The following is a 922,746-nucleotide window of genomic DNA, read 5'->3' as shown; positions in this document are numbered from 1 at the left end:
TCAGCGAGGCGCTTGCACGGATCGATCAGGCGATCGCCGGCGACGCCACGTTCGATCCCCACAGCGCGGAAAGACTGTTCACGCTCTATGGCGCGGACTTCTTCTCGTCCCTGCTGATGCCGCCCCTGATGCGGCGCGTGTCAGCCGCCGCACCGAACATCGCGCTCCGGTTTCTGGAAAGCGCGACCGGGGAGGTCGAGCGGCTTTTGCGCGACAACGTGATCGATCTCGCCCTGGAACGGGAACTGCCCGTCCCCGACTGGATCTCGCGCCAGCCCATTCTGATCTCACGCTTCGTAGTCCTGGCGGCGCGCGGTAACCGTCACCTGGAGGAGGCCGGAGTGCGGCCAGGGGAGCCGATCCCATTGGGGCTGTTTTGTGCTCTGCCCCAGGCGCTGCGCAGCGTCGATGGCAGCATGATCGGCATGGTGGACGATGCGCTTGCACGGCTGGGGCGCACCCGCCGGGTGATGCTGGCCCTGCCCCATTTTCACAGTGTCGCCGTGGCCGTCGCCGAAAGCGAGCTAATCGCGGCGCTGCCCAACCAAACCGCCGAGGTGGCCGCCGGCACGCTCGCGGTCGACACCTATCTGCCGCCGATCGAGATTCGCCCCCAGAACCTTCACATGTACTGGCACCGGCGGGACGACCACAGCCCGGCGCACTGCTGGCTGCGGATGCGGATCCTGGACGCTGTAGACACACTTCGGTCGGACGGACCGATCGAGGGTCAGTGCCCGCCCGCGCCTGCGGGGACCGGTGCCGGTTTGCGCATCAGGGGTGTCGCGAGGATCAGCACGAAGAAGAGCAGCGTCATCGCATAGAAGACGTCGGCAAAGGCCATCACGGCGGATTGCTGGCTGACCATCCCGCCGATCTGGGCAATGGCCGCGCGATGGGCGTCCGGTCCGAGCGACGACAGCCCCTGCTCGATGGCCGCGATCTTCTCTTCCACGGCCTGACGGCCCCAGGCAACGCTTTCGGCAAGCCGCGCCGCGTGCAGGTCGGTCCGGTTGGACAGCAGCGTGTTGATGACCGCCAGACCGACCGCGCCGCCGAGATTCCGGGTGACGTTGAACAGGCCCGACGCGTTCTTCAGTTCGTGGAGGGGCAGTGTGCCGAGCGACAGGTTGGTGATCGGCACCATGCAGAACATCAAGGACACCCCGCGCAGGATCTGGGGCACGAACAGCTCCCAGAAGTCCCACTCGGAGGTGATGTGCGCGGCCTGCCAGGTGCCCAGCCCGAACCCGAAGAAGCCGAGGGCGATCATCAGACGCGGATCCATTTTCGCCGACAGCCGGCCAGCGAAGGGCGCCGTCAGGAACATCGCCAGGCCGGAGACGAACATGGTCTCGCCGATCATCAGGGCGGAGTAGTCACGCACCTGGGCGAGATAGATCGGATAGAGATAGGTCAGCCCGTAGAGGCCGATCCCCATGGCGAAGGAAAAGGCGGACCCGGTCGCGAAGTTGCGGTTGGCGAAAGCCCGCAGGTCCACCACTGGCTCGCGGGCGGTGAAGGCTCGCCAGAAAAAGCCGACGGCCGCGGCGACCGTGACCACGGTGAACAGTCTGATCAGCTCGTCGTCGAACCAGTCGTTCGCGGCGCCCTCCTCCAGCACGAACTCCAGGCTGCCGAGAAAACTGGCCATGAACAGGAGGCCCCACCAGTCGAACCGGTCGAGCAGCGAGAGATCCGGCTCATCGAAATCGACCAGCGCGATGGTCAGGATGGTGACGGCGATGCCCGGCACGACGTTGATCAGAAAGAGCCAGTGCCAGGAAAACAGCTCCGTCAGGTAGCCGCCCACGGTCGGGCCGATGGTCGGCGCGAGCGTGGCCACCAGCCCGATGATCGGCGCGACAACCGGCTGCTTTTCACGGGGAAAGACCGAATAGGCGGATGCAAACACCGTCGGGATCATGCCGCCGCCGATGAAGCCCTGAAGCGCGCGATAGACGATCATCTGGTCGATGGACGTCGCCGTGGCGCACATGAAACTCATGAAGGTGAAGCCGGCCGCGGAGCCCGCGAACATCCACCGGGTCGAGAACGCCCGGGACAGGTAGCCCGACAGCGGGATCATGATCACTTCGGCGATGAGGTAGCTGGTCTGGACCCAGGAGATCTCATCGCTGGAGGCCGACAGCCCGGCCTGGATCTCCGAGAGCGACGCCGAGACGATCTGGATGTCCAGGATGGCCATGAACATCCCGAACACCATGCAGATGAACGCGAACATCTTGCGCCGGTCGAGCCCGGGCGCAGGCCCGGCGGGAGCGGAGGGCCCGATGTCGGCGGCAGCGGTCGAACTCATGGCTCAGACTGGGCTCAGCGCGTCCCGCCGGCGGCCGCGCCGGAAGGATCGATCGGTTCGGCCGCATCGGCGCGCTCGAGGCCCGTCAGATCACGCAGCCGGTCGACGAGCCCGGCGATTTCGCTCCGGATCCGCGTTTCGGTGCGCTCGGCGATCTGCCGGTCCTCGTCGGTGCGGGTATCGACGGTCACGACCGCCGACATGCCCGGCCGCAGGACGGCTTCCTCCAGCACCGCCTGGTCGAGGACGACGCGCACGGGAAGCCGCTGGACGATCTTGGTGAAGTTGCCGGTGGCGTTTTCCGGCGGCAACAGGCTGAACAGGGCGCCGGAGGCCGGCGCAAGGCTCGCCACCGACCCTTCGAAGACCCGGTCCGGGAACGCGTCGACCGTCACCGAGACGGGCTGGCCCGGCACCATCCGCGCCAGCTGGGTCTCCTTGAAGTTCGCGTCCACATAGACATCGGCCAGCGGAACGATCGCAGCGATGCGCGAGCCCGGCTGGACCAGTTCCCCGATGTCGGCGGCCCGGTTGCCGATCACGCCGTCCACGGGCGCGCGGATCCTGGTGTAGGCGAGTTCCTGCTTGGCCTGGTCGAGCCGGGTGCGCAGGCTGTCGAGGGTTTTCAGCGCTTCCAGGCGCTGGGCCTCCAGCACGGCGACGTTGGCCTGAGCCGAGGTCAGGTGCGCGGTCGCCGCATGCAGCTCCGCCCGGGCCCGATCGCGGTCGACCCGCGCCGATTCCAGCTCCTGCCGGCTGGCGAAACTGCGGCTTTCCAGCTCCGATTTCCGGGTGAGTTCGTTGTCCGCGAATGTGAGAGCGGCCTCGCTGCCCTCCCGGTTCGCCTCGGCCTCGTCCACCTGGGACCGGGCGGCGCTGATCTGCTGTTCGATCCGGCGGATGGTCGCCTGCTGGACGTCGATGGCGTCCCGCGCGGACTGGACGGCGAGCCGATAGTCCTTGTCGTCGATTGTGGCGATCACCTGCCCCGTGCGCACCTGAGCATTGTCGGCGACCTCGATGCCGGCGAGATATCCACCGACCTTGGCCGACACCACCGACATGTCCGCATGGAGATAGGCGTCGTCGGTCGTCTCCTCGAACCGGCCGACCGTCCACCAGTTCCAGCCCTCGTAGGCCCCGCCGACGAGGGCGGCGAGCAGGACGAGGAGGAGGACGAGGCGCTTCCGGCTCTTCCGACGCGGCGGCGCGGAAGGCGTGACCGTGGAGGTCGTGTCCGGTCCGCCTTCCGCCCGCACGTCCGAAGGCTGCGGGTGCGTGCCCGCCTCCCCCGCCGGCGGAGCCATCGGGTCCTGCTGCGGATCGCGGCCCGGCGTACTGCCGCCGGATTCCGTCCGTGCCGTCGGGGACGCAGAACTCTCTCCCGCGGTCTTGGACGGCCGTTCGTCCGATCCGTCGAACCGATCGGCTCCCGTCTCGTCTGCCCGTTCCATGTCGAACTTGCCGTTGTGGTCCATCGTCGTTCCTGAGCCTGTTCGCCGGCACCGCGCAACGCGGGCCGGAGCGGCCGAAACGGTCTTCGTCTGTTGTCGTGCGGCTCCGGCTGCTGCGGGCGGCCGGACGCCGGCTCGCTGCTCTTTCGTCCCGGGCGCCAACGAGGCTCCGCCTTTTCGCAGCGGTGCCGCAACGTTCGGGCATCCTGAAAGCGCCTGTGGAAACAGGCGGGTGAGCGACCCGCACCTGAGCGGCCCACCCACTTTCGGGCAGCCGCCAAACAGCGGATCCACACGACAATTTACCGAACCGTTCGGTCAATTTGAGTCGCATGTAGCATTGACCGAACCGTTCGGTCAACGTAGATTGTCGATCGGGATCAGGGTGCACCGCGCAGCCAGGACTGCGGTCGCGCTTTCCCGGCGCGAGAGATATTTTGATGGCGGGCGGGCGGGGCTCGAGCGGCGGAACCGCTCGAAAGCGGCGGCGGAACGCCCACAACCGGCTCGCGTTTTGCTATGACAGGTTTACGGGGCAGCGATCGACCACGGCGAGGGCCCCGGCGGATCGAGGCCGGCTGCGGACCGACACATGGCGCCCCGCCTCGTCCGAGACAAGAATGAGCCGCCCAGAGTGAGACGATGAACAAAGCAGAACAGCTGCCGGGCCGGTCGAAGGGCCAGGCCGACGCACCGAAGCGCAAGGAAATTCTGGACGGCGCGCGCCAGGTCTTCCGGGCCGCCGGCTTCGACGGCGCCAGCATGGACAAGATCGCCCAGGTTGCCGGCGTCTCGAAGGGCACCCTGTACGTCTACTTCCACAACAAGGAGGAGCTCTTTCTGGAGCTCGTCCATGTGGATCGCAAGGAAGCGGCCGAGCAGATCTTTCTGAGAGAAGACGACGAGATCGACGTCGCCACCATGCTTCAGGAACTGGGCGAGAAGTTCCTGACCATGATGATCCAGCCCTCCCATGTCGCCCTGGTCCGCATGGTGATCGGGGCAGCGGAAAAATTCCCGGAAGCCGGCCAGACATTCTTCGAGATGGGGCCCTGTTTCGGGATCGACCGGCTGGCCGCCTATCTGGAGCGCCAGGCCTCCCGGGGCCGCATCGTCCTGAACGAGGATCCGAAGCTCGCCGCGGCCCACTTCCTGAATTTGTGCCACGGCGATGTGGTGAAGCGCCTCCTGTTCGGCTACGCGGAGCAGCCCTCCCGGGCCGACGTCCGCGCGACCGTCGACAGCGCCGTCCGGGTCTTCCTCAAGGCCTACGGCGCCTGATCGCTCCGAAGCACAGCACAGGGCGCCGATTTGCGGAGTTGTCGGCGGCGAAGCCCTCTGCCGCCGGAACCGACCTGCTGGACCCCATTGGGGCCGACGGCGGCACGCGGGCACGTGCCGCCGGTTCCACAATCAGGCGAAGGTCGCCTCGACCGCCTTCTTGACCTTGCCTGCGATCAGATCGGCCTCCTCGCGGCTCAGGCACAGCGGCGGCGCGAAGCCGGCGATGTCGCCCTGCGGCATGGCGCGGGAGATCACGTTCTCGCCGGCCAGCGCCTGTACGACGCGCGCCCCCGCCTTCTCCGAGGCATCGAAATAGGTACGGCTGTCGCGATCCTTCACGAACTCCACCGCGATCAGCAGCCCCTCGCCGCGCACCTCGCCCACATGCGGGTGGTCGCCGACGGCATCGATGAGCGCCTGCTTCAGGTAGGCGCCGGTCTCGCCGGCATTTTTCACCAGCCCCAGCTCGTCGATGAGCTTCAGGTTGGCGACGCCAGCCGCCGCACCGATCGGGTGGGCCGAGTAGGTCCAGCCGTGGCCGATCGGGCCGAACTCGTCGGTGCCCTCTTCCAGCACCTTCCAGACCTTGTCGGAGACGATGGAGCCGGACAGCGGCGCATAGGCCGAGGTCAGGCCCTTGGCGATGGTGATGATGTCCGGCCGGATACCGTAGTGGTCGGAGCCGAACATCGAGCCCAGCCGGCCGAACCCGGTCACCACCTCATCGGCGATCAGCAGGATGTCGTGCTTGTCGAGGACGGCCTGGATCGCCTCCCAGTAGCCGGCCGGCGGCGGCACGAGGCCGCCGGTGCCGAGCGCCGGCTCGCCGATGAAGGCGCCGATCGTATCCGCCCCTTCGCGCTCGATCAGCGCTTCCAGCTCGGAGGCGCAATGGGCGACGAACGCCTCCTCGCTCATGGAGGTGTCGGCGCGGCGGAAATAGTAAGGCGCCTCGGTGTGAATCACCTGGGAGAGCGGCAGGTCGAACTTCTTGTGGAAGAGCTCCAGCCCGGTCAGCGAGCCGGTCATCAGGCCGGAGCCGTGATAGCCGCGCCAGCGCGAGATGATCTTCTTCTTCTCCGGCTTGCCGCGGATGTTGTTGTAGTACCAGACCAGCTTCACGTTGGTCTCGTTGGCGTCCGAGCCCGACAGGCCGAAATAGACCTTCGACATGTTCGCCGGAGCCCGATCGAGCACCATCTTGGCCAGCGTGATGGAGGCCTCGGTGCCGTGGCCGACATAGGCGTGGTAGTAGGCGAGCTCGCGCGCCTGCTCGGCGATCGCCTCGGCGATCTCGGGGCGTCCGTAGCCGACATTGACGCAGTAGAGGCCGGCGAAGGCGTCGAGCATCTTCCGCCCGTCACGGTCCTCGATGTAAACGCCCTTGCCGCCGGTGATGATGCGCGACGGAGTCTCCCCGCGGGCATGCTGGGCGAGATGGGTCGAGGGATGGAAGAAGGTCTCGCGATCCCACTCGGCGAGCTTGTCGTTGGTCAGCATGTCGTGGCCCTCTTGGAGTTTGAGGTGTCGGAAAGCGGTCGGCCGGCATCGTCCCAGTCGTCCCAGCCGGGGAAGCGCAGAGGCTCCTCCCCGTCCAGGCCGGCGAGACGTTCCGCGAACGCGGTCTTGGATTGCTCGAGCTGGCGGCTGAATTCGTCCGCGCTCGCATAGGAATAGCCGTGGCCCTGGATGCCGAAGCTGGCGTGCGGGCGCAGCACGGTAAAGCCCATGTAGTGGAGCGAGAACTGCGTCGACCAGAGGATCTCGTCGAGGGAGCCGCCCCGGCCGCCGGTGACGAAGCTGGGCTCCGGCGCACCGGAGGTCACCGAGCACAGCGCCCGCTTGCCCCGGAAATAACCTTGGTCGTAGCGCATCCTGCTGGTGTAGAGGCCGCCGCTGACGAACACCCGGTCGAACCAGCCCTTCAGCATGGCCGGCACCGAGTGCCACCAGATCGGGAACTGGAAGATCACGAGGTCGGCCCGCTCCAGACGGGCGATCTCGCGCGATATTTCCGGACAGAGCGTTTCGGTCTTGAAGGCGTTGCGCTGTTCGGCGAGTGGGGCGAACACGTCCGCATCCACCGGCTGGGCATAATTCTCCCGCTTCTCGACGGGATCGAACCCCTCCGCGTAGAGATCGGAGATCTCGACGGTGTCGCCGCGGCTGCGGAACATCTCGGCGCCGACCTCGACCAGCGCCGCGTTGAAGGAGCGCGGCTCCGGGTGGCAGTAGACGAACAGGACGGTCATCGTTCCTTCCTTCCGCTCAGCCCCAGTTGCGGCAGACGTACTTGATGTCGGTGAAGGCCTCCAGCCCGTGGCGGGCGCCCTCGCGACCAAGCCCGGATTGCTTCATGCCGCCGAACGGGATCGGCGCGCCGGTGACCTTGGTCCGGTTGACGGCGACCATGCCGAAGGCGAGCCGGCGGCTGATCCGGTAGATGCGCCGCGGATCCTGGGTGTGCAGATAGGCCACGAGGCCGTACTCCGTGTCGTTGGCGATGCGCACCGCCTCGTCCTCGGCGTCGAAGGGGGCGATCGCCGCAACCGGACCGAACGTCTCCTCGCGGAAGATGGCCGCATCGGTCGGCACGTCGACAAGCACCGTCGGCTCGTAGAAGAGATCGCCGAGCGGCGCCCGCTTGCCGCCGGTCGTGAGCCGGGCACCGCGCTCCAGCGCGTCGGCGACATGCGCCTCCTGCTTGGCGATGGCACGGGCGTTCATCAGCGGCCCCAGGTCGGGATCCTCGATGCCGGGACCCAGCGTCAGCGCCGCCGTGCGCTCGGTGAACCGTCGGCAGAATTCCGCATAGACGGGGCGCTCGACCAGAAAGCGGTTGGCGCCCAGGCAGTCCTGCCCCGTGGTGGCGAACTTTGCCTTGATCGCCTCGTCGACGGCAAGGTCGAGATCGGCATCGGCGAACACCAGGAACGGCGCGTGGCCGCCGAGTTCCAGCACAAGCCGCTTCACCGTGTCCGCCGACTGGCGGTAGAGCAGCCGGCCGATCTCGGTCGAGCCGGTGAAGGAGAGCGCCCGCACCCGGGCGTCCGACGTCCAGGCGCCGACGATCTCCGGCGCGCGGCCCGTGACCACGTTGAACACGCCCGCCGGCAATCCGGCGCGGTCGGCGAGCTCGGCCAGCGCCAGCGCGGAAAGCGGCGTCTCTTCGGACGGATGCACGACGACCGTGCAGCCGGCGGCGATCGCGGCCGCGGCCTTGCGGGTGATCATGGCGCAGGGGAAGTTCCAGGGCGTCACCAGCGCGGCGACGCCCACCGGCTCGCGCCACAGCTCGACCTCGGCGTCCGGCAGGTGCGAGGTCACGCCCTCGATGTTCGGGCGCTTTGCCTCCTCCGCATAGAACTCGACGAAGGCGGCCGCATAGTCGATCTCGCCCCGCGCCTCCGAGAGCGGCTTGCCCTGCTCGATGGTCATGATCCGCGCGAGATCCTCGCGATGGGCGATCATCAGATCGAACCATCGGCGCAGCACGCGGGTCCGGTCCTGCGGCAGCGAGTGGGACCAGTCCTGGAAGCTGCGGTCCGCGGCATCGACGGCTGCAACCGCCTCGGCATCGGAAAGCCGGGCGACTTCGGCGACGATCCGCCCGTCGGCCGGATTGGTCACCTCGATGGTGCCGCCGGTCGCCGACCCCACCCAGCGGCCGTTGACGTAGGAGAAGCTGCGCACCAGTGCCCGATCTTCGAGATCCGCCATCAGCGTGTCGCGAATGGTGTCCGTCGCAATCATCGAAGCGCCTCCCTGAACGTAAGTCTCCGAAGGATACCGGCGATGCGCAGAGGATCTTTCTGTTCGCCCCCGCCGCGGCAGAGGATTCCTCTGAAGATCGCCGCTGCGCCCGTCAGTTCTCCTGCACGCCGGCGGCGAAGAGATCGGCCAGCGGCGGCGGACCGGCCTTCACGTCCTTGGTGACGATGTAGGTGAAGTAGCGCTTCAGCCCGAGTTCGGAAGCGAGAAGCTGGTCGACGAGCCGCTGATAGCTGTCGATGTCGCGGGTGACGACTTGCATCAGATAGTCGAAGCCGCCGCCGATCGCCCAGCAGGCGACGATCTCGTCGTGGCGCGCCACGGCACGTTCGAAGGCCTGGAAGCTCTCCGCGCGATGGCTTTCCAGTTCCGCGACCACGAAAACCACCACATGCGGGGCGACCTTGGCGAGCGCCACGTCCGCCCGGTAGCCACGGATGAAGCCGGCCTTCTCCAGACGCCGGAGCCGCTCCCAGCACGGCGTCGCCGACAGGTTCACCCGGCGGGCAAGGTCCACCTTCGAGATCCGCCCTTCACGGCTGAGGATCGACAGAATCTGGAGGTCTCGGTCATCGAGAGGGATCGCGCTCATCCGGCCACGCTCATCAGGGAAGGAAACCTTGTCAATCTAGACCCGTCATGCAGGATAGTCTCATGACAATGTGGCCGCCCGACCCGTCTACGCTCAAGCGACCGGTCTACCGTTCGCTGGCGGAGAGCCTCATCGAGGCCATCAAGGCAGGCGAAGTGCGCCAGGGCGACCGGCTGCCGACCCACCGCGATCTGGCGGAAACGCTGGGCATCAGCGTACAGACCGTCAGCCGGGCCTACGAGGAGCTGGACAGGCAGGGCGCCATCGCCGGCATGGTCGGCCGCGGGACATTCGTCCGCGCTTCCGCCTCCGACACCCGCACGCCATGGCACCGAATCGGCGACGGCGACGAGGTCGTCGACTTCTCCATGCTGACACCGGTGACCGGCGACATTCACGAAAAGCGCCTCAAGGCCACCCTTGCTGAGATGGCCACCGACGTGACCCCCGACGTGCTGTTCTCGTTCCGGCCCCGGGCTACGCTCTCGACCCACGCGGAAACCGCGCTCGACTGGCTGAAGCGCTGCGGGCTGGAGATCAGCCGCGCCCAGGTGCTTCCGACCAACGGCAACACCTCGGCCATGACCGTGGCGCTGATGACCGCTGCCGACCCGGGCGACCTGGTGGTCTGCGAGGATCTCACCCACCACACGCTGAAAGCGCTGTGCACCTACCTGTCGCTCGACCTGGCGGGCCTGGAAACCGACGCGGAAGGGATCGTTCCCGACGCCTTCGAGGAGGCCTGCCGGGCGCGCCCGGTGCGGGCGCTGTTCGTCATGCCGTCGGGGCTGAATCCGAAGGCGGCGACCATGGGCCGGAGGCGGCGCGAGGCGCTCGTCGAGATCGCCCGCCGGCACAACGTGACCATCGTCGAGGACGACGCATGGGGACCGATCCAGCCACGCAAGCCGGCGCCCATCGCGTCGCTCGCGCCGGAGCGGACCTTCTACTTCACGAGCTTCACCAAGTCGCTGCTGCCGGGGCTGCGCTATGGCTGGCTCGTCGTCCCGGAGACGCTGGTCTCCGCCACCGCGAACCGCCACATGGTCACCAACTGGATGGCCACCCCACTGATGGCGGAGATCGGCACGCGCTGGCTGAAGGACGGCACCGCGTACGAGCTTCTCGAGTGGCAGAAGGCCACGCTGGAGCGCCGCAACCGGATCGCGGCGGAGACCCTGAAGGATCTCGACGTGACGTCGAGCCCCAACGGTCTGCACGTCTGGCTGTCACTGCCCGAACGCTGGAACGAGGACGCCTTCGTCGCCCACGCCCGCAACGAAGGCGTCGCTGTCGCCGCCGGCTCCTCCTTCACCATCGATCTGACGGCCCGACCAAATGGCATCCGCATCTGCCTCGGCTGCTCGAGCGAGGCGAACATGGTCCGCGGGCTCGAAGTCATCGCCCGGCTCGTCCGCAACCAGCCGGAACCCGCCCTCCTCACGATGTGAGGCCTCTCCGATCGGCTGATGGTCCGCAAACCGTCGGGTTCCCGGCGGTCACGCCCTGGGGAAATTCCGCGCATTCCTCCGGAATCGTGCCGATATTGCGGGCATCTGATTGTCATGAGTAAGAAATAGATTGACGTGGCTTTGTCACGGTTCAACTCTAGGGCAGTCGGATGTGCCAGTGGGGGGCAATGCAGGGTTGGGGGACTTCTGCAGATCGGGAGGACCGGCAACCCGCCATCACCGGCCTGCGTCCGTCGGCTCCATCGATCGGTGCCCCTGGGGGCATCGCCGGATTCCATCCGACCCGAGCAACATCCCTCTCCAACGAGGAAGGAACAGCGACATGACGGTGCGACGTACAGGAACCATCGCGGCGGTTGCCGCCGGCGCCCTCCTGATCGGTGCGGTAAGCACCGCCCAGGCGGCGACCTGGCGGTACGCCTTCGAAGAGGCGATGGACGAGGTTCAGGGCAAGTACGCCCAGAAGTTCAAGGAGGAGGTCGAGGCCAACTCCGACCACACCATCCAGCTCTTCCCGTTCGGCACGCTCGGCGAGTCCGCCGACATCATGGAACAGGCCCAGGCCGGCATCCTGCAGTTCGTGGACCAGTCGCCGGGCTTCACCGGCGCCCTGATCCCCGAGGCGCAGGTGTTCTTCGTGCCCTACCTGCTTCCGCAGGACCAGGAGACGCTGAACACCTTCTTCCGGAACTCCAAGGCCATCAACGAGATGTTCCCCGAGCTCTATGCCGAGCAGGGCCTTGAGCTTCTCAAGATGTTCCCCGAGGGCGAGGTCTGCATGACCACCCAGGAGCCGGTGCACAGCCCGGCCGACCTGGAGGACGTCAAGTTCCGGGTGATGACCAACCCGCTGCTGGTCGAAAGCTACAAGGCGTTCGGCGCGACCCCGACGCCGCTGCCCTGGGGCGAGGTCTACGGCGCGCTGCAGACCGGCATCATCCAGGGCCAGGAAAACCCCGGCTTCTTCCTGGAATCGACCAAGATGTACGAGGTCACCGAGGTCGTGACCTGCATCGGCCACAACAACTTCACCACCGCTGTCATGGCCAACAAGGACTTCTACGACGGCCTGTCGGAAGAGGACCAGAAGGTCATCCAGAACGCTTCCGACGCAGCGTTCGACTACATCCTCGACTACCAGAAGAACCTTCAGGAAGAATCCCTGAAGAAGATCAAGGAGGCGAAGCCCTCCATGGAGATCAACACGCTCTCGGAAGAAGAGCGCAAGCCCTTCATGGAGACGGCCGACGAGGTCGAGGCCGCGTTCATCGAGATGACCGGCGAAAGCGGCAAGAAGATCCTGGAGCAGATGAAAGCGGACCTGAAGTCCGCTTCGCAGTCCCAGTAGCCGAGCCGCCGTCCCGGGCGCGCCCGCGCCCGGGACCCTTCTGCCCTTCCAGATGGGAAATGACGCGGTGACCGACGATCCAGATGCCCACGCAAGGTCGCACGGCGAGGCGCACATGACCTCCGCCGACCAGTCAGACCTCGGCGACTATCGCTCCTCGCTCCCCGGCTTCCTGGGAACCATCGACATGGCGATCGCCCGCATCGAGGCCGTCGCCCTGGCCGGCGGCGTGCTCCTGATGGCGGCGAACACGATCGCCAACGTGCTCGGCCGGTTCGTCTTCCAGCAGAGCATCTTCTTCTCCGAAGAGCTCAACCGGATCCTCATCATCCTGATCACCTTCGCCGGCATCAGCTATGCGGCGCGCCACGGTCGCCACATCCGCATGTCGGCGATCTACGACGAGATGCCGCCACACCTGCGCAAGGCGCTGATGGTGGTGATCGCGCTCGTCACGGCGCTCTTCATGTTCGGCCTGTGCTACTACGCCGTCGGCTACATCATCACCCAGGCCGGCCGGGGCCGCGTGCTGCCGGCGCTGCAGATCCCGGTCTGGTGGATCTATCTCTGGGTGCCCGTCGGCTTCTTCATGACCGGCGCCCAGTACCTGCTCACCGCAATCAAGAATCTTCTCGAGCGCGACATCTATCTCTCCACGCACGTGCTGGAGGGATATGACGACGACGAAGTGGAGGTCTGACCCATGGCGACCACCATTTTCGGCGTGATGATCGTCCTCCTGCTGCTCGGCTTCCCGATGATGATCCCGCTCATCATCGGCGCCTTCATCGGCTTCTATTCGCTGTTCGGCGGATTCGGCCAGCTCGAGACGATGATCCAGCAGATGCTCGCGGGCATCCGGCCGGCCTCGCTGATCGCGGTGCCGATGTTCATCTTCGCCGCCGACATCATGACGCGCGGCCAGTCGGCCAACCGGCTCATCGACCTGGTGATGACCTTCGTCGGCCACGTGAAGGGCGGCCTCGCCGTCTCCACTGCGGCCGCCTGCACCATGTTCGGCGCGGTCTCCGGATCCACCCAGGCCACCGTGGTCGCAATCGGCGGCCCGCTGCGCCCGCGCATGCTGAAGGCCGGCTACAACGACAGCTTCGTCCTGGCGCTGATCGTCAACGCCTCCGACATCGCCTTCCTGATCCCGCCGTCCATCGGCATGATCATCTACGGCGTTGTCTCCAACACCTCGATCTCTGAGCTGTTCATCGCCGGCGTTGGCCCGGGCATCCTGATCCTGCTGCTGTTCTCCGGCTACAGCATGATCTACGCCATCCGCAACAACGTCCCCACCGAGCCGAAGGCAAGCTGGGGCGAGCGCCTCAGGGCCACACAGCGGGCGCTGTGGCCGCTAGGCTTCCCGGTGATCATCATCGGCGGCATCTACGGCGGCATCTTCTCACCGACCGAGGCGGCTGCGGCCTGCGTGCTCTACGCGCTGATCCTGGAAATGATCGTGTTCCGCTCGATCGACCTCAAGGCGCTGTACGAAACCGCCAAGTCGACCGGGCTGATCACCGCGGTGGTGTTCATCCTGGTGGCCGCCGGTGCCGCCTTCTCCTGGGTGATCTCGTTCGCGCAGATCCCGCAGGCCATTCTGGGAGCGGTCGGCGTCGCCGAGATGGGCCAGATCGGCGTCCTGTTCGTCATCTCCATCGCCTTCTTCGTCGGCTGCATGTTCGTCGACCCGATCGTGGTCATCCTGGTGCTCGTCCCGATCTTCGCCCCTGTGGTGCAGTCGGTGGGCATCGACCCGGTGCTGGTCGGCGTCATCATCACCCTGCAGGTGGCCATCGGCTCGGCGACGCCACCATTCGGCTGCGACATCTTCACGGCGATAGCCGTGTTCAAGCGGCCCTACATCGAGGTCATTCGCGGCACGCCGCCGTTCATCCTCATCCTGCTCTGCGTCTCGGTCGCCCTGATCTTCTTCCCGCAGATCGCGCTGTTCCTGCGCGACCTGGCCTTCGGCAAGTGAGGACGTGATGTTCAGACGGATACTCGTTCCCTGTGACGGCTCCCAAGGCAGCGAGCGGGCGCTGTTCAAGGCGATCGACCTGGCCAAGCTGTGCGAGGCGGAACTGGTGCTCCTGACCATCTACCGCCATCACAGCCTTCTGGAGGCCTCGTTCTCCATGGTGCGTCCGGAGGACCCCGGCAACCTGGACGACGCCATGCGGGGCCACGCAAAGGAAGTGGTGGACTACGCCAAGCGCGTCGCCACCGACGCCGGACTCAAGCCGCGCGCCTTCGTCAAGGCCGGCCAGCCCGCGCGCGGCATCGTCGCCTTCGCCGCCGAGCACGATTGCGACCTGATCGTCATGGGCAGCCGGGGCCTGGGCTCCATCGAGGGCTACCTGCTGGGCAGTGTCTCCCACAAGGTGACGGGCCTCGCCGGCTGCCCCGTCATGGTCGTCTGACACCATGGAGAACGGGGTTTTCGTCATGCTGTCCCGTTCCTTCACGCCGCAGACGATCGAGACCGGGCGGCTGACGCTTCAGCCGGACGCCGCCGTGCGGCGTATCGGACTGCTGCTTCTGGCCACCGACCTGCGCACGGAAATCGACGCGACGCGGCTGCTCGCCGCGCCGAATGTCGCGGTCCATTCCACGCGTGTCGCCTTCGACAATCCCACCACGCCGGAGAACCTCCGCCAAATGGAACCCCGGCTCGCCGACGCCTCCCGGCTGCTGGTGCCCGGCACGCACCTTCACGCGGTCTACTATGCCTGTACGTCCGCCTCCGCGGTGATCGGCGACGACGCGATCGACCGGGCCATCGGCGAGGCGCGTCCGGGCGTGCCGGTGGTCACGCCGACCCGGGCTGCGCTCGACGCGTTCCGGGTGCTTGGCACGCGGCGGATCGCCCTGGTGACGCCTTATGTGGAGGAAACCGCGGTACCGATGATCGCCTGCTTCGAGCGCTTCGGGATCGAGGTAACGACGGCCGCATGCTTCGGCTTCGAGGACGATCGGATGATGGCCCGGATCACCCCCGAGAGCCTGCTGGAGACAGCGGCGAGGGTCGACACCGCGTCCGCCGAGGCGGTGTTCGTCTCCTGCACGGCGCTGCCGTCGGTGGACATCGCCGGAGCGCTCGAGAACCGGCTCGGCCTGCCCGTCGTGACCGCCAACCAGGCGGCGCTCTGGGCGCTGCGCGGCCATGCCGGCATCAGCGGGGATCCCGGGGGCGCCGGGAGCCTGTTCGCCCACCCGCCGGGCTGAGGCGGATCGTCCGCGTCGCGGACGGAACGACGATTGACGCGGGCGCACGACGCCCGCACACCGGGCAGACGAGAAAGGCCCGAGACATTTGCCCGGCGCGAGCGCGGCCGGGACCCACAGAGGAGCCGCCGAGAATGCCAGTAGGAGTGACGCTTCCCTTCAGCCGGGAGGAGTATGCCGATCGCCTGAAGAAGACGCGCGCCGCGATGTCGGAGCTTGGCGTCGACGTCCTGATCGTGGTCGACCCGTCGAACATGGCGTGGCTCACCGGCTACGACGGGTGGAGCTTCTACGTGCACCAGGCCGTGCTCGTGTTTCACGACGAGGACCCGATCTGGTGGGGTCGCAACCAGGACGCCAACGGCGCGCGGCGGCGCGTCTACATGGATGACGACCGCATCATCGGCTACCCGGACGTCTACGTGCAGGCCAAGGACCGCCACCCGATGGACCATCTGGGCGGCGTCCTCGCCGAGCGCGGCTACTCGAAGGCCCGCATCGGACTGGAACTGGAGAACTACTACTTCTCCGCCGCCGCCTATCTGGCGCTCAACAAGATCCTGCCGGACGCCAAGGGCGTCGACGCCACCGGCCTCGTGAACTGGCAGCGCGGCCGCAAGTCCGACGCCGAGATCGTCTTCATGCGGCGCGCCGCGCGGATCGTGGAGCGCATGATGCGTGCCGCCATGGACAAGATCGAGGTGGGCCTGCCGAAGAACGAGCTCGTCGCGGAGATCTACCGGGTCGGCATCGAGGGCGCAGCGGAGGCCGATGGCGCCAAGTTCGGCGGCGACTATCCGGCGATCGCGCCGCTGCTGCCGTCGGGCACCGAGGCGGCCGCGCCGCACCTCACCTGGGACGACCGTCCGTTCCGCGACGGCGAAGGCACCTTCTTCGAGATCGCCGGCTGTTACTGGCGCTACCACGCCCCGCTCTGCCGGACCGTCTTCCTCGGCACACCGCCCGCCTCCATCCGGGAAGCGGAGAAGGCGCTGATCGAGGGTCTGGAAGCCGGCCTCGACAAGGCGCGCGCCGGCAACCGCGCCTGCGACGTCGCCAACGCGCTGGCCGATACGCTGCGCCGCCATGGAATCGAGCGCAGCGCCCGCTGCGGCTATCCGATCGGGCTGTCCTATCCGCCCGACTGGGGCGAGCGCACCATCTCCTTCCGCGAGAGCGACGAGACGATCCTGGAGCCGGGCATGACATTCCACTTCATGCCGGGCCTTTGGATGCAGGACTGGGGGCTGGAAATCACCGAAAGCATCCTCATCAAGGACAGCGGCCCGGCCGAGTGCCTGGCCAACTATCCGCGCGAGATCTTCGTGAAGGACTGAGCGCCCGATGCTCGACCACACCGAACGGATCCTCGCCGACCTGATCGGCTTCCCCACCGTTTCGGCCGACGGGAACCTGGAGCTGATCGCCTACGCCGCCGCGGCGCTCGACGGCCTCGGTGCCCACACCCGCACGACGCTGGACGAGACCGGCACCAAGGCGAACCTGTTCGCCACGATCGGGCCGGACGTGCCGGGCGGCGTCGTGCTGTCGGGCCATACCGACGTGGTGCCCGCCGACGGAGACTGGACCGACGATCCGTTCACGGCGGTGGAGCGGGACGGGCTGATCTACGGCCGTGGCGCCTGCGACATGAAGGGCTTCATCGCCTGCGCGCTCGCCATGGCTCCGGCCTTTGCCGGCGCGGACCTCAAGCGCCCGGTCCACTTCGCCTTCACCTATGACGAGGAGGTCGGCTGCTTTGGCGCCCGCGCCCTCATGGACGCGCTTTCAGACTGGGGGGTGAAGCCGGCCACCTGCATCATCGGCGAGCCGACCTCGATGCGCATCATCGAGGGCCACAAGGGCTGCTACGAGTACACCACCGCCTTCACCGGCGTGCCCGGCCATGCCTCCGAGCCCGACCGGGGCGTCAACACCATTGCCTATGCCGGGCGCTTCCTCGGCAAGCTCGCGGAGATGGAAGGCGCGCTGAAGGCCAGGGCGCCGGACGGCAGCCCGTTCAACCCGCCCTGGTCGACGCTTCAACCCGGCGTCATCCGCGGCGGCATCGCCCGCAACGTTATTCCCGATGCCTGCGAGGTGGAGTGGGAGATGCGGCCGGTGAACGCCGCCGATGCCCGTTTCGCCCTCGACCGGATCCGCTCGTTCCTGAACGACGAGATCGATCCCGAAATGCGCGCGAAGGCGGCCGAGGCCGGCGTCACCACCCTGACCGTCGGCGAGGTCGACGGGCTGGAACCCCTGCCCGAGTCCGAGGCGCTGGCACTGGTGCGCGAGCTGACCGGCGGCAATGCGGCCGACGTGGTCTCCTTCGGCACCGAGGCCGGCCTGTTCCAGGGCGCCGGCATCTCCACCGTCGTGTGCGGACCGGGCTCCATCGAACAGGCCCACAAGCCCGACGAGTTCGTCGCGCTGGAGCAGCTGCAACTCTGCCTGGACATGCTGGGCCGGCTGGAACGGAAGCTGTCGGTCTGAGGGACGAAAGCTAGACGGCCATCGTCGAGCCGGCGCCGCGCTCGCTGCAGACCCTGCGGGCGAGCGTGGCGATGGCCGTGTCCTGGGCGCCGGTCCCCGTGAGATCGCAGATGGTCACGGCATCCGCGCTCGTCCGGCCCGGATGGTGCCCGGCGACGACCGCGCCCAGCTCCGGCGGGGTGCCGCCGGTCCAGATGCCGGCCTTGAGCGCGGTCCGGAGCTCGCCCAGCGTCTCGCACTGGCTCACCCGGTCGCAGACATAGAGATTGGCGGCGGCGAGCGCAGCCGGGTCGATCTCGTTCTTCTCGCCCTGGTCGGAGCCCATGGCGGTGACGTGCAGACCCGGATGCAGCCACTCCGCCCTCAAGACCGGCTCGCGGGCCGGCGTCGTGGTCACCACGAGCTGGCTATCGGCGACAAGCCGCGCCGGATCGGCCTCGGCGCGCGCCTCGATGCCGAGGCTGGCGGCGATGTCGGCCGCACAGGCCGCCGCCTTGTCGCCATCGCGCCCCCAGACCAGCACGCGCTCGAACGGCCGCACCAGATGGGCGGCCTCCATCTGCAACCGCGCCTGGACGCCGGTGCCCATGACGCCGGCCGTCGTCACCCGCTCGGGCGCCAGATGCTTCGCCGCCACCGCGCCGGCTGCCGCCGTACGCACGTCGGTCAGGTAGCCGTTGTCGAGGAACAGCGCCTCGACCAGGCCTGTCTTCGCCGAGAACAGGATCATCAGCCCGTTCAGGCTGGGCAGGCCGAGCTTCGGGTTGTCGAAGAAGCCGGGGCTGACCTTGATGGCGAACCCGTCGAAACCCGGGATATAGGCGGTCTTCACGTCGACTTCGCCGTTCGCCTCTTCGATGGCCATCGACAGGATCGGCGGCATCACCACGGTGCCGGAGGCGAGCGCGGCAAACGCCGCCTCGACCGTGTTCACCGTGGTCATGTCCAGTCCGACGGCCTCGCGCAGGTCCGCTTCCGTGGCGATCAGGATGTCATGCGGCATAGGGCTGTCCCTGAAGCGTGAGGTTGCCGAGCGTCACGTCCCGGCCGGTGACGATGCGGGTGAAGACGTCCATGTCGACGCTGCGCCCGGTGATGATTGTGGCGAGCGGACCGCGGGGCACGGGCAGCTTGCCGGCCTGCAAAGCGGCGATCCCCACCACGCATGCGCCCTCTGCGACCAGCCGGTCCTCGAAATAGAGCGTCTGCATGGCCCGGTAGATCTCGTCCTCGGTCACGAGGATGGTGTCGTCCAGATACTGGCGGCAGAGATCGAAGGTGAGCTTGTTGTCGAGACCGATGCCGCCGCCCAGCGAGTCGGCGAGGCTCGCCACCTCCTCCACCTCGACCGGGTGGCCGGCGGCAAGCGAGGCATGCATCGCAGCGCCGCGGTCCATGGAGACGCCGATCAACCGGGTCTTCGGGCTGATCGTCTTCACCGCGAAGGCAATGCCGGCGGCAAGCCCACCGCCCGACAGCGGCACCAGCACCATGTCGAGGTCCGGCCGGTCCTCCATCAGTTCCAGTCCGATGGTGCCCTGCCCCGCCACGACGCGGCCGTCGTCGAAGGGCGGGATCTCGACGAGCCCCTCCTCCTCGCAGAGGCGGCGCGCCTCGATCTGGGCCTCGTCCTGGCTGCGCCCGCCGATCTTGACCTCGGCGCCGAGCGCCTTGATGCCGTCGATCTTCGCCTGGGGCACCAGCTCCGACATGCAGACGACGGCGCGCAGGCCCCGGTCGCGTGCCGCATAGGCGACGCCGCGCCCGTGGTTGCCGGTAGAGCAGCAGGTGACACCGGAAACGCCCTCAGGCAGGCCGAAGACGGCGTTCGTCGCGCCGCGCAGCTTGAAGGCACCGGTCGGCTGGCCGATCTCCAGCTTCAGGAGAAAGTCGTGGCCGGCGAGCCGCGATAGGTGCGGCGACGGCACCAGCGGCGTACGGACAGCGGTCCCCTGAATGCGCCTGCGCGCGGTCAGGATGTCTGCGAGCGTGACGCTCAAGCGGGCCTCCGGTGGGCTCGGGATGACGGGGCCGCGGCCGGCCGGCCCGCCATCGGATTCATCAGCCCGAGGATCGGCGCGCGACCCCTCGAGGTCAACGCATTCCCACCGGATTTCCGTCAGCTTCTACTCGGCAGCGCCTTCGGGCGCGGCGGCCGCGCGCCCGCGCCGGGCGGCAAGCTCGGCCACCAGCACGACCATTACCAGCGCGGCGCCGATCCCGTTCGCGATGAAGGCACCGTGGAACATCTCCAGCGGGATCAAGAGCAGCGAACCGCCGACCACGGCAAGCACACGCAGCATCCGCCCCATCGGCTGCAAGCCGTATCCGACCGACCCGGCCGAGACAAACCACACCGCGATCGTGGCCGTCAGCAGCGACAGCACCGTCGCCGGGATCGACGGGCTCTGCAGCAGCAGCGTCGGCGAGAACACGAACAGGAACGGGATGATGTAGGCCGTCCAGGAAAAGCGCATCGCCGTCCAGCCGGTTTTCATCGGTGAGGCGCGGGCGATGTTGGCCGCGAAGAAGGCCGCGATCGCGAGCGGCGGCGTCACGAACGACATCATCCCGAGATAGAGGATGAACATGTGGGCGGCGAGCGGCTGGATGCCGACCTCGACGAGGCTCGGCGCGATCAGCACGGCGAGCAGCACGTAGACCCCGAGCGTCGGCATGCCCATGCCGAGCACGATGCACATCACACCCGCGATCACCAGCAGGGCAAAGATGTTGCCCGAGCCGAGCTTCACTAGGAGCAGCGTGAGCGCGAAGCCGAGCCCGGTGAGCTGCAGGATGCCCATGATGAAGCCGGCGGCCGCCGAGATCATCACGATATCGACGGCGGAGATGCCGGTCGCGACCAGCGCCCGCCAGACCCCACGCGGCGTGAGCCGGCTGCCGCCGTAGCCGATGACGAAGCCCACCGCCATGACCGTGAGACAGGCGTAGATCGCGGCGTTCTCCGGCTCCCGATTGAGGGTGAACAGCGCGTAGATCAGCACAGCGAACGGCAGGATGAAGAACCAGCCGCGCATGGCGACCGCGACGAGCCTCGGGATCTCGCTTGCCGGCACCCGGAGGATGCCGGCCTTTCCGGCCTCCAGATCCGCCTGGATGAACAGGGCGAGATAATAAAGCACCGCCGGCACCAGCGCCGCAATCGCGACCTCGGCGTAGGAGATCTGCAGGAAGTCGGCCATCAGGAAGGCGACCGCGCCCATCACCGGCGGCATCAGCTGGCCGCCGTTCGAGGCGCTCGCCTCGATCGCCGCCGCCTGCTCCGGCTTGAACCCGGACTTCTTCATCATCGGGATGGTGATGATGCCGGTCGCCATGATGTTCGACACGACGATGCCGGAAATCGAGCCGAACAGCGTGGAGGCCAGGATCGAGATCTTGGCCGCGCCGCCGCGGAAGCCCCCCATCAGGCCGAGCGCCAGATCGTTGAAGAAGGAGGCTCCGCCTGAGGCGTGCAGCAGATTGCCGAAGAACAGGAACGGGATCACCACGGTGACGCCGACCAGGAGCACGATCCCGAACAGGCCGCTGGTGTCGACACCCAGATAGAAGATCATGGTGTTGAGGTCGACCTGGTTGGTCTGCAGGTCGCCCTCGACCAGGTGACCGACCAGCGCGTAGATCGTGAAGGCCAGCACGACGATGACGAGCGACCAGCCGGAGCAGCGCCTGAGCCCTTCGACCACCAGCACGAACAGGAGCCAGGAGACGATCAGGCCATCCAGCGGAGTGGAGAAGAAATCCGACAGGATGTCCGGATAGCGCATGGCCATGTAGGCGCTGGCGGCGAGCGAGACGACAGCGAGCACCGCGTCGTACCAGGGTAGACGGCGGGGCCCGAGGGCGGCCCGGTTCAGCGGACGGGTCACGAAGACGAGCGCCAGGCTGAGACCGAGGGTCGCCGCCAGGAACTGTTCGGTCAGGAACGTCCATCCGACCATCCGGTAGAGATCGGCCGCCCAGGCGAGGCCGGCGATCGCCAGCAGCGCGCCAAGCACGGTGCTGATCAGCCGCACGCCGCGGGTCCCGTTGACGCCGGATTCGGAAACGCTGGTCTCACCGCCCATCAGGCAGTCCTTCCCGAGAACGCGATCGATATCGGTGCGCGCACGTCCCCGTCGGACGGAACCGTCCCGACCGAGAGGATCATGTGCGATGACGTGACTTCGAAGCCGCTCTGTCGCTCCCGGGCGGCATCGACCGGGCAGATGCGGCTTTCACCGCCCGGGCTGCGGGGCCGGCAGGTCAGGACCCGCCCCGCAGCCCGGCTTTCCTCAGGCGATCGGGCTCAGTCGCCCTGCCAGATGCCGGCTTCCTTGTAGAACTTGATCGCGCCCGGATGGTATTCGACGCGCGGCTGCGTCGTGGCGAGACCTTCCTGGGTCATCGCGTTGAACGAAGGGTGGCCCGCGACCAGCGCCGGCTTATTCTCGTAGATCGCCTTGACCAGCTCATAGACGGTGTCGTCGGAGACGTTCTTGTTGGCGACCACGACCATGGCGTACTGCATCAGCGTGGTGTCGCCGTGGATGCCGGCCAGGTGCGGCGCGGGCTTCTGCACCGCCATGTGATATTCCGGACGGACGTCGGCCATCGCCTTTGCCGTCTCCGGCGTGTCGGTCAGGCTCAGGAAGCGGATCCCGCCGGGAATGGCGGAATCGAGCTCGGCCATCTTCGGCGCGCCGACCGCGAACATGGTCACGTCGATGCGGTCGGCCTTGAGGTCGTCGGCGCCGCGCAGCAGGTTCGCCGTGGGCACTGCCTCGCCTTCCGCCGCCAGTTCGTCGAGCGTGGTGCCCGCGGTGGCGAGCAGGCCATCGAACAGGTAGAGCCCCTGCTGGAAGCCCTGCCAGCCGGTGGGGATGCGCTTGCCCTGCAGATCCTCGACCGACTTGATGTCGGAGTCGTTGCGCACCACGAGCCCGACCTTGAACGGGAAGATCGTCGCGGCGACCCGGAGGTCCTTCATCGCCTTGCCGTCATAGGGCGGCGAGCCCTCGAACGCGGCGCCGGTCTCGTCGGTGGAGATGAACGAGAAGTCGGTCTGGCCGGCCTGGGTCGAGCCCATGATCGCGCCGGGCGAGTTGAACGTCACGACCCGCATCTGCAGGTCGGAGTGTTCCTGAACGACCTTGGCGATCGCCTGGGCCTGGACGTTGTTGATCGCGCCCGGCGGCAGCGTCGAGATCGACACCGTCTCGGCGAGCACAGGCGTGGCGGCGATCGCGCCAGCCGCAAGCGCGGCAGCCGCGAATCCGAAGATCGCTTTCATTCTGTTTCCTCCCTCATGAGGTTCCTGTTGGCGGAACCTTCTTATGTCGCCGCCCGACCGCGCCGGGCGGGAAAGCTGTTGCGTCGACGTCAGCCGGCGGCCGGCTGCACGGCGACGGCCTCGGCTGCACTCATGGCGCGTGCGAACTGGACCACCTGCCCCGCCACGGTCGAAAGCTGCGCGTCGGTTTCCGGGCGCACGGCGCGGCCGTTCTCGAACGGCGCCACCTGCGAATTGATGGCGGCGGCGAACGGCGTCGGCCAGCCCCGCAGCGCGTGAACGATCGAGCGCACGCTCGACAGCGTGGTGCCCAGCGCCTGCGGCCCGTAGGCGGTCACGATCACGCCGACCGCGCGCCCGTCGAAATAGGGCCGGTCGTCGGTGCGCATGTCCTCGGCGTAGTCGATGGCGTTCTTGATGATCCCCGACATGCCGCCATGATAGCTCGGCGTCGACAGGATGATGCCATCGGCCCGCCGCAGCGCCTGCACCAGCCGCTGCGCCGAGGGGCTGCGATGGTCGTTGGCGGGGTCGTAGGCCGGCAGGTCGAGCAGCGGCCCGGAGATGATCTCAGCCGTGGCCCCGAGCCGGACGGCTTCCGCAAGCGCCAGCCGCAGCGCCGTCTCCGACGAGGACCCGATCCGGGTGGTCCCGCCGATGCCGACGATATGGGGCGCATCGTCCGATGTGGTCGGACGGAACGCCCCGAAAGCGGTGTCGAGATCGTGCAGCATGGTCGCCTCCGCCGTCATTCCGCCGCCTGCCGGGCGCCCGAACGGTCGCCCTTCAGCCGGTCATAGCCTGCCAGGATCCGGCCGCACCGGGCTTCGAGCCAGGCCTCGGTCTCGGGATGGGTGAACACGTAGAGCGCGTCGTCCTCGATCGCCTCGGCGACCTGACGGCCGATCTCCAGCGGGTCGGCGCCGTCGCGGATCAGCTCGCCCATGAAGTGGTTCTCGGGCCGGACATAGGCACCGCCGAGCCGGTCGGGCCGGCTGCGCTCGGAGAGGTGGATCGACGTGTTCACCGCCGCCGGCGCCAGGATCGACACCCCGATCGACGTCTCCGCGAGTTCGTTGGAGAGCGCCTCGCTGAGGGCCACGACCGCGTACTTCGTCGTCGAATAGGGGCCGGTCAGGAAGGCGGCGTTGACCTGGAAGCCGCCGATGGAAGCGGTGTTGACCACGTGGCCGGGTCCGCCGGCCGCGATCAGGCGCGGCACGAAGGTCTGGATGCCGTGGATCACGCCGTAGAGATTGACGCCGATCACCCAGTCCCACTCCGCGGAACTGAATTCGTGCACGGGCACGCCGTGCATGGCGACGCCGGCATTGTTGCAGACGATGGAAACCGGGCCGAACGCGCCCTCGATCGCGTCGGCCGCCGCCTCGACCGACGCCTTCTCCGACACGTCGACCTCGAGCGCCACTGCCTGACCGCCATCGGCCGCGATCAGCGCGACGGTCTCCTCGGCCGCCTCACCGCGGATGTCGGCCACGCCGACCCGCACACCGCGGCTGGCGAGCACCCGCGCGATCCCGCGTCCGATGCCCGAGCCCGCGCCCGAAACGTAGGCAGCCATGCCCGCCTGAATGTCCATTCACTCCCCCTCGCGCGCCGTCTTCTGCGACACGTCATCCCGTATCGTATGCCAGTGGCGGGACCGTTCAATCCCGCTGATGCACAACGCCCCGGAATTTGTTGCCCCGGACGCGCGGACGGTCGCGCCGGAGACCGGCTTCGCATACCATTGCGCCGACGGCGCCCTAGAACCGAAGGCGCGACCAGACCGCCCGAGCCGACCGAAGGACCGATGACGGATACAAGAAACGCCCCGGACGACACCGGGCCCACCCGCGGCGCCGACGCCAGCGGCGCGGTGGAAACCGCCTACCGCTACATCCGCAACGCGATCATCTCCGGCGACCTCAAGTCGGGCGAGACGCTGCAGGAGGCGAAGCTCGCCAAGGCGATCGGACTGAGCCGCACCCCGGTCCGCGAGGCGTTGAGCCGACTCAACAACGAGGGGCTGGTCGTGCTGGAGCGCTACCGGCGCGGCCAGGTGGCGAGCTTCTCGCTCGCCGACGTGGCCGAGATCTTCCGGCTCCGCGCCAAGCTCGAGGCCCACGGCGCGCGGCGGGCGGCGCTGCGCATCACGCCGGAGCAGATCGCCCATCTGGAGGCGGTCGAGGCGGAGATGGAGGCCCATTTCGACGAAGTCGGCTGGCACCGCCACCTGGCGCGGTTCGACGAGCTCAACAACGAGTTCCACGCGACGATCGCGCGGGCGGCGGACAGCCCGCGGCTGGAGCGGATTCTGGCCGCCTCGCTGGAGCTGCCGGCGTCGATCTTCAACACCTATGCCGAGCCGGTCGACCAGCGGACGCAGCGGACCCATCGCCAGCATCACGAGATCCTCTCCGCGCTCAGAATGCGCAACCCGGACTGGGCGGAGGCGGCGATGGCCGCCCACCTGTTCTCCATCCTGGTCGATCCCGCCCCCGATCCGGAGGGCTGGTAGGCCCGTCCCCACGATCGCAGGCGGAAGCCGCTGCTCATTGCGCCGCCTCGACCGCAGCGGCGGCGCTCTGCCTCAGATAGGGCATCACCTCGCCGGCATAGAGCTCCATGTTCTTGCGCGTGAGGTCGGCCGGCAGCGTGCCGAACTGCAACAGCGACAGGAGATGCCCGAAGCCGATCTGCTTGCGGTACTCCTCGAGCTGCTGGCGCACCGTCTCCGGGCTGCCGCAGATGAACATGCCCTTGTCGATGACGTCGTCGATGGTCTGCTTGCCGCCGATGGCCGACTTCGCCTTCATCACGCCCATCATCGACTTGAGCGAGAGGTAGCCCGGCGGCAGCAGCATCTCCTTCGGCATGCGAAGGAACTTGTTGAGGAAGGCCTCGATGTGCGGCTTCGCCTCCCGGCGCGCGGCCTCGTCGGTCTCCGCCACGTACATCGGCACCGACCAGCCGAGCTGTTCCTCGGTCGCCTCGTAGCCGTGCTCCGCCGCCTTGTCGCGGTACATCTGCATGTACTTGGCGAGCATCGCCACCGGCGTGAACGTCTGCAGGTAGGTGTAGCGCCGGTCCGGGTGCGAGGCCCACTCGATGGTCTCGCTGGAACCCTGGGACGGGATCCAGATCGGCGGATGCGGCTCCTGATAGGGCCGCGGCCACAGGTTCACGTACTCGAACTGGTAGTGCTTGCCCTCGAACGCGAACGGCCCCGTCTCGGTCCAGGCGCGGACGATCAGGTCGTGCGCCTCGTGGAAGCGGTCGTGGGACAGCGCCGGATTCGCGCTCCAGGAATGGTATTCCGAGCCGATGCCGCGGACGAAGCCGGCGATGAAACGGCCCTCGGTGATGTTGTCGACCATCGCGAACTCTTCCGCGACGGTGACCGGGTTGTTGAGCAGCGGCAGCGCGCGACCGAGGATCGCGATCTTGACCTTCTTGGTGCGCCGGGCGAGCGCACCGGCCATCACGCCCGGCTGCGGCATCAGCCCGTAGGCGGTCTGATGATGCTCGTTGACGCAGACGCCGTCGAAACCGAGCTGATCGCCGTACTCCAGTTCATCCAGATAGCGGTTGTAGAGCTTCGCGCCCTTTTTCGGGTCGTAGTAGCTGTTCGGCAGCGTCACCCAGGCGGAATCGTGGATCTGATCGTAATCCGGATCCAGGTGCAGATACGGCATCAGATGCATGAGATAGAATTTCATCACGCGGCTCCCTCGATGAAGCGCACCACCTTGGACGTGAACTCGTTCGCCTTCTCCACGTGGGGCAGATGCCCGCATTCGGGGAAAACCTCGAGGGCGGCGCCGGGAATGAGATCGCGGTAGGCCGGGCCGTATTCGGCCGGCAGCAGCTTGTCCTCGGTGCCCCAGACGATCAGCGTCGGCACCGAGATCCGGTGCAGCCACTTCTTGAGGTCCGGATTGTGCATCCGCGGGCTCCAGCCGAGCTTCGCGGTCGTCAGCCGGTTCTTCAGCACGACCATCAGCGCCTCCTCGTCGGCCGGCGGCGGCACGGTTCGGGCGATGTCCTGGTTGTGGAAGAGGTTGCTGGTGAGCTGCTCGGGCGACCAGGTGAACATGTCGCCGCGCTTGACGCCGGGCACGTGGATGCCGGCAGGCGCCACCAAGGTCAGCGTCTTCAGGCTGGCACAGCTGCGCGTCGCCATCTCCGCGGCGATCCAGCCGCCGATCGAGGTGCCGACCAGATGCACACCGTCGAGGCCGAAATGGTCGATCAGGTCGAGATAGAAGTAGGCGAGATCGCCCACGTTATCGAGCCACTCGGGCGTCTCCGACCCGCCGAAGCCGGGATGCTCGGGCACGATCACGTCGTAGCGCTCGGCCAGTTCGTCCATGAACGGAAGCCACGCCCCCGCCCCACCCGCGCCGTGCAGGAACAGGAGCGGCGCCCCCTCCCCCTTGCGCATCACGCGGATGCGGCAGCCGGCAACGGTTTCCATCGTCTCGACATGAGACATCGATGCGAGCCCTCCCTTGAATCTGACGCCGATTTCGGACCTGGCGCCGTTTTCAGAATTGTACACCTTTCTTCGCAGGCTGCGTCAAGCTGCCTCAGATGGAAAATCGAACAAACTCCGCATCAAAATTATAAATATCTGATTTTAATAGATTTAACTCTCTCAACCCCGTCCTTGCCTTATAGCCAGCCGGGCGGTATGGAATACCAAACACAATAACTGAGGGGGAGGCCATGGTCGTGGATCGGTTTTCGCTGGACGGCCAGATCGCAATGGTCACGGGGGCCGCGAGCGGTCTGGGCAAGGCAGCTGCGGAAGTGCTTGCTGAAGCGGGTGCGACCGTCGTGCTTGCCGATATCGACGAGAGCGGACTGGCAGCCGTCGCCGAAACGATCTCGGCTGCGGGCGGTCGGGCCGAGCCGCTCACGCTCGACGTTTCCGACCGGCCAGCGATCCGCCAAGCCACGGAAGATGTCGCGGCCCGGTACGGTCGCCTCGACATCGTGATCGCAAGCGCCGGCATCACCGCCGGCCCGAGCTATCGCACCGAAGCCGGCCAGATCGGCGCGATCGCGGATTCCGCCTGGGACAAGGTGGTCGGAATCAATCTCTCCGGCGTGTTCGCCACGGTCCAGGGGGCAGCCGGCCCCATGAAGAACCAAGGCAGCGGTCGCATCGTGGTGATCGCCTCCGTCGCCGGGCTGAAGTCCGATCCGATGGTCGGCTACGCCTATGCGGCGACCAAGGCAGCGCTGGTCAACCTGGTGCGGCAGGCGGCGATGGAACTCGCGCCGCACGGCGTGCTGATCAACGCCGTCGCGCCCGGGCCCTTCCGCACCAACATCGCCGGCGGGCGCCTTCAAAACCCGGACGTGGAAGCGGCCTTCTCGGGGATGGTGCCGCTCGGACGGATCGCCGAACCCGACGAGATCAAGGGATTGCTTCTGTTGCTGTCGTCGCCGGCGTCAAGCTTCATGACCGGCACGACGATCCCGATCGACGGCGGTATGTCGGCGCGATGAGACCACCGGCGGGATCGATCCGTTCCCGGAAGAGGGCCGCATCCCGCCCACCTCAACCTGAAGATGGTCGATACTGGTCATTTCATTCACTCTCGACGGCATGGTCGGGGCAAAAAGACACCAGATCTCGTGAACGAGAGCGGTGACACGGGAGGACGAGCATGACCCAGACAGCGCACGCGACGAACCACTCCGATGACGCAACACGGGCGAAGCGTCAGGACTTCTACGACCGCCTGGCTCCGAAAAATCTCGCTCCCTTGTGGGAGGTCCTGAAGGGCCTGATGCCGCCGGAGCCGACGTCGAAGGCGGTTCCGCATCAATGGCGCTACGAAGAGGTCCGGCCGCTCCTCATGGAGTCCGGCGACCTGCTCACCGCCGAGGAGGCGGAACGTCGGGTGCTGGTCCTGGAGAATCCCGCCTTTCCCGGCGAAAGCCGCGCCACCGCAACGATCTATGCCGGGCTCCAGCTCATCATGCCGGGCGAGACGGCCCCGGCGCACCGCCACACCCCCTCGGCGCTGCGCTTCATGCTGGAGGGCGAAGGCGCCTTCACCGCCGTCGGCGGCGAGCGAACCACCATGCGCGCGGGCGACTTCGTCATCACGCCGAACTGGGCCTTCCATGACCACGGCAACGAGGGGTCCGGTCCCTGTGCCTGGCTCGACGGGCTCGACATCCCGATGGTGCGCTTCTTCGAGACGGTGTTCTCCGAGGGCTACAACGACAAGAGCCAGAGTCTGACCCGGCCCGAGGGCGACGCGCTCGCCCGCTTTGGCAGCCGTATGCTGCCGCTCGACGACTCCGGCCGGCGCTACGGCCAGACCACCCCGATCTTCAACTATCCCTACGAGCGCACCCGAGAGGCGCTGGTCGCGGCCGCCAAGGGGGAGGCGCCCGATCCGCATCTCGCCACGACGCTGCGCTACGCCAACCCGGTCGATGGCGGCTGGACCATGCCGACCATGTCGGCCTGGATGACCCACGTGGAGAAGGGCTTCGAGACGAAACGGATGCGCTCCACCGACGGCATCGTGTTGTGCGTGGCGGAGGGCCGTGGCCAGATCACGACCGGCGACAAGACCTTCTCCTATGCCCCCCGCGACGTGATCGTCCTGCCGGCCTGGGCCTGGCGCTCGTTCAAGGCGGAAGAGGACTCCTTCCTGTTCTGCATTTCCGATCGCGTGGCCCAGGAAAAGCTCGGCTTCTTCCGCGAGGAACGCGGCTGACATCACGCGCGCGCATCGCCGTCCGGCCGTGTCGGACGGGGACTGCCGCGAGACCGAAACGCCCGACAAGCAACACGAGAGACGCATGCGATTCTGCCGCTTCGACGACAACCGCCTCGGCATCGTGGACGGAGAGACGGTCCGTGACGTGACCGCTGCCACCGACCTTCTCCCCCAGCTCCGCTGGCCGCTGCCCCACGGCGATCTGTTCATGACCCACTTCGACGCCATGCGCGCCGAGATGGAACGCCTCGCCAGGGACGCGCCCGCGAAGCCGCTGAAGGAGGTGAAGCTCCTCAGCCCCATCGCCAATCCCGGCAAGATCGTCGCCGCGCCGGTGAACTACCAGCTCCATCTCGATGAATCCCGCGTCGACACGGGCATCAACTTCGGGTCCAGCGTGAAGACGATCGCCGAATGCGGCGTCTTCCTGAAGGCGACAAGCTCTCTCGTCGGTCCGGGCGAAGGCGTCGTCGCCGATTGGTCCGACCGGCGCATCGACCATGAGCTCGAGCTTGCCGTGGTCATCGGCAAGAAGGGATTTCGGATCTCCGAGCAGGACGCGCTGTCGCACGTCGCCGGCTACACGATGGGCTTCGACATGACCATCCGCGGCACTGAGGATCGCAGCTACCGCAAGTCCCTCGACACGTTCTCTGTGCTCGGCCCCTGGGTCGTCACCGCCGACGAGCTTCCCGACGCCAGTGCCCTCGACTTCGAGCTCAAGGTCAACGGCGAGACGCGGCAGAAGTCGAACACCAGCCTTCTCGTCTTCAATGTTCCGAAGTTGATTGCGCTCGCCTCCAAGGCCTACACGCTCCATCCCGGCGACGTGATCATGACCGGAACGCCGGAGGGCGTCGCCCCGGTCATCCCCGGTGACGTCATGCACGGCTGGATCGAGGGCATCGGCGAGACCGAAATCGCTATCCGTGGAAAATGGTAGCGAAAAGGGCCCCGCTTCGGCGCGCATGACAGCTTTGGGGAGGCTTTGAACTGGACCTGAACGTGGGGCACCTCGAGGTCCAGCCTGACCATGTCGGCGACCGCGTCGAGGTCGCGCTCTGCCACCTCGGCGGCAGTCGCATGGTCGAAACCCGAAGCGTGGACTTGACGGGCCGCCCGCCCGTCAGCGCGCCCCACAGCCCGACGACGACCATTGCGAGGAAATGGTCCGGTCCGCTCAACGGGTGCTCGAACCCACTGCCCAATCCACCGTGTGAGCTGCGGATGATCCGAGGGCATGGCCCGGCGTTTGGAAGCGGCCTCCGGCATAAGCAGCCGAAGGCCGGGCTCCTCGATCAGCTGCCGCTGAGCGCGCCGAGAAGCTGCCTGGAGTTGTAGTCGAACATGTCGACATAGGTCGGCGCGGGGCCGTCCGGTCCGGAGAGCGCGTCGGAGTAAAGTTCTCCGCCGACCTTGGCACCGGTCTCGCGGGTGATCTGCTCGATCACGCGGTTGTCGCTGATGTTCTCCACGAACACGGCCGCGATCTGTTCGTCGCGGATCTGGTCGATGATCCGGGCGATGTCGGCTGCGGACGGCTCCGCCTCGGTGCTGATGCCTTCCGGTGCGATGAACTGCACGCCGTAGGCCTTGCCGAAATACTGGAAGGCGTCGTGGGAGGTGACGACCTTTCGGTGGGCCTCCGGCAGCGCTCCGAATTCCTTCTTCAGCTTCGCATCCAGCGCCTGTTGCTCAGCCACATAGGCTTCGGCGCGCTCCTGGTAGCCGTCGGCATGGGCCGGATCGGCCTCTGCGAGCGCCTTGGCGATGTTGTTGGCGTAGATCATGCCGTTGCCAAGGCTCTGCCAGGCATGGGGATCATAGTCGCCGTGGTGGTGATGCCCCTCTTCGGCGTGCTCCTCATGGTCGTGATCGTGTTCCGCATGATTGTGCTCGTGCTCGCCGTGATCATGCGCCTCGTGATCGTGATCGTGGTCGTGGCCCTCTTCCGGTTCGGCCCAGGTCAGCGCGTCGATGCCCGTGCTGGCGACGACCTGTCGGCCGGAAAACTCTGAGGCTTCCACCAGGCGGGGAAGCCAGCCTTCGAAGTCGAGGCCATTGACCACGAGGACGTCCGCCTGGGAGAGCGCCTTGGCGTCGGCGGGCGTCGGCTCGTAGACGTGGGCGTCGCCGTCGGGACCCACGAGGGTGGTGACCGACACGGCATCGCCGCCGATCTGGTGGACCATGTCTCCGAGGATCGAGAAGCTTGCGACGACGTCGAGCTTGTCCTGTGCAACGGCACCGCCGGTCATGGAAACGGTGAGTGCGAGCGCCGACGCAGCGCCGACGAACATGCGGCGTGACAGCATGGGTTTTCCTTTCAGTTGCTATCGTTGGAGGTGGGGGAGACGAAGGGTCTCGGAGAGGATGCTCCCGCGAGGCCCGATCAGCACCGACAGCGCATAGACCGCGCCGGCCCCGAGAATGATCGCGGGGGAGGACGGCAGATGCGCGTGGTAGGAGGCGAGCAGGCCGGCGACCGACGAGACGATCCCGAACAGGACACCGGCGACGAACTGGCCGGAGATCGCCTCCGACCAGAACCGCGCGGCGGCCGCCGGCAGCATCATGATGCCGACGACCATCAACGTGCCGAGGGCCTGAAAGCCGGAGACGAGATTGAGGACCACGAGGGTGAGAAACGCCAGGTGGACGGCGCGCCCTGCCCCGCCGACCGCGCGCAGAAATCCCGGATTGAAGCACTCCGCGACCAGCAGCCGATAGACGATCGCGAGGATCGTCACGGTGAGGGTGGTGACCACGGCGATCAGCAGGATCGAGGCGTCGTCGAGCGCCAGCACGGTGCCGAACAGGACGTGCATCAGGTCGACGTTGGAGCCGCGGGTGGAGACCAGCAGCACGCCGAGACCGAGCGAGATCAGGTAGAAGGCGGCGAAGCTCGCGTCCTCCCGGAGCGGGGTCACCCGCGAGACCAGACCGGCCAGAAGGGCGACCGTCAGACCGGCGACGACCCCGCCAATCGTCATCGACCAGAGCGACAGGCCCGCGAACAAAAACGCCACCGCCGCACCGGGCAGGATCGCGTGGGCCATGGCGTCGCCCATCAGGCTCATGCGCCGGATGATCAGGAGCAAGCCGAGCGGAACGGAACCGATGCTGAGCGCCACGCAGCCGACGAGCGCCCGGCGCATGAAGCCGTAGGTCGCAAAGGGCTCGAACAGGAACTCCGACAGCGTCATGCCGCCCCCCGCTTGCAGACCGGCGCGTCTTCGGCGAAGGCCTCGCTCATCCGGCGCGCGCGCAGCAGGTTCTCCGCGCCGAGCACGTCTGCGGTCTTGCCCCACGCAATCGGCTCGCGGGCGAGCAGCAGCGTGTCCGGGATCTCCTGGCGCACGATCTCCAGGTCGTGCAGCACGGCGACCACGCTGCGCCCTTCCCCGTGCCAGCGATGGACGAGCTGAAGCAGGTCCGCGGTCGTTCGGGAGTCGATAGCCGTGAACGGCTCGTCCAGGAGGAGTACTCTGGCGTCCTGAAGCAGCATCCGCGCAAACAGCGCCCGCTGCATCTGACCGCCCGACAGAGTTCCAATCGTCCGCCGCTCGAACCCCTCCAGCCCGACCGCCTTTAAGGCATCGGCGGCGCGGGCGAGATCCGCCCCGTCGACCCGGCGGAAGGGACCGACCCGCCGCCAGAGCCCCAGTGCAACCAGGTCCAGCACCTGAATCGGAAAGGCCCGGTCGAGCTCGTTCTGTTGCGGCAGATAGGCGATGTCGCGCCGGTCGATCCCCTCGATCCGGATAAGGCCGTCGTCGATGCGGAGCGCCCCGACAATGGCTTTCAGAAGCGTCGACTTGCCAGCCCCGTTCGGACCGACGACGGCGGTGAAGCTCCCCGGCTCGAACGCGCCCGAAAGGTGATGGACGACGGGATGGCGCCGATAGGCCAGCGTCACGTCGTCAAAGCGGATCGTGGGCGCGGCACTCATGGCACGATCCATCCGAGCGCCCACGCGACACCCAGCCAGATGACCGCGCTCAGGACGAGCGCGAGCACGATCCTGTCCAGCGCCGAGGCGCGCAGTGTCGAGCCGTCCTTCATGCGCCGGTCCCGGCACCAAGCAGGCGGGGCTCGGTCTCGTTCTGACAGGAACGGCACGTACCAAGGAGTTCCAGTACCGACCGATCGATCGTGAACCCGATACGGTCGGCGTCGGTCTGCAGACGCGCCTTCACCTCGCCGTCGAGCAGAGAGCGGGTTTCGCCGCAGCCCTTGCAGACGAGAAGGAAGCGATCGCTGACAGAAGCCATATCCCCCGCCGCGACATAGGCGTTGAGCGATTCCACCCGCATGACGAGGCCGCGCTCGATCAGGTCGGTGAGGCAGCGATAGATCGACGTCGGAGCGATCGGCCGACCCAGCTTCGCGCGAAGCCGGCGCAGGATCTGATAAGCCGTGAGGATGCGGCCCTCTTCGCGCAGAACCGAGATGACTTCTTTCCGCATCCGGCCTTGGACATGGTCCCGGGCCCGCCGGGCCGGGCGGCCGCTGCTAGCTTTCATGGGGCATCTCTCGATTACCGGAAGAGCCAACGGCACCGGGCTGACCGCCCGGCCAGTCGCGGGCGTCGTCAATTGCGAGGAAGAGCCGGATCTCGTCAGACTTCCGCAGCGGCGGCGACCGATGCAGCAGAGCCGGTGCATCCGGCGACGCCCGCTTCGCGCCGCGCAGGACACCGACCCAGCCACGCTCGAGTTGCCGGCCGGCGGAGACCTCTGTGAGGATGCCGTCCTGCACCAGATGGGCGTCGCGCGGCGAGACCCATTCCGTGCCCGGGCCCCTATAGGTGGTGACCAGTCGATGGGTCATGTTGTCGGCGTGGAACCGGCTGCACGCGTCGTCGGAGACGGGTTCCAGGCGCACCGCAAGCGATGCGGCACCGGTCAACTCGGTGAACAGTCGAGCCAGAAAGGCAATGTCCTCGCGTAGCCAGGCCTCGAGCCAGGACTGCCATTGGCGAAGATCCGTCAGCGCCGACCGCAACGCCCGATCAATCGCCGCCAAGTCGCCATCGATCCTGATCGAAGGAAGGAGTGCTGCCGGCAGTTCGTCGATCGCTCCCGCGATCACGTGATCCAGAGATCGCTGAAAGATCGAGATCGGGCCGGCCCTTTCGAGGCTGCTCAGGGGCGCATCCTGAAGCGGGCACGAAATCGGATCCGCGCGGACGGCTTCATGCCGCATCGGCCCGCCTCCATGCCGGGAAGGGATCGGGGAGATTGCGGTAGTCCGCGCTGTCGAACCGGTCGCCCAACGGCGCATCGGCCAGGCAGTCGTCGAGGGCTGCCCGGATCGCCGCCTCGTCCATCCCGTTGCCGATGAAGACGAGCTCCTGCCGCCGGTCGCCCCACACCGGGGCCCAGTGCCGATCCAGCATGGCCCGCCACTCCGGATGATCCGGCCAGCGCTCCTTCGGAACGGCAGCCCACCAGAAGCCCATCGCTTCGGTGCGCACGATCGCGCCCGCCAGGCTGAAGTCGCCGACCCACTCCGGCCGGGTTGCCAGCCAGAACAGCCCCTTGGCCCGGATCAGCCCCGGCCAGAAGCGGCCGGTGAACGCGGCAAACTTCTGGGGGTGAAACGGCCGTCGCGCGCGGTAGACGAAGCTGGAAACGCCGTACTCTTCCGTCTCCGGCGTGTGGTCGGCGAAGCCGTACAGCTCCTTGAACCAGAGCGGATGCTCGTGGGCGCGTTCGAAGTCGAACCGGCCGGTATCGAGGACGTCGGAAAGCGGCACGCGGGCGAAGTCCGTCTCGATCAGCTTCGCATCCGCATTGAGGGCCTTGATCACGGCCCTGACGGCGTCCCGACCGCCGGCGTCCAGCTCCGAGATCTTGTTGGCGACGATGACGTCGGCGAACTCGATCTGATCGACGAGGAGGTCGACGATCGAACGGTCGTCCCCCTCCCCCGCCGTCTCGCCCCGGTCGCGCAGGAAATCGTGGCTGGCGTAGTCGCGGAGCAGGTTGGCCGCGTCGACCACGGTCACCATGGTGTCGAGGCGGGCGATGTCGGCCAGCGACTGCCCCTCTTCGTCCCGGAACTCGAAAGTGGCCGCCACCGGCAGCGGCTCGGCGATGCCCGTGCCCTCGATCAGCAGGTAGTCGAACCGGCCGTCGTCGGCGAGCCGCCGGACCTCGGTCAGGAGATCCTCCCGCAGCGTGCAGCAGATGCAGCCGTTGGTCATCTCGACGAGCCGCTCATCGGTCCGTGACAGATCGGCACCGCCGCCGCGAACCAGGTCGGCGTCGATGTTCACCTCGCTCATGTCGTTGACGATCACGGCGACCCGGCGGCCCTCGCGGTTGTTCAGGATATGATTGAGAAGGGTCGTCTTTCCGGCTCCGAGAAAGCCGGACAGGACGGTCACGGGAAGGCGGGGATCGGTCATTGTCGCACATCTCTAAATGTAATGTTATAACGTTACATCACCTAGCAACTGCGTTGATGACTGGCAAGGGCGATATTGGCGCGTCGTGAGCGGGGAGAGGGTGCGATCGCGGGATGCCGCAGAAGGCGACAGAGACCGAGTATCCGCGCAGGTGGCGGGCGGCAGGCGGAGGGCGGCGGGTGTCGAAGCGGGCTCCGCTCCAACGCATCCAGACTGCCGGTTCACACGCTCACGGAGCGCCTGCTGCAAGGAATAAATCCAGGGGATTTGCCGCCCGCCTCAGTCGAAAGCGGACTGACCGGTTTTGTGAAGCCACTGAGCAATCGCAGCCGTACGTTGGGGCATTCGGGCGGTCACGATCCGTCGCCGTTCAGAAAGAGATGTTCGAGCACCAAGAAGCGCGCCCCGGTTTCAATCATTTGAGCAAGTCCTTTTCGTTCAGGCCGGCCTGATCCGGCCATGCGCCAGCGCTTCGCGTTCGCGCAGAAGTTTGCAGAACCACAAAGAAGGGTCGCCGGTGCGGGCCTAGCTTCCCTCCATCGAAACCGCCTCATTCGAAGGAGAGAGAAGATGTTCACCAGACGCCAGACCCTGATGGGCGCAGCGGCGGCCGCGATGCTGGCCGTCATGCCTCCCGCCGCCGCGCTCGCACAAGAATCGGCCGCCGCATCGCTTCCGCGTGAGAAGGTGACGCTGGTGGCCCCGCCTTTCGTTCATGCGCACGATCAGGTCGCCCGGAGCGGTCCGAAGGTTGTCGAGTTCACCATGGAGATCGAGGAGAAGCCGGTCGTCATCGATGATCAGGGCACGACCCTCCAGGGCATGACCTTCGACGGCTCGATCCCCGGCCCGATGATGGTCGTCCACGAAGGCGACTATGTCGAGCTGACGCTGATCAATGCGGCGACCAACTCGCTGCCCCACAACATCGACTTCCATGCGGCCACCGGGGCCCTCGGCGGCGGCGCGCTCACCCTGGTCGGGCCGGGCGAGCAGGTGAAGCTGCGGTTCAAGGCGACCCGCTCCGGCACCTTCGTCTATCACTGCGCGCCGGAAGGGCCGATGATCCCCTGGCACGTCGTCTCCGGCATGAGCGGCACGATCATGGTGCTGCCGCGCGACGGGCTCAAGGACGAGGCCGGCAACCCGCTGACCTACGACAAGATCTTCTATATCGGCGAGAACGACTTCTACGTTCCGCGTGACGGCGACAGCAACTTCAAGAGCTACGGATCGCCCGGAGAAGCGTACGCCGACACGGTCGAGGTCATGCGCGGCCTGATTCCCACCCACGTCGTGTTCAACGGCGCCAAAGGGGCGCTGACCGGCGACAACGCCATGACGGCGAAGGTCGGCGAAAAGGTGCTGATCGTCCATTCCCAGGCCAACCGGGACACCCGGCCTCACCTGATCGGCGGCCACGGCGACTATGTCTGGGAAGAAGGCAAGTTCGCCAACCCGCCCGCCAAGGATCTCGAGACCTGGTTCATTCGCGGAGGATCCGCCGGCGCGGCGCTCTACACCTTCCGCCAGCCCGGCCTCTACGCCTACGTGAACCACAACCTGATCGAAGCCGTGGAACTCGGCGCCGCTGCCCACTTCATGGTCGAGGGCGACTGGAACGACAACCTGATGAAACAGCTCGAAGCTCCCGGACCGATCCCGGTCAACTGATGCGGACACGTCAAACCTGAGCCCGGCAATCCGCCGGGCTCAGTCGCTTGGGACCGACCTGTCGACAGCACCGTCCCCAACCTGCCGACCGGCTTTCCGGCGTCCGCCTCGCTCGCCACAGCCGTGCCGAGCCCCCCGCAGCACCACTCCCGGGTGGTTCGACCGGCGCCCGCGCTGCCCATCCTCCGACCGTCTGGAGACCCTCATGTCCATACCGTTCCCGACCAGCCCGTCCTTCCCCGACAGCGACCGCTCGGTTCCGCGTCGGCGCCGCCGCGCCGGCGATCTGTCGCGAGACGGTCGGGGGCGTCTGCTCGCCGCACCGCCGATCCTCTCCTACGGCTTTCGACCGTTCTTCTTCGCCGGCGCCCTGTATGCCGGTCTCGCGATTCCGGTCTGGCTCTGGCTCTATTTCGGCGGCCACGCCATGCCCGGCTCCTTTTCCGGCCTGACATGGCACATCCATGAGATGCTGTTCGGCTATCTGGCTGCCGTCGTCGCCGGTTTCATCCTGACCGCGATCCCGAACTGGACGGGCAGACTGCCCCTGAGCGGCGCTCCGCTTGCCGTCCTGGCGGGCCTTTGGCTCATCGGGCGGCTCGCCTGCGCGGTGGTTGCCAACCCCTGGGCCGCGGCGGGGCTCGACCTTCTTTTCCCGCTGGCGCTGATGGCCTCGGTCTGGCGCGAGGTAATCGCCGGCCGGAACTGGAAGAATGCGCCGATTGCAGCGATGCTGACCTTGTTCGCGCTGGGCAACGCCGCCCACCATGCCGGCAACATCGGCCTTCTGCAGAGCGACGCGGGTGTCCGTCTGACCCTTGGGGTCATCGCCATGCTGATCGCCCTGATCGGCGGCCGTATCGTGCCGAGCTTCACGCGCAACTGGCTCGTGAAGGCTGGCGCAGACCGGCTGCCGGCGAGCATGGGTCGGCTCGACAGGATTGCTCTTCTGACCACGGCCCTCGCTGCCCTGTTCTGGATCGCTGTGCCGGACCGGCCGGTCACCGGAGGACTGCTGCTCGCGGCCGGCGGGCTGATCGCAGCGCGCTTGGCCCGCTGGCAGGGGCAAAGCGTGATGCGCGAACCCATCCTGGCGATCCTGCACATCGGTTACGCTTGGCTGGCCGCATCGCTCGCGCTTCTGGGGCTCGCGGTCCTGGCGCCCGCGATGATACCGGCGAGCGCCGCGCTCCATGCCCTCACCGCCGGGGCCGTCGGCACAATGACCCTCGCCGTGATGACGCGGGCGAGCCTCGGCCACACCGGGCGTCCGATCGAGGCCGATGGCTGGACGGTCGCGATCTACGCGGCCGTCACTTTGGGAGCGCTGGCCCGGGTCGCAGCGCCGTTCGCCGCCGGGGCCTACGGGCCGATCCTGGTCGTCGGGGGTATCCTGTGGAGTGGAGCCTTTCTGGGGTTTGCGGTCCGGTTCGGGCCAATCCTCTGGGGCAGACGCGCGACTGCCCGAGCCTGACCAGAATTCTGGTCAGGCCGGCGGGGCACAACCTCCATAAAGTCACTCAAGCCATTGGTTTCACGGTCGTATTCTCCCCGATGAACGGCTCCGTCGAGCACGAAAGGGTTCGGGGGGCAGGCTCCTCCGAACTCTCCCGGGGGTATGAACGGAGCTCGAATTCGTCTAGTTTCAACCTAGCCTGACGGAAGGACGCGTCCGCCTGAACCAGGTCGTGGCGCCCCTGTCGGGACGGGAGGAGGCCATGACCGAAGATGCATCCGCATCACCGGACGCCGTGCCTCAGGCTTCGCGCCGAGCGGAGCTGATCGCGTTCGTTGTCCTCGCCTTTCTGATCTGGCCGGTCGTGGCCGTCGCCGTCGTCGGCGGCTACGGTTTCCTCGTGTGGATGTGGCAGATGGTCTTCGGACCACCCGGACCACCGGGGGGCTGATATGGCGACCGCGTCGACGCTCAGCCGCAGGGCCTTTCTGACCGGCGGACGAACGGCGACCACGGCGCACGTCGCACCACCTGCAATCGCACCTCCCGGAGTACGATCCGACTGGATCGAAGCCTGCACCGGATGCGGCGCCTGCGTGGACGCATGCCCGACCGGCATCATCCGGCTGGTCGAGGAAGTACCCGGCGTGGATTTTTCGATCGGCGAATGCGTCTTCTGCGGTGGCTGCGCCGAGGCATGTCCGGAGCCGGTATTCGAAGACACCGGACCCCCGACCTTCCCGCACACGGTAGAGATTTCGGACACCTGCCTCGTCCAGGCGGGCATCGCCTGCATGACCTGCCGGGACGCCTGCCCTTCCGAGGCGGTCACGCTCCGCCCGCGGATCGGCGGCCCGTTCCTTCCGGAAATCGATGCCGAACGCTGCACGGGTTGCGGCGCATGCATCGCGCCCTGTCCCGTCGATGCGATTTCGGTGTCCACCGAGCCGACGGAGCCCGCCGATGCCTGATCCCAACGCGCATCACGTCTCAAGTGCCGTGGTCATAACGCGCCCGGAGTGCATGAACGCGGTGGCAGCCGAGATCGCCGCGATGGAAGCGACAGAGGTTCATGCCGCCGAAAGCGGCCGGGTCATCGTGGTGCTGGAAGGCAAATCCGCTGGTGAGTTGGGAAATCGGCTGAACGCGATCGCCGGGATCAACGGCGTGATCGCGGCCAACATGGTGTTCGAACAGATCATTGACACGGAGGCCATCTGAGCATGACGGCAGACATCAATCGCCGCGACCTCCTCAAGGCACAGGCCGCCGCCGTCGCCGCGGCCACCGCCGGGATATCGCTGCCGGCTGACGCCCAGCCGGTCACCGGTGGCGTCGAGTCACTCCAGATCAAATGGTCCAAGGCTCCGTGCCGCTTCTGCGGGACAGGCTGCGGTGTCATGGTCGGCGTGAAGGAAGGCCAAGTGGTCGCCACCCATGGCGACATGCAGGCGGAGGTCAATCGCGGCCTCAACTGCGTGAAAGGCTACTTCCTGTCGAAGATCATGTATGGCGAGGACCGTCTCACCACGCCGCTCCTGCGCAAGCGCAACGGCGTCTACGACAAGGACGGCGAGTTCGAGCCCGTCTCCTGGGACGAGGCCTTCGACGTCATGGCTGAGAAGGCCAAAGCGACGCTTGCCGACAAGGGTCCCTCGGCGATCGGGATGTTCGGTTCCGGCCAGTGGACGATCTTCGAGGGCTACGCCGCCTCCAAGCTGATGCGGGCGGGCTTCCGGTCCAACAACCTCGACCCGAATGCCCGTCACTGCATGGCATCCGCCGCAACCACCTTCATGCGCGCCTTCGGTATCGACGAGCCGATGGGGTGCTACGACGACTTCGAACATGCCGACGCCTTCGTCCTCTGGGGCTCCAACATGGCGGAGATGCATCCGATCCTCTGGACCCGGCTTGCCGACCGCAGGCTTGGCCACGAGCACGTGCGCTGCGCCGTCCTGTCGACCTATACCCACCGCTCGATGGATCTGGCCGACATCCCGATCATCTTCCGCCCCGGCACCGATCTGGCGATCCTCAACTACATCGCCAACCACATCATCGAGACCGGCCGGGTGAACGAGGAGTTCGTGCGCAAGAACACGACCTTCATGCGCGGCGCCACCAACATCGGCTACGGGCTCAGACCGGAACATCCGCTTCAGCAGGAAGCGACGGGGGCCGACAATCCCGGCGACATGGAGCCGATCGATTTCGAGGCTTTCCGTGAGCTGGTCTCGGAATACACCCTGGACCGGGTCTCCGAGCTTTCCGGCGTCGAAGCGGGCTTTCTGGAAGAACTGGCCGAGCTCTACGCCGACCCGGATCGGAAGGTGATGTCGCTTTGGACGATGGGCTTCAATCAGCATGTCCGGGGCGTGTGGGCCAATCACATGGTCTACAACATCCACCTTCTGACCGGCAAAATCTCCGAGCCGGGCAACAGCCCGTTCTCGCTCACCGGCCAGCCGTCCGCCTGCGGGACGGCGCGTGAAGTCGGTACGTTCGCCCATCGGCTGCCGGCCGACATGGTGGTCACCAACCCGGAGCATCGTCACCACGCGGAAGAGATCTGGAAGCTTCCGGACGGCCTGTTGCCTGACAAGCCGGGCTACCACGCGGTGCTGCAGGACCGGATGCTGAAGGACGGAAAGCTCAACTTCTACTGGATCCAGGTCAACAACAACCTGCAGGCAGCGCCCAACAGCGGCAACGAGACCTATCCGGGCTATCGCAATCCCGAGAATTTCATCGTCGTTTCGGATGCCTATCCGACCGTCACCGCGATGGCCGCCGATCTCATCCTGCCTGCGGCCATGTGGGTGGAGAAGGAAGGGGCCTACGGCAATGCCGAACGGCGCACCCACACCTGGCATCAGCTGGTCGACGCCCCGGGGGAATCCCGATCGGACCTCTGGCAGCTGGTGGAGTTTTCCAAGCGCTTCACCACGGACGAGGTCTGGCCGTCAGAGATTCTCGACGCCAATCCCGACTATCGGGGGAAGACCCTCTACGAGGTGCTTTTCGCCAACGGCAATGTCGACCGGTATCCGCTTGAGGAGATCGATCCCGACTATGCCAATGCCGAAGCCGACGACTTCGGCTTCTACATCCAGAAGGGCCTGTTCGAGGAGTACGCCGCCTTCGGCCGCGGCCATGGCCACGATCTCGCACCCTACGACCGCTACCATGAAGTGCGCGGCCTGCGCTGGCCCGTCGTCGACGGCGACGAGACGCGGTGGCGGTTCCGCGAGGGCTACGACCCTTACGTCGAGCCCGGTCGCGGCGTGCATTTCTACGGCAAGCCCGATGGCAAAGCTGTGATCCTCGCCGTTCCCTACGAACCGCCTGCGGAAAGCCCGGACGAGGACTACGACCTCTGGCTTGTGACGGGCCGGGTCCTCGAGCACTGGCATTCCGGCTCGATGACGCTGCGCGTGCCGGAACTCTATAAGGCTTTCCCCGGCGCCCGCTGCTTCATGAACGCTGTCGATGCCCGTGAGCGCGGCCTCAACCAGGGCGCCGAAGTGCGCATCATATCCCGGCGCGGCGAGATCCGCTCCCGGGTAGAGACCCGCGGCCGAAACCGGATGCCCTCCGGAGTGATCTTCGTGCCCTGGTTCGACGCCAGCCAGTTGATCAACCGCACGACGCTCGACGCGACCGATCCCATCTCCAAGCAGACGGATTTCAAGAAATGCGCGGTCAAGATCGTTCCCGCCTGATCGCCCGGCATCGGCTGCCGATCGTCGCCGCCGCCGCAACTCTGCTGTTGGCGACGGCGGCCCTCGCCCAGATGGGACCCGAAGAACTCGTCGGGCCGACGCCCCCATCCGAACCCTCGGCGGCGGAGCCGTTGCCCCGCTGGGTGACCGATGACGTGCGAAAGATGCGGGCCTATCCCGAGCAGCCTCCGGTGATCCCGCACTCGATCGAAGGCTACCAGCTCACGGTCAACGCCAACCGCTGCATGACCTGCCACAAGCGGGAATTCACCCAGGCTTCGGGCGCGCCGATGATCAGCGTGACCCACTACATGGACCGCGAAGGCCAGATGCTCGCTGACGTGTCGCCGCGTCGCTACTTCTGCACCGAGTGTCATGTGCCTCAGGCCGACGTTCAGCCGCTGGTCGGCAACACCTTCGTCGACATGAGTGATCTCGGTGTCGGCAAAGCCGGGGATGAGTAGGAGATGGGCCGCCTCAAAGCCTTTCTTCTCCAGGCCTGGCGGATCGTCTCCTCGCCGGCCGGAAAGCTCAGCCTTGGGTTCCTCACGCTGGGCGGTTTCGTCGGAGGCGTCATCTTCTGGGGCGCGTTCAACACCGCGTTGGAAATGACCAACACCGAACAGTTCTGCATCTCCTGCCACGAGATGGAGAGCAACGTGTTCGAGGAGCTGACCAGGACGGTCCACTTCACCAACCGGTCCGGCGTTCGGGCCTCCTGCCCCGACTGCCATGTGCCGCACGACTGGACCGACAAGATCGCGCGCAAGATGCAGGCCTCCAAGGAGGTCTGGGGCCACATCTTCGGCTCTATCGACACGCGGCGGAAGTTTCTCGACCATCGCCTTGCGATGGCGAAGCGGGAATGGGCGCGGCTCAAGGCCAACGACAGCCTGGAATGCCGGAACTGCCATTCGGAAGTGGCGATGGATCTCTCCAAGCAGACCGAACGTGCCGCGGAGATCCACCAGCGCTACCTGATGTCCGGCAAAGCCACCTGCATCGACTGCCACAAGGGCATCGCCCATCAGCTTCCGAACATGGAGGGCGTGGAGCCCGGCTGGCAACCGCCGCACGGGACAGCCGACGAGCCGCTGCCTCAGGCACGCCGGATCGATGAACTCAAGCGCTACGCGGCAACCATCGACGGGTAGCGCCGTCCGGGACCGAGAGCTTCGTCCCCCGGACGGCGGGATTGGGACCTGATTTCCGATTGGCCCCGGCCCGGCGACTGCGCGATCCTGCCGGTCCGCGGCCGGGCCCGGCTATTTCGCCGCCACCTGGGTGGAGAAGATGTCGGCGAAGACCGTCTTGGCCTTGCCCGGATGCCTCACGTCCTGCGCCTCGGCGAGGTTCGTGGGCTCGCCGACCTCGATGACCGCGACCATGCCCATGGCGTAGTGGGGCATGCATTTGATGCCGTAGATGCCTTCCTGATCGAGGGTCACGACGACCTCTTCGTTGAACTTGCCCTTGAACGGCTGCGCGCCATCGGGAACCATGCCCTTGATGGTCTCCGCGTTGTGTCCCTTGTCGGTCGCGACGAACCGGACGGTGTCGCCGGGCGCGGCCTTCACATAGGCGGGCTCGAACACCATCACGCCGGCTTCGCCCTTGTTCAGCATCTTGATCTCGAATTCGGCGGCGTTGGCCGCGCCGGCGAAGCCAACGAGCGCTCCAAGCGCCACGGCTGCGATTGTCTTGTTCATGGTTCTGGTCCTTCCTGTCTGGAGCACGACGGCGTCTTGCCGTTGAGGAAGGAGTAGACCTGCAGCGGCCGTCTTTTTTGTGCTTTCGCAAACTCCGCGGCGGTAGGCTTGACAGAAGGCCTGCGCGGGGCCGGACTCGTCGGACCGTGGTGCTGGTCCGCCGGCGCCATTCACGGCACGCGGCACTGAAGGAGCCCTCCATGCCGACGCTCGACCGTTCGCTCATTCGCGATCTGCCGTCGTTTCGCGGGCTTGAAGCAGACGATCTCGACCTGATCCTGTCTCGCGCCTGGTCGGCGCACTATCCGGCCGGCAGCGAGGTGTTCGGCCAGGGCGAAGAGAACCGCTCCTTCTTTCTGCTCCTGTCCGGTCACCTCCGCGTGGTGAAGACATCCCCTGACGGCCATCAGGTGATCGCCCGCTACATCAACGAAGGCGAACTGTTCGGCATAGGGGTGGCACTCGGCATGCCGACCTATCCGGCCAGCGCCGTCGCGGCGGTCGATTCCGTGGCACTGGCCTGGCCGAACGGCTTCTGGAACGAACTGCAATCCCGACTGCCGTCGGTCGGTCACGCCGCCTACGAGACCATCGGCGCCCGCCTCCAGGAAACACAGGCCCGGGTGGTCGAGGCGTCCACGGAGCAGGTCGAGCAACGCGTCGCCCACACCCTGCTTCGTCTCGTCAATCAGTCGGGACGGAAGATCGCCGATGGCATCGAGATCGACTTTCCGATCACCCGCCAGGACATCGCGGAGATGACCGGTACGACGCTTCACACCGTCAGCCGCCTGCTCAGCGCGTGGGAGGACGAGGGTCTCGTGCGCAGCGCCCGCAAGAAGGTGGTCGTGACCGATGCCCACGGGCTGCTTCTGATCGCCGAAGCCCGGAAGAAGGGCTAGCGCCGCGCGCCCTTCGGCGCGTGAATGCCGGGCCTAGCCTTTAACCCGTGTCCGCCCGCTCACCGCCGACAGCCGCCTCGATGAGATCGGCGGTGAAGCACGCTTCGTCGACCCCGTGCGCGGCACATGCCTCCGCCACGGTGTGGAACGCGTTGATCGGACATCCGATGCACAGCATCCGGTACCGTATGAGAACGCCTATCGTGGCGGGCCAGGTTCGCATGAGGTCATCGAGGACCATGTCGGGGCCCACCGCGCACGGGTCTGTCATTCCAAGCTCCTGCCGGTTTCCTGCAGGAAAGCGCGTGTGCGCCCGTCCGACGTTGCGCTTCGACAAGCTCGATTGACGGTCTCTTGCGATCGGATAACCCGTCACGGAACCCGCAACGCTGTCAATTCGAGGCGGCTACGAACGCACTTCCGAACGGACAAAGCTGTCCGGAAGAGACGCAAGGCCAAACAACCGACATTGTCAGTCAGACAGACGCGGACGGGGCTGTTGTTCGTGCCTCAATCCGAACTATTCCGGCCGGGCGTGGTCGAAAGAGCCGCTGATGCCAGCCCCTTCCGCGTCCGCGCGAAGATCGAATTCCGCCCCGTAGCTCTCGCCCGTGCGGGTGATCGTGACGGACCCGGCGGCGGGCTCGCCGTTGACCCGCGCCGTCAGCAGGCCGTCGTTGCCCGGCTCGTAGGTACCGATCTCCGGCTCTTCGGAAAAAGCAATGTGCGCCGCTGGCTCGTCGTGGAACCCGGTCGAGAGGGAGAAGGCAGGGCCGGCGCCGCTCACGTCCGTCTTGACCGTGTCGAACGCGGGCCCTTCGAGCTTTCCGCTGCCGCTGATCGACGCCTCCAGGCCGGGCGCATAAGGGATTCCCTTGAAGGCACCGCGCACGGTGATTGCATCGCCGTCACCCATCAGCGGGCCCATCGTTAGGGCGAAGCGGCCGGTGGCGCCGTCCCGATCCATCCGCACGATCTCCACCGCGCCTTCCGGATCCGATGCAAACGGGGTCGGCCGGCCACCGAGCGGACCGGCGACCGCGGAGACGGCGAGCGGAACCGCGCTCGGTCCGACGTCGAAAAAGGCCTCTTCGACCGCGTGCATGCCGGGCTCCACCGCGTCGGTCACATGAAGACCGACGGTGACGCCGGGGTTGTCCACCCCTTCCATCTCCACCAGGGCGGACCCGAGCGCCATCGAGATCACGAAAGGGCCGGTCTCGTTGGTCGCGTCCGGGGCAAAGTCGTCATAGGTGTAGCGCGCGCGCTGACTGGCCTCGCCGGAGATGATCCCCGTTTTCGGCGTACTGGCATCGGCCGTCGTCACCGGGACGGTCGTCGCTTCGGCCTCAGCGGCTCCGCTGACCCAGAGCGAATACTGGCCGGGGCCGAGTGCATCCAGGGCGGGCAGATCCGCTGACGGGCTTTGGGCCAAAGCACAGGCCGGCACCAACAGCACGGCAAGGGTGCCCGTTGCGGCAAGGCTTGCGGGGAATGATTTCATCGAGGCTCTCCAGGATTTGTTGTCAGTCGTGCCCTTTCGCGATTGGGATCCCCGCGGCCGGCGCCGCGGCCGGGGCCATCGGGCGGGTTCCCGGACTTCGAACTTCCGCCTTCCCCCAACCGACCTATTCGGCCGCCAGGATCTCGATCCGGTCGAACTCCACCACGGTCTGCTTATCGCCCCACGTACCTGCAAAAAGGGCCGGATCGCCGGCCGCCCGCAGCACCTGCACCGGCTCGGTCTCGATCACCTCCGGCCCCCCGTCGGTCATCGCCCAGCCATTCATCTCCAATCGGGCTCGATACTCCCGTCCTTGCTTGGCAAGCACCAGGCGGACGCCCTTCTCCTTGAAGTCGGTGAGAATGCGCGCGAGGTCGTAGCCACGAATGTCGCCGGCGATCTCAACGGAATCGCTGGTTGCGTTGCCACCTGAAGTGCTGGTGATCTGCAGGTGCATGTCATCGTTGGAATTGCCCTGCCGGTAGATCCGCGCGACGATGTTGTTTTCCGGATCGGAGAACAACGCCACCTCGACCACCGCCTTACGGCCGCCGAGTGTTTGCACTTCACCCAGTTCGGCCCTGAACTCGGCTGCGATCTCCCAGTCACCCTCCGGAAGCTCCGCCTCACGCCAGCGGAAGACATTCGGCTGCTCCGGATCGTCGATGTTGCCGGGCCGAGCGGTCAGCGCCACGAGCTTGCCACCGTCCAGCACATAGTTCTGCGGAGCGGGGTGCGCGATTTCCCATCCCGCTCCGAGTTCGGCGCGATCGAACTCGTCGACCGCGATCGGTCCGGCCGGCTCCGGTTCAGGCTCCGCGGCGACCTCCTGCAGCGCGCCGGTCAGGCTTTCGGCATCCTCGGCCGCGAGGTAGCGACCGCCGGTCGCCTCGGCCAGACACGCAAGCTGGTCGGTGCTCTCTGCGATATCGAAGCCGATCACATGTGTCTTGAGACCGGTGCCACCGGCCGCCAGTTCATCGCCGAGAGCGCACAGATCGGCGCCGCAATTCTCCAACCCGTCGGTGACGACGATAACCGACGAGGACATCGCGTCGCCGATCGCATCGGAGGCGGCACGCACCGAGCCGCCGATCGGAGTCTTGCCGCGCGGCGTTACCTCGGACACGGCCGCGTTGACGGTATCCATGTCGAGCGGGCCGGGCGCGACCAGGGTTTCGATGTCGCCGCAGTCGGCTTCCCGGCGATGCCCGTAGGCCATCAGCCCGAGAGCCCGGCCCTCCGGCCAGTCGGCGACCAGCCGTCCGATCGCCTCTCGAGCGATCTCGATCTTGGACGTGCCGTCGATCTGGCCCCACATCGAGCCGGATCCGTCGAGCACGATCATGGTCGTCTCGCTCGAGGTCTCCGGCTGCGCACTCGCCGGTGCGGCGGAGAGGCAGAGCGCACCCAGCGTCGCTAGCATCATCCATCGCTGCATGTCTTGGCTTCCCTTGCTGTTCATTGGCTCAAGCGCGGACCTGACGCGCAGGTCGCGGGGCTGTCGTTGTGCAGGTGCACCCATCAGCTGCTCGGCTCTGGGCACTTAGGAGATCGTCACGTCCCTCGCCGCGAACATCGCGGATCTGCAGCGCCACCTGCTCCGCGCGGAGCTCGATCCGTCCGTTGCCGATACGCTTCCGTCGGAAATCGCCACGCGGGCTCCCGCCCTCGCCTACTTCACTTCGATTATCGCCCGGCTCAGCACCGCCTGCCCCGGGATGTCGAGGAACCGAAACTCGTAAGATCCCGGCGCGTCCGGCATGGTGAAGCTCATCGGCGGCTCGTTGCCGACCTTGTGCACCTCGATCCATGTGAAGTCGGCCTGGTCAGCCTTGGCGAGCGCGATCCGCTGGTCGGCGCTGTCGGAACCTCCCGTCCAGCCCACCTGGATCTCCTCCCCGGGGCTGGCCGTCTTCGGCACGTCAAGCGAGGCGCCGGCATCGAGGGCCGCCGTCTCCGGCACGATCTCCACCTGCGTGCTAGCCAGCATCCGCCGGCCTTCGTCGAGCACGTAGCGCACTTCGTAGAGGCCCGGCTTCTCGGGCGCACGCAGCGTGGTGGCGTCGCCGTCGCCGACCCGCTCGTGATTGCCGATCTCGTCCTCCTCGGAACCCGCCGGAACCACCGTGATAATGTCGCGTCCGCTCGGCGCGGTACCGGTCCAGCTGACCTCAATCTCTCCCTTGGCCCGGACCGTGTCCGTGGCCGACACCGAGACGTCCGGCTCCGTCACCTCGACGGTCGCATCGGCAAGCGGACGCCGGCCCTCGTCGAGCACGTAGCGCACCTGATAGAGGCCGGGCTTGCCGGGAGCCCGCAGCTTCGCCGGGTTGCCGTCGTTCACCCGTTCGTGGTTGCCGATCTCGTCCGCTTCCGCCCCCATGGGAACGATCGTCAGGATGTCGCGGCCGCTCACCGTGCCGCTCCACGACACCTCGAATGAACTTCCCGCGACCACGCTGTCCGGAGCAGAAATCTGGACCTGCGCGTCGGTCACCTCGACCGGCACCGAGGCCAGCACACGGCGCCCTTCGTCGAGCACATAGCGCGCTTCGTACATGCCGGGCTCGGCCGGCGCCCGCAGCGTCACCGGCTTGCCGTCGTTCACCCGCTCATGGTTGCCGATCCGGTCGTCGTCCGAGCCCGCCGGCACGATCGTCAGGATATCCCGGCCGTTCACCGTGCCGCTCCACGACACCTCGAACGAGCTTCCCGCAACCACGCTGTCCGGCGCAGAAACCTGCACCTGCGCGTCGGTCACCTCGACCGGCACCGAGGCAAGCACGCGGCGCCCCTCATCGAGCACGTAGCGCGCCTCGTACATGCCGGGCTCGGCCGGCGCCCGCAGCGTCACCGGATTGCCGTCGTTCACCCGCTCGTGGTTGCCGATCCGGTCGTCGTCCGAGCCCGCCGGCACGATCGTCAGGATATCCCGGCCGTTCACCGTGCCGCTCCAGGACACCTCGAGCTCGCCGCCCCGCGTCACGCTGTCGGGCGCCGAAATCTCGACCTGGGGATCCGTCACCTCGACGGAGGCGGAGCCCAGCACCTCGCGCCCCTCGTTCGAGACATAGCGCACCTCGTACATGCCGGTTTCGGCCGGCGCCCGAAGCGTGACCGGATTGCCGTCGCTCGCCCGCTCATGGTTGCCGATCTGGTCGTCGTCGGCTCCGGTCGGCACGATCGTCAGGATGTCGCTGTCGTCGAGCGTCTTGCTCCACGAGGCTTCGAAGTCGCCACCCGCCGGAATGCTTGCCGGAGCCGTCACCTCGATGTCCTCGGTCGGCTCCGGCTCGGGCTCGGGTTCCGGCGCTGCCTGCGTGACTTCGGAGCCCACTTCCTTGAAGGCATCGCGCAACTCACCGGCGTTCGCCGCGGTCAGGAACCGGCCTCCCGTCTCCTCGGCAATGCAGGCAAGGCCCTTCTGCTCCTCCGCGCTGTCGAGGCCGAAGCCGATGACGTGGGCGGTAAAGCGCACGCCGCTGCGCTTGAGCTGTCCGGCGAGCGCGCACGGATCGCGGTTGCAGCTCTCGATCCCGTCGGAGATGACGACAACGGTCGCCGGGTTGTCGCGATAGGACAGCGTCTCCGCCGCCTGCTCGATCGCGGAGGTGAGAGGGGTCTTGCCGCGCGGCACGATGCCCTCGACGTTCGACATGAACGCGTCCCGATCCATCGGGCGAGGCGGAATGATCGTCTCGATGTCCGAGCAGTCCGCCTCGCGGCGATGGCCGTAGGCCATCAGGCCGAGATTCGTGTCCTTGTCCCACGCCCCGACAAGCTCGGTCATCGCGTCGCGCGCAATCTCGATCTTCGCGGTGCCGTCGATCTGGCCCCACATCGAGTTCGACCCGTCGAAGATGACCATGACGTCATCCGCCGCCCGCGCGCTTCCCGTACCGCCAAGCGTCAGCGTGCAGGCGATGAGACCGAGGCATATGGCTCGGAGCATGTGGATTCCCCCTTCTGTTCGCTGGTTCCGCATCGGGATCGCCTAGCCGCCAGCAAAGGCGGCGGAGATCCCGCCCGCGCGCGTGCCGTCGCCCTTGCCACCCTCGCCGCCGGTGCGGCGTTCGCCGAGGTCGAGCACGTCGACGACGTTGAAGATCATCTGGATTTCCCTGAGCAGTTCTTCCGCCCGCTCGCGGTCGGTGGCGTCCTTGCCCACGGCACCGCCCTCGAAGAAGTCGGCGTCCGTTCGCAACGCCACCAGGAGACGGTTGCCGCGAAAGGCGAGCGACATGCGCTTGCCGGCGTTCAGCCGCCCGGCGAGCGAGACCAGCCGCTCCATGAAACGAGGCTGAAGCAGGTAGCGCGCCTCGACCTGATCGTCGGAATAGACCTCGAACTGGCGCTCGAACTCGGGATCCTCGAGCGTCACGCGTTCGCCGCTCTGCGTCAGCCCCTTCAGCTTGTTGCCGAGCCAGGTCATGTCCGACAGCACCACGGTGTCGCCGCTGAAGGGCTCGGCAAAGCCATAGGCCAGCAGCAGGCCATCGAAGGCTTCCTCGCTCTTCCTGTCGATGGAATTGCCGCGGCTGTTGTCGCGGACTCTCGTCAGCACAGCCTCGCAGATCTGGATATCGACGCCCCGATGCCTGCCGGAAATCCCGTCGCGCAGCCGGTGCTTGTCGAAGCGCGGAAGGATCTCGGCGTCGCGGAAAGCGTCAATCGGGAAGTCGAAGCCTTTCGTCTTGTAGTCGAGGCCGAAAAAGGCACACGTCCGGCCCACCAGGATCCGCTTGAACGGAGCGCGCGCGAGCTTGCCGAGCAGGATCGCACCGCCGATCCCCCCGAACAGGAGCGCGCCGCCGGCGAAGCCGAGCGTATCGCGGTCCATCCCGAGGCTCGGCGCCAGCATGCCGGCCGACAGGAACAGCAGCAGCCCCACGCCTGAGAGGCCCCACAACGCCCTGACGCCGAAAGCCATGAGCTTGCGGCGTCCCTCGATCTGCGCCAGATCGGGGGCAATCTCGGCCTCGTAGTAGGCACCGAAGTCGGCACGGTCGAATCCGGTCTCTTCGCGGCTTGCCACGCTCTTCATTCTTCCCCTCATTCTCACTCGGTCGAGGCTTTCGGCAGGTTGATGTAGCTGTCGGCGTCGATCGGCCGGCGCACCGCCTCGTCCTCGATCTCGAAGAACGGCATGGCCTGGACACCCGCGATGCCGGCGATGAGCGGGCCGGGCCAAACCTGGATGGCGCTGTTCAGGTCGGTGACGGCGGAATTGTAGAAGCGCCGCGCTGCGGAGATGTGCCCCTCGACCTCGTTGAACGTCTCCTGCGCCTGCACGACCGTCTCGCTGGAACGCAGCTCCGGATAGTTCTCTGCCAGCGCGAAAAGTTGGCGGACGCCGGCCTGGAGCGAACCTTCCGCGTCGAGATGCTCGCGCACCTCCGCCTGCTGGTTCGGGTCGTAGGGCTTCTGCGCCTGGTTGCGCAGGTCCGTCACCCGCGTGAGCAGGTCACGCTCGTGCGCCATGAAGCGGTCGGCGAGCTTGAGGATGTTGGGCAGAAGGTCGTGGCGCTTGCGCAACTGCACGTCGATGGACGACAGCGCCTCCTGAGCCCTGTTCCGCCGCCGGATCAGGGTCGCGTACCAAATATAGCCGATGACCAGCACAATGGGGCCGATCACCCAGAACCAGACACTCATGGTGGATTTCTCGTGGCTCCCTTCGCCGGCCGCGAACGGCACTCCAGCCCGGCTCGCGGACACGCCGCCGGCCGAACCGATGCTGAGGAGGCTCTACTACGGACGCTCCCAGCCCGCCCCGTTCGTTCGGACGGGCTGCCGGCGTGTCTTGTGGCTGCGACCCGAGGGCGGGGCGCTGGCGTGGTCTTCGCCGAGCTCGGCGGGGACGAGCGGCAGCTGGAGCGTGAAGGTCGAGCCGAGCCCTTGCTTGGAGCGAAGGCTCAGCGAGCCGCCCAGCGTTTCGGCGATCCTGCGCGAGACGTTGAGCCCGACGCCGGTGCCGGGATAGCCGGCCGCGGTGCGGGCACGAAAAAAGCGGCTGAACACCTGCCCCTGCTCATCGTCGGGAATGCCGATCCCGTCGTCCCGCACCGAAAAGGCGAGCGAATCGCCATCAGCCTGCAGCGTGACGACGACGCGCTCGCCCTCCGGCGAATACTTGATGGCATTCGACAGGAGATTGGCGAGCACCTGCTCGACGAGAACGGGATCGCTGAGCACCCGGCGCGGCACGTTGGCACCGACGTTCAGGTCGACCAGGCGTCCCGGCGTGGCCTCAAGCTGTCGATGCCGGACGTTTTCCAGGAGCGCCACCGGATCGCAGACCTGCTCGCAAACCTCGATCTTTCCGGCATCGGCCTGCATGCCATCGAGCGTGGTGTCGATCAGCGTCGTCAGGTCCCCGATCAAGTGGCGCATCCTGCGCACGCGCTGCGCGATCTCCTCGCGCGGCATCAGCTCTCCGCGCCGCAGGATGCGCTGCATCGAGGCGTCCATGACCGACAGCGGCGTCCGGAACTGATGCGACACCAGGTCGACGAAGCTGCGATACGCCTCGCGCATCTCGGTTTCCCGGCGCAGGGCCTGCTGCGCCTGCTGATTGGCGAGCACGGCCCGCACCATCAGGATGGAGATCATGCCGCCGAGCCCGGCGATGGCGAGGATCGAGGCGATCACCTGAACGATGGCGGAATGCTCTGCGTCGAGCCGTTCCCCGATGGCGTTCCACTGACTGACCATGGCCTTGTTGGCAGCCCGGCCGAGCAGTTGTTCGAGAGGCCCCAGCACGCCGTGGATGCGGCCGGCCAGCTCGACGTCTCCCACCGACAGCGAGGAGACCTGGGGATCCAGGGCGAGTACGTCCTGCTTCCGCCTCTCGATAGGTTCGGCAAAGCCGCGATCGGCCAGATAGCGGGCTTGCGGCCCCTGGGTCAGCAGGTTGAGGCGGCTCAGCAGCACGTTGTAGCGCCGCTCGAGCGCCACGTCGCCGGGCACGCCCCCCGCGCGCCGCGCCACCGCGCTGTCGAGAAGCAGCGTCGCGGCATGCGCCTGGGAGAGCGCCCACAGCATGTTGTTGTCGACGTGGCGGCGCGTCTCGGCCGCCGGCCCCCAGAGCCGGACGAGCGCGAAGACGAGCAGCATGACGAATGCGAATATCGCGACACCTGAGACGGAAAAGGCGAGCCGGGCCTTCCTGCCGCCGATCATCGGATCTTCAGCCGGTCGAGCTGCCAGACCCATCGGTAGTCGTAGCGGATGTCCTGCAGCTCGGCGTACTGGTCGCGCGGGTAGACGATCCAGAGCGGACCCTTGTCGCGCGCCGTCAGCCGCTTGCCGTCCATCCGCAGCGCCACCAGCACCTCGAAGCGGGAAAAGTCGTCCAGCGGGATGTCGACGACATAGTCGTTGAGGGCGTGCGCCACCGCCGTTTCGCCGTGCGCCCCGACCGCGTCCAGCAGGTCCTGCATCCGGAAGCCGCGGAAAGTCTTCACACCGTCGGTGACGACAGTGGTGGTCTTCAGCGTGTGCTGCGGCAAGGCCGTCAGCCCGTCTCGATCGAACACCGCCGTGTCGCCGTCATTGGTGCAGTCGATCGACCCGGAAATCTCCAGCAGGACTTTTCCGGTCGGTTCCGGCAGGTCGCACGCAGCCTCCGCAGAGCGCGGGGTCGACACCGACAGAACGGACAGTGCGACGACGAGCGGCACCATAAGCCGCCGCAGGCCAGCGGCTCCCGGGCCCGACCCCCTTGCCGCCGGATCCTTCCCTCTCGCCTGCATCACGTCTCCCCACGCGCCGATGATGCGCGCGTCGAAGCACACCAAAACCGGCCGCGCGTGTCCATGGCCGGGCAGAAATTCGTGCCGATGGTTCTGTGTTACTCGGCGGGGGCCGGCGCGTCCGCGGACGGCGCAGCCGTGCCGCCCTGCATCGCCTGCTCCTTCAGCCGGCGGAACTTGCCGGAAAGCTGCTCGAGTTTCGCATCCCAGGCCGGATCCGGCTCCTGTCCCTCGATCGTCCGGAAATAAACCTCCATCATGCAGGTGATGGCGAACGGCTCGAGAAGGGCCGCCTTGACGCTCCAGGCGAAGAGGAGCGCGAAGACGAGCCCGCCAGCCGACCAGGCGCCCGGGATGACGTAGACGGCAAGCGCCGCCGGCGCCAGCATGACGAGGAAGACCAGGAAGGACAGGCCGTAGACGAAGACGGCCAGCCAGGCGGCGTTCTTGAACATCGGCCTGTAGTTCTGGCCGTAGAGGACCAGCCCTTCGCGCGCGGACTCCCAGGCATTGGTCGAGCGGGTGCGGATCGCATAAGCGAGGATCACCTCGTCGACGAAGCCCACCGCGATGCGCAGGAACGCATGCGCGACGCCGACGAGCTGCTGCACGCCGGGGATCGGCACCAGCGTGAGAACGCCGCGCACCAGGCCCGTGATCGCCTGGATGACGCCGGCGATCAGCCGGTCGACGCCGAAGAGGATGCTCGCCTGCCCGAAGCGTTCGGTGACGACGTGCCTTGCATGCCCGATCTGCGAGCGGCCCTGCGGCATCTCGCGGCCGTCGAGCAGCTCCACCAGCACCGCGATGTGCCCGGCCTTCACGATATAGAGGATGTAGCTGCGCAGGAGATACATCACCGCGGCGACGCCACCGAAGCCGATGATCCCGCCCCAGAACGTCGTGGTCGCCTGGAAGTCGGCGTCTCCGAACCCGCCGACGCCCCATCCGACGCCCGCGCCGACGCCGGTGACGAGCACGTAGGCCACCGCCGCGCCAAAATAGATCGCCATCCTCAACAGGATGAAGGGCATCGTCCGGACCATCAGGCTGAGGGCCCGCGCAATCGAGAAATCCCACATCTCTGCTCTCTCCTCCGTGGCCCGCGGGCCGTTCACGTCGGTCCTTAGCCGGGGATGGGGTGCGTGTCCCCGTCCGAACGGACAGGCACCGGCGCATCGTCAATGCCGTGACGTACGACACTGCATCACACCCCGTGACTCCGGCTCCATAGCGAGAAAATGTGTCGGTCAGTCTCGAATCTCAGTCCGGCCAGCGGCCATGCGAGGACAAATCCGTGCTATCCAGTGCCAGTGACGCCGGCAGGCCGATCATCCTCTGCGTCGAGGACGAGGCCGACCTTCGCCGTGACATCGCGGAAGAGCTCGCCTCGAGCGGATACGATGTGCGTCAGGCCTCCGACGGGCTCGAGGCCCTCACGGAACTCCAGACGACCCGCCCCGACCTCATCCTGTGCGACATCACCATGCCCCGCCTCGACGGCTACGAGCTGATGAAGTCCGCACGGCTGAAGCATCCCGAGCTGGCCGACGTGCCGTTCGTGTTCCTGACGGCCCTCAGCAGCCGTGACGACATCCTGTCGGGCAAGCTCGCCGGGGCTGACGACTACCTGGTGAAGCCGGTCGACTTCGACCTGATGCTGGCGAGCATCGAGGCGCGTCTCAGCCAGGTCAGGCGCGTGCGCGGGAAGGTGCGTGACGAACTGGAGACCGCCAGGCGGGCCGTCGGCGGCTTGCAGGGCGGCGGCGAGGACTGGACGGCCGCTGCCGCCGGCGCGCTCGACCTGATTGCGGTCGGGGTCGTGCTGACCGACCGGTCGCGCCAGGTCGTCTTCGCCAATCGCGCCGCCAGGCGCCTGGCCGAGGAAGACGACGGGATCGGCATCGGGACGACGCTGCAACCGGCGTCGCCGGACGCGACGGGACGGCTGAGCGCAGCCTTGCGCCGTGTCGCCGAGCTGGCCGCGCGCGGAAACGAGGAGCAGATCGGGCTCAGCCTGCCGCGTCCGTCCGGCCGGCGCGACCTGCTCGCGATCATCTGCGCCTTGCCGCAGGAGGCTGCGACCGGAGACGGAGGACCGACGTCGATCGTCTTCCTGTCGGACCCCGATCGCCGCCCCGCCTTCTCCGACGCGTTCATCGCTCCCCTGTTCGGGCTGACGTCGGCGGAATCGCAGCTGGCGCTGGCGCTCGCCGAAGGCAAGCGGCGCGAGGACATCGCCCGCGAGTTCGGCATCTCGCAGACGACCGTCGCCTTTCACATGCGCAACCTCTTCCAGAAGACCGGCACGCATCGCCAGGCCGACCTGGTGGCACTGCTTCTGGTCGGACTTGCCGCCGTCTCGCCCGAAACCGGCTGAGCCGGCCGGCCTCATCAGGGCCAGGCCGCCTGCCTGGTCTCCGTGCGTCCGGTCCACGTCACGCTTTTCCATCGGATCTCGGGTTTCAAAAGGACAAGCCGCGGTTACTCGTCCTCTCAGCACGTTTGGCAATGGCCCGGTTGGGCGGCGGACCTGCGCATCGTAAAGGCGAGCGCCCGACGACCGGGAGCCAAGACCCGCCAGCCTCCACGGCCATGCTCTCCAACTCGACGCAGTTTGGATACAGGCGGAACGCGACCAATTTAATAAATATCTGTAATTGTTAGCAGAATTCGTCGCTCTATCGTCGCGTTCCCGTTTACTTGTCTCTCTTGTTTCGCCGATAGTGATAGAGGGGAGATACAAATGACGTCGCTCTATCGGGACACTGCAGACCGACTTCTGACCGAGCTGGAGTCCGGCGCATGGCGCGAAGGAGCGATGATCCCCTCCGAGGCGCACCTGCAGGAGACCTTCGGCATCAGCCGAACGACGGTGCGCCGCGCCCTCGCCCTGCTGGAGCGCGACGGACACATCGAACGCCGCCAGGGTCTCGGGTCGTTCTACCGCTCCCGCAAGATTGGCAAGTCGATTTCGAGCCGGGTCGATTTCCATACGGAGGGCCGCACGCACGGGCAGATGCCCTCCACCCGCGCCCTCTCCTTCACCGCGCGCAACGCCACCATTTCGGAACGGGCGATCTTTGGTCCCGAGGCCCGCGGAGGGGTCGTCGAGCTGAGGCGGCTGAGGCTGCTCAACGGCCAGCCGACGGTGTTCCAGATCTCTGTGCTGTGCCATGTCGGCATTCAGGACCTGAAGCGCTCCGATTTCGAGAACACCTCGCTCTATGCTCTGTTGTCGTCCCGCTTCGAGCTGGTTGTCTCCGACGTCGACGAGACGCTTGAGGCCGTGAACGCCGATGGCGACGTCGCTCAGGTGATGGGTATCGAACCCGGCATCGCGATCTTCAACACCCACCGTATCGCCCGCGACGCCGCGGGCCGTGTGGTCGAACTTTCCAATAATTTTGTCCGGGCGGACCGCTACTATTTCTCCTTCTCCGGCTCGATCGAGGAATTCGGACGATGAGCTCCATCCTGGCCGTCGATCTCGGCGGGTCGGCGCTGAAGGCCTGCCTGTTCGGCCCCGAGGGCGACGTGCACGGACAGGCTTCCGTGCCGCTGTCCTTCGACGAGGACCCGACCGGACGGTCGGAGCAGGATCCGGACGTCTGGTGGCAGGCGCTGGTGCGCTGCGCCTCCGAGATCGCGGAGACCAGCGCGACCGCCTTCGACGATGTGGCCGCGGTCGCGATCTGCGGTCTGACGCGCACGCAGGTCTTTCTCGGGGCGCGCCGGCAGGTCCTGCGCCCGGCCATCGGCTTCCGCGACACCCGCGCCCTCGGTCCCGCCAGGGAGGCGCTGGCAAGCCCCTCCGTCGCGTCGCATCCGGCGGCAGATCATCTGAACGCCTTCCATCCGATGTCGCGGCTGTTGTGGCTCAAGCACAACGAACCGGAAGCCTGGGCGGCGACGCGCCTGGTCCTCGACCCGAAGGATTACCTCAACCTGCGCCTGACCGGTCACGCCCGCTCGGATCGGATATCCCAGCACTGGCTGCTGATGAGCCTGCGCGGCGGCTCGCCCTCGCTGGCCGAGGTCGCCGGCATCGACCGGGACGTCCTTCCCGAGATCGGCACACCGCACGACGCCGTCGGCGAGGTCCTTCCCGATCTTCCGGGGCCGCTCGCGCGGCTCGCCGGCGCCCGCGTCTTCTGCGGCAGCAACGACACCTGGACCGGCGTCGCCGGCCTCGGCGCCCTGCACCCGGGACGCGCCTACTGCATTTCCGGATCTTCCGAGGTTTTCGGCCTGATCAGCACGCGCCCCGCCGACGCCGCCGGACTGATCACCATTGCCTGGGGGGAAGACACCTGGCAGATCGGCGGCCCCGGCCAGAACGGTGCCAACGCGCTCACCTATTTCACCGACCTGCTCAACCCGGGCGACGGCCCGTTCTCCGACCGACTTGCCGCGCTGCTCGCCCGATCCACAAGCAAGCGGCCGCTTCTGTTCCATCCCTACCTGCACGGCGAGCGCACCCCGTTCTGGGACAGCGACCTGCGCGGCAGCTTCTTCGGGCTGACAGCGGCGCACGGGCCGGGCGACATGATCCGTGCCGTGATGGAAGGCGTCGCCTTCGTCAACCGGACGGTGCTCGAGCGCGCGGAGACCGCCGGCGGAGACCGGGCCACGGAGATCCGCATCGCCGGCGGCGGCGGTCGCAGCGCCGTGTGGAACCAGATCCGCGCCGACATTCTCGGCCGGCCGGTGCTCGCCGCCCCGGATCGGCAAATGGGACTGCAGGGTTGCCTCGCGATCGCGCGCGTCGGCCTCGGGCTCGACCCGGACATCGGTACCGCCGGAGACACGATCGCCACCGACTTCGACCGCTTCGACCCCAACCCGGTGGCCCGCGCCCGCTACGACGCGCTGTTCGACGTCTTTCAGGACAGTCACGAGGCCGTCGCCACCACCTCCCATCGCCTCGCCGACATCGGGCGCAGCTGCTTTGCAAGCCCGGCGAGGACATCCGCGCAGAGCCAAGGAGTTGCATCCGCATGAAGACGTTGTTTCAGGACCGCTATGGCGAGGCCAAGCTGTTGATCGGCATGGTGCACACCCTGCCCATGCCCGGCTCCCCGCTGTACGATCGCACCGGCGGCATGCGGAAGGTGGTGCGCCAGGCCCAGGCCGAGGCCAGGATTCTGCGGGACACGGGATTCCACTCGATCATGTACTGCAACGAGTCCGACATGCCGTACCGGCAGAACAACCCGGTCGAGACGGTTGCCGCCATGGCCGATCTGATCGCCGAGTGCCGGGCCGAGATCGACCTGCCGCACGGGGTCAACATGCTGATCGACCCGATCGCCTCGATCTCGATCGCCCACGCCACCGGAGGCGGCTTCGTCCGCTGCTTCCTCACCGGCGCCTATGTCGGCGACCTCGGCCAGTACATCCCTGACGCCGCTCGTGTCCTCAAGCTGCGCGCGGACCTCGACGCGACCGACATCGCGATCATCTCCAACGTCACGCCCGGCTTCTCCATCAACCTCGACACCCGCTCGGTGACCGAGGCCGCGAAAGGCGCGGTCTTCCTCGGCCTGGCTGACGCCGTTTGCGTTTCCGGTCCGGCGGCCGGCGTCGAAGCGGAACTTCAGGCCGTGAGCGCGGTCGCGAACGCGGTTCCGGATACGCCGGTCGTCGTGGGGACCGGCGTGTCGTCGGCCAACATCGCGCAGCTGGCGACGGTCGCCGATGCCTTCATCGTTGGCACCTCGATCAAGCAGGACGGAAAGACGCTGAACCCGGTCGATCCCCACCGGGCGCAGGCGCTGACGGCGGCGCTGGCGGCATGAGCGAAGCTCCCGTCGCCCTCGTCACCGGTGCGGCCGGCGGCATCGGCCGCGCCACGATCGCGGCCCTGAAGCGGGACGGCTGGCGCATCTGCGCCACCGACCTCGCAGGCGCGCCGTCGGACGACGGCCACGGGGACCTCTTCGTGGCGGCGGATCTTCTCGACCGGACCGCCCCCGCCCACATCGTAGAGGCCGCCATCGGCCGGTTCGGCCGTATCGACGGTCTCGTGCACTGCGCGGGAACATCGCATGTCGCCGCCTTCCCCAACCAGGAAGACGACGACTGGGATCGGGTCATCGACATCAACCTCTCCGCCGCCCATCGCATGGCAAAGGCCGTCGGCAAGGCGCTCGCCGCCAGCGCACACGGCGGGGCGATGGTGTTCATCTCGTCGATCGCCTGGCTCAGCGGGGGCGCCAATCCCGGCTATGGCGCGGCCAAGGCAGGGATCAACACGCTGACGTTCAACATCGCCCAGGCCATGGGGCCGCAGGGCGTCCGGGCGAATGCGATCGCCCCCGGGATCATCGCCACGGACATGGTGCGCGGCGCCTTTCCCGACGACGCCTTTGCCCGTCTGGAAGCGGCGGCCTCGGCCCGCACGCCGCTCAGACGGCTTGGCCAGGCCGGGGACGTCGCAGAACTGGCTGCCTTTCTTCTCTCCGATCGGGCCAGCTTCATCACGGGCGCGACGGTACCCGTTACCGGCGGCCTGGAATTGCTCCCGCCAATCGGAAAACTTCTAGAGGCAAATTAGTGAAGCTGTTCATCGCCAAATACGGAACAGCGCTCGCCGGCCTTGCGGTGCTGATCTTCTTTGTCCTGTTCGCGCGCAATTTCGCGTCCCAGGCGAATCTGCTCAACGTTCTGAAGCAGATGAGCTTCCTGACGATTTTGGCGCTCGGCTTCACCTTCGCCCTGATCACCTCCGAGCTTGACCTGTCGTTCGCCAGTCTGTGCAGTCTGGCCGCCGTGGTGACGGGCGGACTCATCTACGGCGGCACTTATTGGCCGCTGGCGATCCTCGCCGGCCTCGCCGTTGGTACCGCCGGCGGCTACCTGAACGGCCTGCTGGTGACCGTCGCCAAGGTGCCGTCGCTGATCGCGACCCTCGGCAGCGCCTCTGTGGCGAACGGCTTCGCCTTCATGATCACCGGCGGCGTCGCCTTCGTCGGAAGCTGGGACCCGGCCTTCCTAGCGCTGGCGCGCGGCCGCGTACACGGCTTTCCCGTACTGATTTTCTTCATGGCCGCCGCGGTGCTCGTCGCCTGGTTCATGACCAAGCGTCTCAAGCTCGGCGTCCACATGCTGGCCACCGGCGAAGCCCAGGACGCAGCACGCCGGGCCGGCGTGCAGACACAGCGCATGAAGCGGATCGGCCTGACCCTGTCCGGCTTCGCAGCCGGGCTGACCGCCGTGCTCCTGGTGGCGAACCTCAGCTCCGCAGCTCCGCAAATGGCGGGCGACTTCCTCCTCAATGCCATCGCGGCCGTGCTTCTCGGCATGACGATGTTCGAACCGGGTCGGCCGAACATGGCTGGAACCTTCGTCGGCGCCCTGATCATCTCGGTGCTCGGCAACGGCCTCGTTCTGCTCGGCGCCCCCTATTACCTGCAAGACATCATGCTTGGCCTCATCGTGATCGGATCGGTCAGCGTGTCGGCCAGCGTCCTGAAGAAGGCTGCGTTTTCCGTCTGACGCAGTCGCTGAATCCAAAACCCGAGACGGAGCCAGTGGAGAACAAGAGATGAAACAGAAACTGATCCTCGCCGCGGCAGCGTCGGTCCTGGCGATCTGCCAGCCCATCGCCGCGCAGGCCTTCGAGCTTGGCGTCGTGGCGTTCCAGATGTCCTCCGAAACCCATGCCCGCGTCGCGAACGCGGTCGAAGAGGCGGCCGAGGAAAAAGGCTGGGACGTTGTTGTCCTCAATTCGAACGGCGCTCTCCCGACCCATGCCGAACAGATCGAGAGCCTGATCCAGCGCGGCGTCGATGGGATCGTGCTGGCCATGTCGAAGCCGGTTCAGTTCGAAGCCCAGATAAAGGAGGCGAAGGAGGCCGACATTCCGGTGATCACCGTGATGAGTGGCGCGAGTCCGGATGCACTGTTCGACATCCAGGTCAACGAATATGCCGTTGGTGCGGACGCCGCCCTCTACCTTCTCGGCGAGCTTGGCTATTCAGGGAACATTCTGACGGAGCGGTTCGATTCGAACGTCGGAACCCGGATCCGCGGCAAGATCCTCGACGTCGTACTCGGCGAGAACACCAACGTTCAGGTGGTCGGTTCCCACTCCATGGCCCGCACGCAAAGCTGGCGAGACGACGTGCGCAGCGGCATGAACGCTCTGCTTCTCCAGAATGCGGGGAACTTCCAGGGCATCTGGGCGTCGTTCGACGGGCAGGCCTTCATCATCGACGACCTGCTGAAGGAGCAGGGCATGCAGAAGGGCGACATCGCGATCATCTCGATCGACGGAGGCCCGGAAACCTACCGCCGGATCAAGGACCCGAATTCGATGCTGACGGCGACCGTCGCGATCCCGTTCGAGGCGATGGGTGAGGCCGCGGTGGACGCGATGGACCGGATTGCCGTCAAGGGAGAGCCGAAGTCGGACATCACGGCCGGCCCCTACCTGTTCATGAACGCCGACGTGGTCGATCAGACCAACGTCGACCAGTTCCTGCAGTAGAGAGCGTCGGGGCGGCCCAGGCCGCCCCGCTGGCGCGTTCCCCGGCGAAGTGGAACCCGGTTCGCCGTCCGGAAACGCGTAAAGTCAAATGGTTGGAGCCTTTCACCCTTTCCGTGAAGGGATGAAGGGCTTCAGGTCGGAGGGGACCCATGTCCGAGATCCTGTCGGTGCGCGGCGCGAAGAAATCGTACGGCGCGGTCGTGGCGCTGCGCGGCGCCGACCTGTCCGTAACCTGGGGCGAAGTGCACGCGATCTGCGGTGACAACGGCGCCGGCAAATCCACGTTCATCAAGCTGATTTCAGGCGTGGAAACCGCCGACGAAGGGGAGATCGCGGTTAAGGGCGCCGTGTCGCGCTTCTCCAACCCGCGCGAGGCCCTGGCGGCCGGCATCGCCACGATCCATCAGGATCTCGGGCTGGCTCCGCGCATGAGCATCTACCAGAACGTGTTCATGGGTTCGGAACTGGAACGGCGCCGGTTCGGCATCAAGGTGCTCGACCGCAAGGCGATGATCGAGGAGGCACGGGGCTATCTCGGCCAGCTGAACTCGACGCTCGAGGACATGACGGCGCCGGTCGAGAACCTGTCGGGCGGCCAGCGGCAGGCGGTGGCGATCTGCCGGGCGCTGCGCTGGAAGGCCGAGATCATCATCATGGACGAGCCCACCGCCGCCCTCGGCGTCCGCGAAACCGAGCAGGTGCTGAAGCTGATCCGCACGCTGCGCTCGAACGGCGTCACGGTGATCCTGATCAGCCACAACATGAAGGACGTGGTCGCGGTCGCCGACCGGGTGACGATCTTCAGCGGCGGCCGCTCGGTGGAGTCCCATTCAACCGACGGGTTGGACGCCGACGCCCTCTCCCATCTCATCATAACCAGCGCGACCACGTAACATCGGCGACCTCTGAAGAGCCAGATGTGGAATACGCTCGGATCATCTTATTCGAGGTTGATCGACAGGACTGGAATTTGGCGCACTATTCCTCTCCCGGTAGCGCCCCGGCCACCGGATGGCAGTCCACCGTCGCGGCCTGCTTCGCGCTCATGCCATCGGCAAGCCAAGCTGCGGCTGCGCCTTCGCAAGCGTCGCCGCCGGCCATCTCAACTTGTCGAGAAACACGTCAATCAGTTCTTTTTCTTTTCTGCAGGTCTCGGCGCCGGGGATGACCGCTTTCGGAAACGGTCCAGCTGGCTTCTGTGCCTGTCTTGGGCGCTAAGCCGTCCGGCAGCGCCGGGCTCCCCAACGCCATCGCCGGGGAGCCTTCCCGCGCTACACCTCTGTCGCCTCAGCGAGAGCCAAGGCATCTTCAATATCTACGCCGAGATAGCGCACGGTGCTCTCGATCTTGGTGTGGCCGAGCAGGATCTGCACGGCTCTCAAATTGCCTGTGGCCTTGTAGATGATCGAAGCCTTGGTCCGGCGGAGGGAATGGGTTCCGTAGTCCTCACGGCGCAGACCAATGCCTGTCACCCACTCATCAACGAGCCGGGCGTACTGACGGGTGCTGATGTGGTCGGAGTGGTCGATGCGGCTCGGGGAGGCGTAGTCGTCCAGCGTTCCTCCGCGTCGCTCGAGCCAATCGAGACTGGTCGTCCGCGCTGGCTCGAGGAGCTCGAACCGAACCGGCCGGCCGGTCTTCTGCTGGATTACCAGCGCGCGAGCTCTTACCTGGCCGCCGCTGACAAGCTCGCCGATCCGAACCTTCAGGACATCGCAGCCGCGCAATCTGCTGTCGATCGCGAGGTCGAACAACGCCCGGTCCCGGAGGCGGCGCTTCTGGTCGAGCCACGGGTTGGCCGAGATCGGACTGACAGCTCAGGGATATCTGCTTGAGAAGAGCGGACAGCCTTGAACAGCCATCGACATCCCCTCCCTCCTGTCGACCTAAACGCTACCCGCCTCGATCCCAACTCAGCGAGCCGACGGCCGACGGCAGCCGCGGAACCACGACGGTGGAAGGCGGCCCGTATCCCACTTCCGTCAGGAGGGATATGAAGAGATGTTTATCTGATTACGTCACTCTGGCGCCAGAGCATCAGGACCTGAGCCTCTGCCGAGTTCACGCGCCATACCGATGAAGGTCTTGAGGGCGGCGGACGGATTGCGCCGTCCCGGATAGTAGAGGGCGAGCGGCGCGAGCGGTGGCGTCCAGTCCTCCAGCACCCGGATCAGGGTTCCCGCCTCGATGTCGGCTCGGACGTTCGCCTCGATGAAGAAGCCGAGACCGATGCCCTCCAGAACCGCGGTCCGCGCCAGGCTCGCCTCGTCCAGGGTGATCGGCCCTTCCACGTCGATCTGCGCGCTCTGATCGCCTTTCCGGAGCGCCCACCGGTAAAGGGCTCCGTTCGGCAGCCGAACACGGATGCATTTGTGGCCGGCGAGGTCGGGCGGAACGCGCGGCCTGTCGTGAACGTCGAAGTAGTCCCGTGACCCGACCACGGCATAGCGCTGCGGAGGACCGAGCGGGATCGCTATCATGTCGCTCGGGACCAGATCGGCGGACCGGACGCCCAGGTCGAAGCCCTCGGCTACGATATCGACCAACCGCCCCTCGGTCACGAGGTCGACATGCACCTGAGGGTGAGTGCGTAGAAACGCAAGCACGAGCGGCGACAGGATCTCGCGCGCTGCCGTGGCGAATGTGTTGATGCGGAGCGTTCCTGACGGGATCGCCTGCTGCGAACGCACTCCGTTCATGGCGTCGCGGATGTCCTGAAGGGGTGGCCCGATCTGGTCGACGAACCGGCGGCCCGCGTCGGTCAGCGAGACACTGCGCGTGGTCCGGTTGAAGAGGCGAACGCCGAGCTCACGTTCAAGCTTTCCGATCGCATTGCTGAGCGCAGTCGTCGACATGCCGAGATCGACGGCTGCTGTGCGGAACGAGCTTCTACGAGAGATGGCCAGCACCGCCTCCAGATCATTCAGTCCGGGCTGATACATTATCCCGCTCCTCGCAACGTCTCATCCCACATAATCCCGATTATCGGGACGCCCGTCCACGACTAGATGTGGACAGCGTGAAACGAGACAAATGGAGCGGTGGCATGAACCTGCCCCAACCGATCGAGACATACTTCAATGCCGACAGCCGCAATGACGCCGAGGCCGTGCTTCAGGTCTTCTTGACCGACGCTATCGTCAAAGACGAAGGCAAGACGCACCGCGGATGCCAAGAGATCGAAGCGTGGTGGCGGGCGGCCAAGGCGCAGTATCAGCCCGTTGCCAAACCCCTCGACTGCACGAATGAGCACGACGAATACCGCGTGCGGGCGCAGGTAACGGGCAATTTCCCCGGCAGTCCGGCCGTGCTGACCTTCGCCTTCCGCCTCGAGCACAACTGGATCACGCGGCTGGAGATCACCGCATGAGCGCATTCCTGACGCTGGAGGGCAAGAAAGCCCTCGTCACCTCCGGCACGCGCGGCGCGGGCGCAGCCACCGTTTCGCTGTTCCGCGAGCTCGGCGCCCAGGTCCTGACGACCGCACGATCGCGGCCGGAGGGCCTTCCCGAAGCGATGTTCGTCGCTGCCGACCTCACCACGCGGGAAGGCTGCGACAGGCTCGCCGAAGCCGCACGTGAACGTCTGGGAAGGGTGGACATCGTCGTCCACATGCTCGGCGGCTCCTCTGCTCCGGCCGGCGGCTATCAGGTGCTGAGCGACGCCGAATGGGCGAAAGAGATCGACCTCAACCTGATGCCGGCGGTGAGGCTAGACCGCGAACTGGTGCCCGCGATGGTGGCGCTAGGCCAAGGGGTGGTTATTCACGTCACCTCCATCCAGCGCGAACTGCCGCTTCCGGCATCGACGACCGCCTATGCGGCCGCCAAGGCGGCGCTTTCGACCTACAGCAAGAGCCTGTCGAAGGAGGTTTCGCCGAACGGGGTGCGCGTGGTTCGCGTCTCTCCGGGCGGAATCGAGACAGAAGGTTCGTTGCGGCTGGCCGAGCGCCTCGGCGCCGAGGTCGGAGGTGACATCGAACACGGCAAGAGGGTCATCATGGAATCGCTCGGCGGCGTGCCGATCGGGCGGTTCTCGAGGCCGGACGAAGTCGCGAACCTTATCGCATTCCTCGCCTCGGACCGGGCCGGATCGATCACGGGCGTGGAGTATGTGATCGACGGAGGCACGGTTCCGACGGCGTAGGCCGGTGCCGTCAGAACTGCAACCGGGCGTTTTCCTTGACCTCTCTCATGACGAAGAAGGTCCGGGTGTTCCGGACGCCTGGCAAGGCGATCAGGGTCTCGCCCTGCAGCTTGTTGAAATCCGCCATGTCGCGCGCCCGGATCTTGATGAAGTAGTCGAACTCGCCCGCCACCAGGATGCAGTCGAGCACCTCCTTCACCTTCAGCACGGCCTCTTCGAAGGCATAGCGGCTGTCAGGCGTGGAACGGTCGAGCATGACGCCCACCATCACGAGGGCACCCAGGCCGACCGAAGCTGGCGCGACGTCTGCCCTGACACCGGTGATGTGACCCTCGTCGAACAGTCGCTGCGTCCGTCGGTAACAGGTCGCAGGACTGACGCCCACACGCGTCGCCAGCTCGGCATTCGTCAGTCGGCCCTCGGCATGGAGCGCACGCAGGATCCTCATATCGACCCGGTCCAGATCGGGCTCGGAAGATTCTTTCATTTCGATCCCCAGCCTGAGGAGAAAATAGAATTCCAATGGGTATAGCAGTCTTTGAAAGAAATCGATGAGCGAATTTAGAGAGCACCTTTCGCTTCGGCTTCCCTATCATCGACACCATGGATGACGGGATCAGCGCCTTGATCCACGCCACCGCACCACTGCCGTCGTGGCGGCCGCCGTCAGTCTTCCGCAACCGGTTGCTTTCAGCATCAACTCCAAATCAAGACGAAGGAGCCTCTTCGATGACGAACGGCTTTGCGACGACGCAGGACGACATTCGTATCTTCTATAAGGACTGGGGCCCCAAAGACGCACAGCCCATCATGTTTCATCACGGGTGGCCTCTTTCGTCTGACGATTGGGATCCACAGATGCTGTACTTCCTGTCGAAGGGGTACCGCGTGGTCGCTCACGATCGCCGCGGCCATGGCCGCTCCGATCAGGTTGCCGAGGGCCACACGCTCACCAACTATGCGGCGGATGCGGCCGCTGTCGTCCAGCATCTGGACCTGCGCAACGCAGTCCACATCGGGCACTCCACCGGGGGCGGCGAGGTGGCGCGGTATGTCGCCCGGCACGGGCAGCCCGAGGGCCGAGTGGCGAAGGCCGTTCTCGTCGGCGCCGTCCCACCGATCATGGTCAGGACCGAACGGTATCCCGGCGGGCTGCCGATCGAGGTGTTCGACGGCTTCCGTCAGGCTCTTGCAGCGAACCGGGCTCAGTTCTTCCTCGATGTGCCGAGCGGCCCCTTTTACGGGTTCAACCGGCCGGATGCCGTCGTGCATCAGGGCGTCATCATGAACTGGTGGCGGCAGGGAATGATGGGCGGCGCCAAAGCTCACTATGACGGCATCAGAGCTTTCTCGGAAACCGACCAGACTGAGGACCTGCAGGCGATCTCCGTGCCGACACTCGTACTTCATGGCGAGGACGACCAGATCGTTCCGATCGACAACAGCGCCAGGCTGGCGGTCAAGCTGCTGCAGAATGGGACGCTGAAGACCTATCCCGGTTTCAGTCACGGCATGCTGACCATCAATGCCGACACGCTCAACAAGGACCTCCTCTCCTTCATCGAAGCCTGAGCAGGCAGCAAAGCGGTCCGGTACGACGGTCGTGGTGGCTGACGCTCACCGGTGCGGCAAGCGCGATGCGCCTTCGTCGCCTCACCAGGCAGAGCGGTCGCAGAATCTCCCTGCTCAACTGACCAGCCCGAAACCAACTCATGAAAGGATTTGCGACATGATCAACACCCTTCGCGCCACTGCCGCCGCGGCGACAGCCGCCGGCCTCATCGGCTATGCCGAAGCGGCGCCTGTCCAGCCGATCCCGGATGTTCAGACGGTACGAAACGTCGTGCTGGTGCACGGCGCCTTCGTCGACGGTTCGGGGTGGCGCGGCGTCTATGACGAACTGACGTCGCGCGGATACAGCGTCACCATCGTCCAGAATCCGCTCACGTCGCTCGCCGACGATGTGTCGGCGACGACCCGGGCGCTGGACCGGCAGGACGGCCCCACAATCCTGGTCGGGCACAGCTGGGGCGGAACCGTCATCACGGAGGCGGGGGTCCACGAGAATGTGGCCGGCCTCGTTTATGTCTCGGCGCTATCGCCGGACGCCGGAGAGACGACCGCTGAGCAGTACAAGGGCTTTACCACTCCACCGGAATTCGTCCTGGAGGCGCAGGGCGACGGCTTCGCCTTCCTCAGCCCCGAGCATTTCAAGGCCGGATTTGCCGCCGACACCAGCGACGCGGATGCCGCGTTCCTGCGCGATTCCCAGGTCCCCATCGCCCTGTCTGCCTTCGAAACGAAGCTGGAGAATGCCGCGTGGCGGATGAAGCCGAGTTGGGCCGTCATTGCGACGCAGGACAGGGCCTTCGATCAGCAGATGCTCCAAACTATGGCAGAGCGGATCGGAGCAACGGTGACGGAGGTGCCGGCAAGCCACGCGGTCTTCATGACCCGGCCGCTCGAGGTCGCCGATGTGATCGACGGCGCCGCGCGCGGTATCTCACAGAAGGCGAAGCAGCCCGACTGATCGCGTCCTGGCGCAACGTCAGGACGACGGGCGGCCCTGCCACGCAGGTGACGGTTACATCTGCAATCCGTTGATCCGGGGGCGCAACTGTCAGGAAGCGTAGCGGTCATAGCCTGCCCGCCAAAGAGCAGGATCCGCCCGCCCCGGGGCGGGCACTGCGATGACCGAGAAGCCGGAAGGAACGGAGCATGAATGGGGATGTTCGCTGCGCGACCATACTGGCGGTCGCTGACGCAGGTCCGGCCTTCGACCAGGTCTGGTCCGCGATCGCAGAAAACAGCGGAAGCCTCGCGCGCGTCGGAGAATGGCCAGCGCGCGTCACTGCGTTCCCACAGGGGTGCTAAGCGTCATCTTCACCTGACTGCATGGTTCGGGTTTATAGAGCCCAGAATTCAGGCTGTAAAAACACGATTTCCTCGAATAATGACCTGCAGGTCGCGGAAAAATACTTCTTGACTGGGCTGACTTTCCCGATGAATCCGCATTGTTCGGGTGTGAAGAAAGATGAAATCGAAGGTGTCGTGGACTAGGTCCTCAAGGCCGCGCAGCTCCCGGCGGAAGAAGGGCTGAGGCGATGGACGCAAGCAGCCCGAACAGGTCGCTCGCAGACCATGTGAGCCGCGGCGACCGGTTCGATCCCGGGAAAGACTCCCGTTCGAGCCCCCCGTCGGCGCTCAGAGGAGGCGGATTCCTGATCGTCGACGATGATGCTGCCTTTCGGGCCGTGCTCTCGACGTTCCTGGAGCAGCATAACCTGCCCTCCACGTTCGCTGCCAACCGGGCTGAGGTCAGGAAACAGATGAATTCCGCCAGCCCCAGTCTGATCATTCTCGACATCAAGCTCGGGCAAGAAGACGGGCTCGACATACTTAGGGAGATCCGCAGCAGCTCCGACGTCCCTGTCATTATCATGACCGGCCACAGGCGGGACGAGATCGACCGCGTCGTGGGACTTGAGCTGGGAGCGGATGACTACCTCACCAAGCCCTTCAGCCTCCATGAGCTTTTGGCACGCATCCGCGCTATCCTCCGGCGCCAGGAAATCGGCCGGATGGCCCGGATCAAGGATCCGGAGCGCGGGGGGTATCGGTTCCTGGGGTGGCAACTCGAGCGGCGCGCGCGCCGTCTGATCGATCCCACGGGACGCTTGGTGCCTCTGACGAAGGGCGAGTACTCGCTGCTGCTGGCCTTCCTCGCCTCCCCTCAGCGGCCACTGAGCCGGGAGCAACTCCTGCAACTCACGAGGCTCCACGAAGACGTCTACGATCGGAGCATCGACGTTCAGGTGCTGCGATTGCGTCGCAAGCTGGAGGCCGATGCGAGCGCCCCGCAGGTGATCGTGACCGAACGCGGCGTCGGGTACGTCTTCGCTCACCCGGTCGAGCCGTACTAGGTCATGCCCCCCCCGCCTCGTTACACCGCTAACGCAATGGCGCGGGCCGGCGACAACGGCGTAGCCGGCCCCGCCGAAAAAGCTTCCGAGCTAACCCTTGGGAGTTTTGGAAATGCTGAGACACTTTTCTTCCACGCAGAACGATATGGCTGCCACTGCGTCGCGGACATCGGCCGCCCACGGCACAGGCGCCCGGCCACGTACACGAACCGCCTGGTGGACATCGGAAAGGCGTGAACTCATCCTTGCCCATGGTGGGTTCGGCGCCCCGGGCGTTGCGATCGACCAACTGCACCGCCAACGCGACGTAAAAGCGGATCTGTTGCCGCCTGCGGCTGCGGGCACTTCTGCTGCAAGCGAGATTGCAGAGCGCGGCGCGCTGTCCCGGGTCCGCTCCGGCCTGGCAGGGATCGCCGACTGCCTGCTTCATGTCTGGAAGCTGGTGCAGCGAGAGTATCGCATTGCATGTGCGGTCCGGCAGCTGGAGCGACTCGACGAGCGAATGCTTCGCGATATCGGTATCTCGCGGTACGAGATCAGAAGATCCGCCCGGTTTGGCAGGGACCACGATGGAGGCGGAGCGTAGAAGGGCAGCCCGACGCGGGGTCGGACGCTATGCCCGGCGGGGCGCGTGAATGCGGCGCGCTCCGCCAGAAAACCCAAGTGTGGAACGAGTTTAGGCTCGAACCTGAAGGCTCGAAGCGAAGTCGGTCCATCTACCGGACCAGGCAATGTTGGCTTCGCGGTCCTCGGATGAGGCGGCCGAGAAACCGGGCGCTTCGGATGCAGTATGCCGAGGGTTCTCGCCAGCCCTCCTTTCACGTGAGATCGTCGAGAAAGCGCTCGAGAATGGTGTTGAACTGCACTGACGCCTGCCAGAAGGGCGCGTGTCCTGCGCCCGGCAGGCGGTAACAGCGGCCATCCCAAAGATTTCCGTAGGCGACGCCTTCCAGATAATCCAGATTCAGCAGTGGATCGGCAGCGCCGTTCACGACGGCAATCGGGACCCTGGTGCGTTCGACCGCGAGGCGCTGGTCCGCTCCGGTACCGGCACGCGCGGCCTCGAAGAGGACCCGGCGGAAACGGCGATCCGTACGGCGGATTGCCGACGGCAGAAACGGCGGCACGGGCTTACCGAGCATGGCGCGCGCGAAGTCCGCGACGTCTTCGTCCGAAAGTTCGGCGCGTGCGGCCAGGCCGAACCGGGGCGACGTGTTGAATCCCTCGGCCATCCCCCCATTCCGCACCGGCGGCGTCCCCGTGATCAGTAACCCTTTGATCCGGTCGCTGCGCACCAGCAGGTCGATGCCGACGTGGCCGCCGAGCGACCAGCCCACCACGACCGCGTCCGTCATCCCCATAATGCCAAGGAGCTCATCGACAGCGTCCGCGAGGCCGGACCGCGTGTAGGTTCGCGCAGGATCGATCGCATCGTCGGAGTCCCCGTGCCCGGGCAGGTCGATCGCCACGAGCCGCTTACGGCGCGCGAACGGCGCATCGAGCTGGTGCTGGAAGACATCGCGGCAGGATGAGTTGCCGTGGATGAGCAGCACCGGCGTGCCGGGATTGTGGGTGTCTTCGACGGCGATGACGCCGTGAGAGGTTTCGACGAGGGAAAGGGACGTCTGTCCGGTCATGCAGGGCTGTCCTGTGATGTCCCGCAGGTTGGACGCGGGACGGTTGAGCGCGCTCGCCACCGCGAGCCAAGGTCTACGGGGACAGCCGGTGGCTACCGGCCGGTGTCAGATGAGATCCACCCGGCTACGAACGTAGCCGGCCGCTCCAAGCGGCGGCCTATTGGTGCAGATGCCGACCGCAGGCCGAGAGCGGCTTTCCGGTACCCTGTCTGTTGGCGAAATCGGCTCCCGCCTCTCAACAAAGCCAGAACTGCCCGGTGACGGATTTCGAGCGTGAAATTTTCGCCTTGTTTGCGTTACGATCGTAACCGTCGAGAAATTACTGAGAAACACGCCTCCATTACTTGGGCTCCGTCGGAATTTCCCCCGACCTTTCTGCCAATGGAGGCGTATGTGACGAAATCTTCCCCGAATGGAACGGATTCGGACCGTGTCGGCAGCGGCTATGACTTCATCGTCTGCGGCGCAGGCTCCGCGGGCTCGGTCGTCGCCGGGCGGCTGGCGGAGAACCCTCAGGTGACGGTGCTGCTGATCGAGGCCGGCGGAAGCGACGAGGTTCCGGAGGTGACCACTCCCGGCCAATGGCCCGCGAACCTCGGCTCCGCCCGCGACTGGGCCTTCGCTGCCGAGCCCAATCCGCATCTCAACGGCCGCCGCATCCCACTGAACATGGGCAGGCTCCTGGGCGGCGGTTCGAGCATCAATGTCGGCGTCTGGGCCCGCGGCCATATGAACGACTGGGATCACTTCGCGGAAGCCGCAGGCGACGCGGAATGGAGCTATGAGTCTGTTCTCGAGATCTACCGGCGGATCGAGGACTGGCAAGGCGCCGGCGATCCGCAGCGTCGTGGCCATGGTGGTCCGATCTATGTGAACTCCGCTCAGGATCCGCAGCCGGTCGCAGCCGCGATGGTGGAGGCGGCACGGTCGCTCGGCTTGCCGACGTTCGACAGTCCGAACGGCGAGATGATGGAGGGTCGCGGCGGCGCCGCGATCACCGATTTGCTGGTTCGCGACGGACAGCGTTCCTCCGTGTTCCGGTCCTACGTCCGGCCACGGATGGGACAGCCGAACCTGACGGTTCTGACCAACGCCCTCGTCAGCCGCCTGATCGTCTCCGGAACCACGGTGACCGGCGTGGAGGTTGTCGCGGGCGGCGAAAAGCGCCACTTCGAGGCGAAGCACGAGGTGATCGTCTCGCTCGGTGCCGTCCATACGCCCAAGCTCCTCATGCAGTCGGGCATCGGTCCGGAAGGTGAGCTCCGCCGCCACGGGATCGATGTAATCCAGCACCTGCCGGGGGTCGGACAGAACCATCAGGACCACGTCGCGTTCGGCTGCATTTTCGAGTGCCGGGAGCCGCAGCTGGTCAACTACGGCGGGTCGGAGGCGACGCTCTACTGGACGAGCGACGCGCGTCTCGGCGTGCCGGACCTCTTCCACTGCCAGCTGGAGTTCCCGGTCCCGAGCGCCGAAACCGCGAGCGCTTCCGTCCCCACCCACGGATGGACCATGTTCGCGGGTCTGGCGCACCCGAAAAGCCGCGGCTCCCTTCACCTTACAGGCTGCGACGTGTTCGATCCCATCCGGATCGAGGCCAACACGCTGTCGCATCCGGACGACCTCGCGGCGGCGTTCACGACTGTCGAGCTGGCGCGCGAGCTCGGCGCCGACGCGGCGTTCGGGGATCTCGTGAAAGGCGAAGCCCTGCCGGGCAAGCTCGATCGCGCGGCGATGGAGGACTACCTGCGCAACGCCGCGGTGACCTTCTGGCACCAGTCGTGTACGGCCAAGATGGGATGTGACGAGATGTCCGTCGTCGATGGAGAGCTGAAGGTCTACGGGATCGAGCGGCTGCGCCTCGCCGATGCGTCGGTGCTGCCGGACGTGCCCAGCGGCAACACGATGGCCCCTTGCGTCGTGATCGGCGAACGCGCGGCGGACATGATCCGCGTGACCCACGGCATCTGACGTTCGCCACGCTGGGGTCGCTTAGGTGCGCTCAGTCCCGCGTTCAGCGACCCCAATTCTGCGGCGAAGCTTGGCCGTCCGTCACCAGGCTGGCCCGCGGATCGCGGCGGGCCTGCAACCGGGCCGCCAGGGCATCCGCGAGCTGCGCAGAGGTCGGTGGGTAAGGAATTACCTCGGCGATGGCCGCATGCGACAGCCGCAGGATGTCGGTGTGCCGCGCGGCTTCTATGGACAGGATGATCGGCAACCGTGGCGCGACCTCGTGAAGCCCCTCCGGGCGGTGGGCGCCGGGAAAGTCGCCGCCGTGCGCGAAGATGACGGCAGCATCGAAGCGCACCGGCGCGGCACGGACGGCATCGACCGCACGCTCCAAATCCGCGAATGAAACGGGCTCGTAGCCGAGCGCGGCAAGCACCTCTTCCGATCGCATCCGCTGCCGCTCGTCCCATTCGACGAGCATCACAGTCTCTCCGGAGCCGTATTGGAGCGTCCGCCCTTCGGCGTGTCCCGCGTCCGTCATCGTGTCCGCTGAGGCCGCAGGCAGCCAGATTTCAAAGCAGCTGCCTGCCGTGGGTCTGCTCGTCGCGGTGATTGTGCCGCGATGGCCGCGAGCGATCTCCAGCGCCGTTGCGAGCCCAAGGCCGTTGCCTTCGCGTCGCGTCGTGAAGAAGGGCTCGAAGATCCGGGAAAGGGTCGCGTCGTCCATGCCGCGCCCATCGTCCTCCACTGAGATGACGACGTAATCTCCGGGGGCCAGGACATCCGCGGCGAAACTTCGCGGCTGAGCGAGGTGGGCCGCGCGGGCCGCGACCGAAACCGTTCCGTCCCCATCCATTGCGTCGGCAGCGTTGTGGCACAGGTTGAGCACGACCTGCTGCAGCTGTCCGGGGTCCGCCTGCGTGACCAGGGTGCTCGGAACCGGCACGACGACGAGCCGCGCCTTCGGCGGAAGGGAGGTGTCGAGCAGCGAGGCGGTTTCGGCGAGCAGTGCGTCGACCCGCACCGTTCGCCGCATGCTCTCGCTGCGGCGCCCGAAGCCGAGGATCTGATCCACCAGAGCGCGTGCGCGTTCTGACGCCACCTGGATCGCCTCGATGTGACCGGCGAGAGACGAACCTGCCGCGACCCGACTTACCGCCATTTCTGCATGACCGGCGATGGCGCCGATGATGTTGTTGAAGTTGTGGGCGATGCCGCTGGCAAAGACGCCGACCGTCTCCATACGCCTGGCATGCAGCAGGTGCGCCTCGAGCCGCTCTCGCTCATCTTCCAGCGCACTCTTGGCGACGGCATTGGTCAGCGCATCGAACGCCAGAATGAGAAGCTGATCGGTTCCCGCCATGCGAAAAGTGCGCGGGCGGTGGCTGTCGAAGCCCAGAACCGCTTGGACGGTCCCTTCCGGAGCGCCGAGGCGCACGATGTACAGGCAGCTCGCGATGCCGGATCGGGCAAGTTCGGGACAGCCCGCTGCGTACGCATTCAGATCTTCGATGTGGACAATGCCGTTGTCGTCCAGCCGGGCGCCGGCCATGTACGCAGCGACGTCGTGGCCCCAGCTTTCAGGAAAGGGAGGACCGCCACGCGCGTGCGTGACGGTCAGCTCTGGCACGCCCGGCGCTGTGAAATAAGCGCGCGTCGCGCCAAAGCCGTCAGTCAGCTCCTCGAGCGCTGTCGCGAGATGGGCATCCATCTTCCACCGCGGGGCGTTGAGAAAGCGCAGCGAGATCGTCGCGATGACATGCTCGATGGCCGCGCGTCGGCGCAGTGTCGTGATCCTCTCCCGCAGTTCAATGCCCGCCCAGGCGAGGAGGCCGACAAGCACCAGCGAAAGCGCATAGAGGAAGAGGCGGACCGCATCGTCCCGCGCGGTGATCGTCGCCTGTCGAGCCAACAGCGCAGCCCGTGCCGCTTCAAGGCCCCTCACCGTGCCAAGGCCCGCGAGGGCCACCAGCGTCGCGTTCATGTCCGGCAGGACAAGGCGAAGCTGCCGGGCATGGGCGATCAAGGCGGAAAGGCCGGGGCGACTCTCCGGATGGGTTGGTTCAATGCGGGCAATCTCCTGGTCGAGGAGGTCAAGGCTTTCCGGCGACGGATCGACGACAAGACGGAGCACCGCCGTTGCGAGCCCGTCGGCCTTGCGCGACACCGGAGGCTCGGTCCCATCGAGCTCTTCGCGCAGACGGCTGAAATAGGCCAGCGAGTTATGAAGCAGCGCATTGGTGCTTTTGAACCGCTCGACCAGGGCTTCCGTGGCTTCTGTGCGGTCCGTCAGCGCGGCGAACTCCCGTGTGAGCACTTCGCTGGTCGCTGCTGTCTGTCTCAGCCTGTCGAGCGCGGCCCGCATGTCGTCCAGCTCGCGCACCAGCGAATCATAGTTTCTGAGGGATCCTGACCGGGCGCTCAGGACCGCGCGATGCAGCCCGTTCTCAGCGCTGACGAAATCCGTGAAAGCCGACATTGCGTGCGCATTGGCGCGCGCATCCATACGGGTCGTGTGAAGCCATGCCCAGCTCAGGGCGAGGAGGATCAATGTCGCACTCACGGCGAGCCAGATCCTCCTCATGGCGCCGGGTGAACCGGAGCGCCGCGGTACTCGCCAGTCAGCGTGCCGAGGAAGGCGACCAGCTTGTCCACCTCGTCGTCGGCAAGGGAGGAATTGAGCTGCGCCCTTGCCATCCGGCGAACCGCTTGCGCGAGCGTCGCCGCGCTCCCGTCATGGAAGTACGGCGCAGTGGCCGCGATGTTGCGCAGGCTCGGCACCCTGACGATGTCGGGCGGCGGCGGGACAAGCGGTTCGAACACGCCCTGCCGCTGGAACAGGTTGGCGCCGAGGGCCACCCCCTGGTGGCACGACGCGCATCCCGTCGACTTGAAGAGCCGGTAGCCTTCGATCTCGATCTCAGACAGCGCGTCCGGATCGCCATTGAGCCAGCTGTCGAACCGGGCGTTCGGTGTCACAAGTGAGCGCTCGAAAGTGACCAGTGCGTCTATGAGATTCGCCCTGTCGACGGGCCGCCCGTAGGCTCTTTGGAACGCCGCGACCAGCTCGCGGTCGACCCTGAGCCGGTCGACGACCTCGTCCAGCGATACTCCCATGATCAACGGGTTCTCGATGAGGGCTGCGGCGTGCTCCGACAAGTGTCGGAAACGGCCCTCCCAGCCAAGCCGAAAGCTGTAGCCGACGTTGAACACCGTTGGCGTATTGACCGCCAGCAATTCGCCACCGTCACCGAGGTCCCGCGGCACGTTGCTGGCGCCGTTGCTGCCGAGGTCGTGACACGAGGAACATCTGAGCGTGCCCGAACCGGAAAGCCGCGGATCGTGAAACAGCCGCTCGCCCAATGCGACGCGTGCGTCGTCGAGATCAGGCTCCGCCGGAAGCGGCACGATCGGCTCCGCTGACCGCAGGTGGGCAGGACCATTCGGTTCCGCGGAAGCATCTCGATGTCCGGATAGCACGAACCAAGCGATCGCTGCTCCGGTCACCGTCACCGCCAGAGCGAACCCGATCGATCTCGAATACATGGCGCACACCATCGCGGCGCCCGAAAGCCTCACTGGCGGCACGCGGCGGCTCGCAAAGCAATGGCCCCGACGACTTTGACCGTCTTCCTGCTCATTGGAGACCTCCATGCGGATCTGCGCAGGCGCCCTTTCGCCCCACGGAGCGCTGGCTCGCCTCCCCATACGCATAGGTACGGTCCGGTATGTCCGCTGTGTTTCGGATACAGCCCCCCCTTGTGTTTCGCCTGTAACAAATCGCGCCCGGCGCAGCGTCCGCGTTGCGACCGTAGTTTTCTCCACGCGATCCGAGGCGGTCGTGTAACCGGGGCGGCTCATCTTTGCGCGACGGCCCGGCGGATCGCCGCCGGCCACGGCAAAGGAGTACGCCAGTGAAAACGGACCATAGAAAAACCCTGATGTCTCACGTCCCGCGGCGATCCACGTTCGTCGCGCCCATCGGAGGGTCCGAGATGCGTGTCACCGACATCGGTTCGGGCGATGCGGTGCTGCTGGGGCACAGCTTCCTTTGGGATGCCGAGATGTGGCGCCCGCAGATCGAAACGCTCGCTCCGTGCTACCGCGTGATTGCGCCGGACCTCTGGGGCCACGGCGGGTCCGGTGCATTGCCGCCCGGCACGACGCTGCGCGCACTCGCAGAGCATCACCTGGAACTGATGGACCGGATGAATATCGACCGCTTCGCCGTCATCGGCCTGTCGATCGGCGCGATGTGGGCGGCCGAACTCGCGCTCATTGCCCCCGACCGCGTTGCCGGCGTCGCGCTGGTCAACAGCGCGCTGACCTCCGAGCCGCCGGCGACTTTCGCTCGCTACGATGCCGTGCTTTCGACCGTCGAGGCGGCCGGATGCGTCCCGCCCCCCGTGGCGGATGCTGTGGCACCCCTGTTCTTCTCATCGGATCAGGAGCAATCCTCCCCGCAGCTCGTCGCCGATTTCCATACCCGCCTCATCGGCTGGAACCGCAGCCGCCTAATGGACAGTGTCGTTCCTCTCGGCCGGATGATCTTTGGCCGGGAGGACCGCCTGGATGCCGTTGCCACGCTGCGAACGCCGGCGCTGGTCATTGCCAGCAGCCAGGACCGCTCCCGCTCGATTGCGGAAGGGGAAGCAATGGCAAACGCAATGAACGCCCCCTTCATCGCATTGCCTCGCGCGGGCCACATCGCAGCGCTCGAAAAGCCTGATCCCCTTTCGGGACATCTGATTCAGTGGCTCGAGTGCCTGCCGACGGGCCGAGCGAAAGCCTCTCCGCCGCTCTGGTCTTGATGCGACTTCGCATCGACGCGAGCGGCCTGGTGGAGGCCGCCTCGCGGGACTGACGGCGCCCGTTGCCGACGCAGGCCTCTCGGTCGGAACCATCGGGTTCGAGGTTTCGGTACTCGGCGAGTTCTGGTCACCGAACCTCACTCCGCACGAAACCGGCCTCGCGCTTGGAACACGACCGAGATCGACGCGCCGGCCGGCGGCGGGCAGGGGCTCCTCGATCATCAGTCGGGCCTGTTTCAGAGCGTCAAGGATATCGGTCGCGATAGACGAACTGCCGTTTCGGAGCTGCATCAGCTTGCACGGACCTCGCCCCAAATGGCGTGTTTTACAAGTAGTTTCGCCGTTGACTTGGCAGTGTCTGCTTTTGGACCATGGCCAAACTCGTCTCGACGGCTAATATGGGCGCAAAGCGGCCGGTCGAGCGAAGGCATCTCCGACACCATCCGCCGAGTCGGAGAGACGGGGCAGGTCTCCTCAGGGATCGTCCGCGCCGCCGCAAACCGCCCCAATCGGTCTCAGGCCCTGCGGACCCAGGTCAAGGCCTTCCCGACCCGTGTCAGGGCCGCCTGATCGGATCCGACGACCGTACCCGGTGGCGGGTCATCCGCCGCCGGGGTTCCGACGCGCCATCAAGAACCGCCGGGGACGCTGTGAGACGGAAACGTTTCGTCGCGATGCTCCCTCCTCCACAGCTGAAAAGGACGACGTCGCGTTGCTCTACTTCAGCGGACGGGTCGACTGACGGGGAATGAGGGACGGAGTCGCGACCCTGAGGCGGTCCGCCTGCCGGTCCGCGCCAAGATCCAGAAGCTCAAGCGCGGACGTGGCAATCTGGTCGAAGGGAACGCGGACCGAGGTTAGCGGCGTCGGCAGACGGCTGACCAGCGGAATGTCATTGTACCCGACGAGGGATATGTCGTCGGGTACGGACAGGCCCATTCGCGACATCGCCGACAGGGCCCCGATCGCCGTATTGTCGTTCACCGCGAAGATCGCCGTCGGCCTTTGGGTGAGCCCCATCAGGTGATTGGCAGCCTCCCCACCGGAATCGATACCGAAGGTCGACCCCACGATCCAATCCGGATCGATGTCCAAACCGGCTTCGGTCATCGCCTGCCGATAGCCGTCCACCCGGCTGACCGCACTCGAGGCGTAGGGCGGCCCCGCAATCAGACCGATGCGGCGGTGCCCCAGATCGAGCAGGTGGCGGGTGGCCAGATAGCCGCCGAGGTGGTCGTCGCCGATCGATGTCGGGCTGCGGCCGTCCGTCCTCAGCGTCAGCACATAGTTCACCCCGCGCTGGTCCAGCTCGGACGGAAAGTCGTCGTCCGTGCGCGTGGTCGAGAGGATCAGCCCGTCCACCCCCCTGCTGAGCAGGGTGTCCGCCGCTTCCCGGCCGGCATCCGGATTGTCGTTCGTGGTGGCCACCACGGCGAACTGACCGGTGCGGCCGCACGCACGGGCGATCGACTCGTAGAGCATTGCCATCACCGTGTCGGTCAGGCGCGGCACGATCACACCGATCGTCATCGTCCGACCGCGGCGCAGACTCGCTGCGGAGACGTCGCGGATATAGCCGAGTTCCGACGCGACCTTTCGCACCCTTCGCGCGGTCTCGCTGTCGGAGCGGGGCAGCCGGTCGTCCAGGATCCGCGAAACCGTCGATTTCGACACGCCTGCAGCGGCCGCGACGTCGAGAATGGTGACGCGCGAGTTCCTCTCCACCGGATCGATATCACTGCTCAACAGTCTCTCCTCGCGTTCGCCACTTTGCACGCACTACGCACATTTTTCTTGACTCGCATCCAAACCAGCCTCAATTTGGGAACGTTCCCACAAACGATCCCTTCTCGCAAGTGCGAACGCGCAGCCGCCGGAATGGGAACGTTCCCGAAAACGATCCTGGAGGAAAAGCCGATGTCTGTCATGGATCTCCGCGGACTGAACCCCGCCCCGGTTACCGCTTTCACCAAGTCCGGCGAGGTCGATCACGACGCCAACGCCAAGGTTGCCCGCTGGCTCGCCTCGATCGACGGCGTGAAGAGCCTCGTGATCCTCGGCCACGCCGGCGAAGGGACGTTCCTGACGTCCGAGGAGCAGGTCGCGCTCATCCGCACCTACGTCGAAGCCGTCGAGAACCGCATCCCGATCATTGCCGGCATCACCGGCGAAGGCACCAAGGTGGCCGCGCTCGAGGCGAAGCGCGCCAAGGATGCCGGCGCCACCGGCGCCCTGGTCTACCCGAACCACGGCTGGCTCCGCTTCGGCTACCAGAAGGGCGCGCCACAGGAGCGCTACCGGGCCATCCACGAGGAATCCGGGCTGCAGTGCATCCTGTTCCAGTACCCGGACGCGACCAAGGCCAGCTACAATCTCGACACGCAGCTTGAGATCGCCGGCCAGCCGGGCGTGGTCGCCACCAAGAACGGCGTCCGCAACATGCGCCGTTGGTACACCGAGATCCCGAAGCTTCGGGCCGCCCACCCGGATCTCCAGATCCTGTCATGCCACGACGAGTGGCTGCTGCCGACGATGTTCGACGTCGACGGGCTCCTGGTCGGATACGGCTCGATAACCCCGGAGCCGCTGGTCGACCTGATCAAGGCCGGCAAGGCCCAGGACTACGCCGCCGCGAAGGCGATCCACGACCGGATGCTCCCCGTCACCCAGGCGGTCTATCATCGAGGGTCACATATGGAAGGAACCGTGGCGCTGAAGATCGGGCTCGTCCATCGAGGTATTCTGGATCACGCCACGGTCCGCGAGCCGCTCCAGCCGCTGGGCCTGGCCGCCGAGCGGGAGATCCAGGCGGCGATGGAGGCCTCCGGGTTCGCGTCCGCGCGCCAAACCCAGGCGGCCTGATCCGGCGCTCCAAGACCCGGCCGCGCCTCCCGATTGGGGAGGCGCGGTCCCAAAAACAGAACTCAGGGAGGAAATCGTGATCAACTCTATGAAAATGCGCCTCGGCACTGCGATTGTCGCCGCCACTGCGGCGCTCGCAGCTGTGGCCCCTGCCCAGGCCCAGGACATCCGCATCGGGGCCATGCGGGAAGGCTCCTCTTGGTACGTGTTTGCCGCCACGCTCGAACAGATGATCGAGCCGATCCTCGGCGACAATTCCGTCGAGGTGATCGCCCGGGGCGGCGGCGTCGCCAATCCGATGGTGGTGGAGAGCGGCAAGGCCGAAATAGCCCTGTCGAACGTCGCCACCGCAGTCTGGGCCCGCGACGGTGCCGACCTCTATCAGGGAGCGTCGGCCCCCGATATCCGTGCCCTCGTCGGCGGGCTCAACAGTGTCTATGTCGGCGCGATCGCCAGGAAAGATTTCATAGACAACGTCGGCACCGACGATCTTGCGGAGATCATCCGGTCGGGTGAGCCGATCCGGCTACTGATGAAGCCGACCGGGTCGAGCGCCGTCCCGACAGCCGAGATGATCCTCGAGGCCTACGGCTCGAGCTTCGACAAGATCAAGGAAGACGGCGGAGACGTCATCCAGGTGGCCGCTGCCCAGATCCCGGACCAGCTGCGCAACGGCAATGCCGACATCTACATCGACACCATGATCAAGGGACATCCGACGATCACGGAGGTCAATCTGACCGCCGACGTGGCGTTTCTGGACATCCCGCCGGAAGCCATGGATCTTCTCGCGAAGAACGGTCTGCAGCCGGGCACCTATGGACCCTGGTTCGAGGATCAGACCAAGGCCAACACCGGCGCCAATCTCGGCACGGTGCTGATCGCCAGCAAGTCGCTCGACGAGGAGACGGCCTACCAGATCACCAAGACGCTGGTGGAGAATGCCCCCGCGATGGGCGAAGCCCATGCGGCGTGGCGGAACTTCAAGCCGGAAGAGGCCTGGAAGCCTGAAAACGTGGGCATCGAGCTGCACCCCGGCGCGGTCCGCTACTACAAGGAGCGCGGCTGGATGTAAGCGCCCGCCGGGTGGCGTGGGCCTCTGCCCGCGCCACCCGCTGCTGCCTCACACCGGCCGAGGAGGCCCGTCCATGTCCTCAACGTCTCTTCCCTCCCCCCGCGGTGCCGCGATCTTCCTGATCGGGCTGGCGTTCATCGCCTTCCAGGGCTGGATCCTGCTGGAACCGCAGCAGCCGATGTTCCAGCGCCCGATCCATCTGTGTTTCGCGCTGGTGCTGCTGTTCCTGTGCCAGCCGCTGAAGGCGCAGTGGCTGCCGCGGGCGATCCGGATCGGGCTCGACGTTCTGATTCTGGCAGCGACGCTGGCGGTCGCCGCCTACTATCTGACCGGCTTCGAGCGGCTCACGACCCGGATGGAGAACGTTTCGCCGATCTTCCCAGTGGACATCTGGGCCGGCGCCCTCCTGATCGGGCTGCTGCTCGAAGGCGCGCGCCGCGCGGTCGGCTGGATCCTCGTGGCAGTGCTCCTGGTGTTCATCGCCTACGCCTTCCTCGGCGGCGCCCTGCCCGGTTGGCTGTCCTTCCGCGGCTTCACCCTCGACGCCGCGATCGAGATCAGCACCATGACGACGGCGGGTGTGCTCGGCATCACGACGTCCACCTCGGTCGACTTCGTCTTCTATTTCATCCTGTTCGGCGCCTTCTATGCGGCCATTGGCGGCGGTCAGCTGTTCATCGACCTCGCCATCCGGCTTGCCGGCCGCGCCGTCGGCGGCACCGCCAAGACAGCGATCATCTCGTCGAGCCTGATGGGGTCCATCTCCGGCAGCGCAGTGGCGAATGTCGTGTCGACAGGCGTGTTCACGATCCCGCTGATGAAGCGCTGCGGCTTCAAGGGTCATCAGGCGTCCGGCATCGAGGCGATCGCGTCGACTGGCGGACAGTTGATGCCGCCGGTTATGGGCGTCGCCGCGTTCATCATGGCGGAAATGCTGAACGTCCCCTACGCGGAGATCGCGCTGGCGGGCCTCATTCCCGCCGTCGCCTTCTATCTGGCTCTGCTCCTCGTCGTCGACCTGATCGCACGGCGCGACGGCCAGCGCGCGATGACAGCCGAGGAAGTGGCCGAAACGGCACCGCTCATGCCGCGCATCCATCTGCTGCTGCCGCCGATCGTTCTGGTGACCGCACTCGTCCAGGGCTACTCGGCCTCCTACGCCGCCGTGTTCGCGACGCTCAGCTGCCTTGTCGTGCCCTATCTGCGTCGGAGCACGTGGATCGGCGGCGAGAAAATCGTCAATGGACTGCGCAATGCCCCGCGTCAGGCGGCCGAAGTAGCGGTGCCGATCGCCGCGATCGGACTGGTGATCGCGGTCGCCGTCCAGTCGAACCTGGCACTCAAATTCGCCGCGTCGCTGCTGTCTTTGTCGGAAGGGTCCATCTACGCCTCGCTCGCGCTGGCAATGGTCGGCTGCATCATCATGGGAATGGGCCTGCCGACGGTTGCCGCCTATATCATCGGCGCTGTTCTCTATGTACCGGCCCTGCAGAAGCTCGGGCTAGAGCCACTCGCGGCCCACTTCTTCATCTTCTACTACTGCGTTCTGTCGATGGTCACGCCACCGGTTGCGCTGGCCTCGTTCGCCGCAGCCGGCGTCGGGCAGGCGTCTGCCATGAAGACGAGCATGTCGGCGTTCGGACTGAGCCTCGTCGCCTTCTTCATCCCCTTCGGCTTCGTGTTCGATCCCGCCATCCTCGGCCAGGGAAGCGCCGGCGAGATCGCAGCCAGCGCAGGGGCGCTGATGATCTCCACCGCGCTTTGGGCCGTCGCATTCGGGGGATGGTGCGGTCGACCGCTGGCATTGCCGCTCCGCGCATTCGTCGCGCTGGCCGGCATTGTCGCTGTGATGGAGCCATTCGGTTCGCCGCTCTGGATCGCCGGAGTGACGGTCGGCTGGGGCGTGCTGGCGGCGGCCTACCTCGCCTTCCGGCTTCGATGGCAAGCGGTCGGCAACCGCCTCTTCATCGAACCGGCGGAGTAGCGACGTGGCGTGGCGAACTTGGCCTGCCGAAGGCCGGACCCGGACCGACGAGGGCGGGCGCACGCTGCGCCAGGTCACCACCCATCCGTCGATCCACCACCATCCCTTCTTTTTCGTGGATGCGTTCGATCGGGCGATGCGGCGGCTGGTGTTCGTCTCTCACCGCACTGGCCGTCCCGAGATCTTCGTCGAGGATCAGGAAAGCCTTGAGCTGATCCAGCTCACCGAGGAGGAGGCGCTCGCCGAATGGTCCGTCATTCCGTCGAAGGACGGGCGCTGGATCTATTATGTCGCCGGCCAGGCCGGATACCGGGTCTCGACGACGACCGGCGAGCGCGAGTGCCTGATCCGGTTCGGCGCGGCCGAAATGCGCGAGACGGGCATGGTCGGCGCGGCGATGGGCACGACAGCGCTGTCGGCCAGCGGCCGCTGGTGGGCGGTTCCGGTCCGCGACGGCGCCGTCACCCGTTTCTGGATGATCGATACCGAACGGGGCTCGGCCGAGGTGTTTCTGGAGAAGGCCACCATCGGCCATCCCCAGTTCTGTCCGGACGACGACGACCTGATCCTCTACGCGGGACCGATGACCGACCGGGTCTGGGTGACCGACCGCAGCGGCCGGCAGGACCGGCGCATGCACGAGCGGACCCATGATCTACAGTGGATCACCCACGAGGTCTGGCGGCCGGGCCATCGCTCGATCCTGTTCGTCGACTGGCCGAACGGGGTGGGCGAGATCGACGTCGCCACCGGCGAGGTCCGGGCACTGACCGACTTCCCGGTCTGGCACGGGGCGCCCGATACGTCCGGCGAGAGGCTGGTCTGCGACACCAACTTCCCCGACATCGGCATCCACCTGCTCGACCTTGCGGAACAGGACCGGCAGTGCGCCCGGTTCGTCTGCCGCCCCGAGTCGAGCTCGATGGGCGCGCACTGGGCCGGGCCGTTTCCCTATGCCAACGGGCCGGTGAAGGTGTTCGCGCCGCAGCACACCCACCCGCACCCCCGCTTCTCTCCGGACGGCCGGCAGATCGTGTTCACCTCCGATCGCAGCGGCACCGCCCAGATCTACGTGGTTTCAAATCCGGAAGGCACCTGACAAAAACGCTTAGAAATCGGCCCCTCTGCGGGCCCAGGCCCTGCTGTGGCTGAGACCTCATCTGCCCACGATCTGAGCGGCAGCTGCGCCGGACCGGTCCCGATCCGATGAGCTTCGGCCACCTGGAACCCGGTCACGCCACTCTCGAAACGTGGTTTGGAATTGGTGGCGTCAGCCGGCGTGTCAGGGAGCGATCAGGACCTTGCACTGGGTCGTTCGTTGCCGCAAAGCCTCGAAGGCCTCGGGGGCGTCGCTGAGCTCGACCACATCCGAGACGAGGGTTTGCGGACAATATCGGCCCACATCCAGCGCCTCAATCGACATGGCGAACTCGTTCATGTCGAAGAAGACCGACATTATCACGTCGACTTCCTTGGAGATCGCCCGGAAGCTGTCGAGCCGGTCGACCCCGGTGCACAGCCCGAGAACGCACACCCGCCCGCGCGGTCTGACAAGGTCGATGCAATGGTCGATCAGGCCGACCTTGCCCACGCATTCGAATACGACGTCCGGCAGGCCGCCGCACGCCTTCTCGATCCGCTCCCGCATCTCCGGTCCCGAGGTCACGAAGTCCGTCGCGCCGAGCTCGCCCGCCCGGTCCCTCTGGTGGTCGTGGAGATCCACCGCGACTACTGCCCCGGCCCCGAGCCTGCGCGCCCAGAACACGACGGCAAGACCGATTGCGCCCGCCCCCACGACCACCACGCGCTCGCCGGGCGCGACCCGCGCCCGTCTAAGACCGTGCAGTGCAACGGCCAGAGGCTCCGCCAGCGCGCCGTCCGCCAGCGAAACGTCGGCGGGCAACCGCCGGACCTGCCGTGCCGTCAGCGCAGCATACTCCGCATATCCGCCGCCGATCAGCTCCATCTGCTGCTCGCACCAGGCCGGCTCTCCCGCCCGGCAGGGTGCGCAGCGGCCGCAGCCCTTGAGCGGGGCCGCTGCAACCAGATCGCCTGGCTTAATGTCGCTCACATTGCGGCCCACCTCCATGACCTCCCCCGAGAATTCGTGGCCGATCACTTCCCCACCCTGCAGGCCGAAGGTCGCGTCCTCGGTCATGTGGAGATCGCTGCCGCAGATGCCGCATCGGCAGATCCGCAGAACCACCTCGTCAGGCGACGGCGACGGATCGGGCCTTTCGCCGATCACAAGCGGCTTGCCGAATGCATCGAAGATTGCGGCTTTCATTGGCGGTGACCTTCCTTCGGCACGAGAATGCGGCGAGTGGGAAACCAAGGCGCATCCACCGCACGGCGCAGAAGGCCCCACAGCCCTTCGCGGAAGAACAACGCGCTGCATAGGGTCAGCAGGCCAAGCACGATCAAATAGGAGGAGCCGTACTCGCCGAACCACCGATCGGCGAAGAAGTAGATCAGCGAGCCGATCAGCACGCCTTCGATGCTGCCGATACCGCCCACCATCACGATGAAGATGGCAAGGTTGGCCCAGTTGATATCGAAGGCCGATGGCGGCGTGATCCGCAACTGCGCCATGAAATAGACGGCCCCGGCCAGGCCGGATCCGGCGGCAGCGGCGACGAACACCAGGAAGCGGAGCCGCGCGACGTCCACACCCTGGCTCGCCGCCGCGACGGGATTGTCGCGCATGGCGGTCAACGCGAGGCCGTAGCGACTGCGCAGGAGCAGATAACTGCCCCCCACCGTCGTGAGAAGCAGAAGCGCCGCGAGGATCGATATCCCGACCGCCCGTTCGTCCGCCGAATACTGGGTCATCACCCGGAGGCTCATTCCCGCACCGCCGTTGATGAAGGAGAGATTGGTCGCGAGGAGGCGCATCACCTCTGCCACGACCCAGGTGCCGATGGCGAAATAGGCACCTTGCAGGCGGTGCAGCAGTCCGTAGGTTGGGATCGCAAGGATGATCGGCACGATCACGCTCATCCCAGCGGCGACGAAAGGGTTCACGCCGAAGGTCTGAGCCAGAACGAACATTGCGTAGGCCGCTACGCCGACGAATGCCTGCTGGCCAACCGAGACCAGTCCGGCGAAGCCGGCGAGCAGGTTCCACATCTGCGCAACTGCGATGTAGCAACACAGCGTGACCACGTCGCGGATCATTCCCTGCGAAGCCCAGAGAGGCATGAGGCAAACGGCCGCCACCGCCGCCGCGCCCGTTCCCAGCGCCACAACTCCCGAGGCGGTCATCCGCCGCACCCGGACCATCGGCGCGCTAAGGTGATTCCGTACGTCTGTCATTGGGCGCGCCCCATGATGCCGTTTGGGCGGATCGCAAGTACGGCGAGAAAGACAAGGTGGCCGGCCAGGATCCCGAAGCCGGGACTTATGCGGAAGCCGATCGCCTGGCTCACCCCGAGAACCATCGCACCGACGAAGGCCCCCCAAATCGAGCCGAGCCCGCCGATGATCACTGCCTCGAAGGCGTAGATGAGCTGATACGGCCCATCCGCGGGGGCGACAGTTGCCCGCATCGCCTGGAAGGTTGCGGCGAACCCGAGGATACCGACTGCGATCGCGGTCGCCATCGCATACACGGCCTTCGGATTCACGCCGGTCATGGCCGCCGCCTCGACGTCGGATGAAGCGGCGCGCAGCGCGCGCCCGAACCGGGTGAACCGCAGCATCGCATCCAGTCCGCCGGTCAGCAGAGTGGCGCAGGCAAGCACGATAAGCGGCAGGACGCCGACAAAGATCGGTCCCAGGGCTACGGAGGCCTGCTCGATCCCGCCACCGGACAGAGAGCGGGTATCGGCGGACCAGATCTCGAGTATCGCGTTCTGCAGCGCCACCGACAGACCGAATGTCGCGATCAGCGAAGGCAGCGGATCGTCGCCCACCACGCGGTTGAGCACGCCGCGCTGCAGCAGCCACCCGACGGCGGCTCCGATCGGAACCAGCAGGACGAGCACCCCCCAGGGGCCGAGGGGAAACGAACCGGCCAGTGAAATTCCGACCAGGGCAAGCAGGATGACCAGGTCGCCGTGGGTAACGTTGATGATCTTCATGACGCCGAACATGAGTGCCATGCCCAGCGCATACTGGGCATAGAGCCCGCCGAGCAGGACGCCCTGCACCAATCCGTCAAGCCACAGCATTTTTCGCTCCAAAGTAGGCTGCGCTGATCGCCTCCCGCGGCACTTCCGCCGACCGGCCCTCCAGGGTGACCCGGCCTTCCAGCAGGCAATAGAGGCGCGACGAAGCGCGCTGGGCGAGACCGACATCCTGTTCGACCACGACGATAGCCGTTCCGGATCGCGAGATTTCAGGGAGTGCGGCATAGATCTCGCGTACGACGCGGGGAGCCAGGCCCAGACTGATCTCGTCGCAAAGGAGCAGGCGCGGTTGCGCGAGCAGCGCGCGGCCGATCGAGACCATCTGCTGCTGACCGCCGGACAGATCCTCGCTGAAGGCCGCGCGCTTTTCCCTCAGGATCGGAAAGAGGTCGTAGACGCGGCGGATACTCCATCCCTCTCCGCGCGGTTCGGCGGCATTCTCCGCGGCCACCCGGAGATTCTCCTCCACGGTCATACCCGAGAACAGCCGGCGGCCTTCGGGAACGATGGCCACCCCCTTCCTCACCATACGGTGAGGCGGAGTGCCACCCACCTCCGTCCCGTCCAGACGGACCATTTCCTTCGCCACCGGCAACAGTCCGAGGATCGATCTCAGCAGGGTCGACTTGCCGGCGCCATTCGCGCCGATCAGCGCCACCGTCTCACCCGCTGCGATTTCGAAGTCGATGCCGTGAAGCGCCCGCATGTCGCCGTAGCCGGCAACCAGCCCGTGCGTCGACAGGAGAGCGCTCATGCCTCGACCCCCATATAGACCCGTTGGACCTCCTCATCCTCGATCACTTCGGACGGGACGCCTTCTGCGATTTTCTCGCCGAAGTTCAACACCAGCAGGCGATCGGCCACGGCCATCAGCGCGTGCAGAACGTGCTCGATCCAGACCACGGTCACGCCCCGCGACCGAATCCGCCGGATCAGCTCGACCAGCGCGTGGCCCTCGTCGTCGGTCAGCCCCCCTGCGATCTCGTCGAGCAGCAGAAGGCGCGGCCCCACTGCCAGCGCGCGCGCGAGCTCCAGTCGCTTTCGATCCAGCAACGTCAGCGTCCCGGCCATCGTGTTGGCACGCGCCATCAGCTCGCACTCGTCCAGGATGGCAGAACAACTCTCGTAGCAATCCACCTCTCGTCGACCGCTGCCGAAGGTTGCGGCAACGACGAGATTCTCGAACGTCGTCATGCCTGAATATGGCCGGGGCACCTGATAGGTGCGGCCGATCCCGGCCTTGCATCGACGATTGGGAGGCCCCGTCAGAGGCTTCCCCTCAAAGGTGAGTTCGCCGTGGTGGTCGCGAATATCGCCGCTGATCAAATTGAACAGCGTCGTCTTGCCCGCGCCGTTCGGCCCCAGGATGCCCAGCACCTCACCCGGCCTGACGGAAAACTCCAGATCGTGGAGGACCCGGACAGCACCGAAAGACTTGCCCAGGCCCTGCGCCGTCAGGATTGGCTTCATGTCCGTCATGCCCGGTCAAGATGGCCAGGTCAGCGGCTTCAAACGCTGCTCCGGCTCAAAGAGCGGATTCACCGAGTTGTCCACGATCTTCAACTCGAACGGCCACTTCTCGCCCTTGACCCACTGACCGCCAAAGATCGGAGTGGTGGAGACGTTGGGATGCGGACCCGACGAGAAATTCACGGGTCCGACCAGTGTCGACAGGTCGGTCGCTTTGAGCGCATCGCGGTTCGCGGCGCGGTCGAGCGGGTCTTGTGACCGCTTGAGCGCGTCCAGCGCGACTTCCCAGATCGCGTGGCTGTAGCCGAGCGGCTGGGTCCATTGCCGGCCTGTCTCTGCCTCCCAGGCATCAGCAACGTCGCGGCTGACCTCTCCAGTAAGCGAACTCTTGAACGGAAAGGCAGGGGTCCACCACACCTCGGACGACATGCCGTCGCCGAGCTTGCCCAACGCCTCGATTCCCGAGGGAAACAGAAGGGCTGCGGCAACCGTGATGGCCTTCGGATGGAAGCCCTGTTGGGCGGACTGGTTCACGAACGTCGTCAGGTCGTCCACGTAGGTGATGCCGCCGACGATGTCGGCATCGAATTGCTTGAAAGCCGAGATCTGGGCCGAGAAGTCATTTGTCCGCGGCTGGAAGAAGCCCGGCACATTGATCTCGAACCCGGCTTCCTTCGTCGGCGCCGGAAGACCGTAGTTCCTGTTGCCCCAGGTTTCGCCGTCCGCGTTCTGCGGGAAGAGCATCCCCACCTTGCGATTGGTCTCGAGTTGCTCCCAGAGCCCGACAAACGTGTTGAGCGCCTCATCCAGGCCCCAGAAAAAGTGATAGGTCCAGTTGAAGGGCTGCCCGTCGCCGCCGCGCGGAAACACGGTCGCCTGCCAAGGCGCACCAGTCGATACGCATGGACAGCCGAATAGCTCGGCCTGATCAGCGGCCGGGTTGATGGTATCCGTGGTCGAGGCGGGCATCAGCAGATGCACTTCCTCGTTCAGGATGAGATCCGCGGCCACCTCGGCCGAGCGGTTGGGGTCAGACTGCCCGTCGCGCATGAGAATCTCGATGTCGTAAACGCCGGCCTGAGTCTCTAGCCGTCCACCTAGCCGCTCGCGCACACGCTCGAGGGTAAAATCGTCGGTTTCCCCGAACGGCGCCAACGGACCGGTTTTCGGGGTGATGAGACCCACCTTGATGGTGCCAGCCGATTGCGCACGGACCACAGCCGGCGCGGCGAGGGCGAACGCGCCCGCCCCCATTCCCTGCAGGACGCGGCGGCGCGACGGCGCGAGCCGACGGATTTTAGTCGTCATGGTCTTTCTCCTCCCAGGGGACGCTTTCTGGTCTTGCGTGCCAGCTCTCTGCGTCCGTTTCCTCCAGTGTCGTTCTGTGTGCTGAGGCAGCTGTCGATCTCGAAGCGGACCGCACCGATGGCGGCTTGAGGTCGTCGTCCGCCCTGGAAAATGCTCCGTTCAAACGGAATCGGCTTGAATGGTAAGGACAGGCTCAAGCAATTGATTCCGGGCCCATTTTGGTCACTCGGACGTTTTCATCAGTCTGTAAAACGCTCTACGTGCGCAGGGACGAACCACCGTCGATCGTCATCTGTGCGCCCGTGACATAGGAGGCCGCAGGAGAAGCAAGGTAGAGGGCCAGGCCCTTTATCTCCTCCGTCTCGGCGATCCGGCCGAGAAGCGACTGCTCTTCGAAGGCGCTCCGATCGGCGGCGTTCTTGAGGCGGCCGCCTGCGATGTTGGTCACGAACGGACCGGGCGAGATACAGTTGACGAGAATCCCGAAGGCCCCGAGTTCCATCGCAGCATTGCGCACCAGGTGGTCAACGCCCGCCTTGGCCGGCATGTAGGGCAGTCCGACGATCGCCTCGTTGACACGTGCGGCAACCGACGAGGTGACGATGATCCGCCCTCCCCCGGTCTGCTTCATGTGGCGCGCGGCATTGCGGATCGTCAGGAAGACTCCGGTCAGATTGACCGCAATCACCCTGTCCCACATCTCAAGCGGAATCGCATCGATCTGACCGGCCGAATTGCGCCTGCCTTCCGGTGTCAGAAAACCCGGCCCGCCATCGACGCCGGCATTGGCAAAGACGATATCCACCCTGCCCTGGTGTTCGGCGACCTCGTCGAACGCCGCTGCGACCCCGGTGCTGTCGCTGACGTCAAGCCAACGCCCCCATGTGCCTTTTCCGATTTCGGCCACGGTGCGTTCAAGCTGCGCTTCGTCGGCATCACAGATGCACACCCGCGCTCCGTGTTCGGCCATCACTTCCGCATAAGCTCGGCCGATTCCCGAAGCGCCGCCCGTGACGATCACCGACTTGCCAGCGACGCAGAACATCTCTTCAAGTGCTGCCATCCGCCTGGAGCCTCAGACGAACATTTTCGGATCGGGCTCCACGCCCTGTTCCCGGCAATAATTGACGTAGTGGTCGATGAACCAGAATACGTCGGCGGTGAAATCGAACCTGCCCTGATCATCGAAGAATTCGATCGGCCCGTTGATCCAGAACAGAGCCTTCATCCCGTTGGGGTCATCTGAGTAGAGCGTGTGAGCCGCCCCCGGCAGCTCGTACACGAAGTCACCCGGCCGCGCGGTCCAGTCGTACTCATAGTAACCCCACGACCCTTCAAGCGTGATGGCCGAGACGACGCCGCGATGCTTGTGCGTGCCAATGCGGCCGCCACCCTTCACCCAGAGAATGTTGGCGACGGAATTTGTCCGCACATCGAAGCAGAAGTGCTTGATCGAAGCGTTTTCGCCAAACGGAACCCATGGATTTGAGGCGTCGTCTCCGGGAATGTGCTGACCGTCACGGGCATAGGCCTGGATCGTAGCCTCGTAGGCTTCTTCCGGAAGCTTGGTGATCTGCGTCTGTTTGTTCATGCCGCATCCTCCCTCGGCGCATTTGCATGCCGTTTTTTGAATTCTTATTGGGAAAGTAGACGGACAGCGCCTGATACGCGTCAAGCGCCATGAGGCCCCTGTCGTCCGCGGTCAGCCCGAAAAGCGACTAACAAACTGATTTTGCTTATATATTCAGCACGTCTGCCGCCGCATTCCTGGAGCAAGCGTGCAGGAGCGACTTGATGATATGATCAAACTATAATCCATATCATCAAACGCCTTCCTTCAAGTGGAGCAGCCCGTTGCAGATTGACTCCGACTACCGTGAAGCCCTCGATCGCGGCGGCCAACCGACCATTGCGGAGCTGCTGAACCACCTCGCCTACAATCCGCTCGACGCGACCATCAAGCTGGCGGGCGCGCGCATGGTGCTCCAGCGTGCGGTCCAGACGACCGATCTTCGCGACATGCTTGTCAGGCGGCACGGAGAGCACGAGGCGATGGTCGTGCTGATGCGGCTTGGTTACCGCGCAGGCGTTGAGGATGCGCGCTTCGTCAAGTCCAACTGGCCCCACATCGACGTTGGCGATGCGTTCACGGCGGGCACGCGCCTGCACATGCTCTCCGGCGTCGTCAGGGTCGAAACGCTGAGCAATGACTTCGATTTCAAGCGCGACCGGTATTCAAGCGAGTTTCTCTGGCACGGCTCGGCCGAGGCGGTTGAGCACCACCGCCTGCACGGCCGGGCTCAGGCTCCGGTCTGCTGGCTGCAGACGGGATATGCGGCCGGGTATGCCAGCCACTTCTTCAGCAAGCTCGTCATCTACCGGGAGACGAAGTGTGCCGCGATGGGGCACCCGTCGTGCCATCTGATCGGCGGAACGCTGGACCGCTGGAAGGAGGACGATCCGCTCGTCCGACTGTTTCAGGAAGAGATCATAACGGCTCCACCTGCAAGATCGCCTTCCGCCGAACCCGAGGCGGCGCGCGCTACCGCTACCGCCAGCACACGCTGGGAGGATCTGGTCGTTTCCGCGGCGGCGAAGAGGCTGGAGACGATAGCGGCCGCCCGTTTGCCGATCCTGATTTCGGGCCCGCCCGGCTCGGGCTGCGATCTGGCGGTTGATGCCCTTCTCCGCTGGAAATCCTCGCTTCGAGCCCCAACCCGTGTCGATTGCGGTAGCGAGGATGCGGCAAAGCTGCTTCGGCAGGACATTGGAAGGCGGCCAGGACGTCGCGAAGAGATCTGGATTCTGGAAAATCTATCAAGCCTCCCGCGAGCGCTGCAGGCGCCGCTTGCGAAGCGACTGCGTCTCGGCCCCAAGTCCGACGTCCTGATCATCGCTCTTTCCGACACCCTGCCGAACACCCCGGAAATGCGGGCGTGCCTGACGCCTGAGGTGCTTCACGGCTTCAGCCACGTCGTCATGCCGCCCTTGTCGGAGCGGACCGACGTCGCCGATATCGCGGAGGCGATGCTGGACCGGCTTGCGACCGACCTGGAAATGCCGGCACCCAAGCTCTCCCGCTCTGCACGGGAGGCGCTCGCGCGCCCCGCCTTGTCCGGCAACGTTCCGGAACTGGCAGCCCGACTTCGGGAGGCGCTTCTGTCCGGGGACGGACATCCCATCGAGGCGGACGTGTTCCAGCCGGAGGAAGACGCGCCCTTTGCCGGCATGAGAAGCGGCTGCGTCGACGTCAATGCGCTGAACCGGGAGATCTACGAAGCAGCGCTTGAAGCAGAAGGGGGCAACGTCTCCGCTGCCGCCCGCCGCGTCGGCCTGACGCGCGCCCAGCTTGCCTACCGCCTGAAACGCCAGGCTCCCACAGAACGCCAATGAGCAAGCACCCTATCCGCCACCGGTCCTGTCGTGAACGGCAACGCGGCCAGCACCGTCTCTGGCGTCGAAGTCGGCACTGACGGCACAGTCCAGGCGGTCAACGACAACGGCTCGGATAGCTCGCCGGCACCGTTTTGCAGATGGCGCTCAACCCGGGCGACATCATGATCGGCGCCGCCACCGGGCTTCACCGTCGCGGCCATGACGTGATCCCGAGCCTGCCGCACCCACTTGCGATAAGGCTGCAGACGCAAGCAAAGCGCGTTGGTCTGGTCGGCGAGATAGACGTTGTGGCTCGCTTCGATCACCAGGCGGTGGAACGCGAGGTTCCAGTCAGCATGGGTTTCCGCATCGCCGCCGGATGCAGCCTCCCCTATGGCATGATGCACCTCTTCCAGGCGGCGGATCTCATCCGCCGTCATGCGCCGGGCGGCGAGTTCCGCACACAGGGCTTCCAGACCGGCCAGTGTCTCGACTACCACCACCCCGCGGTGATGGACTGTCAGCAGATCCCCTGTCGGTCACCACACCGCTGGAGGCCGAAACCGGCCTCCCCATCGTCTCCAGCGCCGTGGCCGGCGCATGGGCGGCCATGCGGCTGTTGGGACTGGATCCATCCGCCCCCGGCGTCGACCGCCTGCTCAAACGAAGCTGGGCTCAGGACTCGTTGACCACGGCCAGCGTGGCCGTTGCGCTGGCCCAGGCCCTCAAGGCGCTTGGCGCGTCTCTGGTTTTCCACAATGAAACCCACCCGCCGGACGCCGGCGGGATCGAAGTAGCTCGGGCCGCCAGATTGCGCCCGGCATTCGGCAGGACCTGCATCCTGATTAAGCGGGCTGCGCCAATTCTAGACAATGTCCTCTATAGGAGTTGACGCACAAATATCCTGGAAATACGTTTTTCATGACAAGTCCATGAGAGGACTTTGAGCAAGGAGTGCTTGAACCTTGAGCGAAGCTGATGGACAAAGCCGGACGGCACGAGCCAGGGGTGGCCAGAAGTCCAAGCATCGGCTCATCGCCGAGCAACTCCTGAACGCCATCGAAGCCGGCCGCTGGCGGCCCGGCGAACAGCTTCCCTCGGAGGAGCAGCTCGCCACCGAAACCGGCAGCAGCCTTGGCACGGTGCAGCGGGCTCTGAGAAATCTCGTCGAGATGGGTGTGGTCGAGCGCCATCATGGGCGCGGCACGTTCGTCACCGGCGCCCGCGCGCAGGAGCGTCAGCTCCGCCACTTCCGGTTCACAGCCGAGGGTGGCACGCAACTCCTCCCGGTCTACTTCAACATGCTGGGCATCGAGATCACCCGGGACACAGGTCCTTGGAAGGACTTCCTGCAGGACCCCACCGACACGTTCGTGCGCATCCACCGGCTGGTCTCGGTCAACAAGGAATTCGAAGTCTTCAGCGAAGTCTATCTGCCGGAGCACCGGTTCCGCGACCTCGCGACCATGAAGACGACCACCCTCGACGGCGTGTCGATCCGCGACATGCTGGCCGAGCGGTTCAACGCCCCCACCCTCAACATCCGCCAGACGATCGTCTGCCAGACGCTGCCGCCGCGCGTGACCCGGCTGATCGACCAGCCGGCTGGCCAGTCCGGCATCGTGTGGACGATCTGCGGCATGAGCTACCGCGACACCCCCATCACCTGGCAGCGCGTCTTCGTACCGCCGAGCGACCGGGTCCTGGAAATGGGCGCTGCCCCTCTGGGAGAGGGAGCTGCCAAGCGCTGACAGAGTTCGGCCGGCGGTGGGCGTCCAAGGATGCCCCCCCGCCACCCGACAAAAAAGAGCGGGCTCACCACACCCGCCGGACAAGACAGTCTCCGGAAGACCGGGGATGTCCATTCCAGAGTCAGGAGACAACACGATGGCAACCGGAACTTCGCTTCGAACCGTGCGGACGCTGGGCCTCAAGGCCGGCATCCTAGCAACCGCCGCCCTGATCGCCTCGGCAGCCGTTCCCCCGGCGTTCGCTCAGGACATGCCCGAAATGAGCCTGAAGTTCGGGCATCCCTACAATGAGAACCATCCGCTGGCGAAAGGCGCCCAGCGGTTCGCCGACATCGTTGCGGAGAAGTCCGACGGCAACATCGAGATCACCGTCTATCCGAACTCGACGATCGGATCGTCCCGCGATCTGGTCGAGGCGATGCAGATCGGCGCGGTGGACTTCGCACTCGTACCGACCACAAACGTGGCCAGCTTCTACCCGCCGCTGGATATCTTTTATCTGCCGTTCCTGTTCCGGGACAAGGAACACGCCTACGCCGTTTCCGACGGTCCGGTGGGCGAAGCCCTCTATGCCGACATGCTCGAGAAGATCGGCATCCGCACCCTCGCCATGTACGAGAGCGGCTTCCGCACCATCACGACCCGCGACAAGAAGATCGAAACGCCGGACGACATGAAAGGCGTGAAGTTCCGCGTGGTGAACAACCCGCTGAACGTCGCGACCTTCAAGGCGCTGGGCGCCAATCCGACTCCGATGGCGCTGTCGGAGGTCTTCACAGGCCTGCAGCAGGGCACCGTCGACGGCCAGGACAACCCGGTCGGGAACGTGAAGGCCTTCGGCTTCGACAAGGTCCAGGACTACATCACCCTGTCGAACCACCAGTGGGCCGGCATCATGTTCCTCGCCGGCGAGGGCATGTGGGAAGGGCTCCCCGACAACGTGAAGGAGCTCTTCGCCGAGACGGCCCTCGAGACCCAGGAGTGGGAACGCAAGGCGCTCAACGATCAGGAGGGCGAGTTCCTGGCCGAGATGGAAGCCGACGGCATGACCGTGACCCGGCTCACACCTGAGCAGAGCAAGGCTTTCCAGGACGCCATGGAGCCCGTGTGGACCGAGTATCGCGAGAAGCTCGGCAACGAGCTGATCGAAAGCGCGGTCAACGCACAGTAGACCGTCACGGCCTTCAATCCTCGCCGTCGGAATCGCTTCCGGCGGCGATATCCGGCCGGCAAGACGGGCCCGCCGCGCAGCTTCGCGGCGGCCACAAGATCGCGGGCACCGTCGATCACGGCTCCGTCGCGAGACGAACCGCTCCTCCGGCTATCGAAACCCGATCCATCCCTGCGCAGGGCGCGCCCATGACCTTGGTTCGCAAGCTTCTCGATGTCAGCGAGACGGTGCTGATGGCGATCTGCATTCTCATGTTCGTCGTGATGGTCGCGCTTGGCATTGCGACGGTGTTCTTTCGCTTCGTCGTGGAGAGTTCGCTGGCCTTTCCGGACGAACTGATCCGCTACCTGTTCATCTGGCTGATCTTCCTCGGTGCCGCGATCGCATTGCGACGCAACGCCCACGCCGCCATCGGAGTGCTCGTTGAGTATCTTCCGGCTCCGTTGAAGCGCGGCGCGGTCATGGTCTCGACGCTGGCGAGCGCGGGTTTCTTCGCCGTCCTCATCGTCAAGGGGATCGAGCTGACGGACCGCGTCGTCCCGCAGATCTCGCCCGCGTTGGAAGTCTCCATGGCCTGGGTCTACGCGGCCGTGCCGGTGAGCGGCGTCTTCCTGCTCGTCTATTCGATCGAACTGCTCGTCTGGCAGCGAACGGCGCCCGCTGACAAGCTCAGCACCTTGGGCAGCTGACCATGCCGCTCCCCGTCTCCGCTCCCATCAGGATCACCCGCCCATGACCACGACCGTGATCTTTCTGGTGCTGATCGGCCTGATGAGCATCCGAGCCCCCATCGCCGTGGCGCTCGGTCTCTCCAGCCTGGTCGGCCTCATGCTCAGCGGAATCAGTCTGGAAATCATCGTCCAGCGCATGGTGGCGACGAACAACTCGTTCCCGCTTCTGGCGATCCCGTTCTTCATTCTGGCTGGCGAGATCATGTCGACCGGCGGCATGTCGCGCCGGCTGGTGAACTTCGCCGGCGCCCTGGTCGGCCATTTTCGCGGCGGTCTCGGCGCGGTGGCGGTGCTGAGCTCAAGCTTCTTCGCCGCGCTGTCGGGCTCGAACGCAGCGACGGTGGCGGCCATCGGCGGCGTCATGAACGAGCCCATGGCGGAAAAGGGCTACCGGCCCTCCTACACCGCGGCCACCATCGCGGCAGCCGGCGTCACCGGCATGATCATTCCTCCTTCGGTGCTCCTGATCCTCTACGGCGTGGTCACCGGCGTTTCCATCGCCGACCTCTTTCTCGCCGGCATCGGGCCGGGCGTGCTGATCTGCATCAGCCTGCTGATCCTCAACTGGGTGCTGGCCAAGCGCGAAAAGGTGGAGACCGAGCCCTTCAAGGGCGGCGGCGAGATCTGGCGCACCTTCAAGGCGGCGATCCGGCCCCTGCTGATGCCGGTGATCATCCTGTCGGGCATCTATGGGGGCGTCTTCACGCCGACCGAAGCGGCGGTGGTTGCCGTCGCCTACGGGCTCCTGATCGGCATCGTGTTCCGCGAATTCACCATGGCCGGCCTCTACCGCGCCTTCGGGCGGGCGGTGGTCTCCTCGGCAGTGGTGATGTTCATCATGAACGCCGCCGGCCTGTTCGCCTGGCTGATCACCATCAACCAGATCCCGCAGTCGATCTCGACCTACCTCTCCGCGACCGCGGGCAACCAGATCGTCTACCTGCTTTTCGTCAACCTGTTCCTGCTGTTCGTCGGCTGCCTGATGAACGCCGCCGCCGCCATCGTGATCTTCACGTCGATCCTCTATCCGGCTGCGATGGCGTTCGGCGTCGACCCCGTCCTGTTCGGCATCATCGTCGCGGTGAACCTGTCGATCGGAACCGTGACGCCGCCGCTTGGCGTCGATCTCTTCATCGCCTCCGCCATCACCAAGGTCTCCATCGAGCGGATCGTGGTCGCCATCTGGCCGTACATCATGGTGCTCCTGGTCGACCTCCTGCTGATCACGTTCGTTCCGCCCATCTCGACCTTCCTGGTGCGGCTCTTCGCTTAGGCGGACGCCTGCACGCAAGCGCGCGACCGTCCGTTCGTCCAGTACGCCCTTCGAGGATTTGACCATATGACCGACAGCCGCCCGGCGACCCATGGAAGCGACCGCCCCTGGGAAGACATGGACAGCGGCGTGATCCGCCACGCCATCCGCGACGACCAGCTCGGCCGCGCCGAGATCAGCCCGACGGGCCGCTTCGAGGCCGGCTCCCATGCCTCGTTCACCCTGACCTACACCGCCGGTGTCTTCGGCATCGACGATTCCGGCAGCCTGCGGGTCTGCTTCCGGTTCGCCTCCGACCAGAGCACGCCCCAGTTCGACGATCCGAAGGGCGCCAACTACTGCACCGTGGAAGCCTCCAACGGCGCGGTGCTGCAGGTCCGCTGGGACCCGAAGGCGAATGTCCGCCCCTGGGACCGCACGCTCTGGATCAAGGTGGTGCGCGGCTACCTCAAGGAAGGCGAGACGATCACCATCCGCTTCGGCGTCACCGACCACGGCGGGCCGGGCATGCGGCTTCAGACCTTCTGCGAGGACACCTTCGAGTTCCGCGTGCTGGCCGACCCGATCGCCACGTTCAACTTCCAGCCGCTGCCCGAGCAGCCGGAAATCGCCATCGTGCCGGGCAAGCCGGAGCGCTTCGTCGCCGTAATCCCGACGCGGCGGCGGCCGGGCGAGACGTTCGCGCTCAAGATCAAGGGCGAGGACCGCTGGGGCAATCCGTCCGACCAGTGCTCGCAGACCTTCACCCTGGAGGCGACCGGTCCCATCGACGGGCTGCCGGAATCGGCAAGCCTCACGCCCGGCACGTTCGCGCTGGAAGTGCCGGGCCTCTCGATGGCGGAGCCGGGAACAGCCTCAGTCATCCTGCGTGACGAAGCCGGCTCGATCGTCTTCGAGACCAACCCGCTGATCGTCGAGGACACACCGCTCGTCCACTTCTGGGCCGACCTGCACGGCCAGTCCGAAGAGACCATCGGGACGGGGAGCGCGGAGGCCTACTTCGCCTTCGCCCGCGACAAGGCGTTCGTCGACGCCTGCGGCCATCAGGGCAACGACTTCCAGATCACCGACGCGTTCTGGGGCGAACTCAACCGGATCACCGAGCGCTTCGACGAGCCTGGCCGGTTCGTCGCCCTGCCCGGCTACGAATGGTCGGGCAACACCTCGCTGGGCGGCGACCGCAACGTCTTCTTCCCGGGCGAGGACCGCGTCATCCGCCGCTCATCCCATGCCCTCATCGAGGGAGGCGACACCGACGGCACCGACTGCATCACGGCGCGGGAGCTGTTCGAGGCCTTTTCACGCGAAGGCGAGGATGACGTCGTCTGCTTCGCCCATTGCGGCGGCCGCTACGCGGACATCGCCTACGCCCATGACGGCCGCTTCGAGCGCTCCGTCGAGGTCCACTCCTCGTGGGGGACGTTCGAGTGGCTGCTGCACGACGCCCTCGATCTCGGCTACCGGGTCGGCGTCGTCACCAACTCCGACGGCCACAAGGGTCGGCCGGGGGCCAGCTATCCCGGCGCCGGCAAGTTCGGCGCGATCGGCGGGCTGTCCTGCTATCTGATGGAGGATCTGTCGCGCCCCGCGCTGCTCGACGCGCTCAGGAAACGCCATCATTACGGCACCACCGGCGGCCCGGGCGGGCGGACCATCATCGATCTGAAAGCGTCCTTCTCCGACGAAGGCACGCTCTATCACGACGACCCGGCGCTCTTCCCGGCCTCACGGGGGCGCTCCGCCACCGACGCCCTGATGGGCGACATCGTGCACCTTCCGGAAGGGGAGATGGAGCTTGCCGTGTCGGTCGCCGCCAATGCGCCGATCGAGCGGGTCGCCATCTTCAACGGCCGGGATCTGGTGGAGACCGTCCGGCCCTATGGCGAGAGCGACCTCGGCGCGCGGGTGCGGGTGCTTTGGGAGGGCGCGGAATATCGCGGCCGGTTCCGGGAGGTGATCTGGGACGGCGAAGCCATCTTCGAGGACAACCGCATTACCCATGCGCGGCCGGTGAACTTCCTCAATCCAGACAAAACACTGGAGCGCGAGGGCGACAGCAGGCTCTTCTGGAAGGCGCTGACCACCGGCAACTACGGCGGCTTCGACGCCTGGCTCACGGATGGATCCAGCGGGACGCTGGCGCTCGCCACGCCGCTCGTTTCCGCGCGCATTCCGGTGGCCGAGATCGGGTTGGAGGACACGATCCTCGACGCCTCGGGCGACCTGCCGCGCTTCGTGCGCGTCTTCCGCCTGCCGGACGAGAACCCGCACAAGCGGCTGTCCTTCACGCGGGCCATCCCGCTGAAGGCATCCGGCGACAACGCGGTCTATATCCGCGTCACGCAGGAAGACGGCACCCGCGGATGGACGAGCCCCGTCTACGTCTATCGCTGAATGAGACGGCAAGGTGCTTTCAGCCGATAGCCGAAGGGGGAAGACGTCGGGCAGGCGCGAACGGCCAGTCCCCCAACGCGGCGGCACCGGATCGAGGGTTTGCCCGAACCGGTGACAGGTGAAGTCGCCACAGGGCCGTCTGGTTGCATACGGTGGCCGTCAGCAGAAGACTGTTCGGCCCGATGATCGAGCGACCCGTCGGCATACAGGTATGGGGCCCTTTGCCGAACGCCTGAAACGTCGTTTCGGCGAGAAGCAGCCATTCGGCACTTGGCAGACGCGGCTCCTATCCGGACGCCTCCCGCTCGATGCGCGTGAACTGTGAGCGGAAGAACAAGAGCGGCGCCCTTCGGGGATCGTGTGTGATCGCGGTCACCCGGCCGACATGGATCAAGTGGTCGCCACCTTCGTATTCGGCATAGGTGCTGCAGGAGATGTTGGCGATGCAGTCGGCAAGATGGGGCTGGCCGAACCTGTCCGCCGTCCAGGACACGTCCGCCCACTTGTCACTGCCAGCGGAGCGGGCGAACTGCATGGCGAGGTCTTCCTGATCCTCAGCCAGCACGTTGATCGCAAAACGATCGAGATTGCGCAGCGCCGCGTAGCTGCGCGAGCCCCTGCCGGCGAAATAGGCCACCAGCGGCGGATCCAGCGACAGCGAATGGAAGCTCTGGCAGGTCATGCCGTGCAATCCACCGTCCGGATCCCGCGCGGTCACGATCACCACGCCGGAGCAATAGTTGCCGATGGAGACCTTGAGGTCGTCCGGGCTTGCGATGTCGGAAAGGGCCAGATCGCTCACGCCGCGCTCTCCTCGAGCAGGCGCAGACCATGGGCGGCCCCCTTCAGGGTGAACCGGTTGTCGTGGACGAAGTCGGCGGCGACGGTATTTTCTCCATCCAGAAGAGAACTGACCACGTAGAGGCTCGGGGTCGGCACGCTCGCCCCCAGCTCGACCAGCAGCGGCCGCAAGGTGAAATCGGGCGCCAGGGAATGGGCCGGCGATCCGCCGGTAAAGACCGGCACCACGACGTGGCCGGCCAGATCACCGGCGGAATAGGTGTCGAGGAACGCTTTCAGAAGCCCCGTGTAGCTCGCCTTGTAGGTCGGCGTGGCGATGACGATGAAACGGGACGCGTCCAGCCGGGCCTTCAGCTCCGCGATCGTGGCATTGCCCCACTCGAACAGGCCGGACGCGTAGGCCGACAGCTCGATGACCTCTTCGGGAGCCGGCAGGTCGAGGCAGGATGCGAGTTCCTGGCCGACATCGAGCGCGAGACGGCTGGTCCGGCCGGCCGGGGACGGGTTTCCAGAGAGGATTTCCATATGCATCGATCGGCTCCATTCCAGTACGCAGTCACAAATCGCCGCCCGCCTGTCCGCGGCGCGATCATCGAAGGCGAAGCGTTCCGCTCCTAAAGGGCCGCCACCGCACCGTCCGAGCGCGGATCGGTGGCCCCGGTCAAAAGGCCGTCGCGGTCGGCCAGGATCGCGCCCGCATGCCCCATGAAATCCTCGAAGGGACCGGTCACTTCGACTTCGTGACCGGCCTCGACAAGCCGCGCGACCGTTTCGTCGGCGATGCGGCTTTCCACCTTGAGGCTCAATGATCCTTCTCCCCAGGTCTTGCCGAGGAGCCAGCGCGGCGCCGTCACCGCCTCCTGCGGCGCCATGGCGAAGTTGGCGATCCGGGAAAAGATCGCCGCCTGGGTCTGCGGCTGCCCCTCTCCGCCCATCGTGCCGTAGGTCAGCCAGCGGCCGTCATCGAACCGGGCCATCGCCGGATTGAGAGTGGTGAACGGCTGACGCCCGGGAGCCAGCACGTTCCAGCGTCCGTCCAGCCGGAAGGAAGAGCCGCGGTTCTGCATGAGCACGCCCGTCTCCGGCGAGACGAGGCCGGACCCGAACTCGTAGTAGAGGGACTGGATCAGGCTGACGCTGCGTCCAGCGCCATCGGTGACACCAAGCCAGATCGTGTCGCCCGGCACAGCCGGCTGCGGCCATGGTAGAGCGCGGCGCGGATCGATCTCCGCAGCGAGCGCGTCGAGCGCGCCGTCCTCCAGGAAGCGATCCGGACTTCCGACGGTCGATGGATCGGCGACATGGACGTCTCGGATCAGGAACGCCCGCTTGTTCGCCTCGACCAGGATATGGAGATGATCGAACGAGCCTTCGTCGCCGAGATCGAGCCGGTCGGCGATACCGAGAATGATCAGGGAGGCGAGCCCCTGGGTCGGCAGGCCCGTGTTCCAGACGCGGGCGCCGCTGCGCGGCAGCGCAACCGACAGCGGCGTGCGCCAGTCGGCCCGGTGCGCCGCCAGATCGTCTGCAGTGACCGGGCTTCCGACCCGGGCAAGATCCGCGGCCAGTCGACGCGCGGTCTCGCCCTCATAGAAGTCGCGCAGGCCGGCCCCCGCCAGCCGACGGAGCGTTGCCGCAAGCGCCGGCTGGGCAAGCCTCTCGCCGACCGCGGGTGCCTTGCCGCCGGGCAGGAACGTGGCGGCGAACCCAGGCACGCCGGCGAGCTCATCGTGCTTGGCGCGCGTCAGCCGCGCCTGACTTTCGGTAACGGGCGAGCCGGCCTCGGCGAACTGGATCGCCGGCTCCAACAGACGGGCGAGCGGCAGCGACGGCTGCCATTCAGCGGAGAGCGCGAGTGCCGCCTCCCATCCTGCGATGGTCCCCGGAACGGTCAGCGCCGCATCCGGCCCGCGCCACGGAATGGCATCGTATCCCCTGGCGCGGTAGGCATCGGGCGTCGCGTTCGCCCCGGCGCGCCCCGTCGCGTGGAGAGCCTTAGGGGCGGCTCCGGAGCCATCGGAGATCAGCCAGAACGCGTCGCCACCGATCCCGGTCATGTGCGGATAGACGACCGCGAGGGTCGCGGCGGTTGCAACCGCCGCTTCCACCGCGCTGCCGCCCTCACGCAGCACGTCCCGTCCGGCCTGGGCGGCAAGGTGGTGGGGGGCCGTGACCATGCCCCCCAGGCTCATCGGCGACGAGAGCACGCGACCAGACCTCAGCTCAATTCGCGGATGGCATCGATCCGGTCCATGCCGCCGACGGTGTCGGCCATTGAGGTCCAGACCGGCTTGGCGCCCGCGACCCAGGCCTCCATGTCCGTCGGCTGGATGACTTCAGCGCCGGCTTCCGCCGCCGTGGCCATCGCGGTGTCCTCGTCGGCCCGGACCAGCTCGTTGAAATAGGCCGCGCCTTCGACTGCCGCCTCGCCGAGGACCTGCTTCTGCTCGTCGTTGAGGGTCGCCCAGAACGGCTGCGCGAAATAGACGACGCCGGCCGCGCGGATGTGGGCCGTTTCGGTCATGTAGGGCACGACCTCGTAGAGCTTGAACGACACATAGGCGCTCTTGGTGAGGTCCATGCAGTCGACGACGCCGGTCTGCAGCGCGTTGTAGGCCTCGACGATCGGGATGCCGGTCGGGTTGGCGCCGTAGTTCGACCAGAGCTCCATGTGCAGCGGGCTCTGGATCACGCGCATGTTCATGCCCTTGAGCGGGCCCGGCGCCGAAATCGGCGTCTTGGTGAGAAGCTGGCGGGCGCCATAGTCGATGAAGGCGGGCACGATGAAGCCCTGGTCGGCGAGCTTCGCCTTGATGTCGTCGCCGACCTTGCTCTTGGTCGCCGCGATCAGATGCTCGGAATCGCGGAACAGGAACGGCAGGTCGAAGATCTGCGCCTCCGGCACCCAGGACGACATCAGCGAAATGGTCGAGAGCGACGCCTGGACGGAGCCGAGCTTGGCGGCCTGAGCCACTTCCTTTTCCGCACCGAGCGCGGCATTCGGCACCACGTTGAAGCTGAACGCGCCGGGCAGCTTGTCGTCGACGATCTCGCCGATGCGCTCCCAGACCTTCGATTCCGGCCGGTCCGGCCCCATGAGGGAGGCGACGGTCAGCGTGGTCTGGGCCTGAGCCCGTCCGATGAGGGCGGGTGCGGCGAGAAGGCCGACGGCGGCGGCACCACCGGCTTTCAGTACGGTGCGGCGGGAGGGGGTCTTCAATCCGGAAACCATGTGTCTCTCCGTGTTGGAGCCTCGGGAAGGTCGTGTTTTTCGAGTGTCAGGCGATCGCCGCCCAGACGAGAGCGAACAGCGAAATGGCGAACAGGGCGACGGTCAGCCCGGCCACATGGGGCAGGACCGCCCGGAAGAGATGAGCCGTCGGCACCCCGGTTACGCCGCCGACGACGAAGACCAGCACGCCAAACGGCGGCGTGAGACCGCCGATCATCAGGTTCACCACCATGATGACGCCGAAGACGATCGGATCGATGCCGGCGGCGGTCGCGATCGGCAGGAGCAGCGGCCCGAACAGGAGGATCGCCGCGCCGATATCGAGCACCAGGCCGACCAGGAACAGAATGATTGCCGATACCAGCAGCGCGGCCACCGGTCCCTGCCCGAAGAACGCCGCGAGGTCGCCGATCAGGCCGGAAATGTCGTCGACCGCGAGCAGGAAGGCGAAGGGCGCGGCCGACGCGATCAGAAGCGCGATCGCCGCTGCTTCCGTGGCGGACTGGCGGAACGCGGCAACGAGACCGCGTGCGCCGACGCCGAACCAGACGCTCAGCCCGAACGTGTAGAGCGCCGCCATCGCGGCCGCCTCGGTGGTCGTGACGAGACCAAGCCGGATGCCGAACACGACGATCAGGCCAAGACCGAAGGCTGGCACCGCCCGCAGTGCCAGCCGCCAGCGGGTTCCGCCTGCCGCCGGCGCGCTCACCGGCGCATCGCGGCAGGTCAGCCGGATGACCACGAACAGCGCCACCGCCATCACCAACCCGCCCCAGAGCCCGCCGACGAGCAGCTGGCCCACGGACAGGTTGGTCGCCATCGCCAGGATCAGGAACGCGATCGACGGCGGAATGACGTTGTCGAGCACAGAGGTCGCGGCGATGATCGCGCCGGCCTTGGCCGGCGGGTATCCGTGGCGCTCCAGCTCGGGCTGGAAGGTGGCCGCGCCGAACGCGGCCGACGCGATCGACGAGCCCGACGCGCCGGAAAAGAACACGTTGGTCAGAAGCGTGGTCTGGGCGAGCCCGCCCCGCATGTGGCCGACCAGCGCGCCGGCAAATTCGATCAGCCGCGTCGCCACGCCCGAGCGCGCCAACAGCGTCCCCGTCAAAAGGAAGAACGGGATCGCCAGAAGCAGGAACTTCATGATCCCGCTGACGGCGGAGTTGAGGATCGCGGGCTCCGGCAACGGGCTGCCGAAGGGCACGACCAGAAACGCGCCCGCGATGAAGGCATGGGGCAGCGGCGCCGCGACGACGAGGCCCACCACCACGATCAGTCCGAGGATCAGGCTCTTCGGCAGGCCGGTTTCGATCCGGATCCCGGATCCGGCGAGCCAGAAGGCAAAGGCGGCGAGCGCCAGCGCCACCACCAGCGTCGCGATGCGGCCGTCGGCGATCAGCTTGAGAACGGTGAACAGCACCACCAGACCGCCGCCGAGCGCAAACAGCGCGAACGGGATCCATTCCGGCAGGCCCAGCCCCGCATTGGTGCCGCCCACGATCCGGGTCACCGTGTAGCTGCCGTGGGCGATGACCAGCCCCGAGAGCAGCGTCATCGCCTCGGCCACCATGTCGGCGCCGAGACGGACGTGGCGCGGCAGGAGCCGTTGGAAGACGTCCAGCCGCATCGCCAGGGTGGAATTCAGGGCGAGCGGCGCACCCAGCCCGACGATGGCCACGTTGAGCCAGATCCCGGCCGCTTCCGCCCCCATGATGGAGCTGGAGAAGGCATAGCGCAGCACGAAGCCGGAGACGACGAGCACCATCAGCCCCGCGAGCACCAGGGCGGCGATCGCGGACAGCCACGCGCTGGCGACGTCGAGGACGCGCCCGGCACGCCAGGCCAGTCCCTCAGGCACACCCTGATCCAAGGTCAAGCTCATCGGGCTCCTTCCGGCTCACGGACTCGCGCAGATCGGACCAGCGGACAAGTCCCGATCGGACGTCTCAGCTCGCCTTGGCGTCGAGATCGCGGTCGAACAGCGTGTTCCAGGTGAAGTGCTTCTTGGCCGGCGCCTCCTCGCGGGTGACGTCGAGCTTGGGCAGAACCAGCTCGCCGAACCGGTAGGCTTCCTCCAGAAGCGGCATCCCGGACAGGATGAACGTGTCGATCCCGATCCGGCGGTATTCGTCCAGCGTGCGGATAACCGTTTCCGGCGACCCGACGATCGCGCTGCCCGGCCCCGGCCGCACCAGCCCGATGCCAGCCCAGATGTTCGGGGCGACCTCGAGATCGCGCAGGTTGTCGGGCTTCACCCCGCCGTGCATCTCGCTCATCCGGCGCTGGCCGATGGAGTCGGTGCCGCCCACGAACTTCTGGTTCCCGGCGATGGAATCGGCGTCCATGTGGTCGTAGAGATCGCGGGCCGCGTCCCAGGCCTCCTCGTCGGTCCGGCGCACGATCACATACAGGCGAATGCCATAGTTGAGCTCACGGCCGTAATGGGCCGCCCGCTCGCCCACCTTGTCGACCTTGATCTTCATCTGCTCCGGGGTCTCGCCCCAGCTCAGATAGGTGTCGACATGCTTGGCGGCGACGTCGATTGCCTTGTCGGACGATCCGCCGAACCAGAGCGGCGGCGGCGCGATGCTCTCCGACACCGGCAGTGCCAGCTTCGCGCCGACGGTCGGGAAGTACGTGCCGTCCTGGGTGACGCTCTCGCCGGCCATCAGACGGTTGAAGATGGTCAGATACTCGTCGGCCATCTCGTAGCGCTCGTCGTGGCTCATGGTCAGCCCGTAGGCGCCCATCATCTTGGCATCGCCGGAGACGACGTTGAGCAGCGTGCGGCCGCCGGAAAATTCCTGCATCGTCGCCGCCATCTTGGCGAGCAGCGTCGGCGCGATGACCCCGGGATGAATGGCGCAGAGGAACTTCATGCGCTCCGTGTAGGGTAGCAGCGCCGCGGCCAGCACCCAGACGTCATGGGCGCCGGTGGCGAACAGCGCGCCGGTGTAGCCCAGGTGGTCGTATGCCTGGGCGAGCTGCCGGTAGTAGCCGTAATCGACGGTCCGGGAGCCCTCGGCGGTCCACGGATAATGACCGTCCGGAGCGCACATGTACCAGAGGACGTTCATGGGACTTTCCTTTGTTCTGACGGTCAGGCCGCGCCGACGGCGGCGCGAAAGGATTCGATCTTCAGCGGCGCCGCGAAGTCGCCGTGGGCATGGAGCACGTCGGCCTCTTCCTGCTGCTCGGCCACCAGCGACGGGCTCGCCGGAACCACGGTCCAGTCGCGGCCCATGACGACGCCCTTCCAGGCGGCACGGGCCTCGGCGCTGGGGGCCTTCCCGGCAAGCAGCGCAACGGCGCGGTCCGGATCGGCAGAGACCTGGCGGCCGAGCGCGACCAGCCCGGCGACGAACCCCTCCAGTTCGTTCGAGGTCGCCTCCGCGTCGCGGAGCGTCCAGAACACGGACCGGTTCGGAATGGTCGAGCCGCAGAGCGTCAGCAGCCGGGTCTCGCCGGCTTCGATGGTCTGGTCGATCATCGGCGCCATGGCGATCCAGACATCCACCTCCCCCCTGGCAAGGGCTTCACGGGAGGCCTGAGGGCTCATCTCGCAGCGCTGCACGTCGGTGAGCCTGAGGCCCGCCTGCTCCAGCGAGCGCGCCAGCAGATAGGTGTGGAACGACCCGTCGATCAGGGCGACCCGCTTCCCCTTGAGCTGATCGAGCGTGGCGATCGGGCTGTCGACGGCGACCAGGATCGCGCCGTTGGCCGGGCGCGGCGCGGAGGCGGCCAGATAGATCACCGGCAATCCTTCCGACTGGGAGATGAGCGGCGGGGTCGACCCGGTTCCCCCGACGGCCAGCCGGCCTTCGGCGATCAGCTTTCCGGTGTCCCGGCCCTCCGGATAGGACACGAACTCCACGTCCATATCCGCAAAGGGCGCCGGCCAGAGTTCCGCCAGACGCAGATGGAGGTTCATGGGGTGAACGCCGATCTTCAGCATTGCGGAACTCCAGTGCGCCACGGGCCATCACCGACCCGCGACTAATCAATCTATATTTTTGTAAATTAATGGCGCTGCGAAGCCCTTGTCAAACATTGCTTGATGATTTGAAGAACAAGCAAAATTCTGCCCATTAATTCATCTTTCGCTGCAAAATAGAACCGCACACCGCCCGCCTGTTAGGCGTGAGTTGCGTTTTTTGTAGATTCATGCGAGCCATTCGAAGGTCGTCACGCCCAGCGCGTGCGGGCGGCACGCAAGGGAGGAGCCGGTGAGCAAGCGGAAGCCGGAGAAGGTCTGTCACAGCGTCGTGGAAGCCAGCGACCTCATCAAACAGCTGGCCAACCCCAACCGGCTCGCCCTCGTGTGCTACCTGATGGAAGCACCGCGCACCGTCACCGAGCTGGAGGACGATCTCGGCATCCCCCAGCCGACCCTGTCGCAGCAGCTGACCCAGCTGCGTGAAGCCGGCGTGATCTCCCGCCAGCGCCAGGCGCGCTCGGCGACCTACTGGATCAACGACGCCCGCGTCCTGCCGCTCGTTCAGGCCCTGCGCCTGGTCTTCGCGGAGCTGAAGGACATCCGCATGCAGGATCGTGGCCCCATGGACGGCATGACGCCGGGCATGCCCGACATGTTCGACTGATCCCCAGCCTGATCCGCACGGTCGAAGACGATGCCTGCGGCGCGACCTTGTCGCGATCGCGCGCGGCGGACGGTCATGCCACCCGCCGAGCACATCGCAAGGATCGGCTACTCCGAGACCGCGTTTGCGCCCGGTGACGGACCACTTCCGCGGCGCCACTGGGACGGCGGCGACACCCGTCAATAGAGGGTCTGATTTATCCGCTCCTGGACCCAGAGGTCGTAGTCCGCGGCCGACGTCTCGGCCTGTATCGTCTCCTCCAGGAGCTTGCCGGCCGTCGGGAGGGTGCCGCGCGGCATGTGAGTCTCCGGGTCCCAGATCTTGGATCGGATGATCGCTTTCGAGCACTGGAAGTAGACCGTCTCGATATGCACCAGGAGTACCGAGATCGGCAGCTTGCCTTTGATGTCGAAGAGGGCCAGATGCTCCGGGTCGGTGGAGATTTCGGCTCGGCCGTTGACCCGCAGCGTCTCGCCCTGGCCGGGGATGAGGAATAGAAGCGCGATGCGCGGGTCGGAGAGGATGTTGCGCATGGAATCGACCCGCCGGTTTCCCGGGCGGTCCGGCAGCATGAGCGTCCGATCGTCGGCGATGTGCACGAACCCGGCCGGGTCCCCGCGTGGAGAGCAGTCCAGCCCACCCTCGCGCGCGCTTGTGGCCAGCGCCACAAAGGGCGACGCTTCGATCAGTGCGCGATAGCCCGGCGTAAGGGCGGGTACTTCCTTGCGCACCGCCGCGGTGCCCGGTGCCCCATAGAGCGCGTCGAGCTCTTCCGGCGTGGTGATGCGGTGGGTCTTCATGGACGTGTTCCTCCAGTTCGTCCTGCAGGTCGGAATGAGGTGATCCCCCGACTTGGACATGTTGGCGGCGAAGTTAAGCCCATCCCGGATGTGATTATCCCGCCATTCTAGCCGTCAGATCGTGAGGGGCATGCTCCCAATGATCGTTTTCACGGACACGCTCGCATGCCTCTGCCGAGGTTCGTCCAATGCGGCCGGCGTGTGGCTGAGTGATCAGCCACAGCCGTTCGACAGAACCGTTGTCCATCCATCGGCCTTGATCATCCGCGCTGACCCGCATCCCAAGCCGCGCATTGGAATCTGATTATACGCGTCGTATACTCCAGTGGCCGCTGCGATGCCCACGGGCATCGCCAAACTCAGAGGAAAGCGAGTAACCGGGATGCGACTCAGCGACTTCAAGGCGCTCACATTCGATTGCTACGGAACCCTGATCGACTGGGAGACCGGCATTTTCACCGGCCTGCAGCCACTCGTGGCGAAGGTCTCCCGTTCGCTGAGCCGCGACGACATCCTTGAGGCACATGCCTTCCACGAGTCGTCGACCCAGGCGCAGACGCCGGCGAAGCACTATCCGGAGCTGCTCGCCGTGGTCTACAGGCGGCTTGCGGAGGAATGGGGCGTGCCGGTGAGTTGGGGGGAGTGCCTCGCCTACGGCGCATCGGTTCAGGCCTGGCCAGCCTTCCCGGATACGGCAGAGTCCCTGCGCTACCTCAAACAGCACTACAAGCTCGTGATCCTGTCGAACGTCGACAACGCCAGCTTCTGGGCAAGCCAGCAGAAGCTCGGCGTGGAGTTCGATGCCATCTACACCGCTGAGGATGTCGGCTCCTACAAGCCGAATGACCGCAACTTCGACTACATGCTGAAGAATCTCGGCCGTATGGGCATCGAGAAGACGGACATCCTGCACACTGCGGAGAGTATGTTCCACGATCACGGGCCAGCCAACCGCCACGGACTTGCCAACTGCTGGATCTACCGCAGGCACGAGCAGGAGGGCTTCGGCGCCACGATGAACCCGGGCGACATGCCGAAAGTCGATTTCCGCTTCACGTCCATGGCGGAACTTGCCGAAGCGCATGGCAAGGAAATCAGCGCCTGATCAGGGCGGCCAGGCGCCGGTCTCCGGCGCCTGCTGTCACCCCGCGACCGATACCGGCTCCGTCAGCCGCGTCGACATCAGCGCGTCGACCACCCGGTGACGAAACAGTTCGACATGCGCGCCGGCCACGCGTTCGGCGGCGTCGGCATCCCCCGCCCGGATCGCCTCGTACATCTGGCGATGATCGGCCATCGTCTTCTCCAGATGGGTCTCCAGCCGGTCGTCGGCGCGCGCGCTTTCGCTGAAGCACAGATGGGCGATCCGCTGGGTCTCGGAAAGGATCTGATGATAGGCGGCGAATATGCGACCGGAATGGGCGGCAGCGCCGATCGCCGTATGCAGAGCGTGGTTGGCATCGTTGGTGGCGATGCTGTCGAAGACCGCGGACGCCTTCTCGAAGGTGACTAGATGGATCTCGATCTCCTTCAGGTCCTCCTTGGTGCGCCGTACGGCGGCGAGCCGGGTCGCGGCCCGTTGCAGGAGATCCAGCCCCTCGAAATAGTCGCGCAGATCGGAGAGATCGAGCATCGCCACCCGCGCTCCCCGGCCGCGCTGGATCGACACCAGGCCTTCCGAGGACAGCCGGATGAGCGCCTCGCGGATGGGCGTGCGGGAGACCTCGAACATCCGCGACAGCACTCCCTCCTCAAGCTCGCTGCCGGGGGCGAAGTCGAGGCGCAGGATGGCCGCCCGGATCAGGTGGTAGACGCTGTCGGGTGCCGCCTTCGGATCGTTCGACGTCATGGATGCCACATTGCCTTGTCACACGCGCGGGATCGCGTGTTGACGGATTATATACTTGGTGCATACGCTATGTGAACCCGGGTTGCCCAAGCCGCGAGATCCCATGCAGCGACCGGAATGGATCATTGGCGTCGACGTCGGTGGCACCTTCACCGATCTCTACGCTTTCGAGCGCGCGAGCGGCCAGCTGGCGCTCCACAAGCGGCCGAGCACCCCTGACAACCCGGCCGTCGCGATCCTGGAGGGGCTGCGCGAACTGGCGGGAAAGGCCCGCTTCGATCCCGCCACCGTCGGCGTCCTCGCCCATGGCACCACCGTGGCGACCAACGCCCTGATCCAGCGGACCGGCGCTCCCGTCGCCGTGGTCACGACGCGCAACTTCCGCGATCTCCTGGAGATCGGCCGGCAGATCCGACCGCGCCTCTACGACCTCAAGGCCGACCAGCCGCCCCCCCTCGCCGCCCGCGAACACCGGTTCGAGGTCGATGAGCGCGTCGGCGCCGACGGCAGAGCGGTGACACCTCTTGATGCCGACAGCGTCGCGGCCGCGGTGGAAGCCGTCCGCGACAGCGGCGCGGAGGCCTGTGCGGTCTGCTTCCTGTTCTCCTATCTGAACGCGGATCATGAGCGCGCCGTCGGCGCCAGCCTCGCCGCGGCACTGCCGGACCTCTCGATCTCGCTGTCGTCGGACGTACAGCCGGAGTTCCGCGAGTACGAACGCTTCTCCACTACGCTGCTCAACGCCTACCTGCAGCCGCTCTTGAACCGTTACATGCGTCACCTGCAGTCGGAGCTGGCCTCGCTCGCCCCCGACGCCCGCGTCGGCATCAACCAGTCGAGCGGCGGACTGATGTCGCCGGAGCGCGCCCGCGAGTTTCCCGTCCGCACCGCGCTGTCGGGTCCTGCCGCGGGCGCGATGGGTGCGATCAGCACCGCGCGCAAGGCGGGCCGCGGCAACATCATCACCCTCGACATGGGCGGCACCAGCGCCGACGTGACGCTGATCCGCGATTATCAGGTCAGCACCACCTTCGACCGCGAGGTCGCCGGCTTCCCCGTGCGCCTGCCGATGGTGGACATCCACACCGTGGGCGCGGGCGGCGGCTCCGTCGCCTGGTTCGATCGCGACGGGTTGATGAAGGTCGGCCCGAAGAGCGCCGGCGCGGTGCCGGGTCCGGCCTGCTACGGCCACGGCGGCACCGAGCCAACCGTCACCGACGCCAACGCGGTGCTCGGCCGGCTTTCCGAGCGCGGTCTTCTCGGCGGCACGATGACCCTCGACACCGAAGCTTCGCGCCGGGTGATCGCGCCGGTCGCCGAGGGGCTCGGCTTCACCCCGGAGCGGACCGCCCAGGGCATGCTGGACATCGTGACCGCCAACATGGTCCGTGCCATCCGGGCGATCTCGGTGGAGCGCGGCCACGATCCGCGCGACTTCGCGCTGATGCCGTTCGGCGGGGCCGGCCCGCTGCACGCCAACGCCTGCGCCAAGGCCCTCGGCATCCGCGAGATCGTCGTACCCTACTCTCCCGGTATCCTGTGCGCCGAAGGCCTGCTCGTCGCCGATCTTTCGGAAAATCTGGTCCGCGGCCAGCGCTTCCGGCTCGACGACGCCGCAGGGGCGCGGATCGCCGCTCTGGCCGAAGACATGATGGCGGAGGCTGAGGCCTGGTGGGCCCATGAGGAAGTGGCCGCCGACCGCCGCTCCCTGCAGGCGGTGGTGGACATGCGCTACGCCAGCCAGAACTACGAGCTGCGCGTGCCCATCGAGACCGATGGCCTGACGCTGCGCCCGCCGGAGGTGGATGCACTCAGGGACGCGTTCTTCGCCGCCCACGACCAGGCCTACGGCTTCCACAATCCCGAAGACCCGGTGGACGTGGTGGCCGTCCGGCTGACCGCGATCGGCCGCCTGCCCTCGCCCGGCATGCCGAGCGCCGCCGCCGACGCCACCACAACGCCGACGCCGGTGGAGGTGCGCGACGTGTGGTTCTTCGATCCCGACCCGGTCCGAACCTCGGTCTACGACCGCGCCACCTTTGCGGCCGGCACGGTGATCGAGGGGCCTGCCGTCATCGACCAGTTCGACGCCACCACCCTGGTCTTCCCCGGCGACGTGGCGCGCGTCGACGATGCGCTGAACATCCTGATGGAGATCGCTCAGTGACCGACGCCGCACCGCCGATCGATCCGATCACGCTCGAGGTCATGGCAAGCGCCATGCGCTCCGTTGTCGACGAGACCTTCATCGCGCTGATGAAGAGCGCCTATTCGACCAACATCAAGGAACGCCATGACCACTCGACGGCCATCTGCGACCGGGACGGCCGGCTGATCGTCCAGGCGGACATGTCGCTGCCGATCCACCTGGGCTCGATGACGGGCCTGATGAAGGCGGTGCTCGCCAAGGTAAAGCCCGAGGAGATCGAGGAAGGCGACATCTTCGTCGCCAACGATCCGCACGTCGCCGGCGGAACCCACCTGCCGGACATCAATTTTGCCGCGCCGGTGTTCGTCGAGGGCGAGCTGCTCTGCTTCGTCTGCAACATCGCCCACCACGCCGACATCGGCGGCATGGCGCCGGGTTCAATGGCGGGCGGGATGTCGGAGATCTATCAGGAAGGCCTGCGGATTCCGGTGGTCCGCCTGTTCCGCAAGGGCGTGCTGCAAACCGACCTCTTCGACCTGTTCCTGCTGAACGCCCGCATTCCCGACGAGCGCCGCGGCGATCACTACGCCCAGATCGCCGCCGCCCAGCTCGGCGTGCGCCGGGTGAAGGAAATCGCCGCGCGCTACGGCATCCCGACCATGCGCGCGGCGTTCGACGATCTGGTGGCCCGCACCTACCGGCGCATGCGGTCGGCGATCGCAGAAATCCCGGATGGCGTCTATGGCTTCGAGGACGTCATGGACGACGACGGCCTCGGCACCCAGAACATTCCGATCCGGCTCCGGATTGAGGTGACGGGCGACCGGGCCGTGTTCGACTGGCGCGGGTCCTCGCCTCAGGTGAAGGGCAACATCAACGTGCCCATCAACGCCACCCAGTCGGCCGTCGCCTACTCGCTGAAGGCGCTGCTCGATCCCGAGATCCCCAACAATCAGGGCGTGATCGACTGCTGCGAACTCGTCACCGAGCCGGGCACCATCGTCGACTGCGTGGCTCCCGCCCCGGTCGCCGCCCGCGCCCACACTTCACAGCGGCTGATCGACATGATCATTGGCGCGCTTGCCCCGGCGCTTCCCGACCGCGCCGTCGGCGCTTCCAACGGCGCCAACACCACCGCCGTCTTCTCCGGCGTCGATCCGCGCAGTGGCAAGCCGTATCTCTATCTTGAGACGCTCGCCGGCGGCTTCGGCGGCCGCGACGACCGCGACGGCAAGGACGGCGTCCAGGTCCACATCACCAACACGTCGAACCTGCCCATCGAGGCGATCGAGACCGAATATCCGCTGCGGGTGGTGGCCTACGAGATCATCCAGGACTCCGGAGGCGCCGGCACCTACCGCGGTGGTGGCGGCCTGCGCCGGGTGATCCAGCCCCTCGATCATGCCTGCACCTTCAACGGCGCCGGCGAGCGCTTCCTGAACGCGCCGTGGGGCGTGTTCGGCGGCGACGCGGGGCGGCCCGGGCGCTTTGCACTGCGCAAGCCGGGCGGCGAAGAGCAGCTTCCGGTCAAACCCTCGTCGGTCGATATCGGCCCGGACGAGGTCGTCGTCATCGAGACGCCGGGATCGGGGGGCTACGGCCCGGCCGACCGGCGCGACCCGGCGCTGGTGGCCGAGGACGCTCGCTCCGGCAAGTTCTCGACCGAGTTTCTGAAACACCACTACCCGCACGCGGGCGTGACGCGCTAACCTACTCCCCAGACCCGAAAAACAGGGCATCAACTTCCAGAACCAGGGACCTCAAGCATATGAAATACAAAGCACTTTCTACGCTTGCCGCCGCCGGCTTCGTTCTCGCCGGCACACCGGCCTTCGCCCAGACGCTGAACTGGGATCTCGTCAACGAGTACGATCCCAATTCGATCCACGCTCAGGTATCCGACAAGTTCATCGAAGCGCTGAAGACCGATTCGAACGGCGAAATCAACGTCACCGCCCACCACGGCGCGTCGCTCGGCTACAAGTCGCTGGATCAGTTCGACGCGGTCGGCGACGGCGCGGTACAGGTCGCCACCTCCTATATCGGAGCCTGGGCGGGCATCGATCCGGTCTTCCTGCTGCCCTCTCTGCCCTTCCTCGCGCCGACCACCCAAGACACCTGGGCGCTCTACCAGGCGGCGAAGCCCTACTACGCCAAGGTCCTGGAGGAGAACAACCAGGTGCTGCTGTTCGCCAACCCGTGGCCGCCCTCGGGCATCTGGGCAAAGAAGCCGGTCGACAGCATGGAGGCGCTCGAGGGGCTTAAGATCCGCACCTACGACACCAACGGAACGGTGACGATGCGTGCAGCCGGCGCCTCGCCGATCCAGCTGTCCTGGGCGGACGTCGTACCGCAGCTCGCCACCAACGGCATCGACGCGGTCCTGACCTCGGCTGACGGCGGTGCGGCCGCGCATTTGTGGGAGCATCTGCCGGTGTTCACGGAAGTGAACTACGCCATGCCGCTGCAGATCATGCACATGAACAAGGACACCTACGACTCCCTGACCGACGAACAGAAGGAAGCCGTCCAGAAGGCCGCCAAGACCGCCGAGACCTACGGCTGGGACCTTCTCGCCGAACGGGTGAAGACCAACTACAAGACCATGCGCGACAACGGCATGACCGTGGTCGAGGACGTCTCGCCGGAGTACATCGAGGCGCTGACGAAGGCCGGCCAGCAGGCCATGGAGGACTGGAAGGCGAAGTTCCCGCAGGCCGACGAACTCCTGGCCAGCTACGAAGAAGACCGTAAGCAGCAATAGCCGACACGAAACGGGCCGCTGCGCATCTGCGCAGCGGCCCTTCTTCCTTCTGTCGGAACGGCCCGCTGCGAGATGTTCTTGTTGCGGTCGAAACGGCGACCCGGGACCGCCTTCGGCCCGGGATCCCCTGTTGGACCGCGCGCGCCTTCTGCGATCAGGACGTCTCAACACCCGGAGCGATCATGCGCTTTCTCCAGATCGCAGTGTTTGCCCTCTCCCGCCTGTCGGCGGTGCTTGCCGCGCTCATCCTGATCGGGATGGTCGGCCACGTGCTCTTTGAGATCATCCTTCGGACGTTCTTCGCGACATCGACTTTCGTGCTCTCCGAGTTCGTCGGGTACGGAGTGGCGGCCGTGACGTTCCTGTCACTCGGCTACGCGCTGGAGCACGGCAGCCTCATCCGCGTGAATCTCTTGATCGGCCGGTTCGAAGGTCGGACGCTGCGCCTGTTCGAAGCGCTCAGCGCGCTCGGCGCGCTCTTCGTCGTCAGCGTCCTCATCCGCTTCTTCTGGATCAGCGTCGAGCGCAATTGGGTGCGGGGACGGGTGTCGAGTTCGATCGCCGAGGTGCCGATGTGGATCCCGGAGGGCCTGGTGCTGCTCGGCCTCGCGATCTTCTGGCTTCAGCTCGTCGCCTATTTCCTCCGCCAGGTCACCGATGCGGCCTCGCCCGTCCCGCCGGACGAGCCCGGCCTCTCCCAGGAATAGCGGAGCAGCTTTATGGACGCCGTCATCTCCGCCGCCGTGGTCCTGGCACTGATCCTGATTTACCTCGGGCTCGGCATCTGGGTGTTCGCGGGTCTGTTCCTGGTCTCCATCACCGGGCTGGCGTTCCTGCTCGATATGAACCTGGCGCGGATCGGCACGATCGCCGCGTCTATCAGCTATCGCTACGCCTCGACCTGGGAGCTCGCAGCCATCCCGATGTTCATCTGGATGGGAGAGATCATCTTCCGAACCGACATTTCCAACCGTCTGTTCCGCGGGCTGACCCCCTTCGTCGACAAGATTCCCGGTCGCCTTCTGCACACCAACGTGCTCGGCTGCACGCTGTTTGCCGCCGTTTCCGGTTCCAGTGCGGCGACCGCCGCCACGATCGGCAAGATCACCACCACCGAGCTCGCCAAACGCGGCTACGACCGCGATCTGTCGCTCGGCTCGCTCGCCGGCGCCGGCAGCCTCGGCCTTTTGATCCCGCCTTCCATCGTGATGATCGTCTACGGCATCCTCGCCGAGGTCTCCGTCAGCCGGCTGTTCGCCGCCGGCGTCCTGCCGGGCCTGTTGATCGCCGGCCTCTACTCCGGCTGGATCATGGTCCGCGCCCTCCTCAACCCCGAGGTCGCACCGAAGGGCTCGGAAACCTACAGCTGGGGCGACCGTCTGAGAGGCCTCGGCAACATCTTCCCCATCATCGTTTTGATGGGGATCGTCCTCGGTTCGATCTACAGCGGCATCTCCACCCCGTCGGAGGCCGCTGCCGTCGGTGTCGCGGCGGCCCTGGTTCTGGCTCTCGTCATGGGCCAGCTCACCTTCAAGCTCTTCGTCGAGACCTTGATGGGAACGCTCAGGACCAGCTGCATGGTCTGCATCATCCTCATCTCCGCCGCCTTCCTGTCGACGGCGATGGGCTATCTGCACGTGCCGGCGAACGTCGCCAAGGCGATCGCCGCCATGGACCTGTCACCGATCGGTCTCCTGATCGTCCTGTCGCTGTTCTACATCCTGCTCGGGCTGTTCCTCGACGGCATTTCGATCGTGGTAATGAGCCTGCCGATCACGATGCCGCTCGCCACACAGGCCGGCTTCGATCCGGTCTGGTTCGGCATCTATCTCGTCATCATGACGGAGATGGGCCAGATCACGCCCCCTGTCGGCTTCAACCTCTTCGTTCTGCAGGGCCTGACCGGGGATCCGATCGGGCGGGTGGCGTGGGCGTCGCTGCCGTTCTTCTTCCTCATGCTGCTTGGCGTGGCGATCATAGCGATCTTCCCCGACATCGCGCTCTGGCTGCCGCACCTTCTCTACGACTGATCCGAAAGTCCGCCATGACACTCCAAGACTACGACCCACTCGTCCTCTCGGAACGGCTTGCCGACGCCCTGGCCACCCCCGGCCAGCCGGTGCCGACCTTCCAGACCGCGGACCAGATCGCCGCCGAATATCTCGGCCACCGGCTCTTCACGATCCTCGCCTTCCGGGCCGAGGCTGGCGAGGTCGAGCGCATCTATTCCAGCAGGCCGGCGGAATATCCTCTGCTGGGCCGCAAGAAGATGGGACCGACGCCGTGGGGAGACGTCGTCCTGAAGGGCGGCAAGCCCTGGTTCGGCGCCTCGGCTGACGACATCCGCTGGGCGTTTCCCGATCACGAGCTGATTCTGTCGCTCGGCTGCGAAACCATCCTCAACGCGCCGGTCCGCTTCGATGGACGAACGCTCGGCGTGATCAGTGTGCTCGACGCACCCCAGGCCTACGACGCGAGCGATCTCGCGCTCGTGCAGTTCCTCGCACCCGCTCTCGTGCCGGCGCTGCTCCATTCAGATTCGACCCATCAGGAGACCTGACGTGACATCCTTCCTCTTCGAGAACGCATCGGTCCTGGACGTGGAAGCGGGAGAGATCCTGCCGGATCGGTCCGTCCTCGTCCGCGACGGCCGGATCGCCGAGATCGCCGACACGAAGGTTTCCGCCTCCGATGCGAACGCGATCGATCTCAAGGGCAAGACGCTGATGCCCGGTCTGATCGACTGCCACGTCCACGTGACGGCGTTCACCGCCAACTTCGCCGAACTCGCCCGCACCTCGCCGTTCTACGTCGCCGCCAAGGCCGGCGAGATCATGAACGGCATGCTGAAGCGCGGCTTTACGACCGTGCGCGACGTCGGCGGCGCCGACCACGGCCTGTCCCGGGCCGTCGAGGAAGGCGTGTTCGACGCGCCGCGCCTCCAGTTCTGCGGCAAGGCGCTGTCGCAGACCGGCGGTCACGGCGACGTCCGCGCGCCTGGCGTTGAGGCCTATGACAGCGCCTACTGCCAGCCGGGGCTCGGCTACATCGTGGACGGCGTTCCGGAGTTGCGCCGCGCCGCCCGCGGCGAGATCCGGCGTGGCGCACATCTCATCAAGATCATGGGCGGCGGCGGCATCTCCTCGCCGACCGACCGGATCACCTCCGACCAGTTCTCCGAGGAGGAGATTGCGGCGGTCGTGGAGGAAGCGGAGATGGCGAACCTCTACGTCGCCGTCCACGCCTACACGGCCCGCTCCATCGAACGCTGCGTGAAGCTCGGCGTGCGCTCCATCGAGCACGGCAATCTCGCCACCGAGCAGTCCATCGCGCTGATGAAGGAGCACGGCGCGATCCTGGTGCCGACGCTGGCGATCTACCGCGCGCTCGTCGAGGAAGGCGTCAAGGCCGGGCTGCCCGAGGAGCTCGTCGACAAGACCTACGAGGTGCTCGACGCCGGCATCAACGCCGTCGAGATGGCCTACAAGGCCGGCGTGCCGATGGCGTACGGGACCGATCTGCTGGGAATCATGCACCGGCGCCAGCTCACCGAGTTCGGCCTGCGCGCCGAGGTGGTCAAGCCGGTGGATCTGGTGCGGGCCGCGACCATCAATGGCGCCCGGTTGATCCGCCGCGAAGCCGATCTCGGCCTCGTGAAGGAAGGCTATCTGGCCGACATGATCGTCGTCGACGGCAATCCGCTCGACGATATCGGGATCATGGAGAACCCGGAGCGTTCGCCGAAGCTCGTCATGAAGGACGGCAAGGTGCTGGTCGATCAGCTGTGAGCGAAACCCATCCGGCGTGACTGGGGGGCGTCTTGGGAGAGCTGGCGCAAGAGGTTGACCAGGGGTGTTCCGATGACAGCCCCGAACCTCCGATGATGACCTGGCGGACCGGGTAAAGCGCGACCGCACACGGCGCCGGTTCTATTCCTCCAGTTGTGCGAGCCGCCGGCGCAGCTCGGGGATCATCCACGCGTCGCTCGGGGCCAGCCTGCCGCTTGCCTGAAGCCCCTGGGCGATGTCCAGCGCGCGCGTGCGTAGTTGTCCTGAGGCGCGCGACCTGTTTCGGCAAGCTTCACGCAACTGATGATCAGGTCGCGTTGCCACTCCGTGTTGGTCGGGTCGGCGGCGGCGAGCCGTTCGCGGATCGCCCGCCCTTCCTCGTATGCGACTGCTGCGTCCTTGAGACGGCCCCGGGCCCTGGCCACGTCGCCGATCCTGTCGAGGCTGATCGACAGGTCGCGCAGCCACTGCGTGTTCGACAGATCGGTTGCGGCGAGCCGCTCGGCGATCTCCCGGCCCTGCTCGTAGGTGGTCGCTGCGTCGTCGAGACGGCCTTGGGCCGTCGCCACGTCGCCGATCTTGTTCAGGCTGATCGACAGGTCGCGCTGCCACTGTGTGTTGGTCGGGTCGGCTGCGTTGGCGAGCCGCTGGCGGATCTTGCGCCCCTCCTCATAGGCGGTCGCCGCGTCTTCGAGGCGGCCTTGGGCACTGGCCACATCGCCGATCCTCTCCAGGCTGACCGACAGGTCGCGCTGCCACTCCGTGTTGGTGGGATCGGCGGCGGCGAGCCGCTCGGCAAGCTCGCGCCCCTCCTCATAGGCGGTCGCCACGTCTTCGAGGCGGCCCCGGGCCGTGGCCACGTCACCGATCCTGTCGAGGCTGACCGACAGGTCCCGCCGCCACTCTGTGTTGGTGGGATCGGCGGCGGCGAGCCGCTCGGCGATCTGTCGCCCCTCTTCATAGGCGGTCGCCGCGTCGTCGAGGCGGCCACGGGCCGTGGCCACGTCGCCGATCCTGATCAGGCTGACCGACAGGCCGCGCTGCGACTCTGTGTTGGTCGGATCGGCGTCGGTGAGCCGCTGGCAGATCTGTCGCCCCTCTTCATAGGCGATCGCCGCGTCGTCGAGGCGGCCCCGGGCCATGGCCACGTCGCCGATCTTTTCCAGGCTGACCGACAGAAACCGCTGCCACTCTGTGTTGGTGGGATCGGCGTCGGTGACGCCGCTGGCAGATCTGTCGCCCCTCTTCATAGGTGATCGCCGCGTCGTCGAGGCGGCCCCGGGCCGTGGCCACGTCGCCGATCTTGATTAGGCCGACCAATAGGTCGCGCTGCGAATATGTGTTGGTCGGGTCGGCGGCGGCGAGCCGCTCGGCAATCTGTCGCCCCTCCTCGTAGGCGGTCGCCGCGTCGTCGAGGCGGCCCCGGGCCCTGGCCACGTCGCCGATCTTGTTCCGGCTGACCGACAGGTCGCGCTGCCACTCTGTGTTGGCGGGATCGGCGGCGGCCAGACCTCTGTAGCGATCAAGAAGACCCTCCCAAATGCTCCCTGCCCCCGTAAGGTCTCCAGACCGCCTCAGGGTCTTCGTCACTTCGTCCGCCAGATGGTTCGGTATCCCATCCAGGGTCCATGTCATGGCCGGAACCCCTCGATGAAGCGGTTCGCCGCGTCATAGGCGCCTTCGTAGTTGCCGCGGGCATTCTCAATCGACACGAGCCGCGCCAGCGCCGGGCCGGCACGGGAGTCATCCAGCGCGATCATCCGCTCGGTGGCGACGCTGAGCGCAAAGGCGAGGTCCTCCGGCCGCAGCCCTTCGAAGGCGTCGGGAGCCTCCACCAGACGGGGCCGGGCTCGGGCGTCTGACGCACCCGGTCGAGCACCTGAGCGACAAGGCTGCGCGGTACGGGCTCGCCCGCGGCCGTCTCGGTGTCGTCGAGGTTTCGGCTCCAATGGGTCATCAAGATAAGAAGCGGCCAGCGGCCCCGCGCGCTCCGCACGATCAACCGCTCGACGAAGACCGCAAGCGGCCGATCCTGGTCGGCGAACTGGGCATCATCGATCAGGATCACGGCCGGACGGTGCGCGAACTGTGGGCTCTTCGGGTTCAAAAGCCGGTCCAGGTCGGCGAGCACCTCTTCGGAGACGCTCGCCGCGTGCCGGTCGCCCTCGCCGGCGGGGTCCGCATTCTCGCGCAATCGCTCCTGGCCGATCTTGCCGATCCGCCACATGCCTTCGGCGATGCGCTTGAGCGAACCGGCACCGATCACTTCGCCGGCGACATCCAGGCCCAACTCAGCGACGGACATTCCGAGTTCCGTGGCGACGTCTGCAAGCTCGGCCGCCGTGGATCGTCCGTCCTGGCTCCGTCGGTGCGCGATCCGCATCGTGACCAGGTGCGGCTTCAGCTTGTCGAGAGTGGCGAAGAGCGCGTTGCCGGGGTTGTATCCGGCCTGAGCCTGGATGCCCCACCACAGGAAAGGGAGGACCGGTTCGTAGTCGCAGTCCTCCGCCCTCGGCGTGAGCGAGGCCTGGTCCTGGTTCTCGTCCTTCGGAACGAACTCGGGCCAGTAGCCGGCCGGATCCTCCTGCTTCCGCAGTTGCCGATAGAGCTCGATGGCGAGCCGCGTCTTGCCGCGCCCGCGCTCGCCATGGATCAGCGCCACCCGATGGATCGGCGCCTTCGGTACGCCGTTCGCTCGGACGCCTTCCGCCTCGCTCTTCACGTCCTCGAAGGCACGGACCAGCTGCTGCAGACTGGCTTTCCGGTTCTCACCCGAAAACTTGAGATCCGCCGACATCCCCACCCCGCTGTGTCGTCGCACCAAACAGACTTGTCTGGGAGATTATAACCAGAGGCAGATGGGGAGAGGCACACCATGCGGGTCGATCAGCGGATAGTCTGAGACGAGCTCAGACTTCGATCTCGACCAGGCGCTCCGTCGATCGATTGATGGGATCAAAGGTACCCAGATAAAGCCCGCGCGGACGATCGCGGGCGATGTCGAGCCGCTGCGTCGTGAACAGAGCCGCAGTTCGTTCGTCAAGCAGATGATCGAGGATCCAACTGTCCTTCGCGCGCGGCGGATCCAGCCGGGTCTCCACATCGATCGCGACGCCCGCCCGCGCGTGCCGATGAAGCATCCGCGCGAAGGCGAGAGCCTGGTCAACGCCCTCCCCAAGAAGCCGGGCCGCCAGGAGGTACGCTGTCGCGGCAACCCGGGGCATGTCGCCGCTGTGCCGTTCGACGATATCGGCGAAGCTCTCAAAATCCGGCTGCGCCGCAAGAAGCTCTCCGAGCCTCGGATTGAAACTCGTCCTCTCCTTGACTGCGGCGCGCACACGCTCGACCACCCAATCCGGCAGGAAAGCCCATTCGGAACGGATCTTGGTCTCGGCCAGCAAGGCGGCATAGGACGGGTCGAGACCGCTCAACCGGTCGAGAAAAACCGCCACGGCGCGGGCAAAGGGCCCCTCGCCCGCCAGCGGATCCCGTACGCCGAGATCGACGCCCTCTCCTTCCGCAGACGCGAAGGCATGCAGCACAAGCCCGTCGAGTTCGACCGCCAACGGATCGTCGGAGTCCAGCCGGGCGACCGCCTCGGCGGTCTCGCGCCACGCGGCCCAAAGCATCTCCCGGCGGTGGCCCTCCGGCTGCCAGCCGTCCCGCGAGCCCCGCAGCTCGACGGCCGCTCGCAGATGACGAACGGCCCGGCTTAAGGGTGCCACCTCCCCTAGCGGCGCCAGCGCTGCGGCGGTCTGGCGCAGATGATAGAGCTCCCCGCACGCCGTCAGGAGCCGCACATAGGCGCGCCACTCCGGGTCGCTGCCCTCATGCGGCTGTCCAGCTGACGCCAAGGCCGGCCGCAACGCAGCGATCATCTGCGCCCGGTACCCGGCCCTTCCGATCAGCAAGCGCCTCGGGCGCCGGCCACCGATCTCCAGGCTCAGCACCGACACGGCCGCCGCCGCCCGGTTCCACGCGGCATCCAGCCTGGTCTGCTCCCGGAACAACCCGGAGAGCGGCCGGCCGGTGTCGGACATGAAGGCGGCGTAGGGCGCGGCGACCTCGCCCAGTGGCGGCTCCTCGTTCTGGCGGTCGTATTCGAGCACGAAGCTTCCCGATGGCGCCGACCCGATGACGAGCGTCGGGATCAGATCCTGCTCGGTCCACCGTCCGTCGCGAAGATCGGCCGAAAGATCGGTCAGAGCATCTGCGTCGTCACCCAAGCCAAGCAAGGGCCCGACCGACGACGAGCCGGTGATGTCCGCCTCGCCGGCCTCGGTCGGCCCGGCCTCTCCGGCCAGAATGAGTTCGATCGCATCGCACCCGACGATGCAGCGAGCGTCACCATCACCCTGGGCGAAGGGCGACAGCATGCCCGACGCCAGGGTCGAGAGGCTGGTCAGGCGGTGGATCACGATCAGACACTGGTCGTCGTCGGGCAGCTCCGTCAGGGCTTTCAGGCGCGCCTTGTCATCGTTCGACCAGGCATCGGCCCCGTTCAGGACGACGATACCGGCGACCGGCCGCGTCAAACCGCCGAACAGTCTGCGCTTCAGCCACCGGCGCCACGGTCCTAAGTCGTCGATGACTTCGGCCGATGAAACCGCATCAGCTCCGAATAACCCGCCGGCTCCGTAGAGGGTCACGAGACGCCGCAGCCATGACGGTACCCCGATCCGAAGCCGCTTCGGCAGACGGCGGTCGAAGGTGCGGACCGCGAACGCGAGCCACGCGATCGCGATCACCGAGAGCGTCAGCACTTCTCCCCGCACCAGGACCGCGCTCGCTGCGGCGATCCCGTCACGGAGACTTCCGGGAAGCCAGTCCAGGGAAACGGGCACCAGTTCAGGGTTCTTGGCCCAGAAGAGAAAGGTAAGAGCCGCGCCGAAGAGGAGCGCGAGTCCGGCCTGCCTGACTAGATGGGCAGGCTCGAAGAAGACCACCATCCGCGGTCGTCGCTCGCTGGCCGCCAGTTCGGCCTCGAACAGCGGCAGCGGCGCAGTACCTTCCCGCAGCGCGAACACCGTCCGCGCGTCGCAGTCGGCCTGAAGCACCCGGCAGAAGGACCGCCCGGTCTGAGCCAGGCGGCTGATCATGCGCCGGTGCGCCGGCGGGAGGCCGATCTGCATGGCGTCCTCCCGGCCACGCGCCTCATCGACCCCTCGCAGTCGGCCAAGCAGCGTTTTCAATGCCGATGCGTTCAACCCGACCACGCCGATCGTGACGACGCGTTTGGTGCCTGCATCAAGGCAAGCGCGGACATGGTGGAAAATCCGTGCCTCCAGCGCGTCCACCCCATCGGAAACACTCTCGTCGAACGGGAGCGGTGTCGGATCGAGCCGGCGGCCGCCCGCGGAAAGGGCGAGCCGGTACGCACGCGGCTCCCGGGGCACGACAGGATCGGCAGCGTCAAAGGCTTGCTTGCCGGCCGCTGGCGTCTCGATGTCCAATGGCAACGAACCCGGAAACACGGCACCGGCCGCCCCGATATCGGCCCCTTCGCCGCGTCTGCGCCGTTGCGAGATAGGCGCGCCCACCGTGGCGCCGCTCCAGGCCGCCGCGAGACATTCGACGCAACCACACCCGGCAACGAGCCGAGCCATCTCGTCGGCCTTGGTGACGCCCTGGGCCTCGAGTTCGCGGGCGAGCGCCCCGCCGACCGAACGGTCGCGGACCCGGTCTCGAACGCCGGGAATGGGATCCGTCGAGATCTGCCGCGCATCGATCCGGGAGGCCGGAACCCGCAGGCTGCCGTCGGTCGGGATCTGCAACGGGTCGGGGACCAGCGACGCGCTTCCGTTCTCGAATGCCCGGTTGCCGGAAAGCCCGAGTATGTTACCGGCCAGGAGGTCAAATCCGGCCTTGATGTTGTCAAAGCAAAGCGTATCGGCGATCCGCACGAGCGGTGGTCGGTCGGCTGCCTTTGGGTCGCGGAGGCTGATGCCGTTCGAACCGTTGTTCCAGCAGGCGCAATCTTCGATCGCTTCCGCCTCGCTGGAAAAGAGTAAGATGCCGGCCTGCCTATTCCCGTGGCTGCGGCAGCCCACGATTCGCGCCCGCGAGGCTTCCTGGGTCGCTTGCGAAGCGCGCTGAAGCACAATGCCGCTGGTACCGTTGCCCCAGGCTTCGCAGTCCTCGATCGCCTCTGATTCAGAGGACGATAAGACAATACCGGCCTGCGTATTCCCGTGGCTGCGGCAGCCCACGATCCGCGCCCGCGACGGTTCCTGGACCGCTTTCGGATCGCGCTGAAGCATGATGCCGCTGGTGCCGTTGCCCCAGGCTTCGCAGTCCTCGATCGCCTCTGATTCAGAAGACGCCAACACGATGCCGGTGTGTATGTTCCCGTGGCTGCGGCAGCCCACGATCCGCGCCCGCGACGCTTCCTGGATCGCTTTCGAATCGCGCTGAAGCATGATGCCGCTGGTACCGTTGCCCCAGCAATCGCAGGACTCGATCACCTCTGCCTCACTGGAAAAGAGTAAGATGCCGGCCTGCGTATTCCCGTGGCTGCGGCAGCCCATGATCCGCGCCCGCGAGGCTTCCTGGGTCGCTTTCGAATCGCGCTGAAGCATGATGCCGCTGGTACCATTGCCCTTGGCTTCGGAATCCTCAATTGCTTCCGCCTCGCTGGAAAAGAGTACGATGCCGGCGTCTGTATTCCCGTGGCTGCGGCAGCCCACGATTCGTGCTCGCGAGGCTTCCTGGGGCGCTTTCGGATCGCGCTGAAGCATGATGCCGCTGGCACCATTGCCCCTGGCTTCGCAGTCCTCGATCGCCTCTGATTCAGAGGACGATAAGACGATGCCGGCGTTTGTATTCCCGTGGCTGCGGCAGCCCACGATCCGCGCCCGCGAGGCTTCCTGGGGGGCATTCGGATCGCGCTGAAGCATGATGCCGCTGGCACCATTGCCCCAGGCTTCGCAGTTCTCGATCGCCTCTGCCTCACTGGAAAAGAGTACGATTCCAGCTGTTGCATTACCGTGGCTGCGGGCACCCACAATTCGGACCCGGCTCGCGCGGTCCAACGCGGCCTCCGAGCGGATGACCGCTATTCCATGCAAATTGCCCCGCGACGAGACCTGCTTGATCCGCTGATCGAGCGACGAGATCGCGCTGATGCCGGATCCGCCGAAGCCCCAGACATGGGAATCGGTAAGGGCAGATCCGTCACAGATACGGAAAACGATGCCTTTGAGACCGCTATAAGGGTTTGCCGCTGAGATCGAGAGTTCCGACAGGTCGAGCCCTTCCGCCCGGTCCGCGAAGACGGCCCCCCATTCCATGAGCGGCCGTTCGTCTACCGGAAGCGACATGTTGACCGGCGTGGCTTCGGGCAGCGCGCGCCACGCGACAGCCTCCGGCGCCATCACCACCCGGAGCGATGACAGGCGGGCGCCGTGCGCCTCGCGCAGTTCGATGGCCGGCGCATCGGCGACAAAGCGCAGGAGCGTCGTCGGCCCGTCCGGGTCGTCCCCGTCTCCGCCGTTGCCGGCCCCGACGAGAGAGACGCCGGCGGGGATCGACAACGTCTCCGCGCCTTCGAAACGCCCCGCGGTCAGACGGACCAGATCGCCGGCTTGTGCCTCGGCAAGGGCGTTGACGATCGCGCTCCAGCCGTCCTCGGGCGTGATGACCCGTTTCAAACCCGCCCCCCTGCCCGGACCCGCCATCGTTCGAGCAAGAGTAAGCGGGGCGGGGCCGAACCTGCAATCAGGGAGGGTCAGGATTGTGTGCTAGCCCAAGAACCCACTTCGACATCTGCCTGTTCGACGCGAATGCTATCTTGGGCAAGTTTGTCGGCCCGGAATTCGACACTGAAAGCACTTTGAGCTTCAGTCGTTGGACAGTCTGGCCCCCCAAGCGACTTTGCTTTGCCTTTGTCGGGAGGAGAAACTTTCTCAGAAGTCCCACATTGGGGCGGAAGCGTTATCGAGCTTCGGCTTTGATACCGAGCTCAAGAGCAAGTCGCCGGAAACACGAAATGCGGCGACACCGACAATCCTGCGCCAAGCCGCTTGCGGAACGTCACCGTGCCTGCGGCCGCATGTTGGGCCAAGCCACAACATCGGCCTCTCGCCAGCCGACGGCGCGTTCGCCCGCGCGAGGCGATTCATTGGTATGCATCGCGGGCACCTTTCCCAAATCTGCTAGGATCAGCCTGCGAAAGACTCGTGAAAATTCGAAACGAAAGATTGCCGGTTTCACGCTCTGCGCCGAGGCTTGCACGATCCAAGCCCGGGAAAGCGCTCCACGGCAAAACCAAATTGTGGGTTGGCTTGTGGGGTACGCGCCAGTCAGCAGCGACAAAATGTATTTAAAAACAATGATCTAGAAGAGAAATCTGGCGGACCCATCCGCCTTAAGTTCGAACTCAGAGCCGAGCGGGCGACCTCCCGCCGGCCGGTCAGGCCGCCGCCGCGGAGGCGTTGAGCGAAGCGAAACTGCCGTGAGCGAAATGATGGCGGAGACGGAGGGATTCGAATAACTCACAGAAACCCTATTATGAATTTGATTATAATAAATATTTTTCTCAAACCAACCAAACAATGTTGGACGATTTGTTAGACGTTTTGCCATCTGTCCGAATGACGCGAAAATTCTTGATCAAACATGAGCCATAAGGTTGGCAGGGTGGCCGAAGGCACTTGGGCCTATCCTCGCGAACTTATCGACAGACTGGCCTGCACCCGGTTTCGTAGACACCGAGAAAAGGAGTTTTACAGAACTGTAGGGCTGGAATTCCGAGAAGAAAGTTGAGCTGAGAGTTCAAGCTTGAGGCCGTAAGCCTAGATAAGGAGCGGGGCGTGGCGGTGGCTCAAGTCGCCCGCGACCTTGGTGTCTATGAGAATGTGCTGCGCAATTAGCTCCAGGACTTCGCCTTGGATCCGCAGCATGCCTTTCCCGGCCATGGGTCCTTCCATCTCGTGCTCAATGATAGCAAGTCTGGAAGCTTAACCGGAGCATCTGGCCGGTGGCATGCTCCAAAGCGCGCACCTTCGGTAGATCGATGGACGTGATCCTGGGCGCTCCAGGGCGATCCCGCAACCTGCACTGCTCCGTACGGAAGGCATTGCCGACGAGGGCCCTCGCCCTCCGGGCTTCGGTCGGCCTCGGTGATACTGAAAATGCGCCCAATCCGGTCTTCCGGTGCACGCTCCAGGTACCAGTTATTCGACCGCATCGGCCGCCTGTCGGACCACATCAGCCACTTCGCCGGGATTTGTCAGTGGCAGCATATGACCGTTCTCGATGTGGACGACGGTCGAGCCGCCCCGCCCCGCCATCCGGCGCTGGAGATCGGGAGTGATCGTCCGGTCGAGGGTCGCGATGACCGACCAGCTTGGCTTCTCGGCCCACGCCGCCGACTGTGTCTGGTATTCGAGGATCGACGAATTGGAGGCTGCCTGCGACCTTGCCAGGAAGACGGCGTCCTTATCGGACAGACCGTTGCCGACGACAGAGAGAAAGCCGTCTTCATTGATTAGGTAATGGCCATCTTCGAAGACCTTGAGCATGTCGGACGAGAACTCGCCCGGAGCAGAAGACAACAGGCCCCCGCCGCTTTCTCCGACATCGGGTTGAAACGCCGCGACGTAGACAAGGCCCCTGACGTTCGGATCCACGCCGACTTCACTGATGACTACGCCGCCATAGGAATGCCCGACCAGCAGCATCGGACCGTTCTGAACGTCGACAATCCGCTGGACCGCGGCAATGTCGTCTTCGGTGGACGTTAGCGGCATCTGCACGATCGTGACTCTGTAGTCTTCTGCGGTCAGGCGGTCATAGACGTCGCGCCAGGTGCTGCCGTCGACGTTCGCCCCATGGACGAGGACGATGTTGTTCACATCGGCGAACGCTCCACCTGACGGCCCGGTCACCACGCCGACAGCCACGGCGCTTGAAAGAAGAAGAGATTGTAGATGGTTCACGATCGAGATCTCCATGTGAAATGACATGACTTCATCCTGGCGATGGAGAAATGGCCAATGTTGTGGAGTAAACCTAGCGATCAACTCCAAGGCTGCGGCGCACGGGTTGCCAGAATGGTGCCATTCTTGCTGAGATTCTGGCTTTCAGATGCTTGCGGAACGCAAGCAACCGGACCGGCACCGAGGAATGGCTCTGAGAAATCGTCGACGTTCCGGATGCAGACTTTGTTCTGCTTCGGTCTGATGTCAAAAGCCCGGCGATTCTAGTCGCCCTGCTCCACATCTGTTGCATTCTAACGATGTGACGGGAGCGCGGTCTGGCCACTCTTTGCAAATCCGGAAGTACGCAAGATCGGCACCGAGCCGGCAGCCTCGGCGCCGCAAGGCTGAAGGCCGCGCGCTACGGTGGAGCCATTGACTGTGCATAGCGGCCTCAGCCTTCCCTGCATCATCAGGGAACCGCCGAATTAGTCTGAAGGAACGTCAACCATGGCCATCATCACCACCTCCACCGGCACAAACCTCTTCTACAAAGACTGGGGTCCAAAAGATGCCCAGCCAGTCATGTTCCATCACGGCTGGCCTCTCAGCGCCGACGACTGGGACAACCAGATGCTGTTCTTTCTGGCTGAGGGCTATCGCGTGATCGCGCACGACCGGCGTGGTCACGGTAGGTCCGACCAGACCGACGCCGGCAACGATATGGACACCTACGCCGCGGACGTTGAAGAGATCGTCAAGGCGCTGGACTTGCAGGACGCAATCCACATCGGCCATTCGACCGGTGGTGGTGAGGTCACGCGCTACGTCGCGCGGGCCGAGCGCGGCCGCGTGGCCAAGGCCGTCCTGATCGGTGCCATTCCACCCGTAATGGTTCAGTCCGATGCGAACCCGGATGGTGTGCCGCTGGAGGTTTTCGACGGGTTTCGGTCCGCTGTTGCGGCGAACCGGGCCCAGTTCTTTCTCAATGTGCCAACCGGACCCTTCTACGGTTTCAACCGAGAGGGCGCAAAGATCAGCCAGGGCCTGATCGACAACTGGTGGCGCCAGGGCATGGCCGGCGGCGCAAAGGCCCATTACGATTGCATCGCGGCTTTCTCCGAAACCGACCTTACGGAAGACCTCAAAGCAATCACTGTTCCGGTCTTGTTCTTGCACGGCGAGGACGATCAGGTCGTGCCGATCGAAAACTCGGCGCACAAGGCGATCAAGCTCGTACGGGACGGCACGCTGAAAACCTATCCGGGCCTGTCGCACGGCCTGTTCGCCACGCATCCTGAAATCGTGAACCCGGATTTGCTGGCCTTTGTTCGCGCCTGATAGGCCTTCGCCGATGGTAAACGGCGGCTGCGAGGCTCGCGACCGCCGAGTTCGTGATACCCTGCAGGCTCGCGACCAGAGCGCTTCATCTTTGGCAGGTGACGTCTGCAGGGCTTAGGAACGCTGGCGGATTTCGCGTAAGTTCCGGAGGGCCATCCCGAACGCGTGAAGAAACGGGACTAAAGTGATGCACGTCCTCAAGGTTGCCATCGCCGGCTTCGGGGGCGTGGGACGCGCGACGGCCGATCTTCTGCTGGCCCGGCGAAGTCGCTATCGGCGCGTCTATGGCGCCGACGTTAGCCTAGTCGCGGTCTGCGGATCGCGCGCCGGCCTCGCCGATCCGGGCGGCCTGGAACCCGAGTGCCTGAACGCCCTTGAGCCAGACCTGTCAGGCCCGGATTTCATCGAGACGAGCGGCGCCGACATTCTTATCGAGGCAGGGCCAAGCGACTTCCGCACCGGTGAGCCGGGCCTTGCCTATATCCGCCCTTTCCTCTCGGCAGGACGCCACTCCATCGTCATTTCAAAGGGGGCGCTGGTCCACAGTGGGTCGGCCCTACGCGCTCTGGCGGATGCCTCCGGTTCGATGCTGAAGATCAGCGGCGCGGCCGCCGCCGCGCTGCCGACGATTGACCTCATCGAACAGAGCCTGAAAGGCTGCGAGGTGCTGCAGGTCGAGGGCATTCTGAACGCCACAACCAATTACCTGCTCGATGCGATGATGAACCAGAACCTCGGCTTCGACGAGGCGCTGGCGCGTGCCCAGGCGGGCGGCTTCGCCGAAGCAGACCCGCGCAACGATACCGAGGGCTGGGACACTGCCAGCAAGCTCATCCTCATCGCCAATTTCGGGCTGGGCGCCGGCCTGACCATGGACGATCTGGTGGTCGACGGCATTCAGTCGGTTGCGGCGGATGATATGGAAATGTGGCGACAGCAACGGCTCGTTCCCAAGCTCGTCGGAAGCCTCATCCGCGCAGATGGTGCGACGCGTGCGACCGTCGGCGTCCGGACCTACCCGCCGACCGATCCGCTCGCGCAAGTATCCGGTAAGACCAAGGCGATCCGCATCACCACCGATGTGATGGGCGAGACGATCGCCATCGGATCCGGAACGGAGCCTCTCGCCACCGCGGCGGCCGCGCTGAAGGATCTCGAGCACATTCTGACGACACGAGCTGCTTGGGCCACTGGCGGATAGGGAGCGAAAGAATGACGCTGAGAACCGTGCAGGCCATTCGGCACGTAGGTTTCGAGGACCTGGGCAGCTTCGCGGCCCCCTTGAGAGAGGCCGGCTACGACATCGAGTACGTCGATGTGGCCGAGCGCGATCCGGCGACGCTCAACCCGCTCGGCGCCGATCTCCTCATGGTTCTCGGAGGTCCGATCGGCGTTTATGATCATGACCCCTATCCGGTCATCTCTGACGAGATACGACTGCTGCGGGCGCGGCTCGCGGCCGACCGGCCGACGCTCGGCGTATGCCTTGGCGCGCAGCTGATGGCTGCGGCCCTCGGTGCGCGCGTCTATCCCGGCCAGGCCAAGGAGATCGGCTGGTCGGTGCTCGACCTGTCAGCCGAGACCCCGCCCAATCCTCTCGCTGCGCTGCGCGACGTGCCCGTGCTTCACTGGCATGGCGACACGTTCGATCTGCCGGAAGGCGCTAAGCTCCTCGCATCCACTCCGCTCTGCGCGAACCAGGCATTCTCGCGCGGACCGAACGTGCTTGGCCTCCAGTTTCACCCGGAAGTCCTGGGGGCGCGGTTCGAGCACTGGCTGCTGGGCCACGCCAATGAACTGGCCTCGGCAGGCATTGAACCCGCAGAATTGCGCCGCGATGCCCGGCGACATGCCAGCGGACTTGAACACGCCAGTGCCGTTCTGATTGCCGGTTGGCTGGCGAGCCTGACACAGTAGTTCGTGGGCAAGCCTTCTCATCAAGACGCGCCATTCGAAATCCAGACCGAGCGCCGCGAATGGGCCTCCGCTATCGCCCCTCCGAACTCAGACCGCCATGCACCGAACCGAGCGGCCAACCAGGCTCCACCGCCAGAAGGGGCATCGTCCGCTCCGCAGGCCAACCTCCGAAACGACAGTCGGTCGCCTCGGTCCAAACCGCGGCAACCTGTCGAGCCTCCACAGCTGGACGCGCTGGGGTCCCCCGGTATTGATCGAACGAGGTCAGCTCCTGCGCATCAGGATCATCTTCTCCTGCGTCATGTCGCGCATGGTGTAGGGAATCCCGCCGGTGCCGTACCCAGATTCCCTACGGCCGGCGAAGGGCATCCAGTCGGTTCGGAAGGCAGTCGGATCGTTGATCATCACGGCCGAGGCATCGAGCCGATTGGCCGCGCGCATCGCGATGTCTATGTCCTGCGCGAAGATGCTGGCCTGGAAGGCGGTCGGCAGCGAGTTGGCCCGACGAATAGCGCCATCGAGATCGCGGTAGCGAGAGACCGCGACGACAGGACCGAATACTTCCAGCGTCGATATCTTCGCGTCGACGGCGGGGTCGAGCAGAACCGCCGGCTCGAGGGTTGTCTCGGAGAGGCGCCTGCCGCCGGTCGCCAGCGTCGCCCCGCCCTCGACCGCTTCCTTGATCCATTGTGCGACCCGGTCCGCCTCACGCGGCAGGATCAACGGACCGACCTCGGTGTCTTGCAGGGTGGGATCGGTGGTGCGCAGGTCTTCCACGCGGGCGACAAGCGCCTGGATGAACCCTTCGGCGATGTCCTCATGGACGAAGATCCGCTGCGTCGACACGCAGACCTGGCCGGCATGGTAGTAGCCGCCCTTGACGATCGGTTCGATGACCTTTCCGAGATCGGCGCTTCTGTCGATGATCGCTGGTGCGGCACCGCCATGCTCCAGCGCTGACCGTGTTCCGGGCGCGAGCTTGCTATGCAGCGACCAGCCGACCCTGGCCGAGCCGATGAAACTCAGGAAGGCGACCCGGTTGTCGGTCGCCAGCTTCTCGGCGAGCCCGTTGTCCTCGGTGACAAAACTCTGGCACCACGGCTCCGGCAGGCCAGCCTCACGCACCAGCGCCACGAAATCGAGACAGGACAGCGGCGTCGTCGATGCCGGCTTGACGATGACGGGGCACCCGACCGCGATAGCGGGGGCAACCTGATGGACGATCAGGTTCAGCGGATGGTTGAAGGCCGAGATCGCCGCAACAACGCCGATGGGCTCCTTGGTGGTGAACGCCCAGCGGTGCTCCGCCGCCGCAGAAAGCCCCATCGGAATTTCGCGGCCGGCGAAACTGCGCAGCTCATCTGCGGCGTTATAGACCCCATCGATGGCGCGGTTGGTCTCGATGATGGCGTCAGGAAGTGGTTTGCCACCCTCGCGCGCGATCTGCATGGCCAGATGGTCGCGCCTGCCCTCCATCAGCACCGCCAGCCTGCGTAGAACCGCCATCCGCTCGTGAGGCTGGAGCCAGCCGTCACGATCTCGGAAGACGCGCTCGGCGGCTTGCAGCTTGCGTTCCAGCGCGGCGGCATCGTCTGTCTCGATCTCCGCGATCAGTGCGCGATCGAAGGCCTGCACGACCTCTAGCATCGTCGGTATCCTTGGGCTTACGCGCTTGCCGCGGCAGGCGCTCACATGCAATCGACGTCGGGCGTGCGGTTGCGCAACTCGTCGACCAGCACGCGTGTGTTCTCGGAATAGTCGATCAGCACATCGACAAGATGAACGCCGCCGCCGGCGAAAGCGGCTTCGAGCGTCGGAACGAGATCTTCCACCGCGCTCACCCGCGAGCCCGTTGCCCCATAGGCTTCGGCGTAGCGAACGAAATCGGGGTTGCCGAAGCTCATGCCGAAATCCGGAAAGCCGTCCACGGCCTGCTTCCAACGGATCATACCGTAGGCGCTGTCGTTGAGGACGAGCACGACGAGGCTCAACCCCAGCCGCACCGCGGTTTCCATCTCCTGCGAGTTCATCATGAAGCCGCCGTCGCCGCAGACCGCCATGACGCGGCGGCCAGGGTGGAGCATCGCCGCCATCATCGCCGAAGGCAGACCCGCCCCCATCGTGGCAAGTGCATTGTCGAGCAGGAGCGTGTTGGCGACATGGGTGCGGTAGTTGCGCGCGAACCAGATCTTGTACATGCCGTTGTCGAGGCAGACGATGCCATCCGCGGGCATGACCTTGCGGACATCGTGGACGATCCGCTGCGGCGCGATCGGGAACCGCCCCTCTTCGGCTCGGTCGTTCAGGTGGGCGAGGATCTTCTGGCGCAGGTCGAGCATGCCATCGTCCTGGACCAGCCGGCCTTCCAGCCGTTCCCCGAGCGCCTCGGTCGACGCCCCGATGTCGCCGATCACTTCGAGGTCGGGATGGTAGACCTGTTCGACCGTGGCCGACTGATAGCCCAGATGGATGACCTTCGGCCCGCCCGCGCTCCGCATCAGAAAGGGTGGCTTCTCGACCGTATCGTGGCCAATGGCGAGGATCAGGTCGGCGCGGGCGACGGCCTCGTGGACATAGTCGCCCTCCGACAGCGCGGCGGTTCCCATGTAGAGGTCCGAGCCGCCGGTGACCGCGCCCTTACCCATCTGTGTGTTGAAGAACGGCAGGCGGGTGCGGCGCACGAAGCTCGACAGCGCCTCGACCAGCCAGGGCCGATTGCCGGTCGCACCGATCATGACGAGTGGCCGCTCAGCGGTGAGGATCATTCGCGCCGCGTTGTCGAGGGACCGGGTCGAGGCGACTGGCCGCTCCGCAGTATGGACCGGAATGACGGAGGCGGTCTCGACCTCCTCGGCCGCGACGTCTTCGGGGAGTTCCAGATGCACCGGCCCGGGTCGCTCTTCCTTAGCGACGCGAAAGGCGTCGCGCACCGTGGAAGGTATGGCGGCGGCGCTGACGATCTGGCGCGTCATCTTGGTCAGCGGCTTCATCGATGCCACGATATCGACGATCTGGAAGCGGGCCTGTTTGGCGCTCATTATCGGCTTCTGCCCCGTAATGAGGATCATCGGCATGGCCCCAAGATGCGCATAGGCCGCACCGGTGGAGAGGTTCAGCGCGCCGGGACCGAGCGTGGCCAGGCAGACGCCAGGCCTGCCCGTCAGCCGTCCATGCGTCGCGGCCATGAAGGCCGCGGCCTGCTCGTGACGGGTCACAACGAGTTCGATGCCGGAGGTTCGCACCGAGTCGAGGAGGTCGAGGTTCTCCTCGCCCGGCACGCCGAAGATGCGCTCCACGCCTTCGTTCTCCAGCGCGGCGACAAGAATGTCCGATCCTTTGGGCACAGCTTGAACTCTCCAGTTGTTGGTACCGACGGAGCGTGCGGTGATCATGAACGGTCAGACGAACCTTCCTATCACGTACATTGCACTGGAGGCCGGGGACTCCTGGAACCAGGTCCCCGCACGGGTTTTCTCAGGCACATGCGGTTGAGCCATCCAACCAGAGACGAGCGGTGGGCGATCCCGTCTGCTCCATAGCGCTGCAGTGACCTTCGCCAACACCTCTACAGGTTCAAGCCTCGGCCGCCGAGCTCTCATCTGCGCCATATCAGGGCCCCGCCATAACGGCGATCATCGCCGTTCCTGCGAGCATCGCGATCACCGATCGACGGGAGTGCCCTGTGTGATAAGCGCGCATTGACGTGTCACGCTTGCTCGGAGCCGCACGGCGCAGTGGCTTCTCGGACAGCCGCTACCGCCTCGGCGATAGGTACTTCCCCGCCAGTCACCTCCAGGATCAGGCGGCTCAGGTCGGACGATTTGAGCAGCGCGACGACCGTGGTTGCGACGTCGTCGCGCGTGATCTGCTCGTGGACCTTGGCGAGACCAAGATCGACCCGGCCCGTCCCCGGATCGTTGAGAAGCGCAGAGGGGCGGACGATCAGCCAGTCGAGATCTGTCTGAACGAGCGCGATTTCCGCCCGCTTCTTCTGAACCATGTAATGCTCGAACGAAGCGTCCATGCGCCGCTCGCGCCAAGCTTCGGGGAAGACGGAGACGAGTATGAACCTTCGCACGCCGGCGAGCGCTGCCGCCTCTGCGAGCTTGCCCGGCCCATCGCCATCGATGCGGGTCGTCGCATCGTCGCCGTCCTTGCCGCCGGCGCCGGCGCTGAAGACGACCGCGTCGGCGCCGTGCACCGCGTCGGCGAGCTCATCGACCGACATCGCGACGAGGTCGCCGAACTTGGTCTTGATGCCGAGGGATGCCAGCGCCTCGACCTGACGCTGCTGACGTACAAGACCGGTGGGTTCGTCACCCGCCGCGGCGAGTTGCTCCCCGACACGACGGCCGACGCCGCCGCCGATACCAACGATGAATACCTTCATGCTTTTTCTCCATCGTGGGAAGCGCACGATCGCAACCCCGTCGACCGGCTCGCCCTCGAGCGCCTCGTGAGGACCGCAGAAGGCCAGCAGTTCTAGCGGGTGCGCGTCGCACGCGGCCGGCGTCCGCTCCCGGTCGCGATCGAGCGCCTGCTCGTCGGTAACCGTGGTCACGGACGAAGACCACGCAGCCGCTCATTTCGACGCTCGGAGTTCCTCGACGAGGCGCCGGGCGGCGGCGGCGGACGAGGCCGGGTTCTGGCCGGTGATCAACAGGCCGTCCTGCACGAAGTACGAACTCCAGTCAGGACCCTTCGAATAGATGCCGCCCTTGGCCTGCAACTCGTCCTCGACGAGGAACGGCACGACTTCCGTCAGGCCGACGGCGGCCTCCTCGCTGTTGGTGAAGCCGGTGACCTTCTTTCCTTCGACGAGCGGACGGCCGTTCGGCGTCTTGACGTGACGGAGTACGCCCGGCGCGTGGCACACCAGCGCGACCGGCTTGTCCGCGGCAAGGAAGCTTTCGATCAGCGCCGCCGAAACCGGGCTTTCGGCGAGATCCCACATCGGGCCGTGGCCGCCAGGATAAAAGACCGTATCAAAATCAGCCTGGGATATGTCGGCGAGCTTCACGGTATTCGCCAGCGCTTCCCGCGCCTCAGCGTCGGCCTCGAAGCGGCGCGTGTCCTCGGTCTGGAAGTTGGGCTCGTTGCTTTTGGGATCAAGCGGCGGCTGGCCGCCGTCCGGCGACGCGAGCGTGATCTCGTAGCCAGCTTCCTTGAAAACATAATAGGGCGCGGCCAGCTCTTCGAGCCAGAAACCGGTCTTGCGGCCGGTGTCGCCGAGCCGGTCATGCGACGTCAGAATCATTACGACTTTCATGACTTCGTTCTCCGATAAGATGTTGCTGGTCCGGGCCGCAGCGGCGGCTGGAATGATGCCAGTCGCGAAATCGGCATTTCGGCGCGATGAGGCTCGCCGATGCCCAAGACACCGAGCCCGGCATGGTCAGCGGCCCCGATCTCCTCAAAAAGGTCCGACATGCGATCGGCTGCCGAGGGAGGCTGCCCTGTCGCCAGGTCGGGAAGGATGGGCTTGAGACTGTCGACGAGCTGTCGAGCATGGATCGTCGCAAGTCATTGTCGATCCCGGTGGAGCGGGTCGGGCCGGGTCGCTCGCGACCACGCCGGTTCGGGGTGAGCACGGCGTGCGCCTTCCTCCGGGTCAAACATCGAAACACCGCTGTCGGCCGCCGTTGCTGCCGTTTCGCTCTGCAACACGTCCCAGTGTTCGGCCAGCCTGCCATCCTCGACCCGAAAGATATCGACTGCGATCAGCGGTTCGTCCGCCCAGCCGCGAATGCGGCCGTGTATGGCGACGAGATCGCCTTCGGCGACGATCAGTCCGGGCTCGTAGAAGACGTGCTCCGCCAGGCCGGCGACGAGCGCCTGCAATGCTTCGCGGCCCTGGGGAATGTTCGGGTTGTGCTGGATGTAGTCCCGCGCGTAGAGCCGTTCCACCGCCGACGCGTCATGATTCTGGAAGAGCGATGTCATCGCCTCGAGGACGAGTTCCTTGTTGCGCCGCGGCCGATCGTCGGAAATGCGATGCGCCGGCCGAGTGATCGTCATCGTCCCGGTCATTCGCAGGAATTGCCCGCCGGGCAGGGTCGCGAACGAGAAGACAACGCCGTGATCGTAGTCCTGAACGTTGGTGACCGTCGCGTCGCTTTCCTCCTGCCAGCTTACGGCGAAGATGCCATTGCCGATCGGTACGACCTGGATGTCGACGGTCTCCGTCCGGGCGAACGGCCCTTCCTTGATCTCGAACCGCAATTGCTCGGTGGACAGGAGCGTCAGGCTGACTTGGAAATCCGGATAGGAGACATCCATCTCCAGCCCCACGGGAAAGCCATGTTCGGTCATTGCAGCAGCTCCTTCAATCCGACTGAGGCTCTGGAGGAACGGTTGTCCGCGCGCTTTCCGTTCTGGACGCGCCGCTATTCAAGGGTCCGGTTGATCGAGGAAAACATGCAGGGTCCGGATCAGTCCGCCATCGACATGCGCGACATCGGTCCCCGTGACCGCAAACGGCCCCCCGGCCGGGCCGGCGCCCCACTGCAGGCGACCGACGCCGTTGTGGCCCGATGCCGGCCTGACCGCGGTGAACACGAAACCCGCAGGCAGATGCCCCTGAAGATCGGTCACAGCCTGCGAGATTGCTTCGTGCCCACGGACCGAACGGTCGGGTTCGTGAAGCTCCGCGTCCTCATGGTAGATGTCGCGGATCGCCGCGATGCGCCGTGCAGAGTCATGTTCGCCGAACACCAAATCGAGGTTGGCCTGCATGAGTTTCTCGAAATCCATCGGTCCCTCCTTCGCCGCAGCTTTGGGCAGTGCCATGGATGACGAGGCCAAGCCGGTTCCAGGAATGCCCCGAGGCCCGCGTCGCCATCCAGGCCGATCAGCCCGCCGGGTTCGGCAGCGGCGTATTGAGCAGCTGCTGCTCCCACAGATAGGCGATGCCGCTGCCAGCGGCATGCTGGATGACCACCTCGTTGAGCGGCCCGGCGGTCTTGGCCCGCGCCCAGTCGCGCTGCCATTCCGCCGCCAGCGCCATCCAGGTGATCATGTTCACGCCGGCCGCGATCATGCGCTGGATGGCGATCTCATGCGCCTCTGTCGACACGGCGCCGGACGCATCGGTGACGACTGTCACATCCCAACCTTCGCCGGCCGCCTGGATGGCCGGCATCGCGACGCAGACCTCGGTCCATAGGCCGGCCAGGACCAGTTGCTTGCGGCCTGTCGCCTTGACCACGTCGACCACCTTGGGGTCCTCCCAGGTGTTGATCAGCGTCCGGTCGATCACCTCCTGGTCCGGAAAAACCTCGGTGATCTGCGGAAAGATGTGACCGCCGCGAGCCTCGACGACGCTGGTCAGGATGGTGGGCACGCCGAACACCTTGGCGGCCTTCGCCAGCGCGGCCGAGTTGTTGACGACCATATGCGGGTCGTGGCTGTTCAGGTTCGCCAGTTGGTAAGGTTGATGGTCGATCAGGACCAGAACGGAATCTTCGGGGCGAAGGAGGGAGGCAAGGCCGTTGCGGAGAGCCATCTCAAGTTCCTTGGTCTCGAGAGAAGTCTGGAATGTCCCATGGAAACTAGCGAGTGGCCGAAAATGCTGCGTTGCAGAACCTGCCGAGCCGGTGCCGTTCTTGCTTCCTTTGCCCCGTGTCCCTGCGCGAGTTCTTGAACGATACGTTTTGCCCGAAACCTTCTCCTGACTGCAGAGCAGAAGTCCCCCGTTTCAGGATTACCGCGGATCACGCACCATCCCGTTGGGCGGTGCCGGTTTCCCGGCCTTGAGTGGCCGGACGGGTGCGCTGCTGGACCCAAGCGAGACAGCAACCCGGGCACCGTTGTGCGCCGCGCATGAGCTTCACTCCGCTACCGTGAGGAAGAAGAGCACGTTCGGGCAGGTTGTTTATCAAAGATTACGCCGATGCTGGCCGTTGCACGCCTGAACGGAACGGAGCTTCGCCGGGCAACTCCGGCTTGCCGTCCGGCCTCCCAATTCTCTGGCAAGTCGTCCCGATGCTCGCGGCTCATGCCGCTTTCAATGTCGCGTGCCACCAGCACCAGCGTTGCCACGACACTTTTCGTCGCGGTTGCCGGAGACGGGGTATCCCTGCTTGCGACGTTCCGCCGGCGTCTGCCGAAGAATGCGGCCGGCGATCCGGTAGCCACGAACCGTTGGGCCGAACCAACAAGATCGACAGACGTAGCAAATCCTTCCCATCCTGGGGGTTATTGATCCGCAAGATCGGCACCCCAACGGCAGCTTCAGCGCCGCAGAATTCCTGGCCGCGCGCTAGTGTCTCTCTCAGGAAGCGGGTTCCGCGATGCGTATCAAACATCGGGCTTTTGAAGGATTGAGCAGGACGTTTTCCACCTTTGTCGGGTCACCGGCATGTGCCGCGTCTCGGCGACCCGTGGTGACAGTCGCGCCCCACCCTTCCAGATTAGAAGGAAAAACGGCAATGAACACTACCTTGAAAACCATGGCCGCCGCAGCGGTCGCGGGCGGCGTCGCCTTCGGCACCGACGCCCATGCCGAACCTATTCGCAACATCGTACTTGTCCACGGTGCTTTCGCCGACGGGTCCGGGTGGCGCGGGGTTTACGACAACCTGACCGCGCGCGGCTATGCCGTGAGCATCGTTCAAAACCCGCTGACCTCCTTCGCCGACGATGTCGCGGCGACCCGGCGGGTCCTGAACCGGCAAGACGGCCCGGTGATCCTGGTGGGTCATTCGTATGGCGGCAGCGTCATCACCGAGGCCGGCGTCGATCCGATCGTCGCGGGGCTTGTCTACGTAGCGGCGTTTGCACCCGAGATCGGCCAGTCAACACTTGACCAGTATGCCGAAATCCCGCCGCCGCCGAACTTCGTGCCCGAAGAACAGTCCGACGGGTTCGCCTACCTTAATTCAGACCTGTTCCGCGCGGGCTTTGCCGGCGACGCCGACGAGGCCGATGCGGCGTTCCTGCGGGATGCGCAGGTTCCGATATCAATGGCCGCACTCGCAGCCCCGGTGACCGTCGCCGCCTGGATGAACAAGCCAAGCTGGTACGTCGTTGCCACGGAAGATGGTGCCATTGCCCCCGATCTTCTGCGCAGCACTGCCAGCCGTATTGGTGCCGAAACGACCGAGGTGCCCGGAAGCCATGTCGTGTTCCTGACACGGCCGGAGGCAGTCGCGGATGTGATCGATGCCGCGGCCAAGGGTGCGGCAGAGGCGCTTCAAGAAACCGGTGGCACTGCGACACTCCCACCCGCCGAATGACTTGCCGGTTCCCTTCGGACTGTCCAGGGGCGCGGACAAAAGGGAACGCAACGATGGGGCCGAAAAAAAGAGGCGCCAAGACAACAAATGAAGGCAGCCATCCAAAACGCTCCGGGCGATCCGGACGTCCTGCACTATGAGGACGCTCCCGACCCTTCCTGTGCTCGCGACGGAGTTTTGATCAAGGTCGAAGCTATTTCCATTGAAGGTGGCGATCTCATCCACCGGGCATCGACCCCACCTCCCGCACCGAAACACATTCTGGGATATGCAGCCGCGGGCGAGATCATCGCCGTCGGCGCGGATGTTGAGGACCGCTTTATCGGCCAGAAGGTCACGAGCTTCGACATGAGCGGATCACATGCAGAGCTGCGGGCAGTCAAAGCGACCAGAACTTGGATCGTGCCCGGGGGCCTGGCAATCTCCGCGGCCGCCGCTTTGCCGATTTCCTTTGGCGCAGCCTTCCACTCTCTCTTTTCAAGAGGAGGTCTGGTTGAAGGAGAGACAGTTCTCATTCAGAGCGGCGCCGGCGGAGTTGGCGCCGCCGCTATCCAACTGGCCCATCGGCACGGGGCAACGGTGATTGCCACGGTCTCCGGCGCGGAACGGGCGGCGCGTTTGGCGACCCTCGGTCTTACACACCCGATCGACTATCGCATGGTCAATGTACCGGAAGAGATCATGCGGTTGACGGCGGGACGGGGTGTGGACCTTGTCGTGGATCCTGTGGGTTCCACGTTGACGGACTCACTGGCGTCGCTGCGATTAGAGGGACGTCTGGTTTTCGTCGGCAATGCGGGGCGGTCGTCCCTTGAGCTCGACCTCTGGCCGGCACTCCAGGCAAACCAGTCGCTCTTGGGGGTGTTCATGGGCACCCAACTCGAAAAGCCGGACATCCACAAGTCAATTGCCAGCATGCTTGAAAAGGCAGCCGCAGGCACACTCGAAGTTCTCATCGACAGAACGTTCAGCCTTGCCGATGCCGCGGCTGCGCATGCCTATGCCGAAGAGAATCCCGTTCTGGGGCGTGTGGTTTTGTTACCCTGATGCGGCGAAGGAGTACCCCAACGTGCAGACGTTACATGACAGGTTAGCTGCCGATCCGGCAGTACGGAATGGCCTTGACAGCGAGGCCGGCAATTGACCGCGATTGCCCTGGACGGAACGGCAACCGGCCTTCACCACGTCACCGGCATTACCGCCAACGTGCAGGACAACGTCGACTTCTACGTCGGTTTCCTGGGCCTCAAGCTCGTTAAGCGGACCGGCGGATACGCGGATGCGGAACAACTGCACCTGCTCTACGGGGACGGCATCGGCAGCCCCGGATCGCTGCTGACCTTCCTTGTGTGGGAAGCCGCCGGCCGAGGCCGTACCGGTATCGGACAGGTCTCGGAGGTGGCGCTTGCGGTTGCGCCGGCCTCCGTCGGCGACTGGCTGACAAAAGCGCTTGCGGCTCATGTCCCAATTGAGGGCCCCTTCCGCGAGTTCGGCGAGCCGGTTTTGCGGCTGAAAGATCCCGACGGGCTGATCGTGAAACTGGTGGGTATCGACATGCCGACGCCAGCGCCGCTTGCGGGCGCACCGACCCGGCTGCGGGGTGTGACCGTCTTGACCGACAAGGCGGTGGAAACCGCAGAGTTCGTGACCCGCTTCGGCTACAGGTACGGAGAGCGCCAAGGCCTCACACAGCGCATGATGTCCGAGACAGACGTCGTCGACGTGAGGGATGTGTCGGGCTTTGTGCCCTCTGTGCCGGGCGCCGGCGTTCCGGACCATATGGCTTTCCGCGCGCAGGATGCCGATGCGGTAAGGTCAATGCGGTTGTCGCTGAGAAGCCATGGACCGACCGAGGTTCATGACAGGAAGTATTTCCTGTCGCTCTATGTTCGTGATCCTGCCGGAATTCTCATGGAATTCGCGACCGATGGGCCGGGAATGACCGTAGACGAAGCGCAGGGGGAGCTGGGCCAGACCTTGTTCCTGCCGCCACAGGATGCCGCCCGGGCGGAAGATCTCAGAGCAATGCTGCCGCAGTTCGCTCTGCCTGGCGAAGAGCGCTTTCCCGCGCGCGACCTCCCCTTCATCCACCGGTTCAACCGGCCGGAGCACCCAGATGGCACGACTTTGGTGCTACTGCATGGCAGCGGCGGGCACGAAGCCGACCTGATGCCGATCGCGCGCCGCATGGCACCGCACGCAACGCTCCTAGGGGTGCGCAGCCGGGCGACCGAGGACGGATCCAATCGCTGGTTCCGCCGGATCGACGCCACGACGGTCGATCAGGCGGATCTCCGCGGCGAGGCGGAAGCCTTCGCAGCCTTCGTCGAAGCCGCCATCAGCGCATACGGGCTGGACCGACAGAGGCTTGTCTTTCTTGGCTATTCCAATGGCGCAAACCTGCTCGCTGCCGTCATCCAGTTGCGTCCCGGTGTCGTGCGCCACGCGATCTTGATGCGCGGCATGCAGATGATGGAGCCACCTGAGGCAGCGGATCTCGCGGGAACGCGCGTGCTGCTGCTCGATGGACGTGATGACCGCTTCGTCCGATCCGGGTCATCGCCAGCAGACGGCCTGCGCGCACGCGGGGCGAATGTCGACGCCCGCACGCTTTCGGCCAATCATGCGTTGTCCGGCGCCGATGTCACGGAGGCGGCAGAGTGGCTCCGACAAAATCTGTCGGACGGAGAGACAGTTGGGATGCCTGACCCGAAGGCGACATAGAACGGCCTGACACAGGCCTTTCAGCGAGCCACCATCCGAAGCCGGCGCCATCACGCTGATTGGCGCAGGTTGAATAATTGCCCGGGACTGAACCACATCCCTTTGAGCCCGCCGGCTCCAGTGCCGCGAACCCGGCCGTCTGCCCACGCGCTCGAATTTCACTAAGGCGCGAAAGATCGCTTCGGATCGCGAACGGCGCGACGATAGTCGGATGGCGTGACGCGCATGTGCTTTGCGAACACCCGGGCAAGCACCTGGTTCGACGAGTATCCGACATCCAGGGCGATTTTCGTGATGGAAAGGTCCGAATGTTCGAGGAGGTCGCAGGCTTTCTCCACACGCAGTCGCGTCAGGTAGACCCGGGGTGGCACGCCGAAGCTCTTTTTGAACATGCGGGCGAAGTGGTAGGGTGAAAGCCGCGCCTCGGCAGCCAGTTCGTCGAGGCTGATGTCTTCCGAGAGCCGCGCACGCATCAGGTCCAGTGCGCGCCGCTCGACCCAAGGGGCAAGGCCGCCCTTGACCGGTGTGAACGGCGCGCCGCCCAGGCGACAGAGTTCGGCCAGGATCTCGCAGCCTGCAGCCCGCACCCAAAGACGCGATGGCGCACCTTCGTCTTCGCAGAGCGCCCAAAGGCTCCGCAGCGCCGACCGGATCGGCGGCGAATCGAACACTCGGCCATAGTTCAATGAGGTATCGAAGGAAAACCGCCCATCGGCCGCTTCGTTGACGAGATCCTGCCACTTCGCCAAGGGAAACACTAGACTGCGCACCTTATGGCTTGCCTCCATGATTGCCGTGGTGGCAAAGTTCGGCGCAGCTAGATTGAGGAGTCCCTTCTCGCTTATTACATCAAAGCGCCCTCCTCCCAAGTCTGACCTTACACGACCATTGCCAAGCCTGTCCTCATATAGAACAATATCTGGAAGGGATGGGCGCGTCATATCCCCGGCGGGTTGCGCCACCTCAAGCATATCAAGGACCCCGCCCGGGGATTTTATCGCGTGCAAGTAGGACTCATGTCGGCATTTGCTATGCAACTGCGCGACTGAGGAACTGGTATGGACAGTCATGGCTGTCTCACCGGAGTGGGACGCGCTGAAAAAGAGCTTGATGGGCGAGCCGGATCGCGCACCGCGCGGCGAAATTCGGATGGCGTGACGCCGATGTGCTTGGCGAATACACGGGCAAGAACCTGGTTCGACGAGTACCCAACTTCCAGGGCTATTTCCGTGATTGGATGGTTCGAATGTTCGAGGAGTTCGCAGGCTTTCTCCACGCGCAGTCGCGTCAGGTAGAGCCGGGGTGGCAAGCCAAGGCTCTTCTTGAACATGCGGGCGAAATGGTAGGGCGAGAGGCGCGCCTCGGCCGCCAGTTCATCGAGACTGATGTCTTCCGTGAGCCGCGCACGTATCAGTTCGAGACAGCGCCGCTCGGCCCAGGGGGCAAGCCCCCCTTTTGACGGCGTTAACGGTGCCCCGCCCAACCGGCAGAGTTCGGCCAGAATCTCACAGCCTGCCGCGCGCGCCAGCAATCGCGACGGTGTACCCTCCTCCTTGATAAGAGCCCATAAAGTCCCCAGCGCCGACCGGATCTCAGGCGAGTCGAACATCCCGTCATAGACACGGGCAAGGTCGAAAGAAAACGGGCCGTCGACGGCTTCGTCCAGCATCTTGTGCCACTGCGCCACAGGAAATGCCACGGCACGCATCCGATGGCCGATGTCGGCGTTGGAGGTAAGGGCGAAGTTCGGCGCACCCAGAAACAGTGCGCCGTTTTCACTCATCACGTCGAAGCTCCCTCCTCCCAGGTTGCCGCTGATACGGCTACCGCCTTGCATGTCCTGGACCAGTACGAGATCCGGCAGGCCTGCACGAGACATGTTCCCTCCCGGTCGCTCAATCTCAAGCAGATCGAGGATTCCACCCGAGGACTTAATCGTGCGAAGGTGATATCCGCAGTGGCCTTCACTGTACCACCGGGCGGAAGCTGAATTGACATGCACGGTCACTGCCTAATCTCAGGCGTTGAAGGTGCTCCACGTCTCATTTGAAGCGAGATCTGGCGCCGCGGATCACGCACCGCGCGACGATAGTCGGACCGCGTGACGCGCATGTGCTTGGCGAACACCCGGGCAAGAACCTGGTTCGACGAGTACCCGACTTCCAGGGCGATCGCAGTGATCGGAAGGTCAGAATGTTCGAGGAGGTCGCAGGCTTTCTCCACCCGCAAACGCGTCAGGTAGACCCGCGGCGGCACGCCCACGCTCTGCTTGAACATGCGCGCAAAATGGAAAGGCGACAGCCCGGCCTCGGCAGCCAGTTCGTCTAGGCTGATGTCTTCAGCAAGCCGCGCTTGCATCAGCTCCAGAGCGCGCCGCTCGACCCAAGTGGCAAGGCCGCCCTTGACCGGTGTGAACGGCGCGCCGCCCAGGCGACACAGTTCGGCCAGGATCTCGCAGCCTGCCGCTCGCGCCAGTAGTCGCGACGGCGCCCCTTCGTCATCGCTGAGCGCCCAAAGGTTCCGCAGCGCCGACCGGATAACCGGCGAGTCGGACAATCGGCCGAAGACGAAGGACGTGTCGAACGAGAATTTGCCGCCGGCCGCCTCGTCAAGCACGCTTTCCCACTGCGCCAGAGGGAAGGCCAAGCTGCGAAGCCGGTGGCGCTCATCATTGACCACTGTGGTCGCGAAGTTCGGCGCAGCGAGGGCGAGTGTGCCCTTTCTGGTCGCCACATCGAAGCGACCTCCCCCCAAGTCCGCCACAACTCGCTTGCAGCCCAGCATGTCCTCTATCAGGACAATGTCCGGCAAGGCCGGGCGGGACATGTCCCCGGCCGGTCGCAACACCTCCAGCAGATCCAGGACGCCACCGGATGATTTCCTGGCCCGCACGTAAGACGCGTGTCGGCCCTTGCTGTGCCACTGGGCGAATGAAGTATGGTCATGCACGGTCATCGGCGTCCCTGCAGAGTGGGATGCGCGTGAAAATTGTTCGATGGGAAACAAATTCGCACATCGCTCGCCAAAATTCGGACGGCGTGGCGCGCATGTGTTTGGCGAACACCCTGGCAAGCACTTGGTTCGACGAATGCCCGACTTTCAGGGCGATTACCGCGCCTCCATGATCGCGGTCGTGGTGTAGACGGCCACCGTCGATCAAGTCTCGACCAACGACAATGGTCGGCAGTTCTGTGCACAGTGTATCCCCGGCCGGACGCGCAACTTCGAAGCGGTCGGCGGCTCTGCCTGGTGAATTCAGTGTTCGCACACAGGACCCCGGTGGCCCATCGCAATGCCGTTGCGAGGAAGAAGTATGCGCGTGTAATCCCATATCGCATCTCCTGTGAGGCGGCTAAGCCTCCTCGCGACGACTTCCTCACACGGGATAATTTTAAGGATGTTATTCCAGCCATTATAGAAAGGAGATGGATGTAACTCAAGATTGCCGATCTGTAGAAAAAAGCAGAAGCCGAGCCGAGCGGCGGTCAATCGCTCTGACCTGACGGTAAGATTGCTCAGGGCATTGTTCGAGGAGTGGGCAAGAATTGGCTATGTGGGGATAAACCTTTAGCGCGTGGTCGCCTGCTTGGGCGTCGGAGGGCCGCTATCGACCAAAGATGGGCCTCAAAGCACAATTTCGTGTAGCAGGCGATCGTCAGCAACGAGATCGCGCTGTCGGCTTCGACCAATCGGGAATCTCTGCAAGCAGATGCCCGAGCATACGTCGACCTACGTGGACGGTTCTGCGCATCCACTCTTGCGCTGATATCAGAGCCCGCTGCTTCAGGGCCTGGCACAAGCCGCCCCCGGGCGCAGGCCGGGCACTGTCAATTGGGCAGCGCAAAGGATGCAGTTTGTGGCCGACCGGCCTCGGAACCAAATCGCAAGATCGGCATCTTTGCAGCAGGCTCGGCGACATAGACCCTCGATCCGTTCGCTAGAATTCTAATCAATGCTCAGCTCTGTACCGAGCCTTCAGCGTGCCAGCACGATCAGGCGATGGCACGCGCAAGAAGCCGGAATACGGCGTGGCTCGAACGAACAGGATTGATGATGCATCCCCAAGACACTTCGGCACCACGCCTCACAACCACCGCCGGCGCGCCGGTTGCTGACAACCAGAATAGTCTCTCCGCCGGCGATCGTGGCCCGGTCCTGATCCAGGACTGGCAACTCATCGAGAAACTGGCACATCAGAACCGCGAACGGATTCCCGAGCGCGTTGTCCACGCCAAGGGGTGGGGCGCGCATGGATCACTCAGGGTCACAGGCGACATTTCGCATCTGACCTGCGCCAGTGTGCTTCAACCCGGCACCGAGACGCCGATGATTGCGCGCTTTTCTACCGTGGCCGGGGAGACGGGCGCGGCCGACCATGAACGGGACGTGCGCGGCTTCGCCCTCAAGTTCTACACGGAGGAAGGCAACTGGGATCTGGTCGGCAACAACACGCCAGTGTTCTTCGTTCGCGATCCGCTCAAGTTCCCTGATTTCATTCACACGCAGAAACGCCATCCGCGGACCAACCTGCGGTCGCCGACGGCCATGTGGGATTTCTGGTCGCTGTCACCTGAGAGCCTGCATCAAGTGACGATGCTCTTCTCCGACCGCGGCTTGCCCATCAGCCCGATGCACATGAACGGCTACGGCAGTCACACCTACAGCCTGTGGAACGAGAACGGCGAGCGGGTCTGGGTGAAGTTCCACTTCAAGACCCGGCAAGGGCATCGCCACTACACGAACGCCGAGGCGGAAAAGGTGATCGGAGAAACGCGCGAGGGCTACCAGGAAGCGCTTTTCGGAGCGATCGAGGCTGGGGAGTTTCCCCAATGGACCGTGAAGATCCAGGTCATGACGGAGGCCGAGGCAAACGCGCTCCCATTCAACCCGTTCGACCTTACGAAGGTCTGGCCTCATGCGGACTTTCCGTTGATCGAGATCGGCGTATTCGAACTCAACCGCAATCCCGACAACTACTTCGCCGAGGTCGAGCTCCTGGCCTTCAGCCCGTCAAACGTGGTCCGCGGCATCGGCCACTCACCGGACAGGATGCTTCAGGGCAGGATCTTCGCCTATGCGGATGCACATCGCTATCGACTTGGGACCCACTACGAAGCGCTGCCGGTCAACAGGCCACAATGCCCGGTGCATCATTATCACAAGGATGGTGCCATGCGCTTCTTCGACAACGCGTCCAGTCCCGATGCTTATTACGAGCCGAACAGCTTTGGCGGTCCCCGGCAGGACAGCGCGTTCAGCGAACCTCCTCTCGACCTGCAGGGTCCAGCTGCCCGGTTCGACCATCGGGACGGCAACGATGACTTCAGCCAGCCGCGCGCGCTCTTCCTGCTGTTCGACGATGGGCAAAGGAACCGGCTGTACGCCAACATCGCAGACGCAATGCGTGGAGTTCCCGACGGTATTGCCGAACGGCAAATCCGGCTTTTCAGCCATGTCCACCCGGACTACGGCGACGGCGTATGTTCGGCGCTGGATGCGCTGGACCCGCAATTCTGATGTGCCCTGACAGGGATGGATGCCAAGAATGGGTTGGAACCCAGCACTTTCGACCAGGCTGGATTGGCCGAACTGCTGACCTGCGCGGGCATCGATGTCCGGCCGAATCCGCATATCGGGTTCGGTACCGTGACTTGTCTTTGTGGCGGCGGATGCCATCACCATGACAGCACCGGCGCCGATCTGGTCATCAGCCTTGGCGCTCTGAACTGGATGGTTGCGGGGCGTGGCGCATTCGGAACGGACAGCCGATCCGGCGACGGAATGGCACGACGTGTTGCAGTCGAAGCCCTGACATTCGGTGGAGCGCACCTTGCGCTCTGGCACCAAAGCTCAAGCGACACCCGGCGCGTCCGCGCGCCGCCGTTGCCATTTGAAAGGAATTTAGCCGATGGCGGTAGAAGGATTGGGGCCGACCATTGGCCCGGTGGTCGTGCTGCTGGGAGCAGCAGTAATTGCCGTGCCGCTGTTCCGGCGCCTGGGGCTCGGGTCGGTGCTGGGGTACTTCGCCGCCGGGGCGCTGGTCGGTCCATCGGTGCTGGGGATCTACACGGACCCTGACACGATCCTGCATTTCGCAGAGCTGGGCGTGGTGATGTTCCTGTTCATCATCGGGCTGGAGTTGCGACCGCAAAAGCTCTGGGCCCTGCGTGGTCAGATATTCGGCCTTGGCCTGGCCCAGGTGAGCCTTGCCACTGCGTTGCTGTCGCTTGCGGGCGTGGTGGTCTTCACGTTTCCACTGGTCACGGCCTTCATCGCCGGGGCCGGATTCGTGCTGTCATCAACGGCAGTGATCATGTCGACTTTGCAGGAACGCGGCGAAGTTTCCAGCCTCGAGGGCCAGAAATCCGTCTCGATCCTTCTGTTTGAGGATCTGATGATTGTGCCCCTGCTGGCGGTTGTGGCGTTTCTGTCGCCCGTCGGACAGGGCGAGGGCGGACTGGAGGCAGCGGCACTTGCGCTCGGCGGGCTTTTGCTGCTGCTCGTGGCGGGGCGTTGGCTGCTTGGGCCGTTCTTTGCCCTCCTGGCGCGCGCCCGTGCCCGCGAGGTGCTTAGCGCCGGGGCCCTGCTCGTGGTGCTGGGGGCGGCTCTCCTGATGGAGGCGGTGGGCCTGTCGATGGCGATGGGCGCGTTCCTGGCCGGCGTCCTGCTTTCCGGCTCCAGCTATCGTCACCAGATCGAAAGCGACATCGAGCCGTTCAAGGGCCTGTTGATGGGGCTTTTCTTCCTGGCAGTCGGCATGTCGTTGAACCTTGCCGTCGTGGCTGCGGAATGGCCACTGCTGCTCGCCATGCTGGCGGTCTATGTGCTGGTCAAGGCTGTTGCCATCTATGCCACGGCGCGGGCCTTTGGCGGTGCCAATCTGCCCGCGTTGCGCCGCACTGTCATGTTTGCGCAAGGGGGTGAATTTGCCTTCGTCCTCTATACGGCCGCGGTGGCAGGCGAGGTCATCGACGCGCGGGAAAATGCCATCTTCTCGACCGTCGTGATCCTGTCGATGGCAATCACGCCGCTGATCATGATCGCCGCCGACAGGTTGTTGCGTGACGCCGGTGATGCACTGGATGGTGTGGAGCCGGCAAACAAGCTACGCGGACAGGTCCTTGTGATCGGCTTCGGGCGGTTCGGTCAGATCGCTCTGCAAATGCTGCTGGCGCGGGGTGCGCAGGTTTCGGTGATCGACAACAACCCCGATCGTATTCGCGAGGCTGCACGCTTCGGTTTCAAAGTCTATTTCGGGGATGGCACGCGGCTGGATATTCTACGGACCTCGGGTGCGGAGAAGGCGCAGGTAATCCTGGTTTGTGTCGATGACCGACGCGCCGTCAGCACCATTGTTGATCGGGTCCAAGGTGAATTCCCGAACGCGGTCGTGCTGGCACGCAGCTATGATCGAGGCCATTCCATAGACCTGATCCGCGCGGGCGTGGACTTCGAAATCCGCGAGACAATTGAATCGGCCTTGCTGATGGGGGCGGAGGGGCTGCGCCGCCTCGGCTGGGATGAGGCCGCGGTGACCGAGGCACTGGACGATATCCGTCAACGCGACGCGCAGCGTCTGAACGAGCAAGTGCAGGGCGATATCATGTCCGGACGGGACAAGATGTTGACGGCACCCTTTCCCGAGCCTCTGACACCCGTTCAACCAGTAGCAAACGGAGGGTCGTGATTCAGAATTGCGCCATCCCAGCCGGCTCAGCCCGCGACGGCGGGTACCGGCGTGTTCAGGAGTTGCTGCTCCCACAGGAAGGCGATGCCGCTGCCACCGGCATGCCGCACGAGCAGTTCTGCCAGGTCCGCGGCGTGCTTGGTGCGAGCCCAGTCGCGCTGCCATTCGGAGGCGACAGCCAGCCATGGCGCCGGCTCCGATCATGCGCTGGATCGAGACTTCGTGGGATTTGAGCGACGTTCCACCGGAGGCATCGGTTACGACCGTCACGTCCCAGCCTCCCCCGAGCGCCTGGATCGCCGGCATGGCAACGCAGACCTCGGTCCACAAGCCTGGAATGATGAGCTGTTTGCGGCCGGTCGCTTTCACGGCCTCGACGACCTTTCGGTCCTCCCCGGTATTGATGAACGTCCGGTCGATCACTTCCTGGCCCGGAAAGACATCGGCTATCTGTGGAAATATCCGGCGGCCTCGATCGGCGATCACGCTCGTCAGGATGGTAGGAACACCGACAATTTTGGCTGCTTTCACCGAGGCCGTCGAGTTGTTGGCCACCCTGGTGAGGTCGTGGCTGCACACTTTCCTGCCACATCGGGTAGCGTTGATGTTTCCGGGAGGCCCGTCCCGGCGTCGGTGTCCCGCTGCTATCTGCCGTTCCGCTTGACAGCCCGATAGGGCGGGCGCGCGGCAAGGCGTGTCGCGAGAAAGGGAACGCCTGGTGGATATCGAGGATCTCGAGACCTTCGTTGCTGTGGCCGATACCGGCGGCGTTTCGGCGGCGGCACGCCGTCTAGGGGTTTCCAAGTCGATCGTCAGCCGGCGGCTCTTCCGCCTCGAGGCGGAACTGGGCGTCCAGCTTCTGGCCCGGACGACGCGGGGGGCCGCTCTCACCGAGGCGGGGGTCACGTTCCGCGAACACGCGGCGCGGATCGGCGCGGAGATCGACACGGCAAGGGAGACCATGCGCCCGACGGGAGATCTTCGTGGTCGCCTGCGCGTCGCCGTGCCGCTCTCCTTCGGCCCGACACATTTCGCGCCGGTGCTCGCGGAGATGGCGCTCCGCTACCCGAAGCTGCAGATTCACAGCTCCTACAGCGATCGCTACGTCGATCTCATCGCCGAGGGCTTCGACTGCGGGATCCGCGTCGGACTGATGCCGGATTCCAATCTGGTCGCTAGACGGGTCGGGCCTAGCTATGGACAGCTTGTCGCCAGCCCGGCCTACATCGCGGCCTACGGCGCACCCGAGACGCCGGAGGAGGTCACAGCCCACGAGGCCCTCATGCAGGGCACCGAAACCTGGCAATTCATGGATAATGACAAGGTGGTCAGGGTCCAGCCTCAGGGCCGGTTCAAGGCCGATAGCGGCCTGGCCCTCGTGGCGGCGGCGGTCGCCGGGCTCGGCATCGGCTGGCTTCCCGACTGTCTCACCTACGAACACCTGGCATCCGGCGCCCTCGTTCCGGTCATGACGCGCTATCCCCCGCCGCCGGCAGGCGTGTACGTCGTTCGCCCGCCAGGACAGTATCCGACGCGGAAGGTCCGGGTTCTGGCCGAAATGCTGATCGAGCATTTCGAGCGTCACCCAGAAGTCTGGGGTCTCCATCGCTGACGTCTGCTCAGTCGGGGGACCGCGCGGGGGTGGCCTCGGGCATCCGGCGGGATTGCGAATGCTTGTGGGCGTTCCCCGCCGCGCGACACGCCTGAGCGCTCCGTGCGGCTAGTGGAACGGGGGAAAGCTCGCCAGTCTGGGCCCGTTGTGCAGTGTCGGTCGTCGCGTGGGCGGGGGCATTGCTGCGGAAAGCCCTGAGAGAGAAAGACGTGCATGAGCTGGAATCCGACGCTTGAACCCGGCTGCCCCGATGACGTGGGACTCGATTCCATCGAAACCCTGATCGTTCCCCGCAGCCGCGACCTCGGCGGTTTCGAGGTGCGGCGCGCGCTGCCGGCCCCGAAGCGCCAGATGGTCGGGCCGTTCATCTTCTTCGACCAGGCGGGACCGGCCGAGTTTCTGACCGGACAGGGCGTGGATGTCCGGCCCCACCCGCATATCGGTCTGGGCACCGTCACCTACCTGTTTCGCGGCGATTTCCATCACCGCGACAGCACCGGAGCCGACCAGATCATCCGTCCCGGCGCGCTGAACTGGATGGTGGCCGGACGCGGCGTCACCCATTCCGAGCGCACGCCCACGGCGGCGCGGAGCGGCCCAAACAGCCTGTTTGGGATCCAGACCTGGCTGGCCTTGCCCGACAGTCATGAGGACATCGATCCGTCGTTCGAGCATTTCGGCAAGGAGACGCTGCCGATGATCGAGGACGACGGCGTCTCGGTCCGGCTCATCCTGGGAACGGCCTATGGCAAGTCGGCCCCGGCGGCGATGCCCTCCGAGACGTTCTACGCCGACGTGAAGCTCGACCCGGGACGCCAGCTGCCGATGCCGGACGATCACGAGGATCGCGGTATCTACGTCGTCGACGGCTCGATCTCGATTGCCGGCCAAACTTTCGAAGCCGGGCGTATGATGGTGTTCCGTCCGGGTGATCGTATCACGGTCGCAGCCGGAGAAGGCGGCGCGCGACTGATGATCCTCGGCGGCGCAACGCTCAACGGGCCACGCTATATCTGGTGGAATTTCGTCGCATCCTCCCGCGAGCGGATCGAGGAAGCCAAGGCCGAGTGGCGAACGCAGAACTGGGGCAAGGGCCGGTTCGACCTTCCGATGGACGACCGCGACGAGCACATTCCCCTTCCCGACTGATCGGGCAATCGCTCCCGGTCGCCCTGGAGCATTTACAGGCCAAGTGGAAACCGGTTGGCCGCCCGGAAATGCGTCAAAACGAAGAGTTGGACCTGTTCACCGAGTTCGGGAAAAGCTGGGCGGGTCTAGACGAGACGAAACCGACGTGTGCCGGGTGCAGGCCGGCAGGAGGATGCCGAATGAGCAAGACCTGGCCTCACCTCGACTATCTCGGCTGGCGGGAAACGTGTTCCGCGCTGCATCTCTATCTGCAGGTTGCCGGCAAGTATCGGCTGGCGCACACGCCCTGGATCAACCATTCCTGGCACGCGACCTTCTATGTCACGCCGCGCGGCTTGTGGTCCTCTCCCATCCCGGACGGTCCCGGCATCGAGATCCTGTTCGACTTTCACGATCACCGGGTCAGAGGGACCAACGGCGAGGGGCGGGAAGCGTCCTTCGCGCTCGGACCGACGACGGTTGCAGCATTCCATGCGGATTTCGTCCGGCTCGTCTCCGACCTCGGCGGGACGGCGACCTTCAACCGGAAACCAAACGAAGTGCCGGATCCCGTGCCGTTCGACGAGGATCATCGCGACCGTCCCTACGACCCCGACGCCGTTCGACGGTTTCATCAGGCGCTGATGGCGATCGACCGCGTCTTCACCACCTTCCGGACGTCCTTTCTCGGCAAGTCCAGCCCCGTCCACCTATTCTGGGGCAGCTTCGACCTCGCCATCACCCGCTTCTCGGGGCAGCGCGCACCCCTGCATCCGGCCGGCATTCCCGCCTTGCCGGATGACGTCGCGCAGGAGGCCTATGACCGCGAGGTGTCCTCGGCAGGATTCTGGCCGGGTGGCGGAGGCATCGATTATCCCGCCTTCTACGCCTACGCCTATCCCACGCCTGGTGGCTTCCGGGCCGCGTCTGTCCGGCCCGATGCTGCCTTCTGGCACGAGGGCATGTCCGAATTCGTCCTACCCTACGAGGCCGTGCAATCGGCGGCCGACCCCGACGCCGCACTGATGGATTTCCTCGTCTCCACCTATGAGGCCGCCGCAGACCTGGGAGGATGGGACCGCGATCTCTTGGAGTGCGTGCCCGGCCGACCGAGGCAAGTGCGGACGTCAAGTGCTGGCCAGGCCCCGCGCACAGCGTCGAGCGCCGAAGGGTCCGTCGAACGCGAGGATGGCCCGTCGAAGGGCCGCTACCGGATGGTGGTCGACGGGCACGAGGCCGAAATGACCTATAGCCGGGTCGGCAAGGGACTGATCATCATCGACCACACAGAAGTCCCTGCCGCCCTGCGCGGCCGCAAGGTCGGTGAGCGCATGGTCCGTCAGGCGGTCGAGGACGCCCGGAGCGAAGGCATCGGCATCGTTCCCCTCTGCCCCTTCGCCAAGGCCCAGATTGAGAGGCATCCGGAGTGGCAGGACGTCCTGCGACAGAGATAAGGAGCGCGTCTTGCTGCGGGAGACTCAGAGTTCCGTGGTGCTCCCAGATCAAATTGCTTGATGGTCGCGTTCGACCAATCGGAGAAAGCCCCTGGGACACTTTGCCTATGATCCAGCCTCAATGGAAATGCGACTGTGGAATGACGGACGGAAGATGCGCAAAACGCGCTCTTTGAGAGCCGAAGTCTGGACGATCCGCTTCTGGCTTGCTCCGGAGAGTTCGAGAACTAGCCATTGTTCGGTCGCAGTTGCAAGCTTTCCCACCAAGCCGAAAAGCTGGCCAACGTTGGACGAGACTACTAAAATTGAGCCCCGAAGCCTTCACTAGCTGTTCTTTAATGGCCTGATAGGGTGCCCCAAATTTCCCCAAGCGAGCCACAATTTGCCGAGACGACTACGGAACCAGGTCGCGGCTTTGCTACGAGATGAATTGGTTTTCGGCGACTCCGACCACCGTGTTCGATGGTTTTGACTAAGTACGTCGCCTTCAGGACCGAAATCACCAGCAGCGCACACCCTCCAGAGTGTTCAATTGCCTATCCGAGCCAGAAATTGCCGGAGCCGCGGATCCTGCGGCGCGTCGAATATTTGCGCCGGTGTGCCCTGCTCTACAATCCTGCCGCCGTGCATGAAGACGATGCGATCCGCGATCTCGCGGGCGAATTGCATCTCATGGGTGACGATCAGGATCGTCTGCCTGCGCTCCGCCACCCGGCGCATCAGATCGAGGACTTCGCCGACCAGCTCCGGGTCGAGCGCCGAGGTCGGTTCGTCGAACAGCAACAGATCCGCGTTCAGAGCCATGGCACGACCGATGCCGACGCGCTGCTGCTGTCCGCCGGAAAGCGACGCCGGATAGCTGTTGGCCTTGTCGGCAAGGCCGATGTCGTCCAACACCGCGCGGGCGCGCATGGCGGCCTCCGTCTTGGACAGGCGCTGCACCGTCACCAGTGCCTCCATGATGTTCTCGACGGCGGTCTTGTTGGCGAAGAGCGCGTAGTTCTGGAACACGAACCCCGTGCGCCGTCGCAGGCCAAGAATGTCGGACCTGCGCGCGTGGGCGGCATCCACCGTCAGGTCACCAATGGAAATCTGGCCCGCATCCGGCCGGTCGAGATAATTGATGCAGCGGAGGAAGGTTGATTTCCCGGTGCCAGAAGGTCCGATGATCGCTACCCGTTCGCCCGCGGCAATGTCGAGATCGATGCTGTCAAGGACCGGCGCACCACCGAAAGACTTCATTAGCCCCTTGATAGAGGTTGCTGTCGTCGATGTCATCGGGCGTATGCTCTGTCGAGATAGGTCTCCAACGCTTTCTGGCCATTACTGAGCACCTCGACCATTATCCAGTATATCATTGCAACCACCAGGAATGCCTCGAAGTAAAGGAAGCTGCCGGCGGCTTCTTTCTGGGCGGCGCCCATCATCTCGGTGACGCCGAGGGTGAAGGCGAGCGAGGTCGCCTTGAGCATATCGATGAAGTAATTTACCAGCGTTGGCGCCGCCACTCGGGCGGCTTGCGGCAGTATTATTCGCTGCATTGCCTGCCGCTGAGTCATGCCGACAGACTGGGCTGCTTCCATCTGACTGCGGTCGACGCTGACTATGGCCGCGCGGATCGATTCCGCCATATAGGCCGCGAAATGCAGGGTCAGGCCCAGGATCGCCGCAGTCACCCCATCTATCCTAGTCAGGACGGGCAGCACCTGCGGCAATCCGTAGTAGAACAGGAAGAGTTGGACCAGTAGCGGCGTGCCGCGGAAGAAGCTGATGAAAAGCACCACCAGCCGATCCAACAGCGGCACGCGGGCCACCCGTTCGACGGCGAGGAGCGAGGCCAGCACCAGCGCGAAAACCATTGCCGCCGAAGCCATAGCCAGTGTCAGCGGCACATAGCCTAGGATCACCGGCACCAGCCCGACCATGTAGCCGATATCGAGCCCCGGCATGGGTCATTCCGCCGAAGGCTTGGTGATGTCGGATCCGAACCACTTCTTAGAAATCTCGGACAGGGTGCCGTTCTCGCGCAAGGTGGTAAGCGCGGCATCGACCTTGTCGCGTAGGGCACGGCCCTCTTTGTCGTCGCGGAACGGCAGGGCATTTCGGATTTCCGAAAAGGGCGGGCCTGCCAGTTGAAGTGGTAGCGGGCTTTGCTCGATCACCTGGGCCGAGGACACCCGGTCCATGACGAACGCATCGACGCGGCCAAGCGCAGTGTCCTGCTCGATATTGCTCTCGTAGGTTCTGATCTCTACCTCATCGGCAAACGGCAGATCACGCAGCAATTGCTCGAAGTTCGACCCGAGATTTACGGCCACGATCTTGCCGCGGAGATCGTCGACCCCGGCGATGGCGTCATTGCCCCTGCGGGTGACCACCTGGGCGCCGTCGATCACATAAGGTTGGGTAAAGGCGAACTTGGCCTCCCGCTCTGGCGTGATGGTGATTTGATTGGCGATGGTGTCGATCCGGCCCGCATCCAGCGCACCGACCAGCCCCGAAAAAGTCATGGTTTCGAACTGGATCTCGAGATCGGCCACCTCGCCCACCGCATTCATGACGTCGACCTCGAACCCTTGCAGCACGTCCTGACGCACGAACGTGAAGGGGAAGTAGCCGCCGGACATGCCGACGGATAATACGGCCTCCTCGGCCTCGACCGCGGGCGCAGAGATGGCGACGATTCCGGCCAGAATGGCGGCACGAAGGATGTTGGTCATGGCGGAGCTTTCCAGGTGTCTGCGTTAGATGGAGAAGTGTCGATCCACGAGCGCGGCTGCAAGAGTGCCGTTAGATAAGGGCCCAGCGTCCCTGCACAGCGGCAGAACCGGGATGAGCCGCTTTGTTGGGCGCCGATCTTCGAAAATGGTTCATGGCAAGGGTCAGACCCAAAACAGGTTCCTCGACTGCGGCTGTCAGAATCCTGATGCGGTTCCGCCAATCAAAGCAGCTTTATATCCGACGCAGGGGAGTCGGACGCCTTGCTTGGCACGATGTCCGGAAAGCTCCCCTGCTCCAGCGCTTCTGACGTTCTTCGAGGGCCGCACAGGTGGGCCAGGAGGTCCGGCACCGCAGGCCCTGATCTTTGGGCGCTGCGGGGCCAACGGACGGCGCAGACGAAATCCGAAACAATGTACCGCACCCCCCGTTCGCCCAACCTCTTCCAGTCAAATCAAGCCGAGATAAATAGCAAGAACGGTTCAAGCCAAGCAACCTCTGCACCGCGTGCATTTGATGCAAATGCTAAACTCCCTCAGCAAACCTGGAATATTCATCTCTCTTCGAGAGCTATGTTATACCCATGATCAAATAAACATTAATACGCGTGCTTTGGATATATAATAAAAAATCAAATGCGCGACATCAGTTCATCCGCGATTGGACAAAGATAATGCAAGCGATCAGCCTTCCTCGATTCGGTGGCCCTGATGCATTCGCCCTGTCTGAAATCGAGACCCCTGTGGCCGGCGCAGGAGAGGTGTTGGTCCGGATTCACGCGACCTCGATCAACCCGCTCGATTATCAGGTTCGGCGTGGTGACTACTCAGATCTGGTACCATTGCCTGCAATCACCGGGCACGATGTCTCCGGCGTTGTCGAAGCCGTCGGCTCAGGCGTAACAGCGTTCAAACCCGGTGACGCGGTTTGGTACACACCGAAGATCTTCGGCGGTCCCGGCAGCTATGCCGAGTACCACGTGGCGAGCGAGGCGATCGTCGGCTTCAAGCCGGCCGGCCTCACGCATCTGGAAGCGGCCTGCCTCAGCCTTGTGGGCGGCACGGTCTGGGAGGCGTTGTTCACGCGGGCGGGCCTGCGCCTTGGCGAATCCATTTTGGTCCACGGAGCGGCTGGTGGCGTGGGCCACGTTGCCGTGCAGGCGGCTAAGGCAACGGGTGCCTTCGTCCTGGCCACGGCCTCGGGCTACGACGCCGACTTCGTTCGCGGCCTCGGCGCTGATGTGGTGATAGACTATCGCACCGAAGACTACGTAGCCGCCGTCAACCGCGAGACCGCCGGCGCGGGCGTGGACGTCGTCCTTGACACCATTGGAGGCGAAACGCTCGGACGCAGCCCGCATGTGCTCGCTCAGCTCGGCCGGATCGTCTCCATAGTCGACACTTCTGAGCCGCAGAACCTGATCGAGGCCTGGGGTCGCAACGCCAGCTATCATTTCGTCTTCACGCGCCAGAACCGGGGAAAGCTCAATGAGCTTGCGGCTCTCGTCGCCCGTGGCCAGCTCAAGCCCCACGTCGGCAAGATCTATCCCCTCGCCGGCATCCCCGACGCCCACGCCGAACTGGAGCGACCGCGCAACGGCGTGCGCGGCAAGATCGGAATCGCCGTCGTCGACGAAGCCACATCCCGTCGAGATTGAACACTCGATGAACCGCGTCTACGGGGGCGGGTCCACACTCAAGATTTCACTTGTCCGCGCTGGTGTCGATCGGCGCGCAAAAGGGCTCTAATTCACATTCGATGATTTTCTCTGTTCGCTGGTTTTTGATCTCGTCGGAAAATCAGGCCATCGCGAGCCAATTGCGGCTGAGCCGGTTCAGTACGGTGTACCCTTTGTCTGGCGCTGCGCCCGGGCCGCTTCAGCCCACCACGCGAGATCGGCGGCGAAGCGCGGAAAGGCCTGTGCCAGAGCGGCTCCCCCGTCGCCGATCGGCCGCGCGTCGGCGTCGAGGGCCTGACCGATACCGCCGACGGCGAGCGTGCTCGAAACGACGACCATCCCCATTTCCGATAGCGTACCGTGCCAGGCGAGCGCTGCGCGTGCGCCGGCAATGCGACCGGCCGAATAGCTGGCGATCGCCGCAGGCCGCCAGAACCATTCCTCGAGGAAATGGTCTGTCAGGTTCTTCAGCCCCGGCTGAACACCCCAATTGTATTCACCGGTGACGAAGACGAAGGCGTCGGCGGTGCGGATCTTGCCGGCCAGTTCTTCTAGCGCGGAAGGCGCCTTGCCGGCGGCGTATTCCTTATACATCCGGTCAAGAATCGGCAGATCGAGCACTTTGGCATCGATCAGTTCGGCATCGGCGCCGACCTCGGTGAACGCATCGACAAGATACCGCGCCAGGCGAATTCCCTGCCGGTCGGACCGGTACGAGCCGTACAGGACGAGGATGCGGTCGGCCATGATGCATCTCCTTTTGCGCCGAATGATAGGGCAGAATCGCATCCGGCCCCAGTGACTTGTCGTCAACCCCGAATGAATACCTGCAGATCTGAGTTACCTGGATTCTTCGGACCACGCTTGGCGTGAGAACGCTGCCCCCTGCGCCTACTTCGCAGAGTCCCATGCCGGGCGGCTGGACGAAAGGGCTGGCTGCGGAGGGGCCACGCACCGCAGCGGTCCACCCATCGTGGCCACTGCGGTGCGTGGGACTGTTCTTCACCGCGAAGTCAATTGTTGTTAGCTAGCCGAGGCTGGAGTGAGGGCGCACCTCGTTGTCGCGCGAACGCCAGCCTTCGATAGTCACCTTGGCCTCGGCCCGCCAGCGAAGCCAATCCAGTCTCATGTACTCTTCGCGGAACTTGCCGGTGGAGATCTGGGACATCAACAGTTGTTATGCAAAAAACTGAGGATACCGTCGATCAGAGCCAAATTTTTACTCCTTCGACTTTGTTGACTGTCATCGAAATATTTCAGCACCGTCACAAAATGCGGATTTGCATTCCGGGCAAGACGCGTAAGTGCGCTCCCCCTCCAATGAGGATGAGGTCATGCTCCAGCTCGACGATATCCCCACCGAGCACCATGTCGCGCCCGAGCCGCTCATAGTCGATATAAGCTTCGAGGTTGCCGGGGATCTCGTAGCATTCACTCACGATCTCCTCGGCGTAGTCGGCTGCTGTTCCCCGATAGACGCTGTAGTCGTCCCACCGGTCGGCAAGCTCGTCGATCGTGCAGCCGTCTGCGGCCAGATGACAGGCGATCAGGTAGCGATCTTCATCGGCGCCGAAGTCCTCGACCAGATCGAACCACGCGGCGAGACTGGCCTGTGAGATGCCCAGCGCATTGAACAGCTACGCATGGTCTCCGTCGATGTACTGAAGCTCGAACTCCTCAACCGGCATGCCGTGGTCGTCGCGGCATCGGGACACCTTGGCCTCATACTCCGCCAGGTCGCTGAAATAGAAGCCGACGGCGGCGAGGGAGTAAGGCTGGGCGAAGTACACCGACTTCGCCCCTTCGCTGGGGAGGACCGGGCTCATGCCGCGGCCTCCTTCTGCGCCTTGATCTTGCGCACCACGGTGCGGCCCGCGATCAGCGGCGAATAGTTGATGACGAGGTTGAGCCCGTCGGTGTCGCTGTGCTGCCAGCCGACCCCGATCTTGGTCCAGCGGGCATTCTCCTTCTCCCCCACCACGTGGAAGACTTCGTGAGTGGGACCTTTGGGTGCGTTGGTTCTCGCCATGGGTCTATTCCCTTCGTTTGGTCGAACCGGCCACCCCGTGCGGCCGGTCGCCAACGCTTCAGGGCGAGCGTCACGGGACGCGGGCAATGGTCTTCTCGGGAGACCGCTTGCGGCGGAAGATCCATTGCCTGCGGCACGGCTCGGCCCAGTCTGGCGACGTTTCCGGCCAGCGGGGGACGGCATCGGCGGGAAGGGAAGACAAGGGGCGAGACCTCGCACGCGACGAAGCGCGGCAGGAACTCTGGGTGGAGAAGGGAAGCGCTCTACCGGGCCCGAAGATCAGGAATCGCAGCCGCTCGCGCGGCGGCCCGACCACCAACATCCATGCCCTCATCGAGGCCGGATCGACCGCCTCCAAGTCGCCGGAAGGCCAGGCCGATGATGGTCGGTTGGTTGTCCACTCGATGAAGATCGAGCTCAGTTCTCCTCGCCGTTCGCAATTGCGACTGGAACGTTCTACGGCGGGTCTTGGCCGAAAGCGGACTGTCGGTTGCGGGCTTTGGTTCACCGATAACGATGATGCAGGACTGCTGGCCGGACAGACGCCGGCAATGAGGCCAGACAAGGTCTGAATGGCCCTAGGCGCGCAAGGATCAGCTTCATATACGAGTGCGTTTTCCCAAGCGCGTTCGAGACGGTAAGTTAGGCCCACAGCGCCATCAGCCTGTGGGATCAACCACCATAACCGGCGACGTCTGCATTCGCCCTTTGACGACAGCACGCCCGACGAGGTCTAGGTTGCGGCAGACATGACGGAACAACTGGCGGCATAGAAACGTGCCGATTCTCCTTACCCAAGCCGACAACTGTCTCACCAGACGGGGTCCCTCTATCACAATGAAGGTACATTCACCGCTCCCACGCTACTCGACATAGTCGGTGAGGACGGCCAGAGGCGAACGGTCTCTCAGATCCATAGGAATATCGCGCAGCCAGCCGTCAGACCGCCCGTGCCCCAGGTGAAGAGGCGCCACCGCCAGGGTACCGTCAGTGATCGACGGATCGCATGACCCGCGACGGCCCAAGGCCCATTCGCCAGAATGCACAGAGCCGGGATGAGAAGGAGAGCCGCCGGCAACAGCCAGCGGTCTTCTGACGCTGCCGCCAGAACCAGGGATGCCAGCGCCGAAGCCGCAGTGATCGCCTTCGGATTCGCGAACTGAAAAAGAGCGGCCGAAGCGAAACTCATCGGCTGTTCTTCATCTCTCGGCCCATCGGCAATGGTGGAACGCGCCATCCGCACCCCGATCCGAAGCAGCCAGACGGTGCCAACGACCTTCACCATCAGAAGGGCGGCCGGCCATCGCTCGATGATCGGCGCCAGAACGACAATACCCGCGGAGTTGAGAAGAACCGTTCCGGTGAGAACCCCGAGTATGTGCGGCAACGTCCGGCGCACCCCGAAGCGCGCGCCGGAATAGGCGAGCATCAGATTGTTGGGACCGGGCGTCGCCCACATCGTGTAGGCCACTGCCACAAATGGCGCGAGAGCCTCCAAACCGGTCGAGTTCATCCGCTGTCAGCGATCTCGGATCGCACGCATCGATCATCCGTCCTGCCGGGTGCCAGGTCTCATTGGCGGCCCCGCGGACCCGGATGGGTCCGATCTACCGACACCGGGCAAAGGCACCGACACCGGTTCACGACGAGACCTTGATCGTGTGTTTCTGGTTCTGGATCTTGTCCATGTAGGTCTTCAACAACTCCGGATTATCCGCCGCCACGAACAGTTCCTGTGTTCCCGACACCGTCACGCCAAGATCGGTCAGGGTGCGTTGCTTTTCCGGATTGTTCGTCATCAGCCTCACCGAGGCGACCTTCAGAAATTCGAGGATCTCGGCCGCCCGGGCAAAGGAGCGACTGTCCCGCTCGTAGCCGAGTTGGGCGTAGGCCTCCGTCTGCGGCACACCCTCCGCCTTGAGACGCGCGCTCAGGACGCCGGCCATATGGCCGTTGCCCTTGGCTTCCTGATCGAGCCAGACGATGACGCCACACCCTTCTTCCTCGATCTTCTGCTGGGCCATGCACATCTGCTCACGGCAGTCGCATTCGATGCTGTTGAAGATGTGCGAGGGCACGCAATGGGAATGTACCCGCACCGGGACGTCATCGGCATAAGCGACGTCTCCCATGACAAGGGCGATCGATTCCGACATGCCGTCATAGAAGAGATACTCGGTGAACTTGCCGTACTTGGTCAGCATGTCGCCTTCAGCGAGCAAAACGATCATCGCTCAATCTCCTTACTTCGAAACCTGTGCGAATCCGAGCCGCGATCGAGGTGCGGTGTCACGGAGGCCATCCGGCGATGCAGGCGCTAGATCGCCCCGACATAGGAGCGCTCTCGGATCTCCGAGTGCCCGGCTAGTCCGGCGGCAAACTGCCTGGTCACGTTCCGGTGCTCTCCGATGGCAGCCCCCAGGCCGGCAGGGCCGTTTCCCTCGATCCGATACTCGGTCCCACCGTGGCGAACCGCCGTCACCTTGTTGATCCCGAGGGCCGTCGAGGTGGTGAACATGTAGGAAAGCGCCCCGGTCTCCAGGCCATTCACGACGTCATCGATATGCACATCGGTCTCGATGACCTGTTCGCCTTCCTTCGCCAGCAGACCGATCATTGTCTTGCGGGTGATGCCCGACAGAATTCCGTTGGTGCCCGGCGTGATCACTCGCCCGTCGAAGTGCATGAATACGTTCATCGTGGTACATTCCCTGACGAACCCGTCCGGATCCAGCCACAGAACCGTGTCGAAGCCGTCATTCAGCGCCTTCTGATTGATCAACGCCGAGCTCGTGTAGTTCGTGGCCGTCTTCACCTCGGAAAATGCCGGAACGGTGCGCGGGCTCTCCGTCTCGACAAGCACGCGAATGTCCCTGTTGGAGACGCCCATTTCCGTGCAGAAGACGGCGAACACATAGGTCCCGCCCTGCTCGGGCATGATTCCGCCGGACGCGGAGAACACGATAGGCCTGAGATACAGACACTTTTGTTCGGGATCGCGGTTTTCCAGGATCGCGAGCTTGATCGCATCGATGAACAGCGCGAACTCCGGACACGGCAGCCCCAGCGCCTCGCATGACCTCGCCAGACGCGCGTGGTGGTCGCGGGCCCGGAAGACCAGATACTGCGCGCCGTCCATGTATGCCCGCATTCCCTCGTAGACGCAGAAGCCGAACTGAATGGCGTCGGCGCTGAGCTGTACCGCGCTGTTGATCTCGTTTCCGGAAAGCTGGGGCGGTCGATAACCCTCCTCGCCTTCATAGAACGGGGAGACGGCAACGTGGGGCAGCCAGATTGTCCGTTTCATAGGCTCCACTCCTCGGTCGCGATGCTGGTCCGAATACAGGCTGGGCACCCGGCGGACGGCTTGTGCCATTGGCAGCCGGATCGCAGGTCAGGCGCGAACCGGGCTTCTGCCGGTTCGCGCGGGGGCCCGTTCAGGCCACCTCATGCACCTTTTCTTCGGAATGGCTGAGATCGAGCATGAGTTTGGAGCGGGAAAGGTTGTTGAAGCGGATATGCTCATCTTCGATGTTAAGGATGACCGTATCCGGATTGCGGGCGATGAATTCGCCGACAAGGTTCTTTGCCATCAGCATGCCGATGGTGCGGCCGGGACAGCTGCGCTTGCCCTTGCCGAAGGGCATCACGTAGAGGTCCTTCTTGCTGCGGGTCTCCAGGAACCGCTCAGGCCGGTACTCGGCGCCGTACACCGCGTGAAGGGCATGAATGTTCGGCATGATCCGCGTTCCCTTCCTGAGGTGATAGGTGCCCCCGGGGCCCTGCAAATCAAAGTCCTTGATCACCTTGTTGTTGATGACGGAGCCGGGCGGATCGATGCGGATGGCCTCGTTGATGCACGCCTCGACGACCTCTTCCCTGTCCTCGCCCGCGCCGGTTCGGATTTCCTGCTTCCATCCACTGTTTTCCGGAAGCAGAAGGTACCAGAGCGTGGCCAGCGTCATTGACTGCACCGTGTCCAGTCCAGCGATCGAGACCGTCAGAAGATCGTCCCGGGTCACGTGCATCGGAATGCCGAGTTCCTCGTTCCCCTTCATCACGTCCCAGGAGACGCTGTCGCGGGCAGGCTCCTCCGTCAGCGAGACCGCGAGGTGATCCTGCAGTGCCTTGATGTTGAACTGCAGATACCGAGCCTCCCGCGTGACCGGCCATGTCGCGATCGGGAAATACACGCGGTTCCAGAACCGGTTCGAATAAAACCGCAGGCGCGTGAAGGTCTCGTTGAGCGCACGCATGAACGGAACCCGAAATTCACGGCCGGCCTCGTCCTTGTAGGGAACGACCGCGTCCATCGCAGCGCGTCCCCAGACGAACTCGCCCATCACCTCGCGAGTCCAGTCGGCAACCACCTGCTTCATGTCGAGGTTTGCATCGCCGGAAATACGGTCGCAGTACTCTTCGGCGAGCCGCCGCGAGACCCGGTCCATCCGCTCAATGTCGAACCCCTTGAGGATGTTCGCCTTGCGCTCGTGGAAAAATTTCGTCTGGATCGGCGTGAACGTCAGAGCCGCTGGCGACAGCTGTCCGAACGAGTAGAGCGCAGGCGTGTCGCGGTCGATCGTGACACCGAAGTTGGACGGGTTGATCAGCTTCTCCGTCGTTTCCTTATTGATTGCGTACAGCTGAATATCGAACCCGCGGATACTTCCGACGAAATCGGATTTCTTCTCCTCCGTATAGAGGTAGTCGCGGGTCTTGTTTCTGCCGATAAGATCTGTGACGTCGACCTCGGAGCCAATGAATGGATAGGTCGTCACGAACGAGACACCCTGCTTCTCGTAGTAGCGTCGCGCCAGAATACTTCTTGCCATTTTCACTGCAAAAGCCGCTATGGCCAAAGCTGCCAGGGCAAGCAAAACGTAAATTACAATCATGGCGCAGACCCTTCTTTCCGAGATAAAACAACTACATTTTGCGAAGCAGACCTTTTCTGACATGTCGTTTTGACTTCGGTTTCGACCGTAAATCCCGCTGTGTCATCGCGCGTGGCGGCCCCAGAGGGCCGGACCGCAGGGCGCCTTTCCTATGCGACCTCCCGGGCGCGCACACCCTCGGCGAGGTGGCGCGCAAGATCGAGTACACTGGATATCGTGGAGGGGCCGGCACGGCCGGCATCGTCGAGGGTGTGGGCGATCGCACCTACCAGTGCCGAGCCGACCACCACTGCGTCAGACACACAGGCGAGCTCACGTGCCTGCTCCGGGGTTTTGACGCCGAAGCCGACGGCGACCGGAACCGCCTTATGAGACTTGATCCGGGATATCCCGGCCGCAACCTGAGACGGATCGGGCGCCGCAGTTCCAGTCACGCCGGCAATTGAGACGTAGTAGACGAAGCCGGATGTGTTCGCGAGCACGGACGAAAGGCGCCGCGCATCGGTGGTCGGGGTGACAAATCGAGTGAATGAAAGACCCGCGTCCATGGCCGGCAGGCACAGCTCGGCGTCTTCCTCCGGCGGCAGGTCGACCACGATCAGCCCGTCCACCCCGGCCTCGATCGCATCGGCCAGGAACCGGTCGCGGCCGTAGGAGTAGATCGGGTTGTAGTAGCCCATCAGCACGATCGGCGTGTCGCTGTCGCTCTTCCGGAAGGCGCGGACCATGTCGAGGGTCTTCACGACGGTCTGGCCGGCCTTCAGCGCGCGCAGCGAGGCGGCCTGGATCGCCGGGCCGTCGGCCATGGGATCGGTGAACGGCATGCCGAGTTCGATCACGTCGGCGCCGGCGGCCGGCAGTCCGTCGAGAATGGCCTGGGAGGTCGCAAGGTCGGGATCGCCGGAGGTCACGAAGGTGACCAGGCCGGCGCGGCCTTCGGTCTCGAGGGCGGCGAAGCGGGCGTCAAGACGGGACATCGCTGGCTCGCGTTCCATTTTACGCCTCGGCCTCAAGGTGTGCCGCCACCGTGTTGACGTCCTTGTCGCCACGGCCGCAGAGATTCATAAGAATGATGGCGTCGCCGGGCATGGTCGGCGCCGTAAGCGCCACATGCGCAAGCGCATGTGCGGGCTCCAACGCAGGAAGTATTCCTTCCGTGCGGGCAAGTAATTGGAATGCCTCGACCGCTTGCCGATCGCCGATCGGGACGTAAGAGACGCGGCCGCTCTCCTTCAGCCAGGAGTGTTCCGGGCCGATGCCGGGATAGTCGAGGCCTGCGGAGATCGAATGGCCTTCCAGGATCTGACCGTCGTCGTCCTGGAGCAGGTAGGTCCGGTTGCCGTGCAGGACGCCCGGCCGGCCGGCGGCAATCGAGGCGCAGTGGCGGTCGCCGTCGAGCCCCTCCCCGCCGGCCTCGACGCCGGTGATGGCCACCTCCGGATCGTCCAGGAATGGGTGAAACAATCCTATTGCGTTCGACCCACCGCCGACGCAGGCGACGATCTGGTCCGGTAGCCGGCCTTCGGCTTCCAGGATCTGGGTCCGTGCCTCGGTGCCGATCACCGACTGGAAGTCGCGCACCAGCTCCGGATAGGGGTGCGGCCCCGCGGCGGTGCCGATGAGGTAATAGGTGTCGTCGACGTTGGCGACCCAGTCGCGCAGCGCCTCGTTCATGGCATCCTTGAGCGTGCCGGCGCCGGAGGTCACCGGGATGACCTCGGCACCGAGCAGCTTCATGCGGAACACGTTGGGCTTCTGCCGCTCAACATCTGTGGCGCCCATATAGACCACGCAGGGCAGGCCGAACCGGGCGCAGACGGTGGCCGTTGCCACACCGTGAGACCCCGCGCCGGTCTCCGCGATGATGCGGGTCTTGCCCATGCGGCGGGCGAGCAGGATCTGGCCGAGGCAGTTGTTGATCTTGTGGGAGCCGGTGTGGTTGAGCTCGTCGCGCTTGAAGTAGACCTTGGCGCCGCCGAGTTCCTCCGTCAGCCGCTCGGCGAAGTAGAGCGGCGAGGGTCGGCCGGTGTAGGTGGCGTTCAGGCCGGCAAGTTCGGCGGCAAAGTCCGGATCGTGCTTGGCGGCCCGGTAGGCCTCCTCCAGCTCCAGGATCAGCGGCATCAGCGTCTCTGCCACGAAGCGGCCACCGAAAATGCCGAAATGGCCGGTCGAGTCCGGTCCGGACCTGAACGTGTTAGGCTTCATCGGCACAGTCATTCGGGCAGACCTCCAGTGATGCTGCCCCGATTGGCCCACGCACTGACTGAACAAGTCAATTTTTTCGCCCTGAGGGAAAAGATCGGCAACCAATTGAAATTAAAAAACTAATTCAATCAAAGCGCGCAATTGCGGACTGCCACTTGTCACAAAAGTCCGGTCTAGCCGAGTGGACAGCGTTTCCGTCGCTGTTATCCTGCTCCGATGTCCGTGCCAGACCTTATCGAGGCGTCCGAGCAGCTGGGCTGGATACCCGGCCTGCATTCGCTCGACGTGGCACAGGCAGAACAAGCGATCGGCGCGCGATACCGGCCGCACAGGCTGAGAATGCCGCAGGGCGAGGCATCGCTCGACTTTCGGCATCATGCGATCGAATGGTCAGAGGCGTCGCTGAACCTGTTGCGCTACGGACCTGAGATCGAGATCGAGGCCAGCGTCTTCGAGACGTTCTACATGCTGGAGTTTCCCCTCTCCGGCGGTGTCGACGTGGCGTACGGGCGCGACCGCGTGTCCTCAGCGCCCGGACGCGGGCTCATTCTGTCGCCCGGCCCCTTTGTCCGCTCCAACTGGCAACGTGACACGACGCAGATCATGCTGCGGCTCGACCGCACCCTCGTGGAAAAGCTCTACCAGCGTTACACCGGGGCCCCGGTTCGTCGGACCCCGGTCTTCAAACCCGAGATCGCTCTAGACACTCCGGTCGGTCGCCGCCTGGAGCGGCTGTTTGGCCTTCTTGTCGCCGAGCAGATCGAAACCGGCACCGACACCCCGCTATCGCCGGTCCCGCTTATAGGCTTGGTCATCGAGACGCTTTTTGCCGATGTGCCGTGCGCCCTCGTGGAGCCAACGACCCTGGCCGCGTCCGGCCCTCTGCCCAGATACGTCCACCGCTTTCGAGAGCTCCTCGACGATCCAGCCTCACTCTGCCTCAGCATAGCCGCCCTCTGCGAAAGGCTGGACGTCTCCCAGCGCTCGCTCACCCTCGGCATGCGGCGTTTCACCGGCCTGTCGCCGTATGACTACCTGACGATGCGGCGCATGGAACACGCCCGGGAGCTTCTCGACTCCACCGAACTGCCGATCTCCACGATCGCTGCCCGTGTCGGCTATGCCCACCCCGGCCGGTTCGCCGCCATCTTCCGCAGCCATTGCGGCAGCAATCCTTCGCGGTTCGCTTCGAGAGTCATTTTCGATCGGGTGGACGCTCCTCGTCGATAGGATTGCTCAGTCGATTTCTCCCGCCGGACCTGCGGACAACACCTGAACTCCAGCAGCAATCGTTACTGACGACACCACGGACCTACCGGGCCGCGATACCAATTCGTTTTTGATTCAGGACCGTTCAGCTCGATTCCGGAATCTGTAGTCACGTTCCGGAATCGAAGTTCGCTCCGGCGATGTCCGTTCGTTGACAGTTTCAAGACATGTCCCTGCACTACGTAGGTGCGATGGCCGCAGCAACCCGCCTTGGTCGTGCAATCGCACCCATCGTCTTTCCATTGATCTTTCCAGAGGCGGAGAGGGATAGTTGGCAAGCCGCAGCATACTTGCGATCGACATCGGATCCTCAGCCTTGAAGGCCGTCCAGTTCGCGGAAGACGGCACAATGCTTGCCTCGTCGTCCGCCCAGATCTCGACAGCTGTGGGCGAGAACGGCATGCGCACGCAGTGCCCGGACGACTGGTGGGATGCGTTCTGCATGGCGGTCGCCCGGCTTCCGGAACGCGCCGACGCCGAAGCGATTGCTTTTGCAGGATCGATGCAGAACCTGATCGCACTTGCTGACGATGCTCGGCCCATTGCCCCGGCCATCCTCTATTCCGACCGCCGCCTCGCCGACGGGGAACTAGCCGAGCTCGAAGACCGGCTACCCAACGACTACGCGTCGCGCGTCGGAAATCGCCCCGATCCTGCACACACGATCCTGAAGCTGATGTGCCTCGAGCGCTTCATCCACAGGCAAACGCCGGCGCTCCGTTTCGCCTTTGGCGCAAAAGATGCCGTGACATTCCGCCTGACCGGCCGATCCGCCGTCGATCCGACCGTGGCATCCACCACCGGGCTCATGGATCTGACAAGCCGCACCTGGGATCCGGTGCTGCTCGACACTGCGGGTATCGATGAAACCAGACTGCCGGAGATCCTCCCGGCCGACGCTGTCCTCGGCCATCTTCCGCAAGGGATCGCGCACGACCTCGGCATCCGCGCTGACATTCCCGTCTTCAACGGAGCAGGCGATGCAGCGGCGGCCACCTGGGGCGCAGCCGCCCATGTGCCCGGCTGCGCATATGCGTATGTCGGCACGACCGGGTGGGTCGCCGCAACACTGCCGATGTCCGACGCGGCCGCGCCGCGAAGCGTTTACACCCTGGCTGATCCTATCGATTCACAGCGCGCCATCATCGTGTCGCCTTTCCTGACGGCCGGCTCGGCGATGGAATGGCTGGCGGAACTGACCGGCAGCGGCGTCGAAGAGCTCCTTGCGGCTGCGTCCTCCCTCGGAGACCAGAAGGCACTGCCTCTGTTCGTGCCTTATCTCTGCGGCGAGCGAGGGCCCTTCGAGGACCAGTACGTTCGCGCAGCCTTTCTGGGTCTCGACCGCGCACACGCCGCAGGAGCCATGGCTCAGTCCGTGATGGAGGGCATCGCCTGCGCCATTCGCCACAACATGGAAGCGGCCGGCCTGCCGCCCGCACCGCTCACCGTGATCGGAGGAGGGGCGCGATCGGCGCTGCAGAGGCAAATTCTGGCCGACATTCTTCAAAGCGAAATCGCGTTTCCGGATGCAAGCCAGGAAACGACGGCTCTGGGGATCTTTCGCATGATCGCGCCGAAACTGGGCTTATGCGGAAAGAGCACTCCCGTGAATTCGATCGTGCGGCCACGTCCGTCGCGTCATGCACACAGCGACCGACGGTTCGCCACCTATCTGGCCGCTTCCCAATTCGCGCGTGACCACGCGAGAGATCTGGTTTGACGCCCATACCCTGAAAACCGCCTGAAGGACTGGAGGCTGTTATGAAACGGATGTTGCTGGTGACCTTATCCATGCTCGCCGGAATGCAGGTTGCGCCTGCGCCTATGGCACAGGACATTTCCGTTTTGACGCCGTACCTGAGTTCCGTGGCGACCAATGAAATGGTGGAGACGTTCCAGGAGGATGCGGAAGCCAAGGGCTGGTCAGTCAATGTGGTCGATACCCGCGGGGACTTGCAGCAGCTTGCAAGCCGCGTCGAGGACGTCACCAATGCCGGGGTCGATGCGATCGTCCTCGTCAGCGTGAATCCCAATCAGATCGGTGATCAGATCGGGTCGGCCGCATCGGCGGGTATCCCTGTGTTCGCTCTCGACGGCGCCCTCGCCGAGGGGGTGACCGCCAACATCACGACCGACAATTTCGCGCTCGGCACGACCCTGTCCGAGTATCTGTTCGAGGCGATCGGCGGCGAAGGAAAAATCGTCAAGTTCTTCCACTCTGCCCATCCCGGCGTTCGTCAGCGTGAACTCGCGCTCGACGAGGCCCTCGAGGCCAATCCGAAGATCGAGGTGATCGCGGAACACTATGTTCAGGTTCCCGGCCCGATCGACAATGCCCGTCAGGCGATGGAGACCTTCCTGCGCCGGTATGGCGACGAGATTGACGGCGTCTGGGCAGCCTGGGACGAGCCCGCGATCGGCGCTCTCCTCGCACTCCAGAGCGACTTGCCCGACGCCGACATCATCATTGCAGGCATCGACGGCAACCCGCAGGCAATCGACCTGATCGAGCAGTGCACCAACCTGCGGGCTACGGTTCGGCAGGATTTCCCAGGAATCGCCAGCGCCGCCGCAGCGGAAGTCGGCACTGTCCTGAATGACGGCTCCCCGTCGGCCGAGGAAATCTTCGTCGACGCCAATATCGTCGATCGGGAAACGCTCAAGGCGGCCTGCGACTAGACAAACCCGACGAAACGAACCTCGGACTCCGCCCCTTCACCTGCTCCACCTCATCGGAATAGTGCGTGATGCTGGAAGTCGCTGATCTGTCAAAAAGGTTTGGAGGCGTTCAAGCTCTCGACGGCGTCTCGATGCACAGCGCGGCGGGGCGGGTCCACGCGCTCCTAGGAGAGAACGGAGCTGGCAAGTCCACGCTGCTCAAGTGCATCTCCGGCGTTCACCGCCCGGACAAGGGCCAGATGCAGCTCGCCGGTGTCGCCTACAGGCCGGCCGGCCCTCGCGAGGCCGAGGCGACGGGCCTGCGCTCCGTCCATCAGGAGCTGAACCTGGTGCCCGCTTTCACCGCCTGCGAGAACGCGTTCGTCGGCAAGCGTTATCCGAAGCGGTTCGGCCGGGTCGACTGGAAGACAATGCGGGCCCGGTTCGCCGCAGTGAGAGACGACTACGGGCTTGATCTCGACATCAATGTTCCTGTGGGCCGCCTGTCCATCGCCCAATGCCAGATCGCAGAGATCCTGCGGGCTCTGACGGACGACGCCAAGGTTCTCGTTCTGGACGAGCCGACGGCCTCGCTGAGCGAAGATGAAGCGACGTCGCTCTATGCCATCCTGCGGAGTCTCGCGGCACGCGGATGCGCAATCGTCGTCGTCTCGCACCGACTGGACGAAGTCTTCGAGGTGGCCGACGACTATACCGTGCTGCGCAACGGTCGATCGGTAGGGAGCGGTCTGATCGCTGACGCTACGCGCGACGGGATTGTCGCGCTCATGGCCGGCGAGGAGTTCAGGCACGAGCGCCACGTCGCCACGCAGACGGTCGGAGCGTCGGTTCTGGAACTCTCGGGCTTCAAGGCGGGTCCGCGGCGGCCACCGGTCGACCTCACTGTCCGCGCGAGCGAGATCGTAGGCGTCTACGGCGTAGTCGGCAGTGGCAGGTCAAGCCTTCTCAAGGCGATCTGGGGAGCCGGAGTCCGACCGAGCGGCACGCTCTCGCTCGCCGGTCGAACCCTGCCCCCACGGGGCATTTCCCATCGCATCCGCGCCGGCGCCGCCTATGTCTCGGAGGACCGGCGCAACACCGGCCTGATCATGCACCATTCGGTTCTCGACAACGCCGTCCTGCCGCGACTGGGCCTGTACCGTGCCGCCAAGCGGCTGCCGATGGTTTCCTGGCGCAAAGCCAAAAGCGGCGCCAGCACCATCCTGTCAGACCTGAATGTGAAGTACGGACGTTCGGCCGACCGCATCTCCACACTCTCCGGCGGCAACCAGCAAAAGATCATGATCGGCCGCTGGTTCGGCGCGCCCATCCGCCTCTTCCTCCTGGACGAGCCGACAAGAGGCGTCGACGTCCGATCCAAGGCGGAGATTCATAAGCTGTGCAACCGTCTGGCCTCGGAGGGAACCGCCATTGTGTTCGTTACCAGCGATCTGGAGGAGCTTTTGATGCTCGCCAGCCGGATCGTTGTCATGGCGGACGGTGCCATCACGCTTGAGGCACCCAACGCAGCGGTCAGCCGACAGTCGATCATCGACGCCACAGTTCAGGACAATGTCAATCGGTCGCCCCAGGAGCATGACAACCGATGAGCATTCCCGCGCGCTACGGCACCCTGATCGGCCTCTTCGCGATCATCGCGTTGTTCTCCGCGCTTTCCCCGGGCTCCTTCGCAAAGAGCTCGAACCTCATCAACATCACCCAGCAGATGTCGCTTCTGGCGATCGTCGCCCTGGGTGCCACCTACGTGATGGCGCTCGCAGAGTTCGACTTGTCGGTCGGCGCCGTAGTGTCGCTGTCCGGCATTATGGCGGCCAGCCTGTTCGCAGCGGAATGGGGCATCGTACCGGTCGTCCTTGTGACGCTGGTTGCCGGGTTCGCCGTCGGCGCCACGAGTGGACTCCTGATCGCGACCTACCAGATGCCCAGCTTCATCGTAACGCTGGCGATGGGCACAATCGTCGGCGGCATCACCTACTGGATCAGCGACGGCGCCACTCTGTTCGGTAACATTCCGACCGGCTTCCGCGATATCGGGCGGGGCGATGTCGCAGGCGTGCCGGTACTGACGCTCTGGGCCATCGGTGCGACGGTCTTCGCCTCGTTCGTGCTTGATCACACCGAACTCGGACGCCGTATCATGGCGATCGGCGGCAACCGGGAAGCAGCGCGCCTGACCGGAGTGCCCGTCATCCCGAACAGCGTCTGGGCCTTCGGGCTGTGCACCCTCTTTGCGGCAATTGCCGGGCTGCTGCTCACGGCCCGGTTGGGAAGCGCTCATCCGACGGGCGGAAACGGCTTTCTGCTTCAAGCCTATGCAGCAGTTTTCCTCGGGATGACGGCCTTCCGCGATGGACAGAGCAACGCACCAGGCACGCTTCTCGGCGCAGCGATCATTGCCGTTGTGGCAAATGGGCTGACTATTCTGGGCGTGCCCAATTTTCTACAGGATATCTTCACCGGCCTGATTATCATCGGCGCGGTTCTTGTGCGGAACCTCGGCGGGCGGACGGCGTGATATGGTGGCTGGACACGCCTACCAACGCCTTGCTGCGGAGCTGCATCGGGAATTCGTTCGCGGCTTGTGGCAGACGGGCGACCGTCTGCCATCGGAAACCGCCCTCGCTCGCGCTTACCGGGTCAGTCGCCGAACCGTCCGCCAGGCGCTGGAACTTCTGCAGCAGGAGGGAGTGATCTCCAAGGCCCAGGGTCGTTACACAATCTATCGGGAACGGGCCGTCAGCTGGCGCGCAGGAAAACCGCTGGACTTTCTCTCCGCTGCGCGCGAAGCGGGATACCGGCCTTCGACGCGACTGGTCTCTTCGACCCGACGCATCTCCACCCTCAGCGAGGCGAAAGCCCTTCAGCTGGACCTCGACGAGCGGGTCTTGGAAATCTGCCGGATCCGCCTATTGGAAGGCCATCCCGTTGCCTTTCAGGTTTCGCTTCTGCCGGATGCCTTCACCAGCCATTTGAAGGTGGATCAGTTGAAAAAGGCTTCGCTCTACGCGGTTTTGCGCACCGCTCTGCAGAACGATTTGTTCGTCGCCCGCGAACGGGTTTCGCTAATCAATGCCACGGCCCGGGAAGCGACGGCACTCGCGACGTACGAAGGAGCGCCTCTGCTGCGGCTTGAGCGTCTGGTGGTGGACGGCACCGGCCGGCCGGTAGAGTATTCGGATGCCGCACTTGAGGCCTCCTTTTTTCGCCTGCAGCACGAGTCCCCGGCCTGCTCACGTGACGTCTTTCCCTGAGCGCAAGAAACGGCAACCGAAGCTCGGAGCAAGTTCGATGCACTTGCGCCTCGCACCGCCACCGGATCTAACCGGCGATTGAGGCGTGCTGTCTCAGAATGTGCTGATGCTGTCGATCAACGCCCAGCGCCCGAGAGTGCCCAGGCAGGTCACCAAGTGGCCGAAAACGGACTGGCAGGTCATGGATACCGGCACCGTAAAGCCGCCATGCAATTGCGAGGAGGGCGCAAGAGGCTGACTCAGGTCAAACGCCGGCTTCAGCCGCTTGCGTTTCGACCTCCTCCTTGAACCTGGAGAAGAACTGTGCGGCCAGGCGGTTGGCCGTCGAGCTGATCAGCCGGCTTCCGAGCTGCGCGATTTTGCCGCCGACATCGGCTTTGGCCGTGTAGCGCAGGATGGTCGCCTCGCCATCTTCCTCCAGATCAACGTCGGCTCCGCCCTTCGCATAGCCCGCGACGCCGCCGCTCCCCTCGCCGGAGAGGACGAAATGGTCCGGCGCCCGGCTCTTGTCCAGCGTGACGACGCCCGAGAACTTCGCCTTCACCGGCCGACTTTCAGCGCCACCTTGGCGGTGAGCTCCGTATCGGAATGCTTGAACAGATCGTCGCAGCCGGGAATGCAGTCTTTGAGAATATCGGGATCGTTGAGCGCCGCATAAACCCGGTCACGCGGGGCTTCGATACGGACTTCGTCTTTCATTTCCATGATTGGGCTCCTCTCCTATCCACAGCACGGACCGCGGACCAGCATGGCCTGCACGGCCAGGTTCTGTTCTTGCGCGCGCTGCTCTGCGGTTCTGCTATCCGGCCGGGTGCGGAAGAGACGCGTGACTAAGCCGAGTGGGATCTTCATGACGGCTCCACCTGTATTGCCGCGTCGCGCAACGCGCGTCTGCGCGTCTGGACGATCTCGGACAGGATCGAGAGCGCGATTTCGTCCGGCGTGATCGCGCCGATATCCAGGCCGGCCGGCGCCTTCACCGCGGCCAGCCGGATCTCGTCAACGCCTTTGCAGCGCAGCTTGTCCGTTAGCGCCGCCGCCTTGGCCTTCGATCCGACGAAGGAGACATAGGCGCACGAGACGGAGACGGCGGCGCTCATCGCCGCCTCGTCGCCGCGGCCCTGCGTCGAGACGACCACGAACTTCCCGCGCGTATAGGCCGTCTCGACCATGAAGCCGTCGATGCGTGCGTCGGCCCGGTCAAAGGCAGCCTGCTCGGGCTCCGGGGCGCAGACCGTCACATGGAAGCCGAAACGCGGCGCGATGTCGGCGAGGGCCACGGCAACCGGGCTCGACCCGAGAATGACGATCCCAGGCGCCGGCAGAACGGGCTCGATGAAGACGTCCATCGTTCCCTTGCTGGGACACATGTTGCGGGCGAAGCGGATGCCCTCTTTTTCGGCGCCGGCGGTGACGCCGAGCCCCGTGAGCAGGTCCTCAGGCTGGACGGAAACGAAACGCGGCTTGCCGTCTTCCAGCGCCTCTCGCGCGGCCTTGAGCACGGCGCCACGCGCGCAGCCACCGCCGATCCAGCCCTCCATGATCGTCCCGTCGGCGCGGATGATCGCCTTCGCCCCGGCCTTTGCGGCGGTTGCCGCGACGGTGCGCACGACGGTCGCCAGGGCGAAGGACTCGCCGGCATTGGTCAGGTCGGCCGCCTGTTTGAGAATGTCCGGTTTCTGTCCCATCGTCACCACGCTCACAAGCGGTTCAGCCAGGGTTCGAGTGCCACAAGGTCGTCCAGCGTGTTCGCCGCGGCGAAATGGTCGAGATGCGGCAGGGCTGCTGCCATGCCGCGCGCCACCGGCTCGTAGCCGTCCCAACCCCTCAGCGGATTGAGCCAGACGATACGGGCTCCGCGCCGCCTCAGCCGCGCGAGCTCCTGCGCCAGGATCTCCGGCGGATCGGTGTCGTAACCGTCCGAAAGGATGATCACCACGCTGCGCCCGTTGACCGACTGCGCCGCATGCTGCGCGTTGAACTGCTTCAGGTTGGCGCCGATTTTCGTGCCGCCACCGAAACCCTGCGCCATGATAGACAGCCGGTTCACCGCCCGCATCGTGTCGCTGTCCCTGAGCGCGTCGGATATGCGCACGAGCTGCGTGTGGAAGAGATAGGCGTCGGTGCGATGATCGGCCGACACCAGCCCTTTCAGGAAGGCGAGAAAGACCCGCGCATAGACCGTCATCGAACCGGAGACATCCAGAAGCGCCACGATATTGACCGGCCGATCGGGCCGGGCCTTGCGGAAAAGCTCGATCGGTTCGCCGCCGCGCTGGACGCTTCTGCGCAGGATCTTGCGCATGTCCAGAGCCTCACCGCGCGACGCGGCCTTGAACCGGCGCGAGCGCCGGTCGCGCATGCTGCGTGCGATCGCTTCGGCCACGCGCTCCGCCCGCTGCAGGTCCTCCGGCGTCATCAGCTTGCGCAGGTCCGTCTTCTCGATGGAGCGCGTCGTCGAGGCTACGAGCCGCCCGGTGCCCGTGCCGGTCGATGCCGCCTCGGTGTCGTCGTCCGGCGTGTCCGCCTCGCCCTCCTCGTCGCTGGCGCCGGAGGCCATGCGGTAGGTCCGGCCGCTGTCGGCCGAGGCATTGCGGCTGGAATGCGTGGCGGCGGTGCCGTCGCGTTTGCGCCCGCGGTTCAGCCAATAGGCATCGAAGAGATCGTCAAACCTGCCATTGGCGTCGGCATCACCGGTGCACACCGCTTTGAGCGCCAGCCGCACGTCCGCCATGCGGCTTGCATCCACCACGCCAAGCGCCGCGAGCGCGGTCTCCGTTTCGGGAAGTCCGGCGGGGATGCCGTTCATGCGCAGATGCGCCGCGAAACCGGAGAGGCGCTCCGCTGGCCCTGTCGCGCGTTGCGGGAACCGGGTGACCTGCATCACGCCGCCCTTCCGACGAGGCGCTGCTGCACTTCCTTCGGGACCGCTGCACGGTCGCGCTCGGTCTTCAGGAGACAGACGAGCGTCGCCTGCGTCTGTTCGGGATCGTCGGCGAGATCGTTGACGCCGAGGCCGCCGAGCGCCGCCGCCCAGTCGAGCATCTCGGCAATGCCGGGTTTCTTCTCCAGCTCTTCCTTGCGAAGCGCCTGCACGAAACCGACGATCTGCTCGGCGAGCCGAGCTTCGAGTTCGGGGGCGCGCGCCTGCAGGATCGCCATCTCCGTGCGCCGGTCCGGATAGTCGACGAAACTGTAGAGGCAGCGGCGGCGCAAGGCGTCCGACAGGTCGCGTGCGCCATTGGCGGTCAGGACGACATGCGGTCGCGACCGAGCGGGGACAGTCCCGAGCTCGGGAATGGTGATCTGGAAATCGGACAGGACCTCCAGAAGATAGGCCTCGAATTCCTCGTCCGCCCGGTCGATCTCATCAATCAGCAGGACCGCGGGCGTCTCCTGCCGGATCGCCTCGAGAAGCGGCCGTTGCAAGAGGAACTTCTCGGAGAAGACGTGATCCTCGATCTCGGTCGACGGCTTCTGCTCTTCCGCCGCAGCCCGTATCGCAAGAAGCTGGCGCTGGTAGTTCCACTCGTAGATGGCGTGCGAAGCGTCGAGCCCCTCGTAACACTGCAGCCGGATCAGCTTCGTGGACTGCAGCTCCGACAGCGACTTGGCGACCTGCGTCTTGCCGACGCCGGCCGGCCCCTCGAGCAGCAGCGGCTTTCCGAGGGTCACAGCCAGGAAAAGCGCCATCGCGAGATCATCGGACGCGACATAGCCGGTATCGGCGAGGTCGGCCTGCAACTGTTGCCAGGACGTTTGGTGCCGGGACATTGTTCAAGCTCCGGAGACATCCGGGCCGGGGGCCCGGATGTCGTCTGGTTGTTCGCCGCGATCAGCCGTGCAGCCCGAGATCATGGGCGATCTTCCAGATGCGCCAATGATCGTGAGGCATGTGTGCCTGAACGAGGCCGAACGGCCGGAACGCGTCATGCACCGCGTTGGAGAAGGCCGGTACGCCGCCGACATTTGGGCTCTCGCCGACACCCTTGGCGCCGATCGGATGGTGCGGGCTCGGCGTCACCGTATGATCGGTCGTGTAATGCGGCGTCTCCCACGCGGTCGGGATGAAGAAGTCCATCAGCGTGCCGGTCTTCACGTTGCCGATCTCGTCGTAGGCAATCTCCTGACCCATCGCGATCGCCAACGCTTCCGTCACGCCGCCATGCACCTGCCCCTCGATGATCATCGGGTTGATGCGCGTGCCGCAATCGTCCAGCGCGTAGAACTGCCGGATGCTCCACTCGCCCGTATCGGCGTCGATCTCCATGACGCAGATATAGGCGCCGAAGGGATAGGTCATGTTCGGCGGATCGTAGTAGCTGACCGCCTCGAGACCGGGTTCGACGCCGGGGATCGCCTGATTGTAGGACGCGAAGGCGATTTCCTTCATCGTCTTGAACCGTTCCGGCGCGCCCTTCACCACGAACCGGTCGACGTCCCATTCGACGTCGTCGTCGTGGACTTCCAGCAGGTAGGCCGCGATCATCTGCGCCTTGGCGCGGATCTTGCGGCCGGCCATCGCGGTCGCCGCACCGGCAACGGGCGTCGACCGCGAGCCGTAGGTGCCGAGACCGTAAGGCGCTGTGTCGGTATCGCCTTCCTCAATGGTGATGTCGTCGGCCGGAATGCCGGTCTCGGAGGCAAGGATCTGCGCGAAGGTGGTGGCATGTCCCTGGCCCTGGCTGATCGTGCCGAGCCGCGCGATCGCCGAACCCGTCGGGTGGATGCGGATCTCGCAGCTATCGAACATGCCGAGGCCGAGAATGTCGCAGTTCTTGACCGGGCCGGCGCCAACGATCTCGGTGAAGAACGTCAGCCCGATGCCGAGAAGCTTGCGGGTCTCGCCGCGCTTGAAGGCTTCGACCCGTTCGGCCTGCTCCTTGCGCAGATCGTCGTATCCGACGGCCTTCAGCGCCTTGTCCCAGGCCGGCTGATAGTTGCCGGAGTCATACTCCCAGCCAAGCGCCGACCGGTAGGGGAACTGGTCGGCCTTAATGAAGTTCTTTGCCCTGAGTTCCGCGGCATCCATGCCGAGCTTGATGGCGAGAACCTCGATCATCCGCTCGATGAAATAGGCCGCCTCCGTTACCCGGAACGAGCAACGATAGGCCACGCCGCCGGGCGCCTTGTTCGTGTAGACGCCGTCGACCGCGAGATAGGCCGTCGGGATGTCGTAGGACCCGGTGCAGATGTTGAAGAAGCCGGCCGGGAACTTGGTCGGATCGGCGCAGGCGTCGAACGCGCCGTGATCCGCCGTCACGTGGCACCACAGGCCGGTGATCTTGCCGTCCTTCGTGGCGGCGATCTTGCCCTGCATCCAGTAGTCGCGGGCAAAGGCCGTCGCCATCAGATTGTCCATCCGGTCCTCGACCCATTTCACCGGGACGCCGGTGACGATCGACGCGACGATCGAGCAGATGTAGCCCGGATAGACGCCGACCTTGTTGCCGAACCCGCCGCCGATATCCGGCGAGATGATGCGAATGTTGTGCTCGGCGATGCCGGAGATGAGCGAGGCGACAGTGCGCACGGCATGTGGCGCCTGGAAGGTGCCATGCACCGTCAGCTTGCCGTTGACCTTGTCCATCGAGGCGACGCAGCCGCAGGTCTCGAGCGGGCACGGATGGGTCCGGTGGTAGTAGATCATCTCCTCGGCGACGACGTCAGCCGAACCGATGACGGTATCGGTCGCTTCCTTGTCGCCCTGCTCCCAGGTGAAGATATGGTTATGGTGCCGGCGCGGCCCGTGCGCACCTTCCATGTTGCCGTCGAGGTCCTCGCGCAGCACCGGTGCGTCGTCGGCCTGGGCCTTGAACGGATCGGTGACGACGGGAAGCTCCTCGTAGTCGACCTCGATAAGCTCGACCGCATCGGCCGCGATATAGCGGTCCTCGGCAACGACGAAGGCCACTTCCTGCCCCTGGAACAGAACCTTGCCGTCGGCCAGGACCATCTGCTTGTCGCCGGCGAGCGTCGGCATCCAGTGCAGGCCCAGCGGCGCGAGGTCTTCGGCCGTCAATACCGCGACGACCCCGGGCAGCGCCTTGGCGGCCTCCGCGTCGATCGACTTGATGCGCGCGTGGGCATAGGGGCTGCGCACGAAATCGCCAAACAGCATGCCCGGCAGTTTCAGGTCGTCGACGTAGTTTCCCTTGCCTTGTGTGAACCGGGCATCCTCGACGCGCTTGCGTTCCGAGCCGAGCCCCTTGAGAGCGGCGGCGCGTTCGGCTGTGGGAGGGCTCATCTCGTTCATTGTGCGGCCTCCTTGACGGCGTTGAGTTCAGCGGCGGAGGCAAGCACCGCCTTGACGATGTTCTGGTAGCCGGTGCAGCGGCACAGGTTGCCGGACATGCCGAAGCGCACGTCCTCCTCGCTCGGGTCGGGGTTTTCCTGCAGCAGGCGATAGGCGCGGGTGATCATGCCCGGCGTGCAGAAGCCGCACTGCAGCCCGTGATGCTCCTTGAACATCTGCTGCAGCACATGCAGGCCATCGGGCGTGCCGAGTCCCTCGATCGTGGTCACGTCGGCGCCGTTCGCCTGCGCCGCGAAGACAGTGCAGGACTTGACCGATTTGCCGTCCATATCGACCGTGCAGGCGCCGCAATGCGACGTCTCGCATCCGATGTGCGGACCGGTTACGCCCAGTTTCTCGCGCAACACGTGAATCAGCAGTTCGCGCGGCTCGACAAGCAGTTCCTCCTGCTTGCCGTTGACCGTCACCTTGAAGTGCATCTTGTCCATTGGTGTTTCCTCCCCTCAGGCGCGCGACGCGGCGCGCTCGATCGCCCGGCGCAGCATGATCCCGGCGACATGTCTCTTGAACTCCACGGGCCCGCGATTGTCGGCCTGCGGATCGATGGCCTCCTGCATGGCAGCGACCGCCGCATCGAGCGCCGACGCGTCGAGGGTCGACCCGATCAGCGCATCGATGGCACCCTGGCAGTAGACGGGAACGTCGGAGAGGTTGGTCATCGCAACAGAGGCGGCGGAGCAGGAGCTGCCGTCCTTCTCTATGAGGACCGCCGCCGCCGCAGTGGCGTAGTCGCCGATCTTGCGCTTCTGCTTTTCGTAGGCGTAACCGCCCTGCGTCGCCGGGAACCGGATGGCGACGAGCAGTTCGTCATCCTCGCGGGCGGTGAAGTAGGCCGCCTCGTAGAATTCACGCGCCGCGACGTCGCGGGTGCCGTTGGGGCCCGTCAGCACAAAGGTCGCGTCGAGGCACTGCATCAGAGCCGGCATGTCGTTGCCGGGATCGCCATTCGCGACATTGCCACCGATCGTGCCGACATAGCGCACCTGTGGATCGGCGATCTGCAGCGACGCTTCGCGAATGATGGGAGCCGCCTGGGCGAGTGGCTCGCTCGCGATCAGTTCATGCTGAGTGACCATCGCACCGATGGTGACCGTGCTGCTGTCGACGGTGATGCCTTTCAGGTCGCCTATGGCCTGAAGATCGACCACATGAGCCAGGTCGGCCATGCGCAGCTTCATCATCGGAATGAGGCTGTGGCCCCCCGCCACCGCCCGTGCTTCGTCGCCATACTTGGCGAGAATGGCAACCGCGTCATCGACGGACTCCGGCCGATGATAGTGGAAATTGCCAGGTATCATTTTTTTCCTCCCGTCGCGGAGACAGCCGGCCCCACCCAGCGTCCCGCACGGGGAACGTTACGAGGCTCCCATGGCCATGCGAGGTCAAAGCCATCGCGAGCGCAGCGCATTTCACGAAGTGCGATTTATCCGCACGAAATGCGAAATCGGGGAGATTTGACCTGTGGCGCTACAGGCCGAGCGCTTCGCGGACGCCGGCGACATGGCCGCGGCTCACGGGCGCGAACTTGAGCGATTGGACGCCGTCGAAATGGCAGGAGCCGTTGTCCTTGTGGCGCTCGAACGCGGTCACGTGCTGCAGGTTGACGAGATAGCTTCGATGCGTTCGCAGAAAAAGCATCTGTGGCAGCCGTCTTTCCGCTTCCGAGATCGACCACGGGCAGAACAGCATCTCGTCGCGGGTGTAGAGCACGGTGTAGTGCCCCTCGGCGCGCAGCGCGATCACCCGCTCGGCGGGAATGAAGCAGGTTCGCTTGTCCCGCTCATAGGGGATACGCGGCGCTTCCACATGCGGCACGAAGGTGGCAGCCAGGCTCTCTTCCGGGCGAGGGGCGTCTCCACCCGCAGCGGCCCCGGCCAGAGCCGCGGTTGGCGCGCCCGCGGTGACCGGCTTGCTGAAACCGTTGAACACGTAACTGGTGGAGGCGAGGAGAAACGTCCCACAGATCACGAACGCCGAGAGCATCACGAGCAGCGCCAGCGTGCCGTTCTCGATCTGCGGCATCGTTCCGACGAGCGATCCCGATATCTGGAACGACGTCCACGCGATGGCGACGAAATGCACCACCACCACGGATGCACCGAAGATGACCGTCGACGCGAGGATATGGGCCGTGTTCCGCCTGGCGTAAGCAAGCCCAATGGCCAAGATCCCCATCAGGGTCGCCACGGCGATCGACAGGACGATGCCGACCGGCTCATAAAGGGTCAGGCAGCCGCGCAGGGCCGACATGCCGACATAGTGCATCACCACGATGCCGTTGCCGAGAATGGCGCCGGCAACGACCTGGTTGATCCAGGTCCGCGACGCAAAATGCAGGATCAACAATGCCGTCCCGGCCATCAGGATCGCGATAAGCGCGGAGCCGAGCGTGTAGATCACGTCGTAATCGATCGGCAACGGGAACCGCATCGCCAGAATCGCGACGAAATGCATCGACCAGATGCCGCCGCCAAGGGCGAGCGCGGCCATGACGATCCGGATCTTGCGCAGCCCCTCGGGCAGCGCCGAAATGCCTTTGGTGAGCGTCAGCCCCGTGAACGAGGCCATCATCGAGACGAGCACCGATGCCGCCACCAGCAGGTAATCGTAAGCAGGGGTAATCATCGCGGTGCGGGACGGCTCCTCCAACCCGGATCCCAGACCCACAACTTTAGCCCTGCGATCCGACGGAGTCACCTCCGGAAGTGCTGAGTCCTGGCGGGTGGTTCATGAATACTGGATCGGCGGAGCGCGATCAGGCTGACACATGAAGCGCAATACGATCGAACCCATTTCGCACGCGCCGCCTGAACACAATCGAGGGCGATCTGCCAAGCCACATGAAGTCTGACCCTATCTGCCACAATAAAAAAGTATGAGTCAGTGAAGCGCTTTCTCTTAAGGAAAGGTCGTGCACAACAAGGCCATCCTCAGGCGGACACTGCTTGCGACGGAACCGACGCAGGACGAAGGCCCGCTTCCAAGGCGGCTAACTGGGCCGGCGAATGACCGCGATGGGCGCAAAGCGGCCGCTACCGTCCTTCGCTACCACTTCCAAAACGTAGCCCCTCAGCCCAAGGTCTTTACCTCTCCCGCCCCCTGTCTCTGATCTCCCTCTCTCTCAGTTGCTCCCGCCCCCGTTCGCCGGTTACCTCGAGCGCTAATGTCGCTCCGCGGTTATTCTGCCGCGCCATCTGATGCGCGAGGTCGGTGAGGTTCTTAGCCTGGTCGCGGGCGACGAAGACACGGGTTTCGTTGCGCGAGCGGGTCATGGCGACGTAGGAGGCGGCGTCGCGCCAGTGGCGGGTGTGGAGCAGATAGACCTGGTCGAGGGTCTTACCCTGTCCACGATAGATCGTGCCGGCATAGCCCAGGTCGAGATTGGTGAAGGCGGTGGTATCGACATCGATGCGGCGGCCGCGATCGGATCGCACCGTGAGGACGTCGCCGCGGATGGCCTCGACGGTGCCGAGCGCGCCGGCATGGATCCCTCGTGGTTTGTCGGTCCCGCGGAAGGCGATGCGATCGCCGACACCGACGTGCAGGGTTCCGCGCTCGGTCTCCAGTGTGATCAGGTCGGTCACCCGGTCCCGTTCGATCTCGATGGCCTGGAGAGCATCGTTGAGACGCCGCACCTCCTCGTTGGTGTAGGCGAACACGAAGCGTTTGCCGCGCGCTTCGGCGGTGTCGGCCGCCCACCGATCGATCAGGTGTTGCCGAGCAGTCTCTAGGGTCGCGGACCAATCGATCAGGTCATGGTCCTGATAGGCGGCGAGCGCTTCCGCGAACCGTCCCTCGGCAAAGTCGCGAGCCGCCTCTCGCGCCCAATCGCGTGTCTGGCGGCGAACGGTGGTGAGTGTGGTGCTGCCGATGGCATCCCGGATGACGGAGAACATCCCGCCCCGCTCGATCGAGGCGAGCTGGCGATCGTCGCCGACCAGAAGCAGCTTGGCGCCCGCCTCCTCGGCAAGGGCGGTCATCCGATCGAGCCGCTCCGTATCCAGCATGGCGGCCTCGTCCACGATCAGAAGCGACCGGCGCGGCACGTGGGCCGCGTCGTGGTCCGGCGCATGCTCCCGGTACCAGAGCAGGGAGTGAACGGTGGTAGCCCGGCCGAAGCCGCTGTCACGCAGGTCCTGAGCAACGGCATTGGTCGGCGCGAGCCCGATCACGGTGTGTCCGTCTCGCTCGGCTGCCGACCGGATGGCGTTCAAGGTGTGGCTCTTGCCGGTCCCGGCCCGACCTTCAATGATCTTGAGCGACCCCGCATCGAGGGCATGGCGCAGTGCGTCAGCCTGCTCCGGATCGAGGGTGCGCTCGCGGATAGCGGTACCAATAAAGCGTGGATCGACCGCATGGCGATCGCTTGCGGCAAGCCGCGTCGCCCGCGCCAGGAGACGGCGCTCCTGATCCCGCACGGCCTGTGTGGTGATCCCGAGGACGCTGTCGCTTTCCGGCTCCCTCAGTTGCAGGATGTCCTTCTGCGTGCAGAGCGCCTCGAGCGCCTGCTCGGGATCGGCGTGTCCGGCCTCGCCCAGCGCGCTCTCCAGCTCATGGACATGGACGTAAGGACGGGTGACCAGCAGTCCCTCCAGCACGTCGCGAGGGTCTCTGACAGCCGCCCGCGCCGCCTCGGCGTGCTGGCTGCGGTCCAGGTCGGCCATCCGGCTTGCCCGAACATCGGTGGCGTTCGGCAACTCTCCGATCGTTCCCAGCCGCTCAGCGACGTCACGGGCCCGTGCTCCCTCAATCCGCCGGGGCAGGCTGTGGATCACGCCGGCCGCATCCACCGCGACGAAGCTCCGGCGGTTGCCTCGGGCCAGCACATATCCAGAAGCCTCAAGTGCAGCCGCAAACTCGGCTCCGGTCTCCGTCTCCCGCCAACACCGGGTGAGATCGTGCTTCACCCGGACGGGATCGCTCCCGGTGCGCTCCTTCAGCTGCATCTCCGCGTGAGACGGCGTGCGCTCGGGACGAAGCTGCCCGTCCCGCTCGACATGCACACCCTGGACGCGTGCATGACCGAGTGTGCGCTCCAGCTCCCGGGCGACGATCTCGTGCTTGCGATAGGTGTGGCTGTCGGCGATCGCCGTCATCCGGGCGAGATCGATCCGGCTCCACACGATGTGGACGTGTTCGCGTCCCAGCTTCTCGTGCATGACCACCGCCCTGGCCTGACCGGTCAGGCCCAGCTCGGCCTCAAGCCGGTCGATCGCCAGATCCCAGCCGTCACCGTCCAGCCGCTCGTGGACCGGCACATTGATCGAGGCGTGATAGAGCGACCGCTTGCAGCGGGTACCGACGGCAACCGCCTCGAACTCGCGCAGCGCGCCCAACAGGTCGGTGGCGACCGTGCCCCGGAGCTCGAGCACCTCCATCCGCTCGTTGGTGTCGGTGCGCAGCAGATGGGCGGCAAGTTCCTTGGCACCGGAGCGGGAGCGTCCCTTGATGACCATGGCCCCTCACCCGGGATCGCGACCGAGCGCGACCATGAGAGCCGTGCGGATCTCTTCCAGCTCATCTTGAATCTCCGCCAGCCGCATCGGGTCCAGCGTCGCCACCTGCCCCCGGTTCACGGCGCGGGCAAGCTGATTGACGTTGCTGCCGAGCTTGCCGACGTGCCCAAGAAGCTGAGCCAACTCGACGCGGCTTGCCGGCGGCCGCGGCACCTGCCGCGGCAAAGGTCCGTCCAGAACCGTCTGGCGGACATAGCTGGCCGGCGTCAGGCCGGCCCGATCGGCCCGCTCGCGAACTTCGGCAAGTTCCTCAGCCGCCAGTCTCACCTGGAGCAAGCGGCCGCGTTTGCGGGTCTCGGATCCACGCCCCATGCGTGGCCTCCTCCTTCGACATGACGGGGAATGGAGGCAAGGCCCTGCAGCGTGGCACACGCCCCGAGCACCGGCTGCCTCCGAACCCCAGTGTTCCCGGCGAACCGACACAGGCCAAGCCAAATTGCTCAACAATCAAGGGGAATCGTCATCGCCGATCCGGCCGATGGCACAGCGGGTGACGGCACCATAGTGCCCGACCACAGTCCGGGGGATGCAACGGGGATCTCTCCCCTTGCCAAGACAGGCCCTCTTCGGGCCGTCCGCGCGGTATGACCGCGCATGGCTTGCCATCACCTCAACTGCCCTTCCCGAACCCCAGTCTCCGACATTGACCCGGACGGTCGCCGGGTTACCATCCAAGGCTTACCGGAGGCACCCAGCATGGCCGAGAAGCACACCCGCTACCGCGAGCGCCGCAAACAGGCCGGCTGGAAGCGCGTTGAACTTATGGTTCCGGAAGAGGCCGTGCCCTGGCTACAGGCCTATGCCCGAGCCCTCCGGGACGCCTCGGCCCTCAACCTTCCCCTGCCCGGTTTCGACGGGATGATGGCCCAGCGGGAAGCGCCATCGGGAAATGCGACCTCAGCGCCGGCCCAGGAAATGGAGCCCACCGAGCAGCCAGCCCCACGCTCGTCCAGCCGAACGCAGCGTCCGGCTGCCCGTCCCCAGACGTCCGTGGCTGATCAATCAGCAAACACCGACGGTCGGCACACGCCGGACCAGGCGAAACCGAAGCGCCCGGACTTCAGCGGCGGGTTGTTTGGAAGCGAGTAGCCCCAGGCGGTGACTTCGTTGTTCGGGGAATGCGCAGAAAGGTAGATGCGACACCCGATTGAACTGCCCTGGTCCCAGGCACGGGGGCGCCCTCCGCTCTTCCGGCGTTTGGTTTTTCGCAAAACGCGTAACGACTGCGGAACCACCCCACCGCACTATCCTTGAGAGCTCAAAGTCCCGGGTTTCCTGCTCCTCTGCGACAAAATAGACGCGCCACCACGCTCTGTTCGTTTGGTTTTTCGCAAACCGAAGCCCTTCAGCAATTGCTAAATTTCTCAAAGACTTGGCGCGCCTTTCCCGCAACTTCATGACTGCAGCTTGCTCCCTGTCTTCGTAGCCGCTTTTAGGGATGAGCAAAGAAGACCCGTTGATATTCGGCGACTGAAGCCTCGCCCTCTCTGCGTCTCTCCGACAGGCCGAATATTTCGCTTTTCGCAGATCAATCATTTAGGATTAAGCACTGATTTACCGATGAAATCAAAAAAATCAATATAAAATCATTATTATTCTGATTTTTTCTGCATCATTTTCCCATCTCCGAAGTAAGGGAGACCACCATGCAATTCTTTTCAAAACAGCCACGGACCGTCGTGGAATATCGCGACGAGCCCCTACTCGAAGTTCGGCCAAACAAGTTCGAATACCGATTGCCCGATCGACGGAGCGTCACGCGCTTCGATATGTACTGCGGAAACTATTACATCACCACACATGCCATTTTCATCTCGAGAGGAGGCGTCTTTGTTGGAAATTTGCTGAGCGAAGTCTGCGACCACTTCGGCATAAGCGGCCACCCGTTCGTCAATGGCATCGTCCGACCAGGCGTCTTCCTCATTGCCCCGGTCGGTTACTCAGGCGCGATGATCTACAAATACGGGTCCATTTGGGAGCAAGAAGGGCGCAACATCTACGACAGGACCATTTCCCCGGAAGAGGCAAAAAGACTTTTCAAGCGAACCCTGCCTGCCTCCATTCTGGAATTACCTGCTCTCTCAGAAGAGAAGATAGATCTCGAGCAATGGTGGCTGGAGGACGAAGATTAGAACTGCCGCGAGCGTAGATCCAATATTTCAATGCTGAGGACCTGTAATGCGACAGTGCATTATCGTTGGAAATGATCGTGGCGGCGTCGGCAAGGACCTCGTTAGTGAGCTGCTCTGGAGATCGGCCCAAGAGCTCGATCCGTCAGCCCGCTTAATCGAGGTCGAAACCGCCCCGCGGCTGAGCCGCATCATTGATGCGGCAGAGTGGATCGAAGTCCAGCACGCCTCTCACGAGGAGATCTATCACAATCCGGATGTGGTTTTTTCCGCAATGGATGCCCTCGGCGAACGCGTTCTTGCTGGACCGCCGACAGTCTGCTGCCTCGGGGCAAACCTGACATCAGCGTTGCTCAAATGGGGTGAATCGACCGGAGCTGCCTATTTGGGGGCCGGTGAGAACCTGCTCTGGGTGGTGCCTTTGACTATGAACCGCGCTTCGCTTGCCTCTGGTCTGCAGGCGCTATGGAGCATGGGTCAGCTTTTCCCGCGGGCGAGGCGTTTGGCGGTCCTCAACGAGGCGGTCGCTCAGTTCCCCGCTGGAGATCAGAACATCGCCAGGCGGCTGCGCGAAGCCCGGGGTGAGTGGGGTGAGATTGAGACCGTAAGACTCGGCCGGATGTCCGCCCCGGCCTGGGGATACATGCAGAACATCGGAAGCCTGCAGCGGATTTCGGAATTGAGCTACAAGGACCTTGTCAACATCGGGCTACCTGTTGGCGTGTCGACCCGATCGCTGGCTCTGTTCGATCAGTGGCTGTCTGAGGCGGAGAGCCAGATGGCGGCGGTCTTGTCGCATGAGGAGGTCTCCTCATGAGCCGCGGCAGCCATGAGCGCGAGTGGCGAAAATGGAGCGCCTCTGTGCTGCGGGCTCTTCTTGCGCTCCCGACAGGCGAACGGGTGGAGGCACTGATTTCGGACCCGCGGATGCCGGATATCTGCCCAGCCGACCGAAGAGAGTTGCTGCGCTCGCTGCTTCCCGCTCGCACAGCAGCCGGACGGAAACATCACCGCAAAGTGCTGCCCTTTGAGCCAGGTATACAGCCGATCAGTCTGGCGAAGCTTAACCAAGCAACCTTTCGGAAGGCCTTGCTCGATTCAATCGGTGCTTGGCTCGCGAGCATTCTGGTGACGGCGGCATTCCTCCTGGCGAGGGGGTTATGATGGCGAACCTCTCTTATGCCGATAGGTGCCTGGTCTCCGCCCTGGCTGGCGTGGTCGCCCTGGCTCTGTATGCGAGCGCAGCGTGGTTCACGCTCACGCTCACGGTCATTGTGGTTCCGCCTTCTGAGGCGCACATTCAACATGGCCACTTCGGCAGCGTCTCGGCTTACACATATGGTGCCGTGTTCGATCGACTGATCAGCTATCGGCCGTGGCTTGAGGCGCTTCTCCCCGTCCCGCACCCGACGGTTTCCGCGTACTGGGCCCAGACGAGCCAGGGCGCATCCGGGCTTCTGAGTATTTTACTTGCTGCCGTAATTGTTGGCGGCTGTTCGGCGGGGGTCTTTGCGTGGCGCGTCGCGCAGCTCATTCCCGGCCGCCCGCGGTACCGCATCGTCAAAGGCAGAACGTTCGCCGAGGGCCAGGCCGCGACAGCGCGGCTGAAAGCCGAACTACGCCCCGGCCGTCGTCCGGCTCCGTTGGAGATCGCGCCGAAGGTATATCAGGGCGCCCATCCAGAAGAGGGCGGCATCGGGATAGTTGGAAGCCAAGCAAGCGGCAAGACAATCATCGTTCGACGACTAATTAGACAGCTTCATGATCGGGGTGATCGACTGATAATTCTCGATGAAAAAGGCGTGTTTACGGAGCAGTTTCCGGGCGACGCAGTCTTGCTCTCACCCGGCGACGCCCGTAGTTGGGCATGGGATGTCGCGCGCGACATCGACAGTGGCGACCTGGCCGACGCTCTCGCACATAGCCTGATCCCTGACTCCAAGGAACCCATCTGGAGCGAAGGGGCTCGTCTCGTGCTCGCCGGCGTCGTACGGGCTCTTCAGGCTAAGAAGCCCGGCGCTTGGTCCTGGGGCGATATCGCAGAAACGCTTCTGCTGCCCACCAAAGATCTGACCAGTCTCCTGGAGCGACACTACCCAGTCGCAGCCCGACTTCTGCAGGGAAAAACGGCGGACGGAAGCGATAGTCCGACATCGAACAGCTTCACGGTCAGTACGCTCGCGCCGGTGTTTCAGCTGCTGTCAGGGCTGATCGACGCTTGGGAGGGCACGCCTCCAGAATATCGGCTCTCGCTCAGAGAGTGGCTCGATGGCCGCTCGAATACGCCGAAGACGCTCATCCTGCAGCGCCACGCAGACAAGCCTGACTTCTCAGAGCGGTGGCTCCGGGGCGTCTTTGAGACACTCTCGCGGCGGATCGGCAGTCCAAAATACAAAGCCGACCCCTCGATCCAGACTTGGTTCGTGATGGACGAGTTTGCCCAAATTAAGCTCGACAGCTTCAAGGCTGTTCTTGAAGTCGGCCGCGAAAAGAATGCGCGAGCGATCATCACACTCCAGTCGATCGACCAACTCACGGAGAATTACGGTGAGGCCGGGCGGGACGTTTACCTCAATCTCCTTTCCACGCGTATCGTCTTGAACCTCGCCGGCTCTCCAGCCAACAAAACCATTTGCGACCACTGGATCGGCACCCAGGAGATCAGTTTCTTTGAAGAGACGATCGCCGGCGACGGGACCAAGAGAGTTCGCGAGGTGAGCCGTACTCAGGACGTCGTCCATCCGAGCGAGCTCTCGCGCCTCAGAAAGCAGAAGAATGGCGTCGAGGGCCTGCTCATCGCGCACACCACTGTCGGCAAGCTGGTCTGGCCCTACGAAAACTGGCCCGCACAGCGGCCCGCCTTCATGCCAGAGCGGCGCAGGTGAGACATGGCCTGCGTCAAGACGTGGGGATCCCGACGGGCGAATTGCGTCCGGTCCGGCGCGGACCAGCCCGCCCAATCGAGCGGCAAACTTGAGCGCGCAAATCCCGGTCAGCGCCATATCATCGCGAGGCTGCGATGACGGACACGACACCCCCGCCCGCACCGCCGGACGACTGGGATCCGGGTGATCCCGTCACCACCGAGGTGCTGGAATGGATGCTGATTGCCTGCGCCTGGTGCATGCAGGAGGACGGGGCGGTCTATGGTCCCATCTTCGAGCGGATCGAAAGGGAGCTGAGGGCTGCTCGGAAAGCGAGCGAGCTCCAGGACCGCGCCAGGCGGCTCCTGGCCGCCTATACGAGCTCCACCTGAAACGCGATCTTCTCCAGCGCATCGCGCTTCATGGTGAGGCTCGGACCGGATCCGTATTTGGGCCGATAGTATTTGTGGCCCATCAGGGCGGCGACAATCTTCTCCGGGATCGAGGCCGCGCCAAGCCGATCCTCGAAAGTGTGCCTTAGGGAATAAAGGGTGTGGTTCTTCGTCGGCCGGAGGTCGCGGGTCTCCAGGGCCTTGTTCACCAGGGCAGAGAGGGACGCAGCATTGTCCAGATAGCGGGGAAAACCCGACGGATGGCGTTGCATTGCCGAGAGCGCCACGCCGACCAATGGGATGTCCCGCTCCGACTGGGGCGTCTTGAGCTTGCGGCCGATCCCGCGGATCTGAACGTGGGGCACCTCGTGGTTCAGCTTGATCGTCTCTGAGGTCAGGCTCGTTGCTTCGGACACGCGCAGGCCGGTCTCGGCCATCAGATAGATGATTGCCCGAGCCTCGTCGTTCAGGCCGTCGAGGGCATTGGGGGCAAGCAGGCGGGCGGCGACGAAGTCCGGCTCGAAGGCGGAGCGGGACCGAGCTTCTTCGCCTTCCATCCGCAACTGGGCGAACACGGGATCAAGCCCGAGGCGATGCTGCTGATCGAGGGTGCGCAGCATCTTGTTCAGGTGGCCGATGTCCTTGTTGGCGGTCGCGATCTGGACCTCTTCGACGAGAACGCGGTCCGCCCACCAGGCCCGGAAGTCCAACGCGTCGCCGCGGGTGATCTCCAAAAGGTCCTTGTCCCCGATGACCGTCAGAAGGTTGGCGATCGCCCGGCGCTTGGGGTTGCGCCACTTGCGGCGCTGGTCCTCTGACATCGAGGCCAGAGACGGGCGCATGACGTCCTCAAACGCCTCAAGGAGCGTCGACACCCTAAACGTCGGCTTTGGGACCGCGCCCAGGACGGCCGGCCGCGTGACCCCGTCAGATTGTCCCGCACGGACCGCTGCGGCCAGGCGACTGGCAATCTCGTCGAGATCACGCTCCGCGACCTCGGCCGCCGGCGCATAGTCGAAGCCCAAAGCGCGGGCTCGACGGCAGGCCGCCCGGTAACGCTCGCTGACATTCGCGGTCTCGGCCGATCTCAGATCACGCCAATAGGTCTCCGTCTCGGCATTGAGTCGCGCGACCACCTTCCGGGCGCGTATGGCCCTGGGGTCGTCGGCGATACGGATTCGCGTCGACAGCTTGATGATGCCGCGCCCATCGAGCTCGGTGATCTCGCTCGGCACGCGCCGGACGTAGCACCAGTAGCCGTCGCGTCTGCCGAGAAAGGCGCCCATGGCGGACCCGTTGTTGGACAAAATGTTGGACGATATTTGGCCGACTCAGCGCGGGATAGTCAAGGAAATCCTTTAAAAGATAGGAATATCAGGGATTTAAACAGAGGCGGCGTGGCGGAGACGGAGGGATTCGAACCCTCGAGACGGTTTTGCCGCCTACTCCCTTAGCAGGGGAGCGCCTTCGACCACTCGGCCACGTCTCCGAACGGGCCGTGGGTAGACGCGAAGACCCCGCAGGTCAAGGCTTTCGGGAAGCAAAGGGCTTCAGATCCACCGGTCTCTCGAACGCGTTGAGATGCGAACGGGAGCGGAACATGTACCTGAAGTTAGGCCAAGCTCGTACAAATCCCGTACAGTATGTTGCCTATCCGTTCTCAGGCCGACCCGGCATCATCGGCCCCATGTCCCCGCCCCGCTCGATCAGGATTGCCACTCTCGGTGACCTCCGCGACCACGACCACCGCCTCTATGCGTGGTGCGAGTGTGGCCGGCAGGGATATCTCGACCTGGACACGCTGATCGCGCGCTGCGGACCCGACAGGTCGTTCCTCAAAGGCCACCTGCGGATCCGGTGCACGGTCTGCGGCGAGCGGGTCGACTATCACCTGCACGCTCCGGTGTCGGGCTACGGCTAATCGCTTCCCTCAGTGTCAGCTGAGCCAAAAAATCGACAAGACTGCACTTTATAGTTATTTTTCTTGGTTCCGATTCTCGTAAAAATAGTGTCCACTTTCCCTGACAAAGGGAGGGGAAAATGGAAGGTCACAATCCGGGAGAGCGAGATCCGGCCGCCCCCGCAACCGCAGAGTACGTCGCGGCAATCTGCAAAGAATTGCGGACCTTGGCCATCAACGCGGACATGTTTTTTTTGGGTTACCTGCTGCTCTTATCGGTGGAGGAAGCCTCCTACCACACGTTCGAGGATGAGCCGTGACGCCGCCCTCAGAGCTTCGCTGATGCCACCAGACAGCGCCGACATGATCACCAACGCAACCTACTTGGCGGAGAAGACCCGCGAGCTGCGCGATCTCGCCGCCGCTTCCGGTCAGGAGCTGCTGGCTTATCTCCTGGACATAGCCCACGACGAATCCGTCGCAAGATTGTCAGAGGCGAAGCGATCCTCAGCCCCCAGTGCCGACAACTAGAGGGAAGACCATACGCCGCGCGCTACCGGTTATGGCGGCGCTGGCAATGAACAGTTCTCGCGTGAAGCAAGACAGACCATCGAATCGCGCCGGACCCGCCTGGAACGTCGCGGCACCTGATCGAACATTGCACCTCCGGCATGTCCGACATTACGGCAGCACACATCCACAACTCACTTACGTAGAATAGCCGAACCCTAGCATCGATGACCCGAAACCGAAGAAAAAGCCAACAGTGTTATTAAATTAGATAAATCGAACATTACTTACATCGGAGAAAAATCGATCATCGTAAAGCTGTAACCAAAACTGGTTATTGAATAGCTGAATTTGCCTTTTATTCTAAAATAATCCTGCCCTCCACCAATCCATCGCTTATGAATAAGAGAGTCATCAGGGAATGATACAATAATTGGGAAATCGCACTGGCCTAAAGCGCCTTTAGAAAAATCCGGAACGTCCTCTTCGGAAACAATAAGCGGGAAAACCCCTAAATCTGCCGTCTTCCCCAACAGTCCGGAATATGTATACCCACACATAGAAGGCACTACATCATAATAACTAAACTCTATGTCCAGGTACACTATGTTATCATCACTCTCGTGAATAAAATCAAGAAACTTGATATTACTTTCAATATCTGTGGAATAATTTCCAACATATCCAGAAAAACTGCGAACGCTGTCTTCAAATGAATTGCCATCTCCTTCAATTACTTCAATCAGACTTCTCCAAATGGTCAACTTGCAATCTCTAATATCGCTTAATTCCGAAGCCAAATCCTCCTGCAACACACCTATATATTCATCAGATTTATACTGCGCTGATGCTCCCAAGCCAAGCGATAGATATTTTTTGAGGAATGAATCAATTTCTGCCTTCGCATCGACGCCTAGCTCAACCCCCTTTGCTGATCCCGATCTATAAAACTCTCCACAAAATTTGGTCGCAAAAGCTCTAATCTCCTCAAGTTTTTCTCCATCCAGTTCTTTTGCGCTTGCTGAACTCAGATAGAAAAAAGCGACCAAAATTACGATCGAGAGGCTTAGCAGCTGGCGCAAATTTTTTGCCCTCCTAAGAAATGCCCCGCGTGTAAGCGGCCTATTCGCGAGAACTATCATAACTAGGAGTGGGGTCTGAACAATCATAAATTGCGCCCGCTTTTGTGGCATGAATACCGTCGAAAGGGCATTCGGCGATTGGCCCGTGACCAACGTCCTCAAGACGAAGTGCTCGCGCTCGCGCCGGAGGCTCGGTCCAGAGCACCGGTGCCCGGTGCCCGCGGCGTCATTCTGTGAGTACGAGGACACCAAGCCGCGCAAGACGCCGACCTGGTTCGCTCTCGACGAGAGCCGGCCGCTGTTCGCGTTCGCGGGCATGTGGTGCACATGGGCCCGAACCCGCGGCACGAAGGGCGACCCGGTCGAAGGCGAACACCAGCTCTACTCGTTCCTGACGTGCGAGCCGAACGCTATCTTCGGACCCATCCACCCCAAGGCGATGCCGGTCATCCTGACGACAGCCGAGGAGATGGATCTCTGGATGCGCGCTGAGTGGTCAGAGGCGGCAACCCTGCAGCGGCCCTTGCAAGATGACGTGTTGCAGATCGTCGCCAAGGGTGAGCGGAAGGACCCTGCCGAATGACCGGATAGCGCCCATCCCGGTCGTTCAGGCCCGATTTGTCCATGCCCGAAAACGGACACTCGGGCTCGTCTCGATAAACAGCGGAAATGCGCCCTACTGTTCCGAATCTATTAAATGGACGCTCATGAGGCCGGGTAGTTTGTGGCGTTTCGCTATGATCTAGTGCTGACGCAGACCGGGCGGGAGGCACAGGCGTGCATATTGAATTCTTGGAGATCGCCAATTTCCGGAAGTTGTTGTCGACACGCGTCGACCTTTCGAACAAGACCACGCTTTTCGTAGGCGCAAATAACAGCGGCAAGACGTCGGCGATGCTGGCGCTACGCCGCTTCCTGTCGCCGCGCCGTTGTCCATTCGAAATGCACGATTTCACGCTGTGCCATTGGCCCACGATTATTCAGCTCGGCGAAAGCTGGGCAGCTGCCCGGAACGCGGAGGAAATCGTCGACCTAGTTGTTGATCCCTGGGTTAGCGTATTGCCGACGCTGGATCTGTGGCTGCATGTCGAAGCGGGCGAGATGCACCACGTTCGCGACCTCATCCCGACCTTGGATTGGGCGGGCGGAAGGCTTGGTGTTCGGCTGCGCTACGAGCCGAAGGATCTTGCGCTCTTGTACAAGGAGTACATGGGTGCGGTGAGCGATGCTGAGACGATGAGAGCGGCAGCCATCGCGGCCGCAGCGGCGGAGAATCCTGACGCTGATCCGCCTGCTATTCCGCCCAAGCTGACGATCTGGCCCGAGAGTCTGATCGATTTTTTGAGCAAGCGTTTGTCGACGCACTTCACTATTCGGGCCTATTCGCTAGATCCGGGTCAGCTTCTCGCTCCTGCAAAATCCCTGGCGCGTCCGCAGGTCCTTCCGGGCGGTTCTCGGCCGATCGATGGTGATCCGCTGAGCGGCCTGATCCGCGTTCATGACATACCGGCGCAGAGGGGCTTCGGTGAGGAGCAGCAGGCCGCGGAGGACGATGATGCTCCTACGGCGGCGAGCGGCAGTCGCCTGTCCGACCAGCTCAGAAGCTACTACGCCAAGCACCTCGACCCGACGAAGGGACCTGATCCGAAGGACCTTGGCGCGTTGCAAGCAATAGAAGCCGCCCAGGACGCTTTTGACAAGCGCCTAACCGAGAGTTTCAAGGCGGCGTTCACCGAGGTCGAGGGTATGGGATACCCTGGTGTAACCGATCCACGCCCGCGCGTTTCGACACGTCTAAAAGCTATCGACGGTCTCAACCACAACGCGGCGATCAGTTTCGAGGTAGACGTCATTGCAGAGGAGGGCGCGACGACGCCTGTGTTGCGGTTGCCTGAGGCAAATAACGGCCTCGGCTATCAAAACCTGATCTCCATGATATTCCGGTTGATGAGCTTTCGTGACGCTTGGATGCGTGTCGGGAAGGCATCAACAGGCGCGACGGTGACCACGACCGAACCTCTCCACCTTGTCCTGATCGAGGAGCCGGAAGCGCATTTGCACGCACAGGTCCAGCAAGTCTTCATTAAGAAGGCTTATTCGGTGCTGCGTGAGCACGAGGACCTCGGTGACAGTCAAATGCTGCGCACGCAGTTGGTGGTCAGCACCCATTCGAGCCACGTCGCGCATGAGACGTCGTTCTCTTGCCTGCGGTACTTCCGGCGGCTACCTGCGGGTATGGCCGCGAAAGTGCCAGTCTCCACTGTTATCAATCTGTCGGAGGTTTTCGGTCCAGGTAGTGAGACCGAGCGTTTCGTGACTCGATATCTTCGGGCCCAGCACGCGGATCTGTTCTTCGCCGACGCGGCGATTTTGGTGGAGGGACCGGCGGAACGCATGCTCGTCCCGAACTTCATCCGAGCGCACTACGACGAACTCAACCAGTGCTACATCACTCTGCTTGAGATCGGAGGAAGCCACGCGCATCGTCTCAAGCCTTTGATTGATCACCTCGGCTTGCTGACCTTGATCGTCACTGACCTGGATACGCTGGATAAAACGGGCGGCGCCTCCGTCCAACCCGCGAAGGGCGCTGGTCAGAAATCCAATAATGCGACGTTGAAGACATGGGTGCCGAAGCTCGACGACGTCGATGAGCTCATGCGAGCTGATGGCGCCATGAAGACGCTACATGGGGACGACGACCCGCTATTTGCTGTGCGGGCCGCGTATCAGATCCCGTTGGGTCTGACGTCCCCGGGTATCGTCGGGCCGGAGGTCGCATATCCGTATACGTTTGAGGACGCGCTGGCGTTCGAGAACCTTAGCTTCTTCGCCGAACTAGATGGGACCGGCCTGGTCCGCAAGTTTCGCGACGCGATTGCCGATGGTGGCGGGGCGGTCGCGATTGGAGGGAAAATGTACCTCGCCCTCAAGAACGGCAAGAAGGCTGAGTTTGCACTTGACGTCATGGAGGTTGAGAATTTCGACACGATCGTCGTGCCGAGCTACATCGCCGAGGGACTTGAGTGGTTACGTGCGCAGCTCAAGAAAAAGCAGGTGGAGATTCTACCTCTTGTGAAGGCGGCGCCGTCCGAGGAGGAGGTAGAAACTGAGCCGCCGGTCGAAGAGCATGTCGTCGCCGAAATCGAGCGTGCCGACACATGAGCGCGGTCGACGACAACTTCGATTCCGAAGCCGATAGAACCATCCTCGCCTGCCTGAATGTCGAGAAACCGAGGAGCTTCTTTCTTTATGCTGGCGCCGGATCGGGCAAAACGCGGTCGCTCGTCGAGGCGGTCCGGACGGTGTGTAAGGAGCAGGGCCGGCTGTTGTCGCTATCCGGTCAGAAGATCGGGGTGATTACCTATACCAATGCCGCCTGCGACGAGATCAAGCAACGGCTTGAATTTGATCCTCGCGTAGAGGTGTCGACCATTCACGCGTTCGCGTGGTCGCTGATTGCCGGCTACGACGGTGATATTCGAAGGTGGCTGTCGAACCGGCTCCTAGCGGATATTGCAGAGCTGAAAGAAGCACAGGCGAAGGGTCGGGCACACACCAAAGCCGCATCGGACCGCGCACGCTCGATAGAAAGCAAGCAGCGCCGCCGCGAGAACCTCGCCGAAATTACGCGATTCGTTTACAGCCCAACCGGCGATAACCGCACCAGAGACTCTCTGAGCCACGCAGAGGTCATCGCCATGACCGCCGATTTTCTCGGTGCGAAGCCTGGTTTGCGCCGGCTGCTGGTGACCCGCTTCCCCATTTTGTTGATCGACGAGAGCCAGGATACGAGCCGAAGGCTCATGGACGCGCTGCTCGATGTCGAGGCGGGATACCGCGAGGCCTTTTGCCTCGGACTCTTTGGCGACACGATGCAGCGTATCTACGCCGACGGTAAGGAGCGTTTAGCGGAGGCGATCCCGCAGGCCTGGGCCAGGCCGAGGAAGCGAATGAACCATCGTTGCCCCACGCGGATCATCACACTCATCAACAAGATTAGACGAGATGAGGATGGCGAGGAACAGCAGCCACGAAGCGATGCTAAGCAGGGCGTCGTTCGGCTGTTCGTCGTCTCGCAGGCGATAGGTGACAAGAGCGCGGCCGAGGCCACCGTAGCGGCTCGAATGGCAGAGCTCACGGGTGATCCGAGCTGGGCGGCGGGAGCCGAAGCAATCAAGACGTTGGCGCTAGAGCACCTGATGTCCGCGCGCCGGTTTGGCTTCGAACAATTTTTCGAGCCCCTCTACGCGGTTGAGCGCATCCGCACGAGCTTTCTGCAAGGGACCGGAGCGGGCATTGGACTCTTCACGCGCGAGATACTGCCGCTCGTCACGGCCCTGCGCACGGGAGATAGGTTTGCTGTCGCGGCAATCGTTCGGCGCACCTCTCCGCTCCTGGAGCGCAAAGCGCTTGAAGCTGCAGGCGAGAAGCAGGTCGAGATTCTCAGCAAGGTAAAGGCTGCCTGCGATGGCCTGCTGGCTCTGGTGAACGCGGATGAGAAGCCGACCGCTCGCTCGGTCTTGCGCTATGTAGCCGGAGCTAACCTATTCACGATCCCTGAGGTTTTGGTTCCGTTTTCCGCCGCTGATGCCGGCGTCGCGGAAGGCGAGATTGACGCTGCCGCCGCCGATGACGACCGGGAAGAGGAAGTCGATGTCAAAAGTGAGTTGGGCGGTTGGCGGTTGGCGCTTGAGGCGCCGTTCGACCAGATCGAGCGATATGATCGCTACGTTCGGGGCGTCTCGCAGTTCGACACGCACCAGGGGGTGAAGGGGCTGGAATTTCCAAGAGTGATGGTCGTCGTTAGCGACGATGAGGCTCGTGGCTTCATGTTCGCTTACGACAAGCTTTTCGAGACCAAGGCGAAGAGCAAGAAGGATCTTGAGAATGAAGCGGCAGGCAAGGAGACGACAATCGATAGGACGCGGCGACTATTCTATGTAACTTGCAGTCGCGCGGAGCAAAGCCTAGCCGTGATTTACTATACTGCAGAGCCGACCATGGCGCGCGAGGCGATGATACGGCAGGAGTGGTTTGAGCCTGGAGAGATAGAACTGATCGAATAGGAACTACGGACTCGCAAGGGAAGGTCGGCTTTGCGCCACTCCAGGCTGAATAGCCGCCAGTCCACTTTCGGCCAGATGCGGACTAGCTCACCAACGGATGTCATAAAACAAAAAGACCGCCCGGCCGAAGCCGGGCGCCGACGGTCGTATTCTTCGGCGAGATCGGAGACGATTTCGGTCCCGGTCTTTAGAACGACCTTGTTAGCCGCCGCCTGGCGAGAACGCTCGGCGTAGGCGGCTGCCTTGATGTCGATTTCGCAGTCGGCGCGGCCGCCCTCGTAGAAATGGCTAGCGCCGAGCCAGGCGGCGAAGGCCGACCCAGTCGATGGCGAAAACCAGCCTTATTCGTTCCAGACGCGCAAGCCGAACGCTGTCGTCGGCCCAATCCACCCCAAGGCGATGCCGGCCGTCCTGACGACTGCGGAGAAGATTGACGCCTAGATGCTAGGCGAGCGCTCACTAACCCTGCCAAATGCCGTATGAGGCGTTAGATAGAGCAAGAGCCGCGTTACCGCGGCTCTTGCAATGAGGACGCAGATAGGTCGCGCCTCCATTTGGGCAGCCTTTTCCTAGGTCAGGGGAAGCGGCGAAGCAACAATAAATTTGCGGCGTCATCATACTTTCATATTGCGTTTTCTTGCAAATGCTGCCTCGCCAAAAAACGGGAGCAGTACGCAACCAACGCTCTTACCAAACATCAGCAAAATTGAGGAATGGGACAGGCCAGAACGCCGCGACGTTCATATTCAAAACAAAAACGCAAATATTTCAATACATTAGACTGTCATAAAAGGATCATTGCTGTTCCATAGAACGGACACTCCAGAGCCAGCGTTCTGGAGCACGTGGAATGGTCGCGCCTCCATTTGGGCAAAGATGTCGGGGCGACCATTCCGATCTGAAGCAGTAGAAATGCATCGGAAAGGATAGAGTCATGATTGACGCTTTCGTCCATCTTGCCCTTGGCTCCCTAGGGGTTGGGCTAACCACTTGGGGAATTTTGCTGACTCATCGACAACGTCAGGCACTCACGGAGATGCGCACCACTCTCCGAAGCCTAGAACAGGTCCTTCGGTCTGTAGATCGTTGACAACGCTTGCTATTTCGCCCCCGCCTTGCGCGGGGGCGGGGTCTTGTTGATCACAGATTACTGCAAGAGCGAGAAATTTTAGGCACTGCAATCAGGTACCCTCCTCGAACGCAAACCTCATAGCCCCCTGATCGCCTTAATCACCTTCTCCGCGATCAGGATCAGCCCCCAGATGGCACCTATCACAGTGCCTATTGCGGCTATGCTTGCGAAGATCCACCCCCAGGCCATTTTCTGGGCCTTGCCCATGACGGCTAGAGGTTCGAGCAGTTCCTCCAGTTTCTGAAACCGCTGGCTGACGTCCGTCCGGAAATCAGATATCTCCCTTCCCTGCCGGCGCCGTTCGTTTTCAGCCTCCTCGGACTTCGCCTTGAGGTAGGCTTGCCCTTTCTCAATCTCGGCGACGCGCGTCGACAGCGTGCCAAGGGCGTGCTGGGAAATCGGATCGATGTCGTCCTCCGCCATCACCGCAGGCCCTCGTCGCGCACCTGGTAGAACCGCGCGAGCCCGGCATGCCGGCGCTTGCAGGCCACCAGCGCAGCCCTGTCCTGCGACCAAAGCTCGACGACGCGGCCCTGGCCAATCCCGGACACGGATTGGCCGGACTCTTGACTGGCCGGCAGTGCAGCAGCCTGCCGGGCGCCTATCGAGGCGCCGACGGCCTCGCCGGCATCGCCGGCAAGGCTCACCGGGTCGTCACAGGCCCGTGTGAGGCCCGACGGCGGGTCCGCCAGGTGCGGACGCTCCGCCGATCCGGTCGAGGAGCTGCAGGCTGTCAGAGCCAAGGCCGCAAGCGTCGCGGTCAGGATGGGTGCGGGCCGCATCGGCGATCTCCGTGAGCGTGGTTTTCAGACGGTCGTTTTCGTCGGCGAGATCGGAGACGATTTCGGCCCCGGTCTTGAGGGCGACCTCATTGGCGGCCGCCTGGCGCGCGCGCTCCGTAAAGGCCGCGGCCTTGATGTCTGCCTCGCAGTCGGCGCGGCCGCGCTCGTAGAAGTGGCCGGCACCGACCCAGGCGGCGAAGGCGATCGCCGCCGCCGCATATAGCTGCCAGGGCAGCCGGCCGAGGGCGGAGACGACGGACAGCGCGGCGGCGATCATTCGCCGGCCCTGCTGCGGATCAGCCACCCCAGGCCGAGGGTACCGCCGATCGGAAACGCGATCCGGACCAGATCGGCCGTCTCCGGCGTCATGATGCCCGGGATGGCGGACTGCAGCGGCGGGATCAGGATTGACGCGACTGCCGTCCCGAGTGCGGACCCGACCGTGGCGGCGATCACCTTGCGCGTCGGCCAGGCTTTTGCCTGGGTGACGAGCGGAGCCTTGGCCATGGTGACCTCCTATGTCCGGGAAAAGATGGAAAACAGCGCCCGCACGAGCGCCTGGAGCGCGCTGCCGGCTACCGAAGCCTCGTCGGTCGGCTCGACGTCGGGTGGCGGCGGGACGGCCTGCGAAGCCTCTAGGGCCGTCCGCGTGGCGGTCCCCATCTTGCCGTCGACCGTGAGCCCGTGATCTCCCTGGAACGCCCGGACGGCGGCGCCGGTGTCCGCGCCATAGATGCCGTCCGCGCCGGCGGGACCGATGTCGTAGCCAAGGCCCTTGAGGGTTCGCTGCACCTCACGCACGGCCTCGCCTGTCGAACCGCGGACCAGGAGCGACGGAACGAAGCGATCCGGATGGGCCTCCGCCTCGTCTTCCATTGGCACGGCCCCGGCATAGTCGCCGTGGCGAAAAAGGGCCGCCTCCTCCGCCCGGCGGCGGGTCAGGCCCCGCATCACACGCCCGGCCGCCCGGTTCCACTTGTGGAACTCTCCGGCCGCCCCCGCCTTGTCGCCAGCGTTCAGCTTGCGCAGCAGCGTCGACTTGCGGAGATTGCCGGCGCCGAGGTTGAAGGTGAACGAGACCAATGCGTCGAACTCGTGCTGCCGGAGAGGCACGGTCACCGCCGACGACACGGCCCGCTCGAATACGGCCAGGTCGGCCTCGAGGATCTCGAACGCCTCGCCGCGAGTGATGGTCATTCCCGGACGGACCGACGGCGGCCCGGCCCTGGACGTGTGGCCGACGCCGATGGTCCACGGCTCGCCGCCGGTGGCGGGATCCGGGTAGGCCTTGAGCACAACGCCCTCGTGCGCGGCGATGAACGCCACGCCGCGATCGGAAGTCTTCATGGGATGTCTCCTGGAATCAGAAAGCCCGGCGCGATGGCCGGGCTCGACTTGGTTCAATTGGTGACGGCCGCGTCTATTCCGCCTTGCGCGTATCCCTGCCGGCGCCGCCGGCGGGTTGCTTGACGTCGAGATGGGTGGTCGCGCCACCGTTCTTGTTCGCGCGGTGCGTCCTGGACGCGATCCGATACAGGCCGTCGACGCCAGGCCGCGTGCCGCTCAGGTCGACGGTGCCCTCCGCGAAGGCCTCCTCGGCGAGATCGAGATCAATTGTGCCGCCGCCACCTTCCCGGTCGGCGTCGCGCTTGCGCGCTTCGGCCGTCTCGCGGGCCTGCGCCTGATCGGCGACCGGCGCCCGGACCACGTTCGACGCGTCCGGTGCGTCCTCGATCTCGAAATCGACCTCCTCTTCCTTGAAGCTGGCCGTCTCGCGATCGAAGTAGCGGACCTTCGCCCGCCCGAATTCCCGTCGGCCTGCGAACGGCTCGATGTCCCAGTTCAGGACATTCCCGCCTTCGCCATATCGGGCCGTCACGGTCGGCAGCGTACCGCCGGCCGGCGTCGCTGCGTCGCCACGCGCTTTCAGGACCGCTTGATCGCCGCGGATCTTGAACGTACCGGCGAGCTCGCGCGCCAGGCGCTGGCCGAGATGCAGGAAGCTCTCGGCGTCGGCCGACCAGTAGTCTCTCGCAATCGAGGCCAGGCCGGGCGAGACCTTCACTCCGGCGAGCCCGGCGAGCTTGCCGGCCTTCGCAAGGAACTCCTGGAGGGAGGCGTCGTCCATATGGAACGACAGCGGCTCTTTCACCTTCGAGCGGATGTCGAGCCCCTTGGCGCCGACCGAGAGCGTCCGGCCGCCGCCCTTCGCCCCCCGGGACCGAACGCGATCGACCGTCCCCTGGAACACAGTCACCCCATTGAGCCCAACCGAAACCGACGCACCCTTAGGCGGCAACTTCACCTGGCCGTCGGTATCGTCCAGCTCAAGCGCGCACGTGTCGGCGCTCTCGCCGTCCTTGTCGACGACCTCAAGGGAACTCAGATAGTGGCGCCATCGGCTGGTCACGTCGACGCCGGCGACGATCACCTGCCAATCTACCGTCCAGGGCATTTCGAGACCTCCCGGCCGATCCGCTTGTCAGCCGAACAGATCGACGACCTTGCGCGGCACGGGCGCAGACCGCGCAGCCGGCGGGTCGGGCAGGAATACGACGGTGCCGAGGGGAAGGACCGCACCGAGATCGGCCAGTCCCGGATTGAGGTCGAGGGCGGCTTCCACCAGTTCCCGACCGCGCACGCCATCACGGCGCCAAAGAAGCAGATCGAGGGTGATCCCCTCCCCCCGTACGGTGCGCTCTTCCGGCATCGGTTGTTTTCCTAGTTCACACCGAACAGGTTGAGCAGCGACCGGATGATCTGCTGCCCATCACCGGCCTCGGCCGGTACGCTGTCCAGCTCGATCGTGTAGGTGAGAGTGAACCCGACACCGTCCCTGGTCAGATCCTTGTGGCTCTCGCGGATCCGCGCGATCGCATACCAGTGCGGAAAGCGGTAGCCATCGCCCCGACTGACCGGAAACCGCGCCCCTTGCCGGCGCATGGAATGGGCCAGCTCGAGTTCCGTCATCCCGCCGATCCGACTCGGCAGAAGCTGGCCGGTCAGGGTCAACTTGTCCTCGCCTTCCCCGGTGAACTCCGCACCATCGGCCGTACCCAGGAGCGGCTTGCGCGCGATCGACGCCGTCGCCTCCCGCTCCACACCGTCGACGTTGAAGGGTCTCGTATCGAAGGTGAGCGCACCAAGCATGTAAAGCATTAGGCACCTCCCCATTCGATATCAGCCTGAATGCCTGAAAGCCCATCGCGGACCCGACGCCCGATCTCCTCCACCGCAAGCCGGGCCACCTCACGCTCGTCCATGCCCGGCGCGGCATGAATGTGAACTTCGCCAATCGACACTGCGGGGCCGGATGGCGCCGATCGCCTTGACGCCGAACCTGGCGCCGGACCGATGCGCGGTAGCGAGGTGGTTTCTTCCCGGAAATATCCCCGCCCGCCAGCAAACGCAGAGCCAAGCGACCGCATTTCGCCGACCAGATCGTCGTTGGCGATGATCCGGCCACCCACCGATGGGACGAAGAGTTCAGGCCCCCTCTCGCCGACGATGTAGGGCCGAAGCGCCGAGACAGGGCCACCACGCGCCCGCCCCGGAGGCGTATTGCCAGCCCCGAGACCAACCGCAGTTTTGAGCCGTCCGACCGCACCGCTAACGGCGCCTGAAACCGAACTGCGGATCCGCGAGGCAAAATTGGACACATAGTCCAATACAGCACTTGCGCCGGCCTTAATGCCCGCGAGCAGCCCATCCATGATTTGCCGGCCGATCGTGACCAGATCGATGCTTCCAAGTATTTCGACAAGCCGTCCCGGGAGTGCTGCCACGTCGGCGATGACCTGGCCGATCGTCTCACCGACCCTGACACCGAAAGCGCGCCATTCTTCAGACGTTGCATCGACGGGGGCGGTCAACTGCTCGAGCCAACCGATCAACGTCCCGACCGCCGAACTGACCGCATCGATTGCATCGCCAGCGCCGGGGAAGGCCGATTTGATCCCTTCGCCGATCCCGACGAACATCTCCTTGATGCCGCTCCAATTTCTGTAAATCCAGACGCCGGCCGTTGCGATGCCGACCAGTATCGCGCCCACACCGGTCGAGATCAGCGCCAGCTTGAGAGCGGTCATCGCGCCCCGCGCCACCATCAATCCGGCCGCCGCGAGTCGGGCCGCCGGTCCAGTCGCGCGAAGCTGGGCATTCGCAGCTGCGAGCGCGACGCGTGCCTCGGTTGCCTCCTTCGCCGCCGCAGAAACCGCCTTCGTAGCGTCCGGTAGAGAGAGGCCTGCAACCTGGCCCGCCTTTGCGAGATTGCGCATGTGCACGGCGCTCGCGAAAGCAGCCTGGCGTTGCTCCCAAAGCGCTTTGGCATTTGCCGCGGCATCAACGGCAAGACGGCGCGCCTGTCCGCCCGTCGCGGCCGAGCGCATGGCGCGAAGTGCCGTCGCGGTCCCGTTCACCGCTCCACCGAGACCCCGAAGCCCCACGATCGCCGCAGAGAGGACACCGCCCTTCATCCACAGCATCGAGAACCGCGCTGCGATCGCCGCGACCCGAAGCCCGATCAGTCCTGCCGACAGGGCAACGACCGTGCGAGTCAGCTCCGGATTTTCCTGAGCAAACCGCACGATATCCATGATCACCGGGCCCAACGCATCCATCAGCCCGTTCATGGCCGGCAGAAGCGCCGACCCTATCGCGATGGCGGCCGCTTCGGCCTTGTTCTGGAAGAGCTGCCAGTTGTTCGCCGTGGTCGCGGCGCGGGCCGCATACTCCTTTTCTGCCGAACCAAGGTAATTCGCCTTCTGGGCCACACTGGCGAGCGCTGTATCGTAAAGCTCAAGTTGCGTCACGAGGGGCGCCAGCGCGCGCGCTTCGTCGCCAAACAGCTGGGATAGTGTGGTGGCCTGCAAGTGTTCGGGCAGCTCCCGAATCCGAACGATAACCTCCCTGAGCGTCCCGACTGCATCGTCCTGCATGCTCTTGGCGACATCGGTCGCACTGAGACCAAGACGGGCAAATGCGTCGCGCTGCGCATTCGTTGCGGCAACACCTTTGGAGAGAGCCCGACCGACGTTGCGGAAGCTGGTCGCGGCGACGTTCGCCTGCGCACCGGACGCGATCATCGCCGATCCGATGGCCGCCGTTTCCTCGGCGGTGAACCCGTATTGCTCGCCGGCCGCGGCAACCCGGTTCATGTAATCGATGAGGTCCGGCGCCGCCGAGGCCGATGTGTTCGACAGATGGTTGATCGCGTCGGCCAGCGCGCTGGTGTCGGCAACGGAGAGCTGCAATTGCGTCTTGATCTTCGCCAGGGCCTCGCCGGTCTGACCCGCCGTCATGTCGAAGGCGACGCCGACCTTGGCGGCGACCTCGGTAAACGCGAGCAGCTCGTCGCCGGCCATTCCCGCCTGGCCGGCGGCCGCAACAATCGACGCGATCCCCGTCGCTGCGATCGGAATCCGCGTGGACATCGTCACGATGTCAGCCGACATCTGTGAGAAAGCGTCCGGGGTCGGAAAGTCCACGACCTTGCGAACGTCGGCCATCGCAGACTCGAATTCGACCGCGGCGGCAAGTGGAGCCTTGAGAGCACGATAGAGGCCGTAGCCGGCGGCGGCGGCTCCGATCAGCTGCCCGCGCATCCGCTCCATCTCGACCGTATTGCGCGCAGCTGCGTCCTTGAGGCGCGCCACCGTCTGCGCGATCTGGCGCGACGGACCGGTCGCGCGGTCGGTGACCGACACGACAAGTTCGGAAACGAGACGGGTCATAATTGCCTTGAAAAGACGGACGTCAGCGATGCATCCTCCGCACAGTTGGGGAGGATCATAGATGCCAGGACGATTTCAGATTGCGGTACTCGCATGCGCCGGGTTGGCCGCGAGCTTCGGACCAGCGGCGGCGGACACGCACGCTTTCGGCGAATGGATCTGCGTGGAGACTTCTGCCGAGCTGTTCGACGTGGTGATCGACGACGGATCACACCGGGTGAACAATCTGTCGATCGTCGAGGGCGTGAACCGGCTGTCGGGAGCAACGGTTCTCAGGCTTTCGGCCTCGGTTTCCAATCGGTCCGACGCGAAGTCCCCGATCTCGATCGAGGCCGTGGGCCGGCCCGAAAGCGGTGACCATCCGATCTTCGCCGTCAGCGCCACTCCCCCGTTCGGCCAGATTTCCGGTGGCGAAACGGAGGAGCTGAAAAAAGATATCGTCGTCTCCCCCGGCACCATCGGAGAGGCCAAGGACACCTGTGTGCGTGCAATGGTCGAATAGCGATCAGCGGTGTGGCGGCGCGCTATTTCGCATCTCTGGGTCGCGCTGTTTGAGGATCCGCATGACCGACTTGCGATAGGCCAGGAACTCGTCGATATCCCAGCCTTCGACCTCGCCGATTGACGAGTTGGTCTCGCGCGCGACCAAAACGATCAGATCGCGCCAGAGGGGACGCTCACCGTCGCCCCCGCCTCGGCCTCCGCTTTCTTGCGGGCCTCGGCCAGCTTCATCGCGGACTTTCCCATAAGGGGTACGGTCCCTTCGTTGATCGCCTCGAAGTCGTCGAAATCGAGCATGTCGATCACCTCGGAGGGCTCTCCCGCCAGCGTCGCCAGGGTGGCAATCGCCGAAGCATAGGGATCTTCGATCCCTTCGGTCAGCTTCGGATCACCGGCCCGCATCCGCCGGAAAGTGAGAGACACAACCTTGCGATCTTTGTCTTGGGCCTCATCGATCTCGACACGCTCGAGCTCGGTGACCGCCGCTCCATCAACTATTCGGGCCACCTCTCTGACCGCGAAGGGATAATCCAAAGTGTGGGTCCACTTCGTCAGCTTCTTCGTCGAAGGCGTGACTGAAGGCGTGGTCTCGCTCGTCATGATGGAATACCTCGAAACGAAAACAGCCCGCGAATGCGAGCCATGTTGAAAATCATCGGTGACAAAAGGGAGAAACTAGGCCCCAAGCGCGCCGCGGATGCCTTCCGTGTAGGACTGCCCCTTGGTGCGTAGCTCGCTTTCCCAGAAATCCCAGTACCAGAGCTCTTCGCCGTCGATCGAGAACTCGTAGTGCGTGACTTCCTTGATCGCATGGTTGCAGCCGAGGAACTCTTCCGGGCTCGTGTCGTCGGGCGTCCATTCCGCGATCGCGCCTTCGATCACCGCTCGCGCCGGAATGTCGGCGCCGGTTTTCTTGTCCCGAAGCGCGCCGGCGAATGTCCATTTTTCCGGCTTGCCCAGCACGCCGAACACCGAACGATCGAAGCCCTTTGCCTCGAAGCTCGGTTCGACAGCGTTGATGCGCGGCAGCAGGAAATCGACCGCCCCGTGACCGCCGCCGGGATTGTGGCTGGCGGTCATGAAGGTGATCGCAGGGATGACCATCTTGACGATCGTGGTTTTCCTGGTGTCACCGGCGACTTCGGCACGGCGGACATCGACGGCCGTCAGCAGATAGAGTGGCTTCATGGATCAGTCTCCGATACTGGAGTGAAACTCGGCGGCGGCATGCGCCGCGAACGGGATGTCGAGGCCAGCCGGCTTCAGGCGGCGTAGGCCAGGCGCGCGACGATGTCGGACACCAGACCGGCCACGGCCGGGCGATAGCGCCGGACTTCGTGGTGCGCGACCTTGAAGGCCGGCGCCGGCTCGATCCCGAGATTGACGGTCAGGTGGCCGAGGCGGATGTTCTCGGGGCTGTTCTTGTCCGGCCGGAATTCGACCTGATAGCCGAGGATGTCCTCGTCGGACTGGTGATCGCGCAGCATGAATTTCTGCGAATTGAGCCAGGCCTCGGCGCTGTCGGCGGAGATCTTCGGACCGAGGAACTGCCGCGTGATCTGCATCAGCTTGACGGTGATGAAATCGGCGCCACGCACCTGGTGGAACTGCTCCCAGAGCGTTCCGGTGGTCGCATTGTCGGTGCCGACAAATACGAAACCGCCTTCGGCGATGGCACCGTCGACGCCGGTTTCCCCCTCGGCCACGACAGAGACGTTTGCCGCCAGCATCTGCTGGCCTTCCGTCGAGCCGTCCAGAAGCGAGAACGGGATCTTGCGGGAGAGGCCGGCGAGCCCGTGGATGGCCCGGTTCGCGATCGGATTGAACGGCTTTCCTTCGGTCTCGTTGTCGACCCGCTGGAACAGGCCGAGGACACGCGGGCCCATCGGGCGCGTGACGAGCGTATCGTCCTCGTAGACCCGCGCCGCCACGCCGACCGGGATCAGCCGCTCGGAGTTCATGCTCTCACGGGCGTCGATCGCGTTCGCGCTGGAGGTGTCGTCGACATCGACGGGCGAGACGGCGAGGATCTTGCCGAGCGCGTCCGGCAGTGCCGCCACGACCGGGTTCGTCGTTTCCAGATCGGCGCGCCACGCGGTCCGGCCGCACCACACCAGCCGGGGCGTCCGGTTGACGGCGGACGGGATGTCCTGGACCGAGTTCAGGATGTTGACGATGTTGCTGCAGGTGCCCGCAGTGTCGGCGCCCTCCTCCACTCTGACGACCGTGACGTCTGCGCCGGAGTTGATGCCGTCGAGCTGCCGCTGAATACCGCTGACGGCATCCGCAAGCAGACCGGACCCAAGCGCCGTCACCGCATCGGAATCGCTCGTGGAAAAGCGGACGGGCGTGTCGAGCGGGAATTCGCTCGCCGAGGCGTCGGCCGACGTCTCGATCAGCAGCGCCTGCGAGAAGTCGGCGCCGAGTACGGGGACCGGCTCGTCTCCCGGCCGGCTGAACGTCATACCAAATTCGGGCGCCGTCATTGGCTCCTCCTGTTGCGGGCAACAAAAAACCCGCTCGAAAGCGGGTTCGGGTCAGGTGCAGAATGTGTTGGGTGCCAGCCCCGGTGACGTGGCCGATCAAGGCCAGCCGGCGGCCTCGTCGATTGCGTCGAGCTCGGTCTCGTCGGCGGCAGCGAGCGCGGCGTCCTTCAGGTCGCGGCCGTGCTGGCGGATCTGGGCATAGTAGTCCCCGACCGAGGCAGCGAGCGCGATGCCGTCAGCGGGTGTCGGAAGCGGGATGCGGTCGTTCTCGATCGTGATCCAGCCAAGCTTGTAGCTGTCGGACCAAGTGACCGAACCAGATGCAGCGAGCCCGCCCGTCGTAGCCATCGCGCCAAGGTCGGTGCGGGTCCCAACGTCCAACGCGACATGGAGGCCACCGGGTGTCGGCGCACCTGCGGCCAGCCGATCAGCCATCTCGGCCGAAATCGCCGCAAGCTTGGTCGCTCGAGCCTCTTCAAGCGTGGGCGGCGGCGCGACGGCGGCGAGGCCATCGTCGGCCGGGTCGCCGATGTGATCGACCGTCACCGCGGCGCCGTCGGCCGCGTACCAGGTCTCGCCGCGGTGATCGGGTCGGATTTCCCATGCTTCGCCGGTCCAGCAGGCCGCTTCGCCGGCGCCGGTTTCCGGCGGAGGCGTCCGCGTGGTGTGAGCGGGGTCGAGAAACGCGCCCGGTTCCAGCGGCGACGGATCGGCGATGCTGCTGCCGAGGGCCTCGCCGGAGGTCGGATCGTAGGAATAGACCGTTGGTCCGGACATCGGGGGCCTCAGTATTTGATGTAGAGCACGGCCGCGATGTTGCGCGGCCGAGTTTCGAAGCCAACTCGAGGGGAGCCATGCTGCCCCTCGATGGGGACATTGGTCAGCGGGATAATTCCGATGCCCCCCTGTCCGAGGATCGGCGCCAACGGAGATCCCATGGATGATGCGCCGTTGATCGATTGGTGATAGTGGCCCTGAAACTGATCGAGCTGATGTGAGCCAAGAACGCGGCCCCCGTCGACGCCGCGGCCCTCGTCCAGGCCTCGGAGGAACTCCCCTCGGGCATCGGGGACGTTGAAGGTCGTCGATCCGTCACCGGCGCCATATGCCGTGCCGATTGCCGCGAATAGGGCCGAGTACACAACCCGCGACACAGCCGCCCCGTTGCATTTCAGGTAGCCTGTCGGAGTGGTCGCGCTCGCATGCCAGATGAGTGAACCCGCCGGCACCAACTGCTCCAGCGCGCCGTTCAGCGCATCGAGCGCAGCTTGGGTCGCATCCGAGATCGGCTTGTCGGCGTCGGGAGTGTCGTCGACGTTGCCCAGTCCGATCTGGGCTTTGGTGACACCGTGCGGGTTGTCGATTCTGCCGGTGTGGTCCGCCAGCGCGGACGCAGTCGCGAAGTAAGCAGCCGCGTGACCTTCCAGCTTTAGCGCGTTCGGCGCGACGCCATCCTGGACGATCGTTTCGATTTGATCCTGAGCAGTCTGGATGTCGGCCTGAAGCGTGGCCAGCTGCGGCGCGACCGTCGTCTGGATGTAGTCGAGCGACGCCTGGATGCCCTGCGCCTCAAGCGCCGCGAACGATGCCTCCAGTTGCTCGCGGGCGCGAAGCCGCGCGCCGATGTCGCCGATGACGCCGTTCCAGACGTCGACCGAAAGCTCGGTGCTGCCGTCGGCCTGGTAATCGGTCTCCCTACTCGGGATCGCATCGGTCAAAGGCCGCCTCCCCATAGGCGTCGAGGATCTTCTGGACGGTGTCGCCGCTCATCGAGATCGTGTTGAGGGGGCGATAGCGGAACGGCTCGAGCTCGACGACGCGAGCGAGCTTGACCGCGTAGGTCGCCGCCGGATCGATGGTTGGAAACGGGTTCATGATCGGCTTCCTCACAGTGCGGCGATGAAGGCGTCCTGGAGGAACGGCACGACCACGACGTTGTCGGTCGTGGAGGCGAACCGCATCCGTGCCGATGTGGTCGCCGCACCCAGGCTATAGGTCGAGAGATAGGTCCGGCGGCTCGGCCGGTTGGGATCGACGGTGACCTCGGTGGTCGACGGCAGGACCGTCGCCCCGCCGACCATGATCGCCGGCGTGAACGTGTGCCGCGCCTCGTCGAAGGCATCGACGGTGTACTGGGTGACGATCGAGCTCGACGAGATCCCGAAGTCGAACGCGTCGGTGACCGCCCGCATGTCGCTGCGATTGCGCGAGACCGTGGACGTGGCCCACTCGTCGAGCTGGATCATCGGCGCGAGATCGCTGGTGCCGATCATCACCAGGCGCAGCTCGACGGAAGCCGGCAGCCCGACCAGCGGATTGGTGGCCGGGTCGCCGTCCTCGAGCACGGTCCAGGTCGTCGAGCCGGCCGGCCGGATCTCCCACTCCAGGCCGGTACCGCCGGGCTCCCACCCGGAATAAAGGAGATCGATCTCGGTCATTCCGTCGGCGAGCGTCAGCGCCCGAAACGGCACGGTCGTGCGTGGGCTGCGGAACCGGGCGCCGTTGATGGCGAACACGAAGTCCTGGTCGAGATCGCCCTGGGCGTAAGCGCCATCGGTCAGCTTGAAGAGGGATCCGCCAGTGTAGGCGTTGCCGGTGGAGACGCTGACGGCATGGTTGCCGGTCGTGACGGTCACGAAGGCGTAGCGCCGGCCGGCCTCCAGCATGGTCAGCGGAAGCGCGACGCGGTTCCAGCCCTCGGTCAGCGACGCGCGCGGCAGAATGCCCTGCGCCAGCATCCTGGTCGGCGAAGGCGCAGCACTGCCGGTCGTCTCGACGATGAAGACGTGCACATCGCCGTCGAGCCCGATCCGCGCAAATTGCAGGTCGAGCGAGGTCATCATCATCGGCTGCGCGACCAGGAAGGTCTGGGCGTAGACCGAGCCGTTGATGCCGACTTCCTCGGTCTTGTACTCCCAGTACGGCTCATTGACGATTTCGTAGCGGATCTGCCGGACGCCATAGAGCGAGTGATCCGGCAGGCCAGCCCAATCGCCGTTGTAGCTCACGACCTCGAACGTCTCGCCGTTGTTGCGGAGCATCGTGCCGATCTGGGCGTCGGCAAGCGCGGACCAGCCGGCGCCGTTCTCGCAGACCTGCATGGTCGGGCCGTAGGTGACGCGGATCCGGCTTGCCTCCTTGCGGACCAGCGTCGTTTCGGTGTGCACGAGCTGGGAAATGTTCAGCGTGCCCGACGCGGCGTAGTTGGCGATCCTCGTGACTTCGTCATAGACCGGCACCATCCGCCGGTCCGACCACATGATGTACGGGCTGTCCTCGGCCTGGACTTCAAGCCGCGCCTGGGCGGTTGCGGCGAACGGGTAACGGACACCCTCGCTCACCCGGGCGAGCCAGTCGGGGTGGCCGTTGTCCCACTGATCCGGCAGCAGGCCGTTGTCGAACGCGTAGGCGCGCTGATTGTCCGGCAGGTCGAGCAGAAGCCGGGCCGCGCCCAGGTCGCGCTGCATCTGCCGGATGACCGACGGCCGCGGGATTTCCGTCAGCCGGTCGTTGATGTTGGTGATCTGTGTCTCGATCGTCGCGGTCCGCAGAAACAGCGCGTCGAGATCGACTTCGAGCGCCGCGAGCCGCCCCTCGACCTCGTAGAGCGACTTGACCCGGGTCGAGGTGCCCGGTTCGATCCCGCCGGTATCGGGGATGCCGGTCGCATGGAGCCGCACATAGGCGATGCACGCATCGGTCTCGGCGACGACGGGCTTCACCGGTGTCGGGTTGAGCTCGCCGGCCTGGACGATGACGTTGACCCGCCGGCGGATCCGCTTCGGCGTGGACCGCATCACCACTTCTGAGGTCTCGGGATCCTCGCTTGTCTGGAATGGCCGGGTCTCCGTCTCCGTGACCTCCTCGCCCCGCAAAATAAGGGCGACCCAGCGCTGATCGGACGGCGCGACCGGGATGTGAAGCTGGAGGTTGATGGTGATCGGAGCGTCCTGGGAATAGACGACGCGGCCGTTGAGGTAGCGTCCGCGGGAGACCGTCACCTCCTGGGCGCTCGCCTTGGCGACGGTGAAGGCGGCCCAGTGCGCCGGGTAGCCAATCGCATCGGCGACCAGGTCGTCGACCTGCTCCTGGGCAAAGAGGCCGATTTCGTTGAAGTCGGTGTGTTTGGCGATCTCGGCGTCGTCGAAGGTGACCCGGCTGGACATGAGGGCTCCCTAAAGTCGCGTCCGGTCGACGAAGCCGCCGATATGGTGGCTGCCGTCGAGCGGGATGGAATCGGAAAGGGTTATGTGCCGGCGCCAGGCGAACGTGACCGAGTAGAGGGTCTCCGGAGCCTTCCCGACTGTCATGGCGAGCTTCGCGCGCCGGATCGGCTCAAGGTCGACGGAGCGAAGCGATGCTCGGCCGATCGCCGCGCGGTTGATCTCAAACGCGTGCGCCGGCTGCTGCAACGGCAGCTTGACGAGGTAGTGCGCCGTCAGCGGCGGGTGCGCGATCGGGCGCCAGCCGACGCCCGACCGGCCGACGACGAACCGGCACGGATGCGACACGACGCGGACGATCTCGGCATCGACGAAGGCAAGAAAGCGTTTGAGCCCCTCACGGGTCCCCTTCAGTTCGGCGAGGCGCTCGCCGGGGTGGATCGTCGAGCGGCCCGCGCTCTGGGCGATCATCTCGCGCTTGCGTGCCTCCGCCCAGTCGTCGAACCAGAGATCGACCGACCAATGCGCCGCCAGGAACGGCAAGAATGCCGACGGCGTCTCGTAGGGATCGAGGATCTGGTCGATCGGCACCGGCAGGTCGTCGGCAGTCGCCTCGGCCAGGGCCCGCTCGAAAGCCGCCGGGTCCGGAAGAAGATCCGCCGCCGTCACGACCGGATCTCCGCGGTCACCGACAGAGAAGCGAGCACAGGAACAGTGTACGGATCGGGCTCGATCGTGACCGGCGCGAGGTCACGAACCTTGATGACATTCGCACCGTAGGCTGCACTCGGCAGATATCCGCCCGGCAGCTCACCGCCAATCCGGGTCCGTTCGGCGGCAGCCACTGACACGCGATCCTCCGCCTCTTGCCTGACCACCCCCGCATCCGGCCCGATCGCAGGCACCTCGACGACGAGATCCCCGGAATATTCCAGCCGCGTCGCCGCCAGGACCGAGACACCATGCGCCTCCGGCTTGACGTTCGGGTTCGTCACAGCGGCCGTGACGAGGGCGATTTCCGTCGGCGTCGGATCGGCTCCGCCTTGCCCGGTGATCACCACGTCGGTGTCGCCGAGCCGGCCGTGTACCGCGCGGCCGTTGACCCGCGCGTCTCCCATGCCCGGCCAGACCGTCCACGCGTCCAGCAGATATCGGCCGATGGAGCCGATCGAAGGCCGATCCAGCGACAGCAGATACCGCCGCAGGAGGGCAGCATCACTTTCCATCACCGCCGGCTCGGATTCGGTCGCCGGCCTGACGACGAGACGAAGCAGGTTCTGCCCCGCGACGATTGCCTCGAGGTTGGTCCCCTTGGCCATCGGCGCGAGTACGGACTTCACCGCATCATTGACGCGCTGTCGGTCGTTCAATCGGAGATACGACCAGGCCTCCGCTGCCGAGATGATGACCGGATCTGTCTCGACATGTTGCTGGTCATACTCAGGCAATGTCGGGTCGGCAGTGCGCAGGTTCTCCCAGGCTGCCAGGAACCGATCGACGAACGCCGCCTTGAGCGAGACGAACGAGAGAGTTTCGATCGCATCCGGAAACGGAACCCGCGACAGATCGATGGCCGTCGGACTGGTCACGCCGCCACCCGTGCGTGGCCCGTACCAAACCCGATACCGAAGCTCACAACCCGCTCAACCTCGGTCGAATAGCGCGGATCACGTTCCGACAGGTGCGCGAACGGCCGAAAGTCCGCTTCAATCCGAAGACCTGCGCGACCCGCTCGGATTTCCTCCACCGAGCCTTCGACGGAGATCCGGCGAACCTTGAAATTGGGCACCCAAAGGTCGATCGCAGTGCCGATGAGCTGTTGCCACGCGGCAAACAGCCTCGGGGTCATCGCCCTGCCGAGGAGTTCGACCGCGCCGCCGCCGAACTCGCGGAGCATCACCCGCGATCCGATCCGCGTGGAGAGCGTCACCTCAACCCCCTGGTAAGCGCAGGCGAGCGTGTCGATGATCCGGCCGGTGCGCCGGTGGACACCGCTCACGCCGGCCCGACCTCGGAGCCATCGGCCACCGGAGCAGCTGCCGGCGCCTTCGCCGACTTGGTCCGCCGGGACCCTTTGGGCCAGATCCGGTTGAGGGAAAGATCGTAGGTCGCTTCTTTTGCGGTCAGCGACACCTCGCGCGTGGCCGGCACCTTCGCCCCGTTCACCCAGGTCACACCCTCGGCCACTTCGTATTCGCGCTTGTCCATGGTTCGCCTCCTACCCGATCCTGACGTTCGGCGAGCCGGATGCCCGCACATGACCGCAGCTGTCCTGATCGCCCTGTCGATTGGCGGGAATGCCGGCGATGCGGACCTTTGCAGACCCATTGGCCGTGACCGGAGCCAGATGCGGCGGGAAGAACGGCGTGTGCGCCGATACCGGCGATCCGTTCACCGCGGCCAGACGGCCGTTGATGCGAACCTTCGACTGCACCGATCCGGTCACGACGCCGGCAGCGTCGTTCGGGTCGCCAACGCGATGCGCGGGTGCGCTCATAGCCCAATCTCAATCCCTGCGGCGTCCATGAAAATGGACGAACCAGTCAGACGGACGATTGTCTCTCCGATGGTGACGACGAGGGTTCCTTCCGCCACCGAGATCCGGACGCCACCGAACTCGAGTACGTTCTCTCCGAAATCATCCGACGGCGGCGGATACTGCCCCGAGAAGCCTCCCCGGAAGACCAGTCCGCGGCGAGGGTCCCCGGTCGGATTGAGCACGCCGACAATCTGCCCTTTGGCAAGAGGCATCCATGTGCGCGTCGCGCCGCCGCTCTCGGGGTGCGGATACCACGGCGAAAGGTGGCGCTTTCCGTCGGATCCCTGACCGAGATCGAGCCGATACCCCTTGGCCGCATCGAGCTCTGAGATCGGCCCGACCGTGAGTGCTCGCCCGAAGGCGCTCTTCAGCATTTCGATGTCGGTCTTCATCCCGACGATCACGTCGAGCATCACTCACCCTCAGGATCAGCGGAAACGTCCACGCCAGCGCGGCCGGCCATCTCGATGGTCGCGGACTGGCCGGTCGGCAATTCGTCATCATCACCGAGCGTCCAGTCGATCGGTCCCAGGCCGAGCGCAGCAAGCTCGCGACTGCCGAGCCCGCTTTGCTCCTGAACCACTCGCCAGGGCTCCCGGTAGCCAGCGAGATGAGCCCGGATCAGGGCGGCCGTCGGCGACAACACCGGATCCTCGGACGTCTCCATCAAGGCCAGGAGCCGGCCGAACGGGAGGTCGGGATCGATCGGAACGCCAAGTGCCGGATCGTCGATCAGCTCGACCGTCACCTTGAGCTGGGCCGCGGCAAGCCGGGCCGCGTGTTCGGTGGAGTTCGCCCGGGCCCGCCTCACCTTGAGGACCCGAGCCCGCAGCCCTCGGAAAACCTCCGCCCACGGATTGGTCCGGTCGGCAAGCGCGTCGGCGATCTGCCGGCAGACCAGGTCCGCGTGCACTTCAAAGGCACGATCGGTCGCCGGAACGCCGGTCAGGACCTCGCTTTCGCCTGTCTCCGGATTGCGCACCGTCATCGACGCGGCAATACCCATCTCGAAGACGAGATCGATCGTGCCGTTCTCGTGAAGCCCGCCAGGAGCTCCGCTATCCAGCACCATCTCTCCATCGTCGGTGTAGATGGAGATGAACGGCTTTTCCTGGTCCGTCCGGATCGCACCGTTCGCATCTGTCGACAGCGCCGCGATTTCGCTGTCGAGCACCCGGTCCCCGATCAGGGTCGCGCCCTTGACCGCCTCTACCGCCGCGATCCGCAGCCCCATCCGCACGAAACTCATCTCAGGCGTTCCCGAGATAGACGATCAGCCGGGAGGCTTTGCGATCGCCGACCGCTTTCACCTCGAACCACGGCTCACCGGCGCGCGCCAAGGCCTTCACCCGGTCGCCCTTGCGGATCTCCGGCCCGCTATAGGTGGCCCAAGCGATCGACAACACGGCTGTACTGCCGGCGATCTGGGTCGACCAGTCGGAGGTCCGCCCGCCGGACATGTCCCCCATCTCGACGTCGCCGACGCGCAGGGGTGCGTCGATCTGGATCATCGCGCGGTCGGGATCGACAACGCCGCGCTTCAGGAATGAAATCCGCACGGGTTCGGCGAAGACGGCATCGACCTCCGCGGCGATATCGTCGCGGAGAGACTGAAATGGGGCATCCAGGGGCATGACGGGCGCGACGTCAGTTCGACGTCGTCAGCTCGACCTGGCACTCGGGCTGCTTGCACACAGCCAGCATGTTCGACTGGGACTTCAGCTCGATCCCTTCACCGTGGTCGAGCACCTTGGTGGAGATGAAGATCGGCTCGGACCCTTCGTCGATCGGGCGGTTTGCGCGCTCGATGTGATAGACGGGGCCGTCGAAGGTGCGGAACATGGACTGGGTCCCGGTCGGGAAGGCGTGCCCTTTCCCCGCCGCCACGTTGGCCTCCTGCGAAATCGCGCCGGACGGAGAGCGCACCGGCAGCGAGCCCTTGTACTCGCGGAACGTGATCTCGCCGAACTCGAACACGCGGCCCCAGTTGTTGCCGCGATAGTCCCGGCCGATCGTCGTGTGCAGAGCGGCGTTCTGGGCATTGATCCAGAACTTTTCGACTTTCGGGTGCTTGATCAGCTTGGAGAAGAAGCTCGAGGAGACGATTGCCTCGATGCCGTTCATGGTCTCTCCCTTGAGATTGACCATGACGTGGTCGCGCACCTCTTCGCACTTCTCGACGATGTCCACCGTGTCGGTGCCGAGCGTGAAGTCCACCGTCTTCTTGCTGATCCCGAACAGATCGAAGAGATCGTAGAGCGTCCGGCCGCGGCCGTCCTTGATCAGCCCCTTGAGCATGCCGAGGCGGACATATTCCCGCGTGATCGAGTGCTTGTTGCGGATCGTCATCAGCTTGTTTGCGGTCTCCCGCTCCAGCGAGCCGGGCGTGACTTCACCGTTGACGACCTCAAGCACGCCGTCGATGTCGTCGACCGAGATCTTGTCCAGGTGGGGGAAGTGCGGGATCTGGAGGATGATGCCGTTTTCGGTATCGCCCGGGCCCACCTCGGCCGGACCGCCACGCTCCGCCGCGGCGAGAACGTAGATCTGCCCGTCGCGGTACTCGATACGGACATAGATCGAGCCCTTCGGCTCGTTCGGTGCGAGGCCCAGCTCGTTCAGCAGACCGTAGGTGTTCGGGATCCGATTGACCTCTTCGGTCAGCTCGACATCGGTATAGGGGAGAAGGATCTCCGGCATGGGTCATTCCTTTCGTGAGGACACGGGTCGCCGCTTCCGGGCCTGCCGGAGATCACGCGGCTGAAATTGTGAGGGGACTTCCGTCAGCGAACGGAAATGAAGAGCCGCTCGTCCATGTCAGCAATCGCGGCAGACTTCTGCGGATCCGTGATGCCGTCCGGCCAAAGGATGCTCGACGCGACGAGGGTCGCCATGCGCTTCAGGTAGAGGACCCCGTCGACGTTGTCGGCGCCATTTTCCGCGACCGTCTCGCGAAGAGAGATGCCGCGAATAATCTCGGAGCCGTCCGTCGCGTCCGGATCCCAGGCGACGATCTTGTCGTCATCGGCCCCGGCCGCGCGGGACAGCGTCACCGTAAAGGAATCGCCTTCCACGAAGGCCGCCGAACCGCCGGCAATCGTGAACTTGATCGCCTTGTTGAAGGCCGCCCCGCCTGTCGCGGTTCCGACGAGATTGCCGGCCGGATCCTCGACGCGGAACTTCGACGTGCCGTCGCCGCCGCCGGTCGTGCAGTTGATCGTGTAGACCCCGAGCATGGCCGTGGCGGTGAAGGCCGGATCGGCGAGGGTCAGCGTGCCATCGCCGGTGTTTCCGGCGTCGGCTGCAGTCTCCGCCGACGTGGTACCGGACCCGGAGATCTTGCCGACCAGCGTGCCGAGCTTGATGGTGCGCGCCGCGCCATCACCAGCGAGAAGCGTTCCGGTCGCCCGGGTCAGCTCCGGATCAGCCTCGAAAGCCACCAGCGAAGACACCTTCGATGGTTTGGTCATCTTGTAGTGGGGAAGCATTGAGCGCTCCTGTCATTTGGGCGCACGACATCACCGCCCGTCGGACGCGACGGCCGTTCGTCCTGCTCTCGATTGAATGGAGGGGTGGTGAGGCTGGCGTCAGCCGGCAGCAGCCGGCTTCAGGCCTTCGATCTTCTTGGTGATCCGGTCGTGCAGTCCGGATTTGGCGGTTGCCTTCGCGCCCGGCTGGGCCTGCCCGGCCGTGGCGAGACGTTCGCGCTCGTAGGCCGCCGGATCCGGCTCCGGATCCTCGGCCTGGGCTTTCGGCGAGGCCGCAAGCGTCGCCTTGATCGCCTCGACATCGAGCTCGGTCGACTCCACCAGGTGTTCGGCGAGGCTCTCACGCCCCGTCGCTTCCTCGAGGCTCATCACCGCCTTGCGACGCTCCTTGTAGGCGGTGACCGCGGCATCGGCGGCCTGCTTGTTCGCCTCTTCGAGTTCGGCGGTTGTCTTCTCCGGCTTGGGGTTTTCCGGCATGTGGGTCTCCTTTTTCGAACGCGACGCACCGGACGCGGATGCGCCCGCACGGTGGTCGGCCTTGAACGTCCAGTTCTTGCGTTCCGCGAGTGCTTTCAGGTCATCAGGGGCTTTCGCGAACACGCGGAAATCGAAGGCTGCCACCGCCTTTGCCTGCCCCGCCTCGGCCTTGTCGGCATAACCCGCCTCGACAGCCTGATCGGCCGTGAGCCAGGTTTCCGCTTCCATGGTGGCGCGAACGCTCTCCGGTGAGTTCCCGGAGCGTTCGGCGTAGATCGAGACCATCTGCGCGGCATAGGCGGACAGCTGTTCGATCGTCTTTTCGTGGTCCGCGATCGTACCGAAGGTGATGTTGGCCGGATCATGGATCATCATGATCGACCCGGCTTTCATGACGATTTCGTCCCCGGCCATCGCGATGATGGTCGCAGCCGAAGCCGCCACGGCGTCGATCTCGATACGGACGTTTCCCTTGTGGGTCGCGAGCGCATTGTAGATCGCGACACCCTCGTCGATGATGCCGCCACCGGAGTTCAGCCTGACCACGAGATCATTGTCGCGGCCGTGCTCGGCCAGCGCTGCCAGAACGGCACTCGCGGTAAACCCCTCTCCCCAAAAGTCGTCCCCCACATAGCCGTAGAGGATCAGCTCGCCGTCGCGCAGGATCGTCATCTCGGTGTCCCTTGTTCAACCGAACGTCATCGGTTTCGCGAAGCGTCGCCGCGATCCGCCGCCAGCTCGCTGACATCGGTCCTCGTAGGTGCGGATCATCTCCGAAAGCCGCGCCAGATTGGCGCGCGTGAAGGTCACCTCGTCTTCGCCGAAGCGAACCGTCTCAGCCTTCCCGCCCGATGCGATCGCGAGTTCGACTTTCTTGAGCGCCATCGCGACGTCGCACGGTCGCGCGAGATCGACGGTATCCCCGCCGATCTTGACCAGTGACGAGATCGTCATTCCGCTTCGGTCCGCTTGCGCTCTTCGTCATCGACGGGCGAGGCCGCAGGCGCGTCGCGGTCATAGGGCGAGCGCATTCCGGCCTCGACATAGCGGCGATGTCCGGCGACGCGTTGTTCGAACAGCTCATCGGGATCGATGCCGAGTTCCGCCGCCTCGATTTCGATCGAGGAGGTCCCGTTCGAAAGCCTCTCGCTCGACGCACGGGCGCTCTTGTAGTCGTCGGCCGAGGGCTTGGCCGGCCCCTGCCACTGGGCCCAGCACACTTCATCGCGATGGGCCTGGAATGCCGAATACCCGCCCTTGAGCGGAATGCGCCCTTCGCCGATCTCCTCGTCGAGCCATGCGTCGTAAATGACCTGACAGAGTGGCGCGGCGAGCCGCTCTCGACGGCGGAGCACAATCGGCCAGATCGACGCCGTCTCCATCCTGGTCGATGAATAGGTCGCGTCGCTGTGATCCATCGAGAACGATGCGTGGGTGCAGCCGATCGCCCGTGCCGTCTCCCGGGACAGCGCCGCCTTGAAGGGCAGATAGTCCGGCCCGGGCGTCGCCGGTGTTCGAAAATGCAGGTCCTCCCCCGGCGCGAGCGAGACGACGCGGGGATCGTCGCCGACGGAGATCTTGTCCTTTGCCTTGTCCATCATCGCGCCGAAATACTGCGCGAACTCGTGCTTCAGCTCGCTGCTCCCGAGCGCCTCGAGCCCTTCGAAGGCATCGGCCGATGGCGCCGGGCTGGTCAGGATCACCGAGATGATGTTCTGCAGGACGAAGCTCTGCAGGACCGAGTCGTCGAGTACCTCCGACATGGCGTAGCGCCGAAAGGCAGGCGTCAACGGCGAGATGCCCCGGACATCGTCGGCGTCCGCCGGGTCGAAGATGTGCAGCACGATCGGGCGGCCCTGCCCGTCCATCGCCGGATAAACGGCGGGAACGTCGATCCCGCCGCGGCGGTCGCGGAACTTGTAGGCCACCGGCCGGCCGTTCTCGTCGTGCCAGACTCCCTGATAGAGGCCTTCAGCCTCGATCGTGTCCTGCATCAACCGATGCGGCGGCGTCATGAGGACTTTCGTGCCGGTCGTGATCCCGTACCGGCGACGCATCGCGCGGGGCATGTAGGACAGCATCCCGGTGATTTCGCCATAGGCGATATACCACCGCAGCCCGATATCGACCATCTGCGGGACGGTCAGTTTTCCGCGCTGGTCGCACTCGTGCGGGTTCCACGCGAAGCGCTTCCACCGTTTCTTGACCAGGGAGCACCATTCGTCGGTTTCCTTCTGATCGTAGCCGAGCTTCGACAGATCCGGTTGCGGCGACAACACGAGCTCGACGCCGACGGTGTCGACGAGGACCTGGTCGCAGGCCCCTTTCAACGTGCCGGAGTTCTGAATGAAATCCATGGCCAGCGCAGCCGCGGCGCGCCAGGACCGGCGAACCTCCGAACGGTGATCCGGCAGCGCAACCCGTCGCGACGCGAGAATTCCCGACTTGGTGTCGCGCAGCATCTGAGCTGTTGGACGCGGCCTTGCCGCATCAGCCTTCGGTGGCGCAATGAGGCCCTGACCAGTGATGGAAGGAACTCTCACCGCTGGCCCCATTTGCGCCGCTGTCGCTCGGATGCGGGGCTCTCCTGTTGACCCCTGGCCTCTTTATCGGCTGCAGCCGGCTGCGGCTCAGGTGCGCGATCTGCCTTCGGCCGATGCTGCAGCGGCGTCAGAAGGTCTGGCTGCCCCGAAGGCCGGCGCATCGCCCGAAGCGATGCCCATTCTTCCGGGCCCATCGTCGTCAGGCCGAGCTTTTCCGCCATGGCCATGGCGTAGACGCGGCAATCGAGAAGATGGTTGTCCCGCCGCAGGACCTTCCATTCCTCCTTGAACTTGCCTTTGACGACGCCGGAAACGAAGCTCTCGGCCGTCAGCTGCATGAAGTACTCTTTCGAATTGACGTTCTGGCTGAAGTGGCAGTAGCCGGGCGGGTCGAAATCGGCCCCCGCTGCCAGTCCAGGTTTGTGCAGGTTCGCCATCAACTCGGACTTGAGACCCCAGGTCCCGACCGGCCACAACATGGCGCTGCCGAAGCGCTTCCGCTTGCCGGTCTTCCGGATGGACGTCTTGGACGGCAACCCGATCGCGGCGACGCCTCTGCCCGGCTGGCCCTTGATCGCGACGGCGTCCCGGTGGCGACGCGCCCACTCAAGGGCCTGGTTCATTCGGCCGCCATCGCTGCCGTCGACAGCAAGCATGTCGATCAAGCGCGACTGCTTGAACACGTCGATCAGCGGTGACCGGTAGAAGTCAGCCAGCTCCGTCCAGGCGCCTCGGCTCGGATCGTCGGTGGCGCCCTCGAAGAAGCGCACCACGATCGACCAGCTCTGCCGATCTTCGGCAAATGCGACGACCTCGACCCAGATGCCGTTGTGCTGAATGTCAGCGCCGGCGGTGACCAGCAGCCCGTCGGCGGGGATCACGCCTTCCGGATAGTCTTCGCGGCGCTCCATGAGCCGATCGTAGTCCGGAGCATTGCCCCTCTCGCGAACCGGCAGGCCCAGGACGAGATTGTGGATCCCCTTTTCGCCGAGGCCGCCAGGCTTGGAGTGGGACAACACGTCCTCGGCGATCGCCTCGTAGCTCATCATGAGCGAGTCGAAGGCATCGACGTGAAAGCCGGGATGCCGGTCCGGACCTTCTTTCGTGGCAACAAACCGGCCACCGCGAACGGCAACGACCCGCTCGATCTCCGAAATCTCGTGCGTGCAGTTCTCGCACTGATACCGCGACTTATGCGGATGCGCGCGATCGAGGATGAAGTTCTCGAAGAACTGCTTCTGTTCGAACCCGCATTCGGGGCAGCGAATGTTCCAGAAACGCTGGTCGGACCGCTTGAAAGACCGGTCGATGCGGCAATGGCCTTCCGCCTCACCGAGCTCGTCGCCGGTGTCGATTTCAGGCGTGGACAGCTCGAAGACCTTGTAGGCCTTGGTTCGCCGATAGGCCGTGAAGCGACCGAAGAACAGCGTCTCCGGATCGTCACCGCTCGTGTGTGTCTTCCACTTGGAGACCTCATCCTTCACGCCGTACCGATCGGTCACGCCGGAGAGGTCGGTGGCGACGTTCGCGTTCGCGAGGGCAAGCGAGCCGCCCGCGAAGCGTTTCTCGTTGATTGTCGACCCGGCACCGGACCGGCTGATCGACGGATAGATGATCTCTTTTCCGGTCTCGCGCTGCCACGCATCGATCAGCGGAGAGAGCTTCTGGGAGTTGATGTCCTGCAGAAAGTCGATGGACGGCAGGGCGTAGAGGATGTTGTCCGGAGCGAGTTCGGCGAGGTAGAGGCACCAGGCGAGTGCCAGGATCGAGACACCGGTCTGCTGCGACTTCCGCACCGTCACGAGCGTGCACGGATCCTCGACGCTGAGACAGTCCGCGATCGCCCCCAGATAGGGGGCGTCGTCGATCGACCAGAACTCGCCTTTCTTCGGTCCGTCGACGAGGACGATGTTCTGAGGGAGCCACTCACGAAACGGTAACGGCGCCACGGGACGGATCGCGCGCGCAAGCGTCGACGCCACCAGCGCTTCGGCGCCCGGATGATGTCCCTGCAGGTGGAGCGTCATGCGGCGGTGTCTTCGCTTTCGTCCGCGATACGATCGTCATTCACCGGCGCGGCCCGCGCCAGAGCATCCAGTTCGTCCGCGATCTCGCGATTGATTTCGGCGGCGATCGTCCGGAGCAACGTGCGAAGCCCCTGAGACCCTTCGCGAGAGACGGCGAGCGCCATGTCGTCGGCGCGGTTCGGAAGCCGTGCCACAACGCTCTGGATCTTGCGGCCGGCGCCGGACAGGCCTTCCTGAAGCTTGTCGGCGCGGACGAGTTTCTTCAGCTCTTCCTGCTGCTGCAGCACCGCTCGGTCCAGGCGGAGCCAGGCTTCACGACGGAGCGCCTCGTCACGGGAATCCGAGTTCGCTGCAGCGGTTTCTTTTCCGCCTGCGGCAGATCCCCGTGCGGCCGTTGTCCGGGCCGAGCTCGCGAATTGCCCGCGATGGTGATCGTAGTGGGCAAGCGAGAACCGAGCGATGCGGTCCCGACCATCCCGCTCGACCGGCAGGTCGTGCTTGTCCACCAGCTGGCGCACGATCTTGGTGACGGCCTGCTTCGACACGCCGTCCCGCTCTGCCACCTCGCCCGGTGTGACCATCACGTGCGAGGCAGTGTCATCCATCACCATTCACTCGCGCGCGGTGACAACCGGAACCGCTCCGGCTGGCAACCGTGACAACCTAACTTTTGAGCCTGTGCGACTGGCCGTTTTTCGGGAGTCTTCCGCCCCGTGGCGGGTAGAACCGCGAAACGGTCCCTAGTGCGTTTCGGGGTCAAGCCAGGCTTGACCATCCAAGCCGATCAGCTGAAGGCGCCGCCGGTCGCCCGCTTGATCTCGTGTTCGAAGCGGCGCGGCATCACCGACGAGACGGTCCGTTCGAAGGCCGACTTCGTCGCGCCCCGCACCATCTCCTTCGGGATGAAGACACCCGACTTTTGCTTCTCGAACTCGTCCATGCCGGTTCTGGTTGTGCCACCAGTGCGCTTGAACACCTGTCCATTCCAGTTCGGCTTGATCACACGCTTGCTCCAAACCCAACCGGCCTTCATGAACGCGCCTTCGAAGATCTTCCGCTGACCGAACGGTGCCGCCGAAACCCCGCGCCGCGTCTCGCGCGCTCCGAAGAACTTCAGAGCCACTTCGCCGCCCTGGGCCGTCATAGTGTAGGTGAGCGTCGACGGATCGGACCGCGACACGCGCACGGCTTCGACGATCACCTTTCGCTTGAGCCCGGTCTGTTTCGGCAGCTGGCGCCGCACCTGGGTTCGTGCCGCGTCGCCGGTTCGGTTCACGACGCGGTTCTCGACGGCCCTCATCCGCTTGTCGCCGAGCACCTTCAACGCGCGCTCGTATCGGACGAGCCCGTCGATATTGCTCCAGCGCACGGAAAGCATGGCGTCTCGATTGTCGGGAAGCGGACACAAAAAACGCCCGGGCCGCCGTCAGGCTGATCCGAGCGCAGAAATCCAACGTGCCTATTCGCGCTGATCATGCTCCGCTTGTCAAGCGCCGCTTAAACGGACGGACGGAACCGCCTGCGGGAAAACGACTATTCCGATGCGTTTTCAACGTCTTCGACGATGCCCAGCGTCGGACGGGCGCCCTCTTCCATCGCACCCCGGATGCCGTACTGGCGCTGCGGCCACCAGAGATCCGCCAGCGAATCAAGCGCGGTCCGGATCAGATCAGCCGTGGCGCGATGCGCCCGCCCGGTCGGGCGGCCGTTTGACCCGGCACCGTATTCCGCGATCGCCGCATCCTCCACGGACGCGCCCTCGACTGCGATCTTCATCACCATGCGCGCCAGATCCGGGCCGAGAAACGTCCTGGCGTCGGCCAGATCCCGCGCTGCCAGCGTCATCGCCAGGACCGGCCCCTCTCCCTGCCCCTGATCGACGATATCCCGGGTCATGTCGACCGTGCGCAAACCCATCGCGCTCGCCGCCTCGCGCAGCCGGTTCGCCGCATCGAATTGGCGCTCGGTGATCTGCCGCTTGCGACGCATGGTATCGATCGCCGCGCACCGTCGCTGACGCCGCTCCACGCCGCCACTCTCATAGCCGCCTTCGACGGCCTCCATGACAAGGCCGCGCTCCGCCGCCGTCACCGGCGGCAAGGTCACCTTCCGCTTGCGCCTGCTCTTCGCCATTCCGCCTTCTCCCGCTCTGTCCCACCTGCCCCACCTTGGTTTTCAACGTGGGGCACCGATTTTTTCCGTCGTTTCAATTGCTTGCCCCACCTGCCCCACCTGCCCCACTTGAATGAAGATCCATGGGGATTGTGGAAGTCGCTCTCACCGCCCTTCACGCGCGCCCACGCGCGCGAAAAGGTGGGGCACGTGGGGCAGGTGGGGCACCGCATTGAGCTGCAATAGAAAATCAGCGCCCCACCTTCGCGCCGTGCCCCACCTCAAGGTGGGCCATGGCCGCGATCACGGGCTCGCTTCCTCACTCTCCTCGTCCCATGTCACATCCTGGCCGACGGAGGCCTCGAACCAGGCCCGCGCCGTGAGAAGCGGCGGGAAGTCGTAGCCCCAGGGGCGTATCTGCTTGCCGTCGTCGTCCAGGAAGACGCGCTTCTTTCGGACGATCCCAGGCACGAGCTTCTTCAGCTTGATCCCGAACTCGGTTTCGGTGGCGCGGCGCTTGATTCCGACACGTTCCGCGAAGGCAATGTAGGACGCGTGAAGACGATAGGTCGGAACCCAATCCTTCCATTCGTCGGTCCCGGGCAATTGCGCGCCCTCTCTCAGGCGCTCGAGCCACCAGCTCTCGATCGGGTCGAGCGAGCGCACCTTCTGTTCGAAGAGGCCGCCCGTTTTCGGGATATCGCGCAGGTCCACGCGCGAGAGATCGAAGTCGAGGAGGTAGTCTAGGAGCGCGGCGCGGTTTTCCGGCCGCATCGCCTCGGCAAAGAGCGAGGAGAAGTAGGCGCCATCGCCCTTCCCCTTGTCCTTGATGTCGAACACGGCGAAGCGCCGCTCGTCCTTGCCGGCCGGCACAACCCAGTCCTCGTTCGAGGTGACCAGGAGGCGCACGTAGTTCTTGATCTGGATCGGATCGACGCCCTTGTGCTCGATAAACTGGATGTCCGATGTCACCAGCCCCTTGAGCCGGCCCTCGGCATGCTTGTCGCCGGCCCAGAAGCCCTCGTCGGCCTGCAACAGCAGACACCCTTTCATGTGGGCGTTGAACTGGCCGATCAGGTAGCGCGGATCGTCGGCAAGGAAGTAGTGGGGGGCAAACAGCGAGCCGAACGTCTGGCCGATCATCGTCTTGCCGGTGCCCTGCCCGCCGCGGATGACGAGGGCGGTGCCGATGCGCTCGCGCGGCCGCTGGACCATGTGGGCGAACCAGGCGGTGACATAGTGGAAGAGCTCCTCGGAACCCTGGCACACCCGTTCAAGCAGATGATCGAGGATCGCCGAATTGTCCCCGTCCCGGCTCCGCTCGTATTCGAAGCCGCGCCAGAGGTTGTAGGTGCCGGCCGGCGCGGCCGCGTCGGGCCCGTCAGGGTCCGGTTCGAACACGATGCCGGAATATTGCCGGCGCGCCGGGTCCCGCATCCAGAGGGTGGATTTCGGGACGGCCTTCAGTTCCTTCTTCGAGTTTTCCAGGTACTCGACGCGATTGGCGTTCCAGGCATGGAAGGCCTCGAGGGAAAGCAGCTGCAGCCGCTCGTGCGGAGCTCCCTCGGGAAACTCGCGCAGGATCATGCAGCGCGACCCGACCAGCACGATCGCATAGCTGTCGTTGAACTCGTCGACCTCGTAGGGCCCGTCGCTCGGCAACGCGGCGTGGCCGGCGCCGGCGATCGACGCTCCGATGTCGTCGACCGTCGCGGCGTCCGGGTCTTTTCGATTGCCGGAAGCCATGATTAAGCCGCCTCCGCAGTCACTGATCGCCCTAGAAACCGAGCATGTTTTTGTAGATACAAAAAACACTTGCGGTTAGCAGTTTTTGTATATACGTTATTTCCATGGACACGCCGCGCACCATCGACTTCGACGACGCCAAGGAGGCGGAAAACATCGCGAAGCACGGCGTATCGTTCAACGAACTTGCGGACTTCGCGTTCGAAACAGCGATGGTGGAAGTCGACGACCGCCATGATTACGGCGAGCGGCGGGAAGTGGCATTGGGCTTCATCGGCCACCGCCTGCATGTCCTCGTGTTCACCATGCGCGACGAGACGCTTCGGGCAATCTCGCTGCGCAAGGCCAACAGACGGGAGATGAGAACCTATGACGACCATCAAGCCGAGGACTGACCGGCCCCGCATGACGAAGGACGAGGCCAGGCGTCTCGCGAAGGAAAACCTCGAGGCGATCACCGACGAGGAGGACGCCGCGATCACGGCCGCCGCCGAGGCCGATCCGGACAATCCTCCGGCCGATGACCTCTTCCGCCGCCGGCGCGGCGGGCGCCCCCCGGCCGAGACGCCGAAGAAATCGGTGAGCATCCGGCTCGACCAGGATGTCATCGACCGGCTCAAGGAAGGCGGACCTGGCTGGCAGACCCGCGCCAACGCCGCGCTCCGCAAAGCTGTCGGATTGAAGTAGTGCCAGACTGGAATCATTGGATCCCAATCACAGCTGCTTCCGTGCTCGGGGTATTTATGGGCGCGAGCGCGGTCGCTGTATTTTCTCCCGTATCGACGGAAACCTGGGAAGCGGTAGGAGCCCTCAGCGGCTGGGCGGCCGGTCTGGGTGCGTTCGTTGCCGCCTTGCTGACCCTTCGACCATTGCTCGGACAGCTTCATGAAGCTCGTAGGCAGACTGACTATATTGTCGGCGATAGCTACCCAACTCTCGACCTTTTCGTCGACCAAGATTTGCTTGCAACGAACGTCTTGAATGTCAGAATTACAAATTGGAACAGAAGATCTATAATCATTAGTGATTTCCGAATACACAAACCTCAGTGTTCGTTTCGCATCATAGATGCTGAGACTCGCAATAGACCCAAAGACGCCAAACCTGTTGGCCTCAGTCGGAGCAAAAAACACGCCGGTAAGATAGATTTCTATGGAGGCATTCGCTTGGCGGGGTGGGAAAACAGGTCCGAGATGCCAGCTCGATTCAGAATGAAAATAGAGGTCTATGATCAACATCAAAGAAAGAGACTCAGGGAAGCTATAACGTCGTGCGCGACCATCAGATTGGATGGCAAGATCGCAACCCTGCGGGCAGACATTGATTTGTCCGAAAATCAGAGCGATCAAGCGACCTCTCCCTGAAACAAATCCCCCGTCGCCTTGTTCTTTTCGGCGCGCTTGAGGTTGCGGACGGCGATTCGGAAATACTCCGGCTTCAGTTCGGTCCCGACGAAGCGGCGGCCGTGGCGGATCGCCTCGAAGCCCTCCGAGCCGATGCCCATGAATGGCGAATAGACCGTCTCGCCAGCGTTGGTGTACTGCAGTACCAGGCGGCGGGTCAGGTCGAGCGGCATGGGGCAGAGATGCCGTTCCTCGTCGCCTTTGGCGCCGACGTTCAGGACATCCGTCTCCCTTGTCGCCATCCACACCGGCGACGCCCATTCCTGCCAGACCTCAAGGGGATAGTCGTCCGGCGGATGCGAGACGCGCGGGGTGTCGTCCATACCGTCCGACCACTTCCGGAAGACGGCGATATATTCCGGCATGCCGCCGCCGGTGCGCGCGGCATCCTCCCGGAAGTGCTTGTAGAGAAGCCGGTCCGCCTTGGTCTTCTGCATCTCCTTGACCGGATCGCGCCACACCGTGACCAGCCGATGAAAGGTCCAGCCTTCGTCAACGTGCGCGGCGATGCATCCGCCGGTGAAGTGGTAGAGGCCGCGATCGCCTTTCTCGGAGGAGTTCGAGTAGTAGACGAGATCCTTGACGTGGATCGCCGTCAGCCGGCCCGGCCGCGTCACGCGCAGCTTCTCCCGGATCAGATGGCGGTAGGCGGCGAAGAACTCGTCATGGCTGCCAACATTGCCAAGGTCCCGCTCGCTCTCGGAATAGATGTAGAGCGACGAGAAGGGTGGAGAGTAGACTGAGAAGTCGATCGAATTGTCGGGCATTTCGGCCGTGAACTCGATCGTGTCGGCGTTGTAGGCGGCCCAGCCCTCGCCGGTCGCCTGGTCCAGAACCTGCGTCATGCCAGCCACGCGGGAAGCCGCGCCTCCTGTTCGGGTCGGTAGGATTGGAGAATGGCCGAGGCGCGCGCGGTGCGCGCCATCGCAGCCGTCATCTCGCGCTTCATGGAATCGTGGTCGCCGGCCTTGCGGCTGACCACCTGCCAGGCCGCATCTTCGGTGTCGGCACAGACGACGTGCACGTCGACGGCCCGCGCCTGGCGGAACCGCCAGCACCGGCGGACGGCCTGATAGAAGCTCTCGTAGGAAAACGAGAGCCCCATGAACGCCATGCAGGCGCAGTGCTGCCAGTTCAGCCCGTAGCCGGCGATCGACGGCTTGGTGACGAGGATCCGCGCCGCGCCGGTCGTGAAGGCGGCAAGGCGTTCCTCCTTGCGCTCGACCGGCATCGATCCGCGCACTTCCACCGCATCGGGAAGTTCGGCCATGACGGCATCCGCGTCATAGTCGGTCTCGACCCAGATCACCCAGGGTTCGCCCGGTTCGGCCGAGACGATCTCCGCGACCATCTCCGCCCGGGCGGAACACGTGAGGCGCTTCTCCCGATGGATCGACGTTGCCGAAACGTCCGGGATCCGGAACAGAAGACCCTGCCCCGTCTTTTCCGCGCCGGCATCGATCGAGCGATCGGCCGCGACGATGTGGCGATTGAGGTTGAGCGGCGGCAGCTCGTAGCCGTCGTCGGAAAAACCGAGATCGGACGGCTTCGACACGCACCGCGCCCATGAGGCAACCCAGTTCCAGTAGGGGCGCACGGCCGGACGCTTGAGCCGGTAGCGGCCGGCATTGGTCTGGTCCGCGATGAAGAACCGGGACAGCATTTCCGGAGCGCGCATGACACCCAGGAATTCAGAGTGCTGGCCGAGCTCGGTGTGATCGTTCGGCGCCGGTGTCGCACTGGCAGCGAGACGGTACGGTGTGCGATTGAATGCCTCGATCAGCCGTCGTGTCGTCTTGCCGGTGAACGACTTCAGGATCGAGCTCTCGTCGAGGATCACACCGCCCCAATCGTCCGGGTCGACGCTTTCCAGCCGCTCATAGTTGGTAACCGCCACGACCGGACGTGACGGCGCCGCACCTGTGCGCGATTGCACGGCCTCGATCCCGAAGCTGTCCGCTTCGGCGATGTGCTGCGGACCGACGGCGAGCGGCGCGAACATCAGCACCGGCTTGTTCGTGCGCCGCACGACCTCGTCGCCCCAGGCGAACTCCATCCCCGTCTTGCCAAGGCCGGTGTCGTAGAAAAGCGCCGAGCATCCGGCGCGCAAAGCGAATGCCGCCCCATGCCGCTGGTGGTCCGACAGCCGGGCAGGCAGCGCCGCCTCGTCCACGTCCGCAAAGCCGCTCGGTTCGAATGCGATGCGTTTCGCCGCAATCAGGTCGTGGTAGGATTGGAGGGTCACGCCGACACCTCCCGCGCTTCCGTGTGTCGGATTGCCATATCAGCGCAGTTCGCCTCGACGAGCGCGTCGGCAACGTCCGGCGAGACCGAATTTCCGCAGCACCGGCCTTGGACCTCTTGCGTCAGCGGGACGGCTTCGCCGTCCGGCCCAACGCCGGCGTCGATCCTGTACGTGTCCGGGAACCCCTGCGCGCGGAACCGCTCGCGCGGCGTCAGCATGCGCATGCCGATGTCGACGATGACGAAGGCCGCGCCGTCGATCGTCACCGTCACCAGGCCGTGGCGCGGCTTGGTGGTCACGGTGTGCAGCGCTTCGTCGACGCCCTGGATCGGGTCGCCGGCGCCGTAGTATTTGGCCAGGAACGCCGCGACGATGCCGGCATGACCGGTGCTCGCCGTGATGGTCGGAACGGGATGTTCGGCGGGATAGTCCGCCCGGGCGCTGCCCTTCATGTTGATCATGTGCGCGGCGACGAGGCCTTGCGTGCACCCCTTCCCGACGATTGTCGACACCGGCGCCCGCGCATCGTGCCCGACCATGTCGGTATTGTGCTGGGCAAGGAATGCCGCGACGAGCGAAGCCCCGTTGCCGGTCGGCACGACGACCGGGTGCGGCGTGTCGATTGCCCGCGTGCGCGGCTCCTGGCCTGGCCGCTCGCCATAGCGCGGCACCAGGTAAGGCGCGACAACCCCGAGCGGAACGGCGCCGCCCGGGCGGTCCGATTGGCCGTTTGCCGTCACCGTCGCCAGCGGCTCGCGCGCGTCGTGGCCGGTCGATCCCGACCGGAACTTGGTGACGAACGGGGTGATGACCGCATTCGTATCCTTCGCGCTGGCGGTGACCGTGTGGAGCGGCGCCGAGATCGGCCGGTTCAACCCGCCCTGCTGGCCGTAGGAAACGAAGGGTGTAACAAACGCCAGCTCGCCGCGGTTCGCCGTGGTGACGGTCCGCAGCGGCTCGGCAGAATCGTGGCATCGCGTGTCGCCGGCATGCGTCACCGGCACGATGAACGGCCGCTTTGCCTCGAGGACGTAGCGGACCACCCCTTTCGCCACCCGCCGCAGCGTCGCCTCGGCAAGCGGGCGGTTCGCCCGCACGCCCCATTTGGCTTTGATCTTGGCCGAGGTCTCGAAAATCGACGGGCACGGCAGCGACCAGTCGATGATCTCCGCCGCCGTCCGCCACGGGAGTTTATGTTTCCCGGTGCGGCCTCCGGCCGTCCGCACCTCCTGCAGGCCCGCGATCACGTCGGGATCGTCCGGTGCGCCGTGCGTCGGCTTCGGCCAGACGATCGGCTTGCCGTCGCGCCTGGCGATCAGGAATAGGCGCTTTCGAATCGTCGGCGCACCGTAGTCGCAGGCGCGCAGCTCGCGCCACTGGACGCGGTAGCCGAGCCGTTTCAGCTCGCCCACCCACCGGTCGAAGGTTTGCCCGCGCCGCTCGGGATCGGGATAGTAGCCTCCGCCCTCGCGTTCCTTGAGCGGCCCCCAATCCCGGAATTCCTCGACGTTCTCCAGGATGATCACGCGCGGCCGCGCCCGGCGCGCCCACAAAACGACGGTCCAAGCCAGATCGCGGATGGCCCGCTTGACCGGCCTGCCGCCCTTGGCCTTCGAGTGGTGCTTGCAGTCCGGCGAGGCCCAAAGCAACCCGACCGGCCGAAGTCCGACCACCTCCATCGGGTCGACCTGCCAGATGTTCCGGCTCAGATGGACCGTGTCGGGATGGTTGGCGCGGTGCATCGCCAGCGCCGCCGCGTCGTGGTTGATCGCGTAGTCCGGCGAGCGGCCGAGCGCCCGCTCGATCCCGACCGATGCCCCGCCGCCGCCGGCGAAGCTGTCGATGATCAATTCGCGACCATGGTCGGACGCGTCCCTCGGTGGCGGATCCCCTAGGGCTAACGCCCCTTGATCAATCCCGGTCGAACCACCGCCCCATGTATCTTGCCTCATCACGCCGCCCTCGCGGCCGCGGTGGGCTTCGGCCCATCGAGCCGCTGGACCGGTTCGCCGACTTCCCAGGCGCCCCGCATCGGCATGATCAGGGCCCGAAGACCGGGCACCGCGTCGGATGTGAAAACGAGCGGCTGGCCGTTCCCGGAAGAGGCGATCGTCACCTTGCCTGCCGGCATCGCCTGCAGAAGTTGAACCAGATAGTCCACGTTGACGTGAGTGCCCGCCGCCACCTCACCAGCTTCGATCGCCAGCCCGACCGGAACGATTACCTGGTCCGTGACGGTGGGCCGCGACTCGAGGTGCACGGTCGCGCGATCGACGACGATGCAGCACGAGCGGCGAACATCCCGCGATATCGCCTTGATGATCCGCCTGAGATGAAGTCCCGCGACGAGAAAGTGCGAGTGCGGCAGGGCTGCGATGCACTCCGCCCCATCCGGAATCACGCGACGCCAGTCGGGAAAGGTGCCGTCAATGAGGCGGGAGGAGATCCGGACGTCGCCGAGATCGAGTTCGATCTGAAGCCCCGAGATACGGACGGCAATCGCATCGTCGCCCGGCCAGAGCCGCACGATCTGCTCCACCAGCACTTTCGGCAGAATGACGCCCGGAAACGCGCCGCTGAGCCTTACATCGGAAATCGCGGAACCCGCCGGCACCTCGATCAGCCGATGCCCGTCCGTCGCGATCAGCGACCAAGCTCCGTGGTCGCCCTCCTGCTTGACCTGCTGCAGCGCCACGCCGTTCAGGTAGTAGCGGGTCTCTTCCCTCGAAATGAACGGCAAGGCCCGGCGGAATGCCCCGCGAATGGGTTCGGCCCACGTGCAGGCGAGCACCGGAGCCTCAAATTCCTTCGGAGCTGGAAAGTCAGCCGCCGGCGGTCCGGGCGGCATGCGCACTTTCGTCTCGCCGGCGGTGAAGCAGAGATCGTTCGAGCCGATGGCAATCGAGATCGTCTTCTCGCGCGGCACGGTCCGGACGAAGGCCAGGAGCGGGGCAAACGGCACACACACACCGGACCCGCGCCGAAGGGCCTCGTGGGAAGCCTCGGCGCTGACCGTGATCCACATATCGAGGTCAGTCCCCGACAGTTCGAGATGTCTACGGCCACGCGCTTTGATCCGGACGCAGCGCAACACCTCAATGTGCGATCGCGCGTCCACGATCGAGCGCAGCTTGTCCAGGGCATCACGCAGGACGCCTGCCGTTGCTGAAATCCGGGCCATCGAACCCTCCTCAGTGTTGGTCTAGTCCTGGCCTTGCGGCCCCGCTTCCCGATCCGGATCGATCGTCACGCGCGGGTCGCAGCAGTGCCGCCAAACTCCGCCTTGCAGCACGAAGGTGCCGATGCCCGTCGCGATCGACCTCAGACGACGATCCGCAATGCCGGTCCTGCGGCCGGCCCATCCATGACCAGGTGGCCCATCGACCGGGACACCGGACATGGCGTTCACTTTCTGCCGGGGTTCGGCCGTGGAATCGGAGCATCGGAGGCCGCGCTTTGATCGGCGTCGGCGCACCATCCAGCTCGGCGACCGCCGTCATAGGCCCGGCCCAATCCTTCGGAGATGAGCGCCGCCGCCACGTCGGTCTGGTTCACGAAGACACGCGCGAGGGTCCGCTCGTAGCGGTCGCAGCCATCTCTCCGGAGGCTCACCTCTCCCGAACCAAGCAGCTCGATCAAACGCAACCGGGCGGCCCTCGCCTGGGCCTCCTCGGCAGCGCACTCGCCGTCCATTTCGGGGGTGTCGATCCCGAGAATCCGGACCGCTTCCCATTTGCCCCAGCGAAGGCGCGAGCACGCCGGTGTGTCGGGACCGGGCGCGACATACATCGTGTCCCCGTCATAGGGCGGCGGAGGCCCGTCCGCGGCGGACGCCGGGAGAGCTACCGCGAGGAAGAGGACGAAGGCGCCGAAGGATCGCAAAATCATCACGCAGCCTCCCTGCTTTCGAGCCGGTCCAGACGTTCGATTTCCGCAACGATCAGCGCCCCGGCGCGCACCAGGTCCCGGCGTCGGGATCGGGGCTTCCACCACTGCCAAGCCCACGGCCAGCAGCGCTTCAGAACGATCGGGCGATCGCGCTCGCACATCGCAGCGCTCTCGAAGTGGGTCCGCAGCGCGTCGGGAAGGGTCGCAAACCAGGCATAGGCGGCGGCAGCGGCGGCGAGCTGGCCGCCGGCGTGCCCGTCGTCATGCTCGGTCGACCATCCCTCGGCCTCGATCTGCCGCAAGCGTTCGGCCGCGATGTCATCCAGTGCGCTCACGCTGGCACCTCCAGGCGCTTCTGTGTTGCGACATGCCGGAACACGCCGGCGGCTTCTGCACATGTTCGGCACCGCCAGGTCCCGGCCTTGCCCGTACGAAGATTGACGCCGGAGCCGAAGAAAGCCGGAGCGCCGCAGGTGCACACGAGCGGGCGAATTGCCTCGGTCATGGGCGCACCTCTTGTTTCTTGCTCCCGGCCGTCCGGTCCGGCCTCCGCGCCGGGTCACTGCCCTCCCGGTCGCGCACGGCGCTCCTCGGCTCTTGGTGCCTCCCGACCCGGATGGCGATCACACCGCCGTCGCTGGCGAGCCCGACCCTGCGGCCGCGGCGCGCCTTGAGTTGACGTCGGAGAATGCTCGCACCACGCGGCGGCGCGTCCCATTCGGCCCACGGCGTCGTCTCAGGGACCCCCGCCAAGCCGACGAGGCAATCCTGCAGCGACGTCACCGCGACCACCCGCACGCCGGAGACGACCGGGACACGTCCAGGTGCGGCAACCACGATCAGGAGCGGACGCGAATCCCGCGCGAGCGAGGTATCGATCGTCGATCGGCTCTCGCCTATTGAAGCGGCCAAAAACGAACAACGATCGCGGATCGTATTCATGCCGCGCTCTCCATTGTTTTCTGATCGGCGTCAGTGGCTTGATCGCCCCCTGTAGAGACCCCGCAAGCCGGCTCGTGGTGGCCCTTCACCGCGCGCATCCATGAATTCCAGTCGCACCCGTCGGGCGCGCGGGTGCTGCGAACCAGGCGGCCGGCGACCGCATGGGACGCTTCCGAGGCCTTGTTGATCTTCTCGGCGCGCTTCCGATCCCGATCGTCGCCATCGAAGGCAAGCAGAACGGCGGACGCCGGAACCCAGGCGCGAAAATTCGACCGGGAAAGACACGCCCAGCCACCAATCTGCGATGCCTCGATCGCCGACAGCGTGGTCTCGATGCCTTCCGCCAGCAGAAGAGGCGAGGAGGCCGGACCGGTCGACCGGGAGGATGTTTCGGACCGTGGTTCAGACTGTGACGGGCCGGTCTCCGGGCAGGTACAGAAACGGACATGCCCACCCATGAGCGCGCCCCGGACCTTCCGCGCCGGGAGTGCCTCGCCGTCGGGCCTATCGATTGTCGCCTTCGAAAGCCCGTCCTGCGACAGCCAGGTCAGATGGACGCCCTGCAGACGGCCCGTCTTGCCGTTCTGGATCGCCGCGACCATTGCGGGACCGCGATGCACAAGGACCGGAGCGACGTCCTTCTCATCAGGCGCGAACCAATAGGGAGCGTCGGCAAGAAACCGGATCGTCGGGAGCGGCCAGCCGACCGCCTTCAGATCGATTCCGCGCGCCTCAGCGAGCCATCGCTCGATGATTGTTCCGGCAGCGCGCTGACCGGCGCGCCAAATCGCAGCAGCACGGGCGGCTTGATGCTGTGCGGCCGCCGCCGCCTCCCGCAGACGCTCTTCCCGCCGGGCCTGCGCGGCAGCCACCCGTCGCGCTGCGGCAGCGCGATCCTCGGAGGTGCGCAGTTCCCAGCCCGGCAGACCAAGCCAGCGGCGCGCCCAATCCCAGTCCTCACGGACCGGTTTGGTGCGGCTTTCGCCGGAGTTCACATAGGCAACGAGCTCGATCGGCCCGCCGCCGAGGCCCCCGCGCGGGCCGTCGCCGGAACGCGAATAGCGCACCCAGAGCCCACGGTCGCCGCCCGAAAGCCCGATCCGCCAGGATCCCGGTACCCCTTTCGATTTCCACGACAGGATGCCCTTGCCGGACCGCATGCCCCATCCGGGGCAAAGCTCGCCCAGGAGCGCTTCGAGCCGCTCCGTCAGGAGCACGACGATTTCTCGGGAGTCCGTCATGCCGCCCCCTCGGTCACTTGGTCGAGATGATCGGAACACCAGGACGCGCCATCGGCGTGCACGGCTTCGCCGCAGAACCGCATCTCGGCCGTCGTCGGGCGCGTGCCGTTCGGCCAGAGCGGATAGCGGCACAGACCTTCTTGAAGCGACTCAAAGGAGGTGCCCCCGTCCCCGTCGCTCGCCAGTGAAGGAACGACGACGGGAACGGGAGCTTCGACCGGGGCCGCGGGGCTGGGGGGCTGACAAACGGCCCCGGCCGAATTCGGCTTCGCTACAGATGGCTTTGCGTCAGCAGATGCCTCCCTAACGGTGGCGACAGCTGCCGGTCTGCGCGGCGATGGCCGCGTACTGGCACACCCCAATGTGTCGGCTTTGCGTTTGACGCGGACAGGTGCCGATGGCGATCTCCGTTTCCCGGACCGTGATCTCTGCCCAGACCCTCTGGGCGCCACCTTCAGGGCCAGCCTGCCACCACTGCGGTTGATTAGCCCTATGACGACGTTGCGCGTGATCGGGTCACGAACCTCGCGCGAGACGGTCTCGGCAATCTGGGACGCCGAAAGCCCCGCCTGAACATGCGGCTCGATCAGGGCAAGCCGCTCGTCCTTCGTGAGCGCCGACCACTCCGGAAGGTGTCCGCGACGACCGGTCATTTCACACCTCCCGGTCGTGCTACGCACTCCCCGCCTCTTGATTGATCTTCCCGGTCGCGCCTGCGGCGCTCCTCGCCTCTTGCCCCTTCCCGGTCGCCGCGCTCCCCGCCTCTTGGCGGAAGTGTTTCAGTACCGGTTCCCCGTGAAACCAACCCGACGAACACCGGGGCACAGTAGGCATGCGGATGGAGGTCGATCGCGCGGGAAACGGCGGCGACCGCCGCCACCGACATCGCTTCACCGTGCTCCATGCGGGACGCCGTGGCCGGCGAAATTCCTGCTTGTCGCGCAAGGTCCCGGAGGCTCAGATCCCCGCGCGTAACCCGCGTCAGGTGGACGCCACATCCCCACATCCACCAAAGGAAGTCGCCGCCTTCGTAAGGCGGAACAGCTTTTCCGAGCCGTTTGCCCGTTACCGGATCCAGTTCGAGCTCCGCACACCACCGCAGCCAGCCATTGATCGCGACCGGCCGGCCCATGGCCAGCGTGCGGGTCACCGCCGCCGGAACACCGATCTCCTGACCGGCGGTGAGGCGCGCCTGGCAATCCGGATGGGCCAAAACGAGAGCCTTGGACACCCGTTCGATCAGGGCCTCGGCGCCGGGGATCTGGGAATAGGGCCGTGTCATGAGCCACCTTCCCGGTCACCGCGTGACACTTCCCTGTCGCTGCGCTCCACGCCGCCTCCCACTTCCCTGTCGCTGCGCTCCACGCCTCTTGAAACCCCTTCGACCACCTCGAGCCGGTGACGCAGCCGCATCAGCGCATTGATCGCCTCGTCTACCTCGTCGGTGAGGTGCATGTTCCGGCTCTCAACCGCGGTGACGACGCCATCGTCCGCGAGCGACTCCGACAGCCGCTTGATCACGTCCGAGGTTTCCGAGGCCACGTCGGCCAGGTGGCGGTGCCAAGGGCCGCCGGCCTCGTCCGGCGTCTCCGGAAGCGGAACGACGACGGCGCCCGCAAGCCGCGCGAGCTCCCGAAGAACCGACAGATCGTCGGTGTCCGCCTGGAGGTCGGCGACGACGTCGATCGGTATGAAGTCGGGCTCGTGCGGTCGCTGATAGGTCGAGATCCGCTGCGGCCCGACCCGCGTCGCAAGCGACGCGGCCTCGATCCCGCCTGCCGCATGGACGAGACGGCGCGTCATCGCCTTCAGGCGCAGATAGTCGGAGGAGCGGTGCGGACGGGCATGATCAGCCATGGCGCACCCCGCCGCGAAATTTCGCAAACCATTCGCGATGACCGCAGGTCACGGCCGCGGAAGAATGCCTCCTGAGAAAAGAGCCCGGACCGGACCAGGCCGGCCCGGGCAAGTTCAGGGAGGAAACGCCCAAGGAGGGCTGCGCCGAAGACCGGCGCCTTCGCATGGCGATGAACCACTTTGCGAAGCACGGAATCGCGAACGGAATTGTCGTGCCGAGCGCGAGAAGGGAGATGAAGAGGATGAAGACGATCTCGGAGGTCATGGCCGCCGCCCCCGGTCCGAAAGCCAGGCAACGCCGAGCGCAACGGCCGCCGTCGCAAGTCCGAGCGACGCTGCTGCGATGAACCCGGCGAGAAGCGTGAGGACCCGTTCGGTGGCGAACTCGATCATGCCGCACCTTCCTGCTGGGGCTCAGGGAGAAAATCGTCTGCCGTTACAGACAGACCATTCTCTCTCGCGTAGGCGAGGAGCTTCGGAACGTGCTTGAACGGAATGACACCACCTGTGCCGCCCTTGTCCCTGGGCCGCCTCCAGTTAGAGACGCGGGTACGATGCACACCGGCAATCTCGGACACGATCGAGACGCCGCCATAGAGATCAATGATGCTGTTCGCCGGTTCCATGGCCACAGTTTGTAGCGCTATTCGCTACGCCCGTCAAGCGAGTGTAGCGATTTCAGCAACCGCGAATGCGTTCGCTTTCCGCTACAAGGGCTGAATGATGAGCGACTGGCTGCGGCAAGCACTGACAGAAAGCGGGTATTCGCAGGCTGAAATTGCCCGCCTGCTTTCGGCCCAGCTCGGGCGGTCTATTGACCGGGCCGCAGTCAACAAGATGGTGTCCGGTAAGCGTCAGATTGCCGCCGACGAGTTGCTCGCAATCGCGAGGATGACTGGACACCCCCTCCCCGAAGACCTGAGAAAAGCAGCGGCCGAAGGCCTGCGGGAACTGACATACCACCCTGACAACGAGGCTAGCGTCGTCACTTCGGACACGCTCTATAAGCCTCAGATCCCAGGTGCACTCCCGGAAATCGACGTCAGGCCGGGAGCTGGCCACGGTCAGGTTGGTGCACTTGGCGTCATAGCGCTAAGCAATGGCGAAACGACAGTCGGCCATCCCGTCGTGCGGGAGTGGACTCTTCCAGAAGAATTCACAAGATATCATCTTGAGATCACACAAGGTCGCACGTTTGTTCTCGAAGTCGTCGGCGACTCTATGCTCCCGACCCTTTTGCCAGGCGACCGCGTTATTGTGGATACGTCGCAGCGGAGTTTCCGCGCAGACGCTCTCTATATTATTGACGACTCCTTTGGCGAACCTCAGGTGAAGAGGCTCCGCCGCGTTCCCTACAGCGACCAGCCCACTATCGAGATTATCTCCGACAACCCCAGCTACGGCCGCGACCAGGTATCAGCAGATCGGATTAGAATCCTCGGACGAGTATGCGGCCACATGGCCCGCAAGTGACTGGCCAGTGACCTGAATAGCGATATTCGCTACATCCATATTGACGAATGGTAGCGATTATCGCTACATAAGCCATCGCAGCGGAGATACAGCGATGGCCGATACAGCACATTCCACCTCTCCCGCCTTCCTGGCGATGCACGCCGTCACCGACAGCGACAGCACCGACGAGATGCGGCCGTATCTCGACGAGGCCCGCTCGGCGATCGCGCTTGCCGAATGCGAGGCCGGTCGAGCCGCCCTGTCGGCTCCAGTGACGGCAAGCGCCAGCAGCGCGGCTGAAGCACCGACCGAGCCGAACCCTGCAGCGGTCGACCGGATAACCGCGGAGATCCTTCTCAAGGCCACCGTCCGCCTCCGCGACTTCATCAACAAAGGTGCGATGACGTCCACCGCCGTGGGCCGGCTTGCCGAGATCGAGCGAATGATCCTGGACGCACATCGCAAGCTGACCGGAGGCGCCTCGTGATCCGCGACATCGCCTCCCTCGCGGCTACACTTGTTGTGATCGTCCCCATCGTCATCTGGACTCCCCCGCCAGCGCCCGATGACACGCGTCCGGTCGTGGCCGCTCAGGAGGCCGGGTGATGACCGGCCCCCGCGCCTTTCACGGCGTTCCACCCCAGGTCGTCATCGACCCCGCCGAGCTGTCCACGCGCGCCGAGGACGTCGGCCATCTGAACACAGCCGCCCGTTGCGTCCGAATGGTGCTCGCGCGGCTCGCCATTGCGCCCGCCGAGAACGCGGCCGCCATCGCCCGTGGTGAGGCAATCCTCGACGAGATCGGCGCGCTGCAGGAACAGGTTTCCCTCCCCTCCAGTTCAGGAGAAGCCCGATGATCACGACACCCCAGATCGACGCCGAACGCGCCCGACGCGAGGGGTCCGAAGCCATCATCCGCACGATGGCCAGCACCCTCATCGAACGCTGGACGGCCACGGGCGCGGCAACCCGCAGCGACCTCGCCTTCGCCGGCTTCACGGAAGACGAGATCGATACTCACGGCCAGGCGGCTCGGGACCGGGCGGCCAAGCTTGGCGCCGACCTCAACTCAGATGAATCTGGGACGGCTGACGGGCTCTTTGCCGACGAGACGACGACAGCGCAGCGCACCATCGCTCAGATGGACGAGGCGATCACTCGCCTCTCGGCACGTGCCGCGATCTCGCCGGTCGCAGGGAGGGTGTCGGGATGAAAGCGATCGAGACGCGCGGCACTCTCCGCTCTGCCAACGAGACCCGCCAGGCCGAATGGGACCCCGACGACCGGATCACGCTCGCGTATCGCGGCAACGAGATGGCCGGCGAAGTCGGCGAAGCCTGCAATGTGATCAAGAAGCTCGAGCGCGAACGCCTCGGCATCGCCGGATCGAGGGCGACGCTCGCACAACTCGCGGAGGAGCTGGCCGACGTCGTTATCTGCGCGGACCTGATCGCGATGCAGGCCGGCATCGATCTTCTGGGCGAAGCGGTGCCGGCCAAGTTCAATGCGACGAGCGAGAAGACCGGCCTGCGAACACGGCTTGCCTCGAGCTCCGCATTAGGGGCCGCAGAATAGCCATGCCGCGCCCCGTTCCCCTCCCGGACCTCTTCACGCCCGGCGACCTCGTCGAGGCTCTGGGGAATATGGGGATATCGGTAACGGAGCGAACCCTCCGTGAGCGCGCAAAGCGTCTTGGCGCGTTCGGCATGATCGGCAAAGGTATGTTCTTTACCAAGGCCGACATCGATCTGATCCTGGAGGACGCTCGGCGATGCCCCTCGAGATCTACGACCGTGACGGATGCGGGGTCTGGTGGGTCCGCGGACGACCCGAAGGCGGGAGCTACATACGACGAAGCCTTGGCACATCTGACCGATCGGTTGCCGAGTGGAAAGCGGCCGAAATCGAGAGGAAGGCGCGCCGACGTAGTCTCCTTGGAGACGAAGCGCTAGCAGCAGAGAAGGCTGAGTTCACCTTCCGGGACGCCGTGCTGCTCTATGATCCGACACCTGCCGATGCTCGGTTCCTGATCCCGATCCTCAAGAAAATCGGAGATCGGCGAGTGGCAGACATAAAGCCGGCCGAGGTCAAGGATCTTGCCCGGGAGCTGCTGCCGAACGCCTCGACCGATACATGGCAGAGGCAGGTTATCACCCCGACCCGGTCGGTGATCAACAACGCGCACGAGCGCGGAAGGTGCCCGCCGATCCGCATCAAGGCGTTCACGCGTGCGGAGCGCGTCAAGCAGGACCAGCGGCGCGGGAAGCAGTCTCGCGTGCCGAAGATCCCGGGCGACTGGGAATGGATCAACGCGTTCCGCTCCGAGGCGAACCCCTATCTCGGCGCGATGGCCTTGTTCATGTTCACGACGGCGGCCCGCATCACCCAGGCAACGTTGGTGACGCCGGACGATCTCGACCTGCCGGGCAACCGGGTGTGGCTCCAGGCCGCAAAAGGACACGACGCCCAATGGGTCGACATCAGCCCACAGATGGTTGCGGTGCTCGCGAACCTTCCGCCCCGCCGAGGGCGGGTGTTCGGGTATAAGACCCGGCATGCGGTCTATGGCTCGTGGAAGCGGGTTTGCAAGCGTGCGGGGATTGGAGAGATCATGCCCCATGCGGCCGGACGACACGGCTTCGCAACGGAAACCGTCGTGCGCCAGAAGGTCGACCCCGCGTCGGCCGCTATGGACGGCCGCTGGTCATCGACGAAGGTGCTCCTGGACACCTATTCCCATGGGCAGAAAGGCGTGGCGATGAGGGCCATGCGTACAGAACCCGTACAGGACGCATCGGGCGAAGCGCTTAAGCACCTGGAAGAAAAAGCGAAAAAGGCGAAATAGATACCGCCTTAGCAGGGGAGCGCCTTCGACCACTCGGCCACGTCTCCATCGAGCGTGTTGCGTAGACGCGATGGTGCGGAGGGTCAAGGGTCAGCTGGGCGAAGCCCACAGCCACGCTCCGTCCAAATGAGGCCAACCGGCGAGAAATTCCGCAATCGGAAAAATTGAGCGGCAATATTGCAACGATTCTAACTACTGCAGACCCACCACCTTGGGTTACAACGACAGGGAGAAAATAGCGGACTGCGCGATCGTTCCGCCGACCGCCTGCCGCCTGCCGCCTGCCGCCTGCCGACAATCGGAGCACCTGCGACAGATCGGGCCAATTGATCGGACGTCGGCCTTTTGTGACGCGACGGGGGGATGGGCTGATCACGAACGCTTGTAGCGAGAGGACCTATATGAGCAAGACCTTAAGATGCAAGGTTCGAGCAAGTCGGCCGGGTGAGGGTCGCTCGCAACCTCCGGAAACATGTTCGCACTCCGTCTCCGGCAAATGGACGACATGCGCGTTGCGTCTTGAAAGGTGAAATCCTGCGATGGGTCACGTTGGGATCTGGTTTGGGCGTCTGACCCCCGGCATGAAAGCCGCGGCCGCGACGGCGGCGGTGTGTTTCCTGCTCGCCCTGCTCGCCATCCATTTCTACAAGCAGCCCGATCAGACCGCGATCATCTGGCTGACCAATGCGGTCGCGATCGGGGTCATCGTCAAGCGAGGCTATGCCGACACCCTGGCGACCGCGATCATGGTCGGCGGGGCAATCATCGGGGCCAATCTCGTGCTGGGCACACCGGCGACGACCGCGCTCTGGCTCGGTCTCGCAAACAGCATCGAGATCGCTATCACGGTTTTCCTGCTGCGGCGGATCGTTTCCGATCCGAGCCCTCCGCTGACGGTCAGCGCGGTCACCAAGATCATCCTCGCCGCCGTTCTGGTCGGCCCGGCCGTCTCGTCTCCGATCGGCGCGGCCATCCTCTCGTCGAGCATCGGTCTGGGCTACTGGGATGCGTTCGCAACGTGGTGGATCGGAACCGCCATCGGCAGCTTCAGTCTGCTGCCGCCGATCCTCCTGTTCCAGCGGTCCGCGTTCCTGGCTACCATGGATGATCCGCGAAAATTCAATCTGGTAACGGGTCTGCTGATTTTCACCGCCATGGTGACGATCATCTCCGTTGAGACGTTCCCTCACCCCTACGTTCTCATCCTGCTGCCGGTGCTCTTCGCGGCAAGCCGCCTCCCCCCTTTCGAGACGGCGCTGGTCTCCTCGACCGCGCTCATCATTCACTGGCTTCACGGAGTGTTCATTCCGACCCATGGCGGCGAGATCGATGCCGCCCTCGCCGCGCATGTGGCGCTTGCGGTGGCTGCGGTGTCGCCCTGCATCTTCGCCATTCACCGCAGCCGGATGGCCCTGGCCGAACAGGCCGTTCGCGAGAGCCAGGCAATGTTCTCCCAGGCCATGAAAGACTCCGCCATCGGCATGGCGATCGTCGGCCTCGACGGCAGCTGGTTGAAAGTCAACGACGCGATCCCCGAGATGCTCGGCTATTCGGCCGACGAACTGTACGAGCTGTCCTTCCAGGACATCACCCATCCGGACCATCTCGATGACGATCTCGAGCTTCTGAACGAAGCCCTCCAGGGCCGGCGCGAAACGTTCCGGATCGAGAAGCGCTACATCCGCAAGGATGGCCGGGTGATCTGGGCTCTTCTCGCCGTCAGCGTGGTTCGCGATCAGAAATCCGGCCAACCCCGCTTCTTCATTTCGCAGATCGAGGACATCGACGAACGCAAACGAACGGAAGCCGCCCTGGCGGAAAGCGAAGCGCGCTGGAAATTCGCGCTCGACGGCAGCGGTCAGGCCGTCTGGGACACCAACCTGGTGACCGGCGAGGCCTACCGTTCGCCCTACTGGTATCGGCTTCTGGGATATGAGCCCGCATCAGAGGGCGCGCGTGCCGAAGACTGGCTCAATCTGGTCCATCCGGACGACCGGGAGACGGTCCAGGAAGCGGATCGGCGGATGCTGTCCGGCGAAACGCCCGAAACCCATGTGGAGATCCGTCTGCTGCATCGGAGCGGCCGCTGGATCTGGGTGGAGGACCGCGGACGGGTCGTCGAATGGGACGAGAACGGGCGCCCGGTGCGCTTGATCGGGACCCATGTCGACATTTCGGACCGCAAGGCGCGGGAGAACGATGCCCGGCTTGCGCGCGAACGGCTGGAACTTGCCGTCCAGGCCGGACAGGTCGGCATCTGGGAGATCAATCCGCGCACCGATCGTATTTCGGCCAATGACCGCACGCTTGAGATATTCGGCATCCCGCGCACCGACTTCGACGGCTCGCTGGAGAGTTTCCGCGGCCGTCTCCATCCGGAAGACCGGGACATGGTGATGGCGGCGTTTCGCATCGGCATGTCCACGAGCGAGCAGGTCGCGCTCGAGCACCGGATCGTTCGCGACGCGGGCGAGGTTCGCTATCTCAAGGTCCTGGCGAAGGTGGTCCACGGCGCCGACGGGAAACCGGACAGGATCGTCGGAACCCATTGGGACACCACGGAACACCGCAAGCTCATCGACGAACTCTTTCAGGAAAAGGAGCGGCTCCAGATCACCCTGCATTCGATCGGCGACGCGGTGATCACCACCGACGCGCAGGCGAAGATCACCTACATCAATCCGGTTGCGGAGGAGCTGACCGGATGGAAACGCGCCGAGGCAGTCGGCCACCCGATTTCACGCGTCTTCCGGCTCGTCGATGACGAGACGAACGAACCGATCCTGAGCCCGGTCGAAGAATGCCTGGAACTTCTCCAGCCTGTCTATCTGCGAGAGGGGGCCATCCTGATCACCCACGATGGCAGCCGCCTGCACGTCCAGGATTCGGCGGCGCCGGTTCGCGCCAATTCAGGAGAGCTGATTGGCGCGGTGCTGGTCTTTCAGGACATCACAAGGACCCGCTCCCTTCACAAGGAGCTGGCCTTCGCGGCCCTCAACGACACTCTGACGGGACTTCCGAACCGGCTCTCGCTGGAACGGAGCCTGGAAGCGCTGTGCGCGGAAGCCAAGAAATCGGCCGACAGCCATGCGCTGTGTTTCCTCGATCTCGACCGCTTCAAGATCGTCAACGATTCCGCGGGCCATGTGGCCGGCGACGCCCTGCTCATCGAGGTCGGAAGGCTGCTGAAGGTGACGCTGCGGCCCACCGACCTGGTTGCCCGGATCGGCGGCGACGAGTTCGCGCTGCTGCTTCGCCGTTGTCCGATCGACAAGGCCCAGGAGGCCGCCGAGCGGGTGGCCGCCGCATTCCGTACCTTCGCGTTCCACTGGGAAGGTCGGACCTACGATGTCGGCGCGAGCATCGGCATCGCCGAGATCCGGGGATCCGACGCCGATCCGATGACCGTGATGAAGGAAGCCGATGTTGCCTGCTATGCCGCGAAATCGGCCGGCCGGGGTCAGGTGTCCGTGTACACCGACGACGGCAGCGACGCCGGTCGCCACCTGCGGGAAATCAACATCGCAGCCGATCTGAGATCGGCCATCGAGGAAGACCGACTGACCCTGTTCGGTCAGGCCATCGTCGAGCTCGAGCCCGAACGGGGGGCGCCGCACCGCCGGAATGTGGAAGTGCTGATCCGGATGTTCGATCGCAACGGCGATCTCATCGCCCCTGGCGCCTTCATCCCGGCCGCGGAGCGCTACGGGCTGATGAACACGATCGACCGGTGGGTGATCTCGACGCTCCTCGAACGCCAGGTCAGCGCTTTTCAAGACGATCCGAGCCTGTGTGTCTCGGTGAACCTCTCCGCGAATTCCCTGGACGATCCGGAGCTTTGGCCATTCGTCCATGCACGGATCCTGGCATCCGGCGTCGCCCCGGAGCGGATCTGCTTCGAGATCACGGAAACCGCCGTGGTTCAGAACCTTGCCTCGGCCACCTATTTCGTGCGCTCGGCAAAGGAACTCGGATGCCGGATTTCACTGGACGACTTCGGCGTCGGGCTCAGTTCCTTCTCCTACCTCAAGGATTTCCGGGTCGACGAACTCAAGATCGACGGCAGTTTCGTCCGCCAGGTCTCTTCGAACCGGGCCGATACCCAGATCGTCAAGGCGATCATCGGGGTTGGACGGACGCTCGGAATTTCCAGCGTGGCAGAATGGGTGGAGAACGCCGAAACGCTGGAAACCCTGAGGACCCTCGGCATCAACGGGGTCCAGGGCTACCATCTCGGCGGTCCGAAGCCCTTTGCGGAACTGTGCCGCGACCCCGAACTCGACGTCCGCAGAATAGTGGCCGCCTGACAGCGTGAAGCGAAGCGGATTCCCGCACCCCGCCGAGACGGCGGCGACGCGGGCTCCGCCCTTCTCCGGACGGCTCCAGCGTGGAACGCCCGGCGTCCGTGCCGCCTCGATGGAGACATCCGGGCGGCCCGGACTGGGCCGGATCCGGTCAGCAGACGAGCGTCCCGATCGTCTGCGAACGGGAACCGCCCTATCGGGCGCGCTGGCCGAACAGGACCGACTGGGCGTTCTTGTCGGCGGCGAGATTGAGCTTCTCCCGCTCTTCCTTGCCCACCTCGACGGCCTTCGCCACGGCGGGACGCGCCATGAGGCCCTCGAACCAGCGCTTCACGTTCGGGAATTCGTCGAGCTCGATCGACTGGTTCTTCCAGGACCTTGCCCAGCCCACGATCGCCATGTCCGCAATCGAATACTCGTCGGCGACGAACTCGCGCCCGTCCAGACGCTTGTTCAGCACGCCGTAGAGCCGGTGCGTCTCGTTCTGGTAGCGCTCGATCGCGTAAGGGATCTTCTCCGGCGCGTAGTTGGAGAAGTGGTGGTTCTGGCCGAGCATCGGACCGAACCCGCCCATCTGCCACATCAGCCATTCCTCGACGGCGACGCGCTTGCGCTCGTCCTCGACGGGATAGAACTTGCCGAACTTGCGGCCGAGATACATCAGGATCGCGCCCGACTCGAAGACCGAGATCGGCTCGCCCCCCGGGCCTTCCGGATCGACGATGGCCGGCATCCGGTTGTTCGGCGAGATGGCCAGGAACTCCGGCTTGAACTGGTCGCCCGCGCCGATGTTCACCAGGTTGAGATTGTAGGGAACACCAAGCTCTTCCAGAAGGATCGTGACCTTCCAGCCGTTCGGCGTCGGCCAGTAGTGGAGCTCGATCGGGGTCGTCTGCGTCGCGGCCATTTTGCTCTCCGGATTGCTCGTGAAAGAGCCGGCCCTTCGGCGGGTGCCGCCCGGGCCGGCCATACGTTCCGGTAGAGTTAGTCGCGCGGCCGCCGCTGCACAATCGCAGGCGGCCTCACGCGTGCGAGATCACAGGCGGACGTCAGCTCTCAGCCAAGGGCCGCGCGCAGGCGGTCGACCACGTAATCGACCTCCTCGTCGGTCAGATCCGGTCCCATCGGCAGGCTCAGCACTTCGCCGGCGAGCCGGTCGGACACCGGCAGATCCTCCCGGCCGGTGAGATATTTGGCGAACGCCGGATGGCGGTGCAGCGGGATGCGATAGAACAGCCCGGTGCCGACGCCATCGGCCTGCAGCCGCTCGCGTATCTGGTCCCGGTTCGGGACCCGGATCGTGTAGAGCGCCCAGGCCGATTCCATACCCGCCGGACGCGCCGGAAGCTCCACCACACTCTGCAGGGCAGCATCGTAGCGTTTCGCCACTTCGCGGCGGCGGGCGAGTTCGTCGGCGAAGACCGACAGCTTGGAGTTCAGAACCGCGGCCTGAAGCGTGTCGAGACGGCCCGTCATGCCGAGGCGCACGGCTTCGTCGCCGTCGCCCTGGCGGCCATGGGTCCGGATCTGGCGCACCGCCTCGGCCAGCTGGTCGTCTTCCGTGAAGACCGCGCCGCCATCACCGAACGCGCCGAGCGGCTTGGTCGGATAGAAGCTGGTGCAGGACATCGGCGCCAGCGCGCCGACCGATTTCTCCCCGAGCGTTCCGCCGAAGCTCTGGGCGGCGTCGGCGATCACGTTCACGCCGTGCCGGGCGGCGATCTCCGAGATCGCCGGATAGTCCGCCGGCAGGCCGTAGAGATCGACCGGCATCACCGCGAGCGGGCGAAGGGCTCCGCCGGCGACGGTCTCGTTCAGCGCCTGTTCGAACGCCGCCGGCACCATGTTGTATGTGGCCTCGTCCACATCCACGAACACCGGAACCGCGCCGACGGAGGAGACGACACCGGCCGTCGCGGAGAAGGTGAATGCCGGAACGAAGACGGCGTCGCCCGGGCCGGCGCCGAGGGCCATCAGGGCCATGATCAGCGCGTCGCGGCCGGAGGAGACGGCGATGCAGTGGCGCGCCCCGGCAAATGCCGCGAGATCCTTCTCGAGCGTCTCCACCTCCGGTCCGAGGACGAACTGCCCGTGATCGAGAACCCGCGCCATGCGCGCATCGATGTCGGCGCGCAGCCGAGCCTGCTGACGCTTCAGGTCGAACAGCGGAACGGAGCGGGTTTCCTTCACAGCGGCGAGAGCTTCACTGGTACGCAACATTCATCCTCCTGTCGGCCAGCCTGAGAAAGGCGGCCGGATCGTGGACCTAAACTTCGACGTGCGCCGACACCGGCCCCGCGGCCGGGACGGCCGGAGCGGCGGCGAACCGGCGCTGGTGGTCGCTGACACTTTCGATCACACCCTGGGCGATCCTGAGCGCCTCGCGCCCGGCAAAGCCGCCGACGGCGGGCTGTGCGCCCGTGCGCACGCAGGACACGAAATGGGCGATCTCGTTGGCCAGGCTGTCTTCCCGCTCGATCGTCTGCTCTCCGGTTCGAACAGCCGCGAGACCATCGGTCTTCAGGTCGCCGGTCCGTTCGAACTCGGCGATCCGGGAATCGGCGAAATCGCAAACCGTGTAGCGATCGGTCTCGTAGACGCGCATGACGCGTTCGACCTTTTCGGCGATCCGGTTGGCCGTGACCGTCGCCACCACGCCGTTCTCGAAGGTGAGCCGCGCGTTGGCTATGTCGGACGTCGCGTTCACCACCGGCATGCCCACCGCCTGGATTGTCTCGATCGGCGCCCCGGCCAGGCCGGCGACGATATCGATGTCGTGGATCATCAGGTCCAGCACGACATCGACGTCGTTTGCCCGCTCGCGCACGGGACCCGCGCGGACGCTTTCGATGAAGAGCGGACGGGACACCCGCTCCGTCAGCGCACGGTAGACGGCGGAAAAGCGTTCGATGTGTCCGACCTGCAGAACCAGGTTGCGCGCGTCGGCAAGGGCGATCAGCTCGTCGGCTTCGGCCAGCGTCGCTGCGATCGGCTTCTCGACGAGACAATGGATGCCGGCGGACAGGAGCTGGCCCGCCATCGCGTGGTGGTTCGCGGTCGGCACGGCGACGGAGACGAGGTCGACCCGTCCGATCAGGTCGGCTGGATCGGTGAAGGCCTCACAGCCGTATTCGTCGGCGATCGCCTGCGCGCGGTCGTGGTTGCGATCCACCACGGCAGCAAGGGTGACGTCAGGATTGAGGGCATAGTGGCGTGCGTGGAACCGACCGAAATAGCCGATGCCGATCACGCCGGCACGTAGGGGGCTGGACATGCTGCGGTGCCTAACACACCCGATGGACGGACGGGAGAGGGCGCGTCGCCCCGCCCGCCTTGGTTTTGCCCCCTTTTGGACACGATCCGCTACATGGCGTCGTAGTCGAGCACGACCTTGTCGGTGGTCGGGTGGGACTGGCAGGTCAGCACGAACCCGGCCTCAAGCTCCCATGGCTCTAGAGAATAGTTGACGTCCATGGTCACTTCGCCTTCCAGAACCTTGGCCCGGCAGGTGCAGCACATGCCGCCTTTGCAGGAATATGGAAGGTCGATACCTGCCCGAATTGCGGCATCAATTATCGTTTCACCGTCTTTCACGGACAGGTTCGTGCTGGTTCCGTCCTGGATCACCTCGGCACTGCGTGATTCGCCGTCTTCCACGACAGGCTTCTTGCGGACCGGCGGAGCGGAGGTGATTTCACTTCCGGCGGGCGTGAACAGCTCCACGTGCACCTTCTCCTCCGGAACCTGAAGCTCTTCCAGCACCTTGCGCGCGCCTTCGATCATCAGCCCCGGACCGCAGACGAGGAAATGGTCGACGTTCGCGGCCGGCATGACGTGGGTGAGGAAGGCCTTCACCTTGTCCGGCTCCAGGCGTCCCGACAGAATCGGAACGTCCTGAGCCTCGCCGGACAGCACATGGACGACCGACAGACGCTGCAGGAACCGGTCCTTGAGGTCCTCGATCTCGTCCTTGAACAGGATGCTCTGGGCGGTGCGGTTGCCGTAGAACAGGAAGAAGCGGCTCTTCGGCTCGCGGGCGAGGATCGTCTTGATCTGGGCCATGATCGGGGTGATGCCGGAGCCTGCGGCCAGCGCCACGTAGACCTTCTCCGCCGTCGGATCCACCGGGACCACGAAGCGCCCCATCGGCGTCATCACGTCCAGCGGGACGCCGGCGGACAGCCCCTCGTTGGCGAAGGTGGAGAACACGCCGCCGTCCACCTTCTTCACCGCCACGCGGATCTCGCCGTCGTCAACGCCGGAGCAGATCGAATAGGACCGGCGGACTTCCGAACCGTCGATATCGGTCTTCAGCGTCAGATACTGGCCGGGCTCGTAGTGATACGCGTCCTGAAGATCGGACGGCACGTCGAAGGCGATGGAGACCGCATCCGGCGTCTCGCGGCGCACGTCCTTGACAGTGAGGGTGTGAAAACGCGGCGACATTTCTTGTTCTCCCCTGCCCGCGCAGCCTGCGCCCGCGGGTCTGACGGCAAGGCATTGGTCAGTCCGCTTCCGCTGCCCGCCCCGCGGACATAAAGAACCGACCGCCCCGCCTAGGCTAATGACACTTGAAATAGTCGAAAGGCTCGCCGCAGGCCGTGCAGCGCCACAGCGCCTTGCAGGCAGTCGAGCCGAATTCGGCGAGCCGCTCGGTCTCCTCCGACCCGCAGTGCGGGCACTGAACCTCGTCCTGACCGAACAGCGCGTGGCGGCCGGTCTGTCCGGAGGGCGGCGCAATCCCGTATGTCTTCAGCTTCTCGCGGCCTTCTTCGGTGAGCCAGTCGGTCGTCCAGGCCGGCGACAGGACCGTGTTCACCTTCACGTCCTTGAAGCCGGCGTTGCGGAGCGCGACGTCGACCGAGACGGCGATCATGTTCATCGCCGGGCAGCCGCTGTAGGTGGGCGTGATGTCGGCGGTGACCGCTCCGGATGCCTCGTCGACGTGCACGTCCCGCAGGACGCCGAGGTCGGCGATGGTCAGCACCGGGATTTCGGGATCGGTGACGGTCGCAGCCGCCTGCCAGGCGCGGCGCTCCATACCGGTCCGCTCAACGACGTTGGTGTCGCTCGCCATGGCATCCTCCCTACCAGGTCGCGCCCGGATAGGCGCGCTGCAGGAACTGCAGCTCGGAGAGCATGTGGCCCAGGTGCTCGGTATGCTGTCCGCCGCGCCCGCCGGTCTGCATCCAGCCGTCTTCCGGCCGCGTCAGGCCGGCCTCGGCGAAGATCTCGTCGACGGTCTTCTCCCACTCGGGACGGATATCGGCCGGATCGACGGCAATACCGCGCTCGATAAGGGCCCGGTCGGCGTCGTCGACCTCGAACATCTCGCCGGTGAACATCCACAGATCCGCCAGCGCATCTTTCAGGCGTTCCTGGCTCTCCGGCGTACCGTCGCCCAGGCGGATCACCCATTCGGCGGAGTGGCGCACGTGATAGGCCACTTCCTTCTCCGCCTTGGCCGCGATGGCCGCCAGGGTCTCGTCCTTCGAGGCCATCAGCTTGCGCCAATAGGGCAGCATGAACGCGGAATAGAGAAACTGGCGCAGGATGGTGACGGCAAAGTCGCCGTTCGGCTGCTCGACGAGGAGCACGTTGCGGAAGCCCTCGGCATCGCGCAGATAGGCGAACTGATCCTCGTCGCGCCCTGCCCCCTCGGCCTCGCCGGCATAGGTATAGAGCGCGCGCGCCTGCCCGATCAGGTCGAGCGCAACGTTGGTCAGCGCGATGTCCTCTTCCAGCATCGGCGCGTGGCCGCACCATTCGGAGATGCGATGGCCGAGGACCAGGGCGTTGTCGGCCAGCCGCAGCGTGTAGAGAACGAGCGGCGGCGTGTCATCGAGGTGAAGCGTCGTCATGGCGTCTCCTCCCGGCGCTTGCGATCTTGATGCCGCAGCGCCGGCCTTCCTTACATGTTCCCGACTTCCTCGGGGATCTCGTAGAAGGTCGGATGGCGATAGACCTTCGACCCGGTCGGCTCGAACAGCATGCCCTTGTCGTCGGGATCGGACGCGACGATGTCCGCGGACGGCACCACCCAGATGGACAGGCCCTCGTTGCGGCGGGTGTAGACGTCACGGGCGGCCTGCAGGGCCATTTCTGCATCCGCCGCGTGCACCGAACCGACGTGGCGATGCGCCATGCCATTGCGGGAGCGGATGAACACTTCCCAGAGCGGAATCTTCTTCTCGGTCATGATGAGTTCTCCCGTCGCTCCGCCGGCAGGGCGGAGCGGTCCTCAAGATCACATTGCTGAAACCCGGTGAGCGCAGCCGCGCTCAGGCGGCCTGCTTCGCCTCGGCAGCGGCAGCCTTGCGGGCGCGGCGCTTCTCGGCGAAGGCAACCGCGGCTTCCCGAACCCAGGCGCCGTTCTCGTGGGCCGCCCGGCGCTGCTTGATGCGCTGACGGTTGCACGGACCGTTGCCGGCGACGACGTTCTGGAACTCGGTCCAGTCGATCTCGCCGATGTCCCAGTGCCCCGTTTCCTCGTTGAACTTGAGGTCCGGATCCGGGATCTCAAGCCCGAGATAGTGGGCCTGCGGCACGGTCGCGTCGATGAACTTCTGACGCAGGTCGTCGTTGGAAAAGCGCTTGATCTTCCAGGCCATCGACTTGCCGGAGTGAACGGAATCGCCGTCCGGCGGACCGAACATCATCAGCGACGGCCACCACCAGCGGTTCAGCGCGTCCTGCGCCATTTCCTTCTGTTCCGGCGTCCCGTTGGCGAGCGACAGCATCAGTTCGTAGCCCTGCCGCTGATGGAAGCTCTCTTCCTTGCACACGCGGATCATCGCGCGGGAATACGGCCCGTAGGAACAGCGGCACAGCGGGATCTGGTTCATGATCGCCGCGCCATCGACCAGCCAGCCGATGGCACCGATGTCCGCCCAGGTGAGCGTCGGGTAATTGAAGATCGAGGAATATTTGGCCTTGCCGGACAGAAGCTCGTCGACCATCTCCTCGCGGCTCTTTCCGAGGGTCTCGGCAGCCGCGTAGAGATAGAGGCCGTGACCGCCCTCGTCCTGGACCTTGGCCAGAAGGGCCGCCTTGCGGCGCAGCGACGGCGCGCGGGTGATCCAGTTGCCTTCCGGCAGCATGCCGACGATTTCCGAATGGGCGTGCTGGGCGATCTGTCGGACCAGCGTCTTGCGGTAGCCTTCCGGCATCCAGTCGTTCGGCTCGATGCGCTCTTCGTCATCGACACGCTGCTGAAACCGGGCCTCGCGCTCGTCGTCGGTCCCCGTCTCGATCTCGAGATTGTTCAGAGCCTGCGTGTACATGGCCGGTCCTCCCTGAAAACCAGTCGGATCGTACCCGCGATCGGCCGACCCATTAACGCTGTCTGGAACGTTTATATGTGACGAAATGTTCCTTCGTCAAGGCCATTTCTGTAACATGTTGCGCCGCAACACGGCCTCGGATCGCCACGCCGCCTACTCCGCGGCGTCGTCCTGGTCGGCTATAAGATCATGAAAACGCTTCGAAAACGTCTCGTCAGGAGGAGGCAGAGCGCCGTCCGAGCGCTCCGCGTGATGATCCAGCCAGCGCTCCGAGCCTTCGACGAGATATCCGTAGAGCCGGGCCGCAAGCGCCCGGGCAGCATGGCCGGGCCAGTCGGACGGGAGCAGCGCATCCGGCAACAGCGGATCGCGCAACACCAGGCGACGGAATTCGTGGATCAGCAGGATGCGGGCCAGGAGCCGGTCGAGGTCACTGAGGTTGCCGGAGGCGGCACACGTCGCCTCGAACTCATAGAACTGGGCCAGAAACCGCCGATAGCCATCGGCGACCGCGGAGAGGTTGAAGGCCTCGCCCGCCAGCAGCAGCGCGTCGCCCGAGCTTCCCGAAGCGTCCAGCCAGACGATGCCGGAATAGGCCGCAGTGTTGCCGGAGAAGAGATCGCCGGCGGCGGTCGCCGGTGCCAGGAACACCGTCGGCGACAGCTGGCCGAAGCCCTGCTCGCGAAGCATGTCGCGCTGGGCCGCGCGGATCTCGCCGGTCGCCGTGAGGACCGCGATCCGCCAGTCGCCCTTCCAGCTCTGCGGAGCGGCGAAATAGATCCGGCGTGTGGCATCGGCGAAGGCGCGCTGGCCGTTTTCGGAAAGCCGGTAGTAGCTCTTGCGCCCGATCCGGGTCCGCTCGAGCCAGCCTTCGCTGGCCAGGCGCGACATGGCCGTGCGGACCAGCCGGTCATCGATGCCCATCGGCTCCAGGATCGCCGACAGCGTCCCGAGCCACAGCTCGCCGCCGCGCGGAACCACCGCATCCCCGTAGATGGTCACGATCAGGGACCACGCGCGGATGGGCGAGCGCGCGTGGAAGGCTGCGATCAGCGGGGAAAGGGCTGCGGCGGGCTCGTGTACGGACATCACTCCGCTCTATAAGCTCGGGGAAGCAGGCCGTGCAATGGCGGCGGCGGATGTGGACGACAGGATCAGCGGGCAGCAATCATGATCGTTACCTGCGGCGAGGCCGTGGTCGACTTCCTGCCGGAGCCGGATGCGGACGGGCGCCCCCTGTTCCGGCCCGTGCTCGGCGGTTCCCTCTATAATGTGGCCCTCGGCCTCGGCCGGCTCGGCGTTCCGGCGGCCTATTTCTGGGAGCTGTCCACCGACCCGTTCGGCACCTGGCTCGCGAGCGAACTGGAAGCCTCCGGCGCCAGCCTCGCCCATACGACGCGGGGCGACCGGCCGAGCACGCTGGCCTTCGTGGATCTGTCCGGCGACGAGCCCCACTTCCAGATCATCGACGCCGGCCAGACCATGTCGACCCTCGATCCGGCCGGGCTCGGCCCCCTCCCCCCGTCGGCCCGCCTGTTTCATACCGGGTCGGCGATCCTCGCGCTGGAGCCCGGCGGCACCGCGATCGAGCGGTTCGTGCACGAGACGGCGAAGACGGTCCCCGTCTCGCTCGACTTCAATGTCCGTCCGCCCAGCATCCGCGATCTCGACGGCTACAAGGCGCGGCTGGACCGGCTTGTCGGATCGGCGACCATCGTGAAGGCGAGTGCGGCCGATCTCGCCGTGCTCGAACCGGACATGGAGCCGGACGCGATCCTCGCACGGTGGCGGACCCAGGGCGTGCCGCTCGGCATCGTGACGCTCGGCGGTGGTGGCGCCATCGCCGCGACGGCGGACCACTGGATCCGGCTGCCGGCGGAGACCGTCACACTCAAGGACCCGGTCGGCGCCGGAGACGCGTTCATGACCGGGCTGTTTGCACGGCTGTGGGAGCGCAACGCGCTCGACCGCACCGCTCTCGGGGCGCTTGGCGAAGCGGATCTGACCGATGCTATAGCCTACGCCCAGAAGGTCGCGGGCTTCGTCTGCCGGCATGCCGGTGCCGTGTTTCCCTGGCGCGCCGATCTTGAGGCCAACGATCCCACCGCGGCAGCACCCGGCGACTGATCAGCCCTTTTCGCGCAGGAGCCGGGCCTTCTCCCGGTTCCAGCTGCGTTCCTTCTCGGTCTCGCGCTTGTCGTGGGTCTTCTTGCCGCGCGCCAGACCGATCGTCACCTTGGCGATGCCGCGCTGGTTGAAGTAGACGCGGAGCGGCACGATCGTCATGCCCTCCTTCTGGGTCGCGCCGGCAAGCCGGGCGATCTCGCGCTTGTGCAAGAGCAGCTTCCGCGGCCGCCTTGTCTCGTGATTGAACCGGTTGGCCTGAAGATATTCCGGGATGTAGGCGTTGTAGAGAAACAGCTCGCCGCCATACTCCGCCGCGTAGGACTCGGAGATGTTGCTCCGCCCCTGGCGAAGCGACTTCACCTCGGTTCCCTGCAGTTCGATACCCGCTTCCAGCGTCTCGGTGATCTCGTAGTTGAACCGAGCCTTCCGGTTTTCCGCGACGGGGCGCGTCTTCGGGTCGTGCCCCTTCTTCGGGCTGTTCATGGCGATGAACTCCTTGTCGAGGGCGCCCCGGCGTCCTCGACCGTGTCTCGTGTGCAGCCTGTGCGGCGGATGTCAGATCAGGCCGGCGTGGGCCATTGCGGCGTCGATGGCCTCTTCCGTCTGCTTCGCCACCGGCACGAGCGGCAGCCTCAACTCGTTGGCGCAGCGGCCGAGGACCGAGAGGGCGTATTTGGTCCCGGTCGGGTTCGGTTCAAGGAAGAGCGCCTGGTGCAGCGGCATCAGACGGTCCTGCAGCTCCAGCGCCTTGCCGTAGTCGCCGGCAAGGCAGGCGGACTGGAACTCGGAGCACAGCTTCGGCGCGACGTTCGCCGTCACCGAGATGCAGCCGCGCCCGCCGTGCGCGTTGAAGCCGAGCGCGGTGGCGTCCTCGCCCGACAGCTGGATGAAGTCCTTGCCGACCAGCTCGCGCTGCAGGCTCACCTTGACCATGTTGGCGGTCGCGTCCTTCACGCCGACGATGTTGCGGCAGTCCTTGAACAGGCGCGCCATGGTCTCCGGGCTCATGTCGATCACCGACCGGCCGGGGATATTATAGATGAAGATCGGGATGCCGACGGCAGCGTCGATCGCCTTGAAGTGCTGGTAGAGGCCTTCCTGGTTCGGCTTGTTGTAATAGGGCGTGACGACCAGAAGCGCGTTGGCGCCCGCCTCTTCCGCATGGCGGGCGAGTTCGATCGCCTCGGCCGTGTTGTTGGAGCCGGCCCCGGCGATGATCGGAACGCGCCCGGCCGACGCCTCGATGCACAGGGTCACGACCCGCTTGTGCTCCGCGTGGGTGAGCGTCGGCGATTCGCCCGTGGTTCCGACAGGAACCAGACCGTGGGATCCTTCGGCAATCTGCCACTCGACCACGTCCTGGAACGCTTTCTCGTCGACGGCTCCGTCCCGAACCGGTGTGATCAGAGCAGTGATGGATCCTTGAAACATGGGGGCACCCTTCGCGGTGTCTCGATTGATTTTGACATGGGGACGGAGCCCGGCGCGGGGCCGGACGGGCCGGGAGAATAGTCGCGGCCTCGTCCGGTCACAAGCGCGCGAGTGCAGACGAGGATACGCAATCTTCACCTGAACCCTATATCAGGGGGATCGGGGCCGCTTTCGATCGATCCGGCCTCTCCCGGTCGGAAGCGATTGGCACTCCGGCGGGCGGCGCGAGACACACCTTGGGGCGTAGACGAACGGACTTGGCATGAAGCGTTTTCACTCCTGGCACTTTCCGCTGGCCGCTGTGGTCGCCGCATTCGGCGGTGCAGGCGTGGCCGAGGCGGCGCCTTTCCCCGTTGCGGTCCCCTCCGTCGCGTCGCAGGTCGTCACAGCCTCTGTTGTTCCTCCGCCGAATCCTGCGCGCGACGCTGCGCAATCGCCGGCGGCAGCCCCGCAGACGCGCCAGGCCGGCGACAGCATCGTCGTCGCGGATGCGCCTGTACCCCGCGCGCGCCCCTTCCGGAGAACGCCGCCCGATGCGGCGGTGGCCAGCGTTCCGGTGACACCGTCCGCACCGCCTCCGGCGTCCTCGGTCACGCCCGCAGCACCCGCTGCGTCGGCACGCGCCGCCGCCTCCGCGAGTGCTGCCATCGGGACAACGGGCTCGGGTCCCTCCTTCTCCAACTACGGAAGCCGGGCCGGCGACCTGAAGCAGGCGCTCGATGCCCTGCGCCGGGACGATTACGAGACCACCTTCGTCCTGCGGAACGGTCTTTCGGATCCGTTCGACCGGAAGATCGTCGACTGGGCGCTCGCCCGCTCCGGCTCGCCCAAGGTCTCCTCGGCGATGATCACCGAGTTCGCCGCATCCGCGCCCGGCTGGCCGGACCCGGAAGAAATCCGCGCGAACGCGGAGGCGGCCCTTCTTCGCGAGAACCCGCCGGCTGCGACCGTGGTCAGGAGCTTCTCGGGCAGCATGCCGGTCTCCGCCGCCGGGGCGATCGTTTATACGCGCGCGCTCGTTTCCACCGGTGATCGGAACCGAGCCGCCAGCGTCATCCGTAGCGCCTGGCACACGAAATCGATGAGCGGATCGGAAGAGCGTCAGATCCTGAGCGAGTTCTCCGGACTCCTGCGCCCCGAAGACCACATGCAGCGCGCCGAGATGCTGCTCTACAGCGACCGCGCCAGCGCTGCCGAGGACCTCAAGCCGTACGTCTCGTCGGCGGACCGCGCCTATATCGATGCGCGCGCGGCCGTTGTGCGCAATGCCGGCAACGCCGCCTCCAAACTGTCCCAGGTCCCCGCCTCCGCGCGCAACCGGCCCGGCTATTTGTTCGCCCAGATCGCCTACAACCGCCGCCGGGAAAACTACCGCGAGGCCGCGGCCCTGCTGCAGAAAGCGCCGCGCAACGAGGCAGCGCTGATCGATCCCGACGAATGGTGGGTGGAGCGCCGCATCGTGTCGCGCGGGCTTGTGGAGGAGGGCGACCCGCGCACCGCCTACGCGATCGCCGCCGGCCACGCTGCGGAATCGCCCCATTTCCAGGCCGAGGCCGAGTTTCACGCCGGCTGGTACGCATTGCGCTTTCTGAATGACCCGGGCCGCGCGGCCCGCCATTTCAAGAATATCGAGGACATCGGCACCACGCCGATCACCCTGTCGCGCGCCTATTACTGGCAGGGCCGGGCCGCGGAAGCGGCCGGCAACTCCGGACGCGCCCGCTCCTTCTACCGTCAGGCCGGCACCTACGGCATGACCTACTACGGACAGCTCGCGCGGGAGAAGCTCGGGCAGCGCAACGCCGGCGTCGGCCGGCCGGCAAGTGCCGGGATCGGCGACACCGCCGCCTTCACCCGCAACGAGCTCGTCATCGCCCTCAACCGGCTGATCGCCGCCGGCCACGCCCACCGGACCTGGCCGCTCTTCGACCATCTGTCCGAGACCGTGCCGAGCGCGGGGCAGATCGCGCTCCTGTCGGAAATGGCGAACCGGGCAGGCATGCCGCACATCGCCCTTCTGGTCTCCAAGGAAGGCCTGAACCGGGGGCTCGCCGTGGACGGCCTCGCCTTCCCCACCGAAGGCATCCCGGCCTCCACCCGGATGCCAGCCGGCCTGGACCGGGCGGTGGTCTATGCGATCGCGCGCCAGGAAAGCACCTTCAATCCGGGCGCCATCAGCCCGGCCGGCGCGCGCGGCCTGCTGCAGCTCATGCCTGGAACCGCGCGCGCGACCGCCAGCAGTCTGGGGCTCGCCTATCAGCCCTCCCGGCTGACCAGCGACGCCTCCTACAACGCCACCCTCGGCGCCGCACATCTGAAGGAACTGATCGACAAGTTCGACGGCTCCTATGTCCTGACCTTCGCCGCCTACAATGCCGGCAGCAGCCGCGCCTATGAGTGGATCCAGCGCTTCGGCGACCCCCGGGATCCGCGCGTCGATGCCATCGACTGGGTCGAATCGATCCCGTACGGCGAAACCCGCAACTACGTTCAACGGGTGATGGAAAACACTCAGGTCTACCGCGAGCGGCTCGGCACCGGCCGCCTGTCCATCGAGGAAGACCTCAAGCGGGGCACGCCGGGCTGAGAAGCCCGGCATCGCGCCGCTTCCGGGCCAGCCACGGCCGCGGAGGCAGCACGTTGAACTCACGTCAATTTTCGGCCACCACCGTCTCATTCCAGATCAAGGAGGGGATATGACCAGCGCGAGCGACGACAGCCTCTGGAGCGCCATGACGTGGTCCGGAGCGGACGGAACACAGCTGTTCGCCAGGGACTACCATCCGCCTCATGCTGTCGGCGCGCCGGTCGTCTGCCTTCCCGGCGTGACCCGCAACAGCCGCGATTTTCACGCCCTCGCGGTCTTCCTGACCAGCCGTGCCGCGACCCCGCGTCGTGTCATCGCTATGGATTTCCGCGGGCGCGGGCGCTCCGGCTACGCCCCCGCCTCGACCTACACGCCCCAGACCGAACTTGACGACGTGCTGCGGGGGCTGGATGCGGCCGAAATCGACAAGGCCTCCTTTGTCGGAACGTCCCGTGGCGGCCTGGTCATCATGGGCCTGGCCGTCACCGCGATCGACCGGATCGGCCTCGCCATCCTCAACGACATCGGCCCTCGCCTGTCCCGCGAAGGGCTGCAGCGCATTTCCAGCTATGTCGGCGCCGAGAACCCGGAAACCTGGGACGAGGCGATCGCGGCCCTGAAGGCAACCCAGGGCATGTGCTTTCCGAAGCTGGCCGGCGACGACTGGATGCGCCTCGCCCGCCAGATCTTCCGGGAGGAAGACGGCCGGCCGGTCTACGATTACGACCCCGCCCTCAAGGAGGCCTTCGAAGCCTTCGGCCCCGACGCGCCGCTTCCCGACTTCTGGCCCGCCTTCTACGAACTCGCGCAGGTTCCCACCCTCGCGATTCGCGGCGCCCTGTCCGACATCCTGTCGACCGGAACGCTCGAAGCCATGCGCCTGGCCCACCCGAAGCTCTCGACCTTCGTGGTCCCCGACCAGGGCCACGCGCCCCTCCTGTGGACCTGGGCCACCCAGACCCAGATCGCGGAATTCCTGGATCGAAACGACCGGCCCCAGCGGACACGGCGCGCAGTCGGCGCCTGACCAACGTCAGACGCCGTCGCCCGCCGGCCCGACCGCACCGAAGCGCCCAGGGCACTTTCGATGGAAACGCACGTACGACCCGTTCGGTCCGGTCGATACCGATCCGACCGCCGCAGGCATGATGGCCCTAGCCGCCGTGCCGCAGGGTCCGATCACACGGAACCGGCTCGAACGGGATTGGCCCGTTCAATTGGATCCGGAGCGATTCCGGATCGCTCGGATGGCTCCCCCGAAGGGAAAGCTGCTCTAGCCGTCGGTCCCTTCCGATCCGCCCTTCGCCGCAGGCGCTGACACGGAGTCGGTGACCACCTGATAGCCGTCGGGCGCCGACACGGCCCCTCCCCCGGACAGCGCCTCGTAGGCCGCCTCGTCCCTTGCGGTTCCGGCTATCCTGATCTCCATCTCTTCGATAGAGACCGAGCCGGAAGACAGAAGCTGCGCCGCGCTCACGGCCGTCGAGGCCGCAAGCCGGAACCGGGCCGGTGCGCCGCTCGCCGCCTTCAGGCCGCCGGTGTCTACACCGGCCCCGAATGCCGCCGTGAGCTCCGAGCCGATCTCGTCGACCGCCTTCGAGCTCGGCAGAACGCCCGACGCCGTCACACCCGCTTGCGCAACCTCGATCGTGAAGGTGAAGGGATCCGCGCTCGGCAGAACGTCGAGGTTGTTGATCACGCCTGCCACCCCGGGGGTCGATCGCACGATCGTCAGCGCCTTGTCCCGATCGGTCTCCGTCGATGCCGCGCCGATGACCGACACCTTGCGGCCGGTGACTTCGGTCCGGACCCAGTCGAGGCCCTCGGCGGCCAGCCGATCGGACACCCGTGCCCCCAGTTCGACATCCGTCTCCGCCCTGTTCCCGACCGATCCGACCACCACCAGGATGACGATCGTGACGATTGCCGCGGCTACCCAACGAAACATGCGGTATCTCCCCAACCTCCGGACCACTCGGATTTCGCCGAGACCCTAGCGTAGACCTGGTCCAAACGCAGCGAAAAATGCGCCTCTCACACAGCAAAGGGCCCACCGGTCGAAACCTGCGAGCCCTTTGCAATAGACCAAAAAGAAAGAGCCCGGCGGTTTCCCGCCGGGCTCCTCAGAAAGATCCGGAGATCTGACTGATTAGAACGTGCGCTGGACGCGGAAGGCACCAGCCCAGATGCTGCCGTCGCTGACACCGGAGGTGTTCGCGGCGTCGACGTAGCGGTAGTCAACTTCGGTACCGATCACGAGACCGGAAACCGGCTGCCACGTGATGTTACCCTGCACGTCGTAGTTCTTGAAGTCGTTGGCGGCGATGTTGCCGTCTTCGTAGTCGAAGTAGCCGGCCTGGATCGCAGCACCCACGGTCGGGGTGAAGGAGAAGCCGAGACCACCCGACACGCTCCAAGCGGTCGCCAGGTCGAGATCACCCGTAGCCGGGTTCCAGGTGGCATCGCCAGCGTTCAGCGGAACGGAGATGCTGCTGGAGGCGTAGGCGATCGCACCCTTCGTGTAGGCACCCGAAAGGTTCAGGCTGGCACCGGCCGCGAACGGCAGGTTGAAGTCGACGCCACCGTTGACGCCCCAGCCGAGCTCACCACCCGGCGTGGTGCCGAAGGCGTTGTAGGCCGAGTAGACCTGGTGCAGAGCACCCGACAGCTGAGCAGAACCCCAACCCTGGTCGATACGCAGGTTGGCGACCAGATCCGGGTACTTCGTTCCGCCGTAGGCCCAGTTGGTCATGCCCGAACGACGCGCGCTGGCCTCTTCGACCGACAGCGAGGCGGAGAAGCCGTTGCCGAAGGCGAAGGTGTAAGCGGCGAGGTTCTGACGCTGGTCAGAGACCTGCGGGGTGAAGGCGAAGGCCCAGGTCGGGTAAGCAACGAAGTCGTAGAACGACTGCGTGCGACCGAAGGTGAAGCCGCCGAACTGGATGAACGAGTTCCAGAGCGAGAGGCTCGTGGAGCCGGGCGAATCAACGGTCACCCAGACTTCGTTGTAGGCGCGCAGCAGGCCGAACTCGGTGTTGGTCCGCGAGTCCATGTAGATGTAGCCGCGGGCACGGAACTGGGTCGAGTTGAAGTCGCGCCAGTTGGTGACGTACTCGCTGTCGAAGTAGCGGTACTCAGCACGGACACGGCCACGAACCGAAAGGCACGTGTCGGTACCCGGGATGTAGTAGTAACCCGCACCGAAAGCGTCGCAGACGCGGACGTAATCGATCGGCTCGGGAGCGACCGGCAGGTCCGCGGCCTGGGCCCCGGAGACTGCCATGATGCCGGCAGCAGAACCGAGGATAAGGCTCTTAATGTTCATTTCCTGACCTCCAAGCTTGTCAGATAAGAGACTGACCAATTGACCCAAAGACTGAGGCCGTTGGTTTCAACCGGCCTTCTCTGATCAGACCCGAGCCGCCGTCGCGATTACCTAGAGGCTCAACATCGACACTCGAGTCGCTCCCGGTCGGTGACCGGTTGCAGGGTGACCATATCGATTAGGCCGGCTGGTTCAATCGCAACGATAGCCCTGAGGGGGTCCTGCAGCCTGTTTTGGGGGGTGCTGTTGCAGAGACGACACAATCTCGGGGGTGCCCCCCCGGTTTTGGCAAGGATTGGGTAACCATGGCCCTCCGTTCTTCCTTGATTTTCAATCCTCAAAGGCGGCGCGGCAGGCTTCAGAGAAGGGTGTTTCGGCGGCAGGGATTCGCCGATTGCACGCGATTCCCCCCGGCCGGCCGGGAGATTCGCCGTACCGGAACCGGGCCGTGGGCGGGTGCGCCATCCTCGCAGCGGCTCCTCTTTCGACGCACCGGCGGCCCGATCATGAAAAAGGGCCGGGACACCATGTGCCCGGCCCTAGCTTTGAAACCCGTGCGTGGGAGCTTGCTTCCGCGCGGCCCCATCAGCCCATCAATAGGTCTTCTGGACCCGGAAGATGGCGGCAAGGTTGTCGCCATCGCCGAGCGCCGAGGACGATGACGCGTCGTAGTACTGATACTCGAGCTCCGTGCCGATGATGAGGCCGGCGACCGGCGCCCAGACGATGTTGCCCTGGGCCGACCACTGGCCGAAGTCACCGGAAGGCGCGGCATCGTTCGCGTAGGAGAAGTAGCCTCCCTGCAGCGCGGTGGAGAGCGTCGGCGTCCAGTTGTGGGTGATGCCCCCGCTCACGCCCCACGCCTCGGAGGTATCCACCTCGTTCGTGGCCGGGTCGTAGACCCCGTCATAGGCCTCGAACGGGCCACCGCCCGGGCTGGAGGTGACATATGCCACCGCACCCTGGGAATAGGAGCCGGACAGGTTGGCGGACGTCTCGCCGGGCAGGGACATGTCGAATGTCACACCGGCACCGATCGTCCAGCCGAGATCGCTGTCGGGCGTCACGCCCGCCGGGTTGGCGCCGGTCCAGACCTGATGCAGCGCGCCCATCACCTGCGCCGAACCCCAGCCTTTGTCGACGCGCAGGTTCGCGACCATGTCCGGATACTTCGTCCCGCCGTAGCCGGGGCCGTAGTTGCCGATCCCGAGGCGGCGTTCGTCGGCGCTTTCAAGCGACAGCGATCCGGAAAAGCCGTTACCGAACGCATGGGTATAGGCGGCCACCGGCGTCTTCAGATCGGAGACGGCCGGGTAGTAGATCGCGGCCCAGGTCACATACTCCACGAAGTCGAAGAAGGACTGGGTCTTGCCGAACGTGAACCCGCCCAGCTGAACGAAGGAGTGATTGAGCGTCAGCCGGTTCCCGCCCGGGCTGTCGCTGGTCACGTAGATCTCGTTGAACGTCCGAAGCAGCCCGAACTCCGTGTTGCTGCGCGAATCCATATAAATGTACCCGCGCGCGCGGAAGCCGGTCGAATTGTAGTTTCGCCAGTTCGTCGTGAAGTCGGTGTCGAAATAGCGATAGTCCACGCGCACCCGGCCATGGATGCGCAGGCACGTGTCCGTTCCGGGAATGTAGTAGTAGCCTGCTCCGAAGGCGTCGCAGACGCGCACATAGTCGATGGGTTCCGGCGCCACCGGCAGATCCGCCGCGCTCGCCGTACCGAGCGCAAGGCCGGCTATTCCGGCACCGAGAAGCCAGCGTTTCATGGTCATCCCCCGAAAGGCTTGAGAAGACGGTCGGGCAGCCCCAGCCGAGTCCGACGTCGCGGTCCGGAATGGCCGCGATGTCCGACGGTAGAGGATCGGTGCTGAGGCCACCACCGCGGTTTGCCGGGGGCGGAAATCGTGTTGCCATGAGGCAACAGCGCCCGAACGCGCCGTCCCGGAGCCAAAGGGTTACCTGTACGTCAGCGGCGACCGTTCCCAACGCCCGTGCCCAAACGAAAAGCCCGCGGCTGCATCGATGCAGCCGCGGGCCCTGTAGGTTCGTCCGAGGTCGGCGCGCTGAACGCGCCGCCGGTGTTCCGGATCGGTTAGAACGTCCGCTCGGCGCGGAAGTAGCCCGCGTAGGCGTCGCCCTGTCCGGCCCCGTCCTCGTTCGGATTGACGTTGCGGTACTCCACTCCCACGCCCATCTCGAAGCCGTCGATGTTGCCCGGGGAATAGGTCACGTCGCCCTGGACGTCGACGTTGGAGAAACTGTTGTTGCTGTCGACCTGATCGCTGAGCTGGAAGAAGCCGCCCTGCAGGGCAAAGCCGACTTCCGGCGTGATCTGGGTGCCGACACCGCCCGACACCGACCAGGCCTGGGCCGTTTCGATATCGCCGGTCGCCGGGTTGAAGCTGGCGTCGACCGTCTCGACCAGGAAGCCGCGCGGCGAGAAGAAGCCGGTGGTGCTCGTCGAGGCGTAGCTGGAGGCGCCGTTCGCGTAGGTGCCGGTGAGGTTCAAGGCCGTGTTCATGCCGAACGGGAGGTTGACGAGCACGCCGCCGCCGGCCGCGAAGCCGATCTTGCTGGAGGCCGTTCCCTCGGCCCGGTAGCCCGGCCAGACCTGGTGCATCGCGCCCATCAGCTGTGCGGAGCCCCAGCCCTGGTCGACGCGCAGGTTGGCGACGAGGTCGGGATATTTCGTACCGCCATAGCCGACGCCGGTGGTGGTCGTGGCGGTGATCGGGTTGCCGGAGGAGTCGAACCCGACGACCGAAGTGGTGGTGGTGCTGTACGGACCGCCGATTTCCGTGCGACGGGACTCCGCGTCCTCGATGGACAGCGACGAGGAGAAGCCGTTGCCGAACACGAACGTATAGGCGGCGAGGTTCGTCTTCTGGTCGGAAACCTGCGGAGTGAAGACGGAGGCGTAGGTCGAGTAGTTGACGAAGTCGTAGAACGACTGTCCCCGACCGAACGTGAAGCCGCCGAACTGGATGTAGGCGTGCTCGAGGGTCATATCGACCGGCCCGGCGCCGTCGACGGTTCCGTAGAGTTCAGTGTAGGTGCGCAGCAGGCCGAACTCGGTGTTGGTGCGCGAGTCCATGTAGATGTAGCCACGGGCGCGGAACTCGGTGGAATCGAAGTCGCGCGCCTGGGACGGCGCCTGGATCCCCTGACGGAAGGCCTGGTCGAAGTCGAACAGACGGTATTCGGCCCGCACCCGGCCAGAAACGTTCAGGCAGGTGTCGGTGCCGGGGATGTAGTAGAAGCCGGCGCCGTAAGCGTCACAGACGCGGACATAGTCGATGGGCTCCGGAGCCGCCGCGAGCGGAATATCGGCGGCGCTGGCTCCGGAGGCGCACGCGACCGAGGTCGCCACGCCGATCAGGATGGCTTTGGTCTTCATTTCGAATCTCCAAGCTCGTCGGTTGCAGACAGTGGACCTGACCGCGGGATCGCTCGCCTGGACGCCTCATATTGTTGGGCTCATCCGATCGGCTTTCGTTGAAGCCGATACCCTGTCGAACACATGAGCCATGCTTCGTTGTGGCCCAGTTATGGTTAATGAATTCTAACCGGCCGCCCCCGGAATGCCCGAAACCGGCAGTTTTGCGCCGTTCGGCCCGTTAAGAAGTGGTTATCGTCGCCGGCAGGCAGCATCTGCGGGCGGTATCGCGAACGATCGGAGATTCTGTCGGGGGGACCGGGCGATTCGGATCCGCAGAGCCGCCCTCGCCCAAGCGGGTCGGATGAGCCTGCGGCAGCATGCCCGGGCGGTCACATGTGGGGTCTCACCCGTTGCAGAGCGCAATGCGAGGCGCTAGAACGCCGCTTCTCACGTCTCGGGTCGTCCCGAGCCGGATGGGGCGTGGCCAAGCGGTAAGGCAACGGGTTTTGGTCTCGTGATCCCAGGTTCGAATCCTGGCGCCCCAGCCACTTTCGGCGCTGCTGCATCCCCGCTCCCCGATCGCATTCGGGTCAGCCGTCGCGTCGCCCCACCCAGTCCAGCGTCTTCTTCCAGCCGCCGAACACGAAGAAGTGGACGTTGATTTCGGCCGGAAGCGCGGCCGCGTCGAGGGCAGCCAGCATGTCCCCGGGATCGCGCTCCGCGGCGACATTGAACAGGCTTCCGGGGGATTTCCTGAGCACGGACAGGGACGGGCCGATTCCGCAGGTGACGGCATAGCGGACCAGCTTCGGCAGCGACGTCACACCGGCCAGCCCGAGCCGCAGCTCCATCCCCGGATGCGCCTGGGCAAACGTCCGCGCCCATCCCGCGAGATGGGAGCCGTCGAATTCGAACTGCGACGCGGCCGCCGGGGTGATGCCGCGCTCCCGGCACAGGATCAGCTTTCGCTCGAAGGCGGCGGTCAGGGTCGCGGCATCGACGGCGGGATGGCGTTCCGGGTGCACCGCGAGATAGGCCTTCTCCACGGGCCAATTTGCCATCGCCGCATGGGACAGGAGATCGGCCGCTTGCGCGAACGGCCCGCGCGCCGTCGCCGGATTGCCGCCGACGAAGAGTGCTTCGCGCACGTCCGCAGCCGCCAGACGGTCGACATGGGCCGCAAAGTCGCCCCCGGTGTCGAAGTTGCGGGCGCCGAGATGGGGGACCGGCCGGAAGCCCTTCCGGGTCAGCCGGCCAGCGGCCTCGGCCTGGTCGGCGAGCGACTTGCCTTCGATATGCGACAGGAACACCCGCGATCCCGGCGGAAAGACGGCCGGATCCGGCTCGAACGCCGCAACCTCACTCGGTGCGAGTTCGAGCGAGATCGGCCGGCGCAGGAGCTGGTCCGGCGCCTCAGAAGAGCCCGGCAGGGCTGCAGACGAAGCCGGGATCACCTGGGTGTCTCGCGGTCCCCGCCGCTGCGCAGCAGACCGGACATGACCTTACCGCTGTGCAGACGGCATTTGAGCGCATCCACCAGATCGCCTTCGTCCCAGGCGAACACGTCACGTCCGGCCTCGCTGCGATCGAAATGGCCACGGGCGATCGTGCGGACCGAAACGCTTCGATTGAACCGCAGGTGCTCGCGCACGCCGTCCGGCGGAAGGTCCATCACCTGGCGGAGCGCCTCCGCGATCCTGGCTTCGTCGATGTTGCCGGAGCCGTGAAAGTCGACCCGCACGGAGGTTGGCGCGGTGACGCCGAGCGCGTAGTGGAGCTGAACGGTGCAGCGCTGGGCGAAGCCGGCGGCGACCACGTTCATGGCGAGATAGCGCGCCACATCCGCGGCCGACCGTCCGGAGGTCTCGCCTGCCGGGTCCGGCAAAAGGTCCGGCTCCCCCACGCGCTCGAGAGCGGCGTCGCTGACGACGCTGATCGTGGCACCAAATCCGGATTTGATCTCAAGGACGTCGCTGTGCTGGACCATTGTTTCCTACCCCATCTTCTTTGAGATGACGAAGCTCTCGTCGTGGAACCAGAGCCCGCCGTGCTTCCTCAGAACGTCGCGGGTGGCATCGAGATAGATGCCGTCCCTCACGGCTTCGTTGAGCCGTTCGTCCTCGATCTGATTGACGTAGATCGCCGCGTTCCAGGCGGCGAACAGCGTGGAGGTGCCGATCGGCCCTTCCAGTTCGTTCGGCAGCGTGTGCATGTCGTACCGAAAGATGGACCTGGCATCGGAATAGGCGTTGAACTTCAGGTCGCGTCCGGCTGACCCGAGCACGTCCTTGGTCGATTTCAGGATGTCGTGCCGGTCGTTCTCGAACGGATTCTCGTCGGGCCAGACGTTGCGGATGATCTCCAGCCCCGGGTCGTCGCCGTGGGAATGGATGCCGATCAGGCGCCCGCCGGGACCGAGCGCGCGCGCCAGCGGCGCCACCACCTTTTCAGCCTTGAACCGGGCCGGGACACGCAGCCGGTAGGGCTGCGACGCGATGACGAGGTCGTAGTCGGCCCGGGTTGCGCCGGGCCGCGGAATGACGGAGTCCAGCAGAAACTTGTGGTCTTCCCGGTAAAGCACCAGCACGACCGGACGCTCGTAGACCGGGTTGCCTGTGCGCGGATGCGCCTTCGCCTTCCAGTTCTCCGCCAGGAACGGTTCGAGCGCGGTCAGCTGTTCCTCGAAGTCGAACGACGACGAGCCGCGCAGCGGCACCTCTTCCCACACCAGGCTGTTGGCGGCCGCCGGGTTGTGCACCCTGAGCCAGGGCGCCTCGGAATAGAACATGTTGGTGAGGACGACGACGCTCGCCGGATGCTCGTAGAAGCGGTCCGGCATCTTTTCCACGGTCAGCCGGATGTCCTCCAGGCTGATCTCCTTGCCGGCGATCAGATGCGGCATGGTCGGAAACCGGGCGTGCATGGCCCGCATCACCCGGGTCAGCACCGTGCCGTCGCCGACGCCCGCATCGAACAGGCGGATCGCCGGCGGCTTCGGATGGATGTTCGCCAGCTCCATCGAGACGCGGTTGGCGACGACCCACTTCTCCGAGCAGGTGTTCACGAACAGCAGATATTTCTGGCGGTTGTCGAAGAAGCGGAAGTTGCGCTCCGACTTCGTGGACTCCGGATCGATCGCCTCAACGACACCGGGCGCGCCCGCCTCGACGTCCGCAGCACCGTTTGCGTTGCCGTTCGCAGCGTGTGCATCGGCCGGCACACCATCGTGGGCCGACATATAGTCCTCGACCTTCTTCAAGGTCTTGAGGGTGATGCTCTTTCCGTCGCGCAGCCGGGCCACGAGCTTGCCATCGTTGGCCACGACGCGCCCGAACGTCGATTCCGCCATTTCATGATGGCGGCAGAACCGGGTGATCTCAGAGACCAGCTGATCCGTGTCCACGGCCGTTCCCCACCGGCTGGATTTCCTCCCGCCGACCGCTTCCCGCGGCTCCAAGGGGGTCGCCGCGGCGCGGTCGGATCCTGTGTTGTCCCGAAAATGGGAAGCCTGTTTGGGGCAGATGTCAAAATGAATGTTTCCCACTTTGATTGTGGGAAATTTCCTATATGGGCGCGATTGCGGTCCGTTCGGCGCGCCAACCGAGGCCCGGCCCACCGAATTCCGCAAGGCCGGAATGATCCGCCCGTGCCCGGGACTCAAGCCCAGTTCGGCTTGGCCTGGACAGGATCAACGATGAATGAAGCGCCAGGGCGACACCTCGGACGCGAGATCCAGCGGGATCTCGATCACGGTCGGCAGGCCGCTGGCCAGGGCGCGTTCCAGAGCCGGCTTCAACTCCTCGGGGCTCGTGACCCGGGCCGCCCGTGCGCCGAAGGACTCCGCCAGCTTCGGGAAGTCCGGGTTTTGAAGCGGCGAGGCCAAGACCCGGCCGTCGAAGTGCTGTTCCTGATCCCGGCGCACGTTTCCGTACGCGGAGTTGTTGAAGACGAGGACGGTCACGGCGATGCCGTACTGGACGGCCGTGGCGAGTTCCTGAACGGCGAACATGAAGCCGCCGTCGCCGCAGATCGACACGACCGGTGCGTCGGGCTTCGCCACCTTCGCGCCGAGCGCCGTCGCATAGCCCGAGCCGAGCGTGCCCTGATAGCCCGATGAGAGGAACGTCCGCGGCTGGTAGACCGGGAAGGCATACCACGACGCGAACCCCGCCTGGCACAGCTCGTCGGTGACGATGCCGTCGTCGGGGAGCACATCGCGCAGCACCTTGAGATACTGCGCGTGCGGACGGATCTCCTGGATCTCCCGGGCCGCCTTTGCTTTGGCGACCGCGATCGTCTCGGAGCGGTCGGGGAGCGCCGCGCCGATGCGCTCCAGGGCCGCCAGCAGCTCCGCCGTCGCGCTCGCCGCGCCGCCGAGGATGTCGACATCGGACGGCGCCCGACGCAGCTCGGCCGGGTCGATGTCGATCCGGATGGTCGTCTGCCCCTCGGGACGCCAGCTCCAGCGCCAGCCCGGCACTTCCAGCCGCGTCCCGATCCCGATCACAAGATCGGTCTCCGCCCAAAGCTCGTAGGCCTCCGCGATCGTCAGGCCGAGCGGATCGCGGTTGGAGACAATGCCGCGTCCCGACCGGAAGGCCACGACCGGTGCACCGATCCGCTCGGCAAGTGCCCGCACTTCCTCCGTCGCCTCGATCGCCCCGGAGCCGACGAAGATCATCGGCGCCTTCGCGTCGGCGATGCGCCTGGCGGCGTCGGCAACCCGGTCGGGATCGACCGGCGGTTCGGCCTGGAGCGGCAGGGGATCGGTCAGCGCCACAGGCGCGCGGTTGGTGAACTGATCCCATGGCATTTCGACGGCCGCCGGTCCGCGCCGAAGCGACGCCATTTCCTGGAACGCCCGTCCGAGCTTGTCCGGAACCTGGCTTGGATGGTCGACCCGGTCGGCCCACTTGGTCAGCCCTTCCAGCGTGGCGAGCTGGTCGGGCATCTCGTGCAGATGCCCCCTGCCCCGCCCGAGAAAGGCGCTCGGCACCTGTCCGGTCAGGCACAGGACGGGCTCGTTGCCGCCGAGTGCGGTGATCAGCGCCGCCCCGGTGTTGAGAACGCCGGGACCCGGCACGACCGAATAGACCCCGGGCCGGCCCGACGCGCGGGCATAGCCGAAAGCCATGTAGCCGCAGCCCTGCTCGTGACGGGCGCCCACCACCCGGATCCGGTTGGAGCGCGCGAGCGCGTCGAACAGCCCGTAGATCTGCGCACCGGGAAGGCCGAACACGGTATCGACGTCGTGCGCTTCCAGCGTGCGGACCAGCGCCTCTCCCCCGGTCATCACGTCCATGATCGCCCCCCAAAAGGATCGCTCAGAGCCGGCGCGCCTGGTCGCGCAGCTCGAATTTCTGGATCTTGCCCGTCGACGTTTTCGGCAGGGCCGAGAAGACAACGGTCCGGGGGCACTTATAGTGCGCGAGGTGATCGCGGCAGAACGCGACGATCTCCTCCTCGCTCACGGTCTGCCCCGCCCTGAGTTCCACAAAGGCGCAGGGGGTCTCGCCCCATTTCTCGTCCGGCCGCGCCACCACCGCAGCAGCGGAAACGGCCGGATGGCGATAGAGCACGTCCTCCACCTCCACCGACGAGATGTTCTCGCCGCCGGAAATGATGATGTCCTTGGAGCGGTCGCGGATCTGAAGATAGCCGTCCGGATGCACAACCGCGAGATCGCCGGAATGGAACCAGCCATCGGACAGCGCGCTGTCCGTCGATGTCGGGTTCTTGAGGTAGCCCTTGGCCACCACGTTGCCGCGGAACATGATCTCGCCGATGGTTTCCCCATCGTGCGGCACTTCCGCGAGCGTCTCGGGATCGAGCACCTTGAGGTCGGCCAGCACGTGGTAGCGCACCCCCTGCCGGGATTTGAGACGCGCGCGCTCTTCGGAGGATTCCGCGTTCCAGTCCGCGTGCCAGGAGCAGACCACCGCCGGCCCGTAGACTTCGGTGAGACCATAGACGTGGGTAACGGCGAAGCCCGCCTTCTCCATCGCCTCGAGGGTGGAGGCCGGCGGCGGGGCCGCCGCCGTCATCACCTTCACCTGATGCGGCAGCGCGACCTCCGTCGACGTCACCGCATCGACCACCATGGAAAGCACGATGGGCGCGCCGCAGAAATGGGTGACGCCCTGGCTCCGGATGGCCTCCAGGATCGCATCGCCGCTGACCTGACGCAGGCAGACATTGGTGCCGCCCAGCGCGGCGATGGTCCACGGAAAGCACCAGCCGTTGCAGTGGAACATCGGCAGGGTCCAGAGATAGACCGGATGATGCGCGAGGTCCCAGGCGAGGATGTTGCCGAGCGCGTTCATGTGCGCACCGCGGTGATGGTAGACGACGCCCTTCGGATCGCCCGTGGTGCCCGAGGTGTAGTTCAGGGAAATGGCGTCCCACTCGTCGGCCGGCGGCGCCCAGTCGAAGGTCGGGTTTCCGCCCGCCAGAAAGCTCTCATAGTCGGCCTGGCCGATCGGCGCGTGCCGCTTGGCGGCCATCGGATCGTCCACGTCGATCACCGGGATCGTCCGCCCGAGTTTCGCCAGCGCCTCGGCCATCACCGGCGCAAACTCGGTGTCGCAGATGACCAGCTTGGCCTCGCCGTGATCGAGCATGAAGGCGATGGCCTCCGCATCCAGCCGGATGTTGAGCGCGTTCAGCACCGCGCCGGCCATGGGCACCCCGAAATGGCACTCGATCATTTCCGGCGTGTTGGCCAGCATCGCCGCGACGGTGTCGTTCTTGCCAATCCCGTGGGCCTGGAGCGCGGAGCCCAAGCGCCGCGCCCGGTCGTACACGTCCGCCCAGGAGTAGCGACGATCCCCGTGCACGACGGCGAGATGGTCGGGGTAGACATGCGCCGATCGCTCCAGGAACCCGAGAGGCGACAGGGCGGCGAAGTTGGCGACCCGGCGGTCGAGACCCTGGTCATAGGCGGCGGTCGGCATGGCGCTCCTCAAGTTCGTTTGTCAGGACCTCCGCCATCGGACGAAGGCCGGTGTTGGGCCACCTTGAAGCGGCCGAGAGGGAGCTTGCCACACGGGACGGGCTGCCGGAAATGGTCGATCAGATGCGCTTGCCCGTTTCAACGTCGAAGAGCTTCGCCTTCGCCATGTTCACCTCGAACGCGAACGGCTGGCCGACCTCGGCCGGCGCGCCGGGGCGCACCCGGGCGATCAGCTCCGCGCTGCCCAGCGAGGAGATGATCATGGTATCCGGGCCGGTGGGCTCGATCACCTCGACCGGGCGCTCGAACGCAAACAGGTTCTCCCCCGTCTGCTGCCCGTCCCGCTCCGATATCGTTTCCGGCCGGAGGCCGAGCTTGACCTGGCGCCCCTCCTGGCCGCCGACGGTTTCGGCAAGCTTGGCCGGCAGCGGAAACGCGATGGTGCCGTCCCGGTCAGAAACCTCCACGACCGCACCGCCGTCGCCCCGCCTCACCGTGCCGTTCAGGATGTTCATGGGCGGAGAGCCGATGAAGGAGGCCACGAACAGGTCGGCGGGCTCCTCGTAGATCTCCTCCGGCCGGGCGAACTGGCGGACGTGTCCCTGGTCCATCACCGCAATGCGCGAGGCCAGCGTCATCGCCTCGATCTGGTCGTGGGTGACGTAGATCATCGACTTGCCGAGCCGCTGATGCAGCTTCTTGATCTCGGTGCGCATCTCGATGCGCAGCTTCGCGTCCAGGTTCGACAGCGGCTCGTCGAACAGGAAGAGGTCCGGGTCCCGCACCAGCGCACGGGCCATGGCCACACGCTGGCGCTGGCCCCCGGAGAGCTGCGCCGGCTTGCGCTCCAGATAGTCGTCGATGTGAAGAAGTTCGCTGACCTGCTGCAGCGCCTCGCCCTGCTTCGCCTTGTCGGTGCGCCGGATCTCCATCCCGAAGGTGATGTTCTTGCGCACGGTCTTGGTCGGGTAGAGCGAATAGGACTGGAACACCATCGCGATGTTGCGGTCCTTGGGCGGGACGTCGTTGACCTTCCGGTCGCCGATGAAGACCTCGCCTTCGCTGAGGCCTTCCAGACCGGCGACGATGTTGAGCAGGGTCGATTTCCCGCAGCCGGAAGGACCGACGAGCACGATGAACTCGCCGTCGTCGAAGGCGAGGTCGATCCCCTTGAGGACCTCCGTCGCGCCGAACCGCTTCCAGACATTGTTGAGACGGACGCCAGACATGCTCATCCCTTGACCGCGCCGGCCCCAAGGCCGCGAACGAAATATCTGCCGGCGACGACATAGACGACGAGCGTGGGAAGCGCGGCCATGATCGCCGCCGCCATGTCGACGTTGTATTCCTTCACGCCCGTGGTCGTCGCCACGACGTTGTTGAGCGCCACCGTGACCGGATTGCTTTGGGTGGAGGTGAAGACCACCCCGAACAGGAAGTCGTTCCAGATCTGCGTGAACTGCCAGATCACCGTGACCGCGAAGGTCGGGACCGCCATCGGCAACAGGATCTTGAACAGGATGGTGAAATAACCCGCGCCGTCGATCTTGGCGGCGTCGACGATCGCATCGGCCACCCCGACGAAGAAGGTGCGGAAGAAGAGCGTCGTGAACGCCAGCCCGGCAAAGATATGGACCAGGATCAGGCCCGGAATCGTGCCGGCCAGACCAAGAAAGCCGAGGGTGCGGGCCATCGGCAGCAGCACCACCTGGAAGGGGATGAAGGCCCCGAACAGCATCATCGCGAAGATGATGTCGGCGCCGCGGAAGCGCCACTTGGTCAGCGAATAGCCGGCGAACACGCCGAGCATGGTCGAGATCGCCACGCCCGGGATCGCGATCATGATCGAGTTCAGGAAATAGGGGCGCAACCCCTCGCAGCGCACGCCGACACAGGCCTCGCTCCACGCCTTCGTCCATGCGCTGAAGGTGAGGTCCGTCGGCAGGCTGAGCAGAGTGCCGGCGCGGATCTGTTCCAGCGTCTTCAGTGACGTGGAGACCATCACGAACAGCGGCGCCAGATAGTAGAGCGCGAATATGCCCAGCAGCACGAACAGGAGAACGCGCAGCGCCTTCTGGCTGGCGCCCCGGGGGCGGACGATGCCGTCTGCGGCCCGGCTCATCGCTGGCTCCCCCTCAGCTCGGAATAGAGATAGGGCACCATGATCGCGACGATGGTGGTGAGCATCATGATGGCGCTCGCCGCCGCCATGCCGAGTTCGCTGCGCTGGAAGGCGAAGGCGTACATGAACGTGGCCGGCAAATCGGTGGCGTAGCCGGGGCCGCCGCCGGTCAGCGCGATGACCAGATCGAAGCTCTTGATCGCCAGATGGGTGAGGATGATCACCGAGGACAGGAACACCGGCCCCAGCATCGGCAGGATCACGCTGACATAGCTGCGGATCGGCCCGGCTCCGTCTATCGCCGCCGCCTTGATCAGATCGTCATCGACGGAGCGAAGTCCGGCCAGGAAAAGCGCCATCACATAGCCCGACGACTGCCAGATCGCGGCGATGACGACCGTGTAGATCGCGTAGTCGGGATTGACCAGCCAGTCGAAGGTGAAGTTCGGAAAGCCGAGATCGCGGACCAGCTTCTCCACGCCGAGGCCCGGGTTCAGGATCCACTTCCAGGCGGTTCCCGTGACGATGAAGGAGAGCGCCATGGGGTAGAGATAGATGGTGCGGAGCGCCCCTTCGGCGCGGATGCGCTGGTCGAGCAGGATCGCCAGAACAAGCCCGATCGCCAGGCACCCGAAGATGAACAGGCCGCCGAACACGAACAGGTTCTCGACGGCCACATACCAGCGCGGCGTCGACCAGAGCCGTTCGTACTGGATCAGCCCCGCCCACTCGTAGACCGGGAGGATCCGTGACTTCGTGAAGGAGATATAGAGCGTCCAGGCCGTGAAGCCGTAGACGAAGAAGAGGCTCAGCCCGAAGATCGGCGCGAGCACGATCTGCGGCAGCCATTTCTCCAGCAACCGCAGGGGACCGCCACCTCCGTCCGATCGGGCCGATGCGCTCATCCAGACCTCCGAAGAAAGAAGCCGCGCTCTGGGCGCGGCTTCGTGAGCGTGGTTGCGGTCCGCGTCAGAGACGGGCGCGGTCGATGGAGGTCGCGAGCGTCTGGACCGCGTCTTCGGAACTCATGTCGGAGTTGAAGAAGTTGGTCACGACGTCGAGGAACTCGCCGCGCACGGACCGCGGCACGGCCATCTCGTGGGCCATAGACGGCACGAGACTGTCGGATTCGATGGCCGCTTCCAGGTCCTCCTTGGAGGTCTGGGCGCAGTGATCGAAATCGTCCATCGGGACGTTCTCGTTGGCCGGGATGGAGCCCTTGGCGAGGTTGAAGCTCTCCTGGAAGTCGGGCGACATGATCAGGCTCGCCAGAACCTTCTCGCCCTTCTGCTGCTCCTCGTCGCGCACCTTGAAGAACGCGATGGAGTCGGAGTTCAGGATGAAGCCGTCGCCGGGTGCTGCCGCGCAGAGGAAGTCCTCGCCCGGCACCTGACCGGCGGCGAGAAACTCGCCCTTTGCCCAGTCGCCCATGATCTGGAATCCGGCCTCGCCGTTCATGACCATCTGGGTCGCCAGGTTCCACTCGCGGCCAGAGAAGTTCGGATCGACGTAGCCGCGCAGCTTCCTGAGCTGGTCGAACACCGCCACCATAGTGTCGCTGGTGAGCGCGTCCTGATCGAGCTCGACGAGGGCCTTGCGGTAGAAGTCCGGGCCGCCCACGCCGAGCGCGACGACCTCGAACAGCGTCGCGTCCTGCCAGGGCTGGCCGCCATGGGCGAGCGGCGTGATGCCGGCCTCCTGAAGCTTGTCGGCCACGGCGTTGAACTCGTCCCACGTGGTCGGCATTTCCGCGTCGACCTTGGCGAGAACCTCGGGATTGGCCCACAGCCAGTCCACCCGGTGGATGTTGACCGGGGCCGCCACGTACTCGCCGTCATATTTCATGATGTCGGCCAGCACGGCCGGCAGCTTGTCGTCCCAGTTTTCCTCACTCGCAACGTCGCTGACGTCGGCGAGGACACCCTGCTCGGCCCATTCCTGGATGCCGGGACCCTTGAGCTGGACGGCCGTCGGTGGATCGCCCGCCACCACCCGCGCCCTGAGCGCGGTCATCGCAGCGTCGCCGCCACCGCCGGCAATCGGCGAATCGACCCAGGTGCCGCCCTGCGCTTCGTAGGCGTCCTTGAGCTCACCCACCGCCTTGGCTTCACCGCCGGACGTCCACCAGTGCAGCACTTCCACTTCGCCCTGCGCGAAGGCAGCGGTCGAGGAAAGCAGCAGACCGGCGGCGCACGCCCCGACCAGTGACAAGCGTCCGTAAGCCATCGCGTCCTCCTTGCGATTGACGGGTCGTCTCGAGCGAGACCCCGGCGTTTCCCTGGGGCGCATGGCGCGCGCCCTCGTCGCGGATCGAACGTCCCGGCAGGGCGAGGAGCCCGGCCGAGAGGTCGCGAGTCCCCTAATGGCTCGCGCCGCTTTTCGTTCCGCGGAGAGTGCTGCTAACGCTCCGTAATCGTCAAGGCCACCAACGTGCGGCAGCGCAGCACGAAGCGCTCACGTTCAGGACGAATAAGCTGGATCGAATATGTCGCGCGACGGATCGGCCCGATACGGCCGGGGCCGCTGCTCGCACCGCGTCGGTGCGAGCCGGACGGCTACAGCGTGTCGAGCGGGACCTTCAGATAGCGGTGGCCGCTGTCATCGACCGGCGGCAGCTGGCCGGCCTTCATGTTCACCTGGAGCGACGGAATGATCAGCCTGGGCATGTCGAGCGTCGCGTCCCGCTCGGTGCGCATGGCCACGAACTCTTCGCGCGTCTTGCCTCCGCCGATGTGGATGTTGTGCGCCTTTTCCTCACCGACGGTGGTCTCCCAGCGGATATCGCGACCGTTGGGGCCGTAGTCGTGGCACATGAAGAGGCGCATCTCGTCGGGAAGCGCCAGCACCTTCTGGATGGAATCGTAGAGCACGCCCGCATCGCCGCCGGGAAAGTCCGCCCGCGCGCTGCCGCCATCGGGCATGAACAGGGTGTCGCCGACGAAGGCCGCGTCGCCGATGACGTGGGTCATGCAGGCCGGCGTATGCCCGGGCGTATGCATCGCGAACGCCGTCATCCCGCCGATCGCGTAGGTGTCGCCATCGTCGAAGAGCCGGTCGAACTGGCTGCCGTCGCGCTGGAACTCGGTGCCTTCGTTGAACACCTTGCCGAAGGTGTCCTGCACGATCGTGATGTTCCTGCCGATCCCGATCCGGCCGCCGAGCTTCTTCTGGATGTAGGGCGCGGCCGACAGATGATCGGCATGGACATGGGTCTCGATCAGCCATTCCAGCCGGAGGTCGTTCCGGGTGATGTGGTCGATGATCTCGTCGGCGTGCGCGAACGCGATGCGGCCGGCCGCGTAGTCCAGATCCATCACCGAATCGATCACGGCGCAGGCCTGTGATCCCGGGTCCTTCACCACGTAGCTGATCGTGTTGGTATCCGGATCGAAGAAACCGGTGACGTCCGGCTTGACCGAGAGATCGACGGGATAGGCAGTCATCTCAGGCTCCTTGCGGTTGACGACCCGGCGGGGGCGGGTCCGCGTCGCTGCTCCTGTGCCGAAAACCGTCCAACGGACGGCCGACGCATGAACATTAGTTATTTCTTATGTAATGCCCGATCGGGGCGTCGACAACACCGATACCCCTCAGGCCTGGGACGGTCCGGCCCTTCAACGCGCGTTCAGAAAGCGCCCCAACCGGTCCAGCCCTCCCTGCATGTCGGCGTGCGACCCGGCGAGCGAAAAGCGGACATAGCGGTGCCCGCGAACCGGATCGAAGTCCAGCCCGGGTGTCACCGCCACCCCCTCCTGGTGCAAAAGGTCGCGGGCGAAGACCCGGGAATCCGCGGAGAAGGAGGAAATGTCGGCATAGAGGTAGAAGGCCCCGTCGGCCGGCAGGATCTCGGTGACACCGAGCTTCGGCAGCCCGTCAAGAAGCAGTGTCCGGTTTTCGGCATAGACCGCCCGGATCCGTTCCAGCTCGTCGCGGGCATCGAACGCGGCGGCGGCGGCCATCTGGGAGAGTTCCGGGACCGAGATGTAGAGGTTCTGCGACAGCCGTTCGACGGTGCGCACGAGCCGCTCAGGCACCACCATCCAGCCGACCCGCCATCCTGTCATGCAGTAATATTTCGAGAACGAGTTGATGACGATCGCCTCCGAGGAGGTGGCAAGCGCCGTTTCCGCGCGCCGCCCGTCATAGACGAGCCCGTGATAGATCTCGTCGGAGATGAACCAGAGGCCCATGTCGGTGGCCGCCCGGATCAGCGCCGACAGGGCGTCGGGCGTCATCGTGGTCCCGGTGGGGTTTGCGGGACTGGCGACGAGCACTCCCGACAGCGGTTTCTGCCGATGGGCCTCCGCCAGAAGCTCCGGCGTGAGAGCCCAGCGGGTCGCCGCCGTGGTCTCGATCTCCACCGCTTCCAGATCGACCGCCTTCAGGATGTTGCGGTAGGCGGGATAGCCCGGTGTCGGCAGTGCGATCCGGTGGCCGGCATCGAAGCCGGCCAGGAACGCCAGCATGAAGCCCGCCGACGAACCCGTGGTCACGGCAATGCGCTCCGGGGCGACGGCGACACCGTATTCGTCGCGGTAGTGCCGGGAGATCCGCTCCCTCAGGTCCAGCCGTCCGAGCGCTTCGGTGTAGCGGATGCGGCCATGGGAGAGCACCTCGCGGGCCGCGTCCAGCGCCGGCTGCGGCGCGGGCGCCGCCGGCTGACCGACCTCCATGTGCACGATCTTCCGGCCCTCGGCCTCCAGCCGCGTGGCGTCGGCCAGGACGTCCATGGCCAGAAACGGATCGACATCCCCACGTTTTGACGGTTTGGCCACGCTTTGCTCCACCGAACCCGAACCAGATTATGGAGCGGTGGTAGACCGGAACAGGCGGGAAGATCCAGAGCGGCGGCTTGCGTCGATCAACGTCTCCGTGAAGTCGTTCGCCGCGTTCTCGCCCCAATTCGCGGATCGCTTGATCCCGCCATAGCGCGCGTGGCACGAAAAGAACGTGCCGCTGTGCCGGATGCGAACGTTGCCAGGACGCCAATGACCACAGATCTCGTTCAACACGGTTCCGCTGCCCGAACCGGCGCCCGTTCCCGCACCATGCTGCGGCTCGTCGGGGGGGCGCTGGCCGCAACGGCCTCGCTCCAGCTTGCTCTGGCGCCGCTGCCGGCCGCGGCCCAGGGGCGGAACCTGTCCATCGTCCGCGATGCGGAGACGGAACAGCTTCTCCGCGACTACGCGGCTCCGATCTTCCGCACGGCGGGCATCGCCAGCGCCAATCCGGAAATCATTCTCAACAACGACGACAGCTTCAACGCCTTCGTCGCGGATCCGCGCCGCATGTTCGTCAACACCGGCGTGATCGCGCGGTCCGAAACCCCGAACGAGGTCATCGGCGTTCTGGCCCACGAAACCGGGCACCTGGCCGGCGGCCATCTCATCCGGCTGCGCGACGCGCTTGCCAGGGCCCAGGTGATGGCCGCGCTCGCCACCATCGCCGGCGTCGGCGCGATGGCAGCCGGAGCGGCCACCGGCAATTCCCAGATGGGCGGCGCGGGCGCGGCTGCGATCGGTGGCGGAATGGGCGCCGCACAGCGCTCGCTCCTTTCCTACCAGCGCGGCGAGGAAATCGCCGCAGACCGGGCCGCGCTGACCTATCTGCGCAACACCCAGCAGTCCGCCCGCGGATTGCTGTCGACGCTCCAGGATTCGGCGGATCAGCAGCTCTTCTCCGCGCGCTACGCCGATCCCTACGCGCTGTCGCACCCGATCGCGCGCGACCGGATCGCCCAGCTGGAGGAACAGGCGAAGAAGAGCCCCTACTGGGATGCGAAGGACCCGCCCGCGCTGCAGCATCGCCACGACATGGTCCGCGCCAAGCTGATGGCCTTCACCGAGCACCCCAACCGGGTGCTGCGCGCCTACCCGACCTCCGACAACAGCCAGCCCGCTCAATATGCCCGGGCGATCGTCGCCTACCGCACCGGCAAGCCGCGTCAGGCCCAGCAGGTGATCGATTCCCTGATCCGCACCGAACCGGGCAATCCCTATTTCTGGGAACTGAAAGGCCAGGCCTGGCTGGAGGCGGGACGCCCGCGCGAGGCGATCGGGCCGCTTCAGAAGGCGGTCGAGATGGCGCCGCGTCCGGGACTGATGCGGATCATGCTCGGCCAGGCGCTCGTCGGCGCGAACGATCCAAGCCTGCTGCCGGAGGCGATCCGCCAGCTCGAGCGGGGGGTGCGCGAGGAGCCGAACTCCGGTCTCGCCTACCGCCAGCTCGCCATCGCCTATGCCCGCAGCGGCGACACCGGGCTCGCCGACGTCGCCACCGCTCGCGCCATGATGATGCAGGGTCAGTACATGGAGGCGAAGCGCTACGCCCAGCGGGCTCAAGCGAAATTGAAGCACGGAACGCCCGGCTGGCTTCAGGCCGACGACATCCTGGCGTATAGCCCTCCGAGCCTCCGCTAGAATCGAGGCAGGTTCTTTTGGACCTGCGTCTCGCACGAACCGTTCTTAAAGAGCGCCACGACCGCACCAGCGTCCTACCGCTGCACCAGGAGACCAGTCCATGCGGGTTCTCACCCTTCTTCTCACCCTCGTGTTCGCAGGCCTCACTGCGCCCGCGTTCGCCGCCGAGTTCAGCGACGGCGAGAAGACGGAGATCGAAACCATTGTCCGGGACTATCTCCTGGCGAATCCCGAGGTCCTCGAGGAAGCGTTCTCCAATCTGCAGGAACGGCGCCGGGCTGAAGAAAGCCAGGCGCAGCAGCAGGCGGTGACCGACAACCGTTCCCTGCTTCTCAATTCCTCCCGCCAGGCCGTGATCGGCAATCCCGACGGCGACGTCACCCTGGTGGAGTTCTTCGACTACAATTGCGGCTACTGCCGCCGGGCCAACGACGATCTGAAGCGCCTGATCGACGAAAACCCGGACCTGCGCGTGGTCCTGAAGGAATTTCCCGTCCTGGGGCCGCCCTCGGTGGAAGCGGCCCAGGTCGCGATTGCCGTCAACGACGTGGCCCCCGACCGCTATGGCGAGTTTCACGACACGCTGATCAGCTCTGATGGCCGGGTCGACGGCGCGGCGGCCCTCGCTCTGGTGCGCGAGATGGGCATCGACACGGCGGCGGTCGAGGCGGCGATGGAGGACGACAACGTCCAGGCCACGATCGAGGAAGTCTACGGGCTGGCCAATGCGCTCGGCCTCACCGGCACCCCCTCCTATGTTGTCGGCGACAGCGTGATGGTCGGCGCGGTCGGATTCGAGACCCTGCAGGCGGAGGTCAACAAGACCACCTGCGGCGAACTGAGCTGCTGATCCCCGCCTGACCGCCTAAAGGCGACTTCCCGTTCGGGTTCAACCGGAAAACGGTGAGCGAGCGGGTTGCACCCTTCCGCTCGCCGCTCAGGCAGCCTATAAGGCGAACGGTCCCGGGCATACGGTCCGGCGACGAGGCGGAGCTTGAACTGCCCGTGCGCAACCTGTACGCCCTCAGCTGTCTTCGACGGTGTGAGGGCGAAAGCACACGAAACCGGGCCGCGATGTCACATCGTCGGGCCGAGAGGCAGGACGCTTCCGTCTTTGCGGACCGGCCCGAATCGGCTTCCTCATGAAATTGTTCCCGCAACGGCACGCATCACAGGACATGTCCAAAACAAATTCGCCGATCGACCAGGACCTCATCCGTGCGCTGGCGACCCTGCTGCACGAAACCGACCTCACCGAGCTTGAAGTCGAACAGGAAGGGCTCCGGATCCGGGTCTCGCGCAGCGCAGCCGTGACGGCCGTCGCCGCGCCCGCCGTGGCAGAGCCCCGTTCTGCCTCTCCGGAAGCGCTCGGTACATCGCCTGCCCCCACCCGCGATCCCGCCAGCGACCCCGGCGTGGTCAAGTCGCCGATGGTTGGCACGGCCTACCGGTCGCCCGAACCCGGTGCGCGTCCCTATGTCGAGGTCGGCGACACGGTCGAGCAGGGTCAGACGATCATGATCGTCGAGGCCATGAAGACCATGAACCAGATCCCCTCTCCGCGGTCCGGCCGGGTGACGGCCGTTCATGTCGAGGACGGTCAGCCGGTCGAATTCGGCGAGCCCCTCGTGGCCATCGAATAGGTCGCGCGCATGTTCTCCAAGGTTCTGGTGGCCAACCGCGGCGAGATCGCGCTCCGCATCCAGCGCGCCTGCAAGGAGCTCGGCATCCAGACCGTCGCCGTGCACTCCACGGCCGACGCCAACGCCATGCATGTCCGCCTCGCCGACGAGAGCGTGTGCATCGGCCCGCCGACCGCCCGCGACAGCTATCTGGACATCCCTTCCATCGTCGCGGCCTGCGAGATAACCGGCGCCGAGGCGGTCCATCCAGGGTACGGCTTTCTTTCCGAGAACGCCCGCTTCGCCGAGATCCTCGAGGCGCACGGCATCGCCTTCATCGGTCCGTCGGCCGAGCATATCCGCATCATGGGCGACAAGATCGCGGCCAAGAAGACGGCGGTCGAGCTCGGCATCCCGGTCGTTCCCGGCTCCGAGGGCGGCGTGGAAACCGACGCGGAGGCGAGGCGGATTGCCGACGAGATCGGCTATCCCCTCCTCGTCAAGGCGGCCGCCGGCGGCGGCGGACGCGGCATGAAGGTCGCGCGCGGCCCGAACGAACTGGAACACGCGCTGGCCAACGCCCGGGCCGAGGCCAAGTCGGCGTTCGGCGACGACGCGGTCTACCTGGAAAAATACCTCGCCACGCCCCGTCACATCGAGGTGCAGGTCCTGGGTGACGGCAAGGGCAACGCGGTTCATCTGGGCGAGCGCGACTGCTCTCTGCAACGCCGGCACCAGAAAGTCTGGGAAGAGGCGCTCTCCCCGGCGCTCAACGAAGACCAGCGCGCGGAGATCGGCGAGACGGTCGCTGCCGCCATGCGCAAGCTCGGCTACTCCGGCGCCGGCACGATCGAGTTCCTCTACGAGGACGGCAACTTCTACTTCATCGAGATGAACACCCGGCTGCAGGTCGAGCATCCCGTCACGGAGATGATCACCGGCATCGACATCGTTCACGAGCAGATCCGGGTCGCCGCCGGCGCGACGCTGTCCGTCTCCCAGTCCGACGTGCGCTTCGACGGTCACGCCATCGAATGCCGCATCAACGCCGAAGATCCGCGCACCTTCATGCCCTCGCCCGGCCGGATCTCTCATTTCCACACGCCGGGCGGTCTCGGCGTCCGGGTCGATTCGGCCGTCTATCAGGGCTACGTCATTCCCCCCTACTACGACAGCCTGATCGGCAAGCTGATCGTGCACGGGCGCAATCGCGTGGAATGCCTGATGCGGCTCAGGCGCTGCCTGGACGAATTCGTGGTCGACGGAATCAACACGACGATTCCGCTGTTCCGGCAGCTCGTCGACCATCCCGACATCGCCGACGGTTCCTACGATATCCATTGGCTCGAAGGCTTTCTTGCCGATAGCATGTAGCTCGGTCACTCTCTGGGGGGTGCACCAGCCGATGGAGCGTTGACGTCTCGCGATGGCGGAACCTCAGGACGTCCTGTTCGAGATCACACCGCACGTGCTGCTGAAGGCCTATGCCTGCGGCATCTTCCCGATGGCCGAGTCGGCCGATGATCCGGGCCTGTACTGGATCGAGCCCGAACGGCGCGGCGTGCTGCCCCTGGACAGCTTCCACGTTCCCCGACGCCTGAAGCGGACCGTGCGCCAGGATCGCTACCGGATCCGGGTCGACACCGCCTTCGCGGATGTGGTCGACGGCTGCGCGAAACCCGGCGAGAACCGTCGCCGGACCTGGATCAACGGCCGGATCCGCCGGCTCTACACGGAGCTCTTCTCTATGGGCCATGCCCATTCGATCGAGGCCTGGGACGGCGACAAGCTGGTCGGCGGTCTCTACGGCGTCCGGCTCGGCGGGGCGTTCTTCGGCGAGAGCATGTTCACGACGGCGCGGGACGCCTCGAAGATCGCCCTGGTCCATCTGGTTGCCCGGATGAAGGCCGGAGACTTCGTTCTCCTCGACGCCCAGTTCCTGACCGACCACCTGGCCACGTTCGGGGCGGTTGAGGTCAGCCGGCGCGTGTACCAGGGCCAACTGGAGTCGGCGATCCGGCACTCGGCCGACTTCTACGCGCTGCCCACGGATGTCAGCGGCGCGGACGCGCTCTCAATCCTCGATCTCTGAAGGATCCGGCTCCTCGAAGACCTCCCGCTGCGGCTTGCGGCGGGGCAGCGGGAACCAGTCGTCCGGTCGGGTGATGATTCCCATCGCATCCTCGGCGAAATTGCTTTCGTCGAACCCTTCCGGCGGCGGCACGTCGGAGGTGAGCGAACAGTCGTTCAGCCAGACGTCGTAGACGGCATGGTCGACGGCGTTCAGACCTGGACTGGAGGCCAGCATCCAGCCGGTGAAGATCCGCTGGATCTTGTTGTCGAGGGTGATCTCGTCGACCTCGACGAAGGCCGTCGTCTTCGGCTCCTCGCTGGGCGGCTGGGTGTGGCAGGCACGCGGCGTCACGCGAAGCGCGCCGAACTGCACGGTCTCTCCGACATAGACATCGAACGTGATGATGCGGCCGGTGATCTTGTCCAGCCCGGAGAACACGGCAACCGGATTGTTGATCGGGTCGGCGAGCGCGCCCGTCGCAAGCGCCGTCATCGCCGCTGCGAACGCGGCGGTCCCTGCAAGGCCGCGAATGCGCCTGACCATGGTGGAGGCAAACCTCTCGAACAATTACGCGTGGCGACCGATGCGTCCGGCGTCGGTCACGGTCCTGACCGCGTCTGATAGCACCTGACCGAAAAAGCGAAAAGGCTCCGTGTCCGCACGCACGCTCAAACCGCGCGCGCGTCAAACCGCAGCCGGACGTAGTCGGCCGTCCAGTTGCCGGCCTCGTCCCGAAGCGCCGGCGCGAGCAGCGCCTCGGCGGTATCGAGGGCAGCCTGACGGCGCGCGCCGCATACGTCGAACAGCGGCGCACGAAACACTTCGAGCCAGGCCCGCATCCCCGCGTCCAGCGGCGTCGGGCGGGGAAAGAGCACCATCCGCTCGACGTGGAAGCCCGCAGCTTCCAGCACTCCGGTATGGGCCGCCGCGGTCGGAAAATACCACGGCTTGGCCAGTTCGTCGGGCAGCCCCTCCTGGCGCGCCACCGCGGTGAGTGCCGTGACGATCGCCGCACAGTTGCCGAAGCCGCCGAATTCCGCGACGAAGCGCCCGCCGGGCCTGAGCGCCGCGCGCGCGCCCTCGGCGACCTTGCGCGCATCCGGCATCCAGTGCAGCGCCGCGTTGGAAAAGACCGCGTCGAACTCCGCTTCGAAGACAAGCGCCTGGCCATCCATGACCCTGGCGTCCAGCCCGCGACCGCGGGCGGCGGCCACCATGTCCTCGCTGCCGTCGACGCCCACGACCGAGCATCCGCGCGCGGCGATCTCGGCCGTCAGGGTGCCGTCGCCGCATCCCAGGTCGAGAATCCGCTCTCCCGACCTGGGATCCAGCCACTCGACCACCCCCGCACCGAGGGTCGCGACAAATCCGGCGTCCCGCACATAGCGTTCCGCCGACCAGGTTTGCTGTTGGCTCATAATGACTTGCTTGCTGTGTTGGGTCGCGCCGGCGCCGTGCCCGGCTGGGATCGTCGGAACGGGCGGAAACGGCCCGGTGGGCGAATCCGATGTCCGGATATCTTGGCGGACGGGAGCTAGTGGGACTGCGGAATGTTGCCGCCGGATTCCGGACGGATCTCGGCGGCCATGAGACCTTTCGGACCGTCGCCGTAGCGCACGAGAACGACCTGGCCCGGGCGGAGTTCGGTCAGGCCGAACCGGCGCAGCGTCTCCATGTGCACGAAGATGTCCTCCGTCCCCTCGCCGCGGGTGAGGAAGCCGTAGCCCTTGGTCCGGTTGAACCACTTCACCCAGGCCTTTTCCGGCCCCATCGAGGGCGTGACCTGAACGTGGGTGCGCGTGGGGGGGAGTTGAGACGGGTGGACCGCCGTCGATTCGTCCATGGACAGGATGCGGAACGCCTGCAGCCCCTTCGGCCGGTCCAGCACCTCGCAGACCACCCGCGCCCCTTCATAGGCCGTCTGGTAGCCGTCGCGCCGGAGGCAGGTCACGTGGAGAAGCACGTCCTGCATCCCGTTGTCCGGGACGATGAAGCCGTACCCCTTGGAGACGTCGAACCATTTGATCTGGCCGGCCACCTCGATGAGATCGAAGGCTGCTTCTTCACCGCCTTCGCCGATCGCCAGGTCCATCTGCCTGGACAAGGTACTTTTTTCACTCATGCGGAGTAGCCCCCGTGTCCGCCTACCGCACCCCTGCGAACCGCCGGAAACGAATCATTAAGAAAGAGTATCACCGGCCCGACACCGGCGCGACAGTCTGAATCGCGCAGGCGTTGAACTGTGTTGTAAATGTGACAGGAGATCGTCGTGCGGCGATGTGCGCCGGCGGCTCAGGACACCGTGAGCGGCTCGAACATCGCCCCGATCGACCCGCGCAACACGTGGTCGGCGGCGTCGTCCTGATCCGTCGGGTCGCGATTGACGATGACCAGCGTCGCACCGTGCGCCTTGGCGGCGAGCGGAAACCCGGCTGCCGGATAGACAACCAGCGAGGAGCCGATCGCGAGAAAGAGGTCGCAGTCGCGTACGGCGCGCTCGGCGCGCTCCATTTCGTCGATCGGCATCGCCTGACCGAAATTGATGACGCGCGCCTTGACGAGCCCTCCGCAGATTCCGCAGCGAGGCGCCCGGGCCTCCCGCTCGATGAGGGCTTCGGCATCGTCGAAGCCCATGCCGTGTCCGCAATCGAGACAGGCCGCCGAAGTGGCATTGCCGTGAAGCTCGATGACACGCTCCTGCGGAACGCCCGAGCGCTGATGAAGCCCGTCGATATTCTGGGTGATGACGTCGCTGACGATGCCGCTGTCCACAAGCCCGGCGATCGCCCGATGGGCGGCGTTCGGCACCGCCTCGGCAAACAGCTTGCGCATCTCGAAGCGCCGGCGCCAGTCCTCCAGCCGCGCTTCTTCCGACGCCAGAAAGTCGTCGAAATAGATCGGCTCCATCCGCGACCAGATGCCTCCGGGGCTGCGGAAATCGGGAATGCCGGACTCCGTGGAAATGCCCGCGCCGGTGAACACGATCGCCCGGCTGGCCGACGACACCAATTCGCCAAGCAGGGCGCGCGCTTCGCTCAGCTCCTCGACGACCGCCATGTTGCCAACCTCGCTCGATTCCGTTCGGTTCCGATCTGGGTGTCACACCCCGGGCCGGGCATCAAGCGGCCCGAGTGTCGGCGCCGTCCGACTACTCTCCGGCGGCCAGCTCGGATCGCCGGGACACCGGCTCCGCACGGCCCTGGGCTCCCGACCGGCTCCCGCTCGCCTCCGCAGCGCTCGGCTTGCGCCAGGGTTGCGACTTGAACCAGGCCACCCCGTAGGCCGTCGCGATCAGGATGAGGAAACCCGACAGGTTCACCAGCGCCCACGTGAGCATGTTTCGGCCGATCAGGTCCAGGACCATGCCCATGACCTGGGCCAGCACCATGCCGGTCAGAAAGATCGCCAGCGACTGCTGACCGACCTTTCGGGTGATCGCCACGAAGCGGCCCCACGCGCCGCCGCCGGCAAGGCGCCGTCCGCCCTCGCCCGCGGCCACCCACGCGACGTAGGCAAGTGCGAGAAAATGGACATAGCGCAGCACGCCGAAATCGGTTTTCTCCAGCCCGCCCCAGACCAGGTCGCGCGCCTCGAAGATCCATTCGGCGTTCTGCCAGCCCCACCGGTGTGCAAAGGGGACCGTCACAACCAGGATGGCGATCGCCAGACCGATCAGCCACCGGTTGACCGGCGGCGGCTTCAGCCATCCGGACATGAACGCGAAGCCGGTGAAGAAGACCAACTGCCAGGCGAACGGATTGAAGAACCATTCACGGTCGGACCAGGGTTCGGCCGGCAGGTTGAGGTAGCCGCTGGTGGCGAACAGCCAGAGAATCCCGATGCCGGCGAGCGCAACGGCCTCGCTGATCCGCGCCAGCGCGATGACGAACGGCATCATCGCCAGGATCACGAGATACATAGGCAGGATGTCGAAATAGTTCGGAACGTAGGTGAGCGTCATCAGGCCGAGGAAGGCGCTGGCCGTGTCCTCGAAGAAGGGAATGACGTAGAGCCGCTCCGTGTATTCCACGGACGGATTGATCCGGTCGAAGACCAGAAGCAGCGCGACTGTCACCATGAACAGGGCGATATGGGCCCAGTAGACCTGCCAGACCCGGAACGCGGTCCGGGCGAAGCCGATCCACCAGCCGTGACGGCGGAAGGCCGCGCCGAACGCGATCGCCGACGCCATGCCCGAACAGAAGACGAAGATCTCCGTAGCGTCCGAAAACCCGAACCGGGCCGGGATCCAGAGGGTCCAGCTGTTTTCCGGGACGTGGGCCACGAAGATAATGAACATCCCCAGGCCACGGAAGAAATCGAGCCTCAGATCGCGTGGCCGATGGTGCGAAGACGTCGACAAATTGCCCCTCCCCGGGCAGACAGCGGACCGTGCGCGGACCGCATGGCCTTCCGGGCCTTGCGCCCCTGGCGGCCGGCCGCGGCTTCTCTTAGAGCTTTTTCGGCTCGGACGGAAAGGTCCAAGCAACAGGAAACAGGCCCCGTTTCAATCACTTGCTCCCATGGGTCCCGGTCAGAAAGACCGGTTTGGCCGGTCATGCTCCAGGTCTGTCCGCATGGGAGTGGAATGCGTCGGACGCCCCGCGCCGGAACCTGAGCGGGCAACGCCTTACAGGGCCACCTGCAGCCGGTCGCGGCCGTGGTCGTTGTCGGCCATGAGGTCGTCGATCCGCGCAAGGCGGGCGTGAGCGAACCCGTCCATGGCGCCACGGCGGCGCGCCCGGTCGTCCAGAAGCAGCCGGGCTTCGTGAAGAAGACCGGCACGGATCGCCGCCTCGACCGCCAGCCGTTCGAACACGTCCCGCTGTGCATGGCTGCCGCCGATCGAACCGATCTTCGGCTGTCCGGACGCGAACCAGCGATACGCCGCGGCATAGTCGCCTGCCCGGAATGCGTTCAGCGCGGAGGCGATCGCCACGCCGCTGTCGGCAGCGACCCGGCTCATGTCGCAGACGCCGTCGGCATCGGCCCTCATCCGGTCGAGGAGCCGGCCGGCGCTGTCGCCGCGCGCGCCGCCGCACAGCGCCAGAAGATAGTGCAGATCGGCGAAGACCAGACAGCCGTCTTCCACCCGCCGCTCGCAGATTTCCGCCAGTTCCTCCCAGCGCCGGCCGACATCGATGCCTTCTAGCTCGAGCCGCGACAGAAGCGACGCGCCGTTGGCGATGTCGCGGAAGTCGTCGCTGTGCTCGGCGCGGATCGACTGGTCGTACAGCGACAGCACCGCGTCGATCTCGCCCACGTCGAGGTGGAAGAGCGCCTTGTGCCACCAGACGTGGAAGCGGAAGTTGTTGCAGTGCGCGAAGGACGCTTCGCGGTCGCCGAGCCAGGCCAGACCGTCGCGGGCCCGGCCGGACATGTCGTGGACGTGGGCGACCGCATGCAGGCCCCACGCATCGTCCGGCGAGAGTTCCAGTGCCCGGCGGCCGGCGGCTTCCGCGGCGACGAGATCTCCGGTCTCCTCCAGCGCGAAGGCGCGGCAGCCGTGGGCGTATCCGGCCATCGGATGCCGGGCATCATAGGCCCCGATCACCCCTTCCACCGACCGGCGCATGCCCGAGCTGTCGCCCAGCATGAAGCGGATCTGATGGACGAGCTTCAGCGTCAGGGCATCGGCGGGGTGGCGCGCAAGCACCTCGTCGAGACGCGAGGCGGCCCGGCTCGGACGGCCTGCCAGCCAATCGGCCAATGCATCGACGTAAGCCCCTTCCCGCGGCGTGGTCCCGACCTCCGACTGCGCCGCGCGCGCGGTTGAAAGCGCGTTCTCGGCAATCGCCACAAGCTCTCGGCGGGCAAGAAGCAGACAGAACAGTCCGCGCGCCGCATGCCCCATCGCGAACTGCGGATCGAGATCGAGAACACGCGTCAGATGATCGGCGGCCTTGGGACCATGGGCGAGAAAGGCGTGGGCCGTTTCACCCCAGGCGAACGCGGCGTCCTCGCTTTGGATCGTCAGCGGGCAGTCGAACCGATCCGCGATCGCCATGGCAACTCCTTCAGGTCCCACCGCCGGTTTTCCGACGGCCACACGGTGCAACATTCAGTCCAAAGCCGGCGAAACTCGGGAAGCGTCCGATCTGCAGGCCGATTTTCGGCGGCACACCGGAGGCGAGCCGGTTCCCGGTTCCACCCTGTAATTTAGGCAAACGACCATTGTGCGTCGCGTCACGGCCCGTCACAGCTCGGTGAGGCCGACGGCCGGAAACATGACGCGGTCGGCCAATCCGCGGGCTCCGGACACCCGTTCCGGCTCCGGGCCGGAGAGCGGCCCCTGCGGGCGTGCCTTACACGGTCCCCGCAGGGCGGGGCCGCGCCCCGTTCAGTCGCCAGATCACCGCGTTGAGGGCGCCTGCATACGTCACCCATATCAGGTAGGGCGCGAGCAGAAGCGCGGCCAGGACGCTGACTTCCCAGAAGGACAGGATCGTCGCGAGGATCGCGAACCAGAGCAGGCCGAGATCGGCCATGGCCAGGTCGGGCCGATGCGCTCCGAAGAAGAGCGGCGACCACGCGGCGTTGAAGACGAGCTGGGCGGCGAAAAACAGGAAGGCCACCGGCGCGCCGGCGATGCCCACTTCCCGCCAGACCAGGAAACCGGACACCGCGATCATCAGATAGAGGACCGTCCAGGCGATCGGAAACAACCAGTCGGGCGGCGTGAATCCGGGTTTGCGGATTCTCTCGTACCAAGCCCCCGGCTTGAAGACGACGCCCGTGACGGCCACCGCGGCAACGGCTGCAATGAACCCCAGGAAAGCGGCAATCGAAGCGGTCATTCGCTCATTCCTTCATGCGGACGCGATCGGCTTGCTCTTTCCTGAACGCACGAGGCCGCGATTCGGATCGCCCGGTCGTCCCGATCCGGTCACGTGTCCAGCCGGGAAAGAGCGGCCGCCCGGATGGCGCTCAGCGTCGTCGCCGGCGTGATCGCCTCCGGATCGGTCTTCACGTGCAGAAGCGACAGGCGGGTCTGTCCGAGCGCATCCTCGAAGGCCGGCGCGAAGTCTTCGGTCCGGTCCACCCGGGCGACGAAGGCGCCGTAGGCCTCGCCGAGCGTCGCGAAGTCGGGATTGATCAGCGAGGTTGCCGAAATCCGGCCGGGATATTCGCGCTCCTGGTGCATCCGGATGGTGCCGTAAGCCCCGTTGTCGACCACGATCAGGATGATGGCCAGCTGTTCCTGAAGGACTGTTCCGAGTTCCTGGATGGTCATCTGGAGGTCGCCGTCGCCGGCCACGCACAGAACGGTCCGCTCGGGATGGCGCAGCTTGGCCGCGATGGCAGCCGGCAGCCCGTACCCCATAGTGCCGGAGGTGGGCGCGAGTTCGGATCCATAGGTCCGGTACCGATGGAAGCGATGGACCCAGCCGGCAAAGTTGCCGGCCCCGTTGGTGACGATCGCATCTTCCGGAAGCCGGTCCCGGATCGCCGCCATGACCGCGCCCATGTCCACGGCGCCGGGCGAGACGGTTGGCTCCGACCAGGCGAGATAGTCGGCATGGGCCTGGTCCGCCGCCCCGGCCCAGGCGGGATCGTTCGGCACGGGCAGCGAGGCCCAGGCGTCGAGAAAGGCCCGCGGTGTGGCGTTGATGCCCAGGGTCGGCTGATAGACCCGGCCGAGCTCCTCCGAGCCCGGATGGACGTGCACGAGGGTCTGCCGCGGTGTCGGGATATCGATCAGGCTGTAGCTCTGGGACGCCATTTCCGAGAGCCGGTCACCGACCAGCAGGATCAGGTCGGCCGCCTCGATCCGGGCCTTGAGCGCCGGATTGATCCCGATGCCCACGTCACCGGCGAAATTCGGATGCAGGTTGTCGACGAGGTCCTGGCGGCGGAAGGCGGTCGCGACCGGCAACGCCCAGGCTCTCGACACCTCGTCGAGCCGCTTGGCCGCCGCAGCCGACCAGCGCGATCCGCCGACGATCGCGATCGGGCGCTCCGCCTCCTGAAGGAGCATTTCCAGGCGCGCCAGCTCCACCGTCGAAGGAGCCGGCTCTGCCGGTGCCGTCGCGGCGACCGGGCGCGCGTCGACCCTCTCCGTCAGCATGTCTTCGGGAAGCGCCAGGACCACCGGCCCCGGCCGCCCGGACATCGCCGTGGCGAAGGCGCGGGCGATCATTTCCGGAATGCGCTCGGCCGCGTCGATCTCCGCGACCCATTTGGCCATGCCGCCGAACATCCGGACGAAGTCGACCTCCTGGAAGGCATCGCGCCCGCGCATGTCCCGGGCGACCTGTCCGACCAGGAGGATCATCGGCGTGGAATCCTGCTGGGCGATGTGCACGCCAGCCGCCGCGTTCGTAGCCCCCGGCCCGCGCGTGACCAGACAGATCCCGGGCCGTCCGGTCATCTTTCCCCAGGCCTCCGCCATCATGGACACGCCGCCTTCCTGGCGACCGACGGTCAGGGGGATGTCGGCGTCCACGAACGCGTCCAGAACGGCGAGATAGCTTTCGCCCGGGATGCAGAACGCCCGGTCGACCCCGTTGGCCTTGAGGCAATCGACCAGAAGCGCGCCGCCGGATCGGAGATGGCTGGTCTGGGCATCGGATGAGGACATGAAAACGACTCGACCTTCGATGGAGAAAAGGAGCTTGCCCCGATCTCGTGCGCGAAGGGCGCTCAAGTCAATGTCGGCGCGAGGGGAGACGATTCGGCAGCCTCGCCCGCTTCCGTCAGTCGGCGCGCAGATCGGAGGACGGTGCGCCGCGCATCGGGGCGCGGCTGAGGTCGTTCACCGAATCGATCGCCTTGCGGAACAGGGTGAGAAACACCTCTGCCTCGTCCTCGCTCAAGCCGCGCAGCATGGTCCGCTGCGCGGCGTCGACCGCCGGTTCGATCCGGACGAGCACCTCGCGACCGAGGTCGGTCACATGCAGGGCCCGCGCGCGCCGGTCGCGGGCATTCGCACGGCGTTCCAGCAGGCCCTTGTGGGCAAGCCGGTCGACGACGCCGGTGATGGTCGTCCGGTCGTAGGCGATCGATCCGGCCAGGGTTACCTGATCGATGCCGTCATGGGCGGCCACGGTCGCGAGCGCCGCATACTGGACCGGCGTCAGATCGCATCCGACCGCCGCAGCTTCCGCGTGAAAGATTGCGACCGCGATCTGCTGGAAGCGGCGGGCCAGATGGCCGGGCCTGTCGTTCATATCCATCGGTGCGCTCTCTGGCTTGACCAGTACACTGATGATCAGCATACTGAATAATATCGGGTCCCGGCAAGTCCGTCCGAATCCGGCTGACGGGTGGCGCGTTCCGGCGCGCCGTCCTCTTAACTTGGGCCGGGCGATGCCGGGAGGCCTGAGAGAACGACATCGGCTCGGCCGCCAACAGCGAACAGGCGCGGCAAGACGCCCCTGAGACGTGCGGAGGACACATTCATGCAATTCCATCTGAACGGCTTTCGCACCGGCGATCCGGATCTGGCCGAACCCGCTCGGCAGATCTCGGGGCAAGCGTCCGGCCTTCCGGAAGAGGTGGACGTGCTCATCGTCGGATGCGGTCCGGCCGGCCTCACGCTGGCGGCTCAGCTGTCGCGCTTCGGGCATATCAACACGCGCATCGTCGACCAGAAACCCGGCCCGCTGGAACTCGGACAGGCCGACGGCATCGCCTGCCGGACGATGGAGATGTTCCAGGCCTTCGGGTTCGTGGAGCGGGTTCTGCGCGAGGCGTACTGGGTCAACGAGACCACCTTCTGGCGTCCGAAGCCGGAGAGCCCCGACGAAATCGCCCGCTCCGGACGGATCAAGGATGTCGAAGAGGGGCTGTCGGAGATGCCCCACGTGATTCTCAATCAGGCCCGGGTGCATGAATTCTACCTCGACATCATGCGGAAATCGCCGCGCCGGCTCGAACCCGACTATTCGCGCCGGGTGACGGACCTCGTGATCGATCCGGCGGTCGCCACGTCCGACGCCATGCCGTCCCACCCCGTCACCGTGACGCTGGAGCGATCCGACCCCGGCCACGAGGGCGAAACGGAGACGGTCCGGGCCCGCTACGTCGTGGGGTGCGACGGCGCCCGCTCTGCGGTGCGCAAGGCGCTCGGACGCGAGCTCAGGGGCGATTCGGCCAATCAGGCCTGGGGCGTGATGGACGTTCTGGCGGTCACCGACTTCCCCGACATCCGGTTGAAGTCGCTGATCCAGTCGGAAAACGAGGGCAACATCGTCCTCATCCCGCGCGAGGGCGGACATCTTGTTCGGCTTTATATCGAACTCGACAAGCTCAAGGCGGGTGAACGGGTCGCCAACCGCAGCATCACCTCCGACCATCTGATCGGCGCCGCCCAGCGGATCTTCCACCCCTATTCGATCGACGTGAAGGAGATCGCCTGGTGGTCGGTCTACGAGATCGGCCAGCGGCTCACCGACAAATTCGACGACGTGCCGGAAGACCAGACCGAAAGCCGCGTGCCGCACGTGTTCATCTGCGGCGACGCCTGCCACACCCACAGCCCCAAGGCGGGCCTCGGCATGAACGTCTCCATGCAGGACGCGTTCAATCTCGGCTGGAAGCTCGCTGCGGTCCTGTCCGGGCGCAGTCCCGCCGAGCTGCTGTCGACCTATTCCGCCGAACGCCAGGCGATCGCCAAGGAACTGATCGACTTCGACCGGGAATGGGTCAGCGTCCTCAGCGCGCGCGACGGCGACAGTCCGGCCAGGACCCAGGACTATTTCGTGCGCCACGGGCGCTACACGGCCGGAACCTCCACGCTCTACACGCCCTCGCTCCTGACAGCCGGACCGGAGCATCAGGACCTCGCCGCCGGCTTTCCGATCGGCAAGCGCTTCCAGTCCGCCCCCGTGATCCGGCTCGGCGACGCCAAGCCGCTCCATCTCGGCCATGTCGTCGAGGCAGACGGGCGCTGGCGGGTGTTCCTTTTCGCCGACGCGGCCGATCCGACGGCGGACGACACCGCCCTGTCCAGGCTGTGTGCGTTCCTGGCGGAGGCCGACCAGTCCCCTCTCCTGCGCCACACGCCGGCAGGCGCCGACATCGATTCCGTGATCGACGTTCGCGCCGTGCTTCAGCAGCCGCATCGCGAGCTTGCTCTGGAGCGCATGCCCGCCGTTCTGAAACCCGCCAAGGGCCGCTACGGCCTGACCGACTACGAGAAGATGTTCTGTCCGGACTTCGCTGCCGGCGACATCTTCGACACGCGCGGCATCGATCGGGCGCAAGGCTGCATGGTGGTGGTGCGGCCCGATCAGTACGTGGCCAACGTCCTGCCGCTCACCGCCACCGGTGAGCTTGCGGCCTTTTTCGGCCGATTCATGATATCGGTGGACACGGCAGCCGTCCCCGCCTGAGGATAACCGCCTCGGGCGCCAGCCTCGCGCAAGCCGACCGTGACGTGATCGCTCGATCGGGGGCGACCGTCTTTGCCGTCGCAGGTCGCGCGATCGCAGAGCTGCGGCAAGCCTCCGCGACAGGCTGATGGCACGACTTTGACCAGAAAGAGCGATCCTCGGAGTTTGGAGTTACAGCCCAGTCGCCGGGTCCGGCTGCTGTACTCCATCATCGTCGTGCTCGCGGTGGTGGCGTTCGCCGGCCTCGCGCGCCTCGATCTGCTTCCCTCGCTCTACACCACGGGCGACACGCCGAGCATCTGGGTCGCCGTCCAGCTGATCAACATGTTCATCGTGGCCACCACGGCGCTGGTCGCGATCCTGGCGGTCTACATCATCAGCCTGCGCCGGGCGATAAGGCGCCAGCAACAGGCCGAGGAAGCCGCGCGCAAGCTGACCCTGTTCGACCCCCTGACGGGCCTGCCGAACCGGCGCAACTTCGAGTCCATGTTCGAGGGCGCCCTGACCGAGGCCGGCAAGAAGGGCCATTCCGTGGCCCTTATCGTCCTGAATCTCGACCGCTTCCGCACTATCAACGACCTGCACGGCCACACCGGGGGAGACCGGGTGCTGCAGGAGGTCGCCCGCCGCATCCGCAAAGCCGTCGGGCCCAACGGCATCATCGCCCATCTCAGCGCCGACGAATTCGCGGTCGTCATCGGCTGCAAGGATCGCGACGAGCGGGTCGTCAAGACCATGCAGGACATCCTCAAGGAAATCCGCCTGCCGATCCCCCTCGGCATCGCGGAAACGAAGATATCCGCCAGCCTGGGTGTCGCGATCTGGCCAAGGGACGGTCAGACGCGCGAAATCGTCATGCAGCGCGCCGATCTGTCGATGACCCAGGCGAAGGCGGCCGGACGCAACACCTTCGCCACGTTCGACCTTGCCGTGGATTCCTCGATCCGCGAGCGGCTCGCCCTGGAAAACGAACTGCCGCGCGCCATCGAGGACGGCCAGATCGTTCCGCACTATCAGCCCTTCATCGAAATGGAGACCAGTGAGCTGATCGGATTCGAGGTGCTCGCCCGCTGGACCCATCCGGTGAAGGGCCCCATCGGACCGGACGTCTTCATCCCGCTTGCCTCGGACACGGGACACATCGACCGTCTCTTCGAGCGGATCCTCGATATCGCGGCGCGGGAAGCCATGACCTGGTCCAAGCCGCTGCTGATCTCCGTGAACGCCTCACCGACGCAGCTGCGCGACAAGAAAATGCGCGACACGGTCCTGAACTGCCTGAAGCAGACCGGCCTTCCGCCTCAGCGCCTCGAGATCGAAGTGACCGAGGATGCAATCGTGGAAGACTTCGAGCGCGCCAAGGGGACGATTTCGGACCTCAAGGCCGCCGGTATCGGGATTTCACTCGACGATTTCGGAACCGGTTATTCGAGCCTTCAGCAGCTCTATGCCCTGCCCGTCGACAAGATCAAGCTGGACCAGACGCTGATCAACCAGCGTCGGATCGATTCCGCCGCATCCACCATCGTCGACCTTGTCATCCTGCTTGCGCACCGGCTCAAGCTGAAGGTCACGGCCGAAGGCATCGAAAGCCAGGCCGACGCAACCTGGCTCGCCAAGCGGGGCTGCGACATCGCCCAGGGCTACTTCTATTCGCGCCCCGTTCCCGCTTCCGAGGCACGCAACATCGTCATCGACGGCGGTCAGGCCCTGGTCCGTCAGGCCCGGGCCAAAGCCGGCTAGCTGCCCTGCCCAAGGTTGCGGAACCAGCTACATGCAAGCTTGCTAAGATACCGGAATGGCATAACAAATCATAACGATCGGATCCGCTCAGATGCTCCGCCTCATGCCTTCCAACAATGCTCACCGGATTCTCGCAGCCCTCGACCGGTCCCTTGCGATCATTGAGTTCACCCCCCAGGGCGAGATCATCGGGGCCAACAAGAATTTCCTGGAGTGTCTGGGCTACAAGCTCGAGGAAATCGTCGGACGCAATCACTCCATGTTCGTGCCGGCTTCGATCCGGGAGTCCGGCGACTACAAGACATTCTGGAACGACCTGCGGAGCGGCGAGTACAAGGACGCCGAGTTCCCCCGCGTCCGGAAGGACGGGCAGACGGTCTGGATCCGCGCGACCTACAATCCGGTCATGGAAAAGGGGCGTGTGGTCAAGGTGGTGAAGTTCGCCGCCGACGTGACGCGCGAGAAGCGGGCCGCCGCCGCGGCCGAAGGCCAGATCGCCGCGATCAACAAGTCGCAGGCCGTGATTCACTTCACGCCCGATGGCACGATCCTCGACGCCAACGACAATTTCCTGAAGGCCATGGGCTACAAGCTGGACGAGATCCGGGGCCAGCATCACTCCATGTTCGTGGAAGCCGGTGAGCGCGCGAGCGCCTGCTACCGCGACCACTGGGACGCTCTGGCACGCGGCGAGTACAAGACGGGCGAGTTCAAGCGGCTCGGTAAGGGTGGACGGACGGTCTACATTCAGGCCACCTACAATCCGATCCTCGACGAAACCGGACGCACCACGAGCGTCGTGAAGTTCGCAGTCGACCGGACCGCGCAGGTGACCGACCGGCTGCGCCGGATCGAGATCCAGAAGGAGATCGACACCGATCTCGGCCGGATCTTCGAGGAGATCAGCGACACGAGCCGCCAGGCGGCCTCGGCGGCGAGCGCATCGACCCAGACCTCGTCTAACGTCCAGGCGGTCGCCTCCGGCGCCGAGGAACTCGCCGCATCGGTCGCCGAGATCAGCCAGCAGGTCACCCACGCCCTGCGGGTCACCGAGGAGGCCGTCCAGGACGGCGAGCGGACCAACGCGATCGTCGGCGGGCTGGCGGAAGCTGCCCAGCGCATCGGCGACATCGTCGACCTGATCAACAACATCGCCTCGCAGACGAACCTGCTCGCCCTGAACGCCACCATCGAGGCGGCCCGGGCCGGTGAAGCCGGAAAGGGCTTCTCCGTGGTCGCGACCGAGGTGAAGAGCCTCGCCAGCCAGACCTCCAAGGCGACCGACGAGATCGGATCGCAGATCCTGGCGGTTCAGCAGACGACGCAGCAGGCCGTGGAGGCCCTCAAGGCCATCGGCGACCGCATCAACGACATCAACGAGATCTCCTCCAGCATCGCCTCGGCGGTGGAGGAGCAGGCGGCCGTGACCCGCGACATGTCGTCGAACATGCAGACGGCCGCCGACGGGGTCGACACGATCACCCGCAACATGAACGCGATCGCCTCGTCGACCCGGCAGGTGGAAACCACCACGAATCAGGTCCGCGAAGTCTCGAAGCAGATCGCGTAAGCTGCTCACCGACCGGATCGACAGCACCCGTTCGGTGCGGCACCCCGCTGACGGGCCGTCTCTACCGTTCGCAGCGGTAGAGACGCACGTCGGGCTCTCCGCCCCAGGAAAAATAGACCTTCCCGTCGATGGTTGCGGCGTTCATCGTTGCCGACCCGGCGGGATCGCCCTCGTCCGTGCAGTCCATGCCGTCGATCCGGATGCGCTCGGCGTTGCCGATGATTGCCGCCACCTCGCATTCGAACGGACCGATCGCGATCCTCGACAGCGAGATTTCCGCATCCATCCCGCCGCAGTTGGGAGCTGTGGAGTACTGGCCGAAGAAATCGGCGGCCATGGCGGGAGCGGACAGAGCAGTCAGGACGAGCAGGGTGGCACAGGCGCGCATCGGCATCTCCGGTTTCCTCGGAAAGAAGAGTACGGACGCACGGATACGGTCCGCGTCTTTCTAAAGACCGGATTGCGCGAAACCGGCAAGCGGATAGTTCAGCTTCTGAGGTCGACGAAGCGCGTCGCCTTGACCGAGCTCTCGAACGCCTTGGCGATCGAGCCGTGTTCGCACCAGACGAGTTCCGGGCTGACCTCGAACACGCGCCGGACCCGCGCCGACAGCGTATCGGCCAGTTCGGCCGGATCGGTACCGTTGCTCGCCTCGAGATGGATGCGCAGCACGTCCCGCCCCTCTTCCGCGATCACCTCGACCCGGAAGTCGGCGATGCCGCGTTCGGAAAACATCATGTCCTCGAAGTCGGTGTGGCCGATGTTCACGCCGCGCACCTTGAAGAAGCCCGCGGTGCGGTGGGCATGCCGCATCACCGGGAAATGGGCGAAGCGGCCGTCGATGCCGCCCTCGCCGTCCGACAGCGGCCCGGCCTCTTCCGCAGGCGTCAGCCGAACCACGTCGCCGGTATTCCAGCGCAGGAACGGCGTCGCCTCGTTGGTCGACAGGGAGGTCACGACCAGAAGGCCCTCCTCGCCCGGCGCCACCGGCCGATGGGTCGCCGGGTCGACCACCTCCGGAAAGACGAAGTCGCTCCAGATGCGAAAGCCGGAGTCCGGCGCCGTTTCGGCTCCCATCATCATCATTTCGGTCATGCCGATCGAATCGTAGACCTTCGCGCCCCAGAGGTCGGAGAGTTTCGCGCGCTTGGCGCCCGACAGCGGTTCTGCCGTGCAGATCACGGTGTGGATGCCGCAGTCGGCCAGCCGGAAGCCTTCGGCCGCAGCCAGATTGGCCAGATGGATGGCATAGCTCGACATGCCCACCCAGACGCTCGGGCGGAAGGTCCGGATCAGATCGAGCTGCATCAGCGACGGCGCGGCATTGCCGGCACCGGCCCACATCACGGCCGCCCCTTCGCATTCCGCCGCCCGGGCGCACATGTGGCCGGCCGGATGAATGCCGAGAGGAAGCGAAATGTGGACCATGTCGCCGGAGCCGACGCCGGCGCAGGCATAGACGCGGCGGAAGCCGGCCATCGCATAAGACAGGTCGGTTCGCGTTCTCGGATAAAGCAGCGGCTTGCCCGTCGAGCCGCCCGACCGCCAGTACTCGCTGGTCCGCTTTCGGTCGGCGATGCAGAAGTCCGAATAGAACGCATCGACGGGAAGCGTGCGCAGTTCCTCTTTCGTCAGGATCGGGATCCTGGCCCATTCGTCCGGCTCGTCGAGACGGGACATGTCGATGACGACGTCGGCCAGGCGCCGCTGCCAGAAGGGCGACTGCTGCGCGCGTTCCAAAGCGCGGCGCTTGCCGACGGACTGGATCGCCGCGACCTCCTCCGCCGAACCCGGCAGCATCAACGTCTCGGCCATGGCGCCCCCCTGCCCCGTGGTCACTTCACGTCTCCACGCGGGCGCAGGGCTCCGATCCAGCGCTCGGCCGATTGGTAGCTTTCGGGAAGGTCGCCGGCGACTTCGGCATCGGCCATTTCGGCCAGCCGAGCCTGCTTCTCCGGGGTGTCTTCGGGAATTTCGGCCAGCGCGTCGGCGAGACGGTGATAGTCGTCGCCGACGGGACAGACGTCCTGACAGCGCCGGCAGCCGGTCACGACGCCGGCCCCGCGCAGGATCGACTGCCAGAGATAGAACTGGTCCTTGGACCGCAGCATCGCCTTCTTCTTCGCCGGGTCTGGTTCGTCGATGATGCGCCCGATATGATCGGCGAGCGCATGGAAGCCGTGCGGCGAGCGATATGTCTGGCAGGCCTCCCAGTCGCGGTCGAAATGACCGATCACGTCGCCGGGACAGGCCGACAGGCAGCGCCCGCATTCGGATGCGCCCAGACACAGGGCCTCCTCCCGCCGCCGGTCGCACTCCAGCGGCGCCGAGGTCAGCACCGCCGTCAGGATCACGCGCGGCCCATACTCCGGCGTCAGCAGCATCTGGTTGAGCCCGAGGGTTCCGAGCCCCGCCTCCACCGCGGCATGGGGTAGCGACAGGATCGGACCGAGCGCCGCGCGGGCATCGCCGCGATAGTCGAGCGGATCGACATGGGTCGGGGGCACGATCAGCGCCGGATAGCCCCGGTCTTCGAGCCAAAGTACCAGTTCCAGCGACACCGCCTCGATCGCGGTAAGGGCGAGTTCGTCGTTGTAGAATTTGTGGCGCTCGTCCCAGCGGGTGAGCTTGGTCGTCCCCGCCGACAGCCGCTTGGCCAGCACGATCACCCGGTCGGCGTCGTAGTCGGAGATGTCCATCGGCCGCTTCGGATGGTCGGGATCCGGCGGATGGGCATTGAGCTCGGCTGCATCGGCAATGCCGACGAGATCGGCGCCCAGCTCCCGCGCCTTCTCTTTCACGCTTTCCGCGGCAAGCGGCTCCTGGAACATCGTAACCATGGGCGAACTCTCGGTCTGGGCGATCAGGCGCCGGATGTTTCGTCGTCTTTGGAAGAGGTATCGGTGGTGGCGTGGGCTGCGGCCCGGGCCTTCTGCTCGGCCTTGAAGGCCTGGAGCTGGCGCGCGACGAGGCCCTTGTAGCCTTCCTCGCCCACCCAGCGGCGGTTCCAGTCGTCGAGACCGGCGACCGGCTCCCCGTCCTGCCGCGCCTGCTTGAAGCGCTTCGCCTTCTCCACCTTTTCCGGCGTCTTCTCCGGAATGACCTTCTGGGGGGCGGTCAGATGGGCGTGGTAGTCGTTTCCGACCGGGCACACCGCGAGACACCGGGGACAGTCGCCGAACGATCCGACGACCCGCAGAAGTCCCTGCCAGAACCCGTAGATGTCCCGGCTTTCCACGATCTCCTTGCGGCGCTCGTCGCTCGCCGTCTCGATCATCTCCTCGAACACGGCCAGCGAGGTCATGAAGCCGAACTCCTGGGCCTCCGTGGCGCAGGCGCGCTTGTCGATGCCGAAGTGCTTCACCGCGTCGGTCGGGCAGGAATAGAGGCACCGGGAGCAGGATTCGCCGATGCAGACCTGCTCGGTGATGCGCTCGTCCGGCTCCAGCTCCATGTCCGTCAGAAGGCCGGTGAGATAGACCCGCGGCCCGAATTCGGGCGTCAGGATGTTGACCTCGAGCCCGAACGTGCCGAGCCCCGCCTCGATGCCGAGATGGCGCGTGGACAGACGGCCGTAGGAGGCGTTCTTCAGGTCCCAGTCGGTCTCCTGGGCCGCCGTGACGAACGCCCCGTACCCTTCCCGTTCGATCGCCTCGGACAGCTTGTAGGCGATCTGGTCCATCCGCCGCAGCACGATCATGTCCATGTACTGGACCGCCGCGGAGGCCTTCGCCCGGAAGACGGCGACCGGGATGCGCGACACGATCACGACGACCGATTTGCACTCCGCCCAGATGTGCTCCGGGGTCTGCGGCCAGCGGGGATCTGGGGGAAACGCATTCAGGGTCTTCGCGCTGGCGATCCCGACCAGATCGGCACCGAGCTCCTTGGCGAGCGCCTTGACCGCAGCTGCATCCATGCCTGGTTCCTCACCCCCCGCGCCAAAGCCGGCTCGGGTTACAATTGGAACAATTATGATGTCTGCGCTCGGCAGGCACGACTAGCCCGATTGCGCATCCCTAGCCCAATCCGGCACACTGCCTTCCATTGCAGCAAAGCCGGCCGGACGAATGTGCAGAACGGAACGAACGCCGAGAGTGCCGGGGAAAACCGGACATTGCCTGTCGAAACTGCCCGTGCGGGAGGGGGTGGTCCGTTGACGGCGCCCGATGACGACCGGTCCGACCCTAGCCGATTTGCGCCGCAACCCTTCGACGATTTCTCGGCGACCGAGGGCGCCTCCGCGGGCCTTGCCAAGCGCCACGTGGCCCGCTTCTTCCGCACCCACGACATCGTCACGGCGCCGGACCTGCCGGGCTTTCGCCACAGCCACGCGATGGTCGGCGCGCTGTCGCTGAACCATCTCACCTACGGCGCGCAGACGATCATCGGCATTCCGCCGCTCCGGGACTTCTACATGCTGCAGTGGACTCTGGCGGGCACAGCCACCTATCGGCACGACGATCGGGAAATCCGCGTCAGCGCGGGCTCCCTCTATGTGGTCAATCCGGACCGCCGCTACGAAAAGGTCTGGGATGCGGACTGCACCCAGTTCATCGTCCGGATCGACCGCGAGACCGTCGACGAGGTGGCCGCAAGGAGTTACGGCCGCGCTGGCACGGATCAGGCCGAGCCGATCGCGTTCGCGACCGGGGCGGTCGGGCATTCGAAACGCACCACCGGCCTGTTCTCGTTTCTGCAGTCCATCGCGGCCGATGCGAGGACCGATGGCAACGGCTGGGCCCACCATCGCCTGGCGCACCGGGTGGCACCGCTGCTTGCCGAACTTCTGCTGATTTCGGTGGACCACTCCGCTGAGGGCGATGTCGGCGCCCGCGGCCCCTCACGTCCAAGGGCGCTCGGCGCGGCGGAGGACTTCATAAAGGTCCATGCCCGCGACACCATCCGGCTGCAGGAGATCGCCGATGCGGCGGGCGTCCGGCCGCGCACCCTGCATAAGATCTTTCGCGAACACCTCGGCGTCTCGCCGATCGCCTATCTGCGTCAGGTCCGTCTGGACCTCGCCCGCCGCGACCTGCGTGCCGCCGCCGCCTCCGGACAGAGCGTGACGGAGGTTGCGACCGGCTGCGGCTTCGATCACCTCAGCAAGTTCGCCAGATTCTACAAGGAACGGTTCGGCGAGAGCCCTTCCGACACGGTCAGGCGCCACCGAACGGCCTGACGCCCGGACAGGAAACGAGCCTGCCAAGGCTTGCCCGAATACCGGCTCCCACTTTTCGGGCCTGCGGATCGTCTCGCGCGCAGGCTTGCCCGAAAACCGGTTCCCACTTTTCGGGCCTGCGCGTTATTTCTCCACGAACGCCTTCTCGATCACGAAGTCGCCCGGCGTGGCGTTGGAGCCTTCGTTGAACCCGCGCTCTTCCAGCATCGTGGTGCAGTCGGCCAGCATGCCGGGGCTCCCGCACAGCATGACGCGGTCGTTCTCCCGATTGAGCGGCTCGAGGCCCAGGTCCTCGAACAGCTTGCCGTTCTCGACAAGCTCCGTGATCCGGCCGCGGTGCCGGAACGGCTCGCGCGTCACGGTCGGATAGTAGAGCAATTTCTCCCGGGCCAGATCGCCCATGAGTTCGTTGTCCATCAGCTCGGCGACGATCTTCTCGCCATAGCCGAGTTCCCGGACCTGACGGCAACCGTGCACCAGGACCACCTTCTCGAACCGGTCGTAGGCTTCCGGATCCTTGATGACCGACAGGAACGGCGCCAGACCCGTGCCCGTTCCGAACAGATAGAGCGTCTTGCCGGGCAGGAGCGCATGCTGGACGAGCGTCCCGGTCGCCTTCTCGCCCACCAGGATCTTGTCGCCCTCGTGGATGTGCTGCAGTCGCGAGGTGAGCGGACCGTCCGGAACCTTGATGGAGAAGAAGGACAGCGTCTCTTCGTAGTTGGCGCTCGCCATGGAATAGGCGCGCAACAGCGGCTTTCCGTCGACCTTCAGGCCGATCATCGTGAACTGGCCGTTGTCGAAGCGGAACGTCGGACTGCGGGTCGTGGTGAAGGAAAACAGATCGTCCGTCCAATGGGTCACGGACAGCACCTGTTCTTCATTGATCGCAGCCATTCTCGGCTCCCTGTTCGTCTCAGCTAATTCGCTCGCGTGTGGTCCGACCGGCAACTGTGCCTCTGACGTGGCGTTGCCGCGCCCACTTCCTCCGGACCCGACCGCAAGATGGTCGTTCGATCGATGACGTTCTAGTCCGCGCATCGCCGCACTTGAAAGCAAAGCGATGCTCACGATGGCCGTCTGAGGGGGTAAGTTCTTGCCCAACCCCCGACGTTCGCGGCCCGCCCTGGCTGTTCATAAAGCTTTGGGCTCGCCAATCAATCGTCGGAGGCGAATTCGCCCACTGTCGTCAGGTCCGCAAACGCTCCGGACCTCGCCAGACCGATCAGGTCGTCCCGGCTCATCGGTTTCGCCAGGTGGAACCCCTGCCCCCGGGGGCACTGGCGCGCCCGGAGGAAGTCCACCTGCTGCTGATCCTCGATCCCTTCGGCGACACAGTCCAAGCCGAGCCGGGCGGATAGCTCCACCACGGACGTGACGACCGCCCGTTTCCGTTCCGAGGTCAGGACGTCGGAAATGAAGAACCGGTCGATCTTCACCTGATCGATGCAGCTGTTCACCAGGAAATTGAGGCTGGCGTATCCGGTACCGAAATCGTCCAGGCTGAACTTGATCCCTGCCTTGTTCAGTCTGTCCAGATTGCCGAACGCCGCCCGCGCATCGTGGATCAGCGCGCTTTCCGTGATCTCGAAACGGAGATTGGAGGGGGAAAGCCCGAAGGCGGCGAGGCTTTCAAAGAGCCGATCGGGCAGCCCCTGCTCCTGAAGATGTTTGGCGGAGAGGTTTACTGCGCATTCGAAGCGCGGTCCGATCTCCTGAACCAGTTGCCTCGCGTCTTTCAGCGCTTCGCCGATCACGTATCGGTCGATCAGAATGATCAGGTTCGTTTCTTCGGAAACCGGAATGAACTCTCCCGGCAGCCGGACCTTGTTCAGGACCGGATCGCGCCACCTGAGCAGGGCTTCCGCGCCCACCATCCGGCCGGTCGCAAGATCGAACTGCGGCTGCCATTCCAGGAAGAACTCGCCGTTTTCGAGGGCAGCTTCGATCCGGCTGCGCAACGCGAGCTTCTCCCGGTAGGCCTCGCCGAGCGCCTGGCTGTAGCGGACACTGTGCGACTGCGTCCGCTTGGCTTCCCGCAGCGCAAAATCGGCCTTCAGCAGCAGGTCGGACACGACGCTGCCGTCTTCCGGCGCCAACGCGATGCCGAAACTTATCTCCGTGCGGAACTGCAGATCCCCGATATGGAAGGGGCGCGCCAGGGCCGCCTGGACAGTCTCCAGCCGTCCGAAGATCTTCCCCTCGTCATCTCCGGTCAGGAGCAGCACGAACTCGTCCCCGCCGAAGCGGACGATCGCACTGTCGGTGGGCGCGGTCTCCCGCAGCCGCTTTCCGATCAGCGCCAGAAGTTCATCGCCCATGGCATGGCCGAAATTGTCGTTCACCTCCTTGAACCGATCCAGATCGAAGAGAACGAGCGCCCAAACTCCCTTTACCGAGTTCTGAACGAGCCAGGCATCGCCTTCGCCGAGCAGCCACCGTCGATTCAGGAGGTGCGTGAGGGGATCGTGGCAAACCAGATATTCCAGCCGTCCGAGCGCCCGTTGCCGTTGCAGCCAGAGAAGGCACGCCCCGATGGTCAGCCCCATCAGCAGGACGAACACGGCCAGGAAGGCGTGGTTCAACCGTTCGATGCTCGCCTGGGCACCCAGCAACCCCTCCTGATTGGCGGCGTTTGCCGCGTGGTACAGGACAAGCAGGTCGCTCCGCAGTTCGTGGATCTCGCGATCGTACTCCTCCATGCCCGCCTGCTGCAGCGATCCGGCCTCGGAGACCGAACCGTCCAGACGCAGCAGGAAAGATCGGAAGCGCTCGACGAACTCCTCGTAGCCCGGATATTTTTCCTGAAGGTCGGAAAGGTCCTGCTGGAAGTAGCGGATGAAATTGAAATCGAGCGCAGCCACGAGCCGCTGGCGGATGGCGTCGTTGTCCGGCGCATGCTTGGCCGCCACGATCATGTCGGACAGGAACTGAGCGTCCCGAACGCCGGCCTGGAGGGCAAAAAGGTCCGTGTGGCCGTATTCGGGAAGGCTGCGCTCGACCGAGCGCAGATTGCTGAACAGCGTCAGTGCGATCGCGACGATTACAAGAAACAGTGCGCCGCCCCCGAGCACCGAAACGATGGCCGCGGTCCGCCCGGCGAGCGGACGTGACGACGGCACATTCGACGGATGCTCCCCTTTCGGGGACCGGGACGCGAACATGGGCACTTTCTCGGAGCGAGCCGGTTTCAATCGATCGGCCGGATCGACTCGATCAGCCATATCCAGCGCAGCTTGTGTACGGGGGTATCGTACTCCGGATGGTCCAGCAGAGGATAGACCAGTCGGGTCGGCCCCTGGTTGCGCCGGTTCAACAGCTCGCCGTTCTCCCGCGTCGCCAGCAGAAGCGGCCCTTCCGTCCAGTCGGTTCGGGGCACGGTCTGCGCGTAGCCGTCAGCCGCCCGCACCTCGATTGCATCGGCTTCCGCAAGGCCGACCTCCTTGAGGAAGTCCCGCAACAGGACACCCTGGACCACGAGCTGCCCCTTCTCCCAGGGTGATGGCGTCGTCACCTGGTAGAGATCCAGCTTCTCGATTTCCAGGAGTGTGACCGTGCGTTCGCGATCCGACAGAAGGAGCCTGAAGGCCGCCGTATCCGGCGGTTGGGGATAGTCGACCGGCTGTAACGCGGCGGCATCGCAGACCAGCAGGAGGAGCGCCACCACGGCGAGCCGGGCGCGCACCAGCCATGTCCATGCGCTTGCTAAGAGTGCCGCCATCACCGGCCCATCCCCTTTCGAGACCCTGCAAAGTCTACGCGAGGACAGTGCCGCCCGCGATATATTTCACGACACGGTTCCGCGAACGGTCCACGTCAGGGGCAGGGCCGGCAGCACAACACGCGGAGCTTCAGCACAACGACGAAAATGAATTTCATTCACATCGATGACGACAAAATAAAGTGCGGCGACGACCAGGAGTGCAAGTTTATATACGGAAATAGTCTATTAAATTTCTGTAATCATGAAAACAGAGCCGCAAAATGACCTAATTTCCAGCCAGTCGATACATCCTAGGCAGAATATATCCTGAAAGGACGGAAGAGTGGCGAACATCTCAGTGGGTTTGGGGGCATACGCAACGACGATTCCCGAAGGAGGATCGCCTCCGGTGAACCATCTGGGAGAGCCTCTGTCCCCGATGATCGCAGACGGGTTCTCGGGGCCGGTTACCACCAACGACTGGGCCTCCTCCATCGCCTTTTCCGCCTTCGGCGATCCCCATTCGGCGATCATGCACGCCCACCCGTTGTCCATGAAGGCGACGGCGAACGGCCTCAGCATCGGCCACACAGAACAGGCACGCCTGGTGGCCGATGGAGCCAAGTACGAGTTCACCTATCAGCCGGAACTGAAGATCGGCCTTGCCGGGCTGGACGCTGCGAACACGGAGCTGGTCGACGCCGGCGCCTGGAGTGCGACCGCGGGCTGGGACGACGGGTCGGACGGACTGGAGGCGACGTTCGGCCACGGTCTGCCGTTCGTCTATTTCGAGCGGACGCCCGGATCCGGAGACGCCGTCGTCAATCTCGGCGACATCACGCCCGATCCCGATGCCCCGTCCAATCCGCTGGTCTACGAAATCTCGGGTCTCGACGGCGCCTACGACGGCGGCGCGCTGGACTTTCAGCTTCCCGTCGACGCCGGCACCAGCATCGCCGACAGCGCGCGGCTGAAGGTCAGCTACGACTTCAACGGCGACGGGACCGTCGACCGGACCGAACTCTACGACTACCTGCCGACCGACGCCGGCAACGGGTTCGAACTCTATCGCGCCGACCAGGGCCAGAGCAGCGCGACGGGCGCCTTCCAGGAATTCCAGAACGGGTCGGTGAAGCTGGAGCTCTGGAACTCGATCGGCGACGGCACGCTCGCGCTGCGCACCGACACGCCGGCGGACGATCCCCTTGCCTCCTATGTCGACCTGCCGTTCGACGGCACCGCGGGCGCGCGGCTCTATGTGCGTGACGGCGCCTCGGCCGGAGGTCCGGCCGGCGCGCTCTCGCCCCTCCCCGGTTCCGCACCGGCCACGGATGACACAGCCGTTCCGGAGGGGCTCGCAGACTGGGACATCCCCGCCACCCTCTGGCATCTGGACGGCAACGTCGCCGCGCTCACGATCGGCGGCACGTCCTACGGCCTGTTCGCGCCCACCGGCAGCACCTGGATCGTCACCGACGAAGGCCTCCGGTCCGACCTTGGGGGCGGCGCCCATTTTTCGGTCGCGACCCTGCCGGACAACAGCCCTGAGACCCTCGAGCTCTTCAGGCAGCACGCGTACGCCCACGTCACCGACACGACCATGTCCTATTCGGTGGACCCGGCAACCGGCATGGTCACGACCCGGTTCGTGGCGGAAACGGACCTGGTCGACGGCGCACCGGGGCTCTCCGCCGACCCGCTCCTGGCCCTCTACCGGCACCAGTACATCAACTCCAATGCGGACGTTTCGCAGACCCTGACCTACGCCTCGCCGCGCGGAGAGATGCGGCTTCTGGAAGGCGACGGCTTCGACACGGAGATGCAGGCGCGGCCGATCCTTCCGACCCTGCCTGTTGCCGACCCGAACGATGCCCAGCTTGCCGCGCGCGTTCAGGACGCCGCCGATGACCTGGCCGCCCGCCCCATCAAGGTTCCCGCGCTCGACACCTACTGGGCCGGCAAGGAACTCGGCCGCCTGGCCGAACTGGCGGAAATCGCCCATCAGATCGGCGACACCCAGAGCCGCGACCTCTTTCTAGAGACGATGAAGGCGGAGCTTGAGGACTGGTTCACGCCGACCGGCGCCTACGAGGACAAGCACTTCGCCTACAACGCGGAATGGGGGACCCTGCAGGGCTATCCGGCGAGCTTCGGCTCGGACGGGCAGTTGAACGATCACCACTTCCACTATGGCTACTTCGTCCAGGCCGCCGCGACGATCGCCGCATTCGATCCCGCCTGGGCGGCGGACGACGCCTGGGGCGGCATGGTCGACCTTCTGATCGCCGACGTCGCGAACAGCGATGCGGCGCAGACCATGTTCCCGGACCTGCGCAGCTTCGACCCCTATGCCGGTCACAACTGGGCGTCTGGCCACGGTGCGTTCGCCTCCGGCAACAACCAGGAAAGCTCGTCCGAAGCCCTCAACTTCGCCTGGGCCACCGCGCGCTGGGGACAGGCCACCGGCAAGCAGGACACGGCTGACCTGGGCGTGTTCCTGCACACCGTGGAAAGCGAGGCGGTCGCGCAATACTGGTTCGACGTCGACGGCGAGGTGTTTCCCGACGACTACGGCTTCGGCGCCGTCGGCATGGTCTGGGGCGATGGCGCCGATCACCGAACCTTCTTCTCCGCCGACCCGGAAATGATCCGCGGCATCAACTTCCTGCCGATCAACGGATCGAGCCTTCACCTGGGCTGGGACCCCGAGGAAATCCTTCGCAACTACAACGAGATCGTCGAGCTGCGCGGCGGCGAGCCGATCTACTGGTCCGATCTGATCCACCAGTATCTGGCGATGGCCGATCCCGACGCGGCGCAGGCATGGCTCAACGCCAATCCGGGTTTCCAGAGCGAAGGCGGGGATTCCGCGGCCCACGCCCAGGCCTGGATCCAGTCGCTGGGCGCACTCGGCACGCCCGATGCCGGGGTCACGGCCAACTCGCCCTATGCCGCCGCCTTCACCTCGGACGCCGGCACCAGCTACGTGATCAACAACGCCTCCGCGAGCGAGCAAACCGTCACGTTCAGCGACGGAACGGTTCTCACGGTCGGCGCCAACACGCTCTTGACCCGCCATGCCGACGGTACCCAGTCGGCCGTCGTCTTTCCCGCAAGCGACGGGATCGACGGAACCGGAGGTCAGGACGGGTCCGGGGACGGCTCGGGTGATGGCTCGGACGGCGGAACCGGAGACGCCGGCGATGGCGGCGGCACCGGTGATGGAACCGATGGGGGATCTTCGGACGGCACCGGCGATGCCGCTTTCGTTCTGGCCGACGGCGTCCTGACTTTCTCTGACAAAGAGACCGATGTCGCTCTCGCCGGCGGCGGGAGCGGCGCGGTCGACATACCGGGCGACTCCCAGGTCTTTCGCATCGAGGGCCTGACCGGCCAGTTCAACGGCGGCGCCACCAGTTTCGCTCTGGACGTCGACGCCGGGTCGAGCATCGGCGATTCCGTGCAGGTCCAGTTCCGGTACGACTTCAACGGAGACGGCACGGTCGACCGGGTCGAAACCGTCTCCTACTTCGCCACCAACGACACCCCGGGCGTTGAGCGCTACTCCAGCTCCGGCAGCGCGATCAGCGCCGAAGGCGCGTTCGCGGACTTCCAGAACGGTGCCGTGGAAGTGGAGATCTGGAAACCGTTCGGCGCCGGTGCCGTGACCATCGACACCGAAACCGCCCGGATCGCCCTCCCCTTCGACGCGCTGACCACGACCGGCGGGTCGGGATCGGACGGCGGCGGCGGGTCGGATCCCGGCGGCGATACGGGCACCGATGGCGGCGACGGAGGCACCGATGGAGGGTCAGGTCCCGATGTCGGCACGGACGGCTGGAGCCTCAGCGGCAATCGCCTGGTTCTCGATGCCGCCGGCCCCGTCACGATCGCGGCAGCGGCACAGCACTCGGTCGGCACGCCCGAAGCTCCGACGACATGGGTGATCGACGACCTCACCGGCACTAGCACCGGCGCTGCCACGTCCTTCAATCTGCCGATCGACGCGGAAACCGGAGTGGGCAACGCCACCGAGCTCAGGATCAGCATGGACTATGACGGTGACGGCACGGTCGACCGGGTGGAAACCTACAACTACTTCCCGACCGACGCCGCTTCCGGCACCGAAACCTACGCGGAAGATCGCGGCCTGTTCAGCGCCACCGGAGACGTCGGAGACTTCGATGGCGGCTCCGTCACCGTCGAGATCTGGAACGCGTTCGGATCCGACGACGTCATCCTTGATCCCGCGGACGCTTTTATCGACCTCGGCTACGACTTCGGCGCGGAGCCCGTCAGCGATCCCGGGACGGAACCGGGAGGCGATACGGGTGAAGAGGACAGTGGCGGCGATGGCGGCACGACACCCACCGCCTCCGGCACTCTCTACCTGACGGAGACCGGCGACCTGTCCGGTTCGGCGGACGCGACGGCGGAGAGCCTTGCGATCGGAGCGGCCGGATCGGCCCCCCTGGTGTTCGAGGCCGACGGGCTCAATGGGACCCACCAGGCCGGCTCCTCGATGGTGTTCGACTTCCCGATCGATGCCCGCAGCGCAATCGGCAACGGAACTGCCGCCCGCATCTCTTTCGACTTCGACGGCGACGGGACGGCGGACCGGGTGGAGACCTACAACTACAAGGCCACCGACGATCTCGTGGGCAACGAGAGCTACACCGAACAGGCCGGCCTCTGGAGCGTTGCGGGCGCGGACTATGCCGACTTCACGGACGGCTCGGTGACCGTGGAAGTCTGGAACCAGATCGGCAGTGCGGAGACCTGGCTCGACCTGGACAACGGTGACGGTCTCGGCGCCGCGCTGACCCTGCCCTACGACTTCATCTGACCCGAAAACGGCGGCGCGCGCCCCTCGCTGCGCGGCGCCGTCGCCAGCGACCGCAAAGGGCTGCCGCTTGCCAAGAGCGACGGGCAGGATCGGCCCTGAAGCCCGTTGTGGCGCGGTCATGTGAACGATCAGTGCCTTGGCCAGGCCGCCGCGCTGCCGCATGGCCGCCGGGAGCCATTGCAGCCAATCTCCATCGACACGCGGCCATCTCCATCGCAAAAATATCTACCTTTGATATTCGGACTCACCATTATCAGAATACCTTAGATGGTTGCGAAAAATTGTAAAACAAAAGGGGAACGTCATGCCACATGAGAATGACAGAATGGCCGGTCAGCTCGCAGTGGCTTCGCGGGGCCTGGACCGCCGGGAGCTCCTGCTTGGCGGCACATCCATTGTCGGTGCTGCCGTCGCCACCGGGCTGTCCGGTCCGGCCAGCGCCCAAGAGAGGGAGCAAATCGCAAACGTGTTCCCGTCGCGGTACATGAATGCCGCAGACACCCCGCTCGTCACCATCGCCAGGGGAGCGCTGGTCAGCGAGGAGACCGCCAGCTATTGGAACCTGCCGGAGGACTCGCCGCAGCGCGCGTCCTATGACGAGGACATCGTGGTCAAGGCCGCGGACGGAGTCTGGACCTTTGGCAGCGAAAGCATCGTCAATTGCCATGCGGTGGAGGGACCGGAGGGGCTCGTGGTGTACGACACGGGCGACAATCTGGCGGATGGAGCCCATTTCTACGATCTTCTGAGGAGTGCCACGGACGCGCCGATCCGCGCGATTGTCGATTCTCACGAGCACTACGTGGCAGGCGCCAAGGTCTTCATCGAGGCCGAAGCCGAGCGTGGCAACACCGATATCCTGATCATCGGGCATCCCGGCCTGAACGATGCTTATCTGCGGACCGGCGGCGTCTCGGCCGTGCATCCGGAGGTCGGCAGCGTGCTGCTCGCGCGCTCGATCCAGCAATTCAACCTGTACCTGCCAGAGGAAGGTCCCGATAGCAGGTTCAAGAACACCATCATCCCCGGCGCCGGCGGCTTCGTGCCGGTCGATACCCCGGTGGAGGATGGTCAGGAATTGACAGTCGCCGGCATGAAGCTGGTTTTCTATACCGAGGGCGTCGGCACTGACACGACGAACCAGGTCCTGGTCTGGATCCCGGACCGCAAGATCGTGATGAACAACGTGATCTGGGGCATGTTCCCCAATATCTACAGTGCCCGCGGCGGCCGCTACCGTGATCCCACCGGCTGGATCGACTCGGTCGAGATCATCAAGCAGCTGGCCCCCGAGATCCTGCTCAGCACGCACAGCACCACTCTCACTGGCGCCGAGGCGATCACGCAGCGGCTGCAGGACTACCAGGACGGGCTCGCCTTCGTGCGCGATCAGACGCTCAAAGGCATCCTGCTCGGCCAGCGGCCGGATGAACTCAGCTATTCGGTGGTCGTGCCGGAGAGGCTGAAGAATGCGCCGATCCTGGTGCAGAATTACGGTGAAGTGTCGATCATGCCGCCGCGCATATTCACCGCGATCTTCGGCCAGTACGATGGCGACGCGGCGCATCTGCTGAAACTTCATCCCCAGGAGGAAGCGGAGCGCATGGTGGTCGCCATGGGCGGCCCGGACGAGGTGCGCGCGAAGGCGAAGCAGGCGCACGAAGACGGCGACTACCTATGGGCCGCGCAGCTCGGCGACTACCTCGTGATGGCGCAGGACACTCCCGAACACCGTGCGGCGCTCGCCGAGACCCTGCGGCAGATCGGTTACCGCACCGTCTCGACCAACAGCCGGTCGTGGCTGCTGTCGCGGGCGCTGTGGCTCGAAGGCAAGACCCCGATCCTCAAGACGGCGCCGGCGGACCCGGCGTCGCTGGTCACCAACCTTGGCGACTACGTGAACTACTACCGGGTCCGCGTCAGCCCCGATCGCTCGGCGGATACCGACTTGTTGATGACGCTCGCGTTCGAGGATGGTCGCAGCTTCGGTCTTCACGTGCGCCGCAGCCTGGTCGATTTCATCGAGGACGTTCAGAGCGCGCCTCGCCAGCCCGAGGTCGCAGTCGCGATGAAGCCCGAAACCTGGGCACTCGTATTCAACAACCTCGCCGACCCAGCGGCGCTGATCGACAAGGGCGACATCAGCATCACGACCGGCGGCGCGGCGCAGGCCAAGGCGTTCTTTGCGCTTTTCGACCCGGTTTACGACTGGGCCAACGATCCCGCGCTGCAGACGCTCGCCCAGACGATCCAGTACGGGACCACGGCGCCACACTGACCCGTAGGCGGCAGAAAGCTCGAAGGTGGCGGGCGAGCGAGCTTCGTCCGCACCTCCGCCCGTCAGCATCCCGGAAGGCTGCGGGCCGGGCCGACCGGCCGGAGTTCAGTTGGCGATCACCGGTCATCGAGCCAACACCTCCGGCGACATCGCGGTTTCGGGGAGCCGCAGATATAGGTGATCAGCTCGACATAGTCGCCTTATGAGGCCCCCTGGTCGCGCAGGACATAGGCATCGTTCCAAACCTTGGCGACCAGCCGTGTGTTGCTCATGATAAGGCCACTTGTTGCCAAGCCTGAAAATACTCGGTCAGTCGCCATGATTTCGCGAGGCGTTCTAGGACGGTCCGTTGGCGAGCGCGCAAGTCGGTAGGCGTCCAGCTCGGTGCGTTCCGCACCTCTGCGGTGAGGACGAACGCGCAAGTGTCGTCCGGAGCGAAGTACGTATTTTTTTTCTTGTCGAAGTCGTAGTTTTTGGCGGCCCCATTCTTTCGATGAGTGAGAAGCACAAGATTGCCGAGCTTGTGCACAAGCTCACTGTGCTCTTCCTGATCCGGAAACCAGTGGTGCCATTGGGAGCCACCCGAAACTGTCTGCGGGCACACGTGTTCGACCGTAATTGTCGGGTAGTCGTAGGTTGCAGATCCATCGGTCGAGGCTTGCTCAAGTCGCAACAAAAGTGGCTTCACAACGCGCGAAGCCAAGTAGATTGGCCCGTCGAGCGCCGAGAAGAAATGTCGCGCCTCGGCTTCGCTTAGGTCCAGCCCCTCGGACCGATCCCTGCTTTTGGTGCCGCTGGGTTCCAGCATATAGAGGACGTCCGCATAGCGTGCCATCCGCGCGTTTACATCGGCCCGGATGAGAAAAAGATAGTAGGAAAGCCTCTCCAGCTTGAAGACGATCTCCTGCACATCCTCACGTCTGCCTTCTGCGCTCTGTCGGAGGCATAATAGAAGAGGAGGAAGCCAGTCCTTGTTGTCGAGCCGATTGAGCGATCGTACGAGGTCGGCTGTCTTTGGCCCGTATAGCTTGCGCAGGTCTGCGTCATTTGTGGAAAGTATGAAGGCATCTGAAAAAGGCTCGAGAATTTCGCTAATGAATGCGTCAGGCTTTTCCCGAAAAATAGGGACTTGCTCAGGAAAGCCTGTTTCCAGTGCGGCACGCGGCTTCTCGCGTTCAAAAATCATTCGGACGTGCACGAATAGGTCACTGAAGCGATCGCGCCCAAGTGCATTCTCGATGTCCTCCCAGCGCTCCGAGATCGCTTCTTCTTTATCCTCACCGGCCCTTTCCAAAAGATCGGCCTTGAGGATATCGGTCGCAGTCAGGTCCAGTCCGCGAGCGTTCAGCACTGTGAAGATGCGACGCGCCGCAGTGTCGGTGGGAACCTCAACGACAACGAGATAACAGTTCTGGAGAAGGAAACGCACGAGCTCGCTACGACCTGCCTCACCCATTTCAATAAGACGTTCGCGAATAAGGGTGGCGTTCTCGACAATCCTGGCCTTGCTGCCGGAAAGCCCATCGAGTGCAGGCAAACTCAAAGTCGCGTTGCAGGTTTGGACATGCTTCTCGAAAAAGCCTTGGTCCTTCCTGCGAAGCTGAAGGCGAAGTTTTTCCTTCAGTCCAAGATCACTATCTGCAGCCTGTTTGATGAAGCGCTCACGCTTCATCCGGGTTTGCACGTCGTCGGTCAGATCCCGGATCGCACTGAAAAGCATCGTTAGCGTTGTGAGCCGCTGTTGTCCGTCAACAACGCGCGCTTCCGGGCTTCCGTGCTGTTTCACCAGCACGATGCTTCCGAGGAAGTAAAACCCTTCTGTGCGGGATCGAGGCGCCATTGCGTCCTTCAAATCCGCCAGCAATTCTTCAACCTGCTGGCTCTCCCACGCGTATGGGCGCTGATAAGCGGGAACGCTGAATGCGTACTGGTCGGAAAATACATCAGCGACCGTCTTGTGTGCGGCCTCAATGCGCAGATTGGCAAGATCCTGCATTTTGTTCTCCCCCCTCGTATTCAGTAGGCGGACTGCTCCAAATTGATTCAGCAGTCAATGTGCGTGCCCGCGATAAGGACATGCGCGTAGTTCCAGACCTTGGCGACAAGCTGTTCGTTGGACATCAGGAGCCCTAGCAGGATCGGACGAACAGCGGCTTGGTGCGCTCGAAGTCGTCATGGTTCTTGAGAGTGATTTCTAAGTCACCCGTCCCAAAATGGCCGATCGGTGTTTCGGCCTTGATGCGAGCCACCAGGCTGACGGACAATTCCTTGCGCCCGAAGTGCTCAACGAGATCCGGAATGCGTGTCCGGTAATAGTAGGTGCGATTGCAGAGCACGAGCCCCCGAAAGTTTACCCACTTCAGCCATCCTTCACGTGCAACACGTCTGTGTAGCACGCGGAAGAAATTGGCTTTTGAATTCAGCGGCTTCAGGCGAGCCGGGAATTCTGGAGGGGTTGGTGGAGCCGAGGGGAATCGAACCCCTGACCTCTGCAGTGCGATTGCAGCGCTCTCCCATCTGAGCTACGGCCCCGGGGCTTCCGCGGGCGATCGCCGCGCGCAAGCTGGCCGCATCTAGGGTGCACGCCCGGCACCTGTCAAGGCGCTCGCGCACGTCCTCCCCGATCAATCGACGCCCGAAGCCTCTGCGCGTCGCCGTACCGGGAAGGTTCGGCGTGCACCAGGCCGCTCCATCGGCTAAACCGGATGAACGTCCGCGATTGGGTGGGCCCACGCAATCGACCGGAAACGACCCCCGCGTCTTTCGCTCGAGCCGTTTTGTCCGTCAGGCCGGTTCGGCCCGGACGGGCCATGCTCGAGACTCCCGCCATGGAGGCAGCCGATGAGCGGCAGCGATCCGTCGCCGGCCCTGCGGCCGACCGATCCCCATCCCGGTCACCCGACCGACGCGATGCCGCGCGGCCGCGAACTGGTCCTGATTCTGGTCGGCATCATGCTGGCCCTGTTCGTCGCCGCCCTCGACCAGACCGTGATCGTCACGGCCCTGCCCACGATCGCCGCTGATCTGGGCGACGGCGGCTACCTCTCCTGGGTGGTGACCGCCTATCTCCTGACCGCCACGGCGACGGCGCCGCTCTACGGCAAGCTGGCCGACATCAAGGGCCGGCGGTTCGCGCTCTACCTCGCCCTGTTCGTGTTCACGATCGGCTCGGTGATGTGCGCGCTTGCCCCATCCATGCTCGTCCTGGTGATCGCCCGTGGCGTGCAGGGGCTCGGCGCGGGCGGCCTCATGGTCCTGCCGATGACGGTGATCGCCGACGTCATCCCGGCCCGCGAGCGCGGCAAGTATCAAGGGTACATCGCCACCGTGTTCACCCTGTCCAGCCTCGCCGGACCGGTGATCGGCGGAACCCTGGCCGACTTCTTTCACTGGTCGCTGATCTTCTGGATCAACCTTCCCTTCGCGGCCCTGTCCGTCGCCGTCGGCTGGCCCGCCCTGCGCCGTCTGCCGCGCCACGAATGGCCGCACCGGCTCGACCTGATCGGAGCGACGCTGATGATCGCGGCCACCGTCGCCGCCCTGCTGCCGCTCACCTGGGCCGGCAACGCATTCGGCTGGCTGGCGACGCCCACGCTTGTCCTGATCGTCGCGGCCGCAGCGCTGTGGGCGCTTTTTCTGGTGCGCCTGCGGCTCGCCGCGGAACCGCTGATCCCGCTGCAGATCCTCAGGAACCCGGTGGTGGCGACCGGCGTGCTCGCGGCGTTCTTCTCCATGGGCACGTTCATCGGCCTGACCGTGGTGGTCCCGCTCCTGTTCGAGACGCTGCGCGGCTATTCCGCCAGCCAGTCGGGATTTGCGGTCATTCCCTTCATGATCGGAACCGTGATCGGCGCGACCGTCGGCGGTCAGGCGATGTACCGGCTCGAACGCTACAAGCGCGTCTGCGTGATCGGGCTGGGCTGGGCGGCGGCGGCAACGACCGTTTTGGCTGCCGGCTTCGAGCATCTGTCCAATGTCAGCCTGGCGATCTGTTTCGGCCTGGTCAGCCTGGGGATCGGAACGACGTTGCCCATCACCACCGTCTCCGTCCAGAACGCTGTTCAGCCCCACCAGACGGGCACGGTCACTGCGGTGATTTCGTTTTTCCGGCAATTCGGGGGCGCTGTCCTGGCCGCCCTGTTCGGCGCCATCCTGTTGATGGACGCCGGCACCCCGGGCGGCGGTCTGGAAGATCTGGGGGCCCATATCGGGGACGCGCCCGGCCTGGGGCAAGGCTTCCGCTGGATCCTGATCGCAGCCGTCGCGAACCTTCTCATCGCCTTCGTCCTCATGATCCTGCACGAGGAAAGGCCTCTGCGGGGCCGGCCGGATCCCGGCCCTGCCGGCGACGTCTGATCTCTGGTTTTCCCCGGAACGAAGCAGCGCCCTCCCGCGCCGCGGGCATCGCCGCTGGTCAGGGCTTCAGGTCGAACAGGCCGGCGTTTCGGGCCGCGAAGCGGCGATGGATGGGCGGGACCTTGAGCGCGATGCCGGCAAGCCGCGGTCCCAGCGTGCGGACCAGCGGGTTGCGGGCGGTGGCGAATTTTTGAAGCCGGTCGCTTTCCTTGACCACGGTCGCCGCCTTGCGCCAGCGCCATCGCGCCCAGTCGTCGACCCGTCCCGCCCGCAGGAAGCGGGCGAAGGTTACCGCATCCTCGATACCGAGATTCATGCCGCGGCCGCCGGCGGGCGAATGGATGTGGGCCGCGTCGCCTGCCAGCCAGACGCGCCCGGATCCCTGGCGCGGCACATGGCGGTGGCTGACGGTGAAGTCCGAGGTCCAGTGCAGCGCGCCCAGGTGCCAGCTGCGCGGGCACAGATCGAGCACGTTGGGATCGTTGGAGATGAGCCGGTGCCGGCCGGAAGCGATGGGGATCCGGAACAGGATCGGGCGCCCCGGGTCGAGCCGCAGCTCGCCCCACTCCATCGACACCGCCCCATCGATCTCCACATCCGCAAGCGACCAGCTGAACGGGTAGGCCGCTCCTTCGAAGTCCAGCGCCAGGGCCGAGCGCACCGTGGAGTGGGCGCCATCGGCGCCGATCACCCAGTCGAACACCTCCTCCTGCCGGTCATGGTCCGCGCGGAAGGCGACGTGGACCCGGGACGCGTCCTGATAGAGTTCGAGCACACGCACGCCCCGCTCGATCGCCACCTCGTCCATGGCGAGATGGTCGGCAAGGATGGCTTCGGTGCTGCTCTGCGGAAGCCCCAGCATGAAGTTGAACGCGTGGTCGAGCCGGCGCATGTCGACCTGCGCCACGGGCGTACCCTGGGACACCACGGACACGCCGTTCAGGGCGACCCCGGCATCGATCAGGTCGGCGGCGACCCCGAAGTGGTCAAGGAGATCCAGAGTGCGCGCGTTGACGGCGACGGCCCGGGACTCCCGGCTGGGTCCGGAGGACTGATCGACGATGCGGACGTCGAAGCCGGAATGATGGAGGGCCAGTGCGGCCGCCAGCCCGACCGGGCCGGCCCCGACCACGAGCACGCGTTCCGGTTTCACCATGGGTCGTCGTATCTCCAGATCGATCTTGCCTGAACCGGCCAGAGGGGCGATCGCCCCGGACGGTTGCACCGACGGCGGCCGTTGGCAACTGTCCCAACACCACGGTTTCTGACGGGTTCGAACGCCGCGCTGTGCGGTCGATCAGGTCAGCAGAAGCGCCAGCAGCGGCACCGTGACCGCCGTCAGAACGCCGTTGAGACCCATCCCAAGGCCGGCGAAGGTCCCGGCGAGCGACGAGATCTGGAAGGCGCGCGCCGTGCCGATGCCGTGGGCGCAGACGCCGGCTGCAAGCCCCGCCGCGCGCTCGTCGTCCACCCGGACGATCCGCATCAGCGGCGTCAGCACGATCGCCCCCAAAACCCCTGTCGTGATGACCAGGACGGCCGCCAGGCTCGCGATCCCGCCGAGGCGCTCGGCGATGCCCATGGCAATCGGCGTGGTCACCGATTTCGGCGCCAGCGTCATCAGGATGTCGGTGGGCAGGCCGAGGGCGTAGCCGATCGCCAGCGCCGACCCCACCGCCACCAGGGACCCGGCGACCAGCGCGCCAACAAGCGGCACGATCGCGCGACGGACCTGCCCGATATTCTCCACGAACGGAACGGCCAGCGCGACCGTCGCCGGACCGAGCAGGAAATGCACGAACTGCGCCCCCTCGAAATAGACCGGGAAGGATGTGCCGGTGAGCTTGAGGCAGATCACGATGAGGACGGACGCCAGCACGACCGGATTGACCAGCGGTGCGTAGTCGAACCGGGCGGCGGTCCGGTCGGCCGCGAGATAGGCGGCGAGCGTGACCGTCAGCCACAGGAGCGGCCGTTCGGCCAGATAGACCCAGAGGCTTTCCACCGGCATCAATCGTCGCCCCTCTGCGACAGCCGGACGAGAAGACGGAAGGCGATCGCCGTCGCCGACAGCGCCAGCACAATGGAAATCACCAGCGTGATTGCCAGCGCCGCGCCGTACTCCGCAAGCACCGGCCCGTACTGGACGACGCCGACGGCCGCCGGCACGAACAGCAGCGACAGGTTGCGCAGCACACCATGGGCGACCGGCGGCAGGAAATCCGGAATGCCGCGCCACAGGAGCCACGCGGCCAGAAGCGCCGCTCCGACAACGGGACCGGGAAGCGGGAGGCCGAGAAGCCGGACGACGATCTCTCCGGCAAGTTGGCATCCAAGCAGAACGACGAGCGCGCCAATCATCGCATCCTCTCTCGCAGCATCCGTCGACCGAGCGCCTTGCGGCCCGGCCTCGAACACATTGTCCAATCCGGCGGTTTCGTATAGCGACGTGGCGTGAACAAATATCATGCGCCGGGGAGGGGTGGGCCGATGGTCGTCGGCATCGCGGGACCGGCTCTGGGACGGGAAGGCTGAGCGATGTTCGACAAGATCCTGATTGCCAACCGCGGTGAGATCGCCTGTCGCGTGATCCGCACCTGCCGTCGTTTGGGGATCGGGACCGTCGCCGTCTATTCCGACGCCGACAAGGACGCGCTCCACGTGGAGATGGCGGACGAAGCCGTCGCCATCGGCCCCTCGGCGGCGTCCGAATCCTATCTCGTCATCGACAAGATCGTCGATGCCTGCCGCCAGACCGGCGCCCAAGCCGTCCATCCCGGCTACGGCTTCCTGTCCGAACGCGCCGCCTTCGCCGAAGCACTGGCGGCCGCCGGCATCGTCTTCATCGGCCCGAACAAGGGGGCGATCGAGGCGATGGGCGACAAGATCACCTCGAAGATCAAGGCCAAGGAGGCCGGCGTGTCCACGGTGCCGGGGTCGGCCGGCATCATCGCGACGCCGGAAGAGGCCGTGGAGATCGCACGGGAAATCGGCTTTCCGGTGATGATCAAGGCGTCCGCCGGCGGCGGCGGCAAGGGCATGCGCATCGCCAGGACGGAATCGGAAGTGGCCGACGGGTTCGCCCGCGCCCGCTCCGAGGCGGCCTCGTCGTTCGGCGACGACCGCGTCTTCATCGAGAAGTTCATCGTCAATCCGCGCCACATCGAGATCCAGGTGCTGGGCGACAAGCACGGCAACGCGATCTTCCTGGGCGAGCGCGAGTGCTCCATCCAGCGCCGGAACCAGAAGGTGGTGGAGGAAGCCCCCTCCCCGCTCTTCGACCAGGACGACGAGACCCGCGCGAAGATGGGCGCCCAGGCCGTCGCCCTGGCCCAGGCGGTCGGCTACGATTCCGCCGGCACCGTCGAGTTCGTCGCCGGCCAGGACAAGAGCTTCTACTTCCTGGAGATGAACACGCGCCTCCAGGTGGAGCATCCGGTGACCGAGCTGGTGACCGGGGTCGATCTGGTCGAGCAGATGATCCGGGTCGCGGCCGGCGAGAAGCTCCAGATCGCCCAGGAGGACGTGAAGCTCGACGGGTGGGCGATCGAAACGCGCCTTTACGCCGAGGATCCGTTCCGCGGCTTCCTGCCCTCCACCGGCCGCCTCACCCGCTACCAGACCCCGGCCGACGAGGTGCTCGGCGGGTCGAAGGTGCGTGTCGACACCGGCGTCGTCGAAGGCTCCGAGATCACGCTTTTCTACGATCCGATGATCGCCAAGATGATCACCCATGCCCCCACCCGGCTCGGCGCCGTCCATGCGATGAGCGAGGCCCTCGACCGGACGATCGTGGACGGCATCCGCCACAACATCCCCTTCCTGTCGGCTTTGATGGCACACCCGCGCTGGCAGTCGGGGAACCTGTCGACGAACTTCATCGACGAGGAATTTCCCGACGGCTTCACCGGCGGCGTGCTGGACGCCCAGGCCAAGCGCATCCTCGCCTCCGTCGCCGTCTCCGCGGAACTCATCAGGGCCGACCGCAAGCGCAAGCTTCCCGGCCAGCTCCGCCGCGATCCCGCGCCGGTCGCGACCGACTGGGTGGTCGATATCGCCGGGGAAAAGCTCCCGGTCGCGATCGTCGACGGACAGCCCGGGCTGCCCATCGCCCTGGGTCTCAGGATCGGGGACGAGACCGATCCGGTTCAGGTCAGCGCCGACTGGCGCCCGGGCCAGATCCTGTGGTCGGGCAACGTCGGATCGGAGACGGTCTCCGCCCAGCTGCGGCCCGGCCTGAACGGCTACGAAATCTCCTGGCGCGGCGTATCGGCCGAGGTGCGCGTCCTGCTGCCGCGCGTCGCCGAACTCGACGACCTGATGCCGGAAAAGGTGGTGGCCGACACCTCCAAGATGCTCCTGTGCCCGATGCCCGGCCTTGTCGTGTCCATCGAGGTCCAGGAGGGCCAGGAGGTCCAACCGGGCGAGACGCTCGCCATCGTGGAAGCCATGAAGATGGAGAACGTGCTGCGCGCCGAACTCCCCCTCACGGTGAAGAGCATCAACGCTAAGAAGGGCGACAGCCTCGCCGTTGATGCGATCATCATGGAATTCGAGTAGGGTTGTTCCGACACTCCCCGATCCCCTGCTTGAAGACGGCGGCGCGGTACGGATCGCCATCGTCTGCCACGCAGGCCCGGACACCGAACGCCGTTCAAGCTGCTTCAGCTTGAAAGGGACATGCTCAAGAGCCCGAGGAGGCTGCCATGAGCGACCGAAGCGTGCATGTCGTCATTTCCGGTGTCGTCCAGGGCGTGGGCTACCGGGCCTGGCTGTCCCAGCTGGCCGACGCCTACGAGCTCGGCGGCTGGGTGCGGAACCGGCTGACCGGCGAGGTCGAGGCGGTGCTGTCCGGCCCGAGCGAGGTCGTCGCAGAGGTGCTGCGGGAATGCCACAAGGGCCCGCGCGGCGCCCGCGTGTCTTCCGTCCATGTTCAGGAAAGCCGCCACCCGGTGACGTCGCCCTTCGAGGTTCTCGACACCAACTGACCGCAGCGGTCGGCTCAGACCTCCGATCCGACCCCCTGATCCAACACGTGGCGCGCGACCATCAGGTCCAGATGCGCCCCGCCCCCGTTCTTGCACACGGTGATCTCGTCGGCCGAGGCGCGCCCCGCCGCACCCCCGGCCAGGTCGAAATAGTCCGCGATCACGTCCGCTTCGGAGATGACGCCGCGCTCCATCGGATCGATCAGTTCGCCGATTTCGCCGATGGTCGTCTTCCGGCAGTCGACGAAGAGCCGCCCGCGGGTCAGGACCGCGTCGTCGGCCTCGCGCATCGTCGGCGTGAAGGCGCCGACCAGATCGACATGGGTGCCCGGCCGAAGCAGCTCGCCCTTCAGCACCGGCTTCTCCGACATGGTTGCCGTCGTGACGAGGTCCGCCTCCGGGATCGCGGCATCCAGATCCTCGGTCACCCGGATCTCCACCCCCAGATCCGTCAGCCGCTCGGCGAGCGCATCCGCCCGGGCCCGTGTGCGATTGTGGATGGTCACCCGCGACAGGGACGGCCGGACGGCGCAATGGGCGCGGATCAGCGGCTCCGCCATGTTGCCGGCGCCCACCATCAGCATCGACGCAATATCCGGGCGGGCGAGCAGATCGGCGCCCAGCGCCGAATCGGCCGCCGTCTTCCAGGCGGTCAGCGCCACCCCGTCGACCAGCGCGGCGGGCTCTCCGGTGGCCTCGTCGAAGACCAGCATCGATCCCTGGACGGAGGGGCGCGCCGGACTGGAAGCGGGATTGTCCGGATAGACGGTCACCGCCTTGACGCCGGCCCCGAGACCGCCGAGCCAGGCGGAGCGGACGAGAAACTTCCGGCCGTTCGACGTCAGAAGCGTATCGCCCAGCTCCGCGCCGCCGGTTGCGTGCGCCGCCTTCAGCGCCGCCACCAGAGGCTTCCAGGCGAGGCTGTCGTTGATGTCGGCGGCGGAGACGATGCGCATGTCCGGTCCTTTCGCTTCGATCGTGCCGGCAGGTCGCACCGCTTCGCCAATGCGTTGTTGACACGACCCGCCGGGCCGGCCTCAAACACACGGCACACCCAATCGGCCTGCCGTTCCCTTCACGAGGCGCACGATGGCACTTCCCCCGCTCGGGATCCCCTACGACGACGCGGCGATCTTCACCGACCTGTACCAGCTGTCCATGCTCCAGTCCTACTACCGCGAGGGCATGGAGGGCGAGGCCGTCTTCACGCTGTTCTTCCGCAAGCTGCCGGAGACCCGGAACTACATGCTGGCCGCCGGTCTCGATCCGGTGCTGGAATATCTGGAGACCCTCCACTTCTCCGGGGAGGCCCTCGCCTATCTGGAAAGCACCGGCCGGTTCGAGGCGGCGTTCCTGGATCAGCTGACCGGCTTCCGCTTCACCGGCAGCGTCCGCGCGGTCGCCGAGGGCACGCCGGTCTTCCCCCACGCCCCGATTCTGGAAATCGCGGCGCCGATCGCCGAAGCCCAGCTGATCGAGACGCTCCTGATCAACCAGATTACCGTGTCGACCATCCTCGCCTCGAAGGCCGCAAGGGTGGTGGAGGCCGCGAAGGGCCGGCCCGTGATCGATTTCGGCACGCGCCGGGCCCATGGCTTTGACGCCGGCAACAAGGCCGCCCGGTCCGCCTACATCGCCGGCTGCGTGTCCACCGCGAACGTGCTCGCCGGAAAGCTCTACGATCTGCCGATCGCCGGAACCATGGCCCACTCCTATGTCGAGGCCTGGAAGGACGAGTACGAGGCCTTCCGCCATTTCGTCTCGCTCTATCCGGAGACCGTGCTCCTCATCGACACCTACGATCCGATCCAGGGCGTGGAGAACGTGATCCGGCTCTCCCGCGAACTCGGCGACGGGTTCCGCGTGCGGGCGGTGCGGCTCGATTCCGGTGATCTTGCGGAGCTGTCGAAGGAGGTGCGCCGCCGCCTCGACGCGGCAGGTCTCAACGCCGTGGAGATCGTCGTCTCCGGTGGCCTGGACGAATACCGGGTCGCAGACCTGATCGCCGCCGATGCGCCGATCAACGGCTTCGGCGTCGGCACGAGGCTGACCACCTCCTCCGACGCAGCCGAGCTGGACATCGCCTACAAGCTCGCGGCCTACGACGGCGAGGGGCGCATGAAGCTCTCGCCGCTCAGGAAGAACCTTCCGGGCGCCAAGCAGGTCGCGCGCGTGGAAGAGGATGGGACCGCCGTGCGCGACATCGTCTGCCGTGACACCGAGACCGGCTTCGGCCGGCCGCTTCTGGAAACGGTCATGATCGACGGCGAGCGGACCGACGCCGGCCGGCGCAGCCTCGATCAGATGCGCGAGACGGCCCGTACCGAGATTGCCCGCCTGCCGGCCCCCTTGCGCGAACTCGCCCCGGCTGAAACCCCTTATGCAGTCGTGGTGAGCGACGAGCTGACCCGCTACACCGACGCCATCGAGACCGAACTCTCCGCAAAGACATGAGCGCGGCAGGAAAGCAGCGCCCCGGGAGGAAACACGTATGAACGGTGAGGCTTCCGCGCTGGCCCCCTTGCTGGCCGAGATCGCGAACGATGCGCCGCGCTACTACGGACAGGGCCGGGTCAACACCAGCATTCCGAAGCTGGCGGCGGTCGACCCGAACCAGTTCGCCATCGCCGTCGCGACGCTTGACGGTGACGTGGCGACCGCCGGCTCGGCGAACGTCCCCTTCTCGATCCAGTCCATCTCAAAGGTGTTCAGCCTCTGCCTCGCCCTCAGCTATGTCGGCGAGGATCTCTGGGATCGGGTCGGCCGAAACCCGTCGGGCATGCGGTTCAATTCGCTGACCCGGGTCGAGCTGGAAAAGGGCCGCCCGGCCAATCCGTTCGTGAACCCCGGCGCGCTTGTCGTCGCCGACTGCCTGGTGGAGCGGGCGGCAACCCCAATTCACACCTTCGTCGGCTATCTCCGCAAGTTCGCGAAATCGGCCCGCATCGGCATCGACTACGACGTCGCGCGGAGCGAGCTGTCGATGGCGTTCCGCAATTTCGCCGCCGCCTCCCTGCTCAAGGATTACGGCAACCTGCACGGCGATCCGAACGGGATCGTGTACGCCTACACCCACTTCTGCGCGGCCACGATGAGCTGTGTCGAACTCGCGAGGGCGGCGCTTCCGCTGGCGAACGAGGGCCGCGACCCGGCCACGGGCCAGGAATTGCTGCCGCCCGGACGGTCACGGCGGATCAACGCCTTGATGCTGACCTGCGGGCTCTACGACGCGGCGGGCGACTTCGCCTATCGGGTCGGCCTGCCGGCCAAGAGCGGTGTGGGAGGGGCGATTGTCGCGGTCGTGCCGAACCGGATGGCGATTTCCGTCTGGTCGCCCGAACTCGACGAACTGGGCAACTCCGTGGCCGGCTTTGCGGCGCTGGAGCGGCTGGCGCGGGAGGCCGACCTGTCGGTTTTCTAGGGCGCCGATTTACCGAAACGGTCCGCTGGGGGCGTGAATTTCGACTGCCGGCCGAAAGACCCGGCCGGCAATCAAGCTGAACACGAAAATGTCAGTCGTCGCGGCCGGTGATGGAAGGCGACACGGCCGGATCACTGGCGGGGAAGGTCTCCTCCAGAGCCTCGTCGAGATCCTCGGACCGCTCTTTCTTCTTCTTCGGATCCTTCTCTTCCTTGGCCTTGTCGGCTTCCCGGTTGTCGGTGTCTCGCGTCTTCGGGTCACTCATTTCGTACGCCTTTCGTCAAAAATTCGGGACGGGATTGCAGGCGGTCGCTTTACCCATCCGGCCCCCGCGGCTCTCCGCATCGGCTGCAGCGCCTCCGGGACGTAATTCCGTTCCCGACGCGCCGCGCGGATTGCTCCTCACCATACCAAACGCGAAATTCGGCTCTCGGGTTCCGGTCATGTGGCGTCGGCATCTGCGCCTTTCGGAACCGTATCCGACCCCCGAACGTTTTAATTCGTAAATTTTCGATCCGACGGTCGTTCTGAAGCGTATTTCAGAGGAAATGGCGATGCCAAGATCGCCACACGCAAGACCACCGGATTGCCAGAAGAGGATCTCAATGGCCGAGCAAATGAAGAATACCAGCCCCCGCGTTGACGGTCAGCGTGCGCGGCAGGGAAACTCCGGGCTCGGAGTCAAATATGTGCTGATCATAGGGATCGTCGCCTTCGCGGTATTCGGATTCGCGGCTTGGTTTTACTTCCAAGCAACGCCGAACGAAGCCATTGCCCCGGCGCCGTCCCAAACCACCACGATTGCGCCGGAAAATGGCGGATCGGGAACCCAGTAGCCGTGAACCGGCAAAGCCCCATATGGCAGCCGGGCGGCCGTGCGTGGCGCGCCCGGGCCATTTGGTCCGGACCTCTCCCTCAAAGCCCGAACGGACCGCCTGAGCAAAAGCGCGCCCGTATTCCGCGAAAATAACGAGGACAAGACACGGTCAACGCAGCCGCGATCCGCCAGCCGCGCATCAGGCGCGGGCGGCGTCCATGACCTCACAGAATCCGTGAGGTCCCGACCAATCGGACCCCAGGTCTGTCCTTAGTCTTCCTTGCGGATCTGATCGACAGCCGTTGCCATGAGTTCTTCCATGGTGCGGCGGATCTGGTGGTCGGTCTGCTGGACGTTGTTGTCGTCGAAATCCTTGCGGACCTTGCGGAACACGTCCTCGTCGCCCGGCTCCTCGAAATCGGAGCGGACCACGTCCTTGGCGTAGGTCTCCGCCTGTTCGCCGGAATAGCCGAGCTTTTCGGCCGCCCACAGCCCCAGCAGCTTGTTGCGCCGCGCCGTCGCCTTGAAGCGCAGCTCTTCGTCATGCGCGAACTTGCCTTCGTAGGCATCCTTGCGGCTTTCGAACGTCGTCATGCGAGCCTCCCGAACAGGTTGAACCGGCCGCACCGGCCGCAGAACCATCTTGCGTCGACGGACTGAATAACGGCGCTCGATCCCCAAATCAACGCGGGCGACACGCCATCCGTTGTACCCCAGAAGAAATGGGACGCAGCGCGCCACACGCCAAGGGCCGCCGCAGCGATCGCGCCAATGTCCGCGTGTGGGGCGGTGGGCGCGCGCCGCTTGCTTGCAGCCCGGGCCGCGCCCATGTAAACGCGGCAGCAGCGCACCATTGAAATGTGGCGGCCGCGGGGATCGCGGCCCAATGACAGCGCGTGCGGGGTCATGGGGCGTGGATTGTCGCAACCCGCGCGATCGAGTAGGGTGCCGGCGCAGTGGCCCGCATGCGAATCGTCGTGCATGTCCGGTCGCGCTGTCGGCCGGCCCTCGCCCTGCAAGCTCGGAGAGCTCCCGGCCTAATGGATTTCCTCAATCACACACGGTACGTGCCGATGAACCGTCGTCGCCGAATTTACGAAGGCAAGGCCAAGATTCTCTATGAGGGGCCGGAGCCGGGAACGCTCATTCAGCATTTCAAGGACGATGCCACGGCCTTCAATGCCAAGAAGCACGAGATCGTCGACGGCAAGGGTGTGCTGAACAACCGGATCTCCGAGTACATTTTCTCGCACCTGAACGCGATGGGCATCCCGACCCATTTCATCCGGCGGCTGAACATGCGCGAGCAGCTCATCCGCGAGGTCGAGATCATCCCGCTCGAGGTCGTTGTCCGCAACGTCGCCGCCGGCTCGCTCGCCAAGCGCCTCGGTCTGGAGGAAGGGACCCAGCTCCCCCGCTCCATCATCGAGTTCTATTACAAGAACGACGAGCTCGACGATCCGATGGTGACCGAAGAGCACATCACCGCCTTTGGCTGGGCAACGCCCCAGGAGATCGACGACATCATGGCGCTCGCCGTGCGGGTCAACGACTTCCTTTCCGGCGTGTTCCTCGGCGTCGGCATCCGCCTCGTCGACTTCAAGATGGAGTGCGGCCGGCTGTGGGAAGGCGACATGATGCGCATGGTCGTCGCCGACGAGATCTCGCCCGACTCCTGCCGCCTGTGGGACATGTCGACCGACGAGAAGCTCGACAAGGACCGCTTCCGCCGCGATCTCGGCGGTATGCTGGAGGCCTATCAGGAAGTCGCCCGGCGCCTCGGCATCCTCAACGAGGTCGAGCGGCCCCAGGGCTCCGGCCCCGTCCTTGTGAAGTGAGCGGACGAGAATAGACATGCGCGCACGCGTGACTGTGACTTTGAAGGAAGGCGTCCTCGACCCCCAGGGCAAGGCGATCGAGGGAGCCCTCAAGGGGCTCGGCTTCGGCGGCGTGAACGGCGCCCGCCAGGGCAAGATCATCGACCTGGAACTCGCCGAATCCGACCCGGAGCGGGCGCGAGCCGAGGTGTCGGCCATGTGCGAGGCGCTTCTGGCCAACACCGTCATCGAATCCTATTCGATCGAACTGGTGTAGGGAGACCGGCAGGCCGCACCCGTCATGGACGCTCCCGACGAGATTACACCACGGCGGGGCAACGACGACACGGCCGCCATCGTCCGCTTCCTGGCCGTCAAGGCGGCCGTCTTCATTCTGCTTCCGGCCGCGATCGCAGCCATCGCGGTCATTCTCCTGATCTGAGGATCTGCCCGTGAAGTCCGCCGTCATCGTCTTTCCCGGTTCGAACCGCGATCGGGATGTCGCCACCGCCCTCAAGGTGGCGACCGGTATCGATCCCGTCTTCGTCTGGCACGCGGACACCGACCTTCCCGATGTCGATCTGGTGGTGCTGCCCGGCGGCTTCTCCTACGGCGACTATCTGCGCTCCGGCGCCATTGCCGCCCGCGCGGCCATCATGCCCGCGGTTGCCGCCCATCATGCCCGCGGCGGCTACGTGCTGGGCATCTGCAACGGGTTCCAGATCCTGACGGAATCCGGGCTCCTGCCCGGTGCGCTGATGCGCAATGCCGGCCTGCGCTTCGTCTGCCGCAAGGTGAAGCTTTCCATCGAACGGACCGACACGGCCTTCACCCGGACCTACCGGAAAGGTCAGGTCATCTCCTGCCCGGTGGCGCATCACGACGGCAACTACTTCGCCGACCCGGAAACCCTCGACCGCATCGAGGGCAACGGCCAGGTGGTGTTCCGCTACGCCGAAGGCACCAACCCGAATGGCTCCGTGAACGACATCGCCGGCATTGCCGACGAAACCGGCCGGATCCTCGGCATGATGCCGCATCCGGAGAACCTGATCGCCGACCATCAGGGCGGACGCGACGGCCTCGGGCTGTTTGCGGGCCTGGCGGATCTGCAGCCCGCCTGACACCGGGAGCGCGGTCCCGCCGGCCGCCGAAGCCGAATTGACGCTTACCTTGCCTCCGCCTATCCCGCGTGGGGCCAACCTCTCAATGCCGGGCCCAGCCATGACCATCCCGAATACGATCCCGATCACGCCGGAGCTCATCGCCGAGCACGGCCTCACCCCCGACGAATACGACCGGTTCGTCGGCCTGATCGGCCGCGAGCCCAGCCTCACGGAGCTGGGTATCGTCTCGGCGATGTGGAACGAGCACTGCTCCTACAAGTCCTCGAAGAAGTGGCTGAAGACGCTGCCGACCAGCGGCCCGACCGTCATCCAGGGCCCGGGCGAGAACGCCGGTGTCGTCGACATCGGCGACGGCAAGGCGGTGGTCTTCAAGATGGAGAGCCACAACCACCCCTCCTATATCGAGCCCTATCAGGGGGCGACGACCGGGGTCGGCGGCATCCTGCGCGACGTGTTCACCATGGGCGCGCGCCCGATCGCCGCGCTGAACGCCCTGCGCTTCGGCTCTCCGGACCACCCGCGCACGCGCCATCTGGTCTCCGGCGTCGTGGCCGGCGTCGGCGGCTACGGCAATTCCTTCGGCGTGCCCACGGTCGGCGGAGAGGTCGAGTTCGACCCGTCCTATGACGGCAACTGCCTGGTCAACGCCATGGCGGTCGGCATCGCCGACACCGACAAGATCTTCTACTCCAAGGCAGAAGGCGTCGGCATGCCGATCGTCTATCTCGGCTCCAAGACCGGCCGCGACGGCGTCGGCGGCGCGACGATGGCGTCTGCTGCCTTCGACGACACGATCGAGGAGAAGCGGCCGACGGTTCAGGTCGGCGATCCGTTCTCCGAGAAGCTGCTTCTGGAAGCCTGCCTGGAGCTGATGGCCACCGGTGCCGTGATCGCGATCCAGGACATGGGCGCGGCCGGCCTCACCTGTTCGGCCGTCGAGATGGGCGCGAAGGGGAATCTCGGGGTCCGGCTCGACCTCGACCACGTGCCCGTCCGCGAAGAGCGCATGACGGCCTACGAGATGATGCTGTCGGAAAGCCAGGAGCGCATGCTGATGGTGCTGCGCCCGGACATGCGCGCCGAGGCCGAAGCCGTGTTCGTCAAGTGGGGTCTGGATTTCGCTGTGGTCGGCGAGACCACCGACGATCTGCGCTTCTCCGTGTGGCACCAGGGCGAGGAAGTCGCCAACCTGCCGATCAAGGAGCTCGGCGACGAAGCCCCCGAATATGACCGCCCCTGGGGCGAGGCCGTGGCGCCGGCAGCGCTCGAGCCGAGCGCCGTTCCCGCCGTCGACGATCTCGGCGCCGCGGTCCTGTCCCTCGTCGGCTCGCCGAATCAGGCCTCCCGGCGCTGGGTCTGGGAGCAGTACGATCACCTGATCCTCGGCGGGACGGTCACCGGCCCCGGCGGCGATTCCGCCGTCGTCCGGCTCGAGGACGGCCGCAAGGCGCTCGCCCTCACCGTGGACGTGACACCGCGCTACTGCGCCGCCGACCCGTTCGAAGGCGGCAAGCAGGCCGTGGCGGAAGCCTGGCGCAACCTTTCCGCCGTGGGCGCCGAGCCGCTGGCCGTCACCGACAATTTGAACTTCGGCAATCCCGAGCGCCCGGAAATCATGGGCCAGTTCGTGGGCTGCATCAAAGGCATCGGCGCGGCGTGCACCGCCCTCTCCTTCCCCGTCGTGTCCGGCAACGTGTCGCTCTACAACGCCACCGGCGACGAGGCGATCCTGCCGACCCCGACCATCGGCGGCGTCGGCCTCATCGACGACATCGATCGCCGGGCCGGCATCGCCTTCGGCGCCGACGGCGAGCGCGTCCTCCTGGTCGGCGGCCACGGCACGACGCTCGGCCAGTCGGTCTATCTGCGCGACCTCCTGAACCGCACCGACGGGGCACCGCCCGCCGTGGATCTGGATCTGGAACGCCGCAACGGCGAGTTCGTGCGCCGGGCCATCCGCGAGCTGGGGCTCACCTCGGTTCACGACATCTCCTCCGGCGGTCTTGCCGTCGCCCTGGCCGAAATGGCGATGGCCTCCGGGCGCGGTTGTACGGTTGCGGTTCCAGCTCCGGCGCACATCGCCCTGTTCGCGGAAGATCAGGCGCGTTACGTTCTCTCCGCTCCCGATGAGCTGGCGCGCCGGCTTGCCGAAGCTGCCGAGAAGAACGGCGTCGTTCTTCTCGACATCGGCGAAGTCGGCGGAACGGATTTGACCGTGACGGATGCGCTCTCCATATCCGTCTCATCGCTTGAGGAAGCGCACGAAGGCTGGTTCCCGGCCTATATGGGAGCGAGCTGAGGCTACCGAAGACGCCAAAACGGCGCGAAAGGAAGACGACGACCATGGCTATGGACGCCAACGAGATCGAACGACTGATCAAGTCCGCCCTCCCCGATTCCACCGTCGAGATCCGGGATCTGGCCGGGGATGGGGATCACTACGCGGCCGTCGTCGTCTCCGAGGCCTTCCGCGGCAAGACCCGGGTCCAGCAGCACAAGATGGTCTATGATGCCCTGCAGGGGCAGATGGGCGGCGACCTGCACGCCCTGGCGCTGCAGACGTCGGTGCCGGAGAGCTGATTACGAACGACCCCCGAACCGCCGGACCTTGACCCCGGCTGGAGATGGAGATTGCAGATGAGTGATGTTGCGAGCTGGATCGACGAGACCGTGAAGGGCAATGACGTGGTCCTTTTCATGAAGGGCACGCCGACCTTTCCCCAGTGCGGGTTCTCCGGCCAGGTGGTCCAGATTCTCGACTATCTGGGCGTCCCGTATCAGGGCGTGAACGTTCTGGAGGCCGACGAACTGCGCCAGGGCATCAAGGAATTTTCCAACTGGCCGACCATCCCCCAGCTCTACGTGAAGGGCGAGTTTGTCGGCGGCTGCGACATCATCCGCGAGATGTTCCAGGCCGGCGAACTGCAGACCCACTTCAAGGACAACGGCATCCCGGTCAGCGAGACGGCCTGACCGGATGCGGTCCGATGGCGTGCGCACAAGCTGTACGCCAGCCATATGCGCTTGATGTCACCGCTGGCCCACGCGGCCAGCGGATGGACTGATCTTCACGGCCCGGCCCCACCGGGTCCAAAAACACGTCGTGACAAGAAGTCGCGCCGGCCATGCGAATTCGGTCGGAACGCGATCCGTTTGACGAGGTTCGCTCGAGGCATCCCGCTGAGCTGCTCCCGCTTGAGCCGAGAGGCCTGAACGGGATCCGACGGCTCGGAATTCTGAGTCCAGCTCCGTTTCCCGTCAGATCGTCGCTCCGCAGCCGATCGGAAACGGTTCAGGCGAACCCGAGGTTAGTTCATGTCCCGCGTTGCACTCGTCACCGGTGGCGTCACCGGTATCGGCGCCTCCACGTCCAAACTTCTCAAGTCCAACGGCTACACCGTCGTCGCCAACTATTTCGGCAACGACCAGGATGCCGACGGCTTCTCCCGGGAAACCGGAATCCCGTCCAGGGCCTGGAACGTCGGCGATTTCGAGGCCTGCCAGCGAGAGACGGCTGCCATCGAGGCCGAATTCGGTCCCATCGAGGTGCTGGTCAACAATGCCGGCATCACCCGCGACGCCATGCTCCACAAGATGAGCCAGGACGACTGGCAGCATGTGATCGACATCGATCTCGGCGGCTGTTTCAACATGTGCCGCGCCGTCATCGAAGGCATGCGCGAGCGCCGGTTCGGCCGCATCGTCAACATCTCCTCCGTCAATGGCCAGTCGGGCCAGGCCGGCCAGACCAACTACTCCGCCGCCAAGGCCGGCGTGATCGGCTTCACCAAAGCGCTGGCCCTGGAGAGCGCGTCGCGCAACATCACCGTCAATGCGGTCGCGCCCGGCTATACGGAGACCAGCATGGTGGACGCGGTGCCCCAGAAGGTCCTGGACGGTATCGTGGCCGAGGTTCCGGTCGGACGGCTGGCGGAGCCCGAGGAGATCGCCCGCGGCGTGCTATTCCTGGTGGCCGACGAGGCCGGCTTCCTCACCGGCATGACCATGCCGATCAACGGCGGAAAATATCTGGCCTGAGACTTTTGGCTTAGACCGTCCAAGTCTGCCGCTCACTCCGGCTTTCGCCGGGGTGAGCGGAGTTTGGGGTGGTTAAGGGTTCAGGCCCACCACTTCTTCGGCGTGAAGGAGCCGGCGGCCTCCTCGATCGCCCGGGCCGGTGCGAACAGGTCCGCCTCGCGGAACGGACGTCCGATGAGCTGCAGGCCGAGCGGAAGGCCCTCGCCCGACAGGCCGGCCGGCACGGCGATTGCCGGCAGCCCGGCCATGTTCACCGGCACGGTGAACACGTCGGAGAGATACATCTCCACCGGATCGTCGGTCTTGGCGCCGAGCGGGAACGCCGGGCCCGGTGTGGTCGGCGTCAGCACGGCGTCGACCCCGTCCGCGAAGGCGACGTCGAAGTCGCGCTTGATCAGCGTGCGGACCTTCTGGGCCTTCAGATAGTAGGCGTCGTAGTAGCCGGCCGAGAGCACGTAGGTGCCGAGCAGGATGCGCCGCTTCACCTCGTCGCCGAAGCCGGCCGCCCGGGTCTTCTCGTACATGTCGACGATATCGTCCGCATTGACGCGGACGCCGTAGCGCACGCCGTCATAGCGGGCGAGGTTCGAGGAGGCCTCGGCCAGTGCGACGATATAGTAGGCCGGCAGCGCGTATTTGGTGTGGGGCAGCGAGATCTCGACGACCTCGGCGCCGGCCGCCTTCAGCCAGTCTGCGCCCTTCTGCCAGAGATCGTCGATCACCTCCGGCATGCCGTCGACGCGGTATTCGCGCGGCAGCCCGATCTTCAGCCCTTTCAGCGGCGCGTCCACCGCCGCCTCGTAATCGTCCACCGCAACGTCCACCGACGTCGTGTCCTTGTCGTCGACGCTCGCGATCACCTTGAGGATCGCCGCCGCGTCCCTGACCGTGCGCGCCACCGGACCCGCCTGATCCAGCGACGAGGCATAGGCGACGATGCCGTAGCGCGAGCAGCGCCCGTAGGTGGGCTTCAGCCCGACCGTGCCGGTCAGCGAGGCCGGCTGGCGGATCGAGCCGCCGGTGTCCGTGCCCAGCGCCGCCGCGCACAGATTGGCCGCGACCGCCGCCGCGGAGCCGCCCGACGAGCCGCCCGGCGTGCGCGGGGTCTCGTCCCCGTCCGCGCGCCACGGGCTCACCACGTTGCCGAAGGCCGAGTTCTCGTTGGACGAGCCCATCGCGAACTCGTCCATGTTCAGCTTGCCCAGCAGGACCGCTCCGGCGTTCCAGAGATTGTCCGTGACAGTGGATTCGTAGGGCGGCACGAAGTTGCCGAGGATGTTGGAACAGGCCGTCGAGCGGATCCCCTTGGTGCAGAAGAGGTCCTTGACGCCGAACGGAATGCCGTCGAGCGCTCCGGCGCTCCCCTCGCCGCGGCGCTTGTCGGAGGCCGCCGCCATCTCGCGGGCGATCTCCGGCGTCTCCAGAACGTAGGCGTTCAGCGAACGGGCGGCCTCGAGCGCCTGCAGATAGGCCTCGGTCAGCTCCATGGAGGTGAACTCGCCCTTGGCCAGTCCGTCGCGGGCCTCGGTCAGCGAAAGCGCGGTCAGATCGGTCACGATAAGGTCCTATCCTTGCCCGCCGGCGCGCGTGGATGCCCGCGAGGCTCCGTCCAGAATTCAGTTTGCCGCCCGGTCCGTTGCCGGTCGGATCCAGGGCCCGACGACCGGCGCCGCCGCCTTCTCCCGGGCCAGCCTGGGTCGGCCGCCTACTCCACGACCTTCGGCACGAGGTAGTAGCCGTCTTCGGAATCGGGCGCGTTCGACAGGACGTCCTCGACCCGTTCGCCGTCGGTGACCTTGTCCTCGCGCATCTTCATCGCGGTCGCGACCACGGCCGTCATCGGCGGCACGTCGGTCACGTCCACCTCGGCGAGTTCGTCGACGAAGGCGAGGATGCCGTTCAGCTCGGTCGTCAGCTTGTCGGCTTCCTCGTCGGTGACGGCGAGCCGCGCAAGCTTGGCGACGTGCTTCACCGTGCCCTTGTCCACTGACATCGGAAAACTCCGTTGATTGCTCGGAGATGGCGCGCCGGGATCGCCCCCGCGCGAAAGTTCGCGCTTGATAGCACCGCCGCAAGCCCGGGAGCAACGGCGCGACACCGCGCACTGTCCACAATCGGCTGCTCACGCCCCAGTTTCTGCAGACGCGAGGACGAACTCTAGCCTTGGAAGCATCCGACCGGGAACAGATCCGGAGGCGGACTGACCGACGCGGCGGGCGCCCAGTTTCAGATAGAACGGTTCGGCTCCAGGGTCTGCATCGATGAGGACCCGCGAAGCCCCCTCGCCGCCGGCCCTGGTCGCTCCCCAGCGAAACAATGCCGTTCCAACGCTCCGCCCCATGTACCCGGGCGCCACGAACAGCTTCAGCATGTCCGCGTCACCGGCCTTGATCGCGACCTGGACAACGCCGACGGGACGATCGTCCATGACCGCGACGGCCAGATGCGTGCCGTCCAAGTCCGCCTCGGTAAGCGTGAGCTCGTCCCGGCACTGATCGAGGAACGGCTGATCGTAGCCCCAATGGGCTTTCGAGCGAAGGCACAGCTCGCTGAGCGCGGGCAGCTCAGCAACGGTGGGCGGGCGAAGGATCATCGGACGTCGTGCCGTTGCGGGGTACCCCCGAACCATGCTCAGGATCCCGGCCGGCGACAAATCAAATCCCGGTCACGGAGCTGCGCTTCGCACCGCCGGCTCGGGACGCGACCGGGCCTCAGTTCTTGTAGGGATCCGCCGCGTCGCGCAGGCCGTCGCCGAGGAAGTTGAACGCCAGCACCACGATGATGACCGGGATCACCGGCGCCATCAGCCACGGATAGACCGTCACCACGGTGATGTTCTGGGCCTCGTTCAGCATCACGCCCCAGGAGACCGCTGGCCGCTGCAGGCCGAGGTTCAGATAGGACAGCGCCGTCTCGCCGAGGATCATGGTCGGGATCGACAGCGTGGCAGACGCGATGATGTGGCTGGTGAAGCCCGGCAAAAGGTGCTTGCGGATCACGCGGCCGGGCGGCGCCCCCATCAGGACGGCCGCCTTGGCGTAGTCCTCCTCGCGCAGCGACAGGAGCTTGGAGCGCACCGCGCGGCCGAGCCCCGGCCAGTCGAGCAGCCCGAGAATGACGGTGATGCCGAAATAGACCCAGACCTGGCTCCAGGTCACCGGGATCGCCGCCGACAGCGCCATCCACAACGGCAATTCGGGCAGCGATCGCAGGATCTCGATGAGCCGCATGATGGCGGAATCGACGATGCCGCCCAGATAGCCGGCGAGCCCGCCGAAGAACATGCCGAGCAGGATGGAGATCGCCACGCCCACCAGACCGATCGTCAGCGACAGACGCGCGCCGTAGACCAGGCCCGACAGCACATCGCGGCCGAGCCGGTCGGTGCCGAGAAGGTAGAGCGTGCCGTTTTCCGCCGGACAAACCAGATGGAACCGCGCGTCCCACATGCCCCAGAACTTGTAGGGATCGCCGAGGCAGAAGAACCGGATCGGCTGCACCTTGGAGGGATCGGGCGTGTACTCCCATTCCAGGGTGTCGAGGTTCACCTCCGCCTCGTAGCCGTAGACGAACGGGCCCACGAAGCGGCCCTCGTGGAAGAGATGCGGCATCTGGGGCGGGGCGTAGAGATGGTCGTTGTCGCGGGTGTTGGCCTGATAGGGCGCGATCACCTCGGCGAAGGGAACGCAGAGATAGAACAGGATCAGGATCACGCCCGACCAGACCGCCAGCTTGTGCTTGCGGAAGCGCCACCAGATGATCTTCCACTGGGAGGCCTGGAAGAACTGCTCCTGCTCCGGGGTCAGCGCCTCCGCCTCTTTCGGGTCGAACGGGGCGGAATCGACGTAATGCTCTTCCAGCGGCTTCAGTTCGCTCATCGGGACGCCTGGCCTCCGAGTCGGATGCGGGGATCAAGCAGCCCCAGCAGAAGGTCGGAGACCAGCATGCCGAGCAGGGTGAGGACGGCCACGAACAGCAGGATGAAGCCCGCCAGGAACTGATCCTGCGACTGCAGCGCCGACAGCAGGATCGGCCCGACGGTCGGCAGGTTGAGCACCACCGAGACGATCACCGAGCCGGACACCAGCGACGGGATCAGATTGCCGATGTCGGCGATGAACGGGTTCAGCGCCATCCTGAGCGGATATTTCAGAAGGAGCTTGCGCTCCGACAGCCCCTTTGCCCGGGCCGTGGTGACGTACTGGCGATGCAGCTCGTCCAGCAGGTTGGCCCGCAGCCGGCGGATCATCGCCGCGGTACCGGCGGTTCCGATCACGATCGTCGGCACGATCAGGTGGCTGAGGATCGAGACGAACTTGGCCACGCTCATCGGCTCGCCGGTATATTGGGGGTCCATCAGCCCGCCGATGGAGATGTCGAACCACTCGTTGGCGAGAAACAGCAGGATCAGGCCGAGCAGGAAGTTCGGCGTGGCCAGACCGATATAGCCGAGGAAGGTGAAGCCGTAGTCGCCCCAGGAATATTGCCGCGTCGCCGAATAGATGCCGATCGGGAACGAGACGATATAGACGAACAGGATCGTCGCGAAGTTCAGGACGACGGTCAGGAGCAGCGTACCGGAGACGACCTCGCCGACCGGCTTCTGGTACTCGAACGACCAGCCCCAGTAACCCTGCAGCAGGCCGTTGAAGCCGTTCGGCCCCGGCCAGACACCCAGCCAGATCGCGTAGCGCTCCAGGAACGGCTTATCGAGGGCGAACTGATCCCGTAGGAACTCCACCCGCGCGATGGCCGCCGATTCGCCCTGCATGCGCAGCTGATCGATCTGGTTCGACAGGAAGTCGCCCGGAGGCAGCTCGATAATCGCGAAAATGAGAAAGCTGATGACGAGGAGCGTGGGCACCATCGTCGCCAGCCGCCGGAGAATGTAACCGCCCATGATCTCGCCGTCGCTCAGCCGGCCGCGCTATGGTCAGCGCAAGCCGGCTTCGTTCCATTCCTGAGGTTCCGCGCCCCGCAGACGGGGCCGGACCCCGATGCGCTCACTGCGCGGTATCGAAGAAGAACTCGTCCATCCGGTAGATACCGAACTGGGAGCCCGGATCCCACCCGTAGACACCCTTTTCCGGCACGTTCTTCAAGGAGTTCTTGACCACGACCGGCTGCCGGACGCCCGCCACCGTGCCGATCGAGAGCTGCTGGTCGGCGTGAATGGCGAGGATCTCCTTCCATTTCGCCGCCATGGTCTCCTCGTCGGTCGCTTGCAGCCAGTCCTGATAGGCCTGATAGAGTTGCCGCACCGGCTCGTAGTCGATCTTCTGGCCGCTCTCGCCCTTGCTCATGACGAAGCCGCCCCAGGCCGGGCCGGTATAGAACGTCGTGTCCAGCGGCACGCGCTGATGCGGAGCCATCAGCGGCGTGGGGATGCCGTTGTCGAAGCCGGACCACACCAGCATCATCAGGTCGCCGGAGAAGGCGCGGTTGCGGAGAATGTCGCGCTGGCTCGGCCGGATGAACATGCCGATGCCGACCTCGGCCCACATGTCCTTGATCAGCTCCAGCGCGTCGATCTCCTCCTGGCTCTCGCCGGCGGTCTCGATGATCAGCTCCAGCGGACGGCCCTCCTCGAGCATGCGGACACCGTCGGCCCGGCGCTCGGTCAGCCCGATCTCGTCCAGAAGCGCGTTGGCGGCTTCGGGATCGAACGACGCATAGGCGTTGACGAACTTTTCGTCATAGAGCGGGCTCGCATCCAGCACGGCGTTGTTGCTGGCATGCGCCAGCCCGAAGAACAGCACCTTGTTGATCGCCTCGCGATCGATGGCGTGGGAGAGCGCCCGGCGGAACCGAACGTCCCGGAACAGGTCGCGCCAGACCGGGTCGTTGGTCGTGAGGTTCGGATAGATCGTGATCTGGTTCGCCTTGGCGATCGGCCACAGCCGCGTCGTGTAGTCCTCGCCCCCTTCACCACGCTTCAGGACGGTGATGTCGGAGAACGACAGGCCGCGGGCCTGCAGATCGGCCTCGCCGGCCTGGGTCTTGGCGGCGATCAGCCCGCCTTCCGAAACGGTCATGATGACCCGGTCGACATAGGGCAGCTGCTGGCCGGTGGAATCGATGCGGTGGAAGTAGGGATTGCGGATCATGACCGCACGGCGGTCGGAATCGTCGGCGGAGCGGACCCAGGGCTGCAGCGACGGCAGGTCCGGATTGCCCGCGTCGTACATCTCGTCTTTGAGATTGTGCAGCGGCGCCCAGTTGCGGACATTGGCTTCCTGGACCCACTTGTCGATCTGGGCCTGATCACCGAATTTCGGATTGAACTGCTTCAGATAGTGCGCCGGTCGATAGATGAACGGCGGCCGCGACTGCGCCAGGGTCGGCAGGAACTGCGGATTCGGCTCCGGCCACGTGTAGCGCACCGTGGTCTCGTCGAGCACCTCGAAGATCGGCGGAACGCCGTTGACCAGCAGGAACGGGTCGGGACCGGACGGGGTCAGCTCCTGACTGTTGACCACCTCGTCCCAGTAGTAGCGGAAGTCCTCGGACGTGAACGGCGTGCCGTCCGACCATTTGTGCCCCTTGCGCAGATGCAGCGTGAAGGAGCTCCCGTCCTCGACCTCGACGTCGGCGAGGATGTCCGGAACCAGATCCAGATCCTCGGTGTAGCCGACCAGCCGGGCATATCCCCACACGTTGATCAGGCGGACATCCTTGGCCCGGCCGATGAGGGTGCGGATGTCGCCGCCGTGCCGGCCGGTCTCGCGCCCCTCGGCGGGCAGGTCGACCACGAGCGGGTCCTCGGGGATCCGCTCGGCAATCGGAGGCAGGCCGCCCGGGTGCGTCTTGTCGAGCGTCGCCGTCTCCTTGAGCGGCGGCAGGTCCTGTGCGCCGGCACCTGCGGCGCCGATGGCAAATAACAGGGCGGGAACGAGAAGAACGCGACCCAGCATCATACGGCTTCCTTCAAGGGTTGGGTGGCAAGCCCGGGCGCACAGACGAAGTGGCCCGGCGACACCTCGACCAGCCTGGGCTCGGTGTCGTCCGTGATCCGGTAGGGTTCAGGCCAGGCGGAGGGCTGCGACGCCCGGCTCTGGGACAGGTGATTGAAATCGAGCGGATGATCCAGGCTCGCCTCGGGCACGGCCGCCAGCAGCGCCTTGGTGTAGGGATGCTGCGGATCGCTGACGATCTCGGAGGTCGGTCCCATCTCGACGAGCCGCCCCTTGCACATGACCGCGACGCGCTCGGACAGATAGTCGACCACCGCGAGATTGTGGCTGACGAACAGATAGGTCAGACCCAGGGTCGACTTGAGATCCTGCAGCAGGTTCAGGATCTGCGCCTGGACCGACACGTCGAGCGCCGAGACCGGCTCGTCGCACACCACCAGATCCGGCTTGAGGGCGAGCGCCCGGGCGATCCCGACGCGCTGGCGCTGTCCGCCGGACAGGGAATGCGGATAGCGGCGCAGGTACCGCTGATCGAGCCCGACAAGCGCCATCAGCTCGCGCACCCACTCCGCCCGTTCCGACGGGGTCCCGATCCCGTGGATGACCAGCGGCTCGGCCAGGATCTCGTTGAGGGTCATGCGCGGATTGAGCGAGGAGAACGGATCCTGGAAGATGATCTGGACCCTGCGGCGGTAGTCCAGGAGATCGGCTCCCCGGAGATCTCCAACGGATTCCAGCCCTTGGCCACGGTCGAAGCGGATCGAGCCGGAATCGATCGACAGCGCCCGCATCACCGCCATGGCGGTCGTGGTCTTGCCCGACCCGGATTCCCCGACCAGGCCGAGACATTCGCCCCGGTCGACCGTCAGGGACACGGCGTCCAAGGCCTTCAGGAGCCGGCCCTTTCCGCTGCCCTGCCGCAGCTCGAAGGTCTTGGAAATGCCGTCGACTTCGAGCAGACGGCCGGACTTGGCCTGGGTCTCGGTCTTCTGGGACAGAAGCCCGCCGATCTTCGGCGCGATCGGACGGATCGGTTCGAGCCGGTCGCCGGCGCCCATGTGAAAGGTGGGCACGGCCTTCAGAAGCGCTTTCAGATAGTCGTGCTGGGGATTGCGGAAGACGGTCTCGACGGGGCCGGCTTCCATCACCCGGCCCTGGTACACCACGACCACGGCATCGGCCATGTTGGCCACGACGCCGAAATCGTGGGTGATCAGAAGGACCGACATCTCCAGCTCGGCCTGGACGTCCCGGATCAGTTTGAGGATTTCCGCCTGGATGGTGACGTCGAGCGCCGTGGTCGGCTCGTCCGCCACGAGAAGCGCCGGCCGACAGATCAGCGCCATGGCGATCATCGCACGCTGGCGCAGGCCGCCGGAGAGTTCGAACGGATAGGTGTCGAGCGCCCGGTCCGGGTCGGGAAACTGGACCAGGCGCAGCATCTCCCGGGTCGCCTCGCGCGCAGCGCTGTCGCCGAGGCCCTGATGCAGCTTCGCCGCCTCGCCGATCTGGTCGCCGATGGTGTGCAGCGGCGAAAGCGAGGTCATCGGCTCCTGGAAGATCATCGCGATGCGGTTGCCGCGGATGTCCCGCATGACCGGGCCGTCGCGCTCAAGTGCCGCGATGTCGACAGGTTCCGCCTTGCCGGCGGGATCGTTGAACAGGATCTGGCCGGACGACACCCGCGCAACCGGCGGCAGCAGCCCCATCACGGCCTGGGAGATCGTCGACTTGCCGCAGCCGGATTCACCCACAAGGGCGATCGTCTTGGCATTGGCAATATCGAAAGAGACCCCGTCCACCGCCCGCGTCGTTCCGCTGTCGGAGTGATAGTCGATGCACAGATCCCGTATCGAAACGACGCTCACGTGTCCTCCCAAACACCATCGAGCCTGTCCCGTTCAAAGCTTACCAGCTTGAACGAAGCGGACGTACTCACCCATTCAATCTGAAGCCGTTCCCTGGCGCCCGGATGGTTGCATCCGAACGGAAAAGCTTCCAGAGCGCACAAGGCGCCGCGTGCGGGCCGTCCTGTCGTCGCCGGCGCTCCATGCCCGCTGCCTGCCGCAACAGCCGCGGATCACCGGGCGTGACCGGGCCACGCCAAGTCCGACCCTCCCCTCTTTTTCGGAAGCCGCCGGCGCGCCGATCCAGGCCATTTTGTGGCACCGAACCCTTGCCTTGTCCAATGGGAATGCCGCCCTGCGATCCCCGGTTCCCGAATGGGCCCGGAAGATTGCCGAACCCGGGCATATCGGAGACAGGACGGATACGAACCTTCTGTGACGTCCGTCACGATCCGTGCGCCGGAAGCCCGGCGATACACAGGAAATGCGCTCGCGACGGCGCGTCGACAATCCACCGTTGCGGTGAGCCGTCAGCTCAACTCGGTCTCGTCGATTTCCTCGTAGATGCCGGCGACGACCGTGGCTTCGATCAGCTCGGCGATCCGGTCGTGGCGGGTCGCTTCCGCCGCGGCCGTACGCTGCAGCCAAAGATCCAGCTCGTCCCGGGTCACGTCCATGCGAGCGTAGGAAACGATCTCCCGAGGCTCGTCGATACGTCGCGCGTGGGTAACGCGGACCGGCCGGCCGAAATGGCCTTCTTCCGCCAGCCACGCCTGCTTGAACGCCTCGAACGTGGCTCCCGGACGCAAGCGGCGCACCAGCACGGCAACGAACATCAAGCGTCCTCCGGTTCAGGCGCCCTGCTGCGCGATCGCCTCACTGTGCGGCGACGCCGGTTCGCAGTCCACACCGAATAGCCGCCAGACATCCACTTCCGCCTCGCGACCGGTCAGCCGAACCGCGCCGACGGATTCGCGGCGGGTCTCGAAGCTCAGGTGAGCGACGGTCTCGGCGCTCGCCAGAATCGTTGCATCTGCGTCCGGATCGACATTGCGTCCGAAACTCTCCAGTCGCGCCGCCACGTTCACCGTGTCCCCGACGATGGTGTAGTTGACGCGGTCCGCGCCGCCCAGATTGCCGACGATGACGGAGCCCGTGTGCAGGCCGATGCGAATGCGCAGCTCGACATCTCCCTCGGCGCGCGCCTTGGCGGTGCACGCTTCGACCTTCTTTGCGATCGCCAGTGCGGCGCGCACCGCCCGGTCGGCGTGATCGGGAACGTCGTTGGCCGCCCAGAACGCCATCATGCCGTCGCCCATGAACTTGTCGACGATCCCGAACTCCTCCTCCACGCAGGAGACGAGACCGTCGAAATGGGCATTGAGGCGGGAGGCCGCCTCTTCCGCGCTCATGCGCTCCGACAACGCGGTAAAGCCGACGATATCGGTGAACATCACCGTGGCCTCCCGGGCCCGCGAGCGGGTCGCATCCGCAAAACCACGCTGGATCAGCCTCCGAACGAGCTGCTTGGGAACGTAGATCGAGAACGTCCGGAGCCCGTCGACCATGGCGTTGAAGGCCCGCGCCTCGGTGTCCACCTCGTGGATCCGGCTCCCTGGAAGCTGGCGGACCGCATCCAGTTCCAGCCTGGCGATGCGTTCGGCTTCCGGCGCGATGCGACCGATGGCCCGCGCGATCCCGCGCGCGGTGAAGATCGCCACGATGACTGACGCGATGAGGAGCACGAGGCCGATCATGAACGACCCGCGCAGGCGGTGCACCTCGTCCATCACCTCGTAGGCCGGCCTGTACAGAACCGCGATCCAGGGCTCGGGGCCGTACCCCGTGATCGCCTGTGACATGACCACATAGCTCTCGTCGCCGGCCACGATGTTGCTGACCGAGACGCCGGCCAACTGGGCGCGGGAAAAGCCGCTGAGTTCGCGCCGCCCGGCAAACTGCTTGAGGACCGGATCGCGGCTGTCGGCCAGCGGAATGGTCGGCTGTTCCCGGGTCGGATTGAGCGCGACCGGCACGCCGGCAAGCGTGGTCTGCGCGAACAGGGTATTGTCGCCGTACAGAAGAGCGACCGCCCCGTCGTTCCGGCGTCCGACCTCCTCGACGATCTTCGAAAAGCCGGAGATGCTGACGGCGGCGACCACGTAGCCGTCGAGGCGCCCCTTGCGGCTGAGGGGAGCCGCCACGTTCATGTAGGTCTGCCCACCGACATTGAGCGGCGGTCCCCATCTCGGCGGATCGCCCAGCTTGACCGTGTCGAGCGCGTCTTCGACTTCCCGGGAAACGGAGTTCTCTCTGGAGGTGGTCTTGAAGCTCCCGTCCTCGTCCCGAAAGATCCCGGAGGCGGCGAAGTCGGTATCGTAGAAGACGATGGCCTGGATCGCGGGCGCGCCGGACAGCATCCCCTTCAGCAGCGCCTCACGGGTGTCGGTCGGCGTGACCTCGATGACGCCGTCGGCGTAGAAGCGGGTCAATTCCGAGACGGCCGGCTCCACGTTCTCCACCCGCCCGGTGATGCGCTCGGTGAGCGTCTCCATCACCAGGACGGCCTTGTCGTTGAGGAGCGTGAAGGTGTTCTGGAAATTGGCCGCGACGGTCAGGACCAGGACGCTCATCAGGGCGCAGGCGACCAGAAGCCCCGACGTGCCCGCCAGAAAGAGAGCAAGCGACATCCGCGGCCAGCGCCGGCGGTACGGATCGCGACCGGCTCGGCGTGCAGACGCCTCGGACTGCAGGGCGGGCGACGCCGGATCGCGAACCAGCACGGTTCCCCCTCCCCCGACGGAGGACTCGTCCGCCGCCTCGCGTCCGTTTCGTGTACGCCGAAATGTCCACACTCGCCCAGGCCGCCCCGCGCCTTGTTCCGATCACGATGGCCCCGCATCCGAGGCACATTTCCCGGCGTGCTCGCCCCATCACTGGTTCCCGCTCCGGATGTCGGGCCCTGAAGCCCGACGGCAGGATCACGTTGCCGGCACTATAGATGGGCAGGCAAAGGCGGCAAACACAGGTCCGGCGAGCAGCCCGGGCGCCAAAAGCGCTGCCGCGACACATCCGCTTCGTTTCGTTTGCCGGCGATCTGCTCTAGGGTCCCGGATCCGTTTCGCATGCCAGGACCGCCCCATGAAGACTGAGACCGGCCAGACCATCCGCCTCGACGACTACCGACCGACCGACTATGCCATCGAAACTGTCCGGCTCGATCTGAAGCTCGACCCCAAGCGCACCCAGGTCACCTCGACCCTGTCGCTGGCCGCCCGGGACGGCACCAGGGGCGGAACACCGCTCACCCTCGATGGCGATGCGCTGACCTTCGTCTTCGCCGAGCTGGACGGCAAGCCCCTGTCCCCGGACGACTACGTCGCCACGCCGGACGCCTTCACTCTGAAGCGCCCGCCGGAAGGCCTCTTCGAGCTGACCATCGGAACGGAGACCAACCCGGAGGGCAATTCGGCACTGATGGGGCTGTTCCGCTCCAGCGGGACCTACTGCACCCAGTGCGAACCGGAAGGCTTCCGCCGGATCACCTATTTCCTGGACCGGCCGGACGTCCTGTCCGTCTACACGACCCGGCTGGAGGGACCGAAGGATCAGGTTCCGGTCCTGCTGTCGAACGGCAACCCGATCGAGGAAGGCGAGCTCGCCGACGGCCACCACTATGCGGTCTGGCACGATCCCTATCCGAAGCCGAGCTATCTGTTCGCGGCGGTCGCGGGCAACCTGGCGCACATCTCCGACACCTTCGTCACGGCCTCGGGCCGCACCGTCGATCTGCGCATCTACGTGGAGCCCGGCAAGGAGGACCGGTGCCACTGGGCCATGGACAGCCTCAAGCGCTCCATGCGCTGGGACGAGGTCCGCTTCGGCCGGGAATACGACCTCGACATCTTCATGATCGTGGCCGTCTCCGACTTCAACATGGGTGCGATGGAGAACAAGGGCCTCAACGTCTTCAACGACAAGTACATCCTGGCCGACCCCACCACCGCCACCGACACCGACTACGCCGGCATCGAGAGCGTCATCGCCCACGAATACTTCCACAACTGGACGGGCGACCGGATCACCTGCCGCGACTGGTTCCAGCTTTGCCTGAAGGAAGGCCTGACGGTCTTCCGCGATCAGGAGTTCACGTCCGACGAACGCTCGCGGCCGGTCAAGCGGATCTCCGACGTGCGCACCCTGAAGGCGCATCAGTTCCCCGAGGACGCCGGTCCGCTCGCCCATCCGGTCCGCCCCCAGAGCTACCGCGAGATCAACAACTTCTATACGGCGACCGTCTACGAGAAGGGCGCCGAGATCGTCCGGATGCTGGCCACGCGCCTCGGCGAGGACGGTTTCCGCGCCGGCATGGATCTCTATTTCGAGCGCCACGACGGCGAAGCGGCCACCATCGAGGACTTCCTCGCCTGCTTTGCCGAGGCGACCGACACCGATCTCGATACCATGCTGCTGTGGTACAATCAGGCCGGCACTCCGACCGTCACCGCGACCAGCTCCTGGGACGCCGGCAGCAGCACCTTCACCCTGAAGCTGACCCAGAACACGCCCTCGACCCCCGGCCAGTCGGAAAAGGCGCCGATGCCGATCCCGATCCGGTTCGGCCTGGTCGGCCCGAACGGCGACGATATGGAGGTGGAGCGGATCGAAGGCGCCGAGGCCGCCGCCGATGTCCTCCTGCTCAGCGAGCACGAACAAACCGTGGTCTTCCACGGCATCGGCGCCCGGCCTGTCCCGTCGCTGCTGCGGGGCTTTTCCGCGCCCGTCCGTCTGGAGGCCGACACCGATACCGCCGACCTTTTGTTCCTGCTGGCCCACGACAGCGACCCGTTCAATCGCTGGAACGCGGCGCAGACGCTCGCCATGGATCACCTGAAGCGTTCGACCGAGGCGATCCGGCGTGGAGACACCCTCGCCGCCGACCCGGAGTTCATCAAGGCGCTCGAAACCGTCGCCACCGACACCGGGCTGGAACCGGCGTACCGGGCGCTCGCGCTGCAGCTTCCGGCCGAATCCGACGTCTTCCGGGAGATCGCGACCGACGTCGATCCGGCGGCCGTGTCAAAGGCGCGGACCACGCTGAAGGGTGAGATCGGCTCCGCCCTCGCCGGGACGATGCGCGACCTCTACGACACACTTCAGGATGACGGACCCTACCATCCCGATCCGGAGTCCACCGGGCGGAGGGCTCTCAGCGCCTGCGCGCTGGACTATCTGGTGGCGGGCGGGACCGACGGCGCCGAAGAGCTCGCCAAGACCCACTTCGACACCGCCCGCAACATGACCGACCGGCTCGCGGCCCTGTCCACGCTCGCCATGAACCGGCTGCCGTCGGCCGAACCGGCCCTTGAAGACTACGCGAAGATGTTCGAGGGCGACGCGCTCGCCATGGACAAGTGGCTGTCGATGCAGGCGATGATCCCCCAGCCGGACACCCTCGACCGGGTGCGTGAGCTGATGGATCACCCGGCGTTCTCGATCGCCAACCCGAACCGGGTGCGCGCCCTCATCGGCGCGTTCGCGACCGGCAATGCGACCGGCTTCCACCGCGCCGACGGAGCCGGCTACCATTTCATCGCGAACATCGTCATCGAGCTGGACCCGAAGAACCCTCAGGTCGCCGCCCGGCTGCTGGCCGCCTTCCGGTCCTGGCGCTCGCTCGAGGAAGGTCGTCGCACCCTCGCCCGGCAGGAGCTGGAGCGGGTCGCCGAGCGGGCCGACCTGTCCCGGGATTCCTCCGACATCGTCTCCCGAATGCTCGGCTGAATTCCCCCGTTCAAGCCGGCCCCGACGGCCCCCGCGCGCCACCGATCCGGCGCGCGGATTTTGCGTGCCGGATTCAGTGCTTACCGAAAATTAATCAAAACGCTGGACAACTGGATTCACGTCGATTCAAATGCAAATGATTCGGCGCTAGCAGGCGCGATTCAATAACGGAATCAAGCCACTTTCAGGGGATCTTGCCATGGCGCGCGCGGGGGCTTCCCACGCGACCATTCGACGTCGCTCGCACATTTCATGGCTGACGTCGGCAATTCAGGGCCGGCTGCGCAAGGCGCTGTCTCCAGAGCAGGCGAATGGGAGCGAACCGTCCGAGAAGCTGAGCGGCCACGTCCGGCTTCTCGCGGCCCCCGGCTATCATCAGCTCCTCGAGACCGAGCCGCTCTTCCGGCGGGCCATCCCCCTCCTCACCGTCGTGTTCGTGCTGGTTATCGCCGCCTACCGGACCGCCGTGATCGTATCCGACTACGAAGCCACGGAAGCCGCGGCCCGGTCCGATCTCGGCCTGATGGCGATGGCCATTTCCTCCGAGCTGTCGAATGAGCTTGAGGAGGAGGCGACACTCACCCGCGCCCGCGCCGCCGCGGCCCTTGCCGACGCCCTGCCGGCCGGCGCGACCCGGGCGGACCGTCAGATCGTCGTCGCCGATGCCGCCGAGACCATCCTGGCCACGGCGCCCTACCGGCCCGAGCTCATCGGCCAGTCGCTCACCGCCGTTCTGGGCAGCAACCAGCCCCTGACCACGTTCGGCGAGCGGGCCGGCGTCCTCGACATCACGCCGCACGGCCTCGACGACCACACCTACGCCACCGTGCATCACCTGCCCGACGACATCGGCATGGTCGCCCTCACCCAGCCGGTCGAATCCGTTTTCCTGCGCTGGCGCCAGGACCTGTCCGCCAACGTCACCCTGTTTGTCTGCACCTCGGGCGTCATCCTGGTGCTGGTCTATGCCTTCTACGCCCAGTCGACCCGGGCGCGCAGCGCCGACCGCATCTATGAGGCCACCCGCAGCCGGATCGACACGGCTCTCACGCGGGGCCGCTGCGGCCTGTTCGACTGGGATCTGGCGCGCGGCCGGATGTTCTGGACCGCCTCCATGTACCAGGTCCTCGGCATGCCGCCGAAAGACGACCTCCTGGGCTTCCGCGAAGTCGCCGCGCTGATCCATCCGGACGACGGCGATCTCTATGCCATCGCCGAAACCATGCTGGAAACCGAGACCTCGGTTCTCGACCGCGCCTTCCGCATGCGCCACGCGAACGGGAGCTGGATCTGGCTGCGCATCCGCGCCGAGCTCGTCACCGACGGTCCCCAGGAGATGCCGCACCTGATCGGCATCGCCCTCGACATCACCGAGCAGAAGCTGATGGCGGAGCGCTCCGCCACCGCCGACCTGCGCCTGCGCGACGCCATCGAGACGGTCTCCGAGGCCTTCGTGCTGTGGGACGCGGAAAACCGGCTGGTCATGTGCAATTCCAAGTATCAGCAGCTGCACAATCTGCCCGACGGGGCGATCCGGCCCGGCGCGCCCTACGCCACCATCATGCAGGCCGCCCGCCAGCCGATCGTCTCCAGCCAGACCCCGCCGGAGATGATCGAGACGGAGGAAGGCGCCCGCTCCTACGAGGCCGAACTCGGCGACGGACGCTGGCTGCAGATCAACGAGCGGCGCACCAAGGACGGCGGGTTCGTGTCCGTCGGTACCGACATTTCGGCGCTGAAGCGCCACGAGGAACGGCTGATGGACTCCGAGCGGCAGCTCCGGGCCACCGTCGTCGACCTCCGCCAGTCGCGCCAGAAGCTGGAAAGCCAGGCGCGCCAGCTGGTCGAGCTGGCCGAGAAATACGCCGAAGAGAAGACCCGCGCCGAGGAAGCCAACAAGGCAAAGTCCGAATTCCTGGCCAACATCTCCCACGAGCTGCGCACGCCGCTGAACGCCATCATCGGCTTCTCGGAGATCATGCAGCAGGGCATGTTCGGCGCGCTCGGGTCGGAGAAGTACGAGGAATACTGCAACGACATCCACCACTCCGGCACCTATCTGCTCGGCGTCATCAACGACATCCTCGACATGTCGCGGATTGAGGCCGGTCAGGTCGATCTTTCGGTGGAGGCCGTCGATCTGGAGGAGCTCGTCGGCGAGGCCACCCGCATCATGACGCCGACGGCGCGCGAGAAGGACATCGTGCTTGCCTCCTCCATCGCCCCGGAGATGTTCATCAACGTCGACCGGCGTGCGATGAAGCAGATCCTCCTGAATCTGATGTCGAATGCGGTGAAGTTCACCCCGGAAAACGGCCGCGTCACGGTCCGCGCCCGGCTTGAGCAGCACGCCATCATCGTCTCGGTGGAAGACACCGGCATCGGCATTCCCAAGCGCGAGGTGGAGCGGCTCGGACAGCCCTTCGTGCAGGTGGAGAACCAGTTCACCAAGACCCACCAGGGCTCGGGACTCGGCCTCGCCATCGCCCGCTCGCTGGTCGAGATGCACTCCGGCACCATGGATATCCAGTCGGAGATCGGCGAAGGAACGGTCGTCACCGTCCATCTGCCGCGCGAGCCCCAGGCCAAGCTGAGCTGATCCGGACCCTCCGGAGCCCATCCTCCCGCCGCAGTGCCCCAGTCGCACCAGGTTGCGAAACCGCAGCGCTGCGATCGATTGCCGTCGATCCAGCGTTTACAATGTCGGACCACGCTCCCAAATCCATCACACGAGTGCCGACACTACGATGAACACCGGATGAGGGATGGAAGAAGCATGACGGGCGCCCAGGCCCGGACCATCAATTTGGGTATCTATTCGGCCTTTTCGCGCATTCCGTGGCCCAAATCCTATTTCATGAAGATCCTGGCGGTGTGCTTCGTCGGGACGCACATCCCCCTTATCGTGACGGTGATCCTGGGTCTCTGGCTGGTGGACCTTTCCGGAGGCGCGAAGCTCGCGGTTCTCGGTCTGCTGCTGGTCGGAACCATCATCGGGACGGTCGCGACGATCGTCATCGTGCGCGGCATGCTCGCGCCTGTCGCCGCCATCGACCGGAACCTGACCCGATTTCGCGATTGCGACGAGTTCGACGAGCTGCCGCAGGTCGGCAATGACGAGCTGTCCGACCTCATGCAGACGGTGAACACCGTCGTGCGGCGGGTCACCCAGACCCGGAAAGAACTGGAAGCGCTCTCTTTTCAGGATGACCTTGTCGGCATCGGCAATCGCCGCTGGCTACTCGGGCGGGCGAGTGAGATCCTTTCGCGCAGCGAACAGAACTGGCGCCCGACCACCATCGCGCTGATCGACCTGGACGCCTTCAAGCACATCAACGACACCTGCGGACACAACGTCGGAGACGAGGTGCTCAAGGAGATCAGCGACATTCTCGCCGAGCAGTCCCGACCGACCGATCTCTTGGGGCGGATCGGCGGCGACGAGTTCTGCATCATCTTCCTGAAGTGCCGGGCCCAGGAGGCTGAAGCCGCGATCGACCGCATGCGCGCGGCCATCGAGACACGCGGGCTGTCGACTCGTTACGGAGTACCGGTGTCGATCTCCTGCGGGCTCACCGAGCGCCACGATTCAAAAGAGGATCTGGACGAGACCCTCGCCCGGGCCGACCGGGCGCTCTACGCCGCAAAGGCGGCCGGCCGCAACCGGACCCAGATCGCTCCGCCTGCCGCTACGTCCGCGACCTGAAGCCGGCGCCCGCGACTGCGCTCCACCGGGGCGTGCGTCGCTCCGACTGGGACAGACTGGACGTGAGATGCTCCGACGGTCGCCTGCATGGAGGCGATGCTGCACGTCCGTCCCCGGATATTCGTCGTCGCGGCATCTCGGACAGCATCTAATGTTCGACTAACGAACAAATGGGCGATAGTTTTCGGCGTCATCGGCGAACGCCCCGTTGGCGCGGGTCTTCGGCGGTGAAACGGTACGCTGCGTGCATCGGACAAGGTCCGATTTCTGGAAGATTTGGAGCTGTCATGAGGATGGAAGATCAGGCCGAGGGCGCGGAATCCGCAGACCGGGAACGCGCCGCAGAAGCCGTCCTGAAAGAGGTCGAAAGCCGCGGGCTGGAGACGATCCGCCTGGCCTTCGTCGACCAGCACGGCATCCTGCGCGGCAAGACGATCGTCGCTTCCGGCCTGGCATCGGCCATGCGCAGCGGCGTCGCGATCACCTCGACCTTGCTCCTGAAGGACACCTCCCATCGCACCGTCTTCCCGGTCTGGTCCGACAACATCGGCTTCGGCCCCGGCGTCCTCACCGGCGCAGGCGACGTGCTGATGGTTCCCGACCCGACCACGTTCCGGCTCTTGCCCTGGGCGCCGCACAGCGCGTCGATGCTGTGCGACATCACCTTCAAGGACCGCAGCCCGATGCCGTTCTCCACGCGCGGCCTGCTCAAGCGCGCGATTTCGGATCTGTCCGCCACGGGCCGGACCCTGATCTGCGGACTGGAGGTCGAGTTCTACGTCCTGAAGATCGAGAACGAGCGACTGGACCATTCCGACAGCGGCATGCCGGCTTCGCCGCCCGAAACCAGCCTCCTGTCTCACGGCTACCAGTATCTGACGGAGTCCCGCTACGACATCCTGGAAGAGGTCATGGACGATGTCCGCCGGAACGCCCAGGCCATGGGCCTGCCGGTGCGCTCCATGGAGGTCGAATTCGGTCCGAGCCAGTGCGAGTTCACCTTCGAGCCCGACACGCCGCTGGCCCACGCCGACAACATGGTCGTCTTCCGCTCGATGACCAAGGAAATCTGCCGACGGAAGGGGCTCCACGCCACGTTCATGTGCCGGCCCAAGCTCGACAACGCGATGCCGAGCGGCTGGCACCTCCACCAGTCGGTCGTGGATGCCGCAAGCGGCGAGAACCTCTTCATTCCCGGCGACGACGGCGCCCTGTCGCCGACCGCCAGCGGCTGGGTCGCGGGCCTTCTGGAACACGCCGAGGCGAGCTGCCTGTTCACCACGCCGACCGTCAACGGCTACAAGCGCTACCAGCCGAACCAGCTCGCGCCCGACCGGGTGCAGTGGGGCCGCGACAACAAGGGCGCCATGATCCGCGCTCTGATGGCGCCGGGCGACAAGGCGAGCCGCATCGAGAACCGGGTCGCGGAGCCGACCGCCAATCCGTATCTCTATTTCGCCTCCCAGATCCTGTCCGGCCTGGACGGGCTGGAGCGCGGCTTGACCGCCCCGCCGGCGGCCGAAAACCCCTATTCGAGCGACGCGCGGAAGCTGCCGATGAGCCTGATCGGCGCCATCGAGCGGTTCGAGGAGAGCGCGTTCTACCGCGACAAGCTCGGCGCCGACGTCGCGCGCTATTTCGCCACCATCAAGCGCGCCGAGTGGGAGCGCTACCACCTGACGGTCTCCGAATGGGAGCAGCGCGAATATTTCTCGCAGTTCTGAGCGGAGCGGCCGCGGCGGCTACGCTTCGTAGACCGTCCGGCCGCCGACCATCGTGCGGGTCGCGCGGATCGTGCTGAGGTCTTCGTCCGGCACGCTCAGGATATCGTCGGACAGCACCACGAGATCGGCCAGCTTGCCGGGCTCCAGCGACCCGACCCGGTCCTCGGCGAACGCGTAGCGGGCGGCCGCGCTCGTGTAGAGCCGGATCGCCTCTTCCCGGCTGATCGCCTGCTCCGCCCCGTAGAGGTCGCCGTTGACGTCGCGCCGGGTCACCATGAAGGCGATGTTGATGAACGGATCGAGATCGTTGATCGAGTAGTCGGTGCCCGCCCCCAGGAGATCGAGCCCCATGCGGTCGATCAGGGTGCGCATCGGAACGGCGCGATCGGCCGTCGCCTTGCCCAGGAAACGGGCCACGGCGGATGCCTTGTTCCAGAGGAAGGTCGGCTGCGCGTCGACCCGGACGCCGAGGCGCCTTGCCCGGTCCATCTGGTCGGGCTGCATCAGGCTGCCGTGGATCACGATGAAGCGCCGGTCCCGGATCGAGCGCTCCGCATCCGCCGCCTCGTAGGCGTCGAGCACCGCATCCACCGCGGCGTCTCCCACTGCGTGGATACCGACGCGCCAGTCGTTCCGGTTGGCCACCGCCACCAGATGCGTGAGCCGGGTCGGCTCGATCACCCAGACGCCATGGTAGTTCGGATCGTCGGGATAGGGATCGCGCATCGCCGCGGTGCGCAGCGTCATGCCGCCGTCCACCTGCAGCTTCACGCCGGAGAGGCTCAGCCACTCGTCGCCGAAATCGGAGGTCGCTCCGGTCAGCGTGAAGAACCGCTCCCACTCCGCATCCGTCAGGTTCGGATTGAGTTCGCCGGTCGGCGCAAACATCAGGCTCAGACGCAGCGTCTGCTCGCCGGCCCGGCGGATCGAATGGTAGTGGCGCACGTCGGTCGGGCTCACCGCGGCCGAGATCGCGCTGGTCAGCCCGAAGCCGTTGCAGTGGGCCTGGGCGTCGATGAGCATTTCGCGGCGCTGCTCCGGCGTCCACCCCGGGAAGGCGGCGAACACCAGCCGTTCCGCCGCTTCCTCCAGAACGCCGGTGGGCTCGCCGTCGCCATCGCGGTGGATCGTGCCGCCCTCAGGGTCCGGCGTGTCCCGGGTCACGCCCGAGGCCTCGAGCGCCAGGCTGTTCAGAAGGGAAAAGTGGCCGAGCGGCAGATGCACCGGGTTGTCCGGCGCAACCGTGTCCAGCTCCCTCGCCGTCAGAAAGCGCTTCTCGGCGAGCTGGGACTGGGGATGCCACATCTGCCCGACGATCCATTCGCCGGGGGCGCGCGTCTCCACGAACGCCTTCAGACGCGCCAGCGCCGCATCGACGCTGTCCACGCCCTTGAAGTCAACCGTGTGCCTGATGAGCCCGGCTTCCTCCACGTGGATGTGGGTGTCGATCAGCCCGGGCAGGACGGTGGCGCCGCTCAGATCCTCGCGGAGGGTCTCCGACCCGGCCAGGGCGAGCACCTCCTCGTCGCGTCCGGTGGCGACGATGCGGCCGCCCCGGATCGCCAACGCGCTGACGACGGAAAAGTCGGCATCGGAGGTGACGATCTTGGCGTTGTGGAGAATCCGGTCGGGATAAAGGGGCCCGTCCTGGCGCATGGCATGGCCTCGGAAACGATGGGCGGCGCCGGGATGTAAAGCCCCCAGCGCCGCAGAGACAGTCGGAAAATGCGGGTATCTCAGACGCCTTCGGGGCGCGGCATCGTGTTGCCGCACTTGCCGCAGGTGCGGGCCTCCTCGCTGTCGAAGAAGTTCGAATAGGCCTTCGACACGGGATCGGCGCGGTAATCGGAGACGACGAAGGTCTCCTCGTGCAGCAGCGCATCGCAGCTCGGGCAGTACCACTGGAACCGGTCCGCCTCGCCTTCCCGGCGCACACGCTCCGAGACGAGCAGGAACGCGTCCGGCGGGAAGCGCGGCGAATGCGGCATCCCGTGCGGCGTGAAGTTCAGGCCGCCCTCGGGGACGACCACGATTTCCTCGGACCCGTCTTCCTTGCGGATGTGCAGGTTCATCTGCCCCTTGATCATGTACATGATCTCGTCGGAGGGGTTGATGTGGAATTCGCTGCGGTATTCGCGGCCGCGGGCCACGAACGTCAGGGCGTCGGGCTCCTGCCACAGCACCTTGACCCGCTTGCCGGTCTCCGCGAGCTCCTTGACGGCCTCTTCCAGTTCGATAACCGGCGCTTTCGAGAGCGAACGTTCATAATACATCGCGATTGCCTCTCCTCATGTTGGGCGCTCCGCCGCCGATCGGGTGCCGGCGTCCGTTCGCTGCGGCTTGCGAAGCGCCGCTCTCCCCTCAGTCCAGATAGGCGACGCAGTCGATCTCGACGTTCACGCCCGCCCGGTGCGGCGTTCCGCCGATGCAGGTCCGCGTCACCTTCACCCCGTCCATGAAATCGCGGAAGACCTCGTTGAACACCGGGAAGTCGGCCACGTCGCGCAGACACACCCGCATGTTCACGACCTGCTCCATGGTCGCGCCGCCGGCCTCGAGCACGCTCGCCAGGTTCTTCAGCGTCCGCAGCGTCTGTTCGCGGATGTCGTCGGACACGACCTGCTTGGTTTCCGGGTCCAGCGGTCCCTGGCCGGACACGTAGAGAAAGCCGCCCGCCTTGATCGCCTGGGCGAGCGGCGAAGGCTTGCTCTGGTCGGTGAAGCCCGTGACCGGTGCCTTCTGCGACTGGATGATCTCTTTCGGCATCGTCTTCCTCCCGGGGGTGGGTCGGGATGGCGCGCATCCCGACCGGTCCGTGTCCCGCGCTACTGCTGTGACGGCTCGATCGTCTCGAACTCGACGTTGCCGAACTTGTCGCCGACCTGTTCCACCTTCCGCAGATAGATGTTCTGCACGATGTCGCGGGTCTCCGGATCGATGGAAATGGGACCGCGCGGGCTCTCCCATTCCATGCCCTTCATCGCCTCGACCAGGGCGGTGCCGTCAGTGTCGCCACCGGTTTTCTCCAAGGCCGCGTAGATCAGCGCCATCGCGTCATAGCCGCCGACGCCCATGATGCTCGGGTCGACGTCCGCGCCGGCCGCCTTGTGAAACTCCTCGACGAACCGCTTGTTCAGCTCGGAGTCGTGCATCATCGAGTAGTTGTAGGACGTGACGATGCCTTCGGCCGCGTCGCCGACCGCCGGCATGGACGGCTCGAAGGTGATGTCGCCGGTACCCGCCATAACGATCTCGTCCTCATCCAGACCCTTCTCGCGATAGGCCTTCAGGAAGCTGGCCATCACGTCGCCGGCATTGACGAAGGCGAAGATCGCGTCCGGCTGGGTGTCCTTCACCTTCTGCATGTAGGGGGCGAAGTCGACCGTCATCAGCGGCGTGCGGACGTTGCCGACCACCTCGCCCCCGGCCGCCGGGAAGGCCTCCAGGAAAGCCTTCTCCACGTCATGGCCGGGCCGGTAGTCGCCGACGATCAGGTAGGCCTTCTTGTGGCCCTGCTCGACCAGCCACTCGGCCATCGGCGGCACCAGGCTCGGCAGGCTGAACGAGACGCGCACCATGTAGTCCGACGCCTGGGTCAGCCCCTCGGCGGCCGCGTTCATGATCACCATCGGCACCTTCGCCTCGGTGGCGATCGGTGCGACCGCGGCCGCGTTCGGCGTGAAACCGAAGCCGGTCAGCACGTCGACCTTGTCGCGGACGATCAGCTCCTGGGCCAGACGCTTGGCCACGTCCGGGTTCGGTCCGCCCACGTCCTTGATGATGACCTCGACGGTCTTGCCCCCGGCCTCGGTGCCGTTGATGGCCTGATAGGCCTTCAGACCGCCCAGAAACTGCTCGCCGAACTGGGCGAACGGTCCCGACATCTCCCCGACGAGGCCGACCTTGACCGTATCCTGGGCGAGGCCCGCGCCGGTCCCCATAAGCACCACGGCCGCTGTTGCGGCAATCCGTGTGACGATCCGTTTCATGCCAACATCCTTCCCTCTGGCTGGCGTTTTGTCTTCCCGACCGGACCACCCCTCCCCCGGGCCGCTCGGCAAACTTCAATATGTCGGGCCGGGCGCGAACGTCCGGCCGGTTCAGCCGGCGTCGTTATCCGGCCTGGGTCCGGGCGGCGGCGTCGTTCGCCCCCTCGTCGGCGCCGCCCTCACCGACGCCGAGCAGACGTTCGATCGTCTCGTGGTCGCCGGCGAGGTCTTCCGAGCGCGCGGTGTGAACGATCTGCCCGCGCTCCAGCACGATGGCGTTCCGGCTGAGCGCCAGCGCGACGATCGGATGCTGTTCGACCACGATGCAGGTCAGCCCTTCGCTCTCCGACAGCGCGACCACGCGCGCGGAGAGATCCTCCACCACGATCGGCGCAAGGCCCTCCATCGGTTCGTCGAGAAGCAGGAGCCGCGGATTGGTCATCAGCGCCCGGCCGATCGCCAGCATCTGCTGTTCGCCGCCGGACAGCTGATTGCCATAGTTCCGGCGTCGTTCGCCCAGGCGCGGGAACGCCTCGTAAACGCGCTCCACCGTCCACTTGCCCGGCGTCGCGATGACGGTCAGGTGCTCTTCCACCGTCAGCGAGGGGAACACCTCGCGCTCCTGCGGCACCCAGCCGAGCCCCGCCTTGACCCGCGCATGGGGCGGCAGGCGGGTGATGTCCCGCCCGGCGAGCGTGATCTTGCCCTTGTGCAGCCGGGTGTTGCCCATGATCGTCTCGAGCAGCGTCGTCTTGCCGACGCCGTTGCGGCCGAGCACGGCGAGGCTTTCGCCGGACGCGATCGCGAGCGAGACCCCATCCAGCGCAACCCCGTCGCCGTAGCCGGCCGTCAGGTTTTCAAGCCGCAGAAGCTCAGTCGTCGATCCCTCAGACATGGGCGCCTCCAAGATAGGCGGCCCGCACCTCTTCGTTCGCGCGGATCTCGTCGGGCGTGCCTTCGGTCAGGATCGCACCCGACGTCAGCACCACGATCCGACGCGCGAAGCGAAAAACGAGCTGCATGTCGTGCTCGATGAACAGCACGGAGATGTCGTCCGGGAGCGCATCCACCACCTCGAACACCTCGCGGCTTTCACCGGCGGGAATGCCGGCCGCCGGCTCGTCCAGAAGCAGGATGCGCGGCTTGGCTGCGAGCGCGAGCGCGATCTCCAGAAGACGCTGCTTGCCGTAGGCGAGCTCGTTGGTCGGCGTCCGGGCGTGTTCGATCAGCCGGAGCTGCGTGAGGAGCGCCTCCGCCTCGTCGCGGATCGCGCCGAAGCCGCCGAGCCGGCGCCACCAGATCCCGCCCTTGTCCTCGCGTTCGGCGATCGCAAGGCTCACCGATTCCAGCGGAGTGAGGTGCGGAAAGAGCGTGTTGATCTGGAACGTCCGGGTGAGGCCCAGCTTGGTCCGCGCGCGGGTATCGAGCCGGGTCACGTCCTTGTCGCCGATCCGGATGGTCCCGGCCGTCGGCTTCAGGGTGCCGGTGAGCAGATTGACGAAGGTGGTCTTGCCGGCCCCGTTCGGCCCGATCAGCGCGGAGCGCGCGCCGACCGGCAGATCGAGGGTGACATTGTTCACGGCCACGATGCCGCCGAAGGCGACGGTCAGGCCGGAGACGCTGAGGGCCGGTGTCGCGCTCATGTCCGATCCGTCCTTACGAAGCGCGACAGCCCGCCGAGGATGCCGCCGGAGCCGATCATCACGATCGCCATCAGGAACAGCCCGAGCCAGAACATCCAGTATTCGGGGCTCAGGTCGGCGAAGACGTCGTGGACGACCATGTAGACGATGGCGCCGATGATGCCGCCATAAAGCCGGCCGGTTCCGCCGAGCACCAGGATGATCAGAACCATGGCCGACCGGTCGATGCTGAGCGTGTCCAGTCCGACGAACTCCGTGGTCTGGGCGAGAAGCGCGCCGGCGACGCCGGCAAGGGCGGCGGAGACCGCGTAGGCGAACCTGAGCCGGCGCGAGACCGGCGAGCCCAACGCATGCATCCGCTTGCGGTTGCCGTGGATGCCCTTCAGCGCCAGCCCGAACGGCGACTGCAGCAGGCGGCGCACCAGCAGGAAGCACAAAAGCACCACCACGAACGCGTAGATGAACGCGGTCTTGCCCCACAGGTCGAAGCTGAACATGCCGAAGATCGGCCACATCGAAATGCCCTGCAGCCCGTCCGACCCGCCGGTGATCGACGTCGCCTGGTTCGCCACCTCCGCGAAGATCGCGCCGACCGCGATCGTCACCATCAACTGGGTCAACTCCGTCGCGTTCACCACCAGGACGCTGAGCACGTAGGCGATCAGGCCGCACAGCAGGAAGGCGAGGACAAGCCCGGACAGGGGCTCCGCCCATCCCGCCTTCGCCAGAAGTCCGGCCGCGTAGGCGCCGAGGCCGAAGAAGACCGCGTGCCCCAGCGTGAGGATGCCCGCATAGCCGAGGGCGATGTCCAGCGAGATCGCGAACAGGGCGGCGATCAGGATCTGGGTCAGGAGATAGAGCCGGTCGGGAAAGATGAAGAAGCAGGCGGCGAGCGTCAGCCAGAAGGCGATTTCCAGCGCGTGCAGTTGCCAGCGGGACAGGGTGAGCTTCATCAATGCGCTCCCTGCTTGACCACCAGCCCGCGCGGGCGCGCCAGAAGCAGCCCGAGCATCAGCAGATAGATGAGGAACCCGCCGCTTTCGGGGATGTAGTACTTGCCCGCGACGTCGCCGACGCCGACCAGCAGCGCGGCCAGGAACGGCCCGGTGATGGTCCCTGCCCCACCGACGCACACGACCATCAGGAAGTAGACCATGTACTTCAGCGGAAAGATCGGGTTGAGGGTCAGCATGCCGAGCGACAGGGCGCCACCGAAGCCGGCAAGGCCGCAGCCGAAGGTGAAGGTCAGCAGAAAGAGCCGGTCGACGTTGATGCCCGAGCCCTGGGCAACGCGCTGGTTGTCCACGGACGCCCGGATCATCGCCCCGAACCGGGTCCGGTTGAGACCCAGAAGCAGGCCGCCGACGACGATCACCCCGACCACGATCAGAAACAGCCGGTAGCGGCTGACGTCGGTTCCGAACAGCGCGACGTTGCCGTCCAGATAGGACGGCATGACGAAGCGCTGCATCGTCGGCCCGAAGAAGAAGGTGACGGTCGCGATGGAGGCGAACACGAGCCCGATCGTGAACAGGACCTGATCGAGCGGATGGGAGCGGTAGAGCCGGCGGATGAAGAAGAACTCCATGACGCCGCCGGTCACCGCGCCGGCCAGGAAGCCGGCCGCCAGGCCGACCGGAAACGGCGCCCCGTAGTCGTTCATCAGCACGGCCGCGGCATAGCCGCCGGCCATGGCGAACGCGCCGTGGGCGAGATTGACGAAGTTCATCAGCCCCATCGTGACCGACAGGCCGACGCTGATGAGAAACAGAAGTGCGCCGAACGCCAGGCCGTCGAAAACGACGATTCCCATACTCTGTAAGCCTCCGGAAACCGGCCGGACCGGGCGCAGCAGCTGACTGCAGCACCCGGCCAGAGAGAACGCTGTTACCAAACGTGCACCGGGCGCCGTTGCCGGCGCCCGGGCTCACTGCGACCTATTCCTTACCCTGATCCACGACCATCGGCATCGTCTGGAACTCGATGTTGTAAAGCCCCTCGCCGGTGTCCTTGGTCTCGCGGATATAGATGTTCTGGACGATGTCGCGGTCCTCCGAGCTGATCTCGATCGGGCCGCGCGGGCTCTCGAAGGTCATGCCCGTAAGGAGCTCCATCACCTTCTCGCCATTGGAAACGTCGCCGCCAAGGTCCTCGGTGACCTTGTAGATCGCCGCCAGCCCGTCATAGGCCGCAACGGCCATGAAGTTCGGACGGGTGTCCGGGTCGATTTCGGCATAGGTCTCCACGAACGCCTTGTTCAGCTCGCTGTCGTGGGCGGCGGAATAGTGGGCCGACGTGATCAGACCCACGGCGTCCTCGCCCATGGAGTCCAGCGAATGGTCGTCGACCAGATCGCTGGTGCCGAGCGCGCGGATGCCGGCTTCCTCGAGGCCGCGCTCGCGGTAGGACTTGAGCATCGTGTTCGCCAGCTCGCCCGACGGGAACCACATGAACACCGCGTCCGGCTGGGCGTCCTTGATGCGCTGCATGTACGGACCGAAGTCCGGGCTGGACAGCGGCACGCCGATCTCGCCCACGATCTCGCCGCCCTCGGCGGTGAAGATCTTCTTGAACTGCTTGTTGGCGTCCTGGCCCGGCGCGTAGTCGGCGTAGAGCGTGTAGACCTTCTGAATGTCCTGCTCGTTCGCCCACTTGGCGATACCGTAGGCATGCTGGGCGAGCGTCATCGAGACGCGGGCGATGTAGGGCGACTTCAGCGGGATCGTCGACGAGGCCGCGTTGAAAATGATCAGAGGCGTCTCGGATTCGGTTGCCAGCGGCGCGGCGGCGAAGGCGTTCGGGCTGAAGCCGTAGCCCACCAGGAAGTCGACCTTGTCGCGGACGATCAGCTCCTGGGTCAGCCGCTTGGCGACATCCGGGTTCGGGCCGCCGGAATCCTTCACGATGATCTCGATCGGGCGATCGGCGACGCTGTCGCCGTGCTGCGCCATGTAGGTCTTCATCCCGTTCATCATCTGAAGCCCGTATTCGGCCTGGGCACCGGACATCGGCGCGACAAAACCGAGCTTCAGGGGCTCCGCGGCGGCCGCGGATCCGGCGAAGATCGCCGTTGCCAAAAGGGTCGCTGCAAGTCTTGACATGATTTTCTCCTCTGGATACCGAGCCGGACTTCGTCCGGTCCTTGAGGCTCGGGGAACGATACGATGGAAAATTTCGATTTTAAAACCGAAAATCGATTAGATCCGGCCCTTGTGGCCGGGACGGCGTGCGGGTCGCTGGATCTCAGCAAGTCCCGTGCCGCTCCCTCCCCAGCCCTCCCGTGAAATCTGGCCGCACCCCGTCTGCTGCCGCAGGTTGCGGACACTGAAAATTTCACGGAATTTCGAATTCATGCCGCGCCGATCGGCGCGGCCCATCAACTGACCGACCGGAGCTTGGGCGCCCCGTCTTCGTCCCCGGCCTGTTCCTCCGGCGCGGCGGCCATCCAAGGCGCCCCGCGGCGCCGGCTGACATCGACCTCCATCCAGTAGGTCTCCCAGCCGTTGGTCGGCCCGATGCCGTCCATGGTCGCCGGGCCCTGGACGCTGCGCGCCTCCGGCTCCTCCAGCACCATAAGCGGCGTTTCGCCGTTGCCGACCTTCTCGATCTCCTTCCGCAGCAGACGCCGGTACTGGATGATCGCCTTGTCGGACTGGCCGAGATGCTCGCGGGTGCGGTCCTGGATCGGCCCCATCGATTCGACCGCCCACTGGTCGTGGACGTTGATGTCCGCGCCCATGCCCGTATAGGTCTCGTGGGCCTGCTCGTGCGGGTCGAACCCGTAGTCGTTCGACTTGTTGCGGCGCGAGCGGTACTCCGGCGGCTCGATCAGCTCCAGCCGCTGCTCGCGCATCTTCTCCTTGTCGACCGCGCCGGTGTAACTGGTGAACACCGAGAACCAGTAGCAGTGGGTGTCGTCCACGGGGACGTGCCACTGGGTGATCGTCATCTCCTGGCTCAGCGGAATGACGATCCCGTGCGGGAAGATCTGGTTGGTCACGCGGACGTGGGTCCGCTCTTCGTCGAGCTGGCGCAGCGCGATCAGCCGCAGACCGTATTCGGTGTGCTCGACATTGATGATCGGCCGGTCGTACTCGCGCAGGATCTTCGTCATCGGCAGCTCGGTGCCGGAAGACGCCCCGCGGAACTGCTTGCCGTAGGACTGGCGGACGTCCTCGTCCTCGAAGAAGCGGTGCAGGAAGGACGCGTGGGCCGGATCGATGCCGACCTCCATGGCCTGCAGCCAGTTGCAGTCCCACAGACCCTTGAACGCGAAGACGTGGGTGTCCGGCGCGACGAAACAGTCGAGCTGCGGAAACGCCGGCGGCTCGCCCTCGCCGAGATAGGCCCACAGAATGCCGGCGCGCTCGACGACCGGGAACGCGCGCTGCTTGATGTTTTCGCACATCCGCGACTTGGCCGGCTCCGCCGGGGTCTCCAGGCAGTTGCCTTCCACATCGAACAGCCAGCCATGGAACGAACAGCGCAGGCCGCCGCCTTCCAGGCGACCGAACGCAAGGTCGGCGCCGCGATGCGGACAATCCCGGTCCAGAAGCCCGTAGCGCCCCTCTTCGTCACGAAACAGAACGAAGTCCTCGCCGAGAAGCCGCACCTTGCGCAGCGGACGCTCGTCGTCCAGCTCCACCGCGAGCGCGGCCGGCTGCCAGTACTGGCGCATGAGCTTGCCGCAGGGCTCGTTCGGCCCGATGCGGGTGATGAGGTCGTTCATCTCCTGGCTCATCATGGCGCCATTCCTCCACGTTTCAGATTTGGGCGAGGCCCTCGGCACGGGGTGCCGTGCCCCAACGCACTCGGCCGGCTCGGGCCATCGATTTGTTCGTTCAACGAACGTCTGTGCGAATTCTAAAACAGGTGTGGCCGTGCGCAAGCCCTCTTTTTGAGCAGCTCCAGCCTATAACCGCCTCAGATGGCCATGGACCGCAGCGGTCCGGCCTGCGGAAATCCGCCGTCCGATGCTTCTGCGGGTGGCGCATTCCGTCGCCGATGGTGCATAGAAGACCGGTGCTGCTGCACAGTCGTCCCGCTGTTCCTGCGGCGGGAGCCAGCCTGTCGAAGGATCAGATGCCGCGCGTGAATCGCACAGAGGAGCAGCTCGAAGCCCGCCGCAAGGATCCCGACTTCGTCGAGAGCCTGGATCGCGGTCTTCGGGTCATCGAGGCGTTCGGGCGCGGCCCAGGCCCCACGACCCTCAGCGACATCGCGAAGGCGGCCGACCTGTCCCGGGCTACGGCGCGGCGCATCCTGATCACGCTCCAGCGCTGCGGCTACGTGCGCGGCGACGGGAAATATTTCGAGCTTTGCCCCTCGGTGCTGCGGCTGGCCTCCGGCTATCTGTCGTCCAACCAGATCGTCTCGGTGCTGCAGCCGGTGATGGACGAGGTCGCCGCGGAGGCGCGGGAGGTCTGTTCGCTGGCCATCGCCGACGGCGACGAGGCCGTCTTCATTGCCCGGGCGAGCCCGGCCCGGGTGTTTTCCGGCGGCATCGACGTGGGCTACCGGCTGCCCCTCTTCTGCACCTCCGTCGGACGGGTGCTTCTGGGCGGCTACGACGACGACGCCCTGCGCGACAGGCTCGACGCCATGGAGATCGAGAAGCAGACGGAGTTCACCGTCACCGACCGCCGGTCCCTGTTCGAGACGATCGTCGCCGACCGGGAGCGCGGCTATTCGCTGGCCGATCAGGAGGCCGAGGACGGCTTCCGCTCCCTGTCCGTCCCGGTCAGGCGCTATGACGACAGGATCGTCGCCGCCATGAACATCGGCGGCCACGTCGACCGGCTTTCCACGACGGATCTTCTGGATCGGTTCCTGCCGATCCTGAAGAAGGCAGCCGGATCCGTCAGCCGCCAGCTCGTCTAGCTCAGACGACCGGGCTCTCCCCGTCGCGACCCGCGGTCAAGCTTGGCCCGATTTTCTCAGCCCAGATCTTCGATCAGGACGAACCGCTCCCAGACGATCGGCATGTCCGGGGAGAACCCGCCATTGCGCTCGAAATAGGCGCGATGACCTTCGCGCCAGCCCTCGAGGCTGTCGTCCTCGCCCTCGGCGAGCGCCATCGCTTCGGTCACCTCGTCGAACCGGCACTGGACCAGTTCGACCGTCTCGATGACCACCGCCGGCGTGCCGTCCCATTTCAGCGCGATGTCCCGCCGGCCGATCGCCGGCATGGGCTCGCCGTTCTCGAACTCCCGCAGCGCACCGCAGGTCGCGACCTTCTTTCCCGCACGCACCAGGGACAGCAGCGTTTCGCACAGTTCGGCACTGTCGCCGAACCGGAACGTCTCGGCCGTCGGATAGCGCCGTTTGAGCGCCTCCAACTCATCGGAGTTCATGGGGATACCCGCGCGTCCTTCCACGCTTTGCGGCAGATCCGGATGCCCGTTCGCGGGACCGGCGCTCACGACCCCTCGGCAGGAACGGCCTTGGCCCCGTCCACCGACGCGTGCAGATGAGCGATCAGGTCGTCGGGAAGCCGCAGCCGGGCAGCGAGCATAGCCAGATAGCCCTTCTCCGCCGGGTTCGCCTCATCGATGATCAGAAGCGACGCGGCATAGATCTCCGCTGCGATTTCCTGATTGGTCGCCGGCTTGGCGACGGCGTCCACGTCGAGGGGCGCGCGCAGCTCGTCCATCACGAAGGCCTTGGCCTCGGTGTCCAGATCCACCTGATCGAGAAACCCGAAGATGCGCGACTGCTCTTCCTGGTCGATATGGCCGTCCGCCTTGGCGGCCGCGATCGTCGCGCGCAGCAGCGCCAGGCTCAGCTCGCTCTGTTCGCCCGGATCGGCGTGTCCGGCGAAGGCGGAGTTGTCCGGCGGCGGAGGCGGCGTCGGGGTCGCCGCGGCTTCGGCCTGGGTCGCGCCGACCGACTTGCCGCTCTGCCAGTCGGAATAGGCCTTGTAGGCCAGCCCGCCGAGGGCTGCGAGCGCGCCGTACTTGACCACGCTGCCGGCCATCTTGCGGCTCTTCTTGTTGGTCATCAGCAGGGTGACCAGGCCACCGGCCGCCGCTCCGCCGAGCGCACCGCTGTTGAGCACGCGCCCGACCAGATCGCCGCCGGGCACGTTCTGCAGATTGGCAGCCGGGCCGCTGGATTGTCCGCCGGACTGAGGCGGCTGACCCTGCTGCGTCTGCGGCAGCCGGTTCTGACCCAGCGCGTCGGATATCCCGCCGGCTCCCAGGAACTGATCCAGAAGCTTGCGCGTGTCGAACATTCTATCCTCCCGGGAGACCAGCCGAACAAAAACCTTGCCGCATATAGGTGGCGGAAGGTCCGGCCCCAAGACGGGAGAGGCGCCGCGATCGCCGGGAGAACGCAAAAAAGGAAGAGCCGTCCGGCGCAACCGGCCCTGCCTTTCCCGGCCGTCAGTCCATCATGCGCGCGAGGTTCGCAACGATGTGATCCAGCGAATCCGCAAGCTGCTCGACGTCCCTCTCGCTCAGCCCCTCCGTGAGGCGGTTCTCGTGCTCCCGGGCGGCCTTGCGCAGTGTCCGCACGGTCCGCTGACCCTCCACGGTCAGCCAGATCCCGTTGACCCGGCGATCGGTCTCCGACGCCCGCCGCTCGACGAGGCCGTCCGCCTGAAGCTGATCGATGATGGTGACGAGACTGGACCGGCGCAGGGCGACCGCCTCCGCGAGCCGGCTCTGGGGCTGTCCGGGATGCGCCTCGATCACGCTGAGCAGCCCGAGATAGCGCGGCGCCCGCCCCTCGTCGGCCATCCGCTCCTCGAACGCGCGATAGGCGAGGATCTGCGCAAGACGGATCTTGTAGCTGATCCACCGGTCGACCTTGCCGGCCGACAACCGCGTTTCGACCTCGCTCTCCATGTGCCCGATGCCTCGCTTGACCGCCGGTTTGAAATTGATATTGTTCGACATCGGACAAACTGTCCGCAAACAAAAAACAGCATTACAGGTCCGGACTTCGGCGGCAAGTCCGGGAGGAAACGGTCGACATTCGGGAGGAGCGTGGCCGATGGCCATGGTGAGCGGGCAGTCCCATTGGCTGCCGGACGACGAAGGAGTTGCGCTCCGCGAGACCACGCTCGGACACCTCTTGTCCGAACAGGCCCGCCGCGTGCCCGACCGCCCGGCGATCATCTTCGACGAGCCCGACGCAGACCTTCAGGTCAACTGGACCTATGCCGATCTCGACCGGCATGTCGACCAGCTTTCCAAGGCGCTGATCGCCATCGGCGTCAAGCCGGCCGACCGCGTTGCGGTCCTGTCGCCCAACCGGCCGGAATGGGTGCTGTTCGAATACGCGCTCGCGCGCATCGGCGCCATCCTCGTCACCGTCAATCCCGCCTTCCGCAAGCTCGAGCTCGACTATCTTTTGACCCAGGGCCGCATCAGCGTGCTGGTCAGCGTCGGCGAGTTCCGTGGCTTCGATCTTGCCGGCATGCTGTCGGAGATGATCCCGGACCTGGTCTCCGCCATCGACGGAGAGCGCAAGGGCGGAGACGCCTATCTCGACCTGCGCCGCGTGATCGCGCTCGGCCGTACCCCGATCATCGGCGCCCTGTCCTTCGCCGACCTTCTGAAGAAGGCGGCCACCGTGAGCGACGCGGTGCTTGCGGACCGTGCCGCCCGCGTGACGCCGGACGACGTGGTCCAGATCCAGTACACCAGCGGCACCACCGGCAATCCGAAAGGCGCGATGCTCACCCACCGGGGCACCGTCAACAACGCGCTTCTGGCGACCGCGCGCGCCGGCTACCGGGAGACCGACGTGATGGTCTCCGCGATGCCGTTCTTCCACACCGCCGGCTGCGTCTGCAACGTCATGGGCATGGTCGCCGTCGGCGGCTGCCTGGTCCCGCTCAGCGGCTTCGACGCCGCCACCATGCTGGACCTGATGGAGCGCTATCGCGGCACGCTGACCAACGGCGTGCCGACCATGTATATCCGCCTGCTCCAGGACCCGAAATTCGTCGCCGGCGAGCGCGACATCTCCTCCTACCGCATCGCCTATATCGGCGGCACCTCGATCCCGCCGAGCCTGATGGTTGAGGTCAAGGAGAAGATGGGCGCCGACCCCTGCCTGATCATGGGCATGACGGAATGCAGCCCGATCATCACCCAGACCGTTCCGACCGATCCGCTTGAGAAGAAGGTCGCCACGGCCGGCGTACCCCTGCCCCACACCGAGGTGCGCGTCGTCGATCCGGACACGAGCGCCATCGTGCCGACCGGCCGCGAGGGCGAGCTGCAGATCCGCGGATACCTGGTCATGGCCGGCTATTTCGAGATGCCGGAGAAGACGGCCGAAACCATCGATCCGGACGGCTGGCTGAAGAGCGGCGATCTCGCCGTGCTCGACGAAGGCGGCTATCTGCGCATCGTCGGGCGGATCAAGGACATGCTGATCCGCGGCGGCGAGAACATCTATCCGGTCGAGATCGAGGAAGCGCTCCTCAACCATCCCGACATCGCCGAAGCCCAGGTGGTCGGCGTGCCCGACGACGAATACGGCGAGGAGATCTTCGCCTTCGTGGTTCCGCGCGACGGCCGCACCATCGACACCGATGCCGTGCGCGCGTGGTGCCGCTCCAATATGGCCCGGCACAAGCTGCCGCGCTATCTGGCGGCGATCGAGGCCATGCCGCAGACCGCGAACGGAAAGGTGCGCAAGGTGGAGCTCCGCCAGAAGGCCGCCGACATCATCAAGGCAGGCACGGCATGAACGGACCCGAGGCCGCGGCGCCCCACCTGCTCGCCGAACGCAGGGGCCGGATCTTCCTGCTGACCCTCAACCGGCCGGCCGCGCGCAACGCGATCAGCCCGGAAATGGCGTGCCGCCTCTCCGACGCGTACGAGACCTTCGCCGAGGACGACGAGCTGCGCGTCATGGTTCTGGTCGGCGCGGGAGACAAGGCGTTCTGCTCCGGCGGCGATCTCGCCCTGACCCTGCCGCTTCTGACCGGCGCGCGCGAGCCCGAGGACGACTGGGACCGCCGGGTCCTCGACGATCCCTCGGTGATGAACCGTTCGGCGCTCCGCCACCATGCGCTCGACAAGCCGATCATCGCCGCCATCAACGGCCCGTGCCTGGCCGGCGGCATGGAAACCATGCTGGCGACCGACATCCGGATCGCCTCCGAGACCGCCGTCTTCGGCCTGCCCGAAGCCAAGCGCGGTCTCATTCCCTTCGCCGGCTCCCTCGTCCGCCTGCCCCGTCAGGTCCCCCAGGCCATGGCCATGGAGATCCTGCTCACCGGCGACTTCATCGACGCACGGCGGGCTTACGACATGGGTCTGATCAATCGCGTCGTGCCCCAGGACGAGGTGCTTGCGACCGCGCTCGACATGGCTGGGCGGATCGCGGCGAATGGCCCGGTCGCGGTGCAGGCCATCAAGCGCACCGTCCGGCTGGCCTCCGGCGCATCCCTGTCGGAAGGCTTCGCCCACGAGGACGAAGCCAAGGCGACCGTGATGGCATCGGAGGACGCGCGCGAAGGTCCCCGCGCCTTCATGGAGAAACGCCCAGCGAGGTTCGTCGGCCGATGACAGACAACACCTCGATCAGGCTGGACGGACGGGTGGCCGTCATCACCGGCGCCGGGCGCGGAATCGGGCGTTCCGCCGCCCTCGCCATGGGCCGCGCCGGCGCGGCGATCGTCGTCAACGACGTCGACCAGCCGGCAGCAGAAGCCGTCGCCGCCGAAATCCGCGAGGCCGGCGGCCGGGCCGCTGTGGCGATCGCGGCGATCGGCTCCGCAGAGGCCGCCGATTTCTGCGTTGCGACCGCGCTGGAGACCTTCGGACGCCTCGACGTCATGGCCTGCAACGCGGGCATCCTGCGCGACCGGGTGCTCTGGAACACCACCGACGAGGACTTCGACGCCGTCATAAACACCCATCTGCGCGGCACGTTCACCTGCGCCCGTGCGGCCGCGAAACAGTTCCGCGCGGCGGGCGAAGGCGGCCGGCTGATCCTCGTGTCGTCGCTCGCCGGCCAGCGCGGCAATTTCGGACAGACCGCCTATTCGGCCGCGAAGGCGGGCATCGCCGCGATGGCCCGTACCTGGTCGATGGAGCTGGCCCGCGCCGGGGTCACCGTGAATGCGATCGTGCCCAACGCCATGACCGCAATGACCGCCACGATCCCCGCCCTTGAACCCTATGCGGAGATGACCGAGCGCGGCGACCCCCTTCCGGCCCACGTGCGCCAGGACCTCGGGATCGGCGGACCGGAAGACGTCGCCCCGCTGTTCGTGTATCTGGCCTCGGAGCGCTCGTCGGAAACGACGGGACAATGCATCGGAATCGGCGGAGACAGGCTTGCCATCTGGGCCCATCCCGTCGAGGCTCTGCACCAACTCAGCGACGGTGGCTGGAGCGCCGAAGACTTGGCGGAGGCTATCGAGGGTCCCCTTGCGGGCGCCCGGCAATCCGTCGGAATTGAGTTCAACTGAGGCCGCTCGACCACGACGGCCATTATGGGAGGAGTAAGCATGAAGACGTTTGCAATTGGAGCGGCCGCGCTGGTCGCATCGGTCGTCACCGCCGGCGCGCAGGAGACCACCCTGCGCCTGTCGCACTGGGTTCCCGCGACCCATCCGGTGCAGACGACCGGCATCGAGCCCTGGGCGGAATCGATCTCCGAGGCGTCCAACGGCGAGATCGCGATCCAGATCTTCCCGGCCCAGCAGCTGGGCGCCGCTCCGGATCACTACGACATGGTGCGCGACGGCATCGTCGACATCGCCTGGGTCAATCCGGGCTACAATGCCGGCCGCTTCCCGATCTTCGAGCTGACCGGCGTGCCGTTCGAATCGACCTCGGGCACCAAGGGCGCCAAGGCGATTCACGAGTGGTACAAGGGCGAGTATTCCGAGAAGGAGATGGGCGACGTCTATTTCTGCCTCGTGAACCCGCACGACACCGGGCGATTCCACTCCAAGGACCCGGTCAAGGTGCCCTCCGACGTCGACGGTCTGAACGTTCGGCCGGCCCACGCCACGATGGCGCGCTTCATCAACAGCCTCGGCGGCTCCTCGGTCCAGGTGCCGGCTCCGGAGGCGCGTGAGGCGCTCGCACGCGGCACGGCCGACGCGATCACCTTCCCCTACGAGTCGATCACGCTCTTCGGCATCGACAAGATCACCAAATTCCACAACGACATGCCGTTCTACATGTCGGCCCAGCTTCTGCTGATCAACAAGAACGCCTACGAGCGGCTGTCCGACGAAGGCAAGCAGGTGATCGACGATCACTGCACCCCGGAGTGGTCGGAGCAGTTCTCTCTCGGCTGGACCAAGGCGGCCGAAGACGTGCGTCAGGAGCTGATCGACAATCCGGAGCACGAGGTCTACCAGCCGACCGAGGAAGAGGTCGAGCTGTGGCGCGAGGCTGCCAAGCCGGTGATGGAAGCCTGGAAGAAGGACGCGGCTGCCTCCGGCGTCGATGCCGACGAGGTTCTGGCCAACTACCGCAAGGCGCTGGAAGCCAACGACACCAAGTACTGATCGCGTTCGACCGGGCACGCGCCACCGCGTGTCCGGATCCTCTGTCGTGCAACGACGCGTGTCTGCCCGATGGCCCGGCAGGGCTGTCGGGCAGCCGTGTGTTTTCCCCTAGAAGGTTCGACCCATGCTGGATCGTCCCCCCTCAGAGCGGATCGTCGTCTTCGTCGAGCGTGTTGCCGCGATCATGCTCGGCCTCGTCACGCTGCTGGTCGCGGCATCGGCCTTCGGCCGCTACGCCTTCACCGCTCCGGTGCCCGATGCCTTCGACATCTCGCGCCTCGCCCTCGCGGTGGCGGTCGCCTGGGGCTTCGCTTCGCTCGGCTTCCGGGGCAGCCACATCAAGGTCGACCTTCTGGCCCAGGCCCTCAGCCCGTCCGTGGTCCGTATCCTCGACCTGATCGCCTGGACGGTGCTCCTGGTCTTCACGATCGGGCTCGTCTGGAAGCTCGGCGGGCGCGTTGTGTCCCAGTTTCCCGGCGGCGAGAAGACCATGGACCTCCGCCTTCCTCACTGGCCGTTCCTCTCGCTGCTCGTGGCGGGTTTCGTCATGGCCATTGCGATGACCCTGATCCGGATGTGGCGCATGCTGGTGCGCGGCGAAAGCCTCGAACCGCACGAGACGCTCACGGACGACGAGAACCACGGTGCCGCTCATGAGTGACTGGATCACGTTCGGGGGCTTCATCGCCCTCTTCGGGATGATGCTGATCCGCGTGCCGATCGGCATCGCCATGGGTGTGGTCGGCATCGCAGGCTTCGGTCTGGTCGTCGGATGGGGGCCGGCGCTCAACCTGCTGGCCACCTCGCCGCTGCGCACTCTCACCGACTTCAACCTGACCCTGATCCCCTTCTTCATCCTGATGGGCGTTCTGGCCACCCGGTCGGGGATGAGCCGCGAGCTCTTCCGGGCTGCCAACGCGACGCTCGGCTCGTTCAAGGGCGGCCTCGGCCTCGCCACCGTCGGCGCCTGCGCCGGTTTCGCCGCCATCTGCGGCTCGTCCGTCGCGACAGCAGCGACCATGACCAACATCGCGCTGCCGGAGATGAAGCGCGCCGGCTATCCCGACGATGCCGCGACGGGCGTGATCGCCGCCGGCGGCACCCTCGGCATTCTGATCCCGCCGTCGGTGGTTCTCGCCGTCTACGGCTACATCACCGAGCAGGACATCGGGACGCTGTTCATCGCGGGCATCGTGCCGGGCCTCCTCGCGCTCCTCATGTACATGGCGACCGTCCGGATCTGGTACGGGCGCCATCTGCCGGCCGGCGAACCGTTCCGCCTGTCCAACGCCATCCAGTCGCTGGCCGGCGTGTGGGCGGTGCTTCTCCTGTTCGTCGCGGTGATCGTGTCGATCTATCTCGGCGTCGCCACCGCAACGGAAGCCTCCGCCGTGGGTGCGGTGCTGACCGCGGTGATCGGCTTCGCCCGCGGCCGCCTCAATTTCAGCAGCCTGCTGGACTGCTTGGTGGAGGCCCTGCGCACCTCGGTCGCGATCTACACGATCCTCATCGGCGCCATCCTGTTCGGCTATTTCCTGGCCGTGACCCAGGTGCCCCAGGATATGACCCAGTTCCTGATCGATCTGGGCCTCGGGCCGTACGGGACGCTGCTCCTGATCATGGCGCTGTTCCTCGTCATGGGCTGCTTCCTCGACGCCATGGCGATGATCATCCTGATGGTGCCGATCGTCTTCCCGGTGATCCTGGAACTCGGCTTCGATCCGATCTGGTTCGGCGTCATCATCGTCATGACCGTGGAGCTCGGCCTGATCACGCCGCCGGTGGGCATGAACGTGTTCATCATCAATTCGATCGCGCGCGGGGTCAGTCTGGTCACGATCTTCCGGGGCGTGCTCCCGTTCGTGATCACCGACGTGATCCGGCTGGCGATCCTGCTGGCGATCCCCGCCATCGTCCTCTACCTGCCGAGTACGATGAGATAGGGCGGTTCTATCGGAAGCCGGTCCCGGACCGGCTTCCCCTCACCCGGCCCGCTGCGCCGTGCTTTCTTCCTTCAGCCAGTCGAGGAATGCGGCGAAGACAGGGTTCTCGGCGCTGCGCTCGGGATAGATCAGCGCATAGGGCGAGCCGACCGTCAGCGTCCGCTCCGAGGCCCGCACCAGCCGCCCCCGGTTCAGTTCGTCCTCCGCCACCGCCTCCGGAACCAGCGCCACGCCCAGGCCGGAGACGGCCGCGGCGATCACCATGCCGAAGTGCTCGAACCGGTCACCGCGCAGCACCGGCCGCGGGTCGACGTCGCTCTCCCGGAACCAGTCGAGCCAGAGCCGCGGCCTTGTGGCCTGCTGCAGAAGCGGCAGACGCGACAGATCCTCATCGGAGAGCGGTGCCGTCACCAGCTCCGGCGCGGCCACCACGATCAGCCGCTCGTCCACGAGATCGGCCGCGTGGGCATCGGCCGGGCGCATGTTCTTGCGCTGAAGCGCGGCGTCGAACGGATCGGTCTCGAAATCGACCGGGTCGAGCCGCGACAGGATGTCGATGGTGACTTGAGGCTGCCGTTCCCGGAACCGCGGCAGCCGCGGCAGGAGCCAGGCGGTGCCGAAGGACGGCAGCACGGCCAGCCGGATCACGTCGCCCCGTCCGCCGAAGGCCATCACCGAGGTCGCCGCCTCGCGCAGCTCCCGCAACAGCCGGTCCGCGTCGCGCTGGAACGCGCGGCCGGCGTCCGACAGCACGAGCCGCTGGCGCACTCTATGAAACAACCTCACACCCAGCCGCTCCTCGAGCGTGGCGAGCGAGCGGCTGACGGCGCCCTGTGTCAGGTTGAGTTCTTCCGCCGCGCGCGTGGTCGCCCCTGTCCGCACGCACGCGCAGAAGGCGTTGAGTTCGGTGATCGTGGGCAGAAAGGTCTCGCGCATGGCAGTCAGAACTCAATGAGGAAAACTCATTAAATTCGGAAAAATCGTCGTTGGCAATCTGTGCCCTTGAGCGGATAGACCATGGCACTTTCCATTCGACGTGCTATCGCGGGGAGAGGATTGCAGATCCTGCCGTCGATCGGACGTCATCCGGCTGAAGCGGAGACGCGATCGCTTCGGCCATCGATCACCGGCGCGATCCAACCCCGCGCCCACACCATCGCCACTGGAGAAACGACATGTCCGACCGCCCCGCCCTGAAGCCGAAGGACGCCCCGAACATGTCCTCGTTCTCGTGGGAAGACCCGTTCCTGCTGGAGGATCAGCTCGACGAGGACGAGCGCATGCTGCGCGACGCCGCGCGCGCCTTTGCCCAGGACCGGCTGCAGCCCCGCGTCATCGAGGCCTTCGAGAAGGAGACCGTCGAGCCGGAGATCTTCAAGGAGATGGGTGAGGCCGGCCTGCTCGGCGTCACGGTTCCGGAAGAGTACGGCGGCATCGGCGCGTCCTACGTCGCCTACGGGCTGGTCGCGCGCGAGGTCGAGCGGGTCGATTCCGGCTACCGCTCGATGATGAGCGTGCAGTCCTCGCTGGTGATGTACCCGATCTACGCCTACGGCACCGAAGAGCAGCGCAAGAAGTACCTGCCCGGGCTCGCCAGCGGCGAACTGATCGGCTGCTTCGGCCTCACCGAGCCCGACGCCGGTTCGGACCCGGCCGGCATGAAGACCGTCGCCCGCAAGACCGACAACGGCTACGTGCTCAACGGGTCCAAGATGTGGATCTCCAACAGCCCCGTCGCCGACGTCTTCGTCGTCTGGGCCAAATCGGAGGCCCATGACGGCAAGATCCGCGGCTTCGTGCTGGAAAAGGGCATGAAGGGCCTCTCCGCCCCGAAGACCGGCGGCAAGCTGTCGCTGCGCGCTTCCGTGACCGGCGAGATCGTCATGGCCGACGTCGAGGTCGGCGAGGACGCCCTGCTGCCCCACGTGGAAGGCCTGAAGGGTCCGTTCGGCTGCCTCAACCGCGCCCGCTACGGCATTTCCTGGGGTGCGCTGGGTGCCGCGGAATTCTGCTGGCACGCCGCACGCCAGTACGGCCTCGACCGCAAGCAGTTCGGCAAGCCGCTGGCCCAGACCCAGCTGTTCCAGAAGAAGCTCGCCGACATGCTGACGGAGATCTCCCTCGGCCTGCAGGCCTCGCTCCGGGTCGGCCGGCTGATGGACGAAGGCCGCGCGGCGCCGGAAATGGTCTCCGTGGTCAAGCGCAACAACTGCGGCAAGTCCCTGGATATCGCCCGCATGGCGCGCGACATGCACGGCGGCAACGGCATCTCCGAGGAGTACCAGGTGATCCGTCATATGATCAATCTGGAGACCGTGAACACCTACGAGGGCACCCACGACATCCACGCCCTCATCATCGGCCGCGCGCAGACCGGCCTTCAGGCCTTCTTCTGATCGACTGAGGCCCCGGCTTCGCCGATCCGGCGCCGTCACATGGAAAGGAGCGCTTCCACCGACCGTGGACGCGCTCTTTTTCGTTCCTGGCCGGGGCACCCGGCCCTCCCGGAGCCGTACGGGCGCGTCGCCGGCGACGGATGAAGCATGTTAGGATCGCTCACGGACGGCGGGACACGGGCCATCCGCAAGACACCCGCCGACAGGTGAGGAAGGCGCGCCATGGCGGACGGCGTCCGCACGGACATCCATGACAGCCTCGGCGGCGTGCCGGGGCCGGTCGAGCTTCGGCGTCGCCGCCCTCCGCCGGACCTGAGCGCCTTCTGTTCCGGCATCACCTTCTACCGCGAGCGGTTTCAGGGCGTCGCGCGCCAGCTTGAGACCGCCACACTCACCGTCCCCCTGATCGTCAGCTTCGGCACCCCGTTCGAGATCGGACTCGGACGCCCGCCCGGTCCGGAAGACCGCATACGGAGCTTTGTGGCCGGCCCCTATGCCGGCCCGGTGCATATCCTGTCGCGCGGCGAGGCCCATTGCCTCCAGATCGACTTCACCCCGCTCGGGGCACGCCGGGTGTTCGGGCTGCCGATGGACGAGCTTACCGGCCGGATGGTGCTGATCGACGACCTCGACGATGCCGGCGTCCGGACCCTCGCGGACCGGCTGACCGACACCCCGGACTGGTCGCGGCGCTTCGACATCGCCGAACGCTTCGTCATCGAGCGGCTTGGCCTCGCTGCCCCGCCCGTGCCGGAGATTGCCTGGGCCTTCGCCGCACTCGACGCAAGTCACGGTTCCGCCCGGATCGCTGCCCTGAGCGCGGATCTCGGGTGGAGCCGGCGGCACTTCATTTCCCGGTTCCGAACCGAAATCGGAATGTCTCCGAAAACGGTCGCCCGCCTCCTCCGCTTCGCCCACGCGCAGCGGATCGCCCGCAGCACGGGCACCGCATGGGCCGACACCGCGGCCGCCGCCGGCTACGCGGACCAGGCCCACCTCATCCGCGACTTCAGGGAATTTTCGGGGCTGACGCCGCAGGCGTGGCTCAGGACCCAGCCCCGGTAACATTCCTTCAATCCCGCGGTCCGGAAACCCGCTAGTCGGAGTGCACCTGTCACCGATGAGGCAAGCCGATGACCACCGACACTCCGATCGAAGCTCCCCGCCTGTTTGCCACCTTCCGATTCCGGGACGCCCACGCCATGATCGACTGGCTCAAGCGCGTCCTGGGCTTCACCGAACATGCGATCTACACCGCCGATGACGGCAGCGTCGTCCACGCCCAGCTCGCCTTCGGCTCCGCGATGATCATGGTCGGCCAGGTGCGTGACGACGGATTCGGCGACCTCGTCGGCGCCCCCGGCACAGGCGACGGCAAGGCGATGTACATGGCCGTCCCCGACGTCGATGCCGCCCACGCGCGTGCCCGGGACGCCGGCGCCACAATCGTCGAGGAGCCGACCGGCCGGGACTACGGCAGCCGGGAGTTCACCTGTCGCGACCCCGAAGGCTCCATCTGGGCGCTCGGCACCTACTGGCCGAAGGCTCACGAACCGGCCGACCCCGCATAGCCGCGTCACCGACCGCCCGGTGCCGCCGCGGCGGCACCGGGCTCCGCTGGTCTTTCCGCCTACTCGGCGGCGGCGGCCCGCCCCGGCAACGGTCGGAATTCGCCGGAGGATTGGGTCGCCAGGCTGACCAGGTAGATCGCGGCGAACGACGCGATGAAGCCCGGGATGATCTCGTAGACGCCGGGCCCGCCGAGGAAGCTCTCGTTCAGGCCGAGCGCGATCCAGATGATCACCGTCGCCGCCCCGACCACCAGACCGGCGACGGCCCCGGTTCCGCTCATCCGGCTCCAGGTCAGCGACAGGATGATCAGCGGTCCGAACGCCGCGCCGAACCCGGCCCAGGCGTTTGCCACCAGCCCCAGCACCTCGGAGTCCGGATCGCGCGCGATGATCGCGGCAACGACCGCGACGAGCAGCACACAGACACGACCAACTGTCACCACCTCCCGCTCGCTGGCGTTGCGGCGCAGGAACAGCCGGTAGAAATCCTCCGTCAGCGACGAGGACGCCACAAGCAGCTGGCTGGAGATCGTGCTCATGATCGCCGCCAGCAGCGCCGCCAGCAGGAAGCCGGTGATCAGCGGATTGAACAGGAGGTTGGCCAGGATGATGAAGATCGTTTCCGGATCCTCGACGGTGATGTTGTTGGCGACGACATAGGCGCGGCCGAACACGCCGAGCCCGACGGCGCCGACGAGCGACACGATCATCCAGCTCATGCCGATATTGCGCGCGACCGGGACTTCCTCGACGCTCCTCACCGCCATGAACCGGACGATGATGTGGGGCTGGCCGAAATAGCCGAGCCCCCAGGTCACGGCCGACAGGAAGCCGACGATGGTCAGGCCGTCGGTGAGCGAGAGGAAATTCGGATTGACCGACTGGAGCGTCGCCGCCGTGTCCGCGAACCCGCCCTGCCCGGTGATCACCACGATCGGCATCAGCACCAGGGCGACCATCATGATGCAGCCCTGACAGAAGTCGGTGAGGCTGACGGCGAGAAAGCCGCCGACGACGGTATAGGTCAGGACGATGAGCAGGGTGAGCCAGACGCCCACCGTGTACTCGCCGGCCTCGCCCAGCGGGATAAGGCCCCCGAAGGCTGTCTCGAACAGCTTGCCGCCGGCAACCAGCCCGGAGCCGGTATAGACGGAGAAGAAGACGACGATGATGACCGCCGAAACGGTTCTCAGCGCCAGCGCCCGGGAGGGAAACCGGTTGGCCAGGAATTCCGGGATCGTCAGGGCGTTGTCGTAGCGTTCCGTCTGCTCGCGCAGGCGCGGGGCGACGATCACCCAGTTGAGGAACGCGCCGACAGTCAGGCCGATGCCGATCCAGGCCTCGACGAGCCCCGCTGCATAGAGCGCTCCGGGAAGCCCCATGAGGAGCCAGCCGCTCATGTCCGACGCGCCGGCCGAAAGGGCCGCCACCGCCGGGCTCAGCTGTCGGCCGCCGAGCATGTATTCTTCGGAATTCGACGTGGATTTGCGCCACGCATAAAAGCCAATGCCGAGCATTAGCGCGAAGTAAAGAAAAAGGCTGACCCACGTCCCAAAGTGCATGCTAACCCCCGATCAGCCTGCGGTTTTCTTCGCCCTTAAATCGAGCGTAGCCAACCCGGGGGCTGATCCGCAACCAGCCCTCCTGAAATTTCTGTCGGGCAGAGCCCTCGTGCACCGCACCATTACTTTGTCGGGCGACGGAATTGTCAGCAAACTTCGGTAAAAACAGGCACGCGCCGCTCCTCCACCCCCCGTTTTTTTGGGTGCCGTCTCTGCACAGGTGACGGACGCACCGGTCGGAAGTGTGCTATCCATTGGCGACAACAAGAAATCGGATGGCGCCGTCCGTCATCTGCCTGCTGATGCGGAACGACGGGTGGCCTCCGACCGCAACCGCACTCTTGGGAGGAGGGCGCAGTGGATCAGGCTTCCAGCAGCGAACAGGCCGTGACGCTTCGGCAGATCACGGTCAATCCGGTGACCGTCGCGGATCTGCGCGCCGCACTGGCCGCCGGCATCTCCGATTTCCGCAAGGCGCCGCTGATGGGGCTCTTCTTCGGCGGGATCTATGCGCTCGGCGGCATCGTCGTCGTCTACGCCCTCGCCAGTCTCAACGCCCCCTACTGGGTTATCCCTGCTGCCGTCGGCTTTCCGCTGCTCGGCCCGTTCATTGCCGTTGGCCTCTACGAGATCAGCCGACGGCTGGAGACCGGCACGCCGCTCAGCTGGAAGGGCGTGCTGTTCGAGATCGTCGAGAGCCGCAAGCGGGAGGTCTCCTGGATGGCCTTCGTCGTCCTGTTCATCTTCTGGATCTGGATGTATCAGGTGCGGCTCTGGCTGGCGCTCTTTCTCGGCTTCGAGGCGTTCGCCTCGGTCGGCGACTTTCTGACGACCATCACGACCACCTCCGACGGACTGGGCTTCCTCGCCGTCGGAACGGTCGTCGGGGCGGCGCTCGCCACGGTGCTGTTCTCCGTGACGGTGGTCTCGATCCCGCTGCTCCTCGACCGCGATCCCGACATCGTCACGGCGATGATCACGAGCGTGCAGACGGTCCTGAAAAATCCGGTCGTGATGCTGGGCTGGGGCGCGTTCGTCGCCGTCCTTCTGGTCGCAGCGATGCTGCCGCTCTTTCTCGGTCTCGTCGTCGTGCTGCCGGTGCTGGGCCATGCCACGTGGCATCTCTACCGGCGGGCGGTGACGGTCTCGAGCTGACCCGACTGCAGACGATGTTGCATTCGGGCCGACCTACATGCCGAGCGCGACGCCGTCCTTGCGCTGGTCGCTCCCGCCGGTCAGGAGGCCGGAGCGGAGATCGACGGAGATCGCCTGGGCGCCGCCGATGCCGACCGGCGGACGCACCACCTGGTGCCCCATCTCCGACAGCGTGTCCGCCACGGCATCCGGATAGCCGGTCTCCAGCTTCAGGTCTCCGCTGATCGGATCGGCAAAGCTGCGCGGACAATCGATCGCTTCTTGAAGATCCATCGAATAGTCCGCCAGGTTGCTGACGAAGTGCGCATGGCCGGCAGCCTGATAGGGTCCGCCCATCACGCCGAACGGCGCGATCCGGTCCGCCCCGATCCTCAGGAAGCCCGGGATGAGCGTGTGCAGCGGACGCTTGCCGCCCTTCAGCTCGTTGACGTGCCCGGCCTCGAGGCTGAAACCCGCGCCCCTGTTCTGGAAGCTGATCCCGTACTTCTCCGAGGCAAGACCGGAGCCGAACGGCCAGAACGTCGAATAGATGAGCGAGACGCACAGCCGGTCCCGGTCCACCACGGTGATGTAGACCGTGTCGCGGTGCATCGCCTCCAGCGGACGCGGCGCGGGTGCGCTCGCCCGTTTCGGATCGACGGTCGCCGCCAGCCGGTCCGCGGTCTCGTCGCTGAGCATCGCGGCCACGGCGGCCTCTCCGGTTGCGGGATCGCCGATGAACCGGTTGCGCTCCGCGTAGGCAAGCCGCGTCGCCTCCGCCTGCAGGTGGACGCGCTCGGCGCTCATCGGGTCGAACCGCCTAGCGTCGAGACGGTCGAGCAGCTTCAGGATCAGAAGCGCCGTGGCCCCCTGCCCGTTCGGCGGCAATTCGAGCAATTCGTAGCCATGGTAGTCGACGGAGATCGGCGTGACCTGATCCGCCGCGACGCGCTCGAAGTCGGCCGCCTCGTGCCGGCCGCCCGCCGCCTGCAGGGTCGCCAGCATGTCGTCGGTCAGGGGCCCGCGATAGAACGCGTCCCGTCCGTCCCGGGCGATCAGGCGCAGCGCTTCGGCCTGGGCCGGCGAGGCGAACAGATCGCCGGGGCCGAAAAGCTCTCCGTCCCGCAGATAGTGACGCCGGCCATGGCCCCACAACCGATGCCCGAAATTCCGCCAGTCCAGGGCGGAGCGGTGGCAGACCGGGATCCCGGCTTCGGCATAGTGGATCGCGGGGGCGAGCGTCTCGCCGAGCTCCAGCCGGCCGTAGTCGTCGACCAGCCGGCAGAAGGCATCGACCGCCCCCGGCACGGTGATCGCGTGAACCGATTCCAGCGGCACCGTGGCATGGCCCTCGGCCCGAAGCTCGGCGGCGTCGAGTCCCTGGGGCGCGCGGCCGGAGCCGTTCAGGCCGACAACGCGCCCATCGTCGGGAAGCCGCACCATCGCGAACACGTCGCCGCCAAGCCCCGCCATCATCGGCTCGCACAGGCCGAGCACCACCGCTCCGCCCACCGCGGCGTCGACCGCGTTGCCGCCGGATTTCAGGATTTCCAACGCCGTCCGCGCCGCGAACGGATGGGAGGTGCAGCACATGGCCTCGCGGGCGAAAGCGACGGATCGTCCGGGAGCCTGGTAGCTGTGCATGAGATCTTGACCATCGCCTTGCCCCGGCCGTCGAGCGGCCTCGGAGCGTTTCGGAAAGCGTCGATCGTCGCGATCAGCGCATTGTTGACCAATGCATCCGCAGATACCTGCTTTTCAAGGGCGCCGCGCAATTCCGGGCGATCCGGAGAAGAGCGGACCTCTTTCGGATCTCTGCCCATGCGTCCCGGCCGTCAGGCAGAGCCGGCAGGTTGGTGGCGGGCCCTCTGTGGCCGCGCAAGGGCCACGCCCCAAGCGTTGACGCTTGCCTGCCGGCGTCAGCAGCCGTCGGGAGACGCCCGGTAAGGGTGCTGGGACCGGGTCGTTTTTCCGGACTCGTTCGTGTAGGCGATATCCGCGGTCATGTGTTCATGAATTCCCCCGCCCAGAACCCTGCCGGAGAAGCTGTAGGTCGTCATCTCCTGCACGGAGCCGGCCTTGCGGCTCGTGAAGAAGGGGCGTTGGGTCTTGCCGTTGCCTTTGCCGGCTGGCGTAAGGTGGACCGTCCGATTGGTGCATGACCGTCCTTGCGGGCAGATCCGGACATGGGCCCCGCACTGTCCCCGCCCGTTGTCGAAGAAGTAGACCGAGCGGACCGGGCTCTTGGCGTTCTGGTTGATATAGCACCCCCTGGGATGGTCGAACGGACAGGCCGCGCCCTGATTGGTGCCCCCGGTGTTGGATTGGGCCATCACAGGGCCGGCGATGATGCAGGCGGCAAGGCCGGCGGCGAAAGCAAGAACGGGTTTCATCGGTACCTTCTCCCTCGATCTGGTGTGGAGGAAGCAAGACCGGAAACCGCATCCTGCGGACTGTCCCAAATGGGGGAGAAGGCAGAAATTCCCTCCAGGTGCCGCAGTCGGCCCACCAGGTCGGATCGAGGCCCCGCCGGCTCGGCTCAACGTTTCGATGGCATCGTGGCGGCGTCGAACGCGGACCACCGCGCGGCAAGGGCATAGACGACCGCTGAGAATGCGAACCCGACCAGGCTGGCCAGGTTTATGTCGATCGCAATGAAGACCAGGGTCGCGACGATCCCGAGATTGAGAGAGACGATCGCCGCCGATGGTGCGCCTCGGCCGATCGTCATGGCGATGAACGTGGCCGGCAGGCAGACCATGAGCGACGAAAAGGCGGCGATCAGGCCCTGGAGAAGCTCGCCCCCGATGACGCTCACGAGCGCAAGCAGGCAGAAGCCTCCGAATATGACGACACGCAACTGGGGCAGCTCGAAACGGCTTCTTTCGAGCGATGTGGCAAGCGGCATGACGAACGTGTCGATCGTCGACATGATCGCCGCGATCAGCATCAGGTCGACGAGCCACGCGACAGATGCCGGTGCGATGCCGCGCATCACCGCCAGCACGTCTCCGCTCGACTCCAGCTGCATCGCGACGACGACCAGAAGGAGATAGGCCGCGCAGCAGACCGGAGCGGCCAGGAAAAAGCCCCTCCGGGCGACCGACGGCGAGCGCGCCGTCGCCATGCGTTGCCAGTTGTCGATGGCGAGAACCGCACTCGCCGGTATGAAGATCCAGATTCCGATGAGGAGCGGCAGACGGTACGGCCCGAGATCGAAAAAATTCGACACATCCACTGGCTGCCCGGCACTTCCGACCGCAAGCGCGCCCAGACCGGCCAGGATCAGGGCCGCCTGGAAGACATCCGTTTCCGTAGCGATCCGATAGCCGCCGATCGCCGTGTAGCTCCCGGCGAAGACGGTTGCGGCAAGGATCGCCCAGCCAGGCGACAGACCGATCACAGCCGTCAGAATGGCCGCAAGGGCGAGGAGCTGGATCGCCGTGCGCAGCAGGAACAGGAACGCGATCGGGACCCAGACGAAGAGCGGATTCCGGATCCCGTGGGTGACCACGATCAGATCGATCAGGCCGTGGACGCCATGCCGTCGCGAGACGGCGTGGACCCGGGGGGCGATCACCCCGCAAAGCACCACCCCGACCACGTAGGCCAGCGCCAGCGACAGACCGATGACGGGACTTGCGCCGGTGAACAGCAGCAGCGCGACGAAGGTCCCTGCGCCGATGTTGCCGCAGATGATCCCGGCAACGGTCTGCGCGAGCCCCGTGTCATCGGAGTTGTAGATGTAGTCGGCCCGCGTGATCCTGCGGGAGCGCACCAGCGCATAGAGGAGCGGCAGCAACACGGCCGTCGCGACGGCAGTCAGACGCACGCCATCGTCGGACATCACGTTCCCCCCGCCCGTTTCCCTTTCGAGAGCGGACCGCCCCGTCGCCTTCCGTCCTGACCGCGGCCGTCCGCGCGACGGCAGGCCGGCCTAGATCCCCGGCGGCCTCCCTCAAATGGTGGAGGCCCCGACGCCGCGAACCGCATTCACTTGCGAGCACGTTCGACCGACCCGATCCGGATCACGCTCCATGCTAACCGCGCTCGCCGCCGCGATCCTCATTTTTCTGGGGTACATCTACTTCCACAACCGGCTCGCGGCCGCCCGGAACTCCGTGGCGACGGGCTATTCCGGCATCCTCGTCCAGCTCAAGCGGCGTCACGAACTGGTGCCGGCGCTCGTGCAATCCGTCCGCAGTGCCCTGCACCAGGAAAGCCAGGTGTTCGACCGCATCCTGGATGTGCGCGAGAAGGCCGTCGGCGCCCTGCAGATGGACCAGAAGGCGGTGGAAGCCGCGGAGGCCGATCTGTCGGCGAGCCTTCGCAAGTTCTTCGGCTACGCGGAAGACCATCCGGAGATCACCTCGACCGGAAACGTTCGGGAGTTGCAGAAGCAGCTCGAGGAGACCGAGGACCAGATCAGCGCCGCCCGGCGCCTCTACAACGGCAACGTCGAGCGCTTCAACACCATGCTCGACTCCATCCCGACCAACTGGATCGGCCGGTCCATGCGGCTGGAACGGGCCGAGCTCTTCACCCTCAGCGAGGCTGAGGTGAAGACGCTGCGGTCGATGCCGCCGATCGACCTCCCGGGAGCGCAGTCATGACCGCCACGGAAACCCGCTGGGACCCCATCGCCGGCTCGCTGGCGGTCGAGACCCCCGATATCCGGTCCATCCGAAAGGGCATTGCGCTGCCGCCTCTGGTCATGCGGATCCTGCCGCTGGTCGCGATCGCATCGATGGGGTGGACGGTTGTCGCCGCTGTCCTGGGAACCGGCGTGGTCCTGGCGATCGTGGTGACGACGGCCGCCTTCGGTGCCTTCTTTCTGGCGTCGCACCTGGAGAACGAGGAAGGCCGGGAGACCCTGCGCCGGGTCCGGCTCGCCCGCGAGCGAGGCTGGTCCTACACCGGCGAGAAGATGAAGACGGTGCTCGCGTCGGACTCCCGGGGGATCGATGCCTGGTCCACCGCCAGGCCGGCCGAAACCGCCCGCATGCGTCAGGTTCGCGAGGCCGTGCCGGAACTGGTGGATCTCCGCGTCGGGGCCTTCACGGGGTCCGATTTCGACGGCGAATTCTGGGGCCTGAGCCGGGAGGACGGGCTGCCGTTCTGGGTCGCGATCGGCACGATGGCGATGGACGCCGCGCTGGCCGCGGACCAGGGGCTGCGCCGGGACGCCTACGGCGGGCGTGGCGGGTTCGGTGTCCTGATCTCGCTGCTCGGTGCCTACCGGCTCGACCGCAAGACCGGCGTCCGGGCGATCGTGCAGCCCGAGAACGTGTTCAATCTCGGCCCGCTCGACCGCGACATCAAGACGGAATCCGCGGCCTTCAACGAAGCCTTCCGGATTGCGGGACGCGCCGCCGGTGACCGGCCTGCCGAGACCGTCGAGCTGGACGTGCTGCGGATTCTGACCCCGGCCACGCAGGCCACATTGCTCGACCTGATGGAGCGCTATCGGGCGCTCGGCTTCGTGATCGACGACGACGTGCTCTACTTCACCGCTCAGGATCGGCTGGTGGGCGCCAACGCCCGCCCGGACGCGGTCGACAGGCACATCTGCCAGGTCCTGGAAGATTTCGAGCGAGCCAAGTTCAGTCTCAAGCGCTATGTCGAATAGGCTGCGGTGCCGCTCGTCTTCCATCGGGGCGCCCTTGCCCGCAGGAGGCGCTGATACCATCCGGCTGTCGGTGCGATTGTCTCGGCGTCGGCATTGGGATTAGATCGCCGTTCAGATCCCGTTCAGGGTGCGACCCACACTTTTGTGGACGATTGGGGAGCTCGTCCATGGAAACCGAATATCTTCCACGTCTGAACGGACCGCCGCTGCTGTATCGAAGATGGCGAACCGATCCGGCAACGCGTGCGGCGCGCCAGCGCAAAGCGGTTTTTCTGGGACACAGCCAGCCGACCCATTCGGGGATGCTGGAAGATCTTGCCGTCTCCTTTCGGGCGGCAGGATGGGAAACTTATTCCGGCGACGTCCGCGGGCATGGGCTGAGCACCGATGCCGCGACGCCGCTCGGGCACCTGGCGGTCGAGGACGGCTGGGCGCACGCCGTGGACGACATGCGTCACTTCTACGAGCGCAGCTTCGAGGGGGTCGCCTGGGAGAACCGGCTCGCAGTGGTGCCGAACATCACCGCCCTGATGACCCTCGACCTGCTGAAGACCTGGCCGGACCTCGCCAAGAACATCGTCCTGATCTCGCCGCCGCCGAACCAGGCCGCGCTGGCCCTGTTCGGCAAGGCGTTCGCCCAGGTCAGGATCCGGCTCGGACACGCCGACCGCCCCGACGAACAGGCCCTCCACCACCTGTATGCGTTTCTGGGCGCGCATCTGAAAGACCGGCGCCACCCGGCGGACGTGATGAGCGCCGACCGGGAGCTGATCCAGAAGGTGGTCACCGATCCGCTCGGATGGCCGGTGCCGACCTCCGCCTACTGGTACAACATCTTCTCCGGAATGAGTTCGTCCTGGAAGTGGCCCAAGGGTCTGCAGGTCAAGCCGGGCACGCGCTGTCTGGTCCTGTTCGGCGGCGAAGACGCGATGATGCGCGATGGCGGTTTCCTGCCTCCGATCGAGCGGTTCCTGGCCAGGATCGGCGTTTCCGACGTCGCCTCCGCGCGCGTGCCGGGGGGCCGGTCGGCCCTGTTCCTGGAGGAGCGGAAGCTTGGCATCAGCGCGCGCGTACTCGCCTGGGCCGGCGAGACCTGGCAGCCGGAAGGCACCTATGACGAGATCGACGTCGCCGAACTCGCCTCCGACCTAATCGCCGGGATCGCCGGCGCCAGGGGCGACGGCCGCCTCAAGCCGGAGGAACTGGTCGAGCTCTGCTACAACGCGGTCGACGACGAGAGCCGGTGGACCGAGATCATCTATCGGATGATCTACGAGGCGGAGCGTTCGGGCGCCGACAACGAGGAAGCGCTGCAGTCGCGGATCGCGGAGCTGATGCCGCACTGGGAGCGCGCGTTCAATCTCAACCAGCAGGTCATGATGAGCGCGACGCTCGGCGTGATCCTGCAGACCGTTGTCGACCGGCTCCAGATCGGCGTGGCCATCCTGGACAAGGATCAGCGGCTGCTCCACCGCAATCCAACCTTCGACGCGGCGGTCCGGAAGATCTTCCACGAGAGCGAAACGCCCGCGGACGAAGACACCTTCGTCGACTGGTCGACCCAGCGGCTGATGTCGAACAGGATCCCCCAGCGCGACCGCTCGGCCCGGGCGCACGGCGAAGCCATCGTCGTCTACGAAGGGGCGCCGGTCGGCTATCACTTTCACCCCGACGTCCTGAAGCAGACGAGCGTCCAGCGCGAAGGTCCGGCGAGCATCCTCGTGCTGCGCGCCGAGGACGACCGGACCGGCAAGGAGGACTCCCGCCGGCTTCTGATCGAGCTTGCCTACGGACTGACCGGCAAGGAGGCCGAGATCGCGCTCCTCGTGGCCGCCGGAAAAAGCCTGGACGCGATCGCCGACGAGCTCGACATTCTGGTGAGCACCGTCCGGGGCCACCTGAAGAAGAGCTTCCAGAAAATGGGCGTGCACAGCCAGTCGGAACTGGCCTCCCGGATCATGTCCGGGCCGGTCGGGTGGCTGAAATAGAGCGTTTCCAGGCCAGGTGGAAACCGGTTGGCCGTCCGGAAACGCGTCAGGACAATTGGTTGGATCCGCTCGGCGGACGACGGCCGGCCCGCCCCTGCGCGTCACTCGCAGACGATGAAGCTGAACGCGGAGCAGGCACCGCCGGTGCAGTAGACGCCTGCGTTCAGCGCCCGGGCGGCGGTTCCGACGCCGAAGCACGCGGCCCGGTGATAGCCGTTGGTGAGGCAGAACAGGTTGGCCGCCGGCTGGCCGCATCCACCATACCGGCCGTTCGCGGCCTGCTGGCACGTCGCCACCTTGTGACCGGCCATGTGCATGAAGTCGGGCCATTCGAATGCGGTTCCGGAACACGGGCTCGTTGCAAACCCCTCCATGGCAGCGAAGTCCGGCAAGCCGCCTTCGGGCGAACCGGCCTCCGCCGGCGCGGTCTCGTCCGCCGGCCGGCGGGCCGTCTCGGGCTCCCGTTCGCCCGCCTCGCCCTTGAACAGATCGACGGGTTCGCCACGGCCCGCTTCGGCTTGCTCGCCCCCGTCGCCAAACGCGTCGTCGAGATAGGCGTCCGGATATCTTTCCGCGTAGGCGTCGCCGGCCTGCTCGCGGGTCATGTCCGTGAGGACCTGGGCGTCGCCTTCGGTCAGGCTCGACCCGTTGCAACCGAAGCCGGCGGCGCAGCGCAACAGCTGCTGCTCGACTGCGGCGTCCGAAGCAGACGGGTCGCCGGGATCCGCGACCACGTCGGCCGGCTCCGTCGGGTTCGCGTCTTTGAAAAGATCGATGGGGTCGCCCGTGTCGCCTCGATCGGGAAACCGGTCGACCGGGTCGGTTCCTGCCTCGTCGAAGAGATCGACCGGCTCGTTCCCGCCGGTTTCCCGGGAGAGATCGATCGGAGCGCCCGCCTCGCCTTCATCCGGGAAGCGTTCGACCGGATCCGTCTCGTTAAACAGGTCGATGGGCTCGCGAGCGCCCGCGTCCGCACCCTCGCCACCTTCACCGAAGGCGTCGTCGAGATAGGCGTCCGGATATCTTTCCGCATAGGCGTCTCCCGCCGTGTCGCGGGTCATGTCCGTGAGAACCTGGGCATCGCTTTCGGTCAGGCTCGACCCGTCGCAACCGAATCCGGCCGCGCAGCGCAGGATCGCCTGCTCGACCTCGGGATCGGGATGGGAAAAGCCCCCGTCCCCGTCGGCAGCCGTATCACCCGCCGTATCGGCCGCGCCGTCCTTGAACAGGTCGATGGGCTCGCCTGCGTCGCCTCGATCGGGGAACCGGTCGACCGGGTCCGCTCCTGCCTCGTCGAAGAGATCGACCGGCTGGTTCCCGCCGGACTCCCGGGACAGATCGATCGGGGCCCCCGCCTCCCCCTCGTCGGCAAAACGCTCGACCGGATCCGTCTCCTCGAACAGGTCGATGGGCCCATCGGCGTCCCCGCCCTGGGCGAAGAGGTCGAGGCCGTCCGGCCCGTCCGACATGGTCGCATCGTGACCGGTCCGGCCGTCCCGTTCCGCCTGAAGCACCCGGTAAAGCGTCGCGGCCGCCGCATTGCAGCTCATGTCCAGCCGGCACTCCCGAAACAGCCGCTGGACCTCATCATTGGGGCACGGGGCGTTCAGCACGCGGCACTCGTAGAGGCGGCGCTCGATGGCACCGTCCTGGGCGCCCGCCGGCAGCGCGGGCCCGATCAGCCCGGCGAAGACGAGGGCGGCGAACCACGGGGCGGGGTGCCGGGTCATCCGACCGGCTTCTCGATTGCGAACCGCTCGACTTCGAAGAGGCTCTCGCCGGCGCCCGCCTTGCCGAACTGGCCCATCAGGAAGCTGGGCTTGCCGCCGATGCGCAGGATCGTGACGGGCTCGCTCTCGATCTCGAACGGTTCCGCGGCGCGGCCTTCCGCGGCTGGTAGTTCCATCCGCAGGGCGGCGGTGAGGTCCCGTCCGCGCCGCTTCAGGCGCAGCTCCGCCCCGGTGTCGGAAAGCGCGGCCAGCACCGCATCGGCGTAGGCGCGCGGGCCGGCGTTGCAGATGTTGTCGACCATCGGCCCGTCGAAAAGATTGATGTCGAAACCGGTTGTCTCGGGCTTGCCGTCGAGCGGGCCCGACAGACGCGTCAGGGTCAGGCCGAGATAGGCGCCGCAGCCCTTGGTGTAGATCCAGGCGGACGCGCCGACCTGGTTGTGCGCGTCTTCGAACAGGGAGAGCCAGACACTCTCGTTGCCGCTCTGGGCATCGGTCCGGAACGCCAGGACGAGGTCGAAATCGCCGTCCGGAAGAGGTTCGTCCAGCACGAACCGGTTGAGCGCCTCCGGGCTCCTGTCGGTGGTGTCGCCGCCGATGGCCGCCACGAACAGCGCGCCGTTCCCGTCGAGGGTCGCGAGGTTTTCGGCCGGGTTCAGCACCTGCCAGGCCGGATCGATGTCGGGTCCGTCGAACGTCTCCTCGAACACGGTTTCCGGACCTGCTGGCGCTGGCACCGGTTCCGGTGCCGGCTCCGGCCGCTCGGTTTCGGCGACGCGCACCGCCTGGTTCACCGCATCCAGGAACTCGTCGGCGTTGGCGGCGGCGTAGTAGTTGCCGTTCCCCTTCTCCGCGATGCACTGGAGCGCGGCCTGTTCGTCGGCGGTCAGATCGAAGCCGACCACATGGACGCGGGTGTCGATCCCGTGGGCGGCGAGTTCGGCCGCGGCCGCGCACGGGTCGCCGCCGCAGGTCTCGATCCCGTCGGAGATGAGCAGGACGTTCGCCGGGCGGTCCGCCCCCGAAAACGCCCGCCGTGCCGCCACCAGCGACGCGGCGATCGGCGTCTTGCCGCGCGGCGTGATCGCCTCGATGGCCGGGCTGAACTGGGCCGGATCCATGTGGGTGACCGGATAGATCAGCTCGGTGTCGCCGCAGTCGCCCTCGCGCCGGTGCCCATAGGCCATCAGCCCGACATTGGTCCCGGGGGCGAGATCGCCCAGAAGGCCCGAAAGCGCCCGCTTCGCGGTGGTGATCTTCGCCACCCCGTCGATCTGCCCCCACATCGACCCGGACCCGTCGAGAATGAAGACCAGATCGCTCCCGCCGGAAACGGTCCCGTCCCCCGGCAGGTCCCCCATCTCCATGCCGACGTCGGCATCGGGGTCGCCCGGACCAACGGCGGTATCGGCGGGCGTCCCGCCGCCCGACGCATCAAACGTCACGTCGGGGCCGGACGAGCGAACGCTGAAGCCGGCATCCTGGACCAGGTCCAGCAGCGACCAGCCGTCGTCCTCGGAGTAGATGTCGCTGATCTGCCAGCGCCCGGACGGCGGCACCTGCACCAGCGTGTAGACGAACGTCATCGGGCGTCCGAAATTGACCAGCTTCACTTGGATCTGGGCGGCGCCCTGAAGCAGCGGCATCTCCGGATCGGGACGGACCTCGATCCCGGACACGTCCGCATCCTGGCCATTGTAGACGGGGTCGAACTGGAGCGCGCCCTGCAGCCCGTCGTGGGCGAGCCCGTCGACGACATAGGGGCGGGCCGCGGCGGCATCGTTCAGGAGCGGCGTCTGGCCCGCGTCGAACCGCCGGCCGTGCTCGGCGAGGAAGGAGCGCACCAGCGCCGCCGCCTCGCCCACGTCCGGGCTCTGGGCCCTGGCCGCGCCCGATGTGAAGGTCATCAGCGTCGCGAGCGCCATGGCACAGGCGAGACGGGCGGCGAAGCCCAATCGGCGGAAGCGGATCGGTGTTCCGGTCATGGTCGAACCTCCCTTGCGAGGCTGGAGATCAGTTGCCCGTCGGCCGGGGAACGGCCGCCTCGATCGAGATCTTGTCGAAAAGGGCGGCGGACTGGCCTCCGCGCGCCCGCGACGATTGGCCGAGCAGGACGGCGGGCCGACCGAACAGGGCCGGGCGGGACACCGCCGGCGTCGTGATGGTCCGCGGTCCGCCCGGTTCTCCGTCCGCGTCCGGCAGATCCAGCGTCAGCGATGCGGTGTAGCGGAATCCCCGCCGCGACAAGGTCAGGGTGAAGCCGGACGTCTCCAGCGCGGCGAGAATTGCGTCGCCGTAGTCGCGGCCGCCGCCACAGATATTGTCGGCGACGGCGCCGTCGAAAAGGTTCTCCGAGAATCCCGTCGCCATCGGCTCGGCCTCCGGGCCGGGTGCCCGCAGGTTGCGGATCTCGAGATAAAGGGCCGTTCCGCATCCCTTGGTGAAGGTCGAAACGCCGGCCATCAGATAGTCGCTCGCGTCGGTTCGAAGCCCGAGCCAGACGCCCTCGTAGCCGGTCTTGGCCTCGAGCCTGGCGTCGACGGTCATGTCGAAGTCGACGTCGGGAAGCGGCGGGCCGAGCTGGAAGATGTTTGCGGTGTCGGGGTTGTCGATGGCGGCCGTGCCGCCGGAGGCGATCACGTAGATCTCGCCGTCATCGGCGACGAAGCGATCGCGGTCGGCGTTGAGGACGGTCCAGTGAGGCTGCAGGTCGGGCCCGTCGAACTCGTCCAGGAACGGCAGCGCGAGCATGTCTTCGGACGGGCCGGGCGCGGCGCCGTCATCCTCCGCGGCCAGGCGCGCCTTCTCCGCCTCGCTCAGGCCGTCCGCCCCTGTCGGTTCCGGTGGGGATGCCGAAGCTGCGGTGCCCGCACCTTCGCCCACCTGCCAGCCCTTCCCGGCGATCCGCGCGATCTGCGGCGCTTGGCCGTCATCCGGCGGCCCCACCAGCAGGTCCAGCAGCCGAACGTCGTCTCCGGATTTCACGGCGACCTGCACCCGCACGCCCTCGCCCGACCCCGATTGATCCGGAGCGAGCCGGACCTGGAACCGATCGATCGACCCGCGTCGCGCGCCGACAAAGGGATCGAAGCGCCCGGAAAGCTGCTCGATGGCCTGGCGCACGGAGGCGGCCAGCAGCCGATCGGGAACGTCGTCCGGCCCGTTTCCTGCCCGGCGCGCGGCAAACGCTTCGTCCACGACTGCAAGGGCGGCATTCGGATCGCCCCCGGAGACCTGCCCTGCCGCCGGCGCGACGCACAGGATCGCCGCAATCACCAGCCCAACCGACATCGCCCGCGCGCCCATCCGCCTCTCCTTCGATCTCCGCAGTCGCATCATCGGGCTAGCGGCTGCGTCGCACACGGGCATCCCTCATATGGGGGAGATGAGGTCACGTGATCTCGGACGCAGACGCCCGGCCGGGCCGGGAGCCCTGCCACCACCCTGCACCCCAGACAACGAGCGCCAGCGCGGCGCCGCCGGAAAGAACCGTGATCGCGAAGCCCGGAAGAACCGCATACCAGCCGCTGCCTGCAGCCACGGCGCCGATGAAGATCGAAAGGCCGAGCGCGAGTGCGACCGATCCTCGGACGCCTCCGAAACGGGCGAAGACCGGCCCGCCGCCCGCCGAAAAGCGCCGGATCAGGGCGATCAGACCGCCGAACATGAGCGCAAGGCCAACGACACGCAGCGTCCATTCTTCCTTCAGGTTCGCGCTGCGCGCATGGTCGAAGATGTCCTCGACCGGCACCCGGCCCGGCCGCAGGAGATAGATCCGGCCGTTCCCCTCGGTTTCGTAGGGCCACACCAGGTCGCCGCGCTGGAGGCCAACGGCCGTCGCCTCGCCCAGATAACGCTGTGTGAAGGACAACCGAATGTCGCCGATCTGCGGATCGTCGGGATCGGTTCCGAAGACCAACCGGCCGTCGACAAGATGCACGTCGCCCTCCACGCCGGCGGTTGACGCGATCTCATCGACCTTCCGGGCCGGAATGGGAATCGGTTCGGGTGTTGCCACCGCAGCGAGTTGCGAACCCGGAACGCGAAAGGCACCGATCTCGGCGCGATCGAGGTTGAACGTGCGCCCCTTCAGAGGCATCGGCGGGTTTTCGTGCCCCTCCTCGCGACGAAACCGTCGGGAAATGACCGGTCGGTCGACCCATTCCCGCTCGTAGCTGTAGGTGGTGCGCTTGTTGCGCGCGGCCGTTTCCGTGGCGTTCTGAATGATGCGCTTGTGCTCGACCCACTGGAACATTTCGGCGACACGTTCGAGGCGAAGCGCGCCGGGTGCCGACATGCCATAGTCTGGATCCGTCGGCGTCGCGCGTGTCCTGACCGGCCCGGACACGTGGACCAGCCGACCCTCGTTGGCCGGATCGATATGCCCGTGGGAAACGGGCACGACCGCGGCTTCACCCGCCGTCAGGGTCTGCCAGCTGTCGGCGACGCGCCGTTCGTTCCAATGGAGAAGCCCCGCGCCAACGGCGACCAGAGCGATGCCGAACACCGTGGACTTGATGCGACGACTGCGGTCTCTTGCAGACATGGCCGTGAGGCTCCCGGGCTCGTGACGCCGAACCGTCGCGCGAACCGCGCCGGTCGGTCGGCAGTGAGCCGCGTCCGGAACCGCCAGGGATCTCCCAAATGGGAGAGCAGACGCCGACGAGCCATGCCGGCGGCTGGACCATCGGAAGAAGAAGCGGGGCGGACCGGGAAACCGGATTTTCGAACCCCGAAACCACCTTGCCGTTCAAGGTGATAGGGGATCTTAGTACAGGAAAGAGGGAGATGGCGCGCCGGGGAGGATTCGAACCCCCGACCCCCAGATTCGTAGTCTGGTGCTCTATCCAGCTGAGCTACCGGCGCCTATCCGTCATCCGGCGACCCTCAGGTCTCTGCCGGTGACGACCGCGGCGGATCAGGACGTCCGCCGGAGCGGCAGACCTAGTCGGTTGCGCGCCCGAATGCAAGCGGTTCGACGCGGTTTTCGACATGCATTCCGTGCACGGTCGGCTGGCGGGTTTTCGGCACCGGGCCTCCCCTGCCGCGACAGCCAGCCTCACTGCCGGCGGTGCGCGGCTTGACGCGGGCCCGTCCGGATTGGCCGCCTGACACCCCCGGACGCCCGGCGAACAGAAAAGGGCCGGCGCCCGAAGACGCCGGCCCTCCTTTTGATCAAAGTCGACGGGACGGGACCGCCCGGCGGCCCCGCCCTGCCCGATCGCGACCTCAGGCGAGGTCGAATCGATCCGCGTTCATGACCTTCACCCAGGCCTTTACAAAGTCCTTGACGAACTTGTGCTGGTTGTCGCGCTGGCCGTAGACCTCCGCCAGGGCGCGCAGCTGGGAGTTCGAGCCGAACACCAGATCGACGCGGGTGGCGGTCCACTTCAGGTCGCCGGTCTTGCGGTCGCGGCCCTCGAACTCCTCCTCGGTGTCGTCGGTGGGTTCCCACTTCGTGCTCATGTCGAGCAGATTGACGAAGAAGTCGTTGGTCAGCTGGCCCGGACGATCGGTGAAGATGCCGTGCCTGGAGCCGCCGTGGTTGGCGCCCAGAGCGCGCATGCCGCCGACCAGAACGGTCATTTCCGGCGCCGTCAGCGTCAGGAGCTGAGCCTTGTCGAGCATCAGCTCCTCGCCGGTGATGGCGAAGCGCTCCCGCTGATAGTTGCGGAAGGCGTCGGCCACCGGCTCCAGCACGCCATAGGCATCCACGTCGGTCTGCTCCTGGCTGGCGTCCATACGGCCCGGCACGAACGGCACCTCGACCGGATGACCGGCATCGATCGCCGCCTTCTCGATGGCCGCAGAGCCTGCGAGCACGATGATGTCGGCGAGCGAGACCTTCTTGTTGCCGGTCTGGGCGTCGTTGAAGGCCTTCTGGACGCCTTCGAGCTTGTCCAGGACCCGGGCGAGCTGCTCCGGCTCGTTGACCTTCCAGTTCCGCGCCGGCTCGAGACGGATCCGGCCGCCGTTCGCGCCGCCCCGCTTGTCGGAGCCGCGGAAGCTCGCGGCCGCGCCCCAGGCGGTCTTGACGAGCTCCTGCACCGACAGGCCGGTCGCCAGGATCTGCTGCTTGAGCTCCTTGATGTCCACATCATCGACGAGGACATGGTCCACCGGCGGGATCGGGTCCTGCCACAGCAGATCCACGTCCGGCACTTCCGGGCCGAGATAGCGGGTCTTCGGACCCATGTCGCGGTGGGTCAGCTTGAACCAGGCGCGGGCGAACGCGTCGGCGAACTGGTCCGGGTTCTCGTAGAAGCGCCGCGAGATCTTCTCGTATTCCGGATCGAACCGGAGCGAGAGGTCCGTCGTCAGCATGGTCGGCTTGCGGAACTTCGACGGATTGTGGGCGTACGGGATGTTCTCCGGCGCATCCTTGGCCACCCACTGATAGGCGCCGGCCGGGCTCTTCTCCAGCTCCCACTCGAAGGCGAACAGGTTCTCGAAGAAGTTGTTGCTCCACTGGATCGGCGTCTGGGTCCAGGTGACTTCCGGGCCGCCGCTGATCGTGTCGTCGCCGAAGCCGGAGCCGTGGCTGCTTTCCCAGCCCAGCCCCTGGGAGGCGAGCACGCCTTCCTCCGGCTTGACGCCGAGGCTGATCGGATCGCCGGCGCCGTGGGTCTTGCCGAAGGTGTGGCCGCCGGCGATCAGGGCGACGGTTTCCTCGTCGTTCATGGCCATGCGGGCGAACGTCTCGCGGATGTCCTTGGCCGCGGCCACCGGATCCGGATTGCCGTCGGGGCCTTCCGGATTGACGTAGATGAGGCCCATCTGGACGGCGGCCAGCGGGTTCTCCAGCTCACGGTCGCCGCTGTAACGGCTGTTCTCGCCGCCGCTGAGCTCCAGCCACTCGTCCTCGGAGCCCCAGTAAACGTCCTCTTCCGGCTCCCACACGTCGGCGCGGCCGCCCGCGAAACCGAGCGTCTTGAAGCCCATGGACTCCAGCGCGACATTGCCGGTCAGGATCATCAGATCCGCCCAGGAGATCGCGTTGCCGTATTTCTGCTTGATCGGCCACAGCAGGCGGCGCGCCTTGTCCAGATTGACGTTGTCCGGCCACGAGTTCAGCGGCGCGAAGCGCTGCTGCCCGCGTCCGCCGCCGCCGCGGCCGTCGCCCTGGCGGTAGGTGCCGGCGGAATGCCAGGCCATGCGGATCATGAACGGGCCGTAGTGGCCGAAGTCCGCCGGCCACCATTCCTGGCTGTCGACCAGCAGCTGCTCGATGTCCTTCTTCAGCGCCCAGTAGTCGAGCTTCTTGAACGCCTCGGCGTAGTTGAATTCCTCGCTCATCGGGTCGGAGAGCGACGAGAACTGATGCAGAATCTTGAGATTGAGCTGGTTCGGCCACCAGTCGCGGTTCGACCGCATGCTCATGTTGGTGACCCCGTGCACGACGGGGCACCCGCCCGATTTTTCGACTTTCGCGTCCATGTTTCTCTCCGATCGTTTTCTGTGCTTGTGCTTGTTCTTGCCCTGACGGACGGTCCGCCGGACGACTCGGAAGCGACAGCGTCGTCGCGGACCCGTCGCCGATCGCCCGGTCCGCACCCCGACACCACCCGCTGCTCATTGCCCGCTCGTCCTCCCCGACGCGGGTCGACATGGTTTTCCCACAAGCTCCACGTTGGCATTGTGACGCACAGTTTCAATTAGCTCTAATTCGATTGCATGCGACGCTCGATTAGTTTTAATTATCGAAATGGTCACGCTGAAACAGCTTCGTTATCTCGACGCCCTCGCCCGGCACCGGCACTTCGGTCAGGCGGCGGACGAATGCGCCGTCACCCAGCCGGCGCTCTCCCAGCAGATCCGCCTGCTCGAGCAGGAACTCCGGCTCCAGCTTGTCGAACGGCTGCCCCGGGGCATCCGCCTCACCGAGGACGGGCTGGAGATCGCCCGGCGCGGCGGACGCATCCTCACCGAGGCGCGGGATCTGGTGGACCACGCCCACCACCGCGCCGAGGTGCTGACCGGATCGCTGCGGCTCGGCGTCATCCCGTCGATCGCGCCCTACGTGCTCCCGAAGGCGCTGCCGCGGCTGCAGGCGCGCTTTCCCGACCTGGCGCTCTCCATCCGCGAATCCCTCACCAGCACGCTTCTGGACGAGCTCAACGCCGGGAGCCTCGACGTCATTCTCGTTGCCCTGCCGATCGCGCCGACGGAGAAGGAGCTGGAATCCCTCACCCTGTTCGAGGACCCGTTCGTGCTCGCCGCGCAGGCCGGCGCCTACGATCATGCCGTCCTGACACCCGAGGCGATCGTCGCGGAAGCGCCGCTTCTGCTGCTGGAGGAAGGCCACTGTCTGCGCGATCAGGCGCTGGCGTTCTGCCGCGGCGTGCGGCCGGACATGCAGGCGCGGTTCGGCGCGTCCAGCCTGACCACGATCCTGCAGATGGTGGCCAACGGGTTCGGCGTCACGCTCCTGCCGGAGATGAGCATGAGCGCGGAGGTCAGCGATCCGCGCATCGAGCTGCTCCGGTTCGACGCGCCGAGCCCGAAACGCGACGTCGGCCTGGTCTGGCGGCGGTCGTCGCCCCGCAAGGCCGACTTCATCGCCCTCGGCGAGGTGCTGCAGGGCTGCGCGGTCGAGGCCCAGGGCGGCGACGCCCCGGCGATCCAGGCGGCGCCCCTTCCCTGACCTTACCCCCCAACGAAAAACGGCGCCCCGTTTCCGGAGCGCCGCCTCTCAATTCAACCGATCGCTCGGCACCGTCGCGATCAGGCCGCGTCGGTGGCGATCTCCTTGCCGGTCTCCTGGTCGACGACCTTCATCGACAGGCGGACCTTGCCGCGCTCGTCGAACCCGAGCAGCTTGACCCAGACCTTGTCGCCTTCCTTGACCACGTCGGTGACCTTCTCCGGCCGACCGTTGGTCAGCTGGGAGATGTGCACCAGGCCGTCACGGGAGCCGAAGAAGTTCACGAACGCGCCGAAGTCGACGGTCTTGACCACCGTGCCCTCGTAGATCGCGTTCACTTCCGGCTCGGCGGCGATGCCCTTGATCCAGTTCAGCGCGGCGGTGATCGCCTTGCCGTCGGAGGAGGCCACCTTCACCGTGCCGTCGTCGGAAATGTCGACCTTGGCGCCGGTCTTCTCCACGATCTCGCGGATCACCTTGCCGCCCGAGCCGATCACTTCGCGGATCTTGTCGACCGGGATGGTGATCACCTCGATGCGCGGAGCGTACTCGCCGAGGTCCGTGCGGGCCTCGGTGAGGGCCTTGGACATCTCGCCGAGGATGTGCGCCCGGCCGGCCTTGGCCTGCTCCAGCGCCACCTTCATGATCTCCTCGGTGATGCCGTCGATCTTGATGTCCATCTGCAGCGAGGTCACGCCCGCCTCGGTGCCGGCCACCTTGAAGTCCATGTCGCCGAGATGGTCCTCGTCACCGAGGATGTCGGACAGCACCGCGAAGCGGTCGCCTTCCTTGATCAGGCCCATGGCGATACCGGCCACCGGACGCTTCAGCGGAACGCCGGCGTCCATCAGGGCGAGCGACGTGCCGCAGACGGTCGCCATCGAGGACGAACCGTTCGACTCCGTGATCTCGGAGACCACGCGCAGCGTGTACGGGAACTCGTGGTGCAGCGGCAGCACCGGATGGATCGCGCGCCAGGCGAGCTTGCCATGGCCGATCTCGCGGCGGCCGGGCGAGCCCATGCGGCCGGTCTCGCCGACGGAGAACGGCGGGAAGTTGTAGTGGAGCATGAAGGTGGACTTGTAGGTCCCCTCCAGCGCGTCCACGAACTGCTCGTCGTCGCCGGTGCCGAGCGTGGTCACGACCATCGCCTGGGTCTCGCCGCGGGTGAACAGAGCCGAGCCGTGGGTGCGCGGCAGGATGCCCACCTGGGATTCGATCTGGCGGACCGTCTCCAGGTCGCGGCCGTCGATGCGGATCTTGTCGTCGAGGATCTGGTTGCGGACGATCGCCGCTTCCAGCTTCTTGAACTGGCCGCCGACGGCTTCCTTGGCGTAGCCGCCTTCTTCGGAGCAGAGCGCGGCGACGACCTTCTCCTTCACGGCCGCGATGGCGTCGCGACGCTCGAACTTGACCGGGATCTTGTAGGCCGCGCGCAGGTCGCTCTCGGCAAGCTCCTTCACCTTGGCCTGAAGCTCCGCCATGTCCGGAACCACGTGCTCGCGCGGCTCCTTGGCGCCCTTCTCGGCCAGGCGGATGATCGCGTCGATCACCGGCTGGAAGCCCTTGTGGCCGAACATGACGGCCGCGAGCATCTCGTCTTCCGAAAGCTCCTTGGCCTCCGATTCGACCATCAGCACGGCATCGGCCGTGCCGGCGACCACCAGATCGAGCTTGGACTCCGACATCCGGTCGACGTCCGGATTGAGCACGAACTCACCGTCGATGAGGCCGACGCGGGCGCCGCCGATCGGGCCCATGAACGGCACGCCCGAGAGCGTCAGGGCGGCGGAAGCGGCAACCATGGCCACCATGTCCGGCGCGTTCTCCAGATCGTGGGAGAGCACCGTCACGACGACCTGGGTGTCGTTCTTGTAGCCGTCGGCGAACAGCGGACGAATCGGCCGGTCGATCAGGCGCGAGGTCAGCACCTCGTGCTCGCTCGGACGGCCCTCGCGCTTGAAGAAGCCGCCCGGAATGCGGCCGGCGGCGAACGCCTTTTCCTGGTAGTTCACGGTCAGCGGGAAGAAGTCGAAGCCGGGCTTCGGCTCCTTCTCGGAGACGACGGTGGCGAGAACCGTGGTCTCGCCGTAGGTGGCGAGCACCGCGCCGTCGGCCTGACGGGCGACGCGGCCCGTCTCCAGCGTCAGCGGGCGGCCGCCCCAGTCGATGGTTTCCTTGCAGACGTTAAACATGGTCTTCCTTTCGTCATGCGCGAACGGCACGACGGACCACGGGCAAGACGGCAAGACACAGGAGCGGCCCCGTCATGTGGTGCCCCTCCTTTGCCGTGCGATCCTGCCCCATGGCCACGATTGCGTTCCGTTCTTTCGGTTGAGAGCCGAACGGGACACCGCATCGGATGCCTGCCGCTTCGGCGGTGTCATCCGGCCGGACCTTCGGGGCCCTCCCACGCCGGATGATAAAAACAGGCGCCGATCGCAACGGGGCGTCGGCGCCTGTGAGAGCGTCAAGCTTAGCGGCGGATGCCGAGCCGCTTGATGATGTCCTGGTAGCGGCTTTCTTCCACCTTCCGCAGATAGTTCAGAAGATGACGCCGCTGGCTGACCAGCTTCAGGAGGCCGCGCCGGGAATGGTTGTCCTTGGCGTGGGACTTGAAGTGCTCGGTCAGGTTGGTGATCCGTTCGGTCAGAATGGCGATCTGAACCTCGGCCGAGCCGGTATCGCCTTCGGACTTCGCGAATTCCTTGATGAGTTCCTGCTTGCGTTCAGTCGTGATCGACATCGTCGTCCTTTCATGGCCGGCGAACCGCCGCGCGGCCCGCCTCTACTGTGTTACGCGGACCGGTCCGAAGTCCGGTCCTTCCGCGGCCGTGCCGGGATGTCGTCCAGCGCGGTCGCCAATGGCAAATGGCCGGGCAGCGGTACCACCCGGCGAACGGTGTTCACATAAGCTATTCGGGCCGCCAGATCAACGCCGTCTCCGCGGTGCGGTGACGCCGCTCAGCGGCGGCGTTCGGTGTGCTGGAACACCCGTTTCGGATTGAACGTCCCCCGGTCGACCTCGCCGAGTGCGACGAGCTGGCCGGCGGCCATGGCATAGGCCTCGCCGACGAACAGCGGCGCGTCCCGTCCCTTGAGGATGACGGCCTGTCCCCGACGCAGCCGGCCGGCGTCGCTTCCCGTCACGGTCACCTCGTGCAGGGCGTCCAGGGCCGTCTCGACCGGATGCAGGTAGGTGTCGAGTTCGGCTTCGCCGCCGCCCTCTTCGGCCGCGACCTCGCGCAGGGCGTCGAGCTCGACCATGTCGGCCTCCTCGAACGGACCGACGGCAAGCCGCCGGAGGCTCGAGACGTGGCCGCGGGTGCCGAGCGCCCGGCCCATGTCGCGCGCGAGCGCCCGCACGTACGTGCCCTTGCCGCATTCCGCCTCGAACACCGCCTCCTCCTCGCTGAGGATCTCGACCAGCCTGAGGTCGTAGACGGAAATGGTCCGCGCCTTGAGTTCGACCTCCTCGCCGGAGCGGGCGAGGTCGTAGGCCCGTTCGCCCGCCACCTTGATCGCCGAATAGCGGGGCGGCACCTGTTCGATGTCGCCGATGAAGGTCTCCAGGACCTCCTCGATCGCCGCCCGGTCCGGCCGCAGATCGGAGGTGGCGGTCACCTCGCCCTCGGCGTCGTCGGTGTCCGTTTCCACGCCCCATTTGACCGAGAAGCGGTAGATCTTCTGGCCGTCGACCACGTAAGGCACGGTCTTGGTGGCTTCGCCGAAGGCGATCGGCAGCAGTCCGGAGGCCAGCGGATCGAGCGTACCGGCGTGGCCCACCTTCTTCGGATGGAAAATCCGCTTCAGGGCGCCCAGCGCTTCCGTCGAGGTCAGACCGACCGGCTTGTCGAGCACCAGCCAGCCGCTGATCTCGCGCTTGCGGCGCGGCGGCTTGCCGCGCTTCTGTCGGGCCGGAACCTCTGCGGTCGGTTCCAGTTCAGACGGTTGGTCGCTCACGCCTCGTCCTCCCGGTCGTCCTCGATGTCCTTGCGGACCTCCGGATCGCTCAGCAGCGAGTTGATCCGGTCGTCGTCATCGAACCGCGTGTCCACGATGAACCGGAGATCGGGCAGGAATTTGAGCTCCACGCGCTTGGCCAGTTGCGCCTTCAGTTCGCGCCGGCTGCCGGCCAGCGCCTTGACGGCGCCCTGGGGATCGCCGCCGCCGAGCGGCATGACCAGAACCGTGGCCACCTTCAGGTCCGGGCTCATGCGGACCTCCGGCACCGTGATCAGATGGCCAGGCATCGCGAGGCCGTGAACGTCGCCCCGCATCAGGACGTCCGACAGGGCGTGACGGACGAGTTCGCCAACGCGAAGCTGTCGTTGAGACATGGTCATGGGCACTAACTTCGAGTCTCGAGGTTTTTGTCTGTGACGGGCCGTGCCCCGGTGTCCGGGGCTCAGGCCTGTCGAATGGCGATCAGGGATTTGACGAAGCCGAAGGCTCGTTCGCTGACGACGTCCGCATCCGGAAACAGCGTTTCCATTTGCCGTCGATCCAGCAGATGGGCGTCCTGGATCGCGTCCATCGCCTGCCCGACGGTCTCGGCCTTCTTGTAGAAGCCGCAGCGGCGCGCCATGAACAGACGGTAGCGCAGCGACTCCGGCAGGAACTGCACGAACGGTGTACGCGCGTGCGGTTCGATCGGAAACCAGAAATACGGCGTCTGGACGAAATAGGCCGGCGCAAGCCGGCGCACCTCGTCCGCCATCGCCTTCATGTCGCGCCAGAGCCCGACATGCTCGATCACCGAGTTGGAGTGCACGATGTCGAAGCTTTCGTCGGCGAACTGCGGCATCGACCGCGCGTCAGCCTCCAGCGCGACCATCGAAGGGCTGGATGTCTCCGGCGCCGTAAGGTTCGTGACCGTTACCGAGATCCGGTCCCACGGAAGATCCGCGCCGAACGCCTGCCAGTAGGCCTCCGTACCGCCGACATCCAGGATCCGGCAGGGCTCCCCATCCGGCTTCCCGGCAAGCGCTGCGTCGATCAGCGGTCGAAACTGCTCGAAGCGGCGGGCGCGGTACGTGTTGCCACCCGAATTCGGAGCCAGGTCCAGCATCGACATCCCCAGCGAGCGGCCGCACGCTCAAGGACCGGACGGCAAGTCTGACGATTACCCACCGATCGGGCCGTTGCCCGGTCGGCGGGCCGGGGTTCCATATCCCGGCAGAGCCGGCCGCTTCCGACCGGCACGCCCGGACTAGAGCGTGCGGGCGATCTCCTCGACCCGGTAGCACTCGATGAGGTCGCCCTGACGGATGTCCTGGTAGTTCTCGAAGGCCATGCCGCATTCCTGGCCGACCTGAACTTCCTTCACCTCGTCCTTGAAGCGCTTCAGCGTCGAGAGCTTGCCCTCGTGGATCACCACGTTGTCGCGCAGCAGACGGACCGACGCGCCGCGCTCCACCATGCCTTCGGTGACGCGGCAACCGGCGACCTTGCCGACCTTGGTGATGTTGAACACCTCCAGAATCTCGGCATTGCCGAGGAAGGTCTCGCGCCGCTCCGGCGACAGCATGCCGGACATCGCCGCCTTCACGTCATCCACAAGGTTGTAGATGATGTTGTAGTAGCGGATCTCGATGCCGTTGCGGTCCGAAGCCTGGCGGGCCTGCGGATTGGCACGCACGTTGAAGCCGATGATCGCGGCACCGGAGGCTTCCGCCAGCGTCACGTCGGATTCGGTGATGGCACCGACGCCGGAATGGATGACGCGGGCAGCGACCTCGTCGGTGTTGAGCTTCTCGAGCGAGCCGATGATCGCCTCGACCGAGCCCTGGACGTCGCCCTTGATCACCAGCGGGAACTCCGCCGTGCCGGCCGCCTTCAGGTCGCTCATCATCTGCTCGAGCGAGCCGCGCGCCATCGGCTTGGCCGACGCCTTCTCGCGGCGCACCCGCTGACGATACTCGGAGATCTCGCGGGCCCGGGCCTCGTTCTCGACGACGGCGAACCGGTCGCCGGCATGGGGCGTGCCCTGCAGGCCGAGCACCTCGACCGGCATCGACGGACCGGCCTCGCTCACCTGCTGGCCGACATCGTTGATCAGCGCCCGCACACGGCCCCACTCGGATCCGGCGATCAGGATGTCGCCGACCTTGAGCGTGCCGCGGTGGACGAGCACGGTCGCGACCGTGCCGCGGCCGCGGTCGAGCTGGGCTTCGATGACGATGCCCTCGGCGTCGCGGTCCGGGTTCGCCTTGAGCTCCAGAACCTCCGACTGCAGGATGATGGCATCCAGCAGCTTGTCGAGATTGGTGTGCTTCAGCGCGGAGACCTCGACCTCGAGCGTGTCGCCACCCATCGATTCCACCACGATCTCATGCTGGAGCAGCTCCGTGCGCACCCGGCTCGGATCCGCACCCGGCTTGTCGATCTTGTTGACCGCCACGATCAGGGGCACGCCGGCGGCGCGGGCATGATGGATCGCCTCGATGGTCTGCGGCATGACGCCGTCGTCGGCGGCCACCACCAGCACCACGATGTCGGTCGCGGTCGCGCCGCGGGCACGCATGGCGGTGAACGCCTCGTGGCCCGGGGTGTCGAGGAACGTGATCTTCTGACCGTTCTGCTCGACCTGGTAGGCGCCGATGTGCTGAGTGATGCCGCCGGCCTCGCCGGAGACCACGTTCGCCTTGCGCAGCGCGTCGAGCAGCGACGTCTTGCCGTGGTCGACGTGACCCATGATCGTCACGACCGGGGCCCGCGGCTCCAGAGCGCCGTCGGTGTCGGGCTGATCGAACAGGCCTTCCTCGACGTCGGACTCCGACACGCGCTTGACGGTGTGGCCCATCTCGTTGGCCACCAGCTCGGCCGTGTCCGCATCGATCACGTCGGTGATCTTGTGCATCTGGCCGGACTTCATCAGGAGCTTGATCACGTCCACGCCCCGCTCGGCCATACGGCTGGCGAGTTCCTGGATGGTGATCGTCTCCGGCAGGATCACTTCGCGCACGATCTTCTCGCGCGGCCCGCTCTGCGCGGCGCGCTTCTCCTTCTCGCGGCGGCGGCGCATGGCGGCGAGGCTGCGGCCCCGCTCGTCGTCGTCCTCCAGCGCGGTGGTGATGGTGAGCTTGGTCCGCCGGCGGTCGTCGCCCTTCGGGGTCGGCTTGGAGGGCGCCGCGCGGGCGCGCTTCGCCTTGGCCTTCTCGGCCTCCTCGTCGTCGATCTCCGCCTGGGTCTTGCGCTTGGACGACGCGGCCTCGTCGGCCTTGCCCGAACGGCGCTCGCCGCGCTCGGCTTCCGACGGTTCGGCGGCCGCGGCCGAAGCGGTGGCCTTCTCGTCCTCGGCGCGGCGCGCTTCTTCGGCCTCAGCCTTGATGCGGGCCTCTTCTTCCAGCCGCGCGCGCTCAGCCTCTTCGGCCTGCTCGCGGCGGATGCGCTCGAGCTCTTCGCGCTCCTTGCGGACCTCTTCCTCGGCGCGGCGCTTGTCGTCGGCCTCGCGGGACCGCGCTTCGGCGAGCGCGGCGGCGCGGGCGCGGGCTTCCGCGTCCGTCAGCGTACGGTGGACCTGCTGACCGCGGCCGCCGCCACGGCCACCCTGCCCGCCGTCACGGCGCGGCTCGGCGCGGCCGCCGGCGTCGCGGCCGCCGCTGCGCTGCGGGGCCGGCTTCTCGGCCGGGCGGGCCGTCTGTCTGGCCGCGGGCTCGGACGCAGGCTGCTTCGGCGCGGCGTCCGGCGCGCGCGCCTCGGGGGCGGCAGCCTTCGGCGCTTCGGTCTCCTTGGCAGCGGTCTCGGTCGGAGCCTGCTCGGCGGCTTCGGCCTCGGGGGCCGGCGCAGCCTTGGCTTCGGCTTCCGGAGCCTGGTCCGCGGCCGGCGCGGCTTCCGGCGCTGGCACGGCCTCGGCCTTCGCCTCTTCAGCGGCCTTCGCCTCTGCAGCCTGGGCCTCGGCGGCCTCCTGCGCGGCTTTCTCCTCGGCGGCCTTCGCCTCCGCAGCCTTGGCCTCGGCGGCCTCCTGCGCAGCGGCTTCCTGGGCGGCCGCCTCCTGGGCAGCGGCTTCCTGAGCGCGCGCCTCCGGCGAACCCGGCACCACCACGCGCCGCTTCTTCTTCTCGACGACGACAGCCTTGGACCGGCCATGGCTGAAGCTTTGGCGCACGGTACCCTGCTCGACCCCGCGACGGAGGGAGAGGGTCTTCTTGCGCTCAACGCTCAGAGTCTTGTCGCCGGTGTTCTTCGTTTCGCTCATACTTGCCTTCGATCCTGCGGGCTAGCGTCCGCTATATTCAAAATCGGGCCGCTCGAACAGGGGTCGGTTCGCCTCGACCCCGGTCCGGAAGCGCTCAAGTCGATCCACACGTTCGAGAAACCCGGAGCTCGCCCGGCCCGATTTCAGGCACGCATGTATCACATGACCGCGGCCCAATGCCAAACTCAATTGGGTCGCGTCGAAACTCGCCACAAGTGGCAGGGCGTCGCTGCGCCCATATCTGCGGGTCACGGCCTGCAGCAGCTTGCGCCGTCCGTCCTCCGCCCCGTCGGACGCTTCGACCAGGGCGACCACCGGCTCGCGCGCGACCGCCGCCTCCACCGACGCGAACCCGTCGATGACCAGGCCGGCCTTGCGCGCCAGACCCAGCGACGAAAGCGCCCGGTCTGCCAGCAGCCCCTCGACGCGGTCGGCAAGCCCCGGCTCGACCACGACCTGCGCCTTGAAGCCGCGGGCGAACAGCCGCTTGCGTTCGGCGGTCTCGACCGCCTCCCGCGTCGCCGTCACCCACACGCCGCGTCCCGGCAGCGTTCCCTTGATGTCGGCCACGACCCGGTTCTCCGGGTCGCAGACGAACCGGATCAGCTCTTCGACCGGCCGGACGTCACGGCTGACGAGACACTGGCGTTCGACGGGTTCGTTCTTGCGCGGCATGAACGACAGGCGCTCCTTCTCGACCCGTTTACCCGTATGACGCCAGCCGCCGACATCAGCCTTCGAGCCCGGCCGCGTCCTCGGCCTCGCTCTCGTCGGTTTCTTCCGCCGTCAGGTCCGCCTCGGTGATCCAGCCGACGTTCAGGCGCGCGGCGAGAATCATCTCCTCCGCATCGGCCCGGCTCACCTCGAAATCCGACAGCGCGCCGGGATGACGTTCCACCTCGCCCTGCTTGCGCTCGACCCAGCCGACCAGATCGTCGGTGGCGCAGCCGGCCAGATCCTCGACGGTCTTGATGTCGTCCTTGCCCAGCGCAACCATCATCGCGGTGGTGATGCCGGAGATCTCGCGCAGCCCGTCCTCGACGCCGAGCGTCTTGCGCTCCTCGTCGAGCTGGCGCTCGCGCTCTTCCAGATGCTCGCGGGCACGTGCCTGGATCTCTTCCGCCGTCTCCTCGTCGAAGCCCTCGATGGAGGCCACCTCGTCCAGCTCCACGTAGGCGACTTCCTCGATCGAGGTGAAGCCTTCCGAAGCCAGCAGCTGGCCGACCACCTCGTCCACGTTGAGGCCGTCCACGAACAGCTCGGTGCGCTCCTGGAATTCCTTCTGGCGGCGCTCCGATTCCTCCTGCTCGGTCAGGATGTCGATGTCCCAGCCGGTGAGCTGCGAGGCGAGCCGCACGTTCTGGCCGCGGCGGCCGATGGCGAGCGAGAGCTGCTCGTCCGGCACCACGACCTCGATGCGCTCGGCGTCCTCGTCGAGCACCACCTTGGCGACCTCGGCCGGCTGCAGCGCGTTCACGATGAAGGTCGCCGCATCCGGATTCCACGGGATGATGTCGATCTTCTCGCCCTGCAGCTCCTGCACCACGGCCTGGACGCGGCTGCCGCGCATGCCGACGCAGGCGCCGACCGGATCGATGGAGGAATCGTTCGACACCACCGCGATCTTGGCCCGGCTGCCCGGGTCGCGGGCCACCGACTTCACCTCAATGACGCCGTCGTAGATCTCCGGCACTTCCTGACGGAACAGCTTCGCCATGAACTGCGGATGGGTGCGCGACAGGAAGATCTGCGGCCCGCGCTGCTCGCGGCGCACGTCCATGATGTAGGCCCGCACGCGGTCGCCGTTGCGGAACAGCTCGCGGGGGATCAGCTGATCGCGCTTCACGATCGCCTCGCCGCGGCCGAGATCGACGATGACGTTGCCGTACTCGACCCGCTTGACCACGCCGTTGACGACTTCGCCGATGCGGTCCTTGAACTCTTCGTACTGGTGGTCGCGCTCGGCCTCGCGGACCTTCTGCACGATCACCTGCTTGGCCGACTGGGCGGCGATGCGGCCGAAATCGAGCGGCGGCAGCGGATCGGAGATCAGGTCGCCGACCTGGGCATCGGGATTGCGGTCATGGGCGGAAGCCGGATCGATCTGGGTCGCCGGGTTCTCGACCTCCTCGACCACTTCGAGCAGCCGGTGGAGCTTGATGTCGCCGGTCTTCGGATTGATCTCGGCGCGAACCTCGGTTTCCGAGCCGTAGCGCGAGCGCGCCGCCTTCTGGATGGCGTCCTCCATCGCCGCGATCACGATGGTCCGGTCGATCGACTTCTCGCGAGCGACCGCATCGGCGATCTGAAGGAGCTCCAAGCGGTTTGCACTGACTGCCATATCTGTTCTTCCTCCGGTCGGCCTGGTCGCAGGCGGCCGCACCTTTTCTGCTCGAAAACCGGCGATCCGCCTCTAGGCGTCGTCGGCCTCATTTCCCCCGCGCGCCTTGCGGTCCGCCTTCAGGGATTCCTCGATCAGCGCGTCGGTCAGCACCAGCCGCGCGTCGCCGATGTCGTCCAGCGGCAGATCGACGTCGGCCGTGCCGCCTTCGGCATCGATGCGCAGCATCACGGCATCGTCCCGGTTGCCCAGCAGCACGCCGCGGAACCGCTTGCGCCCGTCGCGCAGCCGCGACAGCTCGATCTTCGTCTCGTGCCCCATCCACCGGTCGAAGTCGGACCGGCGCACCAGCGGGCGGTCGATGCCCGGCGACGAGATCTCCAGATGGTAGGCCTTGTCGATCGGGTCCTCGAGATCGAGCACCGGAGAGACCGCCTTCGAAATCTCTTCGCAGTCGTCGACGTTCATGCTGCCGTCCGGCCGCTCGGCCATGATCTGAAGGGTGCAGCCGTTCTGGGCCGTCACCTTCACGCGCACCAGCCGGTACCCGAGGTCCCGGATCACGGGCTCGACGATCGCGGCAATGCGCGCATCGAGACCCTGTTCCCGGACGATGCGGGGCTCGTCGATCGGGTCTGCGCTCGATGTCTGGCGGTCGTTGTCGGCTTCGCTCACGCACGATCCATTCGGTTGTCGTCTCGGGAAAGGTCCCTTCGGCTCCGCCCTGGCGACACGCCCGCCGCCGCTCTCCTCTGGTCGGACCACGCAACGGGTAGGCCTAAGCAAAAAAGAGCGGGTGCCGCGGGGCCCCACCCTCAGTCCGCATTCATTCGAATGCCGATCGAGATGTTCGGATTAACCGAGAATATAGCCGACGCAGCGCGAAACGCAAGACAGGGCCTGATGCGCCTTGGCCGATCCGCATCCCTTCCCCGCATCCCCGGGGGGGGCGAGCCTGCCGCTCCCGATCACGGGCGCAGGCGCCAGCCTGTCTTGAAGATCCACCAGATCGTGGTCAGGCAAACGGCCAGGAAAACCGCGGTCATGGCCAGCGAGATCGCGATCGGAACGTCCGAGGTCCCGTAGAACGACCAGCGGAACCCGGACACCAGGTAGACCACCGGGTTGAACAGGGTGACCGTCTGCCAGAACGGCGGCAGCATGGCGATCGAGTAGAAGGTCCCGCCCAGGAAGGTCAGCGGCATGATGAACAGCAGGGGAATCATCTGCAGCTTCTCGAATCCGTCGGCCCAGATGCCGATCACGAATCCGAACAGCGAGAACGTCACCGCCGTCAGCACCAGGAACAGGATCATCACGAACGGATGGTCGATTCGCATCGGCACGAACACGGCGGCCGTCGCCAGGATGATCAGCCCCAGAAGCATCGATTTGGTCGCAGCCGCGCCCACGTAGCCCAGCACGATCTCGAACGGGGAGAGCGGCGCCGACAGCACCTCGTAGATCGTCCCCGTGAACTTCGGGAAATAGATCCCGAACGCGGCGTTGGACACGCTCTGGGTCAGCAGCGACATCATGATCAGGCCGGGCACGATGAAGGCGCCGTAGGCGACCCCGTCGACCTCCTGGATGCGGGAGCCGATGGCGCCCCCGAAGACCACGAAATAGAGCGCCGTGGAGACGACCGGCGACACCACGCTCTGCAGCACCGTGCGGCGTGTCCGGTTCATCTCGAAGAGGTAGATCGCGCGGACCGCGTGGGCGTTCATTGGCGCTCCCTCACCAGATTGACGAAGATCTCCTCAAGCGAGCTCTGCTCGGTGTAGAGGTCGCGAAAGCGGATGTCGGCGTCGCGCAGGTCGGTCATCAGCGACGTGATGCCGGTCCGCTCCGCCCGGGTGTCGTAGGTGTAGACCAGTTCACTGCCGTCCTCCGACAACTGCAGCCCGTACTCGGCGAGCGCCTCCGGAACGCGCTCGATCGGCTCGGTCAGCAGCAGCGTCAGCCGCTTCTGGCCGAGCTTGCGCATCAGTTCGGTCTTCTCCTCCACCAGCACCAGCTCGCCGCGCGAGATGACGCCGATCCGGTCGGCCATCTCCTCGGCCTCTTCCAGATAGTGGGTGGTGAGGATGATGGTCACGCCCGCTTCGCGCAGGCCGCGGACCACTTCCCACATGTCCCGCCTGAGCTCCACGTCGACACCCGCGGTGGGTTCGTCGAGAAACAGTACCTCGGGCTCGTGCGACAGCGCCTTGGCGATCATCACCCGGCGCTTCATGCCGCCGGAGAGCGTCCGCAGCTGGTTGTCGCGCTTGTCCCAGAGGGTGAGGTCCTTGAGCACACGCTCGATGTGGGCCGGGTTCGCGGGCTTGCCGAACAGGCCGCGGCTGAAGGAGACGGTGTCGTACACCTTCTCGAACTGGTCCGTGGTCAGCTCCTGCGGCACCAGGCCGATCATCGATCGCGCCTTGCGGTGGTCGCGCACGATATCGTGCCCGCCGACCGTGATCTTGCCCTCGGTGAGGTTGACCAGGCCGCAGATGATCGAGATCAGCGTCGTCTTGCCGGCCCCGTTCGGGCCCAGCAGCGCGAAGATCTCACCCTTCTCGATTTCGAGATCGACGGATTTGAGGGCCTCGAAGCCGGAATCATATCGCTTCGACGCGCCTTGCACGGAAAGGACGGGTGCCATGGGCGGCGGAACTGCCTTGGTTTTTGTGAGCGTCGGCAGGCTGGTCGCCCGACAGGGATCGGGCGCGGCTCCGACTGCTATTTAGGACTGCCCAGTACAAATTGAAGAGGCCGGGTGTCAAATCGCCGGGTCATGGAGTCATAAATCCGAACGGTCCGGGCGGATTTATGAGTCCATGACCTAAAGCGACGACACCAGATGGCCCCCGTCGACCGGAATGACGGTTCCGGTCATGAAGCTGGAGGCGTCGGTGGCCAGAAGCAGGAACACGCCGTCGAGTTCGTCGAGCCGGCCGACCCGGCGCATGGGGATGCGCTTGATCATGCCCTGTCCGGCATCGCTTTCGAAGAAGGCGGCGTTGATTTCGGTGGAGAAGTAGCCGGGCGCGAGCGCATTGACCCGGATGCCGTGCCGCGCCCATTCCAGCGCCAGCGACTTGGTCATCTGGACCACGCCCGCCTTCGAGACGGCGTAGGGGGCCACGCCCGCGGCCACCCGTTCGCCGAGCACCGAGGCGATGTTGATCACGTTGCCCGCAAGCCGGTTGTCGCGCCAGCGCCGGCCGAGCGCCACCGCCATCAGCCAGACGCCCCGCAGATTGACCGCCATGACGTTGTCGAAATCGGCGGTCGACTGATCGATGGCGCGGCCCTCCGTGGCGATGCCGGCGTTGTTGACCAGCACGTCCACCCCGCCGAGCTCGGCGAACGCCGTTTCGCAGCAGGCTTCGATCGAGCTTTCGTCGGTGACGTCCAGTTCGATCGCCAGCGCCGAGGCGGCTCCGGCTTCGGTGAGGTCCTGCACGAGACCGTCGAGCCGTTGCTTCCGCCGTGCGGCGACGGCCACGTGGGCTCCTGCGCTCGCCGCGATCATCGCGAAGTGGGCACCGAGGCCGCTCGACGCACCGGTCACCAGAACGCGGCGGTCTTTCAGGCGGCTTGCAAGATCCATCGGGCTTCCTCTTGTCGGTCCAGGCGCCGCCGGAACAGGAACGTTTCCGGTCGCCCGGATGGTCCCGGCCGCGTGGAAACGGCCATGGCATGGCGCACATGCCAGCCGCACCAGGGGCTCGGCCGGTCGCGTCGCTTATCCAAGCGAACCTCGGCGCCCGGATCAAACCCGAATCGGGAATCCGGCGTCTCGGGGCGTGGAAAAAGGGATCAGGGTTCCAGCTCGGTGTCCCAGTACAGGAAGTCGAGCCAGCTCTCGTGGAGATAGTTCGGCGGGAACAGGCGGCCGTTGTTGTGCAGATCCTGGACCGTGGGCCGGAACGGCATCTGGCGCGGCCACATGTCGATCTCGCGGCACGACTTGTTGCTCTTGCGCAGATTGCAGCTCGAGCAGGCCGTGATCACGTTGTCCCACAGGGTGAGACCACCTTTCGAGCGGGGGATCAGATGATCGAAGGTGAGGTCGTCCGTGTCGCCGCAGTACTGGCACTCGAAGCGGTCGCGGAGGAAGACGTTGAAGCGGGTGAAGGCCGGATGGCGGGCAGGCTTGATGTAGGTCTTCAGCGAGACGACGCTCGGAAGCCTCATCTCGAAGGTCGGACTTCGGACCGACGCTTCGTATTCGGAAACGATGTTCACCCTGTCGAGGAAGACCGCCTTGATGGCATCCTGCCACGACCACAGCGAGAGCGGATAATAGCTCAGCGGCCGATAGTCGGCGTTCAGCACCAACGTAGGGTGCGCATCGGGAGATACCGCTATGGTCACTCGATGTCCCTCGTCCCTCAGTTGAGTCGCCAACTTCGGATGCGCGGCACGAATATGTATAGGCTCTATGTCAGTCTTGTGAAGTGCTTATGCGCGCGGTCAACCTGTCGCAGAGATATTATGCCGGCAAATTGTTGGTCAGGAAATTCAGTCCCAGACGCGCTCCCATCTCATTGATTCCATGACCCAATCCCGGCTCGATGTGCGAGGAGACCGGAACCTTAAGAAGGTCGAGATGCTCGGCGGTCGTCCGGGTCAGATCCGCCGGAAGCAGGTCGTCGTCGGCGCCGTGCACGAGAAGCACGGGGAATCGGTGCGTCATCTCCGATTCGATCCGGTCGGGCCCGGCCATCAGCCCCGAATAGCCGATCAGCCCGGCGATCCGCTCCGCCCGCCGGAAGCCGACGTGAAGCGCCATCATGGTGCCCTGGCTGAAGCCGACCAGCGCGAGACGGTCGGCACCCAGTCCGTAGCGGACGAGCTGATCGTCGAGGAACCGGTCGAGCAGCGGCGCGGCCGCCGTCACGCCGCGCCAGTATTCCGACGGATCGCGCAGGGTCAGCGGAAACCATTGCCGGCCGATCGGCGCCATCTCGCAGTGATCGGGGGCGTCGGGCGCCACGAAGGCCACGTCCGGCAGCGCCGGCGCCCACATCCGCGCAAGCTCGATCAGATCCGAGCCGTCCGCGCCATATCCGTGAAGCAGAACCACGAGGGCGCGCGGCTTGCCCTCTCCTGCCGGCTCGATCCGGGGGCCGTCGAGTTCCACCATGGCTCGGTTCCTTGTTGCGACCGGTTGCGCCCCCCGTCCAAACCAATGCCACCGGGAGCGAAATCGCAACACCCGGGCACACGTGGCCGGCGGGGTGTGGCCCCGGGACCACGCCCGCCCCACGTCGGAACCCGATCGGCCACCGGCCCCGCGCCCTATTCCGTTGCCGGAGGAACTCTGCTCCGCTACGTGAGTTTTAGGCCAGTTGTGCAAATCGCGGGGGAACCCTTCATGCTGACCATTCTATCCTGGATCATTCTCGGTCTGATCGCCGGCGCGATCGCCAAATGGATCATGCCGGGCGACGATCCGGGCGGGATCTTCGTGACCATCCTGATCGGCATTGCCGGCGCGTTTGTCGGCGGCTACCTGGGCACCGCGCTCGGGGTCGGCGGCGTCACCGGCGGACTGTCCATCGCCTCCATCATCACGGCGATCGTGGGCGCGCTGGTGCTTCTCTTCGTCTACCGCCTGGTCCGCCGCTCCACCTAGATCGTCAGTTCGCGCCGGCCAGCCGGTTCGGATGACATCGTCTTACGAAAGGGCGCAGACAGCGCCCTTTTTCGTGTCCGACGATCGGCGGCACTCCCTTCCGGTCAGACCGGAACCGCCTCGCGGCCTTCCCGCCTCGCCCGGTAGTAGCTCCAGAACAGCCGCGCCGCGACCCCGCGCCAGGGCGACCACGCCTCGGCAATCGCGGCGAGCTCTTTGGTCGATGGACGCGCCGGCAGTCCGAGCCCGTCCGCGACGGCATTTTGAAGCGCGAGATCGCCGACCGGAAAGATGTCGGGATGGCCGGCACAGAACAGCAAGTAGATGTCGGCCGTCCACGGACCGATCCCCTTCACCGCACACAGGCGCTCATGGGCGTCCCCGGCCGGAAGCCGGCAGACATGGTCCAGGTCGAGCCCGTCGCCGACCGCATCGGCGACCGCCCTAAGCGTCCGCACCTTCGGCCGCGACAGCCCGGCCGCCCTCAGCTCCTCGTCGCTCGCCGCCCTGACCGCGTCCGGCCCGAACGGATCCAGCCGTTCGGCAAGCCGCGCCCAGATCGAGGCCGCACTTGCGACCGACAGCTGCTGGGACACCACGATCCGCGCCAGCCCCTCGAAGCCTGGCGCCCTGAGCCGCAGCGGCACCTCGCCGGCCACCGACCGGATCTCCTTGAGCCGGCCGTCCAGCGCGACCAGCGCCTCCAGGCCCCGGGCGACGTCGGCATCCGTCACGATCGGCGCCGGCGGGCTCTCCACCCCGCCCGACGCCGCGCCGTCCGCCTCTGCGACCTTCGTCCGTCTTGCCATCGGCCTTCGTTCCCCGCTACCGCTCGCAGCCGTCGCCCCCGACCCGTCACGGTGTCCCATGACCACCGCAAAGCCGCCCGTCTTCCGCTTCGCGCCGAGCCCGAACGGCTATCTGCATCTGGGTCACGCCTATTCGGCGATCATGAACCACCGGCTCGCCGAGGCAAGGGGCGGCCGTTTTCTCGTCCGGATCGACGACATGGACCAGGGCCGCGCGCGACCGGCCTACGAGGACGCGATCTTCGAGGACCTCGCCTGGCTCGGCCTCGACTGGGCCGAGCCCGTCCGTCATCAGTCTGCGCATATCCCGGACTATCTGGACGCCCTCGACCGGCTCGACCGGATGGGGCTGATCCGGCGCTCGGTCGCCACCCGCCGCGAGATCGCCGCCGGGGCGGACGTAGCCGCCGCAGCAGGTACGCCGTGGCGCCGGGATCCCGACGGCGGCTGGTGCGTGCCCGAGGATGACCTCTTTTTGCCGCCGGAGGTCCTTCGCAAGCGACGCGAGACCAATGCCCCCGCCACACTCCGCCTGAAGATGGCGGACGCCCTCGCCCGGCTCGACGCCCCCCTCACCTTTCGCGAGGAGAGCGACGGCCCGGCCGGCGAGACTGGCGACGTGGCGCTCGATCCCGCGCTCTGGGGCGACGTGGTTCTCGGCCGCAGCGACGTGCCGGGCAGCTACCACCTCTCGGTCGTCATCGACGACGCCGCCCAGGCGGTCACCCACGTGGTGCGCGGCCGCGACCTCTTCTACGCCACCGCGATCCACCGCCTGCTGCAGCACCTGCTCGGCCTGCCGACCCCGGTCTACCACCATCACCGGCTGATCCTGGACGAGACCGGCCGCAAGCTCTCCAAGTCCCAGGGCGACACCAGCCTGCGCGAGCTCAGGGCCAAAGGCGCCACGCCGTCCGACATCCGCCGGATGATCGGCTGCTGACACGGAAAACCGGGCCCCACTTTTCCTGGGATCTACCAGCGGACGACTGTCCGCCGGCCGGTCAGGCCGCGCCCGCGCAGCGGTGAGCGAAGCGAACTCGCGTGAGCGAAAAAGAACCACCCTCCACGCAAAGCCGGACGCGAAACCGGGTCCCACTTTTCCTGGGATTTGCTCTACCCCGAGATCGTCACCAGCACCGGCACGTGGTCCGAGGGCTTTTCCCAGCTGCGCGCCTCCGGCACGACCCGGATCCCGCTGACCCGGTCGGCGAGCGAGGGCGAGGCCCACATGTGGTCGAGCCGCCGGCCGCGGTTGGAGACCGTGTGGTCGCGGTTGCGGTAGCTCCACCAGGTGAAGACCTTCTCCGGCGGCGGCAGATCCCGCCGCACCACATCGACCCAGCTTCCGGCATTTTGCGCCGCGTCCAGCCGCTCGGTCTCCTCCGGCGTGTGGCTGATCACCTTCAGAAGCTGCTTGTGGGACCACACGTCCTCCGGCAGCGGCGCGACGTTGAAGTCGCCGCCCACCAGGCTCGGCACGGCCGCAGCGGTCCGGCTCCAGGGCGCGAACGCCTCCAGATAGGCGAGCTTGGCGGCGAATTTCGGGTTCACGGCCGGGTCCGGCTCGTCACCGCCCGACGGAATGTAAAGCGAGTGCAGCACCACCTTGCGGCCGCCCACCTCGACCGCGCCGGCGATGTGCCGCCCCTCGTCGATGTCGGCCAGATTCTCGCGCATCACGTCGGTGATCGGACGCTTGGCGGCGATCGCGACGCCGTGGTGGCCCTTGCGGCCGTTCACCACCACGTGGGGATAGCCGAGCTTGTCGAGGCCCGAGGTCGGAAACTGGGCATCCGGACAGCGGGTTTCCTGCAGCAGAAGCACGTCGGGGGCGTAGGCCGCCACGAACCGCTCCACCAGCGGCAGCCGGGAGCGGATCGAGTTGATGTTCCAGGTGGCGACGACGAGGCGATCGGCGGAGCTGTCGCTGGCCGCCATCAGGCGCCTCCGCGGGCGGCGATGGCGTCGGCGAGCGCGACGGTCTTTTCCGCGATTTCCGCATGCAGCCGTTCGACCATCCGGCCGTTGAGCGAGATCGCCCCCTTGCCGGCGTTCTCCGGCGCCTCGAAGGCGGCGATGACGGCGCGCGCCTCCTCGATCTCCTCCTCGCTCGGCGCGAAGGCTCGGTTGGCCTCCTCGATCTGCTTGGGATGGATCAGCGTCTTGCCGTCCATGCCCAGATCCCGGCCCTGCCGGCATTCGGCGGCGAACCCGTCGGCGTCGTCCAGATCGTTGAACACACCGTCGATGATGGCGAGGTCGTTGGCCCGCGCCGCCGCCACGAAGGTCATCAGCCAGGGCATCATGGTGGCCCGGCCGGGCACGATCCGGGTGCGGGTCTCCTTGGCGAGGTCGTTGGTTCCGATCACCAGCGCGTCGAGCCGGCGGCCGGCGTCCTCCTCGACCGCCTCGGCGATATCGCCGGCGTTCAGGACAGCGCGCGGGGTCTCCATCATCAGCCAGATCGCCAGTTCCGTCGGCGCGCCGAGCCGGGACAGCACCCGCCCGATCGCCATGACGTCGTCGACCGTCTCCGCCTTCGGCACCAGAATGGCGTCGGCGCCGCTGGTGGCGATGGCCTCCAGGTCGCCGATGCCCCAGGGCGCCGACAGCGGGTTCATCCGCACCACGACTTCCCGCGGGCCGTATCCGCCGGCCTTGACCGCCGCGATCACCTGCTCGCGGGCGCTCTCCTTCTGCTCCGGCGCCACCGCATCCTCCAGATCGAAGATCACGGTGTCGACGGGAAGCGTTTTCGCCTTTTCCAGCGCCCGGGCATTGGAGCCGGGCATGTAGAGGACGCTGCGGCGCGGACGGATGTCGGTCATGGCCTCTCCAGGACGGCGTTTTCGGGATGGGCGGCGGGCGATGCCGGTCCCCTGACGGCGGGGCGATGACACTTCGATAGCAAACCGGGAGGCGGACGCAACCCGTCGGCCGGCGTCACGCGATCAGGTCGCGTTCGTCGAGAAGGCGTCGCAGCCGGGCCCAGTCGTGAATCACCTGGGCCGCGTAGCGCTCGGCGACACCGACCAGTTCGCGGATCGCCTGCTTGGAGAGCCGCTCCGCCATGTGGGTCTCGAACCGGACAGAGCGCTTGTCCGACCGCGCGTGCGCCAGCGCCACGGCCATCCCGGACGCCTTGGCGTGATCCCGCAGGTTGTCGGCAAGATCGCCGTCGGCGAGGTCTTCCGCATCGGGAGAGACCTTGGAGTTGTGCCGCGTCCGCACCAGCCAGTGCGATCCCTCCCAGACCACCTCGTCGAGCACCCGGTCCGGATGGCGCTGCATCAGCCGCTGGCTGTCGATGACCAGATGCGCCCACGGCATCCGGTTGGCCGGATCGATCTCGGGAAAATGGGCGAGGAACCCCGGCGGACGCTGTTCCTTGATTTCCACCAGATGGTAGAGCTCCAGAAGCTTCCGCCAGTCGTCGCCCTCGCGGTCGGTCGCATCCGGGCCGACCAGCAGATAGTAACGATCGGCGTGACGGGCCCCGAGGCCGGCACCGTGCCGGATCGCGACATCGCAGATCGTGTCGTCCACATAGGGCGCGAACGCCGCCCGGACCTCATCCGCGCGGGCACCGGTCAGCCGCTCGATCCGCCCGTCCTTCGGCTTGAACCGCGGTTCGTCGGATTCCAGATCCGCGGCTTTGGCGAGCTTGGACTTGGAGGTGAAATCGTCGCCGCGGACGGCCCGGTCGCGGGCCTTTTCTTCGTAGTCCGCGAGGAAGTGCTTCGACTTGAAGCCCCGGATCACGGCTTCCCAGCACTCGATCGGATCGTCGGCGACCGCCGCGCAGGTCTTCCTGTAGCGCTTGAAGAAGCGTTTCGCCGCGCCGCGCGCGGCTTCGAAGCCCGGCGAATCGTGAAGCCGGTCCAGCGGCCAGTTGACGTAGGTCCCGTCGTCGTCGCAGCGCGCCCGGTCGGCGGCCAGAAAAAGGCTGGTCGCATACCGGACCAGATCCCATTCGGCGTAGCCCACCCCGGCATCGTCATAGTCGTTCGGGCAGAAATGAACCCAGTCCGGCCCGGCCCAGGCGCCCCCTTCGGTCAGAAAACCGAGATTCTCCAGATGGCAGTCGCCCTGGATTCGCGTCAGCGACTTCCGGCTCACCTCGACGGGCAGCGTGCCGTCCTTCAGGTCGCGATAGTAGAGGCTCACCGTGCCGCGAAAGAACGCGAACGGTGATCCCACCATGTCCCGGTGCTTGCCGTAGGCAGGTCCCTCCGACAGATCGACGTCGTCGACCCGCTTGATCTCCGAGAGGATCACATCCAGCCGGGGATCGCTTCGCTCGGACATGGGTCTTCCTCGGTGGTGTGCACTGGCATCGGGCGGGGGGCGACGGATGCGCCCGGATACTCTCCGTCAGTCGGAGAGCTGCGGCAAATCCTTGTAGTGGTCGAGCGCCTCGGGGTTGGCCAGCGCTTCCTTGTTCTTCACCTCGCGACCATGAACGACGTCGCGCACGGCAAGTTCCGTGATCTTGCCTGACTTGGTCCGCGGAATGTCGGCCACGGCGACGATCCTGGCCGGCACGTGGCGGGGGCTCGCGCCGGACCGGATCTGCGACTTGATCTTCTTCTCCAGCGCCTCGTCGAGGCTCGCGCCTTCGGCGAGCCGCACGAAGAGCACCACCCGCACGTCGTTGTCCCAGTCCTGGCCGATCGCCAGCGCCTCGAGCACTTCGGGGATCTGCTCCACCTGGGCGTAGATCTCCGCCGTGCCGATCCGCACCCCGCCGGGGTTCAGCGTGGCGTCGGAGCGGCCGAGGATGACGAGCCCGCCGTGCGGGGTCCATTCCGCGAAGTCGCCGTGACACCACACGCCGGGGAAGCGCTCGAAATAGGCCGCGCGGTACTTGGCGCCCTCGGGGTCGTTCCAGAACATGACCGGCATCGTCGGGAACGGTTTGGCGCAGACCAGTTCGCCCTTCTCCTCGCGGATCGGGTGCCCGTCCTCCGACCAGACCTGGACGTCCAGCCCGAGGCCCGGCCCCTGGATCTCGCCCTTGTAGACCGGCGCGATGGGGATGCCGAGCACGAAGCAGCCGACGATGTCCGTGCCGCCGGAGATGGAGGCCAGGTGGATGTCGTGCTTGATCTTGTCGTAGACGAAGGAAAAGCTCTCCGGGGCCAGCGGCGAGCCGGTCGAGGTCATCAGCCGCACCGTCGACAGATCGTGGCTGTTGATCGGCTCGTGCCCGGCCTTGGCGACGGCGTCGATGAACTTCGCCGACGTGCCGAACAGCGTCATCTTCTCCTGGTCGGCATAGTCGAACAGGATCTCGCCGGACGGCGCGAACGGCGAACCGTCATAAAGCAGCAGCGTCGCCTCACAGGCGAGCCCCGACATCAGCCAGTTCCACATCATCCAGCCGCAGGTGGTGAAGTAGAACACCCGGTCGCCCGGCCGCACGTCGCAGTGGAGCCGGTGCTCCTTCAGGTGCATCAGCAGGACGCCACCCGCCGCATGCACGATGCACTTGGGCACGCCCGTCGTGCCTGAGGAGAACATGATGTAGAGCGGGTGATCGAACGGAACCCGCTCGAACTCCACCGGCTTGGCCTCGACGCCGGCCAGCGCGCTATCCAGCGCCACGGCGCGCGGCACGCTGTCGGCGACTTCGTCGGCGCGGCCGAGATAGGGGACGATCCAGATCGTCTCGGCGCTCGGAAGCTGCTCGGCCACGGAAGCGAGCTTGTCGGCAACGGCGATCTCCTTGCCGTTGTACCAGTAGCCGTCGCAGGCCACGAACACCTTCGGCTGGATCTGGCCGAACCGGTCCAGCACCCCGCGTTCGCCGAAATCCGGCGAGCAGGAGGAGAAGGTCGCGCCCAGGGACGCGGTGGCCAGCATCAGCGCCGTCGTCTCCGGCATGTTGGGCATCATCGCCGCGACCCGGTCGCCGACGCCGACGCCGGCCGCCGCCAGCCCCTGCTGGAGCCGCGACACCAGCGCGTGGAGCGCGTCCCAGCTCATCCGGCGCTTGACCTTGTCCTCGCCCCAGAAGACGAGCGCGTCGCCGTCACCGGTGCGGCGGAGCATGTTCTCCGCGTAGTTCAGCCGCGCATCGGGGAAGAACTTGGCGCCCGGCATCTTGTCGCCGTCGGCCAGCACCCGCTCGCCCTTGTCGCCGATCACGCCGCAATAGTCCCAGATCGCCGACCAGAAGCCCTCCAGATCGGCCACGGACCAGGCATGAAGGTCGGCGAAGGTCTCGAACGACTTGCCCGCCCGGTCCCCGGCAAAGCCCATGAAATCCGTCATCTGGGCTTCGGCGATGCGCTCTTTCGACGGAGTCCACAGCGGCGCGTCGGTCGTCATTCGGACGATCTCCCCTTCAATCCGGCCGATCCGGTATCGGCGGCTGCAATAGCACCGGCCCGGATCACCCGACAAGGTAAGCGCTGAGCGGAGCGGAAAGAAGAAGCATCGCGCGTAGGAGATCGACCGGCGGCGCGTTTCATCATATCGACAGCAACCGGACCACCGGGGCTCCGGCCGACCCGCGCCTGCGGCAGGCGCCCCGGAACCGACTCAATTTGAGAGGACGGATGGTCGTCTTCGCCGACGCGGTCAACCGGCCGCTCCCCAGCAACGATCGGTCAACGGCACGCGTGGATACCGGACCCGTCGACGACGCCGACACCCAGCTTCTCGCGCGGATTTCGCACGGGGACGAGCGGGCGTTTGCCGAACTGGTCGCCCGGCACAGCCCCCGGCTGCACGCGCTCGCACTGCGCTTCACCGGATCCGCCGCCGATGCCGACGATGTGGTCCAGGACACCTTCTGGTCGGCCTGGCGGAAGGCGTCCGACTGGCAGGCGCGCGGTGTGAAGGTGTCGACCTGGCTCTACCGGATCGCCCTCAACCGCTGCATCGACCTCGACCGGCGCCGCAAGGTCCGGCGGCTGGTCGGGCTGGACGATGCCCGGGACCCGGAGGAGCCCGCACCAGGGGCCGAGCAGCAGGCGGTGGTGCGGTCCGAACTGGCCGCCGTCTCCGACGACGTGCGCGCCCTTCCCGCCCGACAGCGGGCGGCGATCCTGCTGGCCGCGACCGGCGAGGCGGGGACCGGAGAGATTGCCGCCAGGCTGGGCATCAGCGAAGGTGCCGCAGAACAGCTCCTGGTGCGGGCCAGACGCACGCTCCGGCAGAAGAAGATGGCGCGGGAGGCCCTTGGTCCGGACGGAGGGCAACCCAGATGACACGGGATCACACACGCGGGCGTCGGACGTCCGCACAGGTGGAAGACATGAGCCGCATGACCGTCGCCGAGCTGGAAGCTCTGCTCGATCGCCACGGACCGGATCCGCACGACTGGCCGCGCGGAAGCGCGGACAGGGTCGATGCGCTGTGCGCGCACGATCCGGTTGCGCGAAACGTTCTGGCGAGCGCGCGCACGCTCGACGCCGATCTCGGTGCCCTTGTGGCCCCGAAACCTGCCGATTCCGCCCTGATCGGGCGGGTCCTCTCCTCGGTGCGCGCGCGGCGCGCAGACGCATCGCCTGCGCTTTTTCTCACGCCCGCGCGCATGGCGGCGTTCGCCGGCATCGCCGTTGGCTTCGTCGCGCTCGGCGCCACCCTCGGACTGATGATCGAGCAGCCCGTCCAGTCGACCGTTCAGAGCGAGGAGGTCGCCATTCTCATGCTCGGCATCGGCGACGATCTGGGCCTCGGGTCCGGCGACAGCCCCGGAGACAGCCTATGACGCTTCGCGGTTCCTGGGCGATCGGGGTGCTGGTCGCCCTCGCCCTCTCCCTGGCGGTGAACTTCACGCTCGGCGGCTTCGTGTCGGCGCGCCTGCTCGGCCCCCATCCGCCCCATCGCGGCGGTGGCGGGTTCAGCGCGCTTCTCGGCTCCGACCGGGCCTATCCGCCGGAAATGCAGGACGAACTCAGGCAGGCGGTGTTCGACGATCCCGCGATGAAGGAGCGGATCCGTGCCCTGATCGAGTCGCGGCGGAAGATGTTCGAGATCATGCGCGCCGATCCCTACGATCCGGCCGCCCTGCAGGCGGTACTGGCCGAGATCGAGACCAACACGACGGCGCTTCAGGAGGCCGGTCACCGGATCCTGGAGAAAGTCGTCGCCGAAACCCCGCCCGACGTCCGCGCCGAGATCGGCTGGCGGCGGCACCACGGCGATCGCGACCATCGCGGGCCGCCGCACGATTGAGGAATGGCTGGGCTCGGGCCACCGGCGGCTGCAACGGACGACGGGACAATCTTGAAATCGGGCCGCCGCGACCCCTGATAGGAGAACGCACGGGGCGGACGAACGCCCCTCCATCGGAAGGATCGCAATGGTCGACCAGCCCTCTCGGACACGCCGCCTCCTGGGCGGATCGTTCCCTCAGGTGATCCTGAAGCTGCTCCTGCTGTCGTTCCTGGTGGGGCTCGTACTCGCGAGCCTGGGCTTCACGATCGAGGAGCTCGTGTTCCGGATTTCGCTCTGGATCGGCTATCTGCCGCAGCTCGGCTGGAGCGCGATCGTCGACGCCGGGCGCTATCTGGCGCTCGGCGCGATCATCGTCGTGCCGATCTGGCTGATCGTCCGGGTGCTGGAGAACGTGCGCTCCTGATCCCATGAACCCGGCGCCGGCCGAGCGCGCAACATCGATCCGGTGCGTATACCGGATCGACGGGCGCGCTGGCGTTCAGGCCCGAACGCCGATCACGCCAGGCGGCGAAGCCGTCCGCTTACCGACATGGCGAAGCCATCGCCGTCCACGACGATCTCGTCGCAGATGCCGGTGGCGACATCGTCGTAGCGGTAAAGCTGCAGCGGCTGGAGGCATGTCAGCCGGCGGCGCGCGCGCACCGGTGCGAGATCCGCCGCCGACAGCGTGACCACGTCGAGCTCGACGCTATCGCCGGCGCCGAGACCCAGGCGCCGGATCATCGGTGTCCATGTGAAGGCCGTCTCGGCGAATTCCAGATCGACACATCCCGACAGCTCGTCGAGGGGCACGCCGTGCCCGTCGGTCCAGCGACCGGCAGCGTCGGACTGCAGCCGCTCCGGCTCCGAAAGCCCAAGCAGCCGCACCTCGAACAGGCGAACGCACCAGGCGGGATCCAGAACCGTCCGATGGGTGAGGCCCAGCGGTCCGTGCGGGCCCGCACCGGTGACGACGCCTTCGACCCGACGCGCATCGCTCGCCCGCTCATAGAGCAGGACTTCCGATCCGCGCTCCGGCCCCTCGCTTTCGAAGCGCAGGCAGTGGCGGTCGCGATTTTCGGTCCACAGGTCCGGGGGTGACAGTGTCGCGTGCATGGCACCGATCTCCTCTCTCGCGGGCCGGGGCTTTCCGCCGGATGGGGAAAGCGCTGGCTCCATGGAGTTCGACGCCGACGAGGATCGCCGCACTTCGCGGCGATCCGATGGCATATCGCTCAGAGATGTTCGATCCGAGCGGACAGCAGTTTCAGCGAGACGAAGCGGGTCAGCGGTTCGGCAGGGGCGCCAGAACCATGACCATCTGCCGGCCTTCGAGACGCGGCTCGGATTCGACCTTGGCGAATTCTTCGGTCTCGGAGCGGACCTTCTTGAGAAGGTCCATGCCCAGTTCCTGATGCGCCATCTCGCGCCCACGGAACCGCAGCGTCACCTTCACCTTGTCGCCTTCCTCGAAAAACCGCATCATCGACCGCATCTTCACCTCATAGTCATGGGTGTCGATGTTCGGGCGCATCTTGATTTCCTTGACCTCGACGGTCTTCTGCTTCTTGCGCGCCTCGGCGGCCTTCTTCTGGCTCTGATACTTGTATTTGCCAAAATCGAGGATCTTGCAGACCGGCGGGTCGGCGTTCGGCGACACCTCGACGAGATCGAGACCGCTCTCCTCGGCCATAGCCAAGGCCTCGTCGGTCTCGACTATCCCGCGGTTGTTTCCCTCGGCATCGACAAGCTGTACCCGGGGTACACGGATGTCGGAATTGACGCGCGGCCCTTCCTTCGTGGGCGGCGGAGCACGGTGCGGACGGCGAATGGTATGACTCTCCTCAACTGTCCATAAAAGTCGGCGTCGTATGGCGGGTCCTGAGTGCCCCGGCTGACCGGACGAAACACCGTAAGCCCCGAACGCCAGGCGCCGGAGCATGGAACGGGCTTCGATAGACCCGCAGACGATGTCATCAAGATCGGCACTTTGGCAGGCGAAGTCAACGCCGGAAGCAGGCTCTATGCCCCGGAAAGCCAGAATTCCGGCCTGATTTCCTATCGCTCGGCGAGCAGGCCCCGATAGACGTCCAGGGTCCGCTCCGTCATCGCCTCGAGCGAGAACCGGGTCGCCACGTGGCTTCGGGCCCGCTCGGCGAGGCTCGCGCGCCGGTCAGGGTCGAGGTTCAGAACCTCCTCCAGCGCGGCCGCCAGCGCTTGCGGATCCCCCGGCGGCACCTTCCAGCCGGTGCGTGCGTCCTCGCCGACGGCCGGCGGCGCAAGAACGGTCTCCGTCACCGCGCCCAGGTCAGACACCACCACGGGCCGGCCGGCAATCTGCGCTTCGACGGCCGCCCGGCCGAACGCCTCGGGCTCGGTCGATGCCACGACCACCGTGTCGGCGAACGCCATCGCGGCCGGCACGTCGGTGCAATGGCCCGGGAGCAGCACCCGGCCTTCCAGCCCGTGGTCCCGTATCCGGGTCCTGAGGTCGTTCAGATAGGCCTCGCGGCCCTGGGCGTCACCCGCCAGAACCCCAACCCAGTCGTCGCGTTCCGACAGACGGGCGAGCGCATCGATCGTGACCCGCTGGCCCTTCCAGCCGGTGAGCCGGGCAAGCTGTAGGATCACGCGCTTGCCGGCCGGCACGGCCCACTCGGTGCGCAACGCCTCGGCGCGGTCCGCAACGGACGGATCCTGAAAGGCGCGCATGTCGGTACCGCGATGGATCACCACGATCCGCCGGTCCCCGACATCGTGCCGGGACCGGATGAGGTCGGCGGTGTAGCCGGAATTGGCGATCACCACATCGCCCCGGGCCATCACGGAATTGTAGTAGCCTTTCAGGCGGGATTTCTGATTGTAGGCACCGTGATAGGTGGTCACGAACGGCCGACCGGTGCGCCGGGCCGCGATCAGCGCCGACCAGGCCGGGGCGCGCGAGCGGGCGTGCACGATGTCCACGCCCTCCGCCTCGATCAGGTCCGCGATTGCCGCCGCGTTGCGCCACATCCGCCAGGGATTTTTCGTCTTCGCCGGAAACTCGCGGTACTCCGCGCCTGTGCTTTTCAGCTCGTCCACGAGCCGGCCGCCCTCCGACAGGACGATCGCCCGCCAGCCTTCCGCGACGATCCGCTCCGCCACGTCGACCGCGGTGCGTTCGGCACCGCCGGTCTCCAGTTCCGGGACGATCTGCAGGATGGTCGGTGACGGCACGGGGCGTCCCTGAGCTTGAAACGGAGTCCGGTCGACGCGGGATTGGCGTCCGGGCGGGTGGATACGCTATCTGGGGCGGCGAGACGATAGCATCCGAGCGAGGTCAGAAGAATGAGCGAAACGAAACCCCAGTGGGTTCCGGTCGGAGACGGGCCCGAGGCGCGCCGGATCGCCGTGCGCGACCGGCCGGGCACCGAGCCCCGCGTGCTCTGGCTGGGCGGCTTCATGTCCGACATGAAGGGCACCAAGGCCGTGGCGCTCGACGAATGGGGCGCGAAGACCGGACGCGCGGTGACCCGATTCGACTATTCCGGCCACGGCGAATCGGAAGGCCGCTTCGAGGACGGCACCATCACGAAGTGGCTCGACGAGGCGGAGGCGGTCTTCTCCACCTTCTGTCCGGGCCCGACGATCCTGGTCGGCTCGTCGATGGGCGGATGGATCTCGCTGCTTCTCGCCCGCCGGCTCAGGGAAAAGGGCGCGGCCGACCGGCTTGCCGGCATGGTCCTGATCGCGCCGGCGGCCGACTTCACCGAGACGCTGATGTGGGCGAACTTTCCCGAAGAGGCGCGCCAGTCGATCCTGAAGGACGGGGTGTGGTACCGGCCATCGCCCTACGGCGAAGACCCGTATCCGATCACCCGCGAGCTGATCGAGGACGGGAGACAGAACCTGCTCTACGAGACCGCGCCGATCGAGACCGGCTGTCCGGTCCACATCCTTCAGGGCGTGCTCGACGACGACGTGCCGTGGACCCATGTCACCGACCTGGTCTCCAGGCTCGCCCGCGACGACGTGGTGCTCACGCTGGTGAAGGACGGCGATCACCGCCTGTCGCGTCCCCAGGACATCGAGCGGATGATCGCGGCTGTGGAGACCGTCGCCGACTGAATGCGCATGGCGCGGCCGGCCCCCTACAACCGCTCACGGACCTGTCGGAAATGAACCGACCCATCCTCAGCCGCTCACCCCGGCGAAAGCCGGGGTCCAGGGCGACACGATGGGCCTGGACTTTTGGCCCTGGATTCCCGCCCTCGCGGGAATGAGCGGAGTTTGGAGATTCTCCTCCCCGCATAGCCCGGACGGAAAACCGGTTCCCACTTTTCCTGGGCTTTGCGTGTCAGCGCGCGACTGCGCGCCGGCCGGTCAGGCCGCCCCCGCGGAGCGGTGAGCGAAGCGAACGCGCGTGAGCGGAGACACCTAAACCGGTTCCCACTTTCGCTGGCTTTGCTCTCTTTCCCCGCAAAGCCCGGACGGAAAACCGGTTCCCACTTTTCCTGGGCTTTATCAGCGGACGACCGTCCGCCGGCGCTCATGCGCCGCCCTCCCGGAGCCGGTGAGCGAAGCGAACTCGGCGTGAGGGAAAAGATTCTTTCTCCGCAAAGCCGGACGCGAAACCGGTTCCCACTTTCGCTGGCTTTGCTCTAGCCAAACACCACCGAGATCGCGATGGCGAACAGGGAGAGCGCGCCGAGCCAGAGCGCGGCCTGGCGCGAGCGGGTCCGCCGCGCCTCCGCCTCCGCGATGTGGTCGACCGTGTCCACGGCAAGGGTGAGGCCCGTCTCCGCCATGTTGGAGAAACCGTGGCTCATCCGGCTCACCTTATCCACGAAGTCCGGGAATTCCGCCATCAGCCGGACGAACGCGGCGAGCCCTTCCCCAGCCTCCTGCAGACGGCGGGCCGGACCGATATTCGTCTCCACCCAGGTCCGCATGACCGGTTCGGCCACGTGCCACATGTCCAGCTTCGGATCCAGGCTGCGGGCGACGCCCTCCACCACGACCATGGTCTTCTGCAGCATGATCAGCCGCGGCTGGGTCGTCATGGCGAACAGCTCGGTGACTTCGAACAGCTGGGTCAGGAGCCGCGCCATGGAGATGTCCTGGGCGGTCTGGTCGCGGATCGGCTCGCCGATCGCGCGCAGCGCCTGGGCGAACACGTCCGGGTCCTGATCGGCTGGAACGTAGCCGGCCTCGAAATGGACCTGGGCGACCAGCCTGTAGTCGCGCCGGATGAAGCCGTAGAGAATGCGCGCCAGGAACGAGCGCTCCGCCGCGTTGAGGCGGCCGGTGATGCCGAAATCGACGGCGACCAGCGTTCCGTCCGGCTCCACGAAGAGATTGCCCGGATGCATGTCGGCGTGGAAGAAGCCGTCGCGGACCGCGTGGCGCAGGAAGGACTGCATCACCGTCTCGGCGAGTTGCTCCAGGTCGATGCCAGCCTCGCGGATCGCCTCGATCTTCGACAGCTTGATGCCCTCGATCCACTCCATGGAGAGGATCGTCTTGGAGGTGCGGGCCCAGTCCACCGACGGAACGCGGAAGCCCGGGTCCTCGCGGCAGTTCTCCGCCATTTCCGACAGTGCGGCGGCCTCGAGCCTGAGATCCATCTCCAGGTGCACGGACCAGGCGAGCGTATCGACCACGGCGACCGGCCGCAGCCGGCGCGCGTGCGGCACGAACCGCTCGATCAGGCGGGCGGCCATGTAGAAGCTCTCCAGATCCCGGGCGAAGCGGCCGGCGACCCCTGGCCGCAGCACCTTCACGGCGACCGTGCGGATCCCGCCGTCCCGGTCGCGCACCGTCGCCCGGTGGACCTGGGCAATGGAAGCGGCGGCGACCGCCGGCCCGAACTCGACGAAGGCCTCCTCGACGGTGCGGTCGAGCCCCTCCTCGATCGCCTTGCGCGCCGTCTCGTCGGAGATCGGGGGAACCTCGTCCTGGAGCTTGGCCAGCTCGCGGGCCGCATCGGCGCCGACCACATCGGCCCGGGTCGCCAGGAACTGGCCGAGCTTCACATAGGACGGGCCGAGACGGTTGAGCGCCTGGGTCAGGCGGACGGCGGCCTCGGTCCGCTTGGCGCCGCGCCGTTCCAGGAGCCGCGCGACCCGGATGCCGAAGCGGGCCGACGGCGGCAGGTCCGGGAGAACCACCAGCCCGAACACGCCCTCGCGCGCGAGCACGAACCCCGCATGCACCAGGCGAAGCAGCGGCGCAATCCGTAGCGCCATCGCGTCAGACCTTGAAGCCGGAATGGATCGCGGCGATGCCACCCGACAGAAGCCGGAAGGTGACCCGCGAAAAGCCGGCCTCCTCGATCTCGAACGCGAACCGCTCGGGGATGGGGAAGGTGCGGATCGATTCCACCAGATACTGGTAGGGCTGCTCGTCGCCGGTGACCGCGCGGCCGAGGGGCGGGATCACCCGGAACGAATAGGTGTCGTACACCTGCTGCAGGACCGGCAGGTCGACGGGCGCGAACTCAAGGCACATGAAGCGACCGCCCCGGGGCAGCACCCGGTAGGCCTCGGCCAGCGCGGCCGCCCGGTCGGGCACGTTCCGGATGCCGAAGGCGATCGTGTAGGCGTCGTGGGATCGGTCGGCGAAGGGCAGCATCTCGGCGTTGGCCTGGACGAAGCGGCTGCGGTCGGCGAGATGCTTCTTCTCCGCCCGCTCCGCACCGACGCCCAGCATCGCGCCGTTGATGTCGGTGATCGTGACGCTCGTCCCCGCGCCGCCGCGGTTCAGGATGCGGAAGGCGATGTCACCGGTTCCGCCGGCGACGTCCAGAACCCGGTAGCGGCCGCGCGCCGACTTGGGCGGCGACAGCCAGCTCACCATCGCGTCCTTCCACAGCCGGTGGAGACCGCCCGACATCAGGTCGTTCATCAGGTCGTAGCGCTGGGCCACGCGGTGGAAGACGTCATCCACGAGGCGCTGCTTGTCGCCGGCCGCGACCTGGCGGAAGCCGAAAGGAAGCTCGCTGCCCCCCTGCGTGCGCGATTCGGTTTCGCTCATACTCATCAAACCTCTTTCGGGCGACGATAACCGGCGGGACATCCTGCGGCTATGCTTACGGCGCGGGTCGGGTTAACGATCACGTCCCGTGTTCCAATCTCACCCGGCTTTGTGATGCCCGAGCTTCCAGAAGTCGAGACCGTCCGCCGCGGCATCGCGCCCGCGCTGGTCGGCCACACCATCGTGTCCGTCGCCCAGCGACGACCGGACCTGCGCTTTCCGTTCCCGGAGCGCTTCGTGGCGCGCGTATCGGGCCGCATCGTGACGGCGCTCGGCAGGCGGGCAAAATATCTCGTGGCCGATCTCGATGACGGCACCGTCCTCCTGATGCATCTGGGCATGTCGGGCTCGTTCCGCATCGAAGCCGGGGCGGAAACGGAGGTCGCCGGCCGGTTTCATCTGCCCCGCTCCAAGGACAGGGCCCACGACCATGTGGAGTTCCGCCTCGAGGACGGCACCCGCATCGTCTACAACGATCCGCGCCGGTTCGGCTACATGGCGCTGATCGCGCGCGCCGAATTCGACCGGCATCCGCTCATCCGCGGCCTCGGTGTCGAGCCCGTGGGCGAGGAGCTGACCGGTGCATTCCTGGCTGAGAAATTCGCCGGACGCAGCACATCGCTGAAGGCGGCACTCCTCGACCAGCGCCTGATCGCCGGGCTCGGCAACATCTATGTGTGCGAGGCGCTGTGGCGGGCGCGGCTGTCGCCCCGGCGCAGCGCCGGCTCCATCGCCCGCAAGGACGGGACGCCCACGCTCCGGGCGGAGCGGCTCGCGGAAGCGGTGAAGGCGGTGATCGCCGACGCCATCGTCGCCGGCGGCTCGACGCTCAGGGACTACATGAAGGCCGACGGCAGCCTCGGCTATTTCCAGCATACGTTTGCGGTCTACGATCGCGAGCACGAGCCCTGCCGCCGCGAGAGCTGTCGCGGCACCATCAGGCGCATCGTCCAGTCCGGACGCTCGACCTTTTTCTGCCCGGAATGCCAACGCTGACCATCCTGCCGGCGCGCCGGCACAGCTGAGAGGGACACGCATGACACCGACCCGACCCGCCACAAGCCGCGCAGCGACCGCGCTCCGGCTTGCCGCCGCGCTTCCTCTGATCCTGGCCGCGACGGCCGCCTCGGCCCAGTCGACGATCACGGCAAAACCGCTCTCCGACGACGACTGCAGCCAGCTCGCCAAGGAGACCAGCGACCGGACGGGCGTGCCGGTCGACGTCGTCGTGGGCGACGCAGGCCCTTACATCTTCACCAATCTCGACGGAACCGCCTGCCTGTTCTCCGGGACGGCGACCGGCGTTTCGAAGAATCTGGAAAACCTCGCGACCATCGGCGAAGGCTTCGAGGGCTGGACCCGGGACAGCGCCTACGATGCCGACGCCCCCGGTGCGACCAGCGTGACGTTCACGCGCGGCAACGACTGGTTCGCGCTTTCGGTCGGCGCCGAACCGCCGACGGACACATGCGAGGACGTCATGATCTCGGAGTGCAAGGCGCCGCTGTCGGAGTGGACCTGGACCGTCTCCGGCATGGCGTTCACCGCACCGGCCGGCGTGCGGCCGGAATACTGAGCTGCAACCGCGCTAAAGCGGCCCGGTCGCATGGGGCGCCCACTGACGCAACGCCGCGATAAGCTCCGCTTCCCGCGCCTCGCCGCCGAGAAGGCGGCGGGGCACGCGCTGGACGACCAGCACGTCGTGCCAAACCAGCAAAGTCTCCTTTGACAGCTCGATCTTCGAAATCGCCGACCAGGGGGTTTCGCTGTGCGAGCCCGTGCCATTCCGGACCGCGAAGCGATCCGGCTGAACCGTGACGGTCATCGGACCGATTTCGGCCGTCGCAAGCTCCACCATCCGCTTGACCATCGACCGCGTGCTCAGAGCCCAGAGAATTATGCCGGCGGCCAAGCCGATCCCGGTCGTCAGAACCACGAGGGACGCGACCTCGCCGGCGAACGGCGTCGTATATCGAGCCAGGAGAAGCGAACAGGCATTGGCCAGCACCAGCAGGAGAAGGGCCGTGGGCCCGTCGCCCCATCGGCTTCGAAGAAGGGGCCGGGCCCGGTTGAGATACTCCCGATAGCCGACAGCCACGTCTTCGCGCGTCATTTCCCCTTCAAAGACGAAACGGCTCTTTTGATCCATTGGCGCTCTCGTATCAGGCCGGCGTGCGCAGGACGACACGTCGCGGCGATCAATGGCAGGGGGCGTCAGAGTGCAAGGGGCGTCCCCACCCCCGTTCCCCTCGGCAAAAGCCGGGGTCCAGGGGCACGGTCTCGGATGCTGCGGCGGTCCACCCTGGATTCCGGCTTCCGCCGGAATGAGCGGAGATTGGGTTCGACGCCGACAGTCCCTCGCGCCCTTTCGCATCACCCCAGCCAGCGCGCGACCGCGCGTCGGCCGGTCAAGAGGCGCGAAGCGCAGCGACCGGGACGAAAGAACCGGCCGCGCCCCGCGCAGCGGTGAGCAAAGCGAACTCGCGTGAGCGGGAAAAGACCAAACCGGTTCCCACTTTTCCTGGCGTTGCTTTCTTCTTCCGCAAATCCCGGACGGAAAACCGGTCCCCACTTTTCCTGGGATTTGCTCAGTGCCTGAAATGGCGGACGCCGGTGAAGACCATGGCGATGCCGGCCTCGTCGGCGGCCTTGATCACCTCGTCGTCCCGCATGGAACCGCCCGGCTGGATGACCGCCGTCGCGCCCGCGTCCACCGCGGCCATGAGGCCGTCGGCAAACGGGAAGAAGGCATCGGAGGCAACGACCGAGCCGCGCGTCAGCGGCTCGGGAACGCCGGCGGCCTCGGCGGCGTCGGCCGACTTGCGGGCGGCGATGCGGGCGGAATCCACCCGGCTCATCTGCCCGGCGCCGACCCCTACGGTCGCCCCGTCCTTCACATAGACGATGGCATTCGACTTCACGTGCTTGGCGACCCGCCAGGCGAATTTCAGATCGGCCCATTCCTGCTCGCTCGGCGCCCGGGCGGTCGCGACGGTGAGTTCGCAGTCCTCGACCACGGACCCGTCCCGGTCCTGCACCAGGAAGCCGCCGGCGACCGAACGCACCATCGGCCCGGCAAAGCGCGGATCCGGCAGTCCGTCGGTCAGGAGAAGGCGCAGGTTCTTCTTGGCGGCCACGATTTCGATCGCCTCGTCGGTCGCGCCGGGCGCGATGATGACCTCGGTGAAGATCTCGGTGATGGCCGTCGCAGCCTCCGCGTCCAGTTCGCGGTTCAGCGCCACGATGCCGCCGAACGCGGAGACCGGATCGCAGGCCAGCGCCTTGCGGTAGGCGTCGACCAGCCCGTCGCCTTCCGCCACGCCGCACGGATTGGCGTGCTTGATGATGGCGACGGCCGCCGTGCGCTCCGGATCGAACTCGGCGACCAGCTCGTAAGCGGCGTCAGTGTCGTTGATGTTGTTGTAGGAGAGCGCCTTGCCCTGCACCTGGCGCGCCGTGGCGACGCCCGGACGCGGCATGCCGGTGCCGTAGAAGCCGGCCTTCTGATGCGGGTTCTCGCCGTAGCGCATTTCCGAGATCAGGCGGCCGCCGAGGGAGAACCAGGTCTTGTCCGGCTGTTCCTCCTCGCCGGCGAACCACGTGGAGATGGCCGCGTCGTAAGCGGCCGTGCGCGCATAGGCCTTGGCGGCGAGCCGCTTGCGCATGGCGATGGGCAGGGTCCCGTCGCCGGCGCTCATCTCGTCCAGCACCGCCGAATAGTCGGCCGGGTCCACCAGCACGGCTACAAAAGCGTGATTCTTGGCCGCCGCGCGGATCATCGCCGGACCGCCGATGTCGATCTGCTCGATCGTTTCGCGGAACGCCGCGCCGGAGGCGACGGTCTTCTCGAACGGATAGAGGTCGATCACCAGAAGATCGATCGATTCGATGCCGTGCTCGACGAGCTGGGCGGCGTGCTGCGGGTCGTTGCGCACCCCGAGCAGCCCGCCATGGATCATCGGGTGCAGGGTCTTCACCCGGCCGCCCAGAACCTCGGGAAAGCCGGTGACTTCGGCGACGTCGGTGACCTTGATGCCCGCGTCGGACAGCGTCTTCGCGGTTCCGCCCGTCGACAGGATGTCCACGCCCCGCTTCGCGAGTTCGCCGGCGAACTCGGCGACGCCGGTCTTGTCGGACACGGAAACGAGCGCGCGCCGAACCGCGACACGGTCGGGAAGCGGCACGGAAGACGGCGTCACCATGAGAAGTCCTTTCGTCGTTCAGAGAATCTTCCGATCCGATCCAGCGATCTGGACGGAGGGGAATCGCTCATAAATCCGAATGCGGAGCCATATAGCAGCGGCCGGGCGTCTTCGCCCAACCGGAATGGGCTCATTCGCGGGGTCTTGCCGGGGCTGGCGGTCTGGCCGGTAGCACACTTCCGGCGTCAACCGGAAGCGCCCAGAGCGGTCAGAACAGGAGCGGCTCCTCCCGGCCCTCGCCGCCACTCTCCGCCGGACGCCGCCGGGACCGCGGCCGATCCGCCTCTTTTTCCAGCTGCCAGGTGACCGTGGAGGTTCCCGAGACCCGGCCGTAGAGCACGATCTGGGCCGTTCGCCGCATGCCGTGGGCCCCGGCCAGAAACACCGATTCCTCGATCTCGGGCTGGATGTCCTCGGCCGTGAACCGCCACGCCGACCGATCCTCGCAGACGATCAGGACGCTGTGTCCGTCCTGGCTGCGATTGGCGCGCACCTGGGGATGCAGATGGAAGCGGACCGCAAACGGCAGCTTGTCTCCGGCACCGGCGCGCACCGGTTCCAGCCGGTCGCGCCCGATCAGGATGCGGCCATCCGCGCTGAGGACCACGGTGCGCTCGTGCAGCAGGCCGAACCGGCCGGCATAGCCGTCGTGCCGGGCGACGACGGCCATCTGCTCCTCGTCGTCCTCACGCCGCACATCCACATGTTTGGGCCCGTTGTAGAGCACCGGGCCCAGACGGTGGCCCAGACCGTGCGCGGGCAGGATGCGCGCCGACGACGTGTCCTCCACGATCAGGGTGGAATGGGCGGCCGTGGAGCGCGCCAGGCCCCGCCATTTGGACTTCGCGCCGGCCGGCATGCCGCAATTGACGATGATGCGGTTGGTGCGGTCGGAAAACTCGAACGACAGGCAGCCGGCGTGGGCGTCCCTGGAATAGGCAAGCGGCGGCGGGGTGCCGGTGTCCATCAGCACGACGGCGCCCGACGCCGCCATCCGCTGGTAGCCCGAGTGACGGGCATTGTCGGGCGCGGTTCCGCGGGAATCGTCATAGGCCAGGACCGTCGCGACGAGATCGGTATGAGTGGAGCCCATTCCGTTGAAGAGCACGAAGGACCCGTCGCCGTGGCGGAAGAAGCGCAGCATGGGCATCATCCGGTCGAGCGCCTCGCCCAGCACCGGCGACGGCGTGATGCCGCGCACCGAAAGGGCCTGGCGGATCGGCAGGAGGTCAACCAGGAGGTCCAGAATCAGGCCCGGATTGCGGGATATGTGGCCCCCGTCCGGCAGGATCTGCAGGGAGATCTCCCGGTCGAGGGCGCGGGTCGCCCAGCGGGCGAGACCCGGCTGATCGGCAATGGCGGCGGCGGCCGCCGTCAGCGCCATGATCATGCGGATACGGGAAATGCCGTCGGACGAGCGGGCGAGCGCCGTGCGCAGATGGTGCACGTGGCGACCCACCGCCTTCAGGAAGCGCTGGTAGAATGCGTGGTCGCAGTCTTCGAGGATCAGCGGCGACTGGGACAGCCAGGACAGCAGGCGCCGCGAGGCGACCGCGTCCTCCCAGGCGATCGGCGGCAGCTTGGGCGACAGCCGGATCCACTCGTCGACCAGCGCGCGCGCATTGGAGCGCGACAGGGTCGATTCCGACGCGCGCAGATGACGGAGCCAGGAAAAGCCGTGCAGCGAGCGCGCCCAGTCCTCCGACGGCGGCGTGATCAGGAACGGCGAGTTGCCCCCGACATCGACCGCATGTCCGGCGAAGGCGAACAGACCGGCATAGATGTCGGTCGCGACCGTCGGATCCGCGGTGCGCACGTCCTGGGGCGCGATGACCAGCTTGGCAGGCGTGGTCTGCACGAACGGGCCGACGACGTCCCACCTGCCGGGCAGGTGCGAACGCACGGCCTTCGTTATGGCGAGCGACCATAATTGCCGCCAATCGGAACCGGTGCGTGTCGCCATTGGCGCGGTTCGGGCCCCCGGAGATTTCACTGACCTTGAGCATCTCACGCTCAGATTGAATCAATCTGAACAGGAAGACCTCAACCTGTTGAACCTAAAGCCATTCCCTGTCGATCAGGTGTTTCCACCTGGTCGGAAAAGGCTCCAGGACGCGGCAGGATCGATCGAGCCGATCCGCCATGACCACCCACAAGGGGCGAGCGGACAGACTATCGTCTCCCCGTACACGATGAGTTAACATATTCCAGTGTCGGACGAACTTTGCTCGCTCAAGCGCCCCGCGGAGACGGAGGGGAGCACCGGCGCATCACGACCCGACCCGCAGCCGGGCTGCGAAAAAGCCGTCGAGACCGGCCAGCCTGGGCTCGGGATCGGGAAGGTGGCAGGGAAGCGTTCTCAGCCATCCGTCCAGCGTTATCGCCGATTCGAGGCCGGGCAGCCACTCTGCCGGGATCGGATCGACCGCGACCCGCGGATCGGCGGCGAGGAGGCGCGCAACCTGGTCCTCGCCTTCCTCCGGCTCCAGCGAACAGGTCGAATAGACCAGGCATCCGCCCGGCTTCAGCCACGCCACGGCCCGCGCAAGTAGCCGCGCCTGGAGGTCCGCCAGCGCCCGGATGTCGTCCTCCTGCTTCAGCCAGGCGACGTCGGGCTGGCGCCGGATCGTCCCGGTCGACGTGCAGGGTGCGTCGAGCAGAATCGCATCGAACGGCTCGGCCGGTTCCCACGTCAGAAGATCGGCCGCGACGACATGGGCGGCGAGCCCCAACCGGTCGAGGTTCTCGCTCAGCCGGGCGAGCCGTGCCGCGCTCACGTCGACGGCAGTCACGTCGGCGCCCGCGGCCGCGAGCTGGGCGGTCTTGCCGCCGGGGGCCGCGCAGAGATCGGCGACGCGCAGCCCGGCCACGTCGCCGAGCAGGCGGGCGGGGATGGCGGCGGCGGCGTCCTGCACCCACCAGGCGCCTTCGGCATAGCCGGGACGTTCCGGGATCGGACCGCCTTCCAGCGTGCGCACGGTGCCGGTCGGCAGAACCCGGCCGCCCAGGCGCTCGGCCCAGCCGTCCGGATCGGACCGCACCGTGACGTCGAGGGCCGGCTCGATACCGTGGGCCGCGGCAATGGCGCGCGCCGTCTCCGCCCCGTAGGTGCGGGTCCAGCGCGCCATGAGCCAGGCGGGCGTGTTGGCGACGGGCGCGTCGATTGCGGCGAGAAGCTCCTCCCGTTCGCGCGCCGCCCGTCTGAGGACGCCGTTCACCAGCCCCCGAAATCCGGCGGACGCCGGATGCGCCTTGGTCAGCGCGACGCTGGAATCGACCGCGGCATGGTCGGCGACGCCGAGGAACAGGAGCTGGGCCAGACCCAGGTGAAGGATCGGCACGGTGCGCCCGGACGACTTCGGCAGAGGCCGGTGGACCAGCGCGCCGATCACCGCCTCGATCTCGCCGCGGTGGCGCAGCGTGGTGGCGAGGAGATTGCGCACGAAGGCCCGGTCGCGCAGCTCCAGCCGCTGGAACCGCTGCTGAAGGGCGGGCTCATCCAGCGCCGCGTCGAGGCCGACGCCGTCGCGCCGCATCCGGTCGAGCACATCCAGGGCGACCGTTCGCGACTGGAGGCCGGGGCCGAGTTTGCGCGGCGCGCTCCGTCGGTCGGGCGCGGAATTGCGACGATTTGCGGGTGCCTTCATCCCCAGGGACCGCGGCGGCGATGACCGGTGCGCGGCACCGAACCGGACCGGGGCACGGAGCCGGACCGTCCGCCCGCCTCGCCCGTAACGGGCCCGCCGCGGCCGAGGGCGGCACCACTGCCCTGCCCCATCTCGCTGGCGAGTTCCTCAAGGGCCGCGACCCGGTTGGCCGTCGCGGGATGGGTGGAGAACAGGTTGTCCATGCGCTGGCCGGACAGCGGATTGACGATGAACATGTGCGCCGTGGCCGGATTGCGTTCGGCTTCCGGGTTCTGGATCCGCCGCGCGCCGGCTTCGAGATTCTCCAGCGCCGAAGCGAGCCACAGCGGCTGGCCGCAGATCTCAGCGCCCTCGCGGTCGGCCGCGTATTCCCGGGTCCGGCTGATCGCCATCTGCACCAGCATGGCGGCGAGCGGTGCCACGATCATCATCAGGATCACGCCGACGATGCCGAGCGGATTGTTGTTGTTGCGCGCCCCTCCGAAGAAGAAGGCGAAGTTGGCGAGCATCGAGATCGCACCGGCGAGCGTGGCCGTGATCGTCATGGTCAGCGTGTCGCGGTGCTTCACGTGGGCGAGTTCGTGGGCCATGACGCCGGCGATCTGCTCGCGGCTCATCGTCTGGAGCAGGCCCCGGGTCGCCGCCACGGCGGCATTCTGCGGATTGCGGCCGGTTGCGAACGCGTTGGGCTGATCCTCGTCGAGAATGAACACGCGCGGCATCGGCAGCTCGGCGCGCGCGGCCAGGTCCTTGACCAGATTGTAGAACTCCGGCGCGGTCTGCGCGTCGACCTCGCGCGCCCGGTGCATGCGCAGCACCATCTTGTCGGAGTTCCAGTAGGAGAAGATGTTCATGCCGGCGGCGACGGCGAACGCGATCATCATGCCGGCCTGACCGCCGAGCATGTAGCCGATGCCCATGAACAGCGCCGTCAGCGCCGCCAGAAGAAGGGCCGTGCGAAAGAAGTTCATCGAGTGCTTCACCCTTTGAGCACGCAAACGCGGAGACCGGCCCTTTGTCGTTCCGGCCGGCCGACCTATAAATGGTCGAGCCCCCGAGCGGGAACAAGCCATTCCAGCCGCCAAGGCATTCCATGAGCGATGAAGATCCGAACGACGCGCCGGCTCCGGCCGGCGAGCCGCACGAAAAACCCCAGCTGAGCGACGCCGCCCGGCGCGCGCTGGCCGAAGCCGAAGAGCGCCGCAAGGCGGCGGCAGAAGAGCGGCCGACCGAGATCGGCGGCCGCGATGGCCCCGATCCGGCCCGCTACGGCGACTGGGAGGTCAAGGGCATCGCCTCGGACTTCTGAGCCGCCGGTGCCCGGTTGAGCCGCCACCAGGAGTGAACCGCCAGGGTCGTGAGAAGCACGCCGCCGCCCAGCACGGCGTAGATTCCCGGTGCGATCCCGACCGCGAACCACACCCAGACCGGCCCCAGAACCGTCTCCAGGAGCATGATCAGGCTCACCTCGGCGGCGGTGATGTAGCGCGGCCCCTGGGTGATCAGCGCGAAGGACACCGGCACCACCAGAAGCACGAGGATCGTGGCCCAGACGATGTCGGCGCCGCTCAGGAACTCCGATCCGCGGAACGGGGCCGCCACCACGGCGACGATCAACCCGGCGATGGAGTAGAGCAGCCACACATCCGTCGCCCTCAGCTTGCGGACCAGCGTGAACGCCAGGCCCAGAGAGACCGGCACGATCGCGGCGATCAGGTCGCCGCGGAGATTGCCTTCCCCGCCCAGATGCGGCGCCATCATGATCGCGACCCCGGTGAGCCCGGCCACCACCGCGATCATGGTCGAGGGCGCGATCCGTTCACCGAGCACCAGACGGCTCGCAATGGCCGCGCAGAGCGGCGTCGCGGCGACCATCACGAGCGCGTTGGCAGGGTTGGTCGTGGCCACGCCGCCCACGAAGCCGAGCTGGCACAGCGCGAAGCAGCCCGACACGGCAAGCCCGGTCGGGCCGACGCTGCGGACATAGGCGAACAGACGGCCGCGATGGCGCAGGATGCTCAGGATCCCGAGCACGACGAAGATCCCGACGCCGCGCCAGAACAGGATGGTCATGGGCTCGGCCGTCATCAGCCGGATCAGCATCGCATCCGGAGACAGGACGAGGACCCCGGTCACCACCAGAAGGGTCCCCTTGAGCTGATCCGTCATAAATCCCCCGCGCCCTCGGTCTGGCCGGACGGAGCGGACAGGCCGCCGTCCGAATCGAAACGCTCGGCGGCCCGCACCAGCCCCCGGAACAACCGACGCTGCGAGCGTTTGAAAATCAAGAGTTCGGGATGCCACTGCACCCCGATGCGAAACGGCGGCTCGGTCCCTTCGATCGCCTGGACGATGCCCGCCTTGTCCCGGGCGACCACGACCAGGGCCCGACCGAGGCTGTCGATCGCCTGATGGTGGAGCGCGTTGACCCGGAACCACTGAAGCTTGGCGATCCGGGCCAGCCGGCTGCCCTGGGCCAGGGTGACCGTCTTGCGCGGCAGGACAGTCCTCATCTTCGGCGGCGGCGGATCCAGGGTGTAGATGTCGGCGATGAGGTTGCCGCCCGAGGCGACGTTGAGCATCTGCGCCCCCCGGCAGATGCCCAGAATGGGAAGCCCGCTCGGCAGCACCCTGCGCAGGAGCGTCACCTCCAGCTCGTCCCGCTCGGGATCGAGCCGCACGTCGGGCACGATCACGCCGCCGTAGAGGTCGGCGGAGATGTCGTCGCCTCCGCCCACCACGAGGCCGTCGATACGCCCGATCAGGTGGTCGATGTCATCGCCCGGCACGATCCGCAGCGACCTTCCGCCGACGACGCGGATCGACAGCGCCGTCATGAAATAGCTTCGCCAGCCGCCGCGCTTGGACGTGGAAACTCCGATCAGAGGTCGCCCGGTCAACGCATCACCTTGTCGACCATCGCATCCCAGTCCGGCTCGCCGGAGAGCCACGCGCTGCGCCACCGTCGCCAGGCCCGGCTGAGAAGGGCCAGCCGGTGAGGATCGGCGGCAAGCTCCTCGACCATGACCCAGCGGTTCCACTCCGCCGTGATCGACCAGGCCGGATCTCCCAGGCGCGCGTCAGGCAGCCGATAGTGAAATGTCGGCCGCACCGCCTTCGGCGGATGGCCGAGCGCCTGACTGACCGCATCCTTGTCGAGGTAGCCGAGCAGGGGCAGCAGGTCCAGGTCGCGATGCTTGCTCGGATTCGCTCTGCAATAGGCGGCAATGAAGCGCTTCAGATCGACATCGTCACCCGCCTCCACGACCCAATCGACGAAACTCGTCGGAAACGGATCGACGAACGGCAGCAGCGAGCGGGTCCGGTCAATGCCCATGCGCTTTCTGAGCCAGGGCGAGACGAGAATGAAGGCCCGGAAGATGCGGGAAATGGTCAGGATGTCGTCAGCCGGCGTCTCCACGTTGAGATGGAGACCGAACGCGTAGGGCGCCCATTCCGTCGTCCCTTCCGCCCCCGCCGCAACGAGCGCCCGGACCAGCTCGTCCAGTTTCGGCAGCTTGCGATAGGACATCGGCGGCGCGATGACCTCGGTCGGAACCACGATCGACGCCAGCCGGCCGAACGCTTCGCGCATGGCCAGGTCGGTCGGCCCCGACTTCTCGCCCGGATGCGCATAGCGGCTGTCGAGTTCGACCTCGAAGGCGCCGAGCGACGTGTCGGAGACGGTCCACCGGTGCGGATCCGACGAACCGACCTCGCCGCCCAGCCGCGACCGGATCAGATAGGCGACATCGGCTGTGTCGAGGCCGGCAAACTCGACCTCGACGCCCACATTGCGTTCGTCGCTCTTGATCCCGCCCGGCCACGGTGGATCGCGCGGGTCGGGGACGGGGGGCCGGCTTCCACGGTCGCTGTCCGGCGCGCTCATCTCTCGCCTCCTGCTGCGCTCGCTCGACGCCGTGCACCGAGCGCGCCGGTCATCGCCTCACCATTCGTGCCGGCGGGCCTGCCCTGCGGCCAGGCCCTTGCGGCAGCCTATTACCAGGAGCCGGTGTTTTCCATCGACGCCCAGGGTTCGGCCGGATCGCGCGCATCGCCCTTCTGCAGCAGTTCGATCGAAATGCCGTCCGGCGACTTGATGAACGCCATGTAGCCGTCCCGCGGCGGCCGGTTGATGGTCACGCCGGCGTCCATCAGCTTCTGGCAGGTCGCATAGATATCGTCCACCCGATAGGCCAGATGGCCGAAGTTCCGGCCGCCCTGGTACTCTTCCGGGTCCCAGTTGTAGGTCAGCTCGACCATCGGCGCCTTGTCCGCTTCGGCCCGCTGCTCGTCTTCGTCGGCGGCGAGGAAGATCAGCGTGAAGCGGCCCTTCTCGCTCTCGATCCGGCGCACTTCCTTGAGGCCCAGCTTGCCGCAATAGAAGTCGAGCGACTCGTCGATGTCCCGGATGCGCACCATGGTGTGCAGATACTGCATTGTGATCTCCTCGATGTGTTCGATCGACGGCGGCGGGCGCCACAAGCGAATGGCGCCCCCGCCCGATCCGTTCCGCCGGAGTTCAGTCCGGCCGGGTTGGCATCACTGGGCCACGATGGCGCACGGCCGCAAGCGGCCCTGTCCCCGGCTTCAGCCGGCCAGCAACGGCCCGCGAACCGATCAGAACGATTCCGCGCTCGCCAGGTCCCAGGAGGGCTTGTAGTAGGCGTGGATGTCATTGCCGAGAAAATTTCCCGGCGGGACGAAGTCGTAGATCTCCGTATAGTTCCGTTCGGTCTGGTCGGCCACGCGGCGATAAATGTGCCGCGGGCCGAGATGTTCAACATCGACCAGGCCGATCGCGCCGATGATTTCCAGCATGCTCTTGACCGTGGCGCGGTGATAGTTCGCCACGTGGGTCTGGCGGAGATCCACGTCCACGGCGCGGGCGCGCCCATGGTCCTGGGTCGCGACGCCGGTCGGGCACGTGTTGAGGTGACACCGTAGCGCCTGGATGCAGCCGACGGCGAACATCATCGTGCGCGCCGCGTTCACCAGGTCCGCGCCGAGCGCGATCTTCAGCGTCATGTCGAAGCCGGACACCGTCTTGGCGCTGGCGATGATCTTGATGTCCTCGCGCAGACCGCAGCCGACGAGGCAGTTCTGGACGAAGACGAGACCTTCCAGGATCGGCATGCCGAGGCGGTCGGAATACTCGATGGGGGCTGCGCCGGTGCCGCCCTCCGCCCCGTCGACGGTGATGAAATCGGGCTTGATGCCCGTCTCCAGCATCGCCTTGCAGATCGCCATGAACTCCTTGCGCCGGCCCACGCAGAGCTTGAAGCCGACCGGCTTGCCGCCCGACAGCTCCCTGAGCTGCTGGATGAATTCCAGCAGTCCCTTCGGCGTGGAGAACTCGCGATGGGCGGGCGGCGAAATGCAGTCGACGCCCATCGGGATGCCGCGGATCTCTGCGATCTCCGGGGTTATCTTGGCAGCGGGCAGCACGCCGCCGTGGGCGGGCTTGGCGCCCTGGGACAGCTTCAGCTCGATCATCTTCACCTGGTCGAGCTGCGCCTTCTCCCTGAACTTGTCCGGATCGAACCCGCCGTCCGGGGTGCGGCAGCCGAAATAGCCGGTGCCGATCTGCCAGATCAGGTCACCGCCGCCGGCCTGATGATAGGGGCTGAGGCCGCCCTCGCCGGTGTTGTGCGCGAAACCGCCGATGCGCGCACCGTTGTTGAGCGCAAGGATCGCGTTCGCGCTGAGCGCACCGAAGCTCATCGCGGAGATGTTCAGGCGCGAGGCGGAATAGGGCTTCTTGCACGCCGGGCCGCCGACCATCACGCGGCTGTCGGCCTCCGACACAATCTTCGGAGCCAGCGAGTGGTTGGCCCGGTGATAGCCGACTTCGCTGACGTCGTACTGGGTGCCGAAGGCGAGCGCGTCGGGCTTGCCTTCCGCACGCTCGTAGACGAGGTCGCGCTGCAGCCGGTTGAACGGGCGTCCGCTGGAATTCGTCTCGATGAAATACTGGCGGATGTTCGGGCTGATGAACTCGAACGCGTACCGCAGATGGCCGATCACCGGATAGTTGATCAGCACGTTGTGGCCGGACAGGAAGATGTCGTAGAGGCCCAGCAGAATGATCGGGATGACGACGACGAAGAGCCAGAAGAACGGATGGGCGAGGCCACCCGCCGACAGCACGATCAGCACCGCGGCGACCGCGCTGATGTAGAAAATCGTCCGGACCATTTCCCCTCCCTGAGCCCCGTGCGGCGCCTGCCCCGGCCGGCCGCTCACGCGCGCCGGCCGTCAGCGCCGTCCGTTTTGAATTCGTCCAGTGATAGGGGATCGCCGCGCGCTCAGAAAGAGCGTTTCGCACCGGGCGGGCCGGACGGCCGCCGATCCAGCAGCAATGGCCGCGCGAGGGCCGTCCCTGCCCCGACCTCAGGGCCGGAAGACGACCGTCTTCACGCCGTTCTGGAAGACGCGGCGTTCGGCATGGGCCTTCACCGCCCGGGCAAGGACCCGCGCTTCGATGTCCCGCCCGATCGCCACCAGCTCGTCGGCGGGATGGGCATGGCTGACCCGCTCCGCGTCCTGCTCGATGATCGGCCCCTCGTCGAGGTCGGACGTGACGTAGTGGGCCGTCGCGCCGATCAGCTTCACGCCCCTGGAATGGGCCTGATGATAGGGCTTTGCGCCCTTGAACGCGGGCAGGAAGGAATGGTGGATGTTGATGATGCGGCCGGACAGCCGGGTCGACAGATCTTCCGACAGGACCTGCATGTAGCGCGCGAGCACGACCAGCTCCGCGCCGGTCTCCTCCACGAGGTCCACCAGCTTGGCTTCCGCCTCCGCCTTGGTGTCCCGCGTCACCGGAATGTGGTGGAACGGGAGGTGGTTCATGTCGGCGATCGGCTTGGCGTCGAGATGGTTCGAGACCACTGCGACGATCTTCACGGGCAGCGCGCCCATGCGCTGGCGATAGACCAGGTCGAGCAGGCAGTGATCGAACTTGGACACCATCACCAGGATCGGCATGGCTTCGGCCGTGTCGCGGACCTCCCAGTTCATCTCGAAACGCTTGGCGATGGGGGTCAGCGCGGCCGCCACGTCCTCCCGCAGCACGCCGGCCGGCGCCATGAACTCGACCCGCATGAAGAACAGCCCGGTCTCCGCGTCGCCGAACTGGGCGCTGTCGAGGATGTTGCAGCCGGAATTGGCGAGTGTCCCGGCGATACCGGCGACGATGCCGGGCTTGTCTTCGCAGGAAAGCGTGAGAACCAGTCGGACGGGATCGGCCATGTCGAAGCTGCACTCGGGTAGGATGGATCGGATGGACCATCCGCTTGGCAGAAATCCCGAAGCCCCGCAACTGCGGGAGCGGCGCCGGACTGGCCTGGAAGCGTCATGCCCGGCGCAATGGAGCGACGCGGCACGGAGGCTTCAACGCCGTCCGCGCGTCAGAACGCCTCAGCGCGGCGGGCAGACGAGGAGCGCGTTGACCTGATAGCAGCCCACCGGAGCCCCCAGCGGGATGACGGGCTCCGGGACCACGATGCGCTGGGAGGACAGCCCGGGCGGGGATTCGGCGATCACGATCGGCCCCGGCAGCGACATGAACAGCGGACCGGGCCCGTTCACGATGACGGGCACGCCGAGCAGCACGGCCGGCCCGCGCACCACCGGAACCTCGCCGGCCGCTGCCGGTGCGGCTGTGGTGGCGATCACGGCCGCGGCGAGGGCTGCGGCTGTCCATCGGATCATTGCGAACCTCACCCTGAAGAAATCTGCGGCCGGAGAGCCCGCGGCCGACCCGCGGGCCGAACGCAGCGCCCGGCTACTGGCAGAAATGATAGTTCTCGTCGTAGCCGAGATATTTCCCGGTCTGCGGATTGAACGACTGATATTCCGCCTTGCAGTAGTCGAGCCAGGCCTGGGTGCCGGGCTGGAGGCCGCCGCGGGTCACCGGAGCGCCAGGCGGTGCCGGATAGGTCGGCGCCGCAGCCGCGACGGGGACGGGACGCTGCACGACCGGAGGCGGCGCGGGCTGCGGCGACACCACATAGGGCGGCACCGGCGGGTTCGGCGGAGCGGTGAAGGACGGCCCGGTGGCGGAGCCGACCACGGTGGTGGAGAGCCAGGCCCGGTCGTTGTAGGCGTACCAGCCCGTATCCGCCGGCCGCCAGTAATAGCCGCGCGCGGAGTTGGCCGTGCCGTAGAGGACCGTGTTGGCCGGGTAGTAGCTGTACTGCTGGGCCTGAACCGGTGCGGCCGGCGCAACCGGCTGAGGCTGCGGCTGCACGCGCTGCACGGGTGCGACGGTCACCGGCATGTCGGCGGCGAACGACGTCCCCGAAAACAGCGTCACGGCCGCGAGCGACAGGGCGGCCGCGGTGGCGAAGGCAAGGAGTTTAGGCATCCGACCCGTCCTTTCGTGGGCCTCTCCCGAAGCTTGCCTTCACCTTCGCCGCCGGAGCTTGCCCGAGGCTGACGCCTGACGGCGCTTGCCCGATGCTCCGCCTCTCCGCCTACTGGCAGTAGTGGTATTTGCCGTCGTAGCCGAGATACAGGCCGGTCTGCGGGTTGAACGACCTGTACTTGCCGCCGCAGTACTCGTACCAGGCCGGCGTCCACGGCAGGATGCCGTTGCGCGTCACAGGGGCGCCGCTCTGCACGGAGGCCGGCGGGCTCGTCACGACCGCAGACGGGCTGGCCGCTGCGGCTCCGAGCGCCGCTCCGGCCGCCAGTCCCAGGGCTGCCGCCGCGATCCAGGCGCCGTCGTTGTAGACGTACCAGCCGTCATAGGCCGGCCGCCAGTAGCGCCCCTCGTAGTAGCGGCGCGGCCCGCGCCAGCGCGGACCGTAATAGCGCGGCGGCGGTCCGTAGTAGCCCCGCCGCGGCGGACCGTAATAGCCGCCATAGCGCGGCGGCGGTCCGCGCCAGTGGCGCCGGTACTGCACGGATTCGACGGCATTGCCCGGTGCGAGGCTTTCGCCGGCGACGACGATCCCCGGGGCGGCCGTGGCCGCAGGTCCCGGGACGGCAGCGAGCGTCAGGCTCAGCGCCGTCAGAATGGCAAGGGACTTACGCATTCGTTTGGTTCTCCAAGCCTCTCCGGGAGCGCCGCGTCACAGAAAAAGGGCGCGGCAGCCCGGAAAGCATGCCTTACTGGCAGTAGTGATATTTCCCGTCGTAACCGAGATAGAGGCCCGTCTGCGGATTGAACGACTTGTACTTGTTTCCGCAGTAGCGGTACCAGGCGGGCGTCCAGGGCGGGATGCCGTTGCGCGTTGCCGGCGCGCCGCTTTGAACCGTCGCCGGAGCGGACGGCTGAGCGAGCGCCGATCCCAGGATGGCACCGGCGGCGAGGCCGAGGGCGCCGGCTGCGATCCAGGCGCCGTCGTTGTAGACGTACCAGCCGTCGTAGCTCGGGCGCCAGTAGCGACCCTCATAGTAGCGACGCGGTCCCCGCCAGCGCGGACCGCCGTCATAGTAGCCGCGGCGGCCATAGTAGCGCCGGTCGTTCCGATACCGGCGGTGATCCCGGTAGTAGCGGTTGTCGCTGTACCGCTTGTCGCCGCGATAGTGCCGGTTGCCGTCGCCCCGGTGCCGCCGACCATCGTCGTGGCGCTGGGCGGCCTGAGGCGAAATCTGCTCGCGCGGACGGATGTGCTGCTCGCGGGCCGCATTCGGCGACATCGTCCAGACCCCGCCGAACGCGCTGTCGTTGCGGCCGGGGCTGAGCTGTTCCATCTGGACTTCGGTGAGGCGCGAGCCGACCGACGGTCCTGCCGGTGTTCCGAGCGGGGCGGCCGAAGCCGGCACCATCGGCATGGTGCCGAAGACGGTGCTCGTCGCGACCACCAGGGCCATCCATTTCTTCATCATGTTGCATCTCCACGGGTCGCAGACGTCGGTTCAACAGCCGGACGACCGCTTGCGTTCCTCACGCCCCCTATACGGGTCAGGTGTGCGCGATCCCGGCTGAACGCAACATGAACGGCTCGGACCGGCCCCGGGCGCGTGGGCGGCTTATCTCGAAACTAGGCCGGAAATCGAGAGAAAATCGGGCAGAGGCCCCATCAGAGTTCGCAGTCCCCGGCCGGCGGGTCGTGCGAGCAGGGCGTCTTGTGCGATAGGGACCAGCAATCCCGGACGGAAAACCGGTGCCCACTTTTCCTGGGACGGCGAAGCCAGCGGACGACTGTCCGCCGGCGCCCATGCGCCGCCCTCCCGGAGCCGGTGCGCGCAGCGCACTCGGCGTGAGGGAACAGAGAATCGGTCTCTCTCGCAATCCCGGACGGAAAACCGGTGCCCACTTTTCCTGGGATTGCTCGTCAGCGTGCGACCGTGCGCCGGTCGGTCAGACCGCGCCCGCGCAGCGGTGAGCGAAGCGAACTCGCGTGAGCGATAAAGATTATTCTCCGCAATCCCGGACGGAAAACCGGTGCCCACTTTTCCTGGGATTGCTTAGCCCGCCCCGACGTCGCGGAAGGCGGCGACCACCTGCTCGTAGACCGGGCGCTTGAAGGGCACGACCAGGTCGGGCAGCCGCTCCAGAGCCTCCCACCGCCAGGAGGCGAATTCCGGCTTGTGGCCGTCGGGCGGGGACAGCACGTCGATCTCGCTCTCCCTGCCGAGGAAGCGGAACGCGAACCATTTCTGCCTCTGACCCCGGTACCGGCCCTTCCAGGCCACACCAAGCAGTTCGGGCGGAAGATCGTAGACGAACCAGTCGGGGGCCTCCGCGATCAGTTCGACGGAGGCGACCGACGTCTCCTCGTGCAGCTCGCGTTTGGCGGCCGCGAAGGGCTCCTCGCCGGGATCGATCCCACCCTGGGGCATCTGCCAGGCCCGGGTGACGTGGCTGTGCTCGGACCCGCCTCGGCGTTCGCCGATGAACACCTGCCCGACGGCATTGAAGAGCGCGACGCCGACGCACGGACGATAAGGAAGCGTTTCGGGATCGACCAAGGCGGCCTCGATTTCCAGTGGCGGGATTGTCGGCAAAGCGGTAAGCGCGAAGAGCAAGGCGGGTCAAGCCGGGGTGGCGAACCGCACGACGGCCTGCCACGAAAAAGGGCGCCCGAAGGCGCCCTTTCTCAAATCCGTGTCGTGCCGGCTCAGTTCGGCACGGCCGCATCGGGATCCGGCGGGAACGCCCGGTTCACCTGGATGCCGCGCAGAAGATCAAGCGCCGACTGGAGCTGCTGGTCGTCTTCGGTCTCCGCCGGGACGTAGGCGAACGACCCGGAGGTCTCCTCGCCCTCTTCCGCCTCGAGATGACCGCGCAGCGACGCCTCGCCGCGCGCCTTGATCTTGCCGGCGAGTTCCTCGGGGAGCTCCTGGATCACCTCGATGTCCGGATCGATGCCCTTGGCCTGGATCGACCGGCCCGCCGGCGTGTAGTAGCGCGCCGTGGTCAGCCGCAGCGCACCGTTCGAGCCGAGCGGGATGATCGTCTGGACCGAGCCCTTGCCGAAGGAACGGGTGCCGAGCACGGTCGCCCGGCGGTGATCCTGCAGCGCGCCGGCGACGATCTCCGAGGCCGATGCCGAGCCGCCGTTGACCAGGATGATGATCGGAAGACCATCGGCCAGATCGCCGGAGCGGGCGTTGAAGCGCTGCGTCTCGTTGTCCTCGCGACCCCGCGTCGACACGATCTCCCCCCGCTCCAGGAACGCGTCGGACACAGCAATCGCCTGGTCCAGAAGACCGCCCGGATTGTTTCGCAGGTCCAGAACGAAGCCCTTGAGCCTGTCCTCGGGGATCTCCGCCTCGAGTTCGTCGATCGCCTCCTTCACGCCATCGAAGGTGCGCTCGTTGAACTGAGTGACCCGGATGTAGCCCACGTCCTCCTCGGGACGCCACTTCACCGACTGGATCTTGATGATCTCGCGGGTGATGTCGACATCGAACGGCTCGTCAGCACCCTCGCGCAGGATCGTGACGGTGATGTCGCTGTTGACCGGGCCCCGCATCCGCTCGACCGCCTCGGACAGGGTCAGCCCCTTCACCGGTTCGCCATCGAGCTGGATGATCTTGTCGCCGGCGAGGATGCCCGCCTTCTGGGCCGGGGTGTCGTCAATGGGCGACACCACCTTCACCACTTCGTCTTCCATCGTCACTTCGATGCCCAGGCCGCCGAACTCGCCGCGGGTCTGGACCTGCATGTCGCGGAAGTCCTTCGGCGGCAGGTAGGACGAATGCGGATCGAGCGCGGAGAGCATGCCGTTGATGGCGGTCTCGATGAGCTCGGCGTCCTCCGGCTGCTCGACATAGTCCGAGCGGACCCGCTCGAACACGTCGCCGAACAGGTTGAGCTGGCGATAGGTATCGGACGAGGCCGCTTCGGCGGCCACCGTCGGCATCCAGCGGGCGCCATCGAGAGTGGCCACCGCAACCGCCCCGATCAGCACGCCCACCCCGACAAGGGTAATACGCGTCATCATCCACGAACCTCTTCGTCTACACTGTCCGCCCACCAAGGGGCTGGATCGATGGAAGACCCATCTTTTCTGAATTCAACATAGAGCACAGGACGGGACGATTCGATGTCGATCGTGGCTGCACTCGCGAATCTTTGAGCGCCCATGACTCCGACCGGCTCGCCGGCCAGGACGAATTGACCCCTCTGCACGTCGGTCTGATTCATACCGGCCAACAAGACATGGTATCCACTGCCGACGTTCATGATCAAGACTTGGCCATAGCTGCGGAAAGGTCCGGCATAGACGACCCAGCCGTCCGCCGGGGCCACGATCTGGGCTTCGGGAAGCGTCGCGATCGACACTCCGAGGGCCTTGTCGCCGGTCGTGTCGGGTTCGCCGAACCGGCGCAGGACGGCCCCCTGAGCCGGTAAAGGCAGGGTGCCACGGGCGTTTTCGAAAGGGATGGCCGGACTGAGGCGCCCAGGATCCTGGGCATCGGGAGCCGGCTCGGTATCGGCCCTGCGGGCAGCTTCGGCAGCCCGGCGGGAACTCTCCAGTTCGCGCTCGAGGTCGGCGATCAAATCTTCGAGCGTGTCGGCGCGGGCCGCGAGCGTTTCCGCTTTCTCCCGCTCGGAGGCCAAAGCCTGGGCCTGGTCCTCGCGCTGTTTGCGCTTTTCAGCCAGCAGCAATTCGGTGCGGGTGCGCTGCTCGCTGAGTTCCGCGAGATCGGTGGCAAGCGTCTCCCGCTCCGCCGCGATCTGGGCTTTGAGAGTGGTCAGCGCGTTGAGGTCGGCGGCCAGGGCCTCCGCCTCGACGCTCAGCTCCGGCACGACGGCCCCAAGCAGGATGGCGCTTCTCACGGCAGAGAGCGCGTCTTCCGGCTTCACCGCCACCGCCGGCGGCGGCCGGGCCCCGATGCGCTGGAGCGCGGCCAGGATTTCCGCAATAACCCCCCGCCGTTCGGCGAGCGAATTGCGGATCCAGTCCTCGTTGGCACCGAGCTTCTGCAGCCGCTCCTCGCTGTCGGAAATGCGGCGCTCAAGCCGGGCAACCCGTTCCGCGGTGCCGACGAGTTCTTCGTTGAGGGCGGCCCGATCCTTGTCGAGCGCGGCGACTTCGGCGGCGAGTTCCTCCTCCCGCTCGTCGCTGAGGCGCATCTGCTGGCGCAGCGCCTCCAGTTCTTCCTGGCGCTTTTCGATCTGGCCGTCGGACGGTTCGGACTGGGCCAGGACCGATCCGGCCGGAAAGACCGAGGCCGCCAGAAGAAGCGCCGCTGCGAGACAGAGCCAGAAAGGGACGCGCGGAAAGCGGGCGCGCGCAGCAGATGCGCCCGCATGCATCCCTATCGCGATGAGCCCATCCCGTGCCACCTGGCCCTGCGCTCCCGTCTCCCGTATCCGTGCCGCTTCGCATGGCCGGACGGCATGATACGGCCTTACCCTGTCGTCAGGATCGCTGCTTCGGATGAACAGGCCCTTTACGATGAACAAATCCTGAAGGGGCGACATTCCACGCCCGCCCACACACCAGATAAAGCGCACACCCGGACCTAGCCACGGTGATAGGGATGCCCGCTCAGGATGGTCGTGGCGCGGTAGATCTGCTCGCTGAGAAGCACGCGCACCAGAAGATGTGGCCACGTCAGCCGCCCGAGGGCAACCGTATGCTTCGCGCCGGCCAGAAGCGACGGATCGAGCCCGTCGGCCCCGCCGATCAGAAAACCCGCCTCTGGCACACCGTCGTCGCGCAGCCGGGCCAGGAGATCGGCGAACTCCACGCTGGTGACGAGTGTGCCGGTCTCGTCCAGCGCCACGATCGCGGCGCGGTCGGACAGTCCCCGGGACAGCCCTTGGGCCTCGGCGGACCGACGCTCGTCCACCGTTCCGTTCTGCGCCTCGGGCACTTCGCGGATCGGCCGGATCTCCAGCCCGAGATTGCTGCCGAGCTTCCCCGCCCGCTGAAGATAGCGGTCAACGATCTCCCGTTCGGGCCCCTTCTTGAAGCGCCCGACTGAATGGATCCCTATGCGCATCGACGCCGCCGCCTGTCCCGGGAGACGCGACGGCCACCCGGCGTGAGATCAGCCAACCACCTGGATGCTGGCGGACTGATCGGCCGACCACATCTTTTCGAGGTTGTAGAATTCGCGGACCTCCGGTCGGAACAGGTGGACGATGATGTCCCCCGTGTCGATCAGGACCCAGTCGCAATGGGTGGTCCCCTCCACGCGGGGAGACCCGTAACCGGCGTCCTTGAGATCGCGCAGAACACGGTCCGCCACCGCGCCGACATGACGATGGGACCGCCCGGAGGCGACCACCATATGGTCGGCGAGCGGCGTCTTGCCGGTCACGTCGATGGCTACGATGTCCTCTGCCTTCGAATCTTCGAGGCTTTCGAGAACGATGCGCAGCGCCTCCTCCGAGCTATCCTGCGGCGGAGCAGCGCTGTTAAGAGGCTCACGAACGAGCGTCGCGCCCTCTGTCTCAAATTTCATGGTCGACTGTTTGTCCTTTCCAAGCCCCGCCTCAGCGGGTGCGCGACCACCTCCCCGACACCGCAGCTGACCTGCGCCGCGCTGCGCCCCGGGTCATTTGAGAGCGACCTGATCACCTCTGTGCGAGGGGTTCGATCGGCCGCACACGGTTCAGTGGTACACCTCACGGCGAATCCACCACTGCCATATAAAAATAGGTCTGTCGGGGTGACAGTTTCAAGACGCGCCGCCGTTCGCCTGATTCCGCATCGCCGTGGAGGATGTCGGATCCAGCGGCACGTGCAGGAAGGTCCAGGCCGGCGGAGCGGATCCCGGAAGTGCTGCGGCCTGGGATTCCGGCACCCGCGCGCCGCCGAAAGCCCGCGAGGCCGGCGAGGACATCACGGCCATCGACGCGCCCGGACGGTCGACCACGGCGACCGGAACCAGACGCAGAATGTCGCGCCATTTCTGCCAGCGATGCAGGGTGGCCAGATTGTCCGCGCCCATCAGCCAGACGAAGCGGACCGAGGGAAACCGGCGGCAGACGAAGGCGATGGTGTCGGCGGTGTAGCGGAAATTGTAGTTGGCCTCGAACGCCGTCACCACCATGCGCGGATGGTCCGCGAAGGCACGGGTCGCCTTGACGCGGTCTTCCAGACTGGTGAGCCCGTCGTGGGACTTCAGCGGATTTCCTGGCGTGACCAGCCACCAGACCTGATCGACGCCGAGCCGCGCGAGCCCGGTCAGCGCGACGTGGCGGTGGCCCTTGTGCGGCGGATTGAACGTGCCGCCGAACAGGGCGATCCGCTGCCCGATGCCGACCGGCGGAATCCTGAGATAGTCGGGGCGGTTGGCCCCGCTCTCGACCTGATCCGTCATGGGCGCGTTTGCCCGGACCCGTGAACGCGATACTTGAAGCTCGTCAGTTGCTCCACCCCTACCGGCCCGCGGGCATGAAAGCGGCCCGTGGCGATTCCGATCTCGGCTCCCATCCCGAATTCGCCGCCGTCGGCGAACTGGGTCGAGGCGTTGTGGACGACGATCGCCGAATCGACCCCGGACAGGAACCGCGTCGCTGCGGCCACGTCGTCCGTCACGATGGCGTCGGTGTGATGGGACCCGTAGCGCTCGATGTGCTCGATCGCCGGCTCAAGGCCGTCGACGATGCGCACGGACAGCACGGCGTCGAGATATTCCGTCGCCCAGTCCTCCTCGGACGCCTCGGTGACGTCGGCGCAGCGCGCCCTCACGTCGTCGTCGCCGCGAACGGCGCAGCCGGCCGACTGGAGCGCCTCGACGATCGGCGCGAGATGGGTCTCGATCACCGCGCGGTCGACCAGAAGCGTCTCCATCGCCCCGCAGATCCCCGGCCGCCGCATCTTCGCGTTCACGACGATCTTCTCGGCCATGTCGAGGGACGCCGCGGAATGGACGTAGACGTGGCAGATGCCTTCCAGATGCGCGAAGACCGGCACGCGCGCCTCGGACTGCACGCGCTCGACAAGGCCCTTGCCGCCGCGCGGGACGATGACGTCGACGGTGCCGTTCAGGCCGGCCAGCATGTGGCCGACGGCGGCGCGGTCGCGGACGGGCACGATCTGGACGCAGTCACCCGGCAGGCCAGCCGCTTCCAGGCCGCGCACCAGCGCACGATGGATCGCGCCGGAGCTGTTGATCGTGTCCGACCCGCCGCGCAGGATCGCCGCGTTGCCGGACTTCACGCACAGCGATCCGGCATCGGCGGTCACGTTGGGACGGCTTTCGTAGATGATGCCCACGACGCCGAGCGGCGTGCGCACGCGTTCGATTTCCAGCCCGTTGGGACGGCGCCAGTCGGCGATCACCTGACCGATCGGATCGTCGAGTTCGGCCACCGCCTCGATGGAGGACGCGATCTGCTCGATGCGCGCCTCCGTGAGGGTGCCGCGCTCGATCATGGCGGTGGACGTTCCGGCCGCGTGCATGGCGTCCACGTCGATGGCGTTCGCCGCCAGAATCTCCGCCACGTCCGCGCGCACGGCGCGCGCGGCCTCCAGCAGCGCCTTGGTCTTCTGGGCCGGGTCCGCCGTCGCCAGTATTTTCGAGGCCGCCCGAGCCCTCCGCCCGATGGCCAGCATCGTGCTCTCGACGTCGTCCCCTGCCCGCTGCAAGTCCGGGCTTGCGGAAGTCAGCATACCGTTGTTCCCCTTCCCGGCAGGCGCGCGCCCGCCTGAAGTGCCAGATCGTCACGGTGGACCATCGCGGTCCGTCCCCGATACCCCAAAATTCCTTCGATGGCGCGGCTCTTTTTGCCAGCGATGCGAACGGCATCACCGGAATCGTAGGCGATCAGCCCTCGCCCGAGCTCGCGTCCGGAGCGGTCCAGAATGCGCACTGCGTCGCCACGGTCAAATTTTCCGTCGACGGCGACCACGCCCGCGGGCAACAGGCTCTTGCCGGAGACCAGGGCACGCGCCGCCCCGTCGTCGATGGTGAGCGTCCCGCGGGTCTCCAGCCGGCCGGCGATCCATGTCTTGCGGGCCGCGACGGGCGTGTTCTGGGCACGGAACCAGGTGGCCTCGCCGCTGGCGTCGATCGCCCGAATCGGATGGTCGCGGCGGCCCGATGCGATGATCATCGCCGTCCCCGCCTCCGTTGCGATGCGCGCGGCCTCGACCTTGGTCCGCATGCCGCCGCGCGAGAGTTCCGAGCCGGCGGCGCCGGCCATCATCTCGATCTCCGGCGTGATCGCCTCGACGACGGGAATGCGGGTCGCCGTCGGATCGAGAGCCGGCGGCGCGGTGTAGAGCCCGTCCACATCGGACAGGAGCACCAGAAGGTCGGCGCTGGCCATGGTCGCCACCCGGGCGGCAAGCCGGTCGTTGTCGCCGTAGCGGATCTCGCTCGTGGCCACCGCATCGTTCTCGTTGATGACCGGCACCGCCCCGTGGCCGAGCAGGGTTTCGATGGTGGAGCGGGCGTTCAGATAGCGCCGCCGCTCCTCCGTGTCGCCGAGGGTCAGCAGCACCTGAGCCGCCACCAGACCGTGGGCGGCGAGATACTCCGACCAGGCGCGCGCGAGCGTAATCTGTCCGACCGAGGCGGCCGCCTGGCTTTCCTCCAGACGGATCGGCCCACCGGGCAGTTTCAGGACGCCGCGTCCGAGCGCGATCGCGCCCGACGAGACGACGATCACGTCGGAGCCGGCTGCGCGCAGAGCGGCGATGTCCTCGACCATGCTCGCCAGCCAGCGGGCGCGTACGCTGCCCTGATCGACGAGCAGCGCAGACCCGATCTTGATCACCACACGTCGGCAGTCGGCGACTTTGAGGCTCATGGACGCCATTGCGACGGCTCCGAAGACACCGCGTCCTTCTCCTCTTCGGCCGCCGAATCGATCGCCCGCAGAAGGGCCGCGACGACCTTGTCGACGCCCTCGCCCGACGCGGCAGAAACCTGGAACGGCACCTTGTCGATCGCGCGGCCCAGCGCCTGGGCACGCTCCCGCCGGGTCTCCTCGTCGAGTGCATCGACCTTGGAGAGCGCCACGATCTCCGTCTTTTCGGCAAGGCCGTGCCCGTAGGCGACCAGTTCCTCGCGCACGGTGCGATAGGCCTGCGCCACGTCCTCTTCCGTCCCGTCGACCAGATGAAGCAGGACCCGGCAGCGCTCGACATGGCCGAGGAACCGGTCGCCGATCCCGGCGCCCTCGTGGGCACCCTCGATCAGACCGGGAATGTCGGCCAGCACGAATCGCCGCGTGTCCACGGTGACCACGCCGAGATTCGGATGCAGCGTCGTGAACGGATAGTCGGCGACCTTGGGCTTGGCGGCCGACACCCGCGAGAGGAAGGTCGACTTCCCGGCATTGGGCAGCCCGACCAGTCCGGCATCGGCGATCAGCTTGAGGCGCAGCCAGATCCAGCGCTCCTCGCCCGGAAGGCCGGGATTGGCACGCCGCGGCGCCTGGTTGATCGACGACTTGAACCGGGTGTTGCCGAAACCGCCGTTGCCGCCCTTCGCCAGGCGCACCCGGTCGCCCACGGCCGCAAGATCGGCGATGACGGTCTCGTTGTCCTCGTCCAGCACGACGGTGCCGACGGGGACCTTGAGCACGGCGTCGTCGCCGTTCGCCCCGGTGCGGTTGCGGCCCATTCCGTGGGTTCCGGGCCGCGCCTTGAAGTGTTGCTGGAAGCGGTAGTCGATCAGGGTGTTGAGGCCTTCCACGGCCTCCACCCAGACGTCGCCGCCGCGGCCGCCATCGCCGCCGTCCGGTCCGCCGAACTCGACGAATTTCTCATGACGGAACGACACCGATCCGGCCCCGCCGTCGCCGGATCGCACATAGACCTTGGCCTGGTCGAGAAACTTCACGGCCGCTCATCCTTCGATCGAACCGCGCGCGCCTTGTGGCACTGCGCGGACCGGACGCGCCTCAGGCGCGCGCCCACCTCTTCAACGAGCCCCAGGTCTTGCGGTCAAGCCCGTACCGTTCGATCGGGACCGTGCCCCCGACGGCGACCGAATGCATCAGCCCGTTGCCGCACGGCTGGAAGCCGCATTTCTCGATCACCCGGCGCGAGGCGGGATTCGTCACCCGGCAGGCCGCCTCGACCCACTCGAACCCGCGGTGCTCGAAACCGAAATCGAGGATCGCCTGGGCCGCTTCGGTGGCGATTCCCTGCCCCCAGTGCTGCCGACCGACCCAGTAGCCAAGTTCGCCGCGCCCTTCCGCAATCTGGGAGATCCCCACGACACCGAGAATGCCGCCGTCTGAGCGGCGGCAGATCTTCAGCGCCGTCTTGGTCGGCCCGTGCGAGCCGAGCCAGTTCGCGACGGCCTGCTCCGTCAGGGGATAGGGCAGGCGCGCGGTGTACTTGGCGATCTCGAAGTCGTTTCCGAGAGCGGCGAGCACTGCGGCGTCGCTCCGGGAAACGGCCATCAGGGACAGCCGGGACGTCAGCAGAGGTAGGGGTTCGCACCAGGCATCGACACAGGGTTCCATCGGGCGCACTCGCTCTGAAACGACAAAGGGGAGGCGGATGTCCCGTCTCCCCTCAGGCGTTCAGCATGTCCTCGCTTGCCGGGTGTCGGGACACCGGCTGCGAGGGGGCGCCCTCGTGCCGGCTAGTTTGCGGTCTCCGCTGCCGGGACCACGTTGACCGTCGTACGGCCGCCAGACGTCATCTGGAACTTCACCTGGCCTTCGACGAGCGCGAACAGGGTATGGTCCTTGCCCATGCCCACGTTGACGCCCGGATGCCATTTGGTTCCGCGCTGACGGATGATGATGTTGCCGGGGATCACGCGCTCGCCGCCATACTTCTTGACGCCGAGACGACGGCCGATCGTATCGCGACCGTTGCGCGAGGAACCGCCTGCCTTCTTATGAGCCATGGCCTCGTCCTTTTCTTCTGAACCCGAGCGGGCCGCCTTAAGCGGCAGCGCCGGCGTTGATGTCGGTGATGCGAACGACCGTCAGCGCCTGACGATGGCCGTTGCGGCGCCGCGACGACTTCCGGCGGCGCTTCTTGAAGATGATGATCTTGCGGGTGCGCTTCTGGCCGACGATCTCGCCGGCAACGGACGCGCCCTCAATCACCGGTGCGCCGACGGTCACGCCGTCGTCGCCACCGACCATGAGAACGTCACCGAAGGTCAGCGCCGAACCGGCATCGCCGTCCAGCTTCTCAACTTCGATCTCGTCGCCGGCCGCGACCTTGTACTGCTTCCCGCCGGTCTTGATCACTGCAAACATCGTCTTGTCGACCAGTTCTTCTAAATCGTTGTTCGATACCGGACGCGCCGACCGCAGGGGCCGTCGGCGTCCGAATGACCGCCGGACCAGGAGACCGGCGCGCGATGAAGGGCTCACGCCCCGTCAAACCAAACCTTTGCCGAAGGGCGTGCAATATAGCCGGCAAGGGTACCCTGTCAACGCGAGATCGGGTGTATCGGGGCAAGAAACAAGGTCCGTTGCGCCGATGACCGCCTCCGACGGCCGGGTTCGCGGCCGGCGGAGACGCGGATCTGACGCCGGCCTTGCATCGGACGGGGAAAAGACCCACTTCGCGGGTCCGACGGCCTTGCCGGGCCACGGACCAATCGCTATGGTCCGCGGCCGCTGGACGACCACAGTCAGCCAGGGCTTCGCGGAGAGGTGCCGGAGTGGTCGAACGGGGCGGTCTCGAAAACCGTTGAGCGCGCAAGCGTTCCGAGGGTTCGAATCCCTCCCTCTCCGCCATTTTGCATTCCTCCCCGCGCAAGTCCCCTAACACCTTGAAGGGTAAGGTTGTTTTCGGGGTTCGAAGTCCGGTTTCCCGGCAGTAGGCGATGCGCTCGTCGAAGGCCAGCCGGAGGACGGTTCTCTTGTCCTCGATATGCTCAGAATTCCAGAGTTTGCGCGGGTTTGAGAGGAAGCCAAGGGCGAGTTCGAACATTTCCTCGAAACTGCGCACGGGCGCGGTGCGATTCTGCAGCTTGTCTTCGGTGACGAGCTTGCGCTTTTCCAGATCGGCGATCTTGCGCTCATAGGCGGCGATCACGCTCTTACTGTCAGTGGCGACGATGCGGTCCACCAGCGAGCCGATCTGGGTTTCGATCTTGGCCTTCTCGCGCTTGAGGGTGGCCTTGGCCTCCTCCAGCCCGGCAAGGCGCTTGTTCCATTCGGTCTCGAAGATGATGCGCAGATAACGCACCAGACGCTCGGAAGGCGTGAGCTGGCTCAGCAGCGCTTCGAATTCCCCTTCGAGATCGTCACGGCGGATCGATTTGCGATAGGAGCCGCAGCCCTTCTGGAAGCACATGTAATAAGGGTGCTTCTTGCCCGTCTTGCTCTTCGACCAGCACGAGGTGAGCGGGTTGCCGCACTCGGCGCAGGTCACGAAGCCGCGCAGCGGGAAGGCCGTATTGATGTCCTTGCGGGCGGGGGCGCGGGCGGCGTTCTTGATGCGCTGCTGGATGCGCTCATACTCTTCGAGGCTGATCAGCCCCTCATGCTGGCCCTTGCGCAGCGAGACGTCCCAATCGAGCTTTTCGATATATCCCGCATAATGCGGACGGTTCAGGATGCGGTCGATTTCCTGATAGCGCACGGTGCCGCAGGCGGCCTTGTTTTCGAAACCCGGCTGGCTTTCCAGGAAGCGCTTGACCTCGGCCTGGCTTTCGAAACGCCCGGAGGCGAAGCCCTTTAGAGCCTCTTCGATGATCGAGGCCACCGGCTCGTCACGGACGAGCAGCTTGCCGTGGCCGGGAACACTTTTGTGTTTGTAGCCGAGCGGCGCAATGAACGGCCAATAGCCATTGAGCGCGCGGGCGCGCATGCGGTTCCTGACCTGCTCGGCATTCTTCTGGCGCTGGTGCTGGGAGACGGAGGCGAGCAGGTTCTCGATGAGGATGGAATCGGAATCCTCGCCGAACTCGACGCTGGGGCTTTCCAGTTTGCCACCGACCTCTTTGAGGGTCCGGCGCAGCGCCCAATGGCTTTCGATGTCGCGGGCGAAGCGGCTGATGTCATCGATGATGACGACCATGCCTTGCTCGTCCTTCTCGCGGACGAAAGCCAGCATCTCGTTAAAGGTGGGCCGTTCCACGAGGCTGCCGGACACGGCGCGCTCATGGAAAACCTCGACGACCTCATAGCCGCGCGCCTTGGCGTATTCCCGGCAGCGTGTTGCCTGTGAATCGAGGCCGTGGCCTTCTCTGACCTGACGCGCGCTCGATACGCGGCAATAGATCACGGCGGTCGGCTTGGCCTGGAGGGCAGCGCCCGCGCCCTCCTCCTGGTGCTCAATCTGTTCGTTCATGCGTCGCTCCTTTCCAGCAGTGTCTCCTTTTCTGCTTCCTGGGTGGTGGGTTTTTCGCCGTCCTGCCGGGCGAGCTGCACCGGATGGACGCCGAAGCCGAGATCGATGAAGCTCATGACGATGCTGCCGATGATCTCGATCAGTTCCCGCTTGCGCGCTTCCGGGATGGCCGGGTCGTCGATGACGCCCTGGTAGTAATCGACATCGATGCCGATGGAGCGGCTTCGATCAGCTTGCGCGGCGGGTGCGCTCTTCGTGGGCTCGCGGTGGTTTGCTCCTGTGTTGGTTTCTTTCATGTTCTGATCCCCTTTTAAGAAGTGTCCATGGATTGTCTCCTTTGCCGATCAAGAACAGAATAGGAACATTTTACACGCACCACGCCCTCGATCCAAGAGATTTGTTGAGGTTATCTGCAGATATCTGCAGGGTTTTGCTTGTTCTTATTGGTGTGATTCATAGTCATGCTCGTCCTTTCCGGCTTGCGCCATACAAAAAGAACGCGATCTTATACTATTCACGCAATAATTACAAGAATATTTTCCTATTGTTTGGTTTTAGACTTGCTGGCCACCGAAGCGGGCGCGCGATCCGAGCCTTCAGCGCTCAATCTCAGGCCCGCGCTCCTGCGCATTGGCGGCAGCCTCGCGCTGCTGTTCGGCGTAACTCTTCTGCGGCGGGGCCGAGGCGTTGAACTGCGCGGCGCCGTAGCCGTCGCGATGCGCATCGCCATAGTCCCGCTGCAGCGCTTCGGAGACCTCTTCGAAGCGGTCATAGCCGCTTCGAATGGCGTATTCGCGCTGGGCTTCCCCGGCGCTGTGCACCTCGGTTTCGAGCGCGCCGCCTATGGTGTAGTCGAGCGCGGGTTGCGGCGTTGCCCGTTCGGCTTCCAGGGTTTCAAGAGCGCCGCGCGTGATGGTGCTGTGCGCGCCCTCGCTCGGAAAGTTGTTCGGGGTGTCGCTCACCGCTCGATCTCCAGCTCTTGCTGTTTGCCGGAACCCTGCGCGGTTTCGCGCTGGCGCTCGGCGTAGCTTTGGGCCCGGCGTTCCTGCACCTGGTCGTAGGTGCGTTCGGCAAGGCGCGAGACCTTCAAAAGGTCAGTGCCGGAGAAGGAGTGCGCGTCGGCATAATTGCCGTCCTGATCCCGGTAGGTGCGGGCGAAGGTGACGGAGTGGAACGGGCCCTTGTCCGTCTCCTTCTCCCAGATCGATGCCTTCACGCGGCCATCGCGCAGCGTGTCGACGGGCTTGTTGTCGTTTTCCATGGTTGATTAGTCTCCTCTGATTACCGGGGGCGGTGGCCCTTCACGTAGGACCACTCACCGCAGGCGCGGTATTGCGGCCAGTCGGCGAGACGGTCCGGGACGGGCTTGGTGATGACGGAGCGGAAGCGCTGGCCGAAAAAGGTGCGTAGCTCCACCTTGCCGGGCGGCGAGTGATACGGATCGCCGAGATAGCGCCCGGCCAGATCGCGGCGCTTCCAGTAATTGGGAACCCACACCTCGGTGGGCCGCTCCAGCACGCCCGGCATGAAGACGAGCGCCGTGCCGTTCGGGCGGTTCATGATCTCGTCCGGCGTTAACAAGGCGCGCGGCGCCTTGGTCTGGTAGCGCAGACTGGCTTCGCGCTGGGCCATTGCAAATCCGGTCTGCACCGGATCGGCTTCGCCATTGAGGACGGCCATGAAGGCTTGCTGGTTTTCCAGGCGGGCGCGTTCGTTGGTTTGGAAATCCTCATGCTCGATAGTTTGCATGCCGAGCATCTGGGAGATGGTTTCGGCTTCGCCGTAATCCCGCACACCCTTGTAAATCTGGGTACCGCAGGAATTGGGGATGATCTGGTCGGCATGCGGGGCGAGATTGCCGAGCTGGGCCGAGGACTGGACCACGAAGACGGGCCTGATGCCGTAGCCCGCGCCGAACGTGGCCAGATCGACCGTCAGCGGCCACGCGCCGATATTGCCCACCTCGTCGAGCAGCCAAAGCTGACGGCGGGAGCGCTGCGCCCGGCGTTTGTAGATCATGGCCCCGGTATAAAGCGCCTTGATCACGGGTGCGGAGGTCTGGGCAAACTCCTGCGCTTCCATGATGTTGACGAGATAGGACGGCGCGCCGGGCGCGCTCAGCTCGGAAAAACAGAAATCGAACGGGGCCGAGACGGCTTCGCGCAGTTGCGGATCGGAAAGCGCGGCGAACGCCTTGGCGATCTCGCCCTTGATGCCTGCGGCCCCTCCGGCATTCGGATTAGAGGATTCCCGCATCGCCTGCAGCTCGGCGACCACTTGCAGAATCGAAGGCTCCGGCATCCCGGCCATCCGCTCTTCGAAGGCGAGCCAGTCATCGGTGAGCTGGCCGATCTGACCCATGAGATCGGCGAGACGCGGCAGCGTCACCACTCCGTCGACACGCGCCAGGGTGACCGTCGCCGCTTCGACCCAGCGCTGGGCGTTCGCTTCGAAGAAACGCCCGTTTGGACTGCCGCTCAACGGCAGCCAGTTGGCCGCAAACAGCTTGCCGTCGGGAAAGAGTGTCGGCGAGTCCGCGCGCAGATAGCTCGTGGGATTGATCCGGTGCGCGGGCAATCCGCTGCGTCCGCGCGGATCGGAGTTGATGACGCGCCGCCCCTGCGCGACCTGGAGCTGCGCAATTGGGCCGTTCTGGGCCTTGGGGTCCATCGAGACGATGTGATCGGGATAGCGCCCGTCGACGAGCCACGGAATGATGTGATCGCCCTTGTTCGAGCGCGCCCCACCGACCAGCAGCACAGCGGCTTGCTGGTCCGAGCCCATCCACCGCCTGCGCTCGTCATGGCCGATATAAAGGCCGCTTGTTGCGCAATAGAGCCCCGCCTGCATGCGCATCCGGGCATCGGCAAAGCCCGCCGATCCGTGGCGCTTGTCCGCGTAGTCGATCATGCCTCCCCTCCCATAGGCGCAAACGAAAAAAGGGGGCCGCTTGCGCGGTCCCCTTCAGAGTCCATCGGCTACCACTCGACGCGGTTGCGGTCCGGAATCTTTGATCCGAGGAACAGAACAGCAATTGCCACCAGAAGGACGACAATACCGAACCCCGCAGTGCCGTTGGCGAAAGCGCCGAAGGCCAGCAGTAGCCCGACGACACCGCACACCATGACAAAGGACTTGAACGGACCTTCGACCTTGGTGTGCTTTCCCTTTTTGACAGCCATGACATCCCTCCGTTGCTGGCTTTCAAAGAACTGGTTTCTAGGGTTTGGTGAGATAGGCTTTGGTGCACAGCACCACGCCTACGATGATCGCGATTGCCCCAACGCTGCCCGCCTTGGGATCGTGAAGGGAGAAGGCGGCACCCACCGCGAGCGCCGTACTCCCGCTCCCCCACAGCCACGATCGAAAGTGGCTTTTGCTCATGGCTCGCCCCAGATCAGGCGCCGAGGAGCCAGGCGTACCGGGCGACCGACACGCCGATCAGCGTCAGCATCAGGCCGATCGAGCGCTCCAGACCGAAGAAGGTCAGGATGGCCACGAGCACGCTGTGCCCGATAAACGCAGGCTCGGCGGCCTCTTCACCGTAAAAGTGAGTGAAGGCCCGGACCGCATAAGGCGCCGTCAAACTGATCAGCCCCGGAGCGGCCAGAACTGTGAGGTAGAGCGCGGTGACATGTGAGATCACCTTATGCGGAAGACTGCGATTATCTCCGCTGTATCCGCTTCCCGTCTGATTTACTGACATTTTGATTTGCCTCCCGCTTCTGACAAGAGGGAGATATAGCTCAGCTTAAAAATCACGTATTGACGAAGCGACTCCGAAAATTGTCACATCGTTCTAAGAGTTGTTCAGCCGAATCTAATTTTTGTCCAACGGCTCAAGCCATCACGGAACCATGCCGCTTGCTTTTAATAAATTGAACCTCGTCTACCTGCTCATTAACGCAAATCTTAAAAAGGGAAGAAGCCGTTTCGTAACCGATCTGATTAAGCATTGCGATGAGAAGATAAATAACCATCAGAAGCAGCTAAAAGAAGCAAGGAATTCCGGTGCAGAAACCAGTCAGCACCTTCGCGACAAGAACAAGATTTCGAGAGCCACGCTTTATAATTATTTTAATTCACTTGACGGTCTTGGATATGAATTTTCCGAAGAGGAATCGATAAATCACGCTGCTGAGATTTTGGAGCACCATCCGGGCTTGGCCGACAGATTTTACAGCCGTTTCAACGACGTGCTTTTCCATGCCTTTTTCGAGTTCATGATCGACAATCGATTTATCAAAGAAAACCCTTCGAAAATGTACGCCGAGGATGTCGCCGATCCTCTGTTCTTTTCTGTCGGCAAGTTCCTCAATTTGTCGGAAACCGAAATGTCCGAGGCACGCTCGCGGCTGTCCGGCAATTTTGTTGTCTTTCGTCCATCTTTGCGAGAGCGGTCGAAAATAGTCGTTTCATGTGCGCAAATCACACATGACGCGTTCGGCGTGCTCCATTACAAGGAGAACATGCACTACAAATCCGGGTTTGGCTGGATGAAGCAGATTTTTAATGGATATATATTTAGAAAAGCGGAGCGATACGTGCTCGTGTCAAAAGACACGAGCACTAAATTCATTCAAATTTCTTATCTGAGAGTGCGGCATACCAACGAGAAAAACCAGATTGTGGGAATGTCAGGTTCCTACAGCGGTGTCTCTTCTTTTGTTTCAAACGAGTTTTTCTCGACAGGAGTCGTGTTGTATCGCAGCGCCCGCCTGAACGATTTCGAGAATTACGACATAGAGAAGTGGAAGCACGGACTGGCTCCCGAGTTCGGCCTCGTAGATACGGATTCGATTGATCCTCAGATCCGACGCTACCTTTTCTTCTACAGCCCCAGCTACGATTAGGAGCTACGCTTCCCTCGGCGTGAACGCCTCAGCGGCGCGGATCGCTTTATCCGTCTCGGTGGGGGCAATGCCCTGCTTCTCAAGGCGCTGCTTGCGTTTGGCAAGTTTGTCGGACTCGATCCGGTCCGCGCAGAACGGCTCAAAATTGCCCTGCCGGTCGATCATTCCGCCCGTCTGCTCAAGCGTGGCGCTGTAGACAAAAATGGCCATCAAGCCCGAGCGGCACGTGCTCGGCTGTATCGAAACAAATTCGCAATAATCACTTTCATTTTTCTTGTTCATGCTGGCATGATATTCAAAATAAGCTAGAGAAAGCAACAATATCACGAATGTGATTTGTCCATTAAATTAATAAATCGTTAAATATCTCAACTTATAATGTTGCTGAGGGATTTTATGGATACTGACTTGAGCAATACGGACTACTTCAACGACATTGTACGCGCGCAGGCGGAGGCGCGGCGGCAGGTGGATTTTGACGACTCGCAGCAGGAGCTGAGGGGAGTCGAAGTTGGGCGGATCGGGCGGTTTTTGAGCCCTGAGGCGCGCGAGGCGGCGAAAGAAGGCCGTGGCGGCAGTGGGCGCAGCGATGCGGGCATGACGGCGCTGGAAATCGCACTGACGCAGGCGGATTATGCCGAAGCGTTTCATGCCGCTGAGAAGGAAATCCGCGAAGCGCAAAAGATCGTCGACGATTTGCAGGATGATATCACGGCCACGATTGAGAAGATGGACAGCCGCATTGAAGAGATGTTGGACGCGGCAGCCACCCTGCCGGACGGCACGAAAGCGTTCATGGACGAGAATGGCGATGTCTGGACGGTCGACGGAGATCGCGTCGATCAAGCCATTGTCGACGGCATCGAGTGGGACGGGCGGCCAAGCCTTGAGACCTATCAGAGCCAGATCGCAGGCCGGGAACGTTTGCAGGAGTTATCTGCCGAAGGGGACGGACTGAGCCTGCGCCTCGGCGAGATCAACAACGAATTGCATAATGAGGACCACCCTCCAAGCAAGGAGGAGATTGAGGCGTACCGGGCCGAAAGCCAATCAGTCGTCGAGCGATATGGCGAGATGAAAAAAGAAGCGGATTCGATATTGAATCCGCCACCAGAGCCCTCCCGTCAACTTGACGAAGGGCTGACAGCGCAGGCGGCTTTCCAGCCTCTGCCAACTGTCGATTATTGACCGAATTTCCCGCATTCCTTCTGAATAATCGAAATAACCACTGCGGTCGGATAGGTTTCCGGCAGCTTTTCCATGATGCGTAGAATCTCAGTGTTTCGTTTTCGAACCACTTTCGGATCGTCCGGATACCATTCCGCCACGCACTGCGCTTGTTCCTTGTTAATTTGAGCGGCGATCATGATGGCCGTGTTCATGGTCAAGCGGATGAAATAGTCCTGCGCGCTTCGATCGAAGGTTAGGAGCTCGCCCGTAGTCCCTTTCCCCGGAGCTGCACTCGCCGGGGTTCCATAGGACAATCCGCCGAGCACCACCCAAGCCGCGAGCCCGAACGAGGCGAGTCGTTTCGATTTCCTCATCATCCCTGCTCCCCCGCTCACTGCGTCAGGCTCACGATCCAGTCCCAGCGGTTCTTGAGCGCCAGCGCCATGATCGCGAGGATCACGCCGAGGATGGCGACCCGCAGGGCCAGATTGATCACGTGAAAGGCGAGCCACACCCCGCCGAAGCCGACACCTGCCGCAACCAAAGCGCCGAGCCAGTCGCCCTTGGAGTAACCAAGGAAGGCGCAGATGATCGCTGCGACAACACCCAGCAGATTCACGATTTCCGAGGTGTCGCTGCTCTTGCTCTCCGTCTTGCTCATAGATTTATCCTCTCATCCTCAACCAAACGGATGCGAGAGGCGGAATCAGAAACGGCGCAAATACGCGTATCTATTTGCGCTCTTTCTTGCATTTTGTTTTGATATTATATGAACAGAATAGGATATTCTGTTTTTTGCCTTGAAATGACAGGCCTTTTCCGTATCATAAAGAGAGCGAATACGCCGCGCGGCAAGGGGCAGACCTCCAAAAAAGCGGCGGAAATCAAAGAGAGTGCGGAGAGCGAAACAGAATATCCTATTCTGTTCGCGCCTAACGCACCGGAAAGGAGCAAGGCCAATGGCTTACGCACAGCCGGGCTACAAAGGCATGACCCTGTTCACCCAGCAGGGCGAGCGCAAATATCTCTCTTCGGGCGAACGCGAGCGGTTCCTGCGCGCCCTCGACGTGTTGGAAAGCCCCGAGGACCGCAGCTTTTGCGAAACCCTCTACTGGACCGGATGCCGCCCGAGTGAGGCGTTGGCGCTGACGCCCCGTCATATCGACATAGAGAACGCCGCTATCGTCATCCGCAGCCTCAAGAAGCGCGGCGAGCACAAGGGGCGGCACTTTCGAACGGTGCCCGTGCCGCGCGACTTCATCGAGCGGCTGGCGGCAGTACATGGCCTTGAGCCCGGCAGCCGAGGCTTTGAAGCCCCGCTCTGGCCGTTCAGCCGGACCACCGCGTGGAAGCGCATTCGCGTGGTCATGATCGAGGCTGGGATTTCCGGGCCGATGGCCTGTGCCAAGGGACTGCGTCACGCCTACGGCATTCATGCCGCGCTCAACTCCGTGCCGGAGACCCGCATCAAGAAGTGGCTCGGCCACGCGCATCTGGCGACCACGGAAATCTATCTCGACATGGCCGCGCCCGAAGACCGTCTCATCGCCGCCCGCATGTGGCCTTCAAGGCTGATGGCCGCCACTGGGTAACGCCCGCGCGGCTATGCCCGCCTTCCGGCGAGGCGCTTGCACCGTTGCTTCGTCCCCAATTGGCGCGGTTGCGGGCGTCTCACCCGAGGGCGCGGTCGATCCGGAAGAAGTTAAAAGCGTCGACATTTAAGCTTGCCTTGCCTGATAGGTTTCAATAGTATTTATTCTGGTTTTATATCGTAAATTCTTAAATATATTAGATTTTTATTGCTGGGATGCCTTATCGCACTGCTGTTCGTTTTCTTCTGATCTTATTTGTCTCGTTTGCGTACGCAATCCCCGGCGCGAGCGCGCAGCGACTGACGTCCCAGACATCTGCGGTCTATGAACGCGGCTCTTCCCTCGATAAGCAAGAGCCCGAGCGCGAATACAGCGAATGGGAGCGGCGGATAGCGCGGGAGGTGATTGCGAGCGGGCAGATGCTGGAGGGTGATCCCCGGCTGGAGGATGCAGTCTCAATGCTGGCGCGGCGCGGGCGTTCGCTTTTGTCCGGCGGGGGAAGCCTGACGCAGGATTGGGTGCAGGAGAATCTGCGTAGCATTTTACCGGAGCTGGATAATGCCATGGCTTCGGCGGCGATGGATGCGGCGACCAATGAGATGGCGCGCGGCGGCACGGCTCTGGCTGAAGGCTTGGCCGGGGCGATGACCGGACTGTCCGGCGGTGAAACGGGCGATCTTGGCGGCGATCTGCAAACGCTGGCGTTGCGCAGCGGGCTGGAGGGTTTGCGCGCGGGGGCGGCGGCGAGTTCTTTGGTGTTCTTGAACAAGCTGGAGCTGGAATATTCCCTCACCGAAGGCGGGCTGGATGAGTATTCGGTTCTGAGCGTGCAGCCTGTGTGGAGCAGTGATGATTTGCATCACAATGTCTTTGTGCAAGCGTCTTTCGCGCAAAAAGACGTCGAGGATATCGGCGCGGATACGGTGGGGCGGCGCAAGACGGCCAATGCCGGTGTGGCCTACCGCTACGTTACGCCCGATGAGCAACATATGTTCGGGGCCAATGCGTTCTTCGATCACCAATGGCCTTATCACCACAACCGCATGTCTTTGGGCGTCGACTACAAGACCAGCCTGTATGGGGTGAGTGTGAACAAATACGTCGCCCTGTCCGATTGGCGCGGACGCGGGGACGGCTATGAAGAGAAGGCGTTGAGCGGGGAGGATATCGAGGTCTCGGGCCGCGTACCGCAGGCTCCGGAGATGGAGGTCTTTGCCAAGGGCTATCACTGGATTCAGGAGAAGACCGACGCTCTGAACCCCGACGGCGACGATATCTGGGGCTATCAGGTCGCTGCGGAGTACACGCCGGTGAACGCCTTCACGATCCGCACCTCAGCCACCAAAGACAACGAAATGGAGGATCTGGAGGGGGAGATTACGCTGCGCCTCAACTACCGCTTCGGGCAGGGCTTTGATGAGATGTGGCAGCGGCCCGCTTACAATCTGGCCTCCGTCATGGATCGGCGCTTCGACAAGGTGCGGCGCACCAATGAAATCCGGGTGCAGGTCCGGCAAGACCCGAACGTGACCGCGCAGGTGACCTTTGCCCAGGGCGCGAATGTGAGTGTGGGCCAGGCCCTCAATTTTGGTGCCACCATCACCACCGGCAACAGCGCGGGCGATGCTGTCACGGTGGTGTTCGGCAACGGCGCGCGGCTCGACGTGGGGCAGAACACGCAAGTGCGGATCGAGGAAGACGCCATCGTCCTGCTCTCCGGCCTGATCCAGTTCACCAGCGGCGATGGCGGCATCTCGACGATCAACACGCCGGGCGGCACGATCCAGCTCATTGGAACGGATGTGGATGTGCGAACATCCGGCGGGTCCACGACCCTGCGCGTCCGCGACGGCGCGGCGGACTTCACGGATGACACCGGCACGACGCGGGTGGACGCGGAGCAGCTCGGCGAATCGCAGGACGGCGATGCCGTGCCGCCGCAAATCCGCAGCGAAGCTACGCCTACCTTTGAGACCCATGCCAGCGAAGCGCATGCCCAGCTCGACCTGATCGGCCCGACGCCGACCAGCCGCAAGGCGGCCCCCTATGCCAGCTCCGAGGTCACTGTGAGCGGCACACTGGCCTACGGCAACACGCTGAGCTTTATCGTGCCGCTCAGTGATCCGGTTACCGTCACCGGTACACCCAGAATGCGCTTCACGCTGGGCGGCCTCGATCGCTACGCCGACTACACATCCGGCAGCGGTACGAACTCCCTGATCTTCAGCTATGATGTCGGCCCGGGCGATGGAACGCTGTCCAACATCGCCACCGATGAGATTGAGAAAAACGGCGGCACTCTTACAGGCACCACCAACGGCGCCGCCATGATCCGCCAAGTCAGCGGCTCCCTCTCCGGCAGCGTCCCCGCCATTCCCAAACTTCTTGGTCAGATTGAATGCCCGGCGGGAGACCTCTCCGCCCCCACCAACTCCGGCTGCGCCCGCCTCTTCGGCTCTGACCCCACCGACATCGACGATGTGATGGTCTACGCCGGAGACGTGCCGGGCACCACCACAGACTTCTTCGTGCGAAGATGCGATTTGGGGCAGGATTACGATCCGGTGGATGACCGATGTGAAGACGGCAGCGATGATCCGAATACGAGGGATGCGATGCAGTGGAAAAATGCCAACACAGAATCCGATACGACGAATATCTGGTTCGAAACGCCTTGGACGAATATCAATGCCACGGACGGACCGGGTAATACGGCAACGCTTGTTAACGATACATCGGGCATACACCCGGCTGCCGAGGCCTGTAATGCCCTGCCGGGAGGCGGCTGGTATCTTCCAGCGAGTTCAGAACTGGATGTGATTTATGCCAATCTGAATGCAACGGACGATCCCGACCATCCACTGCCGACGCTCTTTAATGCGACAGGAGATGACAACAGCGGCACGATCGGCCCGTTGCGTGGCAGCTTTAGTCTCAGCCAATGGTACTGGTCGTCCTCGGAGAGCCATCACCTCGGCGCGTGGGTACAGCGCTTCAGTGACGGTAACCAGACCCTCACCTATAAGGCGAATAACTTTTACGCCCGTTGTGCCCGGCGGTAGCTTTGTCCAGATCACGGCTGACGCATTTGCGGTTCATACTTCGGCGCAGGCCCGCTTTTCAGGCCCATACTTCACACTTGCCCCATCCCAGCGGTTTCAATAGTATTGTTTTTGGCTTTGCGCCATTTTGACTTAATTGAATTGACCCTGACCGCCGTTATTGATGCCGCATTGGATTTCTGAGAGATTTTTATATGTTTTGATTTTGGCGATGCTGTGTGCGTTTCCGGTGGTGGATGCGGCTGCGCAAAGCACTTCTTCCCCTTCTTCTGTCATCTATGAGCGTAGCGATGAACCCGAGCGCGAGTATAGTGATTGGGAGCGGCGTATTGCGCGGGAGGTGATTGCGAGCGGGCAGATGCTGGACGGCGATCCCCGGATGGAGGATGCGGTCTCGATGTTGGCGCAGCGCGGCAGGTCTCTGCTCTCGGGCGGAGGAAGTCTGACGCAGGACTGGGTGCGGGAGAATTTGCGCAGCATCTTGCCGGAGCTGGATAATGCCATGGCTTCGGCGGCGTTGGATGCAGCGACCAATGAGATGGCGCGCGGCGGCACGGCTCTGGCCGAAGGCTTGGCCGGGGCGATGACCGGGCTCTCCGGCGGAGAAACAGGCGATGTCGGTAGCGATATGCAAACCCTTGCTCTGCGCAGCGGCCTCGAAGGGCTGCGCGCCGGGGCGGCGGCGAGCTCGCTCGTGTTTCTGAACAAGCTGGAGCTGGAATATTCCCTGACCGAAGGCGGGCTGGACGAGTATTCGATCCTGAGCGTGCAGCCGCTCTGGAGCAGTGAAGACCTCCACCACAATGTGTTTGCGCAGGGCTCTTTCTCCAAGAAGGAAGTCGAGGATATCGGTACCGGGGTGGTGGACCGGCGCAAGACGGCCAATGCTGGTCTGGCTTACCGCTACATCACCGAAGACGAGCAGCACATGTTCGGGGCCAATGCGTTCTTCGATCACCAATGGCCTTATCACCACAGCCGCATGTCTTTGGGCGTGGATTATAAAACCAGCCTGTATGGGGTGAGCGTGAACAAATACTTCGCGCTGTCCGATTGGCGTGGACGCGACGACGGCTATGAAGAAAAGGCTCTGGGCGGCGAGGATATCGAAGTCTCGGGCCGCGCTCCCAAAATCCCGGAGCTGGAGGTCTTTGCCAAGGGCTATCACTGGATCCAGGAAAAGACGGATGCGCTCAACCCCGATGGGGACGACATCTGGGGCTATCAGTTCGCCATGGAATACACGCCGGTCAATGCCTTCACCGTGCGCACACAGGCGACCAAAGACAACGAAATGGACGATCTGGAGGGGGAGATCACGCTGCGGCTCAACTACCGCTTCGGGCAGGGCTTTGATGAGATGTGGGAGCGGCCCAGCTACAATCTGGCCTCGGTGATGGACCGCCGGTTCGACAAGGTGCGCCGCACCAATGAAATCCGGGTGCAGGTGCGGCAAGACCCGAACGTCACCGCGCAGGTGACATTTGCCCAGGGCGCGAATGTGAGCGTCGGGCAGGCTCTGGAGTTCGGCGCCACCATCACCACGGGCAACAGCGCTGGCGATGCCGTGACGGTGATGTTCGGCAACGGCGCGCGGCTTGACGTGGGACAGAACACGCAAGTGCGGATTGAAGAAGACGCCATCGTGCTGCTCTCCGGCCTGATCCAGTTCACCAGCGGCGATGGCGGCATCTCCACCATCAACACGCCGGGTGGGACCATTGCCCTGATTGGAACGGATGTGGACGTCAGAACAGCCGGAAGCTCAACGACCCTCAGAGTGAGAGACGGCGCCGCCGACTTCACGGATGATACCGGCACAACGCGGGTCAACACCGAGCAGCTTGGCGAGTCGCAGGACGGGGACGGTACCCCGCCGCAAATCAAAGGCGAAGGCACAGCCATCTTTGAGACACATGCCAGCGAAGCCCATGCCCAGCTCGACCTGATCGGGCCGAGCCCGACCAACCGCAAGGCCGCCCCCTATGCCAGCGATGAAGTGAGCATCAGCGGCACACTCGCCAACGGCAACACGCTGAGCTTCACGGTGCCCCTCACCGAAGCGGTCACCGTTACAGGCACCCCGCGCCTGTACTTCACGCTTGGTGGACAAGACCGCTATGCGGACTACACCTCCGGCAGCGGCACCAATTCCCTGATCTTCACCTACACCGTCGGCGCCGGCGACGGCACGTTATCCAACGTCATCGCCCAAGACATCGAGAAGAACGGCGGCACCCTCAAGGGTACCGCCAACGGCGCACCCATGGTGCGGCAAGTCTCAGGCTCGCTATCCGGCAGCGTGCCCGCCGTCACCATGCTCGGCCAGACCGGTTGCCCGGCGGGGGACTTGTCCGTGCCGGGAGATGTCGCCTGTGCAAGGCTCTTTGGCTCCGATCCTACGGACATGGCGGATGTCGGCATCTTCGCCGGGGAACTCCCCGACGGCACCGAAATCTTCGTCAAACGCTGCGATCAGGGCGCGACGTGGGACGGCAGCGCCTGTTCCGGCCGTGCAATCATGCAATGGCGCAACGCCATACCCAACGACGATGCGACGACGAATCTTGGCAATGGATCCGCCATTACGTCGACGGCGGCGGTGGATGGCCCCGGCAATACAGACGACCTGATTAATACCGGCGCGCCTGTCGGGACATACCCGGCGGCTGAATCCTGCCGCGCTCTGGGAGCGGATTGGTATTTGCCTGCCATTACGGAACTGGATGTGATCTACAGTAATCTGGAGGAAGGCGAACATCTGGCTGATGATGACACGGATAACCCCAGAACGACCGTAACAGACGGACAGGGCTCGGCCAGTGCCGGTAACAATAACGGGCCTTTGGTGGCCGGGTTTGACACCAGTGGCCAATATTACTGGTCGTCCTCGGAGTACAATAGTAACCACGCGTGGATACAGCGCTTTAGTGACGGCAACCAGAACCACCACCTCACCTATAAGCCGATTAACCGTGTCGTCCGCTGTGCCCGGCGGTAGCTTTGTCACGAACATCGCTGTTACGTCTTCGGCTCATGCATCAGCGCATGACCATTCTTCGGCGCAAGTGCTGATCTGCCAATTTTATCGTGCGCAAGGTGTGCGTGGGCCATCCCACGCAGTACTCACCAGCCTGCGGCTGGTTCGGCAAGGGAGGCCCGCTGCGCGCCTCCCGTTGCATCCCTCCCGACTCTGGGTGCACTCTCAGACATTGAGCCCGGATCGCACCATCCAAGCGTATCGTCGCTTGACCCCTCGCACCGTCTGGCCGGCGCATCGCCATCTGACAACAAACAAAAGTATTGAAATCGTCGCCAACCGAAGTTACGGTATAAAATCGTAAGTTTTTCCCAAAAAATGAGCGTTTTTACAATATAAGACTACACAAATAATCGTAAAAATCTTATTTGTTTTTACAGGATTATTGTACCGGCTTGCTTTCAGCCTATTGCGTAGTAGCGGACACCAAATGCTTCCGAAAATATTTCGATAATTGCTATCGCGTCATAAAGCGAATTGGGATCGAGATTCTCAAATCCCAGCGATGTTTGCACTTGGTGGAAGACTGGGGTGATAAGATCGCTGCCACTTGTGGCTTCAATAATCGCAGATGCAGCCTTTTTCAAATGTTGATTGAGTGGAAGCGGTTCGTTTTTCTCATATCCGGTTTCGATGGTTTGCCCAAGCGAGTCGCTTTCAATGTCAACTGTTTCGGAATGGCCTTTCCCAATATAGCCCGGCGCAATATAGCTGTAGTGCTTGTGACCCTTGAGCTTAACAGCGCTGGCCATGTTGCTGTTCTCGACAACGGTTTTATTCCGCACCTTCGCCCAAAGGTCTGCGGCCTGCCAAAACGCAGGGCTGGCATAAACCGCTGCGGCGCGCCCATAGCTTTGCGCGTCAATTCGCTCCAGGGCTTCCTGCTGATGATGCGTTATTGCATAGCGGTAGTAGCTTTGCTTCCAGTCAAACCATTCCCTCGCACCGGGCGAGACAAGAAATGTGGGTCGCTTGAATTGCACGAAAAGGTTGAATTTGAAATCGGGCATGTGACTTGCGAGTCCCTTGCCAAGCATGTTGAATTCATCAATCTCAACGCCGGTAAGTCTCTCCCTGCGTCGGCCTCTCATGTATGGCCCGAACCGGAAAAACCAGGACGGAGGCATAAGAAACGCCTCATCGAAGCCCAAAAAGGCTTCATCACACTGATCTGGGGAAAATGTCATGTTCGTGATGCGAGCTAATTCATGCCCAAAATATTTCTCAAACGTCTTTTCTTTGAATTCCACGTCCATTGTTTTTCCTCACGCGCGCGAATTGTCAATTTTATTCTTATTTCTACGTATTATATGCGCTGGTCCGCAAAAAAAATTCTTAATGCCATCGAACACCCAATTTGCAAAATTTTAGTCCGATCATTTAATCTGAAGCCCATTTTAGAAAGTATAGTTTATGTCTACACCTCGAGATCATCACTACATACCGCAATTCTATCTCCGCAATTTTGCGGTCGATCCAGATAAGAAAAAGGTCAATACTGTTGCCAAAAACGGGGCAATGGCAGTGTGGGCGAAGCGCTCAATCGAGAGCCTTGGATTTGAGCGCGACTTGTATGTCTCACTGAGCAAGGGTGTGCCAATTTCCGTTGAAACCGAGATAAACAAGCGCATAGAAACGCCGATTTCGCAAAGCGATACGTGGACCAAGATCACGAGCGGAAGGACAGATACGCTCGATAAAGCTGATAAACCTATAATTTACGCATTGATCCGCCACCTCGAAGCGCGAACGCCAAAGTACAAACAGACGATATCAGAACTTTCTCAGATGGCTGTCAACAAGGGCAATGAAATTGCCTTCACCGACGAGGAGAGAAAGCACTATGCTTACTTAAATGCGAATCCAAACGAGTTAAAAACGCTACACAACTTAATGTCCCTCTTCGTCGGATGGGAAAAAGAAGAGTATATTAGGTCGAGTTTGACCATCTGCCGCTCACCAATTCCTATTCGCACATTGAGCGCTCCCGTTATGGCGATCTCCGCACCGCCCCATCCTGCGCTTGACTTGCCACTGCCGGGAATGGTTCCGTTTCAGCTTATTCTCGCTCTTGACCCGAAGACAGTGGCAATTCTGGTCCGAGGCGATTTTGGCGACAGTTTTATGAATATCGAGATTGATGAGATGACGGCGCGAGGGCTCAACAGGAACTTCGTTGGGCACTTCAGTCATTTCAATAGCATCAACCATCTCATAAGCGACCGGAATGGTTTGATTGAAGATATGACATGGGCGCCATATGACCTCATTGAGGAATCAGAGCGCCGTATCAAGTTTCGACGTCGCGAGGCATAGATAAGCAGAAATTGCACGCATGGCTTGCGAGGGAGGGACTTCGGCTATGTGCTCTACCGGTCAGTCACCCAGACAGTAAATATTCTATTGTATTTCTCTGCAGCCCGACAAATATTGAGTGTACATAACCGAAGGGTTGCCGTTCTGGCTAGGTTTGAACCAACGTTGGTCTAGTGGATTTAATTTATCCTTGCAATTTTACCGATAAATGGTAAATTTGCAAGGATGATACCACGCCTTCTCACAGCCAAGATTCGCTCTGCCCTCGAAAAACGGCCCGCCGTTGCGCTGCTCGGACCCCGGCAGGTTGGCAAGACGACGCTGGCACGCGAGATCGCCGATGATCGGCCTTCCGTCTATCTCGATCTGGAGCGTCCGGCGGACCTTGCAAGGCTCGACGATCCCGATCTCTATTTCTCCGAGAATGCCGACAAGCTGATTGTCCTCGATGAGGTCCAGCGCATGCCGGGGCTGTTTCAGACCCTGCGCAGCCGCATCGATCTCAATCGCCGCGAGGGACGGCGCACTGGCCAGTTCCTTTTGCTCGGCTCGGCTTCAAACGAGCTTTTGAACCAGAGCGCTGAATCGCTGGCTGGGCGTATCTCCTATCTGGAGCTGCCGCCGCTCAATCTGCTCGAGGTCGGACCGGACCATCTCAACCAGCTATGGGTCGGGGGCGGCTTTCCCGATGCGTATCTCGATGAGGCGGATAGCTTCGAGTGGCGGATGGATTTCATCCGCACCTATCTGGAGCGCGACATCCCCGCGCTGGGCTCGCGCATTCCCGCCGAAACGCTTCGTCGGTTCTGGACCATGCTGGCGCACAATCAGAGCCAACTCTTCAACGCCTCGCAGATCGGAGGCGCGCTTGAGGTCAAAGGGCAGACGGCGAGCCGCTATCTCGATCTCTTGGTCGATTTGTTACTGGTGCGGCGTTTGCAGCCGTGGGCGTCGAATGTCGGCAAGCGGCTGGTCAAGAGTCCGAAGACCTATATCCGCGACAGCGGCCTGACTCATGCGCTTCTGGGGCTGCACGATCTCGACGACATTCTGGGGCATCCCGTCGTCGGTGGGAGCTGGGAAGGCTTTGTGATCGAAAATTTGATCGCCGCAGCGCCTGCCGGGGCTGAAGCGTTTTTCTACCGCACGAGCGCCGGGGCCGAGATCGACCTGCTACTCAAATTTGACAAGGAGCTTTGGGCAATTGAGGTCAAGCGCACCACCGCGCCCACCCTGAAAAAGGGCTTTCATGTGGCCTGTGAGGACGTGAACCCCACAGCGAAATGGCTGGTTTATGCGGGGGAGGAAACATACCCTGTCCGCAACGATGTGACGGTGATCCCATTGGCGGAGTTAATGAACAGGCTTTCCGACAGCTAGAATTCCGAACGTCGCATCACTCAATTCCGCTAGCTAACCTCTATTATGAATTCCATACTCCGCCTCAATATCCCGAAAAGTGACAATTTTAACGCCCTTTTCGCGAATTACTCTAGCGTACTGAATTGCTGTCGGTTCCCTAAATGCGAGCACCTTTTCAATTCCGGTCACTTCAAACCCAACGAATTTCGAAAGCTCACCCAAATTGTTTTCAATCGCGTCGCAGCGATCCAAATGTTTTTTTAATTCATCTCTTCTCCTTTTCCCTTTTCCATTTTCTTTAGTCTCTCCACGGTAATTTGAAAGTCGCTTGGCAATTTCGCCTAGCGTTTTATCGAACGACAAATCTTTGCATTCAATAATGAGCACTCGCTGCTCTGAGGCATTCCAGGCAATAACGTCGACATCCCCAAAAGCCGGATCCTTTTCTCGATCAAGCAGAACCCCATCCGAAAGATTTGATCTCGCACTCCATCCCGCGTTGCGAAAACGTTCCGCAACTTCGTCATTAAACGCTTCGCCCTGCTCGCCCTTAATAATCCCCATCCATCTGAACATCGGACCATTAGATCGAAACATTTGCTGATCAAGGCCGCCTCCAGCGGCGTCACTTACAAATTTCGCGATATGCATAATGATCATCGCCGGGGCAATCAAACAATTCGGGTCATCCGTATTGTCTAGCCGAACAATAGGCCTGCTAACCAAGGATAGTTGCCTTTGAAACTGCCAAGGATACCAAGCCGTAGACATAAATTCCGGCGGCGCCTCATCCCATTTGTCCCTTGGCATCAAAGAGAACTGATCGAAGCAAGCCTTTATCACTTCGGATTCCAGCCCAGTAAGGTCGCCAATTTTTTCAATCAACTGGACCCTTTTGATGTGAAGCACCGCCTTTCGATCGGACGCCAAAATCGAATGAAACCCATCAACAAATGTCTGAAGGTCATATAAGGTGAATCCAAACTCTTCGCGCCAGGCAGATTCAAATCTTTCATCTATTCCCGCATCATCGCCATCTGTTGTTCGGACTTCCTTTTCTCCAAAATTGGCCCCGTAATTTTCCTCATATTTATCAGCGGCATCTTTCAGCGACGATTCTTGAAAGAATTGCCCGAACGGTCGAATAACATCGTCCGAAAACTCATGATTCATCATAACTTCGCCCGCCACGGATATCTTTATCTCCGCAGGCATCATCCCGGCAGACATCGCGACCGAATATCCGCCCATATGATGCAGAAGCGACCCATAAGCCAGCAACTCCCCGATATCGTACTCGCCGGGAGTGATGCCACCGCCGTCGGGTGAATGACAAACTGCCGCCTCGACTACGATGCGTGAGGACATGCTTGCCGCATTGAGACCCCCGACTTTCGTGATCGCTTCTTGGGCAATCGTCGACTCATCAGTGCTAAGTGCTTCCATAGCTCCATATGTTCGCTTCCAGGTATCCATCTCCGCGAACAACGCTTCGTGATTTCTTAGCAAGCTCTCGATAAGAGTAGCCTTATCGAACCTTGAAACACGCACCTTTATCTCTTGAACAAGCGCATCGACAAGCTCTCTTAGGAAGACTTTGCATTCATTCAAACCCAAGATATGCGTTTCACCGCTGCGGTTTCTGCAACGCCATGCGAGCCCAAGCCTGGTGGAGGCATCATCAATTCTGGTAATCGTGACCGGACGCGATGGGATATCATCCCGCACATAGTCACGAAGCTGTGGAACCGAAAAAGCGTGCATATGCCGCGCGGTATCGGATACCACCACCTTGTCGACAATATCGCTTAGAACGTGTTCTTCCGGCGAGCAGGCAGCTCCGGCGAAGCACGATTCAACGATAGCCCTTACAACAGCTCGTTCTCCGAGATTATCTAAGCGGCGACCCGTCGATAAGAATCCGGACTTAATATCAAAAACGACGGTTCCATTGGCACTCTTCGAGCGACATTCCACAAACGTGGATATATCCTCGCTATTTGGGATAGCTTGATCGCCCGTCGGTAATTCAGAATCTAAAAAGCGAAGCACGCATGCGACACAAACATTACTCCCGAGGATATGGGCTTGGTCAATATTGGTAAAAACCAGCTCTCCCCAATGCATAGCCATCGTGGACAATTGATATCGAGTCGTATTATCTAAGTTGGGCTTCGTTTCCGCTTCAATCCAGTATATTCCGTTCTCACCAATGTATACTGAGCGATAAATAGATTGGGAAAACGCATCAACGTCCACGTAAAAGGGCGAAAGTTCATTCGTTCCGTATCGTGGCGTGCTATGCGCTCTTTGTATTTCAGCTACTGACCCATCGGTCCGCGTAAGGCGCCTAATGTCGGCAGATCTATATACGTCATGACGTATATTCAAATTTGAGTTCATCGGGATTCTAAAAAACAATGGTCTGTTTTCATCATTACCATCGTTTTTGATTTTGTCATGAGGAATAAGATGGCCATTATTATTTTGAACCCAGCCGTACAGGTTGAGAAGCCCGTTCGCGTAGTGAAGCTCGATCTCTTGGCCGAGTAATGCACGATGTGCATCCAATATTCGGAAGATATCCAATGCACTAAACGAAGGCGCTCTACTCAGCGCCGTAGCGTCATGCGCAGGGATCATTTCCGTTCGCCAGTTTGGGGGGTCCTCATCTAAACCGGCTCCGAGAGAACGCCCCCACCCACAGCCAATGACTAACGTCAAACCTTCTCGGAATCTAGGTTTCCGTGAATATTCGTCATGCACGTGATTGATTGATCGGCAAATAAAGCTCGAAATTTCCTCGATTGGGGGCAGTCCTGAAAAACCCGTATTGGTATAATGATTGAAACTATCAACGTAAAAAATAAGGTGAATGTAGCGGCCAACGTCTACTTCCCGAACAAGCTGACAAGCATAGAAGTCTTGGTATTTTTTCATTTCAATACGCGGAGCGGCCATCCCTAAAAATGATTGACGTGAGAAATGGCTCGCATACGCATTGGCGAGTGCCTGATGAAGGCTATCAGCCATGCCCGAATTGACACATTGCTGAATAACGAACCCCCTAATTGATGTTCCTATAAGGCTCGGCAAAAAGACAAAAATGCCTTTCTTCGTTGTAAATATTGGCGTGAGATGAATTGGTGAAATATCTGGGAGCGTCTCAGGGAGAGTCTTGATAATTTCTGTGTCAACAAGAAAGGGCTCGATTGTGTTCAATTCGATGCCCATTGCGCTTAGTTCATCGTGGGAAAAATGTACGCGCTTCCGTAGCTCTCTCCATACGTCGCTACCTGGCTTTTCAATCTTCGATCGCGGTATGGTTTCGCCGACAATGAAATCGGGAAGGCCGGTGCGTTCGGCGATCGCTTCGGAAAGGCACAGTAGCGCATCAACTGCCGCCTTGAGATCTGCGTAAAATCCCGAATCGGGCATGTCTTCAAGAATGTCTAGAAATAGCTGCGTGTGGAATGCGTTGCCCTCCGCGAGCCCTTCGAACGTCCTATAGTTACCACCGCCCCATAACACTCTAGATAGAAATACGTCTTCAGCGGGATCTTCGAGCCTGCCACAGGTCCCTTCATCGAGTTGGTTAAACCAAGCTGTAACTTGCGCTTCCGTTGGCCCCGTTTTTCCTTTCGCGTGCAGAAGGGCTAGATGGATCAGCAGTTCGATGCGGTACGTGTTCGACTGAAACTCTGGAAGGGTGAGCATAGAGCCAAAAATAGCGAGGCAGTTTGAAAGTGAGCATCGCGATAGCCCGTTTGCTACTATTTTGTACTCCTCGGAGAATTCGGAAAACGTCGCGCTCAGCTCAGGAGGCCTGAGCATCTCCGATGAAGCATCCCCCTCGAACGAAATTGCGGCGATTTCAGAATCGGGAGGTCCCGTCTTTCCTTTCATATAATCCGAGATAATCTTAAATATGTCGGTTTCGTCTTTCATCCGATCCACTTTATAGAAGTTATTATTATATGTTATTGTTTTAAGTAACAGGTTCCAGAATTCCTATTTATCTCCTGAAGCTACTGGGCATCCGGGCGGGCTCTCGTGAACCAAGCCCCGCTATGCGGGTCTTGGCCTTTCGGCTTCGATCCCTGATGCAAGAGAATCGGGTCGAAGGGCTTTGCCCTTACCCCTCAATATGCGGCCTATTGGCCGGACAGGGCCGCGTTTCTCGCAGATCAGCGTGATCCGCTCCCTCCGCAGCCCGGCCCGCCGCGCCCGCACATCTCTCCCGTATCCCATCCTCGCCGGAAGCAGGGGTGCAGCAGCACCCCTTTTTCTATTTTTGGAGGATGAAATGACTTTACTCTTTGCACAACCCTACGACGTTTCCGCGTCCGGCTTCTTTTTCGAGACCATCGATCAATACGAGGAGCGCGCCGCGAAGGCGGTGAACAGCTTCGGCGAAAGGGTCGAGGAATTCGAAATACAGTTCATCGACGGAGAGGGCATCGATGCCGCTTTCGCCAAGGCCGTGGGACTCAACCAAGCGAATATCGGCACATTCCTGGACCTGGTCGACGAATGGGACGAGGATGACAAGCGGCGCTTTATCGTGGCTGTCGGGGAATGCGGCTACAGCTTCGATCTGGAGGGCGACGCTATCTGCGATCTGGACGTCGACCTCTACGAAGGCATGAGTCTGCGCGAGCTGGCGGAGGAGTTCGTCGACGAAGGCCTGTTCGGCGAAATACCCGAGAACCTGCGCTTCTACATCGACTACGACGCCATCGCGCGCGACCTCGCCATGGACTACGTCGAGACCGAGATCGCTGGGACGCGGCTCGTCTATCGCTGCGCATAGATGAGGGGTCCAGCTTCGCGGTTCACCGCTCCAGTGTCGGGCCGTCGTGCGAGCGACCTTGCTGCGCTTCGCTCGTGCGGGCGCGTTGCTCCTCGGCGTAGCTTCGCGGCTGCTCCACAGGTTCGGGGTTGGCCGGAGCCTTTGGCTGCGGCGCTTGCCTCGGCGGCTCTCGCCTTTCGAGTTTTTCCTTCGGTCGCACGTGTTCGGGTGGCCGTACGTCTTTGTCGGGGCCGTCGCGCGCTTGCTGTACGTCTTTTGGGGGCTCAGGCGGGAGCTGTTCGACATCCGCCCTTATTTCCTGAACGGCTTCCTCATTCTTGCGGCGTTCAGTCTGGGCGCGTTGGCGTTCCCTTTCGCGCTGCCGTGCCTGTTCCTGTTCGAGCCGTTCGGCTTCGCGCCTGTCACGCTCGCGGGCCTGAGCGGCTTCTTGCGCGTTGAGGCGTTCCGCTTCCTTGCGCTTGCCTGTGATGCGGTCCCACAGGCCCCATAGGCCATGGCGGATGCGCTCTTGCCGGGCTTGGTCTTCCAGGCTTTGGCGCTGGCGCTGCTCCTCTTGCAGCTTGGCGGCCTCACGTTCCTGCGCTGCTTCCGTTCGGCGTTTCTGCTCGGCCTCGCGCTCGCGTTTGGTTTGGATTTCGGCCTTTTGCTCGGCTTCCAGCTCTTTCAGGCGCTCGGCGATCTGCCGTGCTGCCTTTTCCTGGGCGTGTTCGATGGAGGGCAGATCGTCGGCCTTGCCGAGACGGGCGCGTACGTCTTTGGCTTTGATCCCGACATAGCGGGAGACGGCGTATTTCTCGCCCTTGTAGTCCACAGCGACATGTCCGCGCCGTCCCTGGGCGAGGATATAGCCCCGCTCTTCCAGAGCCGAGGCAAACGCCTGCCGGGAATCGGAGATCGACCAGCAATCCTGGAACGCCTCTTTGACGGCGCGCGGGTCCTTCTCGGCGCGTTTGCATTGCTGCCATTCTTCGAGGGTGAAGTTGCGCGGGTTGCGGTCTTTGGAATTCTGGAGGCCCGGCGGCATTTTGAGGTCGTGGTCGATGTGCAGCTCCCGCGAGACCTCCCGCAGCTTGGTCTTATCGTAGGAGAGCTGTCTGGCCGTCATCGTCTCGGGGTCGATCCGGCACCAGACGACATGAGCATGGCGGCGCAGCTCGCCATCCATGCCCCGCTTGTCGTGAAAGACGATGGCGCGCGGCTGGCCGTCCAGGCCGAGCTGTTTTTCTGCGCGGTTGGCCGCATCGACGAAATGTCCGGCCTCGATGTCGGCATTGGCGGGCGGGTTGATGCTGAGCGAGTATAGATGCTGCTTGCAGCGCGTGGCCCGGCTCAGCGCATAAGATTCCTGAAACGCGCCTTCGAGCGTGTCGGAGACGAAGCCCCGCAGCTCGTGGATTTCTACGCGCTCATTCTCGGGCTTGGTCAGGTGAATGGCCAAATCCCGCGCTCCGCCGCGCTGGTTGCCGTGCAGGATCATGGCACGATGTCGCCCCGCATGCCGAGCGCCTTCATGAGATCACAGCGCATCTTCGAAATCTCGGCGCAGGCGAGCCGCAGATCGGCTTCGGTGTCCGGCTCCAGCAGCAGGCCGCCGTCATCAATGGCCGTCAGTGTGTCCCGCAGCAGCGGGGCCAGTTCGGAGCGTCCGAGGACGCTCAGCAGTTGCGCGATCTCTTTGCGCTCGGGAGCCGGGGCGGATTGGCGGCGTTTGGCGATATCGTGCGCCTTCAGCACGAAATCGCGGACATAGCGGCTCAGCGGCTGGTCGCCTGCGAAGGAAGTCAGGCGGGCCCGTTCCTCGTCGCTGAACCGAATCGAGACAGGCGGGGTGCGCTTGCGGCGGTCCGGCTTTCTGGTCTGCGCGGATGTTCGGAAGGTAGCGGCAATAGACCCGGTGGAAGACAAGGACCCGCTCATGGCTGCGGCTCCTTCAGATCAGTCTCAACGTGCGAAAGTTGCTTGTTCCATTCTTCTAATACTTCTAAAATAGGGTTCGAACTTAAGGCGGATGGGTCCGCCATCATTTCGCTCACGGCAGTTTCGCTTCGCTCAACGCCTCCGCGGCGGCGGCCTGACCGGCCGGCGGGCGGTCGCCCGCTGGGCTCTGAGTTCGAACTTAAGGCGGATGGGTCCGCCATCCTTGTTTGCGCGCAGCCGCCACACCAACCCTGCGCGCGCGGCTCCGAGCTCGAACTTCGTTCGATCCTCTGCGCCATAACCCCTCTAAATCATTTTATTCAAATCCATTTCCCTTCGACACCCGACACCGACCAACAAGCCAATCCACACAGTGATTTTGCCCGCTTCGCGCTTTCCCGGGCTTTGGCTGAGCAGCTTTCTCGCCTCGCAGACAAAAGTCGGCACCTGGCGCCGAAGATTCGGACGGACTTTCCTCGGAATTCGACCCAAGCCCGGCCCTTTGGTTAGCTCCAAGGACGCTTGAATGCATGTCGAAGGGCCTGCTGTGGATGCGATCTCGCTGGACGTTCGAGCGCAACGGCCGTGCGGCAGCGGTCATGCCGGGCCGCGGGCCGGTGTGCAATGACGCCGAGCTGCTGATGGCCGCTGCGCTTGAGGGATTCGGCATCCTCTACATCCTGGAGGATCTGGTGGCGTCGCCGATTGCCGATGGCCGACTTGTCCGCCTGCTGGAGCCGTGGTGCGAGCCGTTCGCCGGCTAGCACATTTATCACCCCAATCGGCGGGGCACGACGGCCTTCCAACTGTTCAAGCAGGCGGTTCGCGCAAACAGGGTCGCGTGAAAGTGCCGGATTAAAAAGGGACGCGTTCTGCCAAGATCAGGAAGCAGCTGAATCATTTCAGCACCGTTGATATCGGCTCCGACCCCATTCCGGCCTTTCAGGAGAGTGCCGCAAGACAACCGGGCGCAGAAGCGGCGGTCCGGCGCCGCTGAAAGAAAAGGCCCCGAGAAAGGAAGCTTGGGGCCGGAGTCCATCGGGCTGTCAGACCTGCGCGGCCCCGCCATCGACGAAGACCTCGCTGCCTGTCATGAAGCTGCTTTCGTCGGAGGCAAGGAAGAGCGCGACTGTCGCCGTCTCCTCGGGGCGCCCGATACGGCCGAGCGGTATCTGCGTGGCAAAGTCTTCCAGAAGCGCATCCTCCTTCCCCGCATCTGCCAGACCCTTGAGGCCGGGCGTCTCGGTGGCGCCGGGAGAGAGCACGTTTACCCGGATCCCTGTCCCCTTCAGGTCCAGTGCCCAGCTTCGGGCAAAATTGCGGATTGCAGCCTTGGTCGCGCTGTAGACGCTGAACGCAGGCGTTCCCATCGAACCGGCGGTCGAACCGGTGAGGATGATGGACCCGCCGGCCTGCATGAGCGGCAAAGCCTTCTGCACCGTGAACAGCGTTCCCTTGACGTTGACGTCGAACGTCAAGTCGAACGACGCCTCGTCGATGGCGCCGAGCGGAGCCAGCTTTCCGAGCCCGGCATTGGCGAAGAGAACGTCTATTCGCCCGCTCTTCGCACGCACCGTCGCGACCAGTCGATCAAGATCGTCCAGACGCGAAACGTCACCCCGCACCGCAGTCACTCCGGAGCCGATCGCCTCCACCGCCCTGTCCAGTTCCTCCTGACGACGGCCGGTAATAATGACCTCGGCGCCTTCCGCCACGAACCGTTTTGCGGTCGCCAGACCGATGCCGCTGTTGCCGCCGGTTATGACGGTGACCTTACCTTCAAGTTTGCCCATCTCGATCTCCTGGAAATGATGATCGCATCGAGATAGAGGCTTGCTTTCCATTCTAACAGTATGCACCTTTTGGTAAGTACCTATTGGAGCATGTGAGTGACCACATCTGGATTTATCTGCGGGCTGGACGCTGCGTTGGCTGTCATCGGCGGCAAGTGGAAGCCTTTGATCCTGTACCACCTGGCCCACGAAGCCAGACGCTATGGCGACCTGAGGCGCGCCATCGGCACTGTCAGTGACAAGATGCTCATTCAGCAGCTCAAGGAACTGGAGGCTGACGGGATCGTCGACCGGCTCGACTACAAGGAGATTCCGCCGAGAGTCGAGTATTCCCTCACTGCGTTCGGCAAGACCCTGGCTGAAGCCTTGAAGCCGCTGTGCGCCTGGGGAACGGAACATGTGGCCGAGGTTGAGAAAGTTGTGTCACGGCGCGGGACGTCGGCGGCGGAGAGCGCCGCCTGACCTGCGACCGTCTTGCCGACAGGCCATGGCGCGCGTCAGAGGCTGCAGCGTACCCACGGCGCGCATCTTCTTCGCCGACGGACATTTGGGGCTTCGCGGTCTCGAATCTCAGGCCGCGCTCCTGAGGTTGGCGACGATGTGCTCCATCGAAACCGCTTTCCCACTCTTTCCGTCGGGTTCGAGGTCGACGATCGACCCGCCGACTTGCTGGAGCCGCGCGAAATAAGTGCCAGCGTCCAGGAGCTGACAGGGAAAATAGAGGCCCGGCGGCGTGGGTGCCTCCCCGGCCAGCCCGGTCAGGCTTTCAAGAACCATCGCTACCCCCAAGCCGGTCAGCGGCATCTGTCCAGCGGGATGCACGACGGAAAACCGCATCTCCAATGGATTTCCCTCAGGGTCCGTGCCGGAGAGCTCGATCAGGATCTCGGCAGAGAGCGGCTCGCCCCTGCGACGGCTGGAACTGACGCCGATCGCCAGGTCGAAGCGGACATTCGGCGCGCCCGTCGCCATGGACAGTCCGAGAAGATCGTTCGGCGAAAGGGCGGACGCTTCCATCTCGGTCCCGTCGACAGCCCGGAACCGGGAGCTGGTGGCGTCCCCGGTTCGCCAGACAAAAGCCCCTCCCCGACGCTCCAGCGCGGCAGCCATCACCTTGGTCTGGCGCTCAAGGTCCGCCTCGGCGGCAGGGCCGAACGCGTCGTCCTCATCTAGCAGGGCACCGATGCGAATATCCTCGACATGCCCGAAGGCGGTTGCGGCGGCCAATGCCGGCACGCTGGTTGCTCCGACCAGCCATTCCGTCCCGAGGACGACCGCAGAGGCGTCGGGACGATGGATGTAGGCCGCAACCTCCGGTCCCAGCTCGATGATACCCGGGGAGATGTTGACGTAAGGCACGCCCCGGCTCTGGGCGAAACGAAGGCCCGCGACCCGCTGGTCGGTGAACAGGACCGCGACGGCCCCGACCGGGCGATCGCCTATGCCCAGATCGCCGGCCGACAGATCGATGGCGATGCTGTCCGCATGTCCGACCGAATCCGCCACGCGCTGCGCCTTGTCGAGGTCACGACCTCCGATCAGCAGTGGCACATCGGGATGTGCGTTTCGCAGGCTCCGCGCGGTGTGCTCGCCAACGATACCGGAGCCTCCGACCAGCAATATCGGGTTGAGCGACATTGTCAGACCTTCCTCTTTCCGTTACCTACTATTCGTAGGAATCACGTAACCTACTTTTGGTAGATTTCAAGAGGGACGTATGGCGGAGAGGTCGATCAGGCAGACAACCGACGGGCGGAGCGTGGCCGCGAGGCTTCCCAAGGCGGAGCGCCGCCATCAGCTTTTGGACACGGCCCTGGCGATCGTCCGGGAGGAAGGAACGGACCGGCTCAGTCTCGGCCACCTCGCCGAACGGGCCGGCGTGTCAAAGCCCGTTGCCTACGACCATTTCGGTGATCGATCCGGCCTGTTGATCGCGCTCTACAGGTGGATCGACACGGAGCGTATGAACACGTTCCGCGACGGCCTTGTCAGCCGGAACCCCAACGCTGCGGAAGCGATCAGCGAACTCGCGTCCGCCTACATAGACTGCGCCGTCGACACCTCCGGAGACTTCCACGCGGTCGGTGCGGCCCTGGCGGGGAGCGATGAGAAGGCCGTTGTCCTGCAGGAGCTCCAGGACCAAGCGGTCGAGATGTTCGTCGCCATCCTCGCGCCACACAGCGACTTGCGCCCCCCGGAACTGGAGCGGCGGAGCATCGGTCTCGTCGGCGCGGGCGACGCGCTCTCGATGGCCGTGCTCCGCGGAACGTGCAGCAGGGCCGATGCGACTCAAACGTTCTCATCTCTGATCGCCACCTGCATCTAGGGGTTCAACTCTGGCTGATTCAGGCAGCCCGAAACTTCGGATACGTGTCGGATTTCATCACGCCCCGGATGCCGCCTGTGATCGTGGCGGACAGATTGGCTGCCGCGGCCTTTCGGGTGTCCGACCAGCTTCGGGACCGGTCCCGCGAGCTTCACCTCGCCGGAATTCATTGGCCTCCCGTGACAGTCGAACGATGGTCACCGGCAGACCCGGATCGCGGGTCTCACGCCTGAGTCCGGGCCGGTTGAGGAGCGGCATCGTGCATGTGTTGAAGGCGAGCATGCGCCATCGGCCTGGTCCGATCGCAGGCGCATCCGATGCGCCGCGTCGGGACACAAAGGGCCAGCCCGACAACCCGGCTCAGGTCGTCGCCGGATGCCAGCCGCGCTCGGAAAGCGGCTGGTCGGGGGCTTCGATGGTAATGAAGCTGGCCAGGTCCGGGCCGAACGTCGGCAACGCCATCGGGCAGCGCACGCCGGGGATGACGCGCACGTCGAACAGCTCGCGGATGCCGCCCTCCAAACGCAGCCACTCGACGATGTCGCCGTTGCGCTGGTTCACGATCTGGATGCCGCACCAGGCCTCGCCGCCGCGCGTCTCCAGCTCTTCCTGGAGCGGAAGGCCGGAAAAGACCCCCTCGTGCCGGGCGAGCGACAGGCCGACGACGGCATGGCCGGCGTGGAAAGAGAGCCCGCGCAGGAAGCCCGGACAGAAGGCCACCCGCTCGCGCGAGCCGCTCTCCCGGTCGATCCGGGTCAGATAGCCGTTGCCGGAATCGAGCACCCAGAGCGCACCGTCGTGGATGCGCGGCGAGTGCGGCATCGACAGCCCGTCCGCCACGATCGCATCGGTCTCGACATCGACGACCACGCCGCCGTCGCGGCGGTGGCTGCGCCAGCCGTCGACGATGTCGGTCGTCGCCACCGAGGTCACGTAGCGCGGCGCACCGTTCTCCATCGCCACGCCGTTCAGATGGCAGCGGTCCTCCGGCGCGAGCTTGGAGATAAAGGGCGGCCGCCAGACCGGCTTGAAGGAGTGGACGGCACTGTCCGTCGCCAGACAGGAATACTTGGTGTTGACGAAGATCAGCCGGCCGGCGGCGTCGATGCCGAGCTCGTGGACGTCGAGATCGGATACCGTCTGGCCGCGGCGCGGCACATAGAGCTTGTCGTAGTGCTCGTTCGCCCGCTCGTTGGGCGCAAGCACGTTCTCGAACCGCCAGATCTGGGCGAGGCCGGCCAGCAGCAGCCGCTGGGAATCGGCCAGAAGCCCCATGGCGCGGATGAAGTTGCGCTGGTGCAGGGACAGGGCGCCGTTCGGCAGCACGCCCACCAGAAAGAGCTGTCCGGTCTGGTACGACGTGAAGGCCAGCGAACAATTGTGCCGGGCGAGCCACTGGGGAAAGCCGCGCGAGCACGTGACCTGGGTCTGCAAGGCCTCCGGCGGCTGGGCGGCCTCCGCGCCCGGCGCATCGGCGGCGGGCGGCGCCTCGGCAGGACCAGGTGCCGGCGCTGCGTCGGGCTCGTCCTGGGGCTTGTCGGGATCACTCATCACAAACTCGGATTCTGAAGCTGGCCCTCCTCGGCTCCGCGCCGTTGCAGCAGGACCGATGAGGCACGAAAGGTGGGCGGGAGATCCGACACGGCTCCGCGGCGGATTGCAAGACCGCAGGGCCGTCAAAAAGCCGGCGCCCACACAGGAAGCCGGCTTTTCGGACCGGGCAACGGGCTAAAACCGGTAGCCGAAGCGCAGCTGGCCGCCGTGGGACTGGAAGTTCTCGGCGAAGCTGCCCTGATATTGCAGCTTCAGTTGCAGCCCGTGAACCTTCTGCAGATCGATGCCCGCCGTCACGTGGCCGACGGTGTCGTTGATCGGCATCTTGGTCACGAAGCCGTCCATCTCCGAAATGCCGGCGAACCGCGAGCTGACCTCGAAACTGTCCTCCGACAGGAAGGAGACGCCCGCGCCGGCGAACAGCCGGGCCGGCAGATCGGGAGCGACGTTCACGCGGGTGCCGATCTCGACCCCGGGCGTAACCAACTCGGCATCGACCGCGGTGTCATCATCGGAAAAGCCGCGCCGAATGCTGACGAGCCCTCCTAGGGCCGGCCGCGTCAGCCGCCGCGCAGGGCGACCAGCCGTCCGCGCAGGATGCGTCGCAGGTCGTTGAAGTCGTTGTCGGACATGTCCGAAAACGCCGACTTCTCGATCTCGTCGGCGATCCGGTCGCACTCCTTCAACGTCTCCTCCCCGCTTCCGGTGAGCGATGCCGTCAGAATCCGCTTGTTGTCCGCGCTGGCCTCGCGCTTCAGCAGCCCGCGCTTTTCAAGCCCCGTGACGATCTCGTTCATTGTCTGCGGCGTCACGAAAAAGCGGCGCGAGAGCTCGGCCGAGGAGATGCCGGTCCGCGACCCGACGATCGACAGCACAGTGTACTGGATGCCTGTCAGACTCTGTGTCCTGAGCGCCTGTTCGAGCTGCGAGCGAACCGCCTGGTTCGCCTGGTTCAGCAGATACATTGTCCTCGGCCGCAGAGAAATCCGCTCGGACCGGCCTTCAGCCTCGCTTGACAATATCAGGGCCCCTTATTTAATCATCTCGTACAGTGTTTAGCTCAAGGAACCGGAAAATGACAGGCAAGCCGGGGGAAACGCGACCCTCCGAACAGGATCGCGCCAACGGGTGGGGTGAAAACGTTCTCGTGGATATTGAGGACGGCATTGCCTGGGTCACGCTCAACCGGCCCGACAAGCGCAACGCGATCAATCCCGGCATCGTCTGGGAGATGAACGCCGTCCTCGACGCGGTCGAAGAGGACGATGCGGTCCAGGTGGTCGTGATCACCGGTTCGGGCGATGCATTTTCGGCCGGACAGGACCTGAAGGAATACTTCCGGGAGCCCGATGCCGGTCCGCCGCTCGACCGCGAACGCCTGTACCGGGCCAATGCCGCGTGGCAATGGCGCCGCATGATGTACTTTCCCAAGCCGACCATCGCGATGGTCAACGGCTGGTGCTTCGGCGGCGCGTTCCAGGTGCTGATCGGCTGCGACCTGGCCATCGCCTCCGAGGACGCGACCTTCGGCCTCTCCGAGATCAACTGGGGCATCATTCCCGCCGGCATCGTGACGAAGTCGCTCGCCGAGGTGATGAGCCAGCGCGACGCGATGTATTACATCATGACGGGCGAGACCTTCACGGGTGCCCAAGCGGCCGAAATGAAGGTGGTCAACATGGCCGTGCCGGCGTCCGAGCTTCGCGCACGCACCAAGAAGCTCGCCGACACGCTGAAGGAGAAGAACCCGTTCGTGCTCCGGTCCGCGAAGACGGCCTATCACCACGTCAAGTCGATGCCGTGGGACACCGCGCTCGAATATCTGATGGCGAAGTCGGACCAGACCAAATATCGCGATCCGGAGCGCGGAGACCAGAAGGGCATGCAGCAATTCCTGGACGACAAGTCGTACCGGCCGGGTCTGCAGTCTTACGACCGCAATCGCTAGTTCGCGTCTCGACCGACAGTGGAGTCGGTATGGACGGGCGCACCGAGAGCCGGGGCTGTTTTCGGTCGATCCGGTGTCTCCAGCCGGCCAAATCTGATGACATCGATCCCCCGCATGGTCTCGGATCGCGAAAATCCGGCCATCGTGCTGCAGGCATCCTTCACCCATGAGCGACTCCCGTTCGAGCATCGATAGACTTCTCCGCCCGCGGTCGATCGCCATCGTCGGCGCATCGCCCGAACCGTTCAGCCTCGGCAACAATGTCCTGTCGAATTTCGCGACCTTCGCCTATGACGGCCCGCTGCACCTGGTGAGCCGCAAGAACGCCGAGATCGATGGGCGCCGCTGTGTCGGTTCGATCGACCAACTCCCCTCGGGCATCGATCTGGTTGGCCTGGTCGTCCCCGCCAGCGTGGTGACCCAGTCGGTGGCGGAATGCGCGGAACGGGATGTCGGTGGCGTCGTCGTGTTTGCGTCAGGCTTCGCAGAACTGGGCGAGGATGGCGTCCGCGCCCAGGCGGAGATGGCCCGGATCGCCGAGGACGCCGGCATTGCGCTCCTCGGCCCGAACTGCCTCGGCTTCACCAACTTCGTCGACGGGGTGCCGATGACCTTCGAGCGGATTTCGCCGAAGGTTGCCTCGGGCACAGGCGTGGCCGTCGTTGCCCAGAGCGGCGCGATGACCGGCAACATCCGCGAAGCGCTGCGCAGCCGCGGCGTACCGGTCTCCTACGCGATCTCGACCGGCAACGAGGCCGTCACCGCCGCCGAACAGGTGATGTCGGCCCTGGTCGAGGATCCGTCGGTCGGATCGTTCGCCGTGTTCGTCGAGCAGATTCGAGATCCCGGCGTCTTTATGGAGTGCGCGCGGCGCGCATGGGCGCTCGACAAACCCATCGTGCTGATGCATCCGGGACGGAGCGAGCGCTCCCGTGAGGCCGCCCAGTCGCACACCGGCGCCATGGCCGGCGACCATGCCGTCATGGAGACCTTCGTCCGGGCCTGTGGCGTCACACTGGCCGACAGCTTCGACGAGCTGTTCGACACCACCGTGCTGCGCCACCGCTATCCGCAGTCGCGGGTGGAGGGGCTCGGCATCATGACCAATTCGGGCGCCGTGCGCGGCTTTGCGCTCGACTTCGGCGAGACCGTCGCGCTGCCGCTGCCAACCCTCAAGGCGGAGACCGGGACAGCGCTTTCGGAGCTCTTGCCGGACTTCGCGGTGATCGACAACCCCCTCGACATCACCGCCATGGGAATGAGCAAGCCCAGCCTGTTCGGCGACACCTCGGCGGCGATGCTCGCCGACCCCGGCATCGACGCGCTGCTGGTCGCGGCGATGGGCGGGGCGCCGCAGCAGGTGATGGCGAAGTGGAAATCGCTGCGCCCGGTGCTGACCACGGCAGAGAAGCCGGTGGCGCTGGTCTTCCTCGGCGACGAACTGCCGATGCCGGCAGAATTCATGGACGACATCCGCGCCTCGGGCGTGCCGTTCTTCCGGTCGCCGGAACGGGCGATGCGGGCGCTGGCCAACATCGCCCGGCTCGACGTGGTCGACGACCTGCCGGCTGTTGGGGTCCGTACGGTCGATGATACGCCGGCCCCGGAGGTCGTGCCGGAGCATCGCGGCAAGGCGATCCTGGCCGACGTCGGCTTCAAGGTGCCGGCCGGGCGTCTCGCCACCAGCGCAGAGGAGGCGGTCGCAGCGGCGGCCGAGATCGCCGGCCCCGTCGCGCTGAAGGTGCAGGCGGCCTCGATCGCCCACAAGAGCGACATGGGCGGCGTGAAGCTCCGCCTCGACGGGGGCGACGCCGTTCGCGCGGCGTGGACCGAAATCGAGAGCACCGTGGCGAAGGCCGCCCCCGGCGTGCCCATCGACGGCATGCTGGTGGAGGAGATGGCGCCGCCGTTCCCGCTTGAGATGGTGGTCTCGGCGCGCCGCGACCCGGCCTGGGGCGTGGTGGTGATCGCCGGGCTCGGCGGTGTCTTCACCGAGCTGATGCGTGACATCCGGATGTTCCCGGCCGGCCTTTCCGCCGACCGGATCCGCCGCGAGATCGAGGCGCTACGCGGTGCGCCGCTGCTGACCGGCTACCGCGGCGGTGCAGCGCTCGACGTGGACGCGGTGGTCGACGTGCTCGACCGGCTCGGGCGGCTCCTGATCGACGATCCGTCGCTGCAGGAGGTCGAGATCAACCCGCTCGCAGTCTATCCCCGGGGCGAGGGTGTCCGCATTCTCGACGTCCTCATGACGCGGCGGACCAGCTGACCGGGAGGGACCGCATGGACCTCGGCTTCTCGGACGAACAGACGCTTCTGCGCGACAGCGTGCGCCGGCTGATGGACCGGCACGCGCCGCCGGAGATGGTGGCGCGCCACGACCGCGAGGGCACCTACCCCTACGACCTTTACCGGGCGTGGGCGGAGGCGGGGCTGTTCGCGCTGCCCTTTTCCGAAGCCGACGGCGGGCTCGGCGGTTCGGTGATCGATCTCGCCATCGTCGGCGAGGAGATCGCCTACACCAGCGCCGACTTCTACATGGCCTATGCCGGCGGCGTCTTCTGCGGGCTCAACATCGCCCGCAAGGGGAGCGAGGCGCAGAAGGCGCGGTTCCTGCCGCCGCTGATCGCCGGCGACCTCCGGATGGCGATCTCCATCTCCGAAGCCGATGCCGGGTCCGATGTGGGCGCCATGCGCACCCGCGCGGTGCGGGACGGCGACGCCTGGGTCGTCGACGGCACCAAGCTGTGGTCGACCGGTGCCGGCGTGAAGAACACGCTCCTCAACGTCTACCTGAAGACCGATCCGAGCGTGTCGCACCGGAAGGGCATGTCGCTGGTCCTGATCGACAACGACGCGCCCGGCGTGGAGCTGAAGAAACTCGACATGCTGGGCCGGACCGCCACCGGCACCTACGAGATCAGCTTCGACGGGGTGAGGATCGGCGAGGACCGCATTATCGGCGGCGTCAACGGCGGCTGGGACTGCATCCTGTCGGGCCTGCAGGTGGAGCGCATCGTGTCGGCCGCCGGCAACTGCGGCGCGGCCCGCGCGGTGGTCGATCTCGCCGCCGACTATGCGCGCACCCGCACCCAGTTCGGCAAGCCGATCGGATCGAACCAGGCGATCGCCCACATGATCGCCGACATGCAGACCGAGGTGGCTGCGGCCCGGGCGCTGATGTGGCAGGCGGCGTGGAAGGTGTCCGCCGGCGAGGATGCCCTCGCCGAGATCTCGATGGCCAAGCTGTTCTCCTCGGAGACCTACGCCAAGGTCGCCAACCAGGGCATGCAGATCATGGGCGCGTTCGGCTACTCGATGGAGTTTCCGATGCAGCGCCACTACCGCGATTCCCGCTCGGCGACCATCGCGGCCGGCTCGTCGCAGATGCAGCGCAACCTGATCGCCGGGCTGATGGGTCTCAAGGTCAACTAGAACGTCGGCTTCGTTGCCCTGCGCGGGCCGGCACCGAGTCACGACGGCGTCAGAGCCGGAGCCCGGGCGTCGCGATCTCCTGCATGGCGGCCTGTGCCTCCGGCGGAATCGACAGCGCCTTGCGCTCCTCCAGATCGAACGACAGCGTGACCCCCTCTCCGGAGAACCACGGCAGTCCGGTCTCGGGATCCAGCAGCCAGTGAACGATGCGCATGGTCCGCGCATCGAAGCCTGCCAGGCCGGATCGCAACTCGAAGCGGTCGCCCGCCTTCGGATAGCGGTGGTTGAGAAGCCGATACTCGATCATCGCACCGCCAATGCGCTCGGCAGGCAGGTCGAGATAGTCAGCGAGATCCCCGCGAAGTGTCGCGCCGACGAGCGGCATCCCGTCCGTCACCGCAGCCAGGAACCCCTCGAGCCGCAATCGGCCGAACACGTCGCAGCTCTCGACGCCGAAGGCACCGCGGCTTGCGCACATCAGGCCCCGTTGGTCGGCTGCTGTTAGCGAGGCCATGGTCTCGACCGGATCGAGGGAGACGCTGCGCGGTTCGGCCTTTTCCGGAACCGTGATGGCCAGCGTCTTGGCATGGCGGCCCACATCGATCGGGATGGGCCGCGCTTCACCCGTCACCTGATCGGCGAGCACTAAGGTCGTGCGCATGGTCGCAGCCAGGTCCCCGGATAGGCTGTGACGCAGCAGGAACTGCACGACCATGCTTTCGTCCGTCACGGACAGCACACCGGCCGTCATGTGCAGCGGCGCTGACAGTCGCGCCTCCCGCAGAAAGCGCAAATGCTGTTCGGTGACAATCAGCGTCTCGCCGGCATCGCTGCGAAAGGCGTGCGGAAGACCGAGCTCTGCGGCAATTCCGACCAGTCCCTGCCGAACGAGCGCGTTGTAGTAGCGCGCGCTCAGATGTCCCATCTGGTCGCATTCCCAGCTGTTCACGCTCCCGCGCCAGACTTCCATCTCGGCTCCGCAGACCACGTCCACCCTCCAGGTTTCCTGTCGCGTCACATCCGGCTGCCGACCCGCCCTTGACGGGCCAAACCGCTGTTCGTACGCTCAAACATATAAGGGACCCTGATCTGAAAAGCATACCCTGTAAACAGGGATATGGTCGCCGGACGACCGACGGACGGGGGACGAAACAAGCAGGGGAGGACGTTTCCATGAAGCTGCAGACGAAGTCCGTCTTGCGCTCGATCACGGCCGGCTTTGCGATGAGCGTCGCCGTCGCCGGCTCAGCATCGGCACAGCTATCCGTCGACCGGCTGACGATCGCCACCGGTCCGGCAGGACTCTATTATTCCCAGATCGCCACTGCCCTGACCACCATCATCCAGGAGAAGACCGGCATTCCCGCGACCGCCCGTCCCCATGGCGGCACGTCGCAGTATCTGCCGCAGTTGCATCGCGGCGAGATCCTGCTCGGCATGAATTCCGGCCTCGACGCCTACTCAGCCTACGCCGGCAAGGATCCCTATCCCCAGGCGATGGACAACATCCGGGCGGTATCGGTGATCGGCCAGGCCGACTATTCCTTTATCGCCCGCGCCGATTCCGGTATCGAGACAGTCGCCGACGTGAAGGGCAAGCGCGTCATCACGAGCTACCGCACCCTTGCCCTCTTCGACGACGTCAACCGGGCGATCCTCGCCACTGCCGGCCTGAGTGAGGACGACGTGATCGCCGTCGCCGAGACAAATGTGCCGTCGGCAATCAAGGCGCTGACGGAAGACCGGGTCGACGTGACCGCCGCGATCCTGGGCATCACGGCACACCGAGAAGCCGATGCCGCCATCTCCGGCGGAACCCGCGTCGTCGCGCTCGGACCCGATCCCGCTCCGATCGACAGCCTTCGGGGCTTCCATGTCGGGACGATCGAGCCCGGTCCCGGGAGCGTTGGCGTGGCCAGGCCGACGCGGATCGCCATCTACGATTCCTACCTGAACACCGGCGTGCATGCCGACGCCGACGACATCTATCAAATCGTCAGGATGACCCATGAAAACTGGGCCGAGATGCAGAAGGCCGTGCCGGCGCTGCGCGGCATGACCGCAGATCAGATGATGCCGGAGCGGATCAGCCATCCCTTCCACGAAGGTGCGATCCGCTACTTCCGCGAGATCGGTCTCTGGACCCCTGAGCATGACGCACAGCAGGCCGAACTGCTGAAATGAGACAGGCGGGCACTGCGGTCAGCCGTAACTCGACCTCCGCCGCTCGGCTTCTGTCGGCAGCGGATGTTCCGGCCTCATCGAACCGCCGGCACGGACGGGATCACGACGGCGACTGTCTGAATTATCGCCGGCCTTCCCCTTGACCGCCAAGACCCGCCTACGTACCGTGCGATCTATATAAGGGTCCCTGATCTGATCAAGACATCCCGGCAACGGGGATGCGGCTGCCTCGAGATGGCCAAAGGTCAGGGAGGAAATGCGAGGGGAGAGATCATGTCCATCAGGGCGAAATCCGTCTTCAGGTCCGTTGTCGCGGCAGCGGTGATCAGCATTGCGTTCGGCCAGCCCGCATCGGCCGATCTATCGGTGGACCGCATCACCGTCGCGACCGGGCCCGCGGGCACGCTCTACGCGCAGCTCGGCACCGCGCTGTCGACGGTGATTCAGGACAAGACCGGCGTGCCGTCGACGGCGCGGCCGCACGGCGGCACCTCCCAGTATCTGCCGCAGCTTCACCGCGGCGAGGTGTTCCTTGGCATCAACTCCGGCCTCGACGCCAACGCCGCCTTCACCGGCAAGGAGCCGTACCCGCAGGCGATGGACCAGGTCCGCGCCGTGCTGGTGCTGGCGCAGGCGAAGTACTCGTTTATCTCCCGCGCCGAGGACGACATCGTCACCGTCGCCGACGTGAAGGGCAAGCGGGTGATCACCGCCTATCGGACCCTGGCGCTGTTCGACGACGTCAACCGCGCGGTGCTCGCGACCGCCGGCCTGACCGAGGACGACGTCCAGGCCGTTGCCGAGACCAACGTGCCATCGGCAATCAAGGCGCTGACGGAGGACCGCGTCGACGTGACCGCCTCGATCCTCGGCATCCCGGCCCACCGCGAGGCCGACGCCGCGATCCCGGGCGGCACCCGCGTGGTCGCACTCGGCCCGGACGATGCGCCGATCAACGCGCTGCCGTCCTTCCACGTCGGCATTCTGGAGCCCGGCCCGGCCGCCGTCGGCGTCAAGGAGCCGACCCGGGTCGCGATCTACGACTCCTACCTGAACACCGGCACCCACGCGAATGCCGACGACATCTACACGGTGGTGATGACCACCTACGAGAACTGGGGCGACATGCAGAAGGCGGTGCCGGCGCTGCGGGGCATGAATCGCGACGACATGGTTCCGGCCCAGATCAGCCATCCGTTCCACGAGGGCGCGATCAAGGCGTTCAAGGAGCTCGGCCTGTGGACGCCGGAGCACGACCAGCAGCAGGCGAAGCTGCTCGGCCAGTAGGGCCGCCCGCGCGAGACGGCAGGCGGCGCGGGCGGTCCGGCGCCGCCGTCGCATGGTCCCGGCCTGCGCTCCGTGCCGCTGCCGGCTTCTTCCAGCTCATCCGATGCCGCCACCCCGGCGGCATCTGCGACGTGGACGCGTGATTGGACCCCGGTCATCCGATGAAGCGCATCACCAGCGCCCTGCTCAATCTCTACTTTGCCTATCTGCTGATCGGCGGTGTCGCCTGGGCGATGGACGTGCCGCTGCGGCTCGGCCTCAACCTGGTCGATTCCGAATGGCTCGGCCCCTATCTCGGCGTCGCCGTCGCGGCCGGCTTCCTGCTGAGGCCCTACGGCAAGACCGCCGGGATCATCGAGATCCTGCTCGGCTTCGCAGCGATCGCGGCCTGGTCTTGGATGTCCTACAATTTCGAGGCGTGGCTGTTCGATTTCATGGGCCACACGCCGCAGAAATACGTGCCGGGCATCATCGCCATCGTGCTGATGATGGAAGCGCTGAGAAAGATCTGCGGCACCGGGATCGCGGTTCTGGTCTGGGTCCTGATCGTTTACGCCTTCGTCGGCTGGGTCCTGCCGCAGCCGTTCGAGGCTGACCGCCTGCCGCCGGAATCGGTGGTGATGTACCTCTACGCCGACACCAGCGGCATCCCCGGTCTGGTGCTCTCCATCGTCGCCTCGCTGGTGCTCGCCTTCATCGTGCTCGGCAAGCTGATGGAGGTCGGCGGCGCCACCAACTTCTTCACCGACCTCGCCATGTCGGTGATGGGCCACCGCCGCGGCGGCCCGGCCAAGGTGGCCGTGATCGCGTCCAGCCTGTTCGGCAGCGTGTCGGGCTCGCCGGTCGGCAACATCATGTCCACCGGCGTGGTCACGATCCCGCTGATGAAGCGGACCGGCTTCACTGCGTCGCAGGCCGCCGCGATCGAGGCGGTCGCCTCGACGGGCGGCCAGATCGCCCCGCCGGTGATGGGGGCTGCGGCCTTCCTCATGGCGGAGTTCCTGCAGATCGACTACTACGTGGTGGTGCTGGCGGCGCTGCTGCCGGCGATCTTCTATTATGTCTGCCTGTTCGTGCAGGTGGACGCGGTCGCCGAGCGACGTGGGCTGGTCGGCCTGCCGCGCTCCGAACTGCCGAAGATCGGCGCGGTGTTCCGCTCCGGCTGGGTGTTCGTGCTGCCGCTCGGGCTGCTGGTCTATCTGCTGTTCTGGGCCAACATGGCGCCGGCCGCGGCCGCCCTCACCTCCGCCTTCACGTTGCTGATCCTCGCCTTCTTCAAGGGCCGGTTCCGCTCCTTCGAAGAGTGGAAGTCGTTCGTCCTCGGCGGCGGCGAGGCGATGATACCGATCGTGCTGATCGCCGGCGGCGCGGGCGCCGTCGTCGGCGTGATGAACGTCTCCGGCCTCGGCCAGTCGCTTTCCTTCATCATCATGCAGGTCGGCAACTCCTGGGGCCTGTTCGCCATGCTGGTCCTGACCGCGATGCTCTCGATCGTCCTCGGCATGGGCATGCCGGTGACCGCGATCTACATCGTGCTCGCGACCGTGATCGCGCCGTCGCTGATCGACATGGGGCTGACCCCTCTCTCCGCCCACCTGTTCATCTTCTACTTCGGCGTGATGTCGTTCCTGACCCCGCCGGTCTGCGTCTCGTCCTTCGTGGCGGCGAGCCTCGCCCGGGCAGGCATGTGGGAGACCGGCTGGATCGGCATGCGCTTCTCCATGATCGCCTTCATCCTGCCGTTCGTCTGGGCCTACGACCCGGCCCTCCTCCTCGACGGCACCCCGCAGGCGATCGTGACGGTGGTGCTGACGACGCTCGCCGCGATCCTGATCATCGGCCGCTCGTCGCGGCTCCTGGAGCGGCCGAACCCGCGCAGCCTGACGCTTGCCGCCCTGGTCGCGGCGATCGTCATCGCCGTCACGGCGGCGCCGGTCTGGGCCGGTCCGGAATCGGTGCTGGCGCTGGTCGCGGCCGCGGTCGGCTTCGTCGTCTATTTCCTGCTGCCGCGGCTGTCGCTGCCGGGACTGCGCGAGGCCGCCGGCCCGGAGCATGCCGGCGAACCCGGCGTCACGGCCGCCGAGGCCGGCGCCAAGTCGCCGCAGACGCAGGGCTGACGTGACGGCGGTTTCCTCCACGTCGGCCGATACCGGCCGTCCGGACCGCGCGGCGGCGCTGAACGCCCGGCTGGCCGCCTGGCGGGCGCGTTACCCGACACTGCCCGAGCTGGAGGCCCCGGCGCGCCGACGTCTGCCCTATTTCGCCTGGGACTTCCTCCAGGGCGGGACCGGCACGGAGACCTGCCGCGAGCGCAACATCGCCGCCTTCGAGGCAGTGCGCGTCGCACCGCGCTACGGGGTCGACGTCTCCCGCGTCGACACCTCCGCCACCCTGTTCGGCCGGCGCTACGCCGCGCCGCTGGTGATCGGCGCGGTTGGCATGGACGGGATGATCTGGCCAGGCGCGACCACGGCGCTCGCCCGCACCGCCCAGGCCGAAGGGATCGCCTACTCGACCGGCACGATGGCGACCGCCCCGATGGAAACCGTGGCGGAGATCGCCCCGGACTCCTTCTGGTTCCAGCTCTACGGCCTGCCCGGAAGCAACCACCGCACCACCTTCGATCTGGTCCGCCGCGCCGGGGCCGCCGGCGCGCACGCCCTCATCGTCACCCTCGACATTCCGCGACCGGCCAAGCGCAACCGCGACCTCAGGAACGGGCTCACCATGCCGTTCCGGATCCGGCCGCGGATGATGGCGGCGGCGGCAATGCGCCCGCACTGGCTCGCCGCCATCCGCCGCGAAGGCATGCCGGCGTTCGCCAACATGATCCCCTATTGCGGCGCCTCGCCCACCCGCGAGGATCTCGCCGCCTTCGTCCAGCGCGAGCGCGCCGGCGCGTTCTCCTGGGAACTGGTCGCCCGGGTCCGCGAGACCTTCCCCGGTCCGGTGCTGGTCAAGGGCGTGCTGCATCCGGCGGACGCCGAGCGCGCGGTCGAGCTTGGGGTCGACGGCATCGTCGTCTCCAACCACGGCGGACGGCAGTTCGACGCCGCCGCCGCGCCGATCGACGTGCTGCCGGCGATCCGTGCGGCGGCCGGCGACAGTACGACGATCCTCGTCGACAGCGGCGTGATGTTCGGGGTCGACATCCTGAAGGCGCTCGCCTGTGGCGCCGACGGGGTGATGGTCGGCCGGGCCTTCATGCTCGGGCTGGCCGCGCTCGGACCCGACGGCGCCCACCACGTCGCCCGCACCCTGATCGAGGACTACGCCATCGCGCTCGCCCAGTGCGGCCTGGTCGCGAGCGACGAGGCGCGGTCCGCCACCGTCCGCCACCCGAACGCCTGGACCGAGGCCGACTTCGCCGGCTTCTCCCCGCCCACCTCCAGCCGAGTGACAGCGCCATGAAAGTCGGAGACGCGATCGCCGAGATCCTGAAGCGGGAGGGCATCGAACTCCTGTTCGGCTATCCGGTGAACCACACCCTGGAGCATGCGGCGGTCGCCGGCATCCGGCCGGTCATCGTGCGCCAGGAGCGCACCGGTCTGCACATGGCCGACGCGATCTCGCGGCTCTCCTCCGGCCGCACGATCGGCGCGTTCGCCATGCAGAGCGGCCCCGGCACGGAGAATTCCTATGGCGGCATCGCCCAGGCCTATTCGGAATCGGTGCCGATCCTGGTGATGCCCAGCGGTTACGCCCGTCGCATGGCCCACGTCGATCCGCACTATTTTGCCTCCCGCTCGATGCGCGACGTGACCAAGTCGGCCGAGCCGATCACATCGGCGAAGGAAATCCCGGCGGTGTTCCGCCGCGCCTTCTCGCGGCTGCGCAACGGCCGCGGCGGGCCGGTACTGGTCGAGATCCCGGCCGACCTGTGGGCCGAGGACGTACCCGAGCCGCTCGACTATCGGCCGGTGCTCGCCACAAAGTTCGGGCCCGACCCGGAGGCGGTCAGAGAGGCAGCGGACCTGCTGCTTTCGGCGAAACGGCCCGTGCTCTACGCCGGACAGGGCATCCACTACGCCCGCGCCTGGCCGCAGCTGAAGGCGCTCGCCGAACGGCTCGCGATTCCCGTCTGCACCAGCCTGGAGGGCAAGAGCGCCTTTCCGGAAGACCATCCGCTCGCCCTCGGCTCCGGCGGCGCGGCGATCCCCAAGACGGTGCGCCATTTCCTCGACGCCGCCGACGTGATCTTCGGCGTCGGATGCTCGTTCACCGAAACGCCGTTCGGGGTGGCGATGCCGAAGGCGCGCAAGACCGTCATCCACGCGACGCTGGATCCCGACCACGTCAACAAGGAGTACGAGGCGACCGTGGCGCTGGTCGGCGATGCCGGCCTCACCCTCGACGCGCTCGCCGCCGAGCTCGACCGGCGCGGCGAAGGGACCCGTCCGCACGACGCCGTCGCCGCCGAAATCGCGGACGTGCATGCAGGCTGGCTTGCGGAGTGGATGCCGAAGCTCACCTCCGAAGAGGCGCCGCTGTCGCCCTACCGGGTGCTGTGGGACCTGCAGCACACCGTCGACGTCGAACGCACCATCATCACCCACGATGCCGGCAGCCCGCGCGACCAGCTTTCGCCGTTCTGGGTGGCGACCGCGCCGCTCACCTATCTCGGCTGGGGCAAGTCGACCCAGCTCGGCTACGGGCTCGGCCTCGCCATGGGCGCCAAGCTCGCCCGCCCGGACATGCTGTGCATCAACGTCTGGGGCGACGCGGCGATCGGCTTCACCGGGATGGACTTCGAGACCGCCGTGCGCGAGCGCATCCCGATCCTCTCCATTCTGCTGAACAACTTCTCCATGGCGATGGAGCTGCCGATCATGGAGGTCTCCACCGAGAAGTACCGGGCGACCGACATTTCCGGCAACTACGCCGCCTTCGCCGAAGCACTCGGCGGCTACGGCGAACGCGTCACCGATCCGGCCGAGATCGTGCCGGCGATCCGGCGCGCCATCGCCAAGACCGAGGCCGGCGTCCCCGCGCTCCTGGAGTTCATCACGGCGAAGGAACTCGCGCTGTCCAAGTATCCGGCGATCTGACGGAGCCCCGGCGATGACCGACACCAAAGCTTCGGCCGCAGCGGCCGTGATCCGCAGCCTCTCCGACCATTTCGGCGAGCGGCTGGCAACCTCAGAGGCGATCCGCGCCCAGCACGGCCGCGACATGTCGCGCCTTCCGGCCGCACTGCCCGACGCGGTCGTCTTCGTCGAGAGCGAGGACGAGGTGCGCAGCGTGGTGGCAAGCTGCTTCGCCCATCAGGTGCCGGTGGTGCCCTACGGTGCCGGCTCGTCGATGGAGGGGCATACCATCGCCGTCGCCGGCGGCATCTCGATCGACATGAGCCGGATGAACCGGATCGTGGCGATCCACCCCGAGGACGGCGACGCGGTGGTGGAGGCGGGCGTCACCCGCAAGCAGCTCAACGCGCACCTGCGCGACACCGGCCTCACCTTCCCGATCGATCCCGGCGCCGATGCCTCCCTCGGCGGCATGGCCTCGACCCGCGGGTCCGGCACGACCGCGGTGCGCTACGGCACCATGCGCGAGAACGTGCTCGGCCTGCGCGTCGTGCGCGCCGACGGCACCGTGATCCGGACCGGCACCCGGGCGCGCAAGTCGTCGACCGGCTACGACCTGACCCGGCTCTTCGTCGGCGCGGAAGGCACACTTGGGGTGATCACGGAAGTGACGGTGCGGCTGCACCCGATCCCGGAATGCGTCGCCTCGGCGATCTGCGCCTTCGAGACCGTGGAGGGCGCGGTCAACACGGTGATCGAGACGATCCAGCTCGGCGTGCCGATCGCCCGGGTGGAGTTCCTCGACGACACCGCGATCCGCGCGACCAACCTCTACTCCAAGCTCGGGCTGAAGGAGACGCCGACGCTGTTCCTGGAGTTTCACGGCTCGCCGGCGGGGGTCGCGGAGCAGTCGGAGACGGTGGCGGCGATCGCGGCGGAGTACGGCGGCTCCGACTTCGCCTGGTCGACCAAAGAGGAGGAGCGCTCCCGCCTCTGGCAGGCGCGCCACGATTCCATCTACTCCAACAAGGCGCTCCGGCCCGGCTGCGACTGCTACACTACCGACATCTGCGTGCCGATCTCGCGGCTTGCCGAGGCGATCGGCGACGCCAAGGCCGACATCGCGACCTCGCCGCTGATCGGCAAGATCATCGGCCACGTCGGCGACGGCAACTTCCACATCGCCTACCTGATCGAGCCCGACAATGTTGCCGAACTGGCCGAGGCCGAGCGCCTCGCCGACCGGCTGGTGGAACGCGCGCTCGCCGTCGGCGGCACCGCCAGCGGCGAGCACGGGATCGGGCTCGCCAAGCTCAAATATCTGAGGCCGGAGCACGGCGAGGCGGTCGACACGATGAAGGCGATCAAGGCCGCGCTCGACCCGACCGGGATCATGAATCCCGGCAAGCTCGGCCAAGCCGGTTAGGCAAGCCCCACAGCACCAGGAGGACCTCCCGTGCATTCGAGCCCCGTCATCGACGTCCACACCCACATGATGAGCCAGCCCTATCTCGATCTCCTGCGGGAGAAGGGCGCGCCGAAATACACCTTCCGCACCCTGCCGGAGGGCGGCGAGGTGGTCGACATGTACAATTCGCCGTTCCTGACGCTGTTTCCGGCGATGCTCGACTACGAGATGCGGATCAAGGCGATGGACCAGGCCCGGGTCGACATCGCGATCGTCTCGCTGACCTCGCCGAGCTGCTATTTCGGCGACGCCGACGTCAGCCTCCGCGCCGCGCAGATCATGAACGACAGCTTCATCGAGGCCCAGCGCGCCTATCCCGATCGCATCCGCTGGCTGTGCTCGCTGCCATGGCAGTATCCGGAGCTCGCCCGCCAGGAGCTGAAGCGCTGCCTCGACGCAGGCGCCGTCGGCGTCATGGTGATGGCCAACATCGACGGCAATTCGCTGACCGATCCCGCCTTCGTCGATGTCTGGCAGGCGATCGACGACGCCGCGCTGCCGGTGCTCATCCACCCGACCGCGCCGCCCGCCGTCGACAAGCTCGACATGCGCAAGCACAACATGGTGCCGCCGGTCGGCTTCGTCTTCGACACCACGATGGCGATCTCGCGGATGATCTACGACGGTTTCTTCGACCGCTTCCAGAAGGTGAAGATCATCGGCGCCCACGGCGGCGGCGCGCTGCCGTTCATCGCCGGCCGGCTCGATCTCTGCTACGACAACATTCCGACCTGCGCGGCCCATGCCGAGGAGCGGCCGACCCAGTATCTGCGTCGGATCTACGTGGACTCCGTCGTCCACCGCCAGGACGTGCTGCAGCTCTGCGTCAATGTCTGCGGTCCGGACAACGTGCTCTACGGCTCCGACTATCCGCACAATATCGGCGACATGACCGGGTGTCTCGCGAGGGTGGATTCGCTGGACGGCGATCTCCGTCACGCCGTGCGCGGCCGCAACGCGGAACGTCTGTTCAAGCTGTGAGGGGGGAGCTGCGGGCCGGCGGATCAGCCGCGCCCGAAGAACGGCACCCGAAGCGGCACGATGGTGGAATCGATCATCGTCACCTCATCGGGCAGGCTCGCCATCAGCACGACGATCTTCCCGATATCCTCTGGCTGGATCCGGTCCGGGGACGGCTGGTCGGTCACGCCTGGAACCAGGGATGAAACCGTCGCGCCGGGATGGAGCGCGGACGCGGCGATGTTGAAGTCGCGGCCATCGAGGGCCAGCGCGCGCGTCAGCCCCTCCAGTCCGAATTTGCTCGCCGTGTAGGCGGCCGAGTTCGGCCGCGGCCCCTTCGCCGAGATCGAGCCGATGTTGATGATCCGGCCGCCGCCGGCCGGCTTCATCAGCCGGATCGCTTCGCGGCTGCACAGGAAGGCGGAGGTGAGGTTGGTGTCGATCATCTCGCGCCAGCGCGCCAGGCTGATCTCGTCGGTGGGCGTCGCATCGGCAATGCCGGCATTGTTGACCAGGATCGCCGGCCGGCCCAGCCGCTCGACCGTCTCGCGGAACAGCGCGATCACCTGGTCCTCGCTGGTCACGTCGGCAGGAACGGCGATCGCAGCCCCGCCCTCCGCCTCGATTTCGGAGACCAGCTTCTCGAGCTTGTCCGCGCTGCGCGCCGCCACGGTCACGTGCGCGCCAGCCTTTGCCAGTTCCAGCGCAATACCCCGCCCGATGCCCGAGCTGGCGCCCGTCACAATCGCAACCCGTCCTTCGATCGAAATCACGATCCGTGCCTTCCCTGTCCCGCAGCCCTTTTTATCAGCCTTCCTGACATCTTAGCGGGCCGCGCACTCCTGAGAAAGAGAGGCGTCCGCCTCCTCGCGCGCATCGGCGTTGGTGGGTGATCGTGAAACCGGACCGTAGGGGACCTCTGCCACATCGATCCGGGGGTAACGACCGACTGCCAGGTCCAATACGGCCAAATTCCGTTCAGGCCGGCATCGTCGCCTGCATGGACGGGCGGCTCGAGAAGTCGGCGAACCAGGCCGCGAGCTTCGGGTGGCTGGAGCGCCAGTCCTTGTCGGCGAAGCGGAAGTCGAGATAGCCGATGGCGCAGGCCGCCGCGATCGCGCCGGCGTGGGCGCCGTTCGCCAGATCGTCCATCCAGCGCGCCTCCAGATCGTCGAGGCCGCTGTCGATCTTCTCCATCTGGCCCTTGTACCAGTCGTCCCAGCGCAGCTCTTCCGGGCGCAGCACCGCCTCGTAGCGGCACAGAAGCGCGGCATCGAGAACGGAATCGGCGAGCGCCTCCAGCGTCAGCACGCGGAAGCGCTCCGGCCCCGAACCGGGATAAAGGTCCGGCGCGCCGGCCATGGTGTCGACGTAGGCGCAGATCACTCGGCTGTCGAACAGCGGCGTGCCATCGTCGAGCAGCGCGGTGGGCACCTTCCCCGACGGGTTGTCGCGCACGATCGTCTGGTCGCGGTCGGTGGGCCACGCCTTGGACGGCAGCTTCTCCACCTGATCGGCGACCCCCTTTTCGTGGGCGGCGACCATCACCTTCCGGACATAGGGCGAGGCGGGCGAGAAATAGAGACGGAGGGACATGGTCGTTTCCTCTTCGAATTGCGGGTCTTGCGACTGCGGCCGGGCGTGCGCCGCCTCAATCGGCGGACATGGCGAGCGGGGGCTCGGCGCCGGCAGACAGGAGTTTGAACGCGGCGTCGGGATCGGCTTCGAGCCGGGTCACGAGCAGTTCGCCCGCATAGGCCACGTGCTCGTACATCACCAGTGCCGCCCGCTCGCCGTCGCCGCGCCGAAGCGCCCGCGCGATCCTGTGATGATCGTCGTGGGAGCGGTAGATGACGTCGTAGTCGTCCCACAGAATGACCCGGTCGGACACCATCGGAACGTTGTGGGTCCGGTCGACGAAGTCCCTGAGCCAGGGATTCTGCGCGGCCTCGAGAATGCAGTTGTGGAAGTCGACGTTCATCTTCCGGTAGGGCGGCAGGCGATCCGGATCCAGCCGTCCGACCGACAGAAGCTCGTCGCCACGCCGGACCAGCGCGTCCATCGTGTCGAGCACGCCCCGTCCGATGCCGCGACGCGCCGCCGCCCGGCAGGCCTGGGATTCCAGCACCGAGCGGATCTCGAACACGCTGCGGATGCTATCCACCGAGAACTGTTTGACCCGGTAGCCGCGGTTGGCCTCGTAGTCGAGCAGGCCATCGCGGGCCAGTGTCGCCATGGCTGTCCGGAGCGGCGTCCGCGACAGCCCCAGATCCTCCGACAGATGGTCCTGATGAACCCGGGCACCGGGACGGAGTTCGCCGGCGAGAATCATCTCGCGCAGCATCGCTGTCGCGGATTCCGCAGCTGTTCCGCCTTTCTCGCCCATTTGCGATCCCTCTCCTTGACCCCGGAACCATGCCGTGGCGCACCGGAGCTTGCAAGCCACCTCCCGCAATAATGTATCCATATTTTGCGTTTCAAGCGATTAAGGCTTGACGATACCCAATTAATGTATCCAAAAATGGGGAAAATATATATTTGGGAGGTCAGATGACGAAGCTAGCGCTCGTCACGGGAGCCGGCGGCGGGATCGGCAGTGCGGTATCCAGACGGCTTGCATCGGACGGCTTTCGCGTCCTCGCGACCGACATGTCGCTGCAGGCGGCCGAGAAGATCGCCGCGGAACTGACCGGCGGCCCTCACCCGTCCATGGCCCTCGACGTGGGAGACGAAGCGGCCGTCGCGGACGTCTTCCGGCGGGCGGAGGCCGAATACGGCGCGATTTCCGTCGTCGTCGCGGCGGCGGGCCTTCTCATTCTCGACGAGAGCGGCGCGCGCCGGCCGATCGTGGAAACATCCACGGAGGAATGGTCGCGGACCCAGCACGTCAACAGCACCGGCACCTTCTTCCTGGTGCGGGAATTCCTGCGGCTGCGTCAGACGACCCGGCTGGACGATGCGCGGTTCATCGCCTTCGGATCCGTTGCCGCCCAGCTTGGCGGCTACCGCTCGAGTTCGGCCTACATCACCTCCAAGAGCGCCATCCTCGGCCTGGTGAAGGCGGCTGCCCGGGAAGGCGCGCCGTTCGGCGTCGCCGTCAACGCGGTCGCCCCCGGCCTCATCGACGCGCCCATGCTGCGCATGTCGCTCGACCCGTCCGGCGACGCGGAGGTCGCCAAGGCCATTCCGCTCGGGCGCATCGGCACGCCGGACGACGTGGCCGGCGCAGTCTCGTTCCTTGCCGGTCCGGACAGCGCCTACATGACCGGCGCGGTGCTGGACGTGAACGGCGGCTACAGGATGCAGTGATGGCACGCTTCACGAGGTACGTGTCGCATTTCCTCGCCATTGTCGCCGCTGCCGCGCTCGGCCTGATGATGCTGCACGTCACCGCCGACGTCGTTGGAAAATACGCCTTCAACCACCCGATCCCCGGCACCGCCGAAGTGGTCGCCAGCTACTACATGGTCGCCGCCGTGTTCCTGCCGCTCGCCTGGGTGGAGATCAAGGAAGGCTCGATCCTGGTCGAGATCCTCTACGACCTCCTTCCGGCGCTCGGACGTCGCATCGCCCTTTTCCTCGCCACCGCGCTCTCGGCGCTGTTCTACGGCGGCCTCGCATGGCTCTCGTGGGGACCGGCGGTGACCGCCTGGCGCATCGGCGAGGTCGTCGAGGGCACCTGGCGCGTTGTGATCTGGCCGACCAAGTTCCTGCTGCCGATCGGGCTGGCGCTCGCCTGCGTGGTGATGGTGCTTCGCCTCGCGGAGATCCTGCGCGGCACCTACACGACCACCGATCCCACCTCCGATCCGGCCTGAGCGATACCATGGACCGTCTCGATTTCGGCATTCTCGGCATCGTCGTCACCCTGGTCGCCATCGGCTTCCGGGTCCCGATCGGGATTGCGATGGGGCTGACCTCGTTCGCCGGCATCTATCTGATGATGGGATCGATGCCGGCGATCGGCATCGCCAAGGCCATCCCCTACGAGATGATTGGCGACTGGAATCTGTCGGCCGTGCCGATGTTCCTGCTGATGGGCTACATCGCCTCGGGCGCGGGACTGAGTTCAGGCCTGTTCGATGCCGCGCGCGTCTTCCTGAAGCGGCTGCCGGGCGGCCTTGCGACCGCAAGCGTTGCCTCAAGCGCGCTGTTCGCCTCCGCCAGCGGCTCGAGCGTCGCGACGGCTGCCGCGTTCTCGCGGATCGCCATCCCCGAGATGCTGAAGGCCGGCTACGCCCCCTCGCTCGCGTCCGGTTCGGTGGCGGCGGCCGGCACGCTCGGCTCGCTGATCCCGCCGAGCGTGCTCCTCATCATCTACGGCCTGATGATGGACGTCTCGATCAACGCCCTGTTCATCGCCGCCCTGATCCCCGGCATCCTGTCCGGGATCGTGTTCGCGGTCATGATCACGGTCCGCTGCGCCCTCAACCCTGACCTTGCCCCGGCTGACCGCACCCACACGACGTGGCGCGAGAAGGGCCGGCTGATCCGCAAGACATGGCCGCTCCCGGTCCTGATCGCCGGCGTGCTGGGCGGCATCTTCTCCGGCATCTTCACCGCGACCGAAGCCGGCGCGGTCGGCGCTTTCCTCGCGTGCCTGATCGCGCTCGCCCGCGGCACGCTCTCGGTCAAGATGATGCGCAACGCGCTGATCGACACCGCGGTCAGCACGGCGGCGATCTTCATCATCGTCGTCTCCGCCGCGCTGTTCTCGCGCTTCATCGCGCTGTCGACCCTGCCCGTCGCGATCACCGGCCAGCTCGCCGGCCTGGATCCGACCGTGGTGATCATCCTGATCTGCCTGCTCTACATCGTGCTCGGCTGCTTCCTGGAGAGCATCTCGATCATCCTGCTCACCGTGCCGGTCCTCGCGCCCCTCCTGGGCGACATGAACGTGAACCTGATCTGGTTCGGCGTTCTGGCGATCAAGCTTCTGGAAACCGGACTGATCACGCCGCCGGTCGGCATGAACGTCTACGTGATCCGCTCCAGCCTGGGGCCGAGCATGCCGCTCGGAACCATCTTCCGCGGCGTGTCGTGGTTCATCCTCGCAGACGCCTTCACCATCGCCCTTCTGGTCGCCTTTCCGGTGATCACGCTCTGGCTGCCCGGCCTCGCCGACTAGCAGCCGCCAACCGAACCCCGACCGGCGAACCCGGCGGAGAGATAGAAAAACGGGAGGAACCTATCCGATGAAACGCATCCTGGCCGGGCTGGCCGTGACCAGCCTCACCATCGTGCCGGCGGCGGCGGAGACCTACATCGCCACCAACTGGCTGACGCCGGTCCACATTCTCAACGAGCAGCCATACCAGCGCTTCGCGGAGGACATCGCCAAGGACACCGACGGCGAGATCGCCTTCGAGGTCTATTCCAGCGGATCGCTGGTGCCGGCCAAGTCGACGATGCAGGGCATCCGCGACGGCGTTGCCCAGCTCGGCGTGGTCTATCCGGGCTATTCGCCCTCCGAGCTGCCGGTCAACAACGTCCTCAACGACCTGGTCTTCACCTCCGACGACGCCCTCGCGGCAGCCCTCGCCTACACCGAGGTCGGCATCACCAACGCGTCCGTCCAGGGCGAGTGGAAGAAGAACGGCGGCATCTTCGTCGGCGGCTATTCCACGCCGGTCTACAACTTCATCTGCATGCAGCCGATCCGCACCCCGGACGACGCCAAGGGCAAGAAGATCCGCACCGCCGGCGGCGCCCAGACCCAGTGGGTGGAAAGCCTCGGCGGCGTGCCGGTCTCCGTGCCGATCGGCGACGTCTATTCCGGCCTCAGCCGCGGCTCGATCGACTGCACGATGTCGGACCCGACCAACCTGGACAAGGGCAACAAGTTCTGGGAGGTCGCCAAGAGCGTGACCACGCTGCCGATGGGCGTGGTGATGGGCGCGACCTACGTCATGAACCCGAGCTTCTGGCAGGGTCTCTCCGAGGACCAGAAGAAGACGCTGCTCGACCATATGGCGCTCGGCGTGGCCCGCACCCAGGTGACCTACGCCGCCGACGTGGACGCGGCGCTCAAGGGCTCTGAGGAGCGCGGCCTGGAGATCATCGAGCCGTCGCAGGAGCTGACCTCCGCCCTCGACGCGTTCCAGTCGAACTTCGTCGAGGAGCTGCCGCAGAAGTCGGTCGAGACCCGCAGCATCGACGATCCGAGCGGCGTGATTGACGCCTTCCTCGCCGCCCAGACCGCCTGGAAGGAGAAGCTCGCCAAGATCGACCGGACCGATCCGGAGGCCGTCGCCGAGCTGATCCGCTCCGACATCTACGGCAAGCTCGACATGTCGAGCTTCGGCAACTGATGCGCCATCCGGAGGGGGCGGTCCGCCGTCCCCTCCCCTCTGTTTCCGACTCTTCCTGCCGCGAAGGCCTCCCATGACCGAAGCCCCTCTCTCGATCGTCACCGGCGGCGGTGCCGGCATCGGCCGCGCCATCTGCCAGACGCTCGCCCGCGCCGGCGACCGCGTGCTGGTGGTCGACCTCGCCGCGGAGCGTGCTGAGGAGACCGTTGCGCTGATCCGCGCCGACGGCGGAGACGCGGCGGCGGCGACCCTCGACATCACCGACGAGGCCGCGGTGGCGGCCCTCATCGACGGCGCCGGCCCGATCCGTCGGCTGGTCAACAATGCCGGCATCTTCGACGTGAAGCCGTTCGATGCGCTCACCGCCGACGACTTCCGCCGCATGTACGAGGTCAACCTCGTGGCGATGGCCGCGCTCTGCCAGCGCGCCGCCGCGAAGATGGAGCGCGGAAGCGCCATCGTGAACATCGCCTCGCGGGCGATGCTCGGCGCGAAGCAGTACATCCACTACGCCACCTCGAAGGCGGCGGTCGGCGGCTTCACCCGCTCGCTGGCTCTGGAGCTCGCCGAGCGCGGCATCACCGTCAACGCGGTTGCGCCGGGCGTGATCGAGACGGACATGCTGCGCGCGCGCTCCGACACCAACCTCGACGGGCTGCGCGCGATGCAGCCCGGCGGCACGCTCGGCACACCGGAGGACATCGCCGAGGCGGTGGCGTTCCTCGCCTCCGACAAGGCCCGCTTCGTCACCGGTCAGGTTCTGCTCGTCGACGGCGGCCGCTCGCTCGGCGGTTCACTCGGGATCTGAGGACGGCCATGACGCTTCAGGACAAGCTTTCCATCGTCACGGGTGCGGCCTCCGGGATCGGACGGGAAACCGCGCTCCTGTTCGCCCGGCGCGGCGCGCGCGTCGTCGCGCTGGATCGCGACGATGCGGGACTGGAGGCGCTCGCCGCCGACGCGGAGGCCCCGGTGGTCACCCGCACGATCAACCTGACCGACGACGGCCTGGACGCCGCCGTGAGCGACCTTCTCGACACCCTGCCCGGACGGTTGGACGTCCTCGTCAACAACGCCGGTGTCGGCGGCGGCGACTTTGCAGAGGCGACCGAAGACGCTGCCTTCCGGCGCTATTTCGACATCAACGTGATCCCCCTCTTCAGGCTGTCGCGGCTCGCCGTCTCCCGCATGCGCGACGGCGGCGGGGCGATCGTCAACGTCGCGTCGATCTACGCCGAGATCGGCGCCACCAGGAGCCCGGGCTACTCCGCCTCGAAGGGCGCGGTCGCATCCCTCACCCGGCAGATGGCGACGGACTACGGCCCCTACGGCATCCGCGTGAATGCCGTCGCTCCCGGTCTCATCGAGACGCCGCTGACCGCCGAGCGCATCCGCACCGAACTCTGGCGCCGGCAGATCTACGTCGACCAGTCGCCGATGCGCCGGGTCGGCACGCCCGCAGACGTCGCCCGCGCCATCGCCTTCCTAGCGAGCGACGACGCCGGATTCGTCAACGGCGAGACGCTGCGCGTCGACGGCGGCTGGGCGATGGGCCGCTACCCGAGAGAAGAGTCCTCGCTATGACCGCCCCCTCCCCCGAGCCGGCTTCCAGCTACGACCTCGTCGTGTTCGGCTCCGGCGCCGCCGGCATGGCCGCAGCGCTCACCGCCCACCACGCCGGCCTGACCGTCGCGATCTTCGAAAAGGACACCCATTTCGGCGGCTCCACCGCCATCTCCGGCGGCGCGATCTGGATTCCCGACAATCCGAAGATGCGGGAAGCCGGGATGGAGGACAGCCGCGAGGACGCGCTGCGCTACATCGCCCACGAAGCCGGCAATCGCCTGAAGCCGGACCTCGTCCGGGCCTTCCTGGAGGCGGGTCCGGAAATGGTCACCTTCATGGAGGCCAATACCGAACTCCAGTTCGAGCACCGGGCCTATTCCCCCGATTATCATTCCGACAGTCCGGGCGCCGCGATGGGCGGCCGTGTTCTGGATGCCAAGACCTATGACGGGCGCGAACTGAGCGCAGAGTTCAAACGCCTGAAGCAGCCGATCAAGGAGTTCACCGTCTTCGGCGGCATGATGCTGAACCGGTTCGACATCGGCCATTTCATGAAGATGACCCGGAGCCGTGCTTCCGCCGTCCATGCGGCGCGCCTGCTCGCCCGACATCTGAAGGATCGCACCCGCTATGACCGGGGCGCCCGGCTCGTTCTCGGCCAGGCCGTCGCAGGACGGCTGGCCGCCTCGGTGATAAGGGCCGGAATTCCGATCTTCACCGAGGCAGCTCTTGCCCGCCTCCAGGTCACCGACGGTCGGGTGACCGGCGCGGTCCTCGCCGATGGCCGCGAGGTCAGCGCCCGGTGCGGCGTTGTGCTCGCGACCGGCGGTTTCCCGGCCAACCGCGAGCTCCGGCAGCAGACGATGGGGCACGTCGCGCAGGGCGCGGCTCACTATTCCATGTCGCCGAGGCCGGCGACCGGCGGAGCGATCGCCGCGGCCCGCGCAATCGGCGCGAAGTTCGAAACGTCCAACAAGCATGCCGGTTTCTGGGCGCCGGTCTCGCTGATCCCGGGGCCGGATGGGCCACGGTCGTTCCCGCATCTCTTCCTGGATCGGGCCAAACCCGGGGTGATCGCGGTTACTCCCAGCGGCCATCGCTTCGTGAGCGAAGCGGTTTCCTACCACGACTTCGTCTCCGCGATGATCCTTCACGAACTGAAGTCGGCCTGGCTGGTGGCAGATCACCGCGCGCTCAGGCGTTACGGCCTCGGTGCGGTCCGTCCCTTCCCGGCACCGTTCGGAAGACATGTCCGCTCCGGATACCTGAAGAAGGGCGCAACGCTTCGCGATCTTGCGCAGCAGATCCAGGTGCCGGCAGAAGCCATCATTGAAACGGTGCGCCTTTTCAACCAAGACGCGGCGGCCGGCGAAGACACCGCATTCGGCAAGGGATCGACCGCCTATCAGGCCTATCTGGGCGATCCCGACAACCAGCCGAACCCGTGCCTGCGGCCCCTCGACCAGGGTCCCTATTACGCGATCCAGCTCTTCCCCGGCGACATCGGCACGACCATGGGACTTGCCACCGACGCGAGCGGCCGGGTCCTGACGCCCGAAGGCCGTATCCTTCCCGGCCTCTATGCCTGCGGCAACGACATGAACTCCATCATGGCCGGCGCCTATCCCGGTGCGGGGATCACCCTCGGGCCCGCGCTCACCTTCGGCTATATCGTCGGAAAAAGTGCGGCTGACAGCGCAGGCAACCGGGGGAACAGCTGACGGTCGAGCCGCACCCCCGCGGTCACGAAGATCAGGGCACCCATAGTTCGATGATGGATCCCGCAGATCCGTCGGATCCTCGCCGGCCAAACGCCCTCCAGCTTGACTGTCCCGAAAGGTTCGGACGGGTCCGGAGCTACGGGAACGCTATTCCAGGCGAGCGCGGACGGCATCCATGTCGTCGAGCCGGCCGGCGATCAGCAGTCGACGGTCATTGCGGACAATCTCCAGCGCCGGAGTGACGATGACATCGGCCTCCAGCGCGGCGGCGGGGTTTTTCAGAACGTCCACGATCTCCACCTCGCCCATGCCGATCCCGATCGCTTCCATGATGGTTTCCAGATTTCGCCGAGCCGCCAGCGAGCCCGGGCTATCGGCCGTGACGAACAGGCGGAGGCGCGGGGTGCCGCTCATCTCAGCTTGCGCCCCTCATCGCCGTTCTTCCGGGTATCGGCGTCAAGCCGCCGGAGTTCTTCCTGAAGGCGCTGCAGCTCATCAAGCAGCCCTCTGCGCGTTTCGGCCTGGCGTCGCGCGGATTCGGCTCCTCTCTCCCTGCTCTCCTGTTCATGCTCGAGGTCCGCGCGCATCCGCGCCACCCGCGTCGAACCGGTCAGCATGCCGCCTTCGATCGGGTAGACGTCGGCCAGCACGACGCCCTCGTCGCTCAACAGCATTTCCCGGACATCGTTGCGGTGCGCGACGCCACGGGCCTTCACGATGGTCAGCACACGGTTCCGCTCGGCCCCCCGGATGCCGTAGGCCACGTGGATCCAATTGTCGGCGATCGTCGAAACGTGTGCGGTGCTCGATTCGTCCTGGCCGCCCTCGGTGAGCGAGGTGAGTACCGCGGTCGCTCCGCTCATCCGGACCGCATGCAGGACATACTCGACTGCGGGCCAGGCCATATCGCTCTCGAACGCCTTGGTCAGCGAGGAAAGGGGATCAATCGCGATGACGTCGGGGCGATGTTCGTCGATCCGGGCCCGAATGCTGGCGGCGTGGTGATCGACCCCGGCGCTGCCGCCGATCACGTATTCGACACGCAGAAGGCCGGAGTCGATATGGGGCTGGAGATCGATGCCGACGGAATTCAGATGCCTGACGACGTGTTCGCCAAACTCGTCGAACAGGATCAGGAGCGCCCGATCACCGCGCTCGCAAGCCGCCTCGATGAACGCGCCGGTCAATGTGGTCTTCGCGGTCCCCGGAGCGCCGGTATAGAGGCTCACGCTGCCTGCCGGAAAGCCCCCCTTCAGCATCTCGTCGAGGCCGCTGACGCCCGTCGAGACCGGCTCCCGCGCGCCGCGCGGCTGGGGGATCATGCCGGGGCCGAGATAGAGGGACGTGATGCCCTTCTCCGAAATGACGAACGGATAGGCGTTCTCGCCGTGTCCGGAACCACGGTATTTCGCGACCCACAGGGTTCTCTGCGACATCCGTCCTGTCTGTCGGCGCTCCAGACGCAGCGCGCAATCGGCACCGAAGAACATGGATTCGTAGATGTCCTCGAACCGGCCGTTCCGGCTCTTCAGCTTCGCGGTCAGGAGAACGACGGCGTCGCTCCGCCGCGCCCATTGCAACAGCCGGCCGAGTTCCCGCTCCGCGCCGGCCGAGGCCTCGATGCGATCCAGCAGAGTGTCGATGCCGTCGATGACGACGCGGCGTATTCCGTGCCGCTCACACAGGTGCTCCAGAATGCCGATCAGGCCGGTGAGATCGAAACCGCCCATTGTCTCGAAATCCATGTCGATCAGCGCGTCATGGAAATGGAGATCGTCGGACGCCCCCCCCCAGTCAAAGGCATCGACGGTTCGCTTCAATTCGCCGCTCTGCTCCTCGAGAGACAGATAGAGGCCTGGCTCACCGCAAGAGACGGCGCCGTGCTGCAGGGTCTGCAGGCAGAATATCGTCTTGCCGGCGCCGGCATCGCCGGCAACCAGGGTCGGGCGGCCCCGGGGCAAACCGCCGCCAAGTATCTCGTCGACCCCGACCATGCCTGTCGCCGCCTTGCCCTGCATGATGTCACCGTTCATTGGCAGCTTGCATTTCCGGCCGCGCTGGATTGTCCGCTATGGCCTCGAATTTCGCCCTGATCTGCGTTGCGCCCTCCGTCAGGAACCACACGAAGTCCTCCGCGGTCATCGGCGGCGCAAAGTAGTAGCCTTGAATTTCGTCGCAGTTGAGCCGCCGCAGCACATCCACTTCTTCAGCCCGCTCGACGCCTTCGGCCGTGGTGGAGATGCCGAGCGCGCGAGCCATGTCGATGATGGCCTTGGCAATGGCCCGATCTTCTTCGGTGTTCAGCAAGTTCCGGACGAATGACTGATCGATCTTGATGACATCGATCTGGAAGCGTCTGACATAGCTGAAAGACGAATAGCCGGTGCCGAAATCGTCGATGGCGATCGAAACGCCAAGCTCGCGCAAGCGGCCGATTGCCTCGCCGAAGCCAGGATCGAGGGCTGCGCTTTCCGTCATCTCGATTTCCAGCGCTTCCGGCGGCAATCCGTGTTCCGAGAGGGCCTTTTCCACGCTCGTCGGAAAATCGGTCCGACGGAGCTGGACTGCTGACGCATTGACGGACACGCGGATGTCCGAATGGCCGGCATCGATCCATTCCCGGGTCAGGCGGCATGCCTCCTGAAGGACCCATTGGCCGATCTGGATAATCTGCCCTGACCGTTCGGCAACGGGGATGAACTTGGCAGGGGACTGAAGACCGAATGTGGGATGGGCCCACCGCAGCAGCGCCTCCGCTCCCGTTATCTTGCCGTCTTTGACACGGACACGGGGTTGGAAATGGAGTTCGAACTCCTCGTTCTCGATGGCGCTCGCGAGCCCGTCGCGCATTGCGACACGCGTCTGGGAATCCAGTTCGGTCTTCTCGGAACCGGGAAACCGGAAGACGCCCGGACCCTCGGTTCGCGCCAACTCCAGCGCGGCGCCGGCATTGCCGAGTGCTTCCGTCGCACTTTCCACCCCCGGCTGCGGCCGGGATATGCCGACACTGACGCTCAGCCGGATCGTGCGTCCGACAAGTGACAGAGCTTCATCAAAGGCATCGATGATCTTCGTCGCCAGCGTCGCCGCATCGCTGTCCGCCAGCACGTCGTCCTGAAGAATCGCAAACTCGTCGTCGCCGATACGGGCGAGGAGGTCGGCCGATCTCACCTTGCTGCGCAATCGATCGGCGACCCCTTTGATGATTGCGTCGCCGACGTCGCCGCCATAAGCCCGGTTCAGGTCAACGAACCGGTCGATGCCGATGAGCAGCAAGGCCGTACCCGTTTCCGACTCGGCCCTTGGCCTCCCGAGATAGTGTTCCAACTGGCGCTGGACTTCCTCGCGATTGGCAAGACCGGTCAGCGGGTCGTGCGCCCGCAGATATTCGAGCTGCCCCCTCGCCGTACGCTCGGCGGTGATGTCGAGGAAGACACCGTCGCTGACCCGGTCCGTAGATGCGACCTCCTCGGTGTCGATGCTCGCGACGGCCTTCAGCCACCGTATCTCACCTTCGCGGCAGCGAATGGGGAACTCGATATCCAGCGGCTCCCCATTGCGGAAATGTCTTTCGAATGCCGCCTGTACGCCCGGGAACTCCGCCGGCGGCACCACTTTCTCAAGCAGCCTGTTGCTCGCCACCACGGCACCTGGAGATATCCCGAACATGTCCCAGCCCCGCTCGCTCAGCGAGTCCCACCGGAGCGTGTCCGCGCTGTCCTGCCTGAGACGGAAGAGCACCCCCGGCAGCGACTGTGACAGGCGTCTGATCCTCGAATGTTCGTTCTCGAGCGAGAGTTCCGCCAGCTTCCGGGCGGTCACGTCGATATGCATCGCGACCGCGCCCCGCCGGTCTCCCAGATTGACGGCGCCGACCATGAGCCGGAACCAGCGCTTCCGGTCCGGCGAATGGCACGGATACTCGAGACTGAACTCCTTCTGCCTGCCGGCCAGCACCTCCCGGATGCCTTCGGCGGCGGGTGCCGCTTCCTGAGAGCATTCACCCGTCGCGTTGTCGCAGATGGTCAGGTAATTCAGCCCGACGGCATGGTCTTCGCCGAGATAATGATTGGCATCAGCAAAGTGGTGCCAGTTCGAATTGCCGAGCAGCACCGTCCCGTCATGGTCGAGCAGAACAAGATTCGCCGGAAGGGCATCCAGCATCGTCCGATGACGCCTTTCGGCAACCAGCGTGGCATTCAGCGTTGTCTGCAGCTTGTCCTCGACGGAGCGGTGCGCCCGAATGGCCCGGCCGCTGATCACACCCGCACCGGCCACCGTGACAAGGAGCAGCACGAACTTCAGCAGCTCCATGCCCACATGATCTCGCCAGCTCGACAAGACCTCTTCACGTCCGATCGCGACGGCGACGATCAGGGGTTGGTCTTCGACCCGCCGATAGGCCACGTAACGTGCGACCTGATCGGACTGCTCCTCGGACAGGAAAACCCCGGCATCGCGCCTGGGAAGGTGCTCCTTGAAAAGGGGGTAGTTCAGGAACGAACGGCCGGTGACCCTTTCAGGATCGGGGGCCCGCAGCAGCATGGTGCCATCATCGTGGAAAATGGCCACAACGGTGTCTGATGTCGGCCGGTTCTCAAGCAGCGCCGGCCGCATGGCCTCGAGGTCCAGCGCAAAGCCGACTACCCCGCCGAATTCGCCGAGAGAATTGGCGAAGCGGCGCGTCACGGGAAGGTTCGGGCTGCCGGTCAGGCGTCCGGTTACAGGCTGACCGACGAATGCCTCACGGCCGGGATCGTCACGATGCGCCGCGAAAAAGTCGCGGTCCGCGAAGGAAATACCGGGTGGATCGGGATCTCCGCTGTCGGCGCGGAGCGTCCCCGTTTCATCGATGACGAAGATCCGCTGGACAAAATTGAGCTGACGCTCAAGCTCGGAAAGCTTCGGGTAGAGACGCTGGCCATCGACGCGTGCCGCATTCTCGATGCGCCATACCAGGGCGGTCTGCGCGATATCGATTTTGTCGGCAATGAGGCTGACTTCCTGATCCAGCAACCGCGCCATCGACACCGCGACTTCGCGCGTTTCCTCAAGTGTCTGCTGTCTCAGGGCGATCAGGTTCCAACCGGTCAACAGGACGTAGCCGAGAACGGCCGCTCCGGAAATGACCCAGATCCAGTTGCCGCTTCTCCCGGCTACAAGGCGCCTGCCAAACTCCGAAGCGCTACGCATCATCGATTAGTCTAACCACACAAGCTTCGATGGCAGCACACAAAATTCAATGAGGTCAATGTGACCGCGACCGGTCCACTTTAAGATCGTCGATCAAATGGATCCTTCCGGGCGCCCAATAGAGACTGAAGAGTCCGATCCATGGCCCGACCTGTGCAGTGCGCCAGGAGGACAAGATGCGTGCACCGAGGGAAGCACTCCGCCAATGCGATGGCTCATCCATAAGCCTTGAGCGCACTTGCCAACTGCATGGCGAAGCGCGCGGAAGCCACAGGCAGCGTGCGTCCGCGCATCTGTCCGAGGATCAGGCCGCCCGGCTGGACATCGCGCTCCGAGATCGGCCGGTACACCAGCGCGCCATCAGCGCGATCCTCGAGACCGATCGGGATCTGAAACCCGATCAGGTTTTCGTGCAGCACGTAGTGACGGATGAGTTCAAAGCTCTCCGTCTCGATGACCGGCGATACGCGACGCACCCCGCGCCGGGCCGCGTAGTCCAGCAGATGCCGGACCCCGTATTTTGCAGACGGAACGACGTGCGGGACGTCGAGACAGTCCCTGAGCCGCAGTTCCGTCTTGCGGGCAAGCGGGTGGCTCGGCTGCATGATCACGTGGACCGGCTGCGGCGCGATGTGGATGACCTCGAAATCGACGAGATAGACCGGCTCGAAGACGAGGGCCAGGTCGCTGGAGTAGGTCGCGAGTTCCTGCTCCGCCTGGGCGCGGTCCCGGACGTTGACGGTGAAGGTCACGCCGGGATGGGCTGCGCGATAAAGGGCGATCTGCTCCGGCAGGAAATAGGGCAGCGTCGCCTGGGAACAGGCAATCGAGACATGCCCCCGCCGTACGCCGGACAGATCGGCCACCTGCCCCTGCACCCGTGACAGGTCCGACTGCATGGCCCGGTAGTGGTGCAGCAGCAGCTCGCCGGCCGGATTGAGCCGGACGCCGCCCGGCAGCCGCTCGAACACCTCCGCTCCGAATTCCGCCTCGAAGCGGTTGATCCGCCGCGTCAGGGCGGAGGCGGTGATGTTCATGTCTTCCGCCGCCCGCCGCATCGAGCCGGCCCGCGCCACCGCGTCGATCAACTGAAACGTGTACAGGTGCCTCATTTCATTGGCCCATCTCTTGCGTGGTGCGTTTTTGGCACCGCCTCGCTGAATTCTTAGCAATTTTCAGAAACAGGCAAGGCAGCCAATCTGCCGGGAGTTGGTTCGCGGTTTGGAGAGGGAGCGAATTCATCATGGACAGACGTCAGCTTCTGAAGGGCGGCGCGGCGATCGTCGGCGTCGTGCCCTTCGCCAGGGCCTTCCCCGTTTTCGCCGCCTCGGCCGACCAGATCGTCGTGGTCACCGGCCAGACCATCAACAGCCTCGACCTGCACCGCACCGGCACCAACCGGCCGAGCTACCAGGTCGCCATCAACTGCTACGACCGTCTCGTGACGTTCGGCACCAAGACGCTGGAAAACGGCGACATCTCGTTCGACTATTCCCAGATCGAACCGGAGTTGGCGGAGAGCTGGACCACTTCCGAGGACGGCCTGACCATCACCTTCAAGCTGAAGCCGGACGCCACCTTCTGGGACGGCCGCAAGGTCACCGCCGAAGACGTGAAGTGGTCGTTCGACCGTGCCGTGTCGGTCGGCGGCTTCCCGACCACCCAGATGAAGGCGGGCGGGCTCAGCCGTCCTGACCAGTTCGAGGCCGTCGACGAGGCGACCTTCGTGGTCAAGCTCGACGCGCCGTCGAAGCTCTCGCTGCCCGACCTAGCCGTGCCGGTGCCCTTCGTGATCAACTCCGAGGTCGCAAAGGCGCACGCCACGGCCGACGATCCGTGGGCGACGGAATATCTGCACACCAACCCGGCCGGCTCGGGCGCCTACAAGGTCGCGCGCTGGGATTCGGGCCAGCAGATCGTCTTTGAGCGGTTCGACGGCTGGGTCGGCGGTCCGCTGCCGCAGGTGAAGCGCGTCATCCAGCGCGAGGTGCCGAGCCCGGCCACACGGCGCGCACTGATCGAGCGCGGCGACGTGCAGGTGTCGTTCGACATCCCCGACAAGGACGCCGCCGAGCTCGCCGAGAAGATGACGGTCTACTCGACCCCGATCGCCAACACGATCCACGTCGTCGGCCTCAACTTCGCGTTCGAGCCGTTCCAGGACCCGAAGGTGCGCCAGGCGATCGCCTATGCGATCCCCTACGAGGCGATCTTCCAGACCGCCGCCTACGGCCGCGGAGCGCCGCTGTGGGGCGCCACCGATCCGATCACGGACGCGAGCTGGCCGCGCAAGTCGCCCTATTTCACCGATCTCGACAAGGCGAAGGAGCTGATGGCCGCCTCGTCGTTCGCGAACGGCTTCAAGGTGCCGCTGTCGATCTCGACCGATCTCGCCAGCTGGATGGAGCCCACCGCACTCCTGATCCAGGAGGCGGTCGGCAAGATCGGCATCACCTGCGAGGTGGAGAAGATCCCCGGCGCCAACTGGCGCACCGCGGTGCTCGTCGAAAAGCGGCTGCCGTTCCACCTGGAGAATTTCGGCGGCTGGCTGGATACGCCCGACTACTACTTCTTCTGGGCGTACATGAAGGGCAACCTGTTCAACTCGTCCAACTACGAGAACGAGGAGCTGCAGAAGCTCACCGAGGAAACCCTGCCGATGGCGCAGGACGACCCGGAGTACTTGCCCAAGATCAAGCGGATGTTCGAGATCGCGTTCGCCGATCTGCCGCGCATCCCGCTCTACCAGCCGGCGCTCAACGTCGCGGTCAACGGCGCCTCCGGATACCAGTTCTGGTTCCACCGCCAGCTCGACGTCCGCCCGCTCTCCGTCGCCGAGGGCTAGACCATGAGAGGACGCGGCACCGCCATCTTGTTGCGCATCGCCCAGGCGGTGCCCGTCATCTTCGGCGTGATCGTGATCAGCTTCGTGCTGACCCGCGCGCTGCCCGGGGACCCCGCCGTGCAGTTCGCCGGCGCGGCGGCGACCCCGGAATCGATCGAGGAGGTGCGCAAGGCGCTCGGCCTCGACAAGTCGCTGCCCGAACAGTTCGCGATCTACCTGGGCGACCTCGCCCAGGGCGATCTCGGCCAGTCGGTCTCCACCGGCCGGCCGGTCCTGACCGAGCTCGCCGCCCGGCTGCCGGCGTCGCTGGAACTGACGCTAACCGCGCTGATCCTGTCTTGCGTGGTCGCGATCCCGCTCGGCATCCTCGCCGCGACGCGGCCGGGAAGCTGGGTCGACCAGCTCTGCCGGCTGCTGGTGACGGCGGGCGTCTCGCTGCCGACCTTCTTCACCGGCCTCGTGCTGATCTACGTGTTCTACTACGTGCTCGGGATCGCGCCCTCGCCGCTCGGCCGGCTCGACTTCATCTATCTCGACCCGCCCCACGTTACCGGCTTCTTCCTGATCGACGCCGCACTTGCGGGCGACTGGGAGACCTGGGTCGGCGCGCTCAAGCAGCTCATCCTGCCGGCCGTGACGCTGGCGCTGTTCACGCTTGCGCCGATCGCCCGGATGACCCGGGCCGCGATGCTCACCGCGCTCGGCGCCGACTATGTCCGCACCGCCCGCGCGGCCGGGCTGAGCCGGCACAAGATCCTCTACGGCTACGCCTTCCGCAACGCGCTGCTGCCGGTCGTGACCACGCTCGGCATGGTTTTCTCCTTCGTGCTCGGCGCCAACGTGCTGGTGGAAAAGGTGTTCGCCTGGCCCGGCATCGGCTCGTACGCGGTCGAAGCCCTGGTCGTCTCCGACTACGCCGCCGTGCAGGGCTTCGTGCTCGCCATGGCGCTGCTCTTCGTCGTCCTCAACCTGGTGATCGATCTCGCCTACTCCGTCATCGATCCCCGCTTCGGAGCGGAAGCAAAATGACCGATGGCACCCTCCCCGCGGCGCCGGTTGCCCGGTCGCAGACGGCCTCGCACATTCTCTACGTCCTGCGCGAGAACCCGGTCACCGCCGCCTCGTTCGTGATGTTCGCCTTTTTCCTGCTGTCGGCGCTGATCGGACCCTACGTCGTCCCCTACGACCCGCTGGCGACCGACGCGGTCAATGCGCTGCAGCCGCCGAGTTTCGCCCACCCGTTCGGCACCGACGCCCTCGGCCGCGACGTGTTCAGCCGGGTGATCGTCGCGACCCGGCTCGACCTGGTGATCTCGGTCGCGGCGGTGGCGATCTCCTTCGTGATCGGCTCGGTGCTGGGCGCGATCGCCGGCTACCGGGGCGGCCTGATCGACGCGGTCCTGAACCGGATCCTCGACACGATCATGGCGTTCCCGCTGTTCGTGCTGGCAATGGGCATCGTCGCCGCACTCGGCAACTCGGTGACGAACATCATCATCGCCACCGCGATCATCAACATCCCGTTCTACGCCCGGCTGGTCAGGGCTGAGGTCAACATCCGGCGCGAGGCCGGCTTCGCGCTCGCCGCCAAGCTCGCCGGAAACTCAGACGCCCGGGTGCTCGCCTTCCACATCTTCCCGAACGCGCTGCCGCCGATGATGGTCCAGGTCTCGCTCAATCTCGGCTGGGCCATCCTCAACGCGGCCGGGCTGAGCTTCATCGGCCTCGGCGTGAAACCGCCGACGCCGGAATGGGGCATCATGGTCGCCGAGGGCGCCAACTACATCGTCTCGGGCGAATGGTGGCTCGCGCTCTTCCCCGGCCTCTGGCTGATGCTCGCCGTGTTCACCTTCAACATGATGGGCGACGGCCTGCGCGACATCGTCGACCCGCGCCGGAGGACCTGACCGATGCTGTCGATCTCCAACCTCTGCGTCTCCTTCAAGACCCGGCGCGGCGACGTCGATGCGGTGAAGGGCGTCTCCTTCGAGCTCGCCAACGGCGAACGCCTCGGCATCGTCGGCGAAAGCGGCTCGGGCAAGTCGGTCACCTCCTACGCGCTGATGCGCATCCTCGACGCCGGCGGACGGATCAAGGCCGGCGAGGCCGTCTACGGCGGCGTCGATCTCCGCCGGGCGTCGGAATCCGCAATGAAGGACATCCGCGGCCGGGAGATCTCGATGATCTTCCAGAATCCGCGCGCCGCCCTCAATCCGATCCGCAAGGTCGGCCACCAGATCGAGGACGTGCTCCGCCGCCACGGCCAGGCGACGGCGTCGAACGCGAAGGAAAAGGCCATCGAGGCGCTGGAGGCGGTCCGCATCAACGACGCGCCGGCCCGCTACGAGGCCTACCCGTTCGAGCTGTCCGGCGGCATGTGCCAGCGCATCGTCATCGCCATCGCGCTCGCCTGCAATCCGCGGCTGCTGATCGCCGACGAGCCGACCACCGGCCTCGACATCACCACCCAGAAGACGGTGATGGATCTCGTCGACGAGCTGGTCCGGGCGCGCGGCATGTCGTCGATCCTGATCACCCACGATCTCGGGCTGGCCTCGCAGTACTGCGACCGGATCATGGTGATGAAGGACGGGCTGATCGTGGAGGAAGGCGACCCGGCCGAGCTGTTCGCGAATCCGCAGCACCCCTATACGAACCGGCTGGTCGACGCGACGCCGCGCCGGGGGGTCAGCATCCGCTCGCTGCTGCCGGAGGATCGGCGCACGCCGGAGCCTCCGCGCGAGATCAGGGACGAGCCGCTTCTGGAGATCCTCAATCTCAGGAAGACCTACATGGGCAAGTCCGGTCCTGTTCATGCGGTCAAGGGCGTCAGCTTCACGATCCGCCAGGGCGAAAGCGTCGGGCTCGTCGGCGAATCCGGCTGCGGCAAGTCGACCACCTCGTCAATGATCGTGCGCCTGCTCGATTCGAGCTCCGGCCAGATCCTCTATAAGGGCGAGGATCTGGCGGCGCTGCCGGCAAAGGACTTCGCCCGCAATCCGCTGCGCGGGAAGATCCAGATGGTGTTCCAGGACGCCACCGACAGCCTCAATCCCCGCCACACCGCCCGCCAGTCGATCGCGGAGCCGCTGCACCGGATGACCGACCTCAAGGGCGAGCGGCTCGCCGCCCGCGTGCTGGAACTTGCCGAACTGACCGGGCTGCCCGCCCATCTGCTCGACCGGTTTCCACACCAGCTCTCCGGCGGCCAGAAGGCCCGTGTCGGGATTGCCCGGGCGATCGCGCCGGACCCGGACCTGCTCATCCTCGACGAGCCGACCGCGGCCCTCGACGTCTCCATCCAGGCGCTGGTGCTCAACCTCTTGGCCGATCTGAGGGCACGGCTCGGCATGAGCTACCTGTTCGTCAGCCACGATCTCAACGTGGTGCGCCTGCTCTGCGACAAGGTCGTGGTGATGAAGGGCGGCGCCATCGTCGAGGCCGGGCCGGTCGAGGCCGTCATGGACGCACCGACCAATCCGTACACCTCCGAACTCCTGTCCGCCGCCCCCCAGGCACCGTCCCGCCGGGCCGCATAGCCGGCCCGACACTGCCTGCAGAACCAACCGTTTCCCGTCGGCCCCGGCCCCACGCCGGAGCCGGTGCGACCCCGCCTGTCGCCAAGTTGAGGCTGGCCCATGATTGAAACCCTCCCCTTCACCCTCGGCACGCTCCGCGACGCCTACCGAACCGGACTGCGCCCGGAGGCCGTCGTAGCCGAAGTCTTCCGCCGGCTGGAGGCGGTGGGAGACGACGGCATCTTCATCCACATCGCACGGGAGGCCGCACTTGCCGAGGCGGCCAGGCTCGGGGACGACGATGGCCGTCCGCTCTGGGGCATTCCGTTCGCCGTGAAGGACAACATCGACGTCGCCGGCATGCCGACGACGGCCGCCTGCCCCGACTTCGCCTACACGCCCGACCGCGACGCCTTCGTCGTCGACCGGCTGCGCGCCGCCGGCGCGATCTGCGTCGGCAAGACCAACCTCGACCAGTTCGCGACAGGGCTCGTCGGCGTCCGCACCCCCTATCCGGCGCCGAAGAACGCCCTCGATCCGGCGATCGTGCCGGGCGGCTCGTCGTCCGGGTCGGCCGTCGTGGTGGCGCACAACATCGTGCCCTTCGCGCTCGGGACCGACACCGCCGGATCGGGGCGCGTTCCCGCCGCCCTCAACGGGATCGTCGGGTTGAAGCCGACGCTGGGCGCGCTGTCGGCGAGCGGCGTCGTCCCGGCCTGTCGGACGCTCGATACCATCTCCGTCTTCGCCGGCACGACCGACGATGCGTGGGAGGTGTTCGCCGTGGCCGCCGCCCACGATCCGGACGACGCCTATGCGCGGCCGTTCCCGCTCTTCCGCGAAGCGAACGTCCCGCCCGTCTTGCGGATCGGGGTGCCGGATGCGGCGAGCCTGGAGACCTTCGGCGACGCGGTCCAGAAGGACGCCTTCCAGGCGACGCTGACCCAGCTGGAGATGTCGGGCGCGGCGATCGCCGAGATCGACTTCACGCCGTTCTACGAGGTCGCGCGTCTGCTCTACGACGGTGCCTGGGTCGCCGAACGGGTCGCCGCCGTTGGCGATCGTCTGACCCACGCGCCGGCGACGCTGCATCCGACCCTGATCGACGTGCTGTCGCCGGGGCTGTCGATGACCGCGGCGGACACGTTCCGCGACATCTACCGGCTGCAGGAGCTCAGGCGCCGCTGCGACGACCTGATCGCCGAGGTCGACCTTTTGTGCGTGCCCAGCATTCCGACCTTCGTCAGCCTCGCCGAGGTCGCGGCGGAGCCGGTCGCGGCGAACTCGCGCCTCGGCGTCTACACCAACTTCGTGAACCTGCTCGACATGTGCGCGCTGGCGGTGCCGACGGCGCCGCGCTCCGACGGGCGGCCGGGCAGCGTGACGCTGATCGCCGGCAAGGGCGCCGACGCGCTCTGCGCCGCGCTGGGCAAGCGGATCGCGTCCGGCCCGGCAGCCGAGACCCACAGCCTCGCGTCGGCGGGCACCACGGCAGCGGACGACGAGATCGAGGTCGCGGTGTGCGGCGCGCACATGTCCGGCCTGCCGCTCAACGGCGAGCTGACAGGGCGCGGCGGGCGCTATCTGCGCCGATGCCGGACCGCCCCGGCCTATCGCTTCTACGCACTCGCCGGCGGTCCGCCGAAGCGCCCCGGCCTGATCCGCGAGGAGCGCGGCGGAACCGCGATCGAGGTCGAGGTCTGGGCGCTGCCGCGCACCGCCTTCGGCGACTTCATGGCCGGCATCCCCGCCCCGCTCGGCATCGGCACGCTGGAACTCGACGACGGCACCTCGGTGAAGGGGTTCCTCTGCGAGAGCGCCGGGCTCGCCGGGGCCCAGGACATCAGCTTCTTCGGCGGGTGGCGCGCGTATATGTCTGCGATTGGAAGTGGCGGAGCCTCGGTTCCCTTGCCGGTCGAAGCACAGGCGTGAGCCTGGACGGAACGGACCGGCGGCTTTCAGACCATCCCTGGCTAACGGGGTGCCGTTCGCCGCCACCCTTTCCTGCCACTCAGGCCAACCCGTCCGATCTTCGTATAGCCCCCCTAGAGGCCCGCATCGACGATGAGCGCCGCGCTGAAACGTAGGGCGAAGCAAATTCCCGCCGCCGCGGACGCGAGCGCCGCGCGCCGGTTGAGAAGCGCACTTCGGTTCATCGCGACGGCCATCCGGTTGATATCGGCTTGGTCCAGCGTCTCGAAACGGGAGACGCGCCGCACCGTCCGAGCGCCCGCCTGATACCAGAGACCTGCCGCTGCGAGAGAACTGACGATCGCGGCGAGATCGAGAAGGATAAAGACCACGTCCATTCAGTCTGCCTTAGCATTGGAAGGTTCAGATCTCCTGACGGCCTGCCGGTCCGTTACCTCAAGCTCGGTAAGGAGATCGAGCGTGATCTCGCTCTCGATCCGTTCGGCCTGCTGTGACGGGCAGAAAAGCGTGACCTCGACACGGAGCTTCCCCAGATCCGTGGTGAGAAACCGGACCACGGGGGCCGGGTCGGGAAGATCGCTGTGGGTCTTCCGTTCGATTGCCGCGTTGGCACGGGCGGCGCGGTCCGCGAACGGCTCGTAGTGTCGGGATACGATTGCCGAGACCCGTTCGTGCGCGCCCTCAAGCGGCGGCATCGGATCGAGCGTCACCGCGAACCGGTGATAGGTGTAGTCCCGCAACGCCGTCTGGTTGCAAACGGTAGCCGTCAGCAGAAGACTGTTCGGCACGACGATCGTGCGACCCGTCGGCATGTAGGCATGGGGCCCGGTCCCGAACTCCTGAAGCGTCGTCGCCAGCAACGTGTGGTCCGTCACCTCGCCTCGGGTCTCGCCGATCTCGATCCAGTCACCGACGGCGAATGCGCGCGTCGTCGCGCGAAGAACGGCCCCCGACAGACACAGGATCAGCTCCTTGGTCGCGACGACAAGAGCGACGGCTACGGCGGTCAGAGAGAGCGCGAACGTGCGAAGCTGGGGCGCCCAGATCAGCACGAGACCGACAAGAAGCAGAAGAAGAAACGCGTTTCGAGTTGTGGCGATCAGACGCCGCTGATTGTGCGGCGCCAGCTGCGACCGTGCACGGATTGTTCGAACGGCGATCTTCCGGGCGATCCAGAGCAGCAGCAGAAGAAGGAACGACGCGATCAGATCGAACTGCGGCAAAACGGCAGGATCAAAAGGCAGTCGCGGAATTGTCAATTCGCTCAGCATGGCCTCGATCTGTATCACGCGGTGGGTTAGGGGAAGCAACTCCGGCTCGGCCAAAGCCGTTGAACGGGCGTTGTGTTTTGCTCACACTGAGCAACGGCATAGGGGAGGACCCGCTCGCACGCACGCCCAAACGGAGGAATGGGGCATGATCTGCGCCGAACGGCCACGAAATGGGGGTGCTCGTTCGAATTGGACATACGGTTACATCGCCGTCTGAAGAAAATCATTGTCCGTATTTGCGGCGGGCATGAAGAATGGGCAGAATAGCGAATATGCGGTTCCTCCGGGTCCTGATCGGCCTGATGCTCATTCTGGCGGCCGGCTTCATCATCGTTGGCGAGCAACTGTCCGGGGCGAGCTCCGGAGCCGTGGTCAATGCACGTCTGACCACCTTGCAGTCCCCGATCGCCGGCGAGATCTCCATGTCCAATCTCGCCCTCGGAAGCCTAGTGGGCGAAGGCGAGCAGATCGCCCGCATCAGCGACCCGCTCGTCGACGACATCCGATTGGCGGACCTGAGGCTGGAGCGGAACCTGGCGCAGGCCGAGCGCGGTCAGATCACCGACCAGATCGCCGCGATCGACGACTCCCTCGAGATCCTCACGAACCGGGCCCGGCAATACGGTCGCGAGCGCATCCGGCAGCTCGAGGCGGAGATCGAAGCGGCGCGATCGAACGCAGCGGCAGCGGAAGCGCGCCTGGAGCAGGCCCAGGGGACGCTTGACCGAGTGGTCCAGCTCTCGGAAAGGGGCGTGGCGACCGAAGCGGCCTTCGATGCGGCCACGGCAGACGCGCGCGTGGCGGAGCGCCTGCTCGAACAGAACAGGAGCCAGCTGCGCGTGCTCGAGATCCAGCTCGAGGCCGCCCGCGACGGCATCTTCCTCGGCGACAGCTACAACGACGCGCCCTACTCCGAGCAGCGCGCCGAAGAGCTCCAGCTTCGCCGCAGAGAACTCGAGGCCGACCTCGATGCGGTCTCCGCACGGCTGAGTGCGATCACGGAACGCATCAACGCGGAGCAGCGGCGTGTGAACCTTCTCTCCGAGGCCGTCGTGGTGGCCAACGTGTCCGGCAGGCTTTGGGAAGTGCTTGCGGCCGATGGCGAAAGGGTCCAGCGCGGCGAGGACATCATGCGGCTGGTGGATTGCAATTCCACCTTCGTCACGCTGAGTGTGGCGGAATCCGTCTACAACCGCCTCCAGATCGGCGATCCGGCCCAGTTCCGTCCCAACGGCGAATCCATCGTCTACGAAGGAACGGTCTCGCGTCTTGCCGGATCGGGCGCGGCGACCGTCTACAGCAACCTCGCCGTGGCGCCGAGCGGGGAACATCTGGAGCGCTACGACGTGACGCTGCTCGTGCCGGACCTGGCCCTCGACCCGGCACTCGGCTGCGCGATCGGGCGGACCGGCCGGGCCTTCTTCCAGAGCCGTCCGCTCGACTGGGCGCGGGGGCTCCTGTCGCGCCTCAGCCCATGATCTACCTCTCGGCGTTTCAGTCGAGCCTCCTGCATCTGGCGCTCGTCGCCGGCGTCGTTCTCCTCCTGCCGTCCGTCTTCAACCGTGAAACCAACCTGCACCGCACGATCGTCTTTGCGACCGCAGGGCTGCTGGCCATGCGCTACGTCTGGTGGCGCGCGACCGAAACCCTCGCTCCGTTCGGGCTCACGTGGGACTGTCTGGCAAGCTGGTCGTTCTTCGCCCTCGAGGCCGGCGCAGTTTTGTCGTCGCTGTCGGCCTTCACCCTGTTGTCCAGGGTCAGGCACCGGCAGGCGGAAGCCGATGCCAACGCCGGCTGGTGGGCGCCGGGTCGGCCGCCCAGGGTCGCCGTCCTCATCGCCACCTACAACGAAGACCGGGACGTGTTGGAGCGGACGCTCGCCGGCGCAGCCGCTCTCAACCATCCGGTCGTCGAGATCCTCGTCCTAGACGACGGCCGCCGCCCCTGGCTGACGGAGTTCGCGGCCCGTTTCGGGGCCCGGCACGTCACCCGCCCCGACAATGCCCACGCCAAGGCGGGCAATATCAACCACACCCTTGCCGCCCTGGCGGAACGCGCCGAGCGCCCCGATTTCGTCGCGGTTCTGGACGCCGATTTCGTCCCTCACCGCAACTTCCTCGAGCGGACCCTGGCGCTCTTTCACGAGCCCGACATTGGACTGGTGCAGACGCCGCAGCATTTCTTCAATGCCGATCCGATCCAGCACAATCTGGGCCTCAGCCGCTCCTATCCCGACGAACAGCGCTTCTTCTTCGACCACCTCCAGCCGTCCCGGGACGCCTGGGGCATCGCATTCTGCTGCGGAACCTCGTCGGTGATGCGTTTCGAGGCACTCAAGCGGATCGGGTTTTTTCCGACCGACAGCATTACCGAGGACTTCCTTGTCACCATCGCCCTGCAGAACGCCGGATTTCGCACCGTCTATCTCGACGAGGCGCTGACCGAAGGCCTCGCGCCCGAAGGGCTGAAGGAATACATCACCCAGCGGGCGCGCTGGTGCCTCGGCCTGATGCAGATCGCGCGCGGAAAACTCGGGCCGCTGTCGCGCAACCGGCTGCGCCTGCGCGATCGCTGGAGCCTGATCGATTCGGTCCTCTACTGGACGACGACGTTCACCTTTCGCCTCGCGGCACTCACGTTTCCGCTGCTGTACTGGTTCTTCAACGTCACCGTCGTCAACGCCACCGTCCCGGACGTCATCAGCTATTTCGGCACCTACTTTCTGTTCGTCATCGCCGCCCTCAACTTCGTGTCCGGCGGCCTTGTCGTGCCGCTGGTCAACGACGTCAGCCAGATGCTGGGCGCCATCCCGATCACGCGCGCGGCCTACACCGGGCTCCTCAAGCCTCACGGCCACGCATTCAAGGTGACGGCGAAGGGCGGAGACAGGACCCGGACCATCGTTCAGTGGGGCCTGATGCGGCCGTTCGCGATCCTGTTCGCGCTCACCGTTCTCGGCCTGATGGTCGGGCTCTTCTCCTGGCGCTACGCTTTCGACGACGCCGGCGACGGCAAGGTCGTGATCCTGTTCTGGACGTTCTACAATCTCATCGTTCTTGCTCTGACGATGTTCGCGTGCGTGGAGCTGCCCCGCGCCGAACGGCATTATGTCGACGTTCCGGAACGGGTGACGGTCCGCTTCGGCGAAGGAGCGGCGACCCGACGGGCGTGGATGCGCGGTCTCGCCACGGACGGGATGCGCCTGCGCGGCGCGACGGCGCCGGCCGGCACGGATCTGGTGGTTTCGATCGGCGAGGTCGGCGAGGTTGCAGCGACGGTCGTGAAGTCGGAGGACGACGGTGCGATCCTGCGCCTTCTGCCCGACGAGACGCAGCGCGAGGCGATCATGAACCGTCTCTACGCGGCCGGAAATGCACCCGGTGTGACGCAAACGCGCCTGCCGGGCATCCTGCCAGACTTCCTGATCCGGCTGACGTCGGGCCGGCCTTAAACAGCCTCAGGGGGGCGAATTCCGACCCTGGAGGATGGCGAGCGCAGCCGAAATCGCGGCAACCTCGCGGGTACGCCGGGATTCGTAGGGATAGACGTCGTTGCCTGCGGCAATCTCCGTCGCGCTCGCCGCGAGGCGGGAAAATGGCCGCGCGTAGAGCGCCACGAAGAGCCCCGTGATCAGCACGACGATTGCGAGACCCGCCGCAATCGCGAGCATCAGCGCGCGCTGGATCTGAGCTTGTGCGGACAGCAGAATATCGGTCGGGATCCGCACTGCCATCGACCAGCCGAAATCGGGAAGCTCGCGGTAGCGCAGGTCGTCGAGAACGACCGTCATGTATTCCTGTCCGTCCGGCCAGGTTTCGATGAAGGCCCGGCCCGTTCCGACCCGAGCGGCCCGGAGACTGGAGGTCGTGAGCTGTTCCATTGGCGCGTTCGACGGGGCGATCACCACGTCGCCGCCTGCGCCGATCAGGAAGGCTTCGACCCCCAGAGCTTCGGCGGTCTCGCGAAAGCGGTTCCGGGCTTCAGCCACATCAATGTGGACACCCAGGACGCCGATCGGGCGTCGGGCGGCATCGTTTACCGGAGCGGCCAGATCGAGAAAGCGCAACGGCTCGTTGGATGACTGGCCCAACTTCTCGGCAAGAAGCACCGCCTCGTGTGCATCGCCGGCGAACGGACCGCGCAAGCCCTGGCTGAACCACGGGCGCGAAGCGACCGAAACGCCTTCAAGCAGCCCGTTTGACGCCTGTTCGACGATGCCCTGGAGATCGGCATATCCCGCCCACGCAACCCAGCTGTCGCCCTGGGTCAGCTCCGACAGCCGGGTCCCGAGTTCGTCGCCCGGCTTCGGCGCGGTGATGCTGCCGGCGAGCGTGTCCACCTGCGTCCAGGTCTGATAAAGCGACCGCAGAAATGTCGTCTGCAGACCGCGCCCCCGCGCCTCGACGGCCTGGGCAAGGGCGGCCTCGCCCTCCTGAGCGACGAGGCCCCGAACCAGAAATGCGGTCCCGATCATCAAGAGTGCAAACAGGCCAACAACGAAGACGAAGATGGCTGTTGCGAGCGCTGGGTAGGGCGTCTTTGACCTCGCCATCGAAATTCCCGTTGGCTGCTTTCGGCTCCATGGACAGAGACGATGTCTCTGGCAGGCCCGGATTATCGGGATACGATGACGACACCTCAATCCCCAAGCCTAAGCCTGAATTCGTCCCATTGGTGACGAAGCGAACGACAGCTTTCTGGTCGAGCAGGTCATCAGTCCGGCCGCATTAACCGTCTCCTGCCGACACCCATGGGCGGTGAGGAAGGTCAGATCTTCCCCGGCGCTCGAGCCGGTGGCCCAAGCGATTCGGCGCAACCAACTGCATTGAGGCAGAAGCTCAGTTGCGATCGGAGACTGCGACCCGCACGTCGAGGACCGCCTGACGCCGCTCGTCGCGGATGACGGCCATCGCGCGCGCCAGCGCCGCCGGAAGATCTTGGCCATTCTCCACCCGCTCGGTATAGGCGCGGCTGGCTTCGGCGACCTTCAGATAGTCGGGTGCCGGCTCCAGCGAGGTCAACGGCATGGCGTTGGCTCGGGCAGCGGCCCCCTGCGGATAGCTGTTGATCACCGAACGGCGGACCGCGTTCCACATGCCGTTGTTCTTGATGATCGTCAGGATCGGAAGCTCGAGAGCCTCGGCGATCTGGTGGCAGGCGACAGGATTGGCAAAAATATAGGACCCGTCGCCGATACAGGCGACGACCATCCGGGTGCGGTCGGCCAGTTGCGCCCCGAGGGCAGCGGGAAGTGCCCAGCCGAGGCCGCCGGAATGGGGAGGGTTGAACGCCCGGTTGGCCCCCGCCAGGGTCATCGATCCCGGAACGAAACCCAGCTCGCCGAAGACCACGGCCGTGTCGTCGAGAGCGTCGGATAGACAGCGGCTCATCCACTCCGCCGTCATCGGCGTGGTGCACCCTGTCTTCGCTTCGCTCAGGGCCTTCGCGCGCCATGCCTGCGCCCGGGCCGACACCTTTTCCCGTCGGCTCCGACTGCGCTCATCGGGGTCCTTCATGACCGCTGAAAGCGCCTCGACGGCGGCAACCGGATCGGCGGCGATCGCCAGATCGCACCTGTAGCTGCGGACGGGCATCCGCGCGAAATGCGGATCGGCGCCGATATGGACCACCTTTACCCCCTCGTCCGGCGCATGAAACGCCTCGAGCCAGGGGATACCGGCATCAAGCACGACGACCACGTCCGCCCCTTCCATCGCCGCCTTGACGTCATAGCCGAGGAACGCATCGTCGTTCGTCGCCATGACATTGCGCAGGGGAAAGGGTTCCGCCACCCCGATGCCATGCCGATTGCAGAAAGCGGAAAGCGCTTCGCCCAACCGCCCGGCCGGGTCGCCCCGCTGGCACAGCACCAGCGGCGCTTCGGCTTCGGCGATCCAACCCGCAACGACCGCGAGCGCGTCCGGATCAGGATGAGCCGCAGTCGTCGGCGGAGGGGGCGATTTCGGCAGCGGCTGCGTTTCGATGACCTCCATCAGCGGCTCGCGCGGAAGGCTGAGATAGACCGGGCCCTTCGGTTCGCTGTTCGCCAGCGAGACCGCACGGGCGGCAAGCGAAGCCCCCTGTTCGGGATAGCGCAGCTCGTAGTGGAACTTGGTGACATCGGAAACCAGCGAGGCCTGGTCGTACATCTCCTGGCCATAGTGGATCGGCGTGACGCGGTGTCCCGGACGTCCGCGCTCGGTGATCGGGGTGCGGCCGGACATGACGACGACGGGAACGTTGTCGCTTGCCGCGTTGATGACCCCCATCGCCGCATTGGCGAGCCCGACATTGACGTGGACCATCACCGCCTGCGGGCGACCTGTGACGAGATAGTAGCCGTGCGCCATCGCGACACTGGCGGTCTCGTGGGGGATCGTCAGCGCTTCCGCGACCTGGCCCGGAGGCAACGTGGCGAGCGCCTCGATGATCGGCGGGAAGTCGGTGCCCGCATTGGCGAAGAGATAGTCCACTCCGCTGGTCTTGAGGCCGGTCAGGAGCGCTTCGGCTCCGGTCTTCGGTTCGCACCCTCGCGGGTTGGCGTCATCGCTCACGAATTTCCTCCCAGGCGCTCTTTGGCCGCGGACTACCGTTTTGCGAAGGGCCAATTTGCGAGCGCGAATTAACCGGTAGTCTCATTCAAAAATCTCATATAGAAAGATTTCTGAACGGTCTAACACATATGGGCCGACAAAAGGAGAGGGAGGAAAACGCATGCGTATGTCGATCGCTGCGGCGGCAGCGGCCTTCGGGCTGGCTTTCGCCGGGACTGCTTCGGCTCAGAATGTCGGGATCGCGACGTCCAATCCGGGATCGCTGTTCCACAATATCGGGACCGCAGTCGCCAACGCGTCCAACAAGGCCGGGCTCAACGCCACGATCCAGCCGGCCACCAGCCCCAACCAGTACATCCCCTTCGTTGCCTCCGGCGGCATCGAGTTCGGTGTCGCCAACCTCCAGGAAGTGGCCTACGCCCTGGAAGGGAAAGAATGGTTCGAAGGGAATGCCAATCCCGATCTGCGCATCGTCGCGAGCATCATGCCACTCAGGGAAGCGATCTTCGTGCGTGCCGACAGCGGCATCCGCACGATCGCTGATCTGAAGGGCAAGCCGATGGTTGACGGCTACACCGCGCAGAACACGATCCTGCCGCAGCTCGACGCCATGTACGCGACCGCAGGCATGACCCGAGACGACATCGAGCCGGTCAACGTTCCCAGCGTCGTTGCCGGGGCGGACGCCTTCATGGCAGGCGAAAGCGTGGGCTTCATCTTCGCCCACGGAGCCGGCAAGGTCCGCGAAGCGGATGCGGCGGTCGGCGGGCTCTATGCGATCCCGATCGAGCCGACCGACGAAAATCTGAAGCTGGCCCGGAAGTTCTGGCCGGTGGCGTTCTTCACGGAGATCGAGGGCGGCACCACTCCGGGCGTTCCGGAAACCGCGAGCTATTTCGCCTATCCCCAGGTGGTCTTCACGAACGCCAACGTGCCGGACGACGTCGTCTACGAAATGGCCAAGGCGATCTACGAGGGCAAGGAAACGATGGCCTCGTCCTTCCCGCCGTTCAACCAGTTCGATCCGGCGGACATGGCGAGCGATGTCGGGGTGAACTCCTATCATCCCGGCGCGCTGAAATTCTTCGAAGAAGCCGGCCTGAACTAGGGCCGCCACATGCAGACAGATGGTGTGGGAGGGGTCGGTCGCGGCCCCTCCATTGAAATCTGCCGGCCGATTGCAGACGTGCTCGCCGGCCTCCTCACCCTCGCCGCGGTGGCGTGGGCGATCTCGCTGCCGCGCTATCTCGGCGTCGGCTTCTACCCGCAGCAATTCTTCGCACTCATTCTCGGCCTCGTGTTGCCGATCGCCTTTCTCACGCTTCCCGCCCGGCGGGGCGCCGCACGCCGGCGGGTGCCGTGGCTCGACGTCGTCCTCGCAATCGTCAGCGCCCTGGCCGTCGGCTACATCGCGCTGCGCTATCCCGATCTCATCAACCAGATCTTCGCGCGGCCGCCGGAGGTCTGGATACCCGGCATCATCACGATCGCACTAACCCTGGAGGCGCTGCGCCGCGCGACCGGGTGGGCGCTCGTCATCATCATTTCGGCGTTCCTGCTCTACGGTCTCTTCGGGGATCTCGTGCCGGGCCGGCTGCAGGGACGCGCCCAGGGATGGCAGCTCCTTTCCGGCTACATGGCCTTCGACGCCAACGGCATTCTCGGCCTGCCGATGTCGGTCGCGTCGACCATCGTCATCGCCTTCATCCTGTTCGGCGTGCTGCTCGGACTGACGGGCGGCTCCAACTTCTTCACCGATGCCGCGATGCTGGGCATGGGCCGCTTCCGCGGCGGCTCGATGAAGATCTCCGTTCTCGCCTCCGGCCTGTTCGGCTCGATCTCCGGCTCCGCGGTCGCGAACGTCGTAGGCACGGGCGTCGTCACCATCCCGATGATCAAGCGCGACGGCTATCCCTCGCATAAGGCGGCGGCCATCGAAGCCGTCGCCTCGACGGGTGGCCAGCTGATGCCGCCGGTGATGGGCGCCGCGGCCTTCCTGATGGCGGAGTTCCTGTCCGTTTCCTATTCCGTCGTGGTGCTGGCCGCGCTTATCCCGGCCCTTCTCTACTATATCGCGGTGTTCATCCAGGCCGACCTCGAAGCCGCGCGCCTGGGCATCGCCCCGGTGCCGAAGTCCGACATTCCCCCGGCGAAGGGCGTGCTTGGGGGCGCGCATTTCCTGTTGGGCTTCGCCATCCTGATCTATGTGCTCTTCGCCCTGAACTGGCAGCCGGAGCGAGCGGCCCTGATCGCCGTGGTTTCGATCATCGCGACGTCCCTGGCGATCGGCTACCGCGGCAAGCGCCCTTCCGTGCGGGCAATCGGCGCGAGCCTCTCCACCACCGGCCATGCCGTCGTGGAGATCGTTCTCATTTCGGCCGCGTCGGGGCTCGTGATCGGCATTCTCAACCTCACCGGCCTAAGCTTCAACCTGACCTATGCGCTGGTTCAGCTCGGCGGGTCCAGCATCATCCTGCTTCTGGGACTTTCCGCCATCGTCTGCATCGTGCTCGGCATGGGCCTGCCCACGCTCGGGGTCTACGTCCTTCTCGCCGCGCTGGTGGCGCCGGCCCTGGTCGAGCTCGGGATTCAGCCGATCGCGGCCCATCTCTACGTGCTCTATTTCGGGATGATGTCGATGATCACCCCGCCGATCGCGATGGCGGCCTTCGCCGCGGCGGCCATCGGCAAGGCACCGGCGATGGCGACGGGGTTCGCGGCGATGCGGTTCGGCTGGTCCGCCTATGTGGTGCCGGTGCTGTTCGTGTTTTCCCCGAGCCTTCTGATGATGGGCGATTCCTTTCACATCGGGCTTGCGGTAACGACGGCGGTCGTCGGCGTCTGGCTGATCTCCGCCGCCCTCGCCGGCTACTTCGCCTCCATCCTGTCGCCCGCCAAACGATGCCTGTTCGCCATTCTTGGCCTGGCGGCGCTGGTCCCGGCCGGAGCCTTTCCGGGTGCGCTCTACAGCGACATCATCGGGGTGGTCGGAGGCGCCGCGCTGATGGCGGCGGAGATCGTCCGTGAACGACGCAGCACGGTCGGCGCGAGATCATGACGATGGAGTCGCGCAACAGCCTGGAGCGGGTGATCGCGCTTCTGGATGTCTTCTCCGAAGAGCGTCTCGAATGGACGCCGGACGAACTGATGGCGGAACTCGGCTACAGCCGGCCCACGCTCTACCGCTATCTGAAGACCCTGAAAGACGCGGGTTTCCTGACGTCCACGCCATCCGGCGGCTTCACGCTCGGGCCCCGCGTGGTCGAGCTCGACTTCCTCATGCGCAAGTCCGACACGCTGGTGCTGCACGCGCGGCAGCATCTCGATGCGCTGGCCGAGGCCTATCCCTGCAACTCGCTTCTGGTGCGCTGGTACGGAAACAAGCTGTTGTGCGTCGCCTCGGCCTGTTCGACGTCGGAGGTGCAGACGAGCTACCCGCGCGGACGACCGATGCCGCTGGCACGCGGGGCGATCTCGCGTTCGATCATCGCCTTTCTTCCGCGCCGGAAACTGCTGCCGTTCGTCGAGGACAATCTGGAGGAGTTTCGCGCCACGGGCCTGGGCGACACGCGCGACGATTTCCTGGACGTCCTGCGCCAGATCCGGCGGACGGGATACGCCGTCGCCTACGGTGAAGTGACACCGGGGGTGACCGGCATCGCCGCGCCGATCTTCGACAACAGCACCAGCCCGATCGCCTCCCTCTGCCTGACCATGTCCCAGGAAGCCGCCAGCCGGTTCGGCGTCGGCCGCATCGGGTCGGCTCTCATCAAGACCGCAAACGGGATCAGCGAGCACCTGGCCCGCCATCGCAACCAGACCGCTGAGCTCCCCTCGTAGAACGACCGCCCCCAAGACGTTGCACACACGGATTTCGACGGAGGAACACATGAAGAAGATCGACATATTCAATCACATCTGGCCGAAACCGTTCTTCGACGCGCTGATCGACCACATCGGAGAGATGACGGACATCACCCGGCGGTCCGGTGCCGTACCCATGATGACCAACCTCGATCGCAGGTTCGAAGTCATGGACATGTTCGGCGAGGATTATCAGCAGGTGCTTTCCCTCGCCTCGCCGCCACTTGAGAAGCTGGCCGATCCGGCGAAGGCACTGGAACTGTCCAAGATCGGCTCGGATTCCATGGCCGAGCTCTGCCGGGACCATCCCGACCGTTTCCCGGCCTTCATCGGCACGGCGCCGATGACAAGCCTCGATGCGGTGGTCGAAGAAAGCCGGCGGGCCGTCGAGGACCTGGGTGCCGTCGGCATGCAGATCTTCACCAACGTAAACGGCAAGCCGGTCGACCTGCCGGAGTTCGGGCCGTTCTTCGAATATATGGCGAAGGCCGGAAAGCCGGTGTGGCTTCACCCGGCCCGCGGCGAGAACTTCGCCGACTATCTGAGCGAGGACCGGTCCGAGTACGAGATCTGGTGGACGTTCGGCTGGCCTTACGAGACCTCCGCCGCGATGGCCCGCATGGTGTTCTCCGGCCTCTTCGATAAATATCCGGGCCTGAAGGTCATCACCCATCATGCCGGCGGGATGGTGCCGTTCTTCGAAGGACGGGTCGGCCCGGGCTGGGACCAGATGGGAGCGCGCACGACGGACCGCGACCTGGCGGCCGTGCGCAAGGCGCTGAAGCGGCCGCACCTGGACTACTTCAAGGACTTCTATGCCGACACGGCCTCGTTCGGCTCGCAGAAGGCGATCGAGCACGCCATCGAATTCTTCGGCGAGGACCACGTCCTGTTCGCCTCCGACGCACCGTTCGATCCCGAAGCGGGTCCGATGTACATCCGGGAAACGATCCGGATCATCGAGGAGATGGACATCTCCGACGAGCTGCGCCGCAAGATCTTCCAGGACAATGCGGTGAAACTCCTCGGTCTGAGCGTCTAGAAGGGGCCGACGATGTCAGAGGCAGCCAACGCGCCCAGGGAGCTGACCGGCGACGTCATCATCGTTGGCGGCGGCCCGGTCGGAATGGGACTCGCCATCGAGCTCGGTCAGCGTGGCATCAAGACGATCGTCGTCGAGCGCCACCCCGTTCCGCAGCCGGTTCCGAAGGGACAGAACCTGACCCAACGGACGATGGAGCACTTCCATTTCTGGGGAGCGGAAAAGGAACTGCGGGCCGCACGGACGATCCCACCCGGCTTCGGCATCGGGGGACTGACGGCGTACGGGACGCTGCTCGGCGACTATCACTACGACTGGCTGCAGCGCGAGCTGGTGAGGCCCTACTACTTCACCGACAACGAGCGGCTGCCCCAGTATGCGACCGAGGAGGTGCTGCGGGCCCGGGCCGCCGAGATTCCGTCGGTGGATATCGTCTACGGCTGGTCGGGCGAAGGCGTGTCCCAGGACCATGACGGCGTCACCGTCACGATCGTGGAAAAGGACGGGGAGACCCGCCGGACCATTCGCGCCCGCTACGCCGTCGGCTGCGACGGCAGCCGTTCGGTGCTGCGCGAAGGAGCAGGCATCACCCAGACGCGGACCGACCACGACCGGCTCATGGTGCTCCTGGTCTTCAAATCCCAGGAATTGCACGATCTCCTCACCCGCTATCCCGGCAAATCGTTCTTCAGCGTTCTGCATCCCGATCTGAAGGGCTATTGGCGCTTCTTCGGCCGGGTGGACCTGGGGTCGACCTGGTTCTTCCACGCTCCGGTGCCCCCCGGAACCACGAAGGACAATTTCGATTTCACCGGCTACCTCCACCAGTCCGCCGGTGCCGAGTTCGACGTCGAATTCGACTATATCGGGTTCTGGGATCTGCGCTTCGCGGTCGCCGACACCTACCGCAAGGGCCGGGTGTTCATCGCCGGCGACGCGGCCCACAGCCATCCGCCCTATGGCGGCTACGGCGTGAACACCGGGTTCGAGGATGCCCGCAATCTCGGCTGGAAGCTGGCTGCATCGCTCCAGGGATGGGGCGGCGAAGCGCTCCTCGACAGCTACGATGCCGAACGTCGTCCGGTGTTCCAGTCAACCGCTCGCGACTTCATCGAGAATTTCATCAACGAAGACCGGGACTTCCTCGAAACCTATTCGCCGGACACCGACCGAGCCGCGTTCGAAGCGGCCTGGGCCGAGCGGGCGAAGGGAACGGCGGAGGTCCACTCGTTCGAGCCGAACTATGAAGGGTCGCCGGTGGTTTTCGGACCAAAGGGCGCGCGCTGCAGCGCCGTCGGATCGCATACGTTCGAGGCGCGGGCGGGTCATCATCTGGCGCCGCAGCCCCTGTCGTCGGGGCGCAACCTCTACGAAGAGCTCGGCAGCGGGTTTACGCTCCTGTCCCTCGATGCCGCCGCATCCGATGTGGAAGCGCTGACACGGGCGGCAGCGGATTGCGGAATTCCCCTGAAGGTCATCTCGGACACATCGGAGGATGGCAGAGAACGGATGCAAGCGCGCCTCGTCCTGATCCGCCCGGACCAGTTCGTTGCGTGGACCGGCGACACGGCGAACGCGAGTGCCGAAGCCGTTCTAAGGCGTGCTGCCGGGTTGAGCTGATCGATCCGAAGGCCAGCCGGCGCGCAGGACGTCGGCAGCCTCGAGCCCGATCGGGCAGCAAAGAGACCCATTCGCGCATTGCACTGAACGTGCCCGCGACGTCACGCGCCCCAGACCACCCGGTCCTCATGGCGCTTGATGAGGTGACGCAGCGCCGCGAAGCTTTCCGTCATATGGCGCGCGAACGTGTCGACGGCCGGCGACGTGCTGGCTCCCTTCACGCGCAGAAGGCCGAGCGCCCGTTCCGGGTGCGGCACCTTGAACGGCAGCGCCGCGACCCCGCCGCCATGCCGGAGGCCGAACACCACGCCATGGGGCAGGATCGTCAGCGCGTCCGTCGCCTGGAGATAGTTGACCACGCTGATCAGCGACCCGCCCGAATAGCGGATTTTCGGCTCCATCTCTCCGAGGGACAGGAGCAGGCTTCTCAGGTCCGCCATCAGCGGGCTGTTCGGCGGCGGCGCCACCCAGGGATAGTCCAGAAGCTCGCCCACCTGCGGCCGACGCTTCACGAGAAGGGGATGGGTCGGCGCACAGGCAACCACGTTGCGGCCGGGCAGCAGTTCCTCGAACACCAGCCCTGACCCCTCGTCGAGCAGGTCGATCGGGCAGATCGCCAGATCGATCCGGTCGGCGACCAGTGCAGTGCGCAGGTCGCCGAAATAGCCATAGCTCTGGTCGACCCGCACGTCCGGATGGGTGTTCTGGAAGGCCGCCACCATCTGGGTGACCAGCCCGTCGGTGAAGAACTGAGTGCCGCCGACGCGGACCACCCCGGATCCGCCTTCCCGGTAGGTTTCGAGCAACTCCGAAGCCTTGCGCGACGCCGTCAGCATGGTCTGGCCGTGGGCCGCCAGCGCCCGGCCGAACGGGGTCGGCTGGAGCGGCCGCCGGCCGGGTACGAACAGGGCGGCGCCCAGCCGCTTCTCCAGCATCGAGAGCGTCCGTGAAACGGCCGGCTGGGACAGCCCCAGCAGCGCGGCGCCTTCCGTCACACCACCGGCCTGAACCACGGCGGCAAGTTGAACCAGGTGGCGCTCGTCAATCTTCATAACGATTTGCTATATTAAAGGGCGCAGAAATCATCAAGCTTGGTCCACCGCCTGCTATTCTGATCTCGACACGGACGCAAAGATCCAAAGTCGGGAGGAACTGCCATGCCGGCATCGACGATGCCGACGCACACGATGGAGGCTGCCTCGCGCGCCGCCGCCGAGCGGTTCCGCCGGGCGGACCGGGATCCGTCGCCGTTTCTGGCGTCGGCGGTGGAGCACCTGCACGCCCTGATCCGCGAGACCCGGCCCAGCCAGGAGGACTGGCGGGCGGCCATCGAGTTTCTCACCGCCACGGGACACGCGGTCGACGACAAGCGCCAGGAATGGATGCTTCTGTCGGACGTGCTCGGCGTTTCCGCTCTGGTCGAGGAACTGAACGCGCCCCGCCCGCTGGGAGCCACGCCGAACACCGTGCGCGGCGTGTTCTACCGGGCCGATGCGCCGCGCTACCCCCTCGGCACGGATATCTCCCTCGACGGCAAGGGCGATCCTCTGACAGTGCGGGGACGCGTCGTGGATCTCGACGGCCACCCCATCGCCGGCGCGACGGTGGAGACCTGGCAGGCCAACGCCCAGGGCCGCTATGAAAATCAGGAGCCGGAGGCCCAGCCGGAGCACAATCTGCGCGGTGTCTTCACAACCGGCGCCGACGGCGGATTCCACTACCGCACGGTCAAGCCGGCTGGCTACGCCCTCCCCGACGACGGACCGGTCGGCGCCCTGTTCCGCCGGATCGGATGCCCGATGCGGCGGCCCGCCCACCTCCATTTCATAATCCGCGCCGAGCCCTACGAGACGATCTCCACCCACGTTTTCGACGGCAACGATCCGGATCTGTCGGACGACGCCCTGTTCGGCGTCAGACCGGAGCTGATCGGCGACTTCGTTCCGGTCTGTGACCCATCCGGCGGCCGTGCCTGGGCTCTCGATTTCACCTTCGTGATGGCGCGCGCGAAGCCGAAGAGGGACCGCCCGTGACCCAGAGCTTCACCTATCGCGGCATGCCGCACGAGATCGTGTTCGGCGACGGATCCAGCACCGCGGTCGGCGACCACGTTGACAAGCTCGGCTGCCGGCGCGCGCTGGTTCTGACGACACCGCAGCAGGTCGAAGACGGGACGGATCTCGCGCGCAATCTCGGCGATCGCTCGGCCGGGGTGTTCTCGGAAGCCGCCATGCACACGCCGGTCGACGTCACCGAGCGGGCCGTGGAAAGGGTGGCGGTGACCGGCGCCGACTGCCTGGTCGCCCTCGGGGGCGGCTCGACCACCGGGCTCGGCAAAGCCATCGCCTACCGCACCGATCTGCCGCAGATCGTCATTCCCACCACCTATGCCGGCTCCGAGGTGACGCCGATCCTCGGCCAGACCGAACACGGCAAGAAGACCACGCTGACGGACCAGAAGGTTGTGCCGGAGGTGGTCATCTACGATCCGTCCCTCACCCTCGGTCTTCCGGTCGCCATGAGTGTGACCAGCGCGCTCAACGCCATGGCCCACGCCGCCGAAGGTCTCTACGCCCAGAACCGCAATCCGATCGTCTCGATCTACGCGGTGGAAGGCCTCAAGGCGATGCAGTCGGCGCTGCCGGCGATCGTCGAAACGCCCGGTGATCCCGAGGCGCGCGGTAAGGCGCTGTACGGCGCCTGGCTCTGCGGGATGGTGCTCGGCGCCGTGGGCATGGCTCTGCATCACAAGATCTGCCACACGCTCGGCGGGTCCTTCGACACCCCGCACGCCGACACCCACGCGATCATGCTGCCGCACACGATCGGCTACAACGCCGCCGCCGTGCCGGAGCTGCTCGCTCCCGTCGGCGAGATCTTCGGCGGAACGCCGGGAGCCGCACTCTATGACTTCGCGCTGCGCGTCGGCGCACCCAGCGCCCTGAAGGACCTCGGCCTGTCGGAGGCCGATCTCGACCGCGCCGCCGACCTCGCCGTCCAGAACGCCTACTGGAACCCGCGCCCCATCGAGCGCGACCCTATCCGTGCGCTCCTGCAGGACGCCTGGGAGGGACGGCGCCCCGAGCGCTGACAAGACGACAGAAAAGAAAACGGGAGGACAGCATGATTTCCAAGTCGATTTCCCGCCGCCGCTTCATGGGAACCGCAGCCGCAGCCGCTGCGGTCGCCGGAACAGCCGGCTTTCCGATGCCGGCCATCGCCCAGGGCCGGAAGATCAGGCTCGGCTACGTGAGCCCGCAGACAGGCCCGCTCGCCGCGTTCGCCGAGGCCGACGGCTTCATCATCGACCGGTTCAAGAAGCAGGTGGCGGACTCCGGCCTCGACATCGAGGTCATCGTCAAGGACAGCCAGTCCAACCCGAACCGGGCCGCCGAGGTCGCCAACGAGCTGATCATCGACGACGAGATCAACCTGATGCTGGTCGCCTCCACGCCGGAGACGACCAACCCGGTCACCACGACCTGCGAGATCGAGGAGATCCCCTGCCTCTCCACCGTTGCGCCGTGGCAGCCCTGGTTCATCGGCCAGCAGGCGAACCCGACCGATCCGGGTTCGTGGGAACCGTTCCGGTACGCCTACCACTTCTTCTGGGGGCTGGAGGACGTCATCGCCGTCTTCACCAACATGTGGGGCCAACTCGAGACCAACAAGAAAGTGGGCGGCCTGTTCCCGAACGACGCCGACGGCAACGCCTGGGGCGATCCGAATGTCGGCTTCCCGCCGGTCCTGAAGGAAAAGGGCTACAGCCTGGTCGATCCGGGCCGCTACCAGAACCTCAACGACGATTTCTCCGCCCAGATCAACGCCTTCAAGGGCGACGACGTGGAGATCGTCACCGGCGTGATGATCCCGCCGGACTTCACCACCTTCTGGAACCAGGCCAAGCAGCAGGGCTTCACGCCGAAGATCGCCTCGATCGGCAAGGCGATCCTGTTTCCGCAGGCGGTCGAGGCGCTTGGCGACCAGGGCAACAACCTCTCCTCCGAAGTGTGGTGGTCGCCGAACCATCCGTTCAAGTCATCGCTCAGCGGCGAGACCTCGAAGGAGCTCGCCGACGCATACGAAGCGGAAAGCGGCCGGCCCTGGACCCAGCCGATCGGCTTCGTTCACGCGCTGTTCGAGATCGCGCTCGACACGATGAAGCGGGTCGACGACCCGTCCGACGCCGATGCCGTCGCCGATGCGATCGCCGCCACCGACATGACCACACTGGTCGGCCCGATCGCCTGGAACGGCAAGGGCGTGCCCCCGTTCGCGGCCAAGAACGTCGCCAAGACTCCGCTCGTCGGTGGCCAGTGGCGGCTCAAGGACGGCGGCGGCTACGACCTCGTCATCGTCGACAACCAGACCGCGCCGGAGATCCCGACCGCCGGCAAGATGGAGCCGATCAGCTGACCGGCTGACCGCCCCTGCAGCGCCGGTGCGGCTTCGCGCCGGCGCTGCCTCTGCCCCTGCCCGCTCACCCTGAAGGACGACGGTTGTGTCGCTTCTGCGCCTCGACAACGTGTGCAAGTCCTACGGCACCCTGAAGGTCACCGACCACGTGACCCTTGAGGTCGCCGAGGGCGAAGCGCTCGGCATCATCGGCCCCAACGGCGCCGGAAAGTCGACCCTGTTCGACCTGATCACCGGCCGCGTCGCCGTCGACGCCGGCACGATCGCCTTCGCAGGTTCCGACGTGACGGGCCGGCCGGCGACCCACCGCTGCCGCCTTGGGCTCGGCCGCTCCTTCCAGATCCCGCGCCCCTTCGGCCGGCTGACCGTTTTCGAGAACCTCGTCGTCGGTGCCGCCTTCGGGGCAAGCCGCTCCGAGAGCGAGGTCACCGACCGCTGCGCCGACATCCTGCGCCGGACCGGGCTTCTGGAGCGCGCCAACACCGCCGCCAACCAGTTGCCCCTGCTGCAGCGCAAGCGGCTGGAGCTGGCCCGGGCGCTTGCCACCGAGCCGAAGCTTCTCCTTCTCGACGAGATCGCCGGCGGCCTCACCGAGAGCGAGTGCCGGTCGCTGGTGGAGACGATCCGCGCCATCCACGAAGGCGGCACCACAATCGTCTGGATCGAGCACGTGCTGCACGCGCTGACCTCGGTCGTCGAGCGCCTGGTGGTGCTCGACTTCGGCCGCATCATCGCCGACGGCAAGCCCGACGCCGTCATGGCCTCGCGCGAGGTGCGCGAGATCTATCTGGGGATCGAGGTCTGATGGCGCTTCTGGAGACATCGGGCCTGACCGCCTTCTACGGCGATTTCCAGGCGCTGTTCGGCGTCGACGTCGCCGTCGATGCCGGCGAGATCATCGCCATCATCGGCGCCAACGGGGCCGGGAAGACCACGCTCCTGCGTTCGCTCTCCGGCGTGCTCGCCAACGAGGCCGACGCGATCCGCTTCGACGGCTCCGCTATCGGCCGGCTCGCGGCGCCCGACGTGATGGCCCGTGGCATCGCCATGGTGCCGGAGGGGCGAAAGCTGTTTCCCTCGCTCTCCGTCCAGGAGAACCTCCAGATCGGCACTTACGGGCGCAAGGCCGATGGCCCGTGGTCGCTGGAGAGCGTCTACGAGCTGTTCCCGATCCTGAAGGAACGCCGAGCCAATCCGAGCACCGCGCTCTCCGGCGGCCAGCAGCAGATGGTCGCGATCGGCCGGGCGTTGATGTCCAACCCGCGCGTGCTCCTTTGCGACGAGCTCAGCCTCGGCCTCGCGCCGGTGATCATCCGCGACATCTACGCCGTCATGCCGAAGCTGCGCGCCTCGGGAGCGGCCATCGTGCTGGTCGAACAGGACATCGAGCAGGCGCTCAAGGTGGCCGACCGGGTCTACTGCATGATGGAGGGCCGCATCACACTCGCCGGCACCCCCGCCGAGCTGTCGCGTGACGCCATCCACAATGCCTATTTCGGAGTGGCCTGATGCAGTGGATCGACACCATCGTGCAGGGGGTGCTGCTGGGCGGACTCTACGCCCTCTTCGCCACGGGGCTCAGCCTGGTGTTCGGCATCATGCGGCTGGTCAATCTCGCCCACGGCGACCTGATCGTACTCGCGGCCTATCTGATCCTGGTCCTGGTTTCCGCTTTGGGCATCGATCCGTTCACCGCCGCGCTGATCGCCGCACCGGTCATGTTCGCCGTGGGTTGGGCGCTGCAGTACGTGGTCCTCAACCGGACGCTGGGCGACGACATCCTGCCGCCGCTGCTGGTGACCTTCGGCCTCTCCATCGTCATCCAGAATGCGCTGCTGGAGGGCTTTTCCGCCGACAGCCGCAAGATCCCGGCGGGCGCGCTTGAGACCCAGTCGATCGCACTCGGCGGTCTCAACGTCGGCGTCATGCCGGTGCTGACGTTCCTGTCCGCGATCCTGGTGATCGTTGCTCTCAACCAGCTCTTCTACCGGACCGCGCTCGGCCGCGCCTTCCGAGCGACGTCCGACGATCCGGTGACGGCCGGACTGATGGGCATTCGGGCCCCCGCGCTGTTCGCCAAGGCGACCGGAATTGCCATGATCGTAGTGACGATCGCCGCGCTCTATCTCGGCACCCGCGCCAACTTCGATCCGACGGTCGGGCCGGCGCGGCTGATCTACGCCTTCGAGGCGGTGATCATCGGCGGCCTCGGCTCGTTCTGGGGCACGCTGTTCGGCGGCATCATCATCGGCGTCTCCCAGGCCGTCGGCGCCGCGATCAATCCGGAATGGCAGATCCTGGCCGGCCACGTCGCCTTCCTGGTGGTGCTGCTGCTGCGGCCGCGGGGCCTGTTCCCGCGGACCGTCGGCTAGAGCGGGGAGGACGCGACCATGGCCCCCTCCCCGCGCTACCGTGTGAAGACCCAGACTGCCGCCTCCCGCATCTCGCTGGTCGTGGCGCTTGTGCTCGTTGCCGTCGCGATCGCCGCCCCGCTGTTCGTCTCCCGCGGCACCGTGCAGGACCTGTTCTTCATTCTCACCATGCTGGTGCTCGCCCAGTTCTGGAACCTGCTCGCCGGCTATGCCGGCCTCGTGTCGGTCGGTCAGCAGGCCTTCGTCGGCTTCGGTGCCTACGCCATGTTCGCCGCCGTGTCGCTGGCCGGGCTGGACCCGGTGGTGGCGATCCTGATCGGCGGCGTCGCCGCCGTTCTGCTTGCGATTCCGACCGCATTCTTCGTGTTCCGGCTGGAGGGCGCCTACTTCGCCATCGGCACCTGGGTGATCGCCGAGGTCGTCCGCCTCGTCGTGGCCCAGTGGCAGGCGCTCGGCGGCGGCACCGGCACCTCGCTGCCGCGCACCGCCACCCGCGACATGATCGGCGTGGAGGCGCTGGGCGACTGGCTCGGTCTCAAATCCTCGGCAGCAGGCGACGTGATGACCTACTGGCTGGCGCTGGCCCTGGCCGTCCTGACGATCGCCTTCATCTATCGGCTGCTGCGCTCCAAGCGCGGGCTCGGCCTCGCCGCCGTCCGGGACGATGCGTCCGCGGCCGGCGCCGTCGGTGTCGACGGCACCCGCATGAAGCATTTCGTCTATCTGGTCGCCGCTTTCGGCACCGGGCTCTGCGGCGCGCTCATCTACGTCCAGACGGCGCGAATCTCGCCGGACGCCGCCTTCTCCGTCATCGACTGGACCGCCTACGTCATCTTCATCGTCGTCATCGGCGGGATCGGCACGCTCGAGGGGCCCATCGTCGGCGTGCTGGTGTTCTTCCTGCTGCAGAACTCGCTCGCCGATTACGGCAGCTGGTACCTCCTGATCCTCGGCCTGATCGGCATCGCCGTCATGCTGTTCGCCCCGCGCGGGATCTGGGGCTTCGTCAGCGCCCGCACCGGCATCGAGCTGTTCCCGATCCGCCGGCGCCTGATCGTCGAGGACGACGCGCCACCGACCGACACACCCGAATCCTGACCCGGCGCCTCCGCGTCGGCAGAAGCAGACGGGGCGGCCGAACCACCCCGCCATAACGGAAGGAGGAGGCCCCGATGGCCGACATCACCACCGACGTCCTGATCGTGGGCACCGGCCCCGCCGGATCGGCGACCGCAGCGCTCCTGTCGAGCTACGGCATCGAGAACATGGCGATCAACCGCTACCGCTGGCTCGCCAACACGCCCCGCGCCCACATCACCAACCAGCGCACCATGGAAGTCCTGCGCGATCTCGGCCGGGAAGTGGAGGAGGAAGCCTATCTGTTTGCGACCGAACAGGACCTGATGGGCGAGAACGTGTTCTGCGAGTCGCTCGCCGGCGAGGAACTCGGCCGTCTCAGGACCTGGGGCACGCACCCGAACTCCCGCGCCGAGCATATCCTCACCTCCCCGTCGCACATGAACGACTGCCCGCAGACCTACATGGAGCCGGTGCTGTTCAAGACCGCCTGCTCCCGCGGCACCCAGGCGCGGATGTCGACGGAATATCTCTCCCACGAGCAGGACGCGGACGGCGTGACCACCACCTGCCGCGACCGGCTGAGCGGCAAGGAGTTCACCGTCCGCTCGAAATATCTGGTCGGCGCCGACGGCGGAAACTCCAAGGTGGCCGAGGATCTCGGCCTCAAGATGGAAGGCCGGATGGGCGTGGCCGGCTCAATGAACATCATTTTCAACGCCGACCTCTCCAAGTATGTCGCCCACCGTCCTTCGGTCCTCTACTGGGTGCTGCAGCCCGGCGCGGAGGTCGGAGGCATCGGCATGGGGCTGGTGCGGATGATCCGGCCGTGGAGCCGCTGGCTGATCAACTGGGGCTACGACATCAACCAGCCGCCGCCGGTGGTCGACGAAGCGTTCGCGACCCAGGTCGCGCGCAGCCTGGTGGGAGATCCGGAGCTTCAGATCGAGCTGGTCGACGCCAGCACCTGGACCGTCAACAACATGTACGCGACCGAGATGTCGAAGGGCCGCGTCTTCTGCATGGGCGACGCCACCCACCGCCATCCCCCCTCCAACGGGCTCGGCTCCAACACGTCGATTCAGGACGGCTTCAACCTGGCCTGGAAGCTCGCCTTCGTGCTGAAGGGCTGGGCCGGTCCCGGCCTGCTGGAAAGCTACGACGCCGAGCGCGCGCCGGTCGCCAAGCAGATCGTCACCCGCGCCAACCAGTCGATCGAGGAGTTCGGCCCGATCTTCCAGTCGCTCGGCCTTCTGGACTCGGTCGATCCGGTGAAGATGCAGGAGAACATGGACCGGCGCTGCGAGGGCACGCCGGAAGCCGAGGACCAGCGCCGCGCGCTGCGCGAGGCGATCGCGGCCAAGGTCTACGAGTTCGACGCCCACGGCGTGGAGATGAACCAGCGCTACCGCTCTTCCGCGGCGGTGACCGACGGGCAGCCGGAGCCGGCGTTCACCCGTGATCCGGAGCTGCACTTCGAGCAGACCACCTGGCCGGGCGCCCGGCTGCCGCACGCCTGGCTGTTCGCCGAAGACGGCACCCGCGCCTCGACACTCGACCTGAGCGGCCACGGCGTTCTGACGCTGCTGACCGGGCTCGGCGGCGAAGCCTGGTGCGAGGCGGCGGCTGAGGTCGGCCAGGCGCTCGGCGTCGAGATCGTCTGCCACGTCATCGGTCCGCGCTGCGAGTGGCAGGACCACTACGGTGACTGGGCCCGCGCCCGCGAGATATCCGACAGCGGCGCGGTGCTCGTCAGACCCGATCACCACGTGGCCTGGCGCTCGGAGCACCTTGCAGCCGATACCGCGGGAGAACTCGAACGCGTGCTTCGCTCCGTTCTGGACAAATGAGGAAACCGACGATGGAAGCGCACGAGAAAGGCTTCTTCACGGAAGAAAACTCCGTGGAAGTGGTGACCGGCCGCAACAAGAACGCCAAGAACGAGCGGCTCAAGGAGGTCATGGAGGTCGTGACCCGGAAGCTGCACGAAGCGGTGAAGGAGATCGAGCCGACCCAGGAGGAGTGGTTCGAGGCGATCATGTTCCTCACCCGCACCGGCCAGATGTGCAACGAGTGGCGTCAGGAGTTCATCCTGCTGTCGGACGTCACCGGCGTGTCGATGCTGGTCGACGCCATCAACAACCGGAAGCCGTCAGGCGCCTCGGAGAGCACCGTGCTCGGCCCGTTCCACGTGCAGGGCGCGCCGGAGCTTGAGATGGGCGCCAACATCTGCCTCGACGCCAAGGGCGAGGACATGGTCGTCTCCGGCCGCATCCTCGACACCGAGGGCAAGCCGGTCGCCGGCGCCAAGATCGACGTATGGCAGGCCAACGACGAGGGCTTCTACGACGTCCAGCAGAAGGGCCTGCAGCCGGACTTCAACCTGCGCGGCGTGTTCCGCACCGGCGAGGACGGCAGCTACTGGTTCAAGGCGGTGAAGCCGAAATTCTATCCGATCCCCGACGACGGGCCGGTGGGACAGCTGCTCGGCGCGCTCGGCCGCCATCCGTTCCGGCCGGCACACCTGCACTACATCATCTCGGCGCCGGGCTTCGAAACGCTCACCACCCATATCTTCGATCCCGACGACCGCTACATCGAATCCGATGCCGTATTCGGGGTGAAGGAGAGCCTGCTCGCCGAGTTCAAGCGGGTCGAGGACGCCGACCGCGCCGCCGAGCTGGAATTCCGTGACGGCTGGTTCTGGGAGGTCGAGCACGACTTCGTGCTGGCCCGACCCACGGCCTGACGCGGGTTTCAGGACGCCGAAACGACGGCGACCTGCCGGAACGGGCGCCCGATCGCAATCCCCAGGGCGGTCAGTCCGAAGGCGGCGATCAGCGCGATCTCCGAAGGAACGATCGCCAGGACCGCGGCGGGGAGATAGAGCGCGCCCGCCAGATAGCGGCTGCCGCGGACGGTCGTTCCGGACAGGAGCAGCGACGAGGCGACGACCAGGATCGCGCCTGACAGCGCCGCCTCGGCGATCGCGACGCCGGATCCCGACCACAACATCCCCGGATAGGACAGGAACATGAACGGCACGATGTAGGTGACCGCGCCGAGCCGGACCGCATTCAGCGCCGCCGGCCACCAATCTGTCTTGGCGATCGACGCGGCCACGAAGACGGCGATGCAGACGGGCGGCGTGATCACGGAGATCGTGGCGTAGTAGAAGACGAACATGTGCGCCACCAGCGGCTCGGTGCCGATCGCAATCAGCGCCGGAGCCATCACGGCTGCAACCAGCACATAGGCGGCAGTGGTCGGGATACCCATCCCGAGCACGAGGCAGGCGAGCGCCACGATGAGGCCGACGAGGACCGGGCTCTCGCCGCCGAGCGCGACGGTGAGCGAGGAGAGCGTCACCCCGACCCCGGTCAGGTTGATCATCGAGACAAGGATCTGCGCGCCGGCGAGCATCAGCGCGATGATGACGATGCCGTTGCCGGCCTCCACCAGGCCCGCGAGCAGCTTGCCGATCGTGTCGAGCGGACGCCGGCGGACGGCAAGGTCGGCGATCGCGAACGGCACGATCATCGCGATCACCCCGGCGGCTGCGGACAGCGCAACGGAGCGCCCGGAGACGAGCATCCAGATCAGCGCGCCAAGACCGAATACCACCGGTATCAGCCGAAGCGGTGCGAGTGCCGTGCGCGCGGACGGGATCTCCTCCGGCGGCACGAACCCGATCCGCTGGCGAAGCGCGATCAGATGGATCGTGAGGAACGTACCGGAATAGAACAGGATTGCCGGGATCAGCGCGGCGAGCGCGATCCGCAGATATTCCAGGCCGATCATTTCCGACATGATGAACGCCGCAGCGCCGAGGATCGGCGGCGTGATCTGCCCGCCGGTCGAAGCCACCGCCTCGACCGCCGCGGCGATTGGCGCCGGGTAGCCGATCCGCTTCATCAGGGGGATCGTCATCGTACCGGTCGTCGCGACATTCGCAACGGCGCTGCCGTTGACGGTTCCGAACGAGGCGGAGGCGACCGTTGCCATCTTGGCCGCGCCGCCGACGGTCCGCCCGGAGACGAGCAAAGCGAGATCCATGAAGGTGTCGCCGCCACCGGTCCGCAAAAGCATCGCCCCGAACAGAACGAAGGCCGCGATGATCGTCGACGCAATGCCGGTCAGCGAGCCCCACACGCCGATGTCCGACAGATAGAGCGTCTCCGTGACAAACAGGAGGTCGTAGCCGCGGTGGCCGAGCCGGCCCGGGATGAGATGGCCGAGAAAGACGTAGGCCAGTCCAATCAGCACGAGGATCGGGAACGCAAGACCGACGGTGCGGCGGGCGAGTTCCAGCAGCGTGACCACCAGCACCGCGGCAAGCGCAATGTCGAGCGGCCCCGCCATCGGCAGGCTGGTCATGATCCAGTTGGCGCTGAAGGTGACGTAGAAGCAGGCGGCCATGGCGCCGGTCCACAGCACGAGGTCGACCGCAATCGCCAGATAGCGCAGCCGCGCCGGAGGCCTGAGCGGATAGGACAGGAAGCCCAGAGTGATCACCAGCGCCACCATCAGCGATCGCTGGACCAGGGAATCGAACGGGCCGGCCGTTGCCGTGTAGAGCACGAAGGCACCGATCACGAGCGCGACGCCGCGACGCAACTTCTCGGCCATCAACGGCCTCCCGTCAGAGGTGAAATCCGCCCGAAGACGAAGCCGCGGCCGGCTGCCGGCCGCGGTCGTGCCCGTCGTCGATCAGTTGCTGGCCGGACGGAGCCGATCCGGAACGTCCACGCCGATCTCTTCGTAGTAGCGGATGGCGCCCGGATGCAGCGGCGTCGTGGCCAGTTCCATCGTCATCTGCGGAATGTCCGAGCCCTTCAGCCCGGAGAATGCCGCCGCCTGGGCGGTGTTGTCCTCCACCACGGCCTTGGTGATCTGGTACGCCATCTCCTGCTCCAGATCGGGCTGCGCCACCGCGGCGACGCCGAAGGCCCAGGTCTTGTAGGCGGGGTAACCCTCGCCGGCGACGTTATCGCCGATCGAGAGCACGGAGAGGTTCGGGAACTTCTCGGCGACGGTGGCGGCCTGGACGTCGCTCAATCCGACGATCGAGATCGGCGTCAGGGTGGCGATGTCGATCGAAGAGGAGTCCAACCGCTTGCCGGAGCCGCTCTTGACGTAGCCGACGACGCGGTCGTCCTTGATCTGGTTGACCACGTCACCGGTAGACCCGCGCGCCCAGTCCGGCTCGATGCCGAGCGCGCCGAAGACGGCTTCGGACGTCGCCTCGGTCGCCGATCCGGTGATGCCCGGATTGAATTCCTTGCCCGCGAGATCGTCCAGCTTGCTGACGCCGGCATCCTTGCGGACGATGACGTTCTGAGGCGCCGACGCATAGACCCATAGCGTCAGCGGCTTGTAGGCCTTCCCCTCGAACTGGCCACGGCCGTTGTAGATGTCGTAGGCGACGTTGGTCGTCACCAGTCCCAGATCGACCTGGTCACGCTGCAGCCGGCGCAGGTTGTCGAGGCTGGCGCCCGTCTCGACGACGTTCGCCTCCACCTCGGGGACCTTTTCATTGATCAACTGGGATACGGCGACGAAGTAGCCGTAGTGACTGGACGACGACGACGTCGTGCCGATGGCGATCCGGTCCTGGGCGACGGCCGGCGTGGCGACGAGTGCCGCGACGGCGAGCGCAATGGCTGTTCTTTTCATCAGTTTCCTCCCGTTCAGTCCGTGTTTTCCGGTGGTCGAGTGTCGGGATCGAGGAGGCTGGCTGGCACCTCGATCTCAAGCGAGAGAAGCCGGAATGCGCTCGTTTTTCCGTGGGTATCGAGCGCGAGGGCAGCGTTGACGCCCCCTTCAAGGGCATCCTCTATGACGAAGTTCATCGCGAGCAGCTTCGGCAGTTCGTACCGCGTGACGGCGCTGGCCCCGCGATGGCGGAACAGGTCCAGAACCCTCGCCTCGGTCACCTCGCGAACGAGGACGGGGTATGCGTCCTCCCTGTAGGCGATCACGCTGATGTTCTGCCGGTTCCCCTTGTCGCCGGACCGGCCATGGGCCAGCCGGTTGAGCGGTACCCGCACGCGTTCCAAGCACGACCTCCCCGAGTTGCCGTTCCGCCCACGTCGGCGGACGCGGCTTCGAATCTTCCCGATCCGACCCTCCTGCGCCGCGGAACGGAGCTTTCTTGACGCGGTCCGTGTTCCACCGCTCTCGTGACGATGATCATCAAAATGATTATCGATAATGTCAACAATGATTGTGGCGACCAGCATCGAGCGGTATGGTTCGCCGATCTGGAGCCAAGCGCATGAGGAGCCCAGCGCGGAGATGTCGGAGACCGGGACGCGCCCCGCACGGAGAAAGCCGCAAGCCTGGGCGGAGATCTACGAGAGCCTGCAGGGAGCGATCCTGCTCGGCCGCTTGAAGCCGCGCGAGCGCCTGGTCGAAGACGATCTCATCCTTCGCTTCGAGGCGACGCGGCATGCGGTGCGCCGGGCCCTGGACGAACTGGAGCGCGAGGGGCTGGTGCTGCGCCAACCGAATCGAGGCGCCCAGGTCCGGGACTATTCCCGAAAGGAGGTCGAGGACCTCTACGAGATCCGCACCGCGCTGGAGACGCTGGCCGCTTCCCGCATGGAACGGCCGGTTGCGCCGGAGTTCATCGAGGAGCTCAAGGCGCTGGCCGACAAGCATCGCGAAGCGTCCGCGGACAAGCGCTATCTGGACCTCTCCCGGCTCAACAACGCCTTTCACGAGAAGCTCTATTCCGGCGCCGGCAATCCCGAGCTTTCGGCGGCGATCCGTCATTATTCGGTGATGACCCAGCCGATCCGCAGTCGCGGATTTTCCAGTCAGGACCTGAGGGAAACCGCGATCGCGGAGCACTTCGCGATGATCGCCGCGCTGGAAGCGGGTCACCTCGACCGGCTCGTGGAATTGTGCCGCGACCACATCCGCTGGCCGAAGGAATACTATCTGAGCAGCAACGAGGCGGCGGAGGACGTCGCCGACGCACTGAAGCTTTCCATCGTCGGCTCATGAGGCGCGAGATGACGTACAGGATCGGATCGGGAGCGGGCTTTTCCGGAGACAGGATCGATGCCGCACTGCCCGTGGTGGAAGCCATCGCGGCTGCCGGCGGCGGCGGGGCGATCATATTCGAGACGATCGGCGAGCGCACGCTAGCGCTCGGCCATCTCGCCCGCCTCAGCGACCCGGACAAGGGGTACGAGCCGCTTCTGGCAGACCTGGTCGGCCCGATCCTCGCCCGCTGCAAGGAGGCGGGGATCGTCATCGTCGGCAATTTCGGGTGCGCAAATCCGGACGGCGCCGCCCGTCTGATTTCGCGGCTCGCGGACGATCGGGGCATGGAGAAGCTCACGATCGCCGTGGTCGAGGGCGACGACATCGCGAGCGCCCTGGACACCGCCGAGCTGGAACCCTGGGAGGGCGATGGCGGCCTGGCCCCGCCGGCCGGTGAGCGGATTGCCGCCAACGCCTATATCGGGGCGGCGGCCATTGCCGACGCCATCGCCGCCGGCGCGGACGTGGTCGTGACCGGCCGCGTCGCCGATCCCGCGCTGGCGCTTGGGCCGCTCGTCGCCCACTTCGGCTGGAACTGGACCGACCTCGACCTGATCGCGGCCGGGACCCTGGTCGGGCATCTGCTCGAATGCGGGTCACAGGTGTCCGGCGGCTACTTCGCCGATCCCGGTTTCAAGGACGTGTCCCGACCGGAAGCGATCGGCTTTCCGATCGCCGAGGTGGAAGCAGACGGCAGCTTCGTGATCACCAAGCCGGAAGGAACCGGCGGGCTGGTCGACCTCAGGACCGTCCGCGAACAGCTGCTATACGAGATCCACGATCCCGCCGCTTATCTGACGCCCGACATCGTGCTCGACATCACCGAAGTCGACATCGAACAGGTCGGTCCCGACCGGGTCGCCGTGAAGGGCGCACGGGGACGGCCGCGGCCGGAGCGCTTGAAGGCAACGGTCGGCTATCGGGGCGACTGGCTCGGCGAGGCGGAGATCTCCTATGCGGGGCCCAATGCCCTGGCCAGATCGGAGCTCGCCGCGGACATCATCCGCAAGAGACTGAAGATCAGGGATCTGACCCTCCGCCACCGCATCGACATCATCGGAGCGACCAGCGCGTTCGACAACGACGATGGGGCGCTGCGCGCCGACAACGACGGGTTGGGTGGCGACGATTTCCGGGTGCGGCTGGCCGTCCGCGCCCCGCAGCGAAACCTCGTGGAGGGGGCGCTCCAGGAAATCACGGCGCTTTATTGCTGCGGGCCTGCCGGCGGCGGCGGTGTCCGCACCCGGGTCAGCCCACGGATCGAAACCCGCTCGTTTCTTGTGCCGCGCGACCTGACGCCGACCGGCTTCCGGTTCGGTGCGGAGCCGAACACGGATGTCGAAATGCGGGGGTGACGGCAACAACACGAAACGACGATTGCCGCTGCATTCCCGAAGAAGGCCTTGAGGCCGAATACGACGTCCTGCGGCTCATGCGGACGCTGGTCACGCATTTACTGATCAGGACGGTCCGCTGACTGTTTCGCCGCATACATGGCGGCATCCGCGCGATCGAGCAGTTCGTCGGAGCTTTGCCCATCTGCGGGAAAGATTGCCGTCCCGATACTGGCCCCGACGGTCAGTCCGTCCCATTCCAGCGAGCCGATGCGCTCGGCGAGCCGGGAAAGCAGACCGTCGACATTCGGAACACGACCAACGTCCGGGAACACGACAACGAACTCGTCTCCGCCGAAACGGGCGATGACCGGTTGGCGCAGAGGTCTCCCGTCGCTTTTTCTCTCAGCGGTCACCGAAGAGATCTCATCGTCGATCGTGGAGGCGATATCTGCCAGAGCACGATCCCCGGCAGAATGTCCGAGCCGGTCATTGATCGTTTTGAAACGGTCGATGTCGATGAAGGCGACGAGGATCTGTTGTCCGGTCTGTCGGGCGCGCCCAATCTCGAATTCGAGGTTCTCTTCGAGAGAGCGCCGGTTGTGCAAACCGGTCAGGGCATCGAGATTCGCCATCGTCACGAGCGCGCGCCTGCGGCTGCCGGATTCCGCCAGCGCAATTGAGAGCGCCGCCGATCCGACGAAGCACAGCGCCAGGATCATCACCGAATAGATCTGTGTCGCGCGGGACGGTTCGCCGGTTATCTCCTCCAGGGTCTCCCCGTCGACGAATGTGCCCACGTACCACTGGGGCCACCCCTGGGAGGACGGTTGCCGGACCCGCGGCGGAACGAACCCTTCGAAATTCCGCAGGCCGCTCATGATATCCCGAATCGGCTCCACGACGCTGTAGGTGAAGAGCCCCTCGTCTGTGAGGACCTGGTTCGAGGTCCCGGCCGATACCGCTTTCCAGGTCTCCGGATAGAGCTCAGCCATCCGGTCTTCCTGACCGCCGGGAAACATGAAGCCCCATTTGGGAGGCGGCACCGGAGAGACCATCCAGTATCCCTCTCGGTTCGCCATCATCGGGATGCCATTGGACAGGTCCGCGCTGGTTTCCACCGCAAGCAGCAAGGCGCTCGCCAGGTAGTTCAGGACCAGCAGCGCAACAGGCTCGCCATTCTGACCGCGGATCTGGGTGGCAATCCGGATCGTCGGCTTGAAGGGCCGCTCGATCTCACCGCTTTCCACGTTGAGACCCAACCGCGAAACAAAAATTTCGCCGTAGTCGAGGGACGCCGCATCGCGAAAGTAGGAGGTGTACGATTTGTCCTGAAGGCGATCCTGCGTCACCCGGATCGGCGAACCGCCTCCGTAGTTGACGCGAAGGATTTCACGACCGGAATTCGAGAGGACGCTTATGCTGTCGTAGGTCCCTCGCGAAGCGGAAAAATTGGACAGCTCATCTTCCACGATATCGTTGATGTCTTGCTGATCACCATCGGTCACGGCAAGCGCACTCTGATATTCATTTCGCAGGAAGATGGCGTCAGACCGGACCAGGCTCAGCCGCTCCCGGATGGCGCTTTGCTGGGAAAACATGATGCCGATTTCCGTCCGCCGGACATCGGCGAGACGTCTGGATCTCTCCCGATCGTGGATTTCGTCGATGATGAAAATCGCAATCGATGCGGAGACCAGGAACGTTGCGCCGAACCAGCGCAGCAGATCCCTTCGGAAAACCTTGTCATCCGCCAGCTGGCGGAAAAGCGTCTCGGACTTCCGGGTGAGACCAGGATCCGCTTCGGAGCGATCGATCATTTCGCCTATTCATTGAAGCCAGCAGCTTCCAAGTCGAGGGTCACGGCAGTTCACCCTACGAGGGCGTCAGGACGCATCTGTGACAGACCGCACCGCGTCGCAGACAGCGGAAGCCACAAAAGATCCCGCCACCCGATAACGGGCGCGATCTGAGCCAGCGCCTGGCTCGCGCAATACCCATGCTTGCACAGAAATGTGCGATCGGCAAAAACCAAAAAAATCAGAACTTTAATGAGCTTGCCCGAAGTCAACTCATCTGGATTTGAACGGCATCCGTTCGCCGCGGACGACCTCCAGCGCACGCTCGGCGAAGCGCTCGGCCAGCGGTCCGACCTGACTGGCGTTGGCCGCGGCGGCATTGCCCTTTCTCGCGCGCTCGGCGATGCCGACGAAGATCACCGAGAAGCGGAACAGGGCGAACGCCACGTGGAAGGGCAGCAGCGGGGGCTGAGTGGGCGCGTGTGCGAAATACTCTGCCACGAACTCATCGCGGGTGGGGATCCCGCTCTCCCGCCACCGTGTGCCCAGCAGCCCCCCGTATTCGTCCGGCGAGCTGTGCCATGGGATCACGCAGAATCCCAGGTCGGCCAGGGGATGGCCCAGCGTCGACAATTCCCAGTCCAGGACGGCGATCACCTTTGGCTCGGTCGGGTGGAACAACAGGTTTCCGAGCCGGAAGTCGCCATGGGCGATTGCCGAAGCGCCATCGTCCCGGGGCGTATTCGCGGGCAGCCAGTCCTTCAGCACGTCCAGCGCCGGGATTTCGGCTTCCGCCTCCTCGTACTGCCGAGACCAGCGCCGGATCTGGCGAGCGAAGTAGTCGCCCGGCCGGCCGAAATCGCCGAGGCCGACCTCCTCCGGGCGCACCGAATGAAGCGCCGCGAGGGTTCGGGCCATATCCAGGTACATTTCCCGGCGGTCGGCTTCGGGGACCCCAGGCAGGTCGCATTTCGAAAAGACGCGGCCATCCAGGCGTTCCATGACGTAGAACGGCGTGCCCAGGACCGTCTCGTCCTCCTCCAGCCACAGCACCCGCGGAACCGGCACGACGCTGTCGGACAGGGCGCTCAGGACGCGGAACTCCCGCTCCACGGCGTGAGCACCGGGAAGGATATCGCCGGCGGGCTTCTTGCGCAGCACCAGCCGGCACCCGCCGCACTCGACGAACCACGTCGGATTGGACTGCCCCCCGGCGACCGGCTCGACGGAAATCTCCGCGCCGGACCCAAGCTTGTTCTGCAGCCAGGCCTGAAAGGCGGCCAGGTCGATGTTCATCGTTCCGCCTCCGCTCGATGGATGTCCCGACCTGTCATCACACCGGTCACTACGGGGTCACCGGCCACTTCCAGAAGTCCCACCCTTCACTGGCGAAGTGACGGTGCAGAACCATCTGGTGAACCTCGTCGGCACCGTCGACCAGCCGCGCCTGCCGGGCGTAGCGATAGATCCACTCCAGCGGGGTATCGCGCGAGTAGCCGCGCGCGCCGTTGATCTGGATCGCCACATCAGCGGCTTTGTGAAGAAGGTTGGCGACGTGGATCTTCGCCATCGAAATCTCCTTCCTGGCGAAGCTGCCCTGATCGAGGGCCCAGGCCGCCTTCATCACCAGGAGCCGGCCAACCTCGATACCCATGGCGAGATCGCCGATCTTGATCTGGATGCTCTCCCGGTCGGCCAGACGCGTGCCAAAGCCGAACCGGTTCTTGGCGTACTCGTCCGCGATCTCCGTGCAGCGCTTCGCCAGACCGAGCCAGCGCATGCAGTGGGTGAGCCGGGCGGGACCGAGCCGCATCTGCGTGATCTTCAGCCCCATGCCTTCGCCGAGAAGGATCCGATCCGCGGGCAGTTCCAGTCCATCGAAGACCAGTTCGCAGTGCCCGCCGTGTTCCTCCGGCCCCATGATGCCGATGCGGCGCTCGATCTGCCAGCCGGGTTCCTCGCGATGGAACAGGAACGCGGTGAGCCCGCGCCGCTCGTCGTCCGACGTGCGCGCCACCAGAATGAAATGCTCCGCGTCTTCCGCGCCGGTGATGAACCATTTGCGTCCACGGACGACATAGCTGTCGCCCTTCCTCGTCGCGGTGGTCAGCATCATTCCGGGATCCGATCCGCCGCCCGGATGCGGTTCGGTCATCGCGAAGGACGAGCGAACCCGCCCTTCGACGATCGGCTTCAGCCACCGCTCCTTCTGAGCGCCGTCAGCGGCCTTTTCGAGCACCATCATGTTGCCGTCGTCCGGCGCCGCGGAGTTGAACACGACGGGACCGAAGATGGAGCGGTTCATCTCTTCGTAGCAGACCGCCATCCCGACCTTGTCGAGGCCGCGGCCGCCCGTCTCCGGCTTGAGCTGCAGACACCACAATCCCTCTTCCCGGGCTTTGGCGCGCAGGCTCTCCAGGGCACCCGACGCGATATTGTCATGCGCGTCCCAGCACGCCGGGTCCTGTTCGCAGGGAACAATTTCCCGCTCGACAAAGCGCGCGATGGCGGCGCGAAGGTCCTCGACATGCGCGGGAATGTGATAGTCCATGGCGGCTTCCTCATATTCCGGACGCACGGCTTCTCCGGCCGTCGCGCCTCAAAGACTGGCCCGGACCAGTCCCTTTCGATCTGCAGCGATCATTGGCCGGCGGATGGCGCAGCAACCGTCTCGAGTTTCGCGCGCACCTCGTCCGGCATCGCCACGGATTTGTGCGTCCTGGCGTCGACGAACACCTCGACGGTCTCGTAGGTGGCGTGCTCTGTGCCGTCATATCCGACCAGCTTGAAGCCGAGCGTGATGCTCTTGGTCCCGAGCCGGACCACACCGCCCACGCTGCGCACGCAATCGCCGGCATTGAGTTCGGCCAGAAAGCCGGTGGTCGCCGAAAGGGTGACGGTGTGGACGCCGTAGGCCTCGACCATCTCCGACAGGGTGAGGCCCAGACGCTGCCAGAGCAGGAAGGATGCATCGTCGAAGGCGTGAGCGTACCAGCGCACGTTCATGTGCCCGAACTGGTCGATGTGCCAGGGATGCACCACGAAGGCGCCCAGCTCGAGGTCCGTGGCCGGCGTCGTGTCCATTCTCTTGCCCTCCCGATGGCCATTGCGCGGCTTCCAAAACGGAAGCGCAGACAATCTGCCCGACGAAGTCGGCCGAGGACAATGCCGGTCCACTCCGCGAAGAGAAATGGCTAGCGGACGAATTGCTCCACATAGTCGGCGCCGAGACCGCACTGCTCGTAGTGCGCCCGGCACATGTCGATCTTGGTGAAGACGTCGTCGTGCCCAACGATCGCCCCGGCCTCGTCCACGTAGATCATGGCGCCGGAGATGTTGAAGAAGGTGATCATCTCCTCTTCGCCGTCCACGATCAGGGTGTGCGTTTCCCCGGGCGGCTCGAAGACATAGTCGCCCGCATTGGCGATCCAGTCGTGTTCCAGATAGCGCCAGCTTCCCCTGATGACGAAGCCGTGCACCGGGGCTGGATGGATGTGGCGGCTGAGGACCCCGGATTTGCGGACCCGCAGGAGATTGCACCACTGCCCCTGGACGGTGTTCAGAAGCAGCGGGCGGAACCAGACGTTCTCGTCCTGGGGGACCCACACCCGCTCGTCGTCGGGCTCGCCCGTCACCACCAGTTCCGGCGGGGACAGCGGATGAACCGTCGATGGCTGCGTCATCGGTCCTCTCTCCTCAAATGCGATGCGGACGGACACGAGACGAAGATGTCCCGCGCCGTCGTGTTCAGATGGCGGAGTAGCCGCCGTCCGCCGCGATCACGGCACCGGTCACGAAACCCGCCCCGGGGGAACACAGAAAGAGGACCGCGCCGGTCACGTCCTCCGGCTTGCCCCAGCGCCCCATCGGCGTGCGCGCCTCGATCCGCGTGCGGTGAGCGTCATGGGTGTGCAGCGCCTGCGTCAGGTCGGTCTCGATGTAGCCGGGCGCCACCGCGTTCACGCGGATGCCCTCCTCCGCCCACGCGGCCGCCAGCGATTTTGTCAGGAGCAGAAGCCCGCCCTTGCTGGCGGAATAGGCGGGAACCGTCGGGCTGCCGAAGAAACTCAGCATCGAGCAGATATTGACGACCGCCGCCGTCTTCGCCTTGCGAAGCAGCGGATGGGCGGCCATCGACATGCGCATCGCCCCGTTCAGGTTGATGTCGACGATACGGCAGAAAACGTCCGGATCGAACTCGCGCCCTTCCCGTGCGGTGATGCCCGCGGCATTCACCAGAACCGACACGGACGAAAGGTCGGCAAGCGACGCCGCAATGCTCGCAGGATCGGACACATCAAGGTCACGACCCTCGATTCCCTCCGGGAGCGCCGCCGTTCCTCCGCTAAGCGCGGCGGCAATGGTGCGATATCCGGCGTCGCGCAGGGCCACGGCTACGGCGAGTCCGATTGCGCCGGTGCCACCCGTGACGAATGCGATCGGGGCATCGCTGCCTGTCATGCTGCCGCGCCTTCCCTCATCCTCACGTCGCCTTTTCCGCCAGAGCCTTCCGTACCGCCTCTGCCGTCGGCATCGGTGCGACCGCACCATAGCCGAGCGTGGAGAGCGCGGCGGCCGTGTTGGCGTAGGTGACGGCGGTTACGACGTCGTCACCGGCCATGAGACGGGCTAGGAAGGCTCCGTCGAACATGTCGCCGGCGGCGGTCGCGTCGACATGGTCCACCTTGTGGACCGGCACCGTTTCCCTGAGGTCCGACGTCGCCACCATGGTTCCAGCCGATCCCATCGTCAGCGCCACGACCTTCGGGCCGAGCGCCAGGTAGAAATCGACGATGGCGTCGGGGTCTTCCAGACCGGTGAGCTGGCGGGCGTCCTCCAGGCCCGGCAGCGCGATGTCGGCCATCGCCATGCCAGCATGGATAACCGCCCTCGCCCGCTCGATCGGCCAGAGCTTCAGCCTGAGATTGGTGTCGTAGCTGACCTGGACGCCCGCTTGCCGGGCGGCCGTCATGGCCGCGAAGACCGCATCGCAGGCGGTATCGCTGATCGCCTGACTGATGCCGGAGACGTGCAGGATCTTCGCCTGCCGGACGATGTCCAGCGGCACGCTTTGCGGCGTCATCCGGCTGGCGGCGGACCCGACGCGACGATAGCTGAACTCGTGCTCGCCGTTCGCGTAGGTGATGAAGTAGATGCCCGTCGGCGCGTCGGGATCGACGATGACGCCACCGGTTTCGACCCCTTCGCGTTTCCAAAGGTCCAGAAACTCCCGACCGAACGCGTCGTCGCCCACCGCGGTCACGTAACCGACACTGGCGCCCTGGCGGGCGGCGGCGATGGCGCAGTTCGAGGTGTCGCCCCCGTAGCCCTGCAGATAGAAGGTCTGGCCGTCGCGCTGCTGGGAGCTGAACTCCAGCAGCGCTTCGCCGAGACAGACAAGATCGGGCATCACAGCCTCCGCTCGCTCAAATCCGGCCGTACTTCGCCAGACCCTTCCGCAGCGACTTCTCCTCGATGATGAGCTTGGCCTGCTCGGCCTCGCGCTCATCGATCTCGCGGGCCATCTTAAGGACCTCTTCGGCGTGATCGCGCGGAACGACAACGATACCGTCGACGTCACCGACGATGATGTCGCCGGGATGGACCAGAATGCCGCCGACCTCGACGGGAACGTTCGACGCCACGGTCCGCGCGCGGCCAAGCGTCGTGCCGGGCGAAGCGGACCGCGCATAGACCGGGAAATCATAGTCGCGGCGGATCTCGACGATGTCGCGCACCGCCCCGTCCAGCACGGCCGCGGCATGACCGTTGGCCACCGCGCCGGCCGTCATCAGCCCGCCCCAGACCGCGACGTCGGCATCCTTGCCGATGCCGATGCAGATGACGCTGCCGGCATCCGCTTCGTCGATCAGATCGAGCGCGTGTTCGGGCGGGAGGACCTCGTCGGTCGGCACCTCGAGCACGGTGACCGCCGGCCCGACGATCTTATTCTCGTTGATCCGCGGCGCGATCGCATGGTCCATGTAGCACCGGCGTCCCACGATCTTGTCGCAGGCATCCGCGCACGATGCGATCGCGGCATCCTTGAAGCCGGCTACCAACTCTTCGAGGCTCATCGAGCGTCTCCTTGTCTTGACGGTATTCAGGTGTAGGCGGCCAGTCGGCGCGCCCTTTCGATGACGGCGGCCTTGTCGCCGCTTTCGATCTCGGATTCCTTCGCAAGCTGGCTCCCGAGACCGATGGCGAATGCGCCGGCCGCGAAATAGTCGCCCGCGTCGTCGATCTCGATGCCGCCGGTCGGAACCAGGCTGACGGTCGGCAGAACGCTGGCCACCGCCTTCAGGAATCCGGGTCCCCCAAGCTGCCGCGACGGGAACAGCTTGACGGCCGCGGCGCCTGCGCGATGCGCGGTCAGCGCCTCCGTGGGGGTGGCGGCGCCGGGGATGACCGGCACGCCGGCGGCACGTCCGACGGCGATCACTTCGGGCACCACACAGGGCGACACCAGGAACGCCGCGCCCGCCGCCACGGCGGCTTCGGCCGTCTCGGCATCCAGGACCGTGCCCATGCCGACCAGAAGGTCCATCTCCCGGGCCAGATCGCGGACGATGGCTGTGTGGTTGGGGACGCTGGTCGTGATCTCGAAGATCGTCATCCCGGCCTCGCCCAGCCAGTCGACCAGACGACGGGCGGTGTCCTCGCGGTCCGTGCGGACGACGGGGATCGCTTTTCCGTGCAGCTTCTCGATCATGCCCCTACCTCCCCGGCCGCACGGGATTGACGAGCGGCTCGCCGGTCAGGCCGCGCCGGACCTCTTCAGCCGCCTTGCGCTGAAGGTCCTGGACGGCTTCTTCGGAGAACCAGGCGGAATGGTCGGTCAGGATGCAGTTCGGGGCCTTCCGAAGGGGGCTGCCCGCCGGCAGCGGCTCTTCAGCGAAGACGTCCAGGCCGGCGCCGCGCAGCCGTCCCGCGGCGAGCGCTTCGGCCAATGCCGTCTCGTCGATCAAGCCGCCCCGTGCGGTGTTGATCAGGATCGTGGTCGGCTTCATCAGCCCGAGACGGCGCTCGTCGATGATGTTGCGTGTGGAGTCCGTCAGCGGCACGTGCAGCGAAATGACGTCGGCCTCGCGGCAGATCCGATCGATCTCGGCCGGTTCGGTGCCCTCCGGCAGACGGTCGCGCGCATGGACGAGCACGCGCCCGAACCCGAGCGGCCGCGCCTTTGCGATGAAGGCGCCCCCGATCCGGCCGGCACCGATCAGACCGAGCACCGTTCCGCGGGTCCGATGGATCGGTGTCTTCGCGACGTCGCCCCAGCGCCCTTCGCGCACGGCCGCATCCCGCTCGAACAGTCGACGCTTGACGGCAAGAAGGAGAGCCACGGCGTGCTCGGAGACCTCCTCCACGCCGTAGTCCGGGACGTTGGCGACCTGGATGCCGTGATCGGCGGCATAGGCCAGGTCGATATTGTCGGTGCCGACGCCGTAGCGCACGATGACCCGGCAGCGGGGCAACCGCTCCAGGGTCGACGCGGGAAGCGGCGTCTCGCGAACGAGCACCGCATCCGCATCGTGCGCCACGTCGACGACGCGTTCGCTGTCGCCCTCACACGGAGCCACCACCAGTTCCGCCCCCAGGGGCGCGAGAATGGCGCGTTCCGCGTCGTAGTGGTCATAGCCGCCGTCGACGACGACGACCTTGGCTCCGTGTTCGGACATAAGTCAGCGGCCTCTTACTGGCCTTCGCCGGAGCCGCCGGCGGGCTTCGCGGCGTCCACCGCCTCGAACAGGCCGTCGACCCATTCCTGGCCAACCTCGCCGGCGACCCACTCAGCCACCGGACCCTGGGCTTTGGCGCGGAATTCGGCGATCTGATCCGGGCTGAGCGACGTCACCTCCATGCCGACATCGGAGAGGATCGTCTGAGCGTTGGCGTCCTGCGCCGCCGTCATGCCGCGATGGATCCACTTGGCGATCTCGATACCCTCGCGCACGGCCTGCTGCTCGCTTTCGTCGAGACCCTCGAAGAAGTCGTTGTTCATCATGTAGGCGTGCAGGCTGTACACGTGCCCGTCGAGCGAGATGTAGTCCTGGTTCTCGTAGAGATCGGCCGCCAGGATGTTGGTCACGCCGTTCTCCTGACCGTCGACCACGCCCTGGGCGAGCGCGCTCGGCAGTTCGGGCCAGGCGACCACGGTGGCATTGGCGCCGAGGCTTTCCACGAGCCGCTGGAAGACCGGGCTCGGCTGAACGCGGATCTTCAGACCCTCCATGTCGGCCGGGCTTTCGATCGGGCGCTCGTTGTTGGTGAAGTGGCGGATGCCGTTGTCGGCATAGCCCATCAGCCGGATACCGGTCTGCTCAAGCATGGCGTCGGCGACCTTGTCGCCGTACTCGCCGTCCAGCACGGTCCAGGCGACGTTCTGATTGTCGAACACGTACGGGATCTGGAACACCTGGAAGGGCGGGAACGCCGAGCCGATCGGACCGTCGTGCACGACGCCGAGCTGGATCGTGCCCAGTTGCAGACCCTCCATAACCTCCTGGCCGGAGCCGAGCTGGCTGGCGGGGAAGATCTCCACGGTCACATCGCCACCGGTCGCCGCTTCGACATGCGACTTGAAGGCGAGCGCGGCCGCGTGTTTCGGCTGGTCAAGCGAGCCGGGCTGGAAGTGGGCGTAGCGGATCGTTTCGGCATTTGCGGCACCGGCCACGAAGGCGGCGGCGCCAAGCAGGGCAGCGGTTTTCAATCCCCTGGAAAACATCAGATTTCCTCCTTGTGTTCGGCTCTTTCTGGGTCGGTTTCCGCTCGCCATGATGTCAGCCCCCGTAGCCGAACAGCCGGGGTATGGCGAGGGTGATCTGGGGGAACAGGATGATCAGCAGCAGCACGAAAAGCTGGACGGCCAGCAGCGGCAGAATGGCCCGCGTCAGCACTTCGATCCGGATCCGCCCGACCGTGCTGATCACGAAAAGGACAGGCCCGACCGGAGGCGTGACCATGCCGACCGTCAGGTTGAGGATCAGCACCATTGCGAAGTGGAGCGGATCGACGCCCGCGTTGAAGGCGATCGGCGCCAGGATCGGCGTCAGCACGATGACGGCGGGGATGGTGTCGATGAACAAGCCGAAAACCAGGATCAGCAGAGCCAGCAGGAGCAGCGTGCCGAGTTCGCCGAACTTGAGGGCCGCGATCGCTGCGCCGAAATCCTGGGGAAGCTGGGATACCGTCAACAGCCACGCGAAGATGGAGGCAGTCGAGACGATCATGAGGACGGCAGAGGAGAGCAGCGCCGACCGCAGGAGGATCTGGGGCAGGATACCGATGGTCAGGGTGCGCTGCGCAAAGCCGACCAGAAGCGAGTAGACGACCGCCACGGCGGCCGCTTCCGTCGGCGTGAACACGCCGCCCAGAATGCCGCCGAGAATGATCAGAGGCACCAGGATGGCGGGGATCGCCTTGAGCGCGGTCTTCGCGATGGTCCGGAAGCCGGCGAAAGCCTGGCCGCCTCCGTAGTTGTTGCGCCGGCTGATGACCAGATTCGCGAGCGCCAGCGCCAGCCCCATCAGGCAGCCGGGCAGGATGCCGGCCAGGAACATCTGCGCGATCGACACCCGGGATTCCGAAATGCCGTAGATCACCATGATGATGCTTGGCGGGATGATTGGCCCGATCGTCGCCGTGGCCGCGCTCAGCGCCGCCGAATAGGACATCGGATAACCGGCCTTGTTCATCATGCGCATGGCGATGGCGCTGGGTCCGGCGGCGTCGGCAAGCGCCGAGCCGCTGATGCCGGCGAAGAACACCGAGACCAGCACGTTGACGTGCCCCATGCCGCCACGGATGTGCCCCACCAGCGCGCGCGAGAACGAGAGCAGCGCCTGAGTGATCCGACCCGCTGTCATGAGGTCTGCGGCCAGGATGAAGAACGGCACCGCCATCAACGGAAACGAGTCGAGGCCGTTGAACATGCGCTGCGGGACGACCACGAGGGGGAAGGACCCGTCGATCAGAAGCACCGCGAGGCTGGCGATCCCCATCACGAAGGCGATCGGCACGCCCAGAAGCAGGGCCCCGACGAAGACACCGATCAGGATCGTGCTCATGCATCGCCCGCCGGGCTGCGCCGGCCGGAGGGTTTGGAAACCTCCGCGCCGCCCGCCTCATCACCGGGAAGCTCGATCGCGTTCGGATCGAAGCCGTCGAGGGCGGCATCCTCGCCGGACAGAAAATGCGACAACGACAGTGTCAGGTGGATAAGCCCGAGCGCGGCGCCGATCGGGACGGCGAGATAGGGAATGCCGCGCGGGATCTGCAGGACCGGGGTACGGAGGTTCCAGGAAAAGAGAGTGAACTGGGTTCCGAGGATCACCAGCGCCACAAGGAAGGCGGCCATCACAGCGGCGACTGAAATGCGCATCGCCCGCGCACCGGACTCCGGCAGCATCAGCTGGACCACCTCGACCGCGGCGAGCTGGCCATAGCGCAATGCCAGCCCGACGCCGAGGAAAGCCGTCCAGATCATCGCGAAGCGCGACAACTCGTCGGCCCAGCCGAAGGAAACGCCGAACCCGTACCGGCCCACCACGTTGCCGAAGACCAGCACCGTCATGGCCGACATGAGGAAGACGAGGATTGCCTTGTTGGCTGCAGTGAACCAGTGATCGAAGGCACTCCCCTCCGCCATGGTTCCTCCCGGGTTTCTATGGCATTGTTAGATCTAAGATATCAGTTTCGAATCTGGAGCGTCAAGGAGCATGAAAGAGCGCAGGACGACGACGGCGACGGTGGCGGCCGATCCGGCTCCCGGGATGCGCGACGACGCGCAGCATGCGCGGGAAGCCGGCCCCATGGAACCGATCAAGCGGCGCCCGCTCCTGGTCGACGAAGTGCTGACGCGGATGCGCCAGGCGATTGTCCAGGGGGACTGGGACATGGGCGAGAAGATCTCCGAAGCCCGCGTCGCCGCCTCGTTCGGCACCAGCAAGTCACCCGTACGCGAGGCGTTGCTGCAGCTGAAGCGGGAGGGGCTCGTCGAGATCCGTCCCCAGGCGGGAACCTTCGTGTTCACGCTGGCGCCCGGCGAACTCGGCCATATCTGCGAGATGCGCCTTGTTCTGGAGGCCGCGGCGCTCCGGCGCGTCTTCGAGATCGGGGCCCATGACGAGCTCGAGGCACGCCTCGCCGGCGTTCGCGCGGAGATGGAAGCGGCCTGGCGCGATGGGGACGTGCGGCGCTATCTCGATCTGGATGGGCAGTTTCACCATGCGATCTGCGAGAGCTGTGGAAACCCGTACATCGTACAAAGCTACGGGATGATCGAAGGAAAGGTCGCTGCGCTCCGGACCCGCCTCGGCACCGACCCCCATCACATGAAGAAATCTTTCGACGAGCACCAGCGGATCGCAGATCTCGTCGCGTCAGCGAACCGGCGCGAGGCGCTCGACCTGCTCGGACGCCACATCGCCCGGAAAGAGGGCTCCTACTGGGAGTATCTGAGCCAGACTTCCGACGGACAGGTCCTGAAGACCTCCTGATCCGGTGGATGCGGAGGGCTTGGTCAAGCTCCCCGACAACCAGCCGCACACACTGTCGAGCCATCTGTGTGCGGATCTTGAATTGCTCCGGTTTCAGCAGGACCTCCTTTCACTGCGCCTGCGAACGACCGAGGATGCACAATCCAGCGACCGAAAGGACAGCCTCATGAAGATCACGCGCGCGGGCACGCAGCCGTCCAGTCCGGGACCGGAGGACTATTTCACCGGCAGGGTCCGCATCGACCCGTTGTTCTCGGCCGATGAGCCCGGACGCGTGGCAGGTGCCTCGGTCACATTCGAACCGGGCGCGCGCACGGCATGGCACACCCATCCGCTCGGGCAGACCCTGATCGTCACCCAGGGGCTCGGCCGCGTTCAGCGCGAAGGTGGACCGATCGAGGAAATCCGGCCGGGCGACGTTATCTGGTTTCCCGCCGGAGAAAAACACTGGCATGGCGCGTCACCGGACGTCGCCATGACCCACATCGCCATCCAGGAGAAGCAGGACGGGTCGGCCGTGACCTGGCTGGAAAAGGTCAGCGACGCGGACTATGCGGGCTGAGCGCCTTCGATCCGGCGATCATAGATCAGGACCGCATCCAGCAGGGTTTGTGCACCTGCGGCACACTCCTCCAGCGTGCAGCTCTCCGCCTCGTTGTGGCTGAGCCCTTCCCGGCAAGGGATGAAGATCATCGCGGTCGGAGCCACCGCGGCCACGTTGGCGGCATCGTGGCCCGCGCCCGAATAAAGCCGCCGGCTTGGATAGCCGGAGGCCTCCGCTGCCGCCGCCACGGCGGACACGCAGTCGGCATCGAACGGCACAACCGGGTTGCGCCAGATCTCCGTCAACGACAGCGAAACAGGCCCCTCGCCCAGCCGGGCGATCTGCTGCTCCAGGGCCGCCGTCATGGCATCGAGCTGGGCATCGTCCTCGTGACGCAGATCCACGCTCATGCGGACCGTTCCCGGCACCACGTTACGAGAGTTGGGCTCCACCTCGAGGTGGCCGACCGTGCCCTTTCCGCCGGCGGCCGTGGCGATGGCAGTTACGCGGCCGATCAGATCCGCGGCCACGACCAGGGCATCCCGGCGGGTCTCCATCGGTGTGGATCCGGCATGGGACTCGCGGCCTTCGACGACCACGTCGAACCACCGCATTCCCTGGACGCCCTCGACGATGCCGATCAGCCGTTCCTCGTCCTCCAGGATCGGCCCCTGCTCGATGTGGAGTTCGAACATGGCGGCAAACCGCATCGATCCGACGGGTTCACCGCCCCGGTATCCGATCGCATCCAGGGCGGTCTCGACCGAAATTCCGTCGGCGTCTTCGCGCCCGTAGGCGTAGGCGGCGTCGAACTTTCCGGCATGGACGCCGGAGCCCAGCATCGCCGGCGAGAACCGCGCCCCCTCCTCGTTGGTCCAGTTGACCAGCACCAGCGGATGCCGCGTTCGGAACTCCGTCGCCTCAAGCGTCCGCAGGATCTCCAGCCCGGCAAGAACCCCCAATACACCGTCGAATTTGCCGCCGGTGGGCTGGGTGTCGAGATGGCTGCCGATCGCAATCGGCTCGAGCTCCGGATCCTGTCCGGGACGCACGGCGAACATGTTGCCCATTCCGTCGACCGTGACCGAGCAGCCCAGCGCCTCGCACCGGGTGCGGAACCAGTCGCGGACCCGCCGGTCCTCCTCACTGAGCGCAAGGCGCCGGATGCCGCCTTTGGCCGTTCCCCCGATCGCCGCGGTTTCCATGAGATCGCCCCAGAGACGGTCGGCATCGATCTTCAGATTGCCCATGACGTGCAGTTCACCTTCCAGATCCGTGTCGCCGGTCCCACCGGCGAATTCACTCATAGGAAAAACTGCGGCCGGCGCGCCACCCCCTTGGCGCCAAGCCAGCGAACCACGTGTTCCGAGCCAGACCCTCGGCTGATTTCCATTTCGGCCTATTTAATTGCGTAAAATTTTTTGTGACCGATGGAAAGATCGTCCGTCCCGGGCGTTTGCCACCCAACACGACGAAACGTGATTGGAGGCATCCATGGCCAGCCAGCTTCAGACCATCAACCCGACGACGGAAGAGCCGATCGCCAGCTATCCTCTGATGAGCGAGGACGAGGCCAACAAGGCGCTCGAAGCGTCCCACGCGGCGTTCCTGGAGTGGCGGCTCAAGTCGCTCGAGGAGCGTGCCGAGACCATCCGCGCGATCGGAGAGGAACTGCGCAGCAGCCGCGACGAGTTCGCCGAGCTGATGACCCGGGAGGTCGGCAAGCTCCTCAAGGACAGCAAGCAGGAAATCGATCTGTGTGCGGCGATCTGCGATTTCACCGCGGACAACGGCCCCAAGGAACTGGCCGACGAGGAGCGTGAAATACCCGGCGGCACGGGCGTCGTCACTCATGCGCCGATCGGTCTCGTCTACGGCATCCAGCCCTGGAACTTCCCCTGCTATCAGGTCGTCCGCTATGCCGTTGCAAACCTTATGGCCGGAAACGGCGTGCTTCTGAAGCATGCGGAAAACTGCACCGGCAGCGGCCTTTATCTGCGCGACCTGTTCGAGCGGGCCGGCCTGCCCAAGAACCTCTTCACCGTGCTCCTGATCGACCACGACATGTCGGACAAGATCATCGCCCACAAACTGGTGCGCGGCGTGACGCTCACCGGCAGCGACGGCGCCGGGCGGAAGGTGGCCCAGAAGGCGGCCGAGCACCTGAAGAAGACCGTTCTCGAGCTCGGTTCGAACGACGCCTACATCGTTCTGGATGACGCCGATCTCGACGCAGCCGTCAAGGCGTGTGCCACCGGCCGGATCTACAACAACGGCCAGACCTGCGTGAACGCCAAGCGGTTCATCGTCACGGAAGCCAACTACGACGCTTTCGTGGAGAAGTTCACCGAGAGGATGAAGGGCTTCGAGATGGGCGACCCGATGGAGGACTCCACGCGTCTCGGCCCGATGGCACGCGACGATCTTCGCGACAAGCTCGCCAAACAGGTCGACGAAAGCCTCCAGAAAGGCGCAAAGGCGCTGTGCGGCGGTGCGGTTCCCGATCGCAAGGGCGCCTACTATCCGGCCACCGTCCTGGTCGACGTCCAGCCCGGACAGCCGGCCTATGACGACGAGCTGTTCGGCCCTGTTGCCTCGGTGATCAAGGCGAAGGATGACGAGGACGCCATGCGCATCGCCAACGACAGCCGCTACGGCCTGGGCGGGGGCATCTTCTCCCGCGACGAGACCCGCGCCAGGAAGCTGGCCTCGACCTATTTCGACACGGGCATGGTCTCCATCAACGGCTTCAACATCGCCATTCCCAACATGCCGTTCGGCGGCGTGAAGGACTCCGGCTATGGCCGCGAACACGGCGGTTTCGGCATGAAGGAATTCGTGAATACGAAGTCGATCTACATGACCTGACCCGCCTGACGGCATTCCGTTCTTGCTCGGAAAGGCGAACACCCGTGTCCCATCATGACTGTGATGTCGCGGTAATCGGAGCCGGCACGGCCGGACTTGCCGCAGAGCGAAGCGCGCGCCGGGCCGGCGCGCGCACCCTTCTCATCGACGACGCGTTCGCCGGCACCCTGTGCGCGAGCCGGGGCTGCATGCCGTCGAAACTCCTGATCGCAGCGGCCCACGCGGCTCACGCGGTCAGAACGGCACATGAGTTCGGGATTGCACCAGGCGGAATCGCGATCGATGGCAAGGCCGTCATGGCGCGGGTCCAGGCCGAACGTGACAAATTCGTCGAAGCGACACGAGAGTCGATCTCCCAGATCCCGGACGGGATTTGCATCAAGGCACGGGCACGCTTCACCGGTCCGACCGTGCTTGCCCTCGACAACGGAGACACGGTTTCGGCCAAGGCCATCGTGATCGCCACCGGCTCCTTCCCGATGGTGCCCGGCCCCTTCCGGGACCTCGGCGATCTCCTCCTGACCAACCAGACCGTCTTCGAACAGGACGGCCTGCCCGACTCCCTTGCCGTGGTTGGAGCCGGCCCGCTCGGCGTCGAGCTTGCCCAGGCGATGGCGCGGTTAGGCGTCCGGACGGCACTGTTCGACCAGAAAGAGACCGCGGGCGGCGCGACCCATCCCGATGTTCAGAAGGCAGTCCACCAGCGGTTGGACGAGGATCTGTCGCTTCACCTGGGTGTGGACCTGTCGGCCGAACGCTCCGGAGACCGCGCGCGACTGACCTGGACCGGGCCGGAAACCGGTTCCGACGAATTCGATCGGGTCCTCGTCGCAACGGGCAGGCCACCTGCCCTCGGCGGCCTGAATTTGGAGGCGACCGGCCTTCAGCTCGACGATCACGGCGTGCCCGAATTCGATCGGGCCACACTCCAATGCGGCGACAGCCCCATCTTTCTGGCAGGTGATTGCGACGCCGACGCCCCGGTGCTGCACGAGGCTGCGAACGAAGGCCGCATCGCCGGGAGCAACGCGGCCGCGCATCCCGACGTCAAAAGTTCAGAGCGGACGCCCTGCTTCACGATCACCTTCGTGGACCCTCCGCTTGCGACCATTGGCGCCCCGCCCGGCGACGACAGCCTCGTCGGCGCCGCCTCCTACACGGACCAGGGGCGCGCCAAGGTCGAGAACCGCGCCGTCGGGCTCGTCCGGATTTACGCCGATCCTCAGGACGGCCGCCTCACCGGCGCGGAACTCTTTGCACCCGGCGCCGACCATATGGCGCATCTTCTGGCCCAAGCCGTCATGCATGGCGAAACGGCTTCGGGCCTTCTGGAGCTTCCGTTCTACCACCCGACGCTGGAAGAAGGCCTGAAACCGGCGCTGCGCGAGATCTGCCGCAACACGCCGAGCGGTGCGCCGCCGGGCGGCGACGACGACGATCCGCCGGGCGCCTGACCGCCTTTTCGCACTGATCGAAGGATTTTGCGACGATGATGAAATTGCATTGTCTTGCCTATTCGCGCGCGATCCGCGTTGCCTGGCTGCTGGAAGACCTGGGCCAAGACTACGAGCTGATCTTCTATGACCGCACCCCTCAATTCCTTGCGCCCGAGGCTCTCAAGAAGGTGCATCCGCTCGGCAAGTCGCCGACGCTCGAAGACGGAACCCTGATGCTGACGGAATCGGCGACGATCCTGCGCTACGTCCACGAGACTCACGGAGACGGGAGGTTCACGCCGAAGCCGGGCACGGACGACTACTGGGACCACGAGAGCTGGCTCGACTATCCGGAAAGCTCGGCGGCGCCGTCCATCCTCGCCGCCGTTCTCGCGAAGGTCGCCGGCAAGGATCGTCCCGACGACCCGCGGATGCAGCGCGAGTTGGAAACGCACCTGTCCTATATCGAAAAGCGCCTGAGCGGCCGGCAGTTCCTGATGGGCGACACGCTTACGCTCGCCGATATCCAGATGTCCTACATGATCGCGCTGTGCGACCTGGCCGGCCTGCTCCGGGACCGGCCGGCAATTGCCGCCTATTGGCAACGGCTTCAGGACCAGCCGGGCTTCAAGGCTGCCACTGACAAAGCGGGCCCGATGACGCCTCCATTCGGCTGATCGGCGGAGCGACCGCGCCCCAACCCGGCAATCTCCTCGGCCCTGTTCCCGGACCGCGCCTTTGGGCGGGAACTGACATTGACCGCATCGCCCCTCGTTGGCAAAATAGAACACATAGTTCAATAATGAACCAACCGGGGGTTCCATGGGAAAGAACGGGACGGGATTGCGGGTCGGCATCTGCGGCGCCGGCGTCGGTGGGCTGTGCGCGGCAACGGCACTGGTCCAGGCTGGTCACGTGGTCGAGGTGTTCGAGCAGGCCTCCCGGTTCGGCCGGGTGGGAGCGGACGTCAATCTCACGCCGAACGCCGTTCACGCCTTGAAGGGTCTCGGTCTCTGGGACGCCATGAAGGCGACCGGCGCGTTTCCGACCCACCGGATCAGCCGTGTCGGTGAGACCGGAGAGGAGACCTCGCGGCTTCCCCTCTCCTCCGCCGCAGAGGAACGCTACGGCGCGCCCCAGCTCACGCTCCACCGGGCCGACTTCCTGGCGATGCTCACCGACGCTCTGGGCGACGGCCACGTGCATTTCGGCGCGAAGGTGACCGGCGTCGACCAGACCCCCGAGCAGGCGACCATCCTGTTCGCCGACGGATCCCGCCGGGACTTCGATGTGGTCGTGGGGGCGGACGGTATCCACTCGCCGGTTCGCCATGCCCTGTTCGGTCCCGACGATCCCAAGTTCACCGGCCTGGTCTCCCACCGCGGCGTTTTCCCGCGCGAGAAGGCGGGAGACCTGCCGGACCTCGACGCCTTCACCAAGTGGTGGGGCGCGACACCCGACTACCAGATCGTCACCTTCCCCCTGACCCGGGGTGAGGAGATCTTCGTGTTCTCCACGACGCCGCGCACCGACTGGACCGAGGAGGGCTGGACCATCCCCGGCGATCTGGCGGCGCTCCGCCATGCCTATGCGGATTTCCACCCCAACGCGCAGGCACTCTTGAAGGCGCTGCCTTCGGTGACCTCTTCCGCGCTCCACGTGCGCGCTCCGCTGGCGCGCTGGTCCGTGGGCCGCGTCATTGTCATGGGGGATGCCGCCCATCCGATGGTGCCGTTCATGGCCCAGGGTGCCTGCATGGCGATCGAGGACGCCGTTGTGCTGACCCGGTGCCTCGATGCAGCCGGTCCGGACGGGATCGAAGCCGCCCTGAGGGACTTCGAGGCGGTGCGCAAGCCGCGGACCACCCAGATCCAGGAGAGCTCGCTCGCCAACGAGTGGCTGAAGAACCAGACCAACGCAGACTGGGTCTACGCCTACCACGCCTGGGAGACGGACCTCAGGCCGGCAGCCTGATCGCGCGATCTGTTCGGGAAACGGCGCGGACGGAAGCCCCGCGCCGCTCCTGTATCGGCTGTCGTTTCGTGCCGGCTAGTTGGTCGTGCCGCCCTGCTGCTGCCGCTGGGCATCCGCCCGCTTGAGAATGTCGTTCTGCGCCATGACCAGCGCTTCGATGCAGGCACGCTCCTCGCCGGAGCTCCTGGCTTCGCGCGCGCTGTCGACATGGGTTTCGGCGGTCGCGGTGTTGAGGCCGGCCTGATCCGCCTGGTCGACCAGGTTCTCGATCTGCGGAAGCGCCTGCTGGCAGGTCGGCGTCGTACGCTGCTGGGTCTGCTGTGCGCCGGACTGAGCCAGCGCAGCCGAAGCCGTGAACGCGACGACGGCGACCGAAGTGAGAAGCGCCTTCATAGAATAACTCCCGATCTGTGTGGGACGCAGCAAAGAAAGACCCTTTGCGCGAGAGCCATCTGTCGTTCGGCCGCGCAGTACCGACCAAATCCAAACGGCTCGGGATGGAAATCCCTCAACACTTCCCCATCAAACAGTCTGGTAGCCAAAGGAAACGGTGAGGGCCGAGGCGCTCCCGGTAGAGAGCAAATCTGCTCCAAATTTGATTTCTTTTTGGAGTTTTATCGCTGATGCGCCGCATTTCAGACAAATGCGGCGCACGAAGCCCGCGGACCCTCGATCGCAAAACCGCGTCGGAAGCGCACCCTTCCTGCTTTGACCCGACGCAATGTGCGCTGCACCCGCCCGTGATACCGATGCCTGCAAAGGCGCGCGACGGGAAACCGCGCCGTCCAACCAGGAGACAGGGATTTTCATGCAGCACGCCACCCGAAACTGGTTGCTCCGAGCGGTGGTCGTCGCAGCTGTTGTCGGAGCCGGCTACTATCTCTGGCAGACGCTGGAGGGCGACGAGCTTCCGCCGGGGTTTGCCTCCAGCAATGGCCGGATCGAGGCCGTCTCCATCGACATCGCCTCCAAGATCGCTGGCCGGATCGAGACGATCTCGGTCGACGAGGGCGACACCGTCGAGAAGGACGAGATCCTCGCGAAGATGGATACGTCCACCCTGGAAGCCCAGCGGCGCGAGGCCGCCGCAGAACTCAAACGGGCGGAGATCGCGATCGAGACCGCCAACCAGCTTGTCACCCAGCGACGGTCGGAGAAGACGGCGGCCGAAGCCCTCGTCGCCCAGCGTCAGTCGGAACAGAACGCCGCGCAGAAGCGGCTGTCGCGCACGAGCCGGCTGACCGAGCGCGGCACGACCTCCCAGCAGGCCCTGGACGACGACCAGGCCACTTTCGACGGAGCGCGGGCGGCGTTGAGCGCGGCCCAGGCGCAGGTAGCCGCCGCGGACGCGGCCATTTCCCAAGCCCGCTCCCAGGTTGTTTCGGCCCAAGCTGCTGTGGAAGCGACCAAGGCCCGGATCGAGAGGATCGAGGCGGACATTTCCGACTCCACGCTGCGCGCACCTCGGGCAGGTCGCGTTCAATACCGCGTGGCGCAGCCGGGCGAGGTGATCGCCGCTGGCGCGCCGGTCCTCAACATGGTCGACCTTACCGACGTCTACATGAACTTCTTCCTGCCGACCTCGGCTGCAAGCGTGCTGCCCCTGGGCTCCGAAGCCCACCTGATCTTCGATGCCGCGCCCGAGTACGTCGTTCCGGCCACAATCTCCTATGTCGCCGATGTCGCGCAGTTCACGCCGCGTACCGTGGAGACGGACGAGGAGCGCCTTAAGCTGGTCTTCCGCGTCAAGGCCCAGATCGCCCCGGAGCTTCTGGAGAAATACGTCTCGCTGGTGAAGACGGGGGTGCCCGGCGTCGCCTACGTTCGGACCGACCCCGGACAGCCGTGGCCGGAAGCGCTTCAGGTGAAGCTGCCGGAATGAGCGCGGACGCCACCCTGGCTGGACCCGCGAGCGGAGAGATCGTCGCCTCCCTGAAAGGCGTGACGCTTCGCTACGGCAAGACGACGGCCGTCGACGGTGTCACGCTGGACGTTCCTGCCGGCTGCATCGTCGGGTTCATCGGTCCGGACGGTGTCGGGAAGTCCAGCCTCCTGTCCCTGGTGGCAGGCGCGCGCGCAATCCAGCAGGGCAGCGTCCATGCACTCGGCGCCGACATGGGGCGCGTGTCCCAGCATGCCGCGGTGATCTCCCGGATCGCCTACATGCCGCAGGGGCTCGGCAAGAACCTCTACCCAACGCTTTCGGTCAAGGAGAACCTCGAGTTCTTCGGGCGATTGTTCGGGCACGGACGCGAAGAACGGGAACGCCGCATCCACTCCCTGACCCGCGCGACCGACCTGCTCCCGTTCCTGGACCGGCCGGCCGGCAAGCTCTCCGGGGGCATGAAGCAGAAGCTGGGATTGTGCTGCGCGCTGATCCACGACCCGGATCTCCTGATCCTCGACGAGCCCACGACCGGCGTCGATCCGCTGTCGCGGCGGCAGTTCTGGCACCTGATCGGCCGGATCCGGGCCGAGCGGCCGACCATGAGCGTCATGGTAGCGACCGCGTACATGGAAGAGGCAGCCTCGTTCGACTGGCTCATCGCGATGAACGCCGGCCGGGTCCTGGCTAGCGGAACCGCCGAGACCCTGCTGTCGCGGACCGGCGCGCCGACCCTGGAAGAGGCGTTCATCGCCTTGTTGCCGGACGAAGTCCAGGCGCACCACCGCAAGGTGACGATCCCCCCGCGCACCGAAAGCAACGACGTGGCGATCGAGGCCGAAGGCCTGACCAAGCGCTTCGGCGGTTTCACCGCGGTCGACGACGTCGAGCTTTCGATCGAGCGCGGAGAGATCTTCGGCTTCCTGGGTTCCAACGGGTGCGGCAAGACCACCACCATGAAGATGCTGACCGGCCTGCTGCCGCCAAGCGCCGGGCGCGCGCGGCTGTTCGGCCACGAGGTCGATCCGAAGGACATCGCGACCCGTCGCCGCGTCGGTTACATGTCCCAATCCTTCTCGCTCTACAGCGAGCTCACGGTGCGCCAGAACCTGGATCTGCACGCGCGCCTGTTCAGTGTTCCAGCAGACGAAATCCCCGCCCGGATCGAAGAGATGAGCCAGCGCTTCGGCCTGGCGGACGTCGCCGACACGCTGCCCGACCAGCTTCCACTGGGTCACCGCCAACGGCTGTCACTCGCGGTCGCGATGATCCACAAGCCGGAGATGCTCATCCTCGACGAGCCGACCTCCGGCGTCGATCCGGTCGCGCGGGACGCCTTCTGGCAGCACCTGGTCGACCTGTCCCGGACGGACCGGGTGACGATTTTCATCTCCACCCATTTCATGAACGAGGCGGAGCGCTGCGACCGGATTTCCCTGATGCACGCGGGCCGCGTGCTCGTCAGCGGCGCACCGGACGCAATCGTCCGCGACAGCGACGCAGACAGTCTGGAACAGGCGTTCATCGCCCATCTCGAAGCCGCCATAGGAAGCGGATCGGCCGCGGAGGACGACGCGGCCACCGAGCTGCCGCTCGAGCCGAACGACCGCACTGGGATCGCCCCTGCTGAGGGCTGGCGGCGCGTCTTCGATCCGAGACGGATGCTGAGCTACGCGCGCCGGGAGGGGCTGGAACTCCGCCGTGATCCCATCCGCCTGACCCTGGCGCTTGTCGGCAGCCTCATCCTGATGCTGGTGATGGGCTACGGCATCAATCTCGACGTCGAGGACCTGACGTTCGCCGTCCTGGACAGGGACGACACGACGGTCAGCCGCGATTATGCGGAGAACATGGCCGGCTCGCGCTATTTCGTCAGAAAGCCACCCATCACGAGTTATGCCGACCTCGACCGGCGCATGCGCGACGGCGAACTGACCGTCGCGATCGAGATCCCGCCGCGTTTCGCCGCCGACCTCGCCCGCGGGCGGGACGTCGCCGTCGGAGCATGGATCGATGGCGCCATGCCGACCCGGGCTGAGACGGCGCAGGGCTATGTCCGCGGCATGCACGCCGACTGGCTGCAACAGCGGGCCAGGGAGATGGGCCGGGGGGATCTTCTGCAGGCACCGGCCGCGATCGAGCTCCGGTACCGCTACAATCCGGACGTTAAGAGCCTCGTCGCCATGGTTCCCGCGGTCATACCGATCCTGCTGATGATGATCCCGGCGATGCTCGCCGCGCTCAGCGTGGTCCGCGAGAAGGAGCTCGGCTCGATCATCAACTTCTACGTCACCCCGACGACCCGGCTGGAATTCCTGCTCGGTAAGCAGCTGCCGTATGTCGCGGTCTCCATGCTGAGCTTTGCGATCATGTTCCTCGCCGCGATCGTAATCTTTCAGATCCCGTTCAAAGGGAGCCTGCTTGCGATCGGAACAGGCGCTCTGATCTATGTGTTCGCCGCCACGGCGTTCGGACTGCTGATCTCCAGCTTCATGAAGAGCCAGATCGCCGCCATCTTCGGCACGACCATCCTCTCCATGTTGCCGGCGGTCAGCTTCTCCGGCCTGATGGACCCGGTCTCCAGTCTCGAAGGTCTGGGACGGGCCATCGGCGAAATCTATCCGACAACCCATTTTTTGACGATCTCGCGGGGCACGTTCTCCAAGGCACTGGGCTTCACGGACCTGCCGGAAGCCTTCCTGCCCCTCATCCTGGCAGGACCGGTTCTGATTGTCCTCACGGCCTGTCTCCTGAAAAAGCAGGAGTCCTGACCGGTGCGGCTCGCCAACATCTTCCAGCTGGGAATCAAGGAACTCCGCTCGCTGTCGCGCGACCGCACGATGATGATCCTGATGTTCTACGTGTTCACGCTGGCGATCTATGCGGAGGCGAGCGCGATCCCCGACACGCTCAACCGCGCCCCGATCGCCATCGTCGACGAAGACCGGTCGCCGCTTTCCACCCGCATCGTGGACGCGCTCTATCCGCCCTACTTTCTGCCGCCGAAACTGATCACCCATGACGAGATGGACGCACGCATGGACGAAGGTCTGGATACCTTCGCCCTCAACATCCCGCCTGATTTCCAGCGCGACGTGCTGGCCGGGCGCCAGCCGGCCATTCAGCTCAACGTCGACGCCACCCGCATGACCCAGGCCTTCACCGGAAGCGCCTACGTCACCGAAATCGTCAGCGACGAGATCCGCACCTTCACCCAGCGCTATCGCGCCGAGGCCGAATTGCCGGTGGACCTCGTGCTCAGGTCACGGTTCAATCCCGAGCTGGCGAAGGAATGGTTCGGCTCGGTCACCGAGCTGATCAACAACGTCACGCTGCTGGCCATCATCCTGACCGGTGCGGCACTTATCCGCGAGCGGGAGCACGGCACGATCGAGCATCTTCTGGTGATGCCGGTGACACCGCTGGAAATCATGGCCGCGAAGGTCTGGGCGATGAGCCTCATCGTCTTCCTGGCAACGACGGGCTCACTGCTTTTCGTGGTTCAGGGGCTGCTGAACGTCCAGATCCAGGGCTCGATCCCGCTGTTCCTTGCCGGCGCAGCGCTGGAGATCTTCGCTGCCACGTCGCTCGGCATCCTGATCGGCACCATCGCCCGCTCCATGCCCCAGTTCGGCATGCTCGTGATCCTGGTCCTGCTGCCCATGCAGATGCTGTCGGGCGGCATGACCCCGCGCGAAAGCATGCCGGAGGTGGTCCAGACGATCATGCTCGCCGCACCGAACACCCATTTCGTGGTGCTGGCTCAGGCCGTCCTCTTCCGCGGCGCCGGGATCGACGTCGTCTGGCCGCAGTTCGCCGCGCTGATCGCAATCGGCGCGATCCTGTTCATGATTTCGCTGTCTCAGTTCCGGCGCAGCATGAGCACCATGAGCTGAGCCGCTGACGGCTTCGGAGACTGGCTGACTGGATCGGGATCAGTGGCCGTGCCGATCCGGCTCGGTCGGACAGGGTTCCACTTCGGCCACCGTTTCCCGACCCGGCGTCTCCAGTTCAACCGTTGCGTGGCCAACCCCGAACCGGTCGGCAAGTCGCGCCCGGATGCCCGCCGTGGCCATCGCTATATCCGTCTCCTGATCCACCACGGCATGCAGCGTCACCAGAGAACGCTCCTCTGACAGCGACCAGATGTGGACGTGGTGGACCTTCTCGACGCCCGGCACCATGGCGGTCAGATCCTCCGCGATGGCTTCCGGCTCGATACCGCTCGGCGCTCCTTCAAGCAGGATATGGCTGGATTCCCGCAACAGCCGGATCGTTGTGCGCAGAATGAGCGCACTGACCACCATCGACAGGATCGGGTCGATCGCCATGAATCCGGTGAACAGGATCACCCCGCCCGCGATGATCGCGGCGACCGAGCCCAGAAGGTCCGAGATCACGTGCAGGACGGCTGCGCGAATGTTCAGGCTGCCCTTGTTTCCGCCCGACAGAACCAGGAAGGCGGCGATGTTCACGAGAAGACCGAGCCAGGCGACCACGAGCAGGGGGATCGAGCTCACCGGCTGAGGATCGAACAGCCGGTCGATCGCCTCCACGACGATCCAGGCGGTCAGGAGCAGGAGCACGATCCCGTTCGCAAACGCGATCAGGACCGGCATCCGATGGCGTCCGAAGGTCAGCTCCGGCGTCGCGGGCTTGCGGGACTGCCGGAATGCCCACCAGGCCAGTCCGAGCGCCACGCAGTCGGTCAGCATGTGCGCGGCGTCGGCCAAAAGCGTCAGCGAGTTGGCAATGATGCCGCCCGCCGCTTCCGCGATCATGAAGCCGCCCGTCAGAAAGGCGGCGATGGCGGTGGCCCGCTCGTTGTCGGAGGCATGGCCGTGGGAATGGCCGTGCTCGTGTCCGCCCCCGTGACTGTGTGCCATGTGTAATTCCGCTTCCTCTTGTCGATGCCGGCTTCCAGGGCCTTTCCCGGCCGAACGGAAACGTCCGCGCGACACCAAATGGCTCCAGAGTCAAAACCTTGAGCATGCTCTATCGAACCCGGGGAATGCGCTCAAGTTCTCACGGAAATTTATTTCGTTCGATCAAATCGAAATCGGCGCGAAATCTGACACGCAAAAATAGAAGCGAGACAAACTACAAGCCGTAACTATATAACATCATCTTCTCGCAAAGCTGCCGTCAGCAGATTGCGATCATGCCTGCTCCCGTCCGGGTCGTTCGGCAGACAGCGCCGGCACGACGTCGGAGCCAGATACACGACGCCCCCTCGACCGAGCGCAGGAGAGTCGGTCATAGTCGGCGAAACCGATGCTGATCAGGAGGCCCGCGTTCATGCGCCGGTTTGCCGCCGCCCGCCTTTCGCACCTGTTTCGAGGCGCCGTTTCGCTCGTCTTGCTGAGCCTGATAGCCGTCACTCCGTCCGCGGCTCAGGATCTCCTGACGATGCCGCATCCAGAAGCGAAGCCGGATCCGGCGGCACCGCCGACGGGCGACATCGTGGAACTGGCCGCGCTGGTTGTCCCGCTGCCCGCTCCGCGCCCGTCGGTCCCGGAAGGCTATTCGCCCCCCGCGCCCGACCTCGCCAAACCCGCCCGCTTCCTGTTCGGCGGCCGCATGGAGCCGGCGCCGCTCGAAGCGCGCTCGATTGGCTCCTATGCGCGCGGCTGCCTGGCGGGCGCTGCGGCCCTGCCGATCGACGGTGAGACCTGGCAGGTCATGCGACTGTCGCGCAACCGCAACTGGGGTCATCCGGACCTGATCACCTTTCTGGAGGATCTGGCGGCCTCGGCCCCGGACCTCGGCTGGAACGGGCTCCTGGTCGGCGACCTCGCCCAGCCCCGCGGCGGCCCGATGCTGACGGGACACGCCAGCCATCAGATCGGGCTCGACGCCGATATCTGGCTCACTCCGATGCCGGATCGCCGCCTGAGCCGGGAGGAACGCGAGCAGATGAGCGCCATCTCGATGCTCAAGGACGCTGGCATGACGGTCGATCCCGCGATCTGGACCGACGCCCACGCGCGCCTGATCCGGCAAGCCGCATCGGATCCCCGGGTGGAGCGGATCTTCGTGCATCCGGCCATCAAGAAGGCGCTGTGCGAGTTCTCAGGCGATCCCGACGCAAACGCCGACTGGCTCCGGCATGTGCGCCCCTGGTACGGACACCACTATCACTTCCATGTCCGCATGAAGTGCCCGGAGGGTCAGACGGCGTGCCGGAACCAGGACCCGCCGCCCGCCGGTGCCGGCTGTGGCCAGGCACTTTCCTGGTGGCTCTCCGACGAGCCCTACAAGCCGAAGCCGGGCCAGCCGGCCAAGCGGCGCGAGACCATGCTGGGCGACCTGCCGAGCGCCTGCCGGAGCGTGCTTTTGGCTGATTGACGCCCGCAGGTCGTCTCTCCTGCGGAGCTGCCACCTAATCCGGATCGATCCTTGCCCGGACGATCCGGACCGGCTCGCCGTAAAGCTTCTCGCCGCGCTTCAGCGCCTTCCTCTGCAGAGCACTGCGACGTGCGTCGATCACATCATGGACCCGGTCGGCTGACGGTCCATCGCCGGCGAGGAGCGGGTCGTCGAGAAGAGTTGCCGAAAGCACCGCGTGATCGTTTTCCAGTCCCAGGATCTCGCCCAGCTCGTCCAGTTGCCGGACCGTTTTCTTTGACGCGGTCGCACATGCGCCCTTGATCAGCCGGGCCAGATGCCAGTGGTGCTTCACGCGCTTGCGCCATTCGTGAAACGGATGCTCGCCCGCCCCGAGCCGGGCCCTGTCCATTGCCTTGCGGGATGACCTGTAGGCGCGGAAGAATTCCTCTTCGAACAAGCGCCCGGAGTCCGCTGGCGTCTCAATGGCGCGGGCATCGGCTTCCGCGAGCGCAAGACGGCGGGCGACCTCGGCGATCGGCGTATCGAGGGTGTGCGCCCGTTCGGCTTTCCGAGCAAGCCGCGCCGACAGTTCGTCGAGCGCGGCGTGAACCTTCTCCGGCGCGTGGGTTTTAAGGTGTGCCGCCAATCCGGCGATCACGTCCAGGTCTCGGGTCCCGGACAGATCCGAAGCCGCGTTCCGCAACGCGTCCCGATGCCGCTCATAGTCCGCCGCAAACAGACCCGGCCTCAGGATGCGCAGCATCGATCGGGCACGTTTCAGGCGCCGTCGGGCGGCGTGAACGCGCTCCTCCCGGGAGAGATCGTCGTCCTCAACGGCCGCCCTGGCCTTGGAAATCTGCGTGACGAGGTGCGCTTTCGCATCCGGCGCACTTCGTGGTCTGGCTGTCTTCTTCGACAACGGTCGGACTCCGTCTCCGGTCGGGTCCCGGACCGGAGCACGCGGATCAGGACGGCGACGCGGCAACCCCGGTGCCGATCGGGCAGCTCACGCCGGTGCCGCCGAGACCGCAATAGCCATGCGGGACCTTGTGGAGATATTGCTGATGATAGTCCTCGGCGAAGTAAAAAGGCATCTCAGCGTTAATCTCTGTGGTGATCCGACCGAGCCCGCGCGCGGCAAGCGCCTCCTGATAGGCTTCACGCGACGCGTCTGCAGCCGCGTGCTGCGCTTCGGTGGTGGTGAAGATGGCCGAACGGTACTGGGTGCCGACGTCGTTGCCCTGGCGCATGCCCTGGGTCGGATCGTGGCCTTCCCAGAACACCTTCAGAAGCGTCTCGAACGACACCACGGCCGGATCGTAGATCACCAGCACGCCTTCGGTGTGACCGGTCATGCCGCCGCAGACCTCATTATAGGTCGGGTTCGGCGTCGGACCGCCGATATAGCCGACGGCGGTCACGACGACGCCCTCGGTCTGCCAGAACAGCCGCTCCGCCCCCCAGAAACAGCCCATGGCGAACACGACCCGTTCGGTGCCGTCGGGATAGGGGCCCTTCAGAGGCTGCCCGGAAACGGCGTGGGTCTCGGCGGTCGGGATCGCATTTTCGCGGCCGCTCAGCGCCTCTTCGGCGGTCGGCAGGCTCAGCTTTTTCGACAGCATCTTCAGAAGCGACATCGCAAACGCCTTTTCTCTTCCGGGGCTGTGACTGCCCGGCCCCGCACACCCAGTCCACTGTTGTTCCTGATTTAGGTGGGGCGCCAGATGAAACGTGCAACCACGAGGAACACGATCCCGAAGCCGCACAGAACAAGCCAGCCGGGCGCGATCAACAGCCCCTGGATATAGGGATCCCACAGCGTCGGGCTGATATAGCGCTGCACGACCGCCTGGGAGACGTTCAGACTGCCTGGATGCACCGCGTACCAGAGTTCGCCCAGGGACGCGGAATCGAGCCGGTCGATCCGGACGCTGTGGAAAACATCGTAGGCGGCCGCGGCGAGCCCGAGCAGGAAGAGCGCGACGCCCACCACCCGCAGCGGCAGGCTGAGGAGCCAACGAAGGGTACGCATGCAAACTCCGAAATCCGGGAACTGGCCTCGCGTTGTCGCCGATCGCCGTGCCGCCGTCCAGAGCCGCTGGTGTCGCCAGTGCCGGTTTCCGCCGGGGCTGTCCGCTTTCCGGCTTTCGCCAGAATTGCACGCGCGCGCCGTTTCCTCTTGAACCGGACAAGGGCTATCGGGTAGATGCTGCACTTCCCTTGCGGTCAGCTGCGGGACGGTGCCTCGGCCCCTTCCTGCTTCGTGATCGAACGTGAACGCTGGACCGCCGCTGGCGCTTCACCGATGCGGGCCTTGCAGACCCAGGCCCCGCCCCGTCCGTTCCCCTTTGGAACCGGATGCGGACGCCGCCATCGGCAGGGGAACAAGGATGGGTGGCCGAGTGGTCGAAGGCGCACGCCTGGAACGCGTGTAGGCGGGCAACCGTCTCGTGGGTTCGAATCCCACCCCATCCGCCATTCCCCTTGATTCTATTTAATTTTTTGGATTTCTTGCCCGTTGCCATAACCGAGAATCGCCAAGATTTTCAGCAGTTGCCGCGCTTTCGGGAGCTTACTTATCTCTCAGTGCTTGAGATCGGCATGCACCCACACTGCAACAAGGTTCTGCGAATCGCCTTGTTGGACAGCTTACCCATCGCTGCCTATTCACTGCCCGGACTCGGGTGTGAAAGCGCCTCGCCTTCAGCCTCATGTTCAACTTCCTCGACGGTTGTCGAACTTTCTCTGATTTTCGGTGCTGACGCCTGCCAGGGCTTCAGACGTTGCCCGGCACGTTCGTAAAATTCGGGCACCAATGCCTCGACGTCAGTGATGAAATTCTTCCTTTGACCAAAACGTCTGGCGAGGCCTCGCACGAGGCAAACCTCCAATGTATGCAATTGTGCGTTCAGCCGATCCCGCAGAACTAGATCGGGATTTTCGCGCAATTCCGCCAGCGGGTGCTGAGTAAAACTCCCGGGCCCGGTCCAATGCAGCCGGACAAACATCTCTTCAGCCGAAATGTTATGTAGTTGCCGGAGTAGCCACTTCAATCTAGAGTTGGCTTTTACACGATCCGAAGGCGCGCGCACTTTCATAGAAGAAATAATTGTCTTTGTTTTAACATCAATGCAGCACTCCAATGGACCCGCCGCATCCTTAATATCCCAAGCCGCTTGAATGATATTTTCTTTACTCAGCAACTCAAGATCCGCTTTGAGTCTTGCCTGACTGTCTGTACGATGAGCCCGCGGAAGGCGGGTAGTGACGTGAACGCCGATTTTCCGAGATAATATTAAGGAAAGATCGCGAGCCTCTTGGTGCCACGCCTCGACAACTTCTTTCGCGGATGCGGTTCGGGGTGTAATAGCCACGCCGTTCGCGACAGCCTGTACTAGTTCACTCCATGAGGCGGGCATACTATCAAAGCCCTTGACACCGGCGCTGTCATGACTCAGGAACCGCGAAAGCTCAAGCAAGATAGCCGCCTGATCTCCGTCAACAACTTCATCGTTCTGAAGAAGGAGCGCAGCTTGCGTCAGCACATGCATCCAAGACCAATGATACAATTCGACTTTTGCCGCAGCCCGTCTGGTAACTGAAATCGGGTGCTCGGTCGGAGTCGATGCAAATTGATTTGAAATTGTAATAACTGCGTCGATTTCATTTTGGCGCGCAAGCTCTAAATACCTTTCTACTTGCCCCTGTTCGAGATCATTGTTTCCCACCTTCGCCTCTACAAGCGCCTTCCACTCACGACCACCAATTTTCAGAACGATTAAACCATCCGGTCGATCCCCTTTTGGTTTTTCTCCTTTCTTGAAACAAATTTCTGTATAGCAGGCGACCTGTGCACGCGTACCCACTCGTTGTCCGACGGTCGCCAGCATCGCCCGCCCAAACTCTTGGACGTGCGCCAAACAAGCCAAAACAATGGAAGTTGTACGCCCTTCCTTAGACGTATCCGCAAGCACGGGAAATAACCGCGCCTTTTCACCTCTTTCAAGATAATCAGGCCGATCTGTCATGACCCTCCCTGCCCTTCTCGGTTTCGACACGACCTTTAGATAACTTTATCGTAACGCAGCGTTGCGTCAAAGACAGTTGTTTACTTCAGTGTCCTATTGTGGATTCTGAGCGCTGATAAGCTCCCAAACCTCATCAACTGCCGACCGCCGATTCTTCCGCTCCACGCACTCCGCCTTCCAGTACTTCAGAAGCAGCCGCATCCGGTCGCCTGCTTCCGGTTTGTCCTCCACCCAATCGACAAGCTTTGCCGCCCGCACCATGCACCGCTCAATCCGTTCAAACGGGCACATAACGCAAAGATCAAACTCTATAGCTATTCATTTTCAATAATTTAGCCTCCGGTGTGGCCACCCCATCCGCCATCCTGATTCCCCTTAGTTCTCTTCCATGCAGGGTTTTCCTCGGCGCTCCCGCTTTCGGTCGGTCGAATAGCGTCCAACATTTTATCCAACGACAGGTCCGCCATGAGCGCCGTTCGACTTCGTCGAACTGCATGCCCTTGATCTTGGGCATGTTCACCACAGCGATACGCCGCCGCCGGCAGGCACCGTCGTGAAATGGTCTCAAACGAACGCCTGCCGCAAATGGTGTTCAACCGAACCGTCAGCGGTCCAGCAGGTACGCTTCGGAATATGGAATTATGCTGCAGTCACTGCGGCTTATTGAGTGGACGGCCTCTGGCTCTGTTGCGCCGTGCGCAACCGGTCCGCACCTTCCAGAATAAGGTCGACGCTGAAGGCGAGCTGCTCCGCCTCGCAGCATGGCTCCAGCGGCCCCGGCCCAAGGCGACCGCCGGATCGAGCACCTGGACTAGATCCGGCTGAGCCGGACCCATCTGAACGATAAGACATGGATCCAGGATCCATAACTTGAACGCGACATGCACTAGAATTCGAACCCATCCATGTCCATCAGGAAGGCCTCGAAAAAGTCGGTAAAAGTCGCGACCAGCGGCGGAAGAACTTCATAGGGCGGATAATAGAGCGACAGCCATAGCGCCGGCGTTTTCCAGTCCGGCAGGACTTCTTCCACCTCGCCGCTTTTCAAGCCGTGTGCAACAATGAACTCCGGCAGGACGGCATACCCGGCTCCGGCCTTCACCATCGAATACAGAAAATCGCCGTTGTTGGAGTGAATGCCCGAGCCCGTCTTGATCGACCTCTTCATGCCATCTTTTCGGAAGCGCCATGTCTCGACATCGCCGCCGAAACCGTAGGAAAGGCATAAATCGGGATTCAGGCCTTCGGGGTCGTCCGGACGTCCGTTGCGTTCCAGAAAGCTTCTGTCGGCCACGGCGCAGCGCGGCACTTCGCAGATCTTGCGCCAGATCGTGGACTTCTCGCGCGGCGGTTCCGACAGCCGGATCGCCAGATCGCAGTTCTCGGCGACGATATCCACCAATCTGTCCGTCAGCATGACTGAGAGATCGATGTTCGGATACGCGAGCTTGAAGCTGCCCAGCAGTCTCGGCAAAAGCCTCAGCCCGAACGACATGGGCGCATTGATCGACAGGCGTCCGCGATCGGGCTGCATGGCCCGGTTCAGCTCGTCACTGACCTGGTCGAACGCTTCGACGACCGGCCGATACCGGGCCGCCACGATGGCGCCCGCAGACGTGAGCGAGACCCGCCGCGTCGTCCTTACGAGCAGCTGCTGACCGAGGTCCTCTTCGAGCCGTGCGACGATGCGGGTGACGGAGGCCGGCGTCATGCGAAGAGACTTGGCTGCGGCAGCAAAGCTCTGCTGTGCGGCGACCTCCAGAAACACACGGATCGGCTTGAGCTCCTGCATGGCTGCAGCATTACTCCGATTGCAATAATGAATGAATAATAATGATCATTCAGATCAACATCAAAAGCGCCTATCTCAGACAGCGGGAAGCTTGATCCTTCAAGAGGCCGACATGGATAAGCGCGCGGTTACCGCCTCTCACGATGGCGAACACGAGTTGCGTCCGAACGGAGCCACATCACCGGCGAAGCCTCACCGCGCACCCATAGCGAAGGAGGCGGGATGAACTGGACGCCCTATTTCGTGTCCCTTGCCATCGGGATCGGCGTCGGCGTGATCTATGGGCTTGTCTCCGTACGATCTCCGGCGCCGCCAATCATCGCATTGTTGGGATTGCTGGGCATGCTTGCGGGCGAAGCCACAGTGCAGTGGGTGCGCGGACATGGCGACGTCTTGTCGAATGTTCTGCACATGAAGTCCTTCTCCGTGTCACGAAGCCACGAACCGGACCGGAGCGGCAGGTCTGTCAAATCTGATAGTTGAACCGACTGAGGCGACACATGTCCAAGCTCGACGTTCTCACTCCGCAAAACAGCCAACTGATCTTCATCGATCATCAGCCGCAAATGGCGTTCGGCGTGCAGTCGATCGACCGGCAGATGCTGAAGAACAACACCGTCGCTCTGGCAAAGGCTGCCAGAATATTCGACATCCCGACGGTCATCACGACGGTCGAGACAGCGAGCTTCTCGGGTCATACCTATCCCGAACTGCTCGATGTCCATCCCCAGGCGCCGCTCCTTGAGCGCACGTCGATGAATTCGTGGGACGACCAGAAGGTTCGCGATGCCCTTGCGAAAGGCGCCGGCGAAGGAAGGAAAAAGATCGTCGTTTCCGGACTTTGGACCGAAGTCTGCAACCTGACCTTCGCTCTGAGCTGCATGGCGGATACGGACTACGAGATCTACATGGTCGCCGACGCATCCGGTGGGACCTCCGAGGACGCCCACAAATATGCCATGGACCGCATGGTGCAGGCTGGCGTGGTTCCGGTGACCTGGCAGCAGGTCCTGCTGGAATGGCAGCGCGACTGGGCTCGAAAGGAAACCTATGACGCCGTGATCGCGCTCGTGCAGGAGCATTCCGGCGCTTATGGGATGGGCGTCGATTACGCCTTCACCATGGTTCACAAGGCGCCGGCACGGACGTCACACACCGGGCAGACGCAGGCTCCGGTCGCTGCCGCCTGACGGCATGAGACGCGTGCGCGGGGGCCGGCGCCTCCGCGCATCCCCCGGGGCGCTACGAAAGATCGTGCACGATGGCTGACCTCATCCTCCTGAACGGGCGTCTGACGACGCTCGACCCGGCGACACCCGATGCAACGGCGCTTGCCATCAAGGGCGGCAGGTTCGTGGCGGTGGGAAGCGACAAGGCGGTCATGGCGAAGAAGACCGACGCCACCGAGGTTATCGACCTCAAGGGGCACCGTGTCATTCCCGGCCTGAACGACAGCCACACGCACCTTATCCGAGGCGGCCTCAGCTACAATATGGAGCTGCGCTGGGAGAATTTGCCGTCTGTCGCGGACGCACTCGCCATGCTGCGCAAGCAGGCCGAAAATACGCCCGCGCCGCAATGGGTTCGCGTGGTCGGCGGATGGTCGGAGTTCCAGTTCGCAGAGCGACGCATGCCCACGCTCGACGAAATCAACGCCGCAGCGCCCGATACGCCCGTCTTCGTCCTACACCTTTATGCCCGAGCGCTCCTGAACCGCGCCGCCCTTGCGGCACTGGGGATCACAAAAGACACGCCAGACCCGCCTGGTGGTCAAATCGAGCGCGACAGACACGGAAACCCGACGGGCATGCTGATCGCGCGGCCGTCTGCGCTGATACTCTATTCGACGCTGGCACAGGGTCCGAAGCTGCCGCTGGAGGACCAGATCAATTCCACGCGGCACTTCATGCGCGAATTGAACAGGCTCGGTGTGACCTCGGTGATCGATGCGGGCGGCGGCGGGCAGAATTATCCTGAAGACTACGACGTGGTGCGGCGGCTCCACGCCGAAGGCCAGCTGACACTGCGCATTGCTTATAACCTTTTTGCCCAGAAGCCTGGGCAGGAACTCAGCGATTACGAGCACTGGGTCGGCATGACCGAGCCCGGCGCAGGTGACGACTGGATCCGCATGAACGGTGCGGGCGAGAATCTCGCCTGGTCGGCCGCCGACTTCGAGAACTTCCTCGAGCCGCGCCCGGATCCCGCCCCGGTGATGGAGGCCGAACTCGAGAAGATTGTGGAACTTCTCGCCACGAACGAATGGCCCTTCCGCATCCACGCGACCTACGACGAGACCATCGACCGTTTTCTGACCGTGTTCGAGCGGGTGAACCAGCGCCAGCCCTTCCGGACGCGGTTCATCATCGATCATGCCGAAACGATCAGTCCCCGCAATATCGAGCGGATCAAGGCGTTGGGCGGCGGAATCGCGACGCAGCACCGTATGGCCTTTCAGGGGGAGTACTTCGTGGACCGCTACGGCGCGGAGGCCGCCCAGGCCACCCCGCCCATGCGGGAGATGCTGAAGACCGGTTTGCCCGTGGGCGGCGGGACGGATGCGACCCGCGTGGCAAGCTACGATCCGTGGGTCGCCCTGCATTGGCTGACAACCGGCAGGACGGTCGGTGGACTGGCGCTCTATGATGACAGCAACCTCCTGACCCGCGAGGAGGCATTGGCGATCTGGACGACCGGCTCGGCCTGGTTCTCGGGAGAACAGGACGTCAAGGGCAAGCTCGCCCACGGCATGTATGCCGATCTGGCGGTGCTGTCTGACGACCTGATGTCTGTTCCCGACGATCGCATACGATCCATCACATCCGTGATGACCGTGGTCGGCGGACGGATCGTTTTCGCGGGGGATCACTTTGCCTCGTACAATCCGCCCCTGCCGCCGGCATCGCCCGATTGGTCCGCGAATGCCCTGTTTGCCAGCCCTGGCGAGCGCCTTGCCGCCCAAGCGCCCGCTGCAACGCATATGCGCGCCTGCCATGAGGGCTGCACCACGCGTTGCGGAGTGCACGGTCACAGCCACTCCATCGCCTGGACCGCGCCGATCCCGGTTCGGAACCGACCTGCGTTCTGGGGAGCGCTCGGCTGCTCCTGCTTTGCGGTTTGATCCGGGACCAAGGAGGGCAACACATGGCTGACATCGATATCACCCGCGAAGAGACCGACACCAAGGGGCGCTATCTCGCGACGGTCGCGGGCGTCGACGGGAGCGGCGAGATGACGTTTTCCAAGGCTTCGCCGACCATGATCATCGTCGACCACACCGCCGTGCCCGACAGCATGCGCGGTATGGGCGTGGCCGGTGCGCTGGCCCGACGGGTGATTGCCGATGCCCGCAAGGCTGGACAGAAGATCGTGCCGCTTTGCCCGTTTCTGCGCAGCTACATGGATCGGCACCGCGAGGAAAGCGCAGATGTCATCGGCTGAGACGCCGGGGGCCTTTGCTCCCTTCCGGCATCATGCCTTCGCGTTGTTGTGGACGGCGACCCTCATCTCGAACATCGGCACATGGATGCACGACGTGGGCGCAGGCTGGTTGATGACCACCCTGAATCCCAGCCCCGCAGTGGTCACGCTGGTGCAGGCGGCCACAACACTGCCGGTGTTCCTCTTCGCCTTGTTCGCGGGGGCCCTGGCGGATCGTCTCGACAAGAGGCGCATGCTGATCGTCATCAATATCGCGCTCTTTCTCATCGTCTGCACCCTGACGGTGCTCGTTTGGCTGGACCGGATTACGCCGGTTGTGCTGATCCTGTTCACGCTGGCGATCGGAACCGGCGCGGCGTTCATGGCGCCGGCCTGGCAAGCGGTCGTGCCGCACCTCGTTCCGCGGGAGACGCTCAAGCCCGCGATCGCGCTCAACTCGATGGGGATAAACATCAGCCGTGCGATCGGTCCCGCCCTCGCCGGCGTCCTGATTGCCGGTGTCGGACTTGCCGCACCGTTTGCCCTGAACGCCGCCAGCTATCTTGTGATCATCGGCGCACTGTTTCTCTGGAGCCCGGACATGCGGCCTTCGCGGGCCTATCACGCCTCCATAGCCTCCGAAATGACGACGGGTTTGCGCCATGTACGCCACAACGGTCCGATGCGGGCAACGCTGGTGCGCGCTCTGGCCTTCTTCCTTTTCGCATCGGCCTATTGGTCGCTCCTGCCCCTGATCGCGCGGGACGCTGAAAGCGGGGGATCTGAACTCTACGGCACGCTCATGGCCCTGGTCGGGGCGGGAGCGGTGGCGGGTGCGCTGGTGTTGCCCCGACTGCAGAACCGGCTGTCGTCGGACATGACCGTCCAGGCCGGGACGGTCGGGACCGCGCTCGCGCTGGTCGTTCTGGCGCTCGTCGGGACGGCCCCGGGGTTGATGGCGGGCGCGTTTCTCGGCGGATTCAGCTGGATCGCCGTACTGACCTCATTCAACGTATCGGCCCAGATGGCGCTGCCCGATTGGGTGCGCGCTCGCGGGCTTGCCGTGTTCCTGATGACCTTCTTCGGCGCGATGGCGCTCGGCTCGGTTTCTTGGGGCCAGCTGGCGGCAGCGACCTCTGTCCGGACTGCGCTGCTTGCTGCGGCTGGCGGACTGGTTGCCGGGCTATTGGCGACCCGTCGGTTCACTGTCGGTCAGGGTGAAGCGCTGGATCTCGCTGCGGCCTCGATGTGGCCGCAGGCACCGGCCCTTCATCCGGACGTTTCGGCGGATCAGCCTGCGCTTGTCACGGTGGAATACCGTGTGGCCGAAGCCGATCGCGATGCGTTCAAGCGCACGATCCGCGCGTTTTCCGGCGAACGCCTGCGCGATGGCGCGACACGGTGGGACCTGCATCAGAGCGTCGAAGATCCCGAGATCTGGATCGAGAGCTTTCACCTGCCCAGTTGGAACGAGCACCTCGAACAGCATGCGCGGGTCACCAGGCACGATGCAGACCTGCAAGACCGGGTACGCGCCTTCGACCGGCGCAGCTCTGGCCCGGTAGTCCGCCACTTTGTCGCACCGGTTTAGTTGCCCGAAATCATACCGAACAGTCGGTCATCCCGTCGAAGGATGGGAGCTGGATCGACTATGTCGCCGGTCAGGCCGGATACCGCGTCCCGACCACGACCGGAGTGCACAAGTGCCTGATCCGATGAGCTTCGGCCACCCGGAACGGCGCCGTCGGGTCACGCCACTTTCGAAACATGGTTCGGGATTGCGCGTCCCGGGGTGAGACCGCTGACCTTCTCCACGATCGAACCGGCATCGATGCCGCTGAGCCGGTAGAGATCGCCGATGGTGCCGGTTTGGCCGAAATGCTCCACGCCGAGCGGCAACGTGACGTGGCCGGCAACGGAGCCGAGCCAGGCGAGCGTCGCCGGGTGCCCGTCGATGACGGTGACCAGCGTGCAGCTCCGCGGCAGCGGCTGCAGCAGCCGTTCCACCAGGGAGCGCGCCGATTGTCCCCGCGCCCGGGCACGCTGCGCGGCGGTCCAGCCTGCGTTCAGCCGGTCGGCGGAGGTGACGGCCAGCACGCCGATGTCCCGGCGGAACTCGCCGAGCGCCCCGGCGGCCTGGATCGCCTCCGGAGCCACCACGCCCTGATAGGCGATCACGAGATCGCAGTTCGGGCCCGGCGGACGCAGCCAGTAGGCGCCATCGACGGCGCCCTGGCGCCAGTCATCGCTGGGCCGGACGCCGGGCTGCTCGATCGGATTGGTGGACAGCCGCAGATAGACCGAGCCACCGGTCTCGTCGCGCAGCCAGGTCCGCTCGTCCGGATCGCCCCCGCCGTCGCGCTGCAGATAGTCGAAGGCCCACTCCAGGATGACGGCCAGTTCGTCGGCGAACGCCGGCTCGAACGCTGCCAGACCGTCCTGGGCCAGCCCGATCAGCGGCGTACCGATTGACTGATGCGCTCCGCCTTCGGGTGCCAGCGTCACGCCGGAGGGCGTGCCCACCAGAATGAAGCGCGCGTCCTGGTAGCAGGCGTAGTTCAGCGCATCGAGCCCGCGTGCCACGAACGGATCATAGACCGTCCCGATCGGGATCAGCCGCTTGCCGAACAGCGAATGGGAGAGTCCGGCCGCGGCCAGGAGCAGCATCAGATTCATCTCGGCGATGCCGAGTTCCAGATGCTGGCCCTCGGGCGCAAAATCCCAGCGCGCGGTCGACGGGATCTTCTGCTCGCGGAACAGGTCCACCTCCGCCTTGCGGGCGAACAGCTTGCGGCGATTGACCCAGGGGCCGAGAGAGGTGGTGCCCGTCACGTCCGGCGAGGTCGACAGGATCCGGTCGGCAAGCGGGCTGTCGCCCTTTGCGAGATCGTCGAGGAGCTTGCCGAAGGCCGCCTGGGTGGAGATCTCGCCCTTCGCGGCGGCGCTGAGTTCAGGAACCGTCAGACGCGCGTCTTGATGGCGACGGCGTCCTTTCGCGAAGAACGGGATCTTCTTGAGCCATTTCCGGAATGCCGCGACATCGTCGATGGTCGCGAACGGCTCCCACTCCTCGCCTTCCGGCACGCCCATTCGCGTCTGCCAGTCGGCCATCTGAGCGGTCGTCATGAGACCGCCGTGATTGTCCTTGTGACCGGCGATCGGCGTGCCCCAGCCCTTGATGGTGTAGGCGAGAAAGCAGGTCGGCCGGTCGTGATCGACCGCACCGAAGACCTCGGCCATGGTGTCCACGCAGTTGCCGCCGAGATTCTCCATCAGCGCAGCCAACTCGTCGTCGGAACGCCGCTCGATCAGCGCCGATACGGCCCCCTGATCGCCAAGGTCGTCCATCAGCCGCCTGCGCCAGACCGCACCGCCTTGAAAGGTCAGCGCGGAATAGAGCTGATTGGGACAGGCGTCGATCCAGTCGCGAAGCGCCGCCCCGCCTTCCTCCTCGAACGCGGCGCGCTGCAGCGCGCCGTACTTCACGCGCACCACGTCCCAGCCGAACGCCTCGAAGATCCTCTCCACCCGCTGCCACAAGCCGTCACGCACGACGCCGTCGAGGGACTGACGGTTGTAGTCGATCACCCACCAGGTGTTGCGCAGCCCGTTCTTCCACCCCTCCTGAAGGCATTCGTAGATGTTGCCTTCGTCGAGCTCCGCATCGCCGAGAAGCGCAACCATCCGGCCTCGGCGCAGATCCCGACCCCAGTCCTTCTCGCCGATGAAGTCCTGCACCAGCGAGGCGAACGAGGTGATCGCGACCCCGAGCCCGACCGATCCGGTGGAGAAGTCCACATCGTCGGCGTCCTTGGTCCGGCTCGGATAGCTCTGGACGCCACCGAGACCGCGAAAAGCCTCCATCCGCTCACGGGTCGTGTTGCCCATGACGTACTGGAGCGCGTGGAACAGCGGCGAAGCGTGCGGTTTGACCGCCACCCGATCCTCCGGCCGCAGCGCCGAGCAGTAAAGCGCCGTCAGGATCGAGACCATCGAGGCCGACGAGGCCTGGTGACCGCCGACCTTGATGCCGTCCACCTTGGGCCGGATGTGGTTGGCGTGATGGATCATCCAATGGGACAACCAGAGGATCCGGCGCTCCATCGTCTTCAGATGCGGGTCCATGGGTCTCTCGCGGCTAAACCTCCTCCAACGATGCCACATCCCGGGGCAGAGAGTCCTTGCCATTCCCGCCGCATCGGCTCAGAACTCTGGGCATAAGCGCCAGATATCTGCGCCCTCTTCTACGTGCTCTTCTGGCCCATTGATCGCGCCAAACTCTACGTTGAGGCGAACATCGCCGCCTCTTATGTAAGACTACGCGATCGACCGTCGGCAAAGACAGTATTTGAAAAGGAAGAGATCGTCATTGCTTGACGTCACTTCACTCGGGCAACGCCGCCCGAACCAGGATTCACGCCATGATCAATTAACGCGGCAGGCCGGTCAGCTTCCCCCTGACCGACGGGCAAACCGCAGCTTGCCCAGCCGGCGATGCCTGCAGGTAGAGGCAATTCCCCGCGGCATATCTGCCTGGCGGCGCTGTATGCCGCACCGAAAGCCCGTGAATTTACGCACAGGATAAACCACTGGAAACGAAGGAAATTATGAGCATCCGGGGGATCAGGCTGGACCGTGCATTGGCGCCCCCTCCGCCAGTTATCCGGCTTGTGCCTTTGTCACTTTGAGAATTCTGACTACCTGACACGGCGTCAAGCGGGATGGGGTCCGCAGCAGGTGTCTCATCCGCTCAAGGGTGCCCCGTCAGGGCGTCCCGGTCGCATTCCAAGCGATTTTTAGGGCGATCGCACGGCGGGCGATCTCGTCGATCCACAGACCGGGTTTGAACAGGGCCGATCCAATCCCGAAACCGTCTGCGCCGGCGGCAATGTAGTCGCCCATGGCGTCCGTCGAGACGCCGCCGACCACCAGCACGCGGGTCTCGGGCGGTAACACCGCGCGCAAAGCCTTTACGCCGGACGGCGGGATCAATTCACCCGGAAACAGCTTCAGGCCATGAGCGCCCGCTTTGAGGGCCGCAAACGCCTCTGTCGGGCTGAAAACGCCCGGGCACCAGATGCACGCGTCCGCCAAGGCCGCGCGACCGACCGCAGCATCGAAATTCGGGGCGACGATCAGACGCCCGCCGGCTTGCGCGACCCGGCTGACATCGGTCGGGTCGAGAACCGTCCCAGCTCCGATCACCGCCTCTCCGCCAAACCGCCTGGCCGCGATCTCGATCGAGCGGAACGGCGTCGGCGAATTGAGCGGCACTTCGATGATCCGGAAACCGGCATCGACCAGGGCTCCGACCGTCGCTTCCGCCGCATCGGGCTCCAGACCACGGAGGATGGCGACAAGCGGCAGTTCGGCAAAGGCGGCGTCCCAGTCGATCATGTGAGAATCCCTGCTGCCCTGGCGATACGCCAAAGCCCTGTCGCGGCGGTGTCGTCGGCAGCGGTCCGGGTCGGCCTGCCGAACGAAGCCGCGGTGCGGAGGTACCGCTCAGCCAGATCGCTCCGGCTGGCAATGACGATCGGCGCTTTTTCCGGCACGCCGCCGAGCGCCTCCACGAACTCCGCCCCGATGACGAGGCCGGAGAGATAATCGGCGGTTTCCGTTTCCGCGATCTCGCCGAAGAGGGGCAGCGTTCGTGCGCTGAACAGCGCGTTGAGGATACGCCCGTCCCGCGAGCGCGCCTTGTCGCACCCTTTCAGGAAAGCAGCCTCCGAACCCGGCCCAGGCTGCATGAGCCGCCCAAGGATCGTGTGATCCCTGAGCGCGGCATAGACCTCGCCGGACATGAAGGTGCGAAATCCCGTGATGCGACCGTCCGAGACGACCGCCCACTTGCTGTGGGTCCCTGGGAGAACGAACACGATGGTCCCGTCAGCCTCGCCCGCCGCGCCGACAATCTGCGTTTCCTCGCCGCGCATCACATCGGGGCTTCCGTCCGCTCCCCGCGTCATGACGCCGGGCACGAAGCGGATCTCCTGTCCGCCGTGCGTGCGATAGCGGACCAGGCCGCCGGCGATGTCGGCAGGGCCGGCAGGAGCGGTCAGGTACGGCGTCTCGTGCCACCCGTTCCGGCTGGTGATCATGCCGGATGCGACAATCGGCAGACCGCCCTCCGCCCAGGCTCCGACGACGGCGCGGAACACGTCCTCGAAGCCACCGGTCGGAACGGAAAGGATACCGTCCCCGGTCTCCCGGCGCTCGACTACGGCGCCATCGGCCGCGATCCGGTAGGCCCGCAGCGAAGTGGTGCCCCAATCGAGGCCGATGAGTGCAGTGTCGTGTGAATGCATGTCCGGCTTGCTCGGATCAGATTCGGCCGAACTCGGCGAGCAGATCCTCAATAGTCTTGCCCTTGGCGACCCATTTGCGGGTCCTCTCCTCGCGCTCGGCCTGTTCGCCCGCCTGGGCCACGATCTCCTCGGCGCGCGCCAGCGGAACGTCGGTAACGCCCATCAGGTCCGCAACGATGAAGTCGCCCGGGTTCACGGGAACGCCGCCGCACTGGATCGGCACATTGATCGACAGCTCCTCCTTACGACCGGAGAACATGGTGTGGGTCCTGTGCGGCGTGAACGCACGTGTCCAGATCGGCCAGCCGATGTCTTCCAGTTCGTCGGTGTCACGGCCCGCGCCGTCCACGATCATGGCACGGATGCCGCGGTTCTTGGCAAGCCCCCATCAATCCCCCACAGACCGAGGTGTTGGGATCGCCGCCCGCCTCGACGACGATCACATCCCCCGGTTGCCCCGTTTCCAGCGCCTTGAGCGGATCGACGAGATCGCCCTTGGATCGCCCCCGCCCCGATGCGCGCATATTGCTTCATCGTTCCGGCACAGTCAGCGGCCACGGAAAACAGGCCGCTCGCGCTCTTTGCCAGAAGCGCGAGATGGCCGTCTCCACGCCGGAAACCGCGTTCGACTGGAGGCGTTCCTGCGCACCAAGTTCGTCACGGAATTCGCCCTGTCCTGACGCCCAAAGACGACCTGGCCGCCGGGCGCACCATTCCATCGGCAGCTGCAGACAGGCGTCATACGATATCATGGGCCGGTCGAAGGACGTCCTTGTAACGCTCAGGGGTCGAGCGCAAAGACGGCGATCCACTCGGCGTGGAGCACGGTCCCGGACGCGCGGCTGTCCTCCACGCCCATCGTGCTTGCCACCTTAATGCCGAGCGGATGCGGATCGACTTGCGAGATCCGCGCCCGGCACCGCAGCCGCGCCTCGACAGGCACGGCTTTCAGCACCCGCACCCTATCGAAGCCATAGAACAGCGGGTATCGCGCCTCGTCGACCCAGACGCCGAGTTCCTGGGCCCAGCGACCCAGGCGCGCGAGCATCAGCGAGGCCTGGACCATGGTCTGTTCCCAGCCATTGGCCCGCGCCCGTTCCGGGTCGACATGGATCCAGTGGTCCTCGCCCGTCAGCTCGCCGAAGCGGACGACATCTGCCTGTGTGACGACCACCCATCCGCTGGGACCGAGGTCCTCGCCGATCCGCGCCTTCAGCCGGCTCAGCGCATCAATAGAGCCTGCGCCGTCCATCACAGATCGAACATCACGTGGGCCGGCCCCGGAGCGGAATAGAGAGCCTCGACCGAAGCGGAGCGGGTATCCAGGTACTTGCTCCTGTTGATATGTCCCTTGTCGGTCATCTCCCCGCTTTCGATCGACGGAAGATCGGCGGTGCACGCAACCGTGGCGACCTTTCGGCTGCTGGCCGGGTTGGCGGCGTTGTAGGCGTTTATCTTCTGCGCCAGTTCGGTGTGGAGGGCTTCGAGGTGCATGAGCTCACTGAGTTCCGCCTCGGGCATGGCGAAGCGCTCGCGCACGGCGCCCACGTTCAGGATCAGGAACGCCCCCACCGCGGCCCGCTTTTCGCCCACCACGACCGCGTCCTCAACGAACGGCGCGCACGCCGCGATGAGTGCGGTGCGGATCGATCCGGCGGGAACCCATGTGCCTGACGTGAGCTTGAACTGCTCCGCGGAGCGGCCTTTCAGGATCAGGCCGGCCGCAGCATCGTCGCCATCGATCAGATCGACGAGGTCGCCGGTCCTGAAGAAACCCTCCTGGTCGAGCGCCTCACCGGTTCTCTCCGGATCGGCCAGGTATCCCGGCGTCAGGTTCGCTCCGCGGCCGCGAAGCTCGAAGCCCCCGTCAATGCGGGCGAGACGCACCTCGGCGCCGGGAACGGGAACGCCGATCATGTCGGGACCGGTGTTCGGCCAGTGCGAGAGCGTCTGCAGGGGCGAGAACTCCGTCATGCCGTAGCCCGTGACGATCGGTATCGCCTCGCCGCGCTCGCTTCGGCTCATATCGTTCATCGCATCCCACAAGCTCGTGGGCAGGGCCGCACCGGAATAGTAAATGCACTGGAGATCCCGGAAGAAGGTCCGCCGAAGGTCGTCATCCCTTTGCATCTGGCCGATCAGCCGGTCGTAGCTGAGCGGCGTCCCGAAATGGATGGTCGGCGAAATGTCCCGCAAGTTCTCAACCGTCCGACCGAAGCTGCCGTCTGTCGGCTTTCCGGCGTCGATATAATAGGACCCGCCGGTCCCCAGGACGGCGTGCAGATTGTGATTGCCGCCACCGCAGTGATGCCATGGCTGCCAGTCCACCACCGTCGGAGGGGTGGCAGCGAGAAAGGGCAGCAGCGTCACCATCGCCGTCATGTTGGAGCAGAGGTTGCCGTGGGTGTTCACCACGGCCTTTGGAAGGCCGGTAGACCCTGACGTGAACAGGATCTTTGCCGGAGTTTCCGGACCAACCGCATGGAAGGCGGCATCCACCGCCGAACGATCGAGCCTCTGCAGAAGCGCTGCGATCGGCGTCGCATCCGAACCCGGCTCCGGATCGGCGACGACGACCTCCGTGTCGGGCGCAAGGGCGCCGAGCGCCTGCGCGAACGGAGCCTCCGTTTCCACGAATACCAGACCGGGCCGGACGATCGACAGGCAATCCCTGAGCCGCGGGAAAGCTTCGGGGCGGAGCGAATAGGCGGGCGAGACGGGCACGACCGGCACGCCGATCTGCAGGGCCGCCAGCGTGATCAGCAGATGGGCGACCGATTTTTCCGAGAGAATCGCGAGAGGACGATCGACACCCAGGTCGCGGTCTAGGAGCGCCGTGGAAAGCCGGTCCACCTGCGCCGCCGCCTCCTCGTAGGAGACGCGCCGCCATGCACCATCCCGCCGGCGTTCGGCAATGAACGTTCGGCGCGGGCACGTCTCGGCGAGACGCCGCAGCCAGGCCCCGACCTGCCGGTCAACGTTCGCCAGTGTGTATCCCGATCCCAGGACGATGTCGCCGCCGGGCAGACGCCGGGAGGTGACGCGAACGGGGGCGAAGCGATTGTCCCGGGCAGCGGCCATCGGGCCTCCAGTCATCGAAGCTCAGTCACCTGGGGATCCTCCCGCAGAGCTGCGGGAGGAGGCCAGCAGACCGTTTTCGCGGAAATTCAGTCGGCCCGGAAACCGAGCGGCTTCACGGCAGCGGCGAAGTCCGGGGTCCGCTCCTCGATCACCGTCCAGGCCGCGTCGTTGGCGGTCTTGCGGAAGGCGCGCCCCTCCTCCTCGGAGAAGGTGATCGTCTCGATCCCGGCGTCCGCCTGGACAGAGCGCTGCTGGGCGTCGACCCTGTTGCGATAGTCGATGAACCACTGCTCGGTCTCGATCATTGCCTGCGTGACCACGCTGCGCTGGGCGTCGTCGAGGCCGCTCCAGGCGTCCTCGTTGACCAGAACCGCGATCTCGGAATTGTAGAAGCCCGGCTCAATCCGGAACTTGGTCACCTCCAGAAGGCCCAGATCCTGAATTCCCCACAGAGGCCAAGCGTAGCCGTCGACGACGCCACTCTCCATCGCCGAATAGATTTCGGATCCAGGCATCTGCACCACGTTGGCGCCCAAGGCCTCGAGGAAGGGCCGGTAGGCTGGTTGGCCGCGGACGTCGAGACCGCTGAAATCGGGTTCGTCGATCTTCACGCCCGTGTAGATGTAGTAGTCGATCTCGTCCCCGAGCTTTCCGAGGAAGTGCGTCCCCATCTTCTGCCGGTGAACCTCGTCGATCAGATCCATGGCCCCGTTCTCGCGAAGCTCCGCAACCGGAACGTTGAGCAGCTTCAGCGCGTCGGCTTCCGGAACGAGCGTGGTGTAGAAAGCGCCGGACATGTAGGCGACGTCGATCACCCCGCTGGACACAGCCTCGCCGAGTTGAAACGGGCTGACGGCCGACGGGTCGGCGACGATCTCGAGGGTTACGCCGACATCGTTGTCGTTGGCCGTTTCGATGAAGTGCGCCAGCGGCTCATGCCAGACGCCCTGGGTGGGCAGGAACGTGCCGACCCGAAGAGTGACGTCGGCCGCTTGCGCCGCACCTCCGCCCGCAGTGGCACCGAGAGCCAGCGCGAGGCCAGCCAGCAATTTTCCGAACTTCATTCCGAGATCCCCTTGAGCCTGGAAATTTACATGCTGTTGAAATTCTTACTGGCATTTTTCCCACAGCATGCGTGTAACAGAGCCGACACCGCCAAGTCGGACGACAATCTGCTTACACTACCGTAAATCATGAAATCGCGATTTGGCAACGCCCCCGCCCGAGCAGACCGGGGACCGCAGGCCAGGCAAGCGAAATGTCAATCGGGAGCCGCAAGGCCGGACCGCAAGAGCCGCGGAGAATGCAGCGGGCAAATGAAAGCCCATCTGCCTCCGAGCCTCCGGACCTGCGACGACGGATTCCGCCGCCCGGCGCCTGGATGGCGGAAATCAAACCCCGGCCGGGATCAGCGGCGCCGCCCGTCGAAGAAGGCGTTGATCCGCCGGACTGCCTCCGGGCTCGTCTGGGTGAGCGCAGCCGCCAGGGATTCCGTGAAAAGCCCGCCTCCCGGAGGCATCTCGGCAATATGAGCGAGCGCCTGCAGGATCATCCGGTTCGACAGGGGCGCGTTCCCCGCGATTTCCCGACCCAGCTCGATGGCCTCATCGCAGGCCCCCTCCGGGGCCGACAGCCGCTGGCAGAGGCCGGCGGCAAGGGCCTCCCGCGCGTCCATCTCGCGACCGGACAGCATCAGCTCCATGAGGCGGCTGGTGCCGATCAAGCGCCCCACGCGGACCGACGCGCCGCCGCCCACGAAGATGCCGCGACGCCCCTCCGGAAGACTGAAGCGGGAATTCGGATCCGCAATGCGCACATGCGCCGCCGATGCCAGCTCCAGCCCCGCTCCGACCACGTAGCCCTTGAGGGCACAGATCACCGGCACGCCGCAGTCGGCGATCGACTGGGTAACGCGATGCCAGAGCGCGGAAATATCGAGCACCGCCTCGGGCGACCGCTCCTTGTGCTCCGAGAGGTCAAGGCCGGCGCTGAAATTGTCTCCCTCCGCACGGATGACGACGGCCTTCCATTCTGACGGGATCGTCACAAACGCCTCACCGATCGCCACGATCATCTCTTCACTGATCGCGTTTCGCTTCTCGGGCCGATCGAGGATCACCAGACCCAGCGAACCATTCGTCTCGATGCGGATCGTGGACGGCGGCGAGTTCCTGGAGTGATTCAACTTTTTACACACCGTAATGTTTCAGGAGCAATCAATAGGCAGCGACATCCACCGTATCAATGGAGATCGGGAGCCGCCAGTCAGCTTGACAAGCGCATTTCCCTATGTCCAGATTTTACAGTTACGTAAATAGAGAAATGACGTGTCGCTGATCGCAGAGATCCCGTACGGAGCCTATTGGTCGACCCCGTTTGCCCGTTGGCAAGGGTCCCTTGCGAACGCCCACAGCCTCAAGCTCGCCGCGACGACCGCGCGACGGGAACTCGACCGGCGCGGCATCGACATTCGCGGGATCGATTTCGGCGTTCTGGGCACCACCGTTCCCCAGCGCGGAAGCTTCTACGGCCTGGCCTGGGTCATGGGCATAGCAGGCGCCGCGGACGTTGCCGGCCCGACCGTCAACCAGGCCTGCGCCACCGGCGCGCGGGTTCTGGCGCTCGGTTGCGGGGAGGTCGCGTCGACGCGGTCCGACATGGCGCTGGTGATCACCGCCGACCGGGTCTCCAATGGTCCGCAGATCATCTATCCGAAGCCCACCGGTCAGGGCGGTGCAGGGGACTACGAGAACTGGGTTCTGGACAACTTTTCAGCCGACCCGTTCGCTGGATGCTCGATGATACAGACGGCCGAAAACGTCGCGGCCCGGTTCGACATCTCGCTCGCCGAGCAGCACGACGTGGTGCAGATGCGGTACGACCAGTACAAGGCCGCGCTCACGGACAATCAGGCGTTCCAGAAGCGCTACATGACGCTGCCGTTCCAGATCCCCGGAGAGGGACGGAGCAAGCCGCCAATCACACTCGCCGGGGACGAAGGCATCTATCCGACCACGGCGGAGAAGCTTGCCACGCTGTCACCCGTAATCGAGGGCGGCACCGTGACGTTCGCGGCGCAGACCCATCCGGCGGACGGCAATGCCGCCATCCTCGTCGTCGCACCAGAAAAGGCCGCTGAGATCTCATCCGATCCGGGCATCCGCATCCGGCCGATCGCCTTTGGCCAGAGCAGGGCGGAGAAGGGCTTCATGCCCGCCGCGCCGATCGAGGCGGCCCGAACGGCTCTGGCTGCCGCCGAACTCGGGATTGCCGACATCTCAGCGATCAAGTCGCACAATCCCTTTGCGGTGAACGACATCGCCTTTGCGAGGAGCTTCGACATCGATCTCGCCTCGATGAACAACTACGGCTGCTCGCTGATCTGGGGACATCCGCAGGGGCCCACCGGCATCCGTGCCATCATCGAACTGGTCGAGGAACTGGTGATCAAGGGCGGCGGCTACGGCCTGTTCCAGGGCTGCGCCGCCGGCGACAGCGCCATGGCCGTGATCATTCAGGTCGAGGACCGCCGCCCATGACGCTGCCGCAGGTCTTTCCCTCGGTCGTGCACATGCTGGCCGACGCGGCGCGGCGGCACCCGGATAGGGAAGCGCTGGTCTGCGAATACGAGCGGCTCAGCTACGCCGCGTACGCCTCCGCGGTCGCCCGCTTCTCGCACGAGCTGATCGAGCGCGGTGCCGGAGGCGGTCGCATCGCTCTGGTTCTGCCCAACTCCGCGGACTTCGCAATCGCCGTGTTCGCCAGCCTGGCAGCGGGCGCACAGACGGCACCGCTGAACCCGCTTTATACCGCGCACGAACTCGGCGAGATCCTCGGGGATTGCCGCCCGGACCTGATCCTTGTCGATCCCGAAGCGATGGAGAAGATCGCCGCGCTGGCGGATCGCATCGACCCTGCCACCGTGATCGAGATCGGACCCGGTGCACGCCGCCTGGCGCATGGGAGCGACGAGCCCGCCCTGACGCTTCCGCTTCCCGACCCAGATACCCTCGGCATCCTTCAGTATACCGGAGGGACCACGGGCACGCCGAAAGGCGTCGACATCACCCACCGTGCCACGGCGACGAACGTCTCGCAGCGCCAGGCCGTCGTTCCCATCGGGGAGGACGACCGCCTGCTTGTGATGACGCCGCTCTATCATGTCTATGCGAGCTCGATGGGACTGTTCGCCGCCGCCTATGCCGGCGCAACCCTGGTCATTCTGCCCAGGTACACGCCCGAGGCGGCCCTGACGACTATTGCCAAGGAAGGCATCACGTTCTTCGCCGGAAGCCCGACCATCTATCACGGGCTTCTGGCCCATCCGCTGATGGGCCGGACCGACTTCACGCGACTGGCACTCTGCTTTTCCGGTGCCTCCGCCCTGCCCGCGGAAACGCTGGCCGAATGGGAGCGCAGGACCGGATCGGTGATCTGCGAGGGCTTCGGCCAGACGGAAACGGGGCCGGTGATCGCCGCCAATCCGCGAGACGGAAAGCGCAAGGCCGGTTCTGTCGGGGTGATCCTGCCGGAGACCGAGGTCCAGATCGTCGATCCCGTGGACGGCGAGACCCTCGCACCACCGCTCGAGAACGGCGAGATCCGGGTTCGCGGCCCGCAGATCATGACCGGTTACCGCAACCGGCCCGATGAAACGGCGCAGACACTCCGGAATGGCTGGCTCTACACCGGCGACATCGGCTTCATCGACGTAGACGGATATCTGAACATCCGCGACCGCAAGAAGGACATGGTGATCGTCAGCGGGTTCAACGTCTATCCGAGAGAGATCGAGGAAGTCCTCTACACCTGCCCCGGCGTGCGGGAGGCTGCAGCGTTCGGCGTGCCGCATCCCCGCAAGGGCGAGGCCATTCACGTCCAGGTGGTCGCTCCCGACCTGGACAGCGAGGCCATCGGCGCGTTCCTCGCCGAACGGCTCACCCGCTACAAGATTCCAAGCAGCATCCAGATCGTCGACGCCCTGCCGAAGACGGCAGTCGGCAAGGTCGACAAGGCAACCCTGCGCATGGACGCGTTGGCCAAGCGGCCGTCAGGCGAGCGTCGGGAAAATCAACAACCAATCCAATAATCCAGAGGACCCTTCCATGAAGACAAAAGCTGCCGCCATCGCCCTTGGCCTGGCACTTCTCGTACCGCAGACCGCATCCGCCGAAACGGTGCTGCGGGTGGGCACCTTCCTTTCACCGCAGGGCGTCTGGCACGGACCGCTGGAGCATCTCATCGAAACGGTCAACGGGAAGGACACCGACCTGAAGCTCGAACTGGTGGCGGACCCCTCCTCCATCAGCCCCTTCCAGCTCGGCGACGCCGTCTCGGGCGGCGTCATCGACATGGCCTATCTCTCGGGCGCCTTCTACACGAACCTCGTTCCGGAAGCCGACGCCAACAAGCTCTTCAACGTGCCCGTGGCAGAGCTTCGCGAGAACGGCGCTATGAACCTGATCGACCAGATCCATCGCGACAAGATGGGCGCCCTGTTCCTCGGCAAGATGGGCGATGGCATCAAGTATCACATCTACACGAACCGCAGTTCCGACGAGCCTCGCTTCGAGGGCTGGGACATGCGGGGAACCCCGCTCTACCGGCCGTTCATGGAGGCGCTGGGCGCCAACGTGATCCAGATGCAGGGATCCGAAGTCTACTCCGCGATGGAGAGCGGGGTCGTGGACGGATATGCGTGGCCCCTGTGGGGCATCGGAGATCTCGGCTTGCTCGAGGTGACCGACTACCGGGTCGAGCCGGGCTTCTACAACGCCGAGATCAGCGTGCTCTTCAATGAAGACAAGTGGAACAGCCTGACGGAAGAGCAGCAGGACACCCTCCGGTCGTCGGTGATCGAGACCGAAGAGTGGTTCATCGACTACCGCAACCGCGTCGATGAGGAGCAGCGGCGACTGCAGGCGGACGCCGGCATCGAGGCGATCACCTTCTCCGAGGAACAGAGCCAGGACTATGTGCGCATGGCCGATGAGGCGGGGTGGGCCGTCGTCATCGAGAACTCGCCCGAACTCGGTCCTCAGATCAAGGAACTGACCTACACGGACAAGCAGTAAGCCGCCGGATGATCAGCTCGATCGACAAAGGCATGGGACGCGTCTGCGATGCTTTCGGCGTAGCCGCGAGCCTGGTGGTCGCGTTCCTGGCTCTGTCCGTCGGAGCCGAGGTGGCCGTCCGCAATCTCGGCCTGCCTGCCTTCGGGTGGACACTCGAGATGTGCGAGTACGGCCTCCTCGTCGTGACGTTCCTCGGCGCTCCATGGGTGCTCAGGCGCCATGAGCACATCAGCGTTGACGTGTTCACCCGCGCGCTCCGACCGCGCACCTTGCGGGTCCTGCTGACCATTTCCGACGTCGTCGCAGCGACCACATGCGTCATTCTCGCCGTCTACGCGGCAGAAGCGGCGCACGAGGCCTTCCTGAAGGGCTCGCTGCTCTTCAAATACCTCGTCATCCCGCAGTGGATCATCCTGTCGGTGATGCCGCTCGGCGTCACGCTGCTGGCGATCGAGTTCCTGTTGCGCATCTGGCGCCGATTTGCCGGCCCGCAGGAGGTGAACCCGGCATGAGCGGCATCGGATGGGAGGTCATGCTCGGCCTCATGGGCGGCTCGCTGGTGTTCCTCATGGGCATCGGCGTGCCCGTGGCATTCGCCTTTCTGGCGCTCAACCTGGCCGGCGCCTACCTCATTCTCGGCGGCGAGTCCGGTCTCAGACTGCTGGCGCTCAGCACCACCGAGGCGGTGACGTCGTTCGCCCTCGTCCCGATCCCTCTTTTCATCCTGATGGGAGAAGTCCTTCTCCATACCGGCTTGGCGACCCGGGCGATTCACGCCATCGAGCGGCTGATCACGGGCGTACCGGGGCGGCTGTCCCTGGTCGCCGTGGTGAGCGGCGGCGTTTTCGCGTCGCTGTCCGGCTCCAGCATCGCCAACACGGCGGTGCTCGGCCGCGTGCTGCTGCCGGACATGCTTCGGCTGGGATATCACCCGATGTTGAGCGTCGGGCCGATCCTCGGCATCGGCGGCGTGGCGATGCTGATCCCGCCGTCGGCACTGGCCGTCCTCTTCGGCAGCCTGGCCGGCATCTCGATCTCCCGCCTGCTGCTCGCCGGCATCGTTCCGGGTCTGCTGCTGGCCACGCTCTTCTTCCTCTTCATCGTCACCATATCCCGCATGCGGCCGGCGCTTGCGCCCGCGCAGTCAGCCGAGAGGGAGCCGCTCGGCGCACGCCTGCGCCCCTTCCTGATCAACGTCGTGCCGCTGATGGCCATCGTCGTCGTTGTCGTCGGAAGCATCCTCGGCGGCTATGCGACGCCGACGGAATCCGCCGCGCTCGGCAGCATCGCAACGGTGATCGCCGCGGCGGCCTATCGCTCGCTGTCCTGGACCGCCATCCGCAAGGCGCTGGCCGGTACGGCGGCGACAACGGCGATGATCTTCATCATCATCAGCGGATCGATCACCTTCTCGCAGATCCTTTCCTTCTCAGGCGCAACCCGGCAGCTCGTCGCTCTGGTGGTCGACCTCGACATCGATATCGGTACGCTCGTGTTGATGATGCTCCTGGTGGCGCTGCTGCTGGGTATGCTGATGGATCAGATCAGCATCATGCTGATCACCCTGCCCTTCTTCATGCCACTGATCGGAATGAGCGATGTCGACCCGATCTGGTTCGGCGTCCTGATGCTTATCGCGTTGGAGGTTGGGCTGATCACGCCGCCGTTCGGACTGCTTCTGTTCATCATGAAGTCGGTGGCTCCGGACGACGTGACCATGCGTCAGATCCTGGTCAGCATCGTTCCCTACATCGGCATCGAGCTGCTGGGCCTGGCTGTCATCTTCATTTTCCCCATCCTGGCGCTATGGCTGCCGGGTTTCCTGTGATGCCCCCATGACGCACCCCGATCCGGACCCAAAGACGCCGATCGAAGAACGGTTCACCCGAGAGGCCGGGCGCGTTCACCTGACGGGCACGCAGGCGCTGGTTCGCGCCCTGATCGATCAGCGCCGCCGGGACACCGGAGCCGGACGGCACACGGGGGCCTTCGTGTCCGGCTATCGCGGCTCCCCCCTCGGTGGCCTCGACCACGAGCTCTGGCAGTCCGCCGACCTGCTTGGCGACCACGGTATCGTCTTCGAGCCCGGCCTGAACGAGGACCTCGCCGCCACCTCCGTCTGGGGCTCGCAACTGACAGCGCTCAACCCCCGTCGGACCGTCGATGGCGTGCTGGGCCTCTGGTACGGCAAGGGCCCCGGCGTGGACCGCTCGATGGACGCCCTCAAGCACGCCAATGCCGCCGGCACGAGCCGGCTTGGCGGCGTGCTGGCCATTGCCGGAGACGACCACGGCGCCTCGTCATCGACGCTGGCGCACCAGTCGGAGCATGACTTCATCGCCGCCCGGATCCCGGTGCTGTCTCCTGCGAGCGTGGCCGAGATCTACCGGTTCGCCATCCTGGGATACGCTCTGTCGCGATATTCAGGGCTGTGGGTCGGCATGACCGCCCTTACCGAAGTCATCGAGGGCTCGGCCTCGGTCGACATCACGCCCGACGCGCTCCGGCTTCCCGACCTTGGCGAACCGGACGATCTCCACATCCGATGGCCGGATCCGCCGGCGGCGATGGAGGCCCGGCTCGCCGGCGGGCGCAGGCAAGCGGTCGCGCGGTTCGCAGCCTCCGGGGCCTTCGACACGACACTGTTTCGTGCCCGGACGCCCCGACTGGGCATCGTCGCACCCGGCAAGGCGGTCCTCGACGTCGTCGATGCTCTCCGGCTTCTGCACCTCTCGCCCGGCGACGCCGCAGACATGGGCCTCGGACTCTACAAGCCGGGGCTCACCTGGCCCCTGTCAGAGGACGGGCTCAGGCGGTTTGCTTTCGGCCACGAGACGCTCCTCGTGGTCGAAGAGAAGCGACCGGTCGTCGAGGATCAGATCGCCCGCATCTATTATGGAGATCCCAGCGCGCCGAAGCTCGTGGGCAAGCGCGACGAGGCCGGAGAGGCGCTCGTTTCGGAGTGCGGCGTCCTCGACGTTGCCCGTCTCGCCTTGATCATCGGCGACCGCCTGTCGGCGCTGTGCCCCGATCACGCGTCATTGGGAGAGCGCGTATCGGCGCTTCGCGCATCCCTGGAGGCCAGGCAACCCGCGGGGGCACCGGAGCGGCCGCCCTATTTCTGTGCCGGTTGCCCTCACAACACCTCCACGAAGGTTCCGGAAGGAAGCCTCGCCATGGCCGGTATCGGCTGCCACGGCATGGCGAGCTGGCTTCCGGACCGTCAGATCGCGTCGATGACGCACATGGGCGGCGAAGGCATGCACTGGATCGGCCAGGCGCCCTTTACCGAAGAGCGCCACCGCTTTCAGAATCTGGGCGACGGCACCTATGCGCATTCCGCTTCGCTCAACATCCGGGCGGCCGTCGCGGCCAACGCGAACATCACTTTCAAGCTGCTCTACAACGATGCCGTCGCCATGACGGGCGGCCAGCCGGTTGAAGGCGAGCTGACGCCGCAGCAGATGGCAAGCCAGGTCCTTGCCGAAGGCGTCCGCAAGGTCGTCCTGGTGACGGACGACGTGACCCGGTTCTCCGGACGGTCCGGCCTGCCGGATGCCGTCGAGGTTCTCGATCGGCGCGAGATGGACCGCGTTCAGCGCGACCTCCGGGAGATTCCGGGCGTCACCGTTCTCCTCTACGCACAGACCTGCGCCACGGAATTGCGACGGCGGCGAAAGCGCGGACTGGAGCAGCAACCGGATGTCCGCGTCGTCATCGACGAGCGCGTCTGCGAGGGGTGCGGCGATTGTCACGTCCAGTCGGGCTGCATCGCGATCGAGCCGCTCGAGACCCCGCTGGGCAGAAAGCGCCAGATCAACCAGTCATCGTGCAACGTCGACACGTCCTGCCTCAAAGGATTCTGCCCGAGCTTCGTGACGGTTGCCGGCGTCTCCTCGCTGAAATCGCGGAAGCCGACCGGCCTCTTGGAGGAGGACGGCGCGCCCGCCGAGCCCGTGATCCCGGTACCCGACGCCCCGGTCAACATCGTGATCCCCGGAGTGGGCGGAACCGGCGTGGTGACGGTCTCGCAGATCCTGTCGATGGCCGCCCACCTGGAGGGGTTGACCGCCACGACCCTCGACATGGCCGGGCTCGCCCAGAAGAACGGCGCGGTCACCTGCCATGTGCGTATCGCGGCCATGGACGAGCCAATGGCCGCGCGGATCCCGCCGGAGAGCGCCGACCTGTTGCTCGCCACCGATCTTGTGGTGGCGAGTGCCGCGTCCACGAAGGTCATGCTCTCTCAGGACCGCACCCACGTGGTGGCGAACTCCGACATCATGCCGACGATGTCTTTCGTGTTCGACGGAAACGCGGAGCCGGACGGAACCGCCCGCGTCCGGGAACTCGAAGCTCTGTCCGCCCGCCTCTACGCCCTGGGCGCCGAAAGCCTGGCCGTTGACAGGTTCGGGGACGGGATCGCCAAGAACATGATCCTGTTGGGTTTCGCCTGGCAGTGCGGCCTCATACCGCTGCAGCGAACGTCGATCACCCGGGCCATCGAGATCAACGGCGCAGCCGTGGGGATGAACACCCGAGCCTTCGAGGCCGGGCGCCGCTTTGCCGCCGAGCCGGCGACGGCCGAGCCGGCGGCGCGCCACCCACAGCGTCTCGATCATGACGCAATGCTGTCCGAACTCCGGGCCTACCAAAGCGCGCGGTGGGCGCGGCGCTTCGAGCGGACGCTCGAACCATTACGCCAGGCAGAGCAACGAATGGGTGGCGATGGAGCCCTCGCCCGCCTGGCAGGCCGGTCGCTGTTCCGTCTGATGACCTACAAGGACGAATACGAGGTCGCGCGGCTGCACTCGGATGGCAGGCTCGATCGGCGCCTGACTTCTCTGTTCGATGGCGAGCTGCGAGTCGCGTATCATCTCGCACCACCCTTTCTCACCCGCACCGACCCTGCGACCGGCAGACCCCGCAAGATCACGTTCGGACCCTGGATCCGCCCCCTCTTTTCCGCTCTGGCGAGACTGCGCTTTCTGCGCGGGACGGCGCTGGATCCGTTCGGCTATATGCACGAGCGGCGGGAAGAGCGCGCGCTGATCGCCGAATTCGAGGAAACCATTTTCCAGGTTGCGCAGCGGCTCTCGGCGGACCTCGACACGGATGCGGCGGCCCGCATCCTCGAGCTGCCACAGGACATAAAGGGGTTCGGCCCGGTCAAGCGGAAGAGCATCGAGCGCTACCGGGAGAAGACGAATCGGTTGATGAACGTGATGGAAACGAAGACGCCCGTGGACGCTGCCCATGTCTAATGTCTCGACCGTGCGCAAACCCCGCGCGAGCCGGCGCAATTCGCCGCGCCGCGAGCTGATCGTCCGGCGGGCCGCCGAACTGTTCGAGGAGCAGGGCGTCGCGCATACATCGATCGAAGAAATCGCCGCCGAATGCGGCGTCACCCGAGAGTCGATATACTATTACTTCTCCGACAAGGTCGACATTCTGATCGAGATCATCAAGCCGGAGAGCATCTCTCTGGATTCCGGGCTGCAGCGTATCCTCGGCCTGGACATCTCGGTGCGGGAAAAACTCGTCCTCGCGGTGGAGAACCATCTTCACCGCTTCAATCCGAACTATACGGATATGGTCGTGGCGGTCCGGCGCATGCGGAGGGCCAAACAGGACGCGCGGCTCGTCGAGATGCTCAACATCTGGCGGCACTATCAGCGCAACTGGGTGAGCCTGATTCAGGAAGGCCAGAAGACTGGCGAGATTCCCGGATCGTTCGATGCGAAGGTTGTTGCCTACGCGATCCTCGGGATGTGCAACTCTCCGTCCACCTGGTACCGCCCTTCCGCGTCTCTGACCATCGGCGATCTTTCCAACATTCTGGTGGCGATCGCGACCAACGGGATCTTCACCGAGAAATAGCCCTGCTACGTCCCGTCCGGATCCTCTGCCCGGATACGACGTGGCCTGGTCCCATAAAGCTGACCGACTGGCTTGGAGGCTTGACCTGGGGATCTGGTATCGTGGCGTGCGTCCCTCACCGCCGGCGGGGCGTCACCAGCAAGGCCGCTATAGGCCGGGTCGATTTCGTGTAGCAAACAGGGTGGTGACGCGTAGCCGGTCGGCGCGGTCTCGTCGTCATTGTCGGCGGCCGTCATTGCACTGCGTCCGGCTGATCCGACGGGCGCGTCCGATAACGCTCGCCCTTCATCAGCAGCACACCGTTCTGTCCGGCAATACCCAGCTCCAGACTCTGGGCGATGTTGCGTGCCCGTTCCACGAAGTGTTCCGCCGCCGCGGGCGTACAGACCTCGTGCACCGTCTCCTCGAACAGTGCCAGCCACCGATCGAAATGATCAGCATCGACGGGTAACGCCAGATGCTTTTCCATCGGACGGCCGCTGTATCGTCCCGACAACAGGGCCACGGACGACCAGAACGCACACATGCGCTGAAGATGCGGCTCCCAGTCGGAAATGCGCGCGTCAAACACCGGGCCAAGAACGTCGTCCTTGCGGATCTTCGCATAGAAGGTCCGCACCACACGCTCGATCAGATCTTCATCGATCCCGGTCCGGGTTACGATCTCTGCTGTGATCCGCGCCCGGCGCTCCCTCGGATCCATCATGTCCTTCACCACTTCAACCACCGTCTGGGCGGTGGGCCGGACGCCACGACCGATCGCCGGCATACGGCCCATAAAGAGATATTCTTCATATATGTTATAGGGCGACACTGTCGACGCAACCGGCACGATGGCCTCCGGTCGATCGGTCGCACCGGAACCGCGGTCAAAATCCGCGGCTGGCCCGGCTATTCCTCCACCACGCACCGACCGGCACGTTCTTGAACGGCATATTATGAGTCATCTAGACTGCATGAAATTGGCCGGTGCCTGCCCGCGCGAACCACCTCCGCCGGAGGCCAGCCGATCCGGCCACCGTCTTTTCGGAGAACGACCCAGACCATGCGGCTGACCCGCTTTTCCGACTATGCGCTTCGGGTGCTCATGTACTCAGCCGCGGCTGGCGACCGGCTCGTCACCATCGAGGAAACGGCGAAGACCTACGGGATCTCACGCGCGCACCTGATGAAGGTCGTGAACGTCCTGACCAGGACCGGCTATCTCAAGGGGGTTCGCGGCCGCTCGGGCGGCTTTGCCCTCGCCCGGCCTCCGGAGGCCATCAACCTCGGCGAGGTGATACGGGCGACCGAACCGGATTTTGCGCTGGTCGAGTGTTTCGAGACCGGCAACCAGTGCGTCATCACCGGTTGCTGCCGTCTGCCGCAGGTTCTCAATCGCGCGCTTGAGGCCTTCGTTCAGACGCTGGATGCCTACACCCTTGCCGACATCGCCCTGACTGCCGAGGCCTTCACCCAGCCGCACGCGCTTGGTCGCGCCGCCCGCGGGCCCGACTTCTGTGCCAGCAGGTCCTAACCGGCCATCACGCTGACATGCGCCGCAACGACCTTCCAGCCGTCCGGCGTGCGCATCCAGGTCTGGCTCTGGCGCCCGGTCCGGCTTCCCTCGCGCTCGAACAGGGTCATTGCCGTCGCCATGTCGCGGCCGAACGTGGTGATCACCGTGCGGTGCAGGATGCGCTCCAGGTTCTTGCTGCTGCGGCCGGCCCGAAACGCACGGATCTCCTCATAGCCATAGAGGTTTTCTCCGGCGCCATAGCGGATCGTGTGCGGGCTTTCCCAGAACAGCTCGTCGAGCACGTCGACGTCGTTGGTAACGAGAGCCTTTTCGTATCGGGCGAAGGCCGCTTCGACCTCCGCCTTCACGTCGGGCAGATTGACGTCCATGAACCCAGCTCCTGATCAGAATGCCGCAACCGCGCCATCGGCACGGGGATCGCTCGCGCCTTCGAGAAGACCGTCCGCATGGCGCACGAGCGCGCCGGCGTGTCCCATCATGTCGGAGAAGGCGTCGACGATTTCGATGTCGTGACCGGCCGCCCGAAGCGCCTCGACGACCTCCGGTTCGAAGCGCGATTCCAGCTTGAGGTTGGTGGCGCCGGCACCCCAGGTCCGGCCCAGCAACCAGCGTGGAGCCGTCACCGCCTGCTGGAGGCCGGCCCCGCCCCAGACATAGCGGGCGAAGATCGCCGCCTGGGTCTGAGGCTGCCCCTCGCCCCCCATGGTGCCGTAGGCCATCGTGCGTCCGTCGTCGAACAGCGCCATCGCCGGATTGAGCGTGTGGAACGGCAGCCGCCCGGGCGCCAGCACGTTCGGGTGCACCGGGTCGAGCGAGAAGCTCATGCCGCGGTTCTGCCAGAGCACTCCGGTCTGGGGAGACACAACGCCGGACCCGAATTCCCAGTAGATGCTCTGAATGAAGGACACGGCGCGCCCCTCGCCGTCGATCGCCCCCATCCAGATGGTGTCGCCGGGTTGAGCCGGCTGCGGCCACGGCGCCGCCGTCTCGCGGTCGACGGCCGCGGCCATGCGGGCGATCGCCCGGTCTTCCAACAGGCTCTCGGGCGTGACGCTCATATAGGCCGGATCGAAGACGTGCGCGTCGCGCATCAGGAAGGCCTGCTTGGTCGCCTCTACGGCGTCGTGCACGAAGCCGGCTCCGGACGTATCGCGGCGCCCGAGGCGGTCGAGGATACCCAGAATGGCCAGCGACGCTGCCCCTTGCGTGGGAGGCGGCATGTTGAACAGCCGCGCTCCGTCAATGGCGAGATAGAGCGGGGCGACCCTTTGCGCCCGATAGGCCTCGAGGTCGGAAAGCCGGACCGGGCTTCCGGCTGCTTCCAGATCAGCGGCCAACGCCCGCGCGACATCGCCGCGATAGAAGTCGTCGAGCCCCGCGTCGGCAAGGCGCTCCAGGGTTCCGGCCAGGGCGGGGAAAGTCTGGCGCGCACCCTCGTCCGGGGCGTCGTCTCCATCGAGAAATGCCGCGGAAAAGCCGGAGACGTCCTTCAGCTCCCCAAGCTTCTGGGCGGTGAGCCGTGCCTGGCTGGAACAGATCGCGGCTCCCTCACGGGCGTAGAGGATCGCATCGCTCAGGAGATCGGACAGCGGCATCCGCCCGCCCCACTCGGCCGCCAGGCCCAGGGCCTCCTGCCAGCCGCCGATCGTTCCCGCAACCGTAAGAGCCGCCGGTCCGCCGCGGCCGGGTATGGCGTCGGAAAAGCCGAGGTCGGCGTAATGATCAGGCGTGGCCAGGCCCGCTGCGGGGCCGCAGGCCTGGATGCCGACGGGCGCCGAGCCGGGGGCGTGGGCGATCCAGAAGCCATCGCCGCCGATGGCGTTCATGTGCGGATAGACGACGGCGATGGTGGCCGCCATGACAAGCATCGCCTCCGCGGCGTTGCCGCCCTCCTCCAGGATCCTGAGGCCGGCGCGGCTGGCCAGGTGATGCGGCGCGGTCGTCATGCCGCGATAGGCGCGTGGGGTGTTCAGCACGTCGGTCGGGTCCGTTTTTGGTTCCGGATCTGTCGAGGACAGCTCAATTGCCGGCGATCCCCTGATAGACCTGGGAGGGCAGCCACAGGCTCACCTCCGGAATGTAGGTGATGACGGCCAGCGCCACGAGCGCCACCAGGATGAACGGAGCGGAGCCGATGACCGCCTGACGATAGGTGATCCCGAGCGTGCTCGCCACGAACAGGTTGAGGCCGAACGGCGGCGTGAACATGCCGATCGCCGCGTTAACCGACAGGACGACCCCCAGATGGACCGGGTCGATCCCGGCACTCGTGGCCAGCACGAAGAGAAACGGCACGAGGATGATGATGATGGAGTTGGGGTCGAGCACCATTCCCGCGAGAAGCACCACGACGTTGATGACCAGCAGGACCTTCACCGGGTCGTCGCCGATGTCGGAAAGCAGCGTCTGCACCGCGACCGAGAAGCCCGAGGTGGTCAGATACCAGGCGAAGGCGGAGGCCGCCGCGACCACGATCATCACCTGGGCTGTGGTGACCGCGGATTCCAGCAGGACGGCCAGCAGTCCTTTCAGGTCGAGTTCCCGGTAGATCACCATGGTCACGAAGGCCGCGTAGGCCACGGTGACGGCGGCCGCCTCGGTCGGGGTGAACAGTCCGCCATAGATCCCGCCGAGAACGATGACGGGGATCGCCAGGCCCCAGGCGGAGGCCTTGAGGTTACGCAGGATCTCGCTCACCGACCAGGCTGCCCCGCGCGCCAGGCCGACGCGCCACGCATAGATCATCGACATCACCATGAAGACGGCGCCGTAGATCAGCCCGGCCCCGAGACCGGCCAGGAAAAGCGCGCCGATGGAGACGCCGGTCACTGCGCCGTAGACGATCATGAAGATCGAGGGCGGGATGACGATGCCGAGCGACCCAGCGCTCATCAGGAGACCGATGGAAAACGGCTTGCGGTAGCCGGCATCGGTCATGGCCGGCAGCATGATCTTGCCGACGGCGACCACGGTGGCCGGGCTCGATCCGGAGATCGCGCTGAAGAACATGGAGCTCGCCACCGATGTCATGGCGAGACCGCCCGGCAGGGCTCCCACCAGGGAAACCGCGAGATCCGTCAGGCGGCGCGAAAGGCCACCGCTCGCCATCAGGTTGCCCGCCAGGATGAAGAACGGGATCGCCATCAGCGGGAACTTGTCGACGCCGGAAAAGAGCCGCTGGATGACCAGCTCAGGCGGCGTCGAGGTGGTCGTCGCCAGAAAGGCGATGACCGGCAGGCAGAGCGCCACGAAGATGGGCACGCTCAAGGCCAGAAGGGCGGAGACAGCGGCAGCAAATCCAATCGGCATTGCGGAATTCTCCGTCGGATCAGGCGGCCGGCCCGGTGTGCTTCTCCGGTGGCATGATCGCAGCCTGCGCAAAACGCACGGTCATCAGCGCGAATCCGATGGGCAGCGCCAGATAGACCCACCACATCGGGATCTCCAGCGACGGCGAGAGCTGACGGAAGGCCGTCATTCTCTGGACCAGAGCGATTCCGTACCAGGCGAGGATCGCACAGGCAGCCGACGAGATTGCGAGTCCGATCCGGGTCACCAGGCGGGCCGCGGGCGTCGGAAGAAACTCCGGCAGCGCATCGATGGTGATGTGCGCACCGACAAGAGCCGCCCGGCTTCCGCCGATGAAGACCAGCCAGACGATTGCGTAGCGGGTCGCCTCCGCGGCCCAGGGAAGGGCGACATTGACGGCGACACGCAGGATGATGTCGGCGACGAGAAAGAGCACCGACGCTGACAGCGCCACAACCAGCAGCACGCCTTCGAACGCCGTCAGGCCTTTGTCCAGAATACGCAGAAGCGTCCGGACGCCGCCCGAGGCAGCGTCCGGAGAACGCTCAGCGGGTGCGGAGGCACCTGTCATTGGGCGCTCAGCTCGTCCAGCTTGGTGTAGGAGCGCTCCAGAAGATCCGCCCCGATCTTGTCAGCGAACTGGGCGTGCACCGGCTTCATAGCCTCGGAAAAGGTCGCGATCTGCTCCGGCGTCAACTCGACGATCGTCGTGGTCCCGGCGTCGGCGATCTCTTTCAGATAGCCTTCCTGCAACTCAGCCGATTTCTCGCGCTGGTAGGCGCCGGCTTCCCGGGCAGCCTCCAGAAGGATGGTCTGCGTGTCCTCGTCCAGCCCGTCGAACCAGACCTTGGAGAAGATCATCGCCGTACCGAGATAGCCGTGGTTCGACAGCATCATGTAGTCCTGAACCTCGTAGAACTTCATCTTGAGGATCGAGACGATCGGATTTTCCTGGCACTCCACCACGCCCTGCTGCAGCGCGGAGTAGGTCTCGGAGAAGGCGATCGGGATCGCGGTCGCACCGAGTTCCTCGAACTGGGCGATGAGGAGCGGGCTCTCCATCACGCGGGCCTTGCGACCGTCGAGATCGCCGGGGCCCGTGACCTCATGATTGCAGGTGAGCTGCTTGAAGCCGGATTCCCAGAACATCGCGCCGACGAAGCCGGAGTCCTCAAGATCCGACAACACCTCCATGCCGACGTCGGAGTCGAGAAACTCGTACGTGACCTCGGGGCTGGGGAACAGGAACGGCAGATCGATCAGCTGCAGGCTCGGCGCGAAATTGGAAAGCTTGGCGGTCGGGATCGGAGCCGCCTGAACGGCGCCGAACTGCATCTGCTGCGCCACCTCGACGTCGTCGCCGAGCGCGTTGTTGGCGAAGATCTGGACGTCGATGGCGCCGTTGGTGCGCTCTTCGACGAGTTCCTCGAAGCGCACCGCCCCCATATGCTGCGCGGAATCCTCAGGAAGGTCATGATGGAACTTGAGAACCTCCTGCGCTTGCACGGACGTGCTGGCCATAAGGGCCGCGGCAAGCGCAAGACCGGCCGGCGCAACACCTCGGGCATTGGCGAAAACGGTGAGGATCATGGAGTTCATTCCTTTCGTTCGAGCCTGCCGCCGAGCGGGCACGGCAACGTCGGTTCAGGATGCAAGTAAATACTTACATTCATACTACGTCCGGCTATTTCGTTTGCACGTGCAAATTTTGTGCAATGTCGCCTCAATGGCAGACAGGAAGGTGGATGCGTCAGCGGGACGCGAGCCGGGAGGACAGGCCGAGCAGGTCTACGTCGCTTCCACGCGCCCCGACGATCGAGAGCCCGAGCGGCAGATGACCGTGCCGGGCGAGCGGCAGCGAGATTTGTGGCAGTCCGGCCAGACCGGCAACGCAGAGAAGGTTCATCGCCTTGTGCCGATAGGCCACTTCGATATCGGCCATGTCGCCGCCGCGCGCCGGTGCGGTCCGCGGGACCGTCGGCAGAACCATGACCGTGCCGGCCGTCAGCAGAGCATCGATGCGGGCGGTGATCTCGCGGCGATGCTCCTGGGCACGGGCGAGAAGATCGGGATCGACGTGCCGCGCCGCTTCGAAACGCTCTTTCACGCCGGGACCGAAAGACGGCCGGACTTCGTCGATCCAGGCGCCGACCGACTTCCAGATTTCCGAGGCCTGCACGATCCGGAAGCTCTCCGACCAGACCTCGAGTCCCTCCTCGGCCAGCACGAACGGCTCTTTGGATGCGACCTCAGCCGCGACCCTGTCGACGGCCGGAAGAAGGCCATTGTCGAAATCGGCGTCCAGCATCGCGAAGGCGTCGGAGGGAACCAGAAGCCGGGTGAAGCGCTGCGCCGCTCCGTCATCGGCCAGAAGCACCCGGCCGACGCGCTCTAAGACGCCGGCATCGCGCGCGAACCAGCCCACACAGTCGAAGCTCGGCGCGAATGGCACGACGCCGTCGAGCGGGATCCGTCCGTGGGTCGGCCGCATGCCCAGAATGCCGCAATAGCTCGCCGGCACGCGCACCGATCCTCCGCAATCGGTACCGAGCGCGAAGTCGACCACACCCGCTGCCACGACCGAGGCCGAGCCGCTGGACGATCCGCCGGGCACCCTCGAGGGATCGGCGGGATTGATTGGCGTGCCGTAGTGGAAGTTCTCGCCGGTGAGCGAATAGGCCAGTTCGTCGCTGATCGTCTTGCCGACGAGGTCCGCACCGGCCGCCAGCACCCGCTCGACGGCGACCGCCGACCGCTCCGCCGGCGCGTGGGTCCTCAGCCACTCCGGATGGCCATTGCCGGTCGCAGCGCCCGCAACGTCCAACACGTCCTTGGCTGCGAAGGAAAGGCCCGCCAGAGGCCCCGTGCCGGAGCCGGTCAGGGCGATCTGATTGTCGGGACAATAGGCGCCGAGAGTGTCGTCTGAGGGCTTGGCGGCCACGCGAGTTTTGAAATTCATGCCTGCTCTCGGTCCGGAAAGTGAAGGTGGGCGGGCTGGCGGGTCAGCGTCCGCCGACCGCCCTTGAAGGCAAAGAGAACGGGCGAAAGCTCCGCCACCGCTGCCTGGGTCGTGGGGCCATCGATCACCACCAGATCCGCCGATTTGCCGACCTCCAGCCCGTAGTCGGTCAGGTTCATCAGCCGGGCCGACCGGGTGGTGACCATGTTGAAGCACTCGGCGACGTCATCCGCCGCACCCACATGGCAGATGTTGGCATTGAGATTGGCCATCCGCAGCAGCGAACAGTCGCCGAACGGGGTGAACGGGTTCAGCACGTTGTTCGTGGACAGCGAGCAGTTCACGCCATGGTGCAGAAGCTCGTGCGCCTGGGTAACGCCGCGGGTCTTGGCGTGGTCGCGGTCGCGCCCCATCAGGAAGAGATCGGTGGACGGCAGGACCGTCAGCGCGACACCGGCATCGCCGAGCCGGCGTGCGATCGTCGCGAGCCTCTCTGGCTCGACATAGGCGAGCTTGGTGACATGGCCGATCGCATTCCGCCCACCCCGGCCGAACCGCTCCGTCAGCTCGCAGACATAGTCGAGATCGAGGCTGGACGCGTCTGCGCCGAAATCCAGGTGCATGTCGATGTCGGCGTCGAACTCGCGCGCTATCTCGAACACCCGATCGATCTGCCCATGAGGATCGCTGTCCGTGTAGGGCGCCGCCCCGACCACCTTGGCCCCGCGCTTCATGGCTTCGACCATCAGTTCGTCGGTGCCCGGATAGTTGAGCAAGCCCTCCTGGGGGAACACGCAGACCTCGATGTCGATCGCCCAGGAATAGTCCTCGATCAGCTGCATCACGCCTTCGAAACTGCGCAGGCCAATCGCCGGGTCGACCTCGAGATGCGTGCGCATGTGCGTGGTGCCCTGAAGCAGGCATTTCTCGACCGTGCAACGGGCGCGCTGGTAGACGTCTTCCGCGGTGAAGTCCTTCTTGGCCTTCGCGACCTCGCCGATCGCCTCTTCAAGATCACCGCGCCGGGAGGAGCAGCGGTCGAGAATGCAGGACTTGTCGAGATGGATGTGGGTCTCGACGAACCCGGGCGAGACCAGCCGCCCGTCGAGTTCGAGCGTCTCGCCTTCGGCCGCCAGATCCGCCTCGATGGCGGCGATCCGTCCGTCCTGGATGCCGATGTCGACGCTGCGCTCCGGGTCGCCCGGAAGCCGCCCGTTCCTCAAGATGAGATCCATGTCCGCTCCTCAGCGCTGTTGCTGTTCCAGATGCATCGTTCAGGAGGCTGCGCTCTCGGCGTCCCCGAGATAGGCGTCTTCCAGAAGCCGGCTGTCGCGGATTTCCTCCGGCGTCCCGCCGGCGACGATGGCGCCGGACGAGAGCACGTAGGCCCGGTCGGCAATGGCAAGGGCCATTTCGGCCATCTGATCGACGAGCAGGATGGTGGCCCCTCCGTCCCGCAGCTCGGCAAGGATGGTGTAGAGTTCCTGGATCAGAGACGGGGCGAGACCGAGCGACGGCTCGTCGAGAAGAAGCACCTCCGGCCGCGCGACGAGACCCCGCGCGATGGCCAGCATCTGCTGCTCGCCCCCCGACAGAAGCCCGGCACGCTGGTCCTGCCGCTCGCGCAGGCGCGGGAAACGGTCGAGCATCCGCTCCACCTGCGCATCGAGACCCGCCGTGTGGCGACCGTAGGCCCCGAGCCGGATGTTCTGCACGACCGAGAGTTCCGGAAAGACCTGCCGCCCCTCCGGCACAAGGACCAGCCCGCGGCGTGCAATGCGGTCGGCGGCAAGCTCCTGGATGTCGTCGCCCTGGAAAAGGATCTTGCCGGCCACGGGCCGATGCAATCCGCTGAGTGCCCGCATCAGGGTCGATTTACCGGCCCCGTTGGCGCCGAGAACCGCCACGAGTTCGCCCTTCGCCACGCTCAGCTCGATGCCGTGCAGGACTTCGCTTGCCCCGTAGGAAGCGCTCAGGCCTTCCACTGCGATGGCCACGTCGCCCTTCTGCCCAGGCGCGCTGCGCACCGGCATCGCCGCAGCACCTTCCCCGAGATAGGCGGCAAGCACCGCCGGATCCCTGCGCACCACGGCCGGTTCACCCTCGGAGATCTTCTGCCCCGAATCCAGCACGAGCACGTGATCGGAAATCCCCATCACGAGGCCCATGTCGTGCTCGATCAGGATGACCGTGATGCCGGCCTGTGCCAGCCGCTGAAGAAGTCGCGCGACGTGCGCGGTGTCTTCCTCGCCCAGTCCGGCCGCCGGCTCGTCGAGCAGCACGATGTCGGGATCGAAGGCGAGAGCCCGGGCGATCTCGACGAGACGCTTGTCGATATGGGCAAGGGTGCCGGCAGGCGCCTTGATGTCGCCGCGATAGCCAACGAAGGCGAGCAGCGCTTCCGCCTTGCCGCGCCGCCCCTCGGTCTCGAGCGAGCGCCCGAGGTCGCCCGCGGCGACACGGCCGCGCACCATCGCCATCAACAGGTTGTCGAGCACACTCATGTGCTCGAAGAGCTGCGTCGTCTGGTAGGTCCGCGCGACGCCGGCGCGGGCAACCTTGTGCGACGACCGCCCGGTCAGGTCCTCATCGTCCAGCATCACCCGGCCGCTGTCCGGCGCATAGTAGCCTGCGATGAGGTTCAGCGCGGTGGTCTTGCCCGCACCGTTGGGGCCGATGATGCTGGTGATGCGGCCCGGCTCGGCGGTGAAGCTGAGCCCCTGGACGGCCTTCACGCCGCCGAACGAGATCGAGACGTCCTGGACCTCGAGCCGCTTTCCGCCGCCGCTCCAGCGCGGCAGGTCCGGTTCGGCGGCGACCGCGGGGGGCGTGTCCGGCTGGCTGCGGCGCCAGCGGGCGAGCACGCTGCCGACGATGCCGCGCGGCGCGAGGCGCAGCACGACCAGAAGCAGGATCCCAACGAAGAGCAGCCGGTATTCGGCCAGCGAGGCGAAGACCTCGGGCAGCAGCACCACGATGATTGCGCCGATCACCGGCCCCAGGATGGTGTCGGCCCCGCCGATCATGACCACCAGCAGGAACAGGATCGATTCGAAGAACGGAAAGCTCTCCGGGCTGATGAAGCCGCTCATCGTCCCGTAGACGCCGCCGGCAATGCCGGCGAAGACGGCCGACAGCGCGAAGGCGACGCAGCGCAACAGGACCGGATTGAGACCGATCGACTGCGCTGCGACTTCCGAATCGCGCAGCGCCCTCAGCGCTTTGCCCCAGGGGCTCCTGCTGATCAGCGCATAGGCGCCGAGCGCAACGAGCATCAGCACGAGCACGAAGATCGCGATCTCGCGCTGGCTGAAGCCGAAGCCGAAGAGCTCCGGCGGGCGGATGCCCATGATGCCGTTCCAGCCGCCGGTGAGTTCGTCGAGTTCCGCCGCGCTCTGCTCCACGATGAAGCCGAAGGCGATGGTGATCATCGCCAGATAGGGTCCGCGAACCCGCAGCGCCGGGATGGACAGGAGGCCGCCGGCAACGCCGGCGAGAAGCCCCGCGATCGGCAGCGCCAGCCAGAAGCTGACGCCGTGATCGACCGTCAGGATCGCCACCGTGTACGACCCGATCGCATAAAAGGCGACATGGCCGAGCGAGATCTGGCCCGACATCCCGACCAGGATGTTGAGGCCGATGCCGACGATCGCCGTCAGTCCCACCAGCGAGAGGATGTAGAGCTGATAGCCGTTGCCGGTGAAGATCGCGGCCAGCGCGAGGGCAACGAGCAGACCGCCTGAAAGGAGATAAGAGAGCTTCATACCTTCTTGACGCTCGCTCGTCCGAACAGCCCCTCCGGCCGCAGCGCCAACGCCACGATCACCAGCGAGAAGGCCATGATCTGGGTGTAGGTCGAGCCGAAGCTCGCCGTGATCATCGCTTCGGCAACGCCGTAAAGCAGACCGGCGCACATCACGCCCCAGGGATTGGTGATCCCGCCGAGAATGGCGACCGCGAAGGCCTTGATGCCGAACATGGTCCCCATGGTCGACGAGATGGTGAAGAGCGGCGCGATCAGGATGCCCGCGACACCGGCGAAAAACCCGGACAAGGCGAAGGCGGCCGAAACGGCAACCGCGACATTGATACCCACCAGCCGTGCCGCAGCCTCGTTCTGGACGACGGCCAGCATCGCCAGGCCATGACGGGTGCGCCGCGAAAAGACCGTGAACGCGATAGCGAGGCCGATGCCCACCAGGGGGATCAGGATCTGCTGGGGCTGGACGCGGACCCCGGCAACCACGAACGCTTCCGTCACCAGCGGGGTCGGTGGCATGCCGCGCGGATCGCGGCCGAACGTGAACAACACGACGTTGTCGAGAACGATGCCGAGGGCGACGGTCGCCATCAGCCAGGCCTCGGACTGACGCCGGACGAAGGGCCGGACCGCGATCCGCTCGACGACCACGCCCCAGAGCGCGCAGCACATAAGGGCGACGACGATCGCCAGCGGCGCCGGCCAGCCGAGGGTGACCCAGAAGGTAAAGCAGAGCACCGCGCCGAGCATCATGGTCGAGCCCTGCGCGAAGTTGACCGTGTTGGAGACCACGTAGGTCACGTAGAAGCCGAGCGCGAGCAGCCCGTACATGCTGCCGAGCCCGAGGCCGGTGATCAGGGCCGAGAGGAATATCATGGGTGGTCCATTCGCCGACTTGCCTGTCGCACCGCGATGAGGCGGCCGGGCGACGCGCGCCGCCCGACCGGGTCACGCATCACTCGGTCGGGACGACCTGATCACCCTGGTAGTGGACCATGATGTAGTCCTCCGGCCCCAGCGCATCGTGATTGTCCGGAGAGAAGGGCTTCGTGTAGGTCTTGATCAGGCCCTCGTACGTGCCGTCGAGATTCTCCAGCGCCTCGCGGATGGCATCGCCGTCCGTGGATCCGGCCTGCTCGATCGCCATCGCCATCAGATGCATCGCATCGTAGGCGTTGGCGGTGCCGACCGGTGAGAACACGTCCTCCGGACCCTTGATCTCCGGATACTTGGCCATGAGCTTCTCCAGGAACGCCTCGCCGACTTCGCCCTGGTCTCCGAAGAAGGAGTAGGTCTGCACGAAGTGGGCGTCGCCCGCCGTCGGCCCGGCGAGCTCCGGGAAGCGGCCGCCGGAGATGCCCCAGTGAGAAACCACCGGCGCGTCCCAGCCCATGCGCTCGCGCGATTTCATCATCTGGGCGCCGGGAGGGGCGTTGACGACGAGGATGATCGCCTCTGCGCCGGCGTCCCTCAGGCGGGTAAGCTGCGGCGTCATGTCGACGTCGGCGCCTTCGAACTTCTCGATGCCGACGATCTCGACGGCGTCGTTCTCCTCGTCGGCCGCCGTCAGGCCCTTCTCATTGGATTCGCCCCAGGGGTTGTTGATCAGCATCAGGCCGACCTTGGAGGCGCCGAACTTCTCGTTGGCGTAGTCGAGCAGCTTGACGTCGACCAGAGCGTCGATGGCGGAGACACGAAAGACGTAGTTGGGATCGGCCCCGTTGCGGGTGATGCCGGTCGCCGCCGCCCAGACGCCCATGAACGGCGTCTTCTCCTGGTTCGCGAGGGGGGCGATCGCAAGCGAGACCGGGGAATCGATGCCGCCGAAGAAAGCGGCGACATCCTCGTTGAAGATCAGTTCGCGCGCGGCGATCAGGCCCTTGGGCGGCTTGGATTCATCGTCGCGCTGGACGAGCTCGATCATGCGACCGTCGAGCAGACCGCCCGACTCGTTGATCTCGTCGATCGCGATCTGCAGCCCCCTTGTGATCGCCTCGCCGGATTGCGCCGACGCGCCCGAAAGAGCAGCGACGTGGCCGAGTTTGATCGGATCGGCGGCCTGCGCCGTTCCCGCCGTCGCTGCCAACCCCAACGCGGCGATGGACATGCCGACCGCGGCCGGCAGCATTCTGAGCCTCAAGTTTGTTTTCATGACTGCTCTCCCCTTCCGGATAGATGCCGGCGGGCGCGAGCCGCACCTGCCGTCGGGAAAGCTTTGTGCAACGGGCGGGCCAGATTCCCTCCTGGCGCGCGATCGGAGTTGCCGAAGCGGCAGGAATCCGGAAATTGTAAGCAAATTTTTACATACCGCCGCGGCAAGACCACCGCGAAGGCATGAGACATTCGGAAACCAGGCATGGTGAAATCGGCGTCACGTGCCTCGATTCGAGGCATTCGCCCCAAGCGGGAGCCGGTTGGGGCCGTTCGGAGATGCGGAATTAACCCGTCGGGAATTCCGAAGCAGGCGGATCGGCTTTAAGAGTAGCGTCGGGCATGGAGGATTCGGGGTACGTGGCGATCAGGAAGACGAAGCCGTCCGGGCGGGCGCAGCACAAGCGGGACGCGGACGCAACGCGTCGTCGCATCCTCGATGCGGCGCGCCATGCCTTTGCCGAGCACGGGCTGAGCGGCGCGCGGATCGACCAGATCTCGCGTGCGTCCGAAGCGAACGTCCAGATGATCTACCGCTATTTCGGCGGCAAGGAGGATCTGTATCGCGCGGCTCTGGAGGACACCTACGCCCGGATCCGCGCGCTGGAGAGGCAGCTCGACCTGACCACCCTGGAACCCGAGGACGGCATACGGCGTCTGGTCGAGTTCACCTTCGACTATCTCCGCGACAATCCGGACTTCGTGGCCATCATTCGCAACGAGAACATCGCGTACGGCCGGTTCGCAAACACGCTCCCGATGGTCTCCGACACCACGCTGCCTTTGGTTCAGGCGATCGACGACCTGGTCGCGCGCGGACGGGAAAGCGGGGTCTTCACCGTCTCCATCGATCCCGCCCAGCTCTACGTGACGATCCTGTCTCTGTGCATCACCCATCTCGCCCAGCGCCATACGCTGTCCGCCATGTTCCAGCGGGATCTCGGCGAGAGCAACTGGCTGTCGGAACGGCGCACCCATGCGATCGATGTCGTGATGACCTACCTCACAGCCCCGCGCGCAAACGGCTAGGAGCGAACCGGTCGGCGCGACCAAACGATACGGGTCGGGGGTGCCCGTCCCTTGCTCGACCGGTCATCGGGCCCCAAATGTGTCTGCTCGCCTCCGGATCCGGAGCGGCAAACCCGAAGCCAATTCCCGCCGCCGAGACGTTTCCATTTGAACGGAAATGGCTCTAGGACCGTTGAATTCCATGGCGCAGCCAGAGGACATGCAAGCCGTGCACTTCGGTCCCGTACTCTACTTCCTGGGCGCAGCCGACGGCCGGTCGAATGTCACTGCCCTAATCGTCGTCTCTTCGGATGTGGAGCCGCCAAAGCTCATCACGGAAGATGGCGGCGTCGCGCCGGATCTGATCTGGGACGCCGACGGCAACTGCGGGTACCGCTACGCCTTCAGCCTGCCGATGCGGCGGGACAGCTGGTACGAAGTCGACGGGGCCATCTACGAGGTGAACTCCGCGTTTGAAGGCGATCTCAGGATCGCCTTCGTCTCCTGCAACGGCCAGGAGCACGGTGATCGCGGCCGCAGCCAGCAGGACAGGAACGCGCTCTGGGCGCGCCTCGTCCACGACCACGAGCGATCGCCGTTCCAGCTCATGCTCCATGGCGGCGACCAGATCTATGCCGATGAACTGGCAGACGCCCACCCGCTCACGCAACGCTGGGCAAACGATGCGGACCCGGATCCGACGCCGGTGTCGGACCCGTTGCTGCAGGAGGCTGCCGCAGCCCTGCGGCGCGCATTCTTCGAGCGCTATGTCGAGGTCCTGAGCGAGCCTGAAACCGCCTGGCTGATGGCCCGCATTCCGTCTGTCGCGATGTGGGACGACCATGACATCTGTGACGGCTGGGGCTCGCTTCCGGTCGAAAAACTGGACTCGCCAGTCGGACGGACGCTGTTCTCCGTGGCGCGCGAAACCGCACTTCTCTTCCAGTTCGGGGTCGCTCCGGGATCGGTCCCGCCGATCTGCACGGATCCGACCGGGCGCTCGCTGAGCTGGCATGTGAGAATGCCCGGTGCCCAGGTCATCGCTCCCGATCTGAGGTCCGAGCGGCGTCCAGACCGGGTCATGGACGAGACCGGCTGGCGCGCGCTGGAAGCTTCGCTTTCCTCCGTTGACGATGGGCGCGTCTTCCTGCTCTCCAGCGTCCCGGCCCTCGGTCCCCGCCTGTCCTGGGTCGAGGCGGTGATGCAACTCACCTCGCGGATGGAAAAATACGAAGACGACCTGCGCGACCAGTGGCAGAGCCACGCTCATCGGGCGGAGTGGCGGCGCTTTCTGGAACGCCTGATCGCGGTTCACGAAAATCCGCAGACGCCGGTCACGGTGATCTCCGGCGAGATCCATCTGGCGACGCGCGGCACACTGGAGGCAGCACCCGGCCCCATTCACCAGCTCGTCGCCTCCGGAATCTCACATCCCGAACCGCCACGCGCCTATGCGCTGGGGCTCGGTGCCCTCGCCCGTCTCGGAGAAACGCCGGTTCCCGGTCACAGCATCAAGATGCATCCGCTTCCCGGTCGGCGCGGGATTTACGCGGCCCAGCGCAATTACCTCACCCTGGAGGGGCGTAACGGCCATTGGCAGGCGGTCTGGGAACTGGAAAAGACCGGCAAGACCCCGTCCCTGGATATCTGAGCGGTGGATTGGACCCCGCCCCGCCTCAGCGAACAGCCGAGGACGAGTGCGGGTCGTTGGCCAGCTCGATCGGCTTGCCGTGCGGCGTGGCTTCGGCCGCACGATGCCAGGCCTCCGTCAGAGCCTGGACATGCTCGGGATCGGCAATCGCCTTGCGGCCCAGAAGCTCCTCCAGCGCTGCCACGAACCGCGCATAGTAGTCGCCGGCATCGTCGCGCGCGTCCGGCTGATGCAGCAAAGCGCCGAACGTCTCGGCCCATTCGCTTTCCGAAAAGACGCCGTTCGCGATCAGGGCGCGCGTGAGCGCGAAAACCTGAACCTCCCAGGGTTCGGAGAACCCGCGCTCACCGTCCGCTCCACTCAGGCGGTCGGATCCGAAGACGTCATTCAGCGTGGTCAAGATAGCTTTCCCAGGCATCGATGGAGACTGTGACGTTCGGATCGCCGTCGTCTCCCCACAGCGTTCGGCCGTCGAAGTTCACCGTATAGAGCCACTCGGGCTGCTCGCCCCGGCCGTGGGCGTTGCTGTCCGGCAGGACGTGGCACCCGTGCCGGGCCGTGATCGTCCCGGTCTTGTCCCGTGCGTAGCTGGGAAGCCGCGTGTGACCGTCCGGGTGCATGTTGCGCGTGCGCACCCGGTCACCGACGGCAAAACCGGGCTCCGCGCCTGTCTCGCGCAGCGTCGGGCCGCCGGTTCTGAGAACGGTGGGCACCTTGGCGGCCGGAAGCTTCTTCGACTGAGCCCTGCCCGGAGCCCTCATCCGGCCGAGGCGCAGCTCTTCTTCGCTGAGCTCGCCGTTGGCGATCAGCATGTTCTCCAGCGCGTAGGCCCAGATCTGGTAGTAGCTGGCGGAGAGATAGGTTGCCGGCGGCAGGCTTTCGCGCGCATGGCGCATCCCGTCGAGCGACCAGTAGCCGAGCGCGCCGCAGCACAGCGTGACGCCAAGAACGCGCGGCTCCCAGGCCGCATGGAACAACGGCTCCTCGGTCTCCGGTTCGGGCGAGATCGGCCCGAAGCCCATCTTGCCGCCGAGATCCTGAGGCCCCTCCATCAGACTGCTCCCGGCGTTTTCGGCAGGCCGGTACCGATCATGGAATTGCGGGTAACCAGCGCGGCGAGCTCGTCCTCACTCATGTGGTCGGCCCCCGCCGGACGCATGGGCACCACGAGATAGCGCTGCTCGGACGTGGAGTCCCAGACCCGGATCGTTGTCTCCGCGGGCAGCACAAGGCCGAACTCTGCCAGCACCTCCCGCGGTTTCATCACGACCCGCGACCGGTAGGGCGGCGACTTGTACCAAACCGGCGGCAGCCCCAGCACGGCCCACGGATAGCAGGAGCACAGGGTGCAGACGACGACGTTGTGGGTTTCCGGCGTGTTGAAAACCGCGTTCATGTGCTCGGCCTGGCGACCGGAGATGTCGAGCGAATTAATGGCGGCCGTGGCGTCTTCCTCGAGCCACGCGCGATAATCCGGATCGACCCACGCCTTCGCAACCACCCGGGCCCCGTTCTGCGGCCCCACCCGGGACTCGTAGGTTTCCACGATGGCGTCGACGGCGGCGGGATCGACCAGCCCCTTTTCCACAAGGATGGTCTCCAGCGCCCGGACCCGTGCGGTCATCGGGTCGTAGGCATTCTCGTGGGAATGATCGTGCCCATGGGGATGATCGTGATCGGCACTCAAGGCGTGGCTCTCGGCTAAAGGTCGATCCCGCGAGCCTAATTCATTCGACGCGGCAGGCAATCTGTCCGCAAGAAAAAACGATTTCCGGCTGCCGCGCGCTGCCGGGCGGTGGAATGCCTTACCTCACTCGGCCGCTTCTCCGGTGATCCGCCTCGGCGCCTCGCAGCCCCTGACGCAACAGCGGCCCGGCTGTCGGGAGACCCTCTGGCCCTGGTCGTAAATCCCGCGATCGAGCAGCTGGTCGACCAGATCGGTCTTTTCCGCGAGCGGATAGTTGCGCCATATCTCGCGCTTCATGGCCTCCGGCGACCCGCCCCCGTGCAGCGAGATCACCGAGTACCAGCCGCCCTGGTGCGAGGCGGTCAGATCCTCGATGAACCGGGACACCTCCAGACGCCGTTCGGCGGGAATGTCCTCACGGCCGGCAAGGACGGCGGCGAGCGAGGCCTGGGTCTCGGGGTTGTGGTCCTCGTCCGGGCCCGGCAATGCCACAATCAGGCCGCCCGAGACATAGTGGGCGAGCTTGTGCATGTCGTAGATCTTCGTTGCCAGAAGCAGCTTGCCGATATTGGCGAAGACCGGATCCGGCATGACCGATCGCGCCGGATCATCGACGCAGTAGACCGACGAGGCGACGCCGCAGGCAAAGAAGCTCTCGGTGATGGTGATCAGGTCGACCATGGCCTCGCGGATGTGGCCGTGCCGGTCGGGATCCAGACCGTTCGCCTCGATCATCAGCGCACCGGCCCCGATCAGGAGATCGCCGAAACCGGCGCGCGCGCCGATGCAGGACTGCCGGTGATGATGCGCGTAGCTGGTCGTCAGAAAGCCGCCTTCCTCGGTCTCGCCGGCAAGGAAGACCCGGTCGTGGGGCACGAAGACGTCGTCGAAGATGACCACGCCCGTCGACTGGCCGTAGCGGGCGGAGAACTTCGCTGCCGCCTCTCCCGGCCGGCCAGCGGGTCGCGCGACGATCGTCACGCCGTCCGCATCGATCGGAACCGCGCAGCACACGGCGTAGTCGCTGTCCTCCGGCGCGTGGGTTCTGCACGGCATGACCAGGAACTCGTGCATGTACGGCGCGCCGGTCACGATCGCCTTGGTGCCGCTGATGACGATACCGTCGGCCCGCCGCTCCTTGATGCGCACATAGACGTCCGGGTTTGCCTGCTGGCCCGGCCGCTTCGACCGGTCGCCCTTGGCGTCGGTCATGGCGACGCCGAGCGTGAGGTCGCGATCCTGCACGTCGTGCAGATAGGCCAGGAAGCGCTGATGATAGTCGGTCCCGTGGGTGTGATCGGTGCGGCGGGTGGCCTGGAAGAGACCATTCAGCGCGTCGTGGCTCAGATAGCGCTGGGCGCAGCCGGACACCTTGCAGACGAGCCGGACGGCCTCGAGCTTGTTGAGAAGGTCCTGTGCCGAACCGTCGATGTGCAGCATCCGGTTGACGGTCTTGCCGCTGGTCGCCTCGACCGCCGTCATCAGATGCGCGTGCTCGGCGCGGTGAGCGAAGTCATAGGTCACGCCGACGCCGTTGATGCCGGGCGAGAGCCGCGGATCGTCGGCGACGCTCTCGACACGTTCGCCGTCCACGAACACGCGCGGCGCATAGGCGCGGAGGGAGTCGCGATAGTCGTCTGCGGTCATCAACATGCCGGCACCTCGGCTTGCGCGGAAAATCGAACACCGTTAGGATTATTGAACAGTGTTTAATTCTGTCAAGAGATCCGATGTCCGACGTCCGTCCGATGCGCAGCAGGGCCTCCGCCGCAAAACGCGAGGCCATTCTCGCCGCCGCCCGTGAGGTGTTCGCGGAAACGGGCCTGGAAGGAGCGAGCCTGCGCTCTGTAGCGGCGCGGGCCGGCTACACGCCGGCCGCGCTCTACTTCCACTTCGAGTCCAAGGAAGCGATCTACGCCGAGCTGCTGTCGGAGTCCCTTGGCGCGCTCGGACGCCGGGTCGCGGACGCCGCCGGCGAGGAGAAAGGCGAAGCGCGTCTTCGCTCAGCCGCGATGGCCTTTTTCGATTTCTATGCCCATCATCCGCAGGACCTCGATCTCGGCTTCTATCTGTTCCGGGGCGGCATGAAGCCGGCGGGGCTCGGCCGCGAACGGGACCTGATGCTCAATCGGGCGCTGGAAGCGGCGCTGCGCCCGATCGCAGAGGCGGCGACCGATCTGGGAGCCGATACGGACTCGGCCGATATCCTTATGGTGGACGTCTTCGCCCACGCCACCGGCCTGTTGCTTCTGCTGCACACCGGACGGATCCGCATGTTCGGGGCCAATGCCCGGGACCTGATGCAGCGCTATGTCGATGATCAGGTCCGCTCGATCCAGGGAGGACACCATGCCGGCCCTTGAGGCGCAGACGAGCACACTGCTGATCATCGACCTTCAGCAACGACTGATGCCGGCGATCGCTGACAGCGGTCGGGTCGTCGCCAACGCCCGGCGGCTGATCGCCGCCGCGCGCCTGCTGGACGTGCCCATCAGCGCAACCGAGCAGTATCCGGAGGGCCTCGGCGGCACGGTACCCGGACTTCTGGACGCGGACGTCCCCGTCTATTCGAAGACAACATTCGACAGCATGAAGACGCCCTCGATCGCCGAAGCGATCCGCCCCGAAGGCCGGTACGTCGTTGCCGGCTGCGAGGCTCATGTCTGTGTCCTGCAGACCGTTCTCGGTCTGCTGGCGCATGGCTGCGACGTCGCCGTGGTTCAGGACGCCATAGGATCGCGGATCGAGGACAACCGGAAAGCCGCCTGCCGCCGCATGGAGCGCCACGGCGCGGAACCGGTCACCACCGAAATGGTGCTGTTCGAATGGCTCGGCGATTCCCGGAACCCGCGGTTCCGGGAGGCCATGAAGCTGATCAAGCCGATGAAGGCCGATCAGGAACCCGCCACCGGCGCGGAATAGGCCGCGCCGGCAGGTGCCCGCGTGGCCCTATTCGCCGAGCTGGCTCCGCAATCCGCGGGCGGCACCCATCATCAGGCCCGTATCGACACCGGCGGCCACGAATTTATAGCCCCAGTCGCGGTAGCGCAGCGCATCCTCGGCCTTGGTCGCCAGGATCCCGGAGGCCTTGCCCGTCGCGGCAATCCTTCCGGCCGCGGACCGGATGGCGTCCTGGACCGGCTCCGCCCCGGGCTGGCCGAGATACCCCATCGACGCGGAGAGGTCCGACGGTCCGATGAAGACACCGTCGACGCCCTTAACCGCGGCAATCTCCTCCAGCCGCTCCAGCGCCTGCCCGGTCTCGATCTGGACCAGAACGCAGATCTCCTCGTTGGCCGACTGCAGATAGCCCGCCGCCATCCCGTACCGGCTGGCGCGGGTGGATCCGGCCACGCCGCGGATGCCCTCCGGCGGATAGCGGGTGGCGGCGACCGCAGCCTCGGCTTCCTCGGGCGTCTGGATGAACGGGACCAGCACCGTCTGCACGCCGATGTCCAGAAGCCGCTTGATCAGGACCTTGTCGTTCCACGCCGGGCGCGCGACCGCCTGGGCCGTGCCAACGGCAGCGGCCTGGAGGATCGGCTGCAGGGCGGCCACTTCGACGGGGCTGTGCTCGGTGTCGAACAGCATCCAGTCGAAGCCGGTCAACGACAGCGCCTCGGCGGCGACGGGGCTGGCGAGCGAGCTCCACAGGCCCCACTGCGTCTCGCCGGCCAGAAGCCGCGCCTTGAAGGCGTTCTTCGGAGCGCCGGTCATGTGAACTGCACCGCAACCGAGCCCAGCGGTCCAAAGTCGGCGTGAAGCGTGTCGCCCTTGGTTGCCCAGACCGGACGCGTGAAGGAACCGGAGAGCATCAGGTGACCCGGCTCCAGCACGGTTCCGAACGGACCCAGCTTGTTGGCGAGCCAGGCGATGGCCATCGCCGGATGGCCCAGCACACCGGCGGCAAGTCCCGTCTCCTCGATCTCGGAGTTGCGGTAGAAGATCGCGCCGACCCAGCGCAGGTCCACCTCGTCCGGGCGCACCGGACGCCCGCCGAGCACGATACCGGCCGCGGCACCATTGTCGGCGACCGTATCGAAGATCTTGCGCGGTTCCGTGACGCGCGCGTCGATGATCTCGATCGAGGGTACGACCCATTCCGTGGCGCGCAGGACGTCGACGAGCCCCACACCCGGCCCCTTGAGCGGCTCCTTGAGGATGAAGGTCAACTCCGGCTCGACCCGCGGGACGCAGAAATTCTCGAACGGCACCTTGGCACCGTCCTGCAGCACCAGGTCGTCGAAGAGATAACCATAGTCCGGCTCATCGATCTTCGACGACGCCTGCATCGCCTTGGAGGTCAGACCGATCTTGTGCCCGACCACCTTGCGTCCCTCGGCGACCTTAGCCTCCGCGACCATGGACGAGATCGCATAGCTGTCCTCGATCTCGATATCCGGGAACATTTCGGAGGGCCGGCGGCCCTGCACCTTTGTCCGGTGACTTTCGAGAAGGGATGCGACGGCTTCGCGGCGCTGGTCGTCTGTGAGCATGGAACCCCCGGTTTGAAAACGGTCGGAACGATCAAAAAAAGCTGTCACGGCTCGAATGGGCCGTGTCTGGCGGACAGGTCACCGCCAATACTCCTGCCCTTGTGGAGAGCAAAGCGCGCGGCGGCTTCGTCCTGCGGGATTGGCGGCGGATCGGCCGACCCGACGGCCCAAAGCGTTCGGCTCCGCCGGTCGCCCGTCGACGAAATATCAGCCCGGCATCGCATTTGCCACCATGAACCGTCAGCGTTGAATGCGCCCGAAGCGTGGTTGGCACATCCCCTCTCCCACAACGTTCGGCCGCATTGCCGACGCCACGAGCACCAAGAATTCCATTGAAGACGCAAGTCTTCACGCTCCCAAGCATCGGGTGCGCCGCCGTTTGTTCCCGCGACCGCAAAGATCGAACACCGATTTCGCCTGCTTCAGGGTTGCCACCTTGGAATCGATATGGTCAGATTGACCAATAAAGAAAATAAAGTTCAAATATGAACATTCCGGAGATGAGGGGATAAACTTGGAGGTCTACGCTTCCGGAAGCATATCCGTCACTCAGTCGGACCTGCCGCCCGTCGCGCTGTTCCGGCCCGCGTCCGTCGACGACGCCATCGCCGATCTCGCAGAAGCGCCCGCACCGGCCGCGATCTTTGCCGGCGGCACCGATTTCTTTGCCTGGCTGCGCGAAGGCGCCACACCGGCGTCGCTGATCTGGATCGACCGGATCGAAGAGATGAAAGCGGTCGAGCAGACCGCGGACGCCCTCGTCCTTGGCGCGCGGCTGACCCACGACGAAGCCTGGCAGCATCCGGCTCTCGATGCCGTTCCGGGACTTGCCGCATCCTGGCGCAAGATCGCCACGGTGCGGATCCGCCGACAGGCGACGCTTGGCGGCAACCTGATGGCGCGACGGACGCGCTACGAGCTCTCCATCCTTCTGACGGCCCTCGGCGCCAGCGCGCGTTTCGCCGGCCCCGCCGGCGTGACGGAGCTTCCGGTTGACAAGATCTGGGACGCCGACCTGAGCGCCCACCCGCTGCTCGTCTCCGTTTCGATTCCACTCGCCGGCGCTCCGGCCATCGACTACGAGCGCTCCCTGCGGCCGACGGTCACCCAGGCGCTCTGCCGGCGCGGTTCAGGGGTCGATGCGACCCATCGCGTCGTCGTCGCGACGGAGTTTCTGCGCCCCTGGTGGACGGACGCCGCAGCAGCCGATGCACCCGAGACGGTCTTCGCGAAGCTTCCGGACGACTTTCACGATCCGGCGGTGGGCCGGTCCTATGTCGCGAAAGCCGGCGCCGCCTTCCTGCGCCGGCAGATCGCGCGTCTTGGAGATCCGGCATGACGGCAGTATCCCTCGACGGTCGCCTCGACGTGCACTTCACGCTGAACGGCAATCCCGTCTCGGTGGCCACCACAACCAATCGGGTTCTGGCCGACCTCCTTCGGGACGATCTCTATCTCAAGGGCACCAAGATCGCCTGCGGCCGCACCGTCTGCGGCGCCTGCAACGTTCTCGTCGACGGCACGCCGCGGGCAAGCTGCTCGACCTTCGCCTTCGAGGTGGACGGCTGTGCCGTGACCACAATCGAGGGACTGGAGAGCAGCGAAGGCCTCGATCCGGTCCAGGCCGCCTTCGCCCGAAAGAGCGCCTTCCAGTGCGGCTTCTGCACCTCCGGCATGATCGTGCTGGCCAAGGGGCTGCTCGCCGAGAACCCCGACCCGGACCGCGCGACGATCAAGGACTGGATCTCGTCCAACGTCTGCCGCTGCACCGGCTATCAGCTGATCATCGAGGCGATCGAGGAGGCCGCCGCCGCCATGCGGACCGCCGGAGGCGCCCGATGACGGAGATGCTTCGCGTCATCGGCGCCGACGTCGAACGTGCCGACGCCCGAGACAAAGTTACCGGACGGGCCCGCTACACTGTCGACGAAGCCATGCCGGGGATGCTGCACGCAAAGGTGCTGCGCTCGCCCCGCGCCCACGCCCGGATCGTCGCGATCGACGCATCGGAGGCCCGTGAGATGCCGGGCGTCCACGCCGTCCTGACCGGGCCCGACCTGGATGACGGCACGATGATGCCCGTCTACGGCTACTTCATCAAAGACCAGCCGATCGTCGCCACCGACAAGGTCCGCTACGAGGGCGACATGATTGCCGCCGTGGCGGCCGTCGACGAGGCCTCCGCAAACGCCGCCCTCCGCAAGATTCGCGTCGAGTACGAGGATCTTCCCTCCGTGCCGACCATCGAAGCCGCGCTGGCCGACGACGCAGCCGAGTTGTTCGAGACCGAGCCGATGGGCATCGTGCCGCCCTATGGCGCCGGCTCGGCCGGCCGGCTCAGGCCGCGGCGCAACGTCTGCTACGAATACTGCTACCGGACCGGCGACCCGGCCGCCTTCGAGGAGGCCGATCACGTCTTCGAGGACACCTTCCGCTTCTCCCGCATGCACCACATGCATCTGGAGCCGTTCGTTTGCGTGGCGCACTGGAAGGACGGCGGCGAGATCGAGGTCGTCACCAGCAGCCAGAACCCGTTCCCGCTGCGCAAGGAGCTCTGCCGGATCTTCAAGGTGCCGGAGAACCGGATCACCGTGCGCGTGCCCTATGTCGGCGGCGGCTTCGGCGCCAAGAACAACTGCAAGACGGAGCCGATCGCGGTTCTCCTGTCGCGGATGACCGGCCGCCCGGTCCGCTTCTGCCTGACGATGGAGGAGAACTTTCTCACCAACACCCAGCACGCCGCCATCCTGAAGGTCCGCACCGGCGTGAAGGCGGACGGAACCCTGATCGCGCGCCAGTCTGAGGTGCTGCTGGATTCCGGCGCCTACTCCGATGCCAGCCCGCTGGTCTCCGAAAAGGCCGGCTACCGGATGCCGGGACCCTATCGCTACAAGCACATCGACAGCGTCTGCCAGTGCGTGATGACGAACACGGCGCCCGCCGGCCCCTATCGCGGGTTCGGCGGCACCCAGGCGACCTGGGCCAGCGACAGCCAGGTCGACATGATCGCGCGCCGGCTCGGCATCGACCCGCTGGAGATGCGGCTGAAGAACATGATCGATCTCGGCGAGCCGTTCGTGCCCGGCGAGAGCGGCTGTGACAGCGATCTGGCCGAGGGTCTCGATCTGGTTGCCCGCGAGGCCGGATATTTCGAACCGCGCAAGCCCAACCGCGGCGTGGGCCTTGGGCTCGGCTTCAAGGACGGCGGCGGCGTCAACAAGCCCGCACAGGCGCGGGTGAAGGTCTCGACCTTCGGCGACATCCACCTGTCGTGCGGCACGGTGGAGATCGGCCAGGGCGCGCGCACGGCGCTGGCCCAGGTCGTCGCCGAAATCCTGGCCGCACCTCTCGACCGCGTCGCCTACCTGCCCCTCGACACCCGCTACATTCCCTTCGATCAGGGAACCAATGCCTCCTCCGGCATCTCGGTGATGGGCCAGGCGGTGCAGCGCGCCGCCCAGTCCGTGCGCGATCAGGTGCTCCAGATGGCGGCCGAGGAGCTCGGCACCACGCCCGATGCGCTCCGTCTCGACAACTGGACGGTGATCCACGGCAACGAGGCGAAGCCGCTCGCGCCGATCATCATGGGCCGGTATGGCGGCACGGGCTTCGAATTCACCGGCGAAGGATTCCACAAGCAGCCGAACGACCACCACGCCCCGCTGGAGACCAAGAGCGTCTTCTGGGAAATCGGCTGGGCCGCCGTCGACCTGTCGGTCGACCGTGAGACCGGTCAAATCGCGATCCACAAGCTGGTGGTCAGCGGCGATGCGGGCCGGGCGATCCACAAGCTGGTCTGCCGCGGCCAGGACGAGGGCGCGGCTCTCATGGGGCTCGGCCAGGCCCTGTTCGAACGGATGATCTATGACGGCACCCGCCTGGTGAACGGCGAGGCGCTCACCTACCGCGTCCCCCTCGCCGAGGATCTGCCGGAAACCTTCATCGCCATTACCCAGGAGCAGGGCCACGGCCCCGGCCCGTTCGGTGCCAAGGGCATGGGCGAGGGCGCGATGCTGCCGATCGCCCCGGCAATCGCCAACGCGATCGAGGACGCCGTGGGCGTGCGCATCACCGAATTGCCGATCACACCGGAACGCGTGCTGGCCGCGCTTGAGGCGCAGGCGGACGGCACGACCTGATCCAAAACCCGATTGATCCATAAAAAGCCGGCGAACCGGCAGATCCAGAGCAGGAGACCACAGCCATGACGACCAAGCACGAATGGGATATCTCGCGCCGTCGCCTTCTTCAGGCAGCCGGTGCGGCCGCACTCTCCGCCCCCTTCATCGGCCGCCCGGTCTGGGCCCAGGGCAAGCCGGTCAAGATCGGCGTGATCCTCCCCACGTCCGGCGTTCTCGCCGCGCCCGGCCAGGCCTCGCTGCGGGGCGTCGAGCTCGGTGCCAAGCTTCTGTCCGAAAAGGCCGGGATGCCCGTCGAGTTCGTCTATGCCGATACGGAATCGGTGCCGGAGAACGGTCGCGTCGCGGCCGAACGCCTGATCCAGGACGGCTGCACGCTCCTGATCGGCGCATGGGACACCGGCGCGACCATCTCCGCCGCCCAGGCCGCGGAACAGGCGAAGGTGCCGATCCTGGTCAACATCGCCTCCGCGCCGCAGATCACCGAGCAGGGCTTCACCCAGCTCTTCCGCAACTTTCCGCCGGCGACCACCCTCGTCTACAACGCCGTGGCGCGCATCAAGGACCTGTTCGCCCATACCGGCGTCCAGCCCAAGACCGCCGTGCTGCTCCACGTCAACGACACCTTCGGCAAGGGCGTTACCGGCGGGATCAACGCGCTTTGGGACAAGCTCGACGTTCCGATCGAGATCGTCGACCAGATCTCCTATGACCTGCGCGCCCGTGATCTGTCGGTGGAGGTGGCCAAGGCCAAGGCGACCGGCGCCGACCTGCTCATGCCGGTGACCCGGGTCAACGACGCCATCCTGATCGTGCGCGAGATGGTGCGTCAGAACTACAACCCGATGGGCATCATCGGACCGGGGAGCCCGGGCCCGTACGAGAAGGCTTTCACCGACGCCACCGGCAAGTACGGCGACCAGTACATGGTTTCCGTGCCCTGGTACGATCCGACGCGTGACCTGACCAAGCAGACCATCGCCTCCTTCAACAAGGAATACCCGAACGAGCGCTTCGAGCTGAACGTCGGGTTCTCCTACGAAGCGGTCGAGATCGCCGTCGATGCCCTCAGCCGCGCCCAGTCGGGCGAACCGGCCGCGATCCACGACGCGCTGAAGACGACCGACCTCAAGGACCACGTGATGTATGGCGGGCCGATCGTCTTCAACGAGAAGGGCCAGAACCCGAACATCGGTGGCGTGATGCTTCAGAACCAGGACAGCGAGCCGCTCGTCATCGGCCCGCAGGAGATCGCGGTGGCCGAGCCGATCTTCCCGATGACGCCGTTCCAGGACCGGTAGGCGCGGTTCACTCAGCATGACCGGGGATCCGCCGTCGAACAGGCGGATCCCCGGGCCGACCGGACGCGGATCGGGCTTCGTCCGGTCCGTCCGCCGTCTGTCGCCGCCCCTTGGCGACAATCAACGGGATCGCGCATTCGATGGATCTTTATCTGCAGGTGCTCGCGGGAGGCGTCCTGAATGGCGTCGTCTACGCGCTCATCGCGATCGGCCTAACCATCATCTTCGGGGTGATGCGCCTGGTGAATTTCGCCCATGGCGAGATGGTCGTGATCGGCATGTATATCGGCTACTGGTGCTTCGAGCTGATCGGCATCTCGCCCCTTGCGGCAATGCCGGTCGCCGCGCTGGCGCTGTTTGCGCTCGGCTATGTGCTGCAGCTCACCGTCGTGAACGCCTTCATCAGCCGGCCCCACCACGTCCAGTTCATCCTGTTCATCTCGTTCGCGCTTGTGATCACCGGACTGCACATGATGCTGTTCGGACCGACCCCGCGCGGCATCTTCTCGATGGCCAGCTTCGAGACCTTCGACATCGGTCCGTTGCGGCTCGACATGACGCGGGTTCAGGCCGCCGCCGGCGCGATCGTCCTGATGGCGCTGCTGTTCGTCTTCCTCCGCTTCACCACCACCGGCCAGGCCATCCGCGCGGCCGCCGACAGCCGGATCGGCGCGGAGGTGATCGGCATCCGCATCAATCGCGTGTTCGCGATCACCGCCGGCATCGGGATGGCCTGCGCAGGAGCGGCCGGCGCCCTCGTCGCTCCGATGTTCGACACCCATCCGTTCCTTGCGCCGGAATTCACCCTCCTCGCCTTCATCGTCGTCATTATCGGCGGGCTCGGCAGCATCCCCGGCGCGATCGCCGGAGGCATCCTGATCGGTATCGTGGAGGCGCTCGCCGCCGTGATGATCAATCCCTCCATGAAGAGCATGTTCTCCTATGCTCTTCTCGTGCTGGTCCTCCTCGTACGCCCGGCTGGCCTGTTCGGCGCTGCGGGAGGCCGCCGATGACCCGCACCCTCCCCCTCGCGGCATCGGCCGCGGCGCTTCTTGTCTTCGGCTTCGCGCCGCTCGCCCTGTCGCCTTACTGGCTCTCCCTGCTCACGATCATCTTCTTCTATGTGTGCGTCGGCCAGGCCTGGAACCTGATGATGGGCTATACCGGCATCCTGTCGCTGGGAAACTCGCTGTTTCTGGGCCTGGGCGGCTATGTGACAGCAGTGCTCGCCTCGCGCTACGGCGTCGTGCCCTGGATCGGTCTGCCGCTCGGCGCACTGGTGGGTGCGGCGATGGGTGTCGTCATCGCCTGGCTCGGCTTCCGCTTCTCCGTCCGCGGCGTCTACTTCGCGCTTCTGACCATCGCCTTCGCCGAGTTCTTCCGCCTCCTGTTCGACAACTGGGACTATGTCGGCGGCGCCGGCGGCGTCTTTCTGCCATCGCTCGGTCCGGACGAGAGTATCCTGCTGCACCTGCGCGGGTCGGGCCTGCTGTTCTACTACGCCTTCCTGGTGCTGGCAGCCGCCGTCACGGCGATCTCCGCCCTGCTGGTCAACGGCCGGCACGGCTTCTTCTGGCGTGCCATCCGCGAGGACGAGGAGGCTGCCCGGGCGCTCGGCGTGCGGGCCCGCAGCATGAAGATCCTCGTGGTCGCGATCAGCGGAGCGATGACGGCGGTCGCCGGCGGCCTGTTCGGCCTCATGAACGGCAGCCTGTTTCCCGATTCCATGCTCGGCATGGGCATGTCGATTGAGATCATCATCGCCCCGATCATCGGCGGCCTCGGCACGCTCGTCGGCCCGATCGTCGGCGCCTTCTTCGTCGTTCCGGTGACGGAGATCGCCAACGACGTCGGTCAGCATGTCGGCATCTTCGGCCTCAATACATTCGTCTACGGCGTGATGGTCTTCCTGGTGATCGTGTTCCTGCCGGAGGGCATCTGGCCGCGGCTGCGCCGCCTCGCGACCCGCCGCCAGAGGCCGGACGAGACGGACGGAGGTTCCGATGCTTGAGGTTCAGGGACTGACCAAGCACTTCAAGGGCCTGACGGCCGTGTCCGGTGTGTCCTTCTCCGTCGCCGAAGGCGAGATCTCCGCGCTGATCGGCCCCAACGGCGCCGGCAAGACCACCACCTTCAACATGATCGCCGGGGCCCTCGTGCCCAGCGAAGGCCGGATAAGCTTCGACGGACGCGACATCACCGGCCTCGATCCGGAAGTGATCGCCGCCGCCGGCATCTCGCGCACGTTCCAGGTGGTCCGGCCCATGGTCGGAATGACCGTCCTGGAAAACGCCATGGTGGGCGCGCTCGCCAAGGGGCTCGACATGGCCGAGGCGAAAGCCGACGCCCTCGCCGCGCTGGACATGGTCGGGCTTGCCCGGAGAGCCGGAAACGAGGCGTCGTCGCTGACGCTTCCCGACCGCAAGATGCTGGAAATCGCCCGCTGCCTGGCCCGCAAGCCGCGGCTTCTTCTGCTCGACGAGGCGATGGCCGGACTGCGTCCCAGCGAGGCGGACGTCCTGATCTCCGTCCTGCGCGAACTCAACGCACAGGGGCTGACCATCCTGCTGATCGAACACGTCATGCGGGTGGTCATGTCGCTGGCCGGCCGCGTGGCCGTGCTTCACCACGGCGAGCTGATCGCCACCGGCAAGCCGCAGGAGATCGTCGAGAACCCGATCGTGATCGAGAGCTATCTCGGCCGGCGGAAGGTGGAGGCGGGCCAGTGACCGACGGACCGATCCTGACCATTGATGGTCTCGTCCTGCACTACGGCGAAGCCCGGGCCCTCGACGGCGTGAGCCTGTCGGTGGGGCGCGGGGAACTCGTCTCCGTCGTCGGAGCCAACGGCGCGGGAAAGACCTCGCTGATCCGGGCGATCGCGGGCATGCTGCGGCCGTCAGCCGGGTCCATCCGCTTCGACGGCATGGAAATCGCGGGACGTGACAGCAACGCAGTCTGCGAGCTCGGGATCGGCCAGGTCGCCGAAGGACGCTGCATTTTCCCTTCGCTGTCGGTGCAGGAGAACCTGGAACTGGGTGGAGCCCTGAAACGGTCGAAAGCCCGGCGCGCCCGGAACCTGGAAATCGCCTTCGAGACGTTTCCCCGGCTCGCGGAACGGCGGCGGCAGGCGGCGGGCACACTCTCCGGCGGCGAACAGCAGATGCTCGCCATCTCCCGCTGCCTGATGGCCGAACCGGTGCTCATCATGTTCGACGAACCGTCCCTGGGGCTCTCGCCGCTCCTGACAGAACAGATGTTCGAGGTGGTCGAGACCCTGAACGCGAACGGCACCACGGTGCTCCTCGTCGAGCAGAACGTGATGCAGTCTCTGGAGATCTCCAGCCGCGGCTACGTGCTGGAGAACGGACGGGTCGAACTGGAGGGCACTGGCGCCGACCTGTTGACGAACGACCGGGTCAGGGCGGCCTATCTCGGGCTCTGACCTCCTCAGAAGCGGAAGCTGGCCTCTGCCTGGAAGGTGTGGGCGGTGAGATTGTCGCGCAGTTCCGCCTGGTAGGAGGCGCCGAGGGCGAAGCGGTCGCCCTTCAGCGCCGTCAGGGTCACCTCGCCCAGGAACGCGTCCCGGCCCACATCCGCTCCGGCCACGTCGTAGGACGCGCCCAGGATGCCGAGGTCCGACGTCTGCGCCACGTCCCCATAGTCGTGCCGCCAGCCGGCGCTCAGCACCGGCTCCAGCACGAAGCCGTTGCCCAGCGCGAACCGACGCGAGAAGGCCACCGCAAGCGTCGTCTGGGTCTCGGAGAACGTCTCGCTCGGGACCGACAGCGCGAACACGCTGCCGCTCTCGGTCATCGCGTCCCGCCCGAACGCCCGGTAGCCCAGCGTCGCCGACGGCGTCACCGTCACCACCGGCGTCTCGAACGCCCGGAACGCGGTCGCTTCCGCGAACCCGCCGAACCCGTGGCCGTCCGCGCTTGCCGTCGCCCCGTAGCCGCCGAGCGCCGTCGTCCGGCTCGTCGACAGGTCCCCGTAGCTCAGGCCGCCGCGGGCCGCCAGCGCCACCACGCCCGCATCGAACGTCCCGTAGAGACCCGCCTGATACGTCGTCACGTCGCCCGCCCCGTGAGCATCCGACGACACGTCCGCATACTCGTAGGCCGCCGCGAAGCCGAGCGCGACCCGCGCGCTCACCCGGTGATCCACGCCGAACGCCACGTTCGTCGAGCGCGCATCGTAGCCCGACACACCGCCGGACGCGCCCACGTCCGTCAGCGTCGTCTCCGCCTCCACCCACGCCTGGCCCTCGCCATAGGCCGCCGACTGCGCCGTCAGCCAGTCCGCCATCAGCCCCAGCTGACGCGACCCGATCGTGTCCGCGAACCGGCCAACCGAGCGAACCGCCGTCGTCCCCATCTCCGCGTGAAGCTGACCCGTCAGGCTGGAGAAGCCCGCTGCCAGATCCGCCTCGCTCGCCGAATAGAGCGTGTTGAACAGCTCGTTGTCGGCACTCGCCGGCCGCACGCCCGCCGCCGGACGCGCCGCGTCCAGCGCCGACCCGAACGCCCGCTCGTTCCCCGTCTGACCGATCCCGAGGGCCGCAAGGTTCGCGTAGCTCGCAGGCGTCGCCGCCAGCGTCAGCACGCTCGGATAGTAGAGCACGTCGAACCGCGTTCCCGCCGGAAGGCCCGACGCCGGCTGCCGCACCCCGGAGAACGAGCCCGTCACGCTGCCCGACGGCACCTGCACGACCGCGAACTGCTGGCCCACCGCCGGCGTGAAGCTGTTGGTCGCCGATCCGGAGATCCCGCGCAGCACCGGCGCCAGCGTGCCCCCCGCCGTAAAGACCGAGCCCGACCCGTTGACGATGATCCGGTCGTAATTGCCCGCGCCGCTGCCCGTCCCGGTCCCGTCAACCTCGATCGTCGTCGTCGCCGTCTCCGTCAGCGTCAGGTCGCCCGTCACGCTCAGGGTGCCCGGCGAGGCGCCCGGCGCAAGCTCGCCGGCGACCGTCACGTCCGCCACAACGGAGCCCGTGCCCGACAGACGGCCGCCCTGGTTCACCGCAAGCCGCGGCGTGGTCAGCGTGCCGCCAACCGCCAGCGTGCCCCCGTCAACCGCCGAGGCCTGCCGGAACGCCGCCTTGCTCGCGACCGTCAGCGTGCCGGAGCCCTGCTTCTCCAGGCTGCCGTCGCTGGTGAAGTCCACCAGCCACCGCGTGTCGCCGCCCGACGCGCCGACCGTATACGTCCCCGTTCCGGTCATGCCGATCGGACCCACCGACAGCGCCCGGTCCAGGCGCACAAGCCCCCAGCCGAACACCGCGTCCACGCCAGGCGCGCCCAGATCCTCCGCCGTCGTGAACAGGATGTGCACGATCTCCGCCGGCGTGAACGTCGGATACGCCTCGATCAGAACCGCAATCGCACCCGCAACGTTCGGAGACGCCATCGACGTGCCTGAATCGAATTTGTAGCTGTCCTCAGGCACCGTCGAATAAATGCCCCGGTCCCCCGGAAGCCCGCTGTCGGGGAAGTAAGGCGCGACCTGGTCGCCGCCGGGAGCCGACACGCACCACTCCTTCGCCACACCGCACATCTGCGAGTAGCTCGCGAGGTTGTTGTAGGCGTCCAGCGCCACCACCACCACGATCCGGCCGCGCGCCTTGCCGTCGGCCGCTTCCGCCGCCGCGAGACCCGCCGGCGACGTGAAGCTCAGATCGATCCCGGTGCCGTGATCGTCATAGATCAGCGCACCGGCGGAGTTACGAGCATCCTGATTGGCCGGCTGAATGAAAGGATAGAGGCCCGCTCCGATCGGATTTTCCGACAGGATCGGAGAGTCGTCCCGTGCATTACCTGCCGCCATGACGATGATCTGTCCGGCATCCAGATTCTCGCGCATGGCCCGGGCCTCGGGCAGCAAGTCGTCTTCCTGCTGCTCCGCATCTCCGAGATCCCAGGTCACGGCGCCGTCATCCTCGTTGGGACCGAAGCTGCCGTTGATAACCTTCACGTCGGAAAACTGAGCCAGGTAATTGAACGCTTTCGCGGGCTCGTCGCCACTGCCCCCGATCGGATCGCAGTCGTCGTTTGCGGCCGCCCGACCGCATCGCTCGAGGTCGTATGTCGACACGATGTCGCCGTCGTCCGTCAACACGATCCCACCCTGGGTGATCGCCTTGACCGCCAGGATCGTCGCCTCGGGCGCGACGCCCTGCATGCCGAAGCCGTTCCGGCCGGCGCCGATGATGCCGGACACGTGGGTCCCGTGCCCCTCCTGATCCATCGAGTCCGTCAGCCCCTGATCGAAGGCGGCCAGGATCTCCGCGTCCGAAAACCGGTCACAGTTCCAAGTGTCGTTGGATTCGCAGACCAGGTCGTGGTCGAACCAGTGCAGGAAGCTCGTCGACCGGGGATCGATCCGGCCGGCGAATTCGGGATGCACCGACCCGTCCGGGCGCCTGTCGATGCCGGTGTCGATCACGCCGACCACCACCCCCTTGCCCGTCAGCCCCTGGGCAAGCGCAGCATCCACATGCATCGCGTCGAGGCTGTAGTTGCGCTGGTACTCGCTGAGCGAGGCAATCGGGATGTCCGCGTTGCCGCCCGGATAGGGCGTCGGATTGGCCGCAGGCGCGCTTGCCGAATTCATACCGGCAGCGCCGCCGGTATACGTCGCGGCGAGTTCCCGCCCGACCGTTGCGGCCCGGCGGATCCGTCCGGCCAGATCCGGCCTCAGATCGGTCGCCGTCGTGGCGATCAGATCCGCCCGGTCCGGTGTCAGCCGCGCATTCTCCGCGACGCTGGCGATCAGCGACCGGTCGCCGTAGCCGGCGGCCTGGACCAGCGCATCGCGCACGGCAGACGATGGCGATAGGGCGGCCGGCCCAGCATCCTCACCGACGGCCCCTCCCGCCGCACCCACGAGCACCGAGATGACGAGTGCCGTCTTGATCAGTCCTGTGCGCATTCCAACCCCGACGCGTTTTTTGAACGGACACGAACCCGACGCCGGGGCACGCATATAAACTATTGATAATTAACGGGAAGAGGCTCCAACCCGCCCTAACTCCACCAGTAACCTCCTCAAATTGCAGGGGCAACCATTTTCGCGGCAGGGGCACAACGGGAAGAGATCGAACAGCCGGTCTTGCAGCCGGTCACGCCGGCGCGTTCTGCCGCGTTGTCCGGCTTCAGCGCTGCCCGGGGGAAGGCGGCGGGCGACGTCATCAAAGTCAGGAATGCGGCTCGGAAGCCCTTGCCGACCGATCCGGCGGACACGCCTCACCGGCGAAGCCGACTGCCAGAGCTGCCATCGCCTGATAATGGGTCAGGTAGACGCCGCCAGTCAGGTGCTCGAGGAAGGACGCCCGCTTGAGCCGGTCCATCACCGGCCCCTTCACCTCCGACAGATGCAGCGCGATGCCCTGGTCGGACAATCGGTGCATGATCAGCTCCAGGCTCTCCAGCGCGCTTCCGTCGATTTCGTTCACCGCCGTGCACTGCAGCACCAGATGCCGAACCGAGGGACGCTGCGCGATCTCGTTGAGGATGAAGTCCTCGATCGTGCGGGCATTGGCGAAATTCAGGCTCTCGTCGATCCGCAGCGAGAGAATCCGGGGATCGGTGACGACCTCGTGGCGCTTCACGTTCCGGAAGTGCTCGGTGCCCGGCACCTGACCGACGATGGCGATGTGCGGGCGGGAGGTTCGCCACAGGAGCAGCGCGATCGAGAGGCCGACACCGGTCACGACGCCCGCCTCGACCCCGACGGCCAGCGTCACCACGATCGTGGTGATCATCGCCGCGAAGTCGTGGCGCGAATAGGCCCAGGTCCGCTTCAGCGCGGCGAAATCCACCAGGCTGAGCACTGCGACGATGATGGTCGCGGCCAGGGTGGCGATCGGCAGGAAATAGAGCAGCGGGGTGAGAAACAACGAGGCGAGCGCGATGCCGATGGCAGTGAAAGCGCCCGCAGCCGGCGTTTCCGCGCCGGCATCGAAGTTCACCACCGACCGCGCGAACCCGCCGGTTACCGGATAGCCGCCGGAGAACGCGGAGGCGATGTTTGCAGCCCCCAGTCCGACGAGCTCCTGGTTCGGCGTGATGGTCTGCCGGCGCTTGGCAGCCAGAGTCTGGGCGACCGAGACGGACTCCACGAACCCGATCACGGAGATCAACGCGGCCGGCCCGATCAGTCCCAGGACCAGCGACATGTCGATCATGGGCAGATGCAGCGGCGGCAGCCCCGCCGGGATCTCGCCGACGATGCGCACGCCCTTATCGGCCAGGTCGAAGGTGAGAACCGCCAGAATGCTGACGGCGACAGCGATCACCGGACCGGCCCGCGACACCAATCCGGCGACGAAGGGGCTCAAGCCGGTCTTCATCAGAAGCGGCTTCAGCCCGGTGCGCACCCAGAACAGGAAGCCGACCGAGACCATCCCGATGGCGAGCGTATGGACATTTATCTGTCCCAGCGTGCCCGAGATCGAAACGACGATCTCCACCAGGTTGCGGCCGCCCGCCGATACCCCGAGAATGTGTTTCAGCTGGGAGACCGCGATCAGGATTCCGGAGGCGGTGATGAAGCCGGAGATCACGGCGTGGGACAGAAGGTTGGCGATGAAGCCGAGCCGGAACAGGCCGAGCACGAGCAGCATCGCGCCCGAGATCAGGGCGAGCAGCGCCGCCGCCGCGACATATTCCGCGCTGCCCGGAGCCGCGACTTCGGAGACCGCCGCGGCCGTCATCAGCGACACCACGGCGACCGGCCCCACGGCCAGTGTCCGGCTGGTGCCGAAGAGGGCGTAGATCAGGAGCGGCAGGATCGAGGCATAGAGCCCGACCACCGGGGGCAGCCCGGCCAGGAGCGCATAGGCCAGCGACTGGGGGATCAGCATGATGGTGACGATCACCGCCGCCACCAGATCGCCCGTCAGCGTGCGGGCGCTATAGGTCCGCCCCCAGTCGAGAATGGGCAGATAGCTGGCAACGGAAAAACGCTTCATCGGACTGCTGCTTTCAGATCCCTTCAGCGAGCGGAGGGTCCCGGCCATGCTCGAACGACTGTGAACCCGAATCTCGGCTGCACACGACGGCGCGACCGCCCCCGATCTGCTAGGCCACGTGAGGCGGATCCTGCTCGTCGTAAGACCCGAACCGGTTCAGCGGCAGCTTCAGATAGAAGTGCCCGTCCGCCTCCGGCGCCGGCAGACGACCGCCGCGGAGATTGACCTGAAGCGCAGCCAGGATGCGATCGGGCAACGCCAGCGTGGCATCCCGTTTCTCCCGGATGGCGATCCAGTCCTCCCGTTTCGTACCGTCCTTCACGTGGATGTTGCCGGCCTTGTGCTCGGCGACCGTCGCCTCCCACATGGGCTCATCGCGCTCGGACGTGCCGTAGTCGTGCCCCACATAAAGCCGAGTCTCGGCCGGCAGCGAGAGGATTGTCTGGAGGGAGTCCCAGAGGACGGCAGCGCTGCCTCCGGGGAAGTCGGTCCGGGAGGTTCCGGCGTCAGGATACATCAACGTGTCGTGGACGAACGCGGCGTCACCGACAACGTAGGTGATCGAGCCGAGCGTATGGCCCGGGGACAGGATCACGCGGACGTCGAGATTGCCGATCTTGAACGTGTCACCGTCGGCAAACAGGCGGTCGAAATCCCGCTCCGGATCGAAGGCGCCGGGAAGATTGTAGAGCTCCGCCCAGATCCCGGAGATTTCCTTCACCTTCTCGCCGATGGCGTTTGGGGCGCCGGTCCTCTCCTTCAGGTGGGCCGAAGCCATCCAGTGATCGGCATGGGGATGGGTGTCGAGCACCCATTCGACGGTCAGGCCTTCCGCCTTCACGAGGTCGAGGACCTGATCCATTGATGTCGTACTGGTGGCGTAGTGCTTCGGATCGAAGTTCCAGACGACGTCGATCAGCGCGGCCTTCTTCGTCTCCGGGTCGGCGCAGACATACTGGATCGAGCCGGTATCCGGCTCGTAGATGCCCCAGACGTCCGCGCTACCGGGACCGCGAGAGGGAGAGTGACGGACGACCGGCTGTTGAAGCTGACTTGTCATGCCGTTGCTTCCTTCTGATTGCGAGTGAACAAAGTGGATCCGCGCAGGATCACGCCGCCCCAGATTCCAACGAGCATCGCGGGTACGAAGACCAGCGTTCCGGGCGCAAGCAGCGGCAGCGCCGTCAGCGCCGGGCCCGGACAATAGCCGCCGATCCCCCAGCCGATGCCGAACACCATGGCGCCGAGCACCAGCCGCGCATCGATCAGGCGGGTGCCGGGAAGGTCGAACCCGCTCATGAACATCGGCGCGGACCGCTTCAGCACGAGCCGGTAGCCGACGAACGTCACGACCACGGCGCCCCCCATGACGAAGATCAGGCTCGGGTCCCAGGCCCCGAACAGATCGAGAAACGAGAGGACCTTCGCCGGGTTCGCCATGCCGGATACGACAAGGCCGAGACCGAACAGCAGGCCGCTCAGAAAACCGAAGAGTACCCGCATCACAGCACCCCCGTCGCGTGACGAAGGATGTAGACGGTCGCGATCGCGGCACCCATGAAGACGGCCACCGACACCATGGATCGGCGCGAGAGACGGGCGAGACCGCACACGCCGTGGCCGGATGTGCAGCCGAAGCCGAGGGCGGTTCCGAAGCCGACCAGAAGGCCAGCGAACGCCATCAGAGGAAGATTGTCGGAAACGGTCTGCTCGACCGGAGACCCGGTGATCGCCATCACTGTCAGGGGCGCTGCGAACAGGCCCACGATGAAGGCAATCCGCCAGTTCCGGTCGATGGCCGGCACGGCAACCGCGGATACCGCGCGGGCGACGACCCCGATGATCCCCGCAATGCGCCCGAAGAACAGCATCAGCATGACTGACGAAAGGCCGATCAGGACGCCGCCGGCAAGGGCGGACCACGGGGTAAACTCGGTTGCAACCAAAGGCAAAGGCAAGCTCCTGCGGAAAAGGAATCCCATCGAGCGGACGGGCCGATCGGGCCGGCGTCCGCGACGGGCCTCTATATATTCATAATGTCTAATTTAGCAAATTCGAATTATACCGCAGCGGAGCTCAGGTCGCCGGAGGCGCCCGTCCGGAAGCGGCTCAGCATCCCCTGAAACTGGTGCGCCGCGTCGCCCCCGCGACATCGCGTCCCCCCCCCGCTGCACCGCTCAAGCCCGGCCGAGGGCACAGGTCCTGGCCGGTGCCGTCAGAGCCAGTTGTCCTTGTCAAGGCCGAGCTTGACGATCTTCTCGTTCAGCGTCCGCCGTCCGATACCGAGCGCCTCCGCGGCGGCGTCCATCCGGCCGGAATGGGCCCGGATCGCGCGCCCCACCATTTCCCGCTCGAATGCCGCGACGGCTTCCCGCAGCGTTCCTGGAAACTCGGAGCGCTGCTGATCGTTCGACATGGCCTCCGCCGCAGATCCGCGTCCCCTGCGCGCCGCCAGCACATGCCGCTCGGCGACATGGCGGAGTTCGCGGACATTCCCCGGCCAGTCGTGAGCCAGAAGCGCTGCCATGTCCTCGTGGCTCGTCTGGGGCGGCTCGATCTCGTAGACCGCCGCGAACTCGTCCAGAAAGTGGGAGTAGAGCAGCGGCAGGTCTTCCAGCCGCTGGCGCAGCGGCGGCAGCCGCAGCACGAATGTGTTGATGCGATAGAAGACGTCCGCGCGCAGAAGGCCCTCGCGTACCGCTTTCTCCGGCTCCAGATTAGAGGCGGAGATCAGGCGGAAATCCGAAGAGGCGCCGCTATCCGCCCCGACGGGGTTGAAGGTGCCTGTCTCGATCGCGCGGAGGAGCTTGGCCTGAACCCGCTCCGGGCAACTGCAGATCTCGTCGAGAAAGAGAGATCCGCGGTCGGCCTCGCCGAGAAAGCCCCGGGGGCCGTCCTTTGCGCCGAACATCTCCATCTCGAACCGGTCTTGTTCGAGGGTCGCGCAGTTGATGGCGACGAACGGCCCGCCGGGCCGTGCCCCGAGATCGTGAAGGGCCCGGGCAACCAGTTCCTTTCCGGTTCCCGTCTCGCCCACGAGGAGGACCGGCGCTTCGGATTCTGCGAGGTCCAGCACGTCCTGACGCAGGGTGCGGATCTCCTCGGTCTGGCCGAGAAGCACCCGGTCGAGACCGGAGAGGCTGGCCAGCCGGGCGCGCAGGCGCTTCGTGTCAGCCGCCATGCGGAACTGGTCGGCCGCATGCTGCACGATGCTGAGCAGCCGATGCGGCTCGTAGGGCTTCTCCACGAAGCTGTAGGCACCTTCCTGGACCGCGGTCACGGCCATGGGAATGTCGCCGTGTGCGGAGATCAGCACCACAGGTGGCATCTCGGGCTTGGCAAGTTCCCGCAGGAGCTCCAGCCCGGACATACCCGGCATGCGCACGTCGGCCAGGACCACGTCCGGATTGACTTCCGGAAGCTTCGCCAGCGCGGTTGCAGCCCGGCCGAACGTGGTGACGGTCCAGCCGGCAGCCGACAGCAGATCCTCAAGGGAATCCCGCATGCCTGCGTCGTCGTCGACCACCAGAATGCGGCGGGGCGGAGCGGAAGGACGGGTCGCGTCGATCATGTCGGTTCGGTATCCAAGGTCAGCGGCAGCGCGACCTCGACGACGGCACCCACATCTCCGAAGCCGCCGTTCCAGGCCCTCAGCGTCCCGCCATGTTCGCGCACGATCTCGCGGGAGATCGACAGGCCCAGCCCCATGCCTTTGCCGGAGGCGCGGGAGGTGACGAACGGCTCGGCCAGTTCGTCCATCGTGCGATCGCCGAGGCCGGTGCCGCTGTCGCTCACCAGAAGCCGACCGAATGCGCCGTCGCTCTGGAGGTCCAGACGCAGCCGGCGGTCGTCGCTTTCCTCCATGGCGTCGATACCGTTGCGCAGGAGATTGACCAGAACCTGTTCGATCCGGAGCCGGTTGCCGCGGATCGCGATCGGCGTTTCGGGGAGGTTCACCTCGACGACCACCTCGTTCGCATCGATGTTGGGCTGGACCAGGGCCAGCGCTTCCGGGACCGCCTCGCGCAGGTCGATGCGCGTCATCATGCCGTCGCCCGGCTTGCTGAAGAATTTGAGCTGACGGGTAATGCCCTCCATCCGGTCCAGGAGGGACGACAGGCGCCCGAGCATGCGCTGATCGGCAGCCGGTGCGCTTTGGTCAGACTGCGCGTTTTGTCGGGCAAGATCGAGGGCCATGAGCTGGTTGCGCATGGCCGCAAGCGGCTGGGCGAGCTCGTGATTGACGGAGGCGGCAAGCTGCCCGAGGGCCGCGAGCCGGCTCGCCCGGCGCAGCTCGCTCTGGGTCTGTTCGAGCCGCGTTTCCGCCGCGCGGCGTTCCTCGATTTCGTGCTCCAGGCGTTCGTTCATCCTGCGCAGCGACGCCTCCTCCGCCTCCGACCGGCCGAGGGCGCGGCGGATGCGGGCTGTTCTCAGAAGCTGCGCCGCCAGCAGGCTGAGCATGACCAGCACCAGCGCGCCGGCCGCCACCAGCCAGGCCCGGGTCCGGGCCTCCTGATCGTCGGCGAGATAATGCAGCGCCCATCCATGGGGCAGGTTCGCGCTGGTCAGGTGGATGGCGTTGGCAAACTCCCGCGGAACCGCGACCCCTTGCTCGCTGGTGCCCCCGAACATCTCCAGATCCGCGCCGCCGAACTGGCGATTGTCGCGGATCCGCTGAAGTTGGGCATCGGTCGTCCCGTCAATCGTCCGGTAGCGCCACTCGGGCTGGGATGCGAGCACGACGACCCCGTCCCGGTTGGTGACCAGGATGGCGTCACCGCTCTGATTCCAGGATGTTTCCAGCTGCTGCAGACCGACCTTGACCGCGATCACCCCGACGACGCTGTCCGCTGCGTCGCGCACGGGAACGGCAATGAAGTAACCGGGACGGCGGGTCGTGGCTCCAACCCCAAAGAAATGCCCCGTACCGCCGGCCTTCGCCTCCTTGAAATAGGGCCGGAAGCTGTAGTTCTGCCCGACATAGGAGCCGGCGTCGCGATAGTTGGAGGCGGCGATCGTCTGTCCGTCCAGGTCCATCAGATAGATGGCTTCGATGCCCGCGCGATCGGCAAACGTCTCGAGCCGCGCGTTAAGCGCCGCCGGGTCGCCGCCCCGCGCTACCTCGACGACACGGGGATCGCTGGCCAGCACGAACGGCAGGTGCTCGAAACGCTCGATCTCCGAGCGAAGGCCGGTCTCGTAGACCAGCAGCCGACCGGAGGCGCGGCTTCGTTCGTCGGCCCGGAAATAGGGCACAACGACCGCCATCAGCAACCAGGCGAACACGACCAGCAGAACCGCTACGGGCAGGATGTGCGGCGGGCGAAAGCGCGATACGGCGCGACGGAGACCTTGCAGCCGGCCGGACGGCCCGGCCCGATCGGCCGATGCGTCATGGGAGGTCACGGCTTCGATCCTCTTAAGGTTGCACTTTCGCTGCGCGACGCGGCATGCTGGACCCTACCAGCATAGAGCCCGCGACGGCCCTGCGGAAATCCGCAGGCAAGGACCTGAGCGGCCGGCGGTTTGATTCATTGGAGGAGCTCCGCACCGACGATAAGAGTCCGCAAAAGAAATTCGAATGAATCCTGGGAGGATACCATGAAGAAAGCGACTACCCTCACCCTCGCCGCCGCCTTCGCGACGCTCTATGTCGCGCCGGCGTTCGCCGAACAGTGGAACGTGTCGCTCTGGGGCAAGCGCCGCGCCTTCACCGAGCACGTGGAAAAGCTCGCAGAGCTGGTCGACCAGAAGACCAACGGCGACTTCACCCTGAACATTTCCTATGGCGGCCTGTCCAACAACCGCGAAAATCTCGACGGCCTGTCCATCGGCGCCTTCGAGATGGCCCAGTTCTGCGCCGGCTACCATCGCGACAAGAACCCGAGCATCACCGTTCTGGAACTGCCGTTCCTCGGCGTCGACTCGCTGGAGCTGGAGCGCGCGCTGTCGGAAGAGATCTATCAGCACCCCGCGGTGAAGAAGGATCTCGCCCGCTGGAACGCGACGCTGCTGATGCCGTCGCCCATGCCCCAGTACAACATCGTCGGCAAGGGCGAGCCGCTCACGTCGCTGTCGGACTATGACGGCTTCACCGTCCGCGCCACCGGCGGCATCGGGGAGGCGATGGAGCGCGTCGGCGCAGTCCCGACCTCCATGTCGGCGACGGAAGTCCGTCAGGCGCTGGATTCCGGTGTGATCCAGGGCGCGGCCTTCGCCCCGCACGCCCACCTCGCCTTCGGCACCGTCGAGGGCGGCCAGTGGTGGACCACCAACCTCAACCCCGGCACGGTGAACTGCCCGGTGGTGGTGAACACCGACGCGCTTGAGTCGCTGTCGGACGAGCACCGCGAGGCCCTGCTCGGGTCGGTCGACGAGGCTCTCAACCACTACATCGACTTCTACCAGAACAACACGATGGCCCGCTGGCAGCCCAAACTCGACGAGGAAGGCATCGAAACCGTCACCTACGACGAGGACGAGATCGCCGACTTCCGCGGTCGTGTGGCCGATCCGGTCGCCCAGGCCTGGATCGAGGAGAACAATGCGCGCGGCCTGCCGGCGCAGGAGCTCTACGACCAGACGGTCGAGTTCATCGAGACCTACAAGGCCGAGCACGGCGGCGCGACCGAGTAAGTCTCTGACATATGACCCCGTCCGGCTTCCGGGCGGGGTCTTTTCCGTTCTCAATCAAGGTCAGCCATCATGGCAGGCTCTTCGAGCATCCTGTCCGACGACAGTCTGTTGTCGCGCCTGGACCGTGCCCTTTTTCGGCTGGAAGGCTTTCTCGGCCTGATCTCCGGCCTGTCGGTTTTCGGCCTGATGATCCTGGCCGTGATTTCGGTCGCCGGGCGCAACTTCTTCAACCAGCCCGTCCCCGGATATGTCGACTGGATCGAACAGGTGATGCCGCTCATCGCCATCACCGGCATCGCCTACGTCCAGCGGCTCGGCGGCCACATCCGGATGGACATCGTGGTCGGCACCCTGCACGGCCGGGCACTCTGGATCGCGGAATTCATCACGACCTTCTTCATCCTGCTTCTGATGATGCTTCTGGTCTGGGGATCCTGGTCCCACTTCCTGCGCTCGTTCGACTTTGCGGCTCCCCTCTGGTCACGGGATTCCACCATCGACATCGCGCTCCCGATCTGGCCGGCCAAGCTGATCGTGCCGCTTGCCTTCGCCGTCATGTGCGTGCGCCTCGTGCTCCAGCTGTGGGGCTATGTCCGCGCCATCGCGGAGAACACCGACAAGCCCGTCGCCGTGCCGCTGATCGAGGACGCGGCGGCCCAGGCCGAGAAAGAAGCCTCGGCGCTTTCCGATCAGAGCTCGTCCGCGTCCGCGGCGGGCAGCAAGGACGCCTAGAAATGGAACCGATCGAAATCGGCATCTACGTCACCGCCGGGCTTCTCGTGCTGGTCGTGATCGGAATGCGGGTGGCGTTCGCCGCCGCGATTGCCGGCCTGATCGGGCTTGTCTGGATCTTCTGGTCCAAGAAGGGCTACGATTCCGGCGAGCTTGGCTGGGCCATCGAGATCGCCACCAAGACTGCCGGACAGGTTCCCCACTCCAAGGTGTCGAGCCAGGCCCTCTCGCTGATCCCGACCTTCATCCTGATCGGCTATCTCGCCTACTATGCCGGCCTGACCCGGGCGCTGTTCGAAGCGGCCAAGCGCTGGATGGGCTGGCTGCCGGGCGGCCTTGCGGTCGCGACCATCTTCTCCACCGCCGGATTCGCCGCCGTCTCCGGCGCCTCGATCGCCACGTCGGCCGTGTTCGCGCGTGTCGCGATCCCTGAGATGCTGGCAATCGGCTACGACAAGCGCTTCGCTGCCGGCGTGGTCGCGGCGGGCGGCACGCTCGCCTCGCTGATCCCGCCCTCTGCGATCCTGGTGATCTACGCCATCATCGTCGAGCAGGACGTGGGCATGCTGCTCCTGGCGGGCTTCCTGCCCGGCCTCTTCTCGGCGCTGATCTACGGCGGGCTGGTCGTCGGGCTCGCGATCGTGATCAAGGGCTTCGGGCCTCCGGTCGGCGGCTTCGGCTGGGGCGCGCGTCTGCGGTCCCTGCCCCCCGTTCTTCCGGTCATCGCCGTCGTCGCCCTTATCATCCTGTTCGTCTACAACCCGTTCGGCGGAAATGCGTGGGGAACGCCGACGGAAGGCGGCGCGATCGGCGCGTTCGTGATCTTCTGCATGGCCGTCTGGCATGGCATGCGCTGGCCCGAATTCCGCTCCGCGCTCCTGGAAACCGCCAAGCTCTCCATCATGATCTTCACGATCATCTGGGGCGTGCTGATCTATGTCCGGTTCCTGGGCTTCGCCCAGCTTCCCACGGCCTTCGCCGACTGGATCTCCGGTCTCGACCAGTCTCCCTGGATGACCCTGGTCCTGATCCTGCTGGCCTATGCCGTCCTCGGCATGTTCATGGATGCCATCGGCATGATGCTGCTCACGCTGCCGGTCGTGTTCCCCGCCGTGATGGCGCTGAACGGCGGTATGGGTGTCGCCGCGGAAGATTCCGCCTTCGGTATGAGCGGTCCGCTGTGCGCCGTCTGGTTCGGCATCCTGGTGGTCAAGATGGCGGAGTTCTGTCTGATCACGCCACCGATAGGCCTGAACTGTTTCGTCGTGGCCGGCGTGCGCGAAGACCTGTCGGTCCAGGACGTGTTCCGCGGCGTCACGCCGTTCTTCATCGCCGACGGCATCACCATCGGCCTGCTGATCGCGTTCCCCGCCATCGTGCTCTGGCTGCCGCGCCTGGCGATGGGCTGACCGGCTGTCGGCTGGCCTGCCTGCACCGTGGCGGGTGCCGGCCATGCGACGTCGGTTCGAAGGGAACTGGGTCCAGGCAGTCGAACCCGCAGCTACGCCTTGTCGCCCAGATATCTCCGTCTGAGCGACAAGGGCTTTAGAGCCGGGCCAGCCAGGTCGAGATCGACGGCACCATCACCAGGATCAACAGCGACATCATCATCGCCAGAACGAACGGAAGAGCGCCGCGGAAGATCTCGGAGACGGGGAGGTCCGGATCGTTCATCGCCGACTTGATCGTATAGATGGATAACCCGAAGGGCGGGGTCAGGAGCCCGATCTCCACGGCTACCACCGTGAGCACGCCGAACCAGATCATGTCGAAGTTCGCAGCCTCCGCGACCGGCAGCGCGATCGGCAGCAGGATGAGCATGATCGAAATGGAATCGATCAGCATCCCGAGCGCGATGATCAGAAGCAGATAGACCAGCAGGAAACCGTAGGGACCGATCGGCCCCTCCAGGAAAAATTCTGCCAGCTCCCGCGGCACGCCCGACAGGGCCAGCATCCGGCTGAAGAACGTTGCGGCCAGGATCAGGATCAGCACCGAGACAGTGATCTGCCCGGTCTCCACCAGCAGGTTCCAGAACACGCGCGGCGGCAGCGACCGGCGCAGGATGGCGATGACGAGCGCTCCGAACGCACCGGCCGCGCCGGCTTCCGTCGGGTTGAGAAACCCGCCATAGAGACCGCCCAGCACCACCAGCATCAGCGCTCCGATCGGCACCGCCTTGCGGAGGACGGAGAGACCGGAAATGTCGGTGTAGGTTTCGGTGTCGTCTGGATTGTCGAAGACGAATTTCTTCCGGGTCCGCGCGAGCAGGACGATCGTCACGGAGAAGGCGACCGCCAGCAGGATGCCGGGACCGATGCCGGCCAGGAACATCCGACCGACCGACTCTTCGGCAAGCACCGCGTACACGATCATCAGCAGCGATGGCGGGATCAGCATGCCCAGCACAGAGGATCCTGCGACGACGCCGGTGGCGAACTTCTTGGTGTAGCCGTGGCGGGTCATCTCCGGCACCGCGACCCGGCTGAACACCGTGGCAGAGGCGATCGAGATGCCGGTGATGGAGGCGAAGACCGCGTTGGCGAAGACCGTGGCAATGCCGAGCCCGGCGGTCAGCTTCCTGAGCAATCGCTCGAAGACGTCGAACGTGTCCTTGCCGACCCCCGATACGGTGACCAGAAGCCCCATCAGCACGAACAGCGGCACGACCGCGAAGAGATATTCGCGCAGGGAATCGTTGGCCACGGCACCGAGCATGCGCATGGCGACGAGGTCGTTGCGGATGAAGGCAACGCCGACGAACGAGACGGCCAGCATGCCGATCCCGATGGGCATGCCCAGATAGATGAAGACCAGAAGGCCGAGGACGGCGAAGCCGCCGATTTCCAAAGGACTCACGCCGCGGCCCTCCCGCTCACCAGGCGCCAGAGGTCGGCCACCATCTGACGGGCGAATTCGAGCGCGGTGATCGTCATGCCGATCAGGATGAAGACGCGGAACGGCCAGACCGGAAGCGTGGCGATACCGGGCACGCCGATGAACTCGCCCGAATCGAGGTCCTTCTGGAGAATGTGGACCGTCGCCCATGCGATGCCGCCGATCATCAGGGCTCCGACAAGATTGAAAAGCGCGGAAAGAAAGGCTCCGCCGCGCGGATAGCGGTCACGGAACGTCACGAAGAAGATTTCCGTGCGCGCCAGTCGGTCGGCGCGCACGGTGGCTGCGAATTGAAGGGCGACGATCATCACCAGAAGCAGCGCGCCGAGCTCGGAGATCAGCGGGAGCGACGATCCCATCGCGTTGCGTGCGACGATATCGGCACAGATGATCCCCATGAGGATGCAGATCATCACGGTTCCGACTGCGGCCAGGCCCTCAACGAGCCAGGCCCAGGCGATTTCGATCGGCGACCGCCTCCGCTCGGCGGAGACGGTCGCTTTCTCGGGATTGGCTGCCATCTGACCCGGCCCGTCCTGACTTTCGGAAGCGGCTTACTTGTCCCAGTCGCGCACGGGCTCTTCGCCGCGCTCGCGCAGGCCATCCATGTAGGCGGCCAGGAACGCTTCGGCCGGGACGCCCTGCGCCTCCAGGCCTTCAGCCCATTCGCCGGCGATGTCGGGCAGCATGTTCACCCACTTCGCCCGCTCTTCCTGCGGCATCTCGATGATCTGGACAGGCGGATCCTGGTCGGCGCCGAGCTCGACCATCTTGTTCAGGGCAAACTCGTGCCGCTCCAGAAGGTCCTTGCCATGGGCCTCGGTGTAGTATTCGCCGGCCTCGACCATCGCGTTCTGGACTTCTTCGGGAAGGCTGTCCCAGACGTCGCGATTGATGGCCACCGCGCCGGAGAAGGCGACACCGGCGTCGAAGCGGTTGATGTACGGCGCCACCTCGTAGACCTTGGTCGGCAGGATCCCGAGGGCCAGCGAGAGCGTGCCGTCGGAAACGCCGGTCTGGATGTCGGTGTAATAGGTGGTCAACGCACCATCGACGGCGTTCGCCCCGGTGCCGCGGAGCCAGTTGCCCAGCACGCCGGGTGCGGAAAGCTTCATGCCGTTGATGTCGTCGATGCCTTCCAGCGGCTCCTTGGTGTAGATGTCGTACATATCGGTGCCGGTGAAGCCGAGCACTTTCAGATTGTACTGTTCCCACTCCTCACGGAAGGCCTCGTTGGTCTCGAACAGCTCCTGCATCACCTCGAGCTGGACCGGCGGATTGGCGGTCGCGAACGGGGCGTAGCTGGAGGCTTGGCTGAGCGGCAGCTTCGCCGGCTCAAGGAAGGAGAAGACCCAGCCGATGTCGGTGATGCCTTCCTCCACCGAGGTCAGCGTCGCGTTCGCCTTGTAGAGCTGGCCGCCGAACGCCTCGTTCCACTGGATCTCGTAGTTGCCGGTCTCAGCCAGGATCTCGTCGGTCCTCGCCATGAAGTGCGACTTGATCATCCCGACCCAAGGGACCACCAGCGGATGGCTGGAAGCCACGGTCAGATTGATGGTCTCCTGGGCCGATGCGGACATCGGCAGCGCCGTGGCACCTGCCACGAGCAGAGCGAAAATGGGTTTCATCGAGTCCTCCCTCTTTGGTTCAAAGAATTCTGTAGGTCTGGCTGGAATGGTCCAGCCGGATCGTCATCGTCCCCTCGTTGATCATCCACGGGCGCACCCGGAATGAGCGCGCGCCCTTGATGTGCATGGGATCTCGTTCGGCGATTTCGATGGCTTCCGCGCGCGATGCTGCCCGGACGACCACCATCCCGTCGCCCTCCCAGCTCTGTTCGTCATCGGTCCACATCGGACCGGCCGCGAACAGGATGCCGTCGGTCTCCAGCGCGACCTGAAACGCCAGATGTTCTTCCAGGCACGCCAGAACGGGGCCGATCCCGTCCACCGGCGTGGTGAAGATCACATAGAGCTGCTTCTGCAGCATCTCCTTGCTGGCGGCCATGACATCGTCGACCGGCAAGGCCTGAGGCGTTGTTTCCTCCTGCACCCTGCTCCTCCCCTAGTGGCTTGCGGTTAGCCCGCTTTTCGCTGCGCCAGTTCCTGGCGAATTTGCGCGCCGTGCTCGTCCAGCGTCGGCGGCGGCAGGACGGTCTTCGCCGCCTCGCCATCGAAGCTGTACGGCGGCCGGACGGTGCGGAACTCACCCATTTCCGCGTGGGTGGCACTCACTTCGATGCCGAGATGCTTGGCCTGGGGATCCTCCAGCGCCTCGTCGGAATCGTAGGCAGGCGAATGCGGGACCTCGTTGGCCAGGAGCCGCTCGCACCACACATCTCTGGACTCCGACTTGAAGACCGGCGTGAAGATCTCGATCAGGTCGTCCTGATGCTCGATCCGGGAAAGGCGCTCGTTGAAGCGCGGATCCTCGTTGAGCTCCTGCTTGCCCGTTGCCTCCAGAAGGCCTTCCCAGAACTTCGTCGGCGACGACAGGTGGATGGCGATCCATTTCCCGTCAGCGCACTCGAACGTGTACGACTGCGACACCACCGGCCGGGACAGCGGACCCATCACCTCGCCCATGCTGAAATAGTGGGTGAAGCTGTCGAGGTTGAAATGGGTCATCGCCTCCAGCATCGAGATGTCGAGACGCCGGCCCGTGCCGGTATCATGACGCTCCAGAAGCGCGGCCAGAATGCCCATCGCCGCGTATTGGCCGGTGATGGCGTCGGCAATGGCCGGACCGATCACCCGGGGATTTTCCGGGGGCGTGACCAGTCGCAGGAACCCGCTCGCAGCCTGGGCAACGGTGTCGTAGGCAGGCCGGTCCTTCGCCGGGCCGCTCTGACCGAAGCCGGAAATGGCGCAATAGATGATCTTCGGATTGATCGCACGCAGGGTGTCTTCCCCGACATTGAGCTTGTCGGCCACGCCCGGACGGAAGTTCTGGATGAACACGTCCGCCCCGGCGATCAGTTCGTTGAAGACCTTGAGATCGTCCTCGTCCTTCGTATCGAGGGCGATGGAGCGCTTGTTCCGGTTGTAGGTCTGGTAGTGCGGCGAATAGAGCCCGCCCTTGAAGGCCCGGAACGGATCGCCGGAGCCGGGTCGCTCCACCTTGATCACGTCCGCGCCCAGATCGGCCAGATGCATGCCGGCCGCCGGCCCTGTGATGTAGGTGCCCAGTTCGATGACGCGGATGTTCTTCAGGATCTGCATCGGGGCTGCCTCCTCACGCCGTCTTATTGGACGGCTTGCCGTCATACGCGATGGCCAGATCGGCCTGGTTTGACATGATGAAGCCGATGGAACGCTGGGATTCCTCCAGGAGGTGGGCGGCAAGCCCGGCCGTGCGGGCCAGGATCGGGATCGCTTTGATCGCCTGCACCGGCCAGCCGGCGTCCAGAATCGTTGCCGGGATCGCGCCCGAAACGTTGATCGGCAGCGGCCGGCCCATGATGTCGGGCGCGAGACGCGCGAGGATCTGCAGCGTTTCGATGTAGTCGCCGGTCAGCTTCTGTTCGTCGGCGACCGCAAGAAGGCGGTTGGCGCGCGGGTCGCCGGTGGAGTGCTGCGGATGGCCGAGACCGGGCACCTTCTTCTTCGCGGCCTTCAGGCCTTCCAGGCTTTCCTTGGCAGCCGCTTCGAGATCGCCGCTCTTCCGGCCGGCCTCCAGCACCTCGTGGAGATAGGTGCCGGCAACTTCGGAACTGCCGGCGACGACCGAGCCCATGCCCAGGATGCCGGCGCTCATTGCGCCCTGATAGGCCTCCGGCGCGGCGGCGAGCGTCATGCGGGCGGCCTGCACGCTCGGCACCAGGCCATGTTCGGCAATCGACACGAGGCAGGCGTTCATCATGACGCGCTGCTGCTCGTTGGCCCTCTCCCCGGTCACCAGCAGCCAGAAATAGTCGGTCATGTCGATCTTGCCGATCAGGTCATCGCACAAATCGAAGCCCCGCACGGTGATCGAGTCCGCGTCAGACGTGGCAATCGCCGTAAAGGCTTGATCCTGCTTCCCGATGCGCATCCTGAACTCCGTTTTCGCACTGCGAAAAAATTTGCTCTTGCCGAAAAATTAGACGTCCACTAGCTTGGCGTCAAGCGGCATTGGCCGTCCCGGCCGAGCGGCGAGGGAGCAGGCGCGACCCCGGTTCGACAGTTGCCTCTCCGCCCAGAACCTCCGCTTTCTGCGGGAAACGCGGCCGGGATCCGCAGTCGAAGGGGGATGAACAGGTGGCGTTGAGCGAGGCGATCCCGGTGGAGGAGCCCGTCCGGCCCTCGGAGTTCGTCGAGGCCCTGGCCAAGGGATTGGCCATCCTGGAGTGCTTTGACGCCGCCCATCCGGAGATGACGCTGAGCGAGGTCGCCCGTCGCGTAAATCTGTCACCGGCCGCGGCCCGTCGCAGCCTGATCACCCTTCAGACTCTCGGCTACGTCGGACAGCGCAACAAGCGTTTTCACCTGCGTCCGCGCGTGATGACCCTCGGTTCGGCTTTCTATTTCGCGTCGCGTCTGGACGAGGTCATGCAGCCGGAACTGCGCGAACTTGTCCAGCGCTTCGGGGACGCCTCTTCGGTCGGCACGCTCGACGGTCACGACGTCATCTACATCGCCCACAACACCGTGCAGCGTCAGCGCCGCGCGGCCGCGGTCGTCGGCGCCCGCTATCCGGCCTGCGCGACCTCGCTCGGACGCGTGCTGCTTGCCGGTCTGCCGGACTGCGAGCTCGAGGACTACATCGCCACGGTCCAGCCGCAGGCGCTGACGACAAAGTCGCTCACTGACCCGGCGGAACTCCATCGCGAGATTCTGGCCGTCCGGGAAGCGGGCTACGCGACCACGGTCGACCAGCTCGACTACGGCATCACGGCGCTGGCCGTTCCCGTCCGCGGCGTCGACGGGCGGACCGTCGCCGCCCTGAACACGTCCGGCTACACCGGCATGGTGACGCCGGAATCGCTTGTGGCGGAGCGGCTGCCGACCCTGCGGATGGTCGCGGCGCGTATCGGTCAGTCGATCGAGCGCTACCCCGTGCTGCAGTCGGTGATCGGCAACTGACAGACTGCCCCACGCACGGGGCCGACAAAATCGGACGGATCCGGGTCTACCCGGTCCGCATCGCTGGAGCGGGTGAGCATTCACCCGAACGGAGGAGGGAAAGACTTGGCAGAACTTGTTGCGACACTGGCGTCCACGCATCACCCGTTCTACCTCCGGGCGACCACAATGCCGCCGGAGGAGCAGATTCCCCAGGCGCCGGAGTGGAAGCGCAAGGTAGAGCTGTACCGGGAGACGCTTTCCGCCGCCAAACCCGACATTCTGGTGATGGTCGGCTCGGACCACTTCCACCAGATCTTCCTGGACAACTGCCCGCAGTTCCTGATCGGCAAGGCCGAACGCTATGACGCGACGTTCTACAACGAGGAGCGGGAATTCGGCATTCCGAAATACGTGCTGGAAGGCGACATGGACATGTCGCGCTACATGCACCAGCACCTGATGGATCAGGGGTTCGACTTCGCCTTCTCGAACGAGTTGAAGATCGATCACTCCATCATCTGCCCCATCATCACCGTTCGCCCGGACAACGATCTCCCGGTGGTGCCGATCTACACCAACATCTTCGCCCCGCCGCTGCCGTCGCCGAAGCGCTTCTATGATCTCGGCCGGGCGATCCGGAAGGCGATCGACGACTATCCGTCCGACAAGCGGGTGGCCGCGATCGGCACCGGGCACCTGTCCCTGGAGCTCGGCGGGCCGCGCCAGTTCATGGAAACCGGGCCGGACCCCGAGTTCGACCGCCAGGCGATCGAGTGGCTGCGGGCCGGCGACGTCGAAGCGATCCTGGCCAACGTCACCCACGAGACGATGGCAAAGAGCGGCAACGCCACCCATGGCTTTCTGAACTTCATCCTGATGCTGGGCGTCGCCGGTCCGGAACAGGCTGACTATGTCGACAATCTCGACCTGTTCCACACCATGGAGGCCTACATCACCTGGTACCCGAAGGCCCAGGCCGAGGAGAAGGCGGCATGAGCAAGTACTACGTCAACAAGTTCCTCTACCAGACCGATGCAAACCCCGAGCACCTGCAGCGCTATGCCGAGGACCCGAAGAATTTCGTCGCCACCTGGGAGCAGTCGATAGGTCCCAAGCTCATCGGCAACGACGTCGAAGCCTCCACCGTGCACGGTTTCACCGAGGAAGAGCGGCGGGCGCTGGTCGAGCACGACTTCGTGGCGCTGTTCGAGATGGGGGCCCATTTCTTTCTGAACCTGACCATCTTCATCGGGATCTACGACGAGCCCTACATGAAGGAGAATGGCCCCCTCGCCTTCCAGCGCGAGTTCGCCCAGAAGCTGCAGGGCTGGACAGGCAGGGACTATCCATCGGTCGAAACCTGACCGCCAGTCGGGCACGCCGGAGCCCGGCGGCCTTTCCGCCCGGCTCGTCGACTTCAAAGAAGACAAGCCAGGAGGAAACGATGTGCAGGATATGTGACGCGAAGGCCGGCCGGGGACCCCAGGCGACCCGGCGCGGGTTCCTGAAGACAACGGCCGCCGTCGCGGCGGGCGCCGCGGCGTTGCCGGCTCTCGGCAACCAGGCTTCGGCACAGCAGTCAAGCGCGCTGCCGGACTGGGCGTCTCAGGCCGACCGCCCGGTGCTGATCCGGGGCGGCGCCGTCCTCTCCATGGATCCCGACGTCGGCGACTTTCCGGCGGCCGACGTGCTTGTGCGCGACGGCAAGATCGCGGAGATCGCACCCTCCATCGACGCGGGCAGCGACGCCGCCGTAGTCGACGCGGACGGCATGATCGTGATGCCGGGCTTCATCGACACCCACCATCATCAGTTCGAGACGGCGCTCAGGAGCTTTCTGGCCGACGGCATTCTGATCAATGACGGCCGGCCGACCAACGAACAGAACTACTACGACACCATCCTGCAGAAGTTCTCGGTCATCTACCGGCCCGAAGACGTCTACATCAACGAGCTGTTCGCCGGCATCGCCCAGATCGACGCGGGCGTCACCACGGTGATGGACGTCAGCCAGATCCACCACACGCCCGAGCACTCCGACGCCGCCATCGAAGCGCTGCGCGATACCGGGCGACGGTCCGTCTTCGGTTACTTCGAGGGCTGGGGCGACGATGTGAGGTATCCGCAGGACGCTCGCCGCCTCCGCGAGCAGTTTTTTTCGTCGGACGACCAGCTCCTGACCATGGTGATGGGCGGCGAGATCTACATCCCGAACTACGAGGCAGCCTGGGAAATCGGCCGCGAGCTCGGCCTGCCCATCGCGCTGCACGTGGTCGGGACCTTCGGCATGGCCGACACGTTCGACGAACTCGCCCGGAGCGGCCAGTTCGGCGCCGACAACATCTTCATCCACATGACGGGAATGAGCGAGATGGCCTGGCAGGCCGCTGCCGACGCCGGGGCTCATGTCTCGCTTTCGGTTCCGATCGAGATGCAGATGCGGCACGGAACGCCGCCGATCCAGACCGCTCTCGATCTCGGCATGCAGCCCTCGCTCTCCAGCGACGTGGAATGCACGATGACCGCCGATCCGTTCACGCAGATGCGGTCGGCCATGACGCTGCAGCGCATGTTCGCCAACGAAAAGGCGCTGGCCGGCGAAGACTATCCGACCCTGCTCACGCCGCGCGACGTGATCCGCTTCGCCACCCTCGAGGGCGCCCGGGGCCTCAAGCTCGACGGCGTGACCGGCTCGCTGACGCCGGGCAAGGCGGCGGACCTGGTCCTTCTGGACGCCACCAGCCTGAACGTGGCGCCGCTCAACAACGTGCCGGGCGCCGTGGCCACGCTGATGGAGCGCTCCAACGTGGACACGGTGATGGTCGACGGCCGGGTCAAGAAGTGGAAGGGCGAGGTCGTCGGCTTCAACATTCCGCGCCTGCGCGATGAGCTCGAGGCCAGCCGCGACTATCTGTTCGAGACGGCGGGTGTGGAGCGGGACTTGTTCGGGTCCTGAGGATAATCGTCGCACCGCCGGCCGACCGGTAATGAGCGACCCGTGCGACCGGACCGGCCGCACGGGTCTCCGTTTCAGAGCCTACTGGAGCTCGGCGCGCACGATCGCCGCGCCGTCGGCCATCGCCTTCATCTTGCCGAAGGCGACGTCGCGCGGCAGGTACTTCAGGCCGCAATCCGGCGCCACGACGATCTTCTCCGCCGGATGATGCTCCAACCCGCGGCGGATGCGCTCGGCAACCTTCTCCGGTGTCTCGATTTCCGGATCGGACAGGTCGAGCACGCCGAGGATGATGGTCTTGTCCGGCAGCGTTTCGAGAACCGACGTGTCCAGGTTCGACTGGGCCGTCTCGATCGACACGGCATTGCAGCTGCAGCCGGAGAACTGGGGCAGGAAGGAATAGCCTTCCGGGCGGGCATGGATGATGGCCGCATAGCCGAAGCAGATGTGGACGGCCGTCTCCCCCTTCACTCCGGCCAGAGCGGCGTTGAGCGCCTCGAGGCCGTACTCTTCCGCCTTCTCCGGACGCGCCTGCATATAGGGCTCGTCGATCTGGACGATGTCGGCACCGGCCGCGAAGAGGTCCCTGATCTCCTCGTTGACGGCTGCGGCGTAGTCCATCGCCATTTCCGCTTCCGACTCGTAGAAATCGTTCTGGGCCTGCTGGGACATGGTGAACGGGCCGGGCACGGTGATCTTGACCCGGCGGTCCGTGTTGGCGCGCAGGAACTTCACGTCCTCGACCTCGACCGCATGCTTGCGCCGCACCTTGCCGACGACACGCGGAACGGGGTTGGGATGTCCGGACCGGTCCAGGGCCGTTCCCGGATTGTCGATATCGACGCCCTCGAGCGCCGTGGCGAACCTGTTCGAATAGCTTTCCCTGCGCATCTCACCGTCGGTGATGATGTCGAGACCGGCCCTCTCCTGGTCGCGGATGGCGATCAGCGTGGCGTCGTTCTGCGCCTCCTCCAGAAATTCCGGCGCGATCCGCCACAGCTCGGCAGCCCGCGTGCGCGGCGGAAACCGACCGGCGAGCTTGGCCTTGTCGATCAGCCAGTCCGGCATCGCATAGGATCCGACCAGAGAAGTCGGGAGTAGACGGTTGCCCGCGCTCATTCACAATCCTCCTGTTTTGAATTTTGCCAGTAAAGACACCATTGTTCGCGATCCGTCAATCTCTCACCGCATGTGAATATTCCGAGTTAAGCGACCTCAGATAGAAAGAATTCGGGATCTCTGCCGAACTGAAATACCGATTACGAACCATCTACTTTTCGGCATGCGAAAAGAAACTGTCCGACCAGCGAATCGATCGAGCAGACACCAGCCGACTGGACAACGTCTTCGGCGACCAGCTGGTTTCCGCAGCGCAATCCACCGGCGATTGTCGCCACCGACTTGAATTGAACCGTCGGACACCGCACTTTCCGGACAAACGGCCCGGCTCGCCGAACCTGCAACGCCTGCCCGACCGGCTGGCGCACGCTTCTCGATACCGGCGGTGCCAGAAACGAGACCACGCCATGCGCTTCGATCGCTCTCTCAAGATCGCACCGTCGATCCTCAGTGCCAACTTTGCGGAACTCGGGGCCGAATGCCGGGCGATCGAGGATCAGGGCTGCGACTGGGTCCACCTTGATGTCATGGACGGGCACTTCGTCCCGAACATCACGTTCGGACCGCCCGTGGTGAAGGCGCTTCGCCCCCACGTACGCACGGTGATGGACGTGCATCTCATGATCGCTCCGGTCGATCCCTACATCTCGGCCTTCGCCGACGCCGGTGCCGACGTCATCACCGTGCACGCCGAAGCCGGGCCGCATCTAGACCGCACGCTTCAAGCCGTGCGGGCCGCCGGGTGCCGCACGGGCGTGGCGCTCAATCCGGCCACGCCGGCCAGCGCAATCGTCCATGTGCTCGACCGGATCGACCTGGTATGCGTGATGACGGTGAACCCGGGCTTCGGCGGGCAGAGCTTCATTTCCGCGATGCTTCCGAAGATCGCCGAACTGCGCTCGATGATCGGCGACCGTCCCATCCACATCGAGGTGGACGGCGGCATCACGCCGGAGACCGCGCCGGACGCCTTTGCGGCTGGGGCGGATGTCCTGGTCGCCGGATCCGCCGTGTTCAAGGGCGGCACGGCCGCGCAGCCGACCGTCTACGGCGAGAACATCGCCGCCCTCCGCACCTCCGTCGAGGCCGGCCGGCGTGCGGCCGAATAACCGTCTCCGACCTTCCACCTGGACGAAGAGGGAAAAGAGTCACCCGGTCGGGGACTGGACCACGTCGTTGGCGGCGAGGTCAGCGCGCAGATAGACTTCCATGTCGTCTGCCGGCATCGGCTTGCCGAACAGGTACCCCTGGAACTGGGAGCAGCCCATGGTCTTGAGGACCTCCAGTTCCTCCGGCCGCTCGATGCCTTCGCCCTGGACGGTCAGCCCGAGCTTCTGGCCCAGCACGGCAATCAACTCGCAGATCGCCTGTTTCTCGACGGACTCGTCGACGAAGGAGACGAACGAGCGGTCGATCTTGATCTTGTCGACCGGCATTTCGTGAAGTCGTCCGAGCGACGACGCCCCCTTGCCGAAATCGTCGATGGCGATCTTCACGCCCAGGCTCTCCTTGAGCCGTTTCAGAAGCCGGCTCCCGCGATCGCCGGAATCGGTCAAGGCGCTTTCCGTCACCTCGATTTCCAGATTGCTCGGGGGAAGGCCTGAATACTCCAGCGCCGAACGGATCGTGGTCTCCGTCTCGTCGACGATGAGTTCCCGAGGTGAGAGGTTCACCGAGACGATACCCGGCTGAAGCATCTGGGTCTGCCAGAGCTTGGCGCGGCGACAGGCCTCGAACAGGACCAGGCGGTCGATCTCGAAGATCAGCCCGGTCTCTTCCGCGATGGGTATGAACGCGTCCGGCAGGACGATCCCCTGGGCCGGCCTGTGCCAACGCACCAGCGCTTCCGTCCCGGCGACGCGGCCGGACAGGTTGACGACCGGCTGATAGTAGACGTCGAACTCGCGGCGGCTGAGGGCGCCTCGAATGTTGGCCTGGACCTCGAGGCGCTGAGCCGAGGCGAGCGTGAGCGAGCCCTCATAGAACTGATAGGACCCCTTGCCCTCCCGCTTCGCCTGATAGGCCGCCGCGTCGGCATGGCCGATCAGCTCGAGCGCGCTCTCTCCGTCGCCCGGGAAGCGGCTGATGCCGACGGATGTCTGGATGAAGATCTCCCGGCCGGGTTCGATCTCGACAGGGGTCTCGAAGCAGGAGCGCACCCGCTCGGCAAGGACCGAGGCCTGCAGTTTCGAGCGCACGTTGGGCTGCAGGATCAGGAACTCGTCGCCTCCGAAGCGCGAGACGAGATCAGTGGTCCGCAGCGCGGACTGGAGCCGCCCGGCGACGGCGGTCAGGAGCCGGTCGCCGATATCGTGCCCGTAGGTGTCGTTCACGTACTTGAAGTCATCCAGGTCGAGGTAGTGAACGGCGAGCCCCTCGTCGCTCTGGGAGGCGTCGCGCATGGCCGCATCGAGGTCGGCAACGAACTTGCGCCGGTTGGGAAGCCCGGTCAGCTCATCGTTGTTGGCCAGATCGACGAGCCGGCGTTCGGTTTCCTTGAGACGGGTGATGTCGGTGAAGACACCGACATAGTTCACGATTTGACCGTCATCGCCGATGAGCGCGTTGATGGAGCACAACAGCGGAACGCGGTCGCCGTTCTTGCGGCAGCCCCATACCTCGCCCTTCCAGAACCCCTTCGAGCGAACCGATCCGACGATCGCCGGAAGCAGCTTCCGCGACGCCGCAATGGCCGGCAGCCGGCGCAGGTCCCGCCCAGCCACCTCTCCCTGCTCGTATTGCGTGATGCGGGCGAAGGCTTCGTTGACAGTAATGATCCGCCAGCGATCGTCGATGACGAAGACACCGTCGCGGGTCGCTTCGAAGACGGCCGCCAGCAGGCGGATACGCTCCTGGCGGGCCTTGTCCTCGGTCACGTCGCGCCCGATCGACTGGATCTCCACGACGTTTCCGTCGTCGTCGAACACCGCCCTGTCAGTCCAGCGATGAAGCCGGCGGCGGCCATCGGGAAGCACCACGTGGTGCTCGAAGGATTTCCACGGCTCGGCCAAGGTAAAGCCGTTGTAGTGAGCGAGCACCGCCTCCTTTTCGTCGTCTGGGACATAGTCCAGAAAGCGGAAGCCGACGATCTCGCTCATCGGCACGCCGACATGCCGGCAGTAGACCTCGTTGGCGAACGTGACCAGGGTGTCCGGCTTGAAGCGGACGATCATGTCCAGGTGCTGCTCGACGATCGAACGATAGCGCGCTTCACTGTCGCGCAGCTGGGCTTCGATCTTCTTGCGATCGGTGATGTCGCGTCCGATCGACTGGAACTCGATGAGCTCGCCGGTCTCGTCGAAGATCCCCCGGTCCGTCCACTCCTGCCAGCGCACTTCGCCATCCGGGCGCGTCACGCGATACTCGAACGAACGCAGAGGCCTCTGTGGAGTGATCCGGCTGAGATGTTCCAGTGCCCGTGGCCTGTCCGACGCCGGCAGGAAGGCGATGAAAGGACGGCCGAGGAGGTCGTCGCTGGTACGTCCGAACGACGTGGCATAGGCCGGGTTCACGTAGGTCAGCGTGGTATCGGGCTTGAACCGGCAGATCAGTTCGACCTGATCCTCCACGATTGACCGGTATCTGGCTTCGCTTGCCTTGAGTTCGGCCTCGATGCGAAGACGTTCGGAGACGTCCGCGATGATGACGGTCTGATAGGTCCGGTCTCCGTCGATCCCGACCACCGCCGAGACCGTCACTTCCGCCCAGAAGGGATCTCCGGACCGTCGGTTGAACTGCACCCGCATGGAGACAGGTTCGTCCCGCCTGAGAGCGTCCCGCAATTCGGTGGCGCCCTGATCTTCCGGCGACCGCGCCACGAACTCGAACAGGCTGCAGGAGAGATCCCCTTCGCAGGTATGGCCGACGATCTCCTCGAAGGCCCGGTTCGCGTAAATGATAGGTTTTTCCTCAAGCCGGGAGTCGACGATCACAATCCCGGTATCGGCGGTGGCCATTGCGGCCGCCTGCACGCGGATGCGGTCGACAAGCTGACGGCGCTCCGTCGTCTCGCGCATGGAGCCGTACCAGACCCTGCTGCCATCCGGATGGGTTTCGGCGGAAGCATGTGACTCGATCCAGATCAGCCCCTTTTCTGGATGCTGGACCCGAAACTCGTCGTTCCACACCTGGCCATCCGCAACCCGTTTCCGGACTCCGCTGCGAACGCGTTCCCGGTCGCGCGGGTCGATCCTGCCAATGATGCTGCGTACTGACCGAGGCGCGTGGTCCGGAGGCAAAGCGAGCAGCTGGATCAGACTGCCGCTCACATAGCTCAGATATCCGTCACTCCCCGGCGGAACCACCGCCTGGAAGATTGCGTCCGGCAGATTTTCGGCAATCCGAGCCAGTGTTGTCGCACTTTCGCGCAGTCTCGCGTGCTCAAGATCGCGATCCAGCCGAAGCGTTATCGCCTCGACCAGCACGCGGTGATTGTTGAGACAGAAAGCCCCCAGCCCGGCCGCGTAGAGACACAACATGCCGGCAAGCGCCAGGCTTTCGCTGGAGCCGGACAATGCGAGCATCGCGACCAGCGGCCCGAGCGCGAGGGTAACGAACACGACGACGGCAATTGGGGACGCCGATCGCCAGGCGACATAGGCACCGCACACCGCCGCCAGGAGCAGGGGCACGATGAATCCGACGGGCCCGCTCTGATTCTCCGGAACGAAGAGAAGGACACCGGCGGCCCCCCACACGATGCCGCCGACCATTGCCACAGCCAGGAAGATGCGACGCCAGTAGGCCGGGCGATGCAACCTCGTCGGGCTGCGTCTGAACCGGACGGCAACATAGACTTCGAGCGCGGCAACCGCCACGCTCGCCAGAAGAACGAGCCGATATCCGAGAGTTGCGACTGCTTCGCCCAGAACCAGTCCGATCGTCAGAATCGCCGCTGGGCCGAGCAGCGCAGCGATCGGATGGATCCGCCCGGCAAGATTCTCGTTGAGCGCATGCTGAAGCCGGCGCTCGGCGGTTTCGCCGCCAAGCGCTGTCTCGGCAGGTAACGTTTCGGCTTCGCGCGACATCATTCCGACACCAGCCCAAGTGCTGAGAACGCTCGCAGATTGTTCGAGTTCCAGAACCATAGCACCGATGACCAGCTTGTCGCCTCTGCTTCGACGAAGTGGTCAACGGCGCGTGTCGACGCCTCATTCAGGTTCTGTGAACGCAACGCGCGCGCACAGGGCAGGCCGGTTGCCGCCCGGCTTAGCCTATGAGGACGGTCAGTCCCAGAGCCGCGATCGCCAGACCGCCGACTGCCCCGGCAGGACGCGCGAACTCCCGCCCCAACAAACGCGGAACGGCTCCGAGCCCGAGCCCTGCACCGTGCAGCAACAACGTCGCAACCGCGAATCCAATCCCGTATTCGACGGCCGCAATCGCAGCCGGCATCTCGGTCCCGTGCGCATGTCCATGGAACAGCGCCAGACCGGCAACCAGGACAAGCGCCAGCGGCCCAGGGCAGCGGTTGCCTGCCGCGATCGCCAGTCCGAGAACGACGGCGGAGCCCTGGATACCGAGTTCCACCGCCGGCATCGGCGCGCCGGCCATGCCTGCAACCCCGCCCAGAACCATCATCCCGACGAAGGCCGCCGGCAGGGCCCAGGTCCACCGTCCCCCCTGCCCGACGGCGAGCAACCCGACCGCAACCATCGCAAGAACATGATCAAGACCGCCGAGCGGATGGGAGAACCCGACAGCCAAACCCGATGTCCCGGTCGCCCCCGTGTGGGCAGCCACGGGAACGCTGAGCACAGACAGAGCAGCAAGAACGAGGATCGCGCGAAGCATGAAGGTCCCTTCCGGTCTTTGAGGCCCGGTCGTCGTACACATATCACGGAGACTTGTCCGGATACGGTCGATTTTCCGGCGATAGACAATAGGTATACCGAACTAGCAAGATACGGGCCGGTCGCCCATCGCGAGGGACCCGCCGATGCGCGCACCGGACGACCAACGCCAACCCTGCGGTTTGCAACCTCGGGGGAAGCTTGACGCTGTAGGATCGTCCGCTCCGCAAGAACTTCCCTTCGTCGTACAATCAGGGTTCACACCCGCCCTCCCGGACAATCGATAGCGTCATGCATCTCTATGCCCTGTTGTCCCGAATTCGCTTCCTGAATTACTCGGGCAAGATCCTCGTGGTGACCTTTTTCGGCATTCACGTGCCGCTGATCGTCCTGATCCTCTATTTCGCAATCAATCAGGAAGGGAGCTGGCGCGCGCTGGCACCGATCGTATTCGTTGTCCTTGCGGCGACGTTGGTCGGTACCGCAATCACGTTGTTCGTCCTCAACCAGCTTCTCGCGCCCATCATGGCGGCCTCGAAAGCGCTGGGAGACTATCGGACGCGACGTGCACTCCCAGAACTGCCGCGGGAATTCGAAGATGAAGCTGGCGCGCTGATGCGCGACACCGACGTCACCATCCGCGACCTCGACACTGCGCTCAAGCGGCTGACACATTTCGACCCCGTCAGCATGCTGGGCCGCCGCCCGGAACTGATCGAGCAGGTGGAGTCGCTGATCGCGAAGGGCGACCCTATCGCGGGCGTTTGCGTTCGCATCAGCAATTTCGCGGAAATCGAAACGCTCATGAGTTTCGAGGCGACGAACCGCGTTATCCTGACACTCGCCGAGCGGCTGCAGGAGCATGCCGGGGCAAGCGCTCTCGGCAGGACGAGTTCCGCGACCTTCAAGTTCGCCATGCCGCTGGCCGACCCGGCCGCGCTCCACCGGCATCTCGAGGCGCTGCACGGTCATCTGACCGCCCCCATCCGGTACGGTCGAAGCCTGTACTATCCGAAGATCAGTATCGGCGTCGCCTGCTTCCCGGAGCACGCAGCCCAGGCGGCCGAGCTCCTCAGCGCCGCTCTCTCGGCCGCAACGGTCCAGAACTTCAACACGGGAGCCGCCGTCTCCTATTTCTCCGAGGTCTCGAACGACACCGCGCGACGCCGCTTCATGCTGGATCAGGACCTCCGTCAGGCGTTGAAACGGGGCGAATTCGAGCTCCACTATCAGCCGATCGTCGACGCCGAGCTCTCCAGCGTGGTCGCGGCCGAAGCCCTCATCAGGTGGCGACATCCGCAACTTGGCAACATCCCGCCGTCCGATTTCATTGCCATCGCCGAAGAGAGCGGACTTATCATTCAACTCGGCGAGTTTACATTCAACGCAGCCTGCAACCAGATCCGCACCTGGAAGGCCGGCGGCCATGAGGCGCCACGTATCTCCATCAACCTCTCCGCCGAGCAGTTCAGAGATCCTGATCTGGTCCATAAGATCGATCACGCTGTCGGGTCGGCCGGAATCCGCCACGCGGATATCAAGATCGAAATTACCGAGAGCGTCCTGCTCACGGACCTGCCCCATGTGGAACAGTCGATAGGCCAGCTCCGCGACCGCGGCGTCGGTATCTCCCTGGACGATTTCGGTGCCGACTATTCGAACATGCGCTACGTCGCGAACTTCAATTTCGACGAGATGAAGATCGACCGGATGTTCGTGCAGGATGTCGACCGGGATCAGCGGTTGCATGCGATCTGCACGTCGATCGCCACCCTGTCGCGCGGCCTCGGTATCCAGCTCGTGGCGGAAGGCGTGGAGCGGGCCGAGGAACTCGCCGCCCTGATGGATGTGGGCTGCCGCCTGTTCCAGGGCTATCACTTCGCCCGCCCCGTTCCCGCTCATCTCTTTCCCGAGGAATGCCGCAAGGCGGTGGCCGCTCTCGCGCCGCGGGTGGACACTGCCGCCTGACCCGGCATTCGCCACCGCAGCCGGCCCCACCTACGAAAAACGGCCCCGGGAGTGTCCCGGAGCCGCTCCTGTCTTCCCGGAATGCTCTGACCTTCTCAGAAGCGGAAGCTGGCCTCTGCCTGGAAGGTGTGGGCGGTGAGGTTGTCGCGGAGCTCCGCCTGCCAGGAGGCGCCGAGAGCGAAGCGGTCGCCCTTCAGCGCCGTCATGGTCACCTCGCCCAGGAACGCGTCCCGGCCCACGTCCGCTCCGGCCACGTCGTAGGACGCCCCGAGGATGCCGAGGTCCGACGTCTGCGCCACATCCGCGTAGTCGTGCCGCCACCCGGCGCTCAGCACCGGCTCCAGCACGAACCCGTTGCCCAGCGCGAACCGCCGTGACAGGGCCACCGCGAGCGTCGTCTGGGTCTCGGAGAACGTCTCGCTCGGGACCGACAGCGCGAACACGCTGCCGCTCTCGGTCATCGCGTCCCGCCCGAACGCCCGGTAGCCCAGCGTCGCCGACGGGGTCACCGTCACCACCGGCGTCTCGAACGCCCGGAACGCGGTCGCCTCCGCAAACCCGCCGAACCCGTGGCCGTCCGCGCTTGCCGTCGCCCCGTAGCCGCGGAGCGCCGTCGTCCGGCTCGTCGACAGGTCCCCGTAGCTCAGGCCGCCGCGGGCCGCCAGCGCCACCACGCCCGCATCGAACGTCCCGTAGAGACCCGCCTGATACGTCGTCACGTCGCCCGACCCGTGAGCATCCGACGACACGTCCGCATACTCGTAGGCCGCCGCGAAGCCGAGCGCGACCCGCGCGCTCACCCGGTGATCCACGCCGAACGCCACGTTCGTCGAGCGCGCATCGTAGCCCGACACACCGCCGGACGCGCCCACGTCCGTCAGCGTCGTCTCCGCCTCGACCCACGCCTGGCCCTCGCCATAGGGTGCCGACTGCGCCGTCAGCCAGTCCGCCATCAGACCCAGCTGACGCGACCCGATCGTCTCCGCGAACCGGCCAACCGAGCGAACCGCCGTCGTGCCCATCTCCGCGTGAAGCTGACCCGTCAGGCTGGAGAAGCCCGCTGCCAGATCCGCCTCGCTCGCCGCGTAGAGCGTGTTGAACAGCTCGTTCGTCGCCGCAGACGGCCGCACGCCCGCCGCCGGACGCGCCGCGTCCAGCGCCGACCCGAACGCCCGCTCGTTCCCCGTCTGACCGATCCCGAGGGCCGCAAGGTTGGCGTAGCTCGCCGGCGTCGCCGCCAGCGTCAGCACGCTCGGATAGTAGAGCACGTCGAACCGCGTTCCCGCCGGAAGCCCCGACGCCGGCTGCCGTACCCCCGAGAACGAGCCCGTCACCGTGCCCGACGGCACCTGCACGACCGCGAACTGCTGGCCCACCGACGGCGTGAAGCTGTTGGTCGCCGATCCGGAGATCCCGCGCAGCACCGGCGCCAGCGTGCCGCCCGCCGTAAAGACCGAGCCCGACCCGTTGACGATGATCCGGTCGTAATTGCCCGCGCCGCTGCCCGTCCCGGTCCCGTCAACCTCGATCGTCGTCGTCGCCGTCTCCGTCAGCGTCAGGTCGCCCGTCACGCTCAGGGTGCCCGGCGAGGCGCCCGGCGCAAGCTCGCCGGCGACCGTCACGTCCGCCACAACGGAGCCCGTGCCCGACAGCCGGCCGCCCTGGTTCACCGCAAGCCGCGGCGTGGTCAGCGTGCCGCCAACGGCCAGCGTGCCCCCGTCCACCGCCGAGGCCTGCCGGAACGTCGCCTTGCTCGCGACCGTCAGCGTGCCGGAGCCCTGCTTATCCAGGCTGCCGTCGCTGGTGAAGTCCACCAGCCAGCGCGTGTCGCCGCCCGACGCGCCGACCGTATACGTGCCCGTTCCGGTCATGCCGATCGGACCCACCGACAGCGCCCGGTCCAGGCGCACAAGCCCCCAGCCGAACACCGCGTCCACGCCAGGCGCGCCCAGATCCTCCGCCGTCGTGAACAGGATGTGCACGATCTCAGCCGGCGTGAACGTCGGATACGCCTCGATCAGAACCGCAATCGCACCCGCAACGTTCGGAGACGCCATCGACGTGCCGGACTCGAAGGCATAGTTGTTCTTCGGGATCGTGGACAGGATCCCGCGATCGCCGGGCAGGCCGCTGTCGGGGAAGTAAGGCGCGACCTGGTCACCGCCGGGAGCCGACACGCACCACTCCTTGGCCGCACCGCACATCTGCGAGTAGCTCGCGAGGTTGTTGTAGGCGTCCAGCGCCACCACCACCACGATCCGGCCGCGCGCCTTGCCGTCCGCCGCTTCCGCCGCAGCAAGCCCCGCCGGCGACGTGAAGGACAGGTCCAGTCCCGTCCCGTGATCGTCATAGATCAGCGCGCCGGCCGAGTTACGAGCATTCTGGTTCGCCGGCTGAATGAAAGGATAGAGGCCGATCCCGTTCGGGCTCTCCGACATCACCGGAGCTTCCAGACGGGAGTTGCCCGCGGCCATGACGATGATCTGGCCCGCATCGAGGCTGGAGCGCACCGCACGCGCGTCTTCCAGCAGAGCCTCCTGGTCTTCCGCATCGCCAAGATCCCAACTCACCGAACCATCCGGGGCGTTGGGCCCGAAACTGCCGTTGATCACCTTCACATCGGGAAACTGGGCGAGATAGTTGAACGCCTTGGTCGGCTCGCCCTGGTCGCCCCCGATCGGATCGCAGTCATCGTTGGCAATGGCCAGACCGCAGCGTTCGAGCTGGTAGGTTGCGACGGATTCTCCGTCGTCAAGGACGACATTATAGCCTTGGCTGATCGCCTTGACCGCCAGGATCTTCGCGTCCGGCGCGACGCCCTGCATGCCGAACCCGTTCTGTCCTGCGCCGATGATGCCGGACACATGGGTGCCGTGGTTCTGCTGATCCATCGAGTCCGTCGGACCCTGATCGAAAGCATCGACGACCTCGTCCTCGGAAAAGGTCGGGCAGAGAGAGAGGTCATTGGACTGGCACACCAGATCCCGATTGAACCAATACAGGAAGCTCGTGGACCGTGGGTCAAGACGCCCCTCGAATTCCGGATGAATGCTGCCGTCCGGGCGCACGTCGATGCCGGTATCGATCACACCGACAATCACCCCCTTGCCCGTCAGCCCCTTGGCCAGCGCCGCGTCGGCGTGGATGGCCTCCAGGCCATAGTTGCGCTGATACTCGCTCAGCGAGGCAATCGGGATGTTCGGGTTGCCGCCGGGATAGGGCGTGGGATTGGCAAGCGGGCCGTTTGTTGCGCCCGTGGCGCCGGCCGCGCCGCCCGCGGAGGTTGCAGCCAGATCGCGCCCGACCGTTGCAGCCCGGCGGATCCGCTCGGCCAGGTCCGGACGCAACCCGGTCGCCGTCGTGGCGATCAGATCCGCCCGGTCCGGCGTCAGCCGCGCATTTTCCACCACGCTGGCGATCAGCGACCGATCGCCGTAGCCAGCGGCCTGCAGGAGCGCGTCGCGCACGGCAAACCGGGAGTCGGACCGGATCTGCCCGACCTCCTGTGCCCCAACGGAAGAAACTGAGAACGCCCCAAGGGCAACGAGAAGTCCGGTTTTTACAAGACCAGCACGCAACCGCATTCGCCAACCATCCGACCAATCGAAACCGCCGTTCACCGCACTTTTTTTGCCGCCTAACAAAGCGATCTCAGCGCGACCGGCGAATGTCTTTATCCCCCTGAAAAACAAGGGGCAATAACAATCAGCAATAACATGGAACAGGATTCGAGTCTGGACCGTCTTGCGTGATGCAGACGACGCATTCCGGGTGCTGGGCAACGCACCGACCCGTTGTTTCGTGCCATCGCGCGAGCCTCGGGCCGGATCTCAGGGCGCAATCAGCCCCGACGAAATGAACCGCGGTTTGAAGTCGAAAACGATGGTGGGATCGATCGCAAGAACGCCCGGGTCCTTCTCGGCGTAGTCCAGCCGGGAGAGCAGGTCCGCGATCAGGTTGACCCGTGCCTGACGCTTCACGTCGGCGCGTACGATCGTCCACGGCGTGATCGGATTGTGGGTGCGGGCCAGCATCTCGTTGCGGGCGGTGCTGTAGGCGTCCCAATGCTCGGCGGCAGTCTCGTCGATCGGCGAGACCTTCCACTGTTTCAGCGGATCGGTCCGCCGCGCCTCAAGCCGCTCCAGCTGCTCCGGCAAACTGATGTCGAGATAGTATTTCATCAGCTTGATGCCGGAGCGGACCAGCATGTGCTCGAATTCGAGCACCGTTTCCATGAACTCCTGATACTCGCCTTCGCTGCAGAACCCCATGACCCGCTCGACGCCGGCGCGATTGTACCAGCTCCGGTTGAACAGGACGAACTCCTGCGCCGCCGGAAGATGCGGCACGTAGCGCTGGAAGTACCAGGCGGAGCGGTCCCTATCTGAGGGTTTGCCGAGCGCGACGGTGCGGGTCTCGCGCGGGCTCAGGTGCTCGGTGATCCGCTTGATCACCCCATCCTTGCCGGCCGTGTCCCGGCCTTCAACGATCACCAGGATCTTGTCGTCGCAGCGGATGAAGTGGCGCTGCAGCTTCACCAGCTCGATCTGTAGCGCATGGAGCTGGTGGCGGTAGCTGGTCTTGTCGAGCTTCGGAATGGGCGGCGGTTTTTTCGTCATCGGGACACCACCGCCGCTCCACTCACGCGCGTCATGCGGCCTTCGGCTTGCGTCCGCCCGAATGCGCCGCCTCGGTGCGCGCCTTGAGGTCCCGCAGCGTCGTCAGCTCCAGCTCCGTCGGCCGCGGGGTCTCTTCCAGATCGTCGGCGAATTTCACGGTCCATCCGCAGGTCGCCTGGACGTCGTCACGGGTGACGCCCGGATGCAGCGACACCACGGTGAACTCCTTCGTCTCCGGATCCGGCTTCCACATGGCGAGGTCGGTGATCAGACGGGTCGGCCCCTTGGTGGTGATGCCGAGACGCTGGCGGTGATCGCCGCCTTCGCCGTGGCCGAACGAGGTGAAGAAATCGATCTTCTCCACCATGCCGCGCAGGGACTGCTTCATGGTGATGTAGATCTCACCGCACGACGACGCGATCTCCGGCGCCCCGCCGCCGCCCGGCAGCCGCACCTTCGGCTTGTTGTAGTCGCCGATCACGGTGGTGTTGATGTTGCCGAACCGGTCGAGCTGGGCCGCACCCAGAAAGCCGATCGAGATCCGCCCGCCCTGCAGCCAGTATCGGAACATCTCCGGCACCGCGACCGTGGTCACCGCCGTCTCGCACAGCTCGCCGTCGCCGATGGACAGTGGCAGCACGTCGGGCGCCGTGCCGATGGTTCCGGATTCGTAGATCAGCGTGATGTCCGGCGCGTGGGTCAGCCGGGCCACGTTGCAGGCGGCGGACGGTGCGCCGATGCCGACGAAGCAGACGTCGTCGTTGGTCAGCGCGCGGGCCGCCGCAATGGTCATGATTTCGTCGGGGGTGAAACCGAGATCGCTCATGCGGCGCTCCTCAAATTCTCGATGCGCTGGGCAAAGACGTCCGGTCCGACGTCGAGCACATTGTCCTCGATCCAGGTCTGGAAGGCCTCGCGGTCCGCCGACACCTTGTCCCATTCCAGATAGGTGGAGTTGTCCCGGTCGTAATAGCCCTGGGTATAGGACGGATGCGCCCCACCCGGCACGACGGCGATCGCGGCGATGGTCCAGTCCGGCAGCACGCAGGCGTTCGGCCCGCACTCCAGATCGTCGACGACCTCTTCCACGGTGACGACGGCGCGCTTTGCGGCGAGCACGGCTTCCTTCTGGATACCGACGATGCCTTCGACGAGGACGTTGCCCTTGGCGTCGGCCTTCTGGGCATGGATGACGGACACGTCCGGACGGATGGCCGGAACCGCGGCGAGCTCTTCCCCGGTAAAGGGGCAGGTCACCGACCTGATATTCGGGTTGACGTTCGCGAGATCGGCACCCTTGTAGCCGCGGAAGATCGCGCAGGGCAGGCCGGCAGCACCGGCCTCGTAGGCGTTCGCCATGGCGGCGTGGCTGTGTTCCTCGATCTCCAGCGGGCGCGGCCAGGCGTTCTCGACGGCATCCCGCATCCGGCGCAGAAGCCCCACGCCCGGATTGCCGGCATAGGAGAAGATCGCCTTCTTCACCATGCCCATGCCGATCATCTGGTCGTAGATGATGTCGGGCGTCATGCGGACCACGGTCAGGTCCTTGATGCCCTGGCGGATCGCCTCGTGGCCCGCGGCGATCGGAATTAGGTGGGTGAACCCCTCGAACGCGACGACGTCCCCGTCGTGAACGTTCTGCGCAATGGCATCGTGTAGGGAAAGGAACTTGGTCATACTCGATCTTCTTGATTGAACCGGCTGAGCCCGGCGGAACTTGCCGCATTTCAACCGCGAAGCGCAAGCGGCGAGACGGAGGTGCTCAGGCGGACGTGATCGCCCGCTCGATGCCGCCGGCGCAGAAATCGATCAGCACCGATTTGTAGGCCCGTACGTCCGGCGCCCCGGTCGGCAGATCGGCGGCCTCCGCCTGGGACAGGCCCGCGATCCGGGCGGTCGAGGCCACCACCGACAGCATGCACGCCACCGACATCACCAGCGCCGCGGCAATCGTCTCCCGGTCGGCCGACGGATAGAGCCGCGCGATCGCGTCGATGTACCGACGGGCCACGGGATCGTAGAAGTCGCGCACCTGCGGGTACCAGCGGTCGTCGCTGACAGTGCGTGCGATCAGCCGCGCATAGGCATTCCACTGCGGGTCGCCCTCGGCTGCAAACTCGATATAGGGCCCGATATAGGCGTCGACGAGTTCGTGAAGCGTGGCCGGTTCCCGCCGCGCGTCGATCCCGTCGAGCGCTTTCAGCCGCACCGAAGACAGCATCTCCACCCGGCGCGCGAGGATGGTCCGGAAGAGGTCGAGTTTTGCCCCGCCGTGAAACCCGACGACGCCGAGGGTCACGCCGGCTTCCTGGGCGATCTGGCGGATCGAGACCGCATCGAAGCCCTGGTCGGCGAACAGGCGCTCGGCCGCATCCAGCACCCGCTCGCGCGTTGCCTCGCCGCGCAGAAGCCGTCCATCTTCCTTGGCCGGGCCGACCTCCCTGACGTCGGAAGCATCGTCTGCCCGGCCGGTCCGCGTCTTCGTCACGCCCGACTGTCCTCGCCTGTTTTCCACGCTTGACAATTTATACGTACGTTCAGATAAATTTATCAAGCCGAGTGGCCTGTGGCCATGAAAGGCGTGCGCGCCGAGTCTGGCAAGGATGCGCGAACAGGGGTCCAGGACGGCCGGCTCGGCCCGTCGAACGGACCGACACGGGAGGATCTGATGTCATTACGCTCGCTTCTCGGCGGCGCGGCCGTCTCCGCCATGCTCGCCACCGCCGCCGCCGGCCCTGCCCATGCCGAAACGATCGACGCAACCGTGGTCAACGGCCATCCGCCGGTCTTCCTGTGGGTGAAGACGCTGAGCGAAGCCTTCATCCCGGCCGTCGACCAGGCGCTCGAAGGCACCGACTACGACATCGACTGGATGGAGGCCTATGGCGGCACGCTGGCCAATGTTGGCGGCGAGCTGGAGGCCCTGGAGGACGGGCTCGCCCAGATCGGGATCGTTCCGAGCCTGTTCGAGCCGTCGCTCCTGTCCCTGCAGAACGTCTCCTACGTCACGCCGTTCGGTTCACCGGACGTGGACCTCGTGCTGACCTCGGTCGACGACATGCACGACGAGATCCCCGACATGCGCAAGCTTTGGGAGGAGCACGATCTGGTCTATCTCGGCGGCGGCTTCGGGCTGGAGGACTATCTCCTGATGACCCAGTTCCCGGTGGACTCCATCGCGGATCTGGAAGGCCGCAAGATCAATGCCCCCGGACCGGCCGTTAACTGGCTGAAGGGCACCGGCGCCGTTGGCGTTTCCGGCAACCTGACCACCTACTACAACGACCTTCAGACCGGTGTAACCGAGGGCGTCATCGTGTTTCCGACGGCCGCTGCAGCCGCCAAGCTGCAAGAGGTGGCCAAGTACGTGACCCGGACCCATTTCGGCGCCCAGTATGCCGGCGGCATCGTCGCCAACAAGGACTGGTACGACGGCCTGCCCGACGAGGTGAAGGCCGCCATCGACACCGGCGTCGAGGCCTTCGCCAAGGCATACCGCGCCGGCTTGGAGCAGCGCGTGCAGGCCGCCTTCACCTCTATGGAGGAAAACGGCGCGGAGATTTCCGAACTCTCGCCCGAGGCCCAGGCGGAGTGGGCCAACGCGCTGCCCAACATCCCCATGGAATGGGCGAAGGAGCAGGAGGACAAGGGCCTGGCCGGCACCGTCGTGGTCGAAACCTATCTCGACAAGCTGCGCGCCGGCGGGGCCGAGCTGCCGCGCGACTGGACCCAGAACTAGGCCGGTCCCGGAATGGCGTCCGCCCCCACCACAATGGACACACGGGAGCCGGCACTCGTCCGGCTCCTCGGTCTGGTCATGTCCCTGACCAACGTCGTCGCCACCACCTGGATCCTGCTCCTGATGGTGCTGATCGTGGCCGACGTGGTCGGGCGGAACGCCTTTCTAAGCCCCATCGCGGGTGTACCGGAGATGGTCAAGTATTCCATCGTGGGCATCGTCTTCCTTCAGGTCGCACACACCCACTGGAAGGGTCAGATGATCCGCTCCGACGGTCTCCTGACCCTCATCGCGAAATCGCGCCCGCGTATTGCGGCCGGCTTCGATCTGGTCGCCCAGTTGATCGGCCTCGGCTTTACCGCCGCACTTGCCTGGGCGGTCTGGCCCAAGGTGGTCCGGGCCTTCGAGCGCGGCGAGATGGAGGGGGTGTCGGGCCACTTCACCCTCCCCGTCTGGCCCTTCCTGGCCATCATCGTGGCCGGCTCGGTGCTGCTGTCGCTGTCGTTCCTTCTGTCCGCGCTGATCGCTGCCCGGCGCCTGCGGCATCCGGAGTAGGCCGCCGTGGATCCGCTAACGATCGGCTACCTGTCGCTGATCGCGATCGTCGTCGCGATCTATTCCGGCGTCCATGTCGCCATCGCGCTCTCCACGGTGTCGCTGTTCGGCGTGTGGGCGATTACCGGCAAGCTCAAGCTCGCCTTCTCCTTCGTCGCGCTCGCCGCGACGGAGAGCATCGCCAGCTACACGTTCGGCGTGGTGCCGCTCTTCGTGCTGATGGGGATCGCCGTCTCCGAAAGCGGCCTCGGACGCGACACCTTCACCGCCATCAGCGCGATGACACGCAACGTGCGCGGCGGGCTCGGTATCGCGACGGTGCTTTCCAATGCCGTCTTCGCGGCGATCACCGGCATCTCCATCGCCTCCGCGGCCGTCTTCGCCAAGGTCGCCGTGCCGGAGATGATGGCCGCCGGCTACGCGAGATCGATTGCCGTCGGCGTGGTGGCCGGCTCCTCGGTTCTGGGCATGCTGATCCCGCCGAGCCTGCTCCTGATCCTGTTCGCCGTCCTGACCGATTCCTCCATCGGCGACCTGTTTCTGGGCGGGGTCGGTCCCGGCCTCCTTCTGGCCCTCGCTTACTGTGCCTTCCTGCTGATCCTCGGCCGGTTCCGCCCCTCCCTCTTCGAAAAACCGGCCGCCGCCGCATCTGCTCCGTCCGGGCGCAGCCATTTCCGCATGCTGGCGCCGGTCCTGGGGCTCGCGGCCGTCGTGCTCGGTGGCATCTACACCGGCTTCTTCACGCCCACGGAGGCCGGCGCCGTGGGTGCCCTGCTCGCGCTGGCGTTGACCCTCGCGCTGCGGCGCGTGAACGCCACCGGCTTCTGGCGGATCGCCGTACAGACCGGACACATCACCGCCGCGGTGTCGTTCCTGATCATCGGCGCCTCGATCTACGGCCGGATGCTCTCCTTTTCGGGCGTCCCGGCCTCCCTCACCGAATTCGCGACCGCATCCGGGGTCGGCCCGATCGGCTTCCTGTTCCTGTTCGCAGGGCTTCTGATCGTTCTCGGCACCATCCTGGATTCGTCGTCGATCATGCTGGTCACGGTGCCGCTTGCCTTCCCGATCACCCAGCAGCTCGGCATCGACCCGATCCATCTCGGCCTCGTCACCGTGCTGGCCGTGGAAATCGGCCTGCTGACGCCCCCGCTCGGCCTGTCGGTGTTCGTTGTGCAGTCCACGCTCAAGGACAGCGGCATCGGACTCGGCGATGTCTTCAAGGGGGCGGCCCCCTTCGCCCTGATCATGGCCGCCGTGCTCGTGCTCGTGATCCTGTTTCCGCCGATTGTCCTGGCCATCCTCGGCGGATAGCCGACCCGAACCGGAGACCCCCCATGCGCCTCGTCGACCTCGCCCGCCCGCTGGAGAACACCGAGTACGCCGACCCGCCGGGTCTCGGCCCGCGGATCGACTATTTCGGCCACGAGCAGACCGCCGATCAGCTTCTGTCTTTCTTCCCCGGCGTGACCCGCGACCAGCTTCCCGGCGGCGAAGGCTGGGCGGTGGAGCAGGTATCGATTTCCACCCACAACGGGACCCATATCGACGCCCCCTATCACTACCACTCCACCATGGACGGCGGTCAGCGGGCGATCACCATCGACGAGGTGCCGCTGGAATGGTGCTGGGGCCGCGGCGTAAAACTCGATTTCCGCCATTTCGAGAATGGCTACGTGGCCACCGCCGCCGACGTCGAGGCCGAGCTGAAGCGCATCGGCCATGACCTGAAAGAGCGCGACATCGTGCTGGTCAACACCGCCGCCGGCGACCGCTATGGCGAGACGGACTATGTCGGGACCGGCTGCGGGATGGGACGTGACGCGACCCTCTATCTGACCGACCGCGGCGTGAAGGTGACCGGCACCGACGCGTGGAGCTGGGACGCGCCGTTCACCTACACCGCCCAGAAGGTCGCGGAGACCGGCGACGCCTCCCTGATCTGGGAAGGACATCGCGCCGGGATGGTCCACGGCTATTGCCACATGGAGAAGCTCGCCAATCTGGAGACGCTTCCCTCGTCCGGCTTCGAGGTGATCTGCTTTCCCGTCAAAATCAAAGCGGCAAGCGCCGGCTGGTGCCGCCCCGTCGCCGTGCTGAAGGATTGATCCGCATGAAACTGGCAACCTTTGAGATCGTCGGAACCCGCAAGATCGGCGCCGTCACCGGTGATGGCGACAAGCTGGTCGACTTCACCGCGGCGAGCGGCGGCGACCCGCGCTTCGCGTCGATGCTCGCCTTGATCGAAGCGGGAGACGGCGCGCTGGAGACGGCGCGCTTGTTTCTGGCGGAGGCCGAACGCAGCGGCGATCACCTTATCCCGCTCGCGGACGTGACCCTGCTCGCCCCGATCCCGGTGCCGCCCCAGTTTCGCGATTTCTCAGTTTTCCCGGCGCACATCGTTCAGGCCCCTGTCGGCATGAAGAAGCTCGTCGCCGCGCTCGAGGGCAAGCCGATCCCGGACGTCGAGCCCGGCGACGTGCCGGCGGTCTACCGCAACCAGCCGATCTACTACATCACCAACCGGTTCAGCGTCGTCGGACCGGAGACCACCGTGCGCTGGCCGCGCTACTCGTCCTACATGGACCACGAGATTGAGCTCGCGATGGTGCTGTCCAAGGGCGGCAAGGACATCCCGGTCGAACGGGCCGGCGAGCACATCTTCGGCTACACTATCTTCAACGATTTCTCTGCCCGTGACGCCCAGATCGTCGAGATGGGCGGCATGCTCGGCCCGGCGAAGGGCAAGAGCTTCGACGCCGGCAACGCGCTCGGGCCCTTCCTGGTGACGAAGGACGAAATCCCGGACGTGAAGACACTGAAGGCGAGCGTGCGCATCAACGGCGAGAGCGTCATGTCGGACGACTGCTCGGCCATGCTGCATTCGTTCGAGGAGATGATCGCGTTCGTGTCCCGCGACGAGACGCTGCATGCGGGCGAAGTGTTCGGATCCGGTACCGTCAACAACGGCTGCGGACTGGAGCACTTCACCTTCCTGTCGGACGGCGATGTGGTGGAGCTGGAGTTCGACCGGATCGGTGTGCTGCGCAACACCGTCGTGCGCCAGGACGGCTGACGGGGCCATCGGTCGGCCGGCCCGAGATTGGGACGCGGGACGGGGGACAACCCCATCCCGCGCAAAGCCGGTTTGAAGGTGACCCTGCCCCCTATTTCAGGCTCGCCGGTCCCTTCTTGATAACCTGGGACTCGTCATCGTCGTCCTCGGATTTGCGGACGCCGATGCCTTCCAAAGAACGAAGAGCGGCGCGGCGGACGCGCTGACGCCGCGGCTCCGAAGACGCCACGTACCAGGCGCACCCGGCCACCACAGCGGCGACGCCGAGCCCGAGCAGCGCGAGCCCTGCATCGGAGCGATCGAAACGCGGTCCATCTCTGCCGCGCCAGCGGGACGGCATCGGGAACTCCGGCGTGTGGTCCCAGAGATAGCGGCCCCCATCGGACACCGTGTCTCGGGCATCGCGGAACGTGCGTCGCGGATCATACATTGCGGACCTCCTCGTCGGCGCGGATTGCGTGCCAACGGAACGGCGTTTCCGGCCGATCGTTCCGCCGCCCTACCGGTTTACCCGCCGGCGTCACCGGCCGGCCGCTCCGCGGCATCCCGCAGATCAAAGTGCATCGACACCGGCTTGTGGTCGCTGGTCATGGCGTATTTGGGCCGCGTCCCGGTAATCGCGTGATGGACCTCGTGCTCGACCAGCCCGCCCCCCGTTCGTGCCTTGTAGGCGAAATTCTCGACCTGCGGATTGTTGGTGAAGGACTGGCTGAACAGGATGTGGTCCAGGAGGATCTTCGGATCACGCCCGGGATCGAGCCTGTCATGAAAGAAGACCGACCAGCGCTCGCCTTCCGGCGCATCGAAGAGCGCGTGGTTGAGAAAGCGCCGGGCGAAGAAGACCTCTCCCTGCAATGTGCTGAGAAGGTCGTGATACAGAAAGCGACGCTCGATCCGCTCCTTGCCGGGACCGTCGTTGAGATCCCCGGCGACGATCATCGCGGCGTTGGCATCGGTGTTGAACCGGTGATCGATATAGTGGCGGATGTCGGCGCACTCGGTCGTGATCTTGGTCCGGGCCTTGATCAGGTCCGCGACCAGACGGGGGTTCTGGGAGAAGAAATCCTCGTCTGTGGGATCTCCTCGCGGGCGCAGGCGTGTGAACTTGCTCTTCAGATGCGCCCCGATGATTTCCAGCCGTTCACCGTTCACCGACGCCAGCAACACCTGCGGATGCCGCCAGTGGGAGTGGTTCCGGTCGATATCGAAGGCGACGTGGTCCGTAACGAATTTCGGAAACGAGACGTCCCAGCGGCCGTTGGCATGCTCCCCGCCAGAATTCGCCTCGGTCAGATCCTGCCATCGGTCCAGATGGAGCAGGCTTCCTTCGATCGCCGTGCCGTTGCGGATCAGGAACCAGATCCATTGCCGGCCCGTGGTCGCGTCGGTCCCCCTCATTCCGTAGTCGCGGCGGTCCTCTGAACCGCGCACGACCAGATCGTAGTCGGGCGCAACATCGGCGAAGAACCGGCTCGCCCGCGCCTCGCCATTCGGACCTTCGGAGACCAGAAGGATGTCGGCCTCAAGGGCGGCGATTTCGTCGCGAATGGCGTCGCGGCGCGCTTCGGCTTTGCGCCGGTCGTCCTCGTTCTCCGCCTCGAGGTCATCGATCAGCTTGTCGGCGTGCTCGATGTTCCAGCTCGTCAGCTTGAAATGGTCCACGGCCCCCTTCCCACGGAAATGGGCCGATCATCCGCACTGCCGTCCGAACCGCTACTATGCTGGCATCCTGCCCCGGACATCTATCCTAGGTTGCCGACCATGAACCTTCAATGACAGGGCGCGACGTGCCGCCGGACCGCTCCGGCCTGCGCTTCGTGACACTTTAGGCTTTCGCGACCCGCGACGTCTCCGCCTCGTGGATCCAGACCAGTTCGCCGCGCCGGACCATCCGGTTCACGTGCGCGTGGGTTTCGGAGAACGCGAACGAGAGCTGGTGCGGATCGAGCTCGCGCCGAAAGAGGACCGGCACCAGATCCGCGACCGTCTTCGGGCCGTCTGCGCAGGCGGTTCCGATCGCCTGGCAGCGGTCTTCGTGGTGCATGACCAGTTCCTGGCAGCGCGTGTGCAGTCCGTAGAAGGGGAGCTGGTGGCCCGGCAGGACCAGCGCGTCATCGGGGATATGCGCCTCGATCAGCCGCACGGTGCGGAGGTAGTGGCCGAGCGGATCGCCTTCCGGGTCGACCGCCCAGACGCTGATGTTCGGCGTGATCTTGGCGATCACCTGATCGGCCGCGAACAGGATCCTCTCGTCGGCCAGATAGAGCATGATCTGCTCGGGCGCATGGCCGTCGCCGGTGTAGACCCGGAACTGCCGCCTTCCGATGGTCAGCGTGTCGCCCGCAACCAGCCTGAGGAAGGTGGGCGGAAGCTGGTCCACCATGGATAGGTAGGCGTGCCCCTGGGTGCTTACCAGCTTTGCGGTTTCAGGCGACATGCCATGGCGGAGATAGAAGTCCTGATAGGGTTTGGCGGCCAGCGCCCCCGGCGTCAGCGAGATGTTGATCGACATCAGATAGGACGTCTGGCTGGTCAGGAGCGGCAGGCCATAAGTCTCGCACAGCCAACCGGCGAGCCCGATGTGATCGGGATGGAAATGGGTGACGATCAGCCGGGTCAGCTTCTTGCCCGCCAGCGGCCCGTCCATCAGGGCCCGCCAGTGCTCCCGGGTCTGGTCGTTGGAAATGCCGGTATCCAGAACCGCGTATCCGCCCTCGTCCTCGATCAGGTAGATGTTCACGTGATCCAGGCGGAACGGCAGCGGAAACCGCACCCAGAGAATCCCCGGCGCCACCTCGACCGGCTCGCCCGGAGCCGGCGGCTCCGCCCACGGAAAGCGAAGTTCCGCGCTTTCCGTATAGGTGTCCGTGCCCGCCTCTGCCATATTCCGTCACTCCAAAGCATCGGCGCCTGGTCTCGTCCCCTGTCGGGACCGCGCCTTTGAGATCCACAGAGCACGAGCCGCCATCGGACCGCAACCGCTTCGACGCGGCCCGCACCCGGCCGACCATCGTACGAGAGACCCGATGCAGATCCGACCCGGAACCCGCGCCGATACCCCGGTCCTGGCGGCGGTGTTCACCGAATCGATCCACGGCCTTGGTCCCCAGCGCTACACGAAAGACCAGCTCACCGCCTGGGCCCCGCTCGAACCGGACCTGGCGCTCTGGCACGAAAGGCTGGAAGGTCTCGACATCCTGGTGGCGGAAGAGGCGGATCAGGTGGCCGGTTTCACCGGATTCACCGCCCAGGGGTACATCAATTTCCTGTTCGTCCGGTCGGACTTCGCGCGCCGCGGGATCGCGCGTGCTCTCCTGCGCGCGGCCGAGGCCCGGGCAACCGCCGCAGGCGCGGCAATGCTCACCACGGAGGCCAGCCTGGTGGCACGCCCGGCGTTCGAAAGCGAAGGCTACGAAGTCGTCGAAGAGCAGGTGGTGGAGCGCGGCGGTGTCGAACTCATCCGTTTCGCCATGCGCAAACCGCTCGTGCCGGTGAAAGGATAGGGCCTCGTCAACCCGCCTTCGCATCCTCCAGGATCATGGCGGCGCCCTTCTCCGCGATCATGATCGTCGGAGAGTTGGTGTTGCCGGACGTGATCAGCGGCATCACCGAGGCATCGACCACACGCAGGCCCGTGACCCCGCGCACCCTGAGCCGCTCGTCGAGCACCGCCATCCGGTCGTCGTCGGTGCCCATCTTCGCGGTGCCGACGGGATGGAAGATCGTGGTGCCGAGATCGCCGGCAGCCTTGACGAGATCCTCGTCCGTTTCAACCGCCGGACCGGGCACGTATTCCTCGGGCCGGTAGGGCGCAAGCGGCGGCTGGGCGACCACGCGACGGACCAGCCGGAGCGAGTCGGCCGCCACCTGACGGTCCGCCTCGGTCGACAGATAGTTGGGCGCGATCACCGGGCGCACGGTCCCGTCCAGGTTCCGGTCGAGATGGATCGAGCCGCGGCTTGTCGGGCGGAGATTGCACACGCTGGCCGTGAACGCCTCGAACGGGTGCAGCCCCTCCCCCCACTTGTCGAGGGACAGCGGCTGGAAGTGAAACTCCACGTTCGGCGTGGCGTAGGCGTCGGACGTCCGGGTGAAGGCGGCGAGCTGGGACGGCGCCATGGCCAGCGGTCCCGTCCGCCTGAACGCATACTCGATCCCCATCATCGCCCGCTTGAACAGATTGTTGTACCGCCCGTTCAGGGTCGCAATGCCGCTCACCTTGTAGACCGGTCGGATCTGGAGATGGTCCTGAAGGTTCTCCCCAACGCCGGGCAGATCGCGGACGACCTTAATGCCCTGATCCGTCAGCCGATCCGCCGCGCCGATCCCGGAAGCCTCCAGGATCACCGGCGAGCCGACCGCGCCGGCCGAGAGCACGACTTCCCCGGAAGCACGGGCGAAAAAGTCCTCGCCCTCCCGGCTGAACGCGATCCCGGTCGCGCGTCCGCCCTCGACGATCACCCGATCGACGTGAACGTTGGTCTCCACGCGCAGATTCGGACGACCGAGCGCCGGCTTGAGAAAGCCGCGCGCCGCGCTCCAGCGCCGCCCCGCCTTCTGGTTCACCTGAAAGTAGGCGCACCCCTCGTTGTCGCCGGTGTTGTAATCGTCGATCGACGCAATGCCCGCACTGGCTGCCGCCTCGCGCACCTTCTCCAGGACTTCGAACCGCGTACGCGGGTGCTCGATCCGCCACTCGCCGCCAGCGCCGTGGAATTCGTTCGCGCCGTCGATATGGTCCTCGTGCTTCTTGAAGACCGGCAGCACATCGTCCCAGCCCCAGCCCTGAAGCCCGAGCTGGCGCCAGCCGTCGTAATCGGCGGCCTGGCCGCGGACATAGAGCATGGCGTTGATCGCCGAGGAGCCACCCAGCACCTTGCCGCGCGGATAGGCCAGGCTGCGCCCGTTGAGACCGTCCTCGGCCTCGGTCTGGAACAGCCAGTCGGAGCGCGGATTGCCGATGGCGAACAGATAGCCGGCGGGGATGTGAAACCAGATCCAGTTGTCCCGCCCACCCCGCTCCAGAAGCAGGACCTTGGTCTTCGGGTCGGCCGAGAGCCGGTTCGCCAGCACGCACCCCGCTGAGCCGCCCCCGGCGACAATGTAGTCGTAGCTGCCCAGATCCGGCACCAGCCTCTCCCTGCGTCCGTCCCGCCGGATCGGCTTACCGGACGCTGTCCTGCCGATCCTCTCATTCTGCCTTTTGGCGGCATCCTAGAGCATCTCCCGGCCGGATTGAATCGCACCGGAAAACATTACCCGACCCGGGCCCCGCACCCCAGGTCCGGGCCGGTGACTCGACACTGTCATCAAATCGGCCCAGGGTCGGCCCCCTTCACCCACTCCGAAAAGCCGAACCTGGAGCGACGGCATGTCCGATGAAGAAGTGAGCGTCGAGGCGTTCGAAATCAGCGAGATCCTCGGCGGCGGGCACACCGCGGACGGGCGCTTTGTGGCCCTGGTCAAGCTTCAGGACGACAGTCAGCAGGGCCTGATGATGGCGCCGAGCCGCGTCGATGCGCTGGCGACGCTTCTGCAGGCGGCCCTGCTCGAAGCCCAGGGGCAGCGGCTTTCCTTCACCGTTCCCGTCTCGCTGGAAGGCAAGCTCGAGGCGAGCGACGTCAGCGTCGAGGCCACGCCGGCCGGTACGTTCCGGGTCGGACTGAAGGACAAGGACGAAAACACCGTCGAGATCGCCATGAGCCTCAAGAAGGCGGCGGAATGGCGCGACGCACTTGCGGAGAAAATCGCGCTCGTGGAGCGCGCCCAGCGCGGCGAATGACCGCCGGCCCTACGGCTTGATGACCGGGTCTTGCTGAGCCAGCGCCGCCAGAACGGCATCCGTCGTGCGCTGCACGTGGACGCCGATGACGGCCACGGCCTTGTCGACGTCCCGGTCCACGGCCGCCTCGAAGAGCGCGCGATGCTCCTCGTTGATGTCGCGGGTGCGGACCGTCTTCACCCGTGACAGGCGCCGGTACCGTTCGTGCTGGTCGAACATCAGCTGCCGCATCCAGTGCAGGCGGCGGGAATCGCACGCCGCCACCAGCGCCTTGTGGAACTGCTGATTGCGCATCTCCCATTCCGGCAGGTCGCTGATCCCCTGATTGAGCCGGCGCTCGATCTGCTCCAGCCGGTGATAGGCTGTGATGACCGCGGTCTCCCAGGCATCGTCGCCGGCCGGGATCGACTGCTGCAGCGCCTGGGCTTCCAGCACCTTGCGCAGATCCCCGATTTCCCGGGCATCCTTCGCCGACATCAGCGCGACCCGGCAGCCGCGCTGGCCTTCCAGCTCGACAAGCTGATCGCTCGACAGCCGGGCGAGCGCCTCGCGCAGCGGGCCCGCGCCGATGTCGTAGCGCTCCTGCAGCATCTGGATCTTCAGCTTCAGGCCCGGCTCCAGCACGCCACCCACGATATCCTCGCGAATGAGCCGGTAAGCGCGCTCGGCGAAGGTCTTCTCCGGCCCATCATAGCGGGCATGGTGGATCACGTCGGTCATCTGTCCCCAGGATCGTGGTTCCGGAATCGACCCGCCGGGCGCTGGCGAATGCCACCGTATACGCGCCCCGAGTCGGCTCCATAGCTGACCCGCCTAGAATGCGGCCTCAAATCTAGAAAATCGACTGGAATTTCGTAATCTCGATATTCGGATTGACGAAGGTATAATTTTGATATTTTACGGAAAGGCTTCGCACAAAGACGAAGATGACCCGGTGAACAGGGAGGGTCCGGCGTGTGCGCCGACGTGAACCGGACAAAGTTGGCATGGCGAGCCTGGTGAGCAGCGCGGAACCGACATCCGTCGACGTGCCGCAGCGCCCGGGCGGCCTCACCCGGCTGAGCGACGCCGTTGCGACCTTCGATTCGTGGCTGGCGGGCCTTCTGGTCGCGGCCATATTCGCGCTCCTGATCGTCAACGCCGCGACGCGGGCGCTCGGCACCCCGGTGATCTGGATCGACGAGTTGGCGATCTACGCCATGATCTGGGCGGCCTTTCTCGGCAGCTCCGCGGGACTGGCCCGCCGCGAGCACATAGCCGTCACGCTGTTGCCCGAAGCGGTCACTCCCAGGATCCGTGCTGCGCTTGCGGTGGGCGTCGATCTGCTCCTTCTCATGTTCACGATCAGCCTGGGCCTGATCGTCTGGCGATGGTTCGACCCGATCACGGTGCTCGGCGCCGAGACGCTGCGCGACTTCTCCCGGGCGACCTTCAATTTCATCTACACCGAGCCGACGACGACGATCGGCATGCGCAAGGTCTGGTTCTGGCTGATCATGCCGTACGCCTGCCTGACCCTGAACCTGCATGCCCTGCGCAATCTCGCCGGCAGCGTCCGCCGACTGCAGGAGCACCGCTGATGCTGGTCGCAGGCTCGTTCGTCACCCTGATCGCGATCGGCTTCCCCATCGCCTTCGCGCTCGCCGCCACCGCGCTGATCTACATCTTCGCCAGCGACAACACGGTGCTGCTCCAGTCCTATGCCCAGCAGATGTTCGGCGGGCTGGAGAACTACGGCCTGCTGGCACTGCCGCTCTTCATCCTGCTCGGCGAAATGATGAACTCCGGCGGCATCGGCCGGCGGCTCATGGCCCTGTCGCTGGCGCTGCTCGGCCGCATCAAGGGCGGCCTCGCCTACGTCAATCTGGTGGCCAACATGTTCATGGCCTCCATCCTCGGCTCCGCCGTCGCCCAGATCACGATCATGTCGAAGATGGCGGTGCCGGAAATGGAGCGCGCCGGCTATCCCCGCGACGTCTCGGTGGCGATCACGGCGGCGGGCAGCGTGCTCGCGCCGATCATCCCGCCCTCGATGATGTTCATCATCTTTGGCGTGATCGCCCAGATTCCGATCGGCGATCTGTTCATCGCCGGCGTTGTGCCCGGCCTGATCCTGTTCGTCGCCTTCATCGGCGTCATCGCCTTCCTCGGCCAGAAGCACGGCTTCCCGACCACCGACGCCATGACGATGAAGGAGCGCGGACGGGCGCTGATCGATGCCCTCCCGGCGCTGTCGATCCCGGTCATCATCATCGGCACCATCCTCGGCGGCATCGCGACGCCGACCGAAGCCGCCGCCATCGCAACCCTCGCCGCCATGCTGATCGGCCTGTTCGTCTATCGCGACATGAGCTTCCGCGATCTGGCGCCGGCCTTCGTGAGGGCAGCGCGCAACGCGGCCATCGTGCTCTTCCTGATCGCCGCCGCCCAGGTCTTCTCCTGGGTCATCACCTTCGAGAACGTGCCGGCCACGGTGGCGGCCTGGCTGCAGTCGCTGACCTCCTCGCCGCTGGTGTTCCTGCTGCTCCTCAACATCCTGCTTCTGCTCCTGGGCACGATCACCGATCCGATCCCCGCCATCATCCTGGTGGTGCCGGTTCTTCTGCCGGTCGCCATGGATACCTATGGCATCGACCCGTTCCAGTTCGGCGTCATCGTCTGCCTCAACCTCACCCTCGGCCTGCTGACACCGCCGGTCGGCACCGGCCTGTTCACGGCCGCTCTGATGGGCAACGTGCGGGCGGAGCGGATCGCCTGGCTGATCGTGCCGTTCTTCCTCGCCTCGGCCGTGGTCATCGTTCTCCTGTCGCTGTTCCCGCCGCTCACCATCGGCCTGAAGGGCCTTCTGGAATGAGCCCGCCCGAACCCATTGCGGTCCTCGGCGGCGGAACCATCGGCTGCGGCTGGGCGGCGGTGTTTTCGGCCGCCGGTCATCCGACGACCGTCATCGACCCCGACCCGGCGGCCGCCGGGCGCCTGTCGGAGACCTGGCGCAGCGCGCTGCCCGTCCTGAAGCGGCTGAAGCGGTCCGTAGCCGAACCCCTTCCACCTCGTCACGTCACCTCGCCGAGCGTGCTTCCCGCGCCACCCGCCTTCGTCGTTGAAGCCCTGCCGGAACGGATCGAGCTCAAGCGCTCGGCCCTTGCGGAGCTCGAAGCCGCCATTCCCGCCGAGACGATCATCGTGACGAGTTCGTCCGGGCTTTCGGTCAGCGAGTTGCAGGAGGGCATGGCCCATCCGGAGCGGCTGGTGCTGGGGCACCCGTGCAACCCGCCCTATCTGATGCCGACCGTGGAGATCGGCGGCGGCGACCGCACCGATCCGGCGGCGATCGATCAGGCCGCGGCCCTGTTCGAGGGTCTCGGCAAGGTGGTGTTGCGGGTCCGACGCGAGGTTCCGGGCCATCTCGTCAATCGTCTGCAGGCAGCGCTGTGGCGGGAGGCCGTCCACATGGCCCGCGAGGGCGTCGCCTCCGTGGCCGACATCGAGCGCGCGGTCACCGACGGCCTCGGCGCCCGCTGGTCCGTGATCGGTCCGACCACGATCTTCCATCTGGCCGGCGGATCGGCCGGTCTGCCCAAGTTTCTCGACGACCTGGGAGGCGAGGTCGAGCGCTGGTGGGACAGCCTCGGTGATCCCCGGCTCGACGAGCACACCCGCAAGATCCTGATCGATGGCATGCGCGACGCCGCGGCCGGGCGGTCGCCGGCAGAGATCGCCCGGCACCGCGACACCGCCATGCTGGCCGTCCTCGACTGCCTCGACGACCTTTCGACCCAACAAGCAGAACCGCAAAACTGAGGAGGAAACGCATGAAGGGACTTCGCACTCTGGGCGCGCTCGCGGCCGCCGCCGCGCTCGCGGTCTCCGCCGGCGCCGCGTCGGCCAAGGACTACCGGCTCGGCCTGATCACGCCGCCGCCCCACCAGTGGACCAAGACGGCCCAGGCCATGGCGGACCAGCTGAAGAAGGAGACCGACGGCGCGGTCAACATCCTGATCTTCCCGAGCGGCCAGCTCGGCAACGAGGCGCAGATGTTGCAGCAGCTTCAGACCGGCGCCCTCGACTTCGCCTTCCTGACGCTCGGCGAGTTCTCCAACCGCGATCCGAACTACGGCATCTTCCTGGCGCCCTACATCGTCGACGACGTGGCCGGCGCCCGGAAGCTTCTCCAGGGGGAGACGGCCAACAAGCTGCTCGATCAGGTCGACCAGTTCGGGCTCGTCGGACTCGGCTACGGCATGGCCGGCATGCGCCAGATCGTCATGGCCAACGAGGTGGACTCCGTCGACGACATCTCCGGCAAGAAGATCCGCACCATCCCCTTCGCTCCGGAGCTCGACTTCTGGAAGAAGGTGGGCGCTGCCCCGACCCCGATGCCGCTGCCGGCCCTCTACGACGCCTTCGCCAACGGCCAGGTCGACGGCATGCAGATCGACTTCGAGGGCACCTGGAACTCCAAATACTACGAGCACGCCGACACCATCATCGAATCGAACCACATGATGTTCCCGATGATCGCGGTCGCGTCCGGACGCAGCTGGCAGCAGATCCCCGAGGGCGATCGTGAGAAGGTCGAGGCCGCGTTCGACAGCTTCCTCGACGAACTGATCGGCTCCTACGCCTCCATCGATGCCGACTATCTCGCGCAGCTGAAGACCACGGATGTTCCGGTCATCACCGTCGGCCGGCCGTTCTTCGGCGACGCCATCGACGAGTGGTACGTCACCTGGCGCGAAGAGGCCCCGATGCTCACCGATCTCGAGGCGGAAGCCGAGAAGATCAGGAACTGAACCGGGCAAGCGGCGGACGGCCTTCTCGGCCGTCCGCCGACCCCACATGACGGGAAGTGGAGCAAACTGATGCCAGCGGCCGTACCGTTCCGAGATCTGCGCTACGTTCGGATCGCGACCGACGATCTCGCGGAACCGTCCGGATTCGCGGCCGAAACGCTCGGCCTTCAGCCGTCCGGTGCCACCGATGGCCGTGCATTCTTCCGCTCCGACGCACGGGCCTATTCGGTGTGCTTCTCCACCGCCGACGAGACCGACGCTGTCGCGCTCACCGTGGCCACCGACGACGACCTCGCCTCCATGAGCGAGCGGCTGACTTCGTTCGGCATCGCGGTGAAGGCGCTCGACGACGCCGACTGCGCCGCGCGCAGCATCAAGAAGGGCATTGCCTGCCGCGCGCCCAACGGGATCGCGGTCGAGTTCGTCTGGCGGCCCCTCGCCTCCGGCTGGCGCTATCACGGCCCGCGCGATGCCGGCATCGTGGAGTTTTCCTCCGTCGCGCTTGCCACCACAGACGTCGCGGCCGACGAGGATTTCTGGACCCGTATCGTGGGGCTTTCCGTCTCCGACTGGGCCGGCGACGCCGTCTTTCTGAGGCTCGACGACGCCCACCACCGGATTGCTCTCTATCCCTCGCAGCAGAACGGATTACTCGGGATCGACTTCGCCGTGGAAGGCATCAACAACGTCATGCAGAATTTCTATTTCTTCCAGGGACAGCAGTTGCCGGTCGTGCACGGTCCGGGCCGGCAGCCGACGTCGGGCAAGGCCTTCGTGACCACCCGCGGGCCCCGCGACCTTCTTTACACGTTCAGCACCGGAATGGACCGCGGTCCGGATCTCGACGGCCGTGTTCCGCGGCAGTTTCCGGCCGAGGCGGGATCCCATTGCGCCTGGGGGTCCCCGACCACCCAGCCCGAGTTTCTCGGGAACACGCTCTAGGGCGCCCCGCCCGGCTCAACAGGGAGGTTTGTCCCGCAATGATCGACTTGAAAGACGTGGTTTACTGCCGTCTCGGCACCCGGGATCTCGACGGGGCCGAATGGTTTGCCGTCAACATTCTCGGCCTCGAAGTGGCGGAGCGTCAGCGCGGCGCGGTGCACTTCAAATCGGACGACCGCTACCACACCCTCTGCTATTTCGAAGGCGACCCCGACGACCAGGTGACCGCATTCGAAGTCGCCGGCGCGTCCGAGCTTCAGGCGGCCGCCGCGACGCTGGAAGACCTCGGCCACCGGGTCCACGCCGGGACGCCCGAGGAATGCACCTCCCGTCACGTGCGCGATTTCATCCGCTTTTCCGACCCCACCGGCAACGCCATCGAGCTGGTCGTCCGTCCGGAGCATTCCGGCCGCCGCTATCATGGCACCCGCGACGCCGGCATCACCGGGTTCAGCCATGTCGGGCTCTATACGACCGACCCGGCCCGGGACGAGAAATTCTGGACCACCGTCTGCAACGCGCGCGTCTCCGACCGGATCGGAGAGGCCCCCTTGATGCGCCTGGGCGCGATCCACCATTCGATCGCGCTTTTCCCGTCCAACCGATCCGGCATCCAGCACATCAATCACCAGGTGGCCGCCACCGACGACATCCAGCGCTCCCTCAACATGCTGCGGGAGCAGCAGGTGAACATCACCTTCGGACCCGGCCGGCACCCGACCTCGTCCGCCCAGTTCCTCTACTTCTCCGGACCGGACGGGCTCACCTACGAATATTCGACCGGCGTCTGCGAGATCCACGACGAGCCGCTGTGGCGAGACAGACAGTTCCCGTTCGAACCGACCGGTTTCTGCCAGTGGGGCTCCAAGCCGAACATTCCGGCCTTCCAGGACTAGGACGGCCCGGCCGCACGCACCCGACCCAATCCTGACACCAGCCGCCGGGCACGCCCCCGGCGGCACCTGCCTGCGAGGCTAGGAGATCGACATGAGCAGCGAACCGGACCTTGCGCGGACCGTCCGCATTGCCGCGCGTGCCCTCGGCAAGCACGGACTGGTGCATGCCTACGGCCACTGTTCCGCCAGGCTGGACGCGGACACCTTTCTCGTCTGCCCGGCACGGCCGATGGGACTGGTCGAGCCGGGCGAATCCTGCACCCCGGTTCCCGTCGACGGCCCACTGCCGGACGGGGTCCTCGGCGAGGTCCGCATCCACCAGCACATCTACCGCACCCGGCCCGAAGCCGGCGGCGTGGTGCGCTACATGGGCCCCAACGCCATGGCGCTGGCCGCACTCGCCCGCTCGCCGAAGCCCCGCCACGGCTTCGGCACCTATTTCGCGCCCGAAGTGCCGGTGTGGGACGACATTCAGCTGATCCGCGACGACGAAAAGGCTAAGGGCGTCGTGGCGACGATGGGTGCCAACGCCGGTGTGCTCATGCGCGGCAACGGTGCCGTCACCGCCGGCGAAAGCCTGATCGAGGCCGTGGTGCTTGCCTGGTACCTGGAAGACGTCTGCCGCGTCGAACTTGAAGCCCTCAAGGCCGGGCTTGCCGATATCGCCCCCACCATCGCGCCCGATGCCGCCGCCGCCCGCGCGACGAAAGCCGGCATGATCTTCGAGCGCATGTGGGACCACCTGACAGCCGGAGACCCGGAGTTGCCGAAATGAACGAATCCGCCCGCCCCGCCACCAAGACCGTTGATCTCACCCGGGTACCGAACTTCATCGGCGGTGCCTTCGTCGAAGGCGGCGGCACGACATTCGAAAACCGCTTTCCCGCGACCGACGAGGTGGTGTCGGTGGTCACCGAAGCCTCCTCCGACGATGTCGATCGCGCCGTCTCGGCTGCCAGGAAGGCCCTCAAGGGCCCCTGGGGCCGCATGAGCATTCCCGAGCGGGTCGCCCTTCTGCGCAAGCTCGCGGACGGGATCAACGCGCGCTTCGACGAGTTCCTGAAAGCGGAGATCCGCGACACCGGCAAGCCGGTCTCGCTGGCCAGCCATATCGACATCCCGCGCGGGGCGGCGAACTTCAACGTGTTCGCCGACCAGATCCTGACGGTCTCGACCGAGACCTTCGAGATGCCCACCCCCGACGGCGCCGGCGCGCTGAACTATGCGCTGCGCCTGCCGCGCGGCGTCATCGGCGTGATCTGCCCATGGAACCTGCCGCTTCTCCTGATGACCTGGAAGGTCGCGCCGGCGCTGGCCTGCGGCAACACGGTTGTCGTGAAGCCCTCCGAAGAGACTCCGTCCACCGCCACGCTCCTCGGCGAGGTCATGAACGAGGTCGGCATTCCCGAAGGCGTCTACAACGTGGTGCACGGTTTCGGACCGGGCAGCACCGGCGAGTTCCTCACTCGACATCCCGACGTGGACGCCATCACCTTCACCGGCGAAACGGTGACCGGCGAAGCGATCATGGGAGCGGCCGCGAAGGGCGTGCGGCCGGTGTCCCTGGAGCTCGGCGGCAAGAACCCGGCGATCGTCTTCGACACCGCCGACCTGGACAAGACCATCGAGGGGCTAGGACGCTCCTGCTTTGCCAACACAGGCCAGGTCTGCCTCGGCACCGAGCGGGTGTATGTCCAGCGCGGCATCTTCGACCGGGTCGCCGAGGCGCTAGCCGAGAAGGCCAGAGCCTATGCCTTCGGCGATCCTTTCTCCAAGGCGACCTCCATGGGCCCGACCATCTCCCGGGTGCATCAGAAAAAGGTGCTGTCCTACTACGAGAAGGCCCGGGCCGAAGGCGCCACGGTGCTCGCCGGCGGCGGGGCGCCCGAGGTGGACGGCTTCGAGAAGGGCTACTGGGTGCAGCCGACCGTTTGGACCGGATTGCCGGAATCCTCCGCGGTGATCACCGACGAGATCTTCGGACCGTGCGCCCATCTCACCCCGTTCGACAGCGAGGAGGAGGGCGTCGCGCTCGCCAACGACAGCCCCTACGGCCTCGCCACCTCGATCTGGACCCAGGACCTGTCCCAGGCGCACCGCGTGGCGAAGCAGATCGAGGTCGGCATCACCTGGGTGAACTGCTGGTTCCTGCGCGACCTGCGCACCCCCTTCGGCGGCTCCAAGAGCTCCGGTGTCGGCCGGGAGGGCGGAGTCCACTCGCTGGAGTTCTACACCGAACTCAGGAACGTCTGCGTCAAGCTGTAGGGACCGGACGGGCCGCCTTGCCGTCAGGGAATCCGGGCACAACGCTGGCCGGGCCGGCAGGGCGACCGCTGTCGGAACCAATCGAGGGAGGAGCCGCGCGCTCCTCCCTTTTTTGTATCTGTATGACTGCTTGCAGTCTTCCGTTTCTCACCTCTCGCGGCAACCAAACCGGCGCGGCATCAAAAAATATATTTCTTTGACAAATTCGTTTTTTTGATCTTTGCTTTCGATCGCACCTAAGCAGGCGAAATGCCGCAATCCGGAGGACATCATGAAGCTATCCGCAGTCGCGGCCGCGCTCGGCGCCGTCTTGATCGCCGGCGCCGCCCAGGCCGAAACGATCAAGGTCGGTTTCATCTCGACATTTTCGGGCCCCGCCGCTTTTTCCGGCGACTACGCCAAGAAGGGCGTGGAACTGTTTCTGAAGCAGAACCCGGACGCTTTCGGCGAGCATGAGGTCGAGATCATCGAGCGCGACTCCACCGGCCCCAATCCGGAAGTCGCCAAGCGCCTCGCCCAGGAACTGATCGTTCAGGACGACGTCGACGTCATCATGGGCATCCAGTTCTCCAACAACGCCTTCGCAATCCTGGACGTGGCCAACGAGGCGGAAGTCCCGGTCATCATCTTCAACGCCGCGACGTCCTCCATCACCGAAGCCTCGCCCTATGTCGTGCGCGTCAGCCGCACCATGTGGCAGGCCTCCTATCCGCTCGGCTCCTATGCTCACGACGAACTCGGGCTGACCAAGGTCGCGACGTTCTACGCCGACTACGCGCCGGGCAAGGACGCCAGCCAGGCGTTCACCGAGGGCTTTGAGAAGGCCGGCGGTGAAATCGTCGACCAGATTCCGCTGCCGTTCCCGCAGACGCCCGACTTCACCCCGTTCCTGCAGCGCATCAAGGCGTCCGGCGCCGACGGCGTCTTCGCCTTCATGCCCTCCGGCCCCTACTCCACGGCCTTCGTGAAGACCTATCTCAATCTCGGTCTGAAGGATTCCGTGAAGCTCGTCGGTCCCGGCGACATCTCTCCGCCGGCCGAACTCGACAACATGGGCGAAGGCATCAAGGACGCCATCATCACCTTCCACTACTCCTCCGCGGTTCCGAGCGAAGCCAACGAGGCGTTCACGAAGGCCTGGAACGAGGCCTATCCGGACACCCCGGTCGATGCCTTCGGCGTCCAGGCCTATGACGGCATGGCGGCGCTTGCCGAAGCGATCCGCAAGACCGGTGGCGACTTCACGGCCGAAGAGTTCGTCGACTCCCTCAAGGGCTGGGAGTACGAGAGCGCCCGCGGCCCCATCCGGATCGACCCGGAAACCCGCGACGTCGTCGGCAACCAGTATGTGCTCACCATCGTCGAGAACGAGGACGGCAAGCTGGTCGAAAAGCTGATCGACACCATCCCGGACGTGAAGGACCCCTGGAAAGAACTCCACTCCTCCAAGTAGGCTGGTTCGGGCGGGTCGAGACGGCCCGCCCTCCTGTACCCGGAAGGGCCACCGTCTTCGGCCGGCCCTTCCGGGATCGTTTTGCTTCACAAACCGACGACGCCGTCCTGCAAGAACTTGGCGTCACGGTCCGTTCATGCCTTCGGCGAGGGTCGGTCGGAACCTGACATGACGAACCTTTTCTTCTCGATCGCCTTCGACGGCATCGCCTACGGGATGCTCCTGTTCACGATCACCATCGGCCTATCGATCACGATGGGGGTGATGAACTTCGTCAATCTCGCCCACGGCGCCTTCGCCATGGGGGGCGGCTACCTCCTCGTTACGCTGTCCAACGATCTCGGCATTCCGTTCCCCCTCAGCCTCGCGCTGATCGCGCTGACCTTTCTGGTCATCGGCGCGTTTCTCGAGATCGTCCTGTTCCGGCGCTTCTACGGCGCGAGCCCCCTGCTGCAGGTCCTCCTGACGATCGGTATCGTGTTCATCTCGATCTCCGCCGCCACCTACGCCTTCGGCCCGCTCAGTGCGGCGATCGACACGCCGGCCTATCTCCAGGGCCGCTTCACGCTCGGCGACATGAGCTTTCCCATCTACCGCACGATGGTGATCGGGTTCGGCCTAGGGCTGGCGCTTGTCCTGTGGTTCGTGCTCGACCGCACCCTCATCGGCGCGAAGGTCCGCGCCGCCGTCTCCAACCGGGCGATGGCCGAGAACATCGGCATCAACGTGCCGGTCCTGTTTTCTGTCCTGTTCGGCGTGGGTGCGGCCCTTGCCGCCGTCGGCGGCGCGCTCTCCATCGAGATCTTCGGGCTCTCGCCCACCTACGCGCTCGACTATCTCGTTCTGGTTCTGCTGGTGGTCATCGTCGGCGGCATGGGGTCGATCCGCGGCGCCTTCGCCGCCTCGCTCCTGATCGGCGTCATCGACAACGCCGGCAAGTTCCTGCTGCCCCATTCCGGCGCGTTCCTGATCTATCTGGTCGCTTTCGCCGTCCTGTTTTGGCGCCCGTCCGGGCTGTTCTCCACGGTGGAGCATTGACGATGGCGACCGATCCGATGCGCGCAAAATTCACCGAAGTCGAGGGCCCGCTCTGGGTGCTGGTGCCAGTCTATCTGGCGGCGGTTGCCTTCTACCTTCTGATGGGCAACCAGCTCCATCTCGGCATGGCGGTGGTCAACATGATCATCCTGGCCCTGTCGATCGACTTCATTCTCGGCTTCGCGGGGATCAACTCGCTCGGCCAGGCGGCCCTGTCCGGCTCCGGCGCCTACATGGCCGGGTTCCTGCCCGTCTATTTCGGCTGGGCGGAGCCGATCACCGGCCTCGTCATCGCCGGCCTCGTCGGTGCGGGAATGGCATACCTCACCGGCATCATCGCGCTGCGCGGCGGCGAACTCACCGTGCTCGCCATGACGATCGTGATCGCGGCGATCCTCTACGAACTCGCCAATACGTTCCAGAGCGTGACGGGCGGCTTCGACGGGCTGCGCGGCATCGACATGGATCCCGTGCTCGGCGCCTTCAAGTTCGACCTGTGGGGCCGCACCGGGTTCGTCTACTCCGTCTGCGTGCTGTTCGTCGTCCACCTCCTGCTCCGGGTGATCGTGACCTCCCCGTTCGGCGTGATGATGCGCGGCTTGCGCGAAAACCCGGTGCGCATGCGCGCGCTCGGCACGCCGGTCTTTCACCGGCTCCTGGCGGTTTACGCGATCGGCGGCTTCGTCGCCGGGATCGCCGGCGGCCTGCAGACCCAGACCAGCGAGTTCGTCTCGATGGAGGTGTTCGCCTTCCACATTTCCGCGACCGCGCTGACCGTCGTCATCATCGGCGGCCTCGGCCGGCTCTACGGCGCCTTCCTCGGCGCGGTCATCTACGTCGTGTTCCAGGACGTGTTCGCCAAGCTCGCCCCGCAATACTGGTATTTCTGGCTCGGGCTCCTGTTCGTGCTGGTCGCGCTGTTCGCCCATGGCGGCCTGATCAGTCTCGTGGAAGCCGGCGCCAGGCGGATCGGCCTGACGAAGGGGCGCGCACGATGACCAGAACCGGCTCCGAAGCCGCACCCGTTCTGGAGGTGCGCGATCTCTGCCTGTCCTTCGGCGCGATCCAGGTCGCCCGCAACATCAGCTTCGATCTGTCGAGCGGCGACCGTCTGGCGCTGATCGGCCCGAACGGCGCCGGCAAGACGACCCTCATCAACATGCTGACCGGCGCGCTGAAGCCCTCCAGCGGATCGGCCCGGCTCGCCGGCCGCAATCTCCTGGCGCTCAAACCCCACGAGCGGGTCCGGGCCGGGCTCGGCCGGACCTACCAGATCACGTCTCTGTTCCGCGCGATGACCGTCTTCGAGAACCTCTTCATCGCGGTCTCCGAGAGGCTGGGCACCGCGCGGAATTTCTGGCGGCCGGCCTGGTCGCGCGGCGAGGTCTGCGCGGAGGTCGAGCGGATCCTGGAGACCGTGTCCCTCTCGGACGTGGGCGGCGAGCGGGTGTCGGACCTGCCCTATGGCCGGCAGCGCCTGGTGGAACTCGGGCTCGCGCTCGCGCTTCGGCCCAAGGTGCTGCTTCTGGACGAACCGGCCGCCGGCATCCCCCACCGCGAGGCGGAAGTCGTCCAGCAGGCGGTTGACCAGTTGCCGCCCGACATCGCCGTCATTCTGGTCGAGCACGACATGGACCTTGTGTTCCGGTTCGCCCGCGAGATCCTGGTGCTCGTGGAAGGCGCGGTGCTGCGCCAGGGGACGCCGGACGAAATCGCCGCCGACCCCGAGGTCAAGCGCATCTATCTGGGGAGTGCGGCATGACCGCGGCTTCGCTGACCCTGACCGGCGTGACCGCCGGCTACGGGGAACTCGTCATCCTCGACGAGGTGTCTCTGGACGTGGGCGCCGGCGAAACGGTCGGCATCATCGGCCGCAACGGCATGGGCAAGACCACGCTTCTGGCGACCATCGCCGGCCGCACCCGTATCCACGGCGGCGAAGTCGCGATGTCGGGCACGCCGATCACCCGCGACAGCCGCGTGAGCCGGAGCAAGCGCGGCATCGGGCTGGTGCCCCAGGAGCGGGAGGTTTTCCCGACGCTGACCGTGGAGGAGAACCTCAAGGTCGCGGCCCGGACCGAAGGCTTCACGCTCGACAGGGCCTACGCCCTCTTTCCCCGGCTGAAGGAACGCCGCTCCAATCTCGGCGCGCGGCTGTCCGGCGGCGAGCAGCAGATGCTGTCGATCGCCCGGGCGCTGATGTGCAACCCGACCCTGCTTCTGATGGACGAACCCTCGGAAGGCCTGGCCCCGGTCATCGTCGACGAACTCTACGCCGCTCTCGAGAGGATCGCGGCAGAGGAAGGCGTCACCCTGCTGCTGGTGGAACAGAACGTCCACCGCGCGCTCTCCTTCGCCGGCCGGGCCATCGGCCTGCGCAACGGCACCATCGTTTATGACGGTCCCTCGAAGGCCCTGGTCGACGACGAAGCGACCCTCGACCGGATCATGGGCGTACGGGCGGAGTGAGACCCGCCGCTGGCACCGCTTGCGCGGGTTTTTATAAGTTTGCACGCGGCACGTCGCATTGGCCTGCACACGATGCTGCCCTTAGTGAATTAAACCTGAGGCACGCAATTCTTTATCAGTAGACCATGGTAGCCGAGTATTTTTGTCAACTTTAGCCCCGAAACCGTGCTCACGAAAGATCTGTGCTTTCTTAAGCCCTTTTGCGTGAAGAAGGTTAGCGCCTTCCAAGTTCGAACTATCAAAGTCGGCGCCAGCGAAGTTTGTCGTTCCGCCATCGAGCCGCCAAAGATTAGCTGCAAAAAACGATGCTCTACGAGCGTCCGCTTTCTGAATGCACGCATCGTAGAGGTCCGCTCCAAAGAAAGACGCGTCCCGGAGATCAGCGCCATCAAGATAAATGCGGTGCGCAAGGCAACCAAAAAAGGAGGCATTGCGAAGGTCCGCAGATTCAAAGCTGGCGTCGTTCAATGTAGCTCCGTCGAAGCCCGCGCTCCTTAAGTCTGATTTGTCAAATCGCGCATAGCTCAGAAAAGCCCCCGCGAAAGATACTTGGCCAATTTTAAAACCCTTCAAACTAATAGATGGCAGAAACGTTTCAGACAAATCGATCCATACTCTAGGATCATCAAAGAAGCGCCGCCTTTTTGCGATTGCACATACAGCTTCCTTGGCATCGATAGCCGCCTCCGACCTGGGACGATTATGCAATTCTTGCGCGAATTTATGCTTATCCGGTTCGCGCTCGTGCCGTGTATCTGCCTGCGGTCGACCGAAACGACGACGACTAACCGAGACTACTCGTCCCGATATTTGCTGCACAGGAAAACGGCTGCGAACGTAACTAGCTAGTGCCTGCATAGCTCGTGGATGAAGCCGGCGAGATTTTCTCGAAATACTGAGAATTTCTTCAATTGCATAGAGGCGAACGTGCACATTGTCGCTGTTCAGGTCGTCTAGCGCCGTACGTAGTTCCGCCTTTAGCGCCGAATGAGAATAGAAGTTTCGGTAAACGCTCCCCCCAATCAAGAGGAGTCCGCAGCTCACGAATAAAACTCGAAAGGCGTCAACACCGATCAACTCTTTTACGATTTTAATTATTCCTGCCCCACCTGGATCAGAGGGCAACAGGCCGTAAGAGATGAACATTAAGCCGACAATTCCAGCGACCCATTCGAGGGTCAGCCACAACATCAGCCTTCCGAACCATCGAATTAGAAGCATTTGTGGAACCTTGCGACTGCACATCCACCTTCGTCGGGATACACAATGAAGGCAAGCAAACTAGATCGGTTCGAAGCGCTCGGCAGCAAACCGAAGAGCGGTAAAAAATCGTTTTTTTCTTTGACAATCGAATTTCAGTTGCCATGATCCGATCAGGCGAGGAGGTTCCGACATGGCCAACGAGTTCGACCCAGACCTTCCCTCCAACCGGATGGTGTTCGAGGTTCGCCGCGACAATTCGGTCTGGCCGCATTTTCCCGAGCGGCTCGAGGAGCTTATGGAAGCCTACGGACTGAGCGAGCCGGAGAAGGAGGCGTTCCGCGACGTCGACGTGCGCCGGCTCGGGGAAATGGGCGTGCATCCCTATTTCCTGCCGCAGATCACCCGGCTGTTTCATGGCGCGGCGCGCAACACCAGCACGAGCGCGGCTGCCGAGGCGTATCGCAAGTCGTTCGGCGACCAGATCGTCGAACACCGGAAGAAATAGGCTGGCGGCCGGGTCCGGGCGATGTCCGGGCCGCAGCGGACGCCGCTTCAAACGACGCGGACGCCGATCAGGGACGGGACGAGCGCTTCCGGCCCGGTCCGCAGCGAGGAGAACGCAGCATGGCCGAATTCGTCTCGATCATGGGCATGGCCCACGCACCGGGCGTCACCGGCTGGATCGAATCGTGCCCGCAGGAGGAGCAGGACGCGATTCAGGCCGGCTACGAGGAACTCGGACGCATCATGAAGGCGGCCAGGCCGGACGTAATCATCGGCGTCGCCAACGACCATCTCCTGAACCTGCCCCTGAAAAAGCCGCCCCACTGGCGCGTGGACGCCGCCGAGGACTGGCACGGCCCGGCCGAGTTCTTCAAGGCGTGGCTGAAGCAGCCGGGCTATCACGTTCGCGGCCGGCCGGACGTTGCCGACACCATCCACCGGATCGCGAGCGCCGACGGGCACAACATCGACAAGGGCCACGGCCTTCTGTTCGACGACAACTGGTCGGTGCCGCTGTGGTATCTGGGCTACGACGTTCCGATCGTCCCGATCCACATGAACTGCATCAACCCGCCGGTCCCCACGCCGGAAGAGTGTGTGGCCTTCGGCCGGACCCTGCGCCGCATCGTCCGCGAGGAACTGCCCGCAGACCTGCGGGTCGGCCTGATCGCGACCGGCGGGCTTTCCCACGAACCCGGCGGGCCGCGCTACTTCACCATGGACGACGAGTTCGACCGCTGGTTCCTGGACCTGATCGCGGAAAGCGACGCGGAACGGATCTGTCGGGAAGCCACCGTGGAGCGCATGAACGCCGCCGGTGGCGGCGGCACGACCGAGCTTTTGGCATGGATGGTCGTCATGGCGGCGGCCGGCGGCGAAAAGGGCCGCCCGACCTTCTACGTGCCGAGCGCGGAAATGCGCTGCGGCATCGGCGCCACCGTCTGGGAACGCTTCGCCTGAGGCGAGGCGACAGACGGCGGCCGCTACCTCCCATCTGTATTCGCGCATGACAGACCGTCACGCCGAAAAAGCCCGCGCTGACTGGTGCGGGCTTTTTTCCGTATTTGTTCAGAGAGCGTCGCGGGAGCCGCGGAGGGGATCTCCCCCCTAACCCTGCCAGTGGCTTGCGATCTCCTCGCGCGGCAGCACATCGCCGAACAGGAAGCCGATATTGGCGAGCGTCGCCTCGTGCAGCGGCGGCGCGTGGGAGGCCACGCAGTCGGAGGCCAGGACCCCATAGAAGCCACGGCAGACCGCGTCCCGGAAGCTCGTCTCGACGCACACATTGGTCTGGACGCCGGCGAAGACCAGCGTCTCGATCCCTTCCGCCCGCAGATGCTCGGAAAGTCCCGTGCCCTCGAAGGCGGAGTAGCAGTGCTTGTCGAAGACCGCCTCTCCCTCCCGGGGCTCGACGCCGTAGAAGCCGTAGCCCCAACTCCCCGGCGCGCAGCAGACGACCGACGAGCGCTCGCGCTGCTTGGCCAGCATGCCCGGCGGGATCTTGTCGGGCTCGTAGTCGGCGCGCACCCAGATGACGGGAACGGCGGCGGCGCGTGCGTCCGCGAGAAGAGCGCCGATCGGCTCGGCGACTGCGCGGCAGGGCTCGGCGCTTCGGCCCACGACGGTCTCCACATAGCCGCCCTCGGCGCAGAAATCGTTCTGCATGTCGATGACGACGACCGCCGAGCGCGACCGGTCGAGCCGGCCGCTGATGCTGTCCAGATAGCCCGTCATGCGCGGCCTCCCGTTCCCATCGCCGGCGCTGCCGCACCCGCCTCAGCGCGCTGCAGGCCCGGCATCAGCGCCAGCGCGTTGTCCCGTTCGATCGCGGAGATCTCCGCCGGGTCGAGGCCCAGGGTCTGCAACCCCGCGGCGGTTCCGGCCATCGTGTCTTCCCCGGCGAAGGGAAAGTCGCTGGCATAGAGCACATGGTCGATGCCCACGAGTTCCGTCAGCGCTGAGAAGGTGAACCGGTTCGCCGACAGCGCGACGTCGTAGTAGTGGCGCTTCAGCTCGGCGATCACCCCGTCCGGCACCTTCGCCTTGAAGTCCGGCCGCCGCTCGAGCCGGGCCATCCGCGCCGCCAGGAACGGCACGGTGCCGCCGGCATGGGAAAAGATGAAGCGGATGTCGCGGCACCTCGCGAAGGTGCCGGAAAAGAGCAGGCTGGCCACGGCGCGCGTCGTATCGAAGGGAAACTCCAGGGTCGCGGCCGGCAGGCCGAGAAGGTTGGCATCGACCGACTCGGTCGGATGGACGTGCACCACCGCCTTGCGGCGGTTCAGCTCGTCGAGCACCGGCGCAAAGGCGGGATCGCCCAGATAGGTGGCGCCGTAGCTGCTCAGGAGGCAAACCCCGTCGGCGCCGAGAGTGTCGAAGGCATAGGCGATTTCATCGAGGCTCGCGTCGATATCGGGCAGCGGAAGCGTCGCGAAATTGCCGAAGCGGCCCGGATAGTCGCGCTGCATGTCGGCGACATAGTCGTTGCAGGTGCGCGCCATGGCGATAACGGCGGCCGTGTCGGCCAACGCCAGGCCGGGCGCGGACAGCGACATCACCGCGGTGGCGATCCCGTTCCGGTCCATCGCCTCGACCGACACGCCGGGCGACCAGACGGGACACTTGCCGGACACGATCATCCTGGCGATCGGCTCCGCCCCGACCGCCTCGACATAGGCCGGCGGGAGGAGATGATGCTGCACGTCGATGCGGTGGGGACCCATCGGCTCTCATCTGTCGGGTTGACCGGCTGGACCGATCGCCCCGCCGGTGACATCGGAAAATGGCGGCCTGTCAGCCGTTTGACCAATTTAGACCGACAAATCGATATTTGCAAAATTTACGATCATCCGACGCCCCCGAAATCGGCAGCGTCGGCGGAAACGGATCAGCCGGCTTTTTCGGCGGAGGTGAACAGCGTCTTGGCGAGCCCGACGGCGGAATTCTTGATATGGACCTTCAGGAGTTCCGAGGCGAGGCCGGCATTGCGGTCCATGGCGGCATCGAAGATCGCCCTGTGCTCCCGCAGGAGCGTCTCCTTCGGCACCGCCTGGCGTGCGACGGCCTGGCGCCGATAGCGTTCCGACTGCTCCGCCAGCACCAGAACGAACCGCAGGAGCCAGGGCGAGCCGCAGTTCTCGATCAGCGCCAGATGGAATGCCCGGTTTTCCCGCTCCCATTCGCCGCTGAGGCGCACCGGCGCGACATCGAGCGAGTCCTCCACGCGCGAGAGGCGGTGGAACGCCGCGACCACGCTGCTTTCCCAGTCGATCGTCGCCCGCTCGATCGACCGCTCCAGCGCCTCGGGCTCCAGAAACAGCCGCATGCTGGTGATGTCGTTGAACTCGTCCTCGGAAATGGCGGCGACCCAGTAGCCCTTCTGTCCCTTCGCCATCACCAGACGGTCTGCCGCAAGGCGCGACAGCGCTTCGCGAAGCGGGCTCGATCCAAACCCGTACTGGGTGCGCAGATGGTCGAGCAGGAGCTTCCGGCCCGGCTCGAAATTCCCGGAGAGAATGTCCTCCCGGATCATCGCGTAGGCAGCCTCGGATTGGGTGGCGAAAGCGTCCTGGCCGGCACCTGCTTCCGGACGCGTCTTCAGTTTGCGGACCTCTGTCAGATCTGCCTCCCCTGTCCGCGGTCGCACACGCGCCGAGACCTACATTCGTGCCAACCGGTCCCACCCGGTTCCGCATCCAATGATGCCGATCGTTTCCGGTGAACGATAACCGGAGATTCGGCAACGCACCAAACGCTCGAAATTCCGACCCGTTCCGGGATTCCCGCCTCGCCCGGTACCTCGGCGAACCGGTCGAGCGTGCGCCGTCACACGGTCGCCGTCAATGAATATCGATTTTTCGCTGAACAGCGATATCATACTGCAGCACCTGCGCCGCCCGTCCCGACGGCGGCCACCCCCGTCGTACCCGGACATCCCGGAGGATTCCATGACCGCCTCTTCAATCGCCGCGCGGACCGATCCGGCCCTGGGCGCCCCGATCCTCGCCGACACCATCGCCGAAATGACCTATGGCGACGTGTCCGCCGCCGCGGCTCGCGGGGCCGTCATCCTGTGGGCCTTCGGGGTGGTGGAACAGCACGGCCCGCACCTGCCGACGGGAACCGACATCTACATCCCGTCCGCCCGGCTGCGGCTCGCCAGGCGCTTCCTGGCCGAGGCGGGGATCGAGGCGCTCATCCTGCCGCCCTACTACTGGGGCGTGAATCACGTTTCGGCGAGCTTTCCGGCCTCCATCAAGGTCCGGCCGGAGGTGATGGCGGCGCTGATGGGCGACGTGATCGACAGCCTCGGCGGCGACGGGTTCTCGAAGGTGTTTCTCGTCTCCGGGCACGGCGACGCACTGCACAACCGGACCCTGTTCGAGGCCGCCGAAGCCGCCTCGAAACCGGACGGTGTCCAGGCCGCCTTCGTCGCCGATCCGGCGCTGTTTGCGCGCATCGGCGTGGATCCCGCGAGCCCTCACGCGCTGGCGACCACGGCCGAACCCGAGCCGACCCACGACGGCACCGTCTACGCCGACGTCCATGCGGGCGACTGGGAGACGTCGCTGATGCTGGCCCTTGAACCGGACCTTGTACGAAAAGATGATCTCGGCGGCCTGCCTCCGACCGACCTCTCGGCCGACGATCTCGCCGAATGGCGTAAGGGCCACGACCACGCCCGTCGCGTCACGCCGGACGGCTATCTCGGCGATCCGGCGTCGGCGACTGCGGAAAAGGGCGCGGCCTCGATCGTCCGCGACGCCCGCTCGATCGCCGAGGCGATCGCCGCGCGCATGGCCGGGAAGCGGTAGGCGGCCCGGACCGGCCGGACAACGCCCGCTCGGGAGACGCTGCAGATGACGCTCCTCCATGTTTCCATCAGCGCCAGCGACCCCGCCCGGGTCGCGGCGTTCCTCGCCGAGGTTCTTGCGGGCGAGGCCCAGCCTTTCCCACCCTTTCCCGGATGCTGGATCGCCTTCGCCGAGACGGACGACGGCACTGCGGTGGAGGTCTATCCGACCACCCATCGGCTGGTGGCAGGGCCGGCAACGATCGCCTGCGCCGTGGGCGAAACGGATACGTCCGCGACCTTTGCTCACGTCGCCCTGGCCTCCCCCCTTGACCGGCAGGCGGTCATCGAGCGGGCGACATCCGAGGGTTGGCTCGCCCGGATCTGCAATCGCGGCCCGTTCGAATGCGTCGAGGTCTGGATCGAGGGACGCCTCCTGGTCGAAATCCTCGACCCGGGAATGCAGGCGGATTATCGGCGCGGCATGACCACCGCCAACTGGAAGGCCATGTTCAGTCTGGAGTGACCGGCAGATCTGCATCCCTATTCCAGGCGGCTCGGCCTACTCCAGCACAACCCGGGGAAAATAGAACGCCGTCAGCCAGTTCGGCGCATCGACGACTTCCGCGAGCCTGAGGTCGCCGCAGACGGAGGCGAGCATGTAGGCCTCGACCGGGTTCATCCCGGTTCGCGCCGCGATCAGATCGACCATCTGCGACACCGCGGCGCGGGCGTTCTCCATGAGGTCGGGACCGACGCCGGTGGTGACCTCGTATCCCTTCGCGTCGAGATGGCGGGTCACCGGCCCCGGTGTCGTGAACCGCGGCATGGCGAGGTTCGCGTCCTTCTCCAGGTCGATCCGGAGTGCCACGTCCATCGGGCTTTCGATCGCCGTGCCGCAGACCTCCCCGTCGCCCTGGGCGGCATGGGTGTCGCCCACCGACAACAGCGCCCCTTCCGCCTCGACCGGCAGATAGAGGACCGTTCCGACGGCGAGGTCCCGCACATCGAGATTGCCGCCCACCCGCCTCGGCGGAATAACGGAGTGGGGTCCCGGATCGCCCGGCGCGCAGCCGATCGTCCCGGCGAAGGGCTTGAGCGGCACACGACCCACCGGCGAGAACGCCGCCGGCGCCAGCGTCTGCGCGTCATAGGACCAGATGTGCAGCGCCGGGTCGGGAAACTGGTCGGCAAGAAGCCCGAAGCCCGGAATGTTCGCCGTCCAGCCGAAGCCCGAGGGCCGAAACGCCTCGATGGTGATCCTGAGTGCGTCTCCGGGCTCGGCGCCGTCGACATGGATCGGGCCGGTGACCGGATTGACCCGGCCCGGATCCATCCGCGCGATGTCGGCGGCGGTGCTGGACCGGTCGAGCTGCCCGTCGCCGGCGTCGATGCACTCAAGCTCGACGGTCTCGCCCGGCGCGATCCTGAGCACCGGCTCGATCCCGCGATCCCAGCCGAAGTGCCGGTGGGTGCGGTGGATGGTGTGGTTCGCGCCACAGCTCATGGCCGATCCTCCTTCGCAATGCAGCACGCCGTTGCGTTCAGACTAGCCGGGGTGCGTCGTCGGGTCGAACGGCCCGTGAGGCGATCCGTTCCGCCCCCAAGGCTGTCGCGAAGCTGGCGCGTGTCGCCGCTGTCGCAGGCGGTGTCGTTTTTGCACGCGCGAAGGCCGCGCGACTCGGCTTCAGTTCGGATGTTCAGGATGCCAGTCGCTTGTTTGACGCGGCTCCCCCGATCGAGGTGATTGCCATGGACGTACAAGACGAGATGCGCCAGCGGCTGGCAGCGCGGCAGCAGGGTTTCACTCTGGAGCAGCCGTTCTATACCGACCCGGCCTATTTCGACGTCGACATGAAGATGGTCTGGTACCGGGAGTGGCTGTTTGCCGGCCATGACTGCGAAGTGCCGCGTCCCGGCGCGTTCTTCACGCTGCAGGTCGGCGACTATCCGGTGATCGTCGTCCGTGACCGTGAAGGGCAGATCCGCGCGTTCCACAACTCCTGCCGTCATCGGGGCTCCCGCGTCTGCTCGGCCGCGCGCGGCACCTCCGCGCGGCTGGTCTGCCCTTATCACCAGTGGACCTACGACCTCGACGGAAGCCTCGTGTTCGCCCGCCAGATGGGCCCCGACTTCGACGCCAGCGCCTACGGCCTGAAGTCGGTCGCCTGCGAAAGCGTCGGCGGCTACGTGTTCATTTCCCTGGCCGACACCCCTGCCGATTTCGGGCCGACCCGCGACATGATCGAGCCCTATCTCGCCCCCCACAACCTCGCCGACACGAAGGTCGCCCACGAGACCACCATCATCGAGAAGGGCAACTGGAAGCTCGTCTGGGAAAACAACCGCGAGTGCTATCACTGCGCCGGGAACCATCCCGAGCTCTGTAAGACCTATCCCGAAGCCCCCGGCGTGACCGGCGTTTCGGGCGGCGCGGACGATCCGGAGATCGCCGCCCACTGGGCCCATTGCGAAGCGCTGGGCCTGCCCAGCGCCTTCCGCATGGCAGATGACGGTCACAGCCGGATCACCCGGATGCCGCTGCTGCGCGATGCGGTCAGCTACACCATGAGCGGCCGCCCGGCGGTCTCCAAGCCGCTCACCGACGCGATCGCCGCCGACCATATCGGCGCGATGCTGCTGTTCCACTATCCCACCAACTGGAACCACATTCTCGGCGACCACGCGATCACCTTCCGCGTGCTGCCGATCGGCCCCCAGGAGACGGCGGTCACCACCAAGTGGCTGGTCAACCGCGAGGCGGTGGAGGGCGTCGACTACGATCTCGACGAGCTCATCCATGTCTGGACGGAGACCAACGACCAGGACCGTCAGATCGTCGAGGAGAACGCGTTCGGTATCCGTTCGCCCGCCTACGAACCGGGCCCCTATTCTTCCGATCACGAAGGCGGCGTCGACCAGTTCGTCGACTGGTACTGCCGGATCATGGCCTTGAGGCTGACGGAGGAAGACTCCCCCACCCTGCGCGTCGCCTGAGGCCGGCATGCTGAAAATCACCGACGCCCCGACGGGAAGTCCCTATCTGCATCTCGACGAGATGCAGCCCTGGAATGATCACCTGCAGACGCTGGAGTGCGTCTGGGTCACCGACGAGGCGCCGGGGGTCAAGACCTTCGCGTTCCGGTCCGACAACCAGACCTGGTTCCGCTACAAGCCCGGGCAGTTCGTGACACTTGAACTGCCGGTCGGTGAGGAACCGGTGATGCGGACCTACACGCTGTCCTCGAGCCCCTCTCGGCCTTTTTCCATCTCCATCACGGCGAAGGCTCAGGCCGACAGCATCGGCACCCGCTGGATGTTCGAGAACCTGGTGCCCGGCATGCGGGTGAAGGCCTACGGTCCCGCCGGCGGCTTCTCCCTCTACGATCACCCGGCCGGCCGCTATTTCTTCCTGTCGGCCGGCTCCGGCATCACCCCGATGATGTCGATGCTGCGCTGGCTCTACGACTGCGCGCCGATGACCGACGTCTCCTTCGTCAACTGCGCGCGCCGTCCGGACGAGATCATCTTCCGCTCCGAGCTGGAGCTGCTCGCAAGCCGGATGCCCGGCCTTTCGCTCGGCTTTCTCGTGGAGGAACGGCCGCGCACCCAGAGCTGGTTCGGACCGACCGGGCGGCTGGACCTGACCCGCCTCGCCCTCCTGGTGCCCGACTTCGCCGACCGGGAAGTCTTCTGCTGCGGTCCTGAGCCGTTCATGCGCGCGGTGCGCGTGCTGCTGGAAGCCTCCGGCTTCGACATGCAGCAGTACCATCAGGAGAGCTTCGGCACCGGACCGATCGAGCCCGTGCCGGCCGAGATCGCCGAGGCCTCCGACGGGCTCCTGCCGTCCGAGGCCCCGGAAGTGGCGACCACACCGGTCACCTTCACCCTGTCGGGGGTGGAGGCGGAAGCCTATTCCGGCCAGTCCATCCTGCAGACCGCCCGGGCATCGGGCGTGCGCATTCCGGCCGCCTGCGAACTCGGACTGTGCGGCACCTGCAAGGTGAAGGCCTCCGGCCCGATCGAGATGAACCACAACGGCGGCATCCTCGACGACGACATCGCCGATGGCTATGTGCTTGCCTGCTGCTCCACCCCGCGCGGTCCGGTCAGCGTCGAAGCCTGACGGGGCCACCTGCTGCCAATGGGCGCATCTTTCGAACCTGACGCGGCTGTTCGCTTCGGCTAAAACGCCGAAATGCGCCCGTCCGTGTCGACCCAGGTCCTGCGTGCCGTAAGGGAACCGCTCGCGGTCCTCGCGATCACGGTCGTCCTCATGCAGGCGCTGCTTGGGTCGCTCTCGGCTGCGGCGATGGCCGGCGCGCTTGCCGACCCGCTGGGCCCCCATTCGGTCCGCTGCCTTCCGTTCGTCGAAACGGACAATCGCTCCGTGCCGGCCCCGGACGATGCACCATCGGTGCCGACCTGTTGTTCGGTCGTCTGCGGCATGGTCTGCGCCTCGGGTGCTGCCATTGCAGGCACGGACACCGCCCTTCCCGCCCCCTTGATCGAGGCGGCCAGTCTGGCGCCGGATCGGTCGGCAGCCGTCGCCCGTGTTTCCGGCGACCGCCGTCTTGCCGAAGCCAGAGCGCCGCCGCGCCGGACCTGACCGGACGTCGATCAACGGCCTGAACGGCCGGACTGTCTTTTTTCTTTGAACCTCAGGAGAACTTCATGCGGACCCTCCCGCTCGCCCTTGCGGCTGCTCTTTCGCTCGCCTCCGCCCTCCCCGCGCTTGCCCACGACTACAAAATCGGCGCGCTGGAGATCGGCCATCCCTGGACCCGGGCGACGCCGCCCGGCGCCAAGACCGGAGCCGGCTTTCTGACCATCACCAACACCGGCGACACGCCGGACCGCCTGGTCGCGGCCGATTCCGACATCGCCCAGGACGTCCAGATCCACACCATGACGATGGACCGCGGCGTCATGAAAATGCGGCAACTGCCAGACGGGATCGAGATCCCGGCCGGCGCCACCGTCACCCTGAAGCCCGGAGGTGAACACCTGATGTTCCTCGGCCTGTCGGAGCCGATCGCCCAGGGCGAACCGGTCACCGCCGATCTCGCCTTCGACAAGGCCGGCGAGGTCCAGGTGGAGTTTGCCGTCGAGGCCCCGGGTGCTCCGGGTCCGGACGCGGGCCACGGCAGCCACTAGACGAGCCGCGCAGCAAACTCCCGCGCATAGGGACGTCACGACCCGGCCGACAGAGCAAACGACCCTCGGCGCCAGCCGGCGACGGGGGTTTTTATGCGTGCACCATGAAAACACAGCCTTGCAAACCTGAGTTGCGTCCGGCGCGCCGCATTGACACAATAAAATTAGCTAAGTAAATTAGCTAAATGGCAATACGAACGAGCACTCAGGCCAAAGCAGATCCCGACACGGGAGAGCTGGCGACCGCGCCGACCCGTCCGTTGACGGTCACCGACGCGAACCTCCTGCGCGAGGGGAGCGACGTCGATTTTCGCCGCTTCGTGCACGGCTTGCTGGCCTTTACGGCGCGGCTCGAAGCGACCCGCAACGGCTTCGGCGCTCTCGTCGGTCTGAGCGGGCCGCAATACACGATCCTGATCTCGATCGCGCAGCTCGAAGCGACGGGCGACGTGAACGTTTCCACGGTCGCCGAGCACCTCCATTACAGCGGCGCCTTCGTCACCCTGGAGGTCGGTCGGCTCGTGAAGAAGGGCCTGGTTTCCAAACAGCCGAGCCCCCACGACGGCCGGCGTGTCCGCCTTCTGGTCACCGCCGAAGGGCATGAGCTGCTCGCCGGCCTCGCCCCGACACAGTCACGGGTGAACGACACGCTGTTTTCGGCCCTGGAGGCGAGCGACCTCGACCGCATCCTGAAGCTGCTGCCCGCCCTGATCGAAGGCGGCGACGCGGCGACCGCGCTGATCAGCTACGAACTGACCGCACGCGGCGGAGACGCCAGGCCATGACCGCGCAGACGACCGAAAGCCGGGACCTCGATCCGCGGGCCTTCCGCAACGCGCTGGGCGGCTTCGCGACCGGCGTGTGCGTGGTCACCGCCGAGGCCGACGACGGCGAACGCTACGGCATGACCGTCAACTCCTTCTCATCCGTCTCGCTCGATCCGCCGCTCGTCCTGTTCTCCGTGGCGACCGCCGCGCGGGGCATCGAGGGCTGGCGCGCCGCGGAGCACTACGCGGTCAACGTGCTCGCCTGGAACCAGCAGGACATCTCCAACCGTTTCGCGCGCCCGCTGACCGATAAATGGAGCGGCCTCCAGATCGACACCGGCGTCACCGGCGCCCCGCTCATTCCCGACGCGCTGGCGCGCTTCGAATGCCGCGCAGAGCACCAGTATGCCGGCGGCGACCACATCATCTTCGTCGGCCGGGTCGTCGCCTTCGACACCCCGCGTCCCGGCGCCGAACCCCTCGTCTTCCATGGCGGCCGCTACCGCGAGCTGACCCACGAACACGACATAACCGTCCCCGCCGACGCGCTCTGGCTGCACGGCTGGTAGGCGACCTTTTCATCTTCCGGACGACTGGAGACACGACATGATCAAGACCGGCGAACATCATCTTGAGAGCCTGCGTGACGGACGCAGCGTCTATATCGACGGCCATCTCGTGAAGGAGCCGGTCGACGACCCGGCCTTCCGCAACGCGGTCCGCTCCTACGCCAGCCTCTACGACTTCCAGGCGCAGAACCCGGACCTGATGACGTTCGAGACGGAGACCGGCGCCCGTGTCAACCGCCAGTGGGAGCTGCCGACGAGCTACGAACAGCTGGTCCAGCGGCGCGCGGCCCTTGAAGCCTGGTCGGAGCAGCATTTCGGCTTTCTCGGCCGTTCGCCGGACCATGTCGCCTCCTGCATCTCCGGCATGTACATGGGGCTGCCTGTGTTCGAGGCCTACGACCCGAACCGGGCCAAGGCCGTCGCCGACTACTACCGCTATGCCCGCGACAACGACCTGTTCCTGACCTACGTCATCATCAATCCGCAGGCCGACCGCTCGAAGGCGGCGCACGAGCAGACCGACCCGTTCCTGACCACCGGCGTGGTCGACGAGGATTCCGAAGGCATCACCGTGCGCGGCGCGAAGATGCTGGCGACCTCGGGCATCATGGCCAACGAGGTCTTCGTCACCTGCATCCAGCCGCTGCGCGAGGGCGACGAGCTCTATGCGCTCTCCTTCGCGATCCCGATGAACGCCAAGGGCCTCCGCATCCTGTCGCGCAAGTCCTACGAGGCGTCCGCGCACTCGCGCTTCGACAATCCGCTGTCGAGCCGCTTCGACGAGAACGACGCCGTCCTCTATTTCGAGGACGTGAAGGTGCCGTGGGACCGGGTCTTCGTGCACAAGGACGTGCAGATGGTCGCCAAGCAGTTCCACGCGACCCCGGCGCACGTCTACCAGAATTACCAGTGCCAGATCCGGCTGATGGTGAAGATGCGTTTCCTTGCGGGCCTCGCCCGCGGCATCACCGAGACCAACGGCACCGGCGCCTTCCCCCAGGTGCGCGAAATGCTCGGCCAGATCGCTGCGGAAGCCCAGATGGTCGACGCGCTGGTCAACTCCATGGAAGTGAAGGGCCGGCAGGAAGGTCAGTATTTCGTTCCCGACCGTCACACGCTCTACACCGCCCAGGTCCTCACCCAGCAGCTCTACGGCAAGGTCATCACCACGCTCCGCGACCTCGCCGGCGGCGGCGTGATCATGCTGCCGTCCTCGATCGAGGACTTCGCCGATCCCTATATCGCCTCGATCGTGGAGAAGACCCAGCAGTCGCCGGTGCGTTCGTCGCGCGAGCGGGTGAAGTTCTTCAAGCTGGTCTGGGATGCGATCGGATCGGAGTTCGGCTCGCGCCACACCCAGTACGAGATGTTCTATGCCGGCGCGACCTTTGTCACCAAGGGCCACTCGTTCCGCACCTACGACTGGCAGGGCGCCGACGCGCTGGTGAACCGCTGCCTGTCGGAGTACTCCCTCGACGAGGAGCTCCAGCGCACGAAGGAAGCTGCGGAATAAGGCCGGCACCGGTCCGCACTCCGCCAACTCGAACACCTCAGCGGCTCCAGTTTCAGCGATCGTCCAGATCGGAACCGGAGCTGCTCCCAGACACGAAAGAGAGGTCGACCAAATGGCGATCGACAAGCCGCATCTGGAATTCCAGACCGTTGACATGACCACGGGCTTCGCGCCGCCGCCCGGCTATCCGGCCGGCATCCAGCAGAAGATCCTCGCCGGCCATCTCGACGAGGAGAAGAAGCAGGGCAACCGCACCCGGCTCTTGCGCTTCGACCCCGGCGTCTACACGACCAAGCCGTTCGTTCACGACTATTACGAGGAAGTCTATCTGGTCTCCGGCGACCTCACGGTCGGCAACGACGAGAACGGAGAGGGCGGCGAGGCCTTCCCGCCGAACACCTATGCCTGCCGCCCGCCGGGCGCCTATCACGGCCCTTTCAAATCGGAGAAGGGCTGCCTGCTGCTCGAGATCCACTACTATCCCGAAAGCTGAGGACGGGCCCGCGATGGCTGGGACTGCCACCGTCCTGACGACCGCCGAGGCGCTGCAGAGCGGCGCCTCGACCGCCCGCGCCGAAGCCGACCGGTGCCTTGCCGCAGCCGCGGACCCGGCGGGACAAGGCGCGAAGGTGTTCACCCTCGTCGACCCTGGGCGCACCCGCGCCGAGGCCGATGCGAGTGATCTCCTTCGCTCACGCGGCGTCGTGCCTTCTCCGCTCGCCGGCATTCCGGTGTCGCTGAAGGACCTGTTCGACGTCGCCGGCCAGGTCACACGCGCCGGCTCCACGGTCCTCGACCCAGGTCCGGCCGCGGCGGATGCGCCGGTGGTTGCCCGGCTGCGGGCGGCGGGCGCGGTGTTCGTCGGCCGCACCAACATGACCGAGTTCGCCTATTCCGGCGTCGGCATGAACCCCCACTACGGCACCCCGGCCGCCCCCTGGGACCGCACCACCGGCCGTGTGCCCGGCGGATCCACCTCCGGCGGCGCAGTCTCCGTGGCAGACGGCATGGCCGTGGCCGCGCTCGGAACCGATACGGGTGGCTCCTGCCGCATTCCCGCGGCCTGCTGCGGCATCGTCGGCTTCAAGCCGACCCAGCGGCGGGTGCCGCTCGACGGCTGCACACCTCTTTCCTTTTCGCTGGATTCGATCGGCCCGATGGCCCGCACGGTGTCGTGCGTGGCGCTCCTCGACGCTGTCCTTGCCGGAGAACCGGCGGCGGTTCCCGCACCGGTGAGCCTTCGCGGTCTGCGCATCGCCGTGCCGACGAACTACGTTCTTGACCGCATGGACGAGACGGTGGGCGCGACATTCGAGCGTGCGTTGACGCGGCTATCCAGCGCCGGTGCACAGGTCGACGAGATCCGGGTCGATCTGCTGGACCGGCTCCCGGAACTCACCCTCAACGGCGGGATCACCGCGGCGGAAGCCTATGCGTGGCATCGCGACCTGATAGAGGCGGAGGGCAACCGGTACGATCCCAACGTCCGGACGCGGATCCTGATGGGCAAGAGCCTCACCGCCGAGGCCTATCTGACTGCAATCCGCACGCGGAAAGAGCTGATCGCCGAGGCCGAAAAAGCCCTGGCCGGGGTCGACGTGCTCGCAATGCCGACGATCCCCATCGTGCCGCCGACCATCGCCGAGATGGCGGACACCGACACCTTCGCCGATCTTAACCGGCTGATGCTGCGCAATCCGAGCGTTGCCAACATGCTCGATCGCTGCGCGATCAGTCTTCCGGTCGGAGAGCCCGGCGGTGCACCGGTCGGCCTGAGCCTCGTCGGACCCGCGATGGGTGACCGACGGCTCCTGTCGATCGCGCTGGCAGCCGAAGCGACCCTGGCCACCAAATGAAAGACGGCCGGCGGATCACCGCCGGCCTTCTACATCAATTAGAGCGAGTGAAGCTGTGAGCGCAACAAAGGGGCGCGAGCGATAAGATCAGTGCCCGGCCTCCGCGAGCGTCGTCTCGGAAATCTCGCCACGCTCGATCTTCAGCGCCCGGTCGGTGACTTCGCCCAGAAGCTGCGGGCTCGATTCCGTCACCAGGACGGCAAGGTCCGGGCGCTGGTCGCGGACCTTTTTCAGAGTGCGCGCATAGCTCTGCGCGAGCACCGGGGCGAGCCCCTGGAACGGCTCGTCGAGCAGGAGAACGTCGGTCGCCACCATCAGCGCGCGGCCGAGCGCGACCATCTTGCCCTGGCCGCCTGAGAGCGTACCGCCGGACCGGTTCTGAAGCTCCTCCAGCTCCGGCATGAGATCGTAGACGGCCCTCAGCCGCTCGGTCTTCAGCGTCTCGGGAAAGCGCAGCGCCACCGTCGGCAAAAGCAGGTTTTCGCGGACGCTGAAGCTCGGGATCATACGGCGGTCTTCCGGCGCATAGCCAAGGCCGAGGGCCGGCCGCTCGTAGGTCGCAACACCGTCCAGATCCCGGTCGTTCACCAGGATCCGGCCCGCCGCCAGCGGCAGCAGCCCCATGATGGCGCGCAGGGTCGTCGTCTTGCCGGCCCCGTTGCGGCCGATCAGCACGGTGGTTTCGCCATTGGGCAGAGTAAACGAGATGTCCCTGAGCACCGTGTTGCCGGCGACGGCGACGCGAATGTTCTCCACGCTCAGCATCAGACCACTCCCACCACGTCGCGTAACACCATCGGGTCGTTGAACACGGTTTCCGGCGGACCGCTCGCCGCCACCCGTCCCTGGTTCCAGACCGCGACCCGGTCGGCGTAGCGGCGCACCAAGTCCATGTCGTGCTCGACGAACACGGCGGTGACCTTCTGCTCCCGCAGAACAGCCGTAAGGCGGTCCATCAACGGAAACTTCTCATCGCCGCTCACCCCCGCCGTCGGCTCGTCGAGCAGCAGCAGCCGCGGCTTGAGCGCCAGGGCGAGCGCGATGTCGGTGAGCTTGCGCTGGCCCTCCGGAAGGGTCGCAGCATTCGCCTCGGCGACGTCGGCCAGCCCGACCATGTCGAGCAGCCGCATCGCTTCCGCACGAAAGTCCGGGCGGTTCAGCGGCCGCCAGCCGTCCCAGAAGCCCTGATGGGCTGCAACGGCAAGCATCAGGTTTTCTACCACCGTATGCTCACCGAAGAGCTGCGGAATCTGGAAGGCCCGGGCGATGCCGAGCTTCGTGATCTCGCGCGGCTTCTTGCGGGTGATGTCACGGCCATCCAGGCGGATCGTGCCGGACTTCGGCTTCACGTAGCCGGTGCACAGATTGATCAGCGTGGTCTTGCCGGAGCCGTTCGGACCGATGATGGCGAGGAACTCGCCGCTCATCACGTCGAGTTCGGCCTCGTTGGCTGCCTGCACGCCGCCGAACGCGACATTGACCTTTTCGACGGAAAGGAGCGGTGCGGTCATTTCGCGGACCTCCGGACGGCGCGGTCGAGCAGCCCGTAAAGGCCGACCGGCAGGAAGAAGATCACCACCAGCAGGCCCGCGCCGACGATCAGGTTCCAGGTGTCGGCCACGTAGATGACGGCGAAGGAGCGCACGATCTCCAGGAAGAAGGAGCCGACGAAGGGTCCCACCACGCCGCCGATGCCGCCGAGAACGGCAACCAGAACCAGCTGGCCGGAGGTGGTCCAGTAGGCGAGATCCGGCACGACGTGCCCGACGAGGAGCGCGTGCACCCCGCCGCCCAGTCCCGCGAGCGCGGCCGACAGCGTATAGGCCGACAGAAGCACCCGCGGCACGGCGATGCCCAGATATTCCAGCCGGATCTCGTTGGTCTCCACCGCCGGGAGCGCCTCGCCCATCGGGCTCTTCAGGTAGCGGTGCACCGCGAGGCCGACAACGATGACCAGGGCAAGACCGCCATAGAGCAGGATCGGCTCCAGGGTATCGCGGTCGATCACGGCGCCGAACACCGTCGGAGTGTCGACGCGCAGGCCGTCGGTGCCGCCGGTCAGGTGGTACATCTTCGACAGCAGCGTGTAGAAGACCATGGAGACGGCCAGGTTCAGCATCGCGAAGAAGATGCCGCGATAGCGCACCAGAAAGAGCCCGATCAGCGCGCCGGCGAGGGCGCTGACCAGCGTGGCGGCGATCAGCTGGAGCACCAGATCGCTGACGGCGTTTTCCGACATCGCCGCGACGGCATAGGCGCCAAGCGCGTAGAAGGCGGCATGGCCGATCGAGATCAGGCCGGCGCGCAGCAGGATCGCGACGCCGAGGGCGGCGAGCCCCTTTGCCAGCACCAGCGTGAACACGAAGCCGAGCCAGGGCGCGGCGAGGGGGACGAGGGCGAAGGCCGCCACCAGGGCGGCATGAAGCGCGAACCGCATCGGAATCAGATCCTCCGGGCCTGGGCGGCGCCGAACAGGCCGTAGGGGCGGACCAGCAGGACGGCGAGCATGACGAGATAGGGCATCACCGGCTCGAAGGCGGGGGCGTAGTAGATGGCCAGCACCCGGGTGATGCCGACGATGACGGCGGCGATCGCCGCACCCTCGATCTGGCCGAGGCCGCCGATGGCGGCGACTGCGAAGCCGAGCACGATCGCATCGGCGCCGAGGCCGGGCGCGACGCCCGAGGTCGGGGTGGCGAGCGCGCCGCCGAGGGCGGCCAGGAACACGCCGATGGTGAAGGCGGCGGAATAGACGCGGCTGGCGTTGATGCCGAGGGTCTGGGAGATCTCCGGATCGGCCACCACGGCGACGATCAGCTTGCCGAGACGGGTGTGGCTCAGCATGACGCGCAGCGCGACGATGAGCAGGACGGCGAGCGCGATCAGCAGGAGCTGATAGTTGAGATAGATGATGCCGCCGATCTCGGAGGTGCCGAGCACCTGCATGGCGGAGTCCTCGTAGTAGGACTGCACGCCGAAGACCAGCTTCTGCAGGTCCTCGAAGATCAGGAACAGCGCGAACGTCACCAGGATCTGCACCGCTTCCGGCTTGCCGTAGGTCCAGCGGATGAAGGTGCGCTCGATGAACGGTCCGAGGGCGGCTGCCGTCAGCGCGGCGGAGAGCAGCAGGATCGGGAAGGAGAGCCAGGGATTGAGCCCGGCGCTGGCCGCGAGGCCTCCGATCGAGACCGCCACGTAGGCGCCGATCGAATAAAAGCTGCCGTGGGCGACATTCAGGACGCGCAGAACGCTGAAGACCAGCGTCAGCCCGACGGCGATGAAGAAGATGACGGCCGATGCGGCGAGACCGTCGACCAGCATCGGAATGATCACGTCCATGGAGCGTTCCGGTCGTTGGATGGTGCCGGGAGGACCGGGCGGCGCGGAGGGAGCGCCGCCCGGCCAGTGCCGATCGCGAGAACGGTCGGCTTACTTGTAGGAGCCGGGAGCCGGCAGCGACGACACGAAGTCCGGCGAAAGGGTGCCGATCCAGGCCATCGGATCCTCGCCGACCGGCGGGGTGATCTTCTCGGCCGGATAGCGGGCCATTTCCCCAATGATCGGGAAATCGTAGTCGTCCGTCGGTTCAGTCACGCCGACAACCTGGTCGACCAGACCGTCGTGATCTTCGCGGATCGTCACCGAACCGGTGAGGTTGTCGACCTGCAGACCTTCCAGCGCGTCGCGCAGATCGTCGCGGGTCGGCCAGCCGTCGCTCGCCTCGATGGCCTTCTCATAGGCCGCCTTCACCGCGAGAATGGTGTTGGCCATCTTCATCGCCGGGAAGACCGGATATTCGCCGAACTTCTCCTTGTAGGCGGCAACGAAGGCTTTCGTCTCCTCGTTGGCCTGGGCGTCCGGGGACATCCACCAGCCGTCGCCGAGCACGCCGACGATGACGCCGTCCGGCAGGTCGGTGCGCTGCAGGACCGATTCGCCGAGCGCCAGGATCACCTTGGAGTTGCGGAACAGGCCGCGCGCGCTGGCCTGGCGGATGAAGTTCTCCAGGTCACCGCCCCAGAGGTTGGAGAAGATCACGTCCGGACGCGCTGCCGCGATGCGGGAGATTTCCGTGTTGAAGCTCGCCGTTCCGAGCTTCGGGAAGAGCTCGGCAACGACCTCGACGTCCGGATTGAAGGCCTTCATCGCGCCGGTGAAGATCTGCGCGGCATCGTGACCGAACGCGTAGTCCGGGTTGATGATGGCGATCCGCGTGGCCTCTGGATCGGTCGCGCTGAGATAGGCGGCGTAGGCCACGAATTCCGGGATCGTGGAGGAATTCGGGCGGAAGACGTAGTCGTGGGTTTCGTTCAGGAACAGCTGATGGGTGTCGCAGTTCCAGGTGACCATCGGCATCTGGAGCTGGTCGGCCACCGGGGCGAGCGCCATGCAGTTGCCGCTGGAGAGCGCGGCGACCATCACGTCCATCTCCGGGTCTTCGGCCAGCCGGCGGAACTCCGAGACGACGCCTTCGCCGCCCTGGGCCTCGTCCACATAGGTCGGCTTGATCGGCACGCCACCGATGCCGCCGTCGGCGTTGATCTGCTCGATCATCAGCTCGGCGGCATTGCGCCCGGGCATGCCATAGGCGGCTGCCGGACCCGACGTGAAGGTGAACACGCCCATTCCGATGTCCGCCGGCTTGTCCTGCGCCAGGGCCGGCACGGAACCGGCCACAAGGGCCGCGGCCAGCGTTGCTGCAAATCTGCGCATTTTCCGTTCTCCCTCTTGTTCGCCGCGAGCCTCTGACCCGGGGCCGGATTTCCGGTCGACGAGACGGAGGAATTCATTGCCTCCCCTCTCGCGCCGAAGCCGAAACCCATCTAAAAAGAACTTGTGATATTTCACAAGAGCATTATTCCATCTAAATGATGGATTTGAAGGCAGGCGCGTTTTGAGGGCACCCCGACGAAACCGCCCGCGAACGACTGCCACCGGATGACAGCCGCGGGCGCGCCCACGGCGAACAAGAGGGAAAGCCGCGATATGACTGAGCTCAGCCTCCGCATCGACAGCCTGTCCGGCAGCCGGGAGGAGACGGTCGCGATCTCCGATCTGGTGATTGCCGGCTGGACCGGGCGCAACAAGGAGGCCATGGAGCACCATATCGCGGAGCTGGAGGCGCTGGGCGTGAAGCGGCCGCCGCAGACGCCGATGTTCTACCGGGTCTCGACCAGCCGGCTGACCACGGACGGCGCGATCGAGGTCCTTGGCGGCGATTCGAGCGGCGAAGCGGAGTTCGTGCTGATTGCGGCGGGCGACGCGCTCTATGTCGGCGTCGGGTCCGATCACACCGACCGCAAGGCGGAAGCGGTGGGCGTCAGCCTCTCCAAGCAGATGTGCGACAAGCCGGTCGGCGTCTCCGTCTGGCCCTATACAGAGGTGAAGGACCACTGGGACGAGCTGATGGTGCGCAGTCATGCCGTGATCGACGGCGCGCGGGTGCTCTACCAGGAAGGTCCGATCGCGGGGATGCTCTCGCCCGATGCGCTGCTGGAGCGCTACGACGGTGGACGGCTTGCGCCCGGAACCGCGATGTTCGGCGGAACGTTGCCGGCAATCGGCGGTGTGCGGCCGGCGGAGAGATTCGAGTGCGAGATCTGGGATCCGGTCCTGAACCGGGGCATCTCGTGCGCCTACGATATCAAGGCGTTGCCTGACCTCGGCTGAGCGTGTAGCTCGCATGCGTCCGGGAGGGAGCGGAATGCAGGATATGGGTGTCGAGAATGCCGTCGAGCGCGGCGGCACGGGTCCCGCGCACAAGGGCCACGAGCGGCGCAAGTCGCTGCGCGACATCGCGTACGAGACGCTCAAGCAGCAGATCATTACCTGCGAGCTGCATCCGGGCGAGGTGCTGAGCGAGGCCGCTGTCAGCGCCGCGCTGAACATCGGCCGCACGCCGGTCCACCAGGCGCTCGACCGGCTGATGATCGACGGCCTCGTCGAGGTCCTTCCGCGCAAGGGCGTGATCGTGCGGCCGCTGAGCCTGCACGAGGCGGTGGAGATCATCGACGTCCGGCTGCTCAACGAGACCTATTGCGTGCGGCTCGCCGCCCAGCACGCAGACCGCTCCGACATCGCCGCCCTGCGGCGCAATCTCGACCGCATGCACGATGCGGCCGAACGGCGCGAGACGGCGGAGCTGATGCAGCTCGACCGGGAGTTCCATGCGACCATCTCGGCCGCCGGCCGCAATTCCATCCTCGCCGACTTCCTGTCGAACCTGCACGATCGCGCCCAGCGCTTCTGGTTCGTGTCCCTGCGTGCCGCCGACCACGACCGCCGCGTCTGCGAGCAGCACGCAAGCATCATCGAGGGCATCGCAGCCCACGACGCCGACGCGGCCGTGGAGGCCATGCGCTTCCACATCGAGCAGTTCCGCACGAACGTCGCCCGGCAGATCTGAGCGGCACCGCACCGACCGGAGAGGGTCATGGCCATCACCGGACTGAACCATCTGACCCTCGCCGTGACCGACCTGGACCGCGCGCTCGCGTTCTACCGCGATCTGCTCGGGCTGACCCTGCGCGCCCGTTGGGCCGACGGCGCCTATCTGGAAGCGGGCGATCTCTGGCTGTGCCTGACGCGCGACGCGGACGCATCAAAAGCGGTGCGATCCGACACCACCCATGCGGCCTTCGGCGTTTCAGAGGCGGATTTCGCGGCGCTGGCGGAAAAGATCGCGGCCCATGCGCCGCTCTGGAAGGACAACCGCAGCGAAGGCGCCTCGCTCTATTTCCTGGATCCCGACGGCCACAAGCTGGAACTCCACGTGGGTTCGCTGGAAAGCCGGCTCGCCCACTACCGGGACCACCCGGAAAAGGGCGTCACGCTCAGCTGATGGCCCTCGCGTTCATCGTGTCGACGCCGGGGCGACCTTGACGTTGTCGATCAACCGGACCCCGCCGAGCCAGGCGGCCACCAGCAGGCGGGCCGGACGGTCGGGCCGGTCCAGCGGCGCCAGGTCGTCCTCGGCCCGAAGCTCCAGATACTCCACATCGGAATAGCCGGCCTCTCGGACCCTCTCGGCCGCGTGAGCCAGCACGTCCGCGGGCTCCTCCCCCGCCGACAGCCGCGTCGCGGCGTCGGACAACGCCGTATAAAGCGCCGGCGCGATTGTCCGGTCCCCCGGCGACAGGCGCACGTTGCGCGACGACAGCGCCAGACCGTCATCTTCCCGCACGATCGGGACACCGACGATCTCGACCGGAATGTCCAGGTCCCGCGCCATGCGCCGCACCACGTGGAGCTGCTGGAAATCCTTCTCGCCGAAGAAGCCAAGGTCGGCCCCGGTCTGGAGCAGGAGCTTGGCCACGACGGTCGCTACGCCGTCGAAATGGCCGGGCCGGTGGGCGCCGCACAGCCCTTCCGACACGCCGGTCACAGAGACCGTGGTGGCGAATCCCGGCGGATAGATTTCCCCGCCATCCGGCGCATACAGGACCGCGTCGCCGACGGCCTCGAGCTTGCGGGCATCGGTTTCCTCGGTGCGGGGATAGGCCGCCAGATCCTCAGGGCTGTTGAACTGCTTCGGATTGACGAACAGCGTGACGATGACGCGGTCGGCGGCCGCCTGCGCCGCCTCCACCAGGCTGAGATGCCCGGCATGGAGCGCGCCCATGGTCGGGACGACCGCAACCGTTTCCCCTGCCCTGCGCCAACCCGCCACCGTCACCCTGAGATCGGCGACGGTGCGCAGGATCGTCACGCTCATGCCGCCGAACCGCTGCCTGCCAGCCGGGGACCGTTGTCCGGGAAGATGTGTTCGGCCGAGGGGAAGCGGCCGCCGCGCACGTCCGCCGCATAGGCTTCCATCGCCGCATCCGCGTCGGCCCCCTGTTCGGCATAGCGCTTCACGAACTTCGGCTGGAAGTCGGTGAACATGCCGAGGACGTCATCGACCACAAGCACCTGCCCGTCGCAGGCGGCCGAGGCGCCGATGCCGATCGTCGGGATCGACAGACGCTCGGTGATCGTACGGGCCAGCGGTTCGGCCACCTTCTCCACGACGACCGAGAAGGCGCCGGCCTCGGCGATCGCTTCCGCGTCGGCCAGAACGCGCAGCGCCTGATCGCCGCGTCCCTGGACCCGGTAGCCACCGAACAGGTTCACCGCCTGCGGCGTCAGCCCGATGTGGGCCATCACGGGAATGCCACGGTCGGTGAGAAAACGGATCGTCTCCGCCATGCTGGTGCCGCCCTCCAGCTTCACCGCCGCGCAGCCGGTTTCGGCCATCACGCGGGCGGCCGAGCGGAAGGCCTGCTGCGGGCTCTCCTCGTAGGAGCCGAACGGAAGGTCGACCACCATCAGCGCGCGCTCCATGCCGCGGCGGACGGCCTGCCCGTGCATGATCATCATCTCGAGGGTGACATCGAGGGTCGATTTCAGCCCGTGCATGACCATGCCCACGCTGTCGCCCACGAGGACGATGTCGCAGTGGCGGTCGGCCAGCTTGGCCACCGGCGTCGTGTAGGCGGTCAGCGAGACCAGCTTCTCGCCGGACTTGCGGGCGACGATATCCGGAACGGTGATCGCCTTCGTCTTTGCAGTGGCACTCACTCTGCCCTCCATCGGTCGACGTGGTGCGCTTTCTTCATTGAGGCGGAGATAGAACGCGGCCGACGGCGCAACGCAAGCCCCATGTTGCATCGCACGCGCTAAGCCTTGACGAAAAACGAGCCGAATTCAGCTCGCGAGAAGCTCCACCGGCGCGGCCGAGATGGCCGCACTTCCACCCATGATCTCCCGCGCCAGGCTCTCCGTCCTGCTCAGATGGGTCTCCGCGAAGACCTGCGCAACGAGCGCCCTGCGTCGGGCCGTCATGGAATCGCGATCCGCGTCCTCCCCGGCCGAAGCCACCGCTCCGACCGCCAGCCCGCAGGCGCCGCCGGTCAGACCGGCGAGGGTCAGGAACGGCGTCGCGCCGGCAAGGGCTTCCGCCTCGCGCCCGCCGCTGCGAGCCTCCGCGAGCCAGGCGGAGCAGTCTTCCAGATGGCCGATCGCCTGCAGCAGCCGGTCGCCGATGCCGGTGAACTCCGGCCGGTTGGCACCGCGCACACGGTCCGCGTCGCGCCTGAGGTCGGCGATCCAGGAGGCCATCGCCGCCCCGTCGCCCATGGGCAGCTTGCGCATCACCAGGTCGATGGCCTGGATGCCGTTGGTCCCTTCGTAGATCGGGAAGATCCGCGCATCCCGCAGATACTGGGCCGCGCCGGTTTCCTCGACATAGCCCATGCCGCCATGCACCTGGATACCGAGCGATGCCACCTCGACGCCGACATCGGTCGAGAACGCCTTGGCGATCGGCGTCAGCAGATCGGCACGCGCCTTCCAGAAGCGGGCATCCTCGCCGCTCATCCGTTCGGCGCGGTCGATGGCCACGGCGCAGGCATAGGCGATCGACCGCGCCGCGCCGGTGAGCGCGCGCATCGACAGGAGCATGCGCTTGACGTCCGGGTGGTAGACGATCGGGCTCATACCTTCGCCGGCATAGTCCGGCGACCGGCCCTGGGTCCGCTCGGCGGCGTAGTCGGCCGCCGCCTGCAGCGCGCGCTCGGCCACGCCGACGCCCTGCAGACCGACGTTGAGACGGGCGTTGTTCATCATCGTGAACATGCAGGCAAGGCCGCGATTCTCTTCACCGATGAGATACCCGACCGCCCCCTCGCCGTCGTCGCCGTAGCCCATCGTGCAGGTCGGCGAGGCGTGCAGGCCCAGCTTGTGCTCGATGCCCCGGCAGGTCACGTCGTTGCGGGCGCCAAGAGAACCGTCCTCGTTGACCAGGAATTTCGGCACCAGGAACAGCGAAATGCCCCGGGTGCCGGCGGGCGCGTCGGGCAGCCGGGCCAGCACCAGATGGACGATATTGTCGGTGAGGTCGTGTTCGCCGTAGGTGATGTAGATCTTCTGACCGAAAATCCTGTAGGTGCCGTCCTCGGCGCGTTCCGCCCTCGTCCTCAGCGCCGCCAGATCCGAGCCGGCCTGCGGCTCGGTCAGGTTCATCGTGCCGGTCCATTTCCCGGTGACGAGGTTCTCCAGATAGAGCTGTTTCAGGCCATCGCTCGCGTGGGCGTCGATCGCCTCGATGGCACCTGAACTGAGAATGGGCGCGATGGCGAAGGACGGACAGGCCTCGTTCCACAGATCGACGGTCGCCGCCTGAAGCGCCTGGGGCAGGTCCTGTCCGCCGAACGCCGTCGGCCCGGAAAGTGTCGACCAGCCGCCGTCCAGCCACTGGCGATAGGCATCCGCCCATCCCCGCGGCGTCTCCACGCGCCCGTCGGAAAACCGGCTGCCTGCGCGGTCGCCCTCGGCGTTGAGCGGTGCCAGCGCCTCGGTCGCGAAACGTCCGGCTTCCTCCAGGATCGCGTCCACGAGATCCTCGGACAGGTCGGGAAACAGCCCTTCGGAAAGAACCCCGTCGAGCCCGGCCACCGTCTTGAGCGTAAAGGCGATCTCGTCTACGGGCGCACGATAGGCCATAAGATCAATCCTCCCGCGCCGTCTTGGGGCCGGAGGGCGGTTGGGGTCCGCGTCCGGCGCGCTCCGACGGGGGCGCGTCCCGCCGGACCTTGTCTGTCACGCAACACACTAGAAGGGCGCCGCGACCCGTCAATGGCCTTCGACAAAGATCCCCGATCCGAAGCTCTGGTGGCGCGACTGACGCAGCCCGAGGACGATCCGCAGGCCATCGCCGCCGCCGCGGACGCGCTGCGCAGAGGTGCACTCGTCGCGGTGCCGACCGAAACCGTCTACGGGCTCGCCTGCGATGCCGCCAGCGCCGAAGCGGTCGCGCGGCTCTACGCCGCCAAGGGCCGGCCGTCCATCAATCCGCTCATCGCCCATGTGGCCGACCTTGCCGCAGCCCACCGGGAGGGCGTCTTCGACCAGCGCGCCGAACGCCTGGCCGAGGCGTTCTGGCCCGGCCCCCTCACCCTCGTGCTTCCGCGCCAGCCGGATTGCCGCGTCTGCGAAGCGGCCAGCGCTGGCCTGTCGACGCTCGCGCTTCGTCTTCCGGCCGCACCGCTGATGCGCGCCCTGGCGGGCGAGCTCGGCCGTCCCATCGCCGCGCCGAGCGCAAATCTTTCCGGCCGGATCAGCGCCACCACTGCCGAAGCCGTGCTCGAGGATCTCGGCGGCGAGGTGGCCGTGGTTCTGGACAGCGGACCGAGCCCGGTCGGGGTGGAATCCACGATCGTCGATCTCTCCGGCCCCGAAGCGCGCCTCTTGCGCCCCGGCGGCCTCGCCCGCCGGGACATCGAAGCCGTGCTCGGAGCTCCCCTCGCCGCCCCACCCGTCGGCGCTGAGAGCGCTCCTGCCGCACCGGGGCTGCTGTCGTCCCACTACGCTCCCGAAGCCCGCGTGCGGCTTGCTGCGACCGAGGTCGGCGAGGGCGAGGCGCTGCTCGCGTTCGGTCCGGACCTGCCCGCCGGTGCCGAGCAGGCCGTCGCGGTGGTCAATCTGAGCCCGCGCGGAGACCTGAACGAAGCCGCCGCCGCCCTGTTTGCGGCCCTGCGGCGTCTCGACCGCTCCGGCGCGGCAACCATCGCCGTCGCCCCCATCCCCGGGGACGGGCTGGGCGAAGCGATCCGCGACCGGCTGAGGCGGGCGGCCGCTCCGCGTGGGAAACCGGACCGGCCCGATTGACAAGCCCCGACGACGCGTCGTCAGATCGCTTCCAATCACACAAATGGAAGTGCCCGGTGTCCACCCTCCTCCTGCATCATCCGAAATTCCTCGAGCACGAAACGCCCGAGGGGCATCCCGAACGCGCGGACCGACTGCGCGCCATCGACCGGATCCTGGAACACGAGCGGTTCCAGCAGCTCGAGCGCGACCTCGCCAAGCCGGCGGAGGAGGAGCAGATCGTGCGCTGCCACCCTGCCGACTACGTCGACCTTCTGCGCCGGAGCGTGCCGGAAACGGGCCTTGCCCGGATCGATGAGGATACGGCGATGTCGCCGGGCAGCTTCGAGGCCGCCCTTTTGGGCGCCGGCGCCGCCTGTACCGCCGTCGACGAGGTCATGAGCGGCAAGATCACCAACGCCTTCTGCGCGCTGCGCCCGCCAGGCCACCACGCCGAGAAGGCCTCGGCGATGGGCTTCTGCTTCTTCAACAACGCCGCGATCGCCGCCCGCCACGCCCAGGCCGTCTACGGCGCTGAGCGGGTCGCCATCATGGATTTCGACGTCCACCACGGCAACGGAACCCAGGACATCTTCTGGGACGATCCGACCGTGTTCTACGGCTCGACCCACCAGATGCCGCTCTATCCCGGCTCGGGCGCCCTGCGCGAAACCGGTGCCGGCAACATCTTCAATGCGCCGCTCTCAGCGGGGGCCGACGGCAAGGCCTTCCAGGAGGCGATGAACAGCCGCATCCTGCCGGCCATGAAGAACTTCAAGCCGGATCTGGTCATCATCTCCGCCGGCTTCGACGCCCATGCCCGGGACCCGCTCGCCGAGCTCAGGCTGGTGGAGGCGGATTTCGCCTGGGCCACTTACAAGCTGATGGAAATCGCGGATCAGTGCTGCAACAGCCGGGTGGTCTCGGTGCTGGAAGGCGGCTACGATCTGGAAGGGCTGGCGCGCTCCACTGCCGCCCACGTCATCGCCCTGATGGATTCCTGAGCGGGGTCCCCGGCGCCAATCCATACACCGAACGCAAAAGAGGCCGCGCGTGACCGACACGCCCCCACAGATTCCCGAGGATGTCGCCGCCATGAGCTTCGAGCAGGCTCTGGCCGAACTTGAGAAGATCGTCGGGCGGCTGGAACAGGGCGAAGTGCCGCTGGAGGAATCGATCGCGATCTACGAGCGCGGCGAGGCCCTGAAGAATCACTGCGAGACGCTCCTCAAGCGGGCCGAGCTGCGCGTGGAGAAGATCCAGGCCCGCGCCGACGGTACCGCGGCCTCAACGGAAGCGTTCGACCCGAGCTGAGAGCAAATCCCAGGAAAAGTGGGAACCGGTTTTCCGTGCGAAGCTAGGCGCGACGCGCGCTGGCGACGGTGACCTGATCGCGCCCCAGCGCCTCGAACACCGTGCGGACGATACCCTGGGCGTCGAGGCCGGCCGCAGCATACATCTGCTCCGGCTTGTCCTGATCGACGAACACGTCCGGCATCACCAGCGGACGCACCCGAAGCCCGTTTTCCAGAAGCCCGGCGCCGGCGAGATAGTGCAGCACCTGGCTGGAGAACCCGCCCACGGAGCCTTCCTCGACGGTGATCAGGATCTGATGCTCCCGCGCGAGCCGGCCGATCAGGTCCGTGTCGATCGGCTTGGCGAAGCGCGCGTCGGCAACCGTCGTGGAAACGCCCTGGGCCTCCAGTTCCTCCGCCGCCTTCAGCGCGGAGGACAGGCGCGTCCCCAGCGAGAGGATCGCGACGGTGGTGCCTTCGCGCAGGACGCGCCCCTTGCCGATCGCAAGCGGTACGCCCGCTTCCGGCATCTCGACCCCGACACCTTCGCCGCGGGGATAGCGGAAGGCGATCGGCCCGCTGTCGTGGGCCGCCGCCGTCGCCACCATGTGGCGCAGCTCCGCTTCGTCCGCCGCCGCCATCACGGTGAAGCCGGGCAAACAGGACAGATAGGCGACGTCGAAGGAGCCGGCATGGGTCGACCCGTCGGCGCCGACATATCCAGCGCGGTCGATCGCGAAGCGCACCGGCAGTTCCTGGATGGCTACGTCGTGGACGATCTGGTCGTAGGCGCGCTGCAGGAAGGTCGAATAGATGGCGGCGAACGGTTTCATGCCGGCGGCGGCCAGGCCTGCCGCGAACGTCACGCCGTGCTGCTCGGCGATCCCCACGTCGAAGGTGCGGCTCGGAAACACCTCCTCGAACAGGTCGATCCCGGTACCGGACGGCATGGCCGCGGTGATGGCAACGATGCGGTCGTCCTTGCGCGCTTCGTTGATGAGGCTCTGGCCGAACACCTTGGTGTAGCTCGGTGCGTTCGACACGGCCTTGGCCTGCTTGCCGGTGACCACGTCGAACTTGGACACGCCGTGATACTTGTCCGACGAGCCTTCCGCCGGCGCATAGCCCTTGCCCTTCTGGGTGATGGCGTGAACCAGGATCGGGCCGCGCTTGGCGTCGCGCACGTTCCTGAGCACCGGCAGAAGATGCTGCAGGTTGTGACCGTCGATCGGGCCGACATAATAGAAGCCCATTTCCTCGAACAGCGTGCCGCCCATGGCCAGTCCGCGGGCGAACTCCTCCGCGCGCGCCGCACCGCGTTCCACGAAGCGCGGCAGGTGGCTCACCAGCCCCTTCACCGCTTCGCGCATGGAGACATAGGCGTCGCCGGAGGTCAGCCGGGCGAGATAGGCGCTCATGGCGCCGACCGGCGGCGCGATCGACATGTCGTTGTCGTTGAGGATGACGATCAGACGCTCGTCCATCGCGCCGGCGTTGTTCATCGCCTCGTAGGCCATGCCCGCCGACATGGCGCCGTCGCCGATCACCGAGACCACGTTGTGCTTCTCGCCGGCGAGATCCCGCGCCACGGCAAAGCCGAGGCCGGCGGAAATGGAGGTCGAGGAGTGGGCCGCGCCGAACGGGTCGAACTCCGATTCGCTCCGCTTGGTGAAGCCGGACAGGCCGCCGCCCTGGCGCAGCGTGCGGATCCGGTCGCGGCGTCCGGTCAGGATCTTGTGCGGATAGCACTGATGGCCGACGTCCCAGATCACCTTGTCGCGCGGCGTGTCGAACACGTAGTGAAGCGCCACCGTGAGCTCGACGACACCCAGACCCGCGCCGAGATGTCCCCCGGTGACCGAGACGGCGTCGATGGTCTCCTGCCGCAGTTCGTCCGCCAGCTGCCGCAGATCGTGGTCGGCGAAGTGACGGAGATCGGACGGATCGCGCACCTGATCCAGGAGCGGGGTGCGGGAGGTCGGTTCGGTCGCGTCGGTCATACTGTCCCTTAATGCGAACGGGTTGCCCGAAAGCCGAGCGAGCAAGATCGTGCCATTGTGGCAAATCGGGGATCGTTCCGTCGACCGTCGGTTGACGGAGACGTCGACTGCCTCCTCGGATCGGTGGTCCGTGCGGTTCAGCGCTCGGGCAGCGGGATCAGTTCGTGCTCGCCCGGTACCGGAGCGAAGCGGCCCGCCTTCCAGTCCGCCTTGGCGTCTTCGATGCGTTCCTTAGACGAAGACACGAAATTCCACCAGATGTGACGCGGTCCGTCCATGCTCTCGCCGCCGACAATGACCAGACGGGTGGCCGTCCGGGCCAGGATCGTCGCGGCATGGCGCGGATGGAACACGATCAGGCGGCCGGGCTCGTAGCGCTCTCCCCCGATCTCGATGTCCCCGGACATCACGTAGATCGCCCGCTCTTCGGCGCCGGTATCCAGCGGCAGTTGCGCCCCTGCGTCGAGCGCCACATCGGCGTAGATCGTGTCGGAATAGGTCTTCACCGAAGCCGAGAGACCGTAGAGCGACCCGATCATCACCCTTACGCGCTTCCCGTCCGCATCCAGCGTCGGCAGGTCGTCGCCGGTGTGATGGAAAAACGCGGGATCGGTCTCCTCCGCGTCCTTCGGCAGCGCGACCCACAGCTGCAGGCCGAGCATGTGCGGACCCTTCAGCCGCTCTTCGCCCGGCGACCGCTCGGAGTGGGCGATCCCCTTGCCGGCGGTCATCCAGTTGACTTCGCCCGGGCGGATCGCCTGCACCGTGCCGAGGCTGTCGCGGTGCATGATCTCTCCGTCGAAGAGATAGGTGACCGTCGCCAGCCCGATATGGGGATGCGGGCGGACGTCGAGCCCCTCGCCGACCGGCATGTCAGCCGGCCCCATCTGGTCGAAGAAGATGAACGGGCCGACCATTTGCCGCTTTGCCGACGGCAGGGCGCGGCGCACCTCGAAGCTGCCGATGTCGCGCGCACGCGGCACGATCACCGTTTCGATCGGCGACCCGCCGTCCTCGGTGCATTCGGGATTGTCAGCGGGCTGCCAGCTCATGCGTTTTTCCACCTTCGACACCGGTCCGTCCTTACGACCGTCACCACCCTTATTTAGGTTTTCCGTCAACCCGGACCAGTTCGGCGCGGCTTGCATATTTCGTGCATTGCCTTGCCCCTTTGTCTGAGGGTAAGCGGTCTTTCGGGAGATCGAAACATTCGTCCTGCCCAGTCATTCAGGTGTGGCCAATGGTCCAAGCACTGACGCCCGTTGTCGCCGTCCTGATCGGTACCGGTTTCATGCTCGCCGGTTACGGCCTTCAGTCGACCCTGCTGCCCCTGCGCGGTGAGGTCGAAGGCTTCTCGGCCCTGTCCCTGGGCATGCTCGGATCGGCCTACTATATCGGTTTCGTCGCGGGCTGCCTGTTCGGCCCGTTCGTCATCCTGCGGTCCGGCCACATCCGGGCCTTCGCCGCCATGGTCGCGATCGGTTCGGCGGCCGCGCTGGCGTTTCCGCTACTGGTGGCCCCGACCAGCTGGAGCCTGTTCCGGCTCCTGTTCGGCTTCTGCATCGCCTGCCTCTACATCATCGTCGAGAGCTGGCTGAACGAGAAGGCCACCAACAAGACGCGCGGTCAGGTGATGTCCGCTTACGTGCTGGTGAGCTTCGGGACGATCATGCTCGGCCAGCTGGCCGTCACGCTCTACCCGATCCAGGACTTCGCCCAGTTCGCGCTCGCCTCGATCCTGCTGTCGCTGGCGGCTGTGCCGATCGCGCTGACCACCTCTGGCCAGCCGGCTCCGATCGCCGTCGTTCGCTTCCGGCCCTTTCAGCTCTACCGCAGCACGCCCGCGGCCTTCGTCGGCGCCACCGGAAGCGGCCTCATCCTGGGTGCGATCTGGGGCTTCGGTCCCGTCTTCGTCACCTCGCGCGGCTTCTCCCCGAACGAAGGCGCGATCTTCATGAGCCTCTGTTTCGTCGGCGGTGCGCTCGGCCAGTATCCGCTGGGCCGGCTGTCCGACTTCTACGACCGGCGCCTGGTCATGGTCGGAGCGATGGTGGCCTCAACGATCTTCGCGGTCATTCTCGGCCAGACCGCGTCGCCGAACTGGTACGTGCTCGGCGGGCTCGGCTTCGCATTCGGCGCGATGGCGTTTCCCGGCTATTCGCTGGCCGCCGCCCACGCTTTCGACCTCACCCAGCAGGAGGACATGGTCGAGACCTCGGCGACCATCCTGCTTCTGTACGGCGTCGGTTCCATCATCGGGCCGCTGATCGCCGCCGTTGTCATGCAGATAGCCGGAACCGGCGGCCTGTTCATCTACTGCGCCGCAATCCAACTCCTGCTCGCCGCCTTCATCGCCCTGCGCATCAGCCTCAGGGCGGCCTTGAAGACCGAAGAGAAATCCGACTTCGACATCTACTCCACCGCCACCGTCGGCGGCGCCATCACCCCGGAAGCCGTCGACGAAAGCCATCCCCAGATGGAGACGCCGGAACCCGCCGAGACCGTGGAGTCGGAGTTCGATCACCTCGTCGAGACGGCAGGATTTCCGGTTCCGGACGCGGAGACCGACTACGACGACATCCTCGTTCCGGCCACCGACGAAGACCCGATCGACGCCTTCGGCGACGAGGTCAACCAGTCGGGCCGTAGCGCACCGGACAAGGGACGACACTGACGCCCTCGCCGGTGGACGCCTCGGAGCTTCTCAAGTCAGGCTGCACCGCCGCCAGGGACCTGCGACCCACCGCCGCCCGCAGATCGGTTTTCAGCGCCCTGTCGAGCACCTAAATTCCGCTCACGCCGAAGCACTCGGCCAAACAAGCACAAAGGCAAATAACCGAGCATGAAGGCAGTTCGCTACATCGCCTGGGGTCTGGTCGTGATCGTCGCCGCAGCCGCGATCGTCGCCTCGCTCGGCTGGTACACCGGCCAGATCGGCGACAAGCCCGCGGGAGTCGCGTCCATCGGCGGCCCGTTCACCCTGGTCAACACGGACGGAGAGACGGTCACGCTGGCCGATTTCGACGACAAGCCGCGGGCGATGTTCTTCGGCTTCACCTTCTGCCCCGACGTCTGCCCGACCACCCTCTACGAGGCCGGCGGCTGGCTCAATGCCCTGGGCGACAAGGCGGACGATCTCACCATGATCTACGTCACCGTCGACCCGGAGCGCGACACGCCGGAGCAGATGAAGAACTACCTCTCCTCCTTCGACCCGCGCATCGTCGGACTGACCGGTTCCCAGGAGCAGGTGGACGAAGCGATCCGGAACTACCGAGTCTATGCCCGCAAGGTGGAGCTGGACGACGGCGGCTACACGATGGACCACACGGCATCGGTCATGCTGTTCGACGAGGACGGCACCTTCAAGGGCACCATCGACTACAAGGAATCGACGCAGAACGCGGTGGCCAAGCTGGAACGTCTGGTCGGCAGCTGAAGCCGTTACCGCTCGGATGGAACCGTCCGGGCGGGAAGCAGCGGCCGTTGCTTCACCAGCGTGACCATGACTCGATCGTTCTGACCGGTTTCGCCCGACGGGGGCCGGAGCCGGACCTTGTGCCTGCCCGCCCGGCGGACGTAAACTGCTGAAAAGCTCCGCCGCAGATCCGATGGGCGGGGCGCTCCGGGAGCGCGGACGACGAATGACCTGGCCGGCCCGCATCGGCATATCGGCGAGCCTTGTTGCGCTCTTCACCTTGGCGGCCGTGCTGTGGCTCAGCTACGGAGAGGGTGTGTTCGTCGAGCATATGCTCGCCTCGCTCGCCGGCTGCTTCTGACCAGGACACCCTTTGACCGACCGTGCCCTCGCCGACAATCCGGCCCATTCAGATCCGTCACGCCTGCGCCTCGACCAGGCCCTCGCCGAGCGCGGTCTGGCGCGCTCGCGGGCGGCGGCCCGCGACGCCATCCTGCGTGGAACCGTGACCGTCGACGGCCGTCCATGCCGACGTCCCGCGCAACGGATCGCTGCCGACGCAGACCTTGAAATGGACGATCCCGCCGGGGGCTATGTCTCGCGCAGCGCGCTGAAGCTGGTCGCCGCCCTCGACGCCTTCGCCATAGACGTCACCGGGCGCAACGCGCTCGATCTCGGCGCCTCCACCGGCGGCTTCACCCAGGTCCTGCTGGAGCGGGGCGCCGGCAGCGTCACCGCCATCGACGTCGGCCACGGGCAACTCGCGCCCCTCATCGCCGACGATCCCCGCGTTCGCTCGATCGAGGGCCTGAACGCCCGCGATCTGAGCGCCGCCCATCTTCAGGCGGCTCCCGACCTAATCGTCGCCGACCTCAGCTTCATTTCGCTGACCCAGGCACTGGAGCCGGCCCTGGCGCTGGCGGCGCCGTCGGCCCGCCTGGTCACTCTGGTCAAGCCGCAGTTCGAGGTCGGCCGGGACTGGATCGGCAAGGGCGGTCTGGTCCGCGAGGACGCTCCGATCGCGGCCATGTTCGAACGCCTTCAGGCCTTTCTGGAAGACGCCGGGTGGACCGCCGGATCACCGATCCCCGCGCCGCTGACCGGTGGCGACGGCAATCAGGAATATCTCCTGGATGCGCGGAGGCCCCGCTGATGCGCCGTCAGCAGTCCAGGCGCAAGAGCCGCGCAAAACCGGCCGCGCCTCCCCGCGCGCTTACGGTCACCATTGCCGAGCTGGGCCACCAGGGCGACGGCGTCGTCGCGTCCGAGCCCCCTCTCTACGTTCCCCTGACGCTGCCCGGCGAGATCGTCGATGTCGAGGCGGTCGGCGCGCGCGGAACCGTCAAGACGGTTCGCCAGGCTTCGCCGGACCGGGTGAGCCCGCCCTGCCCGCATTTCGGCGTCTGTGGCGGCTGTTCCGTCCAGCATATGGACCAGACCGCTTACCTCGCGTGGAAGCAGGCCCTGGTGGCGGGCGCGCTTGCGGCACGCGGCCTCGACGTGCCCGTCGACCCTGTCGTTCCGGCCCGCCCCGGCACGCGGCGGCGGGCCGTTGTGGCCGCGAGAAGCGCCGGCCGGCAGGTCCGGCTGGGCTATCACGGCCGCATGAGCCATGACCTTGCCGACATCGAAAGCTGCCTGATCCTGACGCCGGGCCTGCAGGCCCTTCTGCCGACGCTTCGACAGCTCGTCCCGATGTTCGCCAGGCCGAAGGACGAACTGCGGCTCACCGTGACCGAGACGTCCACCGGCTTCGACCTCGCGCTCGCCGGCGGCAACGAGCCGGGACATCAGGCGATCGCGGAGCTGGCCGGCATCATGGACCGGGCCGGAATCGCCCGGGTCACCCTCGACGGCGAGACGGTGGCAAACCTCACAGAGCCGATGGTCAAGATCGGAACGGCGCGCGTGGCGCTGCCGGCGGGCGGGTTCCTGCAGGCGACCGTCGATGCGGAAACGTCCCTTGCCGAGGCGGTCGGTCAGGCGCTGGCCGGCGGGAAGCGCTGCGTCGACCTGTTCGCCGGCGTCGGCACATTCGCGCTTCGTCTGGCCGAAACGATGCCCGTCCACATGGCGGAATCCGAAGCGTCCCACCTCGAGGCCGGCGTCGCCGCCGGCAAGCGGACCGAGGGGCTCAAGCCGGTGAGCGGCGAGGTCCGCGACCTGTTCGCCTTCCCGCTGTCGGCGAAGGAGCTTTCCCGGTACGACGCCCTGGTCTTCGATCCGCCGCGGGCCGGGGCCGCCGCCCAGGCCGCCGAAATCGCCGCTTCCGGCGTGAAGCGGGTCGCCGCGGTCTCCTGCAATCCGGCCACGCTGGCGCGCGATCTCCGGATCCTGGTCGACGGCGGCTACGTGGTCGACCGTGTCGCACCCGTGGACCAGTTCCTCTACGCGCCCCATATCGAAGTGGTCGCCACCCTGTCGCGGCCCGGCAAATAGCGGGCAACGGATGGGGATATGTCGAAGGCCGCACGCGATCCGCGCGGTCAGGCGACGTGCCCGGGAGGTCCCTCTATGGCGTTGACGCCGTTCGAACGCTTTTCCACGCGGGCCCGGTTCGTGGTGTCCCAGGGCGCCCGCGTCGGCTGGTATGGGACCCAGAGCATCCTGGCGTCCCGCATGGTCGACCGGATCGGCCGCTCGCTTCCGGAGGAGGAGCGACGGACGGCGCGCACCGAGCGGCCGGTGCCGAGCCGGGCGGAGCTGTTCGCCGACGTTCGAAACCTGCTTCTGCGGGACATGAGGAACGTCGAGGCCGGCCTCTATCCGATGCCCCGCGACGAACGCGGCGGCATTGCCGGGGCGCTGCGCCGGTCCCGGGCCTATTTCGACGATCTACCTGAAGTGGTCCGCCGCCGCCACACCCACTCCTACGGCGAAGTGGGCAAACTTCCCTCCGAGCCAACCCGCCCCGACTACTATCTCCAGAATTTCCACTTCCAGAGCGACGGGTGGATGAGCGAGCATTCGGCGCGCCTCTACGACACCCAGGTGGAGACCCTGTTTCTCGGCGCGGCCGCGGCCATGCGCCGGCAGGCCCTGGTGCCCATTGCCGGCGAGCTCGCCCGCAGGGACCAGCGCCGGATGGGCTATATCGACCTCGGCTGCGGCACCGGCTCGTTCCTGCGCACCGTGAACCAGGCGTTTCCGCGGCTTGCGACCGTCGGTGTCGATCTGTCCGAAGCCTACGCCGCCCACACCCGCGATGCCGTCGGCAGCCGGCCGCGCACCGGCGCCGTCGTGGCCGCCGGCGAGACGCTTCCCTTCGCCGACCGTGGCATCGACATCGCGACCGCCATCTATCTGTTCCACGAGCTGCCGCCGGAGGTCCGCACGACGGTCGCCCGCGAACTTGCCAGAGCCGTCCGGCCGAAGGGCCTGGTCGTGATCGTCGATTCGCTCCAGTTCGGTGACCGGCCGGATTTCGACGGTCTGCTGGAGATCTTCCCGCAGCTTTTCCACGAGCCCTATTATCGCGGCTATCTCGTCGCCGACCTCAACGAGACTTTCGAGGAGGCCGGGTTTGCGGTGGAGGACAGCTTCACGGCGTTCCTGTCGAAGGTCACCGTGCTGAGAAGAAAGTCTTCGCGTGTGACTAAAAAGTCATAAATCCGGCGTAGTTGTCGCGTGTATTCGGAGCCGGAAGTTGCACGGACCGGCTGGTCGTCATGGTGCCGACATGCGCAAGATCGCTCTGCAGACACTGGCCTATGTCTGCCTCATTCTGGGGCTTCTGACAGTTTGGACGCCGATCCCGACCGGGCTGCCTCTGTTGGCCGTCGGGCTCTTCCTGCTGGTCGCCAGCAACCGGGCGGCGAAGCAGAAGCTGCGGGCGGTCCGGTCCAGCTATCCGCGGATCGATCGCGGGATCGAATGGGTCGAGGCGCGGGCCCACCGGTCGATGGCGGTGACCCTCAAGCGGACCCGCCCGTTCCGCGCCAAGGCAAAAGCCAAGATCGGATCGATCACGCCCTTGCCGGCATCCGGTGGAGAAAAGCCTCCCGGCACTCTCTGACGCGCGACCGAATCGTCAGCGAGTGTTCTGACCGGCCACCCGGTGAAACGCCTTCACCCGCCGGACCACCACGGCCGGATCGGCCGACAGCGTATCCAGCTTGATGTCCAGCCGGTCGGGTCCCTTGCGCGACCAGTTCCGGCTCATCAGCCGGCGCCACCAGGGCACGGTTTCCGGCACGACGATCGCCTTTTCGAGCGGAACGGCGAGCCGAACGATCAGCTTCGAGAAGTTCATCGTCCTCAGGCTGGTCTCGAAGACGTCGATCTCGGCGATCGCCGACCAGCCGATGATGCCGATCCGCTCGACGTAGAGGCCCTGCATGTTGGCGCCGAGCTGCGGCCGCTTGGCCTCGATCAGCGGCCGGAAATAGACCGTGCTGCACAGGCCGATCAGGGAGAGGACCAGCGCCGCCGGCTGCCCGCGCACCACGGTGACCAGCGACCCGATGACGATCAGCGTCGCGCCGCCGTAGACGAGTGCTTCCCCGGCATTGGAATCGAAGCCGACCGCGAACGCCTTGGGCATCGGGACCGGCCCGTCGAGGTTCTCCTCATCCGCCGCTGTCATCGAGGATCTCTGTCGAATTGATGGAGATCCCGAACCCGCCGAGCCCCACATAGTGGCGTTCCTTGCTCGCCAGGAGCCGGATCGAGCTGACCCCGAGATCGCGCAGGATCTGGGCACCGAGGCCGATCTCCCGCCATTCGTCCTCGCGCTGGCGGGCGGTGTCGTGTTCCTCGTCCAGCCCCAGCGCATTGCGCGCCCGCTCCGAACTCGGCGCCACGCCCGCCGAGCCGTCGCGCAGATAGACGACCACGCCGCGCTTGGCCTCGTCGATGCGCTCAAGGATGCGCTCGATCGGGCGATCCTTGCCGAACACGTCCTCCGGAAGCGCTTCGCGCTGAAGCCGCGCCGGGATCGATTCACCGTCGCGGATGTCGCCGAAGATCAGCGCTAGGTGCTGGACGGTATCGAAGCGGGTGCGATAGCTGACCGCCTGCGCCTCGCCGATCGGCGTCTGGATGATCGCCTCGCCGGCGCGCTCCACCAGCCGCTCGGTGCGCTGCCGCCACGCGATCAGATCCGCGACCGAAACGGTCTTCAGACCGTGCTCGTCGGCAAAGCCCGTCACCTGGTCACCGCGCTTTACCGTCCCGTCGTCGTTGACCAGCTCGCAGATCACGCCGACCGGCGGCAGTCCGGCGAGCTTGCACAGATCGACGGCGGCTTCCGTATGGCCGGAGCGCATCAGCACTCCGCCGTCCCGGGCGATCAGCGGAAAGACGTGACCCGGACGCACGAAATCGCCGCCGCCGGAATTGGGATTGGCGAGCGCCCGGACGGTATTGCACCGCTCTTCGGCGGAAATGCCGGTGGTCAGGCCGTGGCGCACGTCGACGGACACCGTGAAGGCGGTCGAAAGCGGCGCGTTGTTGTCGGACACCATCGGCGCGAGGTTGAGACGCTCGGCGTCGGCCCGCGTCATCGGCGCGCAGACAATGCCGCTGGTGTGCCGGACGATGAAGGCGAGCTTTTCCGGCGTGGCGTGGTTTGCCGCCACGATCAGGTCGCCCTCGTTCTCGCGGTCGTTGTCGTCGGTCACGACGACGATCTCGCCGCGCTCGAACGCACGGATCGCGTCGGCGACGCGGCTGGCCTCTTCGGTCATGATACTCCTGTCTCGCTGATTGGCGCACCGACCTGGCCGCGATGGCGCAGCGCATGATCGGCGAGCACGAGCGCGAGCATCGCTTCGCCGACCGGAACGGCGCGGATGCCAACGCATGGATCGTGACGGCCTTTGGTGGACACGTCCACCGCCTCGCCCGACTGCGTGATCGAGCGGCGCGGTGTGAGGATCGATGAGGTCGGTTTCACCGCGAACCGGACCACGACCGGCTGGCCGGTGGATATGCCGCCCAGAACGCCGCCGGCGTGGTTGGAAGCGAACCGCGGGGTTCCGTCGTTGCCCGGGATCATCTCGTCGGCGTTCTCTTCGCCCGAGAGGACCGCGGCGGCGAACCCCGCCCCGATCTCGACGCCCTTCACCGCGTTGATCGACATCATGGCCGATGCCAGATCCTGATCGAGCTTTCCGTAGATCGGCGCACCCCACCCGGGCGGGACGCCTTCGGCGACCACCTCGACCACGGCGCCCGTCGACGAGCCCCGCTTGCGAACGCTGTCGAGATAGTCGCTCCAGACCTCCACCGTGCCCGGATCGGGGCAGAAGAATGGATTTTCGCCGACCTGGTCCCAGTCCCAGGCGGTACGGTCGATCTCGTGCGGACCGATTTGGACGAGCGCGCCCCGGATCCGGACGCCGGCCACCACCTTGGCCGCGATCGCGCCGGCAGCCACCCGAGCCGCGGTCTCGCGCGCGGAGGACCGGCCGCCGCCGCGCGGGTCGCGCAGTCCGTACTTGGTGTCGTAGGTGAAGTCGGCGTGGCCCGGCCGGTAGCGGTCGGAGATCGCGCCGTAGTCCTTGGAGCGCTGGTCGACGTTTTCGATCAGAAGCGCGATCGGAGTGCCGGTGGTCCGGGTCACACCCGCCTCGTCCTCCATCACGCCGGAGAGGATACGCACCTCGTCCGGCTCGCGGCGCTGGGTGGTGAAGCGCGACTGACCCGGACGGCGCCGGTCGAGCGCGGTCTGGATCTCCTCGCGGGTGATCGCGATGCCGGGCGGGCAGCCGTCGACGACGCAGCCGATCGCCGGGCCGTGGCTTTCCCCGAAGGTCGTAAGGCGGAACAGATGGCCGAAAGTGTTGTGGGACATGGATCCGACTGTGCGGTGTGTGCGGCTTTCATCTAGATAGCTGCGGCCCGGCGGTCAAACCGCAAGCCGCATGGCAGGCCTGCGGCACGGGTGATCAGAACAGGTCGACGGCCCCCGCCCGGAACACGGCGATGCGGTCCTGGGGCGCATGGAGCCCCGGCGCCTCTGCCGGCGGCGTCCCCACGATCAGATGATGCAGCACCCGGTAGACGCCACCGTGAGCGACGACGACGCTGTCGCGCTCGAGGCCCGACAGCCAGGCGCCGACACGGACGGTCAGATCCGCATAGCTCTCGCCGCCGGGGGGCACGAAGCCCCACTTGTCGTTGCGCCGGGCACGGACCGCCTCGGGGTCCACGGCCTTCAGTTCCTTGATCGTGTGGCCGCGCCACTTGCCGAACGCAAGCTCGCGCACGCTGTCTTCGGTGCGGTATCCGGCCGGATCGAGCCCCATTTCGGACCGGACGATCTCCATCGTCTCCCGGGCCCGCGACAGCGGCGAGGCCAGCCAGTCCAGGCCGTCCGCCGTCCGCTCCAGAAGCGGCAGCACCTCGGCCAGACGCGCGCCGTTGCGGCGCGCCTGGTCGCGCCCGCGGGCATTGATCGGAACGTCACTTTCGCCCTGGAGGCGCGCTTCCGCGTTCCAGTCGGTCTCGCCGTGGCGAATGTGAATGAGGATCCGTCCGTCGGCGAGGCCCGTGTCAGGCGCGGACACGGGCGCTCAGTCCTTGACCGTGGAGATATCCGGCGCGTCGACGGCCTTCATGCCGACCACGTGATAGCCCGCGTCGACGTGATGAACCTCGCCGGTGACGCTGCGCGACAGCGGCGACAGCAGATAGAGCGCGGCGTCGCCGACCTCTTCGATGGTTACGGTCTTCCGCAGCGGGGCGTTCAGCTCGTTCCACTTGAGGATATAGCGAAGATCGCCGATGCCGGACGCGGCCAGGGTGCGGATCGGCCCGGCCGACAGGGCGTTCACGCGCACCTTCTTCGGGCCCATGTCCACCGCCAGATAGCGCACGCTCGCCTCCAGCGCGGCCTTTGCGACGCCCATCACGTTGTAGTGCGGCATCACCTTCTCGGCGCCGTAATAGGTCAGCGTGAGGATCGATCCGCCCTCGTTCATGAGCGGCTCGGCGCGCTGGGCGACGGCCGTGAGCGAGTAGCAGGAGATCTGAAGGGTCCGCGCGAAATTGTCCGGTCGGGTGTCCAGATAACGCCCGGTCAGCTGGTCTCGATCGGAAAACGCGATGGCATGAACGACGAAATCGATACCGCCCCAGGCTTGGCGTACGTTCTCGAAAACCGCGTCGATCGATTCCGGCTCGGTCACATCGCAATGGCCCGCGACGAAGGCGCCGAGTTCCTCGGCGAGCGGTTCGACCCGCTTGCGCAGGGCGTCTCCCTGGTATGTGAGCGCGATCTCTCCGCCGTGGTCGCGCACCGCCTTGGCAATGCCCCAAGCCATCGACCGATTGTTCGCGACACCCAAAATCAGGCCCCGTTTGCCTGCCATGATGCCGCGCGTATCTGACATGAGATCCTTTGATTTCCGCTTGTTTGAGAGGCCTGTCGCCCAAGTCGCACCGATATGGCACACGGCCTTGAGGGCTTCAAGCGGCCAGAGGATCTTCCGCCCGGCCTATCCAACCTCTTATCCGCCTCGACGCCGGTGGACCACCGTGCAAAAGTCCGGGCCATGACAAGCAGAAAACCGCCTTCTCCGGAGCTGATCGGCCGGTTTGCCGCCATCGTCGGAGATCGCTACGCGCTCACCGACCCGGATACCCAGGCCCCCTTCCTGACGGAATGGCGACGGCTTTATCACGGCCGGACGCCGATCGTCCTGAGGCCGGGCAGTGTTGCCGAAGTGGCCGAGATTCTGAAGCTGGCGAGCGAATCAGGCACCTCTGTCGTTCCCCAGAGCGGCAACACGGGGTTGGTCGGCGCCCAGGTGCCGGACGAGAGCGGAAGCGAGATCGTGGTCTCGGTGTCGCGGCTCGACGCGATCCGCGCGGTCGATCCGCAAGGGTTCACCATGACCGTGGAAGCCGGCGTGATCCTGGAACGTGTCCAGCAGGCCGCCGACGAGGTGGACCGGCTGTTTCCGCTGTCGCTCGCCGCCGAAGGCTCCTGCGAGATCGGCGGCAACATCTCCACCAATGCCGGCGGCACAGGGGTCCTTGCCTACGGCAACACCCGTGACCTCGTCCTCGGCCTGGAGGTCGTGCTGCCCACAGGCGAGATCTGGAACGGGCTCAGGCGCCTGCGCAAAGACAACACGGGCTACGACCTGAAACACCTGTTCATCGGGGCGGAGGGCACCCTGGGCATCGTCACCGCGGCGGTGCTGAAACTGTTTCCCAAGCCGGCCGCCCGCGAGGTCGCCATCGTCGGCCTGGCCCGTCCCGAGGACGCCGTTGCCCTGTTCGACCGGGTCAAGAAGGCGGCTGGCAACTCGGTTGTCGCCTTCGAGCTGATGGCGCGGCGCGGACTGGAGTTCGTGCTCACCCATGTCGACGGCGCCCGCGACCCCATGGCCGAGCCTCACCCCTGGTACGTGCTTGTGGAAATCGCGTCGGGCCACGGTCGCGACGAGGCCCGCGGTCTCATCGAGGAGACGCTGGGCGAGGCCTTCGAGGCCGGCCTGATCAGCGACGCGGCGGTTGCGGAAAGCCTCGATCAGGCCGCCGACTTCTGGCACCTGCGGCACATGTTGTCGGAGGTGCAGCTGCACGAGGGCGGCTCCATCAAGCACGACATCGCCGTGCCCATTGCCGCCATACCGGCCTTCCTCGACGAAGCCAACGCCGCGGTGGAGAAGCTCATTCCGGGCTGCCGTCCGGTTCCCTTCGGCCATCTCGGCGACGGCAACCTCCACTACAACATCAGCCAGCCGGAAGGTGCCGACAAGGAAGAGTACCTGGCCCGTTGGGACGACATGAGCGCGGTGGTCCACGAGATCGTCCGGGCCCATGACGGATCCATTTCGGCCGAGCACGGCATCGGCCGGCTGAAGCGGCACCTGATGGACACCGTACGCGACCCCCTCGAGCTGGACCTTATGCGCCGGGTGAAGCGGTCCTTCGATCCGAACGGCATCATGAATCCGGGACGCGTTCTCTAGTCTGTGAATTTTGGGGGCGAACTGAATGGCGAGAATCTGGGGGCGGAACACGTCGGCGAACGTCCAGAAGGCGATGTGGGCTGCCGGGGAGATCGGACTGCGCGTCGAGCGCATCGATATTGGCGGTCCGTTCGGCGGCAACCGCGAAGCGGCCTACCTTGCGCTCAATCCCAACGGCCTGATTCCGACGCTTGAGGAAGACGACGGCTTCGTCATGTGGGAATCGAACGCCATCGTGCGCTATCTGGCCGAACGGCACGGGGCGGGTATTCACCCGCCGGATCTTCGGGCGCGGGCGGTCGCAGACCAGTGGATGGACTGGGAGCTCAGCGTCCTGTCGCCGGCGATGTTTCCGGTGTTCTGGGGCCTTGTCCGCACCAAACCGGAAGACCGAAACGAGCAGGCGATCGCCGCCGGGATCGAGAAGGCGACCGCAGCGCTGCGCGTCCTGGACGACCGCCTTGCCGAGAGCGCGTTCGTGGCGGGCGACGCCTTTTCCGTCGGGGACATTCCGCCCGCCGTTCACATTCGGCGTTTCCTGGAGCTGGTGGCGGACCGGCCGCCCCTGCCGAACGTCGAGCGCTGGTACGCGGCCATTGCCGAACGGCCCGCCTTCCAGACCCATGTGACGGCAATCGCCCTGACCTGAGGCGCGCTCCGTCCCGCTCGTTGACCCGCTCAGTCGAAGAGATCGATCTGTCCGGCAGCCGGCTTCTTTTCCGTCTCCTCGGGCGCCTCGGCCGCGGCCGGGCTCTCCGGTTCGATCGGGGACTGAACGAACGGACCGTCATTCGTCACGGCGTTCACCGCCGTGCTGACGGGGACGGCCTCGAACGCATCGTCGGGGGCCGGTCCGATCAGCGAGGCGGCCGTCTTCGCGTTGATCGTGCGCGTGTCGAGCCACATCGCGAAATCATCCGGCCGGATCACCGCAGGCATGCGGTCGTGGATCGGCTTGAGCGACGGGCTCGCGGCGGTCGTGACGATGGCCGCGGTGTCGATGACGCCGCCCTGCGGATCGCTCCAGTCCTCCCACAGCCCGGCGAACGCCACGATCCCCCCGCCTTTCGGGCGGATGAAATAGGGCTGCGCCCGCGTCCCCTTGCGCTTCTGCCATTCATAGAAGCCGGTGGCCGGGATCAGGCAGCGCCGGTGCCGCATCGCCGCGCGAAAGGACGGTTTTTCGGCCGCAGTCTCTCCACGCGCGTTGATCAGGAGCGACATCGTCGAGGGATCCTTGGTCCAGCCGGGAATGAGGCCCCAGCGCGCCAGCACCAGCCGACGCCGGCCCGGCTCGTCTTCCGTGAGGATCAGGATCGGTTGCGAGGGCGCGATGTTGTAACGCGGCGGCGCCGCGTGCGCCGCCTCGGCCCCGAACAGCTCCTGAACCGCTTCCGGCGGTGCAACCAGAGTGTATCGACCGCACATGTCCGCGCTCCGTGTTGACGACGTCCGACCCTATGGCGCGACCATCGTCCTCCGCAATTCCACCTCCCCGACGACGCGGCGGGGCGGACTGTGGAACCTGGTCCCCGGGCGACCGTCTGGCCGGTTCCGTGACCGACGGAACGCCTCTACCCTGCCACCCGCGACATGCCCCAAAATCTCCCCGAGGTCACCGACTTGAATCAGCCCCTGCCGCGCGTCGGCGTCAGCATCGCCTGCTGGAACGGACCCCAGGTCCTCGTCGTGGAGCGCGCGAAGCCACCGTTCGACGGTATCTGGAGCCTGCCCGGCGGCAGCGTCGAGCCGGGGGAGACCACCCGCGCGGCGGCCCTTCGCGAGCTTCATGAGGAAACCGCCGTCACGGCGGAAATATCCGGGCTCGTCGACGTGCTCGATGTTCTTCGCCACGACGAAGCCGGCGTCCTACAGGTTCATTTCGTGCTGGCGGTCTTCGCCGGACGCTTCGTGTCCGGCACGCTCGCCGCCGGAGACGACGCGCGCCGCGCCATGTGGATCGATCCGGCCCGGCTGAGCGACCTCCCCACCACCGACCGGCTTGCGGAACTTGTGGAAAAAAGCCGCACCCTTCTCGGCTGAACCGGAGCACTGGGCAGCGGCAGCCAGGTGCCGTCCCGCCGTCCGGCTCAGATCAGCCCGGTCACGATCAGCCCGAGCCGCACGAGAATAACGACGCCGAAGCCCATCAGCAGGCTTCCCGCGACCCAGTTGACCCGCTCAAGCCAGTGATCGTCCAGGTGCACCCTGAGGCGCGCGACGATCGCCGAGATCATCACCCACCAGAGGAACCCGCCGGCAATCACGCCGAGCACCAGTTCCGATGCGCCGACCCAGTCTCCGTGCTCCGGCGCCCAGTCGCCGAGGGAGCCGATCAGCGCGAGGAAGCCGAGCAGCGCCCCGGGATTGGTGATGGTCAGCGCGAAGGCGGCCGCCATTCCCGAGAAAACGCCCTGGGAGCGTTCGCCGATGCTGACGTTGAAATGGGGATGGCTCAGCACCAGCCGCAGGCCGAACAGGATCAGGATGATCCCGCCCACGATCTGGATTGTGCGGGCATGAAGCTCGAAGAAATCGCCGACCGCCGTCATGCCGAAGGCTGCCGCGGAGGCAAACACCGCATCGGCGAGAACCGACCCGATCCCGGTGATCACGCCCGCGAGAAAGCCGCGCTTGAACGAGCGCTGCATGATCATCACGTTGACCGGCCCGACAGGCGCGGCCGCGATGAAGCCGATCGCCAGACCGAGCAGGACCATGCCGATCTCGCTCACGAGAAGGACCCGCGCGGCTGAACGACCGGGCCAGCGCCGGTCAGCAGACAGGGGAACACTGAAACCATGATCACTTCGGGAGCGAACCAGCCGGTCGGAACGGTGTGTCGGACGCACATGGAAGGGAGGGGCATCGGCCTGCTAGACTAGGACGGGAACGGACGCTTGCGAAGGGGCCTTGGATCTCGGGCCCACACCACAGGCTCCCCATTCGGTCATCGGACCTCGGTCAAACGGAGGGCACAGTTGGTGCTCCACCCTCGCATGAAACGATCGGCACTCGTCGGCGGTGCTCTCCTTCTCGGCCTGACGATGTCGGCGGCGGCGCCCGCGGACACATCCCTCAACGCAACCTCTCTTCGCGGCCATGGTTCCCTTGAGATGCGCATGGCCGCTGCCCCGATTCGGGAACCCGAAAACGAGCCGGGCACGACGGATCCGCTGCGCCCGGTCGCTCCAGGCAAGCAAACGCCGGACCAGCCGGCCGACGAAGAGACCGATACCGACGTCCCTGCCGCGGAGGGCGACACCACGCCGCAGAGCGCACCGCCCCCGGTCCAATATGGCGACGCGGACCTGCCGCCTCAGGTCGCGCGGATGCGGACCGCGCTGATGGAGGCGGCGCGCAGCGGCCGGATCGAAGAGCTGCGTCCGGTCTTCCAGCAGAACGAGATGCCGCCGACCGTGTCCTTCGAGGGCGCAGACGATCCGATCGACTATCTGCGGTCCATGTCGGGCGATCCGGAAGGCCGCGAGGTTCTTGCGCTGCTCCTGGAGATCCTGGAGGCGGGCTGGGTGCATGTCGACCAGGGCACGCCCCAGGAAATGTATGTCTGGCCCTATTTCGCCCGCTGGCCTCTCGAAGGCCTCGATCCGCGCCAGGAAGTCGAACTCTACCGGATCCTGACGGCCTACGACGTGGAGGAGATGCGGCGCCACGGCGGCTACATCTTCTACAGGGTCGGCATCGGGCCCGATGGCACGCTGCACTATTTCGTGGCCGGTCATTAATCCCGGCCGGCCTGGGTCCGCCTGCGCACGGCCAGCAGCCCCGCCGCCACGACCAGGACGATTCCGACGGCCGCCTGAGGCTCCGGCACTTCGCCGAAGATCAGCACCCCCCAGATCACGGCGAAGCCCACATAGGCGAAGTCGAACGAGGCGACCACCGACGGCCTGCCCACCTGATAGGCAACTGCCGTCCCCACGCTCGCCACGACGACAGTCGCCGCAAGGACGATCATCGCGGCCCACTGGGACGCTCCCATCGGGGTCCACGCACCGACCAGGTAGCCGGAGCCGCCGCTGCCGTCGAGGCCCACCAGGGCACTGCCGAGGACGCCCGCGGCGACGAACGCGAGATTCAGCGCCAGCGACAGGGCGAGCGGATGCTCGTCCCGACACCTGGTCCGGGTCAGGATCATGGCGAGCGCGTAAAACACCGCCGAGACCAGCGGCAGCAGAACGAAGGCGTTGAAGTCGTCGGCGTTCGGGTCGAGGATCAGCACCACGCCCGCGAAGCCGAGGCCGACCGCGATCCAGCCGATCGCCGAGATCCGCTCCTTCATCAGCACTGCCGAGAAAAGAACGATGAAGATCGGCAGCGTGTAGTAGGCCGACGCGGCGATCGACAGCTTCAGATGCGGCAGCGAGGCATAGTAGACCACCCACATCGCAACGAGCAGGAGGCTGCGCAGGCCGGTCCATAGGGGCCGCCGGATTCTGAGCGCCCCGAGCCCCGTTCCGCGACGCATAAGCCCGATCGCCCCCAGCACCGGAATCGCCAGGAGAGAGCGCAGCACGAAGATCTGCCAGAGCAGGAAATCCGCGCTGATCAGCTTGATGACGGCATCGCCGAACGACAGCGCCGCCACCGTCCCCACGATGGTCAGGACGGCGAGGGTCAGATTATCGTCGCCGGCCGCCCTGTGACCGGGACGCGAAGCCGATCCGTGCCCGCTCACGCTCCGGACGGGAGCGCTTCAAGGAAGGTGATCGGCGCGCCCTCGCCCGGGTTCACCAGCTCTCCTTCCCACATCACCTTGATGCCCCGCACGATGGTGCCGACCGGCCAGCCGGTGACGCTGCGGCCGTGATAGGGCGTCCAGCCGGCCTTGGTGGCGATCCAGTCGTTGGTGATGGTTTCCGTCCGATTCAGATCGACGACGGTGAAGTCTGCGTCATAGCCGAGCGCGATCCGGCCCTTGTTGGCGATCCCGAAGATCCGCTGGGGTCCCGCGCTGGTCAGGTCGACGAACCGCTCCAGGGACAGCCGGCCCTTTGCGACATGGTCCAGCATCACCGGCACCAGGGTCTGCACGCCCGGCATGCCCGAAGGCGACTCCGGATAGGGCTTGGCCTTCTCCTCGCGCGTGTGCGGCGCATGGTCGGAGCCGAGCACGTCGACGACACCGTCGCGGATGGCGCGCCAGATGCGCTCCCGGTGGGCGGCGTCGCGGACCGGCGGGTTCATCTGCATCAGGGTGCCGAGATCGGTGTCCTCGTCCACGGCCAGCGTCAGATGGTTGGGCGTCACCTCGACGGTCGCCACGTCCTTCTGGCTTTCCAGGAAATCCATCTCCTCGCCGGTGGAGATGTGCAGCACGTGCACTCGCCGGCCGGCCTTGCGGGCCGCGCCGACCAGCCGCCGCGTGGCCTTGAGCGCCGCTTCCGGATCGCGCCAGACCGGATGCGACGTCGGATCACCCGGAACCCGCAGATCCTTGCGCTCCCTGAGGCGCGGCTCGTCCTCCGCATGGACCGCGCAGCGGCGCGAGATGGCCCGCATCACCCTGTCCAGCGTCGCATCGTCCTCCACGAGAAGCGTGCCCGTCGACGATCCCATGAAGATCTTGACCCCTGCGGACCCCGGCAGCTTCTCCATGTCCGCGAGCGTCTCGACGTTCTCCGCCGTCGCCCCGACCCAGAACGCATACTCGCAGGACATGCGCCCCTTCGCCCGGCGCAGCTTGTCGTCGAGCGCGGCCGGCGAGGTCGTGGTCGGCGAGGTGTTGGGCATCTCGAACACGCCGGTCACGCCACCCAGTACGGCCGCGCGCGCGCCCGTCTCCAGATCTTCCTTGTGCTCCAGCCCGGGTTCGCGGAAATGGACCTGGCTGTCGATGACGCCGGGCAGAATGTGAAGGCCGCGGCAATCCACGGTTTCGCCGGCCGTCGCTTGGCCCAGCGACCCGATCGCCGCGATCCGCCCGTCGCGCACCCCGACGTCGGCCTGTTCGCGGCCATTCGGCGTCACCACGGTTCCACCCTGGAAAAGTGTGTCGAACGTCCCGGTCATGAACTGCGCTCCGGTTTCGATTTCGCCGCGTTTATAGCATCATGCTCGAAATGGTCATGCGCTGCGTTCAGCGATTCGGTGGATTGGGACAAGGGCCTTGTCGGCGCGGCCGGCGAATGCCAAGTCGCCCCGAAGCGCGCGGCGGAATGCCCGCTCCGCGCCCCGGCGCAGTGGTGAGATCTGGGAGACGCCTCGATGACGGCGCAGTATATCGCCGAACTGGACGATCGGGCGATCATCCGTGTGAGCGGCGCCGATGCCCGCACCTTTCTGGACGACCTGCTCACCTGCAACATCGAGACGCTCACCGATGCGTCCGCACGCTATGGCGCGCTCCTGACGCCGCAGGGCAAGGTGCTGATCGATTGCATCGTCGCCCTTCAGCAGGACGGTTTCCTGATCGACGCGCCGCGCAGCGACGCCGATGAGCTGGTCAAGCGGCTCAAGGTCTACAAGCTGCGCGCCAAGGTCGAGATCGCCGACGTCACGCCCGACTATCGCATCTACGTCATCTGGGGCGACACCGGTCCTCCGATGCTGCCCGGCGTGGTGATCCGTGACCCTCGCCTAGACGCGCTCGGCTTCCGCGCGATCGTGCCGCGCTCCGCGATCGTCGCCGGCTCCGGCCTCTCCGGCTTCACCCGCACCGATCCGAGCGCCTATCACGCCCACCGGATCGCGCTCGGCATTCCCCAGTCCGGGCGCGATTTCACTCTCGGCGATGCGTTTCCCCACGACATCGACATGGACCAGCTCGGCGGCGTCGACTTCAAGAAAGGCTGCTATGTCGGCCAGGAAGTCGTCTCCCGGATGCATCATCGCGGCACCGCGCGCCGCCGGATCGTGAAGGCGGCAGGCGTCGATCCGCTGCCGCCGACCGGTGCCCAGATCCTTGCCGGCGGACGGCCCATCGGCACCCTCGGCTCGACGGCCGGCAAGGCCGGTCTCGCCCTCGTCCGCCTCGATCGGGCGAAGGCGGCCATGGACGCCGGCGAAACGATCTCCGCCGATGGCCATCCGATCACGCTGTCGCTGCCGGACTGGGCAGGGTTCGGCTGGCCGGAATCGGAATCCAATTCGGCGTGACCGGGAGGCCTCTGCATGGTTGACGTCCCCGGCGCGCCGCCGCGGGCCTGGCAGCGCATGCTGTCCGGCCGCCGGCTCGATCTGCTCGACCCGTCCCCCCTCGACATCGAGATCGAGGACATCGCCCACGGGCTGGCGCGCGTCGCCCGCTGGAACGGCCAGACCCATGGCGCCCACCCCTATTCGGTCGCCCAGCACTCGCTGCTGGTCGATCACGTCGCCGGCCTCATCGAGCCGGGGCTGAGCGCCGAAGCGCGCCTGTCCGTCCTGCTCCACGACGCCCCGGAATATGTCGTCGGAGACCTGATCTCCCCCTTCAAGGCCGTGCTCGGCGGCAACTACAAGGACATCGAGCACCGGCTGCTTGCGGCGATCCGCCTGCGCTACTCGCTGTCGGCGGAGCCGGACGCGGACCTGACGGCCCTCACCAAACAGGCCGACCGGATCTCGGCCCGGTTCGAGGCGACCCGGCTGGCCGGCTTCGCCGAGCGCGAGGCGCGCCGCTATTTCGGCACGCTCGGACGGATCAAGGCGAACGACGCCCTTGAGACCTATCTCGATCCCTGGCCGACCGAAGTCGCGCAGAGCCGCTTTCTGGAGCGGTTCGCCACCCTGGACGCCGCACGCACCGGCCCCGCGCGCTGAACCGGACTGGAACGGCCGGCCCCGCAACCCCACACTAAGGCAGGGGCGCCGGTCGGGCCGTCGCGAAGCCGACGTGAGCCGGATGGCACGACGGGCCTGTCCCCGCCGATGGATGTACAGAGAGACCTGCCGAGCGATGATCTACGTCACCTCCCTCGCCCGCCTGCACGAGACCGTCGAACGCTCGGGGGCCCGACACATCGTCACCCTGATCAATCAGGATACGCCCGTTCCGCGTCCCGCGTCCGTGCCGGAGGAGAACCATCTCTTTCTGGGCTTCAACGACATCACCGATCCGATGGACGGCATGGTCATGCCGGCAGACCACCACATCGATCAGTTCGTGACCTTCCTGGAAGCCTGGGACCGGTCGACGCCGCTGGTGATCCACTGCTTCGCCGGCATCAGCCGGTCGACCGCCGCAGCCTTCATTGCCGCGTGCGCGCTCCAGCCCGACCGGGACGAACACGAGATCGCCTGGGCGATCCGCGGTGCCTCGCCGACGGCCACCCCGAACGCGCTCCTGGTCGCGCTTGCCGACAAACGGCTCGGCCGGGACGGGCGCATGAAAGCCGCCGCCAAGGCGATCGGGCGCGGCCGTGATGCGTTCGAGGGCGAGCCATTCCTGGTCGCCATCGAATAGATCGAAGGCAAACCGGTTCCCACGTTTCCTGGGATGGTCTTTTGCTGCGCAACGCCCGGGCGGAAAACCGCAAGAGCACTTTTCTTGGCGTTGCTGGTCAGCGCGCGACCGCGCGCCGGCCATACTTGGCCGCGCCCGCGCAGCCGGCGAGCAAAGCTCGCTCGGCGTGAGCGCAAAAAAAGCGCAGCGCACTCGCGTGAGCGAGAAAGACTTATCCTCCCCTGAAATCCCGGACGGAGATCCGGTTCCCACTCAGCCCATATCCACGACCAGCCGGCCGCGGACCTGGCCGGCAAGGATTTCCTCGGCCTTCCCGATGATCTCGTCGAAGCCGATGGTCGTGCTGATGCGGGTGAGACGCTCGCGCTCGAGGTCGCGCACGAGCCGATCGTAGGCCTCGATCCGGAGCCGCCGCGGCGCCATCACGGAATCGATGCCGAGCAGCGACACGCCGCGCAGGATGAACGGGCCCACCGATGCCGGGAGATCCATTCCGCCGGCCAGTCCGCAGGCTGCGACCGCGCCGCCGTAGCTGGTCATCGAGAGCACGTTGGCGAGCGTTTCGGAGCCGACCGTATCGATGGCGCCGGCCCAGCGCTCCTTGGCCAGCGGACGCGCGGCGCCCTGCAGTTCGGCGCGTTCCACGATGGTGGTCGCGCCCAGCTCGTGCAGATAGTCGGCCTCCTGAGGCCGCCCCGTCGATGCCATCACCTCGTAGCCGAGCCGCGCCAGGACGGCGACCGCCACCGAACCGACGCCGCCGGCCGCACCGGTGACCAGCACCGGACCGCGCTCCGGGGTGATCCCGTGCCGCTCCAGCGCGATCACGCTCAGCATCGCCGTATAGCCGGCCGTGCCGATCGTCATCGCCTCGAACCCGGTGAGGTCGGACGGTCGCGGCACCAGCCACTCGGACTTCACCCGCGCATAGCCGGCATATCCGCCCATGTGGGTCTCGCCGACGCCCCAGCCGTTGAGGATCACCTTGTCGCCGGTCTCGAAGTCGACGGAATCGGAGGCGACGACCTCGCCGGTGAAATCGATCCCGGGGATCATCGGAAAGCGGCGCAGGACCGGGCTCTTGCCGGTGATGGCGAGGCCGTCCTTGTAATTGACCGTGCTGTGTTCGACCCGGACGGTGACGTCGCCGTCCATCAGATCGTCGAGACCGATCTCCCGGATCTCGGGCGGATTCTGCTTCTTCTCGCCTTCGGTCTTGGTGATCCAGATCGCCTTGAACCGTTCCATCGGCGTTTCCTCCCGGCTTCGACGGATGCTCCCCGCCTTCTGGTGTGACCGGCCGGGGCTGCCGACGCAAGGGGGTGCGGATCAGGCGGCCGGGGCCGGCTCCTGAAGCCTGGGTGCCGGAGCATCCTTGATCGGGAGGTGGACAAGGGCCGCAAACACACCCAGCGCGATCGAGATCCACCAGACGAGGTCGTAGGAGCCGGTCTGATCGTAGATACGGCCACCCAGCCAGACGCCGAGGAACGAGCCGATCTGATGGGAGAAGAACACGAAGCCGAACAGCGTCGCCATGTAGCGGGGACCGAACATGACCGCCACCAGGCCGGAGGTCAGCGGCACCGTGGAGAGCCACAACAGCCCCATGCCGGCGGCGAACAGAAGTACGCTCGCCTGGGACACCGGAACGGAAATGAAGCCGAGAATGATCAGGGATCGGGCCAGATAGAGCGCGGACAGCGAGTATGACTTGGAGAAGCGCGCGCCGACGGCACCGGCCGAAAGCGAGCCGACGATATTGAACAGGCCGATGAGCGCGAGCGCCCAGGCGCCGAGCATCGGCGACATGCCGAGATCGCTCAGATAGGGCGGCAGGTGGACGGCGATGAAGGCCAGGTGGAACCCGCAGACGAAGAAGCCGAAGACCAGAAGGACGTAGCTGCGATATCCGAACGCCTCCGTCAGCGCCTCGCGGAAGGTCTGCGGAGCAACGCCGGCATCGGATCCCGCCCGGCCTTTGAGGGCATAGGCAAGCGGCACGATGGTCAGCACCGCGACCGCCAGGATCACCATCGCCCGTTCCCAGCCGACCCCGTCGATCAGCCCCTGGGTGAGCGGCCCGAACAGGAACTGGCCGAACGAACCGGCCGCGGTCCCGAGACCGAAGGCGATCGATCGGCGCGCGGGCGTGACGCTCCGACCGAACGCGGCCAGCACGATCGTGAAGGATCCCGCGGCGAGCCCGACGCCGACCGAAATGCCCATTCCGAGCTGCAGCACGAGCGGGTTCGCGGCAATGCTCGCGATGTAGAGGCCGACCGAATAGAGGATGGCCCCCACCACGAGCACGCGGGCGGTGCCATAGCGGTCGGAGATCGCCCCCATGATCGGCTGAGCCGCGCCCCAGACCAGGTTCTGGACGGCGAGCGCAAGCGCAAAGGTTTCGCGCGACCATCCGCGCGCTTCCGTCATCGGCGTCAGGAACAGGCCGAACGCCGAGCGCTCGCCGAACGACAGCATCGCCACCGCGCAGCCGGCAAAAATGACAACCGCAAGCGGAACGGGAGGCCGGACGGCCGGAGTGGACTGGGTGCTCACGATGATGTCTCCCGCGGATACCGGCAGTCGGACGATGGGCGGTGCTCGCCCGAAACTTCGATTTAATCCCCGCAGGCCGATCCCGACCATTGAATCTTTTTGAGCAGATCCATGCACGGAATCGATGCATTTCGAGCCAGCGCGCCCGAGGTGCGCAGGAGCTCAGAATTGCGGATCTGAATGATGCTCTGGCCGTGCGCCGGCCGCTTTCCCCAGTGAAGCGACGCTTTTCTTGTCGTCCGCCGTGCCGTCCGTGATGACGACCGGGCTCGCCGATGGGGATCGACGTCCCGGTCGCGCTTCACCGCATCGGGTCTTGCCGGACGGCAGGCCCCGCTTCGGCCTTCAGCGCGGCGCCATCCGGATGGCGCCGTCCAGCCGGATGGTCTCGCCGTTCAGCATCTCGTTGTCGACGATGTGCAGCGCCAGCTTGGCGTACTCGTCCGGCCGGCCGAGCCGGGAGGGGAACGGGACCTGCTCGCCCAGGCTCTGCTGCACTTGCTCCGGCAGCCCCTTCAGCATCGCGGTCTCGAAGATGCCCGGCGCGATCGTGCAGACCCGGATGCCGATGGAGGCGAACTCGCGGGCGGCGGGCAGCGTGAGCCCGACCACACCGGCCTTGGAGGATGCGTAGGACGTCTGGCCGATCTGGCCGTCAAAGGCTGCGACGGAGGCCGTATTCACGACCACGCCGCGCTCTCCGGTGGCGAGCGGCTCGAGCGCCGCGGCGCGCTCAGCGAACAGCCGCAGCATGTTGAACGTACCGATCAGGTTGACTTCGACGCCCTTGCGGAAGGCGTCCAGCGGCATCACGCCGTTCTTCGAGACGATTTTCTGGGCCGGCGCGATGCCCGCGCAATTGATGAGAATGCGCGCTGGGCCGTGCGCCTCGGCGGCTCCGTCGATCGCGGCCGTCGCGCTGTCGGGATCGGACACGTCGCACTTGAATGCGGCCCCGGAAATCTCTTCGGCGACGGCCCGGGCCCCCTCCTCGTTGAAATCGAGTATAGCGACCTTCGCGCCGCCCTTGGCCAGGGCCCGCGCCGTCGCGGCTCCCAGACCGGATCCGCCGCCCGTCACCAGTGCCGCAATGCCCTCGATCTGCATGGTCAGAAGTCCTCCCTGTGGATGGTGCCGTGCCCGGATCGGGCGCCGGAGTTGGCTCCGCGGCAAATTGGTGGGCTGGCGGCGGCCGGCTCGACGGCCGGCGCCCCCCTCAGCCTGTGGCCTATCGCGCGAGCGGCTTTCCGGAAAGCCAGTCTGCGCCGTCCTGGTAGAGCGCGGTCACCTCGGCGCCGACGAGACCGGGCATGTCCGGCTTCACGTTGAAGCCCAGCTTGGTCTGGAGATAGGCCAGATGCCGGTAGCCGACGGGAAACCGCTCGAGAAGCTCCCGGTCCAGCTTCAGCTCGGCCGCGGGATCGACCGGATCGAGCCGGTCCTTCTCGTAGATCGGCTGGCGCAGCACGACGAGCCATTTTCCGTCGCGCTTTTCGATGAAGTCATAGAAACGGCCGGTGCAGACGACGTCGCAGAGAACCCCGTCGACCTCGGCGCGCTGGTTGATCGTCATCTTGGTCTGCGCGATCGCGCGATTGCCGGCCAGATCGATCGACGTTCCGCCGAGGAAGTGGAGAATGTTCACGCCGTTTTCGAAGCCGCGCTTGCTGACGGCGATGAACTCGTCCCCGGTTCCCTGGAACCAGGTCGCCATCATCCGGCCTTCCGGCGCCCAGACCGTACGGAAGCGCTCCCAGTCGGCCGCATCCCGCCACACCGCCCAGTTCTCCACCAGATCCCGGATCGCGAGCCGGTCGATCAGTTCCTCGGTCATCTCAACTTCCTCAAATCACACGCAGATCGCCGGACCGGATCCAGCCTCGGCACCGGCCAGGCAAGGTATCGGCTACTATGCCGCGTCCGGTCCGACAAGCGCCGACACGCCGGCCAGCGCAATCTGCTCGTCGATCTCCGACGGGGCTCCCGAGACGCCGATCCCGCCGACGCAGTCACCCTCATGGATGATCGGCACGCCGCCGATGATGGGCAGATTGCCGGGAAAGGTGAGGAAGACCTGCCGCTCGCCGACCCGCTCCTCCCAGAACCGCGACGGTTTGCCGGTGGTCCCGGCGGTGCCCGCCTTACGGGTCGCAACGGTCGCCGATGTCGCGCTGACCCCGTCCATGCGCTCCAGGCGCAGCAGCGCGCCGCCGTCGTCGACGATGGCGATGGAGACCGCATAGCCCTGCTTGTCCGCTTCCCGGCGGCACGCCGCCATCATGGTCACGGCATCCGCCTCTGTGAGACATGCTCGCATCCGCATGAGATCCTCCCTCGGTTCGCGTGAGTGCACATCGCTCGCTGACCGATTTTATGCGGCTTGGCAAGTCGCCTGGAGCGAGGAGGAAGGCACGCCGCGTTTGAAGCCGAGGATGCAGCCACCTGTCGCGCGGACGTCACGGAGGCGCTCCACACTTCCAGGATCCGGCGCGCGACAAGGTCCGGCAATCACGAGATGTGGCGCTTTCATCACACAGACCACAAAACGTCACCCAATGAACCATAAAGGACTTAACTTGACGCATACGTCAGTTAGCATCCTGCCGTTGTAAAAAGCAGGCGCGACAACGCGCCGAAGTGATCGCGGCCCGGTCAACGCGGCCGCCTCGGGGAGGAAACCTATGAAGCGACGTGCCCTTTTCACTCTGGTCATGGCAACCACCGCCCTTGCGACGAGCAGCGCCGCCATCGCCGGTTCGTTTGCCCTGCGCGAGCAGAGCACCAGAGGCCAGGGGCTCGCCTTCGCCGGCGTCGCCGCCGGCAGCGCGGGGCTCTCGTCGCTTTACTGGAACCCGGCCTGGATGTCGGAGCGGTCCGGACTGCAGTTCGAAGCGAACCTCAGCGCGATCCTGCCCTACAGCAACGTCACGCCGCAGACCGGCACGAGCCCCATCCTGCTGGGCGCGACCGGAACCGGCGAGAGCGGCGACATCGCCAGCGACACCCTGCTGCCCTCGCTCTACGCAAGCTACCAGCTCAGCGAGAACGCGTGGCTGGGCCTGTCCACCAACACGCCCTACGGCCTCTCGACCAAGTACAAGGATCCGTTTCCCGGCCAGGTCTACGCGACCAGTTCCAAGGTGTTCTCCTTCGACGTGAACCCGAGCTTCACCTACGCGGTGAACGACTGGCTCTCGCTCGGCGCCGGCATCCAGGTGATGTACTTCTCCACCAACCTCCAGCGGTCTCTCTCGCCGGTGCCGTACGCCCCGACGGCGACGCTCGATGGCGACGATGTCGGCTTCGGCGGCACCGCCGGCGTCACCTTCACGCCGTTCGAGGGCACGGAGATCGGCGTCGGGTGGCGGTCGCCGATCGAGCTCAACCTCGAAGGCGATCTGACCCTTCAGGCGCGTTCCGGCATGCTCCCGGCCGGCACCTACCCGATCCAGGCCGGCATCACGCTGCCGGAAATCGTGACCATCGGCCTGCGCCACCAGCTCACGTCCCAGCTCGAGCTGAACGCTGGCTTCGAGTGGACCAACTGGAGCCGGCTCGGAACGATCCCCGTGGTCTCGACGGCCGGCCCGGCGACTGGCGCCACGCTGACCAATCTCTATTTCGAGTACGACGACGGCTACTACGCTTCGCTCGGCGCCGAGTACGACTTCAACGCGCGCTGGTCGATGCGCGGCGGCCTCGCCTACGAATGGTCGCCAATCTCCACCTCGACCCGCGACCTGCGCCTGCCTGACGCCGACCGCCTGCACGCGGCCCTCGGCGCGTCCTACACCTGGAAGGACCGTCTGACGGTCGATCTCGCCTACACCCACATCTTCACCATGGGCGATGGCGACATCGAACTGACCCCGGGCAATCCGAGCTACATCACTGGCCTGCCCTTCGTGGGCTCGGTGGATTCCGGCGTCGACCTGATCTCGCTCGGCGCCAGCTACCGCTTCTGAGACACGAAAAGGCCGGCCGCTGACGGGCGGCCGGCCCCTTTGACCTGCGGGCGTGATTTTTCCCGGGTAATGCTCAGTCGCTCTCGAACAGCGCGGCGAGTTTCAGCGCCACGCCCTGGGAGCCCTCGACCTTCAGGCGGCCGGTCGAGAAGGCGATCATCGGGCTCAGCCGTCCCTCGACCAGCTTCATCAGATTGTCCGAGGAGAGCTTGAGGACCGTGTCGGCCTCGTCATCGCCTTCCCGGATCTCGACCGGATCTGCCGTGCCGTCGATGAAGATGCGGCCACCGTCGGTCAGGTCCATGCGGACCTTGTAGCCGAGCCCTTCAAGGGCATCGGCCTTGTCCTCGAGCGTGTCCAGCAGCGTCGCCATGTCGGCCATCAAATATCTCCAGTCGATCAGACACCCACCGGACGGCCGGGCGGATCAGAACATCGCCTCGTCGAGGCTCATCATGGCGCCCTTGCCGGACTTGATCGCCGCGAACAGGCCCGCCGACTGCGGCAGGATCCGCTCGATGAAGAAGTGCGCCGTCGTGATCTTCGCCCGGTAGAAGTCGGGGTCGTCCGGCCCGTCGGCAAGGGCGGCATGGGCGACCTTCGCCATGCGGACCCACATGTAGCCGAGCGCCACCAGACCGAACAGCCGCAGATAGTCGGTCGCCGCCGCGCCGGCTTCCTCCGGATCCTTGAGACCCTTCTGCGCGATGGTGGCGGTCGACAGCTGCAGCGCCCCGAACGCCTTGGCGAGCGGCTGGGCCAGCGGCGCCAGATCGTCGTCCTCCAGCGCCTCGTCGATGAAGGTGAGCACCGGATGGAAGAACGATCGCAGCAGGCGGCCGGTATGGGCCGGCATCTTACGGCCGACCAGATCGAGCGCCTGCACGCCGTTGGTGCCCTCGTAGATCATCGAGATGCGGCTGTCGCGGACGATCTGTTCCATCCCGTGGTCCTGGATGTAGCCGTGGCCGCCATAGACCTGCATGGCGATGTTGGTGGTCTCGAAGCCCATGTCGGTGAAGAGCGCCTTCACGATCGGCGTCATCAGGGCGGAGAAATCGTCGGCCTGCTTGCGCACCTCTTCGTCCGGATGGTGTTCCATCATGTCGAGGCTGCGCGCGACCCAGGTGCCGAGCGCGCGGCAGCCTTCGTTGTAGGCGCGCATCGTCATCAGCTGCCGGCGGATGTCGGGATGCACGATGATCGGATCGGCCGGCTTGTCGGGCGCCTTCGTGCCGGACAGCGACCGGCCCTGCAGGCGGTCCTTGGCGTAGGCCACGGCGCTCTGATAGGCGACCTCGGCCGCGCCGAGCCCTTGCACACCGACCGACAGGCGCTCGGAGTTCATCATCGTGAACATCGCCCGCATCCCCTTGTGGGGATCGCCCACAAGCCAGCCGGTTGCCTCGTCGAACGACATCTGGCAGGTCGCCGAGCCGTGGATGCCCATCTTTTTCTCGAGCGCGGTGCAGGTCACGCCGTTGCGCGCACCGGGACGCCCGTCCTCGCTGGGGACAAATTTCGGCACCAGGAACATCGAAATGCCCTTCACGCCTTTCGGGGCGTCCGGCATCCGCGCGAGCACCAGATGGACGATGTTTTCCGTCAGGTCGTGCTCGCCGGCGGAGATGAAGATCTTCGCGCCGGTGATCTTGTAGCTGCCGTCGTCCTGGGGAACGGCCTTGGTCCGGAGCAGGCCGAGATCGGTGCCGCAATGCGCCTCCGTCAGGCACATCGTGCCGGCCCAGGTGCCATCAACCATCTTCGGCAGGTAGCGCTCCTTCAGGTCCTGCGACCCGTGGGCCTCCAGCGCCTTGGTGGCGCCGTGGGTGAGGCCCGGATAGAGCGAGAAGGACAGGTTCGCCGAGCAGATCATCTCCTCAATGAACTTGTTGATCGGCGCCGGCAGCCCCTGGCCGCCCCATTCCGGATCGGCCGCCATCGAGGTGAAGCCGGTTTCGCGGAAGGCGGTGTAGGCCTCCTTGAAGCCGGTCGGCGTGCGCACGACGCCGTTCTCCAGAATGCACCCCTCCTGATCGGCGGACGCATTGAGCGGCAGAAGCCGCTCCGTCGTGAACTTCGCCGCCTCTTCCAGGATCGCGTCCACCACGTCGGAGGTGACGTGCTCGAAGGCCGGCAGCGACGTGTAGTCGGTGCTGTCGTGCAGCTCGTTGAGCACGAAGCGCATGTCCCTCAGCGGGGCCGAATAGGTCTGCATGGTCAGTTCCTCACGGGCTTGCCGGTCTCCAGAACGCTCTCGAAGCGATCCAGCGTTGCCGTCGTTCGCACCAGGCGCATGAAGCTCTCGCGCTCCAGCTCCAGGATGGTGTCCTCGTCCACCTCGTCGAGCAGGTCGCACCCGCCGCCGGCCAGCACGTTGGCCAGCTCGCCGGCCACCACCAGATCGTGCCGGGTGGCGATGCCGCGCCGGGCGAAGCCTTCGGCGGCCATCTTCATGGCCAGCTGCCCGGACGGGCCCGGCAGCATGTAGGTGTGCGGCGCGGGCGGCTGGTAGCCGTCGACCATCTCCAGCGCGCGGGCCTTGGCATCGGCGAGGAGCCGGTCACGGTTCATGGTGATGCGATCGCTCTTGCGCAGGAACTTGAGGTCCTTCGCCTCCTCCGCGGACTTGGCGACGGTGGCCATGGAGACCGTCTCGAAGACCTTGGAGGGAGCCGGCATCGGCCCGCCGGGCAGCGCGCCAGGCGCCTGCCAGCGCCCGAGCATCTCCTTGCAGCCGCCCCAGCCCGGCACGATGCCGACGCCACACTCCACCAGTCCGACATAGCTTTCGGCGTGGGCCTGGACGGCGTCGGAATGGAGCAGGATCTCGCAGCCTCCGCCAAGCGCCATCCCCGACGGTGCGCTGACCACCGGGAACGGGGCGTATTTCAGCGCCTTGTAGGTCTGCTGACCAAGCGAGACGAGCCGCTCGATCTCGCCCCAGGCGGCGATGTTGGCGGCAAACAGCGCCAGGCCCAGATTGGCACCCACGGAGAAATTGGTCCCTTCATTGTAGATGACGAGGGCCTTGTGGTTGCGCTTGACCAGCTTGATGGTCGACCCGAGCAGGGTCAGCACCTCCTCGTCGAGCGCGTTCTGCCGGGATGTGAATTCGAAGCACACCACCCCGTCGCCGATGTCCCACGCAGCCGCCGACGCGTTCTTGAGCAGCGGCTTCGCGCCCAGCTTGACGTCGGCCAGGAGCAGAACCCCCTCGGGCCGCACGATGTCGGCGTAACGGCCGTCGGGCTGCAGCACCTGCCGGCGACCGTCCTCGACCCGGTAGAACGTCCTCTCCCCGAGCGTCTCGAGGATCGGCGGGACCGGCTCTCCGGCCTCCTTCAGCCGCTCGACCAGATAGGCGCCGCCGATCCGGTCGATCAGCTCGAACGGACCCTGTTTCCAGTTGTAGCCGAGCCGCATGGCCTCATCGATCGCCGCCACATCGTCGCTGGCCTCGCCGACGAGATGCGCCGCGTAAGCGAGCGTGCCGCCCATCACGGCGAAGGCATAGCGCCCGATCCGGCCGGTATCTTCGAGCACCTGGCGCGGATTGCGCACCCCTTCCAGTTCGGAGAGACGCGGCCGCTGGACCGGGGAATACCGTCCCGTCGAAAGGTCGATGGCTTCCTTCTGCCTGCCGCCGTCCTCGCGGTTCAGCCGGTAGAAGCCGCCCTTGCCTTTCCGGCCGGTGTAGCCCTCCGCAATCATCCGCTCCACCAGCGGCAGCTCGCGCCGCGAGGTATGAAAGGCGTCGCCTTCGGGAAGGGCTGCGGCCAGGCTGGCGCCGACATGCGGCATCAGGTCGAGCCCGACCAGATCGAGGAGCCCGAACACGCCCGTCTTCGGAATGCCGAACGGCCGGCCGATGACGGCGTCCGCCTCTTCCACGGTGAGACCCTGCTCGACCGCCTGTCCGACCGCGAGCTGGATCCAGGTGACGCCGAGCCGGTTGGCGATGAAGCCTGGGCTGTCCTTCGCCGTGATCACGCTCTTGCCCAGGCGCCGATCGGCGAAATCGGCAACCTTCGCCGCGATTTCGGGCTCGGTCGCAGGACCGGTGACCAGTTCCATCAGCCGCATGTAGCGCGGCGGATTGAAGAAGTGGGTGATCATGAAGGCGCGCCGGAACGCGTCCGACAGTCCGTCGGTCAGCGTCGCCAGCGGGATCGTGGAGGTGTTGGACGAGACCGCCGCGTCGGGCCGGCGAACGCCGTCGATCTTGGCGTAAAGATCGCGCTTGATGTCGCTGCGCTCGACGATCGCTTCGATGATCCAGTCGACCTCGCCGAGCTTGTCGAGATCGTCTTCCAGATTGCCGGTCTCCACCAGCTTTGCTGCCCGCGGCGACATGAACGGGGCCGGATCCGCCTTCTTCATCCGCGCGACCGCAGTGTCGGCGAGCGTGTTCCGGTTGTCCGCGCCGTCGGGAACGATGTCGAGGAGCAACACCGGGACGCCCGCATTCGCCACGTGGGCGGCGATCCCCGCCCCCATGACGCCGGCGCCGATGACGGCGACCTTGCCGAACTCAGCCATCAGATGCGCTCCATGATCGTGGCGATGCCCTGGCCGCCGCCGATGCACTGGGTGGCGAGGCCGTAGCGACCGCCTTCGCGGCCGAGCAGCGCGGCCGCCTTGCCGAGAATCCGCGCGCCGCTGGCGCCCAGCGGATGGCCGAGCGCGATGGCGCCGCCGTCCAGATTCAGCGTCTCCTCGCGGATGCCGAGCTCCCGAACGCAGGCCAGCGACTGGCTCGCGAAGGCCTCGTTCAGCTCGACGATGTCCATGTCCTTGATGTCCAGATCGCTGCGGCCGAGCGCTTTGCGGGTGGCGGCGATCGGCCCGATCCCCATCACCGTCGGATCGCAGCCGGCAACGGCGACGGACACGATCCGCGCCAGCGGCGTCAGACCGGCCTTCTCAGCATAGGCCTCGCTGCAGACCAGCACCGCGGCGGCTCCGTCGGTGAGCGGCGACGAGGTGCCGGCCGTGACCGTCCCGTTCTCGGCGAAGGCCGGTTTCAGCTCCGACAGGCTCTCCGCCGTGGTGCCGGGACGGATGCAGCCGTCGGCGTCGACGCTGGAGCCGTTCGCGCCGATCGTCACGATCTCGTCCTTGAACCGGCCCTGCTCCTGGGCTTCGCTGGCCAGCCGATGGCTGCGCACGGCGAACGCCTCCTGATCGTCCCGGGTGATCTGCCAGCGCCGCGCCACGTTCTCCGCCGTGTCGCCCATGGAGATGTAGGCGCCGGGGTGCTTTTCGTAGAGCGCCGGATTGGGCAGCGGGTTGAAGCCGGTCATCGGAACCCGGCTCATGCTTTCCACGCCGGCACAGACGAAGACGTCGCCTGCCCCCAGCGCGATCTGGCCGGCGGCAATGTGCACGGCATGCATCGACGACCCGCAGAACCGGTTCACCGTCACGCCGGCCACCGTTTCCGGCAGTTCCGCGATCTGGCCGATGAGACGGGCCACGTTGAAGCCCTGCTCGGCCTCCGGGAAGGCGCAGCCCACGATCAGGTCCTCGATGTCGTCCGGTTTCACGCCGCTGCGCTTGATCAGGTCGCCGACCACCGAGGCGGCGAGATCGTCGGGGCGCACCCGGGCGAGCGCCCCCTTTTTGGCGAGCGTGAAGGGCGAGCGCGCGTAGCCCGCGATGACGGCCTTCGTCATGGCGATGTCTCCTGAAATACGGCTATGTGGGGGGACGGACCGGACCCGTAGGTCAGCTGGCCTTGCTGCGCTCGAACTGCGCCAGGGCCTCGGAGGCCTGGAGTTCGATGGCGTGCAGCTCGGAGAGCGTCGTGTCGAGCGCTTCGCGCTGTTCCTCCAGACGCTGCTTGCGCTCGCGCACCCCGGTCAGCAGCCGCTGCAGCTGCTCCTTCTGGGTCCGGTCGAGATCGTACAGGTCCAGATATTCCTTGATTTCCTGCAGCGTGAAGCCGAGCCGCTTGCCGCGCAGGATCAGGATCAGACGCGCCCGATCGCGCACCGTGTAGATACGGGTGGCACCAGCCCGCCCCGGCGACAGCAGCCCCTTGTCCTCGTAGAACCGGACCGCACGCGGCGTGACGCCCAGCTCCTCGGCCAGCTGGGTGATGGTGTAGAAATTGCCGGTCACCGTTTACCCCCGCCACGGCCGCATAAAACCCACGCGACCGCAATTTTAGAGAATCTCGATATTGTAGCATGCGCGCGCCCCGTCAAGCACCCGGGGCAGACGCGCCGTGTGCGCGTTCTTCCTCGACCAGCGCCTTCTTGGACAGCTTGCCCACCATCGTCTTCGGCAGACTGTCGCGAATCTCGATGCTGCGCGGCATCTCGATCTTGGACAGCCGCGGCGAGAGGAAGGCCATCAGATCGTCGGCGGTCGTCGCCGCCCCTTCGCGCAGGGTCACGAAGGCCTTCGGGCTCTCGCCGCGATAGGGATCCGGCACGCCGATCACCACCGCTTCGCAGACCGCCTCGTGCTCGTAGAGCGCCTCTTCGATCATCCGCGGATAGACGTTGTAGCCGCTGCAGATGATGAGGTCCTTGATCCGGTCCACCAGGAACAGATAGCCGTCGGCATCCAGATAGCCGATGTCACCGGTGCGCAGGGCGCCGTCGATCATGACCGCATCACTTTCCTGCGGCCGGTTCCAGTAGCCGGCCATGACCTGCGGCCCGCGGATGCACACCTCGCCGCGTTCGCCCGGCGGCATCAGCCTCTCCGGCGCATCCGGATCGCGGATCTCGATCAGGGTATCGGGAAGCGGCAGACCGGCCGAGCCGTCGCGGTTGGCCCGTGCGTCGACCGGGTTGCAGGACACCACCGGCGAGGCTTCCGTAAGGCCGTAGCCTTCGGCGAGCCGGCAGCCGGTCATGTCCTCGAACCGGGTCCGGATTTCCGCCGGAAGCGGTGCACCGCCGGAAATGCAGATCCGCAGGCACGAGAGGTCGATCCGGCGCGTCTCCTCCGCGCCCGCGATCGCACCGTAGAGCGTCGGAACCGCGGGCAGCAGCGTCGGCCGCCGCCGTCCGATGGTCTTGAGGAGTTCCGTCAGCTTGAACTGCGGCAGCAGGACCAGTTCCGCCCCGATAACAACCCCGAGATTGAGCGCCACCGTCAGCGCGAAGATGTGGAAGAAGGGCAGCACGCACAGGACGCGCTCCTCGCCGTCCCGGAACGCGCACTCGCCGTGCGCCACCACCTGCCGGACGTTGGCGACCAGGTTGGCATGGGTCAGCATGGCGCCTTTCGGCGTCCCCGTGGTCCCGCCGGTATATTGCAGGACCGCAAGGGCGTCCGGCGCGATGGTGACGGGATCGGGCGTGTGCGCCTCGCGGGTCAGATCGGCGTAGGTCACGTGTCGTGTATCGGCCGGGATCCGCGCACGCTCACCCGACTTGAACAGCCGGAACAGGATCGACTTCGCGGTCGGCAGGACGTCGGCCATCGGGCAGACGATGATATGGGCGAGCCCGGTCGCATCGGCCGCCTCGGCCACCGGCCGGTAGATGCGCTCCAGATCCATGACCACCATGGCTGTCGTCCCGGAGTCGCGGATCTGCGCCTCGATTTCCCGGGCGGTGTAGAGCGGATTGAAATTGACCACGGTCGCGCCGGTTTTCAGCACCGCGAAGAAGAACACGACCGAATAGGGCGTGTTGGGAAGGCACAGGCCGATCCGGTCGCCCGGCCCCGTCCCCAGGCGCTGCAGCCCGGCCGCCACCTGGTCGACGAGGGCGCCCACCTGGCGATAGGTCCAGGCGCGTCCCAGGAAATCGATGGCCCGGTTCTCGCCGAACCGCGCCAGCGTCCGGTCAAGAAGATCCGGCATCGTCGTGCGGTCGACGACACCGGAGGAAACACTTGGCGCCTCGACGGTCGCCGTCCCCTTCACGTCCTCCATGGCTCTCCCCAGAGCAGGCGAGCGTCCTTCGGTCCACCCACCGACCGAGGCGCTGCATTACGTATACGTAATCTCTGTTACGTTATAGGAACATTGATAGCGCGAACCCGCGCTCTCGCGCAAGAGTAGTTGTCGCCGATGCCAACCATGTGACCTCGCGGGCAGCGCAGACCTGCTCGGTTGAAAAAGGCGCGCATCGCCTCGGCCTTTGGCAGCCGCGCTCCGTCCCGCACTGCAACCAGAGCCCGAACCGCCGCCGGTGAGGCATCGGACACGCTGGCCGGCTCGCTCCTGCGACCGGAGCCGTCGTCAGCGCAGGCCTGCTCCCGCGAGGGCCGTCCAGTATCCTCTCGCGGCGACCTCGGCCGCCTGTTCCAGCATCACCGCCTCAACCCTTGCGACCACCCCGGACGGGGGACGCTGGTTGTGGAACGCAAGGCTCCAGACGATGCGCATGCCTTCCAGCGGTCGCGCGGTCACCGCACCCGTCTCCACCTCTTCCGCGACCGCACTGCCGGGAAGCAGCGCGATGCCGATCCCGGCCTTCACCAGCTCGACCATCAGGGTGCGCGAATTGACCTCCGCCGCGACGGTCACGTTCAGCCCGTAGCGGGCGTTCATCCGGTTGAGCCAGTGGCGCATGAAGTTGCCCTGGGGATGCGCGACCATCCGCTCGCGGGCGAGGTCGTGCCAGTCGAGCGCTTCGGTCGTGGCCAGCGGATGACCGGGCGCCATCACCACCCGCAGCTGCTCGGCGGCAATCGGTGCCGTGTTCAGCTTGCCCCGGCGGGTCTTCGGGCTGACCAGGATCGCCAGATCGAGCTCCCCCTTGGAGAGACCGATCTCCATGTTTTCCGAAATGTCCTCGGTGATGGCCAGCTCGACCTTCGGATAGCGTGCCGCCACCCGCGCGACGAGCGGCGTTGCGAAGATCCGCGACGTCGAGATCGGCAGACCGATCTGCACCCGACCGGCGGGTTCGGCGTCGAACGAACTCAGTTCGTGAACGGTCATGTCGTGCAGGCGGATCATCTCCTGGGCCCGGCCGATCAGCCGCTGGCCCGGCCCCGTCAGCTGCACGCCGCGCTTGCCGCGATCCAGCAGCCGCGACCCGTACGCCCGCTCCAGCGACTGGACCGAACGGCTGAGCGCCGACTGGGAGACACCCAGCCGTTCGGCGGCCGCCGTGAGGCTTCCCTGCTCGGCGATCTCGAGGAAGCGGTGCAGGTCAGTGAGGCCCTGAGGAAAGTTATCCATGCGTCATTCGCATCATTATCATCTTCGAAATTGCATTCTACGCATGGCGGTTCGACTCTACAATCTGAGGTGAGGTCACAAACTTTGCGGCAGCAGGCGTCGATCGGGCCCGTTCGGCCGTCCGCCCGACTGGTGCGGAGCACCCCAAGTCCAAGGAGAACCGACGATGGATCCGAGGATCGCCCCTCTGAGCGACGACGAAGCCAGCGGCACCCAGCGCCTCCTGATCGAGACCGCCGAAGCCAACGGCGCACCCGATCCCCTGTGCGCGCGCATCTACGTGCGCAGCGAGGCCGGCCGGAACTGGCTCAGGCATTGGAACGAGCTTCTGAACGGTGGCGTGCTGCCGGTGCCGTTGAAGGAGATGTGCCGGGTCCTGATCTCGATGAAGCACTTCTGCGGCTACTGCTCGACGGTGCGGTCGCGCATCGCCCGGGAAGCGGGCCTGACCGAAGAAAAGCTGATGGCCACCACGGACTTCGAGGCGAGCCCGCTGTTCGACGAGCGGGAGAAGGCGGCGCTGCGCTTCGCCACCGCGTTCAAGGACGGCGACGACGGCATCGACGACGACGCGGTCTACGACGACCTGAAGCGCCATTTCAGCGAGGAGGAGATCGTCGAGCTCGGCCTGGTCTGCGCGGAGACCGACGGGGTGGGCAAGTTCGCCCGCTCGCTGCGGATGCGCACCTGGGAAGAAGCCTGCGAACTCCAGCCGATGCTCAGGGCCAAAAGCCCGTCGGCAGCCGCCTGAGGGACGCACCATGTCGTCCAGCCAGATGTTCGAGGTCGTGTTCGACGCCGAGGGCGTCGCAGTCGGCAAGATGCGCAACGAGATCACGCTGACGGCGCGCACGCCGTTCACCAGCGTCAACCGGCTGGCCACCGACGAGGGCGCCTTTCAGGGCGGCGAGGGCACCGCGCCCACCCCGCTGGAATATTTCCTGACCGGCCTGGTGGGCTGCCTGATGACCCAGATCCGCGTGTTCGCGCGCAAGCTGAAGGTGGACGTCTCCGACCTCAAGGTGACCTGCCGCGCCGAGTGGGCTGCCGACAGGGGCGAGATCGGCCCCTACGAGACGCGCCCGAAGGGCTTTCATCTGGACGTGGACCTCGCTTCGGACGCGCCGCCCGACGACGTCGCCCGGCTGATCGAGGCCGCCAAGCGCGGCTGCTTCGTGGAACAGACCCTAGCGGTCCCCAACACCGTGTCCCACCGCTTCCGCATCAATTCCGGAGAGTGGCGGGACGCGTGACACGCAGGACCGGCGGTGTCCGCGCCGCCGGTCCGCCCTGATTGTCCATTCTGGACATATTCGTGCCTTCCGGGCCGCCGCGCCCGCGAGCACGTTGGCGTAACCGCAAAAATGCGGCGCCGTCACACGAAGACGACGCAAAAATATCGGGAGGAATGCATGCGTACATGGACGAAGTTCGGCATCGGCCTGGGCCTTGCCGCGGCGGCGGCAGTGCCCGCATCGGCGCAGGAAACGGTGGACCTGACGGTGGTGTCCGGGTTCTCGCCGACCGTGGCGGCGGTCAAGATGCTCCAGGAAAGCTTCATTCCGACCGTCAACGAGGAACTCGCCAAAACCGGCAACTACGAGATCAACTGGCAGGAGGCCTTTTCCGGCACCCTGGCGACGCCGGGCGGCGAACTTGAAGCGGTTCAGACCGGCCTTGCGGACGTCGGCGTCATCGTCACCGCGATCCATTCCGACAAGATCCCGCTCTATCTGATCGGCTACGTCACGCCGTTCACCACCACCGACATGGTGCTGGTCCACAACGTGGTCGATGGCCTGGTGGAGAAGTATCCCGCCTTCAACGAGACCTGGGACAAGTTCAACCAGGTGACCCTGTCGGCTTCCGGCATCGCCGACAACTACATCGTCTGCTCGGCCAAGCCGATCGAATCCGTCGACGACATCGACGGTCTCAAGATCGGCGGCATCGGACCGAACCTGCGCTGGGTGGAACCGATCGGCGGGGTCGGGGTGAACGCCAACCTCGGCAACTTCTACAACATGACCCAGACCGGCGTGACCGACGCCATCCTGGTGTGGGGCGAGTCCGTCGTGTCGCTGAAGTTCTACGAGGTGTGCCCGTACTACTTCAACGCCAACCTCGGCGGCGCCAACACCTATGCCGTCAACGTCAACAAGCAGAAGTGGGAAACCCTGCCGGAAGAGGTCCAGTCCGCGCTGGAGACCGGCGCCAAGGCCTACAGCGTGGCCATCGGCGAGTTCGCCGCAACCCTGGGCGAGCGCGCGATCGAGACCTTCAAGGAGAACGGCGGGACCGTCGTCCAGATCGACGAGCAGGAACGGCTCGAGTGGGCCGCGACCCTTCCCAACATCGCGCAGGAATGGGCCGACGAGATGGAGGCCCAGGGCATCCCGGGCAACGACATCCTGCACGACTACATGTCCGCGATGCGCGAGGCCGACCAGCCCATCGCCCGCCAGTGGGACGAGAACTAGTCCCCGGCACTCCGCCTGAGCCCTCTTCCGCCCGGAGCCCCTCCGGGCGGAAGAAACGGCTTCGGAGCCAACGACTTGAGCAGGTCCCTGTCATTCGGACCGACGGCTCTGAACAGGACATGCCCTAGGAGAGAGCGATGGCAAACAACCCATCGACCGGTCCGGACGAGGAAACCCTTCCCTCCGACCACTCGCCCTGGATCCCCGGCCTGACGCCCGCCGTCACCGGCATGAACATGGTGGGCGCCGTCGTCGTGCTGGCGATGGCGGTGATCGTGAACGTCGACGTCCTCGGCCGGTGGCTCTTCAACGCACCGCTGGACGGAGCGGTCGAGCTGACCGAGATGGGCATCGTGGCGATCGTCTATCTGCAGCTCGCCCACGCCGTTGCGGTGGGCAAGCTGACGCGCTCGGAGATGCTCCTGGAGCTCACCGAACGGCGGCTGCCCCGGCTCAATCTCGCGCTTCGTCTGGCATTCAACCTGATGGGCGCCTTCGTCCTGGCGGTGATCGTCTACGGCCAGGTCCCCCGCCTGATCTCCGCCTGGGAAAACGGCTTCTACAAGGGCAATCCGGGCATCTTCCGCGCGCCGATGTGGCCGCTGGAAGCCATCCTTCTGATCGGCGCGGCCTTCGCCCTCGTCCAGTTTCTGGTGCTTGCCTGGCGCAACGCCGGACTGATGCGCGACCTCGGCCGGGCCCGGCCCTGAGATTTCGGAGACGGGACCCTGATGGCCCCTTATGAACTCGGACTGATCTCCATCGGGGCCATCGTCGCCCTGATCTACGCGGGCGCCTACATCGCCGTCGCGCTGTCGCTCGTGTCCTTCGTCCTGGTCGCCATGCTCAAGGGCACCCCGATCGCGGTGCACCTGCTCACGCTGGCAGCGGCCGACAGCATCTCCAGCCAAACCTTCGCGGTGATCCCGCTGTTCGTGCTCATGGGACTGATCATGAGCGCCTCCAACGTGGGTCGGGACGCCTACGACGTGGCCGACCACTTTCTCAGGCGGATCCGCGGCGGGCTGGGCCTTGCGACGGTGACCTCGAACGCCGTCTTCGCGGCGGTGACGGGCGTGTCGATCGCGGCGGCGGCCGTGTTCACCCGGGTCGCGGTGCCGGAGATGCTGCGGCTCGGCTATCACCCGCGCTTCGCCGTGGGCGTGGTCGCCGGCTCCTCCGTGCTGGGCATGCTGATCCCACCGTCGATCCTGTTGATCATCTACGCGATCCTCACGGACCAATCGATCGGGATGATGTTCTATGCCGGGATCGGCCCGGGCATCCTGCTGTCGGCCGTCTACTGCGCCGGCATCATCGGCATGGCCTTCCTGCTGCCGCGCTTCGTCTACGACGTCGACGGCCGCTTCGCCGATCTCCACGCCAGCTCGGATCGTCCGCGGCTGTCCGCCCTCGACGTGATCCGCAAAGGCGGTCCGCTGATCCTCCTGATCGTCATCGTGCTGGGCGGCATCTATGGCGGCGTGTTCACGCCGACCGAGGCCGGCGCGATCGGCTCGTTCGCCGCCCTCATCATCGCCATCGCCCGGCGCTCGCTCACGCTGAAGAGCTTCTGGAACGTGCTTCTCGAGACCGGCCACATCACCGCATCGGTCTGTTTCCTGATCATCGCGGCGACCATGTACAGCCGGGCGCTGACGGTCGCCGGCGTGCCGTTCTGGCTCTCCGGCCTGGTCTCCGGCGAGGGGGACAGCTTCCTGCTGGTCATGCTGGTCTACATCGTCGTGATCCTGCTCCTCGGCACGATCATCGATTCCGTGTCGATCATCCTGATCATGGTGCCCCTGTTCCTGCCCATACTGAACGGCATGGGTGCCGACATCGTCTGGTTCGGAATCGTCACCATCATCACCGTGGAGATCGGCCTCCTGACCCCTCCCCTCGGTATGGCCTGTTTCGTCATCAAGGGGTCGTTGCCGGACAACCGGATCAAGCTCGGCGACATCTTCTCCGGCGCCGCCCCCTTCGCGCTGATGATGCTGTTCGTGGTCGCTCTGATCGTCAGCTTCCCCGACCTCGTCTACGTGGGTCGATGGTTCGGGATGTAGACGGGCCCCGGCATCCCGCTCGGGCTGGGTCGGCCCGAGCGGTCAGCGGATACCCGGCGGGACGGCCGCCACCTCAGGCGACTGCCGACGCGGTGGTCACCGCCTCGCCGTCGTGTCGGGGCTCGCGGGTCCAGGCGAGATCGCCTTCATAGCGCCAGGCAGGCTGACCCTCCTCCAGCGCGAACAGGTGCAGCCAGCGATTGTCGAACAGCGCGCGCACGCTCTCGTGGCGCTCCAGGATGTCGCTCATCGCCTCTCTCGGCGCCTCGATGCACACCGTCAGCCGCAGGGGCTCGTGCACGAACCGCTCGCCGTCATGCACAGACTGCCACGGCAGGCCGCCCCTGAGCGCGCCGCCGTTGCCTTCCACCACGCCGATCCCGCCGACGACGTTGTGCAGCAGCTTGTTGCCCGCACCGAACGCCTCCGGCGCCACCGCCGAGCCGTAGTACTGAAGGCTGATCCAGCTCGCCACCACGACCGGTGCCGTCAGGATCAGCTCCAGGACACCGAACCCGGTCTCGGCGTCCTGCTTCCAGTCGTAGTCGTGCAGGAAGACGGACCCGGTCAGGTCGCGGCCGACGGTGCGTCCGCGCGGTGCGGCGATGAAGGCCCGGCAGCCGGCCAGCCCCCATTCCGGCCGCACCTCCGACCAGTCGCGTGCCCGGCCGAAAATATCCGCGGGGCCGTGGGCGCCCGGCAGCCTCAGGGCGCGTTCGCTCCGGGTGAGCAGACCAGCCCGGGAGAGCCAGCCCCGGACGCGGTTCAAGTCGTCCCCGTGCAAGTCCGCGGCGACGGAGCCCTCCAAATCGAAAAGCGTCACGGCATCCGTTGTGGTGTCGTGAAGACCCGCGACGAACAGCGTGTCGTCCGGAATCGAGATCCCCCGCTCGCGCAGGCCGTCGCGCACGACCTGCTCGTTGAGCAGGCCGGCCAGCAGGCGCGCGTTGACGTCGCCGGCGTAGCCACCGCACGCGCCGCACTGCAGCCCGCTGGCGTGGGGGTTGTTCACGACCCGCGCGCCATGGCCGAGCAGCAGCACGAGCCGGGCGAAGCCCCGGGTGAGCGACATGGCCTTCAGCACCGTTTCCGCCATCGCCACCCGGTCTTCCACCGTGAGCTCCGGCGCGAATCTCGGGGCCGGATCGGGCCCCTTCTTCCGGTGGCGCAGGCCGAACGTGTCGCCGACGAGCCGGCCCGCATACACCGGCCCCATGGCCTCGACGAAGGCGAACGAGGCCACTGCAGCCAGCTTGAACCGGCCCCACGCCCGCTTGACCCGGGCGGCGATGCGGGCGGCGCGGTCGGCCGCCTCGTTGTCGGGTCCGGTCGCCGAACTGGTGACCCCCGGCGTCAGCAGAACCGGCAGATGCCGCTCCTCCACGTCCGAGGCGAACCTGCGGTGCTCCGCGGAGATCCCGAAGAAGCCCGCGAAACCGATCGTGCGGATGCCGGGATCCACGCTCTCCAGCGCGCGGCGGAAGGCTTCGGACCGGACGTCGATGCAGAACGCCGCCTGCAGCGCGGGCCGACCGTCCGCCCGATCTCGCGCCGGGGCAGCGAGGGTTGCGGCCAGCGTGCGCTGGGCGGCGCGCTCGGCCGCCTCCTGCAGGATCTCGTCGACGACGTCCTCGGCGTCGGGCGTGACGGGCGCCGCATAGGCGGCGCGCGCCTCCGCCCAGTCGGGAGCGATCTCGTCCTCGTAGCGGGCGTAGAGCGCCTCCTCCCAGAGCAGCCGGATCGCCAGGAAGTCGAACAGGGTCCGGTCCGTCCCGCCATCGAGCTCGGCCTGCCACAGCCGGTAGCGGGCCAGTTGCGACCAGCCGCCGAGCGAGAGCAACAGGCGATGGAAGTAGGTCCCGAGCGCACCGGCGTCCATCTCGAGCCGGTCGACGGCCCGGGCGATCGCGTCCCGCGGCCGCTCCGGCGCGTCGTTGACGAAGACGGCGAAGCCGGTGAGCCCCATGATCTCCGGCACGAGATCATGGCTGGCATGGTTGCGATAGGTCCGCCATGCGGACTTGTCGCGCGCGGCCGCCCAGAGCGCCTGGCCCTCATCGAGATAGCCCGCCGCCCAGGCCCCGAACCGGTTCTCCAGAAGCCCCGGCCAGTCGGTCCCGCTCGCCTGCGCCGCAAGATCGGCCACGGTCGGCGGCGGCGCCGGCACCTCGCGGTTGCGGCCGGCCCTCGCCCTGAGATCCTCGACCGACCGCGGGCGGTCGGCGTGCCTGCACGCCGCAAGCGCGGCCGCAAGATCCTCGGCGGTTATCTCGCCGGCTGCGATCTTATCGGCAAACCAGGTGCGCGGAAGCGTGACCGGGATGCCGCCTGCCCGGCCCAGCCGAGCGCCGGTTTCCGCCAGCGAGAGACCGGCCTGACCGAGAAACGGATTGACCGCGACGGACGAGGCCAGCGGCCACAGCGGCGGGATCTGGCGTCCGGCGGCTTCGGCAGCCTCGATGAGGGTCAGACCGTCCATTGAGCGAGGCTCCTGTGTCGGGTTGATCGGGGTGGGAACGGGCGCGGAAACCGGAAACGGGGAGACGGTCATGACGACCTCCGCACGGCCCAGTTGCCGACCAGCTTGTCGAGCACGGCGTTGGCGTAGAGCCCGTTGGCGAAGTGGACCCGCATCCCGGAAGCGGCCGGATGCCCGGCCCACAGCGGAAACGCCGCCTGGGTGATCGCGACGAGCCCGAAGCTCACCACCGCCAGCACGAGGGTGGCCCATTCCAGCGAGGTGGGAGACGGGGCCGGCGGCAGCGTTCCTGCGGTCAGCCATTCGGCGCCCGTCTGGAGCGCGAAGTAGCCGACGGTCGCCGCGGTGGCGTAGATCGCCGTGCGTCGGGTCAGCACCCGGGGCGCCTTGTCGGCGAGCCCCTGGGCCAGGAGATAGGCGACGCCGAAGACCAGGATGGCGCCGAGCGCGATCGCCTGGGGCGACTTCCCCGTGATCCCGAAGGCCAGCCCGATCACCCCGTAGATCAGGATCGCCAGCACGAAGGCGTGCAGCACGGCCCGGCCGCCCGGCACCGCCACCGGCCCCGGCCGGCGGTTCGCCGCGACCGTCTCGACCGCTTCGCCTGCGGAGAGAAACGCATGGGCCTTGTAGAGCGAGTGGGCGACGATGTGCAGCAGCGCCAGCGGAAACAGCCCGAGCCCGCACTGCATGATCATGAACCCCATCTGGGCGATGGTCGACCAGGCAAGGGACGTCTTCACCGCCGGCTGGGCCAGCATGGCGAGCCCGCCGAGGAGCGCCGTGAGTCCGCCCAGCACCGCCAGACACGCCAGCACGCCGGGGGCGAGCAGCATCACGTCGGCAAAGCGGATGAGCAGGAAGCCGCCGGCATTGATGACGCCCGCATGCAACAGGGCCGAGACCGGGGTCGGCGCCTCCATCACCTCCGTCAGCCAGCCGTGGACCGGAAACTGCGCCGACTTCATCACCGCCGCCAGCGCCAGAAATCCGGCCGCGGCGAGCCCCGCGGCGGGCGCGTCTCCGGCCGCCGCCCGATCCAGGATCGACGCGATATCGGTCGTGCCCCAACCGATCGCGATCAGCACCGCCGCGATGGCGAGCGCCGCATCGCCCATGCGGGCGATGATGAACTTCTTGCGGGCCGCGCGCCGCGCCTGAACCCGGTCGGGATAGAACAGAAGCAGACGGGTAAGACAGAAGCTGGTCGCGACCCAGGCGGCCGCCAGCAGCACGAGATCGCCGGCCTGGACCAGGAACAGCACCGCGCAGAGCGTCGCCGCCAGCCATCCCATGAACGGGCCCTGCCGCGCCTCCCCGTCGAGATAGCGGACGGAGAAGCGCATCACCACGGACCCGACGAAGGCCACGAGGACCAGCATCACCACGCTGACGATGTCGAGGCGCAGGCTGAGGCCGAAGCGCTGCGTGCCGATCAGTGTGGTGGTCGCCGGCCCCGTCGCCACCAGGACGACCGCGGACGCGATCGCGCTCGCCAGTGCCACCAGCGTTGAGACCTGAAGAAGACGGGCGACGCCGACAGGCCGCAGCCCGGGCCCCCTCATCGCAACAAAAGCGCCGACGGCAAGCGCAAGGGGCGCAATCAGGGACAACAACGGCAGCAGCGGCATCGGCGGATCTCCCGGCAGAACTGGACGAACGCCGGGAAGCTAACGATCGGAAAGGCGGAATTAAAATAGATTGTTCATGAGTTTTCGTTCTTCAAAACAGAACGAAAAAATTGTGGCCGATCGCACCCTTCGACCGGTCACGCCACTCCGGGGTGCCCGTTCGGGCCGGGTGAGCTTGTCACGCCTGTGCACTGCAAAAAATCCGAGGTCACCGACCCGCCAACGGTTTTCCAGCCCCTTCATCCGGCACCTGCACTTTGGACCCACTTGCTTGCAGATCTGCAGACGAGCGACCGGATCGGCCAACACCGGCCGAAAACCCAAAGTTACAAAACTCGAACAAGGCAGCTCAAAATAATACCAAGCACCTGATACTTGCAGAACGGCGCCGAAATCAATCAAAAGAGTTTTTGTAAATAATAACTCGCCTTTAAGTTACAATTTCACGCGACAATAGGATTTCTCAATCGGTTTCTTTCTTGATATCTATTTCACATATTGCACTGCAGCGAATATGGTCCCGCCACCGACGACCCGCTGGACATGGATGTGAGGATTAAGAATGTCCGTTATCAACACTGCCGTAAAGCCGTTTTCCGCCACTGCCTTCCACAACGGCAAGTTCGTTGATGTCTCCGACGCCGACATCAAAGGAAAGTGGGCGATCTTCTTTTTCTATCCGGCCGACTTCACCTTCGTCTGCCCAACCGAGTTGGGCGATCTGGCCGATTATTACGACGAACTCCAGCGCATGGGCGTCGAAGTCTACTCGGTATCGACGGATACGCACTTCACCCACAAGGCCTGGCACGAGACGTCCGAGACCATCGGCAAGATCCAGTACGCGATGATCGGCGATCCGACCGGCACCATCACGCGCAACTTCGAGATCATGCGCGAGGATCAGGGCCTCGCCGATCGCGGCACCTTCGTCGTCGACCCTGACGGCGTGATCCAGGCGATCGAGATCACCGCCGAGGGCATCGGCCGCAATGCCAAGGACCTGGTCCGCAAGGTCAAGGCCGCCCAGTACGTCCGCGCGCACCCGGACGAGGTGTGCCCGGCGAAGTGGGAGGAAGGCGAGCAGACGCTGGCACCGTCTCTGCAGCTCGTCGGCAAGATCTGATCGACCGATGCGAACGGCTCTCCGCCCGATGGCGGAGGGCCGCTGCCGTGGCGCAACGTCGCGTGGTGCGTTCGCGAGAGACGACCGCATTCTTCGGGCTGCGCCACCCGACCGATTCCGATCGACGGTCCGAGATCCGCTCCCTCCCGCGACTCGCTTGACCCGATCGACTTCCCCGGGGCCCGCGCCGATCGGCGGGTCCGTCCGTCGCAAGATGCGCGCGAGACATCTCGCGCAAGGAGACTGTGATGCTCGATGACGCCATGAAGTCCCAGCTGAAGGACCACTTCACGAAGATGGTCCGTCCGGTCGAGATCGTCGCCACGGTCAACGACAGCGCCAAGTCGCAGGAAATGGCGACGCTTCTGGCCGAACTGGCGAGCCTTTCCGACCTGATCACGGTCAGCGAACGCACCGCCGACGGCGACCGAGCGCCGGCCTTCGCCCTCACGAGCCCCGGCGAGGACATCCACCTGACCTTCGCGGGCATCCCGCTCGGCCACGAATTCACCTCCCTGGTGCTCGCCCTGCTGCAGACCGGCGGCTACCCGCCGCGCGTCGAGGAGCACGTCATCGAGGCGGTGAAGGCGCTCAGCGGCGACTTCCGCTTCGAGACCTACTATTCGCTGAGCTGCCAGAACTGCCCGGACGTGGTGCAGGCGCTCAACCTCATGGCGGTCCTCAATCCGAACATCCGGCATGTCGCCATCGACGGCGCGCTGTTCCAGGACGAGGTCGCCGCGCGCGAGGTGATGTCCGTCCCCTCCGTGTTCCTGAACGGCGAGCCGTTCGCCCAGGGCCGCATGGAGGTCGAGCAGATCATCGCCAAGCTCGACACCGGCGCCAGCGCCCGCGCCGCCGAGAAGATCAAGGCCCAGGCCCCGTTCGAGGTGCTGGTCGTCGGCGGCGGGCCGGCGGGCGCGGCCGCGGCCATCTACGCCGCGCGCAAGGGCATCCGCACCGGCGTCGTCGCAGAACGCTTCGGCGGACAGGTTCTGGACACCATGGCCATCGAGAACTTCATCTCCGTCCGCCGTACCGAGGGGCCGGACTTCGCCAAGGCGCTCGAGGCCCATGTCGCCGACTACGACGTGGAGGTCATGAACCTCCAGACCGCGACGGGCCTCCGCGATCACGGCGGCATGTTCGAGGTCGAGCTGGAGAACGGCGCTTCGGTGAAGGGGCGCACCGTCATCCTGTCGACGGGCGCGCGCTGGCGGCAGATGGGCGTGCCGGGCGAAGAGGAATACATGAACCGGGGTGTCGCCTACTGCCCTCATTGCGACGGCCCGCTCTACAAGGGCAAGCCGGTGGCGGTGATCGGCGGCGGCAATTCCGGCGTGGAGGCGGCCATCGATCTCGCCGGCATCACCAAGCACGTGACGCTTCTGGAGTTCGATGCGGAGCTGCGCGCCGACGACGTCCTCCAGCGCAAGCTGCGCAGCCTGCCCAACGTCACCGTGCTGACGTCTGCCAAGACCACCGAGGTCCGCGGCGACGGCAAGAAGGTGATCGGCCTCACCTACGAGGACCGGATCGGCGGCGACCTGAAGGAGGTCGATGTCGACGGCATCTTCGTCCAGATCGGGCTCCTGCCGAACACCGAGTGGCTGCGCGGAACCGTTGCGCTCACCGATCGCGGCGAGGTCGAGGTCGACAACCGCGGCGAAACCTCGCTGCCGGGCGTGTTCGCTGCCGGCGACTGCACGACCGTGCCCTACAAGCAGATCGTCATCGCCGTGGGTGAAGGCGCGAAGGCGTCGCTCGCCGCGTTCGACCACCTCATCCGCTCGTCGGCGGACGACGAGGAGCAGGCAAGCCAGGCGGCCTGACTGCCGACCGGCGCCAAGGCGGTTCGCGATGACCCTCAGGGAACTGGAATATCTGCTCGCGCTTGCCCGCTACCGGCATTTCGGCCGGGCGGCGGAAGCCTGCCACATCAGCCAGCCGACGCTCTCCACCCAGATCAAGAAGCTGGAGCTGGAACTCGGCACGGCGCTCGTGGAACGCAGCACCAGCGGGGTCATCCTGACATCGGTCGGGGAAGCGACGGTGGAAAGCGCCCGCCGCATCCTCGCCGAGGTCCAGTCCATCAGGGACACCGCCCTCCAGGCCCGCGATCCGGAGAGCGGCACGGTGCGCCTCGGGATATTCCCCACGCTCGGCCCCTATTTCCTGCCCAGCGTGATGCTGCGCTTCGCGGAACGTTTTCCGGCCCTCCGGCTTTCGCTCGTGGAGGAACAGAGTTCCCACCTCATCAGCCATCTGCGCGACGGCGACATCGACGTGGCGCTTCTGGCCCTGCCGCTCCAGGACGACCAGCTGATCGCCAGCTTCCTGTTCGAGGAACCGTTCCTGCTGGCGGTCCCGCCGGTCCATCCGCTCGCAGAGCGGAGCTCGATCGCCCTGGACGAGATCCGCGACCAGGAGCTGCTGCTGCTGGAAGACGGCCACTGCCTGCGGGATCAGGCGCTCGACATCTGCGAGATGTCCGGCGCGGTCGAGCAGTCGGCCTTCCGCGCGGCGAGCCTGGAAACCCTGCGCCACATCGTCGGCGCCGGTCTCGGCGTCACGCTTCTTCCCAAGCTCGCCACCCACCGCCGCACCGCAGGCCCGGACACCGTCCGGCTGATCCCGTTCGAGAATCCGGTGCCCAATCGCCGGATCGCGCTGGTCTGGCGCCAGAGTTCGGCACGCGCACCCCTTTTCGGGGCCATGGCCGATCTCTTCCGCAATGTGGCCGCCGAGCTTCTGGCCGAAGCGACGCCGGACCCCACGGTCACGGATCATCCGGCGCGCGCCGACACCGAAGCGCGCCGCAAGGCTGGCTGACCCGGCCGGGCAACCGGGCTCACCACCCGAACGCCGGCCTGCTCGGACTGCTCAGAAATAGTCCGGATGGCGGTCCCTGATCTCGTCGACCGCGGCGAGCGTGCCCGACAGATGGCCCCGGACGGCCTCCTCTGTGCCGGCCCGGTCTCCCGCCTCGATCGCCGCCAGAATCTGGCGATGGTAGTGGACGATATTCGAGACCTTGCCGGGCTCGGGCAGGTTGAGGTTGCGCAGACGGTCGATGTGACCGGAGCGGGCCGTGACCAGAAGCCAGAGGTTCACGACGCCCGCCGCTTCGCAGAGGGACCGGTGAAACTGCCGGTCGAGGCGCGAGAACAGGTCGAGATCGCCTTCGGCGAGGGCCGCTTCCTGCTCGTCGAGGACGCGGCGCGTCGCGGCCAGAAGTTGCGGTTCACCAGCGGCTGCCAGGATGCGCGCCACCTCCAGCTCGATCGACAGGCGGAGAAACTGCGTCTCCCGGGCCTGCTCGACATCGATGCGGGAGACCTCGGTCTTGGATTGCGGATAGATCACCAGCAGGCCGTCCTGCTGGAGTTTCAGCATCGCGTCGCGCACCGGGGTCTGGCTCACCCCATAGAACTCGGCCGTCTCCGAGCGGGAGAGGTTCTGGCCCGGCTTCAGCTCCAGCGACACGATGCGCTCGCGCAGCGCCGCGTGAATCTGGTCACTGGCAGAGATCCGCCGCACCGGCGATCCGCGCATCGTTTCTCCGGCCACCGAGCCGCTCGTGAATAGTGCGTCGTTCATCCTTTGCCCCTCGCCGCCACCAGCGATGTGCGCAACTCTCTATAGACACCAACTTGACCGCGATACACTGATATATTAGTGCATCAGATGTGGGGTGCCGATAGGCTCCCTCAAGGTTCAATGGGAGGAAAACAATGAAATTCGCCAAGCTCGCCTTGTCCGTCTCCGCAGCCACGCTCATCGCCGGCGCGGCCCATGCGGAAACGCTGACCATCCAGACATCCTTCAACGCCGGTGATTTTTCCACAAAATACCTGACCGAAAACTGGCTTCCGAAGATCCAGGAGATGACCGACGGGCGGATCGAGATCGAGCTGACCCCCAGCGGTTCGGTGGTTCCCTCGCGCGACACGCCCGAAGCGGTCGCGGCCGGCGTCATCGACGGCGACTTCACCTCGGTGAATTACTTCGCCGGTCTGGAGCCGGCCTACGCGATCATGGGCGACCTGATTTCCGGCTACGACACCCCCGAACAGATGCTCGGCTTCTGCCGCGACGGCGGCGGCGAGGCCATGATGCAGAAGGCCGCCGATTCCGTGGCCGATGGCGAAGTCACCGTCGTGGCGTGCGGCCCCTACTCCCGTGAAGCCCTGGTCGCCCGGGTGCCGATCCGCACGTTCGAGGATCTCGAAGGCAAGAAGATCCGCTCGCCGGAAGGTCTGGCCGCCGCCGTGTTCCAGGCCGCTGGCGCCTCCCCTGTCGCCATTCCGTTCTCCGAGGTCTTCGGCGCCCTCGAAAAAGGCATCGTCGACGCGGCCGACGCATCGGCCTACGTCAACAACGACGCCACCGGCCTGCACGACGTGGCCCCCTACCCGCTCTATCCCGGCATCCATTCCATGCCGTCGATGCAGTTCACGGTGAACACCGAGACGTGGGAGTCCCTGTCCGAGGAGGATCAGGCCGCGCTTCGCAAGTGGTGGTACGACGCCATGTACGCGATGGCCGCCGAAGTCTCCAAGAAGGACCAGGAACTGGCCGCCCGGGACGACGCCAGCGAAGACATCGAAGTCATCGACTGGGCCCAGGAAGACCGCGACCAGCTGCGCGAAGTGGCGCGTGAGCAGTGGAAGGCGTACGCGCAGAAGTCCGAGCTCGCCCAGGAAGCCCTCCAGGCGAACCTCGACTACATGAAAGAGATCGGTCTCTTCAAAGACTAGAGCGGTCCAGCCCCGCCTGACGCGCGGGTCCTGAACCATTTGCCGGTCGGTCGGGCGCTCTGAGCCCGACCGCACCGGGCTCCGGACGACCGTCCTTCCCTTCGCGCCGTCTGCCGCCGATCTCCATGCGCCGGCGCCCCTCCCCGGGTGCGACAGCCAGGGCCACAGCCATGAAACGCATCTTGTCCACCTACACCGAGCTGATGGACCGCGTCAGCGTGTTCCTCGGCCAGGCGTGTACGGTGTTTCTGTTCGCCTGCATCGCCGTATCCGCGCTCGAAGTGGTGCTGCGCTACGGCTTCGACAGCCCGACCGTCTGGTCGACCGAACTGGCGATGGCCCTGTGCGCCAGCGCCTGGGTGCTGTCGGTCGGCTACGTCACCGAGCGCAGCCGGCATATCTCCATCACCATGCTGGAGCTGCTGGTCGGCCCGCGCACCTGGCACGTCTTCCGCCTGATCCAGATGCTGATCGCCGCCGGGGCGATCCTCGTGTTGACGCTGGCCCTCTGGGATCCGGCGATGAAGGCCATCTCCCGTGTCGAACATTCCGGCACCGCGATGAATTCGATCCAGCCGACCTACCTGAAGGCGCTTCTGGTGGTGGGCTGCATTCTCTACCTGCTGCAGCTGCTCTCCAACATCATCCGCTGGGCGCTGGGCACGGAGCGGGAGACCTCCGGTGGGCATTGAATCGATCACATTCCTCATCGTCGCCGCGCTCCTGGCCCTGATGGCGCTGGGCGTTCCGCTCGGCATCACGACGCTCACGGTCTCACTGGGAACGGCGCTTCTCTATTTCGGCGAACGCGCCGGCTACTTCATCGTCGCCGCCAACGTCAGCGAAGTGCTGCACAAATACGAGCTGATCGCCGTGCCCTTCTTCGTGTTCATGGCGAACGTGCTGGAGCGCTCCGGGATCGCCAAGTCGCTGTTCGATTCCATGGCGATCATGGGCGGCCGGTTCCGAGGCTCCGTCGCGGTGCAGACCTGCATCGTCGCCGTTCTGCTGGCCGCCATGTCCGGCATCATGGGTGGCGAGATCGTCATGCTCGGCCTGATCGCGCTGCCGCAGATGCTCCGGCTCGGCTACGACCGCAAGCTGTCGATCGGCATCATCTGCGCCGCCGGTGCGCTGGCGACCCTGATCCCGCCGTCGGTGGTCCTGATCGTCTACGGCCTCGCCGCGCAGGTCTCGATCACCAAGCTGTTCGCGGCCTCGGCCGTGCCCGGCCTGATCCTGGCCAGCCTGTTCATCTGCTACATCCTCGTGCGCGTCCGGCTCAATCCGGCGATGGCGCCGATCTTCGACATCCCCGAAACCGGCCTGCCCTTCTTCCAGCGGCTGAAGTTCCTGAAGGGCGTCGTGCTGCCGGCGCTCCTGATCGCGACCGTGCTCGGCGTGATCTACACCGGCGTCGCCACGGTGACGGAGGCCGCCGCGATCGGAGCGGTCGGGGCACTCGGGGTCGCCGCCGTCCGCAAGGAACTCAACTGGGTGATGGCGCGCGACGCCATGCGCCAGACCGTTCTCACCGTCGGCTCGATCATCTGGCTGGTGCTGGGCGCGGTGTCGCTGATCGGGATCTACAACCGGATCGGCGGCGGCGACTTCCTGCACGGCATCCTGACCTCGCTCGACATCGCCCCGATCTGGGTGATCGTCGTGATGATGCTGATCGTCATGCTGCTCGGGACGTTTCTGGAGTGGATCGCGATCATCTTCATCACCGTGCCGATCTTCGCGCCGGTGGTCACCGATCTCGGCTTCGACCCGATCTGGTTCGGCGTCCTCTTCGCCATGAACATCCAGATCTACTACCTCTCCCCGCCTTTCGGACCGGCCTGCTTCTTCCTCAAGTCGGTGGCTCCGAAAGGGATCGAGCTCCAGGAGATCTTCCTCGCGGTCCTGCCGTTCATCGCGCTGCAGGCGACGGGCCTCTTCCTGGTCCTGTTTTTCCCCCAGCTGGCGCTCTGGCTGCCGGCGCTGCTGGATTGAGGAGGCCGGACCATGAGCGATCCCAATCTCACCCACCAGGACGAAGACCTCCCGGCCGCCGAGTACGGCGAGGAGGAACGAAGCGACCATCACGACTTCGGAAACTGGCCGGAACTCCTGGGCGTGATCCTCACGGCCATCGTGTGCTGGCTGATCTTCGCGTTCACCGGATAGAGTCATGGCCAAGACAGACCCAAAAGACCTCAGATCGGCGCGCTGGTTCGCGCCGGACGACCTGCGCAGCTTCGGCCATCGCTCCCGGATGATGCAGCTCGGCTACGCGGAGGAGGATTTCCGCGACAAGCCCGTGATCGGCATCCTCAGCACCTGGTCGGAGCTGAACACCTGCCACTCCCACTTTCCCGACCGGGTCCGGGACGTGAAACGCGGCGTCACCCAGGCCGGCGGCTTCGCAGTGGAGATGCCCGCGCTCTCGGTCGACGAGAGCTTCACCAAGCCGTCCTCGATGCTCTACCGCAACCTTTTGGCCATCGAGACCGAGGAGATCATCCGCTCGCATCCGCTCGACGGGGTCGTGCTCATGGGCGGCTGCGATAAGACAACTCCGGGGCTCGTCATGGGCGCGATCTCGGCCGGGGTGCCGATGATCTACCTGCCCGCCGGGCCGATGCTGCGCGGCAACTACGCCGGCAAGGTGCTGGGCTCCGGGTCGGATGCCTGGAAGTACTGGGACGAGCGGCGCGCCGGGAACCTGGACGAGGCCGAGTGGATCGGCATCCAGGGGGGCATCGCGCGCTCCGCCGGAACCTGCATGACCATGGGCACCGCCGCGACGATGATGGCGCTCGCCGAGGCCCTCGGGCTGACGCTTCCCGGCGCCTCCTCGATCCCGGCCGTCGATTCCGGCCACCAGCGCATGTCGGCGGCCTGCGGGCGCCGCATCGTGGAAATGGTCTGGGAGGACCTGACCCCCGACCGGATCGTGACGGAGGCCGCCTGCCGCAACGCCGCAACCGTCGCCATGGCGACGGGCTGCTCCACCAACGCGGTCGTCCACCTGATCGCCATTGCGCGCCGCGCCGGCGTCGATCTCGACCTCGACGATCTCGACGACCTCGGCCGCGCGACGCCGCTCATCGCCAACATCCGTCCGGCCGGAAGCACCTACCTGATGGAGGACTTCTACTATGCCGGCGGCCTGCGTGCGCTGATGCGGCAGTTGCTGGAGCGCCTCGACGGGTCCGCGCTCACGGTGACCGGCAAACCGGTCTCCGCCAACGTCGAAGGGGCGGAGGTCTACAACGACGACGTCATCCGGCCGCTGTCCAACCCGGTCTACCAGGAAGGGTCGCTCGCGGTTCTCAGGGGCAACCTGTGTCCCAACGGCGCGGTCATCAAGCCGGCCGCCTGCGATCCGAAATTCTACGTCCACGAAGGACCGGCCCTGGTCTTCGACAGCTACCCGGAGATGAAGGCGGCGGTCGAGGACGAGACCCTCGATGTCGGCCCGGACCACGTCATGGTGCTGCGCAACGCCGGTCCGCTCGGCGGTCCCGGTTTTCCGGAGTGGGGCATGCTGCCCCTCCCGAAGGCGCTGCTGCGTCAGGGCCATCGCGACATGCTGCGCCTCTCCGATGCGCGGATGTCCGGCACCTCCTACGGCGCCTGCATCCTCCACGTCGCGCCGGAGAGCTTCGTCGGCGGCCCGCTGGCGCTTCTCAAGACAGGCGATACCGTGCGCCTCGATCTTCCGAACCGGCGGCTCGACATGCTGGTCGGGGAGGACGAGCTCGCGCGGCGCCGGGCGGCGTGGACACAGCCCCCGGCCCGGTTCGAGCGCGGCTACGGCTACATGTTCTCCCAGCACGTGACCCAGGCGGACCAGGGGTGCGACTTCGACTTCCTGCAATCCGATTTCGGCCGCAGCGCCGGCGAACCGGACATTTTCTGAGGCAGCCATGAGTTTACACGACAGCACGAGCGACTACGTCCTCACCGAGGAGACCCGGGCCAAGCTGAAGAAGGTCTCCACGGCCTCGATCGCCACCGCGCTCTACAAGCGCGGCCTGCGCACCCAGTTCATCCAGGGCGTGCGGCCGGTCGCCCGCAAGCCGGAGAACATGGTCGGACAGGCGTTCACCCTGCGCTATATTCCGGCGCGCGAGGACCGCAATCCGATCACCGTGTTCCGCGATCCGCAGCACCCCCAGCGGGTCGCCATCGAGACCTGCCCGGAAGGGTGGGTCCTGGTGATGGACGCCCGCAAGGACGCGCGCGCGGCGACTGCCGGGTCGATCCTGATCACGCGCCTTGCCGTGCGCGGCGCCGCCGGTGTCGTCTCGGACGGCGGGTTTCGCGACGCCGAAGGGATCGGCGCCCTCGACATGCCCGCCTATTGCGCCGGCCCGTCCGCACCGACCAACCTCACCCTTCACGAGGCGCTCGACATCAACGTGCCGATCGCGTGCGGCGACGCTCCGGTCTTCCCCGGCGACGTGATGGTGGGTGACGGCGACGGTGTCATGGTGATACCAGCTCACCTGGCCGATGAACTCGCCGACGAGTGCATCGGCATGGAAACCTACGAGGATTTCGTTCTGGAACAGGTGAATGGCGGAAGCGGCATCATCGGTCTCTATCCCAGCACACGGGACGAGAACCAGGCGAAGTTCGACGAATGGCGGCGTCGGAACGACCGGTAGCCGCCGGCATTTGCCTCACGAGACTGTTCAGCCGACCCGTCACGAAGGAGCACGCGCTATGAGCTTCACCCCGCACGGCAACCATCTGATCGCCGGTGACTGGCGTTCCGGGAGCGGCAGGTTTTCCTCAAAGCCGGCCACGGGTCCGGCGTCGGAGTTCGCACTGGGCACGGCGGCGGACGTTGACGCCGCGGTGACCGCCGCCGAGGAGGCGTTCTGGACCTATGGCGCGTCGAGCCGCGAGGCCCGCGCCGCCTTCCTGGAGGCGATCGCCGACGAGATCGAGGCGCGCGCCGACCAGATCACCGACATCGGCAGCCGCGAGACCGGACTGCCCGAGGCCCGGCTCCAGGGCGAGCGCGGCCGCACCACCGGCCAGCTCCGCCTGTTCGCGGGCCACATCCGCGCCGGCGACTATCTCGACCGGCGCCACGACGCGGCCCAGCCGGACCGCCAGCCCGGCCCGCGTCCGGACCTGCGCCTGATCCAGCGCCCGCTGGGGCCCGTCGGCGTGTTCGGCGCCTCCAACTTTCCGCTCGCCTTTTCCACCGCCGGCGGCGACACCGCCTCGGCGCTCGCGGCCGGCTGCCCGGTGGTGGTCAAGGGCCATCCGAGCCATCCGGGAACCGGCGAGATCGTGGCGGAGGCGATCCTCGCGGCGATCAAATCGACCGGCCAGCATCCGGGCGTGTTCTCGCTGATCCAGTCGAACACCAACGAGGCCGGCACCGCCCTGGTCCAGCATCCGCTGATCACTGCCATCGGCTTCACCGGTTCGCTGCGCGGCGGCCGGGCCCTGTTCGACCTGGCCAACCGGCGCGAGACGCCGATCCCGTTCTTCGGCGAGCTCGGCTCGGTCAACCCGGTGTTCGTGCTGCCGGACGCGGCCCGGGCGCGGGCTAGCGAGATCGGCACCGCCTGGGCGGGATCGCTCTCGATGGGCGTCGGCCAGTTCTGCACCAATCCCGGCATCGTGCTGATCGAGGACGGGGACGCGGCCGAGGCCTTCGAGACGGCGGCCGCCGGGGCGCTCAGTGAGACCGGCCCCCAGACCATGCTGTCGGAGGGCATCGCGGAGGCCTACCGGACCGGCCGCGACAAGCTCTCAGGCGTGAACACCCTGCGCGAGAAGCTGCGTTCAAACGCCGACGGCCGTGCCGCCGCGCCGGACTTCTACGTCACCGACGGTCAGACCTTCCTGGCCAATCCGGAGCTCGGCGAGGAGGTGTTCGGCCCGTTCGGTCTGCTGGTCCGGGTGACAGGCGTCGACCAGATGGTGGAGATTGCCGGTCAGATGGACGGCCAGCTCACCTGCACGCTGCACATGGACGCGGGCGATCACGGCGCGGCCGGCCAGCTGATGCCGATCCTGGAGCGCAAGGCCGGCCGCATCCTGGCCAACGGCTTCCCGACCGGTGTCGAGGTCGCCGACGCGATGATGCACGGCGGCCCCTACCCGGCCAGCACCAACCCGTCGACCACGTCGGTCGGCACGCTCGCCATCCGCCGCTTCCTCCGGCCCGTCTGCTACCAGAACATCCCTGAGGATCTCCTCCCCGAAGACCTCAGGTGAGAAGGACGACCGGAGCGGTCGGCACCCCCGTCAAAGGGCGCGCCGATCGCTCCGCCAAGACCGTTTCTGCTCGGACGGAGACATCCGGGCGACAAGAATTGCGCCCAGGCTCAGCATCGTGAGCCGGTCCTCATCGTCCCGTCCGCTCTCCTTGCTCCGGAAAAGGAGCGCAAGAACACTTTATTACTTAGAATTTATTCTAGATTATATTCATATAGACATAGCTATTAAAATAAATATTATTTACTACTAAATTATTTCATTAATAAATAGTAATTTGACCAGAAATACGCCGGCCTGCTAAAAGAATAGGAACACTCCGGACGTCCGGCCTGCGTCGGAAGTGGAGCGGTGAGGGAAGACCAGCATGGCCGATTTCAGACGACGTGACTTTCTCGCCGGACTTGGCGCCATGGGCGGACTTGCAGCGGCCGGACTGCCGTTCCTGCCGAAAGTGGCGGTCGCCGCGACACCAACGGCGGAGGCGGCGCCGGCGGGTGCGAAGATCACGCGTGTCGGGATCTATCCGGCGCTTGGAATCTGCAGGGTCGGCGGAAGCCAGAAGTGGTTTTACGCCCCGGAAATTCCCGGCGTCCCGTCCCGTCCCGAAGGCGGCTACAAGGACGGCGATTCCCTCATCAAGAAGCAGGTTCAGCGCTTCCGGGTCTATGGCTTCGACGACCAGGGGCGCGTGGTCAGGGAACTGACGTCCGACGATGCCCGGATCGACTGGCGCGTCCACGTCGCCAACACCAAGGCGGCCTGGTACGGCTTCACCAATCCCCACGACAACGAAGCGCACGGACCGGGCATCCCGACCCGGATGCGCAACCAGTATCTGACCAGCACGGCACAGCGCGAGAAGATGCTTGTCGTGGATCCGGGGCCGGTCGAAATCAGCGGCGCGCGCGTCAACTGGGACGGCGACGTTGCGGACTACGCCATGAAAGGCCGCTTCTGGGACGCCATGGACGTCGGCCTCGGACAGGTGCGCACCGATGACGCCGGGCGGCTGCTCGTCGTTCCGGCCGACGGTGTCGCCGGCACGCCGCAGGGCGCTCCCATCACCAGCTTCGCCGACAATGACGGCTGGTACGACGATTGGTGCGACGGCCCGGTCGATGCCACGGTCACGCTTCCCGACGGCGAAGTGCTGGAGGCGGACGGTGCCTGGGTTGCCTGCGTCGGTCCGGATTTCGCGCCCGAGATCCCTCCGATCTCCACCCTCTACGACGTCATCGAGAGCATGAACTGGGAGCAGAACTGGAGCGAGCTGCCAGAAACGCCGCTCTCCTTCCGCCAGCACATTTACCCCACGTTCTATCGGCTGGCGCTGATGGAGTGGGTGTCCGCGGCGGCCAACATGCGCCAGGGCTGGCTCGATATCGGCGACTTCTCCAGCGACGCCTACCTCGCCCAGCTCGCCGATCCGAGCGAGGCCAACCGGGCCTTCCGCCAGGAGGTCTTCGAGAAGTTCCGGAACCCGCACAACATGGGTCCGTCGGCCTTCAAGGAAGAATATCTCAAGATGCCGATGATGCCGGGCGACGGCATCGACCACAACGGCAGCCCGTTGCAGTGGTTCCAGTTTCCGAAGCTGCAATATGAGCGTCTGCGCCGATGGGCCGAGGGCGACTTCGAGGACGATTTCACCGACGCGAGCCTGGATGCGGTCGAGAGCCTCGATGAGTTGCCGATCGAACAGCGCCCCCATGCGCTGACCCGGGCCGCGCTCGAACCCTGCTCCGGCGGCGCTTTCCATCCGGGCGTCGAGCTGTCCTACTATCTCCGGCTGCCGCCCCTCTATGCGCGGAACGTCAACGCCGACGCCGAGCCTTTCCGGATCGGCCGGGGCAATCGGTCCTCGCTGGTTCAGAATGTCGGCCGGATCCTCGATTTCCAGCGAGCCACGACCGGAGACAACCCGCCGATCGGGCCGCAGATGGCCGGCGACCTGACCCGCTGGATGGGCCTGCCGTGGCAGCCCGACGCGTTCAGCTGCCAGCGGGTCGCCATGCAGGACGACTTCCCCGTCCCGGTCTGGTGGCCGGCGCTGCTGCCGGTCGATGTGCTGCCGGAGGAGTTCTACAATCAGCTGATGCGGACCGACCTGCCCCCGGAGGAACGCACGAAGTTCTTCGAAAACCGTGTGTGGTGGGCTCGCGGCGTGCCGGGGATCGGCTACCACGCCAACGCCAGCTACTGGGACGGCATCCAGAACATGATCAATCTCTGGCAGAGGATGGGCTTCGTCGTCGAACGGCCGGGGCCGACCGATCCCGATCGTCCGGACGCCATTCCGGCCAGGATGTATGTCGAGGTCGGACGGGGGCCCATGGAGAACCGCTTCGGCTGGACGCCGGACGACGGCCAGCTTCCGTAGCCGCCGATGTCTCCCGGCGACATACCGGACGGTGCGGTCGCGGTCGTCGGGGGCGGCATCGCGGGCTGTGCCGCATGCCTGTCCCTGGGCAGGCGCGGCATCCCCGTCACGCTGATCGCCCCGCCGCCTCCGGCCGAAAAGCCCGGTGAAACGCTCGCCGCCGCAGCTCTGCCCCTTCTTGCGGACCTGGAGGCTGGCCACCTGCTGACCGCGCCTTCCCATCGGCCGGCGACCGCCAGCTTCACGTCATGGGGCACGTCGGCGCTGATCGAGCAGCACGCCGCCGCACGGCCCGAGGGCCTGGGCCTGATCCTCGACAGAGGCCGGTTCGAGGCGGACTTGTTCGATCTGGTGAAGCGCCGGGGGATCCAGCGGATCGAAGCGGCCCTCGCCGATTTTCGGCGCACGGGGGCCGGCTGGACCCTGACCACCGACGCCGGAGACGTGATCCCCGCCCGGTTCCTGATCGACGCCACCGGTCGTCGCGCGCTGATCGGCCGCCGCACCGGCCGGGTCCGTCGCATCGATCGGCTGGTGGCCGCCTGCACGGTCCTGACGCAGCACGATACCGGCATCGACCCGACGCCCGCGACGCTGATCGAGGCCGTGGACGACGGCTGGTGGTACGCCGCGCTTCTGGCGGACCGTCGGCTCGTCGTGCAGTTTTACTCGGACCCCGATCTGATCCCGCGCGGGCTCAGCGGCAATCTCGATCTCTGGCGGCGGATGGCCGGGCAGACGGCCTACATCTCGCAATGGATCGACAGTGCCGGCTACGCGCTCACAGAGCCGCCCCGCCTCGCTCCGGCCGGCACATCGTGGCTGGAAGAGAGCGCCGGGCCGGACTGGCTCGCCGTGGGTGACGCTGCCGCCGCCTTCGACCCGCTCTCCGCGCACGGAATGACGACCGCGCTGTGGACCGGCCTCCACGGGGCAAACGCCGTCACGGCCGCCCTTGGTGGCGATCTCTCCGAATTGGAAACCTATGCGGCGCGGCTCCGCACGGGCGTTGAGCGTTTCAGCCGCGGGCGCGTGGACGTGTACGCACGCGAAGCGCGCTTTCACGACCGGCCCTTCTGGCGGCGACGCCGCAGCTCCGGGCTTTCCCGGCACCACCTCGCGGCAAGCCCGGATGAGGTGGGCCCACAGCACGAAAGGACAGTCTTATGAAACGATCGATCCAGGCACTCTCTGCAGCCGGCGTCGCACTCGCGATCGGGCTCGGCACGGCCGTCGCCGCGCCGGCGGAACTCAAGACCTATCCCTCCACGGCGGTCGAGGGCCTGCCCTATTCCGGCGCCGTTCGCGCGGGGGACGTCGTCTATGTCGGCGGCGTTCTCGGCACGGCCGAAGGTGGACAGGATCTCGTTCCCGGCGGCATCACGCCTGAGGCCCGTCAGGCGTTCGGACATGTGAAGAATATGCTCGAAGCCGCCGGCACGTCGCTCGACCGGACCTTCAAGTGCATCGTCCTGCTTTCGGATATCGATGACTTTCCGGAAATGAACGCCGTGTTCACGGAGTTCTTCCCGGAATCGCCGCCGACTCGCTCGACGATCATCGTGCCGGAAATCCCCAAGAACGCGGCCATCGAGGTCGATTGCAACGCGCTCGCCGGCGACTGAAGCGGCCCCTCTCCGGACCGGACCGGTCTGGAAGAGACATGTCCCGGGTGACGGATCGAATGCCGTTTCCAGCCGATCAGGCGCTCGCGCCTGATCGGCGCGGGCGGGCGCCCGTTCCGGGCAGCATTCGCCATAAAATTCAATGAGATAAGTGGTACGCCCTAGGGGAGTCGAACCCCTCTTTCCAGAATGAAAATCTGGCGTCCTAACCGATAGACGAAGGGCGCACGTCGTTCGCAATCGCGAACGCACGGGGTTATAAGGAGCCCAAAGCGCATCGGCAAGGGGCGATTTTCACGGAATCGACACAGCCCTTCACCGCCTCCCACCGTTTCGCCCGCTCCAGGCGCACCTATATGAGGCTGTGCGCCACCTTCCCGCCGAACTCGACGTTGATGGTCGGTCAGAAGGTCGCGTAAACAGCGTGAACGGAGTGCCGCGCCTTCTGCGTCCGCACCGCGCGATGCACCCGAACGCCGACACAGGGACACGATGGACAGGAACGACGCCCCCATGACGAGCGCTCTCGCCCGCCCGCGCGCAATGGCCCGAACCGCCCGCCTGCTGGCGGCGCTGGTCGCGGCCGCATTCGCGTTTGCGGTCACCGCGTCAGCCCAGGAAGGACCGATCCCGCCGCGCGACCTGGGCGCCATCGACCAGCAGCTTCACCGCATCCTTCAGGTCACCCCGCCCGGCTCGCCCCAGAGCATCAACGCGCCCTCCGGTGCAAGCGTCAGCGTCCAGCCCTATTCGCCGGTCACCCGCCGCGGCGGCCAGCCGTGTGTGAATTGCGCCAATCCGTGCCGGCAGTATCAGATCAACTATGTGGCCGCGGATCAGAGCGAGCGGATCGTCATGGAAGGTTTCCGCTGCCGCCGGTCCGACGGCATCTGGGTGATGGTTCAGCCCGAGGTGATCGTCAGCCGGCAGTCCACCGGCGCCGCGGTCGCGTCGAACCCGAACGATCCGGTGCCGGAGATGCCGGAGGAGGAACTGCGCCGGCGCGGACTGCTGCCCCAGGAAACCGCCGACGGTACAGGCGAAACGAACGGCAGCCCGGTCCCGCTGTCTGAAGATGCGACGGCCGAGGGACAGGACACGGCGAGCAACGAGGTGGAAAGCGCGCCCCTGCCCGATCCGGTCCAGGACCCGAATGCGGCAGTCGTCGATGAGCAGATTTCCGCGCCCGAGGACGGCAATCCTGAAACCGTGGCCGAGACCGTGGACGGCCAGGTCCCGGAGGGGCCCCGCGGACCGGTCCGCTCGGCCGAGGCACGTCCGATCACCCAGGACGACACGGTCTCCCGCGTGATCTATCCCGGAGCGGCTGGCGACGAGGCGGCGCCGCAGCCTCAGCAAAGCGCCGGCGCGTCGGACGACGCGGACGGCGCCGACATGGACCAGGCGCTGTCGGATCCGGCGGTGGTCGGCCACCTGAAGGACCTCCAGTATCTGGACAGCGACGCCGACCCGGCCGACCGGGAGCGGATCCGCCAGGCCGTGGGCGAGTTCGCCGTGGACGAACAGTTCGCCCTGCCGATCGATGCGGCCGCGCTGTCAGCACGTCTCGATGCTGCGGCCGAACGCAATTCCACCCTCGCCGCCTGCGAACAGGACGGTAGCGTGGTTTCGGTCTGCCGGGAGGAGTAGGCGGGAGCGTTGTCCGACGGGTCGAACCAGGCGCCCACGAACGGCTCAAGCGGTTGAATCCGGAGCTCTTTCAGACAGGGCCGCTGTTTCCATTCGAGCCGAAAAGGCTCTAGAGTCGCAACTCTCTCACAGCGGTCGGGCGCACGAGCAGCGGGACGGCACCACGATGGTCGCGGACGCACATGACGGACACCGGGACAAGCTCGAAGCTTTCCTGTCCGGACGCCTGTCCTACGTTCAGCTGATCTCCGAGCTCCGCAACGGCATTGTCCGGGGCTCCGTTGCGCCGGGCTCGCTCGGCGAGGTGCTCGGCGAGTACAGCGCAAGCGGGCGCCTGCCCCACGATCTGGTTCCCCTGATCATCCAGGAAGTGCAGCGCGGTCCCGGCCACGCGTCGGAAAGCGACGTCGAGGAGGACGACGAGGCGACGGTCCGGCGTGCTCCCGAAGACGGCCAGGGCGCGCGCCGGCGCAGCGCGATCGACGACCGCGTCGACGACGTGGTGCTGCAGGCCCTGGTCGAAGAATACAAAGCGCTGAAGGGCGGGGACGCGCCCGCCCAGCGCCAGGACGACACGGATCTCGATCACTTCATGTCGGCGTTCGTCGGGGCCCGTCTGCGCCGCACCGCGGAGCGCACGGAAACCGAGGCGAGCGGCGGCGCATCGACCGCCGCCCCTTCGGCCTCCCCGCAGACCAAGGGCGGCCGCGCCCGGGTCGGGTCACTGCTGAAGGAACGCTTCGTCCTCGACCGGGAGATCGGGGGCGGCGCCATGGGCCGCGTCTACGCCGCCGTCGACCGGCGGCGGCTGGAGGCGGGCGATGGCCGGCCTTATGTGGCCATCAAGGTCCTCGACCGCCAGTTCGGCCAGGATTCGCGAGCCTTTCGGACGCTGGAGGCCGAAGCGCGCAAGGCCCAGGCTCTGGCCCATCCCAACATCGTCCACGTCTACGATTTCGACCGCGACGGGCCGGACGCCTTCATCGTCATGGAGCTTCTGCGCGGACGCCCCCTCGACGAGGAGCTCGATCGGCGCGGCAGGCCGATCCCCCTGGAGGAGACGCTGGCGATGCTCGCCGGTGCGTTCACCGGCCTCGGCTTCGCCCACGAGCGCGACGTCCTTCATTGCGACATCAAGCCGTCGAACATTTTCCTGTGCGCCGACGGCACCACCAAGCTCGTGGATTTCGGGATCGCCTCGGCCTCGACGCTGCCTGTCTTCGACGTCGACGAACTGGCCTCGTTCACCGGCCGCTACGCCGCGCCCGAGGTGATCGAGCATCAGATCCGCACCCCCGCGGCCGACGTCTATTCCATGGCCTGCGTGGTCTACGAAATGCTGTCGGGCGCACCGCCCTTCGGCGACCGGACCTCCGTCGACGCCCGCGAACTGGGCAAGAAGCCGGCGAACCTGAACAGCCTCGACCGGCGCCAGATGAGCACGCTCCGGGACGCCCTCGCCTTCGACATGGACCAGCGCATCGCCTCCGTCGCGGAGTTCCGCAGCCGGCTCGAAGACACCGGCCGGCGGTGGTTCGGCCGGTAAGACGGTCCGCGGCGCGCCGGTTACGCGCTCGGCGCGCCCTCCTCAATCCGCTCCACGATGCGTCCGATGCCGGCGGCGAACGGTCCGTCCGGCTGTCGCTCGCTGGCAAGCCCGTCGCTGCCCAGCAGGATGAGATCCTCCGAGAGCGGCAGCACCGCCGCGACCGGCGACTTGTAGGTCGCGAACACGCGGTCGGAGACGGCGGTGAAGTCGAGCGAGGCGATCGCCTTGTTGATGACCAGATAGAGCTGCGGCACCTCCAGCCGGCGCGCCAGGTCCAGGGCGACGGCGGTTCCCTGATAGTCCTGCACGTCCGGCCGCAGCACGATGAACAGGCAGTCCGACACCGCGATCGACAGCAGCGTCTCCTCGTTCACGCCCGGATGGGTGTCGATCAGGAGATAGTCCAGATCCAGCGCCGAGCCGATCTCGCGGAAGCCGTCGTTGAGGGCGTTGACGTCATAGCCCTCGCGGATGATGCGGGCGATTTCTCCGGCGCGCAGGCTGGACGGGATCAGGAACACGCCGCCGCTGACCGGATCCAGCCCGCCCATCTCCGCGTCCCGGTTGACCGCATCCGTCACGTCGACGGCGGTGTCCTCGACCGCGCAGCGGCCCCACAGATAGTCGTTGAGCGTGTGCTTCACGGTCCGCGGGTCGACCCCGAACAGCGCGTGAATGCCCGGTGACTGGATGTCCGTGTCGACGATGCAGACCCGCTTGCCGTGGCGTGCCAGACGGGCCGCGACGTTCGCCGTGATGTTGGATTTGCCCGTTCCCCCCCGGTAGGAGTGGATGGAGATGGTACGCGTCGGCATGGGACCTCGGGTGTTCGATCGGTTCGGAACCGGTTCCTGTCGCCGGATGGTTCCGTGTGAGCGGACAAGGCTCTTGAGCGGTCACAATGACATACAAGATCGGGCGACGGGCTCAAACCGGCCGAGTGAGGGCGGACCGCCAGGCGCGCGGTCGCCCGCTCACTCTTCCTGATGCCGCCCGCGCAAGGAACGGGCCCGTTTCTGCAGTTCCTTGAAGTAGTCGCTCTCGGCGATCGTCTCGACCTCGCGGTCCTTCTTCTCGCGGTCGATGTGGATCCGCAACTCGTTGACCTCGGCGCGAAGGCTGCCGTTCTCCCGCTGCAGTCGCTTCTGGGCGTCTTCCAGACGCCGGCGTGCCTCGCTGAGATCGTCGATCACCCCGGACAGGTGATACTCGCGCGCCTCGATGCGCACGACCATCATCCCGAAGGCCTCGGCGAGCTCCTTCACGTTCTCCGTGACGTCCGCGTCGCTGGTCAGCGTCTCGATGTCGGAGAAGACGGCATAGTTGCCCTGGGCGACCTCCTGGGAGATCCGCTGCAGCCGCGCCAGGCTGGCGGCCAGGGCTCCGTTGGGATCGAGCGTGTCGTCGGTCATCTGGCCCCCGTTGGCTGCCAGGCTGTGCATGCGCGATGGACGCTGGCAAACAATAGCGGATGTTACCCCGCCCGAGACAACAAAATGCGATGGCGCTTGCCCCGGCCTCGCTGCGGCTCAGCCCAACAGGCGCGACAGCCAGGACGAGGTTGTGAAGCCTTCCACGAACTCGTGCACCTCGGGTGTCCGGTCCCGCCGCTCGAAGGCCAGCGCCTGTCTGAGCGCGCGCCACTGGCGCGTGGTGAGCCCGCGCGCCGGGCGTTCCGGCTCCAGTCCCCGCGAGATCGCCCAGCGCACCGAGTTGTGGTCGTAGGGATGACGGCCGGTGGTCAGCATGTAGGCCACGACGGCCAGCGAGTACACGTCGTCGGAGGGCGCCGGCACCATGCCGAGCAGCATCTCCAGGGACGCGTAGGCCGGCGTGAGCGCGCCGACATGACCGAAATAGGCGATCGTCGGCCGGTCGTCGTCTTCCGACAGATCGACCGCCTCGTGGGCATAGGAGATGCCGAAATCGAGCAGCTTCGCCGCGCCGTCGGTGGTGACGAAGATGTTGCCCGGCTTGACGTCGGTGTGCACGACGCCGCGCTCGTGGGCATAGTCCAGGGCGGCGCCGATATCGGTCACGATGCGTTCCCGCGTCACCCGGGACACCGGATCGTTGCCGCGCTTGCGCAGCATGCGGTTGAGCGTCTGGCCCTCGAGCTGCTCCATGATGATGAAGGAGCGGCCGCCGTCCTCGTCCCAGTCGTAGACCCGGGCGATCGCGGGATGCACGAATTCCTGCATGCGCCGCGCTTCGCGGTGCATCAGCTCGCGGATGTCCGCGTTGATCGTGGGATCGTTGTTGAGGAGCTTGATCGCCACCAGCGGCGTCTGCGAAGCCGCACGCAGCCGGAAATGGTCGAGCGCGCTGTAGACGGTGCTCATGCCGCCGCGGCCGAGCACCGAGATCAGTTCGTAGCGATCCCGCAACTTGGTCCCGAGCGGGACCGGCAGCGGTTTGCGTTGGGTGGTCCCCTCGCTCATGTCCGCCCTGAGGCTCGCGCCCGCACCCGTTGGCGTCCGGTCCGCGGGAGGTCCCGCATTCCGCAGCGGCGTTGCACGTCGCACCTCATCGTCAACCTACCCGGCAACCCGCGCTAGCACGGCCGTCAGATCGTCCCGCGATCCGCACACCGCCGCCGCCTCGACGAGGTCCTCCGCAGCGCTTTCCAGCGGGCGCTGCAGGCCGGCGAGAATGTCATCCGGCTCCAGATAGTCGCTTATGCCGTCGGAACACAACAGGAAGGTGTCCTCCGGCTCGATCGCCAGCACGACCCGGTCCAGCTCGATCCGTTCGCCGCTGCCGACCGCCCGGCTGACCACGTTGGTCCGGCGCGTCTCCTGGTTCTGCGGCACGCCGTGATCCCGGGTGATCTGGAACAGCTCGCCGTCGCGCATGAGATAGCAGCGGGAATCCCCGGCCCAGCTGACCACCGCGTAGTCGCGATCCATCACCAGCACCACGACCGTGGCGCCGATGATCGCCGACGCGCCGCTCTTCACCGCCTCGCTGCGCAGGGAGGCGTTGATGCGCTGCAGGCTGCGCTCGATGGTGTCCACGCAGTCCTCCAGCGGCGCCACCGCGACCATCCGGTCGAGGATGCGCGCGACCGACAGGCTGGCGAGCTGACCCTCCAGATGCCCGCCCATGCCGTCGGCCACACAGAACAGTCCGCGCTCGGGACTGGCGAGGAAGGCGTCCTCGTTGACGTCGTGCCGGACCCCGCAGCGACTTGCCGCCGACCAGATCAGCGGCGGCGGACCGATCAGGTCAGTTTCGCCAGCCATGGTCTTTCCACCGGCCGTCGAGGAAGCTTGCGAACATCGCGCCGGTTGGCAGGCCCCGCACCCGGATCGCCTCCGGATTGCGGTCCGGCCAGCCATAGTGCCACCAGACGCTCACGTTGGAGGGGCGCGGCGCCGGAGTGTAGGTCGTCAGGCCGGAGCGGCGCAGGTCGCTGACCGGCGCGAACAGCGGGTTGGTCAGGAGCGCCGCCAGTTCCGACCCATAGGAATTGGCGAACAGCATCGGCTCGGCGCCGAGGCTGTCCAGGGTCGAAAGCCCGCGGTCGACCTTGTCCAGCGCGGCCATCACCTCTTCGATGGTCTTGTCGCCCTCGATCAAAGCGAGCGCGTTCTTCTCCATGTCCTGCAGCGGAATCTGGAGGTTCACCGCCAGCGTCTGGGACGGGAGCAGCTGATCGATCGAGCACGCCAGCGTCAGCGGATAGTAGCGCCCGGACGCATCGACCGACGTGGCCAGCACGCCCGTCCATCCCACCTCCGACACCACGCCGGAATCGATGGCGAAGCACCACAGCGGCGAGGAGAGATAGGCGTTCTCCCACTTGTCCCCGAGGGCGTCGCGCGCCTGGCTGAGGCACTCCTGCAGCCACTTGTCCCACGGCTCCACGAAGCTGTTCGGCAGATGCTTGCGGCAGAAGTCCGCTGCCCCCGGCAGTTTGCCGTATATGCCGGCGGTCATAGATCCCCCAGACACTGGAAGCCCTGGATGATGCCCGGCGCCAACGGATTGACGACCGAACTCGCCTGGACTGTGTAGCTCGCCCGCACCCCGGCCTGGTTGGCGACGGAGAAGGAGTACTGGTCGGTCGCGCCGCTGCGGCTCAGCCCGGTGGTGTACAGCAGCCGGAACAGGGCCCAGGCGCCGGAGCGTTCTTCCTTGATGGTGCCGCCCTCCACCAGGGTGATGATCACCGAGGCGGTGCTCGCATCCCCCTTGTTCGGCCAGGTCATGTCGGTGGTGCGCGGCGGTCCGTGCCGGTAGGTGACCGACGTCCCGTCCAGGCTGAACACCGACCGCAACGCCTGCGGATCCAGGAAGGACGGCGTGATGGAGAATTTCACGCCGAGCGTCGTTCCGCCGTTGAAGAAAGCCTGCTTGATCTGCTCGGCCCGCTGGAACATGTCCATCGTCTGGGCGGAGAAGCCCATGGTCCGTCCGTCGAAGCTCGCCGGCACGAGCTGGCTGCCCTGCTGGGTCACGAACGGCTTGATGTAGGTGGTGAAGAACTGATCGATGGTCCCGCCCTGCCGGAACATGGCGGTGAAGTCGCTCAGCGCCACTTCCGGCTGCGCGTTGGTGATCGGGAAGCGGTTGTCGAGCATGGAGTTGCAGGCCGGGATCACCTGCTGCTGCCATGTCGTGTTGATGTTCTGATACGCGAGCCCGATCAGCACGTCCCAGGACTGGGTCGAGATGTCCTTCAGGATCGACCCATAGGGCGACGGCAGCGTGGCGGAGTCGGTCCTCAGTTGGCTCAGCGCATCCTGGGACGGTGAAGAGGCCCGCTGGGACACGTATTTGAAGGCCGCCTGGGTCGGGTCGGGAGACGACGCGATGCCGTTGATGTCGCCGTAGACCTGGCCGATCAGCTGCTGGATCTGAGGCAGCGTGGTACCGCTCGCCGAGCCGCCGCCCCCACCGGAACCGCCGCCGCCCCCCGAGCCGCCGAGAAGCGCCACCACGGGGGTGAACGGTCGGGCGATCTGGTCGCCGGGCCAGGCCATGTCACCGAACGCCTGCTGGGCCGCGGCGCTGACGGCCTGCCCGGCCGCACCCGTCACGGCCGAGGTGATCGGATTGCCGCCCGACGCGCCACTTCCGCTGCCGCCGCCCGAGCCGTCGCCACCGCCCGAGCCTCCGGAGGCATCTGCGCTCTGGCCGGACGCGCCCGTCGCCTGGGAACCCGGGATCGGCAGCTGGGTGTTGGTCTGGACCGCCTTGGCAAGCCCCTCGAGCGGCGTGTCGGGGCTGGCCAGCACCTGCAGCACCTGCTGCGCGCGCTGGGGCGAGGAGAAATCGACCACCGTGATCTGGTCGAGCGCCTTCTGCCAGATCGAGATGTAGTTGGCCACGTACTGCTTCACGAGGCCCTGCATCGCCGTCTGGTAGTTGTTGCTCTGGCTCTGGCTCCGGCCGGAGATCCAGTCCTGGTTGAGCGAGTCGTTGACGATCTGCGGGGCCTGCTTGAGGAAGAAGTTGTAGAAGCCGTCACGGGTGTAGAGACCCGGGATCTGCAGGATCGGCTGCTTCTGCTGGATGCGCGAGGCGTCCGTCGTCAGCGCCACGGTGCCGATCACGTCGGTCAGCTGGAACGGCGTCAGCGATCCGTCCGCGTTCGCCTTGCGCACCAGCGACGCGTACATCTCGTCCATCGGCGGAACCGTCGACAGCCGGCGCTGCGCCGCCGTGACGATGCCCTGGTTGAAGGGCACCGGCTGCGGCATCTCCGCCACCAGCGACGCGAAATGGCTGTCCATCGCCTGCTGCTGGGCCGGCTGCAGCGGATAGATGCGCTGGGATTCCGTCTTCAGCGTGTCGAGGAGGAAGCTGGCGTCGAAGCGCTGCGGATCGTTCAGCATCATGTAGGCCTGCAGCGTCTGGCGGAGCTGCGGCATGTCGGCTTCGTTCTCGCTCTGGGTCAGGATCGCGACCCGCGCGGCCAGCCGGCTTTCCACCGCCGGCAGGAGATCCTTGGCGAGAATGTCGTTGTAGAGTTTCTGGGTGGCCGGACCGAGCTGATCGCTTGCATCCAGACCGAACCCGCCGACCAGCGGCAGCGCCCCGCCGGTCGAAGCCTTGGTGACCAGCGTCTGGGCGGAATCCAGCAGCGGCGTGAGTTGCTCCAGCGTAGGCTGGCCGCCCAGCTCCTTCACCCGCGCCTCGGTGTTCTGGAGCTCCTGGTTGACGTCCGCGATCTGGGCGCGGCTGTGGCTCATCACGCTGGCCATCCCGAGGCCCAGCCCGATCACCAGAAGCACGGCGGCGGCGTATCCGAAGCCGTAGCGCAGCGCCAGCAGCCGCTCGAGCCGGCGGTTGGTTCCGATCAGGTCGGCTTCCTGGAAGACGATGTCGGTGAGCAGCCGATGGATGAAGTACGCCTTGCCCCGTCCCGAATAGGGGACCATCTGCCCGGGCGCGAGGCCGAAGCGCCGGCTGAACGCGCCGAGCAGACGGTCGATCGGGGTGCCTTCCTGGGTGCCGCTGGTCAGGTAGACGCCGCGCAGCTGCGGGGTCTTCTCGTAGCGGCTGGTCCGGAACACGTCGCGCACGAACGTCGACAGGACCCCCTGGAAGGCGGCGAGCTCGCGCGGGAACAGGAAGATCTTGGCCCGGCGCTCCAGATTGCGTTCCGCGTGCAGCCGCTCCGGCGCCTGCGCCTCGATGTTGGCAAAAAGCTCCTTCAGCCGGCTGTCGACTTCCGACGGCACCTGAACGGCGGAGGTTTCCGCCGGCAGCGTGATGCCGACCACCTGCTGGCGTTCCTCCTCGCGCAGGTCGTCGAAAAACTCCGTGAAGCCCGAAATCAGGTCGGACTTCGTGATCATCAGATAGACCGGAACCGAGACCTCGAACGCCTTCACCAGCTCCTGCAGCCGCCGCCGCAGCGTGTCGGCCAGCATGCGGCGCTCGGTATCGCTGCGGTCGAGGATGTCGGCCGCACTGACCAGAAGCAGCGCGCCGTTGATCGGCCGGCGCCGGCGATGGCTGCGCAGGATGTCGAGAAAGCCGATCCAGGCGGCGCGGTCGGTCTCGCGGTTCACGTCCTGGGTCGTGTAGCGGCCGGCCGTGTCGATCAGGATCGCCCGGTCGGTGAACCACCAGTCGCAGTGGCGGGTGCCGCCGAAGCCCTGCACCGCCTCCGATCCGAACCGGTCGGACAGCGGAAACTCCAGCCCCGAGTTCGACAGGATGGTCGTCTTGCCGGTGCCCGGCGCGCCGACCAGCACGTACCAGGGCAGTTCGTAGAGGAACCGCCCGCCGCGCTTGCCGCTGAGCGTCGACTCCTTGAGCACCTCCAGGGCGTGCTGGAAGCGTTCCCGGATGATCTCCAGTTCCTCGTCCCGGTCCGACGTCGCCATGGAGGCGAGTTCGTCGGACTCGATGAGGTTCTTGATCAGCCTGGAATTGGCGCGGCGGATCAGCAGGAAGCGGACCAGCGCGATCAGCAGCAAGAGCCCGACCAGCCCGAGAATGACCCCGATCCGTGCGGCCCGGCTGGCCAGCGGATGGCCGCCCATCAAGCTGAATTCCGGTCCGAAGAACCAGATCACCAGCGACAGGGCGACCAGCGCGAACAGGAAAACGAGCGTCCGGATCTTGAACAGTTCACGGATCAGGGAACCCAGCATCGCGCGCTACCTTACCTGGCCTTGCAGGCTCTGGATCGTGGTAAGGACCGGCCCGAGATCCTCCTGAAGACGGATCTGGAAGAACACGTAGAGCAGCACGATCAGCACCGCGCTCGCCGTGAACGCCACCCAGAGCGGGACGAAGGTGCGGATCGACCGCTTCTTGCGCGGCCCTTCCCATCGCGCCGACAGCTGGTCGGGCGGCGCGGGCAGATATTCCCGGAGCGTCCGTCCGAGCCGGGTGCGGACGTTCTCGAGCTGGTCGCGGCCGCCCTCGACCACGCGGTAGCGGCCTTCGAACCCCAGCACCAGGCAGGCATCGATCAGCCGGAGCACCGCCAGGTATTTCTTCGGCTGCTCCATGATGCGGTCGAGCAGCTGGAAGACCTTCTCGCCGCCCCAGGTCTCGCCGTGATATTCGCTCAGCAGGCTCTGGTTGCTCCAGGTCGAGCGGCTGCCCCAGGGGGTGGTCAGGACGATCTCGTCGATCAGCGAGCACAGCACGTAGCGGCCCGCGGTGATTTCCCCCGCGGACGCGCCCATCTTGGTCGCGCGCTCCTCGAACCGTTCGATCTCCGCCGACACGCGCCGGCGCAGCGCGTCGATATCGGCGAATTCCACGGAATTGCGGAGTTCCGCGGCGAGCACCAGCAGAGGCTCGGCGCACACCAGCAGGATCTCGTCGTTGCGCTGCGGCTGCCGGCGCAGCAGCATGTCGTAGCCCGACGCGTCGCCGCTTTCCGTGCCGGTTGCGACCGGCGCGCCGGACTGGCCGCCGCGCGAGGACACCACCACCGTCGGGTCGTCCGAGCCCTGGTCCTTGCGGATCGTGGGATCGTCGTCGCCCCCGTTCCGGCGGACCGTCGCATCGTCCTCATCCCCGACGAGATCGCGCAGGCTCGTCCGCGAACGCGGCGAGACCTTGCCGTCCCCCCTGCGGGAGGACGACTGCATGACCGTCGGATCGTCGTCGCTCGTGTCCACCATCGTCTCTGTGTCCTGCGCGCGGCGCCTGTATCGGCCGGCCACGCGCAATTTCCGATACTAGCCTAGTCCGGCCCCGATTAAGAGGTTCTGACCGCCCAGAACTCCATGTAGAGGTCGGGATGGTCGCCGCTCACGTGGAACGCGAAGGCCGCTGAATTCTGCAGTCGCGGCCACAGCTCCGCCGACTGGTCGAGCTCGAAGTAGACGCCGTTGCGCAGCACCGGCAGCTCGCGTGGGACCACGTTGACCTGACGCAGCGGGATGCCCGGAAGCTGCAGGTTCACCAGATCCCGGATCTGTTCGACCGGCCCCACCTTGGTGCGCACCGGGAACTCCCGTGAGATCACCTCCGTCGGCATGCTCGCGGTGGCGACCAGGATCAGGCGGCAGCCGGTGAAGATCGACCGGTCCGTGATCTGCCCGATCCAGATGCCGTAGGCTTTCGGTTCGATCGGGATCCGGATGGCCTTGCGTTCGGTGACCGTCGCCAGCAGCTCCTGCACCCGCAGGACCAGCGGCGGAAACACCTCCTCCGGCTTGGCGTGAACGTAGGCCGGCAGTTCCTCGGGCCGGCGCGTCTGGCCGAGAAAGGCCGACAGTTCGCCCACCACCCCGATCATCGCCCGGTAGAGCGCTTCCGGATGCACGCCGGCGGTCTGCGAGTAGTGCTGGAACAGCACCTCCTGCCGGTTGACGCAGCTCAAGAGGATAATGTCCATCAGGCCGGCCGTGTCGGTATCGCTCTGGGTCGGTCCCGAGCGTTCGGCAAGCACCATGGCCCGCTGGTTCAGAAGCCGGTGGGTTTCCCGGGCCGCATCCAGCATGGCCGGGAACGCATGGATATCGAGTGCCGGCCCCATGAAGTCCGTGTCCAGTTCGACCGCGCCGCTCGGCTCCACGCTCTTGATGCGCGCGATCGGCAGCTCGCAGCAGTCCTCGACCGGCTTATTGCCCACCGCGATCCGGATGTTCGGCTGGCCGACCGTCACCCGCACCGCCGAGCGATCGGGATTGGTGGCGTCACGCGCCTCGATCTCGGAGGTGAGCACCCGGCGGTATTCCTGATTCCGGCTCAGTTCGACGCCGTCGCCCGGCCGCAGCGGCAGCACGAGCTTGACCAGGCTGCCGCCGTCGTTGGTCGAAATCGCCTTCGGTTCGGGCAAGGCAGCGTCTTCGGGCGCGCGCACGACGGTGCCGTCGGGCAGCACGGCCCGCAGGTTCGTCAGCACGAACCGCCCCAGGGCAAGAGCGTTCTGGTCGACGGAGATCGCCCGCACCCCCCAGGCGGCCGGCGACAGGCCGCTCGCCCGCTCGTCGACGAGCCGGTCGAGCCAGCGGTCGTGCTGCTGGAAGTGCTGAGGGGACATGAACATCCCCTCGAACCAAAGCGTCCTGCTCGTCAGTGACATATTTTCCGTCGCCCTGTCGCCCGCTCGACCGCGGGCCCTCGAGTTCAATGTCGAGGCCGCCCGCGGCGGCTTCTCCGATCGTCTAGAATACGCCCAAGGCCTTCTTCTCACCGGCCGACAAGGAAACCGCCAGACTGGTCAGCGTGACCGTGACGATGTTTTCCTTGTTCTTCGTGACGGCGGCGGACGCCCGCCAGGTGGCGGAATCGATGTCGCGGAACCCGGCGAGCACGGCGATGTACGCGGTTTCGTCGGGCGTCGTCTTCTTGATCTTCTTGGTGGTCCCCGGCGCGATCTCGTACTCGGTTTTGGCCACCAGGTCCGGGCCCAGCGTCTTGGTGTCGTCGTCGTAGAGCTGGAAGAACTCCGCCTGGTTGAACGACTGCGCCGACTTCAGCTCGTAGATCCGGACCACGACGGGCGAGGGCTCGTCGTCCACGTTCGGATTGAGCTGGGCGTTTGCGGACATGGTGATGTTCAGGGTCGTCGGCGACTTCTTGAAGAGACCGCCGCCGCACCCGGCCAGCACGACGCTGAGCGCCATCAACACGGCGAGCGCCGCGGGCCTCCTGCTTGCAAACGCAAAACTCATCGCGACCTGTCCTTCCCTTTCAACGCGGCAAGATTCTTGTCGTAGGCACGCATGAACTGATCGGAGACGAGCCGGCGGGTGGTCGTTTCCGGATCCTGCGAGAGCTGGGCGTGCAGTTCCTTGTACCGCTCCCACAACGCCTTGCCATCGCCGCGACCGAAAAATCCACCCGCGGCGTCCTCGGCCTGGATGGATGCCGGATCCAGCTGCGCAAGAATAGCGCCAATCGCCTCCTGCATCACCGTCACCGCCGCCATCTCGTGGGCCTTGATCTCCGTGAAGCCGGTCTCCATGGCCTCGTCGAGCTTGAGGAACCCCGGCTCCGGCTTCGAAAGCGCCCGCTGCAGCGCTTCCTGGCCCGATCCGTAGAACTTGAACGGGTTGTTGTCCTCCGGCTGGATCCGCGTCTGGTCCAGCCGGAACTCCTCCTTGAAGAGACGGCGGGCGGCCAGCACGTCGGAGAGCCCCTCGGCGGCGGCCCGTGCGGTGCGCGCAACCTCGGCGGCCACCGCGGCCTTGCGGTCGGCTGGGATCGTCTGCGGATCGAGCCCGGCCGCGGTCAGCACCGCGTCGAGATCCGCCGACACCGGGGCCGCCGGTGCGGCGGGCGCGGCCGACGGTGCCGGGGCTGCCGCAGGCGCCGGCTGCTGCGGCGGGCTGGCGGCGCGGTGGCTGGCCCGGGCGCGCAGGGCGGACACCGGATCGAGCGTCGCACCTTCGGCCGGCGGCTTCTCGCCATTGCCTGCGCGGGGGCCGGAACCGGTGCTGGCCGGCGTCACCAGATCGGACAGCAGATTGTTGCCGGGTGTCCGGCGGGCCCGCGGCGGACGGCTCGGTTCGGAGGCGGCCGGAGACGTCGCTTCCGGCCCTGGCGTGCGCGTCTCGACCGGCGACTGCGCCGGTTGGGATGGCGTCGGCTGGGCCGGGCGGGCATCCGGCTCGGATCCGAGCAGGCTGTCGAGGGGTGGCAGAGGCTGCGCGGCGGCCGGGCTGCGCTGCCCGGTGCCCGCCGGGGTCGCAGGCGCGATCGCCGGTCCTGAGGCGGCGGCGCTGCCGCCCCCGCCGCCGAGGAGATCCTCCCAGGACACGTGATCGGGGATCGGCCCCGCCGCACTGCCGCCGCCGGAAGGCGGCGCGGCCGGCGGCTGCTGTCGGGGCGGCGCCTGGCGCGCGCCGTGATCGTGGGCGCCGCTGCCCGCGTCCGCACTCTCCCGCGCCTGTCCGGAACCGGGATTGCCGAGTTCGGTCGCAAGTGCGCTGCTCAGCCGGGCGCCGATGTCGTTCTCAAGCGTCTGCGCGATGCTCGCCGGCGCCGGCGCCGGCCGAGGCTGGGACTGGGGCATCTCCTGAGGCTGCGGCTGAGCCTGCCGCGGTGGCGGCGAGGCGAAATCGGCCCCGATGTCCCGCGGAATGTAGGCCGTCTGATCCGACCCGCCGGAGTGACCGCCTGCCGGGTCGGGACGATCGGTCGAGGGGCGGGGCCGGCTGGGGCCACCGCCGAGGTCGGCGAACGGATCGCTCTTTGTGGCCTGGGTCGGCGCGCTGCCGAAGAAGGACCCCAGCGTGTCGTCGCCCCTGCGGCGCGGCGTCGGCATCGGGTCGCGGCTGGCGGTCGAGGTACCGCGGCCGGTCGCGTAGATATTGTCGGAGCGTCCGGAATATTCTGCACCCAGCGCAGACAGCGGATCGACCTCGCCGTGCTGGGACGACGCGTCCGGAACGATCGACATGCGCGGACCCGACCGGCTCTGGCTGCCGCCGTCCTCCTGAAGCCGCGCGCTGATCACATAGTCGCCGAAGCGCAGCCGCGTTCCCTGGACGACCTCCGTCGAATGGCCCCGTCCGAGCGGGGTTTCCGCGTCCCCAAGATACACGCCGTTGGTGCTGGTGTCGGTGATGTAGAAGCGGCCGTCGCGATAGCTGATGGTGGCGTGCCGGCCCGAGATCGTGCGGGTGGAATCCTCGATCCGCCAGTCGCAGGTCGCATTCCGGCCGATGACCCCGCCCTGATAGTCGAAGGTGTGTTCCGTACCGCGCTTCAGCCCGCCGGGCTGACCCGACAGGACGGAGAGGACGAGCTTCATGCCGCCTGCCTCCCTTGGCTTGACGTTTCAGTCGGCCCCTGCCCCCGGAAGTCGCCGGCCACGACGACCGGCTCCACCGAGCCGGACACCTGGCCGAGCCACGAGGTCCAGCCCAGCTGGCTGCGGCCGAGCCGGGAGCCGGCGGCCTGATTGTCTTCCAGCACCAGTTCCACGTCCCACTCCAGCGGCTCCTTGAGCGTCAGCTCGATCAGGCGGCGCAGCCGCTCGTAGTCGCCGCCGCTCGGCAGGAACCGCTTGAACAGAGGCAGCGACAGCGGCCCCACACGCACCCGGAACTTGCCGAGACTGTCGCGGACATAGCTGCCGATGATCATGTTGCGGCCAACCTGCATGGACGCGCCCAGCCGGCCCCGCGCCTCCTGGGTGAGCTGGACCTCGCGGGTGACGAACTCGCGCACCTTCACCGGCACCTTGAAATGATGGGTGAGAATGCTCGCCACCACGTCGGACGACCGGCTATAGAGCGCCAGAAGCCCGATCTGCGGCAGAAGCAGCGCCGCCTGCGGATCGGCCGCGCGCGACCCCTTCACCGCCGGCGCGCCATAGAGCGACAGCAGCCGGGCGGAGATCGGATCACCGCCGCCGGTCCGGTAGCGCAGATGATACCGCCACCGCGCCCAGATCCGCCTGTAGAGCGAGATCATCCGGTGATTGAAGAAATCGAGGAAGTCCTCGAGCACGTCGTCGTCGAGATCGGCGCGCGTGATCCGTTCGGTATAGGCCGGCGGCAGCGGCGACGACGGGCCGTAGAGGCCGAGGAAGTTCACCCGGATCTCGATCAGGCCCGGAATGTCGGGCGACTCGCTGACGCTGTCGACCTCGCGCGCGGGAAAGCCCAGCGAGCGGGTCGCGCGGAACCGCAGCCGCTCGTTCTCCGGACGCAGGTCCACCCCTCCAATCGACTCTGCATCGAGCAGGCGCTGGAGACGGGAGACCGCATTGTTGAAGCCGTAGTCCGCAAGGGCCGAAAGCTCGGCGTCGCCTATTGCGGACTCGCCTCGCCTATCCGTGGGGCCCATTCGTACACCGCGTTGCTGTCGACACCGATAACCCGGAGCACGTGATGGCTGTTCACCGACGCATAGGCGGCGAAGAACACGTCCATCACCGATCCGAAAAGGAACAGTTCGCCCTCCCCGCCGATGGCGGATTCGCTGACGCGGAGGACGATGCGACGGCTGCGCACCGGGCGGCCGTCGAGGAAGAGATCGAAGGGCTCGACGTCGATCGAGATGATCGCGGCGAGCAGATTGTCGAGCTGCTGCCGTTCGGCCACGTCATAGGCCGCCCGGAAATCGTAGGCGTCGATCACCGCCCTCAGCGCCTCCACCGAGAGCAGCGATCCGAAATTGCGCGCGAGGCTCGAGATCAGGCGCCACTGGATGCCGTCGTTCAGCGGCGGCGCGACTTCGTTGGTGACCGTCGACACGTTGCGGAACGTCACCGAGCCGGGCGTGTCACCCGTCGCCTGGGTCACCGAACCGATCGGCAGCAGATGGGCCACGCCGCCGTTGGTCACGTCGATCAGCATGGTGATCGTTTCCGCACGCGGGTCCATCGCCTGCTCGCGCCCGTTCACGAACGAGATCTCCATGTCGATCCCGTTGGTCACCGTCGCCGGTCGCGGATGGCTGCGATAGTAGATCCGCCGGTCGCTCTCGTTGCCGTGGTCGTGGCGGAAGCTCTCGAACGGATAATAGGTGATGCGGCCGCTCTGGCCCTGCACGTAGCCGGTCACGCGCTGGATCCCGTGCACCGACTCGTCCGGCTTCGGCGGCCGCACGCGGTACTCGCTGCGGCGCGGATCGACCATGATCGGCATCGCTTCGGTCCGGAACAGGTTGACTGCCGGCGTCGCGTTCAGCTCGATGTGCCGACGCGACACCCGCACCTGATCGGGCAGCGGCCGCGAGAACGAGAACGCGACCGTGATCCGCGGCGACCCCGTGTGGCCGAAATCCGCCGGTAGGGCCTCCGACCAGTCCAGGTCCACGAACAGGAATTTCGACGGGAACAGCAGATATTCCTGCAGGACGCGGAACGCCCAGAAGCTGTTCACCGAATAGGGAATGACGTCGTCGCCCTGGCCGAACCCGACCGGCTTGATGACGCTCGGGCTGAGGCGGATCCCCGTCGTATCGCCGACGGAGACGGTGACCTCGCGCAGATAGCGCAGCATCCACAACAGGAGCGTCCGGCCGATGATCGGTTCGCGTTCGCTGGAAAAATGCAGCCGGAGCGGTATCCGGCGCAGATCCTCCGCCGGGATCGCGTCGGTGACGTTGAGGTTCATCGTCAGGTTGGCCGACGTGCTGCGGTTTTCCATCACCACGTCGTCGACCTCGAGCGGCAGCACCGACAGCGGATAGCGCGTGGTGAACAGACAGGTGGTTCCGCGCACGCCCTGGGAGGCGACCGTCGTGTTGCGGGGCACCTCGAGGGGCTCGATGCCGACGTCCGGCTTGGGGCGGAACGTCATCATCGTCATCGGCGGGATCGGCTTGAGCAGCTGCGGATTGACCAGTTGCAGCAGGCCGGTGGCCAGCTCGGGAAGCTCGTCGTCGAGCCGCTGCCGCAGTCGCCCGGTGAGGAAGGCGAACGCCTCCATCAGCCGCTCCACGTCTGGATCGTCGGATTCCCGGCCCAGGAACGCGGCGAGCTTCGGGTTCGCGCGGGCGAATTCCTCGCCGAGCTCGCGCAGGTAGGTGAGTTCGTCTTCGTAGTAGCGGTTGATGGTCATCGCGCGGCCATCCCTTACCGGCGCAGCGACACGTGGCCGTCGTCGGTGAACACGGTTTCGAACGAAACCGGCCGCGACTTGTCGTCCACGATGAGCTTTGCGGTGATGTGGAAGTTCAGGGACAGCGGCTGATCCGGATCCGGAATGAACTTGACGTCGACCTCCGTCAGGCGCGGCTCGAAGGCGCGGATCTGCTCGCGCACCGTGCGCGAGATCGCCGGCAGCGCATCGGGGAACTGGCCCAGGAAGGAGTTGAAGTCGGGCACGCCGAAATCCGGACGCGTCTCGCAGCACCCCTCGCGCGAATTCAGCACCAGCTGGAGGTTGGCCATAACGCTCTCGACCACGGCGGACGGATCGATGTCGCCGCGCGAGACCGGACGCCCGGTCTGGGCGGCATCCAGTCGCTCCAGCAAGGTGAGCTCGTAACGCATGACACTTCGCCCATCCGAAAACGCGTTGATCGAGCCGCCCTTATCCGAAGCGGGCGCGATCGTTCACCGAAGTCCGGGCGAAGACCGCCGCGGCCGTCCCGGCCGCGCGCCCCCTCGCCCACCGGACGGAACCCTCCTTCCGCCCGTTTGCGTCGCCGACGATCGAAGCCGCATGACACGCCCCGGACGGCGACCGCCGGCTGCGATGCGGGTTTCGACCCGACCGTGGCGATCCGGCACCATCGAACCGGGTCCGCCGGCCGGCGCCCGGGAGCCTTCCGCTTCCGGGACTCCTTGTTGCCGGTCCGTCTCAGTTCTTGTCGAGCTTGCCGTGCAGCGACAGCGTGAAGTCCGCACCCATGTACTTGAAGTGCGGCTGGATCGCCATGTTGACCCGGTACCAGCCCGGCTCGCCTTCCACGTCTTCGACCACGATGTCCGCCTTCTTCAGCGGACGGCGTGAACGCACTTCGGCGGACGGCGATTCCTGATCGGACACGTACTGACGGATCCAGGTCGACAGTTCCTGCTGCAGCTCGCCCCGGTCCTTCCAGCTGCCGATGTTCTCGCGCTGGAGCACCTTGATGTAGTGGGCGAGACGGCTGACCACGAACATGTACGGCAGCTGCGTGCCGAGCTTGTAGTTCAGCTCCGCATCCCGGCCTTCCGCCGAGGTGCCGAAATATTTCGGCTTCTGCACCGAGTTCGCCGAGAAGAAGGCGGCGTTGTCGCTGCCCTTGCGCATGGTCAGCGAGATGAAGCCCTGCTCGGCCAGTTCGTATTCGCGCCGGTCGGAGACCAGAACCTCGGTCGGGATCTTGGTCTGCAGCTGGCCCATGGCCTCGAAGTTGTGCAGCGGAAGGTCCTCGACCGCGCCGCCGGACTGCGGGCCGATGATGTTCGGGCACCAGCGGTATTTGGCGAACGAGTCCGTCAGCCGCGTCGCGAAGGCGAAGGCGGTGTTGCCCCAAAGATAATTCTGGGTGCTGCCGGCCGGATCCTCCTCGAAGTCGAAGCTCTTCACCGGCACGGTCTCGCGGCCGTAGGGAAGGCGCAGCAGGAAGCGCGGCAGGGTGAGCCCCATGTAGCGGGAGTCCTCGGACTCGCGGAAGCTCTTCCACTTGGCGTATTTCGGGCCCTCGAAGATCGATTCCAGATCCTTTAGGTTCGGCAGCTCCTCGAACTTGTCGACGCCCAGCATCTGCGGCGACACGCCGGCGATGACCGGCGCGTGGGACATGGCGCCGACGCTGGACATGTACTGCATCAGCTTCACGTCCTGGGCGCCCGGCCCGAACTCGTAGTTGCTGATCACCGCGCCGAACGGCTGGCCGCCGAACTGGCCGTACTCGGCCGTGTAGACGTGCTTGTAGAGGCCGGACTTCACCGTCTCCGGCGCGTCCTCGAAATCGGTGAGGAGATCGTCCTTCGCGGCGTTCATCATCTCGATGCGGATGTTCTGCCGGAAGTCGGTGCGGTCGACCACGAACTTCAGCCCGCGCCATGCCGACTCGAGCTTCTGGAAGTTCTCCTGGTGCATGATCGAATTGAGCTGATCCGACATCTTGCGGTCGATCTCGGCGATCATCTGATCGACGGCGAGATTGTTGACCTTCTCGTCGGAGCGGCTCGGCTTCATCAGCTCCGAGATCAGCGCCGCGACGCCCTGCTTGGCGACGTCATAGCCGTCGTCCTCGGGCGCCATCCGGGTTTCCTGGAGAATCTGGTCGAGAAGGGACGCCTCGGTCGTCTCCTCGGTCGTCGTTCCCTGGGACTTTTCGAGTTCGGTGTCGGCCATGGCCTCGTGCCTTCGACTGGTGTTCTTGCGCCGGGTGGGCGCCCCTCAAGCCTCCACGGACCGGCCGGCCCGCGGAGCGGTTTGGTTCATCGGGCGGCGGCCTGGGCCACCTCCGTCACGGTCGGCACCCGGGGCGGAACGGGGTGGACCACCCCGCCGCCACGTCCGCGCCGAACCGTGGATCAGGACTTCGGCTCTTCGCCGTCCTGGGACTTGGCTTCCGTCACCGAGGTCAGCTCGGCCAGCAGCTTCTCGCGCTGATCGGAATCGTCCAGCATGCCCTGGATCATCTTGCGGAACTGCGGAACGTTGCCGAGCGGGCCCTTCAGCGCCACCAGCGCCTCGCGCAGCTCCAGAAGCCGGTTCAGTTCGGGCACCTGCCGCGCCACGTTCTCCGGCTCGAAGTCCTTCAGGGTCTCGAATTTGAGCGACACCGCCATCTGCTCGGGCTCGCCGCCCTCGCTTTCCTCGAGCTTGTTCTCGACGTTGAGATCGAGCCCGAGATCGTAGCTGCGCATGACGTCGTTGAAGTTGTCCTTGTTGACGTCGGCGAGCTTGCGATCCTCGATCGGCGTCTCGTCCGGCTTCATCGTGAAGTCGCCAAGCATCAGAAGCTTCAGCGGCAGCTCGACTTCTTCGCGCGCATTACCCGTGGCCGGCTTGTAGCGGATGTTCACCCGCTCCTTCGGCGCAACCGACGATTCCTTAGACATGGTCAGCTTCCTCTTCCCGCGGCAGACCCAACAGCTCTGGCGCGTCTATATTGCCTCAAACTGGCTTCGACTTACACACCGCATGCGAAAGCGCGCGCGGCATCAACCTTGACGAGTTCGCTGCGCGCTGCCGCGCGGCGTCTCGTCAGTTCGTCCTCCGGATAGGCGGCCGTCGCCGCCTGGTGCTGCAGCGCCATCAGACGCACTTCCGCCGCCCGCGCCAGAAGGCCGGGCTCGTACTCGGCCAGATCGACCCCGTCGCCGCTTTCCACCAGCGCGTCGGCCAGGGCCACGGCCTCGACGATCCGGCCGGCCTCCAGGCACAGCGAGGCCTGGGCGAGGCGCCACTGGAAACGTTCGCGGCCGGACGCCGCGCCGTTGCCGGCCTTCACCAGAAGCGCCATGGCCTCTGTGCCCTTGCCCGTCGCCAGCAGACTGCGTGCCTGGGCCGCGGCTTCCTGGGTCGGATCCGCGTCGGCGCCGCCACTGCCGCCGACCTGGGTCGACTGGATCCAGGCGACCGTATCGGCGTCCGCAAATGGCGTTCCGTCGGAAAAGGTCATGGAGAGAAGGTCGGGAAAGCGGCGCAGAAAGACTTCGGTCTGGCCGTCGACGGTCGCAGCCGCCGCTTCGTGACCGGGCCCGAGCGCGCGCAGCGCCGCGGACGTCCACCGGCTCGCCGTCAGAAAGAAGGGCCGATCGTGCTGCAGCGCCTCGGCCTGCTCGATCACGGCATCGTGGTTGCCCGCGGTGAAAGCCGCCTCCAGCATGGCCACCATGTCGCCGGGCGGAGCCGGCATGGCGGTGCGCCCGCGCTCGGCATCTGGCATCTGCACGACCCGGCTCCAGCAGGCGGTGCGCAGCAGCGCGTAGGCGCGCGCATCCGCCTTCGAGGCCTTGCGAAGCTGGGTGGCGACCCGGGCCATGGCCTCGGTGACCTGGGTGACCGCGCGTTCCGCGTCGGCGGTGTCGATGACGAGATTGGGGGCCGGCGCGCTCGCAGCCGGCGCGGCGGCAGGCGCCGGTGTCGGCTGGGCCGCGGCCGGTGCGGGCGCGGCCGGCGTCTGAGCGGCAGCCTCTCCGCCGGCGGCCGGGGACGCGTCCGCGGCAGCCGGTGCCGGCTCGGTCGCGGCATCTGCCGAAGCCTCGGGCCCCGACGCTGCCGCCTCCTCCGCCTTTGCGGCCTCCTCGGCGGCGCGATCAGCCGCGGCAGCCGCCTGTTCCAGGCGTTCGCGCGCCGGGGACGCATGGGTGCGGATGGAGCGCAGCAGGATCGAGAGCGTCGTGTCGATCGACAGCTTCTCGGCCACGAGATCGGTCAGCGTCTGCGCCGCCTCGTAGGCCGCGACGATGGCGACATCGTCTTCCTGGGCGACATCGGCATGTTCCAGCAGCGGTGAAATGCGCTCCGACAGCCAGTCGAAGACGTTTGCCCGTCCGCGCGCCCGCTGCGGTGGCGGCTGCATCTCGTCCCAGAAGGTCTGGCACATGCCGTCGAGGATCAGGAGGCCCGTGGCCAGGCCGTGGAACCCCTCCACTTTGAACAGGGCGAAGCAGAGCCAGCAGGCGGGCAGGAGATCCTTGCCCTCCTCCCGCAGGATGGCGAGCGACCGGTCGCGGACATTGGGCCAGCGCACCGCGGTCGGGCCTTCGGTCTCCAGCTTGCGCAGTTCGTCTTCGACGAGGGTGAACGCCTCGCTGTCCCGCACGGGCTTGCCGGCAGGGGCGTCGGCGCGGATCGCCTCGCCACCGACCGCTGCGCGCGGATCCTCGAACTGGTCGCGCCAATCCGACACGGAAAGCCCCTTACATTCGTTCAGCTGCCAAAATCAGCCGAACACTGCCCAATACGTCAGCCCTTTATCCTTAAATCTTATGGGCATGACAAATACGCAACCGTCGCTTCGTTAATTCTCTGCAATGTCGGAAGCGACGACATCCGCTTCGGCCGGCCGGTCAGCGCTGATCGTTGGGCGACCAGGCATTCGCCGGCGGCGGCGGCTTGTCGATGTTGATGCCGCACTTGCGGGCGAATTCGCGGGTAGTCGCGGTCGAATCCTTAGCCGACGACGTATCGGTCCAGGACACGCCGTAGCTCGCTGCCTCGACGCCCAGATGGATCGTCACGAGCGCGTTACGCACGTCGACCAGCGCCGTGTAGATCGCCTGCATGTCGCTGTCGTTGGTGTAGGCGACGCCGTTCTCGCCGAACTTCTTGGCCGTCACCTTCATCGTGTGCTTCGGCCCGTCGTCGGTGCTGGTCCACAGGGTCATCGGGATCGTGCCGAGCACGTCTTCCCAGTTGCCGGGCTGGATATAGGCGAACGACAGCGTTCCGTTCGGCCCGCACTCCGCGCGCAGCGTATCGGCGTGGTCGGCGGCGCCGGACAGCACGTAGCTGCCGCCGCCCTCATTGGTCAGCGTCCAGTTGGCCAAAGCGGGAGACGCCACCAGAACGCCGCCGAGCGCCAGCGCCAGACCGCGGCAGACAGTTTTTGTCGACGACCCCATCAGCCTCTCCCAGTACCCCTCACCCGCGATCTCCTAGCACATCTGTTTTCAAGAAACGAAGACCTGCGCGCCGGCAGCGAACATTAGGTTAATCAACATTACGGGACACGATTTCGTCGGTTGAGTGTCGGCGGCGGGCGTGTACAAGGGGAGCTTCGCGAAGACCGCACGCCGTTGACGGAGGTCGAGGTTGGGCTGCCGAACGCTCCGACGGGCATTGATCGCCACCTGTCTTGCAGCGGCAGCCGCCGCCTGCTCCGGGGGCGCCGACCATTTCAAGGCGGCGTCGATCGAGATCGACAGACCGATCGTCTTTCCCCTGTCCGAAGCCACCGGGGACAAGCCGTCCGGCACGTCCGCAACGGGCAGCTCTGCGTCGACGTCGACATCCGCGTCCCCGACGAAGACCGCCTCGACTGCGGCGTCGTCCTCCTCGTCGAAATCCACCTCCCAGGCGACCTCGGGCGCGCAGACGAAGCCCGCTTCCCCGACCGGAACGAGCGGCTCCGCATCCGCGTCCGGCACCTCCGGCGCGACCGATGCGAACTCGAAGTCGGCGGAGAAGAAGGGCCCGACCACCGCCCTCGCCCTCATGCGCATCAAGAACCAGGGCTCGACGGCGGACCGGCTTCTGCGGGCCACATCGAAGAAGACCGGGCCGATCGAGATCCAGCGCACCATCGTCGTGGGCGGCACGCCCAGCCAGCGGACCGTCCAGAGCATCGACATTCCCGCCGGCGGGTCGGTCGAGCTCTCGACCACCGGCTACATGCTGCGCCTGACCCGCGTCCACGAGGACTTCACCAAGAAAAACGCCACCATCCCGGTCGAGCTCGATTTCATGATCGCCGGGCGCTTTCCCGTCGAGTTCGAGATCCAGGCCGCCGGCCCGCCGCTCCCGCAACCGGCGCCCAAGGACGCCGAGGGCAATCCGCTCGCAACCGCAGGCCCGATCTCGATCGAAGGTCTCGAGGAAGGCAAGTACGGCAGCCAGCCGTCCAGCGGAGGCCAGACGACGGCCAAATCCGGGACCTCCTCTTCCTCGACCTCCGGTTCCGGAAATTCGGGTGCAAGCAATTCCCGATAAGCCGCGTGCAGGAGCCGGGCTTTCATGACAGCTTTATGACTGTTGAATTGTTCGACCGCGCCAGCGATACATGTCGATGACTGTCGACGGGGGCGTCGAATCCGAGCGCGAGATCTGGGGCTGGACCATGCGCGATCTATCTTTGCCGCCTCGTCGTGTGGCCCCGCCGCATGGTGCAGCCGCGCCAGCACGGGTGCGCCGGACCGCCATCGGGGAGTGAGGCGATGCCCGGCTACATCAAGCCCATGCGGCTCGGCGTTCTGACCAAATGTACCCCCCACGAGGGTGGTGCGATCTTCACGGTCACCTCCCTGGCCTTCTTCGACCTGCTTGAGCCCGACTATCTGCTGGTGGAGATCGGATTGTGGCCGACGGCTGCCGACCAGCTTCCACCCGGTTCGCTCCTCGACTTCGGAACCCCGAAGCCGAACGCCGAGGTCATCGTCGCGGGCAGCGCCATTCCGCCCGGCGGCAACCCGACCGGCAAGCTTCTGGTCGAAGCGCGCGTCGGTCCGATCAGCAAGAAGATCCTCGCGGTGGGCAACCGCCACTGGGTGCGCGGCGACCATGGTCCGGTGTTCACCGACCCGGTGCCATTCACCCACATCCCCATCGTTCCGGAACTCGCCTTCGGCGGCGAGGGGTTCGAGGCGAATCCGGTCGGACGCGGTATCGGCTCGCGCGGGTTGTACGAAGCCGGCTATCAGGCGCCGCTGCCCAATCTGGAGGATCCGGCGCGGCCCATCCTCACCATCGACGACACCCCGCCGCCCGCCTGGTTCGGCCCCTACGGCCTCGACGCGCCCTGGCGCCGCAAATACATGGGCACCTTCGATCAGCGCTACATGAAGACCCACTTTCCCGGCTATCCGGAAGACTTCGACACGCGCTACTTCCTCACCGCCCCCGACGACCAGCAGATCGACGGATATTTTCGCGGAGACGAGGAGATCTACGTCTCCGGGATGTCGTCCACCCATCCGCAGGTGCACTCGCGCCTGCCGGGCATCCGCGGCCGCGCCTTCGTCTATCGCAGCTCCGAGCCGGCCGGCCTGCAGGAACTGACCATGAAGCTCGACACCGTCTGGGTGTTCGGCTCGGTCAACAAGGGCCTCGCCGCCTTTCGCGGCTCCACCTGGATCGAGGACATCGAGGGCGACGACGTCAAGGATGTCATGATCGCCTACGAGCGCCTCGATGAGGAGCCGCGCAGCCACGACCACTATGCCGAGGTCTACCGGCTCCGAAAGGATCCGGACGAGAAGGTCAAATATCTGCTCGCCGACTACCAGCTCTCCCCGGCGATCGATCCCGAGATCAAGGAAGCCCGGCGCCAGCGCAAGCTGGCCGACTTCCAGAAGCGGATGGAGGCGTTCTCCGCCGCTCAGGAATTCTCCATGCGCAAGCAGTACGAGCAGCACGACCTGCCGCTCTCGCTGGTGCCGAAGATCCCGTTGCCGCCGATCCCTCCGGTGGCGATCCCGACCCGGGAGGAACTGGATCGCGGCGAGGCCGACTTCGCTGAGCTCCTCGACGATCTGGAGGAGCAGAAGAAGTTCGCCGACACCGTCCTCGTGGAGGCGGAGGCCCTGCGCAAGGACATGATCGAGAAGAGCGGGATGGACGGCCTGAAGGGCCTCCCCTCACTCTACGACATCGTGCCGAACATCCAGGCCGACCCGAAATATGCCGGCGCCTTTTCCGACGTCAGCGCCCCCGACATCGACCGGACCGCCGCGATCGCCGACCTGGAATCGCTGGTGGCGGACATGCCGTCGCTCGCCGAGCGTTCCGAGGAGGAACAGGCCAAGGTTCAGGCCGGGCTGGAACAGGCCCGGGGCCTTCTTTCCGGCGCGGCCTACAACGATCCGGCGAATTTCCTTGCCGACGAGGACGAGCAGTTCCGCATGGCACGGGCCCGGGCACTCGATCTTCCCGAAGCCAGGCCCATGCACGACGCGCGGTCCCAGATCCGCGACGCCGTGGAGCGGATGGAAGGGGCGGGCCTGGAAGGCCTGCTTGCGGAATCCCGGGAGACCTTCGAGCAGGACAAGATCGCCGACGCGATGGAGCGGATGCGGCAGTCCGGCATGGATCCGGACGAGATCGATCAGGCCACTCAGCGCCTGGGCGAAGCGGAATCCAAGCTCTCCGAAATGCTGCCGATCCTCAAGAGCGACACGCCCGGCGAAGGCTTCGACCGGCTCCTGTCGGAAATCGCGTCTGTTTCGGCGGAGCGCGAGCGCCCCTCGCCGGACGAGATGGTCCGGGAATTCGAGGCCATGTTCGACCTGATGGAACCCATGGTCATCGACGGCAAGCGCAAGAGCCGGCTGATCGCGCTCGAGGCCGCCGTGCCGCAGCCACCGTTGTCTCCCGCGGTGGCCAGACGCCTCGGCGACCTCGTCCGCACCGAGATCGGCCTCGGCAATCTGGCCGGCCGCGATCTCGCCGGAGCGGATCTCGCGGGCGCCGACCTGTCCGGCGCCGACCTGACCGGAACCCTTCTGGAGGGCGCCAATTTGCAGGGCGCCAACCTGTCCGGCGTCACGGCAACGGAAGCCGCCTTCACCGGGGCCAACCTGCGCGGCGCCAACCTCTCCGGTTCGGTCATGGAAAAGGTCAACTTCGCCTCAGCGAAGCTGGACGGCGCGAGCTTCGCAGGCGCCCGGATCGTCAGTCCCAATCTGATGCTGGCGTCCCTGGAGGAGGTCCGGCTGGAGAACGCGGATCTGGTGCGCTGGACCGTCGCCAAGCAGGATTTCTGCGGTGTGGTCCTGGACGGGGCCAAGCTGACGGAATGCACCTTCATGCGCTGCACCTTCGACCGGGCCAGCGCGCGGCGGGCGCAGATGGTCAAGGCCGTCTTCATCGAGGGCAGCGCCATCGAAGCGCGCTTCGACGGGGCGGAGTTCGAAAAATGCGGGTTCATCAAGGTCCCGCTCGACCGCGCCGTCTTCGACGAGGCGCAGCTCCTGGAGACGGGCTTCATCGGGGAGCCGTCCATGCAGCAGGCGAGCTTCGCCGCCATCAATGCCCGCAAGACGAGCTGGTTCACCGCCGATCTCAGCGAAAGCTGTTTCCTCAGGGCGCAGATGCGCGACTGCAACCTGATGATGTCGAACTTCCGGCACTCGGATTTCCGGCTCTCCACCCTGCGCGACACCCTGATGATGCGCGCGGACTACCGCGAGTGCGACTTCTTCGGAGCCAACCTCCTGGGGGCTCAGATGCGCAAGGCGAACCTCTCTTTTGCGAGCCTGCGCAAGGCCAACGCCTACGGCGCCGACTTCTCCCTGGCGAAGCTGACAGGAACGGATCTGCACGATGCCCATCTCATCAAGACCGCCTTTCGCGCGCCGGAAACTGTCGATTGAGGAACTGCTCGAATATCTCGGGCACGACCTTCAGATCGTCACGCGGGACCTGACCGAGATCGACTTTGCCGGGGCGGACCTGTCCCGTGCCAAGTTCGTCGACTGCGACCTGACCGGCGTGGACTTCCGCGGGACGACCCTCGACGAGGCTTCGTTCACCATGTGCGACATGGCGCGGGCGTGCTTTGCGGGCATGACCCTGACGCGGGTCACGCTTCTGAGCTGCGCGGCGGAAGAGGCCGACTTCACCGGCGCCGTCCTGACCGACTGCCAGACCGGCGCCACCGCGCTGCAGCGTGCCCATTTCACCGAGAGCGAACAGCTGCGCTGCGCCTTCGCCCAGTCGCCGCTGACCGGGGCGAGTTTCGAGGCCGCGAGCCTGGAAACCGTCGCCATCCTCCAGTCGGATCTCACCGACGTCTCGTTCAAGACGACGCTTCTGAACACCGTCTTCCTGACCGAAGCCGACCTGCGCAGCGCCGACCTGACCAACACCCAGTTCAAGCAGGTGCTTCTGATCGAGGGCGACCTCCGCGGCCACAATTTCGCGGGCCAGACCCTGGAGAACTGCACCATCATGCAGGCCCAGCTCGACGGGGTCGACTTCCGCGGCGCCAATCTCGCCTATTCGATCTTTCTGGAGAGCTCGCTGCGCAAGGCGAACCTCACCGGCATCGACGGATCCAAGACGATCTTCACCCGGGCCGATCTCCGGGAGGCCGATTTCACCGGCAGTCGGCTCGACATGGCGAATTTCGCCGGCGCCACCCTGCATCGCACCTCGTTCATCGACTGTCAGCTCAACATCGCCCAGTTCGACGAATCCGATGCCCGCGCGGCCGCCTTCGACCGCGCCAGCCTGACCCAGGCCAACTTCGCCAACGCCCGCGTGGAAGGCGTGTCGTTCCGCAGCGCCAGGTTCCATCAAACCTTCATGCACATGGTGGATACTGACACCACGTTCACCGGAGGCAGCACCGGCTCGACCTTCGGAACGGACCAGCACCGGGCGGTGGCCGAGCGCTACAACCCGTTCAAGGTGAAGCTTTCGAACTGACATCTGGGACAGGAGCCGCCTGGACCGGCGCTGGCGGCGGACGCGGGCGCTACCGAGACGGCCTCGCGGGCGCGGCGGCACGGCAACCCGCCGCCGGCGCCCAAGGCGAAAGAGACGGGCGTGGGCAATACGGCCATCATTCATAGCGCACCGGCGGCCGCCCCCGGCGATCCGCCGCTCGGCTACATGCGGCTCGGTGCCTATCAGTCCTCCGAGGCCAACCTCATTGAGAAGACGGTTCCGGCCGGCGACGGCATTTATCTGATGACCGGCGCCCAGATCACCACCAACACCGACGGCGGCGCCTATCTGGAAGCCGGCAACGGCATGACCGTTCTCGGAAACGCCACGATCGGCGTGAGCGATGCCGGGCAGACCAGCATCCGGGCGATGACCGCATCCATCGGCGGCGGCTCGACCCCGTCGACCTCCAACAATGACATCAACCTGCAGTCCGAGAGCGATCTGACGCTCGAGGCGGAAACCGGGATCGAGATCACCTGCGAGCGCCTGGTCTATGTGGTCAACCAGAACCTGACCTGGTCGACCTCGGCGAAGGGCGTCTCCTACTACCTGACCCAGACCACCTTCACCCTGGGCGGCAAGACCGGTCTCTACCTGACCAACAACACCGATATTTCCGGTCTGCGCTGGGAGCCGCGCATCTACGACCACAAATATGCGCTGATCGACAATTCGTCCGTCATCGTCAAAGCGTCCGGCCAGGCCTACAAGAACGAGAATCACGGCCTGAAAGCATTCGGCATCGGTCTCTTCCTTCCGATTTCGGCGGCGGAATCTGAGGCAACGGGCGTCAAAAACTCGAACTCCGCGGCGAAGATCGAAGCGAACGGCATCGACTCCCAGCAGTCGGGCGCCGATTCCGAAAACAGCGGCATCGATGTCGAGAGTGCCCCCCTGAACAACAACTGACGCATCACCGACCCGCGGCTCCCGGCGCGGTCCTGCGGACCGTCCTTGCCGGTGCAGCCAGCCGGCGCGAAATCGATCTCATGAGGACCGCTCATGCCCGCCTGGACCGCCTCGACCGACGCGACCGCTCCCGGAGCCTCATACCTCCGTCTGGGCACCTATCAGGCGAAGGAAGAGCGCCTGAAGCCCGAGCAGTACAAGGAGGCGTTCTCCACGTCGGACGGCGACTTCGTGACCACGAAGGGCAACTGGCTGGTCAACGCCGACGGCTCCATCGACCTTCAGCTCAAGAGCGACGCGACCATCTTGATCGGCGATTTCGGCACCGAGACCGACAAGCATCTGACGATCGACGTGCTGGAGGGCGAAAAGTCCACCAAGACCATCTATTCACCCGACCAGCCGCCTCGCGAGGTCACCACGATCGAGGGCAAATCGGCACTCCTGAAGGGATCGGGCACGGCCATCAACGCGGTGGCGGCGTCCGCCAGCGCCAAGGCGCCGGCGGCCGGTCAGCTCACCGTCTACGCGTCGGACAAGATCCTGATCAGCTCGGGCGACATGACGAAGCTCCATGCCGGCGGGAACGTGAAGGTGACCAACAAGGAGGCCTCGACCACCGGCACCCGGCAGCGCGAATTCAACATGGGCTTCGTGAACTCGATCGTGTCGGGCATGCAGGCCAAGATCGTGCCGGGTGCCTACACCTCGGCCATGGTGGGGCTCAGGATCCAGATCCGGCCGCTCGACTGGAAGATCTCCGGTTTCGACTTCTCCTATCCCGTCACCAAGAACGAGATCATTGCCTTCAAACAGGAAAACGAAGGCATCTGGGCCTTCATGAAGAGCCTCGCGATCGGGGTCGGCTCCTGCGTCCAGAAAAACGAGATCACGTCGGTGAAGCAGAAGACCATGGGCAACAAGACCACGGGCTGCGGCCTGGCGCTGCGTGCCGCCGGCATCAAGTCGTCGACGGTTTCCAACAGCACCGGCGTCAAGAACGAAATGTAGCGATCGCTCCGATCGCAGCGTGAGGAGAAAGCCGTTGTCCAAAAGTGTGCGCATGACCGTGCCCGACGGCAAGGGCGGCAAGTCGGCCTATCTGAGGCTCGGCGCCTACGTGTCCGACGAGAGCGGCTTTCCGTCGACATACAAGGGGACGGCGTCGGAGACCAACGGCATCTTCATGTCGACCCAGGGCACGCTCACGCTGGTGTCCGGAACCAAGCTCTATGCGGAGACCGACGAAAGCGTGGCGATCGTCGTGGACAAGGGCGATTTCTCGATGACGGCCGACTCCACGCTGTCGCTGACGGCGAAGAGCCTGTTCGTGCAGTCCGGCCACGTGGTCGATCAGACCGCGTCGGTTCCCTCCCTGCCGGTCGGGCAGGCGAAGTTCGACACCGCCTTCCAGTTCGAAGCCAGATCCAATTCCGGCAACGTCGTCGTCGACTGCCCGGCATCCGGCTACAAGAAGACCACCTCGACCGGGTTCGAGGAGGTCTGGGGCAATCAGGAGAAATCGAACGGCACGGCCGCCTCGATCGTGCTCGGCGCCCTGACCGACGTGCCCATCGGCGTCTATCCCTCGTTCTCCTGGTGGCGCATGAAGGTCCGCCTCACGGAATCCAAGATGGCCCTGAGCGCGTCCACCATGGCGCTCTACAAGATCGGCGCCCACGTGACCAAGCTCGACAACAAGTCGATCTGGGACACGCTGCTCGGGATCGGCACGTTCGGCATCGGCCTTCATGTGAAGAACGAGATCACGTCGCTCAACCAGGAGCTCTCCAAGGCCCTCACCGAGGCTTTCACGATCACCCAGGAAGAGATCGACGCCGATCTCTGGGGCGCGCACAACGGGATCGCCGGCGCCTATATGCGGAGCTACTAGCGCCTTAAATTCCGGTAAGGCCATTGAAGCACGGGGCCGGTGGGCTCATCCTAACATCTGTCCGGTCCACGCCGGACGGGGAGCCTTTTCCGATCAGCTGGAAATATCTGATCGATAGGAAATGGCTCCAGGTTCACTAGTTTGAGCAGTTCCTTTTCGTTCCGATGGTGTCAATCTGAACGGGAAATGCTCCAGCGAGATTGGGGCTGACCATGATTTTCAACGACTGCACCAGCCCGACGGGCACCAATACGAACCTCTCCGTGGACCTGGTCCCCTCGGTGCCGCCGATCCCGACGCCGACCTGCAACACAGGCTTCAAGGCCACCGTGGTTCCGTCCCAGGTGACGAACTTCTCCTGCTGCATGCCGGCCAAACGGGTGCTCGACACCACGACCACCAGCGTCGGCGATATCGCACCCAGCGTCACCGGCGGACAGATCGCCATGATGAACCGGGACGCGACCTGCAAGATCGGTTACTTCGTGGTGTTCATGCCGTCGACAGCGATGCTCAACGTGTCGTTGCCGGACGGCATTCCTCCGAGCGGCATCGGTGCGCAGCTGTCGCCGTGCCAGATCAAGCAGTTGCTGCTGATGCCGGCCTGAGCCACGCGCGCTCCCGACGCCAAGGTGGCGGCCGAATACTTCTGATGACGGACGGACGCACGGCCGGATAGCGGGCGATCTCTTCCGCCGGCAAGGCTTTTTATTAAAAACCGGCAATGTTTATTGCATTTTTGTGACAGTGTGCGCAGATTGCTTGAGAGGGGAATTGGGGAGCCTGGCGGGAACAGATCTGCAGCCGGACACTCCTTGGTCGACCTTCCGAACGACGTGTCGTTGGAGATGACCAACGGGCGGGGATGACCGTTTCGCCGGACGAGGTCGGCGTCGGGGTCCACCGCCCTGATCGGAACCGATGGTCTGCAACAGGACGGGTGCGCGGCGGCCGCCGCCGGCCGGACCGCGCATCGATCGTCCTCAGGTTTCGGCAGTTCGTCTCCCGGCACCACCGGAATGAGCGGGTGCCGGCCGATGAGCGACAATCAGAACAGCTATTTCACGCCGGAAGCGGACGATCCGAGCACACCGCTCGCCTATCTTCGGCTGGGCTCCTATCTGGGGTCGGGATCGGCCGAAGACGGCTACATCGACAGCAAGTTCACGCCGGGCAGCGGCATCTACCTGATGACCAACGCCGAGCTGACGGTCGACGGCGGCAACGACATCGTGGTGAGCGCCGGCAACGGCATGACCGTCGACGGCGACAAGGCCATTTCGGCGGTCGTCTCCGGCGAAACGAGCGTGCGCGCGATGACCACCGGCTTCGGCGCGAGTTCGTCTCCGCCCACGGACGACATCAACGTGACGCTGGAAGCCGAGGATGGCGTCACGCTTCACGCGGAAACCGGCATCGAGATCACCTGCGAGACGCTGCGCTACGTGGTCGATCAGAACTACACGAGTTCGTTCTCCAGCAGCAGCACCTCCCACTACAAGACGAATACGACCTTCACCCTGGGCGGGTCGACGAGCGCGTCCCTGCTCAACTCCTCGGAGGTCTCGGTCGCCCGGTTTTCCCCCTATCTGCAGGCGGCCTTCTTCTCGATGCTCAGCTTCACGAACAAGGGCTTTGCCGGTGGCGCCGCGGCGTTCGAGAACGCCAATTTCGGCATCAAGGCATTCCTGATCGGGCTGATGCTGCCGATCGCCGGCGCGGAATCGTCCGCGACCGGAGCGGGCAACTCCAACTCCCTCGTCAATTCGGAGGATGAGGCCCTTGGGGGAAGCCAGTCCGGCGCCCTCAGCGAGAACAACGGCACGGCGGTGAACACGGTCGCCGTCTCATCGAACTAGCGACCCCGTGCGCTCGGGTGGAAACGCCCCACCGAGGCCGACACGCCGGGACAGACGGGAAAGGATGCTGACATGGCGGCAACGGTGTTCTCCACCTCCGACACCGAGACCGGCGAGATCACCGCCTATCTGCGTCTGGGCACCTACCAGTCGAAGGAAAGCACCCTCGAACCCTCCATGTACGACGGGTCGTTCGAGGAGTCCGACGGGGTGTTCATGACCACCGGTGGCGTTCTGCTCGTCAACGCCGACCAGGCCGTCCAGATTGAGTTCCAGGACGATGCGGAGATCCTGATCGGCGATCCCCAGGACACCACCGATGCCGTGCTTCGGATCGATGTGCTGGAAGGCAGTTCGACGACCGAGACCAGCTATACGGCCCAGGGCTATCCGGTCACCTACGAAGTGAAGGACGGCAAGAGCGCGACCCTGAAGGGCTCCGGCGTCGTCATCAACGCGGTGACGGCGTCCAGCGCGGCCCAGAGCGCCACCGACAAGGAGCTCCTGGTCTATGCTTCCGACAAGATCAAAAGCGACTCGGAGTCCATCACCGAATTCAACTCCGCCCAGAACGTGGTCGTCGTGAACACCACCGACACGACCTACAGCAGCAAGGTCAACACGTTCAACATGGGCTTCGTGAACTCCGTCACGGCCGGGTTCGTCGCCTCGATCGTGAGCAGTCTGAACACCTCCGGCATCGTCGGCTCGATGCCCGGCCTCTCGATTTTCGGCGTGACGGTCAAGCTGGCGGACTTCCAGTTCGCGTACTCGTCGAATTCGATCGGTCTGGCGGCCCAGAAGAATGTGGGCCTCGGGGCGTTCCTGATCGGTCTGACGACGATCTATGGCATGGCCTTCCAGGAAAACGCCCTGGTGGAGCAGGACCAGAAGGCCCTCGGCAACGAGACGAAAGGCGTGGGGCTTGCGCTGAAGTTGGCCGGCTTGAAGTCCAAGGCCGTGGCGTCGCGGACCGGCGTCCAGAACACCATGTAGCGGTGCGCCGAAGCAGACGGTCCGGCCGTCCGGGAGGAAAATGATGACCAAACCGACGTTGAGAATGACGGTCGACTACGGATCGGACAACGCCGACGTGGCCTATTTGCGGCTCGGCCGGTACGTGCCCGGCGAGACCGGCTTGCCGTCGAACTTCACCCGCGGACTGGAGTCCTCCGACGGCATCCTGATGAGCACCGACGGCGATGTCACGATCGTCGCGGCCGAGGAGAGCTACGCCCAGAGCGCGGCGTCGCTCAACATCCAGGTGGTCAAGGGCGCGTTCGCTCTGGAGGCCGACTCCTCCCTGGAGCTCACCTCCCGCAGCGTCTTTCTCCAGTCCGGCTATGTGGTCGATGAAAACTCCGACGTGCCGTCCGTTCCCGACGGCACCGTCCAGATCAAGACGTCGGAAGCCTTCAAGGCCCGCTCGAAGACCGGCAACGTGACCCTGAAGTGCCCGGCGGCAGGCCTCAAGAAGACCATCCACAGCGGGTTCGTCGAGGTCTTCGGAAACCAGGAATCCTCGGGCGGCAATTCGACCTCGATCACGCTCGCCGCAGCGACCAGCGTCACCATCGGCGTGGCTCCCTTCTTCGTCTTCCTGAGTGCCATCGTGCGCGGTGCCGAAACCGGCACGTCCTTGCTGATGTCCGGCGCCACCGCGGTCGACAGCACGGCGATCGGGAAGGAGCTCGACAGCAAGTCCCTGAAGAACGGCATCGATGCCATCAAGAGCTCCAACATCCTGGCGCGGATCAAGCAGTCGCTGGCCGATGCGACCGACGTCTTTTCGGACCTCGATTTCAGCAACATCGACATCACCCAGGGTGACATCGACGCCGACCTGTTCGGCGTCGAGAGCCGCGTGAACTCGACGGCCGAGATCAATATCTGACGGTCGGCCCGAAAATCTGCCATAAGGTCCCCGTCCGCAGTCGGAGAATGGCCCCATGCAAGTCAAGAGCGGCACCACCCTCATCGCCGAAGTGACCGAAGCCACGATCGGCGAGCCCGCGGCGCGCAGCCAGTCGGAGTTCGCCACCGGCCAGGTCGGCGAGGTCGCCGACCGGCGCTTCCGTCTCGAGACGGAGCACGGCCCGGTTCTGGCGCGCCGCGCCGTCAGCTGCCTCGTCGAGCCGCAGACCGGCGACCGCGTGCTCTACGTGGTCGAGGAGGAAGGGCGCGGCACGATCCTCCACATCCTCTCCCGCCCGGATCCCGAGCGTCAGGCGGTCACCCTGTCGAACCCGGACGGTCCGCTGCGCCTGCGCGGCTCGGAGGTGTCCGTGGAAACCGAAGGCAGCTACGCCGTCAGCGCCGGCGGGATTTCGCTCACCGCGCCGAAGGCCGAACTCACCGCCAAGACCCTGACCATGGTCGGCGAAGGGCTTCAGCAGGTCTATGGCCGCATTCAGACCAACACCCGCTCGCTGGAAACCATGTCGGAACGCATCGTCACCAAGGCGCTCGACCGGGTGGAAATCGTCGACAACACCGACAACCAGATGATCGGAACGCTGTCGGTGAAGGTCTCCGGCGTCATGACCCAGGCCTCCTATTCGACGGTGCTCGTCGCCACGGAGGATCTGCGGATGGACGGCAAGCGCGTGACGGTCGGCTGACCGGAAGCCCGACCGCGGGGGTCGCCGATGGCTGCGTCGCTCCGGCGCGCCGCCGGCCCGGCCTGACGGGTCCCATGCGAACCAGTCCCGGTCCGGCGGCCCGGCCCCGGCCGGATATTTCACACGCCAGAAGCCATTTCCGCATCCCCCGGGGGATCGCGGCCACCGCGGCCTCGCCCCGGCCGGAGGCGGAAGGACAGGACCGATGCTGACGACCGACGAACGCCTGAAGGCGGCGACCGATCACGTGGAGCGCCACCGCCTCGACGAAGCCGAAGCGCTGTTCCGGGACGTCCTCACGACCGAGCCCCAGAACACTGCCGCCGTGTCCGGTCTCGGCGGGGTGCTGCTGCGCCGGGGAGCCGTCGACGAGGCGTTCGAGGTCATCGGCCGGGCCACCTCCCTCGACCCCGGCAACCCGGTCAACTACGAGAACCTGGCCGTCGTCTACCGGTTGCGCGATGAGAGCGACTACGCCCTGACCTGTCTGGAGGCAGCCGTCACGGCGGCGCCCGACCGGGTCGAGGCGCGCATCGGCCTTGCGGAAATGCTGATTTCCACCGGCAGGCTCGACGACGCCGTGGAGCATATCGAGACCGCCTACCAGGTCCATCCGGACCGGCCGGAGGTGCTGGTCGCGCTCGGTGGCGCGCACATGATGCGGGGCGATCTGGCGAAGGCGATCGCCAGCTACCGCAAGGCGCTCGAGGTGAAACCCGACACCGCGGAAGCCCATGCCAACCTGTCGACGATCTACGCCGGATCCGGCCGTCCGAAGGATGCGCTGGATCATGCCGAGCGCGCGCACGCGCTGGAACCGCTGAATCCCGCCTTCGCCTCCCTTCTGGCCGGGGCGCTGGAGGCGACGGGACACACGGAGCGCGGCATCGGCCTCATTGAACGGATGCTGGTCCTCCACCCGCGCCTGCCCGATCTGCACGGCCGCCTCGCCTCGCTCCGGCTCGCCGCCGGCCAGACCGACGACGCGCTGGCGGGAATCGTCAAGCAGCTGCGCGACAACCGCGACGACCCGGTGCTCCTGGAAACCATGAGCCAGCTCCTCCACCGGGCCGGACGGCGGGAGCAGGCGCTGACGGCGGCCCGCGAGTGTCTGCGCCGCGCCCCGCAGTCGCTGCTCGCCCGGACGGTGGAGCGCCACAGCCTCATCGGGCTTGGCCGGTCGGACGAGATCTGGCCGGCTCTGTCCTCGGAGGAACCCCTGCAGGGCCCCGCCCGGCTCCGCGTCCGCCTGGACGACACGATCGGCGTTCTGGAAACCGTGCCCCTTCTGCGGGCCATACCCCTTGCCCAGAGCCGGGGCCACGAGATCACCATCGCCGCCCCCGAATGGCTGGCGGCGCTCGCCGGGCGGGTCCGGCACGGCGCGCCCGCGCCCGCGCCGCAGGACGGAACCGGGTCCAACCCGGCTGCGGAACCGGGCTCTGATGAACCGGAGGACCTGCCCCTGCTCGCATTGCCGGCCCGGGCCGGTATTTCAGAGGCGGAGATGATCGCGGCGCCCCAATGTCTGGTCGCCGCCGAGAGCACCGCGGCGATGTGGGCCCAGGCGGTCTCCGAGATGCCGGCGCCGCGCATCGGCTTCGCCTGGTCGGCGTTCCCGCCCGGCCTGGATCTGACGGCGTTCCGGCACGTGTTCGACTGTCTTTCGGCCACGCCCGTCTCGCTGGTCTGGGACCAGTACCGGTCCCAGTTGGCCACCATGCCCGAGGCGATCGACGGCGGGCTGCACATCCAGGGCCTCGACGGCGCGGTCGCCGCCGTCTCCGCCCTCGATGCCGTGATCGGCGGAGACGGGCTTCCGGTGCACATCGCCGGCGCGCTCGGCATTCCCGGCGTGGCGATCGTCCCGGGCGGCCAGTTCTGGTACTGGCGCAAGGCCGAAGGGGGGGATCGGGCGGTCTGGTATCCGTCGATCCGGCTGGTGGAGTTCTCTCCGGGTCAGAAACGGGCGGAGGTGATCGCCATGGCCCGCGCCACGCTCGAAGACGTCATCGCCGAGGCAGCGGCAACCGGGGCCTCACCGGATCGAGATCCGGTCCGGATGGAAGAATCCAAGCAATAGACAATGGGGCCACCCTCGATAGCTTGCACACGTCCGTTTCGGTCAGACCGAAACGGTCCGAACGGGACGTGCCCTATCGGCGGACTTCGGCTTCGGTCGTGAACTGGACATCGAGTTCCAGGAACGCCTTGGTCTCCGTGTCGACGAGCGCATGTCCGGTGAACCGGCGGGCCACCTCCCTGCGGGCGGCGTGTCCGGCCAGGTCGAACCGCAGCACCGGCCGTCCGTACCACTCGTCCCCCTGGGAATACTGGGCGACCGCCACAATGACGACCGGCGTTCCGTCGGGCAGCACGCTGCGCTCTTCGCCGAGCTGCAGCGGCTCCAGGGACTGGGTCCCGAAATGGGCCGGAAGCCGCATCCGGACCGCGTCCAGCACCGCTGCGGTGAACGCATCGGTTTCCTCCCCCGGCGGATGCCAGATGCTCTGCACCATTCCCAACGCCCTCTCATCCTCGTGTCCGCCGACGCCGGCCCGGCGCCCGGTCAGACCGTCTCGTTCGTCACCGGCGGGCCGGGACGAAACCGCGCCCGGATGATGCCATCCGGACGCGGCGTTTTTCTAAAGCCTTTCCCGGCGACGGGGAAACCGCTTCCCCGGTCCGAGCGATCCGCCGGATCTTACCCGTCGATGAGCTCGATGGTGATGCCCGACCGGGTGCGGATACGGTTCGTCTTGTTCTTGTTGAGCGCCTTGTCGATCCCGTCCAGCACGGTCTTGTTGTCGGAGTTGGCGACCGTGCCGACGATCACCGGCAGGTCCGGATCGCCCTCGATGCACGCCAGGATCACCTCGGTCCCCTTGTAGAGCGGGAACTGGAAGCCGGTGTCCTGGCCGCCGCCATAGGGCAGCGCATGGCGGACGTTCGCGCTCGCCTTGCCCGACGGCAGCCGGCTCTCCGTGCTCTCCTCCTCGACCAGGCGGATCTTGTAGGTCCCGTTGTCGTCGAGCTTGGCCTCCTGTCCGCCGGCGTCGTTGTCCACCAGCGCCCGGATCAGGCCGGCGACCTTCGGCTTCTCGGCCCGGCGCTTCGGGCGGAAGGTCCAGGTGGCGTCGCTCGGCAGCGCGATGCAGACGATCTCGTTCTTGAACGGATGCCCGTCCTCCACCCAGACGCTGTCGAGTCCCTTGGAATAGCGGACATGGCACCCGGCGACGAGATAGCGCTGGTTGAGACCGTTCAGCTTGGTCTCGTCGGTGTCCATGGTGAACAGATAGCCCGGCCGCAGCCGCGTGGAGTTGGTCTCGCACTCGAAGACCCGCTGCCAGGCGATCTTCTCCTCCGCCCGGATCTTGGCGTAGCGATCGCCGTCCGAGGTCGAGGTGTAGTGCTCGTAGTAGGACACCATCGCGCCGCTGCCGTTGCTGTCGACGGCATGATTGCGCAGATACTGCCCGCGCCGGCTGGCTTCGTTCGGGTTGTAGTCGCGCACGTACATCTTCTTGGGCGCGATCTCCGCGCGCATGTGAACCGTGCGGACGTGTTCTTCGACCGGGGCAGCATTGACCAGGTGCTGCGGGATGTAGGGCACCTTGCCGCCGATCTTCTTGAAGATGTGGTTCTTGTCGCCGAACTGGACCGTCTCCTTCGACTTGTCGTTGGAGACGAAATAGAAGATGCCCTCGTTCTCGATGATGCGCGACAGGAAGTGCAGATCGGTCTCGCGGTACTGAACGATGAAGCTTCGTTCGGTCTGGTCGACGTCCCCCGGCATGTCGCAGTCGATCTCGCGGTCGTCGGAGAAATCGCCCTGGGTGGACGTCCCCTCCTTGTAGCTGCTCGGCGACAGGATCGACTTGGCCAGGTCGGGAAGTTTTATTTTGGAGGTCGTGCCGAAGACCTGCGTCTGTCCGGACAGGGAAAGCTTGTAGAGACGCGGGCGGATCTCCAGCTCGGTCACGAACTTGCGGTCCAGCGAAAGACCCAGGATGCGGTGGCCGTGAATGTAGCCGTGCACATAGGCGGGCTCGTTCTGCTCGAGCAGACCGGCCACTTCGTAGTCGAACGTCACCTGCTTGCCGGTCAACGTCTTAGTCGTCGTGTCGGTCGTCGTCAGAAACCGCACAATGTACACGTAAGGCTCGGAGATTTCTTCCCAGCCTTCGAAAGAGACCATATCGAGATCCTGAAGCTCCTGCCCCTTTATCTCGAGATTCATGCTCACGACACCGGTTTCCATCGCCACCTCCACCTTTGTCGACTGGTTAATTAGACTGACCTTAAAGATCCGGAATCTGGACTACCGCCCCACAGCGTCGCGAACATATGCGGAACTTCCGTGAATGCCTGCGCCTTGCTGCCATCCTTATGTAATCTACCGCGCGACCAAGATAGCCACATTGCAGAAATTTTAGGAATTGAAGGCATTGTCGGCACATTGTCATGGGGGTTGGCTTATACTAACTACCAATCACCCGCTGGCGATAGTGGTCGAATGGAGCAAAGAAAATGAAATACCGTTACTTCATGACTATGAAGGGTTCGAAGTCTGGGGAAGTCAGCCAGAAGGCAAACACCGCGGACAGCGACGGCACCCTGGCCGTTTCCAACTACGAGAAGAAGGTGACGCTCGCCTGGTTCAACGAGGGCGGCGAGACCCAGCGCAGCACGACCGGTCAGGCGACCGGTTCCAAGGTCTACTTCCCGGTGGAAGTTGCGTGCCAGGGCGGCACGGCGCTGGAAGCTTCGGTCCGCACGATGTTCGACAACGGCGAGACCCTCGACGAAGTGGTGATCGAGCGGTACCGCCAGAAGAGCGACGGCACCAACGAGAACCACTTCAAGCACACCTACAAGAAGGGCATCATCACCGGCTTCAAGTCGATGTGCGGTGAAGAGCCCAGCGAGCTGGTGAAGTCCAAGTCGGGCTCGGGCGACGCGGTCCGCGACCTCGACGAGATCCTGGTGATCAACTTCTCCTTCGAGACCGCCGACCACGAAGCCATGGCCGCTTCGGTTCAGGCCAGCGTCTCCCGGAACACCGCCAGCAGCTAAGCGCTGGCGAGAGGCCAGAAATGGCCCTATCAACGAACTGCCGCCCGTGCCACCGGATGGTGCGGGCGGCAAAGTCGTGTAAAATCCGGTTCCTGCTCGGGGGAGGACCAGTATGCAGCCCGATCTCAAGGCGCTCTTTGCGCGTCTGAACCCGTACACCAAGCGCAGCCTGGAGACCGCTTCCGGACTGTGCGTGTCCAGCAGCCACTACGAAGTCACCATCGACCATCTGCTGTTGGTCATGATCGACGACGAGAACCGCGACCTGCAGGCCATGCTGCGCGCGTTCGACATCGACCCGGCCAATCTCCGGCGCGCCCTTCAGCGCACCGTCGAGGGCCTGCGCAGCGGCAATTCCGGCCGCCCCGTCTTCTCTCCTCTCCTCATCGAATGGCTCACCGACGGCTGGATCATCTCCTCCGTCGAGCTCAATCTCGGCGAGATCCGCTCCGGCGCGCTCCTGATCGCGCTGCTCCAGACCCCCGGCCGCTATGGCGGCGCGGACTGGTATTCGCTGATCGAACAGATTTCCGCCCGTGAGGCCAAGCGCCGGTTCGGCGAACTGACCCAGGCTTCCGAGGAACAGGCCGGCGCCTTCGCCACCCAGCCCGGCGAGGCCGGCAAGGCGGACGGCAGCACCGGTGCGGCGCCCGCCGCCGGCATCACCGAAGACAGCGCGCTCGGCCGCTTCACCATCAACTTCACCGAGCAGGCGCGCTCGGGCCGGATCGATCCGGTGTTCTGCCGCGATCTCGAGATCCAGCAGATGATCGACATCCTCGGCCGGCGCCGGAAGAACAATCCGATCTGCGTCGGCGAGCCCGGCGTCGGCAAGACCGCCGTCGTCGAAGGTCTCGCGCTGAAGATCGCCCAGGGCGACGTGCCCGCCTTCCTGCAGGGCGTCGAGCTGGTCGGCCTCGACCTCGGCATGCTTCAGGCCGGCGCGGGCGTGAAGGGCGAGTTCGAGAACCGACTGAAGGGCATCATCGACGAGGTGAAGGCCTCCACCAAGCCGATCGTGCTGTTCATCGACGAAGCCCACATGATGATCGGCGCGGGTGGATCGGCCGGCGGCAGCGACGCGGCCAACCTGCTCAAGCCGGCGCTCGCGCGTGGCGAGCTGAAGACGATCGCCGCCACCACCTGGAGCGAATACAAGAAGTATTTCGAGAAGGACGCCGCGCTCGCCCGCCGCTTCCAGCTGGTCAAGCTCGACGAACCAACCCCGGACCAGGCCGTCACCATCATCCGCGGCCTGCGCGGCCTCTACGAGAAGAGCCACGGCGTCTACATCCGCGACGATGCAGTGGTGGCCGCGGCCAAGCTCTCCGCGCGCTATCTTTCCGGCCGCCAGCTGCCCGACAAGGCCGTCGACGTGCTCGACACCGCGTCCGCCCGGGTGAAGCTCTCGATCTCCTCCAAGCCGGCGCGCCTCGACGGCACCGAGCGTCGGATCGAGGAGCTCGACCGCGCGCTTTCCGCCGTCCGCCGCGACGAGGCGTCCTATATCGGCACCGAGTCCGACCTGATCCCGGAGCTCGAGGCCGAGATCGAAAAGCTGAAGGCCGAGGCCGTCAGCCTGGGCGCGCGCTGGGAGACCGAGCGCGGCCTGATCGAGGAAATCCTGGCCCTCCGCCAGAAGCTCGGCATCGGCGGATCGGTCGAGGAGGCGGAAGCGGAGATCAAGCAGCAGGAAAAGACGGCCGACGGTGCCGTCGAGCCTGCTGCCGCGCCAGACGGCACCTCCGAAATGGATGCCGACGAGAAGCGCGAGGCGATTGACGCCCTGAAGCAGAAGGTCGCCGAACTGGCCAAGGTCCAGGGCCACGACCCGCTGCTCACCTACGAAGTCTCGCCGGACGCCGTCGGGCAGGTGATCTCCGACTGGACCGGCATCCCGGTCGGGCGGATGGTGCGCGACGAGTCCGCTGCGGTGCTGGCGCTGTCGAACCGGCTCAAGGAGCGCGTCATCGGCCAGGATCAGGCGATCCTGGCGATCGACGAGGGGGTGCGGGCGGCCAAGGCCGGCCTCAACAGCCCGACCCAGCCGATGGGCGTGTTCCTCTTCGTCGGCCCGTCCGGCGTCGGCAAGACTGAACTCGCCACCGCCGTGGCCGAGACGCTGTTCGGTGGCGACCGCTTCCTGACCTCCATCAACATGTCGGAGTTCCAGGAAAAGCACACGCTGTCCAAGCTGGTCGGCTCGCCTCCCGGCTATGTCGGCTACGGCGAAGGCGGCATTCTCACCGAGGCTGTGCGCCAGCGCCCCTACTCCGTCGTTCTCCTCGACGAGGTCGAGAAGGCCGATCTGGAGGTGATGAACTTGTTCTATCAGGTGTTCGACAAGGGCACCCTGTCGGACGGCGAAGGCCGCGTCATCGACTTCAAGAACACCATCGTGATCCTGACGTCGAACCTCGCGACCGACACCCTCACCCAGATGGGGCTCGCCGACGAAAAGCCGTCGGTCGACCAGTTGGTCGAGGCGATCCGGCCGGAACTGTCGCGCCACTTCAAGCCGGCGCTGCTCGCCCGCATGCAGATCGTGCCGTTCTATCCGCTGGTGGGTTCGCCGCTGGCCGGCATCGTCCGGCTCAAGCTGAACAAGCTGGTGCGTCAGCTGCGCGAGAGCCAGAAGATCGACCTCACCTACTCCGACGCTGTGGTGAACCTGATCGCGGCGCGCTGCACCGAGGTCGAGACCGGTGCCCGCAACATCGACCACATTGTCAACCGGACGCTGCGCCCGGCGATCGCGACCGAGATCCTGAACCGGATGACCGACGAGGACGACATCGACCACATGCAGGTCGACGTGGGCGAGGACTCCGAGTTCGTGATCACGTTCGGCGCTCCCCCGGAGGCCCATGTCGGGAACGGTTCGGCCGGATCGGACGACGGTCCGGTCGACGAGGGGCCGAGCGACGCGGGGCCGAGCAATGAGGTGATCGGGGCCGACTTCTCTTTCCCGACATCCGACGGCCCGCTGACCGATCCCTCGGAGACCACCGGGCGGCTCCCGGAGTAGCGGGTTCGGCCCCGCCGGTTAAGACCGAACCGAACCGGCCCGCGGTCAACGGCTGCGGGCTTGCCGTTCCGGGCGCATCCCGCTATCGCCTGCGCCCATGATCGCGATCACCGACCGCCTCTCCATCGACCCGTCCGAGCTCGAGGAGACGTTCATCCGCTCGGCCGGCCCGGGCGGACAGAACGTCAACAAGGTCTCCAGCGCGGTCCAGCTCCGCTTCGACATCCGCCATTCGCCATCGCTTCCCGACTATGTCCGCCGCAAGGCCGAACGGCTGGCCGGAAGCCGGCTCACCAAGGACGGCGTCATCGTCATCCAGGCGGCGCGCTTCCGCACCCAGGAGCAGAATCGGGCCGACGCCCGGGAGCGGCTGGTCGAGCTTCTGCGCGAAGCCAGCGAGCGTCAGGCCTACCGGGTCAAGACGAAGCCGTCGAAGGCCGCCAAGCGGCGCCGGGTGGACGCCAAGACCAAGCGCGGCGCGGTGAAGAAGCTGCGCTCGGGCAAGATCAGCGACTAGCAACGCCAGGAAAAGTGCGCAGCGGTTTTCCGCCCGGGCGTTGCTAAGAAAAAGCCAATCCCAGGAAAAGTGGGAACCGGTTTCGGCTTTCTCCCTCGCGCCGAGTGCGCTCCGCGCACCGGCTCCGGGTGGGCGGCCTCCGGCCGGCGCGCAGTCGCGCGCTGACAAGCAACGCCAGGAACAGTGCGCAGCGGTTTTAGGTCTTTCCGCTCACGCGAGTTCGCTTTGCTCACCGCTGCGCGGGCGCGGCCTCCGGCAGGCGCGCAGTCGCGCGCTGGCGGGAGGAATCCCGGGCCTCATTATCCGCTCATTCCCGCGAAAGCGGGAATCCAGGGTTGCAGACCGCAGCCTCTGAGCGGATCGCTCTGGACCCCGGCTTCCGCCGGGGTGAGCGGATGTCGAGATGCCCGTCGCTTCGCTCTCCGGCCGCTGTTTCCGGAGCTACCGATGTGATCGCGCGCTGATCCAGCAACGCCAGGAACAGTGGCCCGGTATTCCGTCCGGGATCTGCGGAAAGGGTTTGCAGGGGGCGTAGGAGCAGCCGCGGCGCCGGCCCCAATCTCCCGCTCATTCCGGCGAAAGCCGGAATCCAGGGCTGCAGACCGCAGCCTCTGAGCAGGATGCCCTGGACCCCGGCTCTCGCCGGTGAAAGCGGATGTCGCGTTGCCCGCCGCTTCGCTCTCCGCTGCGCGGGCACGGCGGTTATCCCGCCCGCCCCCATCAGAGCGGGGCGCCGGGCTTCTGGTCGCGACGCGCCTCTTCCACCTCGTCCTCGTCCCAGTAGCCGATCAGGATGCCGCCCCTCAGTTCGCCCCCGGCCTTCGCCGCAATCTGCTCGTCGGTGATGGTGATCCGGTTATGGACCCGCCGGCTCCACGCAAACAGCGCGTCCTTCAGGCGCGCCCGCTCGTCCTCATGGGCCGGATCGGCGCCCAGATCGGTGAACTCCTGCGGATCGCTCTCAAGGTCAAAGAGCATCGGCCTCAGGCCTTCCGCATAGACATATTTCCACCGCCCGTCGCAGATCATGAACATGCGCGACCGCGCCACCGGCCGCTCCAGGTCGGTGCGGGCCCGGCGCATGGCGTAGTCGCATTCGCTGATCACATATCCGCGCCACTCCGAGACCGTGTCGCCCCGCAGGTGCGGCATCAGCGATGCACCCTCCAGCACGTTCGGCTTCGTCTTACCGGCAAAATACTCCAGGAAGGTCGGCGCCAGATCGATGGCCTCCACCAGCGCGTCGGACACGCTGCCCCGGGTGGCGTCGGCCTTCGGATCCGGGTCGGCGATGATCAGCGGGATCTTCACGGAGGGCGTGTGAAACAGCTCCTTCTCGCCGAGCCAGTGGTCGCCGAGATAGTCGCCATGATCTGACGTGAACACGATCAGCGTGGTCTCCAGCAGCCCCTCCGCCTCCAGGAAATCCATCAGCCGGCCGAGATGATCGTCGATCTGGGAGATCAGGCCCATGTAGGCCGGGATCACGCGCTCGCGGACCTCGTCGCGGGAGAAGGCGCGGCTGAAGCGCTCGGTCATGTAGGACGCGTAGACCGGGTGCGGGTCCCGGCGCTCCTCTTCCGAGCGGACCGGCGGCAGCACGTCATCGGGCCCGTACATGTCGTGATAGGGCGCCGGCACGATGTAGGGCCAGTGCGGCTTGATATAGGACAGATGCAGGCACCAGGGCCGCGCGTCCGCCTTGGCCTCCCGGATGAAGTCCATCGCCCGGTCGGTCATGTAGGCGGTTTCGGAATGGGGCTCGTCCACCCGCGCCGGCTTGTCGGCGTGGGAGAGCAGCCATCCCGAGAGGATCCTGCCATCCTCGTCCTCGGCGGAGTTGGCCCACTGCTCCCAGGGATTCTCGCCGTCGAAGCCGTGCTCGCGCAGATAGTCGTCATAGCGGGGGTCGGGGTCGTAGGGCCCGTCGGGATGCAGCCCGTCGTCGCGCTCGTAAGGCTCGAACCCGCATTCGGCGATGCGCACGCCGATCTCCGTCTCCGGATCGATGCCCAGCCGCATCATGCCGTCCAGATCGGCCTTCATGTGCGTCTTGCCGACCAGCACGCTGCGAACCCCTTCCGCCCGCAGATGATCGCCGAGCGTCGGCTCGCCCGCCGGCAGCGGGATCGCGTTCCAGGTGGCGCCGTGGGAATGCACGTAGCGGCCGGTATAGAAGCTCATCCGCGACGGCCCGCAGATCGGCGACTGGACGTAGGCGTTGGTGAACCGCACGCCGCGCGCCGCGAGCCGGTCGATGTTCGGCGTCTTCAGCGACGGATGGCCGGCGCAGCCCAGATAGTCGAACCGCAACTGGTCGCACATGATCCACAACACGTTCCGCCGATCCGTCATCTCGCCTCCTGCTCGCCTCACGCGCCGTGGCCGACATTTGTTGACATCGGCAACGAACGCGGCAAGCATACTACACAACAAGAAGAGGTCGAATACCGGGAGGACGGCCAGTGCCGGCCAGGCAGACACGCGAGGTCGTGGAGGAGGGTCCCCACCCTGCGGTGGACGACATCCGCGATCTGGTGACGTTCCGCATCGCGATGCTGGCGGCAACCAGCGACCGGGTCGGCCAGGCCTGGATGAAGGCGCGGTTCGGTCTGAGCATCCTCCTGTGGCGGGTGCTGGGCATCGTCGCGGCGCTGGAGCCGGTGCGGTTCGGCGAGGTGGGCCACGCACTCAATCTCGACAAGGGACAGCTGAGCCGGCTGGTGAAATCGCTGATCGAACGCGGTCTGATCGAGGCCACGGCGTCGGAGGCGGACCAGCGCGTAACGATCCTGCGGCTCACCGCCCACGGACGGACGGTTCACGGCGAGGTCCTGGAGATCGCCAAGGCGCGCAACAACGCTGTCCTGTCCGCGCTCGACGGGGCGGAAGTCGAGACGCTGCTGCGCCTTCTGGACAAGCTTCAGCCGTTCCTGGAGCTCAGGGCCGACGCGGAGGAACGCAACACCGGGGCCGGCGAAAGGCCGTGAAGCCCCGGTAGGACGTCAACGAGGGTAGGGAGGACTTTGTTCATGAAAGCCGGGAAGATCCTGAGTGCGCTCGCCGCACTTGCGCTGACCACGACGGGCGCCATGGCCGAGTGGCCGGACAAGCCAATCCAGATCATGATCCCGTGGCCGGCGCCGAACGATCCGTCGACGCTGGTCGCCAACGCCATCGCGCCGAAGATGTCGGATGCGCTGGGCGTGCCGGTGAAGGTGGTCAACAAGCCGGGCGGCGGCGCGGTGCTGGCGACCGCCGAACTCGCCCGCTCCCGGCCCGACGGCTACACCATCGGCCTGATCTCCATCGGCCCGATGATCACCCAGGTGCTGCGCGGCAAGACGCCCTACAAGAACCAGGACCTGGAGCCGCTCGGCCTGGTCTGGTCGAGCCCGTTCACCCTCGCCGCCCGCGCCGACGCGCCCTATGACAACCTTCAGGAGCTGGCCGAGTACGCCAAGGACAACGAGGTCCGGCTGGCCCACTGGGGTCTCGGCGCGGTGCCCACCCTGATCGCCATGAAGGCCGCCGACGTGGGCGGCTTCGAGTGGAAGGAGACCGCCTACGGCAAGCTCAATCCGCTGCTGGTGGTCCAGGGCGACGCCGACGTCATCACCTTCTCCACCCCCGGCCTCACCGACTATGTGGAGGCCGGCAAGATGAAGCTTCTGGCTGCGATGCTGCCGGACCGGGTGCCCGCCTACCCGGATGTTCCCACGGTCGAGGAACAGGGCTTCGGCGACGCCTATTCGATCTGGTTCGGCGCCTTCGTGCCGAAGGGGACCGAGCCTGCGATCGTCGACAAGCTGTCGACCGCCTTCTTCCAGGCCATGGAGGATCCGGAGGTCGCCGAGGTCATCGAAAACGTCGGCGTCGTGCCGAACCGGACCGGACCAGCCGATGCCCGGGCGCGGATGGATCGCGAGCTCGACGAGTTCGGCGCCATCATGAAGGACCTGGGCATCATCCAGTAACGCTGAAGGCACGCCGCTCCATGAGCAACGTCGATGCGGGCGACGTCCGTGCGCGGCCCTCGCGCACGGGCGACGCCATCGCCGCCGCGATCGGGCTCGCCGCCATCGGCCTGTTCGTCGCAGCGCCCTCCCTGGTCGACCGGTCGGGACCGGATCCCTTCTACAAGGGGCCGCTGATCTTCCCGCTGATCGCGCTCGCGATCACGGCGGCCGGCGCCCTGCCGTCCGCGTTCCGGCTGGTCACGGGCACCACCCGGAGCTGGCGGATCGACGGCGCCGGCGTGCCGCTGCGTGCGATCGGCCTGTTCGCGCTGGCCTGCCTCTACGCGCCGGCCATCGCAGCCTTCGGTCTCGACGCCGCGACGTTCGTCTTCCTGTTTCTCGGCCTTCTCGCCGCCGGCTACCGCCGCCCGCTGCGCGCGCTCGCCGTCGCCGTCTCTGTGACGCTGATCATGCATCTGGCCTTCGTGACCGTCCTCGACATCTGGTTTCCGACGCCGAGCCTGGCGCCGCTCACCTTCGGAGGCTGAGCCGTGGACATCGTCACGTCCGGCTTCCAGGCCGCCTTCGCCCTGGACAACCTGATCGCGCTGGTCATCGGCTCCGTCGTCGGCATCGTGGTCGGCGTGCTGCCGGGGCTCGGCCCGATGGTCGGCATGGTGGTGCTTCTGCCGTTCACCTTCCAGCTCGCGCCCGACGTCGCGCTGTCGCTGCTGCTCGGCGTCTTCTGCGGCGGCTATTTCGGCGGCGCGGTTCCGGCCGTCCTGCTGAGGGTGCCCGGCGTTCCCTCGTCCATCGTGACCAGCTTCGACGGCTTTCCCCTCACCGAACAGGGCAAGGCGCAGACGGCCCTTTCGGCCGCCCTGGTCGGATCGCTCGGCGGCGGTCTCGTCTCCATCGCGATCCTGGTGGTGCTCGCCCCGCTTCTCTCTCGGGTGGCGGCCAGCTTCGGGCCGCCGGAATATTTCGCCGTCGCCGTCTTCGGCACGCTTCTGGTCGCGGTCTCGTTCCGCGAGAAGCTCGGCCAGGCGGTCCTCCTGATCGGGCTCGGCTTCTGGCTCTCCACCGTCGGCATCGACGGCCCGACCCTCAGCCCGCGCTTCACCTTCGGCAGCTGGGCCATGCAGAACGGGCTCGACCTGGTCGCCCTCGTCCTCGGCCTGTTCGGGATCGGCCAGGCGCTCCTGCTTCTGGAACAGGGCATCCTGAAGACAGACCGGCTCAGCCTCACCCGCTCCAGCCTCGATTTCAGCGAGATCGTGAAGGTTCTTCGCTACTGGAAGACGCTGATCCGCTCCGGCGTGCTCGGCACCTTCATCGGGCTCCTGCCCGGCCCCGGCTCGGTGCTCGCCTCATTCGTCGCCTACGACGTCGCCAAGCGGCGCTCGCCGCACCCCGAAGAGTTCGGCCGCGGCACCCCGGAAGGCTGCCTCGCGTCCGAAGCCGGCAACAACGCGGTGCCGGCCGGCGCCCTGATCCCGCTCCTCACACTCGGCATTCCGGGCGAGGCGCTGAGTGCGCTCCTGCTCGGCGTCTTCACCCTGAACGGCATCTATCCGGGGCCGCTCCTGCTGATCAAGGAGCCGGTCCTGATCTCGACCCTCTACTGGTCGATGCTGCTCATCAACCTGGTCTCCTTCGCCGTGCTGGCGATCTGGCTCCGGCCGTTCGCGCTCATCGTCAAGGTTCCGAAGGAGATCATCGCCGTCTGCGTCATCGCCGTCTCGCTGGTCGGCATCTACGCGGTCAACACGCGCTTCTTCGACTGCGGCGTGGCGCTGGCGGCGGGTGTCGTCGGCTATGTCCTGCTGCGCCTCGGCTGGCCGCTGGTCGCGCTGGTGATGGGCATCGTCCTCGGCCCGATCATCGAGAACCGGCTTCGGGAAACGCTGAGCCTCGGCGACGGAAGCCCGATGATCCTCTTGGAACGGCCGATCACCATCGCGATCCTGGTGCTCTGCGCGGTCATGGTGCTACTGCCCCTGCGCCATCGCCTGACTGGCCGCCGGAAGGCCGGGAGCTGAGCCCGGCGCAGCACGGGCCCGGCCGGCGTGCCACATCGCTCCCGCATCTTAACCAACCGACCGGTTTCGCCTTTGGAGCGCCGCCCTGTTGCGTTAGGACTTCCTTAACCTGAACCTTGGCGGACAGGCGGATCTTCTTTTCGGAGGCTCCGCTCGAGCATGTCCCGTTCGGATTCAATCGATCTGAACGAAGAGGAAGTGCTCAACCTGTTCGCCCTGGAGCCTTTTCTTGTCGGTCGGGTGTCTCCCCCTGATCGGAAAAGGCACTGGGTCCGTCAGGACGGTCCGGGACGTTCCGAAGGAGGCGACAGTGCTCGATCGCGCGATGAGGATCCTGACCCTGCTGGCGGTTGTGTCCGTTCCCGGTGCGGCCGTCGCCGAATATTCCTACAAGCCGGCCCAGGAGGTCCCGCAACGGGTCTATCCGGAGGGCTCCGGCAGCATTCAGAACTCCGCCCCGCTGGGCTACGCCGCGATGGCGGTCGGGCCCGCCGGACGCAGCTGGATCATCGGCGCGCGCTCGGAAGCCGACGCCCGGCAGCAGGCGCAGCAGGAGTGCAGCCAGTTCGGCGACAATTGCCAGGCCGTCGCCTCCGGCACGGACCGCGGCTACTTCGTCGGCGGCTACTGCGGCGACACCCCCAAGGCCGCCTATTCCACGATCGATTTCCTCGACGCCCAGGACCGCTTCTACGGCTACGCGCTCGGGTCGCGTCAGGGCTTCGTCGAACAGGACGGCGACTGCCGGATCGACTGGCTGGGTCACCGCGTCATGCCGACCCTGGACGAGCGGCCGACCCTCGTCTCGGGCCGGCGATAGAGCCCGGCCGATTTGGTCGTCAGGCGCTCGTCAGCAGATCCATCAACCGGTCGAGAAACGGGGTCTGGCGCGGGATGAGCTTCACCCGCGCCCGGTCGAGATCGAACCAGTCGGCGCGGTCCACTTCCGGAAACGACCGCATCCGGCCACTGCGGGGCGGCCATTCCATGTCGAAGGTGTTGCTGCGCGCCGTCCGGGTCTCGAACGTGCCATGCACGGCGTAGGCGACCACACGCTTGCCGCCGCCCTGCCGGACTTCCCCGAGCGGCTGCAGCGTGCCGTCGACAGGGGAGCCGAGCTCTTCCTCGAACTCACGGCGGGCCGCCTCTTCCGGCTCTTCCTCCGACTGGATCTCGCCCTTCGGAATGGACCAGGCGCCGATGTCCTTGTTGCGCCAGTAGGGACCGCCGGGATGGACCAGCAGCACTTTCAGGCCGTCGCCGGAACCGCGATACATCAGGATACCGGCACTTCTCGAAGCCAAACGATCCCTCTCTGCGCGTCAGACACCGTAAACGCCGGCCATGTCATGCCCGCGGCGATCGACATGCAAAAGATCAGCCAGAATCGGCAAGGAAGGCAACCGCCTCGGCGCGGGTGCCGGCCCTCTGTCATGGGCGCGTCAATCCGGACCGGTTTCTATGAGCGCCACACGCTCATCGCCCGCCGCTCGCTGCCGGCCGAACGTCAGGAGACAGGATTGACATGATACCCGGATTTTCCACCCGGCGGCGGTTCCGCGACCTTACGGAGCGCGAGGTCCTTGCGCTTGCCATCTCCAACGAGACCGACGACAGCGAGATCTACGCCGCCTTCGCCGAGCATCTGAAGGAGGATTTTCCGGCGTCCGCGAAGATCTTCGAGGGCATGGCCGCCGAGGAGGAAGAGCACCGCCGCCGGCTGACCGACCTCTATCACGCCCGTTTCGGCCAGGCGATCCTGCCGATCCGCCGCCAGGACGTGACCGGCTTCTTCTCGCGCCGCCCGATCTGGATGATCACCAATCTCGGCATCGAACGGATCCGCAAGGAAGCGGAGATCATGGAGGTCGATGCCCGCACCTTCTATCTCGCGGCCGCGGATCGCTGCCCGGATCCCGATATCAGGAAACTGCTGTCGGAGCTGGCCCAGGCGGAAACCGAGCACGTCGGCGTCGCCCAGAAACTGACCGAGGACGCCCTGACCCCCGAAGCCCGCTCCACCGAGGACGCCGTCGCCCATCGCCGCTTCGTGCTGACCTACGTGCAGCCGGGATTGGCGGGTCTGATGGACGGGTCGGTCTCGTCGCTCGCCCCGGTCTTCGCGGCCGCCTTTGCCACCCAGGATTCCTGGAGCACCTTCCTGGTCGGTCTCGCCGCAGCCGTCGGCGCGGGCATTTCCATGGGCCTGACCGAAGCACTCTCCGACGACGGCGTCATCACCGGGCGGGGTGCGCCCACCCGCCGGGGCCTGGCCTGCGGGATCATGACCACCGTCGGCGGGCTCGGCCATGCCCTGCCCTACCTGATCCCGTCCTTCTGGACGGCCACGGCCATCGCCATCCTTGTCGTGTTCCTGGAGCTGTGGGCGATCGCCTGGATCCGCTGGAAGTACATGGACACACCCTTCCTGCGGGCCACGGTCCAGATCGTGCTCGGCGGCGCGCTGGTATTCGCCGCCGGCATTCTCATAGGCAACGCCTGACCGGAGAGCGAGCAAGGCCTCAGCCGAGCGACCGGGTGTCGGCTTCGGCCGAAGCTGCCGCCGCCCTGCGCGCCGGCAGGATTTCGGTCGCGACGAGCACCGAAAGGGCGACCAGCGGCAGCGCACCGCCGATCGCCATGGCCAGCGTCCAGCCGCCCATCGCATAGGCGCCGCCCCCGATCGCGGCGAACAGCGCCCCGCTCAGGAAGAACGCCGTCATGTAGAGGCCGTTCAGACGGCCGCGCAGTTCCGGCGCCAGCGAAAAGACCGACCGTTGGCCCAGCACCATGACGCCCGTCGCACCGGCATCCAGCAGGATCGCCGCAAGGACGAGCAGGGCAAGGCCCGAGGTTGTTCCGTTCGCCGCAACAAGCGCAAGAAGACATGCCAGTGCCCCGGTGCCCGCGGCAACCACGGTGGCCGATCGGATCCAGCCCCGGTCCGCGACGCGGCCGGCGATGGGCGCCGCAATCGCTCCCGCCACGCCGGCGAGCGCGAACAGCGCGATCCCGCCCTGGCTGAGATGAAACATCTCGGTGAGCAGCAGCGGCGCCGTCGTCCAGAACAGCGTGAAGGAGCCGAACATGCAGGCCTGATAGCAGGCGCGGCGCTGCAGCGTCGGCGTTCTGAGCGCGAGCCCCGCCATCGAGGCGATCAGGTCCCGGTAGCGCATGCGGGTCTGCGGCCGGCGCGGCGGCAGCACCAGCGCGAGAACGACCACCAGGATCGTCAGCAGGCCGGCGGATATAATGAAGATCGCGTGCCACGAGAAGAGCTCGGTGGCGAAGCTCGCCGCCGGCCGGGACAGCATGATGCCGAGCATCAGCCCGCTCATGATGTTGCCGACCACCTGTCCCTGGCGGCGGGCCGGGGCGAGATGCGCGGTATAGGGCACGATCACCTGGACCGCCACCGATGCAATGCCGATCAGCCAGGCCGACAGCAGGAAGGCCGCCGCCGTCGTCGACAACGCGGCCCCGATGAGCGACAGGATCGAGAGGCCGAGCAGGCCGATCACGAGCCTGCGGTTCTCCACCAGATCGGCGACCGGCACCACGAAGAAGAGTCCGACGCCGTAGCCGATCTGGAAGACGGAGACGATCAGGCCGGCAAGCGCGTCCGGCATGTCCAGGGCCGTGCCGATGACGCCGACAAGCGGCTGGGCGTAGTAGATGTTCGCAGCTCCAAGCCCGCAGGTGAGCGCGAGCAGGAACGTGAGCCAGCCGGGAAAGCGGTCGGCGTCTGGGGACATGGCGGCAGGGGACAACGAGCAGCTCCGGTTGGATGCGGCCGCCTTTGCAGCGGCCGCTCGGCGATCAGGCGAGTGTCTTCATTGCCTGCACGACGCAGGCCATCATGTCCGGCCGGCTTCTGCCGGTCTTGCCCACGACCCGGAACCCCTGCACCACGCACAGCAGCGTCAGCGCCGCGGCGTCCGGATCCAGCTCCGCGGGGATCGAGCCGTCGGTCTGGCCGAGGCGGATCTCATCCCGCAGCATCGCCTCCAGACGCCCCATCGCCGCGGCGATCTTTTCGGCCATCTCCGCATCGCAGACGGCCAGATCGAGCGCGCTGCGGGTCACCAGGCACCCGGCTCGGCCCTCCGGCGCCTGGGCCTTTTCGGCGTACGCGGTCAGGACGGTGCGCACCCGCTCCAGGCCATTGAGCCGGTCGTCCAGCCGGGCGCGCAGCTCGGCATGGCTTAGCCCGGCGTAGCGATCGAACGCCGCGAGGAAGACGGCGCGCTTGTCGGGAAACGCCTTGTAGACGCTTCCGGGCGTGAGCTTCATCGCGGCGCACAGCTGCGCCAGCGACGCGCCTTCGTAGCCGCGCGCCTGAAAGACGGGGATCGCGGCGTCGAGAGCGGCGTCGATGTCGAACTCGCGCGGCCGGCCACGCGACCGCCTGTGGGTAGCAGGCGCAGTGATCATGCCTGCGGTCAATTAGAGAACGATCGTTTCCAAATCAATCAAAAAAGTCTTCGCCCAGCGTGGTCCACTCACCTTCAGGGATCAGGCTTGGCGCCATTTGCCGTCGTCGGAGAGACCATCGACGTGGTGGGTGTCGCGCAGCTCGGCCACGCTCTCGGCTTCCACGTGGAAATAGCGCGCGATCTGCACGTCGGTCAGCCCCATGTCCTTGAGTGCCCGCAGATAGGGGGCCGCAATCGGCCACTCCGCAGCGGCCCCGGGGACGGCAACCTGTTCACTCGTTTCGCCCATTTCGTCGCTCCCACTCACGCTTCCGGACGGCTTTGTCCGGTCCTCCACACTGCGGATCCGCCCCCCTTGCACCGGCAAGGGCAAGCGCCCCGTCTGTCACGTATCGATATACGAAACGATCACGGCGGTTTTTTGATCCCTGCCACCCATGCGTGCTGCGACGCACCATCGGGCGGCCCCGCTCAGACGAAGGCGATCAGACGTCCGCATGCGAGCGCCGCGATCCAGAACCCCAGGGAAAGCACGGCGTGCGCCTTCAGTGCTGCGCTTTTTCCCTGGTCGAGAAGCGCTCCGTGGCGCGCGTGGGCGACCAGAGCGGACACCGTCGCGATCGCCACGAGGCCTATCTTGAGTTGAAAGACCCGGAGGTCCGCATAGTGCGTGGCGCGGACGGAAAACAGGAGCCCGCCGGTGATCAGAGCGAGGCCCAGCCCCACCGCCGCGAGCGGCGCGAGAACGCGGACCAGATCGTTCCGACGCACCGAAGGCCACGCCCCGAGGAGCTTCAGGTCCAACGGCACCACCGAGCCGATCAGAAGCGCGATTGAGAAGATGTGCCCGGCATTCAGCGCCGCATAGCTCCACCGGGCCGAGCGGAAGAACGCCGCGACCGACGTGGCCTGCAGCTCGGCCAGCAGCGCCGCCATCCGAAGGCTCAGTCCCGGCCGGGGTAAAGTTCGTATTCCCGATCGCCGAGATAGAGGCGCTCGACCTTCAGCCGCCGTTCGGAAATGTCGGCCGACGGCTCGCCGATCGCACGGATTTCCACGCCTTCGGCCAGATCGCCTTCCGTCAGACCGGCGCGATCGTTGCGCCAGGGCTGGCCCACCTCCACGGTCCAGGTCTCACCCTCGACGTCGACCTCCAGGATGCCGTGCGGATTGCCGAGACGGGTGGCGACGATGACCCCTGTGAGCTCGACGTTGTCGCCGGTGGTCCAGCTCCAGCCGTGATGGGCGGCCGCCGGAACGGCGGCGGCGATCATCCAGAAGCCGGTGAGCAAAGCTGTCAGACTGCGTTTCATGCTCGGATCCCTTCCCGAAGTGTGAAGCCCCGGCCGCGCATATCGATATCAGCTGCTTGCCTCATCGACACCTCACAGGTCCTTGTGAAGCGGCACCCTCACGGCTCACGGTCGGATGCGCCCGACGACCGCGACCCCCTCGTTGGCCGGCTCGATCACCACGACCTCGCCTTCCCGAGGGAAAACGCCGGTCAGCGCCGTGACGTTCACCTGATGGGTGACGAGAACCAGCGCCCCGGGTCCGTCCCAGCCCGCCACGATCTCCCGGGTCGCCCGGGTCTGGGCGTCGGAGCGGCTGCGGTTCTGAAAGAACGAATCGAGCGCCGGCTCGGGCGCAGCGGCGTCCGGGAAGGCCAGTTCCGCCGTATCGCGGGCCCGACACCAGCGCGAATGAAGCGCGGCGCCCACATCGACGCCTTCCTCCCGGAACCGGTCGCCGAGCCGGCGCGACTGGTCCCGGCCGGTTTGCGACAGGTTCCTCTGGGTCGTGCAGTCGCCGAGCCGGAAGTTCGACGGGTCGCCGGTTCCCGGTGCCCGCGCGTGCCGGATGATGGCGACGCCGCCGTTCCGCAGCGCCTCCCAGGCCGCCTCCTCGTTGGCCTGGACGCCGCCTGGCCAGGCGGCCATGCCGGTGACGAGCACGAATGCGGCGAGAACTCTCAGCATGATACCCCTCCTGAAGCAGATCCCGGTCGGACCGGTTCGGCCGGACCGGAACGTGCCTGCTCGATTCATGCGCTCCGGAACCGTTTCCGGGTACTCCGACGCCTCAACAGGTGGGCCAACGGCCCCTGCGCGCCGCTTTCGTCCCGGTGCGCCCGCGTGATAGGTTCTTTGACCAGTACGGGTGAAGGCGCGTGACGGATCGCCTTTACGGGGAGATCGACGTCGCCGGGAAATCCGTCGGCACCCGCGTGCCAGCGCTGTCGGCGTGATGAGTGCTGGTATCGGTCGGGTCTTCGCGGCACAATGCGGCCCGCGCGGATCCTCGCCGGTCCCGCCCCGTCCCTTGCGTGAATCGGCCACCTGCCAATCCGTTTTTTCCGGACAAGCCCCGCCAAAGCCTCCCGGGCGAGACTGGTCCGCCGATCGTCAGCCAACCGAGCGACCATGACCGAACAGACCCATGAGACCGGCCTTGCGAGCGAAGGCACGCATGCCGAAGACACCCCGCACCGCCGGGCGACCGACGATCCGAGCCGTGCGGACTATTGGCGCGAGCGGATCCTCGCCAAGCTCGTTTACCAGGTGGGCAAGGATCCCGAGCACGCCGAGCCTCACGACTGGTATGTCGCCACCGCGCTCGCGGTCCGCGACCGCATCGTCGACCACTGGATCCCGGCGACGCGGGCGACCTATGCCAAGCCGGTGAAGCGGGTCTACTACCTGTCGCTGGAATTCCTGATCGGCCGCCAGCTCCGGGACACCGCCTACAATCTGGGCTATGTCGACGCCGTCGCCGCCGCGCTGGAAGGGCTCGGCACCGATTTCGAGACGGTGCGCAATCTCGAACCGGACGCGGCGCTGGGCAACGGCGGTCTCGGCCGCTTGGCCGCCTGCTTCATCGAGACCATGGCGTCCCTCGGCATCGCCGGCTACGGCTACGGCATCCGCTACGATCACGGCCTCTTTCGCCAGGCGCTGCCAGACGGCATGCAGCGCGAGCTTCCCGAAGACTGGCTGGCCTACGGCTCGCCCTGGGAGTTCCGCCGCCCCGAAGCCCGCTACGACATCGGCTTCGGCGGCTCGGTCGCGGCCAGTCACGACGCCCACCACCTGGGCGCGCGGGAATGGAAGCCGGCGGAAACCGTGCTTGCGATCGCCTACGACAATCCGGTGGTCGGCTGGCGCGGCCGCTATGTCTCCACGCTGCGGCTCTGGTCGGCGCGCTCCAAGGACCCGATCAGCCTGGAGGACTTCAACCGCGGCGACCATGTCGGCGCGCTTGCCGACCGCGCCAAGGCGGAGGCGATCTCCAAGGTCCTCTACCCGTCCGATTCCACCGATGCCGGCCAGGAGCTGCGGCTGCGCCAGGAGTACTTCTTCACCTCCGCCTCCCTGCAGGACATGATCCGCCGCCACACGGTGAACGAAGGCTACAGCGTCTACGATCTGCCTGACCACGTGTCCGTGCAGCTCAATGACACCCATCCGGCCATCGCCGTGCCGGAACTGATGCGGCTTCTGGTCGACGTCTACGAGGTGCCGTGGGCGGACGCCTGGGACATTACCCGGAACACGCTGTCCTACACCAACCATACCCTGCTGCCCGAGGCGCTGGAGACGTGGCCGGTGCCGCTGATGGAGCGGCTGCTGCCGCGGCACATGCAGATCATCTACCTGATCAACGCCTTCGAGCTGGACCGGGTGCGCGACGAATTCGGCGACGACGGTGCGCTCCTGTCCGAAATCTCGCTGATCGGCGAGGATCACGGACGGTCGGTGCGGATGGGCAACCTCGCCTTCATCGGCTCGCACCGGATCAATGGGGTGTCGGCGCTCCACACCGATCTGGTGCGGGAAACCGTCTTCAGCGGCCTGAACAAGGTCCACCCCGGCCGCATCGTCAACAAGACCAACGGCATCACCTTCCGCCGCTGGCTGTTCCAGGCGAATCCCGGCCTGACCAGCCTGATCCGCGAGGCCATCGGCGACGCGTTCCTGGACGACCACGAGGCACTGTCCGCGCTGACCCCCTTCGCCGACGACCCGGCCTTCCGCGAGAAGATCGCCGCCGTCCGCCGCCAGAACAAGGTCGCGCTTGCCGGCCTGGTGAAGCAGCGCGTCGGCCTGACCCTGGATCCGGACGCGCTGTTCGACGTCCACATCAAGCGCATCCACGAATACAAGCGGCAGCTGCTCAACATTCTCGACGCGGTGGCGCTCTACGACGCCATCCGATCCAACCCGATGCACGACTGGCGTCCCCGGGTGAAGATCTTCGCCGGCAAGGCGGCTGCGAGCTACGCCACCGCGAAGCTGATCATCAAGCTCTCCTGCGATGTGGCGAAGATGATCAATTCGGACCCGACCGTGCGCGGCTTCCTGAAGATCGTCTTCCTCGAGAACTACAATGTCAGCCTGGCGGAGACGCTCATCCCGGCCACCGACCTGTCGGAACAGATCTCCACGGCCGGCATGGAAGCCTCCGGCACCGGCAACATGAAGTTCGGCCTCAACGGCGCCCTCACCATCGGCACCCTCGACGGCGCCAACGTGGAGATGCGCGACCATGTCGGCGAGGACAACATCTACATCTTCGGGATGACCGCCGAGCAGGTCGCCGAGCGGCGCAGCCAGGGCCTGGACATGCAGGAGACCATCCACGCCTCCCGTCATCTGTCGGAAGCCCTCGACCAGATCGCCACCGGCGTGTTCTCCCCGGACCAGCCGGACCGCTACAGCGAGCTTGTCAACACATTGACACACCATGACTATTTCATGGTCACGGCGGACTTTGAGGCCTATCGGGCGATGCAGGTCCATGTCGGCAACGAGTGGAAGGACAAGGACACGTGGTGGCGCAAGTCGGTGCTCAACACCGCGCGGATGGGGTGGTTTTCCGCCGACCGCGCGATTCGCGAGTACGCCGACGGCATTTGGCACGCCAAGCCGGTGGACAGGGACTGACGCGAGGCCATATTGGGCGCGGGGGCAAGCGGCCGGACGGCGCGTTCGCCCCTCCGCCCGGACCGTCCCGTTTCATGAGTTCGTGAGCCTGCCATGCCTCTCTCGTCGACCGATATCGAGGCGATCGTCACCGGCCGGCATGGGGACCCGTTTTCCGTGCTCGGCGCCCACCGGGAAGACGGCCGGTGGACCATCCGCGCCTTTCTGCCGGACGCCAGGCGGGTCGTCGCGGTGTCGGCCACCGACAATCGGGAACTCGGCGAGCTGGAGCGGATCCACCCGGCCGGGTTCTACGCCGGCCCCATCCCGAACCGGGAAGACCGGCCGCGCTACCGGCTGAAGGCCAGCGACGCGACCGCCACCTGGAAATTCTTCGACCCCTACGCCTTCGCGCCCGTCCTCGGCCCCCTCGACGACTGGTTCTTCGCCCAGGGCGCGCACCACCGCCTTTATGACCGCCTCGGCGCCCATCCCATGGAGCACGAGGGCGTGCCGGGCACCCATTTCGCCGTCTGGGCTCCCAATGCGAGCCGCGTCTCTGTGGTCGGCGATTTCAACAATTGGGACGGCCGCCGCCACCCCATGCGCAAGCGCGTCGACACCGGCGTCTGGGAGATCTTCCTGCCCCGGATCGGCGAGGGCACCCTCTACAAGTACGAGATCCTGTCCCGTGACGGCACGTTGCTGCCGCTCAAGTCCGATCCGGTCGGTTTCGCCGGCGAACTGAGGCCGGCAACAGCCTCGCGCGTCATCCGCACCGACCGCTTCGAATGGACGGACGACGACTGGATGGCCGCCCGGGCCGGCCGCGATCCGCGCCGCAGCCCGATGGCGATCTACGAAGTGCACCTCGGCTCCTGGCAGCGTGGCCCGGATGGCCGCTACCTGACCTATGACGAGATCGCCGATGCGCTGGTCCCGTACGTCAGCGCCCTGGGCTTCTCACATGTGGAGTTCCTGCCCGTCACCGAGCATCCGCTCGACGCCTCCTGGGGCTATCAGCCGATCGGCCTCTATGCGCCGACCGTGCGGCACGGCGATCCGGCCGGCTTCGCCCGTCTGGTCGACCGGCTCCACGGCGCCGGCATCGGCGTGCTCCTCGACTGGGTGCCGGCCCACTTCCCCTCCGACGAGCACGGCCTCGCCTTCTTCGACGGCGGGCCGCTCTACGAGGATGCGGATCCGCTGCGCGGCCGCCACCCGCAATGGGGAACGGCGGTCTACGATTTCGGCCGCGTCGAGGTCGCGAACTTCCTGATCGGCTCGGCCCTCTACTGGCTGGAGCGCTTTCATGTCGACGGGCTCCGCGTCGATGCCGTCGCCTCCATGCTCTATCTCGACTACGGCCGGGAAGGCGGGGAGTGGCGGCCCAACGCCCACGGCGGCAACGAGAACCTGGAGGCGGTCGCCTTCCTGAGGCGGCTCAACGAAATCGTCTACGAGACCGTCCCGGGCGCGGTCGTCATCGCCGAGGAGTCCACCGCCTGGCCCGGCGTATCCCAGCCGACCTATTCCGGCGGCCTCGGGTTCGGCTTCAAGTGGAACATGGGCTGGATGCACGACACCCTCGCCTATTTCCGGCGCGAGACCGCCCACCGGCGTCATCACCACAACGAGATCACGTTCGGCCTGCTCTACGCCTTCTCGGAGAATTTCGTCCTGCCGATCTCCCATGACGAGGTCGTGCACGGCAAAGGCACCCTCTACACCCGCATGGCCGGCGACGACTGGCAGAAGCGCGCCAACGTGCGGGCCTTTCTGGCCGCCCAGTGGGCCTATCCCGGCAAGAAGCTCCTGTTCATGGGGCAGGAATTCGCCCAGGTCCGCGAGTGGGCCTTCGACCGGGCGCTCGACTGGCACCTGCTCGACGATCCGCGCCATGCCGGCATCCGCGACCTCGTCGCCGACCTCAACAGGCTCTACGCGGATGTCCCCGCGCTTCACGTCCGCGACAACGAGGCGGAGGGCTTCGGCTGGGCGATCGTGGACGATGCCGACCGCTCGATCTTTGCCTGGCTCAGGTTCGGTGCGCCCGACGACGCCCCGGTGCTCGTCGTGGCGAACCTGACCGAAACGCCGCACTCGGACGTGGCCGTGCCGGTGCCGCGCGCCGGCCGCTGGCGCGAGGTCCTCAACACCGACGCGGAGCATTATGGCGGCTCCGGCTGGGGCAACATGGGCGGCGTCACGACGCGCAACGACAGCGACGGCCGTCCGGTGGCCTGGGTCACGTGCCCGCCCCTTGCGACGGTGTGGCTGGCGTGGGAGGAAGCCTAGGGCGTTTCCCGTTCGACCGGGTCGACACGACCGGGACGGAAAGACGCAAGCATCTGACTCGGAAGCGGATTTCCGATCGGAAGCAGACACGATAGGAGCGGTGCATGTCCGGTCTCAAAGGCAATTCCCCCCTTGCCCGCTCCGCCATGGCCTATGTGCTTGCCGGCGGCCGCGGCAGCCGGCTTCTGGAACTGACCGACCGGCGCGCCAAGCCCGCCGTCTATTTCGGCGGCAAGACCCGCATCATCGACTTCGCGCTCTCCAACGCGCTGAACTCGGGCGTGCGCCGCATCGCGGTGGCGACCCAGTACAAGGCCCACAGCCTGATCCGCCATCTCAACCGCGGCTGGACCTTCCTGCGCCCGGAACGCAACGAAGGCTTCGACATCCTGCCGGCGAGCCAGCGCGTTTCGGAAGACCGCTGGTATGCGGGCACCGCCGACGCCGTCTACCAGAACCTCGACATCGTCGAGGGCTACGCGCCGGACTATCTGATCATCCTGGCGGGCGACCACATCTACAAGATGGACTACGAGGTCATGCTCGCCCAGCACGTGGCCAGCGGTGCGGACGCCACCGTCGCCTGCGTGGAGATCGATTCCGCGCAAGGGTCCGCCTTCGGCATCATGCATGTCGACGAGGCCGACCGGATCGTGTCCTTCGTGGAGAAGCCGAAGACGGCTCCTGAGATCCCGGGCCAGCCGGGACGCTCGCTCGCCTCGATGGGCATCTACGTGTTCGAGCGCAAGCTCCTGTTCGAGCTCTTGCGCGAAGACGCCGCCGACCCCGCCTCCAGCCACGACTTCGGCAAGGACGTCATCCCGAAGCTGGTCGCCGCCGGCAACACCTGGGCGCACCGGTTCGAGGCGAGCTGCGTGCGTTCCGGCGCGGAACGCTCCGCCTACTGGCGCGATGTCGGCACCATCGACGCCTACTGGGAAGCCAACATCGACCTCACCGAGATCGTGCCGGAACTCGACCTGTTCGACCGGGACTGGCCGATCTGGACCTATTCGGAGCTGACCCCGCCGGCCAAGTTCGTCCACGACAGCGGCGCGCGTCGGGGCCAGGCGATCTCCTCCCTCGTCGCCGGCGGCTGCATCGTGTCCGGCGGCTCCGTGCAGCGCTCCCTGCTTTCCTCCAACGTCCACGTCCACTCCTTCGCGGACGTGTCCTTCTCCGTCGTCCTGCCGGAAGTGGACATCGGCGAAGGCGCCCGCATCGACCGCGCCGTCATCGACCGCGGCGTGAAGATCCCGGACGGGCTCGTCGTTGGCGAGGATCCGGAGGAGGACGCCCGCCGGTTCCGCCGCACAGACCGCGGCATCTGCCTCATCACCCAGGCGATGCTGGATGCGCTCGACTAAAGCATGTCCAGGCCAAGTGGACACCGGTTGGCCGTCCGGACCTGCGTCAAAACGAAGGATTGGAACCGACAGGCAATTCCGTGAAACGCTGACAGGCTCCAGCCCCCGCCGTCTGCGGCCGGATCGCCGCCCGCCGTTCCGGCTCCGTTAACTCCCCCGGTGCATTGTCGCCCGCACCTGCGAGATCGGCCCAGTTGATGACCCCGCTTTCGATCCTCTCCGTCACGTCCGAGATGTTTCCGCTGATCAAGACGGGCGGGCTGGCCGACGTCGCCGGCGCCCTGCCGGCCGCCCTCAGGGCCGAGGGCGTGACGGTCCACACGCTGCTGCCCGGCTATCCGGCGGTGAAGCGGGCGCTCACCTCGGCCCAGACGGTCCTCGACCTGTCGGCGCCGTTCGGGCGGGAGGCGCGGATCCTGGCCGGCACGGCCGGCGGCCTCAGCCTGTTCGTGCTCGACGCGCCCGACCTGTTCGACCGGCCGGGCACCCCTTATGCCGGCCCCGACGGCGCCGACTGGCCCGACAACGGCCTGCGCTTCGGCACCTTCTGCCGGGCGGCGGCCGAACTCGCCGGCGGCGCGGTGGAGGGCTTCCGCCCCGACCTGGTGCACTGCCACGACTGGCAGGCCGGTCTGGTCCCCGCCTATCTGCGCTATGGCGAGCGTGGCGGTCCGCCGAGCATCATGACGATCCACAACATCGCCTTCCAGGGCCAGATGCCGCCGGACATCCTGCCCTGGCTCGGCCTGCCGACCCGCGCCTACAGCGTCGAGGGCATCGAGTATTTCGGCCGCATCGGCTTCCTGAAGGCTTCGATCCGCCTCGCCGACCGGGTCACCACCGTGTCGCCCAGCTATGCCCGCGAGATCCGCTGGCCCGAGTTCGGCATGGGGCTGGAAGGCCTGATCCGCGCCCGCGGACAGGACGTGGTCGGCATCCTGAACGGCATCGACACCGGCGTCTGGGATCCCGCCGCCGACACCGCCATCGCCTCCGGCTTCGATCCCGTCACGCTCTACAAGCGCAAGCCGAACAAGCCGGCCGTGCTGTCCCGCTTCGGCCTCGATCCGGCCAGCGAGCGGCCGCTGCTCGGGGTGGTGAGCCGGCTCACCTGGCAGAAGGGCATCGATCTCCTGGTCGAGGCGCTGCCCACCGTCCTCGGCCTCGACTGCGATCTCGTGGTCCTCGGCGCCGGCGACGCCACGCTGCAGGAGGCGCTCTCCGCCGCCGCCACCCGCCATCCCGACCGGATCGGCGTGGAGATCGGCTACGACGAGGCGCTTGCCCATCAGATCCAGGCGGGCGCCGACGCGATCCTGGTCCCCTCCCGGTTCGAGCCGTGCGGACTGACCCAGCTCTGTGCGCTCCGCTATGGCGCGATCCCCGTCGCCGGCCGGGTCGGCGGTCTCGCGGATACGATCATCGACACCAACGAGATGGCCAAGGTCGCCGGCGTCGGCACCGGCGTCCTGTTCTCCCCCGTCACCAAGGACACCCTCGACCAGGCGCTGGTGCGCACCGCGGAACTCTACCGCGACCCGCAGGTCTGGCGCCGCATCCAGTCGAACGCCATGCGCACCGACGTGAGCTGGGCCGGTCCCGCCGCCGCCTATGCCGGCCTCTACCGGTCGCTGGCCCGCCAGACCCGGGCGGCTGTCCGATGAGCGCGCCTCCCGTCCTGGCCGGGCGACCCGAACCTCTCGGGGTCACCGTCGAGGCCGACGGTCTCAACGTCGCCGTCGTGGCTCCCGATGCCGACGCGATCGAAATCGTGCTGTTCGACGAGACCGGGTCCCGCGCGACAGCCACCGTCATTTTGCCCGCGCGCACCGGGGCCGTTCACCACGGCTTCCTGAAGGGGCCCGGCGAGGGACAGCGTTACGGACTGCGCGCCCACGGCCCCTACGATCCCGCCAGCGGCCTGCGCTTCAATCCGGCGAAGCTGCTGGTCGACCCTTACGCCCGGGCCCTCGACCGGCCGTTCCGCCACGATCCGCTCCTGCGCGGCTCCCGGGACGACGGAAGCCCGGAGCCGACCGACACCGCCGATCTGGTGCCCAAGGCGATCGCCACCGCCGGCCACCGGATCGCGCCCCGGCCCTTCCAGCGGCCGCGCACCGACCGGCCGCCCCTCGTCTACGAGCTGAACGTGCGCGGCTTCACCCGCCTTCATCCGGACATACCGGAAGAGATCCGCGGCACCTTCGCAGCCCTCGGCGAGAAGGCCGTCACCGACCATCTCGTCGACCTCGGCGTCACAATGGTCGAACTGATGCCGGTCATGGCCTGGATCGACGAGCGGCACCTGCCGGAGCTCGGCCTCGCCAACGCCTGGGGCTACAACACCATGGCGTTCATGGCACCGGATCCGCGCCTCGCCCCGGGCGGCATCGAGGAGGTCCGCACCGCCGTCGCCGCCCTCCATGCCGCCGGGCTGGAGGTGATCCTCGACATCGTCCTCAACCACACCGGCGAAAGCGACGAGCTGGGCGCCACCCTCTCCTTCCGCGGCCTCGACAACGCCGGCTACTACCGGCTGCGCCCGGACGACCCGTCGCTCTACGTGAACGACACCGGCTGCGGCAACACGCTGGCCCTCGACCGCCCGCACGTGCTGCGGCTCGCCATGGACACCATGCGCTACTGGGCCCAGGCCGCCGGCATCGACGGGTTCCGCTTCGATCTGGCCACTACCCTCGGGCGCACCGGCACCGGCTTCGATCCCGCCGCACCCCTGTTCCAGTCGATCGAGCAGGACCCGGTGCTGCGCACGCTCCGGATGATCGCGGAGCCCTGGGACGTGGGGCCGGGCGGCCATTGTCTCGGCCAGATGCCGCCGCGCTGGTCGGAGTGGAGCGACCGCTACCGCGACACCGTCCGGAAGTTCTGGCGCGGCGTGGAGCCGGCCGCAGGTGCGCTCGCCTCCAGCCTGACCGGCTCGGCGGAGATCTTCGCGCACGCCCACCGCCGGCCTTCTGCGAGCGTCAATTTCGTCGCCGCCCACGACGGCTTTCCGCTGGCCGACATCGTCGCCTACACCCACAAGCACAACGAGGCCAACGGCGAGTGGAACCGGGACGGGCACGACGACAACCAGTCCTGGAACAATGGCGTCGAAGGCCCGACCGACGAGCCCGCGGTCAACGCGGCACGGCGACGTGATGCGGCCAACCTTCTGGTCACCCTGTTCGCCTCACGCGGGCTGCCGATGCTGTCCATGGGCGACGAACTCGGCCGCACCCAGGGCGGCAACAACAACGCCTACGCCCAGGACAACGAAACCACCTGGGTCGACTGGGCGAGCGCCGACACCGACCGGATCGCCCTGGTCCGCCATCTCTCCGAGCTGCGCCGGCGCCATCCGGCCCTTCGCCTCGATGCCTATCTGACCGGCGCGCCGATCGATGCGCGCGGCATTCCAGACGTGGAATGGCGCCGGGCGGACGGCAACGCGATGACGCCGGCCGACTGGGACGACCCCGACCGCCGGGATCTGGTGATGGCCGCCTATGCCGGCGGTCCGGCCGGCGACCGGGTCGTGCTGGCGCTCAACGCCGGATCCGCGCCGCTCGATGTCGTGCTGCCGAGCCCGCGCGACGGTCATGGCTGGCGCCTTGCCCTCGACACCGGCGCGGCGGATATGACGGCCGTCCGTCCGGTCGAGGGTCTGCACCTTGCGATCGCGCCGCGATCGGCCGCACTGGTGGAGGAGATCCCCGGAGGTTCGGGACCCGGCGGCCCGTCGCGCACGCCATCGGCCGAAACCGCGCCGACGCCCCCGCCTGTCTCGGCCCCCGACGGCGCAGAGAGCCTCGACCGGCTCGCCGAGGCCGCCGGCATCGCGCCGGAATGGTGGGAGGTGGACGGTCACCGCCATGAAGTGTCGCCGGACACGAAGCGGGCCCTGCTTGCCGCCATGGGGCTCCCCGCTGAGACCGCCTCCGACGTCCGGGCCGGTCTCACCGCCCTGTCGGACGAAACCGCGCGCCGTCCCGCTCCCGGGTTCACGGCGGCGCGGGCCGGCGCTCCCGTTTCCCTCGCCCTGCCGCTCGATCCCGAAGGACGGCGCCCCCGCGCCCTGCACATCCGCTTCGCCGGTGGCCAGGAGCGGACGGTCATGATCCCGGCCGACACGGCCGAGGATGAGATCGCCGCCCCGGACGGACGGACGGTACGCCGCCTCAGGATGGACCTGCCGCCGCTGCCGCTCGGCGACCATCGGATCACGCGCGACGACGTCGAGGGCGCCGACGGCACCGGCCGGATCATCGTCGCCCCGGCCGCCTGCTACCGGCCGCCTGCGCTGGAGCGCCCCTGCTTCGGCATCCAGGCAAACCTCTACGGGCTGCGGCGTGACGGCGACGCGGGGATGGGGGACTTCACGACGCTCGGCGAACTCGCGGAGAGCGCCGGCGAGGCCGGCGCGGCCACCGTCGGCATCAACCCGGTGCACATGCTGTTTTCCACCGACCGCGAGCGGGCGAGCCCCTACCACCCGTCCGACCGGCGGTTCCTGGATCCGATCTATATCGACCTCGGCCAGGTGGCCGGAGCCGCCGACCTTCGCGAGCCGGAAGTCTCCGAGGCCGGCACCATCGACTATTCAGGGGTCTGGCGCGTCAAGCGCGCCGCGCTGGAAAGCGCCTTCGAGCGGTTCCGCAGGCTGACCTCCGACCATCCCGACCGGCGCGCCTTCGAGACCTTCCTGACCGGCCGCGGCCGGCCGCTGATCCTGTTCGCCACCTTCCAGCTTCTGGCCGAGGAATGGCCGGAGCGGCCCTGGCCCGTCTGGCCCGACCGGTTCCGGCGGCCCGACGCCCCTGGCATCCGGGAGATCCAGGCCCAGCGCCCGGGCGACATCCTGTTTCACTGCTGGCTGCAATGGCTCGCCGACCGCCAGTTGCGGGCCGCCGCCGACCGGGCGTCCGAAACCGGTCTCGGCCTCGGCCTCTACCGCGATCTGGCCGTCGGCAGCGCGCCGGACGGCGCCGAGGCCTGGGCCGATCAGGACCTTCTGGCAGCCGGGGTTTCGGTCGGTGCCCCGCCCGATCCGTTCAGCGCCGACGGCCAGGTCTGGAACGTGCGGCCGCCGATCCCGCACCGGATGGAAGCCCGCGGCTACCGCCCCTTCTCCTCCCTGCTGGCCGCCAACATGCGCCACGCCGGACTGCTGCGGATCGACCACGCCATGGCCATGACGCGCCTGTTCTGGGTGCCCGACGGCGCGAGCGGCCGCGAAGGCGCCTACGTGCGCCAGAACCTGGACGCCCATCTCGCCGCCCTGTCGCTGGTCAGCCACGGCCATCGCTGCGGGGTGGTGGGCGAGGATCTGGGGACGGTGCCGGAAGGGTTCGCGGAGCGGCTCGGCGCCGCCGATATCCTGTCGACCCGGGTGCTTCTGTTCGAACGCGACGGAGTGCGCTTCAGGCCGCCGGCGTCCTACCCGCAAGGGGCGGCCACCTGTGCCGCGACCCATGACCTGCCGCCGATCGCGGGCTGGTGGCTCGGCCGCGACATCGAGATCGACGTCCATATCGGCCGCGCCGCCGCGGAGGACGACGCCCGCTTCGAGGCCCGCCGGGCGGACCGCGCTGCCCTGCTCGACGCTCTGGCCGACGCCGGCATCGACGTGTCGGCGCTTCCGCCGGCCGCCGACGACGATCCGTCCCAGGCGGCCCTGACCGCGCTGGTCGACGCCGTGCATGCCTTCCTGGCGAAGACGCCCTCGAAGCTCGTGCTGCTGCAGGTCGCCGACCTTCTCGCCGAAACGGCACCGGTCAACGTGCCCGGCACCGATCGGGAATGGCCGAACTGGCGGCTGAGGCTCGGCGAGGAGCTCACGAGGGACGATCTGGCCGCGCGCCTCGGCGCGGCCTTCACCGCGCGCGGAGCGGTCCCCGCCGGGGCGTGATCACTTCATCGACTGAAGGATCGACACGTAGTTGGCGACGGCCGCGCCGCCCATGTTGAAGATGCCGGCCATCTCGGCGCCCTTCACCTGCATGTCGCCCGCCTCTCCGGCGAGCTGCATGGCCGAGACCACGTGCATCGACACGCCCGTCGCCCCGATCGGATGGCCCTTGGCCTTGAGGCCGCCCGACGGGTTCACCGGCAGACGACCGTCCATGTAGGTCGTGCCTTCCTCCAGAACGCGGGCGCCCTGCCCCTCCGGTGCAAGTCCCATCGCCTCGTACTCGATCAGCTCGGCGATGGTGAAGCAGTCGTGGGTTTCCACGAACGACAGGTCGTCCAGGCTGAGATTGGCGGTCTCAAGCGCCCGCCGCCAGGCCTCGGCGCAGCCTTCGAACTTGACGATGTCGCGCTTCGACATGGGCAGGAAATCCTGCACGTGGGCGCCGCCGCGGAAGGCGACCGCCTTCTTCATGCCGAGCGCCGTGGTGGAATCGGCCAGCACCAGCGCCGCCGCGCCGTCGGACACCAGCGAGCAGTCGGTCCGCTTCAGCGGTCCGGCCACGAACGGATTCTTGTCGCTCTCGGCCCGGCAGAACTCGTAGCCCAGATCCTTGCGCATCTGCGCGAACGGGTTGGCGACGCCGTTCTTGTGGTTCTTCGCGGCGATCCTCGCCAGCGCGTCGGACTGGTCGCCGTGGCGCTGGAAATAGAGGTCGGCGATCTTGCCGAACACGCCCGCGAACCCGGCCGGGGTATCGCCGTCCTCCGGCAGATAGGACGCTTTCAGAAGGTTCTGGCCGATCTCGGGGCCCGGCGTCTTCGTCATCTGCTCGACGCCGACCACCAGGACGACGCGGGCGGACTTCGCGGCAATCGACTTCAGCCCCTGATGCACCGCGCCGGAGCCCGTGGCGCAGGCGTTCTCGACGCGCGTCGTCGGCTTGAAGCGGAGATCGGGATCGGCCTGCAGCACCAGCGATGCCGTGAAGTCCTGAGGCGAGAAGCCGGCATTGAAATGGCCGAGAACGATCTCGTCCACGTCCTTCGCCTCGATCCCGGCATCGGCCATCGCCTCGGTGGCGACCTTCACCACCAGGCTTTCGACGGTCTCGTCCTCGAGCTTGCCGAACTTGGAGTGGGCCCATCCCACCATCGCTGCGCACATCTGGCGGCTCCTCGCATTGTTGTTGACCGGCGCTGGAGCGCCGTTCTCGCCCCTCAACATGGGACGGATCACTGCGGTGCGCAATCGCGCGCCCGCGGGAGTGCTTGCGCGCCCGCGTATCCGGTCCCCTGTCCCGCGTCAGAAATTCACGTTGACCGACGGGGTGGCGCTCGGGGTGGTCGGGGTCGCGGCCGGTTCCGCTGCCGGCTCGGCCTGGGGCTCCGGCTCCGGGGCCGGCTCGGGGGCCGGTTCCGGCTCCGGCTCGGGGACGGGTTCCGGCTCCGGCGTCGGTTCGGGCGTGGGCTCCGGCTCGGGCTCGGGCACCGGTTCCGGCTCGGGCGGCACGTAGTTGTCGATGGCATCGCGCCGGTTGAGCTGGTCGACGTCGTTGCGCGCCGGATCGTCCACATAGCGCGGCAGGTCGTCGATCTGCATGTGCCAGCCATAGAGCGGGAACGAGACCGGCCCGAGCACCCGCCGCAGGCTGCCGTCCCACCGCTTCGGCCCCGTAATACGCGCGCCCGGGAAAATCTGCAGATAGGTCCCCGGCCGGACCAGCCCGACGCAGCGCGACCCGGCGCAGACGTTGCTCGCGCCCTCCTCAAGGATCACGATCACGAAGCCCGGCCGCACGAAAATGTCCAGGATGGTGCCCCGGACGCCGATCGTCGCCACGGGAGTCTGGATTGTGTAGGACTGCGGCCGGGACGACCCCGAGACGAACCGCAGCGCGCCCCGGGTGATCTCGACGGTGACGTCGCTCGCCTGGCCGCTGCCGTCATAGACGAACCGGTCGAGCATCACCGCCGACTGGGGTCCGATGTTGAGGCTCGTCTCGTCCAGGAACAGGATCTGGGTGTTGGACTTGGCGCCGGTTGTGACCGTCTCGTCGCGGAACACGCCGCTGCCGACCGACAGGCTCCGCACGGAGCCGCCGGCATTGCCGGTCACCTGCCGCACCACCGTGGAGCTGACGCCGATCTCGTCGGGCTGCGCCGCCGCGCCGCTTGCCCCGGCCGCAACCAGCGCGATTGCGGCCAGCAACGGCGTGCATACCCGGGCGCAGATGATCTGAAGCGCGCTGAACATTGCCGCGGCTCTCCCGAATTCAGCCACCGGGCCATGCCGTCCCGCGCGGCCCGAACCTTCCCCAATCGCAGCTTTATTGCAGTTCTGCCGTCGATTTCGTGTGATTTGGACCACAATGCGTGGTTTCCGTGCGGTCAGGCAACACGGAAACAGGTGCATCCGCCAAAAAAACCATCTAGGTTTGCATCCGATCGTCGACATGATGCCGACCCGAAGCGATTCGCTGGGCCGCAGCCGCACGGATCTCGTTGCGAATGACCATTCGACCCGGGACCATTCTTCGGACGCTTGCCGTGTCGGTGGCACTGGTCGCGTCGGTCGCACTTGGCACATGGAGTGCGTCCGCCCTTGCCGCTCCGACCCCGGACGCAGGCCTCCGCACGCTCTTCCGCGCCGTTCTCGCCAACCCGTCCGACCTCGAGGCGAACCTCGCCTATGCCCGGGCCGCCGAACGCGCCGGTGAACGGCGCAAGGCGCTGGCCACCTACGAGCGCATCCTGCTCAATCATCCCGGCAACGCCGAGGCCCGCACGGCGCTGGCCCGCATCCGGCGCGCGGTCGAGCCGGCCTGGACCAATGTCACCCTGTCCACGGGTGTCGGCTACAACTCCAACCCGCTTCAGCGTCCCGACAGCGCCAGCCGGCCCGGCAGCGTGTTCGGCCTGATCGATGCACGCTTCCGCGACGAGCGCCCGCTCGGCTGGTGGCGCTGGCGCACGGAGCTGTTCGGCGGCGGCAGTCTCTACGACAAGACCGACCAGATGAACTCCGGCTATGTCGGCGGCGTGATCGGCCCGCTCGTGCCGGCTGCCGGCTACGGCGCGATCCGTCCGCTGGTCATCGGCGGCTACCGCTGGCTCGACGGCACCGACCTCTACGGCGAGATCGGCGGCGGGCTGGAATTCGAGGGCCGCTTCCAGGGCGCCCTCCAGGCGGTGCGGCTGGCTGCCGTCTGGCGCGACTACGGCCAGGACTGGTCGTCGGATTCCGGCGCCGTGATCGACCTGTCCGCGCGCCTCTCCCGGCCCGCCCTGTTCCTCGACAACGACGCCCTGTTCTTCCGGCCGCGGGTGCGCTGGTCGGATGTGGGCTCCGACCCGGTTCCCTTCCTGCCGACCCAGTTCGAGGCGGGCAAGTACTGGGAAGTCGGCGGGCGGCTCGACTACCGGATCGCCTGGACCGACATCATCACCACCGGCCTCGGCCTCAGCCTCTATCAGCGCTGGTTCGCCGACCCGGCAACAGCCGGCGCCGACAACCGAGTCGACACCTACGTCGCCCCGGGGGCCAACCTCACCCTGTCGAACCTGATGACCGATTCCGTCGATCTGCGCTTCGACTATGTCTACCAGTACCAGAGTTCCAACGATGCCGCCCGCGAGTTCGATGCGCATCTGGTCACCGGACGCATCATCGGCCGGTTCTGACCGGCCCCGGATCGCGGCCATGGAGGACAGGTCCCACGCGCCGGCCGGCGCCCTTTCCAGCGATCGCGTCGCGCCCTCTATCCGTCTCGGGATCACACCACCGACCTTCTCCGGAAGGGTCCGGACCGGAGCGGGTCGGCGGCCCCGACGCTCCCGGCACGGCCCGGCATGAGACCGATCCGTGGACCCCGCCGGCGGCGCGCGCGCAGGACCCGGTTCGGCGTGGCGGTGGTGGCGGCCGCGATCGTGGTCGCCGGCCTGGCGCTGCGCACCGCCGACCCGTCCGCCCTTCTCCAGCTCCGCAACCTCGCCTTCGACGAATACCAGCGCCTCTCCCCGCGCACGCCCGATCCCGACGTGCCGGTCCGGGTCGTCGCCATCGACGAAGCCTCGCTCGCCGAACTCGGCCAGTGGCCCTGGCCGCGCACCGTGATCGCGGAGATCGTGGGCCAGCTCCGGGACGCCGGAGCCGCCGCCGTCGCCGTGGACCTCGCCTTCTCCGAGACCGATCGGGCCGACCCGCGCAGCGCCCTGACCTCCCTGCCCGACGGCCCCGCCCGCCGGGAGCTTCTGGCCAGCCTCGGCGACACAAGCAGCGACCGGCGTCTCGCCGACGACCTGGCCACCATGCCGGCGGTGCTCGGCCTCATCCTCACGAACGAGACCGGCGGCGGACCCGTCCCGGTCAAGAGCGGCTTCGCCAGCGCCGGCGATCCACCGGAGCCGTACCTTCCGGCCTTCACCGGCGTGACCGCCCCGATCGCCCCGCTGAGGGACGCAGCCGCCGGTCTCGGCGCCATGAACTGGATCCCGGACCGGGACCAGATCGTGCGAAAGGTGCCGCTGCTGTTCGATGTGCGCGACGCCGTCGTGCCGTCGCTGGCGGCCGAAGCCCTGCGCGTTGCCCAGGGAGCCTCCACCATCGTGGTCCGCGCGTCGAATGCCAGCGGGCAGACCGCCTTCGGTGCCCGGAGCGGCATCAACGCGGTGAAAATAGGCGCGGTCGCCATCGAGACCGACGCCCGGGGTGCCGTCCGGGTCCACTACCGGGCGAGCGACCCGTCCCGGTTCCTGTCGGCGGCGGATGTCCTTGCCGGCAGGATCGACCCCGACGCCGTCGCGGGTCGGATCGTCCTCATCGGCGCGACGGCGCCCGGTCTCCTGGACCTCAGAGCCACGCCGATCGATCCCGCGGTGCCGGGCGTCGAGATCCACGCCCAGCTTCTCGAACACGTCCTGTCCGGGGCGCGTCTCGTCCATCCCGACTGGGCGTCCGGGCTCGAGATCGTCGCTTTCGTCGCGCTCGCGATCCTGATCGCGACCGCCACCGGCCTGCTGCCGGTGCGCTTCAGCGTCGGCTTGGGGCTGGTCGTCATCTGCGCCTGGATCGCGGCCAGCTGGGTAGCCTTTTCCCGTGCCGGCCTCCTTCTGGACCCGACCTTTCCCGCGCTCGGTGCGGCCGCCGTGCTGTTCGCCACCACCGGCTATGTCGGCATCCGCGAGGAGCGCGACCGGCGCCAGATTCGCTCGGCGTTCGGGCGCTACGTCGCCCCGGGGCTTGTCGAGGAACTCGTCCGCGATCCCGAAAAGCTGAAGCTCGGCGGCGAGATCAAGGAGATGACGATCCTGTTCACCGACATGCGCGGCTTCACCACCGTCTCGGAAGGCATGGACGCCGAACGCCTCACCGCCTTCGTCAACGCCTTCCTCACCCCGCTGACCGACAGCGTGCTCGCCCACCGGGGAACCATCGACAAATATATCGGCGACGCGGTCATGGCGTTCTGGAACGCGCCCCTCGACGATCCCGATCATGCCCGCAACGCCTGCCGGGCCGCCCTCGCCATGCTGGAGGCGATCGCCGCCTTCAACCGGCGCGACCACGGCCATCCCCCGATCGCCATCGGCATCGGCCTCAACACCGGCGAATGCTGCGTCGGCAATCTCGGATCGGACCGCCGGTTCGACTATTCCGTCATCGGCGACGACGTGAACATCGCCTCGCGGCTGGAGGGCCAGACCAAGGCCTACGGCGTGCCGATCATCATCGGCGAACGCACCGCTGCGGCCGTCCCGGACCTGGCGCTCGTCGAATTCGACCGGGTGCGGGTGAAAGGAAAGAAACGGCCGATCAGCCTGTTTGGCCTGTTCGGCGACGCCGACCACGCCGGCGATCCGGCCTTTCTGGCCATCAGGGCGGCCATGGATACGCTCACCGACGCCTATCGCGCCGGCCGCTTCGACGACGCCGCCGCAGCGCTCGACCGGCTGGAGCAGGCCGACGACGGGCGATTTGCCACCATCGTCGCGCTCTACCGCGAGCGGCTCCTGATCCACGGCGGCAGCCCGGCGCCTGAGGGCTGGACCGGAGTCCACGATCTGGAGACCAAATGAGCGGCCGCGCCATCCGGCGGCCGGCGATGGTCAGTCCTCGACCGGCACCAGATAGTTCAGCGGCAGGCGTCCGCCGTCGGCGTAGATCGTCTGCCCGGTGACGTAGCTGGCATCCTCGGAGGCGAGGAAGGCGACCACCGCGGCGATTTCCGACGGATCGCCGAGGCGGCCCAGCGGGGTCCGCGACAGCATCGTGCGGTTCGCGTTCGGATCCTCTCGGGCGACCTTCTTCAGCATCTCCGTCGCGATCGAGCCCGGACCCACGGCGTTCACGCGGATCCCGTAGGGCGCCAGCGAGATCGCCGCCGCCTTGGTGAGCTGGCTGATGCCGCCCTTGGAGATCGAATAGGGCACCTGGTTGGGCAGCGCGAACACCGCGTTGATGCTCGACATGTTGATGATCGATCCCGGCGCCGCCCCCGCCTCGACCCGTTCGACCATGTGCCGGGCCACGGCCTGGGCCACCAGGAACGCGCCCTTGAGGTTCACGCGCAGGACCCGGTCGAAATCCTCTTCCTCGACCTCGAGGAAATCCGCCCCGTGGACGATGCCGGCATTGTTGACCAGCACGTCGATCTGGCCGTGGGCGTCGAGCGTCGCCGCGATCAGATTGCGGACGTCGAGCCGCTCGCCCACGTCGCAGACGATCGGCAGCACGTCGCCGAGCGGGGACAGCTCGCCGGCGGCCTTTTCGACCAGGTCGTCCTCAATGTCGGCTATGACGACCTTGGCACCATCGTTGAGAAGGCGGCGGGCGACGGCATAGCCGATCCCGCGAGCGCCGCCGGTGACGATCGCGACCTTGTTCTGGAGAAGCATGGTTCGAGCAGGTTCCTTCGCGCGCGGGCTCTCGATGGCGCCCGAGTGGGACGGAGGGCGATGTCGGCGCCCGCCGGTCGGACGGGCGCGGTTGCCGGCTACGTTGCCGGAAGCGGCGTCGCGGTTCAATCGCCCGTTCGCACCGCTCCCCGGTTTCGGGTCTGCTCACGAGCATTTCCAGGCGAAGCGGGAGCCGGTTCGCCGCCCGGAAATGCGTCAAAACGAAGGGTTAGAGGCGATCGGCGCTTCCGTGACGCGGTGAAAGGCCCTATCCGGCTGCCTGCCGGCCGACGCCGCGCTGGCGGATCGCCGCGTCGATCTCGTCCAGGATCGCCGGATCGTCGATGGTCGCGGGCATACGGTAGGTTTCACCGTCGGCGATGGCCCGCATCGTGCCGCGCAGGATCTTGCCCGACCGGGTCTTGGGCAGCCGCTCCACGGTGACCACGAGCTTGAGGGCCGCGACAGGTCCGATCTGGTCGCGGATCCGCTTGACCAGCTCCTGCTCGATCTCGCCGTGGGACTGGGTGACGCCCGATTTCAGCACGATGAAGCCGCACGGGACCTGGCCCTTGAGCGAGTCGGTGACGCCGATGACGGCGCACTCGGCGACGGCCGGATGGCCGGAGATCACCTCCTCCATCGCCCCCGTCGACAGGCGATGGCCGGCCACGTTGATGATGTCGTCGGTGCGCGACATGATGAACAGATAGCCGTCCTCGTCGACATAGCCCGCGTCGGCCGTCTGGTAGTAGCCAGGGAACGTCTCCAGATAGGCGCGCCGGAAGCGGGCATCGTCGCCCCACAGCGTCGGCAGGCAGCCCGGCGGGAGCGGCAGCTTGACCACGATGTTGCCGAGATCGCCGGCCGCGACCGGCTGTCCGCCTTCGTCCACCACCTGGATGTCGTAGCCGGGCATCGCCACCGTCGGCGAGCCGAGCTTCACCGGAAGCAGCTCGATGCCCACCGGGTTCGCCGCGATCGCCCAGCCGGTCTCCGTCTGCCACCAGTGATCGATCACCGGCACGCCGAGCGCGCGCTCGGCCCACTGGATGGAATCCGGATCGGCCCGTTCGCCGGCCAGAAAAAGCGTTCGGAACGACGTCAGATTGTAGTCGGCCGCGAGCTTGCCGTCGGGATCCTCCTTCTTGATCGCGCGGAGTGCCGTGGGCGCGGTGAACAGGGCGGCGACATTGTGCTCGGAGGCGACCCGCCAGAAGGTGCCGGCGTCGGGCGTGCCCACCGGCTTGCCCTCGAACAGGACGGTCGTGCAGCCGCACAGCAGCGGCGCGTAGACGATGTAGGAATGGCCGACCACCCAGCCGACGTCGGACGCCGCCCAGAACACCTCGCCCGGCTCGACGCCGTAGACGTTCTTCATGGTCCAGGCGAGCGCCACCATGTGCCCGCCGGTGTCGCGGACCACACCCTTCGGCTGGCCGGTGGTTCCGGACGTGTAGAGGATGTAGAGGGGATCGGTGGCCGCCACCGGAACGCACGGCACTTCCCGGTGCCGCACTTCGGCATCTTCAACGAGCGTGTTGAGTTCGTGATCGTGGGGCTGGTCCAGGTCCGCCCGATGCTCCTCGCGCTGCCAGACCAGCACGGCGTCCGGCTTGTGGGTCGCCTCCGCGACCGCGGCATCCACCAGCGGCTTGTAGGCCACCACCCGGCCCGGCTCCAGCCCGCAGGACGCGCAGACGATCAGCTTCGGCGTGCTGTCGTTGATCCGGGTGGCCAGTTCGTGGGCCGCGAAGCCACCGAACACCACGGAATGGATGGCGCCGATCCGCGCGCAGGCGAGCATCGCAATCAGCGCTTCCGGGATCATCGGCATGTAGAGGATGACGCGGTCGCCCTTCTGGACGCCCTTGTCGAGGAACACCGCCGCCATCGCCTCGACGTCGCGCTTCAGCTCGGCGTAGGTGATCGTCCGCTTCTTTCCGCTGATCGGGGAATCGTAGATCACCGCGGCCTGCCCCGGCCGTCCGCGCTCGACGTGCCGGTCGACGCAGTTGTAGCAGGTGTTGCCGGCGGCATCGGGGAACCAGCGGCCATAGGCGCCCGCGTCGGGATCGAAGGCCCGGGTCGGCGGCGTGGTCCAATCGATCGCATCCGCCGCGTCCATCCAGAACCCGTCCGGATCCGCTTTCCAGGCGTCGTAGACCGAGCTGTAGCTTTGTTTTGTCATGGCGTCCTCCCGAGACCGTTCCGCCCGTTGTCAGGATCGGTTAGACCGATGCCCGCCGACAAGTCGCGCGCGGCGCGTTCCCCGTCGTTTGCACGACGACGCCCTCCCGCGCTTTGCCGAATGTCAAACGCAACACCAAGGTGCCTCTCCGGCAAGCGGTTTTCATGATCACCGACCCGACATTCTACCTGTTCGCGATCCCGGCGGTCATTCTGGTCGGGATTTCCAAGGGCGGGTTCGGAGGCTCCATCGCCATTCTCGGCGTGCCGCTGATGGCGCTCGCGATCTCGCCGATCCGGGCGGCGGGCATCATGCTGCCCATCCTCATCGTGATGGATCTGATCGCCGTGGCCTCCTACCGGCGGACCTTCGACGTCACGGTTCTGGCGATGACGCTGCCTGGCGCGCTCGTCGGCGTCGGCCTCGGCTATCTGCTGGCGGCTTACGTGGACGAGGCGATGGTGCGGCTCATCATCGGCTCCGTGGCGGTCCTGTTCTCGCTGGACCACTGGGGCCGGAAATATCTGCGCCGGCAGCCGGACGGGCCCCGGGGGCATAGCCCGGTCAAGGGGACGCTCTGGGGCCTGGTCGCCGGCTTCACCAGCTTCGTCAGCCACGCCGGCGGCCCGCCCTATCAGATGTACACCCTACCGCTCGGACTGGAGAAACGGGTGTTCGCCGGCACCGGCGTCTATTTCTTCTTCACCCTCAACGCGGCGAAGCTCGTGCCTTATTTCGCGCTCGGCCAGTTCTCCGGACGCAACCTGGCGACGTCCGCCACGCTGCTGCCGGTTGCCGTGCTGGCCACGCTGTTCGGGGTCTGGCTGGTGCGGATCGTGCCGCAGCAGCTGTTCTTCCGGGTGATCTACGTGTTCGTCTTCGTGATCGGCCTGAAGCTGATGTGGGACGGCATCGCCGGCCTCGTCTGAGCGCCAGCGCCGTCCCGAATCACGTCGCCCGGCGGGCGAACGGGACCCGCCGGGTCAAACGCTCGTCATGTCAGGGAAGGACCGGGCCGCGCCGGTCCGGCCGGCTCTCCGTCAGCCTCTGCCGCTGGCCATGGCATGGCCGTTGGGCTGTCGGAGGCGTTCGATCTCGTCCTTGAGTGCCAGTTTGCGCCGCTTGATGTCGGCCACCGTGAGGTCATCGGTTGCCGGCTGCATCATCGCCGTGTGGAGTTCCTGTTCCAGCGCCGCATGGCGACGCTCCAGCTCGGCAACATGCGCATCAATCGTCATCGCAAACCTCCTGGAACAAACACGTTCATAGGTCGGGCAAGGAAGCCGGAGCCTCCTCTTACTGATTTGGGTCTCGCGAGGCGGCACAGAAAGGGTTCGCCGGCAAAAAACCGCCGGCATCGATCCGCCGCTCTCCCGACCCTCGGCGAAGCATGCTATAGAACCTCGCAGAAAATGTGATTTTAACTGGCGCGGCGGGAGTGTGTCGGCCATGGGCGAACAGGACGCCGAGGCGGCGTATCAGGAACTGATGCGCCTCAGGGAGGAGCATCGGGATCTCGACGTGGCGATCGCCGCACTTTCCATGCCCGGCGCGGGCGACCAGTTGCAGATCCAGCGCCTGAAGAAGCGCAAGTTGCAGCTCAAGGACCGCATTCACTACCTCGAAGACGTCATCCTCCCCGACATCATCGCCTGACCGACATCCCCAAGTTGCTCTTGCGCCCCGCCGCGAGCTTCGCTAATGGGCGCGCTTTCCGTTGCCCGGGCCGTCATTCGCCGGTCATGAACGATCGGCAGCGGAGAGCGGTTGAACGCCACGAGAGGAGCCCGCCGCCATGGCCTCACCCGCGCCGCCGGTCGCGGTCATCATGGGAAGCCAGTCCGACTGGAGCACCATGCGCCATTCCACCGACACCCTCGACGCGCTCGGTGTCGGCTATGACGCCCGCATCGTCTCGGCGCACCGGACGCCGGAGCGGATGGTCGACTTCGCCAAGTCGGCGCGCGAGCGCGGCGTCAAGGTCATCATCGCCGGCGCCGGCGGCGCCGCGCACCTTCCTGGTATGACGGCCGCGCTGACAACGCTCCCGGTCTTCGGGGTGCCCGTGGAAAGCCGCGCCCTGTCCGGCCAGGACAGCCTGCTGTCCATCGTGCAGATGCCTGCCGGCGTCCCGGTCGGCACGCTGGCCATCGGCCGCGCCGGCGCGGTCAACGCCGCCCTTCTCGCCGCCTCCGTCCTGGCGCTCTCCGACGACGCCCTCGCCGCCCGCCTCGCCGAATGGCGCGCCGAGCAGAGTGCGGCCGTCGCCGAGCATCCCGTCCGCGATGAGTGACCTCTCCCCCGCCGCCCTTTCGCCCGGCGGCACCATCGGCATTCTCGGCGGCGGCCAGCTCGGCCGCATGATCGCGCTCGCCGCGGGACCGCTCGGCCTCGACTGCCATGTCTTCTGTCCCGATCCCGACAGCCCCGCCTTCCGGGTCGCGGCCCGCCACACCGTCGCCGAGTACACCGATACCGAGGCGCTGAAGGCCTTCGCCGAGAGCGTCGACGTGGTCACCTACGAATTCGAGAACGTGCCGGCCGAAACGCTGGAGCTGATCGCGCCGCACGCCCCGATCCGGCCCGGCGCGAAGTCGCTTGCCGTCTCCCAGGACCGGCTCTCGGAGCGCCGCTTCCTGGCAGAGATCGGCGTGCCGACCGCCGCCCATGCCCGCGTCGACGGCGAAGACGACATCGTCGCGGGTCTGGAGACGACCGGTGCCCCCGCGATCCTCAAGACCCGCCGCTTCGGCTATGACGGCAAGGGCCAGACCACGGTCCGCGACGCCTCCGATGCGGAACGGGCCTTTGCCGCCATCGGCGGCCAGCCGGCGATCCTGGAGGAGCGCATCGACTTCCGGATCGAGTGCTCGGTGGTGGTGGCACGCTCCGAGGACGGCCAGGCGGTCGTCTACGACATCGCGGAAAACCGCCATGAGAACCACATCCTGAAAATCAGCCGGGTTCCGGCGGACATCGAGCCGCGCACCGCCCAGGAAGCCGCCGAGATCGGGATCAAGACCGCCGACGCCCTCGGCCATGTGGGGGTCGTCGCGGTGGAACTGTTCGTGGTCGGCAGCGGCGACGACGAACGCCTCATCGCCAACGAGATCGCGCCGCGCGTCCACAACTCCGGGCACTGGACCCAGGACGGGACCGCCGCATCCCAGTTCGAGAATCACGTCCGTGCCGTCGCCGGCTGGCCCCTGGTCGCCCCCCACCGGCACTTCGACGTGGAGATGGAGAATCTGATCGGCCATGACGTCGACCGCTGGCCGGACCTGGTTGCCGAAGCCGGCGCCCATCTCCATCTCTATGGCAAGCGGGACGTGCGGCCGGGGCGAAAAATGGGCCACGTCAACCGGGTCCGCCCCCGCGAACGATGAGCATTGCGGCGCCGGGGGCCGTGGACACGGCGTGCCGGATCTGATATGCACCGCGACCTGTTGGCAGATTGCCGAGGGTGTCCGTCGTTCCCTTTTGGAACGTGCGGCTGATTGTTTTTGTCCCCTGATTGCAGGTCGGATAGAGGCTGATTGGCGGCTTGGCCGTCGAATTGGCCGGGCCGGCGCATCGATCCCGGGATACAGGAATGCGCCGTTTCCGGTCGGAAAGATCCGGCGGAACGGCAGTCGAAACGAATTTTGGAATAGGCGAAAGCAGGGCAGATACGTGCAAGTTCTCGTTCGTGACAACAACGTCGACCAGGCTCTCAAGGCGCTGAAGAAGAAAATGCAGCGTGAAGGCATCTTCCGGGAAATGAAGATGCGCAACCACTACGAAAAGCCGTCTGAGAAGAAGGCGCGCGAGAAGGCGGAAGCCGTTCGCCGGGCGCGCAAGCTGGCACGCAAGCGGGCGCAGCGCGAAGGCCTCCTTCCGGGCAAGAAGCGCTAACGATCTGCCGGGCGGGACCTTGCGGCGAGCCGGTGCCAGTCCGGTCGCAGGCGCGGCACCGCCCTCCCCATCTGACATTGCCTCGATATCGGCGGACGTTGGTCCGCTCGATCACCGGTCTCGAAACGACTGGCGGACAGGCTGCCTCGATCCCGTGATGCACGCGGATCGGGCGATGGATGCGAAGAGGCGGAACATGGCATCGTCCCTCGAGAAAGCCATTGGCGGGCTCTCCCGCGGCGGACTGTTCGTGGCTGCGGCACTCACGCTGGCTGCCTGCCAGTCCGACGGGGCCGGCGTCTCCGGCGCGTCCAGCGTGCTCGACCCCCGGGCGGGGTCGGCGGTCAACATCCAGTCGCTGACCAGCGTCGTCGAGGCCAATCCCCAGGATCCGACCGCCTACAACATCCGCGGCACCGCCTACGGGCAGGCCGGCGACAACCGTCGGGCGATCGAGGACTTCAACACCGCCATCCAGCTCAATCCGCGCTATTATCAGGCCTACGCCAACCGGGCGCTGGTCTATCGGCGCATGGGCGAGCTGAACGCCGCGCTGAAGGACTACAACTCGGCGCTGGCCATCAATCCGAGCTACGACGTCGCCCTGATCGGGCGCGGTAACCTGTTCCGCCAGAACGGCGACGACGGTCGCGCGCTGCAGGATTTCAATTCGGCGATCCGGATCGATTCCTCCGATGCCCGCGCCTTCCACAACCGGGGTCTGATCTATCAGGCCCAGGGCCAGCATCAGCGGGCCATCGAGGACTTCGCCACGGCGATCGGCCTCGGCCCGAACAACCCCGAGCCCTATAACGGGCGCGGCGTTTCCTATCTGGCGCTGAACGACATCGACACCGCGCTCGACGACTTCAATCAGGCCCTCGCCCTCAACCGGTCCTATGCGGAAGCCTGGGCCAACCGCGGCCTCGCCCTGGAAGCCCAGGGCGACTACAACAAGGCCCGCGGCGCCTACAGCCGGGCGCTGACGCTGGAGGCCGGGTATCCGCCGGCCAAGGAAGGCATCCGCCGCATCGATTCCGGGAAGCCCCCGGTGTTGGGCGGCTAGAGCACTTTCTCGATCTGGTGAATCTGCGGCGTCTTCGGCTCGGACGGACCGGTCCGGGCAGCGGATCCATCCAACGACCCCACCCACATCCGGATGCAATCGGGCCCCTGAGGCCGGCGCGCCGCCGACGCGACCTTGCCGGCACCCGGACGTGAAAAACCCGCGGCCGGTGACCGCGGGTCTCAGGAGTGGGACAGCCGCCTTTCGGCAGCGGCCCTCAATCGAACATACGACCGATCAGCCGGCGGCCGCCATGGGCATGGTGGACGACTTCGGCTGGACCTCGTTCAGATAGTCGGCCATCAGCGTGCGCGTGATCTCGCCGACCTCGAACCGGTACGGACCGATCTCGGAGACCGGCGTCACTTCCGCGGCCGTTCCGGTCAGGAAGCACTCTTCCATGTCCGACATCTCTTCCGGCATGATGACGCGCTCGCGCACCTCGATGCCCCGCGCCTGCGCCAGCTTGATCACCGTGTCCCGGGTGATTCCGGCCAGGAAGCAGTCGGCCTTTGGCGTGTGCAGCACGCCGTCCTTCACGAAGAACACGTTCGCGCCGGTCGTCTCGGCGACATAGCCGCGCCAGTCCAGCATCAGCGCGTCGGCATAGCCGTTCGCCTCCGCGGCGTGCTTGGAGAGCGTGCAGATCATGTAGAGGCCGGCTGCCTTGGCCGTCGACGGCGCGGTCTGCGGGTCGGGCCGGCGGTACTTCGCCATGTCGAGACGGATGCCCTTGAGGCGCTCCGCCGGATCGAAATAGCTCGGCCACTCCCAGATCGCGATCGCCACGTTGATCGTGTTGTTCTGGGCCGACACGCCCATCATCTCGCTGCCGCGCCAGGCGACCGGGCGGACATAGGCGTCCACGAGGCCGGAGCGGGCAAGGAGGTCGCGCTGGGCCTGGTTCAGCTCTTCCGCGGTGTAGGGAATCTTGAAGCCGAGGATCTCGCCGGACTTGATCAGCCGCGCGGTATGGTCCTCCAGCCGGAAGATCTCGCCGCCATAGGCCCGCTCGCCTTCGAATACGCTGCTTCCGTAGTGAAGCCCGTGGGTGAGGACGTGAACCTTGGCATCCGACCACGGCACGTAGGCGCCGTTGAACCAGATCTCTCCGTCACGTTGGTCGAAGGGCACACCAGCCATGGTCGACTTCTCCTTGAGAGTATTGTTGTTTCCGACCAGGCACGAATATGACGTCGGCCGGACGGTCGGCTTTGCCTGACGATCGGAACCCCGCTAAGGTCACCGCCGAATATTGGCGGATTCGTGGTTGGGCAGCCTCCCTACCGCCCAAGAGCACCAATAGAAGGATTGTTACGTCAAGACGCCCCTTTACGTAACGATCGAAAACCCGATATGTCAATATGGCTGACATAATTTCTGCGAGTTTCGACTGCACCGTGCTCGACCGTGACCGCAACGCCGCCCCCGCCGATGCCGGGCTGCGCTATGATCTGATCGAACTGCTGTTCTTCGCCTATCGCGACTTCGTGGGCGAGGCGGATTCCGTTCTGGCGGAATACGGCTTCTGGCGTGCGCATCACCGGGTGCTGCATTTCGTCGACCGCAATCCCGGGATCCGCGTGGCCGAGCTTCTCGCCATCCTCAAGATCACCAAGCAGAGCCTGGGCCGGGTCCTCAAGGAGCTGGTCGACAAGGGCTTCATCGAACAGCGCCAGGGCGCCTCCGACCGGCGCCAGCGGCTGCTGCACACCACCGCCGAAGGCCACGCCCTCGCCTATCGCCTGTCGGAACTGCAGAACGCGCGGATCGCCGCGGCGCTGGCCAAGCTCGACCCGGAAGCCTCGGCCGCCGCACGCACCTTTCTGATCGAACTCGTCAACGCGGACGAACGGCCGGACGTGGAACGGCTCATCCGGGAGAAGGAACGCGCTTCGTGAGCACGACCCCCGTCCCCAGCGACGATGCCGCCCACCTTCTGATCGTCGATGACGACAGCCGGATCCGCAGCCTGCTGCACCGCTACCTGGCGGGCGAGGGCTACCGGGTCAGCGAGGCCGCCGACGCCGCCGAGGCCCGGCGCAAGCTCCAGACCTTCGCCTTCGACCTGGTCGTGCTCGACGTGATGATGCCCCACGAGAGCGGCTTCGATCTGATGCAGTCCTCCCTTGCCGGAAAGGACCTGCCGGTGATCATGCTCACGGCGCTGGGCGAGAGCGACAACCGTATCAACGGTCTGGAACTGGGCGCGGACGACTACATCACCAAGCCGTTCGAGCCCCGCGAGCTGGTGTTGCGGATCGCCCGGGTCCTGAAACGCAACGCCACCCAGAAGCAGTGGCACAGCAGCGTGGCGTTCGGCGAGTTCGTCTTCGACCTGGAGCGTGAGGAGTTGCGGACCGGCGAGACCACGGTCAGGCTGACCGACCGGGAGCGCATCCTTCTCAAGACCTTCGCCGAGCAGCCGGGCGAGACCATTCCGCGCCATCAGCTGGTGACGGAGGAGACCCGCACAAGCGAGCGGACCGTGGACGTCCAGATCAACCGGCTCAGGCGGAAGATCGAGGAAGACCCGGCGAACCCGCGCTATCTGCAGACCATCCGCGGCGTGGGCTACCGGCTGATGGCGGACCCGCGCGACTGACGCACCCAATACGCCCGTTCCGGCGTGCGCGAGCGACGAATGGCACCGATCGACGAAACCTCCCCCTCCCCCGAGCGCCCGTTGTGGCAGCGGGTGCTGCGTTCCGGCGGCCTGCCGCCGCCGGTCGGCCGCTGGCTGCGCCGGCAGATGCCGCGCCGGCTGTTCGCCCGCTCGCTGCTGATCGTCGTGGTGCCGATGATCCTGCTGCAGTCGGTGGTCGCGTTCGTGTTCATGAACCGGCACTGGCAGAACGTGACCAGCCGGCTTTCGGAGACGACGGCGGCCGAGGTGGCGACGCTCGCGACCCTGATCGAGCAGGCACCGAACGCGGCCGAGGTCCAGGAGATCGTGACCGCCGCCGCGGCCCACATGTTCGTGTCGGTGACGCTCGATCCCGACGCCAAGCTGCCGCCGCCGGCGCCGAAGCCCTATTTCTCGCTGCTCGACCGGACGCTCAGCGCCAGCATCCGCGACCAGGTCGGCCGGCCGTTCGCCCTCAAGATCATCAACGAGGCGAAGTTCGTCGAGATCGAGGTCAAGCTCGATGCCGGCATCCTCAAGGTGGTGGTCCGACGCAGCCAGGCCTACGCCACCAACTCCCACATCACCCTGGTCTGGATGGCCGGCACCTCGGTGGTCCTGATCGCCATTGCCGTCCTGTTCCTGCGCAACCAGATCCGGCCGATCCAGCGCCTTGCCGACGCCGCCGAAGGCTTCGGCCGGGGGCGCCCGGTCGAGGGGTTCCGTCCGCGCGGCGCCACAGAGGTCCGCCAGGCCTCCCGTGCCTTCATCGAGATGCGCCGGCGCATCGAACGGCAGATGGAGCAGCGCACGGCCATGCTGACCGGCGTCTCCCACGACCTCCGGACGATCCTGACACGCTTCAAGCTGGAGCTCGCCTTCCTGCCGGAGAACGAGGAAACCGACGCCCTGAAGAAGGACGTCGACGCCATGCAGGCCATGCTGGAGGACTATCTCGCCTTCGCCCGCACCGACATCGACGAAAGCTCCGACACGGTCGATCTGAAGGATCTGCTGGAGGACCTGGCGGCCGAAGGCCGCCGGCACGGCGCGACCACCAGCGTCGAATTCGAGGGCGAACGCTGGATCGAGGCCCGGCCGAACATGCTGAGGCGCGGCCTGCACAACCTGATCATCAACGCCGCCCGCTACGGCAAGACGGTGCACATTTCCGGCCGCAACATCGACGGCTGGGTCACCATCCTGATCGACGACGACGGACCCGGGATCCCGCCGGCTTCCCGCGAAGAGGTTTTCCGGCCGTTCTACCGGCTGGACACGGCCCGCAACCAGGACCTGGGCGGAACCGGTCTCGGGCTCGCGATTTCCCGCGACGCGATCCGCAGTCACGGCGGCGACATCGTGTTGAGCGAAGCCCCGCAGGGCGGTCTGCGCGCGCGCGTTCATCTGCCGGCCTGATTGCGCGAAATTCGGTGCGCGCAGCGCAGCGCGCAAAGGCGCGCAGTCAGCGGCTGGGACAGGACTGCCGGGCCGTGACGCACCTCAGTAGAGGCGGCTTCCGTCCGGCACGGGCTTGTCCGTTGCCGCCAGCACGACGTGGCCGTTCGCGTCGGCGATGCCCAGGGTCAGCACTTCCGAGCGCATCGGCCCGATCTGGCGGGGCGGGAAGTTCACCACCGCCAGCACCTGCCGGCCGACCAGGGTCTCCGGCGTATAGTGCTCGGTGATCTGGGCCGACGACTTCTTGCGGCCGATCTCGGCGCCGAAATCGATGACCAGCTTGATCGCCGGCTTGCGCGCCTCGGGGAACGGCTCGGCCTCCACGACGGTGCCCGCGCGGATGTCCACTTTCAGGAAATCGTCGAAGGTGATGGTTTCGGCCGGTCCGGTGGTCTCGGTCATGCGGGCTCTTTCCGTCGAAATGGCAGCGGACGGACCCGGCGCAATGGCCTGGATCCGTCCGGCTTCGGTGTGAGAATCGGATCGAAAGGGAACCTGCCCGAGGCCGCCGGGTCAAGCCGGCGAGGACGCCGCCCCGGCCGGATCCTCCGGATCGGCCTGCGCCGAGGCCGGACGCTCCCACCGCCGGCGCACGCCCCGGCGGATCGGCCGGCTGACCCGCTCCAGCCGCAGGAAGGACCGCTCGCCGCGGCGGAGTTCCTTGTCGAGGGCTGCCATGGTGCGGGGCAGCCCCGCATCCTCTTCCCGGAGAAAGACCCTGAGCACCCGCGCGAACGCGACCACCAGCCCCTGGGTTGCCGCAGCCCCCAGGAGACCCTTGATGTGAATTCCCGCCGACGTCAGCATCCAGCCCTGCGAAACCAGCGCCATGCGATTGAGCGAGGCGGCGAGCACCGGGTCGCGCCGGGCGGACGCGGCCAGCGAGCGCAGGGCCGGGCGGTACGGCTTCAGCGTATCGAGCCGGCGCATCAGGACGTCGAACAGGCGCTCCCTGGGCGGTTCGTCGCCCATATCCCCGTCGTCGCCCGCCAGCACGGTCTCGTCGATGTCCCGGACGAACGCCTCCAGGATCGCGACCTTGGTGTCGAACACCGAGCGCAGCACGGCGAGCGAGACCCCGGCTTCCGCGGCGATGTCGTCCAGCCCGATATCCTGCCAGTCCCGCGTCTCGAGGAGCGCGATCAGCGCGGAAACGATCGATTGGCGTTGACGCTTCGTGGCCATGGCGTTGCTCTCATCCACTGAAATCCGCCCGGCAGGTGCGCCGGACCGCTCGCCTGTTAGATAGGTCCGCGGGCGCGCAAGCCAAACCGCTTGGGATCAGCTGCCCAGCTCGCGAGCCCGTTTCGCGGCAGCGGCGACGGCCTTCACGAACAGCGACTGCATCGCCTGGTCGCCCATGAGCACGTCGAGGGCGGCGGCCGTGGTCCCGCCGGGCGACGTGACGTTCTGCCGCAACGTGGCCGCGTCGGCCGGGCTGTCGTCGAGGAGCGCGCCGGCACCGGTGACGGTCCCGCGGGCGATCCGCATGGCGAGATCCTCCGGCAGACCGGCCTGCAGACCGGCCTGGGCCAGACACTCGACCATGTGGAAGACATAGGCCGGCCCCGACCCGGAGACGGCCGTGGCGGCATCGATCAGGGCCTCGTCCTCGACCCATTCGACCATTCCGATCGCACCGAGCAGATCGGTTGCGGCCGCCCGCCCCTCCGCATCCACCGCGGGATTGGCGACGGCGACGGTCACGCCCCGGCCGATCTGGGACGGCGTGTTCGGGATGGTTCGGACCACCGGCCCGGGACCGAGCGCGGCCTCGAGCCGACCGATGGTGATGCCGGCCGCCACCGAGACGACGGTGGTCTCCTCGTCGCGCAGTCCGGTCAGCGGCGGCAGGACGTCATCCATCATCTGCGGCTTGACCGCCACGATGAGAACGCCCGCCTTCGTGTCGGCCGGGGCTTCGGTGGCGAGCGTCGCCCCCATCCGGTCGGCGATGTCCCGGACCTCGTCGGAGGGAGCCGGATCGATGACGATCACCGGCGCGTCCAGAGCCTTGCGGCCCCATCCGGCCAGCATGGCGCCGCCCATCTTGCCGGCGCCGACGAGGACGATGGGGCGGGACGATCCGCCGCTCATGCCTCGCCAACCGTTTCGAACAGCGCGGTGTCCAGGGCGTCGGCGGCCGACTTGCCGGCCCAGACCACGAACTGGAACGCCTGGTAGTGGCGTTCGCACATGTCGATCGCGTGGGTCAGGAGGCCCTCGATCTGGGAGGGCGTGGGGACCGAATCGCCGGAGAGAAGCTGGGCGTGGCGGAAGATGACCACGCCTTCCTTGCTCCACAGGTCGAAGTGGCCCAGCCAGAGCCGCTCGTTGACCATGGCCAGCAGACGGACAACCTCGGTGTGGCGCGGTTCGGTCACCTTGAGATCGAACGCGGCGGCCAGATGGAGAGCCTCGAACTCGTCCATCCAGGTGAACGAGACGTGATAGTCGCACCAGTGCCCGGCTGTGGAAATCGTGATCTCGTCGTCGCCGGACCTGTCGAACAGCCAATCGTTGGCGACGGCGATGTGTTCGATCTGGTCGACCGGGTTGCTGCCCCGATCCAATTCGATGTCGATGAACGTCATGATCGATCCTCGCGGTGCCGTTGGCGGGGGGAGACGAAGGCGGGGCGGCCTCCCGGGTAGGGGCGCGTTCAGGTCACATCGGCGGCGATACGCTGGCGCCAGCCCGCAACGGCTGTCAGCCGCGCAACGACACGCGAATCTCTATCTCCGCCAGTATACCTTCGCAAACGCCGTTCCGCGACCCGCTCACTCGCCGGGCGGGGGAGTTCCGGGCGTCTCGGACTGGGACGGCGCCGCCGAGCCCGATCCGGCCTCGAGCGTGGCCACGCGTGCCTCCAGGGCAGCGAGACGGGTCTTGAGGTCCTCGGCCTCGTCACGGGCGGCGGCGGCCATCTCCTTGACGGCGTCGTGCTCGTCGCGCTGGACGAGGTCCATATCGGAGAGGAACCGCTCCGCCTGGGCCCGGACCGCCGTCTCCATCTCCTTGCGAACCGACTGGGCGACCGAAGTCGCGTCGGAAGCGAGCTTGGCGAAATCGTCGAAAATGCGGTTGGAGCCCTGGGTCATCACTCTGGTCCTCACGTCCTCGGAAGTGACCTGACTATGGGGGTCCGGCTCATCCGGAACAAGGAGGCGCCCTCATCGAGACCGCTTGACGGAGGTTCGGGGCTCGGACCACTGTCGCCTGCCCCGCGCCGGAGCCCGGCGCCCACGACACAGGCGGAAGCCCGACCGCCCGGCCCGCCTGTGACAGATCCTGGACGGACGACGCCCCGATGCCTCTCTTCGCCCTGCCGTTTCCGGCGATCGATCCCGTTCTCGTCGAAGTCGGTCCGTTTGCCGTGCGCTGGTACGCGCTGGCCTACATCGCCGGCATCCTGTTCGCCTGGTGGTACATGCGCCGCCTGGTGTCGACGCCGAGACTGTGGGGACCGGTTCCGCGGCCGACCCCGACCGACATCGACGACTTCGTGCTGTGGGCCACGATCGGCATCGTGGCCGGCGGACGCATCGGCTTCGTGCTGTTCTACAATTTCGACTACTATCTCGCCCATCCCGCCGAGGCCTTGGCGCTGTGGCAGGGCGGCATGTCGTTCCATGGCGGCTTCATCGGCGTCGTGATCGCCATGATCCTGTTCGCCCGCAGCCGGGGCATCGCCATCTGGACCCTGTTCGATCTCGCCGGCGCGGCGACCCCGATCGGCCTGTTCTTCGGCCGCATCGCCAACTTCATCAACGGCGAACTCTGGGGACGGCCGAGCGACGTTCCGTGGGCCATGGTGTTTCCGGGCGCGGGGCCCGAGCCGCGCCATCCGAGCCAGCTCTACGAGGCCGCCCTGGAAGGCCTGGTCCTGTTCCTGGTTCTCAGGGTTCTGACCCATGCCTTCGGCACGCTGCGGCGCCCGGGCCTGACGGCGGGCGCCTTCGCCGCAGGCTACGGCATCGCGCGCATCATCAGTGAATTCTTCCGTATGCCCGATCCCCAGCTCGGTTTTCTGATGGGCGGACTGACCATGGGCATGCTCCTGTCCGTGCCAATGGTGCTGGCCGGCGCCTGGGCGATCTGGCGCGCGCGGCGCAGACCCGTCCCCGAAGAGCCCGGTTCGAAGAGCCGATGACCACGCCGCTCGCCCGCCGCCTAGCCGAGGAGATCGCAGCCAGCGGACCGATGCCGGTCGCCCGCTACATGGCGCTCTGTCTCGGCGATCCGGAGCATGGCTACTACACCACCCGGGTGCCGTTCGGGCGCGACGGCGACTTCGTCACGGCACCGGAAGTTTCGCAGCTGTTCGGAGAACTGGTCGGCGCGTGGCTGCTGACGGTCTGGGAGCAGCTCGGCTCGCCCGATCCGGTCCGCCTGGTGGAGCTCGGGCCGGGCCGCGGCACCCTGATGGCGGACATCCTGCGGGTCGCCCGCCTGCGGCCGGCCTTTCTGGAGGCGGTCAGCGTCGATCTGGTGGAAACCAGCCCGCGATTGCGGGCCCTGCAGAAAGAGACGCTCCGCGCATGTCCGGTGCCGGTGGCCTGGCGGAACGCCATCGACGAGGTTCCCCCCGGGCCGCTGCTCGTCGTCGCCAACGAGTTCTTCGATGCCCTGCCGATCCGCCAGTTCGTGCGCACCGGCGACCGCTGGCAGGAGCGCGTGGTCGGGCTCGACGCGGCGGGCGGGCTGGGCTTCGGACTGGCGCCCTACGCCCAGGATGCGGCCATTCCCCCCGGCCTCGACGCGCAAGACGGCGCCGTCGTCGAATGGTGCCCGGCCGCCGACGCCATCATGGCGGCGGTGTCGGAGCGGATCGTCGCCGAGGGCGGCGCCGCGCTGGCGATCGACTACGGCTATCAGGGGCCGGCCTTCGGCGACACGCTTCAGGCGGTGCGCGACCACGCCTACACGGGCCTGCTGGAGGCGCCCGGCGAGTCAGATCTCACCGCCCACGTCGATTTCGCCACCCTGGCGCGAAGCGCGCGCACGGCCGGAGCGGCCATCCACGGTCCGCTGACCCAGGGCGAATTCCTCGTCGCGCTCGGGCTGGTCGACCGGGCCCAGCGTCTGGCCGCCGGCACGGACGAGACCGGCTTCCGGGAGATCGAGGCGGCGGTGCGCCGGCTTGCCGACGTGACCGAGATGGGCGAGCTGTTCAAGGTGCTTGCCGTGACCAGCCCCGGCGTCGCGCCGCCTGCCTTTCCGGCGCGGCCGCGATGATCGTCGTGCCGGGCCCCTTTGCGTCGGAGCGGCAGGACTGGAATAGTTGCGGGCGCTCGATTTTCCGGATCGTTTCGAACCACGTGCCTGTCCACGCCGTCGCTGCCCCGCCGGGCCGGCTGCAAACCCTTGCCCGGGAGGAGCGGCTTCGGAGCGGTCCGCTTCGCACGCCCCTTTTCCGGGTATCCCATTCGCCGCCAGACCATGCGGGGTCCCCATGATCACAGCCCCTGAACTCGATCGGATCGCCGGCATCCGTCATGCCTTCTTCACCCGCGAGGGCGGCGTGTCGGAGGGGATCTACGAGAGCCTCAACGTCGGCATCGGATCCCGGGACGATCCGCAAGCCGTCCAGGAGAATCGGGCCCGGGTGGCGCAGCGGCTCGACGTGGCGCCCGACCTGCTGCTCACGCCCTACCAGATCCATTCGGCGACGGCGGTCGTGGTCGACGGCCCGTTCGGCGACGGGGAGCGTCCGAAGGCGGACGCGTTCGTCACCGCCACTCCGGGCGTCGCCGTCGGCGTGTCCACGGCGGACTGCGGCCCGGTCCTGTTCGCCGACGCGGAGGCCGGCGTGGTGGCCGCCGCCCATGCCGGCTGGCGCGGTGCCTATGACGGCATCCTGGAGGCGACCCTCGACGCGATGGAGGGCCTGGGCGCGCAGCGCGGCCGCACCGTCGCCGTCCTCGGTCCGACGATTTCCCAGGTCGCCTACGAGGTCGGCCCGGATTTCATCGAGCGCTTCCTGACCGACAGGCCGGCCGACGAGATCTATTTCACGCCGAGCGAGCGCACGGGCCACGCCATGTTCGATCTGCCCCGCTACGTGGTCGACCGGCTGGTCCACGCCGGCGTGGAGGAGGCCCACCGGCTCGACATGTGCACCTACCGCAACCCGGAACTCTTCTACTCCTACCGGCGCGCGCAGCATTCCGGCGAGCCGGACTATGGCCGGCTGGTGTCGGCGATCGCGCTCGCCGCCGACTGAGCCCGGCACCTGCCCACAAGGAGAAGCCCCAGATGGCCCTGGCTTTTGAACCCGACGAATACGAGGCCCGCAAGCAGGCGGTGCTTGCGGAAATGCGCGCGCAGAATCTCGACGGGATGCTTCTGTTCGCCCCGGAGAGCCACTACTGGCTGACCGGCTACGACACGTTCGGCTACTGCTTCTTCCAGTGCCTGGTGCTCACCCGGGACGGCCGCTTCGTGCTGATGACGCGCATGCCCGATCTGAGGCAGGCGCGACACACCTCGATCATCGAGGACATCCGGGTGTGGACGGACCAGGGCGGGGCGGACCCGACGCGCCTTCTCAAGGACATCCTGTTCGAACTCGACCTCCTCGGCGCGCAGATCGGGGTGGAGACGGACACCCATGGCCTGACCGCCGCCAACGGCAAGCTCCTGGACGAACGGCTGCAGTCCTTCGCCACGATCCGCGACGCCTCCGATCTCGTCCCAACGCTCCGCTCGGTGAAGAGCGAGGCGGAGATCGGCTACGTGCGCACCGCCGCCCGGCTGTGCGACGCCGCCTGGGAGGCCGGCCTCGCCGAGATCACCGTGGGCGCCGACGAGGGCGCGATCCTAGCCGCCATGCAGGGCGCCGTGCTGGCCGGCGGCGGCGACTATCCCGGCAACGGCTTCATCATCGGATCCGGGCGCGACGCTCTCCTGTGCCGCTACAAGAGCGGCCGCAGGACACTGAGCGATCCGGACCAGATCACGCTCGAGTTCGCCGGCAGCTATCGCCACTATCATTCCGCCATGATGGCCACCGTGCCCGTCGGCGGGGCGACCGCCCGTCACCGGGAGATGTTCGACGCGGCCGCCGCCGCCCTGTCCGGGGTGGAGGCGGCGATGCGGCCGGGCCGGACCTTCGGCGACGTCTTCGACGCCCATGCCAGGGTCGTGGATGGCGCCGGTCTCCAGCCCCACCGCATGAACGCCTGCGGCTATTCGCTGGGCGCCCGCTTTGCGCCGTCCTGGATGGATCCGCCGATGTTCTATCGCGGAAACACCACCGAGATCGTCCCGAACATGGTGCTGTTCGCCCACATGATCCTGATGGACAGCGACACCGAAACCGCCATGACCCTCGCCCGCACCTATCTGACGACCGATGCCGACCCCGAACCGCTGTCGCGCCATCCGGTGGAACTGGTGGAGAAGTTCTGACCCGCGGCCAAGCCCGGAGGCCAGCCGACTGGACCTTGGCGGTGACCACCGCTAGACAAACCGAAGACAGGGACCGCATCGAGCCCGGTCCGGCTGCAACGGCAGCCCCGGACCGTGTCGAATTCAGTGTTATGTCGCGTTTCCGCCTGGCGGACGGGCGCCCTCGCCGGCCGGGAACGCACGAAGGGAGCACGCGCCAATGCCAGCCACCGCGATTTCGCTTGCTCGACGGGTCCGCGGCCTGATGGCCGTGCTCGCAACGACCCTCCTGCTCGCCGGCTGCGGCTCGTCAAACCTGACCGGCGTCGTGAATTTTCCCGGTTCCGACGCCACCCCCGTGAACCAGTCGGACGTGACCTTCGCCTTCGAGCCGTTCACCGGCATGCCCGGCAACGTCGCCGACGCGCTGGCCGAACAGATCGCGGAACAGGCGGAAACCTATGACATCGTCCTGACCAAGCGGGTGGACGCGGACGCGACCTATCGCGTGAAAGGCTTCCTGTCGTCGGTCAGCACCGACAACGGCGCCAGCATCGTCTACGTGTTCGATGTCTTCGACGCATCCGGGACGCGCCTGCACCGCATCACCGGCAACCAGCAGAGCACCGTCACCGCCGGAGATCCCTGGTCCGGCGTCGGCACCGCGATCCTGCGGCAGATCGCTCTGGATCTGATCCTGGAGCTTCAGGGCTGGCTCGGCGGCGGAGCCCGGTAGCCTGCCCGATCCACGGACCGCGGCGGAGCGTGTTGCCCGGCGCGCGAACCGTTGATAGATAACCCTCGCTTCCCGGCCGCGGGTCGATCGCCGACGGCGACCGGCGCCCGGGCACCCATGGTCAAAGGCGACTCTCAATGAAACTGGTTACCGGGAACTCGAACCGATCGCTTGCCGAGCAGATCGCCGCCTATCTGGAGATTCCCCTGACCAAATGCCTGGTCCGGCGCTTCGCGGACCAGGAAGTCTTCGTCGAGATCCAGGAGAACGTCCGCGGCGAGGACGTGTTCGTCGTCCAGTCCACGAGCTATCCCGCCAACGACCACCTGATGGAGCTGTTGATCCTGATCGACGCGCTCCGGCGCGCCTCGGCCCGGCGCATCACGGCGGCCATCCCCTATTACGGCTACGCCCGCCAGGACCGCAAAGCCGGTCCGCGCACGCCGATCTCGGCCAAGCTGGTGGCCAACCTGATCGCCGAAGCCGGCGCCGACCGGGTTCTCACCCTCGACCTGCACGCCGGGCAGATCCAGGGCTTCTTCGACATCCCGACCGACAATCTGTTCGCCGCCCCGGTGATGACCCGGGACATCAAGGAACGCTACGACCTCGACAACCTGATGGTGGTGTCGCCGGACGTGGGCGGCGTGGTGCGCGCGCGGGCGCTCGCCAAGCGCATCGACGCGCCGCTGGCGATCGTCGACAAGCGCCGCGAGCGTCCCGGCGAATCGGAAGTGATGAACGTGATCGGCTCGCCCCAGGGCCGGGACTGCATCCTGGTCGACGACATCGTCGATTCCGGCGGCACGCTCTGCAACGCGGCCGACGCCCTTCTGGAACAGGGGGCGACCAGCGTCGCCGCCTACATCACCCACGGCGTGCTGTCCGGCGGCGCGGTGGCGCGGATTTCCAACTCCCGCCTGACCGAGCTGGTGATCAGCGACTCCATCGAGGCCACCGAGGCGGTCAAGGCCTCCCCGAACATCCGCGCGGTGTCCATCGCGCCGCTGATCGGCGAAGCCATCAGCCGGACCGCGCTCGAAGAATCGGTCTCCAGCCTGTTCGACTGATCTCCCGCAGGACCGGCCATCCGGCCGACCGGGCAAAAAAACGCCCCGCATGTCGTCGACATACGGGGCGCGTTCGATCGTCTCGTTGTCCGTGCGACGGTCCGTTCGGAACGACCGATCGCCCGGCCGCCTCGTCGGAGATCAGCGGTTCTCGTCGCTGTCGTCGCCTTCGCTGTCTTCTCCATCACGGCGCCAAGCCTTGAGGCCGGAGAAGACGGAATCCGGATCGACCTCGCCCTCGTCCTCTTCCGGCTCGTCTGCGGCCGGACCGGGAGCCAGCGACTCCTCGACGGACAGAAGCGTTGCCGGCTCCGCGGCACCCTCGGCCGGAGCGATCGGGCCGCTCTCCCTGGCCGCCTTCTCCACTTCCAGATCCAGTTCGATCTGGGAGCACAGTCCCAGCGTCACCGGGTCGGCAGGCTGAAGGTTCGGCGAATTCCAGTGGGTGCGGTCGCGGATCGCCTGGATCGTCGTCTTGGTCGTCCCGACGAGCCGGATGATCTGCGCGTCCTTGAGCTCCGGGTGGTTGCGCAGAAGCCAGAGGATCGCGTTCGGACGGTCCTGGCGCTTCGAGACGGGCGTGTAGCGCGGGCCCTTCTTCTTGGCTTCCGGAACCCGCACCTTCGGCGCGGCAATCTTCAGCCTGTGCGCCGGATCGGCTTCCGCCTTGTCGATCTCCTCACGGGTCAGCTGACCGGTCTGAACCGGGTCCAGACCCTTGATGCCCTGGGCGGAGTCACCGTCGGCGATCGCTTTGACCTCAAGCGGGTGCAGCCTGCAGAATGCGGCGATCTGCTCGAACGAAAGCGACGTGTTGTCGACCAGCCAAACTGCGGTCGCCTTTGGCATGAGCGGAGCGTCTTGCCCGATCGCCATTCAAATTCCTCCTGTTCGCTTTCCCGGCTGCCCGCCGAAAAAGCCCTCTTCCACTGCTTGTTGGGAGATGAAGGAGATATAGACCGCGTGAGCGTCCGACGCAAACCGTGCGTGGACGGGCAACTTCACATTTCACCGACCGGCTGACCGCGCACGAGGCGGACCGGCAGCGCGACCCGCGCCGCCGGTCCGATCCATCTTCACTCGGCAGCGCTTTCCTCGCGCACGACCAGCACGATCTTGCCGACGTGGCCGGAGCTTTCCATCCGCCGGTGGGCCTCGGCCGCCTCGGCCAGCGGGAAGGTCGAATCGATGACCGGCCCGACGGTGCCGTCGGCGAGAAGCGGCCAGACCCGCTTCTTCAGGGCGGCCGCGATCTCCGCCTTGAACGCAATATCCCGGGCCCGGAGCGTCGAGCCGGTATGGGTGAGCCGCTTCATCATAAGCCGACGGAAATCGACCTGCTCGCTCGCCCCTTCCAGAACGGCGATCTGGACGATGCGTCCTTCCGTGGCCGCCGCCTGCCAGTTGCGCTCTACATAGCTGCCGCCGACCATGTCGAGGATCAGATCGGCACCGTGCCCGTCGGTCGCTTCCTTGACCACCGACACGAAGTCGGTGGTGCGGTAGTTGATGCCGACGTCCGCCCCGAGCTTGCGGCAGGCGGCGAGCTTGTCGTCCGATCCCGCCGTCGTCATCACGAAGGCGCCGAACGCCTTGGCGAGCTGGATCGCCGTGGTGCCGATGCCGGACGTGCCGCCGTGGACGAGAAACCGCTCGCCGGCCCTGAGCCGGCCCCGGTCGAAGACGTTCGACCAGACCGTGAAGAAGGTCTCCGGAACGGCCGCGGCCTGGATCATGGAAAGGCCGTCGGGGATCGGCAGGGCGGTGGCAGCCGGGACGGTGCAGTACTCCGCGTAGCCGCCACCGGCCACCAGGGCCAGGACCCGGGAGCCGACCTCGAATCCCTCCACCTCGTCGCCGATCGCGACGACCGTTCCGGCAATCTCCAGACCGGGAATGTCGGAGGCGCCCTTCGGCGGCGGATAGTTCCCCTGCCGCTGGAACACGTCCGGCCTGTTGACGCCCGCGGCCGCCACTTCCACGAGGAGTTCTCCCGGATCCGGCCGGACGAC

833 protein-coding genes, 7 tRNA genes and 6 pseudogenes (2 of these 846 running past the window's edge) are annotated in these 922,746 nt (G+C 65.9%); 375 read left to right on the top strand and 471 right to left on the bottom strand.

Going from position 1 to position 922,746, the window contains the following annotated elements:
- Positions 1-824, top strand: the 3' portion of a protein-coding gene (locus tag J2S73_RS07555) for a LysR family transcriptional regulator (protein WP_306884857.1). 229 nt of this gene lie to the left of the window's left edge; only the last 824 of its 1,053 coding nucleotides appear in the window; its start codon lies beyond the left edge, outside the window; it ends in the stop codon at positions 822-824.
- Here J2S73_RS07555 and J2S73_RS07550 read toward each other — a convergent pair.
- Both J2S73_RS07550 and J2S73_RS07545 read right to left on the bottom strand, forming a co-directional pair.
- Positions 731-2,320 (bottom strand): DHA2 family efflux MFS transporter permease subunit, encoded by a 1,590-nt coding sequence (locus J2S73_RS07550; RefSeq protein ID WP_306884856.1) that lies wholly within the window; start codon positions 2,318-2,320, stop codon positions 731-733. The genes J2S73_RS07555 and J2S73_RS07550 overlap by 94 nt on opposite strands.
- Before the next feature lie 14 nt (positions 2,321-2,334).
- On the bottom strand, positions 2,335-3,798 hold the full coding sequence (locus tag J2S73_RS07545; protein ID WP_306884855.1) for an HlyD family secretion protein: 1,464 nt from the start codon (positions 3,796-3,798) through the stop codon (positions 2,335-2,337).
- A gap of 618 nt (positions 3,799-4,416) precedes the next feature.
- Between J2S73_RS07545 and J2S73_RS07540 the strand changes: the two genes are divergently transcribed.
- On the top strand, positions 4,417-5,055 hold the full coding sequence (locus J2S73_RS07540; protein ID WP_306884854.1) for a TetR/AcrR family transcriptional regulator: 639 nt from the start codon (positions 4,417-4,419) through the stop codon (positions 5,053-5,055).
- 132 nt (positions 5,056-5,187) lie between these two features.
- On the opposite strand, the gene J2S73_RS07535 is transcribed toward J2S73_RS07540, so the two are convergent.
- From J2S73_RS07535 to J2S73_RS07520, 4 genes are all read right to left on the bottom strand, one after another.
- Positions 5,188-6,558, bottom strand: coding sequence for an aspartate aminotransferase family protein (locus J2S73_RS07535; RefSeq protein ID WP_306884853.1), 1,371 nt, complete (start codon positions 6,556-6,558; stop codon positions 5,188-5,190).
- Positions 6,552-7,310 (bottom strand): NAD(P)H-dependent oxidoreductase, encoded by a 759-nt coding sequence (locus tag J2S73_RS07530; RefSeq protein WP_306884852.1) that lies wholly within the window; start codon positions 7,308-7,310, stop codon positions 6,552-6,554. The genes J2S73_RS07535 and J2S73_RS07530 overlap by 7 nt, the downstream gene beginning before the upstream one ends.
- 16 nt (positions 7,311-7,326) lie before the next feature.
- The gene (locus J2S73_RS07525; RefSeq protein ID WP_306884851.1) at positions 7,327-8,811 is read right to left on the bottom strand and encodes an NAD-dependent succinate-semialdehyde dehydrogenase; all 1,485 of its coding nucleotides are present in this window, start codon (positions 8,809-8,811) and stop codon (positions 7,327-7,329) included.
- 112 nt (positions 8,812-8,923) lie between these two features.
- Complete coding sequence (locus J2S73_RS07520) at positions 8,924-9,421, bottom strand: Lrp/AsnC family transcriptional regulator (RefSeq protein WP_306884849.1); 498 nt, start codon at positions 9,419-9,421, stop codon at positions 8,924-8,926.
- Positions 9,422-9,483: 62 nt separating this feature from the next.
- Between J2S73_RS07520 and ehuR the strand changes: the two genes are divergently transcribed.
- The 8 genes from ehuR (at position 9,484) to argE (ending at position 17,974) form a co-directional block, all read left to right on the top strand.
- A complete protein-coding gene (gene ehuR, locus J2S73_RS07515) occupies positions 9,484-10,872 on the top strand; it encodes a MocR-like ectoine utilization transcription factor EhuR (RefSeq protein ID WP_306884848.1) in 1,389 nt (462 codons plus the stop codon).
- A 343-nt stretch (positions 10,873-11,215) separates the two neighbouring features.
- Entirely contained in the window at positions 11,216-12,241 is a 1,026-nt protein-coding gene (locus J2S73_RS07510; protein ID WP_306884847.1) for a TRAP transporter substrate-binding protein, read from the top strand.
- A 67-nt stretch (positions 12,242-12,308) separates the two neighbouring features.
- The gene (locus J2S73_RS07505) at positions 12,309-12,941 is read left to right on the top strand and encodes a TRAP transporter small permease (protein ID WP_306884846.1); all 633 of its coding nucleotides are present in this window, start codon (positions 12,309-12,311) and stop codon (positions 12,939-12,941) included.
- A 3-nt stretch (positions 12,942-12,944) separates the two neighbouring features.
- Positions 12,945-14,231, top strand: coding sequence for a TRAP transporter large permease (locus tag J2S73_RS07500; protein ID WP_306884845.1), 1,287 nt, complete (start codon positions 12,945-12,947; stop codon positions 14,229-14,231).
- Between the two features lie 7 nt (positions 14,232-14,238).
- Positions 14,239-14,673, top strand: coding sequence for a universal stress protein (locus J2S73_RS07495; RefSeq protein ID WP_306884844.1), 435 nt, complete (start codon positions 14,239-14,241; stop codon positions 14,671-14,673).
- 25 nt (positions 14,674-14,698) lie between these two features.
- Complete coding sequence (locus J2S73_RS07490) at positions 14,699-15,478, top strand: aspartate racemase/maleate isomerase family protein (protein WP_306884843.1); 780 nt, start codon at positions 14,699-14,701, stop codon at positions 15,476-15,478.
- Between the two features lie 134 nt (positions 15,479-15,612).
- The gene (gene doeA / locus J2S73_RS07485; protein WP_306884842.1) at positions 15,613-16,815 is read left to right on the top strand and encodes an ectoine hydrolase DoeA; all 1,203 of its coding nucleotides are present in this window, start codon (positions 15,613-15,615) and stop codon (positions 16,813-16,815) included.
- 7 nt (positions 16,816-16,822) lie between these two features.
- Positions 16,823-17,974, top strand: coding sequence for an acetylornithine deacetylase (gene argE, locus J2S73_RS07480; RefSeq protein WP_306884841.1), 1,152 nt, complete (start codon positions 16,823-16,825; stop codon positions 17,972-17,974).
- 10 nt (positions 17,975-17,984) lie between these two features.
- On the opposite strand, the gene J2S73_RS07475 is transcribed toward argE, so the two are convergent.
- From J2S73_RS07475 to J2S73_RS07450, 6 genes are all read right to left on the bottom strand, one after another.
- Positions 17,985-18,977: a cyclodeaminase gene (locus J2S73_RS07475; protein ID WP_306884840.1), complete on the bottom strand. Its 993-nt coding sequence runs from the start codon at positions 18,975-18,977 to the stop codon at positions 17,985-17,987.
- Positions 18,967-19,974, bottom strand: coding sequence for a hydroxyectoine utilization dehydratase EutB (gene eutB, locus J2S73_RS07470; protein WP_306884839.1), 1,008 nt, complete (start codon positions 19,972-19,974; stop codon positions 18,967-18,969). The genes J2S73_RS07475 and eutB overlap by 11 nt, the downstream gene beginning before the upstream one ends.
- Positions 19,975-20,100: 126 nt before the next feature.
- Complete coding sequence (locus tag J2S73_RS07465) at positions 20,101-22,062, bottom strand: TRAP transporter permease (RefSeq protein WP_306884838.1); 1,962 nt, start codon at positions 22,060-22,062, stop codon at positions 20,101-20,103.
- A 221-nt stretch (positions 22,063-22,283) separates the two neighbouring features.
- Entirely contained in the window at positions 22,284-23,267 is a 984-nt protein-coding gene (locus tag J2S73_RS07460; protein WP_306884837.1) for a TAXI family TRAP transporter solute-binding subunit, read from the bottom strand.
- Between the two features lie 89 nt (positions 23,268-23,356).
- Positions 23,357-24,019 (bottom strand): NADPH-dependent FMN reductase, encoded by a 663-nt coding sequence (locus tag J2S73_RS07455; RefSeq protein WP_306884836.1) that lies wholly within the window; start codon positions 24,017-24,019, stop codon positions 23,357-23,359.
- Positions 24,016-24,867, bottom strand: a complete 852-nt coding sequence (locus tag J2S73_RS07450; RefSeq protein ID WP_306884835.1) for an SDR family NAD(P)-dependent oxidoreductase — start codon at positions 24,865-24,867, stop codon at positions 24,016-24,018. Before J2S73_RS07450 ends, J2S73_RS07455 begins: the two co-directional genes overlap by 4 nt.
- Positions 24,868-25,080: 213 nt before the next feature.
- Here J2S73_RS07450 and J2S73_RS07445 point away from each other — a divergent pair, with 213 nt between their 5' ends.
- Positions 25,081-25,788 carry a GntR family transcriptional regulator gene (locus J2S73_RS07445; protein WP_306884834.1) on the top strand — a complete coding sequence of 236 codons (708 nt, stop codon included), beginning with the start codon at positions 25,081-25,083 and terminating at the stop codon, positions 25,786-25,788.
- Positions 25,789-25,822: 34 nt separating this feature from the next.
- Here the strand turns inward: J2S73_RS07445 and J2S73_RS07440 are convergent, their stop codons facing one another.
- Together J2S73_RS07440 and J2S73_RS07435 are read right to left on the bottom strand one after the other, a co-directional pair.
- Positions 25,823-26,989, bottom strand: coding sequence for an LLM class flavin-dependent oxidoreductase (locus tag J2S73_RS07440; RefSeq protein ID WP_306884833.1), 1,167 nt, complete (start codon positions 26,987-26,989; stop codon positions 25,823-25,825).
- A complete protein-coding gene (locus J2S73_RS07435) occupies positions 26,989-27,765 on the bottom strand; it encodes an alpha/beta fold hydrolase (RefSeq protein ID WP_306884832.1) in 777 nt (258 codons plus the stop codon). Before J2S73_RS07435 ends, J2S73_RS07440 begins: the two co-directional genes overlap by 1 nt.
- A 239-nt stretch (positions 27,766-28,004) precedes the next feature.
- Between J2S73_RS07435 and J2S73_RS07430 the strand changes: the two genes are divergently transcribed.
- From J2S73_RS07430 to J2S73_RS07420, 3 genes are all read left to right on the top strand, one after another.
- On the top strand, positions 28,005-28,787 hold the full coding sequence (locus tag J2S73_RS07430; RefSeq protein ID WP_370874395.1) for an SDR family NAD(P)-dependent oxidoreductase: 783 nt from the start codon (positions 28,005-28,007) through the stop codon (positions 28,785-28,787).
- 161 nt (positions 28,788-28,948) lie between these two features.
- The gene (gene gtdA, locus J2S73_RS07425; RefSeq protein WP_306884830.1) at positions 28,949-30,016 is read left to right on the top strand and encodes a gentisate 1,2-dioxygenase; all 1,068 of its coding nucleotides are present in this window, start codon (positions 28,949-28,951) and stop codon (positions 30,014-30,016) included.
- An 85-nt stretch (positions 30,017-30,101) separates the two neighbouring features.
- Positions 30,102-30,962, top strand: coding sequence for a fumarylacetoacetate hydrolase family protein (locus J2S73_RS07420; protein ID WP_306884829.1), 861 nt, complete (start codon positions 30,102-30,104; stop codon positions 30,960-30,962).
- Here the strand turns inward: J2S73_RS07420 and J2S73_RS21640 are convergent.
- The 7 genes from J2S73_RS21640 to zigA all read right to left on the bottom strand — a co-directional run bounded on the left by J2S73_RS21640 (position 30,943) and on the right by zigA (position 36,434).
- Positions 30,943-31,227, bottom strand: a complete 285-nt coding sequence (locus J2S73_RS21640) for a HupE/UreJ family protein (protein ID WP_370874394.1) — start codon at positions 31,225-31,227, stop codon at positions 30,943-30,945. The two genes, J2S73_RS07420 and J2S73_RS21640, sit on opposite strands and share 20 nt — an antisense overlap.
- 90 nt (positions 31,228-31,317) lie before the next feature.
- The gene (locus tag J2S73_RS07410; RefSeq protein ID WP_306884828.1) at positions 31,318-32,334 is read right to left on the bottom strand and encodes a metal ABC transporter substrate-binding protein; all 1,017 of its coding nucleotides are present in this window, start codon (positions 32,332-32,334) and stop codon (positions 31,318-31,320) included.
- Between the two features lie 18 nt (positions 32,335-32,352).
- Positions 32,353-33,225 carry a metal ABC transporter permease gene (locus J2S73_RS07405; protein WP_306884827.1) on the bottom strand — a complete coding sequence of 291 codons (873 nt, stop codon included), beginning with the start codon at positions 33,223-33,225 and terminating at the stop codon, positions 32,353-32,355.
- Entirely contained in the window at positions 33,222-33,971 is a 750-nt protein-coding gene (gene aztA, locus J2S73_RS07400; RefSeq protein WP_306884825.1) for a zinc ABC transporter ATP-binding protein AztA, read from the bottom strand. Before aztA ends, J2S73_RS07405 begins: the two co-directional genes overlap by 4 nt.
- A 109-nt stretch (positions 33,972-34,080) precedes the next feature.
- A complete protein-coding gene (locus J2S73_RS07395; protein WP_306884823.1) occupies positions 34,081-34,488 on the bottom strand; it encodes a Fur family transcriptional regulator in 408 nt (135 codons plus the stop codon).
- Positions 34,489-34,534: 46 nt separating this feature from the next.
- A complete protein-coding gene (locus J2S73_RS07390; RefSeq protein WP_306884822.1) occupies positions 34,535-35,227 on the bottom strand; it encodes a DUF1826 domain-containing protein in 693 nt (230 codons plus the stop codon).
- Positions 35,217-36,434, bottom strand: a complete 1,218-nt coding sequence (gene zigA / locus J2S73_RS07385) for a zinc metallochaperone GTPase ZigA (RefSeq protein ID WP_306884820.1) — start codon at positions 36,432-36,434, stop codon at positions 35,217-35,219. The genes J2S73_RS07390 and zigA overlap by 11 nt, the downstream gene beginning before the upstream one ends.
- A 570-nt stretch (positions 36,435-37,004) precedes the next feature.
- Here zigA and nirK point away from each other — a divergent pair.
- From nirK to J2S73_RS07345, 8 genes are all read left to right on the top strand, one after another.
- The gene (nirK, locus tag J2S73_RS07380; protein WP_306884819.1) at positions 37,005-38,108 is read left to right on the top strand and encodes a copper-containing nitrite reductase; all 1,104 of its coding nucleotides are present in this window, start codon (positions 37,005-37,007) and stop codon (positions 38,106-38,108) included.
- A 205-nt stretch (positions 38,109-38,313) separates the two neighbouring features.
- Complete coding sequence (locus J2S73_RS07375; protein WP_306884818.1) at positions 38,314-39,582, top strand: NnrS family protein; 1,269 nt, start codon at positions 38,314-38,316, stop codon at positions 39,580-39,582.
- A 244-nt stretch (positions 39,583-39,826) separates the two neighbouring features.
- Positions 39,827-40,015 carry a periplasmic nitrate reductase, NapE protein gene (gene napE, locus J2S73_RS07370; RefSeq protein WP_306884817.1) on the top strand — a complete coding sequence of 63 codons (189 nt, stop codon included), beginning with the start codon at positions 39,827-39,829 and terminating at the stop codon, positions 40,013-40,015.
- Position 40,016: 1 nt separating this feature from the next.
- Positions 40,017-40,535: a ferredoxin-type protein NapF gene (gene napF / locus J2S73_RS07365; RefSeq protein WP_306884816.1), complete on the top strand. Its 519-nt coding sequence runs from the start codon at positions 40,017-40,019 to the stop codon at positions 40,533-40,535.
- Complete coding sequence (locus J2S73_RS07360) at positions 40,438-40,785, top strand: chaperone NapD (protein WP_306884815.1); 348 nt, start codon at positions 40,438-40,440, stop codon at positions 40,783-40,785. The genes napF and J2S73_RS07360 overlap by 98 nt, the downstream gene beginning before the upstream one ends.
- Positions 40,786-40,787: 2 nt before the next feature.
- Positions 40,788-43,289, top strand: a complete 2,502-nt coding sequence (gene napA / locus J2S73_RS07355; RefSeq protein ID WP_306884813.1) for a periplasmic nitrate reductase subunit alpha — start codon at positions 40,788-40,790, stop codon at positions 43,287-43,289.
- A complete protein-coding gene (locus J2S73_RS07350) occupies positions 43,262-43,753 on the top strand; it encodes a nitrate reductase cytochrome c-type subunit (RefSeq protein WP_306884812.1) in 492 nt (163 codons plus the stop codon). Before napA ends, J2S73_RS07350 begins: the two co-directional genes overlap by 28 nt.
- A gap of 3 nt (positions 43,754-43,756) precedes the next feature.
- Entirely contained in the window at positions 43,757-44,443 is a 687-nt protein-coding gene (locus tag J2S73_RS07345) for a cytochrome c3 family protein (protein WP_306884811.1), read from the top strand.
- 111 nt (positions 44,444-44,554) lie between these two features.
- Here the strand turns inward: J2S73_RS07345 and J2S73_RS07340 are convergent, their stop codons facing one another.
- Complete coding sequence (locus J2S73_RS07340; protein ID WP_306884810.1) at positions 44,555-44,998, bottom strand: pseudoazurin; 444 nt, start codon at positions 44,996-44,998, stop codon at positions 44,555-44,557.
- A gap of 200 nt (positions 44,999-45,198) precedes the next feature.
- Here J2S73_RS07340 and J2S73_RS07335 point away from each other — a divergent pair, with 200 nt between their 5' ends.
- Positions 45,199-45,900 (top strand): Crp/Fnr family transcriptional regulator, encoded by a 702-nt coding sequence (locus J2S73_RS07335; RefSeq protein ID WP_306884809.1) that lies wholly within the window; start codon positions 45,199-45,201, stop codon positions 45,898-45,900.
- A 40-nt stretch (positions 45,901-45,940) separates the two neighbouring features.
- On the opposite strand, the gene J2S73_RS07330 is transcribed toward J2S73_RS07335, so the two are convergent.
- The 9 genes from J2S73_RS07330 to J2S73_RS07290 all read right to left on the bottom strand — a co-directional run bounded on the left by J2S73_RS07330 (position 45,941) and on the right by J2S73_RS07290 (position 56,243).
- The gene (locus J2S73_RS07330; RefSeq protein WP_306884807.1) at positions 45,941-46,171 is read right to left on the bottom strand and encodes a DUF1858 domain-containing protein; all 231 of its coding nucleotides are present in this window, start codon (positions 46,169-46,171) and stop codon (positions 45,941-45,943) included.
- Positions 46,172-46,420: 249 nt separating this feature from the next.
- Positions 46,421-47,404, bottom strand: a complete 984-nt coding sequence (locus J2S73_RS07325; RefSeq protein ID WP_306884806.1) for a hypothetical protein — start codon at positions 47,402-47,404, stop codon at positions 46,421-46,423.
- 124 nt (positions 47,405-47,528) lie between these two features.
- Positions 47,529-48,845, bottom strand: a complete 1,317-nt coding sequence (locus J2S73_RS07320; protein WP_306884804.1) for a vWA domain-containing protein — start codon at positions 48,843-48,845, stop codon at positions 47,529-47,531.
- Between the two features lie 234 nt (positions 48,846-49,079).
- Positions 49,080-51,359, bottom strand: a complete 2,280-nt coding sequence (locus J2S73_RS07315) for a VWA domain-containing protein (RefSeq protein WP_306884803.1) — start codon at positions 51,357-51,359, stop codon at positions 49,080-49,082.
- A 42-nt stretch (positions 51,360-51,401) separates the two neighbouring features.
- Positions 51,402-52,451, bottom strand: coding sequence for a DUF3137 domain-containing protein (locus J2S73_RS07310; RefSeq protein ID WP_306884802.1), 1,050 nt, complete (start codon positions 52,449-52,451; stop codon positions 51,402-51,404).
- Positions 52,452-52,465: 14 nt separating this feature from the next.
- Positions 52,466-53,062 carry a LemA family protein gene (locus J2S73_RS07305; RefSeq protein ID WP_306884801.1) on the bottom strand — a complete coding sequence of 199 codons (597 nt, stop codon included), beginning with the start codon at positions 53,060-53,062 and terminating at the stop codon, positions 52,466-52,468.
- A gap of 96 nt (positions 53,063-53,158) precedes the next feature.
- The gene (locus J2S73_RS07300) at positions 53,159-54,589 is read right to left on the bottom strand and encodes a sensor histidine kinase (RefSeq protein ID WP_306884800.1); all 1,431 of its coding nucleotides are present in this window, start codon (positions 54,587-54,589) and stop codon (positions 53,159-53,161) included.
- A complete protein-coding gene (locus tag J2S73_RS07295; RefSeq protein ID WP_306884799.1) occupies positions 54,586-55,161 on the bottom strand; it encodes a putative pterin-binding protein in 576 nt (191 codons plus the stop codon). The genes J2S73_RS07300 and J2S73_RS07295 overlap by 4 nt, the downstream gene beginning before the upstream one ends.
- A gap of 98 nt (positions 55,162-55,259) precedes the next feature.
- Positions 55,260-56,243, bottom strand: coding sequence for a hypothetical protein (locus J2S73_RS07290; protein ID WP_306884798.1), 984 nt, complete (start codon positions 56,241-56,243; stop codon positions 55,260-55,262).
- Between the two features lie 215 nt (positions 56,244-56,458).
- Here J2S73_RS07290 and J2S73_RS07285 point away from each other — a divergent pair, with 215 nt between their 5' ends.
- From J2S73_RS07285 to J2S73_RS07250, 8 genes are all read left to right on the top strand, one after another.
- Positions 56,459-57,541 (top strand): response regulator, encoded by a 1,083-nt coding sequence (locus J2S73_RS07285; protein WP_306884797.1) that lies wholly within the window; start codon positions 56,459-56,461, stop codon positions 57,539-57,541.
- A gap of 366 nt (positions 57,542-57,907) precedes the next feature.
- Positions 57,908-58,630 (top strand): GntR family transcriptional regulator, encoded by a 723-nt coding sequence (locus J2S73_RS07280; RefSeq protein ID WP_306884796.1) that lies wholly within the window; start codon positions 57,908-57,910, stop codon positions 58,628-58,630.
- On the top strand, positions 58,627-60,165 hold the full coding sequence (locus J2S73_RS07275; RefSeq protein WP_306884795.1) for a xylulokinase: 1,539 nt from the start codon (positions 58,627-58,629) through the stop codon (positions 60,163-60,165). Before J2S73_RS07280 ends, J2S73_RS07275 begins: the two co-directional genes overlap by 4 nt.
- Positions 60,162-60,962 carry a BtpA/SgcQ family protein gene (locus J2S73_RS07270; RefSeq protein ID WP_306884794.1) on the top strand — a complete coding sequence of 267 codons (801 nt, stop codon included), beginning with the start codon at positions 60,162-60,164 and terminating at the stop codon, positions 60,960-60,962. Before J2S73_RS07275 ends, J2S73_RS07270 begins: the two co-directional genes overlap by 4 nt.
- Positions 60,959-61,720 carry an SDR family NAD(P)-dependent oxidoreductase gene (locus J2S73_RS07265; RefSeq protein ID WP_306884793.1) on the top strand — a complete coding sequence of 254 codons (762 nt, stop codon included), beginning with the start codon at positions 60,959-60,961 and terminating at the stop codon, positions 61,718-61,720. Before J2S73_RS07270 ends, J2S73_RS07265 begins: the two co-directional genes overlap by 4 nt.
- Positions 61,720-62,661: an ABC transporter permease gene (locus J2S73_RS07260; RefSeq protein ID WP_306884791.1), complete on the top strand. Its 942-nt coding sequence runs from the start codon at positions 61,720-61,722 to the stop codon at positions 62,659-62,661. The genes J2S73_RS07265 and J2S73_RS07260 overlap by 1 nt, the downstream gene beginning before the upstream one ends.
- 49 nt (positions 62,662-62,710) lie before the next feature.
- Positions 62,711-63,655, top strand: a complete 945-nt coding sequence (locus J2S73_RS07255; protein WP_306884790.1) for a sugar ABC transporter substrate-binding protein — start codon at positions 62,711-62,713, stop codon at positions 63,653-63,655.
- Positions 63,656-63,804: 149 nt separating this feature from the next.
- On the top strand, positions 63,805-64,548 hold the full coding sequence (locus tag J2S73_RS07250; RefSeq protein WP_306884789.1) for an ATP-binding cassette domain-containing protein: 744 nt from the start codon (positions 63,805-63,807) through the stop codon (positions 64,546-64,548).
- A gap of 378 nt (positions 64,549-64,926) precedes the next feature.
- Here the strand turns inward: J2S73_RS07250 and J2S73_RS07245 are convergent.
- Together J2S73_RS07245 and J2S73_RS07240 are read right to left on the bottom strand one after the other, a co-directional pair.
- Positions 64,927-65,445: pseudogene (locus tag J2S73_RS07245) on the bottom strand (tyrosine-type recombinase/integrase); the annotation flags it as partial.
- Between the two features lie 228 nt (positions 65,446-65,673).
- On the bottom strand, positions 65,674-66,597 hold the full coding sequence (locus tag J2S73_RS07240) for a LysR family transcriptional regulator (protein WP_306884788.1): 924 nt from the start codon (positions 66,595-66,597) through the stop codon (positions 65,674-65,676).
- A gap of 104 nt (positions 66,598-66,701) precedes the next feature.
- On the opposite strand from J2S73_RS07240, the gene J2S73_RS07235 reads away from it, so the two are divergent.
- The gene (locus J2S73_RS07235) at positions 66,702-67,025 is read left to right on the top strand and encodes a nuclear transport factor 2 family protein (RefSeq protein ID WP_306884787.1); all 324 of its coding nucleotides are present in this window, start codon (positions 66,702-66,704) and stop codon (positions 67,023-67,025) included.
- Positions 67,022-67,801: an SDR family oxidoreductase gene (locus J2S73_RS07230; protein WP_306884786.1), complete on the top strand. Its 780-nt coding sequence runs from the start codon at positions 67,022-67,024 to the stop codon at positions 67,799-67,801. Before J2S73_RS07235 ends, J2S73_RS07230 begins: the two co-directional genes overlap by 4 nt.
- Positions 67,802-67,811: 10 nt before the next feature.
- Here J2S73_RS07230 and J2S73_RS07225 read toward each other — a convergent pair whose 3' ends face one another.
- On the bottom strand, positions 67,812-68,288 hold the full coding sequence (locus J2S73_RS07225; protein ID WP_306884784.1) for an Lrp/AsnC family transcriptional regulator: 477 nt from the start codon (positions 68,286-68,288) through the stop codon (positions 67,812-67,814).
- Between the two features lie 242 nt (positions 68,289-68,530).
- Here J2S73_RS07225 and J2S73_RS07220 point away from each other — a divergent pair, with 242 nt between their 5' ends.
- The 4 genes from J2S73_RS07220 (at position 68,531) to J2S73_RS07205 (ending at position 72,310) form a co-directional block, all read left to right on the top strand.
- On the top strand, positions 68,531-69,373 hold the full coding sequence (locus J2S73_RS07220; RefSeq protein WP_306884959.1) for an alpha/beta fold hydrolase: 843 nt from the start codon (positions 68,531-68,533) through the stop codon (positions 69,371-69,373).
- A gap of 157 nt (positions 69,374-69,530) precedes the next feature.
- Positions 69,531-70,331 (top strand): alpha/beta fold hydrolase, encoded by an 801-nt coding sequence (locus J2S73_RS07215; RefSeq protein WP_306884783.1) that lies wholly within the window; start codon positions 69,531-69,533, stop codon positions 70,329-70,331.
- A gap of 574 nt (positions 70,332-70,905) precedes the next feature.
- The gene (locus J2S73_RS07210; RefSeq protein WP_306884782.1) at positions 70,906-71,724 is read left to right on the top strand and encodes a response regulator; all 819 of its coding nucleotides are present in this window, start codon (positions 70,906-70,908) and stop codon (positions 71,722-71,724) included.
- Positions 71,725-71,836: 112 nt separating this feature from the next.
- Positions 71,837-72,310, top strand: coding sequence for a DUF1127 domain-containing protein (locus J2S73_RS07205; protein ID WP_306884781.1), 474 nt, complete (start codon positions 71,837-71,839; stop codon positions 72,308-72,310).
- 232 nt (positions 72,311-72,542) lie between these two features.
- Here the strand turns inward: J2S73_RS07205 and J2S73_RS07200 are convergent, their stop codons facing one another.
- Entirely contained in the window at positions 72,543-73,361 is an 819-nt protein-coding gene (locus J2S73_RS07200; protein WP_306884780.1) for an alpha/beta fold hydrolase, read from the bottom strand.
- 381 nt (positions 73,362-73,742) lie between these two features.
- On the opposite strand from J2S73_RS07200, the gene J2S73_RS07195 reads away from it, so the two are divergent.
- Complete coding sequence (locus J2S73_RS07195) at positions 73,743-75,332, top strand: GMC family oxidoreductase (RefSeq protein ID WP_370874393.1); 1,590 nt, start codon at positions 73,743-73,745, stop codon at positions 75,330-75,332.
- Between the two features lie 43 nt (positions 75,333-75,375).
- Here J2S73_RS07195 and J2S73_RS07190 read toward each other — a convergent pair whose 3' ends face one another.
- Positions 75,376-77,874, bottom strand: coding sequence for a two-component system VirA-like sensor kinase (locus tag J2S73_RS07190; RefSeq protein ID WP_306884778.1), 2,499 nt, complete (start codon positions 77,872-77,874; stop codon positions 75,376-75,378).
- A gap of 17 nt (positions 77,875-77,891) precedes the next feature.
- The gene (locus J2S73_RS07185) at positions 77,892-78,965 is read right to left on the bottom strand and encodes a cytochrome-c peroxidase (RefSeq protein ID WP_306884777.1); all 1,074 of its coding nucleotides are present in this window, start codon (positions 78,963-78,965) and stop codon (positions 77,892-77,894) included.
- A 341-nt stretch (positions 78,966-79,306) separates the two neighbouring features.
- Here J2S73_RS07185 and J2S73_RS07180 point away from each other — a divergent pair, with 341 nt between their 5' ends.
- On the top strand, positions 79,307-80,122 hold the full coding sequence (locus J2S73_RS07180; RefSeq protein ID WP_306884776.1) for an alpha/beta fold hydrolase: 816 nt from the start codon (positions 79,307-79,309) through the stop codon (positions 80,120-80,122).
- A gap of 717 nt (positions 80,123-80,839) precedes the next feature.
- Here J2S73_RS07180 and J2S73_RS07175 read toward each other — a convergent pair.
- Positions 80,840-81,868: a LacI family DNA-binding transcriptional regulator gene (locus tag J2S73_RS07175; RefSeq protein WP_306884775.1), complete on the bottom strand. Its 1,029-nt coding sequence runs from the start codon at positions 81,866-81,868 to the stop codon at positions 80,840-80,842.
- 171 nt (positions 81,869-82,039) lie between these two features.
- Between J2S73_RS07175 and J2S73_RS07170 the strand changes: the two genes are divergently transcribed.
- The 4 genes from J2S73_RS07170 to J2S73_RS07155 all read left to right on the top strand — a co-directional run bounded on the left by J2S73_RS07170 (position 82,040) and on the right by J2S73_RS07155 (position 87,142).
- A complete protein-coding gene (locus J2S73_RS07170) occupies positions 82,040-82,984 on the top strand; it encodes a dihydrodipicolinate synthase family protein (RefSeq protein ID WP_306884774.1) in 945 nt (314 codons plus the stop codon).
- Between the two features lie 76 nt (positions 82,985-83,060).
- Positions 83,061-84,059 carry a TAXI family TRAP transporter solute-binding subunit gene (locus J2S73_RS07165; protein ID WP_306884773.1) on the top strand — a complete coding sequence of 333 codons (999 nt, stop codon included), beginning with the start codon at positions 83,061-83,063 and terminating at the stop codon, positions 84,057-84,059.
- Between the two features lie 73 nt (positions 84,060-84,132).
- The gene (locus J2S73_RS07160) at positions 84,133-86,043 is read left to right on the top strand and encodes a TRAP transporter permease (protein ID WP_306884772.1); all 1,911 of its coding nucleotides are present in this window, start codon (positions 84,133-84,135) and stop codon (positions 86,041-86,043) included.
- A gap of 4 nt (positions 86,044-86,047) precedes the next feature.
- The gene (locus tag J2S73_RS07155; RefSeq protein WP_306884771.1) at positions 86,048-87,142 is read left to right on the top strand and encodes an oligogalacturonate lyase family protein; all 1,095 of its coding nucleotides are present in this window, start codon (positions 86,048-86,050) and stop codon (positions 87,140-87,142) included.
- Positions 87,143-87,325: 183 nt separating this feature from the next.
- Here J2S73_RS07155 and J2S73_RS07150 read toward each other — a convergent pair whose 3' ends face one another.
- From J2S73_RS07150 to J2S73_RS07115, 8 genes are all read right to left on the bottom strand, one after another.
- Complete coding sequence (locus J2S73_RS07150; protein ID WP_306884770.1) at positions 87,326-88,330, bottom strand: zinc-dependent alcohol dehydrogenase; 1,005 nt, start codon at positions 88,328-88,330, stop codon at positions 87,326-87,328.
- Positions 88,327-89,307, bottom strand: a complete 981-nt coding sequence (locus tag J2S73_RS07145; protein WP_306884769.1) for a branched-chain amino acid ABC transporter permease — start codon at positions 89,305-89,307, stop codon at positions 88,327-88,329. Before J2S73_RS07145 ends, J2S73_RS07150 begins: the two co-directional genes overlap by 4 nt.
- A 47-nt stretch (positions 89,308-89,354) precedes the next feature.
- Positions 89,355-90,215, bottom strand: a complete 861-nt coding sequence (locus J2S73_RS07140; protein ID WP_306884768.1) for a branched-chain amino acid ABC transporter permease — start codon at positions 90,213-90,215, stop codon at positions 89,355-89,357.
- Positions 90,202-90,927, bottom strand: a complete 726-nt coding sequence (locus J2S73_RS07135) for an ABC transporter ATP-binding protein (protein WP_306884767.1) — start codon at positions 90,925-90,927, stop codon at positions 90,202-90,204. Before J2S73_RS07135 ends, J2S73_RS07140 begins: the two co-directional genes overlap by 14 nt.
- Positions 90,924-91,652 (bottom strand): ABC transporter ATP-binding protein, encoded by a 729-nt coding sequence (locus J2S73_RS07130; protein ID WP_306884766.1) that lies wholly within the window; start codon positions 91,650-91,652, stop codon positions 90,924-90,926. The genes J2S73_RS07135 and J2S73_RS07130 overlap by 4 nt, the downstream gene beginning before the upstream one ends.
- A gap of 6 nt (positions 91,653-91,658) precedes the next feature.
- Positions 91,659-92,951, bottom strand: a complete 1,293-nt coding sequence (locus J2S73_RS07125) for an ABC transporter substrate-binding protein (protein ID WP_306884765.1) — start codon at positions 92,949-92,951, stop codon at positions 91,659-91,661.
- 256 nt (positions 92,952-93,207) lie between these two features.
- A complete protein-coding gene (locus J2S73_RS07120) occupies positions 93,208-94,014 on the bottom strand; it encodes an SDR family NAD(P)-dependent oxidoreductase (protein WP_306884763.1) in 807 nt (268 codons plus the stop codon).
- Positions 94,015-94,026: 12 nt separating this feature from the next.
- Entirely contained in the window at positions 94,027-94,542 is a 516-nt protein-coding gene (locus tag J2S73_RS07115) for a 2,4'-dihydroxyacetophenone dioxygenase family protein (protein ID WP_306884762.1), read from the bottom strand.
- 263 nt (positions 94,543-94,805) lie between these two features.
- Here J2S73_RS07115 and J2S73_RS07110 point away from each other — a divergent pair, with 263 nt between their 5' ends.
- Positions 94,806-96,344 carry a XylR N-terminal domain-containing protein gene (locus J2S73_RS07110; RefSeq protein ID WP_306884761.1) on the top strand — a complete coding sequence of 513 codons (1,539 nt, stop codon included), beginning with the start codon at positions 94,806-94,808 and terminating at the stop codon, positions 96,342-96,344.
- Here the strand turns inward: J2S73_RS07110 and J2S73_RS07105 are convergent.
- A complete protein-coding gene (locus J2S73_RS07105; RefSeq protein ID WP_306884760.1) occupies positions 96,305-96,826 on the bottom strand; it encodes an FCD domain-containing protein in 522 nt (173 codons plus the stop codon). The genes J2S73_RS07110 and J2S73_RS07105 overlap by 40 nt on opposite strands.
- Here J2S73_RS07105 and J2S73_RS07100 point away from each other — a divergent pair.
- The 6 genes from J2S73_RS07100 (at position 96,811) to J2S73_RS07075 (ending at position 103,646) form a co-directional block, all read left to right on the top strand.
- Entirely contained in the window at positions 96,811-97,218 is a 408-nt protein-coding gene (locus J2S73_RS07100) for an aspartate racemase/maleate isomerase family protein (protein WP_306884759.1), read from the top strand. The two genes, J2S73_RS07105 and J2S73_RS07100, sit on opposite strands and share 16 nt — an antisense overlap.
- A 73-nt stretch (positions 97,219-97,291) precedes the next feature.
- Positions 97,292-98,077: a GntR family transcriptional regulator gene (locus tag J2S73_RS07095; RefSeq protein ID WP_306884758.1), complete on the top strand. Its 786-nt coding sequence runs from the start codon at positions 97,292-97,294 to the stop codon at positions 98,075-98,077.
- A gap of 136 nt (positions 98,078-98,213) precedes the next feature.
- The gene (locus tag J2S73_RS07090; protein ID WP_306884757.1) at positions 98,214-99,248 is read left to right on the top strand and encodes a TRAP transporter substrate-binding protein; all 1,035 of its coding nucleotides are present in this window, start codon (positions 98,214-98,216) and stop codon (positions 99,246-99,248) included.
- Positions 99,185-99,937, top strand: a complete 753-nt coding sequence (locus J2S73_RS07085) for a TRAP transporter small permease (RefSeq protein WP_306884756.1) — start codon at positions 99,185-99,187, stop codon at positions 99,935-99,937. Before J2S73_RS07090 ends, J2S73_RS07085 begins: the two co-directional genes overlap by 64 nt.
- 43 nt (positions 99,938-99,980) lie before the next feature.
- The gene (locus J2S73_RS07080; RefSeq protein ID WP_306884755.1) at positions 99,981-101,252 is read left to right on the top strand and encodes a TRAP transporter large permease; all 1,272 of its coding nucleotides are present in this window, start codon (positions 99,981-99,983) and stop codon (positions 101,250-101,252) included.
- 66 nt (positions 101,253-101,318) lie between these two features.
- Positions 101,319-103,646 (top strand): DUF3604 domain-containing protein, encoded by a 2,328-nt coding sequence (locus tag J2S73_RS07075; RefSeq protein ID WP_306884754.1) that lies wholly within the window; start codon positions 101,319-101,321, stop codon positions 103,644-103,646.
- 286 nt (positions 103,647-103,932) lie between these two features.
- Here J2S73_RS07075 and J2S73_RS07070 read toward each other — a convergent pair whose 3' ends face one another.
- The 7 genes from J2S73_RS07070 to J2S73_RS07040 form a co-directional block, all read right to left on the bottom strand.
- Positions 103,933-104,448 (bottom strand): flavin reductase family protein, encoded by a 516-nt coding sequence (locus tag J2S73_RS07070; RefSeq protein WP_306884752.1) that lies wholly within the window; start codon positions 104,446-104,448, stop codon positions 103,933-103,935.
- Positions 104,445-104,978 (bottom strand): NAD(P)H-dependent oxidoreductase, encoded by a 534-nt coding sequence (locus J2S73_RS07065; RefSeq protein WP_306884751.1) that lies wholly within the window; start codon positions 104,976-104,978, stop codon positions 104,445-104,447. Before J2S73_RS07065 ends, J2S73_RS07070 begins: the two co-directional genes overlap by 4 nt.
- Before the next feature lie 83 nt (positions 104,979-105,061).
- Positions 105,062-106,624: a gamma-glutamyltransferase family protein gene (locus J2S73_RS07060; protein WP_306884750.1), complete on the bottom strand. Its 1,563-nt coding sequence runs from the start codon at positions 106,622-106,624 to the stop codon at positions 105,062-105,064.
- A gap of 41 nt (positions 106,625-106,665) precedes the next feature.
- Positions 106,666-107,679, bottom strand: coding sequence for a TRAP transporter substrate-binding protein (locus J2S73_RS07055; RefSeq protein ID WP_306884748.1), 1,014 nt, complete (start codon positions 107,677-107,679; stop codon positions 106,666-106,668).
- A 46-nt stretch (positions 107,680-107,725) separates the two neighbouring features.
- Entirely contained in the window at positions 107,726-109,564 is a 1,839-nt protein-coding gene (locus tag J2S73_RS07050) for a TRAP transporter large permease subunit (RefSeq protein ID WP_306884747.1), read from the bottom strand.
- Between the two features lie 64 nt (positions 109,565-109,628).
- On the bottom strand, positions 109,629-110,759 hold the full coding sequence (locus tag J2S73_RS07045) for an LLM class flavin-dependent oxidoreductase (RefSeq protein ID WP_306884746.1): 1,131 nt from the start codon (positions 110,757-110,759) through the stop codon (positions 109,629-109,631).
- Positions 110,760-110,782: 23 nt separating this feature from the next.
- Entirely contained in the window at positions 110,783-111,634 is an 852-nt protein-coding gene (locus J2S73_RS07040; RefSeq protein WP_306884958.1) for an ABC transporter substrate-binding protein, read from the bottom strand.
- A gap of 274 nt (positions 111,635-111,908) precedes the next feature.
- On the opposite strand from J2S73_RS07040, the gene J2S73_RS07035 reads away from it, so the two are divergent.
- A complete protein-coding gene (locus J2S73_RS07035) occupies positions 111,909-112,283 on the top strand; it encodes an ArsR/SmtB family transcription factor (protein ID WP_306884745.1) in 375 nt (124 codons plus the stop codon).
- A 179-nt stretch (positions 112,284-112,462) separates the two neighbouring features.
- Here J2S73_RS07035 and J2S73_RS07030 read toward each other — a convergent pair whose 3' ends face one another.
- The gene (locus J2S73_RS07030) at positions 112,463-113,083 is read right to left on the bottom strand and encodes a pyridoxamine 5'-phosphate oxidase family protein (protein WP_306884744.1); all 621 of its coding nucleotides are present in this window, start codon (positions 113,081-113,083) and stop codon (positions 112,463-112,465) included.
- 382 nt (positions 113,084-113,465) lie between these two features.
- Here J2S73_RS07030 and J2S73_RS07025 point away from each other — a divergent pair, with 382 nt between their 5' ends.
- Positions 113,466-114,188, top strand: coding sequence for a haloacid dehalogenase type II (locus J2S73_RS07025; protein ID WP_306884743.1), 723 nt, complete (start codon positions 113,466-113,468; stop codon positions 114,186-114,188).
- A 36-nt stretch (positions 114,189-114,224) separates the two neighbouring features.
- On the opposite strand, the gene J2S73_RS07020 is transcribed toward J2S73_RS07025, so the two are convergent.
- Positions 114,225-114,932, bottom strand: a complete 708-nt coding sequence (locus tag J2S73_RS07020; protein WP_306884741.1) for a GntR family transcriptional regulator — start codon at positions 114,930-114,932, stop codon at positions 114,225-114,227.
- Between the two features lie 103 nt (positions 114,933-115,035).
- On the opposite strand from J2S73_RS07020, the gene J2S73_RS07015 reads away from it, so the two are divergent.
- The 7 genes from J2S73_RS07015 (at position 115,036) to J2S73_RS06985 (ending at position 123,633) form a co-directional block, all read left to right on the top strand.
- Positions 115,036-117,099: a hydantoinase/oxoprolinase family protein gene (locus tag J2S73_RS07015; protein ID WP_306884740.1), complete on the top strand. Its 2,064-nt coding sequence runs from the start codon at positions 115,036-115,038 to the stop codon at positions 117,097-117,099.
- Entirely contained in the window at positions 117,096-118,790 is a 1,695-nt protein-coding gene (locus J2S73_RS07010) for a hydantoinase B/oxoprolinase family protein (RefSeq protein ID WP_306884739.1), read from the top strand. Before J2S73_RS07015 ends, J2S73_RS07010 begins: the two co-directional genes overlap by 4 nt.
- Positions 118,791-118,849: 59 nt before the next feature.
- Complete coding sequence (locus J2S73_RS07005; RefSeq protein WP_306884738.1) at positions 118,850-119,845, top strand: TRAP transporter substrate-binding protein; 996 nt, start codon at positions 118,850-118,852, stop codon at positions 119,843-119,845.
- Between the two features lie 182 nt (positions 119,846-120,027).
- The gene (locus J2S73_RS07000) at positions 120,028-120,552 is read left to right on the top strand and encodes a TRAP transporter small permease subunit (protein ID WP_306884737.1); all 525 of its coding nucleotides are present in this window, start codon (positions 120,028-120,030) and stop codon (positions 120,550-120,552) included.
- Positions 120,553-120,564: 12 nt separating this feature from the next.
- Positions 120,565-121,875 carry a TRAP transporter large permease gene (locus J2S73_RS06995; RefSeq protein ID WP_306884736.1) on the top strand — a complete coding sequence of 437 codons (1,311 nt, stop codon included), beginning with the start codon at positions 120,565-120,567 and terminating at the stop codon, positions 121,873-121,875.
- Between the two features lie 14 nt (positions 121,876-121,889).
- Positions 121,890-122,405, top strand: a complete 516-nt coding sequence (locus J2S73_RS06990; protein ID WP_306884735.1) for a GAF domain-containing protein — start codon at positions 121,890-121,892, stop codon at positions 122,403-122,405.
- A gap of 1 nt (position 122,406) precedes the next feature.
- Complete coding sequence (locus tag J2S73_RS06985) at positions 122,407-123,633, top strand: metal-dependent hydrolase family protein (protein ID WP_306884734.1); 1,227 nt, start codon at positions 122,407-122,409, stop codon at positions 123,631-123,633.
- Between the two features lie 182 nt (positions 123,634-123,815).
- Here the strand turns inward: J2S73_RS06985 and J2S73_RS06980 are convergent, their stop codons facing one another.
- The 5 genes from J2S73_RS06980 to J2S73_RS06960 all read right to left on the bottom strand — a co-directional run bounded on the left by J2S73_RS06980 (position 123,816) and on the right by J2S73_RS06960 (position 131,309).
- The gene (locus J2S73_RS06980) at positions 123,816-124,781 is read right to left on the bottom strand and encodes a tetratricopeptide repeat protein (protein ID WP_306884733.1); all 966 of its coding nucleotides are present in this window, start codon (positions 124,779-124,781) and stop codon (positions 123,816-123,818) included.
- Positions 124,735-125,268, bottom strand: coding sequence for a tetratricopeptide repeat protein (locus J2S73_RS06975; protein ID WP_306884732.1), 534 nt, complete (start codon positions 125,266-125,268; stop codon positions 124,735-124,737). Before J2S73_RS06975 ends, J2S73_RS06980 begins: the two co-directional genes overlap by 47 nt.
- On the bottom strand, positions 125,265-125,393 hold the full coding sequence (locus tag J2S73_RS06970; RefSeq protein WP_306884731.1) for a hypothetical protein: 129 nt from the start codon (positions 125,391-125,393) through the stop codon (positions 125,265-125,267). Before J2S73_RS06970 ends, J2S73_RS06975 begins: the two co-directional genes overlap by 4 nt.
- Positions 125,390-126,430 carry a hypothetical protein gene (locus tag J2S73_RS06965; RefSeq protein ID WP_306884730.1) on the bottom strand — a complete coding sequence of 347 codons (1,041 nt, stop codon included), beginning with the start codon at positions 126,428-126,430 and terminating at the stop codon, positions 125,390-125,392. The genes J2S73_RS06970 and J2S73_RS06965 overlap by 4 nt, the downstream gene beginning before the upstream one ends.
- Positions 126,431-126,542: 112 nt before the next feature.
- Complete coding sequence (locus J2S73_RS06960; RefSeq protein ID WP_306884728.1) at positions 126,543-131,309, bottom strand: right-handed parallel beta-helix repeat-containing protein; 4,767 nt, start codon at positions 131,307-131,309, stop codon at positions 126,543-126,545.
- Positions 131,310-132,377: 1,068 nt separating this feature from the next.
- Here J2S73_RS06960 and J2S73_RS06955 point away from each other — a divergent pair.
- Positions 132,378-132,500 (top strand): annotated as a pseudogene (locus tag J2S73_RS06955) (transposase); the annotation flags it as partial.
- Positions 132,501-132,806: 306 nt separating this feature from the next.
- Here J2S73_RS06955 and J2S73_RS06950 read toward each other — a convergent pair.
- The gene (locus tag J2S73_RS06950; RefSeq protein WP_306884726.1) at positions 132,807-133,598 is read right to left on the bottom strand and encodes an alpha/beta fold hydrolase; all 792 of its coding nucleotides are present in this window, start codon (positions 133,596-133,598) and stop codon (positions 132,807-132,809) included.
- Between the two features lie 462 nt (positions 133,599-134,060).
- Here J2S73_RS06950 and J2S73_RS06945 point away from each other — a divergent pair, with 462 nt between their 5' ends.
- From J2S73_RS06945 to J2S73_RS06935, 3 genes are all read left to right on the top strand, one after another.
- Positions 134,061-134,891: an alpha/beta fold hydrolase gene (locus J2S73_RS06945; RefSeq protein ID WP_306884725.1), complete on the top strand. Its 831-nt coding sequence runs from the start codon at positions 134,061-134,063 to the stop codon at positions 134,889-134,891.
- Between the two features lie 187 nt (positions 134,892-135,078).
- The gene (locus tag J2S73_RS06940; protein ID WP_306884724.1) at positions 135,079-136,092 is read left to right on the top strand and encodes a homoserine dehydrogenase; all 1,014 of its coding nucleotides are present in this window, start codon (positions 135,079-135,081) and stop codon (positions 136,090-136,092) included.
- An 11-nt stretch (positions 136,093-136,103) separates the two neighbouring features.
- Positions 136,104-136,808 (top strand): glutamine amidotransferase, encoded by a 705-nt coding sequence (locus J2S73_RS06935; RefSeq protein ID WP_306884723.1) that lies wholly within the window; start codon positions 136,104-136,106, stop codon positions 136,806-136,808.
- A 264-nt stretch (positions 136,809-137,072) separates the two neighbouring features.
- Here the strand turns inward: J2S73_RS06935 and J2S73_RS06930 are convergent, their stop codons facing one another.
- The 7 genes from J2S73_RS06930 to J2S73_RS06900 all read right to left on the bottom strand — a co-directional run bounded on the left by J2S73_RS06930 (position 137,073) and on the right by J2S73_RS06900 (position 144,312).
- Complete coding sequence (locus tag J2S73_RS06930) at positions 137,073-138,455, bottom strand: aldehyde dehydrogenase family protein (protein WP_306884721.1); 1,383 nt, start codon at positions 138,453-138,455, stop codon at positions 137,073-137,075.
- A gap of 41 nt (positions 138,456-138,496) precedes the next feature.
- Positions 138,497-140,152: an acetolactate synthase large subunit gene (locus tag J2S73_RS06925; RefSeq protein ID WP_306884720.1), complete on the bottom strand. Its 1,656-nt coding sequence runs from the start codon at positions 140,150-140,152 to the stop codon at positions 138,497-138,499.
- A gap of 362 nt (positions 140,153-140,514) precedes the next feature.
- Positions 140,515-141,369, bottom strand: coding sequence for an NAD(P)H-binding protein (locus J2S73_RS06920; protein WP_306884718.1), 855 nt, complete (start codon positions 141,367-141,369; stop codon positions 140,515-140,517).
- A 21-nt stretch (positions 141,370-141,390) separates the two neighbouring features.
- Positions 141,391-142,077 (bottom strand): type 1 glutamine amidotransferase domain-containing protein, encoded by a 687-nt coding sequence (locus tag J2S73_RS06915; RefSeq protein ID WP_306884717.1) that lies wholly within the window; start codon positions 142,075-142,077, stop codon positions 141,391-141,393.
- Between the two features lie 254 nt (positions 142,078-142,331).
- Positions 142,332-143,120: a nuclear transport factor 2 family protein gene (locus J2S73_RS06910; RefSeq protein WP_306884716.1), complete on the bottom strand. Its 789-nt coding sequence runs from the start codon at positions 143,118-143,120 to the stop codon at positions 142,332-142,334.
- Between the two features lie 78 nt (positions 143,121-143,198).
- Positions 143,199-143,561, bottom strand: a complete 363-nt coding sequence (locus J2S73_RS06905; RefSeq protein WP_306884715.1) for a nuclear transport factor 2 family protein — start codon at positions 143,559-143,561, stop codon at positions 143,199-143,201.
- Between the two features lie 97 nt (positions 143,562-143,658).
- Positions 143,659-144,312: a hydrolase gene (locus tag J2S73_RS06900; protein ID WP_306884714.1), complete on the bottom strand. Its 654-nt coding sequence runs from the start codon at positions 144,310-144,312 to the stop codon at positions 143,659-143,661.
- Positions 144,313-145,237: 925 nt separating this feature from the next.
- Here J2S73_RS06900 and J2S73_RS06895 point away from each other — a divergent pair.
- The 3 genes from J2S73_RS06895 (at position 145,238) to J2S73_RS06885 (ending at position 148,768) form a co-directional block, all read left to right on the top strand.
- Positions 145,238-146,044, top strand: coding sequence for an alpha/beta fold hydrolase (locus J2S73_RS06895; protein WP_370874392.1), 807 nt, complete (start codon positions 145,238-145,240; stop codon positions 146,042-146,044).
- A gap of 87 nt (positions 146,045-146,131) precedes the next feature.
- Positions 146,132-147,091: a quinone oxidoreductase family protein gene (locus J2S73_RS06890; protein WP_306884713.1), complete on the top strand. Its 960-nt coding sequence runs from the start codon at positions 146,132-146,134 to the stop codon at positions 147,089-147,091.
- A gap of 93 nt (positions 147,092-147,184) precedes the next feature.
- On the top strand, positions 147,185-148,768 hold the full coding sequence (locus J2S73_RS06885; RefSeq protein WP_306884711.1) for a VOC family protein: 1,584 nt from the start codon (positions 147,185-147,187) through the stop codon (positions 148,766-148,768).
- 161 nt (positions 148,769-148,929) lie between these two features.
- Here the strand turns inward: J2S73_RS06885 and J2S73_RS06880 are convergent, their stop codons facing one another.
- The 3 genes from J2S73_RS06880 to J2S73_RS06870 all read right to left on the bottom strand — a co-directional run bounded on the left by J2S73_RS06880 (position 148,930) and on the right by J2S73_RS06870 (position 151,723).
- A complete protein-coding gene (locus J2S73_RS06880; RefSeq protein WP_306884710.1) occupies positions 148,930-149,838 on the bottom strand; it encodes a helix-turn-helix domain-containing protein in 909 nt (302 codons plus the stop codon).
- Entirely contained in the window at positions 149,835-150,647 is an 813-nt protein-coding gene (locus J2S73_RS06875; protein ID WP_306884709.1) for an AraC family transcriptional regulator, read from the bottom strand. Before J2S73_RS06875 ends, J2S73_RS06880 begins: the two co-directional genes overlap by 4 nt.
- Positions 150,648-150,772: 125 nt before the next feature.
- A complete protein-coding gene (locus J2S73_RS06870) occupies positions 150,773-151,723 on the bottom strand; it encodes a helix-turn-helix domain-containing protein (RefSeq protein ID WP_306884708.1) in 951 nt (316 codons plus the stop codon).
- A 1,098-nt stretch (positions 151,724-152,821) separates the two neighbouring features.
- Between J2S73_RS06870 and J2S73_RS06865 the strand changes: the two genes are divergently transcribed.
- The 3 genes and pseudogenes from J2S73_RS06865 to J2S73_RS06855 all read left to right on the top strand — a co-directional run bounded on the left by J2S73_RS06865 (position 152,822) and on the right by J2S73_RS06855 (position 156,455).
- Positions 152,822-154,285: a catalase gene (locus tag J2S73_RS06865; RefSeq protein ID WP_306884956.1), complete on the top strand. Its 1,464-nt coding sequence runs from the start codon at positions 152,822-152,824 to the stop codon at positions 154,283-154,285.
- 48 nt (positions 154,286-154,333) lie between these two features.
- Positions 154,334-154,540 (top strand): annotated as a pseudogene (locus J2S73_RS06860) (pirin family protein); the annotation flags it as partial.
- Between the two features lie 136 nt (positions 154,541-154,676).
- Complete coding sequence (locus J2S73_RS06855) at positions 154,677-156,455, top strand: monovalent cation:proton antiporter-2 (CPA2) family protein (RefSeq protein WP_306884707.1); 1,779 nt, start codon at positions 154,677-154,679, stop codon at positions 156,453-156,455.
- Positions 156,456-156,481: 26 nt separating this feature from the next.
- On the opposite strand, the pseudogene J2S73_RS06850 reads toward J2S73_RS06855, so the two are convergent.
- A pseudogene (locus tag J2S73_RS06850) lies at positions 156,482-157,028 on the bottom strand (isochorismatase family protein); the annotation flags it as partial.
- A gap of 145 nt (positions 157,029-157,173) precedes the next feature.
- On the opposite strand from J2S73_RS06850, the gene J2S73_RS06845 reads away from it, so the two are divergent.
- From J2S73_RS06845 to J2S73_RS06835, 3 genes are all read left to right on the top strand, one after another.
- Complete coding sequence (locus tag J2S73_RS06845) at positions 157,174-158,067, top strand: LysR family transcriptional regulator (RefSeq protein ID WP_306884706.1); 894 nt, start codon at positions 157,174-157,176, stop codon at positions 158,065-158,067.
- 213 nt (positions 158,068-158,280) lie between these two features.
- Entirely contained in the window at positions 158,281-159,216 is a 936-nt protein-coding gene (locus J2S73_RS06840) for a pirin family protein (RefSeq protein WP_306884705.1), read from the top strand.
- A gap of 179 nt (positions 159,217-159,395) precedes the next feature.
- Positions 159,396-160,649: a DUF5996 family protein gene (locus tag J2S73_RS06835; protein ID WP_306884704.1), complete on the top strand. Its 1,254-nt coding sequence runs from the start codon at positions 159,396-159,398 to the stop codon at positions 160,647-160,649.
- Positions 160,650-161,177: 528 nt separating this feature from the next.
- On the opposite strand, the gene J2S73_RS06830 is transcribed toward J2S73_RS06835, so the two are convergent.
- Genes J2S73_RS06830 through J2S73_RS06820 form a run of 3 tightly spaced genes read right to left on the bottom strand, consistent with a single transcriptional unit; the run spans position 161,178 to position 163,369 of the window.
- Positions 161,178-161,927 (bottom strand): amino acid ABC transporter ATP-binding protein, encoded by a 750-nt coding sequence (locus J2S73_RS06830; protein WP_306884702.1) that lies wholly within the window; start codon positions 161,925-161,927, stop codon positions 161,178-161,180.
- Entirely contained in the window at positions 161,924-162,598 is a 675-nt protein-coding gene (locus J2S73_RS06825; RefSeq protein WP_306884701.1) for an amino acid ABC transporter permease, read from the bottom strand. Before J2S73_RS06825 ends, J2S73_RS06830 begins: the two co-directional genes overlap by 4 nt.
- A gap of 3 nt (positions 162,599-162,601) precedes the next feature.
- Complete coding sequence (locus tag J2S73_RS06820; RefSeq protein WP_306884700.1) at positions 162,602-163,369, bottom strand: amino acid ABC transporter substrate-binding protein; 768 nt, start codon at positions 163,367-163,369, stop codon at positions 162,602-162,604.
- Positions 163,370-164,040: 671 nt separating this feature from the next.
- On the opposite strand from J2S73_RS06820, the gene J2S73_RS06815 reads away from it, so the two are divergent.
- Complete coding sequence (locus J2S73_RS06815) at positions 164,041-165,024, top strand: zinc-dependent alcohol dehydrogenase family protein (RefSeq protein ID WP_306884698.1); 984 nt, start codon at positions 164,041-164,043, stop codon at positions 165,022-165,024.
- Positions 165,025-165,201: 177 nt separating this feature from the next.
- Here the strand turns inward: J2S73_RS06815 and J2S73_RS06810 are convergent, their stop codons facing one another.
- The 5 genes from J2S73_RS06810 to J2S73_RS06790 all read right to left on the bottom strand — a co-directional run bounded on the left by J2S73_RS06810 (position 165,202) and on the right by J2S73_RS06790 (position 167,074).
- On the bottom strand, positions 165,202-165,792 hold the full coding sequence (locus J2S73_RS06810; protein ID WP_306884697.1) for an NADPH-dependent FMN reductase: 591 nt from the start codon (positions 165,790-165,792) through the stop codon (positions 165,202-165,204).
- Positions 165,793-166,072: 280 nt separating this feature from the next.
- Positions 166,073-166,213, bottom strand: coding sequence for an integrase core domain-containing protein (locus J2S73_RS06805; protein ID WP_306884696.1), 141 nt, complete (start codon positions 166,211-166,213; stop codon positions 166,073-166,075).
- Between the two features lie 97 nt (positions 166,214-166,310).
- Positions 166,311-166,559: an antirestriction protein ArdA gene (locus J2S73_RS21635; protein WP_370874403.1), complete on the bottom strand. Its 249-nt coding sequence runs from the start codon at positions 166,557-166,559 to the stop codon at positions 166,311-166,313.
- Positions 166,560-166,682: 123 nt separating this feature from the next.
- A complete protein-coding gene (locus J2S73_RS06795) occupies positions 166,683-166,871 on the bottom strand; it encodes a hypothetical protein (RefSeq protein ID WP_306884694.1) in 189 nt (62 codons plus the stop codon).
- Complete coding sequence (locus tag J2S73_RS06790) at positions 166,868-167,074, bottom strand: hypothetical protein (protein ID WP_306884693.1); 207 nt, start codon at positions 167,072-167,074, stop codon at positions 166,868-166,870. The genes J2S73_RS06795 and J2S73_RS06790 overlap by 4 nt, the downstream gene beginning before the upstream one ends.
- Positions 167,075-167,160: 86 nt before the next feature.
- Here J2S73_RS06790 and J2S73_RS06785 point away from each other — a divergent pair, with 86 nt between their 5' ends.
- Positions 167,161-167,646 (top strand): hypothetical protein, encoded by a 486-nt coding sequence (locus J2S73_RS06785; protein WP_306884692.1) that lies wholly within the window; start codon positions 167,161-167,163, stop codon positions 167,644-167,646.
- Between the two features lie 335 nt (positions 167,647-167,981).
- Here the strand turns inward: J2S73_RS06785 and J2S73_RS06780 are convergent, their stop codons facing one another.
- From J2S73_RS06780 to trpB, 6 genes are all read right to left on the bottom strand, one after another.
- Entirely contained in the window at positions 167,982-168,587 is a 606-nt protein-coding gene (locus J2S73_RS06780) for a LysE family translocator (RefSeq protein ID WP_306884691.1), read from the bottom strand.
- A 127-nt stretch (positions 168,588-168,714) separates the two neighbouring features.
- A complete protein-coding gene (locus J2S73_RS06775) occupies positions 168,715-169,305 on the bottom strand; it encodes a GTP cyclohydrolase II (RefSeq protein WP_306884690.1) in 591 nt (196 codons plus the stop codon).
- Between the two features lie 86 nt (positions 169,306-169,391).
- On the bottom strand, positions 169,392-170,381 hold the full coding sequence (locus tag J2S73_RS06770) for an aminotransferase class IV (RefSeq protein WP_306884689.1): 990 nt from the start codon (positions 170,379-170,381) through the stop codon (positions 169,392-169,394).
- Between the two features lie 130 nt (positions 170,382-170,511).
- The gene (locus J2S73_RS06765; RefSeq protein WP_306884688.1) at positions 170,512-172,032 is read right to left on the bottom strand and encodes a cytochrome P450; all 1,521 of its coding nucleotides are present in this window, start codon (positions 172,030-172,032) and stop codon (positions 170,512-170,514) included.
- 86 nt (positions 172,033-172,118) lie between these two features.
- On the bottom strand, positions 172,119-172,946 hold the full coding sequence (trpA, locus tag J2S73_RS06760; protein WP_306884687.1) for a tryptophan synthase subunit alpha: 828 nt from the start codon (positions 172,944-172,946) through the stop codon (positions 172,119-172,121).
- Positions 172,947-172,965: 19 nt separating this feature from the next.
- Positions 172,966-174,186, bottom strand: a complete 1,221-nt coding sequence (gene trpB / locus J2S73_RS06755) for a tryptophan synthase subunit beta (protein ID WP_306884686.1) — start codon at positions 174,184-174,186, stop codon at positions 172,966-172,968.
- Positions 174,187-174,390: 204 nt separating this feature from the next.
- On the opposite strand from trpB, the gene J2S73_RS06750 reads away from it, so the two are divergent.
- The 6 genes from J2S73_RS06750 to J2S73_RS06725 all read left to right on the top strand — a co-directional run bounded on the left by J2S73_RS06750 (position 174,391) and on the right by J2S73_RS06725 (position 181,373).
- A complete protein-coding gene (locus J2S73_RS06750; protein WP_306884685.1) occupies positions 174,391-175,404 on the top strand; it encodes an AraC family transcriptional regulator in 1,014 nt (337 codons plus the stop codon).
- A gap of 310 nt (positions 175,405-175,714) precedes the next feature.
- Entirely contained in the window at positions 175,715-177,163 is a 1,449-nt protein-coding gene (locus tag J2S73_RS06745; protein ID WP_306884684.1) for an FGGY family carbohydrate kinase, read from the top strand.
- Positions 177,164-177,204: 41 nt separating this feature from the next.
- Positions 177,205-178,122, top strand: coding sequence for a sugar ABC transporter substrate-binding protein (locus tag J2S73_RS06740; RefSeq protein ID WP_306884683.1), 918 nt, complete (start codon positions 177,205-177,207; stop codon positions 178,120-178,122).
- A gap of 68 nt (positions 178,123-178,190) precedes the next feature.
- Positions 178,191-179,711: a sugar ABC transporter ATP-binding protein gene (locus tag J2S73_RS06735; protein WP_306884955.1), complete on the top strand. Its 1,521-nt coding sequence runs from the start codon at positions 178,191-178,193 to the stop codon at positions 179,709-179,711.
- Positions 179,708-180,637 (top strand): ABC transporter permease, encoded by a 930-nt coding sequence (locus J2S73_RS06730; protein WP_306884682.1) that lies wholly within the window; start codon positions 179,708-179,710, stop codon positions 180,635-180,637. Before J2S73_RS06735 ends, J2S73_RS06730 begins: the two co-directional genes overlap by 4 nt.
- 1 nt (position 180,638) lies before the next feature.
- Entirely contained in the window at positions 180,639-181,373 is a 735-nt protein-coding gene (locus tag J2S73_RS06725) for a GntR family transcriptional regulator (RefSeq protein WP_306884681.1), read from the top strand.
- A 244-nt stretch (positions 181,374-181,617) separates the two neighbouring features.
- Here J2S73_RS06725 and J2S73_RS06720 read toward each other — a convergent pair.
- From J2S73_RS06720 to J2S73_RS06675, 10 genes and pseudogenes are all read right to left on the bottom strand, one after another.
- Positions 181,618-182,078 (bottom strand): annotated as a pseudogene (locus J2S73_RS06720) (SRPBCC family protein).
- Positions 182,079-182,221: 143 nt separating this feature from the next.
- A complete protein-coding gene (locus tag J2S73_RS06715) occupies positions 182,222-183,061 on the bottom strand; it encodes an XdhC family protein (RefSeq protein WP_306884679.1) in 840 nt (279 codons plus the stop codon).
- Between the two features lie 11 nt (positions 183,062-183,072).
- Complete coding sequence (locus tag J2S73_RS06710; protein ID WP_306884954.1) at positions 183,073-184,257, bottom strand: vWA domain-containing protein; 1,185 nt, start codon at positions 184,255-184,257, stop codon at positions 183,073-183,075.
- Complete coding sequence (locus tag J2S73_RS06705; protein ID WP_306884678.1) at positions 184,257-185,147, bottom strand: AAA family ATPase; 891 nt, start codon at positions 185,145-185,147, stop codon at positions 184,257-184,259. Before J2S73_RS06705 ends, J2S73_RS06710 begins: the two co-directional genes overlap by 1 nt.
- Before the next feature lie 61 nt (positions 185,148-185,208).
- Complete coding sequence (locus tag J2S73_RS06700; RefSeq protein WP_306884677.1) at positions 185,209-187,629, bottom strand: aerobic carbon-monoxide dehydrogenase large subunit; 2,421 nt, start codon at positions 187,627-187,629, stop codon at positions 185,209-185,211.
- Complete coding sequence (locus J2S73_RS06695; protein ID WP_306884676.1) at positions 187,626-188,117, bottom strand: (2Fe-2S)-binding protein; 492 nt, start codon at positions 188,115-188,117, stop codon at positions 187,626-187,628. Before J2S73_RS06695 ends, J2S73_RS06700 begins: the two co-directional genes overlap by 4 nt.
- A gap of 15 nt (positions 188,118-188,132) precedes the next feature.
- Positions 188,133-188,987 carry an FAD binding domain-containing protein gene (locus tag J2S73_RS06690; protein WP_306884675.1) on the bottom strand — a complete coding sequence of 285 codons (855 nt, stop codon included), beginning with the start codon at positions 188,985-188,987 and terminating at the stop codon, positions 188,133-188,135.
- Positions 188,988-189,156: 169 nt separating this feature from the next.
- The gene (locus J2S73_RS06685; protein ID WP_306884674.1) at positions 189,157-190,314 is read right to left on the bottom strand and encodes an MHYT domain-containing protein; all 1,158 of its coding nucleotides are present in this window, start codon (positions 190,312-190,314) and stop codon (positions 189,157-189,159) included.
- Between the two features lie 458 nt (positions 190,315-190,772).
- Positions 190,773-193,145: an AAA family ATPase gene (locus tag J2S73_RS06680; protein ID WP_306884673.1), complete on the bottom strand. Its 2,373-nt coding sequence runs from the start codon at positions 193,143-193,145 to the stop codon at positions 190,773-190,775.
- Between the two features lie 6 nt (positions 193,146-193,151).
- Positions 193,152-193,517, bottom strand: a complete 366-nt coding sequence (locus J2S73_RS06675; protein ID WP_306884672.1) for a plasmid mobilization protein — start codon at positions 193,515-193,517, stop codon at positions 193,152-193,154.
- Positions 193,518-193,901: 384 nt separating this feature from the next.
- Here J2S73_RS06675 and J2S73_RS06670 point away from each other — a divergent pair, with 384 nt between their 5' ends.
- The 6 genes from J2S73_RS06670 to J2S73_RS06645 all read left to right on the top strand — a co-directional run bounded on the left by J2S73_RS06670 (position 193,902) and on the right by J2S73_RS06645 (position 198,590).
- The gene (locus J2S73_RS06670; RefSeq protein WP_306884671.1) at positions 193,902-194,294 is read left to right on the top strand and encodes a hypothetical protein; all 393 of its coding nucleotides are present in this window, start codon (positions 193,902-193,904) and stop codon (positions 194,292-194,294) included.
- A 557-nt stretch (positions 194,295-194,851) separates the two neighbouring features.
- Positions 194,852-195,337 carry a hypothetical protein gene (locus J2S73_RS06665; protein ID WP_306884670.1) on the top strand — a complete coding sequence of 162 codons (486 nt, stop codon included), beginning with the start codon at positions 194,852-194,854 and terminating at the stop codon, positions 195,335-195,337.
- Between the two features lie 46 nt (positions 195,338-195,383).
- On the top strand, positions 195,384-196,151 hold the full coding sequence (locus J2S73_RS06660) for a hypothetical protein (RefSeq protein WP_306884669.1): 768 nt from the start codon (positions 195,384-195,386) through the stop codon (positions 196,149-196,151).
- Entirely contained in the window at positions 196,148-196,498 is a 351-nt protein-coding gene (locus tag J2S73_RS06655; protein WP_306884668.1) for a hypothetical protein, read from the top strand. Before J2S73_RS06660 ends, J2S73_RS06655 begins: the two co-directional genes overlap by 4 nt.
- Positions 196,495-198,219, top strand: coding sequence for a type IV secretion system DNA-binding domain-containing protein (locus tag J2S73_RS06650; RefSeq protein WP_306884667.1), 1,725 nt, complete (start codon positions 196,495-196,497; stop codon positions 198,217-198,219). Before J2S73_RS06655 ends, J2S73_RS06650 begins: the two co-directional genes overlap by 4 nt.
- Positions 198,220-198,353: 134 nt before the next feature.
- Positions 198,354-198,590 carry a hypothetical protein gene (locus J2S73_RS06645; protein WP_306884666.1) on the top strand — a complete coding sequence of 79 codons (237 nt, stop codon included), beginning with the start codon at positions 198,354-198,356 and terminating at the stop codon, positions 198,588-198,590.
- On the opposite strand, the gene J2S73_RS06640 is transcribed toward J2S73_RS06645, so the two are convergent.
- Positions 198,572-199,876 (bottom strand): tyrosine-type recombinase/integrase, encoded by a 1,305-nt coding sequence (locus J2S73_RS06640; protein WP_306884665.1) that lies wholly within the window; start codon positions 199,874-199,876, stop codon positions 198,572-198,574. The two genes, J2S73_RS06645 and J2S73_RS06640, sit on opposite strands and share 19 nt — an antisense overlap.
- A 112-nt stretch (positions 199,877-199,988) precedes the next feature.
- Positions 199,989-200,079 (bottom strand) — tRNA-Ser (locus J2S73_RS06635).
- Between the two features lie 111 nt (positions 200,080-200,190).
- Between J2S73_RS06635 and J2S73_RS06630 the strand changes: the two genes are divergently transcribed.
- The 3 genes from J2S73_RS06630 (at position 200,191) to J2S73_RS06620 (ending at position 201,021) form a co-directional block, all read left to right on the top strand.
- Complete coding sequence (locus J2S73_RS06630) at positions 200,191-200,511, top strand: hypothetical protein (RefSeq protein ID WP_306884664.1); 321 nt, start codon at positions 200,191-200,193, stop codon at positions 200,509-200,511.
- Between the two features lie 119 nt (positions 200,512-200,630).
- Complete coding sequence (locus tag J2S73_RS06625; RefSeq protein WP_306884663.1) at positions 200,631-200,810, top strand: hypothetical protein; 180 nt, start codon at positions 200,631-200,633, stop codon at positions 200,808-200,810.
- Positions 200,811-200,832: 22 nt separating this feature from the next.
- Positions 200,833-201,021 carry a hypothetical protein gene (locus J2S73_RS06620; protein ID WP_306884662.1) on the top strand — a complete coding sequence of 63 codons (189 nt, stop codon included), beginning with the start codon at positions 200,833-200,835 and terminating at the stop codon, positions 201,019-201,021.
- Between the two features lie 266 nt (positions 201,022-201,287).
- Here J2S73_RS06620 and J2S73_RS06615 read toward each other — a convergent pair whose 3' ends face one another.
- Positions 201,288-202,082, bottom strand: coding sequence for a hypothetical protein (locus tag J2S73_RS06615; protein WP_306884661.1), 795 nt, complete (start codon positions 202,080-202,082; stop codon positions 201,288-201,290).
- Between the two features lie 109 nt (positions 202,083-202,191).
- Here J2S73_RS06615 and J2S73_RS06610 point away from each other — a divergent pair, with 109 nt between their 5' ends.
- The 3 genes from J2S73_RS06610 (at position 202,192) to J2S73_RS06600 (ending at position 207,151) form a co-directional block, all read left to right on the top strand.
- Positions 202,192-202,665, top strand: a complete 474-nt coding sequence (locus J2S73_RS06610) for an SOS response-associated peptidase family protein (protein WP_306884660.1) — start codon at positions 202,192-202,194, stop codon at positions 202,663-202,665.
- Between the two features lie 194 nt (positions 202,666-202,859).
- Positions 202,860-205,247: an AAA family ATPase gene (locus tag J2S73_RS06605; protein ID WP_306884659.1), complete on the top strand. Its 2,388-nt coding sequence runs from the start codon at positions 202,860-202,862 to the stop codon at positions 205,245-205,247.
- Complete coding sequence (locus J2S73_RS06600; protein WP_306884658.1) at positions 205,244-207,151, top strand: UvrD-helicase domain-containing protein; 1,908 nt, start codon at positions 205,244-205,246, stop codon at positions 207,149-207,151. Before J2S73_RS06605 ends, J2S73_RS06600 begins: the two co-directional genes overlap by 4 nt.
- Positions 207,152-208,358: 1,207 nt before the next feature.
- On the opposite strand, the gene J2S73_RS06595 is transcribed toward J2S73_RS06600, so the two are convergent.
- The 9 genes from J2S73_RS06595 to J2S73_RS06555 form a co-directional block, all read right to left on the bottom strand.
- On the bottom strand, positions 208,359-208,706 hold the full coding sequence (locus J2S73_RS06595; RefSeq protein ID WP_306884657.1) for a hypothetical protein: 348 nt from the start codon (positions 208,704-208,706) through the stop codon (positions 208,359-208,361).
- Positions 208,706-208,930 (bottom strand): hypothetical protein, encoded by a 225-nt coding sequence (locus tag J2S73_RS06590; RefSeq protein ID WP_306884656.1) that lies wholly within the window; start codon positions 208,928-208,930, stop codon positions 208,706-208,708. Before J2S73_RS06590 ends, J2S73_RS06595 begins: the two co-directional genes overlap by 1 nt.
- 7 nt (positions 208,931-208,937) lie before the next feature.
- On the bottom strand, positions 208,938-209,342 hold the full coding sequence (locus J2S73_RS06585; protein ID WP_306884655.1) for a hypothetical protein: 405 nt from the start codon (positions 209,340-209,342) through the stop codon (positions 208,938-208,940).
- Positions 209,339-209,572: a hypothetical protein gene (locus J2S73_RS06580; protein ID WP_306884654.1), complete on the bottom strand. Its 234-nt coding sequence runs from the start codon at positions 209,570-209,572 to the stop codon at positions 209,339-209,341. The genes J2S73_RS06585 and J2S73_RS06580 overlap by 4 nt, the downstream gene beginning before the upstream one ends.
- Positions 209,573-209,581: 9 nt before the next feature.
- Positions 209,582-210,412 (bottom strand): glycoside hydrolase family protein, encoded by an 831-nt coding sequence (locus tag J2S73_RS06575; protein WP_306884653.1) that lies wholly within the window; start codon positions 210,410-210,412, stop codon positions 209,582-209,584.
- A 73-nt stretch (positions 210,413-210,485) separates the two neighbouring features.
- On the bottom strand, positions 210,486-211,520 hold the full coding sequence (locus J2S73_RS06570; RefSeq protein WP_306884652.1) for a phage late control D family protein: 1,035 nt from the start codon (positions 211,518-211,520) through the stop codon (positions 210,486-210,488).
- A gap of 27 nt (positions 211,521-211,547) precedes the next feature.
- Entirely contained in the window at positions 211,548-211,775 is a 228-nt protein-coding gene (locus tag J2S73_RS06565; protein ID WP_306884651.1) for a tail protein X, read from the bottom strand.
- A gap of 11 nt (positions 211,776-211,786) precedes the next feature.
- Complete coding sequence (locus tag J2S73_RS06560; protein WP_306884650.1) at positions 211,787-212,224, bottom strand: phage tail protein; 438 nt, start codon at positions 212,222-212,224, stop codon at positions 211,787-211,789.
- A complete protein-coding gene (locus J2S73_RS06555) occupies positions 212,224-214,797 on the bottom strand; it encodes a phage tail tape measure protein (RefSeq protein ID WP_306884649.1) in 2,574 nt (857 codons plus the stop codon). Before J2S73_RS06555 ends, J2S73_RS06560 begins: the two co-directional genes overlap by 1 nt.
- A gap of 61 nt (positions 214,798-214,858) precedes the next feature.
- On the opposite strand from J2S73_RS06555, the gene J2S73_RS06550 reads away from it, so the two are divergent.
- Positions 214,859-215,299, top strand: a complete 441-nt coding sequence (locus tag J2S73_RS06550; protein WP_306884648.1) for a hypothetical protein — start codon at positions 214,859-214,861, stop codon at positions 215,297-215,299.
- Between the two features lie 3 nt (positions 215,300-215,302).
- Here J2S73_RS06550 and J2S73_RS06545 read toward each other — a convergent pair whose 3' ends face one another.
- The 26 genes from J2S73_RS06545 to J2S73_RS06420 form a co-directional block, all read right to left on the bottom strand.
- A complete protein-coding gene (locus J2S73_RS06545) occupies positions 215,303-215,446 on the bottom strand; it encodes a hypothetical protein (protein WP_306884647.1) in 144 nt (47 codons plus the stop codon).
- A gap of 5 nt (positions 215,447-215,451) precedes the next feature.
- Entirely contained in the window at positions 215,452-215,898 is a 447-nt protein-coding gene (locus J2S73_RS06540; protein WP_306884646.1) for a hypothetical protein, read from the bottom strand.
- Between the two features lie 75 nt (positions 215,899-215,973).
- The gene (locus tag J2S73_RS06535) at positions 215,974-216,486 is read right to left on the bottom strand and encodes a phage major tail tube protein (protein WP_306884645.1); all 513 of its coding nucleotides are present in this window, start codon (positions 216,484-216,486) and stop codon (positions 215,974-215,976) included.
- A 74-nt stretch (positions 216,487-216,560) separates the two neighbouring features.
- Positions 216,561-217,784, bottom strand: a complete 1,224-nt coding sequence (locus J2S73_RS06530) for a phage tail sheath protein (protein ID WP_306884644.1) — start codon at positions 217,782-217,784, stop codon at positions 216,561-216,563.
- Between the two features lie 96 nt (positions 217,785-217,880).
- On the bottom strand, positions 217,881-218,561 hold the full coding sequence (locus J2S73_RS06525; protein WP_306884643.1) for a DUF4376 domain-containing protein: 681 nt from the start codon (positions 218,559-218,561) through the stop codon (positions 217,881-217,883).
- A gap of 8 nt (positions 218,562-218,569) precedes the next feature.
- Positions 218,570-219,502 carry a phage tail protein gene (locus tag J2S73_RS06520; protein WP_306884642.1) on the bottom strand — a complete coding sequence of 311 codons (933 nt, stop codon included), beginning with the start codon at positions 219,500-219,502 and terminating at the stop codon, positions 218,570-218,572.
- Positions 219,480-219,659 (bottom strand): hypothetical protein, encoded by a 180-nt coding sequence (locus J2S73_RS06515; RefSeq protein ID WP_306884641.1) that lies wholly within the window; start codon positions 219,657-219,659, stop codon positions 219,480-219,482. Before J2S73_RS06515 ends, J2S73_RS06520 begins: the two co-directional genes overlap by 23 nt.
- A gap of 11 nt (positions 219,660-219,670) precedes the next feature.
- A complete protein-coding gene (locus J2S73_RS06510; RefSeq protein WP_306884640.1) occupies positions 219,671-221,950 on the bottom strand; it encodes a hypothetical protein in 2,280 nt (759 codons plus the stop codon).
- Between the two features lie 9 nt (positions 221,951-221,959).
- Complete coding sequence (locus J2S73_RS06505) at positions 221,960-222,616, bottom strand: phage tail protein I (protein ID WP_306884639.1); 657 nt, start codon at positions 222,614-222,616, stop codon at positions 221,960-221,962.
- Positions 222,613-223,395 carry a baseplate J/gp47 family protein gene (locus J2S73_RS06500; RefSeq protein ID WP_306884638.1) on the bottom strand — a complete coding sequence of 261 codons (783 nt, stop codon included), beginning with the start codon at positions 223,393-223,395 and terminating at the stop codon, positions 222,613-222,615. The genes J2S73_RS06505 and J2S73_RS06500 overlap by 4 nt, the downstream gene beginning before the upstream one ends.
- A gap of 137 nt (positions 223,396-223,532) precedes the next feature.
- Entirely contained in the window at positions 223,533-223,946 is a 414-nt protein-coding gene (locus J2S73_RS06495; protein ID WP_306884637.1) for a GPW/gp25 family protein, read from the bottom strand.
- Positions 223,943-224,155: a hypothetical protein gene (locus J2S73_RS06490; protein WP_306884636.1), complete on the bottom strand. Its 213-nt coding sequence runs from the start codon at positions 224,153-224,155 to the stop codon at positions 223,943-223,945. The genes J2S73_RS06495 and J2S73_RS06490 overlap by 4 nt, the downstream gene beginning before the upstream one ends.
- Positions 224,156-224,165: 10 nt before the next feature.
- The gene (locus tag J2S73_RS06485) at positions 224,166-224,444 is read right to left on the bottom strand and encodes a PAAR domain-containing protein (RefSeq protein ID WP_306884635.1); all 279 of its coding nucleotides are present in this window, start codon (positions 224,442-224,444) and stop codon (positions 224,166-224,168) included.
- On the bottom strand, positions 224,441-224,899 hold the full coding sequence (locus J2S73_RS06480; RefSeq protein WP_306884634.1) for a baseplate assembly protein: 459 nt from the start codon (positions 224,897-224,899) through the stop codon (positions 224,441-224,443). The genes J2S73_RS06485 and J2S73_RS06480 overlap by 4 nt, the downstream gene beginning before the upstream one ends.
- On the bottom strand, positions 224,899-225,735 hold the full coding sequence (locus tag J2S73_RS06475) for a hypothetical protein (protein WP_306884633.1): 837 nt from the start codon (positions 225,733-225,735) through the stop codon (positions 224,899-224,901). Before J2S73_RS06475 ends, J2S73_RS06480 begins: the two co-directional genes overlap by 1 nt.
- Before the next feature lies 1 nt (position 225,736).
- Positions 225,737-226,120 carry a hypothetical protein gene (locus J2S73_RS06470; RefSeq protein WP_306884632.1) on the bottom strand — a complete coding sequence of 128 codons (384 nt, stop codon included), beginning with the start codon at positions 226,118-226,120 and terminating at the stop codon, positions 225,737-225,739.
- A 13-nt stretch (positions 226,121-226,133) separates the two neighbouring features.
- A complete protein-coding gene (locus J2S73_RS06465; protein WP_306884631.1) occupies positions 226,134-227,186 on the bottom strand; it encodes a major capsid protein in 1,053 nt (350 codons plus the stop codon).
- Between the two features lie 83 nt (positions 227,187-227,269).
- Entirely contained in the window at positions 227,270-227,974 is a 705-nt protein-coding gene (locus J2S73_RS06460; RefSeq protein ID WP_306884630.1) for a head decoration protein, read from the bottom strand.
- A 99-nt stretch (positions 227,975-228,073) separates the two neighbouring features.
- Positions 228,074-229,123, bottom strand: coding sequence for a head maturation protease, ClpP-related (locus J2S73_RS06455; RefSeq protein WP_306884629.1), 1,050 nt, complete (start codon positions 229,121-229,123; stop codon positions 228,074-228,076).
- Between the two features lie 15 nt (positions 229,124-229,138).
- A complete protein-coding gene (locus J2S73_RS06450) occupies positions 229,139-229,405 on the bottom strand; it encodes a hypothetical protein (protein WP_306884628.1) in 267 nt (88 codons plus the stop codon).
- Complete coding sequence (locus J2S73_RS06445) at positions 229,402-230,913, bottom strand: phage portal protein (protein ID WP_306884626.1); 1,512 nt, start codon at positions 230,911-230,913, stop codon at positions 229,402-229,404. Before J2S73_RS06445 ends, J2S73_RS06450 begins: the two co-directional genes overlap by 4 nt.
- Before the next feature lie 77 nt (positions 230,914-230,990).
- On the bottom strand, positions 230,991-233,021 hold the full coding sequence (locus J2S73_RS06440; RefSeq protein ID WP_306884625.1) for a terminase gpA endonuclease subunit: 2,031 nt from the start codon (positions 233,019-233,021) through the stop codon (positions 230,991-230,993).
- On the bottom strand, positions 233,018-233,626 hold the full coding sequence (locus J2S73_RS06435) for a hypothetical protein (protein WP_306884624.1): 609 nt from the start codon (positions 233,624-233,626) through the stop codon (positions 233,018-233,020). Before J2S73_RS06435 ends, J2S73_RS06440 begins: the two co-directional genes overlap by 4 nt.
- 179 nt (positions 233,627-233,805) lie before the next feature.
- Positions 233,806-234,399 (bottom strand): phage tail protein, encoded by a 594-nt coding sequence (locus tag J2S73_RS06430; RefSeq protein WP_306884623.1) that lies wholly within the window; start codon positions 234,397-234,399, stop codon positions 233,806-233,808.
- A gap of 155 nt (positions 234,400-234,554) precedes the next feature.
- Positions 234,555-235,154 (bottom strand): hypothetical protein, encoded by a 600-nt coding sequence (locus tag J2S73_RS06425; protein ID WP_306884622.1) that lies wholly within the window; start codon positions 235,152-235,154, stop codon positions 234,555-234,557.
- Between the two features lie 282 nt (positions 235,155-235,436).
- On the bottom strand, positions 235,437-236,879 hold the full coding sequence (locus J2S73_RS06420) for a DUF5906 domain-containing protein (protein WP_306884621.1): 1,443 nt from the start codon (positions 236,877-236,879) through the stop codon (positions 235,437-235,439).
- A gap of 104 nt (positions 236,880-236,983) precedes the next feature.
- Here J2S73_RS06420 and J2S73_RS06415 point away from each other — a divergent pair, with 104 nt between their 5' ends.
- From J2S73_RS06415 to J2S73_RS06405, 3 genes are read left to right on the top strand one after another with little or no spacing between them, the layout of a single operon-like run.
- The gene (locus J2S73_RS06415; protein ID WP_306884620.1) at positions 236,984-237,274 is read left to right on the top strand and encodes a BrnT family toxin; all 291 of its coding nucleotides are present in this window, start codon (positions 236,984-236,986) and stop codon (positions 237,272-237,274) included.
- A gap of 10 nt (positions 237,275-237,284) precedes the next feature.
- On the top strand, positions 237,285-237,566 hold the full coding sequence (locus J2S73_RS06410) for a BrnA antitoxin family protein (protein WP_306884619.1): 282 nt from the start codon (positions 237,285-237,287) through the stop codon (positions 237,564-237,566).
- Positions 237,566-238,243 carry a hypothetical protein gene (locus J2S73_RS06405; protein ID WP_306884618.1) on the top strand — a complete coding sequence of 226 codons (678 nt, stop codon included), beginning with the start codon at positions 237,566-237,568 and terminating at the stop codon, positions 238,241-238,243. Before J2S73_RS06410 ends, J2S73_RS06405 begins: the two co-directional genes overlap by 1 nt.
- On the opposite strand, the gene J2S73_RS06400 is transcribed toward J2S73_RS06405, so the two are convergent.
- The 14 genes from J2S73_RS06400 to J2S73_RS06335 form a co-directional block, all read right to left on the bottom strand.
- Complete coding sequence (locus J2S73_RS06400) at positions 238,225-239,127, bottom strand: DNA-methyltransferase (protein ID WP_306884953.1); 903 nt, start codon at positions 239,125-239,127, stop codon at positions 238,225-238,227. The genes J2S73_RS06405 and J2S73_RS06400 overlap by 19 nt on opposite strands.
- Positions 239,124-240,527 (bottom strand): helicase-related protein, encoded by a 1,404-nt coding sequence (locus J2S73_RS06395; RefSeq protein ID WP_306884617.1) that lies wholly within the window; start codon positions 240,525-240,527, stop codon positions 239,124-239,126. Before J2S73_RS06395 ends, J2S73_RS06400 begins: the two co-directional genes overlap by 4 nt.
- Entirely contained in the window at positions 240,524-242,479 is a 1,956-nt protein-coding gene (locus J2S73_RS06390; RefSeq protein ID WP_442320060.1) for a DNA cytosine methyltransferase, read from the bottom strand. The genes J2S73_RS06395 and J2S73_RS06390 overlap by 4 nt, the downstream gene beginning before the upstream one ends.
- A complete protein-coding gene (locus J2S73_RS06385) occupies positions 242,479-243,708 on the bottom strand; it encodes a DNA polymerase III subunit beta (RefSeq protein ID WP_306884615.1) in 1,230 nt (409 codons plus the stop codon). Before J2S73_RS06385 ends, J2S73_RS06390 begins: the two co-directional genes overlap by 1 nt.
- Before the next feature lie 224 nt (positions 243,709-243,932).
- Positions 243,933-244,415 carry a thermonuclease family protein gene (locus J2S73_RS06380; RefSeq protein WP_306884614.1) on the bottom strand — a complete coding sequence of 161 codons (483 nt, stop codon included), beginning with the start codon at positions 244,413-244,415 and terminating at the stop codon, positions 243,933-243,935.
- Positions 244,415-244,750, bottom strand: a complete 336-nt coding sequence (locus J2S73_RS06375; RefSeq protein WP_306884613.1) for a hypothetical protein — start codon at positions 244,748-244,750, stop codon at positions 244,415-244,417. The genes J2S73_RS06380 and J2S73_RS06375 overlap by 1 nt, the downstream gene beginning before the upstream one ends.
- A 166-nt stretch (positions 244,751-244,916) precedes the next feature.
- Positions 244,917-245,357: a hypothetical protein gene (locus tag J2S73_RS06370; RefSeq protein WP_306884612.1), complete on the bottom strand. Its 441-nt coding sequence runs from the start codon at positions 245,355-245,357 to the stop codon at positions 244,917-244,919.
- Positions 245,354-246,598: a DUF7146 domain-containing protein gene (locus tag J2S73_RS06365; RefSeq protein WP_306884611.1), complete on the bottom strand. Its 1,245-nt coding sequence runs from the start codon at positions 246,596-246,598 to the stop codon at positions 245,354-245,356. The genes J2S73_RS06370 and J2S73_RS06365 overlap by 4 nt, the downstream gene beginning before the upstream one ends.
- On the bottom strand, positions 246,595-247,251 hold the full coding sequence (locus J2S73_RS06360; RefSeq protein WP_306884610.1) for a GcrA family cell cycle regulator: 657 nt from the start codon (positions 247,249-247,251) through the stop codon (positions 246,595-246,597). Before J2S73_RS06360 ends, J2S73_RS06365 begins: the two co-directional genes overlap by 4 nt.
- Positions 247,248-247,880 carry a helix-turn-helix domain-containing protein gene (locus J2S73_RS06355; protein ID WP_306884609.1) on the bottom strand — a complete coding sequence of 211 codons (633 nt, stop codon included), beginning with the start codon at positions 247,878-247,880 and terminating at the stop codon, positions 247,248-247,250. Before J2S73_RS06355 ends, J2S73_RS06360 begins: the two co-directional genes overlap by 4 nt.
- Positions 247,877-248,455, bottom strand: a complete 579-nt coding sequence (locus J2S73_RS06350; RefSeq protein ID WP_306884608.1) for a phage regulatory CII family protein — start codon at positions 248,453-248,455, stop codon at positions 247,877-247,879. Before J2S73_RS06350 ends, J2S73_RS06355 begins: the two co-directional genes overlap by 4 nt.
- The gene (locus tag J2S73_RS06345) at positions 248,448-248,720 is read right to left on the bottom strand and encodes a hypothetical protein (RefSeq protein WP_306884607.1); all 273 of its coding nucleotides are present in this window, start codon (positions 248,718-248,720) and stop codon (positions 248,448-248,450) included. The genes J2S73_RS06350 and J2S73_RS06345 overlap by 8 nt, the downstream gene beginning before the upstream one ends.
- A complete protein-coding gene (locus J2S73_RS06340) occupies positions 248,717-248,848 on the bottom strand; it encodes a hypothetical protein (protein WP_306884606.1) in 132 nt (43 codons plus the stop codon). The genes J2S73_RS06345 and J2S73_RS06340 overlap by 4 nt, the downstream gene beginning before the upstream one ends.
- Positions 248,845-249,081 (bottom strand): hypothetical protein, encoded by a 237-nt coding sequence (locus J2S73_RS06335; protein ID WP_306884605.1) that lies wholly within the window; start codon positions 249,079-249,081, stop codon positions 248,845-248,847. The genes J2S73_RS06340 and J2S73_RS06335 overlap by 4 nt, the downstream gene beginning before the upstream one ends.
- Positions 249,082-249,175: 94 nt before the next feature.
- On the opposite strand from J2S73_RS06335, the gene J2S73_RS06330 reads away from it, so the two are divergent.
- From J2S73_RS06330 to J2S73_RS06300, 7 genes are all read left to right on the top strand, one after another.
- The gene (locus J2S73_RS06330; protein ID WP_306884604.1) at positions 249,176-249,928 is read left to right on the top strand and encodes a LexA family transcriptional regulator; all 753 of its coding nucleotides are present in this window, start codon (positions 249,176-249,178) and stop codon (positions 249,926-249,928) included.
- A gap of 94 nt (positions 249,929-250,022) precedes the next feature.
- On the top strand, positions 250,023-250,397 hold the full coding sequence (locus J2S73_RS06325) for a hypothetical protein (protein ID WP_306884603.1): 375 nt from the start codon (positions 250,023-250,025) through the stop codon (positions 250,395-250,397).
- Between the two features lie 118 nt (positions 250,398-250,515).
- Positions 250,516-250,767: a hypothetical protein gene (locus tag J2S73_RS06320; RefSeq protein WP_306884602.1), complete on the top strand. Its 252-nt coding sequence runs from the start codon at positions 250,516-250,518 to the stop codon at positions 250,765-250,767.
- Entirely contained in the window at positions 250,764-251,123 is a 360-nt protein-coding gene (locus tag J2S73_RS06315; RefSeq protein ID WP_306884601.1) for a hypothetical protein, read from the top strand. Before J2S73_RS06320 ends, J2S73_RS06315 begins: the two co-directional genes overlap by 4 nt.
- The gene (locus J2S73_RS06310) at positions 251,120-251,485 is read left to right on the top strand and encodes a MazG-like family protein (protein ID WP_306884600.1); all 366 of its coding nucleotides are present in this window, start codon (positions 251,120-251,122) and stop codon (positions 251,483-251,485) included. Before J2S73_RS06315 ends, J2S73_RS06310 begins: the two co-directional genes overlap by 4 nt.
- 196 nt (positions 251,486-251,681) lie before the next feature.
- A complete protein-coding gene (locus J2S73_RS06305; RefSeq protein WP_306884599.1) occupies positions 251,682-252,755 on the top strand; it encodes a tyrosine-type recombinase/integrase in 1,074 nt (357 codons plus the stop codon).
- A gap of 581 nt (positions 252,756-253,336) precedes the next feature.
- Entirely contained in the window at positions 253,337-257,062 is a 3,726-nt protein-coding gene (locus J2S73_RS06300; protein ID WP_306884598.1) for a PAS domain S-box protein, read from the top strand.
- Positions 257,063-257,252: 190 nt separating this feature from the next.
- Here the strand turns inward: J2S73_RS06300 and J2S73_RS06295 are convergent, their stop codons facing one another.
- The 9 genes from J2S73_RS06295 to paaX all read right to left on the bottom strand — a co-directional run bounded on the left by J2S73_RS06295 (position 257,253) and on the right by paaX (position 265,431).
- Entirely contained in the window at positions 257,253-257,966 is a 714-nt protein-coding gene (locus tag J2S73_RS06295; protein WP_306884597.1) for a glutathione S-transferase N-terminal domain-containing protein, read from the bottom strand.
- A 149-nt stretch (positions 257,967-258,115) separates the two neighbouring features.
- Complete coding sequence (locus J2S73_RS06290; protein ID WP_306884596.1) at positions 258,116-259,279, bottom strand: DegT/DnrJ/EryC1/StrS family aminotransferase; 1,164 nt, start codon at positions 259,277-259,279, stop codon at positions 258,116-258,118.
- A gap of 46 nt (positions 259,280-259,325) precedes the next feature.
- Complete coding sequence (locus tag J2S73_RS06285) at positions 259,326-260,333, bottom strand: Gfo/Idh/MocA family protein (protein WP_306884595.1); 1,008 nt, start codon at positions 260,331-260,333, stop codon at positions 259,326-259,328.
- A gap of 89 nt (positions 260,334-260,422) precedes the next feature.
- On the bottom strand, positions 260,423-261,505 hold the full coding sequence (gene paaE, locus J2S73_RS06280) for a 1,2-phenylacetyl-CoA epoxidase subunit PaaE (RefSeq protein WP_306884594.1): 1,083 nt from the start codon (positions 261,503-261,505) through the stop codon (positions 260,423-260,425).
- Positions 261,506-261,620: 115 nt separating this feature from the next.
- Positions 261,621-262,136: a 1,2-phenylacetyl-CoA epoxidase subunit PaaD gene (gene paaD / locus J2S73_RS06275; RefSeq protein ID WP_306884593.1), complete on the bottom strand. Its 516-nt coding sequence runs from the start codon at positions 262,134-262,136 to the stop codon at positions 261,621-261,623.
- 10 nt (positions 262,137-262,146) lie between these two features.
- The gene (gene paaC, locus J2S73_RS06270) at positions 262,147-262,920 is read right to left on the bottom strand and encodes a 1,2-phenylacetyl-CoA epoxidase subunit PaaC (RefSeq protein ID WP_306884592.1); all 774 of its coding nucleotides are present in this window, start codon (positions 262,918-262,920) and stop codon (positions 262,147-262,149) included.
- A gap of 50 nt (positions 262,921-262,970) precedes the next feature.
- A complete protein-coding gene (paaB, locus tag J2S73_RS06265; RefSeq protein ID WP_306884591.1) occupies positions 262,971-263,258 on the bottom strand; it encodes a 1,2-phenylacetyl-CoA epoxidase subunit PaaB in 288 nt (95 codons plus the stop codon).
- Between the two features lie 82 nt (positions 263,259-263,340).
- Positions 263,341-264,342 carry a 1,2-phenylacetyl-CoA epoxidase subunit PaaA gene (paaA, locus tag J2S73_RS06260; RefSeq protein WP_306884590.1) on the bottom strand — a complete coding sequence of 334 codons (1,002 nt, stop codon included), beginning with the start codon at positions 264,340-264,342 and terminating at the stop codon, positions 263,341-263,343.
- Positions 264,343-264,495: 153 nt separating this feature from the next.
- A complete protein-coding gene (gene paaX / locus J2S73_RS06255; RefSeq protein WP_306884589.1) occupies positions 264,496-265,431 on the bottom strand; it encodes a phenylacetic acid degradation operon negative regulatory protein PaaX in 936 nt (311 codons plus the stop codon).
- 81 nt (positions 265,432-265,512) lie between these two features.
- Here paaX and J2S73_RS06250 point away from each other — a divergent pair, with 81 nt between their 5' ends.
- A complete protein-coding gene (locus J2S73_RS06250; protein WP_306884588.1) occupies positions 265,513-266,469 on the top strand; it encodes a carbohydrate kinase family protein in 957 nt (318 codons plus the stop codon).
- On the opposite strand, the gene smpB is transcribed toward J2S73_RS06250, so the two are convergent.
- The gene (gene smpB, locus J2S73_RS06245; protein ID WP_306884587.1) at positions 266,470-266,952 is read right to left on the bottom strand and encodes an SsrA-binding protein SmpB; all 483 of its coding nucleotides are present in this window, start codon (positions 266,950-266,952) and stop codon (positions 266,470-266,472) included. It abuts the gene before it with no gap.
- Positions 266,953-267,024: 72 nt separating this feature from the next.
- The gene (gene dapA / locus J2S73_RS06240; protein ID WP_306884586.1) at positions 267,025-267,900 is read right to left on the bottom strand and encodes a 4-hydroxy-tetrahydrodipicolinate synthase; all 876 of its coding nucleotides are present in this window, start codon (positions 267,898-267,900) and stop codon (positions 267,025-267,027) included.
- Positions 267,901-268,162: 262 nt separating this feature from the next.
- Between dapA and J2S73_RS06235 the strand changes: the two genes are divergently transcribed.
- Together J2S73_RS06235 and J2S73_RS06230 are read left to right on the top strand one after the other, a co-directional pair.
- Positions 268,163-270,487, top strand: a complete 2,325-nt coding sequence (locus tag J2S73_RS06235) for a lytic transglycosylase domain-containing protein (RefSeq protein ID WP_306884585.1) — start codon at positions 268,163-268,165, stop codon at positions 270,485-270,487.
- Between the two features lie 109 nt (positions 270,488-270,596).
- Positions 270,597-271,514 (top strand): alpha/beta fold hydrolase, encoded by a 918-nt coding sequence (locus J2S73_RS06230; RefSeq protein WP_306884584.1) that lies wholly within the window; start codon positions 270,597-270,599, stop codon positions 271,512-271,514.
- 246 nt (positions 271,515-271,760) lie between these two features.
- Here J2S73_RS06230 and J2S73_RS06225 read toward each other — a convergent pair whose 3' ends face one another.
- From J2S73_RS06225 to J2S73_RS06210, 4 genes are all read right to left on the bottom strand, one after another.
- Positions 271,761-272,435: a BON domain-containing protein gene (locus J2S73_RS06225; RefSeq protein ID WP_306884583.1), complete on the bottom strand. Its 675-nt coding sequence runs from the start codon at positions 272,433-272,435 to the stop codon at positions 271,761-271,763.
- A 201-nt stretch (positions 272,436-272,636) separates the two neighbouring features.
- A complete protein-coding gene (locus J2S73_RS06220; RefSeq protein WP_306884582.1) occupies positions 272,637-273,812 on the bottom strand; it encodes a porin in 1,176 nt (391 codons plus the stop codon).
- 593 nt (positions 273,813-274,405) lie between these two features.
- Positions 274,406-275,584: a porin gene (locus J2S73_RS06215; RefSeq protein ID WP_306884581.1), complete on the bottom strand. Its 1,179-nt coding sequence runs from the start codon at positions 275,582-275,584 to the stop codon at positions 274,406-274,408.
- 326 nt (positions 275,585-275,910) lie between these two features.
- A complete protein-coding gene (locus tag J2S73_RS06210) occupies positions 275,911-277,215 on the bottom strand; it encodes a porin (protein WP_306884580.1) in 1,305 nt (434 codons plus the stop codon).
- Between the two features lie 456 nt (positions 277,216-277,671).
- Here J2S73_RS06210 and J2S73_RS06205 point away from each other — a divergent pair.
- A tRNA-Gln gene (locus J2S73_RS06205) sits at positions 277,672-277,745 on the top strand.
- A 42-nt stretch (positions 277,746-277,787) separates the two neighbouring features.
- Here the strand turns inward: J2S73_RS06205 and J2S73_RS06200 are convergent.
- The 11 genes from J2S73_RS06200 to J2S73_RS06150 all read right to left on the bottom strand — a co-directional run bounded on the left by J2S73_RS06200 (position 277,788) and on the right by J2S73_RS06150 (position 291,001).
- On the bottom strand, positions 277,788-278,651 hold the full coding sequence (locus J2S73_RS06200; protein ID WP_306884579.1) for a methylenetetrahydrofolate reductase: 864 nt from the start codon (positions 278,649-278,651) through the stop codon (positions 277,788-277,790).
- Positions 278,648-279,184, bottom strand: coding sequence for a methionine adenosyltransferase domain-containing protein (locus J2S73_RS06195; RefSeq protein ID WP_306884578.1), 537 nt, complete (start codon positions 279,182-279,184; stop codon positions 278,648-278,650). Before J2S73_RS06195 ends, J2S73_RS06200 begins: the two co-directional genes overlap by 4 nt.
- A gap of 6 nt (positions 279,185-279,190) precedes the next feature.
- Complete coding sequence (locus J2S73_RS06190) at positions 279,191-280,600, bottom strand: hypothetical protein (RefSeq protein WP_306884577.1); 1,410 nt, start codon at positions 280,598-280,600, stop codon at positions 279,191-279,193.
- A 285-nt stretch (positions 280,601-280,885) separates the two neighbouring features.
- A complete protein-coding gene (locus J2S73_RS06185) occupies positions 280,886-282,499 on the bottom strand; it encodes a thiamine pyrophosphate-dependent enzyme (RefSeq protein ID WP_306884576.1) in 1,614 nt (537 codons plus the stop codon).
- A gap of 22 nt (positions 282,500-282,521) precedes the next feature.
- Positions 282,522-284,150, bottom strand: a complete 1,629-nt coding sequence (locus tag J2S73_RS06180; protein WP_306884575.1) for an acyl-CoA synthetase — start codon at positions 284,148-284,150, stop codon at positions 282,522-282,524.
- A 118-nt stretch (positions 284,151-284,268) separates the two neighbouring features.
- The gene (locus J2S73_RS06175; protein WP_306884574.1) at positions 284,269-285,378 is read right to left on the bottom strand and encodes an ABC transporter ATP-binding protein; all 1,110 of its coding nucleotides are present in this window, start codon (positions 285,376-285,378) and stop codon (positions 284,269-284,271) included.
- Positions 285,379-285,380: 2 nt separating this feature from the next.
- The gene (locus J2S73_RS06170; RefSeq protein WP_306884573.1) at positions 285,381-286,271 is read right to left on the bottom strand and encodes a carbohydrate ABC transporter permease; all 891 of its coding nucleotides are present in this window, start codon (positions 286,269-286,271) and stop codon (positions 285,381-285,383) included.
- Complete coding sequence (locus J2S73_RS06165) at positions 286,268-287,176, bottom strand: carbohydrate ABC transporter permease (RefSeq protein ID WP_306884572.1); 909 nt, start codon at positions 287,174-287,176, stop codon at positions 286,268-286,270. The genes J2S73_RS06170 and J2S73_RS06165 overlap by 4 nt, the downstream gene beginning before the upstream one ends.
- A 64-nt stretch (positions 287,177-287,240) precedes the next feature.
- Positions 287,241-288,497 (bottom strand): ABC transporter substrate-binding protein, encoded by a 1,257-nt coding sequence (locus J2S73_RS06160; RefSeq protein WP_306884570.1) that lies wholly within the window; start codon positions 288,495-288,497, stop codon positions 287,241-287,243.
- Between the two features lie 329 nt (positions 288,498-288,826).
- Complete coding sequence (locus J2S73_RS06155; protein ID WP_306884569.1) at positions 288,827-289,714, bottom strand: MBL fold metallo-hydrolase; 888 nt, start codon at positions 289,712-289,714, stop codon at positions 288,827-288,829.
- A gap of 171 nt (positions 289,715-289,885) precedes the next feature.
- On the bottom strand, positions 289,886-291,001 hold the full coding sequence (locus J2S73_RS06150) for a pyridoxal phosphate-dependent aminotransferase (RefSeq protein ID WP_306884952.1): 1,116 nt from the start codon (positions 290,999-291,001) through the stop codon (positions 289,886-289,888).
- A 258-nt stretch (positions 291,002-291,259) separates the two neighbouring features.
- Here J2S73_RS06150 and J2S73_RS06145 point away from each other — a divergent pair, with 258 nt between their 5' ends.
- The 5 genes from J2S73_RS06145 to aat all read left to right on the top strand — a co-directional run bounded on the left by J2S73_RS06145 (position 291,260) and on the right by aat (position 296,404).
- Positions 291,260-292,690, top strand: a complete 1,431-nt coding sequence (locus J2S73_RS06145; RefSeq protein WP_306884568.1) for a M48 family metalloprotease — start codon at positions 291,260-291,262, stop codon at positions 292,688-292,690.
- A 100-nt stretch (positions 292,691-292,790) separates the two neighbouring features.
- A complete protein-coding gene (locus tag J2S73_RS06140; protein WP_306884567.1) occupies positions 292,791-293,540 on the top strand; it encodes a DsbA family protein in 750 nt (249 codons plus the stop codon).
- 328 nt (positions 293,541-293,868) lie between these two features.
- A complete protein-coding gene (gene accB / locus J2S73_RS06135; protein ID WP_306884565.1) occupies positions 293,869-294,333 on the top strand; it encodes an acetyl-CoA carboxylase biotin carboxyl carrier protein in 465 nt (154 codons plus the stop codon).
- Between the two features lie 9 nt (positions 294,334-294,342).
- Complete coding sequence (gene accC, locus J2S73_RS06130; RefSeq protein WP_306884564.1) at positions 294,343-295,686, top strand: acetyl-CoA carboxylase biotin carboxylase subunit; 1,344 nt, start codon at positions 294,343-294,345, stop codon at positions 295,684-295,686.
- Between the two features lie 52 nt (positions 295,687-295,738).
- Positions 295,739-296,404, top strand: a complete 666-nt coding sequence (gene aat, locus J2S73_RS06125; RefSeq protein WP_306884563.1) for a leucyl/phenylalanyl-tRNA--protein transferase — start codon at positions 295,739-295,741, stop codon at positions 296,402-296,404.
- Here the strand turns inward: aat and J2S73_RS06120 are convergent.
- The 9 genes from J2S73_RS06120 to J2S73_RS06080 all read right to left on the bottom strand — a co-directional run bounded on the left by J2S73_RS06120 (position 296,387) and on the right by J2S73_RS06080 (position 305,562).
- On the bottom strand, positions 296,387-296,929 hold the full coding sequence (locus tag J2S73_RS06120) for a DUF2155 domain-containing protein (RefSeq protein ID WP_370874389.1): 543 nt from the start codon (positions 296,927-296,929) through the stop codon (positions 296,387-296,389). The two genes, aat and J2S73_RS06120, sit on opposite strands and share 18 nt — an antisense overlap.
- A 125-nt stretch (positions 296,930-297,054) precedes the next feature.
- Positions 297,055-297,768, bottom strand: a complete 714-nt coding sequence (locus tag J2S73_RS06115) for a class I SAM-dependent methyltransferase (RefSeq protein ID WP_306884562.1) — start codon at positions 297,766-297,768, stop codon at positions 297,055-297,057.
- Positions 297,769-297,920: 152 nt separating this feature from the next.
- Positions 297,921-298,508: a cold-shock protein gene (locus J2S73_RS06110; protein ID WP_306884560.1), complete on the bottom strand. Its 588-nt coding sequence runs from the start codon at positions 298,506-298,508 to the stop codon at positions 297,921-297,923.
- A gap of 170 nt (positions 298,509-298,678) precedes the next feature.
- Positions 298,679-299,443 carry an SIR2 family NAD-dependent protein deacylase gene (locus J2S73_RS06105; protein WP_306884559.1) on the bottom strand — a complete coding sequence of 255 codons (765 nt, stop codon included), beginning with the start codon at positions 299,441-299,443 and terminating at the stop codon, positions 298,679-298,681.
- Between the two features lie 91 nt (positions 299,444-299,534).
- Complete coding sequence (locus J2S73_RS06100; RefSeq protein ID WP_306884558.1) at positions 299,535-300,749, bottom strand: OpgC family protein; 1,215 nt, start codon at positions 300,747-300,749, stop codon at positions 299,535-299,537.
- A gap of 267 nt (positions 300,750-301,016) precedes the next feature.
- Positions 301,017-302,393 carry a tetratricopeptide repeat protein gene (locus J2S73_RS06095; protein ID WP_306884557.1) on the bottom strand — a complete coding sequence of 459 codons (1,377 nt, stop codon included), beginning with the start codon at positions 302,391-302,393 and terminating at the stop codon, positions 301,017-301,019.
- A 298-nt stretch (positions 302,394-302,691) separates the two neighbouring features.
- Positions 302,692-303,183: a TspO/MBR family protein gene (locus J2S73_RS06090; RefSeq protein ID WP_306884556.1), complete on the bottom strand. Its 492-nt coding sequence runs from the start codon at positions 303,181-303,183 to the stop codon at positions 302,692-302,694.
- Positions 303,184-303,272: 89 nt separating this feature from the next.
- Entirely contained in the window at positions 303,273-304,967 is a 1,695-nt protein-coding gene (locus tag J2S73_RS06085; RefSeq protein WP_306884555.1) for a thiamine pyrophosphate-binding protein, read from the bottom strand.
- Positions 304,968-305,082: 115 nt separating this feature from the next.
- Positions 305,083-305,562 carry a MarR family winged helix-turn-helix transcriptional regulator gene (locus tag J2S73_RS06080; RefSeq protein WP_306884554.1) on the bottom strand — a complete coding sequence of 160 codons (480 nt, stop codon included), beginning with the start codon at positions 305,560-305,562 and terminating at the stop codon, positions 305,083-305,085.
- A gap of 225 nt (positions 305,563-305,787) precedes the next feature.
- On the opposite strand from J2S73_RS06080, the gene J2S73_RS06075 reads away from it, so the two are divergent.
- The 3 genes from J2S73_RS06075 (at position 305,788) to J2S73_RS06065 (ending at position 311,035) form a co-directional block, all read left to right on the top strand.
- Positions 305,788-307,722 carry an FAD-binding monooxygenase gene (locus J2S73_RS06075; protein WP_306884553.1) on the top strand — a complete coding sequence of 645 codons (1,935 nt, stop codon included), beginning with the start codon at positions 305,788-305,790 and terminating at the stop codon, positions 307,720-307,722.
- A 165-nt stretch (positions 307,723-307,887) separates the two neighbouring features.
- Entirely contained in the window at positions 307,888-309,465 is a 1,578-nt protein-coding gene (locus J2S73_RS06070; protein ID WP_306884552.1) for a putative bifunctional diguanylate cyclase/phosphodiesterase, read from the top strand.
- A gap of 91 nt (positions 309,466-309,556) precedes the next feature.
- Positions 309,557-311,035 (top strand): methyl-accepting chemotaxis protein, encoded by a 1,479-nt coding sequence (locus J2S73_RS06065; RefSeq protein WP_306884551.1) that lies wholly within the window; start codon positions 309,557-309,559, stop codon positions 311,033-311,035.
- Positions 311,036-311,096: 61 nt separating this feature from the next.
- Here J2S73_RS06065 and J2S73_RS06060 read toward each other — a convergent pair whose 3' ends face one another.
- The 4 genes from J2S73_RS06060 to J2S73_RS06045 form a co-directional block, all read right to left on the bottom strand.
- The gene (locus tag J2S73_RS06060) at positions 311,097-311,423 is read right to left on the bottom strand and encodes a hypothetical protein (RefSeq protein WP_306884549.1); all 327 of its coding nucleotides are present in this window, start codon (positions 311,421-311,423) and stop codon (positions 311,097-311,099) included.
- Between the two features lie 98 nt (positions 311,424-311,521).
- Positions 311,522-312,850, bottom strand: a complete 1,329-nt coding sequence (locus J2S73_RS06055; RefSeq protein ID WP_306884548.1) for a phenylacetate--CoA ligase family protein — start codon at positions 312,848-312,850, stop codon at positions 311,522-311,524.
- Positions 312,851-312,870: 20 nt separating this feature from the next.
- A complete protein-coding gene (locus J2S73_RS06050) occupies positions 312,871-313,875 on the bottom strand; it encodes a 4Fe-4S double cluster binding domain-containing protein (RefSeq protein ID WP_306884547.1) in 1,005 nt (334 codons plus the stop codon).
- Between the two features lie 23 nt (positions 313,876-313,898).
- Positions 313,899-314,954, bottom strand: a complete 1,056-nt coding sequence (locus J2S73_RS06045) for a hypothetical protein (RefSeq protein WP_306884546.1) — start codon at positions 314,952-314,954, stop codon at positions 313,899-313,901.
- Between the two features lie 237 nt (positions 314,955-315,191).
- Here J2S73_RS06045 and J2S73_RS06040 point away from each other — a divergent pair, with 237 nt between their 5' ends.
- The gene (locus tag J2S73_RS06040; protein WP_306884545.1) at positions 315,192-316,217 is read left to right on the top strand and encodes an AraC family transcriptional regulator; all 1,026 of its coding nucleotides are present in this window, start codon (positions 315,192-315,194) and stop codon (positions 316,215-316,217) included.
- 123 nt (positions 316,218-316,340) lie between these two features.
- Here the strand turns inward: J2S73_RS06040 and J2S73_RS06035 are convergent, their stop codons facing one another.
- From J2S73_RS06035 to J2S73_RS06025, 3 genes are all read right to left on the bottom strand, one after another.
- On the bottom strand, positions 316,341-317,114 hold the full coding sequence (locus tag J2S73_RS06035) for a ferredoxin--NADP reductase (RefSeq protein ID WP_306884544.1): 774 nt from the start codon (positions 317,112-317,114) through the stop codon (positions 316,341-316,343).
- Between the two features lie 260 nt (positions 317,115-317,374).
- Positions 317,375-319,339: a putative bifunctional diguanylate cyclase/phosphodiesterase gene (locus J2S73_RS06030; RefSeq protein WP_306884543.1), complete on the bottom strand. Its 1,965-nt coding sequence runs from the start codon at positions 319,337-319,339 to the stop codon at positions 317,375-317,377.
- 68 nt (positions 319,340-319,407) lie between these two features.
- Positions 319,408-319,938 (bottom strand): putative pterin-binding protein, encoded by a 531-nt coding sequence (locus J2S73_RS06025; protein ID WP_306884541.1) that lies wholly within the window; start codon positions 319,936-319,938, stop codon positions 319,408-319,410.
- Positions 319,939-320,329: 391 nt separating this feature from the next.
- On the opposite strand from J2S73_RS06025, the gene J2S73_RS06020 reads away from it, so the two are divergent.
- Positions 320,330-324,766, top strand: a complete 4,437-nt coding sequence (locus J2S73_RS06020) for a glycosyl hydrolase (RefSeq protein ID WP_306884540.1) — start codon at positions 320,330-320,332, stop codon at positions 324,764-324,766.
- A 325-nt stretch (positions 324,767-325,091) separates the two neighbouring features.
- Positions 325,092-327,044 carry an alkyl sulfatase dimerization domain-containing protein gene (locus J2S73_RS06015; RefSeq protein ID WP_306884539.1) on the top strand — a complete coding sequence of 651 codons (1,953 nt, stop codon included), beginning with the start codon at positions 325,092-325,094 and terminating at the stop codon, positions 327,042-327,044.
- A gap of 268 nt (positions 327,045-327,312) precedes the next feature.
- On the opposite strand, the gene J2S73_RS06010 is transcribed toward J2S73_RS06015, so the two are convergent.
- Positions 327,313-329,040 carry a DUF262 domain-containing protein gene (locus tag J2S73_RS06010; protein ID WP_306884538.1) on the bottom strand — a complete coding sequence of 576 codons (1,728 nt, stop codon included), beginning with the start codon at positions 329,038-329,040 and terminating at the stop codon, positions 327,313-327,315.
- Positions 329,041-329,500: 460 nt separating this feature from the next.
- A tRNA-Ala gene (locus J2S73_RS06005) sits at positions 329,501-329,576 on the bottom strand.
- Positions 329,577-329,885: 309 nt separating this feature from the next.
- On the opposite strand from J2S73_RS06005, the gene J2S73_RS06000 reads away from it, so the two are divergent.
- Complete coding sequence (locus J2S73_RS06000) at positions 329,886-331,400, top strand: MDR family MFS transporter (RefSeq protein ID WP_306884537.1); 1,515 nt, start codon at positions 329,886-329,888, stop codon at positions 331,398-331,400.
- A 58-nt stretch (positions 331,401-331,458) separates the two neighbouring features.
- Here the strand turns inward: J2S73_RS06000 and J2S73_RS05995 are convergent, their stop codons facing one another.
- The 3 genes from J2S73_RS05995 to J2S73_RS05985 all read right to left on the bottom strand — a co-directional run bounded on the left by J2S73_RS05995 (position 331,459) and on the right by J2S73_RS05985 (position 333,761).
- Positions 331,459-332,556, bottom strand: coding sequence for an FAD-dependent oxidoreductase (locus J2S73_RS05995; protein WP_306884536.1), 1,098 nt, complete (start codon positions 332,554-332,556; stop codon positions 331,459-331,461).
- Positions 332,557-332,697: 141 nt separating this feature from the next.
- The gene (locus J2S73_RS05990; RefSeq protein WP_306884535.1) at positions 332,698-333,411 is read right to left on the bottom strand and encodes an LrgB family protein; all 714 of its coding nucleotides are present in this window, start codon (positions 333,409-333,411) and stop codon (positions 332,698-332,700) included.
- Positions 333,411-333,761, bottom strand: coding sequence for a CidA/LrgA family protein (locus J2S73_RS05985; protein WP_306884534.1), 351 nt, complete (start codon positions 333,759-333,761; stop codon positions 333,411-333,413). The genes J2S73_RS05990 and J2S73_RS05985 overlap by 1 nt, the downstream gene beginning before the upstream one ends.
- Before the next feature lie 177 nt (positions 333,762-333,938).
- Here J2S73_RS05985 and J2S73_RS05980 point away from each other — a divergent pair, with 177 nt between their 5' ends.
- Together J2S73_RS05980 and J2S73_RS05975 are read left to right on the top strand one after the other, a co-directional pair.
- The gene (locus tag J2S73_RS05980; RefSeq protein ID WP_306884533.1) at positions 333,939-335,960 is read left to right on the top strand and encodes an acetyl-CoA carboxylase biotin carboxylase subunit; all 2,022 of its coding nucleotides are present in this window, start codon (positions 333,939-333,941) and stop codon (positions 335,958-335,960) included.
- 146 nt (positions 335,961-336,106) lie between these two features.
- Positions 336,107-336,388, top strand: a complete 282-nt coding sequence (locus J2S73_RS05975) for an acylphosphatase (RefSeq protein WP_306884532.1) — start codon at positions 336,107-336,109, stop codon at positions 336,386-336,388.
- 14 nt (positions 336,389-336,402) lie between these two features.
- On the opposite strand, the gene J2S73_RS05970 is transcribed toward J2S73_RS05975, so the two are convergent.
- The gene (locus tag J2S73_RS05970) at positions 336,403-337,344 is read right to left on the bottom strand and encodes an ornithine cyclodeaminase family protein (protein ID WP_306884531.1); all 942 of its coding nucleotides are present in this window, start codon (positions 337,342-337,344) and stop codon (positions 336,403-336,405) included.
- Between the two features lie 133 nt (positions 337,345-337,477).
- Between J2S73_RS05970 and J2S73_RS05965 the strand changes: the two genes are divergently transcribed.
- Complete coding sequence (locus J2S73_RS05965) at positions 337,478-338,842, top strand: nicotinate phosphoribosyltransferase (protein ID WP_306884530.1); 1,365 nt, start codon at positions 337,478-337,480, stop codon at positions 338,840-338,842.
- 37 nt (positions 338,843-338,879) lie between these two features.
- Positions 338,880-339,809, top strand: coding sequence for a glutaminase (locus J2S73_RS05960; RefSeq protein WP_306884529.1), 930 nt, complete (start codon positions 338,880-338,882; stop codon positions 339,807-339,809).
- Between the two features lie 91 nt (positions 339,810-339,900).
- Here J2S73_RS05960 and J2S73_RS05955 read toward each other — a convergent pair whose 3' ends face one another.
- Positions 339,901-340,074, bottom strand: a complete 174-nt coding sequence (locus J2S73_RS05955; protein WP_306884528.1) for a hypothetical protein — start codon at positions 340,072-340,074, stop codon at positions 339,901-339,903.
- Between the two features lie 340 nt (positions 340,075-340,414).
- Here J2S73_RS05955 and J2S73_RS05950 point away from each other — a divergent pair, with 340 nt between their 5' ends.
- Positions 340,415-340,645: a hypothetical protein gene (locus J2S73_RS05950; protein WP_306884527.1), complete on the top strand. Its 231-nt coding sequence runs from the start codon at positions 340,415-340,417 to the stop codon at positions 340,643-340,645.
- Positions 340,646-340,896: 251 nt separating this feature from the next.
- On the opposite strand, the gene J2S73_RS05945 is transcribed toward J2S73_RS05950, so the two are convergent.
- Complete coding sequence (locus tag J2S73_RS05945) at positions 340,897-341,220, bottom strand: DUF1476 domain-containing protein (RefSeq protein WP_306884526.1); 324 nt, start codon at positions 341,218-341,220, stop codon at positions 340,897-340,899.
- A gap of 446 nt (positions 341,221-341,666) precedes the next feature.
- Here J2S73_RS05945 and purC point away from each other — a divergent pair, with 446 nt between their 5' ends.
- The 8 genes from purC to phbB all read left to right on the top strand — a co-directional run bounded on the left by purC (position 341,667) and on the right by phbB (position 347,608).
- Positions 341,667-342,464 (top strand): phosphoribosylaminoimidazolesuccinocarboxamide synthase, encoded by a 798-nt coding sequence (gene purC / locus J2S73_RS05940; RefSeq protein WP_306884525.1) that lies wholly within the window; start codon positions 341,667-341,669, stop codon positions 342,462-342,464.
- Positions 342,465-342,480: 16 nt separating this feature from the next.
- Entirely contained in the window at positions 342,481-342,720 is a 240-nt protein-coding gene (purS, locus tag J2S73_RS05935; protein WP_306884524.1) for a phosphoribosylformylglycinamidine synthase subunit PurS, read from the top strand.
- A 24-nt stretch (positions 342,721-342,744) separates the two neighbouring features.
- Positions 342,745-342,885, top strand: coding sequence for a phosphoribosylformylglycinamidine synthase-associated small membrane protein (locus tag J2S73_RS05930; protein WP_306884523.1), 141 nt, complete (start codon positions 342,745-342,747; stop codon positions 342,883-342,885).
- Positions 342,886-342,895: 10 nt separating this feature from the next.
- The gene (gene purQ / locus J2S73_RS05925; protein WP_306884522.1) at positions 342,896-343,567 is read left to right on the top strand and encodes a phosphoribosylformylglycinamidine synthase subunit PurQ; all 672 of its coding nucleotides are present in this window, start codon (positions 342,896-342,898) and stop codon (positions 343,565-343,567) included.
- Positions 343,568-343,667: 100 nt separating this feature from the next.
- The gene (purL, locus tag J2S73_RS05920) at positions 343,668-345,869 is read left to right on the top strand and encodes a phosphoribosylformylglycinamidine synthase subunit PurL (RefSeq protein ID WP_306884521.1); all 2,202 of its coding nucleotides are present in this window, start codon (positions 343,668-343,670) and stop codon (positions 345,867-345,869) included.
- A gap of 44 nt (positions 345,870-345,913) precedes the next feature.
- Positions 345,914-346,150 carry a BolA family protein gene (locus J2S73_RS05915; RefSeq protein ID WP_306884520.1) on the top strand — a complete coding sequence of 79 codons (237 nt, stop codon included), beginning with the start codon at positions 345,914-345,916 and terminating at the stop codon, positions 346,148-346,150.
- Positions 346,151-346,207: 57 nt separating this feature from the next.
- Entirely contained in the window at positions 346,208-346,543 is a 336-nt protein-coding gene (gene grxD, locus J2S73_RS05910; protein ID WP_306884519.1) for a Grx4 family monothiol glutaredoxin, read from the top strand.
- Between the two features lie 342 nt (positions 346,544-346,885).
- On the top strand, positions 346,886-347,608 hold the full coding sequence (gene phbB, locus J2S73_RS05905) for an acetoacetyl-CoA reductase (RefSeq protein WP_306884517.1): 723 nt from the start codon (positions 346,886-346,888) through the stop codon (positions 347,606-347,608).
- A gap of 80 nt (positions 347,609-347,688) precedes the next feature.
- Here the strand turns inward: phbB and gatA are convergent, their stop codons facing one another.
- The 9 genes from gatA to J2S73_RS05860 form a co-directional block, all read right to left on the bottom strand.
- Positions 347,689-349,164, bottom strand: coding sequence for an Asp-tRNA(Asn)/Glu-tRNA(Gln) amidotransferase subunit GatA (gene gatA, locus J2S73_RS05900; RefSeq protein WP_306884516.1), 1,476 nt, complete (start codon positions 349,162-349,164; stop codon positions 347,689-347,691).
- 149 nt (positions 349,165-349,313) lie between these two features.
- Positions 349,314-349,601 carry an Asp-tRNA(Asn)/Glu-tRNA(Gln) amidotransferase subunit GatC gene (gene gatC, locus J2S73_RS05895; RefSeq protein ID WP_306884515.1) on the bottom strand — a complete coding sequence of 96 codons (288 nt, stop codon included), beginning with the start codon at positions 349,599-349,601 and terminating at the stop codon, positions 349,314-349,316.
- A gap of 129 nt (positions 349,602-349,730) precedes the next feature.
- On the bottom strand, positions 349,731-350,201 hold the full coding sequence (locus J2S73_RS05890; protein WP_306884514.1) for a GNAT family N-acetyltransferase: 471 nt from the start codon (positions 350,199-350,201) through the stop codon (positions 349,731-349,733).
- Positions 350,202-350,319: 118 nt separating this feature from the next.
- The gene (locus J2S73_RS05885; protein ID WP_306884513.1) at positions 350,320-351,486 is read right to left on the bottom strand and encodes an ABC transporter permease; all 1,167 of its coding nucleotides are present in this window, start codon (positions 351,484-351,486) and stop codon (positions 350,320-350,322) included.
- The gene (locus J2S73_RS05880) at positions 351,483-352,508 is read right to left on the bottom strand and encodes an ABC transporter permease (protein ID WP_306884512.1); all 1,026 of its coding nucleotides are present in this window, start codon (positions 352,506-352,508) and stop codon (positions 351,483-351,485) included. The genes J2S73_RS05885 and J2S73_RS05880 overlap by 4 nt, the downstream gene beginning before the upstream one ends.
- A 103-nt stretch (positions 352,509-352,611) precedes the next feature.
- Positions 352,612-354,525 (bottom strand): ABC transporter substrate-binding protein, encoded by a 1,914-nt coding sequence (locus tag J2S73_RS05875; protein ID WP_306884511.1) that lies wholly within the window; start codon positions 354,523-354,525, stop codon positions 352,612-352,614.
- Positions 354,522-356,390, bottom strand: coding sequence for an ABC transporter ATP-binding protein (locus J2S73_RS05870; protein ID WP_306884510.1), 1,869 nt, complete (start codon positions 356,388-356,390; stop codon positions 354,522-354,524). Before J2S73_RS05870 ends, J2S73_RS05875 begins: the two co-directional genes overlap by 4 nt.
- Before the next feature lie 509 nt (positions 356,391-356,899).
- Positions 356,900-357,205, bottom strand: a complete 306-nt coding sequence (locus J2S73_RS05865; RefSeq protein ID WP_306884509.1) for a hypothetical protein — start codon at positions 357,203-357,205, stop codon at positions 356,900-356,902.
- Between the two features lie 15 nt (positions 357,206-357,220).
- Positions 357,221-359,152, bottom strand: a complete 1,932-nt coding sequence (locus J2S73_RS05860) for an adenylate/guanylate cyclase domain-containing protein (protein WP_306884508.1) — start codon at positions 359,150-359,152, stop codon at positions 357,221-357,223.
- A gap of 358 nt (positions 359,153-359,510) precedes the next feature.
- Between J2S73_RS05860 and pepN the strand changes: the two genes are divergently transcribed.
- From pepN to J2S73_RS05840, 4 genes are all read left to right on the top strand, one after another.
- Positions 359,511-362,153, top strand: coding sequence for an aminopeptidase N (gene pepN / locus J2S73_RS05855; protein ID WP_306884507.1), 2,643 nt, complete (start codon positions 359,511-359,513; stop codon positions 362,151-362,153).
- A gap of 199 nt (positions 362,154-362,352) precedes the next feature.
- Positions 362,353-364,752, top strand: coding sequence for a sensor histidine kinase (locus J2S73_RS05850; RefSeq protein WP_306884506.1), 2,400 nt, complete (start codon positions 362,353-362,355; stop codon positions 364,750-364,752).
- A 177-nt stretch (positions 364,753-364,929) separates the two neighbouring features.
- Positions 364,930-365,859 carry a GGDEF domain-containing protein gene (locus J2S73_RS05845; RefSeq protein WP_306884505.1) on the top strand — a complete coding sequence of 310 codons (930 nt, stop codon included), beginning with the start codon at positions 364,930-364,932 and terminating at the stop codon, positions 365,857-365,859.
- 287 nt (positions 365,860-366,146) lie between these two features.
- The gene (locus J2S73_RS05840) at positions 366,147-367,583 is read left to right on the top strand and encodes a glutamine synthetase family protein (protein ID WP_370874387.1); all 1,437 of its coding nucleotides are present in this window, start codon (positions 366,147-366,149) and stop codon (positions 367,581-367,583) included.
- Between the two features lie 18 nt (positions 367,584-367,601).
- Here the strand turns inward: J2S73_RS05840 and J2S73_RS05835 are convergent, their stop codons facing one another.
- The 10 genes from J2S73_RS05835 to J2S73_RS05790 form a co-directional block, all read right to left on the bottom strand.
- Complete coding sequence (locus tag J2S73_RS05835) at positions 367,602-369,239, bottom strand: amidohydrolase (RefSeq protein WP_306884504.1); 1,638 nt, start codon at positions 369,237-369,239, stop codon at positions 367,602-367,604.
- 80 nt (positions 369,240-369,319) lie between these two features.
- Entirely contained in the window at positions 369,320-369,856 is a 537-nt protein-coding gene (locus tag J2S73_RS05830; protein ID WP_306884503.1) for a 3-hydroxyanthranilate 3,4-dioxygenase, read from the bottom strand.
- A gap of 88 nt (positions 369,857-369,944) precedes the next feature.
- On the bottom strand, positions 369,945-370,349 hold the full coding sequence (locus J2S73_RS05825) for a RidA family protein (protein ID WP_306884502.1): 405 nt from the start codon (positions 370,347-370,349) through the stop codon (positions 369,945-369,947).
- Positions 370,350-370,408: 59 nt separating this feature from the next.
- Positions 370,409-371,572 carry an ABC transporter substrate-binding protein gene (locus J2S73_RS05820; RefSeq protein WP_306884501.1) on the bottom strand — a complete coding sequence of 388 codons (1,164 nt, stop codon included), beginning with the start codon at positions 371,570-371,572 and terminating at the stop codon, positions 370,409-370,411.
- Between the two features lie 124 nt (positions 371,573-371,696).
- A complete protein-coding gene (locus J2S73_RS05815) occupies positions 371,697-372,467 on the bottom strand; it encodes an ABC transporter ATP-binding protein (protein ID WP_306884500.1) in 771 nt (256 codons plus the stop codon).
- Entirely contained in the window at positions 372,460-373,215 is a 756-nt protein-coding gene (locus J2S73_RS05810; RefSeq protein ID WP_306884499.1) for an ABC transporter ATP-binding protein, read from the bottom strand. Before J2S73_RS05810 ends, J2S73_RS05815 begins: the two co-directional genes overlap by 8 nt.
- Positions 373,212-374,168, bottom strand: coding sequence for a branched-chain amino acid ABC transporter permease (locus J2S73_RS05805; protein ID WP_306884498.1), 957 nt, complete (start codon positions 374,166-374,168; stop codon positions 373,212-373,214). Before J2S73_RS05805 ends, J2S73_RS05810 begins: the two co-directional genes overlap by 4 nt.
- Positions 374,168-375,028 carry a branched-chain amino acid ABC transporter permease gene (locus J2S73_RS05800; protein WP_306884497.1) on the bottom strand — a complete coding sequence of 287 codons (861 nt, stop codon included), beginning with the start codon at positions 375,026-375,028 and terminating at the stop codon, positions 374,168-374,170. The genes J2S73_RS05805 and J2S73_RS05800 overlap by 1 nt, the downstream gene beginning before the upstream one ends.
- A gap of 124 nt (positions 375,029-375,152) precedes the next feature.
- Positions 375,153-376,316: an ABC transporter substrate-binding protein gene (locus J2S73_RS05795; RefSeq protein WP_306884496.1), complete on the bottom strand. Its 1,164-nt coding sequence runs from the start codon at positions 376,314-376,316 to the stop codon at positions 375,153-375,155.
- Between the two features lie 275 nt (positions 376,317-376,591).
- Positions 376,592-377,959: an aromatic ring-hydroxylating dioxygenase subunit alpha gene (locus J2S73_RS05790; protein WP_306884495.1), complete on the bottom strand. Its 1,368-nt coding sequence runs from the start codon at positions 377,957-377,959 to the stop codon at positions 376,592-376,594.
- Positions 377,960-378,297: 338 nt separating this feature from the next.
- Here J2S73_RS05790 and J2S73_RS05785 point away from each other — a divergent pair, with 338 nt between their 5' ends.
- Positions 378,298-379,095, top strand: coding sequence for an IclR family transcriptional regulator domain-containing protein (locus J2S73_RS05785; protein ID WP_306884494.1), 798 nt, complete (start codon positions 378,298-378,300; stop codon positions 379,093-379,095).
- Positions 379,096-379,151: 56 nt separating this feature from the next.
- Here J2S73_RS05785 and J2S73_RS05780 read toward each other — a convergent pair whose 3' ends face one another.
- From J2S73_RS05780 to J2S73_RS05770, 3 genes are all read right to left on the bottom strand, one after another.
- Positions 379,152-379,568 carry an ASCH domain-containing protein gene (locus J2S73_RS05780; RefSeq protein ID WP_306884493.1) on the bottom strand — a complete coding sequence of 139 codons (417 nt, stop codon included), beginning with the start codon at positions 379,566-379,568 and terminating at the stop codon, positions 379,152-379,154.
- 65 nt (positions 379,569-379,633) lie between these two features.
- Positions 379,634-380,449 carry a tellurite resistance TerB family protein gene (locus J2S73_RS05775; RefSeq protein WP_306884492.1) on the bottom strand — a complete coding sequence of 272 codons (816 nt, stop codon included), beginning with the start codon at positions 380,447-380,449 and terminating at the stop codon, positions 379,634-379,636.
- Between the two features lie 151 nt (positions 380,450-380,600).
- The gene (locus J2S73_RS05770; RefSeq protein WP_306884491.1) at positions 380,601-381,116 is read right to left on the bottom strand and encodes a MarR family winged helix-turn-helix transcriptional regulator; all 516 of its coding nucleotides are present in this window, start codon (positions 381,114-381,116) and stop codon (positions 380,601-380,603) included.
- Between the two features lie 97 nt (positions 381,117-381,213).
- Here J2S73_RS05770 and J2S73_RS05765 point away from each other — a divergent pair, with 97 nt between their 5' ends.
- From J2S73_RS05765 to J2S73_RS05740, 6 genes are all read left to right on the top strand, one after another.
- Positions 381,214-382,923 carry an AMP-binding protein gene (locus J2S73_RS05765; protein ID WP_306884490.1) on the top strand — a complete coding sequence of 570 codons (1,710 nt, stop codon included), beginning with the start codon at positions 381,214-381,216 and terminating at the stop codon, positions 382,921-382,923.
- Complete coding sequence (locus J2S73_RS05760; protein ID WP_306884489.1) at positions 382,920-383,747, top strand: enoyl-CoA hydratase-related protein; 828 nt, start codon at positions 382,920-382,922, stop codon at positions 383,745-383,747. Before J2S73_RS05765 ends, J2S73_RS05760 begins: the two co-directional genes overlap by 4 nt.
- Positions 383,744-384,655 carry an SDR family NAD(P)-dependent oxidoreductase gene (locus J2S73_RS05755; protein WP_306884488.1) on the top strand — a complete coding sequence of 304 codons (912 nt, stop codon included), beginning with the start codon at positions 383,744-383,746 and terminating at the stop codon, positions 384,653-384,655. The genes J2S73_RS05760 and J2S73_RS05755 overlap by 4 nt, the downstream gene beginning before the upstream one ends.
- Positions 384,656-384,694: 39 nt before the next feature.
- On the top strand, positions 384,695-385,708 hold the full coding sequence (locus J2S73_RS05750) for a TRAP transporter substrate-binding protein (protein WP_306884487.1): 1,014 nt from the start codon (positions 384,695-384,697) through the stop codon (positions 385,706-385,708).
- A gap of 124 nt (positions 385,709-385,832) precedes the next feature.
- On the top strand, positions 385,833-386,369 hold the full coding sequence (locus J2S73_RS05745) for a TRAP transporter small permease (protein ID WP_306884486.1): 537 nt from the start codon (positions 385,833-385,835) through the stop codon (positions 386,367-386,369).
- Positions 386,362-387,651 carry a TRAP transporter large permease gene (locus J2S73_RS05740; protein WP_306884485.1) on the top strand — a complete coding sequence of 430 codons (1,290 nt, stop codon included), beginning with the start codon at positions 386,362-386,364 and terminating at the stop codon, positions 387,649-387,651. Before J2S73_RS05745 ends, J2S73_RS05740 begins: the two co-directional genes overlap by 8 nt.
- Before the next feature lie 39 nt (positions 387,652-387,690).
- On the opposite strand, the gene J2S73_RS05735 is transcribed toward J2S73_RS05740, so the two are convergent.
- The gene (locus J2S73_RS05735; protein WP_306884484.1) at positions 387,691-388,587 is read right to left on the bottom strand and encodes a LysR family transcriptional regulator; all 897 of its coding nucleotides are present in this window, start codon (positions 388,585-388,587) and stop codon (positions 387,691-387,693) included.
- A 239-nt stretch (positions 388,588-388,826) separates the two neighbouring features.
- On the opposite strand from J2S73_RS05735, the gene J2S73_RS05730 reads away from it, so the two are divergent.
- From J2S73_RS05730 to J2S73_RS05720, 3 genes are all read left to right on the top strand, one after another.
- Complete coding sequence (locus tag J2S73_RS05730) at positions 388,827-390,047, top strand: acyl-CoA dehydrogenase (protein WP_306884483.1); 1,221 nt, start codon at positions 388,827-388,829, stop codon at positions 390,045-390,047.
- A gap of 222 nt (positions 390,048-390,269) precedes the next feature.
- Complete coding sequence (locus tag J2S73_RS05725; protein WP_306884482.1) at positions 390,270-391,112, top strand: helix-turn-helix domain-containing protein; 843 nt, start codon at positions 390,270-390,272, stop codon at positions 391,110-391,112.
- 68 nt (positions 391,113-391,180) lie between these two features.
- Entirely contained in the window at positions 391,181-391,618 is a 438-nt protein-coding gene (locus J2S73_RS05720) for a VOC family protein (protein WP_306884481.1), read from the top strand.
- A gap of 59 nt (positions 391,619-391,677) precedes the next feature.
- Here the strand turns inward: J2S73_RS05720 and putP are convergent, their stop codons facing one another.
- Positions 391,678-393,180 carry a sodium/proline symporter PutP gene (putP, locus tag J2S73_RS05715; RefSeq protein WP_306884480.1) on the bottom strand — a complete coding sequence of 501 codons (1,503 nt, stop codon included), beginning with the start codon at positions 393,178-393,180 and terminating at the stop codon, positions 391,678-391,680.
- 357 nt (positions 393,181-393,537) lie between these two features.
- Between putP and J2S73_RS05710 the strand changes: the two genes are divergently transcribed.
- Positions 393,538-394,335, top strand: a complete 798-nt coding sequence (locus J2S73_RS05710; protein WP_306884479.1) for a DUF2189 domain-containing protein — start codon at positions 393,538-393,540, stop codon at positions 394,333-394,335.
- A gap of 33 nt (positions 394,336-394,368) precedes the next feature.
- Here the strand turns inward: J2S73_RS05710 and J2S73_RS05705 are convergent, their stop codons facing one another.
- The 3 genes from J2S73_RS05705 to J2S73_RS05695 all read right to left on the bottom strand — a co-directional run bounded on the left by J2S73_RS05705 (position 394,369) and on the right by J2S73_RS05695 (position 398,161).
- Complete coding sequence (locus J2S73_RS05705; protein ID WP_306884478.1) at positions 394,369-395,958, bottom strand: gamma-glutamyltransferase family protein; 1,590 nt, start codon at positions 395,956-395,958, stop codon at positions 394,369-394,371.
- Positions 395,959-396,233: 275 nt separating this feature from the next.
- The gene (locus tag J2S73_RS05700) at positions 396,234-396,707 is read right to left on the bottom strand and encodes a hypothetical protein (RefSeq protein WP_306884477.1); all 474 of its coding nucleotides are present in this window, start codon (positions 396,705-396,707) and stop codon (positions 396,234-396,236) included.
- Between the two features lie 146 nt (positions 396,708-396,853).
- Positions 396,854-398,161: a sodium:solute symporter family transporter gene (locus J2S73_RS05695; RefSeq protein ID WP_306884476.1), complete on the bottom strand. Its 1,308-nt coding sequence runs from the start codon at positions 398,159-398,161 to the stop codon at positions 396,854-396,856.
- A 190-nt stretch (positions 398,162-398,351) separates the two neighbouring features.
- Between J2S73_RS05695 and J2S73_RS05690 the strand changes: the two genes are divergently transcribed.
- The 3 genes from J2S73_RS05690 (at position 398,352) to J2S73_RS05680 (ending at position 401,931) form a co-directional block, all read left to right on the top strand.
- Positions 398,352-398,927 (top strand): LemA family protein, encoded by a 576-nt coding sequence (locus tag J2S73_RS05690; protein WP_306884475.1) that lies wholly within the window; start codon positions 398,352-398,354, stop codon positions 398,925-398,927.
- Entirely contained in the window at positions 398,924-399,943 is a 1,020-nt protein-coding gene (locus tag J2S73_RS05685; protein ID WP_306884474.1) for a hypothetical protein, read from the top strand. Before J2S73_RS05690 ends, J2S73_RS05685 begins: the two co-directional genes overlap by 4 nt.
- A 167-nt stretch (positions 399,944-400,110) precedes the next feature.
- Complete coding sequence (locus J2S73_RS05680) at positions 400,111-401,931, top strand: serine aminopeptidase domain-containing protein (protein ID WP_306884473.1); 1,821 nt, start codon at positions 400,111-400,113, stop codon at positions 401,929-401,931.
- 101 nt (positions 401,932-402,032) lie between these two features.
- Here J2S73_RS05680 and J2S73_RS05675 read toward each other — a convergent pair whose 3' ends face one another.
- From J2S73_RS05675 to katG, 6 genes are all read right to left on the bottom strand, one after another.
- Positions 402,033-403,661 (bottom strand): hypothetical protein, encoded by a 1,629-nt coding sequence (locus J2S73_RS05675; RefSeq protein ID WP_306884472.1) that lies wholly within the window; start codon positions 403,659-403,661, stop codon positions 402,033-402,035.
- Positions 403,658-405,646: a vWA domain-containing protein gene (locus tag J2S73_RS05670; protein WP_306884471.1), complete on the bottom strand. Its 1,989-nt coding sequence runs from the start codon at positions 405,644-405,646 to the stop codon at positions 403,658-403,660. Before J2S73_RS05670 ends, J2S73_RS05675 begins: the two co-directional genes overlap by 4 nt.
- 28 nt (positions 405,647-405,674) lie before the next feature.
- Positions 405,675-406,967 carry a hypothetical protein gene (locus tag J2S73_RS05665; RefSeq protein ID WP_306884470.1) on the bottom strand — a complete coding sequence of 431 codons (1,293 nt, stop codon included), beginning with the start codon at positions 406,965-406,967 and terminating at the stop codon, positions 405,675-405,677.
- Positions 406,968-407,052: 85 nt separating this feature from the next.
- Positions 407,053-408,207 carry a TMEM43 family protein gene (locus tag J2S73_RS05660; RefSeq protein ID WP_306884469.1) on the bottom strand — a complete coding sequence of 385 codons (1,155 nt, stop codon included), beginning with the start codon at positions 408,205-408,207 and terminating at the stop codon, positions 407,053-407,055.
- A 243-nt stretch (positions 408,208-408,450) separates the two neighbouring features.
- Positions 408,451-408,527, bottom strand: a tRNA-Arg gene (locus J2S73_RS05655).
- A gap of 363 nt (positions 408,528-408,890) precedes the next feature.
- Positions 408,891-411,098 (bottom strand): catalase/peroxidase HPI, encoded by a 2,208-nt coding sequence (gene katG, locus J2S73_RS05650; RefSeq protein ID WP_306884468.1) that lies wholly within the window; start codon positions 411,096-411,098, stop codon positions 408,891-408,893.
- A gap of 268 nt (positions 411,099-411,366) precedes the next feature.
- Between katG and J2S73_RS05645 the strand changes: the two genes are divergently transcribed.
- Entirely contained in the window at positions 411,367-412,305 is a 939-nt protein-coding gene (locus J2S73_RS05645) for a hydrogen peroxide-inducible genes activator (RefSeq protein WP_306884467.1), read from the top strand.
- 80 nt (positions 412,306-412,385) lie between these two features.
- On the opposite strand, the gene pnp is transcribed toward J2S73_RS05645, so the two are convergent.
- The 14 genes from pnp to J2S73_RS05575 all read right to left on the bottom strand — a co-directional run bounded on the left by pnp (position 412,386) and on the right by J2S73_RS05575 (position 427,989).
- Positions 412,386-414,500 (bottom strand): polyribonucleotide nucleotidyltransferase, encoded by a 2,115-nt coding sequence (pnp, locus tag J2S73_RS05640; RefSeq protein ID WP_306884466.1) that lies wholly within the window; start codon positions 414,498-414,500, stop codon positions 412,386-412,388.
- 281 nt (positions 414,501-414,781) lie between these two features.
- Positions 414,782-415,051 carry a 30S ribosomal protein S15 gene (gene rpsO, locus J2S73_RS05635; RefSeq protein WP_306884465.1) on the bottom strand — a complete coding sequence of 90 codons (270 nt, stop codon included), beginning with the start codon at positions 415,049-415,051 and terminating at the stop codon, positions 414,782-414,784.
- A gap of 218 nt (positions 415,052-415,269) precedes the next feature.
- Positions 415,270-416,268 carry a tRNA pseudouridine(55) synthase TruB gene (gene truB, locus J2S73_RS05630; protein ID WP_306884464.1) on the bottom strand — a complete coding sequence of 333 codons (999 nt, stop codon included), beginning with the start codon at positions 416,266-416,268 and terminating at the stop codon, positions 415,270-415,272.
- Positions 416,265-416,651, bottom strand: a complete 387-nt coding sequence (rbfA, locus tag J2S73_RS05625) for a 30S ribosome-binding factor RbfA (protein WP_306884463.1) — start codon at positions 416,649-416,651, stop codon at positions 416,265-416,267. Before rbfA ends, truB begins: the two co-directional genes overlap by 4 nt.
- Before the next feature lie 62 nt (positions 416,652-416,713).
- On the bottom strand, positions 416,714-417,376 hold the full coding sequence (locus J2S73_RS05620) for a class I SAM-dependent methyltransferase (protein WP_306884462.1): 663 nt from the start codon (positions 417,374-417,376) through the stop codon (positions 416,714-416,716).
- 141 nt (positions 417,377-417,517) lie between these two features.
- Entirely contained in the window at positions 417,518-420,505 is a 2,988-nt protein-coding gene (infB, locus tag J2S73_RS05615) for a translation initiation factor IF-2 (RefSeq protein WP_306884461.1), read from the bottom strand.
- Between the two features lie 21 nt (positions 420,506-420,526).
- On the bottom strand, positions 420,527-421,180 hold the full coding sequence (locus J2S73_RS05610; RefSeq protein ID WP_306884459.1) for an RNA-binding protein: 654 nt from the start codon (positions 421,178-421,180) through the stop codon (positions 420,527-420,529).
- A gap of 55 nt (positions 421,181-421,235) precedes the next feature.
- A complete protein-coding gene (gene nusA, locus J2S73_RS05605; RefSeq protein ID WP_306884458.1) occupies positions 421,236-422,846 on the bottom strand; it encodes a transcription termination factor NusA in 1,611 nt (536 codons plus the stop codon).
- 72 nt (positions 422,847-422,918) lie between these two features.
- On the bottom strand, positions 422,919-423,521 hold the full coding sequence (gene rimP, locus J2S73_RS05600; RefSeq protein WP_306884457.1) for a ribosome maturation factor RimP: 603 nt from the start codon (positions 423,519-423,521) through the stop codon (positions 422,919-422,921).
- 293 nt (positions 423,522-423,814) lie between these two features.
- Entirely contained in the window at positions 423,815-424,576 is a 762-nt protein-coding gene (locus J2S73_RS05595) for an ABC transporter permease (RefSeq protein ID WP_306884456.1), read from the bottom strand.
- Complete coding sequence (locus J2S73_RS05590; protein WP_306884455.1) at positions 424,573-425,499, bottom strand: ABC transporter ATP-binding protein; 927 nt, start codon at positions 425,497-425,499, stop codon at positions 424,573-424,575. Before J2S73_RS05590 ends, J2S73_RS05595 begins: the two co-directional genes overlap by 4 nt.
- A gap of 180 nt (positions 425,500-425,679) precedes the next feature.
- Positions 425,680-426,450, bottom strand: a complete 771-nt coding sequence (locus J2S73_RS05585; RefSeq protein ID WP_306884454.1) for an SDR family NAD(P)-dependent oxidoreductase — start codon at positions 426,448-426,450, stop codon at positions 425,680-425,682.
- Positions 426,451-426,659: 209 nt separating this feature from the next.
- On the bottom strand, positions 426,660-427,217 hold the full coding sequence (locus tag J2S73_RS05580; protein ID WP_306884453.1) for an HNH endonuclease: 558 nt from the start codon (positions 427,215-427,217) through the stop codon (positions 426,660-426,662).
- 118 nt (positions 427,218-427,335) lie between these two features.
- Positions 427,336-427,989, bottom strand: a complete 654-nt coding sequence (locus tag J2S73_RS05575; protein ID WP_306884452.1) for an alpha/beta hydrolase — start codon at positions 427,987-427,989, stop codon at positions 427,336-427,338.
- Between the two features lie 231 nt (positions 427,990-428,220).
- On the opposite strand from J2S73_RS05575, the gene J2S73_RS05570 reads away from it, so the two are divergent.
- Positions 428,221-428,481 (top strand): GlsB/YeaQ/YmgE family stress response membrane protein, encoded by a 261-nt coding sequence (locus tag J2S73_RS05570; protein WP_370874386.1) that lies wholly within the window; start codon positions 428,221-428,223, stop codon positions 428,479-428,481.
- Between the two features lie 104 nt (positions 428,482-428,585).
- Here J2S73_RS05570 and J2S73_RS05565 read toward each other — a convergent pair whose 3' ends face one another.
- A complete protein-coding gene (locus tag J2S73_RS05565; protein ID WP_306884451.1) occupies positions 428,586-429,290 on the bottom strand; it encodes a DNA-3-methyladenine glycosylase family protein in 705 nt (234 codons plus the stop codon).
- A gap of 58 nt (positions 429,291-429,348) precedes the next feature.
- On the opposite strand from J2S73_RS05565, the gene gluQRS reads away from it, so the two are divergent.
- Entirely contained in the window at positions 429,349-430,233 is an 885-nt protein-coding gene (gene gluQRS, locus J2S73_RS05560) for a tRNA glutamyl-Q(34) synthetase GluQRS (protein WP_306884450.1), read from the top strand.
- A gap of 173 nt (positions 430,234-430,406) precedes the next feature.
- Here the strand turns inward: gluQRS and J2S73_RS05555 are convergent, their stop codons facing one another.
- From J2S73_RS05555 to J2S73_RS05540, 4 genes are all read right to left on the bottom strand, one after another.
- The gene (locus J2S73_RS05555; protein ID WP_306884449.1) at positions 430,407-431,231 is read right to left on the bottom strand and encodes an exodeoxyribonuclease III; all 825 of its coding nucleotides are present in this window, start codon (positions 431,229-431,231) and stop codon (positions 430,407-430,409) included.
- Positions 431,231-432,121 (bottom strand): HpcH/HpaI aldolase/citrate lyase family protein, encoded by an 891-nt coding sequence (locus J2S73_RS05550; protein ID WP_306884448.1) that lies wholly within the window; start codon positions 432,119-432,121, stop codon positions 431,231-431,233. Before J2S73_RS05550 ends, J2S73_RS05555 begins: the two co-directional genes overlap by 1 nt.
- Positions 432,122-432,236: 115 nt before the next feature.
- A complete protein-coding gene (locus J2S73_RS05545; RefSeq protein WP_306884447.1) occupies positions 432,237-433,601 on the bottom strand; it encodes a DUF2252 family protein in 1,365 nt (454 codons plus the stop codon).
- A 66-nt stretch (positions 433,602-433,667) separates the two neighbouring features.
- Positions 433,668-435,626, bottom strand: coding sequence for an acetoacetate--CoA ligase (locus J2S73_RS05540; protein WP_306884446.1), 1,959 nt, complete (start codon positions 435,624-435,626; stop codon positions 433,668-433,670).
- 293 nt (positions 435,627-435,919) lie between these two features.
- Here J2S73_RS05540 and J2S73_RS05535 point away from each other — a divergent pair, with 293 nt between their 5' ends.
- The 4 genes from J2S73_RS05535 (at position 435,920) to J2S73_RS05520 (ending at position 437,886) form a co-directional block, all read left to right on the top strand.
- Positions 435,920-436,510 carry an RNA polymerase sigma factor gene (locus J2S73_RS05535; protein WP_306884445.1) on the top strand — a complete coding sequence of 197 codons (591 nt, stop codon included), beginning with the start codon at positions 435,920-435,922 and terminating at the stop codon, positions 436,508-436,510.
- 47 nt (positions 436,511-436,557) lie between these two features.
- A complete protein-coding gene (locus tag J2S73_RS05530; protein ID WP_306884444.1) occupies positions 436,558-437,013 on the top strand; it encodes a hypothetical protein in 456 nt (151 codons plus the stop codon).
- On the top strand, positions 437,010-437,480 hold the full coding sequence (locus tag J2S73_RS05525) for a periplasmic heavy metal sensor (RefSeq protein ID WP_306884443.1): 471 nt from the start codon (positions 437,010-437,012) through the stop codon (positions 437,478-437,480). Before J2S73_RS05530 ends, J2S73_RS05525 begins: the two co-directional genes overlap by 4 nt.
- A 127-nt stretch (positions 437,481-437,607) precedes the next feature.
- Positions 437,608-437,886, top strand: a complete 279-nt coding sequence (locus J2S73_RS05520; RefSeq protein ID WP_306884442.1) for a DUF6460 domain-containing protein — start codon at positions 437,608-437,610, stop codon at positions 437,884-437,886.
- 92 nt (positions 437,887-437,978) lie between these two features.
- Here J2S73_RS05520 and J2S73_RS05515 read toward each other — a convergent pair whose 3' ends face one another.
- The 3 genes from J2S73_RS05515 to J2S73_RS05505 all read right to left on the bottom strand — a co-directional run bounded on the left by J2S73_RS05515 (position 437,979) and on the right by J2S73_RS05505 (position 440,678).
- Positions 437,979-438,578 carry a putative glycolipid-binding domain-containing protein gene (locus J2S73_RS05515; protein WP_306884441.1) on the bottom strand — a complete coding sequence of 200 codons (600 nt, stop codon included), beginning with the start codon at positions 438,576-438,578 and terminating at the stop codon, positions 437,979-437,981.
- A gap of 169 nt (positions 438,579-438,747) precedes the next feature.
- Positions 438,748-439,293, bottom strand: a complete 546-nt coding sequence (gene infC, locus J2S73_RS05510; RefSeq protein WP_306884948.1) for a translation initiation factor IF-3 — start codon at positions 439,291-439,293, stop codon at positions 438,748-438,750.
- 227 nt (positions 439,294-439,520) lie between these two features.
- The gene (locus J2S73_RS05505; RefSeq protein ID WP_306884440.1) at positions 439,521-440,678 is read right to left on the bottom strand and encodes a glycosyltransferase family 4 protein; all 1,158 of its coding nucleotides are present in this window, start codon (positions 440,676-440,678) and stop codon (positions 439,521-439,523) included.
- A 111-nt stretch (positions 440,679-440,789) separates the two neighbouring features.
- On the opposite strand from J2S73_RS05505, the gene J2S73_RS05500 reads away from it, so the two are divergent.
- The gene (locus J2S73_RS05500; RefSeq protein WP_306884439.1) at positions 440,790-441,569 is read left to right on the top strand and encodes an alpha/beta hydrolase; all 780 of its coding nucleotides are present in this window, start codon (positions 440,790-440,792) and stop codon (positions 441,567-441,569) included.
- A 533-nt stretch (positions 441,570-442,102) separates the two neighbouring features.
- On the opposite strand, the gene ubiB is transcribed toward J2S73_RS05500, so the two are convergent.
- Positions 442,103-443,689, bottom strand: coding sequence for a 2-polyprenylphenol 6-hydroxylase (gene ubiB / locus J2S73_RS05495; RefSeq protein ID WP_306884438.1), 1,587 nt, complete (start codon positions 443,687-443,689; stop codon positions 442,103-442,105).
- Positions 443,690-443,693: 4 nt separating this feature from the next.
- Complete coding sequence (ubiE, locus tag J2S73_RS05490; protein WP_306884437.1) at positions 443,694-444,476, bottom strand: bifunctional demethylmenaquinone methyltransferase/2-methoxy-6-polyprenyl-1,4-benzoquinol methylase UbiE; 783 nt, start codon at positions 444,474-444,476, stop codon at positions 443,694-443,696.
- Between the two features lie 114 nt (positions 444,477-444,590).
- On the opposite strand from ubiE, the gene mutM reads away from it, so the two are divergent.
- Entirely contained in the window at positions 444,591-445,472 is an 882-nt protein-coding gene (gene mutM / locus J2S73_RS05485; RefSeq protein WP_306884436.1) for a bifunctional DNA-formamidopyrimidine glycosylase/DNA-(apurinic or apyrimidinic site) lyase, read from the top strand.
- 40 nt (positions 445,473-445,512) lie between these two features.
- Positions 445,513-446,052 carry a hypothetical protein gene (locus J2S73_RS05480; protein WP_306884435.1) on the top strand — a complete coding sequence of 180 codons (540 nt, stop codon included), beginning with the start codon at positions 445,513-445,515 and terminating at the stop codon, positions 446,050-446,052.
- 12 nt (positions 446,053-446,064) lie between these two features.
- Here the strand turns inward: J2S73_RS05480 and J2S73_RS05475 are convergent, their stop codons facing one another.
- From J2S73_RS05475 to htpX, 5 genes are all read right to left on the bottom strand, one after another.
- Positions 446,065-446,589 carry a hypothetical protein gene (locus tag J2S73_RS05475; RefSeq protein ID WP_306884434.1) on the bottom strand — a complete coding sequence of 175 codons (525 nt, stop codon included), beginning with the start codon at positions 446,587-446,589 and terminating at the stop codon, positions 446,065-446,067.
- A 475-nt stretch (positions 446,590-447,064) separates the two neighbouring features.
- A complete protein-coding gene (purH, locus tag J2S73_RS05470) occupies positions 447,065-448,678 on the bottom strand; it encodes a bifunctional phosphoribosylaminoimidazolecarboxamide formyltransferase/IMP cyclohydrolase (RefSeq protein WP_306884433.1) in 1,614 nt (537 codons plus the stop codon).
- A gap of 208 nt (positions 448,679-448,886) precedes the next feature.
- Entirely contained in the window at positions 448,887-450,581 is a 1,695-nt protein-coding gene (locus J2S73_RS05465) for a heparinase II/III family protein (RefSeq protein ID WP_306884432.1), read from the bottom strand.
- Between the two features lie 367 nt (positions 450,582-450,948).
- Complete coding sequence (locus J2S73_RS05460; protein WP_306884431.1) at positions 450,949-452,325, bottom strand: RsmB/NOP family class I SAM-dependent RNA methyltransferase; 1,377 nt, start codon at positions 452,323-452,325, stop codon at positions 450,949-450,951.
- Positions 452,322-453,296, bottom strand: coding sequence for a zinc metalloprotease HtpX (htpX, locus tag J2S73_RS05455; protein ID WP_306884430.1), 975 nt, complete (start codon positions 453,294-453,296; stop codon positions 452,322-452,324). The genes J2S73_RS05460 and htpX overlap by 4 nt, the downstream gene beginning before the upstream one ends.
- 122 nt (positions 453,297-453,418) lie before the next feature.
- Here htpX and J2S73_RS05450 point away from each other — a divergent pair, with 122 nt between their 5' ends.
- Entirely contained in the window at positions 453,419-453,634 is a 216-nt protein-coding gene (locus J2S73_RS05450; protein ID WP_306884429.1) for a DUF1674 domain-containing protein, read from the top strand.
- On the opposite strand, the gene J2S73_RS05445 is transcribed toward J2S73_RS05450, so the two are convergent.
- From J2S73_RS05445 to rplU, 22 genes are all read right to left on the bottom strand, one after another.
- Positions 453,592-454,494: a DMT family transporter gene (locus J2S73_RS05445; protein ID WP_306884428.1), complete on the bottom strand. Its 903-nt coding sequence runs from the start codon at positions 454,492-454,494 to the stop codon at positions 453,592-453,594. The genes J2S73_RS05450 and J2S73_RS05445 overlap by 43 nt on opposite strands.
- A complete protein-coding gene (locus J2S73_RS05440; RefSeq protein WP_306884427.1) occupies positions 454,491-455,225 on the bottom strand; it encodes a gamma-glutamyl-gamma-aminobutyrate hydrolase family protein in 735 nt (244 codons plus the stop codon). Before J2S73_RS05440 ends, J2S73_RS05445 begins: the two co-directional genes overlap by 4 nt.
- Positions 455,222-456,214 carry an amidoligase family protein gene (locus tag J2S73_RS05435; RefSeq protein WP_306884426.1) on the bottom strand — a complete coding sequence of 331 codons (993 nt, stop codon included), beginning with the start codon at positions 456,212-456,214 and terminating at the stop codon, positions 455,222-455,224. Before J2S73_RS05435 ends, J2S73_RS05440 begins: the two co-directional genes overlap by 4 nt.
- Positions 456,215-456,324: 110 nt before the next feature.
- Positions 456,325-456,765 (bottom strand): lactoylglutathione lyase, encoded by a 441-nt coding sequence (gene gloA, locus J2S73_RS05430; protein ID WP_306884425.1) that lies wholly within the window; start codon positions 456,763-456,765, stop codon positions 456,325-456,327.
- A gap of 180 nt (positions 456,766-456,945) precedes the next feature.
- The gene (locus tag J2S73_RS05425; RefSeq protein ID WP_306884424.1) at positions 456,946-458,523 is read right to left on the bottom strand and encodes an FMN-binding glutamate synthase family protein; all 1,578 of its coding nucleotides are present in this window, start codon (positions 458,521-458,523) and stop codon (positions 456,946-456,948) included.
- Positions 458,524-458,718: 195 nt separating this feature from the next.
- Positions 458,719-459,579 carry a formyltetrahydrofolate deformylase gene (gene purU, locus J2S73_RS05420; protein WP_306884423.1) on the bottom strand — a complete coding sequence of 287 codons (861 nt, stop codon included), beginning with the start codon at positions 459,577-459,579 and terminating at the stop codon, positions 458,719-458,721.
- 168 nt (positions 459,580-459,747) lie between these two features.
- On the bottom strand, positions 459,748-460,041 hold the full coding sequence (locus J2S73_RS05415; protein ID WP_306884422.1) for a hypothetical protein: 294 nt from the start codon (positions 460,039-460,041) through the stop codon (positions 459,748-459,750).
- A gap of 73 nt (positions 460,042-460,114) precedes the next feature.
- On the bottom strand, positions 460,115-460,696 hold the full coding sequence (locus J2S73_RS05410; protein ID WP_306884421.1) for a BA14K family protein: 582 nt from the start codon (positions 460,694-460,696) through the stop codon (positions 460,115-460,117).
- 109 nt (positions 460,697-460,805) lie between these two features.
- Positions 460,806-461,369 carry a BA14K family protein gene (locus tag J2S73_RS05405; RefSeq protein ID WP_306884420.1) on the bottom strand — a complete coding sequence of 188 codons (564 nt, stop codon included), beginning with the start codon at positions 461,367-461,369 and terminating at the stop codon, positions 460,806-460,808.
- 73 nt (positions 461,370-461,442) lie between these two features.
- A complete protein-coding gene (locus tag J2S73_RS05400; protein WP_306884419.1) occupies positions 461,443-462,165 on the bottom strand; it encodes a BA14K family protein in 723 nt (240 codons plus the stop codon).
- A gap of 582 nt (positions 462,166-462,747) precedes the next feature.
- Positions 462,748-463,251, bottom strand: coding sequence for an RNA pyrophosphohydrolase (locus tag J2S73_RS05395; RefSeq protein WP_306884418.1), 504 nt, complete (start codon positions 463,249-463,251; stop codon positions 462,748-462,750).
- 149 nt (positions 463,252-463,400) lie between these two features.
- Positions 463,401-464,729: a S41 family peptidase gene (locus tag J2S73_RS05390; protein ID WP_306884417.1), complete on the bottom strand. Its 1,329-nt coding sequence runs from the start codon at positions 464,727-464,729 to the stop codon at positions 463,401-463,403.
- Positions 464,726-466,348 (bottom strand): murein hydrolase activator EnvC family protein, encoded by a 1,623-nt coding sequence (locus J2S73_RS05385; protein ID WP_306884416.1) that lies wholly within the window; start codon positions 466,346-466,348, stop codon positions 464,726-464,728. The genes J2S73_RS05390 and J2S73_RS05385 overlap by 4 nt, the downstream gene beginning before the upstream one ends.
- Positions 466,258-466,740, bottom strand: coding sequence for a 23S rRNA (pseudouridine(1915)-N(3))-methyltransferase RlmH (rlmH, locus tag J2S73_RS05380; RefSeq protein WP_306884415.1), 483 nt, complete (start codon positions 466,738-466,740; stop codon positions 466,258-466,260). Before rlmH ends, J2S73_RS05385 begins: the two co-directional genes overlap by 91 nt.
- Before the next feature lie 48 nt (positions 466,741-466,788).
- A complete protein-coding gene (gene rsfS / locus J2S73_RS05375) occupies positions 466,789-467,205 on the bottom strand; it encodes a ribosome silencing factor (protein WP_306884414.1) in 417 nt (138 codons plus the stop codon).
- A gap of 216 nt (positions 467,206-467,421) precedes the next feature.
- Positions 467,422-468,066, bottom strand: a complete 645-nt coding sequence (locus tag J2S73_RS05370) for a nicotinate-nucleotide adenylyltransferase (RefSeq protein WP_306884413.1) — start codon at positions 468,064-468,066, stop codon at positions 467,422-467,424.
- Positions 468,063-469,361 (bottom strand): glutamate-5-semialdehyde dehydrogenase, encoded by a 1,299-nt coding sequence (locus tag J2S73_RS05365; protein WP_306884412.1) that lies wholly within the window; start codon positions 469,359-469,361, stop codon positions 468,063-468,065. Before J2S73_RS05365 ends, J2S73_RS05370 begins: the two co-directional genes overlap by 4 nt.
- Positions 469,355-470,512: a glutamate 5-kinase gene (proB, locus tag J2S73_RS05360; RefSeq protein ID WP_306884411.1), complete on the bottom strand. Its 1,158-nt coding sequence runs from the start codon at positions 470,510-470,512 to the stop codon at positions 469,355-469,357. The genes J2S73_RS05365 and proB overlap by 7 nt, the downstream gene beginning before the upstream one ends.
- The gene (gene obgE / locus J2S73_RS05355) at positions 470,500-471,540 is read right to left on the bottom strand and encodes a GTPase ObgE (protein WP_306884410.1); all 1,041 of its coding nucleotides are present in this window, start codon (positions 471,538-471,540) and stop codon (positions 470,500-470,502) included. Before obgE ends, proB begins: the two co-directional genes overlap by 13 nt.
- Positions 471,541-471,601: 61 nt before the next feature.
- Positions 471,602-472,171 carry a GNAT family N-acetyltransferase gene (locus tag J2S73_RS05350; protein ID WP_306884409.1) on the bottom strand — a complete coding sequence of 190 codons (570 nt, stop codon included), beginning with the start codon at positions 472,169-472,171 and terminating at the stop codon, positions 471,602-471,604.
- A 122-nt stretch (positions 472,172-472,293) separates the two neighbouring features.
- Positions 472,294-472,563, bottom strand: a complete 270-nt coding sequence (gene rpmA, locus J2S73_RS05345; protein ID WP_306884408.1) for a 50S ribosomal protein L27 — start codon at positions 472,561-472,563, stop codon at positions 472,294-472,296.
- A gap of 37 nt (positions 472,564-472,600) precedes the next feature.
- Complete coding sequence (gene rplU / locus J2S73_RS05340; protein WP_306884407.1) at positions 472,601-472,924, bottom strand: 50S ribosomal protein L21; 324 nt, start codon at positions 472,922-472,924, stop codon at positions 472,601-472,603.
- Between the two features lie 396 nt (positions 472,925-473,320).
- Here rplU and J2S73_RS05335 point away from each other — a divergent pair.
- Positions 473,321-473,410 (top strand) — tRNA-Ser (locus J2S73_RS05335).
- A 544-nt stretch (positions 473,411-473,954) separates the two neighbouring features.
- Here the strand turns inward: J2S73_RS05335 and J2S73_RS05330 are convergent.
- The 7 genes and pseudogenes from J2S73_RS05330 to J2S73_RS05300 all read right to left on the bottom strand — a co-directional run.
- Positions 473,955-474,971 (bottom strand): annotated as a pseudogene (locus tag J2S73_RS05330) (recombinase family protein); the annotation flags it as partial.
- Entirely contained in the window at positions 474,968-475,267 is a 300-nt protein-coding gene (locus tag J2S73_RS05325) for a hypothetical protein (RefSeq protein WP_306884406.1), read from the bottom strand. The gene J2S73_RS05325 and the pseudogene J2S73_RS05330, both read right to left, overlap by 4 nt.
- 300 nt (positions 475,268-475,567) lie before the next feature.
- Positions 475,568-475,933 carry a hypothetical protein gene (locus tag J2S73_RS05320; protein ID WP_306884405.1) on the bottom strand — a complete coding sequence of 122 codons (366 nt, stop codon included), beginning with the start codon at positions 475,931-475,933 and terminating at the stop codon, positions 475,568-475,570.
- Positions 475,930-476,232 (bottom strand): hypothetical protein, encoded by a 303-nt coding sequence (locus J2S73_RS05315; RefSeq protein WP_306884404.1) that lies wholly within the window; start codon positions 476,230-476,232, stop codon positions 475,930-475,932. The genes J2S73_RS05320 and J2S73_RS05315 overlap by 4 nt, the downstream gene beginning before the upstream one ends.
- A 20-nt stretch (positions 476,233-476,252) precedes the next feature.
- Positions 476,253-477,881: a type IV secretory system conjugative DNA transfer family protein gene (locus J2S73_RS05310; RefSeq protein WP_306884403.1), complete on the bottom strand. Its 1,629-nt coding sequence runs from the start codon at positions 477,879-477,881 to the stop codon at positions 476,253-476,255.
- A gap of 68 nt (positions 477,882-477,949) precedes the next feature.
- Entirely contained in the window at positions 477,950-478,153 is a 204-nt protein-coding gene (locus tag J2S73_RS05305) for a hypothetical protein (protein ID WP_306884402.1), read from the bottom strand.
- A gap of 215 nt (positions 478,154-478,368) precedes the next feature.
- Positions 478,369-478,677, bottom strand: coding sequence for a hypothetical protein (locus J2S73_RS05300; protein ID WP_306884401.1), 309 nt, complete (start codon positions 478,675-478,677; stop codon positions 478,369-478,371).
- 121 nt (positions 478,678-478,798) lie between these two features.
- Here J2S73_RS05300 and J2S73_RS05295 point away from each other — a divergent pair, with 121 nt between their 5' ends.
- The gene (locus J2S73_RS05295) at positions 478,799-479,824 is read left to right on the top strand and encodes a hypothetical protein (protein WP_306884400.1); all 1,026 of its coding nucleotides are present in this window, start codon (positions 478,799-478,801) and stop codon (positions 479,822-479,824) included.
- A 3-nt stretch (positions 479,825-479,827) separates the two neighbouring features.
- Here J2S73_RS05295 and J2S73_RS05290 read toward each other — a convergent pair whose 3' ends face one another.
- Positions 479,828-480,151, bottom strand: a complete 324-nt coding sequence (locus J2S73_RS05290; RefSeq protein WP_306884399.1) for a hypothetical protein — start codon at positions 480,149-480,151, stop codon at positions 479,828-479,830.
- A gap of 81 nt (positions 480,152-480,232) precedes the next feature.
- Between J2S73_RS05290 and J2S73_RS05285 the strand changes: the two genes are divergently transcribed.
- Positions 480,233-481,012 (top strand): hypothetical protein, encoded by a 780-nt coding sequence (locus tag J2S73_RS05285; RefSeq protein WP_306884398.1) that lies wholly within the window; start codon positions 480,233-480,235, stop codon positions 481,010-481,012.
- Here the strand turns inward: J2S73_RS05285 and J2S73_RS05280 are convergent.
- Positions 481,006-481,371, bottom strand: a complete 366-nt coding sequence (locus J2S73_RS05280) for a hypothetical protein (protein WP_306884397.1) — start codon at positions 481,369-481,371, stop codon at positions 481,006-481,008. The two genes, J2S73_RS05285 and J2S73_RS05280, sit on opposite strands and share 7 nt — an antisense overlap.
- A gap of 14 nt (positions 481,372-481,385) precedes the next feature.
- Positions 481,386-481,655: a hypothetical protein gene (locus tag J2S73_RS05275; RefSeq protein ID WP_306884396.1), complete on the bottom strand. Its 270-nt coding sequence runs from the start codon at positions 481,653-481,655 to the stop codon at positions 481,386-481,388.
- 328 nt (positions 481,656-481,983) lie between these two features.
- On the opposite strand from J2S73_RS05275, the gene J2S73_RS05270 reads away from it, so the two are divergent.
- From J2S73_RS05270 to J2S73_RS05260, 3 genes are all read left to right on the top strand, one after another.
- Positions 481,984-482,586: a tyrosine-type recombinase/integrase gene (locus tag J2S73_RS05270; RefSeq protein WP_306884395.1), complete on the top strand. Its 603-nt coding sequence runs from the start codon at positions 481,984-481,986 to the stop codon at positions 482,584-482,586.
- Between the two features lie 215 nt (positions 482,587-482,801).
- Positions 482,802-485,648, top strand: coding sequence for an inverse autotransporter beta domain-containing protein (locus J2S73_RS05265; protein ID WP_306884394.1), 2,847 nt, complete (start codon positions 482,802-482,804; stop codon positions 485,646-485,648).
- Between the two features lie 163 nt (positions 485,649-485,811).
- Complete coding sequence (locus J2S73_RS05260) at positions 485,812-488,649, top strand: inverse autotransporter beta domain-containing protein (RefSeq protein ID WP_306884393.1); 2,838 nt, start codon at positions 485,812-485,814, stop codon at positions 488,647-488,649.
- Between the two features lie 440 nt (positions 488,650-489,089).
- Here the strand turns inward: J2S73_RS05260 and J2S73_RS05255 are convergent, their stop codons facing one another.
- Positions 489,090-489,944 (bottom strand): hypothetical protein, encoded by an 855-nt coding sequence (locus tag J2S73_RS05255; protein WP_306884392.1) that lies wholly within the window; start codon positions 489,942-489,944, stop codon positions 489,090-489,092.
- Between the two features lie 157 nt (positions 489,945-490,101).
- Between J2S73_RS05255 and J2S73_RS05250 the strand changes: the two genes are divergently transcribed.
- On the top strand, positions 490,102-491,004 hold the full coding sequence (locus J2S73_RS05250; protein ID WP_306884391.1) for a DUF4238 domain-containing protein: 903 nt from the start codon (positions 490,102-490,104) through the stop codon (positions 491,002-491,004).
- A gap of 225 nt (positions 491,005-491,229) precedes the next feature.
- On the top strand, positions 491,230-492,384 hold the full coding sequence (locus tag J2S73_RS05245) for an ATP-binding protein (protein ID WP_306884389.1): 1,155 nt from the start codon (positions 491,230-491,232) through the stop codon (positions 492,382-492,384).
- Between the two features lie 33 nt (positions 492,385-492,417).
- Here the strand turns inward: J2S73_RS05245 and J2S73_RS05240 are convergent, their stop codons facing one another.
- Positions 492,418-496,314 carry an anti-phage protein Upx-like protein gene (locus J2S73_RS05240; protein WP_306884388.1) on the bottom strand — a complete coding sequence of 1,299 codons (3,897 nt, stop codon included), beginning with the start codon at positions 496,312-496,314 and terminating at the stop codon, positions 492,418-492,420.
- A 358-nt stretch (positions 496,315-496,672) separates the two neighbouring features.
- Between J2S73_RS05240 and J2S73_RS05235 the strand changes: the two genes are divergently transcribed.
- Positions 496,673-497,179, top strand: coding sequence for an antirestriction protein ArdA (locus J2S73_RS05235; protein ID WP_306884387.1), 507 nt, complete (start codon positions 496,673-496,675; stop codon positions 497,177-497,179).
- Positions 497,180-497,201: 22 nt separating this feature from the next.
- Here J2S73_RS05235 and J2S73_RS05230 read toward each other — a convergent pair whose 3' ends face one another.
- Positions 497,202-498,656 (bottom strand): relaxase/mobilization nuclease domain-containing protein, encoded by a 1,455-nt coding sequence (locus J2S73_RS05230; RefSeq protein WP_306884386.1) that lies wholly within the window; start codon positions 498,654-498,656, stop codon positions 497,202-497,204.
- Positions 498,653-499,096: a hypothetical protein gene (locus J2S73_RS05225; RefSeq protein ID WP_306884385.1), complete on the bottom strand. Its 444-nt coding sequence runs from the start codon at positions 499,094-499,096 to the stop codon at positions 498,653-498,655. The genes J2S73_RS05230 and J2S73_RS05225 overlap by 4 nt, the downstream gene beginning before the upstream one ends.
- A gap of 530 nt (positions 499,097-499,626) precedes the next feature.
- Between J2S73_RS05225 and J2S73_RS05220 the strand changes: the two genes are divergently transcribed.
- Positions 499,627-499,860 carry a LysR substrate-binding domain-containing protein gene (locus tag J2S73_RS05220; protein WP_306884383.1) on the top strand — a complete coding sequence of 78 codons (234 nt, stop codon included), beginning with the start codon at positions 499,627-499,629 and terminating at the stop codon, positions 499,858-499,860.
- Between the two features lie 282 nt (positions 499,861-500,142).
- Here J2S73_RS05220 and J2S73_RS05215 read toward each other — a convergent pair whose 3' ends face one another.
- A complete protein-coding gene (locus tag J2S73_RS05215) occupies positions 500,143-500,889 on the bottom strand; it encodes an SDR family NAD(P)-dependent oxidoreductase (RefSeq protein WP_306884382.1) in 747 nt (248 codons plus the stop codon).
- A 96-nt stretch (positions 500,890-500,985) separates the two neighbouring features.
- Between J2S73_RS05215 and J2S73_RS05210 the strand changes: the two genes are divergently transcribed.
- Entirely contained in the window at positions 500,986-501,351 is a 366-nt protein-coding gene (locus J2S73_RS05210; protein ID WP_306884380.1) for a winged helix-turn-helix transcriptional regulator, read from the top strand.
- A 108-nt stretch (positions 501,352-501,459) separates the two neighbouring features.
- On the opposite strand, the gene J2S73_RS05205 is transcribed toward J2S73_RS05210, so the two are convergent.
- A complete protein-coding gene (locus J2S73_RS05205) occupies positions 501,460-502,527 on the bottom strand; it encodes an NAD(P)-dependent oxidoreductase (RefSeq protein ID WP_306884379.1) in 1,068 nt (355 codons plus the stop codon).
- 79 nt (positions 502,528-502,606) lie between these two features.
- On the opposite strand from J2S73_RS05205, the gene J2S73_RS05200 reads away from it, so the two are divergent.
- Positions 502,607-503,215, top strand: a complete 609-nt coding sequence (locus J2S73_RS05200) for a TetR/AcrR family transcriptional regulator (RefSeq protein WP_306884378.1) — start codon at positions 502,607-502,609, stop codon at positions 503,213-503,215.
- Between the two features lie 360 nt (positions 503,216-503,575).
- Here J2S73_RS05200 and J2S73_RS05195 read toward each other — a convergent pair whose 3' ends face one another.
- The 3 genes from J2S73_RS05195 to J2S73_RS05185 form a co-directional block, all read right to left on the bottom strand.
- Positions 503,576-504,766, bottom strand: coding sequence for a TIGR03032 family protein (locus tag J2S73_RS05195; protein ID WP_306884377.1), 1,191 nt, complete (start codon positions 504,764-504,766; stop codon positions 503,576-503,578).
- 177 nt (positions 504,767-504,943) lie between these two features.
- On the bottom strand, positions 504,944-505,255 hold the full coding sequence (locus J2S73_RS05190; protein ID WP_306884376.1) for a hypothetical protein: 312 nt from the start codon (positions 505,253-505,255) through the stop codon (positions 504,944-504,946).
- Between the two features lie 74 nt (positions 505,256-505,329).
- A complete protein-coding gene (locus J2S73_RS05185; protein ID WP_306884375.1) occupies positions 505,330-505,734 on the bottom strand; it encodes a MarR family winged helix-turn-helix transcriptional regulator in 405 nt (134 codons plus the stop codon).
- Between the two features lie 110 nt (positions 505,735-505,844).
- Between J2S73_RS05185 and J2S73_RS05180 the strand changes: the two genes are divergently transcribed.
- The 3 genes from J2S73_RS05180 to J2S73_RS05170 all read left to right on the top strand — a co-directional run bounded on the left by J2S73_RS05180 (position 505,845) and on the right by J2S73_RS05170 (position 510,152).
- Complete coding sequence (locus J2S73_RS05180) at positions 505,845-506,717, top strand: p-hydroxycinnamoyl CoA hydratase/lyase (protein ID WP_306884374.1); 873 nt, start codon at positions 505,845-505,847, stop codon at positions 506,715-506,717.
- 166 nt (positions 506,718-506,883) lie between these two features.
- Positions 506,884-508,986, top strand: coding sequence for an acetate--CoA ligase family protein (locus J2S73_RS05175; protein WP_306884373.1), 2,103 nt, complete (start codon positions 506,884-506,886; stop codon positions 508,984-508,986).
- Positions 508,987-509,000: 14 nt separating this feature from the next.
- Positions 509,001-510,152, top strand: coding sequence for an acyl-CoA dehydrogenase family protein (locus tag J2S73_RS05170; RefSeq protein ID WP_306884371.1), 1,152 nt, complete (start codon positions 509,001-509,003; stop codon positions 510,150-510,152).
- A gap of 49 nt (positions 510,153-510,201) precedes the next feature.
- Here J2S73_RS05170 and J2S73_RS05165 read toward each other — a convergent pair whose 3' ends face one another.
- The gene (locus tag J2S73_RS05165; RefSeq protein WP_306884370.1) at positions 510,202-511,122 is read right to left on the bottom strand and encodes a thioesterase family protein; all 921 of its coding nucleotides are present in this window, start codon (positions 511,120-511,122) and stop codon (positions 510,202-510,204) included.
- A gap of 203 nt (positions 511,123-511,325) precedes the next feature.
- Between J2S73_RS05165 and J2S73_RS05160 the strand changes: the two genes are divergently transcribed.
- The 7 genes from J2S73_RS05160 to J2S73_RS05130 all read left to right on the top strand — a co-directional run bounded on the left by J2S73_RS05160 (position 511,326) and on the right by J2S73_RS05130 (position 521,099).
- Positions 511,326-512,336, top strand: coding sequence for a TAXI family TRAP transporter solute-binding subunit (locus J2S73_RS05160; RefSeq protein WP_306884369.1), 1,011 nt, complete (start codon positions 511,326-511,328; stop codon positions 512,334-512,336).
- A gap of 273 nt (positions 512,337-512,609) precedes the next feature.
- Positions 512,610-513,623: a TAXI family TRAP transporter solute-binding subunit gene (locus J2S73_RS05155; protein WP_306884368.1), complete on the top strand. Its 1,014-nt coding sequence runs from the start codon at positions 512,610-512,612 to the stop codon at positions 513,621-513,623.
- Positions 513,624-513,784: 161 nt separating this feature from the next.
- Positions 513,785-515,740, top strand: coding sequence for a TRAP transporter permease (locus J2S73_RS05150; RefSeq protein ID WP_306884367.1), 1,956 nt, complete (start codon positions 513,785-513,787; stop codon positions 515,738-515,740).
- A 1-nt stretch (position 515,741) separates the two neighbouring features.
- Entirely contained in the window at positions 515,742-517,034 is a 1,293-nt protein-coding gene (locus tag J2S73_RS05145) for an alpha-hydroxy acid oxidase (protein WP_306884366.1), read from the top strand.
- Positions 517,031-518,671, top strand: coding sequence for a thiamine pyrophosphate-requiring protein (locus tag J2S73_RS05140; RefSeq protein ID WP_306884365.1), 1,641 nt, complete (start codon positions 517,031-517,033; stop codon positions 518,669-518,671). Before J2S73_RS05145 ends, J2S73_RS05140 begins: the two co-directional genes overlap by 4 nt.
- A gap of 13 nt (positions 518,672-518,684) precedes the next feature.
- Positions 518,685-520,076 (top strand): FAD-binding oxidoreductase, encoded by a 1,392-nt coding sequence (locus J2S73_RS05135; protein ID WP_306884363.1) that lies wholly within the window; start codon positions 518,685-518,687, stop codon positions 520,074-520,076.
- A 30-nt stretch (positions 520,077-520,106) separates the two neighbouring features.
- Complete coding sequence (locus tag J2S73_RS05130) at positions 520,107-521,099, top strand: amidohydrolase family protein (RefSeq protein WP_306884362.1); 993 nt, start codon at positions 520,107-520,109, stop codon at positions 521,097-521,099.
- A 23-nt stretch (positions 521,100-521,122) separates the two neighbouring features.
- Here the strand turns inward: J2S73_RS05130 and J2S73_RS05125 are convergent, their stop codons facing one another.
- The 3 genes from J2S73_RS05125 to J2S73_RS05115 all read right to left on the bottom strand — a co-directional run bounded on the left by J2S73_RS05125 (position 521,123) and on the right by J2S73_RS05115 (position 523,464).
- Entirely contained in the window at positions 521,123-521,851 is a 729-nt protein-coding gene (locus tag J2S73_RS05125; RefSeq protein WP_306884361.1) for an SDR family NAD(P)-dependent oxidoreductase, read from the bottom strand.
- 205 nt (positions 521,852-522,056) lie between these two features.
- Complete coding sequence (locus J2S73_RS05120; RefSeq protein ID WP_306884360.1) at positions 522,057-522,674, bottom strand: glutathione S-transferase; 618 nt, start codon at positions 522,672-522,674, stop codon at positions 522,057-522,059.
- Between the two features lie 55 nt (positions 522,675-522,729).
- On the bottom strand, positions 522,730-523,464 hold the full coding sequence (locus J2S73_RS05115; protein WP_306884359.1) for a GntR family transcriptional regulator: 735 nt from the start codon (positions 523,462-523,464) through the stop codon (positions 522,730-522,732).
- 164 nt (positions 523,465-523,628) lie between these two features.
- Between J2S73_RS05115 and J2S73_RS05110 the strand changes: the two genes are divergently transcribed.
- The 7 genes from J2S73_RS05110 to J2S73_RS05080 all read left to right on the top strand — a co-directional run bounded on the left by J2S73_RS05110 (position 523,629) and on the right by J2S73_RS05080 (position 530,676).
- On the top strand, positions 523,629-524,387 hold the full coding sequence (locus J2S73_RS05110) for an SDR family NAD(P)-dependent oxidoreductase (RefSeq protein WP_306884358.1): 759 nt from the start codon (positions 523,629-523,631) through the stop codon (positions 524,385-524,387).
- Complete coding sequence (locus J2S73_RS05105) at positions 524,387-524,896, top strand: TRAP transporter small permease subunit (RefSeq protein WP_306884356.1); 510 nt, start codon at positions 524,387-524,389, stop codon at positions 524,894-524,896. Before J2S73_RS05110 ends, J2S73_RS05105 begins: the two co-directional genes overlap by 1 nt.
- 8 nt (positions 524,897-524,904) lie before the next feature.
- A complete protein-coding gene (locus J2S73_RS05100) occupies positions 524,905-526,206 on the top strand; it encodes a TRAP transporter large permease (RefSeq protein WP_306884355.1) in 1,302 nt (433 codons plus the stop codon).
- Between the two features lie 67 nt (positions 526,207-526,273).
- Complete coding sequence (locus tag J2S73_RS05095) at positions 526,274-527,389, top strand: C4-dicarboxylate TRAP transporter substrate-binding protein (RefSeq protein WP_306884354.1); 1,116 nt, start codon at positions 526,274-526,276, stop codon at positions 527,387-527,389.
- A gap of 73 nt (positions 527,390-527,462) precedes the next feature.
- A complete protein-coding gene (locus J2S73_RS05090) occupies positions 527,463-528,197 on the top strand; it encodes an SDR family NAD(P)-dependent oxidoreductase (RefSeq protein ID WP_306884353.1) in 735 nt (244 codons plus the stop codon).
- A gap of 8 nt (positions 528,198-528,205) precedes the next feature.
- Positions 528,206-528,973: an SDR family NAD(P)-dependent oxidoreductase gene (locus J2S73_RS05085; RefSeq protein ID WP_306884352.1), complete on the top strand. Its 768-nt coding sequence runs from the start codon at positions 528,206-528,208 to the stop codon at positions 528,971-528,973.
- Positions 528,970-530,676, top strand: a complete 1,707-nt coding sequence (locus J2S73_RS05080) for an FAD-dependent oxidoreductase (protein WP_306884351.1) — start codon at positions 528,970-528,972, stop codon at positions 530,674-530,676. Before J2S73_RS05085 ends, J2S73_RS05080 begins: the two co-directional genes overlap by 4 nt.
- A 147-nt stretch (positions 530,677-530,823) precedes the next feature.
- Here the strand turns inward: J2S73_RS05080 and J2S73_RS05075 are convergent, their stop codons facing one another.
- The 4 genes from J2S73_RS05075 to J2S73_RS05060 all read right to left on the bottom strand — a co-directional run bounded on the left by J2S73_RS05075 (position 530,824) and on the right by J2S73_RS05060 (position 536,981).
- Positions 530,824-531,090, bottom strand: coding sequence for a circadian clock KaiB family protein (locus tag J2S73_RS05075; RefSeq protein ID WP_306884350.1), 267 nt, complete (start codon positions 531,088-531,090; stop codon positions 530,824-530,826).
- On the bottom strand, positions 531,087-532,709 hold the full coding sequence (locus J2S73_RS05070; protein ID WP_306884349.1) for a DUF7125 family protein: 1,623 nt from the start codon (positions 532,707-532,709) through the stop codon (positions 531,087-531,089). The genes J2S73_RS05075 and J2S73_RS05070 overlap by 4 nt, the downstream gene beginning before the upstream one ends.
- Complete coding sequence (locus tag J2S73_RS05065) at positions 532,699-535,872, bottom strand: bifunctional diguanylate cyclase/phosphodiesterase (RefSeq protein WP_306884347.1); 3,174 nt, start codon at positions 535,870-535,872, stop codon at positions 532,699-532,701. Before J2S73_RS05065 ends, J2S73_RS05070 begins: the two co-directional genes overlap by 11 nt.
- Before the next feature lie 212 nt (positions 535,873-536,084).
- Complete coding sequence (locus J2S73_RS05060) at positions 536,085-536,981, bottom strand: LysR family transcriptional regulator (protein WP_306884346.1); 897 nt, start codon at positions 536,979-536,981, stop codon at positions 536,085-536,087.
- A 131-nt stretch (positions 536,982-537,112) separates the two neighbouring features.
- Between J2S73_RS05060 and J2S73_RS05055 the strand changes: the two genes are divergently transcribed.
- The 5 genes from J2S73_RS05055 to atzF all read left to right on the top strand — a co-directional run bounded on the left by J2S73_RS05055 (position 537,113) and on the right by atzF (position 544,164).
- A complete protein-coding gene (locus J2S73_RS05055; RefSeq protein WP_306884345.1) occupies positions 537,113-538,714 on the top strand; it encodes an ABC transporter substrate-binding protein in 1,602 nt (533 codons plus the stop codon).
- A 3-nt stretch (positions 538,715-538,717) separates the two neighbouring features.
- A complete protein-coding gene (locus J2S73_RS05050; RefSeq protein ID WP_306884344.1) occupies positions 538,718-539,743 on the top strand; it encodes an ABC transporter permease in 1,026 nt (341 codons plus the stop codon).
- Positions 539,740-540,621: an ABC transporter permease gene (locus J2S73_RS05045; protein WP_306884343.1), complete on the top strand. Its 882-nt coding sequence runs from the start codon at positions 539,740-539,742 to the stop codon at positions 540,619-540,621. Before J2S73_RS05050 ends, J2S73_RS05045 begins: the two co-directional genes overlap by 4 nt.
- Before the next feature lie 3 nt (positions 540,622-540,624).
- Complete coding sequence (locus J2S73_RS05040) at positions 540,625-542,253, top strand: dipeptide ABC transporter ATP-binding protein (RefSeq protein WP_306884342.1); 1,629 nt, start codon at positions 540,625-540,627, stop codon at positions 542,251-542,253.
- A 99-nt stretch (positions 542,254-542,352) separates the two neighbouring features.
- Positions 542,353-544,164, top strand: coding sequence for an allophanate hydrolase (atzF, locus tag J2S73_RS05035; RefSeq protein ID WP_306884340.1), 1,812 nt, complete (start codon positions 542,353-542,355; stop codon positions 544,162-544,164).
- A 113-nt stretch (positions 544,165-544,277) separates the two neighbouring features.
- Here atzF and J2S73_RS05030 read toward each other — a convergent pair whose 3' ends face one another.
- Positions 544,278-544,541 carry a hypothetical protein gene (locus J2S73_RS05030; RefSeq protein WP_306884339.1) on the bottom strand — a complete coding sequence of 88 codons (264 nt, stop codon included), beginning with the start codon at positions 544,539-544,541 and terminating at the stop codon, positions 544,278-544,280.
- Positions 544,542-545,387, bottom strand: coding sequence for a mechanosensitive ion channel family protein (locus tag J2S73_RS05025; RefSeq protein WP_306884338.1), 846 nt, complete (start codon positions 545,385-545,387; stop codon positions 544,542-544,544).
- A 320-nt stretch (positions 545,388-545,707) separates the two neighbouring features.
- On the opposite strand from J2S73_RS05025, the gene J2S73_RS05020 reads away from it, so the two are divergent.
- Together J2S73_RS05020 and J2S73_RS05015 are read left to right on the top strand one after the other, a co-directional pair.
- Positions 545,708-546,913, top strand: coding sequence for an HlyD family secretion protein (locus tag J2S73_RS05020; protein WP_306884337.1), 1,206 nt, complete (start codon positions 545,708-545,710; stop codon positions 546,911-546,913).
- A complete protein-coding gene (locus tag J2S73_RS05015; protein ID WP_306884335.1) occupies positions 546,910-548,886 on the top strand; it encodes a glycosyltransferase in 1,977 nt (658 codons plus the stop codon). The genes J2S73_RS05020 and J2S73_RS05015 overlap by 4 nt, the downstream gene beginning before the upstream one ends.
- Positions 548,887-548,892: 6 nt before the next feature.
- Here the strand turns inward: J2S73_RS05015 and J2S73_RS05010 are convergent, their stop codons facing one another.
- Complete coding sequence (locus tag J2S73_RS05010) at positions 548,893-549,987, bottom strand: cache domain-containing protein (protein WP_306884334.1); 1,095 nt, start codon at positions 549,985-549,987, stop codon at positions 548,893-548,895.
- Between the two features lie 286 nt (positions 549,988-550,273).
- The gene (locus tag J2S73_RS05005; protein ID WP_306884333.1) at positions 550,274-551,989 is read right to left on the bottom strand and encodes a thiamine pyrophosphate-requiring protein; all 1,716 of its coding nucleotides are present in this window, start codon (positions 551,987-551,989) and stop codon (positions 550,274-550,276) included.
- Between the two features lie 160 nt (positions 551,990-552,149).
- Here J2S73_RS05005 and J2S73_RS05000 point away from each other — a divergent pair, with 160 nt between their 5' ends.
- Genes J2S73_RS05000 through J2S73_RS04980 form a run of 5 tightly spaced genes read left to right on the top strand, consistent with a single transcriptional unit; the run spans position 552,150 to position 558,515 of the window.
- Positions 552,150-553,097 carry a TAXI family TRAP transporter solute-binding subunit gene (locus J2S73_RS05000; protein WP_306884332.1) on the top strand — a complete coding sequence of 316 codons (948 nt, stop codon included), beginning with the start codon at positions 552,150-552,152 and terminating at the stop codon, positions 553,095-553,097.
- 9 nt (positions 553,098-553,106) lie between these two features.
- Positions 553,107-555,047, top strand: coding sequence for a TRAP transporter permease (locus tag J2S73_RS04995; protein WP_306884331.1), 1,941 nt, complete (start codon positions 553,107-553,109; stop codon positions 555,045-555,047).
- On the top strand, positions 555,044-555,829 hold the full coding sequence (locus tag J2S73_RS04990) for an IclR family transcriptional regulator (protein ID WP_306884330.1): 786 nt from the start codon (positions 555,044-555,046) through the stop codon (positions 555,827-555,829). The genes J2S73_RS04995 and J2S73_RS04990 overlap by 4 nt, the downstream gene beginning before the upstream one ends.
- Before the next feature lie 49 nt (positions 555,830-555,878).
- Positions 555,879-556,895, top strand: coding sequence for an amidohydrolase family protein (locus tag J2S73_RS04985; RefSeq protein WP_306884329.1), 1,017 nt, complete (start codon positions 555,879-555,881; stop codon positions 556,893-556,895).
- A gap of 12 nt (positions 556,896-556,907) precedes the next feature.
- Positions 556,908-558,515 carry an FAD-dependent monooxygenase gene (locus J2S73_RS04980; protein ID WP_306884328.1) on the top strand — a complete coding sequence of 536 codons (1,608 nt, stop codon included), beginning with the start codon at positions 556,908-556,910 and terminating at the stop codon, positions 558,513-558,515.
- 101 nt (positions 558,516-558,616) lie between these two features.
- Here the strand turns inward: J2S73_RS04980 and J2S73_RS04975 are convergent, their stop codons facing one another.
- Positions 558,617-559,567, bottom strand: coding sequence for a LysR family transcriptional regulator (locus tag J2S73_RS04975; RefSeq protein ID WP_306884327.1), 951 nt, complete (start codon positions 559,565-559,567; stop codon positions 558,617-558,619).
- Positions 559,568-559,672: 105 nt separating this feature from the next.
- Here J2S73_RS04975 and J2S73_RS04970 point away from each other — a divergent pair, with 105 nt between their 5' ends.
- The 9 genes from J2S73_RS04970 to J2S73_RS04930 all read left to right on the top strand — a co-directional run bounded on the left by J2S73_RS04970 (position 559,673) and on the right by J2S73_RS04930 (position 569,129).
- A complete protein-coding gene (locus J2S73_RS04970; protein WP_306884326.1) occupies positions 559,673-560,548 on the top strand; it encodes a dioxygenase family protein in 876 nt (291 codons plus the stop codon).
- The gene (locus J2S73_RS04965; protein WP_306884325.1) at positions 560,545-561,606 is read left to right on the top strand and encodes a maleylacetate reductase; all 1,062 of its coding nucleotides are present in this window, start codon (positions 560,545-560,547) and stop codon (positions 561,604-561,606) included. The genes J2S73_RS04970 and J2S73_RS04965 overlap by 4 nt, the downstream gene beginning before the upstream one ends.
- A 32-nt stretch (positions 561,607-561,638) precedes the next feature.
- Positions 561,639-562,931 carry an ABC transporter substrate-binding protein gene (locus tag J2S73_RS04960; protein ID WP_306884324.1) on the top strand — a complete coding sequence of 431 codons (1,293 nt, stop codon included), beginning with the start codon at positions 561,639-561,641 and terminating at the stop codon, positions 562,929-562,931.
- A gap of 85 nt (positions 562,932-563,016) precedes the next feature.
- The gene (locus J2S73_RS04955) at positions 563,017-563,736 is read left to right on the top strand and encodes an ABC transporter ATP-binding protein (protein WP_306884323.1); all 720 of its coding nucleotides are present in this window, start codon (positions 563,017-563,019) and stop codon (positions 563,734-563,736) included.
- Positions 563,736-564,440, top strand: a complete 705-nt coding sequence (locus J2S73_RS04950) for an ABC transporter ATP-binding protein (RefSeq protein WP_306884322.1) — start codon at positions 563,736-563,738, stop codon at positions 564,438-564,440. Before J2S73_RS04955 ends, J2S73_RS04950 begins: the two co-directional genes overlap by 1 nt.
- The gene (locus tag J2S73_RS04945; RefSeq protein ID WP_306884321.1) at positions 564,440-565,303 is read left to right on the top strand and encodes a branched-chain amino acid ABC transporter permease; all 864 of its coding nucleotides are present in this window, start codon (positions 564,440-564,442) and stop codon (positions 565,301-565,303) included. The genes J2S73_RS04950 and J2S73_RS04945 overlap by 1 nt, the downstream gene beginning before the upstream one ends.
- 18 nt (positions 565,304-565,321) lie before the next feature.
- Positions 565,322-566,401: a branched-chain amino acid ABC transporter permease gene (locus J2S73_RS04940; protein WP_306884320.1), complete on the top strand. Its 1,080-nt coding sequence runs from the start codon at positions 565,322-565,324 to the stop codon at positions 566,399-566,401.
- Between the two features lie 74 nt (positions 566,402-566,475).
- On the top strand, positions 566,476-568,230 hold the full coding sequence (locus J2S73_RS04935; protein ID WP_306884319.1) for an FAD-dependent oxidoreductase: 1,755 nt from the start codon (positions 566,476-566,478) through the stop codon (positions 568,228-568,230).
- Positions 568,231-568,241: 11 nt separating this feature from the next.
- Positions 568,242-569,129, top strand: a complete 888-nt coding sequence (locus tag J2S73_RS04930) for an intradiol ring-cleavage dioxygenase (RefSeq protein ID WP_306884318.1) — start codon at positions 568,242-568,244, stop codon at positions 569,127-569,129.
- An 8-nt stretch (positions 569,130-569,137) separates the two neighbouring features.
- Here J2S73_RS04930 and J2S73_RS04925 read toward each other — a convergent pair whose 3' ends face one another.
- The 3 genes from J2S73_RS04925 to J2S73_RS04915 all read right to left on the bottom strand — a co-directional run bounded on the left by J2S73_RS04925 (position 569,138) and on the right by J2S73_RS04915 (position 572,430).
- A complete protein-coding gene (locus tag J2S73_RS04925) occupies positions 569,138-571,009 on the bottom strand; it encodes a TRAP transporter permease (protein ID WP_306884317.1) in 1,872 nt (623 codons plus the stop codon).
- A gap of 81 nt (positions 571,010-571,090) precedes the next feature.
- Positions 571,091-572,056, bottom strand: a complete 966-nt coding sequence (locus J2S73_RS04920; protein ID WP_306884316.1) for a TAXI family TRAP transporter solute-binding subunit — start codon at positions 572,054-572,056, stop codon at positions 571,091-571,093.
- Positions 572,057-572,070: 14 nt separating this feature from the next.
- Positions 572,071-572,430, bottom strand: coding sequence for an AtuA-related protein (locus J2S73_RS04915; RefSeq protein ID WP_306884947.1), 360 nt, complete (start codon positions 572,428-572,430; stop codon positions 572,071-572,073).
- Between the two features lie 163 nt (positions 572,431-572,593).
- Between J2S73_RS04915 and J2S73_RS04910 the strand changes: the two genes are divergently transcribed.
- Positions 572,594-573,391, top strand: a complete 798-nt coding sequence (locus J2S73_RS04910; protein ID WP_306884315.1) for a GntR family transcriptional regulator — start codon at positions 572,594-572,596, stop codon at positions 573,389-573,391.
- A gap of 8 nt (positions 573,392-573,399) precedes the next feature.
- Positions 573,400-574,788: an acyclic terpene utilization AtuA family protein gene (locus tag J2S73_RS04905; protein ID WP_306884314.1), complete on the top strand. Its 1,389-nt coding sequence runs from the start codon at positions 573,400-573,402 to the stop codon at positions 574,786-574,788.
- 98 nt (positions 574,789-574,886) lie between these two features.
- On the opposite strand, the gene J2S73_RS04900 is transcribed toward J2S73_RS04905, so the two are convergent.
- The 13 genes from J2S73_RS04900 to J2S73_RS04840 form a co-directional block, all read right to left on the bottom strand.
- A complete protein-coding gene (locus J2S73_RS04900) occupies positions 574,887-576,587 on the bottom strand; it encodes a sensor domain-containing diguanylate cyclase (RefSeq protein ID WP_306884313.1) in 1,701 nt (566 codons plus the stop codon).
- A 252-nt stretch (positions 576,588-576,839) separates the two neighbouring features.
- Complete coding sequence (locus tag J2S73_RS04895) at positions 576,840-577,862, bottom strand: phosphotransferase family protein (protein ID WP_306884312.1); 1,023 nt, start codon at positions 577,860-577,862, stop codon at positions 576,840-576,842.
- 49 nt (positions 577,863-577,911) lie between these two features.
- Positions 577,912-579,117, bottom strand: a complete 1,206-nt coding sequence (locus J2S73_RS04890) for an acyl-CoA dehydrogenase family protein (RefSeq protein ID WP_306884946.1) — start codon at positions 579,115-579,117, stop codon at positions 577,912-577,914.
- A gap of 89 nt (positions 579,118-579,206) precedes the next feature.
- Complete coding sequence (locus J2S73_RS04885; protein WP_306884310.1) at positions 579,207-579,650, bottom strand: acyl-CoA thioesterase; 444 nt, start codon at positions 579,648-579,650, stop codon at positions 579,207-579,209.
- Between the two features lie 110 nt (positions 579,651-579,760).
- Positions 579,761-580,249, bottom strand: coding sequence for a 2,4'-dihydroxyacetophenone dioxygenase family protein (locus tag J2S73_RS04880; protein WP_306884309.1), 489 nt, complete (start codon positions 580,247-580,249; stop codon positions 579,761-579,763).
- A 64-nt stretch (positions 580,250-580,313) separates the two neighbouring features.
- Complete coding sequence (locus J2S73_RS04875; RefSeq protein WP_306884308.1) at positions 580,314-581,027, bottom strand: SDR family NAD(P)-dependent oxidoreductase; 714 nt, start codon at positions 581,025-581,027, stop codon at positions 580,314-580,316.
- Positions 581,028-581,049: 22 nt separating this feature from the next.
- Complete coding sequence (locus tag J2S73_RS04870) at positions 581,050-581,976, bottom strand: sugar kinase (protein ID WP_306884307.1); 927 nt, start codon at positions 581,974-581,976, stop codon at positions 581,050-581,052.
- A gap of 16 nt (positions 581,977-581,992) precedes the next feature.
- Entirely contained in the window at positions 581,993-582,643 is a 651-nt protein-coding gene (locus J2S73_RS04865) for an RraA family protein (protein ID WP_306884306.1), read from the bottom strand.
- Positions 582,644-582,669: 26 nt separating this feature from the next.
- Positions 582,670-583,278, bottom strand: a complete 609-nt coding sequence (locus J2S73_RS04860) for a bifunctional 4-hydroxy-2-oxoglutarate aldolase/2-dehydro-3-deoxy-phosphogluconate aldolase (RefSeq protein WP_306884304.1) — start codon at positions 583,276-583,278, stop codon at positions 582,670-582,672.
- A gap of 4 nt (positions 583,279-583,282) precedes the next feature.
- Complete coding sequence (locus J2S73_RS04855; protein WP_306884303.1) at positions 583,283-584,245, bottom strand: C-terminal binding protein; 963 nt, start codon at positions 584,243-584,245, stop codon at positions 583,283-583,285.
- Between the two features lie 14 nt (positions 584,246-584,259).
- Entirely contained in the window at positions 584,260-585,291 is a 1,032-nt protein-coding gene (locus tag J2S73_RS04850) for a DctP family TRAP transporter solute-binding subunit (protein WP_306884302.1), read from the bottom strand.
- A 55-nt stretch (positions 585,292-585,346) separates the two neighbouring features.
- Complete coding sequence (locus tag J2S73_RS04845) at positions 585,347-586,633, bottom strand: TRAP transporter large permease (protein ID WP_306884301.1); 1,287 nt, start codon at positions 586,631-586,633, stop codon at positions 585,347-585,349.
- The gene (locus tag J2S73_RS04840) at positions 586,630-587,214 is read right to left on the bottom strand and encodes a TRAP transporter small permease (protein ID WP_306884300.1); all 585 of its coding nucleotides are present in this window, start codon (positions 587,212-587,214) and stop codon (positions 586,630-586,632) included. The genes J2S73_RS04845 and J2S73_RS04840 overlap by 4 nt, the downstream gene beginning before the upstream one ends.
- A gap of 70 nt (positions 587,215-587,284) precedes the next feature.
- On the opposite strand from J2S73_RS04840, the gene J2S73_RS04835 reads away from it, so the two are divergent.
- Positions 587,285-588,064 carry a GntR family transcriptional regulator gene (locus tag J2S73_RS04835; protein WP_306884299.1) on the top strand — a complete coding sequence of 260 codons (780 nt, stop codon included), beginning with the start codon at positions 587,285-587,287 and terminating at the stop codon, positions 588,062-588,064.
- A gap of 166 nt (positions 588,065-588,230) precedes the next feature.
- Positions 588,231-588,626 (top strand): (R)-mandelonitrile lyase, encoded by a 396-nt coding sequence (locus J2S73_RS04830; RefSeq protein ID WP_306884945.1) that lies wholly within the window; start codon positions 588,231-588,233, stop codon positions 588,624-588,626.
- Here the strand turns inward: J2S73_RS04830 and J2S73_RS04825 are convergent.
- The gene (locus tag J2S73_RS04825; protein ID WP_306884298.1) at positions 588,614-589,915 is read right to left on the bottom strand and encodes a Zn-dependent hydrolase; all 1,302 of its coding nucleotides are present in this window, start codon (positions 589,913-589,915) and stop codon (positions 588,614-588,616) included. The two genes, J2S73_RS04830 and J2S73_RS04825, sit on opposite strands and share 13 nt — an antisense overlap.
- A gap of 187 nt (positions 589,916-590,102) precedes the next feature.
- Between J2S73_RS04825 and J2S73_RS04820 the strand changes: the two genes are divergently transcribed.
- The 4 genes from J2S73_RS04820 to J2S73_RS04805 all read left to right on the top strand — a co-directional run bounded on the left by J2S73_RS04820 (position 590,103) and on the right by J2S73_RS04805 (position 594,886).
- A complete protein-coding gene (locus tag J2S73_RS04820; RefSeq protein ID WP_306884297.1) occupies positions 590,103-591,476 on the top strand; it encodes an NAD-dependent succinate-semialdehyde dehydrogenase in 1,374 nt (457 codons plus the stop codon).
- A 44-nt stretch (positions 591,477-591,520) separates the two neighbouring features.
- Complete coding sequence (locus tag J2S73_RS04815) at positions 591,521-592,930, top strand: dihydrolipoyl dehydrogenase (RefSeq protein WP_306884296.1); 1,410 nt, start codon at positions 591,521-591,523, stop codon at positions 592,928-592,930.
- Positions 592,931-592,965: 35 nt separating this feature from the next.
- Positions 592,966-593,589 (top strand): glutathione S-transferase family protein, encoded by a 624-nt coding sequence (locus J2S73_RS04810; RefSeq protein WP_306884295.1) that lies wholly within the window; start codon positions 592,966-592,968, stop codon positions 593,587-593,589.
- 145 nt (positions 593,590-593,734) lie between these two features.
- Positions 593,735-594,886, top strand: a complete 1,152-nt coding sequence (locus J2S73_RS04805) for an FAD-dependent monooxygenase (RefSeq protein ID WP_306884292.1) — start codon at positions 593,735-593,737, stop codon at positions 594,884-594,886.
- A 75-nt stretch (positions 594,887-594,961) separates the two neighbouring features.
- Here J2S73_RS04805 and J2S73_RS04800 read toward each other — a convergent pair whose 3' ends face one another.
- Positions 594,962-595,279, bottom strand: a complete 318-nt coding sequence (locus tag J2S73_RS04800; protein ID WP_306884291.1) for a hypothetical protein — start codon at positions 595,277-595,279, stop codon at positions 594,962-594,964.
- 415 nt (positions 595,280-595,694) lie between these two features.
- On the opposite strand from J2S73_RS04800, the gene J2S73_RS04795 reads away from it, so the two are divergent.
- The 3 genes from J2S73_RS04795 to J2S73_RS04785 are packed head-to-tail and all read left to right on the top strand — an operon-like array spanning position 595,695 to position 600,667.
- Positions 595,695-596,768 (top strand): HlyD family secretion protein, encoded by a 1,074-nt coding sequence (locus J2S73_RS04795; protein WP_306884290.1) that lies wholly within the window; start codon positions 595,695-595,697, stop codon positions 596,766-596,768.
- The gene (rbbA, locus tag J2S73_RS04790) at positions 596,765-599,542 is read left to right on the top strand and encodes a ribosome-associated ATPase/putative transporter RbbA (RefSeq protein ID WP_306884289.1); all 2,778 of its coding nucleotides are present in this window, start codon (positions 596,765-596,767) and stop codon (positions 599,540-599,542) included. Before J2S73_RS04795 ends, rbbA begins: the two co-directional genes overlap by 4 nt.
- Positions 599,543-599,545: 3 nt before the next feature.
- A complete protein-coding gene (locus tag J2S73_RS04785; protein ID WP_306884288.1) occupies positions 599,546-600,667 on the top strand; it encodes an ABC transporter permease in 1,122 nt (373 codons plus the stop codon).
- Positions 600,668-600,706: 39 nt separating this feature from the next.
- Here the strand turns inward: J2S73_RS04785 and J2S73_RS04780 are convergent, their stop codons facing one another.
- Positions 600,707-601,657, bottom strand: coding sequence for a cation diffusion facilitator family transporter (locus J2S73_RS04780; protein WP_306884286.1), 951 nt, complete (start codon positions 601,655-601,657; stop codon positions 600,707-600,709).
- Positions 601,658-602,180: 523 nt separating this feature from the next.
- Here J2S73_RS04780 and mepA point away from each other — a divergent pair.
- Positions 602,181-603,119, top strand: a complete 939-nt coding sequence (mepA, locus tag J2S73_RS04775) for a penicillin-insensitive murein endopeptidase (protein ID WP_306884285.1) — start codon at positions 602,181-602,183, stop codon at positions 603,117-603,119.
- A gap of 34 nt (positions 603,120-603,153) precedes the next feature.
- Here mepA and J2S73_RS04770 read toward each other — a convergent pair whose 3' ends face one another.
- The 3 genes from J2S73_RS04770 to J2S73_RS04760 all read right to left on the bottom strand — a co-directional run bounded on the left by J2S73_RS04770 (position 603,154) and on the right by J2S73_RS04760 (position 605,133).
- Complete coding sequence (locus J2S73_RS04770) at positions 603,154-604,020, bottom strand: CHAD domain-containing protein (RefSeq protein ID WP_306884284.1); 867 nt, start codon at positions 604,018-604,020, stop codon at positions 603,154-603,156.
- 46 nt (positions 604,021-604,066) lie between these two features.
- Positions 604,067-604,738, bottom strand: coding sequence for a peptide-methionine (S)-S-oxide reductase MsrA (msrA, locus tag J2S73_RS04765; protein WP_306884283.1), 672 nt, complete (start codon positions 604,736-604,738; stop codon positions 604,067-604,069).
- 71 nt (positions 604,739-604,809) lie between these two features.
- Positions 604,810-605,133: a hypothetical protein gene (locus J2S73_RS04760; RefSeq protein ID WP_306884282.1), complete on the bottom strand. Its 324-nt coding sequence runs from the start codon at positions 605,131-605,133 to the stop codon at positions 604,810-604,812.
- Positions 605,134-605,489: 356 nt separating this feature from the next.
- Here J2S73_RS04760 and J2S73_RS04755 point away from each other — a divergent pair.
- Positions 605,490-605,579: transfer RNA gene (locus J2S73_RS04755), tRNA-Ser, on the top strand.
- Positions 605,580-605,764: 185 nt separating this feature from the next.
- Here the strand turns inward: J2S73_RS04755 and J2S73_RS04750 are convergent.
- Positions 605,765-607,129, bottom strand: a complete 1,365-nt coding sequence (locus J2S73_RS04750) for a hypothetical protein (protein WP_306884281.1) — start codon at positions 607,127-607,129, stop codon at positions 605,765-605,767.
- An 886-nt stretch (positions 607,130-608,015) separates the two neighbouring features.
- On the bottom strand, positions 608,016-608,921 hold the full coding sequence (locus tag J2S73_RS04745; protein WP_306884280.1) for a LysR family transcriptional regulator: 906 nt from the start codon (positions 608,919-608,921) through the stop codon (positions 608,016-608,018).
- Positions 608,922-609,143: 222 nt separating this feature from the next.
- Here J2S73_RS04745 and J2S73_RS04740 point away from each other — a divergent pair, with 222 nt between their 5' ends.
- The 5 genes from J2S73_RS04740 (at position 609,144) to J2S73_RS04720 (ending at position 613,932) form a co-directional block, all read left to right on the top strand.
- Positions 609,144-609,404, top strand: a complete 261-nt coding sequence (locus J2S73_RS04740; protein WP_306884279.1) for a DUF1427 family protein — start codon at positions 609,144-609,146, stop codon at positions 609,402-609,404.
- 17 nt (positions 609,405-609,421) lie between these two features.
- Positions 609,422-610,111: a hydrolase gene (locus J2S73_RS04735; protein ID WP_306884278.1), complete on the top strand. Its 690-nt coding sequence runs from the start codon at positions 609,422-609,424 to the stop codon at positions 610,109-610,111.
- Positions 610,112-610,182: 71 nt separating this feature from the next.
- Positions 610,183-612,042, top strand: a complete 1,860-nt coding sequence (locus J2S73_RS04730) for an amidohydrolase (protein WP_306884277.1) — start codon at positions 610,183-610,185, stop codon at positions 612,040-612,042.
- Between the two features lie 32 nt (positions 612,043-612,074).
- Positions 612,075-612,362: a GNAT family N-acetyltransferase gene (locus J2S73_RS04725; protein ID WP_306884944.1), complete on the top strand. Its 288-nt coding sequence runs from the start codon at positions 612,075-612,077 to the stop codon at positions 612,360-612,362.
- Positions 612,349-613,932 (top strand): MFS transporter, encoded by a 1,584-nt coding sequence (locus J2S73_RS04720; protein ID WP_306884276.1) that lies wholly within the window; start codon positions 612,349-612,351, stop codon positions 613,930-613,932. The genes J2S73_RS04725 and J2S73_RS04720 overlap by 14 nt, the downstream gene beginning before the upstream one ends.
- A 158-nt stretch (positions 613,933-614,090) precedes the next feature.
- On the opposite strand, the gene J2S73_RS04715 is transcribed toward J2S73_RS04720, so the two are convergent.
- From J2S73_RS04715 to J2S73_RS04680, 8 genes are all read right to left on the bottom strand, one after another.
- Entirely contained in the window at positions 614,091-616,466 is a 2,376-nt protein-coding gene (locus tag J2S73_RS04715) for a thiamine pyrophosphate-binding protein (protein ID WP_306884275.1), read from the bottom strand.
- A 639-nt stretch (positions 616,467-617,105) separates the two neighbouring features.
- Positions 617,106-617,738 carry a 2-dehydro-3-deoxy-6-phosphogalactonate aldolase gene (locus J2S73_RS04710; RefSeq protein ID WP_306884274.1) on the bottom strand — a complete coding sequence of 211 codons (633 nt, stop codon included), beginning with the start codon at positions 617,736-617,738 and terminating at the stop codon, positions 617,106-617,108.
- A complete protein-coding gene (locus J2S73_RS04705) occupies positions 617,735-618,649 on the bottom strand; it encodes a 2-dehydro-3-deoxygalactonokinase (protein ID WP_306884273.1) in 915 nt (304 codons plus the stop codon). Before J2S73_RS04705 ends, J2S73_RS04710 begins: the two co-directional genes overlap by 4 nt.
- A 16-nt stretch (positions 618,650-618,665) precedes the next feature.
- Complete coding sequence (locus J2S73_RS04700; RefSeq protein ID WP_306884272.1) at positions 618,666-619,004, bottom strand: RraA family protein; 339 nt, start codon at positions 619,002-619,004, stop codon at positions 618,666-618,668.
- A 426-nt stretch (positions 619,005-619,430) separates the two neighbouring features.
- Positions 619,431-619,901, bottom strand: coding sequence for a MaoC/PaaZ C-terminal domain-containing protein (locus J2S73_RS04695; protein WP_306884271.1), 471 nt, complete (start codon positions 619,899-619,901; stop codon positions 619,431-619,433).
- A complete protein-coding gene (locus J2S73_RS04690) occupies positions 619,901-621,730 on the bottom strand; it encodes an AMP-binding protein (protein ID WP_306884270.1) in 1,830 nt (609 codons plus the stop codon). Before J2S73_RS04690 ends, J2S73_RS04695 begins: the two co-directional genes overlap by 1 nt.
- Positions 621,731-621,816: 86 nt before the next feature.
- On the bottom strand, positions 621,817-622,794 hold the full coding sequence (dctP, locus tag J2S73_RS04685; RefSeq protein ID WP_306884269.1) for a TRAP transporter substrate-binding protein DctP: 978 nt from the start codon (positions 622,792-622,794) through the stop codon (positions 621,817-621,819).
- 344 nt (positions 622,795-623,138) lie between these two features.
- Complete coding sequence (locus J2S73_RS04680; RefSeq protein WP_306884268.1) at positions 623,139-623,915, bottom strand: crotonase/enoyl-CoA hydratase family protein; 777 nt, start codon at positions 623,913-623,915, stop codon at positions 623,139-623,141.
- A 142-nt stretch (positions 623,916-624,057) separates the two neighbouring features.
- On the opposite strand from J2S73_RS04680, the gene J2S73_RS04675 reads away from it, so the two are divergent.
- The 7 genes from J2S73_RS04675 to J2S73_RS04645 are packed head-to-tail and all read left to right on the top strand — an operon-like array spanning position 624,058 to position 633,684.
- Entirely contained in the window at positions 624,058-625,269 is a 1,212-nt protein-coding gene (locus J2S73_RS04675; RefSeq protein ID WP_306884267.1) for a thiolase family protein, read from the top strand.
- Entirely contained in the window at positions 625,266-626,819 is a 1,554-nt protein-coding gene (locus tag J2S73_RS04670) for an AMP-binding protein (protein ID WP_306884266.1), read from the top strand. Before J2S73_RS04675 ends, J2S73_RS04670 begins: the two co-directional genes overlap by 4 nt.
- Positions 626,820-626,835: 16 nt before the next feature.
- The gene (gene dctP / locus J2S73_RS04665; RefSeq protein ID WP_306884264.1) at positions 626,836-627,804 is read left to right on the top strand and encodes a TRAP transporter substrate-binding protein DctP; all 969 of its coding nucleotides are present in this window, start codon (positions 626,836-626,838) and stop codon (positions 627,802-627,804) included.
- 8 nt (positions 627,805-627,812) lie between these two features.
- A complete protein-coding gene (locus J2S73_RS04660) occupies positions 627,813-628,316 on the top strand; it encodes a TRAP transporter small permease (protein ID WP_306884263.1) in 504 nt (167 codons plus the stop codon).
- Positions 628,313-629,632, top strand: a complete 1,320-nt coding sequence (locus J2S73_RS04655) for a TRAP transporter large permease (RefSeq protein ID WP_306884262.1) — start codon at positions 628,313-628,315, stop codon at positions 629,630-629,632. Before J2S73_RS04660 ends, J2S73_RS04655 begins: the two co-directional genes overlap by 4 nt.
- A gap of 7 nt (positions 629,633-629,639) precedes the next feature.
- The gene (locus J2S73_RS04650) at positions 629,640-633,068 is read left to right on the top strand and encodes an indolepyruvate ferredoxin oxidoreductase family protein (RefSeq protein WP_306884261.1); all 3,429 of its coding nucleotides are present in this window, start codon (positions 629,640-629,642) and stop codon (positions 633,066-633,068) included.
- Complete coding sequence (locus J2S73_RS04645; protein WP_306884260.1) at positions 633,061-633,684, top strand: TetR/AcrR family transcriptional regulator; 624 nt, start codon at positions 633,061-633,063, stop codon at positions 633,682-633,684. Before J2S73_RS04650 ends, J2S73_RS04645 begins: the two co-directional genes overlap by 8 nt.
- A gap of 232 nt (positions 633,685-633,916) precedes the next feature.
- On the opposite strand, the gene J2S73_RS04640 is transcribed toward J2S73_RS04645, so the two are convergent.
- Positions 633,917-634,387, bottom strand: coding sequence for a group III truncated hemoglobin (locus tag J2S73_RS04640; RefSeq protein WP_306884943.1), 471 nt, complete (start codon positions 634,385-634,387; stop codon positions 633,917-633,919).
- Between the two features lie 342 nt (positions 634,388-634,729).
- On the opposite strand from J2S73_RS04640, the gene J2S73_RS04635 reads away from it, so the two are divergent.
- Positions 634,730-635,200 (top strand): RrF2 family transcriptional regulator, encoded by a 471-nt coding sequence (locus J2S73_RS04635; protein WP_306884259.1) that lies wholly within the window; start codon positions 634,730-634,732, stop codon positions 635,198-635,200.
- On the opposite strand, the gene hpxZ is transcribed toward J2S73_RS04635, so the two are convergent.
- The 10 genes from hpxZ to J2S73_RS04585 form a co-directional block, all read right to left on the bottom strand.
- Complete coding sequence (hpxZ, locus tag J2S73_RS04630; protein WP_306884258.1) at positions 635,197-635,571, bottom strand: oxalurate catabolism protein HpxZ; 375 nt, start codon at positions 635,569-635,571, stop codon at positions 635,197-635,199. The two genes, J2S73_RS04635 and hpxZ, sit on opposite strands and share 4 nt — an antisense overlap.
- A 15-nt stretch (positions 635,572-635,586) precedes the next feature.
- Complete coding sequence (locus tag J2S73_RS04625) at positions 635,587-637,179, bottom strand: gamma-glutamyltransferase family protein (RefSeq protein WP_306884257.1); 1,593 nt, start codon at positions 637,177-637,179, stop codon at positions 635,587-635,589.
- Positions 637,180-637,222: 43 nt separating this feature from the next.
- On the bottom strand, positions 637,223-638,512 hold the full coding sequence (locus J2S73_RS04620; protein WP_306884256.1) for a TRAP transporter large permease: 1,290 nt from the start codon (positions 638,510-638,512) through the stop codon (positions 637,223-637,225).
- 19 nt (positions 638,513-638,531) lie between these two features.
- Positions 638,532-639,083, bottom strand: coding sequence for a TRAP transporter small permease (locus J2S73_RS04615; protein ID WP_306884254.1), 552 nt, complete (start codon positions 639,081-639,083; stop codon positions 638,532-638,534).
- On the bottom strand, positions 639,080-640,102 hold the full coding sequence (locus tag J2S73_RS04610) for a TRAP transporter substrate-binding protein (protein ID WP_306884253.1): 1,023 nt from the start codon (positions 640,100-640,102) through the stop codon (positions 639,080-639,082). Before J2S73_RS04610 ends, J2S73_RS04615 begins: the two co-directional genes overlap by 4 nt.
- A 160-nt stretch (positions 640,103-640,262) precedes the next feature.
- Complete coding sequence (locus J2S73_RS04605; protein ID WP_306884252.1) at positions 640,263-641,471, bottom strand: amidase; 1,209 nt, start codon at positions 641,469-641,471, stop codon at positions 640,263-640,265.
- Complete coding sequence (locus J2S73_RS04600; protein ID WP_306884251.1) at positions 641,468-642,706, bottom strand: amidohydrolase family protein; 1,239 nt, start codon at positions 642,704-642,706, stop codon at positions 641,468-641,470. The genes J2S73_RS04605 and J2S73_RS04600 overlap by 4 nt, the downstream gene beginning before the upstream one ends.
- 39 nt (positions 642,707-642,745) lie before the next feature.
- Positions 642,746-645,235, bottom strand: coding sequence for a branched-chain amino acid ABC transporter ATP-binding protein/permease (locus J2S73_RS04595; protein ID WP_306884250.1), 2,490 nt, complete (start codon positions 645,233-645,235; stop codon positions 642,746-642,748).
- A complete protein-coding gene (locus J2S73_RS04590; RefSeq protein ID WP_306884942.1) occupies positions 645,232-646,104 on the bottom strand; it encodes a branched-chain amino acid ABC transporter permease in 873 nt (290 codons plus the stop codon). The genes J2S73_RS04595 and J2S73_RS04590 overlap by 4 nt, the downstream gene beginning before the upstream one ends.
- An 82-nt stretch (positions 646,105-646,186) precedes the next feature.
- Positions 646,187-647,383 carry an ABC transporter substrate-binding protein gene (locus J2S73_RS04585; RefSeq protein WP_306884249.1) on the bottom strand — a complete coding sequence of 399 codons (1,197 nt, stop codon included), beginning with the start codon at positions 647,381-647,383 and terminating at the stop codon, positions 646,187-646,189.
- 341 nt (positions 647,384-647,724) lie between these two features.
- On the opposite strand from J2S73_RS04585, the gene J2S73_RS04580 reads away from it, so the two are divergent.
- Both J2S73_RS04580 and J2S73_RS04575 read left to right on the top strand, forming a co-directional pair.
- On the top strand, positions 647,725-648,411 hold the full coding sequence (locus J2S73_RS04580; protein ID WP_306884248.1) for a TetR/AcrR family transcriptional regulator: 687 nt from the start codon (positions 647,725-647,727) through the stop codon (positions 648,409-648,411).
- A gap of 181 nt (positions 648,412-648,592) precedes the next feature.
- Entirely contained in the window at positions 648,593-650,041 is a 1,449-nt protein-coding gene (locus tag J2S73_RS04575; protein ID WP_306884247.1) for an alkaline phosphatase D family protein, read from the top strand.
- Between the two features lie 25 nt (positions 650,042-650,066).
- Here the strand turns inward: J2S73_RS04575 and J2S73_RS04570 are convergent, their stop codons facing one another.
- The 4 genes from J2S73_RS04570 to J2S73_RS04555 all read right to left on the bottom strand — a co-directional run bounded on the left by J2S73_RS04570 (position 650,067) and on the right by J2S73_RS04555 (position 653,381).
- Positions 650,067-650,441 (bottom strand): nitrile hydratase accessory protein, encoded by a 375-nt coding sequence (locus J2S73_RS04570; RefSeq protein ID WP_306884246.1) that lies wholly within the window; start codon positions 650,439-650,441, stop codon positions 650,067-650,069.
- On the bottom strand, positions 650,425-651,093 hold the full coding sequence (nthB, locus tag J2S73_RS04565; protein ID WP_306884245.1) for a nitrile hydratase subunit beta: 669 nt from the start codon (positions 651,091-651,093) through the stop codon (positions 650,425-650,427). Before nthB ends, J2S73_RS04570 begins: the two co-directional genes overlap by 17 nt.
- A complete protein-coding gene (nthA, locus tag J2S73_RS04560; RefSeq protein WP_306884941.1) occupies positions 651,093-651,665 on the bottom strand; it encodes a nitrile hydratase subunit alpha in 573 nt (190 codons plus the stop codon). Before nthA ends, nthB begins: the two co-directional genes overlap by 1 nt.
- Before the next feature lie 186 nt (positions 651,666-651,851).
- A complete protein-coding gene (locus tag J2S73_RS04555; RefSeq protein ID WP_306884244.1) occupies positions 651,852-653,381 on the bottom strand; it encodes a 4-hydroxyphenylacetate 3-hydroxylase family protein in 1,530 nt (509 codons plus the stop codon).
- 77 nt (positions 653,382-653,458) lie between these two features.
- On the opposite strand from J2S73_RS04555, the gene J2S73_RS04550 reads away from it, so the two are divergent.
- Both J2S73_RS04550 and J2S73_RS04545 read left to right on the top strand, forming a co-directional pair.
- Positions 653,459-654,091 (top strand): TetR/AcrR family transcriptional regulator, encoded by a 633-nt coding sequence (locus J2S73_RS04550; RefSeq protein ID WP_306884243.1) that lies wholly within the window; start codon positions 653,459-653,461, stop codon positions 654,089-654,091.
- Complete coding sequence (locus tag J2S73_RS04545; protein ID WP_306884242.1) at positions 654,078-654,650, top strand: isochorismatase family protein; 573 nt, start codon at positions 654,078-654,080, stop codon at positions 654,648-654,650. Before J2S73_RS04550 ends, J2S73_RS04545 begins: the two co-directional genes overlap by 14 nt.
- A 27-nt stretch (positions 654,651-654,677) precedes the next feature.
- Here the strand turns inward: J2S73_RS04545 and J2S73_RS04540 are convergent, their stop codons facing one another.
- Both J2S73_RS04540 and hpaH read right to left on the bottom strand, forming a co-directional pair.
- Positions 654,678-655,445: an HpcH/HpaI aldolase family protein gene (locus J2S73_RS04540; protein WP_306884241.1), complete on the bottom strand. Its 768-nt coding sequence runs from the start codon at positions 655,443-655,445 to the stop codon at positions 654,678-654,680.
- Positions 655,442-656,224, bottom strand: coding sequence for a 2-oxo-hept-4-ene-1,7-dioate hydratase (hpaH, locus tag J2S73_RS04535; RefSeq protein WP_306884240.1), 783 nt, complete (start codon positions 656,222-656,224; stop codon positions 655,442-655,444). Before hpaH ends, J2S73_RS04540 begins: the two co-directional genes overlap by 4 nt.
- 514 nt (positions 656,225-656,738) lie before the next feature.
- Between hpaH and J2S73_RS04530 the strand changes: the two genes are divergently transcribed.
- The 8 genes from J2S73_RS04530 to J2S73_RS04495 all read left to right on the top strand — a co-directional run bounded on the left by J2S73_RS04530 (position 656,739) and on the right by J2S73_RS04495 (position 665,109).
- Positions 656,739-657,563: an FAD binding domain-containing protein gene (locus tag J2S73_RS04530; protein ID WP_306884239.1), complete on the top strand. Its 825-nt coding sequence runs from the start codon at positions 656,739-656,741 to the stop codon at positions 657,561-657,563.
- Complete coding sequence (locus tag J2S73_RS04525; RefSeq protein ID WP_306884238.1) at positions 657,560-658,066, top strand: (2Fe-2S)-binding protein; 507 nt, start codon at positions 657,560-657,562, stop codon at positions 658,064-658,066. The genes J2S73_RS04530 and J2S73_RS04525 overlap by 4 nt, the downstream gene beginning before the upstream one ends.
- The gene (locus tag J2S73_RS04520; protein ID WP_306884237.1) at positions 658,063-660,363 is read left to right on the top strand and encodes a xanthine dehydrogenase family protein molybdopterin-binding subunit; all 2,301 of its coding nucleotides are present in this window, start codon (positions 658,063-658,065) and stop codon (positions 660,361-660,363) included. The genes J2S73_RS04525 and J2S73_RS04520 overlap by 4 nt, the downstream gene beginning before the upstream one ends.
- Before the next feature lie 65 nt (positions 660,364-660,428).
- Positions 660,429-661,664 (top strand): ABC transporter substrate-binding protein, encoded by a 1,236-nt coding sequence (locus tag J2S73_RS04515; RefSeq protein WP_306884236.1) that lies wholly within the window; start codon positions 660,429-660,431, stop codon positions 661,662-661,664.
- A 140-nt stretch (positions 661,665-661,804) separates the two neighbouring features.
- Positions 661,805-662,677: a branched-chain amino acid ABC transporter permease gene (locus J2S73_RS04510; protein WP_306884235.1), complete on the top strand. Its 873-nt coding sequence runs from the start codon at positions 661,805-661,807 to the stop codon at positions 662,675-662,677.
- Positions 662,674-663,675, top strand: coding sequence for a branched-chain amino acid ABC transporter permease (locus J2S73_RS04505; RefSeq protein ID WP_306884233.1), 1,002 nt, complete (start codon positions 662,674-662,676; stop codon positions 663,673-663,675). The genes J2S73_RS04510 and J2S73_RS04505 overlap by 4 nt, the downstream gene beginning before the upstream one ends.
- Entirely contained in the window at positions 663,668-664,393 is a 726-nt protein-coding gene (locus tag J2S73_RS04500) for an ABC transporter ATP-binding protein (protein WP_306884232.1), read from the top strand. The genes J2S73_RS04505 and J2S73_RS04500 overlap by 8 nt, the downstream gene beginning before the upstream one ends.
- The gene (locus tag J2S73_RS04495; RefSeq protein ID WP_306884231.1) at positions 664,390-665,109 is read left to right on the top strand and encodes an ABC transporter ATP-binding protein; all 720 of its coding nucleotides are present in this window, start codon (positions 664,390-664,392) and stop codon (positions 665,107-665,109) included. The genes J2S73_RS04500 and J2S73_RS04495 overlap by 4 nt, the downstream gene beginning before the upstream one ends.
- A gap of 5 nt (positions 665,110-665,114) precedes the next feature.
- Here the strand turns inward: J2S73_RS04495 and J2S73_RS04490 are convergent, their stop codons facing one another.
- The 7 genes from J2S73_RS04490 to J2S73_RS04460 all read right to left on the bottom strand — a co-directional run bounded on the left by J2S73_RS04490 (position 665,115) and on the right by J2S73_RS04460 (position 676,044).
- Positions 665,115-668,597 (bottom strand): S8 family serine peptidase, encoded by a 3,483-nt coding sequence (locus J2S73_RS04490; RefSeq protein WP_306884230.1) that lies wholly within the window; start codon positions 668,595-668,597, stop codon positions 665,115-665,117.
- A gap of 265 nt (positions 668,598-668,862) precedes the next feature.
- Entirely contained in the window at positions 668,863-670,638 is a 1,776-nt protein-coding gene (locus J2S73_RS04485; protein ID WP_306884229.1) for a SulP family inorganic anion transporter, read from the bottom strand.
- Positions 670,639-670,747: 109 nt separating this feature from the next.
- Entirely contained in the window at positions 670,748-671,698 is a 951-nt protein-coding gene (locus tag J2S73_RS04480) for an MBL fold metallo-hydrolase (RefSeq protein WP_306884228.1), read from the bottom strand.
- Positions 671,695-672,141, bottom strand: a complete 447-nt coding sequence (locus J2S73_RS04475; RefSeq protein WP_306884227.1) for a DUF6691 family protein — start codon at positions 672,139-672,141, stop codon at positions 671,695-671,697. The genes J2S73_RS04480 and J2S73_RS04475 overlap by 4 nt, the downstream gene beginning before the upstream one ends.
- Positions 672,141-672,590: a YeeE/YedE family protein gene (locus J2S73_RS04470; protein ID WP_370874385.1), complete on the bottom strand. Its 450-nt coding sequence runs from the start codon at positions 672,588-672,590 to the stop codon at positions 672,141-672,143. The genes J2S73_RS04475 and J2S73_RS04470 overlap by 1 nt, the downstream gene beginning before the upstream one ends.
- A gap of 263 nt (positions 672,591-672,853) precedes the next feature.
- Positions 672,854-674,209, bottom strand: coding sequence for a sigma-54-dependent transcriptional regulator (locus J2S73_RS04465; protein ID WP_306884225.1), 1,356 nt, complete (start codon positions 674,207-674,209; stop codon positions 672,854-672,856).
- Positions 674,206-676,044, bottom strand: coding sequence for a sensor histidine kinase (locus tag J2S73_RS04460; protein ID WP_306884223.1), 1,839 nt, complete (start codon positions 676,042-676,044; stop codon positions 674,206-674,208). The genes J2S73_RS04465 and J2S73_RS04460 overlap by 4 nt, the downstream gene beginning before the upstream one ends.
- 195 nt (positions 676,045-676,239) lie before the next feature.
- Between J2S73_RS04460 and J2S73_RS04455 the strand changes: the two genes are divergently transcribed.
- The 3 genes from J2S73_RS04455 (at position 676,240) to J2S73_RS04445 (ending at position 679,415) form a co-directional block, all read left to right on the top strand.
- Entirely contained in the window at positions 676,240-677,274 is a 1,035-nt protein-coding gene (locus J2S73_RS04455; protein WP_306884222.1) for a C4-dicarboxylate TRAP transporter substrate-binding protein, read from the top strand.
- A gap of 69 nt (positions 677,275-677,343) precedes the next feature.
- A complete protein-coding gene (locus J2S73_RS04450) occupies positions 677,344-678,006 on the top strand; it encodes a TRAP transporter small permease subunit (RefSeq protein WP_306884220.1) in 663 nt (220 codons plus the stop codon).
- A 2-nt stretch (positions 678,007-678,008) separates the two neighbouring features.
- The gene (locus tag J2S73_RS04445; RefSeq protein ID WP_306884219.1) at positions 678,009-679,415 is read left to right on the top strand and encodes a TRAP transporter large permease; all 1,407 of its coding nucleotides are present in this window, start codon (positions 678,009-678,011) and stop codon (positions 679,413-679,415) included.
- Positions 679,416-679,551: 136 nt separating this feature from the next.
- Here J2S73_RS04445 and J2S73_RS04440 read toward each other — a convergent pair whose 3' ends face one another.
- Genes J2S73_RS04440 through J2S73_RS04415 form a run of 6 tightly spaced genes read right to left on the bottom strand, consistent with a single transcriptional unit; the run spans position 679,552 to position 684,936 of the window.
- Positions 679,552-680,865, bottom strand: coding sequence for a TRAP transporter large permease (locus tag J2S73_RS04440; RefSeq protein WP_306884218.1), 1,314 nt, complete (start codon positions 680,863-680,865; stop codon positions 679,552-679,554).
- On the bottom strand, positions 680,862-681,425 hold the full coding sequence (locus J2S73_RS04435) for a TRAP transporter small permease subunit (RefSeq protein WP_306884217.1): 564 nt from the start codon (positions 681,423-681,425) through the stop codon (positions 680,862-680,864). The genes J2S73_RS04440 and J2S73_RS04435 overlap by 4 nt, the downstream gene beginning before the upstream one ends.
- 33 nt (positions 681,426-681,458) lie before the next feature.
- On the bottom strand, positions 681,459-682,532 hold the full coding sequence (locus tag J2S73_RS04430; protein ID WP_306884216.1) for a C4-dicarboxylate TRAP transporter substrate-binding protein: 1,074 nt from the start codon (positions 682,530-682,532) through the stop codon (positions 681,459-681,461).
- A gap of 19 nt (positions 682,533-682,551) precedes the next feature.
- Positions 682,552-682,956 (bottom strand): YciI family protein, encoded by a 405-nt coding sequence (locus J2S73_RS04425; protein ID WP_306884215.1) that lies wholly within the window; start codon positions 682,954-682,956, stop codon positions 682,552-682,554.
- A gap of 26 nt (positions 682,957-682,982) precedes the next feature.
- A complete protein-coding gene (locus J2S73_RS04420; RefSeq protein WP_306884214.1) occupies positions 682,983-684,125 on the bottom strand; it encodes a CaiB/BaiF CoA transferase family protein in 1,143 nt (380 codons plus the stop codon).
- 13 nt (positions 684,126-684,138) lie between these two features.
- Positions 684,139-684,936 carry a citryl-CoA lyase gene (locus tag J2S73_RS04415; RefSeq protein WP_306884213.1) on the bottom strand — a complete coding sequence of 266 codons (798 nt, stop codon included), beginning with the start codon at positions 684,934-684,936 and terminating at the stop codon, positions 684,139-684,141.
- Between the two features lie 206 nt (positions 684,937-685,142).
- On the opposite strand from J2S73_RS04415, the gene J2S73_RS04410 reads away from it, so the two are divergent.
- From J2S73_RS04410 to J2S73_RS04395, 4 genes are all read left to right on the top strand, one after another.
- Positions 685,143-685,967 (top strand): IclR family transcriptional regulator domain-containing protein, encoded by an 825-nt coding sequence (locus J2S73_RS04410; RefSeq protein ID WP_306884211.1) that lies wholly within the window; start codon positions 685,143-685,145, stop codon positions 685,965-685,967.
- A gap of 105 nt (positions 685,968-686,072) precedes the next feature.
- A complete protein-coding gene (locus J2S73_RS04405; protein WP_306884210.1) occupies positions 686,073-686,945 on the top strand; it encodes a DODA-type extradiol aromatic ring-opening family dioxygenase in 873 nt (290 codons plus the stop codon).
- Positions 686,942-687,313, top strand: coding sequence for a hypothetical protein (locus J2S73_RS04400; protein WP_306884209.1), 372 nt, complete (start codon positions 686,942-686,944; stop codon positions 687,311-687,313). The genes J2S73_RS04405 and J2S73_RS04400 overlap by 4 nt, the downstream gene beginning before the upstream one ends.
- A gap of 80 nt (positions 687,314-687,393) precedes the next feature.
- A complete protein-coding gene (locus tag J2S73_RS04395) occupies positions 687,394-688,905 on the top strand; it encodes an amidohydrolase family protein (protein WP_306884208.1) in 1,512 nt (503 codons plus the stop codon).
- Positions 688,906-688,986: 81 nt separating this feature from the next.
- Here J2S73_RS04395 and J2S73_RS04390 read toward each other — a convergent pair whose 3' ends face one another.
- The gene (locus J2S73_RS04390; protein WP_306884207.1) at positions 688,987-690,024 is read right to left on the bottom strand and encodes a uroporphyrinogen decarboxylase family protein; all 1,038 of its coding nucleotides are present in this window, start codon (positions 690,022-690,024) and stop codon (positions 688,987-688,989) included.
- Positions 690,025-690,431: 407 nt separating this feature from the next.
- On the opposite strand from J2S73_RS04390, the gene rpe reads away from it, so the two are divergent.
- Positions 690,432-691,133 carry a ribulose-phosphate 3-epimerase gene (gene rpe / locus J2S73_RS04385; protein WP_306884206.1) on the top strand — a complete coding sequence of 234 codons (702 nt, stop codon included), beginning with the start codon at positions 690,432-690,434 and terminating at the stop codon, positions 691,131-691,133.
- Between the two features lie 39 nt (positions 691,134-691,172).
- On the opposite strand, the gene J2S73_RS04380 is transcribed toward rpe, so the two are convergent.
- Positions 691,173-695,054: a PAS domain S-box protein gene (locus J2S73_RS04380; RefSeq protein WP_306884205.1), complete on the bottom strand. Its 3,882-nt coding sequence runs from the start codon at positions 695,052-695,054 to the stop codon at positions 691,173-691,175.
- Between the two features lie 178 nt (positions 695,055-695,232).
- Positions 695,233-695,817, bottom strand: coding sequence for a HupE/UreJ family protein (locus tag J2S73_RS04375; protein ID WP_306884204.1), 585 nt, complete (start codon positions 695,815-695,817; stop codon positions 695,233-695,235).
- Positions 695,818-696,107: 290 nt separating this feature from the next.
- Between J2S73_RS04375 and J2S73_RS04370 the strand changes: the two genes are divergently transcribed.
- A complete protein-coding gene (locus tag J2S73_RS04370; protein ID WP_306884203.1) occupies positions 696,108-697,784 on the top strand; it encodes a putative bifunctional diguanylate cyclase/phosphodiesterase in 1,677 nt (558 codons plus the stop codon).
- A gap of 95 nt (positions 697,785-697,879) precedes the next feature.
- Here the strand turns inward: J2S73_RS04370 and J2S73_RS04365 are convergent, their stop codons facing one another.
- From J2S73_RS04365 to J2S73_RS04345, 5 genes are all read right to left on the bottom strand, one after another.
- Positions 697,880-701,251 carry a S8 family serine peptidase gene (locus tag J2S73_RS04365; RefSeq protein WP_306884202.1) on the bottom strand — a complete coding sequence of 1,124 codons (3,372 nt, stop codon included), beginning with the start codon at positions 701,249-701,251 and terminating at the stop codon, positions 697,880-697,882.
- A gap of 363 nt (positions 701,252-701,614) precedes the next feature.
- Positions 701,615-702,403, bottom strand: a complete 789-nt coding sequence (gene ppk2 / locus J2S73_RS04360; protein WP_306884201.1) for a polyphosphate kinase 2 — start codon at positions 702,401-702,403, stop codon at positions 701,615-701,617.
- Positions 702,404-702,434: 31 nt separating this feature from the next.
- Positions 702,435-703,229 carry a CoA-transferase subunit beta gene (locus J2S73_RS04355; RefSeq protein ID WP_306884200.1) on the bottom strand — a complete coding sequence of 265 codons (795 nt, stop codon included), beginning with the start codon at positions 703,227-703,229 and terminating at the stop codon, positions 702,435-702,437.
- Positions 703,226-704,080 (bottom strand): CoA transferase subunit A, encoded by an 855-nt coding sequence (locus tag J2S73_RS04350; RefSeq protein WP_306884199.1) that lies wholly within the window; start codon positions 704,078-704,080, stop codon positions 703,226-703,228. The genes J2S73_RS04355 and J2S73_RS04350 overlap by 4 nt, the downstream gene beginning before the upstream one ends.
- A gap of 85 nt (positions 704,081-704,165) precedes the next feature.
- A complete protein-coding gene (locus J2S73_RS04345) occupies positions 704,166-704,891 on the bottom strand; it encodes a TetR/AcrR family transcriptional regulator (RefSeq protein ID WP_306884198.1) in 726 nt (241 codons plus the stop codon).
- 180 nt (positions 704,892-705,071) lie between these two features.
- Between J2S73_RS04345 and J2S73_RS04340 the strand changes: the two genes are divergently transcribed.
- Genes J2S73_RS04340 through J2S73_RS04320 form a run of 5 tightly spaced genes read left to right on the top strand, consistent with a single transcriptional unit; the run spans position 705,072 to position 709,773 of the window.
- Entirely contained in the window at positions 705,072-706,142 is a 1,071-nt protein-coding gene (locus J2S73_RS04340) for a C4-dicarboxylate TRAP transporter substrate-binding protein (protein ID WP_306884197.1), read from the top strand.
- A gap of 12 nt (positions 706,143-706,154) precedes the next feature.
- Entirely contained in the window at positions 706,155-706,697 is a 543-nt protein-coding gene (locus J2S73_RS04335) for a TRAP transporter small permease subunit (RefSeq protein WP_306884196.1), read from the top strand.
- Positions 706,698-706,703: 6 nt separating this feature from the next.
- Positions 706,704-708,011, top strand: a complete 1,308-nt coding sequence (locus tag J2S73_RS04330) for a TRAP transporter large permease (RefSeq protein ID WP_306884195.1) — start codon at positions 706,704-706,706, stop codon at positions 708,009-708,011.
- A gap of 23 nt (positions 708,012-708,034) precedes the next feature.
- Entirely contained in the window at positions 708,035-708,805 is a 771-nt protein-coding gene (locus J2S73_RS04325) for a cyclase family protein (RefSeq protein ID WP_306884194.1), read from the top strand.
- 5 nt (positions 708,806-708,810) lie between these two features.
- On the top strand, positions 708,811-709,773 hold the full coding sequence (locus J2S73_RS04320) for a fumarylacetoacetate hydrolase family protein (RefSeq protein ID WP_306884193.1): 963 nt from the start codon (positions 708,811-708,813) through the stop codon (positions 709,771-709,773).
- Positions 709,774-709,864: 91 nt separating this feature from the next.
- Here J2S73_RS04320 and J2S73_RS04315 read toward each other — a convergent pair whose 3' ends face one another.
- The 3 genes from J2S73_RS04315 to J2S73_RS04305 form a co-directional block, all read right to left on the bottom strand.
- A complete protein-coding gene (locus J2S73_RS04315; RefSeq protein ID WP_306884192.1) occupies positions 709,865-710,203 on the bottom strand; it encodes a hypothetical protein in 339 nt (112 codons plus the stop codon).
- Between the two features lie 77 nt (positions 710,204-710,280).
- Positions 710,281-711,435: an exonuclease/endonuclease/phosphatase family protein gene (locus J2S73_RS04310; RefSeq protein WP_306884191.1), complete on the bottom strand. Its 1,155-nt coding sequence runs from the start codon at positions 711,433-711,435 to the stop codon at positions 710,281-710,283.
- 163 nt (positions 711,436-711,598) lie between these two features.
- Positions 711,599-712,657 carry an MBL fold metallo-hydrolase gene (locus J2S73_RS04305; protein WP_306884190.1) on the bottom strand — a complete coding sequence of 353 codons (1,059 nt, stop codon included), beginning with the start codon at positions 712,655-712,657 and terminating at the stop codon, positions 711,599-711,601.
- 142 nt (positions 712,658-712,799) lie between these two features.
- On the opposite strand from J2S73_RS04305, the gene J2S73_RS04300 reads away from it, so the two are divergent.
- On the top strand, positions 712,800-713,276 hold the full coding sequence (locus J2S73_RS04300; protein WP_306884189.1) for a GNAT family N-acetyltransferase: 477 nt from the start codon (positions 712,800-712,802) through the stop codon (positions 713,274-713,276).
- A gap of 7 nt (positions 713,277-713,283) precedes the next feature.
- Here the strand turns inward: J2S73_RS04300 and J2S73_RS04295 are convergent, their stop codons facing one another.
- Positions 713,284-714,903 (bottom strand): GMC family oxidoreductase, encoded by a 1,620-nt coding sequence (locus J2S73_RS04295; RefSeq protein WP_306884188.1) that lies wholly within the window; start codon positions 714,901-714,903, stop codon positions 713,284-713,286.
- Between the two features lie 241 nt (positions 714,904-715,144).
- On the opposite strand from J2S73_RS04295, the gene J2S73_RS04290 reads away from it, so the two are divergent.
- Entirely contained in the window at positions 715,145-715,555 is a 411-nt protein-coding gene (locus J2S73_RS04290) for a hypothetical protein (protein ID WP_306884187.1), read from the top strand.
- Between the two features lie 9 nt (positions 715,556-715,564).
- Here J2S73_RS04290 and J2S73_RS04285 read toward each other — a convergent pair whose 3' ends face one another.
- A complete protein-coding gene (locus tag J2S73_RS04285; RefSeq protein ID WP_306884186.1) occupies positions 715,565-716,275 on the bottom strand; it encodes a GntR family transcriptional regulator in 711 nt (236 codons plus the stop codon).
- A 266-nt stretch (positions 716,276-716,541) separates the two neighbouring features.
- Here J2S73_RS04285 and J2S73_RS04280 point away from each other — a divergent pair, with 266 nt between their 5' ends.
- The 13 genes from J2S73_RS04280 (at position 716,542) to J2S73_RS04220 (ending at position 729,411) form a co-directional block, all read left to right on the top strand.
- On the top strand, positions 716,542-717,135 hold the full coding sequence (locus tag J2S73_RS04280; RefSeq protein WP_306884185.1) for a TRAP transporter small permease: 594 nt from the start codon (positions 716,542-716,544) through the stop codon (positions 717,133-717,135).
- Positions 717,135-718,409, top strand: coding sequence for a TRAP transporter large permease (locus J2S73_RS04275; RefSeq protein ID WP_306884184.1), 1,275 nt, complete (start codon positions 717,135-717,137; stop codon positions 718,407-718,409). The genes J2S73_RS04280 and J2S73_RS04275 overlap by 1 nt, the downstream gene beginning before the upstream one ends.
- On the top strand, positions 718,406-719,356 hold the full coding sequence (locus J2S73_RS04270; protein WP_306884183.1) for a 3-hydroxyacyl-CoA dehydrogenase family protein: 951 nt from the start codon (positions 718,406-718,408) through the stop codon (positions 719,354-719,356). The genes J2S73_RS04275 and J2S73_RS04270 overlap by 4 nt, the downstream gene beginning before the upstream one ends.
- 11 nt (positions 719,357-719,367) lie before the next feature.
- Positions 719,368-720,348, top strand: a complete 981-nt coding sequence (locus J2S73_RS04265; RefSeq protein ID WP_306884182.1) for a TRAP transporter substrate-binding protein — start codon at positions 719,368-719,370, stop codon at positions 720,346-720,348.
- Positions 720,349-720,417: 69 nt separating this feature from the next.
- A complete protein-coding gene (locus J2S73_RS04260; RefSeq protein ID WP_306884181.1) occupies positions 720,418-721,290 on the top strand; it encodes a VOC family protein in 873 nt (290 codons plus the stop codon).
- Positions 721,291-721,328: 38 nt separating this feature from the next.
- Positions 721,329-722,186 carry a VOC family protein gene (locus J2S73_RS04255; RefSeq protein ID WP_306884180.1) on the top strand — a complete coding sequence of 286 codons (858 nt, stop codon included), beginning with the start codon at positions 721,329-721,331 and terminating at the stop codon, positions 722,184-722,186.
- A 91-nt stretch (positions 722,187-722,277) separates the two neighbouring features.
- Positions 722,278-722,961 (top strand): class II aldolase/adducin family protein, encoded by a 684-nt coding sequence (locus J2S73_RS04250; protein ID WP_306884178.1) that lies wholly within the window; start codon positions 722,278-722,280, stop codon positions 722,959-722,961.
- Positions 722,958-724,451, top strand: coding sequence for a 2-hydroxymuconic semialdehyde dehydrogenase (locus J2S73_RS04245; protein WP_306884177.1), 1,494 nt, complete (start codon positions 722,958-722,960; stop codon positions 724,449-724,451). Before J2S73_RS04250 ends, J2S73_RS04245 begins: the two co-directional genes overlap by 4 nt.
- Positions 724,452-724,722: 271 nt before the next feature.
- Positions 724,723-725,904 carry an ABC transporter substrate-binding protein gene (locus J2S73_RS04240; protein WP_306884176.1) on the top strand — a complete coding sequence of 394 codons (1,182 nt, stop codon included), beginning with the start codon at positions 724,723-724,725 and terminating at the stop codon, positions 725,902-725,904.
- Between the two features lie 168 nt (positions 725,905-726,072).
- Positions 726,073-726,942 (top strand): branched-chain amino acid ABC transporter permease, encoded by an 870-nt coding sequence (locus J2S73_RS04235; RefSeq protein WP_306884175.1) that lies wholly within the window; start codon positions 726,073-726,075, stop codon positions 726,940-726,942.
- A gap of 2 nt (positions 726,943-726,944) precedes the next feature.
- Positions 726,945-727,940 (top strand): branched-chain amino acid ABC transporter permease, encoded by a 996-nt coding sequence (locus J2S73_RS04230; RefSeq protein WP_306884174.1) that lies wholly within the window; start codon positions 726,945-726,947, stop codon positions 727,938-727,940.
- The gene (locus J2S73_RS04225; RefSeq protein WP_306884173.1) at positions 727,937-728,704 is read left to right on the top strand and encodes an ABC transporter ATP-binding protein; all 768 of its coding nucleotides are present in this window, start codon (positions 727,937-727,939) and stop codon (positions 728,702-728,704) included. Before J2S73_RS04230 ends, J2S73_RS04225 begins: the two co-directional genes overlap by 4 nt.
- A complete protein-coding gene (locus tag J2S73_RS04220) occupies positions 728,701-729,411 on the top strand; it encodes an ABC transporter ATP-binding protein (protein WP_306884172.1) in 711 nt (236 codons plus the stop codon). Before J2S73_RS04225 ends, J2S73_RS04220 begins: the two co-directional genes overlap by 4 nt.
- Before the next feature lie 81 nt (positions 729,412-729,492).
- On the opposite strand, the gene J2S73_RS04215 is transcribed toward J2S73_RS04220, so the two are convergent.
- The gene (locus tag J2S73_RS04215; protein ID WP_306884171.1) at positions 729,493-730,602 is read right to left on the bottom strand and encodes a pentapeptide repeat-containing protein; all 1,110 of its coding nucleotides are present in this window, start codon (positions 730,600-730,602) and stop codon (positions 729,493-729,495) included.
- Positions 730,603-730,804: 202 nt separating this feature from the next.
- Between J2S73_RS04215 and J2S73_RS04210 the strand changes: the two genes are divergently transcribed.
- On the top strand, positions 730,805-731,119 hold the full coding sequence (locus J2S73_RS04210) for a hypothetical protein (RefSeq protein ID WP_306884170.1): 315 nt from the start codon (positions 730,805-730,807) through the stop codon (positions 731,117-731,119).
- A 119-nt stretch (positions 731,120-731,238) separates the two neighbouring features.
- Complete coding sequence (locus J2S73_RS04205; protein WP_306884169.1) at positions 731,239-732,078, top strand: DODA-type extradiol aromatic ring-opening family dioxygenase; 840 nt, start codon at positions 731,239-731,241, stop codon at positions 732,076-732,078.
- Between the two features lie 147 nt (positions 732,079-732,225).
- Here the strand turns inward: J2S73_RS04205 and J2S73_RS04200 are convergent, their stop codons facing one another.
- The 3 genes from J2S73_RS04200 to J2S73_RS04190 form a co-directional block, all read right to left on the bottom strand.
- Entirely contained in the window at positions 732,226-732,852 is a 627-nt protein-coding gene (locus J2S73_RS04200) for a cysteine hydrolase family protein (protein WP_306884168.1), read from the bottom strand.
- Positions 732,849-733,841: an amidohydrolase family protein gene (locus J2S73_RS04195; protein WP_306884167.1), complete on the bottom strand. Its 993-nt coding sequence runs from the start codon at positions 733,839-733,841 to the stop codon at positions 732,849-732,851. The genes J2S73_RS04200 and J2S73_RS04195 overlap by 4 nt, the downstream gene beginning before the upstream one ends.
- 164 nt (positions 733,842-734,005) lie before the next feature.
- On the bottom strand, positions 734,006-734,764 hold the full coding sequence (locus tag J2S73_RS04190) for an FCD domain-containing protein (protein WP_306884166.1): 759 nt from the start codon (positions 734,762-734,764) through the stop codon (positions 734,006-734,008).
- Between the two features lie 301 nt (positions 734,765-735,065).
- Between J2S73_RS04190 and J2S73_RS04185 the strand changes: the two genes are divergently transcribed.
- Together J2S73_RS04185 and J2S73_RS04180 are read left to right on the top strand one after the other, a co-directional pair.
- Positions 735,066-735,932: a creatininase family protein gene (locus tag J2S73_RS04185; RefSeq protein WP_306884165.1), complete on the top strand. Its 867-nt coding sequence runs from the start codon at positions 735,066-735,068 to the stop codon at positions 735,930-735,932.
- Between the two features lie 45 nt (positions 735,933-735,977).
- Positions 735,978-736,436 (top strand): VOC family protein, encoded by a 459-nt coding sequence (locus J2S73_RS04180; protein ID WP_306884164.1) that lies wholly within the window; start codon positions 735,978-735,980, stop codon positions 736,434-736,436.
- A gap of 36 nt (positions 736,437-736,472) precedes the next feature.
- Here J2S73_RS04180 and J2S73_RS04175 read toward each other — a convergent pair whose 3' ends face one another.
- Positions 736,473-737,417 carry an acetamidase/formamidase family protein gene (locus tag J2S73_RS04175; protein WP_306884163.1) on the bottom strand — a complete coding sequence of 315 codons (945 nt, stop codon included), beginning with the start codon at positions 737,415-737,417 and terminating at the stop codon, positions 736,473-736,475.
- 245 nt (positions 737,418-737,662) lie between these two features.
- On the opposite strand from J2S73_RS04175, the gene J2S73_RS04170 reads away from it, so the two are divergent.
- From J2S73_RS04170 to J2S73_RS04130, 9 genes are all read left to right on the top strand, one after another.
- Positions 737,663-738,907 (top strand): aromatic ring-hydroxylating oxygenase subunit alpha, encoded by a 1,245-nt coding sequence (locus J2S73_RS04170; protein ID WP_306884162.1) that lies wholly within the window; start codon positions 737,663-737,665, stop codon positions 738,905-738,907.
- A gap of 7 nt (positions 738,908-738,914) precedes the next feature.
- Positions 738,915-740,036 (top strand): FAD-binding oxidoreductase, encoded by a 1,122-nt coding sequence (locus J2S73_RS04165; protein ID WP_306884161.1) that lies wholly within the window; start codon positions 738,915-738,917, stop codon positions 740,034-740,036.
- Positions 740,037-740,108: 72 nt separating this feature from the next.
- Positions 740,109-740,519 carry a hypothetical protein gene (locus tag J2S73_RS04160; RefSeq protein ID WP_306884160.1) on the top strand — a complete coding sequence of 137 codons (411 nt, stop codon included), beginning with the start codon at positions 740,109-740,111 and terminating at the stop codon, positions 740,517-740,519.
- A 65-nt stretch (positions 740,520-740,584) separates the two neighbouring features.
- On the top strand, positions 740,585-741,067 hold the full coding sequence (locus J2S73_RS04155) for a copper chaperone PCu(A)C (protein ID WP_306884159.1): 483 nt from the start codon (positions 740,585-740,587) through the stop codon (positions 741,065-741,067).
- Positions 741,068-741,252: 185 nt separating this feature from the next.
- Complete coding sequence (locus J2S73_RS04150) at positions 741,253-741,852, top strand: MarR family winged helix-turn-helix transcriptional regulator (protein ID WP_306884158.1); 600 nt, start codon at positions 741,253-741,255, stop codon at positions 741,850-741,852.
- Complete coding sequence (locus J2S73_RS04145; protein WP_306884157.1) at positions 741,849-742,403, top strand: flavin reductase family protein; 555 nt, start codon at positions 741,849-741,851, stop codon at positions 742,401-742,403. Before J2S73_RS04150 ends, J2S73_RS04145 begins: the two co-directional genes overlap by 4 nt.
- A 37-nt stretch (positions 742,404-742,440) precedes the next feature.
- Entirely contained in the window at positions 742,441-743,916 is a 1,476-nt protein-coding gene (locus tag J2S73_RS04140) for a 4-hydroxyphenylacetate 3-hydroxylase family protein (RefSeq protein ID WP_306884156.1), read from the top strand.
- 112 nt (positions 743,917-744,028) lie between these two features.
- A complete protein-coding gene (locus J2S73_RS04135; protein WP_306884155.1) occupies positions 744,029-744,409 on the top strand; it encodes a cupin domain-containing protein in 381 nt (126 codons plus the stop codon).
- A 13-nt stretch (positions 744,410-744,422) separates the two neighbouring features.
- Positions 744,423-745,772 (top strand): amidase, encoded by a 1,350-nt coding sequence (locus tag J2S73_RS04130; RefSeq protein ID WP_306884154.1) that lies wholly within the window; start codon positions 744,423-744,425, stop codon positions 745,770-745,772.
- Positions 745,773-745,859: 87 nt separating this feature from the next.
- Here J2S73_RS04130 and J2S73_RS04125 read toward each other — a convergent pair whose 3' ends face one another.
- The 5 genes from J2S73_RS04125 to J2S73_RS04105 form a co-directional block, all read right to left on the bottom strand.
- A complete protein-coding gene (locus J2S73_RS04125) occupies positions 745,860-746,537 on the bottom strand; it encodes an ABC transporter ATP-binding protein (protein WP_306884152.1) in 678 nt (225 codons plus the stop codon).
- Positions 746,537-747,283 carry an ABC transporter ATP-binding protein gene (locus J2S73_RS04120; RefSeq protein WP_306884151.1) on the bottom strand — a complete coding sequence of 249 codons (747 nt, stop codon included), beginning with the start codon at positions 747,281-747,283 and terminating at the stop codon, positions 746,537-746,539. The genes J2S73_RS04125 and J2S73_RS04120 overlap by 1 nt, the downstream gene beginning before the upstream one ends.
- The gene (locus tag J2S73_RS04115; RefSeq protein WP_306884150.1) at positions 747,280-748,209 is read right to left on the bottom strand and encodes a branched-chain amino acid ABC transporter permease; all 930 of its coding nucleotides are present in this window, start codon (positions 748,207-748,209) and stop codon (positions 747,280-747,282) included. Before J2S73_RS04115 ends, J2S73_RS04120 begins: the two co-directional genes overlap by 4 nt.
- Positions 748,210-748,214: 5 nt before the next feature.
- Positions 748,215-749,111, bottom strand: a complete 897-nt coding sequence (locus J2S73_RS04110; protein WP_306884149.1) for a branched-chain amino acid ABC transporter permease — start codon at positions 749,109-749,111, stop codon at positions 748,215-748,217.
- A gap of 90 nt (positions 749,112-749,201) precedes the next feature.
- Positions 749,202-750,485, bottom strand: coding sequence for an ABC transporter substrate-binding protein (locus J2S73_RS04105; protein WP_306884148.1), 1,284 nt, complete (start codon positions 750,483-750,485; stop codon positions 749,202-749,204).
- A 273-nt stretch (positions 750,486-750,758) separates the two neighbouring features.
- Between J2S73_RS04105 and J2S73_RS04100 the strand changes: the two genes are divergently transcribed.
- The 3 genes from J2S73_RS04100 to J2S73_RS04090 are packed head-to-tail and all read left to right on the top strand — an operon-like array spanning position 750,759 to position 752,613.
- Positions 750,759-751,442: a DUF2848 domain-containing protein gene (locus tag J2S73_RS04100; protein WP_306884147.1), complete on the top strand. Its 684-nt coding sequence runs from the start codon at positions 750,759-750,761 to the stop codon at positions 751,440-751,442.
- Between the two features lie 34 nt (positions 751,443-751,476).
- Positions 751,477-752,178, top strand: coding sequence for a GntR family transcriptional regulator (locus tag J2S73_RS04095; RefSeq protein ID WP_306884146.1), 702 nt, complete (start codon positions 751,477-751,479; stop codon positions 752,176-752,178).
- Between the two features lie 27 nt (positions 752,179-752,205).
- On the top strand, positions 752,206-752,613 hold the full coding sequence (locus tag J2S73_RS04090) for a VOC family protein (protein WP_306884145.1): 408 nt from the start codon (positions 752,206-752,208) through the stop codon (positions 752,611-752,613).
- Positions 752,614-752,625: 12 nt separating this feature from the next.
- On the opposite strand, the gene panC is transcribed toward J2S73_RS04090, so the two are convergent.
- From panC to J2S73_RS04075, 3 genes are all read right to left on the bottom strand, one after another.
- Positions 752,626-753,486, bottom strand: a complete 861-nt coding sequence (gene panC / locus J2S73_RS04085) for a pantoate--beta-alanine ligase (RefSeq protein WP_306884144.1) — start codon at positions 753,484-753,486, stop codon at positions 752,626-752,628.
- Positions 753,483-754,331, bottom strand: coding sequence for a 3-methyl-2-oxobutanoate hydroxymethyltransferase (gene panB / locus J2S73_RS04080; RefSeq protein ID WP_306884143.1), 849 nt, complete (start codon positions 754,329-754,331; stop codon positions 753,483-753,485). The genes panC and panB overlap by 4 nt, the downstream gene beginning before the upstream one ends.
- Positions 754,332-754,457: 126 nt before the next feature.
- On the bottom strand, positions 754,458-756,254 hold the full coding sequence (locus J2S73_RS04075; protein WP_306884142.1) for an acyl-CoA dehydrogenase family protein: 1,797 nt from the start codon (positions 756,252-756,254) through the stop codon (positions 754,458-754,460).
- A gap of 132 nt (positions 756,255-756,386) precedes the next feature.
- Between J2S73_RS04075 and J2S73_RS04070 the strand changes: the two genes are divergently transcribed.
- From J2S73_RS04070 to J2S73_RS04060, 3 genes are read left to right on the top strand one after another with little or no spacing between them, the layout of a single operon-like run.
- The gene (locus J2S73_RS04070) at positions 756,387-757,418 is read left to right on the top strand and encodes an L-threonylcarbamoyladenylate synthase (protein WP_306884141.1); all 1,032 of its coding nucleotides are present in this window, start codon (positions 756,387-756,389) and stop codon (positions 757,416-757,418) included.
- A 56-nt stretch (positions 757,419-757,474) separates the two neighbouring features.
- A complete protein-coding gene (locus J2S73_RS04065; protein ID WP_306884140.1) occupies positions 757,475-758,401 on the top strand; it encodes a histone deacetylase family protein in 927 nt (308 codons plus the stop codon).
- A gap of 49 nt (positions 758,402-758,450) precedes the next feature.
- Positions 758,451-758,711, top strand: a complete 261-nt coding sequence (locus J2S73_RS04060) for an exodeoxyribonuclease VII small subunit (protein ID WP_306884139.1) — start codon at positions 758,451-758,453, stop codon at positions 758,709-758,711.
- A 43-nt stretch (positions 758,712-758,754) separates the two neighbouring features.
- On the opposite strand, the gene dxs is transcribed toward J2S73_RS04060, so the two are convergent.
- Together dxs and J2S73_RS04050 are read right to left on the bottom strand one after the other, a co-directional pair.
- Complete coding sequence (gene dxs, locus J2S73_RS04055) at positions 758,755-760,692, bottom strand: 1-deoxy-D-xylulose-5-phosphate synthase (protein ID WP_306884138.1); 1,938 nt, start codon at positions 760,690-760,692, stop codon at positions 758,755-758,757.
- Between the two features lie 137 nt (positions 760,693-760,829).
- The gene (locus J2S73_RS04050) at positions 760,830-761,744 is read right to left on the bottom strand and encodes a pirin family protein (RefSeq protein ID WP_306884137.1); all 915 of its coding nucleotides are present in this window, start codon (positions 761,742-761,744) and stop codon (positions 760,830-760,832) included.
- A 188-nt stretch (positions 761,745-761,932) separates the two neighbouring features.
- On the opposite strand from J2S73_RS04050, the gene J2S73_RS04045 reads away from it, so the two are divergent.
- The 7 genes from J2S73_RS04045 (at position 761,933) to J2S73_RS04015 (ending at position 768,125) form a co-directional block, all read left to right on the top strand.
- Positions 761,933-763,366 carry an MFS transporter gene (locus tag J2S73_RS04045; RefSeq protein ID WP_306884136.1) on the top strand — a complete coding sequence of 478 codons (1,434 nt, stop codon included), beginning with the start codon at positions 761,933-761,935 and terminating at the stop codon, positions 763,364-763,366.
- A gap of 168 nt (positions 763,367-763,534) precedes the next feature.
- On the top strand, positions 763,535-764,131 hold the full coding sequence (locus tag J2S73_RS04040; RefSeq protein ID WP_306884135.1) for an SCO family protein: 597 nt from the start codon (positions 763,535-763,537) through the stop codon (positions 764,129-764,131).
- Between the two features lie 205 nt (positions 764,132-764,336).
- Positions 764,337-764,471, top strand: coding sequence for a hypothetical protein (locus J2S73_RS04035; protein WP_306884134.1), 135 nt, complete (start codon positions 764,337-764,339; stop codon positions 764,469-764,471).
- A gap of 12 nt (positions 764,472-764,483) precedes the next feature.
- Positions 764,484-765,263 (top strand): TlyA family RNA methyltransferase, encoded by a 780-nt coding sequence (locus tag J2S73_RS04030; protein ID WP_306884132.1) that lies wholly within the window; start codon positions 764,484-764,486, stop codon positions 765,261-765,263.
- Entirely contained in the window at positions 765,263-766,549 is a 1,287-nt protein-coding gene (locus J2S73_RS04025) for a class I SAM-dependent RNA methyltransferase (protein WP_306884131.1), read from the top strand. Before J2S73_RS04030 ends, J2S73_RS04025 begins: the two co-directional genes overlap by 1 nt.
- Before the next feature lie 75 nt (positions 766,550-766,624).
- Positions 766,625-767,719, top strand: coding sequence for a class I SAM-dependent methyltransferase (locus J2S73_RS04020; RefSeq protein ID WP_306884130.1), 1,095 nt, complete (start codon positions 766,625-766,627; stop codon positions 767,717-767,719).
- A gap of 70 nt (positions 767,720-767,789) precedes the next feature.
- Positions 767,790-768,125, top strand: coding sequence for a hypothetical protein (locus J2S73_RS04015; RefSeq protein WP_306884129.1), 336 nt, complete (start codon positions 767,790-767,792; stop codon positions 768,123-768,125).
- 15 nt (positions 768,126-768,140) lie between these two features.
- On the opposite strand, the gene J2S73_RS04010 is transcribed toward J2S73_RS04015, so the two are convergent.
- The 5 genes from J2S73_RS04010 to fabI form a co-directional block, all read right to left on the bottom strand.
- Complete coding sequence (locus tag J2S73_RS04010) at positions 768,141-768,695, bottom strand: hypothetical protein (RefSeq protein WP_306884128.1); 555 nt, start codon at positions 768,693-768,695, stop codon at positions 768,141-768,143.
- Positions 768,679-769,797: a 3,4-dihydroxy-2-butanone-4-phosphate synthase gene (ribB, locus tag J2S73_RS04005; RefSeq protein ID WP_306884127.1), complete on the bottom strand. Its 1,119-nt coding sequence runs from the start codon at positions 769,795-769,797 to the stop codon at positions 768,679-768,681. Before ribB ends, J2S73_RS04010 begins: the two co-directional genes overlap by 17 nt.
- A complete protein-coding gene (gene aroC / locus J2S73_RS04000) occupies positions 769,794-770,906 on the bottom strand; it encodes a chorismate synthase (RefSeq protein WP_306884126.1) in 1,113 nt (370 codons plus the stop codon). The genes ribB and aroC overlap by 4 nt, the downstream gene beginning before the upstream one ends.
- 94 nt (positions 770,907-771,000) lie before the next feature.
- Positions 771,001-771,621 carry a histidine phosphatase family protein gene (locus J2S73_RS03995; protein WP_306884125.1) on the bottom strand — a complete coding sequence of 207 codons (621 nt, stop codon included), beginning with the start codon at positions 771,619-771,621 and terminating at the stop codon, positions 771,001-771,003.
- A 6-nt stretch (positions 771,622-771,627) separates the two neighbouring features.
- Positions 771,628-772,446, bottom strand: a complete 819-nt coding sequence (fabI, locus tag J2S73_RS03990) for an enoyl-ACP reductase FabI (RefSeq protein WP_306884124.1) — start codon at positions 772,444-772,446, stop codon at positions 771,628-771,630.
- Positions 772,447-772,608: 162 nt separating this feature from the next.
- Here fabI and J2S73_RS03985 point away from each other — a divergent pair, with 162 nt between their 5' ends.
- Together J2S73_RS03985 and J2S73_RS03980 are read left to right on the top strand one after the other, a co-directional pair.
- Positions 772,609-774,036, top strand: a complete 1,428-nt coding sequence (locus J2S73_RS03985; RefSeq protein ID WP_306884123.1) for an FAD-binding oxidoreductase — start codon at positions 772,609-772,611, stop codon at positions 774,034-774,036.
- 25 nt (positions 774,037-774,061) lie between these two features.
- Positions 774,062-774,685, top strand: coding sequence for a glutathione S-transferase family protein (locus J2S73_RS03980; RefSeq protein ID WP_306884122.1), 624 nt, complete (start codon positions 774,062-774,064; stop codon positions 774,683-774,685).
- Between the two features lie 29 nt (positions 774,686-774,714).
- On the opposite strand, the gene J2S73_RS03975 is transcribed toward J2S73_RS03980, so the two are convergent.
- Positions 774,715-775,464, bottom strand: coding sequence for an SOS response-associated peptidase (locus J2S73_RS03975; protein WP_306884121.1), 750 nt, complete (start codon positions 775,462-775,464; stop codon positions 774,715-774,717).
- A 195-nt stretch (positions 775,465-775,659) separates the two neighbouring features.
- Here J2S73_RS03975 and J2S73_RS03970 point away from each other — a divergent pair, with 195 nt between their 5' ends.
- Positions 775,660-776,079, top strand: a complete 420-nt coding sequence (locus J2S73_RS03970; RefSeq protein WP_306884120.1) for an NUDIX hydrolase — start codon at positions 775,660-775,662, stop codon at positions 776,077-776,079.
- A gap of 47 nt (positions 776,080-776,126) precedes the next feature.
- On the opposite strand, the gene J2S73_RS03965 is transcribed toward J2S73_RS03970, so the two are convergent.
- Positions 776,127-776,771 carry a LysE family translocator gene (locus J2S73_RS03965; protein ID WP_306884119.1) on the bottom strand — a complete coding sequence of 215 codons (645 nt, stop codon included), beginning with the start codon at positions 776,769-776,771 and terminating at the stop codon, positions 776,127-776,129.
- Positions 776,772-777,158: 387 nt separating this feature from the next.
- On the opposite strand from J2S73_RS03965, the gene J2S73_RS03960 reads away from it, so the two are divergent.
- The gene (locus J2S73_RS03960) at positions 777,159-777,782 is read left to right on the top strand and encodes a hypothetical protein (protein WP_306884118.1); all 624 of its coding nucleotides are present in this window, start codon (positions 777,159-777,161) and stop codon (positions 777,780-777,782) included.
- On the opposite strand, the gene J2S73_RS03955 is transcribed toward J2S73_RS03960, so the two are convergent.
- Together J2S73_RS03955 and J2S73_RS03950 are read right to left on the bottom strand one after the other, a co-directional pair.
- The gene (locus tag J2S73_RS03955) at positions 777,779-778,735 is read right to left on the bottom strand and encodes a DMT family transporter (RefSeq protein ID WP_306884117.1); all 957 of its coding nucleotides are present in this window, start codon (positions 778,733-778,735) and stop codon (positions 777,779-777,781) included. The genes J2S73_RS03960 and J2S73_RS03955 overlap by 4 nt on opposite strands.
- A complete protein-coding gene (locus J2S73_RS03950) occupies positions 778,732-780,069 on the bottom strand; it encodes a dihydroorotase (protein WP_306884116.1) in 1,338 nt (445 codons plus the stop codon). Before J2S73_RS03950 ends, J2S73_RS03955 begins: the two co-directional genes overlap by 4 nt.
- A 195-nt stretch (positions 780,070-780,264) precedes the next feature.
- Between J2S73_RS03950 and ygfZ the strand changes: the two genes are divergently transcribed.
- The 3 genes from ygfZ (at position 780,265) to J2S73_RS03935 (ending at position 782,443) form a co-directional block, all read left to right on the top strand.
- Positions 780,265-781,155, top strand: coding sequence for a CAF17-like 4Fe-4S cluster assembly/insertion protein YgfZ (gene ygfZ, locus J2S73_RS03945; protein ID WP_306884115.1), 891 nt, complete (start codon positions 780,265-780,267; stop codon positions 781,153-781,155).
- Between the two features lie 15 nt (positions 781,156-781,170).
- On the top strand, positions 781,171-781,800 hold the full coding sequence (locus J2S73_RS03940) for an HD domain-containing protein (protein WP_306884114.1): 630 nt from the start codon (positions 781,171-781,173) through the stop codon (positions 781,798-781,800).
- 136 nt (positions 781,801-781,936) lie between these two features.
- Entirely contained in the window at positions 781,937-782,443 is a 507-nt protein-coding gene (locus tag J2S73_RS03935) for a tyrosine phosphatase family protein (protein ID WP_306884113.1), read from the top strand.
- Between the two features lie 252 nt (positions 782,444-782,695).
- Here the strand turns inward: J2S73_RS03935 and acuI are convergent, their stop codons facing one another.
- The 5 genes from acuI to J2S73_RS03910 form a co-directional block, all read right to left on the bottom strand.
- The gene (gene acuI / locus J2S73_RS03930; protein WP_306884112.1) at positions 782,696-783,691 is read right to left on the bottom strand and encodes an acrylyl-CoA reductase (NADPH); all 996 of its coding nucleotides are present in this window, start codon (positions 783,689-783,691) and stop codon (positions 782,696-782,698) included.
- A gap of 81 nt (positions 783,692-783,772) precedes the next feature.
- Complete coding sequence (locus J2S73_RS03925) at positions 783,773-785,008, bottom strand: MFS transporter (protein ID WP_306884940.1); 1,236 nt, start codon at positions 785,006-785,008, stop codon at positions 783,773-783,775.
- A gap of 342 nt (positions 785,009-785,350) precedes the next feature.
- The gene (locus J2S73_RS03920) at positions 785,351-786,112 is read right to left on the bottom strand and encodes an SDR family NAD(P)-dependent oxidoreductase (RefSeq protein ID WP_306884111.1); all 762 of its coding nucleotides are present in this window, start codon (positions 786,110-786,112) and stop codon (positions 785,351-785,353) included.
- 121 nt (positions 786,113-786,233) lie between these two features.
- Positions 786,234-786,839: a nuclear transport factor 2 family protein gene (locus J2S73_RS03915; protein ID WP_306884110.1), complete on the bottom strand. Its 606-nt coding sequence runs from the start codon at positions 786,837-786,839 to the stop codon at positions 786,234-786,236.
- Between the two features lie 75 nt (positions 786,840-786,914).
- Positions 786,915-787,328 carry a GlcG/HbpS family heme-binding protein gene (locus J2S73_RS03910; protein WP_306884109.1) on the bottom strand — a complete coding sequence of 138 codons (414 nt, stop codon included), beginning with the start codon at positions 787,326-787,328 and terminating at the stop codon, positions 786,915-786,917.
- Between the two features lie 358 nt (positions 787,329-787,686).
- Between J2S73_RS03910 and J2S73_RS03905 the strand changes: the two genes are divergently transcribed.
- Positions 787,687-788,970: an OmpP1/FadL family transporter gene (locus J2S73_RS03905; protein ID WP_306884108.1), complete on the top strand. Its 1,284-nt coding sequence runs from the start codon at positions 787,687-787,689 to the stop codon at positions 788,968-788,970.
- A 73-nt stretch (positions 788,971-789,043) separates the two neighbouring features.
- Here the strand turns inward: J2S73_RS03905 and J2S73_RS03900 are convergent, their stop codons facing one another.
- The 7 genes from J2S73_RS03900 to J2S73_RS03870 all read right to left on the bottom strand — a co-directional run bounded on the left by J2S73_RS03900 (position 789,044) and on the right by J2S73_RS03870 (position 798,127).
- Positions 789,044-789,352, bottom strand: a complete 309-nt coding sequence (locus tag J2S73_RS03900) for an SCP2 sterol-binding domain-containing protein (RefSeq protein WP_306884107.1) — start codon at positions 789,350-789,352, stop codon at positions 789,044-789,046.
- Between the two features lie 45 nt (positions 789,353-789,397).
- Positions 789,398-791,188, bottom strand: a complete 1,791-nt coding sequence (locus J2S73_RS03895; RefSeq protein WP_306884106.1) for an acyl-CoA dehydrogenase C-terminal domain-containing protein — start codon at positions 791,186-791,188, stop codon at positions 789,398-789,400.
- Positions 791,189-791,190: 2 nt separating this feature from the next.
- Complete coding sequence (locus J2S73_RS03890) at positions 791,191-793,512, bottom strand: 3-hydroxyacyl-CoA dehydrogenase/enoyl-CoA hydratase family protein (protein WP_306884105.1); 2,322 nt, start codon at positions 793,510-793,512, stop codon at positions 791,191-791,193.
- On the bottom strand, positions 793,512-794,648 hold the full coding sequence (locus J2S73_RS03885) for a thiolase family protein (protein ID WP_306884104.1): 1,137 nt from the start codon (positions 794,646-794,648) through the stop codon (positions 793,512-793,514). Before J2S73_RS03885 ends, J2S73_RS03890 begins: the two co-directional genes overlap by 1 nt.
- Positions 794,649-794,700: 52 nt before the next feature.
- On the bottom strand, positions 794,701-795,096 hold the full coding sequence (locus J2S73_RS03880) for a MerR family transcriptional regulator (protein ID WP_306884103.1): 396 nt from the start codon (positions 795,094-795,096) through the stop codon (positions 794,701-794,703).
- 82 nt (positions 795,097-795,178) lie between these two features.
- On the bottom strand, positions 795,179-796,870 hold the full coding sequence (locus tag J2S73_RS03875; RefSeq protein ID WP_306884102.1) for a long-chain-fatty-acid--CoA ligase: 1,692 nt from the start codon (positions 796,868-796,870) through the stop codon (positions 795,179-795,181).
- 309 nt (positions 796,871-797,179) lie between these two features.
- Positions 797,180-798,127: a LysR family transcriptional regulator gene (locus J2S73_RS03870; protein WP_306884101.1), complete on the bottom strand. Its 948-nt coding sequence runs from the start codon at positions 798,125-798,127 to the stop codon at positions 797,180-797,182.
- A gap of 166 nt (positions 798,128-798,293) precedes the next feature.
- On the opposite strand from J2S73_RS03870, the gene J2S73_RS03865 reads away from it, so the two are divergent.
- The 5 genes from J2S73_RS03865 (at position 798,294) to J2S73_RS03845 (ending at position 802,676) form a co-directional block, all read left to right on the top strand.
- Positions 798,294-798,878 (top strand): carboxymuconolactone decarboxylase family protein, encoded by a 585-nt coding sequence (locus tag J2S73_RS03865; protein ID WP_306884100.1) that lies wholly within the window; start codon positions 798,294-798,296, stop codon positions 798,876-798,878.
- A 10-nt stretch (positions 798,879-798,888) separates the two neighbouring features.
- A complete protein-coding gene (locus J2S73_RS03860; protein ID WP_306884099.1) occupies positions 798,889-799,380 on the top strand; it encodes an OsmC family protein in 492 nt (163 codons plus the stop codon).
- 159 nt (positions 799,381-799,539) lie between these two features.
- On the top strand, positions 799,540-800,607 hold the full coding sequence (locus J2S73_RS03855; protein WP_306884098.1) for a C4-dicarboxylate TRAP transporter substrate-binding protein: 1,068 nt from the start codon (positions 799,540-799,542) through the stop codon (positions 800,605-800,607).
- 137 nt (positions 800,608-800,744) lie between these two features.
- On the top strand, positions 800,745-801,317 hold the full coding sequence (locus J2S73_RS03850) for a TRAP transporter small permease subunit (protein ID WP_306884097.1): 573 nt from the start codon (positions 800,745-800,747) through the stop codon (positions 801,315-801,317).
- Between the two features lie 21 nt (positions 801,318-801,338).
- Positions 801,339-802,676, top strand: a complete 1,338-nt coding sequence (locus tag J2S73_RS03845) for a TRAP transporter large permease (protein WP_306884096.1) — start codon at positions 801,339-801,341, stop codon at positions 802,674-802,676.
- A gap of 73 nt (positions 802,677-802,749) precedes the next feature.
- Here J2S73_RS03845 and J2S73_RS03840 read toward each other — a convergent pair whose 3' ends face one another.
- The gene (locus J2S73_RS03840; protein WP_306884095.1) at positions 802,750-805,155 is read right to left on the bottom strand and encodes a YbcC family protein; all 2,406 of its coding nucleotides are present in this window, start codon (positions 805,153-805,155) and stop codon (positions 802,750-802,752) included.
- Between the two features lie 68 nt (positions 805,156-805,223).
- A complete protein-coding gene (locus J2S73_RS03835) occupies positions 805,224-806,786 on the bottom strand; it encodes a proton-conducting transporter transmembrane domain-containing protein (RefSeq protein WP_306884094.1) in 1,563 nt (520 codons plus the stop codon).
- Positions 806,787-807,348: 562 nt separating this feature from the next.
- Here J2S73_RS03835 and ahpC point away from each other — a divergent pair.
- The 3 genes from ahpC to J2S73_RS03820 all read left to right on the top strand — a co-directional run bounded on the left by ahpC (position 807,349) and on the right by J2S73_RS03820 (position 810,744).
- The gene (ahpC, locus tag J2S73_RS03830; protein ID WP_306884093.1) at positions 807,349-807,912 is read left to right on the top strand and encodes an alkyl hydroperoxide reductase subunit C; all 564 of its coding nucleotides are present in this window, start codon (positions 807,349-807,351) and stop codon (positions 807,910-807,912) included.
- A 248-nt stretch (positions 807,913-808,160) separates the two neighbouring features.
- Entirely contained in the window at positions 808,161-809,744 is a 1,584-nt protein-coding gene (ahpF, locus tag J2S73_RS03825; RefSeq protein WP_306884092.1) for an alkyl hydroperoxide reductase subunit F, read from the top strand.
- A 28-nt stretch (positions 809,745-809,772) separates the two neighbouring features.
- Positions 809,773-810,744 (top strand): LysR substrate-binding domain-containing protein, encoded by a 972-nt coding sequence (locus J2S73_RS03820; RefSeq protein ID WP_306884091.1) that lies wholly within the window; start codon positions 809,773-809,775, stop codon positions 810,742-810,744.
- A gap of 51 nt (positions 810,745-810,795) precedes the next feature.
- On the opposite strand, the gene J2S73_RS03815 is transcribed toward J2S73_RS03820, so the two are convergent.
- Positions 810,796-811,512, bottom strand: coding sequence for a GntR family transcriptional regulator (locus J2S73_RS03815; protein WP_306884090.1), 717 nt, complete (start codon positions 811,510-811,512; stop codon positions 810,796-810,798).
- A gap of 134 nt (positions 811,513-811,646) precedes the next feature.
- Here J2S73_RS03815 and dctP (J2S73_RS03810) point away from each other — a divergent pair, with 134 nt between their 5' ends.
- The 10 genes from dctP (J2S73_RS03810) to J2S73_RS03765 all read left to right on the top strand — a co-directional run bounded on the left by dctP (J2S73_RS03810) (position 811,647) and on the right by J2S73_RS03765 (position 822,914).
- Positions 811,647-812,672: a TRAP transporter substrate-binding protein DctP gene (dctP, locus tag J2S73_RS03810; protein ID WP_306884089.1), complete on the top strand. Its 1,026-nt coding sequence runs from the start codon at positions 811,647-811,649 to the stop codon at positions 812,670-812,672.
- 170 nt (positions 812,673-812,842) lie between these two features.
- Positions 812,843-813,364 (top strand): TRAP transporter small permease subunit, encoded by a 522-nt coding sequence (locus tag J2S73_RS03805; protein ID WP_306884088.1) that lies wholly within the window; start codon positions 812,843-812,845, stop codon positions 813,362-813,364.
- Entirely contained in the window at positions 813,354-814,670 is a 1,317-nt protein-coding gene (locus tag J2S73_RS03800) for a TRAP transporter large permease (protein ID WP_306884087.1), read from the top strand. The genes J2S73_RS03805 and J2S73_RS03800 overlap by 11 nt, the downstream gene beginning before the upstream one ends.
- A 12-nt stretch (positions 814,671-814,682) precedes the next feature.
- Positions 814,683-814,844 carry a hypothetical protein gene (locus J2S73_RS03795; RefSeq protein ID WP_306884086.1) on the top strand — a complete coding sequence of 54 codons (162 nt, stop codon included), beginning with the start codon at positions 814,683-814,685 and terminating at the stop codon, positions 814,842-814,844.
- Between the two features lie 4 nt (positions 814,845-814,848).
- Positions 814,849-816,582 (top strand): L-arabinonate dehydratase, encoded by a 1,734-nt coding sequence (araD, locus tag J2S73_RS03790; RefSeq protein ID WP_306884085.1) that lies wholly within the window; start codon positions 814,849-814,851, stop codon positions 816,580-816,582.
- 7 nt (positions 816,583-816,589) lie between these two features.
- Complete coding sequence (locus J2S73_RS03785) at positions 816,590-817,333, top strand: ribonuclease activity regulator RraA (protein WP_306884084.1); 744 nt, start codon at positions 816,590-816,592, stop codon at positions 817,331-817,333.
- A gap of 58 nt (positions 817,334-817,391) precedes the next feature.
- On the top strand, positions 817,392-818,906 hold the full coding sequence (locus J2S73_RS03780; protein WP_306884083.1) for an aldehyde dehydrogenase (NADP(+)): 1,515 nt from the start codon (positions 817,392-817,394) through the stop codon (positions 818,904-818,906).
- Between the two features lie 367 nt (positions 818,907-819,273).
- The gene (goxA, locus tag J2S73_RS03775; RefSeq protein WP_306884082.1) at positions 819,274-821,289 is read left to right on the top strand and encodes a CTQ-dependent glycine oxidase GoxA; all 2,016 of its coding nucleotides are present in this window, start codon (positions 819,274-819,276) and stop codon (positions 821,287-821,289) included.
- A 6-nt stretch (positions 821,290-821,295) separates the two neighbouring features.
- Positions 821,296-822,459, top strand: a complete 1,164-nt coding sequence (gene goxB / locus J2S73_RS03770) for a glycine oxidase maturase GoxB (RefSeq protein WP_306884081.1) — start codon at positions 821,296-821,298, stop codon at positions 822,457-822,459.
- On the top strand, positions 822,456-822,914 hold the full coding sequence (locus tag J2S73_RS03765) for a RidA family protein (protein ID WP_306884080.1): 459 nt from the start codon (positions 822,456-822,458) through the stop codon (positions 822,912-822,914). The genes goxB and J2S73_RS03765 overlap by 4 nt, the downstream gene beginning before the upstream one ends.
- 152 nt (positions 822,915-823,066) lie before the next feature.
- Here the strand turns inward: J2S73_RS03765 and J2S73_RS03760 are convergent.
- Positions 823,067-823,141, bottom strand: a tRNA-Glu gene (locus tag J2S73_RS03760).
- Positions 823,142-823,427: 286 nt separating this feature from the next.
- Here J2S73_RS03760 and J2S73_RS03755 point away from each other — a divergent pair.
- Both J2S73_RS03755 and J2S73_RS03750 read left to right on the top strand, forming a co-directional pair.
- Positions 823,428-824,564 (top strand): hypothetical protein, encoded by a 1,137-nt coding sequence (locus J2S73_RS03755; protein ID WP_306884079.1) that lies wholly within the window; start codon positions 823,428-823,430, stop codon positions 824,562-824,564.
- Positions 824,565-824,730: 166 nt separating this feature from the next.
- A complete protein-coding gene (locus J2S73_RS03750; protein WP_306884078.1) occupies positions 824,731-826,110 on the top strand; it encodes a serine/threonine-protein kinase in 1,380 nt (459 codons plus the stop codon).
- A gap of 20 nt (positions 826,111-826,130) precedes the next feature.
- Here the strand turns inward: J2S73_RS03750 and J2S73_RS03745 are convergent, their stop codons facing one another.
- The 18 genes from J2S73_RS03745 to J2S73_RS03660 all read right to left on the bottom strand — a co-directional run bounded on the left by J2S73_RS03745 (position 826,131) and on the right by J2S73_RS03660 (position 847,594).
- On the bottom strand, positions 826,131-826,928 hold the full coding sequence (locus J2S73_RS03745; protein ID WP_306884077.1) for a MinD/ParA family ATP-binding protein: 798 nt from the start codon (positions 826,926-826,928) through the stop codon (positions 826,131-826,133).
- Between the two features lie 159 nt (positions 826,929-827,087).
- Positions 827,088-827,525 carry a hypothetical protein gene (locus J2S73_RS03740; RefSeq protein ID WP_306884076.1) on the bottom strand — a complete coding sequence of 146 codons (438 nt, stop codon included), beginning with the start codon at positions 827,523-827,525 and terminating at the stop codon, positions 827,088-827,090.
- Between the two features lie 117 nt (positions 827,526-827,642).
- A complete protein-coding gene (locus J2S73_RS03735) occupies positions 827,643-828,554 on the bottom strand; it encodes a serine/threonine-protein kinase (protein ID WP_306884075.1) in 912 nt (303 codons plus the stop codon).
- A gap of 96 nt (positions 828,555-828,650) precedes the next feature.
- Positions 828,651-829,358: a PP2C family protein-serine/threonine phosphatase gene (locus tag J2S73_RS03730; protein WP_306884074.1), complete on the bottom strand. Its 708-nt coding sequence runs from the start codon at positions 829,356-829,358 to the stop codon at positions 828,651-828,653.
- On the bottom strand, positions 829,342-830,055 hold the full coding sequence (tagF, locus tag J2S73_RS03725) for a type VI secretion system-associated protein TagF (RefSeq protein ID WP_306884073.1): 714 nt from the start codon (positions 830,053-830,055) through the stop codon (positions 829,342-829,344). The genes J2S73_RS03730 and tagF overlap by 17 nt, the downstream gene beginning before the upstream one ends.
- Positions 830,052-833,726, bottom strand: a complete 3,675-nt coding sequence (tssM, locus tag J2S73_RS03720) for a type VI secretion system membrane subunit TssM (RefSeq protein WP_306884072.1) — start codon at positions 833,724-833,726, stop codon at positions 830,052-830,054. The genes tagF and tssM overlap by 4 nt, the downstream gene beginning before the upstream one ends.
- A 6-nt stretch (positions 833,727-833,732) precedes the next feature.
- On the bottom strand, positions 833,733-834,713 hold the full coding sequence (icmH, locus tag J2S73_RS03715; RefSeq protein ID WP_306884071.1) for a type IVB secretion system protein IcmH/DotU: 981 nt from the start codon (positions 834,711-834,713) through the stop codon (positions 833,733-833,735).
- Positions 834,714-834,790: 77 nt separating this feature from the next.
- A complete protein-coding gene (tssK, locus tag J2S73_RS03710; protein WP_306884070.1) occupies positions 834,791-836,122 on the bottom strand; it encodes a type VI secretion system baseplate subunit TssK in 1,332 nt (443 codons plus the stop codon).
- 82 nt (positions 836,123-836,204) lie between these two features.
- Entirely contained in the window at positions 836,205-836,714 is a 510-nt protein-coding gene (tssJ, locus tag J2S73_RS03705; RefSeq protein ID WP_306884069.1) for a type VI secretion system lipoprotein TssJ, read from the bottom strand.
- Positions 836,711-838,798, bottom strand: a complete 2,088-nt coding sequence (tagH, locus tag J2S73_RS03700; protein WP_306884068.1) for a type VI secretion system-associated FHA domain protein TagH — start codon at positions 838,796-838,798, stop codon at positions 836,711-836,713. The genes tssJ and tagH overlap by 4 nt, the downstream gene beginning before the upstream one ends.
- Positions 838,795-839,838, bottom strand: coding sequence for a type VI secretion system baseplate subunit TssG (gene tssG / locus J2S73_RS03695; RefSeq protein ID WP_306884067.1), 1,044 nt, complete (start codon positions 839,836-839,838; stop codon positions 838,795-838,797). The genes tagH and tssG overlap by 4 nt, the downstream gene beginning before the upstream one ends.
- Entirely contained in the window at positions 839,802-841,559 is a 1,758-nt protein-coding gene (gene tssF, locus J2S73_RS03690) for a type VI secretion system baseplate subunit TssF (RefSeq protein ID WP_306884066.1), read from the bottom strand. Before tssF ends, tssG begins: the two co-directional genes overlap by 37 nt.
- Before the next feature lie 14 nt (positions 841,560-841,573).
- A complete protein-coding gene (tssE, locus tag J2S73_RS03685) occupies positions 841,574-841,993 on the bottom strand; it encodes a type VI secretion system baseplate subunit TssE (protein WP_306884065.1) in 420 nt (139 codons plus the stop codon).
- Positions 841,994-842,303: 310 nt separating this feature from the next.
- Positions 842,304-843,791, bottom strand: coding sequence for a type VI secretion system contractile sheath large subunit (tssC, locus tag J2S73_RS03680; protein WP_306884064.1), 1,488 nt, complete (start codon positions 843,789-843,791; stop codon positions 842,304-842,306).
- 182 nt (positions 843,792-843,973) lie between these two features.
- Positions 843,974-844,504: a type VI secretion system contractile sheath small subunit gene (tssB, locus tag J2S73_RS03675; RefSeq protein WP_306884063.1), complete on the bottom strand. Its 531-nt coding sequence runs from the start codon at positions 844,502-844,504 to the stop codon at positions 843,974-843,976.
- A gap of 71 nt (positions 844,505-844,575) precedes the next feature.
- Positions 844,576-846,300, bottom strand: a complete 1,725-nt coding sequence (locus tag J2S73_RS03670) for a TssA family type VI secretion system protein (RefSeq protein ID WP_306884062.1) — start codon at positions 846,298-846,300, stop codon at positions 844,576-844,578.
- Positions 846,301-846,460: 160 nt separating this feature from the next.
- Complete coding sequence (locus J2S73_RS03665; RefSeq protein WP_306884061.1) at positions 846,461-847,015, bottom strand: hypothetical protein; 555 nt, start codon at positions 847,013-847,015, stop codon at positions 846,461-846,463.
- A 48-nt stretch (positions 847,016-847,063) separates the two neighbouring features.
- Positions 847,064-847,594: a hypothetical protein gene (locus J2S73_RS03660; RefSeq protein ID WP_306884060.1), complete on the bottom strand. Its 531-nt coding sequence runs from the start codon at positions 847,592-847,594 to the stop codon at positions 847,064-847,066.
- A gap of 13 nt (positions 847,595-847,607) precedes the next feature.
- On the opposite strand from J2S73_RS03660, the gene J2S73_RS03655 reads away from it, so the two are divergent.
- The 12 genes from J2S73_RS03655 (at position 847,608) to J2S73_RS03600 (ending at position 861,926) form a co-directional block, all read left to right on the top strand.
- A complete protein-coding gene (locus J2S73_RS03655) occupies positions 847,608-848,102 on the top strand; it encodes a copper chaperone PCu(A)C (protein ID WP_306884059.1) in 495 nt (164 codons plus the stop codon).
- Between the two features lie 224 nt (positions 848,103-848,326).
- Positions 848,327-851,479, top strand: coding sequence for a DUF2169 domain-containing protein (locus J2S73_RS03650; RefSeq protein ID WP_306884058.1), 3,153 nt, complete (start codon positions 848,327-848,329; stop codon positions 851,477-851,479).
- Positions 851,430-852,536: a pentapeptide repeat-containing protein gene (locus J2S73_RS03645; protein WP_306884057.1), complete on the top strand. Its 1,107-nt coding sequence runs from the start codon at positions 851,430-851,432 to the stop codon at positions 852,534-852,536. Before J2S73_RS03650 ends, J2S73_RS03645 begins: the two co-directional genes overlap by 50 nt.
- A 120-nt stretch (positions 852,537-852,656) precedes the next feature.
- Positions 852,657-853,469: a hypothetical protein gene (locus tag J2S73_RS03640; RefSeq protein ID WP_306884056.1), complete on the top strand. Its 813-nt coding sequence runs from the start codon at positions 852,657-852,659 to the stop codon at positions 853,467-853,469.
- Positions 853,470-853,562: 93 nt separating this feature from the next.
- Positions 853,563-854,480 (top strand): hypothetical protein, encoded by a 918-nt coding sequence (locus tag J2S73_RS03635; protein WP_306884055.1) that lies wholly within the window; start codon positions 853,563-853,565, stop codon positions 854,478-854,480.
- A gap of 34 nt (positions 854,481-854,514) precedes the next feature.
- Positions 854,515-855,363 carry a hypothetical protein gene (locus J2S73_RS03630; protein WP_306884054.1) on the top strand — a complete coding sequence of 283 codons (849 nt, stop codon included), beginning with the start codon at positions 854,515-854,517 and terminating at the stop codon, positions 855,361-855,363.
- A gap of 212 nt (positions 855,364-855,575) precedes the next feature.
- Positions 855,576-855,971 (top strand): hypothetical protein, encoded by a 396-nt coding sequence (locus tag J2S73_RS03625; protein ID WP_306884053.1) that lies wholly within the window; start codon positions 855,576-855,578, stop codon positions 855,969-855,971.
- 429 nt (positions 855,972-856,400) lie between these two features.
- The gene (locus J2S73_RS03620) at positions 856,401-857,222 is read left to right on the top strand and encodes a hypothetical protein (protein WP_306884052.1); all 822 of its coding nucleotides are present in this window, start codon (positions 856,401-856,403) and stop codon (positions 857,220-857,222) included.
- Positions 857,223-857,294: 72 nt separating this feature from the next.
- Positions 857,295-858,218 carry a hypothetical protein gene (locus J2S73_RS03615; RefSeq protein WP_306884051.1) on the top strand — a complete coding sequence of 308 codons (924 nt, stop codon included), beginning with the start codon at positions 857,295-857,297 and terminating at the stop codon, positions 858,216-858,218.
- A gap of 43 nt (positions 858,219-858,261) precedes the next feature.
- The gene (locus tag J2S73_RS03610) at positions 858,262-859,116 is read left to right on the top strand and encodes a hypothetical protein (protein ID WP_306884050.1); all 855 of its coding nucleotides are present in this window, start codon (positions 858,262-858,264) and stop codon (positions 859,114-859,116) included.
- Between the two features lie 55 nt (positions 859,117-859,171).
- Positions 859,172-859,843, top strand: a complete 672-nt coding sequence (locus J2S73_RS03605) for a DUF3540 domain-containing protein (RefSeq protein ID WP_306884049.1) — start codon at positions 859,172-859,174, stop codon at positions 859,841-859,843.
- A gap of 205 nt (positions 859,844-860,048) precedes the next feature.
- The gene (locus tag J2S73_RS03600) at positions 860,049-861,926 is read left to right on the top strand and encodes a tetratricopeptide repeat protein (RefSeq protein WP_306884048.1); all 1,878 of its coding nucleotides are present in this window, start codon (positions 860,049-860,051) and stop codon (positions 861,924-861,926) included.
- Between the two features lie 73 nt (positions 861,927-861,999).
- On the opposite strand, the gene J2S73_RS03595 is transcribed toward J2S73_RS03600, so the two are convergent.
- Positions 862,000-862,362, bottom strand: coding sequence for a hypothetical protein (locus tag J2S73_RS03595; protein WP_306884047.1), 363 nt, complete (start codon positions 862,360-862,362; stop codon positions 862,000-862,002).
- A 185-nt stretch (positions 862,363-862,547) separates the two neighbouring features.
- Positions 862,548-864,086, bottom strand: coding sequence for a type VI secretion system Vgr family protein (locus J2S73_RS03590; RefSeq protein WP_306884939.1), 1,539 nt, complete (start codon positions 864,084-864,086; stop codon positions 862,548-862,550).
- A gap of 290 nt (positions 864,087-864,376) precedes the next feature.
- Here J2S73_RS03590 and J2S73_RS03585 point away from each other — a divergent pair, with 290 nt between their 5' ends.
- The 3 genes from J2S73_RS03585 to arfB all read left to right on the top strand — a co-directional run bounded on the left by J2S73_RS03585 (position 864,377) and on the right by arfB (position 868,467).
- Complete coding sequence (locus J2S73_RS03585) at positions 864,377-864,922, top strand: Hcp family type VI secretion system effector (RefSeq protein WP_306884046.1); 546 nt, start codon at positions 864,377-864,379, stop codon at positions 864,920-864,922.
- A gap of 112 nt (positions 864,923-865,034) precedes the next feature.
- Positions 865,035-867,950, top strand: coding sequence for a type VI secretion system ATPase TssH (gene tssH, locus J2S73_RS03580; protein ID WP_306884045.1), 2,916 nt, complete (start codon positions 865,035-865,037; stop codon positions 867,948-867,950).
- 97 nt (positions 867,951-868,047) lie between these two features.
- Entirely contained in the window at positions 868,048-868,467 is a 420-nt protein-coding gene (gene arfB, locus J2S73_RS03575) for an alternative ribosome rescue aminoacyl-tRNA hydrolase ArfB (RefSeq protein WP_306884044.1), read from the top strand.
- 720 nt (positions 868,468-869,187) lie between these two features.
- Here the strand turns inward: arfB and J2S73_RS03570 are convergent.
- Positions 869,188-870,822, bottom strand: coding sequence for an alkaline phosphatase family protein (locus tag J2S73_RS03570; protein ID WP_306884043.1), 1,635 nt, complete (start codon positions 870,820-870,822; stop codon positions 869,188-869,190).
- Positions 870,823-870,932: 110 nt separating this feature from the next.
- Between J2S73_RS03570 and J2S73_RS03565 the strand changes: the two genes are divergently transcribed.
- The 5 genes from J2S73_RS03565 to J2S73_RS03545 all read left to right on the top strand — a co-directional run bounded on the left by J2S73_RS03565 (position 870,933) and on the right by J2S73_RS03545 (position 875,288).
- Entirely contained in the window at positions 870,933-871,457 is a 525-nt protein-coding gene (locus tag J2S73_RS03565; RefSeq protein ID WP_306884042.1) for a MarR family winged helix-turn-helix transcriptional regulator, read from the top strand.
- A 42-nt stretch (positions 871,458-871,499) separates the two neighbouring features.
- Positions 871,500-872,444, top strand: coding sequence for a Bug family tripartite tricarboxylate transporter substrate binding protein (locus J2S73_RS03560; RefSeq protein ID WP_306884041.1), 945 nt, complete (start codon positions 871,500-871,502; stop codon positions 872,442-872,444).
- 20 nt (positions 872,445-872,464) lie between these two features.
- Positions 872,465-872,974: a tripartite tricarboxylate transporter TctB family protein gene (locus tag J2S73_RS03555; protein WP_306884040.1), complete on the top strand. Its 510-nt coding sequence runs from the start codon at positions 872,465-872,467 to the stop codon at positions 872,972-872,974.
- 3 nt (positions 872,975-872,977) lie between these two features.
- A complete protein-coding gene (locus J2S73_RS03550) occupies positions 872,978-874,468 on the top strand; it encodes a tripartite tricarboxylate transporter permease (RefSeq protein WP_306884039.1) in 1,491 nt (496 codons plus the stop codon).
- 310 nt (positions 874,469-874,778) lie between these two features.
- A complete protein-coding gene (locus tag J2S73_RS03545) occupies positions 874,779-875,288 on the top strand; it encodes a hypothetical protein (protein WP_306884038.1) in 510 nt (169 codons plus the stop codon).
- A gap of 19 nt (positions 875,289-875,307) precedes the next feature.
- Here the strand turns inward: J2S73_RS03545 and J2S73_RS03540 are convergent, their stop codons facing one another.
- Positions 875,308-875,772: an NUDIX hydrolase gene (locus J2S73_RS03540; RefSeq protein ID WP_306884037.1), complete on the bottom strand. Its 465-nt coding sequence runs from the start codon at positions 875,770-875,772 to the stop codon at positions 875,308-875,310.
- A 221-nt stretch (positions 875,773-875,993) separates the two neighbouring features.
- On the opposite strand from J2S73_RS03540, the gene mbfA reads away from it, so the two are divergent.
- A complete protein-coding gene (gene mbfA / locus J2S73_RS03535; RefSeq protein WP_306884036.1) occupies positions 875,994-876,971 on the top strand; it encodes an iron exporter MbfA in 978 nt (325 codons plus the stop codon).
- Positions 876,972-876,990: 19 nt separating this feature from the next.
- Here the strand turns inward: mbfA and J2S73_RS03530 are convergent, their stop codons facing one another.
- The 6 genes from J2S73_RS03530 to J2S73_RS03505 all read right to left on the bottom strand — a co-directional run bounded on the left by J2S73_RS03530 (position 876,991) and on the right by J2S73_RS03505 (position 880,883).
- Complete coding sequence (locus tag J2S73_RS03530) at positions 876,991-878,223, bottom strand: MFS transporter (protein WP_370874400.1); 1,233 nt, start codon at positions 878,221-878,223, stop codon at positions 876,991-876,993.
- Positions 878,224-878,287: 64 nt separating this feature from the next.
- Positions 878,288-878,902, bottom strand: coding sequence for a TetR/AcrR family transcriptional regulator (locus tag J2S73_RS03525; protein WP_306884034.1), 615 nt, complete (start codon positions 878,900-878,902; stop codon positions 878,288-878,290).
- An 81-nt stretch (positions 878,903-878,983) separates the two neighbouring features.
- Positions 878,984-879,193, bottom strand: a complete 210-nt coding sequence (locus tag J2S73_RS03520; protein ID WP_306884033.1) for a hypothetical protein — start codon at positions 879,191-879,193, stop codon at positions 878,984-878,986.
- Between the two features lie 182 nt (positions 879,194-879,375).
- Positions 879,376-879,840: a DUF2214 domain-containing protein gene (locus J2S73_RS03515; protein ID WP_306884032.1), complete on the bottom strand. Its 465-nt coding sequence runs from the start codon at positions 879,838-879,840 to the stop codon at positions 879,376-879,378.
- An 8-nt stretch (positions 879,841-879,848) separates the two neighbouring features.
- Positions 879,849-880,217 (bottom strand): DUF6152 family protein, encoded by a 369-nt coding sequence (locus tag J2S73_RS03510; protein WP_306884031.1) that lies wholly within the window; start codon positions 880,215-880,217, stop codon positions 879,849-879,851.
- Positions 880,218-880,322: 105 nt separating this feature from the next.
- Positions 880,323-880,883 carry a histidine phosphatase family protein gene (locus J2S73_RS03505; RefSeq protein ID WP_306884030.1) on the bottom strand — a complete coding sequence of 187 codons (561 nt, stop codon included), beginning with the start codon at positions 880,881-880,883 and terminating at the stop codon, positions 880,323-880,325.
- Positions 880,884-881,327: 444 nt separating this feature from the next.
- Here J2S73_RS03505 and J2S73_RS03500 point away from each other — a divergent pair, with 444 nt between their 5' ends.
- The 5 genes from J2S73_RS03500 (at position 881,328) to glgX (ending at position 893,402) form a co-directional block, all read left to right on the top strand.
- Positions 881,328-883,847, top strand: a complete 2,520-nt coding sequence (locus J2S73_RS03500) for a glycogen/starch/alpha-glucan phosphorylase (RefSeq protein WP_306884029.1) — start codon at positions 881,328-881,330, stop codon at positions 883,845-883,847.
- 93 nt (positions 883,848-883,940) lie between these two features.
- Positions 883,941-886,124 carry a 1,4-alpha-glucan branching protein GlgB gene (gene glgB / locus J2S73_RS03495; RefSeq protein WP_306884028.1) on the top strand — a complete coding sequence of 728 codons (2,184 nt, stop codon included), beginning with the start codon at positions 883,941-883,943 and terminating at the stop codon, positions 886,122-886,124.
- A 104-nt stretch (positions 886,125-886,228) separates the two neighbouring features.
- A complete protein-coding gene (gene glgC / locus J2S73_RS03490; RefSeq protein ID WP_306884027.1) occupies positions 886,229-887,491 on the top strand; it encodes a glucose-1-phosphate adenylyltransferase in 1,263 nt (420 codons plus the stop codon).
- A gap of 197 nt (positions 887,492-887,688) precedes the next feature.
- On the top strand, positions 887,689-889,155 hold the full coding sequence (gene glgA / locus J2S73_RS03485; protein ID WP_306884026.1) for a glycogen synthase GlgA: 1,467 nt from the start codon (positions 887,689-887,691) through the stop codon (positions 889,153-889,155).
- A complete protein-coding gene (gene glgX, locus J2S73_RS03480; protein ID WP_306884025.1) occupies positions 889,152-893,402 on the top strand; it encodes a glycogen debranching protein GlgX in 4,251 nt (1,416 codons plus the stop codon). The genes glgA and glgX overlap by 4 nt, the downstream gene beginning before the upstream one ends.
- Here glgX and J2S73_RS03475 read toward each other — a convergent pair whose 3' ends face one another.
- Together J2S73_RS03475 and J2S73_RS03470 are read right to left on the bottom strand one after the other, a co-directional pair.
- The gene (locus tag J2S73_RS03475; protein WP_306884024.1) at positions 893,403-894,569 is read right to left on the bottom strand and encodes an acetyl-CoA acetyltransferase; all 1,167 of its coding nucleotides are present in this window, start codon (positions 894,567-894,569) and stop codon (positions 893,403-893,405) included.
- A gap of 138 nt (positions 894,570-894,707) precedes the next feature.
- The gene (locus J2S73_RS03470; RefSeq protein WP_306884023.1) at positions 894,708-895,658 is read right to left on the bottom strand and encodes a FecR family protein; all 951 of its coding nucleotides are present in this window, start codon (positions 895,656-895,658) and stop codon (positions 894,708-894,710) included.
- 254 nt (positions 895,659-895,912) lie between these two features.
- On the opposite strand from J2S73_RS03470, the gene J2S73_RS03465 reads away from it, so the two are divergent.
- Complete coding sequence (locus J2S73_RS03465; protein ID WP_306884022.1) at positions 895,913-897,085, top strand: tetratricopeptide repeat protein; 1,173 nt, start codon at positions 895,913-895,915, stop codon at positions 897,083-897,085.
- Positions 897,086-897,253: 168 nt separating this feature from the next.
- A complete protein-coding gene (locus tag J2S73_RS03460; RefSeq protein ID WP_306884021.1) occupies positions 897,254-899,479 on the top strand; it encodes a CHASE2 domain-containing protein in 2,226 nt (741 codons plus the stop codon).
- 30 nt (positions 899,480-899,509) lie between these two features.
- On the opposite strand, the gene J2S73_RS03455 is transcribed toward J2S73_RS03460, so the two are convergent.
- Together J2S73_RS03455 and J2S73_RS03450 are read right to left on the bottom strand one after the other, a co-directional pair.
- The gene (locus J2S73_RS03455) at positions 899,510-900,298 is read right to left on the bottom strand and encodes an SDR family NAD(P)-dependent oxidoreductase (RefSeq protein ID WP_306884020.1); all 789 of its coding nucleotides are present in this window, start codon (positions 900,296-900,298) and stop codon (positions 899,510-899,512) included.
- Positions 900,299-900,566: 268 nt separating this feature from the next.
- Positions 900,567-902,489, bottom strand: a complete 1,923-nt coding sequence (locus tag J2S73_RS03450; RefSeq protein WP_306884019.1) for a propionyl-CoA synthetase — start codon at positions 902,487-902,489, stop codon at positions 900,567-900,569.
- A 164-nt stretch (positions 902,490-902,653) separates the two neighbouring features.
- Between J2S73_RS03450 and J2S73_RS03445 the strand changes: the two genes are divergently transcribed.
- Entirely contained in the window at positions 902,654-903,418 is a 765-nt protein-coding gene (locus J2S73_RS03445) for a sulfite exporter TauE/SafE family protein (RefSeq protein WP_306884018.1), read from the top strand.
- A gap of 111 nt (positions 903,419-903,529) precedes the next feature.
- Here the strand turns inward: J2S73_RS03445 and J2S73_RS03440 are convergent, their stop codons facing one another.
- Entirely contained in the window at positions 903,530-903,727 is a 198-nt protein-coding gene (locus J2S73_RS03440) for a YdcH family protein (RefSeq protein ID WP_306884017.1), read from the bottom strand.
- Positions 903,728-903,938: 211 nt separating this feature from the next.
- Here J2S73_RS03440 and J2S73_RS03435 point away from each other — a divergent pair, with 211 nt between their 5' ends.
- The 5 genes from J2S73_RS03435 (at position 903,939) to J2S73_RS03415 (ending at position 907,449) form a co-directional block, all read left to right on the top strand.
- The gene (locus J2S73_RS03435; RefSeq protein ID WP_306884016.1) at positions 903,939-904,145 is read left to right on the top strand and encodes a YdcH family protein; all 207 of its coding nucleotides are present in this window, start codon (positions 903,939-903,941) and stop codon (positions 904,143-904,145) included.
- 139 nt (positions 904,146-904,284) lie between these two features.
- Positions 904,285-904,782, top strand: a complete 498-nt coding sequence (purE, locus tag J2S73_RS03430) for a 5-(carboxyamino)imidazole ribonucleotide mutase (RefSeq protein ID WP_306884015.1) — start codon at positions 904,285-904,287, stop codon at positions 904,780-904,782.
- Positions 904,775-905,875, top strand: a complete 1,101-nt coding sequence (locus tag J2S73_RS03425) for a 5-(carboxyamino)imidazole ribonucleotide synthase (RefSeq protein WP_306884014.1) — start codon at positions 904,775-904,777, stop codon at positions 905,873-905,875. Before purE ends, J2S73_RS03425 begins: the two co-directional genes overlap by 8 nt.
- Before the next feature lie 229 nt (positions 905,876-906,104).
- The gene (gene rpsU / locus J2S73_RS03420) at positions 906,105-906,383 is read left to right on the top strand and encodes a 30S ribosomal protein S21 (protein WP_306884937.1); all 279 of its coding nucleotides are present in this window, start codon (positions 906,105-906,107) and stop codon (positions 906,381-906,383) included.
- Between the two features lie 196 nt (positions 906,384-906,579).
- Positions 906,580-907,449 carry a tetratricopeptide repeat protein gene (locus tag J2S73_RS03415; protein WP_306884013.1) on the top strand — a complete coding sequence of 290 codons (870 nt, stop codon included), beginning with the start codon at positions 906,580-906,582 and terminating at the stop codon, positions 907,447-907,449.
- Between the two features lie 237 nt (positions 907,450-907,686).
- Here J2S73_RS03415 and J2S73_RS03410 read toward each other — a convergent pair whose 3' ends face one another.
- On the bottom strand, positions 907,687-908,592 hold the full coding sequence (locus J2S73_RS03410) for a branched-chain amino acid aminotransferase (RefSeq protein ID WP_306884012.1): 906 nt from the start codon (positions 908,590-908,592) through the stop codon (positions 907,687-907,689).
- 221 nt (positions 908,593-908,813) lie between these two features.
- Between J2S73_RS03410 and J2S73_RS03405 the strand changes: the two genes are divergently transcribed.
- Genes J2S73_RS03405 through J2S73_RS03395 form a run of 3 tightly spaced genes read left to right on the top strand, consistent with a single transcriptional unit; the run spans position 908,814 to position 911,494 of the window.
- Positions 908,814-909,350: a MarR family winged helix-turn-helix transcriptional regulator gene (locus tag J2S73_RS03405; RefSeq protein ID WP_306884011.1), complete on the top strand. Its 537-nt coding sequence runs from the start codon at positions 908,814-908,816 to the stop codon at positions 909,348-909,350.
- The gene (locus tag J2S73_RS03400) at positions 909,347-910,054 is read left to right on the top strand and encodes a response regulator (RefSeq protein ID WP_306884010.1); all 708 of its coding nucleotides are present in this window, start codon (positions 909,347-909,349) and stop codon (positions 910,052-910,054) included. Before J2S73_RS03405 ends, J2S73_RS03400 begins: the two co-directional genes overlap by 4 nt.
- Before the next feature lie 39 nt (positions 910,055-910,093).
- On the top strand, positions 910,094-911,494 hold the full coding sequence (locus J2S73_RS03395; RefSeq protein ID WP_306884009.1) for an ATP-binding protein: 1,401 nt from the start codon (positions 910,094-910,096) through the stop codon (positions 911,492-911,494).
- A gap of 84 nt (positions 911,495-911,578) precedes the next feature.
- Here J2S73_RS03395 and J2S73_RS03390 read toward each other — a convergent pair whose 3' ends face one another.
- The 5 genes from J2S73_RS03390 to J2S73_RS03370 all read right to left on the bottom strand — a co-directional run bounded on the left by J2S73_RS03390 (position 911,579) and on the right by J2S73_RS03370 (position 914,637).
- The gene (locus J2S73_RS03390; protein ID WP_306884008.1) at positions 911,579-911,938 is read right to left on the bottom strand and encodes a tRNA-binding protein; all 360 of its coding nucleotides are present in this window, start codon (positions 911,936-911,938) and stop codon (positions 911,579-911,581) included.
- A gap of 111 nt (positions 911,939-912,049) precedes the next feature.
- Positions 912,050-912,721 carry a TetR/AcrR family transcriptional regulator gene (locus tag J2S73_RS03385; RefSeq protein ID WP_306884007.1) on the bottom strand — a complete coding sequence of 224 codons (672 nt, stop codon included), beginning with the start codon at positions 912,719-912,721 and terminating at the stop codon, positions 912,050-912,052.
- A 96-nt stretch (positions 912,722-912,817) separates the two neighbouring features.
- Entirely contained in the window at positions 912,818-913,633 is an 816-nt protein-coding gene (proC, locus tag J2S73_RS03380) for a pyrroline-5-carboxylate reductase (RefSeq protein ID WP_306884006.1), read from the bottom strand.
- Entirely contained in the window at positions 913,630-914,130 is a 501-nt protein-coding gene (locus tag J2S73_RS03375; protein ID WP_306884005.1) for a type III secretion system chaperone family protein, read from the bottom strand. The genes proC and J2S73_RS03375 overlap by 4 nt, the downstream gene beginning before the upstream one ends.
- A 186-nt stretch (positions 914,131-914,316) precedes the next feature.
- Positions 914,317-914,637, bottom strand: coding sequence for an accessory factor UbiK family protein (locus J2S73_RS03370; RefSeq protein ID WP_306884004.1), 321 nt, complete (start codon positions 914,635-914,637; stop codon positions 914,317-914,319).
- Positions 914,638-914,846: 209 nt separating this feature from the next.
- Here J2S73_RS03370 and lgt point away from each other — a divergent pair, with 209 nt between their 5' ends.
- The 6 genes from lgt to J2S73_RS03340 all read left to right on the top strand — a co-directional run bounded on the left by lgt (position 914,847) and on the right by J2S73_RS03340 (position 920,734).
- Entirely contained in the window at positions 914,847-915,689 is an 843-nt protein-coding gene (gene lgt / locus J2S73_RS03365) for a prolipoprotein diacylglyceryl transferase (protein ID WP_306884003.1), read from the top strand.
- Positions 915,686-916,774, top strand: coding sequence for a class I SAM-dependent methyltransferase (locus tag J2S73_RS03360; protein WP_306884002.1), 1,089 nt, complete (start codon positions 915,686-915,688; stop codon positions 916,772-916,774). Before lgt ends, J2S73_RS03360 begins: the two co-directional genes overlap by 4 nt.
- A gap of 217 nt (positions 916,775-916,991) precedes the next feature.
- On the top strand, positions 916,992-917,762 hold the full coding sequence (gene pgeF, locus J2S73_RS03355) for a peptidoglycan editing factor PgeF (RefSeq protein ID WP_306884001.1): 771 nt from the start codon (positions 916,992-916,994) through the stop codon (positions 917,760-917,762).
- A gap of 32 nt (positions 917,763-917,794) precedes the next feature.
- Positions 917,795-918,949, top strand: coding sequence for a M24 family metallopeptidase (locus J2S73_RS03350; protein ID WP_306884000.1), 1,155 nt, complete (start codon positions 917,795-917,797; stop codon positions 918,947-918,949).
- A gap of 199 nt (positions 918,950-919,148) precedes the next feature.
- Positions 919,149-919,664 carry a hypothetical protein gene (locus tag J2S73_RS03345; protein ID WP_306883999.1) on the top strand — a complete coding sequence of 172 codons (516 nt, stop codon included), beginning with the start codon at positions 919,149-919,151 and terminating at the stop codon, positions 919,662-919,664.
- A gap of 137 nt (positions 919,665-919,801) precedes the next feature.
- Positions 919,802-920,734, top strand: a complete 933-nt coding sequence (locus J2S73_RS03340) for a ribose-phosphate pyrophosphokinase (RefSeq protein WP_306883998.1) — start codon at positions 919,802-919,804, stop codon at positions 920,732-920,734.
- Between the two features lie 141 nt (positions 920,735-920,875).
- Here J2S73_RS03340 and J2S73_RS03335 read toward each other — a convergent pair whose 3' ends face one another.
- Together J2S73_RS03335 and J2S73_RS03330 are read right to left on the bottom strand one after the other, a co-directional pair.
- The gene (locus tag J2S73_RS03335) at positions 920,876-921,610 is read right to left on the bottom strand and encodes a DUF1013 domain-containing protein (protein ID WP_306883997.1); all 735 of its coding nucleotides are present in this window, start codon (positions 921,608-921,610) and stop codon (positions 920,876-920,878) included.
- A 200-nt stretch (positions 921,611-921,810) separates the two neighbouring features.
- Positions 921,811-922,746, bottom strand: the 3' portion of a protein-coding gene (locus J2S73_RS03330; RefSeq protein WP_306883996.1) for an NAD(P)H-quinone oxidoreductase. 87 nt of this gene lie beyond the right edge of the window; the window shows 936 of its 1,023 coding nt (coding positions 88-1,023); the start codon falls outside the window, past its right edge; its stop codon occupies positions 921,811-921,813.

The sequence above is a fragment of the Amorphus orientalis genome (genome assembly GCF_030814015.1).
Classification (GTDB): Bacteria; Pseudomonadota; Alphaproteobacteria; order Rhizobiales; family Amorphaceae; genus Amorphus; species Amorphus orientalis.
Note: the sequence above shows the minus strand (reverse complement) of the source record. Positions and strands in the feature narration are given on the sequence as shown.

Coding starts and splice junctions, on each gene's coding strand:
- J2S73_RS07550 (WP_306884856.1), bottom strand. CDS start 2,320: ATGAGTTCGACCGCTGCCGCCGACATCGGGCCCTCCGCTCCCGCCGGG.
- J2S73_RS07545 (WP_306884855.1), bottom strand. CDS start 3,798: ATGGACCACAACGGCAAGTTCGACATGGAACGGGCAGACGAGACGGGA.
- J2S73_RS07540 (WP_306884854.1), top strand. CDS start 4,417: ATGAACAAAGCAGAACAGCTGCCGGGCCGGTCGAAGGGCCAGGCCGAC.
- J2S73_RS07535 (WP_306884853.1), bottom strand. CDS start 6,558: ATGCTGACCAACGACAAGCTCGCCGAGTGGGATCGCGAGACCTTCTTC.
- J2S73_RS07530 (WP_306884852.1), bottom strand. CDS start 7,310: ATGACCGTCCTGTTCGTCTACTGCCACCCGGAGCCGCGCTCCTTCAAC.
- J2S73_RS07525 (WP_306884851.1), bottom strand. CDS start 8,811: ATGATTGCGACGGACACCATTCGCGACACGCTGATGGCGGATCTCGAA.
- J2S73_RS07520 (WP_306884849.1), bottom strand. CDS start 9,421: ATGAGCGCGATCCCTCTCGATGACCGAGACCTCCAGATTCTGTCGATC.
- ehuR (WP_306884848.1), top strand. CDS start 9,484: ATGACAATGTGGCCGCCCGACCCGTCTACGCTCAAGCGACCGGTCTAC.
- J2S73_RS07510 (WP_306884847.1), top strand. CDS start 11,216: ATGACGGTGCGACGTACAGGAACCATCGCGGCGGTTGCCGCCGGCGCC.
- J2S73_RS07500 (WP_306884845.1), top strand. CDS start 12,945: ATGGCGACCACCATTTTCGGCGTGATGATCGTCCTCCTGCTGCTCGGC.
- J2S73_RS07495 (WP_306884844.1), top strand. CDS start 14,239: ATGTTCAGACGGATACTCGTTCCCTGTGACGGCTCCCAAGGCAGCGAG.
- J2S73_RS07490 (WP_306884843.1), top strand. CDS start 14,699: ATGCTGTCCCGTTCCTTCACGCCGCAGACGATCGAGACCGGGCGGCTG.
- doeA (WP_306884842.1), top strand. CDS start 15,613: ATGCCAGTAGGAGTGACGCTTCCCTTCAGCCGGGAGGAGTATGCCGAT.
- argE (WP_306884841.1), top strand. CDS start 16,823: ATGCTCGACCACACCGAACGGATCCTCGCCGACCTGATCGGCTTCCCC.
- J2S73_RS07475 (WP_306884840.1), bottom strand. CDS start 18,977: ATGCCGCATGACATCCTGATCGCCACGGAAGCGGACCTGCGCGAGGCC.
- J2S73_RS07465 (WP_306884838.1), bottom strand. CDS start 22,062: ATGGGCGGTGAGACCAGCGTTTCCGAATCCGGCGTCAACGGGACCCGC.
- J2S73_RS07460 (WP_306884837.1), bottom strand. CDS start 23,267: ATGAAAGCGATCTTCGGATTCGCGGCTGCCGCGCTTGCGGCTGGCGCG.
- J2S73_RS07455 (WP_306884836.1), bottom strand. CDS start 24,019: ATGACGGCGGAGGCGACCATGCTGCACGATCTCGACACCGCTTTCGGG.
- J2S73_RS07450 (WP_306884835.1), bottom strand. CDS start 24,867: ATGGACATTCAGGCGGGCATGGCTGCCTACGTTTCGGGCGCGGGCTCG.
- J2S73_RS07445 (WP_306884834.1), top strand. CDS start 25,081: ATGACGGATACAAGAAACGCCCCGGACGACACCGGGCCCACCCGCGGC.
- J2S73_RS07440 (WP_306884833.1), bottom strand. CDS start 26,989: ATGAAATTCTATCTCATGCATCTGATGCCGTATCTGCACCTGGATCCG.
- J2S73_RS07435 (WP_306884832.1), bottom strand. CDS start 27,765: ATGTCTCATGTCGAGACGATGGAAACCGTTGCCGGCTGCCGCATCCGC.
- gtdA (WP_306884830.1), top strand. CDS start 28,949: ATGACCCAGACAGCGCACGCGACGAACCACTCCGATGACGCAACACGG.
- J2S73_RS07420 (WP_306884829.1), top strand. CDS start 30,102: ATGCGATTCTGCCGCTTCGACGACAACCGCCTCGGCATCGTGGACGGA.
- J2S73_RS07410 (WP_306884828.1), bottom strand. CDS start 32,334: ATGCTGTCACGCCGCATGTTCGTCGGCGCTGCGTCGGCGCTCGCACTC.
- J2S73_RS07405 (WP_306884827.1), bottom strand. CDS start 33,225: ATGACGCTGTCGGAGTTCCTGTTCGAGCCCTTTGCGACCTACGGCTTC.
- aztA (WP_306884825.1), bottom strand. CDS start 33,971: ATGAGTGCCGCGCCCACGATCCGCTTTGACGACGTGACGCTGGCCTAT.
- J2S73_RS07395 (WP_306884823.1), bottom strand. CDS start 34,488: ATGCGGAAAGAAGTCATCTCGGTTCTGCGCGAAGAGGGCCGCATCCTC.
- J2S73_RS07390 (WP_306884822.1), bottom strand. CDS start 35,227: ATGCGGCATGAAGCCGTCCGCGCGGATCCGATTTCGTGCCCGCTTCAG.
- zigA (WP_306884820.1), bottom strand. CDS start 36,434: ATGACCGATCCCCGCCTTCCCGTGACCGTCCTGTCCGGCTTTCTCGGA.
- nirK (WP_306884819.1), top strand. CDS start 37,005: ATGTTCACCAGACGCCAGACCCTGATGGGCGCAGCGGCGGCCGCGATG.
- J2S73_RS07375 (WP_306884818.1), top strand. CDS start 38,314: ATGTCCATACCGTTCCCGACCAGCCCGTCCTTCCCCGACAGCGACCGC.
- napE (WP_306884817.1), top strand. CDS start 39,827: ATGACCGAAGATGCATCCGCATCACCGGACGCCGTGCCTCAGGCTTCG.
- napF (WP_306884816.1), top strand. CDS start 40,017: ATGGCGACCGCGTCGACGCTCAGCCGCAGGGCCTTTCTGACCGGCGGA.
- J2S73_RS07360 (WP_306884815.1), top strand. CDS start 40,438: ATGCCGAACGCTGCACGGGTTGCGGCGCATGCATCGCGCCCTGTCCCG.
- napA (WP_306884813.1), top strand. CDS start 40,788: ATGACGGCAGACATCAATCGCCGCGACCTCCTCAAGGCACAGGCCGCC.
- J2S73_RS07350 (WP_306884812.1), top strand. CDS start 43,262: ATGCGCGGTCAAGATCGTTCCCGCCTGATCGCCCGGCATCGGCTGCCG.
- J2S73_RS07345 (WP_306884811.1), top strand. CDS start 43,757: ATGGGCCGCCTCAAAGCCTTTCTTCTCCAGGCCTGGCGGATCGTCTCC.
- J2S73_RS07340 (WP_306884810.1), bottom strand. CDS start 44,998: ATGAACAAGACAATCGCAGCCGTGGCGCTTGGAGCGCTCGTTGGCTTC.
- J2S73_RS07335 (WP_306884809.1), top strand. CDS start 45,199: ATGCCGACGCTCGACCGTTCGCTCATTCGCGATCTGCCGTCGTTTCGC.
- J2S73_RS07330 (WP_306884807.1), bottom strand. CDS start 46,171: ATGACAGACCCGTGCGCGGTGGGCCCCGACATGGTCCTCGATGACCTC.
- J2S73_RS07325 (WP_306884806.1), bottom strand. CDS start 47,404: ATGAAATCATTCCCCGCAAGCCTTGCCGCAACGGGCACCCTTGCCGTG.
- J2S73_RS07320 (WP_306884804.1), bottom strand. CDS start 48,845: ATGCAGCGATGGATGATGCTAGCGACGCTGGGTGCGCTCTGCCTCTCC.
- J2S73_RS07315 (WP_306884803.1), bottom strand. CDS start 51,359: ATGCTCCGAGCCATATGCCTCGGTCTCATCGCCTGCACGCTGACGCTT.
- J2S73_RS07310 (WP_306884802.1), bottom strand. CDS start 52,451: ATGAAGAGCGTGGCAAGCCGCGAAGAGACCGGATTCGACCGTGCCGAC.
- J2S73_RS07305 (WP_306884801.1), bottom strand. CDS start 53,062: ATGAGTGTCTGGTTCTGGGTGATCGGCCCCATTGTGCTGGTCATCGGC.
- J2S73_RS07300 (WP_306884800.1), bottom strand. CDS start 54,589: ATGATCGGCGGCAGGAAGGCCCGGCTCGCCTTTTCCGTCTCAGGTGTC.
- J2S73_RS07295 (WP_306884799.1), bottom strand. CDS start 55,161: ATGCAGGCGAGAGGGAAGGATCCGGCGGCAAGGGGGTCGGGCCCGGGA.
- J2S73_RS07290 (WP_306884798.1), bottom strand. CDS start 56,243: ATGTGGGATTTCTCGATTGCGCGGGCCCTCAGCCTGATGGTCCGGACG.
- J2S73_RS07280 (WP_306884796.1), top strand. CDS start 57,908: ATGACGTCGCTCTATCGGGACACTGCAGACCGACTTCTGACCGAGCTG.
- J2S73_RS07275 (WP_306884795.1), top strand. CDS start 58,627: ATGAGCTCCATCCTGGCCGTCGATCTCGGCGGGTCGGCGCTGAAGGCC.
- J2S73_RS07270 (WP_306884794.1), top strand. CDS start 60,162: ATGAAGACGTTGTTTCAGGACCGCTATGGCGAGGCCAAGCTGTTGATC.
- J2S73_RS07265 (WP_306884793.1), top strand. CDS start 60,959: ATGAGCGAAGCTCCCGTCGCCCTCGTCACCGGTGCGGCCGGCGGCATC.
- J2S73_RS07255 (WP_306884790.1), top strand. CDS start 62,711: ATGAAACAGAAACTGATCCTCGCCGCGGCAGCGTCGGTCCTGGCGATC.
- J2S73_RS07250 (WP_306884789.1), top strand. CDS start 63,805: ATGTCCGAGATCCTGTCGGTGCGCGGCGCGAAGAAATCGTACGGCGCG.
- J2S73_RS07240 (WP_306884788.1), bottom strand. CDS start 66,597: ATGTATCAGCCCGGACTGAATGATCTGGAGGCGGTGCTGGCCATCTCT.
- J2S73_RS07235 (WP_306884787.1), top strand. CDS start 66,702: ATGAACCTGCCCCAACCGATCGAGACATACTTCAATGCCGACAGCCGC.
- J2S73_RS07230 (WP_306884786.1), top strand. CDS start 67,022: ATGAGCGCATTCCTGACGCTGGAGGGCAAGAAAGCCCTCGTCACCTCC.
- J2S73_RS07225 (WP_306884784.1), bottom strand. CDS start 68,288: ATGAAAGAATCTTCCGAGCCCGATCTGGACCGGGTCGATATGAGGATC.
- J2S73_RS07220 (WP_306884959.1), top strand. CDS start 68,531: ATGACGAACGGCTTTGCGACGACGCAGGACGACATTCGTATCTTCTAT.
- J2S73_RS07215 (WP_306884783.1), top strand. CDS start 69,531: ATGATCAACACCCTTCGCGCCACTGCCGCCGCGGCGACAGCCGCCGGC.
- J2S73_RS07210 (WP_306884782.1), top strand. CDS start 70,906: ATGGACGCAAGCAGCCCGAACAGGTCGCTCGCAGACCATGTGAGCCGC.
- J2S73_RS07205 (WP_306884781.1), top strand. CDS start 71,837: ATGCTGAGACACTTTTCTTCCACGCAGAACGATATGGCTGCCACTGCG.
- J2S73_RS07200 (WP_306884780.1), bottom strand. CDS start 73,361: ATGACCGGACAGACGTCCCTTTCCCTCGTCGAAACCTCTCACGGCGTC.
- J2S73_RS07195 (WP_370874393.1), top strand. CDS start 73,743: ATGGAGGCGTATGTGACGAAATCTTCCCCGAATGGAACGGATTCGGAC.
- J2S73_RS07185 (WP_306884777.1), bottom strand. CDS start 78,965: ATGGAGGTCTCCAATGAGCAGGAAGACGGTCAAAGTCGTCGGGGCCAT.
- J2S73_RS07180 (WP_306884776.1), top strand. CDS start 79,307: ATGCGTGTCACCGACATCGGTTCGGGCGATGCGGTGCTGCTGGGGCAC.
- J2S73_RS07170 (WP_306884774.1), top strand. CDS start 82,040: ATGTCTGTCATGGATCTCCGCGGACTGAACCCCGCCCCGGTTACCGCT.
- J2S73_RS07160 (WP_306884772.1), top strand. CDS start 84,133: ATGTCCTCAACGTCTCTTCCCTCCCCCCGCGGTGCCGCGATCTTCCTG.
- J2S73_RS07150 (WP_306884770.1), bottom strand. CDS start 88,330: ATGAAAGCCGCAATCTTCGATGCATTCGGCAAGCCGCTTGTGATCGGC.
- J2S73_RS07145 (WP_306884769.1), bottom strand. CDS start 89,307: ATGACCGCCTCGGGAGTTGTGGCGCTGGGAACGGGCGCGGCGGCGGTG.
- J2S73_RS07140 (WP_306884768.1), bottom strand. CDS start 90,215: ATGCTGTGGCTTGACGGATTGGTGCAGGGCGTCCTGCTCGGCGGGCTC.
- J2S73_RS07135 (WP_306884767.1), bottom strand. CDS start 90,927: ATGAGCGCTCTCCTGTCGACGCACGGGCTGGTTGCCGGCTACGGCGAC.
- J2S73_RS07130 (WP_306884766.1), bottom strand. CDS start 91,652: ATGACGGACATGAAGCCAATCCTGACGGCGCAGGGCCTGGGCAAGTCT.
- J2S73_RS07125 (WP_306884765.1), bottom strand. CDS start 92,951: ATGACGACTAAAATCCGTCGGCTCGCGCCGTCGCGCCGCCGCGTCCTG.
- J2S73_RS07120 (WP_306884763.1), bottom strand. CDS start 94,014: ATGGCAGCACTTGAAGAGATGTTCTGCGTCGCTGGCAAGTCGGTGATC.
- J2S73_RS07115 (WP_306884762.1), bottom strand. CDS start 94,542: ATGAACAAACAGACGCAGATCACCAAGCTTCCGGAAGAAGCCTACGAG.
- J2S73_RS07090 (WP_306884757.1), top strand. CDS start 98,214: ATGGCAACCGGAACTTCGCTTCGAACCGTGCGGACGCTGGGCCTCAAG.
- J2S73_RS07080 (WP_306884755.1), top strand. CDS start 99,981: ATGACCACGACCGTGATCTTTCTGGTGCTGATCGGCCTGATGAGCATC.
- J2S73_RS07075 (WP_306884754.1), top strand. CDS start 101,319: ATGACCGACAGCCGCCCGGCGACCCATGGAAGCGACCGCCCCTGGGAA.
- J2S73_RS07065 (WP_306884751.1), bottom strand. CDS start 104,978: ATGCATATGGAAATCCTCTCTGGAAACCCGTCCCCGGCCGGCCGGACC.
- J2S73_RS07060 (WP_306884750.1), bottom strand. CDS start 106,624: ATGGTCACGGCCCCCCACCACCTTGCCGCCCAGGCCGGACGGGACGTG.
- J2S73_RS07055 (WP_306884748.1), bottom strand. CDS start 107,679: ATGGTTTCCGGATTGAAGACCCCCTCCCGCCGCACCGTACTGAAAGCC.
- J2S73_RS07050 (WP_306884747.1), bottom strand. CDS start 109,564: ATGAGCTTGACCTTGGATCAGGGTGTGCCTGAGGGACTGGCCTGGCGT.
- J2S73_RS07045 (WP_306884746.1), bottom strand. CDS start 110,759: ATGAACGTCCTCTGGTACATGTGCGCTCCGGACGGTCATTATCCGTGG.
- J2S73_RS07030 (WP_306884744.1), bottom strand. CDS start 113,083: ATGAAGACCCACCGCATCACCACGCCGGAAGAGCTCGACGCGCTCTAT.
- J2S73_RS07025 (WP_306884743.1), top strand. CDS start 113,466: ATGCGACTCAGCGACTTCAAGGCGCTCACATTCGATTGCTACGGAACC.
- J2S73_RS07020 (WP_306884741.1), bottom strand. CDS start 114,932: ATGACGTCGAACGATCCGAAGGCGGCACCCGACAGCGTCTACCACCTG.
- J2S73_RS07015 (WP_306884740.1), top strand. CDS start 115,036: ATGCAGCGACCGGAATGGATCATTGGCGTCGACGTCGGTGGCACCTTC.
- J2S73_RS07005 (WP_306884738.1), top strand. CDS start 118,850: ATGAAATACAAAGCACTTTCTACGCTTGCCGCCGCCGGCTTCGTTCTC.
- J2S73_RS07000 (WP_306884737.1), top strand. CDS start 120,028: ATGCGCTTTCTCCAGATCGCAGTGTTTGCCCTCTCCCGCCTGTCGGCG.
- J2S73_RS06995 (WP_306884736.1), top strand. CDS start 120,565: ATGGACGCCGTCATCTCCGCCGCCGTGGTCCTGGCACTGATCCTGATT.
- J2S73_RS06990 (WP_306884735.1), top strand. CDS start 121,890: ATGACACTCCAAGACTACGACCCACTCGTCCTCTCGGAACGGCTTGCC.
- J2S73_RS06975 (WP_306884732.1), bottom strand. CDS start 125,268: ATGACATGGACCCTGGATGGGATACCGAACCATCTGGCGGACGAAGTG.
- J2S73_RS06970 (WP_306884731.1), bottom strand. CDS start 125,393: ATGATCGCGCTGGATGACTCCCGTGCCGGCCCGGCGCTGGCGCGGCTC.
- J2S73_RS06965 (WP_306884730.1), bottom strand. CDS start 126,430: ATGTCGGCGGATCTCAAGTTTTCGGGTGAGAACCGGAAAGCCAGTCTG.
- J2S73_RS06960 (WP_306884728.1), bottom strand. CDS start 131,309: ATGGCGGGTCCGGGCAGGGGGGCGGGTTTGAAACGGGTCATCACGCCC.
- J2S73_RS06950 (WP_306884726.1), bottom strand. CDS start 133,598: ATGTCATTTCACATGGAGATCTCGATCGTGAACCATCTACAATCTCTT.
- J2S73_RS06945 (WP_306884725.1), top strand. CDS start 134,061: ATGGCCATCATCACCACCTCCACCGGCACAAACCTCTTCTACAAAGAC.
- J2S73_RS06940 (WP_306884724.1), top strand. CDS start 135,079: ATGCACGTCCTCAAGGTTGCCATCGCCGGCTTCGGGGGCGTGGGACGC.
- J2S73_RS06935 (WP_306884723.1), top strand. CDS start 136,104: ATGACGCTGAGAACCGTGCAGGCCATTCGGCACGTAGGTTTCGAGGAC.
- J2S73_RS06930 (WP_306884721.1), bottom strand. CDS start 138,455: ATGCTAGAGGTCGTGCAGGCCTTCGATCGCGCACTGATCGCGGAGATC.
- J2S73_RS06915 (WP_306884717.1), bottom strand. CDS start 142,077: ATGAAAGTCGTAATGATTCTGACGTCGCATGACCGGCTCGGCGACACC.
- J2S73_RS06910 (WP_306884716.1), bottom strand. CDS start 143,120: ATGACCGAACATGGCTTTCCCGTGGGGCTGGAGATGGATGTCTCCTAT.
- J2S73_RS06905 (WP_306884715.1), bottom strand. CDS start 143,561: ATGGATTTCGAGAAACTCATGCAGGCCAACCTCGATTTGGTGTTCGGC.
- J2S73_RS06900 (WP_306884714.1), bottom strand. CDS start 144,312: ATGGCTCTCCGCAACGGCCTTGCCTCCCTCCTTCGCCCCGAAGATTCC.
- J2S73_RS06895 (WP_370874392.1), top strand. CDS start 145,238: ATGAACACTACCTTGAAAACCATGGCCGCCGCAGCGGTCGCGGGCGGC.
- J2S73_RS06890 (WP_306884713.1), top strand. CDS start 146,132: ATGAAGGCAGCCATCCAAAACGCTCCGGGCGATCCGGACGTCCTGCAC.
- J2S73_RS06880 (WP_306884710.1), bottom strand. CDS start 149,838: ATGACTGTCCATACCAGTTCCTCAGTCGCGCAGTTGCATAGCAAATGC.
- J2S73_RS06875 (WP_306884709.1), bottom strand. CDS start 150,647: ATGTCTCGTGCAGGCCTGCCGGATCTCGTACTGGTCCAGGACATGCAA.
- J2S73_RS06870 (WP_306884708.1), bottom strand. CDS start 151,723: ATGACCGTGCATGACCATACTTCATTCGCCCAGTGGCACAGCAAGGGC.
- J2S73_RS06865 (WP_306884956.1), top strand. CDS start 152,822: ATGCATCCCCAAGACACTTCGGCACCACGCCTCACAACCACCGCCGGC.
- J2S73_RS06855 (WP_306884707.1), top strand. CDS start 154,677: ATGGCGGTAGAAGGATTGGGGCCGACCATTGGCCCGGTGGTCGTGCTG.
- J2S73_RS06840 (WP_306884705.1), top strand. CDS start 158,281: ATGAGCTGGAATCCGACGCTTGAACCCGGCTGCCCCGATGACGTGGGA.
- J2S73_RS06835 (WP_306884704.1), top strand. CDS start 159,396: ATGAGCAAGACCTGGCCTCACCTCGACTATCTCGGCTGGCGGGAAACG.
- J2S73_RS06830 (WP_306884702.1), bottom strand. CDS start 161,927: ATGACATCGACGACAGCAACCTCTATCAAGGGGCTAATGAAGTCTTTC.
- J2S73_RS06825 (WP_306884701.1), bottom strand. CDS start 162,598: ATGCCGGGGCTCGATATCGGCTACATGGTCGGGCTGGTGCCGGTGATC.
- J2S73_RS06820 (WP_306884700.1), bottom strand. CDS start 163,369: ATGACCAACATCCTTCGTGCCGCCATTCTGGCCGGAATCGTCGCCATC.
- J2S73_RS06815 (WP_306884698.1), top strand. CDS start 164,041: ATGCAAGCGATCAGCCTTCCTCGATTCGGTGGCCCTGATGCATTCGCC.
- J2S73_RS06810 (WP_306884697.1), bottom strand. CDS start 165,792: ATGGCCGACCGCATCCTCGTCCTGTACGGCTCGTACCGGTCCGACCGG.
- J2S73_RS06805 (WP_306884696.1), bottom strand. CDS start 166,213: ATGTCCCAGATCTCCACCGGCAAGTTCCGCGAAGAGTACATGAGACTG.
- J2S73_RS06795 (WP_306884694.1), bottom strand. CDS start 166,871: ATGAGCCCGGTCCTCCCCAGCGAAGGGGCGAAGTCGGTGTACTTCGCC.
- J2S73_RS06790 (WP_306884693.1), bottom strand. CDS start 167,074: ATGGCGAGAACCAACGCACCCAAAGGTCCCACTCACGAAGTCTTCCAC.
- J2S73_RS06785 (WP_306884692.1), top strand. CDS start 167,161: ATGGTCTTCTCGGGAGACCGCTTGCGGCGGAAGATCCATTGCCTGCGG.
- J2S73_RS06780 (WP_306884691.1), bottom strand. CDS start 168,587: ATGAACTCGACCGGTTTGGAGGCTCTCGCGCCATTTGTGGCAGTGGCC.
- J2S73_RS06775 (WP_306884690.1), bottom strand. CDS start 169,305: ATGATCGTTTTGCTCGCTGAAGGCGACATGCTGACCAAGTACGGCAAG.
- J2S73_RS06770 (WP_306884689.1), bottom strand. CDS start 170,381: ATGAAACGGACAATCTGGCTGCCCCACGTTGCCGTCTCCCCGTTCTAT.
- J2S73_RS06765 (WP_306884688.1), bottom strand. CDS start 172,032: ATGTCAGAAAAGGTCTGCTTCGCAAAATGTAGTTGTTTTATCTCGGAA.
- trpA (WP_306884687.1), bottom strand. CDS start 172,946: ATGTCCCGTCTTGACGCCCGCTTCGCCGCCCTCGAGACCGAAGGCCGC.
- trpB (WP_306884686.1), bottom strand. CDS start 174,186: ATGACTGTGCCGATGAAGCCTAACACGTTCAGGTCCGGACCGGACTCG.
- J2S73_RS06750 (WP_306884685.1), top strand. CDS start 174,391: ATGTCCGTGCCAGACCTTATCGAGGCGTCCGAGCAGCTGGGCTGGATA.
- J2S73_RS06740 (WP_306884683.1), top strand. CDS start 177,205: ATGAAACGGATGTTGCTGGTGACCTTATCCATGCTCGCCGGAATGCAG.
- J2S73_RS06735 (WP_306884955.1), top strand. CDS start 178,191: ATGCTGGAAGTCGCTGATCTGTCAAAAAGGTTTGGAGGCGTTCAAGCT.
- J2S73_RS06730 (WP_306884682.1), top strand. CDS start 179,708: ATGAGCATTCCCGCGCGCTACGGCACCCTGATCGGCCTCTTCGCGATC.
- J2S73_RS06725 (WP_306884681.1), top strand. CDS start 180,639: ATGGTGGCTGGACACGCCTACCAACGCCTTGCTGCGGAGCTGCATCGG.
- J2S73_RS06715 (WP_306884679.1), bottom strand. CDS start 183,061: ATGGGACAGAAACCGGACATTCTCAAACAGGCGGCCGACCTGACCAAT.
- J2S73_RS06710 (WP_306884954.1), bottom strand. CDS start 184,257: ATGCAGGTCACCCGGTTCCCGCAACGCGCGACAGGGCCAGCGGAGCGC.
- J2S73_RS06705 (WP_306884678.1), bottom strand. CDS start 185,147: ATGTCCCGGCACCAAACGTCCTGGCAACAGTTGCAGGCCGACCTCGCC.
- J2S73_RS06700 (WP_306884677.1), bottom strand. CDS start 187,629: ATGAACGAGATGAGCCCTCCCACAGCCGAACGCGCCGCCGCTCTCAAG.
- J2S73_RS06695 (WP_306884676.1), bottom strand. CDS start 188,117: ATGGACAAGATGCACTTCAAGGTGACGGTCAACGGCAAGCAGGAGGAA.
- J2S73_RS06690 (WP_306884675.1), bottom strand. CDS start 188,987: ATGATACCTGGCAATTTCCACTATCATCGGCCGGAGTCCGTCGATGAC.
- J2S73_RS06685 (WP_306884674.1), bottom strand. CDS start 190,314: ATGATTACCCCTGCTTACGATTACCTGCTGGTGGCGGCATCGGTGCTC.
- J2S73_RS06680 (WP_306884673.1), bottom strand. CDS start 193,145: ATGGTCATCAAGGGACGCTCCCGCTCCGGTGCCAAGGAACTTGCCGCC.
- J2S73_RS06675 (WP_306884672.1), bottom strand. CDS start 193,517: ATGGGGCGTGGATCCGAGACCCGCAAACGCGGCCGCTTGCTCCAGGTG.
- J2S73_RS06670 (WP_306884671.1), top strand. CDS start 193,902: ATGGCCGAGAAGCACACCCGCTACCGCGAGCGCCGCAAACAGGCCGGC.
- J2S73_RS06665 (WP_306884670.1), top strand. CDS start 194,852: ATGCAATTCTTTTCAAAACAGCCACGGACCGTCGTGGAATATCGCGAC.
- J2S73_RS06660 (WP_306884669.1), top strand. CDS start 195,384: ATGCGACAGTGCATTATCGTTGGAAATGATCGTGGCGGCGTCGGCAAG.
- J2S73_RS06655 (WP_306884668.1), top strand. CDS start 196,148: ATGAGCCGCGGCAGCCATGAGCGCGAGTGGCGAAAATGGAGCGCCTCT.
- J2S73_RS06650 (WP_306884667.1), top strand. CDS start 196,495: ATGATGGCGAACCTCTCTTATGCCGATAGGTGCCTGGTCTCCGCCCTG.
- J2S73_RS06645 (WP_306884666.1), top strand. CDS start 198,354: ATGACGGACACGACACCCCCGCCCGCACCGCCGGACGACTGGGATCCG.
- J2S73_RS06640 (WP_306884665.1), bottom strand. CDS start 199,876: ATGGGCGCCTTTCTCGGCAGACGCGACGGCTACTGGTGCTACGTCCGG.
- J2S73_RS06630 (WP_306884664.1), top strand. CDS start 200,191: ATGTACCTGAAGTTAGGCCAAGCTCGTACAAATCCCGTACAGTATGTT.
- J2S73_RS06625 (WP_306884663.1), top strand. CDS start 200,631: ATGGAAGGTCACAATCCGGGAGAGCGAGATCCGGCCGCCCCCGCAACC.
- J2S73_RS06620 (WP_306884662.1), top strand. CDS start 200,833: ATGCCACCAGACAGCGCCGACATGATCACCAACGCAACCTACTTGGCG.
- J2S73_RS06610 (WP_306884660.1), top strand. CDS start 202,192: ATGAATACCGTCGAAAGGGCATTCGGCGATTGGCCCGTGACCAACGTC.
- J2S73_RS06600 (WP_306884658.1), top strand. CDS start 205,244: ATGAGCGCGGTCGACGACAACTTCGATTCCGAAGCCGATAGAACCATC.
- J2S73_RS06595 (WP_306884657.1), bottom strand. CDS start 208,706: ATGGCGGAGGACGACATCGATCCGATTTCCCAGCACGCCCTTGGCACG.
- J2S73_RS06585 (WP_306884655.1), bottom strand. CDS start 209,342: ATGATCGCCGCCGCGCTGTCCGTCGTCTCCGCCCTCGGCCGGCTGCCC.
- J2S73_RS06580 (WP_306884654.1), bottom strand. CDS start 209,572: ATGGCCAAGGCTCCGCTCGTCACCCAGGCAAAAGCCTGGCCGACGCGC.
- J2S73_RS06575 (WP_306884653.1), bottom strand. CDS start 210,412: ATGAAGACTTCCGATCGCGGCGTGGCGTTCATCGCCGCGCACGAGGGC.
- J2S73_RS06570 (WP_306884652.1), bottom strand. CDS start 211,520: ATGCCCTGGACGGTAGATTGGCAGGTGATCGTCGCCGGCGTCGACGTG.
- J2S73_RS06565 (WP_306884651.1), bottom strand. CDS start 211,775: ATGCCGGAAGAGCGCACCGTACGGGGGGAGGGGATCACCCTCGATCTG.
- J2S73_RS06560 (WP_306884650.1), bottom strand. CDS start 212,224: ATGCTTTACATGCTTGGTGCGCTCACCTTCGATACGAGACCCTTCAAC.
- J2S73_RS06555 (WP_306884649.1), bottom strand. CDS start 214,797: ATGACCCGTCTCGTTTCCGAACTTGTCGTGTCGGTCACCGACCGCGCG.
- J2S73_RS06550 (WP_306884648.1), top strand. CDS start 214,859: ATGCCAGGACGATTTCAGATTGCGGTACTCGCATGCGCCGGGTTGGCC.
- J2S73_RS06540 (WP_306884646.1), bottom strand. CDS start 215,898: ATGACGAGCGAGACCACGCCTTCAGTCACGCCTTCGACGAAGAAGCTG.
- J2S73_RS06535 (WP_306884645.1), bottom strand. CDS start 216,486: ATGAAGCCACTCTATCTGCTGACGGCCGTCGATGTCCGCCGTGCCGAA.
- J2S73_RS06530 (WP_306884644.1), bottom strand. CDS start 217,784: ATGACGGCGCCCGAATTTGGTATGACGTTCAGCCGGCCGGGAGACGAG.
- J2S73_RS06525 (WP_306884643.1), bottom strand. CDS start 218,561: ATGTCCGGACCAACGGTCTATTCCTACGATCCGACCTCCGGCGAGGCC.
- J2S73_RS06515 (WP_306884641.1), bottom strand. CDS start 219,659: ATGAACCCGTTTCCAACCATCGATCCGGCGGCGACCTACGCGGTCAAG.
- J2S73_RS06510 (WP_306884640.1), bottom strand. CDS start 221,950: ATGTCCAGCCGGGTCACCTTCGACGACGCCGAGATCGCCAAACACACC.
- J2S73_RS06490 (WP_306884636.1), bottom strand. CDS start 224,155: ATGGACAAGCGCGAATACGAAGTGGCCGAGGGTGTGACCTGGGTGAAC.
- J2S73_RS06485 (WP_306884635.1), bottom strand. CDS start 224,444: ATGAGCGCACCCGCGCATCGCGTTGGCGACCCGAACGACGCTGCCGGC.
- J2S73_RS06480 (WP_306884634.1), bottom strand. CDS start 224,899: ATGCTCGACGTGATCGTCGGGATGAAGACCGACATCGAAATGCTGAAG.
- J2S73_RS06475 (WP_306884633.1), bottom strand. CDS start 225,735: ATGAGTTTCGTGCGGATGGGGCTGCGGATCGCGGCGGTAGAGGCGGTC.
- J2S73_RS06470 (WP_306884632.1), bottom strand. CDS start 226,120: ATGCCCCTGGATGCCCCATTTCAGTCTCTCCGCGACGATATCGCCGCG.
- J2S73_RS06465 (WP_306884631.1), bottom strand. CDS start 227,186: ATGCCGGAGATCCTTCTCCCCTATACCGATGTCGAGCTGACCGAAGAG.
- J2S73_RS06460 (WP_306884630.1), bottom strand. CDS start 227,974: ATGCTTCCCCACTACAAGATGACCAAACCATCGAAGGTGTCTTCGCTG.
- J2S73_RS06455 (WP_306884629.1), bottom strand. CDS start 229,123: ATGACGATCCTGCGCGACGGCGAGCTGATCCTCTACGGCTATGTGGGG.
- J2S73_RS06450 (WP_306884628.1), bottom strand. CDS start 229,405: ATGACGATCTCGTCACTGGTCAAGATCGGCGGGGATACCGTCGATCTC.
- J2S73_RS06445 (WP_306884626.1), bottom strand. CDS start 230,913: ATGCTGCGCGACACCAAGTCGGGAATTCTCGCGTCGCGACGGGTTGCG.
- J2S73_RS06440 (WP_306884625.1), bottom strand. CDS start 233,021: ATGACGCTCCACCTGCAGGGACATCATCCGGGCGCCGAAGCGCTGGTG.
- J2S73_RS06435 (WP_306884624.1), bottom strand. CDS start 233,626: ATGGATGACACTGCCTCGCACGTGATGGTCACACCGGGCGAGGTGGCA.
- J2S73_RS06430 (WP_306884623.1), bottom strand. CDS start 234,399: ATGCTTTCCGTGCGCTGGAGCAATATCGACGGGCTCGTCCGATACGAG.
- J2S73_RS06425 (WP_306884622.1), bottom strand. CDS start 235,154: ATGGCGAAGAGCAGGCGCAAGCGGAAGGTGACCTTGCCGCCGGTGACG.
- J2S73_RS06420 (WP_306884621.1), bottom strand. CDS start 236,879: ATGGCTTCCGGCAATCGAAAAGACCCGGACGCCGCGACGGTCGACGAC.
- J2S73_RS06415 (WP_306884620.1), top strand. CDS start 236,984: ATGGACACGCCGCGCACCATCGACTTCGACGACGCCAAGGAGGCGGAA.
- J2S73_RS06410 (WP_306884619.1), top strand. CDS start 237,285: ATGACGAAGGACGAGGCCAGGCGTCTCGCGAAGGAAAACCTCGAGGCG.
- J2S73_RS06400 (WP_306884953.1), bottom strand. CDS start 239,127: ATGACGCAGGTTCTGGACCAGGCGACCGGCGAGGGCTGGGCCGCCTAC.
- J2S73_RS06390 (WP_442320060.1), bottom strand. CDS start 242,479: ATGAGGCAAGATACATGGGGCGGTGGTTCGACCGGGATTGATCAAGGG.
- J2S73_RS06385 (WP_306884615.1), bottom strand. CDS start 243,708: ATGGCCCGGATTTCAGCAACGGCAGGCGTCCTGCGTGATGCCCTGGAC.
- J2S73_RS06380 (WP_306884614.1), bottom strand. CDS start 244,415: ATGATTTTGCGATCCTTCGGCGCCTTCGTCCTCTTCCTCGCGGTAGCT.
- J2S73_RS06370 (WP_306884612.1), bottom strand. CDS start 245,357: ATGAATACGATCCGCGATCGTTGTTCGTTTTTGGCCGCTTCAATAGGC.
- J2S73_RS06365 (WP_306884611.1), bottom strand. CDS start 246,598: ATGACGGACTCCCGAGAAATCGTCGTGCTCCTGACGGAGCGGCTCGAA.
- J2S73_RS06360 (WP_306884610.1), bottom strand. CDS start 247,251: ATGACCGGTCGTCGCGGACACCTTCCGGAGTGGTCGGCGCTCACGAAG.
- J2S73_RS06355 (WP_306884609.1), bottom strand. CDS start 247,880: ATGACACGGCCCTATTCCCAGATCCCCGGCGCCGAGGCCCTGATCGAA.
- J2S73_RS06350 (WP_306884608.1), bottom strand. CDS start 248,455: ATGGCTGATCATGCCCGTCCGCACCGCTCCTCCGACTATCTGCGCCTG.
- J2S73_RS06345 (WP_306884607.1), bottom strand. CDS start 248,720: ATGACCTCCGAGATCGTCTTCATCCTCTTCATCTCCCTTCTCGCGCTC.
- J2S73_RS06340 (WP_306884606.1), bottom strand. CDS start 248,848: ATGATCGAGTTCGCCACCGAACGGGTCCTCACGCTTCTCGCCGGGTTC.
- J2S73_RS06335 (WP_306884605.1), bottom strand. CDS start 249,081: ATGGAACCGGCGAACAGCATCATTGATCTCTATGGCGGCGTCTCGATC.
- J2S73_RS06330 (WP_306884604.1), top strand. CDS start 249,176: ATGATGAGCGACTGGCTGCGGCAAGCACTGACAGAAAGCGGGTATTCG.
- J2S73_RS06325 (WP_306884603.1), top strand. CDS start 250,023: ATGGCCGATACAGCACATTCCACCTCTCCCGCCTTCCTGGCGATGCAC.
- J2S73_RS06320 (WP_306884602.1), top strand. CDS start 250,516: ATGACCGGCCCCCGCGCCTTTCACGGCGTTCCACCCCAGGTCGTCATC.
- J2S73_RS06315 (WP_306884601.1), top strand. CDS start 250,764: ATGATCACGACACCCCAGATCGACGCCGAACGCGCCCGACGCGAGGGG.
- J2S73_RS06310 (WP_306884600.1), top strand. CDS start 251,120: ATGAAAGCGATCGAGACGCGCGGCACTCTCCGCTCTGCCAACGAGACC.
- J2S73_RS06305 (WP_306884599.1), top strand. CDS start 251,682: ATGCCCCTCGAGATCTACGACCGTGACGGATGCGGGGTCTGGTGGGTC.
- J2S73_RS06300 (WP_306884598.1), top strand. CDS start 253,337: ATGAAAGCCGCGGCCGCGACGGCGGCGGTGTGTTTCCTGCTCGCCCTG.
- J2S73_RS06295 (WP_306884597.1), bottom strand. CDS start 257,966: ATGGCCGCGACGCAGACGACCCCGATCGAGCTCCACTACTGGCCGACG.
- J2S73_RS06290 (WP_306884596.1), bottom strand. CDS start 259,279: ATGTTGCGTACCAGTGAAGCTCTCGCCGCTGTGAAGGAAACCCGCTCC.
- J2S73_RS06285 (WP_306884595.1), bottom strand. CDS start 260,333: ATGTCCAGCCCCCTACGTGCCGGCGTGATCGGCATCGGCTATTTCGGT.
- paaE (WP_306884594.1), bottom strand. CDS start 261,505: ATGTCGCCGCGTTTTCACACCCTCACTGTCAAGGACGTGCGCCGCGAG.
- paaD (WP_306884593.1), bottom strand. CDS start 262,136: ATGGCGAGCGACACCAACGTCGTTGAGCGGACCGGTATGGAGCGCCGC.
- paaC (WP_306884592.1), bottom strand. CDS start 262,920: ATGACGACGCTTCACCTCGATGACACGCCGCCGCTCGTTCTCTACACG.
- paaB (WP_306884591.1), bottom strand. CDS start 263,258: ATGACCGAGAAGAAGATTCCGCTCTGGGAAGTGTTCATCCGCTCCCGC.
- paaA (WP_306884590.1), bottom strand. CDS start 264,342: ATGTACACGCAGGCTCTGAACAATCTCGAGATCGAGACGGGGACCGAC.
- paaX (WP_306884589.1), bottom strand. CDS start 265,431: ATGTCCGTACACGAGCCCGCCGCAGCCCTTTCCCCGCTGATCGCAGCC.
- J2S73_RS06250 (WP_306884588.1), top strand. CDS start 265,513: ATGATCGTTACCTGCGGCGAGGCCGTGGTCGACTTCCTGCCGGAGCCG.
- smpB (WP_306884587.1), bottom strand. CDS start 266,952: ATGAACAGCCCGAAGAAGGGGCACGACCCGAAGACGCGCCCCGTCGCG.
- dapA (WP_306884586.1), bottom strand. CDS start 267,900: ATGTTTCAAGGATCCATCACTGCTCTGATCACACCGGTTCGGGACGGA.
- J2S73_RS06235 (WP_306884585.1), top strand. CDS start 268,163: ATGAAGCGTTTTCACTCCTGGCACTTTCCGCTGGCCGCTGTGGTCGCC.
- J2S73_RS06230 (WP_306884584.1), top strand. CDS start 270,597: ATGACCAGCGCGAGCGACGACAGCCTCTGGAGCGCCATGACGTGGTCC.
- J2S73_RS06225 (WP_306884583.1), bottom strand. CDS start 272,435: ATGTTTCGTTGGGTAGCCGCGGCAATCGTCACGATCGTCATCCTGGTG.
- J2S73_RS06220 (WP_306884582.1), bottom strand. CDS start 273,812: ATGAACATTAAGAGCCTTATCCTCGGTTCTGCTGCCGGCATCATGGCA.
- J2S73_RS06215 (WP_306884581.1), bottom strand. CDS start 275,584: ATGAAACGCTGGCTTCTCGGTGCCGGAATAGCCGGCCTTGCGCTCGGT.
- J2S73_RS06210 (WP_306884580.1), bottom strand. CDS start 277,215: ATGAAGACCAAAGCCATCCTGATCGGCGTGGCGACCTCGGTCGCGTGC.
- J2S73_RS06195 (WP_306884578.1), bottom strand. CDS start 279,184: ATGGTCCAGCACAGCGACGTCCTTGAGATCAAATCCGGATTTGGTGCC.
- J2S73_RS06185 (WP_306884576.1), bottom strand. CDS start 282,499: ATGGACGTGATGACCGGGGGAGAGGCGCTGGTCCGCACGCTGGAAGCG.
- J2S73_RS06180 (WP_306884575.1), bottom strand. CDS start 284,150: ATGCCGACCGCCGCCTATGACCAGGGTCTCGACCGCCGGGTCGCCAAC.
- J2S73_RS06175 (WP_306884574.1), bottom strand. CDS start 285,378: ATGTCTGGCGTCCGTCTCAACAATGTCTGGAAGCGGTTCGGCGCGACG.
- J2S73_RS06170 (WP_306884573.1), bottom strand. CDS start 286,271: ATGAGCCGGGCCGCAGACGGCATCGTCCGCCCCCGGGGCGCCAGCCAG.
- J2S73_RS06165 (WP_306884572.1), bottom strand. CDS start 287,176: ATGAGCGCATCGGCCCGATCGGACGGAGGTGGCGGTCCCCTGCGGTTG.
- J2S73_RS06160 (WP_306884570.1), bottom strand. CDS start 288,497: ATGGCTTACGGACGCTTGTCACTGGTCGGGGCGTGCGCCGCCGGTCTG.
- J2S73_RS06155 (WP_306884569.1), bottom strand. CDS start 289,714: ATGACTGCCTATCCCGTCGATCTCTCGGTCAAGCCGGACGTCACCGGT.
- J2S73_RS06150 (WP_306884952.1), bottom strand. CDS start 291,001: ATGGACGTCCTGGCCGACGCCACGCGGCTGGAGGCCGAGGGCCGGAAG.
- J2S73_RS06145 (WP_306884568.1), top strand. CDS start 291,260: ATGACCACAGATCTCGTTCAACACGGTTCCGCTGCCCGAACCGGCGCC.
- J2S73_RS06140 (WP_306884567.1), top strand. CDS start 292,791: ATGCGGGTTCTCACCCTTCTTCTCACCCTCGTGTTCGCAGGCCTCACT.
- accB (WP_306884565.1), top strand. CDS start 293,869: ATGTCCAAAACAAATTCGCCGATCGACCAGGACCTCATCCGTGCGCTG.
- accC (WP_306884564.1), top strand. CDS start 294,343: ATGTTCTCCAAGGTTCTGGTGGCCAACCGCGGCGAGATCGCGCTCCGC.
- aat (WP_306884563.1), top strand. CDS start 295,739: ATGGCGGAACCTCAGGACGTCCTGTTCGAGATCACACCGCACGTGCTG.
- J2S73_RS06120 (WP_370874389.1), bottom strand. CDS start 296,929: ATGGTCAGGCGCATTCGCGGCCTTGCAGGGACCGCCGCGTTCGCAGCG.
- J2S73_RS06110 (WP_306884560.1), bottom strand. CDS start 298,508: ATGAGTGAAAAAAGTACCTTGTCCAGGCAGATGGACCTGGCGATCGGC.
- J2S73_RS06105 (WP_306884559.1), bottom strand. CDS start 299,443: ATGGCGGTCGTCGAGGAGCTGAGCGAAGCGCGCGCCCTGCTTGGCGAA.
- J2S73_RS06095 (WP_306884557.1), bottom strand. CDS start 302,393: ATGGCGATCGCGGATCGGTTCGACTGCCCGCTGACGATCCAAAGCGAG.
- J2S73_RS06090 (WP_306884556.1), bottom strand. CDS start 303,183: ATGACCGCTTCGATTGCCGCTTTCCTGGGGTTCATTGCAGCCGTTGCC.
- J2S73_RS06085 (WP_306884555.1), bottom strand. CDS start 304,967: ATGTCCTCATCCGATGCCCAGACCAGCCATCTCCGATCCGGCGGCGCG.
- J2S73_RS06080 (WP_306884554.1), bottom strand. CDS start 305,562: ATGGATATGAACGACAGGCCCGGCCATCTGGCCCGCCGCTTCCAGCAG.
- J2S73_RS06075 (WP_306884553.1), top strand. CDS start 305,788: ATGCAATTCCATCTGAACGGCTTTCGCACCGGCGATCCGGATCTGGCC.
- J2S73_RS06065 (WP_306884551.1), top strand. CDS start 309,557: ATGCTCCGCCTCATGCCTTCCAACAATGCTCACCGGATTCTCGCAGCC.
- J2S73_RS06060 (WP_306884549.1), bottom strand. CDS start 311,423: ATGCGCGCCTGTGCCACCCTGCTCGTCCTGACTGCTCTGTCCGCTCCC.
- J2S73_RS06055 (WP_306884548.1), bottom strand. CDS start 312,850: ATGGCCGAGACGTTGATGCTGCCGGGTTCGGCGGAGGAGGTCGCGGCG.
- J2S73_RS06050 (WP_306884547.1), bottom strand. CDS start 313,875: ATGGTTACGATGTTCCAGGAGCCGCTTGCCGCGGAAAGCGTGAAAGAG.
- J2S73_RS06045 (WP_306884546.1), bottom strand. CDS start 314,954: ATGGATGCAGCTGCGGTCAAGGCGCTCGCCAAGGAGCTCGGTGCCGAT.
- J2S73_RS06035 (WP_306884544.1), bottom strand. CDS start 317,114: ATGGCTGCGATCAATGAAGAACAGGTGCTGTCCGTGACCCATTGGACG.
- J2S73_RS06025 (WP_306884541.1), bottom strand. CDS start 319,938: ATGGCGGCACTCTTAGCAAGCGCATGGACATGGCTGGTGCGCGCCCGG.
- J2S73_RS06015 (WP_306884539.1), top strand. CDS start 325,092: ATGGCCGGTCAGCTCGCAGTGGCTTCGCGGGGCCTGGACCGCCGGGAG.
- J2S73_RS06010 (WP_306884538.1), bottom strand. CDS start 329,040: ATGCAGGATCTTGCCAATCTGCGCATTGAGGCCGCACACAAGACGGTC.
- J2S73_RS06000 (WP_306884537.1), top strand. CDS start 329,886: ATGAGCGGCAGCGATCCGTCGCCGGCCCTGCGGCCGACCGATCCCCAT.
- J2S73_RS05995 (WP_306884536.1), bottom strand. CDS start 332,556: ATGGTGAAACCGGAACGCGTGCTCGTGGTCGGGGCCGGCCCGGTCGGG.
- J2S73_RS05990 (WP_306884535.1), bottom strand. CDS start 333,411: ATGCCGGTGGAAAGCCTCTGGGTCTATCTGGCCGAACGGCCGCTCCTG.
- J2S73_RS05985 (WP_306884534.1), bottom strand. CDS start 333,761: ATGATTGGCGCGCTCGTCGTTCTGCTTGGATGCCAACTTGCCGGAGAG.
- J2S73_RS05980 (WP_306884533.1), top strand. CDS start 333,939: ATGTTCGACAAGATCCTGATTGCCAACCGCGGTGAGATCGCCTGTCGC.
- J2S73_RS05975 (WP_306884532.1), top strand. CDS start 336,107: ATGAGCGACCGAAGCGTGCATGTCGTCATTTCCGGTGTCGTCCAGGGC.
- J2S73_RS05970 (WP_306884531.1), bottom strand. CDS start 337,344: ATGCGCATCGTCTCCGCCGCCGACATCAACGACAGCCTCGCCTGGAAG.
- J2S73_RS05965 (WP_306884530.1), top strand. CDS start 337,478: ATGGCACTTCCCCCGCTCGGGATCCCCTACGACGACGCGGCGATCTTC.
- J2S73_RS05960 (WP_306884529.1), top strand. CDS start 338,880: ATGAACGGTGAGGCTTCCGCGCTGGCCCCCTTGCTGGCCGAGATCGCG.
- J2S73_RS05955 (WP_306884528.1), bottom strand. CDS start 340,074: ATGAGTGACCCGAAGACGCGAGACACCGACAACCGGGAAGCCGACAAG.
- J2S73_RS05950 (WP_306884527.1), top strand. CDS start 340,415: ATGGCCGAGCAAATGAAGAATACCAGCCCCCGCGTTGACGGTCAGCGT.
- J2S73_RS05945 (WP_306884526.1), bottom strand. CDS start 341,220: ATGACGACGTTCGAAAGCCGCAAGGATGCCTACGAAGGCAAGTTCGCG.
- purC (WP_306884525.1), top strand. CDS start 341,667: ATGGATTTCCTCAATCACACACGGTACGTGCCGATGAACCGTCGTCGC.
- purS (WP_306884524.1), top strand. CDS start 342,481: ATGCGCGCACGCGTGACTGTGACTTTGAAGGAAGGCGTCCTCGACCCC.
- J2S73_RS05930 (WP_306884523.1), top strand. CDS start 342,745: ATGGACGCTCCCGACGAGATTACACCACGGCGGGGCAACGACGACACG.
- purL (WP_306884521.1), top strand. CDS start 343,668: ATGACCATCCCGAATACGATCCCGATCACGCCGGAGCTCATCGCCGAG.
- J2S73_RS05915 (WP_306884520.1), top strand. CDS start 345,914: ATGGCTATGGACGCCAACGAGATCGAACGACTGATCAAGTCCGCCCTC.
- grxD (WP_306884519.1), top strand. CDS start 346,208: ATGAGTGATGTTGCGAGCTGGATCGACGAGACCGTGAAGGGCAATGAC.
- phbB (WP_306884517.1), top strand. CDS start 346,886: ATGTCCCGCGTTGCACTCGTCACCGGTGGCGTCACCGGTATCGGCGCC.
- gatC (WP_306884515.1), bottom strand. CDS start 349,601: ATGTCAGTGGACAAGGGCACGGTGAAGCACGTCGCCAAGCTTGCGCGG.
- J2S73_RS05890 (WP_306884514.1), bottom strand. CDS start 350,201: ATGATCCTTCGCCCGCCCACCGTTGCTGAGCTGCCCGCGCTCAGCGAG.
- J2S73_RS05885 (WP_306884513.1), bottom strand. CDS start 351,486: ATGAGCGAACTGAAGCCGCTGGAAGAGCATTACGTCGATTCCGCCCCG.
- J2S73_RS05880 (WP_306884512.1), bottom strand. CDS start 352,508: ATGGGCGGTTACATTCTCCGGCGGCTGGCGACGATGGTGCCCACGCTC.
- J2S73_RS05875 (WP_306884511.1), bottom strand. CDS start 354,525: ATGATGCTGGGTCGCGTTCTTCTCGTTCCCGCCCTGTTATTTGCCATC.
- J2S73_RS05865 (WP_306884509.1), bottom strand. CDS start 357,205: ATGTTCGTTGCCGTGCTGGTGCGCCGCTTGCGTCCGGGAGCCACGTTC.
- pepN (WP_306884507.1), top strand. CDS start 359,511: ATGAAGACTGAGACCGGCCAGACCATCCGCCTCGACGACTACCGACCG.
- J2S73_RS05850 (WP_306884506.1), top strand. CDS start 362,353: ATGGCGCGCGCGGGGGCTTCCCACGCGACCATTCGACGTCGCTCGCAC.
- J2S73_RS05845 (WP_306884505.1), top strand. CDS start 364,930: ATGACGGGCGCCCAGGCCCGGACCATCAATTTGGGTATCTATTCGGCC.
- J2S73_RS05840 (WP_370874387.1), top strand. CDS start 366,147: ATGAGGATGGAAGATCAGGCCGAGGGCGCGGAATCCGCAGACCGGGAA.
- J2S73_RS05835 (WP_306884504.1), bottom strand. CDS start 369,239: ATGCGCCAGGACGGGCCCCTTTATCCCGACCGGATTCTCCACAACGCC.
- J2S73_RS05830 (WP_306884503.1), bottom strand. CDS start 369,856: ATGTATTATGAACGTTCGCTCTCGAAAGCGCCGGTTATCGAACTGGAA.
- J2S73_RS05825 (WP_306884502.1), bottom strand. CDS start 370,349: ATGCCGAAAGAGATCATCCAGTCGCAGAAGGCACCGGTCACGGGCTTC.
- J2S73_RS05820 (WP_306884501.1), bottom strand. CDS start 371,572: ATGAAACGGATCGTCACACGGATTGCCGCAACAGCGGCCGTGGTGCTT.
- J2S73_RS05815 (WP_306884500.1), bottom strand. CDS start 372,467: ATGTCTGAGGGATCGACGACTGAGCTTCTGCGGCTTGAAAACCTGACG.
- J2S73_RS05810 (WP_306884499.1), bottom strand. CDS start 373,215: ATGAGCGCGACACCGGCCCTCAGCGTCTCCGGCCTGACCGTCGCCTTC.
- J2S73_RS05805 (WP_306884498.1), bottom strand. CDS start 374,168: ATGAAGCTCACCCTGTCCCGCTGGCAACTGCACGCGCTGGAAATCGCC.
- J2S73_RS05800 (WP_306884497.1), bottom strand. CDS start 375,028: ATGGGAATCGTCGTTTTCGACGGCCTGGCGTTCGGCGCACTTCTGTTT.
- J2S73_RS05795 (WP_306884496.1), bottom strand. CDS start 376,316: ATGTCAAGACTTGCAGCGACCCTTTTGGCAACGGCGATCTTCGCCGGA.
- J2S73_RS05790 (WP_306884495.1), bottom strand. CDS start 377,959: ATGATGAGCCAGGAGATGAACGACCTCATCACCCGCATCGGGCCGAAC.
- J2S73_RS05785 (WP_306884494.1), top strand. CDS start 378,298: ATGCCGCGCGTGAATCGCACAGAGGAGCAGCTCGAAGCCCGCCGCAAG.
- J2S73_RS05780 (WP_306884493.1), bottom strand. CDS start 379,568: ATGAACTCCGATGAGTTGGAGGCGCTCAAACGGCGCTATCCGACGGCC.
- J2S73_RS05775 (WP_306884492.1), bottom strand. CDS start 380,449: ATGTTCGACACGCGCAAGCTTCTGGATCAGTTCCTGGGAGCCGGCGGG.
- J2S73_RS05770 (WP_306884491.1), bottom strand. CDS start 381,116: ATGTCGAACAATATCAATTTCAAACCGGCGGTCAAGCGAGGCATCGGG.
- J2S73_RS05765 (WP_306884490.1), top strand. CDS start 381,214: ATGGCCATGGTGAGCGGGCAGTCCCATTGGCTGCCGGACGACGAAGGA.
- J2S73_RS05760 (WP_306884489.1), top strand. CDS start 382,920: ATGAACGGACCCGAGGCCGCGGCGCCCCACCTGCTCGCCGAACGCAGG.
- J2S73_RS05755 (WP_306884488.1), top strand. CDS start 383,744: ATGACAGACAACACCTCGATCAGGCTGGACGGACGGGTGGCCGTCATC.
- J2S73_RS05750 (WP_306884487.1), top strand. CDS start 384,695: ATGAAGACGTTTGCAATTGGAGCGGCCGCGCTGGTCGCATCGGTCGTC.
- J2S73_RS05745 (WP_306884486.1), top strand. CDS start 385,833: ATGCTGGATCGTCCCCCCTCAGAGCGGATCGTCGTCTTCGTCGAGCGT.
- J2S73_RS05740 (WP_306884485.1), top strand. CDS start 386,362: ATGAGTGACTGGATCACGTTCGGGGGCTTCATCGCCCTCTTCGGGATG.
- J2S73_RS05735 (WP_306884484.1), bottom strand. CDS start 388,587: ATGCGCGAGACCTTTCTGCCCACGATCACCGAACTCAACGCCTTCTGC.
- J2S73_RS05730 (WP_306884483.1), top strand. CDS start 388,827: ATGTCCGACCGCCCCGCCCTGAAGCCGAAGGACGCCCCGAACATGTCC.
- J2S73_RS05725 (WP_306884482.1), top strand. CDS start 390,270: ATGGCGGACGGCGTCCGCACGGACATCCATGACAGCCTCGGCGGCGTG.
- J2S73_RS05720 (WP_306884481.1), top strand. CDS start 391,181: ATGACCACCGACACTCCGATCGAAGCTCCCCGCCTGTTTGCCACCTTC.
- putP (WP_306884480.1), bottom strand. CDS start 393,180: ATGCACTTTGGGACGTGGGTCAGCCTTTTTCTTTACTTCGCGCTAATG.
- J2S73_RS05705 (WP_306884478.1), bottom strand. CDS start 395,958: ATGCACAGCTACCAGGCTCCCGGACGATCCGTCGCTTTCGCCCGCGAG.
- J2S73_RS05700 (WP_306884477.1), bottom strand. CDS start 396,707: ATGAAACCCGTTCTTGCTTTCGCCGCCGGCCTTGCCGCCTGCATCATC.
- J2S73_RS05695 (WP_306884476.1), bottom strand. CDS start 398,161: ATGTCCGACGATGGCGTGCGTCTGACTGCCGTCGCGACGGCCGTGTTG.
- J2S73_RS05690 (WP_306884475.1), top strand. CDS start 398,352: ATGCTAACCGCGCTCGCCGCCGCGATCCTCATTTTTCTGGGGTACATC.
- J2S73_RS05685 (WP_306884474.1), top strand. CDS start 398,924: ATGACCGCCACGGAAACCCGCTGGGACCCCATCGCCGGCTCGCTGGCG.
- J2S73_RS05680 (WP_306884473.1), top strand. CDS start 400,111: ATGGAAACCGAATATCTTCCACGTCTGAACGGACCGCCGCTGCTGTAT.
- J2S73_RS05675 (WP_306884472.1), bottom strand. CDS start 403,661: ATGACCCGGCACCCCGCCCCGTGGTTCGCCGCCCTCGTCTTCGCCGGG.
- J2S73_RS05670 (WP_306884471.1), bottom strand. CDS start 405,646: ATGACCGGAACACCGATCCGCTTCCGCCGATTGGGCTTCGCCGCCCGT.
- J2S73_RS05665 (WP_306884470.1), bottom strand. CDS start 406,967: ATGGGCGCGCGGGCGATGTCGGTTGGGCTGGTGATTGCGGCGATCCTG.
- J2S73_RS05660 (WP_306884469.1), bottom strand. CDS start 408,207: ATGTCTGCAAGAGACCGCAGTCGTCGCATCAAGTCCACGGTGTTCGGC.
- katG (WP_306884468.1), bottom strand. CDS start 411,098: ATGGACGCGAAAGTCGAAAAATCGGGCGGGTGCCCCGTCGTGCACGGG.
- J2S73_RS05645 (WP_306884467.1), top strand. CDS start 411,367: ATGGTCACGCTGAAACAGCTTCGTTATCTCGACGCCCTCGCCCGGCAC.
- pnp (WP_306884466.1), bottom strand. CDS start 414,500: ATGTTTAACGTCTGCAAGGAAACCATCGACTGGGGCGGCCGCCCGCTG.
- rpsO (WP_306884465.1), bottom strand. CDS start 415,051: ATGTCGATCACGACTGAACGCAAGCAGGAACTCATCAAGGAATTCGCG.
- rbfA (WP_306884463.1), bottom strand. CDS start 416,651: ATGACCATGTCTCAACGACAGCTTCGCGTTGGCGAACTCGTCCGTCAC.
- J2S73_RS05620 (WP_306884462.1), bottom strand. CDS start 417,376: ATGCTGGACCTGGCTCCGAATTCGGGTGGCAACACGTACCGCGCCCGC.
- infB (WP_306884461.1), bottom strand. CDS start 420,505: ATGAGCGAAACGAAGAACACCGGCGACAAGACTCTGAGCGTTGAGCGC.
- J2S73_RS05610 (WP_306884459.1), bottom strand. CDS start 421,180: ATGCCGCGCAAGAACGAACCCGTCGAACGCCAGTGTCTCGTCAGCCGT.
- nusA (WP_306884458.1), bottom strand. CDS start 422,846: ATGGCAGTCAGTGCAAACCGCTTGGAGCTCCTTCAGATCGCCGATGCG.
- J2S73_RS05595 (WP_306884456.1), bottom strand. CDS start 424,576: ATGAACGCCCACGCGGTCCGCGCGATCTACCTCTTCGAGATGAACCGG.
- J2S73_RS05590 (WP_306884455.1), bottom strand. CDS start 425,499: ATGGCACCCGTCCTTTCCGTGCAAGGCGCGTCGAAGCGATATGATTCC.
- J2S73_RS05585 (WP_306884454.1), bottom strand. CDS start 426,450: ATGGATCTTGCAAGCCGCCTGAAAGACCGCCGCGTTCTGGTGACCGGT.
- J2S73_RS05575 (WP_306884452.1), bottom strand. CDS start 427,989: ATGGTGGAACTCGACGGCCCCCGGATCGAGCCGGCAGGAGAGGGCAAG.
- J2S73_RS05570 (WP_370874386.1), top strand. CDS start 428,221: ATGCTGACCATTCTATCCTGGATCATTCTCGGTCTGATCGCCGGCGCG.
- J2S73_RS05565 (WP_306884451.1), bottom strand. CDS start 429,290: ATGGCAAGACGGACGAAGGTCGCAGAGGCGGACGGCGCGGCGTCGGGC.
- gluQRS (WP_306884450.1), top strand. CDS start 429,349: ATGACCACCGCAAAGCCGCCCGTCTTCCGCTTCGCGCCGAGCCCGAAC.
- J2S73_RS05555 (WP_306884449.1), bottom strand. CDS start 431,231: ATGGCGGCCAGCGACAGCTCCGCCGATCGCCTCGTCGTCGCCACCTGG.
- J2S73_RS05550 (WP_306884448.1), bottom strand. CDS start 432,121: ATGACCGACATCCGTCCGCGCCGCAGCGTCCTCTACATGCCCGGCTCC.
- J2S73_RS05545 (WP_306884447.1), bottom strand. CDS start 433,601: ATGTCCGAGCGAAGCGATCCCCGGCTGGATGTGATCCTCTCGGAGATC.
- J2S73_RS05540 (WP_306884446.1), bottom strand. CDS start 435,626: ATGACGACCGACGCGCCGCTGTGGACTCCGTCGAAAGAGCGCATCGCC.
- J2S73_RS05530 (WP_306884444.1), top strand. CDS start 436,558: ATGAGCCGCATGACCGTCGCCGAGCTGGAAGCTCTGCTCGATCGCCAC.
- J2S73_RS05525 (WP_306884443.1), top strand. CDS start 437,010: ATGACGCTTCGCGGTTCCTGGGCGATCGGGGTGCTGGTCGCCCTCGCC.
- J2S73_RS05520 (WP_306884442.1), top strand. CDS start 437,608: ATGGTCGACCAGCCCTCTCGGACACGCCGCCTCCTGGGCGGATCGTTC.
- J2S73_RS05515 (WP_306884441.1), bottom strand. CDS start 438,578: ATGCACGCGACACTGTCACCCCCGGACCTGTGGACCGAAAATCGCGAC.
- J2S73_RS05500 (WP_306884439.1), top strand. CDS start 440,790: ATGAGCGAAACGAAACCCCAGTGGGTTCCGGTCGGAGACGGGCCCGAG.
- ubiB (WP_306884438.1), bottom strand. CDS start 443,689: ATGGCGCTACGGATTGCGCCGCTGCTTCGCCTGGTGCATGCGGGGTTC.
- ubiE (WP_306884437.1), bottom strand. CDS start 444,476: ATGAGCGAAACCGAATCGCGCACGCAGGGGGGCAGCGAGCTTCCTTTC.
- mutM (WP_306884436.1), top strand. CDS start 444,591: ATGCCCGAGCTTCCAGAAGTCGAGACCGTCCGCCGCGGCATCGCGCCC.
- J2S73_RS05480 (WP_306884435.1), top strand. CDS start 445,513: ATGACACCGACCCGACCCGCCACAAGCCGCGCAGCGACCGCGCTCCGG.
- J2S73_RS05475 (WP_306884434.1), bottom strand. CDS start 446,589: ATGACGCGCGAAGACGTGGCTGTCGGCTATCGGGAGTATCTCAACCGG.
- purH (WP_306884433.1), bottom strand. CDS start 448,678: ATGGTGACGCCGTCTTCCGTGCCGCTTCCCGACCGTGTCGCGGTTCGG.
- J2S73_RS05460 (WP_306884431.1), bottom strand. CDS start 452,325: ATGAAGGCACCCGCAAATCGTCGCAATTCCGCGCCCGACCGACGGAGC.
- htpX (WP_306884430.1), bottom strand. CDS start 453,296: ATGAACTTCTTTCGCACGGCCCTTCTTCTGGCGGCGCTGACGGCGCTG.
- J2S73_RS05450 (WP_306884429.1), top strand. CDS start 453,419: ATGAGCGATGAAGATCCGAACGACGCGCCGGCTCCGGCCGGCGAGCCG.
- J2S73_RS05445 (WP_306884428.1), bottom strand. CDS start 454,494: ATGACGGATCAGCTCAAGGGGACCCTTCTGGTGGTGACCGGGGTCCTC.
- J2S73_RS05435 (WP_306884426.1), bottom strand. CDS start 456,214: ATGAGCGCGCCGGACAGCGACCGTGGAAGCCGGCCCCCCGTCCCCGAC.
- gloA (WP_306884425.1), bottom strand. CDS start 456,765: ATGCAGTATCTGCACACCATGGTGCGCATCCGGGACATCGACGAGTCG.
- J2S73_RS05425 (WP_306884424.1), bottom strand. CDS start 458,523: ATGGTCCGGACGATTTTCTACATCAGCGCGGTCGCCGCGGTGCTGATC.
- purU (WP_306884423.1), bottom strand. CDS start 459,579: ATGGCCGATCCCGTCCGACTGGTTCTCACGCTTTCCTGCGAAGACAAG.
- J2S73_RS05415 (WP_306884422.1), bottom strand. CDS start 460,041: ATGATCCGATGGACAGCCGCAGCCCTCGCCGCGGCCGTGATCGCCACC.
- J2S73_RS05410 (WP_306884421.1), bottom strand. CDS start 460,696: ATGCCTAAACTCCTTGCCTTCGCCACCGCGGCCGCCCTGTCGCTCGCG.
- J2S73_RS05405 (WP_306884420.1), bottom strand. CDS start 461,369: ATGCGTAAGTCCCTTGCCATTCTGACGGCGCTGAGCCTGACGCTCGCT.
- J2S73_RS05400 (WP_306884419.1), bottom strand. CDS start 462,165: ATGATGAAGAAATGGATGGCCCTGGTGGTCGCGACGAGCACCGTCTTC.
- J2S73_RS05390 (WP_306884417.1), bottom strand. CDS start 464,729: ATGATGACGCGTATTACCCTTGTCGGGGTGGGCGTGCTGATCGGGGCG.
- rlmH (WP_306884415.1), bottom strand. CDS start 466,740: ATGCGCATAGGGATCCATTCAGTCGGGCGCTTCAAGAAGGGGCCCGAA.
- rsfS (WP_306884414.1), bottom strand. CDS start 467,205: ATGAAATTTGAGACAGAGGGCGCGACGCTCGTTCGTGAGCCTCTTAAC.
- J2S73_RS05370 (WP_306884413.1), bottom strand. CDS start 468,066: ATGACGGATCAGGTCGAGAGCGGGGCCAACCGCCCCGACTATCTCAGG.
- J2S73_RS05365 (WP_306884412.1), bottom strand. CDS start 469,361: ATGCTGACTTCCGCAAGCCCGGACTTGCAGCGGGCAGGGGACGACGTC.
- proB (WP_306884411.1), bottom strand. CDS start 470,512: ATGGCGTCCATGAGCCTCAAAGTCGCCGACTGCCGACGTGTGGTGATC.
- J2S73_RS05350 (WP_306884409.1), bottom strand. CDS start 472,171: ATGGAACCCTGTGTCGATGCCTGGTGCGAACCCCTACCTCTGCTGACG.
- rpmA (WP_306884408.1), bottom strand. CDS start 472,563: ATGGCTCATAAGAAGGCAGGCGGTTCCTCGCGCAACGGTCGCGATACG.
- rplU (WP_306884407.1), bottom strand. CDS start 472,924: ATGTTTGCAGTGATCAAGACCGGCGGGAAGCAGTACAAGGTCGCGGCC.
- J2S73_RS05325 (WP_306884406.1), bottom strand. CDS start 475,267: ATGAAAGAAACCAACACAGGAGCAAACCACCGCGAGCCCACGAAGAGC.
- J2S73_RS05315 (WP_306884404.1), bottom strand. CDS start 476,232: ATGGAAAACGACAACAAGCCCGTCGACACGCTGCGCGATGGCCGCGTG.
- J2S73_RS05310 (WP_306884403.1), bottom strand. CDS start 477,881: ATGATCGACTACGCGGACAAGCGCCACGGATCGGCGGGCTTTGCCGAT.
- J2S73_RS05305 (WP_306884402.1), bottom strand. CDS start 478,153: ATGGCTGTCAAAAAGGGAAAGCACACCAAGGTCGAAGGTCCGTTCAAG.
- J2S73_RS05300 (WP_306884401.1), bottom strand. CDS start 478,677: ATGTCAGTAAATCAGACGGGAAGCGGATACAGCGGAGATAATCGCAGT.
- J2S73_RS05280 (WP_306884397.1), bottom strand. CDS start 481,371: ATGATGAGGAAATCGAAACGACTCGCCTCGTTCGGGCTCGCGGCTTGG.
- J2S73_RS05275 (WP_306884396.1), bottom strand. CDS start 481,655: ATGAGCAAGACGGAGAGCAAGAGCAGCGACACCTCGGAAATCGTGAAT.
- J2S73_RS05270 (WP_306884395.1), top strand. CDS start 481,984: ATGACCCTGTTCACCCAGCAGGGCGAGCGCAAATATCTCTCTTCGGGC.
- J2S73_RS05265 (WP_306884394.1), top strand. CDS start 482,802: ATGCCTTATCGCACTGCTGTTCGTTTTCTTCTGATCTTATTTGTCTCG.
- J2S73_RS05260 (WP_306884393.1), top strand. CDS start 485,812: ATGCCGCATTGGATTTCTGAGAGATTTTTATATGTTTTGATTTTGGCG.
- J2S73_RS05255 (WP_306884392.1), bottom strand. CDS start 489,944: ATGGACGTGGAATTCAAAGAAAAGACGTTTGAGAAATATTTTGGGCAT.
- J2S73_RS05250 (WP_306884391.1), top strand. CDS start 490,102: ATGTCTACACCTCGAGATCATCACTACATACCGCAATTCTATCTCCGC.
- J2S73_RS05245 (WP_306884389.1), top strand. CDS start 491,230: ATGATACCACGCCTTCTCACAGCCAAGATTCGCTCTGCCCTCGAAAAA.
- J2S73_RS05240 (WP_306884388.1), bottom strand. CDS start 496,314: ATGAAAGACGAAACCGACATATTTAAGATTATCTCGGATTATATGAAA.
- J2S73_RS05235 (WP_306884387.1), top strand. CDS start 496,673: ATGACTTTACTCTTTGCACAACCCTACGACGTTTCCGCGTCCGGCTTC.
- J2S73_RS05230 (WP_306884386.1), bottom strand. CDS start 498,656: ATGATCCTGCACGGCAACCAGCGCGGCGGAGCGCGGGATTTGGCCATT.
- J2S73_RS05225 (WP_306884385.1), bottom strand. CDS start 499,096: ATGAGCGGGTCCTTGTCTTCCACCGGGTCTATTGCCGCTACCTTCCGA.
- J2S73_RS05220 (WP_306884383.1), top strand. CDS start 499,627: ATGTCGAAGGGCCTGCTGTGGATGCGATCTCGCTGGACGTTCGAGCGC.
- J2S73_RS05215 (WP_306884382.1), bottom strand. CDS start 500,889: ATGGGCAAACTTGAAGGTAAGGTCACCGTCATAACCGGCGGCAACAGC.
- J2S73_RS05205 (WP_306884379.1), bottom strand. CDS start 502,527: ATGTCGCTCAACCCGATATTGCTGGTCGGAGGCTCCGGTATCGTTGGC.
- J2S73_RS05200 (WP_306884378.1), top strand. CDS start 502,607: ATGGCGGAGAGGTCGATCAGGCAGACAACCGACGGGCGGAGCGTGGCC.
- J2S73_RS05195 (WP_306884377.1), bottom strand. CDS start 504,766: ATGAGTGATCCCGACAAGCCCCAGGACGAGCCCGACGCAGCGCCGGCA.
- J2S73_RS05185 (WP_306884375.1), bottom strand. CDS start 505,734: ATGTATCTGCTGAACCAGGCGAACCAGGCGGTTCGCTCGCAGCTCGAA.
- J2S73_RS05180 (WP_306884374.1), top strand. CDS start 505,845: ATGACAGGCAAGCCGGGGGAAACGCGACCCTCCGAACAGGATCGCGCC.
- J2S73_RS05175 (WP_306884373.1), top strand. CDS start 506,884: ATGAGCGACTCCCGTTCGAGCATCGATAGACTTCTCCGCCCGCGGTCG.
- J2S73_RS05170 (WP_306884371.1), top strand. CDS start 509,001: ATGGACCTCGGCTTCTCGGACGAACAGACGCTTCTGCGCGACAGCGTG.
- J2S73_RS05165 (WP_306884370.1), bottom strand. CDS start 511,122: ATGGAAGTCTGGCGCGGGAGCGTGAACAGCTGGGAATGCGACCAGATG.
- J2S73_RS05160 (WP_306884369.1), top strand. CDS start 511,326: ATGAAGCTGCAGACGAAGTCCGTCTTGCGCTCGATCACGGCCGGCTTT.
- J2S73_RS05155 (WP_306884368.1), top strand. CDS start 512,610: ATGTCCATCAGGGCGAAATCCGTCTTCAGGTCCGTTGTCGCGGCAGCG.
- J2S73_RS05150 (WP_306884367.1), top strand. CDS start 513,785: ATGAAGCGCATCACCAGCGCCCTGCTCAATCTCTACTTTGCCTATCTG.
- J2S73_RS05140 (WP_306884365.1), top strand. CDS start 517,031: ATGAAAGTCGGAGACGCGATCGCCGAGATCCTGAAGCGGGAGGGCATC.
- J2S73_RS05135 (WP_306884363.1), top strand. CDS start 518,685: ATGACCGACACCAAAGCTTCGGCCGCAGCGGCCGTGATCCGCAGCCTC.
- J2S73_RS05120 (WP_306884360.1), bottom strand. CDS start 522,674: ATGTCCCTCCGTCTCTATTTCTCGCCCGCCTCGCCCTATGTCCGGAAG.
- J2S73_RS05115 (WP_306884359.1), bottom strand. CDS start 523,464: ATGGGCGAGAAAGGCGGAACAGCTGCGGAATCCGCGACAGCGATGCTG.
- J2S73_RS05110 (WP_306884358.1), top strand. CDS start 523,629: ATGACGAAGCTAGCGCTCGTCACGGGAGCCGGCGGCGGGATCGGCAGT.
- J2S73_RS05105 (WP_306884356.1), top strand. CDS start 524,387: ATGGCACGCTTCACGAGGTACGTGTCGCATTTCCTCGCCATTGTCGCC.
- J2S73_RS05100 (WP_306884355.1), top strand. CDS start 524,905: ATGGACCGTCTCGATTTCGGCATTCTCGGCATCGTCGTCACCCTGGTC.
- J2S73_RS05095 (WP_306884354.1), top strand. CDS start 526,274: ATGAAACGCATCCTGGCCGGGCTGGCCGTGACCAGCCTCACCATCGTG.
- J2S73_RS05090 (WP_306884353.1), top strand. CDS start 527,463: ATGACCGAAGCCCCTCTCTCGATCGTCACCGGCGGCGGTGCCGGCATC.
- J2S73_RS05085 (WP_306884352.1), top strand. CDS start 528,206: ATGACGCTTCAGGACAAGCTTTCCATCGTCACGGGTGCGGCCTCCGGG.
- J2S73_RS05080 (WP_306884351.1), top strand. CDS start 528,970: ATGACCGCCCCCTCCCCCGAGCCGGCTTCCAGCTACGACCTCGTCGTG.
- J2S73_RS05075 (WP_306884350.1), bottom strand. CDS start 531,090: ATGAGCGGCACCCCGCGCCTCCGCCTGTTCGTCACGGCCGATAGCCCG.
- J2S73_RS05070 (WP_306884349.1), bottom strand. CDS start 532,709: ATGAACGGTGACATCATGCAGGGCAAGGCGGCGACAGGCATGGTCGGG.
- J2S73_RS05065 (WP_306884347.1), bottom strand. CDS start 535,872: ATGATGCGTAGCGCTTCGGAGTTTGGCAGGCGCCTTGTAGCCGGGAGA.
- J2S73_RS05060 (WP_306884346.1), bottom strand. CDS start 536,981: ATGAGGCACCTGTACACGTTTCAGTTGATCGACGCGGTGGCGCGGGCC.
- J2S73_RS05055 (WP_306884345.1), top strand. CDS start 537,113: ATGGACAGACGTCAGCTTCTGAAGGGCGGCGCGGCGATCGTCGGCGTC.
- J2S73_RS05050 (WP_306884344.1), top strand. CDS start 538,718: ATGAGAGGACGCGGCACCGCCATCTTGTTGCGCATCGCCCAGGCGGTG.
- J2S73_RS05045 (WP_306884343.1), top strand. CDS start 539,740: ATGACCGATGGCACCCTCCCCGCGGCGCCGGTTGCCCGGTCGCAGACG.
- J2S73_RS05040 (WP_306884342.1), top strand. CDS start 540,625: ATGCTGTCGATCTCCAACCTCTGCGTCTCCTTCAAGACCCGGCGCGGC.
- atzF (WP_306884340.1), top strand. CDS start 542,353: ATGATTGAAACCCTCCCCTTCACCCTCGGCACGCTCCGCGACGCCTAC.
- J2S73_RS05030 (WP_306884339.1), bottom strand. CDS start 544,541: ATGGACGTGGTCTTTATCCTTCTCGATCTCGCCGCGATCGTCAGTTCT.
- J2S73_RS05020 (WP_306884337.1), top strand. CDS start 545,708: ATGCGGTTCCTCCGGGTCCTGATCGGCCTGATGCTCATTCTGGCGGCC.
- J2S73_RS05015 (WP_306884335.1), top strand. CDS start 546,910: ATGATCTACCTCTCGGCGTTTCAGTCGAGCCTCCTGCATCTGGCGCTC.
- J2S73_RS05010 (WP_306884334.1), bottom strand. CDS start 549,987: ATGGCGAGGTCAAAGACGCCCTACCCAGCGCTCGCAACAGCCATCTTC.
- J2S73_RS05000 (WP_306884332.1), top strand. CDS start 552,150: ATGCGTATGTCGATCGCTGCGGCGGCAGCGGCCTTCGGGCTGGCTTTC.
- J2S73_RS04995 (WP_306884331.1), top strand. CDS start 553,107: ATGCAGACAGATGGTGTGGGAGGGGTCGGTCGCGGCCCCTCCATTGAA.
- J2S73_RS04990 (WP_306884330.1), top strand. CDS start 555,044: ATGACGATGGAGTCGCGCAACAGCCTGGAGCGGGTGATCGCGCTTCTG.
- J2S73_RS04985 (WP_306884329.1), top strand. CDS start 555,879: ATGAAGAAGATCGACATATTCAATCACATCTGGCCGAAACCGTTCTTC.
- J2S73_RS04980 (WP_306884328.1), top strand. CDS start 556,908: ATGTCAGAGGCAGCCAACGCGCCCAGGGAGCTGACCGGCGACGTCATC.
- J2S73_RS04975 (WP_306884327.1), bottom strand. CDS start 559,567: ATGAAGATTGACGAGCGCCACCTGGTTCAACTTGCCGCCGTGGTTCAG.
- J2S73_RS04970 (WP_306884326.1), top strand. CDS start 559,673: ATGCCGGCATCGACGATGCCGACGCACACGATGGAGGCTGCCTCGCGC.
- J2S73_RS04960 (WP_306884324.1), top strand. CDS start 561,639: ATGATTTCCAAGTCGATTTCCCGCCGCCGCTTCATGGGAACCGCAGCC.
- J2S73_RS04950 (WP_306884322.1), top strand. CDS start 563,736: ATGGCGCTTCTGGAGACATCGGGCCTGACCGCCTTCTACGGCGATTTC.
- J2S73_RS04945 (WP_306884321.1), top strand. CDS start 564,440: ATGCAGTGGATCGACACCATCGTGCAGGGGGTGCTGCTGGGCGGACTC.
- J2S73_RS04940 (WP_306884320.1), top strand. CDS start 565,322: ATGGCCCCCTCCCCGCGCTACCGTGTGAAGACCCAGACTGCCGCCTCC.
- J2S73_RS04935 (WP_306884319.1), top strand. CDS start 566,476: ATGGCCGACATCACCACCGACGTCCTGATCGTGGGCACCGGCCCCGCC.
- J2S73_RS04930 (WP_306884318.1), top strand. CDS start 568,242: ATGGAAGCGCACGAGAAAGGCTTCTTCACGGAAGAAAACTCCGTGGAA.
- J2S73_RS04925 (WP_306884317.1), bottom strand. CDS start 571,009: ATGGCCGAGAAGTTGCGTCGCGGCGTCGCGCTCGTGATCGGTGCCTTC.
- J2S73_RS04920 (WP_306884316.1), bottom strand. CDS start 572,056: ATGAAAAGAACAGCCATTGCGCTCGCCGTCGCGGCACTCGTCGCCACG.
- J2S73_RS04910 (WP_306884315.1), top strand. CDS start 572,594: ATGTCAACAATGATTGTGGCGACCAGCATCGAGCGGTATGGTTCGCCG.
- J2S73_RS04905 (WP_306884314.1), top strand. CDS start 573,400: ATGACGTACAGGATCGGATCGGGAGCGGGCTTTTCCGGAGACAGGATC.
- J2S73_RS04900 (WP_306884313.1), bottom strand. CDS start 576,587: ATGATCGATCGCTCCGAAGCGGATCCTGGTCTCACCCGGAAGTCCGAG.
- J2S73_RS04895 (WP_306884312.1), bottom strand. CDS start 577,862: ATGAACATCGACCTGGCCGCCTTTCAGGCCTGGCTGCAGAACAAGCTT.
- J2S73_RS04890 (WP_306884946.1), bottom strand. CDS start 579,117: ATGGACTATCACATTCCCGCGCATGTCGAGGACCTTCGCGCCGCCATC.
- J2S73_RS04885 (WP_306884310.1), bottom strand. CDS start 579,650: ATGGACACGACGCCGGCCACGGACCTCGAGCTGGGCGCCTTCGTGGTG.
- J2S73_RS04880 (WP_306884309.1), bottom strand. CDS start 580,249: ATGACGCAGCCATCGACGGTTCATCCGCTGTCCCCGCCGGAACTGGTG.
- J2S73_RS04875 (WP_306884308.1), bottom strand. CDS start 581,027: ATGACAGGCAGCGATGCCCCGATCGCATTCGTCACGGGTGGCACCGGC.
- J2S73_RS04870 (WP_306884307.1), bottom strand. CDS start 581,976: ATGCCCGATCTTGTCTGTCTCGGCGAAGCGCTGCTGGAGTTCAGCTCC.
- J2S73_RS04865 (WP_306884306.1), bottom strand. CDS start 582,643: ATGAGCCTCGAAGAGTTGGTAGCCGGCTTCAAGGATGCCGCGATCGCA.
- J2S73_RS04860 (WP_306884304.1), bottom strand. CDS start 583,278: ATGATCGAGAAGCTGCACGGAAAAGCGATCCCCGTCGTCCGCACGGAC.
- J2S73_RS04855 (WP_306884303.1), bottom strand. CDS start 584,245: ATGTCCGAACACGGAGCCAAGGTCGTCGTCGTCGACGGCGGCTATGAC.
- J2S73_RS04850 (WP_306884302.1), bottom strand. CDS start 585,291: ATGTTTTCCAGGGGATTGAAAACCGCTGCCCTGCTTGGCGCCGCCGCC.
- J2S73_RS04845 (WP_306884301.1), bottom strand. CDS start 586,633: ATGAGCACGATCCTGATCGGTGTCTTCGTCGGGGCCCTGCTTCTGGGC.
- J2S73_RS04840 (WP_306884300.1), bottom strand. CDS start 587,214: ATGGCGGAGGGGAGTGCCTTCGATCACTGGTTCACTGCAGCCAACAAG.
- J2S73_RS04835 (WP_306884299.1), top strand. CDS start 587,285: ATGAAAGAGCGCAGGACGACGACGGCGACGGTGGCGGCCGATCCGGCT.
- J2S73_RS04830 (WP_306884945.1), top strand. CDS start 588,231: ATGAAGATCACGCGCGCGGGCACGCAGCCGTCCAGTCCGGGACCGGAG.
- J2S73_RS04825 (WP_306884298.1), bottom strand. CDS start 589,915: ATGAGTGAATTCGCCGGTGGGACCGGCGACACGGATCTGGAAGGTGAA.
- J2S73_RS04820 (WP_306884297.1), top strand. CDS start 590,103: ATGGCCAGCCAGCTTCAGACCATCAACCCGACGACGGAAGAGCCGATC.
- J2S73_RS04810 (WP_306884295.1), top strand. CDS start 592,966: ATGATGAAATTGCATTGTCTTGCCTATTCGCGCGCGATCCGCGTTGCC.
- J2S73_RS04805 (WP_306884292.1), top strand. CDS start 593,735: ATGGGAAAGAACGGGACGGGATTGCGGGTCGGCATCTGCGGCGCCGGC.
- J2S73_RS04800 (WP_306884291.1), bottom strand. CDS start 595,279: ATGAAGGCGCTTCTCACTTCGGTCGCCGTCGTCGCGTTCACGGCTTCG.
- J2S73_RS04795 (WP_306884290.1), top strand. CDS start 595,695: ATGCAGCACGCCACCCGAAACTGGTTGCTCCGAGCGGTGGTCGTCGCA.
- rbbA (WP_306884289.1), top strand. CDS start 596,765: ATGAGCGCGGACGCCACCCTGGCTGGACCCGCGAGCGGAGAGATCGTC.
- J2S73_RS04780 (WP_306884286.1), bottom strand. CDS start 601,657: ATGGCACACAGTCACGGGGGCGGACACGAGCACGGCCATTCCCACGGC.
- mepA (WP_306884285.1), top strand. CDS start 602,181: ATGCCGCATCCAGAAGCGAAGCCGGATCCGGCGGCACCGCCGACGGGC.
- msrA (WP_306884283.1), bottom strand. CDS start 604,738: ATGTCGCTTCTGAAGATGCTGTCGAAAAAGCTGAGCCTGCCGACCGCC.
- J2S73_RS04760 (WP_306884282.1), bottom strand. CDS start 605,133: ATGCGTACCCTTCGTTGGCTCCTCAGCCTGCCGCTGCGGGTGGTGGGC.
- J2S73_RS04750 (WP_306884281.1), bottom strand. CDS start 607,129: ATGACAGATCGGCCTGATTATCTTGAAAGAGGTGAAAAGGCGCGGTTA.
- J2S73_RS04745 (WP_306884280.1), bottom strand. CDS start 608,921: ATGCAGGAGCTCAAGCCGATCCGTGTGTTTCTGGAGGTCGCCGCACAG.
- J2S73_RS04740 (WP_306884279.1), top strand. CDS start 609,144: ATGAACTGGACGCCCTATTTCGTGTCCCTTGCCATCGGGATCGGCGTC.
- J2S73_RS04735 (WP_306884278.1), top strand. CDS start 609,422: ATGTCCAAGCTCGACGTTCTCACTCCGCAAAACAGCCAACTGATCTTC.
- J2S73_RS04730 (WP_306884277.1), top strand. CDS start 610,183: ATGGCTGACCTCATCCTCCTGAACGGGCGTCTGACGACGCTCGACCCG.
- J2S73_RS04720 (WP_306884276.1), top strand. CDS start 612,349: ATGTCATCGGCTGAGACGCCGGGGGCCTTTGCTCCCTTCCGGCATCAT.
- J2S73_RS04715 (WP_306884275.1), bottom strand. CDS start 616,466: ATGGACCCGCATCTGAAGACGATGGAGCGCCGGATCCTCTGGTTGTCC.
- J2S73_RS04710 (WP_306884274.1), bottom strand. CDS start 617,738: ATGATCGACTGGGACGCCGCCTTTGCCGAACTGCCGCTTGTCGCCATC.
- J2S73_RS04705 (WP_306884273.1), bottom strand. CDS start 618,649: ATGCATTCACACGACACTGCACTCATCGGCCTCGATTGGGGCACCACT.
- J2S73_RS04700 (WP_306884272.1), bottom strand. CDS start 619,004: ATGATCGTGGACGGCGCGGGCCGTGACACCGACGAACTGGAAGACATC.
- J2S73_RS04695 (WP_306884271.1), bottom strand. CDS start 619,901: ATGGACGGCGCAGGCTCTATTGATGCGCTGAGCCGGCTGAAGGCGCGG.
- J2S73_RS04690 (WP_306884270.1), bottom strand. CDS start 621,730: ATGGCCGCTGCCCGGGACAATCGCTTCGCCCCCGTTCGCGTCACCTCC.
- dctP (WP_306884269.1), bottom strand. CDS start 622,794: ATGAAGTTCGGAAAATTGCTGGCTGGCCTCGCGCTGGCTCTCGGTGCC.
- J2S73_RS04670 (WP_306884266.1), top strand. CDS start 625,266: ATGACGCTGCCGCAGGTCTTTCCCTCGGTCGTGCACATGCTGGCCGAC.
- dctP (WP_306884264.1), top strand. CDS start 626,836: ATGAAGACAAAAGCTGCCGCCATCGCCCTTGGCCTGGCACTTCTCGTA.
- J2S73_RS04660 (WP_306884263.1), top strand. CDS start 627,813: ATGATCAGCTCGATCGACAAAGGCATGGGACGCGTCTGCGATGCTTTC.
- J2S73_RS04655 (WP_306884262.1), top strand. CDS start 628,313: ATGAGCGGCATCGGATGGGAGGTCATGCTCGGCCTCATGGGCGGCTCG.
- J2S73_RS04650 (WP_306884261.1), top strand. CDS start 629,640: ATGACGCACCCCGATCCGGACCCAAAGACGCCGATCGAAGAACGGTTC.
- J2S73_RS04645 (WP_306884260.1), top strand. CDS start 633,061: ATGTCTAATGTCTCGACCGTGCGCAAACCCCGCGCGAGCCGGCGCAAT.
- J2S73_RS04640 (WP_306884943.1), bottom strand. CDS start 634,387: ATGGATCCGAGGGAGCGCCGGGCGCGGATCACAGCAGAGATCGTAACC.
- J2S73_RS04635 (WP_306884259.1), top strand. CDS start 634,730: ATGCGGCTGACCCGCTTTTCCGACTATGCGCTTCGGGTGCTCATGTAC.
- hpxZ (WP_306884258.1), bottom strand. CDS start 635,571: ATGGACGTCAATCTGCCCGACGTGAAGGCGGAGGTCGAAGCGGCCTTC.
- J2S73_RS04620 (WP_306884256.1), bottom strand. CDS start 638,512: ATGCCGATTGGATTTGCTGCCGCTGTCTCCGCCCTTCTGGCCTTGAGC.
- J2S73_RS04615 (WP_306884254.1), bottom strand. CDS start 639,083: ATGACAGGTGCCTCCGCACCCGCTGAGCGTTCTCCGGACGCTGCCTCG.
- J2S73_RS04610 (WP_306884253.1), bottom strand. CDS start 640,102: ATGATCCTCACCGTTTTCGCCAATGCCCGAGGTGTTGCGCCGGCCGGT.
- J2S73_RS04605 (WP_306884252.1), bottom strand. CDS start 641,471: ATGAATTTCAAAACTCGCGTGGCCGCCAAGCCCTCAGACGACACTCTC.
- J2S73_RS04600 (WP_306884251.1), bottom strand. CDS start 642,706: ATGGATCTCATCTTGAGGAACGGGCGGCTTCCGGGCGACCCGGAGCGC.
- J2S73_RS04595 (WP_306884250.1), bottom strand. CDS start 645,235: ATGAAGCTCTCTTATCTCCTTTCAGGCGGTCTGCTCGTTGCCCTCGCG.
- J2S73_RS04585 (WP_306884249.1), bottom strand. CDS start 647,383: ATGAAAACAAACTTGAGGCTCAGAATGCTGCCGGCCGCGGTCGGCATG.
- J2S73_RS04580 (WP_306884248.1), top strand. CDS start 647,725: ATGGAGGATTCGGGGTACGTGGCGATCAGGAAGACGAAGCCGTCCGGG.
- J2S73_RS04575 (WP_306884247.1), top strand. CDS start 648,593: ATGGCGCAGCCAGAGGACATGCAAGCCGTGCACTTCGGTCCCGTACTC.
- nthB (WP_306884245.1), bottom strand. CDS start 651,093: ATGGAGGGGCCTCAGGATCTCGGCGGCAAGATGGGCTTCGGGCCGATC.
- nthA (WP_306884941.1), bottom strand. CDS start 651,665: ATGACCGCACGGGTCCGGGCGCTGGAGACCATCCTTGTGGAAAAGGGG.
- J2S73_RS04555 (WP_306884244.1), bottom strand. CDS start 653,381: ATGTTGATGACCGCAGACGACTATCGCGACTCCCTCCGCGCCTATGCG.
- J2S73_RS04550 (WP_306884243.1), top strand. CDS start 653,459: ATGTCCGACGTCCGTCCGATGCGCAGCAGGGCCTCCGCCGCAAAACGC.
- J2S73_RS04545 (WP_306884242.1), top strand. CDS start 654,078: ATGCCGGCCCTTGAGGCGCAGACGAGCACACTGCTGATCATCGACCTT.
- J2S73_RS04540 (WP_306884241.1), bottom strand. CDS start 655,445: ATGACCGGCGCTCCGAAGAACGCCTTCAAGGCGCGGCTTCTGGCCGGC.
- hpaH (WP_306884240.1), bottom strand. CDS start 656,224: ATGCTCACAGACGACCAGCGCCGCGAAGCCGTCGCATCCCTTCTCGAA.
- J2S73_RS04525 (WP_306884238.1), top strand. CDS start 657,560: ATGACGGCAGTATCCCTCGACGGTCGCCTCGACGTGCACTTCACGCTG.
- J2S73_RS04520 (WP_306884237.1), top strand. CDS start 658,063: ATGACGGAGATGCTTCGCGTCATCGGCGCCGACGTCGAACGTGCCGAC.
- J2S73_RS04515 (WP_306884236.1), top strand. CDS start 660,429: ATGACGACCAAGCACGAATGGGATATCTCGCGCCGTCGCCTTCTTCAG.
- J2S73_RS04510 (WP_306884235.1), top strand. CDS start 661,805: ATGGATCTTTATCTGCAGGTGCTCGCGGGAGGCGTCCTGAATGGCGTC.
- J2S73_RS04505 (WP_306884233.1), top strand. CDS start 662,674: ATGACCCGCACCCTCCCCCTCGCGGCATCGGCCGCGGCGCTTCTTGTC.
- J2S73_RS04500 (WP_306884232.1), top strand. CDS start 663,668: ATGCTTGAGGTTCAGGGACTGACCAAGCACTTCAAGGGCCTGACGGCC.
- J2S73_RS04490 (WP_306884230.1), bottom strand. CDS start 668,597: ATGCGCACAGGACTGATCAAGACGGCACTCGTCATCTCGGTGCTCGTG.
- J2S73_RS04485 (WP_306884229.1), bottom strand. CDS start 670,638: ATGAAGCGTTTTTCCGTTGCCAGCTATCTGCCCATTCTCGACTGGGGG.
- J2S73_RS04480 (WP_306884228.1), bottom strand. CDS start 671,698: ATGACAAGTCAGCTTCAACAGCCGGTCGTCCGTCACTCTCCCTCTCGC.
- J2S73_RS04475 (WP_306884227.1), bottom strand. CDS start 672,141: ATGCGGGTACTCTTCGGTTTTCTGAGCGGCCTGCTGTTCGGTCTCGGC.
- J2S73_RS04465 (WP_306884225.1), bottom strand. CDS start 674,209: ATGATCGACGCGACCCGTCCTTCCGCTCCGCCCCGCCGCATTCTGGTG.
- J2S73_RS04455 (WP_306884222.1), top strand. CDS start 676,240: ATGAAGAAAGCGACTACCCTCACCCTCGCCGCCGCCTTCGCGACGCTC.
- J2S73_RS04450 (WP_306884220.1), top strand. CDS start 677,344: ATGGCAGGCTCTTCGAGCATCCTGTCCGACGACAGTCTGTTGTCGCGC.
- J2S73_RS04445 (WP_306884219.1), top strand. CDS start 678,009: ATGGAACCGATCGAAATCGGCATCTACGTCACCGCCGGGCTTCTCGTG.
- J2S73_RS04435 (WP_306884217.1), bottom strand. CDS start 681,425: ATGGCAGCCAATCCCGAGAAAGCGACCGTCTCCGCCGAGCGGAGGCGG.
- J2S73_RS04430 (WP_306884216.1), bottom strand. CDS start 682,532: ATGAAACCCATTTTCGCTCTGCTCGTGGCAGGTGCCACGGCGCTGCCG.
- J2S73_RS04420 (WP_306884214.1), bottom strand. CDS start 684,125: ATGCAGATCCTGAAGAACATCCGCGTCATCGAACTGGGCACCTACATC.
- J2S73_RS04415 (WP_306884213.1), bottom strand. CDS start 684,936: ATGCGCATCGGGAAGCAGGATCAAGCCTTTACGGCGATTGCCACGTCT.
- J2S73_RS04400 (WP_306884209.1), top strand. CDS start 686,942: ATGAGCAAGTACTACGTCAACAAGTTCCTCTACCAGACCGATGCAAAC.
- J2S73_RS04395 (WP_306884208.1), top strand. CDS start 687,394: ATGTGCAGGATATGTGACGCGAAGGCCGGCCGGGGACCCCAGGCGACC.
- J2S73_RS04390 (WP_306884207.1), bottom strand. CDS start 690,024: ATGAGCGCGGGCAACCGTCTACTCCCGACTTCTCTGGTCGGATCCTAT.
- rpe (WP_306884206.1), top strand. CDS start 690,432: ATGCGCTTCGATCGCTCTCTCAAGATCGCACCGTCGATCCTCAGTGCC.
- J2S73_RS04380 (WP_306884205.1), bottom strand. CDS start 695,054: ATGATGTCGCGCGAAGCCGAAACGTTACCTGCCGAGACAGCGCTTGGC.
- J2S73_RS04375 (WP_306884204.1), bottom strand. CDS start 695,817: ATGCTTCGCGCGATCCTCGTTCTTGCTGCTCTGTCTGTGCTCAGCGTT.
- J2S73_RS04370 (WP_306884203.1), top strand. CDS start 696,108: ATGCATCTCTATGCCCTGTTGTCCCGAATTCGCTTCCTGAATTACTCG.
- ppk2 (WP_306884201.1), bottom strand. CDS start 702,403: ATGACGAAAAAACCGCCGCCCATTCCGAAGCTCGACAAGACCAGCTAC.
- J2S73_RS04355 (WP_306884200.1), bottom strand. CDS start 703,229: ATGAGCGATCTCGGTTTCACCCCCGACGAAATCATGACCATTGCGGCG.
- J2S73_RS04350 (WP_306884199.1), bottom strand. CDS start 704,080: ATGACCAAGTTCCTTTCCCTACACGATGCCATTGCGCAGAACGTTCAC.
- J2S73_RS04340 (WP_306884197.1), top strand. CDS start 705,072: ATGTCATTACGCTCGCTTCTCGGCGGCGCGGCCGTCTCCGCCATGCTC.
- J2S73_RS04335 (WP_306884196.1), top strand. CDS start 706,155: ATGGCGTCCGCCCCCACCACAATGGACACACGGGAGCCGGCACTCGTC.
- J2S73_RS04325 (WP_306884194.1), top strand. CDS start 708,035: ATGCGCCTCGTCGACCTCGCCCGCCCGCTGGAGAACACCGAGTACGCC.
- J2S73_RS04320 (WP_306884193.1), top strand. CDS start 708,811: ATGAAACTGGCAACCTTTGAGATCGTCGGAACCCGCAAGATCGGCGCC.
- J2S73_RS04315 (WP_306884192.1), bottom strand. CDS start 710,203: ATGTATGATCCGCGACGCACGTTCCGCGATGCCCGAGACACGGTGTCC.
- J2S73_RS04305 (WP_306884190.1), bottom strand. CDS start 712,657: ATGGCAGAGGCGGGCACGGACACCTATACGGAAAGCGCGGAACTTCGC.
- J2S73_RS04300 (WP_306884189.1), top strand. CDS start 712,800: ATGCAGATCCGACCCGGAACCCGCGCCGATACCCCGGTCCTGGCGGCG.
- J2S73_RS04290 (WP_306884187.1), top strand. CDS start 715,145: ATGTCCGATGAAGAAGTGAGCGTCGAGGCGTTCGAAATCAGCGAGATC.
- J2S73_RS04285 (WP_306884186.1), bottom strand. CDS start 716,275: ATGACCGACGTGATCCACCATGCCCGCTATGATGGGCCGGAGAAGACC.
- J2S73_RS04280 (WP_306884185.1), top strand. CDS start 716,542: ATGGCGAGCCTGGTGAGCAGCGCGGAACCGACATCCGTCGACGTGCCG.
- J2S73_RS04275 (WP_306884184.1), top strand. CDS start 717,135: ATGCTGGTCGCAGGCTCGTTCGTCACCCTGATCGCGATCGGCTTCCCC.
- J2S73_RS04270 (WP_306884183.1), top strand. CDS start 718,406: ATGAGCCCGCCCGAACCCATTGCGGTCCTCGGCGGCGGAACCATCGGC.
- J2S73_RS04265 (WP_306884182.1), top strand. CDS start 719,368: ATGAAGGGACTTCGCACTCTGGGCGCGCTCGCGGCCGCCGCCGCGCTC.
- J2S73_RS04260 (WP_306884181.1), top strand. CDS start 720,418: ATGCCAGCGGCCGTACCGTTCCGAGATCTGCGCTACGTTCGGATCGCG.
- J2S73_RS04255 (WP_306884180.1), top strand. CDS start 721,329: ATGATCGACTTGAAAGACGTGGTTTACTGCCGTCTCGGCACCCGGGAT.
- J2S73_RS04250 (WP_306884178.1), top strand. CDS start 722,278: ATGAGCAGCGAACCGGACCTTGCGCGGACCGTCCGCATTGCCGCGCGT.
- J2S73_RS04245 (WP_306884177.1), top strand. CDS start 722,958: ATGAACGAATCCGCCCGCCCCGCCACCAAGACCGTTGATCTCACCCGG.
- J2S73_RS04240 (WP_306884176.1), top strand. CDS start 724,723: ATGAAGCTATCCGCAGTCGCGGCCGCGCTCGGCGCCGTCTTGATCGCC.
- J2S73_RS04235 (WP_306884175.1), top strand. CDS start 726,073: ATGACGAACCTTTTCTTCTCGATCGCCTTCGACGGCATCGCCTACGGG.
- J2S73_RS04230 (WP_306884174.1), top strand. CDS start 726,945: ATGGCGACCGATCCGATGCGCGCAAAATTCACCGAAGTCGAGGGCCCG.
- J2S73_RS04225 (WP_306884173.1), top strand. CDS start 727,937: ATGACCAGAACCGGCTCCGAAGCCGCACCCGTTCTGGAGGTGCGCGAT.
- J2S73_RS04220 (WP_306884172.1), top strand. CDS start 728,701: ATGACCGCGGCTTCGCTGACCCTGACCGGCGTGACCGCCGGCTACGGG.
- J2S73_RS04215 (WP_306884171.1), bottom strand. CDS start 730,602: ATGTTGTGGCTGACCCTCGAATGGGTCGCTGGAATTGTCGGCTTAATG.
- J2S73_RS04210 (WP_306884170.1), top strand. CDS start 730,805: ATGGCCAACGAGTTCGACCCAGACCTTCCCTCCAACCGGATGGTGTTC.
- J2S73_RS04205 (WP_306884169.1), top strand. CDS start 731,239: ATGGCCGAATTCGTCTCGATCATGGGCATGGCCCACGCACCGGGCGTC.
- J2S73_RS04200 (WP_306884168.1), bottom strand. CDS start 732,852: ATGACGGGCTATCTGGACAGCATCAGCGGCCGGCTCGACCGGTCGCGC.
- J2S73_RS04195 (WP_306884167.1), bottom strand. CDS start 733,841: ATGGGTCCCCACCGCATCGACGTGCAGCATCATCTCCTCCCGCCGGCC.
- J2S73_RS04185 (WP_306884165.1), top strand. CDS start 735,066: ATGACCGCCTCTTCAATCGCCGCGCGGACCGATCCGGCCCTGGGCGCC.
- J2S73_RS04180 (WP_306884164.1), top strand. CDS start 735,978: ATGACGCTCCTCCATGTTTCCATCAGCGCCAGCGACCCCGCCCGGGTC.
- J2S73_RS04175 (WP_306884163.1), bottom strand. CDS start 737,417: ATGAGCTGTGGCGCGAACCACACCATCCACCGCACCCACCGGCACTTC.
- J2S73_RS04170 (WP_306884162.1), top strand. CDS start 737,663: ATGGACGTACAAGACGAGATGCGCCAGCGGCTGGCAGCGCGGCAGCAG.
- J2S73_RS04165 (WP_306884161.1), top strand. CDS start 738,915: ATGCTGAAAATCACCGACGCCCCGACGGGAAGTCCCTATCTGCATCTC.
- J2S73_RS04160 (WP_306884160.1), top strand. CDS start 740,109: ATGCGCCCGTCCGTGTCGACCCAGGTCCTGCGTGCCGTAAGGGAACCG.
- J2S73_RS04155 (WP_306884159.1), top strand. CDS start 740,585: ATGCGGACCCTCCCGCTCGCCCTTGCGGCTGCTCTTTCGCTCGCCTCC.
- J2S73_RS04150 (WP_306884158.1), top strand. CDS start 741,253: ATGGCAATACGAACGAGCACTCAGGCCAAAGCAGATCCCGACACGGGA.
- J2S73_RS04145 (WP_306884157.1), top strand. CDS start 741,849: ATGACCGCGCAGACGACCGAAAGCCGGGACCTCGATCCGCGGGCCTTC.
- J2S73_RS04140 (WP_306884156.1), top strand. CDS start 742,441: ATGATCAAGACCGGCGAACATCATCTTGAGAGCCTGCGTGACGGACGC.
- J2S73_RS04135 (WP_306884155.1), top strand. CDS start 744,029: ATGGCGATCGACAAGCCGCATCTGGAATTCCAGACCGTTGACATGACC.
- J2S73_RS04130 (WP_306884154.1), top strand. CDS start 744,423: ATGGCTGGGACTGCCACCGTCCTGACGACCGCCGAGGCGCTGCAGAGC.
- J2S73_RS04125 (WP_306884152.1), bottom strand. CDS start 746,537: ATGCTGAGCGTGGAGAACATTCGCGTCGCCGTCGCCGGCAACACGGTG.
- J2S73_RS04120 (WP_306884151.1), bottom strand. CDS start 747,283: ATGACCGCACCGCTCCTTTCCGTCGAAAAGGTCAATGTCGCGTTCGGC.
- J2S73_RS04115 (WP_306884150.1), bottom strand. CDS start 748,209: ATGCGGTTCGCGCTTCATGCCGCCCTGGTGGCGGCCTTCGCCCTCGTC.
- J2S73_RS04110 (WP_306884149.1), bottom strand. CDS start 749,111: ATGGACGTGATCATTCCGATGCTGGTCGACGGTCTCGCCGCATCGGCC.
- J2S73_RS04105 (WP_306884148.1), bottom strand. CDS start 750,485: ATGCGCAGATTTGCAGCAACGCTGGCCGCGGCCCTTGTGGCCGGTTCC.
- J2S73_RS04100 (WP_306884147.1), top strand. CDS start 750,759: ATGACTGAGCTCAGCCTCCGCATCGACAGCCTGTCCGGCAGCCGGGAG.
- J2S73_RS04095 (WP_306884146.1), top strand. CDS start 751,477: ATGCAGGATATGGGTGTCGAGAATGCCGTCGAGCGCGGCGGCACGGGT.
- J2S73_RS04090 (WP_306884145.1), top strand. CDS start 752,206: ATGGCCATCACCGGACTGAACCATCTGACCCTCGCCGTGACCGACCTG.
- panC (WP_306884144.1), bottom strand. CDS start 753,486: ATGAGCGTGACGATCCTGCGCACCGTCGCCGATCTCAGGGTGACGGTG.
- J2S73_RS04075 (WP_306884142.1), bottom strand. CDS start 756,254: ATGGCCTATCGTGCGCCCGTAGACGAGATCGCCTTTACGCTCAAGACG.
- J2S73_RS04070 (WP_306884141.1), top strand. CDS start 756,387: ATGGCCTTCGACAAAGATCCCCGATCCGAAGCTCTGGTGGCGCGACTG.
- dxs (WP_306884138.1), bottom strand. CDS start 760,692: ATGACCGACGCGACCGAACCGACCTCCCGCACCCCGCTCCTGGATCAG.
- J2S73_RS04050 (WP_306884137.1), bottom strand. CDS start 761,744: ATGAGCTGGCAGCCCGCTGACAATCCCGAATGCACCGAGGACGGCGGG.
- J2S73_RS04045 (WP_306884136.1), top strand. CDS start 761,933: ATGGTCCAAGCACTGACGCCCGTTGTCGCCGTCCTGATCGGTACCGGT.
- J2S73_RS04040 (WP_306884135.1), top strand. CDS start 763,535: ATGAAGGCAGTTCGCTACATCGCCTGGGGTCTGGTCGTGATCGTCGCC.
- J2S73_RS04035 (WP_306884134.1), top strand. CDS start 764,337: ATGACCTGGCCGGCCCGCATCGGCATATCGGCGAGCCTTGTTGCGCTC.
- J2S73_RS04025 (WP_306884131.1), top strand. CDS start 765,263: ATGCGCCGTCAGCAGTCCAGGCGCAAGAGCCGCGCAAAACCGGCCGCG.
- J2S73_RS04020 (WP_306884130.1), top strand. CDS start 766,625: ATGGCGTTGACGCCGTTCGAACGCTTTTCCACGCGGGCCCGGTTCGTG.
- J2S73_RS04015 (WP_306884129.1), top strand. CDS start 767,790: ATGCGCAAGATCGCTCTGCAGACACTGGCCTATGTCTGCCTCATTCTG.
- J2S73_RS04010 (WP_306884128.1), bottom strand. CDS start 768,695: ATGACAGCGGCGGATGAGGAGAACCTCGACGGGCCGGTCCCGATGCCC.
- ribB (WP_306884127.1), bottom strand. CDS start 769,797: ATGACCGAAGAGGCCAGCCGCGTCGCCGACGCGATCCGTGCGTTCGAG.
- aroC (WP_306884126.1), bottom strand. CDS start 770,906: ATGTCCCACAACACTTTCGGCCATCTGTTCCGCCTTACGACCTTCGGG.
- fabI (WP_306884124.1), bottom strand. CDS start 772,446: ATGTCAGATACGCGCGGCATCATGGCAGGCAAACGGGGCCTGATTTTG.
- J2S73_RS03985 (WP_306884123.1), top strand. CDS start 772,609: ATGACAAGCAGAAAACCGCCTTCTCCGGAGCTGATCGGCCGGTTTGCC.
- J2S73_RS03980 (WP_306884122.1), top strand. CDS start 774,062: ATGGCGAGAATCTGGGGGCGGAACACGTCGGCGAACGTCCAGAAGGCG.
- J2S73_RS03975 (WP_306884121.1), bottom strand. CDS start 775,464: ATGTGCGGTCGATACACTCTGGTTGCACCGCCGGAAGCGGTTCAGGAG.
- J2S73_RS03960 (WP_306884118.1), top strand. CDS start 777,159: ATGGCCGCTGCCCCGATTCGGGAACCCGAAAACGAGCCGGGCACGACG.
- J2S73_RS03950 (WP_306884116.1), bottom strand. CDS start 780,069: ATGACCGGGACGTTCGACACACTTTTCCAGGGTGGAACCGTGGTGACG.
- ygfZ (WP_306884115.1), top strand. CDS start 780,265: ATGACGGCGCAGTATATCGCCGAACTGGACGATCGGGCGATCATCCGT.
- J2S73_RS03940 (WP_306884114.1), top strand. CDS start 781,171: ATGGTTGACGTCCCCGGCGCGCCGCCGCGGGCCTGGCAGCGCATGCTG.
- J2S73_RS03935 (WP_306884113.1), top strand. CDS start 781,937: ATGATCTACGTCACCTCCCTCGCCCGCCTGCACGAGACCGTCGAACGC.
- acuI (WP_306884112.1), bottom strand. CDS start 783,691: ATGGAACGGTTCAAGGCGATCTGGATCACCAAGACCGAAGGCGAGAAG.
- J2S73_RS03920 (WP_306884111.1), bottom strand. CDS start 786,112: ATGCAGATCGAGGGCATTGCGGCACTGGTGACGGGCGGCGGATCCGGT.
- J2S73_RS03915 (WP_306884110.1), bottom strand. CDS start 786,839: ATGACCGAGGAACTGATCGACCGGCTCGCGATCCGGGATCTGGTGGAG.
- J2S73_RS03910 (WP_306884109.1), bottom strand. CDS start 787,328: ATGCGGATGCGAGCATGTCTCACAGAGGCGGATGCCGTGACCATGATG.
- J2S73_RS03905 (WP_306884108.1), top strand. CDS start 787,687: ATGAAGCGACGTGCCCTTTTCACTCTGGTCATGGCAACCACCGCCCTT.
- J2S73_RS03900 (WP_306884107.1), bottom strand. CDS start 789,352: ATGGCCGACATGGCGACGCTGCTGGACACGCTCGAGGACAAGGCCGAT.
- J2S73_RS03895 (WP_306884106.1), bottom strand. CDS start 791,188: ATGCAGACCTATTCGGCCCCGCTGAGGGACATGCGCTTCGTGCTCAAC.
- J2S73_RS03890 (WP_306884105.1), bottom strand. CDS start 793,512: ATGGCTGAGTTCGGCAAGGTCGCCGTCATCGGCGCCGGCGTCATGGGG.
- J2S73_RS03885 (WP_306884104.1), bottom strand. CDS start 794,648: ATGACGAAGGCCGTCATCGCGGGCTACGCGCGCTCGCCCTTCACGCTC.
- J2S73_RS03875 (WP_306884102.1), bottom strand. CDS start 796,870: ATGGAGGACGTGAAGGGGACGGCGACCGTCGAGGCGCCAAGTGTTTCC.
- J2S73_RS03870 (WP_306884101.1), bottom strand. CDS start 798,127: ATGGATAACTTTCCTCAGGGCCTCACTGACCTGCACCGCTTCCTCGAG.
- J2S73_RS03865 (WP_306884100.1), top strand. CDS start 798,294: ATGGATCCGAGGATCGCCCCTCTGAGCGACGACGAAGCCAGCGGCACC.
- J2S73_RS03860 (WP_306884099.1), top strand. CDS start 798,889: ATGTCGTCCAGCCAGATGTTCGAGGTCGTGTTCGACGCCGAGGGCGTC.
- J2S73_RS03855 (WP_306884098.1), top strand. CDS start 799,540: ATGCGTACATGGACGAAGTTCGGCATCGGCCTGGGCCTTGCCGCGGCG.
- J2S73_RS03850 (WP_306884097.1), top strand. CDS start 800,745: ATGGCAAACAACCCATCGACCGGTCCGGACGAGGAAACCCTTCCCTCC.
- J2S73_RS03845 (WP_306884096.1), top strand. CDS start 801,339: ATGGCCCCTTATGAACTCGGACTGATCTCCATCGGGGCCATCGTCGCC.
- J2S73_RS03840 (WP_306884095.1), bottom strand. CDS start 805,155: ATGGACGGTCTGACCCTCATCGAGGCTGCCGAAGCCGCCGGACGCCAG.
- J2S73_RS03835 (WP_306884094.1), bottom strand. CDS start 806,786: ATGCCGCTGCTGCCGTTGTTGTCCCTGATTGCGCCCCTTGCGCTTGCC.
- ahpC (WP_306884093.1), top strand. CDS start 807,349: ATGTCCGTTATCAACACTGCCGTAAAGCCGTTTTCCGCCACTGCCTTC.
- ahpF (WP_306884092.1), top strand. CDS start 808,161: ATGCTCGATGACGCCATGAAGTCCCAGCTGAAGGACCACTTCACGAAG.
- J2S73_RS03820 (WP_306884091.1), top strand. CDS start 809,773: ATGACCCTCAGGGAACTGGAATATCTGCTCGCGCTTGCCCGCTACCGG.
- J2S73_RS03815 (WP_306884090.1), bottom strand. CDS start 811,512: ATGAACGACGCACTATTCACGAGCGGCTCGGTGGCCGGAGAAACGATG.
- dctP (WP_306884089.1), top strand. CDS start 811,647: ATGAAATTCGCCAAGCTCGCCTTGTCCGTCTCCGCAGCCACGCTCATC.
- J2S73_RS03805 (WP_306884088.1), top strand. CDS start 812,843: ATGAAACGCATCTTGTCCACCTACACCGAGCTGATGGACCGCGTCAGC.
- J2S73_RS03795 (WP_306884086.1), top strand. CDS start 814,683: ATGAGCGATCCCAATCTCACCCACCAGGACGAAGACCTCCCGGCCGCC.
- araD (WP_306884085.1), top strand. CDS start 814,849: ATGGCCAAGACAGACCCAAAAGACCTCAGATCGGCGCGCTGGTTCGCG.
- J2S73_RS03785 (WP_306884084.1), top strand. CDS start 816,590: ATGAGTTTACACGACAGCACGAGCGACTACGTCCTCACCGAGGAGACC.
- J2S73_RS03780 (WP_306884083.1), top strand. CDS start 817,392: ATGAGCTTCACCCCGCACGGCAACCATCTGATCGCCGGTGACTGGCGT.
- goxA (WP_306884082.1), top strand. CDS start 819,274: ATGGCCGATTTCAGACGACGTGACTTTCTCGCCGGACTTGGCGCCATG.
- goxB (WP_306884081.1), top strand. CDS start 821,296: ATGTCTCCCGGCGACATACCGGACGGTGCGGTCGCGGTCGTCGGGGGC.
- J2S73_RS03765 (WP_306884080.1), top strand. CDS start 822,456: ATGAAACGATCGATCCAGGCACTCTCTGCAGCCGGCGTCGCACTCGCG.
- J2S73_RS03755 (WP_306884079.1), top strand. CDS start 823,428: ATGACGAGCGCTCTCGCCCGCCCGCGCGCAATGGCCCGAACCGCCCGC.
- J2S73_RS03750 (WP_306884078.1), top strand. CDS start 824,731: ATGGTCGCGGACGCACATGACGGACACCGGGACAAGCTCGAAGCTTTC.
- J2S73_RS03745 (WP_306884077.1), bottom strand. CDS start 826,928: ATGCCGACGCGTACCATCTCCATCCACTCCTACCGGGGGGGAACGGGC.
- J2S73_RS03740 (WP_306884076.1), bottom strand. CDS start 827,525: ATGACCGACGACACGCTCGATCCCAACGGAGCCCTGGCCGCCAGCCTG.
- J2S73_RS03735 (WP_306884075.1), bottom strand. CDS start 828,554: ATGAGCGAGGGGACCACCCAACGCAAACCGCTGCCGGTCCCGCTCGGG.
- J2S73_RS03730 (WP_306884074.1), bottom strand. CDS start 829,358: ATGGCTGGCGAAACTGACCTGATCGGTCCGCCGCCGCTGATCTGGTCG.
- tagF (WP_306884073.1), bottom strand. CDS start 830,055: ATGACCGCCGGCATATACGGCAAACTGCCGGGGGCAGCGGACTTCTGC.
- tssM (WP_306884072.1), bottom strand. CDS start 833,726: ATGCTGGGTTCCCTGATCCGTGAACTGTTCAAGATCCGGACGCTCGTT.
- icmH (WP_306884071.1), bottom strand. CDS start 834,713: ATGGTGGACACGAGCGACGACGATCCGACGGTCATGCAGTCGTCCTCC.
- tssK (WP_306884070.1), bottom strand. CDS start 836,122: ATGTCACTGACGAGCAGGACGCTTTGGTTCGAGGGGATGTTCATGTCC.
- tssJ (WP_306884069.1), bottom strand. CDS start 836,714: ATGAGTTTTGCGTTTGCAAGCAGGAGGCCCGCGGCGCTCGCCGTGTTG.
- tagH (WP_306884068.1), bottom strand. CDS start 838,798: ATGAAGCTCGTCCTCTCCGTCCTGTCGGGTCAGCCCGGCGGGCTGAAG.
- tssG (WP_306884067.1), bottom strand. CDS start 839,838: ATGGGCCCCACGGATAGGCGAGGCGAGTCCGCAATAGGCGACGCCGAG.
- tssF (WP_306884066.1), bottom strand. CDS start 841,559: ATGACCATCAACCGCTACTACGAAGACGAACTCACCTACCTGCGCGAG.
- tssE (WP_306884065.1), bottom strand. CDS start 841,993: ATGCGTTACGAGCTCACCTTGCTGGAGCGACTGGATGCCGCCCAGACC.
- tssC (WP_306884064.1), bottom strand. CDS start 843,791: ATGGCCGACACCGAACTCGAAAAGTCCCAGGGAACGACGACCGAGGAG.
- tssB (WP_306884063.1), bottom strand. CDS start 844,504: ATGTCTAAGGAATCGTCGGTTGCGCCGAAGGAGCGGGTGAACATCCGC.
- J2S73_RS03665 (WP_306884061.1), bottom strand. CDS start 847,015: ATGGGGTCGTCGACAAAAACTGTCTGCCGCGGTCTGGCGCTGGCGCTC.
- J2S73_RS03655 (WP_306884059.1), top strand. CDS start 847,608: ATGCGCATCAAGAACCAGGGCTCGACGGCGGACCGGCTTCTGCGGGCC.
- J2S73_RS03650 (WP_306884058.1), top strand. CDS start 848,327: ATGCCCGGCTACATCAAGCCCATGCGGCTCGGCGTTCTGACCAAATGT.
- J2S73_RS03645 (WP_306884057.1), top strand. CDS start 851,430: ATGCCCATCTCATCAAGACCGCCTTTCGCGCGCCGGAAACTGTCGATT.
- J2S73_RS03635 (WP_306884055.1), top strand. CDS start 853,563: ATGCCCGCCTGGACCGCCTCGACCGACGCGACCGCTCCCGGAGCCTCA.
- J2S73_RS03625 (WP_306884053.1), top strand. CDS start 855,576: ATGATTTTCAACGACTGCACCAGCCCGACGGGCACCAATACGAACCTC.
- J2S73_RS03620 (WP_306884052.1), top strand. CDS start 856,401: ATGAGCGACAATCAGAACAGCTATTTCACGCCGGAAGCGGACGATCCG.
- J2S73_RS03615 (WP_306884051.1), top strand. CDS start 857,295: ATGGCGGCAACGGTGTTCTCCACCTCCGACACCGAGACCGGCGAGATC.
- J2S73_RS03610 (WP_306884050.1), top strand. CDS start 858,262: ATGACCAAACCGACGTTGAGAATGACGGTCGACTACGGATCGGACAAC.
- J2S73_RS03605 (WP_306884049.1), top strand. CDS start 859,172: ATGCAAGTCAAGAGCGGCACCACCCTCATCGCCGAAGTGACCGAAGCC.
- J2S73_RS03600 (WP_306884048.1), top strand. CDS start 860,049: ATGCTGACGACCGACGAACGCCTGAAGGCGGCGACCGATCACGTGGAG.
- J2S73_RS03595 (WP_306884047.1), bottom strand. CDS start 862,362: ATGGTGCAGAGCATCTGGCATCCGCCGGGGGAGGAAACCGATGCGTTC.
- J2S73_RS03590 (WP_306884939.1), bottom strand. CDS start 864,086: ATGAATCTCGAGATAAAGGGGCAGGAGCTTCAGGATCTCGATATGGTC.
- J2S73_RS03585 (WP_306884046.1), top strand. CDS start 864,377: ATGAAATACCGTTACTTCATGACTATGAAGGGTTCGAAGTCTGGGGAA.
- tssH (WP_306884045.1), top strand. CDS start 865,035: ATGCAGCCCGATCTCAAGGCGCTCTTTGCGCGTCTGAACCCGTACACC.
- arfB (WP_306884044.1), top strand. CDS start 868,048: ATGATCGCGATCACCGACCGCCTCTCCATCGACCCGTCCGAGCTCGAG.
- J2S73_RS03570 (WP_306884043.1), bottom strand. CDS start 870,822: ATGACGGATCGGCGGAACGTGTTGTGGATCATGTGCGACCAGTTGCGG.
- J2S73_RS03560 (WP_306884041.1), top strand. CDS start 871,500: ATGAAAGCCGGGAAGATCCTGAGTGCGCTCGCCGCACTTGCGCTGACC.
- J2S73_RS03555 (WP_306884040.1), top strand. CDS start 872,465: ATGAGCAACGTCGATGCGGGCGACGTCCGTGCGCGGCCCTCGCGCACG.
- mbfA (WP_306884036.1), top strand. CDS start 875,994: ATGATACCCGGATTTTCCACCCGGCGGCGGTTCCGCGACCTTACGGAG.
- J2S73_RS03530 (WP_370874400.1), bottom strand. CDS start 878,223: ATGTCCCCAGACGCCGACCGCTTTCCCGGCTGGCTCACGTTCCTGCTC.
- J2S73_RS03525 (WP_306884034.1), bottom strand. CDS start 878,902: ATGATCACTGCGCCTGCTACCCACAGGCGGTCGCGTGGCCGGCCGCGC.
- J2S73_RS03520 (WP_306884033.1), bottom strand. CDS start 879,193: ATGGGCGAAACGAGTGAACAGGTTGCCGTCCCCGGGGCCGCTGCGGAG.
- J2S73_RS03515 (WP_306884032.1), bottom strand. CDS start 879,840: ATGGCGGCGCTGCTGGCCGAGCTGCAGGCCACGTCGGTCGCGGCGTTC.
- J2S73_RS03510 (WP_306884031.1), bottom strand. CDS start 880,217: ATGAAACGCAGTCTGACAGCTTTGCTCACCGGCTTCTGGATGATCGCC.
- J2S73_RS03505 (WP_306884030.1), bottom strand. CDS start 880,883: ATGCTGAGAGTTCTCGCCGCATTCGTGCTCGTCACCGGCATGGCCGCC.
- J2S73_RS03500 (WP_306884029.1), top strand. CDS start 881,328: ATGACCGAACAGACCCATGAGACCGGCCTTGCGAGCGAAGGCACGCAT.
- glgB (WP_306884028.1), top strand. CDS start 883,941: ATGCCTCTCTCGTCGACCGATATCGAGGCGATCGTCACCGGCCGGCAT.
- glgC (WP_306884027.1), top strand. CDS start 886,229: ATGTCCGGTCTCAAAGGCAATTCCCCCCTTGCCCGCTCCGCCATGGCC.
- glgA (WP_306884026.1), top strand. CDS start 887,689: ATGACCCCGCTTTCGATCCTCTCCGTCACGTCCGAGATGTTTCCGCTG.
- glgX (WP_306884025.1), top strand. CDS start 889,152: ATGAGCGCGCCTCCCGTCCTGGCCGGGCGACCCGAACCTCTCGGGGTC.
- J2S73_RS03475 (WP_306884024.1), bottom strand. CDS start 894,569: ATGTGCGCAGCGATGGTGGGATGGGCCCACTCCAAGTTCGGCAAGCTC.
- J2S73_RS03470 (WP_306884023.1), bottom strand. CDS start 895,658: ATGTTCAGCGCGCTTCAGATCATCTGCGCCCGGGTATGCACGCCGTTG.
- J2S73_RS03465 (WP_306884022.1), top strand. CDS start 895,913: ATGACCATTCGACCCGGGACCATTCTTCGGACGCTTGCCGTGTCGGTG.
- J2S73_RS03460 (WP_306884021.1), top strand. CDS start 897,254: ATGAGACCGATCCGTGGACCCCGCCGGCGGCGCGCGCGCAGGACCCGG.
- J2S73_RS03455 (WP_306884020.1), bottom strand. CDS start 900,298: ATGCTTCTCCAGAACAAGGTCGCGATCGTCACCGGCGGCGCTCGCGGG.
- J2S73_RS03450 (WP_306884019.1), bottom strand. CDS start 902,489: ATGACAAAACAAAGCTACAGCTCGGTCTACGACGCCTGGAAAGCGGAT.
- J2S73_RS03445 (WP_306884018.1), top strand. CDS start 902,654: ATGATCACCGACCCGACATTCTACCTGTTCGCGATCCCGGCGGTCATT.
- J2S73_RS03440 (WP_306884017.1), bottom strand. CDS start 903,727: ATGACGATTGATGCGCATGTTGCCGAGCTGGAGCGTCGCCATGCGGCG.
- J2S73_RS03435 (WP_306884016.1), top strand. CDS start 903,939: ATGGGCGAACAGGACGCCGAGGCGGCGTATCAGGAACTGATGCGCCTC.
- purE (WP_306884015.1), top strand. CDS start 904,285: ATGGCCTCACCCGCGCCGCCGGTCGCGGTCATCATGGGAAGCCAGTCC.
- J2S73_RS03425 (WP_306884014.1), top strand. CDS start 904,775: ATGAGTGACCTCTCCCCCGCCGCCCTTTCGCCCGGCGGCACCATCGGC.
- J2S73_RS03415 (WP_306884013.1), top strand. CDS start 906,580: ATGGCATCGTCCCTCGAGAAAGCCATTGGCGGGCTCTCCCGCGGCGGA.
- J2S73_RS03410 (WP_306884012.1), bottom strand. CDS start 908,592: ATGGCTGGTGTGCCCTTCGACCAACGTGACGGAGAGATCTGGTTCAAC.
- J2S73_RS03405 (WP_306884011.1), top strand. CDS start 908,814: ATGGCTGACATAATTTCTGCGAGTTTCGACTGCACCGTGCTCGACCGT.
- J2S73_RS03395 (WP_306884009.1), top strand. CDS start 910,094: ATGGCACCGATCGACGAAACCTCCCCCTCCCCCGAGCGCCCGTTGTGG.
- J2S73_RS03390 (WP_306884008.1), bottom strand. CDS start 911,938: ATGACCGAGACCACCGGACCGGCCGAAACCATCACCTTCGACGATTTC.
- J2S73_RS03385 (WP_306884007.1), bottom strand. CDS start 912,721: ATGGCCACGAAGCGTCAACGCCAATCGATCGTTTCCGCGCTGATCGCG.
- proC (WP_306884006.1), bottom strand. CDS start 913,633: ATGAGCGGCGGATCGTCCCGCCCCATCGTCCTCGTCGGCGCCGGCAAG.
- J2S73_RS03375 (WP_306884005.1), bottom strand. CDS start 914,130: ATGACGTTCATCGACATCGAATTGGATCGGGGCAGCAACCCGGTCGAC.
- J2S73_RS03370 (WP_306884004.1), bottom strand. CDS start 914,637: ATGACCCAGGGCTCCAACCGCATTTTCGACGATTTCGCCAAGCTCGCT.
- lgt (WP_306884003.1), top strand. CDS start 914,847: ATGCCTCTCTTCGCCCTGCCGTTTCCGGCGATCGATCCCGTTCTCGTC.
- J2S73_RS03360 (WP_306884002.1), top strand. CDS start 915,686: ATGACCACGCCGCTCGCCCGCCGCCTAGCCGAGGAGATCGCAGCCAGC.
- pgeF (WP_306884001.1), top strand. CDS start 916,992: ATGATCACAGCCCCTGAACTCGATCGGATCGCCGGCATCCGTCATGCC.
- J2S73_RS03350 (WP_306884000.1), top strand. CDS start 917,795: ATGGCCCTGGCTTTTGAACCCGACGAATACGAGGCCCGCAAGCAGGCG.
- J2S73_RS03345 (WP_306883999.1), top strand. CDS start 919,149: ATGCCAGCCACCGCGATTTCGCTTGCTCGACGGGTCCGCGGCCTGATG.
- J2S73_RS03340 (WP_306883998.1), top strand. CDS start 919,802: ATGAAACTGGTTACCGGGAACTCGAACCGATCGCTTGCCGAGCAGATC.
- J2S73_RS03335 (WP_306883997.1), bottom strand. CDS start 921,610: ATGGCGATCGGGCAAGACGCTCCGCTCATGCCAAAGGCGACCGCAGTT.